This is a genomic window from Paramixta manurensis, from assembly GCF_013285385.1.
In the GTDB taxonomy this organism is placed as follows: domain Bacteria; phylum Pseudomonadota; class Gammaproteobacteria; order Enterobacterales; family Enterobacteriaceae; genus Paramixta; species Paramixta manurensis.
Map to the genome: position 1 here is coordinate 917,600 of NZ_CP054212.1, position 920,671 is coordinate 1,838,270.

Genomic DNA, 920,671 nt, shown 5'->3' on the forward strand with positions numbered 1-920,671 from the left:
CTGCATGAAGAAACATTGCGTGAGCGTATTATGACGCAGGCAAAAGAGGTTTATGCACGTAAAGAAGAAATCGTTGGCACCGAAATGATGCGCAACTTCGAAAAAGGCGTGATGTTGCAAACGCTTGATTCGTTGTGGAAAGAACATCTGGCGGCGATGGATTATTTGCGTCAGGGGATCCATTTGCGTGGCTACGCGCAAAAAGATCCGAAGCAGGAATACAAACGCGAGTCCTTCTCAATGTTTGCCGCCATGCTGGAGTCACTGAAATATGAAGTGATCAGTACGCTAAGTAAGGTACAGGTTCGCATGCCGGAAGAAGTTGAAGCGATGGAGGAGCAACGCCGTCAGGAAGCTGAGCGCTTAGCGCAACAGCAGCAACTGAGCCATGTCGATACTGAAACCGAGGCGGCGGTCGCGCTGGCTGCGCAAACCGGTGAACGTAAAGTCGGGCGTAACGATCCTTGTCCTTGCGGTTCCGGTAAAAAATATAAACAGTGCCACGGTCGTCTGGCCTGAGTTAATAACGCGATGCGGCGGCCCCATCGGTACCTCAGCCGGGGGCTGCTCTCACCAAGGAGTGCGCGATGAAGCACCTGCAAGTGGCCGTTGGTATTATTCGTAATGCTAATCAGGAAATTTTTCTTGCCCGCCGCGCGGCTGATTCACATATGGCGAATATGTGGGAGTTTCCCGGCGGCAAAATTGAACCCGGTGAAAGCGCCGAGCAGGCGTTAAAACGCGAACTATTGGAAGAGACGGGGATTGAGGTGACGCAGGCAAAGGTTTTTGATCGGGTCGATCATACCTATCAGGACCTGCGCGTCACGCTGCATTTTTTCCTCGTAGAAGCGTGGAATGGCGAACCTTTCGGACGGGAAGGGCAACCGCAGCGTTGGGTCAAGCAGCGTGATTTAGTCGCCGAAGAGTTCCCTCCGGCCAACTACCCGCTGGTTGCGCGTTTGAAAGCCGAGTCGCACCAGAACCACTGAGCGGCTGAGGAAGGCCGCTCTCTGGTTCAACTCATTAATCGGATGGAAAATCCGCTTCGCTCCAGCCTTCAGAGTCTGTCCTTTCACCGCTGCTTGCGATGCGTTTTTCCTCTGCGGCCCACTCACCTAAATCAATCAACTGGCAACGTTTGCTACAGAAGGGGCGCCACGTACTTAGCTCATCCCAAATCACGTCTTTGCCGCAGGTGGGGCAATTGACTACGGTTACTTCTTCATTCATTACGACAACCTTTTAACAACAGGCGAGCTCGAAATCGAGCCGGCCGGGTACTTCACCGCGCTCGCTGTCCAGCGGCAGAAAGCGGATGGCATAACGGCTCTTATGGCCGGAAACTTGAGGATAAAGCGAATCTTCCAGCGTTAGTTGTAAACGCAGGAGATCGGCACCCTCCGCATTATCCTGGAAAAAGCCATTCAGGCTAGTCTGATGGCGGAAGACCCCCGACTGACGGATCAGATCAAGCAGTAAGGTGAGCGCATCGCGGATCGGATCAAGTGATGCCAGCCAGCGGGCGACTTGTCGATCGCGCTGTTCTTGGGCAATATGGAGCCAGATATGCAGGGTGGGCAAATCAAAACTACAACAACCGCCAGGAATGCTCAGGCGCTGACGAACTAACCCGATCAAACGGTCTTCGCGTAACGTTTGGCCGATACGCGGCGCGGCCATCAATTCCGTCGCGCGCGTTTTTAGCGTCTCACGCAGTGCCGTAACGCGCTCTTGATCTACGCCAGGAACTTCCAGCCAGGCGCGCATTTTTTGCTGCTGCCGCTCCAGTTCTTTCAGGATTTCGGTGCGTAACTCACCGCGTTCAAAGACATCCAGCAACTCTCCAACGTTACGGAAAAAAGTTAGCGCGCTCCGATGATCGCTGATGTTGCTACTTTCCTGTAGCTGATTGATCAAAAACTCTATACGTAACCAGGTACGCATTTTTTCATTCAGGGGATGTTCAAAAAGAACGATAGTAGCCATGCGATTAATCCTGTTCTGTTGCCTGCGCCAACGCGCGATAGCGTTGATTTAATTCGGCAACAAGCGGCAGCACCGCATCGGGCGAACCGCTGTTATCTATAACATCGTCCGCCACGGCAAGGCGCGCTTCACGCGTTGCCTGGGCGGCCAAAATACTGTGTGCCTGTTCGCGACTGATATGATCGCGCGCCATGGTGCGTTCCAACTGAATCTCAGGCGCAACATCTACCACCAATACGCGATCTGCTTCACGATGCAAGTTGTTTTCTACCAGCAGCGGTACCACCCATAAGCACCACTTCGAATGGGCGGCCGCCAGTTGGCGACGCGTTTCCGCATGAATTAACGGATGCAATAATCCATTTAACCAGGCTTTATCCGGCGGCGAGCTAAAAATTCTTGCCCGCAGATTGGCGCGGTTTAGTGACCCGTCGCTATTTAACATTCCTGCACCGAACTGCCTGACTATGGCCTCCAGCGCGGGCTGGCCAGGTTCGACAACCCGCCTTGCGATAACGTCGGCATCAATAACATCTACGCCTAGCCGGGCAAAGGCTTGTGCAACGGTGCTTTTTCCGCTGCCGATGCCACCGGTCAGCGCGACGGTATAGCGCATAAGTTTCTGTATCCGGTTATCTTTGCGGCAACTCTTTTTCGACCCATTCGCGGCATCAGTGCCGGAAATTCGGGCGCTCGATCACAAAGAAAATTTTCAGGTAAATTTATGGGATTGTAGCGTAAATAAAGCAACTTTCGCAGTCTTGTCGGCGCGTTTTTAGCGCGTATGATAGTTTCACTGGAGCTGGCTGCAGCACCCGATCTCCCGATCGTCGCCAAAAACCAGGAAAGTTGTTATGCGTATTGAAGAAGATTTAAAACTCGGTTTTAAAGATGTACTGATCCGCCCTAAGCGTTCCACGCTAAAAAGCCGCTCGCAGGTAGAGCTTGAGCGCCAATTTACCTTTAAACATTCCGGTGTTGCCTGGTCAGGCGTGCCGGTTATCGCCGCCAATATGGATACTGTTGGGACTTTCCGTATGGCCGAGGCGCTGGCTTCATTCGATATTCTTACCGCCGTACACAAGCATTACAGCGTGCAGCAGTGGCAGGAGTTTGTCCAGCGCGCGCCGGAGAATGTTCTCAAGCATGTGATGGTTTCTACCGGTACGTCCGATGCCGACTTCACCAAAATGCAGCAGATCCTGGCGTTATCTCCGGCGCTGAACTTTATCTGTATTGATGTTGCTAATGGCTACTCCGAGCATTTTGTCGAGTTTTTACAACGCGCGCGTGAAGCATGCCCGGGCAAAACCATTTGTGCCGGTAACGTGGTCACCGGCGAGATGGTCGAAGAGCTGATCCTCTCCGGTGCGGATATCGTTAAGGTTGGGATTGGGCCGGGTTCGGTATGTACTACCCGGGTGAAAACCGGCGTAGGTTATCCGCAGCTTTCGGCAGTAATTGAATGCGCCGATGCGGCACACGGTTTGGGCGGGCAAATTGTCAGCGACGGCGGTTGTGCCGTGCCGGGCGATGTGGCGAAAGCATTTGGCGGCGGCGCGGATTTCGTGATGCTCGGCGGGATGCTGGCGGGTCATGACGAATGCGAAGGAACAATTGTCGAAGAAAACGGTGAACAGTTTATGCTGTTTTACGGCATGAGCTCGGAGTCGGCGATGAAACGTCACGTTGGCGGCGTCGCGGAATATCGTGCGGCGGAAGGAAAAACCGTGAAGTTACCGCTGCGCGGCCCGGTTGATGCCACTGCACGCGATATTCTCGGTGGCTTGCGCTCGGCCTGTACCTATGTTGGCGCAGAACGGTTAAAGGAACTGACCAAACGCACCACCTTTATCCGGGTTGCCGAGCAAGAAAACCGCCTGTTTAACCGCTAATTATGCGGGGATTCCGGAGTTGGCCGGAGGTTTCCGGCCATACCGGGCGAGTATCCCGCTCACAACGGCTCTACCCCAACGCATCGCCCAATCCAAAAATGGGCAGATACATAGCAATCACCAGCGTACCGACAATTCCGCCAATCACCACCATCATTAATGGCTCCAGCGTTGCCGCTAACGTATCGGCTAGCTCATCCGTATGGTTCTGATGCCATTGTGCTAAACGGGCCAGTAGTTCTTCCAGCGCCCCCGATTCTTCACCGACTTTAACTAACTGGTAGCATAACGGCGTAAATAGCGTATGCCCGACCAGCGCCTGATGTAATGGCAGACCGCTGGCGATGTGCTGTTGCAACTGGTGAATCGCTTCGCGCCAAAGTTGCCCGGAGACGGTTTTCTCTACCGCTTCCAGCCCCTGTAGTAAGGTTAAACCTGCGCGTTGAGTTAGCGTTAAAGTGGTAAATATCTGGCTAAGCTGGCTACCGCGCCACAAACGAGAAATGAGCGGTAAACGTAAAAGGAGGCGTTGTTCCCGGCGTTGCCAGGCAACAGAGCGCTTACGTTGATAGCGCCATAGCACGCCACTCGCAACGCTGGCTAACAGCATCGGAAGCGCCAGTTGTTGTAACCCACTTGAGAGTTGCATAACCAGCGCGGTAAAAGCCGGTAACGGCGCGTTAAAGGCGCGGTAGATAGTGACAAACTCCGGCAGCACAAACAGCAGCATGCCAGCGGTGACGGCCAATGCAATGCATAAAATAAACAGCGGGTAACGCAATGCTTTGATGACTTTTTTCTGTAACTGTTGTTGGCGCTCCTGTTGCTGCGCCAGCCGTGCGCAGCATTCTGTTAGTTGCCCGGTTAACTCGCCAACCTGCATCAACGCAGGGAAGAGGGGAGAAAACACCATCGGCCAGCGAGCTAAGGCCTGTGAAAACGGCACGCCTTGCGCCACCTCGCGGTGCAACTCTGTCAATAGCGCGCGCCAGCCCGGATGCGCATGATTCTCGCCAAGCTGCTTTAGGCTTTCAGACAAGGTAATGCCCGCCCTAAGCAGGGTAGAAAGCTGATGCAAAAAAGTGATTTTTTGCGTTTGCCGCCAGTCTCGGGCGCGATAGCGTCTACCACGCGTGCAGTTTAACGGTGCGTAGTCGCGGGTTAGCAGCAGTGTTATCACTTGCTGGGTAGGTTGGACCAGCAGTTCGCCCTGAACCCTATCACCTCGCGCATCCAGCGCTTGCCAACGATAAAGTGTACAACTAGTCATCGACAAGGCCCACGACACGATTTACCTCCTCCAGCGTGGTTTCCCCTCGGCTTACCGCATGCAGACCTTCAACAAACAGCGAGTTCATTCCCTGTTGTTTTGCCAGTTCGGTCAACATTTCAACGGGGCTATGGTTTGCAATGGCATTCTGTAACTTCGCGTTTATCGGCAGCAGTTCAAACAGCGCCAGGCGACCATAATACCCGGAAAAGCAGTGATGGCAGCCGGCAGCACGCCACGTTTGCAGCGTACCAGGCCACAGCGCCGAGGGAATGTGTGCAACCGCGGTTGCCGGTTGCCGACAGCGTGGACACAGCCGACGAACCAAGCGTTGGGCGATCACCAGTTTTAACGCGGAACCGAGTAAGTAGCCAGGGATGCCCATTTGGCTAAGCCGCGTAATGGTTTCGCAGGTAGAGTTAGTGTGCAACGTCGACAGGACTAAGTGCCCGGTTTGCGCTGCTTTTACCGCAATCTCAGCCGTTTCGCCGTCGCGTATTTCGCCAAGCATAATGACATCCGGGTCTTGGCGGAGTAGCGCGCGCAGCACAAGATGAAAGTCGAGGCCGGTCTTGAGATTGATTTGCGTCTGATTAACGCCAGCCAGTGGAATCTCTATCGGATCCTCGACACTGCTTAGGTTTCTGCCCGGTTGGTTTAACGCGTTCAGGCCGCTATATAAGGTAAAGGTTTTCCCGCTACCGGTAGGGCCGGTGACTAAAATTAGCCCTTGCGGCCGGGCCAGCGCCTGGCGATAACGGCTTAATGCGGCTGACGACATCCCGAGCGTGTCTAACTCCAGTGGCTGTGATTCGTTTTGCAGCACGCGTATTACCGCCTTTTCTCCGAAACGGATCGGCAGCGTAGAGAGACGAAAGGATTCGGCGTTACCGGCAATAGGGTGCGTAAACTGCCCATCTTGTGGGATGCGTCGCTCCGCAACATCCAGATTCGCCAATATTTTCAGGCGTGCAATCATTGCCGCCGGAGAAAGTTCGCGCGGTGCCGGTAAGATTTGTAAAACACCATCAATGCGTAAACGGATACGTAAGCCATGCAATTGAGGCTCTATATGAATATCGGAGGCGCGTTTTTGTACTGCCGTTGCTAATAGCTGCTCCACCCGTTCAATTGCGCTTTCCTGTGAAATGTCGCGCTTCAACGTTTGCGAGGCATCCTGTTCGCGTTCATGAGCGGATAAATGCTGCTCCAAACGCGCCGCAGGCCACTGCTCACATTCGACATCCAACTGACTGGCGAAACGCAATGCTTCGAGCACTTGTGCCGATGGCGTTTCAGCCATGGCGATTTTTATTTTTTGCGCCGTTTGTTCCAGTATTGCGATTTGATAACGCTGGCACAGCGCCTCAAGCGTTCGCTGTTGATGGCTCATCATTGCGCCTGCGCGTCGTCAAAACGGAATACATCACGGCAATTATCCCGCAGACCAGTATTCTCGCTGGCGCAGTCACGTTGCCATACCATACTTCCTTCATTATTGTTCCACTGAGGCGTCACGGTCACAGTCAGGCCATTAAGACTCTCTTGCCCCACCAACGTAATGATACCACCACTCACCGTTAACCCGCTGACATAGCGTGAACCTTTGGGCTCCGGAATACCCTGGTTACCGGCATTACAGGCTGCAATGCCTCCGTGCTCAACGGCGCAGAGTTCTACGGCCGTTTTATACGGCACCATGGTTTGCAACATATCGGTAAGCGCGGCTTTGCGCAGGTAGTTTTGATAAGCCGGTAAGCCAATCGCGCTAAGGATGGCAACAATACCAATCACAATCATCAGTTCAATCAGCGTAAACCCGCCTTCATTTTCCTTTTTCATCTGCTTCTCCTTGTTGATCGCGTGCTCATGCTGACGCTGAAGAAAAGGCAATACCAGCAGGTGTGTGAGTGAATGGAAGGCGTCGCCAGAAATTTATTCTGCTGTTGCATGGGTAACAGAAAGGTTGCGCGCAACGGCTCAAGCTGAGATAGCGGAAGATAAAATGAAAACGGCCGCGAGGAGCGGCCGAGCGTTAAGCGTGATTAGCGAAAGCGCATAGAAAGATCTAGCGCGCGAATATGCTTGGTCAGCGCACCAACGGAAATATAGTCGACGCCGGTTTCGGCAAAGGTGCGCAGCGTCTCATCGGTCACATTGCCGGAAACCTCTAACAAAGCGCGGCCTGCGGTGATCTGCACCGCTTCGCGCATCTGCTCAACGGTAAAGTTATCCAGCATGACAATATCGGCCCCAACGGCCAGCGCTTGCTCAAGCTCGGCAATAGATTCTACTTCTACTTCGATCGGAACATCCGGATGCAGCCACAGGGCCTTTTCTACCGCGTCTCGGATAGAGCCAGTGGCAATAATATGGTTCTCTTTGATTAAAAAGGCATCCGACAAGCCCAACCGATGGTTATTACCGCCACCGCACAACACCGCATACTTCAGTGCGGTACGTAAACCGGGCAGCGTTTTGCGGGTATCCAGTAATTGTGTGCGGGTGCCTTCCAACTGCGCGACATAATGGCTGACTTCGGTAGCGACGCCGGAGAGCATTTGTACGAAGTTTAACGCAGTGCGCTCAGCCGTTAACAGCAGCCGGGCCGGCCCTTCTATTTCAAACAGGACTTGGTTGACGTGAATGGCATCGCCATCTTTCACCTGCCAGTTTACTTGTGCGCGATTGCCCAATTGAATAAAGATTTCTTCCACCCAGCGTTTACCACAGAAAACACCGGCTTCACGGGTAATCACAGTAGCGTGCGCCTGTTTGTCGGAGGGAAGCAGGCTGGCGGTAATGTCGTTATCGGCATCAACTTCGCCGCCCAGGTCTTCCCGAAGCGCTTGGGCTACGCTAGCGGGGATATCGTGCTCAACACGCTCCAGCAAATCAGCGCGACGGCTGACCGGATCGTAGCGGCGAGTGGTCATGAAACACTCCGAAAGTCGGACAAGAAAGTTCAATCACTCTAACCGGTTTATTACGCGGTTACCAGCGTAAATCAGGATAAAAGTTTAGTATCCTGAACATGCCGCTAAGGCACATTTAGAACTGTTGCGGTCATTTTTTTACCTCATGATATAGCGAGGCGTTAGAAGACACATCACATGATAATGTCGAGAAAAATCATGCTACTCTGACGGAAAGGTTAATAAGGAGAGCGAGGCATGCAGTTGCAAGAAGGCTGGATTGTCGGTGCCCGGCGTGTGATATCGCCGCATTTTAATTTTCGCCCGGAAGGGGAGGCGCCTTCGCTATTAGTGATTCATAACATCAGCCTGCCGCCTGGGGAGTTTGGCGGCCCGTGGATTGACGCGTTATTCACCGGCACGCTCGATCCGGATCACCATCCTTTTTTCGCTGAAATTTGGCAATTGCGCGTCTCCGCGCACTGCCTGATCCGCCGTGATGGTGAAATTGTGCAATACGTTCCCTTCGACAGGCGCGCCTGGCATGCGGGTATCTCCTGTTATCAGGGGCGCGATAACTGTAATGATTTTTCGATCGGTATTGAGTTAGAAGGAACCGACACCTTGCCGTATACGCCAGAGCAATATGCAGCGCTGCAGTCGGTGACACGGCTACTAATGCAACACTATCCGATCACGCCAACACAGATTACCGGCCATAGCGATATTGCGCCGGAGCGTAAAACCGATCCCGGTCCCGCTTTTGATTGGGATACTTTTCGCCGGGGCTTAGGTGAATCCAACAACCCCATGACGCCGGAGCAAGAGGTATGACGCTATTTAGTCTGTTATTGGTTTTAGGTTGGGAACGCCTGTTTAAAATGGGTGAACACTGGCAGCTTGACCATCGTCTGGCGCCGCTATTCCAACGGCGTCATCGTTTTTCTCTGTTTCGGACTCTGTTGATGACGCTGGTCGCGATGGCGATAGTGCTGGTGGTGATTTTGTCGCTGCGTGGGCTGTTTTTCGGCGTGGTGCAATTGCTGTTTTGGATTCTGGTCGGATTGTTATGCATTGGTGCGGGATCGGTCCGGCTGCATTATCACGCGTATTTAAAAGCAGCCAGCCATCAGGATGACCATGCGCGTGAGGCGATGGCGGAAGAGCTGACGTTAATCCACGGCATGCCGGTTGATTGCGATGAACGCGAATACCTGCGTGAACTTCAGAACGCACTGGTATGGATTAACTTCCGCTTCTACCTTGCGCCGTTGTTTTGGTTTGTCGTCGGTGGCCCCTACGGACCGGTATTGTTGGTCGGCTATGCTTTTCTCCGCGCCTGGCAGAGCTGGCTGGCGCGCCATCACACCCCGTTGGAGCGTTCACAGTCCGGCATTGATGCGGTTTTACATCTTGTGGACTGGGTCCCGGTTCGTTTAGCGGGCGTGGCGTACGCATTGTTGGGGCACGGCGAACGCGCGCTTCCGGCATGGTTCGCTTCACTTGGCGATCGCCATAGCTCGCAATACCAAGTCCTGACCGGCTTAGCGCAGTACTCGCTAGCGCGCGAGCCACATCTTGATAAGGTCGAAACGCCGCGCGTGGCGGTAACATTGGTGAAGAGAGTCTCGTTGGTATTAGTGGTGGTGGTGGCGCTATTAACGATTTACGGCACGCTGGTTTAGTCAGTAGAAATAAACCGGCCGACGTGATGTCGGCCGGCAAATACACTATGACGCTTTTTGCGCTCTATTTTTTATCATATAGCCAATGGCTAAGATGACCAGCCAAACCGGAATTAACCACACCGAAATCGCCATCCCCGGCGTCATCAGCATGATCACCAGAATAGCCGCCAGAAAGACCAGGCAAATCCAGTTACCCGCTGGGTAGAACAGCGCTTTAAAACGCGTGGTCACGCCCTGCTGATTTTTCTTTTTGCGGAATTTCAAGTGAGCAAGGCTAATCATCGCCCAGTTGATAACCAGCGCCGAAACCACCAGCGCCATCAACAGGCCCAGTGCCTCGCCCGGCATCAGGTAGTTAATCAGTACGCAGATAGCGGTGGCGATTGCAGAGACGCCAATCGCAACATAAGGTACGCCGCGTTTGTCCACCTTCAGCAACGCTTTCGGGCCGTTCCCTTGTTGCGCCAGGCCGTACAGCATACGGCTGTTACAGTAAACGCAGCTATTGTAAACCGACAGCGCCGCCGTCAGGATGACAACGTTCAGGGCATTTGCCACCAAACTATCGCCCAATTCATGGAAAATCATCACAAAAGGGCTACCGCCTTCAACGACTTTGGTCCATGGATAAAGCGACAGCAGCACTGCCAGCGAACCAATGTAAAAAATCAGGATGCGGTAAAGCACTTGATTGGTCGCTTTCGGAATACTTTTTTCCGGTTCATCCGCTTCCGCCGCGGTGATACCCACCAGCTCCAGCCCGCCAAACGAGAACATCAACACTGCCATCGCCATCACCAGGCCATTGACGCCGTTCGGGAAAAAGCCGCCCTTAGCCCAAATATTGCTCACGCTGGCTTCTGGCCCGCCGTGCCCGCTAAACAGCAGCCAGCCGCCGAAGATAATCATGCCGATGACCGCCACCACTTTAATAATGGCAAACCAGAACTCCATTTCGCCATACACTTTGACGTTGGAGAGGTTGATAGCATTGATCAATAAGAAGAATGCCGCCGCGGATACCCAGGTAGGAATTTCCGGCCACCAGTACTGTACATAAATCCCTACCGCCGAGAGCTCCGCCATGGCGACCAGCACATACAGCACCCAATAGTTCCAGCCCGACGCGAAACCGGCAAAGTTACCCCAGTATTTATAAGCGAAGTGGCTAAAGGACCCCGCAACTGGCTCTTCCACCACCATTTCGCCTAACTGACGCATAATCATAAAGGCAATAAATCCGCCAATGGCGTAGCCAAGCAGTACGGAAGGGCCGGCCATTTTGATCGTCTGTGCGATCCCCAGAAAAAGGCCCGTCCCCACGGCACCACCCAACGCGATCAACTGAATATGACGGTTCTTTAAGCCCCGTTTCAGCGTCTCGCCTTGCTGTTGTTCCATATAAAACCTCGTGATGTATTTATTTTTTTGCGCCGGTTAACCGGCACCTTACTGACGGGCTACCTGCCGCTGTAAGCGTATTATTACAAATAACGTATTGATTATTTTACAGTATCATCGGGCGAAAAATGAGGCTGATGCTACCTTCGCGACAAGAATAGTGATAAGCGCCGCCGTTTGCACCTGCTTTCTCTTTTCGTGCGGAAGAACGCATGAAAAATCGATGTTCGCTCACATTCCGGGGTGGGATTTTTTCTGGCATAAAAAGTGAAAAATAGCGAATACGGTTAACTTATGGTGACGCTTTAATCCGCCGCTAAGCCCGCGTAAGGTTTCATAAAAGTTAAGGTTATTAACATTGTCGCAGGGAGAGCTACAGCGTGCTTAGCGTACGAGGACGCACCAATTTAGCGCCGGGTGGCTCCGGGTTTCCGGTTCCGACCATATAGACACAAGGTGAATACTTTGTTACTTTAGCGTCACCTTTTTGAAATTGGTATTACCAATTTACTTCGGGCGAATGGCAAAAGAAGGGACGATGGCCTACAGTAAAATCCGCCAACCAAAACTTTCCGACGCGATCGAGCAGCAGCTTGAGTCGCTGATTATGGAAGGCACTCTGCGGCCAGGTGAGAAGCTGCTTCCTGAGCGCGAGCTCGCTAAACAGTTTGATGTTTCTCGTCCCTCTCTGCGTGAAGCCATCCAGCGGCTGGAAGCCAAAGGTCTATTGCTGCGTCGCCAAGGCGGCGGCACCTTCGTACAAACCAGCTTGTGGCAAAGTCTGAGCGACCCGCTCGTAGCACTGCTTGCCGATCACCCCGAATCTCAGTTTGATTTACTGGAAACCCGCCACGCGTTGGAAGGTATTGCTGCGTATTATGCGGCGCTAAGGGGAACGGAAGAGGATATACAGCGGATTCGCGATTGCCATACGGCCATTCAGCAGGCGCAGGATAGCGGCGATTTGGATGCGGAAGCCGATGCAGTAATGCAGTATCAGATCGCTGTCACAGAAGCAGCCCATAATGTGGTGCTTTTACATTTGCTGCGCTGTATGGGCCCTATGCTGGAACAGAATGTTCGTCAGAATTTTGAATTGCTCTACTCGCGCCGCGAAATGCTGGCGATAGTGAGCGGTCATCGCGCCAGTATTTTTGAGGCGATTGTGGCACGTGAACCGGAAAAGGCGCGCGAAGCCTCACACCGCCACCTGGCGTTTATCGAGGAAATCTTGCTGGACAGAAGTCGGGAGCAAAGTCGTAGAGAACGCTCCCTGCGTCGTTTACAGCAACGTAAGGAATAACGCGTAACTGATATAACCAATAGATTTCGCGTCCGGCAGGCGGTTCTCCGCCGCGTCGTTTTGGCGTGAAAGATGAAAGGTTATGCGGCAACTAAACGACGGGCTTGTCTCCTTGTGTTCTGGAGTGAATCAGAATACAGGGAGACAGGCTCCAGACAATTCAACGTATTAGACACAGATAAGGAATACCCCCATGTCAGAACGTTTACACAATGACGTGGATCCGATCGAAACCCGCGACTGGCTACAGGCGATCGAATCGGTCATCCGTGAAGAAGGTGTTGAGCGCGCGCAGTTCCTGATTGATCAGGTTCTCAGCGAAGCACGTAAAGGCGGCGTTAGCGTTGCCGCGGGTTCCGCTAACCGCGATTATATCAACACGATTGCCGTTGAAGATGAACCGGACTATCCGGGCAACACCTCTCTGGAGCGTCGTATTCGTTCAGCGATCCGCTGGAATGCCATCATGGCGGTTCTGCGTGCATCGAAGAAAGATCTGGAGCTGGGCGGCCATATGTCCTCTTTCCAGTCTTCCGCCACGATTTATGAAGTGTGCTTTAACCACTTCTTCCGTGCGCGTAGCGAAAAAGACGGCGGCGATCTGGTTTATTTCCAGGGCCATATCTCTCCGGGCGTCTATGCACGCGCCTTCCTTGAAGGCCGTTTGACCGAAGAGCAAATGAATAACTTCCGCCAGGAAGTGCACGGTAACGGGTTGTCCTCCTATCCGCACCCGAAATTAATGCCTGACTTCTGGCAGTTCCCTACCGTTTCCATGGGCCTTGGCCCCTTGGGCGCGATTTATCAGGCTAAATTCCTGAAGTATCTTGAGCATCGCGGCCTGAAAGACACATCGTCACAGACCGTGTACGCCTTCCTCGGCGATGGTGAGATGGATGAGCCGGAATCTAAAGGCGCGATTACCATTGCTACCCGTGAGAAGCTGGATAACCTGGTCTTCATCATCAACTGTAACCTCCAGCGTCTGGATGGCCCGGTCACCGGTAACGGTAAGATCATTAACGAACTGGACGGCATCTTTGGCGGCGCCGGTTGGGAAGTGATCAAGGTTATCTGGGGCAGTCGTTGGGATGAGCTGCTGCGTAAAGACACCAGCGGGAAACTGATCCAACTGATGAATGAAACCGTTGACGGTGACTATCAGACCTTCAAATCGAAAAATGGCGCTTACGTCCGTGAGCACTTCTTCGGTAAATATCCGGAAACCGCTGAGCTGGTGAAAGATATGTCCGACGATGAGATTTGGGCACTGAACCGTGGCGGCCACGATCCGAAGAAAATTTATGCGGCGCTGAAAAAAGCGCAGAGCACCAAAGGCAAGCCGGTGGTGATTCTGGCGCATACCATTAAAGGTTATGGTATGGGCGATAGCGCAGAAGGTAAGAACATCGCGCACCAGGTGAAGAAAATGAACATGGATGGCGTTCGCTACATCCGCGATCGTTTCAATGTGCCGGTAGACGATGCCAATATTGAAAAACTGCCGTATGTGACCTTCGAGAAAGGTTCTGAAGAGCACAGCTATCTGCACGGGCAGCGTGAAAAACTGGGCGGTTATCTGCCGACGCGTCAGGCGAAGTTCAGCGAGAAGCTGGAGATGCCTCAGTTGTCTGATTTCAGCTCACTGCTGGAAGAGCAGAACAAAGAGATCTCAACCACTATCGCTTTCGTCCGTGCCCTGAACGTGATGCTAAAAAATCAGTCGATCAAAGATCGTCTGGTGCCGATCATTGCCGATGAAGCGCGTACCTTCGGTATGGAAGGTCTGTTCCGTCAGATTGGTATCTACAGCCCGAACGGTCAGCAATACACGCCGCAGGACCGTGAGCAGGTTGCTTACTACAAAGAAGACGAAAAAGGCCAGATCCTGCAAGAAGGGATCAACGAACTGGGCGCAGGCGCATCCTGGCTGGCGGCGGCAACGTCTTACAGCACCAACAACCTGCCGATGATTCCGTTCTACATTTACTACTCCATGTTCGGTTTCCAGCGTATTGGCGACCTGTGCTGGGCGGCGGGCGATCAGCAAGCGCGCGGCTTCCTGGTAGGCGGTACCTCTGGTCGTACCACGTTGAACGGTGAAGGCTTGCAGCATGAAGATGGTCATAGCCACATTCAGTCGCTGACGATTCCGAACTGTATCTCTTACGACCCGGCGTATGCTTATGAAGTCGCAGTGATTATGCACGACGGTTTGGTGCGCATGTACGGTGAAGCGCAGGAAAACGTCTATTACTACATCACTACGCTGAACGAAAACTACCATATGCCTGCGATGCCGGAAGGCGCGGAAGAGGGTATCCGTAAGGGTATTTATAAACTCGAAACCGTTGAAGGCAGCAAAGGTAAAGTTCAGTTGCTGGGTTCCGGCTCGATCCTGCGTCATGTGCGCGAAGCGGCACAAATCCTGGCGAAAGAGTATGGCGTGGGTTCTGATGTGTTCAGTGTAACCTCGTTCACTGAACTGGCGCGCGACGGCCAGGATTGTGAGCGCTGGAACATGCTGCACCCAACTGATGAACCTCGTGTACCGTATATCGCCCAAGTGCTGAGCGATGCGCCAGCCGTTGCTTCGACCGACTACATGAAACTGTTCGCGGAACAGGTTCGCAGCTATATCCCGGCGAGCGATTATCGCGTATTGGGTACCGATGGCTTCGGGCGTTCTGATAGCCGTGAGAACCTGCGTCATCACTTCGAAGTGGATGCATCTTACGTGGTGGTTGCGGCGCTGGGCGAACTGGCTAAGCGTGGTGAAATCGATAAGAAAGTGGTTGCGGAAGCCATCACTAAATTCAATATCGATGCAGACAAAGTCAACCCGCGCCTGGCATAAGAGGTAAAGATTAATGGCTATCGAAATCAAGGTACCGGATATCGGTGCAGACGAAGTTGAAGTCACCGAAGTTCTGGTGAAAGTCGGCGATAAAGTGGATGTTGAGCAGTCGCTGATTACCGTGGAAGGCGATAAAGCTTCCATGGAAGTGCCTTCGCCGGAAGCGGGCGTGGTGAAAGAAATTAAGGTTTCTACGGGCGATAAAGTTGAAACCGGTAAGCTGATTATGATCTTCGAATCTGCCGAAGGCGCGGCGGATGCTGCGCCAGCCCCGGCAGAAGAGAAGAAAGCGGCCGAGCAACCGGCGGCCAGCTCTGCAACGGAAAGCAAAGAGGTCAACGTACCGGATATCGGTTCTGACGAAGTTGAAGTCACCGAGATCTTGGTCAAACCAGGCGACAGCATTGAAGCTGAGCAGTCGCTGATCACCGTCGAAGGCGATAAAGCGTCGATGGAAGTCCCGGCACCGTTCGCCGGTACGGTTAAAGAGATTAAAATCAGTACCGGCGATAAAGTAAGCACCGGCTCACTGATTATGGTGTTCGAAACCACCGGTTCTGGCGCATCTGCGGCAGCGAAACCAGAAGTGAAAGAAGAAGCGGCAGCGCCCGCAGCAGCGAGCGGCGGCGTGAAAGAAGTAGAAGTGCCGGATATTGGCGGCGACGAAGTTGAAGTGACCGAAGTGATGGTCAAAGTCGGCGACAAAGTGGCAGCGGAACAGTCTTTGATCACCGTGGAAGGCGACAAGGCCTCTATGGAAGTCCCGGCACCGTTTGCGGGCACGGTTAAAGAGATCAAAATCAGTACCGGCGATAAAGTGAAAACCGGATCGCTGATCATGGTGTTTGAAGTGGAAGGCGCGGCGCCAGCCGCAGCTCCGGCGGCGAAGAAAGAAGAAGCGGCTCCGGCTAAGCAAGAAGCCAAAGCGGCAGCGGCACCGGCAAAAGCAGAAGGTAAATCTGAATTCGCTGAAAACGATGCTTACGTCCATGCTACGCCGGTTATTCGTCGTCTGGCGCGTGAGTTCGGCGTTAACCTGGCGAAAGTGAAAGGAACCGGTCGTAAGGGGCGCATCCTGAAAGAAGATGTGCAGGCTTACGTGAAGGAGGCGGTAAAACGCGCCGAGTCGGCACCTGCCGCTGCTGGCGGTGGTATTCCAGGTATGCTGCCGTGGCCGAAGGTGGACTTCAGCAAGTTTGGTGAAATCGAAGAAGTGGAACTGGGCCGCATCCAGAAAATCTCTGGTGCTAACCTGAGCCGTAACTGGGTGATGATCCCGCATGTTACGCACTTCGACAAAACGGATATCACCGATCTGGAAGCGTTCCGTAAACAGCAGAATGTTGAAGCGGAGAAACGCAAACTGGACGTGAAAATCACGCCGGTAGTGTTCATCATGAAAGCCGTGGCTGCCGCGCTTGAGCAGATGCCGCGCTTTAACAGCTCCCTGTCGGAAGATGGCCAGAAGCTGACGTTGAAGAAATACATCAATATCGGCGTGGCGGTTGATACGCCAAACGGTTTGGTGGTTCCGGTATTTAAGGACGTCAACAAGAAAGGCATCGTTGAGCTTTCTCGTGAACTGATGGCTATTTCGAAGAAAGCGCGCGACGGTAAGTTGACCGCTGGCGAGATGCAGGGCGGTTGCTTCACCATCTCCAGCATCGGCGGCTTGGGAACCACCCATTTCGCGCCGATTGTGAATGCGCCGGAAGTGGCTATCCTCGGGGTTTCCAAGTCTTCCATGGAACCGGTCTGGAATGGCAAAGAGTTCGCGCCGCGTTTGATGCTGCCAATCTCGCTGTCCTTTGACCACCGCGTGATCGACGGTGCTGATGGTGCGCGCTTTATCACCATCATCAACAATACGTTGTCTGATATTCGCCGTCTGGTGATGTAAATGATTCAAGGCCGGCTGATGCCGGCCTTCTCATAGCCGACTTTCTCGATAATAAAGTCGACAGGCAGTTGAGTAGCTTTTGCTTCAAGCGGTTTGCAGTTCATTAACAATTCTGTAAACTCTTGCGGTGAATGCGTCCCGGTGGAAGAAGGGCGTTGTACATTTAATAAGTATTTACCTCCATAATTCGAGTTGCAGGAAAGCGGCAACGCACGCGCAGCCTGAAGTGTGACGGGTATAAATGACGTCTGACCGCCGGATAGTCAATTAAGAGGTCATGATGAGTACAGAAATTAAAACTCAGGTCGTGGTACTGGGGGCTGGTCCTGCGGGTTATTCCGCAGCTTTTCGTTGCGCTGATCTAGGTCTGGAGACCGTCCTGGTAGAACGTTACAGCACCCTTGGCGGTGTTTGTCTGAACGTCGGTTGTATCCCTTCTAAAGCGCTGCTGCACGTGGCGAAAGTGATTGAAGAAGCGAAAGCGCTGGAAGAGCACGGTATCGTGTTCGGTAAGCCTTCGACTGACATCAACAAGATTCGTACCTGGAAAGAGAAAGTTATTACCCAACTGACCGGTGGTTTGGCGGGAATGGCGAAAGGCCGCAAAGTCAAAGTGGTCAACGGTTTGGGTAAATTCACTGGCGCCAATACGCTGGTGGTCGAAGGTGAAAATGGCGCGACTACCGTTAACTTCGACAATGCGATTATCGCTGCCGGTTCGCGCCCGATTCAGCTTCCGTTTATTCCGCATGATGACCCACGTGTGTGGGATTCTACCGATGCGTTGGAACTGAAAGAAGTGCCGGAGCGTCTGTTGGTCATGGGCGGCGGTATTATCGGCCTGGAAATGGGTACCGTTTACCACGCGCTGGGCTCACAAATTGATGTGGTTGAAATGTTCGACCAGGTTATCCCGGCGGCAGATAAAGACGTGGTGAAAGTCTTTACCAAACGCATTAGCAAGCAGTTTAACCTGATGCTGGAAACCAAAGTGACCGCGGTAGAAGCTAAAGAAGATGGCATCTACGTGTCGATGGAAGGTAAAAAAGCGCCAGCCGAACCACAGCGTTATGACGCCGTATTAGTGGCGATTGGTCGCGTGCCGAACGGCAAAAACCTCGATGCAGGCAAAGCGGGCGTAGAAGTTGACGATCGCGGTTTCATCCGGGTTGATAAGCAAATGCGTACCAATGTGCCGCACATTTTTGCGATCGGCGATATTGTCGGTCAGCCAATGCTGGCGCACAAAGGTGTGCATGAAGGCCATGTCGCGGCAGAAGTGATTTCCGGTAAGAAACACTATTTCGATCCGAAAGTGATCCCATCCATCGCGTATACCGAGCCGGAAGTTGCATGGGTTGGCCTGACAGAGAAAGAAGCCAAAGAGAAGGGCATCAGCTACGAAGTTTCCACCTTCCCGTGGGCGGCTTCCGGGCGTGCCATTGCTTCTGACTGCGCTGACGGGATGACCAAGCTGATTTTCGATAAAGAATCTCATCGCGTGATTGGTGGTGCGATTGTCGGTACCAACGGCGGCGAACTGTTAGGCGAAATTGGCCTGGCGATCGAAATGGGTTGTGATGCTGAAGACATCGCGCTGACCATTCACGCGCACCCGACGTTGCATGAGTCGGTTGGTCTGGCGGCGGAAATCTTTGAAGGTAGCATTACCGATCTGCCTAACCCGAAAGCGAAGAAAAAATAAGTTTTTTCGTTAGTATTAGATGATAAACGGCTCCTCAGGGGGCCGTTTTTTATGCATCAACGAATTAGGCTGCCAGAAGTTTTTACATTTTTAGGAGCAACCTTAACCTGCTGTTCCTGTTAACCCGGTACGCAGACCGATAGAATAACGCCTCAGTTTTTTATAGAGGTTTTCTTTTCGTATGCTTATGCGTTTTCCCCTGACAATATTAGCCACTGCTTTGATGCTCACCGGATGCGTAAGCCATAAGGTTAGCGACGGTGCTGATGAGAAGTTCGACGGTCCAACCCAATTATCCGTTTCCCATTTGGTGACGCGTGCTGATGATGGTTCGCAGATTCACCTCACTGTTGACGGGAAAGATGCCGGGTTATTACCGGGCGGCGAGAGTCGCAATATTCATCTTTCCGCCGGTAAACATCAGGTTGGCGGCTATGTTTCGACGCTGTTTAGCTATGGGCGGGTGACTGTCGATCCCACTGAGGTAACGACGACACCGCAAGCGGTGCAGAATATCGTTTATTCGGTGACCAATAATAAACCGGTGTTTGCCGTGACCGATTCTACGCCGGTTCCGCCTCCGGCCCCGGTTCAACCGGCAGAAGCGCCAGCGGCTCCGGCCCAACCGGCAGAAGCGCCAGCGGCTCCGGCCCAACCGGCGGGATCGCCAGCAACTCCGGCCCAACCGGCAGAAGTGCCAGCGGCTCCGGCCCAACCGGCGGAAGTGCCAGCGGCTCCGGCCCAACCGGCGGAAGCGCCAGCGGCTCCGGCCCAGCCGGCGGAAGCACCTGCGGCTCCGGCCCAGCCGGCGGAAGCACCTGCGGCTCCGGCCCAGCCGGCGGAAGCGCCAGCGGCTCCGGCCCAGCCGGCTCCGGCGACGCCCGACAGCCAGCCGACTAAATCGACGACAGATGGCTCCGCGTCAACGCAGCCATCAACCTCTGAGAATTCTGCTTCTCCAGATCAGGCCGCGCCAGCCGCGGCACCTTCTGCAGGAAGCGAGGCCAATTCGGGCAGCGGCAACGCCGGATCATCGACCACGCCGGCAGAATAGAACTAACCTTTGGCGGCGATATAGGGAGCGTCCTTTTCGCCGTCTTCCATTCCTCCCACGAGTCTTACAGCGTCGGAACCGGCTGATGTTCTTAAAGAGGCACGTATCAATATTTTCTTTCTTTGATTATCCCTCTCCGCCTAACCCTTTTTTTTCTGCATTGTATAACCCATTGATTTTTCTATATCGTGCTTTATGCGTAGAAAAAAGGGTTTTCAGCAAGAAATTACGCTTTTCTTCGACTGAACAAGCAGATAGGCTATTTATGTTTCTGTTCACTGCCGTACAGGCAGCTTAGAAATTGCTCGTCAGCCGTGTCATGTAACTTAATCTGTTCACTGCCGTACAGGCAGCTTAGAAATTATCCGTTATTTCCTCGCCGCCGGGGCTATTGTTCACTGCCGTACAGGCAGCTTAGAAAGCGTACGCGTACCGGAAGAGAAGGAATAATCCGTTCACTGCCGTACAGGCAGCTTAGAAACACATCGACGCCCAGGCGGCGCGGATTTCTGTGTTCACTGCCGTACAGGCAGCTTAGAAAAACGGGCTCTCCGAAGGGCTGTCGTAACCTCTGTTCACTGCCGTACAGGCAGCTTAGAAACTACAGTCGCGCATACGATGATGTCGCGCCTGAGTTCACTGCCGTACAGGCAGCTTAGAAATTTACCGTCCCGTCATGTTTTATCCCTTTCACGTTCACTGCCGTACAGGCAGCTTAGAAAGACAAATCGTTTTGTCAGTTTACGGCGCCAGAGTTCACTGCCGTACAGGCAGCTTAGAAATGGATGTACAGATGTGTTCGGTTCAATTACAAGTTCACTGCCGTACAGGCAGCTTAGAAAAGACTGACTTTGCGGAATTTCTGGAAAACCACGTTCACTGCCGTACAGGCAGCTTAGAAAAGGTTATAGCGCTTCTGTTCATCCATCAGATCGTTCACTGCCGTACAGGCAGCTTAGAAACTGTTCAGAAATGCCATGGCCGATACCGTGGCGTTCACTGCCGTACAGGCAGCTTAGAAAAGATTTTGTGGGCGGTGGGATTCTCTATCACGGTTCACTGCCGTACAGGCAGCTTAGAAATTAAGGGACATGCGAGAGTTAGACAAGCCAAGGTTCACTGCCGTACAGGCAGCTTAGAAAACGCGTTTGTGATGCGAACCCCGTGTTTTCGCGTTCACTGCCGTACAGGCAGCTTAGAAATGAATAACGTGTCGGTATCGCTGAACTCAATCAGTTCACTGCCGTACAGGCAGCTTAGAAACCGCTGGGCGCATCTAACCTGATTGGTCGCGAAGTTCACTGCCGTACAGGCAGCTTAGAAAGACGAGGGTGACAGCATTGTGCTGAAGCGCGGGTTCACTGCCGCACAGGCAGCCTGGAAATGGTTTACTGCGAGACCGCCGTTTACTATGAGATTCCCTGCCATACCGGCAGTCATAAAATAAACTTTAGTTTTGCAGGCCTGATTGTCTGAATAGTAATTTGTCCTGTAGAACAAAGTTTTTTTCACGATCATTCTTTTTCCTCAATAAATTTACCGTTTTCTTTAAGTAAATATCTTTTATTTGTAGTGATGTATATTCTTCCGCTTGTGGATTTTGTAATAGTCATTATTTGTTTTTTCTCGATGCAGTTTGCCTTGACTTTCATATCATCAAAGCAATATAAGTAGTCAGTGTTATTACCGGGAAGCATATCTAAATTTCTGGGTGTAAGTGGAGAGTATCCATCTCCAAAATCCCAAAATATTATAGTGAAAGTGCCGTCAGAACGACTGCTTGGTATATCAAAATAGGATTTTATCTTAGCTTTGTTTTTTTTCCACCAATGTATCTTCGCTTTATCAGTGAGTGGCGGGTTTACGACCAGAATGTTGTTAACATATTGATCTTTATGTATGGCAACAATCAAGGTTGGCAGGCTTAATCTAAAAATAATATACAAGCAAGCTACGAAAAAAACGAATATGAGAACGAATTTACTTGTTTTTTTCATTGTTTTATCCCGGAAATTTCAATTTCAGCCTTAAAGTTGGTGAAAAAGGGTTTGAATCCAAATTGCTCCCAGTGTTGAAGTACAAACCAGATTCTGAAAAATCTAATGTAGTGAAACTCTCTTCTCATAATATCATTTTTATCTAATCCAAAGTGGTCTTGTGCATTGTACATTACTATGGCTGAAAATTTTCCATCTTTTATGTCTATTGATTGCAATGCTATTTCTGTAGCATAAACATCGTGTATTGTTACACCTAAGCCATTAAAATAATCTTGCATGCGATTGAATTTGGGCAATACACATACCTGATAAGATGTGCGTCAATAGTGGGATTTTTTCGGAAGAAAGGGTGTTATTTTCCCAGTCAATATTAGTAGAAAGGAAGTTTTTAATTATTAATAATGAGCTTCTTTGAGGATCCGCATCAGTTTCAATTTGCTGCCGATAGGCTTGCTCCAAAAAAGGGCTCGAAAATGGATTTCCTCTTCCGTTATAGAAATGCTTAACCAGGTCGATAAACAGTTGCCGTTTTCCCAGATAGTAAGCTGGCATCGACAAACGAAGGAATTCATTGAAAAGGAGGCGTGCAATTTCAGGTTTATTTTTGACGCGAGATTTACGAAATGCACTGAACAAGGAGACTTCCTCACCGGTCCACGGATTCACCACATCAGAAACATCATCAAGGTCAAATTCTGTTCTGAGTTGCCTTTCAGTAAGCTCACCACATTTCATATCATCGGCACCGTAATCATTAAATCTATGCTGTGTCTGGTAAATAGTACAGGGAAGCGATAATGCTGGCATGGAATATCCTTATTGCTAGTGGCTCAGCGTATAAAATTGAATAAAACTGTAGTATAGCTATCACAACTTACGCTAATTCATTCATAGCCTTGTTGATTTATACATACGTAGATGTATATCAGGAAAAGTTGTAGCTAGGCCAGAAAAAGATGTTAGCGTGTGGCTCAACTAAGACGTTAAAGCAGATGGCTGCCGCCACCAAATCCAGTCACAGCATAGACCGCGTAACCATCTGAAATAAGAAATTTTATGTATGCCAGTAAGAGGAAAGAACGATTTTTTATCGATGTATGACGAAAATCACATTGGCCACCTTCAAGCGGCTATTTTGTTAACTACATCGCAGTATGACTCATCAATAAATCAGATACTTATTAAAGAATTTTATCTTTCAGGGAAAGGAATACCCGTGATAAGTCCCTCCGATCTTAAAACCATTCTGCACTCTAAGCGCGCTAACATTTATTACTTACAGTACTGCCGGGTATTAGTGAATGGTGGTCGCGTGGAGTACGTTACCGATCAAGGCAAAGAATCGCTGTACTGGAATATCCCGATCGCCAACACCACGGTAGTAATGCTGGGCACCGGCACTTCAATCACTCAGGCCGCGATGCGCGAATTTGCGCGGGCTGGCGTATTGGTAGGTTTTTGTGGCGGAGGCGGAACACCATTATACGCGGCAAATGAGGTGGATATTGAGGTTTCATGGCTCTCTCCGCAAAGTGAGTATCGTCCCACCGAATATCTGCAAAACTGGATAAGGTTCTGGTTCGATGAGCCGCTGCGTTTACAGGCGGCTAAACAGTTTCAACAGGTGCGGTTAAAGCAGATAGCAAAACACTGGTCAGGCAGCAAAATGCAGCGTGAAACGGCTTTCCCGCTTGAACACGCTGCGTTGCAAGCGCTATTGGATCGGGCAGCCGAAGAAATGGAACGTGCGGAAACCCATAATCAATTAATGCTGCAAGAAGCCTGGCTGACCAAAGCGTTATACAAATTGGTGAGTCGCACTGTGGGCTATGGTGATTTTACGCGCGCTAAACGAGGCGGTGGAACCGATATGGCTAACCGTTTTCTCGATCATGGTAACTATCTGGCTTATGGACTAGGGGCGGTTGCAACATGGGTGACCGGGATACCTCACGGGCTGGCGGTGATGCACGGTAAAACACGTCGCGGTGGTTTAGTATTTGATGTGGCTGACTTGGTTAAAGATGCGTTAGTCATGCCACAGGCGTTTATCGCCGCGATGGCGGGCGAAGAGGAGCAGGCATTCCGCCAGCGCTGTATTAACGGTTTTCAGCAAGGAGAGGCGCTGGACCTGATGATCGCCACCTTACAACAAACTGCCAACACACTCGCTAAGGCAGCACCATGAATGTGCTGATTATCTCACAGTGCAGTAAGCGCGCCCGGATAGAAACCTGCCGCATTCTCGATCAGTTTGCTGAGCGCACTGGCGATAGCGTATGGCAAACCACTATCACGCTGGAAGGGTTAACTACGCTGCGCAAGCTGTTACGTAAATCAGCGCGCCGTAATAGCGCCATCGCCTGTCACTGGCTGAAAAAAAACGGTCAGAGTGAGTTAATGTGGGTAGTCGGTAACTTACGTCGTTTTAACACGCAGGGCCGTGTGCCGACGAATCGAACCACTGGCGATATTTTGCGCCAGCGCTCGGAACATCACTGGCACAGCGCAGAGAGTATCGCCTTACTGGCGGCGATTGCCGGGTTGTTTCATGATTTTGGTAAGGCAGGGGCGCTGTTTCAGAAGAGCCTGACTGGCAAAGCAGTAAAGCGTTATCAGCCTTTTCGGCACGAATGGATCTCAGTCCGTTTATTTCAGGCGTGGGTTGGCACGCAAACCGACGCTCAGTGGTTAACACAACTGGGCAGGCTGGAGGCGAGGGACGAAGCCGCCATGCTTGCACGTCTGCGTCAGGATAATCAAAACTGGACGGATAGCCCCTTTGCTGGTTTACCACCCCTCGCACAGGTCGTGGCCTGGCTAATTCTTTCCCACCATCGTTTACCGCAGTTCTTGGGTAAAAATGAACCGCCTCTCTCAGGCGCGCAATCTTGGTTAACGAACCAGCTTAATGTGGATTGGAACGCCTTAAACTATAAAGATGGCTGGAATGACAAGGATTTCCAGCGCGCCTGGACGTTCCCCGGCGGGACACCGTTGCAAAGTAACACATGGCGTGAAAAAGCCCGGCAATTGGCAAAACGCGCGGCGAACGCGCCATCTCTCCATGAGTTTGGGAAACTGGAGCAGGGTTTTACCGTCCACCTGGCGCGACTGGCCCTGATGCTGGCTGACCATTTTTACTCCGCGCAAGCACCGCACCTCGCCTGGCAGGATACGGATTATGCGGCGTGGGCGAATACCGATCGTAGTACCAAACAGTTAAAGCAAAAGCTGGATGAACACAACGTGGCTGTCGCGCATCATGCCTTATTGCTGGGGCGCACTCTACCAATATTACGGGAGCATTTGCCTGCTATTGCCCGCCACAAAGGGTTTCGTCAGCGGGCAACGGATAAGCCATTTCAGTGGCAAAACAAGGCCTGGGATGTCGCAGCAGGCTTGCGCGAACGTTCATATAGGCAGGGTTTTTTCGGCATCAATATGGCTTCCACCGGCTGTGGAAAAACGCTGGCCAATGCGCGAATTATGTATGCCCTGGCTGGAGAAGAGCAGGGATGTCGTTTTACCGTAGCGCTTGGGTTACGCACCTTAACCCTACAAACCGGCGATGCGTTGCGTACCCGGCTCGGTTTGGACGAGGACGATCTTGCCGTGTTAATAGGTTCTTCCGCGGTGCGGGAGTTACACGCGCGTAATAATGAAGAAACCGATGAGGGCAGCGCATCTGCCGATGAGCTGTTCGCAGAGCATCAGTACGTTCATTACGATGGCGTAATAAATCAGGGGCCATTACGTCATGTGCTGGATAGCGATCCAAAGCTCAGCAAACTGATTAATGCGCCGGTGCTGGTCGCGACCATTGACCACCTGATGCCCGCCACCGAGGGGACGCGCGGCGGGAAGCAAATCGCCCCGATGTTACGTTTATTAACCAGTGATTTGGTGCTGGACGAGCCGGATGATTTTGATATTAGCGATCAGCATGCTCTTTGTCGGCTAGTGAACTGGGCGGGTATGCTTGGCAGCCGGGTGCTACTCTCTTCTGCGACACTGCCGCCTTCACAGGTACTGGCGTTGTATAGCGCTTATCTCAGCGGACGTAGAGCTTATCAGCAGGCCTGCGGTGAACCAGGAACCCCGCTGGAGGTGTGCTGCGCTTGGTTTGATGAGTTTGATGAAGAGAAATCCTGCGAAGGTTTGTTTGGGCAACCGACTGAGTTTTATCGCGCGCATTGTGAGTTTGCCGGGCGGCGAGCAAAGCGTCTGCCGCTACAGCCGACTTTGCGTCAGGCCAAGCTGATAAACGTCGTTCCTGTATCGACACGTAGTGATGAGGTTATTCATGCGCTGGCGACTAAGTTGCGTGCTGAAATACTTAATTTACATGCATTACATCGGCAGCAATGTTACGGCGACAAAACGGTTTCCCTCGGTCTAGTCCGGATGGCGAACATTAACCCTTTAGTCGCTACCGCTCAGGTATTAATGGGCCTTCCTTCGCCAGAGAATTATTGCATCCATTACTGTGTGTATCACAGTCAATATCCCTTGGCGGTGCGGTCACATATTGAACAGCACTTGGATGGCGTCTTTACCCGCAATCGCGAGCGGCCAGCTGAGTTGCCCCCGAAAATTGCTCAGGCCGTTCGACAGCATCCGGCTCAGCACCATATTTTTGTGGTGCTGGGCACCTCGGTGGTCGAGGTGGGGCGTGATTGGGATGCCGACTGGGGAATTGCGGAGCCGAGTTCAATGCGCGCATTGATTCAATTTGCCGGGCGTATTCAGCGCCACCGACAGGTTGTGCCACAAAGCAATAACCTACTGATCCTAAATAAAAATGTTCGGGCGCTACGGGGTGATAAAAATAAACCGGTTTACTGCCGACCCGGTTTTGAAACCACTGATTTTATGCTCACCAGCCATGATCTCACCGATTTACTGGCGCCGGAACACTATCGTTTTATTAATGCTGTTCCACGTATTTTAGATGGGCGTCCAAAGCCACCAGTCAGTGGGCAATACGACTCGTTTATTGCGCTTGAACATGCACGACTGTGGGAGGAGTTACTCGGCAAGGGCGACAAATATCCCGTTGCCGCGCATTGGTGGCGGCTACCGGTGAACTGGAGCGGAGAACTACAGCGCCGTAAACCCTTTCGCCGTTCTCAACCAGAGAGTCAGTTTTTCCTGCGGATGGAAGATGAGTTCGATACGCCGATATTTATGGCGCGTGATGAGGGAGCCGCTGGCTGGAAAGATCCAGGCATCTTTAAATACCACCAAGTCACTTTGGCTGCGGGGGTAGCGGCATGGGTTGATACGGATTACGCCACCGTGTTGTTGGCTCTGGCGGAAAGCCTGGATATGGAGCTGGCGGCGGTGTGCGAACGGTTTGGGGAAATTACGCTGCGCACCGGTGATAAAGATGATCACCAGGCGTGGTTATGGCATCCGTTACTTGGGGTATTTCGCGATCTTTAGCCACCGTATTGGGAGGAACAATGGCACTACAGGGACTGAAAGGCTTTATCGTCCACTACATTGAGGCGCGACGGCAAACCAAGCTTGATGCGTTTGATAAGGAGGCGGCAAAACGCCTTACCACCGACGCCGCGTCAGAGAGTGAAATCTTGCAGCAGCGCCGTGAACTGGAACAGCGTTATGAAGTCCGTAACTGGTTAACCGATGCGGCTAGCCGCGCCGGACAAATAAGCCTGGTGACCCACGCGGCAAAATTCACACACGGCGATGCGAAAAGCAGCAGTATTTTTACACAGAACAGCGTTACTGAAGGTTATCTGGCAACGTCTACGCTACATAAAACTGTCGCTGATGCGGTCGGAAACGCTGCCGCACTGGACGTTGCGAAGCTGCTGCAAACCGAAGTAGAGGGCGATTCGTTACTGTCCTGCCTGAAGCGTAAAGAACCCGGCCCGCTGTCTGAATTGGCGGAAAATCCACAGCAACTGGCAGAGTGGATAGACGGTTTTTCGCGCGCGTTAACCACCAGAGAACCCGCCTCACACAAGCTTGCCAAACAGGTCTATTTCCCGGTTGGTGACGGTTATCATCTGCTTAATCCGCTCTTTTCCTCCTCGCTGGCGCAAGCATTGCACCAACGTATGGTCGCACTGCGTTTTAGCGAGGAGAGTAAAGCCGCCTGGCAGGCGCGGCGCGCGGGCCAATGGCATCCGCAGCCGCTGGTGATCTTCCCGAAAACGGCCGTCATGAATTTTGGCGGAACCAAACCGCAAAATATCTCCGCGCTGAACAGCAGTCGCGGCGGGCGTGTCTGGTTATTGTCTTGCCAGGCGCCGCAATGGGAAACGCAGAAACAGCCACCGTATAATCGAAAGACCCTGTTTGGACAGGGGCCTTTCGAACGCACGACCCGTGCGCTACGCTCTCAGCTAATTAACCTGCTTATCAAAACCGGCGAGGAGAGAAATCATTCTATTCGCCGTGCCCGTGATCGCTATATCGATCAAATCATCGATGTGCTGTTCAGCCAGGCCGCCGATATTCAACGAAAAGAGTGGGCGGCCTGGACCCAGAACGAAGCATGCCAATTAAAGCCTCATCAGCAACTGTGGCTCGATCCGTGGCGAATTAAATCGGATGCGGTTTTCTGCGCGGAACGCGACAAAGATGAATGGCAGGAAGCCATCGCGGAAGATTTTGCACAATGGTTAAACGGTTATCTGCGCCGTGCCGACCTTAGCGTGGGCAAAACGGAATTAACCGAATGGAAAACTAAACCCTTATTCCGCCGCCGCCTGCGTGAAATGGAGCAGGTTTTCAGGAGATATCACGATGAGTAATGTGATTATTTTACCGTGGCTGCAGGTGGAAAACGCCAACGCGGTAGCAGGCCTGACGTGGGGCTTTCCGGCGATCACGCATTTTCTCGGCTACACACATGCTTTGTCACGCAAATTACAACGCAGCCACGGTCTGCGCCTGGAGGGGTGCGGAGTAATTTGCCATCAGCATCAGGTTCACGCCTACTCTTCCGGACGCGATTACCAATTTGCGCTGACGCGTAATCCGCTAACCCGTGAAGGGAAAACGGCTTCGTTCAACGAAGAGGGGCGGATGCACTTCACCGTTTCGCTGGTGTTGGAGTGCCACGGCAATATTGCTAATGGCGATGTTGGGATGCGTGAATTGGCCGCACATTTGCAACCCCTTTGCCAGACACAAAAACTGGCGGGCGGTAGCATTACAAAATTACGTAAGGTGCAGGTTTGCCGTGCAGAAAAGCTGAAAGATTATCTCTATGGTTTGATGCCGGGCTTTGCTCTGCAAGACCGCTCCTGCTGGCTTGAGGAACATTATCAGCAGCTAAAACAACGCAATGCTGACAGAGAAATGGTTGATGCGTGGCTAGATTTTGCCGCATTAAAAATGGCGGCGCAGAGCGGTGAACAACCCGGTGATGCCGCAAGCTGGGAATATCTGGCAAAACCTCAACCAGGTTATCTGGTGCCGCTAATGACCGGCTGGCAACGTATTTCTCCGCTTTATCCGCCGGGTTCCGTGACCAATGCACGTGACGACGCATCGCCATTTTGCTTTGCGGAAGCGGTGTATGGCGTAGGTGAATGGCGTGGTCTGCATCGTATTCAGAATGCGGACGAGCTGCTTTGGCGTTACCACACGACGGAAACCGGTTATTACTGCCGTGGGCAGGCGTTGCCGGATGAAGAACCAGAAGATGATTCATACTACTTCGACATAGTTTAAGGGACGATATTATGGCTAAAGTTTCAGCAATTAAAACCGCTTCGGTACTGGCTTTTGAACGCAAACTGGCAAACTCCGATGCGCTACTGGCTGCCGGTATCTGGCAGGGAGAAACCTGGCAACCCATTGGGGTTCAGGAAAAAGCGGTGCGCGGCACCATTTCCAACCGGCTTAAAAATGCGCTTGCCAGCGATCCGGCAAAACTGGATGCCGAGATTCAGAAAGCCAACCTGCAACGCGTGGATGTTGCCGCGCTACCGGCTGATGCAGACACACTAAAAATGACTTTCAGTTTGCGAGTCTTGGGTAATTTATCCACCCCTTCGGTGTGCAACGATAAGCAGTATCAGGATGCGCTGGAAAGCGTTATCGACGGGTATATTGCGGAACACGGATTCGGGGAGTTGGCGCTGCGCTATGCGGCAAATCTGGCTAACGGACGCTTTTTGTGGCGTAACCGTGTCGGCGCGGAACAAATTCGCGTGGTGGTTACAGGGACGAAAAGGTGGGAATTTAACGCCCATGATTTCGCGCTGCGGGATTTTAACCATCGTGACGCTGATTTGAAGGCGTTGGCGGCCGAGATTGAGCTAGGGCTAAAAGGTGACACTTTTGTGTTACTGAATGTAGAAGCCTATGTTCGATTGGGGCAGGGACAAGAGGTTTTCCCTTCACAAGAGTTAGTGCTGGACAGTAACAGTACTAAAAGCAAAGTGCTGTATCAGGTTGGCGGTATTGCAGCGCTCCATTCACAGAAAATCGGCAATGCGTTACGCACGGTAGACACCTGGCATCCGCAGGTTGATGCGTTGGGCGCGATTGCGGTTGAACCCTACGGCTCGGTAACCAGCCGTGGCATCGCCTGCCGCCAGCCGAAAGAGAAAATGGATTTCTATACCTTGCTGGATAATTGGGTGATTAAAGGCGATAAACCGGCGCCAGAACAACAACACTATGTGATGGCGGTGCTGATTCGCGGCGGCGTGTTCGGTGAGAAAGCTGAATAAGGATCGGTGCATGGAAAGTTATCTGGATATTCGCGTATTACCCGACCCCGAATTTACCGAGTCGATGCTGGTCGCCGCTTTGTTCGCGAAACTTCATCGTGCGTTAGGTCTGCGTGATAAAGGTGATATTGGCGTGAGCTTCCCGGAGTATGGCGGTACGCCGGGCGGGGTGATCCGTTTACACGGACTTCAAACTGCGCTTGAAGAGTTGAACGCCACACGCTGGCAGGCGGGATTAACGGATTATTGTACTCCTTCGGCAATATGCACCGTACCACCGGCGATTAAAGGCTGGCGTACCGTGTCTCGGGTACAGGTGAAAAGTAACGCGCAGCGCTTGGTGCGCCGCTCGGTACGTAAAGGGTGGATCACGGAAGAAGAGGCACAGATGCGTTTGCGAACTGCCTTGGATCACCGCTGCAAACTGCCATTTATCCAACTAAAGAGTTTGTCGACCCATCAACCGTTTCGTTTGTTTATTCAGCATGGCGAACTACAGGAGTTACAGCGTGACGGGAAATTCAGTAGTTATGGGTTAAGCCGCGAAGCGACCATTCCCTGGTTTTAATGTTGCGAACCGGGCGGTTACCGCCCGGTCTCTGCTTCCGTTCAAAAATCCGCCTTCAATACGACGCGATAATTCGCCTTCCCGGCACGCACATGATCCAACGCCTCATTGATGTTCGACATCGGGAAAAACTCCACCGTCGGCGCAATATCGGCGCGCGATGCCAGTTTTAATAGTGAACGCATCTGACCCGGAGAACCGGTTGCCGAGCCGGTGATCGCGCGGTCGCCTTTAATCAACGTCGAAGAATTTACCGGGAAGGGCTTCATGACGACACCCACCGTATGGAATTTTCCACCCGGTGCCAGCGCCTCAAACCAGGGTTGCCAGTCGAGATCCACCGCAACGGTGCTCAGAACCAGATCAAACTGCCCGGCGAGCTCCTTCAAGGCTTCCGGATCGCGGCTATTCACCACTCGATCGGCGCCCATATCGAGAATAGATTGCTTTTTCGCCGCAGAAGAACTGAAGGCCGTCACTTCAGCGCCAATTGCGCGCAGGATCTTAATCGCGATATGGCCCAAACCGCCAATACCGATCACGCCAACACGGCTGGCGGCCGAAATATGGTGCATTAGCAACGGCTTAAATACAGTGATCCCACCACACAGCAGCGGCCCCGCCGAGGCGATATCCAGACTTTCCGGGAGCGGGATGACCCATTGCCAGTTCGCGCGTAGTTTATTAGCAAAACCGCCATGATTCACAATGGTCGGCGTAGCGCCCTGGCGGCAATTGATTTGATCGCCATTAATGCAGGCATCACAGTGCTGGCAACTCTTTGCCGTCCAGCCAATGCCCACCCGCTGCCCAAGGCGTAACCCTTTGTTCTTCGCCGCGTCGCCAAGGGCGGAAACGCGCCCAATCACCTCATGCCCAGCAATGAGCGGATAGCGCGAAACACCCCATTCATTGTCGATCATCGACAAGTCGGAGTGACAAATACCGCAGTAATCCACTTCAACTTCTACATCTTCATGGTCCAGCGCACCCGCATCATATTCATATGGCTCTAAAGCCTGGCCGGGTTTCATTGCTGCGTAGCTTTTAATTTTCATTATTAACCTCAGTGCTAATCACTATTTTCGCAGTGAGTATAGCAAAGCGGGGAAAGGGTAACGCAGAGCGCGCTTGCCGTCAGGGCGCGCCAGAATCTTTTCGAGCAACCTCGGATAAATTGCACGCTGTGCATGCATTTCTCCCCATTTTGAGACAATACTGTTCGCTGCCTCACGTCGCGAGGGCGCAGTCAAAGCCTTGCCGGTGAGTGGCGTGTTTTTTGCATAGTGACAAGCCTAATAAAACGAATACTAAGGGGTTGTGTATGAAGCGTGCGTTACTTAACGCGATGGTGGTGGGTGTCGGTTTGGTCGCTGTTTCCGCAGCCGGGGCGGAAGAGTTGGCTGGCACTCTGAAGAAAATTAACGACAGCAATGTCGTGGTGGTTGGGTATCGTGAGTCGAACGTGCCTTTCTCCTATCAGGATGATGGTAAAAATGTAATGGGGTATTCACAGGAGTATTCCAACAAAATCGTTGAGGCGATTAAAAAGAAACTGAACAAACCTAACCTCGAAGTCTCTTTCTTGCCGATTACTTCGCCCAACCGCATTCCGCTACTTAATAATAAGGTGTATGACTTCGAGTGCGGTTCCACCACCAATAATAAAGAGCGCCAGCAACAGGTTGATTTTTCTGATTCAATCTTTGTAGCCGGTACGCGTTTGATGGCTAAAAAAGGCAGTGGTATCAACGACTTTCCTGATTTACAGGGCAAGGCGGTGGTGACCAGTAGCGGCTCTACGTCCGAAATTTTGTTAAACCAGCTAAACAGCAATAAAAACATGAAGATGCGCATCATCAGCGCCAAAGAGGGCGGCACCTCATCTTTCCAGACTCTGGAAAGCGGGCGGGCGGCGGCGTTTATGATGGATGATGCTTTACTGGCGGGCGATCGCGCTAAAGCACGGCATCCTGATCAGTGGGTCATCGTGGGCACCGCGCAATCGCATGAGGCTTACGGCTGTATGATGCGTAAAAATGATCCTCAGTTTGCTGCGCTGGTGAATGATACGGTTGCCGGAGCGCAAACCTCAGGCGAAGCGGCGGGCTGGTATAAAAAATGGTTTATGCAACCCATCCCGCCAAAAGGGTTGAATATGAACTTTGAGATGTCGACCGAAATGAAAGATCTGTTCGCACATCCCAATAATCACGCGCTATAAGCGCTATAAGCGCTGGAACGCGGGGGCAAGCACGTTTTCTTGCCCCCATTTGGCGGTTAAAACCATTGGCCAAACTTACGGATATAAAATGTCTTTATGCTGTGGCTGAGTAACCCATAGCTGAATAATATTGCCAACAGCCACGGGAAGTAGAGCGCCGGTAACGAAACCAGGCCAAACCAACCGGCAAAAGGCGATAACGGCAGCCCAAGCCCGATAATAACCACCGCGAATGTCGTGAGCATAATCGGCCAGGTGGCGCGGGACTGAATAAACGGCACCTTTTGCGTGCGCAGCATATGCACGACTAATGTTTGCGAAAGCAATCCTTCAATAAACCAGCCAGACTGGAATAATGCTTGGTGCTCGACATTGTTGGCGGCAAAAATATGCCACATGACGGCAAACGTCGTAATATCAAACAGCGAGGACGTCGGGCCCATCCACAACATAAAACGACCAATATTTTTGGCATCCCACTTCTGTGGTTTTTGCATATATTCGCGATCCATTTTGTCCCACGGCAGCGCCATTTGCGACAAGTCATAGATCAGGTTTTGCAGCAGTAACTGAATCGCCAACATCGGTAAAAAAGGAATAAACGCGCTGGCGACCAAAATAGAGAACACGTTGCCAAAGTTAGAGCTGGCGGTAATGTTGAGGTATTTAATGATGTTACCGAACGTTTGCCGCCCAACTCGAACACCTTGTTCCAGTACCTGCAGGCTCTTTTCCAGCAGGATAATATCGGCGGAGGCTTTGGCAATATCCGTGGCGCTATCGACGGATATTCCGACGTCCGCCTGGCGCAGCGCTGCCGCATCATTAATGCCGTCTCCCAGGAAACCTACCGTATGGCCTTTTTGCTGTAACAGCCTGACAATGCGCTCTTTTTGTGACGGCGTCAGCCGGGCAAACAGCGTATGTAACGCAACACGATCGGCCAACTGTTCATCACTCAACTGCTCAATCTCGTCGCCCAATAGCGGTACGCCAATGTCGAGCGCCAGGTCGCGACAAATTTTGGCGGTAATCAGCGGATTGTCACCGGTCAACACTTTCACCTGTACGCCACTCTCCTGTAACGCTGCTATCGCCCCGGCGGCGCTGGCTTTCACCGGATCGAGAAAGGTCAGCATACCGCACAGCGTCAGGTCACGCTCATCTTCTGCGCTGAGACGCTGATGCCAGCCCTTAGCGCCGAGTTCCCGCGTGCCAATTAGCAGCACGCGATACCCTTGTTGGTTAAGATCAGCCACTCTGGCGATGAGGGCATCACGCTGCCGATCATCCATCTCAAGCGGGTGGCCGTGATGCGAGACATAGCGGGTAATATCCAGCATCTCTTCCAGCGCGCCCTTACACACCAGTAAATGCTGACCGAAGCGATCGCAAACGCTGACCGATAACCGACGGCGCTCAAAATCAAAGGCTAATTCATCGACCTTACGATAATCGCGTGGAACATCATAACGATTGCGGGCAAACTCCAGCACCGCCCGATCCATCAGGTTTTTCAAACCGCTTTGATGAAAGCTATTCAGCCAGGCCAGTTGCAAGACGTAATGGCTGGGATCGCCATTCAGATCAAGATGCTGGGCTAACGCGATATGATCCTCGGTCAGCGTGCCGGTCTTATCGGTACACAGCACATCCATAGCGCCAAAGTTTTGTATGGCGCTGAGGCGTTTGACGACCACTTTACGTTTTGCCAGCATCATCGCGCCTTTTGCCAGATTGGTACTGACAATCATCGGCAACATCTCCGGTGTCAGGCCAACCGCGACCGCTAGCGCAAACAGGGTGGCATCCAGCCAGTCGCCTTTGGTAAAACCGTTAATCAATAACACCAGTGGCACCATAAACGCCATAAAACGGATTAATAACCAGCTAACGTTATTGACACCGCGATCGAAAGCGGTGGGTGCGCGTTTCCCCACCAAGTGCCGCGCCAGTGAACCGAACCAAGTTTGATTCCCGGTCGCGACGACCACCGCACAAGCGTTACCGCTGACCACGTATGATCCCATAAAGCAGATGCCGGGCTGGGCTAACAATTGGTTTTCACTCAATGTCACTGCTGCGTCCGCGCTCTGGTTGCCGGCGCATTTTTCTACCGGCAACGCTTCACCGGTTAACGTGGATTGATTGACCAGCAGGTCGCGTGACGAAATCAGTTTTAGATCGGCAGGAATGGTATCGCCAGCAGAGAGCAGCACAATATCGCCGGGCACCAACTGATGCTGAGGCACGTCGGCAATGTGGGATTTATTATTATCGCGCGTACGGCGTTGTACGCTGACTTGCGTGCGCACCATAGATTTCAGCGCATCGGCTGCTTTGTTGGTGCGAAACTCCTGCCAAAAACGCAGCAGCCCACTGAAAGCGATCATGACCAACATGATGGTGACACCGGTTAAATCGGTTTCTTCACCGCGCTGACACGGTAGCCAGTAATCGGTGAAGAAACTGATTATGGCGAGCCCGCTCAGGACAAAAATAAACGGGTTATTAAACGCCAGCAGGAGTTGTAACAGCGCGTGAGGCGCTTGCTCTTGCGCCACCTGATTGGGGCCAAATTGTGCCAGCCGCGCTGCGGCCTGCTGCACCGTTAGGCCGTTTGGATTGCTGTTCAGGCGGCTCAGTGTGCTTTCAATGCTGACTTGCGCTTCGGCGGCAATCGCCCAGCGGGCGGTTTTCGGTTGTTCTTCTGGGCGCACTTGCTGTGCGACGTCAATAATTTGCGTCATCTCGTTTACTCCGAATAAAACGCACGGCGATCTCTCTCATGACGAGATCGGCGTGAAAACAGTGAGATGCGTTGCCGTGAGGAAGAGGCGGGCTCAGACTCCCACGCAACGCGTATTACGTTGCGTACCGGGGTGCTCGTCCATGACGTCTCCTTAATCGCGCAGGGCGATAACGAACTAAATAGCCTGTGAACAGGCGCAGAAAAGCATCGTTGCAAATCAGCTTGCAGCGCTGCGGCGGCGTTAATTTACGCCGGGAGGGAACAGAGTATGGGTGACTATCAACATGGTTATCGCCTCGTCTATAAGTAGAGCAGACGAGCCGGAGAGGTTCGCTGCTTGCCGGGCGGCAAGCAACGCGCTTGCCTTAATTAGAACGACTGAGTGTCCAAAAAAGGTTCTCCTAAGAAATGTGCGTCAGACTATAGTGCCGCACGCGGACGCTGTAAACCGCGTTCGTCAACCAAACCTCAACGCCGGTTATTTTTAATCGACCTTTCATACGGTACGGTTATCAACACCGCTTATCGCAACCGTTTAGCGGATAAATTTTTTCATCGTTTAGCCACCATAAGGCGCGGAATCACGCGGAAAATCACGGCGGCGGCGGCGGATTAAAGGGATGTTGCTTTTTTGTAAACGGATTAACAAGCAGACGAAATCCTGCTATGCTGCCCCACGCGGAACCGGGCACCTTACCCTACACAAGGACGTTGATCACGCTATCGTGAAGAGGTGGCCGGTGAGCCTAATACAATGAGAGCGAGGAGAACGTCGTGCTAGAAGAATACCGTAAGCACGTTGCCGAGCGTGCAGCCCAGGGGATTGTTCCTAAACCATTAGATGCTTCCCAAATGGCCGCGCTGGTTGAACTGCTGAAGAACCCGCCAGCGGGTGAAGAAGAATTCCTGTCTGATTTGTTAATCAATCGAGTCCCGCCAGGCGTTGATGAAGCGGCCTATGTAAAAGCCGGTTTCCTGGCCGCTATCGCGAAAGGCGAAACGACCTCTCCTCTGGTTACCCCTGAAAAAGCTGTGGAACTGTTGGGCACCATGCAGGGCGGCTACAATATTCATCCCCTGATTGATGCGCTGGATGATGCCAAACTGGCGCCGATTGCCGCCAAAGCGTTGTCCCATACGCTGCTAATGTTCGATAGCTTCTATGATGTAGAAGAGAAAGCGAAAGCGGGTAATTCCCATGCGCAACAGGTATTAAAAGCTTGGGCCGATGCTGACTGGTATCTGTCACGTCCGGAACTGGCGGAAAAAATTACCGTTACCGTATTCAAAGTCACTGGTGAAACTAACACCGATGATCTGTCACCGGCGCCGGATGCCTGGTCACGCCCGGATATTCCGCTGCATGCGCTGGCGATGCTGAAAAATGCCCGTGATGGTATTGAGCCGGACGAAGCCGGTAATGTTGGGCCAATCAAGCAGATTGAAGCCCTGAAACAGAAAGGTTTCCCGCTGGCCTATGTGGGCGATGTGGTGGGAACCGGTTCTTCGCGTAAATCCGCGACTAACTCCGTGCTGTGGTTTATGGGCGACGATATTCCCAACGTGCCGAACAAAAAAGCGGGTGGTGTGGTGCTCGGCGGTAAAATTGCCCCGATCTTCTTCAACACCATGGAGGATGCCGGTGCGCTGCCGATCGAAGTGGATGTGAACAACCTCAATATGGGTGATGTGATCGATATTTACCCCTATAAAGGTGAAGTGCGTCATCACCAGACTGGCGAAGTGCTGGCTAACTTCGAGCTGAAAACCGACGTCTTGCTTGATGAAGTCCGCGCTGGTGGCCGTATTCCGCTGATCATTGGTCGTGGTTTGACCACCAAAGCGCGTGAATCGCTGGGTCTGCCGGTAAGCGATGTTTTCCGTCAGGCGAAAGATGTGGCGCAGAGCACGCGCGGTTTCTCGCTGGCGCAAAAAATGGTGGGCCGCGCCTGTGGTACCGAGGGTATCCGTCCCGGTCAATATTGCGAACCTAAAATGACCTCGGTCGGTTCGCAGGATACCACCGGGCCGATGACGCGTGATGAACTGAAAGATTTGGCCTGCCTCGGCTTCTCAGCCGACTTGGTGATGCAATCCTTCTGCCATACTGCCGCTTACCCGAAACCGGTTGATGTCACGACGCACCACACGTTGCCTGACTTTATTATGAACCGTGGTGGTGTCTCGCTGCGTCCGGGCGATGGGATTATCCATAGCTGGCTGAACCGTATGCTACTGCCCGATACTGTCGGTACCGGCGGGGATTCACATACCCGTTTCCCAATTGGTATCTCATTCCCGGCAGGCTCTGGTTTGGTGGCGTTTGCCGCCGCAACCGGCGTGATGCCGCTGGATATGCCAGAATCGGTGCTGGTTCGTTTTAAAGGCAAAATGCAGCCGGGTATCACCCTACGCGATCTGGTGCACGCGATTCCGTTGTATGCCATCAAACAAGGGTTACTGACGGTTGAGAAAAAAGGGAAGAAGAATATCTTCTCTGGTCGCATTCTGGAGATCGAAGGTCTGCCGGAACTGAAAGTGGAGCAAGCGTTTGAATTATCCGACGCTTCTGCCGAGCGTTCAGCGGCGGGTTGTACCATTAAACTGGATCAGGCGCCGATTGTTGAGTATCTGAACTCAAACATCGTGTTGCTGAAGTGGATGATCGCCGAAGGCTATGGTGATCGTCGTACGCTGGAACGTCGTATTCAGGGGATGGAGAAATGGCTGGCCGATCCGCAACTACTCGAAGCGGATGCCGACGCAGAATACGCGGCGGTGATTGAGATCGATCTGGCGGAAATCAAAGAGCCGATCCTGTGTGCGCCGAACGATCCGGACGATGCGCGTCTGCTTTCCGATGTGCAGGGTGAAAAGATCGATGAAGTCTTTATCGGTTCCTGTATGACTAACATCGGTCACTTCCGCGCGGCAGGCAAACTGCTGGACAGCCATAAAGGTGCTTTGCCGACCCGCTTGTGGGTGGCGCCGCCGACCAAAATGGATGCGGCACAGTTAACCGAAGAGGGCTATTACAGTGTCTTTGGTAAGAGCGGTGCGCGGGTTGAAATTCCGGGCTGTTCGCTGTGTATGGGCAACCAGGCGCGCGTTGCCGACGGGTCAACCGTGGTGTCAACCTCAACGCGTAACTTCCCGAACCGCTTAGGTAACGGCGCCAATGTCTACCTGGCCTCGGCGGAACTGGCGGCGATTGCGTCTCTGTTAGGTAAACTGCCGACGCCGGATGAGTATCAGCAGTTTATGGCGCAGGTGGATAAAACCGCGCTGGATACCTATCGCTACCTCAATTTTGACCAGTTGGGTCAATATACCGAGAAAGCGGATGGCGTGATCTTCCAGACCGCCGTTTAAGCGAATACGCTTCTCACCAGACCGGGCTTCCGCCCGGTCTTTTTTTTTATCTTTTCCGCTGGTTCTTGTCGCTACGTCAATCTCCGCAGAGCGAAATTACGCCATAGTGGTGATCAGCGGGTGAAAAGCTGTTTTTCCCGCGCCAGGCTGCGATAATGGCGGCCGGAGTGGTGGAGGAAAGCGCGATGGAATATGAATTTTTACGTGATGTGACCGGTGGGGTAAAAGTCCGCATGTCGATGGGGCATGAGGCGGTAGGCCATTGGTTTAATGAAGAGGTGCAGGAGAATTTAGCGCTGCTGGATGAGGTTGAAGCCGCAGTGGCGCAAATTGATGGCAGCGAGCGCCAATGGCAGCGCGTTGGTCACGAATATACGCTGTGGATGGATGATGAAGAGGTCATGATTCGCGCCAACAGTATGAGCGTTGAAGGCGACGAAATGGAAGAAGGCATGAGTTATTACGATGAAGAAAGCCTGGCGTTTTGCGGCGTTGAAGACTTTTTGCAGGTGGTAAATGCCTACCGTCGCTTTATGCGCGGTGAGTAAAGCGCAAAGGGAGCCGGTTGGACCGGCTCCAGGCGATTACGGCGTTTTCAGACCCACCGCCGGAATATTGCGACCATAGTAAATTTCACGCATCTCTTTCCACAGCAGGTCGGTAATACGCTTGTGCTCTTGCTGGCTTAATGCTTCCGGTTTGGTGTTAAAAAGGTAGTGTTTTAGATCGAACTCTTTTAATAACATCTTGGTATGAAAGATGTTTTCCTGGTACACGTTCACATCCATCATGTCATACATGGCTTTCATATCTTCCGACATAAAGTTTTGGATGGAATTAATTTCGTGATCGATGAAGTGTTTCACACCATTAATATCGCGGGTAAATCCCCGAACGCGATAATCAATGGTAACAATATCGGACTCTAACTGGTGAATTAAATAATTCAGCGCCTTGAGCGGTGAAATCACCCCGCAGGTGGAAACTTCAATATCGGCGCGAAAAGTACAGAGCCCGCCCTGTGGATGACTTTCCGGGTAGGTGTGTACGCAAATATGGCTTTTATCAAGATGGGCGACCACCGAATTTGGCAGCGGGCCGGGATGTTCAGACGTATCGATATCTTTTGGATCAACCGGCTCTTCGCTAACCAGAATGGTTACGCTGGCGCCTTGCGGCTCGTAATCCTGGCGCGCGATGTTCAGCACATTCGCGCCGATAATCGCACAGGTCTCGGTCAGAATTTCAGTAAGGCGGTTGGCGTTATACTGCTCATCAATATAAGCAATATAGCCGTCACGCTCGGCATCAGTATTCGCATAGCAAATATCGTAGATACAAAAACTCAGGCTTTTCGTCAGGTTATTGAAGCCATGTAGTTTCAGCTTTTGCAATTTCGTTCACCCCCTTAAAATGCACCTTCAGCGTCATCTGATAATGCATTCAACAAGTATTGCGGCAGAGCAAAGCTGCCAGTATGGATTGCCGGGTTGTAATATCGGCAGGTTAACCCCGCAGCCGCAAAACGCGCCTGCAACGTTTCAGAGCTGAGCTGACGCAGCGCCGGGTTATCACTGGCCCAGGCAAACGTCATAATCCCGCCGTAATAGGTCGGCACTGCCGCCTGATAAAAGCTAACGTCGCGAAAGTAGTGGCCCAGCTTACGGTGGCTATTAATCGCTTCATCTTGTTGCAGGAAACACACACCATTCTGCGCGACGAATATGCCATTTTCATTAAGGCAGCGGCGACAACCGGCATAAAATTCTGAGGTAAACAGACTTTCTCCCGGCCCTATCGGGTCGGTACAGTCGGAGATAATCACGTCGAATTTTTCGTGAGTCTGGTTAACAAAGTTTACGCCGTCATCAATCACTAATTGAAAACGGGCATCGTCATAAGCGCCAGCGCTGTGATTCGGCAGGTACTGTTTACAGAAACTCACCACCCCGGCGTCGATCTCAACCATGGTGATACTTTCCAGCGCGGTATGACGGCAGACTTCACGTAGCATCGCGCCGTCGCCGCCGCCGATAATCAGCACACGCTTTGCCGCACCGTGCGCTAACAGCGGTACATGCGTCATCATTTCGTGATAGATAAACTCATCGCGCTCGGTGGTTTGTACCACACCATCCAGCGCCATAACGCGACCAAGCGCGGCGTTTTCGAAGATAATCAGATCCTGATGTGCGGTCTTCTCGCGGTACAACACTTTATCTACCGAGAAATATTGTCCGAAACCGGCATGAAGGGTTTCATACCACATCTCATTTTGGGCCATGACGGGGCTCTCCTCTCAAAACATAGCCATGAAAATGGGCGGCACATCATAGCTAACTCTGACCGTGCTTGCACGGTCAAATTATCGGCGGGAAAGCGGGAACAGAAGGGTTATTTAACGTAGGCAAGCAGGCTTAAAGAGTCGCGTGCCAGCGATTTACATTTCTTATCATTAGAGATGGCAATCCCGCTGAGATCGCGATAGCTATCTTCGCCCAGCGACTTCATGTTATAGCTGGCGTAATTACTTAAATCCCAACGATTTTGTTGCGCGAAAAAGACCAAGGCTTTCCGAATCTGTGCATCGGGTAAATCCTGATAACCGCAGTCATTTTTTAAATAGACAAACACGGCGGTGAGATCGGCTAAATCTTCCGCTTCGGATTCGCTCAAGGCAAAACTGGTGGAGGAGAAGCCAAGTAGCCCGGTTAATAGCAGGACCTTGATGCCTTTCTTCATAACGGTTCTCGTGAGGTTGCAATTACCTGAAGTTAGCACAGATAGCCGCCTGCTTCAGGCAATTTCGCGCAATTGAACGGCATCAGATGAAAAAATAACCCGGCGGAGAGGGTTTCCGTCACCGATTGAACTTGACCTTACCGCTGGGGAAGGGTTTAGGCTAGATGCCCGCTTGTTAATCGCAGAGGATATGGATATGCAACGCCGTGACTTTCTCAAACTGACCGCCGCACTGAGCGCCGCTGGCGCATTACCTTTCTGGAGCCGTGGTTTAATGGCTGCTGAACGGCCTGAGTTGCCAGTGCCTGCGTTGCTGCCCGCCGATGCGCGCAGTGAGATAGCGATTACCGCGCAGGCTGGTTTCACACAATGGAACGGTAAGCGGGTGCCGAGTTGGGGTTATAACGGGAATCTGCTCGGCCCGGCGTTGCAGTTAGAGCGCGGCAAAGCCGTCACGATTAAGGTCACTAACCGCTTGCCGCATGCCACCACCGTACATTGGCACGGTTTGGAAGTACCCGGTGAGGTTGATGGCGGGCCGCAGGCGCGCATCGAGCCGGGGCAACAGCGCACGGTCACCTTTACTCCCGACCAGCCTGCTGCGACCTGTTGGTTCCATCCGCATCAGCACGGCGAAACCGGTTATCAAGTGGCTCAGGGGCTGGCGGGCTTGGTGCTAATTAGGGATAACGAAGCGGAAAAGCTGTTACTGCCTAAGTTGTGGGGCGTGGATGATATTCCGGTGATTTTACAGGATAAACAGCTCAGCGCGGATGGCGCAAAAATTGACTATCAGTTGGATATTATGCACGCGGCGGTGGGTTGGTTCGGCAATATGATGCTGACTAATGGCGTATCCTATCCCCATCATGCGGTACCGCGCGGCTGGCTGCGCCTGCGTTTACTGAATGGTTGTAACGCGCGCTCTCTGAACATTGCCGCCAGCGATGGGCGCCCTCTGTACGTTATTGGTAGCGATGGCGGGTTATTGGCGGAACCGGTGAAAGTTTCCGAGATTGGATTATTGCCCGGCGAACGCTTTGAGGTATTGGTCGACACCCATGACGGTAAACCGTTTGATTTAGTGACGCTGCCGGTGAAACAGATCGGGATGACGTTAGCGCCGTTCGATCAACCGTTACCGGTATTGAGTATTCAGCCATTAACCGTACTGGCGAGTGGTTCGCTGCCGGACAAATTGGTTGCCGTCCCGCCGGTTCCATCGCTTGATAAAACTACCGATCGCTGGCTGCAATTGATGATGGATCCGCAACTGGATAGCCAGGGTATGCAGGCATTAATGGATAAATATGGTCACAAAGCGATGGCTGGTATGGAGGCGCATGGCGCAATGGTGGCCGATCATGGCGCAATGAAGCATGACGCCATGAATCATGATGCGATGCAAGGAATGGCGGGTATGAAAGGGATGAGCGGCATGGAGGAAGGCTCCTCTTCTGCGGCGGGTTATGACTTCCGTTCAGGGAATAAAATTAATGGCTTGGCGTTTGATATGCACAAGCCTGCTTTTGCCGCCCGGCGTGGCGAGTATGAGAAGTGGACCATTTCCGGCGAAGGTGATGCGATGTTGCATCCTTTCCATATCCACGGCGCACAGTTCCGCATTTTGTCGGAAAATGGTAAACCGCCTGCTGCACACCGGCAGGGATGGAAAGATATGGTGAGTGTCAATGGGTGGCGTAGCGAAGTGTTGGTGCGCTTTAATCATGCCGCCAGCGCGGAACAAGCGTATATGGCGCACTGCCATTTGTTGGAACATGAAGATACCGGCATGATGTTAGGGTTTACCGTCGCCTAAGTGCCAACGCAAGGGGCGAAGTTGCCATCGCCCCTATACGCGCAGAGACTCGTTACGCTTGCTCCAGCGCCAGACGCAGGTCCTCGATTAAATCCTCTTTATTTTCGATACCGATCGACAAGCGAATCGTCGAATCATTGATGCCGATACGCTGGCGAACATCAGCCGGCACGCCGGAGTGGGTGGTGCTGCCTGGATGGCTGGCGAGTGATTCGGTTCCGCCCAGGCTAACTGCTAATTTAAACAGTTGAAGCGCGTTAAGAAAACGGAACGACGCTTGCTGGCCGCCGCGAATATCGAACGAAAAGGTTGAACCGGCGCCGCTGCATTGATGATGATATGTCTGGCCCGCCGCAGAAGCCGGATCGAGAAAAGCTAAGTAGTGGATCTTTTCTACTTTCGGATGGCTGTGCAGAAACTCCGCTACCGCTTCGGCATTGCTATTGGCTTTTTCCATGCGTAACGACAGCGTCTCCAGCGAACGGCCGATCATCCAACTGGAGTGTGGGTCCAGTTGGGTGCCGATGGCGCTACGCAGCGCCTTCACTTGGCTCATCAGCGCTTTGCTGCCCATTGCCGCGCCGGCAATCAGGTCGGAATGGCCGCCAACATATTTGGTCAGCGAATAGAGCGAAATATCCGCGCCGTGTTCAATCGGGCGCTGAAATACCGGCCCCAGCAATGTGTTATCGCAGGCGATAATTGGGCGGTGCCCCTGACGTTGACCAATGTTTTCCGCTACGCGCCGCATAAGGGCAATATTAACCAGGCTATTGGTAGGGTTCGCTGGTGACTCCACCAGGATAACCGCCACTCTTCCTTGTTTCATTGCTTCATCGGCAGCGGCCTGCACCGCGCTTTCATCGTTTCCATCGCTAAAACCGACCGCGCTCACGTTCAATTGGCGAAAAGTTTTACTCAATAACGTCTCGGTACCGCCATACAACGGCTGAGAATGCAAAATAACGTCACCTGGCGTAGTGAAGGCTAACAGCGTGGTAGAAATTGCCGACATACCGGAAGAGAACAGCGCGCAGCTATCGGTACGTTCATAAACCGCCAACCGATCTTCCACAATTTCGCTATTCGGATGATTAAAGCGTGAATAGACCAAGCCGCCAGACATCCCTTCCGGTGGCACGCGGCGGCCGGAAACGTAATCGAAAAAGTCACGGCCATCTTCTGCGGTTTTAAACACGAACGTCGAGGTCAAAAACACCGGCGGTTTAACCGCGCCCTCTGAAAGCGCCGGGTCGTAACCATAGTTAAGCATTTGCGTTTCCGGCTGGAGCGGACGCGTGCCGATATGGGTTTTTTTAGAATGTGCGGCTGTCATGCGATCTCCTGATATTTCTGCATGCCTTACTGTATTGAGCATAAGCTAACATGCGGTTGAGAGCGCTGATAAATGAATTAACGTTCTAAGTTTAAAACTATTTGCATGATGAAATTCGATAAAACTCTATTTTAGCAGTCTATACGGCTGAGTGATGGTGGGGGCGATTGCCGCGTCGATGCGCCGGATAATCGTGCGTGTCGGTACGCGGCGTGCGGTGAAATGTGATAGACTGCGGCGCTTTCCTTACGCAACAATCTGAATGCTATGAAACACACCGTAGAAGTCATGATCTCCGAAGCGGAGATCCATTCCCGTATTGCCGAGCTGGGCAAACAGATCAACGAACATTACCGTGACAGCGGCAGTGAAATGGTGCTGGTTGGCCTACTGCGCGGTTCGTTTATGTTTATGGCCGACTTATGTCGGGCAATTGACGTACCGCATGAGGTGGATTTTATGACCGCTTCCAGCTATGGCAGCGGTATGTCCAGCACCCGTGATGTAAAAATCCTGAAAGACCTTGATGAAGACATTCGCGGAAAAGATGTCCTGATTGTGGAAGACATCATCGATTCCGGCAATACACTGAGCAAAGTGCGGGAGATTCTGCGTCTACGTGAACCGAAGTCGCTGGCGATTTGTACTTTACTGGATAAACCGGAACGTCGTGAAGTGGATGTGAAGGTTGAGTTCGTCGGCTTTGCCATCCCTGATGAGTTCGTGGTGGGATATGGAATTGATTACGCTCAACGTTATCGCCATCTGCCATACGTTGGGAAGGTCGTTATCCTGGAGCCTTAAGCGACGCGGGTTTTAACCGCTGCTTAACAGCACAATCAACCAAGGCCGGCCCCGCCGGCCTGTTATATTATGCAGCCCGCCTGTCAGCGATGACGGTCAGGATTGTTAAGCAGGTTAGAGATACCGTGGCGGTAACGTTGTTCAAGAATTTCGCGATTCGTTGCCGTAACGCCAAGGTCGCGTAAGCAACCGTCGTGGATACCGTAAACCCAACCGTGAATGTTGACCTTCTGCCCACGTTTCCAGGCCGATTGCATGACAGTTGAGTGACCGAGGTTATAAACCTGTTCAATTACGTTGATTTCACACAATTTATCGAAACGCTTTTCAGGCGGAAGTTGGCCGAGTAACGAGCTATGCTTGTACCACAAATCGCGAATGTGCAGCAGCCAGTTATTGATTAACCCCAGTTCTGGGTTTTCGACCGCCGCCTGCACGCCGCCGCAGCCATAGTGACCGCAAATAATGACGTGCTCGACTTCCAGCACTTCAACGGCATATTGCACCACGGACAAGCAGTTTAAATCGGTGTGAATCACCAGGTTGGCAACGTTACGATGAACAAACAGCTCGCCCGGCTCCAGGCCGGTTAAACGTTCAGCGGGAACGCGGCTGTCAGAACAGCCAATCCACAAAAAACGAGGTTTTTGCGCAAGGGCAAGACGTTCGAAGAAACCGGGATCTTCATTGACCAGCAACTTTGACCATTCGCGATTATTGCTGATGAGCGTATCAATTTCGTTCATTTAGGTATTGCCTTGTAACACGTCAAAATGCGTTGACGTACTATAGGTCAACGCCTGGTAATTTTAAACGGCAAAAACAAAACCATACAAACAGGGTATGCATTTCTCTATGACTTATGCACTGGAACTAGAAAAGCTGACCAAGACCTATCCCGGTGGCGTACAGGCGCTGAAAGGGATCGATCTGAATGTCGAAGCAGGCGACTTCTATGCACTGCTTGGGCCAAACGGGGCAGGGAAGTCCACCACTATCGGGATTATTAGCTCGCTGGTAAATAAAAGCGCCGGTAAGGTGCGAGTATTCGGTTATGACCTGGAACACGATGTGGTGAACGCCAAGCGTCAGCTCGGTCTGGTGCCGCAGGAGTTCAACTTCAACCCGTTTGAAACGGTACTACAAATTGTGGTCAATCAGGCGGGCTACTATGGCGTTGAGAAACATGACGCGCTGAAACGTGCAGAAAAATACCTCAATCAACTCGATCTGTGGGGCAAACGCAACGAGCGCGCCCGGATGTTATCGGGCGGTATGAAACGTCGACTGATGATTGCGCGTGCGTTGATGCACGAACCTAAGCTTTTGATTCTGGATGAGCCGACCGCCGGGGTGGATATTGAGTTGCGCCGCTCCATGTGGGTGTTTCTGAAAGAGTTAAACGCACAGGGCACTACTATTATCCTCACCACGCACTATCTGGAAGAGGCGGAAATGCTGTGCCGCAATATCGGCATTATTCAAAGCGGCGAGTTGGTTGAAAACACCTCAATGAAAGGCCTGCTGTCAAAACTCAAGTCGGAAACCTTTATCCTCGATCTGGCGACCAAGAGTCCGTTGCCAGAGTTGGAAGGTTTTCAGTATCGGCTGGTAGATACCTCGACGCTGGAAGTGGAGGTGATGCGTGAGCAGGGGCTGAACAGTGTGTTTAGCCAGCTTAGCGCGCAGGGTGTACAGGTGCTGAGTATGCGTAATAAAGCGAACCGTCTGGAAGAGCTGTTTGTCGGTTTGGTGCAGGGCCAGAAAGGAGAGAAAGCATGACGCATCTGTATTGGGTCGCGCTAAAAAGTATTTGGGGTAAAGAGATTAACCGGTTCGCGCGTATTTGGATTCAGACGCTGGTGCCACCGGTCATTACCATGACGTTGTACTTCATCATATTCGGTAACTTAATTGGCTCCCGCATTGGCGATATGCATGGGTTCACCTACATGCAGTTTATCGTGCCGGGCCTGATTATGATGGCGGTGATCACCAACGCCTACGCGAATGTCGCCTCTTCTTTTTTCAGCTCGAAGTTTCAGCGCAATATTGAAGAGTTGCTGGTGGCACCGGTGCCGACGCACATTATCATTGCCGGCTATGTGGGCGGCGGTGTGGCGCGCGGAATTTGCGTGGGGATTCTGGTCACGGCGGTGTCACTCTTCTTTGTGCCATTCCATGTGCACTCCTGGCTAATGGTGGCGATAACACTGCTGCTGACCGCGATTTTATTTTCGCTCGCGGGGCTGCTCAATGCAGTATTTGCACGTACATTTGATGATATCAGCCTGATCCCGACCTTTGTGCTCACGCCGTTGACCTATTTGGGTGGTGTGTTCTATTCGTTAACGCTGTTGCCACCAATATGGCAGGCGATTTCGAAATTGAACCCAGTGGTCTATATGATCAGTGGCTTCCGCTATGGTTTCTTGGGAATTAATGATGTTCCACTGGCATTTACTCTGTCGGTGCTGATTGCCTTCATTGTGGTGTTCTACATTCTGGTGTGGGTACTTATTCAACGTGGTCGAGGTTTGCGAACGTAGCCCTTAAGGTGGTTGATTAAAAAATCAGCCAGTTATCAGTATTAGTTGTTACTTAGCCAAGTCATTAAATTGACTTGGCTTTTTTTATGTCCAATCAAAAGGCATCGTTATTATTGCGATACAAATTGGGTGATTAATTAAAATTAAATGGACTTTTTGCGCGTACTCTTTTTATCAGCAGGTAGTATAATTAAATGATAACAAAAAATTATATGATGCTGTTTTGTTTTTTAGTGTTGAGTTTTATCTTTTAAGGATTTTTATAGATGATCCTGCATTAACTTCAGTATTAATGAATAGCACTACACTCTTGTTAACAGCAAAGGATAATGTTTATGAAAGAAATAAAAAAAACGGCTTGTCAGTATGTCTCCGGCGGGATCTATCCGTCTGAATCTGGCTGGAGGCATCTCCCTTTTGACGGCTGGAAATCCCAGATGTTAGAAGGCCTAACGCCGGATATTATCGAAATACTGGAAGGTTATGGCGTGGAGATTGAAAGCATTGATTGGGAAGAGAACTATAAACTTTATCTCAATATGGTCCCCGCCTAAGAATAACCAAATCACTTTCAGTAGAGCACCTTACTACAGGGTTAAACCTATTTAACCCTGTTTTTTTCATTATCACTATTCAACCTTCTTCACGCAGCGGCTTACGCACCTGTCTTGATATTTTCATCAATTTTTTAGGTACCTATCGTAAGGTTTTTTAAAAACTATGGATGGGTTTCGGAATGAGAAAACACCGTCAGTCGCGTTACACTTTCTATCGTTGAAATCAACATTCTCGCTGTCTTTTGAGGTGGAAAATCAAAAGAATACCTCAATCGGCGGTATAGATATGACCTACTAAACCAGGGTGAAAATAATGGAACTGATTAAAAAAACAGAACTGCATAAAGTCGTTGGTGGTAAGTTGCTCCCGGATGCCCCGGCTCAATCACTGGAATATCAGGTAGAAAAACCAGGTTTTTGGGATTATTTGTCAGACGGTATTTTGAAACTCTTCGGTCAAGAGAATACCAAAGTTAAACTGTGGGAAGAGTTTAATAAGTTGTTTAAATAACCACTAGCTTAGGTTGGTGTCAGCTATAGCAACGCATAAGGTTATTTTGCAGAGCCTGGGTTCTCCGGGCTCTGCATTTTGACTGCCTAATTAGGCAACCTGAACCGGAACCGCCTTGGCCAGACGTTTCATTTGGTTATCGCCTTCGAAGTAAGCCACTTTCGGCTGCCACTCACGCGCTTCGGCGTCTGCCATCTGCACATAGGAACAGATAATTAAAATATCGCCTTCACAAGCGCAACGCGCCGCTGCGCCGTTAACGGAAATAATTTTTGAACCGCGCTCAGCGGCGATCGCATAGGTCGAAAAACGCTGACCATTGGTCACGTTATAGATATCGATCGCTTCATACTGAAGGATGCCGGAGGCATCGAGAAAGTCCTGGTCGATGGCGCAGGAACCTTCATAATGCAAGTCAGCCTGGGTCACTTTTACCCGGTGCAGCTTGCCTTGCAACATGGTGCGTACCATAACTTTATTACCCTGTTCTTCACTGCAATTAATCAAAAAAACGCCACAGTATTGCCTGATAACCGGCCGTTGTCTATTGCGTTAAATCAATCTGCTGATTATCAATCAACCGTGCTTTACCCAGCCATGCGGCCATTAAGATTACTGCCTGCTGGCTATCGACCGAGAGCGGTAGCAGTGTCTGCGCATCGCAAATTGCTAACCCATCCGGGCGTAAACCTTTTTCCTGTAACTCGGTTTCAGCAGCTTCGATAATCTCTTCAATATGGCGCTCACCATTAGACAGTTTTTCCGCCATACTGTTCATCACCCGGCTTAGTGTTGGCGCCAGTTTACGCTCATCGGCGGTGAGATAGCCATTGCGGGAACTCAACGCCAGCCCGTCTTTGGCTCGCACCGTGGGTACGCCGACAATTTCGGTATCGTAGCCCATATCTGCCGTCATCTTGCGGATCAACGCCAATTGCTGGAAATCTTTTTCGCCAAAGCAGGCGAGGTCAGGCTGAACCAGGTTGAACAATTTACTTACCACGGTCGAGACGCCGCGAAAATGTCCCGGACGGCTGGCGCCTTCCAACAGCGTGGAAAGCCCTGGTACTTCGACAAAAGTCTGCGTATCTAACCCTTTCGGATAAACATCTGCCGGGGCAGGGGCAAACACCAAATCAACCTTCCGACGGTTCAGCTTTTCGCAATCTTCCTGCAAGGTACGCGGATAGCGCGCCAGGTCGTCAGCCCGCTCAAACTGCATCGGGTTAACGAAAATGCTGACAACCACGATGTCGGCCCGCTCGCGAGCTTCATCGACCAGCGTCATGTGACCATCATGTAGATTGCCCATGGTAGGAACCAGCGCAATGCGCTTACCTTCCTGACGCCAGCGGCGGATTTCCCGGCGCAGCATCGGCAGCGTTTCAATAATCAGCACAACTTTTCTCCCGGTTTACTGGAAACTGTGTTCTTCGGCCGGATAGCGGCCCTCTTCAACCTCAGTGATATACTGACGCACCGCCGCGCGAATATCGCCATTGCCACTGAGGAAGTTTTTCGCAAATTTAGGAATATGACCGCCGGTAATGCCAAACACATCATGCATGACCAAAATTTGCCCGTCAGTCACATTACCGGCGCCAATACCGATCACCGGGATAGTGAGCGCTTCGGTAACGCGCTTCGCCAGCGCTACAGGTACGCATTCAAGTACCATTAGCTGCGCGCCCGCCGCTTCCAGCGCCAGAGCGTCATCCAGCAGTTGGTCAGCAGCAGCGCTATCGCGCCCCTGGATTTTGTAACCACCAAAAATATTGACCGATTGCGGCGTAAGCCCCAAATGCCCGCATACTGGCACCGCACGCTCAGTAAGCTGTTTCACCGTTTCAGCCAGCCATTTTCCCCCTTCCAGTTTGACCATGGTGGCGCCGGCGCGCATTAACTGCGCCGCATTATCAAAGGTTTGTTCCGGGGTGGCATAGCTCATAAATGGCAGATCGGCGAGCAACAAGGCATGGGGAGCGCCACGACGAACGGCTTGAGTATGATAGACAATATCCGCAACCGTCACGGGTAGCGTTGAATCATGGCCCTGTACCGTCATACCAAGCGAATCACCGACCAGCATCACCTGCATACCTTCATCGGCAAACAGTTTGGCAAAGCTAAAGTCATAGGCGGTAATCGAGGCAAATTTGCGCCCGGTTTGTTTCCATTGGCGGAGATGAGAAATGGTGGTGGGTTTCATGACAACCTCTGTACAAAAGACGAGTTATTCTGTCGGCGCAGCGTACTTTGGCCCGGTCAGCCTGGGATGAAGCGCCGGCGTAACGGAAGATTATTGTGCATTACCATCGGCAAATAGCGCTACTGTCAAGTTGTGCTAATACGGTGCGAATGGTGGTGCCATCAGGGAAGCAGGCATTCGGTGCGATATCGATCAGCGGTAGTAACATAAAAGCGCGATTGTGCATGTCATAGTGCGGCACGGTGAGACGTTCGCTATTTAACGTTTGCGTACCAAACAACATGATATCGAGATCCAGGGTACGTGGCCCCCAACGCTCAGCCTTACGTACCCGGCCCTGTTCTTGCTCAATACGCTGAGTATGGTCAAGCAGCGCTTCCGGGCTTAGCGTGGTATCCAGTGCCACCGCCGCGTTAAGATAATCTGGCTGATCGGGGGGGCCATAAGGCGGTGTACGATAAAGCGCAGACGTTGCCACCAAATGGGTATGTGGGATGGCGGCCAAGGCGGCAAGCGCATTTTGCACCTGTTGCAGTGGGTCAGCGAGATTACTGCCTAAAGCCAAATAGACGCGGTTCATGCGTTGCCGCTGTTTTCACGGCTCTGCCCGCCAGGACGCTTACGCGGACGGCGCGCACGTCGACGCGGCGCAGGATCGTCGCCAAGGTTATTCAGCATATTTTTCTGCTGCGGCGGCGCGGCAACCTGGAACTCACCCCACCATGCGGCGAGGCGTTGTAATTCGCTATTATTTTCAACTTCGGCACGCAGCGCTAACAAATCATAAGCCGCGCGGAATTTAGGATGTTCCATCAGTTTCCACGCGCGTTTGCCGTGACGGCGTGACATACGCAATTGCAGTTGCCAAATATCGCGAACCAGCGTGGTAATGCGTTTCGGGATTGCCAGCGCGCGGCAGGCCTCATCCAGCACGTCATTCATTGCGAGTGCAAAAGCATCATACCAAACCAGGCCGCCTTCCTGCGCAATGCGTTGCGCGGTTTCATTTTGCGGATACCAAAACATGGCGGCAAACAGGAAGGCTGGATTGACACGCATCTGGTTATGGATACGGTTATCGGTATTTTTCAACACTTGGCTTACCATCCGCTCCATCGCGCTATCACCTTGCTCGGTGAAATAACGCGTAATAATTGGGAACAGCGGCTGGAAAAGTTGGTATTCGCGCAGTTTTAAATAGGTGCTGTAGCCATAACCGGTCTGCAATAATTTCAGCGACTCTTCAAACAAGCGCGCGGGCGGAATATCATGCAACAGGGTCGCAAGGCGCGGAATCGGCTCGGCGGTTTCCGCAGCGATGGTCATTTCCAGCCGCGCGGCAAAACGCACCACGCGCAGCATCCGCACCGGATCTTCGCGGTAGCGGGTCTCCGGGTTACCAATCAGGCGCACAATGCCTTGCTGCAAATCTTTCAGGCCGCCCACATAATCCCGAACGGTAAAATCGGCCACGCTGTAATAAAGGCTATTGATGGTTAAGTCGCGCCGTTGCGCGTCATCCTCAATCGTTCCGAAAATATTATCGCGTAGCAACATACCGCTTTGCGCACGCTGAGAATTATTGCGATCTTCTTCCGCCGCTTCTTCCTGATGATGCCCACGGAAGGTCGCAACCTCAATCACCTCCGGGCCAAACATAACATGCGCTAAACGGAAACGGCGGCCCACTAAGCGGCAGTTGCGGAACAGTTTGCGCATCTGCTCCGGCGTGGCATTGGTGGTGACATCAAAATCCTTCGGTTTTTTACCCAGCAGTAAATCGCGTACGCCGCCGCCAACCAGATAGGCTTCGTATCCGGCTTTATTCAGGCGATAGAGCACTTTGAGGGCATTTTCGCTGATGTCTTTGCGCGAGATAGTATGGCTTTCGCGAGGGATGATAGTCATTTGACTCACTTCTTCGACCTCAACTGACGCCTCATCTTCGCGGTTCAGGACTTTCCGGCAAAAATTAGCAACTCGGGTAAAAATGGGACACCTCGATAGTGACGAAAATACGGCAATGATAAAATTAGCGGCTAATCATAGCCTGGCGCGGCCCGTTTGAGAATGCCGATGTCATCGCATCGGTTTTCTCAACATCGCGACACGGGATTTTTGACACATCCCAACCGGCAATCGCGCGTTGTAACAAGGTCGCCAAATCAGCGTCACGCCACCCCTCCGGCTCCGGTTGCCCAAGCACGGATAGCGCCTGAATCAGCACCGGACGCACGTCGCCATCAGGCAAAGGGGGCGCATGGTTTTGTTTCGACAGTTTATTACCGTCGTGATTTAGCACCAACGGTAAATGCAGATAAGTCGGCTCCGGCCATTCCAACTGCCGGTACAGTGCGATTTGCCGCACGGTCGGCGCAATTAAATCGGCGCCGCGCACCACTTCCGTAATGCCCTGAAAATGATCATCGACCACGACCGCTAAGTTATAAGCAAATAAGCCATCGCGCCGATGGATAATAAAATCCTCCCGCGCCAGCGCCAGGTCAACATTAACCTCACCGCGTAATTGATCGTGGAAATGTGTGACCGGGGTAGTTTGACGTAAGCGGAGTGCCGCACCCTGCGCGCCGAGATGCCGATCGCGGCAGTGGCCATCATAATGGCCGCCGAGCTGTTGAATACGGCTACGGGGACAGGTACAAAAATAGCTTTGACGGTGTTCGCGCAGCCAGGCCAACGTATCCCGATAAGCGTGATGACGTTGCGATTGCCATAAGACGTCGCCATCCCAGGTCAAACCATAGTGCTCCAGTTGACGCAGAATAGTGTTCGCGGCGCCAGCCACTTCACGCGGCGGATCAATATCTTCAATCCTGACATACCAACGGCCATGATTAGCCCGGGCTTGCAAATAGCTACCCAGCGCGGCAATCAGCGAACCAAAATGTAATTCACCGGAAGGAGAGGGGGCGAAACGCCCGATATACGATGTCGACATGAACAGAGAGAAAATGAGCAGTGAAGTGGGCAAGTTGCCCCTTCTTCACTGCTACATTCTTATGCCATTAACCGGCCATTTGTTTCTCGCGGATTTCCGCCAGCGTTTTACAGTCGATACATAAATCAGCGGTCGGACGCGCTTCAAGGCGACGAATACCGATTTCAACGCCACAGGATTCACAGTAGCCGAAATCATCGTCTTCAACCTTTTTCAGCGTCTTCTCGATCTTTTTGATCAGCTTTCGCTCGCGGTCACGGTTACGCAGTTCGAGGCTAAACTCCTCTTCCTGAGCGGCACGATCGACCGGATCAGGGAAGTTTGCCGCTTCATCCTGCATGTGAGATACCGTACGGTCCACTTCATCCCTGAGCTGGTTGCGCCAGGCCTCAAGGATTTTCTTGAAGTGCTCCAGCTGGGCTTCATTCATATACTCTTCGCCCGGTTTCTCTTGGTATGGCTCCACCCCAGCGATGGCGAGAATACTCAGGGACGATGTTTTACGGTTTTGCCCTTCTTGCATGTTGTTTCTCCTGGATAACACGCACTATCGATCCCCAAAGGGGATAAAAACAGGCCGCTATAAATAACAGAAGCAGTTAAGGTTGGCAATTATTCCTGAACATGCCTTGACAAGCCTGTGAGGAACAGCGTATTTAGCGCACCGCGCGGAACAACCCTATCACAGCAAATTGCGCTCAATATTACAACTCTACAACCAGCGGCGTATTTAACACGATGCCCGCGGGTGATAACTGCGCTTTATAGCAGAGCACTTCAACGCCACTCTGCCGGGCCTGTACCAGTAGTTCTGCGTAACGTGCGTCAATGTGACGCGCGGGGGAAACGTCCTCAATCCCCGAATGCAAAACGGCAAATAATAGAACCGCCCGATCGCCCGCTTCGGCGATTTTGGTCAGCTCACGCAGGTGCTTCTGACCTCGTTCGGTCACCGCATCCGGAAAATACCCTTTTCCTTGCTGTAACAGCGTCACGGATTTCACTTCAATATAGCAGTTGCGACGCGTACCTGCCTGGAGCAAAAAGTCAATTCGACTCCGCTCGGCGCCATATTTGACCTCAGCGCTCAGCGATTCATAACCGGATAATTCCGGAATTATATTAGAAACCAGCGCTTCGCGTACCACCGTATTGGCGCGTAGTGTATTGACGCAGATCCAGTGCCCTTGCCGCGTTTCCGTCAGTTCCCAACTGTGTGGATACTTACGCGTCAGGCTATCTGAAGTGGAGTACCAAACGGCATCGCCCGGCGTGGCGCAGCCCGTCATCGCGCCGGTATTCGCGCAATGTAGGGTCAGTGTCTCTCCTTCGGGCGTTACTACATCGGCAAGAAAACGTTTATAGCGCATGACTAAGCGAGCCGGGCGTAAAGCTGGTTGATAATCCATGATACATCCTATTCAGAGGGTTAACGGCCAGCGTGCCAGTTCTGCATACGAGGTGCGTCCCTGTTCGAAAACCGATTGATAAAGCGCAAAGTGGTTCACCTCACACTGCCACTGGAAATTGCGAGGCGGTAACGCGATGGGTTTCGTGGCATTACGCAGCAATGTGATATGAGGATGGAAGGGTTGCGGGCTCTGATAACATCCGCTACGGGCGGCCTGTGAACGTAACATCTCTGCTAACTGTAACAACCCACGCGGCGCCTGACGCGCGCCTAACCAAACTACGCCCGCGCGCGGCCAGTGCCCGGCATCATCCAACCGTAAGTGAAAGGCTGGCTGTTGTATACGCCCGGCTAAACGGCGTAACGCGGCGGCTTTCTCATCGCTAACCTCGCCCAAAAAAGCGAGGGTTAGATGCAGGTTCGCGGCGGCAATCGGGCGCCCTGCTTCAGCGGGAAACACGTCGGCACGCCAGCGGATAATCGCTTGCTGTAGCGTATCAGGCAAACCAATGCCGAAAAATAAACGACGTGTGTTCATAGCAGGCTCCGGTAAAGAATTCAGATGAATGCTACAATGCTCGCCATCTTAAGACCACGTCCGTAACGGAGTTTTCGTTTGAGTGCCTTACCCGTGAGTGCCGTATTGCCTGAACTATTGGCGGCGTTACGGCAATCTGCCCAAGTGTTGCTTATTGCGCCAACCGGCGCCGGTAAATCGACCTGGCTGCCGTTACAAATCTTACAACAGGCTGATTTTGACGGGCGTATTTTGCTGTTGGAGCCGCGTCGGCTGGCGGCGCGTAATGTTGCACAGCGCTTGGCCGAATTATTGGGTGAACAGCCGGGCGAAACCGTCGGTTACCGGATGCGTTCGGAAAGCCGCTGCGGGCCGAATACGCGGCTAGAAGTGGTCACGGAAGGCATTTTGACGCGTATGTTGCAGCACGATCCGATGCTGGAAGGTGTGCAATTAGTGATACTGGATGAGTTTCACGAGCGTAGCCTACAGGCGGATTTGGCGTTGGCGTTGCTGTTGGATGTACAGTCTGGCTTACGTGATGATCTGAAAATTTTATTAATGTCGGCAACCCTGGATAACCAGCGGCTGAGCGAGTTATTGCCTGATGCGCCATTGATCGTTTCTGAAGGGCGCAGTTATCCGGTTGAACGGCGCTATCGTCCCTGCCCGGCACATTTACGTTTTGATGAAGCGGTTGCCGCTGAAGTCGCGCAGGTGTTGCGTGAAGAGAGCGGTTCATTACTGCTGTTTTTGCCCGGAGTCGGTGAAATAGAACGCGTCAAAACGCTGCTGGAAGCACGCGTCGGCAGTGATGTTGATCTCTGTCCATTATATGGCGCATTACCACTGAGCACGCAGCAGCGCGCTATCCTGCCTGCGGCAGCCGGGCGACGCAAAGTGGTGCTGGCAACCAATATTGCGGAAACCAGTTTAACCATTGAGGGGATTCGTCTGGTGGTTGACTGTGGGCTAGAACGCGCGGCGCGTTTCGATGCGCGAACCGGTCTGACCCGCCTGGAAACCCAACGGATTAGTCAAGCCTCAATGATACAGCGTGCCGGTCGCGCCGGGCGTCTTACACCCGGTATTTGTCTGCATTTAATTGCTAAAGAGCAGGCTGAACGCGCAATGGCGAACAGCGAGGCAGAGATAACGCGCAGCGAGATGACCGGCCTGTGGCTGGATTTATTACTGTGGGGATGCCATGACGTGGCGCAGCTGCGCTGGCTGGATACGCCGCCAGAAGCGGCACTGTACGCGGCCCGGCAATTGTTACACGCGCTGGGCACCACAGATCACAACGGAAAGCTGAGTGCGAAAGGGCGGCAGATGGCGCAACTCGGTAGCGATCCGCGTTTTGCCGCCATGCTGGTTGATGCTGAAACACAGCCCGACGCGTTAGCAACGGCCGCGTTGTTAGTGGCCATCTTGGAGGAGCCGCCGCGTAACGGCAGCGCCGATCTGCGTGATGCTTTTTATCGTCCGTTGGCGCATTGGCAGCGGCGTGCGCAACAATTGAAAAAACGCCTTGGCGGCGGTGGCGGTGAACCCGATGCGGATTTAATCCCGGCGTGTCTCGCCAGCGCATTTGCCGACCGCATCGCGCGTCGTCGCGGCGAAGAGGGGCGCTATCAGCTTGCCAATGGGATCGGCGTGAAACTGGATAGCGAACAGGCACTGACGCGTTATGAATGGGTATTCGCGCCGCTATTATTGCAGGGCAGCGTACAGCCTGATGCGCGTATTTTGTTGGCGATGCCGCTGGATATTGATGCTTTGGTCAGAACCTGTCCGCATTTAGTTCGTACCATTACCGAGGTGGAATGGGATGAAGACAAAGGGACATTACGTGCCTGGCAGCGGGAAAAGATCGGCGTGTTGACGCTAAAATCGCAACCGCTGACAAAACCGGACGCGCAGACGCTACATACGGCGATGTTGCGCTGGATCCGTGAGAAGGGGCTCGCCGTATTGAATTGGACGCCGGAAGCAGAGCAACTGCGTTTACGCCTGTTGTGTGCTGCCCGTTGGCTGCCTGAAGAGAACTGGCCCGCCAGCAGTGATGAACAATTACTGGCGACGCTGGAAACTTGGTTATTGCCGCAAATGGGCGAGGTTCGAGACTTACGTGGTCTGCGGCAGGTCAACCTCTTACAGGCATTATTACAAATACTCACATGGTCACAACGTCAGCGGCTGGATAGTGAGCTACCAACTCATTACACTGTGCCGACCGGTAGTCGGCTCCCGATCCGTTACGATGCGGAAAAACCGCCCGCGCTGGCGGTACGCTTGCAAGAGATGTTCGGCGAGGCCGCCAATCCTTGCGTGGCGCAGGGGCGAGTGCCATTGGTACTTGAGTTGCTCTCCCCGGCGCAGCGGCCATTGCAGATTACTCGTGATTTAGCGGGGTTCTGGCAAGGGGCGTATCCGCAGGTGCAGAAAGAGATGAAAGGGCGCTATCCAAAGCACCTCTGGCCGGATGACCCGGCCAATGCGTTGCCTACGCGGCGTACAAAAAAGTTTTCTCCGCCTTCTTGAGGTGGAGAAGCATCCTGGTTTCGGAGGGTTCTGCTTTCCGAATGGGTGCGGTGAGAACAGAGTAGTCGGCTTGGCCGATGGCTATCCCTGGAGAAATGAAACGAATGTCTGGGAACGATCGCGAACCTATTGGGCGTAAGGGAAAACAGCCCAAACCGCCGCGTAAGACGGCAGGAAGAGGTCGCCGCAGGGATGATTACGATAATTACGATGACGATCAGGATGATTTTGATGATGAGTACGAGGAGGTAGAACCGGTGCCACGTAAAGGAAAAAGGCGTCCGCCGAGCAAGAAAAGAGGCTGGCTGGGGTTATTTATCAAGCTGTTTCTGATCTTCGTGGTGCTGATGGCGGCCTACGGTGTTTACCTGGATTCCGAAATCCGCAGCCGTATTGATGGCAAAGTGTGGCAGCTTCCTGCGGCAGTTTATGGCCGTATGGTTAGCCTTGAGCCAGGCATGTCCTATAACAAAAAGGAGATGATCGCGCTGCTGGAGGGGACGCAGTACCGTGAGGTAACGCGGATGACGCGGCCGGGCGAGTTTACGGTGCAGGCGAATAGCATCGAAATGATCCGCCGCCCGTTTGATTTTCCGGATAGCAAAGAGGGGCAGATCCGCGCGCGGCTCTCGTTTAGCGGCGGAACGTTGAGCGAAATTAAAAACCTCGACAGTAATCGCGATTTTGGTTTCTTCCGTCTCGATCCCCGGTTGATCACCATGCTGCAATCACCAAATGGCGAGCAGCGTCTGTTTGTACCACGCGCCGGTTTCCCGGACCTGTTGGTGGATACATTGGTGGCAACCGAAGACCGCCACTTCTATCAACATGATGGCATCAGTTTCTACTCCATTGGTCGCGCTTTCCTGGCGAATATTACCGCCGGACGAGCGGTGCAGGGCGGCAGTACGCTGACGCAACAACTGGTCAAAAACCTGTTCCTCACCAATGAGCGTTCGCTATGGCGTAAAGCCAATGAAGCCTATATGGCGCTGATTATGGATGCGCGTTACAGCAAAGACCGCATTCTGGAACTCTACCTGAACGAAGTTTATCTTGGTCAGGCGGGGAACGATCAGATCCGTGGTTTCCCATTGGCCAGTCTGTATTACTTTGGGCGTCCGGTCGATGAGTTGAGCCTTGATCAGCAGGCGTTGCTGGTTGGCATGGTGAAAGGCGCGTCGTTGTATAACCCGTGGCGCAATCCGAAGCTGGCGCTGGAACGTCGTAATCTGGTGTTGCGTCTGCTTCAGCAGCAAAAAGTTATCGACCAGGAGCTGTACGATATGCTCAGCGCCCGGCCGCTGGGAGTGCAACCGAAAGGCGGCGTGATCACGCCACAGCCCGCGTTTATGCAGATGGTGCGTAATGAGTTACAGGCGAAACTGGGCGATAAGGTAAAAGATCTCTCCGGGGTGAAAATTTTCACCACCCTTGATCCCGTCTCACAAGATGCGGCGGAAAAAGCGGTAGAAGAGGGGGTTCCGGCGCTGAAAAAACAGCGTGGCCTGAAAGATCTGCAAACCGCGATGGTGATCGTTGACCGGTTTAGCGGCGAGGTTCGGGCAATGGTGGGTGACGCGAATCCGCAATTTGCCGGTTATAACCGCGCATTGCAGGCACGTCGCTCTATCGGCTCGCTGGCGAAACCGGCGACGTATTTGACCGCGCTCGCGCAGCCGGATAAATATCGTCTGAATACCTGGCTCGGCGATGAGCCGATTGCGCTGAAATTACCGAACGGGCAAGTTTGGAAACCGCAGAACGATGATCATCGCTTTAGCGGTAAGGTGATGTTGGTGGATGCGCTTACTAACTCGATGAACGTGCCGACGGTTAATCTTGGAATGTCGCTCGGTCTGGATCAGGTAGTGGATACCTGGACGAAACTGGGGCTGCCGAAAGATCAGCTTCATCCGGTTCCGGCGATGCTGTTGGGGGCGCTGAACCTCACGCCGATCGAAGTGGCGCAAGCCTTCCAGTCGATCGCCAGCGGTGGTAATCGCGCGCCGGTTTCCGCCTTACGTTCAGTGATTGCGGAAGATGGTACGGTTATGTATCAGAGCTTCCCACAGGCTGAGCGCGTTGAACCGGCACAGGCGGCTTATTTGACGTTGTACGGTATGCAGCAAGTTGCGGCCCGGGGTACTGCGCACGCTTTAGGCGCACGTTTCCCGAATGCGAACTTGGCGGGTAAAACCGGTACCACTAACAATCTGGTCGACAGTTGGTTTGCCGGCGTTGATGGGAAAGAGGTCGCGATAACGTGGGTCGGACGTGATAATAATCAGCCGTCCAAATTGTATGGCGCTTCCGGTGCGATGCAGCTTTATCGCCGTTATCTGGATAATCAGGCACCGATGCCGCTGGTATTGACGCCGCCGGAAGACACCGCGCAGATGAATGTGGATTCCGCCGGTAATTTCGTGTGCGGTACCGGCAGCAGTACCTGGCGTACTCTTCCGGTGTGGACCACCGATGCGAACGCGCTATGTCAGCAGCAACAGCAGCAAGTCCAACAGCAGCAGCAGTTGGAACAACAGCAACAGGATGAGCAGAAAGGGAGCGATGGCGTTGCTGGCTGGATAAAAGATATGTTTGGCAGTAAGTAATACTGTCTATGACAGAGGGGTGGCAGAGATGCCACCCTTTTTTTATGGGTAGATAACCGTGTATTGATTCTGGTTATTCCTTCCGCAAACCCGCACCCACAGCGGATTAATGGTTGCAGAACTTCCTGCGTTTCGCATATTATTCGACCTGCATAATAATAATTCTCGTTTACGTTTGCATCACATCTGCTGTCTTTTAATTTATTCAGAGAAACACTCATGTTTAATGCGCACCATCCTTTCTTCCGCTGCGGCTCGCCGGTCAAGACCACGAAACATCGTCTGGCGGTGCTAATTGCTCTGGGAATCAGTAGCGTTTCGTCAGTTGCTTACGCTGAAAATACCTTAGTTGTGAACGCGGAGAGCGCCGAACCGCAGGAAAATGCCTGGGGGCCAGCTGCCACTATTGCCGCAAAGCACAGCGCGACCGCCACCAAAACCGATACGCCGATTGAAAAAACGCCACAGTCCATTTCAGTGGTGACCAATGAAGAAATGCAAACGCATCAGTTTCAGTCGGTTAAGGAAGCATTGGGCTATACGCCGGGCGTTACTGTAGCGTCACGCGGCGCATCAAATACCTATGACGCGGTGTTAATTCGCGGTTTTGGCTCGGTTAATCAGAATAACTATTTAGATGGGCTGAAGCTGCAGGGTGACTTTTTTAACGAAGCGGTAGTCGATCCTTACATGCTGGAACGCGTTGAGCTAATGCGCGGACCTACCTCGGTTCTCTATGGAAAGAGCAGCCCCGGCGGCATTATTTCTATGGTGAGCAAACGTCCCACGCAGGAACCTTTGCGCGAAGTTCAGTTTAAAATGGGAAGCGATAACCTGTTTCAAACCGGCTTTGATTTTGGCGGGCCGCTGGATGATAACGGTGAGTACAGCTATCGTTTAACCGGGCTGGCGCGTGATGCGGATGAGCAACAAAATTTCTCCGATTCAAAACGCTTTGCGCTGGCGCCCTCTTTTAGCTGGCGTCCGGATGATAAAACTAACTTAACCCTGTTGGCGAACATTCAAAATGAGCCATCGTTGGGGTATTACGGTTGGTTACCGCGCAGCGGCACGGTTGACCCGTTGCCAAATGGGTCGCGTCTCTCGCCCAAATTTAATGAAGGTGCGACCAATAATATGTATGCGCGCCAACAGCGGATGGTGGGTTACAGCTTTGAACACGCGCTGGATGATACCTTTACCGTGCGTCAGAATTTGCGTTATATGCAGTTACGCACCGATCAAAACAGCGTTTACGGCACCGATATTTGTACTGCGGCAACCGGAAGCTGTGCGGGAATTGCCCCCGGCGACCTGAACCATTATCTTAGCCGTGGCACCATTGTTTCACGCGAAAAACTCAATTCATTTGCCGTAGATACCCAGTTAGAGAGTAAATTTACTACCGGTAGCGTGAGCCATACGCTGCTGACTGGCGTCGATTATCAACGGACACGCAATGACGTTAGCGCACTGTTTGGTTCTGCGCCTGCGCTGGATTTGTATAACCCGGTGTTTAACGATTTTGATTTCGCCTCTGCGCCGGGTTACCAGCTTAACCGTCAGGAACAGGTTGGCCTCTATGCACAAGAGCAGGGCGAATGGAACAAATGGGTGCTCACCGTTGGCGGCCGTTACGATTGGTTAAAACAATCGACTTTAACGCGTAGTACTAATACTTCAACCGACCGTAAAGACGGTCAATTCACCTCGCGTGCCGGTCTGAACTATCTGTTTGATAATGGTGTTTCTCCTTATATCAGCTATAGCGAATCCTTCGAGCCTAACTCCGGCGCCGACTTTGGCGGTAGTACATTTGCCCCATCAAAAGGCCGTCAATACGAAGCCGGGGTAAAATATGTGCCGAAAGATCGTCCGATCGTAGTGACGGGCGCACTCTATCAGTTGACCAAAACCAATAACCTGACTGCCGATCCTTCACATGCGTTTTTTAATATTGCCAGCGGAGAAATACGTTCGCGTGGCGTAGAGCTGGAAGCGAAAGCGGCGCTTAATGCCAATATCAACATGACGGCGTCTTATACCTATACCGACGCGAAATACACCAAAGACACGACTTTGCAGGATAAACAGCCGGTACAGGTTCCCCGCAATATGGCCTCTTTGTGGGGGGATTATACCTTCCATTCCGGGCCGGTTTCAGGGCTGACGTTGGGAACCGGCGCGCGTTATTTAGGCGCCAGCTATGGCGATCCGGATAATACCTTTAAGGCGGGCAGTGCCACCCTCGCCGATGCGGTAGTGAAATATGACTTAGGCCGCTTTGGATTAGACGGCTCTTCGATTGCGTTAAATATCAATAACCTTTTCGATCGTCATTATGTTTCCAGTTGCTTTGCGCAACAAGGCTGTTTCTGGGGCGCAGAACGCCAAATCGTGGGAACGGCGACTTTCCGTTTCTAATGTTTAACCGGGCACCTCCGGGTGCCCGCTACACCAGAAGAAAATCATGCACCATCAGCTCGCACAAGAGACTACCTTCAAGTTAGATAGCGTCAGTTTTACCGTGCCGGGTCGTACGCTGTTGCATCCGCTCTCACTAAACTTCCCTGCGGGAAAAGTGACCGGCTTGATCGGGCATAACGGTTCCGGGAAATCCACGCTGTTAAAAATGCTCGGTCGGCATCATGCCGCCAGCGCAGGACAGGTGTTGCTGAATGATCTGCCGGTTGGGCAGTGGCAAAGTAAGAGCTTTGCGCGTCAGGTGGCCTATTTGCCACAACAGCTACCGGCGGCGGAAGGCATGACGGTACGCGAACTGGTCGCGATTGGGCGTTACCCGTGGCATGGCGCGTTAGGGCGCTATGGGGTTGAAGATCGTGAACGTGTGGATGAAGCGATAGCGTTAGTTGGGCTCAAACCCTTTGCGAAACGTTTGGTGGATAGCCTTTCCGGTGGCGAGCGTCAACGAGCCTGGCTGGCGATGCTGGTGGCGCAGAATAGCCGCTGCCTGCTGCTGGATGAGCCTACTTCGGCGCTGGATATCGCCCACCAGGTGGAGGTGCTGGCGCTCATTCAACGGCTTAGTCATGCGCGTGGTTTAACGGTGATTGCCGTCTTACACGACATCAATATGGCCGCACGTTATTGCGACCATTTGGTGGCGCTACGCGGTGGAGAGATGATCGCACAGGGATTACCGGCAGAAATTATGGATGGCGACGTCTTGGAACGTATCTACGGTATCCCGATGGGGATTCTGCCGCATCCGCAAGGCGGGGCGCCGGTAAGTTTTGTGTATTGATCGCAGGAACGTTGTTATGCCGGATATTTTCCGCCGCCGTATGCTTACCGCGATGGCGCTTTCGCCATTGTGGTTGACCGGCGTAGCCCGGGCGCAAGCCCCTGACACAAAGCGTATTATTACGCTGGAATGGTTAACCGTTGAATTATTGATGGCGCTTGGCGTTACCCCGATGGGCGCCGCAGAGCTGCACAATTATCGTGTATGGGTAACCACGCCAGATCTCCCCGCCTCCACACTGGATGTCGGGCTACGTACCGAACCTAATATGGAATTAATCACCCAGTTAAATCCCTCGCTAATCCTCTATTCACAGGGATATGGCCCCTCTCCGGCTAAGCTGGCCCGCATTGCGCCGAGCATGGGGTTCGCGTTCAACTCAGGAGACGGCAAGCCGCTTACCACTGCTCGTCATTCACTACTGCAATTGGCTCAGCGTCTTAATCTTGAGTCGCGGGCGCATCAGCATCTGGCGCAATTTGATGACTTTATCGCCGCGATGCGCACTCGGCTGGCAGCACGCGCGCCAAGGCCGTTATTACTGATGTCATTGCTCGATAGCCGCCACGCGATTGTCTTTGGCAAAGGGAGCCTGTTTCTTGAGGTGATGGATGAACTGGGGATTGAGAATGCTTGGCAGGGCGAAACCAACTTCTGGGGCAGCACGATAATCGGCCTTGAACGTCTGGCGACTATCAAGGGTGCCGATGTCATCTGCTTCGAACATGATAATGCTGCGGTGATGCGGCAGGTCACTTCTACCGCACTGTGGCAATCTTTCGACTTTGCACGCCAACAGCGTTTTAAGCGTGTCCCGGCGGTGTGGTATTACGGCGCAACCTTATCGGCCATGCGCTTTTGCCATACGCTTGATCACGCGCTGGAGGCGTAATGAAACGGCATATCCGCTTTTCTATCACGCTGCTCGGCCTGTTGTTTATCTTGGCTCTGCTGTTAACCCTGTTTAACCTTAACCGCCACTTACCTATGCAACAGTGGCTGGCGGCCTTGCGCGCGCCCGATCCGGATCGGATCGAGAACATGGTGTTTCACTATAGTTTGTTGCCGCGTTTAAGTATCTCGCTGTTAGTCGGCGCTGGGTTGGGGCTGGTCGGCTTGCTATTCCAGCAGTTATTACGTAATCCACTGGCAGAGCCCACCACCCTTGGGGTCGCGAGCGGCGCCCAACTGGGGATCACCGTCGTTACACTGTGGAACCTGCCGGGCGGGGCGTTGACTCAACAAGTGGCGGCGATGAGCGGCTCAGTCATCGTTGGGTTAGTGGTATTTGGTATCGCATGGGGCAAACGTCTTTCTCCGGTGACATTAATTCTCGCCGGGCTGGTCATGAGCCTTTATTGCGGCGCGGTGAACCAGATTTTTGCCATCTTCAATCACGACCAGCTCCAAAATATGTTTTTGTGGAGCACCGGATCATTAAACCAGCAGGATTGGAGTAACGTTCAGTTCCTCTGGCCACGTCTGTTAGCCGGTTTTTTGCTGGCTTTACTCTTGATCCGCCCGTTGACCCTGATGGGGTTAGATGATGGTGTCGCGAAAAATCTAGGGCTGTCATTGTCCCTGGTCCGTCTGGCCGGGTTGGCGTTAGCGATTATCCTGAGCGCAATATTAGTGAGTTCGGTAGGAATAGTCGGGTTTATCGGTCTGTTTGCTCCTCTGCTAGCGCGTATGCTCGGGGCGCGGCGCTTAGCCGCTCGTATGGTGCTCGCGCCGTTGATTGGCGCTTTATTGTTATGGCTGGCCGACCAAACGGTGAGTTGGCTGACCGATGTGTGGCAAGAACTTCCTACTGGTACGGCAACGGCATTGATTGGTGCGCCGCTGTTGCTATGGCTATTACCGCGTTTACGTACCGGTTCGGTACCGCCAGCGCTGGATAAGGGCGATCATATCCCGGTAGAGCGCCATCACATTGTATGGTGGGGGCTGCTGGGCGGCGGCGTGCTTCTGCTACTGCTGGCGACTGCACTCTCTTTCGGGCGGGATGCGCAGGGATGGGTGTGGGCAAGCGGTGACTTGTGGCAGCAGTTGTTACCGTGGCGCGCACCACGTATGGTTGCCGCGTTGGTCGCCGGAGTCATATTGGGGGTTGCCGGTTGCGTGATCCAACGTTTGACCGGTAACCCGATGGCGAGCCCCGAGGTGTTAGGCATCAGTTCCGGCGCCGCTTTTGGCGTAGTGATGATGCTGTTTCTGGTGCCAGATAATGCCTTTGGCTGGCTACTTCCTGCGGGAAGCCTCGGCGCGGGGCTAACATTACTGATTATTATGCTGGTTGCCAGCCGTGGCGGTTTTTCACCCGAGCGTATGCTGCTGGCCGGAATGGCATTAAGCACCGCCTTTACCACGTTGCTGATGCTGTTATTGGCAAGCGGCGATCCGCGGATGGCCTCGTTGCTCACCTGGATTTCCGGCTCAACCTATAATGTTGATGCCACTCAAGCTTGGCATACTGCAGCATGTGCCGCGGTGGTGCTCCTGCTGGTACCGCTGACGCGCCGTTGGTTGACGATTCTACCGCTCGGCGGCGCGACTGCACGTGCGGTGGGGATGGCGTTAACGCCCTCACGTTTGGCGCTGTTGCTACTGGCGGCGATCTTAACCGCCACGGCAACGTTGACCGTTGGGCCACTGAGTTTCATTGGCTTAATGGCGCCGCACATGGCGCGTATGCTGGGTTTTCGGCGTGCATTGCCACAGTTGATCATGGCGGCATTATTGGGCGGAGGGTTGATGGTGTTTGCCGATTGGTGCGGCAGAATGCTTTCGTTCCCCGACCAGATTCCGGCCGGATTAATGGCGACCTTTTTTGGCGCGCCGTATTTCGTGTATTTGCTCAGAAAGGCGATATAGTCGAAGCGAGATTAAGGGATGAGCGCGGCGTGCCGCGCTCATGTAAGACTACAAGCGGGCGAAACAGCGACGTGCGGCGTCAATGGTTCGCTGAATATCTTCCTGAGTATGTGCCAGCGACATGAAGCCCGCTTCAAAAGCCGAAGGCGCGAGGTAAATTTTCTCTTCCAGCATCAAATGGAAGAAGGTTTTAAACCGCGCGACATCGCACTTCGTGACATCCTCGTAACGGCTAACTTTTTCCGCATCGGTAAAGAACAGACCAAACATACCGCCGACATGGTTGACGACCAGCGGGATATTTTCGGCTTTGGCGGCTTCGCGCAGGCCATTCGCCAACTGGGTGGTTAACTCCGACAAGGTTTCATGCGTGCCGGGTTGCGCAATTTCGCTTAAACAGGCGAAGCCGGCAGCCATTGCGATGGGGTTACCTGAGAGGGTGCCCGCCTGGTAAACCGGGCCAACCGGCGCCAGCGCATCCATGATTTCACGGCGGCCGCCGAAAGCGCCGACTGGCATACCGCCACCAATGATTTTCCCGAGGCAGGTTAGATCAGCCTCCACATCGTAATACGCCTGCGCGCCGCCCAACGCGACGCGGAAACCGGTCATCACCTCATCAATAATCAATAAGGCACCAAACTCATCGCACAATGCGCGTAAGCCTGGTAAGAAATCTGCCTCCGGCGGGATGCAGTTCATATTACCGGCGACGGGTTCAACGATGATGCAGGCGACCTCGTGTGGATACTGCTCGAAAGCGGCACGTACTGAAGCCAGATCGTTATAGGTACAGGTCAAGGTATGTTTGGCGAAATCGGCCGGGACGCCGGGAGAGTTGGGTTGACCCAGCGTTAACGCGCCGGAACCCGCTTTTACCAGCAGACAGTCGGCGTGCCCGTGGTAACAACCTTCAAACTTAATAATTTTATCGCGCCGCGTGTAGCCACGCGCCAGGCGAATCGCGCTCATGGTGGCTTCGGTGCCGGAGTTCACCATCCGCACCATATCCATATTCGGCATCAGCTCACAAACCAGCTCAGCCATTTTGACTTCCATTTCCGTTGGCGCGCCAAAACTCAGGCCGCGTTCGGCCGCTTCAATGACTGCGCTACGGATCGCCGGATGATTATGGCCCAGCACCATCGGCCCCCAGGAACCGACATAATCAATATAGGCCTTGCCATCAACATCATAGAGGTAAGCGCCGTTTGCTCGCTCAATGAAAAGCGGTACGCCGCCAACGCCGGTAAACGCGCGCACCGGCGAGTTTACGCCGCCGGGGATAGAACGCTGCGCCTGGGCATACAGATTTTCGGACTTACTCATGGGTCGGCTCCTGATTTTTGGAAAAAAGCTGCCCCATTCTAAGGGAACTTGTCGACCGGGTGAAAGGTGAGTTACGCGATTGACGCGATTAGCGGAGATTTTGGCGCGACCCGCACCCGGCATATCGGTATGATACGATCCTTTACTCTCTCCTGTTTATGCATGCTATGACACAGATACCGCCTTCAACCGTTGCCGGAATGGATCAGTCCCCACAATCAACCGAAGATCTTCCGGTCGTTCCTCTACGGCGTGGCGATTTGCTGCGCATGTTATTACGACGCGATAAAACGCCGGTGGCGATCCTGGTGGTGGCGGGTATTGCCGGTACGTTGGCAGGTTTGGTCGGCGTGGCGTTTGAAAAAGCGGTAAATAGCGTACAGGTGATGCGCCTAAGCATGTTGCAGCACACCGAGGGCCATTTATGGCTAACTTTTCCGCTGGCCTTTATTCTCTCGGCATTGCTGGCGGTCGTGGGATATTGGTTGGTGCGTCGTTTCGCGCCTGAAGCCGCCGGTTCAGGGATCCCTGAGATTGAAGGCGCGCTGGAGGAGTTGCGTCCGGTTCGCTGGTGGCGTGTCATCCCGGTCAAATTTATTGGCGGCATGGGCACCTTGGGGGCGGGCATGGTGCTTGGGCGTGAAGGGCCGACGGTGCAGCTTGGTGGCAATATTGGGCGCATGGTGTTGGATATATTTGGTTTGCGCAGCGCAGAAGCCCGGCATTCTCTGTTGGCGACCGGTGCCGCTGCCGGGCTCTCTGCCGCCTTCAACGCGCCGCTGGCGGGGATCTTGTTCATTATTGAAGAGATGCGGCTGCAGTTTCGTTACAGTTTAATCTCGATTAAAGCGGTGTTCGTTGGCGTGATTATGTCGAGCATTGTCTTCCGTATTTTCAACGGCGAGCATGCGGTTATTGAAGTGGGGAAGTTGACGAATGCGCCGGTGAATACGCTGTGGTTATACCTGCTACTGGGGATGATTTTTGGCGGAGTTGGCGTGTTGTTTAACGCGTTGATTTACCGCACCCAGGATTTTTTTCAACGCTGGCATGGCGGCGTGATGAAAAAAGCGCTGCTGCTTGGCGCCGGGCTGGGTGGCCTGTGCGGTATTTTGGCGGTTATTCAACCGGAGGCGGCGGGCGGCGGTTTCAGCCTGATTCCGGTGGCGGCGGCGGGAAGTTACAGTGTGGGGATGTTGCTGTTTATTTTTATCGCCCGCATGGTCACCACCTTATTGTGTTTTAGCTCTGGCGCGCCGGGGGGAATTTTTGCCCCGATGTTGGCATTAGGCACATTACTCGGTACGGCATTTGGCATGGCCTCCGCGACGCTGTTTCCCGCCTTGCATTTACAGCCGGGCACCTTTGCTATCGCGGGCATGGGCGCGTTGTTTGCCGCCTCGGTGCGCGCCCCCTTGACCGGTATCGTATTGGTGCTGGAAATGACCGATAACTATCAGTTGATTTTGCCGATGATTATCACGTGTTTGGGTGCGACATTACTGGCGCAGTTTTTTGGCGGTAAGCCGCTCTACTCATCGCTTCTCGCCAGAACGCTGGCCAGGCAGCAACAGCGCCAGGAGGTGCAGGCGGAAGGCGGGGGCACAAACTGCCAGGGCTAATACTTGATTGCGCTACCAGGGTATTAGATAATGACCGTTAATTATGGTCGATTTATGACCTTTCAGGCGGCAGCTTGAATGATATTCGGAGCGTTAACATGAGTGATGAAGTAGTAGCACTGCCCTTACAATTTACTGATGCGGCGGCCAGCAAGGTAAAAAACCTGATTTCCGATGAGGACAACCCGGATCTGAAACTGCGGGTGTACATTACCGGCGGCGGTTGTAGTGGCTTTCAGTATGGTTTTACCTTTGATGACAAAATCAACGAAGGCGATATGACGATTGAGAAATCCGGCGTCGCGTTGGTGGTTGACCCAATGAGCCTGCAATATCTGGTTGGCGGCTCGGTCGATTATACCGAGGGCCTGGAAGGGTCGCGCTTTGTGGTGACTAACCCGAATGCGAAAACCACCTGTGGATGCGGCTCCTCCTTCAGCATCTAAACCTGCCGCCGGGCAAGCGCAAACTTGTTCGGCTCGGGTTACCTCTCAACAGTAATTAACTGTCTCACGCGGGTTACCTTCCCATTCTTGATAGATTCTCCGTCATTATTAGCCCACAGGCTGCGATACGCGGGGCTTCTAATGGGAGGAGGAGGGTTTTTTCGCCTGTAGTGCCTGACAAAGCTGCTCCGCGGCGAGAATAATTCGCGGGCCTGGGCGGCTAAACCAGTCATCATTAACGGCAATCACCGGGACATTGAGCCGGGGGCGCCAATAACGCTCTACCTGCTGAATCTGCTTAGCTTCACCGCCGATCACAATAAATTGCGGATGGCGCATCAACACCTGTTCACGACTGACTTGTGGCCAGGGCACGGCGCTATGCGCGAAAATATTCACTCCGCCGCACAGGCCGATTATTTGGTTTTGTAAAGTTGCCTGCGACGCGGTAAATAAAGGTTGGAAACCAAACTGTAGAAAAACCGTTTTTTTCGGCGCGTTGGCATAACGCTGGCGTAGCGCATCGACACGTTTGGCTAACTCATCGGCCTGTGTTGCCGCCTGTTGTGGCTGCGGGCTCCAGTTTTGCAAATGACGCAACGCGGTAATCACCTCTTCGATGGAGTTCGCGTTAATCCACTCGACTTTCAGACCCAGCGACTGTAATTGCGCCACCTGGCGCTGCGGGTTACCGCCTCTCCATGCCAACACCACATCCGGTTTTAGCGCCAGGATGCGTTCAACGTTAATTCCCTGCCAGTTGGCGACTTGCTCAATCTTTTTCGCCGCAGCGGGATAGTCCGACCATGCGCTCACGCCAACCGGGGTAATACCGGCGGCAAAGGCTAACTCGGTAAGATGGGGCGCGAGAGTCACCACACGCGGCGGTGCGCTGTTTGCCAGTGCTGCTGCTGACAGCACCAGCAAACATATGCCGAGCAGAAGGTGTTTAAGCGCGCGCAAGATGGTTTAACAGCGTTTCAACCATCAGGGAGGATTGCGCTGCCGCTACGGCGAGAAACTCTTCGAAGCTGAGGTGTGACTCGCGGTCGGCGACGTCGGAAATCGCGCGGATGACGACAAATGGCGTTGAGAATTGGTAGCAAACGTGGGCAATCGCGGTGGCTTCCATCTCTACGGCTATGGCTTGCGGGAAGGTGTGGCGAATGCGTGCCAGCGGCTCGGCGCCATTAATAAAGGCATCGCCGCTGACAACTAACCCACGCACCGCATGCAAGTCTAATGCGGCAATACACTGTTCGGCGGCGGCAATCAGTTTTTCATCGGCAACGAAGGCTGCCGGGCACCCCGCCATCTGACCAGGTTGATACCCAAAAGCGGTAACATCGGCGTCGTGATAGCGTACTTCATCGGAAACCACGATATCGCCAACGTTAAGGCTGGGGGCCAAACCGCCGGCTGAGCCGGTGTTAATCACAAAATCGGGTTGGCAGCGCTCCAGGAGAAGTGCGGTACCCATCGCCGCCGAAACTTTACCAATCCCTGACTTCAATAGCGCCACTTCTACGCCGTTTAGCGTACCGGTATAAATTTCGCAGCCAGCCACGGCCAGCGTTTGACGGTTTTCAATTTTGTCACGCAGCAGAGTGACTTCCTGCTCCATCGCGCCAATAATGCCTGCTTTCATAGAGATACCCGCTAATGTTGTGGAATTTATCGTCAAAAATGGTGCATAGTTTATCATGCCTGGCGGGAGAATATTTCATGCGATGAAGAAGGAGTCGAAATGGCAGCGATTAATTTCAGGACGAAGATTGTCTTTTTGCGGCCTTACAGTAGCCGTGAAGATCCGCAGGGTGAATATGGTATCACCCGGCATTTTGAGAGCGATCGCGGCAGAATTATTAACTCCGCCGCGATTCGGCGCTTACAACAAAAAACACAAGTTTTCCCGCTTGAACGTAACGCCGCAGTACGTTCACGCTTAACGCACTCCCTTGAAGTCCAGCAAACCGGTCGCTATATCGCCAAAGAGATTTTGGAAACGCTGCGCGCACGCGGCGGCCTGGCGCAGTATGGTTTACAAGAACTGTCCGGCGCCTTTGAAAGTTTGGTGGAAATGTCTTGCTTGCTACACGATGTCGGCAATCCGCCTTTTGGGCATTTTGGCGAGTCGGCTATTAATGACTGGTTTGATGATAACCTGCCGCCCGAATTAGTTGATCCGCTGGTCGCAGGCGTAGAAGATCCGCAGCAGCAGGCGGATTTTGCGCAATTAAATGCCATGGTTCGCCAAGATCTCTGCCATTTTGAAGGCAACGCGCAGGCGATTCGTCTCGTCCATACCTTATTACAACTTAATTTAACCTATGCGCAGGTGGCCTGTATTTTAAAATACACCGCTCCGGCGTGGTGGCAGGAAGAAAAACCGGCGGCATTTAGTACGTTGATGAAAAAGCCGGGCTTCTACTTGTCAGAAAAGGAGTATATTGCCGATCTCCGCGCCGCGACCAATCTGGATGAACATCACCGTTTTCCTCTGACCTATATCATGGAGGCGGCAGATGATATTTCATACTGTATCGCCGACCTTGATGATGCGGTGGAAAAAGATATTTTCAATGTCGACGCACTGTATGAGTATCTGGAAAAAAGTTGGGGAACGGTAAAAAGCGGCGATGCCTTTAGTCGCACCGTTGGCTATGCCTGGAAGGATGCCGAAAGTAAAAAGATGCGCAGTAAAAGCGACCAGTTTTTTATGTCGTTACGCGTTAACGTACAAGGCGTGTTAGTCACCTATGCGGTGAAACGCTTTATTGAAAACCTGGAGGCTATTTTTGCCGGTCACTTTAATCACTCTTTATTAGAAGATGATGGTGAAGAGGGGCGGCTGTTGGGGTTATTTAAAACCGTTGCCCGCCAACATGTTTTTAACCACGCAGAGGTAGAGCAACTGGAGTTACAGGGATATCGGGTGATTAAAGGATTGTTGGACATTTATAAGCCGCTCCTCAATCTAAATTACGAGGAGTTTACCGCGCTTATCAATGATGATTTTCTTAAAGGGCACCCGATTGAGACACGTCTTTTTCATAAACTTTCCGGTAAACATCGTAAAGCTTATCAGCAACATATGCGTAATTTAATTATTGAGCATAAATATCAACGGCTGATATGGGAGCGCTATTACCGTGCGCGTTTACTTCAGGATTATATCAGCGGCATGACCGATCTGTATGCCTGGGATGAGTACCGGCGCTTAATGGCGGTGGAATAAGCGGAGTTTTGTAAAGAGAACCAATAATTTTTTACCTTTCGCGACTGTTTAATCATGAACTTCGCGTTAAAAATTTAATCTCATCATCACGACCACAGCAATGGTCAGCATTAACGATACGGACATGAGAAACAGACGAATGAAAAAAACAGTTTTAGTATTGAGTGCGCTGGCGTTGAGCCTGGGCATGGCGATGAGCCCGATTACAGCAACCGCGGCGGAAACCGCCTCTTCTTCCACGCAGCAATTGCCGAGCCTGGCACCAATGCTGGAAAAGGTGATGCCATCGGTAGTCAGTATTAACGTTGAGGGGAGCACCACCGTTCGCACGCCTCGCTTACCTCAGCAGTTTCAGCAATTTTTTGGCGATAATTCCCCCTTCTGCCAGGACGGTTCACCCTTCCAGGGCACGCCAATGTGTCAGGGCGGAGGATCCGGCGGCGGCGGTAATGGCGGCGGGGATACGCAACAAGAGAAATTCCGTGCGCTGGGTTCCGGCGTGGTGATTAACGCTGAAAAAGGTTATGTGGTCACCAATAACCATGTGGTGGATAACGCCACTAAAATCCAGGTACAACTGAGTGATGGTCGTCGTTATGACGGTAAAGTGATTGGTAAAGATCCGCGCTCTGATATTGCTTTGGTGCAGTTGCAAGGCTTTAAAAACCTGAGTGCGATTAAAATTGCCGATTCCGATAATCTGCGCGTTGGAGATTACACGGTCGCCATCGGTAACCCATATGGTTTAGGCGAAACCGTAACCTCCGGGATTGTGTCCGCGTTGGGCCGCAGTGGCCTGAATGTGGAAAACTACGAAAACTTTATTCAGACTGATGCGGCAATCAACCGTGGTAACTCCGGCGGTGCGCTGGTCAACCTTAACGGTGAGCTGATCGGTATTAATACGGCAATTCTGGCGCCGGATGGCGGCAATATCGGCATCGGTTTTGCGATTCCGAGTAATATGGTGAAAAACCTCACCGCGCAGATGGTTGAATACGGCCAGGTAAAACGCGGTGAGCTGGGCATTATGGGCACCGAGCTCAACTCTGAGCTGGCGAAGGCAATGAAAGTTGATGCGCAACGCGGCGCGTTTGTCAGCCAGGTGCTGCCGAAATCTTCTGCGGCGAAGGCCGGTATTAAAGCGGGCGATGTGATTGTTTCCATCAACGGCAAACCGATCTCCAGCTTTGCGGCCCTGCGCGCGGAAGTGGGCTCACTGCCGGTAGGGACCAAAATGGCGCTGGGTCTGTTGCGTGACGGCAAACCGTTAACGGTTGATGTCGTGTTGCAGCAAAGCACGCAAGATAAAGTGGATTCCGCGACAATTTACACCGGTATTGAAGGCGCTGACCTGAGTAATTCTGACGTTAACGGGCAGAAAGGCGTGAAAGTGGATAACGTGAAGCCAAATTCCGCTGCGGCACGTATTGGTCTGAAAAAGGATGATGTGATCCTCGGTGTTAATCAGCAAACCATCAGCAATCTGGGTGAGTTGCGTAAAATCCTGGATACCAAGCCCTCCGTACTGGCATTGAGTATTCAACGCGGCGACAGCAATATTTACCTTCTGATGCAGTAATTCATGTAGCCAATAAAAAACCGCCGGGCTTTGCAGCCGGCGGTTTTTTTATCGCTTTCCCGGCGTTAATGATGCCGGTTGAAAATATTAATTAGCGACCGTTGCGGGTTAATTTTTCCAGATCGGATTCGATCTCGGCGATTTTATTAGAAACCACGCTTTCTAAATGACGCAGGTCGTCAAGAATCTTACGCTTCAGATCCACTTCTACCTGATCGCGTTGGCAAATTTGATCCAGCTCATCGATCACATAACGCAGGTTAGGGCTGATTTCCTGTACTTCTTTGTATCCCTGAGTGCCGTTATCGGCAACCACAGTTTTACGTTGACGCGGATATTTAAACTTCACGCTTTTGGCAAAAAACTCGCCTTTATCTTTGCGGAAGTAAATCTTCAGAATGTCGTTATTCGCTTCCTGGCGCAGGCTATAGCGATCCACGTCGTCGGGGTTGGTGATGCCAAGGCTTTTTAAATTGTCATACATAGCGTTTGTTCCTAAGTGAAGTTTCTGTCGTGCCGGCTGCGCGTCGTGAATACTGCGTTGTGCAGTGCTCGCCAGGCTTAGGGACTACCGTCCACTGCGCTGGCTGCGCGCTTACGCCTTGTCTTCACTTGGCTCGCTCGTTCCGTACTCCAGCGCTAAAGATAGCCGCAAAAGTAGCAGTCCGGACAGCAGTTACAGGCCAATACCATTAATTAACTGGCGCGGATTATCGCTCAGAAGTTGCGCAATAGCATCTGTTAATTCGCTGCGCGAAACAGGTTTTATTGGAAAGGGTGTAAAGTTTTTTTTACGGGCTGCAGGACGCAGCCCGGACGAGAATTAGTCGATAGTACGCAGCAGTTCATTAATGCCCACTTTAGCACGGGTTTTCGCATCCACCTTCTTCACGATAACCGCACAATAGAGGCTGTAGCTGCCATCTTTCGAGGGAAGATTGCCTGAAACCACCACCGAACCGGCCGGAACGCGTCCATAATGCACTTCGCCGGTTTCGCGATCATAGATTTTGGTACTTTGCCCGATATAAACGCCCATAGAAATGACCGCGCCTTCTTCGACAATCACCCCTTCAACGATTTCAGAACGTGCGCCGATAAAGCAGTTGTCTTCAATAATGGTCGGATTCGCTTGCAGCGGCTCCAGCACGCCACCAATACCTACGCCGCCGGAGAGGTGAACGTTTTTACCGATTTGCGCACAAGAACCCACGGTTGCCCAAGTATCAACCATGCTGCCTTCATCCACATAAGCGCCGATATTAACGTAAGAGGGCATCAGCACAGTGTTACGTGCGATAAATGCGCCCTGACGTACTGCCGCAGGCGGCACCACGCGGAACCCCTCTTTTTTGAAACGTGCGTCATCATAGTCAGTAAACTTCATCGGCACTTTGTCGTAATAACGGCTTTCTGCGCCATCAATTACCTGATTGTCATTAATGCGGAAAGAGAGCAGCACCGCCTTTTTCAGCCACTGATGAGTGACCCACTGGCCCTCAATTTTTTCCGCCACGCGTAATGCGCCGCTATCCAGCAGGGCGATAACCTGGTTGACGGCTTCACGGGTTACGCTATCCACGCTAGTGGGCGTAATATCGGCACGGCGCTCAAATGCGCTTTCAATAACACTCTGTAATTGTTGCATTAAGTCAAATTTCCTGTGTCAAATCGTCCCAGGGAAACAGGCGGTTTTGCTGCGCTCCCTGTAGGCCGTTCTGTTAACAATAAAAATGCGTTGGGTCACACTTTATCGTTTGGATTGAGGGCCTCTGTCAACCGTTGTTGTAGCTCTTCGCGCAAATCGTGTTCCAGCGCCCGGCGTTCGTTATTGGCGAGAATGAACAAATCCTCGACGCGTTCGCCGATGGTACTGATGCGTGCGCCGTGCAGCGAGACGCCTAAATCAGCGAAAACTTCACCTACGCGCGCCAGTAAACCGGGCTGATCGAGTGCGATCAGTTCAAGCCATGTCCGGCGTTCATTATGTGATTGCAGGAAACGTACCTCGGTATCGACGTTGAAATGCTTCAGTTTGGCCGACTGACGGCGCGGTCGCGGCGGTACCCAGGTCGTTTGCGTGATCGCTTGTTCCAGCGCCTGGCTGATCAACCGATGGCGATCGGGCGCCAGCGGGCTGCCATCGGGTTCCAGAACGATAAAGGTATCCATCGCCATACCGTCGCGGCTGGTGAAGATTTGCGCATCATGCACGCTCAGGTTACGACGATCTAATTCACCCACCACAGTAGCGAACAGGTAGGGGCGATCCGGGCTCCAGATAAAAATCTCTGTGCCGCCGCGCGTAGCCTGCGGGCTCACCAATACCAGCGGTTTTTTGAGGTCGTGTTTCATTAGATGGCGCGCATGCCAGGCTAACTGATTTGGCGTGTGTCGCAAGAAATAATCCGCGCGGCAACGACCCCAAACACGGTGCAGCGACTCTTCATTAATATTGTCCATGCGTAGTAATGCCAGCGCCTGTAGACGATGATGACGCACTCGTTCACGTAAATCGGGGCTGTTTTCCATCCCGCGCCGAAGCTGTTTCTCGGTGGCGAAAAAGAGTTCGCGCAGCAGGCTCTGTTTCCAGCTATTCCATAAGTTTTCATTAGTGGCGCAAATATCCGCTACCGTCAGGCAGACCAGGTAACGCAGGCGGTTTTCATTTTGCATTACTTCGGCAAATTGCTGGATAACGGTGGGGTCTTGGATATCCCGACGCTGAGCGGTGACTGACATCAGCAGATGATGGCGCACCAACCAGGCAACCAGTTGCGTTTCGCGCGAGTTTAGGCCGTGAAGCTCGGCGAACTCTAGCGCATCTTGCGCGCCTAAAATTGAGTGATCGCCGCCGCGCCCTTTGGCGATGTCATGGAATAGCGCCGCCATCAGCAGCAGTTCGGTTTGCGGCAAGCGTGGCCAAAGTTCTACGCACAAGGGATGACGTGGGCGGGTTTGCTCATCGGCAAAGCTTTCCAGCTTCTGCAACACGCGGATGGTGTGTTCATCCACGGTGTAGGCATGAAACAGGTCGAATTGCATTTGGCCGACGATATTGCTCCATTGCGGCATATAGGCCCACAGTACGCTGTGGCGGTGCATTGGCACCAGGGCCCGGCTGACCGCGCCGGGGTGGCGTAAAATGGATAAAAACAACTGGCGTGCTTCCGGGATGCTGCACAAAGGCTGTTTCAGATGGCGACGGGCATGACGTAACTGGCGCAGCGTAGTTGAGTATATGCCGTTGATATTCGGGTTACGCACCATGACGTAAAACATGCGCAAAATCGCTTCGGGATGGCGGCTAAACAGCGTTTCATCACGTAAATCAATCAAATCGCCGCGCAGTTGAAAATCATCATCAATTGGGCGTGGTTTTTCGGTGGCATCCAGCGCCAGAATCGCTTCGTCAAACAGTTGCAGCAACATCTGGTTTAACTCACCGATGCGACGCGTAACGCGATAAAAGTCTTTCATCATGCGTTCGACCGGCTCATTGCCTTCGCCCTGATAATTCAGGCGGTGGGCCACGTTAAGCTGACGATCAAATAACAGCCGATTATCGTAGCGCGGCAACGTTAGATGTAGTGCGAAACGAATACGCCACAGAAAATCCTGACACTCATTAAGTTCATTGCGTTCGGCTTGCGTTAGAAAACCGAAGCCGACCATTTCATCAAGCGATGTTGCGCCGAAATGGCGCCGGGCAACCCAAAGGAGAGTATGAATATCCCGCAGGCCGCCGGGGCTGCTTTTAATATCGGGTTCAAGGTTATAGCTGGTGCCGTGATAGCGTTGATGGCGCTCTTGCTGTTCGGCGATTTTTGCCGCAAAAAAGCGTGAGGAGGGCCAGAAACCATCGCTGAAGACATGCTTTTGTAATTCGAGAAACAGCGCGACATCGCCGATAAGCATGCGCGATTCGATCAGGTTGGTGGCAATAGTGAGATCGGAAAGCCCTTCCAGCAAGCACTCTTCAAGCGTACGCACGCTGTGGCCAACTTCTAGCTTGAGGTCCCACATCAGGGTCAGCAATGCGCTAACCTGTTGTGCGTCGCGCTCCAGCAGCGGTTGGCGGCTTAGAATCAGTACGTCGACATCTGATAGCGGGTGCAGTTCTCCTCGCCCATAGCCGCCAACGGCGACCAATGCCAGGTCGCTCATGCCTTCAAAGCCATAAAAACGCCACAAGCGGCGTAGTAGCCCATCAATAAACATCGTGCGCGCATCAATTAGCGATTCAACCGGCTCTCCGGCGTCAAACGCATCGGCCATCTGTTGTTGAAAAGCCTCCAGCAGCAGTTTTAACTGCTCACGCGTTAACTGCGTGTCATCCCAGTCGCCAGGAGAAACAGCCAAATGGTTTACAGTAGTATCGGTCATCGGGGCAACGTTCTCCTGGTCACAACATGGGCAAGGGCATAGAAGTGCCATTATCAGCATAAAAATATCGGCGGGAAAAGCGCGATTATTGATGGCAGGTTGGGCAGAGAGGGGAGGCGGGTGTTTTGGCCCCAAAAATGGGGCCGGAGAGGGTAGAGCCTTTACGCGGCTGGCGCGACCAGACGGGCCTCAATCGTATCATCTTTACGTAGCGTTAAAATCTCACACCCATCTTCCGTCACCACAATGGTATGTTCGTACTGGGCGGATAAGCTGCGGTCTTTGGTTTTCACCGTCCAGCCATCTTTCATGCTGCGAATGCGGTAATCACCGGCATTAACCATCGGTTCGATCGTGAAGGTCATGCCTTGCTGAAGCACGACGCCGCCGTCATCCGCATCATAATGGAGAACCTGTGGCTCCTCATGAAAGCCTTTGCCAATACCGTGACCACAATATTCACGCACCACTGAAAAGTCCTGCGCTTCAACATATTTTTGAATCTCGCGGCCCAGCGAACGCAAGCGAATACCCGGTTTAACCATCCGCAACGCCAGGTAGAGGCTCTCTTGCGTGACACGGCACAGACGCTCGCCCTGAATAGTCGGTTTACCGACAATAAACATTTTAGAGGTATCGCCGTGGTACTCATCCTTAATTACCGTGACGTCGATATTAACGATATCGCCATCTTTCAGGACTTTTTCGTCACTCGGAATACCGTGACAAACCACTTCATTAACTGAGATACACACCGATTTCGGGAAGCCGTGATAACCGAGGCAAGCGGAGATCGCGTGTTGCTCATTAACGATATAATCGTCGCAAATACGATCCAGTTCAGCGGTGGTTACGCCGGGTTTGACGTGTGGCTCGATCATCTCCAGCACTTCGGCTGCGAGACGGCCTGCGACGCGCATCTTTTCGATTTCTTCTGGGGTTTTAATTGAAATTGCCATTAATTTAGTCCGCAGTTGTCGTAATTTTCGACAATAATAGTGCAAGTGGTGTCATGTTAGCAGCCCGTCCTGATGCTGCCAAATGCAGAATGGGGGCGATTGGCGAAATAACAACTATTGGCGTCAACCGGCGCTTTGTGGTATAAAGCGCGCCGACGATTCTCTGTCAGGCACATTTGGCTACGGAGAAACGCATAAATCTCACTATGTGTAAACAACACACACGTATCGACACCTGCGCCGGGGTGCCTTTAAAGCCTGAGGGCTTGCGAGGTCGGTTGTTAGGGATACGTGGAGGCCCAACCCCAAACTTAATTTAGAGGTAATCATGGCAACTGTTTCCATGCGCGACATGCTCAAGGCTGGTGTTCACTTCGGTCACCAAACCCGTTACTGGAACCCGAAAATGAAGCCGTTCATCTTCGGTGCGCGTAACAAAGTTCACATCATCAACCTTGAGAAAACCGTACCAATGTTCAATGAAGCGCTGGCTGAACTGAACAAAATCGCTTCCCGTAAAGGTAAGATTCTGTTTGTTGGTACTAAGCGCGCTGCAAGCGAAGCGGTAAAAGATGCTGCACTGAGCTGCGACCAGTTCTTCGTAAACCACCGCTGGTTGGGTGGTATGCTGACCAACTGGAAAACCGTTCGTCAGTCCATCAAACGTCTGAAAGATCTCGAGACTCAGTCTCAGGACGGCACTTTCGACAAACTGACCAAAAAAGAAGCACTGATGCGTGCTCGTGAACTGGCCAAGCTGGAAAACAGCCTGGGCGGTATCAAAGATATGGGCGGTCTGCCGGACGCGCTGTTTGTGGTCGATGCCGATCACGAACATATCGCAATCAAAGAAGCAAACAACCTGGGTATTCCGGTATTTGCTATCGTTGATACTAACTCCGATCCGGATGGCGTTGATTTCGTTATCCCAGGTAACGACGATGCGATCCGTGCTGTTAGCCTGTACCTGACTGCGGTAGCGACAGCCGTACGCGAAGGTCGTTCTCAGGATCTGGTTGAACAAGCAGAAGAAACGTCCTTAGAAAACGCGTAATTGCTTAATTAAGGATTGCTCTGCTTAAGAGCCCTTAGAAATCAGATGCTATCTGTAGAAGGGGCCGATTATGGCCCCTTTATTTTTATCGTTTACTTTGCCAGACGCTGTTTGGCGGGGTAAAAAACTCCTGCGACTATCCTGTCCTCCTGACATAACATCGGGTTGATTAGGTCACCGTAAACCGAGGAATAGAGAATGGCTGATATTACCGCTGCTCTGGTAAAAGAACTGCGTGAGCGCACCAGCGCTGGCATGATGGATTGTAAAAAAGCGCTGACTGAAGCGAATGGCGACATCGAGCTGGCTATCGAAAATATGCGTAAGTCTGGCGCGATCAAAGCAGCGAAAAAAGCGGGCAACGTTGCTGCTGACGGCGTGATCAAAACCAAAATCATTGGCAACTATGGCGTGATTCTGGAAGTTAACTGCCAGACTGACTTCGTCGCGAAAGATGCAGGTTTCCAGGCGTTCGCAGACAAAGTTCTGGATGCGGCGATTAACGATCGTGTGACTGACGTTGAAGTATTGCGCACGCAGTTCGAAGAAGAGCGCGTTGCTCTGGTCGCGAAAATTGGCGAGAACATTAACATCCGTCGTGTCTCGGTGCTGGAAGGCGAAGAACTGGGTAGCTATCAGCACGGCGCGCGTATCGGTGTTCTGGTTTCCGCGAAAGGTGCAGACGAAGAGCTGATCAAGCAAATTGCTATGCACGTTGCTGCCAGCAAGCCTGAATTCGTTAAGCCGGAAGATGTGTCTGCCGATGTGGTTGAGAAAGAATTCCAGGTTCAACTGGATATCGCCATGCAGTCTGGCAAGCCGAAAGAAATCGCAGAGAAAATGGTTGAAGGCCGCATGAAGAAATTCACCGGCGAAGTTTCTCTGACAGGTCAGGCTTTCGTTATCGATCCGAGCAAAACCGTTGGTCAGGCGCTGAAAGAGAAAGGCGCTGACGTGATTAACTTCATCCGCTTTGAAGTGGGCGAAGGTATCGAAAAAGTCGAAAGCGATTTCGCAGCAGAAGTTGCGGCCATGTCTAAGCAGTCTTAATGGTCCGAAAGAACCGCCACCCGGCGGTTCTTTTTTGCCCAACGTATGGGCACTGTTTTTTTTCAGTCTCATCCCAATAGATTTAGCGCCGTACTAAGCGGATGATAGATCGGATTTAACACCTCCTTTTTCATGATAGCGTCCAGGAAAAAATGACCATGGCTACCAATGCAAAACCTGTATATCAACGAATCCTGCTAAAACTGAGTGGCGAAGCACTGCAAGGCGCTGAAGGTTTTGGCATCGACGCCAGCGTCCTTGATCGCATGGCGCAGGAAATCAAAGAACTGGTCGAGTTGGGCATTCAGGTTGGCGTCGTCATTGGTGGGGGTAACCTGTTCCGCGGCGCCGGGCTGGCGCAGGCGGGTATGAACCGTGTTGTTGGCGACCATATGGGGATGTTAGCCACCGTAATGAACGGTTTAGCCATGCGTGATGCGCTGCATCGTGCTTATGTGAATGCGCGTTTGATGTCCGCTATCCCACTTAATGGCGTGTGTGACAATTACAGTTGGGCGGAAGCGATCAGCCTGCTACGTAACAACCGTGTCGTGATCTTCTCTGCCGGCACCGGCAATCCATTCTTTACTACCGACTCTGCAGCCTGTCTGCGCGGCATTGAAATTGAAGCCGATGTGGTGCTGAAAGCCACCAAAGTGGACGGTGTTTATTCTGCCGATCCGGTGAAGAACCCGGATGCGACTCTGCATGAACAATTAACCTACCAGGATGTGCTGGAGCGGGAGCTGAAAGTAATGGATCTGGCGGCGTTCACGCTGGCGCGCGATCATCAACTGCCAATCCGGGTCTTCAATATGAATAAGCCTGGCGCATTGCGTCGCGTGGTAATGGGCGAAAAAGAAGGCACTCTGATTACGCATTAATACCCGTGACAGGTTAAAATGGGGTATATTCTGACGGTGCGTTGCATTAACCAACGCACACCGATCGGGATTATCGACGATTATTTGAACGGATCTTAGCCTGTTAAGATCTGGCGGATCAAACAGAATCCAAGGGTTCCAACGTGATTAACGACATTAGAAAAGATGCTGATACGCGCATGGAAAAATGCGTTGAAGCATTCAAAAATCATATCAGCAAAATCCGCACCGGCCGTGCTTCTCCGGCGATTCTTGATGGTATCGTGGTGGAATATTACGGCACTCCAACGCCGCTGCGTCAACTGGCGAGTGTAACGGTTGAAGATTCCCGCACGTTAAAAATTAACGTGTTTGACCGCTCAATGAGTCCGGCGGTAGAAAAAGCGATTATGACTTCCGATCTCGGCCTGAACCCGAGTTCAGCAGGCAGCGATATTCGTGTGCCGTTGCCGGCATTGACGGAAGAACGTCGTAAAGATTTGATTAAAGTGGTGCGTGGCGAAGCGGAGCAAGGGCGCGTTTCAGTACGTAACGTGCGCCGTGATGCTAACGACAAAATTAAAGCGCTGCTGAAAGATAAAGAGATCAGCGAAGACGATGAGCGTCGCGCACAGGACGATGTCCAAAAAATGACTGACGCGTACATTAAAAAAGTGGATGCCGCGTTGGCAGAAAAAGAAGCGGAGTTGATGGATTTCTAATTCCATCCTACGCCATTGAAACGCCGTTCGGGCGCCGTTCGCTAGCTGAACGTGCCGCCTGGCGGCGTTTCGTATTTATACGCGCTGACCTTGTGATGTGAGCGGCAGTACACTTGACCTCGATATAGAGCGGCCTCATGAAGCAACTGACTATTCTCGGTTCAACCGGATCGATCGGCACCAGTACGTTGGCGGTGATTCGACAAAATCCTCATTTGTTTTCCGTCAAGGCCTTAGTTGCCGGGGAAAATGTCGCGTTAATGGCAGAGCAGTGCGCCACCTTCCGTCCCACTTGGGCGGCGATGGCGGACGAGCGATCGGCCCACGCGTTGCGTACGCAACTGAAGGCGCTCAATGTGGATACCGAAGTTTTGTCTGGCGAGCAGGCAGCGTGCGATCTGGCCGCGCTGGATGGGGTTGATCAAGTGATGGCCGCGATTGTCGGCGCGGCAGGGTTGATGCCGACGCTGGCGGCGATTCGGGCCGGTAAAACGGTGTTACTGGCCAATAAAGAATCTTTAGTAACTTGCGGCCGTTTATTTATGGACGCGGTGAGCGCTTCGCAGGCGCAATTGCTGCCGATTGACAGTGAACATAACGCGATTTTTCAGAGTTTACCTGCATCCATCCAGCAGCGGTTGGGATACGCTGACCTCAAGGATAATGGGATTGAATCGATTATTCTTACGGGATCGGGTGGACCTTTTCGTGAGACGCCTTTATCTGCGCTGGCAACCGTTACGCCAGACCAGGCATGTGCGCATCCGAACTGGTCGATGGGGCGAAAAATTTCTGTCGACTCCGCCACCATGATGAATAAAGGTTTGGAATACATTGAAGCCCGCTGGTTGTTTAACGCCACCGATGCGCAAATGGAAGTGGTCTTACATCCGCAGTCGGTAATCCACTCAATGGTGCGTTACCGGGATGGCAGCGTTCTGGCGCAATTAGGATCGCCGGATATGCGTACGCCAATCGCCCATGCGATGGCGTGGCCACAGCGTGTAGAGGCGGGCGTCACGCCGCTGGATTTTACCCGCATGGGCGCGCTGACTTTCGCTGAGCCTGACTATGCTCGCTATCCCTGTCTCAAGCTGGCGATGGATGCTTGTGAACACGGGCAGGCGGCCACCACCGTGCTGAACGCCGTTAACGAAATTGCGGTTGCCGCGTTCCTGAATAATCGCATCCGATTTATTGATATTGCCGCACTTATTCAGGCGGTATTGTCATCGCTGTCCTGTGCGGAGCCGCAAAGTGTTGAGGCGGTGATTGACATCGATCGGCAGGCGCGCGCGGCGGCGGAAGCACAGATATCGCGTTTCGCTTCATCGCGTTAATTCAGCGATTTGCGTTGCCGCTATTTGTGGGCGCAAGGTGAAACTGGTATAGTCGCTGGCTTCCGTTTAGCGGATCTACACAGCCAAAGCGGTAAAAAGAGCCGTGAACATCACGGCTTTTTTTCGGCTCGCGGGTAATGTATTCGGAAACCGGTGTATTTCTGATTTAAGGAAAAAAATACGCGTTATGTCGTCCGAACATCAACTAAATACCGATGACCAGTTAGGGGCAGGGCCTCGTCATGTGGCCATCATCATGGATGGCAATGGCCGTTGGGCTAAAAACCAGGGCAAGCTTCGCGTCTCTGGTCATAAAGCGGGAGTGAAATCGGTTCGTCGTGCCGTAAGCTTCGCCGTGAGCAATAAGCTGGAAGCACTCACGCTTTATGCCTTTAGTAGCGAAAACTGGAATCGCCCGGCGCAGGAAGTGATGGCGCTGATGGAACTCTTCGTTTGGGCGCTGGACAGTGAAGTTAAAAGTCTGCACAAACATAATGTCCGTTTACGCATTATTGGCGATATCAGCCGTTTTAACGCGCGCTTACAAGAGCGCATTCGTCGCGCAGAGGAACTTACTCAACAAAATAATGGACTAACGCTCAACATTGCCGCGAATTATGGCGGCCGTTGGGATATTATCCATGCCGTCAGAGAAATTGCCGGGCAGGTACAGGAAGGGTTGCTCCGGCCTGACCAAATAGAAGAAAATACCCTATCGGGGCTGCTTTGCATGAGCGATCTGGCGCCAGTGGATCTGGTAATAAGGACCGGGGGAGAACATCGTATCAGTAACTTCCTGTTGTGGCAGATTGCCTATGCTGAGTTTTATTTTACTGATGTTCTTTGGCCTGATTTTGATGAACAAGTTTTTGAAGGTGCAATGAATGCTTTCTCTCATCGAGAGCGCCGGTTTGGCGGCGCAGCACCTGGCGGCGCCTAAGCGCCCTGGGGGTAACCTTTGCTGAAGTCTCGTCTGATTACAGCGTTCATATTAATTCCGGTGGTGATCGCTGCCCTGTTTTTGTTACCGCCGGTGGGTTTTGCTATTACCACTCTGGTGGTGTGTATGCTAGCCGCCTGGGAATGGGGGCAGTTTGCGGGTTTTGCTTCTCGCACCCAACGTATTTGGCTGGCCGTTTTATGCGGCCTGCTTCTCGCTTTTATGCTGTTTACGCTTCCTCCGTACCAACATTCCGTTCATTTGCCGCAAATTAGTCTGCCGCTCCAGGCCTCATTGGGTTGGTGGGTCTTAGCGCTGCTAATGGTGTTGTCGTACCCGGTTTCCGCCGGGCTTTGGCGGCACTCCCGTCTTTTGCGTCTGCTGTTTGGTATTCTGACTATTGTGCCTTTCTTTTGGGGCATGGTGGCGCTACGGCAGTATCATTACGAGTCCGATCATTTTGCCGGCGCATGGTGGCTGCTGTATGTCATGTTTCTGGTGTGGGGAGCGGATTCCGGCGCCTATATGTTTGGGCGCTTGTTCGGCAAACATAAACTGGCGCCGAAAGTGTCTCCGGGGAAAACCTGGGAAGGCTTTATTGGCGGTTTGATAACCTCAGCGATCATTTCTTGGCTGTTTAGCCTGTGGGCGCCATTACCGGTGACGCTCGGGGTTCTGCTTGCTTGTTCCATTATTGCCGCCCTGGCCTCGGTACTGGGCGATCTCACCGAAAGTATGTTCAAACGTGAAGCGGGAATTAAAGACAGCGGTAACCTGATTCCGGGGCACGGCGGTATTCTTGACCGTATCGATAGCCTGACGGCGGCGGTGCCGGTGTTTGCCTGCCTGCTTCTGCTGGTGTTCAGGTCGCTGTGAGGACGTTGTTACGATGCTGAACATTCTGTGGAGTCTTGCCGCTTTCATTGTCGCGCTCGGCGTGCTGATTACCGTGCATGAGTTTGGTCACTTTTGGGTGGCGCGCCGCTGCGGGGTAAAGGTCGAGCGTTTTTCCATTGGTTTTGGCAAGGCGCTGTGGCGGCGTACCGATCGTCAAGGTACGGAATATGTTATCGCACTGATTCCGCTTGGCGGCTACGTCAAAATGCTGGATGAACGGGTGGAAAGCGTGCCGCCGGAGTTGCGCCATCAATCCTTCAATAATAAGACGGTGTTACAACGCGCCTCAATTATTGCTGCAGGCCCGGTCGCAAATTTTCTGTTTGCCGTTTTTGCCTACTGGCTGGTCTTTATTCATGGCGTCCCTGGCGTTCGTCCGGTTATTGGCGAAATAGTGAGCGGTTCGGTGGCTGCCGAAGCGCAAATTACACCCGGCATGGAACTTAAAGCAGTCGACGGTATCGAAACGCCTGATTGGGATGCTGTGCGTATGGCATTGGTGGGGAAAATTGGTGACAGTGAAACCACCCTTAGCCTCGCGCCCTTTGGTTCCTCTCAGTCGGTTGTGAAGCGGGTTGATTTACGTCACTGGCACTTTGAACCGGATAAACAAGATCCGGTGATTGCGTTAGGGATTCAGCCGCGCGGGCCGCAGATTGAAACGGTACTGGCGGAAATTCAATCAGGCTCACCCGCCAGTGAAGCAGGTTTGCAAGCCGGCGATAGGATCGTTAAAGTCGATGGTCAGCCACTTGCCGAATGGCAGACGTTTGTCACCCAGGTACGTAATCATCCGGGTGAAGTGATGGCATTAGACGTCGAGCGTCAGGGTGAAGTTATTCACCTTAATTTGACGCCAGAAGCCAAGCCGGGCAGTAAGGCGGAAGGTTTCGCGGGGGTCATTCCGCGCGTGGTACCGTTGCCGGACGAATATAAAACGGTGCGTCAGTATGGTCCGTTTGCGGCAATTGGCGAGGCCGGGGAGAAAACCTGGCAGCTAATGAAGTTAACCGTGGGCATGCTGGGTAAATTGATAACCGGTGAGGTGAAGCTGAATAATCTGAGCGGGCCGATTTCTATCGCGCAAGGTGCCGGAATGTCAGCGGAATATGGGGTGATTTATTATCTGATGTTCCTCGCGTTGATTAGCGTGAACCTCGGGATTATCAATCTCTTCCCGCTACCGGTTTTAGATGGTGGACATCTGCTTTTCCTGGCGATCGAAAAGATCAAGGGAGGACCGGTGTCCGAGCGAGTTCAGGACTTCAGTTATCGCATTGGCTCGATTTTGCTGGTGTTGTTAATGGGGCTTGCACTTTTCAATGATTTCTCACGCTTGTAGTGACCGGAAGGCTACTCAGGCAAGGGACGTGTTAGGAAGAACGCATAACAACGATGGCGATGAAAAAGTTGCTCATAGCGTCGCTGCTGTTTAGCAGCGCCACCGTATACGGTGCAGACGGGTTCGTAGTGAAGGACATTCATTTCGAAGGGCTGCAGCGAGTTGCCGTCGGTGCGGCTCTGCTTAGCATGCCTGTTCGTGTAGGTGATACGGTATCGGACGACGATATCAGTAATACTATTCGCTCACTGTTTGCTACCGGAAACTTTGAAGATGTTCAGGTCCTGCGCGATGGCGATACGCTGATCGTACAGGTGAAAGAGCGTCCCACAATTGCCAGCATCACTTTCTCCGGTAATAAGGCGGTGAAAGATGACATGCTCAAACAGAATCTGGAAGCGTCCGGCGTGCGCGTCGGCGAGGCATTGGATCGCACCACCATTTCAACCATCGAGAAGGGGTTGGAGGACTTTTACTATAGCGTCGGTAAATATAGCGCTAGCGTAAAAGCTGTGGTCACGCCGCTGCCGCGTAACCGTGTCGATTTGAAGCTGGTGTTTACCGAAGGGGTATCCGCCAAGATTCAGCAGATCAATATTGTTGGCAACAAAGCCTTCAGTTCTGACGAGCTGATCTCACGCTTCCAGTTGCGCGATGAGGTGCCGTGGTGGAACCTGGTTGGCGATCGCAAGTATCAGAAACAGAAACTGGCCGGTGACCTGGAAACGTTACGTAGTTTCTATCTTGACCGCGGCTATGCGCGTTTCAATATTGATTCAACCCAAGTGAGTTTGACGCCGGATAAAAAAGGCATTTATATCACCGTCAATATTACCGAAGGCGATCAGTATAAGATTTCCGGGGTAGTGGTGAACGGCAGTATGGCCGGTCACTCTGCGGAAATTGAGAATCTGACTAAGATTCAGCCAGGCGAGCTGTATAACGGCACGAAAGTGACACGTATGGAAGATGACGTGAAAAAACTGCTCGGTCGTTATGGTTACGCCTATCCCCGCGTGATGACGCAGCCTGAAATTAACGACGCGGATAAAACCGTCAAACTGCATATCAACGTTGATGCTGGTAACCGCTATTACGTGCGTAAGGTGCGTTTCGAAGGGAATGACACCTCGAAAGATTCGGTTCTGCGCCGTGAAATGCGTCAGATGGAAGGCGCATGGCTGGGTAGCAACTTGGTTGAGCAGGGTAAAGAACGTCTGAACCGCACGGGTTACTTTGAAACCGTTGATGTGGATACGCAGCGCGTGCCGGGTTCGCCGGACCAGGTTGACGTGGTTTACAAAGTTAAGGAGCGCAACACCGGTACCTTTAACTTTGGTGTCGGCTTCGGTACTGAAAGCGGCGTCAGCTTCCAGGTCGGGGTAACGCAGGACAACTGGCTGGGAACCGGGAATACCGTTGGCATTAGCGGTACCAAGAATGATTTCCAGACCTATGCGGAGTTCTCGCTGACCGATCCGTACTTTACGGTGGATGGCGTCAGTCTTGGCGGGCGTCTGTTCTATAATGACTTTAGAGCGGATGACGCAGACCTGTCTGACTATACCAACAAGAGCTACGGCCTGGATGGTACGCTTGGCTTCCCGGTTAACGAAAACAACACGTTACGCGTTGGCTTAGGGTATGTCCACAACGGCTTGTCGCGTATGCAGCCGCAGATAGCGATGTTCCGCTATCTTGAGTCGGTGGGACAGCATCCGGACCTCTCGCGCCGCAACAGCTTCTCAGCGGATGACTTCACCTTCAACTATGGTTGGACCTATAACAACCTTGACCGCGGCTATTTCCCGACGGCGGGTAACCGTACCAACCTGAATGGTAAAGTGACGATTCCAGGCTCAGATAACGAGTTCTACAAAGTCACGCTGGATTCGCAGCAATATGTGCCGATTAACCAAGACAGAACGTGGGTGCTGTTGGGCCGCGGTCGCTTAGGTTATGGTGATGGGCTGGGCGGTAAAGAGATGCCGTTCTACGAAAACTTCTACGCCGGTGGTTCTAGCTCGGTGCGTGGTTTCCGTTCGAACAACATTGGTCCGAAAGCCGCGTACCTTAATGACAACTCCAGTACCTGTTCTGGTAGCCAACCGCTCTGTGATTCAAATGATGCGGTCGGCGGGAACGCCATGGCGGTGGCGAGTCTGGAGTTGATTACGCCGACGCCGTTTATCAGTGAGAAGTATGCTAACTCGGTTCGTACCTCATTGTTTGTTGATACCGGTACCGTGTGGGATACCCACTGGCAAAATACGGCGGAAACGCGTGCCGCCGGTATTCCTGACTATAGCGATCCAAGCAATATTCGTGTTTCTAGCGGTATTGCATTGCAATGGATGTCGCCGTTGGGGCCGTTGGTGTTCTCTTATGCCCAGCCGATTAAGAAATATGATGGAGATAGTGCGGAGCAGTTCCAGTTTAACATTGGTAAAACATGGTAATGCTGTAGCACGGAAGCAGAGTGAGATCGCGTGTGTTCCGGTGAGGCGGTCTTGGTCTCGCCGACGCACGCAAAATATGTGTCTGTGACACAAACGTTGATGGTAAGGAGTTTATAGTGAAAAAGTTGTTATGTGCCGCAGGTCTGGGTCTTGCTTTAGCCGTTTCAGCGGGCGCACAGGCTGCTGATAAAATTGCAGTGGTGAACGTTTCCAGCATTTTCCAACAGTTACCGCAACGTGCCACTGTTGCTAAGCAGTTGGAAAATGAATTTAAAGGTCGTGCTAACGATCTTCAGAGCCAGGAACGTGACCTGCAGGCAAAAATGCAGCGTCTGCAGCGCGATGGTTCTACCATGAAGGCGAGCGAGCGTAGCCGCATGGAGAAAGACATTATGGCGCAGCGTGAAGCGTTCTCTTCAAAAGCACAGGCTTTTGAGCAAGATAACCGCCGCCGCCAGATGGAAGAACGTAACAAGATTCTGAGCCGTATCCAGGATGCAGTGAAGAAAGTTGCTGATGATGATGGCTACGATGTAGTTATCGATGCTAACGCGGTGGCTTATGCTTCTAACGCGAAAGACATTACCGCAGACGTTCTGAAACAGGTTAAATAATCGATGTCTTCAATTCGACTGGCTGATTTAGCCGGGCAACTTGAGGCAGACCTGCACGGAGATGGCGATATCGCCATCTCCGGCATTGCTTCTATGCAATCCGCCCAGGCAGGGCAGATAACCTTTTTAGCCAACAGTCGCTACCGCGAGCAACTCGCCCAATGTCACGCTTCGGCCGTGGTGCTGACGGAAGCCGATCTGGAATGGTGTAAAGGCGCGGCATTGGTGGTGAAAAACCCCTATCTGACCTATGCACGTATGGCGCAGTTATTGGATACCACGCCGCAACCCGCGCAGAGTATCGCGCCTGGCGCGGTGATTGATCCCTCCGCGCAACTGGGCAATAACGTCGCGATTGGCGCTAATGCGGTGATTGAGTCTGGCGTGGTGTTGGGTGACAACGTCGTCATTGGCGCTGGTTGTTTCGTGGGTAAAAATACCCGCATTGGCGCCGGTACGCGCCTGTGGGCGAACGTAACCATCTATCACGAGATTGTGATCGGCGAACACGGCTTGATTCAGTCCGGTACGGTGATTGGCGCCGATGGTTTCGGCTATGCCAACGATCGCGGTAACTGGGTGAAGATCCCGCAGTTAGGTTCGGTAATCATTGGCGATCGGGTTGAAATTGGCGCCTGTACCACTATCGATCGCGGTGCGTTGGATAACACTCAAATCGGGAATGGTGTTATTATTGATAACCAGTGTCAGATTGCACATAACGTTGTGATTGGTGACAATACCGCAGTTGCGGGTGGCGTTATCATGGCGGGCAGCCTGAAAATTGGTCGTTATTGCATGATTGGCGGAGCCAGTGTGATCAATGGTCATATGGAAATTTGTGACAAGGTGACGGTAACCGGGATGGGAATGGTTATGCGTCCGATCACTGAACCTGGGGTATACTCTTCAGGTATTCCGCTGCAACCCAATAAAACCTGGCGTAAAACTGCAGCGCTGGTGATGAATATCGATGAAATGAGCAAGCGCTTAAAAGCCATCGAGCGTAAAGTCGGCAAAGAAGACTAATACGCCATCCCGCGTCTGACCGGCTTTCGAGTACTGTAAAGTGCTAAGCAGGGAAGCCAGGTACACAGAACCCGATTTGCGGCCTGCTGACAGATTTTTTTAATCTGTGCAGGCCGCGTTATTGATGCCATCAGAATTTTTTAGGACAGGAAGAGTATTTTGACTACTGAAACGCATACTCTGAAGATTGAAGAGATTTTAGAGCTGTTGCCGCACCGTTACCCGTTTTTACTGGTTGATCGCGTACTGGAGTTTGAAGAACACAAGTATCTGCGTGCAGTAAAAAACGTGTCTTTCAACGAGCCGTTTTTTCAGGGGCATTTTCCGGGTAAGCCAATTTTTCCCGGTGTGTTAATTCTGGAAGCAATGGCTCAGGCAACCGGTATTTTGGCATTTAAAAGCGTTGGTAAACTCGAGCCAGGCGAACTCTATTATTTCGCAGGTATCGACGAAGCGCGTTTCAAGCGCCCGGTGGTACCTGGCGATCAAATGATCATGGAAGTGACTTTCGAAAAAACGCGCCGTGGCGTGACGCGCTTTAAAGGCGTCGCAACGGTTGACGGTAAAATTGCTTGTGAAGCAACCATGATGTGTGCCCGCAGCCGGGAGGCATAACCAGTGATTGACGAAACCGCCGTAGTTCATTCAAGCTCCATCGTTGAAGAGGGGGCCATCATTGGCGCCCGTGTTCACATTGGTCCTTTCTGCTTTATCGGCGCGAATGTCGAAATTGGTGAAGGTACCGTGTTGAAATCACACGTGGTGGTCAATGGCCATACGCGCATCGGTAAAGATAACGTTATCTGGCAGTTCGCCTCAATTGGCGAAGTGAATCAGGACTTAAAATACGCCGGTGAGCCAACGCGTGTCGAAATCGGCGATCGTAACCGTATCCGTGAAAGCGTCACTATCCATCGCGGCACCACTCAGGGCGGCGATGTGACAGTTGTTGGCAATGACAACTTGTTGATGGTGAACGCGCACATTGCGCATGATTGCCATGTTGGCGATCGCTGTATTTTAGCGAACAACGCCACACTGGGCGGTCATGTCACGGTTGATGATTTTGCCATTATCGGCGGTATGACGGCGGTTCATCAGTTCTGTACCGTTGGCGCGCATGTCATGATTGGCGGCTGTTCCGGCGTGGTTCAGGACGTTCCGCCCTATGTCATTGCGCAGGGTAACCATGCCACACCGTTTGGTATCAATATCGAAGGGTTAAAGCGCCGTGGTTTCAGTAAAGAAGGGTTGCATGCCATCCGTAATGCCTACAAGCTGCTGTACCGCAGCGGTAAAACGCTGGATGAGGTGAAGCCGGAAATCGCTGAGCTCGCGCGTGCGCAGCCTGAAGTACAGCCGTTTTATGACTTTTTTGCTCGTTCGACGCGCGGCTTGATTCGTTAATCCATGCCAGCGCGTCCGTTAACGATTGCCCTTGTCGCCGGAGAAACCTCCGGCGATATTCTAGGGGCCGGTTTGATTCGCGCACTGAAAGAAAAACATCCCAACGCACAATTTGTCGGCGTAGCCGGGCCACGTATGCAGGCCGAAGGTTGCGAGGCGTGGTATGAGATGGAGGAGTTGGCGGTGATGGGGATTGTTGAGGTGCTTGGGCGTCTGCCCCGGTTACTCAAAATTCGCCGCGATCTCACGCGCCGCTTTAGCCAACTTAAACCTGACGTCTTTGTCGGGATTGATGCGCCAGATTTTAATATCACGCTGGAAGGGCGTTTAAAGCAGCGCGGTATTCGCACCATTCACTACGTTAGCCCTTCGGTTTGGGCATGGCGGCAAAAAAGGGTGTTTAAAATTGGTCGCGCCACCGATTTGGTATTGGCGTTTTTACCTTTTGAGAAAGCCTTTTACGATCGTTACCAGGTTCCCTGCCGCTTTATTGGCCACACCATGGCCGATGCGATGCCACTGCAGCCGGATAAGCTGGCGGCGCGACGGACGCTAGGTATTGCGCCTGAAGCGCGTTGTCTGGCGTTGTTGCCTGGCAGTCGCGGCGCGGAAGTTGAGATGCTGAGCGCCGATTTTTTGAAAACCGCACAGCTTCTGCGCCGCCAGTGGCCCGAACTGGAAATTGTCGTCCCGCTGGTGAATGCGAAACGTCGTGAGCAATTTGAAAAAATAAAAGCAGACGTCGCGCCAGAATTACCGCTCCATTTGCTGGATGGTCAAGGGCGTGAAGCGATGATCGCCAGTGACGCCGCGTTGCTGGCCTCGGGGACTGCCGCGCTAGAGTGTATGCTGGCGAAATGTCCAATGGTGGTGGGTTATCGTATGAAACCTTTCACTTTCTGGCTGGCGGAGCGTTTGGTAAAAACCGACTATGTTTCGTTACCCAATCTACTGGCAGGTCGCGAACTGGTTAAAGAGCTGCTGCAGGACGAGTGCCAGCCGGAAAAGCTGGCCGCGGCGTTAGAACCGTTATTGCGCGGCGGCGAAATGCGCGACGAATTGTTAGCGACATTTCACCAACTTCATCACCAAATCCGTTGGAATGCGGATGAACAAGCGGCGGAAGCCGTGTTGGAGCTGGCCAATGGCTAATTTTATTTATCCTGACGCGCGGTTTATCGCTGGCGTGGATGAAGTCGGACGCGGTCCGTTAGTCGGCGCGGTGGTGACCGCGGCGGTGATTCTCGATCCAGCAAGGCCGATCGCCGGTTTAGCCGACTCAAAAAAATTATCAGAAAAGCGCCGCGTGGCGCTGTATGAAGAGATTAAAGAGAAAGCGTTGGCCTGGAGCCTCGGGCGAGCCGAGCCGGAAGAGATTGATCAGCTAAATATTTTGCATGCCACTATGTTGGCAATGCAGCGCGCGGTCGCCGGATTATCACTGACGCCAGACTATGTCCTGATTGACGGTAACCGTTGCCCGGTGTTGCCGATGCCTTCGCTGGCTATCGTTAAAGGCGACAGCCTGGTCACAGAAATTAGCGCGGCTTCTATTATTGCTAAAGTGACGCGCGATCGGGAAATGGTCGAGCTTGATCAGGCATTTCCTGAATATGGGTTCGCGCAACACAAAGGCTATCCGACGGCACAGCACATGGCGATGTTAACGCAGCATGGCGTCACGCCGCACCATCGGCGTAGTTTTGCGCCGGTGCGCAACGCGCTGCTGGATGCCGAAGTGCTAAGCCTGGCCGACGTTCGCGCGGTGTAATGCCGCTTTAACCCTATTCATCGGAAAGAAGATATGGCCGAACCACGTTTTATTCACCTGCGCGTACACAGTGATTATTCGATGGTCGACGGGCTGGCGAAAACCGGGCCGTTGGTAAAAAAAGCGGCGGCGCTGGAGATGCCTGCTCTTGCCATTACGGATTTCACCAACCTGTGTGGGTTAGTCAAATTTTATGGCACGGCACATGGTGCCGGGGTAAAACCGATCATCGGCGCGGATTTTAATGTCGCCAGTGAGCTGATGGGTGATGAGCTCTCGCAAATCACCGTCCTTGCCAGCAACAATATCGGCTACCAAAATCTGACGTTATTAATTTCGCGCGCTTATCAACGTGGGTACGGCGTTGCCGGGCCGATTATTGATCGCGACTGGCTGGCGGAGTGTCAGGAGGGGTTGATTCTTCTCTCTGGCGGCCGCTGTGGTGATGTGGGCAAAAGCCTGCTGCGTGGTAATCAGGCGCTGGTGGCACAGTGCCTGGCATTCTATCAACAGCATTTCCCTGATCGTTACTATCTGGAACTGATCCGCACCGGTAGACCGGATGAAGAGAGCTATCTGCATGCCGCGGTTGAGTTAGCGATTGCGCAAGGCGTGCCGGTGGTGGCAACCAATGAAGTCTGCTTCCTGAACGAAGAAGATTTTGACGCGCATGAAATTCGCGTGGCGATCCATGATGGTTTCACGTTGGACGATCCAAAGCGCCCGCGTAATTACAGCCCTCAGCAATATATGCGCAGCACCGAAGAGATGTGCGAGCTGTTTTCGGATATCCCGGAAGCGCTGGAAAACAGCGTTGAGATTGCTAAGCGTTGTAACGTCACGGTGCGCTTAGGCGAGTATTTCTTGCCGCAATTTCCAACCGGTGAGATGACCACGGAAGATTTCCTGGTGGTGAAATCGAAACAAGGCCTGGAAGAGCGGCTTGAGTTTCTGTTCCCTGATCCGGCTGTGCGGGCAGAGAAACGTTCGGTTTACGACCAGCGTCTCGACGTTGAACTCAACGTGATCAACCAGATGGGGTTCCCCGGCTACTTCCTGATCGTGATGGAGTTTATCCAGTGGTCGAAAGATAACGGCGTGCCAGTGGGGCCGGGGCGTGGTTCCGGCGCGGGTTCACTGGTTGCCTATGCGTTAAAAATTACCGATCTCGACCCACTGGAATTCGATCTGCTGTTTGAACGTTTCCTTAACCCGGAACGCGTTTCCATGCCCGATTTCGACGTCGATTTCTGCATGGAAAAACGCGATCTGGTGATTGATCACGTCGCGGAAATGTATGGTCGCGAGGCCGTATCGCAAATCATTACCTTCGGTACTATGGCGGCAAAAGCGGTCATCCGCGATGTAGGCCGGGTACTGGGCCATCCCTACGGGTTTGTTGATCGCATTTCCAAACTGGTGCCGCCCGACCCGGGCATGACGCTGGAAAAAGCTTTCGCCGCTGAGCCGCAACTGCCGGAAATTTATGAGGCAGATGAAGAGGTTAAAGCGCTGATTGATATGGCGCGTAAGCTCGAAGGGGTCACGCGCAACGCCGGTAAACACGCCGGTGGTGTGGTTATCGCACCGACCAAAATTACCGATTTCGCCCCGCTGTATTGTGATGAAAATGGTCACCATCCGGTCACGCAGTTTGACAAAAATGATGTCGAATATGCCGGGCTGGTAAAGTTCGACTTTCTTGGTTTACGTACCCTCACTATCATCGATTGGGCATTGAAAATGATCAATGCTCGTCGCGAGAAACAGGGCGAGCCGCCGATCGATATCGCCGCTATTCCACTGGACGATAAGAAAAGTTTCGATATGCTGCAGCGCTCGGAAACCACCGCGGTATTCCAGCTTGAATCGCGCGGCATGAAAGATTTGATTAAGCGCCTGAAGCCAGACTGCTTTGAAGATATGATCGCATTGGTCGCCTTGTTCCGACCAGGGCCGCTGCAGTCAGGGATGGTCGATAACTTTATTGACCGTAAGCACGGGCGTGAAGAGATCTCCTATCCTGATATTCAGTGGCAACATGAATCATTGAAGCCGGTACTGGAGCCGACCTACGGTATTATCCTGTACCAAGAACAGGTAATGCAGATTGCGCAGGTGCTGGCGGGCTACAGCCTGGGCGGCGCGGATATGCTGCGCCGTGCAATGGGTAAAAAGAACCCGGTTGAAATGGCGAAGCAGCGCGGTGGTTTTGAAGATGGCGCAAAAGCACGCGGGATCGACGGGGAGTTGGCGATTAAGATCTTTGACTTGGTGGAAAAATTCGCCGGTTATGGTTTTAACAAATCGCACTCTGCCGCGTATGCGCTGGTTTCGTACCAAACGCTATGGCTTAAAGCGCACTATCCGGCCGAATTTATGGCGGCGGTAATGACCGCCGATATGGATAACACCGAGAAGGTGGTTGGGCTGGTGGATGAGTGTTGGCGGATGGGGCTAAAAATCCTGCCGCCGGATATTAACTCCGGTCTGTATCATTTCCACGTCAATGACGAGGGTGAAATTGTTTACGGTATCGGCGCGATTAAAGGCGTCGGCGAAGGGCCGATTGAGGCCATCATTGAGGCGCGTAATCAAGACGGCTACTTCCGTGAGTTGTTTGATCTCTGCGCCCGAACCGATACCAAGAAATTGAACCGGCGGGTGTTGGAAAAGCTGATCATGTCCGGCGCATTCGATCGCTTAGGTCCACATCGTGCCGCGCTAATGAGCGCGCTGGGCGATGCATTAAAAGCCGCCGACCAGCATGCGAAAGCAGAAGCGATTGGTCAGGCGGATATGTTCGGCGTGTTGGCGGAAGAACCCGAGCAGGTGGAACAATCTTATGCCAGCATTACGCCATGGCCTGAGCAAGTCCGGCTGGATGGTGAAAGAGAGACATTGGGGCTGTACCTTACCGGTCATCCAATTAACCAATATTTGAAAGAGATTGAGCGCTACGTCGGTGGCGTGCGCCTGAAAGACATGCACCCGACCGAGCGTGGCAAAATAACCACGGCAGCCGGTTTGGTGGTGGCGGCCCGCGTGATGGTCACCAAACGCGGTAACCGTATTGGCATCTGTACGCTAGATGATCGTTCTGGTCGTTTGGAAGTGATGTTGTTCACAGATGCGTTAGATAAATACCAGCAATTGCTGGAGAAAGACCGTATCCTGATCGTTAGCGGACAGGTCAGCTTTGATGACTTCAGCGGTGGCCTTAAAATGACCGCCCGCGAGCTGATGGACATTGACGAAGCACGCGAAAAATACGCGCGCGGGCTTGCTATCTCGCTGACGGACAGGCAAATTGATGACCAGCTTTTAAACCGTCTCCGTCAGTCTCTGGAACCCCATCGTTCGGGGACAATTCCGGTACATCTCTACTATCAGAGAGAGGATGCGCGGGCGAAGTTGCGCTTTGGCGCAGCATGGCGCGTGTCGCCCAGCGATCGTTTGTTAAACGATCTACGGTCGCTGATAGGTTCGGAGCAGGTGGAACTGGAGTTTGACTAAAACAGGAACATTATGAGTCTTAATTACCTGGATTTTGAGCAGCCAATCGCAGAGCTTGAAGCGAAAATCGATTCCCTTAAATCGGTTGGCCGTCAGGATGAAAAACACGATATCAATCTGGATGAGGAAGTGCAGCGTCTACGCGAAAAGAGCGTTGAGCTGACACGTAAAATTTTCTCGGATTTAGGCGCCTGGCAGATTGCGCAATTAGCGCGCCATCCGCTGCGTCCTTACACGCTGGACTATGTCCGTAACGTGTTTACCGATTTTGACGAACTGGCCGGCGATCGCGCCTATGCCGACGATAAAGCGATCGTTGGCGGCACGGCGCGTCTGGACGGGCGTCCGGTGATGATCATCGGCCATCAAAAAGGCCGTGAAACGAAAGAAAAGATTCGCCGCAACTTCGGTATGCCGGCACCGGAAGGTTATCGCAAAGCGCTGCGTTTGATGGAGCTGGCTGAGCGGTTCAACATGCCGATCATTACCTTTATTGATACGCCGGGCGCTTATCCAGGCGTTGGTGCTGAAGAGCGTGGGCAATCGGAAGCGATAGCCCGTAACCTGCGTGAAATGTCCGGTTTAACCGTGCCGGTTATCTGTACTGTGATTGGTGAAGGCGGGTCCGGCGGCGCGCTGGCGATTGGCGTTGGCGACAAAGTGAATATGATGCAATACAGCACCTATTCGGTGATTTCGCCGGAGGGCTGTGCCTCAATTCTGTGGAAGAGCGCGGATAAAGCGCCGTTAGCGGCGGAAGCGATGGGGATTATTGCGCCGCGTCTGAAAGAGCTGAAGTTGATTGATACCGTGATACCGGAGCCATTGGGCGGCGCGCATCGCGATCCGATCACGACCGCTGCCTCACTGAAGGCGCAATTGTTGGCCGACTTCGCCGATCTGGATGTGTTGAGCAAAGAAGAGTTACTCAATCGTCGTTATCAGCGTTTGATGAGTTACGGCTACGCCTAATATTTTCGTCATTTTCAGCATCTATCCTAAAAAGGCGGGCTTGTCCCGCCTTTCACATTTCTACCGGCCCACTTCCTCTCACAAATCTTCTACGCTTTAAGTTTGGGTCAAGCCCGTAAACCCAACCGGAAATGGATAAACACACCAGGAGGATGTAGTGAATATTATCGCGATCATGGGGCCACATAACGCATTCTATAAAGATGAGCCAATTCGTGAGCTGGAAGATGCGCTGGTGGTTCAGGGCTTTAAAACCATCTATCCGAAGGACGCTAACGATCTGTTTAAACTGGTTGAGCACAACCCGCGTATTTGCGGCGTGGTGTTTGACTGGGATGAGTACAGTTTGGATTTATGTAGCGAAATTAACCAGTTAAATGAGTATCTCCCGTTATATGCTTTTATTAATACCCATTCGACTATGGATGTCAGTATTAATGAAATGCGTATGGCTGTCTGGTTTTTTGAATATGCGCTGGATGCGGCAAACGATATTGCGCAACGCATCCGCCAGTACACCAATGAATATATTGATACCATCACGCCGCCGCTAACCAGAGCGCTATTTACCTATGTCAAAGAGGGGAAATATACCTTCTGTACGCCAGGGCATATGGCGGGAACCGCTTTTCAAAAAAGCCCGGTTGGCAGCCTGTTTTATGATTTTTTCGGCGCCAATACCTTAAAAGCCGACATCTCTATTTCAGTCACCGAATTGGGCTCGTTGCTCGATCACACCGGGCCACATCTTGAAGCCGAAGAGTATGTGGCGCGCACATTTGGCGCCGAGCAGAGTTATATGGTGACTAATGGCACCTCAACCTCGAACAAAATTGTCGGCATGTATGCTGCTCCGTCCGGTAGCACGGTACTTATCGATCGTAATTGCCACAAATCGCTGACTCATCTGCTGATGATGAGCGACATTGTTCCGCTATGGTTAAAACCCACGCGGAATGCATTGGGGATTTTGGGTGGCATCCCCAAACGAGAATTTACGCGGGAAAGCATCGCGCTGAAGGTTGCGCAAACCGAACATGCCGCCTGGCCGGTACATGCGGTAATTACCAATTCCACCTACGATGGGCTGCTGTATAACACGCAGTACATTAAAGAGACGCTGGAGGTGCCATCCATTCACTTTGACTCCGCATGGGTACCCTATACCAATTTCCATCCGATCTATGCCGGTAAAAGTGGGATGAGCGGCGAACGCATGGCGGGCAAAGTGTTTTATGAAACGCAATCTACGCATAAATTGCTGGCGGCTTTCTCTCAGGCATCGTTAATTCATATCAAAGGGGATTACGATGAAGAGACCTTTAATGAAGCCTATATGATGCACACCACCACTTCGCCAAACTATTCCATCGTTGCCTCGATTGAAACCGCAGCGGCGATGCTGCGTGGGAATCCGGGGCGGCGCTTGATTAATCGTTCGGTGGAGCGTGCGCTGCATTTCCGTCGTGAAGTGCAGCGGCTGCGGGAAGAGAGTGATGGCTGGTTTTTCGATATCTGGCAACCGGATGGGATTGATGAAGCCGAATGCTGGCCGATTCAGCCCGGTGAAGAGGAGTGGCATGGGTTTGCCGATGCCGACCGCGACCATATGTATCTCGACCCGATTAAGGTCACCATCCTTACGCCGGGGATGAGCGAACAGGGCGTCATGGCGGAGGAGGGCATTCCCGCCGCGCTGGTGGCGAAATACCTGGATGAGCGCGGCGTGGTGGTGGAAAAGACCGGGCCATATAACCTGCTGTTTCTGTTCAGTATTGGTATTGATAAAACCAAGGCTATGGGGTTGCTGCGTGGGCTAACCGAATTTAAACGCGCTTATGATCTCAATTTACGGGTGAAAAATATGCTGCCGGATCTGTATGCGGAAGATCCTGATTTTTATCGCGATATGCGCATTCAGACCCTGGCGCAAGGGATCCACCAGTTAATTCGTCAACATGATTTACCACGCCTGATGTTGCGTGCGTTTGATGTGCTGCCTGAAATGAAAATGACGCCGCACCAGGCATATCAGCAACAGGTCAAAGGCAACGTGGAAACGGTGGATATTAGTGAAATGGTAGGGCGGATTTCGGCCAATATGATTTTGCCCTATCCCCCAGGCGTTCCGTTGGTGATGCCGGGAGAAATGATCACGGCGGAAAGTCGCGCGGTGCTCGATTTTTTACTGATGTTGTGTTCGATAGGCGAGCATTATCCGGGGTTTGAAACCGATATTCATGGTGCGAAATTAACCAGTGAAGGGCGCTATCGGGTACGTGTTCTGAAAAATGCCCAGGTGAGCTAATTCCAGACTCTGCGCCCTTGCTGAGCGGCGATTGAGGGCGTAAGGTGCGGGCAAAACCGCTATCAGGAGCTAATATGCCAGGATTAAAGCACATTCATCGTATCGCCATTATCGCCAGTGATTACGCGCGCAGCAAAGCGTTCTATTGCGATATTTTAGGTTTTACGCTGGAAAACGAAGTTTATCGGCAGGAACGTGATTCGTGGAAAGGCGATTTAGCGTTGAACGGCGCTTACGTTATCGAACTGTTCTCGTTTCCGCATCCACCGGCGCGGGTTAGCCATCCCGAAGCGTGCGGATTACGCCATTTGGCTTTTGCGGTGGACGATCTTGATGCCGCTTGCCAGGCATTAGCGCAAAAGGGCGTGGTCTGTGAACCGATCCGCCTTGATCCACTCACCGATAAACGCTTCACGTTCTTTAGCGACCCGGATCATTTGCCGCTGGAACTCTACCAGGCGTAAAATAGCTGCCCGTAACGGGTCATATCCTTAATGACCCGCCGTTGATCAAAGGTTTGGCATGTCAGCTCTCGCACATCTTGAACAGCAGTTAGCCGGGCAACGGCAGTGCTTGTTGGCCTACAGCGGCGGGCTGGACTCCACGGTACTGCTTCATCAACTGGTACAACTCCGTCAGCGTCTTCCCGATTTACAGCTACGCGCAATCCATATTCATCATGGATTAAGCCCATCAGCCGACAGTTGGGTGGCCCATTGCCAACAACAGTGTGCGGCTTGGCAAGTTCCGCTGGTGGTGGATTATGTCCAGTTGGATACGCATGAAAAAGGCGTCGAAGCTGCCGCCCGTGAGGCGCGCTATGCTGCTTTTCGTCGGCATTTGCTGACTGCGGAGAGTCTGATAACGGCGCAGCATCTTGACGACCAATGCGAAACTTTTTTACTGGCGCTTAAGCGTGGTAGTGGCCCGGCAGGTTTGGCCGCGATGCCACAAATAACCGATTTCGATGGGCATTTATTAGTACGCCCTTTGTTAACGCAACCACGCCAACAGCTTGAACAGTGGGCACAAGAGCATGCGTTACGCTGGATTGAAGATGAAAGCAATCAAGACACGCGTTATGACCGTAACTTTCTACGCCAACGCATTTTACCGCAAATGACCGCTCGCTGGCCCCATTTCGCCGAAGCGAGCGCTCGCAGCGCGGCGCTCTGCGCAGAGCAGGAAAACCTGATTGATGAGCTGCTAGCCGAGTCATTAACGCAGTTGATTCAGCCGGACGGTTCACTGTGCGTAGCGACGTTCCCTGGCATGAGCGAAGCGCGGCGCAGTGCGCTGCTACGCCGTTGGGTTGCCGCATGCGGAGGAAATATGCCCTCGCGTGATGCGCTGCAGCGCCTGTATCGTGAAGTGATCGCCAGCCGTGAAGATGCCGCGCCGCGTTTACGTCTCGGCGCGTTTGAGATTCGTCGTTATCGTGGCGCGCTTTATTGGCTGGCGCTTCAGCCTCCGGTTCGTCAGTTAATTCTGGCGTGGCCGGATATTCGGCAACCTTTAGATCTTCCTGAATCATTGGGCCAACTGATACCCGGCTCACAGGGAACGGTACTGCGTCTACCGGAGAAAGGGGAATCCGTTTCCGTCCGTTTCCAGGCGCAGGGGCATATACAGATAGTTGGGCGCGCCGGTAGCCGCCCGGTGAAAAAAATATGGCAGGAGTTAGCCATTCCGCCCTGGCAGCGAGAACGCACGCCGCTGATTTTTTATGGCGAGCAGTTGGTTGCTGCGCCGGGTATTTTTGTTACGCGCTTTGGTGAGGCGAAGAATCAGGTGGGCTGGCATGTAAGCTGGCGACATCATAATGGAGAAAGGCAATGAAAAGGTTACTGGCGCTGCCGTTAATGTTTCTGACGCAGCCTACGCTGGCGGCGGGGGATGCGGCGGCAGGGCAACAAAAATCAGCCACCTGTGTGGCTTGCCATGGCGCAGAAGGGAAAAGTACGGTTCCGCTCTATCCCAACCTTGCCGGGCAGAATGCGCCGTACTTGGTTCAGGCCTTAAAGGACTATAAACAGGGCGGGCGTAGCGGTGGTCAGGCGGAAGTGATGAAAGCGTTTGTGGCAGGATTAACCGATGAGGATATGGACGATTTAGCGGCGTATTATCACAGCTTAAAACCCTAAGGGCGGGGGAAACCCGCCCAGGTTGTATTAATCAGACTCGCTGACGACCACGGTGCCAAGTTCAGGATGGCTAAAACTGGCGATGTGGTCGAGGCGCAGTTCTCGCCTCTCGCCAGAGAGATCAATTTCCAGATACTCCACGTTCTTCCGCGTGATCATGTCTTGTGCCGTGGCCTTGAGTTGCTCACCGTTTTTTAACGCCAGCAACAACATCCAATTTTTTTGGCAGGCGAGTTCAAGGTTGTCGTAATCATCGCAATTGATCGGTTTATAGATTTCATTCGTCAACATAATCGCTCACCAGTAAGTTTGCGGCAGCAAAAGCCGCCTGTTCCCTGATAGAAGAGTTTAGCGCAGAATTTGCGGCTATCTCATCAAGTGCTTTCAACGCGCAGCCAATGGCGTCGGGCACGTATCCCAGATCGCCACTGCCAATTTCGGCGTATTTCCGGCGAACCAAATCACAATACTTTTGCACATGCACCTCCTCTCAGAGCATAAATCTCTGGCTAGTGAGCGACTATAACACAGGCTTTTACGTGAAATCAGCCTGGGGCAGGGTGATTTGCTGGCACATCGGGTTACAATGGCGATTCACTTTTATAAGGGATCGCATGGCACTTAAAGCAACTATCTACAAAGCTACGGTTAACGTCGCCGATATGGATCGCAACGTCTTTCTTGATAGCAACTTAACGCTGGCGCGCCATCCGTCGGAAACTGAAACACGTCTGATGCTGCGTTTGCTGGCGTGGCTTTGTCATGCCGATGAGCGATTGCAGTTCACCCGTGGCCTGTGCGCGGATGATGAGCCGGAAATATGGCGTCTAAACGATCACCATGGTATTGAAACTTGGATTGATTTTGGCTTACCGGATGAGAGAAGAGTAAAAAAAGCCTGTAGTCGATCATCTTGCGTATACTTATATGCATACAATGCGCGCGCGGCCCAAATTTGGTGGCAGCAACAGCGAGAAAAGCTGGCGCAACAGGCTAATCTTACCGTTCGTTTTTTGAGTGATGAACAGCTTAATGCGCTAACTGATTTTGCTGCCCGCAATATGTCTTTGCAGGCGACACTCCAGGAAGGAACGATTTGGCTGTCAGATACACAAAACCATTTGGAGCTGCGTTTCGACGACTGGCTGATTGACGGCAAACTGGCATGATTGAATTATCGCGCAACGTTACAATTAGCGATGCGGAAATGGACATTACTGCGGTACGCGCGCAGGGCGCGGGCGGCCAGCATGTGAATAAAAACTCGACGGCAATTCATCTGCGTTTTGATATTTCCGCGTCTTCACTGCCGGATTTTTATAAGCAGCGGTTGCTGGCGGCTCGTCACCATTTAATTACCGCCGACGGCGTGGTGATTATTAAGGCGCAAGAGTATCGCAGCCAGGAAATGAACCGGGAAGCGGCGTTAAAACGGCTGGAAAACCTGATTCGTGAATTAACCGTGGTGGAAAAAACGCGCCGCGCAACACGTCCAACGCTGGCGGCGAAAAAACGCCGTCTGGAAGGTAAGTTACGCAAAAGCATTACCAAATCGCTGCGCGGCAAGGTTCGCTGAGCCGCACGCTTACAGACCTCTGAGCTTCAGGAGTTGAACGGTGAAAAATATCCTTCTGGCGATGTTAGCCACGCTGGCGCTGGGTATGCTGTTCGGGTGTAACAACCGTACCGCTTGGCAACAGCCGCCGCTGGAGCCAATGCAGCAGAGTTATCACGGTATGTTGCCGTGCAATAATGACTGCCGCACCACCGAGGCATCACTATTTTTAAGCCTCGACGGTACCTACGTTCTTGAACAGCGAGATACCGCATCGAATAGCGTGCGCACCGCGCAATACGGCAAATGGGCGCGTACTGCCGATAAATTAACGCTCACAGAAATGACCGGTGAAAAACAGATTTTCCGCCCCACCAATCAGGGGCTGGAGATGGTCACTCGCCAGGGCGCGTTACAGAATCACGGGCAGCGATTTGTGTTGGTGCCGGTTAATACCGAGCGAACGTGATCGGGCATGGTTGCCCAATGATGACAATAGGCATAAAAAAAGCCCCCTTCCGATGTCTTACGGCAAGTTGCGCCGTTCTGACACCGAAGGGGGCTTGATGCTTAAAGCCGGTTAACCGTTAATTTCGCCGACCAGAAAATCGATAATGTGGTCGGTTTTAATCATCCGCTTTTCGCCTTCACGGCGCGCTTTATATTCGATCTCTTCGTTATCAAGATTGCGATCGCCAATCACGATGGTGTGTGGAACGCCAATCAGTTCCATATCGGCGAACATCACGCCCGGACGCTCTTTACGATCGTCAAGAATGACATCAATCCCTTTAGCACGCAGCGTGTCATACAGCGTTTCCGCCAGCTCTTTGACACGGAAAGACTTGTGCATATTCATAGGCAGAATGGCAACCTGGAAAGGCGCCAGCGCGGCGGGCCAAATGATCCCACGCTCATCATGGTTTTGCTCGATTGATGCAGCAACCACGCGCGTAATACCGATTCCATAGCAACCCATGGTCAGGATTTGGTTACGACCATCTTCGCCCTGTACCGAGGCTTTCATCGCTTCCGAGTATTTGGTGCCTAACTGGAAAATATGACCTACTTCGATACCACGTTTAATCAGCAGCGTGCCTTTACCATCCGGACTCGCATCGCCTTCCACCACATTGCGAATATCCGCAACCTTGGGCAGCGGTAAATCACGTTCCCAGTTAATACCGATAAAGTGTTTGCCATCAATGTTTGCGCCAGCGCTAAAATCACTCATATGGGCGACGGTGCGATCGGCATAGATAGGCAGCGTTAGGCCAACCGGCCCCAGTGAACCCGGCCCTACGCCCAATACCGCGCGGATCTCTTCTTCGCTGGCGAAGGTTAGCGGTGCGGCAACCACATCAATCTTCTCGGCTTTCACTTCGTTCAACTCATGGTCGCCGCGTACCAGCAGAGCCACCAAGGGGTGACCGCTCTCTTTGGTCGCTTTTACCAACAATGTCTTGACGGTTTTTTCCACCGGCAGATTAAACTGCGCCACCAGGTCAGCGATGGTTTTCGCATTCGGTGTATCAATCTGCGTCATGCTCTGGCCAGGCGCCGGGCGCTCGCCCTGTGGCGCAACGGCTTCCGCCAGCTCAATGTTGGCGGCAAAATCTGACTCGGTAGAGAACACGATGTCATCTTCACCGCTGTGCGCTAAGACCTGAAACTCATGCGAGGCGCTACCGCCGATGGAGCCGGTATCGGCCTGCACCGCACGGAAATCCAGCCCCATACGGCTAAAGCTTTGGCTATAGGCGCGGTACATGGCGTCATAGGTTTCTTGTAGCGATTCTTGCGAGGTATGGAAAGAGTAAGCATCTTTCATGATGAACTCACGCGAACGCATCACGCCAAAACGTGGACGGACTTCATCGCGAAATTTGGTCTGAATCTGAAACAGATTGAGCGGTAATTGTTTATAGGAGCTCAGCTCGTTGCGAATCAGATCGGTGATCACTTCTTCGTGGGTTGGGCCGAGAACGAAAGGGCGATCGCCGCGATCGACCAGACGCAGTAGCTCAGGGCCGTACTGTTCCCAACGCCCACTCTCCTGCCAGAGATCGGCAGGCTGCACTACCGGCATGCAAATTTCAATGGCGCCAGCGTTATTCATCTCTTCACGTACGATATTTTCAACTTTTTTCAGTACGCGTAAACCGGTGGGCAACCAGGTATATAAACCGGATGCCAGCTTACGGATCATCCCGGCGCGCAGCATCAATTGATGGCTGATGACTTCTGCGTCGGATGGCGTCTCCTTCAGAGTGGAGAGCAAATATTGAGTAGTACGCATTTATTACGATTCCAGTTGGACGGAACTATCAGAAAGAAAACCACCAAAAAAGCTGGCGCCTAGTGTACCAGCGTGTCCGGATCCTCAAAAGGGAGAGAATAACAAATTAGCGCGGATCGATGGCAATAACCTCGGTACCGAGAGCCGTGACCCGCCAACGCAGGTTAAATTCCAGTAGCCAGGCGGCATATTCTCGTTCTGGCTCTTCGCCTTGGCGGTAAGCCGGGCGCGGATCTTGCGCTAAGACTTGGGTAATAAAACGTGCCAGATGGGGGTAACGCTGCTGTTGTTGCGTGAGTTGTTGTTGTGCAATCGCGGAGAAGGTGACCGGCATCGTCGCTGCCGGTGCCTGTTGTGCAAAGCCCGCTTGCGCATCGGGCAAGGCTTCAGCAAAGGGGAGATAGGGTTTCACATCAATAATCGGCGTTCCATCCACCAAGTCGAGGCTCCCCAACTCCAGTACGACGTTGTTCTTTTCGCAGCGAATATTTTTTAGTTCAACCAGCGACATGCCAAGCGGATTGGGACGAAAGGTTGAGCGGGTGGCAAACACGCCGAGGCGGGTATTACCGCCCAGCCGGGGAGGGCGAACCGTAGGGCGCCAGCCTCCTTCCATCGTGTGATGAAAAACAAACAGCAGCCAAATATGGCTAAACGCTTCCAGCCCGCGCACCGCTTCGGGTTGATTATAGGGCGAAAGCAACTGCAGTTCGCCGCCGCCGTCCTCAATCAGGCCAGGCTGACGGGGCACGGCGAATTTCTCTTTCCAGGGCGAACGGATCACGCCAATTTGCGTGAAGGAAAACGATGTCATTGATCGGAAACTTTTAGCGCTGAACCCTGACAAACGGCCTGGCGATAACACCCTGGCGCGCCAGTGACGATTTCGCATTTATGCAGCAGGACTGCATTCGCTTTCATTGATGAGGCGCGAATCTGCATTCTTTTCCGTGCCGTGTTGAGATTGGCGGGAGAGTCTTGTGCGGTGCTCTGGCAGGATTCGCCGGAGACTTCACCTAAATCGCGGAAAGGTTTACTGACCAGGTCGGCGGCGTTGGTATAAAGCTTCACGGGCGCCGGGCGCGGCGCGGGCTTGCTGCGCGCAGGCTCAGACTGCGTGGGCTGCGTCGTTGGGCTGCTAATTGGCTGGTATGGCTTATGCAGCAAAGAACACCCTGTCAGCGAAAGCGCTAACAAACAGAGCGGTAGAGCGCGCATGGGAAAATCCTCATGTTTTAAAAAGTGGCGTTATTGAAGCAAGCAATCAGAAAAATGACAAGTCATGCGGGTATCTGCTGTAAAACAAAGGGCGGCATTTCGCCGCCCGGAGAGATAATTTCCCGCAGGAATTTACCAGCCCTTCACGGCGCCACCGTTGAAGATTTTATTCGCCGCTGCCGCCACTTCATCAGACTGATAAGCCTGGACGAATTTCTTCACGTTTTCCGCATCTTTGTTGTCTTCGCGCGCCACGATCAGGTTAACGTACGGAGAATCTTTATCTTCAACAAAAATCCCATCTTTTGCCGGGGTTAAACCGATCTGGCTGGCGTAGGTGGTATTGATGACCGCCAACGCAATTTGCTGATCGTCTAGTGAACGCGGTAACTGCGGCGCTTCTAACTCAACAATCTTCAGCTTTTTCGGGTTTTCGGTAATATCCAGCGAGGTTGGCAACAGACCAACGCCATCTTTCAATTTAATCAGGCCCACTTTCTGCAGCAGTAACAGGGAACGACCAAGGTTAGTTGGATCGTTAGGAATGGCGACCTGTGCGCCCTCTTGCAACTCATTCAGCGACTTGATCTTTTTAGAATAACCGGCGATCGGATAAACAAAAGTATTGCCGACCGGAACCAGTTTATACCCGCGATCTTTAATCTGCTCATCAAGATAAGGTTTATGCTGGAAGGCGTTAACGTCAATATCGCCTTTGCTTAACGCTTCGTTAGGTAGCACGTAATCGTTAAAGGTCACCAGCTCAACATCCAGACCATATTTTTCTTTGGCCACTTTCTGTGCCGTTTCGGCAACTTGTTGCTCGGCGCCGACAATGACTCCGACTTTAATATGGTTAGGATCTTTCTCTTCCTGACCACAGCCTGCCAACGCCATTGCGCTAATCAGCGCGCCCACAGCGGCAATTTTTTTAAATGTAAAAGACATATCCCTTCCTTAACCTTAATCGAAATAATGGATGTTGCGTGCTTACTTATGCGTGACCGCACGAACGATACGGTCGCCGCAGAATTGAATTAAATACACCAGAACCACCAGTAACACTAAAACCGTGTTCATTACGGTCGCGTTATAGCCAATATAACCGTACTGATACCCAATTTGACCAAGCCCGCCTGCGCCTACTGCGCCACCCATTGCCGAGTAACCGACTAAGGTGATTAAGGTAATGGTGGCGGCATTAACTAAGCCCGGCAGCGCTTCCGGCAGCAGGACTTTGCGGATAATTTGCATCGGCGTTGCCCCCATCGCGCGTGAGGCTTCAATCAGGCCAGATGGCAACTCCAGTAATGCGTTTTCGACCATACGGGCAATAAAAGGCGCGGCACCAACGGTTAATGGCACGATAGCGGCCTGTAAGCCAATTGATGTGCCGACAATCAGACGCGTAAACGGAATCATCCAGACCAACAGGATAATAAAAGGAATCGAGCGGAAAATATTCACTGCGGCCGACATTACGCGATACAGCTTCGCATTTTCAACGATTTGCCCGGGGCGGGTGACATAGAGTAAGACGCCGACCGGCAGACCCAGCACAAAACCGAAGAAGCCCGAGACGAAAGTCATCATGAGGGTTTCCCATATGCCCCGGCCTAACAACCACACCATTGCCTCAGACATAACCTAATACCTCAACTTTCACGTGATGTTCCTGCAAATACGCAATAGCAGCCTGAGTGCTGGCGTTGTCGCCGTGCATTTCCGCTAACATAATGCCGAATTTAACGCCGCCTGCGTAATCCATCTGCGCGCTAATAATATTGTTATTAACATTGAAGCGACGTGCGGTTTCTGACAACAGCGGCGCATCGACTGACTGCCCGGTAAACTCAAGGCGCAAGAGTGGAACACGTTCGCTGCCTGCTTCGCTGGAGAGACGCTCGGTGTAATCTTCCGGAATATCGAGATGCAGTGTTGACTGAATAAACTGCTGCGCCAGTGGCGTTTTAGGATGAGAGAAAATTTCACTCACGCTATCGTTTTCAATCAATTGACCGTCACTAATGACCGCCACCCGATCGCAGATGCGCTTTACCACATCCATTTCATGCGTGATCAGCAAAATAGTCAGGCCAAGACGGCGATTAATATCTTTCAGCAAGGTCAGAATCGAGCGAGTGGTGGCCGGGTCCAGCGCGCTGGTGGCTTCATCACAAAGCAGAACTTTGGGCTGACTTGCCAACGCTCGCGCAATTGCCACGCGCTGCTTTTGTCCGCCGGAGAGGTTGGCGGGCCAGGCGTCACGCTTATCGGAAAGACCAACCAGTTCCAGTAGCTCAGTGACGCGGGTGTTGATTTGGTCGCGTGTCATACTGCCTAATTCTAACGGCAACGCGATATTACCGAAAACGGTACGGGAATTAAGTAGATTGAAGTGTTGGAAAATCATGCCAATCTGACGGCGTGCTTTAGTCAACTGGCTTTCCGATAGCGCGGTCAGATCCTGGCCGTCAACCAACACATTACCGGAGGTTGGGCGCTCAAGCAGATTAACGCAGCGAATCAGGGTACTTTTCCCCGCGCCTGATGCGCCAATGACGCCATAAATTTGCCCGGCGGGCACATGGAGGCTGACATCCGTTAGTGCGGTTATCTTCCTCGTGCCTTGCTGGAACACTTTGGTAATATTTGTAAGTTTAATCATTAAGTTATTTGTTATCGTCGTAAAGTTGTCCGTGATGCTTCGAATTGCCGTGGCGAAGCTGAAATGGATGTTAAGGCATCCAGACGTCTAAATCAATCGCAGTCATTCAAACTGCCGTTCTCGCTTTTCACGCAATCATGCGATACTAGACGGCAAATTTTGTAGCAGGAGTTTCCAGGTGGCGAATAAAGTTCCGGCAATTTTCCTTGATCGCGATGGCACGGTAAATGTCGATCACGGTTATGTCCATGAAATCGATGATTTTCAGTTTATCGATGGCGTTATTGACGCCATGCGCGAATTAAAAAATATGGGTTTTGCGCTCGTCTTAGTGACTAATCAATCCGGTATTGCGCGTGGTAAATTTACTGAGGACCAATTTATGCGCCTCACCGAATGGATGGATTGGTCGCTGGCGGATCGCGAGGTAGACCTGGATGGTATTTACTTTTGTCCTCATCATCCGGAGGCAGTAGAAGAGAAGTATCGTCAGCGTTGTGATTGTCGTAAGCCGCAGCCCGGCATGTTGCTCTCCGCTCAGCAAGAACTGAACATTGATATGGCCGCGTCTTATATGGTGGGCGATAAGCTTGACGATATGTTGGCCGGAAAAGCGGCAGGCGTTGGTACAATGGTGTTAGTGCGTAGCGGGAAAGCGGTGACGCCGGAAAGTGAAGCTGCCGCCAATTGGGTAATAGATAGTCTGGCTGACCTGCCTTTACGCCTCAAACAGAGCTAAAAAACGGCGAATTGTACGAAGTTAAAGCGAACGATAAAAAATTACTGATTTCCTCTTGCACTCCGTCGTTCACTCCCTATAATGCGCCACCACTGACACGGCACAACGGTCGCAGCGACCGGTTAAACGAACCGGGTCAGGCGCGGGAAAACTTCTGAAAAACGGGGTTGACTCTGCGGGAGGAAAGCGTAATATACGCCACCTCGCGACAGGCGGTTAAGCCGCTGTTCGCACTGCTCTTTAACAATTTATCAGACAATCTGTGTGGGCACTCGCAGGATTGATATCGTAAGCATCTGCGGATGCAACAAAATATCAAGTCTTGAAGAGTGACTACTGATTTTATAAACAGTTTTAATTCTTTGAGCATCAGACACTTTTAAATTGAAGAGTTTGATCATGGCTCAGATTGAACGCTGGCGGCAGGCCTAACACATGCAAGTCGAACGGTAGCGGGAAGAAGCTTGCTTCTTTGCCGACGAGTGGCGGACGGGTGAGTAATGTCTGGGGATCTGCCCGATGGAGGGGGATAACCACTGGAAACGGTGGCTAATACCGCATAACGTCGCAAGACCAAAGTGGGGGACCTTCGGGCCTCACACCATCGGATGAACCCAGATGGGATTAGCTAGTAGGTGGGGTAACGGCTCACCTAGGCGACGATCCCTAGCTGGTCTGAGAGGATGACCAGCCACACTGGAACTGAGACACGGTCCAGACTCCTACGGGAGGCAGCAGTGGGGAATATTGCACAATGGGCGCAAGCCTGATGCAGCCATGCCGCGTGTATGAAGAAGGCCTTCGGGTTGTAAAGTACTTTCAGCGGGGAGGAAGGGGTGAAGGTTAATAACCTTTGTCATTGACGTTACCCGCAGAAGAAGCACCGGCTAACTCCGTGCCAGCAGCCGCGGTAATACGGAGGGTGCAAGCGTTAATCGGAATTACTGGGCGTAAAGCGCACGCAGGCGGTCTGTTAAGTCAGATGTGAAATCCCCGGGCTCAACCCGGGAACTGCATTTGAAACTGGCAGGCTTGAGTCTCGTAGAGGGGGGTAGAATTCCAGGTGTAGCGGTGAAATGCGTAGAGATCTGGAGGAATACCGGTGGCGAAGGCGGCCCCCTGGACGAAGACTGACGCTCAGGTGCGAAAGCGTGGGGAGCAAACAGGATTAGATACCCTGGTAGTCCACGCCGTAAACGATGTCGACTTGGAGGCTGTGAGCTTGACTCGTGGCTTCCGGAGCTAACGCGTTAAGTCGACCGCCTGGGGAGTACGGCCGCAAGGTTAAAACTCAAATGAATTGACGGGGGCCCGCACAAGCGGTGGAGCATGTGGTTTAATTCGATGCAACGCGAAGAACCTTACCTGGTCTTGACATCCACGGAAGAACGCAGAGATGCGTTTGTGCCTTCGGGAACCGTGAGACAGGTGCTGCATGGCTGTCGTCAGCTCGTGTTGTGAAATGTTGGGTTAAGTCCCGCAACGAGCGCAACCCTTATCCTTTGTTGCCAGCGATTCGGTCGGGAACTCAAAGGAGACTGCCGGTGATAAACCGGAGGAAGGTGGGGATGACGTCAAGTCATCATGGCCCTTACGACCAGGGCTACACACGTGCTACAATGGCGCATACAAAGAGAAGCGACCTCGCGAGAGCAAGCGGACCTCATAAAGTGCGTCGTAGTCCGGATCGGAGTCTGCAACTCGACTCCGTGAAGTCGGAATCGCTAGTAATCGTGGATCAGAATGCCACGGTGAATACGTTCCCGGGCCTTGTACACACCGCCCGTCACACCATGGGAGTGGGTTGCAAAAGAAGTAGGTAGCTTAACCTTTTGGAGGGCGCTTACCACTTTGTGATTCATGACTGGGGTGAAGTCGTAACAAGGTAACCGTAGGGGAACCTGCGGTTGGATCACCTCCTTACCTGAAGATACTTTCCCGCGAAGTGCCCACACAGATTGTCTGATGAAAAAGAACGAGCAGGATACCTTTATAGGCTTGTAGCTCAGGTGGTTAGAGCGCACCCCTGATAAGGGTGAGGTCGGTGGTTCAAGTCCACTCAGGCCTACCAAATTTGTACTCATGCTGCGTTGTGGCCCCGGCTCGCATAGTTGACTATGCGTCGCGGTACCACGCCTTGCCTGAGCACAAATTATCTTCTCCGGAAGAAAAGCACTCAGCCGAGTGGGTAGTAAAAAGGTCTCTGCAAGTGACTGTATGGGGCTATAGCTCAGCTGGGAGAGCGCCTGCCTTGCACGCAGGAGGTCAGCGGTTCGATCCCGCTTAGCTCCACCATATACGTCGTGAAATCCGATACTTCAGAGTGTACTGGCGACAGTATGCTGCGAAGTATTATGCTCTTTAACAATCCGGAACAAGCTGAAAATTGAAACGATGAATGACCGCAAGGTTGTTCACGAGTCTCTCAAATACTTACACCCGAAAGCGGTTCTGCTCCGAAGGAGTAACGAACGAGCTAAGTAAGGGCAAGGCGTCAGCGCGCAGCAGGGCGGAGCATACTGAAGTATGTGAGCATCTGCGAGCACTGCACAACGCGGCCCTTACGACGCGCAGTCGTTACGAAACCGGATGAGAAGGACGCCTGTGGGTTGTGAGGTTAAGCGACTAAGCGTACACGGTGGATGCCCTGGCAGTCAGAGGCGATGAAGGACGTGCTAATCTGCGAAAAGCGCCGGTAAGGTGATATGAACCGCTATAGCCGGCGATGTCCGAATGGGGAAACCCGGTGCACTTCGGTGCATCATCATGTCATGAATACATAGTGGCATGAGGCGAACCGGGGGAACTGAAACATCTAAGTACCCCGAGGAAAAGAAATCAACCGAGATTCCCCCAGTAGCGGCGAGCGAACGGGGAGCAGCCCAGAGCCTGAATCAGCTTGTGCGTTAGTGGAACGGTCCGGAAAGGCCGGCGATACAGGGTGACAGCCCCGTACACAAAAGCGCACTGGCTGTGAGCTCGATGAGTAGGGCGGGACACGTGGTATCCTGTCTGAATATGGGGGGACCATCCTCCAAGGCTAAATACTCCTGACTGACCGATAGTGAACCAGTACCGTGAGGGAAAGGCGAAAAGAACCCCGGCGAGGGGAGTGAAAAGAACCTGAAACCGTGTACGTACAAGCAGTGGGAGCCTCATTTATGGGGTGACTGCGTACCTTTTGTATAATGGGTCAGCGACTTATATTCTGTAGCAAGGTTAACCGCATAGGGGAGCCGAAGGGAAACCGAGTCTTAACCGGGCGCTAAGTTGCAGGGTATAGACCCGAAACCCGGTGATCTAGCCATGGGCAGGTTGAAGGTTGGGTAACACTAACTGGAGGACCGAACCGACTAATGTTGAAAAATTAGCGGATGACTTGTGGCTGGGGGTGAAAGGCCAATCAAACCGGGAGATAGCTGGTTCTCCCCGAAAGCTATTTAGGTAGCGCCTCGTGAATTCATCTCCGGGGGTAGAGCACTGTTTCGGCTAGGGGGCCATCCCGGCTTACCAACCCGATGCAAACTGCGAATACCGGAGAATGTTATCACGGGAGACACACGGCGGGTGCTAACGTCCGTCGTGAAGAGGGAAACAACCCAGACCGCCAGCTAAGGTCCCAAAGTCATGGTTAAGTGGGAAACGATGTGGGAAGGCCCAGACAGCCAGGATGTTGGCTTAGAAGCAGCCATCATTTAAAGAAAGCGTAATAGCTCACTGGTCGAGTCGGCCTGCGCGGAAGATGTAACGGGGCTAAACCATGCACCGAAGCTGCGGCAGCGAACGTATCACTTAAAACGTTTTGTAAGGCTTAACGATTGACGGAGCGCAGCGACGTCAATGCGTTCATTAAAGTCGAGGCGTTTTAGGGATACGTTCGTTGGGTAGGGGAGCGTTCTGTAAGCCGTCGAAGGTGGCCTGTGAGGGCTGCTGGAGGTATCAGAAGTGCGAATGCTGACATAAGTAACGATAAAGCGGGTGAAAAGCCCGCTCGCCGGAAGACCAAGGGTTCCTGTCCAACGTTAATCGGGGCAGGGTGAGTCGACCCCTAAGGCGAGGCCGAAAGGCGTAGTCGATGGGAAACGGGTTAATATTCCCGTACTTGGTGTTGCTGCGAAGGGGGGACGGAGAAGGCTATGTTAGCCGGGCGACGGTTGTCCCGGTTTAAGCATGTAGGCGGGCGTTCCAGGTAAATCCGGAAGGCCGTTAACGCTGAGGTGTGACGACGAGGCGCTACGGCGCTGAAGTAACAAATGCCCAGCTTCCAGGAAAAGCCTCTAAGCATCAGGCAACACGAAATCGTACCCCAAACCGACACAGGTGGTCAGGTAGAGAATACCCAGGCGCTTGAGAGAACTCGGGTGAAGGAACTAGGCAAAATGGTGCCGTAACTTCGGGAGAAGGCACGCTGTCGTTAGGTGAAGTGACTTGCTCACGGAGCTGAAGGCAGTCGAAGATACCAGCTGGCTGCAACTGTTTATTAAAAACACAGCACTGTGCAAACACGAAAGTGGACGTATACGGTGTGACGCCTGCCCGGTGCCGGAAGGTTAATTGATGGGGTTAGCGGCAACGCGAAGCTCTTGATCGAAGCCCCGGTAAACGGCGGCCGTAACTATAACGGTCCTAAGGTAGCGAAATTCCTTGTCGGGTAAGTTCCGACCTGCACGAATGGCGTAATGATGGCCAGGCTGTCTCCACCCGAGACTCAGTGAAATTGAACTCGCTGTGAAGATGCAGTGTACCCGCGGCAAGACGGAAAGACCCCGTGAACCTTTACTACAGCTTGACACTGAACACTGGTCCTTGATGTGCAGGATAGGTGGGAGGCTTTGAAGCGGGGACGCCAGTTCCCGTGGAGCCGCCCTTGAAATACCACCCTTTAATGGCTGGTGTTCTAACGTTGGCCCGTAATCCGGGCTGCGGACAGTGTCTGGTGGGTAGTTTGACTGGGGCGGTCTCCTCCCAAAGCGTAACGGAGGAGCACGAAGGTCAGCTAATCACGGTCGGACATCGTGAGGTTAGTGCAAAGGCATAAGCTGGCTTGACTGCGAGCGTGACGGCGCGAGCAGGTGCGAAAGCAGGTCTTAGTGATCCGGTGGTTCTGAATGGAAGGGCCATCGCTCAACGGATAAAAGGTACTCCGGGGATAACAGGCTGATACCGCCCAAGAGTTCATATCGACGGCGGTGTTTGGCACCTCGATGTCGGCTCATCACATCCTGGGGCTGAAGTAGGTCCCAAGGGTATGGCTGTTCGCCATTTAAAGTGGTACGCGAGCTGGGTTTAGAACGTCGTGAGACAGTTCGGTCCCTATCTGCCGTGGGCGCTGGAGAACTGAGGGGGGCTGCTCCTAGTACGAGAGGACCGGAGTGGACGCATCACTGGTGTTCGGGTTGTCATGCCAATGGCACTGCCCGGTAGCTAAATGCGGAAGAGATAAGCGCTGAAAGCATCTAAGCGCGAAACTTGCCCCGAGATGAGTTCTCCCTGACCCCCTGAGGGTCCTGAAGGGACGTTGAAGACGACGACGTTGATAGGCCGGATGTGTAAGCGCAGCGATGCGTTGAGCTAACCGGTACTAATGACCCGTGAGGCTTAACCTTACAACGCCAGAGGCGTTCTTGAGAGACGCGGTTTTGATTTTCAGCGAGTTTACCGGATAAAAGCATTTGCGGGAACGAAAGAGAACGTGCTGAAGCAAGGCGACCAGCGCAGGAAAGGAGGGAGCATACATAAGGTATGTGACTGACTTTGCAAGCGCAGGCAACGCAGCAGCAGAGCGTTATATTCGTTCCGTGCAGCAAGAATTTGCCTGGCGGCACTAGCGCGGTGGTCCCACCTGACCCCATGCCGAACTCAGAAGTGAAACGCCGTAGCGCCGATGGTAGTGTGGGGTCTCCCCATGCGAGAGTAGGGAACTGCCAGGCATCAGATAAGACCCTCCGGTGACGCGGAGCGGGAGAAATACCTGATATCAGCGCGATGAAGACGTTGGTACCAGTACAGAATCGGTGGAGCGGTAGTTCAGTTGGTTAGAATACCTGCCTGTCACGCAGGGGGTCGCGGGTTCGAGCCCCGTCCGTTCCGCCACTTAAACACGAAAAACCCTGACAGCAATGTCAGGGTTTTTTCTTTTTTAGCCGCCAGAAAACAGAAACTATTGCCTGCAAGGCAAAAGTGTTATGCGTTTAACCTCATTTTTCATCAATAATAACCCTGTCATACTCTCCTCACTTTCTGATAACTCTTGAACACGAGGATATTATGACTATTCCGGCATTTGGCCTGGGCACCTTCCGCCTGCAAGACGACGTAGTAATCAATTCAGTAAAAACTGCACTGGAACTCGGCTACCGCGTCATTGATACCGCACAAATCTATGAAAACGAAGCTGCCGTTGGGCAAGCGATTGAAGAGAGCGGCGTAGCGCGTGATGAACTGTTTATCACCACCAAAATTTGGATTGAAAACCTGTCGAAAGACAAACTGATCCCAAGCCTGAAAGAGAGCCTGGCGAAACTGCGCACCGATTATGTCGACTTGACGCTGATTCACTGGCCATCGCCGGGCGCAGCGGTGCCGGTGGCAGAAACCCTGCTGGCACTGGTTGAAGCGAAAAAAGCCGGTTTAACCCGTCAAATTGGTATCTCTAACTTTACCGTTGAACTGATGCAAGAGGCTATTGAGGCGGTAGGCGCGGATGAAATCGCCACCAACCAAATCGAACTGCACCCTTATTTGCAGAACCGCAAAGTGGTTGATTTCGCAAAAGCGAACGGTATCCACATCACTTCCTATATGACGCTGGCCTATGGTAAAGCGCTAAAAGATGATGTGATTGCAGCTATTGCAACAAAACATCAAGCCACGCCAGCTCAGGTTATTTTAGCGTGGGCGCTGCAGTTAGGTTATGCGGTAATTCCTTCCTCCACTAAACGTGAAAACTTAGCGAGCAACATGGCGGCAGTTTCATTGAAACTGGATGCGCAAGACATGGCGAAGATCGCCGAATTGGATCGCGGCGAACGTTTGGTGAGCCCGGAAGGTTTGGCGCCAAACTGGGATTAACCCTCGATTTGCCACTGCAGGACAGCCCTTACGCCCTTGGGGGCTGTCCATTCACCTGCGCGCTTAGAAAATCAATAAATGCGCGAACGCGGGTACTCACCGCCCGGTCACTATAATAAACCGCATTAAACGGCATCTCGACCGGCAATATCTCCTCCGCCAAAAGCTCAACCAGCGTTCCATCGGCAATCTCTTTATCAATCATATAATCCGACAGGCAGGCGATACCATTGCCGCTAAGACAAAGCTGCTTAAGTGTTTCTCCACTGTTTGAGGTGGTCGATGCCTTGATGTTATACAGTTCTCCATCCTTTTGTGCGACCGGCCAGCGATTAAGCCCCGGCGTCTCGACAAACCCCAGGCAATCATGTTCCGCTAACGCTTCAACGGTTTTTGGTATACCACGCTCAGCTAAATAGGCTGGCGAGGCGATAATTTTACGATAGCTAATAAAGAGTGGTTTAGCGCGTAGGCTGGAATCGCTCAAGGTACCGGCACGAATCGCAATATCGACTTTTCGCTCGATCAAATTAATAAACGTCTCGGATGAAACTAACGACAGCGTCACTTCAGGAAAGCGCTCACGAAACGGTTTGATCAGTGGCATCAATAAATGCAATACCACGGGCGTGGCTGCATCGATACGCAGCAACCCACGCGGTACTTCCCGGCTTTCCATCAGCTCATTTTCCGCGCTGGCCATATCCTGCAATAATTTCTGTACCCGCCGAAAGTAGGCCTCACCCTCCTGTGTCAGGCTAATTTGACGCGTTGTACGGGTCAGTAACTCTACTCCTAACTTGTTTTCAAGCCTCTTTACCGCACGGCTAACAGCAGAATTAGCCATCTCTAATTGCTCCGCCGCCCGGCTAAAACTCCCGCTTTCCACAACCGCGACAAAGATGATTAACTCCTCTGAGGTGGCTTTCATTATTGCTCCTTTCGCAAAAATTAATTGTTATTTTACATCTTTTTGTTATTTAAGCATGGCGGGATACTGGGCACCAACAAAACGTACTTATTAATCGGAGCCTGATATGCCGTTAGCTTTACTCGCATTAACCATCAGCGCTTTTGCGATAGGAACCACCGAATTTGTGATTGTCGGATTAGTTCCTGTCATTGCGCAACAATTAAACATTACGCTACCTTCCGCCGGGTTACTGGTTTCCATTTACGCGCTGGGTGTCGCGATTGGAGCGCCGGTGTTAACCGCATTAACCAGTAAAATGCCACGTAAACGCCTATTGGTAGGGCTGATGGCATTATTCACTGTTGGAAATCTGGTTGCGTGGCAGTCACCGAATTATGAAACATTGGTGATTGCACGGTTGTTGACCGGCCTGGCACACGGCGTCTTCTTCTCGGTAGGATCGACTATTGCAACCAGTCTGGTGCCCAAAGAGAAGGCAGCATCGGCGATTGCCATCATGTTCGGCGGTTTGACCGTTGCGCTGGTCACCGGCGTTCCACTCGGAACATTTATTGGCCAGCATTTCGGTTGGCGTGAAACCTTCCTCGCCGTGTCAGCGATTGGTGTTATCGCCCTGGTAAGCAGCCTGATGTTGGTGCCGTCAACCATTCCAAACCGTGCAGTCGCAGGATTGAAGGAGCAACTTACCGTATTAACGCATCCACGGTTGTTGATGATCTACGCGATTACCGCGTTAGGTTATGGTGGCGTGTTTACCGCTTTCACTTTTCTGGCGCCGATGATGCAGGAGTTGGCTGGCTTCACGCCGCAAGCGGTGAGCTTGATTCTGCTAGGCTATGGTATTTCGGTTGCGATTGGGAATATCTGGGGCGGTAAACTGGCGGATAAACATGGACCGGTACCGGCACTGGCTTTTATCTTTGCCGCACTCTCTCTCCTGCTGCTGGTGTTTCAGTTTACCGCCAGCTTGCACTTTGCCGCATTGGCGACCGTATTGGTGATGGGGATCTTCGCCTTCGGTAATGTGCCCGGCCTACAGGTTTATGTGGTACAAAAAGCCGAGCGTTATACGCCAGGCGCAGTAGATGTTGCTTCCGGATTAAATATCGCGGCATTTAACCTGGGGATCGCGCTGGGTTCGGTCATCGGCGGGCATATTGTCGAACAGTATGGATTAGCACAAACGCCCTGGATTGGTGCGCTGATTGTGTTGGTCGCGCTGCTGATGATTATCTATAGCGGGCGTCTGGATAAGCGCAATGCGCCAGCGTTAAGTTAAACATTGAGTGGGCCTGCTCAGGCCTTTTACATTTGCTTGCGGTCTACGCCGGGGAATTATGCATCATTGATTGAAAGTACACCCTAAAGCCCCTATAACTGGGTAAGGAAACCAGAACACGAAAACACGCGGGGACAGACGTTAAAAGTGCGGAAAAAAACCTATGCCATGAGATATGTTGCAGGCCAGCCAGCGGAGCGTATATTCCCGCCTGGCGCCATGTTGCATGTTGGTCAGGCATTGCCGCCGGGCACGCCTATCTCGACGGAAGCCACGCTGCGTGTATTAGTGTGGAATATCTTTAAACAGCAGCGCGCTGATTGGATGTCGGTATTACAAAACTTCGGCAAACATGCGCATTTGGTGTTGTTGCAGGAAGCGCAGACCACGCCAGAACTGATCCATTTTGCCACCTCAAATTATCTCGCTGCCGACCAGGTTCCCGCGTTCGTTTTACCACAACATCCCTCTGGGGTAATGACGCTGGCTGCCGCTCATCCGGTATATTGTTGTCCACTGCGCGAACGCGAGCCGTTACTGCGTCTGGCGAAATCCGCGCTGATCACCGCCTATCCGCTGCCGGATGACAGTATGTTAATGGTGGTCAATATCCATGCGGTGAACTTCAGCCTCGGTATTGATGTTTATAGCAAACAGCTTGGCCCGATAGGCGAACAAATTTTGCATCATCAAGGGCCGGTGATTATGGCCGGTGATTTTAATGCCTGGAGCCGCCAGCGGATTAACGCGCTGTACCGCTTTGCGCGCGAGATGGGGCTGCGTGAGGTGAGGTTTACTGATGATCATCGGCGCAAAGCATTTGGTCGCCCGCTGGACTTTGTTTTCTATCGCGATATGAATGTTAGCGAGGCATCGGTGCTGGTTACCCAAGCTTCCGATCATAATCCACTACTGGTTGAGTTCCAAACCACCAAGCCTGAACGCCTTTAACCGAAAAAAAGCATAAAAAAAGAGCCGACTTGAAGCGGCTCTTTTTTATTTTATAACGGCTTAAACCTAGCTGTCTGGCGTTGCGCTATTGTCAACAAACAGCGTTAGCTTATCGCCCGGCTGAATGTTTTTCGTATCACCCAGCACGCTGTTCCAGCGGCGCACGTCGTTAATCTCAACGCCGTGATGCCGTGCAATACTGGCAAGAGAATCACCCTTACGAACACGGTAGGTGATGCTGTTGCCGTTATCGGCCAGTTCGGCGCTTTTCGCCGCCCCAACAGAAAGCGTTTGACCCGGTTTAATGTTAGCGCCGCGCAGGTTATTCGCGCGCTGCAACGTTTTCACCGAAACGCCCAGTTGGTTGGCAATGCCCGACAACGTATCGCCACGACGAACCTTATAACTGCTGCTGCCGGTAGCAACACTGTTCTTCGCCAACTGCGTGGGTTGAACAGCGGTGATGTCACCAGAGGCCAGCGAGCTACGTAACTGTGCAACATGCGACTTAGGAACCATGATGTAATGAGGTCCATTAGGCGCTGTGGCACCGCGTTTGTAGCCGGTATTAAAGCTCTTCAATTTTGTCAGCGACATGCCTGCCATTTCGGCCGCCTGCGTCAACTGGATCTGCTGACCCACTTCCACTCGCGCCAGCGCGCGGCTTTCATTCGGGGTTGGCAAACGGACGCCATAACGTTTGTTGTTCTTCAGGATTTCGCCCAAAGCCAACATCTTCGGCACGTAAACCGTGGTTTCACGCGGCAGCGACAAGTTCCAGAAATCGGTAGGTTTCCCTCGCGCCTTATTCTGTTTTATCGCCTTCAACACACGACCTTCACCGCTGTTATAAGCAGCGATGGTTAACAACCAATCACCGTTAAACATGCCGTTAAGCCGCTGCATCATATCCAACGCAACTTTTGTTGAGGCGACAATATCCCGTCGACCGTCATACCACTGGTTCTGCTTCAAACCGTAGTTTCGCCCCGTGCTTGGCACTATCTGCCAAATACCCGCAGCATTCGCCGCAGAGGTTGCATGGGGGTCAAAAGCGCTCTCCACTATGGGTAGTAGTACTAGTTCCATCGGCATCTTACGTTCTTTAATCTGCTCGACAATCCAGTACATATACGGCTCTGCCCGTAATGTTACATCGTGGAGATAGCTCTTGTTTTTTAAGTACTTTTGTTTTTGTTCACGGATCCGGGAATTTTCCGGAACCTTCATCTTCAGCTCGTCGCTTATGAAATTCCAAAGATCGAGGTCTTGTGCGAGGCCCGTTCCATCATCCTGCCAACGCGGAGACAACATCCGATCTGAGTACTTTCCATTTTCACCTTGACCTGCCGAAGACAAACTCTGTGCATGCTGTTCCGGGATGTTGGCATCTTGCCTTGACGCCTGGCACCCAACCAGCAAGACCGAGGCGAGTAAGATCGCTTTAGCCTTCATGTGTGTGTCAATAGTTTGCTTAAAAGACGAGCAATCATACGTGCTCGCCGTAAACAACACAACCAGAAAAATCAAAAATGGTCTTTCTTCTGCCGTAACAGAGCAAATACTTCCCATGGGTGCTGTGGCGCAATTTCGAACCCAAGTTGTCTTTGTAAATCAGTCTCTTGTGTGCGTAAAAAAACATTTATTTTACGTTCAAGAGCCAGTTTTGTCGGCAAACTAACGCCGTTTTTAGCGCGTAACTCCTTAATTTCTCGATAGTAGCGCTCAATATCCGCATCTTGTGGTAAAACGGCATGCGCAAACTTCAAATTGGATAACGTATATTCATGCGCACAGCAAACCAGTGTCTCATCGGGGAGTTCTGCAAGCTTCTGAAAAGATTCATACATTTGTTCTGGCGTCCCTTCAAATAAGCGTCCGCAACCGCCGGAAAAAAGCGTATCGCCACAGAAAAGATAAGGTGAACTGAAATATGAGATATGTCCTAAAGTATGACCGGGAGTAAAGATAACGCTAAATTCGCGCCCCAAAATAGGTAGCCGATCGCCTTCACTGACAATATGGGTAGCCCCTTTATCTTGGGTTTCCTGAGGGCCATATACCACTAGAGACGGGTACTTTTCGCAAAGTTCTTTTACGCCGCCAACGTGATCGTGATGGTGGTGAGTCAGTAAAATCGCTACGGGTTGCCAACGGTTTTTCGCCAACGCAGCGAGTACCGGCGCCGCTTCACCGGGATCAATAATCACGCAGTGACCATCGTCATCATTTAGCGTCCAGATGTAGTTATCCTGAAAGGCAGGAATGCTGGTAAGATTCATAGACACCTCGCAAAGGTCGTGAAGGAATCAAGATGGTAAAGCATGAAGCCTGCTAAAACACGCCAAATTCTCAACGCGCCGCACTCATGGAGCGATATGCCATGGGGGGACTATTTCCGCGATGCGCTAATCCAACATCTACAGCCCTGCCTTGGCAAGCTGTATGGGTTTCATTTGCTCAAAATTGGTAGCCTCAGCGCGGAAATTAATACCGAAGGTTGTTCTATTTCACATCAGGTCAATGTGGGGGAGGAGGGCTCGGCGTTACAGGTTATCGCTAACCCAATGCGGCTGCCCTTTGAGGCGAAATCGGTCGATGCGTGTTTGCTGGCGCATACGTTGGCGTGGAGCCATGACCCACACAGTATTTTGCGTGAGGTCGATCGGGTGTTAATTGATGATGGCTGGATGATTATCAGCGGATTCAATCCATTTAGTCTGCTCGGCGTTGGGAAAGTGGTGCCGGGCTTACATCGCCGTGCGCCATGGAGCGGGCGGATGTATAGCCAGATTCGGGTGCTGGACTGGCTTAGCTTACTCAATTATGAAGTGATGCAACGGACGCATTTTCAGGTGCTGCCATGGAACCGGCAAGGCGGGAAAGTGATCAGCGCGCACCTACCGGCGCTCGGTTGCCTGAATATTATTGTCGCGCGCAAACGAACCTTCCCGTTAACCATGAACCCGGCGAAGAAGAGCCTCCATAAAGTGAAATTACGGCAAACCGCCAGTGCGACACGCCAGTTTCGCCACTTTAATGATCACGATCCCGGCTGATACCCAACATCGTCAAAAGCCGGGTTCTCGGCTGCCGAGCGCGCCAGTTCATCACAGCGCTCGTTCTCCGGGTGGCCGGCATGGCCCTTTACCCACTCCCACTTAATCTGATGATGGCTTAATGCGGCATCAAGACGTTGCCACAGGTCGACATTTTTTACCGGCTTCTTATCGGTGGTTTTCCAGCCGCGTTTTTTCCAGTTATGGATCCAACTGGTAATCCCCTGCCGGACATATTGACTATCGGTACTGAGCACGACTTCACAGGGCTGTTTGAGCGCTTCTAGCGCCACAATCGCCGCCATCAACTCCATCCGGTTGTTGGTGGTTAAATGAAAACCGGCGCTAAACATTTTTTCATGTTGCTGATAGCGCAAAATGGCGCCATACCCCCCAGGACCAGGGTTGCCAAGACAAGAACCATCGGTGAAAATTTCTACCTGTTTACGCATCTCTGGTAGACTTCCTTCTGACAAAACGCCAAGTCTGACATAAACGAGCCCTATGAGCACAGCAATTACACGCCAGATTGTACTTGATACGGAAACCACCGGGATGAACATGGTGGGGGTCCACTACGAAGGCCACCGCATTATTGAAATCGGTGCGGTAGAAGTGGTCAATCGCCGCCTGACCGGTAATAACTTTCATATGTATCTGAAGCCGGATCGTTTGGTTGATCCCGAGGCCTTTGGCGTACACGGGATTGCCGATGAGTTTTTGGCGGATAAGCCGACCTTTAGCGAAATTGCCGATGAGTTTCTGGATTATATTCGCGGCGCAGAGCTGGTAATCCATAATGCGTCGTTTGATATCGGCTTCATGGATTATGAGTTCGCCAAACTGCAACGCGGCATTGAGAAGACCGAAACCTTCTGTCAAATCACCGATAGTCTGTTGATGGCGCGCAAACTCTTCCCGGGTAAGCGCAACAGTTTGGATGCGCTCTGTTCGCGTTACGAAATTGATAACAGTAAGCGTACGCTGCACGGCGCATTACTCGATGCCGAGATTCTGGCGGAAGTTTTCCTGACCATGACCGGCGGGCAAACCTCGCTGACATTTTCAATGGAAGGGGAAAGCGAAAAGCAGGGCGGTGAAGAAACCATTCAACGCATTACACGTCCGGCGGCGGCACTCCGCGTTTTGCACGCCAGCGACGAAGAAGTAATGGCGCATGAACAGCGGCTTGATTTAGTCATGAAGAAGGGCGGCAGTTGCCTGTGGCGCGCTTAAGCGCTTCATTTTTAGTCGAAAAAAAGCATCCCTGATGAAAAATACGACAAATGATCTATTCTTTACGAAAAAGCGTTGACGGCACTTCGAAGTGCCCTTAATATGCGCCTCGTTCCCGACGGGGAACACAGCGCGGAGCGGTAGTTCAGTTGGTTAGAATACCTGCCTGTCACGCAGGGGGTCGCGGGTTCGAGCCCCGTCCGTTCCGCCAAAATTTGTAAAGGCCGGTTCAGCAATGAATCGGCCTTTCGTCGTTTAAGCGCGACGATAATTATTCTTTCTGCATCGTCATTTTATCGGCAAAGCGTTTACCCAGTGCGCGTGGCCGCTCTTCACGTGCCATCCAGCGATAACCGCCTGCGCCTAAACCAGCGCCGATAAACCAACTAAAGTTGGCGGCCGCATGTAGCGAAGGAATAAAACTCAACAGGAGTCCAACTGCCACTGCCGGAACCAGCGCCATGACCGCTTTGGGATTAATGCCTCCGCGATACCAGTAGCGGCCTTGCGGCGTCGCATCGAAGAGATCGTCAACCACAATTTCACCGCGTTTGATCAGATAGAAATCCGCCAGCAAAATGCCGAAGAGTGGGCCGATAAAGGCACCCAGTACGTCCAGGGTGTAGTGAATTAACTCTGGCGATTGGAAAAGGTTCCACGGCGTCAGTAATACCGAGCCGACGGCAGCGATCATCCCGCCGGTGCGGAAACTGATTTTTTGCGGCGCGCAGTTAGAAAAGTCAAACGCCGGTGACACGAAGTTGGCCACGATATTAATACCGATTGTCGCGGTAATCATCGTCAGCAGACCAATGGCTACCGCTACGTCGTTACCGACCCGGCTCACGGTTTCAATCGGGTCGGTAATCATTTTGCCAAACAGGGAATGCGAGCCGGATACGATGACGACCGTCACAATTGAAAATAGCAGGAAGTTGAACGGCAATCCCCAACGGTTGCCGCGACGAATCTCCCGCATACTTTTACCGTAGCGTGAGAAATCGCCGAAGTTCAGCAACGGGCCGGAGAAATAAGACACCACCAGCGCGGTGGCGGTAATCATTTGCCAGGTTTGTTCACTAACGCTCAATTGCTTACTGGCCAGCGTGAACGAGATGCCACTAATACCCGTTTTGTACACAATCCATCCGGCTAGCGCGACCATGACGACGTAGACCGCCGGACCGGCAATATCAATAAAACGCTTAATTGCCGACATACCGTGCCAGAACACTAACGCCTGCAGTAACCACATGATGCCAAAGCAGATCCAGCCAAGCTGAGACAGGCCAAGCCAGCTACTGTGGGTTAAGCTGGTTAATGAGGGAAAGAATTTTAATAACATCAACAGCATGGCATTGGATGCCAGCCAGGTTTGGATGCCATACCAGGCAAAGGCGATCAGCCCGCGAATCACCGCCGGGATATTCGCGCCAAACACGCCAAACGCCTGGCGGCAGATCACGGCGTAAGGCACGCCCGCCATCTGGCTCGGTTTTGCCACCAGATTTGCCGCCAACTGAACAATACAGATGCCAATTAATAAACACAGCAATACCTGCCAACTCGCCAAACCCAGCGTAAAGAAGCTGGCGGCGACCACATAGCCTCCCATACTGTGTACATCCGACATCCAGAAAGAAAAAATGTTGTACCAATTCCAGTTTTGCTGGCGCGTCGGGGCCAGATCGTCATTACATAAACGCGGGCTGTAGTGTGCGTTGGCTTCGGTTGCCGACGCCGGGGTAACGCCTGAATGTTTTGGCATGAAACCTGCTCCTCTTCACATATCGGTTGGATATTGCCTCGCAACAGGTATTGCAGGATCTAGGCCAATCAGTGATTTTTTGTATACATAAATAAAAAAACATGTATACGATTCTGTATGCAAAAACCCTTACCGGAGCGGGTAATGAAAAGTGAAAGCGGCCTAAAGACGGCCTCAGACCTGAATGATAAGGATGAACCTATCTATCAGGCCTTACTCTCGGCGATGGTGGAACATCAGTTGCCGCCCGGCAGTAAATTGCCTGAGGAAGCGTTGGCAGAGGTGTTTGGCGTGAGCCGTACCGGCATTCGGAAAGTGCTACAGCGCCTCGCTGCAGTGCAAATGGTCAATCTGACGCCCAAACGCGGTGCACAGGTTGCCACCCCGGATGTGGAGGAGGCGCGCGATATTTTTCGGACCCGGGCGCTGCTAGAGTGCGCCAACTTACCGGACATAGTGACACACTGCCAGCCCCCACATTTAGCGGCGCTTGATGCGTTGGTTCAGCAAGAGCAGCAGGCGCATGAGGCACATAATGGCCCGGCGGCAATTCGCCTGTCGGCCGCGTTTCACATCCAACTACAGGCCATCTCGGGTAATCAGGTACTAACCGAGATGGTGACGCGTCTGACGCAGCGCTCCTCACTGGTGATTGCCGCCTGGGGCGCGCCCTGGCAGCAAGGATGTCGTTGCGATGATCATGACCAGTTAATTGTCCTGTTACGTGAAAAAAATCTCGTCGCGTTGACCACCGCCCTACAGCATCACTTCGATCACATAGTTGCCTCGCTGCATTTTGAGCGCGGCGGTGACATGCTGCCGGATTTCACCCGCTTATTTGCTCACATGAGAGTGCGTTAAAGATGGAAAAAATCGTTATTCAGGTGATCAATCCGAATACCAGTCAGGCAATGACGGAAACCATTGGTCGCGCGGCGCGCGCGGTGGCAGCGGCGGGAACTGAGATTGTCGCCGTTTCGCCGACACAAGGTGTGCCCTCCATCGAAGGCCATTTTGATGAAGCGATCGCCGCCGTCGGCGTGCTGGAACAGATCAAACGAGGCCGTGAACAAGGCGTGAGCGGGCATGTCATTGCCTGCTTTGGCGATCCGGGGTTGCTGGCGGCGCGTGAGTTAGCGTCTGCGCCGGTGGTGGGGATTGCCGAAGCCGCAATGCATATGGCGACGCTGGTGGCGACCCGTTTCTCGATTGTGACCACGCTACCGCGCACGCTGGTGATTGCCCGACACTTATTGCAGCAGTATGGATTTGAGCGCCATTGTGCCGCGTTGCATGCGATAGATCTGCCGGTGTTAGCGCTAGAAGATGGCAGCGGATTAGCGCAAGAGAAGGTCCGGGCACGCTGTCTCCAGGCGAAGCGTGAAGACGGGAGTGGTGCCATTGTGCTGGGATGTGGCGGAATGGCAACACTGGCAAAAGCGCTTACGCAAGAACTGGGAATACCGGTCATTGATGGCGTCGGCGCGGCGGTCAAAATGATCGAGTCGCTGGTAGCGCTCGGCTTATCCACCAGTAAACATGGCGATCTGGATTATCCCTTCGCTAAGCCATTGAGCGAGGCGTTTAGCCATCTCAATTAATCCACCGCCGCGATAACACGGGAAAATGCGATGTCAGATGCCGTAGAAAATAAGCCCTTTGATCTCCACGCGCACTATCCGCGCGATCTGCGCGGTTATGCCGGTAAGCCACCGCATGCCGCCTGGCCTGGCGGAGCGCGTATTGCGCTTCAATTCGTGCTGAATTATGAAGAGGGCGCCGAAAATCATGTCCTGCACGGCGATGCCGGTTCAGAGCAATTTCTGTCTGACATCATCGGCGTGGCAAGCTATGCCGATCGCCATATGTCGATGGATTCGCTGTATGAGTATGGATCCCGCGCCGGTTTTTGGCGCATCCACCAGGAGTTCCAACGGCGTGGCCTGCCACTCACCATTTTCGGCGTGGCAATGGCGCTGGCGCGTAACCCTGAAGTGGTGCAGGCCATCAAAGAAGCGAATTATGATGTGGTCAGCCACGGTTGGCGCTGGATCCACTATCAACATATTGATGTAGACACCGAACGCCAGCATATGCAGCAAGCGATTGAAACCTTACGCACGCTGTTCGGCAACGCACCTACCGGCTGGTACACCGGCCGTGACAGCCCGAACACCCGTCGCTTATTGGTGGAGCAGGGCGGCTTTCTTTATGATAGCGACTACTATGGAGATGATTTGCCGTTTTGGACGCCAGTGGCGTGTCAGGATGGCACGGTAAAACAACATTTAGTTATCCCCTATACGCTGGAAACCAATGATATGCGGTTTGCGACGCCGCAGGGGTTTAATACCGCCGAGCAGTTCTACACGTATCTTAAAGACAGTTTTGATGTGTTGTATGCCGAGGGAGAAACCGCGCCTAAAATGTTGTCGATTGGGATGCACTGCCGCTTATTGGGCCGGCCAGGGCGCTTTCGCGCGCTACAGCGGTTTCTGGATTATGTGGCGCAGCATGACAAGGTTTGGATTTGTACCCGGCAACAAATTGCCGGGCACTGGATTGCTACGCATCCCGCGCCACGCGCAGAACCCGCGAGTCAGCTCATTACGCTAACCTGAGCGGCCACAATCCGCCAGCCGCACGGCAATTTTACCCACGTCTGCTGCTGGCGCCCAATCTTATCGCTGCCTTCACGCGTGAACTCGGTGCTACACACCGCATAATCCTCACCGAAAGTAGTGATCACTGTATTACGCAATGTCCGCTCCAGCCCGGTCGCCGGGCGAGAAGCACGATAGTCGCGAATCGCTTCAATGCCGTATAAATTTTCGCCGGCACCGAGGCGAACGGTTCGGTCATCGTGCCAAAATAACTCATCCAGTACCTCAATATCATTGCCGGTTAACGCCTGTTCATAGCGATAAAAGGCGGCGGTCACTTCGGCAAGGATCGCCGGGCGGTCAATATATTCACTTTTCATGGCTCTACGCTCATTGTTGCGGCTTGCGCCTTAATCAAACCTTGCTGCTCCAGCGCGCGGGCAGCACGTAAACACGCCGCTTCGTTAAACGGCGCGGCAATTAATTGAATACCGATTGGCAAACCGCTTGCGGTCTGCATCGGTACGGTGACCACCGGTAACCCGAGGAAGGAGATGGGCTGCGTCAACATGCCCATACTGGCGCGCGTCGGCAGATCAGTGCCGTTAATATGGATGGTTTCCTGGCCGATAAGCGTCGCGCTACACGGCGTGGCGGGCGCAATCAACACGTCGACGCTTTCAAATAGCGGCAACACTTGCTGTTGGAAATGGCGGCGGAAGCGTTGCGCCTGCAAATACCAGGCGGCGGGTAACATAGCGCCAGCCAGTAAACGTTCGCGGGAGTGAGGTTCAAAGCGTTCCGGCATACTGCGCAACGCGGGTAAATAGTGGTTACCGCCCTCCGAAGCCGTCAGAATGAAGGCGGCGGATCGCGCAAGATCAACATGGGGTAGCGTGACCTCCTCCTGCGCATTGAGCGCTTGTGCGGCTCTGGCAACCGCCTGGCGGGCATCGTCATTACACCAGGTTTGAAAATACCCGCCTGCAACGCCAAAACGTAAATCTTCCACGCCCTGTTCCAGCGTCGGCAGCGCTGGCTGGAGCGCGGCGTTGGCCTGAAAAGCATCTTGTGGATCCTGTCCCTGTAATGCGTCATAGACGATCGCTAAATCTTCGCTACAACGCGCAAACGGGCCAATATGGTCAAGACTCGCCACAAAAGGATGGCTACCGCTACGCGACAGGCGCCCAAAGGTGGGTTTCAGGCCGAGGATACCGCATAAAGACGCCGGGACGCGGATCGAGCCATTGGTATCGGTGCCCAGGGCGAAGTGCACCAGCCCGGCGGCAACCGCAGCGGCAGAGCCACCGGAAGATCCACCGGCGATACGGGTGGGATCATGGGGGTTATGCGTGGTGCCATAATGGCTATTTTCGGTGGTAAAACCGTAGGCATAGGCATCCATATTCAGCATGCCGCTGAGTAAGGCGCCCGCTTTTGCCAGCTTTTGTACTGCCCAGGCATCGGCGCGCGCGGGCGGACGGTCACTAAATAAGCTGGCGCCCGCCAGGGTGCTGAAACCGGCGACATCAAACAGATTTTTAACCCCATAAGGGATGCCGGCCAGCGCGGGAAGCGGCTGCCCATCGCGGCGTAAGCCATCAAGACGGGCGGCCTCGCGTAGCATGCGTTCATGCGTCACTTCGGTCCAGGCATTGAGCGCCGGATTATGGCGCTCGATAGCCGCCAGTGTCTGTTGGGCAATCTCCTGCGCGCTGAGTTCGCCGTTATTTAGCGCAGAACGCAGTTGGGAGAGGGAAAGAGAAGAGAGATTCATGCCCGATAGACTCCTGCCACTTCTAGCCGATCATCCAGCGGGAACGCCATCAACGGCTCAGCCATCGCGGCGATACGCGTCATTTGCGTCAGTAATTCGGCGCGGCGAGTTTCATTCAGTTCCAGGTCCAACATCTGTTCCATTTGGGCGATATAGGCCGCGAGGTCAGCGGGATGGTTCATAGTTTCTCCTGTTAAAAGCCAGCGGCGCTACCGTTACTGCGCGGATCAAAGGCGCCCTCAAACATGCCGTTATTGTGTCGTACGATGGCGCCGGCGTGACCGACGGCTTCGCTAAAGTCTTCCAGTAATTCAACCTCATGACCGAGCGCGCGCAGTGTTGCCACGGTGTGTGGCGAAAAGCGGCCCTCCACTTTCAAAGAGTCTGACAATTGGCCCCATGTTCGCCCTAACAGCCAGCGTGGCGCGCTCACCGCTTGTTGTAGAGGCATCCCCTGCACCACATGGCGGGTAAAAATCGCCGCCTGAGTTTGCGGCTGACCGTCTCCGCCCATGGAACCATAGACCAGCGTGCGGCCATCGTGCAGCCGCGCCGCCGCGGGATTGAGGGTATGAAACGGCTGTTTACCGGGCGCCAGCGCCAGTAAATGGCCCGGCTGTAAGCTAAAGGCCGCCCCACGGTTTTGCCAAACAATGCCGGTATCCGGTAGCACTACGCCGCTGCCGAATTCATGATAAATACTTTGGATGAAAGAGACCGCCAGACCACTGCTGTCCATGACGCCAAGCCACACCGTATCGCCCGGGCCGCGTCCGGTCCCCCAGGGCGCAGCGCGGGTATCATCAATTTGCGCCGCCATTGCCGCGAGGCGTTCGGGTTCCAGTAGCGTTTGTAACTCTTCTTCGATGTGCGCCGGATCGGTGATATAGCGGTCACGCAGGGTAAACGCTTGTTTCGTCGCTTCGACCAGGCGATGCACCGTTTGGGCCTCATCGGCTTGTGCCATAGCCAAATGATCGGTAATGCCGAGAATCGCCAGTGACACCAGACCTTGTGTCGGCGGCGTCATATTAAACACTTCGCCTTGTTGATGCATGACGCGTAGCGGCGTACGGCGTTTGGCACGGTGTGCCTGCAAATCATTGAGGGTAATCGGCATGCCAAGATCGGACATTTCCCGCGCCAGTTTTTTCGCCAGCGTGCCGCGATAAAAGCTATCAAGCCCTTCATCGGCAAGGAGGCAGAGCGTATCCGCCAGGGCTGGCTGGGTGAAGCGGCTGCCGGTGCGCGGTATTTCACCATCCGGGAGAAAGGTGGCGGCAAAGCCCGGCAGGTCGCGCAATTCATCCAGTTTGGCGGCGGTGGCGTTGGCCTGAGATTGGGTCACCGGAATGCCATCTGCGGCATACCGAATCGCATCACGCAGTAGCCGGGGCAGCGGCAATGCTGTTCCGCCGAGTTCCTGGGCGAGACGTAGCGCTTCCGCCCAGCCGCTAACCGTACCGGCAACCGTCAACGCCGCTTTGGGTCCACGATGTGGGATCTTTTTTTCACCGTGATAGAAATCGAAATGCGCCAGCGAACCGGCGGCGCCGCTGGCATCAATCGCCACTGGCTCGCCGCCGGGCGGCATCACCAGCCAAAATCCGTCGCCGCCCAATCCATTCATATGGGGATAGACCACCGCGATAGTCGCTGCGGCAGCCACCATCGCTTCAATGGCGTTGCCGCCTTCGCGTAGTACCGCCAGCGCGCTTTCGCTGGCCAGATGATGCGGCGCGACCGCCATACCCTGCGGCGCCATGTTGCTCTGTATCATTGCATTCTCTTATTGTCGGGTCACACAAAGGTGGGAAGCAAGAGCTGTTCCAGGTCGTGCCATCATCGTGATACCGGTTGATGGCATCATGACAAAGTATGTTATGTTTGGTTGAAACGAAAGTTACAGGAACGAACCATAATGCAACAGCTTGATGAACGTTTAAAGCGCTGTTATGCGCAATTGTCGCCGCAGGAGCAGCGCATTGCAGATTTTATCTTCGACCATTTTGACGATCTGATCAGCTATAACAGCGCTGAATTGGCGCGGCTCAGCGGCGTATCAAAAGCCACCGTAAGCCGTTTGTTTAAACGTCTCGGCTATGAAAAATATAAGGATATGCGTGAGGAGCTACGTACTCTGCGCCAGAGTGGTATGCCGTTAACCGACAATCGGGACGCGGTGCAAGGCAATACGCTGCTGTCTCGTCACTATAAACAGGAGATGGCGAACCTAACACGCTGGGTTAACCACCTCGATGCGCAGCAATTTGGTGAGGTCATTCAGGCGCTGTCGCAGGCGCGGCGCATTTTTATTGTTGGCCTGCGCAACGCGTATCCGGTCGCGCTACATCTGCGCCAGCAACTGCTACAGGCTCGCACACACGTCTCTATTTTACCGCAGCCGGGACAGACGCTGGCGGAAGAGGTGGTGGATATTACCCCGCAGGACGTGGTGGTGGTGGTCGCATTTCGCCGCCGTCCGCGCATTATTCAGCCGCTGCTGCGGCAATTACAGCATCTTACTATCCCAGTGTTAGCCCTGAGCGAACCACAGGCGCAAAGCATCGCGCCATTAGTGCGCTGGCATTTCTCCGTGCCGCTGGATAGTGTCTCGGCATTTGATAGTTACGCGGCGGCAATGGGGCTGATTAATTTATTGGCCAATGCATTACTGCATGAACGCTTGTCGCAAGGGCGGCAGCGTATTCATCAAATTGCTGACCTTTACCAGCAACTGGATGAGTTGGAACAACGCTAACGGGGCACCTTTTCGGTGCCTTGCACTTTTTTGGTTCATTTTTCCTCCATCCCGGTTTGTTGTTTCCCCTGATGGCATTGGGCTTTCTTGCCTGACCAGCGCTGTGTCTTTTTATGGCACGTTAGTTGCAGAAATGGATTATAAGAATCTTTTGTTTCATTATGACTAACCAGGGTGACGAGAATGAAGAAAGTAATAATGGCAGTGCTTGGTGCAGTGTTATTGGTGTCGCAGGTCAGTGAAGCCGTTGCCGATCAGCTTACCGCCATCCAACAGCGCGGCATCTTACGCGTGGCGATACCCCAAGATTTTCCACCCTTTGGTTCAGTGGGCACCGATTTACAGCCTCAGGGTTACGACATTGATATGGCGAAGTACCTGGCAAAGCAGATGAAACTAAAGTTACAACTGGTGCCGGTAACCAGCGCCAATCGGGTGCCGTACCTACAAACCGATAAGGTGGACTTGGTTATTTCCAGCCTCGGGAAAAATGCCGAACGTGAAAAAGTCATCGATTTCAGCCGTGCCTATGCGCCTTTTTTCCTCGGCGTGTTTGGCCCGAAACAGAGTAACCTAAAAGATGCGGCGGCGCTCAGCGGGCAGACCATCGGCGTTACGCGTGGCGCGGTTGAAGATATGGTGTTAAGCGGTCTGGCACCCAAAGCGGCACAAATTAAACGCTACGAAGATAACAACACCACGCTCTCCGCCTATCTTTCCGGCCAGGTGCAGTATATCGCTACCGGCAATTTGGTGGTGGCGGCCATCGCGCGGCAAAACGCGGATAAAGCGCCGGTCGCCAAATTTATGCTGCAGGATTCGCCGTGCTTTATCGGGATGCAAAAAAACCAGACGGCGTTGAAAGCGAAAGTGGATGCGCTGATTGAGCAGGCACTGAAAGACGGCACCTTAAACGCTATGTCGAAAACCTGGCTGAAAGCCCCGCTGCCGGCTGATTTAGGCGCTCAGGATCGCACATGATCGGGTCGCTCAATTTCTCAGCATTATGGCCTTGGTGGCCTGACCTGGTGGCTGGCCTGTGGGTTACCGTGAAACTGACGGTGTTGGCGACGGTCGGCGGCGTGGCGCTGGGGATTGTGGGCGCCGCGCTGCGTAGTGGCAAACCGGGTTGGGCCAGCCGCCTGTGGGGGATTTACGTCGAGCTGATCCGTAATACGCCATTTGTGGTGCAGCTCTTTTTTATCGTGTTTGGTTTACCCCACCTTGGCGTGAGGATGACCGCAGGGGAAGCGGCATTAGTAGCGATGCTGATTAACCTTGGCGCTTACAGTACCGAAATCATTCGCGCCGGGATTCAGGTTACGCCGAAAGGGCAATGGGAAGCCGGGCGGGTGTTGGGATTGAGCCGCAGCCAAATCTTTTTCCGGGTGGTTTTGCCACCTTCGCTCAAACGTATTTATCCGGCGTTGGTCAGCCAATGCATCATCGTGATGCTCGGTTCCTCGGTCGTTTCGCAAGTCTCTTATGAGGAGTTAACCTTCGCCGCCGGTCTTATCCAGTCACGTACCTTTCTCAGTTTTGAGGTCTATTTTGTCACCACGGCACTGTATCTGGCGCTATCGATCGCCATGCGCCAATGTTTGCTGGCAATTGGGCGCAAATGGTTTGGGGAACAATATTGATGGCAACCTTTACCGATTGGGACATTGTACGCAACTTGCTATTGGCGCTGCGCTGGACGGTACTGCTTTCGCTGACCGCTTTTTGCGGCGGTACGCTGGTCACTCTGCCGTTACTGTTAGTGCGCCTTTCACGCCGCCGTTGGCCGCAACGGCTGCTGCGGGCATATATCGAACTGTTTCAGGGCACGCCGCTATTGATGCAGTTGTTCCTGGCTTTTTTCGGCGTGGCCTTGTTTGGCATTGATGTTTCGCCGTGGACCGCCGCCTCGCTGGCGCTCACGTTATATACCAGCGCCTTTTTACTCGATATTGGGTATGGCAGCGTGCGGGCCTTGCCAAAAGGGCAATGGGAGGCGGCCCGCTGCCTGGGATTAAGTTTCGGGCAAACACTTTATCGGGTGGTTGCGCCGCAAGCGTTACGTATAGCGATTGCGCCGACGGTAGGGTTTGCGGTGCAGGTCATTAAAGGTACCGCGCTGGCGTCGATTATCGGCTTCGTTGAGCTAACCAAGGCTGGCACCATTTTGAATAACGTTACCTTGCAGCCATTTAAAGTCTTCGGGCTGGTGGCGTTGGGTTATTTCCTGCTGTGTTATCCGCTGTCGCGCTACAGCCAATATCTGGAGAGAAAATTCAATGCCGCTGATCACCATTAATCAGGTGCAAAAATATTACGGCGATAACCATGTGCTGAAAGGCGTCGATCTGGATATTGATAGTGGAGAGGTGATTTCGATTATTGGGCGTAGCGGTTCTGGTAAAAGTACCTTGCTGCGCTGTATGAACGGCCTTGAAGGCTACCAGGATGGCAGTATCAAACTGGGTGGTATGACGATTACCGATCGCGATACGCAGGCGCGGGAAATTAGCCGCTCCATCGGAATGGTATTCCAAAGTTTTAATCTGTTCCCCCATATGACTGCGCTGGAAAATGTGATGCTGGCGCCGCGCCGGGTGTTAAAAAAATCGGTGGCAGAGTGCCGTGACCTGGCGCGTCAGATGTTGGAAAAAGTCGGGTTAGGCGAGCGTCTCGACTATTACCCCTCCAGCTTGTCTGGCGGACAACAGCAGCGGGTGGCGATTGCCCGCGCGCTGGCAATGTCGCCGAAAGTGTTACTGTGCGATGAGATTACCTCTGCGCTCGACCCTGAGCTGGTGGGCGAAGTATTAAAAGTGCTGGAACAACTTGCCGCCGAAGGCATGACATTGATTCTGGTGACGCATGAAATGAATTTCGCCCGTGAAGTGGGCGACCGTGTTGTCTTTATGCATCAAGGGCGCGTGTGGGAGCAAGGCGACAGTAAGACGCTGTTTGCCCAGCCACAAACGCCAGAACTAAAACAGTTTATCTCTTCGGTGCGCGGCCTCAACTAAAGTAAACAGGAACCCGCTATGGATATCACGCATTATCCACAAATTAACCCACCGCAGCGCTTATTGATGGGGCCCGGCCCGATTAATGCCGACCCGCGCGTTCTGCGGGCGATGTCAGCGCAACTAATTGGTCAATACGATCCGGCGATGACGCACTACATGAATGAGGTAATGGCGCTCTACCGGGCGCTGTTTCGCACGGAAAACCGCTGGACGCTGTTGATTGATGGTACGTCACGCGCCGGGATTGAGGCGCTATTGCTATCGGCAATTCGTCCCGGCGATAAAGTCCTGATCCCGGTTTTTGGCCGTTTCGGATATTTACTCTGTGAAATCGCCCGCCGCTGCCGTGCCGAGGTTCATACTCTGGAAGTCCCGTGGGGTGAGGTGTTCACGCCGGATCAAATTGAAGATGCGATTAAGCGGGTGCGCCCGCGCCTGCTATTAACGGTACAGGGCGATACCTCGACCACCATGCTGCAACCGCTGGCGGAGCTTGGCGCCATCTGCCGACGCTACGATGTGCTGCTGTATACCGACGCGACCGCTTCATTTGGCGGCAATGCGTTAGAAACCGATGCCTGGGGGCTGGATGCGGTCTCGGCGGGTATGCAGAAATGCCTCGGTGGCCCGTCCGGCACCTCGCCAGTGACGCTCAGCCCGCGTATGGAGGCGGTTATTCGGCGGCGCAAATGCGTTGAGCAGGGGATCCGTACTGCCGGGCATCAAGAGGGCGAAGAGGAGATGGTCTACTCGAACTACTTCGATCTTGGCATGATCATGGATTACTGGGGGCCGGAGCGATTAAATCATCATACCGAAGCCACCACCGCGCTGTTTGGCGCCCGTGAGTGCGCGCGCATTCTTCTACAAGAAGGGCTGGAGAACAGCATTGCACGTCATCGCCTGCATGGCGATGCGCTATTAAAAGGCATTCAGGGAATGGGGCTGGCAACCTTTGGCGACCTACGCCACAAGATGAATAATGTCCTCGGCGTGATGATCCCGGCGGGCATTGATGGCGAGCAGGTGCGTAAATTGCTGTTGGATGATTTCGCCATTGAGATTGGTACCTCGTTTGGCCCGCTAATCGGTAAGGTATGGCGCATCGGCACCATGGGTTATAACGCCCGGAAAGATTGTGTGCTGCAAACGCTGGCGGCGCTAGAAGCGGTGCTGAATCGCCTCGGTTTTTCCACCACGCAAGGGGCGGCGATGCAGGCGGCGTGGGACCATTACGCGAACGGGAGTTGCGAATGAGCCTGATAAGTTCTGCCGACGCACAGCGCGCGGCGGCACGGGTGATGGCGCGCTGTGATGCGCTGGCAGAGATCAGCGCCACCGCCGGGCAACTGACGCGGGTTTATTTATCACCGGAGCATCTGCGGGCGAATGCCTGCGTGGGCGAGTGGATGCGGGCGGCGGGAATGGCCGTTTGGCAAGATGCGGTCGGCAATATTTGCGGGCGGTATGAAGCAGAATGTGCCGATGCGCCTGCGTTATTACTGGGTTCTCATCTTGATACGGTACGGAATGCCGGGCGCTATGACGGGATGCTGGGCGTAGTCAGCGCGATTGAGATAGTACAGTTCCTGCATCAACATCAGTTACGGCTACCGTTGGCGATTGAAATTATTGGTTTTGGCGACGAAGAGGGAACGCGTTTTGGCATTACTCTGTTGGGCAGCCGTGGCGTAACCGGCAACTGGCCCTCTACGTGGCTCGCACAGGCTGATGAGAACGGTGTGACGGTGAGCGAGGCGTTAAGCCTCGCCGGACTGGATGGGCAGAAAATTGCGCAGGCGGCACGCCGGACGGAGGATATCGCGGCATACCTTGAACTGCATATTGAGCAGGGGCCCTGCCTGGAACAGGCAGAATTAGCGCTCGGCGTTGTCACCGCGATCAATGGCGCGCGGCGCCTTAACTGTACGTTTACTGGCCAAGCCGGTCATGCCGGAACGGTACCGATGGCGCAACGCAAAGATGCGCTGACCGCGACGGCGGAGTGGATGGTGGCCATTGAGGCGAGCACCGCGCGGCATCATCCACAATTGGTCGCCACGGTGGGCAGCTTGCACTGCGCGCCAGGCGCGGCGAATGTTATTCCCGGTGAGGTTCGACTCACGCTTGATGTGCGCGGCCCGGAAGATGAAGCACTGGCGGCGCTGCTGGCGGATTTACTGGCGCAGGGGCAGGCGATCGCCGAACAACGTGGCGTACGGTTCAGTACTGAAGAGTACTATTGTACGCACGCGACCGCCTGCGATGTAGTTTTACAAAACGCGTTGACGCGCGCGGTCAGCGCTGTGCAAGGGCGGTCGCTCTCGCTGCCGAGCGGCGCAGGCCACGATGCAATGGCGATAGCCGAACGCTGGCCGGTAGGGATGCTGTTTGTCCGTTGTGCGGGCGGCATTAGCCATCATCCGGCGGAAGCGGTCGATGAAGATGATGTGGCGCTGGCGCTGCAAGCCTGGGCGCAGGCGGTTTCTGAACTGGCGTCGACGCTGGCGAGTTAATGCGCTACCAGCCGAACCCGGCTTTGCCGTTACGTGAATAACCATGCTTACTTTTGTTATTTGACCCTTGGCGCATCGTTTGTCTCTTATGGCGTTTTAAGTCATGAATACGGGAAAAACGATGAGGATGCTTTATTCACTGCGGGCCGGGTTACTGATTGCGGGTTTGTTCGCAATGGGTTACCTGCAGGCGGCGGAACAAACAGTACGTATTGGTTATCAAAAGTCATCAACCTTGATCACGCTGCTAAAACAGCGCGGTGAACTGGATAGTGCGCTAAAAAAACAGGGCATTACGATTAGTTGGCATGAGTTCTCCAGCGGGCTGCCATTGCTGGAGGCGCTTAATTTGGGGGATGTGGATATTTCTGCCGATGTTGCCGATACCGTGCCGGTATTTGCCCAGGCGGCAGGCGCCCAGCTCACTTACTATGCGCGTGAAGCGCCATCCCCTGGCGCGCAGGCCATTTTGGTGCCTGTCGACTCCCCGATTAAAACGCTGGCGGATTTAAAAGGGAAAAAAATTGCCGTCACGAAAGCAGCCGGTAGCCACTATTTGTTGATTGCGGCGCTGGCGAGGGCGGGGTTGCGCTTCAGCGATATTACTCCCGCATGGCTAACGCCTGCCGATGGGCGAGCGGCGTTTGAAAATGGCAGCGTTGCCGCCTGGGTAACCTGGGAACCGTTTGTCTCCAGCGCGCAGGCCGAACAAAAGGTCCGTATTCTGACTACCGGCGAGGGGTTAGCTAACTATCAGCGCTACTATCTGGCTTCGACCAAATACGCGCAGGCGCATGGCGCAGTATTACAGACGGTCTATGACCAACTGCTCAGTCAGGCGCAATGGCTAAAAACGCATCCCGATCGGGCGGCGGCTATTCTTGGGCCGTTGTGGGGCAACCTGAATGCGGCCGTTGTCGCCAAGGCAAACGCACATCGCAGCTATCAAGTCTTGCCGGTTGCGGCGGCGGATCTGGCTGAACAGCAGAAAATAGCCGATGCGTTTTATCAGGCCAAATTGTTACCGAAAGCGATTAACGCGCGCGATGTTGCGCTTTGGCAACCGAAGTAGTCAAAGGATCCGCCCTTTCGTCACCGAAAGGGCGATAGAGGTTATAACCGGAAAGGATCGGCATCGCGCCAGGCAGGGAAGGCTTCGCGATAGTCCCGTAGCGCTTCCAGCGAGAGGTCGGCATCCAGTTGTGCCGGTTGATGCGGCGCGGCGCTCGCCAAAATATCCCCCTTTGGCCCGATGATCACACTGTCACCGCTGTACTGATGCTGATTATCATCGCTACCGACGCGGTTACAGCCCGCGACATAGGCCTGATTTTCAATCGCCCGCGCAACCAATAGAGACTGCCAGTGCAAGGCGCGCGGCGCGGGCCAGTTTGCCACATATAACGCGAGGTCGTAATCGTTCTGATTGCGGGAAAATACCGGGAAACGTAAGTCATAGCAGACTTGTGGCAAAATACGCCAACCGCGCCACTCCACGATCTCACGCCGCTCGCCCGCCTGATAATAGTGATGTTCATCCGCCATCCGAAACAGGTGGCGTTTATCGTAAAAATGCAGCGTACCGTTCGGTTCAACCAGCAAAAAACGATTTACAGCGCCCTTGTTGGTTTTAATCGCCGCACTACCGCCAACCAGCGCATTGCAGGATTGCGCCTGCTCGCTTAGCCATTCGACCACGCGCGCCTGCGGCAACGAGTTTTCCGCCGCCTGCATGGCAAAACCGGTTGTGAACATCTCTGGCAGAATAATCATATCGCGCTGGCGGATGTGCTGGAGTAGGCGACCAAAGTGCGCCAGATTCGCTTCACCGTCCATCCAGACTAACGGCTGTTGCAACACGCTCAGTTTTAAAGTTGACATAACCGCTCCGCAGCCGCATCCAGCGTGGCTTCTTGTTTGGCAAAACAGAGTCGCACCAGTTTGTGCGGGAAAGGGGCGGCACAAAATACCGACAGTGGGATAGCCGCCACGCCGACCTCGGTCGTGAGCCATTGGCAAAAACTCACATCATCCAGATCGGAAATGGCGCTGTAATCCACTAATAAGAAATAAGTGCCCTCGCACGGTAGCACTTCAAAACGGCTGCTCGCTAACGCCTGAACAAACCGATCGCGACGCGCGCGATAAAAGTCAGGAAGCTGGCGATAATGTTCCGGCGCTGCACGTAACATATCTGCCAGCGCCAGTTGCGCCGGGGTATTCACTGAAAAGGTGAGGTATTGGTGCACCTTACGGACTTCCGCACTTAACGCGGGCGGGGCAACGCAATAACCCACTTTCCAGCCGGTCATATGGAAGGTTTTACCAAAAGATGACACCGCAATTGCGCGCGCGCGTAGCCCGGAATGCGCTAATACGCTGGCATGGCCCTGCGGATCGAAACAGATATGCTCATAGACTTCGTCGCTTAATACATAGATCTCATGCGGCGCGATAGCCTGCCATAACGCGGCAAAGTCGTCCGGCTGCCAGACGGTCGCTGAAGGGTTATGCGGCGTATTCAGGATCACCAGACGAGTACGCGGCGAAAGTTGTTCGCTAAAAGCATGCCAATCGACGCGGAAAGCGGGCGGTTGCAAGGCAAGGCGCTTTAATACCCCGCCGGCGAGCGTGACGGCAGGGGCATAGCTGTCATAGCTGGGATCAAAACAGATCACCTCGTCGCCTGGCCGCACCAGCGCGGTAATCGCCGCGTACAGCGCTTCAGTGGCGCCAGCGGTCACCGTCACTTCGCTCTCCGCATCCGGGCGATAACCATACAGTTCAGCGGTTTTATCAGCAATGGCGGTACGTAGTGCGGGAACGCCGGTCATTGGCGCGTATTGATTGGCACCCTGGCTGACATGCCAGGCCAGACGTTGCTGTAAGTAGTCCGGACCATCGAAATCAGGAAAACCCTGCGACAAGTTAATCGCCTGGTGTTGCGCAGCCAGCGCACTCATGCGGGTAAAGATGGTGGTGCCAAGAGTCGGGAGTTTACTCTCGGGAATCAACGGGTAATGACTCATAACTGACTGACCTTAGTCGTTGACGGGGATGCGGTAAAACGTTAAGGCCTCACTATAACATGCGCATGGCAATTGGCAATCAAGACGCTTAGACGGCTAAAAAAGGGAAATGAGGCGGTTTTTCATAAATCTGGTTGGTTTAAACCAGAAAACCAACGGCGTTTCTCTTTCCTGAAGGGAGGGCGAGTTAAGGCCCGTCAGCGGGCCTTAACTATTTACGTTTTATGCGGCTTCATTACTGCGGCTAACCGCCGGTAACTTTACTGGCTGCGTCGCGAGCGCATCCGCCTCGAACTCATCCACGTTAATTGAACGCAGACGGCTTGCCTCGGCGCGGGTTAGCGTTTCTGCCTCTTCGGCGTTGATCCATCCTTCCTGTAGGCCGCGTTGTGCTAACTCATCCAGTCGGGTAAACGACAGATGTTTTTTCAACTGCTTACACAGGCGATCGTGAATCACTTCTGCCGCCATCACATCGTGCAGCGCCGCTTCCAACTGACCCACCGGGTTATGTTCGCTTGGCGTCAGATATTGACCACGTCCCAAACGAGTACGGGTCGCGGAGGGCAGCTGGAGGATTTTCGCTAACTGATGATCCAAACCATCGGATGGCGCACGGCAGTGACGACCGGTTGGGAAAATCACCACCCGCAACAGACCCGCCACCAGACGCTGAGGGAAGTTACGCAACAGGTCATCCATAGCGACTTCCGCCTGATTAAGCGCATCCTGCACGCCCCAGTGTAATAACGGCAGGTCGGCCTCATTACGTCCTTCATCTTCATAACGTTTTAGTGCGGCGGAGGCCAGATACAGTTGACTCAGAATATCCCCCAAACGGGCGGAAATACGCTCACGGCGTTTCAAACTCCCGCCCAATACCGACATTGAAACATCAGACAATAACGCAAGGTTAGCGCTAATCCGATTCAGATGTTGATAGTAACGGCGTGTCGCATCACGAGTGGGCGAACGGCTGGTGCGTCCCGCTGTCAGGCCAAGCCACAGGCTACGCATTTTATTGCTGCCGACATGACCGATATGGCTGAACAGTGCTTTATCAAATGCCACCACATCATTGCTCTGTGCTGCCGCCATTTCCTGTAGCACATAAGGATGGCAACGAATGGCACCCTGGCCGAAGATGATCATGCTACGGGTCAGAATATTGGCGCCCTCAACGGTAATCGCGATCGGCGCGCCTTGGTAGGCACGGGCAAGGAAGTTATTATTACCGAGCATAATTCCTTTCCCGCCGGCAATATCCATCGCGTCGATAATGGCGCGCTGCCCACGATGGGTACAATGATATTTCACGATAGCGGACAGCACCGCCGGTTTTTCACCTTGCATAATGCCGTAGGTAATTAAGGTTGCCGCCGCATCCATCACATAGGCGTTACCGGCAATACGTGCCAGCGGCTCTTCAATCCCTTCCATTTTACCGATCGGTAATTTGAATTGGCGGCGAATATGGGCGTAAGCGCCAATTGCCAGCGCCAGGCTTTTCAGGCTACCGGTAGAGTTAGACGGTAGGGTAATTCCGCGTCCAACCGATAAACATTCCACCAGCATACGCCAGCCCTGGCCGGCCATTTTCGGGCCACCAATGATGTAATCAATCGGAACAAAAATATCTTTCCCACGGGTGGGGCCATTTTGGAACGGGACGTTCAACGGAAAATGGCGTTTACCAATCTCTACGCCCGGCGTTTGGGTAGGGATTAACGCACAGGTAATGCCTAACTCTTCCGTCTCACCTAATAGATGTTCCGGATCGGAGAGTTTAAACGCCAGCCCGAGCACAGTCGCGATCGGTGCCAGCGTAATGTAGCGTTTGTTCCAGGTTAGACGCATGCCCAGCACCTGCTGGCCTTGCCAGGCACCCATACATACCACACCGGTATCGGGGATAGCGCCAGCATCGGAACCCGCTTCCGGGCTGGTTAAGGCGAAACAAGGAATTTCCTGCCCACGCGCCAGCCGCGGCAGATAATGATCTTTCTGCTCATCGGTGCCGTAATGTTGTAATAACTCACCGGGGCCGAGTGAGTTCGGTACGCCAACGGTAATCGCCAAAATACCGGATACCCCGGCCAGTTTCTGCAATACGCGCGACTGCGCGTAGGCTGAAAATTCCAGCCCGCCATACTCTTTCTTAATGATCATGGCGAAGAAGCGGTGCTGTTTTAAATATGCCCACAGTTCCGGCGGCAGATCGGCCATTTCATGGGTGATCTGAAAATCATTTGCCATGCGGCACGCTTCTTCTACCGGACCTTCCAGAAAGGCTTGCTCCTCTTCTGTCAGTCGCGGCTGCGGATAGTGATGTAACTTTTCCCAATCCGGCGTACCGCGAAACAGATCGCCTTCCCACCAAGTGGTACCTGCCTCGATCGCTTCTTTTTCGGTACGCGACATCGGCGGCATCACCTTTTGAAAGGTACGCAGCATCGGTTTAGAGAACAGCGCGCGGCGCAACGGCAGCAGGTTAAACGGCGCCAGGATGATCGCCAACGGTACCAGCAGCCACGGGGTCCAAAGGTGTAACATTGCCATCGCCGCCGTCCATACCAGCACCAGCAGACTGCTAAGCAGTAGCGAAACGCGGTGATAGAAGAGTGCGCCGATCAGCACAATCGTCGCGACAATACTGAGAACCATCATAATGAACCGCTCCGTAAGTAGTAAGAGGTCTGACCTGTTTGAGTCTCCTTACAGGTTTAGAGCAGATAAGGTTTGTTAGCAATGTGTTTACATAATAATTACAACCTGGCTCACACTCCGTTGGCATCAAAAGTCAAAGCAGCTATCGACCTGCTGCGGCGCTTCCCGCCTTATAGGCATTCCGGTAAACTGGATTGCGACTCTTACTCATCCAAAGGACGCCTTTATGTACCAGGATATTATTCGTTCCGAACTCAACGAAGCAGCGGATACGCTCAATAAATTTCTCAGCGATGAAGCGAATATTCACGCCATTCAACGTGCCGCGGTGATGCTGGCCGACGCGTTTAAAGCGGGAGGAAAAGTATTGTCATGCGGCAATGGCGGTTCGCATTGCGATGCGATGCACTTTGCCGAGGAGTTGACGGGCCGCTATCGTGAGAACCGTCCTGGTTATCCGGCGATTGCGATTTCGGATGTTAGCCATCTCTCCTGTGTCAGTAATGATTTTGGTTATGAGTATGTTTTCTCGCGTTATATTGAGGCGGTAGGCCGGGCGGGCGACGTGCTGTTAGGGATTTCGACCTCCGGCAATTCCGCTAACATTATTAAAGCCATTGAGGCCGCACGCGCGCAGGGGATGAAAGTGATAACCCTAACCGGTAAAGACGGCGGGAAAATGGCCGGAACGGCGGATATTGAAATTCGTGTCCCACATTTTGGTTATGCCGATCGTACCCAGGAGATTCATATTAAAGTGATTCATATCCTGATGCTGTTGATTGAAAAAGAGATGGTGAAATAAGGGAAACGGCGCGAGGTCGTTTCCGGTTGTCGGGGCGGGGTTTCCCGCCCGCTGAATATCTTCACAGAGGCGTCACTATGTGCGAACTGCTCGGGATGAGCGCGAACGTCCCAACAGACATCTGTTTTAGTTTTACCGGGCTGATACAGCGCGGCGGCGGCACCGGGCCGCATAAAGATGGTTGGGGAATTACGTTTTACGAGGGCAAAGGCTGTCGCACATTTAAAGATCCGCAACCGAGCTTTAACTCGCCAATTGCGCGGCTGGTTCAGGAGTATCCGATCAAGTCCCATTCGGTGGTGGCGCATATCCGCCAGGCGAACCGCGGGAAAGTGTCGCTGGAAAATACGCATCCGTTCACGCGCGAACTGTGGGGCCGTAACTGGACCTATGCCCATAACGGGCAGTTGAAAGGGTATCGTCAACTGGAGACCGGGCATTTTCGACCGGTAGGCGAAACCGATAGTGAAAAAGCCTTTTGTTGGCTGCTGTATAACTTGTCGCAGCGGTATCCGCGCACGCCGACTAATTTCCCGGCGATGTTTCGCTACGTCGCAGAGTTGGCGACGGAGTTAAGAACCAAAGGGGTCTTCAACATGCTGCTGTCGGATGGACGCTATCTGATGGCATTTTGCTCCACCAATCTGTTTTGGATAACGCGCCGCGCGCCATTTGGCAAGGCGACCTTACTTGATAGAGATGTGGAGATTGATTTTCAGAAGCAGACCACGCCTAACGACGTGGTCACAGTGATTGCCACTCAGCCGCTGACCGGCAATGAAACCTGGCACAAAATTGAGCCAGGCGAGTGGGCGTTATTCTGCCTTGGTGAGCGCGAGGAATGAGTTAGACGTGTTGGTCGCGGGGCTCATCGCCGGGCTACTGTTCAACACATATTTTCCAGAGTTAACCGAAACCGTCGGCGGCTGATGGTGCGCGGCGAACCAAGCGTAGCCGGGCTGTAACTGTTTCCAGAAACTGGCGTAATAAGAGTTACGGTGGCGTTGCATGTTACTCTCGGTCATACGGAACGGATAAATACTGACTTCCACTTCCGACTGGCCGTTGCGTAGCGCGGCATTTACATAGGTGAAGATCTCATCCATGTAGGCATTGGTCATGGCGTAGCAGCCAATCGAAACGCAGTTGCCGTGAATCATCAAATATTTCCCGTCATACCCTTGCTGACGATCATATTGGTTGGGAAAACCAATATTGATGGCGCGATAGAAGCGGCTGTCCGGCTTGAGCTGATTCAGCTTCACGCTATAAAACCCTTCCGGGCTTTTAAAATCACCCTGACGGCGTTTTGGCCCCAAACCGCCAGAGAAATTACAGATGCGATAGCTATCCAGCAGGCGGTATTCGTTACCGATTTTGCCGTATAACTCCAGCGTACGTTCTTCTTTGAAGATCTGAAGATAGACCGGGGTGCCTAATAATTGTTTCTTTAACTCTTTGCTGACCGGCGCCAGTGGTTGAACTGGTTCAGGCGTGCTTGCCATGCTGAGGGCTGGCAAAAGAATCATCGCAAAAAACAGTGCGATTTTGCCCATTCTGTTTCCCTTGATAAAGAGGGGTTGACCTGCAACGCCGAGTGGCGTCTGTAACATGCATTATCGGAAAAATCCGCTATCGCTGCGCCACATTAACATTGTCTATTTTTTTATCAAGATCCAAAGCGGTAATTTAGGCGTATTCGTTAATGAAAAGCCGGGAACCGGCCTAACGTCGCGTTTTGCGCGCGCGGGATCGATTGAACTCTCCGGTTGGTGCTGTATACTTATACAGTTATTGTGGAGGGGATATGCGCAAAATCATTCATGTTGATATGGACTGCTTTTTCGCCGCGGTTGAAATGCGGGATGATCCCAGCTTGTGCGCTATTCCGATGGCGATCGGCGGCAGCCGCACGCAGCGTGGCGTGATCAGTACCGCCAATTATCCGGCGCGCAAATATGGCGTTCATAGCGCCATGTCAACCGCCATGGCGCTAAAACTGTGCCCGCATTTGAAACTGTTGCCAGGGCGTTTTGACGCTTATAAAGAAGCCTCGGTCCAAATTCGTGAAATTTTTTCCCGCTATACCTCCTTGATTGAGCCTCTTTCGCTGGATGAAGCGTATCTTGATGTCAGTGAAAGCCCGCACTGTTATGGGTCAGCTACATTAATTGCGCGCGAGATTCGGGAAACCATTGCGCGTGAATTAAATTTGACCGCTTCGGCCGGGGTGGCGCCGGTGAAGTTTTTAGCGAAAATCGCGTCGGACCTGAATAAACCCAACGGCCAATTTGTCATTACGCCGCAGGAGATGCCGCAGTTTTTGCTTACCTTGCCGCTGGCAAAAATCCCCGGCGTTGGAAAGGTAACCGCAAAGAAGTTGGAAGAACTGGGTCTCATAACCTGTGGCGATGTACAAAAAGCCGATCTTGCCGCCTTGTTAAAGCGCTTTGGTAAATTTGGTCGGGTGCTGTGGGAGCGTTGTAACGGGATTGATGAGCGCGAAGTCATTACTGAGCGGCAGCGCAAGTCGTTGGGCGTCGAGCGTACTCTGTCGGAAGACATTCACAGTTGGCAACAGTGCCTGGAAATTATTGATGTGCTGTACGATGAACTGGAGCGGCGGCTAACCAAAATTAAGCCGGATCGGCATATTGCGCGGCAGGGCGTGAAGTTGAAATTTAATGATTTCCAGCTTACGACCCAAGAGCATGTCTGGCCGATGTTAAATAAGGCGGATCTGGTGGCGGTGGCGCAGAAAACCTGGGATCAACGGCGAGGCGGCCGTGGCGTGCGGCTGGTCGGGTTGCATGTCACGTTGTTGAACCCACAGCTTGAGCGGCAGTTGCTGCTGGGGTTGTGAGAAGCGGCCAGACATGCCCGGCCGCCACGGATTGAGACTTTATTTAACCGGAATCACCTTCAGCAACTCGGTCAACAGCGTCCAATATAATCCCACGCTTTCTATATGTACCTGCTCATCCGGCGAGTGCGGGCCGGTAATGGTTGGGCCGATAGAAACCATATCCATCTCCGGGTACGGTTTTTTAAACAGGCCGCACTCTAGCCCGGCGTGGATCACCTGAATGTTCGGCGTCTTACCAAACAGGGTCAGATAGGTCTCACGCACCAGCGCCATAACCGGTGAGTTGGCATCGGGCTGCCAGCCAGGATAGCCACCTTTTGGCGCGGTTTTAGCGCCAGCCAGTTGGCCCAGCGAGGTCAGCATCTCAACTACATAATCTTTACCGCTATCAATCAACGAACGGATCAGGCAGATGATCTCCGCCTGATTATCGCTAATCGATACCACGCCAACGTTTAATGAGGTTTCAACCACGCCGGCCATCACGTCGGAGTTACGGATAACGCCGTTAGGCGTGCTATTGAGTAGCGCGGCGAAACGGTCACGGCTATCGGCGGTGAGCGCCTGTGCGCTGTGGGTAACCGGCTCAGTCAGGACGGTAATATTTTTTTCTTTCGCCCCTAACTCATTTTGCAAGATCGCCAGGTAACCCGTCGCTGCCGCTTTTAAGGCATCGATTTTATCGCCAGCCACCGCGATAGTGGCGAAAGCTTCGCGCGGAATGGCGTTACGTAGCGTGCCGCCGGTGAAATCAATCAAACGCAAATCTAATGCGTGGCCGTGCGCGGCAAGGAAGCGCGCCAGCAACTTGTTGGCATTCCCGAGGCCGAGATGAATATCCGCGCCGGAGTGGCCGCCTTTCAAACCTTTAATCGTCAGTTTCAGCGTTTCAAACCCCGCCGGTACCGCTTCACGCGTAAGTGGCAGGGTAGTGATGAAATCAATACCGCCGGCGCAACCCATGTAGATTTCGCCTTCTTCTTCAGAATCGGTATTAATCAGGATTTCTGCCTGTAGCCAGTTTGGCTGCAAACCAAACGCGCCATCCATACCGGCTTCTTCCGTCATGGTCAGCAATACTTCTAACGGGCCATGTTCAACCTTGTCATCGGCCAGTACCGCTAAGGCCGAAGCCATGCCGATACCGTTATCCGCACCCAGCGTTGTGCCGCGTGCTTTGACCCACTCGCCATCAACCCAAGGTTGAATAGGATCGGTAGTGAAATCATGAACCGTGTCATTATTTTTCTGCGGCACCATATCAAGGTGCGCTTGCAGCGCGACCGGCTGACGATTTTCAAAACCCGGCGTCGCCGGTTTGCGGATCAGAATGTTGCCGACCTGATCGCGTTCGCACCAGAAGCCTTTTTCCTTCGCCCAGGACAGGATATGTTCAGCCAGCGCTTCTTCGTGATAAGAAGGGTGCGGAATAGAGCAGATTTTGGCAAAAATATCCCACAGCGGCTGTGGCGATAATTGAGACAATTCAGACACGACAAGTCTCCTGTGTCAGCGAAACGGGGTTAGCGCTTCGTCGCAAAATGTTAAGTAAAGATCGCCGTCAGTAACTCTGACGTGATTGCCTGAGAATATCACTCTTTCTGGCCTGGTGCGTCATCGACTGCGCTAAAATCCTGCAACCAAACGCGCCGATGCTGGTTTTTAACGCGCCATATCCTTATAATCTCGCGCAACCTTTTTCCCATTGCACATTTTTAAGCCACGTTTGCTGGCCGGGATTCTTTTTATGAGCGAAAAATACGTCGTCACTTGGGACATGTTGCAGATCCATGCCCGTAAACTGGCTCAACGCCTGCTCCCTGTTGAACAGTGGAAAGGCATTATCGCGGTGAGCCGCGGCGGGTTGGTTCCTGCCTCGTTACTGGCGCGTGAATTGGGGCTGCGTCATGTCGATACCGTGTGTATCTCCAGCTACGACCACGATCATCAGCGCGAAATGAAAGTGCTGAAGCGTGCGGAAGGTGATGGCGAAGGGTTTATCGTAATTGATGATTTAGTGGATACGGGCGGCACCGCGCAGGCGATTCGTGATATGTACCCGAAAGCACACTTTGTTACCATTTTCGCTAAGCCGGCAGGCCGCCCGTTGGTAGACGATTATGTGGTTGATATCCCCCAAAATACCTGGATTGAGCAGCCGTGGGACATGGGCGTGGTCTATATTCCGCCAATTGTTAAAAGCTGATTGATTATGGTCATTGCAACGCCCGGTTCTGCCGGGCGTTGTTGTTTCTACATCTCGCCTGGCTGTATCCACCAGGCTAAACTGGTTTTTCGTCATGTTAACGCTGTGGGAGTCCGCCAATCGTGAACGCGAAAAATCTCAGTGAGGAGCTGTTCAAACCTCGCTTTAAGCACCCGGAAACCTCCACGCTGGTACGCCGCCGCCCCTCGCCGACTGTGGCGGTACAATCAACATTGGATGGCGAAAACCATACCGGCTGGTATCGGATGCTTAACCGCCTGATGTGGACATGGCGCGGGCTGTCGCCACAGGAGATTAGCGAAGTATTGGCGCGTATCGCCGTCAGCCGGGCGGAGCATACCAACGATGCCTTACTTGATACGGTGATTGGCTATCGGGGCGGTAACTGGATCTACGAGTGGTCGAAACAGGCATCTGTGTGGCAGCAGGCGGCAGTAGATGCCACCGATGATGCGCGTTCCGGCGAGCACTGGTTACGCGCCAGCAACCTGTATAGCCTGGCGGCGTATCCTCATATTAAAGGCGATGAACTGGCTGAGCAGGCACAAACGCTGGCGAACCGCGCCTATGAAGAGGCGGCACGCCGTTTGAGCGGTGAGCTAAAAGAGTTAACCTTTCCGGTAGAAGGCGGAAGCCCGATTATCGGGTTTTTACATATGCCGCCGGGTGTTGAAGCGCCGTATCCGACGGTGTTGATGTGCGGCGGTCTGGATGCCCTGCAAACCGACTATTATCGCCTGTTTCATGATTACCTCGCGCCGCGCGGCATCGCCATGCTAACCATTGATATGCCATCGGTCGGCTTCTCGGCAAAATGGAAGCTGACCCAGGACACCAGCTTTTTACATCAGCAAGTGTTACGCGGGTTGTCTTCCGTCCCGTGGGTTGATCATACCCGTGTCGCGGCCTTTGGCTATCGTTTCGGGGCCAATGTCGCGGTGCGTTTAGCTTGGCTGGAAGCCGCTAAACTGCGCGGCGTTGCGTGCCTTGGGCCGGTGGTGCATGGTTTGTTAAGCGATCCACAGCGCCAGGAGAAGGTACCGGCGATGTATATGGATGTGCTGGCGAGCCGCCTTGGTATGGCAACGGCCAGCGATAGCGCGCTACGCATCGAACTGAATCGTTATTCGCTTAAAACCCAGGGATTATTGGGTCGACGGACTCCGACACCGATGCTGGCCGGGTTTTGGCGTGATGACCCCTTCAGCCCGGAAGAAGAGTCACGACTAATTGTTAACTCCTCGGCGCAAGGGCAACTGCTGCCGATTACGTTTTCGCCAGTGATGAAAAACTTTGACCAGGCGCTACACCAAATTTGTGACTGGTTAGCAAAGCGGCTACAGAGATGAGTTGCTATTATTCAACCTTTTGCTAACAATAAAGGCCCATTAAAGGAGGTTAAGCTATGACGTTACCCAGTGGACATCCCAAGAGCCGACTCATGAAACGCTTCACTGCTTTGGGGCCCTATATACGCGAGAATAAGTGCGAAAATAATCGCTTCTTCTTCGATTGCCTGGCCGTTTGCGTCAATGTAAAACCTGCGCCTGAGAGCCGTGAATTTTGGGGCTGGTGGATGGAGCTTGAGGCCCACGCCGATCGCTTTACTTATGAATATTATTTCGGTTTGTACGATAAAGAAGGCAACTGGAGTGCTTCGGCAATCAAAGGTAAAGAGAATAATGAGAAGCTGGAAGAGACCTTGCGTAAATTCCACGAGCGTTTAAAAGCGCTGTTGGCTGAGATGAGCCTGAAACTGGAACCGGCGGAGCATTTCGCCGATGAGCCGGTAAAACTTACCGCTTAAGTCATGAGTAGCGGAGGCGAAATCACTTTTGCCCCCGCTCACTCCAGAACGTGTTACATCAGAACTGATACACCAGACCCAGCGCCACGACATCATCGTCATTCAATGACAGTTTATTATCGTCGCTCAGGCGGTTAATTTTATAATCCACATAGGTCGACATATTCTTGTTGAAGTAATACGTCGCCGCCACGTCGATATATTTCACTAAATCCACGTCGCCAATACCGTTTTCAATATCTTTGCCTTTGGTTTGCACGTAGCCCAGAGAAGGGCGCAGACCCCAGTCAAACTGATATTGCGCGACCAGTTCGATGTTTTGCGCCTTGTTTGCCGCACCATTCACTGAGGCGCCAGTCAGCCGCGATGTGCCGCTGATGGGCGTCATGTTGTGTGTTTCGGTATAAATAGCCGCCAGATAAATGTTGTTAGCGTCATATTTCAGACCGCCACCCCACGAATCGGCCTTATCGCCATGACCATAGGCGGACAGTTGCTGGCTGTCGGTACGATCGGAACTGGTATAGGCACCGATAATGCTGACGCCAGAGTCACCGAAATCATAACCCAGCGATCCGCCGTAGCCGTCACCATTCTGCCTTAACACATCCGGACGGCTGTTACCGCTGTCGGTGTCGTTTTTCCCCTGATATTGAAGCGAGAACTTCAGGCCATCGACCAGGCCAAAGAAGTTATTGTTACGATAAGTGGCGACGCCGGTGCTGCGTTGCGTCATAAAGTTATCGGCACGCGCGGTACCATCGCCACCAAATTCCGGGAACACGTCGGTCAGCGCCTCGACGTCATACAACACGCCGTAGTTGCGACCATAATCGATAGAGCCATAGTCACTAAATTTTAAACCGGCAAAACCTAAACGCGTTTTGGTGCCAGCGGTACCCTCGCTTTCCGCGTGGTTTACCGCTACCTGATATTCCCACTGTCCATAGCCGGTAATCATGTCGTTAATTTGCGTTTGGCCTTTAAAGCCGAAACGGATATAAGACTGGTCGCCGTCCACCCCATCATTATCACTAATGTAGTGTTGGGCTTTAACCCGGCCATAGAGATCCAGTTTATTGCCGTCTTTATTATAAACTTCTGCTGCGTGTGCCGTAGCCGACAGGGCCAGTGACGCGGTTAAAAGTGCCAGAGCGCTCTTCTTCATTTGCTAATCATCCCGGAGTAAACGTCAGTATTGCCACGAAGGCTGTTTTAATTGCACGAACGTTTTAACCGTTTGAGATGAAAGATTTATGACGTTTTTTCGTGTTTCCGATGAAGGCCATTTTTATTGTCAGCCCGCAAGCGCAGGTAATTTTCGCGCTTTTCCCGCGCTGGCTGTTGGCATCGCGCCTGACACCTGATAAAACGTCTGCTTGCACACTTTTTTTAGCAACGGCAGGAAATAATGAGCGGCAGCCAGACCCTGGTAGTCAAACTGGGGACCAGTGTCCTGACCGGCGGATCGCGTCGGTTAAATCGGGCACATATTGTTGAATTGGTTCGCCAATGCGCGCAGCAGCACGCGGCGGGACATCGAATTGTTATCGTCACCTCTGGCGCGATAGCCGCCGGACGTGAACATTTGGGGTATCCCGAACTGCCGCCGACCATCGCTTCTAAACAGTTGTTGGCAGCGGTAGGGCAAAGCCGTTTGATCCAGCTTTGGGAACAACTGTTCTCTATTTATGGCATTCATATTGGGCAGATGCTGTTGACCCGCGCCGATCTGGAAGAACGTGAACGTTTCCTGAACGCGCGTGATATGCTGCGTGCGTTGTTGGACAATAATATTGTGCCGGTCATCAATGAGAACGATGCGGTTGCCACCGCAGAAATAAAAGTGGGCGATAACGATAATCTTTCGGCGCTGGCGGCGATTTTGGCCGGTGCGGATAAGCTGTTGCTGTTAACCGATCAACCAGGGCTATTTACCGCCGATCCGCGTAATAATCCGCAAGCTGAATTAATTAGCGATGTTCATGGGATTGATGATGCGTTACGTACCATCGCCGGTGATAGCGTCTCTGGCCTGGGAACCGGCGGGATGGCGACCAAGTTGCAGGCCGCCGATGTTGCCTGCCGTGCCGGGATTGATGTGATTATTGCTGCTGGCGGACGGCCAGGTGTGATTGGCGATGTCATTAGCGGTCAACCGGTTGGAACACGTTTCCATGCGCTACAAACCCCGCTGGAAAACCGTAAGCGCTGGATTTTCGGCGCGCCGCCTGCCGGTGAGATTACCGTTGACGATGGCGCACTGGCCGCCATTCTGGAGCGCGGTAGTTCACTATTGCCAAAAGGCATCCGCGCGATTAGCGGTAATTTTTCCCGGGGCGAAGTTATCCGCATTCGTAGCCTGCAAGGGCGTGACATTGCGCATGGCGTATCACGTTATAACAGCGATGCCATACGTTTGATTGCCGGCCATCATAGCCAGCAAATCAGCGATATTTTAGGGTATGAATATGGTCCGGTTGCCGTGCACCGCGACGATATGATTGTTAGTTAAGGGGTTTTCCATGCTTGAGGAAATGGGTAAAGCGGCGAAAGCGGCGTCATATCAACTTTCGGTATTGTCGAGCGAGCAAAAGAACCAAGTGCTTCTGACCATTGCCGAGCGGCTGGAAGCGCAGAGCGCGGAGATCCTCGCGGCAAATGAGCTGGATTTGGCCGATGCGCGCCAAAACGGCATGAGCGAAGCGTTGCTGGATCGGCTGGCGTTAAACCCGGCACGGCTAAAAGGCATTGCCGATGACGTGCGCCAAGTCTGCCGTCTGGCCGATCCGGTTGGGCAACTGATCGATGGCGGTCAGCTTGATAGCGGCTTACGTATTGAACGCCGTCGCGTACCGCTTGGCGTGGTTGGCGTGATCTATGAAGCCCGTCCTAACGTGACGGTAGATGTTGCTTCGCTATGCCTGAAAACCGGTAATGCCACCATTTTGCGCGGTGGAAAAGAGACTTACCGTACTAACAGCGCCACGGTACGCGTGATTCAGGCGGCGTTGCAACAGCACGGTCTGCCCGCCGGTGCGGTGCAGGCGATCGAAAGCCCGGATCGTGAACTGGTGAATCAACTCCTGCGTCTGGATCGCTATGTCGATATGCTGATCCCGCGCGGCGGCGCTGGGTTGCATAAACTGTGCCGCGAGCAATCCACCATTCCGGTGATTACCGGCGGAATTGGCGTATGCCATATTTATGTCGATGAATCGATAGAGTTCGACGCGGCGTTAAACGTGATTGTTAACGCCAAGAAACAGCGCCCCAGCGCCTGTAATTCACTGGAAACGCTTTTAGTTCATCACGCCATCGCCGAGCGCTTTTTGCCTGTGCTGAGCCAGCGTATGGCGGAAGAGGGCGTGAAACTGCATGCCGACCCGCGCGCATTGTCGCTGTTGCAAAATGGCCCGGCGGAAGTCAGCGAAGTCACCGAAGCGCAGTACCGCGACGAGTGGTTGTCGCTGGATCTGAACCTGAAGCTGGTGGATGGGCTGGATGAAGGGATTGCGCATATCCGTGAATACGGTACGCAGCATTCCGACGCGATACTGACGCGCAGTATTCGTAATGCGAACCGGTTTGTGAATGAGGTGGACTCATCGGCGGTGTATGTGAATGCCAGCACGCGCTTTACCGATGGCGGGCAGTTTGGTCTGGGCGCTGAAGTCGCGGTTAGCACTCAGAAACTGCATGCGCGTGGACCGATGGGGCTGGAAGCGTTGACCACCTATAAATGGATTGCATACGGCGACGACACCATTCGCGGCTAACATATTGACGGCTGGCGAGAAAATCAGCATCCGAGCGGACAGCTATTGACTCCCGGCCGAGTTTTTCTTAACGTATCGCCCCGTAGTTTCTCTCCTAAACGCCGATATAGCTCAGTTGGTAGAGCAGCGCATTCGTAATGCGAAGGTCGTAGGTTCGACTCCTATTATCGGCACCATTTCAAACTCTTCCCAAGTCTACCGAAATCAACTTAAAACCCGTATACTGCGGTTTCTGGCCCGTATCTTATCTCCTGTTATCAACTGTACTCAACTGGAATCAAGTCACAGTTGGGGGCATAAGTGGGGGCATTCTGTGTTCGGTCCAGGGAGATGCCCCCAATGAAGCTAAATGCGCGACAGGTAGATGCAGCTAAACCCAGAGAGAAAGCCTACAAGCTGGCAGATGGTGCTGGTTTGTATCTTGAAGTCGTTCCCTCTGGCTCTCGGTACTGGCGGATGAAGTATCGCTTCAATGGAAAAGAGAAGCGTATGGCTTTTGGGGTCTATCCGGCAGTGTCTCTTGCACAAGCGAGGGCACTACGCGATGAAGCCAAGAAAAAGCTGGCCGAGGGTATCGATCCATCGTTTGCCAAGAAAGAAGAAAAGCTGGTTCGGGATGTGCAGCTCAATAATACGTTTCAGGCAGTGGCGCTTGAATGGCACGGAACGAAGGTGAGTCGATGGTCAGAAGGTTATGCCTCCGACATTATCGAAGCTTTCAATAAAGATATTTTCCCCTATATCGGCCAGCAGCCGGTGAATGAAATCAAACCGCTGGTTCTGCTGAATGTGCTGCGTAGAATGGAAAGCCGTGGTGCGACAGAGAAGGCTAAGAAGGTTCGCCAGCGCTGCAGTGAAGTTTTTCGTTATGCCATCGTTACCGGACGCGCGGAATACAATCCTGCTGCAGATCTAACCAGTGCGATGTCAGGGCATGAATCGAAACATTACCCCTTCCTTACCGTTGAGGAGTTACCTGATTTCTTCGAAGCTCTCTCAGGCTATACAGGAAGCCCGCTGGTTGTGCTTGCCGCTCGGCTGCTGATCCTTACGGGAGTTCGCACCGGCGAGCTTCGAGGTGCTTTCTGGAGTGAGTTTGATCTTGAAAAAGCGGTGTGGGAAATACCTGCAGAGCGTATGAAGATGAAACGGCCTCACCTTGTCCCCCTCTCTACCCAAGCACTAGAGATCGTACAGCAGCTCAAAGTGATGTCTGGGCAATATCATCTGGTGTTTCCTGGGAGGAATGATCCCCGCAAGACGATGAGTGAAGCGAGTATTAATCAGGTATTCAAACGGATTGGGTATACGGGAAAGGTTACTGGACATGGTTTTCGGCACACGATGAGTACGATTTTGCATGAAGAAGGGTTCAATACGGCGTGGATTGAAACTCAGCTTGCGCATGTCGATAAGAATGCGATTCGCGGAACGTACAATCATGCGTTGTATTTGGAGGGCAGGAGGGAGATGATGCAGTGGTATGCGGATTATATTGATAAAGTTGGAAGGGTTGCTCTCAGGAGTGCTTCATAATTAGATTTCTCTAAACTTAACTGGATCGTTAGGAATACAGGCAAATTCTACAATTATTGCTCCTCCATAATGGAGGGGCTGAAAATAATAATTATTTTTATGAATCACACTCAAGTTTATTATTAATTTCTTTAACTATTAAATATAATGTTTATAAATTACAGAAGAGACGTAAATCATATCTTATTTATTAGTTAATTTGAGGTGGAATTAATAGGTTCACGTTTAATGATGCTGCAAACCTTGAAGTGCCATCCCTTTGGATATGTGTTTGATTTTATATGCAACTAATTGTCTCATATAATATTTAATAATGCACAGCATTCATTTTTTAGGTATAATAAACCGGTTGCGGCATTTTAGACGAGTACATGTCTCTTATAAATGTGATTTATAACTTATTGATTTTCAAGGTTAAGTGTATTTAAAGAGGCAATCTAAGCTGGTTAGAGAAATCCCAGTTCCAATTCTCTATAGCCATTGATATCAATAAATAGTAGAATGTAAAGATTATAGAAAATTGTATTGTGTCTATATGATTTTATTTTTTAAGTAGGAGGCGGCGTGTGAAAAGAAAAGTAGAAATAACCAAGAACAGCTTTTTTGAGCTTTTTTCTGATGCAATAACTCTTTATGAATTATCAGTTGCAACACAAAAAACACACATCAAAAAAACACTTGCAAAATCAAGTATACTTTCAATTAACTACGCTATTGAGGCTGCAGCTAACTCATTTTTATCTTCTATAGAAATATCGCAAAAGTTAAAAGATCAAATTGACAGGTTCTCTTCACTTGATAAATTTGACTATACTCTTCAATGGCATAAAGACATATCTTTACCTCGTGGAACCACTCAAACACAAATAATAAAAGAATTAATAGCACAACGAAATGCATTGGTACATCCCAAGATTAAAATTTTCACTGATACAATAGAAACTAAACCGGGTGAAGGAAAAATCGCTTATCAACACCAGTCTAATAGTCACTCCGAACAAGTTAAAAGTAATATATCAGGTATATCACTTGATCCTGAAACATATACTGAAAAAGATGCTTTTATTGCGATCAAGGCTCTTGTGGATTTTTTAAATTGCTACGTTAACGATTGGTGGGGTATTGATTTGGATACATCTGCTTTATTGCTTTTGCCATCATGGAACGGCTCAATACAAGCGCAGCCAATAATTTATGAGAGAAACTCACTGGAGACTGTTCTAAGGCATGATCCTGAGCTAAAAATAAAGTTTATTGGGTTGCATGGTATATTTGAGCAATTTCAATAATACTCCATAAATTATTTATAGCAGAAGGAATGATGAGAGGCGCTCCTTTACCAAACTTTAACGCCTGCTTCTTCTCTTAGTCAATAACAGACGTTAAGCGCTACGGCATGTCGAAATTTTTTGCTGATTGATGAGTAATCAACAATGGTAAAAAACCATAAAGGCTAATTGTTCTCAACTAGTGCAATAAGCCGTAAGTACCGCGAATCCTTGGTCAGACTTGTATCTGTATCTTCAATTAGCTCAAGAATCCTCTGCAGCTCTCCTGATGTACGCGTGAATATCTGTGGTGTTATTTTGTCCATTAAATCAAGTGTGGTTTCTGGAAAAATAGCTGCAATTGCTTCTTTACCACCGAGCTCCCTAGTGAATCTGTAGAACAAGTGATCAATTGTCTCGATTGGTACTAAGTATGTTTTTACTGAATCGTAAACCTCCGGAAACTTATCGCCAGTATCGTCAAGTAAACCAACCCATGCTTTTACAGAGCTCGTGGTTCTATATTGGCGTTCTTTGGGCCAGTCCTCTCTGATTAATGGGATCACATACTTAACCCAGCCACTCTCGTTTTTCTGCCCGACCAATCCTAACCAAGAAATAAAACGATTTCGAGCCTCGTCAGATAATTCTCGTAATATGGAGCGCATTTCATTCCTGGAAGGACTGGAGGGTTCATTAGGGTGAAACATTCTCATTAAACCAAGCCATTGCGAAGCTCGAACTGAATAATCTTTTTCCCACGAAAGAGATTCGATCCAAGGTATAAGGTTAAGAAAATAGGGTTTAATAAGTTCAGCTACTGCAATCGAAGGCATATCATTGCAATGAAGATAACCATTCCATGCTGGTTCTGCTGCAGGATGTTTTAAGTCCAAAATAGGTATAAGCCATTCTTTTGCCCATGCAGGATCAACAAACATTAGCCAATTTAGATTGCGAGTCGTTATAGCTATAGTGTGGTCCGCACCTTCTCCTGGTGCAGTAAAAAGACGTTCAATACGAGATTTAATAGAATACGGAATAAGCGAACCAGCTTTTTTTTCTTCACTTGGCATTACTTGAAAAAGCGCTTGAGTACATTTACCGACAGGACCATTGATTGCATGGTTGAATGTACGCCGAGACTGTATTACAACCTCACCATTTCGGATAACTTCTCCGAAACCACTCCGTGTTGCATCAGACCCACCGCTCAGTATGCCCTCTATGACATGATCGTAAACTGCCCACCCGAGATCCTCATCAAATTCAAGAGTCGCAGCTAAATTTTGTTCAAGCCAGTTACTTAATGTATGTCGTAACTCGACCAAAGCTGTAACTGGCAACCGCACAATTCGGTTCAGGAATACTCGTCTCACCCTTGGTTTAAGATCTTTAGGTAACTCACTTATCATTGGCGACCAAAATTCCTTAGGGTAATCACCGCCTCTCCCTGCAATAGCTAGTGCAGACAAAGCCTTACGCGGGTTTTCTTTTATCAATCCGACAAAGGGTTGCCTACTAGTAAAGCTGTCATCTTCTCGTTTAAGTATCTCTTTTACTTTTGGGATTATTTCGTTTGCTGGAAGATCTAAGATTATATCTGGCTTTTCGTCTGTACGAACCCAACCTGTCCGTGAACCCCAATTGATGACAACAGATGTAGCCCAGCCATCATTCCAGTCAGGAATTCTTTTAATCATCGCAGTTAGTTGGTCACGATGAATAGTGGACATTTTACAGCCGCTTAGTTCGAGATAGCGAGCGTATCTAGCTGCCAGTATCTCCCTTTGTTTTGGAATGTCTTCCTCAGGAAAATAAAGTAAATGGTTCGGACCGGTTAAAATATTCTCTATAATTCGATTCTGATTTTCTTGCGAGAATTCTTCCCAACGATCAGTGAGCAGAAAAAGAAGTTCGCGGGTAACATTTGTGTCCCAAAATCCACTTTGATCCAAAGACAAAAGCTCTTCGGCAACACGGTCAGCCTCAAAGACGCCTGTTTTACTGAATGCATAAAGTCTAAGCTTTCGGAAGAAAAACGGCTCCTTTATCGGCCAAGTTGTTACGTGTGCCTTAGCCAATTCTGGCCACTTCATAACAACTCGGTCTAAAAGGCGGACAAACCATGTCAATATCTCCGCACCTTTCGCGAAATGTTCTTCTCCTTCAACTGCACGTTCTGGATAACAACTTGGGCTTGGAAAGTAGTACGTATCAATATCCTCTAACATCCCGGAGGCAATTATTATTTGCGCTTCTAAAGCACTAAATACTTGTAGTAATACATTGTCAGGTACGTCTAAATCGTCATCATGTCTTTCGGTAAACACAACTTTAAATTGGCCTAATTCGTTGAACTGAATTTCCTCCCAGGAGCCGCTTGGCGGTCTGACTTCACCCAATCCATACGGCAATTTCATTTCCAATCGGGGTGTCATTACCCTACGAAACTCTCGTAAAACACCAGTTGTCCAGCCTTGGTTTGTAATTCGATCTTTTAAGTCGTACCAATCGACGTCATAACGACGATTGCGGGGATCTTTATGATGTTCAAGAATTAAGCTCCACAGTTGACGGGAGCGTTTGTGGATTGATGTTGAATGCTCAATATTGCGTTCAATATTTTGTAGTAGTAGAGGATGAATGCTGATTTTTCGGATAGCCCACCAAGCCATCACGGGGCTATCAAGAGATTTGCAGAACCAGGCCATGAGATGGCTCAATCGTTTCGGCATTGTCTCCAAACATCCAGCCAAGCGATGGTAATCTGACGGATTATCATCTTCGTCGCGCCATTCAAGGAGATTATCGTTACTCACTCCACGTTTATGTTCATCTTCAGAGATATCTTGCAGATCGTCATCAAGCCCATAAGCTTCTTGTGGATCGAAGGTCTCTGCATCATTGTCATCAAGTTCGTAGTATCTTTTCTTCTGTTTGGCTGACCGAATATTTGCATCCATCACACAAAGCCACTCTGGATGGGGAAGAGGAACAGCTTCAGAGAACAATTTCGCACCTTGTGTAGTGCGAAGTATATGGGCAAGTTGACCACGTTCATACGGTGCTAGAACTTTCGGATCTTGCTGGCTTTTAGCGATAATAGAAGCTCGCCATCGACGTGGATCATCTGCTCGCTCAGCCCATGCTTCCAAAGTCTTCCAAAGAGCTGGATGATCGGAATAGGCTATGGCTGTAACTCCTCTGTCACGCCATTTGGCTTCGATATCCTCGGCAAGGCCGCGATCAAATGCATAAAGTCTGGAACGATCATACTGGCCATCATGATTGAGACCCTGAAGGAGGTATTTAACTGGTGGGTCTTCTGCCTGATAACCGACCAAAACAACGATGTATCGTTCCAGAAGAAGCTTAATAAAATTGGTCGCCCATCCTTCTGAAAGATATGCTCGTCCAAAGTCTGCACTGCTCAGCACATAAGGATGGTTTACAGCATTTTCGTCGACCAGGCGGCCGTGAAGATATGTTATTCCCTCAATTGTCGAACCGAAATTCAGATTTGGGAAAGCTGGCGGCACATATCGAGTTAGATTATCTTGCGCTTGGTTATCCTCGAACAGTCGGTCAAAGTTCGTTGTGACAATCTGTGGGACACCACTCTGATTTGAGGAAATTCTTTTAATCAGGGCATGCTCACGTCCAATCTCTATATCAGTTCTTGCAGTCCCCAGACGCTTTGATACCAAAGCATTCACCTCATCCTTGCCATATTCCAGATGTAGGAGGTTGAAAATTTGGTCGAGAGGGACATTAGCCGAAGATTGGTCGTGAAGCCATGGGCGAAATGCTGCCATGATTTCTGAATCGTGTGGTGGGTCAAAGTATTCAATTACATGCTGGGTAAGCTCTACAAAGCTTGGCATCCCTGAAGGTAATGAAACCCCAGCGCCACAGAGAAATACAACTCGACCTGTATCACAGCGTTCTAAGAGGATATCGGGTATGGAAGGCCCTTCAGGGTGGAATCTCATAAGCTCAACTTTTCTAAGCGTTAATTTATGCTTGGATTCTACTATTCATAGCCATGTGATGAACACTGGTAGTGAAACAACCTTGGTCATTCAAGTGATTCATCTCAAAGTAAACGATTTGAATTGCCACTGTTTTGGTAGTCATCCTTCTAGGTGGCTTAAGTCAGGAGGCATTTAAATAGGTCTCATTGTGAGGACCCGAACTATGTACGGTTGTGGGGGCAGCCCAACCATAGGGCAGGATCTTTTATCGGGGCGGGGTCAGTCCAGATGTCTTCTGTTCTGAACATAAATCGACGCTCACTATAAGAGGGCTGTGTCACATCCTGTTCGGAATACTTATGATTTACTTATAGATTTCAGCAACCCCATGTAGCCTGTTATCCCCCGTTGTCGACAGGATTTTGAATGACGTTGCCCCTCGCTCATCAGCCTTACGAGAAAGCGCATCCGATAACTCATCAAGCGTATATCCTTCAGCTGTTGTGTTGGAAAAGCATAACGCAAACTGATTTATTCGATTAGATGGGGTAATTAGCTAGGGTTTATTAGATGTGTTCATTAATTTTTAGGGAGGGGGGAAGGTCGGCTTTGTGCCAGAAGCGGACGTTTCAGAAGCCAGCTGTTTTTAATAGCTGTGTATTATCGAACCGGATACTTATGTTTTTTAACAACCCCTTTTCGGACCGGACGGTAGCACCCCAATTTTGCGGTTTATTTCTGTTGTAGCCAGCGTTGAACGCCCATGGACGCGGAGTCAATTGCGCCTGCCAGATAGCCCGAGAATTGCGGCGACCATTCACTGGCGATACCTGTCATCTCGCCAGACCACTCTCCCCTGGCGGGAAGTTGCTCAGGCATTGCGTGCCCGACCTCCTGCAGGAGATCAAATTCCGTTGCAGTAAACGGATCGGCCGCCCAGTCTTTTATATACTCAGCTTCGGGCTCTGCCGCATCCTGTCCAAATAAGCGCACGAGTTGCTCCCGGCAAAGGCCTTTGAGCACAGCTTCGCTGACAGTCCATCTCGATTTTGCCGGTACGCCAATGAAACCAAAAATCGCTGTTTTGCCCGAATCTGGCTCGGATACGTCGTGGATCTCAACCATTGGCCCCACGCGGCTTCCTGCATTCCCGGAAAGCTGCCGCTCATGCAATAAGTCTGTTTTATATACAGCGACATATTTTGCATGGGGAGCCATCCATGTCGGGATTTTCCGCCAGTTCGACAGCACCTGTTCCGGCATCGCGGGTATGAAATCTATTTTAGCTGCCAGGGCAGGAGGCAAAGCGAGGAAGACATGCTCACCGGAAAATACGGCTTTTTTACTGCCTTCGGACCGGGTATGGATCTGCACTTTCTTGCCAGCCCGGGAAACCGCCACCACCTGATGGCCGGTTTTAATCTTCTCAGCCGGGATCTGACTTTTAAGTGCCGCCGTCAGCGCCTGCATTCCTCCCTTAAGCCTGAAAGACGCCGGGGAGCTCTCCCATGCCGGGTAGCGTTCGGGGGGCGAATCCAGCTGGCGTTCGTAGAGCATGTCACCCGGACGGCCGTGCGCGATTACCGGAAGATTAAGCCGCTCGATCAGTTGCGCGAAGTCCGGTTGAATATCAGGCCAGAACCACGCTGCCCCCATATCTACATGAATGCCAGCGGAGGTGCCCGCCAGTTCCAGGCCTGACAGCACGCGCCCGCCCGTTCTGTCACGAGCCTCAAGGATCACATAATCAACACCCGCTTTTTCAAGCAGCGTGGCGGCATAAAGGCCGCTTATGCCCGCACCAATGATAACAGCGCTCTGCTTCATAATGTCGCTCCGGTCAGGGTTGTCGGGCTAAGATGTCCCGTTTTCAGATAAAAAAGTGCGCCAGAGGCGGTGGCCATAAGAGCAGGCATATCACCCGGCGGAAACCGCAGCCAGCTTCCTGCCCCATAGCAACCTTCCGGCGCATGGAGTTCCCCCTGCAGAAGAAGGATCTCTACTCCGCCAACAAGCGGCGCACAGAAGATCCGCTCGCCCGGGGCAATTTTCTGAAGCAGAACGGTTTCTGAGGTGCCAGAGAATAAAGGGCAGACTTGTCTTTGCGGCTGACCGTGCCAGTTAGCTGCCTCCTGCGTATTTATCCTGACCGGCTGGCGTTCATCGGCAGACATCTGGCGCAGCTTGACGAAAATGGTTGTGCCGTCGCGACTTGAGGGCTGGTGAGAAGAACCGTCCGGGCTGCGCAGATACCAGCCGGCAGGATAGTTGACCCCGTTTTCGGTAAAAGTCCCCTCGAGCACCAGAATCTCCTCTCCGCCGGGATGGTTGTGTGCGGGAAATTCGGATCCGGGCGCATACCGGACAAGGCTGGTTGCGCGGGCCTGCTCGCGACCAATCCGGTCAAGCATCACGCGCTTAACGCCGGGCTGGGGAGAAGGTATCCACTGATAATCGTCCGGAGTAACGATCGCACGCTGCGAAAAATCAGAATTCAGTAACATCATAGTGAGTGATTAGACGGCCCCGCAGGGGCCGTCTGCAGGCCTATTTGTTCGGCAGATTATCGTAAACATCCAGAGCACGCGCGGTATATGTCAGCGCTGCGCCAGTGTTCAGGTTAATGGCAACGGCCAGCGCTTCGGCGATCTCTTCGCGCGTGGCACCGTGCTTAACAGCAGCGTCGACGTGTACGGCCAGGCAACCGTCACAGCGGGTGGTGACGGCCACGGCCAGTGCAATCAGCTCGTGGGTTTTGGGATCGAGGTGCTTGTTTTCTGACGCCCCTTTATCCATCTGCTGAAAGCCTTTCATAAACTCTGGCTGCAGTTTGGCAAATTTGCCGATGGTGGCGAGCAGGCCGCTGCGATATTCATTCCAGTTTAAGAACATTGAAAACTCCGGTTATTTTTTGTCTCAGAAAAATCATTACATGACGTCGAAAATACGTACGTCAGGCGCGCTGTTTAAATAGGGTTTTAATCCGGCAACGACATCCTGCGTGAACAGCGGACTTCTAAGGTATGCCTGCGCCTGCGCTACAGTCTTAAAGCCGTGCAGCACCTGGACATCCTCGTCACGGACAAGCAGCTCTTTAGAGGTGGCACCCTCGATGGTGGTCAGAAACGGGGTTTTGTATTTCTGGTATACCCCCGCGGCTGCCGCACGGTTTTCATTACTGATATCCAGGGTGATTTGCAGATACGCCATCGTTCTCTCCTTCGCTCAGGGTTGAGGTAACACGCCCGGTTAAAAACCCGGCCTGTATTACCTTTCGTTGAGGGCGATTATCAGAAAGCCAGACAGCTTCAACAAATCAGATAATCTTGCGGAGCAGAGAAGAAATTCTACGTCGTGGTATAGCAGGAAATAAAGCATCACGCGGCTGGACTGATTGCCGGGACAGCATGATGCCTGATGAGGCGGTTTATGAGCGGTCTGAAACGACATCCTGAAGAAGCCAGTCATGGAAAACTTTTACTTCATCACGCATTACATTCTGCTGCGGGGTGACCAGATAATAAGACCACTTGAGCGGCCACCGGTGGTCAGGATGCAGCTGGACCAGCTGTCCGGTTTCGATAAGCTTTTTCACCAGAGCGTATCGCACGATGGCCACGCCTCTGCCGCTCAGGGCCGACAGAATCACCGCTGAGGTGGAGTTAATATGCAGCCCGCTTTCCAGCGCTTCGGGGGCACCGACCGCCATCAGGACATCATTCCATGACGGAAAATCCGCCCCCGGGTGGGGCGTGTCATCATGAATGAGTTTTTGCTTGGCGAGCCATTCACTGCAGGCCATTTTCCCGGACGGCACCAGGTGGGGACTGCAGACCAGTACCGCTTCCTCATCCATTAGCCAGGTTTTATTCACGCCTGGCCAGTCGCCCTGGCCGCAGCGAATACCTATATCCGCCTCGCCGTGCGACACGTCCATCAGCTTTTCCGTGACGTTAAGCCGCAGATCGATATTTTCGTGCGTTTCCGAAAACCGGTTCAGGCGATCCATCAACCAGTTCATCATCAGTACCTGTGATGCCGTCACCACCACCACTGAGCGCGACCGGCGACCACGAAGCTTGTTTAATCCAGTTTCAAGTTTGTCGAGCCCCTGCGTGATGTCCTGGAGTGCCTCCTGCGCTTCGTCAACCAGCGTCAGCCGCTCTTTTCCTGAGCGGGTGCGGTGAAGAAGCGGGTGTCCGACCCAGTCTTCCAGCGAGCGGACCAGCTGGCCTACTGCGGCGGGCGTAACGCCCAGCTCCTGTGCCGCGCCGGTAAAGCTGCCGTGCCTGGCGGTGGCTTCAAAAGCATGCAGCCATTTAAGTCGGTTTAGCGATCGCATCAAGGTTATCCTGATTCATTATTTTCCTCAGTATACGCCAGCGAGAAAGATTTTCTTTCCTGAGTCGCAATTTCTTCTCAGTCGTCAATCAGGGGCCCGGGTGGCATTCTGATTTCACACGATGAGGAGCGCGGCTTTTCATCAATGACAACCATATGAATTTAAAGAGGTTAGCGATGAACGCATCTTTTGCCGGTAAAAAACTGTTAGTGGTCGGTGGTACAAGCGGTATGGGCTTCGAAACGGCGAAGCTGGTTCTGAAAAATGGCGGCAGCGTTGTGCTGGTTGGCAATCGCCAGGACAAAGCCGAGCAGGCCCGCCAGGCGCTGGCTGCAGATGGTCAGGTTTCCATCATCGTTGCCGACCTGATGAAAGAAGAAGGTATGCAGCACGTGGTGAATACCATTAATGCCGAACACAAGGATATCAGCCTGCTGGTCAATGCTGCTGGTGTATTTTTCCCGAAACCGTTCACCGAACATGAAGCGTCAGACTATGACATGTACATGAACATTAACCGCGCGACGTTCTTTATTACCCGTGACGTGGTGCGCAATATGGTGGAGGCCGGTATCAAAGGCTCCATCGTTAATATCGGCTCCATGTGGGCACAGCAGGCCATCGGTGCCACACCGTCTTCAGCTTACTCAATGGCAAAAGCGGGTCTGCACGCGCTGACCAAAAACCTGGCTATTGAACTGGGTGAAAAAGGGATCCGTGTGAATGCAGTTTCTCCGGCCGTTGTTCACACGCCGATTTACGAAGGCTTCATTCCGAAAGACGACGTGAAGGACGTGATGAACAGCTTTGACAGCTTCCACCCGATCGGCCGCGTGGGTACCCCGGTCGATATCGCGGAAACCGTTGCTTTCCTGCTTTCTGACAAGACTGGCTGGGTCACCGGCGCTATCTGGGATATCGATGGTGGCGTGATGGCTGGCCGTAACGCCTGATAACCATGCCGCACGCGCTCACCCGCGTGCGGCACTGGAGTATTTATGCAAATCCAGACCGCGCATTATGACCTTGTCACCTCGTGGCAGGGAGGCATGGCCAGCCGGACGCTCTGCCAGTCCTTTTCCGCAGACAACGCTCCGCCTGCCCTGCAAAGTCATGTTATCGATTCCGATGAACCGGTTTCGCTGGGTGGCGAAGGGCTGGCTCCTGACCCCCAGGAGCTGATGCTCGCTGCGTTTAATGCCTGCATGATGGCCGCCTTTATTCTCGAAGCCAGGGCTGAAGGTCTCGCCCTTACGCATCTTGAAATTCACACTGACGGGCACCTTCCGAAGGGTATACCGGCCTCCGGTGACAGACCTGCAGAGGATGCCTCCGGCAGGCTTGTGTATGTCATCCACGTAAGCGGTAGCGGCACGGTGTATCAGTTTGAAGGGGTCCATCAGCGAGTGATTGACTCCTCCCTGAACCGGTGGTTACTGGCCCAGAATATGCTGATCGAAGGTGACTTAATACTGAGCTGACGCGGCTGGATTGTTCTGTTCAACAGGAAAAAATGATATGACCACACCAAGAGTAACCCCCTGGCAGGATAGAGAGCCCGTTGACGCCAATCTTCTCAACGCGATAAAGGCCCGTCGGCCCGGCGGAAAACTGATAGGTATTGACCGGGTATTACTGAAGAGTGCCCCCCTGGCCACGGGCTGGAACGAACTGATGGTACGGGTACGTCAGGAATTTTCGCTCAGCCTTGAATACCGGGAACTGATCATGCTGCGCGTTGCCTGGCTGAATAAAGCAGAATTTGAATGGAACGTGCACTACCCTGCCTATCTGGATGCAGGCGGAACGGCTGAAAAAGCAGAAGCCCTGCGGTTATCCTCCGCGCCACACATCTTTAATGACACCGAAACGTTGCTGATACATCTTACGGACCAGTCCACTCGGAACGTCGTGGTTGAGGAGAACGTCATCGGGGCGCTGAAAAGCCTGTTAGGTGAAAAAGATACCGTGGAAGCGGTTGCCACTGTCGCCGCCTATAACATGGTATCCCGTTTTCTTGTCGCCCTTGCCATCTGACAACCCCAAATTTTCCGGTGCAATTTATGAATAAAAAATATCGCGCTATGCAGATCGTTGCTCCCGGGGTGCTGGAAATGACAGAGCGACCGATACCCGCTCCCGGCCCGGATGAGGTGCTCATCAGAATTGAAGCATGCGGCGTATGCGGTGCCGATCTCCGGGACGCGGAAAAAGCGCCGCAGGCGGGCCAACCCGGCCGCATACCGGGACATGAAATTGTCGGGTTTATTGCCCGGAAGGGGAACAGGGTACCCGATATCTGGCAAACCGGTCAGCGGGTGGGGGTCGGGCGTCTGGGGGGGTACTGTCAGCACTGCAAACCCTGCCGCAGCGGGCTTTTTCATCTCTGTGAAAACCAGCTTACGCCAGGACTCAGCTGTGATGGCGGCTACGCAGAGTACGTCGTCATGCGGCATACCGCGCTGATAGCCATCCCCTCAGCACTCTCTTCCGTACATGCCGCGCCGATTCTCTGCGCCGGTACCGCAACCTTCAACGCGCTGCGTAATTCTGGCGCCAGGGCGGGCGACAGAGTGGCGGTTCTCGGAATGGGTGGCCTTGGCCATATGGCCGTTCAATACGCCCGTAAAATGGGGTTTGATGTTACGGTGGTGGCGCGGGGTAGCGAAAAAGAACGAGCGGCCATTGAGCTGGGTGCACATCATTACATCGATACACTTAAGGAAAGCGCATCAGAACGTCTGAAAAATGACGGCGGTGTGGATATTATTGTGGCAACGGCACCGGCTTCAGAAACGGTATCTGCTCTTCTGTCCGCCCTGGCCCCCCGGGGAAAAGCTATCCTGCTGGGTACCGGACAAACGCCGCTGCAGGTCACGCCGGGTATGATGATCGGCGCTGAACGCACCCTGACAGGATCCTTCGTCAGCACACCTGCACAAACCGAGCTCGCGCTGCAGTTCAGCCACCTCTTTCAGACGTTGCCCGTCACAGAGCTGCTGCCCTTTGAAAGAGCAAATGAGGCGCTCAGCAGACTGAAGCAGGGGCTGGCGCGATACCGGATAGTGCTCACCATGAATCAGGATAATTAATCACATGTCCGCAGAACATTTCCTGCCTGTAGCAGACCAGAAAAATAATATTATACGCCTGTCGGCCGCACAGGCTCTCGCCGGTGCTAACTCCGTCGTCTTTTATGCGACAGGCGCGATTGTTGGTAACGCACTGGCTCCCAGCAGTTCGCTGGCCACTCTTCCCATCACCATGTTTGTTCTGGGGATGGCGGCCTGTATCCTGCCGTTAGGTTCACTGGCGCGGACAAATGGTCGTAAGGCTGCTTTTATGGTCGGCACCGGGGCAGGCGTCATTACCGGACTGACGGCTGCTCTGGCCGTCTTCATCGGCTCATTCCTGCTGTTCTGCATTGCTGCATTTATGGGCGGTGCCTATGCGGCGGTCGCGCTAAGCTTTCGTTTTGCCGCAACGGATGGCGTTACGCCCGAACGCCGGGCCCGGGCCCTGTCGCTGGTTATGGGAGGAGGAGTGATAGCTGGCGTGGTTGGTCCTATGCTGGTTTCCGGAACGATGCACCTCTGGCCGCCTCATACCTTTGCCGTCACGTTCATCGCCCAGGCGCTCGTGGCCGTTATATCAGCGTTCATTCTTAAAGGCGTGAAAACGATAGATTCCGTCAGCACGGTAGGAACAGGTGGACGACCTCTGAGCGAAATAGTCCGTCAGCCGGGCTTTGCCAGGACCGTATTCAGCGGTGCGGTAACCTATATGGTGATGAACTTCCTGATGACGGCAGCACCACTCTCGATGCACATGCACGGCATTTCTCAGCAGGCGTCCAATCTCGGTATCCAGTGGCATGTTATTGCCATGTACGGTCCGGGCTTTTTCACCGGCAAATTAATTAACCGCTTTGGCGCCATGCGTATTGCCGCTGCGGGTCTGGTTATCACGGCATGCTCTGTCCTGGCCGGACTTGGTGGAACCGATATTTTCCACTACTGGCTGTCGCTGATTTTGCTAGGTCTCGGCTGGAATTTTGGCTTTACCGGCGCATCTGCGAAGATCATTGAATATCACCGTCCCGAAGAGAAAACCCAGGTCCAGTCCCTGAACGATTTTGTCGTGTTTGGGGTGATGATTGTAGGGTCTTTTTCGTCAGGAGCCCTGCTCAGTCTCTATGGCTGGAACGCCGTCCTGTGGGGATCCCTTGTTCCCGTCGGGCTTGCCTTCTTAGGTATTGTTAACGAGTTGCTGGCAAAAAAGCAGCATAAATTAAGCTCCTGACGAAGTTTTATCTGCCGCCTGGAAGCGGGTTTTGTTGATGTGAAAAGTATCTAAAGCCCAAAATCAACGAGCATGATTTTGGGCTTACTTGGCGATGCTCACTGGTCCCACGATCTCATTAACATCCGCTCACAGCCAGATGCGGACATGACTAATTTGGGATAGGGAGAACAATTAAGAAAAGTCCGTCAATAAAATCATGTCCAAAGGGTAAATGCTCAGGATCATTTAGATGATTTTTCTTGTGAACTGTTGCTCAGTAATAGTACTACCCCACTGATCACCTTCCCATTCTTTCGACAATTCAAATCCGAATGATTCGTACAAACGTCTTGCCGCTTTAAGTTTATTAAATGTCCACAGTTGTACCGAAGTGAAGCTCTGTTCATCACAAAATCTCATAGCTTCTCCAATGAGTTTTCTACCCACTCCACTGCCACGACATCCATCGTCAAGGATGAACCAGCGCAGATGAGCCTCTTTATTTCCCAGATCCTCACCGTCAATTGCAACTGAGCCGACTATGCGTTCGTTCACCATTGCCAGCCAAATCTGATTACAAGGCTTGTCCAGGCGGCCAGAAAAATCAGCAAGACCTGCAGCAACCTTACCTTCAAAAAAACTGCCGAAGTTATGTTCTCTGGCGTAATAGCGGCCATGCATTTCAGCAATACGGCCAATCATACCTGCATGATAACCCGTGACTATTTTGACATTATTTCTGATATTACCTTCGATATTTTCGCGACAGGCTTTCAGCGCGCTGGCATAAGAAGAAAGGCCATGTGATACAGTTTCTTGTGTAAGTGGATCGAGCATGCCAAGTGCTGCTCCGACACGTTCGTCAGCGTAAGTATTTATGTTATGCACGGTATCTCTGCCCTTCCCGGTAAGGCTAAGCAGTTTCGTCCTGCCATCTTCAGCAGAAGGACTTTCTTTCAGTTCTCCGGCTTCGACAAGTTTAGCGAGCATGCGGCTGACGCTGGACTTCTCTAGCCCCAGGAGCTGGACCAGTTGAGCGGCTGTCAGTGATCCATGCGTTTCAATTTCAAGCATGGAGTGAACTGCTGAAGGAGGGTAGTCAGTTGCAGCCAAGTTTTGGTTCATGAAACCCAGCTCTCGCACCATTAAGCGTGATGCCGCACGTATATTTTGTATGTTATTTGGTTCGGAAATCATTAGCATTACCTTGCAATTATAGTTGCACAATACAACCATCTGCACATAGGATTTGTCAATCCCTTACCCATTTCCGCTCCTCGCTCAAAGCGGACGAGCTACCCATTCGTTCTTCAGACTTCTGAAGAAGCGTTCCATTGGACTGGAAGGGGGGAGGAACTCTGCTTTTTTTTCCTAGCAGTAAAGCGGTTCGGCACAGATCGGAACTGATATTAATGGCCGGTAAATAGCAGATATTCATCCATCATTTGCGTGAGGGATAGGTTTTCTTCCTGCCGTCCAATCAGCCACAAGCCTAGATCTTCAGGTGCCTTACGTTTCAGGTGATCCAGCCAGTCCTCCAGCGTCGCACCCATCATCAAATCGTACCAACATAGCCAGACCAGTTTGTGGCGATGCTCCGGTGAACTGAATTGTTGTAACAGGCTAATCAGCCTATTTGCCAGTGGGCGTTGTTTGAGGCGGATACATTCACTCAGTAATATCCCTTCCAGCATTGGGTGGTGCAGTAAAGTTTTTTGCTTTGTCTCAAGGCTGATTTGCATATCAGTCAATACCGACACTGGCTCTGGATGCTGACTTCCGTAAATCAGTCGGTAAAGGCATTGTGGTACCACTGCAGTCATCTGCCCTGCGCCGGGAAAGTACAGACTGCCCACCATCAGATGGTGGCTGGCCTGGATATTGGGATGACATATGCCATTTATGATGGCCAGTTTTGTGAACCCGTTTAGCCAACGTTGATAGCTGACTAGCAAACTGTTATATCGCGTCTTCGTCACTTTCATGGTGAATTATCCCTGAATACTGAATGACAGGCAGCCGAAAGCCTCCGCAATGAGCGGATAAAGAATTTGCCTGTCAGGAAAGTGATGTGTAAGGAGAGGTATCTAGCTGCGTGATTCGTCGATTCTCGCCTGTAGCCAGGCTTCTACTTCACTCTGTAGCCATCGTGAACTTCGCCCCAGTTTGATAGGTTTGGGGAATATGCCCTCTTTGATGAGTCGGTAAATCCACTTATCACTGACCCCCAGCAGGCGGGTGATGAATGCCATATCGATGAATTGGTCTTCGAGCAGGGAAATTTGAATAGTCATGGTTTGATTCTCCGGTATCTAATTGGAAACCGGAGAGGGGCTTATTCCTGTTACTGCCCGCTCCGGCATAGGTACCGGTGGTGCCGTAAAAAATAGTATTAGCCGATTATCTATTTCCTGGGTCTTCCCTGTCGTGCAGGAGGTGGAACCTCATTGCATCCCCAGATCGGATTTCCATATTTCTGGTCTTCTTTTGTTAAATAACTGACTATCCGCCTGAGGCTTTCCACGTCTGCATCATTTCTGTGATCTACAATTGTATTTATATTGTCCTTGTGATAACTCTCCGCGTGGCACCATCTAATTTTTCCTTCACTGCGTGTTATATCTTCCCAAGCACTTTCTGCTTCAAGCATGAAGGGGAATGATTTTTTATGCTTCTGCCCTTCGATATAAAAAATGGCATGTGCGTGAACCGCACCTCCTCTTGTCCACTCTAATACCCAAAAACACCCGCAAATAGCAGGTTTTGCTATCATAGCATTCATTAACTCACGAAGATCATCCTGTATCTGCAGTGTTGAATTACGGATATATCTGTTACTTCCTTTCTGATAACTGAAGTCCATGCGAAAAGCCAGCACCTTTGAGTACCGACTCAGAACCTGGTTGAGATGATGATTGGCTAAATTCAGAAGGCAATCATCTGGGATGATGTTCTGGAAGAATGGGTAGTGTTTTTGCATTTTAGTAATCCTTTGGCTTTGTCTCAAAGGATTACCTGATGCTGTTTTTTTTGTGAGAATAGTATTAACAGGCTCCGATATCTTTATCGTCATCCATTCCGGGTTTAGTTCTGGGTTAAAGGTAAGGGTAGTGGTGAATATACAGTGGATAGAGGGTATGACTACAATTCCACTATAATATTAATTAACCTTAATTATCAAAAACGACACGAATGTGATGTCTGTAATCGGCAGCACCTGATGCGACATGGTGCAACCTAATCCGTTATGAGCTAGCTCGCTTACTCTAAGTTGCAGAAATTCGTATGGAGAGCGGAGAGGTGACGCTGAGTGTGAGTTTTCTCAACATCGCAGCATGAAGAATGTCGTGTTGCCGTTGTAAATCCGTTCATACAGACTATGTTCATAACTCAGGCCCATTAAAACACTACAAGCGTAAGGTAATGACAGGTAAAAATCTCATAACTCATTGATTATTTTATTCTGGATGGAAAATTAATTACTACGATATTACTACGTAATAACTTCTTTTTTTATACATTTATAATTCTTTTAGTAGTCATTTTTACTATTGATTATCTGCGTTTATTCATCATAATGGATTCATTTCTAGCAGTGTCATTGGGTGATATGTGAACAAAGAAAAGGTATTTACTGCTCAAGATAAGTACAACGCATTGAGAAGGAAAATGAAGTGGCTGGATAAAAATCCACGTGCTGCAAGCTTCTATTTTTTCTATATCGCTCGTTCTTTAAGTAGGCCTGAGTCGGAGATTTCTCAGTCCGAACATCTGTACGAACGAAATCCACTTTCCGCAAAGGTTCTGGGAATGGAAAAGATTTCGCTAGGCGTCGAAAAGAACAAAAAAGCATCACTTTCAGTAATGGCACCGCAAGTTAATTTGAGTGAGCTGAGTAAAGATAAAACAGATAAGGAATTTGAAATAAATGAAGGTCTTGAGAGGGTATTAAACAAAGAGCTTGCGTCAGGATCTGAAAATGCAACTTTGGGAAAGTTGTCAATGTCAAAAAGGATAATGCCGGCAGACTTTTTTTACGCTAATGGAATTTACACTCCTTTCTTGCAAGGGATTATAACCGGTACTGATAACATCATTGAACGTATAGTGAAAGAATTATGTGAAAAAGATGTATTAACTCGGCGTAAATTAATAAAGGAAATTAACATAGCTTGGGCTCAGGCAAGTAGTGATTTTCCTGAGGCTTTTTCATGGGTGGATTTAAATGATGAAAAACAATGTCTGTGGGTATGGGACATTATGAAAAAGAAGGCAGTTGCCCCTCCGGCAAATCCGATTAATAACATGCAACGCTGGCAATTTATTTGCGCAACATTTGATCTGTGGGAGGGCTGGACTCATGAGCAGCTGAGTTATTTAAAGGATGGTCGAAAAAAATTGAGCCAGAATTTCTCTGATTTACTGTCATTTCCACACTCTTCACATAAACATAAAGTAGTGCTAATGAATGAACTGGAAAAAGCCTGGAACCAGAAGCTGTTTCGCAGACAAGTTAAAGAGAATAATACGGAAATAAAGCTTTCTGTCAGAGTGAAAAAGAAGCTTGCCAGGCTTTCAGAAATATATGGAGAGTCGGAGTCAGTTTTAGTGGCCTCACTTATTGAGCATGAGTATGCCGGGTTAATGGTAACAACAGAAAAAGCCAAAAAACATTCCTGAATTCATACTTTATTTCGTGGGTTTATCTAAAAATTATACAGATATATATCATCTATTTGAACATACCCCATTAACGGCAGAACCCCATGGTTCTGCCGTTTTTGTTTTCATTTCAAAGGAGTAATGATGGAAAGATCTGAAGGTTTACAGTCGTTGCAGCAGTCGCTTTCTGGCCTGCCGCAGTGGGCATCAGAGCGTATTCTGCAACAGATAAACCAGCTTACTCGCTATGAGCCGGTGATTGGCATTATGGGTAAAACTGGCTCGGGCAAGAGCAGCCTATGCAATGCCCTATTTTCCGGAGATGTTTCGCCGGTCAGTGATGTAGAGGCCTGCACTCGAAAACCATTGCGGTTTCGCCTGCAGCTCGGCAAACGCTTTATGACAATTATGGACCTGCCTGGTGTTGGGGAGTCCAAACTGCGGGATGCTGAGTATGCCGCGCTCTACCGTAAAAAGCTTCCCCGGCTGGACCTTGTGCTGTGGCTGATTAAGGCTGATGACCGGGCGCTGGCGGTGGATGAACATTTTTATCATCAGGTGATCGGTGAGTCTTACCGGCATAAGGTGCTGTTTGTTATCAGCCAGGCCGATAAGGCTGAGCCCACCAGTTGCGGAGAGCACTTATCCACGGAACAGAAACAAAATATCAGCCGTAAAATCTGCCAGTTGCATGAACTCTTCCAACCTGTAAACCCTGTCTGCGCGGTGTCGGTACGTTTGCAGTGGGGGCTGCAGGTGATGGCTGAACGGATGATCTGTTGCCTGCCACGCGAGGCCAGCAGCCCGGTGACGCTACAGCTTAGTGCTCCACTGCGTACCGATGCCGTTAATAAAAAAGCCCGTGACGATTTTGGTGAAACGGTCGGCTCGGTACTGGATACAGTAAGTTCCATGCCCCTGATACCAGCCCCGGTTCGGACAATAATCCAGACTGTACGCGATACCGTGGTATCGGTCGCCCGCGCCATCTGGAATTTCTTCTTTTGAATTATTAGCAACTTAATCCGTTATTTCCTGAGCCCTGTCGCCTGTGCGACGGGGCTTTCTTTTATTATTTTCCTGTTATGAGGAGTCTGCTTATGACCCGTCTGGCTTCGCGCTTTGGCGCAGCAAACCTTATCCGTCGTGATCGTCCGCTAACCCGTGAAGAGCTGTTTCGTGTGGTGCCCAGCGTATTCAGCGAGGACAAGCATGAGTCACGTAGCGCACGGTATACCTGGATACCAACCATTACCGTTCTTGAAAACCTGCAGCACGAAGGCTTTCAGCCGTTCTTTGCCTGCCAGACCCGGGTGCGTGATCCTGGTCGCCGTGAGCACACAAAACACATGCTGCGCCTCCGTCGGGAGGGGCAAATTACCGGCAAGCAAGTCCCGGAAATCATTCTTCTCAACTCTCATGACGGCACCAGCTCGTACCAGATGCTGCCGGGATTATTCCGTGCGGTGTGCCAGAACGGTCTTGTCTGTGGCGAGTCGTTTGGTGAGGTGCGGGTGCCGCACAAAGGGGATGTGGTGAGTCAGGTGATTGAGGGGGCTTATGAAGTCCTGGGGATTTTTGACCGTGTGGAAGAGAAGCGGGATGCCATGCAGTCTCTGATGCTGTCGCCACCGGCACAACAGGCTCTGGCTCAGGCTGCACTGACGTACCGTTTCGGTGAGGACCACCAGCCAGTGACAGCACCTCAGGTGCTTTCCCCCCGGCGCTGGCAGGATGAGAGCAATGACCTGTGGACCACATACCAGCGTATTCAGGAGAACCTGATTAAGGGTGGGCTCAGTGGCCGGAGTGCAAAAGGCGGGCGAACGCATACCCGCGCCGTGCGCGGTATCGACGGCGACGTGAAGCTCAACCGGGCGCTGTGGGTAATGGCGGAAGCTATGCTCTCCGGATTTGAGGCAAATGGATGTTAGCTCCAGCAGCATACGGACACCCCCTGTCCGTTCGTTGATCGATTTCCAGGCAGTCTTTCCTTGATAAGGCTACGGAACCGCATTCTGATTGCATTCAGCATGCAGAAAAAATACCGCTTCCGCTGTCCGTATCCTGTCCGACCCTCTCGTTACACTAATCACTTAATTTTCAGTCCATTAACAGGGTGGAGAACGCCTCTCATGTCTCAGTCTGAGCGCCGCCATGAGCGCCTTGCGGTCCGGCTGTCGCTGATTATCAGCCGTCTTGTGGCGGGAGAAACGCTGGTCATACAGACACTGGCCGCCGAATTTGGCGTGTCAGTGCGCACATTGCGTCGGGATTTTCGCGAGCGTCTGGCCTATCTCGATCTGGAATTCCGTAACGGGCAATGTCGTCTGCTGTCCGGCAGCCGTCAGAGGGAGCTGACAGTGCAGACTTTTGTCCGTCAGTCCGGTGTGGAGGCGCTTTTTCCGGATATAGACAACCAACTGGTCAACTCTCTGTTGAGCGCCAGCGAGTCTCCCTGCCTTATCTGGCACAGCACCAACGTCAGGACGCAAGCACAGCCTGAAGTCTTTACGCGACTGATTCGCGCCATCACAGAACACCGTCGGGTAACGCTACTGGCAGAGGGTCATCGTTGCACTGGTCTGGCTCCCTATCGACTGGTGTGCAGCGACGGCTGCTGGTACCTGACCGGTGAACATGAGGGACATATAACGGTTTTCACGCTGGGTGATATTCACACGGTCACATTCAACCCTGAGCTTTTTGTCCCGGATACACAGGTACGTAACCTGTTGTCACACCCAGATTTTCTTCGGGTTTTACCTCACTTTCAAACTTTCCATTCACTTTTCGTTGTCGGTGACGACGGTTTTTCACCCTTTAAGGAGCAAAGATGAAATTACTCACTGCAACCACGCTGGCGCTCAGCCTGTGCGTCGGAACAGTTTTGCCAGTAGCCGCTGAAAATATCGTGGGTACGGTTAAGGCCTGGCAGTACATGCAGGCAGATGGCTGGAAATCAGCTGATGGTCTGGACAACCATACCCTTAGCAACGCGCTGTATGGTGCCAGAGTGATCGATAATTATCCCTGGACCCGGCAATTCCTGCTACGTCAGGGATACAATGGAGGCTATTTTCTGGCCGATAAAAATACTAAAACGGTACGCAAACTGGCGCTCAAAACAGCCAGTGGTTCTTCCTCCGATTTGACATCTGTCTACCAGGCTGAGGGAAAGGCATGTGGTTTCGTTCTGATTGATACACAGGCTGCATTGCTTGACGAGGCACAGCAGCGAGCAAGTGGAACTGATGACCCGGCAGAGACAGTGCGAGTAGCCCGGACAAAATTTAAACCAAACACCCTGATGGTCGTGCCTGATAACTGTGTCAATCCCAAACAACAGGCCGCGCTGGAGGCTAAGCGTTCTCAAAAAGACAGGGAGCTGCAGCAATGGGTGGCAAAGCAGAGTATGGCTGAACTCTGCCGCCGAACCGGTAACTGTTGAGGATCTGGTTACAGATGTTTTAACCGCGCCAGATGGCTTGCAGGTATATCTGGTGCAATCCGGTTCGCATTTATTCAGGAAGAAGGCCATGCTAAAAATATTGACCTCTGTTATCCCGGCTTTAATTCTCTCGCTCGCGGCTTTCAGCGCCGGCGCCGCGCAGCTTCCGGAAAGTCTGATGGATAAAGACAATCCCGGCCAGGAATACTGGTGCCAGGGTAATGACATCAACACTACAGTCTGCTCAATGGCTGATGTCAGTGATGACCGTAAGTTTGCCCTGATTCAAGACATGCCCGGTCCAGCCTGTGAAGATTTAAGTTTCGGACTTATTGACCTGGTATTTAACACCGGACTTAACATCCCTTATGACGGCGGCGACTGCAAAGGGGATGTGAAGGCCGGGTTTGTGCGTGGCACAAAAGATAATGCCCTGTATGTGAAGATTGTCCGGGGTAGCAAAACTTTGCGGCTGTATAAGGTACAGACGGGGTTCTGACTGAACCCGCATAACAACACTCTCTCAAAACCCCTGACGCATCTGCGTCAGGGGTTTTTGCTTTTAAGGTACATCGAATGCCTGAATCTCAATTACTGCCGTCGAACCCTTTCACCCGACAGCAGGCCGACGCTATTACCAGCCGGAATCAAAACGTCGCTATAGAAGATGAACAGTGCATTCACTTCCGCCTGGTAGTTCGTGACTCTGAAGGTCGAATAGTCTGGCGGGCGTGGAGCTTTGAAACCGATGCCGGTGAAGGACTTAATCGCTATATCCGGCAGTATGGAATCCTCAGAGCATCCTCCTGCTGACCACACCCATTCATCATTCCTGCATATCCCCCATACGCCAGCTATCGTCGCTGGCGTTTTTTATTGACGGAGAATATCCATGACGACAGAAACTCAACGCGAATTGATGCCCGCTAATGAACCTCAATTTGACCTTACTGCAACACCAGTACCTGACGAACAGCGCATCCGCTTCTGGCCACAGCACTTTGGCGCTATCCCGCAGTGTATAACGCTGGAACCCCGTATTTTCGCCTGGATGGACCGCTTCTGTGATGAGTACAGCGGTGGTATCTGGTCGTTTTACACCCTGAGCAACGGTGGTGCATTTATGGCCCCCGAGTCTGACAGTGATGAGATTTGGCGTCTGTTTAACTACCTGAACGGCAACGATGCAGATATGAGCGCGGAAGCCGCAGGTATCGCTGTCTGCCTGATTGAATACAGCCACCACGCCTGTCGCACCGAATGTGATGCCATGACTGAGCACTATTACCGCCTGCGGGATTACGCCCTGCAGCACCCTGAATACAGTGCCATTTTGCGCATTATTGATTAAGGATACCCATGATGGAACAGTCACTTAGCCCACTAAGTCCGATACTTCCACTAACCGCACAACGCACGGTAAAACGCGCTTTAACACTGCTTGATCGACACCTGCGCGAAACAGGCGTGGCATTCACCTCTACTCAGGCTGCCCGTGACTGGCTGAAACTGAAAATGGCGGGACTGGAGCGCGAAGAGTTTATGGTGCTGTATCTGAACCAGCAGAACCAGTTGATTGCCCACGAAACCCTGTTTGCCGGTTCTATTAGCAGTACCGAGGTACATCCCCGCGAGGTGGTCAAACGCGCCCTGTACTTCAATGCGGCAGCAGTGTTATTTGCGCACAACCATCCCTCCGGTGACATCACACCCAGCCAGGCAGATAAGACCATCACGCAGCGTTTGGTGCAGGCACTTCAGCTCGTTGATATCCGCGTACCTGACCATCTGATTGTCGGCGGCAGGCAAATCTATTCGTTCGCAGAACACGGTCTGCTGTGAGGTATTACATGAAAATTATCAGTAAGCGCCGGGCGATGACCATATACCGTCAGCATTCGGCCTCCCGCATTTTTCGCTATTGCACCGGCAGATACCAGTGGCATGGCAGTGTCTGTTATTACAGCGGCAGGGAAGTTCCGGATATCACAGGAGTCTTGGCGGTATACGCCGAACGCCGCCAGGACCGCAACGGACCGTATGCCTGCCTGATGAGTATTATCCTGAATTGACAATAAAGGAGGTTATAAATGAACAACACCACATGGGGCCTGCAGCGGGATATCACGCCGCGCCTGGGAGCACGTCTGGTGCAGGAGGGCAACCGGCTGCACTATCTGGCTGACCGGGCAAGTATCACAGGTAAGTTTAGTGATGCCGAATGCCTGAAGTTGGATGTCGCATTCCCGCATTTTATCCGTCAGATGGAATCGATGCTGACCACTGGTGAAATGAATCCTCGCCATGCCCACTGTGTCACCCTGTACCACAACGGTTTTACCTGCGAAGCCGATACCTTTGGTAGTTGCGGCTACGTATATATCGCCATTTATCCCACTCAACGCTAACGAATTTCACGAGAGCAAACATGAAAACTCTACCTGCTACAATTTCGCGGGCGGCAAAGCCCTGTCTGTCTCCAGTGGCTGTCTGGCAAATGCTACTTACACGCCTGCTGGAAAAACACTATGGTCTGACCCTGAACGATACGCCGTTCTGTGATGAAACCGTTATACAGGAACATATCGATGCCGGTATCACTCTGGCTAATGCCGTTAACTTTCTGGTAGAAAAGTATGAGTTAGTACGTATCGATCGCACAGGATTTATCTCACAGGAAAAAGCGCCATATTTGACCGTGACAGATATCCTTCATGCCAGGAGAGCATGCGGATTAATGAACAGTTGTTCGTATCGGAAAGTAAGTAATATTGTTCTTAGCCGATCGCGGCAGTGAGAAAGACTTCAAGAGCCGAGAAGATTTGTACGGTCTGTGAAAAAATTGGTGATATTGGCGACTCGGTGAAAGGCTCATCGAGTCGCATGAAAAACAAGGTGGGGGCACAAAAGGGGGCATTTATAAAGATGAAACAAGAAAATATCTATACTTATCAATGGTTATATAGGTTGTGTTATGTTCCTATTATCGCACCATTTCAATATGTTAGGCATCATTAGTACCCTCCTTATTTTCCATGTGGGACAGGTTTGGGACACTAGCGCTAAAAATCGCATCGATTTCCTCGCGTGCTCGGTCAGATGATTCGGTGCCAAGTGTGCATACCTGTGAACCATCTCGATTGACTCCCGGCCGCCCATCTCCTGCAATACCGAGATCGACACTCCGGCCTGAACAAGCCAGCTTGCCCACGTATGGCACAGATCATGAAAACGGCAGTCTTCAATCCCGGCCCCTTTCAAAGCAGCGCGCCAGGCTGTATTTGCATCGCAACGCATTTTTCTGACAACATCGGTTTTTGAGCCATCCGGTCGGGTGATTTGCTCTGTGTAAACGAACACCCATTTATGATGGCGGCCGATCTGCTTTTTCAATACCTGACTAAATCAAAAACTTTAAAATTTATAGATCATTGAAATGAGATCAGTCGTTCAGGATTTCAAACCCTGATTAAATGTTATCTTAAGTTGCGTTCCCATCCTGATAGATGATCAGTGCTCATGGCTTTGCCGCTTCGGTATCTTCCCATTTTTCCAACAAATGATTAGGATAACTCTCATAAAAGATGATGGAATGATTATGATGAAGAAGCTTTTAGGGCTATTGGTTGGGCTGTCACTTGTTGGCTGCGCTAGTCAGCCAAGGGATCTGGTGGGTATCAAAGCGATTTCAGCAAACTCTGTGCTGCCTAAGACTTACATGATGGTTCCTTTGAATCAGGATGACTTCAATAAAAACAGCATATTATATAAACAGGTGGCTCAGGTTCTAAGGCAATCTTTATCATCAAGGGGGTTTGTACTTGAAAATGACCCGGATAAGGCAAGCCAAATTGTGTTTCTGAACCTATATCGCACAGGTGCAAAGAGCTCTACACGGAATGTGACTGTTCCTACATGGGGACAAACAGGCGTTAGTTCTGCTACTACCTATGGGACGGTGAACACATATGGTAATGGTTACGGAACATTGAACACTACTACAACTTACACGCCGACATATGGCGTGACGGGAAGTTATACAACGCAGGTTACAGATACTTTCTATACGATAGTTATCGCTCTCAATTCATATGATTTTGCGAAGTTTAAAGCTAAAAACACTGATGAACTCTGGGAGACCCAAATAGCTCTTACATCTTCTACACCTGATGGACTCGGTGCTTATAAAGGCATTGCTGCTTACGTTGCGCCTTATCTCGACACTACCTTAGATCATGATGCTCAGCTTTACTTAACTCCAAATGAATATATGCCAGCAGTAGCAGCAAATTAAGTTGCGAGCATCAAGCCTTTGCACCAGCTTACACCCACATCGTGCTAGGATTATCTAGGTGAGTTTCCGATGGAGAGCATAATGAAGTATCGAATAGAACTGGAATACGCACCATTCCCTTTGGATAAATTATGGCTTGATGTAAGACTGACCGAACGCGGAGTTATTGATGAGACTGATGACCGCTTTGGATTTGGCGCGGTGTATAGCTCAAGGGACGCACGTGAGTACAAATTTTCTCTATATGAAAGCTTTGAGACAATTGCTGGACTTGATTGGCTTGAAAGCGAGTATGCGGCAGGTGAATTACACATTCTCAAGCAGAGATTAGCTGTTGGCAGCGAGCACTTATTTAAAGATGCAGGTGAGAGCTATCATTACAAAATAAAAAAAATTACCCAATACACTTAACCCGCCACACGGCGGGTTTTTGCTATCTGAAAGGAATGATCATGCTCTGACCCTGACCCGAAATCCTGCTCCATTCAGAAACAGAATTCCGGCATGATATTCACTCCCCCACGAGCGGAGGTTGTGCCGATGAAAAAGTCACGATTCACCGAAGAGCAGATAGTTTTTGCCCTGAAGCAGGCTGAGCTGGGTACGCCCGTACCGGAAGTCTGCCGCAAGCTGGGCATCTCCGATGCCACGTTCTACACCTGGCGCAAAAAGTACGGCGGGATTTCTCCTTCAGAACTGAAACATATGCGACAGCTCGAGGAGGAAAACCTTCGCCTGAAGAAGCTGGTTGCCGATCTGAGCCTCGACAAGGCCATGCTTCAGGATGTGCTGGCAAAAAAGAGCTGACGCTGGCACGCCTGCGCGAGTAGGTCAGGGATTTACAGACCCGCTACGGTGCCAGTGAGAGACAGGCCTGCTTTGCGCTGCAGGTCAGCCGCAGTTCGTTCCGCTACCGCTCCGTTGCGACAGACGACAGTGCGCTGCGACTGCGCATCAGGGAGATCACCGAAACCCGGGTCCACTATGGCTACCGCAGGGTTCACGTGATGCTCAGGCGGGAAGGCTGGCGCGATAACCACAAAAGTGTAGTGGTCAAGTAATACTGGCCACGGTTTTACAGTAAGAACGGTATCGGTTCTCTGATTCTTCCGGCGTCAGCCCCCCGTTGTAATGATGAGGTCTGACGCTATTGTAGTAATTCAGGATATAACCGCCGATTTGTCGCCGGGCCTCATCCTTACCTGCGTAACCATTCGTCGGCACCCATTCTGTTTTCAGACTACGGAAGAAGCGTTCCATGGGGCTATTATCCCAGCAGTTCCCCCGACGACTGACGCTTTGCTTTATCCTGTAACGCCAGAGAACTTGCTGATATTTAAGGCCTGTATACTGGCTTCCCTGGTCGCTATGGAACATGACATCACGCGGTTGACCACGCGTCTCATAGGCCATCCGCAGAGCACTTCTTATCAGTGCGGTATCGGCATTCGCTGACAGACTCCAGCCGATAACCCTGCGGGCAAAAAGATCCATAACAACCGCCAGATAGCACCAGCGATTTCCAGCCCAGATATACGTAATATCTCCACACCATACCCGGTCTGGCTCCGGTACAGCGAACTGACGCTCGAGCAGATTCGGCAGGCAGGTATGCTCCTGACGGGCATTTTTGTACTGATGTTTTCCGGGCTGGCAACTGCTCAGGTTCAGGTATTTCATCAGACGCCCGGCACGGTAACGGGTCATCGGAACGCCGTTCCGGGTCAGCATTTCAGCCAGAGTGCGTGCGCCTGCTGAGCCCCGGCTCTGGTTCCACGCCCGGCGTATTTCGCTGTACAACCTGACTCGCGCCGGATTGACAGTATCGCGTCGTTTTCGCCAGTACCGGTAACTGCTACGGTGTATTTCCAGCGCGGAGCAAAGGCTGACAACCGTGTGGCTGTCACTCAGTCTGGCGGCTATCGTGAACCGTTCAGTGAGTCGGACATCAAGAGTGCGGTAGCCTTTTTTAATATCGTATTCTGTTCCTCCAGGCGGCGAACCTGCTTTTCCAGCTCGCGAATACGTTGCTGCTCTGCAGTAATGGGAGTTGCAGAGGGCGTAATCCCCTGCCGCTCTCGCCTGAGCTGGCGCACCCAGCTCTCAAGAGTGGTAGAACCGACATTCATCGCTTCACTGGCTTGTCGATATGAGTAGCCCTTATCAACAATCAGCTGTGCACATTCCAGCCTGAACTCAGGGGTGAAAGTACGCTTAGTTTTCTTGTTCATTAAGTCACCTGTTTTATGTTGTGGTGAGAATATCACCTTTAATCAGGTGGCCAAATTTACTGTGCCACTACAGACGGGCGACGGCTGCGCCTGCTGACAGTTATCGACCTGTATACTCGCGAATGCCTGGGAATTTGCGTGGGCCAGAATTTGCGTTCAACAGAAGTGGCAGAAATGCTGAACACCATTGCGCTCAGACGTCCTTTACCACAGCTCCTGAAAACTGATAATGGTTCTGAATTTGCTGGAAAAATGCTGGATAAATGGGTGTACGAACGTGATATCCGGATTGACTTCTCGCGACCGGGTACGCCCACGGATAACGCCACGGTGGAATCATTCAACGGCAGGCTGCGGCAGGAATGCCTGAACGAGAACTGGTTTATGTCGATGGAGGATGCCCGGTGCAAAATCGAAGCCTGGCGCATACACTATAACCAGAGTCGTCCCCATTCTGCGCTGGGCTGGATGACCCCATCCGAATTTGCCGAAAAATCTGTCGGTTGCCAGAATAAGCAACCAACCTGAAGCCGGTTATTCCTGATTATGCCTGGAGCATATTCGGGGTCAGGGTCACCAACCGACATTACTAACTGAAGGTTGTATCTAATCCTGGGGGCAGGTCACGGCAGCGTACCCGGGCCTACACACAGAACTTATCCTGACATTTGATCAGTAAGTGATCGTTATGCATGAACTTAAGGGAATGCGGTGCTAACATGTGGCGACTTGTTACTGTCTATCGGAAAGGGATGAAATGAGTGTTCTTGTCATCGCGGTATTGCTTGGTTTAATTCCGGCATTTATCGCGAAAAATAAAGGCCGATCCTTTGGTACTTGGTGGTTGTATGGAGCCCTCCTGTTCATCGTGGCGATAATCCATGTACTTCTAATCTCTCCAAGCCAGGAAGGTTTAGCAAATAATCAGGCTAGAGAGGGATTGCGAGACTGTCCGTTCTGCGCAGAACCAATCAAATTTCAGGCGTTAAAATGTAAGCATTGTGGCAGCGAAGTAGAACCCGTTTTGGTTTCATCCTCTGTAATAGTAAGTCCACAATCGAAATATACTGGAACACAGGTGGCGTGGAAAAGAGTGGGTATATTGGTAGCCATCGTTGTAATTGTAATGGCATTTATGCACTTTTCTGGTCATGCTTAGGGATGGAGATGTGAAGAAGGCCTTAATATTTATAGCAATAGGATTGCTGTCGTCAACATTACTTGGTTGTAAGCCATCTGATGATGAAGCTATCAGTTTTGGTCAACAAGATATAGCTTCGACCCTTAAGGATCCTAACAGCGTAAACTATAGGTCGGTGCGCTTTATTGAAGATCTGAATCGCCACAGGTTTAACAGACACCTCAGAGTCATTTAAGATGACTTAAAGAGAGGTGCCCATGAGCGGTAAGCGTTATCCTGAAGAGTTTAAAATTGAAGCAGTCAAACAGGTTGTTGATCGTGGTCATTCTGTTTCCAGTGTTGCAACACGTCTCGATATCACCACTCACAGTCTTTACGCCTGGATAAAGAAGTACGGTCCGGATTCTTCCACTCATAATGAACAGTCAGATGCTCAGGCCGAGATCCGCCGTCTTCAGAAAGAGTTGAAGCGGGTTACGGACGAACGGGACATATTAAAAAAAGCCGCGGCGTACTTCGCAAAGCTGTCCGACTGAGGTACGCCTTTATCCGCGACAACAGCCGTTGCTGGCCTGTTCGTTTGCTCTGTAGGGTTCTGGATGTCCATCCGAGTGGATTTTATTTCTGGCTTAAGCAGCCACATTCACAGCGTCACCAGACAGACCAGATGCTGACCGGGCAGATCAAACAGTTCTGGCTTGAGTCTGGCTGCGTCTATGGTTATCGCAAGATCCATCTCGATCTACGTGATACCGGACAGCAGTGCGGAGTGAACCGGGTCTGGCGACTGATGAAGCGTGCCGGAATAAAAGCTCAGGTTGGGTACCGCAGCCCACGTGCACGTAAAGGAGAAGCCAGCATCGTGACATCCAACAGGCTCCAGCGGCAGTTCAATCCGGACTCACCGGATGAGCGTTGGGTGACGGACATAACCTACATCCGAACCCACGAAGGCTGGCTGTATCTGGCCGTGGTGGTTGACCTGTTCTCCCGAAAAGTTATCGGCTGGTCAATGCAACCCCGCATGACAAAAGAGATTGTCCTGAACGCATTACTTATGGCGGTGTGGAGGCGTAATCCTCAAAAGCAGGTACTGGTTCACTCTGATCAGGGCAGTCAGTACACGAGCCATGAGTGGCAGTCGTTCCTGAAATCACACGGTCTGGAAGGCAGCATGAGTCGTCGCGGTAACTGCCATGACAACGCGGTTGCGGAAAGCTTTTTCCAGCTTCTGAAACGCGAACGGTTTAAGAAAAGGCTCTACGGAACGAGAGACGAAGCCAGAAGCGATATTTTTGATTATATCGAAATGTTTTATAACAGTAAGCGTCGGCATGGTTCGAGCGAGCAGATGCCACCGGCTGAATATGAAAACCTATATTATCAACGGCTCAGAAGTGTCTAGATTATCCGTGGCGATTCACCATCAAAAGCCCGAGTACTACGAGTAATAGTCTTTTATCAACCGAATAGTTATATACATTTGTCGCGTTGTTGATGTCTCCATCATGGTGTTTTATGGTTTATGTGACCCAAATTCTGGAACGGTTACAGACCGAGCGCTATGATGAGGCGTGCTTAATAACATGGATGCGTGAGTATGGATACGGTTGAGCAGATTAACGGCTATTTTTATAAAGGGATGTGGAACTTATCACCTGGCGAACTTGCTTTCTGGATTCTGGTCGATGAGGCAGAAAAGCAATTAGACGGTATAGATATTTTTGCATTTGCCACAATCGTAGGTAGCTTTAACCTAATTCACGTTCCAGGAAAACCCAATACAGCAACACGCGGAACCAGTCTTCTATCATTAGGGCTACGCAGGATGATCTCTTATCGGTTAGACACTCGCTGGCGGTCTCCTACATGGAAGACGTTAATTAATGGTCAATGGGCGAGAACATCTAGTTTAGGAGGTCTGATTGGAAGGTGGTTACCTTGGGTAGGGGTTGCGATCACGTTATATGATATCACCCTAATTTCACACAGGACTATCTGGCATTACAACCTCATGGTTCGACCTGAGGATAGGATATGAAGCTATTAGATGCTGCTGTATTAGAATTTGCAAGAGACGAGTTACGCTGCAAAGATCTTGATATTGATTCATCTCTCAGTACCGGGGAGTTTCTAACGGTTCGCGAAGATGTTTATGAACTGCTTGATAAGTATGCAGAAGTTTTTAATGTTGATTGTAGCTCAATTAACTGGCGGAAATATTTCCCTATACAGATATTACCCTTCTTACCCAATGGCATATTACCTAATAGATTAAGATCCGATCGGCACAAAGCTTCTCCACTAACCATAAAAATGCTCATTGAGTCCGCCAAAGCGGGGCGTTGGCTTTACGATTAATGGCCCGCAAGCATTCTGTTTTAAAACACTTTAAACGTCGTCAAGCGTATGATTGACAACAATCTCCAGTGTCTTATAAATCCTGTCGGCTTGCGCTGCATCGCTGGTTAGTTCTAATGCGTTGATCAGCGATAAAATGATGGCTTTATTGGTTAAATGCCCGTCCTCGGCAACAATATTGCGAATTATCGTGCCTAATAATGCCGACTCCTCGGCCAACATATCACCTGCGCGCCGGAAGTATTGCGCCAGCTCGGTATCATATAATGCAGAGTGAATATCAATTTTTTCAGACATAACGCTGTTCCTGTACCTACATCGTTATTCATTATTACTGACAACCAGAATGTCAGTGTTTTTTATTGGTTTCCGACAGCGGTTTACTTCCAAACAGGGGGTGAACATTATCGCCACTCTGTTGTTCACGCAAAGCCCTACGCCGACCAGAAGCCATGTTATTTTTGACTTCTGTAATAACACGCGCAATCAGTTCCCGACGCTGCCTGTTCGGCTCACCCGCTTCCATGGTACGTAACTGCCCAATCAGCGACTGGTTAGTTACCGGGCCATTTTCTTTAAAAAGAGACAGAACCGCCTCTCCAATGATTTCATCTGTTAGCCGATCGATTTCACTTCTGTTCATAACTGCATCTCTGATTGCCGCCGTGTTCCGGATTTTTAACGCGGCATGAACCTGTTCTCCTGAAAAGAAAGTCAGTTTACGATAACTGGCCCGTCAGTGTTAACACATCGCAATCTGATGATTTGCCCGGTTGGCTTTTCAGGCTTCATTACTGAACAGCAGACCGATCAACGTATGATAGTGCCGTTCTTCTTCAGCCCCAGATGCCAGTTCAAGGCGGCGAAGCAGTTTGGTGCAAAGAGATTTCCGGTTCAGGTTCCGGCCATCCTTGAGGATTTCGACTACAATCTGTCCTAGCGTTTCCTGCTGCGAAGGTAAAGTCGCCTGGTTGAAATATTGAGCAATAGCGTTTTCTGTATTCGGAGCATAGCCGTTCTGACGCATACCAGACCCTCTTTATTAATCAGACAAAGGAAAATTCGATAGAGAAGTTGTACAGATTTAATTTGTTTGTATAAGTATGGTGACCGGTTAGTTAAAATTGCTTTATGCAAAAAGTGCTATTTGGTTTATTTCAGAACCTAAGGTCAGACTAAGACGGGAGAGGCGGCAACAGGTCATCGCTTCTGCCTTGTTAAGCTAACCTCTGTTTTTTAACGCTGTTATTGGGAAGAATCTTGCGCGACGTAGGGCCAAAGTATTTGTTAAGGTAACCTTTTATCCGCTTCCTCCAATCCGGAACCTTATGCTCACAACTATCATTTACCGTAGCCATATCGATGATGGCGTCCCTGTCAGTACATTAGAAAGCATGGTCGCGGCGGCAAATGTGAAAAACAGCCATGCCGATGTAACCGGCATCTTGCTGTTCAACGGTACGCATTTTTTCCAGTTGCTTGAAGGGCCAGAAGAGAGCGTCTTCGCGATTTATCGACGTATTTGTGAAGATACGCGTCACTATAATCTGGTTGAGCTGTTGTGTGACTATGCGCCTTCGCGCCGGTTCGGTAGCACAGGGATGGAACTGTTTGATTTAAGAGAGCATGACCGGGATAAGGTGCTCCAGGAAGTATTGAACAAAAGTACCTCAAAATATCAACTGGCTTATGACGATCGTGCGCTACGGTTCTTCCGCACCTTTGTTGAGGCGACGGAAAGACAAAACTATTTCGAAATTCCGCCCGGCGACTCTTGGGATTTTGTTCCTGACGAGGATGTACTGTCATCTGAGAGCATACCGCCAATCGCAGAGGTGGCATGCAGCTTTGCTTTTCAACCGGTGATTGATCCACTCGCCCGCGAAGTGGTCTCGCTGGAAGCACTTCTGCGAACGCCGGACGGCAACTCACCGGAAACCTATTTCAATGCGCTATCTGGCGATGATATTTACGCCGCCGATCTCAGCAGTAAGAAAGTCGCTTTCGCCATGGCGGCCGCGTTAAACCTGCGGAAACAAATGCTGTCGGTCAATCTTTTACCCATGACACTGGTAAATGTACCGGGAGCGGTAAACTTTCTTCTGCAAGAAATTAAGCAGAACGGTTTGGTGCCCGAACAGATTCTGGTCGAGTTTACTGAAAGCGAAGTCATTTCACGTTTGGAAGAGTTTACTGGTGCAGTCAGGCAACTTAAGGCGGCAGGCATTAGCGTGGCGATCGATGACTTTGGCGCCGGCTTTGCTGGCCTGTTGTTGCTGGCGCAGTTTCAACCCGATCGGGTGAAGATAAACCGCGATCTTATCCGGGATGTACATAAAAGCGGTCCTCGCCAAGCCATCATTCAGGCGATTATCCAGTGCTGCACTTCGCTGGAAATATCGGTCACTGCGGTAGGGGTTGAAAAACCGGAAGAGTGGATGTGGCTTGAATCTGCGGGCATTACCACTTTTCAGGGCTATCTGTTTGCGGCACCAATGCATAACGGCATTCCTTCGGTGGCGTGGCCGGAGAAGAAGTAAAACCGTCAGGGCAGAGGAAGAGATAACACACCTGAGAGCTTCCTCTGCCGCTGCCCGCGATAAAGATAAAAGAGTATCGTCGCGAAACAATCTCTGTCACACTGTATAAATATCCAACCCTGGAGGTAGTGTGGCCGATGAAAGATGCCTTACCACGGATTTATATGCCCTGATAGGTTCAGCTGCCGGGGAGTTTATCGCGGACGATCGCGCGTTTGGAATTCATGACCTCATACTTACATTGCATACCAGACAATCCGGTCTAAAAGAGGGCGAGTGTCGCCAGTTGTATGATTCTGTTATCCGCCTGCTTGCGGGGCTGATGCATTAAAGACTTTACTACCTGAGTCGCTAACTCAGGGCTAACCCCCGTCGGTTAAACCCCCTCTATGCCTGGCATAGCGCCGCTTATGCGGCGGTGAGGCGGAACTGCTGCGCGCGCTGCGCCAGGCGATCGGAGAGCTCCCGCAACTGTGCGGCAGCTTGTACTTGCCGGGCATTAAGTCCTTCGCTTTGCTGCAATTGGGCGCTCATTTCTACCACTTCCTGGGCAATTTTACTTACGCGGTGGCTCTGGGCCATGGTGTTGTGCTGCAACTCATTCAGTTGTACCACCACGCCGGATACCGCTCCGCTGATTTGGGTAAACAGCGTTTCAAGGGTTTTTACCTTATCGAAACCGTCATTAACATGCTGCCGCGTGTGCTGAATCAGGCCATCGATTTGCCGGGTAGATTGCCCACTCTGCTGCGATAGCAAGCCAATCTCTTTCGCCACCACCGAAAAGCTGCGGCCATATGCGCCCGCGTGTGCAGATTCGATGGCCGCGTTCAGTGCCAGCAAGCGCGTCTGTAACGACAAGTTATCCAGCATGCCGACAATTCCGGCGATATCGCCCGATGCAGCGACAATTTGCTGCATCTGCATTTCCATGTTACCGACTTCGCGCGCGCAGTTATGCATCAGTTCATCGACCGACTGCGCTTCGCGCGTCGCATGTTGTGAGAACTGGGCGCCATTTTCCACCTCTTCGGAGACGCGATGCAAACGCTGCGATAAATGGTGAAAGCTGGCATTCTGCGCCTGGTGCTGCTGCATCGCTTGCTGATTATGCTGTTGCATATTTTCAGCCCCGGCCGCCACGCTCATCGCCACGCTATTAATATCGCTGACAATCTGCTGTAAGCCGTGGCGCATGGTATCAATCGAGTGAAATAACTGGCGAGTTTCCAGCGACTGTCGGCGCGGCGTTTCAAGGCTGGCAACCAAGTCACCGGTAGCAATCTGCGCCAGTTGGGCATTGGCGCGCCGCAATGGCAACAGCACGCCACGCATCAACAGCCACGCACCTGGCAGTAATAGCCCCATCAGCAAGGCATTCACCACTAAAGACATATTACGGCTCTGCTTGAGGGTATTGAGCGTGCTGTGGTTAACCTGACTAAGCTGATGATTAGCCTGTTGGATCTCGCTAAACCAGGCATCGTTAAATTGCTGCTGGAATGCTTGCATTGGAACCATAAAAAACGCGTTAATGTCGTTGGTCGCCAGGCCTTTTAGTTGCTCCTGTAAACCCTCGGTCAGTAGGGCGAAACTCTGCGCCAGCGGGCTATCGGCTCGGGCATGATATGCCGCGAATAATGTTTGCGCCTGTCGGAGTGAATCATTGGCGGCGGCGGCGAGGCTTTTCCAACTGTCCACCGAGCCACTCTCCTTGTCCTGCATCAAATAGATACCGGCGCGATGGCTGTTGTCGCTGGCGGTGAGCAATTCAATACGCGCTTTATCCAACAGCGTCAGCCTTTCGCGCAGATGGTTGGCTTGTTCCAGTGAAGTTTGTGTCTGCGTGACGTGCTGGCTTAATAGCCATACGCTGGCAAATTGCAGTAAACAAAACAGAACGATAAACAGGAGAAACTGGCTCAGTAAGCTGGCCAGCCAGCGCGGCTTACGTAACGCCAAACCGGTACGCAGCCGCAGTGGTAAGGTGATAACAGAAAGGAGTGACATCGAACGCCTCCAAAAAATAAAAAGGAGTATTAAGATGTCAGATGACAGTTTGGTGACAGCGCACCTAATTCTGCGGAAAACAACATAAATCACGGACTTAAATAAAATTATGTCCCGGAGTCCCCGCGTAATCGCTCCTTCCCGCGTTAACCATTAGCCAGGGCCTTCACTGGCCCCTGGCCCAACGAGCGCGACGGTGGGATGTGCTGATGTCATCATTATCCTCCGATCCAGATGGTGATTTACCGCGTTAAGCGCCCGGAGACCATAACATATTTTTCTACGTGACTTGCTTTGGTGCGTGGGTTAGCCAGCACTCATCTCGGCACTAATCTGCTCCAGTGATTTGTCTTTCGTTTCGGTGATGAAAAAGACATTCAGCAAGAACCACAGCAGGCAACAAAAACCATACAAAAAGAAAGGGAAACTGCCATTGAAGAGTTTATTCAGTACCACGCTGTGCGTTAGCATTGGAAAGGTTTGTGAGACAATAAAGCTGCCGCTCCAGATAAGAAAGGTCGCCCACGACATCAGTTTGTCACGAATCATATTAGGGGCCAGTTCTGGAATGATTATCCATAAAATGGGGCCAACGGTGCCACCAAAAAACAGAATATATACAATCATAATCGCCAGCATAAACAGATTAGTGACGCCCAGCCAAATCAATATACCCAACAGCGTAATGGAGAGGAAGCAAACCAACGAGCCAATTATCAGCAGCTTGCGGCGGCCATACTTCTCAATCCGATAAACTGCCCACACTGCGGCGGCAAAGAAGGCAATGCCAATAACTACTTGCTGATAGTAAGCGGTTTTCTCCGTCGCTATGCCGATATTTTCCAGCAAGATATTGCCATAATATAACACCGCATTAATGCCACAAAGATTAGCCAACAGCGCCATCGCGAGAATGGTTAATGAAACCCGACGATATTTTTTTGATAATAGACGCTCGCTGTTTACGGTAGCACTTTGATGTTGGAAGGATCGTTTAATCTCGGCAATCGTGGCCTGGCTATCATACTCATTGCCATTAATAGCGTTGATAATCTGACTGGCTTCTTCTTCCCGGTTTTTCTTTATTAGCCAACGCGGGGATTCCGGTAAAAAACAGGCAAGGATCATAAACAGGCAACCCGGAATCGACATTGCACCCAACATATAACGCCATGAGTACTGCGTTGCCCATTCAGGACTCGGTGTCCAACTGGCGACCAGCGCATTAACCAGATAGACCGCTAAAATACCAAATGCGATCATCATCTGGTAAAAGCCTAAGGTTTTGCCCCGCACTTTTTGTGCGGCTATTTCGCCAATGTAAACCGGTGCGGTGGCCGAGCCTAAACCTACGCCGATCCCGCCCACGATCCTGAAAATAATAAACAGAGTAAAGTTGTAGGGAAAGGCGGTAAAAATACTGGATAACGTTACCAGGAAACCGGTAAGCACCAGCGCTTTCTTCCGGCCAAGCGAGTTAGTAATAAACTGCCCGCTAAACGCGCCAATCATGAACCCTAATACCACTGACGAAACCGCCCATCCGGTACTGATGGCATCAAGTGAAAAATAGTTACTGAGATGAGATATTGCCCCGGCAATTACGGCGGAATCAAACCCGTATAATAGCCCGGCCAACGAGGCAATCAGGCACAATTTATAACTCATACGATATGTAGTATTCATGGTTTACACCAGTCAGTGAGTTTTATTGACTCTTGGAACCGCGTTAGTTTTAATGCGATGCGATCTCTCTACATATTCTGGTAGGATCTTCATCGAGTCATCAAACCAGGCGTCGGGATCGGTGCTAGCCACCAGCGCAAAATTTCCCCACGGCATTAAAGAACCTGAACGAATAATCACTTTCGCCGTGTGATAAAGTTCGGAAACTAATTGCTGATGTGGAATTAAGGTAAAATCGGCGCCGGAGCCGGTGAAAATATCACTGACCCACTGAAAAAGGTGGGGGTTTCCTGCCGGGACTTCATCGGCAAAGATGACATTCTCAATAAAAATCTCCTGCCGCAATACGCGTAATATTTCAAGAATATCAACGCTACCGGCATAGAACGCCAGATCAATGCGGTTGGCGTCTGCCGGGATAGGCGCGCCTGCATCAGTTACCAGTATGATATCGCCGTGCCCTAAACTGGCTAAAGCCGATGCAACCTGTGGATGTAATATTTTTCCTGGTCTCATCATATTCTCCGAAAGTAATGTATGGGTAGTTAATCGCCGTCGAATTAGCGTATTACGTTGTCTATTTTCCTTTTTCTAATGGTGATTAATTACGGTGTAATTCCAGTTCAATTTCTTCCAGTGTTTTTCCTTTGGTCTCCGGCACAGTCGTCAGCACGAATATTAATGCCACCACCGAAATACCCGCGAAAATAAAAAAGGTATTTGCGGCATTAATATTTTCCACTAAGACCGGAAAGAAACGCGAAACCATAAAGTTGCCGCCCCATAGCGCGAAGGTCGCGATGGAGACGGCAATGCCACGTACATGAATCGGGAAAATTTCCGCAATGATGACATAGGCGACGGTACCGTAGGAGACGGCAAAAATCGCCACATACGCCAAAATGCACAGTAACAATAAAGTGGTGTGCGCCTCGCTGGCGCGGAATAACAGGCCGGTACCACCTAGCGTCATCGCCATCCCGATAGAGCCAAAAATCAGCAGCGAGCGCCGACCCACTTTGTCGATTATCCACATGGAAACCAGCGTTGAAATCACCAGCGTCAGGCCGATCAGAACGGTAAACGACATCGCTCCGCCCGCATCCACGCCCGCCGTTTTAAAGATTTCCGGCGCATAATAGAAAATGGCGTTGATGCCGGTAATTTGCTGGAACAGCGCAACACAAAAACCAATCACCAGCGATTTGCGTAGGCGCGGGGCGAACAATTCGCGTAATCGCGATTTCGGTTCACTGTGCAGGGCGGATTGAATCGCCTGTAACTGTTCTTTAGCGGTGGGCTCATCCGGGTTGATGGTAAGCAAGACCTCAAGCGCGTGGCGATCACGACCTTTGCGCATCAGCCAGCGTGGACTTTCAGGCACTCGCGCTAACAGCATAAAAAAGATCACTGCTGGCACAATGCCGGTGGCGAAAATGACCCGCCAGCCATACTCAATATTCCAGCCCTCGCTGGCGTTATTAGCGATCAGCGCCGCAATCGAAAAAATCGCCAGATTGCCGACGCAGTTAAATAACTGATTAAGCGAAACTAACCGTCCGCGAATATGCGCCGGGGAGACTTCGGCGATATAGAGTGGCGCAATGGTGGTTTCAACGCCAATGCCGATGCCGACCAGAATGCGGAACCACGCCAGCATCTCTGGAGAGACGGCCATGGCTTCTCCCAATACGCCGAGGATAAAAATCAGCGCGGTCAGCAGCAGGACTTTCTTACGCCCCACCGAATCGGAGAGCGGGCCTGCCAGCGCTACGCCAAGGATGCAGCCGACAATAATCGATGACGTGACCCAACCGACGCCGTTGGCATCCAGGCCGAATCTGCTTTGCAAGAAACCAACCGAACCGGAAATACTGCCGTTATCAAAACCAAACAAAAACCCGCCAACCGCAGTGACGAATGCGATGAGCAGTACGTTACGCATCCAGCGGTTTTTGGCGGCGACATCTGCATGACTGACCATAATACTCTCCGTGATTAAGCGGGTGAGCGTGGCGAGGACGAAACCGCGCGTACCGCGCAGCGTTGTTGTAAGGTCAATAAATCGATCTCAGCGGCGAGACCTGCCGTTGGACTGGCGGCGTTGGCCGCGCCGCAGGCCGCAGCCAGCGTTAGATGCGCCACCCAGCCGGCCGTAGGGCGCGCAAGTAGGCTGGCGATCAGCCCGGCGCAATAAGCATCGCCGGACCCGACCGCGCTGGCCGTGTCCACTTTCGGCGGCGTGATTTGGTAGTTGCCCTCCGGCGTTAGGGCGAGGGTAGGGCGCTGACCGTCGGTGATAATCACGCAACGCACGCCTTGTTTCAGCCAGGCGTGGGGTAAGTCTTGCCCTGAGGTGTCGCTGGCCTGTTGTAGCTCATCGCGATTGATTTTGATGATGTCGGGCAAGGCGGCGGCAGATTGCAACAGCGCCGGACCGTGGGTGTCGAGCAGCGATAACACGCCATGCGCGCGTGCCAGCGTTATCCAACGCCCGTATTCATCCGGCGTGAGGTTTTGCGCCAGCGAACCGGTGCAGACTACGGCATGGGCGCGCGGCATCTCATCCGCCAGCAGCGTATGGAGGGAGCGGTGCTCATCAGGTTGAATCACCGGGCCGACGGCGTTGTAGACACTGGCTTTTTCCGGCGCGGCTTTCTCGGTCACCACTTCGCAGATACGCGTGCTGGCGGCGATTTCGCACCAGCGTCCCGCCAGCCGTTCTTGTTCCAGCAACTCGCCACACAAACGACCGGTCGCTCCACCAAGAAAGCCAATCAGTAGCGGTGTCGGCGCATTTTCCATGTGTGGCTGAAGTTGGCGTAACACCCGCGCCACATTCACGCCTTTGCCACCCGCCAGCGTTTTATCATCCAGCAAGCGGTGTACTTCGCCAGGCCGCTGCTGCTCAACCAGCAACAGGCGTTCAATAGCCGTATTCAACGAGGCAATCAGCACATTCATAGGCGATTCTCCCGATGCGTCGCAATAAGCCAGCTTTCGCGGGCGATCATGGCGGCACCGGTGGCGACCGGTTCGGTGAGTTCACTGACGAACAGCGGCATTTGCCAGCGCTGTTTACGGTGCGCCAGCATTTCCTCGCGCTGAAACAGTGACCCCATCAACACCGCATCCTGTGGGCGGATCGCGCCAATTTCACACATCTGCGTGAGGAGCTGGAAGGCACGGTCGGCAATCTGATTCAGCGTGGCCTGCACCACATCCGCCGGTTGGATACCTGCGTTGAGGTGGTGCAGTGAAAACAATCCCAGCGCTTCATCTTCATTGACCGATACTGATACGCCGGGCGTCCGTCCTTCCTCAAGCAGGTCATGGAAAAGCCGATCATAATCGCCCTGATAGAACAGTTCGGTAAGCGTTTGGATAATTTTGCCGGAGGGCGTGGCGCAACCCATCACCAACTCTCCGGCTTGCCAGGTGCGTTCAATATCCACGCCTAACTGCCAGGCGATGGCGGCATCCGGGAAGTGAGGCGTCAATACCATCAGGTATTCAGAGGTTCCAATGGAGTCAAACACGTTAGTGGGCTGTCGGTTTTGTACCGCCCAGGCGGCGACGATCTGATCATGTCCGCCGATAAATACACTGGCGCCGGAGCAGAGCGCGACGCCGGGCAGAGCAGTGGACAGAATTTCGCCGCAACATTCACCGGTGTCCGCCGTTTTAGGAAACAGTTCAGGATGCAGCGCAAGACGCGTCAGCGTGGGTTCATGCGGTTGCATCGCGCGTAAATCGAAACATTGTGAATGGGTGACTTGCGAGCTAGAGGCGCGCCATTCACCGGTTAATTGCCACATCATGTAGCTGCCGAAATCCACCCACTGTGCGGTTTGCCGCCAAATATCGGCATGATGTTTACGTAACCAGCTTAACCGCGCCGGGCTTTGGTTCGGGCGTGAGCGCATACCGGAGACGGCGTAATGCTCCGGGCTATCGAGCCAGTGGTGAACCTCACTTTCCAACGCCGCTTCAGGATAATTTTCCCACCAGGCGAGAGAGGGGTAGATCATCTCGCCATGACGGTTTACCGCGACGGACTCCTCCTGGCCAAACGTGCCGATCGAGAGAGCGGCCAGCGAACCGTGGGCATGTGCGGTGTGGTGCGCATAGTCAATAATCAACGTCGACAGGGCTTGCCACACGGCTTGTGCATCGTGAAAGGTCAGCCCGTCGCGCTGCATTACCGGCGTGCGGAACTTTTTCACCGGTAGCAGCGTTCCCTCTTCGCTGATACCGATGATTTTTATGTGAGTGGTGCCAATATCAATGCCGAGAAACCACATCGTGATTGTCCTCAGTTATAGCCCCAGTTTGCCCGGATTCAGGATGCCGTTTGGATCGAGCGCCTGTTTGACCCGGCGTAACAGTAAGTGTGCCGACCCGAGTGATTCCCGCGCATACGGTGAGCGGATCAGGCCGCCGCCATGGTGATGAGAGAGTTCGGCGTTATGCTCAAGGCAGACACGCATCGCTTCACGCCAGATAGCGCGGAGTTTTTCTACCGCTGCCGGGTCAGACTCTTCGCGTCCAAGTAAAATCATGTACATTGAGGTGCCCTGCGGGTAGACGTGAGAGAAATGCGACAGAACCTCGTCCGCCATTGGGCTGAGTGCGTTGTTGAGAGCGTGATACAAACTGGCGATGCCATCCCAGTTGTGCGCCACTTCAATCGTCTCGGCAAACCCGCCAGGCGTCGCGAGTCGTTTTTCGACCGTTGAAAAATCAAAACGACGATCCATCCATTTCAGTACGCCCTCGGTACCGAGGGAGGTACCGCCGTAGCGATGCACCAGCGCCATAAATGCATCCATTTCGGCGCGCGCAACTGCCGCAACGCCTTGTGTGCCAAGAAACATTACCGGCTTATCCTGCGCCGGATTTTGCATGGCATGGCGCGCTTCGACCGTGTTGTAGAGCCGTAACAGGAATGGGCGTAATCCCGCCATCGCCTGTTCCCGCATGATTTGTAAACCTGCCTCAACCGAAGGCAACTCCAGCGTGTCGTACAGGCGCGTTTGTGGTAGCGGGAAAATCTTTAATTGTACCGATGTCACCACGCCCAGGGTGCCTTCTGCGCCGATAAACAGTTGACGTAAGTCCGGCCCCATTGCGGCGCGTGGCGACGCTTGCAGGCGAACCCGCTCACCGGTCGCGAGGATCACCGTGTAAGCGGTAATCAGATCTTCGATCCCGCCGTAATAAGAGGAAAATTGCCCGGTAGCCAGCGTTGATAACCAACCGCCGACGCTGGAGAGATAGAGTGATTGGGGGGAATGGCCCAATGTCCAGCCCATTTGCTGGAGTTCGTCTTCCAGCTTTCCGCCGTTGTAGCCGGTTGAAACTTCTACCGTCAGATTAGTGGTATTAATTTCACGCTGTTGTGTCATCGCGCTTAAATCCAGCACGATACCGCCGCGGGTTGGCAACGGTTGCCCGGTTACCGAAGAGGCCAGCGCCCGTGGCGTAACCGGCGTATCGTTGGCGGTCGCCAGCGCTAAAACTTGTTGGATCTGCTGTTCATCGGTGACTTTCACCACAACATCGGCCTGATAATCGTGGCACCCTAAATGCTTGAGTTTGGTCGACAGCGGCCAGGTATCGTGGCTGGAGGCCTGCAGGCTATCGCTATCGGTCAGCACCTGCGGTTCAGGAATAACGTTCTTAAGTGCGGTAATAAGATGAGAAATGTCAGACATACCAACTCCTGCTTGTCTAATTTAAAATCATGTTCTGCGCGTTTTAATGGGATGAAAACGTACAGAGGGTATTCCATTGACATCCAAATTAAGGCTAATATACGATCAATTTGCAGAAATCAGCAAATTGCATTTTTCGCTTTTTCTCAACTTTGTGAAGGAGAGCAAGTATGGATTCCCGAACCGGAAAGGCTATTCGCTTAGGACGTATTTTGCGCCCCGAAACCGGGCGTGCGGTGGTGGTTGCCGCTTCTCACGGTGTGATGTCAGGCCCACCCTCCGGGCTGAAAACGCGCAGTGAAATCGACACAGTATTTGCGCAATTACGCGGCGCTGACGGGGTGATGGTGTCGCCGGGGATGATTCCGCTGGTAGAGAACACCTTCATTGGGCGCGATCGCCCTGGTTTTGTGTTGCATCTGGACTGGAAAAATCATGCGCGTTCCATCTATACGCCCGGTAAAGATGGGCGTAGCGAAGGCGTATTGGCTCAATTGGCGGAGATCAGTGAAGTTGCCGCCAGCGGTATTGATGCGGTGATGACCTATATGTACCTGGGGCAGAAAGATACTGCGCTGGAGCAGGCAGAGATCGTGCGGAATACCCGTATTGTCCGTGAATGCGAGCGTCATGGCATTGCGGTAATTATTGAGCCGCGCTCCGCGTTGGAGGGGGTCGATCCGGATGCGCTGAGCGCGAAAGTCATGAGCATGTATTGCCGAATTGCCGCAGATATTGGTGCGGACCTGGTGAAGGCATTATGGCCTGGTTCAGTGGAGGATTTTGCTGCAGTAACAAGCACCTGCTATACTCCGGTACTGCTTGCCGGCGGGGCAGGCGGAGAAGATCCACGCTCAACGCTGCAATTGGCGGCCGACGCTATGCAAGCGGGTGCGAAAGGGGTGATGTTTGGACGGCGTATTTTTCGTGCGCAACAACCGGCCAGCGTTTTGCGCGCACTGAATGCGGTGGTACATGAAAACCAGAGCGTCGAACAAGCGTCACGGCTTCTGGAACAGTAAGAGTCGACGGAAACAATGACGGTTATCGCGAATGATGCGAAACAGCTTTCCCCGGTAGCGTTTATCGCTCGCACTATTCTTTCTCTTGGGTTGTCTGGCCGCCTGCCTACCACCTCCTGGTATCAGGAGGTGTTGGAAATTGGCTCCGGCACGGTGCAGAAAGCGCTGCAAGAGTTGAAGAAATCAGGCGCCGTTAAGCTGGTTTCACGTGGGCATCAGGGAACGTTTGTGGTCGGTTGGGATTTTTCTCTGCTGTGGGATGCGGCGCGTATGCCGCCAGTGCATATCTTGCTACCGCCGCGCGGTTCTCTGGAGGCGACGCAGGTCGCCTCCGCGTTGGTGCAACAATCTAGCCAGTGGGGCGTCGTCACCACTATCGGCTACCTGCGCGGCGCGCGTTCGCGCCTTGCCGCTTTTCATCAAGAGGCGGCAGATATTGTGTTGCTGTCGTCAGGCTCGGCGCAAATGCTGATGGCGAATGCCGAAGCGCAAGGTTATGAATTATTTGAAGTGGGTAACGGCAGCTACTACCGTCCTGACAGTCTGGTGGTGGTCGAAAAGGCTAATATCCTACCTGGCGGGCGTTTGCGGGTCGGTATTGATTTTCACTCCAGCGACCATCAGCGCCTGACGCGAGCGCAGTTTCCTGAACATCAATATGATTACGTAGAAGTGGATTTTACGCTGCTGCCGCGCTCGGTATTTTTCGGCGAAATAGATACCGGCGTTTGGCACCAGGAGGCTTCGCTTATTCCGCTGGATAAAGTGGGGCTTAAAATCCGTCCGCTGGATAACGCGCAGGCGCAGACGTTGGCCGAGGCGATTTCCAGCGCGGTGCTGGTGGTGCGTTCAGCTTCGCCGGTTGCCCGGTTACTGCGTCAGTTGGATATGCAGGCGTTGCGCCAGCAATCATTGCAACCGTTGGATATGTTAAACGGCGTGCCACTCGCCTTTCGTTTGCCCTGAGTTAACCTGATAACAGCCTGTAACCTTAGGTGTCCTGCTTTTACGGTAGCCATCGTCAGGCCAATATACTATCCGGGCTGAAATATCCGCCTGAATATCGGCCAGGGCTATCCGGTATTTTCTGCTATTTTCTTATATCCTCAGTTTCCGGGCTTCGATAAAGAACCTTGAGCCGAGTACGGCTTCACTCTTCTGCACTTCTTCCGCCACCTTTACGGCATAGGTGATGTTTTTACGGCGATTTTTCCTTTAAAATCTCAGCTTACAGATGCCTGCGCCAGACGTAACACGCGTTTCAACTACTTAAAGACCGATCATTAGGCGCATGTGGGCAATGAAAATTTTATCAGGGAGATGGCATGCTGAGATTATTCGATGTCAGTTACGACGAGCTGACGGAAATACTGTCTGATGATCTTTACCGGTTAAGGAAGCAGACCTTTAAGGATCGTTTAGGCTGGGAAGTCACCTGTATCAATGACCAGGAATTTGATGAGTATGACAACCAAAATACGCGTTATATTCTTGGCGTGTATAACGGTCAGTTAGTTTGTAGCGTCCGTTTTATTGGTGTCGCCCATCCCAATATGATTACGCACACCTTTCAGGCGTTTTTTAGCGATGTGGCGCTGGAGGTGAATAAGATTGAATCAAGCCGCTTCTTTGTGGATAAAGACCGAGCCAAACGGTTGTTGGGCGATCGTTATCCCATCAGCTACATCCTGTTTTTATCGATGATTAATTACGTGCGTCATTACGGCGGCGAGGGTATTTACACCATCGTCAGCCGGGCGATGTTGACGATATTAAAACGTTCCGGTTGGCAGATAGAGCCGTTAAAGGAAGCATGGGCTAGCGAGAAAGAGCGCATCTATCTGGTCTATTTGCCGACGGATGACAAGAGCCAGACGCAACTGGCCGAACGGATTAATCAGTCCCTACAAACCGACTTTAGCGCGCTAACGTCATGGCCATTAGCGCTGCCGGTTACGAAAGCTCCGGTTTAATCAACTCCAGTTCAACGCCCAGCCGAATTGCTTGCCGGGCGTTATTCACCCCCAGTTTGCTGACCACGTTCCCCATATGAAATTTTACCGTACGGGTTGAAATACCGGCGATGACGGCGATTTCCGCATAGGTTTTCCCCATGCTAGCCCAGTAAAGGATTTCATTTTCGCGCGGGGAAAAAATGGCTTTATCCGCACCGGCTTCCCGCTGACTTTGACGCGCTGGTGATGCATCGCGATTTAGCATATGCATTTGCTCATTAATTTCAATCAGCAACATTTGCAGTGCGTTACGGTTTGCCACGACATTATCTTCCAGCCCCTCTTTCACGTTATTATCAATAATTAACGATAACAGGGCTAAATTGTTCATATGATCGTGAAGCACGAACGTATAGCCATTGACGATGTTGTATTTTTTCGACATCGAGAAAATTTTCGTCAACTTCAGATCCGACATCAGGGTGATATTTTCATCCCAGGAAAAAGGCGAGGTACGCCGGAACGCGGTGAGCACCACCGGATCGATATGGTGAAGATTCGAAGCCCGGTAAATATCCACCCATTCATCCGGATAACTGGAGATAATGAGAATATTAGACGGGTTTTTTTTATGCACTACGGTATAGGCATATTCGGGGCTGCCATAAGCGACTAATTTCCTGTCGATATAATCACGCAAGGTTTCTGTGATGATTGCATTATCGGTAAAGAGAGAAGACATTCCGGGCTCCCTGAGTGACTGGCATTCCCTGGTTCAATGCTGGCATGTACTAAAGGTCAGGTAGGTACAGCACCTAAGTACAACTTACGAGATTAACTCGCTTCTATATAATAAAGGCATAAAAATGAAACACAAAAAAAAACCTGACTACATGAGAGTCAGGCCGCAACATTAGCTAACACCAGGGAAATTTGTACAGATGCCACAGTTTCTGTGGCTATCTTTCTATTGTACCACCAGATATCCTTTAACGACACTTCAAATCTTCGTTTCCAACGCGTTTTCACAGACGAAACCCCCGTAGCTAGAGTGATCTTTTCGGTACACGCATCAGAAATAATAGCGGCATCGCGATTACGGTGAGCAAAAACATCATCCAAAAATCATCAATATAGCCAATCATTGAGGCTTGATGCGTGATCATATCATCGAGCGCCGCCAACCCTGATTGCGTGTGCAAATCGTAGATAGAGGCCACCGTACTGTCACGCCAGGCGGAATTATACGGCGTGACGTTTTCAACCAAGCCGGAATGCACCACTTGTGTATTGCGCACCAGCAATGTCTGAACCAGCGAGATACCGATACTACTGCCGATATTACGTATCAGGCTGTAAATAGCGGTGCCTTCCGCCCGCATTTCCGGCGGCAGGGTGGCAAAGGTTGCGGTACTCAGCGGGACGAAAATCAGCCCCAACCCGACGCCTTGAATAAAGCCGGGCCAGACAATATCGGATTCACTCAGGATGATGGTGTATTGGCTCATTTGCCATAGCGAAAAGGCGGCGATACTAAAGCCGACAAACAGCAACAGACGAATATCGACCCGCGTGACCAGGCGGCCAACCAATAGCATGGCTAACATGGTACCGGCGCCGCTGGGCGCGGTAACCAAACCGGCGGTAGCGACCGGGTAGTCCATCAGGTTTTGCAACATCGGCGGAATTAATGCACGCGTGGCGTACAGCAGTAACCCAATCACAAAGATCAGCAGTAGCCCGGTTGAGTAGTGGTGATTTTTCAGCAGACGGAAATTGAAAAAGGACTCTTCCGGCGGCGTCAGTAACGTGTGGACGATAAAATAAGAAAAGCTGATGACCATTACCGCTGCTTCGATACGGGTTTCAATCGATGAAAACCAATCGTTTTGTTCTCCACGGTCTAACAATAATTGCAGCGCGCCAATCGCAATGCTGAGCGTGGCAAAACCGAACATATCGAACTTTCTGGCGCCCTTTGAAGGCAGCGTTTTAATGTAGGTCCATACGCCATACATCGCCAACATGCCGATCGGGACATTGATAAAAAAGACCCAGCGCCAACTGTAGCTATCGGTCAGCCAGCCGCCAAGCGTCGGCCCGAGAATGGGGCCGACCATCACGCCCATGCCCCAAATGGCCATCGCCGAGCCCTGTTTGTCACGGGTATTAATGTCTAACAAAATGGTTTGTGATAATGGCACCAGCGCCGCGCCGGAAATCCCCTGTAACACGCGTGCGAGGACGATTTCCGGCAAACTTACCGCCACGCCGCACAGGCAGGAGGCGAGAGTGAAGCCAAGAATCGAGACCAGCAGCACGTTCTTTTTACCAAAACGATCGCAAAGCCAGCCGTTAAGCGGTGTCGCAATGGCCGCTGCAACAATGTAGGAGGTTAAAACCCACGTGATTTGATCCTGCGAGGCGGAGAGCGCGCCTTGCATATGCGGCAACGCCACATTGGCGATGGTGCTATCCAGGGTTTGCATGATGGTCGCTAACATGATTGAGAGGGTAATCATGCCGCGATACGGCGTTGGTTGCTGTTCTGAATTGTTCATTATCGAGAGATGGTTTTCCTGCCCTGAAGCCCGCAAAGCCTGTAGAAAAGTCCACAGGATAAAATATAGTAACCAAGAAAATAATTAGCTGGTTATCAATTAGCGCGAGAAGTATAACCCGCGCTGGCGGCAAGAAATGTGATGCGGTCAAAATCCAGAGCATCGGTTTGGTTATTGGGCGGAAAGTTAGCCGCCCGCACAGGGTTATTCGGGGGCAGGGGCGATCACTAGTTGAACGTTAGCCACATCAAGCGCGGTGGCGAGAGCGGGCGGCGGCTGTTGGTCGGTAATCAGCATATCGACATCCTGTAGATGTGCGATATGCACCAGCGACATATGTTGGAACTTCGCCGCATCACACAACACCACTTTGTACCCGGAGCGGCGTAAATAGACGCGTTTCATCTCCGCCTCGTCCAGGGCGCTATCATACAGCCCGGCACCGGTAATGCCGGAGACGCTAATAAAGGCGACATCGAACCACAGTTGTTCAAATTGCGCGATGGCCGAAGGCCCCACTATCGCCATCTCATCTTCCCGCATCAAGCCGCCTGCCAGATAGACGTCGGGCAACACCGGGTTTCGGCCTAATGCATGCGCGGCGCGAACATTGTTGGTGAAAATTTTCATGCGGCTGCAGCCGGCCAAACGCTCCGCCAGCATCAGCATGGTGGTGCCAATATCCAGCGCGACAGTGTTATAGCGTGCGGCAACCGCCGCCGCCGCCGTGACAATCCGCGTTTTCGCTTCGGCACGTTGTTTCAAACGTTCTTCAAACAGCGCCGGTTCGTTATCCATCACGGGCTGACTATCATTTTTCGGCAATACGGCGCCGCCGTGTACCCGCAGCAGGCGACCATCTGCTTCCAGCTCAACTAAATCTCGCCGCACTGTCATCTCAGATACGCCCAGCGCGCTGGAAATGTCGCTAACGGTAATGCTACCGTTTTCTACCAATGCGCTGAGGATATGATTTTTCCTCTCCTGTGGAAGGTAGCGCGCACGGCTCAAGCCGCTTTTCCCCTGTGGTTCATTCAGTGCCACGACAATCCGCCTCTTGATGACTCATCTGTTCGATTAAAATGCGTGGCAAAGCAAGGTGAATGCCGCGATCGGAACGGATAATTCTATGTGATATGAACATTATATGGAACTAAGAGTGTTTGCTTTTGTTTGATTTGGATTAAGAAATGATCGCTGAACCAAAGAAGGGCCGGCCAGAGTGGCCGGGTGTGTTTAGTGTGATGCTGGTCACTCAGGGTGTGTCAATGGCTTATTGCGTTCGTACAACGCGCGAAACAGTAGATAGCCCTGACGGTAAACCTCAACGTTGGCCGGTTGAGGAGCGATCGTTTCGCCGAAACGGACAAAGGCGCTGGCGCCATTCCAGTCATCGCTGGCACCGACACCGATGGCTGCCGTCCAGGCCGCGCCGAGGCAGGAACCGGGATGTCCCTCCAGGCGTTGCACTGGCGCGCCCAGCACATCGGCGACAATTTGCATCCACAGGCGGCTGCCGGAACCCCCGTCGGAGACGATAAAACGCTGAGTGGGGTAACCAATATCACGTAGTGTCTCAATATGGTGAAAAATGGCGTAAGCGTAGGCTTCCAACAATGCGCGCCAGACATGTCCGGCATCGTGTGACAAGGTTAAGCCGAAAAATACGCCGCGCGCGCGCGGATCGTGCAACGGGGTTTTTTCCCCGAGAAAATAGGGGAGACACAGCAACCCTTCCGATCCGGGCGGACGTTTCGCCGCCAGGGTGTCGAGATATTGATGTAACGAGAGACCCTGTTGCATAGCCTGCGGTTGATGCTGACCGGCAAAGTTGTCGATAAACCAGTTCAGCCCTGACCCGCCAGTCGACATGCACCCATTCGGCATATAGAGGTCTGGAATGAGGTGATAATCCAGATACAGTCGCGGGTCGGGACGCGCTGAGGCGCTCACCGTCAGCACATCGACCGAGCCACCAAATTTCAACAGAATATCGCCGGGCGCAATCACTCCCGCACCCAGCGCGGAAGCGATCATATCGGCGGCGCCGCCAATTACCGGCGTTCCGATAGCCAGACCGGTATGATGTGCGGCTTGTGCGTGCACGCGGCCAATAACCTGATGAGAGTGCGCAAGCGGTGGAACGCTGCGGCGCGGCAGATGGGCAAAACTAACCAGTTGATCGTCAATTTGGTTGGTTTTAACGTTAACAAACCCGGCTTCCAGCGCTTGGTTCTGTTCAATACGTTTCTCGCCGGTCAGCTTCCAGTTGATATAATCATAGGAACCAAACACCGTAGCAATGCGTGAAAATACCTCGGGCTCATGTTGCTCGAGCCAGCGTATTTTGGCGCCGACCAATTGCTGATTAATCCCATTGCCCGCCTGTTGGATAAAATCATCACCCGGCATTTCAGCGCGCATCTGCTCCACTTGTTGCCCGCAACGTCCATCACTCTGTTGAATGCAGGGGCGTAATAACTGCCCGTTTTCATCCAACAGCACAATCGCCGGCAGCATACCGGTTACGCCAACCCCGACAATCTCGCTGGGATCAATGGCGCTCTCAGCCAGTAACGCTTGGCTAATTTCCCCTACGTTTTGCCACCACTGCTCGGGTGACTCTTCCGTCCAGCCCGGACGTGGAGAGGAGAGCGTCACGGGGCGAGAAACCAGCCCCAAAACCTGATTTGGCAAGCGGATCAGGATGCCAATAGTCGATGTGGTACCGATATCAATGCCCAGTAAACAGCTCATACTATCCCCTGAACTTTTTTGATTAACGCTGACGTTCAACGACATCCATAAAACGTTTCACACGGTCACCATCCACGGCATTCCAGGTATTGCCATCCACTTTAAAGTGGGTGCCGATGATCACACCGCTCGCCATTTGCAGAATATCGCTAACATTATCAATGTTGGTGCCGGTATTGGCGAATACCGGGACATCTTGCAGCGTTTCACACACTTTGCGCAGGTTGGATTGATCGGCGGGTTCGCCGGTGATGGGGCCAGAAACCAGTATTGCATCCGCCATTGAAGAGAACACTGCGCTGCGCGCGCGTAGCTCAATCGGCCGGTTATCAAGAGAGTGCGCGAATTCCGCGTTGATGTTAAATAACAGTTTCATATCATCACGCCCCAGATTATGGCGCAAACGTGAAGCGGTCGCGCAGTCGGGTGCCCATACGCCCATATCGGAGGCAAATACCCCGGTAAAGATTTCACGCACGAAGCTGGCGCCGGTGGTTGCGCCAATCGCGACGCTGGCTTTGGGATCCCACAGATAATTAACGCCAAACGGCACTTTAAGTATCGGTTTAACCGCCTGTACGACGGCGCTCATCGCCGCGACGCCCTCTAATGAGGCGCTAAATACGTAGGGTCGATCATTCTCGTTGCCGAACATAATCGCATCAACGCCGCCCGCCTGTAGTTTCTCTACATCACTCACTACGTCATCGATCAATTTATTCAGGCCGCCATCGGCATGGTAGAGCGGGGTTCCGGGCAAGGCTCCAATATGCGCCATTGCGATCACTGCTTTTTTCTTATTACCGAAAAAATCGAAAATCATAGTTTACTCCAGACGATGGGTGGGGAACGGGAACGTTCGTTTACAGTATCAAAGCAAACAAAAACGAACAATGTGAACACATAATACGAACTTTAATGTTTTAATCAAATTAATTTTGTTTTGATTTGTTTGTTTTAATAGTGTAATAAATAAGCATAACTAAGAGGAGAGAGCGATGAGTAACCCGTTATTTGTGCCTGCCATCTATCCCGGACTTAAAGGAAAAACCGCGATTGTCACCGGCGGCGCGACCGGCATTGGCCTGGCGATTTCCCGTGCTTTGTTAGCGCAAGGAATGCAGGTAGCGCTCGGCGATATCAACCTGGAGGCGGCGCAAAATGCTGCGCAGGCGCTGGGTGAAGCGTGCTTTGCATTTGGTGTTGATGTGCGTTCCCGTTCATCAGTCATTGACGGTTTTGCCCGCGTTGAGCGGGAGTTGGGCGGTTACCAACTGCTGATCGCCAACGCCGGGGTTTCTACCATGCAACGGGCGCTTGAGATCACCGATGAGGAGTGGGACTTCAATTTCGATGTCAACATTCGCGGCATCTTTCTGACTAATCAAATCGCGGCGCGCAAATTCGTTGAGCAGAAGCAGGGCGTAATCGTCAACACCGCCTCGCTGGCGGCAAAAGTGGGCGCGCCGCTATTGGCGCACTACTCCGCCAGCAAATTCGCCGTATTGGGCTGGACCCAGGCGTTGGCCCGCGAGCTCGCTGCCGAGGGCATTCGGGTTAACGCGGTATGTCCGGGGTTTGTCAAAACCGGGATGCAAAGCCGGGAGGTCGAGTGGGAGGCTTCTTTGCGTGGGGTTTCCGCCGAACAGGTCATTCAGGATTACATCAACCAAACGCCGCTCGGACGTCTTGAGACGCCGGAGGATGTTGCCGATGTAGTGGCGTTTTTAAGTTCAGATTCTGCCCGTTTTATGACCGGCCAAGGCATAAATGTTACCGGCGGCGTCTATACCGGGTAAACGCACAATTACAAACAACATCGCTCGCGGCCGGAGATCCGGCAAGCGTTTCCGCTGCGATTCCTGAAAGGTGTCACAAGGGTAAATAAGTATGGCGTCGATTGAGTTACAGAGCGTGTCGAAAACCTACAACCAGGGCCAGTACAGCGTTCGTGATGTGAATTTAAGCATACCCGACGGCGAGTTCGTGATCTTCCTCGGCCCTTCCGGCTGTGGGAAATCCACGACCTTACGAATGATCGCCGGTCTGGAAAGTATCAGTGAAGGCACGCTACTGATCGACGGTAAGAATATGAACAATGTGGCACCGCGCGATCGCAATATTGCCGTGGTGTTTCAAAGCTACGCGCTTTATCCGCATATGACAGTGGCGGAAAATATGGCCTTCGGCCTGAAAATGCGTGGTACCGATAAAGCTATTATTGAGAAAAAAATAGCGGAAAGCGCGGCCCTGCTAGGGCTTGATAAGTTGCTGAACCGCAAACCAGCGATGCTCTCCGGCGGTCAGCGTCAGCGCGTTGCGCTGGGGCGCGCCATTGTGCGGGAGCCGCAAGCCTTTTTGCTGGATGAACCCTTATCAAATCTCGACGCACAACTGCGCGCAGAAATGCGTCGGGAACTGATTAAGCTGCACCAGCGCCTGGGAAAAACCATGATTTATGTCACGCACGATCAGGTGGAAGCGATGACGATGGCCGATCGCATTTGCATTATGCGTGATGGGCATTTAATTCAAACCGGTGCGCCACTGGAGGTATATGAAAACCCGGCGAATACCTTCGTCGCTAAGTTTCTTTCTTCACCGCCAATCAATCTGTTGGCTTGTCGTGTCATTAAGGGTGAGAACGGCCTGTGGTTGCAGTTGGAAGGCGGACCGGCTTTACGGATCGCCGAGACCGCTCAGGCGGATTACGCGCATCTGGCTGGGCAAGCAACAGTATTAGGGATCCGCCCCGAAGATTTTCATGCGCAGCAACAACAACCGGATTGGCAGCCGGTCACGCTGGATGTCACTTCCGTTGAGTCGTTGGGCGCGGAAAATATCGTCAGCGGTACTCTCGATACGCTACCGATCATCGTCCGACTGGATCAACATACGCGTCCGCGCGTGGGTGACACCATGACGGTGTTTATGGACCCAACGCCATTACATCTGTTCGATCCGGTATCCGGGGATGTGGTTCCACGGCGATCGCGTCGCTCTCCTAATGCGTGAGGAGCTGAAACATGTTGCGAAAAATAGGGTTACATTGCGGTCTGATCATTGCCTGTATTGTGGTGGTGTTACCCATTCTCTGGGTGGTTCGCACCAGTCTGGTACCGGAATCAATGGCGTACAGCAGCGCGGTGTTTCCTGGCTTTTCTGGCGAAAACTTTACCGGTTTGTTGGGGGAAAATAACTTCCTCACGCATTACGGCAACAGTTTGATTGTCTCTTTTTGTTCGGTATTACTGGCCATGCCCTTTGCCGCCGCCACAGGTTACGCGTTCGCTCGCTTTAAAACTGGCGGTAAAACGGCACGCTTTATTATGTTGGCAACGCAGATGCTGCCCGCGGTCGCGCTAGTCCTTCCGGCTTTCGCGGTACTGCGCGGAATGGGGCTAACCAACTCCTTAATTGGGCTAACGCTGGTGTATGCCGCGCTGAATCTACCGTTTCTTACCTGGATTCTGATGGGGTTCTTTGAAGGAATACCGGTCGACCTGGAATGGGCGGCCATGACCGATGGCACTACGGCGTGGGGCGCATTCTGGTATGTGGTGTTGCCAGTCTCCTTACCCGGTCTGGCTGCGGCTGGCGTATTGGGTTTTATCCTGTCATGGAATGAGTTCTTGTTCGCCGTGGTTCTGAGTGGGCCGCAAACCGCCACCATTCCGGTGGCACTCGCCGCGTTGCAGACCTCTAATGGTGTGCAAATCGGTAAAGTTTCGGCGGGTATTGTTTTGGCGATCTTGCCGCTCATCATCGCTTCGCATTTTATCCAGCGCTATATCGTCAAGGGGCTGACCTTTGGCGGCGTGAAATAACCCTCAGTTGTTTTGTAACGGTCGCCGTTAGCATTCCGGCATATTTATACCAGGAGTGAATTATGTTTACCAAGAAAAAAACAGCTTTGTTAACCGGGATAATATTGGCAGGATTTTGCTCAATGGCACAGGCGAAAGAGGTGGTGCTGCGGGCGCTAATGGAAGACGTACCCGAAACGAAAATCATTGAAAAGATGCTGCCTGAATTTGAACAGCAGCACCATATTAAGGTTGAATTTGAAAAAATAGGCTATGGCGATATGCATGACAAATTGGTGCCGCAGCTTATTTCACCGCAAAGTTATTACAACCTACTGGAGGTGGATTTCCTGTGGGCCGGTGAATTTTCCCGTGCCAATTGGTTAACCGACTTAACGCCGGAAGTGAAAAAATCCGGCTTCGATATGTCTGCCTTTATTCCCTCTACCGTCTCGCTGCTCAATAGCGATCCGAAAAAGATCGAGCTCATCCCAATGTATAACTATTCGATGGGGATGATTTACCGTACCGATATGCTGAACGATAAAGATTTGCAGGCTAAATATCAGGCGGCGTTCAATAAGCCATTACAGTTGCCGAAAACGCTAGATGACTATGTGGCGCTAACCAAGTTTATCAAACAGCAAACCGGTAAAGCCGGTGCCGCCATGCAGGGCCAGCGCGGCGATCCGAACAGCATGGAGTTTTCCAACTATCTGTTTAGCGCCGGCGGCAGCTACCTTGATGAAAATAAAAAGGTGGTGCTGAATAACGCGGCAGGTAAAAAAGCCATGACGTTGTATGTTGACGCCATTCAGCATGGCGCACAGACCGGCGCATTATCAGCGACTCTGGACGATACCATCCGCTTGATGTGTAGCGGGCAGGCGTTCAGCATGGTTTCTTACTGGTGGATGTTGCCACAGCTCGACAACCAAAAAGCCTGTCCGGCGGTGGCGGGCAAGCTCGCGTTGACAACTATGCCTGGCGGTCACGGTGAGAGCGGCGGTTGGGGCTGGGGGATTCCGGCCAATAGTAGCGATGAGGAGAAAGCCGCTTCCTGGACCTTTATTCAATGGGTGCAGAGTAAACAAGTCAGCATTGCCCGTGCGCTGGAGGGCCATGCGCCAGTACGTAGCGATGTGTATAAGGACGCTAAAGTATTGGCGAAGTATCCCTACTATGCCGACGCGGAAAAGATCGTCGCGTCTGGAAAATCCTTCCCGATTTTTGCTTACTCCGCCAAGTATGAAGATGTGCTGGGTTCGCAATTATCGCAGTTGGCGGGCGGTTCCGGTTCGGTCGATAGCGCATTAGAGAAGTCTGCCGATCAACTTGATTCGCTAATGAAGAAATAACGCATGCTGATGAGCAAATCATTACGTTCTACTGACACCACAGGCCGCGCCGGACGTTTCTCCGGCGTTGACCGCTTTCGCGTGACCGGCTGGGCATTTGCCGCGCCGGGTCTGACGGCGCTGGCGATTGTGCTGGGGTTCCCGATTGTGTATGCCGTGGTACTGGCATTTTCATCCTACACGCTGCTGATGCCAGCGCTGGCGCCGTTTACCGGGCTGGACAATTTTATCTCGGTGCTCAGCGACGATGCATTCTGGTCTGCGGCCTGGTTGACCATCCGCTATTCGGTGCTGACAGTGGCGGGCGAATTTATTATTGGGCTCGGCATTGCGTTAATGCTTAACCGGGTGGTGAAGATGCGGCCGATCTATTTTGCGCTGCTCACTATTCCAATGGCGATGTCGCCGGTTAGCGTGGCCTTGATTTGGCGGATGTTACTGCAACCTAACTTAGGCATCGTGAATCATCTGTTGCAAAGCGTCGGTATTCCGGGCATCGATTGGTTAGGTAGCCCGGAGATGGCGTTTTGGAGTATGGCCTGTATTGATGTTTGGCAGCAGGTTTCCTTCGTGGTGCTCATTTTGGCGGCGGGTTTGGCGGCGTTGCCGAAAGAGCCTTATGAAGCGGCGGAGATCGATGGTGCGCGTGGTTGGCAGCAATTCTGGTATATCACGTTGCCGATGTTGCGCCCGGTGGCGGCGATTGCAGTAGTGATTCAGCTGATTAACGAACTGAGAACCTACGATTTGCCCTACATTCTCACGCGTGGCGGGCCGGGGTCGGCAACCGAAGTGTTGAGTTTCTTCGCTTATCGGCGCGCTTTTCTTGGCTTGTCGCTCAATGAAGGCGCCGCCGCCGCGTTAATGCTGCTGTTGATCGTACTGGCGATGACGGTGGTATTTTTTACCCTGCTGGAAAGACGCCGTTAGCAACGTTTTACGTCTTATCGACCTGTGCGGAAACCTGCTCCCAGGCGGACTGTAGATGCTGGCGCATTAATTGCGCCGCCTTTTCAGGCTGTTGTTCCCGCACTGCATCAATAATCGCGACATGTTCTTCACACCACTCCTTTACCCGCCGCTTATTTTGGTAGCTGCCGAATTCGAGCAGCCGACGCAGGCGGTTTTGCTGCTGGATGGCTTGCAAGACAAAGGGGTTGCCGCTGGCTTCCGCCAGCATTTCGTGAAACGCGGCATCGGTTTCAAAAATCTGCCGTGGCGGCACTTGGGTAATATCCGGGTGGGTGATTAACCACAAATGCTGCGCTCGCATCCGTTTGAGCGCCTGACGGTCGGGGCGGAAGTGGAGGGAAAGGAGGGCCGCCGGTTCGATCATCAAACGGAAACCATAGCCGTTGCGTAACGCGATGTTGGTATCCAACGTTTGTAAAAAACGCCAACCATGCCCGGCATTGCGGGCTATCAGCCCATCTTCCGCCAGTTTTAACAGCGTGCGCGAAAGCACGCCGCGATCCGCCTCATAGCGCTGGGCTATCTCGGTTTGGGTAAAGGACTCTGGCAGCGCGCCAGCCAGCCGGTCACGTACCAGAGATTCATACAGCGCCTGGTCATTACTTTTCGGCTGTTCAATCGCCAGCGACTGGAGTTCTTCGGCGCTTTTCAGCAAGAAAAAGCCTTGGTTCGGGCGTGCTTCAACCGCGCCGAGACGCGTCAATTCCTTTAGCCCGGCCCGCACAGGCGTACGGGAAACGCCGAGGGCATTGGCCAGTTGTTGCTCGCGTAAATGATGACCTGGATCGAATCTTGCTTCATATATCAGGTCAAGTATTTGCTGGGCTAATCGGCGACTACTGGCGGAAGAAGCAGACTGCATGGTGGTCGTTCCCTTTTGTGCATTATTGTGTTCGAAATATACAATATCACAGGTGATCGGACGCACGAAATAGAGCAAATTATGCACTATTTTTGCGCATTAATGCACCATTCAGGCGCAGTTTTGCTATAAGTTGAATTGTATTATTTGACTCATAAAATCCAATAAAATTTCAACCAGGAGACGAGTATGTCCAGACACCACCAGATGTTTTGCCGCGCCATCGGGCTGATGCTGACCCTCGGCGCTGGCCTGCCGTTCACCAGTCTGGCCGCGATGGACAGCGTCACGCCGGGCAAACTGACCTATGGCACCGCCGCCACTTTTATGCCGTTTGAATTCGTCAAAAACGGGCAACTGACCGGTTTTGATATCGATCTGATCGGCGCGTTGACTAAACACCTCAACCTGACGCCAGCGCCGATGCAGATGGAATTTAAAGGGCTAATCCCCGCCCTACAGGGCAAGCGTCTCGACATGATTAACTCGGCGATGTACGTCAATCCCACGCGTGCGGAGCAGGTTGATTTTGTGCCGTATCTGAAAATAGGTAGCCGCGTGGTGGTGCGTAAAGGCAATCAGGCCGGGCTAACCGGGCGCGACCTCTCCCTGTGCGGCAAAAATATCGCCGTCACCCTCGGCGGGATCGAAGAGAGCCAGGCGCGTGCGGATAACAAGAAGTGTCTGGCTGCCAGTAAACCGGCAATTAATGTCATGACTTTCCCGGCGGCGACCGATTCCGCCGTAGCGGTAGCGCAAGGGCGTGCCGATGCTGAGTATCTTTCCACGCCGGGTACCGTGGCGCTGTTCAGTGAAAAACCGGGGCTCTTTGAAGCGGTAGGGCCTGAATTTGAAGCCGATACCCATATTGCTTTCGCTATCCGTAAAGGCGATAGCGAAACGCGGGCGCAATTAGAGAAAGGGTTACAGGCGTTAGTGAAGGATGGAACCTATAAACAACTGATTAAAAAATGGAATTTCCCGGACTCCGTCGCCATTTTCTAATCTGCTTTCAGCGATTAACCGGAGAATGCTATGTCGATAGAACTCATGTGGCAGTACGTCCTCTCGCCCGAGTTTATGCAGGGCGCGTGGATGACACTGCTCATTACTCTCTGCTCGCTGCTATGCGGGGTGGTGCTGGGATTGCTACTGGCGTTGCTACAAGAGGCGCCATTGCGTGTCGGAAAGGGCATCGCCTGGTTCTACCTGTGGCTGTTCCGTGGTACGCCGGTCCTGTTTCAAATCATCTTTGTCTACAACGTATTGCCGGGATTCGGCATCCGTTTCTCGGCATTTACTTGCGCGGTATTGGCGCTCTCGCTGAATGAAGGCGCTTATATGGCGGAGATTTTGCGCTCCGGCCTACAGGCGGTGAAAAGCGGGCAACGTACCGCAGGTATGGCGCTGGGGATGACCCAATCGCAGATCATGCGCAAGATTGTGTTGCCGCAAGCCGCGCGTATTGTGCTACCGCCGATGGGTAACCAAATGATCAGCATGCTGAAATCAAGCGCATTGGTCTCAGTGATTGCGGTACAGGAACTGTTGTTGATCGCCAACCAAACCGCCAGCGCCAGCTTCCGTTACTTCGAAGCGCTGTGTGCCGCCGGTATCTACTATCTGTTGCTCACCAGCCTCTTTATGGTCTTTCAGTCATGGCTAGAGCGTTCGCTTGATCCTAAACAACGACGACGTAAAGGGCAAAAAAGCCGCTCGCGCCAGCTCAAATTGTCGGGTGAGGCGAGGGAGGTGTCATGAATCAGAACGTGAAACCGCTACTGGAGTTGGTGGGAATTGATAAGGCCTTTGGTCGTCAGAAGGTGCTGAAAAACTGTTCGCTGAGTGTGCGTCGCGGTGAAACAGTGGTGCTGATTGGGCCGTCCGGTTCCGGTAAATCCACGCTGTTACGCTGCGTCAATATGCTCTCACCGGCCGACAGCGGTGACGTGTTCTTTGCCCGTCAGAATCTGAGCCGGGGAGAAATCGCACCGCATCAACTGCGCCAGCGCATCGGCATGGTGTTCCAAAATTACGAACTCTTTTCCCATCTGACCGCCGCCGAAAACATCATGTTAGCGCCAATGACTGTACTGGGCGTGAACCGGATTGATGCGCGTAAACAGGCGGAAGCGTTATTGGCGAAAGTGCGAATACATGAACGCGCCGACCACTTTCCCGATGAGCTTTCCGGCGGGCAGCAGCAACGCGTCGCCATCGCCCGCGCATTGGCGATGAAGCCGGAACTGATGCTGTATGACGAGCCAACTTCTGCGCTCGATCCGGAAATGATCCGTGAGGTGCTGGATGTGATGGCAGAACTGAGCGCCGAAGGAATGACCAGCATGGTCGTGACCCATGAAATGGGGTTCGCCCGCCGTGCCGCCAACGAAATCCTGTTTATGGAAGAGGGGGAAATTCTGGAGCGCGCCAACGCCAGCGCTTTCTTTTCCGGGCAGGTCAGTGAGCGCGCGAAACGTTTCCTCGATCAAATTTTACATTAACCAGGGTGTTTGTATGACCACTTATCAGGTTGACAGCGTGCGCATGAAACAACAACTGGCCGAGCTGGTGGCGATTAATACCGAAAACCCGCCGGGACAGGAGCGGGAAGCCGCGCAGTGCGTGGCGCGCTGGCTGACGGAGGCGGGGTTTGATCTCGCTTTCAGCGAATATGCCGCCGGACGCACCAATGTGATTGCGGTACTCCGCAATGGTGCCGGTCCCTGCTTTGCGTTTAATACCCATTTGGATACCGTGCCTGCCGGTACGGGTTGGCGTACCGATCCGTTTATTCTGACCGAAAGCGAAGGGCGTCTTTATGGGCGTGGCGCCTGTGATGCGAAAGGTCCGCTGGTGGCGATGGTCGAGGCGTTGCGTCTACTGGCGCAACATCCACAGCATTGGTCCGGCACGTTGATGGGCGTGTTTACCGCCGATGAAGAGGTGGCCAGCGAAGGCGCTAAGTTTTATGTGCGCGATGCACCGCCGACGATTGATTTCGCCGTCATCGGCGAACCGACTTCGAATGCGACTTTCTCGGCGCATAAAGGCAGCCTGCGTCCCCGCGTGCGGGTTAAAGGCGTGACCGCCCATTCAGGTACGCCTGAACTGGGAATTAATGCCATCTATCAGGCGGCGCGGCTACTTGGGTTGGTGGAGCAGGCTCATCACCAACAGGTGCGCTGTCGCTGTCATCCGTTGGTGGGAAACGCCAGCTTAACCGTGACGCGCATTCAGGGCGGTCATGCCGACAATGTGGTGCCGGATAATTGTGAGTTACTGCTCGATCGCCGTCTGGTACCGGGCGAGCAAGAAGCGACGGTCAAAGCAGAACTGGAACAGTTACTGGCACAGGCACAGGCGCAATCCGGCGTTGAGGCGGAAATTATTGCCTGGCAGCCAACCACCGGCGGCGCCACCGAAACCGAGGGGGCCGAAGCGATTGTCCAGGCGGGGCTGGCGGCCTGCCGACGCCACGGTCAGCCGGAAGCGGGGCCGTTTGGTTTCCAGGGCGGTTGCGATTTAGTGCATTTCCGCGCGTTGGGCGCCAAAGGGGTGGTGATTGGTCCTGGATCGCTGGCGGTGGCGCATAAACCAGACGAGTTTGTGCCGCTGGCGGAGTTTATTGCCGCTGCATCTATCTATCTTGAGATTGCGCAGGCGATGTTACCGCCGAAGGAGAGACCGTGAGGGTTCGACTCTGGCGCGGCGCGCTGCATTATCAGGGCGTGACGTTGCATACCGCGGCCTCCGGGGCGATTAACGCGCTGGATTGCCTGTGGCTAACGCTTGATGTCGATGGCATTCGGGCGGTCGGCGAAGTCCGCCTCAATATTCGCTACCTGCATGGCTATAGCGAACAGCAGGTGGTGAATAATGTGCGGCACTATTTGGCCCGCCACAACTGGAACGTTGATTTACGTGACCAGTTAGCAGCGGTACATGCGCCGGGCAGCGAATTACTGGCGCCGGGGCGCATGCTGGTGGATATGGCGCTGCATGATCTGCTGGCGCGGCGGGCGGGACAAAGCCTCGCCGCCTGGTTGGGCGCACCCAATACGCCAGCCGCTGTGGCAACCAACCAGACACTATTTTGGAGCAGTGAAGCGCAGATGTTGGAACAGGCGCAGCACTATGTTGAACGTGGTTTTACCCAGCTTAAGTTGCGAACCGGCGTGGCGGATTTTGCCACCGATCTGGCGCGTCTGCGCGCGCTGCGTCAACGCTTTGGCGAGACAATTTCGTTGGCGATAGATGTGAATGGGCAGTGGTCGCTGGCGCAGGCGCGAGAATATTTGCCGCCGCTACGCGAACTGTCGCTTAGCTACGTTGAACAACCGCTGGCACCAGTCGATGACCAGTATATCGCATCGCTAACCGAGTATGGCACGCCGCTGATGCTGGACGAAAGCCTGAACAGTGAAGCTGCTATTGCGCGCCTTGCCGCTGGCGGCGGCGCCGTATGGGGCCATCTTAAACTGGTCAAACTGGGCGGTATCGCCCCCACGCTGACGGCGGCAAGGCTGCTTCAGCAGGCCGGGGTGCCATTCATGATTGGTCAAATGAATGAGGGGCACGCGGCTACCGCAGCGGCGTTACAACTGTGCCGCGCACTGAGACCGACCTTTGCCGAACTCTACGGTGCCGATGGTTTAACTGACGATCCGGTCAGTGGATTGTGCTATGACCACGGCCACGTCAGCCTTTCCGATTCCCCCGGCCTGGGCGTGCATTTCGATGCCGCGCGCGCCGATTTTCTTCAGGAGCTTAGTCATGCCACAACCGATTAATGTTATTCAGGGCAGTGAATCAGCATTTCCGGCGTCAGAGTACGCCGCGCGGATCCAGCGTACCCGTCAACGCCTGAACGAGGCCGGAATTGAGGTGATGATTGTGACCGGGCCGGAAAATATTTTCTGGCTAACCGGCCAACAAACGCCGGGCTACTACACCTTCCAGGCGCTGTTGTTACCGGTCGAAGGCGAGCCGGTATTTGTCATCCGCCAATTAGAGTATTTCAACTTTATCGCCAACACCTTTATCGCCGATGCGGCGGTTTACCAGGATGGCGATAATCCGATCGATTTCCTGTTTAACCAATTGCAACAGCATCACTGGCTGGCTAAGCGTATCGGAATTGATAAACGCGGTTGGTTTTTACCGATTGCCGTGTATGAGGCGTTACAGCAACGGTTGGGTCAGGTGGCCGATGCGGCAGGTATTATTGAACCTCTGCGAGCGGTGAAATCGGCGGCGGAACTGGAGAAGATCGCCATTGCCGCACGCTATGTCGATGCCGGAATGAATGCCGGCATTGCCGCGATTCGCGCCGGTAGCAATGAAAATGCGCTGGTTGCGGCAATGATGGGCGCGGCGATAGCTGCCGGATCGGAGTATGTCGGCATGGAGCCGCTGGTCTCCAGCGGGCCGCGTAGTGGGATCCCGCACGGTACTTGGCGGCGGCGAACGCTTGGTGCGGATGAACCGGTGTTTCTGGAGATGGCTGCCGCGCACGATCGTTATCATGCGGCGTTAATGCGGTCCGCTTGGTTAGGCCGTCCACCCGCCATTGCCCTGGAGATGGAGAACGTGTGCCAGGAGGCGCTACAGGCGGCGCTTGATGCTATCCGCCCGGGCGCCACCTGTGAAGCGCCGCACCTGGCGTGTCAAAACGTCATCGATCGCGCTGGTTTCACTGAACATTTCAAAAAACGCACCGGTTATTCGATTGGCGTCGCCTTCGCGCCAGACTGGGGCGAAGGGGCGGTATTAAGTTTATACCACGGTGTGACGACCGAATTGCAGCCCGGCATGACCTTCCACATCCCACCGGCTTTACGTATCTACGGTGAATTTACCGTTGGCGTCAGCGAAACCGTGGTGGTGACCGAAAGAGGTTATCGCGCGTTGGGGACGCTGGCTCGCCCTCTAACCTTATTGTAAGGAGCGATCATGAAAGACATTAACGAAAGTCGTGAACGGCTACGCGGGATCTTCAATATCACCGTGACGCCATTTGATGCGCGGGGAAACATCGATTTTGTTGCGCTACGCGAGAACATCGAACGGGTCATCGGCTTAGGGTATGACGGTATTTTGATTGGCGGTACCTATGGCGAGTTTCCGGTGATGACGCTGGCGGAGCGGCGCGAACTTTTCACCGAGGTGATGGCGTGCGTCGGTGATCGGGTACCGGTGATGCTGTGCAGCGCCGGCTCCGATCCGCGTGATGTGCGTGAGTTAACCACATTGGCGGGCGATCTTGGCGGCCTGCCAATGGTGACGCCGCCGTTTGTCAGTGAGATTACCGATGCGCAGATCGTCGCCTTTTTCCGCGCCATCGCGCCGCTGTCGAAAACCGGCATTCTAATTTATAACGCGCCAGGCATCGGAATTACCCTCTCACCCGCGCAGTTGGAACAGTTGGCGGAAATTCCGGGCGTGGTTGGCATTAAACAGGGCGATCTTAATCCGACCGCCATCGATCAGATCGCCAATCGCCTGCGCGGGCGTCTGCGCCTGTTCTGCGCCTCCGATCTGGCTTTTCTTGGCCCGATGATGTGTGGTTTTGATGGGATTAGCACCACCAACAGCGGGGCGTTGCCGGAACTGATTTTGGCAACTTTCCGCGCGATGGAGCAGGGCGATGCGCTCACGGCGAGTGCACTGCATCAATTGTGGTACGACTATCGCGCACTGGCGCGCCAGCACGGTCAGCCGCAGTTAGTCAAAGCGGCGATGGCGCTCCGCGGTTTCAAGGGTGGCGCGGTGCGAGAACCGCTGCAGCCGGTATCGACAGAGGCGCTGGCGGCATTAAACGACGTTATGCGCCAACTGGCCAGCGATCGGCGCAGTGGCGTTACTCTGGTCGGCTAAGCGCGGCGCGCAGTAAGGCGAGCAGTAAAGTGGGCGGCGTGCTGGCAGAGGAGAGTAATTCCGGATGCCCTTGTACGCCGTGCCAAAACGGATGTGTCGGCAGTGAGATCGCATCGACAATAAATCCGGTTGCGGCGCTAACCATTACGCCGCTCGCCGCCAGTTGTGGCAGGAGTGCCGGGTTAAAATGGTAACGATGATTGTAGTGCATCAGGCTGGTTGTGCCCGGCAGCGCCGCGTTTGCCCGGAAGGGCAATAGACCGCAGCGATGGCGGGCATCGGCAAAGGGGATAAAGCTGTGTAGAGCGGCGGCGGGTGCGACTTCTGCCAACATGGCGTGCTGATAACCTGCCGAGCGCTGTACTGCGGCGGTCGCCATACTCTGCATGCCAAGGCATAGCCCCAGGGTAGGTAATCCACTGGTGAAGGTGGCGGCAGCGATGCGAATTTGCCCGGCGACTGCCGCCATTGAGGCACCGCCGGGCAGGAGTACCGCATCCAGAGGGCGTAATTCCGCCAGGTCGGCGGAGAGCGTGGCAGGCGGCAAAAAATGGATTGTCAGCCCGCTATTTATTTGCCCGGCAGCATCACCGAGAGCCGCCAGGATAGCGGGATAAACCGCCCGTTGGTCAGCTTCGCGCGCCACCAGGCCGAGATGAATTTGTCGTGCCGGTGCGATCGGTGCCGGGCGCGTTGTTGACCAGCGACCAAATGCATCTGAAGAGAGCTGTAATAACGGTTGTTGTTGGTGGTCCAGCAGCGTTAGAAACTCGCCCTGGCTCAAGCCGGTTAGCCTGGCGCCAGCAAAGGCGGCGATACGCTGAGCATCACGCGCGGCAAGTACCACCACCGCGTCGCGGCTGGGCAAACGAGCGGGGTCACTGATCTCGTGTACCAATGTTTCGCTGCGGTACAGCCCGCTGGTTACGCAATAGCCGGCAGCAATAACGTGCTGATGGCTATCCGGGTAATCACCGGAAAAGTCGGGGCGCAGGCTCCACAACGGCACGCGGCGTTGATTAGCCCAGTGGCTGGCAGTGATACCAAAGCGTGCCGGTTCGGCGGCATCGTCAAGGATAAAAGTGAGTGACATGGCAATTCTCCGGCAGCAAAAGGGAAAGGCTTAGCTGGGATTGTATTAGTTGAACCATTCAATACAAAAGAGGATTTATGAATAACAGCATGATCGCGCGACGAATGCAGCGTGTACGGCCTTCGCCAACGGCCACCATCTCTGATCGGGTACGTGAACTGGAGTCCGCCGGTAAGGGGGTGATCAATTTAGGGGAGGGAGAGTTGGACTTTGCCACGCCTGAACGGATCGGCTATGCCGGTATTGAAGCGATTATTCATCACCAAACTAAATACACCGCCGTGTCGGGTACCGCAGAGCTGAAAGCGGCCATCGCGCATAAGTTCGTGCGTGATAATGGTCTGCATTTTTCTGCGCAACAGATCATTGCCGGTAACGGTGCCAAGCAGCTTATTTTTAACGCGCTAATGGCGACAGTTGATGCGGGGCAACAAGTGATTATCCCCGCGCCGTATTGGGTTTCTTATCCTGATATGGTGACGTTGGCAGAAGGGGAGCCGGTGATCGTCGCCACCGAAGAGCAGCACGGTTGGAAGCTACAACCGGCGCAATTGGCGGCGGCGCTAACGCCGGAGTCACGCTGGCTGATTCTCAACTCGCCCGGCAATCCCACCGGCGCCGTGTATCGCGCGCGGGAGTTGGCCGCCCTCGCGGAAGTGCTCGTTGACCATCCGCAAGTATTGATTATGTCGGACGATATTTATGAGCCGCTGCGCTATGGGCAAACGCCGTTTGCCACCTTTGCCGAAGTGGCCCCACAGTTAGCTGATCGCGTTCTCACGGTGAACGGCGTATCAAAAAGTCACGCCATGACCGGCTGGCGCTTGGGTTATGCGGCTGGCCCACGATGGCTTATTGCCGCCATGCAGACGTTGCAGTCGCAAAGTACCTCTAATCCGGGCTCGATTTCACAAGCGGCAGCGGTGGTGGCGCTCACTCAGCCGCAGGATTTTTTCACCGAGTGGTTAGACAAACTGAATCAGCGTCGTCAACGTGTACTGGATATGGTGGCGGCGACCGATGGCCTGAGCGCCCAAATACCGGAAGGCGCATTTTACATTTTTGCGAATTGTCAGCAGCTAATCGGACGTACCACACCGCAAGGCAAACCATTGGCAGACGATAAAGCGCTGGCCGAGTGGTTACTGGCGGAAGCGCAGGTTGCGGTGCTACACGGTTCCGCCTTCGGCACGCCGGGTTATTTACGTATCGCCTATGCAGTAGATGACACATTGCTGGACGAGGCATGTCGGCGTTTGCAGGCCGCCTGTGGGCGATTAGGTTGATATTTTCTTGCGCTGAAACGCTGAAACGCTGAAACGCTGAAACGCTGAAGCGCTGAAGCGGGCCGGGGCGGGCCGCTTAGCCGAATTTCTGCCGGATAAGCGCCCGAATGCGTTCGACAAGGCAGGGATCGATGGGGTTATACACCATCATCGACAGATCCGGACGCCCCTCAACGGCAAAGGTGGAATACTCCAACGCCAGTTCGCCAAGCACCGGATGCTTCAGCCGTTTAACGCCTTCTCCGAAGTTGCGGACATCGTTATCGCGCCACATGGAGAAGAACTCCGGGCTGGCCTGGCAAAGTTCTTCCACCAGCGCTTGCATGCGCTGTTCGGCACCGGCGCGCGCCGCATCGGCTCTAAAGACCGCCACCACATAACGCGCAATGCTCTCCCAGTCATACTGAGCCGCCCGGACGCGGGGGTTGAGAAACATCATCCGCAAGACGTTACGATCCTCCGGCGGCAGCGTATTGTAGTCGGACAGTACCGTCGCGGCGGCGCGGTTCCAGGCCACAATATCCCAGGTGGGGGTTTTGATCATCGCCGGGCTGGTTCCCAGCGCGTCCAATACGCGTTGCAGGCGGGGCGTAATGCCACTGACCGGCTGATAGCGAATTTCCGGTGAACGCCCCAGCCCAAGAATAAACAGATGCTCTCGCTCCGCCTCGGTTAACAGTAGCGCATGGGCAAGTCGCTCCAGAACTTGTGGCGAGGCGGCCCCGCCGCGCCCCTGTTCGAGCCAGGTATACCAGGTTGCGCTGATATTCGCCCGCTGCGCCACCTCCTCACGTCTTAAGCCCGGCGTTCTTCTGCGTCCTGGCGGAATGCCTAATGCGGTTGGATCGAGCCGCAGTCGGCGGCCTTTGAGGAAGGAACCCAGGGAAACGCTGTCGGTCATGGTTCGTTATCCTGTTAACGGTTATACCACGATAATATTCATTATTTACCAGCATAATAAAACGCACCCACTACTCTACCTCGCGGCGGTTTATAAATGAAGATCTGTTTTCTGTCGGCCAGAGGAGAGAAGGTATTTTTATCGCATTGAATTTTTATTCATAACATTATGGATAATTATTTGTAGCGTGATGATGATCACGGTAGAGTGAGAAAACAATATGCTATTAAATATAATCGATTGCTTTTCGGGGATGAGTGCATGAAAAAATCAACGTAATCGTAGTGCCGGTTTAAGTTACGTAATAAAAATATTCACCCACACATTATGATGCATCTGCTGATAATAAGGGGCTGGTAATGATCGTTGAATTTGCTGAAGGCTTTATCCATCTATTTCAAAGTGCCGGGAAAATTTTTGCCGGGATGATTAGCAGTACCATCCCAATGTTAATTACGCTAATTCTGGCAGTGAACTTTATTATGAAAGTGATTGGTCAGAAAAAAATAGAGAAATTTGCCACCTTAATGGGGCGTTCTAAAATATTAACCTACGGTATTCTTCCGAGTTTTGCCTGGTTCTTTTTAAGCAGCCCAGGCGCGCTGACATTGGGCAAGTTTTTACCTGAACGATGTAAACCCGCGTATCAGGATGCATTGGGGAGCACTGCGCATCCCCTGACGTCACTGTTTCCTCATGTGGTGCCTTCCGAGTTATTCATTTGGCTTGGCGTGGCGGCTGGGTTGACCACGCTTAACCTACCGGTGGCGGATTTAGCGATTCGCTATATCGCTGCTGCGGTTTTGCTTGGCTTTATTCGTGGTTTTATCACTGAATTTATCTATACCCGCTTAGAAAACAAAGAGAATCAGTCTTAATTAAAAGGAAGGTCTTATGAGTGCTTTATTTTCAGCAACCCTCGCCGAAATGGGACGTTTAGTATTGGAGGGCCTTGATGAAAACATGCTGATTACATTCAATCGCGACGCACCAGAAGACTTTCTGGATTATGTGCTGCTGTTAGAGGAAATAGAGTACGCCAACGATCGGCAACCGATTAGCGGGAAAGATTATTTACAGCTCGGAACGGAAAATTATCTGATTACCGCCATCGGCGATGCCGCGTGGAGCAACCTGTGTCAGCTTGGTCACGCCACGCTGATATTCGATGGTGAAACAACGCCGCGTGGCTATGGCGCCATTCACCTGGAAAAAAAATCGCTACCCGAAAAATCCCGACTTTCGGGAAAAATGATAATTCATAAAATGTAGGGTCAATACTATGAATACTGTTGTGGTAAAAAAAGGTCACTCAGGTTTCGGCGATGATATGTATCTGGAAAGTGACAAAAATAAAGTCATTCTTTCCCTAACCGGTAAGGCGCTTGATCCGGTCGCGATTAAAATTGGTCGCGAACTGGGGATGCCAGTGGTGAATGGCTTCGACGCGATGCCTGCCGATGACAAAATTCTCTGCGTGGTCGTTAACTGCGGTGGTTCTCTACGTTGCGGTATTTATCCGCAGAAACGTATCAAAACCATCAATACGCTGCCGACCGGGGCGATGGGGCCATTGGCGGCGTATATTAAAGAAGATATTTACGTTTCCGATGTGGCGGAAGATAACGTGAGCGTGATCGAAACCCTTGATGGCGAACGCGCGACGGAGGTCGCCAGCACCCACTTGTCCGCAGAACATCGCCACGTCGACACTGAGCACCCGCAGGAGAAGGTTCAGTCGGCAAAAAGTAACGGCAATATCTGGTTAAACTCGATGACCGCCTTTGCCACCGTTATCGGGACTTATGTCAGTATGCTCTACGCTTCGGCGCGCGAAGCGGTTGAGATGTGTTTAAAGAATGTCATTCCTTTTATGGCGTTTATTTCGGTATTGATCGCCATCGTACAAGAAACCGCGGTCGGCAAAATGGCGGCGCATGCGCTTTCACCGCTGGCCGGTTCGTTGACGGGGCTGTTTCTCATCGCCATTATTTGCGGCCTACCTTTTTTATCACCGATTTTAGCGCCCGGAGCGGCAATAGCACAGGTCGTTGGCGTACTGGTCGGCACCATGATCGGCGCGGGTACCATTCCGGCGATTATGGCATTGCCCGCTCTGTTTGCCATCAACGTACAAGTCGGCGCTGACTTTATTCCGGTTGGGTTATCGATGCAGGAAGCCAAAGAAAAGACGGTCAGATTGGGGGTGCCCGCTTTTCTACTGTCGCGCATGTTTACCGCACCGTTGGCGGTAGCGCTCGGTTATCTGTTCTCATTCGGTCTGTTTAAATAAGGAATCGTCATGGAAAAGGTTAATGCGGCGGTGGTCGGCGTCGGAATTTATGGTAAGCATCATCTCAATGCCTATAGCTATAACCCAAAAGTTAATTTGTTAGCATTCTGCGAACGTAATAGTGAATTGCGCGAGAAAACCACGCGGGAAACGGGTCTGCCTGGCTACGCAACGCTGGATGAACTGTTTGCGCAGCACCCGATTGATATTGTGTCGATCGCCACGCCGGACCCCTGGCACTTCGAACCGACGGCGCAGGCCATCGCTGCCGGTAAACATGTATTGATTGAAAAACCGATGGCGACCAGCGTTGCCGAGTGTGAGGAGATTATTCGCCTGGCGGCGCGCGCCGGGGTTAAGGTGGGGATTGATTACCATAAACGCTGGGACGGGATGGCTCAGCATATTCATAATGAATTGAAAAAGCCTGAAACCGGGCAGGTATTACGCGGCTATATGAGTATGGATGATGTGATCGATGTGCCGCGTAACTGGTTAAAATGGGCCAATATAAGTTCACCGATCTATTTCCTCGGATCGCACTGCTTTGATCTGATCCGCTATTATATGAACGGCGCCAATGCGCTCACGGTATATGCCATCGGGCAGAAGAAGTTACTACAGGCGGAAGGGATTGATACTTGGGATACGATTCAGTGCTTTGTCACGTTTGATAATGGCGCGCAGTGGACGGTGGAAACCGGCTGGTGTTTACCCGATGCCTTTCCGAAAGCTAACGATGGCCGTAGTTTTGTGATCACCGAGAAAAAGTATTTCCGTGCCGATGCGCAATATCGCGGTTATGAGATATTTGGCGAAACCCGTAACGCGACGCCCAACTATAACTTTATCAATTATATTAATAATGTGGCCACGGGCTACGGTATTCAGCCAGTGAATGATTTTGTCGATCACGTACTGGACGATGTGCCGTTTCTCGCCACTGCGGAAGATGGATTGCAATCGGCGCGCATCTGCGAAGCTGTCCACCGTTCGCTGGAGTGTGGTCTGGCGGTTAATCTATAGCGAAAGCAGGCCGCATAGGATGGGGCAAGGTATTACGTCGTTGGGTTGCCTGGGAAAAGGTGCTTTAGAAAGCAATATTGACAGGTGTAATAAAACAAGGTTTGCAGGGACATTTTCAACGCGATGAACGCCATATCGCCCGAGTGCAGCGTTGAAGCATACAGCAACCCATCGGCAATCGAATTTTCGTTCTTATCCAGCGTAACTTTAAATGAGGCGGCTTCCGCATCTTTAATGGTTGAAAGTAGCTCGATTTCATCGGGCACTTTTTCTTTTAACGACGGGAGAAGAATAAAGGTATCGCTGTCGGTCAAAGCGGTTTCAACAATGCTTTTCGCCGCATTGTATTCGACCGGCATACACAAGTAACCTATATCGTTAAAATCCTGAATAATACTCATCACCAGGTTGGTTAACTCGCGTGGATAACATAGGTAGATTTTTTTACTGGATTTCACCACCTCAAAAAAACCGGCCAGCGTACTTTGGCTGTTGAGCTTTATTACTGAGTTAATGTCATTACTGAAATCAATTTCAAACTTTTCACGGGGTTGTTTGCCGATGCTTTTCGCATTGGCCATTAAGTCATATTTAAATTGTGCGAAGCCGGAGTAGCCCAAGTTCTTTGAAAAACGTACCACAGTGGGTTGACTGATTTGAGTAACTTTGGCGATGTTGATCGACGTCAGCTTATCGATTTTAAAAAGATTGTTCATAATGAAGGCGCTGAGCGTTTTTTCGGCGCCGCTGCCGGTTTGCTTCATTATTTCCAGCTTTTCAATGACATTCATCTTTTCGCCTTTGAGTAAAAAGACAGTATCCCATGCGCGTAATCAGAAGAAAAGTTATTCACCGGCGTTTCCATCACCTGACGCAAGGTGGTGAAATCCCCCTTCGCGCGCTGTGAACGGGGATTCGCTGTTTCACTAATGCAGGGTTACTGTGAGAAGAAAATATCGCCAGATTCCGCTTTCAAAATCTTCCCATCGGCATCGGTAATCAATACGTAATTACCGCCCATATAGGTCCAGTGGCTGCCCGCATCGGGCTCCGGAAGGTTACGTTTTTTCCACTCAACGATCTGATAGTGTTTAGAACGATAGAGATCGGGAACGGTATCGCCAATTTTAAAACGTTTGAAGTCAGCGAAAAAGGACTGGCTTTCAAAGGAGTGAGGCCCTGATTGATCGGCCTGGGCAGGAGGCGCAGCTTGATCGGGCTGCTGGGCGGACATTGACTGATCCGGCGTCATGGTCTGTGAGGGTTGTTCCGTTGGCGACGGCGCCGCTCCGACTGACTGATTTTCCCCATCGGCGAACGAAAGCAGAGGCAATGCCCCAACCAACATCACGCCTGATAACAACATACCCTTCAACTTACGCATAGTTTCTCCAAAATTAAACCCGTCCGGCCCGCCAGCAAACCGTCCAAATGAGAGGGAAGCAACCGCGGCCAGCGGCGTTGCGCGCCACCCTCTTTCCGCGGTAGAAGATAGAGCTATCTTAATACACAATGCGCATTATTTTTGTTAAAAAAATAGCGATGTTGTAAATATCAGAACATATCACGATCGGTGAGTTTCGCCGTGGTTGGTTTTACCGCGCAATCCCTTTCCCGGCGGCCGTTTTGCTTTATAGTGGATGAGCACAGCGCTTGGTCAACGCCAGAGGATAGAGAGATGAAAGTATTGATATTGGGCGCCACGGGAATGGTCGGGCAAGGCGTGTTGCTCGCTTGCCTGCAATCCACGCAGGTGAAAGAAATTCTCTTACTGGTCCGTCGTTCGCCGACGTTGGTGATTGACGATCCTCGTGTACGCATCGTGGTGTGCTCTGATCTCAGCAAGGTGGATAGCTTAGCGGACGCTGGCTGCGATGTGGATGCCTGCTTTTTTTGTATTGGCGTTTCGGCGGTGGGCATGGAAGAGGCGCGTTATCGCCAGATTACTTACGACATGACGCTAAACGTGGCGCGGCAGTTGGCCAATAGTCGGCCAGAAATGACCTTTATTTATGTTTCCGGAAGCGGCGCGGATAGCAGTGAGCAGGGGAGAGTGATGTGGGCGCGAGTTCGTGGTCAGACAGAAAATGCGTTGCGCCAATTGCCATTTAAGCAAGTGATTATTTTTCGCCCTGGCATCATTATTCCTGGTAAAGGTATTCGTTCTTCGACGCGACTGTATCGTTGGACATACCGGCTGCTGGGGCCCCTCTTTCTACTGATTCGCCCGTGGTCAAAGGGGACGATTTTGACCACGGAAGTGGTTGGCAAGGCCATGCTAAACAGCGTGGGTCGGCAAGATGTTCAGGGTATTATGACCACGCAAGATATTGACAGGCTGGCGGACTCGGGGCGATGAGTGCCCCGCACTATTCTGATATTAGCGCGCGGAATAGAAGAAGCTTACCGTGCGATAGAATGATGAGATGCCATTAACATTGAGCTTGCGATAGATATTGCTGCGATGAGTGGACACGGTTTTGGCAGAGATGCCTATCTCACGAGAAATCTGCTGATTGGTCTTACCTGAAATAATCAGCCTGAGTATTTGGTTTTCCCTGATGCTCAAGTTGTAAAATAAGTAATTGATTAAATGCTGACTATACCACGTCGACTGATAAGTATTCGTCAATGCTTTGGCTCCAAGCCTTTCGATGCCGGCAATAAATTCGGAACAACTGGCATTTTTGTTGATGATGGTAAAACCAAAGCCGGCAAACAGTTTGGTTAGTAACGCTGACTGGGATCCTTTACGCGTATTGGAGATAAAAATGGTATCCCTGGGATTGATTAAAAACCTGATCGGCTGATGTCTTACCGGGTCGAGAAAGCTTAGCGGTTTTATTTCGATAATGTGCAGGTCATTGCTATGGCGAGTACGATTGGCAGGAAACTGGTCTAATGATGTATATTGATAGAAATCACCTTTGTATCTTTTATGGTGTTGTAATAATTTCTTGATCCCACTGCAAAAGAAAGAATTCGAAGAAAATACGATTATATTATGCAACATGTTTCCTCCTGAAAATGTTAGCACGCTACCTAATGGCTTTTTTGTTATCACCTCACGCTCCCTACCTCCCTATTATTATTGAGCTTATGAATTTATATTACTCTTCTTTGTTATGATTTTTTCTCATAAATCACTCCGTAAATATGATTGATAAATGGAATGACGTGGGTAACGTAATCTATCTGCTTTAAGTGGTGATGAAGTAATGAAGCAGGTTGAAAAAAGAGAGTCGAGAACGAAGAAATATGAGGTATATTGAAGTTTTCTCATAAAAAGCATCAGCATAAATATGCTGATGCTTTGATAGTTTCATTAACTGCGTTTTACTTTTTTTTGCCTAACACTTCATCAAATGTATCTTTTAATTTTTTGAGTCCGTCGTTGACAACATTAGTAATACCGGTGAACATATTTTCGAAAATACCACCAAGGGTGTTATTTACAAAGTCATTCAGGTCTTTCATAAAACTACCATCATACAGACCGGATAAATCCAGTTTACCGCCTGAAATATTGTTCAACTCTGATTTTTTCAGTTCACGCATGGTACTCTCCATCCTATGGTTGTGGGTAATATAACTACAAACTACTTAACTGTACTGGGGCAATCTCTTGCACTACTCCGTCATTCAACATAATGACACGGTCAGCGCTACGAATCGTTTCAGGGCGATGAGCGATAATAACGCGTGTAATCTGCATCGCTTTAACAGCATTATTAATTAATAGCTCTTTTTCGACATCAAGATGACTGGATGCTTCATCAAGTACTAATATCACGGGTTCACGATATAGCGCTCTGGCCAATAATACGCGCTGATTCTGCCCTCCGGATAGCGACGAACCCATGTCACCAACCAAACTTTGATAACCCATTGGCATTTTCAATATTTCTTCATGTATTTGCGCTATTTTTGCAGCTTGTTCAACCCTTTCTTGATCGGGCTCCGAATCAAAGAAGCTAATATTATCGGAAATAGAGCCAGCAAACAGAATATCATCTTGCATCACACAGCCGATTGATTCGCGATATTGATACAATCCTACTTTTTGTATATCAGTATCGTCAATCATAATGCATCCATTCTCTGGCAATAAAAGGCCTAGTAATAGTTTTGCCAGCGTGGTTTTTCCTTGCCCGGAAGGCCCAATAATGGCAACCGATTCACCGGGTTGAATTTCGAAAGAGCAGTTATTTAAAACCAATGGTTCAGTTTCAGCATAACGGAATGAAAGATTTTCTATGGTTAATTTCGGCGGCGTGGTCAAAGTCCGTTTTTTGAGCGCCACTTCAGCGCCATGACGCCCATCTTTTTCCTGCTCGGTTAAGACGATATCGGCCAGACGCTCGCCATGCAGCCTCAACATACGAAAATCAATCATCGCATCAATGAGGCCGGATGCGCGGGAAATAAACTGATCGGAGAAGGACATAAAAGCAATCAACATACCGGCGGAGAAATTGCCATCCAGCACTTGCGTTGCCGCTAACCACACTAACGCAATGCGGCCAACCCCCGCAATAACGCCGTGTAAGGTACTAAAGCTAATCGACAGGCGCTGCACCACAATACTTTTATTGGTAGTTGCCACTAACGCGTTGGCATACGTACCCACGCGAATATCCTGTTTATTGTTTAATTTTAGCGCCTTGGCGCCGCGTACAGATTCTAACAAAATAGACTCGGCGCGGGCGGCGGTCACAATTTGATCTTCATTAGCTCGACGGAAAGGACGATAAGAGGCCCAGCGAATGACGCCATAGAGAACAAACTGAAGTAATACCACACTACTCAGCAAACTACTGTAGGTAAACAATATTACCAACGTAACGGTCGCCATAATGCCATCCAGCACAGTACTAATAAACCGGCTGGTCAGCGTGCTTTGGATGGTACCAATCGAACCAAAGCGGGAAATAATATCGCCAATATGCCGTGATTCGAAAAAAGATAAGGGTAAGCCAAGTAAGTGCGAACAGACATTTGCCGTCCACTGTACGCTTAGCAGGCTGGAAAACCAGGTGGTTACCCAGGAGCGCAGCGCGGAAATAGCGTTTTGCAAGATAATCACAAAAATGAATCCGACGCTAAGCAATGTCAGCAAATCGCGATCGGCGGAAACCAATACCTGGTCCATTACCCACTGCATATAAAAAGGGGAAAGTATCCCGAATAACTCTAAGGCAATGGATAAAATCAGAACCTGGCCGATGGCTGCGCCGATACCGTTAACGCTGCCAATCAAGCGCATCATTGAAATGGACTGTTTCTCCTCTGCCGGTTTAAACGTCGCAGAGGGCATTAATTCCAACGCGACGCCGGAGAAACAGCGAGACACTTCACTAAAGGGAACGTCACACACGCCGCGTGCGGGATCGTGGATGGTAATTCCCTTCTTTGAAACACTTTTTAGCACGACGAAATGGTTTAAATTCCAGTGCAGGATGCAGGGCTTGCGGAGTTTGACTAGCTCATCCACCTCCAGCCTTAACGCACGGCCTCCCAGACCTAATCGTCCGGCTACCAGCATAATATCAGCCAGTGTGGCGCCTTTTAGTGAGGTAGAGAAACGGCTACGTAAACTCACCATATCAATATTATATTTATAATAATTAAGGATCATTGCTACGCAGGCTAAACCACATTCCGCAGCCTGTGATTGCTGTATCACTGGCAAGCGTCGACGAAAACCAAAATTTAATGCTTTAAGAAAATCCATATGGTGTTAATTTCCTATCAAATCCGGAATAAATATATTAAAGGCGATGGCCTAAAGCGTATAAAGGTTCAAATACCCATTCGATAATATTACGTTTTTCAATTAAGAAGTCGGCCTCTAGCCTTATACCGGAACGCAATGGAACGTTTTTACCGTAGAGGGAGATATCTTGCTTATCTAAATTAACCGTAACTTGATAGAGCTTTTCCTGAACATTGTTGTCACCCGTAATTGACATCACTTCTTGTGGAGAGAGTGTGGCGGTAGAGACTTCGGCCACGGTTCCGTGCTGCACGCCAAATTTCTGGTAAGGATAGGCTTCATAGCGCAAAACGACCTTTTGGCCTGGATTGATAAAGCCGATTGAGCGGCTACCAACCATAATCCGGGCTTGTAATTGATTACCTTCGGGCAGGATATACAGCAGCGGCTGACCTGTATTGACCACTTGACCCAATTTACTCAGCAGGGTTCCTACCTTTCCAGATTGAGCGGCGGTGACAATAATCGCGCGACGAGACTCATTTTCAGCGATGGATTGTTCAATGTCCGCTAACCTACGCGTAATATCGCGTTGTTGGCTCAGCGAATTAAGCGGTTGTTCACGTAATTGTTGCTTAATCGAGAATATCCGCTGCTCTAAATCCATCGCCTGCCGATCGGTATCCTGTAGGCGGGCACTGGCTTCCAGCACATTATTATCTTGCTCATCCACTTGCTGGTTTGAGGCAAACCCTTGCTGGCGCATGGTGCGCAGCTTTTCCAGTTGCCGTTTTGCCAGGGTAAGTTGTTGCTGACGTTTAACCTGCTGTAACTTTATTAAACGCTGCTGGCTATTCAATGAGCCCAGTTGGCTGTTTAATCCACGTAACGTCTCTTCATTAATGGTCTTTGCGCCCGCCAGCTCGGCCTGCAATTGCGTACGTTGTAGCAGCAGTTGGTTATAGACAACCTTGCGGGTTTGACCGAGAGAGGTTGATAGCTCGGATGAAATCTCCAGCAACGGCATGCCCCGGGTGACTTGGCTGCCTTCTTTTACCAACATTTTGGTCACCGTCCCGGTTACCGGCGCGCTGACATTATAAACGCCTTGGCTAGGTAAAAGTTGCCCGTTGGCCGTCTCACGCTTGGTGTAACTACCAAAGACAAGAAAACTCACCACAACCATTGTCATGATGGCGACCAGCGAAATCACCAGCCAGCGCCACGGCGGACAATAGAGCGATACGGAGCCCATCATTTTATTTTTTTGCGCATCCAGCGCTTCTTGTCGGAAAAGTGAATCTGTCATTTTTATTCCCTGATTGTTCCGTCCGCGGATTAATTCGAACAGGTAATTTTTGCAAGAGATAAATGGCCGAGTTCGCCTAAAATACGCGCCCGGGTAAGTTTGGCGGTGAGGAGTTTATAGCGCGCTTCAGCGTTATTTTTAACCGCTTCGTAATAGCGTTGCCGGGCATTTAATTCGTCCATTTGCGTTCGTAACCCCATTTCTTTTCCCTTCAGAGTAGAGTTGACTTTATTTCCTTCAGATTGAATTACCTTTTGGCTGGAAGTTAATAACATTCGACCATTATGGATATTCAGTGTCGAAGTACGCAGCTCTTGCTTAATTTTTTGCTGAATATCTATCAATTGATAACGGGCTTGCTCTTTTTTGTACACTGCCTCACGCGATTGTGATAGCTGTAAACCCCCGCTAAATAGCGGAACTGAGACCGTTACGCCAACATTTGTATTGGTCGTTTTTGACGTTGTACCGAACCAGCGGTCAAGTTCATTTTCGCCTTCACCCCGGCTCCAGTTGGTGCCGTAACTGGCCTGAAAACGCACCACCGGCAAATGAGCGCTATGGGTCGCGAAGACGTCTGACTTGGCAATGTTAAGCTGGGTTATCGCTTGTTTAATATCAACATTATGTGCCAAAGCCTGATTAAATAAGGCCTTTTCGCTGTTGGTGGCCTCAGGCGCATTTTGCAGTAAACAGTGTGGTGAAATCGCCTCAATGTGGGCGTAATTAAGCCCGGTTAAACGCTGATATTGTGCTCCGGCGGTCAGCAGTTCATTTTCCGCCTCAATCACCTTGGCTTGTGAAACATCTAAATTGGCCTGTGCTTCATCAATATCGATGCGTGTCGCATCGCCGAGCTTTATCGCAGCTTGTGCTTGCGCCAGTTGATGCTGATAAGCTTTCGAAGCATGGCGCGCTGCATTTAACACTTCTTGTTGATAAAGCACATTGGCATAAGCATCGGCAACGTCACTAATCAGCTTCTCTTGCGCTTTCATCAGTTCGATCTCGGCACTTTCGCTCATCGCTTTTCCACGCATGTAATCGGCATACTTAGTGAGGTCGAAAAGAGGCTGGGAAAGCGAAATGCTCGAATCATGCCGTGTGACTTTCGCCGCGTAGGAGGCGCGGGGTTGATCCTGTTGGGTGTAAGAACCGCCAAGCTGGATGGTTGGCAGTAGCCCGGCCAAACCTTGCCAGCGTTTTTCATTGCCCGCCAATTGTTGATAAATCGCCGCCTGAATCTCCGCATTTGATGCCCCTGCGGCGCGGACGGCGTCCAGTAAAGTATCCGCCGTCGCCGAGTGAGAGATAAACAGGCCGATAAAAAAAGAGATTCTAAACTTCATAATTCATCCGATAAAAACATGTCATACATCTCTGCGGTTTGATCACGAAAGCAAATGATTTTCGTAGGCAAATTTCATTAGCTCTGCGTTGGAGCCAAGACCAAGCTTGCGCATCGCATTGTATTTATGCGTTGAAATGGTACTGAGGGATCGATTTTTTAATTCAGCCACCTCGGCGAGTGTATGACCAGAAACGATAAGTTTAATGATTTCCATCTCTTTATCGGATAATCCGAAACTGGCTTCGCCTGATTTTTCGCTAATATCTTTTATTTTTTCTGAAACGTAAAACTCATTCAATGCCAGAATGCGATCGCAGGCGGATAATAGTTCGCCAGACTGCTCCTTTTTACTCACGATGGCGGATACACCCAGATCTTTTAAGGTGTTAATCATCTCATTTTGTATCTTGTCGATAAGGATAACGATTTTCGTATTCACGCGGGTGCTTAACAGCCGACTAAACATCGTGATTCTACTTTCGTTTAGTGTGTTGGTTTCAATGTCAATCACCACCAAGTCAACCTTGTTGATGCTGACCGCACTAAATAATTGTTCATAGCTCAGGCAGATATGAATAACGTTAAACCTGTCTTCGTTATTAAATAAAGAGGAGAGGGCACCTAACACCAGTGGGTAAGGGTGCATGATAGCAACGGTTGAACTTAGCATAGTATCTATCCATGAAGTCTTGATTGTATGAAAAATAGGGCTAGCGTCACTAACCCAATACCTTGCAGATAATAAAGTGCATTTAACTAGAAACTAAAGTGAATTTAGCTATGTGATTTGTTATTTACACCTGAACGTAATGGGGAGAAGTAATATTTAGGACGATTCTTAACTGTTATTCATTATTACAAGTAGTATATCTTGTTTATTCCTCTGCAAACTCTCTGTTTTGATATACATATTGAAAATGAGTAGTTGGTTTTGCTAGTCATTTTAATTTATTTTACTAGTCATAATCTTCATAAGTTAAAAAGTGCCAATAATACGTCATGTTATTGATGCTTTTAACCACCATTGAGTGATAAATAAACATAATGATGTTAAAAAAAAGTCAATTTATCAAAAATAGTGTTATGGACATAATTTTCTTGCTAAGAGGTTCTGGTGTGTAATAGTGATTATTGATCCAGATTCATATTTGGTGTTTCGGACGGATTTGGGTTCATTAAACAGCAGATCAGGACGGCGATGACCTGCTGCTTTTTCGAATTAGGTTGATTTTTAGACAAATAACCCTGCCGGGCAGAGCTAAGAAAAAGAGTGTTTAAACAGCGAGTAAAACGTTGCTGGGGCATGGGGAAGTTAGCCGGAGAGTATAAGGACCAGTGGTTGTGGGCAAGGTCTGTTAAGCACCATACAAGGAGGATAATATGAGTGCACTTATCTATCGCATCATCGGAAAAGATTATTTTTTTATTGTTAATCATGAAGTTGGAATGACAACTTTAACTTCCTATCCTTTAAGTTCGCCGTGGGAAAACGCGGTTCCTCATCGTACAGTGGTGCTAAAGCCAACCGAATCACGTCTGCTAATGTTGCTTCTTTTACAGGGCGGCCACACGGTGACTAAAGCCACCATTATGGAGAGTGTTTGGAAAAATAAGGTCGTGACGGACAACAGCTTACGTCAGGTGATCCTTTCGCTGCGCAGTATATTGGACGATCGTGTCAAGCCCCATCACGTGCTGAAAAATGTGCCTGGCATTGGGTACAACATAATGAATAGCGAATGTATAGGTTGTTCTCGGCAAGACGATGCAGTACAGGAAGAGCCGGGAACATCTATCGACGGGGAGACTAACAACGTATCGTTGTTTAAAAAAATCTGGCGAATTTTCATGGCTTTCTGAATACTGAAACTAAAAGGAAATAAAACTTACCCGAAACTGGTTTAAATGGTTCTAAATTGATGCGCATTCACTTTCATAACGACAGTCTTTATGTAAGATCGTATTGAAATTAGACATCAATTATATGTGTTTAAAATGGACAGTGATTGAAACTGGTTGTGAATTTAACGATAAAGAAAGTGCGGCTTATATGGATATTTTTTCTCATACTTTTTTGTTTTCTGTGGCAATTGCCAGCGTAACACTACTTTCTGCCTGTGAGGAATCTAATCGGGATTATTTACAAGGCTATGTGGAAGGTGAGTTCGTTTATGTCTCTGCGGAGAGCGCTGGCAGGATTGGCACTATTTTTGTAAAGCGAGGGCAGCAGATCTCCGCTGGCGATAAACTGGCCGCGCTTGATGATGATATTCAGCAAAAACAGCATGAAATTGTCAATAAAACACTAAATTCGGAAATTTCATTGCTGAATAATTTGGAAAAGGGCGCGCGTCAGGCTGAGTTAGATATTCTCATTGCCCAAATTTCACAGGCAAAGCAGGATGCGAAAATTGCGAAATCGAAATTAACTAAATATGAAAAACTTCGAGAAAAAGGCTATGTTTCCGATTTTGAACTGGAACAAGCTCAAGCCGATAATCATCTTAAGCAGCAGAGGATTGCCGAATTATCTTCTCAGTTGAAAAATAAACAGCAGCCGTCTCGTAGCGATGAAATCGCGGCGCAAAAGGCAAAAATGGAAGCTTCGCGGCTGCAAGTAGAAAAAAGTCAGCTAGAAATGCGTCGCCGTCAAATTTTCAGCCCGGTCGCTGCTGAAGTTTACGATATTATCCACCACGACGGCGAGGTGGTTAGTGCGGGGACGCCAATTCTCTCTTTATTGCCGCCAGAGTCGGTAAAAATCCGCTTTTTTGTCCCTCACGCCAAACTCGCGCGCGTTTCCGTTGGCAGCCTTGTTCGGGTCAAGGTGGATGGGGCGCCCTCACTCATTGATGCTAAAGTCCAGTTTATCTCGCCAAAAGCCGAATATGCGCCGCCGGTTATTTTCAGCAGTTCGCAAAAAGAACGGCTGGTGTTTATGGTTGAAGCAACCACTCTACAGCCGCAAGAACCGATTCGTCTGGGGTTGCCTGTTGAGGTTATGTTGTAATGGATTACTGTATCCGATTAGAAAAGATTAATAAGTCATTTAAAACTAAGCATGTTGTAAAAGATTTAACGTTGGATATTCCGCGCGGAAAAATTACCGGGTTTCTGGGTCCCAATGGCAGTGGCAAAACTACCTCAATGCGCATGATGTGCGGGCTGTTGCGCCCAGACTCCGGCAACGGAAGCTGTTTCGGTTATGACATTTTCCGCCAGCGTGAAAAAATCAAACCGTTGATTGGTTATATGACACAAAGTTTTACGCTGTGGGAAAACCTGTCAGTAAAAGAGAACCTCTATTTTTTAGCCAAGCTACGCAATATTCCAAATGCCAGGCGCCAAGTGGCGCGGCTGATTGCGCGCTTTAACCTTCAACGTTTCGATAATGTGCTGACGGCGCATCTCTCCGGCGGCTGGCGTCAGCGTGTATCGCTGGCCGCCAGTATTCTTCATTCACCCAAAGTGATTTTATTGGATGAACCTACCGCCGGCGTCGATCCCTATGCCCGACGCGAATTCTGGAAGGTATTGCATGAGTTATCAAACGACGGCATGACCATTTTAGTCAGTACTCACTATATGGATGAGGCAGAACGCTGCCATCACTTGGCGTGGATGTCCTACGGTAGATTGCTGGCGGCGGGCACGGCAGAAACCATCATCCGTTCGCAAGGCTTGACGACATTTGCCGTTCGCGGCCCGACGTTGACCGATCTGGAGTGTGCTTTAGGGGAACTGGAGCCGGTTGAACAAACCGTTATCTTCAGCGGCACGTTATATGTCACTGGGAAAGATTATCAGTCGTTACATCGCGCATTGCAGCAATTACCCTCTGCCTATGCGATTGAAAAGACCTCGACTACTCTGGAAGACTCTTTCGCTCATCTGATGAAAAAGGTGATGCCGTCATGAAATGTTTTCAGCGGCAATATTGTATTTTCTCGATTTTTTTAAAAGAGTTAATTGAAATACGACGTGATAAAATCACCTTGTTAATGATCTTTGCGATCCCGATCGTCAATCTGTTTATTCTCGGTTTTTCAGTGAATAGCGACCCGCGAGAAGTACGCACTGCGTTAATCGATCATGACCGCTCGTCGCTGAGTCGCACGCTGATTGCGGGTATGACGAATACTGAATATTTTGCTGTGCGCCATGCGGACAGTGAAAAGCAGGCGACACAGTGGTTTCAGCAAGGCAACGTGCAGTTTGTGGTGGTGATCCCTGCCGGGTTTGGTAAAGCGCTACTGGCAGAGAAGCAGCCGTCGCTGTATGTGCAAACCGATGCGACCGATCCGGCCGCCACCGCCAACGCCACGCAGGCATTGATCGCCTTATTGGATACGGTTTTCAGTAATGACACGAAAGCGATTCCTGAGTTGCAAACTTACGGAAAATCGTTAGTTAGTCCGGTCATTCATAAAATGTTTAATCCGGAGGGCGTGGCGCGTTTCAATGTGGTTCCGGGGCTGATCGGCGTGATCCTATCGATTATTTTGATACTGATGACCAGCCTGTCGGTGCTGCGTGAGCGTGAACGCGGATCGATTATCCATATTATTAATTCGCCGGCTACCGCGCTGGATCTGTTGTTGGGCAAAACGTTGCCATACTTCCTGGTTGGAGCCCTACAGGCGGTGCTTATTGTTAGCGTAGCCACCTTAATCATGCGCGTACCGCTTCATGGCGCTTGGTTTTCATTGGGGGTTTTAATTGGCTTATTTATTCTTTTGTCATTAGCGGTGGGCATTATTTTCTCGACCATTACCAGCAGCCAGTTACAGGCCATGCAACTGTCTTCATTTTATTTTCTTATCTCGACCATGTTGTCGGGTTTTATGACGCCGTTTTTTGGCATGCCTGGCTGGTCGCAATTCTTCGGTTCTCTGCTGCCGATGACGTGGTTTTTACGGCTGGTACGTGGAGTGATGCTGAAAGGCTATACGCTGAGTGAGATGAGTAATGATTTTATATTACTCACCGCGTTAACCTTCGCACTGGTATTGCTGGCCTACTTCCTCTTCAGTCGGGCACTAAGGAGAGTCTAAAACTCACCCGTGTGCCATGACGGGCGTCAAGGCGAGGCTTTGCGCGTGCTGTTTTTTGCTGTATATTGCTGCTATGTGCAGTAATTTGCGGGAAAAGAAACATGCATAAAGCAGCCAGACAGCGCTATTTGCTTGATTCACTCAGTGAAAAGGGACAAATGAGCGTCGCCGAACTCGCAGCAAAACTGCGGGTTTCTGCCGATACGGTACGACGCGATTTGGTGGAACTGGAACGTCAGGGCCTGGCGCAGAAAAATCATGGCGGCGCGATTGCGCTCGATCTTCCGGCGATGAATCGGCAGGGGCGCAATAGCCTCTTACCGCAGACCAAACGCGGTTTGGGAGAGGCGGTAGCGGCGGAGATCCCTGCCGGTAGCACTTTGATCCTTGATGCCGGCAGCACGGTATTGGCGGTTGCCGCCGCGCTGCGTGGCCCTGCAACAGTAATTACTGCCTCGCTGGATGTGGCGCAGTGCCTGAGCGAACGCTCGGACATTCACCTTATTCTGCTGGGCGGAAGCTGGGATGCGCGTCAACGTCTGTTTGCCGGGAGCGCGACCCTCGCCATGTTGGCTCGCTATCGCGCCGATATTGTGGTGCTTGGCGCTTGCGCGATTCATGCGCAACTCGGTCTTAGCGCCAGCCAGGAAGCCGATGGCGAAGTGAAACGCGCCATGCTGGCTGCCAGCGCGCAACATTGGTTGGTTGCCGACCATCTCAAACTTAATCATTGCGAACCCCATCTGGTGGCGGAGTTATCGGCGATCGATCGCCTATTCATTGACCGTCCGTGGGACGAATTAGGTGAACACAGTACCGTCGATGTTAACGTCACCGCCTTTCCTAACGCAGGAGAAAGATATGACTAATATGCAGGCAAAACCGCTCAATGTGGCGCTGATTGGCTATGGTTTTGTGGGAAAAACGTTCCACGCGCCGTTGATCTGCGCGACACCGGGGCTAAATCTTCTGGTGGTCTCATCACGTGATGCCGATAAAGTCCATGCCGATCTGCCCGAGGCGCAGGTGGTTGCTTCGCCGGAAGAGGCGATTCGTCACCCTGAGGTGGATTTGGTGGTTATTGCTTCACCCAATGCCACGCACGCGCCATTAGCAAAAGTGGCGCTGGAAGCCGGCAAACATGTGGTGGTGGATAAACCTTTTACCCTTGATATGCGTGAAGCGCGTGAACTGATCGCCTTAGCAGAAGAGCAGCAGCGGGTATTGTCGGTATTCCAAAACCGTCGCTGGGACAGCGATTACCTCGGCATTAAGCAGGTTATTGAACAGGGCCATCTCGGTAAAGTAGCCCATTTCGAATCGCATATTGACCGCTTTCGTCCGGAAGTGCGTGTTCGCTGGCGTGAACAAAATGTGCCCGGTAGCGGACTGTGGTTTGATTTAGGCCCGCATCTGATCGATCAGGCGCTACAGTTGTTTGGTCTGCCGCAGAGCGTGCAGGGAAATATCGCGACCTTACGACCCAAAGCCGAAATTAACGATTGGGCGCATGTGGTGCTTAACTACCCGTCACATCGGGTAATTCTGCACTGCAGCATGTTGGTTGCTGGTGGTGTGTCGCGCTTTGTGGTGCATGGAGAGAAGGGCAGCGTGGTAAAAGCGCAGGCCGACCGCCAGGAAAGCCAATTGCTGGCCGGTGTGGTACCGGGTAGCGCGGAGTGGGGTACCGATGAGGATGCGCTGACCCTGTTTGAAGGGACTGAGGCGCCACGTCAGATAGCAACGCCAAATGGCGATCAGCGCCAATACTATATGCAAATCCGCGATGCGTTAAACGGTCACGGGGATAATCCGGTGCTGCCGTTACAGGCATTGGCCGTGATGGCGGTTCTGGAAGCTGCCGTCTCTTCTTCTGAGAGTGGGCAAGCGCAGCCGCTGCCGTTGACCTCCGAAGAGATCGCACACTGGCGTTAATGCCGGGCGGATCGCGGTAAACCCGCTCTCAACTCTTTCTCTGTCGTAAAGCCGCCGCTGGCGGCTTTTTCTGTTTCTCTGCTGCGGTTTTTTGCCATCCGGCTATTTATCACAATTTTGTGAACATTCCGCGAGGATTTAGTAACGCTCTGCTGTGTATCGTGCTGTCATCCCTTTTTATAAGGCACTTCCGAGGTGATGATGATTACCAGACGACGTTTTATTCTTAGCAGTGGCGCGGTTACCGCCGCGGTAGCCGCTGGGGTGTTGCCGGGCATGTTTTCCGCACGTACCGCGGTCGCGGCGGAGCAGTTCGCGGTGCAATATAGTGACGCACAATGGCGAAAAAAACTCACTAGCGCGCAATACCGCATCTTACGTGACGCGGGGACGGAACCGCCCTTTACCAGCCCGCTAAATGACGAGCATCGCAACGGCGTTTTCGCCTGTGCCGGTTGCCAACTCTCCCTGTTCGACTCTCATACTAAATTTGACAGCCATACCGGCTGGCCGAGTTTCTGGCAACCGTTGGAAAACGCGGTTGAAACGCAACGTGATACCTCTTTTGGCATGGTGCGTGACGAAGTTCACTGCCATCGCTGTGGCGGGCATCTTGGCCACGTCTTTAATGATGGCCCCCGTCCAACCGGTTTACGTTATTGTATGAATGGTCTGGCAATGACGTTTATTCCAGGCTCAGCCTAAGCCAGGCACACGATCTCCCTTTCCGGGTAAGAGGTTTTTCCATGCTGGTTCTTATTCTTGCGTATCTCGGCGGTATTTTAACCATTGCCAGCCCGTGTATTTTGCCGGTGCTGCCGTTTGTTTTCGCCCGTTCCGATCAGTCATTTTTGCGTAGCGGCCTACCGCTACTAGCCGGAATGGCGCTCACCTTTACGCTGGTCGCGACATTAGCGGCGGTGGGGGGCGGCTGGGTGGTGGCGGCTAACCAATATGGGCGCTGGTTGGCGCTAGTGTTAATGGCGTTATTTGGTATTACCTTACTGTTCCCGCGCGTGGCTGACCGGGTGATGCATCCGCTGGTTTCCGCCGGTAACCGCTTAACCGAGAAGCTTTCTGGTGGGCAACAGCCGCGCATTGGGAGTTCATTCTTATTAGGAATTGCCACCGGCCTGTTGTGGGCGCCTTGTGCCGGACCAATCCTCGGGCTGGTGCTGACTGGCGCGGCGTTACAGGGCGCCAACGTGGGATCAACGCTATTGCTATTGGCCTATGCGGCCGGTGCGGCAACCTCACTGGCGCTGGCATTGTTGATTGGCGGTAAAGTCTTCAGCGCCATGAAACGTTCGCTCGGCGCCGGGGAGTGGATTCGCCGTGGCTTAGGCGGCGCAATGCTGGTGGGCGTCGTCGCGATTGCGATGGGCCTGGATACTGGTGTACTGGCGCAGTTATCGACGGCCTCGACCGGCGGTTTCGAGCAAAAGCTGGTCGACCATTTCACCGATAAAGGCAATAAGGTGGTGAATGATGTGCCGAATGCGACCAAAGTACAGCAAGCATCGGACACCACGCCACAACTGGAAGACGATGGTCCAATGCCGTCGCTGGATGGCGCGGTACAGTGGTTAAATTCACCGCCGCTAAATGCCGCCGCGCTGCGAGGCAAAGTGGTACTGGTGGATTTCTGGACTTACTCCTGCATCAACTGTCTTCGCGCCTTGCCGTATGTAAAAGCCTGGGCGGATAAATACCGGGACCAGGGTCTGGTGGTGATTGGCGTCCACTCGCCGGAATTTGCCTTTGAGCGCGATATTGGCAACGTGACCCGTGAAGCGAAAAAACTGGGCGTCGATTATCCGATAGCGATTGATAACGATTATCGTATTTGGCGCGCATTTGAAAACCAGTACTGGCCTGCACACTACTTTATTGATGCCAAAGGACATATTCGTTACGAACACTTCGGTGAAGGTGAATATGATCAATCGGAAAAGGTTATCCAGCAATTATTGCGTGAAGCCGGTGCGAAAAACGTCAACACCTCGATCAGTCAGGTACAGGGGCAAGGCGTCGAAGAGGCAGCCAGCGGCCAGGGGGATACTTCGCCTGAAACCTATCTTGGCTATATGCGGGCGGAAAATTTTGCCTCCGGTAATGCCACCGGTGATGCGCCAGCCGATTATCACGTGCCGGCCACGCTTAAGCCAAATGAGTGGGGGCTTGACGGGCGCTGGACCATTGGGCCGGAAAATATCAGCCTGGATAAAGCCGGCGGCCGCATCGTTTACCAATTCCATGCTCGCGATCTGCATTTGGTGTTAGGCCCGGGTAAAGAGGGCAAACCAATACATTTCAAAGTGTTGTTGGATGGCAAAGCGCCGGGTGCAATGCACGGTACTGACGTGGCCGCCGATGGTAGCGGTACGGTGACTGACCAGCGTTTATATCAGCTGATTCGTCAAAGTGATAACGCAGGCAGCCACACCTTCAGCATTGAGTTTTCTGATGCCGGTGTCTCCGCCTATGCCTTTACGTTTGGTTAAGGTGAGGAGTGACTTTATGAAAAGACAACCTACGCATTTTCGTCGAACCCTATGTGCCGTAGCAATTGCCGCTGGCGCATTGATGTGGCAGAACGTTGCCTGGTCATGGGGCGGGGCGGAGCAGGCGGTTACCATTGCGCCGCCAGTACGTGATGAAGCGCCTGCCACCTCGCACAGTGAGACCGCAATATTCGCCGGTGGCTGTTTTTGGGGCGTACAGGGCGTTTTCCAGCATGTCAAAGGAGTGACCAGCGCGGTATCGGGTTATACCGGCGGTTCGGCGCAAACGGCTAATTACGATACGGTCAGCACTGGCAGTACCGGTCATGCGGAGTCGGTCAAGGTGACCTTTGATCCGACGCAGGTTTCCTATGGAACGCTATTGCAGATTTTCTTCTCTGTGGCGCATAACCCTACCGAGCTAAATCGGCAGGGACCGGACAGCGGAACGCAATATCGTTCGGCGATCTTCCCACAGACGCCGGAGCAACAGCAGGTCGCCCAGGCCTATATCAAACAGCTCAACGCCAGTCACGCCTGGCGTGCGCCGCTGGTAACCCGGATAGAAAACAATGCACATTTCTATCCGGCGGAGGGATACCATCAAAATTATCTCACCGAGAACCCGGAGGCACCGTATATCGTGATTAATGATATGCCCAAATTAACGCAGTTAAAGCAATTATTCCCCACGCGCTACAACACGCAGCCAGTGTTGGTTAAAGATACTAAGTCATTGTAATTATTCTCTCATTTAAAGCCGGGGCAGGCCGCTGCTCCGGCTTTTTTTCGTCTATATGCGGCTCCCGCCTCACCGCCCGGCATTTATTCCTCGATCTGTGATGACGCTCTCTTAGCTCAAAAAAACAACTGTGAATAACTTCACATTAATATTTCATTAACATATCTACCATTGGTATTACCACTGGTAGATAACTGGTTGATCACTGAATGACGATAAGACGCGAGAAGCAAGAAACGGGCAATGGCTATGACCGGGTGGTCGGTTTTTTGCGTGAGCAGTTACTTTCCGGCGAACTCAAGGTTGGAGATTGCCTGCTGCCGGAACGTGAGCTCTCGGCGCAGTTGGGCGTGAGCCGCCCGGTGCTGCGTGAGGCACTCCGCGCGCTGGCGATGATCGGCGCGGTTGAAATTAAACATGGGGTTGGAACGGTAGTAAAACGGCCTGGCGTCTCGATGCTCGGCGAGTTTTTTAGCTTCATATTGGCGCATCAATCGGATGTCATTGATGACGTAATGCAGGCGCGTATCGCGATCGAGCGGCAGGCGGTGCGCCTGGCCTGTCGGCGGGCAACGCAAAGCGACTATGACCGCCTGGCCGAGTGTCTGCAGGAGATTATCCGCACCATTCATACGCCAGAAGTGGGCGGCGAGGCGGATTTTCGTTTCCATGAGGCGATCGTGAATGCCTCTGGTTCCGCCACCTTAATCAGTATCTATCAGTCAATTAGCGCACTGATGATGCGCTCACACCTTGATCGCCGCGAACAAATTATTCAAGTCGAAGGCATTGAAGAGTTTTTAATTGACCACCATCGGGCGATATTCGCCGCGATTGTCGAACGCGATGAAGCGCGGGCCGATGAGTTGCTGGGACGCCATTTTGAAATCGGCGCGGATTTTCGTCGTCGGGCCACTATTCGCATGGCGGGCGGGGCGCCGCTGGCGGAATAACCATCATAATCAAAGGAATACCGAATGAATATCGTTATCGGCAGCGACCACGCGGGGTTTCAACTGAAACAGGAATTGGCGAACTGGCTGAGGGAAAAAGGGCATCAGGTTGAGGATGTCGGTAGCCATGATCCTGAGCCGGTGGATTTTCCGGATATTGCCCACGCCGTGTGCAGCAAAGTCCGTGTAGACGCGCAGTGTCGCGGCATTTTGGTTTGCGGCACTGGCGTTGGCGCAGTGATTGCCGCCAATAAAATTAACGGTATTCGCGCGGCGGTTTGCCACGACGTCCATTCAGCGCACCAGGCCGTAGAGCATGATGACGTTAATGTGATGTGTATTGGAGCACAAATTGTCGGGCCGTGGCTGGCGCGTGACTTGATTGAGGCTTTTTTACAGGCGCAATTCGTCGCCGAAGAGGATTTTGTCCGGCGCGTTGAAAAACTGACCCGACTTGAACAGCAAAATTAATCGGTAATTCGGGAGAATTTTATCTAATGAATCATTCCACTAAAGGTTGCGTCGGTTTTTTGGGGTTGGGTGTTATGGGCCGGGAAATGGCGCGTAACCTGGCTCAGGCAGGTTTCTTAGTCCGCGCTTATGACGTGGTCGCGGCGGCAGTAACGCCCTTGACCGCCTTTGGCGTAGAAGTTGCTGCCACCCTTGCTGATGCAACCCGCGATGCCGATATTGTCATTTCTATGTTGCCGGACACGCCGCAAGTTGAAGAGGTGGTTCGCGGCGAAGCGGGATTATTGCAAGCGCCGCCGCGCGGCAAACTGTATGTCGACATGAGCACTATCGCCCCTGAAGCGACACGGAAAATGTGCGCCGATCTGGCGGCAATAGGCGTCACCATGCTGGATGCGCCGGTTTCCGGCGGGCCTGTCGGCGCGAAAAACGCCAGCCTAACCATTATGGTCGGCGGCGAAGCTGAGGGGGTTTCCCGCGCAGAGCCTTATCTGCGTGCCATGGGAACCACGCTCAATCATGTCGGACAATCCGGCGCCGGGCAAACGGTTAAACTCTGCAATCAATTAATTTGCGGCATCAATATCCAGGCCATTTGTGAGGCACTGGCGCTGGCACGCGCTTACGACATCGATCTGTCGCAAATGCGTGAAGTACTACTCGGCGGTTCGGCGGCTTCCTGGATGCTCGACAAATTAGGCACCTCAATGATTGAGGGCGATACCTCGGCTGGTTTTCGTATTGACTTAATGATGAAAGATTTACGGCTGGTGTTAGAAGCAGCGCAGAAGCGACCGGTTCCACTACCGGCAACCGCGCTGGTCGCCAGCCAATATCTGGACGCGCAGGCGCATGGCGAAGGCCGACATGGCAACCAGGCATTGTTCAAAGTCTATGACCGCATGACCGGACGGGATCTAACCGCTAACCAACCAGGGTGACAAGCGATGAAGCTCGATTTCACGGCGATTTTTTTACAATGGCAAATGTTAATGGATGGCGCATTGTTGACCGCGCAGTTAGCGGTAATCGCCACCGTATCTGGTTTTCTGATTGGTACACTGTGCGCCGTGGCCCGACGTTCTCACTTTGCGTGGTGTCGCCGGGCGGCGGCCGTGTATATCGAAGCCATTCGCAACACGCCATTTTTGGTGCAGATTTTCTTGGTTTATTTCGGCCTGTCGAGCCTCGGTTTCTCATTTACCGCTTTCACGGTGTCGGTGATTGCGCTGACGATTAATGTTAGCGCCTATACCGCAGAAATAATGCGTGCCGGGTTCGAATCCGTTCACCAGGGGCAGTGGGAGGCGGCGGAAACGCTGGGACTTTCTCGCTGGCAACAGTACTGGCATGTGGCGTTACGTCCGGCGGCGGAGCGGGTTTATCCCTCGCTGACCAGTCAGTTTATTTTATTGATGTTGGCTTCTTCGGTGACGTCGCAAATTTCGGCAGAAGAACTGACCGCCACCGCGAACTTTATTCAGTCTGAAACCTATCGTCCCTTTGAGACGTTCTTTATTGTCGCCGGGATTTATCTGGCGCTGTCGTTATTGATGCGGCTGGCGTTTTGGTTAATTGGGTTGGCGGTTTTTCCTCGTCGTCGACGTCTTGGCACCCCAGCGTGAGAGGTGACTGATGAATATCTCGCTAAATATGGCGCATATCTGGTTTTTACTGCAGGGCACCTTCTGGACGGCGATTCTTTCACTGATGGCGTTTGGCGGCGGCGGGCTAGTGGGCTTCCTGTTGGCGCTGGGCCGTATTTCTCCGGTGCGCGCGTTACGCTGGTTAGTTAGCGCTTGGGTCCAGTTGGTTCAGGGAACGCCGCTGTTAATCATTATGTTTATGATTTACTTCGGTCTACCGCAGTTGGGGCTTTCCGTTTCTCCGATGATTGCCGCAGGCGTGTCGTTAACCCTCTATTCCAGCGCTTATCTTGGCGAAATCTGGCGTGGTTGTATTCAGTCGGTGCCGCGCGCGCAGTGGGAGGCAGCAGAATGTCTGGCTCTGTCACGTACCCAACGCCTGTTCAAGGTGATCTTGCCGCAGGCGATCAGGTTGGCAACGCCGCCCACCGTTGGGTTCTCGGTGCAGATTATTAAAAATACCTCGCTGGCCTCAGTGGTGGGATTTGTGGAGTTGGCCCGCGCCGGGCAGTTGATTAATAACTCCATTTTTGAGCCCTTTATCATTTACTTGCTGGTGGCTTGCCTCTACTTCTGCCTGTGTTTTCCGGTTTCTATGTGGAGCCGCCGTTTGGAGCGGAGCGCAAGCGAGAGAAAAAATAGACGGCAGCCCGCCGCGATTGCCCGAACGGCCTAAGTATTAAGGAACACAACATGTCGATCATCACGCTAAATAATGTGCAAAAAAGCTTCGGCGAGATCTCGGTGCTGAATGATGTCTCCTTCTCGGTCGATAAGGGGCAAGTAGTGGCGCTGATTGGCGCCAGCGGTTCGGGGAAAAGCACCGCGCTGCGTTGTATCGACCGTCTTGAAGTGATCAACGGCGGGAGTATCGAAGTGTGTGGACATCGGGTTGATGATCCGCATCTAGATCTCCGTCGGCTACGTCAGGATGTCGGGATCGTGTTTCAAAGCTACAACCTGTTTCCGCATCTGACCATTGAACAGAATATTACGCTTGGCCCGCTCTCGGTGAAGAAGCAGCCAAAACAAGATGCGCGGCGGCTGGCGCACTCGGTGTTAGAGCAGGTTGGGCTCGCGGACAAAGCAGAGAGTTACCCTGAACAACTCTCCGGCGGCCAGCAACAGCGGGCGGCGATTGCCCGCTCACTGGCGATGAAACCTAAAGTGATGCTGTTTGACGAAGTGACCTCGGCATTGGATCCGAAACTGACCGGTGAAGTGCTACGGGTGATTGAACGCCTGGCCGGCAGCGGAATGACGATGATTATGGTGACACACGAAATGAATTTTGCCCGGCGAATCGCCGACAAGGTGGTCTTTATGCATCAGGGAAGGGTACATGAAAGTGGCGACGCCTCGATTTTGCAACAGCCAGCCACCTCAGAACTACAAGATTTTATCTCGAACGAGTTGTAAGTCATTTGTGGCGATAGAACCTCAGCCAACCCTGGAGAGAACCATGCAGATAACGAAAAAGATAGCCCTGGCGGGCGCCCTGTTCAGCGTCATGGCGCTGCACTCTGTTTCGGCGGCGTCGAATGCCTGGCAAGAGATTAAAGCCAGAGGAACCTTACGTGTGGCAACTGACATGTCATTGCCGCCCTCCGGTATGTTGGATGCCAAACTGAAACCCATCGGCTCCGATGTTGAAACGGCACAATTGTTGGCGAAAGATTGGGGGCTGAAACTAACGTTTATTGAAACCACCGGGCCGACCCGCATTCCCAATCTACAAACCGGCAAGGCGGATATTGTGATTTCCACGCTTTCGGTTACGCCGCAACGTGCGCAGGTGATTGACTTTTCACGCGCTTATGCGGGCTTGCGCTCGGTGATTGCCGCGCCTGCGGCGGTGAAGATCGCCGGTTGGGATGACTTGAAAGGTAAAGCGATCACTGTGACGCGTGGCACTACGCAGGATACACAACTCACCCAAGAGGCGATGAAGCGCGGTTTCACGGTGCAACGCTACGATGATGATGCCACGTTGGTGACTGCCGCGGTCAGCGGCCAGGCGTTTGCCGTCGCCACCTCGGCGACGCTGGTTAACCAGATCAAAAAGCAGAACCCGAAGTTAGCGTTTGAGCCCAAAATGACGCTGCAGGTTTTTGATCTGGCAATTGGTTTGCCGAAGGACCAGCCAGAACTGAAAGCTAAACTTGATCAATGGATTGAAACCAACCTGAAAAACGGCAAACTCAACGCTATCTACCAGAAATACCACGGTGAGCCGATTCCGCAGGAAATTATTAACCGCTAAGCGGTTTTGTCATTGGCCAGCGCCAGGGAGCCTGGTCGTTATTAACCGACGCCGCCAGCGAGGATGTTGGCGGCGGTTGGTTAGTCAATAATCACCACTTCCGTGCGGTTTTCGAGTTTTTTCAACTCCTCTTCCGGGATCGCTGAGTCAGTAATGAAATAATCAATATCCGACCAGTCGCAGAATTGAAACAGACCTGAGCTACTGAATTTGGTGCTGTCGCTAACCACAACCCGCAAGCGCGCGCTTTTAACCATGGCGGATTTTATTTCTGCTTCTTCATACGAAGCGGTGCAAGGCCCGTTGCGGTGTTTCAACCCGTCAGTACCAAGAAACACAATATCGGCATTCAGCGACTGGAACGCCGTCACACCCCACATGCCCACCATCGCCAGGCTGCTGGAGCGAAATTTACCACCGACCAAAAAGATATCGTTATCGGTGCCGCTCAATGGTTGCACGATATTAATCGCGTTAGAAATAATCGTTAGACGACTTTTAAGAACCAATGCTTTGGCAACACACTGCACGGTACTGCCGGTATCAAGGATGACGACGCCTTTTTCCGGCACCAGTTGCGTGGCGATTTGGGCAATCTTATCTTTAATATCCAAATGTTCGGTATTCTTGCGCGCCAGCGGCTGTTCAATGGCGAGAATGTTGCCTGATGCAATTGCACCGCCGTGACCCTTGGTCGCAATCCCTTTGTTATCTAAATAGATCAGATCCTTGCGAATGGTTTCGGTTGAAACCCCAAACATTTCCGCAATTTTCCCAACCTTAACGCTGCCTTCCGCAATCAGGATTTGGGCTAATTTATTTCGTCGCTCAATAGTGAGAGAACTGGCCATCGTAACTCCCTTTCTAAAAAATCATGGCGTAATTTCTGTATAATCATTTAATTATCAAAAGGTTATTTTTATCCCCTTCCCGGAAAAGCGTCGTTTTTCAACCGTGATCGAAAAAGTTCTGCTGCAGGTTACTGTACCTGAAGGCCGCCTTTGCCATAAGCCTATGCGAAAAAAATTGTGATTTACGTTCAAAATTTACACCAAAAGCGTTGCGAGCTTTGGGTTTTGTGGAAATATTGCGATTGTTGTTGCGATATTTTGGATTTAACTTGCGATTAAATGCGTATGGAGAGAAAAATGAGCGGTATTCTCAATGAAAACGGCATCTTGTTAGGCGCTAGCTTTGCCAATCAGTCTGACGCCATTCGTCAGGCTGGCAACCTATTGGCTTCCGCCGGTTACGTTACCGAGAAGTATGTGGATTACATGCTGGAGCGGGAGCAGGTAACGTCGACCTTTATGGGGAATAACCTGGCGATTCCGCATGGCATTAATGGTTCTGAAGCGGAGATTTTGCGTTCCGGTATTGCGGTGATCCAGGTACCGGAAGGGGTCAGCTTTGGTGAAGATAAAACGGCCTACGTGGTGGTGGGGATTGCCGGAAAAGATGGCGCGCATCTTGATATTTTAACGCAGATTGCCCTTGCCTGTATGGAAGAGGACAACATTCACCGCCTGCGTTATGCAAAACAGAAACACGAAGTTTTATCCGTGCTTGGGTTTTAACTGTTTTGCCGCTGCGCTAATGCGGTAAACGTCTTAACTATTATTCTGGTCGGTAGTGATGCGATCGGATTATCGAGGAAGAAATGGAAAGGAAAATTATTACCTCGCCATCAATTATGTGTGCGGACTTATTAAATCTGGAAAGTTCGGTTAAGGCATTAAACCAGGCCGGTGTTGATGCATTACATATTGACCTGATTGATGGCGCTTTTAGCCCGAGCATGCCATTGGGGATCGATACGGTTAAACGCTTACGTGAAAAAACCGATTTACCGTTCGATGTACATATTATGGCGAACAATAATGAATGGTTTATCCAGCAGGTGTTAGATATTGGCGTACAGCAAATCTCTTTCCATTACGAAACCAGTCTACATGCCGATCGTTTAATTAATCTAATTAAAAAACGGGGCGTAAAAGCCAGTGTTGCATTAAATCCGGCGACGTCGCTTTCTTGCCTGGAGTATTTATTACCGCAGCTTGATAACGTATTGCTGATGTTAATTAACCCAGGTTTTGCCGGTGATAAAAGCGAAAAACAGGTTACCTATTCAGAAGTAAAAATAAAGGATCTTGCTCGCAGGATTCGCGCCACTGAACGGGATATTGGTATTCAGGTTGATGGACGCGTTTCCCTGGAGTCGATTCCTGACTTAATTCGCGCCGGTGCCAGTAACTTGGTGTTAGGAAGCACCAGTTTGTACATCCCTGGACGGACGCTGGAAGAGAACAAACGACAGCTAGATCTGGCGATAGCGCAGGGGCTATCGGTGCATTAATCAATTGAAGAGGCGGTTATGGATTACGTCGGTGCAAAAGAAAAAATTATCCTTGAGCTAAGCCATACGCTTAGCCTGGTATCCAGTGAAAGTGTCAATGAACTGGTGCGCAGTATTGAAAATGCCGACAAAGTCTTTTTTGTTGGCGTCGGGCGCGTGTTGCTGGCGCTAGAAGCGATGGCTAAGCGGCTAGCGCATTTAGGCGTGAAAACCTATGTGGTTGGGCAGATCACCGAGCCGGCGATTACCGAGCGCGATTTGCTGATTGTCGGCTCGGGGAGTGGTGAAAGTATGTTTCCACTCGGGATCGCCAGGAAAGCGAAGGGCTTTAAGGCGAAAGTGGCGCATATTGGTTCAAATCCGGAGAGTTCAATGAAACAGGTCGCCGATCTGTTTGTACGAATTCCGGTGCAAACCAAGTTAAACCTGGCGGGAGAAGTGCCTTCGGTTCAGCCGATGACCAGCCTGTTTGAACAATCTTTATTACTGCTTGGCGACACTATCGCACTGTTAATGGTTGAGGAGAAAGCCATTGATATGCATAGCTTGTGGCAGCTTCATGCAAACCTTGAATAGGAGTAACTAATGAAAAGTGAAGGCTGGCTCAACCTGGAGAGGAAAGTCATTATCGTGACCGGCGGCGCTTCCGGGATCGGCGCTAAAATTTCGCAAAACTTGCATGATAACAACGCCATTGTCGTGATTGGCGATTTGCATGAAAGCGAAGCGTCGGCGGAATACGCCGATCTGTTCATTCCTTGTGACATTACCAATAAAACCAGCGTGGAAAATATGGTGGCGGCAGTGATCGAGCGCTACGGCCATATTGACGGGTTAGTGAATAATGCCGGGGTAAATCGCCCTCGTCTGTTAGTCGACTTTTATAAAAAAAATAACCATTACGAAGCATCAGAAGATGATTTTGATTTTATTGTTCGTGTTAACCAAAAGGGGCCATTTTTATGCACGCAAGCCGTGGTTCGACATATGATTGACCGCAAAAAAGGCACGGTGGTGAATATTTCCTCCGAAGCTGGTACCGAGGGATCGGCCGGGCAAAGTATTTACTCGGCGACTAAAGGCGCGCTGAATAGTTTTACCCGTTCGTGGGCAAAAGAGTTAGGACGCTTTGGCATCCGTTTTGTCGGCGTCGCGCCAGGTATTAATAAAAGAACCAATATGAATAACGATGAAAACTATCAGGCGCTCGCTTATACGCGTGGGCTTGATCCTAATAATATTGATAACGACTATACCGGTTCAATACCGTTGGGTCGTCCGGGTGAACATCATGAAATTGGCGATTTAGTCTCTTATCTTCTCTCCGATCACGCGAGCTATATTAGTGGCACCACCATTAATATTTCCGGCGGAAAGTCGAGATAAGTTTAAAGATTGTTTCGTTTTATCCCCTCTCGTAACCCTACTCACGGGAAATAGTAAGATGACGAACACAACAATTGAAGCGACACATAAAAATAAGAGCACGCTGGTAAAAATACAGCGTTTTGGTAACTTTCTCAGCGGCATGGTGATGCCAAACCTTGGGGTGTTTGTAGCCTGGGGGTTAATCACGGCGCTGTTTATTCCAACCGGTTGGATACCGAATCCGCATCTGGGGGCGTTGGTTAGCCCGATATTGACCTATTTGCTGCCGCTGCTGGTTGGTTTTACCGGCGGTTATATTGTGCATGGACAGCGCGGCGGGGCGATGGGCGCGCTGGCGACGATGGGGTTAATTATCGGTTCAGATATTACCATGCTGAGCGGTGCGATGATTATGGGACCGTTTGCCGCCTGGTTGATGAAAAAGGTCGATCAATTCCTTGACGGTAAGTTCCGCGCTGGTTTTGAAATGCTGATCAGTAACTTCAGTATGGGGATTGTCGGACTGGTGATTACGCTGGCAGGCTATATCATCATTGGCCCAATTATTACCGCGTTAGTTCATCTGTTATCGGCAGGCGTTAACTGGACTATTGCCCATGATCTGTTGCCGCTGATCTCGATCTTTGTCGCGCCCGCGCAGGTGTTATTCCTGAATAACGCCATTAACCACGGCATTATGGCGCCGCTGGGGCTGGAACAGGTCGCGGTATCGGGAAAATCCATTCTCTTCCTGGTAGATGCGAACTGCGGCCCCTCGGTGGGGACGTTGTTGGCTATCTCCTTTTTCGGTAAAGGGATGGCGAAAAAAACCGCGCCGACCGCAGCGTTAATTGCAGGCGTCGGCGGCATTGGCGAAGTCTATTTCCCCTTTGTCTTGATGAAGCCGGTACTGGTGTTTGCCACCATGGGCGGGATTACTACGTCGTTAACGTGTTTCATGCTGCTGGGCGGCGGAACGGTTGCCACACCTTCTCCGGGGAGTTTTTTCGCCATGTTAGTGTTGACGCCGAAAGGCGCGATGCTCGGAAACCTGGTGGGCTTCTTTGCCGGCATGGCGGTTGCGTTTGTGATTGCGACCGTGTTGCTGAAACTGGATAAAAGCCCGGCCGAGGAAGAGGTCGAACTGGAAGTGGCTAACCCATCGGCTGCCGCGACAGGCGTATTGGCGTTGAGTGACAACGCAGGTCGGGTAATTAATAAAATTATTGTGGCCTGTGATGCCGGAATGGGATCGAGCGCGATGGGTGCGTCGGTGCTGAAAAACAAACTACGCAAAGCGATGATCGATGTGCAGGTCGCCAATACCAAAATTGAAGAGATCCCCGGCGACGCGGATTTAGTGATAACGCACGTTCAACTCGTCGATCGGGCGAAGAAGCTTCATTCGGATAAGGACATGATTTTCATGCCGATTACCAACTTTATTGAAGGTAAACAGTATGATGACATCATCAACTTCATTAAGAACGGCAAGACCTAATTCTGCATGTTGATCACTAGAGGCGATAGGGCTAATGTCATATCGCCTCTGCTTAGGCTAGTGCGTACTCACGGACTTGCGGAGCGCGCAGGGGCGATTTCGCCACACGATGCGCTTTCGACGGGTCGCCAACCAGAAACTCAAACGTTGGCGAGTAATAAAAAGGCAGCCAGCCGCCGTAATCCTGCTCCCACTCCCAACGAACCGGGCAGGGCCACAGAATGCCTTCGTACAAAATGTAATAGATCCACCGACCAGTTGGGCGGCGGGGTTTTTGCGTTTTCATGGGATTCACAACGGACAATGAGAACAAAAAAACAGCTTATATTTTGACCTGGTTGGCGTAAAAATTCAACCTGACGCGGGTATCGAAAGTGCGCCAGGCCAGCCGGGCAAGCCCGACCGCCGGTGGTTTGCGATTAGCGGTGAACTTCACCGCAAATCAGTACCGCATTCGGGCGCCGCTGATGGATACGATCAGCCATTTGTTCACAAGCGGCCCGTGTGGGATAAATGCGTTCAGACACCGGTAACGCATCACAATCATCATGCCCACACGCGCTGACTAACAGCACGAAGCCAATCAACATATTCAACTCCTTTCACCACGGTCTCTGTTTACGGACGTTCGGTGTTTATTCCTTTCAATACTTCCAGTGTAGCTAAAAGGGGAGACAAAACGGTTATCCTTGCGAGCTAAACAGCATAAAAAAGCGCGATGTCTGACATCGCGCTTTTTTTCTGGCATGAAACAGGGAATTACAAAGCGGTAGAGGCTGCTGAATTGATTGTTTGTTTATTGTCAGGCGTGCTTTTATCAATGGTGATTTCAGGCTGGCACTTCTCCTGCGGTTTAACCACGCGGAACTCCGCCTTGCCCTGATAAACATAGATACACGCGCGCCCCATATCACCACCATCCTGCTCTTGTGACAGCGAAATCGTCACGGTTTCCGCCTGGCTCATTGACGCGAAACCGGCTGTCGCCGCCAGTAGCAGACAGGGCATAAACCGCCAGATAAACGGCAGGCTTTTCATCTTTACGTCCTTTTAACTGAGTGGGGATCACGTTGATGAGAAACTCAACGATGCTTAGCGCAATTATCGAACGCGGTAAAAATAAACAATAGACGGATTAATCTGATTTAGGGCCACCGAAAACCACTATTTTTATCCTGCTGGTCGGTAAGCGCGGCACCCTGACAGCATTCATCACGGGAAAATGTGAGCTGAAGCGAGAAAACGAGAATTATATTATATCTTTTTACCTGGCCCTTATTTGATTCCCGCCCACTTAGAATTAAGTGACCGACCTCACACACCATCGTAATGAAAATACTTTTTTGATATTAATCACACAACCAAAATTGCTTTCTGAAACCGGTTGCAGAAATGAGTCACGCACGGTATCACTTAATTAAACGTCAACCGGAGCGAGGGGAAATGAATAAAATCCTGTTGTGTTGTGCCGCTGGCATGTCCACCAGTATGGTGGTGCAAAGGATGGAAAAAGCGGCAAAAGATCAAGGGATTGAGTTAGAAATTAAAGCGATTGGTATTGAGGAGTTTCAACAAGAAATTGATAAATATGATTGTTGTTTATTAGGTCCACAAATCAAATACAAACTGGCCGATTTCAAACCCATAGCCGATAGCCTGAATAAGCCTATTTCCGTTATTAATAGTATGGATTACGGCATGCTGAACGGTGCCAAAATTCTGAATGATACCCTGAAGTTAATTCAGGCATAAGCTCACCACCAGACGGTCTGGCGATAAATATATTCTCCGGGCCGTGGTTACTCAAAATTCTAACATTACTGTTCCGTTTTCTTTTCGGCGCCGATCTCTGCTCGTTGTCGGGTGTGGAACGCCGGTTTTTAAACCTCAGATGCAGCAGAAAAACCGCCTTTGAACGGCAAGGAGACTGTCATGAGCAGCTTCAGTGAAACGCTGTTTGGTGTCATAGAAAATCGTATTAGTCCGGTCGCGGGGCGCCTCTCAAGCCAGCGCCATGTTATTGCAATCCGAGATGGCTTTATTGCCTCAATGCCTTTCCTGATCGTCGGTTCATTTATGTTGCTATTCGCCCATCCGCCCTTTGCCGCGAACAGCCAGTGGGCCTTTGCGCAATGGTGGCTAGGCATGGCCGACCGCTACGCCGAACAAATCATGATGCCCTATAACATGACGATGGGGATTATGGCGCTGTATATTGCCAGCGCTATCGCCTATAACCTGGCGCAAGGTTATAAGATGAACGGATTTATGGCGGCGAGCCTGTCGTTAATGGCTTTTCTGGTGGTCGCCGCGCCGCAGACCAATAAAGGATTACCGGTCATGTCGTTAGGCGGTGAGGGTATCTTTACCGCGATTATGGTTGCCTTGTTCTCTACCGAGCTGATGCATTTTCTGCAAAAGCATAATATCGGTTTTAAGCTGCCTGAACAGGTTCCACCGAAAATTCGTCAATCGTTTGATTTGCTGATCCCGATTATTGCCATCTTCCTGACCCTGTTTCCGCTCAGTTTGTGGATACAACATCAGTTTCATATGCTGTTGCCGCAAGCGATTATGTCGATTTTCGCGCCGATTATTTCCGCCTCTGATTCCTTACCGGCGATCCTGATTGCGGTACTGCTGTGTCATCTATTGTGGTTTGCCGGTATTCATGGCGCGGTGATTGTTGGCGGGATTCTACAAGCGTTTTGGCTGACTAACCTTGGCATTAACCAACAGGATCTTACCGCCGGTCAACCGGTGACGCATGTCTTTATTGAACCCTTCTGGCAGTTTTTCATTGTTATTGGCGGTTCGGGTTCGACCATGGGGTTAGTGTTACTCTATCTGCGAAGCCGCTCGGCACATCTACGTACTATTGGTAAGTTGAGCATTATTCCCGGCATGTTCAATATCAATGAACCGGTGATTTTCGGTTCGCCGGTGGTGATGAACCCACTGCTGTTTATTCCCTTTATTTGCGCGCCGTTGGTTAACGCCACTATCGCCTATACCGCAACCCGTACCGAACTGGTTAACCATGTCATCTCACTGGCGCCGTGGACCACGCCAGCACCGATAGGCGCCGCCTGGTCTACCGGTTGGGATTTCCGCGCCATCATTTTAGTGGCGGTATTAGTCGGCATATCGACGTTGATTTATTACCCCTTTTTCCGCATGTACGAGCGCCAGTTACTGCAGCAAGAGCGCGAAACCTTGACCGCAGCGGAGAGCGCATAATGGAAATTGATGAAATTACCGTGATGGAGTTGATCATCCATGCGGGCGAGGCCCGTTCACATGCTATGGAAGCGTTACGCGCCGCACGCCAGCAAGCGTGGGCGCAGGCGGACGAACAGCTTTTAGCGGCCAGCACCGCCGCGCGCGCCGCGCACCGTATTCAGACCGAATTAATCGGTGCGGATGAAGGCTGCGGCAAAATACCGGTCAATCTTATTCTGGTCCATGCCCAGGATCATCTAATGAACGCCATGCTCTGTCGTGAACTGGCGGAAGAGATTGTGATGTTACGCCGTGAAATGGCCGATCTTCGGCCGTCGCTACCGCAGGAGAGTTAAATGAAACAGGCTGTAGTAAAACCGTTTCCCGACCATTTTCTTTGGGGCGCCTCAACCTCGGCTTACCAGGTCGAAGGCGCATGGAATGAAGAGGGGAAAGGGCCATCGGTGATCGATAAGGCCAGTTTCCATGATGGGATTACCGATTTCACCGTCACCAGCGACCACTATCACCGTTTCCAACAGGACATTAAGTTGTTTGCTGAACTGGGTTTGAAAACCTATCGCTTCTCCATCGCCTGGAGCCGCCTCTATCCGCAAGGCGATGGCAGGCTAAATGAGCAAGGTCTGGCGTTTTATGACCGCTTGATTGATGAAATTTGCCGTCATGGTATCGAACCACTGGTCACGCTGTATCATTTTGATCTGCCGTGGGCATTGCAAGAGAAGGGCGGCTGGTCAAATCTGGCCACCGTTACCGTTTTTGAGCGTTATGCTCGTACCTGTTTTGAGCGTTTTGGCGATCGGGTGAAATACTGGCTGACCATCAATGAGCAAAACATCATGATCCTTAAGGGCGAGATCATCGGCACCTTACCGCCCGGTACGCCCAACGCGCAACAAATGCTGTATCAGCAGAACCACCACATGATGCTGGCGCAGGCCAAAGCAATGATCCTTTGCCATCAGTTATTACCGGAGGCCAAAATTGGCCCGGCGCCGAATATCTCCTGCGTCTATGCCGCCAGCGCGCGACCGGAAGATGTGCTGGCAGCCAATAATTTCTCGGCGATTCGTAACTGGCTGTACCTCGATCTGGCGGTCCATGGTCGTTATAACGCCGTGGCGTGGCGGTTTATGGAAGAGAAGGGGTATCTTCCGGCGGTCACCGAGCAAGAGATGGCGATTTTGCGCGCCGGAAAACCCGATTTCATTGCGTTTAATTACTACGCTTCGGCGACGGTAGGGGCCGACCTGCCCGGCGAAGCACGCGAAGGAGAAGAGGTACAACAAGTAGAGGACCAGCAACTGGCGGGCATTGACCGGACGGTATATGTCGGCACTAATAATCCCCATTTGGGACGTAATCAGTTTGGCTGGTATATCGATCCGGTAGGCTTTCGTATTACCGCGCGCGAGATTTATGAGCGTTATAATCTGCCGTTGATCGTGACCGAAAATGGTCTCGGCGCTTTTGATACGCTAGAGGCGGGTAACAAGGTCTACGACGATTACCGCATCGATTATTTACGCCAACATATTGAGCAATTGCAGTTAGCGATTGACGATGGTGTTGCGCTATTTGGTTACTGCCCCTGGTCGGCGCTTGACCTGGTCAGTACTCATCAGGGCATCGGTAAGCGTTATGGGTTTATTTACGTTAACCGGGATGAGCATGATCTCAAGGACTTGGCGCGTTATCGCAAGAAAAGTTTTTTCTGGTATCAACGCGTGATTGCCAGCAATGGCGCGAATTTAGCGCCGGAGATTGAATACTGAACGCAGGGCGGCCAGACGGCCGCCTTTTTTAGCGCTGAAACCATGGGCCGGGTTTTACCGAATCACGCACCACCAGTTTTCCGGCGAAGGGCGGCAGAGGTTCCACCGGTTCCCCTTCCAGCATTGCCACCAATTGCGCAAGGGTGTGCCGGATCATTTCCGCTACCGGCACATGTACCGTGGTGAGTGGCGGAACAAAATAGCCGGTGACTTTACTGTCATCAAACCCCAGCAGTGAAACCTGGTCAGGAACGGCGATGCCAGCTTGATAAAACGCCTTTGCTGCGCCTATCACCATATCATCATTACTGGCGACCAGCGCGCTGAAGCTAACGCCGCGCGCCAGCAATTCACGGGTGGCATTGAAGCCGCTTTCCAGCGACCAGGCGCCCTGCACGATGCGCGCCGCATCACAGGCGATACCGTTTTGTTGCAGTGCTTGCTGATAGCCCGACAGACGGCTTTGCGCAGTAGGCGACTCTGGCAAACCGCTAATAAAGGCGATTTCACGATGCCCGTTGGCGATCAAATACTCAACTGCTTCAACGGTATTGTGCTGGTGGCAGGCATAAACGCAATGCGCCTGATGCCGCGTGAGTTGGCGGTTAACCACCATGATCGGGGTAGCGTGTTGATCGATGATTTCCGCCAATTCATCAACGTTAAGGAAGCGTGGATAGATGATGATGGCATCACAGCGTAAGTCGAGCAGAAACTGGATGGCCTGCCGTTCATCGTCAGCGGAATATTTGCCGTCAGCGAGGATTAATTGGCGACCATAATTTTCCGTCATCGTCGCGGTCTGAAACAGTAACTCGCTAAAATAGGGGCCATTAAACAGGGAGTTGGTCACAATAAGACCAATATTTTGCGATTTCTGCGTCGCCAGATTACGCGCCAGCAAGTTAGGCCGGTAACCGGTTTCTTCAATCGCCTGGTAGACACGCTGCTGCGTGCTCTTTTTTACATAGCGGGTGCCGGCCAGTACGCGTGAAACGGTCGCTTTCGACACGCCCGCCTTTTTCGCCACGTCGAGCATGGTGATCATGGGTGTTTCCTGAAAAAGTGAACCGGAGAGCTACGCCAAATATTACCTGAAGCCGCGCCGTCACGGTACGCCTTGGCTGATTCTCATCGGGGGTAAAGCCGATGAGAAAGAGAATAGTGTGAGCTTCATCCGTTTTGCGTTGAGGCGAAGAGCGAAGGCAATAGAGCGATGAGGTTATTCAGCATATGGAGAAAGATAGGCAACGCCAGGCTATTGGAGCGCAAGCGCGCAGCGCACAGCAGCAGTGAAAACAGCGTTAAAATCACTAAGGTTTGCCAATGCACATATTGCGTATGCATTACCGCAAACAGCAGTGAGGTGAGCAGCATACAGGCAAAACGGCTTTTCGGCGCCCACACCAGAAAGCCCTGCAACAGGAACCCACGAAATAAAATTTCTTCAAATATCGGCGCCAGCAATACGGCGGAAAACAACAAAATCAGTATCGCGTGTAATGACTGTTGGGATTGGTCTTCCAGCCACCGCTCCGGCTGTAAAAACCATGTTTGCGCTATCATCAATAGCAACAATAACCCGCTATAGAGTAAGGCGGAGGCAGGCGCTAAACGGCCAAGAGGAATATCGCTACGACGAGCAATATAGAAACGGTATAGGGGATAAATTACCGCGAATTCGAACAGACAGAGCACCGGCACCAGCAAGCCATCGGCACGCAGAACGGTGTAATTCGGGAATAGCGTGATCATCAAAGTGATCAGGTAATAAAGCACAAAGCTGCCGATGTAAAACAGCGTTAGAAAAACTCTGCCAGTGCGAAGGTTCATAAGCGGCTCTGTGGGAAAAAGTGCTCCGAATATATCAACCGGTAGCAGGGCTGTCGAGCAGTGAGCCGGTAAGAAACAGCATCAACGCGCGTAGGGAGCGCGTTGATTTGCTGTCAATCAATCTGCGGAAAGAATCGCGGGTTTAATGGTTGGCTCCGGGCCTAACGAACCCGGACCGCCACTACGGTCATCACAATGGCAAAGCTAATAAAAATGGCGAGTTCCATAATCACCTCCTAAGACTAATCTTAGAAAGAGTATAAAGCGCGCCTGCATATTTTTTGCACTATTTGTGCCACTTTGTTTCGGCATATGATCATGTTTTAAGTTTGTTTATAGGTCTAATAAGCTGTCGATACGATATAATTGTGGCTCAAATAACGATAATGGGAGTGATGGGTGAAACTTTATAGAAAAATACTAATCGTGGCGTCATTAATGATGTTGGCGGCGTGTAGTAGCGCACCGAAGCAGAACACGGCGAAGGTGAGCGGGCAGGGAGAAGATATGTGCGGCGCGGCGGCACAGCAGTCCTACGTTGGTAAACCGCTTTCCTCCCTTGATGGCGTGCGCTTTGCCACGCCAATGCGCGCCATTCCGTATCATTCGGCGGTCACTATGGATTTTAATCCGCACCGACTGAATTTTATTGGCGATAAAGCGGGCATTATTACTCACGTTCGTTGTGGCTAATTAATAAGGGGCGTTGACGCCCCTTTTACCGAGTAGAACTTAGCGTTGCGCCCACCAGAGCCGAAGTTTTAATCCCCAGCGACTCGTCCAGCCAGTAGTGGTACTCACCACCTTACCTTGATAAAGAATCACGTAAGTTGGCGTGACACCGACCTGCCACTGCGCGGCTAAACGTCCTTGCGGGTCGTTAATGGTAGGCAGCGCATAGTGTTTGGCGCGCAAGTAGTTATTGACGCGGCTGTCGTCACCAGAGCGCAGCGCGATGCTCACCACATTACCGCCATCCTGCGCCAGCGCCGCGACGCCGGGCGTGGTGTAGCGACAAATTCCGCACCAACTGGCCCAGAAATAGAGCAACAAGGGTCGCTGTTGGCTTAGGGCATCCAGCGTCACGGTTTCACCATAAAGCGTAGGCAACGGTTGGCTGGCAAAGGCGGCTGGCGCTTGGGGCGCCCGCCACTTATCCATTACTGTGACCAGCGCCAGCGTCATTATGGCCAGCAGCGCGAGATCGCGAAACCACCGTTTCAGCCGGGACATTATTGCTGGGCCAACGCGTGTTTCACACTCTCTTCTAATTGCGCATACGAAACCGCGCCAGATAGCATCGTGTCGCCAATCAATGTTGCGGGGGTGCCCTGCACGCCTAATTGTTGGGCGAGTTTAAGGTTCAGATTGACGGTTTCCAGGCTCTGTTTGCTGGGTTCGCCGATCTTCACGCCGACCTTCTTCTCCGCCGCTTTGATACTGGCATCATCGTGATAGCCCTTTTTCGCCATTAAACGTTGATGCAGCGCGAGGAATTGTTGTGGATTCTGTTCCCAAAGGGTTAGCGCATCGCGAGCGGAGGTCAGCGAACTTTCGGAACGGTACGGCAGGGGTTTAATCACCACCGCCACATCGGGGTGGTTTTGCACCAGTTTTTCTAACTGGGGATCAAATTGTTTGCAGAAGGGGCAGTTATAGTCGGTGAAAGAAACCAGCGTCAACCTGGCGTCTTTCTTACCGATGCGTGGTGAACCGGGATCGCTAAATAGCGCGGCTTTGTTCTGTGCCACCACCTGCTTAACCACATTTTGCTGCTGTTGCTGAGCCTGCTTATCATAGGCATCTGCCGCCTGCGCCAGAATATCGGGATGTTGTACCAGCGTTTCGCGAATCAGATCCTGGATACGCGCTTCTTGCTCTGGCGTAAAAGGCGCGGCGGCCCACAGCGGGGCAGAGATAAATAGCAGTGCGTAAGCGAATTTTTTCATGATTTTTTTCCTTTGGCATTGGACAAGGTGTCAAGCAGGGTTTGACGATCAAGCAGCGGCGAAAGCACCGTACCTTGCGGGTTTCCCGGTCCATAAATTTGATTAAACGGTACGGCAACACTGCCGCGGCGTTGTAAGAAGTGGGTAATGGAGGCTGACGGTCGGCTCCAGTCGCCACGTAACGCGACAACGTCATCCGCCATCAATGCTTGCTGCACATCTTCACGCAGCAACACCCGATATTTATTGGCTTTACAGGTCACACACCAGTCGGCGGTGACATCGACAAACACACGTTTATGTTGCGCCAGTGCCTCATTGATGGCTTGCTCGCTCAGCGGCTGCCAGTTCACCTTATCGGTCATTGGCTGACCGCCAAAATGCGTGCTCCCGGCAAACAATAAAGCGCCATATAACGCCACGATGGCGAAACCGCTAATCGCGGCGGTGCGGGCGCCAAACTGGCGCCAGGCGGCGAGCAGCAATGCGATTAATAGGACAGCTGCCAGCCCCATTACGATGGTTTTCCCAAGCGTTGGTAGCAGTAAGCTCAGCAGCCACAGGCATGAAGCCAACATCATCAAACCCAGCAGAATACGCAGAACATTCATCCAGCGGCCGGGGCGTGGTAAACGCAATGCCAAACCGGGCCAGGCGGCAATCAACCACCACGGTAAACTCATCCCGATCCCGAGTGCGATAAAGATCGCCCACAGCAACGGCAATGAGGCTCCCAACGCAAACGCCACCGCCGTACCTAAGAAGGGAGCAGAACACGGCGTCGCCAGCAACGTGGCAAACGCGCCCTGCCAAAAGTGACCGCCATATCCTTGACCAGAATGGGTGGCGAGCCGGGTATTGAGCGAAGAGGGCAGCCGTAGGTAAAACAGACCGAACAGGTTGGCGCTAAATAACAGTGTCACTACCACCATAAAACCGATAAACCATGGGTTTTGATACTGAATTCCCCAACCCAACGCATGATTGCCGAGCCGGAGAAGCGTCATTAATAGAGCCAATGCCATAAAAGAGACGACGATACCGGCGCTTGAGGCCAGGAATTGACCGCGCACGCTACGCCGATCGCGCTGTGTGACATGTAAAATTGAACTCAATTTCATGCCAAGCACCGGTAATACGCACGGCATCAGGTTGAGGATAAAACCGCCGACCAACGCCATCAGCACCGCTTGCCAGAGAGGAAGCGGCGCGGCATCGGTTAACAGTGGCGCGCCAATAATGGCGCTGCTTTGCTGAGCAAGGCCGCTATTGGCAATCACCAGCGAGAGGCTTTTTCCGCCTAGATCGGGCGCGCCTTCTCCCCATTCATCGGTAACCGGCACCCGCGCTTCCAGCCGGTTTCCGACGCGTTTCAGGACAGGCTTTCCGACACTGGCACCCTCTAGCGTATCGAAAAACATCTCCGGTTGTTGCCAGCCTTGAGCGCGCTCCGCAACGATTTGCAGTTGCCCTTGCTGATACCCGACGCGTAGTGAATCGGTCAATCCGCTGCTGATCGGAACCTGGCCCATCGCCTGCGCATAGTCATGGTTGAACTGAGCATCTACCGGCTGCGTCAAATCAAGACTAAATGGGAAGTCGGTCAGAATGCAGACATTGCTACAGGTTGAGAGGGTTAATGTCCCGGCCACGCGTCGTTGTGCGGTATCGGCGAGCGTAATTGGCAGTGAAACACGGTCATGGTAACCCTGGGTGGTGATACCCCCAACGTCAAAACGCGCAGGTGTCGGCCAAAACCAGCGGGCGTTAGGCGCGGGAGATTGCCAGTGAATTTCTGGCGCGATGCCGCCTTCGCCAGGCGAACGCCAGTAAGTTTTCCAGCCTTTCTCCAGCTTCACGTCCAGCAACAGCCGGGTGTTTCCTGCCGGTGATGTATCGGCGCGCAGGCGAACCTGAGCATGGTTATTTTGCGGGTTTTGTAGCCAGCCGCTATCTGCCGCCTGAACGACCGGCAGCCAGCACAACAGCAGGAGAACAAAGCCCCTGAAATGCCTTAACATGATTTTTTCTCCGTAAATGATTTTTTGTCGCGATGTTAAAGCGAGCGGTCATTCACGGAAGACGCAGTTTCTGAGATGTATGCGCAGAACCGGCGAAGAAAATTCGCGCGGTGGAGGAAAGAATAGCGGTGTCTCGCGCAGCATGGCGAGGAAAGCCAGCAATAGCGCTAAGGCAGGTAAGACCGACTCAAACAGCAACGGGGGCGCCATTAGCAAGGAGTGCGCGCTTAACTCACAAGGTGAAACCGGTGCTTCGGCCGACGCGGAATAGGCGGTAACGGTTGAAGTTGCAAGCGGGCTTAGCTGCGCTTGTAGCATCTGCAAGCCGGCACTGCGCTGGGCCATGCAGGTCAGAATGACCAGGCAAGCCAGGGCAAGAAACCACTTTGCGATGCGATACCGTTTCGCCATTGCCACCTCGGTGTAGAAAGTGCGCATATCTTAACGGGCTGACCACGATTGGCAATGGGTAGCCGTGTAAACATTCGTATAGTTAACGATATACACCGCCTGTCACCAGATTGTCACGCCGCCAGGGTAGCCTGTGAAGGTAAAACAGTGATTTCCCCGTCACAAAGCAATGCACAGCTTGTCTTTTTTCTTCCCGCCGCGTGCGGGATTTTTTTTGCCTTATGCGAGCGGTTTTCCCTTACGAAGCGGCAACTTTCTGCCAAAATTACTTATTTTGCGCCCCCGTGAATGGATAACACCAACTATGAACTCAACGTTTCACGAAGTGCATGTTGCGCCCGCTAGCGCCGCCTTGCTCGAATCGCTGGCTCTGCACGACTACAGTTTTACCGTCACAGAAGAGGTCCAGGCGGCTTTTGATCGCCCAATTGATGCGTGTTTGCAGGCGGTTGAACCTTATGAGAAAGCCTACTTTAATCAACCACAACAGTTTTCCGCCTATTTGGATAGCCTTGATGGCGCGTTATTCGTTGCCCATTTTGCAGAACAAGCGGCAGGTTATCTGGCTATCAGTCGTCACTGGAATGGCCTGGCATTGGTAGAGGATATTGCCGTTGAGCGTAACCAGCGTCATTGCGGGTGCGGTCAGGCATTAATGGCTGCGGGTATCCGTTGGGCACATGAGCAGGGCCTGGCGGGGCTGATGCTGGAAACGCAATCAAACAATGTTGCGGCCTGCCGCTTTTATGAACGGCAAGGTTTCGAATTAGGCGGTATTGATCGCTGTCTCTACCGCGGCTTGCACTCACGCCGGGCGGAAACCGCACTATTTTGGTATTTGTGGTTTTAAATACATGCGCAGCGGTAAGCAACAGTGAGATGGAATTATTGCTCTTTCTCTTCCATTAACTGCGCCAGTAAGCGGCGATAGCCCTGTAGCATCCCCTCATTCATTTCCAGTTCCAGCTTACGCAATACGCTGGCAATCAATGAGTGAGTGGTCGTTGGCTGACCTGTCTGCATCAATTCAGTCATTACGGCGGCGAGCAGTTCGGCTTCTTTCGGCGCGTGCCACGCCGGGCTATTAAAATAGTCAGTAATGGCGCGTCCCGCGCTGGGGGGCTGTGTTCTCATGCTAAACCTCCGAAAAAGCCGCGCCGGCCCCACACGGCGAACCGTTGAGATCCTGGCGTAAAGAATAATTAAGGACAGCAAATCAGAGCGCATTGCCGACAGCGGTAAAGAAATACCGCCGATGGTTTTTTAAACATAGAACCGCCTTGAAAAAAAGTCAGTAACACGATGAAATATTTTTTCGCGGCGGTTCCGGTTTAATGCGCTGAATAAGTTGTGACTACCTCAAGGACGCCATTAATAATAAATTGCACGCCCATGCAGACCAGCAAAAAGCCCATTAAGCGGGAAATGGCTTCGATGCCGCCTTTGCCAACCAAACGCATAATTGCGCCGGAGCTGCGCAGGCAAAGCCATAAAATAACGCTGACGGTAAAAAAGGTGGCAACCGGCGCCACTTTGACGACCCAGGGAGAAAAATCGATCCCGCTACGCACCGTCGAGGCTGAGCTAATAATCATGGCGATGGTGCCGGGGCCGGCGGTGCTTGGCATCGCCAGCGGAACAAATGCGATATTCACCGCCTTCCGTTCATTGATTTCTCCCTGTTTATGTTCCGCTTCTACCGACTGACCGGCCGGTTTATGCGGAAACAGCATGCGGAAACCAATAAAGGCGACAATTAACCCGCCAGCAATCCGTAAGCCGGGAATGGAAATGCCAAAGGTGTCCATCACGGCCTGACCGGCATACCAGGCCACGGCCATAATAATAAATACGTAAATAGAGGCCTGCAGCGATTGCCGATTACGCTCATCAAAATTCATTTCACCGGCGAGGCCGAGAAAGAGGGCGACGGTTGTCAACGGGTTGGCGAGCGGTAGCAGGATGACTAATCCCAGCCCTATCGCACGAAAAAGCTCCAACATAAAGAGGACTCCCTTTCCTTCGTGGGGGATAGTTAACAGTGATGTTATTAACTAATATTAACGCACGGTATTATTACCGGGAAAATTAAACAGATCCAGCAACAAAGATTAAGCGAAAGCGTGGTTTTGTGTTGTGATATTAACCAACATAAATAATCCTTGCATCGCCGGGGCTAGTATGAGTAAATGCCCCAGTCGGTTTGTCTGGCAGTCCGATTATGCGAGCAGTTTTAGTAAAGCAGTCTGCAGTTAAAGCGTTATCTCAGATATCTCTTCTTCAGTGACTCCTTCCTGAGTGCCTCATAACTCTGTAAACAAACCCTGTTGCCCTGAGTGGCGTGTAACTGAATGAAGGATAGACAAATGTCTAACAAAATGACTGGTTTAGTAAAATGGTTCAACGCTGAGAAAGGTTTCGGCTTCATTTCTCCGGCTGATGGCAGCAAAGACGTGTTCGTACACTTCTCTGCTATCCAGAGCGAAGGTTTTAAATCTCTGGAAGAAGGCCAGAACGTTGAGTTCACCATCGAAAATGGTCAGAAAGGCCCGGCTGCTGCTAACGTTACCGTTCGCTAAGCCAATCCGGTGCCAGGCCGCATAGCAATATGCGGTTGTCACCCGCTCAAAAACCCGCCTCGTGCGGGTTTTTGTGTATTACGCACCGCTAATTCCCGCCCCGACAGTAAAAAGAACCAAATGCCGCTGATTGCCAAGTTTTGTTACGCCAGCGCTTTACGCTGCCGGTAGACTAACCCAACACAGCTCTAATCCGAGGCACTACGCCAGCATAATGGAATCCTGGAAGGTTAATCTTATTTCGGTCTGGCTTGGCTGTTTTTTTACCGGCCTCGCTATCAGTCAAATCCTCCCATTTCTTCCGCTCTATATTGAACAGCTTGGCGTTCACTCTCATCGTGCGCTCAATATTTGGTCTGGTCTGACGTTTAGCGTCACGTTTATGGTTTCGGCGGTGGTTTCCCCGATGTGGGGCAGTTTGGCCGATCGTAAAGGGCGCAAGCTCATGCTATTACGCGCCTCATTTGGCATGGGGGCGGTAATTTTACTGCAGGCGTTTGTTAGCAACGTATGGCAACTGTTTTTGTTGCGCGCATTAATGGGGCTCACTTCGGGCTATATTCCAAATGCGATGGCGCTGGTCGCGTCGCAGGTTCCGCGCGATCGCAGCGGTTGGGCGCTCAGCATGGTTGCTACCGGACAAATTACCGGTGTTATTGCCGGCCCGTTATTGGGCGGTTTATTAGCTGATGAGGTTGGGCTGCGTGCGGTGTTTTTGATTACCGCCGGTCTGCTATTAGTCAGTTTTCTGATTACGCTATTTTTGATCAAAGAAACCGGTCATCGCCCAATCAAGAAAGGAGATAAGCTGAGCGGTAAAGCGGTTTTCCAGTCTTTAAGTAACCCGGCGCTGGTGGTGAGCCTGTTTTTTACGACGCTGGTTATTCAGCTTTGCAACGGCTCGATTAGCCCGATACTGACGCTTTTTGTCCGCCAACTGGCGCCGGATGCGCATAATATTGCCTTTATCAGTGGGTTCATTGCCGCTGTGCCTGGTATTTCAGCGCTCTTTTCCGCGCCGCGCCTTGGAAAATTGGGCGATCGTATTGGTACCGAGCGTATTTTGTTAGCGACACTCTGCGTATCGGTGGTGCTATTTATCGGTATGTCATTTGTCACCAGCGCCATGCAACTTGGCATTCTGCGTTTTTTGCTCGGCTTTGCTGATGGCGCGATGTTACCTGCCGTACAAACGTTACTGTTACGCTACGCCAGTGAGCAGGTCACCGGGCGTATTTTCGGCTACAACCAATCGTTTATGTATTTAGGCAATGTGGCAGGGCCGCTGATGGGATCGGGAATTTCAGCGGCGATCGGTTTTCGTTGGGTTTTTGTCGGCACCGCTGTGGTGGTGTTAATTAACACCCTGCAACTGATGCGTTTTTACCGTCGACGGAAAGCTCGCAGTTAATTCGTTCTGCGAGGGGTGAGACGTAGCGCGTAATGCCAGCGCTGCGCGCTAAGTAAAAATGCCGTGTCGACGGATGGGCTCCATGAATCATCACCTCCGACGCCCATATGAAAGCCATCAATATGCAACCAGCATCCGGTTTCTGGTTGTAATAGGTGACGGTGCGAGGTGGTTTGCAGTTGTTCAAGGCTGTATCGGCTTAACGAAAAATGAAAATCCCCCGTTACCTCAAGTGAACCTGTGTGGAGTAGGCGAGTGCCGCCACGTAAGCCGTTTTCACAAGGAAAAACGTAAGGCGTGTGTAACGCGTCTAGCGGTAACGTCCAGTGTGAAAATTGCGCCGCCAGACGGCGGTCCGGGTAGTTTTCATGCGGGCCAAGCCCTAACCAACTCACTGAGTCCGGTGCTTCAGCAAGTTGGCAACGCAGGCCAATGCGTGCAGGCGCAGGAAGATCGTCGGCCCGCTCAACATCAACCTCCAGCGCTAGCGTGCCGTCTGCCGCCATTAAATAACGCTTACGGCTGAGAAACGCCGTTTTTCCCTGGTAGCAATAAGCGTGTAGGGTTTCTATTAGTACCGCATCGGTTTGTTGAGTGGCGTTAACACGCAGCACCTCTGGCGTTAGCTGATAAAAACCCGCCTGTTTCCAGCGCTCCACCCACGCATGAGGATCTCTTTGCGTGGCCTCGCTAATGCCAATATCGTTATCCAGCGGAGCACGTACAAAACAGTCGCGCAACGGCGAGATCAGGCATTGTCGGCCATGGTGGTACCAGGCGGTTAACTCACCGTGTTGAGGGGAAAACTCCCAGCGTTGCTGACCCTGTTCAACCAGAATGCGATCGGGACGCGTGGTTAAGAGAGGCGCGATGCCATTTTCTGGTGGCTGCGGATGCGCCAACGCGGCGGGAAGCCGCCATTGATCCCACGCCACCCGATGTTCGGCTTCAGACCAGCCGGTGGCCCGCGGTTGGCGAACTTCAAGATTAAGCCAGATTTCGCCGCTGCGGGCGGCAAGCCCCGGTGGTGCGGAGAGCGTAATATGCTGGGTGCCGCCCGGCGCCAGCAGTAGCTCACTCTCTCCTGCGGCAATCACCACGCCTTGATGCTCAATACGCCAATACAAACGTTCGTTGTCGCTGTGCCGGAACAGATATTCGCTGGTGACGCTAAAGCTAAAAGGATTATCTTCATCGACAACAAATTGGAAGAATTGCTGTGCGCGCTGCGCTTCATAGAGGGCTGGGTGCGGAGTGCGGTCGGCAAACAGCAAACCATTCATACAGAATTGTCGATCATTCGGCGTATCGCCAAAATCGCCGCCGTAGGCTTGCCAGCGTTCGCCCTCAGCGGAGGTGCGCGTCAGGCTTTGATCAACCCAATCCCAGACAAAACCACCTTGTAAACGTGGGTACTGACGAAAAGCCTGCCAGTAACGCGCAAAGCCGCCGAAGCTGTTCCCCATTGCATGCGCATATTCACACAAAATTAACGGGCGTGACTCGCCGGGCAAACCGATCCACTTCTTGATCGACCATTTAGGCACCGCAGGAAAGGGCTGGTCAACCTCAACGCGTGCATACATCGGACAGAGTATATCGGTCGCGCTGCTGTTTGCTCCGCCGCCTTCGTATTGTACCGGGCGAGTCTCATCGGCGCTTTTTACCCAGCGATAAAGGGCGTCATGCGTGCTGCCGTGGCCCGATTCATTACCCAACGACCAAATGATAATGCAGGGATGATTACGATCGCGCTGTACCATCCGCGTGACGCGCTCACTAAACGCACTGAACCAACGTGGATCGTCAGCCAGCCGGTTCATCGGCTGCATACCGTGCGTTTCGATATTGGCTTCATCCACCACATATAAGCCATAGCGATCGCACAGCCGATACCAAAGCGGATGATTGGGATAATGCGCGCAACGTACCGCATTAAAGTTATGTTGTTTCATCAACAGAATGTCACGCACCATGGTAGCTTCATCCATCACCTGGCCATTTTCGGGGTGATGTTCATGACGGTTGACGCCACGAATCAGTAACGGTTGGTGATTTAGCGTTAAAAGCCCCTGCTGAATAGCGATATGGCGAAAGCCAACGTCGTAGGCTTCGGCTTCCACTAGCGTACCCATTTCATCATACAGCGCCACGACCGCGCGATAGAGATGCGGTGTTTCCGCGCTCCAAAGCAATGGTTGGTCAATTGGTAATGTCAGTAAGGCGCGTTCCGGATAATGCCCGCGTTCATCCACCGGCGGAGAGCCAAACTTTCCGCGTTGCGAAGCAATCTGTTGTTCACCCCGCCACAAACTGACCTCCAACGGGTAGGAGGGCGCTTGCGCAGGACGCAAATTGGAACACACCTTGACTTGTAACCGGGCGGAAGTCAGTTCCGGGCTGAGATGGGTTTCAATTTGGATGTCGGTAAAATGGGCGGCCGGTTTATGCAGCAGCGTCACATCACGGAAGATCCCGCTCATACGCCACATGTCTTGGTCTTCCAGATAGCTTCCGTCACTCCAACGCAATACCAGTACCGCCAACCGGTTATGGGTGGGCGTGAGGTAAGCGGAAAGGTCAAATTCTGCCGGCAGGCGGCTATCTTGCGAATAGCCGACCCAGTCGCCATTGCACCAGAGGTGGAAAGCTGAATTAACCCCATCGAAAATGATTCGTGTGCTGCCGTCAGCAAACCAGGCGGGATCTATATCAAATGTGAGCGAGTAACATCCGGTCGGGTTTGCGGTTGGTACCTGCGGTGGCGTAACCGGGATCGGATATTGTACGTTGGTATAAATCGGCGTGTCATAGCCTAACATTTGCCAATTGGACGGTACCACCATGTTAACTGACTCCGGCAAGTCTTCCTCAATCCAGATTTCAGGCACCGCTTCAGGCTGGTGGAAATAGCTAAAACGCCAGTTGCCATTTAACGACCTGCGGCTGGATGAGGGGGCATCGTCGCGCGCCGCATCCACTGCACGCCAACTGGCAAAAGGCGGATGTGCGTCCAGCCGGTGCATATGGGTAATTTGTGGGTTTTCATGGTCGCGGCGAGCGAGGATCTCCGCCAAAGATTGACGTGAAGCAGTAGCCATCGTTAATTACTCTTGTGTTGTTATGCGCTCACATTGGCATCACGCTGCTTACAGGTAAAGATGAGCATCAGCAATACGCGAACCCGATCCCACTTTGGCTTAGCAGACAAACGAGGTGAATAAGGCGGCCGTGATGGCGGAGGAAAATCTCTATCATTTTTATTTTCAGGATGTTAACGTCATTCTTTCACTCTCCGAGATATTCACATGAAACACCTCATTGCTGAATTGTTGCTTAAGCTCGCGGAAAAAGAGGAAGAGTCAAAACAGCTCGCGGCGTTAGTCAACGCGCTGGAAATTGTCGTGACGGGAGTGGTGGGTAATATGGAAACTCATCAGCGCGAAGCGATAGTCGCGAATATTAAACAGGCGATGCAAAAAAACGCGTTGGATGCACACCATCCGGATAAGCGGCTAGTAGAGACCTATATTGAAAAACTGCTGGGCTCCCCACTTTATTAAGCATCAGAGAAAATGGTTTATCCTGGTCCATGAAGTAAACCGAAGGAAGAGTTTTACTTCATGGTTTAAATTGAGACATGGATAAGGTTTTTATCAGTGGTTCTTCGCTGAAAATTAAACCCATGCCACAATGAATAAGTTGTACAACCACAAATAAGGAAGCGATGAGATGAAAGCCCAGCTAATGTTGGTTGTGGTGGCAGGGTTGCTGGTTGCTACGGGAGCCGGCGCGGCGGAGAAAACGCCGCAGCAACAAAAAATGACGGTCTGTAATCAGCAGGCAACCAGTCAGTCATTAAAAGGGGACGCGCGAAAAACTTTTATGAGCCAATGCTTGCGTAAAGAGAGTAATAGCGCGGGTGTCACCACCCAACAAATGAAAATGAAGACCTGTAATACCGAGGCCAGCGGTAAGGCGCTTAAAGGCGACGCACGTAAAACCTTTATGAGCCAGTGCCTGAAAAAAAGCTGATCGCTATTCCCGGGCAGGTCTCTGCCCGGGGTAGAAGTGACGCGTTACCAGAATTAACACCGCCGTTTTAGATGGTTTGGCGAGGTAGCCATGGTATTAGCCGTGCCGACTTTATTGAGAGTCGACCCCCGACGTTCCGGGTTACGTTTCGCCCGTCGAGCCTATTTCCCCCGCATTGTTGGCCTTGGTTTTGGTGCTATTTCAGTGGCTTTTTGCCTTTCGTCAATCTCGTCGTTCTGGCTGTATGTTGCGCTATTCCTCAATGGTTTTATTTGGCCGCACCTTGCCTATTTACGTTCATTGCGTGCCGCAGATCCAATGCGTCGCGAGCGTGATAATTTATTGATTGATGCGCTACTTGGCGGAGTGTGGATTGCCTTAATGGGGCTTAACGCACTGCCTTCCGTAATGATTGTGGCGATGATGGGAATGAACAATGTTTCTGCCGGCGGGGTAAAACTGTTATTGCGTGCCTACATGGGGCAACTGGTATCAATGGGTATTACGTTGTTGATCGTGCAACCGTCGATAAATTTCGCCACTTCTCCATCACAGGTTTATGTTTGTCTGCCGATGCTGCTGATTTACCCTATTTTTCTCGGCCATGTTATTTACCGTATGGCAATCAGGCTGGCGCAGCATAAACGCCAGTTAATGGAGATCAGTACCCTTGATGGGATGACTGGCGTTTATAACCGCCGCCATTGGGAACATTTATTACGTAATGAATATGATAACTGCATGCGTTATCAGCGTATGGCGACATTATTATTAATCGACATCGATCATTTCAAAATCATCAATGATACTTGGGGGCACGATACCGGTGACGAAGCGCTGCTGATTATTACCGAAGAGTTACGCCTGACGCTGCGAGCCAGCGATGTGATTGGCCGGTTTGGCGGCGATGAGTTTGCAGTCATCATGCCGGAAACGCCCTCGCAAAGCGCGATGCTGGCAATTGGACGTGTACGTAATCATTTAACCGACCGTGGGCAACTCACCCACGCCGGAATGACGTTGCACATTAGCGTCGGCATTGCGCAATTTCATCCAGAAATGCAAACCTACCGGGAGTGGCTCAAAGCGGCGGATTTAGCGCTTTATCGGGCAAAAAATAGTGGACGTGGGCGAACCGAAATCGCCGGAATCTAAGGCACACTCTGATTGCCGCCACCTTCGCACTGATCATTATTCCGGGTATGTTCTTCTAAGTTGATATTCATATTTTTTTAAACTTTAAAACGGCGGTTAAACAGCGAGTTAACTGCCATTTTTTTATTTCCCCCGCGCTACAGTCGTGCTTTCTGCCAGGCTTAACCTTACTGCTGCTAATCGTGTGGATTAGCGTTTTGCGATTCGGTAAGGAGGTAAAATGGAACGTTTTAACAATAAAGTGGTGGTTATTACCGGTGCGGGATCGGGCATGGGCGCCAGCAGCGCACAACGCTTTGCGCAAGAAGGGGCAAAGGTGGTGTTGGTCGGACGCACGCAGGCGAAGCTGGATGCAACGCTGGCACGCCTGGCGCCCGGTGACCATCTGGCAGTACAGGCCGATGTCGCGCAGCGAGAGGCGGTGCATCAGCTAGCGGAAAAGGTACTACAGCATTACGGTCAGGTTGATGTACTGGTTAATAACGCCGGCATTCATGCCCAAGGCAAAGCGCATGAAGCGTCCGATGAAACCTGGAAAAAGGTGATGTCGGTTGACCTGGATGGCGTGTTCTATTGTATTCGCGCCTTTATGCCTGCTCTGCTTAAAAGCCGCGGCAACATTATTAATATCTCTTCCGTTTCTGGGTTGGGCGGCGACTGGGGAATGAGTATTTATAACGCGGCAAAAGGTGCAATAACTAACTTTACGCGTTCACTAGCCATGGATTACGGCGCGGATGGCGTGCGGGTGAATGCAATTTGTCCCGGTTTTACCTTCACCGACATGACCAAAGATATGAAACAAAACCAAGCGGTACTGGAAAAATTCTATGATCGCATTCCGTTGGGGCGCGCAGGTGAACCGGAAGATGTTGCGGCGGCCATTGCGTTTCTCGCCAGCGATGATGCGCGCTATATCACCGGGGTGAACCTACCGGTTGACGGCGGGATCACCGCGGCGAACGGTCAGCCGCATCTCTAATAATAAAAGGAGTGATGTCGTGAACTACCAAACAGCTCTGGCGCTGCGGGATCTGCCGCAGCTAAAACCGATTAAGGCGGCGATCGGCGATACCGACGTGATGTTAATTCGTGAAGGTGACAACGTTCGTGCTTACCAGGCTACCTGCCCGCATGCTGGCGCACCGCTTGAAAACGGCGCCGTGTGTGACGGAAAATTGGTTTGCCCCTGGCATAAAGCGGTGTTTGATATTCGTAACGGCGAGATGTGTGAACCGCTGGCGTTACGTGACTTGAAACAGTACCCGGTTCGGATCGAAAACGGGCAGGTTGAGGTCAGCCCCAAAGCGATGTCTGCCTCTTCTGCTTTTGGCCAACCTGGCGAATCTCCGGTATGGGTGGTAATGGGAAGCGGCGCGGCAGGTAGTGCTGCGGCCTGGACGCTCAGGCGTGAAGGTTTTCGCGGCAAACTGGTGTTAATCGATCGCGAACCAGAAGCGCCTTACGATCGTACTGCGTTAACCAAATTTGTCCCGGCCGGCAAAATGGCGATTAGCGACGTCCCGGCCATTCTTGGCGAGGATTTTTTGCCCTACACGCAACCGATGCACGGCGATGTTGAGCGCTTAGATAGCGGTGAGCAACAGCTCCATTTTGCCGATGGCGCCTGCTTGCATTATGACAAGCTATTGATCGCCAGCGGCGGGGTTCCGCAGCGGCCTGAGATTGAGGGCAACGCGCTGTTTGGCGTTCACGTATTACGCAGTATTGAGCAAGCGGACACCTTGCTACAAGAGGTAGATAAAACCCAAAAACTGGTGATTATCGGTAATAGTTTTATTGGCATGGAGTTGGCGTCAGCGCTGCGTAATAAAGACATTGAGGTGCAGGTCATTGCCCGTTCGACACTGCCGTTTAAACAACAGTTTGGCGCAGAAATTGCGCATTTCTTTCGGCGCTTACATGAAGAAAACGGCGTGCGCTTTATTGAAGGCGAACCCGCCGCACTGGAAGGTGAAGGGCAGGTGAGTGGGGTGCGTCTGACCTCCGGTAAGCTCATTCCCGCCGAGGTGGTATTGTTTGCTACCGGCGTCGCGCCCGCGACCGGGTTTATTCATGATATTCCATTGCTTGATGATGGTAGCCTGGAGGCCGATACGTTTTTGCAAGTGGCGGAAAATGTCTGGGCAGCGGGTGATAATGTGACCTGGCCTGGCGACACACAGCCGTTGCGTATTGAACACTATCGGGTTGCGCATCAGTTGGGGCGCGTGGCGGCGAAAAATATGTTGGGTAAGCAAGAGCCGTTTGATCGGGTGCCCTTTTTCTGGACGGCGCAATTCGGTACACGTTACGAATATTTAGGACATGCGGAAGAGTGGGACGCCTGGCAACTGTTTGGCTCGTTACAGGACAAAAAATTTATCGCGGTGTATGGCTACCAGGATAAGTTGGCCGCGGTGTTCACCTGCGGTTTATATACGTTGAGCGCTGAACTGCTCCAGCGCATGCAGCAGCCGATGGATATGCGGGAAGCCGTTGAGTGGATCACCCAGCGGCTATAGATCCCGAGGGTAAATCGGGCGAGATAACCTCGCCCGGCCCCTTACTTTTTACTGAGCGCTTCGGATTTTGCCATGCATTTTTGCATCGCCTCAATCACTGCCGAGCGGAATCCGTTCGCTTCCAGTGTTCTCACCGCTTCAATAGTGGTGCCGCCGGGTGAGCACACCATGTCTTTTAATTCGCCGGGATGTTTACCGGTTTCCAGCACCATTTGCGCTGACCCTTTCACCGCCTGCGCGGCGAATTGATAGGCTTGCGCCCGCGGCATTCCGCCCAGCACTGCCGCATCCGCCATCGCCTCAATAAACATAAAGACATAAGCTGGTGCCGAGCCGCTGACGCCCACCACCGAATGGATCAAGTATTCAGCCACCACCGCCGCTTTGCCGAAGCTGTTAAAGATGGCCAACACATCGTCAGTTTCTTGCTGAGTCACCAGCACGTTCGGTGTAATTGAGGTCATTCCCTGGTTAACCAGCGCTGGCGTGTTCGGCATAACGCGGATAATTTTACGGTCATGCCCTAAGACACTTGCCAGCGCATCTAATGTGACGCCTGCGGCAATAGAAACCACCAACGTCTCTTTATTAAGGCTGCTTGCGACGTCTTTTAACACTTTTAGAATGACATTAGGTTTTACCGCGCCAAACAGAATATCCGCTTGTTTCGCCACTTCGTCAGCACTTTGAGCAGGCGTAATGCCATACTGCTCGGCCATTAACCGATTGGTTTCCGCTTTATGGTCGAAAACCCAAATATTTTCCGCTGTGATCAGGCCGCCAGCCACCAGGCCGCCGATGATGGCTTTAGACATGTTGCCGCAGCCGATAAACCCTATCTTTTTTTCCAGCATCGTTTTTCCTTCCTGCATTACGCGTTTTCATTGCCGACTAGCTTACGACATTCTCTCGCTTAATCCAGCTTCGGCTAAGCTTAGATTCAGCGGAGGAGTGGTAAATGGATAATAAACAGCGTGATGAAGAAGAGAGCCGGAACTATCCGGTGTCGGAAAATATGCGCTGGCAACGCATTGAGTGGCGCATTCAGCGCGTCGGTTACGTGGTTTTGTTCGCCATTGTCATTGGCGGCGCTTGCGGGTTGATTTCAAAAGGTTTTTTAAGCGACCAACGGGCGGTATCGGCAGATAAGCGTTTACAAATCGATTATGAGCGTTTCGGACGGCAGCAGAGCGATATGTCGATGACTATCCGCCTCAGTGAGCTACGTGAACCGCAGTTTAGCATCACATTAAGCGGCGAGGGCGTGGACGATTTAGAGATTGATAGCCTGCAACCGCAGCCGCAGCACGCCTTCAGCGGGTCGCATTCTCTGACGTTGACCTATGCCAATATTGATACGCGACAGGGGCGGGCAACAATTTGGTTTGGCTTACAACCAAAGTCGCCGGGCTACTATCCGCTCACTGTGCGACTTAATGATGGTTCGTCGGCTTCTTTTTACCAGTGGATCTACCCCTAGGAGACGCGCATGGAAACCGTATTACGTGCCGCCAGCATGTATGTTTTGTTAATGATTGTATTGAAAATCGCCGGTCGGCGAACATTGCTGGAAATGACCAGCTTCGATTTTATTTTGCTATTAATCATCAGTGAGGCGACGCAGCAAGCGTTGTTAGGCAACGATTTTTCGGTATCCGGCGCGGCGTTGACCATCATCACGCTGATTGTGATGGATATTTTATTAGGGATGCTGAAATCTTTTTTCCCACGACTGGAAATGTTAATTGACGGGACTTCGTTGATCTTAGTTGAGAATGGGCAACTGTTACATCAACGGTTACGTAAGGCGGGGATCACCGCTGAAGACATTCTCTCTTCTGCCCGAAGTTCGCAGGGCCTGGAGCGGCTGGAGCAGATCAAATTCGCCATTTTGGAGAAGAATGGAAAAATATCCATCATTCCCAAATCTTGACCAGCGGTAATAGGTGGCAAATAAAGCGGCGAATACGTTGCTATTCTGGCAAACCACGGCAAAATCACTCCTTTCCTCTACTGTCGATGGAAATCATTATGCCAATTTGGGTGGATGCCGATGCGTGTCCAAAAGTGATCAAAGAAGTGTTGTACCGCGCCGCAGAGAGAGCGCAAATCGAGGTGACGTTTGTCGCCAATCAGCCGCTGAGTGTGCCGCCCTCGCGCTTTATCCGTACACTGCGCGTCGCGGCAGGTTTTGATGTCGCCGACAATGAAATTGTGCAGCGCGCGCAACCTGGCGATCTGGTGGTTACCGCCGATATTCCGCTGGCGGCAGAGGTGCTGGCAAAAGGCGCCAAAGCGCTGAATCCACGCGGTGAGATGTATAGCGATGCAACCATTCGTGAACGGCTGGTTCTACGTGATTTTATGGATACGCTACGCGCCAGCGGGGTACAAACCGGCGGCCCGGCAACACTTAATCAGCGCGATCGTCAGCAGTTTGCCAACCAGTTAGATCAGTGGTTACAGAAACGCTAGTTTTATGCGCCCCGTGGCAAGGGCGCGCCAAAACTTAGCGGTTAAATAAAGCTGTCATCATCGTTAAAGCTGTCATTATCAAACCCATCATTGCCAAAATCATCGTAATCATTGGTGTAGTCCTGCTGCAATCCTGCGTCTTGGTTCAGGAAAGCATCATTTCCCCCTTGGTTGAAGGTATCCAGGCTGGTATCGGGCTGATCGGGCATTGCAGGTTCATTGATGATATTAACGATCTCTTCTGGCTGAGAGTGGTGGAACATACTGGTCAGCATATCTGCCATTACCACGCCACCGGCTACCCCAACCGCAGTTTGTAATGCGCCGCCGAGGAAGCCGCCGCCGCGCATCGCCGTGGTTGGCTGTGCCGCATAGGGCTGTTGCGGTGGCGCGTTGTTCCAGGCGGGTTGCTGTGGCGCAGATTGTGGAGCACGATTGCCACCGCCAAACAGACCGGACAGAAAACCGCCGCTACTTTGTTGCGGTTGCTGCGCCAGTTGGCTTTCCAGTTCGCTCACGCGTTGGTTCAATTTGTTCATCGCCGCCTCCTGAATCAGGATCGCCTGCGCCATGTAATAGGGCGCGCCAGGCTGCGACTGTAGCTGCTGCTGAATCAGTTTTTCAGCCGCTGCATCACGCGGTGCAGACTGGCTTTCGGCTTGCTTAAGCCGGCTAAACAGATTTTCAATTAAACGCTGTTCTTCGTTTTGCATTTTGACCCCCTTGAAGGCGTAATACCTTTAGTGTGGGGGTTAGACCGGGAAACTCAATCTTGGCGGCGTAAGTAAATATTGCTGTGGTAACGCTTTTTGAGCGAGCTAAACCAGGCGGATATGTGGGTTTTTCTCGTTTAATTCTATGTGGTTAACGGCGCTTTTAGGTATTCAGTGCGTAAAATCCTCTTTACGGCTGGTTCGGGAGAAAAATTGTCGGTATTATGCGACGCAAAGTTGACCCGTTTTAACGTCTGTCGTGCATTATCCCCTGTACAGACGCGGCTGAGGATGTTGCCTGCTATGTCGTTACCCATCTTTTTGATCGGCGCCCGCGGTTGCGGTAAAACCACCGTTGGAGAAGCGCTTGCCGCGGCCCTTAATTATGCTTTTAGCGATACCGATCATTACCTTCAGCATGTTGCCCAACAAACCGTTGCGGAGATTGTTGCTCAGGAAGGGTGGGAAGGGTTTCGCGCGCGGGAAACGGCGTCACTGATGGCAGTGACGGCGCCCGCTTCAGTTATCGCTACCGGCGGCGGTATGGTGCTGGCGGAGCACAACCGCAGTTATATGCGTGAACATGGACAGGTTATTTATTTGAGGGCTGATGCCGCGGTTTTGGCCGCCCGGTTACAGGCATCTCCGCAAGAGGAACAGCGTCCAACGTTAACCGGACGGACAATTACCGATGAAATGGCCGATGTACTGGCGGAGCGTGATGCCCTCTATCTACACGCTGCCCATCATGTGATTGATGCGATGCAATCGCCAGAACATATCGTGCGGCAAGTCATCGAAACTTTAGCGCAGGCACGCGCCAGCTAATCCACGCTTATTTCCTTCTTGAGCTTCAAGGCGTAAATCTACGCAATACGGTTAGCATGGATCAGATAAACCCGACTTCATGCTAACGGCTAATCTCCGTTGTCTATACTTAAAAAACCTGTGCGCACGAGCGTTGAGGTTTAAGCCGGTTAATGCCGGTCGTATGCGGATATTATTGTTCATCATAAGAGGGAGAGATCTATGCCAGGCAAACCACCTTATCCACGAGAAGCGCGCGTCGTCGCCGTAGAAAAAGGCGGGCCGGGTAATGCTGTTACCCGGTATGAATTGCGCGCCGATCATCCTAAGGCTAATTCGCTGATTAGCGAACATAATACCGAGCAAGAAGCGCTGGATGCGAAGCAACGCTATGAGGATGCGGATAAAACATAGTGTTTCGGGCAAGGATGCCAGCTTGCGGCGGCGGCTAGCATGTGAGGGTGGCTCACAACCTGACCGCACAGACAAGAATTTCCCGTGACAGAATGCTGAAATAACTTCTACACTGCTTTTTCACTATTTTTGGTTTCGGGGATGTTGCATGCTAAATGTTAGCGAGTACTTTGAAGGGAAAGTGAAATCCATCGGCTTTACCAGCGCCAGTACCGGGCGGGCCAGCGTTGGGGTAATGGCGGAAGGAGAATATACCTTCGGCACCGGGCAACCGGAAGAAATGACGGTGGTGAGCGGCGCGTTAAATGTGCTGTTACCGGGCGATACCGAATGGAAAACCTATGAAGCGGGCGCGGTGTTTCATGTGCCGGGCAACAGTGAGTTTCATTTACAGGTTGCCGAACCGACTTCTTATTTGTGCCGCTATCTCTAAGTTGTCCGTGGCCGGGAACCTTACCCGGCCTATAGCCGATAAAACTAACGCTGCGCTTCGCCACCTAGCGCTTCGACCAGGTTGCTGACAAACGCCGCCAGTTCGCTGGTCATCAAAATAAAGTCAGCATCAAACCGTTGGGCAAAATCGTCACGATCAATATCGTCATTCTGCTCACGCAGCGTGTCCGCAAACTTTAGACGCTTAACCGAACCATCGTCAGAAAGCATAAGTTGAATACGCTCTTGCCAATCCAGCGCCAGCTTGGTGACCAGTTTGCCAGCTTCAATGTGGTTGGCTATCTCATCGCACACCAGATCCTGCTTTTTGCAACGAATCACGCCGCCATCTTCCAGAATCGCTTTCAACTCAGCCTCATCCATTAACGCAAACCCAGCCGGAAGCTCGCCAGAGCGAACCCACTCGGTCAAGGTCAGCTCAATAGGGCTTTCCAGCGTCAGCGGGACGACCGGGAGAGAGCCGATGCTTTTACGCAATAACGCCAGCGTATCTTCCGCTTTTTTGGCGCTCGCGCAGTCGACCATAATCAGGTTGTTAACGGTATCCAGCCAGAGAAACGTTTGGCTAAAGCGGCTAAACGCGCGTGGCAACAGGCTATGTAAGACTTCGTCTTTCAGCGCATCTTTCTCGGTTTTCTTCAGCTTACGGTGCTGTTCGGCTTCCAGCTTTTCAATTTTCGCTTCCAGCGCCTGTTTGACCACCGGGGAAGGAAGGATCTTTTCTTCCTTGCGGGCACAAATCAGGATTTGACCGTTATTCACATGCGTCAGAGCATCGCTGCGCGACCCCATTGGAGAAACCCAGCCGGTTTTCGCCATATCCTGGCTGCCGCAAGGGGTAAAGGAAAATGCATCGAGTTGTTTTTCCAGGTCATCCACGGACAGGGGGATGTCACGATTCAGACGATAAATCATCAAATTCTTAAACCACAACATGGTGTTTTCCTTCGCCGGGTGCGCTACCGGGCGCACAAGTTTCAAACTTAGCGCGCATGATAGCGAAACATCGTTACTGGGTCATTGCCTTTCCTGCGCGGCGCTTCTAATGTAAGTGGCATTGCGTCGAATAATGAGGAATAAAAGGTGCGTATTGGTATAGATCTTGGCGGTACAAAAATTGAAGTCATTGCGCTTTCCGATCAGGGGAAAGAGCTGTTTCGTCATCGGGTGTCTACGCCGCGTGACGATTATCAAAAGACGTTACAAGCAATGACCGATCTGGTTCTGCTGGCAGAGGAAAAAACCGGTGAGACAGGCAGCGTGGGAATTGGTATTCCCGGCTCCATCTCTCCTTATACCCAGCGAGTTAAAAATGCTAATTCGACCTGGCTTAACGGCCAACCGCTGGATAAAGATTTAGCGACCATGCTCAAACGCGAGGTGCGTATTGCTAATGACGCGAACTGCCTGGCGGTGTCCGAAGCGGTGGATGGCGCGGCAGCCGGTCAGCCGGTGGTGTTTGCGGTCATTATTGGTACCGGCTCTGGCGCGGGCGTCACGATCAACGGCCAGTCGCGTATTGGCGGCAATGGCAATGCGGGCGAATGGGGGCACAATCCACTGCCGTGGATGGATGAAGATGAACTCCGGTATCGTGAAGAGGTTCCCTGCTACTGCGGCCAGAAAGGGTGTATTGAAACCTTTGTTTCCGGCACGGGTTTTGCAAAAGATTATCAACGCCTGAGCGGCACCGCACGTAAAGGGGCGGAAATTGTGCAACTGCTGGCGCAGCACGATCCGGTGGCGGAGTTGGCGATGAGCCGTTATGAGCTACGTCTGGCCAAATCGTTAGCCAATGTGGTGAATATTCTCGATCCCGACATCATCGTGCTGGGGGGCGGAATGAGTAACGTCGAGCGTTTATACCAGACTGTGCCACAGTTAATTAAACCCTGGGTTTTCGGCAAAGAGTGCGAGACGCCGATCGTGCAGGCCAAACATGGCGATTCCAGCGGCGTTCGCGGTGCGGCATGGTTGTGGCCACTAAAATCCTGACGCAGTAACGGTAAGCGCGCGAGTCGGAAACCGTTATCTGCTGCCAGGTGATAACAGAGGAGCGGCAGATGAGCGCGAAACAGTATGACACCCTTGATAATATCACCTTGATCAGGCTAGCGCAGGAGGCGCTGGCCGGTTATCCCGCCGCATTGCAGGGCGAATTACGTCTCTTGTGCCGTTCGGAAAACGCAACTTTTTTGCTGGTGGCGAACGGAAAGCGTTACGCATTACGTCTGCATCGTAGTGATTACCATCAGAAAGCGGATATTGAGAGTGAACTACTGTGGCTGGCCGCGTTACGGGATACCGGCATCCAGGTGCCTGAAGCGTTGCTGAACCGGGCGGGTGAAGCGGTACAAACGCTGCGGTTGGCTGATGGCACAGAGCGCTATGCGGTGCTGTTTCACTGGATTGAAGGGGAGATGCCGACCACGGATGTCGATCCTCGCGCTTTTCAGCAGCTTGGGCAGATTACCGCCGGTTTGCATCAACACAGCCGCCACTGGCAACGCCCTGAGCAGTTTCAGCGTATTATCTGGGATCATCAAACCATGCTCGGGCCAAACAGCCACTGGGGCAATTGGCGGGATGCACCCCATCTACGGCGTGATGATTGGGCGGTTATTGAACAAACGATTGAGCAGGTGGGGCGTGAGTTGGACGGTTATGGTAAAGCCAGCGATCGCTATGGCCTGATTCATGCCGATTTGCGCTTAACAAACCTGCTAATACACGGTGACGAAACCCGCGTGATTGATTTTGATGATTGTGGATTGGGCTGGTATCTGCACGATTTAGCGGCGGCGATCAGCTTCGTCGAACATCACCCGCGCGCCGTAGAGTGGGTGGATAACTGGATTGAGGGCTATGAACGCGTGGCGCATATTAATGAGGCGGATCGCGCAGTGTTGCCTGCTTTACTGATCCAACGTCGCATTCAACTCCTCGCGTGGGCCGGGTCGCACCAGGCCACCGAGATGGCGCAAAGCCTTGGCGAACGGTGGGCCGACCACTCGGTGCGCTTATGTCGGCGCTATCTGGAAGGGCGCGCGCTTCCGATTGGTGCATAGCCCGCACTGCGGGTGAGCTAACGCGGCTTGATATCGAGCGTCAAACCGGGTATGCCTTTTGGCGGCGGCGGTAAGTTTTTTGCGCTGCTCACTGCGCCCCACGCCTTGAGGCATAACGCTTCATCACCCATGGTGCGCAGCACACTGTATCGATGATTGGCGTTGTACTGTACCTGGAGCGTACAACGGCGCCCTTTATATTGCCCGGCGTCGTAAAAGTTGCGTTCAATGCCGTACTGCATCTGGTGGACATAAACACATCGCTCCCGTTGCGAGGTGGGGGCGGCGGTGCAGCTCTCTTCTGCCATCTTCGCCAGTTCCGCAGCCGTAGGCGTGTGGGGATGTTGCGCCTGGCAACCCGTGAGTAGCAGTGCTAACCCACCGATGATCCCGGTTTGATGTGTGCTCCTTTTTTTGCCTGACGTCATGATGCAACCTTTTCTCCACCTCTTTGCCGGCACAGTTTAACCGGTTAAGCGCCAGGCGGCAGCGTATTCGTCCGTTCTGAGCGGATTTACAGAATTTCCCTGGCGGATAACTCAGTGGGGGATTCCAGCTTGCTGTAACCGAGACCGTTCATTTTACGCACTTTAATCTGTACCGGGATGCGCTCCTTCATCGCCTCGACATGGCTAATCACCCCAATGGTTTTGCCGCTGGCATTAAGCGCATCAAGCGCATCGAGCGCGGTATCTAGCGTGTCGGCATCCAGCGTGCCAAAGCCCTCATCAAGGAACAGGGATTCAATGCGCGTCTTGTGGCTGACCAGGTCCGACAACGCTAACGCCAGCGCCAGGCTGACCAAAAAACTCTCGCCGCCGGAGAGGGTACGCGTATCGCGCGTAGCGTCGGCTTGCCAGGTATCAACCACCTGCAACTCTAATGCTTCCTGCGTTTTGCGTTGTAACAAGTAGCGGCCGTGTAGGCGCGCCAACTGATTATTCGCCAGCCAGACTAAGTGGTCGAGCGTTAATCCCTGGGCAAATTTGCGGAACTTATCGCCGGTAGCAGAGCCAATCAGATGGTTAAGATACCCCCACTCTTCTGTGCGCTCTTCGCTGGCGACAATTTGCTGTAACAGGCTCTGCTGTTGCTGCCGACGTTCGCTGTCGCTATCAAGCTGTTGCCGTACTTGCCCCTGCTGTTGCGCATTTTCACGCACCTGCTGGCGCAGCGTTTCCGCCTGCGCCGCAAGTTGAGACGCTTCCTGGTTTAAGGCCACCGGGCGCTGCGCCAGATGCTGTTGCAAAGCGCTGGCTATTTGCGCTTTCACCGTTTCGGCTTGGTGCAGATGTTGTTCCCGCGCGCGCTGTTCGCTTTTTAAACGTTGGCTCTCTTCTTCGCTGAGAAGCGCCGCCAGCAGGGCGTTTTCATCGGCGAAAGCGCTGTGTTCTAACGCCGCAGCTAACTGTTGTTGAGCTTCGGTTGCCTTTTTTTGGCGGGCACGTAGCTGTTCATTAAGTGATTTATGCTGCCCGGTCAGAGTATTTATCTGGTTTTGCGCCGCTTGCCACTGCTGCTGTATTGCCAGATAACTCGCTTCCGCCCGCTCAGTTTGTTGTTGTAGATGTTGACGAACCTCAGCCAGCGATTGGTCACCCATCAATTGTTGCCGTTGCGCTTGCAACGCCTGCTGCTGTTGCTGCGCATTTGCCAACGTTTTTTCGGTTTCAGCCATGCGGGGCAGGGCGGCGGCCGATTCGCTCTCCAGCGCGTCTTGCTTACTTTGAAGCGCCGCTAACTGTGGCGTAAGTTTAGCAAGCGCTTGCTCACTCTCTTGCCACTGCCGCCATTCTGCCTGACGGGCCTGTAGCCAGCTATCCAGCTCCTCGCTTTGCGGCAAAACAAGCTGATGCCGGGCTAACTCCTGGCTCAGCGTTTCACGCAGTTGCTGCGAGCGGGCAACGTCACTCTGATATTGCTGTTTTACGGTTTCAAGCGACTGTTGCACGTTTTCCTGTTGTTGACGCGCGAGTTGGGCGGCCTGTTGTTGTTTTTGCACCGCTTGCTGATGTTCATTCAGCGCCGCTTTGGCCTGTTGGCTGGCGCGTAGGGCGGCGTCATGCTGTTGCAACAGGGCCTGTGTTTCGCGTTCTTGTTGCTCTTGCTGTTGTAGCCAAAGCTCCAATTCCTCCTGCTGTTGCGGCGCTAAGTCTAACGCTAACGCGCTGGCGGCTTCCTGCCATTGTGCTTCCAGTTTGGCTTGCTCATCGGCCAGGGTTTGCAGCTCTTGCCGGGCTTGTTCACTGTGCGCCTGAAAGGTTTTTAGTTGTTCTGCGCTGGTGATGCCCTGTAGACGCAGGGCATCTTCTTGCTGGCGCAGTTGTTCAAGCCGCTGCTGGTTTTCTGACACGGTAACGGCCTGATACTCAGCAATAGCGGGATGCTCGGTTGAGCCGCACAGAGGACAGGGTTGGCCGGTTTCAAGCCGCGCGCGTTCCTGTTCCAGAGTGACGATACGTTGTTCCAGCTCTACACGCTTTTCGAGATCCACCCGATGTTGGTGCCTCTCGCGCCAACTTTGGCGTTGCGCGTCCAACTGCTGCTGCCGTTGCTGGCTATGGCGTAGCGATTCAGCACGGCTGGCGTGTAGTTTTTGTTGCTGTTGGCTCAGTCGATGATAATGCGGAGCGATTAAGGCCAAACGTTGGCGCAGCGGGCGCTGCTGCGTCAAACGTTCGAGAAGAGCGCGAAGCTGTGCTTCGGGCTGCCGTTGTTGTAAATCAGTAAGCGTTTGCTCCGCCTGTAGCCAGTGCTGCTGTGCGCTATCTTGTTGAGACTGCAACGGCACCAGACCTTCGGCGATCTGTTTCACCGCCTGCGCCTGTTGCGCTAGCTGCTCAACAAGCTGCTTTTCTTTTTGTTGTTGTACAGTAAGCGCTTGCTCGCTTTGCTGTAGCCAGCTAAACCGCTCCTGCCAAAGCCGTAATGACTCGCCCCACTGCGCAACCGTCGCGTGCTGCTGACGCCAGTGTTGGTGGGTTTGCATTTGTTGCTCCACCGCGGCGATGTCACTTTGTTGCTGCAACCGGGTGGTTTGCTGTTGTTGCTGTACTCGCTGTTGCTCTTGCCGGGTTTGTTCCAGCCCGGTAATTTGCTGGTGCAACGTAGCGAGATGTTGCTCAAGCGGAATGACGGTTTCGGCGATCAACGTTTCCTGCTGCTGGCGATGTTGGGCGGTTTGCAAGCGTTCGCTTTCCGCTTGTGCCTGGCGTTCGGCGAGCGCCGCCAGTTCTGACTGCCGTAGCGTGAGCTGTGCATTAAGTTGTTGCCGTTGCTGTTCAACCTGTGCAAGTTCTTGTTGGTAGTGCTGGCAGGCTTGCCACTGCGGGCGCAATTTTTCTGCCGGCTCAGCGCGCGCCAGTTTTTCATGATCGTCCTTCGCCAGGCGCCAGGCGCTATCGGCTTGTTGCCATGCCTGCTCCGCCTGCTGTTGATCCTGCAGAATTTTTTGCCACTGGGTGAGCCATTGTTGCTGCCGCTGGGCTTCCGCTAACGATTGTGTAAGCGCTTGCTCTTCTGCGCTCAGGGCGTCGATTTTTTGTTGTAATCCGTGGCGAGTCTCTTCGTCCAGGAGCGCCATCCCGGCGGCTTGTGCGCGTAAATTATCCAGCGTAATACGGCTGGCTTTATGTTGCTCAAACACCTCGGCTGAGAGACGGCCATAAATCTCCGTTCCGGTTAGCTCTTCCAGCAATGCCGCGCGTTCCCCGGCGTCTGCATTCAAAAACGCGGCAAATTGCCCCTGAGACAGCATCATTGATTTGGTGAAGCGCTCAAAATCAAGGCCGGTGAGGGCCGCCAACATTTCCAGCTTATCCTTCACTTTATCGGCCACAATCACGTTGTCTGCGCAACGCGCCAGCTCAACGCGCGGCGCCTGCAGATTACCGTCAATAGCGCCGCGGGCGCGATTTTGGCTCCAAAACGCGCGCCAGGCTTGCCCCTTAATCTCAAACTCAACTTCCGCCAGACACTCCGCGGTATCACGCGTGATCAACTCATTTTGCGTTTGTGAGATCTTCCCGAGGCGCGATGTCTCGTGATAGAGCGCCAGACAAATGGCGTCAAGAATCGTGGTCTTCCCCGCGCCGGTCGGCCCGGTAATGGCAAACAAGCCATTACTGGCGAAGGGCTCGGCGGTAAAATCGATTTTCCACTCACCTTTCAGCGAGTTGAGGTTTTTAAAACGCAGCGTCAGAATCTTCATGCCTGTTCCTTATGCTGAAGGGCTTCTCGTGTTTCGGCGAAAAGCTGCCGCGCGCGCTGCTGGCGGCCGCTGTCTTCCTCGCTTTCCTGCAGTAAGCGCCGTTCAAACACCTCTTCCACGCTAAGTTCGCTCAGGGTTTCGTTATGCTGTTGTGCAAGGGTTCTTTCACGCTGTTCCCGGCTGCGGCGAACTAACAGCACCTCTACCGGTAACGTTTCAGTAAGGCTCTGGATCCGGCGTTGCAGATCGTTCAGGTATTCTGGCGTAGCAATTTCAATATCCAGCCAAACCGGTTTCTCTGGCTGCTGGCCGGCAAATTGACCGAGCTGATGCTCAATATCCGCCAGTGAACCTTTTAGCATTTGCATCGGCTGGAACAGTGGGACGGCAAGCGGCTCGACACGCGCCAGTTGCGCTTGCGCAAACTCCACCAGAAAAACGCTTTTCTGCTTGCCCAACTCGTCAAAACTCAGCGGGATAGGAGAGCCGCTGTAACGAATATGCTCGCTATTGGCAATGCATTGCGCGCGGTGGATATGGCCCAGCGCAATATACTCCGCCGGAGGGAAAGCTTGCGCCGGAAAAGCATCCAGCGTACCGATATAGATGTCACGCACTGCGTCGCTTTTGGTGACGCCGACCGTCGTCAAATGCCCGGTCGCAACGATCGGTAGCGGCAGGCCGAGCGTTTCGCGCAGGCGTACTGCCTGTTGGTAACAACGCTGATAATGGTCGGTAATCGCCTCCAGCAGGCTTTGCTGTTTTTCTCTGCCGGATTGCCCGGCCCGGCTACGCACAATATCGCGCGGACGTAAGAACGGAATCGCACAGAGTAGCGCGCCGGGGTTGCCCTCGCGATCTTTCAGCACCAGAACCTGTTCTGCCGGATCCTCACTGGCGGCGGCGATAACACGGGTGTTTAGGCAGGCCAGCAACTCGCGTGACTCGTTTAAGGTGGCAACGGAATCGTGATTGCCGCCCAGCACCACTAATTGGCAGCCGGTTTGCTGCAGTTGCACGACAAAGCGATTATACAGTTCGCGCGCATAGCTGGGCGGGGCGCCGCTATCAAAAATATCGCCTGCCACCACCACCGCATCAACCTGATATTGCTCAACGCGCTCAATCAGCCAGTCAAGAAATGCCTGATGCTCCGGCGCGCGGCTCTTGGTGTAAAAAAACTGCCCCAGATGCCAGTCTGAAGTATGGATGATTCGCATATTAACCCCGGCTTACGTAGCGTGCGTTGCCGATTATAACCAGCGCCGCGAAAAAGGGGCGGATAAATACCTCGGGAGGTTTCACAAAAGTGTTATGTAACGGTATGTTGACCCGTGCATTTTTCATAAATCTGTCATAAAACTGACGCATAATGGCGCCGCAAATCCCCGTGACAACCCGGTCACATCACAGGAGCAATAATGGCTAAGCGCATTCTGGTCGTCGAAGATGAAGCCCCAATTCGGGAAATGTTGTGTTTCGTTCTGGAGCAAAATGATTACCAGCCAATCGAAGCGGAAGATTATGACAGCGCCATCAATTTGCTGATTGAACCCTGGCCCGATTTGATCTTACTCGACTGGATGTTGCCCGGCGGCAGCGGCATCCAGTTTATTAAACATTTAAAACGTGAAGCGATGACGCGTGATATTCCGGTGATGATGATTACCGCGCGTGGTGAAGAGGAAGATCGCGTGCGCGGGCTAGAAGTCGGCGCCGATGATTACATTACCAAGCCATTTTCACCGAAAGAGTTGGTGGCGCGCATTAAAGCGGTGATGCGCCGGATCTCGCCAATGGCGGTAGAAGAGGTGATTGAGATGCAGGGCTTAAGTCTTGATCCTTCCTCACACCGGGTAATGTCGGCCACTACGCCACTGGAAATGGGGCCAACCGAGTACAAGCTGTTGCACTTTTTTATGACCCATCCCGAGCGCGTTTATAGCCGAGAACAGTTGCTAAATCACGTTTGGGGAACCAATGTCTATGTAGAAGATCGCACGGTTGACGTGCATATTCGCCGCTTGCGTAAAGCTCTGGAAGTGTCCGGGCACGATCGCATGGTGCAAACGGTGCGCGGAACGGGGTATCGTTTTTCCGCTCGCTACTAATTGGGGTCTGACTCGTGCTGGAACGCCTCTCCTGGAAGAGATTATTGCTGGAGCTAGTGTTGGCCTGTTTGCCAGCGTTGGCTATTGGGCTGGCCGTCGGCTATTTGCCCTGGCTGTTGTTGATATCGGTACTGGGGGTTTTAGGCTGGCATTTTTGGAATTTATTGCGTTTATCGCACTGGTTATGGGTGGATCGCACCATGACGCCGCCCGGCGGGCGTGGAAGCTGGGAGCCGCTGTTTTACGGTTTGTACCAAATGCAGTTACGCAATCGCCGCCGCCGCAGCGAACTGAGAAGTCTGATCATGCGTTTTCGCAGCGGCGCGGAGTCCTTACCGGATGCCGTGATTTTGACCACAGAGGAAGGCAATATTTTCTGGTGTAACGGCCTGGCACAGCAGCACTTGGGGCTACGCTGGCCGGAAGATAACGGCCAGAATATCCTTAACTTAATGCGTTATCCTGAGTTTTCCCGCTATTTACGTCAGCGTGATTTTGCCCGCCCGTTAACCTTAGTGGTGAACCACCACCGCCATTTGGAATTTCGCGTCATGCCTTACAGTGAGGGGCAATGGCTAATGGTGGCGCGTGATGTTACGCAAATGCATCAGTTAGAAGGCGCACGGCGTAACTTTTTTGCCAACGTTAGCCATGAGCTGCGTACGCCATTGACGGTATTACAAGGTTATCTGGAAATGATGAATGATGCGGTGCTGGAAGGGCGCGCCCGTGCGAAAGCGTTGCAGACCATGCAGGAACAAACGCGGCGTATGGATAGCCTGGTCGGGCAACTGCTCACTTTATCGCGTATAGAAGCGGCGCCAGCTATCGACCTGTCGGAAACCGTTGATGTGCCTGCCATGCTGCGGGTTTTACAGCGTGAAGCGGAAACGCTCAGTAATGGGCGGCATACGATTCATTTTAATACTGATCCGCATTTGCGGGTGTTTGGTAATGAAGAACAGCTACGCAGCGCTATTTCCAACTTGGTGTATAACGCAGTAAACCATACGCCGGAGGGCACCGATATTGAGATTAGTTGGTTGCGTAACGCACAAGGCGCGCGGTTTTGTGTGAAAGATAATGGCCCCGGGATTGCCGCTGAGCATTTGCCGCGTTTAACCGAGCGTTTTTATCGCGTAGATAAAGCGCGCTCGCGGGCAACCGGCGGCAGCGGGCTGGGGCTGGCAATTGTTAAACATGCGCTGAGCCACCACAACGCGCGGTTGGATATTGTGAGCGTGCCGCAGCAGGAAACCTGCTTTACCTTCACGCTCGGCCCGCGGTTGATTGTTCACCCCGGATTGCCGGAGAATACCCGGCGGTGACTATCGACGAGCATAAGCGATGAAAGCGATTATTCTGCTAGCGGCGTTGCTGCTGACTGGCGCAGCGCAGGCGGCGGAAAGCGGCCTAACCGGTAACCTAACCAGCGTCGGTTCAGATACGCTGGGGAATTTGATGACGTTGTGGGGAGAGAGCTTTAACCGGCACTATCCGGGCGTGAACGTACAAATTCAGGCGGCCGGTTCATCAACTGCGCCGACGGCGCTGGCGGCGGGCGCGGCGCAACTTGGCGCGATGAGCCGCCCGATGCAGGCTTCGGAGCGCCAGTTGTTTATCGCGAAATATGGTTATCCGCCATTAGCGGTGCCGGTGGCGATGGATGCGCTGGTGATGGTGGTCAATCAAGATAATCCCATTAAACAGCTCGATGCGGCGCAACTGGATGCCTTGTTCTCTGTCACTCGGCTGTGTGGCGCGAGCGCTACGCCGAAAACGTGGGGCGATCTCGGTTTAACACAGACCCACTGGCGTGCGCGCGGTATCCAGCGTTTTGGTCGTAATTCCGCGTCTGGCACCTGGGGGTTCTTCAAACAGCAGGCGTTGTGCGGCGGGGATTTCCGGCATGATGTGGATGAATATCCCGGCGCGGCGGCGGTAGTGCAGGCGGTGGCCGGTACGCTAAACGGTATTGGCTACACCAGCCTGGGGTTCCACTCCAGCGGCGTTAAAATTGTGCCGGTTGCGCAGCGCGGCGCGGCGGCAATTCAACCCGACGCCGAGACCATCCGTAATGGCCGTTATCCTTATGCGCGCCCGCTATATATCTATGTGAATAAAGCGCCGGGGAAACCGCTGGAGCCTCTGACAGCGGCTTTCTTGCGCCAGGTTCTTTCCCCGGAAGGGCAGGCATTAGTGAACCGGGTCGGATATTTACCCCTGTCAACGCCACAGGCCGCGCAAGCGATGAAATTGCTCACCCAGCGCGATCCGTTATCAAAATAACGCACGCTGCATTCCATGAGGTGGAGAAAATAGCATCAAACTGAGCAGAAAAAATACAACGCATATCCCGCACTTTTTCTAAACCATGGCGAGTTTGACTGGCTTTAAGATTTTATTCGATATATCACTCTGGTTTTCCGATCCCGTGTTGCCTTTCTTCGCTATAAACGTTTAACTTAGCGCCGTCGTCGCACAATTGCTCTGCGAATAGAAGAAAACAAATTTAAAACATCTGCATAACAGACTGGCAGCAGACAAATAACACTACGGATGGTTGAATCTGCCGCGCTTTTGCGTGACGGGATGCTGACGCGTTTAAACACCATTTTCATTACAACATCAGTCACAGGTTACCTGGTTTTTATGACACACCGCTTAACTCCAAAAGATATCCTCGCGCTAGGATTTATGACCTTCGCCCTGTTTGTCGGCGCGGGTAATATTATTTTTCCACCAATGGTGGGGATCCAATCCGGTGAACATGTTTGGGTCGCCGCGCTAGGTTTCCTGATCACCGCTGTAGGCTTACCGGTAATGACTGTCATTGCTTTGGCGCGCGTGGGTGGGGGAATCGATGCATTAAGTTCGCCTATCGGCAAAGCGGCGGGGCTATTATTGGCAACCGTGTGCTACCTGGCGGTTGGGCCACTGTTTGCCACTCCGCGTACCGCCACCGTCTCTTTTGAGGTCGGGATTGCGCCGATAGCCGGTGATGGCGCGATGCCACTGGTTATTTACAGCCTGATCTATTTCGCGTTGGTCATTGGTATTTCGCTTTATCCGGGCAAATTGCTGGATACCGTGGGGCACGTATTGGCGCCGTTGAAGATTGTGGCGCTGACGGTGCTTGGCGTGGCGGCGGTGCTGTGGCCTGCGGGCGGAACCATTCCGGCGACCGATGCCTATCAGCAGGCGGCGTTTTCCGGTGGGTTCGTGAATGGTTATTTAACCATGGATACCTTAGGTGCCATGGTATTTGGCATTGTGATTGTTAATGCTGCACGCTCACGCGGTGTGAGCGATGCCCGGCTGTTAACGCGTTATACCGTGTTGGCTGGCCTAATTGCTGGCTGCGGCCTGGCGCTGGTTTATCTCAGCTTGTTTAAGCTTGGGTCTGGCAGTGGCACGCTGGTGGATCAAAATGTTAATGGCGCGGCAATCCTGCATGCCTATGTACAGCAAACCTTTGGCGGCATGGGCAGCGTCTTTCTTGCTGCGCTGATTTTTGTTGCCTGTATGGTGACAGCAGTGGGCTTGACCTGTGCTTGCGCGGAATTCTTCGAACAGTATTTACCGCTGTCATATCGTAGCCTGGTGTTTATCTTAGGTCTGTTCTCCATGGTGGTTTCCAACCTCGGGCTGAGCCACTTAATTCAGATTTCGATTCCGGTACTGACGGCGATATATCCACCTTGTATTGTGTTGGTGGTGCTGAGCTTTACCTTAAGCTGGTGGAATAAAGGCGCCTGGATCGTCGCGCCCACTATGCTGATCAGCCTGTTGTTCGGGATCATTGATGCGGTTAAAACCACCAATTTTAGTGCGCTGCTGCCCTCCTTTACTCAGCACTTGCCGTTGGCAGAGCAGGGGTTGGCATGGCTGCCGCCGTCGTTGGCAATGCTGGTTGTCGCGGGGGTTTATGATCGGGTATTAGGGCGGCAACGCGTCACAGCGCACCAGTAACTGAATTGAATCATCACTAACCACGGGGTCACCCGTGGTTTTTTTCGTTTGTAAGGTAATACGTGGTTATGAAAAAAAACAACACGCTTAAACGTGGACTAAGCACGCGCCATATCCGCTTTATGGCATTAGGGTCGGCCATTGGTACCGGGTTGTTCTATGGTTCCGCTGATGCGATTAAGATGGCCGGTCCCAGCGTGCTGTTGGCATATATTATTGGCGGCGCGGTCGCCTATATTATTATGCGGGCGTTGGGTGAGATGTCGGTCAATAACCCGCAAGCCAGCTCCTTCTCGCGCTATGCTCAGGACTACTTAGGTCCATTGGCAGGGTATATCACTGGCTGGACCTATTGCTTCGAAATCCTGATTGTGGCAATTGCCGACGTGACGGCATTTGGTATCTATATGGGGGTGTGGTTCCCGGCGGTACCGCACTGGATTTGGGTACTGAGCGTGGTGTTGATCATCGGCGGCATCAATCTACTGAGCGTGAAAGTGTTTGGTGAGGTTGAGTTTTGGTTCTCCTTTTTCAAAGTTGCCACCATCATTGTGATGATTATTGCCGGTTTCGGCATTATTTTTTGGGGCATTGGAAACGGCGGTCAGCCAACCGGTATTCATAATTTGTGGAGTAATGGCGGCTTCTTCGCTCATGGCGTTGTGGGGATGCTGTTGTCGCTACAAATGGTGATGTTTGCTTATGGCGGAATTGAGATTATCGGTATTACCGCCGGAGAAGCGGAAGAGCCGGCAAAATCGATCCCGCGGGCGATTAATTCGGTTCCGTTACGTATTCTGGTGTTCTATGTCGGCACTCTGTTTGTGATTATGTCTATTTATCCGTGGAATCAAGTAGGCACGGCAGGTAGCCCATTTGTATTGACGTTTCAGCACTTAGGAATTGCTGCCGCGGCCTCGCTACTCAATTTCGTGGTGATTACCGCTTCGCTGTCGGCCATCAATAGCGATGTATTTGGCGTTGGGCGTATGCTGCACGGAATGGCGGAGCAGGGCCATGCGCCGAAAATGTTTATGAAGGTCTCGGAGCGCGGCATTCCATGGGTGACGGTGTTGGTGATGATGCTGGCAATGTTGGTCGCGGTGTGGTTGAACTACCTGATGCCGGAGAAAGTATTCCTGGTTATCGCGTCGCTGGCGACATTCGCGACCGTTTGGGTGTGGATCATGATTCTGGCTTCTCAGGTAGCGTTTCGCTGCAAACTGAGTAAAGCAGAAGCGAAGGCGCTACAGTTTTCGCTGCCTGGTGGCATTTTTACGGCGGTGTTAGGCATCCTCTTTCTGGTGTTTATCATCGGCTTGATCGGTTACTTCCCGGATACGCGCACCTCGCTATACGTGGGCTGTATTTGGATTGTGTTGTTGGTGGCAGGTTATGCATGGCAGCACCGCCGGAAGCGGGCTGCTGCATAAACACGACAAAAAGGCGGATAACAGGTTGTTATTCGCCAGCCAGATTAAGACGCCTCGTTTAGCTGCGCCAGGCGCAGATTACGTAGATCGTTACCGGTTGGTGTTTGGTGCACGCGCAACCCAAATGCCGGCAGGACAGCGTAAATATGATCAAAAATATCCGATTGAATGCTTTCGTACTCCAGCCACACGGTAGTATTGGTAAACACATAGATTTCAATCGGCAACCCGTCAGAACCCGGCGCGAGCTGGCGTACCATCAACGTCATACCTTTGTGCGTGCGCGGATGCGCTTTCAGCCAGGCTTCGAGCCAGGCGCGGAAGGTGCCAATATTGGTTAAGTGACGGCCATTCAGCGGCGTGCTGAGATCGCTACTTAATTGCGCATTCCAGGCCGCGATTTCTTGCGATTTTTCTTCAATATACGGCGTCAGCAACTGCGCACGTTTCAATTCCGCTAAATCCGCATCCTGTAAAAAATGGATACTGGTGGTATCAATATTAATACTGCGTTTAATGCGCCGCCCGCCAGATTCCGACATTGCCCGCCAGTTTTTAAACGAGTCAGAAATCAGCGCATAGGTCGGAATGGTGGTGACGGTATTATCCCAGTTACGTACTTTTACCGTGGTAAGCCCAATATCAATTACCGCGCCATCGGCACCATATTTCGGCATATCCAGCCAGTCGTTTAACTTAAGCATATTGTTGGCCGACAACTGAATGCCTGCCACCAGCCCGAGGATCGGATCTTTGAATACCAGCATCAACACCGCGGTCATAGCGCCCAGACCGGTAATTAACACCAGTGGCGATTTACCGAGTAGCACTGAAACGATCATGATAATGACAAAGATGGCAGCGATAAGTTTCAGGCTTTGAAAGATGCCGCGCAGCGGTAGCTGTTGGGCGGTTACGCTGCGCGCGCTCAGTTCCAGTAGTACGTCCAGTACCGAGAAGAACATTAACAGCGCAAACAGCATGATCCAGACTTGCGCGACAACAACCAGCGCCGTATGGAGCGGCGCGCTATCCTGAAGAAACAGTTCGACTTCGATTTTAAACAGGATACCCTGAACTAATAGCGCGAAACGGCTAAATAATTTATTGATAGATAAAGAGTTAGCCCATTGTCGGGGAGAATGCTCTCCGCGGCGACGTAGCAACGGAAGTACGATGTGATGCAGAACGACGTGAATAATTAACGAAATAAATAAGATAATGCCAAGTAAAATCAGTACGGCGATGCTATCGGCATAAGGGAGATTAAAGGCATGTAACCACTGAGTGATTTGCTGTTGCATTGCTTTTCCTTGTGTTGAAACAAAATCCATGGGGCGCAAGTGTAAAAGATTTGGCGGGCGAGGTGAAATTTTGGTTAGGGAAGATGGGTCAGTAATTTATGCGGCAATAAAAAGCCCGCCGGGCGGCGGGCTGAATAATCAAACGTCGATTACAGATTGTTGACGTTTTCAGACAGGTATTTCGCAACGCCTTCCGGAGACGCGCCCATACCTTCTTTCCCTTTTTCCCACTGTGCCGGACAAACTTCACCGTGCTCTTCGTGGAATTGCAGGGCATCAACCATACGCAGCATTTCATCAATGTTGCGGCCCAGCGGCAGATCGTTCACCACCTGGTGACGAACCACGCCGTTTGCATCGATCAGGAATGAACCGCGCAGCGCAACGCCTGCATCCGGATGTTCGATACCGTAAGCTTTCTGAATTTCACGCTTAACGTCAGCAACCATGGCGTACTGCACTTCGCCGATGCCGCCTTTATCAACCGGCGTTTTACGCCATGCGTTGTGAACGAACTCAGAATCGAAAGAAACGCCGACAACTTCAACGCCACGGTTCTTGAACTCAGCATAACGTTTGTCGAAAGCAATCAGCTCTGACGGGCAAACGAAAGTAAAGTCCATCGGCCAGAAGAACACTACGGTTGCTTTACCGGCAGTGTGTTTTTTGAAGTTGAAATTTTCAACGATTTCACCACTACCCAGTACGGCTGCGGCGGTAAAATCAGGGGCTTGACGAGTAACCAGGACCATGTTCACTCCTGTAAAGTAAAAGTGGATTTAAAATGTGACAAGACGCGTGCAGTATAAGAGCTTCGTCCGTCAGTAGACTAGCGAATAACGCCAATTAATAAGATAGCTTTCGCCTATCAAAAAATATCGATTCTCAAGACCGGTTCATACAATAACCCTTTTGGCTAAAAGGGCAAGTTCGATTTGAATTTTTGCAGGCCGTCACAATTTATTTTCCGCCGCGCGCGCCATCATTACCGGATAAAACTGCCAGAATATTTTTTCAAGTTGTTGATAATTATCGCTGAAATCCTGCCATGAATCCGCCAGCGCCGCCAGGCGAGGCCGGCGTGACGCCATCCCTTGTAACACCCTCTGCAGATAATCGGCATTGGCATAACGCTCCATCCAACGCTCATCCCATAAGTAACGGTTAAGATTTTGAAAGCGCTCTGGCGTACCGGCTAATTTGCTGACGATCACAGATTGCGCATTGGCCAAAAAAACTGGCAAGGAAATTTCCGATTGCACGCTATCCCAATGTAATGACAGGAAATGGTCCCAAACTACGTCCAGCGTAATGGGCGCGACGCGGCGTGTTGCTGGCCGGAAAAGATCGCGGGCCTGCCGCACCTCGGGCAGAGTATCCGTGTAGACATCTACGCGGCGGTGCAGGGCGATGCCTTCAGCGATGTCGGGCGACCATGCATCCCACGGATTACCGCGAACGAAGTCTGCCATTAAGTTACCGAGCAGAGAACTGTTGGCCAGCGAGGCTAAATGAAGATGAGCGAGAAAGTTCATTCGCGCAGTATAACGCTCTGCTGCGGCAAATTGTTCAGAATTGATGGATTTTCCGCTAGACTATGCCGCTTGTTTCAGAGACGACAAAGAAGTTAAGCATGCGTGTTGCCGATTTTTCCTTTGAATTACCGCCATCTTTAATTGCCCACTATCCGCAAGCCGAACGTAGCGGATGCCGCCTTTTATCGCTTAATGGCGAAAATGGCGCGCTAAGCCATGGTGTATTCACCGATATTTTGGCGCAGCTCAATCCGGGCGACCTGCTGGTGTTTAATAATACCCGAGTGATTCCGGCGCGGGTATTTGGCCGTAAAGCCAGCGGCGGGAAAATCGAGATGCTGGTTGAACGGATGCTGGATGATAAGCGCGTGTTGGCACACGTGCGCTCCTCAAAAGCGCCGAAGCCGGGCGCCGAGCTGTTGCTGGGCGAAGATGAAAGTATTCGCGCGACGATGGTCGCCCGTCACGATACGCTGTTTGAAATCGCGTTTCACGATCGGCGCTCGGTGTTGGATATTCTGGATGCGGTCGGGCATATGCCGCTGCCACCCTATATTGAACGTCCGGATGAAGAAGCGGATCGGGAGCTGTATCAAACCGTCTATAGCGAAAAACCGGGCGCGGTTGCCGCACCGACCGCCGGTTTGCATTTTGATGAGCCGTTGTTAGCCGCGCTGCGCGAAAAAGGTGTGGAAATGGCCTTTGTGACGTTGCATGTCGGCGCAGGCACTTTCCAGCCGGTGCGCGTTGACACTATTGAAGACCACATCATGCATGCTGAATATGCGGAAGTACCGCAAGATGTGGTGGATGCGGTGCTAGCCTGTAAGGCGCGCGGCAATCGAGTGATTGCGGTAGGCACCACCTCCGTACGTTCGCTGGAAAGCGCGGCGCAAACCTGTGATAACGGGCTAATTGCTCCCTTTTTCGACGATACCAAGATTTTTATCTATCCTGGTTATCACTATCAGGTCATTGATGCGCTGATCACCAATTTCCATCTGCCGGAGTCAACGTTGATTATGCTGGTATCGGCGTTTGCAGGTTATCGGCATACAATGGCTGCCTATCAGGCGGCGGTTAAAGAACAGTATCGTTTCTTTAGTTATGGCGATGCGATGTTTATTACCAAAAATCCCGCCGCGCCGGATGAGCAGCCCGGCGGCTAAGTATGCGTTTTTTTTGGGACGGATAGCTGCCGTTCCACGGCCAGGAACAACGCTATTGCTCCTGGTAATACAGTGTGAGCGCAAGCTTGCAGGGTTATTTTAACAACTCAACATCAGACTGTTTCTCTGGTGGAGGTAATGTGAAGTTTGAACTTGATACTAAAGATGGGCGCGCGCGTCGTGGCCGTCTGATTTTCGATCGTGGCGTGGTGGAAACCCCCGCGTTTATGCCAGTGGGGACTTACGGTACGGTGAAGGGAATGACGCCGGAAGAAGTCCAGGAGACCGGCGCGCAAATTATCCTCGGTAACACTTTCCATCTTTGGCTGCGTCCCGGCCAGGAAATTATGAAATTGCACGGCGATCTGCATGATTTTATGCAGTGGAAAGGGCCGATTTTGACCGATTCTGGTGGTTTCCAGGTTTTCAGCCTCGGTGATATTCGCAAAATTACCGAAGCGGGCGTACATTTCCGCAACCCAATCAACGGTGACGCCATTTTCCTCGACCCAGAAAAATCGATGGAGATTCAGTACGATCTCGGCTCCGATATTGTGATGATCTTCGATGAGTGTACACCGTATCCTGCCGATTGGGATTACGCGAAACGCTCAATGGAGATGTCGTTACGCTGGGCGAAACGTAGCCGCGAACGCTTTGATTCGCTGGGCAATCCGAATGCGCTGTTTGGCATCATCCAGGGCAGTGTTTACGAAGATTTACGCGATGTCTCGGTCAAAGGACTGGTAGAGATAGGTTTTGATGGGTACGCTGTGGGCGGCCTGGCGGTGGGCGAGCCGAAAGAGGATATGCACCGGATTTTGGAGCATGTTTGTCCGCAAATTCCTGAAGATAAGCCTCGTTACCTGATGGGCGTCGGCAAACCGGAAGATTTGGTGGAAGGCGTTCGTCGCGGTATTGATATGTTTGACTGCGTGATGCCGACCCGTAATGCGCGTAATGGCCATTTGTTCGTCACGGATGGCGTGGTGAAAATTCGTAATGCGAAGTATAAGGATGATACCTCTCCGCTGGACGCCGAGTGTGATTGTTATACCTGTCGCAATTACAGTCGCGCCTACTTGCATCATCTTGATCGTTGTAACGAAATATTGGGCGCTCGCCTTAATACTATCCATAACCTGCGTTATTACCAGCGCCTGATGGCGGGTTTACGTAAGGCTATCGAAGAGGGTAAATTAGAGCGCTTTGTTAACGAATTCTATGAACGGACGGGCAAGGCGGTTCCGCCGTTAAACGTCTGATAATTAAACAATGAGGGAAATTTGATGAGTTTTTTCATTTCTGACGCAGTGGCAGCAGCAGGCGCACCGTCGCAGTCAAGTCCTTACTCTCTGGTGATCATGCTGGTGGTATTTGGTCTGATTTTTTATTTCATGATCCTGCGTCCACAGCAAAAACGTTCGAAAGAGCATAAGAAGCTGATGGATTCTATCTCCAAAGGTGATGAAGTGCTGACGACCGGCGGGCTGGTTGGGCGCGTGACCAAAGTTGCTGAAACCGGTTATGTCACTATCGCCCTGAACGAGTCCACTGAAGTTGTGGTCAAACGTGATTTCGTGGCTGCCGTTCTGCCGAAAGGTACGATGAAGGCTCTTTAATTTTTTGTTTTCCCTAAGGGAACTGCCGTGTTAAACCGTTATCCTTTGTGGAAATACATTATGCTGATCGTCGTGATTATCGTCGGTCTGCTATATGCACTTCCCAACCTTTATGGTGAGGATCCGGCTGTTCAGGTCACTGGTGCGCGCGGAAGCGCCGCCAGTGAGCAAACGCTGGTCCAGATCCAGAATGTCCTACAAGCAGATAAAATTCAGAGCAAATCCGTTGCGCTGGAAAACGGCGCTATTCTGGCGCGTTTTGCCAATACGGATGTGCAGTTACGCGCCCGCGACTCTATTGCGAAAGCCCTTGGCGAAAATTACGTGGTGGCGCTTAACCTTGCTCCCGCGACACCAACATGGTTGAGCCTGCTGTCGGCAGAGCCGATGAAGCTGGGTCTTGACCTGCGCGGCGGCGTTCACTTCTTGATGGAAGTGGATATGGATACCGCGTTAAGTAAGCTGCAAGAGCAGAATACTGACGGGTTGCGTAGTGATTTACGCGAAAAAGGTATTGCTTATACCAACGTGCGCAAAATCGATAACTATGGCGTGGAGGTTCGTTTCCGTGACGCCGCGGCGCGCGATGCTGCCGTCAGTTATTTGACCCCGCGCCACCGTGACTTGGTGCTGAACACCAGCGGCGACAATTTGCTGCGGGTGGTCATGAGCGATGAGCGTCTGCGTGAAGCGCGCGAATATGCCGTCCAGCAGAACATTAATATCCTGCGTAACCGCGTTAACCAACTGGGTGTTGCCGAGCCTCTGGTGCAACGTCAGGGTTCTGACCGGATTGTGGTTGAATTGCCGGGGATTCAGGACACGGCGCGTGCGAAAGAAATTTTGGGCGCTACCGCGACACTGGAATTCCGTCTGGTTAATACCAGCGTTGATGCCACTTCAGCGGCAAATGGCCGTGTGCCGGGCGACTCTGAAGTAAAACAAACGCGTGAAGGCCAACCTGTGGTCCTGTATAAGCGCGTGATTTTGACCGGCGACCATATTACCGACTCTACCTCCAGTACCGATGAGTACAACCAACCGCAGGTGAACATTTCACTGGACGGCGCTGGCGGTAATATCATGTCTAATTTCACCAAGGACAATATCGGTAAGCCGATGGCGACCCTGTTTGTCGAATATAAAGACAGCGGTAAGAAGGACTCTACCGGGCGCGCTATCCTCGAGAAGCAAGAAGAGGTTATCAACGTCGCGAATATTCAGTCGCGTTTGGGTAACAGTTTCCGTATTACCGGCATTAACAATCCGAATGAAGCACGTCAGTTGTCGTTACTGCTGCGCGCCGGTGCTTTGATTGCGCCGATTCAAATTGTCGAAGAGCGTACCATCGGCCCAACCATGGGTCAGCAGAATATTACTCAAGGCCTGGAAGCGTGTTTGTGGGGCTTGGTGGTGTCAATTCTGTTTATGGTGGTTTACTACCGTAAGTTTGGCCTGATCGCGACCACCGCGCTGTTGGCAAACTTGGTGCTGATCATCGGTGTTATGTCGCTCTTGCCGGGCGCGACGCTGACCATGCCGGGGATTGCCGGTATTGTGTTGACGCTGGCGGTGGCAGTGGATGCCAACGTATTGATCAATGAACGTATCAAAGAAGAACTCAGGAATGGGCGTACTGTTCAGCAGGCGATTCATGAGGGTTATAAAGGTGCGTTCTCCAGTATCGTTGACGCCAACGTGACGACGTTGATTAAGGTTATCATCCTGTATGCAGTGGGGACCGGCTCGATTAAAGGGTTTGCGATCACTACCGCAATTGGTATTGCCACCTCAATGTTTACTGCCATCATCGGCACGCGTGCCATTGTGAACTTGTTGTACGGCGGCAAACGCATCAACAAGCTGTCTATCTGAGGAGTGCGTTGTGGCACAGCAATATAGTGTTGAACAGCTTAATCACGGCCGTAAAGTGCATGACTTTATGCGCTGGGATACGCTGGCATTTATCATCTCGGCGCTATTGATCGTGGCTTCTTTAGCGATTATGGGCGTACGCGGTTTTAACTGGGGGCTGGATTTTACCGGTGGTACGGTAATTGAAATTAACCTTGAGAAACCCGCTGAACTTGACGCATTGCGTGATGCATTGCAGAAGTCTGGGTTCGTTGAACCGCAGGTGCAAAACTTTGGCAGCAGCCGTGACATCATCGTCCGTATGCCGCCAGCGGAAGGGAACGCAGGTCAGGAATTGGGCAACAAAGTTGTCTCGGTGATCAACCAGGCCGCCAGCCAAACCGCCACCGTGAAGCGTATTGAGTTTGTCGGCCCGAGCGTGGGTAGCGATTTGGCGCAGGCTGGCGGTATGGCGTTGCTATCCGCATTGATCGCTATCTTAATCTATATCGGTATCCGCTTTGAATGGCGCCTTGCATTAGGTACCGTACTGGCACTGGCGCATGACGTGATTATTACCATGGGGATTCTCTCGCTGTTCCATATCGAGATTGATCTCACCATTATCGCCTCATTGATGTCGGTTATTGGCTATTCACTGAACGATAAAATCGTGGTGTCGGATCGTATCCGTGAGAATTTCCGCAAAATTCGTCGCGGTACGCCTTACGATATTACTAACGTTTCTCTGACCCAGACCTTAAGCCGTACCATCATTACTTCGGCAACGACGCTGGCAATGGTGTTAATACTGTTCATCTTTGGCGGGGCGTTGCTGAAAGGCTTCTCGCTGACCATGCTGATTGGTGTCACCATTGGTACCATTTCATCGATTTATGTCTCTTCAGCGCTGGCGTTGAAGTTGGGCATGAAACGTGAACATATGATCCAGCAGAAGGTAGAGAAAGAGGGCGCGGATCAACCTTCGATCATGCCGTAACGTTCTCTGATAAAAAAAGGCCACGCATTGCGTGGCCTTTTTATTACGCGTTATTTCACTGTGGTTGCAGGAGCCGCGCTATTATCCAGCGTTACGTCATGTACCCGCACATACCCTAACTGTTCCGGCGTGATACCGCTTAGCCGTAACGGCACCTCAGCATTCGCCTGCGGAACTAAAGAAGAGGGGACGCTAATCGTTTGTGACAAAGCGCTCGCCTGTAGCGGCTTGCCGCTAACCGGGTCGCGCTCGCCCCATTCGATTTCGGCGCTCAAGGCGGGCAAAGTTTTCTCACCCGCGGCGCGGATATTCAGGATGGCGCGCGTACCATTAGCCTCCGCCTCGACCTGGCTAAGCGAGAGACGCAGTTCACCTGCATTACTCTGCAATATCACCGCCGTATTGGCTGAAGGAAGCAGCCATGCGCCCTGAGCCGAATTAGCATTAAGCTGATTTTGCTGTTCAAGCACCGTCGCCTGCGTGGTTAACTGACGCATGGTTTGGTTCAGCTTATTGACTTCATTATGCAAATGGTTGACTGCCTGCGGTTGCGGCGCGCTGCTACAACCAGCCAGAAGTAAGGTTGAGAACATGCTTGCCAGCACGTATCTGGTCATCCGGTTTCTCCGCTTCCTGCTGTTGCCGATTACTGCGGAATACGCAGCATCTGACCCGGATAGATCTTATCCGGATGGGTTAACATTGGTTTATTGGCTTCAAAGATTTTGTTGTACTGATTGGGCGTTCCGTAGAACTGTTTCGAAATAGCGCTCAAGGTATCGCCTTTCTGTACCGTATAAAACTGTGCTTCCGGCTCGTTCTGCACGGCGCTAACCTTATCCTCAACTTCGGTAATGCCGGCAACATTACCGGCGGCGATGAGAATTTTTTCTTTCAACTCCTGCGAAAGACCATCGCCAGTGACGGTCACTTTGCCATCTTTCACTTCAACGTTGACTTTGTCGCTATCCGGCAGGCCCAACGTATTGATGTGTTCTTGCAGTTTCTTACTTTGATCGGCTGCGCCGCTAACGCTATCCCACAGCTTTTCACCCGCTTCTTTCACGAAATTAAACAATCCCATATAGTCTCCTCAAAATTCCTTATGTTGATATCGTGATCGCCTAAACGGCTCGGTAAGTTTAGCGCACTTTGTCCCCTTGCGGGAGCATTGAGGCTACGAATGCGCTGGCAAAGGTTTTGGTTAACAGAGACTTCGCGTTACACTGTTGCTCAATTTCGTGGAAAGCCAGGATAACCCATGCATTGCCCATTCTGTTCGGCTGTGGACACCAAAGTGATTGATTCTCGTCTGGTAGGTGAAGGTACTTCCGTTCGGCGTCGACGCCAGTGCCTGGTCTGTCATGAGCGTTTTACTACCTTTGAAGTGGCAGAGCTGGTGATGCCGCGGGTGGTGAAGAGCAATGATATTCGTGAACCTTTCAACGAAGATAAGCTGTGTAGCGGCATGATGAAGGCACTCGAAAAACGTCCGGTTAACTCGGACGATGTGGAAAATGCCATTAGTCATATTAAAACGCAGCTACGGGCAACCGGCGAGCGCGAAGTGCCCAGTAAAATGATCGGTAATCTGGTGATGGATGAGCTGAAAAAACTGGATAAAGTCGCCTATATTCGCTTTGCCTCGGTGTACCGTAGCTTTGAGGATATCCGCGAGTTTGGCGAAGAAATCGCCCGCTTACAGGACTAGATGATGCGTGATGAATTCTATATGGCGCGTGCGTTAGAGCTGGCACGGCGTGGTCAGTTCACGACTGCGCCTAACCCGAATGTGGGTTGTGTCATCGTGCGGGGCGCGGAGATCGTTGGCGAAGGCTGGCATCAGCGCGCAGGTGAACCTCATGCGGAAGTTCATGCGTTGCGCATGGCGGGTGAAAAAGCCAACGGCGCAACGGCGTACGTTACGCTGGAACCCTGTAGCCATTTGGGGCGCACGCCACCATGCTGTGATGCGCTGATCGCCGCTGGCGTTAGTCGCGTGGTTGCCGCGATGCAGGATCCGAACCCTGAGGTAGCGGGGCGCGGCCTTTATCGCCTGAAACAGGCCGGTATTGAGGTCAGCCATGGGCTGATGATGTCGGAGGCGGAGGCGCTCAATCGCGGCTTTCTGAAACGCATGCGTACCGGTTTCCCTTTTGTGCAGCTAAAATTAGGCGCATCGCTGGATGGGCGAACCGCCATGGCGAGCGGAGAGAGCCAGTGGATCACTTCTGTGCAAGCGCGCCAGGATGTCCAGCGCTTTCGCGCCCGTAGCGCGGCGATTCTGAGCACCAGCGCGACGGTGCTGGCGGATAATCCTTCGCTGACCGTGCGTGAGGAGGAGCTGGATAGCGAGACGCGCGCCAGCTATCCGCAAGGTGAAATACGCCAGCCGGTGCGGGTTATTATTGACCGACATAACCGTGTTACGCCGCAGCAGCGTTTAATTGGGTTGCCAGGAGAAACCTGGCTGGCGCGTTGCCAGCCGGATGAGCAGCCGTGGCCTGAGAGTGTGCAACAGCTTTGCGTACCGGCTTTAGCCGACCGTCTCGACTTGGTTGCCCTGCTGATGGCGCTCGGTAAACGGCAGATTAACAGCCTGTGGGTAGAGGCCGGGGCGACGATGGCCGGTGCGTTACTCAAGGCGGGCGTGGTGGACGAGCTGGTGGTTTACCTGGCGCCCAAATTATTAGGCAACGAGGCGCGTGGTCTTTGTGCGCTACCGGGTTTGGCACATTTGGCTGATGCGCCTGACTTTATTTTTAGCGATATTCGTCAGGTTGGCCCGGATTTACGCCTAACCTTGACCCCGCGTTAAACTTCGGAAAAGCGGAAGCAGACCGACGAAGAGTATGATAGAATCCGCCCCCCTGCGGGGCCAAACAGAACCCTGAAAGGAAGACTATGAAGATTATCGAAGCTGCTGTTGCGACTCCTGAAGCGCGTGTTGCCATTGTGATTGCGCGTTTCAATAATTTTATTAACGACAGCCTGCTGGCGGGTGCCCTTGATGCGTTAAAACGTATCGGCCAGGTGAAAGAAGATAACATCACCGTGGTGTGGGTGCCGGGTGCCTATGAATTGCCGATGACTGCGCGTGCGCTGGCAAAAGCCGGTAAGCATGATGCAGTGGTAGCATTAGGTACTGTTATCCGTGGTGGTACCGCCCACTTTGAATATGTTGCGGGTGAAGCCAGCTCTGGCCTCGCCAGCGTCGCGATGAATAGCGACATCCCGGTTGCCTTCGGCGTTTTGACGACCGAAAATATCGAGCAGGCGATTGAACGCGCCGGCACGAAAGCGGGCAACAAAGGGGCTGAAGCGGCGCTGACCGCACTCGAAATGATTAATGTATTGAAAGCCATCAAAGCCTGATTTCTAAGGGGAATTTTGTGAAACCTGCTGCTCGCCGCCGCGCCCGTGAGTGCGCCGTCCAGGCGCTTTACTCCTGGCAGTTGTCCAACAACGACATTGCTGATGTTGAATATCAGTTTCTGGCGGAACAAGACGTCAAAGACGTTGATATTGCCTATTTCCGTGAGTTACTGATTGGCGTTGCGACCAACAGTGCCTTTCTCGACGGCCTGATGAAGCCTTGGTTATCTCGCCAACTGGAAGAGCTGGGCCAGGTAGAAAAAGCCGTGCTGCGTATCGCGCTGTATGAACTGAGTAAACGCGCTGATGTGCCGTACAAAGTGGCGATCAATGAAGGGATTGAGCTGGCGAAAGTGTTCGGCGCCGAAGACAGCCATAAGTTTGTCAATGGTGTGCTGGATAAAGCCGCTCCACAAATCCGCCCCAACAAGAAATAATCACCCGAGGCCGGTTTCCCGGCCTTTTTCATTTAGGTTCACTGGAACGCAATTATGTCATGTGGCGAATTTGAACTGATCGCACGCTATTTTAATCGTGTGACAAGCTCGCGTCGTGATGTTGAAAAAGGCATCGGCGATGACTGCGCGTTACTGAACGTGCCGGAGAAGCAGACGCTGGCGATCAGCACCGATACGTTGGTGGAAGGCGTCCATTTTTTACGTGATATTCACCCTGCCGATCTGGGCTATAAAGCCTTAGCGGTTAACCTTAGCGATCTTGCCGCGATGGGAGCCGATCCGGCGTGGCTGACACTGGCGCTCACGCTGCCAGAGGTGGATGAAGCGTGGCTTAAAGCGTTCAGCGATAGTTTGTTTGAGTTGCTGAATTATTATGATATGCAACTCATTGGCGGCGATACGACGCGTGGGCCGCGTAGTTTAACCTTAGGTATCCACGGCTTAGTTCCGGCAGGGCGCGCATTACGTCGTTCGGGCGCGCGTATTGGCGACTGGATTTACGTTACTGGCACCTTAGGCGATAGCGCTGCGGGTTTGGCGCTATTGCAGCACCACGAGCGTATTACCGACCCTGTGGCGCACGAAGCCTTGATTAAGCGTCATTTGCGCCCAATGCCGCGTATTTTGCAAGGGCAAGCATTACGCGATCTCGCCAGCGCGGCAATTGATATTTCAGATGGGCTGGTTGCGGATATCGGTCATATTTTGCGTGCCAGCGAATGCGGGGCGCGCTTGAATATTGATGCGTTGCCGATATCGTCGGTTTTACTGGAACATTTCGACCACGCCCAGGCGGTACGCTGGGCGTTAAGCGGCGGGGAAGACTACGAACTGTGCTTTACCGTGCCGGAAATTAACCGGGGCGCTTTAGACGTGGCGCTTGGTCGCCTCGGTGTCCCTTATACCTGTATCGGCCAAGTGGCGCCGGAAGCGGAAGGTATGACGTTGTGGCAAAATGGCGAAGTTGTTGAGTTGAACCTAAAAGGATTTGATCATTTTGACGCGCAATAAAGATGTCGCCAAAAGCCGTTTACAGATGAGTAACCCGTGGCATTTGTTGGCGACCGGTTTTGGCAGCGGTCTAAGCCCGTGGGTGCCTGGCACCATGGGCTCGTTGGCTTCGATTCCATTTTGGTGGCTCATGACCTGGCTGCCGTTTCAGCTCTACTACCTGCTGGTATTGCTTGGCATCAGCTTGGGTGTCTATCTTTGCCACCGTACGGCGAAAGATATGGGCGTGCATGACCATGGCAGCATCGTCTGGGACGAGTTTATTGGCATGTGGATTACGCTAATGGCGATACCGGTACTGAGTTGGCAATGGGTCGCCGCCGGGTTTGTTATTTTCCGTATTTTTGATATGTGGAAACCGTGGCCGATTCGCTGGTTTGACCGTAATGTTCATGGTGGTATGGGCATTATGGTGGATGATATTGTGGCGGGGATTATTTCAGCCGGTATTCTCTACCTCTGCGGACATTACTGGTTGCTGTAAGGAAAAGGCCGGTTTACCGGCCTTTTGTATGCATTACTGAAATCCAACAACATGATGCGGTTGGTAAACGGTTTCCAGTTCCGCCACTTCTTCGGTCGTGAGTTCCACCTCGGTAGCTTTAACCAAATCATCCAGTTGCTCCGCGCGTGACGCACCGATAATCGGCGCGGTAACCGCCGGTTTCGTGAGCATCCAGGCTAGCGCCACCTGCGCCCGGCTGACGCCTTTATCTTTGGCGATGGTTTCGACGCGTTGAGCGATGGCCGCGTCGTTGTCTTCGCTTTGGCTGTACAAGGTTTTGCCGAACTCATCGGATACCGAACGTGCGGTGGTTTCTCCCCATTGACGGGTTAAACGTCCACGTGCCAGCGGGCTCCACGGTAGTACCGCAATGTTCTCCGCCTGACATAACGGGTGCATTTCACGCTCTTCTTCGCGCTGAATCAAATTATATTGATCCTGCATGCTCACAAAGCGTGTCCAGCCGTGAAGATCAGCCGTATATAATGCTCTGGCAAACTGCCAGGCGTACATTGATGAGGCGCCGATATAACGCGCTTTACCCGCTTTTACGACATCATGTAACGCTTCCAGCGTCTCTTCCAGCGGCGTCTCATAATCCCAACGGTGAATTTGCAATAGATCGACATAGTCCATTCCCAGCCGGGTGAGGCTGTCATCAATCGATTGTAAAATATTTTTGCGCGACAGGCCGCGTGGTAGGTTGCTCATTTGGTTGTAGACTTTGGTGGCGACGACCACGTCTTCACGTCGAGCATAGTCACGTAGCGCCCGACCGACAATTTCTTCGCTACTGCCATCAGAATAACTATTCGCGGTGTCAAAAAAGTTAATCCCGGCATCCAGTGCTTGCTTAATTAACGGGCGGCTGCTCTCTTCGGGCAGCGTCCAGGCATGGGTGCCGCGTTGGGGTTCGCCGAAAGTCATACAGCCAAGACATAGACGTGAAACCGTAAGGTCAGTTGTACCGAGTTGAATGGTGTTCATTACTGCTCCTGCTTGTCAGGGTTAAGCCTAAATGGCTGATGAGGTTTTTATCTACCCTAATCAATAAGCATAGCAGGTGAGCGTGCTCCCCATCGTCGATTATGGGGAGCAGAGGGGTTTATTGCGCCAGCCAGTCGTCAATTTGTTGCTGAATGCCTGATGCATCCAGCCGATAGTCATGGCGAATTTCGTCTTGCGTCCCTTGTGGAATAAATTCATCCGGCAAACCGAGATTCAACACTGGCACCGGCGTTCGTTTTGCCATCAGCAACTCGTTTACGCCGCTACCTGCGCCGCCTTTGATTGCACCTTCCTCAAGCGTAATCAATGATTCATGGGTTGCGGCAAGCTCAAGTATCAGCTTCTCGTCGAGCGGTTTAACGAAACGCATATCCACCAGTGTGGCATTTAGCGCATCCGCCACGGTCTGTGCTTCCGGCAATAAGGTGCCGAAATTCAGGATCGCCAGTTTCTCGCCCTGACGCTTGGTCACTCCTTTACCTAACGGCAGCGCCGCCAGGGGAGCCAGCGTGGCACCGGTACCATTTCCGCGTGGATAACGTACTGCGCTGGGGCCATCATTGCGGTGATAACCGGTATATAACATCAGGCGGCACTCATTCTCGTCGCTTGGCGTCATAATCACCATATTAGGAATACAGCGCAGGTAAGCGAGATCGAACGCACCCTGATGGGTTTGCCCATCCGCGCCCACAATACCGCCGCGATCGATAGCAAACAGCACCGGTAGTTTTTGGATTGCCACATCGTGGATCACTTGATCATAGGCGCGTTGCAGGAAGGTTGAATAGATGGCGACAATCGGTTTGTAGCCACCGATCGCCAGCCCGGCGGCAAAGGTGACCGCATGTTGCTCGGCGATAGCTACATCAAAATATTGCGCCGGGTATTCGCGCGAGAACCCCACCATACCGGACCCTTCACGCATTGCCGGAGTAACCGCCATCAGTTTGTTATCATCGGCAGCCATTTCACACAGCCAGTTACCGAAAATTTTCGAGTAACTCGGCAAGCCTTCGACGCTTTTGGGCAATAGGCCACTGGCTGGATCAAATTTCGGTACCGCATGCCAGGTGATGGGATCTTTTTCGGCTGGCGCGTAGCCTTTGCCTTTTTTGGTCATAATATGCAGAAACTGCGGACCTTTTAAGTCACGCATATTTTTCAGCGTATGCACCAACGCCAGCACATCATGCCCGTCAACCGGGCCAATATAATTAAACCCTAACTCTTCAAACAGCGTGCCTGGTACCACCATACCTTTCAGGTGCTCTTCCGTACGCTTGACCAGCTCTTTAATTGGCGGCAGACCAGTAAGGACCTTTTTCCCGCCTTCACGTAGCCGTGCGTAGGTCTTTCCAGACAGGATCTGAGCCAGACGATTATTTAGCGCGCCGACGTTTTCGGAAATCGACATTTCGTTATCGTTCAAGACCACCAACAGGTCAGCCTTAATATCGCCCGCGTGATTCATCGCTTCAAACGCCATCCCGGCGGTAATTGCACCATCGCCGATGACGCAGGCGGTGCGGCGACCTTTGGCTTCTTTCTCAGCGGCGACCGCCATCCCTAGCCCGGCGCTAATTGAGGTCGAGGAGTGACCGACGCACAGCACGTCATACTCACTCTCTTCCCGCCACGGGAACGGATGCAGACCATTTTTCTGCCGGATAGTACCAATACGATCACGCCGCCCGGTCAGAATTTTATGCGGATAGGCTTGGTGACCAACATCCCAGACCAAGTGATCAAACGGCGTGTTATACACGTAGTGGAGCGCAACGGTAAGCTCCACCACGCCAAGGCCAGAGGCGAAATGACCGCTGGAGCGGCTTACGCTATCCAGCAGATATTGGCGCAATTCATCGCAGAGTTTCGGCAATTTCTCTTTTGGCAATGAACGTAATTCTGTTACCGAGCTTGCCTGCGCCAGCGTTGGGTATTTTGCAATGTCAAAACTCATCGGAGACTCATCGTGGAAGTTATTTATCGCGTTCAATAATGAAACTCGCCAGCGCTTGTAATGGTTGCGTATTAAATGATTGCGCGGCCAGCGTTTCTAACGCGTTGAGGGATTCCTGATACAGATCCCATGCTTTGGCTTGGGCATTTTCCAGCCCCATTAATGCCGGATAGGTACTTTTTCCCAAATCCTGATCGGCGCCCTGGCGCTTGCCAATCACAGCCGTATCGCCAATGACATCCAGGATATCATCCTGTACCTGAAAGGCGAGGCCGATCGCATTCGCATAGCTATCCAGCGCGGGTAACGCCTGGCGACCCGTTTCACCCGCCGTCAGAGCGCCTAACCGTACCGCCGCGCGGATAAGTGCGCCGGTTTTAAAACGATGGATCTGCTCAAGCGCGCGCAGATCAACCTGTTGACCTTCCGCTGCCAGATCCAATGCCTGCCCGCCGCACATACCGGCCACGCCGCTGGCTTGCGCCAGTTCAGACACCATCGCGAGGCGGTGTTGCGGCGCCACGCCAGCCATTGGGCCATCGGCAAGCAGAGAAAACGCTAAGGTTTGCAATGCATCACCGGCCAAAATCGCCGTATCCTCGCCAAACTTGATATGGCAGGTGGGCTGACCGCGACGCAAACTGTCATCATCCATCGCGGGTAAATCATCGTGGATCAAGGAATAAGCATGGATACACTCGATTGCTGCCGCCGGCACATCCAGCGCAGCGCAATCGGCATGGAGCATTTCACCGGTGGCATACACCAAAAATGGGCGCAGGCGCTTACCGCCTAATAGTGCGCCGTACTCCATGGCTTCGACCAGTGGAGAACTCTGAAACGGCAGTGGCGCTAATGCGCGCGCCAGTGCCAGGTTTACGCGCTGACGATAGGTATCAAGCTGTTGAGCAAAATCCATTATTCATCATCCGGCGTAAAAGGCGCCAGAGCGGCGTCTTTATCGTCGCTTAGCAGAATTTGTACGCGTTGTTCCGCTTGCTGCAGCGTTTGCTGGCCCGTACGTGCCAATTGTACGCCGCGTTCAAACTCATTCAACGCTGCCTCTAGCGACAGTTCGCCGCTTTCCAGGTGCGTAACGATTTGCTCAAGCTGCTGTAAGGAAGTTTCAAAGCTGGCGGGCTGTTCGGCTTTTTTCGGCATAATTCGTATCGGCTCACGGGTTTTTCATCATAGTGCAATCATTCATGGTATCCGACTCGAAATAATTAGCAAAATAATGATGGGGTATACCAGTAAAACAGGCGGTCAGCGAACAATAGTGATATACTGCCGCGCCTCGGATGCAAAGGGCTCAGGCTACTTTGCTATATTTTGATCTTAGCAGTTAAGGGTGTGTTTAAGCCCCTAATTGTCCAACGAACCTGTGCCGCCATGAAGTTTATCATTAAATTATTCCCTGAAATCACCATTAAAAGCCAGTCAGTGCGTTTGCGCTTTATCAAAATCTTAACCGGGAATATTCGCAACGTTCTTAAGCACCTTGATGAAACGCTCGCGGTGGTACGCCACTGGGATCATATCGAAGTTCGTTCCAAAGATGAAAGTCTGCGTGCCACGTTAGTGGACGAATTGACGCGTATTCCTGGCATCCACCACATCTTAGCGGTTGAAGATCGCCCGTATAACGATGTGCATCATATCTTCGAACAAACGTTGGAGCTTTACCGGGAGCGCGTTGAAGGCAAAACCTTTTGTGTGCGTGTGAAGCGCCGTGGGAAACATGATTTCAGTTCGCAGGATGTGGAGCGCTACGTTGGCGGTGGGTTGAACCAGCATATTGCCAGCGCGCAGGTGAAACTCAACCATCCTGACGTCACCGTTAATCTGGAAATCGAAGATGATCGGTTGTTGTTGATCACCGGGCGCTATGAGGGGATTGGCGGTTTTCCTATCGGCACCCAGGAAGATGTGTTGTCACTGATTTCCGGCGGGTTTGATTCCGGTGTTTCCAGTTATATGTTGATGCGTCGTGGTTGCCGCGTGCATTACTGCTTCTTTAATCTTGGTGGCGCGGCCCACGAAATTGGCGTACGTCAGGTCGCACATTACCTGTGGAACCGTTTTGGTCGTTCCCATCGGGTGCGCTTTGTGGCGATCAATTTCGAACCGGTGGTGGGTGAAATTCTCGAAAAAGTTGATGACGGCCAGATGGGCGTGGTGCTGAAGCGGATGATGGTGCGCGCGGCCTCCAGAGTGGCGGAGCGCTACGGTGTGCAGGCGCTTGTCACCGGAGAAGCATTGGGGCAGGTTTCCAGCCAAACATTGACCAATTTACGGCTGATCGATAATGCGTCAGATACGCTGATCCTGCGTCCGCTGATTTCACACGATAAAGAACACATCATCAATCTGGCGCGTCACATCGGCACCGAGGATTTTGCGCGCACCATGCCGGAATATTGTGGTGTGATTTCCAAAAGCCCAACGGTGAAAGCGGTAAAAGCCAAAATTGAAGCCGAAGAAGAGAATTTTGACTTCGCGATTCTCGACCGGGTGGTGCAGGAAGCGACGAACGTTGATGTCCGTGAGATTGCCATGCAGACGCAAGAAGAGGTGGTTGAAGTAGAAACCGTCGCCTCTTTCTCGGCCAATGAAGTGCTATTGGATATCCGCTCACCAGATGAGCAAGAGCATAAGCCGTTGAATAGGGAAGGGATTGAGGTAAAATCGCTACCGTTCTATAAACTGGCTACGCAGTTTGGTGACCTTGATCAAAGTAAAACCTGGCTGCTGTATTGCGAGCGTGGCGTGATGAGCCGATTACAGGCGTTGTATTTGCACGAACAAGGGTTTACCAATGTGAAGGTATACCGCCCGTAGCCATGATGAAAGGGGCGATGCGCGCATCGCCCACGGGTAATCAAACGTTAAGCGGTAAGGGGAGAGGTGTCCCGATAGTCGTAAATACCGGCCGCCAGGACCAGTTGCGACGCGACCTCACCGGCTTTCTGTTTCCCGCATAACAAATCAACCAGCTTAAGGGCAAAATCAATGGCGGTGCCAGGCCCTTGGCTGGTGAGCAAGTTCACACGCGGATCCCACACCACTCGCTTTTCTACCCACTTCTCCGCCGGGATGGTCTCTTTTAGGCCCGGAAAACCGGTCATATTGCCGACCGGAAATAAATCATGCGGCACCAATACGGTACCGGCTGCCGCGCAGATGGCGGCAACAATGCGTCCGGACAAGTGGAATTGACGCACGGTTTCGACCAGTAAAGGGCTATCGCGAAAGGCTTTTGCGCCCTGCAATCCGCCGGGTAGAACGATCGCGGCAAAGTCATTATCCGCCACCTCGATCAACGCGGTATCCGCCAGCAGCCGCACGCCACGCGAACACACCACTTCGCGTTCGCCACTCTCACTAACGCTGGCGGTGGTGACCGCTATACCGCCGCGTACCAGCAGATCAATGGTGGTGACTGCTTCGGTCTCTTCAGTGCCATGTGCCAGGCAAACCAACACCGATGCGTTCGCGCTCATAATTCTGCTCCTTTCGTTTAACTAACTCGTAAAGACGGCTATTTTCCGGCGTAACAATGCCCTGAGCCCGCGCCCGGCGCAGTAAGTAGCCGGTAATATATTCTATTTCGGTGCGCCGCTGCGCATGGATGTCTTGCCGCATTGATGAGCTATTTTCCGCCGTACTTTCTATCACGGCCAGCACATAATTCATCACGCTATCGAACGAGGTATGCTGACCTTCTCGCTCCATCACCAGCGCGATTTCTTCGCACAGCACGCTAATTTGCGACCTGTGTTCCAGCAGATCGCCGTTACGGCAATCATGTTCTACCGTCAGCGGATTGATGACGCAATTAACCGCCAGTTTTTGCCAACTGGCTGAGGCCAAATGGTCATGCCAGGCAACATCCGGTAGTGCGTGATGGAGCGTTTCGGCCAGGCTGCTTAATGCGGCGCTATCCGGCGTGCCGGGGCCGATGTGGGTAATGCCATTCGCCACATGCACGATGACTGTGCCGTCCCGTTTTGCCGCATGGGTAGTGATCCCCTGCAATAACGGTTGTTTCACACCTTTTAGCTCATCCAGCGTACCCATTCCGTTGTGTAGCAGTAAAATTGGACAATGTTCAGGGAGCAGGGCCTGTAAATTTTTCACCGCCTCCGAGACTTGCCAGGCTTTCAGCGTCACCAGTAACAACTCGCTTTCAGCCAAGAACAGCGGGTCGTTAGCGATAAACATTTTGTTGACCGTTTCTCCGTCAACGCCGACCACATTGACCGAACACCAAGGTTGCGGTACGCGCAGCCAGCCTTGTACTTCATGTCCCTGGTCATCAAGGGCGGATAACCAAATCTGCCCAAGGGCTCCACAGCCCAAAACAGTAATTTTCATTTTTCCTCCCTGCGGACGGTATCTGATTCCGGTGACAGGTCTTCTTAGTATAGCTTTATGCGGCAACGATTTTATTTGCCCGGCGCAAGCGGGTATTATGCATGTCACTTTAGTGACTGGAGACTAAATCATGCCATCTTTCGATATTGTTTCAGAAATCGACATGCAGGAAGTGCGTAATGCGGTGGAAAATGCCAACCGCGAGCTTTCAACCCGCTTCGATTTTCGTAACGTTACTGCCAGCTTTGAGTTGAATGAGAAAAACGAAACCATCAAAGTTAGCAGCGAGTCCGATTTTCAGGTTAAGCAGTTAGTGGATATTTTGCGCGAGAAGCTGCTCAAACGGGGTATTGAAGGCGCGGCGCTGGATATTCCGGAAGAAATTGAGCACAGCGGGAAAACCTGGAGCGTGGATGCCAAAATGAAAAAAGGGATTGAAACCGATGTAGCGAAAAAGCTGGTGAAGCTGATTAAAGAGAGCAAGCTGAAAGTACAGTCACAAATTCAGGGCGATGAGGTGCGCGTAACCGGTAAATCCCGCGACGATCTGCAAAGCGCGATGGCGCTGGTGCGCAAGGGCGATCTGGGCCAACCCTTCCAGTTTAAAAACTTCCGCGACTAATGCCGCTATCGGCCGATTACGCCTTATTGGCTAAGGCGTAATCTAGCTAATTTCTCATCAAGCTGACGCAATCAACGCTTCTAATTCAACGCGATTAGTGACTTTGCTGTCGATTTTTACATAGGCGCTCTTTTCCTCGCGCACGATAAACACCGAAGTCACGCCAGCTTGCGCTTTCAGGCGCTGCTCTAAATCCGGCTCATTGAGCGCGGCTTCGTCGAGCACAATACGTAAGCTGCTGACATAGGGCGGTTCCTGCATGGTGCTGCTAACCAGTAACCAAATTGCCGCAAGAAGAGTGCCGGCCAGAAAAACCGTCTGTGCATCAAACGAGCCGAGTAGCCAGCCGCCGAGGCTGCCGCCTATCGCGACGCCAATAAATTGGCTGGTGGAATAGAGCCCCATCGCGGTGCCTTTATAGCCAGCGGGTGATTCTTTACTCACCAGAGAAGGCAGGATGGCCTCCATCAGATTAAAGGCAAGGAAAAAAAGCTGAACTCCGCACACCAAGGTCCAGAAATGATTACCTGCTCCCCACAGCACAATTTCCGCCACCAATAACAGACCGACGCAACCGACAAATACACGCTTCATCCGGCGTTTAACTTCGGCATAAATAATGAAGGGCACCACGCCGCCGAACGCAATCAACATCGTAACCAAATACACTTTCCAGTGCTGGTTGGGGGGAAAGCCGGCTTGTTCAAATTGTCCGGGCAATGCTACAAAGCTCGACATCAGTAAGATGTGCAGGCAGAGGATACCGAAGTTCAGTTTTAACAGGCGAGTGTTTGCTAACACCTGCCGGATACTGCCCTTAACGATGCCGGACTCGCGGTTTAGTACGTGATGCGGCGCGGCAGGCACGACCAATAGTGTAATGATAATCCCGCCGCTGGCGAGGAGCGCAATCATCCAAAATAGCGCATGCAGGCCCAGCGCATGAGTAATAATCGGCCCTAGCACCATCGCGATGGCAAAGGTGATACCGAAACTGATGCCAATAAACGCCATGGCCTTGGTGCGATTCTGTTCACGGGTTAAATCGGAAAGCAAGGCCATCACCGCTGCGGCAATGGCGCCGGAGCCCTGTAATGCCCGGCCCAGTATCACCCCCCAGATTGAAGTGGTACTGGCGGCGATGACGCTGCCTAATACAAACACCAGCAGGCCGCCGACAATTAACGGCTTACGACCAACGCGATCGGAAAGTAGGCCGAAAGGGATTTGAAACACCGCCTGCGCCATGCCGTAAATCCCAATCGCCAGCCCAATCAATGCTTCACTTGCGCCCTGTAACGCCATGCCGTAAGTGGTCAATACCGGCAACACCATAAACATTCCCAGCATGCGCAGAGAAAATACCGTGCCCAGCCCCCATGTTGCCCGAAGCTCAACCGGGGTCATTTTGTTATCGTTCATTCCTACCTCAGTTAGTTTACGACCCTATTTTAAGGAGCAGGGCAGGGCGGGTAAAACAGAAGTTTTTAAGCAGTGGTAACAAAAAGAAAGGGCGCTGTAAAAGCGCCCTTAGTGATGTAGCCTGTTGTTACCAAACGTAGGTCAGTAAATCTTTGGTGGCCGGGGTCATGAAATCCACCGACATCATCACACTAAGCGAGGTGATGGCGACAATGGAAAACACGAACAGTTTACGCGCCCAAACGCGATCGTTTGAGGTTTTGTAACCGGACAAAGCCATTCCAAGCCACCACACGCTTACCGCCGCAGCAACCACCAGATATTTATAGCCAGCATAACCGCTCAGCGTCAGCATTAACGTGGCAATCATAAACGCCAGGATATAGAGCGTAATATGGTTCTTCGCCACCGAAATCCCTTTTACCACCGGTAGAACCGGAATATTGGCCGCTTGATAATCTTTAAAGCGGAAGATGGCAATCGCATAGGAGTGCGGCATCTGCCACAGGCTAAAGATCGCCAGCAGGATCAAGGCACCGGCATCAAATTGATTGGTGACCGCGCAGTAACCGATAACCGGCGGCGCGGCGCCGGAAAGGCTACCGATCAGCGTGCCGTATACCGAGTTACGCTTCATATACAGGCTATAAACGCCAACGTAAACCACAAAGCCCATCACCGCTAGCCACATGGCTAGCGGATTAGCGCCAAGATAGAGTAACGCAAAGCCAGCAATACCCAGGATGGTTGCATAAACCAGGGTTACTTTCGCAGAGATGAGGCCTTTAACCAGCACTCGATTCCTGGTTCTCTCCATTTTTTTGTCAATGTCACGGTCAATCACGTTGTTAAATGCACAACCTGACGCAACCACCAATGAGACACCGACCAAGGTGGTGAGAAACAGGGGGTAATCAATACTGCCTTTGGAAGCCAGTAAAAATCCCCCAATGACAGAAATTAAATTGCCGAAAATAATTCCTGGTTTGGTTACTTGTAGGTATTGCTTAATCATCACAGGCGACTCTTTAGTGGGCCATCATATTGTAGTTGAGGTTCCACATGATCCATAGCGAGCCAACAACAACGATCAGGATAACAATAGCCGCAAAGACTATCGCCACCAGGTTCCAGCGTTCCTCGGAGGAGGTATTCAAGTGCAGGAAGTACACCAGGTGCACCAGCACCTGGACAATCGCACAAACCAAGACCACGCCTAAGATAGCGCCTTTAGACGCGCTACCTTCCATTACCATCCAGAACGGAATGGCGGTCAGAATGATAGACAGGATAAAACCTATCATATAAGACTTCACGCTACCGTGTGATGCACCATGTTCGTTAACGGAATGACTCATGACATGGCCCCCAACAGATAGACAACGGTGAATACGCAAATCCAGACCACATCAAGGAAGTGCCAGAACATGCTGAGGCACATGATGCGGGTACGGTTGGTACTGGTCAGGCCGCGGGTGGCAACTTGATACATCAGCACCAGCATCCAGATCAAACCGGAGGTAACGTGCAGACCGTGGGTACCCACCAGCGTAAAGAAGCCGGAGAGGAAGCCGCTACGATTCGGACCATAACCTTCCATGATCAGATGATGGAACTCATAGATTTCCATCCCGATAAAGCCGAGCCCAAACAGGAAAGTCAGGATCAACCAGCCGTTAACCGCACCTTTATTACCGTGGTTCATGGCGATGACCGCCATACCATAGGTAATTGAGCTAAACAGCAGCAGGGCGGTTTCACCCAGCACGAACGGCAGTTCAAAGATGTCTTTGCCTGCCGGGCCGCCGGCAGTGCTATTCATCATAACCGCATAGGTCGCAAACAGGGTTGCGAAGATAATGCAGTCGCTCATCAGGTAGATCCAGAAACCAAAGACCTTATTGGCTCCCGCATCGTGATGCCCATGCTCAGCATGGGCGTCGTGGTGTTTAGTCAGAGTTTCAGTCGACATTATTTCAGACCTGCTTTGCTAATTTCTTCAAAGTGCTGATTCTCGATTTCCTGTACCTCTTTAACCGGCACATAGTAATCAACGTCTTCGTCAAAGCTTTTACCAATCCAGCTCACGATCATGCCCAAGAAGCACACGATCACCAGCCACCAGATATGCCAGATAGCCGCGAAACCAAACACCAGGCTAAAGAAGCCGATCACTACGCCCATGCCGCTGTTTTTCGGCATATGGATCTCTTCGTAATGCGCCGGTTGCTTATAGGCTTCGCCTTTTTCTTTCATTTCCCAGAACGCATCACGTTCGTGGACTTCAGGAATCACGGCAAAGTTATAGAACGGCGGCGGTGAAGAGATTGACCACTCCAGCGTACGGCCACCCCACGGATCACCCGTCAGGTCACGGTTTTGCTCGCGATCGCGAACGGAAACCCAGAATTGAATCACCTGGCAGAGAACGCCCAGCGCAATCAGTGCCGCACCGCCTGCTGCAACAACCAGCAACGGATGGAACTGTGGATCAATATTCTGGCTCAGGCGACGGGTCATCCCCATAAAGCCCAAAGCGTACAGCGGCATAAACGCGGTGAAGAAACCGATGATCCAGAACCAGAACGCGCGGATACCCCATTTTTCGTTCAGGGTGAAACCAAATGCTTTCGGGAACCAGTAAGTCACACCGGCAAAACAACCGAATACCACGCCGCCGATGATGACGTTATGGAAGTGCGCAATCAGGAACAGGCTGTTGTGCAGCACAAAGTCAGCGCCCGGTACCGCCAGCAGAACGCCGGTCATACCACCAACAGAGAACGTGACCAGGAAGCCTACAGTCCACAACATAGAAGAGTGCATCTCAATGCGACCCTGGTACATGGTGAACAGCCAGTTGAAGATTTTCACGCCGGTTGGGATGGCGATAATCATCGTCATAATACCAAAGAAGGCGTTAACGTTGGCGCCCGCACCCATGGTGAAGAAGTGGTGCAACCAAACGATAAAGGACAGGATGGTGATAACCACCGTTGCCCACACCAGCGAGGTATAACCAAACAGACGTTTTTTCGAGAAAGTTGCCACCACTTCGGAGAACACGCCAAATACCGGCAGCACCAAAATGTAAACTTCCGGGTGACCCCATACCCAAATCAGGTTGACATACATCATCATGTTGCCGCCCATCTCATTGGTAAAGAAATGGAAGCCCAGATAACGGTCAAGAGTCAGCAGCGCCAGCGTTACGGTCAGAACCGGGAACGAAGCGATAATCAGCACGTTAGTACACAGCGATGCCCAAGTGAACACCGGCATTTTAAACATGGTCATGCCAGGCGCGCGCATTTTCAGGATAGTAACGAAGAAGTTAATACCCGTTAATGTGGTACCGATACCGGAAATCTGCAAACTCCATATCCAGTAATCGACCCCAACGCCCGGACTATATTCCGCCCCCGAAAGCGGCGGGTAGGCCAGCCAGCCAGTTTGTGCGAATTCGCCAACACCCAGAGAGAGGTTAACGAGGATCACACCGACGGCGGTGAACCAGAAACTCAGGTTATTCAGGAAAGGGAATGCCACGTCGCGCGCGCCGATCTGTAACGGAACGGCAATGTTCATCAAACCGATAACGAACGGCATCGCCACGAAGAAGATCATAATCACGCCGTGGGCGGTGAAGATCTGATCGTAGTGATGAGGCGGCAGGAAGCCCGCTTCGCCAGCGGAAGCCAGAACCTGTTGGCTACGCATCATAATGGCATCGGAAAAACCACGTATTAACATCACAAAGGCGACGATGATATACATGATGCCCAGTTTTTTGTGGTCAATTGAAGTGAACCATTCTGACCACAGATACTTCCACTTACCGAAGTAAGTTATGCCAGCGACACCCGCCAAGGCAATAAGAATGATGGCAGCAACCGTAACCACGATAATGGGTTCATGATATGGCACTGCATCCAGTGTTAGTTTTCCGAACATCGTTTATTCCTCGGCTCCCGCGTGAGAGGCTTCACTCATGTCCATGCCCTCGTGACCAGACATGTCCATCTTCCCGTGGTTGGCCATGAATTTGTCGATAACCTGCTTAAACAATTCAGGATTTGCACTTGAGAAGTACTCAACCGGGTGATCTTCGCTTGGCGCAGCCAGTTTTTCGAAATCATCCATAGTGGTTAAAGTATTCGGCGCCTGCTTCGCTTTCGCTACCCATTGGTCAAATGCAGCTTTGTCCGGCGTGGCGATCGCTTTGAATTTCATTCCGGAGAAACCACGGCCGCTAAAGTTAGCGGAAATACCGTCAAAGGTGCCCGGCTCGTTCGCGATCAAATGCAGTTGAGTCTGCATCCCCGCCATCGCGTAGATTTGGCTACCTAAAGTAGGAATGAAGAAGGAGTTCATTACGGAGTTAGAGGTGATTTTGAAGCTCACCGGAGTATTCGCCGGGAATGCGATCTGGTTGACCGTTGCAATTCCCTGTTCCGGATAGATGAACAACCACTTCCAATCCAACGCCACGACATCGATCTCAATCGGCTTCGCATCCGAGGCCAGCGGTTTGCTCGGTTCCAGCGCATGGGTTGATTTCCATGTCAGAATCGCGAGAAACACGATGATTAAGATAGGAACAGTCCAGACCACGGCTTCCACTTTATTTGAGTGTGACCAGTTCGGGCTGTATTTCGCATTTGTGTTAGAAGCACGATATTTCCATGCGAACACAACTGCCATGAGGACTGCCGGAATAACGACGATCAACATCAGACCAAAGGCCGTCAGTATCAACGAGCGTTGCTCCATCGCAACCTGTCCTTTGGGATTCAACAACGCACTATCGCAGGCACTTAACAATAAAGTACCCGCAATTAATGACAAAATCCCCAAACTTTTATTGTATTTCCTGAGTCTCATTTAACGACCTCAATGACAAGGGCTCTATTGTCGTTTAAGTGTGGCGGCATTTTACGGGAAGGTTTAAGTAGTGTAAACCAGCTTAGGGTAGTGTCAGGCCCGTGTTGACACCTTTTGCTAAGGGTGTCACAGATGTTACGGGAAATGACAAAACATTAACATTCACAAGAGGTTGGCACTAATATAACAAAAGCGGCGCGTTTTTCGTTAGTAAAAAATCCAGTAATATAAACAGCGAAAAATAGAACCAAATATTTAACAAATCTGCATCATTTTGGAGATAATAATTAAACAAAAAATAATTACGCACCGGTTTTTAATAATTTTAGGCGTAATGGTAGCGCATCCAATTAATTTTTTAAAATAATGGCGGAGGCGCAAATAATAGCGCCCTGTGCAGGCGTGGAAAGCAGTGGATTAGCTTGTGCCTATAGTGGGTGCGCTTTACGTAATGCGAAATAGTCCAGCACGGTGCCGAACACAATGCCAGTCACCAGGAAAATCATCCCGGCCTCAAACAGCCCCGACAGAGCGTGCGGCAGAAGTTGCCAACCGCTTGCGTTCACCCCAAAGATGACTAGCCAGACCGCCAATAACAGGCAACCAGCACTGAGCAGACGCAGTGCCCAACGGTAACCGCCTGGCCACAAGGTGCGTGGTAAGAAAGTACCGTTTTCCTGAGTGTAAGAGAGCGTATGTTTACAGGCGGCGAGCAAAAATAGCCCCGGTAACGCCACCACCACCGAAAATGCATAAAACCCTGGCCAGCCCCATAATTCGACCAGCCAACCTGCGGCGGGGCCAACGTAGACGCGCCCAACGGCCGATAACGCGGAAAGTAAGGCAAACTGTGTGGCGGAAAAGGAGCGGTTACACAGCGTCATCAGCAGCGCAACAAACGCCGCGGTGCCCATTCCACCGCACAAGTTTTCAACGAAAACCGCGCTCGCCATGCTCAACAAATGTTTATCGCTAATAGATAAAAGTAAGTAACCCAGATTGGAGATCGCCTGCAATACGCCAAACAGCATCAGTGCGCGAAACAGCGTCAGGCGTTGCATTAATACACCGCCGTACAGGGCGCCGATAATTGTTGCCAGCAGCCCCAGCGTTTTGTTAACCAAGCCGACGTCCCCGGCATTAAAGCCAACGCCGCGAATTAAGAAGGTGGTTGTTAGGCTAGCGGCGAATGCATCGCCAAGTTTGTACAACACAATCAATGCGAGGATTATCCAGGCATTATTCCGAGAGAAAAAATCGCGCAGCGGTGCCATTACCGCTTCTTCAAGCGAGTGCGGACGCGCGACAACGTCAGTGGGCTCTTGGGCCAAAAGCGTTGCGATTATCCCCGGTACCATCATTAGCGCCATTAGCCAGTAAGTGGCTTGCCAACCGAGATAGCGATCGGCCAACCACAGCGCAAGACCGCCGGAGACCAGCATCGCCAGGCGATAGCCGAGCACAGTGATAGCGGCGCCGCTGCCGCGCTCTTCGGCCGGAAGCACATCGGTTTTCCACGCATCAAAGACAATATCTTGCGAAGCAGAACAAAAGGCGACCAGCACCGCCAACGCGGCGAGCAGCGTAAGGTTACGCGCAGGCTCCAACGTTCCCATCAGCGCGATACCGCCGACTAACAGCAATTGCGAAATCAGCAGCCAGCCACGACGCCGTCCGAGAAAGGGCGGTGTGTACCTGTCCATCATCGGCGACCAGAGGAATTTGAACACGTAAGCCTGACCGACCAGAGAAAAGAAACCAATGGTTTTGAGATCGACGCCTTCAACCGTCATCCATGCCTGCAAAGTGCCGGAGGTCAGCGCCAGTGGTAAGCCGGAGGCGAACCCTAATAGTAATAACAGGGCGGCGTTACGTTGAGTGAAAATTCGCAGATAGTGGCTGGACATACAAACCTTACTGATTTGCCCGGCGTCACTGCCGGGCAAATTGAGGAGGAGATTAGTGCGCGTTTTGCTTGATAAAGCTGCTAATGCTGGTGTCTTGCGCCATATCGGAAATCACATCGCTCAGCGTGGAGTTAACTGCGTTGGTGATTTTCTGATTAGTGGCGTTAAATGCGCCTTCTACGCTATAGGTCTGGCGATAATTCTTCACCTGCTTATTACCATTTTTCGCCGTGGCGATAATAGAAATATCCGCTTTAGTGGTGATGCTGTAGCGCACGTTACCTTGGGTCACATCGGCATAGAGATTATTTACGACGATCTGCAGGTCAACCGCGCCGTTTGGCCCGACCATATAACCGCGAGCGGTCATCTGCTTTTCCAATACTTCTTGCAATAAGAAACGCAGATCGCGCGATGGAGTGAGGGTAACCAATTGGTTATCGCGGTTCACTTTTGCCAATGCCTGATCGGAACGTTGGTCCGCGCCATTGATGCTAACCGTCACGCCCATCAAGCTGGGATCTTGTGGCGGCAGTTGAATTTTAGGTTGAACGTCAAGTGTATTGCTGTTGTTTGCACAGCCGGCCAGAATGAAGGCAGCCAGCAGCGGAAAGAGTATTTTTTTTAGCATGCTTATTTTCTCGATAGCGTTAGGTATATTGCTGACAAAACTCGCGCCATCATATCATTGCCGTGTCGTGAAGAAAGCCCCAATGGCGCGGAATTTCATCATCTTGCGCTTTTTTCGGACAGGATGAAGCCGAAACAATGAAGCGAAACGGAACGCCGACGCTGCGGCAGTCAATCAGGGAATCCTCCAGCCAGGCAGAGGCCGCCGCGTAATTTTTCCTAATTAGGGCGGGGGAAAGGTAAAAAAACGACTATTATTTAACGAGATGGGGCGCAGCGCTCAGCCGTAGAGGAGTGTAGTTATGATTCGCGAACAAATAGAAGAAAAGTTAAGAACGGCGTTTCACCCGGTACTGCTGGAGGTTCACGACGAAAGTTACCGCCATAATGTACCGGCTGGCTCCGAAAGCCACTTCAAAGTGGTCATCGTTAGCGACAGCTTTACGGATCAGCGTTTCCTGATGCGCCATCGAGCCATCTACGGCGCGCTGGCTGAAGAGTTGGCGGGTAGCGTTCATGCGTTGGCTTTGCATACCTACACGTTAAAAGAGTGGGAAGGTTTGCAGGATACCGTGCTGGCGTCGCCAAATTGTCGCGGCGCAGGTACGCTGGCATAACGCGTTTTATTCAGTTGCTATGTAAACGGCCTGCGGGCCGTTTTTTATTTCTGGTGCGGCTGCGGATGAGGGATATTTTTGCGATTTCGGCCAGATTTTCTCACAAAGTGCTGGTTTACGCGCCGTTTGCCTTCTCGACTCGGTACAGTGATGCCGCTATAATGCGGCGTCTATTTTTCCGGAATGTCTTCGGGACGCTTCTGCTGACAGGGAATACGGTTCTTACAAACAGAGGCCGTCCCGGTTGTTAGATACGGTGCATGAATACAGTGCATGGTGTCTGAAGTTGACCGAGCACGTGATTTTTTTGAGGTAATAAGATGCAAGTTTCAGTAGAAACCACTCAAGGCCTGGGCCGTCGCATTACGATTACTGTCGCTGCTGACAGCATCGAAAACGCTGTTAAGAAAGAGCTGGTCGACGTGGCTAAAAAAGTCCGTATCGACGGTTTCCGTAAAGGAAAAGTGCCAATGAACGTTGTTGCACAGCGTTATGGCGCTTCTGTACGCCAGGACGTGCTGGGCGACTTGATGCAGCGTAATTTTGTTGACGCTATCATCAAAGAAAAAATTAATCCGGCTGGCGCGCCTAACTATGTGCCGGGCGAATATAAACTTGGCGAAGATTTTACCTATTCCGTTGAGTTTGAAGTTTATCCGGAAGTTGAGCTGAAAGGTCTGGATGCCATCGAAGTTGAGAAACCGGTGGTAGAAGTGACGGATGAAGATGTCGACACCATGCTGGAAACCTTGCGTAAGCAGCAGGCGAACTGGAAAGATAAAGACGGCGCCGTTGCGGCGGAAGATCGCGCGACTATCGACTTTACCGGTTCTGTTGACGGCGAAGAATTTGAAGGCGGCAAGGCGAGCGATTTCGTGCTGGCATTGGGCCAGGGCCGTATGATTCCGGGCTTTGAAGACGGTATCGTTGGTCATAAGGCAGGCGAAGAGTTCACCATTGACGTGAAATTCCCGGAAGATTACCACGCGGAAAACCTGAAAGGGAAAGACGCGAAATTCGCTATCGTGCTGAAAAAAGTTGAAGAGCGCGAATTGCCGGAGTTTACCGAAGAGTTTATTAAACGTTTCGGCGTGGAAGATGGCACTGTAGCGGGTCTGCGTACTGAAGTACGTAAGAATATGGAACGTGAGCTGAAAGGCGCGGTGCGTAATCGCGTTAAATCACAGGCGATTGACGGGTTGGTGAATGCCAACGAGATCGAGGTTCCTGCCGCGCTGATCGACGGCGAAATCGACGTACTGCGTCGTCAGGCTGCCCAGCGTTTCGGCGGTGATGAGAAGCAAGCGCTGGAACTGCCGCGTGAACTGTTTGAAGAACAAGCTAAACGCCGTGTTGTCGTTGGTCTGCTGTTGGGCGAAGTGATCCGTACTCACGAGCTGAAAGCGGATGAAGATCGTGTGAAAACGCTGATCGAAGAGATGGCTTCTGCCTATGAAGATCCGCAGGAAGTGATCGAGTTCTACAGCAAAAATAATGAGCTGATGAACAATATGCGCAACGTGGCTCTGGAAGAGCAGGCGGTTGAAGCCGTGCTGGAAAAAGCCAAAGTGACCGAAAAGGCCACTAACTTCCAGGAATTGATGAATCAGTCCGCTACGGCGTAATTGACGTTTCTGTCGCGTGACATAAGCCCGCTGCCGTTGAGGTGGCGGGCTTTTTTATGCCGTGATCGCCGCCACATTTTTAGCCGGTTTTAAGGCTTTTGCCCTTAGTTTGCTGACAATTTTACCGTCAATGCTATTTTCTCGGTTAGCGATTGATAAAAACGTTGTTATGCTTGAATCAGCAGGACACTATCCCCAGATAGTTTGATGTAGACTGGCTGATTAACCGTCCGGATGGCGTCGGAAAGTGGCAGTGTGAAGCGTGGTCTTCCGCTAGCCACTCAAGTAAAATCGGTACAGAGAATTGCCAATGAAATTTATCCAGGAGACGGTAATGTCATACAGTGGCGAACGTGAATTAACTGCACCCCAGATGGCTTTAGTGCCAATGGTGGTTGAACAAACCTCTCGCGGAGAGCGTTCTTACGACATCTATTCCCGCTTGTTAAAAGAGCGCGTGATTTTCCTTACCGGTCAGGTGGAAGATCATATGGCGAATCTGATTGTGGCGCAGATGCTGTTTCTGGAAGCGGAAAACCCGGAAAAAGATATTTATCTCTATATTAACTCTCCTGGCGGGGTGATCACCGCGGGGATGTCGATTTACGACACCATGAAGTTTATTAAACCGGATGTCAGCACGATTTGTATGGGCCAGGCCTGTTCAATGGGCTCTTTCCTGTTAACTGCCGGTACTAAAGGTAAGCGCTTCTGTCTGCCAAACTCTCGAGTGATGATTCACCAGCCATTGGGTGGCTATCAAGGTCAGGCGACCGATATTGAGATTCATGCGCGCGAAATTCTGAAAGTGAAGCAGCGTATGAATGAGTTGATGGCGGAGCATACGGGACAGTCTCTTGAACAAATAGAGAAAGACACTGAACGCGATCGTTTCCTCTCGGCGAGTGAAGCTGTAGAGTATGGTTTAGTCGATTCCATTCTGACGCACCGTGAATAAGGCTTAAAACCCGCTATCAATACGCTATAGTGTAGGGAGAGCAAGTCGCAACGAATAAGGGCGGCTGAAAGAGGTCGCCATCGCCGCATAGTTGTGCGGACAGAGATAAAAGAAGAGGTTAACTGATGACAGATAAGCGCAAAGACGGTTCAGGTAAGCTGCTGTACTGCTCTTTTTGCGGCAAAAGCCAGCATGAAGTACGTAAGCTGATTGCCGGGCCGTCAGTATATATCTGCGATGAGTGTGTCGATTTATGCAATGACATCATTCGCGAAGAGATCAAAGAAGTGGCACCGCATCGTGAACGTAGCGCGTTGCCGACGCCGCACGAAATCCGCCATCACCTCGACGATTATGTTATCGGTCAGGAACGGGCGAAGAAGGTTCTGGCCGTTGCGGTATATAACCACTACAAACGCTTACGTAATGGCGATACCAGCAATGGTATTGAGTTAGGTAAGAGCAACATTCTGCTGATTGGTCCGACCGGGAGCGGTAAAACGCTGCTGGCTGAAACGCTGGCGCGCCTGCTGGATGTGCCTTTCACCATGGCAGACGCCACTACATTAACCGAAGCGGGTTACGTGGGCGAGGATGTGGAAAATATCATCCAAAAACTGCTGCAAAAATGTGATTACGATGTGCAGAAAGCACAGCGTGGCATTGTGTACATCGATGAAATCGATAAGATTTCTCGTAAGTCGGATAACCCTTCCATCACGCGTGATGTGTCTGGTGAAGGGGTGCAGCAAGCGTTGCTTAAACTGATTGAAGGTACGGTCGCTGCCGTGCCGCCGCAGGGTGGACGTAAACATCCGCAGCAGGAGTTTTTGCAGGTAGATACTTCGAAAATTCTGTTTATCTGCGGTGGCGCGTTTGCCGGTCTGGATAAGGTGATTTCTCAGCGCGTAGAAACCGGAACCGGTATTGGTTTTGGCGCTACGGTGAAAGGTAAATCGCAGAAAGCCACTGAAGGGCAATTGCTGGAGCAGGTTGAGCCGGAAGATTTGATTAAGTTTGGTCTGATTCCTGAATTTATTGGGCGTCTGCCGGTTGTGGCAACGCTGAATGAACTGAGCGAAGAAGCGCTGATTCAGATCTTGCGCGAACCTAAAAACGCGCTGACCAAGCAGTACCAGGCATTGTTCAATCTGGAAGGCGTGGAGCTGGAGTTCCGTGACGAGGCGTTAACCGCTATCGCGAAGAAAGCGATGTCGCGTAAGACTGGCGCACGCGGTTTGCGCTCCATTGTCGAAGGCGCGTTGCTGGAAACCATGTACGATCTTCCTTCAATGGATGATATGGAAAAAGTGGTGATTGATGAGTCGGTTATTGATGGTCAATCTGAGCCTATGCTGATTTATGGAAAACATGAGGCACAGCAAGCCTCTGGCGAATAAATAAGCAAACTAATCCAGTTAGTTATCTAAAAAGGGGAAATTTTTTTCCCCTTTTACTTTTCTGCTGTTTTTCTCGTGCGCTTGACGTTGAATGTCTGGTGTTCATCCCCATATACTCAGTTACCTGTGGGATTAACTGCACATTCCCTGCATTATGCGGTTCCCATCACCTGGCGGAAATTAAACTAAGAGAGAGCTCTATGAATCCTGAGCGTTCTGAACGCATTGAAATCCCTGTGTTGCCATTGCGCGACGTGGTGGTTTATCCGCACATGGTAATTCCGTTGTTTGTTGGTCGGGAAAAATCGATTCGGTGCCTCGAAGCCGCCATGGATCACGATAAAAAGATCATGCTGGTTGCACAGAAAGAGGCTTCAACGGATGAACCTGGCATTAACGATCTCTTCTCGGTAGGGACCGTTGCATCCATTTTACAAATGCTCAAACTGCCGGATGGCACGGTGAAAGTGCTGGTAGAAGGCTTACAGCGTGCGCACATTACCACGCTGGCCGACAATGGCGATCATTTTACCGCCCAAGCCGAGTATTTGGTTTCGCCTGAGATTGAAGAGCGTGAACAAGAGGTGCTGGTTCGCACGGCTATCAATCAGTTTGAAGGCTACATCAAGCTTAATAAAAAAATTCCGCCGGAAGTGCTGACGTCGTTAAACAGCATTGACGATGCGGCTCGGCTGGCCGACACGGTTGCGGCGCATATGCCGTTAAAACTGGCGGACAAACAGTCGGTACTGGAAATGTCCGACGTTAATGAGCGTCTGGAATATCTGATGGCGATGATGGAGTCGGAAATCGACCTGTTGCAGGTAGAAAAACGCATCCGTAATCGCGTCAAAAAACAGATGGAAAAAAGCCAGCGCGAATACTATCTGAATGAGCAAATGAAGGCGATTCAGAAAGAGTTGGGCGAGATGGATGACGCGCCGGACGAAAATGAAGCGCTGAAACGTAAAATCGACGCGGCAAAAATGCCGAAAGAGGCGCGTGAAAAAACCGAAGCGGAGCTGCAGAAGCTGAAGATGATGTCGCCGATGTCAGCGGAAGCAACGGTAGTGCGCGGCTATATTGACTGGATGGTGCAAGTTCCGTGGAACGCGCGCAGCAAGGTGAAAAAAGATCTGCGTAAAGCGCAAGAAACGCTGGATACCGATCACTATGGTCTTGAGCGCGTAAAAGACCGCATCCTTGAATATTTAGCGGTACAAAGTCGCGTTAGCAAAATCAAAGGGCCGATCTTATGTCTGGTGGGGCCGCCGGGCGTGGGGAAAACCTCGCTGGGGCAATCCATCGCTAAAGCGACCGGGCGCAAATACGTGCGTATGGCGCTGGGCGGCGTGCGTGATGAGGCGGAAATTCGTGGTCATCGTCGTACCTACATTGGTTCCATGCCGGGCAAACTGATCCAGAAAATGGCGAAAGTAGGGGTAAAAAACCCGCTGTTCCTGTTGGATGAGATCGACAAAATGTCGTCGGACATGCGTGGCGATCCGGCATCGGCACTGCTTGAGGTGTTAGATCCGGAGCAGAACATCGCCTTTAACGATCACTATCTGGAGGTTGATTACGATCTCTCCGATGTGATGTTTGTCGCCACCTCGAACTCGATGAATATTCCGGCGCCGTTGTTGGACCGTATGGAAGTGATTCGTCTTTCGGGCTACACCGAAGATGAGAAGCTGAATATTGCCAAACAGCACTTACTGCCGAAGCAGATCGAGCGTAATGCGCTGAAGAAAACTGAAATCAGCGTTGATGATAGCGCGATTGTTGGCATTATCCGTTACTACACGCGCGAAGCGGGTGTCCGTAGCCTTGAGCGCGAGTTGTCGAAACTGTGTCGCAAGGCGGTAAAAGCGCTGCTGATGGATAAGTCGTTAAAACGCATTGATATCAATGGGGATAACCTGAAAGATTTCCTTGGCGTGCAACGCTTCGATTACGGTCGTGCCGATAGCGAGAACCGTGTGGGTCAGGTAACCGGTCTGGCATGGACAGAAGTCGGTGGTGATTTACTGACGATTGAAACCGCCTGTGTGCCGGGTAAAGGGAAACTGACCTATACCGGCTCGCTGGGTGAAGTGATGCAGGAGTCTATCCAGGCGGCACTTACCGTGGTGCGCGCGCGTGCCGAGAAGTTGGGCATCAATGGGGATTTCTACGAGAAACGTGATATTCACGTTCACGTACCGGAAGGCGCGACGCCAAAAGATGGCCCAAGCGCCGGTATCGCAATGTGTACCGCTCTGGTTTCCTGCCTTACCGGTAATCCGGTGCGTGCCGATGTGGCGATGACCGGTGAGATCACTTTACGCGGTCAGGTGTTGCCGATCGGTGGTTTGAAAGAGAAACTGTTGGCTGCGCATCGCGGCGGTATTAAAACCGTGTTGATTCCGGATGAAAACAAGCGCGATCTGGAGGATATTCCGGATAACGTGATTGCCGATCTGGAAATTCACCCGGTGAAACGTATCGAAGAAGTGTTGACCTTAGCACTGCAAAATGCGCCTTCTGGCATGCAGGTTACGACGGCAAAATAGAGATACGTAGCAGAAATCACGAAAAACCGAGGCTGGCAGGGCAATTGGGGCTTGCCAGCTTTTTTTTGTGCCGCTAATTTAGAGAGCTGTTGGAACAACAACACAGAGGATTCCCGTTGTTTCGGCTCAACAAGCTTGATATAACTGGCTGCGCGTTCGTACCGGGCTGGATGTTTGGGTGCGAGAGTGAATAATAAAGAGGGGATGAATAGAGTGAATAAGTCACAATTGATCGACAAAATTGCTGCAAATGCTGACATTTCCAAAGCGGCAGCGGGACGTGTATTAGATGCTTTTATGGGTTCGGTTTCTGACTCTTTGAAAGCAGGTGAAGAAGTGGCACTGGTTGGTTTCGGTACTTTCTCTGTACGTGAGCGCTCTGCGCGTACCGGGCGTAACCCCCAGACCGGTAAAGAAATCACTATTCCAGCGGGTAAAGTTCCGGGCTTCCGTGCCGGTAAAGCGCTGAAAGACTCCGTTAACTAATCGCGGTTCGCCCATTGAGGGAATTTCTTCGGTGGGATGAGGACTGGCAACGCGTTCTCATGTAACATACGGGCACATCAGGCAATTGATGTGCCTTTTTTTATCCTGAGATGTAATAAACGTTTTGGGTGATTGTCATAATATGGCCTGAAGCTGCCGGCCGAAGTGCAGCCGCGTGGAGCGTCGTGGAGAAAAGGACGAAAGCGCAAGGTTTACATTCACACTACAGCGGAGTGTTGTCATACCATGATGGACAATTTACGCGCGGCGTCGAACCATGTCGTGCTCAAAATTATTTTGGCTTTGATTATCCTGTCCTTTGTCCTTACTGGCGTGGGTAATTATTTGATCGGCGGTAATGGCGATTATGCCGCAAAAGTAAACGGTCAGGAGATCAGCCGGGCGCAGCTTGAAAGGGCTTTTGCCAACGAGCGTAGCCGCCAACAGCAGATGCTGGGCGACCAATTTTCTCAATTGGCCAGTAATGATGGCTACATGCGGCAGATCCGCCAGCAGGCGTTATCCCAGCTAATTGACGAGGCATTGCTCGATCAGTATGCGAAAACCCTCAAGTTGGGCATTAGCGATGATCAGATAAAGCAAGCCATCTTTACCCAGGCGGCATTTCAAACCAACGGTAAATTCGATAATGCTAAATACAACGGCATCATCAATAGCATGGGTTTTAGCGCCGATCAGTATGCCGAAGCGCTGCGTAAGCAACTGACTACCCAACAACTGGTTAACGCCGTTGTGGGAACCGATTTTATGCTGAATGGTGAAACCGATGCGTTAGCGGCACTGGTTTCTCAACAACGTTTGGTGCGTGAAGCCACGATTAATGTGGACGCGCTGGCGGCTAAACAGTCGGTTAGCGATGACGAAATCAAAAATTACTATCAGCAGAATAAAAACAGCTTTATGTCGCCAGAACAATTCCGCGTTAGCTACATCAAGCTGGATGCTGCCAGCATGCAGGAAGCGGTGAGCGATGCGGATATTCAAAGCTGGTATGATCAACATAAAGCGGATTACACCCAGCCGCAGCGCACCCGCTACAGCATTATTCAGACTAAAACGGAAGCGGATGCACAGGCGGTATTGGCCGAGCTGAACAAAGGCACTGACTTTGCTTCGCTGGCGAAAGAGAAATCCATTGATCCGATTTCAGCACGCAAAGGCGGCGATATGGGCTGGCTGGAGCCGGAAACCACGCCTGACGAGTTAAAAAATGCCGGTCTGACCCATAAAGGGCAACTATCCGGTGTGGTGAAATCCTCGGTCGGTTTTCTGGTGGTTCGCCTGGATGATATTCAGGCAGAGCAAGTTCAACCGCTGGCGGATGTGCGCAACGCGATTGCTGACAAGGTGAAGCAGGAAAAAGCGCTGGATACCTGGTATAAGCTGCAGCAAAAAGTTAGCGATGCGGCCAGTAATGACAATGAGTCGCTGGTGAGCGCAGAGCAAGCGGCAGGCGTGAAAGCGGTTGAGACCAATTGGTTTAGCCAGGATAACGTTCCTGAAGAGCTGAACTTTAAACCTGTAGAGCAGGCTATTTTTAATGGCGGCTTGTTGGGTGAGAACGGTACACCGGGCAGCAATTCCGACATTATTACCGTTGATGGCGATCGGGCATTTGTCCTGCGCATCAGCGAGCATAAGCCGGAAGCGGTGAAACCGTTGAACGAGGTTCAGGCGCAAATTGCCGATACGCTGAAGCACACGAAAGCGACGCAGCAGGCAAAAGCCGATGCGGATAAAATCCTCGCCGATCTGAAAGCCGGTAAGCAAGATGCGCTGAAAGCGGCCGGGTTGACTTTTGGCGCTGCGCAAACGCTAAGTCGTAATGGTCAGGATGCGATAACGCAGGCAGCCTTTGCCCTGCCGCAGCCGCAACAGGATAAACCCTCTTATGGCACCAGCGAAGATATGCAGGGCAATGTTATTTTGCTGGCGTTGGATGAGGTGAAATCAGGCACCATGCCGGACGCGCAGAAGAAGGCGATGGTGCAGGGCGTGACGCAAAACAACGCGCAAATCGCCTTTGAAGCGATGCTGAGCAACCTGCGCAAAGAGGCGAAAATCAAATACGGCGCTGGCGCGCAATTGCAGTAAACCCCGCACCGTATATGTAATTCGTTGCAACATTAAAGGCCGCTTTCGCGGCCTTTTCCATCTCTGTTGATTGCCATTTGTTCTCTGTTTGCGCTATCGCTAAGGTTATCCGTGCTGTCAAACACACGGAGGAAATACAGCATGCAGAAGAACGTTATTAATGCTTTTTGTTTATCTTTGGCGCTTGGGTGCGCTGCGGCTTTGTCGTGGGGAAGTTATGCGGTAGCGGCGGGAGAAACGCCAACGCTGGCGGAAGAAGCGCTGCCCGCGACGTTAATAACTGATGATGTACCGGTGAGTATTAATACCGCCAGTGCACAGGAACTGGCGGCGGCATTGAATGGCGTGGGTTTAAAAAAAGCGGAGGCCATTGTGAGTTACCGCGATCAATATGGCCCTTTCACCCAGCTTGAACAATTGAAGGAGGTGCCCGGTATGGGGAGCCTATTGGTTGAACGTAATTTGTCCCGTTTGAAATTGTGATCGTCTTCGCAGCAATAATCGGATGAGAGCGTGAAGTTTTTAACTTGCTGCTAATCTGTAAGAGGTCATACCAGTTGGTGTGACCTTATCTTGATTGAGGCAATCACGCTATGCAGACAACGATAAAAGTTCGCGGTTACCATCTGGATGTTTACCAACACGTTAACAATGCACGCTACCTGGAGTTTTTGGAAGAAGCCCGCTGGGAATGGTTAGAGCGACTGGATTCATTTCACTGGTTAGTGGAAAACCGTATGGCGTTTGTAGTGGTGAATATCAACATCAACTACCGCCGCCCGGCAGTAATGGGAGATGTGCTGAGCATTGAGAGTAAGCTGTTGCAGCTAAACGGTAAAAGTGGCGTTATTGGGCAAAACATTACGCTGGCAAACGATCACACTCCGGTTGCCGATGCGACGCTTACCTTTGTCTGTATTGATTTATCCAGCCAGAAGGCGTTACCGCTGGAAGGGGAGTTAAAAATGCGGATGGAGGCCATGCTGGGGTAACGGACGGGGGAATAGATTACCCCCGTTAAATTATGCCAGGCCGGTTTTAGCCTTCATTTTTTCCAGAATGGGCTGGCGGTTATCCAGATAATTTTGTAAACCGCGCGCGCGCAAATGGCAGGCGGCACATTCACCACAGCCGTCGCCTTTAATGCCGTTATAACAGGTCAGCGTCTGGTTGCGGACCAGCGGAAGCTGCTGCCAATAGTCTGCCAGGGCCCAGGTTTCGGCTTTATCCAGCCACATTAACGGCGTTTCAAACCGTATATTGCGCGCCATGCCCAGTTCGATGGCATGATTAAGCGCCTTAACGAACTCATCGCGGCAGTCGGGGTAACCGGAAAAATCAGTTTCGCACACGCCAGTGATGACCGCTTCAGCCTCGACCTGGTAAGCATATACCGAAGCCAGAGTAAGAAAGAGGATGTTTCGCCCCGGCACGAAGGTGCTGGGTAAACCGCTGGTTGCGGCATCGTAGCCCGGCACGGGGATGTTGTCGCGCGTCAGGCTGCTGACTGCCAGGTCGTTAAGCAGAGTAACATCCAGTACTTTATGCGCGCGTGCGCCTAACTGCCGGGAGAGTTCGCGGGCAACCTCAATTTCCTGACGATGGCGCTGCCCATAATCGAACGTGACGCAATGCACTTCATCATATTGCTGTAATGCCTGAATCAAACAGGTGGTTGAGTCCTGTCCGCCGCTAAATACTACTACCGCACGTCTCATCTATTCCGCCTTACTGTCAATTTCTGGCGCTTATGGTACTGCCAGAACCCGGCAAAGGGTAGCCCGAATCAATGAATGGCAACCGGCGGTGGGATCCATGCGCGAGTGAAATCGAACCAGCCTAACGCGTTAAGGTGAATCCCTTCTACACCCGGCGGTGCGCTAACCTGGTAGCGGTAATTAAACAGCGGCAGGATGGTGGCATCATGCATCAATTGTCCAAAGGTATTTTTTAACCCCTGAATGCGCGTGGTTTCGTGCGCATCAGCCTGTATCACCCGTAAGCGTTGCAGGAGAGCCGCGTAGCGCGGTTCGGATAATAGCGTCGGCCAGATAGGATCAAGCCGCAACCAACTCTCAAGCGTAAATTCCGGCGCCTCGCCAATCAGTCTATCGCCCATGATCAAATCGGCGCTCTCCAGCGGGTGATAATCGGACCAATCTTTCGCCGCATGAAAATGTACATCGAGATGACACTGGTGCTGCGCCAGTAGCTCTTTCAACTTTTGCGCCATCGCGTGCAACTCGACTGGCAAATGGTAATGAAGCGTCAGCTTCGCCGGTAGGTCGGCGCTTGCTTCTGCTTGCCACACCGGTAGCGGCCAGTCGGGTAACATTTCATTGGTTGGCGTGATCAACCCTTCATCAATCGGCAACTGCCCGATAATGCCCGATTGCTGGATCAGCATCATGATTCTGCGGGCCTGCGCCTGGTTAAAACCCGGACGCTGGTGAGCCGCCAAATAGCAAAAGCCGAGGCTAATGCTGTTGCTTACCGGCCGCAGTAAAGCCAACTCATTCGGTTCACCAATCGCGATCTGTACCGGGTGGCGGCAACTGGTGCCCAGTTCACTGTCAAACAACTGCGGTGTAATCCAGTATTCAATCGCCTGCATAAGTGGATGTGGGCGATGGTACCAACCATGACTCTCAATCCGCACCAGATCGGCGCTAAAACTGGTCAGGCGATAAGGCCCGCAGCCAATCTCTTCATCGACAGGATGTGGCAGCAGACATTCGCCGGTTGCCAGACGATGGGCTAGCCACTGATCCGGATAATGGAGGGTGAAGCGTAGACATAGTGCATGCGCCAGTTCAATGGTTTTAACGCTGGCGAGCAGTTTTGCGCCCTCCGGGCTATCAAGGATGTGTTGGAGCCGTTGCTGTAGCTGAAGCGCGCTGAGGGGCTCGCCATTATGCCAGTGTAGCTGCGGGCGTAAAAAAAAGAACCACTCGGTTTGCTGTGGATTACATACCCAATGATGCGCCAGATCCGCCACCACCCGGTCGTGATCAAAACGGGTTAACCCGGCGAAAATTTGCCGCACCAGATGCTGCTCGGCCCGGCCACTGATGCGCAGTGGTCGTAGCGGATCAAGCGGGCGGTAATACGGAATACGCAAGGTTGGCATATCGTTAAGCCACTGCCCGCCCATAAAAGGTTGCAACAAGTGGCTTAGTTGTTCAGGCGCCAGTTGAGCCAACTGCAATGCATGCTGCGGCTGACCATTATCCAGTTGCTGACGTAGTAATTCGCTACGAAGGTGGTCTGGCGTTTGCAGAAAGCGTAGCGTGCCGCGTTTACCGCGCCCGGAGCTGGCGTGCCAGGTTAACCAACCAACCTCTTGCCACTGTTTCAGTAGGGTTCGGATATGGCGTTCACTGCAAAAACAGTGCGCCGCCATTTCCGCGACGCTGGTTTGCTGGGATGCGCCGTGACTGTGTTGCCAAAGGCGCGTGAATTGATTAAGGCGGTTAAGTTGTCGCATACCTAAACCCGGAACAGTTTTGTAAAAGTATTCACTATTAGTTCCGTAAATGCCAGGCGATACTTTGAGCTTCCGGTTATAGAGCAGGAGAGAGGCGGTGCGTTTAGCGGCTTTTGACATGGATGGCACATTATTGATGCCAAACCATCAGTTAGGTGAAAAAACGTTGGCGACGCTGATGGCATTGCAGGACAGAGAGGTGGTGCTGGCATTCGCCACAGGTCGACATTTACTGGAGATGAATATCCTGCGCGCGCAAACGACGCTTAATGCGTTTTTGATCACCGGTAATGGCACGCGCATTCATGATACAGAAGGGAACCGTCTGTTTGCCTGCGATCTAGACCCATCCGTCGCGGAGGAAGTGGTGCATTCGCACTGGCAAACCACCGCCAGCATGCATGTGTTTAATGATGATGGCTGGTTTACCGCCAAAAATGTGCCGGAAGTATTACAGGCGCATCAGATCAGTGGGTTTCGCTATCACCTGATGGATCCGCGCCATATTCCCGCACATCAGGTCACCAAGATCTGCTTTTTGGGCGAGCATGACGAACTTTGTCGGTTACAAGGCACGTTACTGGATGCTTTAGGTGGCCGGGCACACTTATGTTTCTCAGCGTGGGATTGTTTAGAAATCCTGCCGGTTAGTTGCAATAAAGGGGCCGCGCTGGCTTTCTTGAGCGCACATTTAGGATTGACGCTGGCCGATTGCATGGCATTTGGCGATGCGATGAACGACCGTGAAATGCTGGAAAGCGTCGGGCAGGGCTTCATTATGGCCAATGCGATGAACCAGTTGAAAAGCGTATTGCCACATTTACCGGTTATTGGACATTGCGAGACACAAGGTGTGTCTCACTATTTAAATCACTGGCTTACCACACCGCACCTCGCCTATTCCCCCGAATATTGAGGCTTTCCCAGTGGCCGGGCAGGACGCCCGGCTCTCTTATTCTTCCAGTTCACGTTGCCATAATGAAATATCGCCAATCTGTTTGGCTATCCACTCGGGCTGATAGTAGGTATCGGGATAACGTTCGCCGCTGTCGCATAACAGAGTGACAATCGCTCCCTGGCGGCCCTGTTGTTTCATCTGTTTCGCCACCTGTAGCGCACCCCAAAAATTCGTGCCGGTTGAGGCGCCAACCTTGCGGCCTAATAATTTACTCAGATAGTACATGGCCGCCACGGAAGCACCGTTCGGCACGCGCAGCATCTCATCAATCACGTCGGGAATAAAAGAGGGTTCCACCCGTGGGCGACCAATGCCTTCGATTTTACTGCCATTGACGCTGCGTAACGCGGCATCGCGCGTTTGCCAGTACTCCAGAAACACGGAGTTTTCCGGGTCGACCACCACCAGGCGCGTCGGATGCCCCTGATAACGCAGATAGCGGCCAATGGTTGCCGAGGTTCCACCTGTACCGGCGCTCATCACGATAGTCTCCGGTATAGGGAAAGGTTCATTCATCATCTGCCGAAAGATACTTTCAGCAATATTGTTATTGCCGCGCCAGTCTGTCGCGCGTTCGGCATAAGTGAACTGATCCATAAAGTGACCATTCAGGTCGCGCGCTAAGCGTTCTGACTCCGCGTAGATCTGGCAGGGATCGTCAACAAAATGACAGTGGCCGCCATAAAACGCGATCTGTTCAATTTTACGTTTCGCAGTGCTGGCCGGCATAACGGCAATAAACCGCAGGCCAAGTAAACCAGCAAAATAGGCTTCTGAAACCGCAGTGCTACCGGAGGAAGCCTCAATAATAGTGGTGTCTTGCTTAATCCAGCCGTTACACAGCCCGTAGAGAAACAGTGAACGCGCCAGGCGATGCTTCAGGCTACCGGTCGGGTGTGTACTCTCATCTTTCAGATAGAAGATAATGCCTGGCAGGCTCGGTAACGTAAGGCGGATCAGGTGTGTTTCCGCCGAGCGCTGAAAATCAGCATTAATTTCTTTTATTGCCTGTGTGACCCAAGAGCTGTTCATCATCATCTTATTCCGTTAATTCTTTGCGCACAGCGTAAAGCATTGGCAGGAAAAAAGGTTTGCTTTATTTCCTGTATAATCGGTAAAACAGAGAAAAAAATTCTCCAGGCAACCCATATGTTAGATAAAATTGACCGTAAATTACTGGCTTTACTGCAACAAGATTGTACCTTGTCGCTGCAAGCGTTGGCTGACGCGGTAAATTTGACCACTACACCTTGTTGGAAACGGCTGAAAAAGCTGGAGGAAGACGGCATTATCCGGGCTCGCGTAGCGTTGCTAGATAATGAAAAGCTGGGGTTGTCATTAACCGCCTTTATGCTGATTAAAACCCAACAACACAGTAGCCTTTGGTATCAGCAATTTGTTGAAGTGGTGCAGGGCATGCCAGAAGTAATGGCCTTTTATCGTATGGCTGGCGAGTACGACTATTTGCTGCGTGTGCAGGTGGCAGATATGAAACGTTATGATGCATTTTATAAACGGTTAGTGAACGGTGTTGCGGGGCTGATTGATGTCACATCGAGTTTCGCCATGGAAGAGATAAAATATACTACGGCATTGCCGGTTAACCCCTAGCTTGCCGGGAGGTGTTCTGGCGCCGCTCACCCAATAAGGAAGCGATCGTGTGCGATTATTTAGCCAATTAAGCTGGTACTTTTTACGAGAATGGCGTCGATACCTTGGCGCGGTTTTTCTGCTGATTGTGATTGCCATTTTACAACTGTTACCGCCGAAACTGGTCGGTATTATTATTGATGGCGTTACGCATCACAGCCTGTCCGTAGGGCGCATTATGGGCTGGATTGGCGTCATGCTGGCGGTTGCGGTGGTGGTGTACTTGCTGCGCTATGTTTGGCGTGTCCTGCTGTTTGGCGCCTCTTATCAACTGGCGGTAGAGCTACGTGAAGATTTTTATCGCCAGCTTAGCCGCCAGCATCCTGAATTTTATCTGCGTCACCGTACCGGTGATTTGATCGCCCGCGCTACTAACGATGTTGACCGCGTCGTGTTCGCCGCAGGCGAAGGCGTTCTTACGCTGGTTGACTCGTTAGTGATGGGGTGCGCGGTGCTAGTGGTAATGGCAACGCAAATCAGTTGGCAACTGACGCTGCTGGCATTGTTACCGATGCCGATCATGGCGTTAGTGATCAAGCGTTACGGCGATCGGCTTCATCAGCGTTTTAAACTGGCGCAGGCGGCCTTCTCTTCGCTGAACGATCGGGCGCAAGAGAGCCTGACCAGTATCCGCATGATCAAGTCCTTCGGGCTGGAGGATAACCAATCGCAACAGTTTGCGGCGATTGCCCGCGATGCCGGTGAGAAAAATATGCGCGTGGCGCGGGTTGACGCACGTTTTGATCCCACGATTTATATCGCGGTTGGAATGTCGAATTTTCTCGCCATTGCGGGCGGAAGTTGGCTGGTTTGGCAGGGTGACATGACGCTCGGTCAACTGACCAGTTTTGTGATGTACCTGGGTTTAATGATTTGGCCAATGCTGGCGCTGGCATGGATGTTCAATATTGTAGAGCGCGGGAGCGCTGCCTGGAGCCGTATTCGGGAGTTTTTAAAAGAGGCGCCAGCGGTTGAAGATGGCGAGAAATTGCTACCGGAAGGGCGCGGAGTTCTGCAGGTTGCCATCCGTGAGTTCCACTATCCGGGTAGCCAAATGCCCGCATTACGTAATATCAACCTTAACCTGAAGCCCGGGCAAATGTTAGGGCTGTGCGGGCCGACCGGCGCCGGCAAAAGCACGTTATTGAGCCTGATCCAACGCCACTTTGATATTCAGCAGGGCGATATTCGTTATCACGCGATTCCGCTTCCGCAGTTACGCATTGATAACTGGCGTAGTCGGCTGGCGGTGGTTAATCAAACGCCGTTCCTGTTTTCGGACAGCGTGGCGGCGAATATTGCGCTTGGGCGCCCCAATGCCACTCAACAAGAAATTGAGCAGGCGGCACGTTTAGCCAGCGTGCATGACGATATTTTACGTTTACCGCAAGGGTATGAAACCGAAGTGGGTGAGCGTGGCGTTATGCTCTCTGGCGGCCAAAAACAGCGGATTTCTATTGCTCGCGCGTTACTGCTAAATGCGGAAATTTTAATCCTTGATGATGCCTTATCGGCGGTTGATGGGCGTACTGAACATCAGATTTTGCATAACCTGCGTACATGGGGAGAAGGGCGGACCATCATTATCAGCGCGCATCGACTCTCGGCGCTAACCGAGGCCAGCGAAATCCTGGTTATGCAACACGGCGTGGTGGTACAGCGTGGGCGGCATGACACTCTGACGCGCGAGAGCGGTTGGTACAATGAAATGTACCGGTATCAACAGCTTGAAGCTGCGCTGGATGAGGATGAAATGGAAAAAGGAGTTCCACATGGTTAAGGTTGCGCGGCTGTGGCCGACGCTCAGGCGGCTACTGGCTTATGGTAAACCCTGGCGCAAATCTCTTGGCCTGGCGGTATTAATGTTGTGGATTGCCGCTGCCGCTGAAGTATTGGGGCCGGTGCTGGTCAGCTATTTTATTGACCATATGGTGGCGAAACATCACTTTCCGTTAGGAATAATAAGTGGCCTGGCGGTGAGTTTCATTTTACTTCAGCTACTGGCGGCGGCGCTGCATTATTACCAGGCGCTGCTGTTCAATCAGGCGGCGGTTGGCGTGGTGCAACGGCTACGTACCGATATTATGGATGCGGCGTTGCGCCAGCCGTTAAGCGCGTTCGATACGCAACCGGTCGGGCAAATTATCTCACGCGTTACCAACGATACCGAAGTGGTGAAAGATCTCTACGTCACGGTGGTGGCGACAGTATTGCGCAGCGCGGCGCTAATTGGCGCGATGCTGGTGGCGATGTTTAGCCTTGATTGGCGTATGGCGCTGGTTGCACTGGTTATCTTTCCACTGGTGCTAACGGTAATGATGATTTACCAACGCTACAGTACGCCGATTGTTCGGCGCGTGCGTAGTTACTTAGCCGATATTAATAATGGCTTTAACGAAGTCATTAACGGAATGAGCGTCATCCAGCAGTTTCGTCAACAAGCTCGTTTTGGCGAGCGGATGGGGGAGGCTAGCCGTTCGCACTATCTGGCGCGTATGGAGACGTTGCGGCTGGATGGGTTCTTGTTACGCCCACTGTTAAGCCTTTTTTCCGCCCTCATTTTATGTGGTTTGGTATTACTGTTCAGCTTCTCACCGAGCGGCGTCTTCGAGGTGGGGGTGTTATATGCCTTTATTAGTTACCTCGGGCGGTTAAATGAACCGTTAATTGAGCTGACCACGCAACAATCAATGCTACAGCAGGCGGTGGTTGCCGGTGAGCGCATTTTTGAGTTGATGGATGCGCCACGCCAGCATTACGGCAATGACACACTCCCCTTAGCAAGCGGTCGAATTGACGTCGAGCATGTGAGCTTCGCGTACCGTGACGATCGTTATGTATTGACCGATATTAACCTCACGGTGCCGTCACGAGGTTTTGTAGCATTGGTCGGGCATACCGGTAGTGGCAAGAGTACGCTGGCGAATTTACTGATGGGGTACTATCCACTTTCGCAAGGAGATATTCGCCTTGATGGTCGTCCATTGGCGGGGTTGAGCCACCAGGCGTTGCGGCAAGGGGTCGCGATGGTTCAACAAGATCCGGTAGTGTTAGCCGAATCTTTCTATGCCAATGTCACGCTTGGACGGGATATTAGTGAGGATGAAGTGTGGCGGGTACTGGAAACCGTGCAGCTTGCGCCGCTGGCGCGCAGCCTGAGTGAGGGCATCCATACCCGACTGGGTGAACAAGGCAATAACCTCTCCGTTGGGCAGAAGCAACTTTTGGCGATGGCGCGTGTGCTGGTCGCTGCGCCACAAATTTTGATTCTGGATGAAGCCACCGCGAATATTGACTCCGGTACCGAGCAGGCGATTCAGCGTGCGCTACGCCTGGTTCGGCAGCAAACCACGCTGGTGGTGATTGCGCATCGGCTCTCAACCATTACCGAAGCCGATACCATATTGGTCCTGCACCGTGGGCAAGCGGTCGAGCGAGGCACCCACCAGGCATTACTGGCGCAGCAAGGGCGTTATTGGCAAATGTATCAACTACAACTGGCAGGCGATGAACTTGCGTCGGGCATTGTTGCTAGCGTGACAGACTGATTTGCACCTTTTTTGCGCGCATTTATCAGAATGTTCCGTCTTGATGCACCTGGTTAACGCGTAACGCACCTCAATGGTGCGTTTTTTTTCGCCGTAAGATTGCCTCTCTGCCGTTGCGCTATCAATGTGCGTGCGTAGCCTCAGTATCCGCCTGATTAATCTCCAGCAACCCACCCATTTTTAATTTATGGCACAGGCTTTGCTTTAATCCTGCTGTGTTGGCTATTACTTACGATTTTACTTACCTGGAGGGGATCATATGAAGCTGGTTACCGTGGTAATCAAACCGTTCAAACTTGAGGACGTGCGTGAGGCGCTCTCCTCTATCGGTATTCAGGGGCTAACCGTCACCGAGGTGAAGGGGTTTGGTCGCCAGAAGGGCCATGCGGAGTTGTACCGTGGCGCTGAATACAGCGTGAATTTCCTGCCAAAAGTAAAAATTGATATTGCGATTGCCGACGATCAGCTTGATGAAGTGATCGATGTCATTAGCAAAGCTGCCTACACCGGCAAAATTGGCGACGGTAAGATCTTTGTTGCTGAACTGCAACGAGTCATCCGTATTCGTACCGGCGAAACCGACGAAGCAGCGCTTTAATCTCGGGCTCAGAATTGTGATGGGATGGAATAAAATGAAAAAACTACTGGCAAAATCAGGCCTGCTGAGCCTGGCGCTGTTACCCTCCTTAGCAATGGCTGCCCCTGCCGTTGCCGATAAGGCCGATAACGCTTTTATGATGATTTGCACCGCGCTGGTGCTGTTTATGTCGATTCCAGGTATCGCACTGTTTTATGGCGGTTTGATTCGCGGCAAAAACGTTTTGTCGATGCTGACCCAAGTCGCGGTGACGTTCTCAATGGTATGCGTGTTGTGGCTGTTTTATGGCTACTCATTAGCCTTTAGCGAAGGGAACGCCTTTTTCGGCAGCCTGAATTGGGCGATGCTGAAAAACATTCAGCTAACCGCGTTGACCGGCTCTTTCTACCAATATATTCACGTCGCGTTTCAGGCTTCGTTTGCCTGCATTACCGTTGGCTTAATTGTTGGCTCTATTGCTGAACGCATTCGCTTCTCGGCAGTGCTGATTTTTGTGGTGGTCTGGCTGACGCTGGCCTATTTACCGATTGCGCATATGGTGTGGGCGGGCGGCTTACTGGCGCAGGATGGCGCGCTGGATTTCGCAGGTGGTACCGTGGTGCATATCAACGCGGCGGTAGCGGGCCTGGTTGGCGCTTATTTGGTGGGCAAACGCGCAGGCTTTGGTAAAGAAGCGTTTAAACCGCACAACTTACCGATGGTGTTCACCGGTACGGCGATCCTGTACGTAGGCTGGTTTGGGTTTAACGCCGGTTCTGCCAGTGCCGCGAATGAAATTGCCGCTTTAGCCTTCTTAAACACCGTTATCGCCACGGCGGGCGCCGTTCTCTCTTGGACCTTTGGCGAGTGGGCATTACGCGGTAAACCCTCACTGCTGGGCGCCAGCTCTGGTGTGATTGCGGGTCTGGTCGCGATCACGCCGGCCTGTGGTACGGTGGGCGTGATGGGTGCGCTGGTAATCGGTCTTGTGGGCGGCTTAGCCGGGTTGTGGGGCGTGACTATCCTGAAGAAATGGCTACGTGTCGATGACCCATGCGATGTATTTGGCGTGCACGGCGTGTGCGGCATTATCGGCTGTATTTTGACGGGGGTCTTTAGCGCCTCTTCACTGGGCGGCGTGGGTTACGCGGAAGGCGTCACCATGGGGCATCAGGTTTGGGTACAGTTGTTCAGCGTTGGCGTCACTATTGTCTGGACCGGCGTGGTGGCGTTTATCGGCTTTAAAATTGCCGATATGGTGGTCGGCCTGCGCGTGCCGGAAGAGCAGGAGCGCGAAGGTCTGGATGTGAACAGCCATGGCGAGAATGCTTACAACCAGTAAGCGAGTTCTAAGGTAAGAAAAGCAGTGTCATAACAACTACAATCAATCGGTAGCGGGGCAATAGTAAAATATTGCCCCGTTATTTTTTGCGACGAACATGCCGACTAACTGCGTTGACGCATTACGCCTTCCTGTACCGTCGAGGCGACAAGCGTTCCCTGCTCGGTAAAGAACTCACCGCGTACAAACCCACGCGCGCTGGAAGCGGACGTGCTCTCGACGCTGTAGAGCAACCATTGATTAAGATCGAATGGGCGGTGGAACCACATGGAATGATCGATAGTCGCGACTTGCATACCCGGTTCGAGAAAGCCTTTCCCATGTGGCTGAAGCGCTACAGGCAGGAAGTTGAAGTCTGAGGCGTATCCCAATAAGTACTGATGAATGCGTTTATCTTCCGGCATTGCGCCGTTGGCGCGAATCCATACCTGACGCGTTGGTTGATCAACATGACCTTTCAGCGGGTTATGAAATTTTACCGGTCGGATCTCAAGCGGTTTTTCAGCAAGAAATTTTTCACGCGCTTTTTCCGGAATATACGGCGCCAGTTGTCGGGCGATATCTGTTTCCGAGGGCAGGTTATCCGGCCCCGGCACCTTTGGCATGCTGGTTTGATGTTCATAACCGCTTTCAGGTGCCTGGAATGAGGCGGTCATATAAAAGATCGGTTGCCCATTTTGAATCGCGCTGACGCGCCGTGCGCTAAAGCTGTGTCCGTCGCGCAGCGTTTCAACGTCATAAATAATCGGCTTCTGGCTATCACCAGGGCGCAAAAAATAGCTGTGGAAAGAGTGAATAATGCGCTCCGCCGGAACCATCTGTTTGGCGGCGTACAATGCCTGGCCGACAACCTGACCGCCGAACACCTGCCGTAGGCCGAGGTCTTCACTTTGACCACGAAATAACCCTTCTTCTAATTTTTCTAAATTGAGTAGGTTTAATAAATTTTGCAGCGCCTGGCTCATGGAGAAATCCTCAAAATTGATTTATCGCTAAGTTTGCGAAATCCGACCAGTTACCGTCAACTGACTTAATGGATTTGCCGCTATTTTTGATAGCGATGTAGTGAAAATGTCTGAAAAAGGAAAATATCGCTAACTTGTGCCAGAATTACCCCTATGCAGTGCGACATTTGGCTGTTTCGACAATAACGCTATGTTGTCGACCTACATTGATCATAAGGAGAAGAAATCAATGAAACTCTGGCATGTTATGAGTGGTGTGGCCTTAGCAGTTGCCCTCGCGGGCTGTGCTGATAAAACGAAAGATGTCCCGACCCCGACGCTGGGCGCACAAGTGGCCGGGCAGCAGGCGGCGATTGCGCAGCCTAATGTCAGCGGTTCGATTTATATTCGTCAAAAAATTGCGTTACCGCCGGATGCCGTCTTAACGGTGACTTTATCAGATGCTTCTGTCGCCGATGCGCCTTCCAAAGTCTTATCACAGCGGGTGGTCAGAACCGAAGGGAAACAGGCGCCATTCCAGTTTGTGCTGCCGTTTAATCCAGCCGATATACAGCCTAACGCACGTATTCTGTTAAGCGCCGCGATCACTATCAACGGCAGAATGGCCTTTATTACGGAAAACGTTCAGCCGGTGATTAATAGCGGAGGCCGCAAGGCTGAGTTGGTGTTAGTGCCGGAACCGTCCGTGGCGTTGCCGACGCAAAGCGGTGCGGCGACAACCGTTCCTTCAACCTCACCAACGCAGGTTACACCGTCCTCTTCAATCCCTGCGCCGACTAGCTACTAAGCCCTTGCTAAATAACGCCCTCGCTGGGGCGTTATTTAGGGCTGCCAGCGATAATGCTCAAGCGAGACTTTACCGTCATCGCTGACTTCGATGCCTTCGGCTTCCAGCGCGTCGCGCTGCCGCATTAAATCATCGCCAATCAGCGAAATGCTACCGGTGCGGTTGATCACTCGGTGCCAGGGAAGCTTACTGCCTTTCGGTAGGCGTTTTAGCACACCGCCCACTTGGCGTGCGGCCCGTGGTGAACCGGCCAACTGCGCGACATCGCCATAAGTTGCTACCTGCCCATAAGGTATTGCAGCGATGATCTGATAAACGCGTTGTTGAAAAGTATCATGTTCGAACATAGTCGGTTTCCTGCGTAACAAAAATTTTCCTGCGTTTGAACAAGAAAACAACGGTTATCCGGTGGCGGCTTGCAATTGCCCGGTGCTTCCCTGATAATGCCTGCGCTCTGAAGTTGAGCACCTCAATGGGGGCCCGGTTGGTTCTCCCGCAATGCTAACTTGTGAATTCGGTCAGGTCCGGAAGGAAGCAGCCGTAGCAGGTGACGCGTGTGCCGGGATGTAGCTGGCAGGGCCCCCACCCAATTCTGCTAACCGCATGATATTCATCATTTTACCCTTTTGATCTGTGCATTGAAACGGCAGTGATACCACTTTTGTGTATCATTTAGAGCGCGGATCAATGTCGCCTCTTATGCTATCTCGTCATGGAGCCTGGTTCTACCGTCTTAGTGGTTATGGTTATCACTTTAGCCGCTGGTTTACCCGAGTCAGGAGTAAACATGGTGTGCCGGAGTTTCATTTATTAAAGCACTCTGGTAGAAATTCTGAAGCGGTCGCAAATGGAACGCCAGGATAAGCTTGGTTCGACTAAAGGGAGAGGATGTATGGATACGGTAGAAGAACTAAACGGAACATATTTTTATGCAGGGCGATCAAATCTTACCGCTTCTGAATTATTGTTTATGATTTTTTGCGAAGAATTTGCTGAACAACTAGGTGTTGATGACTTTGCCGCTATTGTTGCAATAGTTGCAGGACTTAATATTTCTCTAACCAGAGGAAAGTTTGTAGGGGCAACGCCTGGTACGTCATATGCTTCCAAAAAAGCGCGAAGAATGTTTCCAAAGGCTAAGTTTCCGTGGGGGTTAAAGCTTCCTTCTGTTATTGGTGGCTACCCTCCAGGCCCGCTTAAAATCGTTATGACTCATAAAATTAGCACTTTCACTGGGAGAGCAATTCCGGTAGTTGGTTGGGTTTTACTTTCAAGAGATGTGATGGAAATTGCCTACAATACGATAAATCATTATAACCATATAGCCCGAGGTAATGACAAAATATGGTAACTGATGAAGAGGTTTTAGCGTTCTTTCGCCATGAGTTATCCCTTCCTGTTACGTGGAGAGGAGAAAAAATCCATCTTGAAATGGACACTCTTTTACAAGACTACTCTTCTGGGGATGAGCTTCCTTACGCGGTTGAGGATTATGGTGATAAATTTGGCGTTGATATATCAAAAATTGATATGCATTATTATTTTCCTTGGGAGAATACGCCTTTTTCCAAACGGATGTTTAAAAGCCGAAAATGCAGGGATGAGATAATAGCAACCAGAAAACCGCTTACCGTTCGTATGTTTGCTGAATCAGCCAAAGCAGGGCATTGGCTCTATGATTAATGACCTGCATAGAAAAGCGCGGGTTATTTTCGGCAGAAAACCAGGGGGCTGATGAATGGGCACCGCCCCCGCAACGATTTCAATCGCCCCGTAGCAAAATTCTCATCAGGCGTTCAGGCCGCATCACTATGACACGGCCTGACGCCAGATAAATCAAACATGCGTTATGGGATGAACAGAAAAAACGGTGGTCAGTGTTACCTGACATCTCATCCAACGGCCTCCTGCGCTGCGGTGGTCCGACCGTTCTCGTCAAACTTGTAGATCTTACCCTCGGCACCGGTCAGGAATAGCTCCTCGCCAATGGTGACGGGAAATTCGCCCGGTGAGCGTGCAACAATGTGGTTACCATCTTCGAGGGTGATGTGAAGGTAAGTATCAGAACCCAAGTGTTCGGATACCGTCACCCGGCCTTTCACCCGCCCCTCGCTGCGCGAAATAACCCAATCTTCGGGACGAATACCGATCATATGCGCACCGCGTCGTGCCGCGGTTTCACCGCCGAGAAAGTTCATTTTAGGCGAACCGATGAAGCCGGCGACGAACTGATTGACCGGATGGTAATAAAGCTCAAGCGGTGAGCCGACCTGTTCGATCCGGCCCGCACGCAGCACCACAATCTTGTCGGCCATGGTCATCGCTTCAACCTGATCATGGGTAACATAAATCATCGTGCTCTTAAGGGTATTATGCAGCTCCGAAATCTCGACGCGCATATTGACGCGCAGTGCTGCGTCAAGGTTCGACAGCGGCTCGTCGAACAGAAAGGCCGCAGGCTCCCGCACAATGGCGCGCCCAATTGCCACACGCTGACGCTGCCCACCCGATAGCTGACCGGGACGGCGGTCAAGATAAGGGTTGAGATTCAGGATCTCAGCGGCGCGCGTCACTCGTTTCTCTTGTTCTGCCTCGCTCATCTTCGCCATCTTGAGCGGAAAAGCGATGTTCTTACGCACCGTCATATGCGGGTAGAGCGCATAAGACTGGAACACCATCGCCAATCCTCGCCCAGCGGGGGGAGACTTGGTGACATCCTTACCGTCGATCAGGATCTGCCCCGAGCTCACATCTTCGAGCCCGGCGATCAAGCGCAGGAGCGTTGATTTACCGCACCCTGATGGACCAACGAACACCACGAACTCGCCTTCGTTAATCGTCAGATCAATACCTGGAATAATTTCCACATCATCGAACGTTTTACGCACATTCTGTAGGGTGATGCTTCCCATTGTCCTTCCCCTTATTTCACCGCGCCGAAAGTGAGGCCACGGACAAGTTGTTTCTGGCTGAACCAGCCCATGATCAGGATCGGTGCAATCGCCATAGTGCTCGCAGCCGACAGTTTTGCGTAGAACAGACCCTCAGGGCTCGAATAGCTGGCAATAAAGGCCGAGAGAGGCGCTGCGGCTGAAGTGGTCAGGTTCAGTGTCCAAAAAGCTTCGTTCCATGCGAGGATAATGTTAAGCAGCATTGTCGAAGCGATTCCGGGCACCGCCATAGGTGTTAGCACGTAGCGAATCTCATTCCATAGCCCGGCGCCGTCCATTCGCGCCGCTTCAAGGATCCCGGCCGGGATTTCACGAAAATAGGTGTAAAGCATCCAGACGATGATCGGCAGGTTCATCAGCATCAGCACCACCAACACGCCCACACGGTTATCAAGCAAACCGAACTTCTGGAACAGAATATAGATAGGGATCAGCACGCCGACGGAGGGCATCATCTTAGTGGAGAGCATCCACATCAGAATGTCTTTAGTACGCTTAGCTGGCTGAAAGGCCATAGCCCATGCGGCGGGCACTGCAATCAGTAGGCCCAGCGCGGTCGAACCAAGCGAGATGATGACCGAGTTAAGAAAGTGGCTGAAGTAATTCGAACTCTCTTGCACCTCGTGATAGTTTTCCAGCGTCCAGTGAAAGAACAGAAATTTCGGCGGCGTGGCGATGGCATCGCCCTCGCTCTTAAAGCTGGTAATGACCATCCACAGAATAGGGAAGAAGATGATCAATACCACACCCCAGGCGATGACGGTGTAGAGCCACTTACGGCGATTTGATACGGTACGTGACATTGAGGCTCCTTTAATCCAGCGTCTTGCCGATCATGCGCATCAGGAAGATGGCGACAATATTAGCCAGCACCACCGCCACAATACCGCCTGCCGATGCGCCACCCACGTCGAACTGCAACAGAGCCTGCGAGTAGACGAGGTAAGTCAGTGTCGTGGTTTGATAACCAGGCCCGCCATTGGTGGTGACGAGAATCTCGGCGAAAACCGACAACAGGAATATCGTTTCGATCAAGATCACCACCGTGATCGCACGCCCCATATGCGGCAACGTCAGGTAGCGGAACCGCGCCAGCGCACTGGCTCCATCCATCTCTGCGGCTTCAGCCTGCTCACGGTCAAGCGATTGCAGCGAGGTGAGCAGAATGAGCGTCGCGAAGGGTAACCATTGCCACGATACGATCAGCGTGACCGAAAGCAGCGGATGCTGTGCCAGCCAGTCAATCGGTTGGAGACCAAGCGCATGTGAGATCTGCGCAAAAAGCCCATTCACCGGGTTCATGAACATGTTCTTCCACACCAAAGCTGAAACGGTCGGCATGATGAAGAAGGGCGCAATCATCAGAATTCGCACATAACCCTGTCCGAAGATCGGTTGATCGATCAGGAGAGCGAAGATGATCCCACCCACAACACTGACTGCAAGCACTCCGGCTACCATTTCAAGCGTATTAATCAGCGAGGTCCAGAAACCCGGATCGCTTAGGAAGTACTTGTAGTTGCTCAGGCCGATGAATTTTTGCATTCCCGGCATTAAGAGGTTGTAATTCTGGAAGCTGAACCACAGCGTCATGCCCAGCGGCACAATCATCCATAGCAGCAGCATGCCGACCGAAGGTGCCATCATAAAGCGCGCCAGAGAGCGCTGATGGGTTGTAGCCATTCTGAATCTCCCGAACAAGTCTCTCCAGACTCAAAGGGCCGTCTTGTTTGACCGGCCCCCGGAGTCGGCCAGGCGGGGGTGAGCCGCCCGGCCAGCAAGATTACTTGATGTAACCCGCTTTGGTCATTTCGCGCGTCGTCAGGCTCTGAGCCGACTGTAGCACCTGATCGAGCTTAAGCTGCCCTGCGACGGCTGCCGAAAACTGCTGACCCACTGCGGTACCGATCGCCTGGAACTCTGGGATCGAAACAAACTGAGAGCCAGTGTAAGGCGTTTTCTGCACGGAAGGCTGGTCAGGCGTTACTGCGTCAATCGACTGCAACGTCAACTTAGCGAAAGGCGCGGCCTTCTGGTAGTTGGCATTGTTATACAGCGAAGTACGCGTACCCGGAGGGGCTGCACGCCAGCCTTGCTGTTTCGCAACCAAGTCGGTGTACTCTTTCGAGGTAGCCCAGGCGACAAATTCAGTGGCCGCTTTGGCTTTCTTGGTGGATGCAGGAATAGCAAGGTTCCAGGACCAGAGCCAGTTGCCATGGTTGTTAACGCCTTCTTTGTTCGGGAATTGTGCGAAGCCGACGTTATCAGCCACTTTCGATTCTTTCGGATCGGTCACGAAGCCAGCGCCCACCGTAGAGTCGATCCAGATGCCGCATTTACCTTGCTGGAATAGCGCGAGGTTTTCATTGAAACCGTTGGATGAGGCACCGGGAGGGCCGTATTTGGTGAGTGCCGAAACATAGTCGGTGAGCGCCGCTTTCCACTCCGGTTTGTCGAACTCCGGCTTCCAGTTCATATCAAACCATGCCGCGCCGTAACTGTTCGCCATCGCCGTCAGGAAGGCGATATTCTCGCCCCAGCCCGCCTTGCCGCGCAAACAGATGCCGTAAACACCGTTTGACTTATCGGTCATCGCCTTGGCGGCAGTAAAGATCTGCGTCCATGTCGGTTGTTCCGGGATGTTGACACCCGCTTTTTTCGCCAGATCGGTCCGGTACATCACCATGGCCGATTCGCCATAGAAAGGAGCGGCATAGAGCTTGTTATTGACCGTCAAAGCCTTACTTACCGCAGGCAAAATGTCCTTGGCATCATAGTCTGCTGGCATATTATCGAGCGGCAGAAGCCAGTTCTGCTTGGCCCAAATTGGCACCTCATAGTTGCCGATAGTGACCACATCATACTGGCCGCCTTTGGTGGCGATATCGGTGGTCACGCGCTGACGCAGAATATTTTCCTCTAACGTCACCCAATTTAGCTTGATATCCGGATGCTTCGCCGTGAAATCGCTAGTCAGCTTCTGCATCCGAATCATATCGCCATTGTTCACGGTGGCGATGGTGAGCGTGGTTTCAGCGAATGCCGGTACCGACAGCGCACAAATCACGGAGGCCCCTAAAAGGACACGCAAATTCATAGTTTACTCTCCTAAAATAGTTTCCGCATTATGCGGCTTTTGCCCGCTCTTATGGCAAATACTCACGATCGGTCATAAGTTTGTCAAATGCATTTTTTGTAAAGTGGAACGCTTATCACATGCTGGTTTTTCGAGCATTTCATCTTTCCAGGCTCCGGTATTAGGAGGGCTGATGTGCGGTAACCCACGCGTCCATATCCTGCACCGTAGTGCGCAGCAGATCGCTAAAACGCGCATCCTGTGCCAGCGGCCCGAACAACGTTTCATCGGTGGTAAATTGCGTCAACGCATCGTCAGACGCCATCATCCGATGGAGCGCATCAACATCCATGGCGCCGTCCTGATATTCATACGGTAATTCGCCGCGATGCCAGCGTTGCAAAAACAGGAAGAACAGCGCGGGCAGTACCGCCGTGGCGCGCGGTTCATCGCCGCGTGCATAACATTCGGTCAGGGTAGGCGTAATAAAGCCGGGGATTTTCGACAGGCCATCGGCGGCCACCCGCTGGTTGGTATCCTGAATATAAGGGTTGCCAAAGCGCGACAGGACCACATCACGATAAGCTGCCAGATCCAACGGGCTCGGCGTCAGCGAAGGGATCACATCTTGCGTGACATACTCCCAAGCCAACTGTTTAATCGCCTCGGTTTGGGTGCTCTCATGGATATAAGATTGCCCAATCAGCGTACCAGCCCAGGCGATACAACTATGGCTGGCGTTAAGGATGCGGATTTTAGCCTCTTCCCACGGTAATACCGACGTCACCATTTCGACGTCCACCTTTTCCAGCGCCGGGCGGCCATTGATAAAATCGTCCTCAATGACCCATTGAATAAACGCTTCGCCCATCACCGGCACGGCGTCATTGACGCCGGTTTCCGCCAGTACACGTGTGGCGATATCTGCGGTGGGGCGCGGAGTAATGCGGTCAACCATGGTGTTTGGCGAGGTCGTATTAGCGCTCACCCATTCGTGTAATTCCGTCTGGCCGCTCAATTGCAGGAAGGTGAGGAAACCATGGCGAAAGCGCTCCCCGTTGTGGCGCAGGTTATCGCAGCTTAGCAACGTTACGGGCGCCCCATGTTGTGCCACCCGCTGGCGTAAAATTCGCGCCAATGCGCCGTAGATGGTGCGCGCATCGCCGGACAGATCCGCCTGAATATCCGGATGCCGCGGATCCAACTGATGATCGGTATCCAGATAGTAACCACCTTCCGTTACGGTGAAGGCGATAACTTTAGTGTTCTTGTCCGTCCCTTGCTCTATCAGCGCGGTTAGATCCTCATCCCAGGGCAGTACTTTTTTAATCGAGGTGATGGTTTCCCAGGCGCGCTCGCCTTCCGGGGTAACGGTTTCCAATGTGTATTGACCGTTCTGTTTCGCCAGACCGGCTAACAACGCGCTGGCATCATTGCGAATGTTCCCTAAGGCGATATGCCAGCTCTCATCTCCCTGTTGCAGCAAACGATGCAGATACCAGGCTTGATGTGCACGATGGAAAGAACCCGCCCCCAGGTGCATCCAGTAACACGGTGTAGAAGTCGTCATAACGCATTATCCTCAGAGTGAAGAATGAACTGGGCAAATATTTAAATCACGAGCAAGTATTCACAAAATATTAACTGAGCATTTGCCCGAAATATCAGCAATAAATCACAATTTAGAGATGTCGATTCAAGTTGAAGAGAAACTTTATCGTTATAATGGCGTGCAAACAGACTATGGGCTTAGAGGCAGCATGGTTAAAAATCTTAAAAAACATGAGCTTGCAGCCAGAGCGGCATGGATGTACTACATTGGCGGGCTGACACAGCATCAAATTGCCGAAGTGTTAGGTGTGTCACGGCAAGTCGCCCAGCGCCTGGTTGCTGCCGCCACCGGGCTGGAGCTGGTGCATGTTAATATCCATCACGAAGTGGCGGAGTGTTCGTTGCTGGCGTCGCAGCTTGCTCAACGCTTTGGGCTGAGGCGTTGCCAGGTTGTGCCTTCCGCCGGGCTACCGGCTGAAGCGATCAACCGCATGATTGCCGTCACTGCCGCAGAAGAAATGGCGTTATTCATTAATAAGGAAGAAGCCCAAATTATTGCACTCGGTTCTGGCCGCACGTTGAGCCAGGCAGTGAAAGAAATGGCGGAAATAAGCCGTCCGCAACACAGTTGTCTGTCGCTGATTGGCGCCATTGCCTCTGATGGTTCCTGTACCCATTATGATGTACCGCTCAGCATGGCGGAAAAAACCTCCAGCAAATACTTTATCTTGCCGGCTCCGCTGTTCGCCGATAGCCCGCAGGATCGGGAGGTCTGGTGTAACCACCGGATCTATAAATTGCTATACAACAAGGCCAGGCTGGCGGACGTTTCCTTCTGCGGCATTGGCCAGGTAGCTCCCCAATGCCCGCTGCATACGGATGGCTTTATCACCTCTGCGGATGTGGAACGCCTGGTCTCGGCTGGAGCCGTGGCGGAGATCATTGGACATTTTATCGATCAGGATGGCGCGCCGGTTTCCGATCGGTTGGATGGGCGCCGCACCAGCCTCCCGGTGACCCCAGCGCCAGACCGGCAATTCACCGCCTTTGTCGGCGGCCCGGAAAAATTCCAGGCGGTTCAGGCGGTATTACGCGGTAAATGGATCAACGGGCTGGTTACCGATGAGGAGACAGCGCAACGGCTGTTACTTAATCCTTGATGGTAGGTAATGAGCAAGAAGAGATGCCATGAACAACCGCGCATCGTTCTGATCGTACCGGCTTTGCTGTTTACCCTTTAAACCACACTCCGTTTGGCGGGGCGTTCCGTGCCATTTAATGCCAGCCATAAAGGCTTGAGGCTGATTAGTGCGCGCTCCAGTTCAATGTGCTCCAGCGAAAAGGGCATCCGTAAATAGCGGTCAAACGCGCCAGAAAGCCCAAAACGTGTTCCTGCCCCTAAATGGATGCCAATGCTTTCTGCCCGCACGGCAAACTGCGTTGCCAGCATCTCAGGTAACTCGACCCAGAACGAAAGCCCACCGGAAGGCGGCTGAAAATGCCAGGCGGGGAAATGTTCACGCATTAATGCGGCGCAATGGTCGCGTCGCTGCGCAAGCATTTGTCTGCGGGCCGGTAAAAATGTTTGTTGGTTCTGCATCAACCATAAAGTGGCTAACTGTTCCAGTAAAGGAGAGCCTAAATCGAGGGTATCGCGGGTTTGGGTCAGCGCGGCAATGGTGCGTGTAGAGGCGCGGATCCAGCCCAGACGCAGCCCGCCCCAGAAGCTTTTCCCCGCTGAACCTAGCGTAATTACCGTGGCTTGTGTAGCAAACGCGGCCAGCGGCGGCGGGGGAGGAGCTTCATACCAGAGGTCGACCATGGTTTCATCCACCACTAACGAAGTTCGGGTGCGAGCGGCAATGGCAGTAATGGCGGCGCGGGTGGCGCTATCCATACACCGCCCGGTTGGGTTATGAAAATCCGGCATCAGATAGGCAAGCCGTGGCGCGGTTTGAGCAAGGGTGGCGGCAAAACCGTCAATATCCCAGCCGGTTTGCGGCATTGATACCCCGACCGGCCTGCATGATGCGCCCTGGATGGCGGCAATCGCCAATGGATAGGTTGGGTGATCGACCACCACGCGATCGCCGGGGCCGGTCAGCATCCGCAGCACCAGCGCTAATCCGCTAACGGCACCATTTACGATCATCACTTCATCGGGATTGGTGGGTAAACCACGGGCGGTATACCGCTCGGCAATCGCTTCGCGCAGTGCCAACAGCCCGAGTTGATTATAACCGGTATGCGCCAGATGGGGCGCTATCGCGGCCAACGCGTGAGTATAAGCTTGATGAATTTCCGGACCAGCGCTGAGGGCGGCAGTCGAAAGATCCAGTGACGCGCATGGAGTACTCAGCGTGGGAATAGGACGGCTACCCGGAAGTGTCACTCGTGAACCGCTGCCGTGACGGCTTTCCAGATAGCCTTCATCACGCAACTGCGCCAGTGCGCTCACAATGGTGGTACGGCTCACTGCCAGCGTCGATGCCAGTTCCCGTTCGCCAGGTAGCCGCGTATCTTGCGCCAGTCTGCCATCAAGGATCAACAAACGTAGCGCGTCAGCCAACTGCCGCCATAGCGGCGCGCGCGACGCAGATTGTTGCCAATGCCCTAACAGACGCAGTAAAGACTGACTTCCTAAGCGACGGGATGACATATGCAGTCCACTATTTGAAAACTGGATATTAATCATAATGCCATTTCCGGTGAAGATAAAAGCCTTAGCAGCCGGAGAACCACCATGTTATATCGATTACTGCAACTCTATATTGGTTTAAGCCTGTACGGTATTTCCACCGCGATGTTTGTGCGTGCGGATTTGGGAACTGACCCATGGAATGTGTTTCATCTGGGGCTGGCTAATTTACTGTCGATGAATATCGGGGCGGTAATTATCCTTACCGGCGCAGTAGTGCTACTACTGTGGATCCCATTACGTCAGCGTCCGGGGTTTGGCACGGTGAGTAACGTCATTATGATTGGGGTTGCCGCCGATGCCGGATTGGCGTTGATTCCGTCCGTAGAGGCGTTGGTGGCGCGCAGCGCACTTCTGGTTTCGGCAATCGTCGTGAATGCCATTGCCACCGGAATGTATATCGGCGCGGGTTTTGGCGCCGGGCCGCGTGATGGTCTAATGACCGGCATCAATGCTCGCACTGGCTGGTCGGTGCGTAACGTACGCACAGCGATCGAGATTTCGGTGCTGTTGATTGGCTGGTCATTAGGGGGAACATTTGGCGTCGGCACGGTATTGTACGCGCTGACTATTGGTCCGCTGATTCAGCTTTGTTTGCCATGGTTTCGTCAAAAGCCGAAGAAAAATAGTAAGCCACGGGCAGAGCGTGTGGTTTGATTCCGCGCGACTGCCGGTACCCTTAAAATTAACGTACGTATTTCCAAACGGAAACCGGCACTTTGTCATACAGCTTATTCATGGTTAATTCTGCTAATCTATGATCGGCGGCGGAATAAAAAACGGCCAATTCATCATCGGATAATTCGTATTTATTTTTTTCAATAACCCGCTCCAGGGTATCGATGGAGCGGCAACGTCTTAAGCGCATCAGATAATCAGTTTTCGTTAGGATTTTATCAGTCATTGTTAAACCATAATAAAAATAATGAGTTGCTAAAATGAGTGGCTGGGTTGCTGCGGCAACTGAGCGCATTCTTCCGCGAACATGTTAAACAAACGTTTTGCCGATCTCTGCCAGCGTTGTAAGTCTTGCGCATTAATACCGTAATTACTGAACAGCATAAAAGTGTCGTCAAGATACTCATCAATCTGGCTGACGAGTTCGCCATCTTCAATATGTTTAATTTTGTAATTCATCGTGAAAGACGCGATGTGTTCAATCAATTCATTTAGCTGTAGGTTTATGGCGGAAGTAGGGTCGTTGACCCAGCCATGGTGGCTGTCACCCAACGTTGCCATGCTTTCGTCATACAGATTTTCACACAAGAATTTCATTTGGGCAATATCATGCCTTTTTGGCGAGTATTCGTCCATCTCTTTCCCCTCCATAGCATACGCACGGGCCGATATGCGGCATAGCTAAAGTGATGTGGCCTGGAAGCGATTATTAATACGTACTTTATCGATCGGACAGTTTTAATATAACGCAGGTTAATTCATATTGCGTGCTCAAATTACTAAAAATTACAATTCATCCGCGGTTGACGGGCGTTCATCGTTAATCAGCTCGAAAACTAACGCGCCGGGAATAATCTTAAACTCTACTGTTTCTTGCGCGGTTTCGGTTGCATTGATATCAAGACAAGCGTTGAAAACGTTCCATTCAAAACTATAGAGCATCTTATATCGCTCAGCCTCAATAGATTCGATAGTTATAATTTTAAGAGAGTGGGGAACTAACAACGCATTTTGTGAATACCAGTGAAGGTTTCCAGTTAATGCGTTTTCTAATTTGGGAATATTCTGTCGAATTATTTCCCTTAATTTTAGTGGGTCTGCTTCATTTTGCAAAATAGAACAGGGGACAAGTTTGCGCATTTTTACCTCAAAGGGTTCATTGTCGTTAATCACAAAGTGGTGTTATCCCAATGGCTTTACAAGGGGTAAAAAAAGCTATGTTAGTTATCTAGGTGATTTTTCGGGATATTATCTCTATCAGCCGTGGCTTAAGGTGGCGCAGTGTTGCATTCATCTCATTAAAACCATTAACTGGAAAAACTAATCAATTAAATGATTGTTTTGTCATACCTCGAAACACTTTAATCACGGCCATCTACACGCCAGGTCACAATAGTATGTGTTATGTTATAACATAATTCACATTCAATGATAAATGACGCTATGCTTTTTTCCCACTCGTTTTCCCAACCTAAAGCCACTCTCTATACCTTATCGGCCGCGGCCCGCCTGGCTTGCTGCGTTCCGCCGATCATGCTACTCGCTGTATTAGTTTGGTGGGCAGCAGCGTCATGATCGCGATGGAACAGTTACAGGCTGGATACCGGGGGCATGCCGTTACTCCTTTATTGCAGGGACGGATTGCCGCAGGCGCGATGATGGCGCTGGTTGGGGAAAATGGCTGCGGTAAATCGACGCTGCTAAAAACATTGGCCGGTTTATTACCTCCGGTTGCCGGCAACTATACGCTTGGGGTTCCTCGGTCGCAAATCGGCTGGTTGCCTCAGCAATCGGAAATTGAAAAGCAATTTCCGATCAGCGTATTTGATCTGGTGGCGATGGGGAGTTGGCAACGCAGCGGTTGGTTTAAAAGGATTGGCCGTGCGCTACGCAATGAAATTATGGCTAGCCTGAGTAAAGTCAAAATGGCTGATTTTGCCGATGCGCAACCCGATGAACTTTCCGGCGGACAATTACAGCGAGTTTTGTTTGCCCGCTTATTAATGCAGCAAGCATCACTATTATTACTCGACGAACCTTTTAGCGGTATTGATAGCCAAACGGTTGACTTGTTACTGGCGCTGCTGCGTGAACAACATCAGCAGGGACGTACCATGATCGTGGTCTTGCACGATCGCGCTGTGGTCGATGAATGGTTTCCTGAAGTGCTATGCCTGCAGCGTGAACAAGCCATTTGGTCGCCGCCGACCTCGCATCTGTCGTTACTTTCTTCTTCTCCACGGCAGGCAGGCGCTTCCTTATGATGTCATTAGTACAGCCTTTTATTGAATTCGGCTTTATGCGTCGGGCATTGGTAGCCTGCTTGGCTATTTCACTTAGCGCGACGCCTCTGGGTGTTTTTCTGCTGCTACGGCGTATGAGCCTGGTGGGCGATGCGTTGTCACACGCGGTGTTACCAGGTGCGGCGATTGGCTATTTGGTTTCTGGTTTATCGTTGGTGGCGATGGGGATCGGTGGCTTTATTGCGGGCTTATCGGTGGCGCTAATGTCGGGTGTTGTGAGCCGTTTTACACCGCTAAAGGAAGATGCCAGTTTTGCCGGTTTTTATCTCGGTTCGCTGGCGCTCGGCGTCACACTCGTCTCGTTACGCGGCTCAAGCGTTGACCTGCTCCACGTACTGTTTGGTTCACTATTAGCGGTGGATGCTCAGGCTATCGCTTTGGTCGGCGCCATTTCTACGTTCAGCATTTTGATGTTAGCGCTGATCTATCGACCGTTGGTGATGGATGCCTTCGATCCCTCCTTTCTACGCGCGCAGAGCCGATGGAGCGCACCGTTGGTGCATGCCATTTTCCTTATTCTGGTGGTGCTTAATCTGGTTTCTGGTTTCCAGGTTTTGGGTACGTTGATGTCGGTTGGATTAATGATGCTGCCTGCCGCCAGCGCACGCTTCTGGAGTCGACGCCTGTCGGGGATTTTACTGGCCGCCATGTTATTAGCGATTTTTGCCAGTTTATCCGGCCTCTTCGTCTCTTTTTATCTTTCGCTACCCGCCGGGCCCGCTGTGGTCCTGGCTGCCGCGATACTGTTTTTCATTTCGGTTTTAGTGGGGCCATGCGGCGGCCTGTTACGTCGCCGCTAATTTTGTCTAGAGGATATTAAGGAGTCAGAATGAAGATGTTACCGGTTGCGCTGGCCGTTGCCGCGCTGTTTGCCAGCCCATTGGCATTAGCCAAAAAAGTGGATGCCGTCGCCAGCTTTACCGTTCTGGCCGATATTGTGCGCAACGTCGGGGGCGAACACGTTCAGGTGAAAAGTTTGGTTGGCCCAAATGGCGACCCGCACACCTTTGAGCCGACGCCGCAGGATAGCCAGGCGTTGGCGAAAGCCGATGTGGTGTTTGTTAGCGGATTAGGCCTGGAAGGATGGATGTCGCGTTTGATTACCGCATCTGGCTATAAAGGAAAGGTGGTTGTTTCTTCGGATGGGATTAGTACTCGCAAAATGGAAGAGGATGGTGAAACTGTTACCGACCCTCATGCCTGGAATAGCATGCAAAATGGTGTGACCTACGCAACCAATGTCATGAATGCGCTGATTGCCGCCGACCCGGACGACGCGGCCTATTTCCGCCAGCATGGCGCAGCCTACATTAGCCAGCTTACTAAACTCGACCAGTGGGCGAAGCAGACATTTGATGCGATCCCCGCCCAACGCCGTAAGGTGTTAACCAGCCACGATGCCTTTGGGTATTTTGGGCAACGCTATGGCGTCTCTTTCCTTGCGCCGGTCGGTTTCTCCACCGAGGCGGAAGCCAGCGCCAGTGATGTCGCTTCGCTGATCAAACAACTGAAGGCGGAGAATATCCACACTTACTTTATTGAGAACCAAACCGATCCTCGTCTGGTGCAACAGATTGCGTCCGAAACCGGGGCAAAACCTGGCGGCGAACTCTATCCGGAAGCGTTATCGACCAAAACAGGCCCGGCGGCAACCTACACGGCAGCCTTTAAGCACAATGTTGAGGCCATTGCTCAAAGTATGAAGTAAAAAAAAAGCCGGATGCGAATCCGGCTAAATCATATCACACGACACTAACGTTTTTTCTTTCTTCCCTGTACCGCCTTAAAGCGCGGATTGGTTTTACAAATGACGTAAATTCGCCCGCGTCGACGAACCACTTTGCAATCTTTATGACGCGTTTTCGCTGAGCGTAATGAACTTAATACTTGCATGGCACACCTCTATTTTCTTGCACCGATAAAACGACCAAACCGCTGATTAAAGCGTGCGGTGCTGCCTTCTTTGGCAAACTCTTTCTGTTTGCCGGTGTAATGAGGATGAGAGGCGGAAGAGACGTCCAGCGTGACATAGGGTAGGGTGGCCCCTTCAAACTCAATGGTGCGGTCAGTTTTTATGGTTGAACCAATTTTAAAATAGCGATCTGCGCTGGTGTCATGAAATACCACCGGACGATATTGCGGATGAATGCCCGTCTTCATGGCTTACTCCTTTTGAAATGTTATAACATATCATTATTATGCGCCGGGAAGAGAAATAATGCAATGTTTGGCCGACGGCGGCATGAGGGAAAGGTTATCAAGGCAAAAAAAAGAGGCCGCGATAAGCGGCCTCTTTATTCAGCGAAAAGCTTTAATGATGGTGCTGTTCGCGCTCAGAACCGGGTTCCAGTTCTTCTTTATGTTTGCTGAAGCGACGTCGTACCACCACGAAGAATACCGGCACGAAGAAGATCGCCAGAATGGTTGCGGTCACCATACCGCCCATTACGCCGGTACCTACCGCGTTCTGCGCGCCGGAACCTGCGCCGGTACTGATTGCCAATGGCAACACGCCGAGAATAAAGGCGAGCGAGGTCATCAGAATTGGACGTAAACGCATACGGACCGCTTCTAATGTTGCTTCAACCAAGCCTTTGCCCTCTTTCTCCATCAGATCCTTAGCAAATTCCACGATCAGGATGGCGTTCTTCGCCGACAGACCAATGGTGGTTAACAAGCCCACCACAAAGTACACGTCGTTACTCAAGCCGCGAAGAGTGGTGAAGATTAACGCACCGATAACACCGAGCGGAACCACCAGCATTACCGCAAACGGAATCGACCAGCTTTCATACAAGGCGGCCAGACACAAGAACACCACAATCAGTGAAATGGCATACAGCGCCGGAGCCTGGTTACCGGACAGACGTTCCTGATAGGACATACCGGTCCAGTCATAGCCAATACCGGTCGGTAATTTCGACGCCAACTGTTCCATCAGATTCATCGCATCACCAGAGCTTTTGCCCGGTGCGGCTTGTCCGAGAATTTCCATTGACGGTAAGCCATTATAACGTTCCAGACGCGGCGAACCGTACTGCCATCTTGCAGATGAGAAGGAGGAGAAAGGCACCATCTCGCCGTTGGATGCGCGGACATACCATTTGTTGATATCATCCGGCAACATACGCGAATCGGCCTGGCCCATGACGTACACCTTCTTCACGCGACCACGGTCAATAAAGTCATTGACGTAGGTTCCGCCCCATGCAGAGCCGAGGGTGGTATTAATATCCGAAATGGAAACCCCTAACGCCTCCGCTTTTTCCTGGTCGATGGTCAGTTTGTACTGCGGCGTATCTTCCAGGCCGTTAGGACGGACACCCACCAGCGTATCAGGATGCTGAGCAATCATGCCGAACAACTGGTTACGCGCCTCAGTCAGTTTTTCATGACCTAAGTTAGCCTGATCGATCAGTTCGAAGTCAAAACCGGTGGCGTTACCCAATTCAATAATCGCCGGTAGGTTAAACGGAATCACCATTGCATCTTTAATCGCGCCCAGCGCTTGCATGGCGCGGCCCGCAATGGCCGGAACTTTATTTTCCGCTCCTCCGCGTTCATCCCAGGGTTTCAGGCTCATAAACGCAATACCGGTATTCTGCCCGCGTCCGGCGAAACCAAAGCCGTTAACGGTAAACACCGACACCACGTTGTTTTTCTCTTTGGTCAGGAAGTAGTGAGTGACCTGATCCAATACTTTCTGAGTACGTTCCTGGGTGGCGCCAGCCGGTAATTGTGCCTGCGCCAGCAGCAAACCCTGATCCTCTTCCGGCAGGAAGGAAGTGGGTAAGCGTAAGAACAGATAAGCCATACCAACGACGATCAGCAGGTAGATAACCAAATAGCGCCCTGTGCTGCGTACAATGTGACCAACGCTGTCGGTATAATGGTGGGTGCTCTTATCAAACACGCGGTTAAACCAACCAAAGAAGCCGGTGGTTTTACCGTGACCGCCTTTTTCGACCGGTTTTAGCATCGTGGCGCACAGGGCAGGGGTCAAAATCAAAGCAACAATGACCGATAGCACCATCGCCGAAACGATAGTAATCGAGAACTGGCGATAGATAACCCCGGTGGAGCCGCCGAAGAATGCCATCGGAATAAATACCGCCGACAGCACCAGCGCGATCCCCACCAGCGCGCCCTGGATCTGATCCATTGATTTACGCGTGGCCTCTTTGGGAGGAAGCCCCTCCTCGGCCATGACGCGCTCAACGTTTTCCACCACCACAATGGCGTCATCCACCAATAGACCGATGGCAAGCACCATTCCGAACATCGTGAGGGTGTTTATCGAGTAACCAAAGGCGCTAATGATGGCAAAAGTCCCCAACAGCACCACCGGAACCGCGATAGTAGGAATCAAGGTGGCACGGAAGTTCTGCAAGAACAGATACATCACCAGGAACACCAACACGATCGCTTCGAACAGCGTCTTAACCACTTCATTAATCGAGATTTTAACAAATGGCGTGGTGTCGTACGGATACACGACTTTCAAACCGGCCGGGAAGTAAGGTTCAAGCTTAGACAACTCCGCTTTTACCGCCGCGGCGGTATCAAGGGCGTTAGCGCCGGTGGCAAGCTTAATCCCGATCCCGGAGGCGGGTTGACCGTTAAAGCGAGCGATAACCTCATAGTTCTCACCGCCAAGCTCAATGTGCGCCACATCGCGCAACCGAACCTGGGAACCATCCGGATTCACTTTCAGCAAAATTTTGCCGAACTCATCGGTAGAGGTCAGACGGGTTTGCGCAATGATCGAGGCGTTTAACTGCTGGCCTTTCACCGGCGGTGAACCGCCTAACTGACCGGCCGCAACCTGGGCGTTCTGAGAATTAATTGCGCTAATCACATCAACCGGCGTGAGCTGGAAGTTGTTCAGTTTGTGCGGATCCATCCAGATACGCATCGCATATTGCGCACCGAAGATCTGGGTATCACCAACCCCAGGCACACGGCTAATGGGGTCTTTAATATTAGAACTAACGTAATCGGCAATATCGCTCTGCGTCATACTGTTGTTCGTGTTGATGAAGCCGGCAACCATCAGGAAGCTACTGGAGGATTTCTGCACCATCAAGCCTTGCTGTTGCACTTCTTGAGGTAGCAAAGGCATCGCCAGTTGCAGTTTGTTCTGCACCTGAACCTGGGCAATATCCGGGTTGGTACCGGATTCAAAGGTCAGCGTTAATTGCAGGTTACCGGATGAATCGCTGTTTGAGGACATATACATCAGCCCATCAATACCATTCATGTTTTGTTCGATAACCTGGGTGACAGAATCCTGCAGGGTCTTCGCATCCGCGCCAGGGTAAACGGCACGAACCTGAATCGCCGGCGGAGCAACGCTTGGGTATTGCTCTATCGGTAATTTCAGGATCGATAGCGCGCCCGCCAGCATAATAATAATGGCGATTACCCACGCGAAGATGGGGCGATCGATAAAGAACTTAGCCATGTATCAACGGCTCCTGTTTAAGACTGAGTTTTGTCAGATGGCGCCTGAGATTGTGGGTCTGCATCCGGTTTGGCGTCTTCTGAAACTTCCTTTGGTGTGACCGGCGCGCCCGGTTTCACACGCTGAATACCCACAGTAATGACACGGTCGCCAGGCTTAAGGCCATCGGTAATCAACCATTTATCCCCAATCGCCTGGTCGGCGGTAACAATACGCGGCTGCGCTTTATTATTCTGATCCACCACCATTACGCTGGCCTGACCGGTTGGCGTGCGAGTTACACCTTGTTGTGGAACCAGCAGCGCGTTCGGGTTAGTACCTTCATCAAGGCTGGCGCGCACAAACATCCCCGGCAGCAAGCTATGGTCAGGGTTCGGGAACACCGCGCGTAAGGTAATAGAGCCGGTGGTCTGGTCTACGGTGACATCAGAGAATTCTAATGTACCGACTTGCTTGTATTGGTTACCGTTAGACGTCACCAACGTGACCTTGGCCTTACCGTCGATCTGTTGCAACTTGCCGGATTCCAGTTCCTGGCGTAGACGCATAAAATCATCACTGGATTGCGTCACGTCGACATAGATGGGGTCAAGTTGTTGTACGGTGGCCAGAGCGTTAGTTTGGCCGCTTTGAACCAGTGCGCCTTCGGTTACCGATGATTTACCAATGCGGCCGCTAATCGGCGAAGTGACTTTGGTATAAGCAAGGTTGATACGTGCGCTTTCAACGTTGGCTTTCGCCGCTTCAACCGCAGCGGCGGTTTGCATCTGCGTAGCGACGGCTTGGTCATAGTCTTGCTGACTAACGTATTTAGAGCTCAGCAACGACTTATCGCGTTTCACCGTCAGCGCGGCGATTTGCGCATTAGCTTGCGCCTGAGATAAATCGCCTTTAGCGCTATCATAGGCGGCTTGATAGGTGGCCGGGTCGATCTGATAAAGAGACTCGCCCGCTTTAATATCACTGCCTTCAACGAAATTACGTTTCAAAATTATGCCCGAAACCTGCGGACGAACTTCTGCAACGCGAAACGCGGAAGTACGGCCTGGAAGCTCGGTAGTGATTTTTAACGGTTCGCTTTTCAACGTGACCACACCAACCTCAGGTGCCTGCTGTTGGCCGGCTTGTTGGGATTTATTTTCATCACATCCTGTTAGCGCGAAGCTGCCTGAAAGCATCAGGACGGCCGCCAGAGGCGTCAACCCTCTGTTTTTTTTCATAAATAAACCTCTAGAGTCCGATATCGATTGGTCAATGGATCACAAACCGTAATACCCATTGCTGCGTTTAAGTTAGGGTCATGCTATGGTACATACATTCGCAAATGTATGTAAATCTACCCCATTGTAAATAACACCGATTATGGCACGAAAAACCAAACAGCAAGCCCTTGAAACACGGAATCAAATTATTGAGGCGGCCATTACGCGTTTTTCTGAACATGGCGTGTCGGCAACGTCGTTGGCCGATATCGCCGCAGAGGCGAGTGTCACACGCGGTGCGATTTACTGGCATTTCAAAAATAAAACCGATTTATTAAATGAAATTTGGGCGCAATCTGAGTCCGGTCTGGAAGACTTAGAGCAACAGTATCAAATAAAATACCCTTCCGATCCACTTTCCGTCTTGCGCGCCATGCTGCGCTATGTTTTTGAAGCAACCGCGCGCGATCCGCGCAGACGTTCTTTAATGGAAATCATTTTCCACAAATGTGAGTTTGTAGGGGAGATGACCACGCTACAAATGATGCAGCAAAATTTGTATCTGGAGTGTTACGAAAAGATAGAAGACATCTTTCGCGAGTGCATAGAGAAAGGGCAACTGCCGGCTGACCTTAATACCCGCCGGGCGGCGGTAATTACGCGCGGCTATGTTAGCGGCATCATGGAAAACTGGCTATTTATGCCTGAAAGTTTCGACATCGCCGCCGACGCCCCAGCGTTGGTGGAAACCTTGTTGGACACGTTAAAAAACAGCCATAGCTTGCGCGATGTGGCGACGCGCTAACTTAGCCATTTTCCAGCTTCTTTTCAAAATCACGTTTCACTATCTCCAGCGCCGCCAGTACGGTTTGCGGCGCAATCTCATGTTCCTCCAGCAGCATAATCAAATCCACCGCCAGTTGGATTTCCTCAGGGGCATTTTCTAATGACATGGTCCTGTTCTCTCTTTTATACCGTTCCAATTACGCTAAGCGCAGATAGATTACCGGATCAGCTCGCGCTCGAGGCTCGCCAGCGCGCTCTGGCAACGCGCCAGCCGCTCCTCCAGCGCCACCAACTCTCGCTGAATATGTTGCTGTTGTTGTAACGTTTCCACGCGCCCCAGTTGAGTTTCACGCTCCGCTAACATTGCCCGGAGACGTTGCTCAAACCTGTAATACTCGGCCACCTTTTCACCTAATCTCTGTTGCGCGCTGGTCGCCGATTGGCGCGTATCGCGCAGGTGTTGTGTGGCTATCTCGCGCCGTAAAGCCTCTAACTGTGCCGTTGCGTGCTCAGCTAACCAAGCCGTGCGTTCCCGGTTACCATCGGCAATATGCCGTTTTAAGCGATCGCAAGTTTGGCGCGCTTCGGCTAAATAATCCTTAAGTTGGTTGCCGCGTGACTGAAAAAGTTGCTGGTCAAAGCGCGGTTGCGAACCGGCATAGGTGGTCGATTGCGCTATCGCCTGCGTCAGTTGTGCCAGTTGAGCATCCAGATGTTGCAGTAGCCGTTGATGTAACATGTTTTCTCTCCAGGGCGCGAGGAGGAGTATGTTGCACCTGCCGGCGGTTGATGGAAAGCAATAAAACCGGCGATTCGCCTCGTCACGGTTGCAATTATTCTGCGCTTTGCTTAGATTTGGTCGTTTTCGTGCGTGGCTTCCCTGGTTGAACACTATTCCGTCTGCGGCTATGGCCGTCAGCGTGAAGTGAAGCTGCGCGAGTCAGATTTGTATTCACCAGGCATAAGATTATGACCGCGACTGCGCAGCAGCTTGAATTAATTAAAGACAGTATCAAAAGTATTCCGGACTACCCGAAGCCGGGTATCCTGTTTCGTGATGTCACCAGTCTGTTGGAAGAGCCGAAAGCCTACGCAACCGCGATTGAACTGTTGGTTGAACGCTATCGCGATAAAGGGATTACCAAAGTCGTTGGCACTGAAGCGCGCGGTTTCCTGTTTGGCGCACCGGTGGCGTTAGGCCTTGGCGTTGGCTTTGTGCCAGTGCGTAAACCGGGTAAATTACCGCGTAAAACCTTCAGCGAAAGCTATGAACTGGAATACGGTACCGATCAACTGGAGTTGCATTGTGACGCTATTCAGCCCGGAGATTTGGTGTTAGTGGTTGATGATCTTTTGGCAACCGGCGGCACTATTGAAGCGACGGTGAAACTGATTCGTCGCGCGGGCGGTGAAGTGAAAGACGCCGCGTTTGTGATTAATCTCTACGATCTGACCGGCGAAACGCGCCTGAAAGCGATGGGTATCAATAGCTATAGCCTTGTCGCCTTCCCGGGGCACTAAGTTCCCGACCTTCAGCCTCGCCGTAAAGGTGGGGCTGTGTTAGCATGACTCATTGGTTTATCAACGCATCCCACAAACAAATGAGCTATCAGGTACTTGCCCGCAAGTGGCGCCCACAAGCGTTTTCTGATGTTGTCGGTCAGGAGCATGTCCTGACAGCGCTGGCAAATGGCCTGTCGCTTGGCCGCATCCATCACGCCTACCTTTTTTCCGGCACCCGCGGCGTCGGTAAGACCACTATCGCGCGTTTATTGGCGAAAGGGCTGAATTGCGAAACCGGTATTACCGCAACGCCATGCGGGCAGTGCGATAACTGTCGTGAAATTGAGCAGGGGCGTTTTGTTGACCTGATCGAGATCGATGCCGCCTCGCGCACCAAAGTGGAAGACACGCGCGACCTGCTGGATAACGTACAATATGCTCCGGCGCGCGGGCGCTTCAAAGTTTACCTGATCGATGAAGTGCATATGTTATCGCGCCACAGCTTCAACGCTCTGTTAAAAACGCTGGAAGAGCCGCCTGAGCACGTGAAATTTTTGCTGGCGACGACCGACCCGCAAAAATTGCCGGTCACCATCCTTTCACGCTGCCTGCAATTTCATCTTAAAGCACTGGATGTTGAGCAAATCCGCGCGCAGTTGGCGCGGGTTCTTGACGCAGAACAGATCGCCGCCGAGCCACGCGCGCTGCAACTGTTGGCGCGTGCTGCCGATGGCAGTATGCGCGATGCACTCAGTTTGACCGATCAAGCGATCGCTATGGGGCAGGGGCAAATTACCACCGAAACGGTCAGCGCGATGCTGGGAACGCTGGATGATGACCAGCCGCTGGCGTTAATTGAGGCGTTGGTTGAGGCCGATGGTCAGCAGGTGATGGCGTTATTGAACCAGGCGGCATCACGCGGCGTAGAGTGGGAAGCGCTACTAGTAGAGATGCTACGTTTGCTGCACCGTATCGCCATGGTGCAACTCCAGCCCTCCGCGTTAGGAGATGAGTTTGCAATGATTGAGCAACGCCTGCGTGAATTGGCGCGTGTGCTGCCGCCGGCGGACGTTCAGCTCTACTACCAAACGCTGTTAGTGGGGCGAAAAGAGTTACCGCTGGCGCCGGATCGGCGCATGGGCGTTGAAATGACGCTGTTGCGTGCGTTGGCGTTTCATCCTGATGCGGTGATTGCCGAGCCCGTTGCGCGCCCGAGTATGATTCCGCAGACATCGCCGTCAGCGACCTCTGCCGAGGCACCTCGTCCTGCGCCGGTACCTTCAGGCTCGCCGCCGCCTGCCGAAGCGCCGACGGCGCATCTACCGGATACCACACATCAGCTACTCCAGGCGCGCACTCAATTGATGCGTCAGCAAGGAGTAAACAAACCAAAAAAGAGTGAACCGGCGGCGCAAAATGCGCGGCCGGCAAGCTCGGCCCTGGAGCGTCTGGCGTCGGTTACCGAACGTGGTCAGCAGCAACGCCAATCCGCGCAAGCATCCGCCGCCGTAGCGGTAAAGAAAGAGGCATATCGTTGGAAAGCGCAAACTGTGCCGGTGGAGGCGCCCGCGCCGGTTGCCACGCCTAAAGCGCTACGCTCGGCGTTAGAACATGAAAAGACGCCGGAACTGGCAGCGAGATTGCAGGAAGAAGCCCAGCAACGTGATAGTTGGGCGGCAGAGGTGGCAAGTTTAACCCTGCCGAAACTGGTGCAACAGTTGGCGCTTAATGCCTGGAAAGAGCAAACTGAGCAGGGTGTCTGCCTTCATTTGCGCTCCACCCAGCGCCATCTGAACTCCGCATCGGCGCAACAGGTGCTGGCAGAAGCGCTAAGCGCCGCGGCTGCGCAGAAGGTTGAACTCACTATCATTGAAGATGATAATCCGGCGGTGTTAACGCCGCTGGAGTGGCGGCAAAAAATTTATGAAGAGAAACTGGCGCAGGCGCGTCAGTCGATAATTGCGGATACGCATATTCAGACTCTACGTCGGTTTTTTGACGCCGATGTAGATGAAGAGAGTATTCGCCCCGTTTGAAACGCCGCATAAGCGTATTGTATGTTTACGCGGCCTGAGCTGAGAGAGAAAACTATGTTTGGTAAAGGCGGTTTGGGCAACTTGATGAAACAAGCCCAGCAAATGCAGGACAAAATGGCCCAGGTGCAGGAAGAAATCGCCGCTCTGGAAGTGACCGGCGAATCTGGCGCTGGCCTGGTAAAAGTCACCATCAATGGCGCGCACAATTGCCGTCGCGTAGAAATCGATCCCAGTCTGCTGGAAGACGATAAAGATATGCTGGAAGACTTGGTTGCCGCCGCATTTAACGATGCTGCGCGTCGTATTGGCGAAACGCAAAAAGAGAAAATGGCAGCGGTTTCCTCCGGTATGCAATTGCCGCCGGGCTTTAAGATGCCGTTCTGATGCAAACCAGCCCACTCCTTGAAGCGTTAATGGAGTCGCTGCGCTGTTTACCCGGCGTCGGGCCAAAATCGGCGCAGCGTATGGCGTTTCAGCTCCTGCAACGCGATCGCAGCGGCGGTATGCGCCTTGCCCAGGCGTTAACGCGCGCGATGTCGGAAATTGGTCACTGTGCTGATTGCCGGACATTTACCGAGCAGGAGATCTGCACTATTTGCGCCAATTCGCGTCGGCAACAAAATGGGCAGATCTGCGTGGTGGAGAGCCCGGCGGATATCCATGCTATTGAGCAAACCGGTCAGTTTGCCGGGCGCTACTTTGTGTTAATGGGGCATCTCTCGCCGTTGGACGGTATCGGTCCGCAGGATATTGGTCTTGACCGCCTGGAACAGCGTCTTGAAAGTGAATCTATTCAAGAAGTGATCCTGGCCACTAATCCGACGGTGGAAGGTGAAGCCACGGCTAACTATATTGCTGAACTGTGTGGGCAATATGGCGTTGAAGCCAGCCGTATCGCACATGGCGTGCCGGTGGGCGGTGAGCTGGAAATGGTTGATGGCACCACATTGTCCCATTCGCTGGCGGGACGTCATAAGATTAAATTCTGAACAATCGTCGGCACGGTGCGCCGTGCCGGCTTGAAAAGCGCTTTTCCATCCCCATCTTTTCCTCAACGTTCGTTAAACCTGCTTCAGTTGAGGTATCAATGACCATGAAAGGACAAGAGACGCGTGGTTTCCAGTCAGAAGTAAAACAGCTTCTGCATCTGATGATCCATTCCCTCTATTCAAACAAAGAGATCTTCCTGCGCGAGTTGATTTCCAACTCTTCCGATGCGGCAGACAAGCTGCGTTTTCGTGCGCTCTCAACGCCTGACCTCTATGAGGGCGATGGCGAACTGCGTGTACGGGTCGCAGTTGATAAGGAAAGTCGGACTCTACGGCTCAGTGATAACGGCATTGGTATGCGCCGCGATGAAGTGATTGAAAACTTGGGGACTATCGCTAAATCTGGCACCAAAGCCTTCCTTGAATCGATGGGGTCCGATCAGGCGAAAGATAGCCAATTAATTGGTCAGTTCGGCGTTGGTTTCTACTCTGCGTTTATCGTTGCCGATAAAGTCACGGTACGTACCCGTGCCGCCGGCGCTGCAGCGGATGAAGGGGTGTTCTGGGAATCGGCTGGCGAAGGCGAATATACCCTTGCCGACATCAATAAAGCCGATCGCGGAACCGAAATTACACTTCACCTGCGCGAAGGCGAAGATGAGTTCCTGGATGCCTGGCGGGTGCGTAGCATCATTAGTAAATATTCCGACCATATTGCGCTGCCGGTTGAAATTGAAACCCATGATGAAGAGAACGACACCACCTCGTGGGAAAAAATCAATAAAGCGCAGGCGCTGTGGACGCGTAATAAGGCGGAGATCAGCGACGAAGAGTACCAAGAGTTTTATAAACATATCGCCCATGATTTTACCGATCCTGCCGCCTGGAGCCACAACCGCGTAGAAGGTAAACAAGAGTACACCAGCCTGCTTTATATCCCGGCGCAAGCGCCGTGGGATATGTGGAACCGCGATCATAAACACGGTTTGAAACTGTATGTCCAGCGTGTGTTTATTATGGATGACGCCGAGCAGTTCATGCCGAACTATCTGCGTTTTGTGCGCGGGCTGATCGATTCCAATGACTTACCGCTGAATGTCTCGCGTGAAATTTTGCAGGATAGCCGGATAACGCAAAGCTTGCGCGGCGCTCTGACTAAACGTGCGTTGCAGATGCTGGAAAAACTGGCAAAAGATGACGCGGAAAAATATCAGCAATTCTGGCAACAATTCGGCTTGGTATTGAAAGAAGGCCCGGCAGAAGATACCACTAACCAGCAAACCATCGCTAAACTGCTTCGCTTCGCCTCAACCAGTAGCGAAGGGGCCACGCAAACCGTCTCGCTGGACGATTACGTTAGCCGCATGGTTGAAGGTCAGGAAAAGATCTACTACATCACTGCTGACAGCTACGCGGCGGCGAAAAGCAGCCCGCATCTGGAACTGTTCCGTAAGAAAGGCATTGAAGTCCTGCTGCTGTCCGATCGGATCGATGAGTGGATGATGAGCTATCTGACCGAGTTTGATGGCAAAACTTTCCAGTCGGTCAGCAAAGCGGATGAGTCGCTAAGTAAACTGGCGGACGAAGAGAGCGACGAGCAGAAAGAAGCGCAGAAAGCGCTGGAACCGTTTGTTGAGCGGGTGAAAACGCTACTGGGCGAGCGGGTGAAAGAGGTGCGTCTGACGCAACGTTTAACCGATACGCCAGCTATCGTCACCACCGATGCTAATGAAATGAGCACGCAGATGGCGAAACTGTTTGCCGCCGCAGGCCAAACGGTGCCGGAAGTGAAATATATTTTTGAAATCAACCCGGAACATGCTTTGGTAAAACGCGCCGCCGATACGCAAGATGATGCGCGCTTTGCTGAATGGATGGAACTGTTGTTTGATCAGGCGTTGTTCGCGGAACGCGGTACGCTGGAAGATCCCAACCAGTTTATCCGCCGGATGAATCAACTATTACTGGCGTAAACGTCAGATAAAATCCGGGTGGCGTAAGTCACCCGTTTTTTTACCTGCTTCCCATTGACCGAATCAAGCGAAACCACGAAAAACGGTCACTCAATGCCCGCTATGACGCCGTAAAACAAGGCCCGGTTTCTTACCAATCGGTGACCTGATTCACATATCCTCCGCCATTTTCGCTTTTTTTTATCACCGCGATGTTCCCCGCCGCCAGGGCATTGCACACTGTCTGCCGGTTAACAGGGCCGGAGGCCAGCATGCAAAATCAGGTGGTAATCGTTCTCGATTGTGGGGCGACCAATATTCGGGCCATTGCGCTGGATCCACTGGGGCGCGTGGTAGCAAAGGCCAGCGAGGAAAATTTTACCGTCAGTCCGGCGGCGCATAGCGACTGGCATCACTGGCCGGTTACCGAGATTATTGACCGCCTGGCTTCTTGTTGCCGAACCGTGATAAAAGCGCTTGGGGCATCAGGCGATGTGCGTATCCGGGCGGTGACCATTACCAGTTTTGGCGTTGACGGTACGCTGGTTGATCCCGCTGGCGAAATCCTTTATCCGGTGATCAGTTGGAAATGTCCACGCACCTGGGCGGTGATGGAAAATATCGACAAATATTTGCCGGTTTCCGCCTTGAAACGGATTTCCGGCGTCGGGCAATACAGTTTTAACACGTTGTATAAACTGATTTGGCTACGCGAAAATCATCCTGAATTAATGCGCAACGCGCATGCATGGTTATTTATGTCCTCCCTTATCGCCTGGCATTTAACCGGCGAAATGCGAACCGACCGCACCATGGCCGGTACCAGTCAATTATTAGAAATTAGCAGCGGTGAATTCAGCGATGAAATCCTGCGCGCGACAGGCATCAGCAAAGCGTTATTTCCGCCGATGATCGATCCTGGAGAAAGTATTGGCGAAGTACAGGCCGCGGTGGCCGCCCGTTTTGGTTTACCGCCCGGTACCCCAGTGATTTCTACCGGTCATGATACGCAATTCGCTCTGCTGGGGTCGGGGGCCGAGCCCGGCCAGCCGGTTCTCTCTTCCGGGACGTGGGAGATTTTAATGGTGCGTAGCCGCAGTATTGATACCGAGGCATTGTTGCTGGATGAGCGGGTAACCTGCGAGTTAGATAGTTATCAAGGCTACTATAATCCCGGCGCGCAATATCTTGCCTCCGGCGTGCTGGAGTGGATCCGCAAGCTGTACTGGCCAGATGTCGCCGCGCCGGAAGCGTATGCGTTGATGAAACGGGAAGCCGCCGCGATCCCGCCGGGGAGTGAAGGGGTGACCATGCGTTGCGATTTACTGGGCGATGCGCACGCCGGATGGCAGGGCGTGACGTTATCGACGCGACGCGGGCATTTTTACCGTGCTGCAATGGAAGCGCTGGCGCAGCGGCTTAAACAGCATCTCACCCTGCTGGAAAAGATCGGCCGCTTCAATACTGAGGTATTAACGCTGGTGGGCGGCGGCAGTAATAATGAGGTTTGGAACCAGATAAAAGCCGATACCATCGGGCATCCGGTACGGATATTATCCGAAGCGGAAACCACCGTGCTTGGCGCGGCGATGTTCGCCTGGGCTGGCTGCGGCTATTACGTGAATGTGGAAGAGGCGCGGGCGCGCGTTAACTTCGACTATCGCGTATTTATACCGCAGTAAGAGGCCGCGAAGCATTAGCCTTTAATCACGGTGGTCACGGCATCAATATGGCCGAGCGTCACCACGCTTTTACGGCCCATTTTACTTTTATCGATCAATAACAGAGATTGCGCTGCCCGCTTGAGCATCAACTGTTTAAGCGGTGCGTTATGCCCGCCGCTGTCCCAAATATTTCCTTCGTTATCAATACCATCGCAAGAAAAGATAAACAGGTCGAGATCGAGATCTTTTAGCAGTGCCAGCGGTAAATCGTGACGGTAACTGGCGGATTTTCTGTCGAGCCAGCCGCCGCAGCAAATCAACGTAATACGCGTTTTCTTTTCCACTTCGTAGCAGATGCGAAAACTGTTGGTCACCACCGTCATTTCACTATTCGGTAGCCGTTTAGCGAGATGCCAACAGGTGGAGCTGGCATCCAGCGCTAACGTCATACCCGGCGACAGCCAGGCAAGCGCCTGCTCAACCAATTCTCTTTTTCGTTGCGTATGGCTTTTGGAGCGATCGCTAAAAGCGGTGGCGGCCTCGGTCACATCGCGCTGAATAAGGGTCGCTTTACCGTGTTGCCTTAACAGTTTGCCTTGAGCCTGTAGTTGACGTAAATCCCGGCGCAGGGTCTCTTTACTGACCTGAAATTGTTTCGCCAAATCGGCGACGGAACCGGCTTCCTGCTCTTCCAGCAACGCCAAAATCTGCCGCATTCTCTCGTTTTTCATCATGGTTACCCGGAGCCGATTGTTGTCTTTTTCATCTTAATCGCCTTTATCAGGCGGAACAATTAGCACGCGATGACCGTTTACTGGCAGCGCGCGGCAAACGGGCGCGCAGGCGGCATGATCTGCACAACAAAAAGCAGGGAGAACCGGCTGCTTCTATGACGTTGTTCACACTTTTTTTCTTCAAATCGCCGTCAGCCAACCGGCTCGGGGACAATTTTGCCATTGCATTTGTAATCATCGCGGCTGTGGAGAACACCATGAACAGAAGAGAAATTTCGCGTCAAATTATTGATACCTGCCGGCAAATGAACCAAATGGGGCTCAACCAAGGCACCTCCGGCAACATTAGCGTTCGTTTCGATGAGGGAATGCTGATTACGCCAACCAGCGTACCGTACGAAAAGTTGCGTGAAGAAGACATTGTATATGTTGACGCGCAAGGGCAGCACGAAGCAGGGAAAAAGCCCTCCAGCGAGTGGCGCTTCCATTTAGCCATTCTGCAGGCCAAACCGAATGAGAACGTGGTGCTACACAATCATGCGCCTAACGCGACGGCGGTCGCGATCCTTAATCGTGAGATCCCGGCCATTCACTACATGGTTGCGGCGGCGGGGCGCGATGTGATTCCTTGCGCGCCCTATGCCACCTTTGGCACCCAGGCTTTATCGGATTATGCCGTGGGGGCGCTGCGAGGGTGCAAGGCAACGCTGCTACAGCATCACGGCATGATTGCCTGCGGAAAAACGTTAGAAAAAGCGCTATGGCTGGCGCAGGAAGTGGAAGTGCTTGCCCGACTCTATTTAGCCATTTTGCCGATCGCTAACCCGGCACCGGTGCTGTCTAAAGCGCAAATCGATGAGGTCTTAAGCCTGTTTAACGGCTACGGGCTGGTGGATTAACGCCACTTTCACTGCCCCGGATAGCGCCGGTTTTCTTGTGGATGGCGGGCCATAATGGTATGTTCTTGGCCTTCTAAGATAGATCAATGCGATTCGCAAGGGGATTTACGCAATGCGTATTATTCTGCTCGGCGCACCGGGCGCAGGCAAGGGGACTCAGGCTCAGTTTATTATGGAGAAATACGGTATTCCGCAAATCTCCACCGGCGATATGCTGCGCGCAGCGGTAAAGGCTGGTTCAGAGCTGGGTAAAAAAGCCAAAGAGATTATGGATGCAGGCAAACTGGTAACCGACGAACTGGTTATTGCTCTGGTAAAAGAGCGCATTGCGCAAGATGATTGCCGCAATGGTTTCTTACTGGATGGTTTCCCGCGTACTATCCCGCAAGCAGACGCGATGAAAGAAGCCGGCATCAAGGTTGATTACGTGCTGGAATTCGCCGTACCTGATGAACTGATCGTTGAACGTATCGTTGGCCGCCGCGTACATGCGCCGTCAGGCCGCGTCTATCATGTGACCTTTAATCCGCCGAAAGTGGAAGGCAAAGATGATGTTACCGGCGAGGAGCTGACCACCCGTAAAGACGATCAGGAAGAAACCGTGCGTAAGCGCCTGGTGGAATACCATCAGATGACCGCGCCGCTGATTGCCTATTACAGCAAAGAAGCCGCTGCCGGTAATACCGCTTATCATAAAATTGACGGTACGCGTAAAGTGCCTGACGTTAGCGCCGAACTGGCGAAAATCCTCGGTTAATCTTGACTGGGGCCGCCGACACAACGGGTGGCCCCTTTCGCAGCAATTGCTTTTCCCGCCGCTGTTTTCAACTAGAATAGTTCTCGTTTCTACTCCCTTTCATGCCATAACAAGGAATAACGATGAGGCAAGATAAACCCGGCGTTTTGTTGGTTAATTTAGGCACGCCCGATGCGCCAACGACGCCTGCCGTTAAGCGCTATCTTAAACAGTTTTTGAGCGATCCTCGGGTGGTTGATACGCCGCGCTGGCTATGGTGGGCGATTTTAAACGGCGCTATTTTGCCCATCCGTTCGCCGCGGGTAGCGAAGCTGTACGCTTCGGTGTGGATGCCAGAAGGCTCACCGTTGATGGTGTATAGCAAACGTCAGCGTGATGCGCTGGCAGCCCGGCTAGATATGCCGGTCGCGCTGGGAATGAGTTATGGTAACCCGTCGCTAAAAAGCGCGCTGGATAGCCTGATGCAACAGGGGATAACGCGTCTGATCGTGTTGCCTCTCTATCCGCAGTTTTCTTGTTCAACTGTGGCCGCAGTATGGGATGGGATAACGCAGGTTTTTGCCGGCTATCGCAGCCTGCCTGATGTGAGCTTTATTCGTGATTACGCCGAACATCCGGCCTATATTGCGGCCTTACGCGCCTCGGTTGAGCGCTCTTTTGCTCAGCACGGCAAACCAGACCTGCTGGTGATGTCTTATCACGGTATTCCGCAACGTTTCGCTGACGAGGGCGATGACTATCCACAGCGTTGTCGCGATACTACCGCTGCGTTGACCGCCGCATTGGGGTTGGGTGAAGGGGAAATGATGATGACTTTCCAGTCGCGCTTTGGTCGTGAGCCTTGGCTGACGCCCTATACCGATGAAACTATGCGTGGGCTACCGGCAAAAGGCGTGAAGCATATTCAAATCATGAGTCCTGGTTTTTCCGCCGACTGTCTGGAGACACTGGAAGAGATCAGCGAACAGAACCGCGAGTTTTTCATTCATGCTGGCGGGACGAAGTTTGAATATATCCCGGCGCTGAATGAAGATGAGGCGCACATCGCCATGATGGCAGAGTTGGTCAACGCGCAGCGCTGATAGCGTGGCGGAGAGTATGCTATTATTCTCCGCCTGTTTCCTTGCAGACTATCCAATCATGAAATTTCCCGGCAAACGCAAATCTAAGCACTATTTTCCCGTCAGCGCGCGCGACCCTTTATTGCAGCAAGCACAGCCTGAAAACGAATCCGGCACCAGTTGGATTGTCGGGATCGACCAAACGCTGGTCGATATTGAAGCGAAAGTCGATGATGCTTTCGTCGCACGCTACGGGCTAAGCGTTGGGCATTCTCTGGTGATTGAGGAGCCGGTTGCCGAGGCGTTGTATGGCGAGCTACAGCGTGAAAATCTGATCACTCACCAGTTCGCTGGCGGCACGATTGGTAACACCATGCACAACTATTCGGTACTGGCAGATGACCGTTCGGTCTTGCTGGGCGTAATGTGCAACAATGTGCAAATCGGTGGTTATGCTTACCGCTATTTATGTAACACCTCAAGCCGTACCGATTTGAACTATTTGCAGGGCGTGGACGGCGCGATTGGGCGCTGTTTTACCCTGATCGGCGAAAACGGTGAGCGTACCTTCGCCATCAGCCCCGGTATGATGAATCAGCTCCGGGCGGAAAGTATTCCGGAAGAGGTCATCGCTGGCGCATCGGCACTGGTGCTAACCTCCTATCTGGTGCGTTGTCAGCCCGGCGAGCCAATGCCGCAGGCGACGATGAAAGCCATTGAATACGCCAAAAAACATCGTGTTCCGGTGGTGCTGACGTTAGGAACCAAATATGTGATTGCCAACGATCCGCAGTTCTGGCGAGACTTTCTACGCGAGCATGTTTCGATTGTGGCGATGAATGAAGATGAAGCCTTTGAATTAACCGGGTTAAGCGATCCGCTACAGGCGGCAAATATGGCTCTGGATTGGGTCGATTTAGTGCTGTGTACTGCCGGGCCTAATGGGCTTTTTATGGCCGGTTTCACAGAAGAAGAGGGCAAGCGGAAAACCAATCATCCGCTGCTGCCGGGCGCAATCCCCGAGTTTAACCAGTACGAATTTAGCCGTGCGATGCGCTACGATGATTGCCAACAACCTCTGCGTATTTTCTCCCACATCGCGCCTTATATGGGCGGCCCGGAAAAAATCATGAACACCAACGGTGCCGGAGATGGCGCGCTGGCGGCATTGCTACATGATATTACTGCCAATAATTACCACCGCGCCAATGTCCCGAACTCCAGTAAACATGCCCGCTGCTATTTAACCTATTCCTCACTGGCGCAGGTGTGCAAATATGCAAATCGGGTCAGTTATCAGGTATTAAACCAACATTCGCCTCGTCTGACGCGCGGGTTGCCGGAGCGTGAAGATAGTCTCGAAGAGTCATACTGGGAACGTTAAGCCGCTGTCCGGTACGGCGATAGCCGGTACCGGACTAGTATCAATCAAATCGGGCAGAAATCTGGTGAGGGTTGGGTTTCAATATCCTGCTTCAGCATATTAAGCATGCTATTAGCAATTTCGCGTTCCCCCATCACCACCCGGTCGGCGCCATGTTCGGTAAGGTAAGTCACTTCATCGTCATAATGCGCGCGTGCGATAATCTCAATGGTCGGGCATTTTTCACGCGCGGCGGTAACAATCTCGCCCGCTTCATAGCCGTTGGGAATGGTCAGCAACAGCCAGCGCGCGCAGTCCAGCCGGGCCAAGTCCATCGTATCCGCCCGGGCAGCGTTGCCCAGCACGGCGCGGATACCCTGTTCGCGTAATGCTTCCACTCGGGTACGTGAGTTTTCCACCACCACGATCGGCACGCCAGCTTCGATCAGGCGCGTGCCTAACAACCCGCCAACCCGGCCAAATCCGACAATGATCGCATGGTGGCAAATATCCACCGGGATCTGCTTCTCGTCTTCGATGGCCTCTTCAAGGGTCTGCTCTTCAATGGTTTCGGTTTTCTCCAGATAACGTTCCAGCAGCGTAAACAGAATCGGATTCAGCATGATTGAGAGAATAGCGGTGGCCAGCACCAGGTTCCGCCCCTCCGCGCTGAGCAGATTAAGCGCTATACCCAGCCCGGCGAGAATAAAGGCGAACTCGCCAATTTGCGCGAGGCTCACAGAAATGGTTAATGCAGTACGCCGCGAATGCCCCAGCACCACCACCAGTAACCAGGCGGCGATTGACTTACCCAACACCACGATCGCTAAGGCGCCAACTACTGCCAACGGTTGCTGAATCAAAATCATTGGGTCGAATAACATGCCGACCGAGACGAAGAACAGCACGGCAAAGGCGTCACGTAGCGGCAGCGTATCGTGCGCCGCCCGATGACTTAATTCCGATTCGTTTAACACCATACCGGCGAAGAACGCGCCTAATGCGAACGACACATCGAAAAACTCGACGGCGCCAAAGGCAATGCCGAGCGCCAACGCCAGTACCGAGAGGGTAAACAACTCACGCGACCCGGTCGCAGCGCTCTTCGCCAAAATCCACGGCACCACGCGGCGGCCAACCACCATCATCAACACCATAAACGCGACCACTTTACCGATGGTGAGCAATAAATCCCACGCCAGCAGGGTAAAGCTGGCATTACCTTGCTCAAACATTCCGGCAAGCGCCGGCAGCAAGACCAGCGTTAATACCATTACCAAATCTTCGACGATCAGCCAGCCAATGGCGATTTGACCGCGTTGGCTATCAATTAACTGGCGCTCTTCCAGCGCCCGTAGCAGCACTACCGTACTGGCGGTAGAGAGACACAGGCCAAATACCAGCCCGGTCATCAGCGGCCAACCCAGCGCCCAAGACAACCCGATACCGAGCAGGGTTGCCACCGCGATCTGCGCCACCGCGCCGGGAATGGCGATGGCTTTTACCGACATCAAATCTTTGAGTGAAAAGTGCAGGCCAACGCCAAACATCAGCAAAATAACCCCCAGCTCGGCCAGTTCCGGCGCCAAGTCGGTATCAGCAACAAAACCTGGCGTAAATGGCCCCGCCAGCACGCCCGCCAATAAATAACCGACTAAGGGGGAAATACGCAGGCGATTCGCCAGCATACCGAGGAGGAAGGCGAGGACAAGGCCTCCGACAATTGTCGTAATAAGTGGCGTGGTGTGGTGCATGCCTGTCTCCTTGTATGTAAATGTATCCGGTTGAAACAATAAGTTTATTGCATATTTGCTTTCCGCGCTTGTCAATATCGACAATAAGTGAAATAAATAACGAAAAAATGATAAAAAGCACCTCAATAGGTGTTTTTTAACACTTATCGCGCTGGGTGGTGGGTTTTATCAATGAAAAGTGCGGCGTGATTCGCAGGAATGCACGCCGTAAAGCAGGTTATTGATGGCGGTTATCAGGCAGGAATGCGGTAAGAATACCCAGTAAGGGAAGATAAGCGCAGATTTGATACACCAACTCAATACTGGTGCGGTCGGCTACCAGCCCAAGCACTGCGGCACCTAAGCCGCCCATACCAAAGGCGAAACCAAAAAACAGGCCGGAAACCATTCCAATACGCCCCGGCATCAGTTCTTGTGCATAGACTAAAATTGCCGAGAAGGCCGAAGCGAGAATCAACCCGATGATCACGCTCAGTACGCCGGTCCAGGCTAATGATGCGTAGGGCAGCAGTAAGGTAAATGGCGCTACGCCGAGTATCGAGCACCAGATAACATATTTTCGCCCGATTTTGTCGCCAATCGGGCCGCCGATGACGGTGCCTGCCGCCACGGCAAATAAAAACGCGAAGAGATGCAATTGCGCGTTTTGAACCGACAGACCAAATTTGTGGATGAGATAAAAGGTGTAATAACTGCTCAGGCTGGTGAGATAAAAGTATTTGGAGAAAATCAGCATCAGCAAAATACTCACCGCTAATACCACCTTACCGCGTGGCAACGGGCTGGCTTTAATGGTCGTTGGTTTGCCCTTAGCAACCCGATGTTGGTTTTGATACCAACGGCTAATTTGCATCAGCAACACGATGCCAAGCAGCGCCGCCAGCGTAAACCAGGCGACATTCCCTTTACCATAAGGTGCGATGACTAAGGCCGCCAATAAGGGGCCTAGCGAGCTACCGAAATTACCGCCTACCTGAAATAGCGATTGCGCCAGGCCGTGTCGCCCGCCGGACGCCATACGCGCCACGCGTGATGATTCAGGATGAAACACCGACGAGCCGGTGCCCACCAGTGCGGCAGCCAGCAAAATCATCGGGAAATTGCTGGCCAACGCTAACAGCAATAGCCCGCTCAGCGTGAAACCCATGCCAATTGGCAGTGACCAGGGTTGCGGGTGTTTATCCGTGTAGTAACCGATCAGCGGCTGAAGTAGAGACGCGGTGAGCTGATAGGTGAGGGTAATAAGACCAATTTGTACGAAACTGAGTGAAAATTCACTGCGTAATAGGGGATAAATCGCCAGAATAAGCGACTGAATCATATCATTAAGCAGATGCGCGAGGCTGATAGCGCCGAGCACTCTGAATGCGGTACGCTGCGGCGTCGCAGCAGCGCCTGGAACGGTTTGTTCGCTTGCCATTAAAATAATCCGTATCGGTATTGGAATAATAGTGAGGTGCAGATGAACCCCTATTGATTCAAACACCGTTCTATAAGTCAATAACTGCGTCATACTTCACGCGGCGAGCATTGGCTTTTGCCAGAGAGATCATCATCACAACAGGGAGAGGCGCAATGCGCAATCGATACCAAATACTGCTGGGCGGACTCGCAGGGATACTGTTAGCCGTCCCTTTAGCGGCACAGGCATGGGAAAAAGACCGAACCTATCAATTTACTGTGCTGCACTCGAACGATCTACACGGGCAGTTTTGGGCCAATGCGCAAGGTGAATATGGTCTGGCGGCGCAAAAAACCGTGGTCGATCAAATTCGTTATGATGTGCAGGCGCATGGGGGCGCACTCTTGGTGCTCTCCGGCGGCGATGTGAATAGCGAAGCGCCAGAAACCGACCGACAGAATGCGGAACCGGCGTTTCGTGGCATGAATTTAATTGGCTATCAAGGAATGGCGATTGGCGATAGCGAGTTTACGCATCCGTTATCGGTGCTACGTCAGCAACAGAAATGGGCAAAATTTCCGCTGTTGTCAGCCAATATCTACCAAACCAGCAGCGGCAAACGCCTGTTCCAGCCCTATGCTTTGTTTAACCGCATGGGCCTGAAGATTGCGGTGATAGGCTTAACCCGCGACCAGACGGCGACCACGGCCAACCCGCAGAACCTGCAAGATATCGCTTTCCATTCACCGATAGAAGAAGCGAAAACGGTAGTGAATGCGTTGCGCGCACATGAAAAACCGGATGTGATTATTGCCGCGACGCATTTGGGATACTACGCCGATGGCACGCAGGGCGATGTGGCGCTGGCGCGCGCATTACCGCCGGGATATCTCAACATCATCGTCGGCGGTCATTCCGGCGAAGCGGTGTGCATGGTGCAGAATGGCGTGGGGCAAAGCCGGTTTGTGCCGGGTATGCATTGTGTGCCCGATCGGCAAAACCAGACGTGGATCATGCAGGCACAAGAAGGCGGGAAATCGATTGGGCGGGCTGATTTCACGTTTCGCAATGGTGTATTAACGCTGGCCCATTACCAACTGATTCCTATCAATCCGAAACAGACGATAGCCAATACCGACGGTAGCAACAGCCAGATAAATAACAGTGAACCGATTCCGGCCGATCCGGCGATGCTAAAATTGTTGCTGCCGTTTCAGCGCAAGGCGGACGCGATGCGTAAAGTGAGTAACCGGCCTTAATAAAGCCGGTACGGGCTGGCGATGCCGGGCCCGTACCGCCTGCGATGGTGAAACCGCCGGTTATGCCTGACAGATTTTTTTGGCGATCCATTTCTCGCGCAACCGATCCCACAGCCAGTTGTAAGCGATGGTGTAAGGCAGGAAGAACAGGAAAAAGGCGGCTTCCAGTATAAATGCCTGCCACAACGACATTCCCAGCATCCAGGCGGCAATCGGCAAGCCGATCAGAATAAAACCGCCTTCAAAGCACAGCCCGTGTAACACGCGCAATAATGGCCCGCGTGAAACTTTACCGAGTGGAAACAGGCGGTCAAATCCGGCGTTATAAACGATGTTCCAGCCCATCGCCACGGTTGACAACATAATCGCCAGTGCGCCCATTTGAAACAGAGGCTTACCTATTATCCATGCTGCGATTGGCGAAACAATCAGCACGCCCATCACTTCGAAACCGATAGCATGTAAAAAACGTTCTTTTAGGGTTCTGGTGCGCATAATAGCCTCCGGGTTTGCGTCGGAGGGTATTTTCATCGTATTTATTGATAAAATAAAACTAATACCCATCGATAAAAGCGATAGATGCATGCGTTACTCTCCCGAATCTTTAGAAGCGTTAGTACAAACCGTGGAAAGCGGATCTTTTTCCGGCGCCGCGCGGGCGCTACGGAAAAGCCAGTCGACCATCAGTACCGCGATTGCCAATCTCGAAGCGGACTTAGGGTTTCCGCTTTTTAGCCGTGAAGGAAGAGAGCCGGTTTTGAACGAGGCGGGGCAACGTGTGTTGGCGCAGGTTAATGAAATTTTGGCCGCCAGCCAGCGCCTGGATGAGTTAGCGATGCGTTTAGCCAGCCATATTGAACCGCGGCTTAGCCTGGTCATGTCGGATTTTTGGCAAACTGACCATCACCAGCGCTTGCTGGAACGGTTTGCTGAACGTTATCCCGATATTGAATTCGAGTGCATGATTGCCGAGGATGAAGATGTCGTCGATCTGTTGCAGGCCGGTCGGGTACAGATTGGCGTGATCCGTACGCAGCCACGTTTACCGCAGGATATTGCTTCCGCGCGGCTTCAGGTCCAGGCGCAAATGGCCATCTTTATCCATCAACGCCATCCGCTCGCCCAATTGCCACGCGTGGAAGAAGAGAGGTTACGGCGTGAACGCCAACTGCGGCTCAATACTTGGCTGCAGAGCGGTGAGCGACCCGGCGGCAAAAGTTGGTCGGCGCCATCGTATTTATTGCTGTTGGAGATGGCCGAGCAGGGGTTTGGCTGGAGTATTTTACCGCGCTGGTTAGTGACACAGTTTGGTCATGGCGTACTGTGTGAATTGCCGGTCGCGGGTTGGCCGCAAAATATTCCGGTTGATGTGGTGTGGTCCAAACGTACCCCGCCCGGACCGGCGGGGCGTTGGATGATTGATGCGCTACGCGCGCAGCAGCCAGATTAATCCCGGCGGGCAATATCGGCCAGCGTGGCGTTCAGCAGCGCGGCAAGATCGCTGGCGGCTAATTCAATATCTAACCCGCGCTTGCCGCCAGAAACAAAAATGGTGGCAAACTGTGTGGCCTGGCTGTCGATCACTGTCGGTAAGCGTTTTTTTTGCCCCAACGGGCTGATGCCGCCAACCAGATAACCGGTTATGCGCTGTGCCAAGAGCGGATCGGCCATATCGGCTTTTTTAGCGCCGAGCGCTTTGGCGACTTTTTTCAAATCCAACTGTCCGGATACCGGCGTGACCGCCACCGCCAAATTTTTCGCATCGCCGTTTAGCGCGACCAGCAGCGTTTTGTATACCTGCTCGGCATTAAGATTGAGTTTACGCACCGCTTCATCGCCAAAATGCGTTTCCTGACTATCGTGTTCGTACGGGTGAAGGGTAAAGGCGATACGCTGTTTTTCCAGAAGTTTTACTGCGGGCGTCATGATAAAGGTCCTTAATCTATCCTTAATATGCAATGCGTTAGGGTGAGTTCCGTGATGTGTTAGGGATTTATTGCGAATAATACTGGCGAAATTCCAGGCTTTGGGCGACAATCGCCCTCGCGTCGGTAACTCGATTATCGGCGAATAACGAAAATCATAAAAAAATTCCTCTTTGACGGGCCGATACTATTATCGGCCTTTTTTTTATCTTTGTTTTAACAGCGCAGGCAAATTATCGTCGCCATAGAGGTGTAAGGCTCCGACGGCGACGACATAACGTCCAGGCGGTAGCGCGATCAGCGCTTGTTTCCAGCGTCGATTACGCTGGCTCATTAACACATCATTCAATTCGCTGCTAAAGGTACCAGGCAATGAAACCTGACTTTGGCCGGGCGGCGATTCTAACCACCAACTGACCATGGTTTGGAGTAAGCGGGCGTTGGTATGCCAGTGGTTGAGCGTGTCTTCCAATAACGAAATCCCATTGCTCGGCAGCGATTGTAATAAATCCATCTGCTCGGATGGCCCTTCCAACTCAATAATTTTTAACTGCCGTGCGGCGGCGGCCTGCAATAGTTGATAATCAATGCCGTAGTCCGGACGTAGCCCTAAACGTTGCGCCTGCTGTGCCTGAACCATTAAGGCAACCTGCCAGCCCGGTAAAGTATCAATCAATTGTGGATTGATCCCTAACTCATCGCACAGGCGCAGCAAGGTTTGCTGGTGTTGCTCGTTTAAGCGCTCGGCAAGCGGCGGCTGGGGACTTTGATGGGTAAAGGGAGAAGTGCCGTCGGTAATATCCGCCTCGACAATCAAAGCATCGGCGGTATTGAGGCGCTGCAATAACGCGGCGGGTAGCGGCATCATATTGTGGGTGCCCATATGAATGCTACCGACTAAATGTAACTCGCGCTCACCGGGCAAATACACATCAATTGCCGGGTAAGCATAGTGCTTCGGCGATAACGCACGAAACAGTGCGGAAATTTTGCGCAGTAATCGATCCATTTTTCCGCCTTATGCAAGAAAACTCCTCATGCTAGCGGTTTATGCAGCGGATGAACAGACGGGGCGCCATCGCCCCGTCGGTTTAACCGTTTTCCGGCGGTTGATAACGTAGCAGGCGGTTGGCGTTACTGACCACGGTAATCGATGAAAGCGCCATCGCGGCACCAGCGACCACCGGGCTCAGTAGCGTACCGGTTAAGGGATATAACACGCCTGCCGCAATGGGAATACCCAGCGAGTTATACACAAATGCGCCCAACAGATTTTGTTTCATATTGCGTAGCGTGGCTTTAGCAATTGACAGCGCGTCGGCAACTGCAGTGAGGTCGTGACGCATCAGCGTGATGGCCGCCGTCTCAATCGCCACGTCACTACCGCTTCCCAGTGCGATACCCACATCAGCCTGCGCTAATGCTGGCGCATCGTTAATGCCATCACCAATCATTGCTACCTGCTGCCCCTGTTGTTGCAACTGCTTAATCGCTTGCGCTTTTCCTTCCGGCAAGACGCCAGCAATCACTTCATCCAGACCGGCTTCCTGTGCGATGGCGCGTGCCGTCACTTCATTATCGCCGGTCAGCATCAGTAAACGGTACCCAAGATTGTGCAGGCGTTTTAGCGCCGAAACGCTTTCCTGACGCAGCGGATCGCGAATCGCGAACAGCGCCGCCAACTGCCCGTCTGCCGCCAGCAGAACCGGCGTCGCGCCATGCTGCGCCATACGCATTATCGTCTCGTCGGCGGCCCGGACATCAATTTGATGTTGCTCCATCAGTGCACGGTTACCCAGCAATAGCGGAATCGCATCAATCGTGCCGCTGACACCATAGCCACTGAGCGTGCGGAATTGTTCAGTTTCCGGGAGCCGGTGGTTTGATGCATACGCAACGATTGCCTGGGCCAGCGGGTGGTTCGATCCCTGTTCTAACGCGGCAGCCTGCGCGACCGCCCGGGCCGCTTCATAATTGCCGAAAGTGACCACCTCGGTGACCTGAGGTTTACCTTCGGTAAGCGTGCCGGTTTTATCGAACACCAAAGTAGTGAGTGAACTGGCGCGTTGTAACGCATCGGCATCGCGCACCAGTACGCCGAACTCTGCCGCACGCCCCACGCCGGCAATGATTGACATCGGCGTCGCGAGGCCAAGTGCGCAAGGGCAGGCGATAATCAGCACCGTCGTGGCGATCACTAATGTATAGACACTGTGTGGCTGCGGGCCGACCAGGTACCAGATAGCGGCGCTGATCAGCGCGATAGCCACCACGGCGGGAACAAATACCGCTGAGATGCGATCGGCGAGCTGGCCGATTTCTGGTTTACTGCTTTGTGCCTGACGCACCATCTGAATAATGCGCGACAGCGTGGTGTGCTTGCCAATCGCGCTGGCGGTAAACAGCACGCTGCCGTCTTGTACTTGAGTGCCCGCATGAAGCGTATCACCCACGGCTTTTTGCTGCGGAAGGGGTTCGCCGGTCAGCATCGCTTCGTCCAGCCACGCTTCGCCGCGGGTGATCTCCCCATCGACCGGTACGCGATCGCCGGTCACCAGACGCAGCGTCATCCCTTTCTGTACTTCGCTTAATGGCCGCGTTTCTTCACCGTGCGCGGTGACGACGCGAGCGGTAGCTGGCGTAAGATCCAGCAGGCGTTCCAGCGCTTTTGATGAACGTTGACGCGCACGTTGCTCCAGCGCATGACCCAGGTTAATCAAACCGATAATCATCGCACTGGCTTCATAGTAGAGATGGCGTGCGGCCAGCGGGAAAAAATCAGGCCACAGATTTACGCTAATCGAATAGAGCCAGGCGGCAGCGGTGCCGAGGGCCACCAACGTATCCATGGTGGCAGCGCCGTTACGTAAACTACGCCAGGCGCTGCGATAAAAATGACCACCGGCAATCACCATTACCGCCAGCGTCAGAATGCCGACCACCAGCCAGCCGCTGCGATTGCTGGCGGTGAGCATCATATTGTCGCCAAATAGCCCATAAATCATCAGCGGGATGCCGAGCAACAAGGCGAGGGCGGATTGCCAGCTAAAGCGCCGCATCGCCTGACGCGCGCTTTGTTGCTGTTTTTCTCGCCGTTCGCTTTCGTCGCCAATCACCTCGGCGCCATATCCGGCTTTTTCCACCGCGGCGACCAGTAACGCTGGCGCTGCCTGGCCGAGCACCAGCGCGCTGCGTTCGGCTAAATTAACCCGCGCCTGCTGTACGCCATCGACCTGTTTCAGTGCCTTTTCGACCCGGCTGACACAACTGGCGCAACTCATGCCCTCAATCAGCAGTTGATAACTTTCATCCGCCGTATTCGCCGGAAGCTGTGAAAAATCCGCTGTCAGCGCTTCCGGCTGAGGTTCTGTGGCTGTCAGCGGTTCAGGCTTTGGGAGCGTATCATCCTGGCTGGCGCTGGCGTGGTAGCCCGCTTGCTCAACCGTGTCGATTAGCGCCTGAGTCGAAGCGGCGCCAGTAATACGCGCTTCTTTGAGAGAAACGTCGGCGTGTTCAACATCATTACGCTGCTCCAGCGCCTCTTTCACTCGTTTGACGCAGTGACCACAAGAAAGGCCATCCAGCGTTAATAGCGTGGTTTGTGACATAACATATCCTCCAGACTACCCAATAACATTTCCGATTGAGCATGAGGTTAAACCTTCCAGCAAGGGCAAGGTCAAGCGATTAAAACGGCAAACGAAGCCGGACGGTAAACCGGGGAGAGGCCAACGCGAAGTGCGCTGGAAAAGAAGGAAACCCGTGCCAACACGCACGGGTTTGATACAGATTAGCGTCGTGCGTGCGCTGCCGCGCGGCGGCCGGCAAGCGTACCGAAGATAATAATATCGGCTACGGCATTACCGCCGATACGGTTTGCGCCATGAATACCCCCCACCACTTCACCGGCAGCCCAGACGCCATCAATGACCTGCTTATGGCTATCCAGCACGGCGGTATCAGTATTGATGGTGACGCCGCCCATGGTGTGATGCACGCCAGGCGCGATACGAATCGCGTAGAATGGCCCATGATTTAACGGATGGCGCAACGCCGTCGCGCGCCCGAAATCATCGTCATGCTGCTGTTCGACAAACTGGTTATAACGCGCCAGCGTCTGCTGCAGGGCATCCTGATCCATATTAATTTTTAAAGCCAGTTCATTCGGGAACGGCGCGCTGACGACAAATCCGCGCCCGATATACTCATCGGCGGCTTTGTTATTCAGGCGCACTTGTTCGTCGAAAATAACCCAGGCGCTTTTTTCCGGCAGGGCAATAATTTCGGCGGACACTTTGTCACGCGTTTCCATCTCATTAAAGAAACGTTTTCCTTCCTGGCTCACCAAAATCGCGCCGCCGCCGCGAATTGACTCAGAAATCAGGTACGAGGTGGTTTGCTCAACGGTTGGGTGAATCTGAATTTCCCCCATATCGACCGTATCAGCCCCCAGTTTCTGTAGCATGGCGATCCCGCTCCCGGTCGCGCCTTTGTGGTTAGTGGTCACAAAGCCATCCAGTTCCGGGCGGTATTTCACCACCATTTCGCGGTTGGCACTAAAGCCGCCGGTCGCGACGATGACGCTTTTTGCGTTCAGGATGCGACTATCGTTATATTCATCAACCACTTTTACGCCGGTAACGGTGTCATTCTCAAACAATATCTCCGCGACGGAGGTTTCGAGTAGGACATCGATATTGCGCTTGTTGACGTTTTTCACCAGCCCGCTAATTAAAAAGCCGCCGACCGCAGAACGGTCAGCCGGACGGTGAGTACGGTCAATGCTCATACCGCCGGTAATGGTGATGTCATTCAGTTCAATTTCGTGGCTGGCGAGCCATTCAATGGCTTCCGGCGCTAATTCGACAAACTCTCTGAGCAGTATCGGGTTATTTTTAAATTTACCGCCTTTCAGGGTTTCTTCATAAAACAACTCTTTACTGTCTTCGATCCCTTTCAGTTTTTGGAAGCGGGTTTCCGCCGCATTCATTCCGACCGACGCTTTAATGGTATTGCCGCCGATGGTAGGCATTTTCTCAATAATGACCACATGTGCGCCTTCGTCACAGGCCTGGATCGCCGCCGCTAAACCGGCGCCGCCGCTGCCGATGACCACCACATCGTAGTTTTGCGGCGCATTGGGGTTACCGCCTTCGTCAATCACATGCTCTTTACTGGAGGTTGCCAACGCGCGGGACACCGCTTTTTTAAGCGCTTCACTCTGCGTGGTTGCACCGGTAATCGCATCAACGTGCGGGCTGTTTGCCACCAGTATGCGTGTGCGGAGATTTTCAAAGGTGGTGGTAAAGTCAACATCAAGCGTGTCGTCTTTGACCAGCGAAATGTCGGTGATACGGTCAGTATCTAAGGTGACGTTGATTTTTAATTTAAGCGCTTCGGCCTCAACTTTTTCCTGATAGACACCGGCCTTATATTTCCGCCCGGAGACGCTCACATCGCGGATCATGGCGTCGACTAATGAGAAGCGCCACAAGGGTTCCGGAATAATCAGCGCCTCACGTTGGGTGCTATCAATATACAGTTCAAGCTGCTCATTGTTGATAATGCGGTCGGCCCAATCCGGATAGGCAATACAGGCTTTACCTACTGCCACCAAATCATAGCCATGGTCGAGAGCGCTTTCTGCATCGGTTTTATTGATCACGCCACCGACGCCAATCACCGGCACTTTTGCCAGTGTTTCAGAGCGCAGGGTGCGGTATTTTTCAATTAACGGCGTTGGATCGCTGGTGTCAACAATCGAGGGGCGCAGTAGTTGCCCTACGGAGAAATGCACGTAATCCAGCCCGCGGGCCGCCAGTTTTTCCAGCAAATACAGGGTATCGTCGAAGCGAATTCCCGGCACTTCAATCTCTTCCGGAGAGAAACGATAACCGATAATGAACCCGTCATGGGCAAAACGGTCTGCCATTTTATGGGTAATTTCCAGCACTTCCAGCGGGAAGCGTGCGCGGTTGTCGCGGCTACCGCCCCATTTATCATCGCGCTGGTTGGAGTTTGGCGAATAAAATTGCTGGATTAAATATGTATTAGCGCCGTGAATTTCAACGCCATCAAACCCGGCCTTGATAGCGCGGTTTACCGCATCGCCAAACTTGGTGATCATCACGTCGACTTCTTCCGCAGTTAACGCTTGCGGCGTTGTTGCGCCTTCACGCGGCGCGGCGATAGCGCTCGGCGCCACCGGCACTTTACCGCCAATCAGCTCCGGCTCCACCATGCGGCCGCCGTGGTAAATCTGTAAAATTGCCTTAGAGCCTTTAGATTTAATCGCATCGGCAATTCTGGTCAGTCCTGGGATTTTGTTATCACTGTCAATCGCGATGGCGCCCGGAAAAGCCGGACCTTTGGTATCAATAAAACAGCATTCGACGATCACAGCGCCGATGCTACCCGCACGGGCACGATAATATTCCACTAATTCACTGGTCACGGTGCCATCATAAAAACCGGTACAGGTGGTCATTGGCGCCATTATCAAGCGATTTTTTAGAACGGCACCATTAGGAAGAGTGAGCGGGCGTAGGATGGGGGTGATAGCATTATTCATTATGACCAACTCCAAACTTTAAACGTCTTGTATTCTGTAGTGAGTACGTATTGTGTTCACTTGATTAAAGTGAGCCAGAATCGTGCACTACATTTTTTAGGTTATATAACAGGTGAATTTACTTATTTGACTTTTGAATTGACGGGAGTTGTCAGGTTCAAACAGAAAGATATTAAGGTTCCCATGAAAGCGTAGTCAAGACGCGGAAAAGATCAACTGTTACCAAACCTTAATACTTCCTGTATGAATAAAGTGTTGCGTAGTGTTGGTAATTAGTCTTGTTATTTGTGTGGTTATTATTGTGTTTTTTTTCTTATTTTTTTATTAAGCCGGCAAAAATTCAACAATCGGATAAGTTGTATTATATTCACTTTACTGAGAAAGACGTTATTAATGAATAGGGATAAAATAGAAGAATCATTTCAAATGCGACATTTAACACGCAATAGAAACTGCAGTAGAAAAAGTGTGGTGGTCCAGGATAGTAAACACATTCTTAAATAACCTGTAGACAAATACTATGAATCAAAAATCAACCCTGAGTGAACCCGCCAATGCCGCACCCGCAGCGTCGGGAAAAAAGAACCGTCTGATATTGCTTTTTCTACCGGTACTGATCGCGGTGTTATTGCTGCTGGTGCCGGTTCCTGCTGGTCTGGAACCTCACGCCTGGCGCTTCTTTGCTATCTTTGTCGGGGTGATTGTCGGTTTGATTTTTGAACCGCTGCCCGGCGCGGTCATTGGTCTGACCGGCGTGGTGGCGATAGCGTTGTTCAGCCACTGGCTGCTGTTTAGTCCGGCCGAGTTAGCCGATCCCAAGTTTAAAGTCGCCACTGAGTCGTTTAAGTGGGCGGTCAGCGGGTTTGGCAACTCCACCGTCTGGCTAATCTTCGGCGCCTTTATGTTTGCCGCCGGTTACGATAAAACCCAGTTCGGTCGCCGCCTGGCGCTGATTCTGGTGAAATATCTCGGGCGGCGCAGCCTGACGCTCGGCTATGCGATTACTTTTGCCGACCTGCTGCTGGCGCCGTTTACCCCGTCAAATACTGCCCGCAGCGGCGGCACCATCTACCCGATTATTGCCAACCTGCCGCCGTTATACGGCTCCAAACCGAATGACCCCAGCGCGCGTAAAATCGGCTCGTACCTGATGTGGGTGGCGATCACCGCCGCCTGTATTACCAGCTCAATGTTCCTCTCGGCGCTGGCACCAAACCTGCTGGCGCTGGCGCTGGTGAAAAGCATTGTCGGTTTTGATATTTCGTGGGGCATGTGGTTCCTCGCCTTCCTGCCGCTCGGCGTGCTGTTAATCCTCACCATGCCGCTGCTGGCCTACTGGTTCTATCCGCCGGAAGTGAAGGTTAACGATGAAGTGCCGCGCTGGGCCGCCAGTGAGCTGGAAAAACTCGGCAAGCTGTCGCGTAATGAAATCCTGCTGCTGGTGTTCGTGTGCTGTGCGCTGCTGATGTGGATTTTTGCCACCGCGTGGATTGAACCGGCGATGGCGGCGCTGCTGGTGATTGTGCTGATGCTGTGGACCGGAGTGCTGAACTGGAACGACATTACCAGCAATAAACCGGCCTGGAACACCTTCGCCTGGTTCGCCACGCTGGTGGCGCTGGCGGACGGGCTGGCACGGGTTGGCTTTATCGCCTGGCTGGGTAAGCAGGGGGGAATGCTGCTGCACGGTATTGACCCGCAGGTTGCGGCGGTGATGCTGCTGATCGCCTTCTTCCTGTTGCACTATCTGTTTGCCAGTACCACCGCGCACACCACCGCGCTGTTGCCGGCGATGCTGACCGTTGCCGCCTCGATTCCGGGCATCAATATGCCGGTGTTCTGCCTGATGCTGAGCACCTCGCTGGGCGTGATGGGGATTATTACGCCTTACGGCACCGGCCCGAGCCCGATTTATTACGGCAGCGGCTACCTGCCAACCAAAGATTACTGGCGGTTAGGCACCATTTTCGGCGCCATCTTCCTCGCCGCGCTGATGCTGATTGGTTACCCGTGGATGGTGATGATGTTCTGATTGATCTATGGCCGGGGTTTCCCCGGCCAATTACCTACTACTTACCTTGCAGCGTATTCGCAATCGCATTAAACATCAGCGATGCTTCCAACGGCTGAGCGCTAAATGAAGGCTCGGCCTGCGGCCAGGTTGACCATTGAACAATCACCAGATTTTCCTTCTGATTGACCACAATCATCTGCCCGTAGATACCTAGCGCCCATTGCGTGTCCGCGCTATTCAAACCGGTTTTCGGTGCCACATCGCCCGCATTTGCCGGAACGCTGTTATTCCACCATTCATAACCGTAAGATCCATCCGGATGGGCCGCCGTCACCGAATCTTTCGCGGTATTCCAGCTACGTGCATCTTTAACCCAGTTATCCGGGAGCTGTTGTTTACCGTCAGGCAGCACACCGTTATTCAGGATAAATAGGCCAAATTTCCCCCAATCCTCAAGAGTAGCGTTAAAACCGTGGGCGCCAACGTCATGTTGACCCTGTGCGTAGCTGTGCCACACACCATCGTGGGTCATTCCCCAGGGTTGCCAGATCTTATCCTGTAAATATTGTGCAATTGGCATACCGGTGGCTTTCTCAAGCGTATCGCCTAGCAGCCAGGCGCCGCCAGAAGAGTAAGACCAGGCGGTACCCGGTGCTGCGAGTGCTTTACGTTGCGGATTAATCACCAGTTTTTTCACGCAGTCATAAGTCGCATTGCCCGCTTCGCAGGCGGTTAACTGTGCAAAGTCTGATTTAGGATCTTTATAGTTTTCATCCCATTTCACGCCAGAGGTATGCTGAAGCAGTTGACGCACCGTAACCTGTTCCCAAGCCGTTCCACGCACATCAGGGTTATATTTCACAATTTTATCGTCCAGTGAGGCGATTTTACCTTCTTTAAGCGCAACGCCCACCAGCGTGGAGACCACAGACTTACCAACCGAGCGCGAGGTCCATAACGTTTGTTTGGTATTGCCTGCGCCGTAATAATCCCAGGCGATCTTACCGTCTTTAATCACCATCATCCCGGTGACGCTATTACGTTTAATATAATCATTAAGGTTATATTGATGCCCGTGATAGTGATAAACCGCCTGCGCCAAACTATGAGGCGCACGTGCTAATGGCACCGGCGTACCGGCTTTGAAAACATCGCCAGCGTAGGAACGGTAATCATTACGGAATCCGACAACCCGATCATTTTGATCCCAGGTCAGCATGTTTTTGACATCCGGCAACGAGGCGTCCAACGGGGTCGGGCAGGCGCTGAGGCCCGGAACCTGGCAATCAGTAGTTGGGGTGGCCGCGCCAGCCTGGAGTGCGCTGCCCAGTAAAATGGCGAGTAAACAAAAACGGAGATGACGTTTTTCCATGATGTGGTCCTTTATTACATGGCTGAATGAAGAGAACGTAGCAACGATTTACGTTCCTTTCGTTAAGAGGCGCTCAGTATAAGAAGCAACAGGAAAACCGAAGAGTCAGTGAGCGGGGGGGAATCCCCCGCAAGCATGAATATTTATTGGTCAGACGGCGCATTTTGGATAAAGCGCGCATCGGCAATGCGCGTTAAGGTTGTATGATTAACGAATTCCGTAACCAGTAAAAATCGGAGGGGCCGGTGAATATTAGCGATGTTGCCAGGAAAACCGGGTTGACCAGTAAGGCAATCCGGTTTTATGAAGAGAAGGGGTTAGTCACGCCGCCATTGCGGGGTGAGAATGGCTACCGTAGCTATACCGCCAGGCATCTGGAGGAGTTTACCTTGCTGCGCCAGGCGCGGCAGGTGGGGTTTAATCTCGATGAATGCCGTGAAATGGTGGCGTTGTTTAATAATCCGGCGCGCCACAGTGCCGACGTGAAAGCCCGCACGCTGGAAAAAGTTGCCGAAATTGAAACCCATATTCGGGAGTTAGAGGCCATGCGCCAACGATTACTGGCGCTGGCCGAAGCTTGCCCTGGCGATGAGAGCGCCGATTGCCCGATCATTAATCAGCTTGCCGGTTGTTGCCAGCGCGTTAAGCAGGATTAAGCGCGTGGCGCCACGCGTAAGGTAATGCCTTCCACGCCGGTGACGGTGACGTGGCTACCTGCCGGTAAATCGCTATCGGCCTGCACGCGCCAGCTACTGTCGCCAATACGCACATGCCCAAACCCATTGACCAGCGCATCAGACAGCGTGAGCTGTAAACCTACCATTTGCGACCCACGCTGGTTGAGCAAAGATCGCGGGGGCTGATTACGACGCTGCATCCAGCGATACCAAAGAAAAGCCGCCGCCAGAGTGAGCAGGGCGAAAATCACCCCTTGCCATGCCCACGGAAGCGGGACCACCCAGATGGTCATCCCTACCACCACCGCCGCGATGCCGCTCCATAGCAAGTAACCGCTAGTACCGAGCATTTCAGCGGCGAGCAATAACCCGCCAAGGGTCAACCAAAACCAATGCGGATGAGCAACGATTTCAGCCAACATTACTTTTCACTCCGCGCCTGCCTGGTGGTATCCAGCAATTCACCGATCCCGGCGATCGAACCCATCAGGCTACTGGCTTCCAACGGCATCAATACCACTTTGCTGTTATTTGCCGCGCCAATTTTTTGTAGCGCATCGGTATATTTCTGCGCAATGAAGTAATTAACTGCCTGTAAGTCGCCTGCGGCGATGGCTTCGGAAACCATTTTGGTCGCCTGCGCTTCTGCTTCTGCCGCGCGTTCACGGGCTTCGGCCTGTAAGAAGGCGGATTGTCGCTCGCCTTCCGCTTTCAGAATCTGCGACTGTTTTTCCCCTTCTGCGCGCAGAATAGCCGCCTGGCGAACCCCTTCGGCGGTTAAGATATCGGCACGCTTGGTCCGCTCGGCTTTCATCTGCGCATTCATCGCCGCAATCAATTCGGTTGGCGGGCGAACATCGCGAATCTCAATACGCGTGACCTTAATTCCCCATGGGTTGGTCGCCTCATCAACAATATGCAGCAAGCGAGTATTAATGCTGTCGCGCTGAGAGAGCATTTCGTCCAGTTCCATCGAGCCAAGTACGGTACGGATATTGGTCATGGTCAGGTTAATGATCGCCAGCTCGAGGTTGCTTACCTCATACGCGGCGCGCGCCGAATCGACCACTTGTATAAAGCAGACGGCATCAATAGTCACGTTGGCATTATCTTTGGAGATGACTTCTTGTGAGGGAATATCCAACACCTGTTCCATCATGTTGATCTTGCGACCGACCCGATCCATGAATGGCACGACCAGATTAAGGCCTGGCTGCAGTGTTTGCGTATAGCGACCGAATCGCTCCACGGTCCACTGATAACCCTGTGGGACAATTTTGATGCCTGACCAAACGATGATCAGCGCCACCACGATTAACACCGGCACCACGATAAGCATAAGTAAAACCTCCTGACTGTTTGATTGACGGGCCGAGTCGCTTCAGCCCGTTGGAAACACACCCGCTAGTAGAGCAGGGAGTAAAGCTGACGTCGATATTTTGCCGCCAGCGCATCGCCAGTGCCCAACGCCGCAAGGATTTCTTGTAGCATCTTACGCGCCTGACCATCGGCGGCATTCAAATCTTTTTTCAGGGGAGCCAATAATAACTCCAGTGCCTCTTCATTACGGCCCACCTGATGTAACTGTAGCGCGAGTTTACTGGCTAATTCCGCGTTATCCGGCTCATTTTCCAACTGTTGCTGTAATTGCTGAATTTCCGGCGTATCGGCGGCCTGCTTAAGCAGATCTATCTGAGCGATGAGGCTCTGATAGCGCATATCTTGATCCTGAAGCGGCACTGCTTTCAACACCGCTTCCGCTTCCTCACTACGGTTCAGCGCGATCAGCGCCTCCGCCAGCAGAAAACCGTATTCGCTATTTTGATTACTCAACTGCCAAGCTTCTTTGAACAACGGCAAAGCATCAATGGTTTTGCCTTCCTGCATCAAGGCCATCGCTTCCTGCGCTTTCAACTCTTCGGCGCGGGGTAATACCTTGTCAAGCAACGCGCGTACCGCTTCTTCCGGTTGCGGCCCCTGGAACCCATCAACCGGTTGCCCATTCTGGAACAGATACACGGTTGGGATTGCGCGCAGGCCGAACTGGGCGGCAACCATTTGTTCTTTATCGCAGTCGAGTTTCGCCAGAATAAACTGACCGGCGTACTCTTGAGCCAAACTTTCCAGCACCGGCGTCAGTTGCTGGCAATGCTGGCTACGGTCAGACCAAAAGTAAAACAACACTGGCGTGGTCATAGACTGTTCCAGCGTTTGCTGCAGGTTGGTTTCGTTGACGTTGATAATCGAAGCGTTTGGTGACATGAATGCGTCTCTTTTTTTGATGACTTTGTAACGATATTGGGGCGTTACGCCTGGCTTCAAGCTATTCCGGCGACTTGACGCGTAAAATGCGATCAAGCATCCAGCCTGGCAGTAAACGCCGTAAAATACTCATGGCGTGCGCCACCAGGGTGACCGGATAACGCAGGCGCGGATGTTTACTCTCTAAAGCATGGCGTAGTTTTGGCAGAATCGCCTGCGGCGGCAAGGTAAATCGCGCCGCAATGCCAGGGTTTTTAACCGGCTTATCCTGCTGTGTCTGGCTCACGTTGGCGGTAAAACGTGAGTGAATTGGGCCCGGCTCAATCAGGCTGACACGCACGCCGCTGCCGCGCAGCTCCATGCGTAACGCGTCGGACCAGGCTTCAAGCGCATATTTACTGGCGGCATAGGCGCCGCGTCCCGGCGTGGAAACCAGCCCCAGCACCGAGCTGGTATTAATAATGCGGGCATCGCCGCTGGCCTTGAGCGCCGGTAATAACAGCACGGTTAATTGGTGTGTCCCGAAAAAATTGGTAGCAAACTGCTGCTCCAACTGTTGGCGCGACAGCGAGTGCAGAGGGCCATACACGCCAAATCCGCCATTATTGAACAGGGCATACAGATGATTTCCGGTGAGTTCAATCACTTGCTGTGCGGCGCGCGCCACACTTTCCTCATCGGCTAAATCCAGCAGAACACCGGTAAAGCCGAGAGTCTCCATCCTGGCGACATCTTCCGCTTTCCGGCAGGCCGCCAGCACCCGATAGCCTCGCTGCAATAAATCATTGGCCGCCACCAGGCCAATGCCGCTGGAGCAGCCAGTAATTAAAACGTTTTTTTGCATAACTTTACCTGTTAACAATCCCGGTTTTCCGTCACTCATGCTTAACTAGAAAGGCTCGTCTTATTGCGAGCCTGTTTGACCACCTGAATGGGCTGGGGATGGATGTTGCACCAGAGGGGCTAACGTTTTCGCCATCAGGTCGGCAATGAAAGGCTGCGCATCCGGGTTAGGATGAATACCGTCCCGTTGCATCCATTGTGGTTTTAAATAAACCTGCTCCATAAAAAAAGGCAGCAATGGAATATTGAATTCCTGCGCCAGCTTTGGATAGATCCCGCTGAAAGCCTCAGTATAACGGCGGCCGTAGTTAGGCGGTAAGCGGATCTGCATCAACAGCGGTTGCGCGTTGGCCGCTTTGACGTCGTTAATAATGGTACGTAGATCTTGCTCCACGTTTTGCGGCGGGAAACCCAGCAAACCATCGTTACCGCCTAATTCAATCAGCACCCATTGCGGTTGATGTTGTTTGAGTAATGCCGGTAAACGCGCCAAGGCTTGTGCGGCGGTATTGCCGCTAATGCTGGCGTTAATCACCTGCGGTTGCTGCTGCCATTGTTTATCCAGCAGCGCGGGCCAGGCGGCAGCGGCAGACATTTGATAACCGGCGCTTAGGCTATCCCCAAGTATCATCAGCGTATTCGCCGACGCGACACGCGTCAGTAGCAGCAATAATAACAGGAAAGGATAATGCCAGCGGAAAACATTCTTGAAGTTCATCATCTTAGTAAGTCCGTCGGTCAGGGAGAGCATCAACTGACCATCCTTACCGGAGTTGAGCTGGTTGTCAAACCGGCTGAAAGTATTGCCCTGATTGGCGAGTCAGGTTCCGGAAAATCAACCTTGTTAGGTATCTTGGCAGGCCTGGATGATGGCAGCGAGGGCGAGGTTTTTATGTTCGGGCAACCGCTGCACCAGATGGATGAAGAGCAACGCGCGACGCTACGAGCGAAAAATGTCGGCTTTGTTTTTCAGTCATTTATGCTAGTACCGACGCTTAATGCTCTGGAAAACGTACAGTTACCGGCGCTGTTGCGTGGAGAGAACGATAAACAAAGCCGTGAACAAGCGCGGGCGTTATTAACGCAACTGGGCCTGGCAGGGCGTTTAGCGCATCTTCCCGCTCAGCTTTCGGGCGGCGAACAGCAACGTGTGGCATTGGCACGCGCCTTCAACGGCCAGCCAGGACTCCTGTTTGCCGATGAACCGACCGGGAACCTCGATCGTAATACTGGCGATCGGATCGCCGATCTGATGTTTTCGCTCAACCGCGACTTTTCTACCACGCTTATTTTGGTAACGCATGATGAACAACTGGCGGCGCGCTGCGATCGCCGTCTGCGCCTGCGCGATGGAAAATTGTGGGAGGAAGTATGATTTGGCGCTGGTTCTGGCGCGAATGGCGGTCGCCATCGTTACTGATCGTCTGGATGGCGCTGACGCTGGCGGTAGCTTGTGTGCTGGCGTTAGGGTCGCTGAGCGATCGGATGGAGAAGGGGTTAACGCAGCAAAGCCGTGATTTTATGGCGGGTGACAGAACGCTGCGTAGCGCGCGTGAAGTGCCGCAAGCGTGGCTTGATCAGGCGCGTACGGACGGGCTGCGTAGCGGAAAGCAACTGACATTTGTCACCATGACCTTTGCCGGTAATACGCCGCAACTGGCGGCGATTAAAGCGGTTGATGACCTGTACCCGATGTATGGTCAACTCACTACTCGCCCGGCCCATCTCAAACCGGCCGCGGGCACGGTGCTGGCTTCACCGCGCCTGATGGCATTACTGAATTTAAAAGTGGGCGATGCGCTGGATGTCGGTGATACCACGCTGCGGGTTGCCGGGGAAGTATTGCAAGAGCCAGATAGCGGGTTTAACCCATTTGAAACTGCTCCGCGCCTGATGATGAACCTGGCGGATGTGCCTAAAACCGGTGCGGTACAGCCGGGAAGTCGGTTAACGTGGCGCTATAAATTTTCCGGTACGCCTGCCCAACTTAGCCGTTATGACAGCTATATCAGCGGGCAAATAAAACCGGGCCAACAGTGGATTAGCGTTGAGAATTCGGAGGATGCGTTAGGCCGCTCAATGCAACGTGCGCAACAGTTTTTATTGCTCTCTGCGCTATTAACGCTGCTGTTGGCGATTGCCGCCGTGGCGGTTGCGATGAGCCATTATTGTCGCAGCCGTTATGACTTGGTGGCGGTTTTAAAAACGCTTGGTGCTAACCGTGCCGCGTTACGTAAACTCATCGTCGGGCAGTGGTTGGCGATTTTGTTGCTAGCGGCTATTTCAGGCGGCCTGATTGGGCAAGCATTCGAGACGATTTTATTAACCCTGCTGCGGCCGGTGTTGCCGGGCGAGTTGCCGCCAGCCAGCTTTTGGCCGTGGTTGTGGGCGGTAGGTACGTTGTTTGTTATTTCGCTAATTGTCGGGCTGCGGCCTTATCGCTTATTGCTGGCGACCCAGCCACTACGCGTGCTTCGGCGCGATAGTGTCGCCCGGATTTGGCCACTGAAATTTTATTTGCCGGTGATGGCGGTGGCGATAGTGGGGTTACTGGCGCTGTTGGTTGGCGGCAGTAAACTGCTGTGGGCATTAGTTGCCGGCATGGTGTTGCTGGCGGTATTGCTTGGCGCTATCGGTTGGGGCGGCTTAATGCTGCTCCGCAAGCTGGTGGTGCGTAATCTGGCGTTTCGTCTGGCGGTTAATCGCCTGCTGCGCCAGCCATGGACCACGCTCAGCCAACTGGCAGCCTTCTCCTTATCCTTTATGTTGTTGGCGCTGCTGCTGGTGATGCGTGGTGATTTGTTGGAGCGCTGGCAACAGCAGTTACCGCCGAATAGCCCGAACTATTTCTTGCTCAATATGACGCAGGATCAGGTGCCGCAGGTCGAAAAATTCCTCACGCAACACCAGATAACGCCGCAGACTGCGTATCCGATCGCGCGGGTAAGGTTAACGGAGATTAAAGGGAAAGCCGCTGATCCAACCAAGGATAATGCGCTTAATCGTGAGCTGAACCTGACGTGGCTGGAAAAACGGCCCGATCATAACCCGCTGGTGGCGGGGTACTGGCCGCCCAAAAAAGGTGAGGTATCCATGGAGGTTGAGCTAGCTGAACGCCTGGGCGTGAAGCTCGGTGATACCTTGACCTTTAGCGGGGATACGCAGACGTTTAGCGCCAAAATAACCAGCCTGCGTAAAGTGGATTGGGAAAGCCTGCGACCCAACTTTTTCTTTATCTTCCCGCCGGGCGCGCTGGATGCGCAACCGCAAACCTGGCTAACCAGCTTTCGGATGGATAACCATCCGACATTACTGGCGCAGATAAATCGACAGTTTCCGACGTTAAGTCTGCTGGATATCGGCAGTATTATGCGGCAGATCGGGCAAGTGCTGGCGCAAGTGAGCCAGGCGCTGGAGATTATGGTGATTTTGGTGACTGCCTGTGGCGTCTTGCTGTTATTGGCGCAGGTCCAGGTTGGAATGCGGCAACGGCGGCAGGAGTTGGTCGTCTGGCGCACGCTGGGCGCATCAAAACGTTTGCTGCGCGCTACGCTGTGGTGTGAGTTCGCACTATTGGGCGTGGTGTCTGGCGTTGCCGCCGCGCTCGGCGCAGAGGTGGCGCTGTGGGGCTTGCAGCGAAAAGTGTTTGATTTTCCCTGGCAGCCTGACTGGGTGTTATGGGTAGCGTTGCCGCTGACCGGCGCGCTGCTGCTATCGTTGTGCGGTGGCTGGTTAGGCGTAAGGTTACTAAAAGGGAAGGCGCTGTTTCGTCATTTTGACAGCGCATAAGCGTTTACTGCGGCATACCACTTCCGGTGCCGCAGTGCGTCTCTAAGGGCGAGGCGTACCTCGCCGCTAATATTTACGCCAGCTTACCTACCGCCCACGCAATCCCACTGGCATACTCCGGCGGCAAGCGGGGCGTCAGGCCTTGTAACGCGGCGGCGAGGGCGGTTGGGTCAGGATGGTTCAGGTTCAAATGCCCCACTTTACGTCCCGCCCGCACCTCTTTTTCATACCAATGCAGATGCACCAGTGGCTCCTGCAACCAGGCAAGATTGACCGCAGTACCAATGAGATTCACCATGACCGATGGCGCACTGACCACCGGTTGCGGCAGAGGTAGATCCAGCACCGCGCGAAGATGCAGTTCGAATTGGCTGATGGAGGCGCCATTTTGCGTCCAGTGGCCGCTATTATGCACGCGCGGAGCCAGCTCATTGATCAATAAGCCTTCCGGCACCACGAAACACTCCATCGCCATTACGCCAACATAGCCTAACTCATCCATGATGGCGGTCAGCATCCGCTCTGCCTGTTGCTGTTGAGCCGGGTTTGGCTGCGGGAATGCCACGCTGGTACGTAAAATGCCGTCCTGATGCAGGTTATGAGTCAACGGATAAAACACCGTTTTCCCCTGCCGGCTACGCGCGCCAACCAGCGACACCTCACCGGAGAAGGCGATGCCCTGTTCAACAATGCAATTACCATAGCACTCGGTAGGCAGAGTGCCGGTTTCAGTCGCGCGTAAACGCCACTGACCGCGCCCGTCATAGCCGCCGGTGCGGCTTTTCACAATTGCCAGTTCACCCAGCGCAGCGAAAACCTGTGGCCACTGTTCGGCGCCAGCCAGTAATTGCCAGGGCGCGGTCGCCAGCCCCAGCGAATCCAGCAATTGTTTTTGCGTTAAACGGTCGGCGAGACGTGGGAAAATATCCCGGTTAACAAACTCAGGGTGACGCGCCAATTCACGGGTTAACGGCGTTTCCGGCCAGCGCTCTATTTCGGCGGTAATCACGCTTTGCTGTTGCGGCAAGCTTTCGGGTTCTGCATCCAACCCTACCGGATAAACGGCAATGCCTAATGGCTCGCCCGCCTGGCGCAGCATACGGCCGAGTTGACCGTTGCCCAACACACAAACTGGCTTCATGCGTCCTCCCGCGGGTCCGGATGATTCAAAACCTCATCGGTTTGCGCCTGACGCCACTCGGCAAGACGCTGGGCCAGCGCCGGGTCGTGGATTGCGAGGATCTGTGCCGCCAACAGCGCAGCATTCGCCGCGCCAGCCTTGCCGATCGCCAAGGTACCAACCGGGATCCCACGCGGCATTTGCACAATAGAGTACAAACTATCCACGCCGCTTAATGCCGCACTTTGCACCGGTACGCCAAGTACCGGCACCAGCGTTTTGGCGGCCAACATACCGGGCAGATGCGCCGCGCCGCCTGCGCCCGCGATGATCACCTGAAAACCGTTATCTGCTGCGCTCTCAGCAAAACTAAACAGTTTGTCAGGCGTACGATGCGCGGAAACCACCTCAATATGGCAGGGAACGGACAAACTATTTAGAACTTCCGCAGCGAATTGCAGGGTTGCCCAGTCACTTTTGGAACCCATAACGATGGCAATACGAGCCGGGGCGGCGTTGGATGACATGCGGATTTGACTCCTGTGATTGTACAAACTTCACCCAGGCGCGTTTACGCACGGGCTGAGAAGGGCACAGAGAATAGCATGACTCGACGGCAAGGAAAACGGTTGCGTCGAGGGAAAACGCCAGCTTTTCGGCGACAAAAATCGCTTAAAACGGAAAAGAAATCAGGCTGACGCCTTGCGCATCAACCTGAATCATTGAGCCTTGTTGATGCCATGCGCCCAACACCACGCGCTCCACCACTTCACCCTTCAGATTGAGCGAATGGACCGCCGGACGATGCGTATGCCCGTGGATTAACCACTGCGCCTGATAGCGTTCGAACGCATCCTGCACTGCCGCAGCGTTGACATCCATTATTGCTTCAGATTTATGGCGATTGGCTTGTTGACTGTCGGCCCGCATCCGCGCGGCAATGCGCTGCCGGATAAAGAGTGGCAGCGCCAAAAAGAGCTTTTGCAGCCAGCGCTGATGCACTTTTTGGCGAAAGCGTTGATAGTTAGCATCATCGGTACATAACGTATCGCCATGCATAATCAGGATTCGTTTACCGTACAACTCTAGCAACTGCTCTTCCGGTAACAACGTCATGCCGCTGGCGTGGGCGAAACGGTGGCCGAGCAAAAAATCACGGTTACCATGAATGAACCACACGGGTACACCTTGCTGCCGTACGGCCAACAGCGCGGCGGCGATCTCGGCGTGAAGGGGGTTGGGATCATCATCACCGATCCAGGCTTCAAACAGATCGCCCAGAATGTACAGCGCGTCGGCCTGTGGCGCTTCGCGCTGTAAAAAACGCAGAAAACCGGCAGTAATTGCCGGTTCTTCCTGACACAGATGTAAATCTGCGATAAATAGCGTGCGTGACATTACTCGCTAACGGTCACTTTCTGGATCACCACGTCTTCTTTGGGTACATCCTGATGCATACCGCTACGACCTGTGGAGACAGCTTTAATCTTTTCCACTACATCCATGCCTTCCACCACTTCGGCGAACACGCAGTAACCCCAGCCTTGCAGGCTCTCATCGCGGAAGTTCAGGAAATCATTATCGGCAACGTTAATAAAAAACTGCGCGGTGGCGGAATGCGGCGCTGAAGTACGCGCCATTGCCAGCGTACCACGGGTGTTTTTCAAGCCATTATTGGCTTCGTTACGGATTTCTTCTTTGGTGTTTTTCTGCTTCATGCCGGGCTCGAAACCGCCGCCCTGAATCATGAACCCGTTGATCACACGGTGAAAGATGGTGTTATCGTAGAAACCTTCACGGCAATAATCCAGGAAGTTTTTAACTGTTGCCGGCGCTTTATCATCAAAGGTTTTGATCACGATATCGCCATGATTCGTCTGGAAAGTAACCATTATCTCGTCCTGTAAAGGTTGGATTATTGAACATCGCAGCCCATAGCGCTAAGGCCGGGCATTTTTACCAGACGCTCCTTATATCATAATTTCGCGCGGTACGTCAGCAAGGCATCGGTTGTCTACCGTTATGCCTTTCCTTGCATTACATCGCGCTTATGTGAAAAATACGTCACAATGTCCTGCCAATTCAGTTTCGTTAACCCGCACACGTCAATACGGAATGTTTCAATGCTAAAGATTTTCAATACCCTGACTCGCCAAAAAGAGGAATTTAAACCGATCCATGCCGGCAGCGTTGGCATGTATGTGTGCGGCATTACCGTTTACGATCTGTGCCATATTGGGCATGGGCGTACTTTTGTTGCTTTTGACGTGGTCGCGCGTTATTTGCGTTATTGCGGTTATTCACTGAAATACGTGCGTAACATCACCGATATCGACGATAAAATCATTAAACGTGCTAACGAGCAGGGCGAGAGCGTGGAAGCGCTGACCAACCGTATGATCGCTGAAATGCACGCGGATTTTGCTGCGCTGAATATTCTGCCGCCCGATCTGGAACCGCGCGCCACGCGCCATATTGATGAAATCATTGAATTGGTGAGCAAGCTGATTGCGCGTGAACACGCCTATGTTGCCAGTAATGGCGATGTGATGTTCGCGGTTGATAGTGATCCGCAGTATGGTTGCCTCTCTCGCCAGGATCTGGAGCAGTTGCAGGCAGGCGCGCGCGTTGAAGTTGCCGATGTTAAACGCAACCCAATGGATTTTGTGTTGTGGAAAATGTCCAAAGCCGATGAGCCAAGTTGGCCTTCACCGTGGGGCGCCGGTCGCCCAGGCTGGCATATTGAATGTTCGGCAATGAACTGCAAGCAGTTAGGCGAACATTTCGATATTCACGGCGGCGGTTCCGACCTGATGTTCCCGCACCACGAAAACGAAATCGCGCAGTCAACTTGTGCTCATGACGGCCCCTATGTGAACTACTGGATGCATTCCGGCATGGTGATGGTTGACCGCGAAAAGATGTCCAAATCATTGAATAACTTTTTCACCGTGCGCGATGTTTTGCAGCATTACGATGCGGAAACCGTGCGTTATTTTCTGATGTCCGGCCACTATCGCAGCCAGTTGAACTACGGCGAAGATAATCTAAAACAGGCACGCGCGGCGCTGGAGCGTCTTTACACCGCGCTACGCCATACCGACGCGAATGCAGCGGTGGCGGGCGGAGAGGCGTTTGAAGCACGTTTCCGTGCGGCAATGGATGATGATTTTAATACGCCAGAAGCCTATTCAGTGCTGTTTGACCTCGCACGTGAAGTTAACCGCCTGAAAAGCGAAGATAGCGCGGCAGCCAACGGGCTGGCGGCGCGTTTGCGTCAGGTGGCGAGCGTCATGGGGCTGTTGGAGCAAGATCCCGAGCAGTTTCTGCAGAGTGGCGCCCAAACTAACGATGATGAAGTGGCGGAAATTGAAGCGCTGATTAAACAGCGCCTTGAGGCACGCCAGGCGAAGGATTGGGCGATGGCGGACCATGCGCGCGATCGCTTAAATGAGATGGGCATTGTGCTGGAAGATGGCCCGCAAGGCACCACCTGGCGCAGGAAATAGCAAAAAAAAGCCGGGTTTCAAACCCGGCTTTTTTTATGCGGTGACGGTAACACGATTACCGTCGAACTCGACCGTTTGACCCGCAAGGATTTTGCAGCGCTTACGCGTCTCAACGGCGCCATCAACGCTAACATAGCCATCGGCGATCAGTGATTTCGCCATTGCGCCGCTTTCAACCCAACCTTCCAGCTTGAGCAGGTCGCACAGGTCAACGTGCGGATGTTTACCTAAAGAGAATGTCGCCATTATGCTCCCTCGCTATCGTGATACTCTTCACACGCTTTCAGCGTATTCTCAATTAATGTGGCAACGGTCATCGGGCCAACGCCGCCTGGCACTGGCGTGATGTAAGATGCGCGTTCTGACGCCGCATCAAAATCTACATCGCCCACCACCTTACCGCTTTCCAGACGATTAATTCCCACATCGATAACAATCGCTCCGGGTTTAATCCATTCGCCAGGAATAAAACCCGGCTTACCAACGGCAACGATCAATAAATCGGCATGCTCAATGTGATGACGCAAATCCTTCGTGAAGCGGTGGGTAACGGTGGTGGTACAACCCGCCAGCAGTAACTCCATACTCATCGGCCGCCCGACGATATTTGAGGCGCCGACCACCACCGCATTAAGGCCATATGTATCAATATTATAGCGCTCAAGCAGTGTGACGATGCCGCGCGGCGTACAAGGGCGCAGCTTAGGTGCGCGTTGGCATAAACGCCCGACGTTATAAGGATGGAAGCCGTCAACGTCTTTATCCGGCGTGATGCGTTCCAGTACTTTGGTGTTATCGATACCGGCTGGTAACGGCAGTTGCACCAGAATACCGTCGATTTCACCGTCGTTATTTAGCGCATCGATTAAATCGAGTAGCTCCGCCTCGGACGTGGTTGCCGGGAGATTATACGCCCGAGAAACAAACCCCACCTCTTCACAGGCCCGGCGCTTATTAGCGACATAAATTTGCGATGCCGGGTTTTCTCCCACCAGTACCACCGCCAGCCCCGGCGCGCGTTTACCGTTGGCCAGCCGTTGTTTTACTTTTTCGGCAACCTCAAGTCGCACCTGCTGCGCAATCGTTTTACCATCAATAATTTTTGCTGCCATCAGAGAGGAAGTCCACAGTGTTAAGTTAAATCGGGGAATAGGTCTATTTTGTCAGAAGCGTGCGCTGCTGTCAGTCTCTGTTTAGTTGGTATTCATTCTGATGACAGGGATTTGGTCCTTATTGGGTTAGTTAAAACGGTGCTTTTTAGGCCATAGCCTGGAGGAGGGGAGGTGTTAGCGATATTTTTGCAAAAAGTCTTTACGCGTGCCGGTGGTTACAACTTCAGCGAAACATTTTTTTGGACGGTAAAGTCGTTGACTCAACCTCAACTGACCGTATAATTCGACGCATTCACTATGCGCCCTTAGCTCAGTTGGATAGAGCACCGGCCTTCTAAGCCGTAGGTCACAGGTTCGAATCCTGTAGGGCGTGCCATTCTCACTTCTTCTTGGACTGACCCCGCCCCGGTAGACGATCCTGTTCAGGATATCCTGCTCTTCTTCGGTGCGCTTGAGCTGCGACCGGAGCTTGAGGATCTCGCTTTTGGCTTCGAGTAAAACCCGGGCATGCTGTTCGCTGTTGTCGGGTTTAATAGCCCGTAACTATTTGTAGAGGCTGTGCGTAGACATGCCCAGTCGGTCGGAAACTTCAGCAACACAATAGCCGCGTTCCGTGATTTGACGGACGGCCTCTTCTTTAAATTCAGGTGTAAATCGTGGTGTGCCCATAGCGTTCTCCTATGCTCAAAATATACATCAGGATCGTCTATCGAGGCGGGGGCAGTTCACTCCTTTTAAAGAGGCAGAATTATAAACCAGTTTTGCAACACTTCACAGCGTGGCTTACCGTTATCCCTTTTTGGTGGATTAAATGTAAAAAAACCGCCCGGGGCGGCCTTTGTGATGGCAGTTTTTACTTCGAAACTAAAAAACCTAACGGGCTCATCGTGTTTGGATTAAGCTGCTTAAATTCACCATTGAAATAATAAGTGAGACAGCATGAAGCCTGATGTAAATTACACCTTCCACCATTTTGGCATTCCATTGCAAGACGGCTTGCTTGAAGGAACTCACAGCGAAAAGGCTGGAATGTATACCACCGATAATCCCGGTCAGTTCCGGGTCCAGTGGCACAGGTTCACTGATGATTCACCGCTACATCATCTAATCAAAACAGTACCACATGTGGCGTTTAAGGTTGATAACCTGTCAAAGGCCATCGAAGGAGAAGAAATTATCCTGGGACCATATGAACCCATTGATGACTTCTTTGTTGCCATGATTAATGATAATGGCGTTCCTGTCGAGTTAATTGAAACCATGCTGACAGACGATGAGATATGGGGAAGAGCAAGGTCCGGACAAGGTGACTTGTACCGCAAATGACAGCATGTAGAGCTGTTGTAAAAGAGGCTCTCAATTAACTATCTGATAATCCAGCAAAGCGAAATTTTGCGCTTAGGCTGCAAATCGGTGCTGCTCTTCAATAAGCGGCTGGCGGTGGTTGCGGTCAAACATACAGGTAAGCTCAGCCTCTTTGCCCTCTGATTCTTTGCTGCTCAACAAGCTTCTGAAAGAAGGAGCGATCACTGAACAACAGACAACGCAATATAGGTCAGCGGTTGATAGTGCTTCGCCACGCTGTCATTCATCTTTTCTGTCGGGTCGGGACGTTTAAAAGTGATGTGAACACTCCCCTTTCGGAAGTCGCGTATTACGGACATACTCATCCTCGAAACAGAAATGAAATCCCCACCGGTCATAACTAACCAGCCCGTCAATGATGATCTTCTTTCCGAACTTACACGGACTGTTACTCTTATCGTCCCAGCTCAGTCCTTTAAATACGTTGATTATTCCGCGCAAAGGCTGACAACCATGTGGCTGCTACCACACATTCCCTCACTCACTTTTCAACGCGGTGACTATCACATTATTGTGAAATTAGCCATCGTCATGCTCTTATTATTTGCAATACCTTTCAGCGATAAATCTGAAAGTTGCACGTATTCTTACTTTAACCATTTGAGGATCCCCGGTCTTGAATGATAAGATGCTCAATAATGTAAACAAATGTTATTAAGTGTTTTCGTAATGTAAATAACAAAAATATGGATCAGGGATGAGAGATTTATATCCGGCGTGGGTATTACTGGCATTTAGTCAGTCAATCTTTGCCGCCCCTTTGTCACCTGGTGACAAAGAGAGTATCGATCAACAGCAGCAGCAATTATTGCGGCAAAACCAGCTGCAGCGAGAGTCACTGGAGCGCGCCACGCCCATTGTCCGCCCGGCTGCGCCGGTGCTGCCCGCCGCGCCTTCGGGGCCCTGTTTTACTGTCCATCGCATCATGCTGGATGGCACTACGCTCATCGATGCACGCCAACAGCAAAAATTAGTGCAACCCTGGCAGGGTCAGTGCCTGGATATGGCGCGAATTAATGAACTCACTAATCGCGTTTCCGACTGGTACATCAGCAGAGGATATATCACCAGCCGCGCTTTCCTGACTGAACAAGATTTACGTTCCGGGGAATTACGCTTAGCTATTCTGGAAGGCAAGCTCGAAAAAATCCGCATGGACGGCGCGCCAGCGCGCGAGCTCAAAATGGCGTTCCCGGGCCTTGAAGGGGAAATACTTAATCTGCGCGATATTGAACAAGGCATGGAGCAGATTAACCGCACGCGCACCACGCCTGTTCAGATTGAAATATTGCCGGCGGATAAGCCAGGCTGGTCGGTGGTGCACCTTACCGCCACGCCGGAATTTCCGCTGTCGGCCTCCGCGAGCTTCGATAACAGCGGGCAAAAAAGTACCGGCATCGGGCAGATTAACGGCGGCCTGACCGGCAACAATTTGCTGGGCCTGGCCGACAGCTGGTTTGTCAGCGGCGGGCGCAGTAGCGCGTTTTCGAATGCAAAAGACGCGCAGAATTTTGCCACAGGCGTCAGCGTGCCCTACGGCTACAGCCTGCTGGACTACAGCTACAGCTGGAACAACTACCTCGCTACCCTCAATAACAACGGCTACCTCTGGCGCTCGGGCGGCGATACCGAAACGCACCGCGTCAATCTCTCGCACGTGCTGTTCCGCAATGGCGATATTAAAACCGGTGTCTCCGTGGGCCTGAGCCACCGCATCAACCACAACTATCTCGACGATGTGCTGCTGAAAAGCAGCAGCCGCAAGCTCACCAGCCTGCTGTTTGGCCTGAACCATACCCAGAAAATAGTCGGCGGCGTGGCAACGTTTAACCCGACTTTCAGCCGCGGCATGCCGTGGCTCGGTGCGGAAAGCGACGGCAGCAAAAACGGTGATTTACCAAAAGCGCAGTTCCGCAAATGGAGCCTGAATGCCAGCTTCCAGCGCCCGGTGGCTGACAATCTGTGGTGGCTGGCGAGCGCCTACGGGCAGTGGACGCCAGACCGCCTCTACGGCAGTGAACGTATGACTATCGGCGGTGAAAGCTCGGTGCGCGGCTTTAAAGAGCAGAGCATTTCCGGCGATAACGGCGCGTACTGGCGAAACGAGCTCAGCTACACCCTGTTTATGCTGCCGGTTATCGGCCAGGTCAGCGCGCTGGCGGCCCTCGACGGCGGCTGGTTGCATTCCGACAAGCGAGATCGCTATTCGGCAGGCACTCTCTGGGGCACCGCCGCCGGGCTCGGTATCACCAACAGCCATGTTTCCAGCTCGTTCACCGTTGGTCTGCCCCTCGTTTATCCGGACTGGCTAGGCCCGGATCACGTCACTGTTTACTACCGTGTTGCCGTCGCATTTTAAAGGACTATTAGCATGCATCAGCCTCCCGTTCGCTTAACTTACCGCCTGCTCAGCTATCTGGTGAGCGGCCTGCTTGCGACGCAGCCTTTGCTGCCAGTCGTTGCCGCCACGCTGACGCCAACGGGCAAGACCTCCAAAGATAAAGCGGCGAACGGCGTGCCGGTCGTGAGCATTGCGACGCCGAACGGGGCCGGGATTTCGCACAACCAGTTTAAGGATTACAACGTCGGCAAAGAGGGGCTGATCCTCAATAACGCCACGGGTAAGTTCAATCAGACGCAGCTTGGCGGGCTGATTAGCGGCAACGCCAACCTGAAAGCGGGCAAAGAAGCGAAAGGCATCATCAACGAAGTGACCGGTGGCAACCGTTCACAGCTGCAGGGTTATACCGAAGTGGCGGGCAAAGCGGCGAACGTGATGGTGGCGAACCCGTATGGCATCACCTGTAACGGCTGCGGGTTTATCAACACCCCGCAGGCCACGCTGACTACCGGCAAACCCGTCTTTGACGCTAGCGGTAATTTACAGGCGCTGGACGTGAAAAAAGGCAGTATCACCATTGAGGGGCAGGGGATTGATGCCAGCAGCAGCGATGCGATCGATATCATTTCCCGCGCTACCGAAGTGAACGCCGCCATTCACGCTAAGGATTTAAACGTGGTTGCCGGTGCAAATCGGGTGAGCGCCGATGGCAGTGTGCAGGCGCAGCAAGGCGAAGGTGCCTCGCCAACGGTAGCGGTGGATACCGGCGCGCTGGGCGGGATGTACGCCAACCGCATCCGTCTGGTGTCCAGCGAGAAAGGCGTCGGCGTTAACCTCGGCGACCTGAATGCGCGGCAGGGGAATATCACTCTGAATGCCAATGGCAAACTCACCGTTCACAACAGCCTCGCCAGCGGGGCGTTGTCCGCCAAAGGTGAAAGCCTCGTCCTAATGGGCGATCACAAAGCCAGCGGCAACATGACGCTCAACAGCCAGGGTGACATGCTACTTCGCAACGGTTCGCTGAACAGCGATGGCTCTCTGGCACTGAACGCCAACGGTACAATTTCTCACGCCAATGAAAAGCTGACCGCCGGACGTGATGCGACGCTCACCGCGAAAAACATCAGTCAGGATGCCGCCAGCCGAACCGATGCGGCCAGGAAAATTACGCTAAACGCCACCGATGAGGTGACCTCCGCAGGCTGGATGACCGCAGGACAAGACCTGGCGGTGACGGCGACATCGCTTAACCACAGCGGCGCTCTGGTGGCGGGTAACACTCTGTCGCTTACGGCGGCCAGCCAGACGTTGAACGGAGCGATAAACGCCACGGAAGATATCCGTATCAGCGGGCAGAACGTGACCACCACGGCAGCGTCGCAAATTCAGGGGAAAAACCTGACCTTTGCCGCCAACCAACTGGAGCTGAAAGGCATCCAGGCCGCGAGATCGACGCTGAATGTGGACGCCCGCGAAAAACTGACCCACAGCGGCAAAAGCAGCGCGGCATCGCTCAGCCTCAACGCGCCCGATCTTACCAACAGCGGCGTGCTCGTGGCTTCCAGCCTGAACACGCAGTCACAAACGCTGGCTAACAGCGGCTTGATGCAGGGCGACGCCGCCTTGCTGATTGGCACGCAAAAGCTGGACAATCAGCAGAACGGCACACTCTACAGTGCGGCGAATCTGACGCTGGCTATTCAGGACATTCGCAACAGCGGGCTTATCACCAGCGACAAGGGCCTGGTGCTGACGGCTACCGCGCTGAGTAACCCAGGCAAAATCATCGCGGACACGCTGAATGTCAAAGCGATCACGCTGAGCGGTGACGGCCTGTTGCAGGGAACCGGCGCGCTGACGCTGGCTGGTGACTCGCTATCGCAGGGTGCCAGCGGGCGCTGGCTGACGGCGGGCGATCTTTCTCTCAGCGGTAAAGCGCTGAATACCGCTGGGATCACGCAGGGCCAGAACCTCACCGCTCAGGCGGACAGTTGGACCAATAGCGGCTCCCTGCTGGCTACCGGCAATCTTAACGCCACGTTGGGCACCTCTCTGCTCAACAATGGCGAGCTAATGAGCCAGGGCCGCATCAGCCTGAACGCACCAACGCTGACTAACCACGGCAGTCTCCTCGCGGCAGACGACCTGTCGCTCACCGGCACGGCATTTACCAGCGATGGCATGCTTCAGGGCGACACGCTTTCGCTGCGCCAGAATAGCCTCGACAACAAGGGCACGATGATTGGCCTGAATGGCCTGACGCTGAACAGTACGGACGCGCTTAACAACAGCGGTGACCTGCTGAGCCAGAAGTCACTGACGCTGAGCGCGGGAGACGTGACCAACAGCGGTCGGCTTCAGGGGCAGAATATCACGCTGGACGGTTCTTCTCTGAATAACAGCGGCACAATTCAGAGCGCGCTGGATTTAGCCCTGACCCTGAGTGGCGACCTCATCGCCGCCACCGGCAGCAAAATCACCGCCCTGGGCGACGCCCGTCTTGCAGGCAAAGCGCTGAGCAACCAGGGATTAATCAGTGCGAAAACGCTGGAGGTGAAAGGGGATTCACTCAGCAACGGCGGCGAAATCAGCGGCGTTAACGGCCTGAACGTGACGTTCAACGGCAACCTGCAACAGCAGGGCAAAATGCTGACCGGCGGGCTGCTTAACGTCAAAGCCAGGGACATCATCAACAGCGGACAGCTTCAGGGCGCGGATACCCAAATCAGCGCCAGCTCGCTTACCAATAGCGGGCGCGTGCAGGGCGACAGCGGCCTGACACTCATCTTACTGGATGCGCTGACCAACCAGGCCAGCGGCGTGCTGCTCAGCCAGAACGCGTTCAACCTCACCGCGCCGGTACTGACCAACGACGGCGCCATTCAGGGTAACGGTAAAACGACGCTCAGTGCGGCAACGCAGGCCCGCAACGGCGGTAAAATTCTCTCCGGCAGCGACCTGACGTTCACCACGCCGGACTACAGCGGCAGCGGCTGGCTGCAGGCGACGAACCTGGTGCTGAACGTGGCGAAGCTTGCCAGCAACGGCACAGTGATGGCGGCGAATCAGGCGACGCTTACCGGTAACAGCCTGACCAACGGCGGCACTTTGCAGGCCGCCCGGCTGAACGTCAACACGCAGACCGTGATCAACAGCGGCACCTTACTCGGTAATCAGGGCCTGACGCTCAAAGGGAACAGCCTCAACAACTCGGGCGGGAAGTTGTTCAGCGGCGGAGATATGCTCGCCGAAATGGTCTCCCTCAGTGGCGCAGGCCAACTGGTGGCGCTCGGCAACCTGACGCTGAAGCTCACCAACAGCTTTATCATGCAGGGCATTATCGCCGCGCACAGGCAGCTCGCCATCAGCAGCCAGGGCGATGTCACTAACGGAGCCACATTGCAGGGCAACGGCATCACGCTGGCTGCTGCGGGCAAGCTGACCAACAACGGCCAACTGACCGCAGGCAGCGGTACCACGGCCTTAAGCGGCCGTCAGATTGCGATGAACGCCGGTGGTTCGTTGCAGGCAGGCGGCGACGTTAATCTGACCAGCCAGAGCAATATCACCCTCGACGGCTTTACTGGCACGGCGGGCAGCCTGGCGTTAACGGCCGCCGGATCGATCATCAACACCGCGCTGCTGTATGCGGGCAACAACCTCTCGCTGTTTGCCAACAGCATCCAGAACCTGCGCGGCGATATGCTGGCGGGCAACAACCTGGTGATGCAGAAGGACGCCCGCGGCGCGGCGAACGCCGAAGTGATTAACACCTCCGGGAATATCGAAACCACCAATGGCGATATCACCATTAAGACCGGGCATTTGCTGAACCGGCGAGATGGTCTGACGGTCACGCGCGTGGTCACTTCCGGTAGCAGCAGCGGTACGCTGACACCTCTTCCTCCGAATCAATGGTGGGAACTTCGAACCGACAATGATGGCCCTTACCTTCTGGTCTGGAAGCTTATCGGTGTTCCGCCTGCGCAGGAATACCGGATACAAACCGGTGATAAAGAGGTGGTGACCATTACCGCCAAAGGAAATGCCGGACGAATTGTCAGCGGCACCGATATGAAGATAACTGCCGGGCGTCTGGAGAACGAAGCGGCTTTTATTCTGGCAGGTAACGATATGTACCTACAGGGTACGACGCTGAACAACCAGAGCTGGCAGGAAGGAACGTCGGTAGATGAAACGGTGTGGACACTGGACAGCAGTCGCCGGTATGTCTGGGGTCCCTATGAATGTGAAGGCTACCGTCTGACGTCCCGGCAACTCACTACGCCTGATGGACTGCTGTACCGTGGTGTGATCAGCGCGGGTGGGATGATTGATGCGGTGTTCTCTTCCGATATCAGTAACACCACCACCACAGCGAGGGCCGGGGGGATTTCTGGTCGTTTGCATGCCCCTGCACTCAACGCCCTGGCGCCGCAGCGAATTGCAGAGAGTCTGGATGCGCAGGCGCTGGCGAATGCAGACTCCGCCAGCGTGGATGCTCCACAATGGCAGGACAGTATGACGGATGCGTTACAACCCATTGATGGTATCGGTTTAGCAACTGGCGGTATAGACGGCAACTACCCGCTGCCTTCCGGCAACAACGGCTACTTCGTACCGTCCACCGACCCCGACAGCCCGTATCTGATCACCGTTAACCCCAAACTCGACGGCCTGGGCCAGCTCGATTCGTCGCTGTTTGGCGATCTGTATAAGCTGCTCGGTATGAGCCCGGGCGCGGCCCCGCGCGAGACGGGCAGCCAGTACACCGATATGAATCAGTTCCTCGGTTCGTCGTACATGCTGGATCGCCTTAACCTAAATCCGGACAAGGGCTACCGCTTCCTCGGCGATGCGGCGTTTGATACGCGCTATGTGTCGAATACCGTGCTGAGCCAGACCGGGACGCGCTATATCAACGGCATCGGCTCCGACCTCGACCAGATGCGTTACCTGATGGATAACGCCGTCGATGCGCAGAGTTCGCTCGGCCTGAAATTCGGCGTGGCGCTGACCGCCGACCAAGTGGCGGCCCTCAATCACAGCATTCTGTGGTATGAAACCGCCACCATTAACGGCCAGACCGTGATGGTGCCAAAAGTGTACCTATCACCAAAAGATGTCACGGTGCAGAGCGGCAGCGTGATTAGCGGCAACAACGTGCAGCTGGCGGGCGGCAACGTCACCAACAGCGGCAGTTCGTTGCTGGCGCAGAACGGGCTTGCCGTCGACAGCAGCAACAGCCTGAGCAACCTGAATGCCGGGCTTATCAGCGCGGGTGGCGGCCTGAATCTGAGTGCGCTGGGCGATATCAACAACATCGGCTCGGTGATGTCCGGTAAAACCGTCCAGCTGGAAAGCACCGGCGGCAGCATCAACAACATCACCCAGACGCAGCAGTGGAGCGTGGACGGTGAAAGCCGTCGCGGCAGTGTGCATATCAGCGGCACCGATGTCGGACAAACCGCCTCCATCAGCGCCAGCGATGGCCTGGCTATGGCGGCGGCAAAAGACATCAACATCACCGGCGCGAACGTGGCCGCAGGCGGCGAGCTGGCGATGGGCGCAGGTAATGACCTGAACCTGAACGCGGCAGCCAACGGGCAAAGTATCCGCACGGGCGGCAGCGAAAGCCACACCAGTAGCGCCGACAGAACCACGATATCAGCGGGAAGCAATGTGACGCTGGTGGCCGGACGCGACGTTACCGGCCAGGCGGCGGGCATCGCGGCGGAAGGGAACGTTGGTATCCGGGCCGGGCGTGATGTGAACCTGCTGGCGGAAGAAACCGTGACCGGCAGCAGCTCGCACGCGAAAAAGAAAACCGTTATCGACGAATCCGTACGCCAGCAGGGCACCGAAATCGTAAGCGGCGGCAACACCACGATTATTGCCGGACGTGACGTGAACAGCGGCGCGGCGCAGGTAATCGCCAGCGGGGATATCGGCGTGGCGGCAGGCCGCGACGTAAACCTGACGACGGCGACGGAAAGCGACTACCACTACAAAGAGCAGACGAAGACTAAAAAAGGGTTACTCAGCAAGAAAACGACCCACACCATCGGGGAAGACAGCGCGACCCGTGAGGCAGGCACTCTGCTTTCCGGCGATAACGTCACCGTGCAGGCGAGCAACAACCTGCTGGTAAAAGGCTCTTCCGTGGTGGGTGACAACACTGTGGTGCTGGGCGCGGGCAACAACGTCGATATCGTGGCGGCCACCAACACTGATTCATCGTGGCGCTTTAAGGAAACGAAGAAGAGCGGCCTGATGGGCACCGGCGGCATCGGCATCACCGTCGGCAGCAGCAAAACCACCCATGACCTGCGTGAGGCGGGCACCACGCAAAGCCAGAGCTTCAGCACCGTCGGCTCGACGGGCGGTAACGTGGTTATCGCTGCCGGAAACCAGGCGCATATTGGCGGCGCAGACCTGATTGCCGGGAAGGATATGAGCCTCAGCGGCAGCAGCGTCATCATCGAGCCGGGCCACGACAAACGCACCCGCGATGAAACCTTTGAGCAGAAGAACAGCGGGCTGACAGTGGCGCTTTCGGGCACCGTCGGCAGCGCGATCAACAATGCGGTCAAGGCGGCGCAGGACACCAGAGAGGAGAGCGACGAACGTCTGAAGGCGCTTCAGGCCACCAAGACCGTGCTTTCCGGCGTGCAGGCAGGGCAGGCGGCTGAGGCGGCAAACCTGACGGCCGACCCGAATGCGATGGGCGTCAGCCTCTCGCTGACCACGCAGAAATCCAAATCGCAGCAGCATGCCGAGAGCGATGCGGTGGCGGGCAGTACCCTGAACGCGGGCAATAATCTTTCCATCACCGCCAACGGGAAAGGCAAAGGCCCGAACAGTGGCGATATCGTGATTGCCGGAAGCCAGTTGAAGGCAGGCGGCGACACGCTGCTGGACGCGAAGAACGACGTCATTCTCAGCGGCGCGGCCAACACTCAACAGTCCAGCGGCAAGAACAGCAGCAGCGGCGGTGGTGTGGGCGTCAGCATTGGTGCGGGAGGTGGCAGCGCAGGTATCAGCGTGTTTGCCAACGTCAACGCGGCAAAAGGCAAGGACAAAGGCAACGGCACCGACTGGACGGAAACCACGATAGACAGCGGCAAGACCGTCACCATTAAGAGCGGGAACGACACCGTGCTCAATGGAGCGCAAGTCAACGGTAATAAAATCGTGGCTGATGTGGGTCACGACCTGCTGATGCGTAGCCAGCAGGACAGCAACAAGTACGACAGCGAGCAGACCAGCGTGGCGGCGGGCGGCAGCTTCACCTTCGGCAGCATGACCGGCTCCGGCTACATCAGTGCCAGCCAGGACAAAATGAAGAGCCGCTTCGACTCGGTGGCTGAGCAGACCGGGATGTTTGCCGGTGATGGCGGCTTCGATATTACCGTCGGCAATCATACCCAACTTGATGGCGCGGTTATCGCCTCCACCGCCACGGCGGATAAAAACAGTCTCAATACCGGGACGCTGGGCTTCACTGATATCCATAACGAAGCGGATTTTAAAACTGAGCACACCGGCATCAGTATCAGCGGCGCGGGCAGCTTTGGCGACCAGTTTAAGGGCAACATGCCGGGCGGGATGATTGCGGAGGTGGGCAACAGCGGTCATGCGGAAGGCACCACGCAGGCTGCCGTGGCTGACGGCGCCATCACCATCCGCGACAAGGACAATCAGAAGCAGGACGTGGCGAACCTGAGCCGGGACACCGAACGCGCCAACGACAGCATCAGCCCGATTTTCGACAAGAAGAAAGAGCAGAACCGGCTGAAGGAAATCGGGATGCTCAGCGATATCGGCGGTCAGGTGGCGGATATTGCCCGGACGCAGGGTGAGCTGAATGCGCTGAAGACGGCGCAGGATAAATACGGGCCGGTTCCGGCGGATGCGACGGAAGAGCAGCGGCAGTCATATCTGGCGAAACTGCGTGACACGCCGGAATACAAAAAAGAGCAGGAAAAGTTTGGTACGGGCAGCGACATTCAGCGCGGTATCCAGGCCGCCACCGCAGCACTGCAGGGGCTGGCGGGCGGGAATATAGCGGGGGCACTGGCCGGCGCTTCGGCGCCGGAGCTGGCGCATCTGCTGAAATCAACGGAGGGTAATCCTGCCGTTAATGCCATCGCACATGCGATTCTTGGTGGCGCGGTTGCCGCGCTGCAGGGTAACAGTGCAGCTGCAGGGGCGACTGGCGCAGGAGGCGGAGAGCTGGCGGCACGCGCTATCGCCAGTATGCTCTATCCGGGCGTGGATAAATTATCTGAAGAACAGAAGCAGACAGTCAGTGCACTGGCGAGTATATCAGCGGGTATGGCAGGCGGGATCGCGGGTGGAAATATCGCAGGTGCGGCTGCTGGGGCTGCTGCCGGGAAGAATGCGGTTGAGAATAATGCGTTGAGTGATGGTTGGAACAATATCCTGCCATCCGGTGCAATAGATTACGGCCAGTCGGTGCAGTCCTATGTGAAATACGCACAGGATAATAACCTGCCGCCTGAACAGGTGCAGGCAGGCCTGGCGCAGATGGTGAAAGGCGATCTGCCGGAAAGCGCAGATATCATTAAAGCTATCCTGAGCAATAACCCCGGTTCAGATACCGTAATGGCGGTGTTATCAGCGGAAGATGCGAAGGATTACGCACTGGCGCTGCTGACGTCGATCCCGGCAGAAAAAGCGTTATCGCTGGTTGGTAAGGCTACCGGTGTTATCTCGAATAAGATTCTGATCAGTGCGGCGGAAAAAATATCGACGGCGAAGCCAGGTAAACAATTTACTGCGCCAAGAGATCTGAATGAGCAGGTATTGTGGAATCAGGTTGAAAAAAATCCGTCAGGTGGTCACCCGTTAAAAGGAATGAATACTGATCCTCGTTTCCCAACCAGCGCGGGGTTCCAGAAAATGGCTACTAATCATACTCTTCCAGATGGAAGTAATATTGAAATTCATTATCAATATAATGCTGTCACAAATAAGGCTTATGACGTAAAAATTGTCACACCTAAACGTTCAGATTTACAACCAGGGCCTTCTTTGAGGGAAATGCCATGAAGATAAGAAACCAATTTGCAAGGCAAACAGTAGATATTTACGCCATTTACTGGATTGGGGAAAATACCTATTTTTATGGTCTTCCTAAGGGAAATGGTGGGCTTACTGTTTATAAATTAGAAAACGGTATAGATATAATTGATCCTAATCTGGATGGGGATTTTATTTATTATAAAGAAGGGGTTTTTTATAAACCATTGATAGAGGAAAAGCTTTTGGATGATCTTCTTGAATACGATGAAACAGCCTACAACCGGTTCCTTGAGATCCTGAAAGCAAAGGGGCGGGTAGATCCCGACTTCTATTAAACATCAAATAATCCCGACCAACGGCCGGGATTTTTACTTTAAAGGTCAGCCCTTGCCCCGCTTGAGGCAGTCATAGCGGGGCGACTCCCGTCTGATAACCGGAATATTGCCGGTGTCGTTCAGCGCCCCCGGAAAGTCCTTAATCCACTGGATCATCTTCTTTTTGCTGAAGTGTGTGATGCTTAAGCTCTCGGCGCAGCCCCACAGCTCGCGGCTGTTCTGGGTGGTGATCACAATGCAGTCGGGCATTACCCGGATTTTTATCGGCATACCCGGCGTAAAGCCCGCCTGTGAAATCCTCGTTGATGGATGCCGTTCTGGGGCTGATACCGGAGGAAGAGCGGGTGCAGTACAGCGCCATTGTAAGTATCCCTGCAAAACGCACCATGCACTTTTAGAGATCTTCCGACATACTGTTTATGTCCCCTGAGGAGATCGTCATGCGCAAAGCCCGATTCACCGAGCACCAGATCATCACCGTTCTGAAGTCCGTCGAAGCCGGACGCACCGTCAAAGATGTCTGCCGCGAAGCGGGAATAATGGCCCGGAACTGATCTCAGTGGCGCTGGCGCAGTGGACCGAAGAACATGGGGTAATGCAGAAATTTATCAAGCCAGGTAAGCCGACACAGAACGCGTTTATCGAGCGCTTTAACCGGACGTACCGGACAGAAATCTTGGATTTTTATTTGTTCAGGACACTGAATGAAGCACGGGAAATCACGGAGCGCTGGCTGGCCGAATATAACAGCGAGCGACCTCATGAATCCCTGAATAATCTGACGCCGGAAGAATACCGGCTGATGGCTGAAAACCCGGAAATCTCAAAAAGTGCGTGGAACTAAAACAGGTGTACTTACAACTTCAACCCGGCAGATTTGCTCATCCTGTCTTATAGTTATGTGATGTAGATCACTTGAAGTTAGCCTGGAGAATCACATGGATAATAAAATTGTACTTATCACCGGGGCCGGAAGCGGGTTTGGAAAAGAAAGCGCTTTTTTGCTCGCCAGGCAAGGCTATGAGGTTATTGCTACCACAGAAACTGTGGCTCAAATCCAGTCTTTAAAGGATGAGGCTAAAAAAGAAGGGCTCGATATTCGGGTTGAAAAACTGAATATCACCGATGAAAATGATCGGTTACTGGCTGCCGAATGGGATATTGATATCTTGCTTAACAATGCAGGTATATCTGAAGGCGGAGCGGTAGTAGATCTGCCGGAAGATAAACTCCGGAGCCAGTTTGAGGTAAATGTATTCGGCACGATTCTTCTAACCCAGCATATTGTCCGCCGGTTTATTGAGAAAAAACGGGGGAAGATTGTATTTGTTTCCTCCGTGGCAGGAATTACCACTGACCCGTTTACCGGCGCTTATTCAGCGTCTAAACACGCCCTGGAAGCCTTTGCCGAGGCATTAAATAAAGAGGTCCATGAGTTTGGCGTTCAGGTAGCAACCGTTAACCCTGGCCCTATTCTTACCGGTTTCAATGACCGGATGTTTGAAGCGTGGAAACACTGGTGGGTTGAGGATAAATACCACACCGTCTTCGACTATGAAAAAATCTCTTTTCCTCACGAGCAGTATCATCCCCGACAGGTATCGGAGCTTATCGTCAAGGTGGTGACCGGGGAAGTTGATACTTACCGGAACGTTGTCCCGGCAGAGATTATTGCCGATACCAAAAAACAGATGGATGAAGTCTGGAACCGCAAAGTGCATCAGCAAGCAGAGCGCGACCCACTGGTGCAGAAGTCATATGAGATTGCGCCGGAGACCCCCAACGGGAAATAAACTAGAGCGAAATTGAGCGTTTATTACCGCCTGCGGGCGGTTTTTTACTGTTTATGGCTCAGAGACCAAATAGGCTTCTATCATAATCAGGAATAATCGGCTTCAGGCCGGTTGTATTTTCTGGCAAAGTCATAGCTGTTAGGTTATTGATAACGGTATTATCAGACGTAAGCGCAGCAGATAGAGTTAAAATACGATTGATTTAGCCCTAACGTTTTGAATTAAAGGTTATATATGAAAAATATTATCCTGCACATGCTTGCTAAAATATCGACCATGGATGCGGAGACAAAACAGTTGACGGCTCAGGTCGAAGCGCAATCTCTCTTAATTAGCGCTTTAATGTTAGCGATTAGCAAAGAGGGGGGGATTTCAGAAATGATAGGTGGCGTAACCAGGGCCATTAATTCTGTTCTTGAGTCCTCAGATGATTTAATAAAATCGGACGCACAACTGCTGCTTACAAAATTTCAAGAGCAAATTGAAGTTACGCAACTAATTGAAAAATTTGATTCAGATATCAGTGAAAAGGCAATTGAGGACTTCGTTGCCTTACCTGACGACAAAGAAAACGACACTTAAATACGCAGCTCGGTTTCTGATATGAGTAAAGCGTTCGTCTGAACAGACCAGCCAGCGGCATGGGCCCGTATTCCGCGCGCACTGAATAACTTATCGCTGGCTTCCAGTGAAAACGGTGTGTAATACGGGTCATTCCTTTACATCGCTGGCTGGCAGAAACGCATTATGCGCCGGGCTGCCACGCGCCGCTGGCGATAAACCATATCAGCAGTACGATACCGGCAATTCCGCATAGGGCGGGGAATATATATCCTATCTTCATGGTGACCTCATGGGGGCGAATGATGTAAGCCGGCGGGGTTCTTTAACCAGACGGCTGTTCGAACGCTTACTTATTATCTCTTCTGTATAGCGCCCACTCTTCGATACGTTCTCCACTTGGCAATGTGCAGTATCCCACTTCACCGTTGGTCTCTTTCACTGTATCCAGTTTCCCGCCTATTTTCTCGCAATATACTGAGGCTGGGTTAGCCATACCAACGCGCTTAGGCTCTTCAGGCTTTGTTGCGCAGGCCGTTAAGGTAGCGATGGCGATCATCATTAGTACTGGTTTCATTAATCTGTCTCCTTGGCAATCTTCCGGCTCTGCCGTTCACGATACGTGCCGAAGCAGTCGGTTGATTAGATAAGCGTATTCTAAAGCCTTTTCGCTTGATGATGCCAGCTATGACAGTTTTAATCGAGAAGCGCTGATTGAGGTGGACTTTTCCCTGCCAACAGGTCGGATGGGTGTAGTGGTCAAGTAATACTGGCCACGGTTTTACAGTAAGAACGGTATCGGTTCTCTGATTCTTCCGGCGTCAGCCCCCCGTTGTAATGATGAGGTCTGACGCTATTGTAGTAATTCTGGATATAACTGCCGATTTGTCGCCGGGCCTCATCCTTACCTGCGTAACCATTCGTCGGCACCCATTCTGTTTTCAGACTACGGAAGAAGCGTTCCATGGGGCTATTATCCCAGCAGTTCCCCCGACGACTGACGCTTTGCTTTATCCTGTAACGCCAGAGAACTTGCTGATATTTAAGGCCTGTATACTGGCTTCCCTGGTCGCTATGGAACATGACATCACGCGGTTGACCACGCGTCTCATAGGCCATCCGCAGAGCACTTCTTATCAGTGCGGTATCGGCATTCGCTGACAGACTCCAGCCGATAACCCTGCGGGCAAAAAGATCCATAACAACCGCCAGATAGCACCAGCGATTTCCAGCCCAGATATACGTAATATCTCCACACCATACCCGGTCTGGCTCCGGTACAGCGAACTGACGCTCGAGCAGATTCGGCAGGCAGGTATGCTCCTGACGGGCATTTTTGTACTGATGTTTTCCGGGCTGGCAACTGCTCAGGTTCAGGTATTTCATCAGACGCCCGGCACGGTAACGGGTCATCGGAACGCCATTTTGAGCCAGCATTTCAGCCAGCGTGCGTGCGCCTGCTGAGCCCCGGCTCTGGTTCCACGCCCGGCGTATTTCGCTGTACAACCTGACTCGCGCCGGATTGACAGTATCGCGTCGTTTTCGCCAGTACCGGTAACTGCTACGGTGTATTTCCAGCGCGGAGCAAAGGCTGACAACCGTGTGGCTGTCACTCAGTCTGGCGGCTATCGTGAACCGTTCAGTGAGTCGGACATCAAGAGTGCGGTAGCCTTTTTTAATATCGTATTCTGTTCCTCCAGGCGGCGAACCTGCTTTTCCAGCTCGCGAATACGTTGCTGTTCTGCAGTAATGGGAGTAGCAGAGGGCGTAATCCCCTGCCGCTCTCGCCTGAGCTGGCGCACCCAGCTCTCAAGGGTGGTAGAACCGACATTCATCGCTTCACTGGCTTGTCGATATGAGTAGCCCTTATCAACAATCAGCTGTGCACATTCCAGCCTGAACTCAGGGGTGAAAGTACGCTTAGTTTTCTTGTTCATTAAGTCACCTGTTTTATGTTGTGGTGAGAATATCACCTTTAATCAGGTGGCCAAATTTACTGTGCCACTACAGGGAATGCGCAACGCTGGGGCTGAAGTATGCCCTAAGTTGATCCGTTATCAGTTTCAGACAGAGATGCATTCACTGATTGATGCCACCTTTACTGAGAAAAGCGCTAGCCAGCCCGGAAATGAGTTTGAGAAATGCCACGGACGTTAATCCCCAACGCTCAGGTTTAAAGTCATAGCGATACAGTTCATAAAATACGTTTTCAGCATCCACTTTTTTTACGAACTCAGCACATTCCTCAATCAGTGCCTGAATGGTGTCAGATGCCTCACAGTCCAGATAGGTCTGCATCACTTCTTCAATCGTTTCACCGGACAAATAATAGTCCTGATTAAAGTAAGCACCCATCAGGTGATTTAATTGTTGGTTATGCATATATAAGTTACCTGAAGCTGGGGAAAGCCGTAAGTATGTAATAAGGCTTGCCGTTATATTCTTCTAATCGTAATACAACCCGAATTTTCTGTGAACTGATTACCGGGCCAGTGGCTGATTCAATACCGAAACCAATCTTTTTACCTACAAAATAATCAATTTCTAGTTTATTGCCTCTTGGTGCATTACTGGCCCAGTGCTTAATAAGGGATTTATTGACATACATCGCTCTGGTAATGGCATTCTATGCTGTGCGCAGATCCGTAAATGTGCTTGTTGCGGCCATAGCTGGACGATTAGCCATACGCATTCTTAGTCTGGCCTCAGACAGGCCCACATGCTGTGACAGGGTATGGCCGCCAGGTTTAGGGCCGGAAACAGATTCATGCTCAATTAGCCGGATTCGACCCGCCCGAACCGATGCGACCCTCACAGCTCCCAAGCCTAACGAGAGCGCAATAGGAATAGCGATATCTACAGTAAGGCCTATTTTCCAGGCTGTGTCGTCGTCGGCTCCGAGTTTCTTAGCCAATTCTGTCGCGGCCCGGTAAGTTGCTGTCCGGGTATTGGTTCCGGAAAGAATGCGGTTTGCTGCCGTGTTGATATTATCCATACTGTGAGCTCCCACAACCACGCAGCCCACCTTGGTAAATCCTGTTGGTTCAGGGACCAGACAGAGCGCAGTAGCTCCGGCCAGTTCGAGACTCCCCATAAGTAAATCCAGGCCGCCCAAGAGCCTGTTACTCATAGTTTCAGATTCAGTGACTGTTCTATCGGACAGCACAGCGGCCAACTGAACGGGCGACATTACGACCTTTAAACCGTCATCCATAACTTGCATCCTGTTTAACAATCACACATAAATGAGAGCTGACATTGAAATAAATGACTGTCTGCAAGCATTTTTATAGTGGCACAGTAAATTTTTCCACTGCAATACCCTGAAAACCTACCTATACGCCTGACTAAACCATCTCACTTACTGAAAAACAATGCTTTTCTCCTCATTAACCGACTTGCATCACCATAAAATCTACCAAAGCTATCGTGTCGAACTGTATTTTATTTATGTAAAACAATAAATTATCTATTTATCATTTAATTGTGTAGGGCAGTTAGGGAGAGAATTACTGCTTCGCCCACACTAACTGACTGACCCGGAAACCCAAACCGCGAGCGGTATTAAGGTAATCCTGCTTCACAGAGTCCGGAATAGCAGGCGTGCGGGACAGAAGCCACAGATAGTCGCGGTTCGGGCCACTGACCAGCGCATATTGGTAATCTTCATCCAGCCTGATCACATTATATCCGCCGTAAAACGGCCCAAAGAATGAAACTTTTAGTGCCGCGGTAGTCGGCTTGCCGGTGAAATACGCCTTTCCTTCACTCGCGCTCCAGCGGTTCTTCACCGGATCGTACCCACGGTTAAGCACGCTAATGCCGCCATCCCGGCGTTTACCATAGGTGGCAGTGACCTGCTCGAGGCCACGTTCGAAGCGGTTTTCAAGACGGGCCACTTCATACCATTTTCCCAGATAGCGGTTTGCATCAAAGCCTGTGACAGGCTGAACGCCTTTTGGGGGCTTGGGAGATTTACAGGCAACCAGGGTCAGCGCAACCGCAACACTGGTTACAACAGGCAATAACTTCATGAGAACGCCTTTCATCTGCGCAGAGAACCTAGAGTGTAGATCAAACTTTCTACACGTCATCCAGCCCGGCAAATTTCATAGTATATTGAGTGTATTGTTGGTAATCAGGTGTTCTTAATGACTTACTCCATCGGCGAATTCGCCCGTCTTTGCGGGATAAACGCGACCACGTTGCGCGCCTGGCAAAACCGTTACGGCCTGCTTAAACCGATGCGTACCGATGGCGGACATCGCCTGTACAGTGATGCGGATATTCAACAGGCGCTCAGAATTCTCGACTGGGTGAGAAAAGGCGTCCCCATCAGCCAGGTGAAAACGCTGCTGGCACGCCCAGAACCACGCAGGACAAACAACTGGTGTGCTCTGCAGGAGAGTATGTACCAGCGGCTGAACGAGGGGAAAATCGAATCCCTGCGTCAGCTTCTCTATGATTCTGGTCGCGAATATCCCCGTCCGGAACTGGTCACCGAAGTATTGCGGCCGTTGCGCAGTAAACTGTCGGCCAACATCGCGGCCATGCTGACCCTGCGCGAAATCCTTGACGGCATCATCATCGCCTACACCTCGTTTTGCCTTGAAGGCGATAAACGTGCGCCCGGCGATAACTACCTGATTACCGGCTGGCATCTGACCGATCCCTGCGAAATCTGGCTCGAAGCGCTCAGGCGCACCGGGCAGGGGCATCGCATTGACGTGCTTCCGGTGCCACCTGCCGCCCTGGCGCCGGAAATTTTTCCTGAACGAAAATGGCTGCTGGTCACGACCGGCAAGCTCACTGCAGTACGCAAAAAGCAGATTGAACGCTGGCAGCAGCAGGGCGTTGCTATTGAGGTTATTCCGCTGTAATTCCGTTTTACCCCTTCACACCCAGCCACGAATCAATCCACAGAAAAAACTGCGGATTGATCAATGCTTACCAAAAAACAGTTATATAGCGCACTATTTAAAGTTTATAACCTTTTAAAATTTAATATAAATAAAAATTAATCCACCCTAAACTTGTACAAATATATTTGTTTGTATAAGTTTTAACTATGCAATTACGCCACGCGCTTTATAACCAGGATGAGAATCATGTGCACAACGCCATCGGTCATTGAGAAGTTTGTTCAGTACTACGCCGGGTTGGACACGCAGTCGCCCTCGGCGCTTGACTGCCTCTATGACACGGACGCCATACTGATTGATCCGTTTGGTGCATATCACGGCCTGGCGGCCATCCAGCGCTATTTCACGCATCTGCTTGCCAGCGTAGCGTACTGCCGCTTTTCCATCGATCCCCCATTTTGCGATGGTTCACGTTTTGCCATGACCTGGACCATGCACTGGTCACACCCGAAGATTGCCGGAGGAGAGGCGCTGAGCCTGCCGGGCTGCTCAGTTGCGGAAATCCGGGATGACCTGATTATTCGTCAGCGGGATTACTACGATGCCGGAGAGATGCTCTACGAGCATCTTCCCCTGCTGGGCTGGGCGGTACGTAGCGTGAAAAAAAGGGTCAGTGCATGACAACGGTCCTGATCACGGGTGCAAGTTCCGGCATTGGCGCCGGGCTTGCAAAGTCCTGGGCCGATGAGGGTTGCCACGTCATTGCCTGCGGACGGGATCCGGCACGGCTAGCATCACTACGGCAGTCCAGCCCGAACATCACGGTCCGTCAGTTCGATATGACCGACAGGGTTGCCTGTTGTCAGGCGCTGAAAGAGTGCCACGCCGATCTGATTATTCTCTGCGCGGGAACCTGCGAATATCTGGAGAACGGCAAGGTGGATGCAGCCTTAGTCGAGCGGGTAATGACCACCAATTTTCTTGGCCCGGTGAACTGCCTGGCCGCACTTCAACCCCAACTGGTTGCCGGTAACCGCGTAGTGCTGGTTAGCTCAATGGCACACTGGCTGCCTTTCCCACGCGCAGAGGCGTATGGCGCCTCGAAAGCCGCATTGACTTGGTTTGCTAACAGCCTGCGCCTGGATTGGGAGCCGAAAGGGATTGCTCTCACGGTGGTTTTTCCCGGGTTTGTCGATACGCCTTTGACCCGTAAAAATGATTTTGCCATGCCCGGCCAGGTCACTGTGGAACAGGCGGTTAAGGCGATCCGTCGTGGTCTGGCGAAGGGCAAAAATCATATTGCTTTCCCGGTCGGGTTCAGCCTAATGATGAACCTGCTTGCCGGGCTGCCGGCGTTGCTTCAACGGGCATTGCTGCGCCGGATGGTACGCCGATGAACATCGCCATTATTGGCAGTGGTATTGCCGGGCTAACCTGTGCCTGGCGGCTTGCCGGACATCATCAGGTTACGCTGTTTGAAGCAGAACCCCGGGTTGGCGGTCATACCGCCACGGTGGATATCGCCACGCCGCAGGGAACCTATGCCATCGACACGGGATTTATTGTCTATAACGACCGAACCTATCCGCGCTTTATGGGGCTACTGAGTGAGTTGGGCATCAGCGGACAAAAGACGGAGATGAGTTTTTCGGTACACAACCCGCAAAGCGGGCTGGAGTACAACGGACACACGCTTACCTCGCTGTTCGCGCAGCGCCGAAATCTGGTGAACCCGGCATTCTGGCAATTGCTGAAAGAGATTGTTCGCTTTAACCGTCGTGCAAAAGTGGCGCTGGCGGAGGATATTGATCCGCGAGCCACGCTGCAGACTTTCCTCGAAAAGCACCGCTTCAGCGCGTTTTTCGCGCGCCACTATATTCTGCCGATGGGGGCCGCTATCTGGTCTTCCTCGCTGCAAGAGATGCGCCGTTTTCCACTGCCGTTATTCCTGCGTTTCTTTGAGCATCATGGGCTGCTTGATATTACGCATCGCCCGCAGTGGTACGTTGTTCCCGGCGGTTCGCGGGAGTACATCCGTGCGATCCTGGCTCAACTGGGCGATCGCATAAGCCTGCATCTTAACGCCCCGGTGCAGCAGGTGACCCGTGATGATACAGGCGTAAATATTCAGCTTGAAAACGCCAGTCACGCGTTCGATCAGGTGATTTTTGCCTGTCACTCTTCTCAGGCGCTGGCGATGCTTGATAACCCCACCCAGGCTGAACGCGACGTGCTGGGCGATATTGGCTGGCAGCGCAACGAGGTGGTGCTACACAGCGATCGGCGCTGGCTGCCGGTTCGCGAACGGGCCTGGGCAAGCTGGAACTATCGCCTGAGCGATCGGGATCAAATCCGTGCCTGCGTCACCTATAACATGAATATTTTGCAGGGGCTGCCTGCCGATGCTCCGTTGTTCTGCGTGACCCTGAACCCTGAAACCCCGATTGACGACCGTTACATTTGGCAGCGTTTTGTCTATGAACATCCGCTCTTTAATCCCACAAGCTGGCACGCTCAGGCGCGTCGGGGTGAGATTAATGGTCACCGAAGAAGCTGGTTCTGCGGCGCTTACTGGTACAACGGATTTCATGAGGATGGGGTACGTAGTGCCTTGGATGTGGTGAAAGGGATTGCCGCCGGGGAGGGGAGATAAGATGAACAGTTGCCTGTACCAGGGCGTGCTACGTCATCGCCGGCTTCAGCCGAAAACGCATCATTTTTGCTATCGCGTGTTTATGGCCTGGCTCGATTTGGATGAACTGGATGCGCTTTCATCGGTCGGTATCCGCCGGAACCGTTTCGCCGCCGCCGCCTTTCATGATGCGGATTATCCGCTTGGCATGCCGCTTAAAGGGAAGGTGCTTGACCGGCTGGAAAGCCTAACAGGTGAGCGCCCGGAGGGGCGCGTCATGCTTCTGACCCAGCTCCGCTACTTCGGGTTCCACTTTAATCCGGTGAATTTTTATTACTGCTATAACTCAGCAGGCAGCCTGCGCTGGGTGCTTGCCGAGGTAAGGAACACGCCGTGGAATGAACGGCACTATTATGCCGTTGATGGTCAGGCAGTGCGTCCACTGGAAAAAGCCTTTCACGTTTCTCCCTTTAACCCGATGGACATGGTTTATCACTGGCGTTTCAACAGCCCGGGCAAAACGCTGCATATGCATATCGAAAATCATCAGGCGTCGAAAGTCTTTGATGCCACGTTGATGCTGCGGCGTGAGCCACTGACGCGCAAAAATCTGTCGTCACTGCTGATGCGCCTCCCGCTGATGACGCTGAAAACCCTGTTAGCCATTTACTGGCAGGCGTTACGCCTATGGCTCAAACGTGTACCCATTTACAACCATCCCGCAAGCAGGAGTTAATGCCCATGACCGATCCCGCCTTTGCGCTTCAACCCGATATTCCGTGCAGCGACCGTATTGCGCGTAGGCTGCTTTTTCGCCTGCTAAGCGGTATCCGGGGGGGATCACTGACCCTTCGTGAGGGAGGGCAGGCCTTTCATTTTGGCGATGCTTCTTCTGCGCTGAGCGCGGACGTGCAGATCCGTTCGACCAGCGTGTACTGGCGGGTGCTGACCGGAGGAAGTCTTGCTGCCGCTGAAGCCTGGATGGATGCCGAGTGGGAAACGCAGCAGCTCACCTCACTACTGCAACTGCTGGCGCTGAACAGCAACCTGCTAGGGCGGCTGGAAAGCGGGTTCCGGCTGCTGGGTAGGCCCATTGAACGTCTGCGCCACTGGACGCGGCGTAATCACCGGCGGCAGGCGCGGGAGAACATCGCCGCACACTATGACCTGGGGAATGAATTTTACGCGCACTTCCTCGATAAAGAACTGCTCTACTCCAGCGCGCTATTCACCGCGGATGAGCAAGATCTCACCCGCGCGCAGCAGGCAAAAATGGCACGGCTGTGTGAACAGTTGGCGCTAACGGCTAACGACCATCTGCTGGAAATCGGCACCGGCTGGGGCGCGATGGCGGAATATGCTGCACGTTACTTCGGCTGTCGTGTCACCACCACTACGCTCTCACAGGAGCAGTTCAGTTGGGCGAAAGCCCGCATTGCGCGCGCCGGGTTGCAGGACCGGGTTGAGGTGCTCCTGTGCGACTATCGCGATCTGACCGGCGAATATGACAAGCTGGTCTCGGTCGAGATGATCGAAGCCGTGGGGCAACGCTACCTGCCCGCGTTCTTCCGTACCTGCCAGGCGCGTCTGCGCCCTGGAGGAAAAATGGCGATTCAGGCGATTACCATTCAGGACCAGCGCTACCACAACTACAGTAAAAACGTTGATTTTATCCAGCGCTACATCTTTCCCGGCGGCTTTTTACCCAGCATTACAGCGATGAGTGAGCTAATGACCCGCCACACGGATTTTGTCGTGCGCAATCTGTTCGATATGGGGCCAGACTATGCCCGCACACTGGCGCACTGGCGGCAACGTTTTCTTAACGCCTGGCAAGAGATCGAAAAACTGGGCTTTGATGACCGTTTCCGCCGCATGTGGCTCTACTACTTCGGCTACTGTGAGGCCGGTTTTAACGCGCGGACGATCAGCGTAGTGCAGTTAACCGCAGAGCGCGTATGAAGAGGCTATCTGGCGGGCTTAATCCGCGCACGCAATATCCAGAACTGCGACAGCAGTTGATCGGAGGTCAAAAATGAAACGCATCCTGACAATAAGCCTGCTCATGCTGATGCTGCTGGTCGGCTGTAGTACCGAGATTAGTGATTACCACACTCAGCAGCCTGCGCTCGACATTTTCCACTATTTTCAGGGAAAAACGGAGGCGTGGGGGATGGTGCAGGATCGCAGTGGTAAACAGCTTCGTCGCTTCCACGTTGATGTCGATGGTGATGTGAAGGGGGACACGCTGACCCTCAATGAGCGCTTTGTCTATGACGATGGTGAGCGGCAGCAGCGGGTGTGGCATATCCGGCGCACCGATACCGGGCGCTATACAGGCACCGCAGGTGATATTGACGGTGTCGCCACAGGTCAGGCGGCGGGTAACGCTTTCAACTGGCGCTACAGCATGAACGTGACAGCCAAGGGTAGCACTTGGCTGCTGCACTTTGATGACTGGATGTATCTGCAGGACCAGACGCACCTTTTCAATAAAACCGCGATGAAAAAATTTGGTGTCACTGTCGGCACGGTGACGCTTTTCTTCAGCCGATGAGGTGCCGTTAACTTTGTGCCCAAACCCTTGGGCCATTCACCTGCTGATTACCGGCTGTAGCGTTCTGGGCCGCATCCATTGCCTGATGCGCGCCATCCTTCACCCCCTCTTTCACGCCGTCCTTCACTCCCTGTTTTAGGCCTTCTTTTGCCGCTGCCGTAATCGCAGCGCGACCGGCATTCGCCGCCAGACCTATTTCTCCGGCGCCAGGGATCAGCACCGTCAAAAAGCTCAAGGCATCAAGCAACTTAAAGATACCGCCGCCTTTCTCTTTCTTCTCATCAGGCTGGGTTTCCTGGCCAACATTCATATCCTCAACGGCGGAAGCAGAGATCGGATCATTGGCTGGCCCGGCGAGCCGAGGCGGCGGGGCGGTTTGATGGGAACCCTTACTGATAAAGGCATCCAGGTCACCTTTACCGATATTATGGTCATTGGCTTTATTAAAGAAATTGCCCCCGGCGCCATGTTTGCCGTTATCCAACATTGAGAAGAGCATCGAGTTAGGCTGGCTGAGTAGGTTAGCGGCGTCGCGCACTTCCGGGCTATTATTTTTATCGTTGGCGATCTGGGTTAATTTCTTCGGATTGATACCACCGCCTTTGAAAAAGATATCCTCATTATTTTTTAGGGTATCAATCGCTTTGCTCTCTTGCGGCGAGAGCTTCACATTATACGAGGCGAGGTCACACATCCGATCGCGGGAAACGCTGGCGTTGGGATCATCTTTGCCGGTAAATTTTTTCCATTGAGCGGGATGATCGGTAAAAAACTTAGCCGCGGCGGCAACTTGCGGCGGGCACTTGCCCATATCTTGTGAACCATTGGCTACCTTGCGCAGCGTGTCCAGATTAATATTTTTCGGCAGGCTTTCTGAATAGAGATACAGTTCGCGCATCGCATCGTTGGCTGACATGTCGCGCGGCGGGCTGCCAGGTTTGGCATCCGACGGAACATAATCGTGGGTGTAGGTTTCCGCTTTGGCGTCGGCATACTGCTTAATGGCTGGGTTATCCTGCCATTTACGAATGTCTTTCGAACTGATTTTCCCGTCGCTTTTCCCATTCTTTGCCGGATCAATGGCATCAAACATGGCTGAATTTTTCAGCAGGGTATCCAGCGCTTTTTTAGCATCGGTTGGCGTTTTAGGGTCATCGCGTATTTTTTCCAGCCCCGCACGGTCATGAGGCTTGTTGAGAAGGTCTTCATGCCGCCCCAGGGTAGTGACCACCTCTTCAAAGGACATTTGGTCATTCTGGCCTGAACCCGTTAGCGGCAAAGGCTGAGCGCTGTCTGAAGTGGCGGTATTCGCCGGGGAAGCGGGCTGATTACCCGAAACGAATGACATCATTTGCCTGAAGAGAGAACCAAGAGATAGTGCGTCGGATGGTGCGTTTTTCTGCGGTATCACGGCGTTCTTGTTGGGAAATAAGGTTTCACTACTTGCATTAGACGGTGTGGATGACATAAAGGAGAGGGGAGTGGATTTCGCGCCTTTCATCTCGGGCTGCTGTGTTATCGGCGCGCCTTTCGCGGGCAGATCGGCGCTACGAGGCCCGGTGAAGTTGGACGGTGAGAAACCAGATAGACGCATGCATTTTCCCCTCAGATAAGAGAACGTTTGATGGTTAGGTGGTTTTTCAGCGCCGCGAGTTCCGGATTTTCTTCGATAACGGTATCCGCGCATATCCGCGAGTGAGTAACCCCTGCTAAGATTACCTGCATGCTGGCGGAGAGCGCCGATAAAACGCGAATCATGACGCCCCGCTTTTTCATTTTAGCCACCGGTAACTGCCTGATGATTAACTGGATATGCAACCATAAGCTGGGCGTTTTATTAACTTTTGTTATCGTCCTTGAAATAGTGATGTTTGCGTTGACTCATCAATGGATGCCGTGGAATTGGTAATTTGACCGTGCGAAGTCGAATGAAGAAGATGCCGCCAACAACCGTAACCAATCTATGGCGGCGTAGTCTGCGTTAAGGCTGGCCGATCTGGTTAAGCTGCTCGCGCGCGGCTTCGGGCAACGTCAATCGTGCGCTGGCGAGGTTTTCATGGAGATGCTGCGGCGATGAGGTGCCGGGGATCAACAGAATGTTCGGTGAACGTTGTAACAGCCACGCCAGTGCAACCTGCATCGGCGTCGCGTAGAGCGATTGCGCCACCTCACTTAACGCCTCGGATTGCAGCGGTGAGAAACCGCCAAGTGGGAAAAATGGCACCCAGGCGATATTCTGTGCGGCGAGCCGATCAACCAACGCATCATCTTCACGGTGCGCCAGATTATAGAGATTTTGCACACAGACAATCGGCGTCACTTTTTGCGCGTCATCAATCTGTTTCGCCGTCACATTACTCAAGCCAATATGGCGAATCAGCCCACGTTCTTTTAACTTAACCAACGCGGCCAGTTGTTCATCCAACGCACCTTCTTGCGGGTGATGTGTGTTGAACATGCTGCGTAAGTTCACCACCTCCAACACATCCAATCCTAAATGGCGTAGGTTGTCCTCCACCGCGCGCGTCAACTCTTCGGCGCTAAAGGCAGGAAGCCAGTTCCCTTTTTCATCACGTCGTGCGCCGATTTTGGTGACGATACACAGATCGTCAGGATAGGGATGCAGCGCCTTTTTGATGAGTTGGTTAGTAATATGCGGACCATAAAAATCGCTGGTATCAATATGGCGAACGCCAGCTTCAATCGCCTCCCGTAATACCTGGAGCGCGCGCGCTTCATTGGCGGGCGGCCCGAAGACGCCAGCACCGGCAAGTTGCATCGCGCCATAACCGAGACGGCCGACCTGGCGATCGCCTAACTGATAAGTCAGGGGAAAGTGAGACATGGGGTACCTCCTGAGTGAGTGACTTGTCGATTGTATCGTCTCCGGCGCTGTGCAACTATCGGGCAAAATAACGACAGACTGTACGGAGTGGCGGACAATGAAAGTGGACATCGCTTTGTTGCATGCGGTGGTTGCGGTGGCGCAAGCGGGTGGGTTTCGTGAAGCGGCGCGGGTAACCCTGGTGGCCATCGTTTCCCGGCCCCCGGCTCTATTATCCCGACCGGCGTTTGATCCCGGCACCGCTTCGCGCCTTTATTGATTTTGTCCGGGAAACGGCGGTGTAAATCAGTATTTCGATTGTTATTTGTGAAAACGGCTTGCGGTAACTTACTGACAGGCATAGAATAATGCCCGCATTGGGTCGTTAGCTCAGTTGGTAGAGCAGTTGACTCTTAATCAATTGGTCGCAGGTTCGAACCCTGCACGACCCACCAAGCGGGTATCGTATAATGGTATTACCCCAGCTTCCCAAGCTGGTGACACGGGTTCGATTCCCGTTACCCGCTCCAAACAACCCTATCTCAAGTTCTTTTCACCTATCCAGATACTAATCATCCGATGAAACAGAAAACATTTTTATTTCATCAATTCTTCTTTTGTTCATGTTTAACTCACAGCTTGTTTGTACTTCCCCCAGATGATTCGAATTTTGATATTGAGTCAATGCAATACTACAATATTTATCTCGATAGCTAATCCATTGTCTTTGGTTTTCTTTGAAGTTTTTTAACATTTCATCTTTTTGTTCTTTGTTACCCATCCACCAGTTTTCAGGATTAAAATTGCTAATCTCGTTTAGTTTTTTTTGATATGTGCTGTTAAGTGCATTTTCTGAAGTGGTAATTGCCTTATCAAGGCAGTCAATATTTTGATCTTTAAATTTTTTAATGCACTCATCAACTTCGAATGAATTTTCAACAGGTTGTAATGATGCAACTGCAAAGTTGGAAACAAAAAATAATGGTAAAAAATAACGTATCATCTTAAATTCCTTACTCTTGCCCGTAATCTTTCCGGATAGTTTCTTTGTCGTGGATCATTCTCAATGCTTTTTATTATATCGTTCCTGCTTCCGCCAGATGCAATAAGGTTTATTAGTGGGTCGAGACCCGGAATCCCTTGGTACACTATATCAACGAAGGTTTCACGGATCTTACTATCAATATGCTCCCATTTAAGAGCGTTTGCGGTGCGGGTCGAACGGCGAGAGTATACTCCACGGGCATACTCGCGTTTTTCCCTGTATGAAACTTCAAACAATCTGATTTGTTGCAGGTGGGTTATTTCTCCAGCTAAGGAGCCGTAAGCGCTTATAAAATTTTTGGCATGACGGCCAAAGAGTCCAGCGGCCTTTGAACAAATTACTGCCTTATATTCTTCAATGCCAGATTGTCTTATATGCGTCATTATCTCGCCTGTACTACGCTCTTTCATATCATAGCCTCGCCCAATAGTGACGCCAGAATATTTATCCGGACAATGCAGCACACGTGAAAAATTCCGCATATTTTCTGGCTGTTTGAACGGTTCTACAGCCGTGAGATAATCGACGCCTTCGGCATCAAACGTGATTTGCCCCTCACGAACATGTAGCGGGCCGGTATCGCGGGGCCGCCAGTGTGGCGCGGTAGCTTTGCTGAACATCGTGAAAAACCAGACTTCCTGAGGATGGACCACGCCGGAGGGCGACATATTCAGTAAACGCTGATACCAGATAATCGCCGCTTTGGTTTCTGGGTCACAGGGCCGGTGGCGCGAAGGTTGTTGCCATGTATGTGGTTGTAACCGGCATTAATCATCATTTTCTGGAGCGTTTTCACTTCTTCCGGAGTGTTAGCACCAAAGACGCCAATCGAGCCTGTGGGACGAAATACGCGGGGTGAGTGGTAAGGCATGGTTGTGTTACTCCTTTCATATTGCCACGCCAGTAAGCGCGGCAGGGTCCGTTACCTTTCGCGATTCTCTTTTATATTCCAGCCCGCTGACACTTCCGGGCCTTTACCGTCGCTGGCGGTCTGCTTCTGGTACTGCTGGCTTACTTTCTACGCTCGGAAGTTGTAGCGCATAGCCAGCGTTTCGCCACCCTGTGTGCGGTCAAAGCTTACGCCGATAATCAGCATATATTCAAGCGTTATCAGGCACCACCGCCTACAGCCATGTTACCCGGCTGTGACGCTCCTCAATCCATCGAAATAATGTCAGTCTAGCCTTTATGCGTTGTGTTTTGTGATTCGCCGCTGATACCGCTGACGCGTAGAAAGCTTTTTTAGCCTCTCACGCATTATGTACTAAGGTTTTAAGGAAACTGGCGTCTAAGGAGACGGAGATGAGTGATATTTTCGATGCGTTTAACAGTGAAGAGCACTACGGTACGCTATGCAAAATTCTCGGCGATGCGGTATTCAACCTCCACCGAGAAGGGGGCAAGATAACCCAGCAAGCGATCGCGGCCCGGCTTTCTCAAGAGCGTCGCGACAGGGACGATCGAGACGAAGATAAGTATTACGAAACCATCATCAGGGTGTTAACAGAAGGGTAGCCGCGCTGATAAATAAAACAGACGGCGGCGAATAAATGTGCCATGATGCAGGCTCTTATATCAAAAAATGAAGGTTATTATCTTAATATTAAAATTTAGATGCCCATCCTGTAGTGGTCATCAATATCGTCGCTCAATGACGAACGTCACGCCCAAAAATCCTCACGGCACTTTCTGTATCTTCTGTAAATCCACCATGGTCGTTAGTTACAAGGCAATGGACAACGCGATATAACACTTTTTATCGTCGCCTCCGTGTTTGCGCGCGGGGGGATTATGATACCGGTCGACAGAGTAATTCACCCACACCATTAGCGATACGGCAATTATTCCCGCCAGGGAATTAACGGGCTGTGATGCGCATTCGGTTAGACCATTCTGTTCTTTCGTTAGATTGTTTCCTTCTTTCTCAATTGCACTGTTTTTGCTCTAATCGCTGCGTCAGGCACTGTCACTGTGCAACACCCTAGCTACCAAGTTAATGTATTTTCAATAAGATGTCGCAGATCCTCGCTGCGCTTTTTTTGGCACGCTTCTTGTATATACATGTCTAAACGAAACATGTCAGGAGTCACAAATTAAATGAAAAAGACCTCCCTTACGCTGTGGTGCTTGATCGCCGGGATCGCTGCCACACGCGCTGATGCGAAAGAGTTTGCCGTGGGCAGTAAAAGCTTTACCGAACAATATATTTTGGCGGAGATCTACGCAGGCGCCCTGGAAAGCGCTGGCGTGCCGGTCGAGAAAAAAATCAATTTAGGCGGCACGCTGATCGCCCAGGCGGCACTGGTTAAAGGGGAAATTGATATGTATCCCGAATATACCGGTACCGCGCTGAGTGCGGTGGTGAAGGGGAAAATGAGTGCCGATGCTGATGCCGTTTACCAGCAAGTGAAAAGCGCTTATGCGCAACAATATCAACTTACCTGGCTTCAGCCAGCGCAGATCAATAACGGCTATGTCTTGCTGGTCAAAGCGGATGTGGCGCAGAAATATCACCTGAAAACCCTGTCGGATTTAGCCAAAGTCGCGCCGCAATTGACGTTGGGTGCCGGGCCGGAGTTCGCTGATCGGCAGGATGGACTGAAAGGGCTGGAGGGCGTCTATGGCATGAAGTTTAAAGCCTTCCGCCAGTTCGCCAAAGTTGGGCTACGTTATGACGCCTTACAGGGGAACCAAATTGATGTGGCGAACGGTTTTGCAACCGACTGGCAGATTGCCGACCGTAATTACGTCGCGCTGGCCGATGACAAACACCTGTTCCCGCCCTATTTTGTCGCGCCGGTCGTCCGCCAGGATGCGTTAAAAACCTGGCCAAAAGCACAAGAGGTTCTCAATCGTGTCAGCAGTATGCTGGATAACCAAACCATGCAGAAGATGAATGCGGCAGTTGAGCGCGATAAAGAGGAACCGGAGGATGTCGCAGAAGACTTTCTGAAGCAGAAAGGGTTTGTGAAATCCTGATGACAACGCCTTCCTTTACGCTGGGTGAGGCGCCGCTGCGCGTCTCACGGCTAGCCGAACTGGCGCGTACCGCACATACCTGCGTGACATTTAGCGCGCCAACGCGTCAGAAAATTGTCAGCGCCAACCATTTTCTGTTGGCGCAGCAGGCGGCAGGCGCGCAGGTCTATGGGATGACAACCGGGCTGGGTGCCGCGGTTGATACGCCGGTCAATCTACAAGCGCTGGCGCTTACTCCGCTGGAAATTCAACGACGCATCCCGCGTGGACGCGCGGTTGGCGTGGGGCCGCTCGCTACGCCAGCACAGGTGCGGGCAATGATGTTGGCACGGCTTGCCGGTATCGCGGTAGGGCATTCCGGTATGTCACTGGCTACCGCCGAGGCGCTGCTGGCGCTGTTTAACGCAGATGTCCATCCAGCGGTTCCGTTAATCGGCTCGCTGAGCGAAGCGGACCTGGCGCCCCTGGCGCATATTGCGTTGGTGGTCATCGGCGAAGGCGTCGCGGAATATAACGGCGAATCACACCCGGCAGGAGAACTGCTGGCCTCGTTAGATCTCAGCGTGCCTGAGCTTAGCGGCAAAGATGGCTTGGCATTGGTTTCATCTAACGCCGCCAGTGTTGGCCTGGCGGCGTTGCTGCTGGACGACATGGCGCGTGTATTTAGCGCGCAAACTGCCGCCATTGCGCTGAGCTTTGAGGGGTTCGTCGCCAATCTGGCGCCACTTTCCCCGTTAACCGCCCGGTTACGTCCGGCGCCGGGGCAGGGCGACGTGGCGGCATTACTAAGCGAATTACTGGCGGGCGGCACCTTAAGCACACCGGGTAAGGCGCGTCGTCTGCAAGACCCGCTGAGTTTTCGCAATATCGCCGTGGTGCTCGGCTGCGTACAACAGGCGCTGGCAGGCGCGTTTAACGCGACAGAACTGGAACTTAATAGCAGCGATGATAATCCGGCAGTGCTGGTTGAAGAGCAAATCATCCTCGGTAACGCCAATTTTGACGCCACCCACCTGACGCTGGCGCTGGAACAACTGGGGTTGGCGATCAGTCGGCTGGCGGCGGCCGGCGGAGAGCGGCTGATGAAGCTGATGTCGCCCGGCGTTAGCGAGTTGCCGCGTTTTCTGGTCTCCGGCAGCGCACAATCCGGCTTTGGGCCGCTGCAAAAAACCATTGCCGCGCTGGTCGCCGATGTTCAACAGCAGGCGCAACCGCTGGCGGCAGTGACTCTGCCGGTAGCCGATCGTATTGAAGATTACGCCGCGCAGACCATGGCGGTCGTCCAAAAACTGCAACGTCTGCTAGAGAGTTGGCGCTTACTGGTTGCGATTGAATTGCTGGTTGCCGCGCAAGCGATCGATTTACGTACCGGTCTGACGCTTGGGGTTGGCACACAGGCGATTTATCAGAAGGTCAGGCAACAGGTGGCGCGGCTGGATGAAGATCGGAGTAGCGCGGCGGATATTCGCCACTTGGCGGCGTTAATTGAGCAAGAAGAGTGGGTTCCTCAAAGCCGACTCTTGCTGGAGAAGGCGTAATGCGTTGGGCGACAAGACATTGGGACGATATTCTACGCGCACTACTCGAACACCTAATGCTGGTTGGGGTTTCGCTAAGCTGCGCTTTTGTCATTGCCATGGTATTGAGCATCTGGAGCGCGCGGCGACCTAAGGTTTACGCGCTGGTGCTGTTAGTGACCGGCATGCTGTTCTCAATCCCCAGCCTGGCGCTGTTTGCCTTGATGATCCCCTGGCTGGGAATTGGCGTGTTGCCCGCTATCGTTGGATTAACCGCTTATGCGCTGATGGTGCTGGTACGCAATATCGCGACCGGCTTTCATGCGGTTCCGCCGGAAATTATTGAAGCGGCGCATGGCATGGGGTTTGGCTACTGGCGCCAGTTATGGGAAATTGAGCTGCCTCTGGCGCGCCCCTTTATCATTGCCGGTTTACGTATCGCCAGTACCACGCTTATTGGCATCGCGACGGTGGCGGCGTATATCAACGCCGGCGGGCTTGGCAGCATCATTTTTGCCGGTCTCGATCAGCGTTATCCGGAAAAGATTTTAATTGGCGGCGGCTTAACCGCCTTGTTGGCGATTAGCGTTGACCTGCTTTTTCTTTGGCTGCAACGGCGGATTGCGCGTAAAACCGCGCGGGAGGCGCAAGCATGATTGCCGAAGCCATCAGTTGGATATGGCATAACCCCGATCAGTTTTTACCAGCGTTGTGGCAGCATTTGGTGATGTTTTTCTGCTCGATAGCGCTGGCGTTGGTGATTGCGCTCCCGACAGGCATTGCGGTTGCCCGTTCGCCGCGCCTCTCTTTCATTGCCAATAACATTGCCAATACCTTACGCACCATTCCCAGCCTCGCCATCCTGGCGGCGGCATTGCCGCTGTTAGGCATCGGGCTGCTGCCATCGATCGTGGCGTTGGTGGTACTGGCGCTACCGCCGATTTTGCTCAACACCTGCACCAGTATCCAACAGGTCGACCGCGATATTCTCTCGGCGGCGAAAGGAATGGGCATGACGCGCGGAGAAATCATGCGCATTGTTATTTTGCCGCTTTCGGCGCCGGGGATTTTGGCTGGCGTACGTACCGCATCGGTACAGGTGATTGGCGGTGCCGCGCTGGCTTCCTTTATTGGCGGCGGTGGCTTGGGCGATTTTGTCACGACCGGTATCGCCAATATGGATATGTCGCGCTTACTGGTTGGCGCTATCCCGGTCATTTTACTGGCTATTGGCGCTGAACTGCTGTTTATCGCCATTGCCCGGCTGTTTTTCCGCCATGTACCTGAGAGTTGATTGCCATGATTAAACTGGACGCGGTAAGCAAGCGTTACCCCGGCTCAAACCTGCCTGCATTGGATAACCTGACGCTGACCATCCCGGAAGGGATCACGGTGGCGCTAATTGGCCCCTCCGGCTGCGGCAAAACCACCACCATGCGGTTGATTAATCGGCTGGAAGAGCCAACATCCGGCGCGGTATGGCTGGCGGGCGACAATATCGCCAAACTCGATCCGGTCACTCTGCGCCGCCATATTGGCTATGTCATTCAGCAAGTCGGCCTGTTTCCGCACCTTAGCGTGGCGGAAAATATTGCGACCGTGCCACGGTTATTAGGATGGTCATCAGCGCGTATCGCCCAGCGAGTGGGGGAGTTGTTAGAGCTGGTCGGGCTGGATGCCGATAAAGATGGGCAGCGCTATCCCGCCTCGCTGTCTGGCGGTCAACGCCAGCGCGTCGGAGTGGCGCGAGCGTTAGCCGCCGATCCGCCGGTGTTGTTGATGGATGAGCCATTTGGCGCTATCGATCCGTTAGTACGTGGACGCTTGCAACAAGAGATACGCCAGATCCTGATGCGGGTGAAAAAAACGGTGGTGATCGTGACGCATGATATGGATGAAGCGATCAAGATGGGCGATCGGGTGGCGATCATGCGTGAAGGCCGCCTGTGCCAGTACGACACACCAGCAACCGTATTATCCGCACCGGCCAGCGAGTTTGTCGCCGCATTTATCGGTAACGATAGCGCGTTAAAACTGTTGGCGCTGACTCCGGCGCGCCAATGGATGCAACCGGCTACGCAGGCCGAGAGCAACACCCGCCTGCGCGATGACGCCACGCTAAAAGATGCGCTGGTCTCAATGCTGGATAGCGATGCGCAGATCGTGACCTTTCATGACGCGCAGGGCGTGATAAGCGGCGAACTGAGTCGCGAACAACTTTTTTCTTTCCATCAGCGTTTACAGGACGGCGCGCACGCGCTGTCGTAACGGAGACAAGTATGAACGACCCAATCATGATTACCTGGCTTAACGGGCCGGATGTAAAGGCGCTTGAGTTAACCAATGACGAAATTCTGGGCGCAGTGGAAATGGGGCTACAGGCGCAAGGGCTGGGTAAGACGGTGATTGAACCACGCGTGCATTTAATTCCTGACCCGGCGTTTAACGGCCATTTTAATGTGTTGCGCGGCTACATCGAATCGATCAATCTGGCGGGCGTCAAAGTGGTGGGGGATTTCGTCGATAACTACAAACAAAATCTCCCTTCGGAAATGGCGCTGCTAAACCTGTTTGATCCGCGCACCGGCAAGCCAGTGGCGGTGCTGGATGCGGCGGGTATTACCGATATGCGCACCGGCGCGGTGACCGCGTTGGGCGCGAAATATTTAGCGAAAAAAGAGAGTAAAGTGCTGGGGCATATCGGCGCGCGCGGTACCGCTTACTGGAATGTTCGCCTGCTTGACCATTTGTTTGATTTTGATGAAATTCGCATTCACTCGCGTCGCCCGGAAAGCCGCCAGGCGTTTGCCGACAAGCTGGAACAAGCGCTGGGTAAATCGGTCATCATTACTGATGATTGGGAAAGCTGCGTGCGCGGGGCGGATATTGTGGTTGAGGCATCACGCCTGAATCAGCCGGAACCGCTGCTGAAAACCGAGTGGATCAAGCCCGGCGCGCTGGTGGTACCGTATGGCACCATGAGCGCGGTTGAACTGTCGCTCACCGACATTATGGACAAAATGGTGGTGGATGATTGGGGGCAGTGTAAAGGCGGCATGTTTGGTTCGTTACGCGCGCACGTTGAGGCGGGTAAACTGAGCAAGCAAACGCTACACGCCGAGTTAGGCCAGATTGTTGCCGGGGCGAAAGCCGGACGTGAAAATGATCGCGAAACGATCCTGTTCTGGCATCGTGGGTTGTCACTCAGCGATATTGCCTTAGGGCATGCGATGTTGGAAAAGGCGAAAACGCGCGGGTTAGGGCAGCAACTGCGCTATGCCTGACGGATAACATCAGGTAATCTTCCTCCACGGATGGGGAATGGATACGACGCGCGTGGATAAAAAAATCATCGAAACACTGAAAACGTATTGCGACGATGCAAATCGTGGCGCGGGGCCGCTTTATCAGCGGTTGGAGAAAGGTTTCCGTGAAATGATGGCGCGCGGCGAGTTGAAAGCGGGCTACGCGATCCCCAGCGAGCGCGAGCTGTCGGAACAGTTGGATTTATCGCGGGTCACGGTGCGTCGGGCATTGAGCGAACTGGCGCGCGCGCAGGTTATCGTCCAGCGGCGCGGCGCACGTAGCACGGTCGCCGGGCGGGTCGAAAAGCCGCTGTCGTCATTAACCAGTTTCAGTGAAGATATGCTCTCGCGCGGCTATCAGCCTGGCGCGCGCTGGCTGGAGAAAGAACTCAGCCCGGCCTCGCCTTCCGAAATTATCGCCCTGAATTTATCGCCGGGGGCATTGGTCTGGCGTCTCAAACGCCTGCGGACCGTGGACGATCGCCCAATGGCGGTGGAGGTCGCGGTGGTGCCGCAGCAGTTTATTCCGGAGCTCAACGAACTGGGTGACTCGCTGTATGCGGTGTTACAACAGCACGGCATGATGCCGGTGCGGGCCTTGCAACGTATTCGTGCCGAACCTTTAACCCGCGATCATAGTCAGTTGTTAGATCTTGCGCCGCATAGCCCGGCGCTGCACGTAGAGCGCCATTGCTATTTGGAGGATGGTCGCCCGATTGAATACACCCATACCTGGTATCGCGGTGACAGCTACGATTTTCTGGTGGAGTTACAGCGCGACGTGGCGCCAGGCGCTTAACGGGTCATCAACGCGTCTGGCGTTGTGCCCAGGCGGCTGCGCCAAGCAGGCCGGCATCGCCGCCGCCCAATGCCGCAGTGAGCGGCAGGTGGAAGAGCGCCGGGAAAGTCTCTAGCGCCAGGCGAATACGTTGCAACATGCCCTCGGCTAATCCTACGCTACCGCCAATCACCACCTCTTCTATATCCACCACCATTAATGTATCGGCAATCGCCTGCGCCACTGCGCGGGCGGCATTATTTAAAATGGCTTCGGCCTGTGGATCGGTGGCGGCGAGAATAAAAAGTTGACGGCTATCCAACGGACGCCCCAGTAATGCGCTGGCCTGCCGCGCCAGCGCGGTGCCGGAAGCCACATGTTCAAGACAGCCTTCCCGCCCGCAGCCGCAGTTGCCGGGCTGCGCATCCAGCGGGCGCACATTAACCGTGGCGTGGCCGATATGCCCGGCCAGGCCATGCGAACCGATACGCAATTCACCGTCGCAAATAAGGCCGCCGCCGACCCCGGTCGACAGCGTAATAAATAACAAACTGGAAAGGCGTGATTGACGCGGTAAAAACTCTCCCCACGCCGCGGCTTGTGCATCGTTCAGCATCACCACCGGGCAGTTAAACTGCTGTTGTAGTACCTGCCCGAGCGGGAATCCTTTCCAGAAAGGAATGGTATGCAGATTGACCGACCAGACTTGGCCCTCGCGCAGGAAACCGGTGGCGGCAACCGCCACTTTCTCTACTGGATAGGGGGCTTGCGTCACTTCACGCAGCGCGATAAGAAAACCCGCTTCATCGTGGCGCATCGCCACCTGCTTGCGTGCCACACAGTGTTGATTATCGATCCACGCAGCGGAAAGTTTGGTGCCGCCAATATCCAGAGCCAAAATCATGCGGATGCTCTCCCGCGCGCCGCCTCGGCTAACGCGCTACGATACCATTCGGTAATATGTTCAATCCGGGTGATCGCCGAGCCAACGGTCACGGCAAATGCCCCGGCCTGTAATGCCGCCACCGCCTGGCCTGGGTCACGAATGCGCCCCTCTGCCATCACCCGATAGCCGCGCGCGGCGAAGGCCGAGATTAACTCCAGGTCGGGACGTTCCATCGGTTGATCGGCGGTTTCCTCGGTATAACCCGACAGGGTTGAGCCAATAAAATCGCACCCCAATGCGGCGGCGGCGATCCCATCGGCCAGCGTCGCGCAGTCCGCCATAATCAACACACCCAATCGACGTGCCTGCTGATATAACGCCTCGATCGGCACTGGCCGGGTACGGTGTGTGGCGTCGAAGGCAATAATACTGGCGCCCGCGCCAGCCAGCGCCGAGACATCCTCCAGCCAGGGCGTGATGCGTACCGGGGAATCAGGAAGGTCGCGCTTCACAATACCGATAATCGGAATATGCAAGTTCTTTGCCACCTGACGCACATTTTCTACCCCTTCGATCCGCACCGCGCTGGCGCCCGCCATTTCAGCGCTTTTTGCCATCGCCACCACAATATCCACATGATCCATCGGTCCGTCAGTGACCGGTTGGCAAGATACAATGAGCTGATTTTTCAGTTGATTTATTTCTATCACCGTCCTGTCCTTCCTGTTGTAACCGTAACTACTTAACAGATAACCACGGCAATACCAGATTTGTAAACTGGTATTTTAAAATAAACCTTCTGCACAGTGATGGTGCTCTTGTTTTGCGTGTTGGCACGAAAAATGTGCTGGACAAGAGTAAAAAACAGGCAGTATAACAGTCTGAATTAACGGTTAAATTGGCGTTAATACGTTAAGTACTTTAATTTACTGCCGTTTTCTTTCTGGTATTAATCTGGATCTATTCTGGCATGGTAATTGAATGATTCGGACTTACCGCAAGAAACGTTATGCCACGTTTTTTCAAACCAGGTGCAGAGGAAGATGAAATGAATGATCGCGTTATCAGAGTCGGCGTAGTCGGCGCCGGTTTTATGGGAGCCATGCACGCTCGCGTCTGGCAGCAGATATACGGCGTGGAAGTGGTAGGCGTAGCCGATCCGGATAGCGCACGCTGTGACGCGCTGAAAGAGTGGATCCCCGGACTAGAGTGCTACAGTGATTTTAACCACATGCTGGAGCAAGCTGAGCTGGATATCGTCAGTATTTGTACCAAAGATGATTTTCACCTTGCGCCAGCGCTGGCGGCGGCAAAAGCCGGTACGCATATCTTTCTCGAAAAACCGATCGCCGCTTCGCTTGAAGATGGCGAGCAAATTATCCGCGCGGTGCGTGAGGCCGGGGTGAAATTGGGCATCGGTTTTCTGCTGCGTTTCGACCCACGCTATTCACGCGCCCAGGAAATTATTGCTTCCGGCGAGGCCGGAGAAATCAGCCATATCACCGCACGGCGTAATAGTCCGGCGATTGAAGGCCCGGCACGCTATGGCGGCAGTTTACCTTTGCCGCTCCATGTCACGGTTCATGACGTCGATATGGTGTTGTGGCTACTGAAACACACCACGCCGGTTAGCGTCTATGCGCAAACCACCAATAAACGCTTAGGACATCTCGGCACCGAAGATGCGGTGTTCGCCATTATGCGTTTTGCCGACGGAACGGTGGTCAATCTTGAAAGTTCATGGGCGCTACCGGCGGGTTCGCGCACCTTGCTGGATGCCAAAATGTCGATTCTGACCACCGAAGCGTTGTTTGAAATTGAGTGCGGCGAATCGGGTCTTTATCACGCCAGTGAAAGCATGAACCGTTATATCGATACTCAGCACTGGCCGCTTAGTCAGGGCGAGATTAAAGGGGATCTCCGCGAAGAGTTAATGGCGTTTGTCAGTGATGTTCGCAACGGTACTACCCGCGTCGCGACCGGTGAAGAAGCCAATGAAGCATTGCGTATTACGTTGGCGATTATGGAATCCGCCGGTAGCGGCGCGATTGTCCGGGTCTGAACGGCCTACTGAATTAATCAGGTGATGAGATGAAAATAAAAAACATCGGTATGGCGGGCGCGCTGGGGGCGTTATTGCTGGCGAACCAGACCTACGCGCAGGAAACCATTCGCGTCTTGCTGGAAGGGCACAGCACCAGCGATTCGATTAAGGCATTACTGCCGGAGTTTGAAAAACAAACCGGCATTCAGGTCGAAGCGGAAATTGTGCCGTACAGCGATCTGACCTCTAAGGCATTGTTGGCTTTCTCCTCCCATAGCGGTCGTTACGATGTGGTGATGGATGATTGGGTACATGCGGTTGGCTATGCCTCGGCGGGATACATTACGCCGGTGGATAAATGGATGAAGAGTGATACCGCCTTTTTCGATGCGGCGGATTTCGTTAAGAGTTATGCCGATACGCTGCACTACAAAGCGAGCACTTATGGTTTGCCGGTGTATGGCGAAAGCACCTTTCTGATGTATCGCAAAGATCTGTTTCAGCAATACGGTATTGCCGTTCCGAAAACCTTTGATGAGTTGACTGCGGCGGCTAAAACCATCAAACAGAAAAGTGGCGGCAAAATGGCCGGTATCACGCTGCGCGGCGCGCAGGGTATTCAAAACACCTTCGCCTGGGCCGCTTTCTTGTGGGGATACGGCGGTCAATGGATTGATAACGGAAAATCGGCGATTGCCTCGCCGCAGGCGGTAGAAGCGACCAAGGCTTTCGTTAATATCCTGAAAAATTACGGCCCGATTGGCGCGGCCAATTTTGGCTGGCAGGAAAACCGGCTGGTCTTTCAGCAAGGTAAGGCGGCAATGACCATTGACTCAACGGTTAACGGCGGCTTCAACGAAGACCCGAAAGAGTCGACGGTAGTGGGGAAAGTGGGCTACGCGCCGGTACCGGCGCAGCCGGGTGAACATCCGGGCAACAGCGGAGCGTTACAGGTACACGGGCTGTATATTGCCAGCGCCAGTAAACATCAGGATGCGGCGTGGAAATTCATCAGTTGGGCCACCGATAAGCAGACGCAAATGAAGTCGGTTGAACTCAATCCCAATGCGGGGGTGAGCTCGCTGAGCGCGATTAATAGTGATGCTTTTGCTAAACGCTACGGCGCGTTTAAAGACGGCATGCTGGCAGCGCTGAAAAAGGGCAATGCGCGTTATTTACCGACCGTGCCGCAAGCTACGCAGATTATCAACAACACCGGCATTGCGCTCTCGCAGGCGCTGGCGGGGACTCAAACGGTGGAAAGCGCCCTGCAACAGGCCAATAGCCGTAATGATAAGGCGTTAGCGCGGTAAGCTTTTCCGCCAGCGCATCGCCTGGCGGAAATCCCATTCATTTAGCCACCAGGGAAAGCTATGAAAGCAAAACTAACGCAGCAGGTTTTTACTCTGCCGTTACTGATGATATTGCTACTGGTTTCGTTCTACACGCTGGGCTATGCCATCTATCTGGCAATTTACGATATTGATCTGATGTCGCCGCCGCCATTTAATTTTATCGGTCTGGCGAATTTTATTGATGTCCTGCAACAGCCGCGTCTGTGGTCTTCGCTGTGGCATACGCTGGTCTATGTCGCCGGCTCGACGGTAACGGAACTGGTGCTCGGCAGTGCGATTGCCCTGTTCATTAGCCACGATTTTTTCGGACGTAAGTTGGTGCGGGCGCTGTTATTGTTGCCAATGATCGTCACGCCGATTGTCGGCGGATTGATTTGGCGTATTTTCTACGATCCCAATGCTGGCCTGTTTAACTGGCTGGCCGGTTTAGTCGGCATTGCGCCGATCGACTGGCTTGGCAACCCCAATACCGCGATGGCTTCGCTGATTTTGGCCGACATTTGGCAATGGACGCCGTTTATTATTTTGCTGGTTTCGGCCGGGCTTGATGCATTGCCGAATGAGCCGCTGGAGGCGGCGGAGCTGGATGGCGCACGCGGCTGGCGACTGTTGGCGTTTATCAAACTGCCGATGATGAAGCCGATCATCTTAATGGCGCTGTTTCTGCGCATGATCGATGCGTTTAAATCTTTTGACCTCATCTATGTGATGACGCGCGGCGGCCCGGCGCTGGCCACCGAAACCACCAATATGTTCGCCTATCTCACCGGGTTCCAGGATTTCCGCATCAGCGAGGCGGTGGTGATTGCCATCATCAATACGCTGCTGGTTATTGTGGTGCTCTCGGTCGCCAGTAAACGGATTATGAAAGATGATTGATGTTAAATATCTTGCCCGAAAAACCGGCTTTTACCTGCTATTGGCACTGATTTTGGCTTTCTTCCTGCTGCCGATTTATTGGCTGGTGACCATGTCGTTTAAAACCTATATCGATGCGTTCGCCATGCCGCCAAAACTCTGGTTCACACCGATACTGGATAATTACCGTCAGGTGCTGAGCAACGGCGATTTTTTGCGTGCGTTTGGTAATAGCGTGCTGATTTCGTTGGTTTCCACCTTGCTGTGTTTACTGCTGGGCGCGCTGTTTGCTTATGGCTTGGTGTTTTTTATTGAGCGTAAAGGGCGTGCGAAGCAGTTCATTATGAGCCTGCGTTTTGCGCCGGTAATTATGTTGGTGATCCCGGCGTATTACCTGATTACGCGTCTGGGAATGACCGACAGCTATTGGGTACTGATTGTGGTCTACACCATCGCCAACGTGCCGTTTACCATCCTGATGATTACCACCTTTTTTGAGGATATTCCGCCGGAGTTACGTGAGGCCGCGCGGGTAGACGGCGCCAGCGAGTGGCGAGTGTTTCGTAGCGTCATGTTGCCGTTGGCACGAACCGGGCTGGCGGCATCGGGCGTTTTAACCCTGTTCTTTATCTGGAATGAATTCCAGATTGTCTTGACGTTGTCCGGCGATTCGACGCAAACGTTGCCGGTGGCGATCACCTCATTTTTAACCTTCCAGGGCACCGAGTGGGGGCCGCTCACCGCGGCGGGAACATTGGTGATGTTGCCGATGTTGATCCTCGGGTTACTGGTGCAAAAACATTTGGTACGTGGCTTAACCATGGGCGGCGTGAAATAGCGCGGAAGAGGGGAGTGTAGAGTTATGTCTGATATACGTCTGAGTAATGTCTTCAAGCGCTTTCACGATACGCAGGTGATTAATCAAGTCGATCTGGAGATTAAGCACGGGGAATTTTGCGTGTTTATCGGGCCATCGGGCTGCGGTAAATCAACACTGTTGCGGATGATCGCGGGCTTGGAAACCATCTCGTCGGGGGATATTTCGATTGGCGATCGGGTGGTGAATAAACTGGCGCCAGCCGATCGCGGCGTGGCGATGGTATTCCAAAGTTATGCGCTTTATCCGCATATGACCATTTACGACAATATGGCGTTTAATCTGAAGCTGGCGAAAACGGATAAAGCCGAAATAGAACGGCGCGTGCTTAACGCGGCAAAAATACTGCAACTGGAACCGTTATTGCAGCGCTTACCGAAAGCGTTATCAGGTGGACAACGCCAGCGGGTGGCGATAGGGCGCGCCATCGTGCGTAATCCTGAGGTGTTTTTATTTGATGAGCCGCTCTCCAATCTTGATGCATCGCTACGTGTCGCTACGCGAGTGGAGATTGCCAAATTGCACCATCAGCTTGGCAATACCATGATTTATGTTACGCACGATCAGGTGGAAGCGATGACGCTGGCGGATAAAATTGTGTTATTAAACAGCGGCGCGGCAATGCTGAATCACGGTTCGGTGGCGCAAACCGGTCATCCGCTGGAGCTGTATCATCATCCGGTTAATGCGTTTGTTGCCGGGTTTATCGGCTCGCCTAAAATGAATTTCTTATCGGGCGAAGTAATTGCTGGCAGCGCCGAAAGCGCACGCGTGAGGTTAGCGGGCGCCGGTGAAATTGAAGTGCAGGTTAATGCCGCTACCGCCGAAACCGGAGAGGCGGTGAAAGTGGGGATTCGGCCGGAGCATTTGCGGTTGTGCGATCGGTCGGAGGCTCAGCTTATTGGGCAGATTCAGCATATTGAGCATTTGGGCGAAGCGGCGTATTTCTATGTGTCGATCAATGGGTTCGATCCGTTGGTGGTGCGGCATGCGGAGGAGCGTGAGTTGGCATTGGGCGATGAGGTTGGGTTAATGATACCGGCTCATCATGCGCATTTGTTTGATGGTGAGGGGGCCGCTTTTCGCCGTACCGCGTTGGCGGTGCAGAAATCGTTTGGGTGAGGGCGGCGGACAGAATGCCGTTGGGCTTAACGGAGGTTGGATTTCTGGCGGTTGCTGAAGCCGGAAAATCAACGGCGTTTCTCTTACCCTGAGCGCGTGGTTGACGCCGCCAGGTCAACGGCGTTTCTCTCGCCCTGAGCGCGTGGTTGGTGCCGCCAGGTCAACGGCGTTTCTCTCGCCCTGAGCGCGTGGTTGGTGCCGCCAGGTCAACAGCGTTTCTCTCGCCCTGAGCGCGTGGTTGACGTCGCCAGGTCAACAGCGTTTCTCTCGCCTGAAGGGCGAGCGAGTTAAGGGCCATAAGCGTGGCCCTTAACAATCCGCGCTACCGGCAGGCGCGCCGCCCGCTGCGCGGGTGCCTTCACCTTCACCGTTTTCCGACGGACCGGGCGCGACGCGTTCCCGACGCGGCGCTTGCTCTCGGCGACGTCGTGTCGCCTCGTCCTGGAAACCGGCTCCGTCTCAGCGTCGCTAATGCCTCGGGAAGGTCAACATCCACACCGCTGCACCAGGTTAATGTGAGCACCCTGTGTCCGCCATCCGCAACGCCGAAGGTTGAATGAAGGCCAGGATGGGGCGGCAGGACGCCGCCACAAGGCCGGGCGGGACAGGACGTCACGTTCCGGGCGGTCCGGCAGGCCGGAATGAAACCTGAGGGAACCGCGCAACGCGCGGCGTGAGGACCAGCGGCACGCGGGATTGTTAAGGGGAAAGGTGTATTTCCCCTTAACCCGTCCGACGCGGAGCGGTGGCCGGAACGCCGTTGACCTTAACAGAGGCTGAGACTCCGGCGGTTGCTGAAATCTGAAAAACCAACATTCAGGCGATGTGCCACTGGAGACGCGTTTAATTTGTACTATCCGCTTGAGTATAGAGGTTAACCATATATTTACCTTCATCCTTGAAGTGATATTTCTACAGAAGGAAGAGTAGCATGGTTATTTATTTTTTGGCAGTGTTTTTTCTGGTAATGATAATTATAACGTCAATACGTAATACTTATTAATTAGTGGCTTTTGTCTTTTTACTCACCCTCAAATAATTATCTGGAGATATTATTGTGAGTAACTATAAAATAACCACCAAAAAACGCATCGTTGAGGTAAATATACTAAAAATCAGTTAGCGGAGTAGGATTATTATAGTGTCGGTTTCGTTATGTTGGAGATTAAGATTTTTCTGACCGGCGGAAGCGGTAATGATGCCACATCGGTAAACACCTTGATCATACACTATTATTACGTGGGTGATTATTAACCCTGTCAGTACAGGCGAGGAGGAAAACCGCTGGGACACTGCCGCAAGAGGGTGCATTATACGCCTTTTTTGGCTACCCTTAATTCAGGTCTGTGCATCAAGAGGGTAAAAAGTGTTATGTCAGAAAGGGATGTAAGAGTAGATAATATTAAAGGCGGCTTAATTCTTCTGGTTATCTTTGGGCATCTCATCGAACCGATGCTGGATTATATGCCAGTGCTAAGTCGTATTTATAACTTTATCTACCTCTTTCATATTCCGGCATTTGTTTTAGTCTCAGGCTACTTATCTAACCCGGATAAGCCACTGAAATATAGTTCGTTACTGAAAACGGTGGTGGTGCCGTTTATTATTTTTAGTACCCTGTATGAAGCCTCTGACCGTATCGCCTCTGGCGAGTTCTCCTCCTACCTAAAATCGCTGTCCCCTAATTGGATTTTATGGTTTCTGTTTAGTTTATTACTTTGGCGGGTATTCACACCGTTATTTTTAAAAATACGCTTCGTATTACCTTTACTGATAATCTTATCGGTAGCTATTTCGCTATTCGATATTAATGGCTACACCTTGAGCCTGTTGCGAACCGTGGTGTTTTTCCCCTTTTATATTCTCGGCGCGATGTTGGGGAAATATAAAAATGCCTTTTATGATATTGAGATTAAACCGACTTGGTGCCTGGGCGCGGCTTTAACGCTACTGGGGTTGTTTTCGCTCAACCTACCTTTCGACCGCGCAATGCTATATGGTTCTGCGCCATTCCCCGCGCTGGGGTATTCCGGTGAAAATGGTGCCCTATTGCGGCTGTGTTATTACCCGGCAGCGATGTTGGCGTTGTTCGCTTTTGCCATTCTGGCGTCGAAAATCACCCTTTTGAGTAAACCAGGCAGTAACTCGCTGTATGTTTATTTGCTGCATGGGCTGGTGGTGAAATATTTAATTTGGCCGTGGCTGGCGGCGCAAGAGTGGAGCGCCAGCAAGGTTATTGCACTGGCGCTACTGCTCACTCTCGCACTAAGCGCGTTCCTCTCTTCTCGCCTGGTCACCCGCGGCACGGCACGGGTAATCAATGCCTGTCAGTCGCTATTGGTTAAAGAGAAAGAGTTTGCTTAGCTGCTGCTTAGAACCTCACCTTCAGTGAAGCGTTAATGACATTATTATGGGTGTCATCGCTAAACTGACCGGCCCAGGCTACACCAACGCTTACCGCCTGTGAAAGGTCGGTGCCGACGCCCGCCTCTAATACAGCGGTATCTTTTGCCAAATGGGTGCCCTCAACCTTAAACGCTTCACTATTATCCAGTGAGAGGGTGGACCACGGCGTGGTATCTTGCCAGGCGTGCTGCCAACCAGCCTTCGCCGAAAGCTGCAAAGCCACTTTTCCGAGCATCACATTGCCGCCCGCTTTTAAACCCAGCGTCGACCAGGTGGTGTCCATATTCTGTTTATCGGCTGACAGCGCGCCAACTCCGCCGTTCTCGCTAAACGCATCGGTATGTAAGGTTGCGTGTGTCAGATTGGCGAAAGGCTCCAGTGCTATCGCATCTGCCTGCAAGCGGTAGCCTACCTCAGCGAAAGTTTGTAGCGTGCGAGCATCATAATCGCCAGTCAAATGTTCAGATAAACCATCGAACCCAAGATAACGGTCAGTGGTAATGTCGTTCCAGCTATTGATTATCCCTGCCTGTAACGCCAGGTTTCCCCAATGGCTACCGCCATAGAGCCCTAAATGGTAATTACGGCTACTGCCTGACTCATTACGCGAGCCAGTATCAAAATGGGTACTGCCATAACCGGTTAACAGCCCGATATAACCTTTATTCGCCAGATTTATATCAGTCCCCAACAGTACGCCGCCGCCGGAGTGATGCAGACCTGCGATTCCACCAGCATCGGCGGTTCCCGCGCTGGCGCCATAGCCCTGCATCCACACGCCGCCGTTTTGCGTGGCGGGCAGTTGGCTAAGATGGTCGGTCACCGCATCGCGTAACGGAAGGGTATCGGCTAATAGCGCATTTTTTAGCGAAGCATGGATTTCACCGGCAAGCTGGTTAAAGGCGGTTCGCGCCGTGTTGACTGAAGAGAGCGCCAGCGTGTTGCCAAGGGTGCTGGTTACCGGCAACGCATCCAGCACGGAAGCGACCCGGCGCTGATTGTCGGTTTGGGCAACATCAGCGTACGCGACACTATTTCGATCAATCGTTAACCTTACCGCATTATTGTCATAAGCGAGGACCGGTGAAATAAAAGCATAATCACCGTTCATGGTGACGTTATCGAACCGGCTATTATTCAAGCCGCCGGTCGCGGTCAGAATCGTGTAGGCGGTATTTAACTTCATTCCACTGTACGGCGTGGCTTCCACCGTACCGTTTAGCTGCGCGTTACCTGTCACGTTAATGCGATCGGCATTCCCCTGATCGTCAACTTCTGCCACGTAGACCGAACCCGACGCCAGATTGAGCGATCCCCCCACGTTCACTCGTCCGATAGAGTTGCCCGGAGTAAGCGTGCCGCTGTTGGTGACATCGCCCTCAATATTCCAGTTACCGCCAAATGAGGAGGTCGGGTCAATACTGACATTCCCCTTCACCATAATCGGCGTTGCGATAGTACCGCCATGGGTTGAAGAACCGTGTTCCAGCAAAACATTTCCGCCGATAGTGCCGCCCGCGTCGCTAAAACGATAGGTTGACCCGCTGCCGCTCAAATCGCCTTCGATATCCGCTTGATCGGTAAAGGTTACCTGGCTGGATTGTTGAGATATAAAATTGCGAACACCGCGCATCAGCCCGCTCCAACTGGCACCTTGCGCCAGCGTAACGTCAGTACCGCCTGCGTTATGCTTATCGGTATCAATAATATCGCCGTGGGTAACGGAACCCGCGCCCAACGTGAGCGCGACAGTGCCGCCCGCGCCGTCCTGACGATTAACTTGCAGTAGCGTGCCATTGTTTTGCGTCGCAACCGTTCCGGCGCCAAGCGTAATGGTTTGGCTAGCCTCATCGGTGGTTAAGGTAGAAAGGAAGGTTTGCTGACTCGCCGCTACGGAGCTGTTACTCAGGTTTACTATCGCATCGTCATTCAAGGCAATGCCTGCGCCTTTTGCCGCGTTTAATACCGAATTCTGCACGGTTAATGTGCTGCCGGTATTAACCTGTGCCGCCACCGCGTTTTCACCGTTTACCTGAATGCGACTATTGGTGAGCAAAATATTTCCCGCCGTATCGTCACCGCCGACATTGCCGCCTGCAAGGGCGCCGACGCTATTGTCACCCTCGGTGATTATACTGACGTGATTGGCATTGATCGTGCCGCTACCCACCGCCGTCATTCCATTGGCGCTTTCGCCGCCGGTTGCGCTTTGATTAGCATTGGCACCGCCATAAACATGTAACGTAGCGCTATCCAAATTAACGGTTGCCTTGTCATACGCCCATATCGCATCTCCCACATCGCCGGTGGTCACGACATTGACATTGTTGGCGTTTAACACCGTTCCCTCGCCTGAGGCATACAATCCGTAGCCCATAAATCCTTCGGTCTGTACCGTACTATTTTGCAGATCGAGGGTGGCACCGCTAATTGCATAGGCGCCATAGGCACGCTGACCGAGAGTATGGATCTGTAATTGGTTAGCGTTAAGGAGGGTTCCGGCATCCTGGGCATAGAGCGCATAGGCGCGTGAGCCATCGCCATCCTGCACTCCCTGGCCTTTGTCATTGGCGGTGAGAATCGAGCCACCCTGAAAGTTGACGTTCGAGTTAGAGGTTGCCGCTACGCCAAAACCGTATAAGCCATTGGTACGAATCGCGACATCTTTCAATATAATCGCACTGCCCGCATCGGCCTCTACGGCAGGCGCATAATCGCCGCTGGTGGTGATGGTGCTGTGGGCCAAATTCACCTGGCCACCGACGCTTTGTGCATCATTATTCGCCAGAATACCCGCCGCCTGGGTTCCTTGAGTGGTGATATGGCTGTTGTTTAGATCGATAGTTGAATCGCTTTCGGCGAAGGCGCCAAAGCTATTAGTGCCAGAGGTAGTGATATCTGCAGAGCCGACAATCTGCCCGCTATACACAGTGTGCAACCCATAGGCGTCATTACCTTCTGTGGTGATTTCACTGCCGGACAGTAGCGTGACATCGGCGTCATGCGCACCGGGATTATCGCCCGCCTGCACGCCAATACCGTTATCGCCATGAGTAAGAATATCTGCGCTGCTGGTGATCGAGCCCGTGCTACCGGCCAGTAAGCCATAAGCGCGCTCACCGCTGGTTTCAACTGAGCCGCCATTCAGCGTAATCATTCCTCCCTTTTGCGCCAGTGCGCCAAACGCCCAGTCACCTTGCGTTACTAGCGTATCCGCATTGGCAAAAATCTGAGTGGGATCGCCATTATCCGGCGCATCAGGGTCGGCGGGAGGGCGGGTAGAATCGGCGAGTAAAGCATAGGCGCGATCGCTAACGGTTGCGATACGGCGATTAGACACCTCTCGGGTGGTATTCCGCCCGGCGACCACGCCGTTATCGGCAGGGACCGCTTCTTGCGAGGCGGCCAGCGCATAACCGGGTAAACCGACTTGAGTCAACAGCAGTGTGGTGTAAAGCGAGAGTGTTTTCCCGGAGGAGGAGCGTAAAGGCAAGGTGGTTTTTATTATCGCCATGTGATGTTTCCTCAATAGAGAAGGAGTAACGGATTTTAATTAGAATCTTCCAGGCGCGAGCGAAAAAATATAATGCCTGGGGTGGTTTTTTATTGTGTTAATTGGAACTGTTATATCGGTTTTTGGGTATTTAAATAATGAGGGAATTAATGAACGCTATTTAGTCCATTAGTAATTGGCGTGGAAGGCCACATTCTTCCCTGTAATCCGCCGATATGGAGTGACTCGGTGATTTTTCGATGCGCTTCATTTTCTATCCCTTCAACGATAATCCCCGCGCAGTGAGGATGTAGATGCGTAATCACATCTCTAAAGGCATTACCGCTGCCGTATTTCCAGAAAAAGCTTTTATCTATTTTTATATATTCAAAGTTCCCATCAAACGCCACGGTAAGGTTGGTATTGCCGGCACCAAAATCATCGAGCCACAAAGGGCAATAGTGCGCCAGTTGGGTGAGTTCCGCGCTGCTTGTGGAAAAGGTAAAGGTTTCAGCGACCTCAAGACGGAGACCGCGTAACGGCTTAAGTACGCTGAGAATGGCATTGTTCGAAAGCAGATAATCAATTAAGTCTTTATCGACATTGAGCGAAATTAACGGAACGCCTCTCTGCTGAGATGAAAGTTTGAGTGCAATATGGAGTTGCTGTTCAAACAGAGTAATCTTTTGTGCCTGAGTAAGCTGAAAGAAAGTATTGTCCTGCTGTGGGGTAAAAGGAAATTTCCCTGGTGTGGTGAATTTAGTTAATAACTCATAAGCAAAAAGTGTATTGCCAGGCGTATATATCGGCTCCAGGACAAATTGATAATCATATTCAGGGTTAGGCATAATATTGTCCGTTTAACGCTTGAAAGTTAAAGCGCCGATATAGCAATCCGGCTTTCTGATCGGGTTGATGTGTCTTTGTTAGGATAATTCTTAGTTGCGCCTTCACTTTATGTGGTAACGCTAATCAATGGAAATCGTTTATATCGATCATTTTCATGTCAATTGATAGTTTAAGTCTATCAATAAATGTTTTATTGATCGTTACAAACGATCAAATATAAGATTAATCTTATTTGATTGTTTTTGTGTATTATCATTTTTATAAAGTAAATGCATTTAACTTACTGAAAATGATCATATTTATTAAATATTTCAATAAGGTAAAAGAAATGTGTATGAAATTCTTCACGCTTGGCGGGAGATTTAGCTTTGTGATGATGATCAGGCTTTATAATTAGTTTATTTAATGATTTTAGGCCGAAAAACATAAGCAGTATTGAGGAGGGAAGCAGAAACGTTAGCGGTTTGACGCAAGTGAGAAAGTGAGTTGATAAATAACTGCTGCAGGTTGTTGAAGCGCTATCTGAGTGATGAAACCAAAATAACTCGCTTACAATTAGTGGCAAAAAAAAACCGATGTCATATTGTCAATGAAAATAAATGTTATAAAGTTACATCCGTTAATTTAAGGGCTGCCGTCTGCGCGACGGACTTTTTTCCTCCTTGCCGGAGCGTACATGCGTTTAACCAAGGCTTCCGGAGTTGATGTTATCGGTCAGTCTCCTCGCTTTCAGTTAGCTTCAACTCACATCCGTTGGCTTTCCTGGCTATTTAACGGCATCGTCATCGCCAGTATGACGTTGCTGCCGATTGCGTTGCTGTTGTATTGGCTGGCGCCTGAGTCGTTATGGCTACCGTTAACCGGCAATCTCACCGCCACATTGTGGGTGTTTGCGGTCTCTTTGCAGGGAGCGAGGCGGGTAGCGCGTTGGCGTCAACGCGCCTTTGAACCGCTTACCGAAGACGCGTCGGTGGCTGCTGCTCCCCCCGCTTTTTTCCAACGTTTAACGCCGCCGCTTTGGCTGCGCCAGACGGTCAGTTATCTTGGCTCACATGTGCTTTATCAGGCGTTACCGGCATTAGCCGCGCTCTACCTGATTGGCATGGTATGGGCGCTACCGCTCCCGGCGAACGATAACGGCAAAGGGGGCTACCTGATTGGGGCGATACTGGTGTTCTTCGCCTTTGGTTTCCTGGTGCTTGAGCGGCACTGGGCGCTGAAAAAAAACGATGAATGGCCGGAGGCGATCAAACTCGCGCCGCTAGCCAGAATGGTTATCCTGGTCTTGTTGCTTGACGCGCTCAGTTTGATGTTCGCCAGGGGCGCTGCGGTTTGGCCAGCGCATCTGCTGATACTTGGCGGCATTGTCCCGGGACTGGTGGCGCTGGAGCTGCTATTACGGGCGCTGATCGCGGTATTCTCGCCGCCGCGCGCCGATGAGGAGCCGGCGTTTATTGCCGCCAGCCTGCTGGCATCGCAACTCAGCTGGCCGCCGCGTCCGTTCCAGTTCATGCATAACGAACTGCATCAGCGGTTTGGTATTGATTTACGTCAGATATGGGCCTTTCATTTTATGCGCCGCGCCATACTACCGCTGGCGGCTTTTCTGCTGCTGGTAGGCTGGCTACTGACCGGGTTAAATCAAGTACCGCTAACGCAACGTGGCATTTACGAGTATTTCGGTAAGCCGGTGGCGGTGAGACAGCCGGGGTTACATATTGGTCTACCCTGGCCGTTTGGTCGGGTACAAGCGGTGGAGAATGGCGAAGTACATGAATTGACCACCGGCGCTGAAGAGCCGGTCTCAACTGCCGCTGCCGCCGCACCGATTGCGACAGCGGAAGGCGCGGCGCCGGTTAGCGCCAACCGTTTGTGGGATGTCAGCCATATTGGCGATAAGTCGCAGATTATCGCCAGCGCCAGTGGTGACCGGCAAAGCTTTCAGATCATGAATATGGATGTGCGCTTTGTCTATCGGATTGGGCTGAGCGATAAGGCGGCGCTGGCGGCCCATTATCATACCGAGAATGTTCCCCTCTTAATTCGCAGTATCGCCAACCAGGTGTTAGTGCATGATTTTGCTACGCGTACTCTGGACAGCCTGCTCGGCGAGGAGCAAAGCCAACTGGCCGCCAATATTGGCCGCGAGGTGCAAAACCGGCTTAACCAATTAGACAGCGGCGTAGAACTACTGGCAACGGTGATTGAATCTATTCACCCACCGGCGGGCGCAGCCGATGCTTACCATGCGGTGCAAGCGGCGCAGATTCAGGCGCAAACCGCCATCGCTGGCGAGAAAGGGCAGGCGGCGGTGCAGCTCAATGCCGCACAGCAGTTTGCCAGCCAGGCGTTTGATGAAGCGCATGCGCAGAGTAGTGAGAATCATGATCGGGCGCAGGTTACCGCGCTGCGGTTTAATGCAGAGAATCAAGCTTTTCAAGTCGGCGGACAATCTTTCCTGACCGAACGCTACTTTAGCCAGTTAACGCTGGCGGCGCATCAGCATGCAGGTATGCTGATTATCGATCATCGGTTGGGAGGAGAAACCCCGCCGGTACTGGATTTACGCAGTCTTACTTTGCCATTTACCCCTGGGGCGGAGTCGACGGCGCGGTCGGTTAAAACGGAGAAAACACGGTGAGTGATTTGCAACACCCAGGCAGTGACGAGCATGCTCATGATGAAGGGCATGTTCACCCTCCGGCTTCCGGGCATCACCATCATCATCATCACCACCACCATCCTTCTGGCCCGGCGAAGGCTGGCCTGTGGCGCCGTGTCGGGCTGGCCTTATTACTGGCGCTGTTGATTATCGCGACCGCCTGTTTGGTGCAGGTTCGTTCCGGTGAAGCGGTAGTGATTACCCGGTTTGGTAACCCGGTGCGGGTGTTATTACAACCCGGGCTGGCGTGGCATTGGCCGGTGCCGCTGGAGAGTGCAATCCCGGTGGACTTGCGTATTCGTACCACGTCGAGCGGTTTGCAAGATGTGGGAACCCGTGACGGGCTACGCGTTATTGTACAGGCGTATACCGTTTGGCAGGTTCAAAACGATCCGCAGCATGTGCAGCGCTTTATTCGCGCGGTACAAAACCAGCCGGATATGGCCGCCGACCAAATACGTACTTTTATTGGGTCGGCGCTGGAAACCACCACCAGCGGATTTGCCCTGGCGGATTTGGTTAATACCGATGCCAGCCGTATTCGCCTGGCTGAATTCGAGCGTCATCTGCACGATCAGGTTGCTCGCCAATTATTGGATAGTTACGGTATTCGGCTGGTACAGGTGGGTATTGAGCGCCTGACATTACCCGCCGTGACGCTTAATGCCACGGTTGACCGGATGCGGGCGGAGCGCGAAACCATCGCCACCGAGCGCGCGGCGGAAGGTAAACGCCAGGCGGCGGAAATTCGTTCAGCCGCAGAGCGTGATGCGCGCGTGATGCGGGCCGACGCTACGGTAAAAGCCGCCGATATTGAAGCGCAGGCACAAGTGGAAAGCGCGGATATTTACGGTAAAGCATGGGCCAGCAACCCTGCGTTGTATAACCTGTTACGTTCGCTGGACACGCTGAGTGCGGTGATTAACCCAAGTACCCAGTTGGTGTTGCGTACCGATGCCGCGCCGTTCCGTCAACTGGTTGAGGGGCCGCCAACGCTGCCGCCAGCGGTGAATGGAGCCAAACCATGAATCCGCTAACGCGCTTGCAGGGGAATCCGTGGTTTCAGGCCGGGCGCTTAACGTTTTTTGCGTTGTTTGCTATGACACTGATTGCCGCAGGCGTTTGGTTGTTCTCCAATGTGCGGCAGATAGAACCGGATAGCCGGGCGGTGGTGATGCGTTTTGGCGCGATTACGCGTACCGCCAATGCCGGGTTACTGCTCGCATGGCCAGATCCGGTTGAACAAGTCACCTTGTTGCCTGCCGCTGATCGCGTGATTGAACATCACGTTACCGCGTTATTGCGGGCGAGCAATTTGCCGCGCTGGCCGAATGCCGGGCAAACCAATAGTGATGCGGTTGCCGGGGCGGGCTATTTGCTCACCGGCGATGCTGGCGTCGTTCAGCTTGATGTGCAGGTCTATTACGTGGTGACCGATCCGCGGGCGTTTGTTTTGCAAGGCGAACATGTGCTGCCAGCCCTTGATCGTTTGACTGAGCGTGCCGCCGTCGCGGTTTGCGCTTCGCGCGATCTGGATACCATTTTGGTGGCACGCCCGGAAATGGTCGGTAACGACGCGCATATCGCAGAACGACGTGAGCGCCTGCGTGGCGACCTACGGCAGGGTATCAATCAGCTCTTGTCCTCATTGACCAGTACCGGCAGCGGTTTGGGAATTGAGGTGCAACGGGTTGATGTTCAGTCTTCTTTGCCATTAACCGCGGTGGATGCGTTTAATGCGGTACTGACTGCCAGCCAACAAGCGGAGCAAGATGTCGCCAGCGCCAACAATGCCGCCGCGCGCGATCGTCAGGCAGCGGTACAGGCGGCCGACCGCGCGTTGCAAGTTGCCCATGCGCAAGCCAGCGAACAGGTGGCGCGTGCGCAGACTGATACGGCGGCGATTATACAATTGGCCAATAATCACGACCCCGAATTACTCTGGCGCTTGTGGCGTGAGCGGTTGCCGCCGATCCTCGCCCGGGCAGGCAGCGTCACCGCCGTTGACCCGCGGGATGACAGCCATCTGATCCTGCCAGGACCAGACCATTTACCCCCAAAACCCTGAGGAATTGGCATTGGTGACATCTTCTTCTGAACCGCGTTTTGCCACATCTGAGGGCGCGCTGTTAACGCGCAACGAGCAGCGCAATATGGCGTTCCAGTTAGTGCTGGCCATGACGGCCTTTGGGTTGCTGGCGTTGGGATTGCTATGGCAATGGCTACTGCCGCAACAGACCGGACCCGGGCAAATTTTGTTTGGTATTGCGGCATTGCTGGTCGCCATTCCGGTGCTCCGTTCCGCGCTCTACAGTTTACGGCACCCGGATTTGCACGGCGTTACTGACCAGTTGATCGCGCTGGCGATGCTGTGCGCGTGGGCGACCGGCGATTTGCTGACGGCGGCACTGCTGCCCGGCATTATGATTTTTGGGCATGTGCTGGAGGAGCGTAGCGTTATTGGCTCGCAAGAAGCGATTGAGGCGTTAAGCCAGCTTACCCGCAGCCGTGCGCGCCGTGTTCGCGCTGATGGCGAGATTGAAGAGATTGATAACCATCGCTTGCGTGCCGGCGATCGGGTAGAGATCCGCGCCGGCGATCGGGTGCCAGCCGATGGGCGCGTGCTCAGCGGTAACGCCAGCCTTGATACCGCGCCGATTACCGGCGAGTCGGTACCGCAAGAAGCGGGGATTGGCGACGAGGTATTTGGCGGCGCGATCAATCTTGATGGGCTGCTACAAATTGAAGTTACCCGCACCGGGGCCGACGCCACGTTAGGGAAAGTGATTGCGCTGATGCAAAAAGCGGAGCACGCCAAGCCGCCGATCACGCGTCTACTGGAGCGCTATGCCGGACGCTACTTGATCCTCATTCTACTGATTGCCGCCGCAACGTGGTTTATCACCCGTGATGGGCATGCCATGCTGGCAGTATTGGTCGCCGCTTGCCCCTGTGCGCTGGTGCTGTCGGCACCGGCAACGGCGATTTCCGGTATTGCGGTCGCCGCCCGGCACGGCATTTTGATCCGTAGCTCGGCCTTCCTTGAAGAACTGGCTGATTTGAATACCGTGGTGATGGATAAAACCGGCACGCTCACGCACGGTGAATTACGGTTGCAGCGTCTGGTAACGGAAAATGACCAGCATCAGGATCAACTGCTACGGCTGGCGGCCAGCCTCGGCGCCGCCAGTAGCCATCCGGTAAGCCGGGCGTTAGCGAAACTGGTGCCGCGTGAAGCGTATCTGCCGCTTACCGAAAGCTATGAACAACAGGGAATGGGGCTGCGCGCACGTACCGAACACGGCGAAGCGGTGTTGGGGCGTCCGGCCTTTTTTAGCCAGCATGGCATTGCGATGAGTGAAGAGCCGGAACACGATGGCCCGTTGGTGGGACTGGCGCTGGATGGACATTTTCTCGGTTGGTTACTGTTGGCGGATTCATTACGCCATGAAGCGCGTGAAGCGTTAAGCGATTTGCGCCAGCTTGGACTGAAGAGACAGCTATTATTGACTGGCGACCGCCAAAGCGTGGCGCAGCGTATTGCCAGCGAAGTGGCGATTGATGACGTGGTCGCGCAGGCGTTGCCGGAAGATAAACTTCATCGTGTTTCAGCCGAGATTGATCGTGGGTTCCGCCCGATGGTGGTTGGCGACGGGATTAATGACTCTCTGGCGCTAAAAGCTGGCGTGGTGGGGGTAGCGATGGGGGCTGGCGGCAGTGACATTGCGTTGGCTTCTGCCGATGTGGTGCTGATTGGCAGTGATTTACGTCGGCTGGGAACATGCGTTCGTTTGAGTCGCGCTTGTCGCCAGACGCTGCAAGTTAACGTGTTGATTGGGCTCGGCTGGACGCTGGCGATTATGGTCGCTGCCGCACTTGGGGTTCTGGGCAGTGAAGGCGCGCTGATTGCGGCGTTACTCCATAACCTCAGTACGCTGTTGGTGCTGGGAAATGCCGGGCGTCTGCTGAGGTTTGATGAACCGCTCTAATCACGCTCTCAGGAGAGATGCAATACGGCGCCTGGTGTGTTGAGTAGACCTAATAATTGCGCCTGCCCGGCGGAAGAAACGTCGGCAGTGAGGTCGGGGCTGCTGTAACGTAGCGTGTGGATGCGCCCCAACTGATGCCAAACCAAGATGGCGGATAAGGCCAACGCGCAGTTCTGATCGCTCTGCTGGCAAAGCAGGGTATAGTGCCACTGTTCATCCAGCTCATTGGAAAAAAACTGGATCGCCTCAGGCGGCATTAGGGCGCGGATATCCGGTAGTAACGCTTCACTGACATAGCGCGATAACCGCAATGTAAAGACCTGATTAATCAATACTCCCCCTGCCTGGTCACGTTTGAGTGGGTGCCTGGTGGTAATTACACGCGTAAATTAATAACACCAGAGTGCGAGGTTACCGTGCGAACCGGCTAACAACAAGCGTCGCGCGACGCAGTGAGGTTTCTTCTATACTTACTGGTCTGAATAATTGTCCTGGCAGCGTTGAGGTGAACAATGACAACCTACCTAATGAATGTGCAAACCAAACGCGTAGCGTCGCTAGAAGAGTGGGAAAACACCATTGAAGATTGGGAGGATGAGGGCGGCGCGGCCCGCCATGACAGCCTGTATGTGGAAGTGGTGAAAAACGCGGAAGGCGAGTGGGAAGAGGTTGCCTCCTGACCGCGAGTGTGAGGTTGCCGCCCATTAACGCGGGCGGCTGATGCCGCTTATGGCATCACGACATGCCAAATACCTTTCACATTATCGCCTTTCATCTCACCCGGTTTAGCGTCTTTGACAAACCGATACAGCGGTTTGCCTTTCCATGCCCATTGTTGCTCACCGCTATCCCGTTTCACCAACGTTAACTCGCCCTGTGGCTGCGCGCCTGCATCGGCAATCACCGGTGGCCATAATTTGGCGCAGGCATCATTACACACGCTTTTACCGCTGCCTGCCGTATCGTTATCAAAGGTATACAGCGTCATGCCTGCCTGATCCGCCAGCATCTTGCCGCCCGTTTTCACACTATCCGCGTAGACAGAGGTCGTCAGGGCGCTCAACGAGAGTGCCAGTACCGTCGCGATGGTTTTGTTCATGTAAGCCTCTTTGGTTGTTTAGGTATCGACTGCACCCTATAAACGCTTCACCGGCGGTTTTTATTCCCTAAAAAATAATTTTTTATCAAAAGGGAATAAAGCCCTTTCTCCGGCGTTTATAGGGGGAAACCTGAAACGCAAGCCGGAGAAATTATGCGTACCTCTGTTCGTTATACCTTGCCTCTCTGCACGCTGTTACTCGGCTATAGCCTGTCGGGCAGCGCGCATCAAGCCATGCAGCACACGCAAAATACGCGTCAAACCGCGCAAAACGAGTCGGCCTTTATGCAGGAGAACCAGCAGGCGATGGATCAAATGATGGCCGGAATGTCGGTCAAGGCCAGCGGTGATGTTGACCGTGATTTTGTCACCATGATGATTGCCCACCATGAAGGCGCGATTGCGATGGCGCAATCAGAGTTGCGTTATGGGCATAACGTGCCGTTGCGCCGCATTGCGCAGGAGATCATTGTGACGCAGCAGCAAGAAATCGCCGCTATGCGGCAGGCATTGGGTGATGCCTTACCCGCCTCCACGCCTGCGCCAGACCAAATTAATCATGCCAACCCTTAACTTAGAGACTTACAGCTCCCGACCCTTAAAAGGATAACGTTAATGAAAAGAACCTCTCGTTTTACCCTGTTGGCCCTTTTGTGCGCGTTTGGCAGCGCGAGCGTGTGGGCAGGACAAGCGCCGTATGGCGCTGCGGCGCAAGATTTCCCGCTTAGCCACCATGACCGTGTTTATGCGGCAGAACAGTTTTCGAATACCGTATCGGTGACCGATCCGGCCAGCAATAAGTTGCTCGGCGTGATTCGCCTTGGCGATCCGCAACCCGGTAACCTCAGCCCGCTTTATCGCGGCCAGGTGTTGGTGCATGGAATGGGTTTTTCGCCGGACAATAAAACGCTGGCGGTGGTTTCGATTGGCTCTAACTCGGTGACGTTTATTGATACCGCCACCAATGCGGTAAAACATACCACCTATGTTGGCCGTTCCCCGCATGAAGCCTTTTTCACCCCGGATGGCAAAGAGGTGTGGGTCACGGTGCGCGGTGAAGATTATGTGTCGGTGATCGATGCGCAAACCTTCGAGGAGAAAACCCGCATTAAGGTTCCGGCTGGCCCTGGAATGCAAATCTTCTCTCCGGATGGGAAATATGGCTATGTCTGCTCTTCGTTTAACCCACAAACCGAAGTGATTTCCGTTGCCGATCACAAGATTATCGGCAGCGTGCAGCAGGCCAGCCCTTTCTGCCCGAATATCTCCGCCACGCCTGACGGTAAACAGGTATGGTTTACGCTAAAAGATGTGGGTAAAACCCAGGTATTTGAGGCGACGCCGCCGTTTAAGCTGTTAAAAACGCTGGATACCGGGCCGATCACTAACCATGTCAATATCGTTCATAACGCGCATGGCACTTTTGCCTGGGTGACGGTTGGCGGTTTGAACCAAGTCAAAGTGTTCCGTACCGATGACTTTTCTCAAGTGGCAACCATCCCGGTCGGTGATTTGCCGCATGGGATCTGGCCGTCAGGCGATGGTAGCCGGGTTTATGTCGGGCTGGAAAATGCCGATAAGCTGGCGGCGATTGATACGCTGACTTACAAAGTGATTGCCAATGTGCCGATTGGTCAGGCGCCGCAGGCGGTTGCTTATGTGCCGAATGCGGTACCGCAGGGTAATGGCGACGCTAATCTTGAACCTTTGGGTGTGGCGGGACAGGCGCTAACCCTGACGTTGAAAGCCGTGGCGGGTAAAGGTCATACTGGCGTGGCGCCAACCAGCGTTTCGTTGTTTGATCAGGGCATCACTCAGGTGCTGCAGGCGTCGGTAACCGGTTTGGAACCGAAAGGGGACTATGTGTTGGCGCTGTCGGCTCATGCCGATGGTTCCGGTAAGCTGGAGCCGCTGGCGCAGTTTAAGACCAACCCGGCGGGCGCGGCCATCGTCAACACCGTTGGGCCGATTCGCCAGATTGTTGATCGTTCGCATGCACAGGCCACGCGCTATTTGACCATTGTGCAGGGCACCGCAGCGTCACATGGCAAGCCGGTTCAGGTACAAAGTAAGTAATTATTTGCTTTCCGGGGCGGTGGCAGCATCGCCCCGGTAATGGCAAGGGATCACCGTTTTGGCTACGAAACGCTGATTTAAAATCGTTTATTTATTTTCCGCTATTGCTTTAAGAACTTCTTCAAGCAAGCCTTTGCCGTCTTCAGGTGCGAATTCATTAGGGTAGCGCTCACGAAATTCTTTTGTAATTTCCTCATCACTGAGGCTGAGAAAGTGAGTTATCTCCCGCTTTAAGGTGCCCCTGTCTTTTTCATTCAATTCAGAGACATACACTCTAATGGCACCATCCATTGTGTCAGCTCCGGTAATAAAATCAAAATCCTGATTAAGCGTTCCACCTATCATGATATCTATTTCGCCCGTGATGAGCATGTTACACCTCCGGGAATGCAGTTAAGATGTAATAGGGTTACGCACTACCGGTTTTCTTCATCCCTCAGAGCCTGGCTGACTCTATCCCTCACCAGTTGAAGGAATTCAGCAGGCGTTGTGCCCCACAATTCCGGTTCGAATTCATATTGGTATCGTTCGTGAAAGTCCTTTTCCAGGTCATCACATTCTTCCAGGAATAAATCAATATCCGCAATCAGAGCATGTTTCATCCCTTTGTGAGAGGACGCTATGTAGAGGTCTATTTTTGGCTCAATCTCATCACTGTCATCAAAAATGTCATAATCCTGACCGAAGTAAATCTGAATGAGGCCATCTAACTCGCTGATGTTTATTCTGTCCATAGTTATATAACCGCATATGCAGTAACAATAAAATAGGGCTTACCGTGCCACGGCTGAAAATCCAGAATAACGCGCACGCCATAACACTTTTTCACCTCGGAGCTACCTTTCAAAATAGTTATGCCTGTCTGGTGCGCAAACATACGGTTTAACGGCATTCTGGCTGGTACGCCAGGAGGCACGTTTTTCGCCCACATTTCTATTTGATGCTTGTTATAGCGCAGAACTTTGCTAATGAGGCTCTCCGCCTCGCTTATGCTACGGAAGCTACTGGATGACTTCAATTTTGGTTCAGCATTAAATCTGGCGATCAGTTCATCCGTATTTTTCCCAACATGCTTGGAAATAGTATGCCCGCCCTTCGTACGTCCTGGCATGGCCTCATGCTCAGCCAGCTTTATACGTCCGCCACGAATAGCAGCAACGCGAACCGCACCAACAGCAATTGCAAAACCTATGGGGATGGCCAGATCCACAGTCAGACCAACTTTCATGGCAGTGTTTTTGTCAGCGCCCAGCGATTCCGCAATTGCGACAGCAGAATGGTAGGTATCAGTATCAGTCTTTCTCCCCGTCCATACCTGCCGTATAGATGCCTGGATAACGTCGAGGCTATGAGTACCGACAAATACACATCCGGCTTTTGTCAACATGGTGGGTTCAGGCACAACACACATGGCACCCGCACCAAACATTTCCACCACGCCACCAGCTAGTCCCAACCCGCCATAAAGCCGGTTACTCAGGGTTTCACCTTCGGTGACACTTTTATCTGACAACACCGCGGCAAGTTGAACCGGCGACATAACCATTTTCAATCCATCATCATCCATGACCCACTCCTTTTGGTAGAAAGGAAAGCATAAGTAGTATCGCCAGGTCGCGCAATCGTAGGGAGGGTATCAAGCTGGCGGGAGTCACACTTTTCTGCCTATCTGACACGTTGGTTCCCACCACTATTAAGTAATTATTTGTTTTACGGGGTGGTGGCAGCATCGCCCCGATAATGGCAAGGGATCACCGTTTTGGCGATGAAACGGTGATTTAAAATTGTTTATTTATTTTCACATTATGCAGGGCAATTTCTATTCAGTGACGATCTTCTGAATCGTTCCAAGAAACTCCTGAGCGGTGGTTTCCCATAAATCAGGTTGAAAATCATTACCATAGCGGTGATTAAATTCCCGCTCAAGAGAGTCCGCATGCATCTTTCTGAATGCTGTTATTTCGTTGGCTAAATCTTTAAGTACCTGTTCAGGCGCTGTTTGTTTGAATAATTTCACTATACCTTCGATAGTGTCTTCACCTTCATTTATATAGAGATAATCCTGATTGAAATAACCCAAAATTAGCTGGTCAAGATAATAATAGTTCGTCATCAAATTGCCTTCATATATCAGGAAATGCTGTAAGTATGTAGTATGGCTTACCATGAAACTGTTCAATGACTATCGTTAAACGAACCTGCTTAAGGTACAGTTTTTGTGTACTGCCTCTTTTAAAACCATAACCAATTACTTCGCCTGTAGGGTATTTTATTGTTAGCCGGGTGCCCGGACTCTGTGCCGAAAGTGCATTCCTGATGGTGTCTCTGTTTCTCTGGATGGCCTTTGATATAGCGTCCTCTGCAATACGTAAATTACTAAAACTTGATGAAACAGGGATGCGCCTTTCCGTTTCAAATCTGGCGATAAGTTCTTTATCACTTTTGCCAACATGTTTTGCGATAGTATGCCCACCTGGTTTAAAACCTGTCGCAGATTCATGTTCAATCAACGTTATCCGGCCAAAACGCACGGATGCGAGTCTTGCCGCTCCCAACGCCAGTGAAAAACCGATCGGCACACCGACATCGACCGCCATGCCAACATTCCAGGCAGTTTGATCATCCGCACCAAATTTTTTAGCGGTTTCAACTGCGAGGCGATACGTTGCGGTACGGGTATTGACGCCGGTTCTTATCTGATTAATGGAGGCCTGAATGGTATCCATACTGTGTGCGCCCACGATCACGCAGGCAGCCGTAAAGACGCGTCCGACCGGTGTCGCGCAGAAAGCACGCGAACCGACCAGTTCAAGCGTCCCGGCAAGCAGTCCCAATCCGCCATAAAGCCGGTTACTCAGGGTTTCACCTTCGGTGACACTTTTATCTGACAACACCGCGGCAAGTTGAACCGGTGACATAACCATTTTCAATCCATTGTCATCCATGACCCACTCCTTTGATAGAAAGGAAAGAATAAGTGGTATCACCAGGTCGCGCAATCGTAGGGATGGTATCAAGCTGGCGGGATTTTCCGGGCAGTCCAGAATCAGCGTTTTTGTGGCTGGCGCGGAGTCCAGAATTTAGCGCCGCGCGACACTTTACGCCACCTCCGAACAGCCCCTCTTGTAAGTTTTATTGCTTTAGGTTATTAATCTTTTTTTGCGTTTTTATCAATTTACTTACAAAAGGAATTCATTTATGAAACAAAAGCTCCTCCTCTGTTTCGTGGTCGCGGCGGCGGCAACGCTGGCGGGCTGTAGCTCAACCCCGAATACCCTGAAGTTACAGCAAGCGACCACCAATACATTGGGCCTGGCTTCAACCGATGAAGTAACCTTAAGTAATGTACAAAAAGGCGAGCCGAATGCGCTTGGCGGCAGTGAAGTGACGTTTGATGCCGTTACTGGCAAAGGCCGTAAATTTAAATGTAAAACCTTTATGATTCCGGGTTTCCTGGACGAACCGACTTATTCTGATTTCAGTTGCTCACAGTAAACCGTTGTTCCGCACTGCTTCAGCCGGTTTAGGGTTGGCTGAAGCAGCGCGTCCTCGCTTACAACGCCAGGTTCGCCCGGCTAATCTCCGCGATGGTTTTCGCTCCTGACAGCGTCATTGCCACGCGCATCTCCTTCTCAATCAGAGTGAGTAAATTCACCACGCCGGCTTCTCCGGCCGCCGCCAGCGCATAGACAAATGCGCGTCCCAGCAATACGCTATCGGCGCCCAGCGCGATCATCCGTACCACATCCAGCCCGGTACGAATCCCGGAATCGGCCAGCAATGTAATCTCGCCTTTTACCGCATCGGCAATAGCGGGTAGGGCGCGGGCGCTGGATAGCACGCCATCTAACTGACGACCGCCGTGGTTTGAAACCACAATACCATCGGCGCCGAAACGGACCGCGTCTTTCGCGTCTTCCGGGTCCAGGATGCCTTTGATGATCATCGGGCCTTGCCAGAATTCGCGGATCCATTCCAGATCCTTCCACGAGATAGACGGATCGAAGTTGGCGCCGAGCCAACCGATATAATCTTCCAGCGTGGTTGGCTTACCACGATAGGCTGAGACATTCCCCAGATCGTGCGGTTTACCATGCAGGCCAACATCCCACGCCCATTGCGGATGCGTCATGGCTTGCAACACACGGCGCGCCGCGGCATTCGGGCCGCTCATCCCGGAGTGCGCGTCGCGATAGCGTGAGCCCGGCACCGGCATATCGACGGTAAACACTAAGGTTTTTACCCCCGCTGCCTGCGCGCGCTCTAGCGCATTGCGCATAAAACCCCGGTCTTTCAGTACATAGAGTTGGAACCACATGGGCCGATTAATCGCCGGTGCGACCTCTTCAATCGGACACACTGAGACGGTTGAAAGCGTAAAGGGAACCCCTTTTTGTGCTGCTGCCCGCGCCGCCTGAACCTCTCCGCGCCGGGCATACATGCCGGTTAGACCAACCGGTGCCAGCGCCAACGGCATCGCCATTTTTTCCCCGAACAACGTGGTTTCCAGGCTGAGTGCTTCCATGTTTTTTAGAATACGCTGGCGCAGCGCAATATCCGCCAGGTCTTCAACATTGCGTTTCAACGTGTGTTCGCTGAACGCGCCGCCATCAATGTAGTGAAATAAGAAGGGCGGTAATTTGCGTTGGGCTGCCGCCCGATAATCCGTTGACGCAGAAATAATCATGGTTGTGTCCTGTCAGTGTTAATCGCAAACCGGCGGTCTGCTTTTCCCCTCTCTACGGGGATTTATCCTGCTTCGGTCGAAACGACCTGAGCGGTGTTCATGTTATGGCGCGACAGCATGATCACCGCCCACAGGGTGAGTAAACAGCAGAGCGCCAGATAAGCGGAAACGTAGTGTGAGCTACCGCCACCATATTGAACCAGCAAGGTACAGACCAACGGTGTCGGACCGGCAATCAACATACTGTTTAGCTCACGCGTTACGCTAATACCGGAGAAGCGATACTCCGTGGGGAAAATCGTTGCTAATAATAACCCCTGTGGCCCGGCCATGCCGCCAAAGCCCACCACAAACCCGCTACACATTGCCAGCGTGATCCACGACATATTCCGCGTATCCAGTAAGGTAAAAAGCGGCCAGGCGAACAGTGCGGTGAGTAGGGCGCAAATCACGGTAATTTTAACCGCGCCAAACTTATCGGCCAGCCATCCCATGAACGGGGCGGCAATCACGCCACACAAAGCGGCGTAAAACAGTGCGGTTAAGGCGGCCGATTTGGCGATATCCAACGAATTGGTCATATAGCTGAGCGTAAAGGCGCTGAGAATATAGACATTCGCATTATGCCCGGTCACCGCCAAAAAGCCGTAAAACAGAGTTTTAGGATAGCGTGTGAGCAGCATCTTAAGCGGCAATTTGTGGGTATTTTTATCCTGTGCCGCTTTTTGCACCGCGTTTAAATATTCGGGCGTCTCATCGAGTTGCCGCCGGATATAGAGGGCAATAACGAATAATATCGCCGAAGAGAGAAAGGGCAGACGCCAGCCCCAACGAATAATATCCGTTTCCGCCAGTTGCGAAACGCCAAGAAACGCCAGGCTGGCAAACATAATCCCCACCACGGTCGATGATTGTAGCAGCGCCGTGAAAAACCCGCGCAGGCGAACCGGCGAATACTCGTACACCAACGTTACCGCTCCGGCGTATTCCGCGCCTGCGCCAAACCCCTGGACCATTCGCATTAGAACTAACAATATCGGTGCGAACACGCCAATTTGCGCAAAGCCCGGCAGCAAACCAATCGCGACGGTGCCTAATCCCATCAGTGAGATTGAGAAAATCAGCGCCGGTTTACGCCCGAACCGATCGCCAAAGTGAGCGATCAGGACGCCGCCCAGCGGACGCACAATAAAACCAATTGCAAAGGTGCCGAAGGCCGCCAGTACGCCAGCCGCCGGTGACAGGTCGGGGAAGAATATATGATTAATGATCAAGCTGGCCGCTGCGCCATAAAGCGCGTAATCGAACCATTCAATAATCGTACCGATAACAGAGGCAACAACGGCTTTAACGATGCCAGACTTGCGGGGAGAACGCGTTGTGTCAGTCATAGCGGTATTTCCTGGTGTGGTGGAATAAACAGCGATGCGCGTTAGTGGGAAGTGAGAGGCGCCGGAGGCGGTAGCCCGCATTCCGCTGCCAATCGGGTCAGCGTATCAATCAGAGACGCTGGCAGACTAAGTCCGTCACGGCTGGCTTCTTCTAAGGCCGCCAGCGCGCGTTCGCCGGGTAATTTAACCCGCGTTACGCCCGCTTTGGGCGGTGAATCGTGACAAGCCTGTACCAACGCTTCAATTTGTTTTAAGTAGGCATCACTTCCCGCCATGGCGGCGGGCGAGTAGAGCGTGAGGGTGACGGCGGCGCTCCAGCCCTGATTTTGTTCACCGCGTCCGCGCCCGCCGAGACAACCTGAAAGAATTTCGACTATCAACCCCAGCGCATAGCCTTTATGTCCGGCCTCAATACCGCCTAAGGGTAAAATGGTTCCCGGCGGATCGGCGGAGATGACGGCTGGATCGCAACTCGGTTGCCCCTGCGCATCCAGCAGTATGGCGGAGGAGAACTGTTCGCCTGCGGCTAAGGTGTTCGCTACGGCGGCATTGGTCGCCAGTGAGGTGGCCATATCAATCAAAATCGGCGCGCCGCGCGTAGGAGCGCCGAGAGCGATGGGGTTAGAGGTCAATACCGCTTGGGTGCCGCCGAACGGCGCAACGCTACGGTGTCCCGGATCGGTTAGCGCGATCAAAATGATAAAACCGCGTTCCGTTGCCGCCTGTAAATAAGTACTCAGGCAGGCAGTGTGATGGCTATTCTGAATGGTGACCGTTGCGGTACCGTAACGTTCCGCCCGGGCTATACCTTTCCCGACTGCCTCTTTGATTAGCCACGGGCCGGGTAATTTTCTGCCATCCCAGGTGAGGCAGGCGGCGAAATCCTGTATGACGTGTGGCCCACCTTCCCGCGTCATTCCTCCCTGGCGAATCTCATCCAAATAGGCGGGCAACAGCTTCAGTCCGTGGGTGGTCATACCAAAAGCTTCGCCGCGCACCAGCGTATCGGCGACCGCGTGCGCTTTATCGGCAGCTAGGCCGGCATTCTGAAACAGTTGGGAGGTAAGCGCGGTTAGCGCTGACATCGCGTAACGTGCTGACATAATCGGGCCCTTAGTGCGTGCGGATAACATGGTGAGAGCCCGCTACCCGGTGGGCATCAATCGCCTGCGGATCCCAGTCGATCCCGATACCTGGCGTATCAGCGGGAAAGGCCCGGCCTTGCTCAATCCGCATCCCACTGTGGGTGAGATCATCAAGCTGCGGGATGTACTCCAGCCAACGCGCGTTCGGGACTGCGCTACAGAGTGAAACGTGCAACTCCATCAGAAAGTGTGGGCAGACGGCGACATTAAAACATTCAGCCAGATGCGCCACTTTCAGCCACGGAGTGATACCGCCAATACGCGCGACGTCAACCTGTACCACGGAGCAGGCGCCTTGTTGGAGATACTCACGGAAATGCGAGGCGCTGTAGAGGCTTTCCCCTACCGCAATGGGTAGCGAAGTGTGATGCGAAAGCCGCAGATGACCGGTGATATCATCGGCCGGAAGCGGCTCTTCCAGCCAGCCGATGTCCAGCGCTTCATAATGGCGCGCGCGGCGAATAGCGTCATCCACCTGGAAAGCCTGATTGGCATCGGTAAATATTTCAAAACCCTGGCCAACCGCGTCCCGTACCGCACCTAAACGCGCGGTGTCTTCATGTATCGGGCGGCCGACTTTAATTTTGCAACCCTGAAAACCCTGCGCTTGCGCCCGCAGCGCATCATCGACCAACGCCTCCGGCGACAAATGTAGCCAGCCGCCTTCGGTGGTGTAAAGCGGAATGCTTTGCTGTGCGCCGCCTGCCGCAATATGCAACGGCAGGCGCGCGCGCTGGCAACGCAGATCCCATAGCGCAATATCAATCGCCGCCAGAGCCAGTGCGGTCAGCGGGCCGACGGTCGTTGCGTGAGTGAGAAACGAGAGCTCGCGCCAGATCTGTTCAATCCGATCGGCCTCTTTGCCGATTAACGCCGGTGCCAGGGTTTTCTCCAGCAGCGAAACAATCGCCGGTCCGCCGGTACCGATGGTGTAACTGTAGCCGGTCCCGATCGCGCCATCCGCATCGGTTATCCGCACAAAGGGGGTTTCCTGACAGACAAACGACTGAATAGCGTCAACCCGTTTTACTTTTGGCTGCAGTTCCACCATAAAGATTTCAACTTGCGTAATCGCGGCCATCTTTTCCTCTCTGGTTCGGCGTGAAGGAGGTGCGAGAAGCGCGGCTTATTTCGCCGCGTAGGTCACTTGATGTTGCTCACCCAATCCATTGATGCCGAGACGCATCTGCTGGCCGGGTTTGAGATAAACCGGCGGTTTCTGACCCATGCCAACGCCCGGCGGTGTGCCGGTTGAAATGATGTCGCCAGGATGCAGGCTCATAAATTGCGAGAGATAGGAGACGAGGTAAGCCACGCCATACACCATGGTTTTGGTGGAGCCGTTTTGATAGCGATGTCCATCCACCTCCAGCCACATATCAAGGTTTTGCGGATCGGGAACCTCATCGCGGGTCACTAACCATGGGCCGATAGGGCCGAACGTATCGCAGCTTTTGCCTTTACTCCACTGCCCGTGGCGCTCAATCTGGAAGGCGCGTTCGGACAGGTCGTTCACCACGCAGTAACCGGCTACATACTCCAGCGCCTCGTCTTGTGATACATATTTCGCGGTTTTACCAATGATCACCCCAAGCTCTACTTCCCAATCGGTTTTCACTGAGGTGCGGGGAATTTCTACCGCGTCATTCGCGCCGATAATAGAGTGCGGGGATTTAGTGAAAATAATCGGCTCGGGCGGTACTTCGGCGCCGGTTTCCGCCGCATGGTCGGAGTAGTTCAGACCGATGCAGATAAAATGACCGGTGTTAGCGACGCAAGGGCCGAGACGAGGATTGCCGTCGACCAACGGCAGTTGTTCAATCGGCAGCGCCGCGAGGCGTTTTAGGCTCTCCGGGCTGATAGTTTGACCATCAATATCTTGAATATGGTCGGCAAGCGAACGGAGCCGCCCTTGTGCATCGAGTAATCCGGGGCGTTCCTGGCCGACCGGGCCGTAGCGTAATAATTTCATCGTGTTCTCCTGTTAACGCGCGCTTGCGCAAGGTAAGCGGTACTCAGGCAGCCCAGCCGCCATCAATAATATGAATGTGACCGGTGGTGAAGGTGGCATTCGCCAAATACAGCACCAGCTCGGCTATCTCATCCAGCTTGCCGATACGGCCAATCGGTTGGCGGGCAATAAAGGCTTTACGTGCCGCCTCATAATCGCCCTGAGCGTGCAGACGCTCTTGCAGCGAGGGGCTATCCACAGTGCCGGGGCAGATGGCATTGCAGCGAATGCCTTGGGTGATGTAATCCGCCGCCACGGATTTCGTCAGGCCGATCACGGCAGCTTTAGTGGCGCTGTAGGCAAAACGGTTGGGCACCGCTTTCACGCTAGAGGCGACGGAGGACATATTAATAATGCAGCCATCTTGTTGCGCCAGCATACCGGGCAACACCGCCTGAATCAGTTCAAACTGCGCGCCGACATTGAGTTGCCAGGCGAAATCCAGCTCGGCACGGCTACACTCTTGGATAGTGCCGTTATGCACCACCCCGGCGCAGTTAAACAACACGTCGACAGTACCGATACGCGCCACCAAGTCATCCATATCGGCCCGACTAAGCACATCAAGCCGCTCGGTGCGGATATTTTCTTTCCCTTGTAGGTCGCTGAGTTTTTCCTGATTAACATCGCTGGCGATCACCTGAAAACCGGCGCTGGCCATACGTAGGGCGGTTTCTCGTCCAATGCCCTGTGCTGCGCCAGTAATCAATACTTTTCTGACTTTTGCTGCCGTCATGGTTCGTTTTCTCCTCCGGGCGGACCGGGCTGTTGCAAAAAGTAGTTTGAATGTAACGCTAATGTTTACTTTATCCATTAATGAATCTTAAATTCATATATGAATGTCACAGAATTGAACTTTGCCAACCAGAAACCGTGTTTCAATGTCGGGAAATGATACTATTTGCCGGAGTAGAGCCGGTGAAGGGCGGGGCGCGGAGGGGAAAAATGGCAGAACTAAAAAGTGCGCAGATAAAAGAAGATGACAACGTGGAGGATCGCTATCGGGCACCCGCGTTGGATAAAGGGTTGGATATTCTTGAGGCGCTGGCCGGGCGAGAGGAGGGGGTTTCTCAGGCGGAAATCGCTAAAACGCTGGGGCGTAAACCGAACGAAATTTATCGAATGCTTGACCGGTTGGTGCGCCGTGGTTACGTAATTCGTACCAGCATTGACCAGTATGAACTGTCGCTGAAGTTGTTTGAGCTGGCGAATCGTCACTCTCCTTTTCGCCGGCTGGCGACGCAAACCTTGCCTTATTTACGCCGCTTTGCCCACGAGGCGCAGCAAGCTTGCCATCTGGTGGTTTACGATCGCGGCGGAATGACGGCAATCGCCCAAGTGGATGCGCCGGGTTACTGGAGTTTTGGTATTCGGGTAGGTTCACGGATGGGGCTATTAGATACCGGCTCCGGGCATGTCATGTTGGCCTTCTCTTCCGCCAGCGAGCAAGAGTTTATGCTGCGTGAAGAGAGCGAGGGGAAGCATGGCGCGCTTAGCGCCGAGATGAAGCAACAACTGGCCGTGATTCGCCAGCAAGGGCATGAAATGATGCCCAGCCAGCAAACGGAAGGGGTCTACAACATTGCTGTACCGGTGTTTGCCAATGGTGATAACGCCATCGCGGTATTAACCTGCCCCTACTTGCAGCATCTGGATTATATGAACTCTCCTTCACGCGAAGAGACATTAGCGCTGCTGAAACGCACCGTAACGCAGATTATGAGCGCGACGCCGCTGTTTTCACCTTAGCGTTGCCAGGGCTGGCATAACGCGGTGAACGGAGCAGCAACGTCAGAGGAATACAACATAGCAGCGCAAAACCCAGTAGCCAGAAGGTTTCAGACCAGGTAATAACCATTGCCTGTTGCTGAATTTGCCCGGCCAGGCTGGCGAGCGCCTGCATATTAGCGTAGGCGCTGTCACCAACATGACTGAGATAATTGGCGCTGCTGGCGGCCAGATAGTCATGGGCGTAGCCAGAGTTGGCGCTGACGGATTCACGAACCACGTCATCATGCAGCTTGTTGCGTTGATCGACAAACACCGCCATTAGCGCCAGCCCTACCGACCCGCCCAGATTACGCGCCATGTTATACAGCCCGGCGGCATCGGCGGCTTCTTCTGCAGTGACTGCCGCCATTGATGCCTGGTTGAGTGGCAGCATCGCCATAATTTGCCCGGCGCCGCGCAGCAATTGTGACCATGTAAAGTCAGCGCCTACGCTTTGCGCGGTTAGCGAAGTATCAAGAAAACAGCTGATGCTAAATAACAGGATCCCGCTAATCACCATCAGACGAATATCCACCTTGCCTAACAAGCGGGGTAAAATCGGCATTAGAAGGAGGCTTGGGATACCGGAAATCAGCAACACCATGCCAGATTGCTGCGCGTTGTAACCGGCGATGCCGCTTAAAAATTGCGGCAATAAATAGAGCACACAATACAATCCGCACCCCACCACAAAGACGATCACCACCACGCTGAGAAAACGCAGGTTACCCAATAAGGCAAGACGTATAACCGGACGCTTGGCGGTAAACTGCGCTACCAATAGCAACAGAAGCCCGACGACACAAACGAGACTCAGTGTCACAATCATTTGGGATTCAAACCAGCGTTCGCGTTGGCCCTCCTCCAGTACCACCGTCAGTGAACTGAGCCCGGCGCTGAGGCCAATGATGCCGAGCCAGTCGGCTTGCCAGAAGCTTTCCGCGTGGCTTTTCTCCGGCGGCAGACCGAGCAACAGCAGGGCGATAAGGCCGCAACACACCGGTAGATTAAGAAAGAAACACCAGTGCCAACTCACATTTTCCGCCAGCCAACCGCCCAGTACCGGCCCTAAAATCGGCCCGAGGATCACAATGACGCCAAATAGCGACATTCCGACCGGTAGCTGGCTACGAGGCAGACGGGTACGAATAATCATTTGTGCGGTCGGAATCAGCGCGCCGCCGGTAAATCCCTGACCAATACGGCCAATCACCATTTGCGGCAAGCTATTCGATAATCCGCAAATGACCGAAAAAAGGGTAAACAGTATCGCCATGGTAATCAGGAAATTACGCAGACCAAAAGTGCGGCTAAGCCAGCCTGCCAGTGGGATCATGACGATTTCCGACATCAGATAACCGGTCGAAATCCAGGTACCTTCGGTACCGGTTGCGCCAATTTCGCCCTGAATTTGCGGCAGCGCGGAGTTGGTGATTGAGATATCCAGGGTGGCCATCAGCGCGCCAAGCGCGCCAGCGAAGACCGCGATCCAACTGGTTAGCGATGCCTTCTCTTCGCTTTCTCCGCCTGGCGATGTAGGCGTATCACGGCTCATAATTACCGATCCTGTTTCAGCGGATGTGTGTCGATATCGACCGTGACCGACATGCCGGGTAACAGACGCTGACGCTGGGCGCTGTTATCGGTGATACGAATACGTACCGGTACGCGTTGAACGATTTTGGTAAAGTTACCGGTGGCATTTTCCGGCGGTAGCAGAGCGAACTGGGAACCGGTTCCCGGTGCGAAGCTCTCAATCTCGCCGCGAAAATCATGATCGGGTAACGCATCAACATGCAGCGTTGCCGGTTGCCCGATGCGTATGTCGCCCATTTGGGTTTCTTTAAAATTGGCCACCAGATAGACATCTTGTACCGGTACCACGGTCAATAATCGGGTACCAGGCTGCACATATTGCCCCACCCGCACACTACGATCGCCAACGCGACCGGCAACCGGGCTGCGAATCAGCGTATCTTGCAGATTAATGCTCGCCTGCTGCAGGCTAGCCTGGGCTGAGGCCAGTTGCGCTTTTGCCTGGGCAATTTCGGCTTTCATCGAACGAATTTGCGCGGTTGCGGATTTTACCGCCGCAACGTTTGCCGCATAATCCGCCTGCGCACGATCGCGGCTGCGGACCTGGTCCGATAAGTTCTCTTTACTCACCACGCCGCTCTTCGCCAGCGGCAGATAGCGCTGATATTCGCGTTGCGCATACTGCATCTGTATTTGCGCCGAATTTTGCTGTGCTTCAGCCTGCTCAATATCGGCCTGCTGGCGTACAATTTCCGCTTCTGCACGTTCAATATCGGCCTGATTGGCGAGAATGGTCGCTCGCGCCTGATCGACCTGTGCCTGATACTCCTCTGCATTTAGCTTCACCAGCGGTTGACCGGCGGCAACGTCTTGGTTATCGCCAACCAGTACTTCGCGCACATAACCGGAGACTTTTGGTGCCATGGTGACGCTGTCCGCTTGTAAATACGCATCATCGGTAGATTGATTAAAGCGGGCGATGAAAAACCAGTACAGGAGAGCCAGCACCACCAGCGTGGTTAACGCCAGCGAAAACAGCAGTAATAGCCGCTTTTTACGGTTACCGGCGGCTTCTACCGGCGGCGCCATGCCGTCAGGCAAGGAAGAGGAAGTGGACATGGCTGCAAATAACACCGTAAAGCTCCTGAGAAAGAATTATATCAAGCGGAATAAATATTCCGTTTGGTATAATTATGTCAAGCGATATATTTTTTAATTTACTGTGCGATACCGTTATACTCGGAACGTTTTTACTAAGGAGGCCGCCGTGTGCGCGAAGAAAAGTAAACCGTTGCGTCACCCGCCGGAAGGCGGCTACGCCCGTGGCGATGAAACCCGGCAACGCATTATTGATGCGGCAATACAGGTGTTTGGTGAGCAGGGGTTTGATGCGGCGACCACACGTCAGATAGCGATTCGCGCCGGGGTGAACCCGCCCGCACTTCAGTACTATTTTGAAAATAAGGAAGGGGTGTATTACGCCTGTATTGAGTGGATGGCGGAGGAGAGTTGTCGCTACTTTCAGCCCACGATTGAGAAAATTAATCGGCTAAATAACCATGAGATTGACGCTGATGCCTGCATTGAACTGTTTTGTCAGTTGCTGGATGTGATGCTGGAGCGGGTTTTTAATACCACCATTCCGCAAGGCAAAATATTGTTTCACGCGCGTGCGCAGGTGGGGCAGGGGCCGGCCGATGCTTTTCGTTTAATGCGTGAGCGTATCAGCGGCAAATTAAACTGTGCGGCGGCTTCGCTGGTCGCACGAGTTTCCGGCGCGGCGGTTCATGATGAACTGACGCAGATTCGTACCATGACCTTGATGGGGCAGGCGGTGATTTTCCATCTGACCCGTCACTCAATGCTTGATCAGTTAGGCTGGGAAGAGGTGAATGCCGAGCGGCTGACATTATTAAAAACCACGCTCCGCGTCCAGTGTCGCACGTTGATGGAGAGTTGGCGGGCGGCGAGCCAGTGATTGCCTTAAATGGCCGGGTGACCCCGGCCACTGGCAATTAAGCCAATACCTCACTTTTTTGCAGCGTAAAAGTGGCGATTAACGCGCGTAGGGTGACGGCTTGTTGTTCGAGTGATTCCGCCGCCGCTGAAGCTTCGACCACTAAGGCAGCATTCTGCTGCGTGACCTGATCCATCTGAATTACCGCCTTATTCACCTGCTCAATACCGCTGCTTTGTTCTTCTGAGGCGACCGCAATCTCACCAATAACTTGCGCCACGCTTCGCACAGCCTGGCGACCGGCTGAGGCGGCCTGACCGACCTCATCGGCCAGTTCGGTGCCTTGTTGCACGGTGCTGACCGAGCGGGCGATAAGTTCGCGAATCTCTTTTGCGGCAGTCGATGAGCGTTGAGCGAGGGTGCGCACTTCTGAGGCGACCACCGCGAAGCCACGCCCCTGCTCACCGGCGCGCGCGGCCTCGACCGCCGCGTTCAACGCCAGAATATTGGTCTGGAAAGCGATACCTTCAATCAGCGCGGTAATATCGGCAATTTTGCCGGAGCTGTCGGCAATATCACGCATCGTTTCCTGCATACGACTGACCATTTGATTGCTTCGTTCGGTGGCGGCGGCGGCATCGGTCGCCAGTCGGCTGGCTTCACGGGCGTTTCCGGCATTCTGTTTTACCGTCACATTGATCTGCTCCATGCTGGCGGCGGTTTCTACCAATGACGCTGCTTGTTGTTCGGTACGAGAGGAGAGATCGAGATTACCGCCTGAGATTTGCCGTGACGCCACGCCGACCGAATCGGCTGCCAGGTGAATGTCGCTGAGGGTTTCGGTCAAACGGCGCTGCATTTGATCCATCGCGAACAACAGACTACTACGATCGTTTTTACGCAGAAGAACCTGTGCGCTGAGATTACCCTCGGCAATACGCTTACACAAGGCGGCAGCATAATCGGGCTCGCCGCCCAGGCTGTGGCGGATGCTACGAATCAGCCACAACATGGCCAGCGTCAGCACAATGGCGACACTGCTCACCAGCGCCAGATTACGTAACAGTTCGGTGCGGAAAGCGTTATCAATATCATCCTGGTAAACTCCGGTGTAGAGATGCCAGCCCCAGGCAGGAATGAGTTCGCTATAGGTAATTTTCCCCACCGGTTTGTCATTACCCGGTTTTGGCCACACGTAGTGAGTGAAGTGTTTGCCGCCCGCAGAGGAGCTTTTGACGATTTCGACCGCGACGTGGACACCATTCACATCCACCAGCCCTTGCTGACTTTTATTTTCCAAATCCGGGCGCGGCGGGAACAGTAGCGGAACATACTCATCATTATAAATACCAAAATAGCCGCTTTTATCGCTGCCGTAGCGCAGCCCGCGCAACGCCTCTAGCGCCATATGCTGCGCCTGTGCCGGTTTCAACTCTCCGGCGTTGGTCTTTTGTTGATACCAGCTAATCAACCCTTGCGCCAAATCCGCCTGCTGTTTCAGCACCGCTTTGCGCGCGTTAAGCATGCTATTACGTTGTATAACCGCATTCGCCACCACCAATGCAATCAGTAATAACCACAATAATCCAACGATGCTCCAGAGTTTTTTATTGAGTGTGAATCGTTTCATGCTTTTCCCCTGCCGGTGAAGCGCCAAAGCCGATAATGTCCTGGCGGGGTTGGCGAACAGTGCCCCGGTTACACCATGACTGGCTGTAGTTATTAACGACGCATTTTTGTCAGCCTTTAGCGTTATTTTTCAACTCTGCGGCGATTTTTTCATCATCGGGAAAGAGGCCTTTGGGGAAGGGCGAAAACATAAGTATCACTTATGTTTGTGATCATTGTCACGGTTCAACGCGAAACTAATCATCGTGAAACGCTACTCACCGGTAATGACATTTTTCTGATGCATTGATGAGGTGATGAAATGATGAGAACGGGATCTATCTCTATACCGGGCGCTTTCCCTTCAACGCCAGCGCCTTCTGAACATGAAGTGGAGCAGGAGCATGACCTTCCGCCCCGACGTGAGAGTGCCGAAACCGTCCGTTCGGGAGAAACCCACCATAGTGGTGAGACAGAACATACCGAAGAGACGCGTCACAGCAGCGAGACGGGCCGAACACAAGGGACGTTTCAAAGTGCGATGTCACGCACCAGTCTGGAAGTCAGGCAACAGCAGGAGCGCGAGCAGCGAATTCATGACTCAATGCACACGTTCTTTTCAGCATTGGGGAACCCGAATGAGCATCCGAACCTTGAACTGTTGATTGCCGATCGCACCGAGCGGCTGATGGCCAGAGGCGAAAGCGCGGCGGATATTGCAGAAACTTTCAGCAAAGCGAAACCGATGGATCGAGTTACCGATATTGTCGAAGGCGCGATCCGCGCTTTTTCATTTGGTATCTCCGGGCTTCCTGCCGATGCACTCAGCCAGATTGGCGACGTGGGTAAAAATGCGCTGAGTAACTTCCTGACCGGGTGGGCGGTATCGGCGGATACCTATGCCGGAAAGGCGGCGATCGGGGTAATTGGCGGTGTAACGGCAATGACGTTAAGGGCGGTGAGTGACGGGTTACTCAATAAGCCGCTGGAGGATGCGCTCTGGTTGGGCGAAAACGCCTCTAAGCTGGAAGCGAGTGTGAAACCTTTATTTGAGGCGAAAAAAACGGTTGGAAGCGAGATGCTTAACGCGGTGAAAGGTGGCGTCGGGTATGACATTCGTAACGTTGTCAACAGCTTCCCGGCGATGGCCGATCTAAAAGGATTGAATACCGGCTTAAATATTGGCGGCAGTATGGCGGGTGGCTCGATCAGCTCCCTGGTGCAGCACCACGGTCAACGCTTGCCGGTAAACCTGTTGGCGCGTACCGACTGGGAAGATCGTTATTTTGAACTGAAAAATGCCTCGCTGCCAAAACAAATGGTAGTGGGTGGGATTCAGCGCAGCGGCGCCGTGGTACAAAGCCTGGCGAGTTTCGAAGGCTGGAGAACCGGGCGCCAAAATGCCATGAGCGATAACATGCTGGCGGAAATTGCGACGTTAGGTATCGGATTAGGCGGCGTAAATATGCTGCGTAAATTTGCCGCGGATGCGATGGGGAGTGACCAGTGGAGCGCCGCCGGACGTATTTTCGCCGATCAGATGGTGAACACCGTGGGGGCGGCAGCGGCTTACGCGACGCAAGGGCTGGTTGGCGTGGTAGTGAAAATGGGTTCCGAGGCGATTGATCATGCAGTTGGCGGCATGATTCAAGGGGGCACCAATGCATTGGCGCAACTGGCCGGTAACCGTTTCCGCGAGCAGATAGAAAATGAGATGGAGTTGGGGCGCTTAGGAAGAGAGAGAACGTAACCACTGCCGATAATAATGACCTTGATGCGCCCATACGGGCGCATTTTTTTTATCGTTATCGGCTGGCGACCAGGGTTTGCTGCTGGTCACTCTCTTCCTGTTGTAACACACGATAAATCCGTTCTACTTCGCGCGCATAACGGAGACGAAGTTTTTGTCGCGCGGGGGAAGGGCCGGTGTTGTACATGCCAACGGTATCCCATGAACGGCCATACTGGCGAAACAGTCCATGTAACACCCAGGCCCCGGTCGAGACACACACGCAGGGTTCGCTGAGCAAGCGTTTACGCGTGACACCCAATTGTGAGAGGCGGGAGAAATGCACGCTATTAATCTGCATCATGCAGACATCTTCAGTGCGATTACGGTTAGCCTGATTAATCGCCGTCGGATTCAGTTTTGACTCCTTAATCGCAATGGCCTTCAGCAATATGGGTGATAGGCCAAATGCTTTGCCCGCGACATTAAAGCAATCCGCCTGAGCGAACGAAGAAAAACAGAGCGCCAATGCGCACAGTTTCATAGACGTCATTTTTTTATTCCTTCCCACTCGGTGCTTATGTGTGGTGGCTGCCGGGGGAAAGTTCCCGATGAGTGGGAGCTGTCGCGTTAATACGAACGAGAAAAAAAGCCGGTTATGGAACTAATTCACGCCAGATTTCACTTATTTTCAACACCACAACCGCGCGATAGCACAGGAGTGATCCCGCGTTACGTCAACGGTCTGTCTTTGGCATGCGGTTCGCCATCTTTAATGAGGATTATCCAATGCAGATTACATCAGGTTCGGGAGGGTTTTCGCCTTACTCACCCTCTAATGATTTTTCGGATAATAATACGCCGCTCGGTGGACAGACGCCGACAAAGCCCGCTGGCGATCCGCAGATGAACATCCCCACTGCGTTAAATTTCGGCAATATCGGGGCGACCGATAAACCTTCGCAAATTGACTTTGGCTCATCACCGCAGAATCGGGCGGTGGATAACAGTTCCTCGCCGCCAGCGGACGGAATGAATGGATCCAATGGGAACTCGATGGAAAGTATGCTGAAGATGCTGCAACAAATGCTACAAGAGCTGATGCAGGAGTTGTTCAAAATGCTGGGGATCGGCGGGGGACAAGCGCCTCAGCAGGATAACGCCTCACCGCCTCCGGTGAGTGACAGTAGCGGTGGAGGCGGCGATGGCGGTGGAGGTGGCCCTGGCGGCGTAAACACGCCTACCAATAACGTGAATCTGAAAACCGATACGCCGCCCACTTCCGATCTTTCAGAGAAGTCATCCACTTCGGGCGCTAACGGGAGCGGTAATAGCAGCACGCCGGGCGATACCTCAATGCCGGGCCTGCCAGATAAACTACAGCAGTTTAGTAAAGATTATAGCGATATAGCGAAGGAGACCGGGGTGCCCGCCAGCACGCTTGCGGCATTAACCTGGACCGAATCGCGTGGGGATGTTAATGCCACCTCTACCAACCCTGGTAACGGTAAAACCGATGGCGGCATGAACCAGATCAACCCGGATACCTACGAATCAATGCGTCAGAAGTATCCGGATAAATTGTCCGGCGACTCCAGCGATCCGCATAATCAGATCATGTGTTCAGCGTTGATGTTGCGCGACTACCAGAAACAGTTTGGCGGCAGCATGGATGCCGCGCTACGTGCCTATAACTCTGGCCCGGACCAGGTCAATATGAGCAACCTGTCGAGCATATCTTTAGGTAATCCCAACTACGTTAACGAGGTTAACCAAACTGCCAAAGTTATCGCTTCTGGTAATGGGAGCGTACCTGCCTAACGGACAATAGCGTGGATTAAATTATCGGGTTTAAAGACCAGGCGGGATATGAAAATCATCTTATCCCGCCATTTTTTAGCCTGGTATGCTGAAACATTTGTATTTTGCCACTGACTGACTTTTGAGTTCGAAGGCACAGATTATTTTAGTACCAGTTTATTTTTGTGATACGCATCGGCTTTATTATGAAAAAAACATGACAAACCACTGACAATAAGATGAAAAATGCCATTTTTAATCGCGTGTCAGCGATTAAATAATTACCGGTCGTGGCCTGGGAATCGTCCTAAAAGCCCGCCTTAAAAATGAGAGGTGCGGCGTTACAAAATGTAAATAGTGTATCTTTTTGTGTGAGAAATTTGCCATTTCAACCAATCTATTTTGCGCTAATTTTATTCTTCCGTATTCTTAACGAAATCCTGCAAAAAAGGTTACATTGTTATTGCTGATTGAAAATAACCAATGCGTTTTTCGGCGTTTACTCAACTTTATACAAATTTACTTACTGATGATGGAAATTCTATCTCAATGATTTTCTATTGCTTTTGTTTAATGAGAGGGCAATTGTTTCGTTTTGATTAAATTCCCCCTCTTTGCCCATCATCCCTTTATTCTCCCGACACCGGCTTGCGACAAAATGTATTTCCTTCTCCCCTCGGGTTATATCTGTAACCGTTTACCTGCTGAAAAAAATACCTGATCGAAACGGTTACTCCAACGCGGACGTGTAGGGATTTTCTTACAAGCGCCCCACAAAATTCCTGATTGTAAAACCCTCTACGAGTGTTAATTTAAATTTGTTCTCATAAAAAAGGCTCATCAATTCTCATGTTTCAGCGCTTCTTTTGACGCTGAGTCGCTCCATTCGCGAATGTTGAAAACGGCAGGCTCAATCAGTTAACTCTGTGTGCCCTTGTTAGAACCAGGTAGCGGGGAATCTATGAAAGAGAATGACTTAGAAAATAGAGGGATGAGGGGATTGATCGAAGATGATGACACTCTTGGGGGAGTGGTCGATCTGATCCGTGCGGAAGAGGATATTCACAGTGATTTTGATGCACTGTTAAACACGTTAGCACCTCTTAAGGTCGACCTGGTGCTGGAAGGCGAGACCGGAACCGGCAAAGACACCTTTGCCCGCCGGTTGTATACGCACTCCGGCTGCCGCGGCGAATTCGTTCCAATTAACTGCGCGGCAATCCCGGAGAGCCTGGCAGAAAGTGAATTATTTGGCGTGATGTCGGGCGCTTACACCGGCGCGAACCATTCGCGCGCCGGGTACATTGAAAGCGCCAATAACGGGGTGCTGTTCCTCGATGAAATCGACAGTATGCCGTTAAGTCTACAGGCCAAGCTGCTGCGCGTACTGGAAACGCGCACTGTCGGGCGCCTTGGAAGTACGCAAAGCGTGCCGCTTAATTTACGTGTGGTGGTGGCAAGTCAAAAACCGCTGGCGAGCCTGGTGGAACAGAAACTGTTCCGGCAAGACCTCTACTTCCGGTTGACCACGGTTAAAATTGTCCTGCCCGCTTTGCGCACCCGTATTGAATATATCATTCCGTTATTCCGTCGTTTCTCACAAGAAGCTGCCATCCGCCTCAACCGGGCGCTGCCAGCGATGTCCGCCAGCCTGTCTGAATCACTACTGATGCACAACTGGCCGGGGAATATTCGCGAACTGCGTGGCGCCGCGGAACGTTTTGTATTGGGCATTCCGCCGCTAGGAAACGGCATCCGTCCGGAAACACACAGCGTACGGCTTCGTGAGCGGATGCGGCGCATAGAATATTGTCTGATTGAAGATTGTCTGATGCGTCATGAAAACCGTATTGTCAGTGCCGCGCACGAGTTAGGTATTCCGCGTCGCACGCTGTATCAACGCATCAAATCGCTGACCGCGCAGGAAAATTAAATTTTTTTGGAAACCGAGGGAACCGGTACGTAAGCCGCGCCACTTAACAGATGAATGACACATCATTCAATCCTAAATCTGACGAGGAGTAAGGTTATGACTCAAGGTGTCAATAACGGAAACAGCGATGCAATGCGCAACCAGTTCCAGTCAAGTATGGACCAGGTGCAGGGCGAATCAATGCAGGACCAGTTGGATAAAGCGGAACGCGATCGTAAAAATGCTTTCGTTTCCGGTTACGCCAACTCTGCGACAACCATGATCAGTTCCCTGGCGCAGAACAAAATACAGTTCTAACGCATTCAGGGAGCCTTGTGTATAAGGTTCCCTGTTTTTTGTGGTTCTCTGAGGTTTGCAGCATGAAAATAAATGACCCTACAGCAGGTAATGCGTTACCGGTTCATGAAGCGCTTTCTTCCTCTTCTCCTTCATCGGCCAACAGTGGCGATGCCGCTTGGTTCTCCGCCGCACTGGAACAACCAGACGCGCCGCAGCAACAACCATTTACCCTTTCTGGTCATAAACCGGATAGCCTATTTAATCAGGCATCGTCGGTGTTTAACCACCTTGACGATGACAAAAAGAGTATGAATAGCGCGTTGCGTAAAGCCTCTCGCTCAACCGACCCATTGGTATTGAATAAAATCGATGGCGAACTTTCCAACTATTACCTGGAAAGCTCGATGAACGCCAAAATCGTGTCGAAAACTGTCCAGGGCCTGGAAAAGCTCACCAACCTTCAGTGACCGCATTATGCAGATATCCTGGCGAAAACCGATGCTGGTCGCGCTGCTTACGCTGTTGCTTAGCGGGTGCGATAAACCGGTGGTACTCAATACCGGTCTAACGGAAAATGATGCCAATGACATTATTTCCGAACTCTCTAAATACAAGATTGCGGCGGATAAGCAAATTGATAAAGAGGGCGTAACGGTCACCGTCGATGCCGATACAATTGAGCGTTCGGTACAGATTCTTAACGCCAAAGGATTGCCGCGTAAGTCCAGAACTAACCTCGGTGAGGTGTTTCAGAAAAGCGGCATTATCTCCAGCCCGCTAGAGGAGCGTGCGCGCTATATTTATGCCCTCTCGCAGGAACTGGAGTCGACACTCTCGCAAATTGATGGCGTGGTCGTGGCGCGCGTTAGCGTGGTGCTGCCGGAGCGGGTAGCGCCCGGCGAGCCGGTACAACCTGCGTCAGCTTCGGTATTCATTAAATACACTGCCGATCTCGATCCCGACAGTATTGAACCGCGTATCCGTCGGCTGGTGGCGGCCAGTATTCCGGGGCTGGCGGGGAAAAGCGACAACGATTTGTCGATTGTTTTTGTGCCAGCGGAAGTGTATCGCGACCATATTGAGAAAGTCTCGCTCGGGCCTTTCCAGTTGACGATGTCGCAATATGCCACCGTCAAAGTGGTGTTCTTTATCGTACTGATTCTGCTGCTGTTAGGCGGAGCAGGTATGGCACTGGTACCACGCATGAAAAAAATGCTGAACAGAAAAAAATCAACCTCACTGGCGGTTGTTGAATCCGGCGGTCAGGATTAGCCGCTGGAGGAAGCATGTCGCGACAGGTTGAACGTCAATGGCTCGATTGGTGGACGCGCGGGTTTTGGCAACATGCGGATGCCAGTTGGTGCCATTTACCTTTTTTTCAGCTTGACCCTCTGCACCAGCAGCGGCTGGCATACGCGCATCACAACGCATTCGCGCAACATCTTAATCTGCCTGATACGTTGCCGGGGCCGCCGGATGAACGCCTGCTCGCCTTGTCGGAAGCGCCTGAACCACAGCGTCGGTTAATGTTACGGTTGGTGGGGGAGATTTGCCAACATGATAGCGGGGCGGAAGCATTGGATGCTGCGCAGCGTACCTGGTGCCACCGTATCACTCGTGCCTTGCGTCCCGGAATTTGGCTACCGCCGGAACTGCACTTTTCCCCCGATCCGCAACCGGCGGCGCTGGCATTACTGGCACCGCTTTTCTCACCGGAAAATTGGCTGCGACTGCGTTTAGGTTTTGACTACCAGCTTGTGAAGCAGCTTCCCGAACTGCCGGATGCATTACCGCTTAATAAACTTCAGGCGTTATGGGAAGCGGTTATTTGGCGTAGCCAGCAACAGGACGGGCAGCCGCATGTGGATAACTAAGCAGATTACTTTAACCACCCTGCCGCCGTTAGAAGAAGGGGTGGTATTGTCGCGTGAAACGCTACATGAATATCAGCAAGCCTACGATGTCTTGACCGCTGCGCAACAGCGTCACGCGCAAATTGTCGCCGACGCTGAGCGTCAGGCGCAGCAAATTATCGAGGCGGCGCATGATGAGGCGGCACGCCAAATTGCGGCCGCGCTTGCGCAGAGTGAAGCCCAGTTTTTACAACGCGTCGAAACGCTGTTTGAAGATTGGCAAAGCGCGCGTAAGCAGCAAGATGAGAGCCTTATTTCTCAGGCGCAATACTTAGTCAGCGCGGCGTTGACGCATCTGTTTGATAGCAGCAGCGATACGCAAAAAGTTACCGCCTTGTTGCGCCAGTTGCTACAGGCGCGGGCGCGTGGACAAAGTGCTACGCTCTGGTGTCACCCCTCGCAATATGCGGCGATCGAGGCCTGGCTGCAGGCGCATACCCACCTTGACTGGGCGGTTCAACTGGATGATGCGCTCGAAATACACAGCGTAATGCTACAAACCGCGAATGGTGAGCTCAGCGTCAACTGGGCGCAACTACAGCAGCGGTTGCTCAGCACCGTACAGGCATAATTTTACCGTCGACGGGAACCTTTCCGCCTGCCGCGCCACTTATTGGGCGATCTCAACCCAAAGGAGAAGCGCATGAGCAATTCCTATGATATTCAGCGACGTCTTGATGCACAGTTGGCGCGTGTTCATCACTCGGTAGCCGAGTTGGCTAACGGCACGCTTTCACAAGAAGAGGGGCCAGGGATGGGGGATTTGATGGCGTTCAAGCAGGCGCTAATGCAGGAGTCCGCCTCGAACTACACCGCGAGTCAACTCAGTTCACTGAAACATAACCTCAGTAAATCGATTATCGATTCTATTAACTAAAGCGCCAAACGGCTTAGCCATTAAGCCGTTTTTTCACTCGCACGCTATCACACGCAATTTGGGATCTGTCAGGCATGTTGAGAATTATAAGCTTAGGGTTGGCTAGAGGGAGAGTGACGCGTTGAACCAGCACGTTCGTTTGTTACGTACCGCCATGTTTTTACTGGCCGGGGCCGTCGGCGTATACGCGAATAGCGTTCGGGCGCAAGCGCCCGCCGATTGGCAAAATGGCGCTTACGCCTATTCCGCACAAAACACCTCACTACGTACTGTATTGCAGGATTTCGCCAGCAGCCATGGCGTTAACTTGCGTCTCGGCGATATTCCCGACAGTGAAGTTAATGGTCGTCTGCGCTCAGACAGTGCGGTCACGTTTCTTGACCGTTTAGCGCTGGAATATCGTTTCCAGTGGTTTGTCTATAACGACACGTTGTATATCAGCCCGCAATCGGCACAGGTTTCGAAACGTATCCGGGTTTCGGCTGATGCCGCGCCGGATTTGAAACAGGCGCTGGAAGGCGTTGGATTACTCGAACCCAAATTTGGCTGGGGCGAATTGCCGGATGATGGCGTGGTGCTGGTGACCGGGCCGCCGGAGTATGTCTCGCTGGTCAACGATTTTAGTGAACAGGATAAGGATAAAAAAGAGAATAAAGAGATGATGGTGTTCCCACTACGTTATGCGTCGGTGGCCGATCGCCAAATCAAATATCGGGATAAAACGCTGTTAGTACCGGGCGTCGCGACGATTCTGAATGAGCTGCTCGGCAAAAAAAATAACCGTACCGCCGAAGGGATCCAGGTCAATAAAGATGGCAATCATGGGGCGGCAAGCCGGGCGTTTGAAGATCAATCCGATACGATTTTATCGCAACTGGTGCAAAGCCAAGATACGCGTATTCGCAATGATGACTTTTCCGACGATCCGGGGCTGAACCCGCTGGTGTCGGCGGATGTGCGTAATAATGCCTTGCTGGTACGTGACGATCCCAAGCGGCGCGAGCAGTATCGTGCCTTGATCTCACAAATCGATATACCGCAAAAACTGGTCGAGATTGATGCGATGATCGTCGATGTTGATCGCAGCGCGCTCTCAACGCTCTCCGCCAATTTGCTTGGTACTTTTGGCAACGTTACCGCTGGCTCATCCATGTTACAGGGCAGTAGTACGCTGTTCGTTACCGATTACAGCCGTTTCTTCGCGCAGGTGCAGGCGCTGGAAGGGAAGGGGAACGCTTCGATTGTCGCTAACCCTTCGGTGCTGACGCTGGAGAACCAACCGGCAGTGATCGATTTCAGCGATACTGCGTTTATTACAGCGACCGGCGAACGTGTGGTGGATATTGAGCCGGTTACCGCCGGAACCAGCCTGCAGGTGGTGCCGCGTGCGATTGGTAACGGCAGCAAAGGGACGGTGCAACTGATGGTGGATGTTGAGGACGGCAAGGTTGATAAAGGTGACGACGGTGAAGCGACCGGCGCGCAGCGCGCCACGGTCAGCACCCAGGCATTGGTTCAGCAAAGTGGCTCACTGGTGATGGGCGGCTTCCATTCACGCGAAACCGGTGATGTGAAGCGCGGTATCCCACTTCTGAGCAGCATTCCGTTTATCGGTTCGTTCTTTTCCTATACCCGGCATGAAACCTCGCAGCGTGAGCGGCTGTTTATTATTACGCCGCATTTAGTGGGCGATCAGGTTGATCCGACTCGCTATATCGGTGATGAGTATCGTAACCAGCTCAATGATGCAATGGATGAAGTGCAGCGCCGCCAAAAATACTCCTCAATGAAAGGGGATGTGGAAAACGCGATGCGTGACCTGGCGGAAGATAAGATCCCGACCGGGTTCCGTGCTGGCGGGGAAGGCGTAAGCCTATCGCTGTTGTGCGATAGCCTGAACGGGATTCAATACGATACGTCGCGCAGCCAGTGGTATAGCAACCGCGCGGTACAGATAACCGTAGGTGTGATGAAGAATGTGTCCACCAAGCCGCTGCGTTTTGATGAGTCTAGCTGCCGGGATGATGATGTGCTGGCGGTGTCAGTATGGCCACAGGCGATGCTGCAACCGGGGCAATCGGCGGAAATCTATGTTGCTTACCAGACGCGGGGTGAGGCGCGACGTTCTCGTACTTCACTGCTGTCGCCCAGCGCCAGTCGCTAAGGAGGGATGTCATGAAATTGCGTTTATTAATGCTGGCGTTATTAAGCGGCGTACTTAGCGCCTGTGCGTCGCACGATAATGGTTGTGATAATGCTCAGTGTCGTCCTCTCTCTGATAGCCATCATCTGACTATTTGGTGGCCGTCGGATATGCGCAACGGTACGCAGGATTACTCGCAGATGCCGGTTCGTTAAGCCTTAGCGGGGCGCGTGATGCGCCCCGTTATCTTTTCTTCTTCCTCTCTGATTCTGGTCACATTTTTTTCTCTTCTGCGCTTTTTTTCGGGAACCAGACGCCGGGTTTGGTCACTTAATTTCTGTCATATGCACAGTATTCGAAAGCCTTGCGGTACGCAGGGTTAATTAACAAACATCCTGATAACACGAGGTCTTACCTATGAGTAATTCAATTGGCGGCGTATTGGGTATGGTTACCCACCTTCCACAAACGGCATTGAGTCTGACTCCGCAAGGCGCAGCGGCGAATCTGTTGAAGAATATTGGCGATCAGATGATTCATGATATCGCCTCTAAATTAACCAATTCGCTATTTTCCGGTGGCATGAACCAGCAAGGCGGCGGTAACGGTGGCGCCAGCATGGGTGCGCTGGGTAATGGCGGCAATAATATGCTGGAGAACCTGATGAAACAGGTTCTTCAGCAAATGGGGATTACCCCGCAAAACAGCCCGTTTAATTCCGGCTCTGGTCAGAACAATATGAATGCGTTCAATCAGGGGCTGGGTAACGGTTTAAGTGGAACCGGCGGACCGACGATGAATACACCGCTGTCACCGCAAAACGCCAATGATTTTACTCAGTTGGGTAACTCTATTGGCGGCCAAATGGGCAGCAAGGCTGGGCTTGAGGCGTTGAACGATGTGGGTACCGGTGCGAACAAAGGTATTGAGGCGCTGTTATCGGGTGGGCACGGCGGTAAAGTGGATGGCGGTTCCAAGGAGACGCGTGCGGAAATCGGTAAGTTTATGGATCAACATCCGGAAGTTTTTGGTAAGCCGCAGATGCCGCAAGGCGCTCACATGAAGGGTGATGAATCCAGCAGTTGGGAAGATGCGCTTAAAAATGGTAAGCCGTTAAGCGACGATTCATTGAAACAGTTCCAGACTGCGAAAAACGATCTGAAAACGTCTATGATTGGCGGTAGCATTCCGACGCCTCCTGGCGCGGCGCCCGGTGGTTCGGCGCTGCTTAATGCCGATGCGCAATTGGCGAATAGTAATATTAAGCAGGATGCGATAAAGGCGATGTCTTGAGGATAAGCCAGCGCGTTATGAGGAGCCGGGATTGTTTCCCGGCTTTTTTCTATCGCCTTGTGCGTTTGGTTGACGCCGCCAGGTCAACGGCATTTCTCTCGCCCTGAGCGCCTGGTTGGCGCCGCCAGGTCAACAGCGTTTCTCTCGCCTGAAGGGCGAGCGAGTTAAGGGCCATAAGCGTGGCCCTTAACAATCCGCGCTACCGGCAGGCGCGCCGCCCGCTGCGCGGGTGCCTTCACCTTCACCGTTTTCCGACGGACCGGGCGCGACGCGTTCCCGACGCGGCGCTTGCTCTCGGCGACGTCGTGTCGCCTCGTCCTGGAAACCGGCGCGGGCTCAGCGGCGCTAATGCCTCGGGAAGGTCAACACCCCATACATTTGCATCAGAGTGAAAGTGAGCACCCTGTGTCCGCCATCCGCAGCGCCGAAGGTTGAGTGAAGGCCAGGATGGGGCGGCAGGGAAGCCGCCACAAGGCCGGGCGGGACAGGACGTCACGTCCCGGGCGGTCCGGCAGGCCGGAGTGAAACCTGAGGGGACCGTGCAACGCGCGGCGTGAGGACCAGCGGCACGCGGGATTGTTAAGGGGAAAGGTGAGTTTCCCCTTAACCCGTCCGACGCGGAGCGGTGGCCGGAATGCCGTTGACCTTAACGGAAATTAATTTCCAAAGCCTGTTGAAACCAACAGCGTTTCTCTCGCCTGAAGGGCGAGCGAGTTAAGGGCCATAAGCGTGGCCCTTAACAATCCGCGCTACCGGCAGGCGCGCCGCCCGCTGCGCGGGAGCCTTCGCCTTCACCGTTTTCCGACGGACCGGGCGCGACGCGTTCCCGACGCGGCGCTTGCTCTCGGCGACGTCGTGTCGCCTCGTCCTGGAAACCGGTTCCGTCTCAGCGGTGCTAATGCCTCGGGAAGGTCAACATCAACACCCACACCGTTGCACCTGATTAAGGTAAGCACCCTGTGTCCGCCATCCGCAGCGCCGAAGGTTGAGTGAAGGCCAGGATGGGGCGGCAGGGAAGCCGCCACAAGGCCGGGCGGGACAGGACGTCACGTCCCGGGCGGTCCGGCAGGCCGGAGTGAAACCTGAGGGGACCGCGCAACGCGCGGCGTGAGGACCAGCGGCACGCGGGATTGTTAAGGGGAAAGGTGTATTTCCCCTTAACCCGTCCGGCGCGGCGCGGTGGCCGGAATGCCGTTGACCTTAACGGAAATTAATTTCCAAAGCCTGTTGAAACCAACAGCGTTTCTCTCGCCTGAAGGGCGAGCGAGTTAAGGGCCATAAGCGTGGCCCTTAACAATCCGCGCTGCCGGCAGGCGCGCCGCCCGCTATGCGGGTCCCTTCGCCTTCACCGTTTTCCGACGGACCGGGCGCGACGCGTTCCCGACGCGGCGCTTGCTCTCGGCGACGTCGTGTCGCCTCGTCCTGGAAACCGGCTCCGTCTCAGCGGCGCTAATGCCTCGGGAAGGTCAACATCCAAACATTTGCACCAGCGTTACGGTGAGCACCTTGTGTCCGCCATCCGCAGCGCCGAAGGTTGAGTGAAGGCCAGGATGGGGCGGCAGGGAAGCCGCCACAAGGCCGGGCGGGACAGGACGTCACGTCCCGGGCGGTCCGGCAGGCCGGAGTGAAACCTGAGGGAACCGCGCAACGCGCGGCGTGAGGACCAGCGGCACGCGGGATTGTTAAGGGGAAAGGTGAGTTTCCCCTTAACCCGTCCGACGCGGAGCGGTGGCCGGAATGCCGTTGACCTTAACGGAAATTAATTTCCAAAGCCTGTTGAAACCAACAGCGTTTCACGCACCCGCTACCTGCCGCTTACTCCTCAAACTCAATCAACTCACCGCGCAACCGATCTTCCAGACTCCGCAACAACCGATAAATTTGTGCCACCGCTTTCAGGGTCTCGCGCGGGATATAAGCGCCTTCGTCTGTCGTGCGGTAGAGCGTCCGCGTCAGCCAAATGTAGCGTACCACCGGAATATTGGCCTTGTGCGCCAAAGCAATCAACTCTTGCGCATCGGCATCTTCGGCCTTAAACAACAATACCGGTAACGGCGTTTCATCCGGCTGATAAAATAACCCCACCGCAAAGTGCGTCGGATTTACCAGCAACACATCCGCTTTCTCGACTTGCTGCGGCGTCACTTTTTTCGGCGGTGAGTTAACGAGTTCACGTGCCAGATGGCGACGATGCCCCTTGGTATGAGGATCGCCCTCGTTTTGTTTATATTCATTTTTAATATCTTCATGACTCATTCGGTTCTGCTTCAAATAGAAGTATTTTTGCAGCGCGAAATCTGCCACCGAAAACACCAACAACACCCCGATAATGGTATGCGCCAGCGTTTTTAAAATTGCTGCCGCGCCGTGCCAGAAATCAACCAGCGTACCATCGGACATGGAGGCCAGTAGCGGTAGCCGCGGCTCGATCAACATCCAGAATACCAACCCCAGTACTATCGCTTTTAACAGGCTATTAAGGATCTGTACAAACTGGCGCGCAGAGAACATCTCTTTAAATTTGCCCAAGGGATTGAGCGCTTCAAATTTGGGCGCTAACGCTTCGGTGGCGAACAGCGGGCCAAACTGAATCCAGCCGCCCAGAATACGCAATAAAATAATGATACCGACGGTCAGCAAAAAGAATACCGAGAGGGTTAATAAGGCAGCGCCGCCAATCTCGCCCAACGCCTCGGTAAACGGCCGATCCAGACGACCGAGCGGTAGCGACATTAGCGCTTCCAGCTTGCCCATACTGTCATCCATCAACGCGAAGACCGTTTCCAGCACGCCGAGCATCACTAACAGTTTGGGAATATCCTGGCTTTGGCTAATCTGGCCCTTTTTACGCGCCTCCTGAAGTTTCTGCGGCGTGGCCTTCTCGGTTTTTTCTCCCATTAATATTTCCCTTGCGGCGGCAGGATATGAGAAATATGCGGAATCAAATCACGCAATGAGAGCAACTGGTGGTTGGCAAGGTATTCCAGCGTGGGTAAATAAATAATAAAGAACAGTACGCCGACCAGACACTTCACCGGTACGGTCAGCACCGTAGCCTGCAATTGCGGGCTGTAAATACTGAGGATGCCAACACAGAAGTCCAGCAACATCAGCAGCAATACCAGCGGCCCGGCGTACATCACCATATCGACAAACATATCGGCGACGCGGTGTAAAAAATCGTCAAAACCTTGTTTATTGAGCGCCGGCAGCCAGGCATCAACCGGCCATAAACCATAACTGTCCCAAATAACTTGGGTAATCAGCGATAGACCGAAGCTCAGGATCAGTAAAATGATTATCCACTGCCGCAGCATATCGCCAAGCGGAGTGGCGTCCGGGCCCAGCGTTGGGTTAAGTTGGCCGCCGGTCAATGCACCGCGTTGGTTATCAAACAAGGCGCCTACTGAGGCAAACAACCAAAAAGGCAACGCTAACAACAAACCAAGAAATAAACCCAGAATAATCTCTTTTAGCGCCAGCCCGACCATGCCCCAAGCGTTCAATGACATGGCCGCGATTTGCGGCTCAATAGTGGGAGTAACAAACAGCGCCAACGCCACCACAATAGAAGTGCGCACCATCCCTTTCAGGGAAGAGAAGGAAAAAACCGGCGTAATTAGTACACAGGGAAAAATGCGCGCGATGCCAAGCCCCAACGCCAGCATGGCGTTAAACAGCGAGTCGATCATCGACGCCAGCACTATAGCGATCCTGTTGATGACATCATGGCAAAAGCCGATTGCGCCAGGTCGATAAGCTGCACGCCAATCCAACGGCCACTCAGCGCCAGCGTCGCGCCAACCGCCACCAGTTTAATCGCGAAGGGCAGTGTTTGGTCTTGCAACTGCATCACCGCCTGTAACAGCGAAACAATGACGCCGACGATAACCGCCACCACCAATGGCGGCGCGGATAGCATCACGACCATCAGCATCGCCTGTTTAAACATATAAATGATGTCCACGCGCGCCTCACAGGTAGCTGTAAAACAGGCCGTCAAGAAGACGGGTCCAACCGCTGACCATCACGAACAGCAAAATTTTCAGCGGTAGCGAAATGGTCATTGGAGACACCATCTGCATCCCCAACGCCAGCAGGACGTTAGAGACAATGAGATCAACCACCACAAACGGGATAAAAATGAGGAAGGCGATTTTGAAGCCGTTCTGTAATTCCGACAATACAAAGGCCGGGATGAGAAGCAGTAAGTTATCGCGATTTTGTACCGCCTGCTCTGACATGCTTTTCGGCCACATGCGCTGGCTATTTTCCAGCAGATGCGTTTCGACATCAGGATCGGTGTTGTGGTGCATAAAAGCCGTTAGCGGCTGAATACCATACATTAGGCTGCTTTCCAGCTTTTCCGCGCTGCTGGTTTCAATGGGACGCTCTTTAAAACGCGCCTGCACGCCATTGAAAACCGGCGCCATTACAAACAGCGTTGCCGCCAGCGCGATACCGTAAAGCGCCATGTTGGGCGGAACTTGTTGCACGCCCAGCGCGTTGCGCGTCAGCATCAGTACCATCGAAATTTTCAAAAAACTGGTGGTGATCATTAACGCCAGCGGCAACAGCGAAAGCGCGCCGAGAAAAATCGCCAGCGCTAGCGGATTAAATGAACTGATACTTTCGGTCATAGTGTGCTATCCGCCTTCAGCGGTTGGTTACTGATAATATTGGTGATTTGTAGCCCCAAACTGCCGTTAACATTCACCAGTTCGCCTTTTGCCAATAGAAAATTACCGTGGCACAGCATCGCCTCACCCGGGGTAACGTGTTCGACAATCACCGTAGAACCGGCATCCAACTGCTGTAATTCACCCAGCGTCAGCCGTAGATTTCCGCAGCGAATAGTCAGCTCTAACGGCAGCGCATCCAGACCGGAACGTGCGCTATCGCCATCGGGATGCCATGTCGTATCTTCCCTAACGTCCGAAGCGTATGCGGCGACGTCCTGGGGACCTTCAGACGGGATGGGATCGTGAGGGTGAGACATGGTTAAGTCCTCTTTTAGGGTAATTTGGAGTGTGTCTGGTTCGCCAGGTTGAGAGGCGAGTCGGAGTTGGCCCTGAAATTGAGCGTGGGCGAAGGGGATGACGCCCTGACCGTCGGGCGTAAAAAAGCGCTGTGTAGGCAATAAGACGTCTGCCGGACGTAATGCGGCGAGACGCTGTGCTGACAGTGTAAGGCACCCCATCACCAGCGGCGTGTCTAGCGGTAACGCGAGATTTACCGGCTGATAACGGCGCTGCCAGCCTGTCCGGGTCGCCAGCCGCTGTAGCGCCTCAAGCGGAATCACTAACTGGCTGTAGGCATGCTCCTCGCCAAGCTGCACAGATAACCGCAGCGTGAAAGGAGAGGCGGTTTGCTGTTGCGCGAGGGTCGGGGCCAGTTTACCCAGCAGGCTGATGATTTGTGGGCTGAGCTGTTGATTAAAGTAAGACCAGTACCAGCCCTCATTCTCTTCAGTGACGCCGGTTAATGCCGGGCAGTCGGCCAATAGTGTCAGCAGGGGCGCCGGGTCGCTTAGTGCCAGCAGCCCGGCATCGCTGTGGTAATAGTGTAATGTTGGTTGCGCGACGGTATCGTCAGCGGGCAGTAGCTGCAACTCACCCTGGCGTTCACCCAGCGTAAAAGGATAGCGCCAGCCGCTGCCTATCCAGCGCCGCGCCTCGGCTTCATCGCGGGTTTGCTGCGGTAAATCGAGTTTCATGATAGCGCTTCCCAGCGTTTAAAACGCAGGCGAACGCGCTGACTCATGCGACGAGAAAGGTTTTCGCCGCATGCAGTTTCGCTACCACGTACCACATTAAACAACGCGGGAGAAAATCCCAATGCGACATCCAGGCCGCCGCCCGCCAATGTATTCACTTGGGCTTTGACTTCGCCCAGCTGCGGCAGAATCATACTAAAGCTAGCCGGAAAGGCTTCCTGCGTTTCCAGGCTCTGACTGAGTTGCGGTTCCACGATTTGCCAAAGTGCCGCTGCCTGCGGGTTTTCAACCGTCTGGGCTTCCTGTGGCGCGCTGAGTAATGCATCGGGATCGATAAGCGATAATGGCGTAATTGGGGTTAACGGTGCGGCACTGCCTTCGCCGTTAAGTAATTGGCTAAATTCGCTCTCATCACGCGATAGCCGCTGCTTATCGGTGTTACGCGCCGGGCTTTTGGCCGGTGCGGATGTTGGTGTGAAAACAGCGGTGCGGTTGGCGTTTTGCGGCAGCGGACGTGCGGGCTGACGCGGCGTGTTATCATGCGGCGTCGCCTGGTGCTGCTGGTGGCGGAGGCTTTCATCGCGCTGCCAGAGTTTGTTTGGTTGCAGATTGTGGTTCATCTGTCGGTTCATCATTGCGGTGCGGCCTCGTTGTTTTGCAACAGATACTCGATTTTTTCCACATCACGCTGGCAGCGCTGCACCACCTGCAACGCTTCATCTACCCGCTGTTGCTGCGCTTGCGTCGCATTTTCCAGCACCACGATTTGCTGCCGCTGGCGTAATACATCATCGCGCTGCTGTTGTTCTGTTTGGAGCGCATCGCGTAGTTCATTTAATGGCTCGATTTTTCCTTGATGTTGCGGCACAAACGCCGCCACGGTCTCCTGATAACGTTGGCTTTGTCCTTGTAGCAGTTGCTCGCCATCGTGGTGTTGCTGATGGCAGACCTGCAACTGTTGTTGTTGCTGACGCTGCAAGCGTTCGCTACGGCTGAGCCGTTGTTTACGGATTGGCAGCAGCACTTTCAGCACGTTATGTAATTCCAGTGCTTGCGCATCGGCTTCCGGTGGGGTTTCGACATCAACGTGACGGCGCATGGCGGGCAACCTCCTGCAGTTGTTGACGGGTAAGGGTGAAATCGCTCGGCGCATGGTTGGCCTGGCGTAAAAAAGCGTTAATCGCGTCCTGGGCTTGCACGGCGGCATCGACGGTCGCATCGTTGCCTGGCTGATATTCGCCAAGGCGGATCAGCATTTCGACTTGTTGATAAGCGGACATCAATTGGCGAATGCTGGACGCTTCGCCCACATGCGCTTTTTCGACCACGCTACCCATGGTACGGCTAAGGCTGGCCAGCACATCGATTGCCGGATAGTGCCCACGCTCGGCCAGACGGCGCGCCAGTACAATGTGGCCATCAATCAATGAACGCACTTCGTCGGCGACCGGATCATTCATCGAGTCCTGTTCAATTAACACGGAATACAGCGCGGTGATGGCGCCGCGCGAGGTTTTCCCGGCACGTTCAAGTAGGCCAGGCAGTAAGGTATATACCGAAGGCGGCAGGCCGCCGCGCCCAGGCGGTTCACCCAGCGCCAGGCCGATTTCACGCTGCGCACGTGCGAAGCGGGTTAACGAATCAATAATCAACAACACGTTTTTACCCCGATCGCGAAAGGCTTCCGCGATGGAGGTGGCGGTGAAAGCGGCGCGCGCGCGTTCCATACTGCTGCGGTCTGAGGTAGAGCACACCAAAACCGTACGCGCGCGTAGCTCGGCATCCAACTCATGGTCGAGAAACTCGCGCAGCTCACGGCCACGCTCGCCAATCAGGCCGAAGACAATCGCATCGCACGGCGTGTTACGCGCCATCTCGGCCAGTAAGGTGGTTTTACCGCAGCCGGCCCCGGCGAAAACCCCAACGCGTTGGCCGACGCCGATGGTCAACATCCCGTCGATGGCGCGGATGCCGGTAGGGAGCGGCGTATCAATACGCGGGCGATCGGTGGGCGGCGGCGCATCGGCAAGCACGCCGGTGGTGTGTTCATTTTCACTGGCAAGGGCGAAAGCCGAGAGGCTCTCTTCATCAAGCGCGCGACCAAAACCATCCAGTACGCTACCGAGTAATTGGTCGGAAACCGCGATGCTGTGCGGTTGAAACAGCGGCGTAACGCGGGCGCCCTGCGCGATGCCATCCAGCGGGCCAAGCGCCGAGAGGAGCGTGTGATGCGGATTAAAACCGACCACTTCCGCCATGATCTCCCCATCCTGCGCCCGGCTGACGCGGCACAGATCGCCAATACGTGCCTGGGGGAGGCTGCTTTCTAATAAGATGCCGTTAATACCGGTGATCTTACCTTGTGCCGACACCGCCGATACTTGCGTTAGTGCCTGCAACCGTTGGCTAAACCAGGCATCGAGTGTGGCTGACGTCATACTCATTACCATTTCACCGTGATGTTTTCGCGCCCGCCAAACTCAATTTGATCGGCGGTAATGGATGTGAGCCGCAATCCATCGCGTTCATCGCCGATAAACAGACGTTGACCGCCTTCGGTGACGATATTGGCGTGCGAGCCGGAGGTAATTTGGATGATGCGGAACGGTAAACTGACGCTTTTCACTTTGGTTTCGTCATTAAGTGTCACGCCAAGCTGGTAGTCATCGCGGATCATTTTCACCATACGTTGCACGATCGGCAGTTGGTCTTGGGGTAAGTCACCATTGATGGTGATACCGTGCGCGGAAGAGGTCAGTTGGACGCGTGACAGGAGTTCACGTTCACGCAGCTTTTGTTCCAGTACGCTACGCAACGCGGCGGTATCGGGCAGTTGTGGCTTAATCAACTGCGATTCATCGTCATTTTGCTGTGCCACGCCTGGCTGCAATACCCAACTGGTGATGGTGAAGGTCAACAACAGTAGCAGTGACACGGTGGTGATTTGCGCCCAACGCGGCAGGATACGAGCAAACAGCGATTTTCGGCTTTTGGCGGGCGTAGAGGCGTTAACCCTCGTCTCTGGCGCGGTAGGGGTGACCGGCGCGCTGGCTATCTCGACGGGTGTTTCGCGCCAAGGCGTGGCGGCATCATCAAGACTGAGCCAGACGCCGCTCAGGGTAAAAATTTCGCCGGGCTGCAGTAGAAAGGGAAGGGCGACACGTTCACCTTCACGGTTACAGATGCTGCCTTCGACCGGGCTGATTTGCCATCCTGCATCTGTCAACGTGAGTTGGCAATGGCGCGGCTTAATGCCGTTATCGCACAGTTGTAATTCGCTCTCGGTGGCGTTGCCAATCGACCACTGTTTACCGCTCAACGGTAGGGCGGCTCCTTCATGTAATCCGTTCAGGACTCGTAGCTCAAACATGATGGGCACCTTTATGCATTGAAGGACTCCAGCGCATGATTAATATCAATGCGCCCCATAACATTGACCGGAATGTTGAACTGCAACTCGGCGAAAGAGAGTACCGGCACATGATGGAATTCGTCCTGGATCATTAACCGTAGCGGGCTGCGGAGATCTTGAGCCGCCAGCAACACGCCGGAGAGCGTATTGAACGGCGGGAAAATTTCACGTAGTCGTTCCAGTAGTTTCGAATGCTGGTCTTGGTTGAGCGCAAAAAAGGTTTCGTTCTGCGTCTGACGCAAGCTATCACGCAGCATCTCTTCGGTTTCCGGCGCTAATAACCAGACCACCATGCCGTTATTCTGGGTGTACTGGTGGCAGATAAGCTCTTTAATATCGATACGTACCTGATCAACCAACAGGCTAACATCGCGTTCATGCTGCCCGTGTTCAATCAGCGATTCGGTAATGGTGCGTACCGAGCGCAGTGAAATGCGTTCAGAGACCAACCGTTGCAATACCGCGCTAAGACGCGTGAGCGGGAAGATACGCTGAAATTCTTGCGCCAATTCCGGCTGTTCCATCTCCAGCCAAGACATAATGGCGCGGGTTTCTTGCAGCCCGACAAAGCGTGGCCCGCTGGCGAAGAGCGCCTCTTCCATGCGCGCCAGTAATAACTGGTGTGCGTCCCATGAAACCACATCTTCACGCTGTAGTAGCGGATGGTCTTGATTGAGCCACAACCACTGCTGTTCATTGCGCCCCTCGCTCCCAACCTCCGCTTGCGCAGCATCGTCTAACTCATCCTGCCATTTCTTATCGATCACCCGACGTTGCGGCGTGAAGGTACCGATCACTTTCGGTACTTCATAAATACAGAAGCGGAATTCGTCATCGGCTTGCTGCGGGTTATATTCAATATTGAAGACCGGCAACGTGAAGCCGAACTGATTGACAATCCGGTTACGTAAACGGCGAATGTCTTCGATTAACGCAGTAACCGCCGGATCGCCAGCGCGGGAGGAAGGGAAGCTTAACAAGTAGAGACGGCTGGGATTAAAGGTACGCAGATCCTCGTCGCCGTTAACTTCCGGCGCCAACTCTTCGACCGCGCTCTGCTGTAGTTGCGCCTGCTTACGCGCACGCCACAGTTGGAATAAGCCACTAATCAGCGTGATTAATCCCAGCAGAATAAAGATGAATGTCGGCATGCCGGGCAGTAGGCCAAAGCAGAACATCCCAAAACCGGCGATGATCCAGGCTTTCGGTTGGCTGGTTAATTGCTGGGCAATTTCACGACCAATATTGTTATCAAGAATCTCTTCATCAGAGGAGACGCGAGTAATGATCATCCCGGCGGTGAGGGAGATGAGCAGCGCCGGAATTTGGTCGATCAGACCATCGCCGATAGTTAAAATGGAATAGACATGCATGGCGTCGCTGGCCTGCATCCCTAATTGCAGTACGCCGATACAGAAGCCGCCGATCATGTTAATAAACAGAATGACCAGGCACGAAATTGCATCACCTTTAACAAACTTCATCGCCCCATCCATGGCACCGAATAACTGACTCTCTTTTGCCAAATCCTGACGCTTACTCTTGGCTTGTTGTACGTTAATTAAGCCGGCGCGTAAGTCACTATCAATCGACATTTGCTTACCGGGCATGGCATCCAGCGTGAAGCGGGCGGCCACTTCCGCCACGCGTTCCGAACCTTTAGTGATGACCAGAAAATTCACCACCGTTAGAATGAGGAACACCACCAACCCCACGGCCAGGTTGCCGCCTACCACAAAGTTACCGAAGGCGGAGACGATTTCTCCGGCATTTTGTTGCAGTAAAATCTGGCGCGTAGTTGAGATAGAGAGGCCCATGCGGAACATGGTGGTCAGCAGTAATACCGAGGGAAACGTCGAGAAGGCCAGCGGCTTCGGTAAATACATCGCCAACATAATTAACAGGCATGAGGCGCTAATATTAACCGCGATCAGCGTATCAATCAGCGGCAATGGCAAGGGAATAATCAACATGAAAACCACCGCCAACGCAATGGCGGCGCCGACGATTTCCGACCGCTGCATGGCGCTGATAGCGATTCTGTTTAGGATTAAAAACAGCATATTCATTTCAGGTTACTGATCCTTGCCGGGTTAGGATTGACTATGAGCAAAGCGTTTTTCCCAGTTGGCGTATTCGCCATTCAGGGTGCGTAGCATAGTGATGGCTTTGCTACGGTTGCTCTCATCGTTGCCCCACAGCTTGTTGGGTAATGACAACACCAGCGTTAGGAACTGGTTATAAAATAGCGATTGGTGCAGCGGTTGTTGCCCCACAACCTCCGCGCCAAGGCGTGTCACTTCATGAGCCTGAAAACCTTTATGGCACATGCTTAATAGCGTGCGGGTGAAGACGTCGTTACCGACGGTGACTTGGGGATATTTGGTTTTCAGGCTAGCAAGAAAATCATCGACCTTTGATAAGGTGTTGGTAATCGCGCGGGTATCGTCCAGCCCGGAGAGGATCTTGCGCAGCGCGGTTCGCGATGCAGAGGAGGCGAGGGCGGCAATATCATCTGACAATGCCCGCTGCAAGGTGCGCAACGCGGGTTCAAATCCTTCGCCGCCAAACTTCTCCAGCAATGTATCGAAGATGGTTTCCGCCGATTGTTGCTCGATCACCACCGAATAATAGAGCTGACGCATGGTCATTTTATGTTCGGGATGGGTGGTAAAGGCGGCGATGGCGGGCGCGGTATTCAAACCGGCGCTGATTTGCGCGCCGAATTTTTCGGCCAGCGCGCTCAGCGCGGCGGTGGCGGCGGCAATTTTGTCGCTTTGCCCCAGGCGTTGCGCTTTGCTCAATGCGACGCGTAGCAGCGTATCTGCCAACGTTGGGTCGCCATCTGCCGCGTCGACCAGTTGGTCAGAACTTGGCGCTTTCTCACCGACTAGCAGTTCATCAATGGCGTCTTCACGTTTCTGTTGGGCGGGCGCGTTGCGGCTCTCCAGCAGTTGATAGAGTTCGGTAAGGCGTTCAATTTTGGTTAGCGCAATTCGGCTACGCGATGAACCACGGCTTAGTGCGCGCTGTTCATCACGCTTACTTTGCATTTCATTTTTTTCGGCAAATAACGTACCGAGTTCTTCTAACGCGTCAGTAACGCGAGCTTGCGGAGAACGAATGCGCGGAGCGTTAGTCTGGCTTTTTTCATCCGGGCTCAACTCGTCCAGCAGGTCTTCCTGCTGTTTAAGCTCTTGCGGGAGCTTATGTAAGTGATGCTGCGGAATTTTCATGTTCATCACGATACGCCTCGCTTTTGATGCATACCGATGTGTGGCGGCTTTTTTGTTTGCGGTTCCCGCCTGACGCAAAATATTTTGCGCTCTGTCTTATCCGTCACAGGGTGTGTAATAAGTTGCACAAAGCGATTTTAATCCTGTGTCGATTTGTTCTCGGAATTGTCTGTATTACTCCGCTGTCCGGTGTTAAATCAAACGGTTATTTCATCAATGTGGTGTGGCACAGCTCTTGCTAAAGAGAAAATGCCTAACATTAATGAGGAAGTAATTATGTCTGCACTGGTTGATTTCGAGATTGAAACTTCAGCGGTACTTTTTCATCCGGTTCGCTGGGAAAGTGTGATGCGTGAAAATGAAAAAAGGCTGTATAACTTTATTCGTAAACGTGTGGCGAATTTTGCCGATGTCGAAGATTTAGTACAGTCGACCTGGCTTGAGGTTTTACGCAATCAGCATAAATTTTGCGGATCTTCAAAACCTGAAACCTGGATGTTTGGCATCGCGATTAATTTAGTGAAGAATTACTATAAGTCATTAAAAGTTAGCTATCTGCATGATGAGTTAAATGACGAGGTCTTAACGCAACTGACGCATGGCGATCGGCCTGATGGCCTGACCGAAGGAAAAGACGCGTTAGGTAAAGTGTTGCATCGTATCGCGCAGCTACCGGCCGATTATCAGCAGATTTTACAACTGATTGTTGAAAGCGACACCAGTTATCAGGCGGTGGCCGATGAGTTAATGATCCCGATCGGGACTGTGCGGTCGCGTCTTTCTCGTCTACGTCAGACGTTAAAAAATGACATTGATTGGGAACCGGCGGAATAATGCAGCGAGACAGTGAGATGATAAGTCAGAGTGAGAGCATTTCATTATGGCAGATAAAACCGCGATGTCAGTCGCGCAGCAGCCTTCCAAAGCCCTGTTTGCAGCGGCTTTTGAACAGTTTGATGAGGGCGTATTTATTCTCAATGCACGTAATGAAATAGTGCATTGCAATGACAAAGCCAGCCAGATTACACATTATCAAGCGGAGGCGTTATGCGGGAAAAGTATTCTGACGCTTGTCGATGCGCAGGATGATAACCCGCTGGAGCAACGGCTGTGGCTGCCGAAAATGCCGCACTATGGCGATAAGATTTTTGCTCAATTGCGCTTACCCGATAATGAAGTGCTACCGGTCGAATTGTTTCCCGGACCATTTCATTATCAGGGCCAGGCCTATTTAACGCTGGTAATGAGCGATGCGCGCAAGCGCCGTGATATTCATAGTTTTTATCACAATCGGGAAAGTGATTTACGCGATATGCTAGATAACGTGCCGGATAGCATCCTGCGGGTTGATAGTGAGTTACGGGTATTATATGTCAATGCAACCGGGCAAAAATGTTTGCCTGCCACGCAAGCATTACAGGGTGTGTTACTGACCGAATTGATTGCGGATACTTCGTTAATTGAACAAATTAGCTGGTCGCTTCAATCGGTATTGCATACCGGTTCGCAACTGGAAGGATTATTTCGCGGTAAAAGTCAGGGGCGGGATTCGATTTATCAAATTCGTTTCATTCCGGAATTTGGGCTTAATCATTCGTTAAAATCGGTGCTGATTATTGCACGAGAAATCACGCGTCAGTTTTTTGCCGATCAACAATTGAAAGAGACACATGAACAGCTACGCATGATGACGCAGCAGTTACAGCGGCGGGAGGAAGATGAGCGTAAGCATATCGCGCGCGAAATTCATGATGAGTTGGGGCAACATTTGACCTCGTTACGGGTCGGCTTGTCATTAACCGCAGAGCAGCATCCGGCGTTGGCGTCACAACTGGAAAAATTGACCGCCATTGTTGACGGCACAATTAAGGTGGTGCGCAATTTATCGACACAGTTACGCCCGGCGGTACTCAATATGGGGCTTAAACCGGCGCTAACGTGGTTGCGTGATGAGTTCAATAAGTATCAGGGCTGCCATTGCCTGTTAGAGATGCCGATGCAGGAGATTGACTTACCTGACGACCAAGTCACCACCGCTTTTCGGGTCGTGCAGGAGTCATTAACCAATGTTCATCGGCACGCGAATGCTCAACGAGCAAAGGTGAGCGTGCAACAGCACGATCGCGAGTTGGTGATTAAAATTCACGATGACGGCGTAGGGTTTCACGTTGAACACGTTCCGTCATTTTCCTTTGGGTTGTTGGGAATGCGTGAACGCTGCATTATGCAGGGCTGGAGCTTTAGCCTTGGCAGTGAGTTGGGGAAGGGCACGCGCGTGATGCTGAAAATACCGCTGCGTACCGGCTAAGCCGCCAGGCTATTTATGGTATTTAATGGCGAATTTAATGATGTCGGCATTGCTGGCGAATTGCATTTTCTCCATCATCCGCGCTTTGTGAGTGCTAACGGTTTTATTACTGATATTGAGATTTTCGGCAATGGTATTGACGTTATTGCCTTCGCTCAGTAACCGCATGATCTGCTTTTCGCGCAGCGATAGCAGTTCATAGCGCTGCAAATGTCCGCTATCCTGGCTGGCAAAAATAATCGCTTCTGCCAGCGTAGGATCGATATAACGCTGTTGTTCCGCAACCCGGTGGATAGCGGTTAAGAGGGTTTTAGGATCCTGATCTTTGGTAACAAACCCTTGCGCGCCGCTTGCCAGCACCGCTTGCGCAATCTGTGGCTCATTATGCATGCTGAGTACTAATACCGGTAAAAAAGGCCACTGGCGCGCAATTTGTTTTACCAGCTCCGGCCCACTGACGCCGGGCATCGATAGATCAAGCAGTAAGACATCCACCGGTTGCCAGGCGAGTAGCGCCAGCACCTCTTCGCCATTTCCCGCTTCAGCCACTACACGAATGTTGCTATCCAGGGCTAAAAGTTGTTTTAAGCCTTCGCGCATTAATACGTGATCGTCGGCGAGCAATAATTTAATTGTCATCCTGTCTACTTTCATTGGAAGTTAATCAACATCATGAAGCGCAAGACCGCCGTGTTGAACGGCGGTAAACCAACCTGACACATCTACCTCTCATCGCTATGTCGCAAAAAAGCGGAAGGGGTTCCCGCTTAACGCACTTTTTTTACCACTGTGCATTAAGCGTCGCGGACGTTATTCCACCGGCCAGGCGGCGCGCAACATAAAGCGTTGTTGCTCGGCATCGTAGTTGACCAGCGCGTTTTTGCTATTTGAGCGGGCCAGAACCCAATCAATGTCGGCGTTGCTAAGCGAGGGCGGATGTTGCCAAAATGGAGTGATAGCCTGTTGCTGTAGCCACTCAGCGAGGTAAAGAGCCGGGTGTTCGTGGCGGGTGGCGAACAAGGCTTCATCCAGAGTACGCATTAAGGCCTGTTGTTCAGGATGCGGGCTCTCATTGAGTAGCATAAGGAAGGGGAACAGTAACCGGCCGCACACTTCGCCGTGGTGAAAGTCCTTAATCGCGCCCAGTTCCCCCGCGATGCCGTGTATCACGCCGAGACCGGCCATGCTCAAGCTTTGGCCGCCAAACCAGGAGGCCATCATCATTGCTTCGCGCGCCTCGTCCCCTTGCTTATCGCTGCGGTTTAACGCCGGCCAGGCGGTGATAAAGTGACGCATACCATTCAGGGCGGTTTGGCGGCTAAAGCTATTGCCCTTGGCGGAGAGCCATGCTTCAAATAAGTGGGTAAAGGCATCAATAGCACAGCAGGCTAAAACATGGTCTGGCGCGCCTTTCAGCAAATCGGGATCGAGGATAGCGACTTCAGGGACGAAGTTCTCGTGACGCAGTGAAGCTTTGACCTTTATCGTCTGTTTATCGGTTACTACCGCGTTTTGTGTCACTTCACTGCCGGTGCCAGCGGTAGTGGGAATGGCGATCAGCGGTAAGGTCGCGCCACTGACCGGGCTATCGCCCACCTTTTCCAGATAGCGTAAGGTATTTAAGGGGTGCAGGCTCATTGCGGCAAAGGCTTTGGCGGCATCAAGGACGCTACCGCCGCCGATGGCTACCACACGCGCCGCCTTACCGCGCCAGCGGGCGGTCCAGGCATCAATTTCAGCCGGAGAGGCTTCATGGCTAACTATTTCATAGCCCAACAGATGGGGATCCAGGCGCTCTTTTATTGCTGCATAGTGTGAGCCGTCAATAAAAGAGCGCCCACAAAACAGTAGCGTTGGCAGCGATGCGGCCTCTAGCAACCGGCAAAGCGTTGCCAGGCTACCGCGACCAAAAAATGCTTGGCGGTTAGTAATCATCTGGCTGGTAATCACTTTTTCTCCTGACGATATTTAGGCTGATGACGGATAACCGAGTGTAACAGGCAGCAAGGTGTCTGCGTCAGCACCCGGTTGGCAATTCAACAGCAAGAGTTTGATCTTCATCGCAAAGAGGAAATTCAGTGACACAGGATATGGATATGACTCGCGGGAGGCGGGAAACGGGCCATCACCGGATGACCCGAAAAGAAAAATAATTAATGAGGTTGTTCGAAACCCGCTTTGACCATTTGTTCGCGCAAGGCACGCGCAATCTCACGGTTACCGCCAGTAACCGGATAAATGACGTTATTCACGACATCATCAAGGTAATGTTCACTAAATTCTTGCGAAGTGAGCTGTGCGCCGCCTTCATCATTGATGGAGATAGAACCTTTAATCAGGTCACCGGCATCCTTCGCTTTCAAACAATATCTGCCCATGCTGGTATTAATTGTGCTCATAAGATCTCCTTGTTACTTGCTGTTAAAAAACATAACAACTGAGGCCCCGGGCCAATACCCTGTTTAAGTTTAGTTGGTAATTTTTGCCTCGGTGAAGGCAACCAAGGAGGGCAGAGCATTTAGCGACGCAATGAAAAACCTCGCCTATACTTAACTCATTCTGATAAGGCGTTTTTTATCACTCACTGGGCGAGGAAAATGGAATGAAAATATTTCTCTGGATTATCGCAATCATCTTTATTGTCGGCCTACTCACTTTAACCGGCGTGTTTAAATTGATCTTCTAACCCGCATGGGTGGTTACGCCAGATAGATTAACGATCCGGCGTAACTAGCCGGTTTGCTGTTGTTTTATCAGGCATTTCGCAATGGGATCAACCTCAGTGGCGGGCAATAAATCCTGAACAGTAAGTGGTTTGTGACAGACCGCACAAATGGCTCCATGATGATGCCGGGGAGCGTCGTGCTGGAAGGTATAAATAAATTTCCTGCTACCACAAGCATTGCATCTTACCTTTAACACCATACCTTACTCGTCCCTGTTCTCGTTCGGCATAAGTCAATATCTTAACAAAAATTATGAGATAACTCATAAGAAAACTTGATCGTTTGCACGGTAAAATATCGGTGTAAACTCGGTTAACAGATGGTTATAAATAGAGTGGGTCGACAATAAGTTGATACAGTAACGTCGTTTAAAATTCGTTGTTTATGCGTTATTTATCCGGTTAACGGTAGAGTTTGCGTTAACGAGTCAGGTAGTAAAACTGTAAGTACTTGCAGTAATAAGCAAAATCGATTAATTCACCGAGGCGGACCGTGAACCCCGTGAAAATATGTAATGCTGTGGTTGTTTCATTAGCGATCGGCGGCGCGGCAGCCATGCCAGCGTCAGCGAGTAGTGTTGGCGGTATGCTACAAGAAGGGTGGCAAACCTTTTCGACCAATGTCCATGATACCTGGACCTCATCAGACAGTGTTGACCTTTATATCCCGGCGATTACCTGGCATAACCGCTGGACCTACGATGATGAGCATATCAGACGCTATAACGAGCGTCCGTGGGGAGCCGGTGGGGGGATTTCTCGTTATGATGCGAATGGCAACTGGAATGGCCTGTATCTGATGGCGTTTAAAGATTCGTTCAATAAATGGGAACCTATTGGCGGCTATGGTTGGGAGAAAACCTGGCGTCCCTTTAGTGACGATAATATTCATTTTGGCGCGGGCTACACCGCCGGGGTAACGGCGCGTGATAACTGGCATTACATTCCCATACCGGTGTTGTTGCCGTTAGCCTCCATCGGTTATGGCCCGGCGACCTTTCAGATGACTTACATTCCAGGAACCTACAATAATGGAAATGTTTATTTTGCATGGCTGCGTTGGCAGTTTTAATCACTGTGTCGCACGTGAAAATGTTTCCTGAGGAAAAAATGTCGATATTTATCACTTTTTCTTAACCACAGGCTGGACAAACGGCTCCGCACTTGCTGTACTAGCACTCGACACAGTTTAGTGTCCATTTTTCATGTAAAGGTAATATAGATGTCCAAGATTAAAGGTAGCGTTAAGTGGTTTAATGAGTCCAAAGGATTCGGTTTCATTACTCCTGAAGATGGTAGCAAAGATGTGTTCGTACACTTCTCCGCTATTAACAGCAACGGTTTCAAAACCCTGGCTGAAGGTCAGCGTGTTGAGTTTGAAATTACCGACGGCGCTAAAGGCCCATCTGCTGCTAACGTTATCAGTCTGTAAGTTAACAGTCAGAATTCTAAAAACCCGCCATTAGGCGGGTTTTTTTTCGTCCCTGTCAGCGGGAAAGATAAAGCATGGCGAAGGCGATCGCCGCGAAAAGGCTGATACCGACGGCCAGCGTTTCTGTTAGCGTGCGGGGAGTCAGGTTTTTCATCATTGTTTGCTCGTTGTCAAAACGTGCAGCGAGTCTCGCAAAGCAACCTTAAGAGAACATTAATCATTGCGCATTTTGTGCCTTCTATTCAGATAAAGCATTTGTAACACTCTCCTGCCATCGCTGACTTAGCTTTTTTCTCGCCAAGACGATATAAATGAGCAACGAGGTTCGCTGATGAACCGATGACTTACCGGCTCAGACGCCAGGAGGAGCGATGAATATACGTCAGGCACAATTAAAAGACAGTTTTGCGCTCAGCGCGTTGTTGGCCGAATTAGGTTACGGCGGCACAGAAAGCTTTATGGAGCGGCGTCTGCTGCAATTAATGGCCGATCCTGATGAAATGTTGCTGGTGGCGGAGCACGGGCAGAACGTGCTGGGTTTCCTTTCCCTTCATTTTATCCCGCAGTTAGCGTTAGCCGGTGATTTTGCGCGCATCAGTTATTTTTGCATTGCGGAAGGGGAGCGTAGTAAGGGCGTTGGTCAGCAATTATTGCAATATGCGGAAGAAATGGCGCAGCAACGTGGCTGCGATCGCATGGAGGTGCATTGTCATGAAGGGCGCATTAAAGCCAACCATTTTTATGCCCGGGAAGGCTATACGGAATCGCCCAGCTACCTGATTAAAAAACTCAGCGCCGCCCATTAATTGATGCCTGCCCGCGTTCATGAGCGTGTCGCTGATACTGACATGTCATACGCGCAGGCTAAGGCGATGACATTTTGTTTGATCATCGCCATTGATCGTATAAAAAGGTCTTACTCTGTTACAGATTGCTGTTGTATTGACCAACGATCTGCGCGTTAATAGGCTAACAGGTTTTTAGTAAGCTCAATAAGAAGGTGTTATGGAAGGTATCAGTATTGCCAAACTGCTGATTATCGGTGCGTTGATCGTACTGCTATTTGGTACTAATAAGTTACGTTCGCTTGGCGGCGACTTGGGGTCGGCGATTAAGGGCTTTAAAAAGGCCATGAATGACGACGATACCTCCGCGAAGAAAGCGACCGCCGAAGATGAAGCGGCTGACCGCGTAACCCACAAAGAGTAAGCTTTACCTACCCGATAAAGCAGAAGAACCGATGGCCTGACGGCCATCGGTTCTTTTTTCTTGCCTGCGGCTTGCCGGGAAACTTATTTTACTTCCAGCCCTTTGGCCTGCATATCCGCGTGGTATGAAGAGCGAACAAACGGGCCACAGGCCGCATGGGTAAAGCCCATCGCCAGCGCTTCTTCTTTCATTTCATCGAACTCGGCTGGACTGACATAGCGTTGTACCGGTAAGTGATGGCGGCTTGGCTGCAAATATTGACCCAGGGTCAGCATAGTCACGCCATGGCGACGCAGATCGCGCATCACTTCGATAATCTCTTGGTTGGTTTCGCCAAGCCCCACCATCAAGCCTGACTTGGTTGGAATGTGTGGATGGGCTTCTTTAAAACGTTCCAGTAATTTCAGCGACCATTCATAGTTAGCGCCCGGGCGAACCTGGCGATAAACGCGTGGCACATTCTCAAGATTGTGGTTGAACACATCCGGCGGCGTTGCGGTCAAAATTTCCAGCGCACGATCCATGCGTCCACGGAAGTCTGGTACCAGCGTTTCAATTTTTATGGTGGGATTTTTTTCGCGAATAGCGCGAATGCAATCGGCAAAATGCTGAGCGCCACCGTCACGCAAATCATCGCGGTCAACCGAGGTGATCACCACATAACGCAGCCCCATATCAGCGATAGTTTGCGCTAGCTTGGCGGGTTCGTTACTGTCCGGCGTTAACGGACGACCATGCGCTACATCGCAGAACGGGCAGCGGCGAGTACAGATAGCGCCGAGGATCATAAAGGTTGCGGTGCCGTGGTTAAAGCACTCCGCGAGGTTCGGACAAGATGCTTCTTCACAAACGGAATGCAGTCCATTTTTCCGCATTGCGGCCTTAATGCCTTGAATACGGCTGGAATCAGCCGGCAGTTTTATTTTCATCCATTCCGGTTTTCTCAACAGCTCTTGCCGCTCGGTAGCCACGGTTTTTACCGGAATTAAGGCCATTTTGTCGGCGTCGCGATATTTTACGCCGCGTTCCATCACAATTGGTTTACTCATAAGCTGGCAGATCCCAGGTTAGATTGCATTGGTGGAAAAACACTACAACGCAATGCGTTGTGATGGTTTTTCAACTTTATTTGATAAATTTGCAAAAATTATATCATTTCGTCAGCGGACAATCAGCCCACTGGCGGCGGAAAGGGTTACAGAATTGTAAAGTCGCACGCACAGTCACAATGGCTCAGGCCAGTCGGTATGGCGTAATTCACTGGCTGTAATGCCTAATCCACTGATAAATTTATCGATTAATATGGGGTAAACATCGCTCAGAACGGTGCCTGGTCGTAAATCACTAAGCTGGGTCATTTCGAGGCCGGCATAGCCGCACGGATTGATACGCTGGAACGGCGTTAAATCCATATTGATGTTGAGCGCCAAACCATGAAACGAGCAGCCCTGGCGAATACGTAGGCCAAGCGAACAAATCTTTTTCTCTGCAACGTACACACCAGGGGCTTCCGCGCGCGCGCGCGCGCTCACACCGAAGTGCGCCAGCGTAGCAACCACGGTTTGTTCGAGATGAGTGACCAGTTGCCGCACGCCAAGTTTGCGGCGCTTGAGATCTATCATCACGTACATTACCTGTTGGCCCGGACCATGGTAGGTAACCTGGCCGCCGCGATCGCTTTGCACCACTGGAATATCGCCCGGCATCAGTAGGTGTTCGGCTTTACCCGCCTGACCTTGAGTGAAAACTGGCGGATGTTCTACCAGCCACAATTCATCCGGTGTATCGGCATTGCGGCAATCGGTAAATTGATGCATCGCGCGGGAAACGTCTTCCCAGTGGCGTAATCCCCACTGGCGAATAATGATGGTGTCCTGGTACAAAACGGGCTGTCCGATTGAAAAAGAGGGAATCAGTATACGAGCGGCAAAGCGCGAGAACCATTCGCGCTTTGCCGATATTGATGGTTACAGCACCATCCGTACAATCTCAATCTGGCCGAGTTCTTCGTACAGCCTCTCAACCTGTTCAATATGGGTGGCGGTGATGGTGATTGAGACTGAATGATAATTACCTTTGCTGCTCGGTTTGACATCTGGCGAGTAGTCGCCCGGCGCGTGGCGCTGCACCACTTCAACCACATGATCAACCAGCTCCGGCTGCGCCAGTCCCATTACTTTATAGGTAAATGGGCAGGGAAATTCGAGCAGTTCATTCAATTTGGTTTTCATAATGACTCCGGTGCGAAAAAAAAGACTCCCGCCAGGTGTGGGGGCGGGAGTTTACAGATAAATATTATATAGGGGCGAAAAACGGGAATTTCAACCCCTACGGCGCGGGCGGAAGCCGCACCGTGTTAGCCTTAGCCAAACCAGTGATGGAACATCAGTTTGATGTAATCCACGATACGGCTAAAGAAACCGCCTTCCGGTACTTCGTTCAGTACCACCAGCGGACGTTGCTCAATGTTTTTACCGTCTAACTGGAAATTGATATTACCCACTACCTGGTTTTTCTGTAACGGTGCGTGCAGTTCGGTATTGTTCAGCACATAGCTGGCTTTCAGATCTTTCATCCGGCCACGCGGAATGGTCAAATAGACGTCTTTGTCCACGCCTAACTGAACACGATCGCTATTACCGAACCAGACCGGTTCGGAGGCAAACTCTTTACCGGCTTTCAACGGCGCAACGGTTTCAAAGAAACGGAAGCCCCACGTCAGTAGTTTTTTACTTTCTGTCTCACGGCCCTTATAGGTATGACCGCCCATCACCGCTGAAATGAGGCGCATCTGGCCTTCCGTCGCAGATGCCACCAGATTATAGCCCGCAGCGTTAGTGTGACCGGTTTTGATGCCATCGACATTCAGGCTGGTGTCCCACAACAGACCGTTGCGGTTCATTTGACGAATGTTGTTAAAGGTAAACTCTTTCTCTTTATAAACCGAGTACTCATCCGGTACGTCGCGGATCAGCGCCTGGCCAATTAATGCCATATCACGCGCCGAGCTGTACTGACCTTCGGCATCGAGGCCATGAACCGTCTGGAAATGAGTGTTTTGTAGGCCGAGCGCTTTGACGTAGTTATTCATCAGGCCGACAAACGCATCCTGGCTGCCCGCAACATAGTCCGCCATTGCAACGCAGGCATCATTACCGGATTGCAGCACGATACCGCGCGTAAGCTGTGAAACCGGCACGCGATCGCCCGGTTTCAGGAACATCAGTGAAGAGCCCTTAAACACCGGGTTACCCGTTGCCCAGGCATCTTGCCCGACGGTCACCATATCATCCTGATGGATCTTACCGGCTTTCACCGCCTGCCCAATGACGTAGCTGGTCATCATTTTGGTCAGGCTGGCAGGATCGCGGCGTGCGTCGGCATTTTTCTCAGCCAGGACTTTCCCGGAGTTATAGTCGATCAGAATGTAAGCTTCTGCATCAATATCCGGAACGCCAGGGATCATGGTTTTCAGGTTGATGTCATCGGCAAGCGCGAAGTGACTGAGGCTGATGGCAATCAAAGAGCCCACAGTCAGGCGTTTTAGCAAACGAGAGGGTTTCAGCGTGTTCATGTTAGGGACGGCAACATCCATGGAGTTAAGTTAAAAAAAAGTGCCTTACTATAGCAAATGCTGATTTTCCAGGCACTCGACTTTCCGCATCTGTTGTTAACAGACGTTACATTTTAAGCCTGCCAGACCCGGCAGGCCTCAAGTTACATCCCGGCGTGCGAGGCAGTAACAAATGACTGCTGTTGCGCTTCATGGGCCAGGCGTTGTTGCAGTGCGGTGGCCTGCTGACGGCTGCTAAATGGCCCCAACTGGACCCGGTAAATGTTGCCGTTAGCGGAAACGGAGCCGGGTACTGCGAAGCGCTGTTTCAGCGATGCCACCCACTGGTTGGCGCGTGCGCTATCGCTTAACGCGCCGACCTGAACCACGTAGCCGCCTTGTACGGTGCCTGATGATGCGGCCGAAGCGGCGGGCGTGCTGGCGCTCACTGGCTGTGGCGAAGGTGGTGCCGATTCACTGCCTTCCAGTACGCCGGGAGGTAGTGGGGTAGCCGCACCGAGAAAACCACTGCTACGGACCGGCGCGCCGGTGGCGTCATCGCTATTCAGGGTGCTGTTATCAACCGGACGGCTATTATCTTGCGCTGCGTCTGCCGGTTGTGCTGGCGCGGCGCTGGCTGCCGATGCGCCCATCACCGTCATACCTCCGGCAATATCAGGGCGCGCGGGTAGAGCATAGCTCTGTTTCGCCACCGTGGTGCCAACCGTGCCGGGGCCGGAAAGCGAACCATCGGGCGCGACACTAATATAGTCCACACGCACACGCGTGTTATTGGAGATGTTAAGGCGATCGCCCGCCGCCCGCGACAGGTCAATAATGCGTCCCGGTGTATAAGGGCCGCGATCGTTAATTCGTACTACCAATTGACGTCCATTCGCCAAGTTCGTCACACGCACATAGCCCGGTAGCGGCAAAGTAGGATGTGCCGCGGTCAGTGCGTCCGGATCGTAAGCTTCGCCGGTGGCGGTGCGGTTACCCGCCTCTTCGCCATACCAGGTTGCGAGGCCGGTTTCGCTATAGTTCGAGGGATCCTTCACGATATGGTAAGTCTTGCCGTTGACTTTATAATCCTGGCTGGTGCCCGGGTTGATGGGTTCATAGCGCGGTTCAGCACCGCCAATTTCAACCGTCGGCCCGTTCCAGGCCGGTTGTCGCGGTGCGGGCGCCTGCTGTTCCGTAGTGGAGCAGGCGGCGAGTAACAGCGATGCTACGCTAATCCAAAGCCAATCCTTACGCATTTGAGCCTCTTAAACGCTTTTCGACAACATTTTCCGGTGAGTATGGATTGACATCACGATGCCGAATCCAGCCATAAGTACGATTAACGCAGAACCGCCATAGCTCACCAGCGGCAACGGTACGCCAACAACCGGTAAGATACCACTAACCATGCCGATGTTAACAAAAACATAAACGAACAAAATCAGCATCAGGCCACCGGCCATCACGCGCCCGAAGGTGGTTTGCGCGCGCGCGGCAATCATTAACCCACGCATAATGAGCAGCAAATAGAGCGCCAATAGAATTAACACGCCCACTAAGCCCAGCTCTTCCGCTAGTACGGCAAAAATAAAATCGGTATGGCGTTCCGGCAAAAATTCAAGTTGCGATTGTGTCCCGTGCAGCCAACCTTTGCCACGGAGGCCGCCGGAACCGATGGCGATTTTCGATTGAATAATATGGTAGCCCGCGCCGAGCGGATCGCTCTCAGGGTCGAGTAGCATCATGACACGATCGCGTTGATAGTCATGCATCAGAAAGAACCACAATACCGGGATAAAGGCGGCGATCAGTAGCACCGCCACGCCAATCAGCTTCCAGCTCATGCCCGATAGAAACAGCACAAATAACCCGGAGGCCGCAATCAAAATGGCGGTTCCAAGATCCGGTTGTGCGGCAACCAGCAGCGTAGGAAGGAAGATTAACACCAGCGCAATACCCGTATTTTTTAACGTAGGAGGGCAAATATCGCGGTTAATAAAGCGTGCGACCATTAGCGGCACCGCAATTTTAGCGATTTCCGACGGCTGGAAGCGCACAACGCCTAAATCCAGCCAACGCTGAGCGCCCTTACTGATTTGCCCGAAGGCATCTACCGCCACCAATAATATTACGCAAATAATATACAGATACGGCGCCCAGCTTTCATAGACGCGCGGTGGCACCTGCGCCAGCGCGAACATCATAATCAGCCCCATAATGATCTGGCCGACTTTGCGCTCCATCATGCCCGGATCTTGACCGCTAGCGCTCCAGATTACAAAGGCGCTATAAATCAGCAAACCAGTAATGATGATCAAAAAAACCGGGTCGATATGGATTTTGGTCCAGATCGATTTTTTCTGCGGACTATCGCTCATGGACATGTTTATTCACCTTCATAACCGGGCGGAGTGGGTGCCGCATCCGGCAATACCGTATTATTATCACCCAACATAATATGGTCGAGAATTTGACGCATTACCGTGCCCACCGCCGGGCCGGCGCCGCCGTTTTCGAGGATCATGGTGACCGCCACGCGTGGCTTATCATAAGGCGCAAAAGCGGTCATCAATTTATGATCGCGCAAACGTTCGGCAATTTTATGCGCGTTATAGGTTTCGTTCTCTTTCAGGCCAAATACTTGCGCGGTACCGGATTTGGCGGCAATTTTATACGGCGCATCGGCAAAGCTTTTGTGGGCGGTACCATTTGGACGATTAGCGACGCCGTACATTCCATCTTTAGCGATTTCCCAAAAGCCGGAATGCACATCGCCGACCGGCGTTTCCACCGGCTGGCGCCACGGCACCCACTGGGCGCTTTCACGGGTCGCGCGCAGCAAATGCGGCACTTTGATCATGCCGTCATTAATCAACGTCATCAGCGCCTTATTCATTTGTAACGGCGTTGCGGTCCAGTAACCTTGCCCAATACCGACCGGGATCGTGTCTCCCTGATACCAGGGCTTCTTAAAGCGTTTCATTTTCCAGTCACGCGTTGGCATATTGCCGGGATTTTCCTGTGGCAGATCAATGCCGGTACGTTGCCCGTAACCAAAGCGACTCATCCATTCGGAAAGGCGATCAATCCCCATGTCATACGCGACCTGATAGAAAAACGTATCGGCAGACTCTTCCAGCGCACGGGTAACATTGAGCCGCCCGTGCCCCCATTTTTTCCAGTCGCGATACCGTTTCTCTGAACCCGGTAACTGCCACCATCCGGGATCGAACAGGCTGCTATTACGGTTAATCACACCAGCGCTGAGCGCAGAAACCGCCACATAAGGCTTAACCGTTGAAGCGGGCGGGTAAGCCGCCTGGATGGCGCGGTTATACAGTGGACGGTTCTCATCATCCAGCAGAGATTTATAATCTTTGCTTGAGATACCGTCGACAAACAGATTTGGGTCATAACTCGGCGTTGACACCAACGCCAAAATTTCGCCGGTGCGCGGATCGCTCACCACTACCGCAGCACGACTTCCGGCCAGCAAGGTTTCAATGTATTGCTGTAGTTTCAGGTCAATAGTGAGATAAATATCGCGCCCGGCCTGCGGAGATTGTTCATGTAACTGACGAATGACGCGCCCACGGTTATTAACTTCCACTTCTTCATAACCGGGCTTACCGTGCAGTAATTCTTCGTAGTAGTTTTCAATACCGAGCTTACCGATGTCATGCGTGGCGGCATAGTCGGGCAACTTGCCGTCTTTATCGAGGCGCGCAACATCGCGATCGTTAATTTTCGAGACGTAGCCGACGACGTGGGTCAGCGTTTGTGCAAAGGGATAATAACGGCGTTGATAGCCTTTTACTTCTACGCCGCTAAAACGATATTGGTTTACTGCAAAGCGGGCGACTTGCACTTCATTGAGGCCAACCTTTAGCGGGATCGAGGTAAAGCGACGCGAGCGCTTGCGCTCTTTTTCAAAGTTGCTGATATCGTCATCGGTCAACTCCAGCACCGGACGCAACGCTTGCAGGGTTTGTTGCAGATTATCAACCTTCTCCGGCACTAACTCTGCCTGATAAATGGTACGGTTCAGCGCCAGCGGCGTGCCGTTGCGATCGTAGATAATGCCGCGACTGGGCGCAACGGGCACCAGTTTAATCCGGTTTTGATTGGAGCGAGTGCTGTAATCTTCAAAGCGTAAAATTTGCAGATGGTAAAGGTTAACCACCAGTACGCTTGAGAGACCCAGTATGCCGAAAAACGCAATCAGCGCCCGCCGTACGAATAACGACTGTTCGGCAGTATAGTCACGGAAAGAGTTGCGTTGTAATTTCATCCGCTGTTTTGATATCCGGTTGCCTTAGCGATTATTCACGGTGATAAGGATGATTCGCAGTAATGCTCCATGCCCGGTACAGGCTCTCGGCAACCACCACGCGCACCAGCGGATGAGGTAGCGTAAGTGCAGAAAGCGACCAGCTTTGCTCTGCGGCAGCTTTGCAGGCTGGGGCAAGCCCTTCCGGGCCGCCAATCAACAGGCTAACGTCGCGTCCATCTTGCTTCCAGCGTTCAAGCTGGTTTGCCAACTGCGGGGTTTCCCACGGCTGGCCTGGGATATCCAGCGTGACAATACGGTTGCCTTTGCCGACGGCGGCCAACATCGCTTCGCCTTCCTTTTCCAGAATGCGTTTAATATCGGCATTTTTGCCGCGTTTACCGGCGGCGACTTCGACCAGCTCTAGCGGCATATCTTTGGGAAAACGCCGTAGATACTCATCAAAGCCGGTTTGTACCCAATCGGGCATTTTGGTGCCGACGGCAACAAGCTGCAACTTCACGCATTAACCCCAGAGTTTTTCCAGTTCATACAGATGGCGGCTCTCTTCCTGCATCACATGTACGATAACGTCGCCAAGATCGACCACAATCCAGTCAGCGGCGTTCTTGCCTTCGATACCCAATGGGATTAACCCGGCGGCGCGTGATTCCTGGACAACATGGTCGGCAATGGACATCACATGACGTGTTGACGTGCCGGTGCAAATAATCATGCAATCCGTAATGCTGGATTTGCCTTGCACGTTGAGCGAGACGATATCCTGGCCTTTGAGATCATCAATCTTATCAATAACGAAATCTTGGAGTGCTTTGCCTTGCAAAAGGTTCCCCCTTGGGTATTGAGCGTGTACGTTTTTGACGGCCCGGCATTCTGGCTGTAGCAAGACGGGGCGCGTAAAAATAAGCGGCGAAGTATAGCACGGCGATGTTAGCCGCGATATAAACCGTGCTGGTTAATATAGGCGATTACTGCGGCAGGCAGTAAATCCTCGCAAGAAAGACCTAAGTGGAGACGCCGACGGATTTCAGTGGCGGACACCTCTACCTGTGGCGTGTCGGCCAGCCAAATCAGACCGGCGGGCTGGCGGTGAAGGGAAGAAATATCCGCGGCGAGATGGGTATCCAGCCAGCGTTGCAGGGCGGCGGTTTCCATCTGGGCAGAATATCCAGGGCGCTTGCAAACCAGCAAATGGCAAACATCCAGTAACGCCTGCCAACGATGCCATTTATGAAGCGACAGTAATGAATCCTGCCCGATAATAAACGCCAACGGCTGCTGTTCACCACGCTCTTCACGCAAATCTTCGAGGGTTTCAATGGTGTAAGAGGGCGTTTGACGCTGTAGTTCCCGCTGGTCAAGATTAAACAGCGGCTGGCCGGTTACCGCGAGCTTCACCATTTCCACCCGTTGGGCGGGCGACGCTTCCGGCTGTGGACGATGCGGCGGCACGTTGTTGGGCAGTAAAGTGACCTGCTGTAGGCCAACTTGTGAGGCTAACGCTTCAACCGGGCGCAGATGACCAAAATGGATCGGATCAAAAGTGCCGCCTAATAAGGCATGTAAGGGGGAGGTATCAGACATCGCAAAAACTCGTTGGGAATGCGCTATTACATAATAATAACGACAGGGCTTCCAACTGCGGCCACAAGGTTTGTCCGTAATCCTGCTTGATGGTGATTTCCAACTGAATAAGTTGTTGTATTGCCTGCTGCATGCGCTGACGGTTTATACGCGTTAGCGCCTCGCTAAACAGTGGGCGACGGTTTTGCCAGACCCGATGTTGATCGAATAGTGTGCGTAATGGCGTATTAGCCATATGGCGTTGTAACGTCAGCAGCAGTAGCAGGTCACGCTGTAGCGTACGGATCAGGATAATCGGCTCGCTATCTTCTGCCGCCAACTGGCGTAAAATATGCAGCGCCCGTTTACTTTTTCCGGCTAACAGCGCGTCAACCCAATGGAAGGGCGTAAAATGAGCGGCATCGTTAACCGCTTGTTCAACACGCGGTAACGTGAGCTTTCCGTCTGGCCACAGTAACGATAGCCGCTCCAGCGCCTGCGATAAGGCTAATAGATTCCCCTCATAGCAATAACACAGCAGTTGGTTCGCCGCATCGTCGAGCGCTAAATGCAGCGTTTTCGCGCGGGCGGCGACCCAACGCGGCAACTGGCCTTGCTCCGGCGTCATGCAAGGGACCATGACACCGTGGGCGCTCAGCGCTTTAAACCAGGCGCTGTTTTCTTGCGCTTTGGTTAACTTCGCGCCGCGCAATATCAGCAAAATATCATGATGCAGCAGAGTGGAGAGTTTGAGTAACTGCTCGCCTATTGCGCTATTTGGGCCCGCATCCGGCAGAGTCAGCAACAGTGTTTGGCGGCTGGCGAACAGGCTGAGCGCCTGACAGGTGTTGAAAATGGCGTCCCAATCGGTGTTGGCATCCAGCGCTACGCTAAAGTGTTCGCTGAAACCTTGTTGTTGTGCCGCCAGCTTTACCGCATCCTGGCTTTCTTGTAACAGCAACGGGTCGTTGCCAAGTAACAGATAACAAGCGCGCAGCCCCTCACGAAGCTGCGCGTTAAGTTGCTCAGGATAAATCCTGATCATTGCAGGCTAGACGCTGATGAACTTGAGACCTCCGGCGAGTCTTCACCCGGTGCGATGACCTCAGGTTCGGGCAACGTATCTTTGTTGTTTTCCTGCGCTGCATGAACCGTCAACAATTTACGAATAAGCTGCTCGGACGCGCGTTCACGCATTTCCTGAATAATCATATCCTGCTCGGAGTCCTTCGCCAGCGCCGCCAGCGGGTTATCAAAGAAGGAGCGATACACCGTGGTACTGATTGGGTAGATGCCTTTATTCGGGATCAATACCTGCGCGCGAATGGTCATCACCAATGAGTATTCAGCGGTTACGCCATTCTGGAACACCGAAGCGGTATCGCGCCCTTGGCTGGAACCAAGAATGCGCAACGTTGGAACGGTGGCAACTTGCCCGGCAGTGTCATTGCTGCTGCCATTCTTCGCACTGGCTGCTGCGCCATAGGCGGTACCGCTATCCGCGCTGATAACCGTACCGGTGTTAGTAGTATTGTTATCCGTAGCGATGGTTCCGGTATTAGCACTGCTCCCGGTGGTTGGGTTCCCGGTGATGCCGTCAGTCGTCGTATTGGTGGTGGTACTGATGGTACCGCCGGTGACCGTATCGCTACCCGTGTTGGATGCGCCGCCGGTACCCGTACTGCTATTGGTAGCCGTGGCGCTGGCATCGCTCGCTGAGCCGGTGCTGGTAGGGACCGCGGCATCAGATGGCAAACCATTTTTATCCACGATGGTGACGTTATTCAAACGCAACTGCTGACGAATGGTTCGTGCCAGTGGACCATACGGGTCGTTACTTTCTAACACTAACGTCCGTAACTCTTTCGGCACCTGAGTCGTGCCGCGCAGATGAAACCCACAACCGGCGGTGATCATCACCGCCATACCCACAAGTAATGTTGTAATCGGATGTCGCACAGTTCCTCCTGAACTTAACCCACAACCAGGTTAAGCAGCTTGCCCGGGACGTAAATCACTTTACGGATGGTGACGCCATCCAGATATTTTGCAACCAAGTGTTCCTGCGCAGCGCGAGCCTGAACCTGCTCCTGTGTCGCATCGGCCGGCACGGTAATTTTACCACGGACTTTACCGTTAACCTGTACCACTACCAGCAGCGAATCTTCAACCATCGCGTCCTCATCTGCTAGCGGCCACGGCGCGTTATCAATATCGCCTTCGCCGCCCAGCGACTGCCACAGGCTAAAGCAGGCATGCGGAGTGAACGGATAAAGCATACGCGTCACCGCCAATAAGGCTTCCTGCATCAACGCACGGTCCTGCTCACTTTCTTGCGGCGCGCGCAATAGTTTGTTCATCAGTTCCATGATCGCCGCAATGGCGGTATTGAACGTCTGGCGACGACCAATATCGTCAGACACTTTAGCGATGGTTTTATGCAGATCGCGACGCAACGCTTTCTGGTTATCATCCAGCGCGGCAACGTTTAGCGCGCCCACCGTGCCTTTTTCGGTGTGATCGAAGGCCAGTTTCCATACGCGTTTCAGGAAGCGGTTAGCGCCTTCGACGCCGGATTCTTGCCATTCGAGCGTCATATCCGCTGGCGAAGCAAACATCATAAACAGGCGCACCGTATCAGCACCGTAACGCTCTACCATCAGTTGTGGGTCAATGCCGTTGTTTTTTGACTTCGACATTTTACTCATACCGGCGTAAATCACCTCGCGCCCGGCGTTATCAACGGCTTTCACGATACGCCCTTTCTCATCGCGCTCAACGGTGACATCAACCGGAGAAACCCAGTTACGCTCGCCGCTAGCGCCAACATAATAGAAGGCGTCCGCCAATACCATCCCCTGACACAGCAAGCGTTTCGCCGGCTCGTCGGACGTCACCAGCCCGGCATCACGCAGCAGCTTGTGATAGAAGCGGAAATACATCAGGTGCATGATGGCGTGTTCAATACCGCCAACATATTGATCAACCGGCAGCCAGTAGTTTGCCGCGGCGGGATCAAGCATACCTTTATCGTAGTCAGGGCAGGTATAACGGGCGTAATACCAGGAAGATTCCATAAAGGTGTCAAACGTATCGGTTTCACGCAGCGCGGGCTGGCCGTTAACGGTGGTTTTCGCCCATTCCGGATCGGCCTTAATCGGGCTGGTAATGCCATCCATCACCACGTCTTCCGGCAGAATAACCGGCAGTTGATCTTCTGGCGTTGGCATAACGGTGCCATCCTCCAGCGTGACCATTGGGATCGGCGCGCCCCAGTAGCGTTGACGAGACACGCCCCAATCGCGCAGACGGTAATTCACTTTCCGCTCGCCGACGCCTTTTTCCGCCAGTTTGTTAGCAATCGCGTTGAACCCTTCATCATGGCTCAGGCCGCTAAACTCACCGGAATTGAACAGCGCGCCTTTATCCGTCATTGCAGCCGCGCTAATATCCGGCTCGCTCCCATCCAGGTTCAACACCACCGGTTTGATCGGCAGATCATATTTGGTGGCGAACTCCCAGTCGCGCTGGTCGTGTGCCGGAACCGCCATGACTGCGCCAGTGCCGTACTCCATCAACACGAAGTTCGCGACCCATACCGGCACGTTTTCTCCGCTCAGCGGATGACGGGCAAACAAACCGGTCGCCATGCCTTTTTTCTCCATCGTCGCCATTTCTGCTTCGGCGACTTTGGTATTACGACACTCGGCGATAAAATCCGCCAGCGCGGGATTGGCGGCGGCGGCCTGCGCTGCCAGCGGGTGACCTGCGGCAACCGCGACATAGGTGGCACCCATGAAAGTATCCGGGCGGGTAGTGTAAACCGTGAGTTTTTGCTCGCTATCAATCACCTCGAAGGTGATCTCCACGCCTTCGGAACGACCGATCCAGTTACGCTGCATGGTTTTCACCTGCTCCGGCCAATCTTCCAGCTTATCAAGGTCGTTGAGCAACTCTTCAGCGTAATCGGTAATTTTAATAAACCACTGGGGAATTTCTTTCCGTTCAACCTTGGTGTCGCAACGCCAGCAGCAGCCATCAATCACCTGTTCGTTAGCCAGAACGGTCATATCATGCGGACACCAGTTCACCGCCGAGGTCTTCTTATACACCAGACCTTTTTCGTACAGTTTGGTGAAGAACCATTGTTCCCAGCGGTAATACTCCGGCTGACAAGTCGCGAGTTCGCGGCTCCAGTCATAGCCAAAGCCCAGCAGTTTTAGCTGGTTTTTCATGTAGTCAATATTGTCATAAGTCCACGGTGCCGGGGCGGTATTGTTTTTTACCGCAGCCCCCTCAGCCGGAAGACCGAATGCATCCCAGCCAATGGGTTGCAGGACATTTTTACCCAACATGCGCTGATAGCGCGCAATAACATCCCCAATGGTGTAGTTACGCACGTGGCCCATATGTAGGCGGCCAGAAGGATAGGGCAGCATAGAGAGGCAGTAATATTTCTCTTTACCTTCCTCTTCGGTCACTTTAAACGTCTGTTTTTCATGCCAGTGATGCTGGACGTGGGATTCTATCTCTTCCGGGCGGTATTGCTCTTGCATGGCAGCCTGTGGTCCTTAATAAATAGCGCAAAGCGTTGATACCCGTCATCCTTCAAGCCGCATGTGCGTTAGCTTTCCTCGTTCAACCCGCTCGCTTACCGTCGTAAGCGCCCGGATGTTCACTGCGCTGCTGTCTTGATGCAACTCGAACTGTTTTGGGTATAACTATATTGGTTAAGATCCGCATAGCATAGCCGATAAGCCTTCGCAGCAACAATACTTCACGTCCATGCCGCGCGCATTTCTCTTTAAGCTGGAAGATGCCTTCCATAATTTTCATCCATTGAGCAAGTTCACGCGGCAAATCTCAGACAGAGGCTAGAATTAAACAGATAACCTACGGGAGAGAAAGGAGAAAAGATGAACAAGGTTGCTCAGTACTATCGGGAATTGCTGACTTCGCTCACCGAGCGTCTGCAAGGTGGGGAGCGTGACGTTGATGCGTTAGTTGAGCAGGGGCGCCAGCGGTTACAGGCCAGCGGTGAATTAACCCATAGCGAAGTGAATGAGGTCACGCGTGCGGTGCGGCGTGATTTAGAAGAGTTTGCCCGTAGTTATGGTGAATCTGCGGAAAATGATCTCAGCGATAGTGTGTTTTTGCGCGTCATTCGCGAGAGTATCTGGAAAGAGTTGGCGGATATTACCGACCGTAGCCAACTGGAGTGGCGAGAAGTGTTTCAAGACCTAAACCACCACGGCGTTTATCAAAGTGGCGAGGTGGTAGGCTTGGGTAATCTGGTTTGTGAAAAGTGCCAGTTTACTCGCGCCATCTATACGCCGGAGCTGCTAACACGCTGCCCTGAATGTGGGCACGACCATTTCCAGCGTCAGCCATTTGAACCGTAAGCGGGGCAGAACAGAGCCGGGCGAGAGCCCGGCTGAACGGTGGTTTAATGCAGGATTTTGGCAAGAAAATCTTTGGCGCGATCGGATTTCGGATTATTAAAGAACGCATCTTTTGGCGTGTCTTCAACAATTTTGCCTTCATCCATAAAAATGACGCGGTTAGCTACTTTACGGGCAAAGCCCATTTCATGGGTCACTACCATCATGGTCATCCCTTCGTTAGCCAGTTCGACCATGACATCCAGCACTTCATTGATCATTTCCGGATCAAGCGCTGAAGTGGGCTCATCGAACAACATCGCCACCGGGTCCATACATAGCGCACGAGCAATAGCGACACGTTGTTGCTGACCGCCGGAAAGTTGACCGGGGTATTTATTGGCATGTGTCGACAAACCTACGCGCGCCAATAATTTCTGCCCCTTCTCACGTGCCGCATCTTTATTTCGCTTCAGCACTTTAACCTGAGCTAACGTCAAATTCTCAAGAATGCTTAGGTGAGGAAACAACTCAAAATGTTGGAACACCATACCCACTTTGGCGCGGAGCTGCGCAAGGTTGGTTTTCTTGTTGGTTAACAGCGTGCCATTGACCTCTATTTCACCTTGTTGGATCGGCTCCAACCCGTTGACGGTTTTAATTAGGGTAGATTTACCGGAGCCGGACGGGCCGCATACTACCACTACTTCACCTTTTTTGACTTCGGTTGAGCAGTCGGTCAGCACCTGAAAGTGACCATACCACTTAGAAACGTTTTTCAGGGTAATCATTTAAGCCGTCCTTTTTCTTTTTAAATAGCTGACCAACAGCGATGCGCAAATACTAATGACGAAATAGACCAAACCGGCGAACAAAATCATTTCAACTTGGGTACCGTCACGTTCACCAATGGTTGAGGCGGTACGGAAAAAGTCGGCCAGGCTTAGGACATACACCAGCGAGGTATCCTGAAACAGAACAATGCCTTGCGTTAACAGCAACGGCACCATGGCGCGAAACGCCTGCGGTAGAATAATCAGCTTCATTGATTGCCAGTGCGTCATCCCCAGCGCCAACGCGGCATTGGATTGCCCGCGAGCGATGCTCTGAATACCGGCACGGATGATTTCGGCGTAATACGCCGCTTCAAATAGCGAAAAAGCGACCATCGCCGAGATGAGGCGAATATCGGTTTTCGGCGAGAGCCCAAGCACCTGTTGCAGGAAGCTGGGGACCACCAGATAAAACCACAGCAGCACCATAACCAATGGTACGGAACGGAACAGGTTAACGTACAGTTTGGCGAACCAGCTTAGTAACTTAAAGCTGGAAAGGCGCATCACGGCTAAAATGGTACCCCAAATAATGCCGAACACCACGGCGGTAAGGGTAATCTTGATGGTGATGACCATGCCTTTTAACAGCCACGGCAGGCCGGGAATAATCGAACTCCAGTCAAATTCGTACATCATTTACTCCCCATATTACCCGGTAGACGCACTTTGCGCTCAACCAGGCTCATAATCAGCATAATGACCAGGTTGATACCAATATAGGCCAGCGTAATGGCGGTAAATGACTCATAGGCGTGAGCCGAATAATCCAGCAATTTCCCGGCCTGCGCCGCCATATCGACCAAACCGATGGTAGAGGCGATCGCCGAGTTTTTGACCAGGTTAAGCATTTCGGAGGTCATCGGCGGCACAATAACGCGATAGGCATTGGGCAGTAAGACGTAGCGGTAGGTTTGCGGCAATGTCAGGCCCATCGCTAACCCGGCATTTTTTTGCCCGACCGGCAGCGATTGGATAGCCGCACGCACCTGTTCACAAACCCGCGCGGCAGTAAACAGGCCTAAACAGATCACCGAGGAAACAAAGAATTGAATATTGGGATCCAGTTCGGATTTAAACCACATCCCTAAATTTTCGCCAACCAGTTCCGGCGCCACCAGATACCAGAAAAAGAACTGGACAATCAGCGGGATATTGCGGAATAGCTCCACATAACAGGTGCCGATAGTTGAGAGTAAACGGTTGGGAACGGTACGTAGAATGCCAAAAAGAGAGCCGACCAGAAAAGCGATAATCCAGGCACACACGGAAACCGCGATAGTGACCTGAAAACCGGACCACAGCCAGCCAAGATACGTGGTGTTGCCGAACGGGGCTTGTTGAAGAAAAATGCCCCAGTTCCAGTTAATACCCATAACAAACTCCGGTAAAAAAGGGTAGCGAAGCTACCCTGAAGATTGATGAGAGGCTTCTTGTTCCGGCCGATGGGGAACGACCATCCGCCGTCTGTCTGTCCGAGCCTGTAATCAACAATCGAGAGGGCAGCGTAGGCCGCCCTTGTTTTCATTGTTAGTTCAGTGCCTTGTCATTAGGTGTTTTGAACAACGTTTTCATATCGTCGGAAAGATCGAAGTTCATATTGAGATTTTTTGGCGGAATTGGCTGCTTGAACCACTTCTCAAACCATTTTTGCGCCTGACCAGAGGTTTCTGCTTTAGCGACAGTGTCATCAACCAGCGTTTTAAAGGCTGGGTCATCTTTACGCAGCATACAGCCGTATGCTTCTTTTGATTGCGGCGTGCCGACAATTTCCCAGTTACCTGGTTTCTTCGCTTTGGCGCGCTCGCCGGCTAATAACGCATCATCCATCATAAAGGCCACCGCCCGACCGGTTTCCAGCGTACGGAACGAGTCACCGTGATCTTTAGCGCTAATAATACGCATGTTCATCTTCTTCGAATCATTCAGCTTGTTAAGCAGAATCTCTGAAGTGGTGCCGGAAGTCACCACCACTGCTTTCCCTTTCAGGTCAGCGAAGTCTTTAATCGGGCCGCCTTTTTTCACCAACAAACGCGTGCCGATAACGAAAATGGTGTCGGAAAACGCCGCCTGTTGCTGACGTTCGGCGTTGTTAGTGGTAGAACCACACTCAAAATCGTAGGTGCCGTTTTGCAGTAGTGGAATACGGTTTTGTGAGGTGATAGGTAACAGTTTCACCTGTAAATTCGGTTTGTTTAGCTTCGCTTTGACCGCATCAACGATGGCGTTCGAGTAGTCCTGAGAATAACCCACGACTTTTTGCTGACTATCGTAGTAAGAAAAGGGAACTGAGGATTCACGGTGTCCGACCACGATAACGCCACTGTCGTTAATCTTTTTCAGAGTACCGCTGAGATCATCCGCCTGGGCCACTCCGGCTGCTGCGCTGAGCAACAGAAGAGATAACGCCACTTTGCGCATCTGCATGTTCCAACTCCTTCGTTGTTTTGACGCCAACATAAAACGACGCCGATTATGATGTTGTGATTATTTGCTGCTGCTTTTCTCTGTATCCCGGCGCGTAAACCCGCTCCGAATAGTCTCTAACATAGCTGAATGTTAACGGCGTGAAACAAAAAAGTTTCTTTTTTGCGAAGTGCGCCGCACCAAATTAAAGCAATCGCTGGCCGTTTGCTCCTTCCGGGAGCATGAAAGGGCCTGGTATGGTGCAAGGTTGCATAACATCGCGTAGTAAACGCCTGACGTCAGAGAATATGCTGAGAAATAATGCAAACGGTGTGCCAATATTCGGCAAGGAGAGGCCGGGCTGAGGGCTCAGCCCGGGGGATGACAGTTAGTGCTGACGTTTAATACGCGTATTTCGCCCACTAAGCAGGGCGGCAAACCCAGCCATTAAGACGGTGATAACCCAAACCGTCCAGTTACCGGTACGGGCATAAGGTGTTAAACCACTGGTTGGCGTAACCTGCGTTTCTAATACACCGCGCGTAAATTGCGGCAATATTTTTTGCACCTCGCCATTAGCGTCAACCACCGCTGTGACGCCGTTGTTGGTGTCACGCAGCAGCGGCCGTCCCAGTTCTAACGCACGCATACGCGCCATTTGGAAATGCTGCCATGGACCGATAGAGTGGCCAAACCAGGCATCATTGGAGACGGTTAACAGGAAGTTAGTATCGGGCCGGAAGTTATCGCGTACTTGCTGGCCCAAGACAATCTCATAGCAGATAGCCGCAGTGAGGTTGTAACCCGCGACGCGTAGCTGCGGTTGGCGATAATCTCCGCGGCTAAACGAGGACATTGGCAGGTCAAAGAAGGGGGCCAACGGGCGTAGTAAGGTTTCCAGCGGAACGAACTCACCAAACGGGACTAAATGGTTTTTCTGGTAGCGATTATCGCTATTGTAGTCGTAGGGTTGTTCGCCGCCGAGTACAATAACCGAGTTATAGTCGTGATAGCGGTTGCCCTCCAGACGAGAGTCGACAATGCCGGTTACCAGGCTGCTGCCCTTGGCGCGCAGTTCGGCGTCCAGCGAACGCAAGAAGGGTTGTTGATTCACTTCCAGGTCAGGAATGGCCGATTCCGGCCAAATAATGATTGGCGCTTTGCCGATCAATGGCTGCGATGCCTGGTTATAAATACGTAGCGTATTGATTAACTCGTTAGGATCCCACTTAAGCGATTGTGGAATATTCCCCTGGACTAATGCGACATTAACCGTACGCGCAGGCTGCGGCTGATACCAGGTGATATAGCGTAGCGGCCACAGCAACAGGAGTAGCGCTGCGGCACCAATCGCTGGCAGCGGGCGCCGCTGTATGATGGTGTACGCGATCAACCCGGCAATGGCCATCAGCACCAGCGTAATCAGTTCAACGCCAAAAATGGGCGCCAGACCTTTAAGCGGGCCATTGATCTGGCTGTAGCCGAACTGAAGCCACGGAAAGCCGGTCAATACCCAGCCGCGTAAAAACTCGGTAATTTGCCAAATAACCGGCGCGGCAAGGACCAGGCGTAGCGCGCTTGTTTTGGGGCACAGACGGTTCAGTACTGCGGCGAATAATAGCGGGTAGAGTGCCAGATATGCCGCCAGCAAGATCACCAGAAAAACGTTAACCGGACCTGGCATACCGCCAAAAGTGGCGATGCTGACGTAGACCCAGTTGACGCCGCTGCCAAATAGCCCCAGCCCCCAGGCAAACCCCAACGCTGCCGCCTGGCGGGTGGAGCGATTAAGCGTGACCAGTTGCAAACCGAGCAGCGAGATCAGTGCCGCAGGCCAAAAATCATAAGGTGAAAATGCAAGGGTGCCAACGGCACCGGTTATTAACGCCAGCAGTAAACGACTGCGCTGACGCTGTAAGAAAGAGGCAGTAGCCATAGATGAATTATTCGTCCAGTGTGGGTTGGGGCGCGTTTTCCGGTATCGTAACGTGGACCTGGATGATACGACGACTATCCGCCATCGCAACTTTAAACTGGTAACCCTCTATGTCGATGCTTTCACCACGTGCCGGCAGGTGACCGAAGCCCTGCATGACTAACCCACCGATGGTATCAACCTCTTCATCACTGAATTGCGTGTCGAACACCTCGTTAAAATCCTCAATCGGCGTTAGCGCACGCACGGTGTAGGTATGACGGCTCAGTTGGCGAATATCACGATCTTCTTCATCGTCATATTCGTCTTCAATTTCGCCGACAATCAGCTCCAAAATATCTTCAATAGTCACCAGACCGGAGACACCGCCAAACTCATCAATCACAATCGCCATGTGGTAGCGCTGAGAGCGAAACTCTTTCAGCATACGGTCAACACGCTTACTTTCTGGCACCACCACTGCCGGGCGCAACACTTTTTCCATACTGAACGGTTCAGATTCGCTGCTCATAAACGGCAACAAATCCTTCGCCATCAGAATCCCCTCAACATGATCTTTATCTTCGCTGATCACCGGAAAACGCGAATGCGCCGACTCGATGATAACTTCGAGGCATTCATCCAGTGTTTGATTGCGTTTTAAGGTAATCATTTGCGAGCGGGGGATCATAATGTCACGAACGCGCTGTTCGGCAATATCCATGACACCTTCCAACATGTCACGGGTATCTTGGTCGATCAGTTCGTTCTGCTCAGAATCACGGATCAGTTCCAGTAAATCCTCACGGTTTTTGGGCTCCCCGTGGAAGAGTTGGTTAAGAATGAGGGAAAAAAATCCCTTTTTACTACCAGGACTGTCGCTGTTTTGTGAATGGTCGTCGCTCATGGCGTTTTAGTTTTGGTCTCTCTATTAAAATTCAGGCTGCCGACAAACAAAGTCGGCAGATAATCGGCCGGCTAGCCGGGCCGCTTACGGATTTTCCGGCGTTTCTTTCTCCGAAATGTACGGATCGGAATAGCCGAGGGCAAGCATTATCTCGGTTTCCAGCGCTTCCATCTCTTCGGCTTCATCATCGTCAATATGATCGTAACCCAACAGATGCAAACTGCCATGAATCACCATATGCGCCCAGTGCGCGTCTGGCTGTTTTTCCTGTTGCTGAGCTTCTTGCTCAACAACTTGACGGCAAATAACTAAATCACCCAGTAACGGGAGTTCAATACCGGGCGGCGCTTCAAAAGGAAATGACAGCACATTGGTCGGCTTATCTTTTCCGCGATACGTCAGATTAAGGTGGTGGCTTTCCGCTTCATCAACGATGCGGATAGTGACTTCGCTTTCTGCCTGGAATTTTGGCAGCACCGCTTCCAGCCAGCGCTGAAAGTCCGCTTCCGCCGGTAATCCGGCGGCTGATTCACTGGCAATCTGAAGATCGAGCATTACATTACTCATTTCGGATCCTGGGCAGTTTGCGCCGCCAGCGCTTCACGTTTACGCTCTTCCGCCAGTTTATCACGGCGTTTTTGATCTGCTTCTTCCCAAGCCTCATAGGCCGTCACAATCCGTGCTACCACCGGATGACGAACCACATCTTCACTATGGAAGAAATTAAAGCTAATCTCATCCACTTCGGACAGGACTTCGATGGCATGACGCAGCCCGGATTTCAGGTTGCGCGGTAAATCGATCTGCGTGACATCACCGGTGATGACCGCTTTGGAGTTAAAGCCAATACGTGTCAGGAACATCTTCATCTGTTCGATGGTGGTGTTCTGGCTTTCATCAAGGATGATAAACGCATCATTTAACGTGCGCCCACGCATATAGGCCAGCGGCGCAACTTCAATGACATTACGCTCCATTAGCTTTTCTACGCGTTCGAAGCCCAGCATTTCAAACAACGCGTCATACAAAGGGCGGAGATACGGGTCCACTTTCTGGCTTAAATCACCAGGCAGGAAACCGAGTTTCTCACCGGCCTCTACCGCCGGGCGTGTCAGCAAAATACGGCGAATTTCCTGGCGCTCCAGGGCATCCACCGCCGCCGCTACCGCCAGATAGGTTTTCCCCGTACCGGCAGGGCCGATTCCGAAAGTAATATCGTTGTCGAGAATATTGGCGATGTATTGCGCCTGGTTAGGCGTGCGTGGCTTGATGACGCCGCGCTTGGTTTTGATGTTTACCGCTTTGCCGTACTCCGGCACGCTCTCCGCGCTTTGTTCCAACACGCGGCTCTCTTTAATTGCCAAATGGATTTGTTCCGGCTCAATATCCGGCGTTTGACCACGTACCGGCGCGGTATCGACATACAGATCGCGTAGAATATCTGCGGCCGCATTTACACACAGCGCACGGCCTGCCAGTTTAAACGTGTTGTCGCGGCGGTTAATTTCGATGCCCAGACGGCGTTCAAGCTGTTTTACATTATCGTCAAACGGACCGCACAGACTCAGTAACCGGCGATTGTCCGCAGGTTCTAATACGATTTCACGAGTTTCAATATTCAAACTAATCCTTTGGGTCACTCAGGGCCAGGTTGAGAGGATAACAAGGGTGTTTGTCGTTTGCTTAAAATAATGTGCGACGACAAGTGCCAGAAGGGATATTTGGGCGCTGGTTTCATAAACCAAGTGTAGCAAAATGAAATTGCGCGGCGAGCCGGAAGACTCGCCGCACATTGATGCTATTAAGGCTGGAACAGGCCGACACCAATTTCATTTTCTTTACGTGTACGGGCAATGACCGAGGCCGGGCTCTCTACGACGCGCAGCCCCATTTGCTCTTCGGTTCGTACGACTACGCCCCGTAACGAGTTCGGATAGACATCAACAATCTCAACATCGACAAATTTACCGATCATCTCCGGCGTTCCTTCGAAGTTCACCACACGGTTATTTTCGGTGCGTCCGGAAAGTTCCATCACATTCTTACGCGAAGTGCCTTCGACCAGAATACGCTGAACTGTGCCGAGCATCCGGCGGCTCCAGGCCATTGCTTGCTGGTTGATGCGGTCCTGCAAAATATAGAGACGCTGTTTTTTCTCTTCTTCGCTCACATCATCCGGCAAGTCAGCGGCGGGCGTACCGGGGCGTGCCGAGTAAATAAAACTGAAGCTCATATCAAAGTTGACGTCGGCTATCAGTTTCATGGTTTGCTCGAAATCTGCCTGGGTTTCACCCGGGAAGCCGATAATAAAGTCAGAGCTGATCTGGATATTCGGGCGAGCGGCAATCAGTTTACGAATAATTGCTTTGTACTCTAACGCAGTATGCGCACGCTTCATTAGCGTCAGGATCCGATCGGCGCCGCTTTGCACCGGCAGGTGCAGGAAGCTGACCAGTTCCGGCGTATCGCGATAGACCTCAACAATATCATCAGTAAACTCGATCGGATGGCTAGTGGTGAAGCGGATGCGATCAATACCATCAATCGCCGCCACTAAACGCAATAGCTCGGCAAAGGTGCAGATACTGCCATCGTAGGTGGCGCCGCGGTAAGCATTAACGTTCTGCCCAAGCAGGTTAACTTCACGCACACCCTGAGCCGCCAGTTGAGCAATCTCAAACAGAATATCGTCGCAAGGGCGGCTAACTTCTTCGCCACGGGTATAAGGCACCACGCAGAAGGTGCAGTATTTATTACAACCTTCCATGATCGAAACAAATGCGGTTGGGCCATCGGCACGGGGTTCCGGCAGGCGATCAAACTTTTCGATTTCCGGGAAGCTAATATCGACTACCGGACTTTTTGAGCCACGTACCGTATTAATCATCTCGGGCAGGCGGTGCAGGGTCTGCGGGCCGAAGACAATATCAACATAATTGGCGCGCTGACGAATATGGTCCCCTTCCTGTGACGCTACGCAGCCGCCGACACCGATGATCAGTTCGGGGTTTTTCTCCTTCAACGTGCGCCAGCGACCGAGCTGGTGGAACACCTTTTCCTGCGCCTTTTCGCGAATAGAGCATGTGTTGAGCAACAGAATATCAGCTTCCTCCGCGACCTCGGTCAGCGTAAAGCCGTGTGTGCTCTCCAGCAGGTCGGCCATCTTTGATGAATCATATTCATTCATCTGACAGCCCCAGGTTTTGATATGCAGTTTTTTAGTCATCGAACTTGCCATTAATCAGTGCAGGAAGGATTGCAGGGCGCGTATTGTAATGCTTTGCTGCTGTTGTGACCAGTGTAGCGGCTTTTCTGTTTTCCGGTACACTTGAGCGCATCACATTCGTTGCCCCGACGGAGCCCGGGGCAGGGCATAGAAGGATAATAACATGCATGAAACGCATTTTGACGTTGTTGTTGTCGGCGGCGGGATGGTGGGCGCAGCGCTAGCCAGTGGGTTAACACAACAGGGTTTTCAGGTGGCGGTGTTGGAGCGCGAGCAGCCAACGGCGTTTGACGCCGACAGTCTGCCAGACATCCGCATCTCGGCCATTGGCTGCGCGTCGGTTGATTTGCTTAAACAACTGGAGGTGTGGTCAGCGGTAACCGCGATGCGTTGCGCGCCATACCGGCGGCTGGAAACTTGGGAGTGGGAAACCGCGCGCGTGCAGTTTGATGCCGCATCGTTAGGGTTACCTGAACTGGGTTATATGGTCGAAAACTCGGTGTTGCAACAGGCGCTGTGGCAGCGTCTGCAGCAGCAATCTGTGGCGCTGTTCTGCCCGGCGCAATTGGCCGCGCTCAAACCACACGCTTCCGGCTGGACGCTAACGTTGAGCGATGGCAAGGAGTTGACCAGCCGTTTGGTGGTGGGAGCCGATGGCGCCAACTCGCAAATTCGCCAATTATCGGGCATTGGTATTCATGGCTGGAATTATGCGCAATCTTGCATGTTGGTTACTGTCCGCACCGAACAGGCGGCGGGCGATACGACCTGGCAGCAGTTTACGCCAGCCGGTCCGCGCGCCTTTTTGCCTCTGTTCGATAATTTGGCTTCGCTGGTGTGGTATGACAACCCGGCACGCATACGCCAACTTCAGGCGTTACCGTTAGCGCAACTGCAAAAAGAGATTCAGGCACACTTTCCGCCGCGTCTGGGGCGTTTTACGGCGCTGAATGCCGCTTCCTTCCCGTTAGTGCGGCGCCATGCCACACGCTATGTGTTACCGGGATTAGCGCTGGTCGGCGACGCCGCGCATACCATTAATCCGTTGGCCGGGCAGGGCGTAAATTTAGGTTACCGTGACGTGGATGCGTTGATTGAGGTGTTGGCGCAGGCCCGGGAAGCGGCGGAAGAGTGGTCTTCCGAACGGGTGCTGGAGCGTTATCAGCGCCGGCGTCAGAGAGATAATCTGCTGATGCAAAGCGGCATGGACCTGTTTTATTTCGCCTTTAGTAATCAGTTAGGGCCGTTAAAGATAGTGCGTAACCTGGGATTGATCGCGGCGGAACATGCCGGCGTATTGAAGCGCCAGGCGCTGCGTTATGCGTTAGGGTTATGAGCTATTAAGAACGACATACGGGTAAAGCCGCAAGGCGTTACCCGTGCGTGGTGAGGAATAGGCTTCGGCGATAAACACAAAAAAGCCCGCATTGAGCGGGCTTTCCGATGTATCTGGCTGGGGTACAGGGATTCGAACCCCGGATGGCGGAATCAGAATCCGCTGCCTTACCGCTTGGCGATACCCCAATAGAGTACGAATAACATCGTTAAATTTGGCTGGGGTACAGGGATTCGAACCCCGGATGGCGGAATCAGAATCCGCTGCCTTACCGCTTGGCGATACCCCAAGAAAATGGTGGCTACGACGGGAATCGAACCTGTGACCCCAGCATTATGAGTGCTGTGCTCTAACCAGCTGAGCTACGTAGCCAAATTGTATTGCGTAATTCTGATTATGGCTGGGGTACCTGGATTCGAACCAGGGAATGCCGGTATCAAAAACCGGTGCCTTACCGCTTGGCGATACCCCAATATTCGCATCACATTCACTGCGATAAATCAGAAAGGTGGCTGGGGTACCTGGATTCGAACCAGGGAATGCCGGTATCAAAAACCGGTGCCTTACCGCTTGGCGATACCCCATCCGTGCATAACCTATGAAGAAATGGTGCGGGAGGCGAGACTTGAACTCGCACACCTTGCGGCGCCAGAACCTAAATCTGGTGCGTCTACCAATTTCGCCACTCCCGCAAAAAGATGGTGGCTACGACGGGAATCGAACCTGTGACCCCAGCATTATGAGTGCTGTGCTCTAACCAGCTGAGCTACGTAGCCATCTTTTTTCGCGCTACCTTCATCGGCGTTGCGGGGCGCATTATGCGGAGTTGACCCAAAAGCGTCAACTAGTTTTTTCCCGTTTTTAGCCATCCATGTCTCGTTTGTTTGGCTTGTAACCAGCATGGCGATAAAAGCGTCAATTTTCGATCGTAACAGAGGATGGCGACAAATAAAAACGGGCCATGTTTGGCCCGCTTTAACCGGATAAACAGCAGGTTATTTATAGGCGGATTGGTGAACGCCTACCGCACGACCCGATGGATCATCCATGCTTTTAAACGTTTCATCCCACTCGATGGCCTTCGCCGATGAACAGGCAACGGACGGCCCGCCTGGCACACACTCTGCTGCGCTCGGGAGTGGGAATAACTGTTCGAAAATCTCGCGGTAGAGATACGCTTCTTTCGACGCCGGTGTGTTGTACGGGAAGCGGAAATGCGCGGTCTGCAACTGTTGATCGGTAACCTGCTTCGCCGCCACCTCTTTTAGCGTATCGATCCAACTGTAGCCCACGCCATCGGAGAACTGCTCTTTCTGCCGCCATGCAACGCTTTCTGGCAGGTAAGAGGAGAAACATTCACGCAGGATATGTTTTTCCATTTTCCCGTTGCTGCCACACATTTTGTCCTGCGGATTAATGCGCATCGCCACATCAAGGAATTTTTTATCAAGGAATGGCACACGTGCTTCAACGCCCCACGCCGACATGGCTTTGTTAGCACGGGCGCAGTCATACATATGTAATGCCAGCAATTTACGCACGTTCTCTTCATGAAACTCTTTGGCGTTCGGCGCTTTATGGAAATAGAGATAACCGCCAAAGACCTCATCCGCACCTTCGCCGGACAACACCATCTTAATCCCCATCGCTTTGATCTTACGCGACATGAGATACATCGGCGTTGAGGCGCGGATGGTGGTGACGTCATAAGTTTCGATGTGGTAAATCACATCGCGGATCGCATCCAACCCTTCCTGCACGGTAAAGTGGATTTCATGATGCACCGTGCCCAAATGGTCGGCGACCGCTTTGGCGGCTTTCAAGTCGGGAGAGCCTTCCAAACCGACCGCGAACGAGTGGAGCTGCGGCCACCAGGCTTCGCTTTTATCCTGATCTTCAATACGTTTCGAGGCAAAACGTTTGGTGACGGCGGAAATAATCGATGAGTCCAGACCGCCGGACAACAATACGCCGTAAGGTACATCTGACATTAAGTGGCTTTTTACCGACTCTTCCAGTGCGTTTTTCAGCGCGGCGGCATCGGTGGTGTTATGTTCCACGCTGGCATAATCCATCCAGTCACGCTGCCAGTAGCGACGAATTTCACCCTCGGTGCTCGACAGGTAACTTCCCGGCGGGAATTCTTTAATGGTGCGACAAACCGGCACCAGCGCTTTCATTTCGGAGGCGACGAACAGGTTACCGTGCTCATCATTCCCCATATACAACGGAATAATACCAATATGATCGCGACCGATTAGCCAGGTTTTTTTCACGCTATCGTACAGAATGAACGCGAACATCCCTTGCAGGTCATCAAGAAAATCGAGCCCTTTCTCCTGATACAACGCCAGGATAACTTCACAGTCGGAATCGGTCTGGAAAGCGTAGCGATCGCCTAATTCGGCACGCAGTGCCTGATGGTTATAAATTTCACCGTTAACCGCCAATACATGGGTATGGTCTGCGTTGTACAGCGGCTGTGCGCCGTTATTGACGTCAACAATTGACAGGCGCTCATGGGCGAGAATGGCGTGATCGTCAGCATAAATGCCGGACCAATCCGGGCCGCGATGACGCATCAGGCGGGAAAGCTCCAGCGCTTTCTTACGCAATTCTGTCGAATCGGTTTTCAGATCCAATACACCAAAAATAGAACACATAACGAACTCCCTAACGGCTCACCTTATCGGCGGTGTTTTTTTAACGGATGTTGAGTTAGCAACGCTCTCGCTGCGTGATGTATAAGAAAATGCGCTATTTGGTGGTTTCAATGCAAGTAATTTAGCCTTTTTATGAGAAATAGTTTGTTGATGCGGCTTGATATTTGATGATTATTCATTTTTATGGCGTTTAAATTATGGGATCGGCAAAATTATGGAAAAATCGGACAAAAAAACAGCAGGGTAGAGGGATAAAAAAGCCCGGCGTGGCCGGGCGGAGGGTTAGAGGATATCAATATCGGCGACCGAGGGATAAATCCAACTGGGTCGAAAAGGCATCGCATCAATATCGCTCAGAGTGGACACGCCTGACAGCACCAAAATGGTTTCCAGCCCGGCCTGAAAACCGGCGAAAATATCGGTGCGTAAGTTATCGCCAATGATCACCGTCTCTTCGGAGTGGGCCTGCATTTTATTTAACGCCGCGCGAATAATCAGCGGGCTGGGTTTACCAACGTAAAAAGGTTTACGCCCGGAAACCTTTTCGATACCCGCGCACAGCGCGCCGCAGGCGGGATAGAAGCCGCGCGCATGTGTATCCGGGTTGGTAGCGATAAAACGTGCGCCGTTGGCGACGAAAAAAGCCGCCTTATGCATCATGTCCCAATTAAAAGAGCGCGTTTCACCCACAATCACGAAATCAGGATTGATATCGGTAATCGTGAACCCCGCTTTATACAGCTCATGAATCAACGCGCCTTCACCAATAACATAGGCCTTTTTCCCCTCCTGACGGCGCAGAAAATCGGCGGTCGCCATCGCTGAGGTGTAAAACACGCTATCAGGTACTTCAATACCGGCTGAGAGAAAGCGGTTAGCTAAATCTTGCGACGTTTGTGATGGGTAGTTGGTCAAAATGACTAACGGCGTGCCCTTTTCCAGTAAGCGGTGCAGAAACGCATCGGCGCCGGGAACGGCGGTATTATCGTGCATCAGCACGCCATCAATATCGCAAATTACGTTTTTTAAGCTCATAGGTATATCCAGCAGGGCCAGCACAGACGCCGACCAGAAATTACTCTTCCAGAAGATGTTGCAGAAGGATGCCATTTAGCATAGCGCGTTTTGCCAGGGCAAAAGCGCCAATCGCCGAACGGTGATCAAGTTCTGAGCGCACCACCGGCAAGTTTTTACGAAAGGCTTTTAATACTTGCGTGTTAATGCAGCCTTCAATTGCCGGTAGCAGGACTTTATCCGCTTCGGTAATTTCACCGGCAATCACCACTTTTTGTGGGTTGAAGAGGTTAATCGCAATCGCAATCGCTTTGCCGAGATAACGCCCAACGTACTCGATGACCTCGCAAGCTAACGGGTCGCCGCGATTGGCTGCCTTACAAATGAGCTGAATCTGACAATCATCCAGCGTTAATGCACTGGGATAGCCTTGAGTAAGAAGATGCCGCACGCGGTTTTCAATGGCGCTATTCGCGGCGATAGTTTCCAGGCAACCAAAATTGCCGCAGTGGCAACGCTCGCCCAAAGGATCGACCTGAATATGACCGATTTCGCCCACATTGCCGTTGCTACCGAGGAAAATATGACCGTTGGCGATAATCCCGGCGCCGGTACCGCGATGCAAGCGCACCAGAATGGAGTCGGCACAATCACGGGATGCACCGAAATAGTGCTCTGCCAGCGCCAGGCTACGAATATCGTGACCGACAAAACTGGTCACGTTAAAGCGTTTTTCCAGGTTGGCGACTAACGGCCAACTGCTGACATTAATATGCGGCATATAGCGAATTACACCGTTATTCGGATCAACCAATCCCGGCAAAATCACCGAGATGGCAATTAATTCGCGTAATTTACGTTGATGCGCTTCGCTAAAATGCGTAATGGCATTAAACAGGGCATTTTCCAGCGTCTCTTGCGTCCGTTCAGGCAAGGGATAATGCTCTTCGGCTAGCGCTTTCCCGCTGAGATCAAATAGGGTTAAGGTGGCGTCATTGCGCCCAAGGCGGACACCGATAGTATTAAAACCACGGGTCTCGGTGATAATTGAAATAGCGCGGCGACCTCCGGTCGACGCCTGTTGGTCGACCTCTTTGATCAAACCGCGCTCAATCAGTTGGCGGGTAATTTTTGTGACGCTGGCGGGCGCAAGCTGGCTCAACTCGGCTATCTGGATACGCGAAATCGGCCCCTGCTGGTCGATAAGCCGGTATACGGCTGCGCTATTCAGTTGTTTGACGAGATCGACGTTTCCTATTTGTGCCTGGCCACCAGTGGTCATTCAATGTTTACTCGCTGAGGACTTCGTCACCATTAACGATAGTCTTAATCACATGATAATCGCGGGTAAAGACAGTCAGATTCGCGACTTTTCCTGCTTCAATCGAACCTAATTGTTTCTCCACGCCTATTGCCCGGGCCGGATAAAGCGTTGCCATCCGCAATGTTTCATCCAGTGCGATGCCGACATGTTCGACGCAATTACGTACCGCTTCAATCATGGTCAATGCGGAACCGCTTAGCGTTCCGTTTTCATCTACACATAGCCCATCACGATAGTATATTGTTTTACCGGCGAAAATGAACTGTTCAATATTCGCGCCTGCCGGTGCTGTCGCATCCGTGACCAGAACCAGTTTTTCACCTTTCACTTTTTTCGCGGTGCGGATGTTACCGTAATTCACATGCAGGCCGTCGGCAATAATACCGCTATAAACATCCGGTGAGTCAAATAACGCGCCGGTCAGACCCGGTTCACGTCCGGTAATGGTCGACATGGCATTGTAGAGATGCGTTGAGAATGAGATCCCGGCGGTAATCCCTGCTTTCCCTTGCTGGTAAGTAGCGTTGGAATGCCCGGCAGAAACCACAATACCGGCCGCTTTTAGGCGGCGAATAATGGCGTGATCGACATTTTCCGGCGCCAGCGTAATTTTGCAAATCACATCGGCGTTTTCGCACAAAAAGTCGACCAGCGCCGGATCGGGTTTACGGATCAGCGCCGGGTCATGCGTTCCTTTCTTCTCAACGCTCAGCCACGGCCCTTCAAGGTGCAGGCCCAATGCCTGATGCTTATTCTGCGCCAGGTAAGCGCGCATCACTTCTACCGCGCGTTTCATTAACACGTCGGTACTGGTGATAAGTGTGGGTAAGAAATTAGTACAGCCCGATTTCTCGTTGGCTTTTTGCATGATGTTGATGGTTTCGACGCTAATGGCTTCGATATCATCATTGAATTGCACGCCGCCGCAGCCGTTTAGCTGTAGGTCAATAAAGCCGGGAGCGATAACTGCGCCTCCCACATCGCGCATCTCGATCCCCGCCGGAACGTCAGCCAGCGGACAAATGCGTTCGATCAGGCCATCAGCAATAACAACGGCATGATTATCTAAGATTTCATGACCGGTAAATAGACGGCCATTGGTAAGTGCGTACATGATTAATGTTCTCCCGGCTCTAAGGGGCGAATGGCTCGCCCGGTAACGCTTCGGTCTGTCAATTAAGCAGGCTTAAAGGCCTTTCACGTTTTCCGCTTCCATTTCGCGGAAATATTTCACCGTTTTAACTTTCAGTTCCATGGTTGCTGGTTCATCACAAACCACCACCGCTTTGGCATGCAATTGCAGACAGCTAATGGTCCACATATGGTTGACGTTGCCTTCAACCGCAGCCTGCAGTGCCTGCGCTTTAACATGGCCGGTCACCAGAATCATTACTTCTTCCGCATCCAGCAACGTACCAACGCCGACGGTTAAGGCATATTTAGGCACTTGATCCACGTCGCCATCGAAGAAGCGGGAGTTCGCCACACGCGTATCATGCGTGAGGGTTTTAATACGGGTGCGGGAAGCCAGTGAAGACGCCGGTTCGTTAAACGCGATATGACCATCGTTACCTACGCCGCCCATAAACAGGTGAATTTTTCCGTAGGCGCGGATTTTCTCTTCGTATTGACGGCATTCTGCATCAATATCCGGTGCATTACCGTTCAGTAAGTTGATGTTTTGCGGCTGAATATCTACATGATCAAAGAAATTACGGTACATAAAGCTATGGTAGCTTTCCGGATGTTCTTTCGGTAGACCGACATATTCATCCATGTTGAACGTGACAACATGCTTAAAGCTAACCTGGCCCGCTTTGTGCATCTCAATCAGGTGCTTGTAGGCTTCCAGTGGCGTACCGCCGGTTGGCAAACCGAGAACAAAAGGGCGTTCGGCTGTAGGTTTAAAGGCATTGATGCGATTAACGATGTGGCGTGCGGCCCATTTCCCCACCTGAGCGGGAGTAGCTAAAGGAATCAGTCTCATGTTTCACCTCGTTTAAGCAGAAATTAAAAGCAGGTTAAAGACGGCTTTCAGTTGTTACACAAGCGCAATGCGACTTCATCACCACAACAGAGGAAAAATCCGCCTTGATATTTTAGATCATAAAATAAGTTTGTGACGATAGCCAGAACCGCGTGAGAGATGAAGCGGATTTTGGTGATAAAAGTCACATATACAAAGGTTTTAATTTGCGAAGCGAATTAATTTCTTTTTACACTTCGCATTGTGGTGTGTACTGTCATCAAGTTATCTGAAGATTGTGATAATAAAACGAAACAGCTTCAGGCGCCTTAGCGGGCTATATAGGGGGAAAAGGTGAATATTCTTAGCTATTTACAAAAGGTGGGCCGCGCACTAATGGTGCCGGTGGCAACACTGCCTGCCGCAGCAATCTTAATGGGTGTGGGATACTGGATTGACCCGGACAGTTGGGGCGCGGGTAACGCGTTAGCCGCGCTATTTATCAAATCGGGTTCGGCTATCATTGATAACATGTCGGTTCTGTTCGCCATCGGCGTCGCGTACGGCATGTCGAAAGATAAAGATGGCGCTGCCGCATTAACCGGCTTTGTCGGCTTCCTGGTGGTGACGACGTTGTGTTCGCCTGCCGCGGTGGCGATGATTCAAAAAATGCCGGTTGAGCAGGTTCCTGCCGCCTTCGGTAAAATCAACAACCAGTTCGTCGGGATTCTGGTCGGTATCCTTTCCGCTGAAGTATACAATCGTTTCAGCCACGTAGAATTACCGAAAGCGCTCTCCTTCTTTAGCGGGCGTCGCTTGGTTCCTATCCTCGTCTCTTTCCTAATGATCCTGGTGGCGTTTATCCTGATGTATGTCTGGCCGGTCATTTTTGGCGGGCTGGTCAGTTTTGGCGAACACATTCAGAAACTGGGTTCAGTGGGCGCGGGGATCTACGCCTTCTTTAACCGTTTGTTGATTCCGGTTGGTCTGCACCACGCGCTGAACTCTGTATTCTGGTTCGACGTGGCAGGAATTAACGATATTCCTAACTTCCTTGGCGGCGCGCAATCAATCGAAGCCGGTAAAGGCATTGTGGGGATTACCGGTCGTTATCAGGCGGGCTTCTTCCCGATTATGATGTTCGGTCTGCCAGGCGCTGCGTTGGCGATTTATCAATGCGCCCGTCCGGAAAACCGTGCCAAAGTCGCAGGTATTATGATGGCTGCCGCTTTCGCCGCCTTCTTTACCGGGATTACTGAGCCGCTTGAGTTCTCCTTTATGTTTGTGGCGCCGGTTCTGTATGTCATCCATGCTTTCCTGACCGGAGTATCGGTATTTATCGCTGCCAGCATGCATTGGATTGCCGGTTTCGGTTTCAGCGCCGGTTTGGTCGACTTGGTGCTCTCCTCGCGCAACCCGTTGGCGACCCATTGGTATATGCTGATCCCGCAAGGTATCGTCTTCTTCTTCCTCTACTATGTGGTGTTCCGTTTCACCATCACGAAATTCAATTTGATGACGCCGGGACGTGAACTGGCGGTCTCCGGTGATGAAAGTGATGGTTATGACGTTAACGTAGATACCACCGGTGACAGCAAGGAAACCGCTACCGAAACACTGGCACGTCGTTATATCAGCGCGGTTGGCGGTTCCGATAATCTGACCAATATTGATGCCTGTATTACGCGTCTGCGTCTGAATGTAAAAGATGCCGCTGCGGTTAATGAAGGCGTTGCTAAGCGTCTTGGCGCCTCAGGCGTGATTCGTCTGAATAAACAAAGCGTGCAGATTATTGTTGGTACCCAAGCGGAATCTATTGCCTCGGCAATGAAAATTGTATTGGCAAAAGGGCCCGTCGCTGCGGCTTCAACGACCGCCGCGCCTGTCGCTGCGCCAGCGCAACCCCAGGCGGTTCCCAACGCTGCCAAAGGCATTATTGCTACGCTGGTTGCGCCGGTGACCGGGGAAGTGGTGGCTATTGAGAATGTGCCAGATGAGGCATTTGCCAGCAAAGCTGTGGGCGACGGTCTGGCGATCCAGCCTACCGATAAAACCGTGGTGGCGCCGATTGCCGGTACAGTGGTGAAAATTTTCAATACGAATCACGCGTTCTGTCTGGAAACCGAAAACGGTATTGAGATAGTGGTCCATATGGGGCTGGATACCGTGGCGCTGGAAGGTAAAGGCTTTAAACGCTTAGTCGAAGAGGGGGCGAAAGTCTCCGCAGGCCAGGCAGTATTGGAAATGGATCTTGATTTCCTGAATGCCAACGCACGTTCAATGATAAGCCCGGTAGTTGTCAGTAATATTGATGACTTCAGCGGGGTCAATCTATTGGCCAGCGGCCATGTAGTGGCTGGCGAAACCAAACTGTACGAAATTAAAGGCTAACTAACGCTTTTCTCGTTAATCATCTTGGGCAGGAAGCGATTCCTGCCCTTTTTTCTGCCTAACCGCTAACAAACGGTTGTTTCCCTTCTCCGCTTTGTGGATCATACTCCGTTATTTCGTGAAACAAATCACCAGACATTCGTGTTGAGGAAATTGAGATGAGTGAGGCTGAAGCCCGCCCAACTAACTTTATTCGTCAGATTATTGACGAAGACTTGGCGAACGGTAAGCATCAGACGGTGCATACGCGTTTTCCACCGGAGCCGAACGGCTATCTGCATATTGGTCATGCTAAATCGATCTGCCTGAATTTTGGCATCGCGCAAGATTACCAGGGGCAGTGCAACCTGCGTTTCGACGATACTAACCCAGTAAAAGAAGATATTGAGTATGTCGAATCCATCAAGCGTGACGTGCAGTGGCTGGGTTTTGAGTGGACTGGCGACATTCATTATTCCTCAGACTATTTCGATCAACTGCATCATTATGCTGTTGAGCTAATCAATAAAGGTCTCGCTTATGTGGACGAACTGACGCCAGAACAGATCCGCGAATATCGCGGTACGCTGACTGCGCCTGGCAAGAACAGCCCATATCGCGATCGCAGTGTTGAAGAGAACCTTGCGCTGTTTGAAAAAATGCGTAACGGCGAGTTTGCCGAGGGCAGCGCCTGCTTACGCGCGAAGATCGATATGGCCTCCAGCTTTATCGTGATGCGCGACCCGGTGTTGTATCGGATTAAGTTTGCCGAGCACCATCAGACCGGTAATAAGTGGTGCATCTATCCGATGTACGATTTTACTCACTGCATTTCCGATGCGCTGGAAGGCATTACTCACTCGCTGTGTACGCTGGAGTTCCAGGATAACCGTCGTTTATACGATTGGGTGCTGGACAATATCACCATTCCGGTTCATCCGCGCCAGTACGAGTTTTCGCGTTTGAATCTTGAGTACGCCATCATGTCGAAGCGTAAGCTGAATCTGTTGGTTAGCGAAAAGATTGTCGAAGGGTGGGACGATCCACGGATGTTGACGGTGTCCGGCTTGCGTCGTCGCGGTTATACCGCCGCGTCAATCCGCGAATTTTGCCGTCGCATCGGCGTGACGAAGCAGGACAACATTGTCGAGATGGCGTCTCTTGAATCTTGTATTCGCGATGATTTGAATGAAAATGCGCCGCGCGCCATGGCGGTGCTTGACCCGCTGAAAGTGGTGATTGAAAACCTGCCCGCCGGGCATGAAGAAATCATTACGATGCCGAACCATCCTAACAAACCGGAGATGGGCACACGCGACGTGCCTTTTAGCCGCGAGATCTATATTGATCGTGCAGATTTCCGTGAAGAGGCGAACAAGCAGTATAAACGCCTGGTGATGGGGAAAGAGGTTCGTCTGCGTAATGCGTATGTCATTAAAGCTGAGCGGGTAGCGAAAGACGAAGCGGGCAATATTACTTGCCTGTACTGCACCTGTGATGTGGATACCTTGAGTAAAGATCCGGCTGATGGTCGTAAAGTGAAAGGGGTTATTCACTGGGTTTCCGCAGAGCATGCGCTACCGGCGGAATTCCGTCTTTACGATCGGCTCTTCAGCGTACCAAATCCGGCCGCCGCTGAGGATTTTCTGGCGACGATTAACCCGGAATCACTGGTCATCCGGCAGGGTTTTGTTGAGCCTGGTATGCGTAATGCCGTGGCCGGAAGCCCGTTCCAGTTTGAACGTGAAGGCTATTTTTGTGCCGATAGCGTGTATTCTTCACCGTCAGCGCTGGTCTTTAACCGCACGGTTGGCTTACGTGATACGTGGGCGAAAATCGGCGCATAAGGCTTTATCCCCCAGCAGTCATAAAAGAGCGGATATTTTCGCTCTTTTTTTATGATTTTTTAAGACGAAAAATAACTCAGTTTTATTTCCCTCCTTGATTCTGCATTTTTGCCAACCATAAACTTTAAACCCCGCTTCCACTATTACGTAGTAACGTTAGTTAATTGATTAACTTGCTAATAATTATGATTTTTATGGTTAATCGCGTTATGTGCGCCCCATCATAAAACTGTGTTAAAAATAGACAATAATATTGATAATTCGCGACGCGAAAAATAGGATTCTGATGAAGATTAGCCGCAAGGGGTGTGGTTAAGCATGGAGCAAAGAGGGATTTTATGGCGAGGTTACAGGGGATACGGAAAACATCAGGGCTGGCGATTATCGGCATTAGCGCTTTCTCCGGGATGTCATGCATGCCGGAGGCGCGGGCAGAGGGGTTTATTGACGATGCGTCGCTCAACGGTGGCATCTACTACTGGCAGCGACAGCGAGAGCGTAAAGATAAGGATCCGGGCAGTAAAGATTACGGTCAATATCAGACCAATCTTCATCATTCGACGTTTAACGGGAGTCTGGACTTTAGTTCCGGTTTTGCCGGTGACTTGGTGGGGCTGGATTTGGCCGCCTTTGGCGCACTTGAGTTGTCTAGTCATGGGCCAGCCGCGCCCAATGAGATTGGTTTTAGCGAATCAAAAACACGGTGGGATGAGCGTTGGCGCGGTGATAAAAACGGCGCCAGCATCTATAAAGCGGCAATAAAATTTCATGTTGGCGACTATTGGCTGCGTGGAGGTTATCTCCAGCCAACCGGTCAAACCTTACTAGCGCCGCACTGGAGCTTTTTACCGGGCAGTTATCGTGGTTTTGAAACCGGCCTGTCACACGATTTTGGCGATGCCGGGGTGCTTTCTCTGTCGTATATGTGGGCGGATGAATATAAAGCGCCGTGGTATCGCAATATGTATAACTTTCGCCAGGCCGACGGGGTAACCGGCATTAGTTATTTGCACTCTATTGGCGCTAAGTATGATTTTGGTCATGACCTGGTGTTGGAAGCGGCATTCGGGCAAGCCGAAAGTTATATGGACCAATATTTCGCGAAAATTTCCAATGCATTCTCACTGGCCGGTCATGATTTGCGTACCAGCTATCAGTTTTACGGCGCACAAGATAAACAACACGGCGGCGTCTCCAACGCTAATGACGTGTATGACGGTTTAGCCTGGTTGCAGGCGTTGACCTTTGGTTATACCCACGGGCCTTTTGATTTCCGGGTGGAAGGAACATGGGTGAAAGCGGAAGGTAATCAGGGGTTTTTTCTGCAACGTATGACGCCAGGCTACGCCACCTCCAACGGTCGGCTGGACATTTGGTGGGATTCACGTTCCGACTGGAATGCAAATGGCGAAAAAGCCGTGTTCGCCGGTGTGTTGTATGACCTGGTAGGCTGGAGCTTGCCGGGCGTGTCGCTAGGCGCTTCGTGGGCATATGGTTGGGGTGCCAAACCCGCCAATAATCCAGGTTATGACCAACATACCCGTTTACGTGAGTCGGCCTGGAACCTGGATTTGCTGTATACGGTGCAGCAAGGCCGCGCTAAAGGCACCCTATTCAAGTTGCACTTTACCCGTTATGACAACCATACCGATATCCCCAGTTGGGGAGGCGGTTACGGCAATATTTTTCAGGACGAAAAGGACGTGAAATTTATGGTCATCGCACCGTTCACGCTGTTTTGATTCACCCGGCGGCCGGAGGGCTGTCTGTAAACCACAACCGGATTAGTGAAATGAAAAAAATATTTCCCCTTGTAATCAGCATGATGTCGCTTTGTGCCTGTGTGCAGAGCGGCCCGGTATCGACCACTGAAACGGTGCCATCAATAGACTATCAGCGTTGTCTGGATGCGGAAAAAATGGGCGGTGGGGATGTGATTGAAACACGCTGCGGCAAACTTCAGCATGAAATAGCACCAACGGATCACGAATAAACAAGGAGTGTCTATGAACAGGTTTACCCCGAGCTTTCTCGCCAGCACGCTGCTGGTGGTAATGGGCAATCACGCCGCGCGAGCGGACCAGCAAGTTGTTGATCAAATCAGTCGCTTCGGCGTGAAATATGCGGTGACGGATAACCACGCCGCGCAGCATGGCGTCGATTGTGCGGCGCTTGGCGCAGATTGGGCTTCCTGTAATCGGGCGACAATTACGCTCACTAATCCGGGGGAGGCGGTAACCAGTAACGATTGGGCTATCTATATGTCCAATGTTCACCAAACGCTTAAAGTCGAAGACGAACGGTTCCGCATGGTACACATTGTCGGGGACTTAACACGTCTCGAACCGACGGATAAATTTACCGGTTTCGCCGCACACGAATCGGTTGAAATCCCAATCGTTAATGAATATTGGCAGCTCTTTATTACCGATATAATGCCGCGCTGGTATGTCACGTCCGGTGAGGCGCAACCGAAAATGATCACCAGTACCGATACTGAAGATTTGACGGCTTTCGTCGCCCCTTTCGGCACGCAGTGGAAACGTACCGTAGAGGATAAAAATGTTCTGATGACAGCAACAAGCCGCTTTGAAAAAAATAGCGACCTCTCTTTACTGACACCGGCATCTTTGCGCGGGCAAATTGTTCCCACGCCAATCCAGGCACAGGTTTTCGCTGAAGATGCCGACCTTTCCGCAGGCATTAAGTTGGATCTATCCGGCTTGCCGGATGCGCAAGCGGAGGCCATCCGGCAACGTTTTCGCCTGTTGGGAATTAAAGAGCAGCCGAATGGCTATCCGATTATCGCTCGAATTAATGCCGGGGCATTAGACAAAGCGGCAAGCGTTTCCGGCGGGTATCGGTTAACTATCGGCAAAGCAAAGGCCGACGTGACAGGGTATGATCGGAGCGGTGTGTTTTATGGTTTGCAGTCTATCCTTTCGCTGCTGCCCGCTAGCGGCGAGGGTAAAATAGCTACGCTTGCGGTAACCGATGCCCCCCGTTTTGCTTATCGCGGCGCGTTTTTAGATGTGGCGAGAAATTTCCATAGCAAAGCGGCGGTGCTGCGTATGCTTGATCAAATGGCTGCGTGGAAAATGAACAAATTCCACTTCCACTTGACCGATGATGAGGGTTGGCGTGTCGAAATCGCTGGGTTACCTGAGTTGACCGGCGTGGGCGCCAGGCGGTGCCATGATCTGAGCGAGCAGCATTGTTTGCTGCCGCAGCTAGGTTCCGGCCCATTTAGCAATAATAACGGTAGCGGTTTTTTTAGCCGTGCCGATTATATTGAAATCGTGAAATATGCCGCGGCGCGTAATATCGAGGTGATTCCGGAAGTGGATATGCCCGCGCACGCGCGTGCGGCGGTGGTTTCAATGGAGGCACGCTATCATCGCCTAATGGAAAAGGGGGACGCCAGTGCAGCGTCGGAATACCGACTGGTCGATCCCACGGATAGTTCCAACACCACCTCGGTGCAATTGTACGATCGCACCAGCTACCTCAATCCTTGTCTCGACTCTTCTCTCCGTTTTACCGATAAAGTCATTAGTGAAATACAGGCGATGCATCTTGCAGCTGGTCAGCCGCTTAAAACCTGGCACTTTGGTGGAGACGAAGCGAAAAATATTCGGCTCGGCGCCGGATATTCCGACCGCGCTAAACCGGTGACGGGAACCGGGCTACGAACGATGGATGAAGAAGATAAGCCATGGGCTAAATCTCTGGCATGTCAAAAATTGATTAGCGAGGGGAAAGTTAGCGATCTGGCGCATCTTCCCAGTTCTTTTGCATTAAAAGTCAGCAAGTTGGTGAAAGCGCACGGTATCGACAGCATGCAGGCCTGGCAGGATGGCCTGAAAGATGCCAAAGATGCAGGCGCTTTTTCTACTGCGCAGGTCAGAGTGAATTTTTGGGACACGCTCTATTGGGGAGGCTTTGACACCGCTAATGATTGGGCAAACAAAGGTTACCAAGTGGTGCTTTCCAACCCGGATTACCTCTATATGGATTTCCCTTCGGAGGTTAACCCGCTAGAGCGCGGTTATTACTGGGGAACGCGTTTTACCGATGAGCGTAAAATGTTCTCCTTCGCACCGAATAATTTGCCGCAAAATGCCGAAACCTCTGTTGATCGCGACGGGAATACGTTTAGTGCAAAATCAGATAAAGCCTGGCTTGGCGCTTATGGTATTTCAGCTCAGTTATGGAGTGAGACGGTGCGCACAGACAGTAATATGGAGTATATGATTTTTCCGCGTCTCTTCACTGCTGCCGAGCGTGGCTGGCATCGGGCATCCTGGGAACAGGATTATCAGGCAGGGAAAGAGTATGTCGGCGGCGAAACGCGTTATGTGGATAGCCAGGCATTACTCACTGACTGGCAGCGTTTTGCCAATCTGTTAGGGCAACGTGAGCTGGCGAAGCTCGATCTTGCCGGCGTGTCTTACCGTCTTCCGGTGCCGGGCGCGCGTATTGTCAACGGCGTTCTCGAAGCGAACCTGGCGCTGCCGGGATTAACGATTGAATACAGCCTGGATGAGGGAAAAAGCTGGCAGCGGTATGACAACGGCTCACGGCCAAATGTGAGCGGGAAAGTTTCAGTTCGCTCCGTCAGCCCGGATGGTAAACGCGTCAGTCGCGTAGAAGCGCTTTAATTAACCACAAAAAAACCGGTGCATCATGGCACCGGTTTTTTATGGCAGAAAACAGATTACTGATCGTGAAGTGTTTCGTCTTCACGGCAATCGCCCAACGCACAATGTCCATAGAGATAAAGACTGTGGTTGGTCAATTTAATGCCATGACGCGTGGCGATCTCACGCTGACGAGATTCGATAGATTCATCACTAAATTCGATGACCTTGCCACAATCCAGGCAAATAAGGTGATCGTGATGATGTTGTTGAGTGAGTTCGAACACGGACTTGCCGCCTTCGAAGTTATGCCGGGTTACGATACCCGCGTCATCAAACTGGTTCAGAACGCGATAAACCGTAGCCAGACCGATCTCTTCGCCCATATCAATCAGGCGCTTATACAAATCTTCCGCACTGACATGATGGCTCTCTGGTTCCTGAAGCACTTCCAGAATCTTCAAGCGAGGAAGCGTGACTTTCAGGCCGGCCTTCTTTAATGCGGTATTGTTGTCAGTCATGCGGATATTGTCCTGTTACTTTGCTAGTCACTATGTGGCTGAAAAGCCCTGAACATCGGTCGACGCTGAATCTAATTGCGTCTCATTATAGAACTGATGAACCGAAATGAAAACAGTAGGGTAAGCGTGAAACCGCTAATGGATGTAAGGAGAAGTATCGCTACGTCCTGAGAAGTTCATGCCTGTATTATGCCGCGTTAACATTTCGCTTAAGCTCATCCTTACCTCTAACAGATGAGAAAGCGGATTGACCGATGGAGATATTCTACAGATCTGAGGCCAAAAGTTACAAATATGTATCTATTATTTCTATAGGAAAAACCACACATTCAATGTGAGCCAGCGCCCACATTGAACGCTTAACGTTACGCTTCGATGATTTCTTTCAAATGAAGCTCGTTAAAAATCTGTTTTACCCACGCGTCAACGCGTTCATTGGTCAATTCAGGCTGACGATCTTCATCAATCGCGAGGCCGAGGAAGTGTTTATCATCCGCCAACCCTTTTGACGCTTCAAAATGGTAACCCTCGGTAGGCCAGTGGCCGACAATTACCGCACCGTTCGGCTCAATAATGTCGCGGATAGTCCCCATCGCGTCACAGAAGTATTCAGCGTAATCCTCCTGATCGCCACAGCCAAACAGCGCGACCAACTTGCCGTTAAAGTCAATTTCTTCAAGCGTTGGGAAGAAATCATCCCAATCACACTGGGCTTCGCCATAATACCAGGTTGGAATACCCAGTAGTAAAATATCAAAGGCTTCAAGATCTTCTTTGCTGCTCTTGGCGATGTCATGCACGTCGGCAACGTCTTTGCCGAGTTGCTTCTGGATCATTTTTGCAATGTTTTCCGTGTTGCCCGTATCGCTGCCAAAGAAAATGCCTACGATTGCCATGAGTTTAATAACCTCTTGAAACTTAAAAATATGGTGATTGCTATTGGTACGCAGTTATCGGCAATAATAGCAGACAGAGCGTGGGCGCGGAACTTGTAAAGCCGCTGCATTTGTCGCTTTGTGCGATTACGCCATCCGGCGGCGGTTATGCGTCGGTAACCTGTAGCTGCGCTAAAATCATCTCTTCAATCAATTCGCTGCGGCTCATATTACGTTGTTCGGCGAGTGAATTTAACGCGTCCACCGCTTCATGATTCATTTTCAGTTCGACACGGCGTAAGCCGCGTACTTTGTCACGCTTTAACTGATTACGCTTATTGATTCGTAGCTGCTCATCACGCGTGAGCGGATTGGTTTTAGGGCGCCCAGGCCGACGTTCATCTGCGAACAAGTCTGGCGTGGTGCGATCCGTTTGTTCTTTTGCCATAGAATAGATAGTGATACTGGCCAGACCGCGCGCCTGTTGTTGCGCGGATTGTGACTAAATGAGCCGGTTTGCTGCCGAAATAAAGGCGGCAAAATTTTAGCGCGCCATCATACCCTGGCAAAAGTCGTTGCGACAAACATTTCACAGTTTCAATAACACTTTGCTATTAAACGGTTAAAAAACGTTGGATGGCGCGCAAAACCGCATCCGGTTTCTCTGCGTGAACCCAGTGACCGGCACCGGCAATAACATGCGCTTTTGCCTGCGGAAACTGGCTTAATAATGCGGAACGGTGGCTATCATCGAGGTAGGGCGAATTGCCGCCGCGGATGAACAGGGCCGGGTGCGGCCAGGCCGGGATCGGTTCCCAACCGGAAAGGCTCGGGTAGTTGTTCCAAAGCGCCGGTACGTTAAAACGCCACTCTCCTTCATGGAAGGACTTCAGTAAAAACTGAATAATCCCTTCTTCTTCTATATGCTCGCGCATTTTCTCTGCCGCCTGACTGCGTGAGGTGATACCCGCCGCCGTTACGGCATTCACGCCCGCAAAGATTGCATCATGGCGACGCGTCTGATAATCCACCGGCGCAATATCAATTAATACCAACTGCTCAAGACGGTCGGGCGCCAGTGCGGTCATCGCCATGGCGATTTTTCCCCCCATTGAGTGACCAATCACCGTTACACGATTGATGCCCTGTTCATCAAGCGTTGCCAACATATCCTGTGCCATTACCGCATAAGACATCTCTTCCGCCCGGCCAGATAAACCGTGGTTACGGACATCCACCTGTATAATGGGGTGTTCAGCTTTTAGCCCACGGGCGATACCGCCAAGGTTATCCAGGCTACCAAACAGACCGTGAATCAATAAAACGGGGGTAGCATCGGCAGGAGATTGTTCAGTTTGCAGGCGAGCATTCAAAATCATGGCAAAGTTCTTACAGTTGTGAGGAAAGCTTAGGTTATCATGGTTTTCACTTGGTCAGCAGCCCGGCATACTGATGGCGGTCGGCGTTTTTTTGCGGCATATTCTGACTTTTGCCGACGGCGGCGACTGATGCTATCGACCTGCTGGATTTAACTTTATAATCCTTATGTTAGAACGCGATCACAATGTGTACCGGTTTTTTTTGTTAATGCCGCAACAGAGTGTGATCGGTTCTGCCACTAGTAATAACCGTACGGATAAAGATGAAAACGATTGAAGTCGACGAAGAGCTCTACCGTTATATTGCCAGCCACACTCAGCATATTGGTGAAAGCGCCTCGGATATTTTGCGCCGGATGCTGAAATTTACCGCCGGCCAAACGATGCCAGCCGCGGCGCCCGGCGCGGCGAATTCCGCAGCTAAACCGTCGGTTGCAGTGAAAAACGAGGTGAATCCGCAAAATAGCGTGCGCGCCGTGCGTGAGTTGCTGCTTTCTGACGAGTATGCGGAACAGAAAAAAGCGGTAAATCGCTTTATGCTGATTTTATCGACTTTATATCGTATCGATCCAAAAGCGTTTGCTGAAGCTACCGCCTCTTTACAAGGGCGCACGCGCGTCTATTTTGCCGGCGATCAGCAGACGTTAGTGCAGAATGGCACCCATACTAAGCCGAAGCATGTTCCCGGCACGCCGTACTGGGTAATTACCAATACCAACACAGGCCGCAAATGCAGCATGATCGAACATATTATGCTGTCAATGCAGTTCCCGCAGGAACTGGCAGACAAGGTTTGCGGCACCATTTAAACCGAAGCGTCAGGGAGAAGCGCCAATGGCCAATCACCCCCGTGCCGGGCAGCCCGCCCGTCAGAGCGATTTAATTAACGTTGCACAGTTAACGTCACAGTATTACGTTCTACAGCCCGATTTGGCGAATGCAGAACATGCGGTGAAGTTTGGCACCTCAGGCCATCGCGGCAGTTCGGCGCGTCACAGTTTCAATGAAACGCACATTCTGGCGATCGCACAGGCGATTGCCGAAGAGCGCAAAAAGAACGGCATTACCGGCCCGTGCTATGTAGGTAAAGACACGCATGCGCTGTCTGAACCGGCGATTATTTCGGTGTTGGAAGTGCTGGCGGCAAACGGCGTGGATGTGATCGTTCAGCAGGATAATGGTTATACGCCAACGCCTGCGATCTCTAACGCAATTCTTGAGCACAATAAGAAAGGGCAGGCACAGGCTGACGGTATTGTGATCACGCCTTCCCATAATCCGCCGGATGATGGCGGGATCAAGTACAATCCGCCGAATGGCGGGCCCGCGGATACTAACGTCACAAAAGTGGTGGAAGACCGTGCGAATCAATTGATCAAGAATGGTCTGCAAGAGGTGAAGCGCCTGACGCTGGATGCGGCGTGGGCCAGCGGCCATATCCGTGAGCAGGATTTGATTCAGCCGTATGTTGAAGGGTTGGCGCAGGTGATCGATATTCCTGCCATTCAAAAAGCAGGTTTGAAGATCGGTGTCGATCCGCTCGGTGGGTCCGGTATTGCTTACTGGCATCGCATCGCAGAATTCTACCAGTTAGATCTCACCATCGTTAATGACGAGGTTGATCAAACCTTCCGCTTTATGCATCTGGACAAAGATGGCGCGATCCGGATGGATTGCTCCTCCGAGTGTGCAATGGCGGGTTTGCTGGCGCTGCGCGACAAGTTTGATCTGGCCTTTGCTAATGATCCGGATTATGACCGTCATGGCATTGTGACGCCGGCAGGGTTGATGAACCCTAACCACTATCTGGCGGTGGCAATTAATTATCTTTTCCAGCATCGTCCGCAGTGGGGCAAAGAGGTTGCGGTAGGGAAAACATTAGTTTCCAGCGCAATGATTGACCGGGTGGTTGAAGATATTGGTCGTAAGCTGGTGGAAGTGCCGGTTGGCTTTAAATGGTTTGTTGACGGGTTGTTTGACGGCAGCTTTGGTTTTGGCGGTGAAGAGAGCGCTGGCGCCTCTTTCCTGCGGTTTGATGGTACGCCATGGTCAACCGATAAAGACGGCATCATCCTCTGTCTGTTGGCTGCGGAAATTACCGCCGTCACCGGTAAAAACCCACAGCAGCACTATGATGAGTTGGCCGCACGGTTTGGCGCGCCAAGTTACAACCGTTTGCAGGCATCGGCCACCTCGGCGCAAAAAGCCGCATTATCAAAACTTTCTCCGGAAATGGTCAGTGCAGATACGCTGGCAGGCGATCCGATTACCGCTCGCTTAACCGCGGCACCGGGTAATGGCGCTTCGATTGGCGGCCTGAAAGTGATGACGAAGAATGGATGGTTTGCCGCGCGTCCGTCAGGTACCGAGGACGCTTACAAGATTTACTGTGAAAGTTTCCTTGGTGCGGAACATCGCGAAAAAATTGAAAAGGAAGCGGTAGAAATCGTCAGTGAAGTGTTGAAAAACGCCTAATTTCAGCACTAACAGCAAATTGAAAGCGTCGAGCGATCGGCGCTTTTTTTATGCGCACGGTTATCCACGTAATAATAATCATTCTCGTTATAATGCCTGCCTTTATTTGCTTATGAGGAGGCTCCATGCCCGGACATCGTTTTCGTATTACCGTTGAAGCTCTGAGCGATCGTAAAGGGGAGGCGGTAGATAAACCCGCACTTCAGTTTGAGGTAGAAAATCACGACGATATTTTGGCGATCGTCGAAAGACTTCGTCAGCGTGAAGATCTTGATTTTGGCGCAGATGATTCCGCCGCCTTCGGCGTGGGATTAAAACTCTTTTCTGAAGTGATGCTAGAGAACCGTAAACATCCGGTTTTCACGCCGCTGCGCGATGCGTTCCGTGAATTTATGGTAGGGCTGAAAAAAGGCACCGCAGAAAAACCGTCATAGTAGGCTAGCGCGTGGTTCTCCTTTAACATTTCCGGCGTTGTTAATTAACAGTAGTGTAACTTGATTACATCATTATCAGTAAAAACGGCTTCTTTTTGCTCAATTCAGTGGTCGGATGAGTAGTAAAATTACACAGAAAGGCGTAATATTGTGCACAGATTACTTCGGTACGCCATTATGAATATTGGAGGAGGGCCAGGCGATGTATCAACACTATCCTTTACAGAAAATTATCCTGCGCCGTGTCGCGGTGGTGCTGGTCGGGCTGCTGGCGTTACCCGTGATGGTATTCCGCGCCGATCGTGCGCGCTTTTATAGCTATCTGCATCGTATCTGGAGTAAAACCAGTACCAAACCGGTCTGGTTGGCCCAAACTGAAGCTGTCGGCGGGGATTTTTACTAGCACGCCATGACTTAGCCAATACACCGCCCTACAGGGCGGTTTTTTTATGATTATAAAACCACGTTGCCGCGCACCACATCTCACCATAATCGACAGCTTAACACTGCTGCATTTTTCAGGATTTTGCACTACACTAAACTTGTACAATAATTTTATGGTTGTATAGATATGAGTGAAAAAATCCCGGTAGGAATTAGCGCCTGTTTGCTAGGCGAAAGCGTAAGGTTTGATGGTGGGCATAAACGGTCAGTTTTCGCGACCGACGAGCTGGCGCCTTACGTACACTATCAACCCATCTGTCCTGAAATGGCTATCGGGTTGCCAACGCCGCGCCCGGCGTTACGCCTTGTTGAGCAGGGCGATGACACTGTGCTCTGTTTCAGCAAAGAGGGCGGTGAGTCAGTCACTACCGAAATGCAACAATATGCGCGTGGTAAAGTCGCGACTTTACATCACCTTTGCGGCTATATCTTATGCGCGAAATCCCCCAGTTGCGGCATGGAGCGAGTGCGGGTTTATTCAGCGGATGGGCGCAATAATCGTAAACAGGGTACTGGCTTGTTTGCGGCGGCCCTGCGTGACGAAATGCCCTGGCTGCCGATGGAAGAGGATGGACGCTTGCATGATGACGCGTTACGGGAGAACTTTGTCGGGCGCATCTACGCCTTACATGAATTTAATCAGTTATGGCGTGCGGGTTTGACACGCCATACGTTGACGGCATTCCATACGCGTTACAAGCTATTATTGCTTGCCCACTCCCAGAGCGAGTACCGCGAACTGGGGCGCTTCGTGGCGCAAATGGCGCAGTGGTCATCGCTGGAAGAGTTTGCCGCCGAATATCGCTTACGTCTGATGCACCTGTTGGCGCATCCGGCAAGCCGTACCAATCACACCAATGTTTTAATGCATGTACAGGGTTATTTCCGTCAGCAATTAAGCAGCCCGCAACGTCAGGAACTGGCCTCGCTGATTGATCGCTACCGGCGTGGCGTGCAGCCGCTATTAGCGCCTATTACTTTATTGAAACACTACATGGCGTCCTGGCCGAATACGTGGCTGGCACAACAGCGCTACTTTGAACCCTACCCGGAAGCGCTCCGTTTGCGTTACGGTTATTAAAACAACGGCGAGGGGAGAATGGCAACGCATTTGGTTTGGCTGCGTAATGATTTACGTCTGCATGATAATACTGCGCTGTATGCCGCCTGCCGCGATCCAAACGCGCAGGTTCTGGCACTGTTTATCGCTACTCCCGGCCAATGGCGACAACATGCTATGTCGCCACGCCAGGCTGACTACATTTGGCACAGCCTGCAAGCACTACAGCAGGCGCTCGCCGCGCGAGGTATCGCCTTACACTACCATCAGTGTGAGGATTTTCACGCGTCGGTGGCGTACCTTCAGACCTTTTGTCAGCAACACCATGTCAGCGCGCTGTTTTACAATTATCAATATGAGTTAAATGAACGGGAGCGCGACGCCGCGGCGGAAAAAGCGTTAGATCGCATGAAGATCGAGGTTCAGGGGTTTGACGACAGCGTATTGCTCGCACCAGGCAGCATACGCACCGGCAACGGTGAGATGTATAAGGTTTTTACCCCGTTTAGTAAGGCGTTTTTAAAGCGCCTGCGCGATCACACGCCAGAATGCTTTCCGGCACCCGGCAAACGCACCCCGCAAGCATTGAAACACACTCCCGCGCTCCATCCGTTTGATTACCCACGCGAGGCCTTTGATCCTGCTCTGTTTCCGGTTGGCGAAGAGGCGGTACTAAAGCAGTTACGTCGCTTTTGTCACCAACCGGTTGCAGACTATTCACAGCAGCGCGATCTGCCAGCGAGGGAGGGAACCAGCCGTCTTTCGGTCTGTTTGGCGGTCGGCACCTTATCGCCCCGCCAGTGTCTGAACCGTTTACTGGCAGAACATCCCCATGCGCTAGGGGGCGAAGGCGGGGCGGCAGTCTGGCTTAATGAGCTAATTTGGCGGGAGTTTTATCGGCATTTACTGGTGGCCTGGCCAGCGTTGTGTCGTCACCAACCTTTTGTTGACTGGACCGATGGCGTCGCATGGGAAAGCGATAAAACTCCGCTAGAAGCCTGGCAACAGGGCAAAACCGGTTACCCAATAGTTGATGCGGCAATGCGTCAGCTTAATGCTACCGGCTGGATGCATAACCGTCTGCGTATGGTTACCGCCAGTTTTCTGGTTAAAGATCTGCTACTCGACTGGCGGCTCGGCGAACGTTATTTCATGTCACACCTGATTGATGGCGACCTGGCGGCGAATAACGGAGGTTGGCAGTGGTCAGCTTCAACCGGGACCGATGCCGCGCCGTGGTTCCGTATTTTTAATCCCACTACCCAAGGGGAACGTTTTGATCAGCACGGCGAATTTATCCGGCGCTGGCTGCCAGAACTGCATGAGGTACCCGACCGGGATATTCACGCGCCACAAGCGTGGGCAAAGAAAAATGGTAAGACTCTCGATTATCCGCCGCCGATAGTGGAACATAAGGAGGCGCGCAAGCGAACGTTAGCAGCGTTTGAGGCGGCACGTAAGCGCTAGTTATCACGTCTGCATGAGGGTGACATGAATAATTTTGAGTTAGAGAAGCTGGTTAACCAACAGCTTAATACGGCGGCGTTTAGCGATTACGCGCCGAATGGTTTGCAGGTTGAAGGCCGCGCGTCGGTGAAAAAAATTGTTACCGGCGTAACCGCCTGTCAGGCGTTATTAGATGAGGCGGTTCGGCTGCAGGCTGATGCGGTAATGGTGCACCACGGCTATTTTTGGAAAAACGAATCGCCGGTGATCAAGGGCATGAAACGCCAGCGCTTGCGGGCATTGCTGGCGAATGACATTAATCTCTATGGCTGGCATCTGCCGTTAGATGCGCATCCGCAGTTAGGCAATAACGCGCGCCTGGCGCAACAGCTATCCATTTCCATTAAGGGCGAAATCATGCCGCTGGTTCCGTGGGGCGAGTTGGCGGAGCCGTTAACCGGCCCGCAACTGGCACAACGGATCGGTACCCTTTTAGGGAGAGCGCCCTTGCATTGCGGTGATAATGCGCCGCAGCAGATCCGCCGTGTCGCTTGGTGTACCGGCGGCGGGCAAGGGTTTATCGACGATGCCGCCGAATTCGGCGTTGATGCGTTTATTACCGGCGAGGTATCGGAAAAAACCATTCACAGCGCGCGTGAAAACGGGCTGCATTTCTTTGCCGCCGGGCACCATGCGACGGAGCGCGGCGGTATCCAGGCACTCGGCGCCTGGCTGGCGGAAAGTTATGATTTTGACGTTACCTTTATTGATATAGAAAATCCTGCCTAACGCATTTTATGGCTACGCAGCATCGCGTAGCCATACTCCCGCCACACAGCAAGGGTAAAGCGGTTGACACATTGCCGTCACTTACGCATAACTCATAAGCTTAGTATTTTTTCGTTACCAGGAGGTGCGTTTTGCAACGAGCACGTTGTTACCTGTTAGGGGAGCGCGCGGTCGTGCTTGAGCTTGAGCCGCCGGTTCTGTTAGCCAGTCAACAGCGAATTTGGGGATTAACCGCACGGTTAAGCGCCCACCCGCAGGTGATTGAAGTGATTCCCGGCATGAATAATGTCACGGTGGTTCTGCGTGACCCACAGGCGCTGGCGTTAGATGCGATTGAGCAATTACAACGCTGGTGGGAAGAGAGCGAAGAAGTGAGCGTCGAATCGCGCCAGATAGAGATTCCGGTGATTTACGGCGGTGAAGCCGGCCCGGATCTGGCAGTCGTGGCGCAACATTGTCAGCTTTCAGAACGGCAGGTGGTTGAACGGCATTCGGCCACCGAGTACACCGTTTATTTTATCGGTTTCCAGCCGGGTTTCCCTTATCTGGGAGGGCTGGACACCAGCCTGCACACGCCACGCCGTGCTGAACCACGCGTCCAAATTGTTGCCGGCTCGGTGGGGATCGGCGGCAGCCAAACCGGCATTTATCCGCTGGCGTCGCCTGGCGGTTGGCAATTGATTGGGCGCACCGATCGCCGGTTGTTTGATGTGCGGCAGCAACCGCCCACCTTATTACGCCCCGGTGACAGCGTACGCTTTGTGCCACAAAAGGAGGGCGTATGCTAACCATTATCCGTGCGGGTATCAGTACCTCAATTCAGGACTTAGGGCGTCATGGCTGGCGGGCGTTGGGGATCAGCGGGGCAGGCGTGCTAGATGTTCCGGCGATGAAAACCGCCAATCTGTTGGTTGGCAATTCACCCGATAGCGCGGTGCTCGAAATCACCCTTGGTCAGTTTTGCGCAGAGTTTGAACGTGATGGCTGGATTGCGCTTACCGGTGCTGGCTGCCAGGCAAAACTGGATGATAAGCCGGTCTGGACCGGCTGGCGTACCGCGGTTAAACGAGGCCAGCGGCTGACATTAGCGATGCCGCGGCGCGGGATGCGTAGCTATCTGGCGATTGATGGCGGCTTTGATCTAACGGCGCAATTGGGTTCGCTCAGCACCGATACACGGGCAGGCTTTGGCGGTTTTCATGGGCGCAATTTGGCCGATGGCGATCGCATTCCATTGCGCAAGGCACCGCAACGTTTTCAGCGACCTGTCGGTGTGCGCCAGTTGTTATGGAGTAACCGTCTGCGCGCGCTTCCCGGCCCGGAATATCACGAGTTCAGTAGCGATTCCCAGGAGGCTTTTTGGCGCACGTCATGGACGCTGAACCCACAAAGTAATCGGATGGGCTATCGCCTCCAGGGCAGGCCACTAACGCGTCAAACCGATCGGGAATTGTTATCACACGGTTTATTACCCGGCGTGGTGCAGGTTCCTCACAATGGGTTGCCGATTGTCCTGATGGCGGATGCGCAAACCACCGGCGGTTATCCGCGTATTGCCTGCGTGATTGAGGCTGATCTTTACCATCTGGCGCAAATTCGCCTCGGTGATCCGATCCATTTTGTGCCTTGCACGCTGGAAGAGGCCTTGTTGGCGAAGCAGCATCAGCAGCGGGTTATCGATCAAATGGTGTGGGGGTTGAACCATGAAAATTGATTTGAATGCGGATTTGGGAGAAGGCTGTGGCAACGATGAAGCACTGCTACAGCTCGTCACCTCAGCCAATATCGCCTGCGGTTTTCATGCCGGGGATGCACAAACCATGCTGCAATCGGTTCGCCTGGCGCTGGCTGCCGGTGTGGCGATTGGCGCGCACCCGGCTTTTCCCGATCGTGAAAATTTTGGTCGAACCGCGATGCGATTACCGGCGGAAACCGTCTATGCCCAGGTTGTCTACCAGGTTGGGGCGTTGAAGGCGATCACCGAAGGTGAGGGCGGTAAGCTGACGCATGTGAAACCGCATGGCATGTTATATAACCAGTCCGCCGTAGAGGCGGAATTGGCTGAAGCCATCGCTCGGGCGGTAAAAGCCGTGGATGCCAGTTTGATTTTGGTTGGCCTACCCAACAGCCAGGCGCTGCTTGCGGCGCGTCGGTTGGGGCTGGCAACGCGGCAAGAAGTGTTCGCCGATCGCGGTTATCAGCGTGACGGTACGCTGGTGCCGCGTAGCCAGCCGGGCGCGTTGATTGAAAATGATGAGCAGGCGATTGCGCAAACACTCAGTATGGTACAGCAGGGACGGGTGAAGAGTGTGGAAGGCGAGTGGGTAGCAGTCCAGGCAGAAAGCGTCTGTTTACATGGTGATGGCGCACACGCGCTACATTTCGCCCGCCAGTTGCGCGCGGCGTTTTCCCGCCAGCATATTACGCTGACCAGCGCTTAAAACAGGCTTACTACACCGACAATAATTCAAACTATAGCATGACAAATAGAGGCGCCCGGTTGTCTGGTGGGCGTCTCCCAGGGGAGGAAAAGATGGAAAATACGGTTAATTTGTGGCCGTTAATCGGCATCGGCGCGATTATTATCGGCTTTTTATTACGCTTCAACCCGGTACTGGTGGTGATTATTGCCGGTATCGTAACGGGGGTGGCCGCACATATTCCGGTGGTGGATATTCTGGAAAAATTGGGCGCAGGTTTTCTTGATACGCGTAATTTAACCTTGATTTTACTGTTACCGTTGGCGGTTATCGGTCTCCTTGAGCGGCACGGGCTGAAAGAGCGTGCACAAACCTGGATTGCACAGATTAAAAGCGTCACCGCGGGGCGTCTGTTGATTATCTATCTCTTTATCCGCGAAATCACCGCCGCGTTGGGCCTCACCAGCCTTGGCGGTCATCCGCAAATGGTTCGTCCGTTGCTGGCGCCAATGGCGGAAGGGGCGACGGAAAACCGTTATGGCGAGTTGACGCCTGAAATCCGCCATCGGTTAAAAGCGATGGCCGCCGCCACGGATAATGTCGGCCTATTTTTTGGCGAAGATATTTTCGTTGCCTTTGGCGCGATCCTGTTTATGCATAACTTCATGTTGCAAGCCGGTGGGATCGAAACTGAGCCGTTACATATCGCGGTATGGGGGATCCCGACCGCAGTGTGCGCCTTTATCATTCACGCAGTACGCTTACGTCGGATGGATAAGCAACTGGCGGCAGAATTGTCGCAGTTAACTGCACAGGCATTAACAGCGAAAGGAGAGCGCTAATGTTTCAGCAGCATTATCTCTTTTGGCTGGCGGGTATCATTCTCTGCGTGGTTGCCATTATGTCGTGGCGCGATAAGGCGAACCCACGTCGCTTGACGACCGGCCTGTTTTGGGCGCTGTATGGGGTGGTATTTTTGTTGGGCGACTGGGCGGCGAAACTGTTGTCCTCGTTCAACCATTCCGCGCCGGACGGTCAACGCATGCTGCATATCCTGGTGGGCGTGTTGGTGATAGTGATGGGGCTTATTGCCGGGCTCGGTGGAGTGAAAGTGGGACGCTATCATCAGCGCACCGATGTGGAACGCAAAACCAGCGCTGCGCGTTTGAAAAACCGCCTATTTATGCCTGCGCTGTTGATTCCGGTCGTCACGGTGATCAGTGTATTGGCGTTTAACCATATTCCCGGCCTGCAGGAAAAAGTGTTTGGCGCCGGAAATCATACCACGCTAATCACGCTATTTTCTCTCACCCTGGGATGTGTGCTGGGCTGGCTGATGGCGCTCGCCATGACGCGTGAAAGTCCGGCGCAGTCGATGCAGGAGGCGCGACGTTTGCTGGATGCGATTGGCTGGGCGTTTATTTTGCCGCAACTGCTCGCCACGCTTGGGTTACTGTTTACCGCCGCCGGTGTCGGTTCGGCAATTTCACATCTCACCGAAACCTATCTGGCGGTGAATAATCGCTTTGTCGCCGTGGCGGCTTACACGCTGGGTATGGCATTACTCACCATGGTGATGGGCAATGCGTTTGCCGCCTTCCCGATTGTGACTGCCGGTATCGGTATCCCTATCTTAGTGGTTCAACATGGTGGAAATCCGGCGGTAATGGCGGCAATTGGGATGTTCTCAGGCTATTGCGGCACACTCATGACACCAATGGCCGCCAACTTTAATTTGGTACCCGCGGCGTTACTGGAGTTGCCGGATCGTAATGCGGTGATCAAAGCGCAGGTGCCGACTGGCGTGCTACTGTTAGTGGTTAATATGTTCCTGCTTTGGTTCCTGATGTTTTTGTGAGGTGATAATGAAAACGGTCCTGATCACGGCGTTTGAACCTTTTGGCGGCGAGTCGGTTAATCCCTCTTGGGAAGCGGTTCGCCAGTTAAATGAGCGCATGTTATGCGGCGCGAAGATAGTGGCGCGTCAACTCCCCTGTGTGTTCGGCCACGCTTTAACCTCGTTATATAAGGCCATTGATGAGTTGCAACCTGAACTGGTCTTAGCGGTCGGCCAGGCGGGAGGACGAGCAGAGATTAGCGTTGAGCGCGTGGCGATTAATGTTGATGACGCACGTATCCCCGATAATCAAGGAAATCAGCCGATTGATGAACCGATAGTAAGCGAGGGGCCAGCGGCGTTTTTCTCCACGTTACCGATTAAGGCCATTGTGGAAGGCATTCGTGAAGCAGGTATTCCGGCATCGGTTTCACAAACCGCGGGAACCTATGTGTGTAACCATGTGATGTATGGTTTATTACACCATCTGCACCAACAGGGCGGCGAGGTACGCGGCGGCTTTATTCATATCCCCTATTTGCCTGAGCAAGCGGTAAAACATCCGGGAACGCCAAGCATGGCGGCGCAAACGGTGATTTTAGCGCTGGAGATGGCAATAACCATTGCCTTACGTACCGAACAGGATTTGCGTCTGGAAGGGGGCGCAACACATTAATGACAAGGAGCAGTGATGCCTGAAGGCCCGGAGATAAGACGAGCGGCGGACCAGCTTGAACAGGCGATAGTTGGTAAGCCATTGACCGACGTTTGGTTTGCTTTTCCGGCGTTAAAAACCTACGAACCGGCATTGGTGGGCGAAACAGTCTGTGCGATTGAAACGCGCGGTAAAGCGCTACTTACCCATTTCTCTAATCATCTGACGTTATACAGCCATAACCAGCTATATGGGGTATGGCGTGTTATCGACACCGGTCAGGAACCGGAAACACAACGGGTGCTGCGCGTTCGCTTAGCCACCGCCGACCGAACGATCCTGTTGTATAGCGCCTCCGATATTGAGTTGCTCGATGCGGAGGGGCTGGCGCACCATCCGTTCTTACTGCGCGTCGGCCCGGATGTGCTGGATATGACACTGACGGAACAGGCGGTACGGGAACGTTTACTGTCTACGCGTTTTGCACGGCGTCAGCTAAGCGGGCTGTTGCTTGATCAGGCCTTTCTCGCCGGATTAGGTAACTATTTGCGGGCAGAGATTTTATGGGAAGCACAGTTGCTGTCAACGCACAAAGCACAAAACCTCAGTGAAGATCGCTTGAACGCGTTATGCCATGCGTTGTTGGCGATCCCACGCCATTCATACCGTATGCGCGGCACCATGGATGAAAGCCGACATCATGGCGCAGCGTTTCGCTTCAAGGTATTTCACCGTACCGGGCAGCCTTGCGAACGCTGTGGTACAACCATTGAGCGAAGCGTGCTCTCTTCTCGGCCCTTTTACTGGTGCCCTGGGTGTCAGAAATAAAAAAAGCGGACAATGTCCGCTTTTTTGTGCAGGGCGGGGAGGCCCGCCGGAAACTTATTTTTTCAGTTGAGACTGAAAATCACGTTGGTCGTAGCCGGTATAAAGCTGGCGCGGACGCGCAATTTTAATCCCATCATCATGCATTTCTTTCCAGTGAGCGATCCAGCCAACGGTACGCGCCATGGCGAAAATAACCGTAAACATAGAAGAGGGGATCCCCATCGCTTTCAGGATGATACCGGAATAGAAATCGACGTTTGGATACAGCTTACGTTCGATAAAGTACGGATCGTTCAGCGCGATATGTTCCAGCTCCATCGCCACTTCTAACAGATCGTCTTTCATACCCAGTTCGTTCAACACTTCGTGGCAGGTTTCACGCATCACGGTGGCACGCGGATCGTAATTCTTGTACACGCGGTGACCAAAGCCCATCAGGCGGAAAGAGTCATTTTTATCTTTCGCGCGACGCAGGAACTCTGGAATATGCTCAACGGTGCTGATCTCTTCCAGCATACGTAAACAGGCTTCGTTAGCGCCGCCATGTGCCGGCCCCCATAGAGAAGCGATACCGGCCGCGATACACGCAAACGGGTTGGCGCCGGATGAACCAGCGGTACGAACGGTAGAGGTGGAAGCATTTTGCTCATGGTCAGCATGCAGGATCAGAATACGATCCATTGCGCGTTCCAGGACCGGGTTAACGACATACTCTTCACAAGGTGTAGAGAACATCATGTTGAGGAAGTTAGCGGCATAAGAAAGGTCATTACGCGGATAAACAAACGGTTGACCAATCGAGTATTTGTAACACATCGCAGCGACCGTCGGCATTTTAGACAGCAGACGGAAAGCGGCGATTTCACGGTGACGCTCAATATTAACGTCCAGTGAATCATGATAAAACGCGGCTAACGCACCGGTCACGCCGCACATTACCGCCATCGGATGAGAATCGCGACGGAAGCCATGGAACAGACGGGTAATCTGCTCATGAATCATGGTGTGGCGGGTCACAATAGTACGGAACTCTTCGAACTGTGCCTGCGTCGGCGCTTCGCCATTCAGCAGAATGTAGCAAACTTCGAGGTAGTTAGAGTGAGTGGCAAGTTGATCGATAGGAAAACCGCGGTGGAGCAATATTCCCTCATCACCATCAATATAAGTAATTTGGGATTCGCAAGACGCAGTAGAGGTGAAGCCAGGGTCAAATGTGAACAGGTTGTTTGATCCAAGCGTACGGACGTCAATAACATCTTGACCTAGCGTACCTTCTAGCACATCTAACTCGATAGGAGCTTCGCCTTGTAGGTTTAGCGTCGCTTTTTTATCAGCCATTTACAGTCTCCTTAGCGCCTTATTTGTAGGATCTTTGACACCTGAATTGCCATCACATTCCGGACTGCCGGGATAAAATGCAGACTATCAACTCTGTGGCATATTGTTTCGTGCAGGGTACAGAGCGATGGGCGCGACCAGTGAAGTGTCCGGCAGGTGTGCTGCTGCGTTTCGCGGTTGTTAAAGATCCGGTCTAGTCATTAATTTTCTCGTAACCAATAACCTGATGCTGTTGGGTAACTCACCCAGCCAATGTTACATAACTTGTGCTTAGGGGAAAGTGTATCCCCATAACTTTTCCGCATCATAGGGTTTTTAATGGTTTGTTTGTAACAGGAATGTTGAACTTTTGTCAAATCAGATAATTAAATTTGTGTAATTTATGAAAAATGTGAGTATGATCACTGTTCCGTCTAAATGTGACCAAAGAGATTGTAGGGGAATTGTAATAGGAATGTGATCCCCCTATACTTCCGCCAGGTCTCCGGAATACCCTGACACCAGGAGCCACCCAGCGTTTTACCGCGTCAATTAACACTGGATGTTGCTGTTTTGGTGACGGTGCCAATCGTCTGAACACGCCCGTGTTCGGTCTCACCTTCAGGACCGGAGGAAGCAAAATAAGAAAGGCTGTGTGGGCAAAACCGTGAAAAAACAAAGACCTGTCAACTTGGATCTCACTACGATCCGGTTTCCCGTTACTGCAATAGCGTCCATTCTCCACCGCGTCTCCGGCGTGATCACCTTTGTGGCGGTCGGTATTCTGCTCTGGCTACTTGGTCTCTCTCTCTCATCACCCGAAGGCTTCCAACAGGCTGCTGCCGTGATGGATAGCTTTGTCGTTAAATTCATCGTATGGGGTATTCTTACCGCTCTGGCTTACCATATCGCCGGCGGCATCCGCCACATGCTGATGGATTTTGGTTTTCTTGGTGAGACGCTAGCCATTGGCACGCGTTCTGCTCAAGTGGCCTTTGGTATTACTGTCGTGCTTTCAATTTTGGCTGGAGTCCTCGTATGGTAAGCAATGCTTCTGCACTGGGGCGCAACGGTATACATGACTGGCTTCTGTTACGGGCCGCAGCCATGGTTATTGCCCTCTATGTGCTCTATATCCTCGGTTTTATCGTGATGTCCGGTACGCTGACGTTCGATACCTGGCGCGGCTTTTTCGCCTCCAACTTCACCAAAGTTTTCACCCTGCTAACCCTGTTCTCCATTCTGGTTCATGGCTGGATTGGGATGTGGCAAGTGCTGACCGACTACGTTAAGCCGCTGGCGATGCGCTTAATGCTGCAACTAGTGATTGTAGTCGTACTGTTGGTGTATGCAATTTATGGAACTGTAGTGGTGTGGGGTGCGTGATGAATTTGCCAGTCAGAGAGTTTGACGCCGTTGTGATCGGCGCGGGTGGTGCAGGCATGCGTGCCGCGCTACAGATTTCCCAATCGGGCCAAACCTGCGCCCTGTTGTCAAAAGTGTTCCCCACGCGTTCGCATACGGTTTCCGCTCAGGGCGGTATTACGGTTGCGCTGGGCAATTCCCATGAAGATAACTGGGAATGGCATATGTACGATACCGTTAAAGGCTCCGACTATATTGGAGACCAGGACGCGATTGAGTATATGTGTAAAACCGGTCCGGAAGCGATTCTGGAACTGGAACATATGGGCTTACCTTTTTCTCGCCTCGACGATGGTCGCGTGTACCAACGCCCGTTTGGCGGCCAATCGAAAAATTTCGGTGGCGAGCAGGCGGCACGTACCGCTGCGGCCGCCGACCGTACCGGCCATGCTTTATTGCATACCCTGTACCAGCAGAACCTGAAAAATAAAACCACTATCTTCTCTGAATGGTACGCGTTGGATCTGGTGAAAAATGCCGATGGCGCGGTGGTCGGTTGCACCGCGTTGTGTATCGAAACCGGCGAAGTGGTTTATTTCAAAGCCAAAGCCACGGTGTTAGCGACCGGCGGCGCGGGGCGCATCTACCAATCGACGACCAACGCGCACATTAACACTGGCGACGGTGTCGGTATGGCGCTACGCGCGGGGGTACCGGTCCAGGATATGGAAATGTGGCAATTCCACCCAACCGGTATTGCTGGCGCCGGGGTGCTGGTAACCGAAGGGTGTCGCGGTGAAGGCGGTTACCTGTTGAATAAACATGGCGAACGCTTTATGGAACGTTATGCGCCGAATGCCAAAGATTTGGCCGGTCGCGATGTGGTTGCACGTTCTATTATGATTGAGATTCGTGAAGGGCGCGGCTGTGACGGCCCGTGGGGGCCGCACGCGAAACTGAAGCTGGACCATTTGGGCAAAGAAGTCCTCGAGTCTCGTTTACCGGGGATCCTCGAGTTGTCTCGCACATTCGCCCACGTTGATCCAGTCAAAGAGCCGATCCCGGTCATCCCGACTTGCCACTATATGATGGGTGGCATCCCGACGAAAGTTACCGGTCAAGCATTGACGGTGAATGAGCAGGGTGAAGATGTGGTGATCCCTGGCTTGTTCGCGGTGGGTGAAATTGCCTGCGTATCTGTCCATGGTGCTAACCGTCTGGGCGGGAACTCACTGCTTGACCTGGTGGTATTCGGTCGTTCGGCGGGCCTGCATTTACAGGAATCCATTGAGCAGCAGGGCGAACTGCGTGAGGCCTCCGAGTCGGATATTGAAGCTTCGCTGGCGCGGCTTAATCGCTGGAATAACAATGTCACCGGCGAAGATCCTACCGAGTTACGCAAAGCGTTGCAGGCCTGTATGCAGCATAACTTCTCGGTATTCCGTGAAGGCGATGCGATGGCGAAAGGTCTGGAAGAGCTGAAAGTGCTGCGTGAGCGCCTGAAAAACGCCCGTCTGGATGATCGTTCCAGCGACTTCAATACCCAGCGTGTTGAGTGCCTGGAACTGGATAACCTAATGGAAACCGCCTACGCCACAGCGGTAGCGGCGAACTTCCGCACCGAAAGCCGTGGTGCGCATAGCCGTTTCGACTACCCCGAACGTGACGATGCAAACTGGCTGTGCCATAGCCTGTATTTACCGCAAACGGAAAGCATGACGCGCCGTGAGGTGAACATGCAACCGAAACTGCGCGAAGCTTTCCCACCGAAAGCGCGTACTTACTAATTGCGGAGAGAGAACGATGAGACTCGAATTTTCTATTTATCGTTATAACCCGGATGTTGATGACGCGCCGCGCATGCAGGAATATAGCCTGGAGGCGGAAGAGGGGCGTGACATGATGTTGCTGGATGCGCTCATTCGCCTGAAAGAGAAAGATCCGACGCTGGCGTTTCGACGCTCCTGCCGTGAAGGGGTTTGTGGTTCAGATGGCCTGAACATGAACGGCAAAAATGGTCTGGCGTGCATTACGCCGATCTCGGCTTTAGGCAACGGCAAACAAAAAATCGTTATCCGTCCGCTGCCCGGTCTACCGGTAATTCGCGATCTGGTTATCGATATGAGCCAGTTCTATGCGCAGTATGAGAAGATTAAACCCTTCTTGTTGAATAATGGCGAGAATCCGCCTGCGCGCGAGCATTTACAATCTCCGGCAGAGCGCGAGCATCTCGACGGCCTGTATGAGTGTATCTTGTGTGCCTGCTGTTCAACCTCTTGTCCGTCATTCTGGTGGAATCCGGATAAATTTATCGGGCCCGCCGGCTTGCTGGCCGCTTACCGCTTCCTGATTGATAGCCGCGATACCGAAACCGATGCGCGTCTGGATAATCTAAATGATGCTTTCAGTGTATTCCGCTGCCACAGCATCATGAATTGTGTGAGCGTATGTCCGAAAGGCCTCAACCCAACGCGGGCGATTGGTCATATTAAATCAATGTTGTTGCAACGTAGCGCATAGATATTGATGCTGGCGGCGATCCTCCGCGATTGCCGCCAGTTGCACGGAAACCTTTGTAAGGGCTGTTGCATGATCCTGGCGACAAGTCTTACAAAGGTTCCCTTACGGGCCCGGGCGCCGGTAGCGCACAGCGCTCGTATCGATGAACTGACCGGGTGTGTTAATGAAATTTGTCACACCCTGACTACGGCAAGCCGGTAACCCGGCAACAATGAAACCTCGAAAAAAAGCATAAAATGCTTAAGGGATCACAATGCAGAACAGCGCGATGAAGCCCTGGCTGGACTCCTCCTGGCTGGCCGGCGCGAACCAATCTTACATAGAGCAACTCTATGAGGATTTTCTAACCGATCCTGACTCTGTTGATGCTGCGTGGCGTTCTTTGTTCCAGCAGCTTCCTGGCACTGGGGTTAGACCTGAACAGTTCCACTCAACGACGCGTGAATATTTCCGCCGCCTGGCGAAAGATGCCACGCGTTATGCCGCATCAGTCGGCGATCCTGAGACCAACTCCCGGCAAGTTAAAGTTCTCCAGTTGATCAACGCCTTTCGTTTTCGCGGCCATCAACATGCAAACCTCGATCCGCTAGGCCTGTGGAAACAGGAAACGGTACCGGATCTTGACCCTGCGTTCCACGGCTTAACCGAGGCGGATTTCCAGGAAAGCTTTAACGTGGGATCTTTTGCCATCGGTAAAGAAACCATGAAGCTCGGCGATCTCTACGCCGCGCTGAAGCAAACCTATTGCGGATCGATCGGCGCAGAGTATATGCACATTACTAACACCGAAGAAAAACGCTGGCTGCAACAGCGGATCGAATCGGTGGTAGGGCACGCCTCTTTTACCGCTGAAGAGAAGAAAGGTTTCCTAAAAGAACTGACGGCAGCGGAAGGTCTTGAGCGTTATCTCGGCGCGAAATTCCCTGGTGCGAAACGCTTCTCGCTTGAGGGCGGCGATGCGCTGGTGCCGATGCTACGCGAAATGATTCGCCATGCCGGTAAAAGCGGTACGCGTGAAGTGGTGCTGGGTATGGCGCACCGCGGGCGTTTAAACGTCCTGATCAACGTACTGGGTAAAAAGCCGCAGGATCTGTTCGACGAATTCTCCGGTAAACATAAAGAGCACCTCGGTACCGGTGATGTGAAGTACCACATGGGCTTCTCATCGGATGTTGAAACCGAAGGCGGAATGGTTCACCTGGCGCTGGCGTTTAACCCCTCGCACCTGGAAATCGTCAGCCCGGTGGTCATGGGATCGGTGCGTGCGCGTCTCGATCGCCTGGACGAACCGAGCAGTAATAAAGTCTTACCGATCACTATTCATGGCGATGCGGCCGTCACCGGCCAGGGCGTGGTGCAGGAAACCCTGAACATGTCGCAGGCGCGTGGTTATGAGGTAGGCGGTACGGTACGTATTGTTATCAATAACCAAATTGGTTTTACCACCTCGAACCCGCGTGATGCGCGTTCGACTCAGTACTGTACCGATATCGGTAAAATGGTACTGGCGCCAATCTTCCACGTTAATGCGGATGATCCGGAAGCGGTAGCATTCGTAACGCGCCTGGCGCTGGATTTCCGTAATACCTTTAAACGTGATGTCTTTATCGATCTGGTGTGTTATCGCCGTCATGGTCATAACGAGGCGGATGAGCCAAGTGCGACCCAGCCAGTGATGTACCAGAAAATTAAAAAACATCCGACGCCGCGTAAAATTTACGCCGATAAACTGGAAGCGGAAAAGATTGCCAGCCTGGAAGACTCAACCGAGATGGTTAACCTGTATCGCGATGCGCTGGATGCGGGCGAATGCGTGGTGCCGGAATGGCGTCCGATGAGTCTGCACTCCTTCACCTGGTCGCCTTATCTTAACCACGAGTGGGATGAGAGCTACCCGGAAACCATTGATAAAAAACGGTTGCAGGAGCTGGCTAAGCGCATCAGTCACGTACCGGAAACGGTTGAAATCCAGGCCCGTGTCGCGAAAATTTATAGCGACCGCGCCGAAATGGCAGAGGGGAATAAACTGTTCGACTGGGGCGCGGCGGAGAACCTTGCTTACGCGACGCTGGTTGATGAAGGCATTCCGTGCCGCTTGTCTGGCGAAGATATGGGGCGCGGTACCTTCTTCCATCGCCATGCGGTTATCCACAATCAGGCTAACGGCTCCACTTACACCCCGTTACAGCATGTACATAACGGCCAGGGTGTGTTCAAAGTGTGGGATTCGGTACTGTCTGAAGAAGCGGTTCTGGCTTTCGAATACGGTTACGCGACGGCTGAGCCTCGCACGCTGACCATTTGGGAAGCACAATTTGGCGACTTCGCGAACGGCGCGCAAGTGGTGATTGATCAGTTCATCAGCTCTGGCGAGCAGAAATGGGGCCGTATGTGTGGCCTGGTAATGTTACTGCCGCACGGCTATGAAGGTCAGGGGCCGGAGCACTCATCGGCGCGTCTGGAACGTTATCTGCAACTTTGCGCAGAGCAAAACATGCAGGTTTGTGTCCCATCAACGCCCGCGCAGGTTTACCACATGCTGCGTCGTCAGGCGCTGCGTGGTATGCGCCGTCCGTTGGTGGTCATGTCGCCGAAATCATTGCTGCGCCACCCGCTGGCGGTTTCATCGCTGGATGAGCTGGCGGAAGGTAGCTTTAGGCCTGCGATCGGCGAGGTTGACTCACTTGATCCGCAAGGCGTGAAACGTGTTGTACTTTGTTCCGGCAAAGTCTATTACGATTTATTGGAACAACGCCGTAAGAATGAACAGACCGATGTTGCCATCGTACGTATTGAGCAGCTTTATCCGTTCCCGCACAAAGCCGTGCAGGAAGTATTGCAGCCCTACGCGCACGTGCATGACTTCGTCTGGTGCCAGGAAGAGCCGCTGAATCAGGGCGCCTGGTATTGTAGTCAGCACCACTTCCGCGAAGTGGTTCCCTTTGGTGCCTCTTTACGCTACGCCGGTCGTCCGGCCTCCGCTTCACCCGCGGTGGGCTATATGTCCGTTCACCAGCAACAGCAAAAAGACCTGGTTAATGACGCGCTGAACGTTGATTAAATTAAAGGATAGATAATGAGTAACGTAGATATTCTCGTTCCCGACCTGCCTGAATCTGTTGCCGATGCGACCGTGGCAACCTGGCATAAAAAACCAGGCGATGCGGTAAGCCGCGATGAAGTTCTGGTTGAAATTGAGACCGATAAAGTGGTGCTGGAAGTGCCTGCCTCCGCCGATGGTATTCTTGAAGCGGTGTTAGAAGATGAAGGTGCGACGGTGACCTCTCGCCAGGTATTGGGGCGTTTGAAAGAGGGCAACAGCGGTGGCAAAGAAGCCGCAGCCAAGCCTGAAGTGAAAGAGTCTACGCCTGCACAGCGCCAATCCGCTTCGTTGGAAGAAGAGAGCAATGACGCGTTAAGCCCGGCCATCCGTCGCCTGATCGCGGAGCATGATTTAGATGTTTCCGCCATTAAGGGGAGCGGCGTAGGCGGACGTATTACGCGTGAAGATGTTGAAAAACATCTGGCGAAAAAACCAGAAGAGAAAAAAGCTGAGCCGCAATCACAGAGCGCGGCGCAATCTGCACCTGCACTGGGTAATCGCAGTGAAAAACGTGTGCCGATGACGCGTCTGCGTAAGCGCGTGGCAGAGCGTCTGCTGGAAGCGAAAAACAGCACCGCGATGCTGACCACCTTCAACGAAGTGAATATGAAGCCGATTATGGAACTGCGTAAGCAGTACGGCGATGCTTTCGAGAAGCGTCACGGCGTGCGCCTCGGCTTTATGTCCTTCTACATTAAAGCGGTCGTCGAAGCGCTGAAGCGTTTCCCGGAAGTGAATGCGTCAATTGATGGCGAAGATGTGGTTTACCACAACTACTTCGATGTCAGCATCGCGGTTTCTACGCCGCGCGGTCTGGTGACGCCAGTGCTGAAAGATGTGGATGCGCTGAGCATGGCTGACATTGAGAAGAAAATTAAGGAACTGGCGGTGAAAGGGCGCGACGGTAAATTGACCGTTGATGAACTGACCGGCGGTAACTTTACCATCACCAACGGCGGCGTGTTCGGTTCACTGATGTCGACACCGATCATTAACCCACCGCAGAGTGCCATCCTCGGTATGCATGCGATTAAAGATCGTCCGATGGCAGTCAATGGCCAAGTGGTCATTCTGCCGATGATGTATCTGGCGCTCTCTTATGATCACCGTTTGATTGATGGCCGCGAATCCGTGGGCTATCTGGTGGCGGTGAAAGAGATGCTGGAAGATCCGGCGCGTCTGCTGCTGGACGTTTAATCTCGTCGGGCACGGTATATACCGTGCCTGTTTTTACTCTTTTCAGACCTGAATGGATAGAACATCATGAACTTACACGAGTACCAGGCGAAACAACTGTTTGCACGGTATGGCTTACCGGCACCTACTGGTTACGCCTGCACCACGCCACGTGAAGCGGAAGAAGCTGCCTCTAAAATCGGCGCAGGCCCGTGGGTGGTGAAATGTCAGGTTCATGCCGGAGGCCGTGGTAAAGCGGGCGGTGTGAAAGTGGTTAACAGCAAAGAAGATATCCGCGCGTTTGCTGAAAACTGGTTGGGTAAAAAACTGGTTACCTATCAAACTGATGCTGGCGGTCAGCCGGTGAATCAGATTCTGGTTGAAGCGGCAACGGATATTGATAAAGAGCTGTATCTCGGCGCAGTGGTTGATCGCAGCAGCCGTCGCGTGGTGTTTATGGCTTCAACCGAAGGCGGCGTGGAAATTGAAAAGGTAGCGGAAGAGACGCCGCACCTGATCCACAAAATGGCGCTTGATCCCCTGACCGGGCCGCAGCCTTATCAAGGGCGTGAATTAGCCTTTAAATTGGGGCTGACAGGTAAGCAAGTAAACCAGTTCACTAAGATCTTTATGGGCCTGGCGACCTTATTCCTTGAGCGTGACCTGGCGTTGGTTGAGATTAACCCGCTGGTGATCACCAAGCAGGGCGACTTAGTGTGCCTCGACGGCAAACTGGGTGCGGACGGTAATGCGATGTTCCGCCAGCCGGAACTGCGTGAAATGCGCGATCCGAGCCAGGAAGATGCGCGTGAAGCGCACGCGGCACAGTGGGAACTGAACTATGTAGCGCTGGAAGGCAATATCGGTTGTATGGTGAACGGCGCGGGTCTGGCGATGGGTACCATGGATATCGTTAAGCTTAACGGCGGCCAGCCAGCGAACTTCCTCGACGTGGGCGGCGGCGCAACCAAAGAGCGCGTAACCGAAGCGTTCAAGATCATTCTTTCCGACGAGGCGGTAAAAGCCGTTTTCGTTAACATTTTTGGCGGTATCGTCCGCTGCGATCTGATCGCGGATGGCATCATCGGTGCGGTAGCCGAAGTGGGTGTCAACGTACCGGTAGTGGTACGTCTGGAAGGTAACAACGCTGAGCTGGGCGCACAGAAACTGGCGGACAGCGGTTTGAACATTATTGCGGCAACTAGCCTGACAGACGCGGCACAACGCGTTGTTGCCGCAGCGGAGGGTAAATAATGTCCATTTTGATCGACAAAAACACCAAAGTCATTTGCCAGGGTTTTACCGGCGGACAGGGGACTTTCCACTCTGAGCAGGCACTGGCCTATGGTACGCAGTTGGTTGGCGGCGTAACGCCAGGCAAAGGCGGCACGACTCATCTGGGCCTGCCAGTGTTTAACACCGTGCGTGAAGCGGTAGAAGCCACTGGCGCAACCGCTTCGGTTATCTATGTTCCCGCGCCATTCTGTAAAGACGGCATCTTGGAAGCGATCGATGCGGGCATTAAATTAATCATCACCATTACCGAAGGTATCCCGACGCTGGATATGCTGACGGTAAAAGTGAAGCTGGATGAAGCTGGCGTGCGGATGATTGGCCCTAACTGTCCAGGCGTAATCACCCCTGGCGAGTGTAAAATTGGCATCATGCCGGGTCATATCCATCAGCCTGGCCGCATCGGTATCGTTTCGCGTTCCGGTACGCTGACCTATGAAGCGGTTAAACAAACCACCGATATTGGCTACGGCCAGTCAACCTGTGTTGGTATCGGCGGTGACCCGATTCCGGGTTCCAACTTTATTGATATCCTGAAAATGTTCCAGGACGACCCGCAGACGGAAGCGATCGTGATGATCGGTGAAATCGGCGGTAGTGCCGAGGAAGAAGCGGCGACCTTTATTAAAGAGCACGTGACTAAACCGGTTGTCGGTTATATCGCGGGCGTTACGGCGCCAAAAGGTAAACGCATGGGGCATGCGGGCGCCATCATCGCCGGTGGTAAAGGGACTGCCGATGAGAAATTCGCCGCGCTGGAAGCCGCAGGTGTGAAAACAGTTCGTAGCCTTGCAGACATTGGCGACGCGGTAAAAGCGGTATTACCTCAAAAATAATACTGTGTCTGACAATCTCGACATATTGGCCACTTTCGAGTGGCCTTTTTTATGCCCAAAAGGGAGGAAACATGAGCCGGAGGCGGTGCCGCAGGTAAAATAGAAAATTCACGCTATCCTTTAAAAATCGATGTTAAAAGTAATGCTGATAATGGTGAATGAGTTGTAAAATCCAAGAGGCTTAATATACCAACGCTATAAAAAGAAATTTATCATCGATAATTAAACTAACTGGAAATTTAACGCTAAAATTGGCCTTGTTTTGTCTCGCAGGTTAATTGATATGAGTTTATTTAACTCGATTGGTTTTTTAACTACGTGATTAATACATATATTTAACAATACATTCACCAATAATGGTTTTGATTGCCATAGAGTTAACATAGATCAATAAAAATCGCTTTATAACTGACGGCAGCGCTGGAAAACTTCCGAAAATCCTTTTAAATTGTTCTATATCAATTTAATGCCTGAGGCTGATTTTAGTAAGAAGTCGATTTATTGATGGAAATGTATTAGCGGTCACGCAAAGGTTGTTTCCCGTTATTGAATGACGGCGTATTATAATGGCGTTCTTTCCTGAGTTTTTATTTAACGTATTTGTTACATGCGGATGCTGTCGTGGTTGCGATGTCGGTTTTATTCGCCTGCGCAGTAATAACGGGAACACTGTCGGTGGTGTTTATTAGATATTAGTCATCATTTCGCTCGGCGTTTTGTCAGGCGCGAGTTGCTGGCTAAGGTCTTTTTGTGAGGAGCAAGGGGTCAAGATGTTTGATATTGTCGAACTGTCGCGCTTACAGTTTGCTCTGACTGCGATGTACCATTTCCTTTTCGTCCCCTTAACGCTGGGTATGGCGTTTTTGTTGGCGATTATGGAAACCGTGTATGTCCTGTCGGGTAAACAAATTTATAAAGATATGACCAAGTTCTGGGGCAAGTTGTTTGGTATCAACTTTGCGCTGGGCGTGGCCACTGGCCTGACCATGGAGTTCCAGTTCGGAACCAACTGGTCTTACTATTCACACTATGTTGGCGATATTTTCGGTGCGCCGCTGGCGATTGAAGGATTAATGGCGTTCTTCCTTGAATCCACTTTCGTCGGTTTATTTTTCTTTGGTTGGGATCGCCTCAGTAAAGTTCAGCATATGGCTGTAACCTGGCTGGTGGCACTCGGTTCGAACCTCTCCGCGTTGTGGATCCTGGTCGCCAATGGCTGGATGCAAAACCCGATTGCTGCCGACTTCAATTTTGAAACCATGCGTATGGAGATGGTGAGCTTCTCCGAACTGGTATTAAACCCTGTAGCGCAGGTGAAATTTGTTCATACCGTCGCGGCAGGTTACACCACCGGCGCAATGTTTATTCTCGGAATCAGCGCGTATTATTTGTTGCGCGGGCGTGACATCGCCTTTGCCAAACGTTCTTTCGCTATCGCGGCGAGCTTTGGTATGGCGGCAGTGTTGTCAGTTATTGTACTGGGTGATGAATCCGGTTATGAAATTGGCGACGTACAAAAAACCAAACTGGCGGCAATTGAAGCCGAGTGGGAAACGCAGCCGGCCCCGGCGGCTTTCACCCTGTTTGGTGTGCCGGATCAGGAAAAGCAGGAAAATAAATATGCGATACAAATTCCTTACCTGCTGGGCTTGATTGCGACGCGTTCGGTTGACACGCCGGTAACCGGTTTGAAAGAGCTGCTGGCTCAGCATGAGGTGCGTATCCGTAATGGGATGAAAGCCTACCAATTGCTGGAAGAGTTGCGTTCCGGGAATAAAGATCCCGCGGTACGTAATGCCTTTAATAACAGTAAGCATGACTTGGGTTATGGCCTGTTACTGAAGCGCTATACGCCGAAGGTTTATGATGCAACGGAAGCGCAAATTCAATTGGCAACCAAAGATTCCATTCCGCGCGTGGCGCCGCTCTATTTCGCTTTCCGCATCATGGTGCTCGGCGGAGCGCTGCTATTCCTGATTATCGGCCTCTCGTTCTGGAGCGTGATTCGCAATCGTATCGGTAAAAACCGCTGGTTACTCAAAGCCGCGCTGTATGGCATTCCATTACCGTGGATCGCGATCGAAGCCGGGTGGTTTGTGGCGGAATATGGCCGTCAACCGTGGGCGGTGGGCGAGGTGTTGCCAACCGCGGTGGCGAACTCGTCACTGACCGCGGGCGATCTGCTGTTCTCAATGGGGCTAATTTGCGGTCTGTACACGCTGTTCCTGGTTGCGGAAATGTACCTGATGTTCAAGTTTGCGCGCCTTGGCCCGAGCAGCCTGAAAACCGGACGCTATCACTATGAGCAGTCAACGGTTTCATCACAGCCGGTGCGGTAAAGGAGTCGACAAATGTTAGATTACGAAGTATTGCGCTTTATTTGGTGGCTACTGATCGGCATCTTGCTGATTGGGTTCGCGGTTACCGACGGTTTTGATATGGGCGTTGGCATGTTATCGCGCATTCTGGGCCGCAATGATACCGAACGCCGCATCATGATTAACAGTATCGCACCGCACTGGGACGGTAACCAGGTGTGGCTGATCACCGCTGGCGGCGCGTTGTTTGCCGCCTGGCCGATGGTGTATGCCGCCGCGTTTTCCGGCTTCTATGTGGCGATGATTTTGGTATTGGCGTCACTGTTCTTCCGCCCGGTCGGTTTCGACTATCGTTCTAAGATTGAGGATATGCGCTGGCGCGGAATGTGGGATTGGGGCATCTTTATTGGTAGCCTGGTGCCGCCGTTGGTGATTGGTGTGGCCTTTGGCAACCTGTTGCAGGGCGTTCCTTTCCATGCTGATGAATATTTACGCCTGTTCTATACCGGTAATTTCTTCCAGTTACTGAACCCGTTTGGTCTGCTGGCGGGTGTGGTTAGCCTGACGATGATCATTGCCCAAGGCGCTACCTATCTGCAAATGCGTACCACCGGTGAGTTGCATCTTCGTTCACGCACCGCCGCGCAGATTGCCGCGTTAGTCATGATGGTCTGTTTCGTGCTGGCGGGTATTTGGGTGATGTATGGTATCGACGGTTATGTCGTGACCTCGGCGTTGGATCACCATGCGGCGTCTAACCCTTTGGCGAAAGAAGTCACTCGTCAGGCGGGCGCATGGCTGGTGAACTTTAACCAGACGCCAGTGTTGTGGGTCATCCCGGCGCTGGGGGTGTTGTTCCCGCTATTAACCGTGCTGTTCTCCCGGCTGGAAAAAGGGGGCTGGGCGTTTGTCAGTTCCTCATTAACGCTGGCTTGCGTAATTTTGACTGCGGGCGTCGCCATGTTCCCGTTCATTATGCCGTCAAGTACCGTACCTAACGTAAGCCTAACCATGTGGGATGCGACCTCGAGCGCCATGACGTTGAAGTTGATGACTTTTGTCGCGATCGTTTTCGTGCCGATTATTCTGGCGTACACCAGTTGGTGTTACTACAAAATGTTCGGTCGCATTACTAAAGAGCAGATCGAAAGTAGCTCGCACTCACTCTATTAATAAGGAGCTGAACAATGTGGTATTTTGCCTGGATTCTTGGAACGCTCCTTGCCTGCGCTTTCGGTATTGTTACCGCGCTGGCGATTGAGCAAGTGGAAGCGAGTGCCGACCTGAAAGAAAAACCGTAATGCAGCCGTTGATCTCTTGGCTATATGCGGTGATGGATAAGGGCCCGTTAAGGGCTCTTACCTTACTGATGGCGTTACTGTTGGCGGGGTGTATGTTTTGGGAACCCGCACGCTTTGCGGCGAAAACCGGCCCACTGAATATTTGGCAAGCATTGGTAATGATGTGGGCAGTGTGTGCTGGCGTAATTCATGGCGTAGGTTTTCGCCTGCGTCGCATTCGCTGGCAGGCTTTTTTTGCGCCGCTTCCGGCAGCGATTATCCTTGTCTGCGGCCTTGGTTTTTGGTTTCACGCTGCATAATCCTTTCTGATACGGCCAGCGTCGTCTGGCCGCTTACCGTAATGTCGATAAACCTCCAGTTATGTGGTTTTTTGTCAGGCCAGCGCTAAGATTTATCCCGAAAAGCGCCACGTTTGTCTCTGAGTGATAATTATTTTCTCTCCACTCTGGCAATCCATTCCCAAGCCGTTTGCTCTTGCGTATAGTAGCAACGTTTAAATGCATTACCGGGATGTAGAGTGAGTACAACGCTGTTTCGATGGCCGGTGCGGGTCTACTATGAAGACACCGATGCTGGTGGTGTGGTTTACCACGCTAGCTATATCGCTTTTTATGAACGAGCACGTACTGAAATGCTGCGCCAGCACCATTTCAATCAACAGGCGCTGCTGGAACAGCAGGTGGCCTTTGTCGTGCGTCGGATCACGGTTGATTACCTTGCGGTTGCGCGCCTTGATGATTTGTTGGAAGTCCAAAGCGAGGTGGTCGCAATGAGTAGAACAACCATGACATTCGCACAACGTATCGTGAATGCGGAAGGTAAAGTGCTCAATGAAGCAGAAGTCCTTATTGCCTGCATCAACCCACATCTAACGAAGCCCATTGCGCTTCCCAAGTCTATTGTCGCGGAGTTCAAGCAGTGACTGACATGAACATTCTTGATTTGTTCCTGAAGGCGAGCCTTCTGGTCAAACTTATCATGTTAATTTTAATCGGGTTTTCCATTGCCTCTTGGGCAATCATCATTCAACGAACCCGTATCCTGAATGCCGCCGGACGCGAAGCCGAAGCCTTCGAAGATAAGTTCTGGTCCGGTATTGAGCTTTCTCGCCTGTATCAGGAAAGCCAGGCTCGCCGTGATGAGCTCGGTGGGTCGGAACAAATTTTCTACGCGGGCTTTAAAGAGTTTGCCCGTTTGCATCGTGCCAACAATCACGCGCCGGAAGCGGTAGTCGAAGGTGCGGGCCGCGCGATGCGTATTTCAATGAATCGAGAGTTGGAAACGCTGGAAACGCATATTCCTTTTCTCGGCACCGTCGGCTCGATCAGCCCTTATATCGGCCTGTTCGGGACGGTGTGGGGCATCATGCATGCCTTTATCGCGCTGGGTGCCGTGAAGCAGGCGACATTGCAGATGGTGGCGCCAGGTATCGCGGAAGCGTTGATCGCCACGGCCATTGGCTTGTTTGCCGCCATTCCGGCGGTGATGGCATATAACCGGCTCAATCAGCGCGTGAATAAGCTGGAACAGAATTACGATAACTTTATGGAAGAGTTCACGGCTATTCTGCATCGTCAGGCGTTCTCTAGCGAGAACAGCAAGTAAGCGGAGGTTGGCATGGCCAGAACGCGTGGTCGCCATCGTCGCGACCTGAAGTCTGAAATTAATATCGTTCCCTTACTGGATGTGTTGCTGGTGCTATTGCTGATTTTCATGGCAACCGCGCCGATCATCACGCAAAGCGTAGAGGTCGATCTGCCGGATGCGACCGATTCGAAGACAGTTTCCAGTGATGATAATCCGCCGGTTATCGTTGAAGTGGCGGGCGTTGGGCAGTATAGCCTGGTGGTTGATCACGATCGTATGGACCAACTGCCGTCAGAGCAGGTTGTTGCGGAAGCGCAGCGTCGGCTGGAAGCCAATCCGAAAACCGTGTTTCTGATTGGCGGCGCGAAAGATGTGCCTTACGACGAAATCATCAAAGCGCTGAACTTGCTGCACCAGGCAGGCGTGAAATCAGTCGGTTTGATGACGCAGCCGATTTAATTAATTCGAACCGTTTTTTGGGAACCGAGAGTGTCGAAGGCAACCGAACAGAACGATAAGTTAAAACGTGCCATTATCATTTCAGTGATACTGCATATCATTTTGATTGCATTACTGATTTGGAGTTCGTTTAACGAAAACATCGAAGCCAGCGGCGGCGGTGGCGGTAGCGATATTGATGCTGTCATGGTCGACCCCGGTGCGGTGGTGGAACAGTACAATCGCCAGCAAAATCAGCAGAGTGATAGCCAGCGTGCCGAGCAGCAGCGCAAAAAGCAGGCGCAGCAGCAGGCTGAAGAGTTGCAACAGAAGCAAGCTGCCGAGCAACAACGCTTAAAAGAGGTTGAAAAAGAGCGTTTGCAGGCACAGGAAGAGGCAAAACAGCAGGCGCAGCAGCAGGCTGAGCAGCAGAAACAAGCGCAGGAAGCAGCAAAACAGGCGCAAGCGCAGCAGAAACAGGCAGAAGCCGCTGCCGCGAAAGCGAAAGCTGACGCGAAAGCTCAGGCAGATGCGCAAGCCAAGGCCGCAGCTGAGGCGAAGCAGAAAGCTGAAGACGAGGCGAAAAAAGCGGCGGCGGATGCCAAGAAACAAGCCGATCAGCAGGCGAAAGCTGCCGCTGCGGCCGCCGCGAAACAAAAAGCGGCGGAAGACGCGAAAGCCAAAGCCGCAGCCGATGCGAAAGCTGCGCAAGAGGCGAAGGAAAAAGCCGCCGAAGAAGCGAAACAAAAAGCGGCGGCTGATGCGAAGAAAAAAGCGGATGCGGCAGCCAAAGCGAAAGCGGCGGCGGATGCGAAGAAAAAGGCAGCGGCAGAAGCAGCGAAAAACCAAAATGATGTCGATGATCTGTTAGGTGGGTTAACTTCTGGTAAGAATGCGCCGAAAAGCGGCCAGGCAGGCGGCGGAGCAGCGGGGCAGGGGAATCAGAAAAAATCCGGCGCATCCGGCGCGGCAATTGATAGCTACCTCGGGCAGGTCAAAGGGGCTATCCAAAGCAAGTTTTACGATGCGGATACGTTTAAAGGGAAAACCTGTGATGTTCGTATTAAACTCGCGCCGGACGGGTTGTTAATCTCAGCGACACAGGCCGGTGGCGACCCGGCATTGTGCCAGGCGGCAATTAATGCGGCGCGTATGGCGCGTATTCCGAAACCGCCGAGCCAGGATGTGTATCAAGCGGTGAAAGAGGCTACGCTGGAGTTTAAGCCTTAAGGATTGGGTCACACGCGGCATGTTGAACTCTGGTTCGCATGCCGTATTCTATATCCTAAATAATTCGAGTTGCAGGAAGGCGGCAAGAGAGTGAATCCCGATGAGCTTACCGCGGTAAGTGATTCGGGTGAGCGAACGTTACCAACGAACCTGCAGCTTGAAGAATGACGGGTATATCGTTTTGCATTAATGGTTGTTGAAACACTGCTATTTATCGTGGACTCATCGGTTCAGATAAGGGAGAGAAGATGAAGCAGGCATTTCGTGTAGCATTAAGCTTTTTGCTTTTGTGGGCAGCCGCGCTGCATGCAGAGGTTCGCATTGAAATTACGCAAGGTGTGAACACCGCGCGTCCGATTGGCGTTGTGCCGTTTAAATGGGATGGTCCGGGCGCGGCGCCGGAAGATATTGGCGGCATTATCGCCGCCGATTTACGTAACAGTGGTAAATTTAATCCATTGGATCGCGCACGCCTGCCGCAGCAACCCACGACGGCTGCTGAAGTGCAACCTGCTGCCTGGACGGCGTTAGGTATTGACGCGGTGGTGGTTGGTCAGGTTCAACCAAGCGCCGATGGTAGCTATCTGGTTTCCTATCAGTTGGTGGATACTTCCGGGTCGCCGGGCACGGTGCTGGCGCAGAACCAGTATAAAGTGACTAAGCAGTGGCTGCGCTACGCAGCGCATACTGCCAGCGACGAATCTTTTGAAAAGCTGACGGGTATCAAGGGCGCCTTCCGTACGCGTATCGCTTACGTGGTGCAAACCAATGGCGGCCAGTTCCCGTATGAATTGCGCGTTGCAGATTACGATGGCTACAACCAGTTTGTGGTTCACCGTTCACCGCAGCCGTTAATGTCGCCAGCCTGGTCGCCAGACGGCAGTAAACTGGCGTATGTGACCTTCGAAAGCGGGCGTTCCGCGTTGGTGGTGCAGACGCTGGCGAATGGCGCGATTAAACAGATAGCTTCGTTCCCGCGTCACAACGGCGCTCCGGCATTTTCACCGGATGGGACTAAGCTGGCTTTCGCCCTGTCTAAAACAGGCAGCCTGAACCTGTATGTGATGGATCTTGCATCAGGTCAGATGCGTCAGCTTACCGATGGTCGTTATAATAGTACTGAACCGACCTGGTTCCCGGATAGCCAAAACCTGGCGTATACCTCGGATCAGGCGGGTCGTCCGCAAATTTATAAAGTCAGTGCCGGCGGCGCGCCGCAGCGTATTACCTGGGAAGGTTCGCAAAACCAGGATGCGGAAGTTAGCACTGATGGTAAATCTATGGTGATGATTAGCACCAATGGTGGTGCGCAACACGTCACCAGACAAGATCTGGAAACGGGAGCCGTTCAACAATTAACGGACACGTTCCTGGATGAGACGCCAAGTCTCGCACCTAACGGCACAATGGTTATCTATAGCTCTACTCAGGGGATGGGTTCCGTGTTGCAGTTGGTTTCGACCGATGGGCGTTTCAAAGCGCGTCTTCCGGCAACTGATGGACAGGTCAAATTTCCTGCCTGGTCGCCGTATCTGTGATGCATGTGTAAATATGTATGGCAAACAATAATAGGATTTAGAAATGCAACTGAACAAAGTGCTGAAAGGGTTAATGCTGGCACTGCCAGTGATCGCTGTGGCGGCTTGTAGCTCACACAAAAACAATAATAACGACCAGACCAACGGTGCTGGCGCTGACGGTGCTTACGGCAACGGCGCTAACGGTAACATGTCTTCTGAAGAGCAGGCTCGCCTGCAGATGCAAGAACTGCAGAAGAACAACATCGTTTACTTTGATCTGGATAAATATGACATCCGTTCTGACTTCGCTCAGATGCTGGATGCGCACGCAGCATTCCTGCGTAGCAACCCGTCTTACAAAGTGACTGTTGAAGGTCATGCGGATGAGCGTGGCACGCCGGAATACAACATCGCGTTGGGCGAACGTCGCGCAACAGCGGTGAAAATGTACCTGCAGGGCAAAGGCGTTTCTGCCGATCAGATCTCTATCGTTTCTTATGGTAAAGAGAAGCCGGCTGTTCTGGGCCACGACGAAGCGGCATATGCCAAAAACCGTCGTGCCGTACTGGTATACTAAGAGAGTCACATGATTAGTAGCTTCAGACCTCACCTGTTGAGTCTGTCGTTACTGATTGGCGTAGCGGCCCCCTGGGCCGCTAATGCCCAGGCAGCAATCAGTAGCGTCGGCTCAGGCTCGGTAGAAGACCGGGTCACTACGCTTGAGCGTATTTCTAATGCTCAGGCCCAGCTTCTTCAACAACTTCAGCAGCAACTCAGCGACACGCAAAATGATATTGATTCTCTACGCGGGCAAATCCAGGAGAATACTTATCAGTTGAACCAGGTTGTTGAGCGCCAGAAGCAGATTTATCAGCAGATGGATAGCCTAAGCAGTAACGGTAACGCGCAGGGCGCTTCGACTGGCGCGGCTGCCGCTGCCGGCGGCGCAGCAGCAGCTGGCGGCGATAGTAGCGGTGCGGCTGGTACGCCAGCCTCTTCTGCTCCGGTTCAAAGCGGCGATGCGAATACCGATTACAATAATGCGGTGGCATTGGTGCTGGAGAAAAAACAGTACGATCAAGCCATTGCCGCTTTTCAGGCTTTCGTTAAAAAATACCCGGATTCGACTTACCAGCCAAACGCCAATTACTGGCTTGGGCAGTTGAATTACAACAAGGGTAAAAAGGATGATGCCGCTTACTATTTTGCCACGGTGGTGAAGAATTACCCGAAATCGCCAAAGAGCCCGGAAGCGCTGTTTAAGGTTGGGGTGATCATGCAGGATAAAGGCGATAAGGCGAAGGCAAAAGCCGTCTATCAGCAAGTAGTCAAACAGTATCCCAATACCGAATCGGCAAAGCAGGCGCAAAAACGCGCTGCCACGCTGTAATTGCGATGACTTGACCGGATTTCGGTGGATTTCTGGTCTTGCCGCATGAAAGGTAAGCAGTTGAAGCCTTTAACGGAAAATAGTGGTTGCGCTGGAAACTCAAATCAGTAATATATGCCGCCGTTGACAGGGGATAACGCAAGGCGTTCCGGTCAGCGATAAGTGGGTCGTTAGCTCAGTTGGTAGAGCAGTTGACTTTTAATCAATTGGTCGCAGGTTCGAATCCTGCACGACCCACCACTTTAGCGTTGATAGCCGTTTCTCATCGCCCGGCAGAATAAAGAAAACCGCACAGCGGGTCGTTAGCTCAGTTGGTAGAGCAGTTGACTTTTAATCAATTGGTCGCAGGTTCGAATCCTGCACGACCCACCACTTCAAAGTTGGTTTGGCGTTAAATCGTGAAGGAAGCGAACCTGCAGTAGGTTCGAGTCGAGCGAAAGCGAGACAACGTTGCCAGCGGCAACGGCCCGCAGGGCGAGGCCAGAGGCCGAGTCATCCTGCACGACCCACCACTTCAAAGTTGGTTTGGCGTTAAATCGTGAAGGAAGCGAACCCACGGTTGGTTTTCATCGCCCGGCGAAAATAAAGAAAACCGCACAGCGGGTCGTTAGCTCAGTTGGTAGAGCAGTTGACTTTTAATCAATTGGTCGCAGGTTCGAATCCTGCACGACCCACCAATGTAGAAAGGCGCCCTAAAGGCGCCTTTTTGCTACGCTAATTCGGCAGGGTTCGAACCGTAAAAGGTTCGAGTCGAGCGAAGGCGAGACAACGTTGCCAGCGGCAACGGCCCGCAGGGCGAGGCCAAAGGCCGAGTCATCCTGCACGACCCACCAATGTAGAAAGGCGCTCTAAAGGCGCTCTAAAGGCGCCTTTTTGCTACGCTAATTCGGCAGGGTTCGAACCGTAAAAGGTTCGAGTCGAGCTAGCCCTGTTTCTGTTTCTCCGGCGTCAAATTTTTCCAAATATGCAACACCGCATAACTACGCCACGGTTGCCAACCGACAGACAACGCTTCCGCCTGTTTCGCACTCACGCCACCCAAATTATTACGCACTGCAATATCATCGGCCGGAAAGGCATCAGGCCAACGTAAGGCACGCATTGCGATATATTGCGCCGTCCAGTTACCAATCCCCGGTAACGCAAGTAATTGTGCAATCATCCCTTCAGGATGAGCACTGGCATCCAATACCAGTTCTCCCGAGGCACAGGTCTGCGCTAACGCCATAATGCAGCGTGAACGTGCGCTAACAATGCCGAGGCTGGCAATATCATCAAGCGTAGCGGTCGCCACGCGCCCCGCTAAAGGCGTCAGCCGGGTAAGCGACGGGAAAGGCGTATTGATACTCTCGCCAAAGGCATTAACAAACCGACCGCCCAGCGTCGTTGCCGCTTTTACCGTGATTTGCTGGCCGAGAATCGCCCGTATTGTCATTTCAAAACCATCAAATGCGCCCGGTACCCGCAAGCCAGGATTTTTGCTAATACTGTCACGCAATAAGGGATCTTGCTGTAGGTGACGGTCGATGCTGTCAGGATGCGCATTAAGATCGAACAGATGACGTAAACGCCGCAACAACGCAGGTAATGCGCCGATCAACGAATGGGTAAACTCCACCTGTAAAGCATGCTTGCCCGGCACTTGCGTTACGCGTACCCAGCCGCGATAAGCTCCCAGACGTACGGTGCGGGTATAGCTTTGGTCATCAACGATCTCGACCTCTTTTAGCGCACGTAGTTGAAGAAAAGCCAGCATCGCCGACCAATCATAAGGCGGCCGATAACTTAGCTGTAGACAGGAGGTTTCGCTCTCGATGATGCCGTGCGAAGCTTCACCGGCTTCTTTGCGCAACCTGCCCGGCGGCATCCGATAGCAGGCATTAAACACATCATTAAAGCGCCGCAAACTGGCAAAGCCGCTGGCAAAGGCGACCTCGGTGATCGGCAAACGGGTTTCGGTCAACAATTGTTTAGCGAGTAACAGCCGACGTGTTTGCCTGAGTTCCAGTGGGGAAACGCCCAACTCTTTTTGTACGATACGCCGCAATTGTCGTAGGCTAAGGTTGAACTGTGCGGCAATACCCTCCAAATTACCAACCTGTTCGATTAGCCCTTCCTCAATGCGTTGAATGAGTAAATCAGCGATGCGGTGCGCATTATCGACCGGAGCATTACCCGGCGCTAATTCAGGTCGACAGCGTAAGCAGGGGCGAAATGAGGCTTTCTCTGCGGCTTCGGCACTGGCGAAAAACAGGCAGTTTTCCTTGCGTGGTGGCTTCACCGGGCAAATCGGGCGACAATAGATACCGGTTGACGTCACGCCGACAAAAAAAACGCCATCGAAGCGCGCATCGCGCGACGTTAGCGCCTGATACGCTGCATTCTGATCAATCATAATTACGCTTCCTTAAAGGTCGTAGGTAGCACTGTAGGCGAAACGTCACGATAAAACCGGCTGTTTTCGGACATCAGGTTATTTTATACCGATGTCCGAAAACAGCCAGCCAGCAGGGAAAAAGGGCGGATAATAACCTTCAGCGAAATAAGTCGGGTTATCGCTTTACTGATAAAGGAGAAGGAAAAATGAGCTGGTTCTGCAAAAAAATGAAATCGCCGGTAGGGGAGCTCACGCTAATTGCCACTGAAAAGGCACTGGTTGCCGTGCTGTGGGAAAATGAGCTGCGTAACCATTTTCGCTTTAATCCGCTAACGGAAGATCATCAGCATCCGATCCTGCTGGAAGCCGAACGTCAACTGGGCGAGTATTTCAGCGGTCAGCGTCAATGTTTTTCGCTACCGCTCGCTTTCGAAGGCACCGCGTTTCAGCAAAAGGTGTGGCAGGCATTGGTTTCCATCCCTTTCGGAGAAACGCGGAGCTACGCGCAAATCGCACAACAGATTGGTCATCCCAAAGCCATGCGGGCGGTGGGCGCGGCAAACGGTAAAAACCCAATCTCAATTATTGCTCCCTGCCATCGCGTGATCGGCGCAAACGGCAAGCTGACCGGCTTTGCCGGCGGGCTGGATAATAAAGCGTTGCTGCTTGGGCTTGAGTCGCGCGAGCGTCAGGAGGAGTGATGCGGACTGCGTGCCGGTGATATTTTTGGTCATCCGCAAAAAGCGGGCGACAGCGGCGATTAATTTCGCTATCTTGTTTAGCATATAAAACAAATTAGGTTATATGTGGCGGATAACCGCTATGTTTAGCCTGATATGTTAAGCCGGTAAAACGAGATTGCGATTATGAGCCTAATGTTCGATCCTGAAACTGCCGTTTATCCTTTCCCGCCTAAGCCCAAGCGGCTTACGCCTAATGAAAAGGATGCTTACCGCGAAAAAATCAAACGGTTGCTACGCGAGCGCGATGCGGTGATGGTTGCCCACTACTACACCGATCCAGAAATCCAGGCTCTGGCTGAAGAGACCGGTGGCTGCGTTGCAGATTCGCTGGAAATGGCGCGTTTTGGTAGCGCGCATCCGGCTAAAACGCTATTGGTCGCAGGCGTACGTTTTATGGGCGAAACGGCAAAAATACTCAGTCCGGAAAAAACGGTGCTGATGCCGACGTTACAGGCTGAATGTTCGCTCGACTTGGGTTGCCCCATTGATGATTTTAATCAGTTTTGCGACCAGCATCCCGATCGCACCGTAGTGGTCTATGCCAACACATCGGCAGCAGTAAAAGCGCGCGCCGATTGGGTGGTGACCTCCAGTATTGCTGTCGAGCTAATTGAACATTTGGATAGCCTCGGGGAGAAAATTCTTTGGGCGCCGGATCGCCATTTAGGGCGTTACGTGGCCCGGCAAACCGGCGCGGACGTGCTGTGCTGGCAAGGCGCCTGCATTGTTCATGACGAGTTTAAAACGCAAGCGTTGCAGCGCATGAAAGCGCTCTACCCACAGGCGGCAGTATTGGTTCATCCTGAATCACCGCAGGCGATCGTTGAATTGGCTGATGCTGTTGGGTCGACCAGTCAATTGATCCAGGCCGCGCAAATGCTGCCGCATCAGCAGATGATTGTCGCGACCGATCGCGGCATCTTTTATAAAATGCAGCAGGCATGTCCGGATAAAACGTTGCTTGAGGCGCCTACCGCTGGTGAAGGCGCTACCTGCCGAAGCTGTGCGCACTGTCCATGGATGGCGATGAATGGCCTGCGCGCCATTGCCGAAGGGTTAGAGTCTGGCGGTGAAGCGCATGAGATTCAGGTGGATGCGGCGTTACGAGAAGGCGCATTGCTCCCGCTGAATCGTATGCTATCTTTTGCAGCGAGTCTCAGGCTACAGGTGAAGGGTAACGCCTGATCTTTTCTTATTTTACAAGGCGCTGATATGGATTTTTTTAGCACGCAAAATATAGCGGTTCATATTCCTCTCGGGGCGGGCGGTTACGATCTTTCATGGATTGAAGGGATTGGCACGCTGGCTGGTTTACTCTGTATTTGGTTAGCAAGTAAAGAAAAACTGATTAATTACCTGTTTGGTTTAATTAACGTCTCGTTATTCGCCGCGATTTTTTTTCAAATTCAACTGTACGCCAGTTTATTACTACAACTGTTCTTTTTTGTCGCCAACCTTTACGGCTGGTACGCCTGGAGTCGGCAAACAACGGATAATCAGAGCGAGCTAAAAATCCGCTGGTTGCCGTTACCAAAAGCCATTGGCTGGGGCGCAGTATGTGTGGTGGCAATTGCTTTGATGACGGCGTTTATTGACCCGGTTTTCGCTTTCCTGACTAAAATTTCTGTCGCGGTGTTACACCAGCTTGGGTTGCAGGTCACAATGCCGGTATTGCAGCCGGATGCGTTTCCTTTTTGGGATTCCTGCATGATGGTACTCTCAATTGTGGCGATGATACTGATGACGCGTAAATACGTCGAAAACTGGCTGCTGTGGGTGATTATTAATGTGATCAGCGTGATGATTTTTGCCCGTCAGGGCGTGTACGCCATGTCGCTGGAATATGCGATTTTGACGCTGATCGCACTGAATGGCAGTTGGTTATGGATTAAAAGCGCCCGCCAACAGGGTTCGCAAGCGCTTTCAGGTTAATTAATGCGGGTGATGATGCGCATGTTCGCTACTGCCCAGTGAGCAATCCTCACCTTCACAACGTTGGTACTCCATCTGCACCGTCGCGTGATCGATCTGATAATGCTGGTGCAGATAGTGATGAATGCGTTGTAACAACGCATCATGGTCGTAGGGCGGCACCACTTGCACATGCAAGGTCATTACCGGTTTTTCACCCACCTGCCAGACATGAACATGGTGGACGTTGCGGACTTCGGCGATGTTCAACGTCAGGTCACGCTTCAGTTTTACCACCTCAACGGAACTCGGCGCGCTTTCCAGTAGTTCGTTCAGGCTCTCTTTCATCAATGTCCAGGCGCTGCGCAGTACCAGCGCCGAAACTAAGATCGATAACAAAGGATCGATAGGCGTCCAGCCGGTGGCGATGATAATTAACGCCGCGGCAATCGCGCCCACCGAACCGAGTAAATCGCCCATAACGTGCAATGCCGCGGCACGCACATTGAGATTCTTCTCTTCACTCCCGCGATGTAACAGCCAGAATGAAAGTAAGTTAGCTAATAATCCGGCACAGGCAATCACTAACATAAAGCCGCCAGCGACGGGCTGCGGCTGATAAAAGCGACGAATCGCTTCCCAGACAATCAGTACTGTAATGACCAGTAGAGCAATTGCGTTAACAAAAGCCGCCAGCGTGGTTAAACGCAGCCAGCCAAAAGTATGACGTTCATTAGGACGGCGTTGGGCAAACTGCACCGCCAGTAAAGCGACCAGCAACGCTGCGGTATCAGTCAGCATATGACCGGCATCGGCCAGTAGGGCGAGTGAACCAGAGAGCAAGCCGCCGATAACTTCCGCGACCATAAATAGCGCGGTAACGGTAAATGCCGCCAGCAGACGTGAACGGTTACCGTTTCCTTCCGAATGTGAATGTTGATGCGCCATAATTATCCATGATTAATCATTCAGGCACCCATCATACCAGGAAATAGGGCTCTGCTATGAGAGTCTGATGCGCTTTATTTTGGGGTGACAGTTGGACGTGGATGAATTGACCAAGATGACGTAAAAATAAGGAGAGCAGACGCTCTCCTGTAATGAGATGTATTACTGGCTGGTACCATCGGTCTGACGATCGACGCTACCGCCGCCCTGTTTAGTTTTTACTTTCTCATTAACATTTGGGCATTTTCCGTCTTTACAGTCGGAGTTTTTATCAATTTGGTCAGCGCTCATGCTGCCATTACCGGGATTTGCCGTATTGGTATCGCCGGTGTTAATTTTATTATTATCAACTTTGTTCGGCGGTAGATTTTCTTTCGCGCCCGGTGCTTTAGCACCTGCATCAGCAGCAGAGTTCTCATTACCATTGCTATTTGCAGCCATGGCTGCTCCGCTACCCAGTGTCATTGCTGTTGCCAAAAATACGATTGCAAACTTATTCATCATGATGCTCCCGTTAATTATTGATGGTTGCTGAGACAAACCCGATAAAGCAGTTTTAGAGCGTGCATACTCACCACACAAGATAAAATCCCGGCTTCATATCATTTGATAATTATTTGTGGGGTAAATGCGTTTTTTTTAAGAGGTTACGAGTAAAAGTGTAGTAACAGATCGCCAAAAAGCAAATTTGTGACGCGCTTCCGGTGACGAAAGTCGATTTACAGCGCGGAGTTGACGGGCTAAATTGGGCAGGTTGTGCCCGGTGCGTACCGGGCAGGGAAATTAGTGGATAGGTTATGAATTACCAGAATGATGATTTAAGAATCAAAGAGATAAAGGAACTTTTACCTCCGGTTGCACTGCTTGAAAAATTCCCGGCCAGTGAAAAAGCGGCGGAAACCGTCTCGCTGGCGCGCCACGCGATACACAAAATTCTTAAAAATGAAGATGACCGTTTACTGGTGGTTATTGGACCATGCTCGATCCATGATACTGCGGCGGCGAAAGAGTATGCGGCTCGTCTGCTTAGCCTGCGCGAGGAGTTAAAAGGCGCTTTAGAAGTGGTGATGCGGGTCTATTTTGAAAAACCGCGCACCACGGTGGGTTGGAAAGGGCTAATTAACGATCCACATATGGATGGTAGCTTCCAGATTAATGATGGCTTACGCATTGCGCGTAAATTACTGCTGGATATCAATGACAGCGGTTTACCCGCTGCGGGCGAGTTCCTCGATATGATCACGCCGCAATATATGGCTGATCTAATGAGCTGGGGCGCGATTGGCGCACGCACCACCGAATCGCAGGTTCACCGTGAACTCTCTTCCGGGCTTTCTTGTCCGGTTGGGTTTAAAAATGGCACCGACGGTACCATCAAAGTGGCGATTGACGCCATCAATGCCGCCAGCGCGCCGCACTGCTTCTTATCCGTGACGAAGTATGGGCATTCCGCAATTGTCGAAACCAGCGGGAATGGCGATTGCCACATTATTTTGCGCGGCGGCAAAGAGCCTAACTACAGCGCACACCATGTGAATGCGGTAAAAGCCGGTTTGGAAAAAGCGGGCCTGGCGCCACAGGTGATGATCGATTTCAGCCATGCTAATAGTAGCAAGCAGTATCAGAAACAATTAGTGGTGGCTGATGACGTCGCGCAGCAGATTTCCGGCGGTGAAAAAGCGATCATTGGAGTGATGATTGAAAGTCACCTGGTTGAGGGTAACCAAAACCTGGAAAGCGGTGCGCCGTTACTTTACGGCCAAAGTGTGACTGATGCCTGTATTGGATGGGAAGATACCGAACGGGTGTTACGCCAATTGGCCGATGCGGTTAAGGCACGCCGCGGTTAATCATTTGCCTTGTTAGAACGATAAAAAAATCCGCCGGAATGGCGGATTTTTTATCACGGGCAAGCGGTTACTTAGCTTTACCCTGGTTCGCGACGGCGGCGGCTTTCGCGGCGATCTCGTCGGCATCACCCAGATAGTAGTGTTTGATCGGTTTGAAATTCTCATCGAACTCATATACCAACGGAACGCCGGTTGGAATGTTCAATTCCAGAATTTCATCTTCGCTCATGTTATCGAGATATTTAACCAGCGCACGCAAGGAGTTGCCGTGTGCGGCAATGATCACTTTCTCACCGCTTTTCAGGCGCGGCAGAATGGTTTCATTCCAGTAAGGAATCACACGATCAATAGTCAGCGCCAGGCTCTCGGTGGTGGGAAGCTGTTCGGCGGTCAGTTTCGCATAACGCGGATCGTGGCCCGGAAAACGCTCATCGCTGCGCTCCAACTCCGGCGGCGTAATGGCGAAACCACGGCGCCACTGTTTCACTTGCTCATCGCCGTACTTCTCAGCGGTTTCGGCTTTGTTCAGGCCTTGTAACGCACCATAATGACGCTCGTTCAGGCGCCATGATTTCTCAGTAGGCAACCAAGCCTGATCCAGCTCATCGAGAATGTTCCACAGCGTGTGGATGGCACGTTTCAGCACGGAGGTGTAGGCAAAATCAAAGCTGAAGCCTTCTTTTTTCAGCAGTTGACCTGCTGCCTTCGCTTCGGTACGGCCTTTATCGGACAGATCCACATCGTACCATCCGGTGAAGCGGTTTTCGTTATTCCACTGGCTTTCGCCGTGGCGCACCAGTACCAGCTTAGTTACAGCCATAGCTTAACTCCTTAATACGCTAACGTTTCTATGATAATGAATATCATTATATTGCTGGCGGTCCCGCCCGGCAATTTGATAGTGCTTTACCATAGCTGAATTCTGCGCAGGGCGTAAGTGCGTGCAAGACGCAGTGCGCGTTTTTCATCCCGTTTTTATTCGGCGGTCAGCGTGTAGTGGGTTACCGTCCGTCGAGTTTCACCGGGCTGTTGCCAGCAATCGGCCTGCGGCCACTCAGGATGGTTGGGCGAATCGGGTAAAAAACCACTCTCCAGCGCGATGCCTTGGTAATCATTATAGGTTCCCTGTTCACGCGCAGGCGTACCCGCCAGGTAATTGCCGCTATAAAACTGCAACGCGGGCGCGGTGGTACGCACCGTCAGGCTCAATGCCCGATCCGCAGACCAGAGTTGGGCCGCTGGTTGCGCCGCGGATGGGTTCAGCAGAAAGGCATGGTCGTAGCCTTTGGCTGCCCGCTGATCATCATCCTGCAAGAAATGTTGCGCAATGGTTTTCGGCTGACGAAAATCAAACGTTGTCTGCTCAACCGCTTTTAGCGTACCGCGCGGGATCCCGCTATTGTCGACCGGCAAATAGCGATCGGCATGCAGTTGTAGATGATGCTGTCGCGCATCGCCATGGTTCGCATCAAGATTGAAATAAGCATGATTGGTTAGATTGACCGGGCAAGGTTTACTGACCTGGCTCTCATAGATAATCGACAAGCGGTTATCATCGTCAAGTTGATAGCGCAGTGAAACCAGCAGCGTGCCGGGAAAACCCTGATCTCCGTCTGACGAGTCGAGACGATAATGCACTTCACTGTCGCTTTGGCTAACAATTTGCCAGCGCCGTTTATCAAAACCTTGCGGGCCACCATGAAGTTGATGCTCGCCCTGATTCGCCACTAACTGGATGCCTGCGGTTTGTAAACGCGCATTGGCAATGCGGTTGGCATAACGCCCTACGGTTGCGCCAAGATAGGCCGATTGTTGGAGATAATCGGACGGCGTCGCGCAGCCAAGCAATGCCTCACGCACGCTGCCATCCTTCATTGGCACCCGTGCGGAGAGCCAAGTGGCGCCCCAATCCATAAAAGTGGCAACCATGCCGTTACGGTTACGCAACACGGTGATCCGCCAGGGCTGACCGTCCGGCGCGTGGGACAGCGACGAAGTTAGCATTGGCCGGCTCCCGGTGAAGCTTTACAGACGTAGAAGGTTTCTTTGAGCCCGGATTGCGCTTCATATTTTTCCGCCACCGCCGCTTGAACGCGATCGACTAAATCAAACGGCATCAACGCCACGACACAGCCGCCAAAACCGCCGCCGGTCATACGCACACCGCCGCGATCGCCAATCACCGCTTTAACGATTTCGACCAGCGAATCAATCGGCGGCACGGTGATTTCAAAATCATCCCGCATCGAAGCGTGGGATTCGGCCATTAAGACACCCATACGACTTAAATCACCTTTGCTTAGCGCTTCTGCGGCCTCAAGCGTGCGGGCATTCTCGGTCAGAACGTGACGAACCCGCTTCGCGACCTGCGGATCCAGTTCATGTTCAACCGCCTTAAACTGGTTGATGTCCACATCGCGCAACGCGCGTTGGGCAAAGAAACGCGCGCCGGTCTCACACTGTTCACGGCGAGTATTGTATTCACTTCCTACCAAATTACGGCGGTAATTGGAGTTAATAATCACCACTGCAATATCTTTTGGCATCGGCACCGGGCGCGTACCCAGCGTGCGGCAATCCAGTAGCATGGCGTGGTCTTTTTTGCCCAGCGCGGAAATTAACTGATCCATAATGCCGCAGTTACAGCCGACAAATTGGTTCTCCGCTTCTTGACCATTAACGGCGATTTCCGCGCCATCCAACGGCAGGTGATAGAGCTGTTGAAAGACGGTGCCGACCGCCACTTCCAGCGACGCCGAAGAGCTGAGACCCGCGCCTTGCGGCACATCGCCGCTGATCACCATGTCCACGCCATTAAAATTTTTATTGCGCTTTTGTAGATGCTTAACCACGCCACGCACGTAGTTGGCCCACATCGGCTCTTTTAGCGCCATAATGGGCTCATCCAGCGCAAAAGTATCTTGCTGATGGTCATAATCCACTGCAATGACGCGCACTTGACGGTCATCGCGTTTCGCACAGGCAATCACCGTTTGGTAATCAATCGCACAGGGCAGCACGAAACCATCATTATAATCGGTATGTTCGCCAATCAGATTTACGCGGCCCGGCGCCTGGATAAAGTGGCTCGGCGCATAGCCAAAACGTTCATTAAATATTTGTTCGGTAAGTTTTTTTAAACTCATGTTAGGCTCCCGTATGGCGAAAATGAACGTCGCTAACAGAACGTAAACGTTCCGCTGCCTGTTCCGCAGTTAAATCACGCTGGGTTTCGGCCAGCATTTCATAGCCCACCATAAATTTACGCACGGTTGCTGAACGTAGCAGTGGTGGATAAAAGTGCGCATGTAGCTGCCAGTGGGCATTGTCTTCACCATTAAATGGCGCGCCATGCCAACCCATCGAATAGGGGAAGGAACAGTTAAATAAATTGTCATAGCGGCTGGTCAGTTTTTTCAGCGCCAGCGCCAGGTCCTTACGTTGACTGCCATTCAGATCGACCAGGCGTTGAACCGGCGCTTTTGGCAACAGCAGCGTTTCAAACGGCCAGGCTGCCCACCACGGTACCACCGCCAGCCAGTGCTCGGTGTCTACTACGGTACGGCTACCATCGGCTAATTCTCGTGCACAGTAATCCACCAGCATCGGTGAACCCTGTTTGGCGTACCAGTCACGCTGCAGGGTATCCTCCCGGCTGGCTTCATTAGGCAAAAAGCTATTGGCCCAGACTTGACCGTGTGGGTGTGGATTGGAGCAGCCCATTGCTGCGCCTTTATTTTCAAACACTTGTACCCATGGGTAGTTTTGGCCTAATTCGGCGGTTTGTTGTTGCCAGGTTCGCACCACTTCTTCCAACGCCTCAAGTGACAATTCCGGCAGCGTTTTACTGTGATCGGGTGAAAAGCAGATCACCCGACTGGTGCCGCGTGCGCTTTCACAGCGCATCAGCAGATCGCCGCTTTGCGGCGCTTCGGGCGTGTCGGTCATCAACGCGGCAAAATCGTTAGTGAAGACATAAGTGCCGGTATAATCAGGATTTTTATCGCCAGTGACGCGGGTGTTCCCGGGGCATAAAAAACAATCGGGATCGTGGGTAGGTAAGGTTTCCGTCGAGGTTGCCTCCTGTGCCCCTTGCCACGGACGCTTGGCGCGATGTGGGGAAACCAAGACCCACTGATCGGATAACGGGTTATAGCGGCGATGCGGATGATCGACCGGATTAAATTTTTCCATGTTATATCCTGGTAACTGACTACAGCGAAAAGCGCTTCTTAAAAAGTAGCACATTGCTTAAGAGGAAATCGTGATCGAGTCTGTATAAATGGAATCGTTTACACAAGACGAATATTCTCACTTATCAGTAAAAGTCGCTATGCCTGTGCAGAGGGATAGCACAGGCAGGTAATAAAATGGTAGCGGTTACATTAAGGGTTAGCGATTCATCCATTGACGGGTAGAGGAGATGTCCGCAATACGCTGTAGGGTCTGCATACTTTGCTGGTGGATGAGATCATTTTCTGCGGCGCACAAATCCTCCAGGACCGTCACCTGCAGACCGCGATCGTGCGCCTCCCGTACAGTACTTTCAATGGTTAACCCGGAACTCACACCGCCGATAAGCAGATGATGGCGTTGATGTTGCTGTAACCAGCCTAACAAATTGTTACCAGCGAAGCCGCTCAAACCCTGATGATAAAACTGCGTATCGGTCGATTGCACCTCAAGGCCATCCAGCCAATGGCAGCCGGTCGTGCTGCGACGTAGCGCGCCGATCAGTTTGAGCTGAGCGAACAGGGGAGAACCGGCGGGTAAATCCTGATAATCATCGTCAAATCCAACCCGGCTCCAGATTATCGGGATTTTGCGCACTCGCGCGTAAGCGGCGGTGACATTCACTTTTTCGATAATGTTACGCGCAACCACCTGCTGATGGCTGTAATTAGCGCGTCCCTTGCCGCCGGCAAGGTCTTCAATCAAATTTAATAGTACTAGCGCAGCGGGCATAGCGTCTCCGAAACTCTTTTCTTCACGCTAATGATAAAAAAACCGGTGTGATGTGCTGTCCGTAAATGTTGCGGGATGTGTGGAAGTATTGAACCCGCCCGCCAATGCGGGCAGGGCACAAAGCATTACGCCTCGCTTAGCGTCTGTTGCTGATAGCGATAAATGTCGCCGTCCGGGACGAAGGTTAAACGGTGAGTAATGCAACGTGGCGCGTCTTCGGCATGGTGTGAAACAAACAGCAATTGGGTGCGTCCTTCCCCAATCAGCACATCAATAAAACGGCGCACCAGTTGGCGATTAATGGGATCAAGGCCTTGTAGCGGTTCGTCAAGGATCAGCAACGTGGGGTGTTTCACCAATGCACGCGCGATCAGTACTAACCGTTGTTGGCCCCATGATAAGCTCTGGAACGGTGCGTCGGCGCTTTGGCGGTCAATACCGAGCCGCGCCAGCCATTGATTCGCCAGTGTCACTTGCCGATCGGATACCGCCTGATAAATGCCGATTGAGTCGAAATAGCCGGAAAGGATCACGTTACGGACGCTGATACTGACGCGATAATCAAGGTGTAGGCTACTGCTGACATAACCGATATGTTGCTTAATGTCCCAAATGGTTTCTCCGCTGCCACGTCGGATGCCAAACAGGGTTAAATCATTGCTGTAGCCCTGCGGGTGATCGCCGGTGATAAGGCTTAACAGGGTTGACTTTCCGGCACCGTTCGGGCCGACAATTTGCCAGTGCTGGCCGGGTTTAACTTCCCAGCTTAGCCGGTGCAGGATCGGGCGATCGTTGTACGACACCACGCCATCTTTGAGAATAATACGCGAGGCGCCTTCCGGCAGTTGAGGCAATTGCGCCTGATTATCGGCTTCCGGCAACGCCATTCCGGCCAGCCGTTCGCTGTGGGCTAGCTGGGCCACCAACGCCTCGGCTAAAATGGCTGCCCGCTCGCCGACATGGGTTAGCGTGCATTCTGCCAGCACTCCAACCTTTTCGACAAATTCCGGAATTTCATCAAAGCGATTAAGCACTAACACTAAGGTGTAGCCGCGCTGATTAAGTTCGCCCAGTAGCGTTGCGAGGCTGGCGCGTGACTGAACATCCAACCCATCAAAGGGCTCGTCAAGGATTAGGAGATCGGGCTCAGGCATCAGCGCCTGACAGAGTAACGTTTTACGCGTTTCACCGGTAGAGAGATATTTAAAGCGGCGATCAAGCAGATGCGCAATGCCAAACTGCTCCGCCAGGTGACGGCAGCGGTCGGCATCTTGCACCTCATCCTGAATAATTTCTGCGGTAGTGCGACCGGTATCATCTTCTCCTTCGCTAAGCAGATCGGTGTTGTTGCGTTGCCATTCATCTGACACCAACTTCTGCAACTGCTCGAAGGAGATGCGCGTAGGATGACGAAACTCACTCTGACGTTGGCCTTGCAGTTGTACCAGTTCACCGGCTAACGCACGGGCGAGAGAGGATTTGCCGCTGCCATTGGCGCCGACAAACGCCCAACTTTCGCCCCGCTTTACCACTAAGTCACTCAGGGTTAATACGCGAGTATCACTAAGACGAAACGTGCCTTGCGTAATTTGCAATACAGTCATTAGTTATTCCGTTTTTTGCATCGATAAACGTTTTTAACCACTGTCTGCACTGATGTCAAATGCCACCGTCAGTTTTAGAGGAGTGTCGCGATAATCACCTCGTCGGCATTAAAATATGCTGTTACCGTGGCGCCAGGTTGCAGTTTTTCCCGCTGGACTATCGGGTTAGGCAACGTTGCGCACAGCGTTTCGCCGCTTTCCAACGCCATCAACACCTCACTCTGCCGCTCGCCGGTTTCAATCTGGCTCACCACGCACGGCAACTGGTTATCTGCGGTGCTGATTCCGCTGGTTACGCCAACCCACGGCGCTTTAATCAGCACTAAAACTTCTTTACCGGCGTCTAAATGTAAGCGTTCAGCGCTTTGCTCAGTTAACGCGACTTTCAGCGTGGTGCGCTCATCGGCAAGAAGGATATCGACATGTTGTTGAACCTGAAGATTGTCACGTTGAATAACCGTACCGAAAAGCTGATTGCGCGCGCTGGTTTGTAACGAAAAACGTGCGATGGCGGCGAGTAAGCTGTCGAGCGGTAAACGGTCATCCTGTAACACATCGAATGCTTTTTGCTGAATTTGCTCCAACAATTGAAACAGTTGGATTAACCGCTCGCCGTAGCGCGTTACCTGCGCGCCGCCGCCGCCTTTCCCCCCGGTGGCCCGTTCCACCAGGGTACGATCAGCCAGTTGGTTCATTTCGTTAATTGCATCCCAGGCGCTTTTATAGCTGATACCGGCAAGTTTCGCGCCTTGGCTAATCGAGCCGGTATGCTGTACTTGTTGCAGCAAGGTAATGCGCCGGGGGTCGGCGAACAGCTTCTGTTGTAATTTAATAATTAGCGAAATATCGGCCTGCATGATCGCTCCCGCGAGAATCCTTTTGGGGGGATTGTAGAAGAGCGGGGCAGATAAATCACTCTTCTAACAGCCACCAGGCCGCTTCATAGGGTTTTAACGCCTGCTCATTCATCGATTGATACACGTTGCCGTAGTTGCTATACAACAGACGCCATTTCGCTTTGTCATCAAGATAATCGGTGGTCAGCGGCAGAGGCGCGGCGCTCAGGTTGGCAATCACTAATAGCTTGCTGCCTTGCCAACTGCGCAGATAGCACCAGAGATGCGGGTGCTCAGCCGCTAAATCCTGATAATCGCCTGAGGTGATCACCGGATGGATTTTGCGTAACGCGATCAGCCGCTGGTAGGTATACAACACCGATTGAGGGTCGGCCTGCGCGTGTTCAACATTTATCTGCCGGTAGTTATCGGCAAGGTCAATCCAGCTATCGCCTTCGGTGAACCCCGCGTTGCGCCCAGTGCTCCACTGCATGGGCGTCCGTCCGTTATCGCGCGATTTTTGCCGCAAAACCGCCAGTAATGCCGCCTCATCCGCGCCTTGTGCCTGGCGGGCGGCAAACATATTCAGACTTTCCACATCGCGGTACTGCTGTATCTCGCTAAAGTGGGGATTGGTCATGCCAATCTCTTCGCCCTGATAAATGTAAGGCGTGCCTTGCATGCCGTGTAGTACCAGCGCCAGCATCTTGGCGGCCACGGTACGTAGTGGCCCATCATCGCCGAGGCGTGAAACAATGCGTGGTTGATCGTGGTTACACCAGAAGAGGGCGTTCCAGGCATGGCCGTGCATACCGCGCTGCCATTCAGAGAAAATACGCTTCAGTGCCACTAAATCCGGCGGTGCCTCGGTCCATTTTTCGCCGTTTGGATAGTCAATTTTCAGATGATGAAAATTGAAGGTCATCGACAATTCTTGCCCATCCAGTCGCGCATAGCGCCGACAATGTTCAAGCCGGGTCGAAGACATTTCACCGACGGTCATTAACCCGCGCGGTTGAAACACCTCGCGACTCATTTCCTCAAGGAACGGATGAATATTCGGGCCATCGGTATAGAATCGGCGTCCATCGCCTTGGTCATCGTCGGGAAAGTCCGGGTGTTTGGAAACCAAATTAATCACGTCGAGACGTAAACCATCGACGCCTTTATCGGCCCAAAAATGACAAACCTTTTTCAGCTCCTCGCGGACGCGTGGATTTTCCCAATTGAGATCGGCTTGTTGCGGCGCGAACGAGTGCAGATAATATTGCCCGCTGGCGGGATGCCACTGCCATGCCGAGCCGCCGAATTTTGAGTGCCAGTTATTGGGCGGCCCGCCGTTGACCGCATCACGCCAGAGATAAAAGTCGCGATACGGGCTCTGAGGTGCTTCGGCAGCTTTAAACCACGCATGTTCGGTGGACGTGTGGTTAAACACCATATCCATCACGATGCGAATATTGCGCTGATGCGCGGCGGCGACCAACTGTTCGAAGTCTTCAAGCGTGCCGAAGGTGGGATCAATGGCGCAATAATCGGCAACGTCATAGCCATTGTCCACCTGCGGAGAGAGATACACCGGCGTCAGCCAAATGGCGCTGACACCCAGCCAGTGTAAATAGTCGAGCCGTTGGATGATGCCCTGTAGGTCGCCAACCCCATTCCCGCTACTGTCTTGAAAACTACGCGGATAAATCTGGTAGATGACACCGTTTTGCCACCAGGGCGTAAGCGCATTCATAACTGTTTCCTGTGGTGATGAGTAGAACCGGTCAGCAACTTAAATCACTGGCAGCGCATTCAGACGCGTTTTACGTTTATAGACCGCGACGGTGAGTACCAGCGGTACCACGATAGCCACCAGCATCGCGAGGCTATAAATCTGCCAATAATGCGGCTGGATAGAGAGAATGCCGGGTAAACCGCCAACGCCGATACCGTTTGCCAGTACCCCGAATGAGCCGCAAATTAAGCCTGCGCAGGCGGAACCAATCATGGCGCACAGCATCGGGAAACGATATTTCAGGTTGATGCCGTACATCGCCGGTTCGGTAACGCCAAGAAAGGCGGAAATGGCGGCCGGTACCGAAATTTCGCGTTCATTGGCTTTACGGCTGATCAAAATGATCCCTAATACCGATGAGGCCTGCGCAATATTGGAAAGGGCGATAATCGGCCAGACCGGCGTGCCGCCAAGGTTTTGGATCAGTTGGAGATCAATCGCCAACGTGGTTTGGTGCACGCCAGTAATCACTAACGGCGCATACAAGAAGCCAAATAGCGCGGCGCCAATCGGCGCGAAGCTACCGGTCATTAAGCCTTTTACCGCCCAGGCAACGCCATCGCCAATCATTCGGCCAAAGGGCCCAATGACGGTGTGGGCGAGGAATACCGCCAGAATCAACGACACCACCGGTACGACGACCATATACAAATAATCCGGCACCCAGCGTTTGAGACGTAACTCAATAAAGGCCAGCGTCATGCCTGCCAGCAGTGAGGGGATCACCTGTGCCTGATAGCCGACTTTCTCAATGGTGAACAGACCAAAATTCCAGACGTCGGGCACCTGTTGCCCCAATAAATACGAATTCATTAATTGCGGTGAAACTAGGGTGATACCTAACACAATGCCGAGCGCGGGGGTTCCGCCCATCTTTTTCACTGTTGACCAACAGATACCGACCGGCAGATAGAAGAAAATGGCTTCGCCAATTAGCCACAGAAAGTCATACAGGGTTTGCCAGAAGGGATGCCCTTTGGTGAGCGGCTGATCGCCAAACAGCGGAACATCACCAATCACATTGCGAAAGCCGAGGATTAGCCCGCCGCTAATCAGTACCGGTAATAGGGGAAAAAAGATCTCGGCGAAATGGGAGATCAATATTTCATGCCAACTCATATTTTGGCGTGCGGCGCGTTTAGCGCTCTCTTTATCACTGCCATCAAGTCTGGCTCGCTGTAAGAGCAACTGATACCAGTCACCGACATCAGTGCCAATCACCACCTGGAATTGCCCGGCATTAGTGAAACTGCCTTTGACCATTGGGAGTTCATCAATGGCTTTTGGAGCGGCGATTGCCGGGTTATGCAGTACAAAGCGTAATCGGGTAATGCAATGCGTCACGGTAGCGATATTGTCCTTACCGCCTACCAGATCGATCAGACGATCGATGTCCTGCGGATTGCTTTTTTTCATTCCAGGCCTGCCAGATTGTCGGGGTAAATGGGAACAACCAAATTCGCCAGAAAAATAGCCTGCGCCGGTTTTTTGTTAAACTGGGAACGTTCCCATTTTCGACAAAGATCACAATATTTCGTTCGTCGCGCGGTTAATTCGTGCTTCTGGTCACGCGCTATCGCTTCAATGGTAAACTAGCGCTATTCACAGGACGGAGCGCGGTCAACCGGGTACGCCATTCATGTCATCTTCTTCACGTTTAACCATTAAAGACATTGCACGCCTGAGCGGCGTTGGGAAATCGACGGTTTCCCGGGTATTAAATAATGAGGGTAAAGTGAGCCAGCAAACCCGCGAGAGAGTAGAGGCGGTGATTCGCGAACAGGGCTTTATCCCCTCTAAATCGGCGCAGGCGATGCGTGGTCAGAGCGACAAAATCATTGGGATTATTGTTTCACGCCTTGATTCACCTTCGGAAAATCAGTCGGTACGCGCAATTTTGCCGCTGCTGTATGAGCAGGGATATGACTCGATTTTGATGGAGAGTTTGTTAAGGCCTGAGTTGGTGGCTGAACATTTACGCGTGCTGCGCCAGCGCAATGTTGACGGCATTATCCTGTTTGGCTTTACCGGGCTGCGACGCGAAGTCCTGAGTGAGTGGCAGGAAAAAATGGTGGTAATGGTGCGGGAGTATCCAGGTCTCTCTTCGGTTTGTTATGACGATGCTGGCGCGGTGAATCTATTGATGGCGCGTTTGTCGCAACAAGGCAGCGGGCAAATTGGCTATATTGGCGTGGCGCAAAATGATGAAACGACCGGCCGCCTGCGCTATCAAGCCTACCTTGATGCCTGCCAACGCTTAGCCATCGCGCCTCAGGCGGCATTGGGCGATTTAAGTTATCAAAGCGGTTTCAGCTTGGCCGAGCAAGTGATCACGCCGGAGACGCAAGCGGTGATTTGCGCTTCTGACACCATTGCGCTCGGCGCGATGAAGTATCTACAACAGCAAGCACTATCCGGGGTAAAAATTGGCAGTATCGGCCATACGCCGCTGCTAAGCTTCCTGTTTCCCGCCACACTTTCAGTGGATTTGGGTTATGCGAATGCTGGCGCCGCCGCCGCGCGGCAATTGGTTGGGCTGTTAAATGGCGAGGCCAATATTCGCCAACTTACCATCCCCTGCAAGCTGGACTAACTGTGAAGAAAGGTAAAACGCACGAAAGGGCAGTGCACTTTTTTTCGCTGCCGTTACAATGGCTTTTTGGTACAGTTTTCAGATGAGGCACCATGCTTGAGTTAATTGAAAGCCTGGCGGTTGCGATTATCATGGTTCCGGTGGTAATGGCGATTATTCTTGGCCTGATTTATGGATTGGGTGAAGTCTTTAACGTTATTTCCAAAATTGGTCATCGTGATGACCAGCCAGCGAAAAACCGCCAGTAAGCATTTCCCGCCGCCCGATGGTCTATCGGGCGCGTATTTTCTTGATCTCCCTCAACATTATTCGTTCTCTGCCGATAAAGCACATGACAGTTTTCGCCTGCGCGTTATAGTATGAAATATACAACGTTACCTCTGGAGATTGCTATGTCTGTTAAATGGAACCGCTGGTTTGGCGCCGCTGCGTTAACCCTTTCTGTCGCGGGTCATGCGGTTGCCGCGGATAAAATTACCGTGTTTGCCGCTGCTTCGTTGACCAATGCTTTGCAGGACATTGCGACACAGTACGAAAAGGGAAAAGCGGTTAAAATCGTCTCTTCTTTTGCGTCCTCTTCCACTTTAGCGCGTCAGATTGAGCAAGGCGCGCCCGCCGATCTGTTTATTTCCGCCGATCAGCAGTGGATGGATTACGCGGTGAAAAAACAAAGCGTTGACGTCGCGACGCGTTATACGTTGCTTGGCAATGACCTGGTGCTGGTGGCGCCAACCTCGGTTAAGCCGCAGCCGGTAAGTATCAGCAAACAAACCGACTGGAAAAGCCTGTTGAAAGGGCATCGGCTGGCGGTTGGCGATCCGGACCATGTTCCGGCCGGGATTTATGCCAAAGAAGCCTTACAAAAACTTGGCGCGTGGGATACGTTGTCACCGGCAATGGCGCGCGCCAATGATGTGCGTGCGGCGTTGGCGTTAGTTGAGCGTGACGAAACGCCGTACGGTATCGTGTACGGTTCTGATGCGGTGGCCAGCAAAAAAGTCACGGTGGTTGGCGTGTTCCCGGAAGATAGCCATAAACCCGTCGAGTATCCAATGGCGATTGTTAAAGACCACAATAAACCTGACGTTAGTGCTTTCTATACCTATCTCAAAGGGCCGGAAGCGGCGGCAATTTTTAAACGTTACGGATTTACTCCTCGTACATGATTCTGACCGATCTTGAATGGCAGGCGATTGAACTCAGCCTGAAGGTATCAACCCTCGCGGTGCTGTGGAGCTTGCCATTTGGGATCCTGGTCGCCTGGATTTTGGTTCGCTGCCATTTTCCCGGCAAAGCCCTGCTCGACAGTATTATTCATCTACCACTGGTGCTGCCGCCAGTGGTGGTGGGCTATTTGTTGCTGATTGCGTTGGGGCGGCGTGGGTTTATCGGTTCCTGGTTGTATGACTGGTTTGGTTTCAGCTTTGCGTTTAGCTGGCGCGGTGCCGCGCTGGCTGCTGCAGTGGTGGCTTTTCCGTTAATGGTACGCGCGATTCGGCTGGCGCTGGAAGCGGTGGACCACAAGCTGGAGCAAGCGGCAAGAACCTTGGGTGCCGGTCGCTGGCGCGTTTTCTTCACCATCACCTTACCGCTGACGCTGCCGGGCATTATTGCCGGGACGGTGTTGGCTTTTGCCCGCTCACTGGGTGAGTTTGGCGCCACCATTACCTTTGTGTCGAACATTCCGGGGGAAACCCGCACCATTCCACTGGCGATGTTTACGCTAATTGAAACGCCTGGCGCAGAAGGCGATGCCGCGCGTCTGTGCATCATTGCCATTGTGCTGGCGTTAATCTCACTGTTGCTGTCCGAGTGGCTGGCGCGCTGGGGCCGTAAACGGTTGGGGGCGTAAATCATGCTTGAGCTTAATTTTACGCAGCAATTAGGCACCCATCGGCTCAGAGTGGATGTTCAGCTCCCTGCCGAAGGCATTACCGCAGTGTTTGGCGTTTCCGGCGCCGGCAAAACCTCATTGATTAATGCCATCGGCGGCCTTACCCGGCCACAACAGGGCAGTATTCGTCTTAATCAACGTCTCCTTAGCGATGCCGAAAAGGGCGTTTATCTGCCGCCGGAGAAACGACGAGTCGGCTATGTGTTCCAGGATGCACGCCTGTTCCCCCATTACCGCGTGCGCGGTAACTTGCAATATGGCATGGCGCGTAGCATGAAAGCGCAATTTGATACGCTGGTTCATCTGCTCGGCATTGAAGCGTTGCTGGATCGATTTCCCTGGTCATTATCCGGCGGCGAGAAACAGCGGGTAGCGATTGGGCGCGCATTGTTGACCGCGCCTGAAATCTTGCTGATGGATGAGCCGCTGGCGTCGCTCGATCTGCCGCGCAAACGCGAGTTGTTGCCCTATTTGCAAGAACTGGCCAGGCAGGTTGCCATTCCAATGCTGTACGTTTCGCATAGCCTTGATGAAATTTTGCACTTGGCGGATAACGTTCTGGTATTGGATAGCGGCGAGGTGAAAGCCTTCGGCTCACTGGAAACGGTTTGGAGCAGTAGCGCAATGCGTCCCTGGCTACCGCGTGCCGAGCAAAGCAGTATTTTGCGCGTGTCGGTATTGGAGCACCATCCGGATTATGCCATGACCGCGTTGGCGCTTGGCGACCAGCATATTTGGGTTAGCCGTATTGATGCGCCGCCAAAGACACCGCTGCGTATCCGCATTCAGTCGGCTGATGTTTCGTTGGTACTACAGCCGCCGCACAACAGCAGCATTCGTAATATTCTTCCGGCGCGGGTGACGGAGCTTCTTAATGTGGATGAGCAAATTGAAGTGAAACTTCAGATAGGCGCACGTGATATTTGGGCGCGAATCACGCCGTGGGCAAAAGATGAGTTAGGCATAAAGCCGGGGATGTGGCTGTATGCCCAAATAAAAAGCGTGGCGATTACCTCCTGATTAGAGGATTTCGCGGTAGAGGGTATCCGCGATACCGGTTTCGAGGTTGGTACCAATTACCCGATCGGCTCGCGCTTTAATCGCTTCATCGGCATTACCCATGGCGACACCTAACCCGACGGTTTCCAGCATACTCAGATCGTTATAGTTATCGCCAAAAGCGATCACCTCGCTCATTTGATAACCGGCTGACGCTACCCACTGCGCCAGGCGCTTTCCTTTACTGTTTCCTTGCTGCGCAATATCGACCTGATCATGCCACGACCATTCGCAGGCTAGCCCCAGCCGATTCTCAACCGTTTCAGCAAACTGTTGTAACGCACGGGTATCGGGATGCGAAAGGGCAAATTTCCAGATCGATTGTGCGGCACGCGCCGCCTCTGCAAGATCAGGAACCTGCAGGAACGTTGGGCGTTGATGGGGGGGTAAAGATTGCGCCCAATTTAGCGTGCGTTCTACATGGCCGGTCGGGGTTTGATACAGCATCGCGTCATCCACATACAGCAGGCCGTGTATAGACTGCTCATCCAGCATCTCAATAACCTGTAACGCCTGCGTTTTCTCCAGCGGATCGGAGGCCAGCACCTTTTGTGCCTGGTAATCATACAGATAGGTGCCGTTACAGCAGATGGCAGGTGTATCCAGCGCCAGTTCCTGATAAAAAGGGAGAATGGCGCAATGGTGTCGCCCGGTGACGATTAACACTTTTACCCCCGCTTCACGCGCTTTTTTTAGTGCCTCCAGCGAGGCGGGTAAAATCGTTTTACGCGGCGTCAGCAGCGTGCCGTCAAGGTCGAGAGCGATAACGCGATAACTCATAAATCGTTCCGTCAGAAATAATTAACAGGATGACAATGTTACACGTTGTTGGCGCAGCGACCAAACCGGTAGGCACAAAACAATCCAACAGGCCTAACTAAAACGCGCTACGCTTTGCCACAGGTTACCTTTATCCGGTATCGAAAAAGGAGAGTTCATGAAACAAGTTGTCTATACCGCCAGCCCGGAAAGCCAGCAGATTCACGTCTGGCAGCTTAACGACGAAGGCGCGTTAACGCTGTTGCAGGTGGTGGATGTGGCGGGGCAGGTACAACCCATGGTGGTTAGCCCGAATAAAGCCTTTCTGTATGTCGGCGTACGGCCCCAGTTCCGTGTGGTTGCGTATCGTATTGGCGTAGATGGCACTCTGACCGAAGCCGGGGAAGCGCCGTTACCCGGTAGCCCAACCCATATTTCAACCGACCGCGAAGGTCGCTACCTGTTCTGCGGCTCCTATAACGATGCATGTGTGAGCATTAGCCCAATTGGGGAAGATGGCGTGCCGCAGGCGCCGAGCCAGGTCATTCATGGTTTGGATGGCTGCCATTCGGCGAATATTGATCTACACAATCGTACGTTGTTGGTTCCGGCGCTCAAACAAGATCGCATTTGCCTGTATGAACTGACCGCCAGCGGCAGCCTAACGCCAAACAAACAAGCGCAGGTCACCACCGTTGAAGGCGCCGGTCCGCGTCATATGGTGTTCCATCCTAACCAGCAGTACGCCTATTGTGTCAATGAACTGGATAGCACTGTCGATGTTTGGCAGCTTAACAATGCCAAAGGTGAAGTGGAGCGTGTGCAAAGTCTGGATATGATGCCAGCGGAGTTTAACGATACGCGCTGGGCGGCGGATATTCATCTCACGCCGGATGGTCGCCATCTCTATGCCTGCGATCGCACCGCCAGCTTAATCACGGTGTTTAGCGTGAGTGAAGATGGCGGTTTGTTAACCGTAGAAGGTTATCAACCGACTGAGAAACAGCCGCGCGGTTTTAATCTCGATCATAGCGGGCGTTACCTGGTCGCGGCAGGACAAAAATCGCATCATATTGAAGTGTACAAAATTAGCGGCGAACAGGGATTATTGCAGCCGCTGGCGCGTTACGCGGTCGGCCAGGGGCCAATGTGGGTGGTGGTTCATCAACTCGCAGCGTAACAAAATGGCCAGCGCCGGGATGGATTAGGCGCTGGCCGGATAACCTTGTTAACTATACGTCACGGTAATCGAAGCGCTGCCGAGACTATGGAAATGCACATTAAAACCGAGCAGCGCGCCGCTCGAACCTTCATCCACGTCAATTTTCTCCACGTCCAGCGCATGCACCGTAAAGATATAGCGATGGGTTTCGCCCTTCGGCGGCGCCGCGCCGCCGTAGCCGCTTTGACCAAAGTCGGTACGCGTCTGGATTGCTTCTTCCGGCAGATCTGCCTGGCCCGATCCCGCGCCTTGCGGCAATACGGTCACCGTTGAGGGGATATTCGCGACGCCCCAGTGCCACCAACCAGAACCGGTCGGCGCATCCGGGTCATAACAGGTTACGACGAAGCTTTTGGTCCCTTCTGGCACGTCATCCCAGGCCAGATGCGGAGAGAGGTTGTCACCTTGATAGCCCATGCCGTTAAATACCTGACGCTCCGGCATCTTTTCTCCATCGTTGAAATCGTGACTATAAACTTTCATCAAACCTCCGGTTAATTATTGATGTAATAGTTTGAGTAACTCCTCTGCCGCAATGGCGGAAGAGGCCGGATTTTGTCCGGTCACCAGATGACCATCGGTAATTGCCCATGCGCCCCAGTCATCGGTCCGTTCAAATTCGCCGCCCAGTTGTTTTAGCGTATCTTCCACCAGGAAGGGGACGACTTCCAGCAAACCCACCGCGCGTTCTTCACTGTTGGTGAAACCTGTTACGCGTTTGCCAGCGACCAGTGGCGTGCCGTCCGGTTTACGCGCATGGCGTAGTACGCCGGGCGCATGGCAGACCGCGCCAATTGGCTTGCCAGCGGCAAACAGATTTTCAATGAGTGCAATGCTGTGCGCATCTTCGGCTAAATCCCACAGTGGGCCATGGCCACCGGGATAAAACACGGCCGCGAACTTGCAGCCATCGATAATATCAAGCCGTTGCGTATTTGCTAACGCTTGTTGTGCGGCGATATCTGCGCGAAAGCGTTGGGTGGCGGAGGTTTGCGCGGCTGGCTCATCGCTTTTCGGATCCAGCGGCGGTTGGCCGCCTTTCGGCGACGCCAGTACCACGTTCACACCGGCGTCGCGAAAGACATACCAAGGCGCAGCGAACTCTTCCAGCCAGAAGCCGGTTTTCTGACCGCTAGTGCCAAGTTGGTCATGAGAGGTTAATACCATCAGAATTTTCATTATTCATGTCCGGGTTTATCAGTCGCGACGCGGATAATGACTTTGCCGAAATTTTTCCCCTCCAGCATCCCGATGAAGGTCTGTGGCGCATTATCAAGGTCGTCAATCACATCTTCACGGAAGACCAGCCGTTCTTCCGCCACCCATTGACTCATTTGGTGGAAAAATTCGTCGAAACGATGCGCATAATCCTGCGTAATAATAAAGCCCTGCACATGCAGACGCTTACGCAAGATAGCGCCCTGAAATAGCGGCAGATGATCGGTACCGTTGGGTAATTCTGTGCTGTTATAATCGGCGATTAATCCACAAACCGGGATGCGGCCTTTGGTGTTCATCAGCGGCAGCACGGCGTTAAACACTTTGCCGCCCACGCTTTCGAAATAGACATCGATGCCGTCCGGACAGTAACGTTTGAGTTTTTCACCCAGATCATCGTAATGGTGATCAAGGCAGGCATCGAAACCCAGCACCTCTTCGGCATAGCGACATTTCTCCGCGCCGCCGGCAATGCCGATAACATGGCAACCTTTGAGCCGGGCAATTTGGCCGACTACCGAACCCACGGCGCCGGTAGCGGCGGCAACCACCACCGTTTCCCCCGCCTGAGGGCGACCAATATCTAATAGCCCCATATAAGCGGTAAAACCGGTCATACCGAGCAGCCCTAATGCCCATGAAGGATGTTTTAATACCGGCCCCTGTAACTTAAACAGCCCGCGCCCGTTGGATAACGCATAGTCCTGCCAGCCGTTCTCGCTCACCACCCAGTCGCCAGCCTGGTAATCGGGATGGTTGGATTGTTCGACGATGGCGACAGTGCCAGCGCCGATGGTTTCGCCAACCTCATAGGGCGGAACATACGAGGGGGCATCGCTCATGCGGCCACGCATATAGGGATCGAGAGAGAGGTAAATAGTCCGGAGTAGGATCTCGCCATCGGCGGGAGTGGGCACATATTGGCGTTCAAAGCGAAAATTGGCATCGGTGGGCACACCGTGCGGGCGTGACGCCAGCACCACACGGCGGTTGGTGTCTCTTTGCTGCGACATAATAAGCTCCTTACGAAGATGGGGTGATACAAGCGTAGTGCATCACAGCCAGCCTCGCCTGGAGCCAGCAGGTTAGTTTTCGAGAAACAAGTCAGGTCGTACTAATGCTTCAGCAATGGCGCGGGTTAAGCGCGCTAATGCGGTGGTGTCGATAATATAGGGCGGCATCAAATAAATCAGCTTACCGAACGGGCGGATCCACACGCCCTGACTGACAAAAAATTGCTGGATAGCGGCCATATTGACGGCTTGGCGGCACTCGACAACGCCAATCGCTCCCAGTACGCGCGCGTCGGCTACTCGGGGATGCTCACGCAGCGGTAATAACGCAGCGCGGAGTTGGCGCTCGATAGCCGCGACCTGTTGCGGCCACTGATTCTCCTGCAACAGCGCCAGGCTCTCATTGGCAACCGCACAGGCGAGCGGATTTCCCATAAAGGTTGGGCCGTGCATAAAGCACCTCGCGCTGCCCTGGCTAATGGTATCGGCGACGTCGCGAGTGGTCAGCGTGGCGGAAAGCGTCATGGTACCGCCGGTCAGCGCTTTACCCACGCACATAATATCCGGCGAGATAGCGGCGTGTTCGCAGGCAAACAGTTTCCCGGTACGACCAAAACCGGTGGCGATTTCGTCGGCGATTAATAATATCCCGTGGCGGTCGCATAGCGCTTTTACGCACTTCAAATACTCAGGATGGTAGAAACGCATACCACCCGCGCCCTGCACAATCGGCTCCAGGATGACCGCCGCTAGCGAATCGGCATGCTGCGCGATAAGCGTGCTGAAACTTGCAATGTCTTCTTCGCGCCAGGTTTCTTCAAATCCACAGGTTGGCGCAGCGGCAAACAGATGGGACGGCAAATAGCCTTGGTACAGGCTATGCATAGAGTTGTGCGGATCGCACACCGACATGGCAGCAAACGTATCGCCATGATAACCGCGGCGCAGCGTTAAAAACCGTTGGCGTTTCGCGCCACGTGCTTGCCAGTACTGAAGCGCCATTTTCATTGCGACTTCGACCGCAACCGAACCGGAATCGGCGAGAAATACGCACTCCAGCGGCGCAGGCGTCATCGCCACCAGTTTGCGGCACAGCGCCACGGCAGGGGGATGGGTGATCCCGCCAAACATCACATGCGACATCTGCTCAATTTGCGCCTGCATGGCCTGATTAAGGCGCGGATGATTATAGCCATGTATTGCCGCCCACCATGAGGACATGCCATCCACTAGCGTTCTGCCATCCTCTAACTGTAGGTCGGTGCCACGCGCGGCAACCACCGGATAACAGGGCAAGGGCTCGGTCATTGAGGTGTAAGGATGCCAGATATGTTCACGGTCAAAGGCGATGTCGGCAGGTGTCATTGCTATCTTGTAAACCAAATTAAAAAGATTTAGTTTACAAGTATAAACCGGTAATCATGATAAACGACAGTATTTTTGGAGCAAGCAATGGCACAACGTTGGACAATCGCGCAGGCGCAAGCCCTGTTTGATAAGCCTTTTCTCGAATTGATGTTTGAAGCGCAACAGGTACATCGCCAGCATTTTGATCCCCGGCAGGTACAGGTCAGTACCTTGCTCTCGATTAAAACCGGCGCATGTCCGGAAGATTGTAAATATTGCCCGCAAAGCGCGCGCTATAAAACGGGTCTGGAGAGCGAACGCTTGATGGAAGTCGAAGAGGTGCTGGCGTCGGCGCGGAAAGCCAAGGCTGCCGGATCCAGCCGTTTTTGCATGGGCGCCGCGTGGAAAAACCCGCACGATCGTGATTTACCCTATCTGGAGCAGATGGTACAGGGCGTAAAAGCGCTGGGGATGGAAACCTGCATGACGCTCGGTACCCTCAGCGATGCGCAGGCGCACCGTTTGGCCGATGCCGGGCTTGATTTTTATAACCATAACCTCGATACCTCGCCAGAGTTTTACGGCAACATCATTACCACCCGCAGCTATCAGGAGCGGCTGGATACGCTGGATAAAGTGCGCGATGCGGGCATCAAAGTTTGTTCTGGCGGAATTGTGGGTTTAGGTGAAACGGTTAACGATCGGGCCGGTTTGCTGGTTCAGTTAGCCAACTTGCCGACGCCGCCGGAGAGCGTGCCAATCAATATGCTGGTGAAAGTAAAGGGCACGCCGTTAGCGGATAACGACGATGTTGAACCGTTTGATTTTATCCGCACTATCGCCGTGGCGCGAATTATGATGCCATCCTCCCATGTGCGCTTATCTGCAGGTCGTGAACAAATGAGCGAACAAACGCAGGCGATGTGTTTTATGGCGGGCGCCAATTCCATTTTCTATGGTTGTAAACTGCTTACCACGCCGAACCCGGACGAAGATAAAGATCACCAACTGTTCCGCAAACTGGGGTTGAACCCCGAACATACCACCACCGCAGCCGGAGATAACCAGCAGCAGCAACAGCTTGCCGGGCAGATTCTTAACGCCGATAGCGATCAATTCTATAACGCGGCGGTGTAATGAGCTGGCAGCAACGTATTGGGCAGGCGCTGGAGACGCGCCGCGAACGCGGTTTGATGCGACAACGCATCGTCAATGACGGGGGGAATGCGCGTTGGATAACCGTGAATCAACAGCAATACCTCAATTTTTCCGCCAATGATTATCTGGGATTGAGCCATGACGCGCGCATTATTCATGCCTGGCAGCAAGGCGCTGAACGCTACGGCGTTGGCGCGGGCGGCTCCGGCCATGTAACCGGCTATAGCCATGCTCACGCGGCGCTGGAAGCGCATTTGGCGGATTGGCTGGGTTATGAGCGCGCGCTGCTGTTTATCTCTGGCTTTGCCGCTAATCAGGCGGTGATTGCCGCGCTGGCGGGAAAGGATGATCGTATCTTGGCCGATAAGTTGGCGCATGCGTCGTTGCTGGAGGCGGCAAATCTGAGCCCGGCGACCTTACGCCGCTTCGCCCATAACCAGCCCGCAAGTCTGCAACGCTTACTGGCGGCGCCGGGCGCGGGTGAGACATTGGTGGTCACCGAAGGCGTGTTTAGCATGGATGGCGACCGTGCGCCGTTGCAGGCATTGCAACGGATTACTACCGAGGCGAAGGGATGGCTGATGGTGGATGATGCGCATGGTTTTGGTCTGGTGGGTGAACAGGGGCGCGGGAGTTGCTGGCAGCAAGGAATTAAACCGGCACTCCAGATCGTCACCTTTGGTAAAGCCGCAGGCGTGAGCGGGGCGGCGGTGTTATGCGATGAGACGACGGCGATCTTTTTACTTCAGTTTGCCCGTCATCTGATTTACAGCACCGCGATGCCGCCCGCCCAAGCGTGCGCGCTGCTTGCGGCATTAGTCTGCCTGCAACAAGCCGACGATCGGCGTCAACGGCTGGCGGACAATATTGTCCGGTTCCGCCAGGGAGCAAGTGACTTACCGTTCCGCCTTGCCGATTCAGATAGCGCGATTCAACCGCTGATAGTTGGTGATGAACGTCAGGCACTGACGCTGGCGCAGCGGCTACGCGACGCGGGTTGCTGGGTGAGTGCGATTCGCCCACCCACCGTCCCGCCGGGAACCGCCCGGTTACGCATCACCCTAAGCGCGACTCATCAGGCACAGGATATTGATCGGCTACTGGAGAGTCTGCATGACGCATAAGGTGAATAAACAGGCGGTCGCGCAGGCATTTGGTCGGGCAGCGCAAAGCTACGATCATCATGCATCATTGCAGAGGCAGAGCGGTGAGATGTTGATGGCATTACATACCCCAACCCGGCGTTTATCGCTGCTGGACGCGGGTTGCGGTACCGGTTGGTTCAGTCGACGCTGGCGCCAACAGGGGCACCAGGTGACTGCGCTCGATCTCTCCTCTGCGATGTTGGCGCAGGCGCAACATGCAGCGAGCGCCGATCATTATCTGTTGGGGGATATTGAAGCGTTACCGCTGCCTGAAAACAGTGTTGATCTGTGCTGGAGCAATCTGGCCGTACAGTGGTGCGATGATCTGAGCGCAGCCGTGGGGGAAATGTGTCGCGTAACGCGCCCTGGCGGTACGGTTCTGTTTTCAACGTTATCCGCCGCGTCATTATCGGAAGTGGAGGTAGCCTGGCGCGCGGTTGATGGGCGATCGCACGTGAATCAATTTCTGTCGTTGGCGCAAATAAAAGCCGCGCTCCAGCCGTGGGGAGGCGATTTACAGCAGACCACCGTGGTACAGGCTTTTCCTGACGTTCTGGCCGCGATGCGCTCATTAAAAGGCATCGGCGCAACTCACCTTCATCAAGGACGAGATCAGGGCGTTTTGACACGCGAACGCGTTCGTTGCCTGGCCAGTAGCTGGCCGCAGGACGCGCGTGGTTTTTTATTAAGTTACCATTTGGTTTTTGGAGTGATAAACAGTGAGTAAACGTTGGTTCGTCACCGGCACCGATACCGAGGTGGGGAAAACCGTCGCCAGTAGCGCTTTATTACAGGCAGCGGTAAAAGCCGGTCATCGCGCGGTTGGCTACAAGCCAGTCGCTTCCGGCTGTGAAATGACGTCAGAAGGGTTACGCAATAGCGATGCGCTGACGCTACAAAAATACAGTGGTCTGCCGTTAAGCTATGCGCAAGTTAACCCGCTGGCGTTTGCCGAGCCGACTTCTCCGCATATCGTCAGCGCGCAAGAGGGGCGACCGATTACATTTGAGCGGCTTTCCGCCGGGTTAGCCGCGCTCAGCGCGCAGGCCGACTGGGTGCTTACCGAAGGGGCCGGAGGGTGGTATACGCCGCTTTCTTATACCACCACCTTCGCGGATTGGGTACAACTGGAACAGTTACCGGTGATTTTGGTGGTGGGAGTGAAGTTGGGTTGTATAAACCATGCGCATCTGACCGTGGAAGCGATCGAGCGAGCCGGATTGCCGCTGGCAGGATGGATTGCGAACACGGTACAGCCGCCGGGGCGGCGGCATCAAGATTATTTGGTCACGTTGAAAAACGTGATTAACGCTCCGTTGCTGGGAGAGATTCCCTTTCTACGCCAGCCAGCAGCGTTTGAACAATTGGCTGATTATGTACAACTGCCGTCTTAACCGCACCGGTCGGAGTCTCTCCGGCCACGGCAAACGCGCCTGAGTCAGTCGCTTCGCCATCCAGCAACACGACTGACTCAGCATTACACAACCGTTAGCCATTTGGCGACCATACTGTCATCCAGTTGTGCGACGCGCCCTTGGGCGACATTGCGCCCACAATGCAGCAACAGAAAATAGTCAGCGACGCGGCGAATAAACGAAATACGCTGTTCTAACAGTAAAATGGTTAACCCAAAGTCATTATTGAGACGATGAAGCAAGTTTCCCATCTCCTCCTCCAGCCATGGCGCCATACCGTCTGTCGGTTCATCCAGGATCAGTAACTTAGGTTGCAGCACCAGCGCGCGAGCTAATGCCAATTGTTGCTGCTGATCGATCGGTAGCTCGCCGCTACGTTGATGACGCAGCGACCACAGGGCCGGAAATAGCTCATACACCATCGGCGGAATAGCGCAATGGCGATCATCCTGACCCGCCAGTAAAGCAATCAGGAGATTATCTTCCACGCTCATTTGCGAGAAGATCTGTCGTCCCTGCGGAACATAACCAATACCCAGCCGGGCGCGCTGTCCTACCGATTGTTGCCGCAGGTCTTTCGGCGGCGATCCCGACTCTTGCCACGTCATGCTGCCGCTGTTAACCGGTAAATGCCCCATAATGCAATTGACTAAAGTGGTTTTTCCCATACCGGGGCGCCCTAGTACGCCGGTACAGGTACCGGGTGCTAAGTCGAGATCGACATCCCATAGAATATGATTTTTGCCATAAAACTGATTCACCGAACGTAAACTAAGCATCTTTCACTCTCCTTACCGATCGTATCGATCGTTTTTGCAGGCCGACGCAGAGTGTCGTCGTGCTCATCGCTCTGGTGGATGCCAGCGTGAGGGGTTCATCAAACTTGCAATTAACAGGCCACAACGTTGAGAGCAGCGTGCCAGGGAGTGAAGACTGGGTTATCACCGCCCGGAAATGGTCAATATTGCTAAACAATTTATTGCCGTCATCAAGACGGACAGAGAGACGTGCACTATGGCAGTGCTGATTGTTTTACCTTTGTGGTGCAATTCCGTCTTCACCAGGCAAAAACTTTCATGAATAAAGGGCTTGACGAAAAGGGAGAAAAAGAGGGTGAGGCCGCAGAGGGAAGAGGATGGTGGGTGAAATTGTTCTTAAGCAAAGCAGAAAAAAATCGAAAAAAAAATATTTCACCCTGCCCGATAACACCAACGCGAATTTATACACACCAGACGATTCGGGCGCTGTAAACACTTATCCACCATTCCTGTGGATAACCATGTGCATTAGCCAATGAAAACATCGACGAAGCGAGAGCAGACGCGGCTTTTGCCCGAAGTGGCGCGAAACTGGGCTTTTCGATAAAACAATTAAAAATCAATAAGATATTTAAAATCAAGCCTAAGGCTTTTCCCGCTTTTTTTGCCGCGCGCTTTTGATGACAATCTATTGACAAATGTTAAAGCCTAAAAGCTTCTGGGGATAACCCTGTTGCCAGCGGCGCTATTTCTGCGCCAAAACGGGGTGCAAAAGTTACCCTTTGCCTTTTCACTAAGCATTATGCAATAACACTGTTTTTATATCCAGTATTTTTTACTGGCAAATTTAGCCAGGCAGAGTAGAATTACCCTCCGGTTCGCGCAATTCTTCAGCAGGTGCCTTAGCAATGAGCAAACTTTTTAAACTTAACTCCGCATTTAAACCAGCAGGCGATCAGCCTGAGGCGATTCGTCGCCTGGAGGAGGGGTTAGAGGATGGGCTGGCACATCAAACGTTATTGGGCGTAACCGGGTCGGGTAAAACCTTTACTGTCGCGAACGTGATCGCCGATCTTAATCGGCCGACGATGGTTTTGGCGCCGAATAAAACCCTCGCCGCGCAACTCTATGGCGAGATGAAAGAGTTCTTTCCGGATAACGCCGTGGAGTACTTCGTCTCCTATTACGACTATTATCAGCCGGAAGCCTACGTTCCGAGCTCAGATACCTTTATTGAGAAGGATGCGTCGGTTAACGAACATATTGAACAAATGCGGCTGTCGGCCACCAAAGCGTTGCTGGAGCGTCGTGATGTTATCGTAGTGGCGTCCGTTTCAGCGATCTACGGTTTGGGCGATCCGGATTTGTACCTCAAAATGATGCTGCATCTTACACGCGGTATGGTTATCGATCAGCGTAGCATTTTGCGGCGTTTGGCGGAGTTACAGTACAGCCGTAACGATCAGGCTTTTCAGCGCGGTACCTTCCGGGTGCGCGGCGAAGTGATTGATATTTTCCCCGCCGAGTCGGATGAGATTGCGCTGCGCGTCGAGTTGTTTGATGACGAGGTAGAACGGCTATCCATTTTCGATCCGTTGACCGGCCAGGTTGAGCAAACCGTGGCGCGTTATACCATCTATCCAAAGACTCACTACGTGACGCCGCGCGAGCGTATTTTGCAGGCGATGGAAGAGATTAAACTAGAGTTAGTCGATCGCCGTAAAGTGCTGTTGGATAATAACAAGCTGCTGGAAGAGCAGCGTTTAACGCAGCGTACCCAGTTCGATTTAGAGATGATGAATGAGTTGGGCTACTGCTCCGGCATCGAAAACTATTCGCGTTTCCTCTCCGGGCGCGGCCCCGGCGAGCCGCCGCCGACGTTGTTTGACTATTTGCCTGCCGACGGTTTGCTGGTGGTGGATGAATCGCACGTTACCATTCCGCAAATTGGCGGCATGTATCGCGGTGACCGTGCGCGTAAAGAGACATTGGTAGAGTATGGTTTCCGCCTACCATCGGCGCTGGATAACCGTCCGATGAAGTTTGAGGAGTTTGAAGCGCTGGCGCCGCAAACCATCTATGTATCAGCAACGCCCGGTAATTATGAACTGGAGAAATCGGGCGGTGAAGTGATCGATCAGGTTGTGCGGCCTACCGGCTTGCTCGATCCGTTGATCGAAGTCCGACCGGTAAGCACGCAGGTTGATGATTTACTCTCTGAAATCCGCTTACGGGCGGCGGTTAATGAGCGGGTGTTGGTGACCACGTTAACCAAACGGATGGCCGAAGATTTAACCGAATACCTTGAAGAGCACGGCGAGAAGGTGCGTTATCTGCATTCGGATATTGATACCGTCGAACGGATGGAGATTATTCGCGATTTACGTCTCGGCGAGTTTGATGTGCTGGTCGGCATCAACTTGCTGCGAGAAGGGCTGGATATGCCGGAAGTATCGCTGGTGGCGATTTTGGATGCGGATAAAGAGGGCTTCTTGCGTTCTGAACGTTCGTTGATCCAGACCATTGGTCGTGCGGCGCGTAACATTAACGGTAAAGCCATTCTGTATGGGGATAAAATTACTCCATCAATGGCAAGGGCGATTAGCGAAACCGAACGCCGTCGGGAAAAACAGACGCAATACAATGCCGAGCACGGTATCGTGCCGCAAGGGCTGAATAAGAAAGTCACGGATATTCTTGAACTGGGCCGCGTCAGTAAAGGGAAAACACGTGGAAAAACGCCTACACGGGCAGCCGAAGCAGAAGCCAGTTATTTGGCGCTGACGCCGCAGGCGTTGCAGAAGAAAATCCACGAACTGGAAGGGCAGATGCAGAAGCATGCGCAGAACCTTGAGTTTGAAGAGGCCGCGCAGGTGCGCGACCAATTGCATCAACTGCGCGAGTTATTTATTGCCGCCTCGTAGGCCGGAGGTCAACCGAAGGCCTGGACCGCGTGCTCAAGCGCAATGCGCAACAACTGGCGGTCGTGGCGGTAACGAATATCGGCGGCTTCCAGCGGCTCCTGAATAATCAGGCGTTCTTGTACGCCGTGGGTATCCACCAATGGGCTGACCACCACGGCGTCGATCACTTTTTTACCAATATACTTTTCCATCATCGCCAGCTTATCGGCCAGGCTTAGGCTCGCCGCCGCCGGGCTAAGCTCACGCCCCAGGTTGCCGATAAACACCATGGTGGCAGGCGTCCGGCGCAATGCCTGGGTCATCTCCTTCATCAATAACACCGGCATCAGGCTGGTATAAAAGCTGCCGGGGCCAATAAGGATCAAGTCGGCTTCTGCAATGGCATCAAGCGCCTCGCGGGTGGGAGAGACATTGGGATGCAGCATCAGCTCCTGCGGCGGCTGTTTCATGGCATCAATATCCGTTTCGCCGTAAATCAAATGGCCCTCGGTATCCATGGCCACCAGGTCAACCGGCTGTTCCGACATGGGAATAAGAAACGCGTCAACTTTCAGCAGATTACGGATCAGGTTGATGGCTTCCAGCGGGCGCACGCTTAAATGATCGAGCGCTTTTAACATTAGGTTGCCAAGGTTGTGCCCGGCCAGTTCTCCATTACCGGCAAAGCGGTATTCAAACATGGCGGACGCAACGCTGGGTTCGGTAATCAGTTGATTAAGACAGTTACGCATATCTCCCCACGCAATACCGCCTTCTGAACGGCGGATACGTCCGGTCGACCCGCCGTTATCGGTGGTGGTAACAATGCCAGTAAGGCGTGAACCCAGCGGGGAGAGGGCAGACATTACGCGACCCAGACCATGTCCACCGCCGAGGGCGACGACGCGATCCAGATCTGCCAGGGTACGATTCATAAAACTCCTGCAACGGTGCGTTAGCAAACCAATAACTTTCTGATCAACAGGCGCACACCGCGCCTGATCGTTTGTTGTTATCCACTATGATACACAAAAAAAGCACTTCCCGACCTCAGACAATAACTTGCGTCGCTTAGCGGCTAAATGTAGTGATCATCGGCAAACGTGCAGTTAAAAATGGCTATATAATTAAATATATAGCGTAACTCGCTGTGGAATCATCCGTGGATTGGCGTTATTATTGCAACATCACGGTTTTCCCGCCGGAAAATCACACTCTAGCCTTTGAACCTAAGTCGCATGATACGGTTCTCTGGCCGTAGCCTTGAGCTACCAGGGTGCAGAAAGAAATGCCTGCATCTCCCGTTATTGGAAAGGTGTCCCGGTGCCACAATTTACAGATGCTTTTGCACGCGAGTTTTATTACTTACGTCTGTCGGTGACTGACGTCTGTAACTTTCGCTGCACTTACTGCCTGCCGAATGGTTATCAGCCAGCGGCAACCACCAATAAAAGTTTCCTCTCGCTTGATGAAATTCGTCGCGTGACGCGCGCATTCGCCGCCTCCGGTACCGAAAAGGTGCGTCTGACCGGCGGAGAACCCTCTTTACGGCGTGATTTCGTCGAGATTATTGCCGCCGTGCGTGAAAATCCCGGTATTCGGCAGATTGCGGTCACCACTAATGGCTATCGCCTGGCGCGTGATGTCGCGCGTTGGCGCGCGGCAGGTTTGACGGCGCTAAACATTAGCGTTGATAGCCTGGATCCGCGTCAATTTCACGCCATTACCGGGCAAGACAAGTTCGATCAGGTGATGCGCGGTATTGATGCCGCTTTCGAGGCGGGTTTTCGCCAGGTGAAAGTCAATACGGTGTTGATGCGTAACTTAAATCATCATCAACTCGATACCTTTCTGGCGTGGATCCGTACGCGTCCCATCCAATTACGCTTTATCGAATTAATGGAAACCGGCGACGGTAGCTCGCTGTTCCAACAACATCACATCTCTGGCGATGTCATCCGTGCGCAATTGGTGCAACAAGGCTGGCAGCGTCAGGCGCGCGCGCGCAGCGATGGCCCGGCACAAGTGTACCGTCACCCGGATTATCAGGGCGAAATCGGCCTGATCATGCCGTATGAAAAAGACTTTTGCGCCAGTTGTAATCGGCTGCGCGTATCGGCAATCGGCAATTTGCATTTATGCCTGTTCGGCGAGAACGGTATTCCGCTGCGTGACCTGCTGGCGTCTGACACGCAACAACCCGCGTTACAAGCGCGTATCGCCGCCAGTTTAGGCGAGAAAAAGCAAACGCATTTCCTGCATCAGGGGAATACCGGGATGACGAAAAACCTTTCTTTTATCGGCGGCTAAGCGCTGGAGAACAACATGAGTAAGCCTTCTTCTGAATTCATTGCCGCGTCAGTTGCGGTATTAACTGTTTCTGACAGTCGCGATGCCTCTAATGACACCTCGGGCGACTATTTGCGAGAAGCGGTGACCGAAGCCGGACATCAGGTTATTGACCATGCGATTGTCAAAGATAACCGCTATCGCATTCGCGCGATCGTCTCCAGTTGGATTGCCAGCGAAGACGTACAGGTCGTGTTGGTTAACGGCGGTACCGGGTTTAACACTAAAAACAGTACCCCGGAAGCGTTGTTACCGCTGTTTGACCGTGAGGTAGAAGGGTTTGGCGAACTGTTTCGTATGATCTCTTGGGAAGATATTGGCAGCGCGAATATGCAATCGCGAGCAGTAGCCGGTATGGCGAACCAAACGCTAATTTTTGCCATGCCTGGCTCAACCAGTGCTTGCCGTAGCGCCTGGGAACGTATCATTGCCGACCAGTTGGACGCACGTACGCGCCCATGTAATTTTATTTCGCATTTAAAGAAACCGTAGGTATGTCGCAATTAACCCATATTAATGCCGCCGGTGAGGCGCATATGGTGGATGTTTCGGCAAAAGATGAAACCGTGCGTGAAGCGCGCGCCGAAGCTTTTGTCACCATGCACCCTGAAACCCTGAACATGATTATTGAAGGGCGTCACCATAAAGGCGATGTGTTTGCCACCGCACGTATTGCGGGGATTCAGGCCGCCAAACGGACGTGGGATCTGATCCCACTCTGTCATCCGCTGATGCTCAGTAAAGTAGAAGTGACACTGAGCGCACAGCCAGAGAAAAACCGCGTGCGGGTGGAATCATGTTGTCGTTTGCAGGGAAAAACCGGCGTTGAGATGGAAGCGTTAACTGCCGCTTCGGTAGCCGCGTTGACCATTTACGATATGTGTAAGGCGGTGCAAAAGGATATGGTGATCGAGCAGGTGCGCCTGCTGAGTAAAAGCGGCGGAAAATCTGGCGACTTCAGGGCGGTGGACAATGATTAAGGTCCTGTTTTTCGCTCAGGTACGAGAGCTGGTGGGTACCGATTGTTTGACGCTGGATGAAGGTTATGCCGATGTGGAAGCGTTGCGTGCCGCGCTATCTACACGCGGTGAACGCTGGGCGTTGGCATTAACCTCCGGGAAATTATTGGCGGCGGTTAACCAAACGCTGGTGTCGCTACAGCATCCGCTACAGGATGGCGATGAGGTCGCTTTCTTCCCACCGGTAACCGGAGGATAAAATGGACACTCGTATTCGCGTGGGCCATCAGCCCTTTGATATGGCGGCAGAGTACACCTGGCTTGCCGCCTGTGATGAAGATGGCGCGGTGGTTACCTTCACCGGTAAAGTGCGTAATCATAACCTGGGCGATGATGTTTCAGCCTTGACGCTGGAGCACTACCCCGGCATGACGGAAAAAGCGTTAGCGGAAATTGTCGATGAAGCGCGTCAGCGCTGGCCGTTACAGCGCGTTACCTTGATTCATCGAATCGGCGAGCTGTTCCCCGGCGATGAAATCGTGATGGTCGGTGTGACAGGAGCGCATCGTAGTGCCGCATTTGCCGCCGCTGAATTTATGATGGATTATTTAAAAACCCGCGCGCCATTCTGGAAACGGGAAGCGACGCCGGAAGGTGAACGTTGGGTTGATGCCCGCGACAGCGATCGGCAGGCGGCAAAGCGCTGGGAGTCACCGCAATAAGCTGTCGCTAAACTGGCTCGTTAGGGCTTACCAACCAGAGAAGGACAGGTATGTCATCGTTATCACAGCGCGCCTCAGGCGCGTTTTCGCTACTTATGCTGTTGGTGCTGGCAGGTTGTAGCAGCAAAAAATCCCCGCCCGCGCCCGTCGCGCATCCTGATGAAGTAAAAGCGCGTATTACGCGTTTGTTACCGGCAAAAGTCAGCAATAAACCGGCGTGGGCCAGCGACATTTATACCGCGTTTCGGGTCCAACAATTAACGCCAAGCGACAGTAACCTCTGTGCAGTGATCGCGGTGACCGATCAGGAGTCAGGTTTCAATCCCGATGCACCGGTCGCCGGTTTGCCTGACATCGCGTGGGGCGAGATTAATCGCCGGGCGGCAAAATTGCATATCCCGGCTTTGGTGGTACGTACCGCACTGCTGATTCATTCTCCGAATGGCAAAAGCTACAGTGAGCGGCTAGACCATGTGCGCACGGAAAAAGAGCTTAGCGCCATTTTTGATGATTTTATCGATATGGTGCCGATGGGCCAGCGGTTATTCGGTAATCTCAACCCGATTCATACCGGCGGGCCGATGCAGGTGAGTATCGCGTTCGCCGAGGCGCATGCTCAGGGCTACCCCTGGCCGGTGGAGGGCTCAATTCGGCATGAAGTCTTTAGCCGTCGCGGCGGCGTCTGGTTTGGTACTCTGCATTTACTTGGCTATCCGGCCTCATACACTCAGCCGCTGTATCGTTTTGCCGATTTTAATGCCGGCTGGTACGCCAGTCGCAATGCGGCATTCCAGGCGGCAGTCTCACGTTTAACCGGCATGAAGCTGGCGCTGGATGGCGATCTCATCCTGTATGGTTCTGACCAGGCGGGGACGACAGAACGGGCGGTGAAAACGCTGGGGAAAAGTTTGAAGATGAGCGATCGGGCTATCCGGCGTGATTTGGAAAACAGTAATACCGCTGAATTTGAACAGAGCGATTTGTATCATCGTCTGTTTGCGCTGGCGGACCAACAGAACGGTAAACGTGTAGCACGTGAAATGCTGCCCGGTATCCAGCTGGAAAGTCCGAAAATTACCCGTAATTTAACCACTGCCTGGTTCGCGCAGCGGGTTAACGGGCGCTACCAGCAGTGTATGGCGCGTGGCTAAACGGATAAAGTGTGGGAAGCGACGCGCATTTGCTCAATCGTTATTGAATAGTTAAGGGTTGCCCATAGCGTAAGCCAGGTTAAATGTGCCACAATTTACGCTATCGGTTTTTCTCCATTTTCATGCAAAGAGGTGCATCATGGATCGATATCCACGTTCAAACGGTTCCATCGTGCAGGACACGCGCGCCGGTTTACAAACCTATATGGCGCAAGTTTATGGCTGGATGACTTGCGGCCTGTTACTGACGGCGTTTGTCTCTTGGTTTGCGGCCAATACGCCTGCGGTAATGGAGCTGGTGTTCGCTAATCGTATTACCTTCTTCGGTTTAATCATTGTTCAACTGGGGCTGGTTTTTGTGCTCTCCGGAATGGTGCATAAGCTGAGCGGCGCGGCGGCGACCGGGCTGTTTATGCTCTATTCGGCGCTGACCGGGTTGACGCTGGCGAGCATTTTCCTGGTTTACACCTACTCCTCTATTGCCAGTACTTTTTTGGTCACCGGTGGGATGTTTGGTGCCATGAGCTTTTGGGGTTACACCACCAAGCGCGATCTGAGTGGAATGGGCAGCCTGCTGTTTATGGCACTGATCGGGATTGTGCTGGCGTCGCTGGTCAATATCTGGCTGAAGAGCGCGCCGCTGATGTGGGCGATTACGTATATCGGCGTGCTGGTATTTGTCGGGCTGACGGCGTATGACACGCAGAAACTGAAAAATATCGGCGAAGGGTTTAATGTTGATGATAAAGAGAATTTGCGTCGTTACTCGATTATGGGTGCTCTGACGTTGTATCTGGACTTCATTAACCTGTTCCTGATGCTACTGCGCATTATGGGTAACCGTCGTTAATCTCCGTGGCGCGGGGTGGCATATCTGCTCCCGCGCCAGTCTTATTTCAACCGGCGGGTTTTTCCATCTTACGCTGGTTTTTCTCCCGCAACTGTTTTGCCCGGCTTTCCAGCCATAAATACAACACCAGTGCCAGTAACAGCGGCAAAATAAAATAGAGCACGCGGTAGGCCAGCAAGGCGGCGATAATCGCGCCGTGCGAAGCGTGCTGTCCGCTTAGCAAGGCTAGAAATACCGCTTCCAGTACGCCGATCCCGGCCGGAATATGAATAATCACCCCGGCAATACTGCTAATCAGCAACACCCCCAATACCACCGGATAGCCGACCTGTTGCGCCAGTAGCAGCCAGATAATCGCGCCCATTACCAACCAATTGGCGCAAGAGACCGCAAACTGAAACAACGCCATACGCAACGAGGGCAGCGCTAACTTTTGGCCTCTCACGCTCCAGTGGCGACGCTTAGAGAACGCACAGAGAGCCAAATAAAACGCCACAAAGACCAGCAAAGCGATGCCGATTACGCGCAGGGTTCCTTCGCCGACAAACCAACCGGCGGGGATAGGCACCATCCCGGCGCTGAACACCACGCCGGAAAGCAGAATATAACCCAGCCAGTTGGTGGCAATACTGAGTGAAAAAATGCGGGTGATGGTACTGCCCGGCAGCCCAAGCCGTGAGTAAAGCCGGTAACGCATCGCTACGCCACCCACCCATGTGCTTAGCGTCAGGTTAAAGGCGTAGCAGATAAACGACACCAGCATCACTTGGCGTTTGGCCAGTTTGTGTCCGCAATAGACGCGCCCGATCAGATCGTAAATGCCATAGGTCAGATAGCTGACGACCACCAACGCCACTGCCGTCAGGATCTCGCGGCGGTTGTAGTGGATGATGACATGCCAGACATCTTGCCAATTGATTTTTCGCGCGTACACCACCAACAAGATAATGACCGCGATAAAAAACAGCCAAGTGAGGATTTTTTTGAATAGCGTCCATTTAGGATGGGCTTTCGACATCAGGGTTTAACTCCGGGGTTATCGGTATCCACGCGATCCTGCGTTTCAAGCTCCGGCTGCACCGGCGGCTTAACCTGGGTGAGTTTCGGTGTATGGGCGGGTAACCAGCCGGCGATGGCGGGGAAGTGGCGTAAAAAGTGAAACACAATCACGCTCTTGGTGAGGTGCCACCAGGTGCGCTTCGGCAGCAGGCTCTCATCGACCTGTTGGCAATCTTCGGCAATCAGCCGGTCAAGGTTGTTACGCAATTCACGGTTAAACTGGCTATCGTGAATAATCAGATTAGCTTCCAGATTAAGTGACAAACTCAGCGGGTCAAGATTACTGGAACCCACGGTCGACCATTGCCCATCTTTTACCGCCACTTTGCCGTGTAACGGCCGACGGCGATATTCATAAATCTCCACGCCAGCATCAACCAAGTAGTTATACAGTAACTCAGCGCCGACTTTGACAATCGGCATATCTGGTTCACCCTGTACCACCAGTCGGACCCTGACGCCACGTTGTGCCGCATTACGCATTTCACGTAACAGCCGGTAGCCGGGAAAGAAATAGGCATTGGCAATAACCACATCCTGTTGCGCGCTGTGCAACATATCCAGATAGTGTTGCTCAATATCGTCGCGGTGTTGGTCATTATCGCGAAAAACAAACAGCGCCTGCGCCTCGCCGGGCGTAGTGTTAACCGTTGGACGGTGTGAGCGGTGATTCCACCAACGACCAATAGTCTGTTCACTGCCTATCGCGTGCTGAACATAACCGGCAATATCGTCAACAATCGGGCCTTTCACTTCAACGGCATAGTCCTGTTTCGCTTCCGGGCCGTAATCGGTATTGTGCTCGGCAGAAAAGTTGATCCCGCCGACAAAGGCGATGACGCCATCGGCCACCACGATTTTACGGTGCAGACGACGAAACACGTTGGTACGCATGCCGAACACTAAAGGGCGTGGATCGTAATAAAGAAATCGTACGCCAGCGGAGGTTAGGCTATGTACAAATTCATCGGAGAGATCCGGTGAGCCGTAGCCGTCCACCATCATTTCAATCACCACACCGCGCTGCGCGGCTTCCAACAAGACTGCGTGTAACGCTTTACCTACCGAATCTTCAAACAGAATAAAGGTTTCCAGCAGCAGGCTGTGTTGCGCACGGCGAATAGCTTCAAATACGCGTGGAAAAAATTCATCGCCATTTTCCAGCAACGTAATGCGGTTTCCTTCGCGCCACGCCATATTCATAGATGGATCTCCACCGCCAACGGGGCGTGATCGGATAGGTGTGACCAAGGCCGCATCGGCAGCGCCCAGGGATGGCTCGCGCCAGCATTACGCACATAAATGCGATCAAGGCGTAGCAAGGGTAGGCGGGCAGGGAAAGTGCGTGCCGGACGACCGTTTTTACGGCTGAAAACTTCCTCCAGGTTGGCGCCACGTTTAAGGATTTTGTTGGCGCGTAGCTGCCAGTCATTAAAATCACCGGCAACCACCAGCGGCGCGTCGGGTGGCAAGGAGGCGATGAGTTCACACATCATTTTCATTTGCGCATGGCGGTGCGCGTCGCGTAGGCCGAGGTGAACGCAGATAACATGTAACGTAATATCGCGATCCGGCACTTTGAGTTGGCAATGCAACATGCCGCGTTTTTCCGTGCCGGCCACGGAAATATCACGATTTTCATACGCAACGATTGGGAAGCGTGAAAGCACGGCATTGCCGTGATGCCCCTCTGGATAGACGGCATTACGCCCGTAAGCGTAATCATTCCACATGGTATCGGCCAAAAATTCGTAATGAGGTGTGTCAGGCCAGTTCTCAACCTGTAACGGATGCAGGGCATGGGTTCCCATCACTTCTTGCAGAAAGACAATATCTGCCGAGGTCGCGCGCACCGCTTCCCGGAGCTCCGGCAGAATAAAACGGCGGTTAAAGCTAGTGAAACCCTTGTGAGTATTAATCGTCAGGACTTTAAATGTAAATCCATGCGCGTTTTGTGACATACTAATGGCGCTCTCCTTATCCAATTCGTTAAGGATAAAGTGTAGTCTTTGTCACAAAAGGGTGCCGATTGAGGCAGTAATTTGCGGCATTATCCGAAAATTGCGTTACTCTGAGGAAATTCGTCATCGGCTTTCGCCGGTAACACTTGGGCGACCTGTTGGGTCTGCCAGGAGAAGAGAATGAAATGGTCTAACCGTATTCAGATTGTCACCGGACAAACCTGTGTACACATCGCACTGCATCTGTTGCTGATTGCAGCCTTGGTTTGGGGATGGAAGCACCAGGCATTGGTTCAGGTCAGTACCATTCTGTTAGCGACCTATGCCACGATCTTTCTTGCTATGCTGTTGACGCAGCGCATCCACCGCTTACGTAACCTCGGGGATTTTCTCGAAGACGTCACCACCACCTGGTATTTTGGCGCCGCTATGTTGGTGCTGTTTCTGCTTTCACGGGTAGTGCATAACAATCTGGTGTTGGGTTGCATGGGTGTCGTGATGTTAGTTGGGCCGGCGCTGGTTTCTTTGCTGGCGAAAGAGCCTACGCATCGGGTGCAAAAGAAACGGAGCTAACCTTATCAGGTTCCGTTCAGGGTCACGCATCGTGGCCCTTTTTTATGGCGGCGGCCAGGCTTTGCGCTGACGTGCGATATGCTCGCCCGCCGCGCGGAAAGATGGTAAACTCTCTGGCTTACGCACCGTAGTTTGTGCCCCCTTTCAAACGTTGGCTTTGGCTTGCGTCAAATACTCCCCCTGGAAACTGCACCGTGATTTACGGTCAGGGTGGAACCGGAGTAATTCTTAGTATGTCTTTTGATTCTCTCGGCCTGAGTGCCGATATTTTGCGTGCGGTTACGGAACAAGGCTACCGCGAGCCGACCCCTATTCAACGTCAGGCGATCCCGGTGGTACTGGCGGGGCGCGATTTAATGGCAACCGCGCAAACCGGAACCGGTAAAACCGCAGGCTTTACCTTACCGTTATTACAACGCTTGAGCGCTAATCCACCCGCCAAAGGGCGGCGTCCGGTACGCGCGCTGATCCTTACGCCGACGCGTGAGTTAGCGGCCCAGGTGGGCGAAAACGTACGTGAGTACAGCCAATATCTGAATATTCGTTCGCTGGTGGTGTTTGGCGGCGTGAGCATCAATCCGCAAATGATGAAATTGCGCGGCGGGGTAGATGTGTTGGTGGCGACGCCGGGCCGTCTGCTGGATCTGGAACATCAGAACGCGGTTGACCTGTCGAAAGTGGAAGTCCTGGTTTTGGACGAAGCCGATCGGATGCTTGATATGGGCTTTATTCACGATATTCGCCGCGTGTTGGCGAAACTGCCGCCGAAGCGACAAAACCTGCTGTTCTCCGCCACCTTTTCCGACGAGATTCGTACATTGGCGGAAAAATTGTTGCATAACCCAGAGCAAGTGGAAGTGGCGCATCGTAATACCGCGTCCGAGCAAGTCAGTCAGCAAGTGCATTTTGTTGATAAGAAACGCAAGCGGGAGCTACTCTCCTTCCTGATTGGACGTGATAACTGGCAGCAAGTTCTGGTGTTTACGCGTACCAAGCATGGCGCCAACCATCTGGCTGAACAGTTAAATAAAGATGGGATTACCGCAGCGGCAATCCACGGCAATAAAAGCCAGGGCGCACGTACACGCGCATTGAGTGATTTTAAAGCCGGGCAAATTCGGGTGCTGGTGGCGACCGATATTGCTGCGCGTGGCCTGGATATTGAAGAGTTACCGCATGTGGTTAACTATGAGTTGCCGAACGTGCCGGAAGATTATGTGCATCGCATCGGGCGAACAGGCCGTGCGGCAGCCACTGGCGCGGCTTTGTCGCTGGTCTGTGTCGACGAGCATAAACTGCTGCGTGATATTGAGCGCTTGCTGAAGCGTGAAATTCCGCGTCTGGCAATCCCAGGTTATGAGCCAGACCCGTCTATCAAGGCTGAGCCCATTCAAAATGGTCGCCAACAGCGCGGCGGCGCGGGCAACCGTGGCGGTAACGGGCAGGGCGGAGAACGTCGGCGCAGCAGCGAGGCCAAACCAGCCGCGCCGCGCCGTCCGCGTCAGGGCGAGAATAACAGCCAGCCGCGTCGCCCACGTCGTTCTAAACCGGCGAATAACGGCTAAGTATCAGGTTCCGGTATGCGTATATTACTGGCACCGATGGAAGGCGTACTGGATTCACTGGTGCGCCAACTGCTCACTGAAGTTAACGATTACGATCTCTGCATCACCGAGTTTTTACGGGTGGTGGATCAACTATTGCCGGTCAAATCCTTTTATCGTCTCTGCCCTGAGTTGCACCATGCCAGTCTCACGCCAGCCGGGACGCCAGTGCGCGTACAACTGCTCGGGCAGCATCCGCAATGGTTAGCGGAAAACGCGGCGCGAGCGGTTGAACTGGGTTCCTGGGGGGTCGACCTGAATTGTGGTTGCCCTTCGAAAGTCGTGAACGGGAGCGGCGGCGGCGCGACATTGTTGAAAGATCCTGAGCTGATTTATCGCGGCGCGAAGGCCATGCGTGAAGCGGTACCTGCCGCGTTGCCGGTAACGGTAAAGATACGCCTTGGTTGGGACTCTGGCGCACGCCAGTTTGAAATCGCCGATGCGGTTCAGCAGGCCGGAGCCAGCGAATTAGTGGTTCACGGGCGCACAAAGCAGGACGGTTATAAAGCGGAAGCGATTAACTGGTCGGCGATAGGTGAGATCCGTCAGCGTTTAACCATTCCGGTGATTGCCAATGGTGAAATTTGGGACGGACAAAGCGCACAGGATTGCCTGAAGGTAACCGGCTGTGACGCCATAATGATTGGGCGCGGAGCGCTTAATGTGCCGAACCTAAGCCGGGTGATTAAATATGGCGAAGCGCGGATGGCGTGGCCGGACGTGATGCAACTGCTACAGAAATATGTTCGGCTGGAAAAGCAGGGCGACACTGGCATGTATCACGTGGCGCGTATCAAACAGTGGCTTGGCTACCTGCGTAAAGAGTACCAAGAAGCGGAAGGGTTGTTTAGCGAGATCCGTACGCTGAGGGATTCCGGTGCGATTGCCGCCGTCATCGATGGTGGTTTGCACTAATCAGGCTGAGCTGCTCAGAGCAAAACAAAAGGGGCGAATATCGCCCCTTTTTCATTTCCAGCTTCTTTTGTCGGCGCGTCAATTGTCTGTTGACTGCGGCGCGGCAGAAGAAGATTGATCGGTTTGCTCTGGCGCAGTGGCTGCCGGGGCATTCTCGGTCGTATTTTCGTTGGTTACCGGCGCGGCGTTACCGTCCGCCTGCGGTTGCGCGTTTTGTTGCGCATCGGCCGGCTGCGGTTGTGCGGCGGCGTTCGGATCCAACACATTCGCGCCTTGTGGCGTTACCGGGGTCATCGGTTCCTCTTTCGGCTGCGCACCCTCGGCTTCCGGCACCGCAGTCGGTGCCGCGCTGTTATCAGCTACGCTATTGATTTTCATCGGAATACCGCTACGTGCTTTCAACGCGGCATCCACATCACTTTGGTTCACACCAGCATCCACGACGATTTTGCTGACCGCAGGGGTAATGCTCAACGGAACCGGCGCGCTTGAATTAAACTGCTCTTCGGTGGTCGACAACGGATTATGCACTTCGACATAGCGTGAACCATCGGGTTCAACCGTGGCTTTCACCGGCTGGTCGATAAACTGCACGCGCGTACCAACCGGTACGTTGTCAAACAGCCATTTAATATCATCGGCACGCAGGCGCACGCAGCCGTGACTGACGCGCAAACCAATACCAAAGTTAGCGTTGGTGCCGTGAATCGCGTACAAGCGCCCGATGTACAATGCATAAAGCCCCATCGGGTTGTCTGGCCCGGCCGGGAACACCTCAGGCAAAGATTCCCCGCGCGACGCATACTCTTCATGCATTTTCTTGGTCGGCGTCCAGGTTGGGCCATCTTTCTTACGCTGAACGGTGGTTGTCCAGTTAATCGGGGTATCTTTCCCTAACTCACCGATACCGATCGGCAACACCACCACCGTTTTAGTCCCTTTCGGGTAGTAGTAGAGGCGCATTTCCGCGCTATTGATAACAATGCCTTCGCGCGGCGCGTCGGGCAGAATCAATTGCTGAGGAATAACCAGTTTGCTTCCCGCTTTAGGCAGATACACATCCACGCCGGGGTTCGCTTCCAACAGGTTGCTGAGGCCCATTTGGTATTGTGCGGCAAAAGCTTCCAGCGGAAGTTTGCTGTCTTCAGGGACGGTAATTTCCAAATTGTCACCGATCAGGCGGCTATTAGCGGCCGGAAGCGGATAAACGACGGCAAAAGCCGAGTGGCTGAAAGCGGCCACAGTCAGTGCCAGTGATACGATCGCGCGAATGCTCTTTTTCATGTTTTTTCAGGTGATTTCAGGTGATTAATGCCTGGAACGGCTTGTTAGAGAGTCGACCCAATACCCGTCAATGTGACCGGCTGCACATTATATGTTCATAACCCCTCATTGTGGAACCAGGAATTGTCGTAACTGAATCAACTTTACGTAACCAGTGATGATATTTCTCTTTCTTAGCAAGTTTTTAAGGTTGCCAGAGCGGATCTTCGCCACTTAAACGGCGATTGAGAAAAAACGCCGCGCTAATCAGCGCAAGGTGGCTGAGCGCCTGGGGCGTATTACCCAGCGCATATCCCCGGTAATCAAACTCTTCAGCATATAAACCGAGTGGATTGGCATAACTCAGCAACTTCTCAAATTCAAAATGCGCCTCTTCAATGCGACCGGCGCGCGCCAAACACTCTACATACCAAAATGAACAGGCGGCGAAGGAGCCCTCTTCGCCGCGCAGATCATCGGCGGGAGTTTCAGCCATATCGTAGCGGCGTACCAGGCCATCGCTCACCAACTTATCTTTGATGGCATCCAACGTTGCGATCCAATCCGGATCGGTGGCGCTAACAAAGCGCACCAACGGCATCAGTAACATTGACGCATCAAGGTATTTTCCACCGCGCGTTGAGGTAAAATGCCCACGTTCTGCGTTCCAGAAATTCTGCCAAATATCCTCGCGAATCTCGCTACGGACTTTATCCCATCGCGCAAAGGGCATCGGCAGCGAGCGTTTTATTCCCAGCCGTAGCGCACGATCTAGCGCCACCCAGCACATCAGGCGCGAGTGAAGAAAATGCTGTGGTTCTCCACGCATCTCCCAAATTCCGGCGTCGGGTTGGTTCCAGTTTTCACAAACGTAATCGATCATCCGGCTAACGTTCTCCCAACCGCGATGGGAAATAGCCTCGCCATATTTATTCGCCAGATAAATGGCGTCCATTAACTCGCCGTAAATATCCAGTTGGGTTTGGCGCCAGGCGTCGTTTCCGATACGTACCGGGGTGGAACCGGCATAGCCGGAGAGGTTTAACAACTCGCTCTCTTGCAGTTCGGTGCCGCTATCGAGACGGTACATCACTTGCAGTTTTTCCTTATCGCGCTGGCTATTCTCAACGCAGCGGCCCACCCATTTGGTAAAACGTTTGGCCTCGGTGACATAACCCAGGCGCATTAATGCGTAGACGCTAAAGGAGGCATCCCGGATCCAGGAAGCGCGATAATCCCAGTTACGTTCGCCACCGTGCTCTTCCGGTAGGCCAAAGGTGGCGGCGGCGGCAATGGAGCCGTGTTGCCATGAGGTGAGCAGCTTTAGCACCAGCGCAGAACGGTTAACCATCTCTTGCCAGCGTCCGCGGTAAGTGCTCTTTTTCGCCCAGTTGCGCCAGTAACTGAGCGTGTCGCGAAAGCAGGTCTCGGTCTGTATTTCATCAAGATGTTCATCATCGACGCTGCCAAACATAAATTCGGCGTGTTGGCCTGATTTGAGGGTAAACTCGCTGACGGCGGCACCGCCTTCAACCTGGAGTTCGCAGGTCGCGGCGAGGCGTAATCCCGGTTGGCCTTCAGCGGTAAATTCGACATGATTATCGCGCAGTTGCGCATGCGTTTTCGCGCGAGCGTAATCATGTACCGGCGCACAGCGCAGCCGAAAGCGTGCTTCGCCTTGTACCATTTTTATACGCCGAATAATGCGTGGTTGACGATCTTCTTGATCGCACAGCGGCATATAGTCGGTCATCTCCGCCACGCCTTCGCGCGCCAGCCAGCGGGTTTGTAAGATATTGGTGTCCGGTAAGTAGATTTGTTGGCGGCGGCAATCCTGCCAATCGGGCGCCAGGCTGAATAATCCCGCAGCGTCACTATCCAGCAGCGCACTAAATATTGATGGGCTATCAAGGTTTGGCCAACAGAAGTAATCGATGGTGCCATCGCAGGCAATCAGTGCGCAGGTGCGCAAATCGCCGATAATACCGTGGTCTTCAATTTTACGTTTAATTTCTGTCATGCCGTTCCCCGGTTAAAATATTTACCCGTTTACTATAGCTAAACATTGTTTTACCGCTTGCCGAGGGCGGCGGGGTAGCATTAATGGCTTACCTGTGGGGAGATCAGGTTACTTACAAAAATTTTATAACGTCAGCATTATAGCTAACGCTTCGCAGGGCCCGTTGTTCAGCACTGGCAGCGTTTACTATAGAAAAACATGAGTATGAAGTGACAAAATAAAACATAAGTGCTGAAACGGTAAGTATGATCAAGCACGTTAAAAATGTGATAACTTAGTCGAGTAGCCTTTTTTATTCATGTAATCAACCAATCGTGATTTAACATTGCTTACCCACGCATCAGGCGTCATATCCCAACGGTCCGGCAAAAAATCCCCCCGGTATCGGTCGATAATCACCTTATAGCCGTCTTCTTGGTTCTCAATCTCGGTAAGGTTAGCCAGTAACATTCTTAAATTAAATTCTGTAGCGGTGCTGAAATAGTCGTTAAGCAAATTATCAAAATCGCAGTTCTCATCAATAAGGTCAGCGTCCTGCCCAAAATAAACGATAACGACGGTATCAAGCTCGCAGGGTTTAGTTGAATCAGTATCCATTGTTTCCTCAGGGTGCCGGGTAGGCTGTCAATATGTAGTATGTTCTGCCGCCAAACTGCCTGGCCCGGACAACAACCCGCACGGTGTAGGCTTTTCTGAGCGTCGTTGTTCCCTTGTCTATATAGGTTCCGACCGGATAGGAAAAGCGATGTTCCAGCGGTAATTTTGCTTCGGGAACCATATACTTGAGTGCTCCTTCCAACTGGCTGCGCTTAAGCGAAAGCATTTCAGAAATCAGTAATTCTGCTTGTTTAACGCTGTTAAAACTGCTTACCCGGCCCGGTGCTCTCGGGGAACTAAGGCGCGCTATCATTTGCTCAGGCGTTTGCCCAACATGACGAACAATAGTGTGTCCCAACGCCCCTCCTTCGTGCTCTACCAACCGGATACGACCAGAAAATATTGAGCCAACTCTTACTGCCCCCGCCGCTGCGGCAAAACCAAACGGGACGGCAAGGTCAACCGTAACACCCACTTTGTATGCGGTATCTTTATCAGCGCCAAGCTTGCCCGCCGCTAACTCTGCGAGCTGTGCTGTTGCCGTATCGATTTTGCGCCCGGTAAGAACTTGTTGAAATGATGAGTTAAGAGTATCCAGACTATGCGCGCCCAGCTTTAGTAATCATGGTGGGTTCCGGTACAATGCAAAGTACTCCGGCCCCAAATATTTCGGCCACGCCGCCAACGATACCTAGCCCGCCCCAAAGTCGATTACTCAGGGTTTCACCCGAACTTATATGCTTTCTGCGCAAGATAGCAGCCATTTGCACAGGAGAAACCGCGACCGTCAAACCTTCCTCATCATTCATTATAATTCCCTTTATTCAGCATCAAAACGAATAGAATCTTAAGTGAAATTTAAGAATATTCCGCTACGAGGATACGGTCAATGCCCCCTGTAATCGGCAGACTATCCCGCCCCTAAAATCTTCGACAGTTTTCAATATTTACTTTTGTTATTTGCGTAGGGGAGTAATGCTGATTCTCCTGACTTACTCAGTCTTATAAAAAGCCTCCTTCTATTTTCTTGATTTTCGCTATTTGGCAAGTCTGCAATGAGAGTGAGCGCAAATCTTTTACCCTGCACGGTTTCGGCGCTATTATCCCCGCACCAGTCATCCGGGTTTATCTGATATGTCGCGACGTTCTCCGTTATTAACGGTAAACAATCTCAGCTACCTCCAGCAGGGGGTTACACTGCTGGCGCCGATTTCGTTTGAGCTGGCGTTGGGAGAGCAGGTCATGCTTTCTGGCCCCTCTGGCTGTGGGAAAAGTACCTTACTTAAGTTAATTGCCTCGTTACTGACGCCTTCCGGCGGCCGTATTGCGTTGCATGGGCGCGACAGCGCCGAGTTCAAACCGGAAGCCTGGCGTCAACAGGTGTCGTATTGCTTTCAAACGCCCTCGCTGTTTGGCGAAACGGTCTACGCTAACCTGGCATTTCCCTATGTGATCCGCCAGCAACCGGTTGTACGGGAACCGCTGATTAACTGGCTGGCGCGCCTCGGTTTGCCCGCCGCAATACTGGATAAACCGATTGCGTCATTGTCGGGCGGTGAAAGGCAGCGTGTGGCGTTGTTACGCAACTTACAGTTTATGCCGGCGGTCTTGTTATTGGATGAAGTCACCAGCGCGTTGGATGACAGCAATAAACAGTTGGTTCGCGAACTGATCCGCTCGCTACGACAAGAACATCCCTTAACGGTGTTATGGGTTAGCCACGATCGGGAAGAAATCGCGGAGGCTACGCGGGTGATAACCATGACGCCCGCCACACAACGGAGCAGGGTGTCATGAATCAACCGACCATTACCAACGCCTCTTTGGGGATGGCGTGTATCCTGGTGCTGATTGCGCTGGTGGTGAGTAACCGGGAAAAACTTGGGCTGGAGAAGGATATTCTCTGGAGCGTAGGGCGGGCAATTGTTCAACTGGTGATTGTTGGCTATGTATTAAAAGCGGTTTTTAACCTCAATAACCGCTGGCTAACGGTACTGATGGTGTTGTTTATCTGTATTAACGCGGCGTTGAACGCCAGAAAACGCAGCCACAATATCGGCAACGGGTTTTCAATTTCTTTTGCCGCTATTGGCGTCAGCACCGCACTGACACTGGCGATTCTGGTGTTAAGCGGTGCGATCGCTTTTTTACCCGGCCAAGTCATCCCGGTATCCGGCATGATTGCCGGAAATGCGATGGTGGCGGTCGGCTTATGCTACAACAACCTCAACCAACGCTTTGACGATCAACGGCAAAAAATCCTTGAAATGTTAAGCCTGGGCGCCAGCATTAAAGTGGCATCCGGAACCATTATCCGAGCCAGTATTCGCGCGGCGATGATACCGACCATTGATGCGGCAAAAACTGTGGGGTTAGTCAGCTTACCGGGTATGATGTCCGGGTTAATTTTCGCCGGTATCGACCCGGTAAAAGCCATCAAGTACCAAATTATGGTGACGTTTATGCTGATCGGCACCGCCGGGCTTTCCACCATGATTGCCTGCTATCTCGCCTATCGTGGTTTCTATAATCAGCGCGCTCAGTTGCGCTAAGCCCGGCGACGGTGGGTTAATCCGTCCGTTTATGGTTCCAGCGGCGAAAGAAGAACCGCACAACCCAGGCGAAAACAATCGCGGCGATCAGCCACAGTAAATGTTTAAGATGCTGATCCAGCTTATGCAACCAAGGGGTGATCATCTCACCGGCGAAATAGCCCAGTGAGACAAAAATCAGCGACCAGATAAACGCGCCGAGTACATTCAGCAAGAAAAATTTCATCGGGCGTAAATGGCTGGCGCCGATAATAATCGGCCCGATAATGCGAAAACCATACATAAACCGCACGCCGATCACGAATAAGCTGGGTTTACGGCGAATAAGTCGATTCGCGCGTACTAACCGATCTTCCTGTTTTTTAAAGCGGCGTAAAATACGGGTGCCAAAACGACGACCGACATAGAACAAAATTTGGTCGCCCACAATGCCGCCGAGCATTGCGGCAATGACCACGCCGCTAAAGCGTAACAACCCTTCATGCGCCGCCACGCCGCCCAGCAAAGTAAACGTTTCCCCTTCGGCAATACAACCAATCAACAGCGCCAGATAACCGTACTGTGAAATTAGTCCATTGATATCAATATGCAAAACTCACCTTCCTTTTGTTGCGCGTCGATCTCTTATTTTATACCCCGTTGCGCAAAGCATCAGGAGAATCGCGTAATTTTCTCGTTTGTCGCCAACAGCAATAAATGTTTCGACACCGCGCAAAAATACCCGCAGCCATTATAATTAAAGGGTATCCGCCAACCGTCAGCGCTGGCGGTGTGAGTCGTATCAGAGGAGTGATTTTATGAATCATGTCTGGGGACTACTCGCGCATCCCAATCGGGAAATGCACGATATCAAGCAAGAGAATGAAACGGTTTCTCATCACTATACGCACCACGTACTACTCATGGCGGCAATCCCGGTAGTTTGCGCCTTTATTGGTACCACCCAAATTGGTTGGAATTTGGGGGAAGGGCGTACTATTCCTCTCTCATTATTTACCGCTCTCGGTCTGGCGGTGCTGTTTTATGCCATCATCCTCGGTGGTGTGGCGGTGATGGGGCGAGTGATTTACTGGATGGCTCGCGATTATCCGCAGCGTCCGAATCTGCCTCGTTGCACAGTGTTTGCCGGTTATGTTGCAACGCCATTATTCATTAGCGGGATTGTGGCGCTTTATCCGCTGGTCTGGCTGTGCGTGCTGGTTGGCGCGCTGGCGCTGGTTTACACCGGTTATCTGTTGTATGTCGGCATTCCGCTGTTTCTGAATATTGATCGTGACGAAAGTCTCCGTTTCTCCGGATCAACGCTGGCGATTGGTATTCTGGTATTTGAGGTTCTTCTGGCGCTTACCGTGGTGCTGTGGGGATACGGCTACCGCATGTTTTAAGGCGTGGCCGCCGTCTATTTCGGCGGCGGCCCATTAACGCCCGGAAACGAATCTCCTGTAGGAAATTTCCCGTTTGCCGGAGTATGATGCTGCTGCCAGCCCCGTGCGGCCTGATTTTCACGGCGGCGGCCTGTGTTTTGACACAGCAAAATATTAACCCGGTTAAGTTTTCACACCATGCCTGCAAAAATTCGTTATTCGCTGCTTAGTTTGGTTTTTCTGTTTGCTGGTCAGGGGATCCTGAATCAGGCGGTTGCCGCTCCTCATTTAAGCGATGCCGCACCGTTGTCACAGCCGCAAATTGCCTCCGGCAGTGCGATGATTGTTGATTTGAACAACAACCATATTCTGTATGCCAGCCACCCCGATCTGGTGCGCCCGATTGCCTCTATCACTAAACTGATGACGGCGATGGTGGTACTGGACGCGCATCAGCCGCTGGATGAAATGCTCAAGGTGGATATTAGCCATACGCAAGAAATGCGCGGCGTGTTTTCCCGCGTACGTCTGAACAGTGAAATTAGCCGCAAAAATATGCTGTTATTGGCGCTAATGTCATCGGAAAACCGCGCGGCGGCGAGCCTGGCGCATCACTACCCCGGCGGCTATGACGCTTTTATCCGCGCGATGAACGCCAAAGCGCGTGAACTGGGGATGACCAATACCCATTACGTTGAGCCGACCGGTTTGTCGATCCATAACGTTTCGACCGCCCGCGATCTGACCAAGTTGCTGATTGCGACCAAACGTTACCCGCTGATTGGTCAGCTCAGCACCACGCATGAGGATATGGCCAGTTTCGCTAATCCGAATTACACCTTGCCGTTTCGAAACACCAACCATTTGGTCTACAAAGCGGATTGGCGCATTCAATTAACCAAAACCGGTTTTACCAATCAAGCCGGACACTGTTTGGTGATGCGCACGGTGATTAATCAGCGCCCGGTGGCGTTGGTGGTGCTGGACGCATTTGGCAAATATACCCATTTTGCCGACGCTAACCGCCTACGCGATTGGCTGGAGACCGGTAAAGCCGCGCCAGTTCCCGCTGCCGCATTGGCTTATAAAAAGCAAAAAGCGCAGCAAACCGCCAGCAATCGCCTTGCCGGTGAGGATGTCACTGAGTAACGCAGCCTTGCCCCTCCTCACAGACAGGGGAGGAGGGGATCAACGCCCGTTGCATTAATAACGTGTCACGCCATTCGCCGTGTTTAAAACCAACGTTGTGCAAGGTGCCAACCACCTCAAAGCCCATTCTGGCGTGTAGTTTATATGAGGCCGGGTTACGTTCACCGTTGCCGATGATGGCCAGCATTTGGCGCCAGGGGCCGCGCTCACAGCGGGTCAGTAATTCATGCATTAACGCGCTGCCAATACCGCGCCCGCCCGCTTCCGCCGCCAGATAAATTGAGCTCTCAATCGTAAAACGGTAAGCCGGGCGCGGACGATATTCGCTGGCATAACAAAAGCCAACAAGGGTACCAGCCTGTTCGGCGACCAAATAGGGTAGCCCCAACCGTAGCACTTTCGCGCGCCGCGCCGCCATTTCGGCTTCATCGGGCGGTATCTCTTCGAAGGAGGCGCAGCCATAGATGACATGCCAGGCATAAATTTTTGTCATTGCCGAAATATCGTCGTCGTGAGCGTCACGGATATGGATATGGTTGAAAGAAGAGGGAAAAGCAGACATGTCAGCTCCATGCGAACAGGTTATTGCATTACTCTGACACAAAGGAAAAAATGCTACACCATAGGAAATTCTTATCGTGGCGCGGAGTATTTTCGCAGCCAAATCTGATAGTGAAGCGCAAAGCAAAAGCTTACACTTACGCGCTGAAATGTCTTCGTTGGCGATAACCGGTGGGTCGAGTTTTTATGTCAAGGTGGTTAACTTTTTTATTAGTCTGCGTACTCGGTTTGGCGACATTGACGCCGACGTTAGCGTTGGCAGACGACAATGCAGCGTCCGGCGACGAGGGGCAACCTGCGCATCAAGTCAATGCCGCGCTTGAACTGCCGAAGATGCAAAAAATCCTCGACAAGATTAAGGGGCAAGTCTCCGGCGAAAGTAATGATGGCAAATTGGGGCAACTCAATGATATGTCGCTGGAGCTATCGGGGAATGCCGATACGCTGGGGCAGGCGCTGATCCCGCAGCGTGCGCAACTGGTCGCGCAACTGGCGGTATTAGGGCCAGCGCCGAAACCGAATAGCGGCGTGAAAGAGACGCCGGAGGTGACGCGTAAACGTCATACGCTGGAGGCGCAAAAAAGTAAGCTGGATGATCAGATAAAGCAGGCGGAAGCGATTAAAAATGGTTCGCTAAACCTGTCGGCGCAAATCGTCAATTTACGCCGTGATGCGCTAAAAACGCAGTTGGCGCGTAACTCTGGCAGTATCTTTAGCGCACATTTCTGGAGCCCGTTGCTGGGGAACTCGCAGGATAGCGATAAAATCAGCCAGTTTAGCGATGAGTTGGGCGCCACCATCGGGCTGTCCTGGGAGGATGGTTGGCGCGTTGGCACCATTGCCTGGTTTATTGCTGCGGTTTTGGTGGCTACGCTGGGGCGGCGCTACGGCGAAGAGTTCCTTGCCTGGATCAGCATCAATAAACTGCCGGAAGGGCGCTTGCGGCGGAGTTTCCTTGCTGCGGCAATCGCATTAACCACGCTGGCGGCGGTAGTGCTGGCGTTTAATTTCCTCGACCAGGCGTTTACCCGGCGGCAAGAGGTTTCCGATGAGGTGCAGGACTTTGTCGATAAACTGGTGCAGCTTAGTGTGTTTAGCGGGTTAATTGCCGGGCTGGGCCGCGCGTTTCTTTCTACCCGCCGTCCGTCATGGCGTTTGCCCGCCATGACCAATGAAGTGGCGCAGTCATTAAAACCCTATCCGCCGATTATTGCCGCGTTGGTGTTTGTTTTTCAGGGCGTGGAAGCGTTCAACAGCAGTGTCGGCACTAGCCTTGATACTACCGTCTTCGCCTATGGAATGACGGCGTTACTGATTGGCGCCATGGCGTTATCGATCAGTATCCGTTCCAATCGGGTGCGGCGGAAAGTCTTGCATGAGGGGCATCAGCCAGAGGTGAAGTCCACGCTGACCGGGCTGATTCAGATGGCCATTACCTTAACCGGGATTGCTATTCTGGTCACATTAGCCATCGGCTACGTCTCACTGGCACGCTTTTTGAGTTATGAGTTAGTGTGGACCGGGATTGTTTTAGGCTCCTTTTACTTGCTGAGCCATTTAATTAACGATGGTTGTGAAAGCTTGCTATCAACCAATAATCCTTCCGGTCGGCGCATCCAAAGTTCGTTAAATATTGATGAGCGCCACCTGGCCCAGGCGGCTGCGCTGCTGGCGGCGTTGGGCAAAACCGTGCTGATTCTGTTTGTTGTGGTGGCACTGCTAAACGGCACCTTTAGTACCTCAACCCCCATCGAGTTAATGCAAAAAGCGGTGGAGTTTTGGGGCGGGAAAGGGCTGGAATCGTTAAGTATCGTTCCGGCGCATTTGGTCAATGCGGTGCTATGTTTTATCGTCGGCATCTATGTGTTGCGGGCGATAAAACGCTGGCTGGATAAAGATTTCCTGCCGAAGACCACCATGGATATTGGTATGCGCGTCTCGCTGGTGACGCTGTTCAGCAATGTCGGCTATGTACTGGTTATTTTGCTGACGTTGTCGACCATGGGGCTCCAGTGGAACAAGCTGGCGTGGATCGTCAGCGCGTTATCGGTGGGGATTGGTTTTGGCTTACAGGAAATTGTGAAGAACTTTATTTCCGGCCTGATCTTGTTAACCGAACGTCCGGTAAAAGTGGGCGATCTGGTGAGTATTAGCGGTATTGAGGGTGATATTCGCCGGATCAATGTCCGCGCCACCGAGATTCAACTAAGCGATAAGTCGACGGTTATTGTACCCAACTCACAGTTGATCTCACAGAATGTGCGGAATGCCACCATGGGCAATGCGCAAGGGGTGGTGACCATTTTGCTGACGTTTCCGTTGGATATCGATCCGGTACGGGTACGCGAGATTTTGCTGGAAGTGTACAACGAGAACGAGCGCATTTTGGAAACGCCTGAACCCTCCGTCAGCTTTAAAGATTTGACCCCGGCGGGCATTGTGCTGAGCGTTACCGGCAATGTTGCCAGCCAGCGGCAAATTAGTGGCGCCAAGAGCGATCTGTTGTTCGATATTTTAACGCGCTTGCGTAAAGAGGGCGTGGTGTTGTCGAAACCACAAACTATGATCATTGAACGCAGTAAGTCGGGCAATGTGGTGGTTGATAAGCTTGAAGAGTAAGCCACACGGCTCACACCGTGAGGCGGGTTGTGATCATCGGGTCGGCATATTGTCGACCCGATTGGTTTATTGGTGTGGAGAATGGCAGTCGCAGCCACCCCAGTTTTTCGCTTTGGTGGTTTTGCCAATACCGGGGTTAAAGCTGTTGGTGGGATCTAACTGCTGATAAAACGCTTTGAGTTGCGGTTTTGCCTGATACAGATGGCCCACGTTGTGTTCTGCCGGATATTCCGCGCCTCGTTCCGTGAGGATCGCCAGCATTTTCTCTTTTAACGCATGCGCATCGACGCCTTTTTTCACAATATAGTCCTGGTGAAAAACGTGGCACATAAAGTGGCCGTAGTAGAGGCGATGTACCAGCGCGTCATCAAACTCTGGCGGCAGTTTTTCAAACCAGTGGCGATCGTTACGGCGCAGGGCGATGTCCAGCGCCAGAATATCTTCCACTTCCTGATGATGAACCGCGTGATAGCGCACCGCCGCGCCGGCAGCGGCAAAACGGTGTAAAAAGGCCTTGGCGCCTTCTTCTGCGTTGCACTCAAAGTATTCGCCGCCGCCCTCATTAAAGTACGCCTTCAGATAAGCGCGCGCTTCTTCGATTCCTTCACCGGACATTTTCAGCATTAAATGGTGCTCGAAACGATCGCGATAGTTTTTGAGGCGCTTCGGTAAGTGGGAAGGGAACAGGTGGCTAATTTTTTGCAACAGGCGATCGGTGAAGTTGGCGTTAAACAGCGGCAAGCGATTAAGTATGGCGTCAACTCGTCCTTTGAGCGTGAAAAACAGCGGCATTTTATCGGTACCGAGTTTATCGATCATCACAAAGGTGTCTTTACCGTAGACTTCGGCAATATCAAAAATATCGCGGTGCATATATTCACCGGCCACCGGTAAGTGTGTGAAATGGGCGAGAATATGGCGGCGGACATCATCCAGCACCGCGGTATCATTGGTGCCGATATAGAATACCTGCTGCTGTTTTTCGGTGACAAACGTATCCAGACGGACCGCAAATACCGCCAGTTTACCGGCGCAGCCCGAGGCTTCGAATAGACGGCGTGCATCGGCATTAAAGCGTGAAGGCGTATCGGCCTCGACGTCACGCACGCGGGTAGCGTAGTCACTATCAGAGGCGTGACGCTGATCGTATTTAACATCCTCGGGGCGCCAGTTTTCATCATCCAGGCGAGCCAGGATCTGTTCAGGCGATGTGCCAAGTTCGATACCGAGGTGGTTAACCAGTTTCAACTGACCGCGCTCATCAATTTGCGCAAATAGCGCCATCTCGGTATAAGCCGGCCCACGCTGTACCAGGGAGCCGCCAGAGTTATTGCAGATGCCACCCAGTACCGAGGCGCCAATGCAGGAGGAGCCAATTACCGAGTGGGGTTCACGTCCGAGCGGTTTAAGCGCTTTTTCCAACTGATAGAGAGTGCTGCCGGGGAAAGCGAGCACTTGTTTGCCTTTATCCAGCAGTTGAATTTTGTCCATCCGCAGGGTGCTGATGATGATAATGTCACGATCGTAATCATTACCCTTTGGCGTGGAACCTTCGGTTAGCCCGGTATTGGCGGCCTGCATTAAAATGATGGTATCGGCGGCCACCGCGGCTTTCAGGATGCGCCAGAGTTCCAGTAGCGTGCCGGGGAAAACCACCGCCAGCGCATCGCCTTGTCCTGAGCGGAAGCCTTTGCGATAGCGTTCGGTTTTTTTCGGGTCGGTAAGTAGATGGCTGCGTCCAACGATGCGGGTGAGTTCGGTGAGTAGGGCGCGGTTAGTGTCAGAGGCGGTGGCGTGAGCGTGCATATCCTTTGTCCTGTTATTTGTGACACAATCACTGTAGCACTCCTTGCCGGTTTGGTCATACATCGTGTGATGGGCGTATCTAATCAAAAATAAAGTCAATTTTTCTATGATCGGCTTCAAGATAGATGACTTTGATCTGTTTTCCTTTTTGTACTTGTGAAGCATAGAGTTGAGGGATCGTTGTTTGGAAGGATACAATTTCCTCTTGATTCTTTTGGTTTTTAAATGAAACAGTAAAAAAACCATTGATGCTTCCGGTTTCATTACCCGAAACTTGTTTAGATTCGATTATACTTGCCATGGTGGTTATTCCATGTCGAGTTAATACGCGATCGCGGTAGAATTGCTTACCAATGTAAAATAAGAAAGCCACTATGATGACGATAATAAAAGCTTCTTTCATATTAACCTCAGAAACGGATGTCTAATTGTGAAGCGCTATATTTTAAGGCGCCCAATGCTGCCTTTATTGCGTTCGTAAACTCTACGCGTCCATCTTTATTTGATATGTCGAAAAGTGTTTTATTAAAAGAAACTCCTTTTATTCCTGCACTAAAATTCGTCAGGGAAAAATCAACCCCTTTAAACGAGGCGGAAGCTATTTTGACTGTGACATTATCGTTTATAAATTCATACACTTTATTGGAGCTGGTTTCTTTCTTTTGGTCATTGTGTTCAAAATGTGGTGAATCGATAAAAACCTTACTATCACTTTTTAGAGTAATCAATTCAGGGCTATAAATATTAACGCTGCCGTGGGTAACGCTCTGCGTCCAGCTTCCATTTATGGTGATATTAACATCGCCGCTAATTGTCTCAGTCTTACCGCCCGATATGATGGTGAGTTTTTCTCCTTTACCTATATTGACACTACGCGTCCCGGATAGCGTTTTTTGTTGATCACCTTCCAAGGATAGTGTTTGATTTCCAGTAATGTAGCATTCTTCGCCATCGGTAATGCTCTCTTTACGCCCGCCCGCCGTTACGCTCAGCGTCCTGCCATTATTAAACGTCTGGGTATCGTGCTGGTCCACCGTGGTCTCACGGGTGTCCTTATGATGGTAGCGGGTCGCCTTCTGAACCACCTCGGTGTGCGTCCCGTCCACCGTCACCTTTTTGTTATTCTCCACCGAGATATTCATGTCCCGCTCGGCGTGCATGTCAAACGACTCGCTGCCCAGACGGTCCTCGAAAAACAGGAAGCTGGCGTTGTCCTTCGTCCCGTTCTTGCTGCGCGACATAAACCCCATCTTCGTCGCGTCGTTCGGCAGGTCCCACGGCGGCAGGCTGTCCTCGTTGTACACCCGCCCGGTAATTATCGGCCGGTCCGGGTCGCCGTTGATAAAGTCCACCACCACCTCTTCGCCAACCCGCGGCACCTGCACGCCGCCGTACTTCCAGCCCGCCCACGCGCTCGACACCCGCACCCAGCACGAACTGGTGTCGTCCCCGCTGGCGTAGCGGTCCCAGCGGAACTTCACCTTCACCCGCCCGTACTTATCGGTCCAGATAGGCTCCCCCTGCGGCCCCACCACCTCGGCGGTCTGCGGCCCGTAGGTGCGCGGCCACGCCGTCCCGCGCTCCGGCCGCCAGTTCAGCTCCGCCGGCACCACCGTAAAGGTGGTCCGGTGCTCGCCCTGCTGGTCGCCGCCGCTGGCGTAGTGGTTTTCGGTAAACAGGTAGCTCGCCCCCACCGTCAGGTACTCGCCCTCGTCCTCACGCCGCGGCGCGCGGATAAAGTTAAACACGAAACCCGGCGCCAGGCCGGTTGACGTCGCCTCCCCGCCCATCTGTTCGTGCTGCGCCGCCAGCTCCTGCTGGCGCACCCGCACGTAAAACTGCCCGTGCTGATGGTCGGTAAAGCGCCCCGGCCAGTCGTACACTTCGGTCTGCTTCGCCGCCTGCGGCCCCGGGTTCTGCCGCGCCTCGAACAGCCGCGCGCGCGGCTTGCGGAAGTCATAATCGTCGTGGCTGTACAGCCCCGGCGTGATGGCCCCGGTCACGCTCCAGCCCTGAATCCCCTCCGCCTTCACCCGCATCTCACCTTCCGGCTGGTTGTACGGAATAGCCTCATACCCCGGCAGCGCCTTGTGCGCGTCCGGCGCGTCGGCCAGCACCAGCGTCTGTTCGCCCTGTTCGTGGCGGAAGTAGTAATAAATGCCCTCGTGCTCCATCAGGCGGCTGATAAAATCCAGGTCGCTCTCGTTGTACTGCACGCAGTAGCCCCACTGCCGGTATGAGCCGGTCAGCCGGTTTTCAAACGGGATCTGATAGTCGTTCAGCAGGGTGCTGACGATGTCGGGAACCGTCTTCTCCTGCCAGATGCGGAAGTCGCGGTTCTGCTCCAGGTACCACAGGGCGGGGTTGATGGTGGCGCGGTAGATGTAGTAACGGTCGCCGTGCGGCTCGCGCCCCGCCAGCGTCATGCGGGTGATAAAGCCGCTCAGGTAGCGCGGCGTCAGCGGGTTGCTGCGGATTTCCACCGTCAGCGGCTGCCCCAGCAGCGCCTTCAGGTCGAGATTATTGGCCGGGCAGAGCAGCTCCACCTCAAAGGCGTACACGCGGGAGAGGTGTTCCTTGCCAGAAAGCGACTTAAATAGCAGTTCTTCCGGGCTGGCCGGGACGTGCGCAATAATAAGACGATCCATTAATAAAACTCCTTTTCTTAAGCGCTGAACGCGCCGATTAACATCCTGTTAATTACATATATTACTGATTATATTAATAATAAATAAATTACTTACCACTATACGCTTGAAATATTTTGAAGTAAATATTCATATTTATGGGTGGCTATCTTGCGTAAACCTGGCGCCGCGTCACGTCGCGCAGCAATTTTGGCTACCGAGGGGCGATAGCGCGCAGCGACAGGATAACTACCTGCTATTCTCAACTTGTGGCACACTCTGATGATTCGCCGTACCGGCAAACAATAACTTCTTTTTGTGCAGTGACTTGAGAGAAACCAACCTAATGAAATGGATTTGCTCTGTTAGCCTTGCTGTCTCGCTGGCGATACAGCCTGCTTTCGCCGAAGACCTGTTTGGTCCTCATGCTTTAACGCCCGAAGCACGCGATGCGTTTGTGACGCAACTTCTGAAAAAAATGACGCTTGATGAAAAAATCGGCCAGCTCCGTTTAATCAGCGTCGGACCGGATAATCCGAAAGAAGCCATTCGCGAGATGATCAAACATGGGCAAGTGGGGGCGATCTTTAACACCGTTACCCGGCCAGATATTCGCGCGATGCAAGATCAGGTGATGCAGCTTAGCCGTCTGAAAATTCCTCTGTTTTTCGCCTATGACGTGATCCATGGTCAGCGCACGGTATTCCCGATTCCGTTAGGGCTGGCGTCCAGTTGGGATTTAGATGCCGTGGCGCAGGTTGGGCGGATCTCCGCCTATGAAGCGGCGGATGATGGCCTGAATATGACGTGGGCACCGATGGTGGATGTGAGCCGCGAGCCGCGCTGGGGCCGAGTATCAGAAGGTTTTGGCGAGGACACCTATCTCACCGCCGAGATGGGGCGCACGCTGGTGAAATCCATGCAGGGTAAAAGCCCGGCAGATCGCTACTCGGTGATGACCAGCGTCAAGCACTTTGCGCTGTATGGCGCGGTAGAGGGCGGGCGTGACTATAACACGGTAGATATGAGCCCGCAGCGCATGTTTCAGGACTATTTACCGCCGTATAAAGCCTCGCTGGATGCGGGTAGCGGCGGGGTCATGGTGGCGCTTAACTCGATCAACGGCGTTCCCGCCACCGCCGATAGCTGGCTGCTAAAAGATCTGCTACGTAAGCAGTGGAAATTTAAAGGCATTACCATTAGCGACCATGGCGCCATCAAAGAGTTAATTAAGCATGGCGTGGCCAGCGATCCACAGGATGCGGTGCGTATTGCGCTGAAATCCGGCGTGGATATGAGTATGAGCGATGAGTTTTACAGCAAATATTTGCCGGGTCTGGTGAAGAGCGGCGCGGTGAGCGAGCAAGAGATCGACGATGCGGCTCGCCACGTGCTGAACGTTAAATATGATATGGGGCTGTTTAACGATCCGTACAGCCACTTAGGGCCGAAAGGTAGCGATCCGGTCGATACTAATGCGGAAAGCCGTTTACATCGCCCGGAAGCGCGCGATGTGGCGCGTAAGAGTATTGTGCTGTTGAAAAACCGCCTGGAAACGCTGCCGCTGAAAAAAGCGGGCACCATTGCGGTGATTGGGCCGTTGGCGGATAGCCAGCGCGATATTATGGGCAGTTGGTCAGCCGCCGGGGTGATAAAGCAATCCGTCACGCTGTTACAGGGCATTAAAAATGTTGCCGCCGACAAAGCCACCATTTTGTATGCGAAAGGCGCTAACGTCACCGACAACAAAGGTATTCAGGATTTCCTGAATATCTACGAAAAAGCCGTAACAGTGGACCCGCGTCCGCCGCAGCAAATGCTGGACGAGGCGGTGGCGACGGCGAAAAAGGCTGATGTGGTGGTGGTGGCGGTGGGCGAAGCACAAGGCATGGCCCATGAAGCCTCCAGCCGCAGTGATATCACTATTCCGCCAAGCCAATTAGCGCTGCTGCGCGCGTTAAAAGCCACCGGTAAGCCGCTGGTAATTGTGTTGATGAACGGGCGTCCGCTGGCATTAGTCAGTGAAGATCAGTATGCCGACGCCATGCTGGAAACCTGGTTTAGCGGCACCGAAGGTGGCAATGCGATTGCCGACGTGCTGTTCGGCGACTATAACCCATCCGGCAAATTGCCGGTGTCGTTCCCGCGCTCAGTCGGGCAAATTCCGATTTATTACAACCATTTGCCAACCGGTCGCCCGTATAACTTCGAAAAACCGAACAAATACACCTCGCACTATTATGATGCGGCGAATGGGCCGCTGTATCCGTTTGGCTATGGCCTGAGTTACACCCGCTTCACGGTCTCACCGGTGACGCTGTCGGCTAACACGCTGACGCGTAATGGTTCGATCAATGCCAGCGTGAAGGTGACTAATATTGGTCAACGCGATGGCGCGACGGTCGTGCAGCTCTATCTACACGATCAAACCGCCAGTATTAGCCGACCAGTGAAAGAGCTGAAAGGCTTTAAGCGTATTATGCTCAAAGCGGGCGAATCACAAACGGTCACTTTCCCGATCGATGTTAATGCGTTGAAATTCTGGAACCAGCAGATGCAGCAGGTGGCGGAGCCGGGCAAGTTTGACGTCATGATTGGTCTTGATTCCGTCCGCACGCAAAATACGGAATTCAGCTACCAGTAACATGGAATCATTACGGGAGCGGATTCAGCGTCAGGTGTTTCGCCTGAATGGCCTGGCGCTGAATGAATTTGATATTTCCCAACCGCCGGGCGATCCGGGGCTATTCGGCCCGGATAGCGTCATCTGGCCGGTACATGGTGACTTTACCGCCATGTTGTGCGGCGGTGTAAGCGCACTATTGATGCAAATGCTGCATCCTTCGGCGCTGGCGGGCGTATGGGACCATTCCACCTTTCGTCAGGATATGATTGGCCGCTTAAGCCGCACCAGCCAATTTATTGCCGTCACCACTTTCGGTAACCAGGCCGATGCGCAGACGCTGATTGAGCGGGTTAAGCGCATCCATCTACGGGTAAAGGGCGTGGATGCCTATGGCAATCCGTATGCTGCCAGCGATCCGGCGCTGTTAACGTGGGTTCATGTGGCTGAAACCAGTCGTTTTCTTGCCGCTCATCTGCGCTATAAAAACCCGGCATTAAGCGCGCAGGATCAAGACCGTTACTATGCGGAAACCGCCAGGGTAGCGGAGGCGTTAGGGGCGCAAGCGGTGCCGAAGAGCCGCCAGGCGGTAGAGGAGTACCTGGTGATGATGCAGCCACAGTTGCGCTGCGATTGCCGGGTACGCGAAGTTACCCAGTTGCTAATCAACGCGCCGGCCCCTTCGTGGCAGGCCCGACCGGTGATGAAAACCCTGATACTGGCCGGCATTCTGTTACTGCCAGTGTGGGCGCAACAGCAATCCGGGTTTCACTTCTCTGCGCTACGGTGCCACAGTATTGATCTTCGGGTGGCCGCGATCGCTAAATTTCTGCGTTGGGCGGTGACCAATGGCACCTATCCGCGTGCGATGCGACGCATGGGGCGCAATATTTGAGAGTTTTACCCTTGTCCGGGCGTGGCATAACGCGGGATCCTGCTCTATTCTCGGGGAAAAAGGATCCCTCCACGTTACGTCGAGGCGCTATGAGACATTCAGATCTGATTGTTGAAGTCACCAATCAGCAACAAACACTGACCGCCGTCATTGAGCAAAATGAGCGCGCCGCCTATTTCTATATCTGGCCTGCGGAACCGTTCCGTACCCGGTTTGCGGTACGTGGTTGCTGGCTGCGTAATCTGTTGCCCGCACCGGCACAGGAAGATCGTGAGGCGATGGAGCAGGGAATTGCGCCGCTATTAAGCGCTGAATATTGTCGCACGCTGGAAGCCGAGCCGCCGCTTGATCCTGCCGGTTTACAAATTATCTGGGAGCCGACCGATGACGGTGCGGCGGTCTGGTATCAAGGTCAACTGTTGGCGGTCATTCCTGGCTGGAGCCTTTATCAGGATCAGCAGGTCAGTTTTTCCGCGGGCTGTATTAAAGAAAACCGCCTGACGGCCCCGTTGGGTTCAGCCTCTACCAACACCTGGTATGCTCAGGCAGAGCAACACCGCCTGTTCTGGCGGGACTGGCACGACGGTCATTTGTGGGAGCCGGTTCAACGCGAACTACTGCGCTGTTATGAGGCGCAATACGGCCAATCAGTGAAATATTATTCTATTGACCAGGGCAACTGGCCGCCGATGGCGATTTCACAGCATTATCATCAAGATGTGTGGTACTTCCTCACGCTGGGCATGAGTATTCGCCCAATGCCGTGGGTGGATTTCCTGTATGAGGATCTGGCGCCGCAGCATCGCCGGACAGAGTTGGCGATGGCGATTGACGCCAATGTGATGACGGAAGAGAACGCAGTACAAATGGCCAGCGCGCTGGCAAGTTTTGCCCACTTGCCGTGGGCGCAACTGAACTGGGTAGGTGAAGGGCATCTGGTCACTTCCTCGGTAGCGCCGGTGGGGTTTGAAGGCTTTATTCTTTCCAGTGCGCTTGGTCAGCAGGGCGGGCAGTTTGCGTTGCCAAAACGCGAAGGCGAGCGAGTTAATCTACTTTGGACTGCGCCGGTGACCACCGCAGAACGTGAGTTTGCTGAGAGCGATGAATGGGCGGGAAATCAACTGATTACCCGTTTGCTTGAAGCGGGCGCTAACCATATTTTCCGGCCGCGTCAGCAGGTGGTCGAAGGGCAAAGCTAAGTTTCCTTTTCTCCGGGTCAAACCACGGCCCGGAATATTTTGATCTCCTCAGGTAAATAGTCTCAAGTTCCTTCTTTTTGCGCCGTTAACTCGGATCGGGCAATAGCGCCTTTTTCCAGTGAAATGGTGTGGTCATGTTAAAAACAACGCAATCCCGCTTCATGGTTTCCATCATCGCGTTTTTTATTGCGCTGTTGGTGATTACCGTTGTGGTTATCAAACTCTTTGTCGCACCGCAGTTAACCGCCAATGAAAGCCGGCTGATCCGCTATGAAGTTGATGCGCTGGCAGCACGGATTGTTGAGCAGATGAACCGCGTGCAGGCGCAACAACGCAGCATTACCGAAGCCGCGGCGGTGATGGATAGCGCCGCCATTGATAGCTTGTTGCCGGTGCTGGTAAACCAATATCAGGATGCGAACGTGTTTGGCGGCGGCATCTGGCCATTACCGCACCAACGAGATGCATCACGGGAAAAGTTCAGCACTTTCTTTGCGCGCGATAGTAGCCAGCAATTGAAAGTCAATACCTACTGGAACACCGACGCCGCCGATAAATATTACCAACAGCCGTGGTATAAAGCGGGCCTGGCAGCGGCAAAAGGCACCTGTGCCTGGGCAAATGCCTATCAGGATGCGGCGAGCCCGCAGCCGCGTACCAACTGTGCGATGGGGATTTATCGCGATGGTAAAGCGTGGGGCGTGGCGACCATTGATGTGACGCTCGGTTTCTTTAACCATTTGGCGAAAGAGATGGGAGACGTGATTCATGGGCGAGTGTTAATTGTCGAGGCCAACGGTGAAGTGGTTGGGAACGCGGCCTTAGTCGGCGGTGAGGCGAAGCTGGAAAATTTAAACGATCTGTCATTACCGATGGCGGCGCCGTTAAAATCGTTGTTGGTGAACGCCGGTTCACAACCGACACAGCGTGTTTATCGCGCCAAAGATGGTGGTCACACACTGTTTCTACAGCCGATTGCCGGTAGTCCATGGTATCTCGCCAGTGATGTTCCTTCCGCGCTGCTGATGGCGCAGACGCACGGCATTCTGGCGCGCATCGGAATGGTGCAAATTCCGTTAGCGTTGATCCTGTTGCTGGTACTACTCGGTTTTGTGCGTGCGATGATGAAACGTTTGCACGGGCTGAACACCAATATTCTGGCATTGTCGACCGGCGGAGCCGATCTCACCCAACGCCTGCCCGCCAGCACTAGCCCGGAATTTAACGCGGTGGCGCAAAGCTTCAACCAGTTTATCGCTTATCTACAAGGGTTGATGCGCCAGGTTGGCGATAGCGCATTAGCGATTACCGGCGCCTCACGCGAGATTGCTGGCGGCAATCTCGACCTCTCTTCTCGCACGGAAGAACAGTCCAGTTCAATTGTGGAAACTGCCGCCTCAATGGAGGAGTTAACCGGCACGGTACGACAAAACGCGGATAATGCCACACACGCCAACCAACTGGCGGGGGAAGCTGCAAAAGTGGCGGAACGCGGAACGGAAGTGGTACGCCAGGTGGTGGAGACAATGGGTGAAATTCATCTCTCCTCACGTAAGGTGGTGGATATTATCAGCGTGATCGACAGTATTGCTTTCCAAACCAATATCCTGGCGCTTAACGCGGCGGTTGAGGCGGCGCGCGCTGGCGAACAGGGGCGTGGCTTCGCGGTGGTCGCGGCGGAAGTGCGTAACCTTGCGCAGCGCTCCGCCAACTCCGCGCGTGAGATTAAAAAGCTGATTGAAGAGTCGGTCGCGAATATTGACGCCGGTAGCCATCTGGTCGAACAGGCAGGGCAAACCATGGATGAATTGATGCGAGGCGTAGGGAATGTGACCGCCTTAATGAGTGAGATTATGTCCGCCAGCCGTGAGCAGAGTATGGGGATTGAACAGGTTAATTTGGCGATTAACCAGCTCGATAGCACCACCCAGCAAAATGCCGCATTGGTTGAGCAAGTCTCTGCTGCCGCACAGGCGATGGAAGAGCAGAGTGTGCAACTGGAGCAGGTGGTAAACAGCTTTAAGTTATAAAAACACCTGAATAAAAACCGCCGGTCACGCGTTAGCGTACGGCGGTTTTTTTTAACCCTTTTTCAGTGGTTTATCGTGGCGATTTTATTTTTCGGTATAGATTGTTATAAATTCGCACGATTTTGTACCGCAATCACCATAGAGGTTGTGCCAAAATAGATGGGATAAATCTTAGGGAGTTTGCATGTCTGAGATAGAAGTTATTCTGGTTGACCACCTTGACCGGCCAACCGGTAAGATGGAAAAGCTGGCGGTACACCAGCAAGGTCTGCTGCATCGGGCGGTCACGGTTTACGTGTTCAATTCCCGTCATCAGCTATTGTTGCAACGCCGCGCCAGTCAGAAATACCACTGCGGCGGTTTGTGGAGTAATACCTGCTGCGGTCATCCTTATCCCCATGAATCCACGCGTGATGCGGCGCAACGCCGCCTGCGTGAAGAGATGGGGCTGCACCTTGCGCTCACCCCAATTTTCGAGCTTAGCTATAACCTCGCGATGAGTAATGGTTTAACCGAGCATGAATATGGGCATGTGTTCTTCGCCATCAGCGACCGCTTGCCGGAGATCAATCCGGACGAGGCTGATGCCTGGCGTTATGAAACGCTTGACGACATCAGCCGCGATGTGGCGAAAAATCCTGCGGACTTTACGCCGTGGTTTTTGCATACCTTTGCCCGTATTCCCGGTTATTTTGCTGAGTTTGTCAGTGAGCCCGTGGCGGCAAAGTCTTCGGCATCGACATCGTAGCCTGACGGCTCCCAGCGAATCACCACCAGGGCGACCAGACCGGCAAGCGGCGCCAGCGCGATAACCCAAAAGACACCGGTATCCAGCGCTGCCGACAGCAACGGAAACAGGAAAAGTGACAGGGTAGAGCTGGCGCGCATCAATGTCTGGTTAAAACCGACGCCAACACCGCGTAACGAAGTCGGATAGCTGAGCGACGCATAAGTCATGGTGTGAGAGCCGGGGCCAAAACCCTGTCCGAGTAAAAATAACGCCAGCATACCGATGGCGGTCGCCGCCTGGGTGACACTCTCCGGGCGCCCGATTAACGCCAGCCCGATCAGCGCGATCAACTGGAGTGCATAGCCTGGCACCGTCATTTTCCATGCGCCGAAGCGTGGCACCAGCCGCACGGCGAGCACGCCGCCAACAAAAGCAAACAGCAAATTTAGCGCCAGTGACACCAGAATAGTGGTTAGCATTGATTGTGCGAGGAAGCTGGATAAAATCACCGGCAGGCCAAAAGCCACCGCATTGTAAGCGAAGGAAGACGCAATCGAGATAATGGTTGCCAGCACCGTGCGGCGCAGGTACACCCCTTGCAATAACACCGCGTAATTGCGCCAACCCGCGCGCCGCGTCGGCGTGGCGACAGTGGTATCGGCATCCGGCGCGACATCGGCATTAATCCCCCACGATGCACGCAGAATCGCGGCGGCGCCTGCCAGGTTCCCCTGGTTGGCCGCCCAAACCGGCGATTCGCTCATATAACGGCTGCGAATGGCAATAATCACCAGCGCGGGTACCGCGCCAAAGCCAAGGATTAAGCGCCACATCCAGTCGGTATGGCTTTCCGGCAACACCGCGTACAGCAGTAATACCAGCAAATAGGAGATGCTGATTGCCGCATACCAGGTGGGGCACCACATGGCAATACTGGCCGCCTTATTCCCACGTCCTTTTAACCGGGAAAACTCCGCCAGAAAGGCCATCGCAACCGGTAAGTCGATCCCGACACCCAGCCCCATGACGAAACGTGCGCCAGCCAGCACATACTCATTAGGCGCAAAAGCGCAGGCCAAGGCGGCAATCACAAAAAAGAACATATCGGCCATAAAGACCCGATAACGTCCGATTTTATCAGTGAGATAACCGCCGATTAACGCGCCGACAATTGCCCCGAAAGTAATGGCCGAGGCCACCATACCGGTTCCGGCCGGCGTAAGATGAAATTCGCGTGTGACATCCTTAATGCCGAATGCCAGTGAACCGAGATCGTAAGCATCGAGAAAAACGCCACCCAGCGCGATAGCGATGACGATATTGGCATTTTTACGTGCCTGTGTACTGTTGTTCACCAACTGTGAAACGTCAGCCGCGCTGCGTATCCATTCGGTTTTTCCCGCTGGTTTTTCCCCTGTGAGCGCAACGTGCGCCGAAGATGTCTGTTCCGTCATGATGTTAGGCTTTTTTATTTAAGTGGACCCTGAGCATAATCGTCAGACGCCGATGATTAAATTCCATCTGGTTATAAGTTAAAACAAAAACTGATTTGCCAGCTTATGCGCTAAAGGTCAGATTTCCTGAGGTCAAACACAAAAAGGTCACCGGCGCGGCGTTTATGTGGTTTTGCGCTACGCTTGTAGAGCGCCCTGGCAACAGGCATGACACTGACTAAAAGGATAAACATGATGGACTTACCTCGTTTGCGTCGCGGTTTAGTGGGGTTTACCGCTTTAATGACGCTGGCAGGAGCCGCGCATGCCGCCGACCCGGTGCGCGTGGGCTCTAAAATTGATACCGAAGGGTCACTGTTGGGAAACATTATTTTGCAGGTGCTGGATAAACACGGCGTCAAAACCGTCAACAAAATCCAGTTGGGTACCACGCAAGTGGTGCGCGGAGCAATCACCTCCGGCGAACTGGATATTTATCCGGAGTACACCGGCAATGGCGCGTTCTTTTTTAATGATGAAAAGGATGCGGCATGGAAAAACGCTCAGGCCGGTTATCAGAAAGTGAAGCAACTTGACCAACAAAAAAATCATCTGGTCTGGTTAACACCGGCTCCGGCAAATAATACCTGGACCATTGCGTTGCGCGGAGATGTGGCGCAGAAAAATAAACTCAACTCGCTGGCTGATCTAAGTCAGTATTTGAAGTCCGGTGGCGAGTTCAAGCTGGCGGCCTCGGCGGAATTTATTGAACGCGCGGATGCCTTACCTGCATTTGAGAAAGCCTATGGCTTTAAGCTTAGCCAGGATCAACTGCTGTCGCTGGCGGGCGGCGATACCGCCGTGACAATTAAAGCTGCCGCGCAGCAAACCTCCGGCGTGAATGCCGCCATGGCATATGGCACCGATGGGCCGGTAGCGGCGCTGGGGCTGCAAACCCTGAGCGATCCGAAAGGTGTGCAGCCCATCTATGCACCGGCGCCGGTGGTGCGTGAAGCTGTGCTAAAACAATATCCGCAGATGGAAAAATGGCTGCAACCGGTGTTTGCGACGCTGGATGAAAAAACCTTGCAGGGGCTCAACGCGAAAATCGCCGTCGACGGTCAGGACGCGAAGAAAGTGGCGGCGGACTACCTGCAACAGAAAAAATTACTCTAATCTTTCTTTATTGACCTGAGCCGGAGGCGGGATTCTCCTCCGGCAAACGGAGACATTTTGCGTATCACAATTCATAACCGTGTGTTACTGCTGCTGACTGTGCTACTGATTGTGGCGATGGTCGCTTTTCCCTTTCTCAATTTTGCGCCTAATCGCCTCGTCTCGGGACAACCAGTGTCATTAAGTCAGGCGATGCACGGTGTCAGTTGGCTGCTGCTGTTACCGCTCCCGCTGTTATTCCTGCTGGCCTGGTGGCCAACGCATCGCCTCCCGCTGGCGCTAGTAGTGATCCTAAGCGAAATTTTACTGACCTCGTTGGTGGCATTAAGTGGCCAACACGCCGCGCGGCTCGCCTCGGAAGGCAGCGCATTGGCCCGTACCTCATTTGGTAGCGGCTTATGGATTGCCGCCGCGCTCTGCTTATTGATTGCCGCCGATGCGCTGACACGCTTAACGCGTAGCGCGTTATGGCGTTTGCTGCTTAATGCGCAAATGTGGTTACCGATTGTCGCGTTGTTACTGATGGGGCAATTAGATCAACTGGCCCTATTGAAAGAGTACGTTAATCGGCAGGATGTGTTCGACCAGGCGTTCAGCCGCCATATTCTGCTGCTATTTGCCACGCTGATCCCGGCATTGCTGATGGGGATTCCATTGGGATTGCTTTGCTACCGTAAGGCGCACGTACAGTCAGTGGTGTTCGCGGTGTTGAATATTATCCAGACGGTGCCCTCGGTGGCGCTGTTCGGTTTATTGATTGCGCCATTAGCCGGGCTGGCAAAGGCTCTCCCTTGGTTGGGCGACCTTGGCGTGAGCGGTATTGGCCTTGCGCCAGCGCTCATTGCCTTGGTGCTGTATGCGTTATTACCGCTGGTGCGTAGCGTGGTGGCTGGATTACAACAGGTACCGACCGAGGTGCTGGAAACCGCGTGGGGGATGGGCATGACCCGCGCGCAAATTTTCTGGCACGCGGAAGTACCGCTGGCATTGCCGGTATTATTGAGCGGGTTACGCGTGGTAACCATACAAACCATCGGTATGGCGGTGATCGCTGCGCTCATCGGCGCCGGTGGGTTTGGCGCAATTATTTTCCAGGGGCTGTTAAGTAGCGCACTGGAGTTGGTTTTGCTGGGCGTTATCCCGGTGATTGTGATGGCGGTGATCGTCGACGCATTGTTTAAATTTTTGATTTCTGTGCTGGAGGCGAAGCACTCATGATCCAATTCAACCAGGTCAGCAAATACTTCGACGGCAACGCGGCGGTCAGCAACCTGACGCTGAATATTGATGAAGGTGAGTTTACCGTATTGATTGGCACCTCAGGCTCCGGTAAATCGACCACCTTAAAAATGATCAATCGGATGATTGAGCATGATGAAGGCACCATCAAATTCGCTGGTGAAGAGATTCGCCGCTTCAATGCCCAGGCATTGCGCCGCCGGATGGGATATGCCATTCAGTCGATCGGCTTATTTCCCCACTGGACGGTGGAGAAGAACATTGCCACGGTGCCTGCCTTACTCAACTGGCCAAAAGCACGCATTCACGAGCGCGTCGGTGAGTTATTAGCCTTACTCAATCTGGACGACGATTTTCGCCACCGTTATCCGCACCAACTGTCCGGTGGGCAGCAGCAACGGGTCGGGGTGGCGCGGGCGTTAGCGGCCGATCCGGAAGTGCTGTTGATGGATGAACCGTTCGGTGCGCTTGATCCGGTGACGCGTAGCGCATTGCAACAGGAAATTATCCGTATCCATCAGCTTTCCGGGCGCACCATTGTGCTGGTGACGCACGATATTGATGAAGCATTAGTCTTGGCGGATAGCATTGTCTTGATGGATGGCGGGCGCGTGGTTCAGCAAGGGAAACCGATTGAGCTATTAACGCGACCGGCCAATGAGTTTGTGCGTGATTTCTTCGGGCGCAGCGAGTTAGGCGTTCGGCTGTTGTCGTTGGGACATGCCGGCGCGGCGGTTCGCCGTGGTGAATGGCTGGAAGGCGAGCCGATTGAGGAAACGCTCACGTTGCGCGAAGCGTTATCGCAGTTCATCGCTCGTCAGACGGATAGGTTACCGGTAGTTGATAAACAGCAGAAGCCGTTGGGCGTGCTGCATTTTAGCGATCTACTACGGCAGCGGGAGGCATTATGATCCGGCTGCTACGCTCGCCGTTACTGTGGTTGGCGGCGCTGTTCATCGCGCTGTTACTGGCGATGCCGTATAGCGGGCCGCTGTTCGCGCACTGGTTCCCTCAGTTAGAACGTCCGCTTTATTTACAGGATAGCTTTAGCCAACTGGCCGTGGCGCATATTGAACTGGTGGCGGTCTCCAGCTTGCTCGCCATTGTGATTGGGATGGGGGCCGGCATTCTGGTTACCCGTCGCGCCGGGCGGGAATTTCGTTCGCTGGTTGAAACCCTCGTCGCCGCCGGGCAAACCTTCCCACCGGTAGCGGTGCTGGCAATAGCCGTGCCGGTCATCGGTTTTGGTGAGCAACCGGCGATTATTGCGTTGTTGCTGTATGGTTTATTGCCGATTTTGCAAGGTACGCTCGCGGGCATTGGCGCGGTACCGGCCAGTGCGCGTGATATTGCCGAAGGCGTTGGAATGCATCCGTGGCAGATTTTATGGAAAGTGGAGCTTCCGCTGGCGGCGCCGGTGATTTTGGCGGGCGTGCGTACCTCGGTAATTATTAATATCGGCACGGCAGCGATTGCATCGACAGTTGGGGCGAAAAGTTTAGGAACGCCGGTGATTATCGGCCTGAGCGGCTTTAATACCGCCTATGTAATACAGGGCGCTATTCTGGTCGCGTTATTGGCGATTGTGACTGACCGGTTGTTTGAGCGGCTACTACGTTGGCTCAACCGGCATGCAGAATAATGGTATAGCCGACCAGCATCAGTCCGCCCATGCCGCCAAGGGCCATGATTAGAAACAGCGTGATAACCGCAATTTTTTGCCAGTTCATTACGTAACGACTCATCACAAAAGAAAAGAGGGCGGATGATAACGCGATCCGTCCTCTCATACCAGGCGATTTGCGGCATACACCATCTGATTAGTCGGCTGCCGCTATGGTAAAACCGGCTTGCTGCCACTGTTCGAGCTGTTCTTGTTGACGTTGGGTCAGTTTTTTACCGGTCCAGACAAACAGTTGCAGGCCAGGAAACAGATCGGGCCGGGGGTTTTCCAGCGGTTCCGCCAGTACGTCAATACGCCATCCCTGTTGTGATAAGCGCCACGCCTCCAGCCACAGCCGCGGACGATCCTCGCTGTTCCAGCCGATCAAGAGTGCGTCTTTACCGGGTTTTTTGCGTTCAGCGGTAAGGCAAAATGCCACGTAATCAATGAGTGCGCCATCCAAAAAACTACATAGTGCGCGGGCGGTATTTTGTTCCAGGCCCAGCCGCTGGCGCACCGGGAGGATCACATGATCAATCAGGGTATCGGCCGGATTTTCACGGCCCATAGTGGCGATTTTGGCGCGCAGTTTTGACGGTTTGACCTGGCGTAGCACCGCGACCAACTCCTCCTGCAAGCGGGTCCAGCCATCGTGAGTATCAAGCACTTCACCTTCAAGCAGCGCTTTCACTTTACCGACTGGCACGCCGCTTTCTACCCAGCGCTTTATCTCTTCGATGCGGCGAATATCCTGATCATCAAACTGCCGGTGGCCGCCTTCGCTGCGCTGTGGTTTCAACAGCCCGTAACGCCGCTGCCAGGCGCGCAGCGTCACGGGATTAATGCCGCAACGTTCGGCGACTTCCCCAATGCTATAACGGGTCATTCAATTCCTCGGGTGTACAACTTACTACTATAACGTTAGCGGAGCTTGCCATTCCTGTACAATATTTTTTTATTTGTACAATTTAACCAACAGATTTGTGGCATGGTCTTCTCTTCGGGAGAAATTATGACGTAATATCAGAGCAGATAAACCCCCGGAACGAGATAAAGTGAGCGGGTTATCATTTGATTAACCAACGAGGAAGGGAGCAGAGCGTGTTCGAAAGTCTCGGTATTATCAACCTTTGGACCTATCTGGCCGGTTTACTGTTTATTGTATTATTACCGGGGCCAAACTCTCTTTACGTGCTGAAAACCGGCGCATCGCGCGGTATTAAAGCCGGTTATAAGGCGGCAACCGGGGTCTTCCTGGGTGATGCGATTTTGATTTTCCTTGCCTATATCGGCGTCGCATCGCTGATTAAAGCCTCTCCGCTGTTGTTTAATACCGTGCGTTATCTGGGCGTTGCCTATCTGCTCTGGTTGGGAATAAAAATTTTTCACGCCAATTTTCTCAGCAAAAAACCGCAGAACGCCGCGGCGGAAATTCATAGCGAGCGCATTTTCCGTAAGGCGCTGATTCTGAGTCTGACCAATCCGAAAGCGATCCTGTTTTATGTCTCTTTCTTCGTTCAGTTTATCGACTATAGCTACCCGCATACGTGGATTTCGTACAGCGTACTGGCGCTTTTCCTTGAGGCCTTTAGCTTTATCTATCTCACAGTGCTGATTATTGGTGGCACGGTGCTGGCGGCATTCTTTGCGCGCCGTAAGGCGCTAGCGAAAGTCGGCAATGGGCTGATTGGGTTTTTGTTTATTGGTTTTGCCGTGCGTTTGGCTACGCTAAGTGCTTAATACCTTGCTGCCGCGCCGTAAATCTGCGCTTTCAGGCTGACGCTGAAACGATACTGTGTAAAAATACAGGTCAATTCAGCAGAGACCGGACATTATGGCGTTAACCGCAGCGTTAAAAGCGCAAATCGGCGAGTGGTACAAAGCCCTTCAGCAACAGGTGCCGGATTTTATTCCGCGTTCACCGCAGCGCCAGATGATTGCCGAAGTGGCGAAAACGCTGGCGGGCGATGACGGGCGTCATCTGGCGATTGAGGCGCCGACCGGCGTGGGGAAGACGCTAGCTTACCTGATCCCGGGTATTGCCGTGAGCCGGGCAGAAGAGAAACCGCTGATTGTGAGTACCGCTAATGTGGCCTTGCAAGATCAAATTTTCAGCAAAGATTTGCCGCTACTGAAAAAAATCATTCCGGAACTTAAATTCACCGCTGCTTTTGGACGTGGGCGTTATGTCTGCCCGCGCAATCTCTCCGCGTTGGCGACCGATGCTGATAAGCAGGGGGATTTACCGCTGTTTCTTGACGATGATCTCACCGCCAGTAAAGAGGAGCAGGCGCTGTGTGTGCGGCTGGAAAAAAACCTCAATCGTTATCAATGGGATGGGCTGCGCGATCATTGCGATGAGGCGATTGATGATGGCCTGTGGCAGCGGCTTAGCACCGATAAAGCTAACTGCCTGGGGCGTAATTGCCACTGGTTTCGCGAATGTCCGTTTTTTGTCGCGCGGCGTGAAATTGAACAGGCCGATGTGGTGGTGGCTAATCACGCGTTAGTGATGGCGGCACTGGAAAACGAATCGGTTTTGCCGCCGGCGAAACAGTTATTGCTGGTGTTGGATGAAGGGCACCATTTGCCCGACGTCGCGCGTGATGCGCTGGAAATGAGTGGCGATATTACGCCCGGCTGGAACGCGCTCCAGCTCGATCTTTTTGTGCGCCTGGTGGAGCAATGCATGGCGCAATTTCGGCCAAAATCGCCGCCGCCATTAGCCAATATTGAACGCCTGAAAGGGCATTGTGAGGAAGTACGCGAACACTTACAGATGCTGGCAACTTTACTTAGCGGCCTACTGCCACTGGCGGAAAGCGAGGCGGAGTATCGTTTCGAGATGGGCAAACTGCCGGAAGCGGTTCTGACCCTTTGCGCACGTTTATATAAACTGAGCGACGCGCTACGCGGCCTGGCGGAGGCGTTATTAAACGATCTGAGTGAAAAGACCGGCCAGCATGATGTGGTACGTTTGCATCGCACCCTCATGCAGATGAACCGTACCTTTGGCTGGTTCGAAGCAATGAGTAAATTGTGGCGGCTGGCGGCGATGGAGCAGGCCTCCGGCGCGCCGGTCTCGAAATGGGTGACGCGTGAACTACGCGAAGGCAACCCCCATTTGCTGCTGCACTGCGCCGGTATCCGCGTAAGCGATCAACTGGAAAAACTGCTGTGGCGTAAAGTACCGCATGTGATTTTGACCTCCGCCACGCTGCGCTCTCTCAACAGTTTTCACCGGCTTCAGGAAATGTCCGGCCTCAGTGAGAAGCCAGGTGACCGCTTTGTGGCGCTCGACTCGCCGTTTCGCCACGTCGAACAAGGGAAGTTGATCATTCCGCAAATGCGTTACGAACCGCTGATGGCCACTGAAGCGCAGCATATTGCGGAAATGGCGCATTTTTTCCGGCAACAGATAAGCCTTGGTAAGCACAAAGGGATTTTGGTGTTGTTTGCCAGCGCCCGCGCGATGCAGCTCTTTCTCAGCCAGGTTACCGCGCTGCGGTTAATGATGTTAGTGCAGGGCGATCAGCCGCGCTACCGGCTGGTGGAGTTGCACCGCCAACGCGTGCAACAAGGCGATACCAGTATCTTGGTTGGGCTACAATCTTTTGCCGAAGGGCTGGATTTAAAAGGCGAGCTGCTCTCCCAAGTGCATATTCATAAAATCGCTTTCCCGCCGGTGGACAGTCCGGTAATTTTGACGGAAGGAGAATGGCTGAAAAGCCTGCGACGCTATCCATTTGAGGTGCAGAGTCTACCCAGCGCCTCTTTTACCTTGATACAACAGGTGGGGCGTCTGATCCGTAGCCATGACTGCTTTGGCGAGATTGTGATTTACGATCGGCGGCTGATCAATAAACCCTACGGCGCACGCTTATTAAAGGCATTGCCGGTGTTTCCGATTGAACAACCGGCGATGCCGGAAGGGGAAATTCGGCTTCAGACGCCCAAAAAAGCGCCACGTACAACGAAAGTCGCGCGGCGCAGTTAACCTTTTTGCAGGAACACGCTTAATGCTGCTGTACACCAAAATCATTAAAGAAGTCGGGCGCGGTAAAAATCACGCACGGGATATTGATTTCGATACCGCGCGCGCGCTGTATCGCGCGATGCTGGCAGGAGAGGTGCCGGATCTGGAGTTGGGTGCTTTGCTGGTGGCTTTCCGCATTAAAGGAGAAGGTGAACAGGAGATGCTCGGGTTTTATCAGGCAATGCAGGAGAGCATGATGCGTCTTACGCCGCCAGCCGGTCAACCGATGCCGGTGGTCATTCCGAGTTATAATGGCGCCCGTAAACAGGCCAACCTCACGCCGCTACTGGCGTTGCTGCTCGCCAAACTGGGCTTTCCGGTGGTGGTGCACGGCATCAGCGAAGATCCGACGCGCGTGACCAGCGAAGCGGTCTTTGCGGCGCTTGGCGTCGCGCCAGCGCGTGATGCGCAAGAGGCGCAGGCGAAACTGAATGCCGGTGAAGCGGTCTTTATCACCATTGATACGTTGTGCGCGCCAATGGCGAAGCAGTTAGCGCTACGCTGGCGGCTGGGGGTAAGAAGCAGCGCTCATACGCTGGCGAAGCTGGCAACGCCGTTCGCTGAGCGGGCCGCGTTGCGTTTATCCAGCGTTTCCCATCCGGAGTATATTCCACGCGTGGCTACCTTCTTTAGTGCAATTGACGCGCCGGCGTTACTGCTGAATGGAACCGAGGGTGAGGTTTACGCCAATCCGTTGCGGTGTCCGTCGATTAACCTGGTAACGGGCGACGCCGCCGAGCCGCAGGTGTTACTCGCACGCCAGCAAGAGAGCGATGCGCAACTGCCAGCGGCAAAAGATGCCGCAACCACCGCCGCATGGATTCAGGCGGTCATCAATAAAACCCTGCCGGTGCCGCAAGCGTTACGTGGGCAAGTCGCCTGCTGTTTGGTGGCGACCGGGCGCAGCGAGACGCTTGAGGAAGGCTTCGCATTGCTGACAGCGGCAGGATATTAAGCGCCAGATGGCGGCGCTAACACTGTTTCAACCAAGTGTTGCCAGAGGGCAATGCCCGGACCGATGAGCGCATCATTAAAATCATAAAAAGCGTTGTGTAACGGCGCTGACGGAGTGTCGCCATCGGCACCAAGCCACAAATAGGCACCCGGGCAAGCTTCCAACATACAGGCAAAATCTTCCGATGCCATGGAGGGATTCACTTCCCAGTGAACGTTTTTTTCTCCAACCAGGCGACGGGCCGTCTGCGCAACTTGCTGCGCCTGGTGCGGATGGTTTTGCGTCACCGGATAACCCGCATACCAGTGGATATTGCCCTCCACCGCAAAAGGGCGCGGCAGCGTGGCGACAAACTCCTCAATCAGCGCGCGTACCTTGCTGCGCACCTCAGGTTGCAGACAGCGCACTGTCCCACGTAGCGTGACGGTTTCCGGGATGACATTAATCGCTTCACCGCCGCTAATTTGCGTGACGCTCACAACCGAAGAAGCCAGCGGCGAAAGGCGGCGCGCCGGGATGGTTTGTAGCGCAAGGATCAGCTCTGCCGCTGCAACAATCGGATCGGCGCCGCTTTCCGGCATCGCGGCATGGCAGCTTTTACCGGTGAGGGTAATTTCAAACGAGTCGAGGGAGGCCATCATCGCGCCGCTATTGATAGCGACCTGCCCGAGCGGCAGCCCCGGCCAGTTATGTAGTGCGTAAATGGCATCCATCGGAAACCGCGTAAATAACCCCTGTTCGACCATTTTCCGCGCGCCGCCGAGGTTTTCTTCCGCGGGTTGAAAGACAAAGTGTACCGTACCGCTAAATCGCCGGGTTTCCGCCAGCCATTTCGCCGCCGCCAGCAGAATAGCGGTATGCCCATCATGCCCGCAGGCATGCATCACGCCAGATTGCTGCGAGTGCCAGGCGGGTTGCCCCAACTCGGTAATTGGCAGTGCATCCATATCGGCGCGCAAGCCGATAACCGGGCCGGCGCCGTTTTCCAGCGTGCCTACTACGCCAGTTCCGGCAAGGCCGGTATGCACCTGAAGGCCAAAAGCGCGCAATTGGTCAGCGACAAACCGTGCCGTTTTTTGTTCCTGATACCCCAATTCCGGCTGCGCGTGCAGTTGGCGGCGCCAGCCGATAGCTTCTTCAGTCAGTGAAGCGGGAACGGTCATAAGCGGGCGTTTCTCCTTGTAAAGGGGGTGTTTCTACCGCGCAGCAACGCGGCAAGTCCAGCGTTTCACTGTAGTGGTAATCAGGGGGCGGCGTCTATCGCTGTTGGCGGAAAATCGACGTTATTGTGCGGGGTAACAGTAATCAGCTAAACGGGACGTTGTCACTGGCCGGACATCTTTGAGTGTTACAGGGCCGATGACGTGAAAAGCTGACATTCACCGTTGCAGCCAATCGGCGTAATATTGCGGCCATTTTACCGTCGGCGTACCCGGTTTACCCATTCCAAAGCCATGTCCACCGTGTGAATAACGGTACATCTCAACTGCCACATGTTCACGCTGACAGGCGGTATCCATAATCAGAGTATTGTGCGGATCCGAAACCGGATCGTCTTCGGCCTGTACCAGAAAAAACGGCGGCGAGTGGGGCGTAACATAGTTCTGAACCGACCATTTGGCGTTTTCAGCGTCTGAAGCATGAGGGCCAACCAGCAGCTTATGCGTGGAAGTATGGGTGTAGGGCTTTTCCAGCGTAATAATGGGGTAAATCAACGCCGCGCGGTCAGCGTTAGCCGGTACTTCATCTAACGCATCCTGCGCCGGATAACTGTGGAAATCGGGTCGGGTAGCCGCCAAACCTAACAAATGGCCACCGGCAGAAAAACCTAAAAGGCTGACCTGCTGTTCGCGCTGCCTGACGATTCTCAATGCGCGTTGGGCATCCTGCAATGACACTATGGCGCCATCGGCCCAGCCTTCGTCGGGAAGCCGGTAACTGAGAATATAGGCGGTGTAGCCGTGTGCAACCAACCACTCGGCGGCTGGCATAGCTTCGATACCGGTTTCAATTTTCTTATAACCGCCACCCGCTGCGATCAACACACCGTGCCCCTGTGGCAAACGCGGTGTCAGAACCGTCAGGCATGGCGTGGAAATATGATGTTGTGCGCCGGTTGGCGACACGATGAGGTTTCCCACGGGTCCGCCGCCACCGGGTGGAATGCCGTCCCATAATTTAATCATCGAGGGGCGGTCGAGGTAGGGTGAGGCAAAAACCCGGCCGGCCTTTGCGGCAATAATCGAGGCGGCAAAGCCGGTTAAAAATTGGCGTCGATGCATGGTGGATCCTTATCACGTTATCACGCAGCGATTCCAGCAGAAAAGAAGGGAGACAGTATGAATATCAGGCTTTTTTTTGTGACAAAATACAGAGCGCCGCAACGCTGGCGTAGTTTATGGACAAAAAAAGGCCTGAGTCACCTCAGGCCTTGGTTACGCGCGATAATGGTGGTTATTTGATCATCGGCAAATTCAGTTCATGCTGAGTGGCGCAGGTTTTCGCAATCTCGTACCCGGCATCGGCATGGCGCATTACGCCAGTGGCTGGATCATTCCACAGCACGCGGCCCAGACGCGCATCGGCTTCTTTGGTGCCATCACAGACGATCACCACCCCGGCATGTTGCGAGAAGCCCATACCGACGCCACCGCCGTGGTGCAGGCTCACCCACGTCGCGCCGCCTGCGGTATTCAGCAACGCGTTCAGCAGTGGCCAGTCGGAAACCGCATCGGAGCCATCCTTCATCGCTTCCGTTTCACGGTTAGGCGAGGCAACTGAACCGCAGTCTAAATGGTCACGCCCAATAACAATGGGCGCTTTCAACTCGCCATTGCGGACCATCTCATTAAATGCCAGCCCGGCCAGGTGACGTTCGCCGAGGCCCAGCCAGCAAATACGTGCCGGTAACCCCTGGAAAGCGATACGTTCTTGCGCCATATCCAGCCAGCGATGCAGGTTTTTGTTATCCGGGAACAGCTCTTTCAGTTTGGCATCGGTTTTATAAATATCTTCCGGGTCGCCGGACAGCGCCACCCAGCGGAACGGGCCTTTACCTTCACAGAACAGCGGGCGGATGTAAGCCGGTACAAAACCGGGGAAATCGAACGCGTTACTTACGCCTTCTTCTTTTGCCACCTGACGAATATTGTTACCGTAATCCACGGTTGGAATACCCATATGGCAGAAATCCAGCATCGCCTGCACATGAACCGCCATCGCGGCGCGCGCGGCTTTTTCTACTGACTTCGGATCTTCACGACGGGTATTGACCCACTGATCCAGTGTCCAGCCAATCGGCAGATAACCGTTCACCGGGTCGTGCGCCGAGGTTTGGTCGGTCACGATATCGGGCTTCATGCCGCCCGCTTTGGCGCGTTTGACCATTTCAGGCAGAATTTCCGCCGCGTTACCCAGCAAACCAACTGAGATGGCGCGTTTTTCTTTATTGGCATCGTCAATAATTTTTAGCGCTTCATCGAGGGTATAGGCTTTGTAGTCGAGATAACGGGTACGTAGACGAAAATCGATACGTGACTCCTGGCACTCGATAGCCAGCACCGACGCGCCAGCCAACACACCTGCCAGCGGCTGCGCGCCACCCATTCCGCCCAGACCGGCGGTCAGAATCCATTTGCCGCTCAGGTCACTGTTATAGTGCTGGCGACCGGCTTCAGCGAAGGTTTCAAAGGTACCCTGTACGATGCCTTGCGCACCAATATAAATCCACGAACCGGCGGTCATCTGGCCATACATCATCAAACCGGCTTTATCCAGTTCGTGGAAATGGTCCCAGGTCGCCCAATGTGGCACCAGGTTGGAGTTAGCAATCAATACGCGCGGCGCGTCAGCATGGGTACGGAACACGCCAACCGGTTTGCCGGATTGTACCAGCAGCGTCTCTTCCGGTTTCAGCGCGCGCAGCGAACGTAGGATCTGTTCAAAGCACTCCCAATTGCGCGCGGCTTTACCAATACCGCCGTACACCACCAGGTCTTCCGGGCGTTCGGCGACATCCGGATCGAGGTTGTTCTGGATCATGCGGTAAGCGGCTTCAATCAGCCAGTTTTCACAATGCAACTCACTGCCGTGCGGCGCACGTACCACGCGGGAAACGGCTTTGCTTACGGATTCACTCATCATCTTTTTCCTTATCAACCAAGTACTTAAACGGCGCTGCCAGGCAGCAGATTGGCAATAGCCTGCGGCCACGAATCACGCGATGCCCACAGACGCATTTGTTCGATATCCGGCGCCATCAGCCGGTCTTTTTCCAGAAAGGCGACGTGCTGGCGTAATTGAACCAGCTCTTGTTCCAGTAGCGGCGAGCTTTGCAACGGGCGATGAAAATCGATGCCCTGCGCGGCAGCCATTGCTTCAATACCCACCACGGCAGCGGTGTTGAAGCACATCTCGCCGAGACGGCGGGCGGCATAGGTCGCCATCGAAACGTGATCTTCCTGATTGGCGGAAGTCGGGAGGCTGTCAACGCTGCCGGGATGCGCCAGCGATTTATTTTCTGAGGCCAGCGCGGCGGCGGTCACCTGTGCAATCATAAAGCCGGAGTTGACGCCGCCATCGTTGACCAGGAACGGCGGTAATCCGGAAAGGCCGGTATCCAGCAACAGCGCCAGGCGACGTTCAGAAATCGCGCCGATCTCGGCCACCGCGAGGGCGATAATGTCGGCGGCGAAAGCGACGGGCTCAGCATGGAAATTACCGCCGGAAATCACCTCGCCGCTATCAGAAAACACCAGTGGATTATCGGACGCGGCATTGGCTTCAATCTGCAATACGCGTGCGGCGTGGTTCAGGTTATCAAGGCAGGCGCCCATAACCTGCGGCACGCAACGAATCGAGTAGGGATCTTGTACCCGGCCACAGTTGGCATGCGAGGTCAGAATTTCGCTCCCTTCCAGCAGGTGGCTTACCGCGGCAGCAACGGCGATTTGACCTTGCTGCCCACGGGCCTGATGGATCCGCGCATCGAACGGTTTTACCGAGCCCTTAATCGCTTCCAGCGACAACGCGCCAGCGACCAGCCCGGCAGCGAACACTTTTTCCGCCTCGAACAGACCGCGTAGCGCCAACGCGGTAGAAACCTGCGTGCCATTGAGCAGGGCCAACCCCTCTTTCGGCCCAAGGATGAACGGTGCCAGACCGGCCCGTTTCAACCCTTCTACGGCGGAAATTTTTTCGCCGCCAACCCGTACTTCACCTTCGCCAATCAACATCAACGACAGGTGAGCCAGCGGGGCCAGATCGCCGGAGGCGCCAACCGAGCCTTTTTCCGGGATGCAGGGCATCACACCGGCATTAAACAGCGCAATCAGCGCGTCCACCAGTTCAATACGAATACCGGAATGGCCGCGCGCCAGGCTAATAACTTTGGTTGCCATCACCAGACGCACCACGTTGTCCGGCAGCAAGTTACCTAAACCGACGCTATGGGATAGCACCAGGTTCCGCTGTAATTCCGCCAAACGTTCCGCCGGAATAGAGGTTTGTGCCAATTTGCCGAAACCGGTGTTAATGCCATACACCACCTTACCGGCATTGACAATGGCTTCTACCGTTTCACGTGCTGTTAACACATCATGGCGCGCCTGCGGATCCAGCGCCAACGTTACGCCACCCTGATAGATAGCTTTAAGCATCGCCAGATCGACCTCACCCGGCGTGAGACGACATACCTGCGTACTGAGCGACATAGTATACTCCTGTCTATACAACTTCGACGAAATAAGCACCCGATAAAATCGGGTCGTTCGCTTCGCCTACCTGGCAAAGCGGTAGAATCAGTCACGTGAGAAAGTGAATCACAACTGTATATTCTTGTCTATACAACTAGCAATGCCTATGCCAGATTGATCACAAAATCGCGAATCCGCTAACGTCAGGCTGTGACGAAGCGCGCGCCCGCTAATCGTTCCGCCGCGCGCACTACGCTGATGCAACGGCTGCACATTTTGGGTGCCGGAGAGCAGGGTACAGATGTATATACATTTAAGGGATCAGGTCGTAAACTAGGGTGATTATTTAGATTAAGGATAGTGATATGGTTGAGCAGACGGCACTCTCGCAACTCGCCGCCGCCATGAGCGCCCAACCGGCGCCGATTTATCAACGCGTGAAACAGGCCATTATTAGTCAAATCACCGAAGGCGTCTGGCAAGCCAACCAACGCGTTCCTTCCGAGAGCGAGTTGGTGAGTGAGTTGGGCGTCAGCCGGATGACGATCAACCGGGCCTTGCGTGAGCTAACCAGCGAAGGGTATTTGATCCGTATGCAAGGCGTCGGCACCTTTGTGGCGGAGGTGAAAGGCTACACGGCGATGTTGGAAGTGCATAATATCGCCGAAGAAATTGCGCAGCGAGGGCATACGCATAGCAGCAAGGTTTTATCGCTGAGCGAAGTTAAGGCTGACCCGGAGCAGGCGGCAATCCTCGGGCTTTCGACCGGCCAGTCGATTTATCATTCGCTGATCGTCCATTTTGAGAATGAGTTGCCGGTGCAGTTGGAAGATCGTTTAGTCAACCCGCTGATGGCGCCGGATTATTTGAATCAGGATTATCTTAGCCAAACGCCGTACACCTATTTAATGCGTGTTGCGCCGCTGACGGCGGGTGAACACATTGTGGAAGCGGTGTTGCCAGATGCGCGACAACGCAAATATTTATCGCTGGATGAGCATGAGCCTTGTTTGTTGATTCGTCGCCAGACCTGGAGTGATGCGAAGATTGTGACCTACGCAAAGCTGCTTTACCCCGGTTCGCGTTACAAGTTACTTGGGCGTTTTAAAGGGCACGGCTAAGCGTTAGGCGGCGGCCCGCTAAGCCGCCGTCGCCGCAATATGTCAGGCGCTGATGGCGGCAAACAGCATCAGCGCATCGTGTGAGACAGGGATAATAGGTTCGCTGTTCTCTTCCCACCATGCGCCCTCGCCACGGGTTAGCTGCCGCTCGCCCACACGCCAAACGCCAGCGATAATCCAACACACTCCCAGCGCGCTGTGCTGGCTTTCAGCGGTGGTAAACACTTCGGAACGAAATTCACCGCGTCGCGTCATCACGTTAAAATCACGGCTTTCACCGCCGTTAAGATGTGCGCTAATCGCCTCTTCACCAGCGAAACGGAACGGTTGATTGAGTTGCAGCGGTTGCACATAGCGCCCGGCGGCGTGTAGTTCCACGCCATCCCCTTCCAGTAGCGTAATCACACGGTCAACCTCGGGAAATGTTGAAAAATCACCGCTGCTGGCGATGGTCGCGATACTGGCGCGCCAGCCAAAAGGTTCGGCGTGGGGCGGAAAACTGACGATTTCACGCGTTTCGCCGCCGCCATTACGCCAACGGCTGACCGGCAGGGTGGCGGTATCATAAAAATGCATCATTGCAGTGCCCTCATTACCGCGTGGAAGCGGCTAGCGCTCTGCTCTTCTAACCGGTGATGACCACTGTGAATGACCTGCGTACCAGCAACAAAAACATCCTGAATTTGGCCGCGATGCCCGGCAAACAGCCAGCGGTTAATCAGCGAACGATCGTCGCAGCTTCCCAACCAGGCGTCATTCGCCAGCACCAGCCAATCGGCTCGTTGCCCTGGCGACAGTTCGCCGGTTTTCACCGCGCAAGCCTGAGCGCCGCCAGCGGCAGCCTGACGGTAAAGCAGATCGCCAACTGAGGTGTGTTGCGCGGTCACAATGCGGTTACGACGTCGGTCGCGCAGGCGCTGGGCGTACTCCAGCCAACGTAACTCTTCTACCACATCAAGTGAGACATGGCTGTCTGAACCGATGCCCCAACGCCCACCGCGCGCAATATAGTCGGTAGCCGGAAAAATACCGTCGCCAAGGTTGGCTTCGGTGGTGGGACAAAGTCCGGCCACCGAACCGCTGGCCGCCAGACGATCTATTTCCGCCTCTTCAAGGTGAGTAGCATGAATCAGACACCAGCGCGCATCGACATCAAAACGATCCAGCAACCAGTTAACCGGGCGTTGACCGCTCCAGGCCAGCGAGTCATTGACCTCTTTTTCCTGTTCAGCGATATGAATATGCACCGGCACGTCTGGCGCGGTGGCGGCCAATACTTGGCGCATCTGCTGTTCACTTACCGCCCGTAGCGAGTGGAAACAGAGCCCCTGATTATGTAACGGTTTGTTTTTCAGTAACTGAGCGAGATTGGCCTGTTGACGCAGATACTGGTCGCTATCCTGAATAAACCGTTTTTGTCCGGCCTGAGGAGGCTGAGCGCCGAACCCCGCGTAGCTATACAGCACCGGCAGCACCGTTTGACCGATGTCGGCTTGTTCCGCCGCCTGTACCAGGTGTTGCAGCATGTCGTCATTCGCGTAGGGGCGCCCGTTCGTGTCATGATGTAAGTAGTGAAATTCCGCGACTTGGGTATAACCGCCTTTCAGCATATCGATGTACAGATAAGTCGCAATATCGCCGACTTGTTCCGGCGACAGACGCTGTACCATGCGATACATCAAATCACGCCATGTCCAGAAACTATCTTGCGGATCGCCTGCCACTTCCGCTAGCCCGGCCATCGCCCGTTGAAAAGCGTGCGAGTGGAGGTTAGCGATAGTCGGAATGACCGCGCCATCCAGTGCAATGCAACCGGTTGACGCGCTATCGGGATGGATAGCCTGAATAAAACCTTGGTCATCAACATCAAGGCGAACGTTCTGTTTCCAGCCAGCGGTCAGCAGAGCGCGCGGCGCAAAATAACTTGTCATGGTTGATCCTCGGGCACGGTAGTTGTATATACATATACATACTTTAACGTGAGCTGTAAATGACGGCCGCGACAAACCAGGAGGGCAGATGGCAGGCGAAATAAGCTGTGACAGTATCTGGACCGGCGCGGATCTGGTCACCATGCGTGACGGGCGCTATAACCTGATTGAAGACGGCGCGATTGCCGTGCGGGATGGGAAAATTGCCTGGCTGGGGCCGCGTGCCGAGGCCGCGACGATTACGGCGCGGGAGCATACCGATTTTGGCGGCGGCATTATTACGCCAGGCTTGGTCGATTGCCATACGCATCTGGTGTTTGGCGGCGATCGCAGCCATGAGTTTGAGCAACGCCTAAACGGCGTAAGCTATGCGGAGATCGCAGCGCAGGGCGGCGGGATTATTTCTACCGTGCGTGCCACACGCGAAGCCTCGCTTGAGCAGTTAGTAAGTAGCGCCCGCAGGCGTATTGAGCATCTGCTGGCGGAAGGGGTGACGACGCTGGAAATTAAGTCTGGCTATGGCCTGGATGAAAGCAGCGAGTTGCGTATGATGCGGGCGATTCGTCAGATCGCGCAGGAGATCCCGGCGGATGTGCTGTCAACCTGTTTGGCGGCGCACTCAACGCCGCCTGAATTTAAACAGCATCCCGATGGCTGGATTGAGGTGATTTGTGACCGGCTGCTGCCGCAAGTGGCGGCGGAAGGTTTGGCGGATGCGGTGGATGCCTTTTGTGAACATCTGGCCTTTTCACCTGAACAGGTGGCGCGGGTCTTTACCCGCGCGCAGGCGCTTGGGCTACCGGTAAAACTGCATGCCGAGCAGCTTTCATCGCTGGGCGGCAGCGCGCTGGCGGCGCGTTTTAATGCGCTTTCCGCCGACCATTTGGAATATGCCACCGAGAGTGATGTTCAGGCCATGGCGGAACACGGAACGGTGGCGGTGCTGTTGCCAGGCGCGTTTTATCTGCTGCGTGAAACGCAGTTACCGCCGGTGGAATTATTCCGCCGCTACCAGGTGCCGATGGCATTAGCCAGCGATGCGAATCCGGGTACTTCACCCGCGCTTTCACTGCGCTTAATGCTGAATATGGCGTGTACATTATTTCGTTTTACGCCGGAAGAAGCATTGGCTGGCGTGACCCTCAATGGCGCCAGAGCGCTGGGGCTGGAACAGAGTCACGGTACCTTAGAAACGGGCAAAGTCGCGAACTTTGTCCATTGGCCGCTGGCGCGTCCGGCTGAGTTGATTTATTGGCTGGGTGGACAGTTGCCTTGTCAGGTTATCTATCGTGGAGAAAAACAATGACACCTTATCATTTTACCGCCGGTACCCTACCGCTACTGGTGAGTATTCCCCATGCCGGTACGGCGCTAACCCCTGAAGTCGAGGCCGGTCTCAGCGAGGCGGCGCAAGGGCTGCCGGATACCGATTGGCATATTCCACAACTGTATGATTTTGTCCGCGATCTGGGTGCCAGCGTGCTGATCGGCAACTACTCGCGTTTTGTGATTGACCTGAACCGCCCGGCGGATAATCAACCGCTCTATACCACCGCGACCACCGGGTTGTATCCGGAAACCTTGTTCGACGGTACGCCGACCTTTAAAGCCGGTATGACACCGACGCCGCAACAGCGCCAGCATTATCTTGAGAGTATTTGGACGCCGTATCATGAAAAAATTCAGCAAGAGTTGGCGCGTCTGAAGCAGCAGTTTGGTTACGCGCTACTGTTTGATGCGCACTCCATTGCGTCGGTGATCCCACGGTTGTTCGAAGGTCGTTTACCCGATCTTAATTTAGGTACTAACGCGGGCGACAGTTGTAGCGCCGGGATTACGCAAGCGCTAACACAGCGCTGTGAAGCGCAGTCACGTTTTAGCTGGGTGATGAATGGGCGCTTCAAAGGTGGTTATATTACCCGCGCCTACGGAAAACCGGCGGAAAAACAGCATGCGGTGCAACTGGAATTAGCGCAGTGTAACTACATGGATGAACAGCCGCCGTTTGGGTGGCGTGGCGATAAGGCATCTGAGTTACAGCCGCTGTTAAAACAACTGATTGTTGATTTCCTTGCGCAGGGCAAGAGGTTGGTTTAAGCCACTGCGAAAAGGGGTTGGCGCGGCCAACCCCTTTGATTTTGGGCGACGGAATGTCGCCATCAACTTTGCTGAAAACGACCAAACATCTTGTAGCGCGCCCCGGGATACAGTAACCGGGCAGAGGTCACCACATCCTCATGATGCCAGGTACGGCGCTGAATCTGCAAACAGGGCTCACTACTCTCAATCTGCAACAGCCGCTGCTCCTCCACACTGGCATTGACCGCTTCTACCACGTGTTCACCGGCGGTGAGCGGCGCTTTCAGCGTCAAATAGGCGAAAGGTGTATCGCGCGTAAAATCTTGCTGCAAATACTCCGGCGCGATCCCCGGATTGACCAACCGATCTTCCAGTTGCACCGGCACATCATTTTCAAAATGAATAATGCGCGAGCGAAATAAGTGATCGCCGTGCCTAAGCCCAAATGCCTGTGCGGTTGGCTCATCGGCTTTCTCGCTACGCAGCAGTAAAACCTGGCTGGTGTGACGATGCCCGCGGTTTTCAATCTCGTCGGCGATATTGTGGACTTCCAGCATCGGGGTGAAGGCTTTGTTTTCAGCGACAAAAGTACCGACGCCTTGTAGACGAACCAAATACCCTTCGGTGGTCAGTTCACGCAACGCACGGTTGACGGTCATCCGGCTGACGCCTAACTCATTCACCAACTCACTTTCTGATGGCACACGCTGGTGCGGCTGCCAGCGGCGATCGCGAATCAAGTGCACAATGCCTTGTTTCACCTGCTGGTATAAGGGCGCAGGTTCGTCACTTATCAGGGCTATTATCTCTGCCAGCGTTTTGTATTCGGGCACCATAGTTGACCTTTCAGCATGATGATGAAGGAAGTTTACCTTATTTAACTGTCTTTATCTGTCTATACAACAACATCGCAAATTACCAGCCGCACGCCGGGTTGAACACCGTTCAGATGACGATCAATAACCGTGCATTTGCATCACATTGGTGCAAAGTCATCTTTACTAAACGTTTTCGAACGTGATGATTTAAAAGAAAAATCAAACCGTTAGCAGCTGACGGTTAATCTGGCACAGCCTTTGCTTGGCTTGTATGTACAAGATATAACAAGTTGGTTATAACTTTCCATTAACAATAACTGAGTCACAGTTTTTAATCACTGTGGATGAATTGTCGCCCAATCGGTTGTATATACATGACATAACACCCACAGCGATGAAGCGATGTTGTTTTCAGGTCAACACTGACCACGTCACCTTTCGGGTCCGGCTAAGGCTGAGGCCATAACTCCAGGAGCGCCAGATGAAACACACTTTGTTATTCCGTCGATTATTGGTCAGTAGCGTGATTACATCGGCATTGATGTGCGCACTATCCAGCCAGGCGAAAGAGTGGAAGTCGATCACTATTGCCACGGAGGGGAGCTATGAGCCGTGGAACCTGACGCTGCCAGGCGGCAAACTGGGCGGTTTTGAACCGGAGTTAATTACCGATCTCTGTCAGCGTATGCAGATCAAGTGCAAGCTGGTGGTGCAAAACTGGGATGGCATGATTGCTGGTTTGCAGGCCGGTAAATATGACGTCATTATGGATGCGATTGTGATTACGCCAGAACGGAAAAAGGTGATTAACTTCACCACGCCTTACGCCTCGACTCCTGCCAGCTTTATTACTTTGAAAGGGAATCTACTACCTGAAGCGAAAGGGCCGAACGCCACCATCAAACTGCATGATAACCCGGCAGAAATCACGCCAGCCATTGCTAGCCTGCGTAAAGCGCTAGACGGCAAAACTATCGGTATCGCTTCCGGCACCGTTTATACGCCATTCATTGATAAATATTTTAAAGATATTGCCACCATCCGTGAGTACAACGCGTCGGCTGATGCGATTCTCGATTTACAGGCCGAACGTATTGATGCGGTATTCGATGATGTGACTTTTGCGCAATCCATCCTCTCTAAACCGGAAAACAAAGATTTGAACTTCAGCGGCCCGAAACTGGGTGGTCCGATTTGGGGAGAGGGCGAGGCCATGGGTGTACGCCCGGCGGATAACGATTTGAAAGCCAAGTTGGATCAGGCGATTAAAGCCGCGCTCGCCGATGGTACCGTGAAGAAACTGAGTGAAAAATGGTTTAAGACTGACGTAACGCCGTAAGTGAGGTATTGCAATGATGGCCACATTGGGTTTTGGCGAAAATGGCTGGGGAAATTTAATCCTCGGTGCGGCATGTACCACGCTGCTGTTGTCGCTGGTTGCGCTGATGGTTGGCGCGCTGGTGGGCTCCGGCGTGGCGGCGGCGAAATTATCCCGTCACCGTCCGGTACGCTGGTTAGGTGATGGTTACTCAGTCATTTTCCGCGGCATCCCCGAGCTGCTGATTATCTATCTGTTCTATTTCGGCGGGTCGGGGCTGGTGACTCAGATTGGTCATTTGTTTGGCGCGGATGGATTTATTGAAATGCCGCCGTTTCTGATTGGCGCACTGGCTATCGGGCTGATTTCCGGCTCTTACCAGGGCGAAGTATACCGGGCGGCGCGGCTGGCGTTATCCAAAGGGGAAGTGGAAGCCGCGCAGGCCATTGGGATGCCAAAATGGCGCATTTTTCAGCGCATCATTGTCCCGCAGGTGGTGCGTTATGCCTTACCCGGCATGTCGAACGTCTGGCAAATGAGCCTGAAAGATTCCGCGTTGATCTCGGTGACCGGCATTGTTGAACTGATGCGCGCCAGCCAAGTCGCGGCGGGATCAACCCGCCAGTATTTTACCTTCTATTTGATTGGCGGTGGCTGTTATCTGGTATTAACGGTGTTGTCGAACGGCGCTTTCCGTAAAGCGGAAAAACGCATGGGCCGCGCGCATCAAAGCCGTACTGCGGCTCAGCACTGACCGGGAGACTGATATGATCGATTTTGCGTTTCTTAGCGATACGTTTCTCAAACTGATCGGCGCATTGCCGGTGACGTTGGGTCTGTTCTTTTGCTCCTTCGTATTGGGCGGCGTCCTGTCGTTGCTGATTCTGGCGATGCGCATGAGTAGTAATCGACTGTTAAGCGGTTTTGCGCGCGGCTACATTCTGGTTTTTCGTGGCTCGCCTCTGCTGATTCAACTGTTTTTGATTTACTACGGCCTCGGGCAGTTTGAAGTGGTTCGGCATAGTTTTGTCTGGCCGGTACTGCGCGAGCCGTTCGCCTGTGCTGTGGTGGCGTTGGCATTGTGTACCGCTTCTTATACCGCTGAAATTTTACGCGGCGGCTTACTGGCCATTCCGACAGGGCAGATTGAGGCGGGCATCGCCTGCGGCATGTCACGTTGGTTGTTATTACGGCGGATCATCGCGCCCGTGATGCTGCGTTACGCGCTACCGGCGTACTCCACGGAAGCCATCCTGCTGGTGAAATCAACCGCGCTGGCGAGCCTGGTCACGGTGTGGGATGTGACCGGGGTAGCGCAACAGATTATCCAGCGTACTTATCGGACGATGGAAGTCTTTATCTGTGCCGCGCTTATCTATTTGATTCTGAACTTTATTATTGTGCAAATCTACGCGCAGATTGAGCGTTATTTATCACCACGCCTGCGCACGCCTGACGAAGAACCTGCACTGCCTGTAAACCCTGCGATTGCCGGAGAAAAAAATGACTAATCTCGCACCTGTCACGCTCTCAATGAGCGATATCCATAAATCTTTCGGTTCGCTGGAAGTCTTAAAAGGGATCTCACTGGATGCGCGCAAAGGGGATGTCATCTCAATTTTAGGCGCCAGTGGTTCCGGTAAAAGTACCTTTTTACGTTGTATTAACCTGCTGGAAACGCCGGATTCCGGCGTGGTGAGCGTTGCAGGCGAAGCGATTGAGATGAAACGCCATGCTCGTGGTCATCAGTTAGCGGCTAACCACAAACAAGTTGAAGGTATGCGTGCGCGGCTTGGCATGGTGTTCCAAAGTTTTAATCTCTGGTCGCACATGACCGTGCTGCAGAATGTGATTGAGGGACCGCACTATGTGCTGAAAAAGAATCGGAAAGAGTGCATTGAGCAAGCAGAGAAAATCCTTGATCGCGTCGGGTTATTGAACCGTAAGGATTTTTATCCTTCACAACTCTCCGGCGGGCAGCAACAGCGGGTCGCGATTGCACGGGCGCTGGCGATGGAACCGGAAGTTATGTTATTCGATGAACCCACCTCGGCGCTTGATCCGGAACTGGTGGGCGAAGTGCTAAAAGTGATGCGTAGCCTGGCGGAAGAGGGCCGCACCATGCTGGTGGTTACCCACGAAATGGGGTTTGCCCGCAATGTCTCTAATCGAGTGGTGTTTATGCACCAGGGCATGATTGATTGCCAGGGGACGCCGGAAGAGATGTTTGGCGAACAGGGATCGCCGCGTTTTAAACAGTTTATTTCCAGTCATCATTGAGTGGTGGGTATGGCACAACAGGTGGTTTGGGGCGATGCCCCGTTACGTTGGCAAGATGTGGTGGCGGTGGCGCGTCACGGCGCGTTACTGGCGCTGAGCGACACGGCCTGGCGGCGCATTGGTCAGGCACGCGAGATTGTCGATAATATTGTGGCGACCGGTCATATTGCTTATGGGATTAATACCGGACTTGGCGCGCTCTGTAATATCACTCTGTCCGATGATGAACTCAGCACGCTATCGCGTAATACGTTAATGAGCCACGCTTGTGGCGTCGGGCCGTTGTTGAGCGAGGAGCAAACGCGGGCGATTTTGTGTGCCGCAATAGCTAACTACAGCCAGGGCAAATCGGGGATTTCCCCGGCGGTGGTTGAAGGGCTGCTGGTATTACTGAATCGGCGCATTACGCCGCAAGTGCCGTCGCAAGGCTCGGTAGGGTATCTGACCCATATGGCGCATATCGGCTTGGCATTGATTGGCATTGGCTCGGTTCATTATTGCGGTGAAACGGTTCCTGCGCATCAGGCGCTGGAGTTGGAAGGCGCCAGTATTTGTCGGCTCGGGGCCAAAGATGGCCTGAGCCTGGTGAATGGCACGCCCTGTATGACCGGGCTTTCCTGCCTGGCGTTGGATGATGCCTGGCGTTTGATGGATTGGGCCGATGTGACCGGCGCAATGAGTTTTGAAGCGTTACGTGGGCAGCTTGATGCCTTTGATGAGGACGTTCTGGCGTTGAAGGCCAGCCCCGGTATTCAACGCGTGGGTCAGCGCCTACGCCAGTTATTACGTAATAGCCAAATTCTGGCGGCCGGGAAGGGAATTCGCACCCAAGATGCCTTAAGCCTGCGTTCAATGCCGCAAATTCATGGTGCGTGCCGCGACCAAATGCGTCATGCCGAGCAGCAGATTGAAATCGAGTTAAACGCCGCCACCGATAACCCGCTGGTATTAGGCTCCCCGGAGAGCTGGCGTGTGGTTTCGCAAGCTAACCCGCACGGTGAATCGGTGGCGATGGCGGCCGATTTGCTGGCGATGGCGTTGGCAGAAATGGGCAGCGTGGCCGAGCGGCGTCTCGATCGGTTGATTAATCCGTTAGTCAGCGGCCTACCGGCGTTCCTGGTTGCTAAACCCGGCGTTAATTCCGGCATGATGATTGCGCAATATGTCGCCGCCTCGTTGTGTGGCGAGAATCGACAGTTAGCGCAACCGGCGGTGTTGGATAATTTTGTCACTTCGGCGTTGCAGGAGGATCACCTCAGCATGGGCACCAGCGCGGCGCTGAAGCTTCTGAAACTCAGCGGCAACCTGTGGCAAATTTTGGCGATTGAATATCTGCTGGCGGCGCAAGCGTTAGATTTCCACGGCGGAGAACAATCCGGCGAAGGGACGCGACGCGCGTGGGCGCTGCTGCGCGAAGCGGTGGCGACCTGGGAAGATGATCGCTGGTTAGCGCCAGAGATCGCCAAAGCGGTTAGTGTGATGCAAGCTGAAATGGTTGAACCCTAACGAGTAACGGGCAATATCTGTATTGCCCGTACCGTGGCGGTTTAACGCGCATCCGGACGAATCAAATCGAAACGCAGTTCGTCGCTAATGGCGTAATAAGCGCTGGGCCCACCGGCGCGTAAAATAGGTTCAGCTTTTGCGGTTTGATAAATCCCCTCTTCAAGGAGATGGCTATCAATATGAATCGCCACCACTTCCCCCAGTACCAGCCAGCTTTCGACTTTTTCCCCATCGGCACCCTGTAATTGAATGCATTGCGAGAGCTTGCATTCGAAATTTACCGGGCTCTCAGCCACCATGCTGACATTAACCTGCGACGCCGCCAGCGGCGTGACGCCAGCTAAGGCAAACTCATCCTGTTCACGCGGTACTGACGCCGAGCTTTCATTCATCGGTACCGCCAGCGAACGGGTTGCCAGGTTCCAGACAAATTCGCCGGTTTCGGTAATATTGCGGACGCTGTCTTTCCAGCCGCTGCTGGCGAATCCAATGATCGGGGGGCGATAGTTGAAGCAGTTAAAAAAGCTGTAAGGAGCAAGGTTACGCTGCCCATCGCGACTGATTGAACTGATCCAGCCAATCGGCCGTGGGCCAATAATTGCGTTAAGTGGGTCGTGAGGCAGGCCGTGGCCGGCGCGCGGTTGGTAAGAGTAGCGTTGACGCGACATGATCTTCCTTTCCGTTCGGTTATTTCTGCCATCTTAGCCTGTTTGCCGGCAGAAAAAACCGCAACAATTGTTTACGGGTTTTACCGTAACGGGTATCTTACGCGCCGTTCACTACGAGAAACATTTATGAAAAAAGCTGCTGAAAAAACTGCCCTCCATCCGCGTAATCGCCACCGTGGCCGCTATGATTTTGCCGCATTGATTGACAGCCATCCGCCGTTGGCGGCTTGGGTGCAGGTCAATCAATATGGCGATGAGTCAATCGACTTTGCCAATCCTGCGGCGGTTCGGATGCTGAATCAGGCGTTACTTCAGCACTTTTATCAGATTGAAAACTGGTCGATTCCCGACGGCTTCCTCTGCCCGCCGGTGCCGGGCCGGGCGGATTATCTCCATCATTTAGCTGATTTACTGGCGGCCGATCATCACGGTGTGATACCGCGCGACCTAAACCTACTGGATATTGGCTGCGGGGCGAACTGCATCTATCCGCTGATTGGCTACCGGGAATATGGCTGGCGCTTTACCGGTTCCGAAATTGATCCACACGCGATGAAAGCGGCCAATGCGGTTATTCAGGCAAACCCCGGCTTATCGCGCGCTATTCGTCTGCGTCGACAGAAGGATCCGCAGGCCATTTTCAGTGGCATTATGCATAAAAATGAGCTGTATCATGCTTCACTGTGCAACCCGCCGTTTCACGCTTCGGCGGCGGAGGCGCGGCAAGGAACTGAACGTAAACTACGTAACTTGCAACTGGATACCCGTGCGCCGCTCAACTTCGGCGGCCAGCATAATGAGTTGTGGTGTGAAGGGGGCGAAACCGGCTTTATCAGCCGGATGATTGCCGAAAGCGTGACCTTTGCGCGTCAATGCCTGTGGTTTACTTCGCTGGTTTCTCGTAAGGAGAATTTGCCCGCGTTACGTCGCGCGCTGGAAACCGCTGGCGCGCGTGAGGTACGTATTGTTGAGATGGCGCAAGGTCAGAAGCAGAGCCGGTTTATTGCCTGGAGCTTTTACGAACCGGCAGTGCGTGCGCGTATTCTCGCCGGATAAACCAATTACTCTGGCGCCGGGAGCGGCTGTACACCTGCCGCGCCCTGCACATCGTTCCCGGTTTGCATCACTTGCACCGTTTGATGCGGTGTTTTAATTCCCGCCTGATCAAAATGTTTTTTCACTTTATCATCCAGCGCAAAGCGTACCGTCCACTGCTTCAGTGGCTGGGTGGTAAAGGAGACGCGCACGGTAAATGCCTGATCGGTGAGACCGACCAGCCCGGCAAATGACGGTTCACCAATCACCATCGCTCGGATCTCTTCATCTTCCATCAGCTCTTTTACCGCCTCCTGCAGGGTGGCATTGACGCGATCGCTCTCTTCATCACGCGCGACATCGTAGTTCGCGACAAAAGAGCCAATCCCACGCACAAAGTTGGCAAAGGTCGTGATCGAAGACCAGGGAATGATGTGATAAGCGCCGGTATCCTGGCGAACGCCGACCGACCGAATCGACATACGCTCCACGGTACCGGTAATGTCACCGATGGTGACTAAATCGCCGGTATTCATCCCATTTTCGAACTGAATAAAGATGCCGGTAATAATATCTTTGACCAGCGTTTGCGAACCGAAGGAGACCGCGAGGCCCAGAGCGCCCGCCCCGGCGAGGAGTGGCGCGATGTTCACCCCGATTTCCGACAATAAAATCATAATGGTAATGGTGCTGATTAAGACTGCCAGCGCGTTACGAAACAGTGTTAGCAGCGTACGCGTGCGGGCGCTCGGCATCGGGCGCCCGTGCGAATCCGATGCGAGGCGGCTCTCAATCAAACTTGCCAGCAGCGTCCAGCCAACGGCGGAAAACAGTAAGATCGTCAGGACGCGAATCAGTAAATCCACCACTTTTTTGCCCGCGCCGAGGGTAAGCCACTGCCAGAGATCGAACAACTCCCACGCGTTAAGCAGCAGTAACATCACGCCGAGCACGGTTAAAAAACGCGCCAGCTTCAGGCCGCCGGAGACCCATGCATTGACCCGTTTCTGCAGTTCGGGGTAGGTACGGCGCAGGTCGGGCGAGAGAATAATGGTTTTGTTAATCCAGCGTGTCAGGATGCCGGAAATTAAGGCGCCAATACCAATAATTGCCAGGCTACGTACCGTGGCCGACATCATAAACTTCAGGCTATCGCCGGGATTAAACATCGAAAATAGAAACAGGGTGATGAAATAAGCGCTGGCTAACCAGTGCCAGACCAGTGAGAAGGCGCGGATAAATAAAGCGAAGAAGGCCATGCTGCGATCGGCGAGCGCCACCAGTTCAAACTGGATATTGCGTTTGTTATGGAAAATAAGCCACAACGCCCACAGCGTGATCAGCCCCATAATCACCACGTTGACCAATGCGCCGACCTGGATATTGACCTGATTTGAGACAATCGGCACGATCACCAGTAACCCATAGCCAATCAATCCGCTCAGCCAGCTCAGACGTAAATTCCAATAGTGCGCCCGGTCATCGGCAATATGAAAAGGGCGCAGGTCGGGATAGTGAGGGCAGAAGATTAACCGCAAGATGGCTTTGAAGAATTCAATCAACGCGAAGGCATTGAGAAATAGCCCCTGTTGGTAGGCGATGGTTCGGTTACCGGCATTAAGATAATCGCTGAGGATCTGGCCGACAAATAGCGCCAGCGCCAGTAACAGCAAATCAATCACAAAGGCGCCCAAAATCATCGATGGCAAGTGTAGCCAATTGGTGTGGTCGCGGTTTTTTTTCCGTCCCCAATGTCCCATTCGACGATAAACCGGCGCCATCAGCCACTTAATCACGCCGTAAAAGGCAAATAACGCTGCGGCAAGCATGACGAAATGGACCACGGCATTGATAAACGTTTGCTGATGAAAAGGCTTATGCGGCGCGGCGACAATGGTGTGATGTAGCTTGATAAACTGGTGAGCAAACGCGCCGCCATAACGGCGACTGGTATCGGTCAGGCTTTGCAGCACGGTTTTATCCTGCGCATCTGTCGCCGCGGGTGGGTTCAGTACTGGTGGCGCGGTGGTGGAGGGGCTGGCGGCGGCGTCGCGAAGCTGTTTGATTAACTCTTGCCGGGAGTGATCGTTTGCCAGAATGTCCGCCAGTGCGCTATAGGCGGCTTTTTTTTGTTCAATATTCGGTTCTGGCGTGTTGCCGGAGGGTTGCGTCGGCGCTGGTTGAGTGGTGGCGGCAGCGGGCAGGGTTACCGCCTGAACGGTGTGTAAGGGCGCGCCAAATAAAATAAATAACAGTAGCCACCGTAAGACAGCAAACAAGGGTGGATGGGTTCCCGGCATTACGCTCTCCTGTGGCGGCGAAAAAAATGCGTCGACAGGAAAGTATAGTCGCTGAGCTTGAGAAGGATTTTTTGCGGTGTGGGAATCCGTGCGGCCTCCTGACGACGCAATGCGTCACGCCGTCAGGAGCAATGGTTATGACACGTGTTGTAAAAACTCGCGTAGCCGCTCGCCAGGCGGGTTATCGATCAACGCCTTCGGGTCACCATCTTCAGCGATGCGCCCCTGATCGATGAAGATCAGCCGTGAGGCGACTTTTTGCGCGAAACCGACTTCGTGCGTCACAATCACCATTGTCATACCTTCCTCGGCTAAATCCTGCATCACTTTCAGCACTTCATGACGCAGTTCGGGATCGAGCGCCGAGGTGGGTTCATCAAACAGCATCATTTTGGGTTTGACCGCCAGCGCGCGGGCGATCGCGACTCGTTGCTGTTGGCCGCCGGAGAGTTCGGAAGGGAAGTGATGGGCGCGTTCGGCGAGCCCCACTTTCGCCAGCAAGCTTTTCGCCAGCGCATGCGCCTCTTCTTTGCGCGCGCCACGTACCCGAATCGGGCCAAAGGCGACGTTATCCAGCGCGTTCATCTGCGGGAAAAGGTGGAATTGCTGGAAAACCATGCCGGCTTCCTGACGAATCAGGCGTTCATCCACCTTCGGGTCGTTCACTTTCAACCCATCGACAAACAGTTCGCCGCTGGTAATCTCTTCCAGCTTGTTGATACAGCGCAATAGCGTTGATTTACCGGAGCCTGACGGGCCGATAATCACCACCACTTCACCCTGATTAATTTTCAGATCGATATTGTGCAGCACCTGGGTTTGACCAAAGTGCTTCGAGACGTTTTTAAATTCAATCACAGGATTTTCATCCTTTTCTCAATGCGACGCAGCACAAAACTCAGCACCAGCGTAATAATCAGATAGATAACCGCCACCGCGCTCCAGATTTCTAACGCGCGGAAGTTACCCGCGATGATCTCTTGCCCCTGGCGAGTCAGTTCCGCCACGCCAATCACGATAAACAGTGAGGTATCTTTAATGCTGACAATCCACTGATTCCCCAGCGGCGGCAGCATGCGGCGTAAGGCTAACGGCATGACGACATAACGCAAGGTTTCGCGGCGTGAAAGCCCGAGCGCCAGGCCCGCTTCTTGAAAGCCTTTGTTGATTGAGAGCACCGCCCCACGGGTGATTTCGGCAATGTAAGCGCCGGAGTTGATGACGATGGTGATCACCGCTGCACTAAACGGGTCGATACGTAAATCGGGAAATGCCATCGGCAGGGCGAAGTAGATAAACATCACCTGCACCACGATCGGCGTACCGCGAATCAGTTCAATAAATACCAGCGCGATATTATTGGCAAGCCAACCCCCGTAGGCGCGGGCGAAACCAGCAATAACGCCAATGATCAGGCCGCCAATCAGACCGAGGACCGAGATCCACAGGGTCATCTTCGCCCCTTCCAACAAAATGGGCAGAGCGGGCCAGATGACGCTCCAGTCGAATTCCATGGTTATATTCTCCGGATAAAGGCGTTTTTTGTTGCCATAAAAAAGCAGGGGCGATGAGTAATCACCCCTGAAATCAATCAGATAAGAAAATTATTTTGGTTCGCTACCGAACCATTTTTTATAGATGCGGTTATAGGTGCCGTTGTCGCGCAGGGTTTTTAATGCACCATTAACTTTTTCACGCAAATCGTCGCTGCCTTTCGGGAACGCGATACCGTACTGTTGCGCCTCAAGGGAGTTGCCGACCGCTTTAAATTGGCCTTTACCTGCCGTATGAATGAAGTAAAGGATATTCGGCGTATCATGCAATACCGCATCGGCGCGGTTGGTGCCAAGCTCCATATATGCATTATCAATGTTCGGGAACTGGCGCAAATCTTTGGTTTTGATATGCGCTTTGGCGTAATCCACTGAGCCGGTGCCGCTCTTAACCGCCAGCACTTTACCGTTCAGATCGTCGATACCTTTAATTTCATTATTGCTGGATTTAACCATCACCATCAGGCCGCTTTTGTAGTAGCCATCAGAGAATTCGATGGCCTTTTTACGCTCATCGGTAATGGTGATACCGGCCAGCGCCACGTCAACGTTATGGGTTTGTAGGGCGGGGATAATACCACTGAAATCCATCGGCTTCAGAGTGAAGTCGAGATTGAGTTGTTTCGCAATAGCGCTCCACAAGTCAATATCAAAGCCAACGTACTGATCACCCTGCTTAAACTCAAACGGAACGAAGGCGGTATCAGTGGCGACCACCAGTTTTTTGTCTGCAGCCGTGGAAGAAACAGCAAAGGCCAGCGCTAACGCGGCCAGAGAAAACTTAAAAGCTGACTTCATTATCTTATCCTTATCACTGTTGCGGGGAAGCATTTCCCGTTTGATGCCTGCTGCCATATGAAAAATGTATGCCAGGTTTGCAACATTCATAAAAACAGCGGCTTAATCGATTCAATTTGGTCAGAGAACCCGGACGTAACGGATATGCCCTGTTTTAGGGCGCCATTACGGTGCGCAAGTTCTGTTTCGGTGCAAAGGGCGTTACCCGCAAATTGAGCCTGAAATTAGCACAACAATGAATAGGGAAGTAACAAAAGTGTTAAAGGAGTCAAATTAACGCGTAGAGAAGCGCATTTATCTTAGTTGGCTGTCTTTACTGCCACGTCGATTATAAAGCGTCGCCTGCCGCTGTTTGTCACGCGCCTGTTGGCACGCCAGGCAATATTGTACGCCGGGTAACGCTTGCCGCCGCGCTTCGGGTATCGGCTCGCCGCACTCCTGACACTCGCTGGCGCTGGCGCCGGAGTGAAGTTGCCGACGCGCCCGTGAAACGGCATCATCAATAGTAGAGTCGATCTGCTCCTGAACCGCGTCATCGCGCGCCCAACCGTTGGCCATCGTTTACCTCCAGGATGCAAAAGCGGATAACCTTTGGTTATCCGCTTTGTTAGCTAACATTTAGCATTTAGGGCCTGCCTTGGCCGCTCAGGTATTACTCAATGTTTGATTCAATAAACCACAGGAATTTATCTAAATCACGCGAGGCCGCCGTAAAAATATCGGCCGTATCTTCATCTTTAACCTCAGAAATGGCCTTACGCGTTTCATTGGCAACCAAACCGTAACGGTCAGCCAATGCTTTCAGATGATCCTGCACGCTGTGAATATTTAGCGGGTAGCTTTTTAGCGGGGTTTTATCATTAACCACTTGTGTGGTACCCAGCGCTACACCACCTAACTGCACAACGCGTTCTGCAATGGTATCCTGATGATCAATAATCGCGGTACGGAATCCATCCAGCATCTCATGCACGGCAATAAAGTTGGCGCCGCGCATGTTCCAGTGCGCCTGTTTGGTGATCAGGGACAGGTCAATGAATGCGATAACCAGACGGTTGAGCACCTCGATTGTGGCTTGTTTCTCACTCTCTGCCACGTCATTACGGGTGTAAATCAGATCGGAAGATTTAGTTTTAACCAGCTTAGCGGTACTCATCATTAATATCCTCTAGTTGTCGGTTGTCCTAATTAAGTACGGAGTTAAGTATAGCACCGCTTTTTAAAGCTGCAGGAAAGTTACTGCCTATTGGTCAGATAGCGTTAACCTGCTGGTATTGAGAGAAATTACGTAATTAAAAATGATAATTATTTTAAATACGTAATTATTTATATCCTCAATGAATAAATGTAATTATTTGAAAGTTAAAAGAAAGTGGTTTTATTTATGGCTGGCGCTGACAGGTAATAAATAATAACAACCAGTCTGTCTAAATATAAGTGCAACATATTTGCAACCTATAATGCAGATTAATGTTTTTTACACATAACACCGCAATGTATTGCGCCTGGATTTAAGGCGCAATCGAGGCAATGCAGCTTATTTAGAGGTCTCGTCAAGCGGGGCGAGGTGCGTCTGCTTAGGGCGCATAGTCAGCGTTGCGCCAGCCGAGGCGAGAATGATTGCCAGCAGCGCCAGCCACTGCGTCAGCGTGAGCATTTCACCGAGGAACAACATACCTGAAATTGCCGCCAGCGCCGGTTCTAAACTCATTAACGTGCCGAACGTCCGCGCCGGTAAGCGGGTTAACGCGATCATTTCCAGTGAGTAGGGCAGTGCGCTGGATAACACCGCAATCGCCACCGCCACGGGAATGATCGACAGGTTCCAAATGCCGCTTTGCGCAAAACTCAGCCCCAACGGTACGAAGACCAGCGAAGCAATGATTGAACCGAGTGCTACCGTTGCCGGGCCGTGTTCGGCCCCCGCTCGCTGGCCAGAAAGAATGTATACTGCCCAACAGGCACCAGCGCTAACCGCCAGCAATGCGCCTTTGATATCCACGCTGGAAAAGCCTTCGCCGAGCGGCAGCAAAAACCACAGACCAAGCACTGCCAGCGCAACCCATATAAAATCAACCGGACGACGCGAACCCAACAACGCCAGGGTCAGCGGCCCGGTAAATTCGAGTGCGACGGCAACGCCTAACGGAACGGTACGCAGCGCCAGATAAAACAGATAATTCATCGCGCCGAGCGCCAACCCGTAAACCAACAATGGAAGACGTTGTTCAGGGCGAAAGCGTAACCGCCACGGTTTAAAAATCAGACAAAGGATTAGCGTCCCCAACCCCAAACGCAGCGCGGTAATACCCGGCGCGCCAACTTGGGGAAACAGGGATTTCGCCAGCGAGGCGCCACCCTGAATAGAAATCATTGACACCAGTAACACACATACCGGTATTAGTGGGTGCAATTTGGTTGAGGGAGAGAAACCCGAAGACATCCTGTACCTGCCTTATACTTGCGTCCGATCGGTCAAAAGAAGAGCGTCAGTGTACTGGATGGAGGGAGAAAAAGTCGCTAAGGCGTATAAAATCATCCATTCAATTGGTTAAAAAGTGTTCAATTCAGCGTAAAGAAACGTCGAGTTTATTTAAGATTTTTCTCAATGAACCTTTTTTTACCTAATGGAAGCGAAGCGGTACTGTGACGGATTTCACTAATTAAAATAATAAGATACGAAAATTCATTAACTTTCTGTTACACCAAACTTTCTATTGGACAACAAAATCAAGGCAGAGTTTCTTGCTAAGTTTTGTTATATTTTCAGCGTTGTCAGGAGAGAAGTACTTTCACATTTGAGGTGGTTATGAAAAAAATTGCATGTCTTTCTGCACTGGCTTGTGTACTGGCTGTGTCCGCTGGTTCCGCAATGGCTCAAAGCACCGTTTCCGGTGGTTACGCGCAGAGCGATTACCAGGGTGTGGCTAATAAAGCTAACGGTTTCAACCTGAAATATCGTTATGAGAACGGCAGCGATCCGCTGGGTTGGATCGGCTCTTTCACCTACACTGAAAAAGATCATACCTCAGGCGATATTTACAATAAAGGCCAATACTATGGCGTCACTGCAGGTCCTGCTTATCGTTTGAACGATTGGGCAAGTATCTACGGCGTGGTCGGTATCGGTTACGGTAAATTCCAGCAGAACAACCAGGTTGTTCGTGATAAGTCTGACACCAGCGATGTTGGCTTCTCTTACGGTGCTGGTATGCAGTTCAACCCGGTTGAAAACTTCGCGGTTGACGTTGGTTACGAGCAGAGCCGTATCCGCAGTGTTGACGTTGGCACCTGGGTTGCTGGCGTAGGCTACAGCTTCTAATCAGGCAGCCTCTTCAGGCCAGTTTTTCTGGCCGGTATGAAAAAATCCGCCCAATGAGGCGGATTTTTTATGCTTAAAATTTGTCTTGCGCCAGGCGCGCATAATTGACGCGCTTTAAGGCAAAGTTGGTCACATATATCGGCGGCGCCTTTTGTGATGAAATAAACCGATAGCGTGGCACAATCTGTTTACTGTTAATCCCTGTCCATTGTGAAAACAGCGCTAAGAAATCATTGGCGGAACGCGCCGCGTTAATCACCTGATGACGGCTATCCAGGCTCGACAGAATCATCATGGGTACTTGAAAGTTTTGCTGATACTTATCATCGTGCATCAGATATTCGTTCTTACCGCCTTTCGCTTTCAACGCCAGACCGTGATCGGAAAAGTAGATCATCGAATAGCTTAGGCCACTGTTTTGCAACTGTTGGCGTAACTGTTGTAGGAAATGGTCGGTCTGCGTGACGCTGTAGAGGTAGCACGAGGTCTCCGCCGAGTGAACGAAAGTGGCGTATTGCCCGCCGGTGCGGTCGCAAGCTTTAGGATGTGAGCCCATCAGATGAAATATCACTAAGCGCGGCGCATCGACCGGTTGTTTCAGCGCCTCGGGTAACAGTGTAAGTAGATCATCATCACGGGTTTGTTTATCGGCTTCAAAATCACCGTTTTTAAGAAAGTGCACATGCATGGCGCGATGCGCGATGCTGGAAATAGCCGTATCGTACTTGCCAATTTGTCCTTGGTTGGAAAGCCACCAGGTTTCAAAACCGGCACGGTTTGCCAGGGTAATGATACTGTCCTGATACAATGGCTGACCGTTTTCGACCAGGTTCAACGTCAAACCGAGCGATTTTTGCGTGGAAGAGGCGGCAGAAGTGTAGTGGGTAAAAAAGGTGCCGACGGTCTGGCTGGCGAACGGAGTATTGTCCCATCTGCCGCCAAACGCACCCAGCGCGTCACGCCGCGCACTTTCACCAATCACAATGACATAGATTTGCCGGGTCGGCTTAACCGCAGTGATCTGCCAGTCATCCGGTACAGAGGTAAGGTTTTTCATGCGGGCTAATTCGCTGTCCACCGTCAGTTTACTCTCTACCGTATCACGCACAAAGCGCGCCACCGGATAACCCGCATCGACCAGGCTAAACGGCCAGCCAGCCAATTTATTCAGCGTCGGCTGAGTTAACCAGGCCACGACCACAAACGCCAGACAAGCGCTTTCAATATGCGACCACGACTTGGGTGGCGGCAATTTACGGCGCAATGCTAACAGTCCGCAGCTAATAATCGCCAGTCCCATTAGGTAATCGCGCGGCGGGAAAATACCGATCATTTCGCTGGCTTCTTCCGGGTTGGTCGAGTGCAACGCCAGCAAGGTATTGAAATTGGGTGGCCCATATAACTGGCCGAACGGATAATAACAGCCGGCCACCAGCGCACACACCATAATCAGCCCTTTTTGCAGCCCAATTGCGCAATTGCCTAATAAGATGAGGAGGGCGGTAAAAGCCAGGGTGTACAACAGGCTGATGGGATAGCCGAGCGCCAGGTTAATCAGCAGAGAAAGTAGTAAATACAGCCCAATATAGGGGCTTAATAACTCACGACAGCGGGTTAACGCCGTAGACTTAATCAGTGTCAGGTTCATTTTTAATCTTAAAATGACGCAAAAAAACGCATCTTCACGGTGATTGAAGACGTATCAGCCTGATACAGCTCGTGGAGGGTGGAACCAGGAGGGGATTTGTTGCCGCTTCTGCCAGCACTCTTACGAAAGGCATGGCAAGATAATCCTCGCTTGCGCGAAAGGCAATTGGCTGTTGTCACATTTCTGTCAAATACGGACTAAATTTTTTTTAAAGCTTACGCTGCCGGTTTATCAGCGGATTTGGGGGCAGTTAACATCTCCAACAGCATCAGCCGTAACGTGAACGGCGACCGGCTAAATAAACGTAATAATAAGGGCGCTTTCATGGCGCTAACCTCCGGCGATGCGCAACATGGCATCATTTTTCGACTCATTTGCATGGTGTTATCCCTTATGGCGGCGGCTAAAGAGCAAACAAAGCGCGCCAATGAACAGTAAGAACATCATTAACAGCAGGAAGGGGGCATTCATATTGACCTCCAAAACCGGAATAATGATGTGGTCGCTTAATGAACAGGTATAGCACAGGCTATATCGTATAGCCAGTGCTATTTACCAGAAAATTTGTGCTTCGTTCATCATCGTTTACAATGTGGCACCAACAGACCGGCAGGGAAGTACCAACGCCGGTTAATAAGATGAGGAAGCTGAATGAGTCGTCGCGCAAAACCCGGGGCAGCCAGCCTTAACGGGTCATTAAAAGAGATCGAGGAACATGTTGAAGGTTTTCGACAGGTTCGCGAAGCGCATCGCCGTGAATTAATTGATGACTATGTTGAGCTGATTTCCGACTTGATCCGCGAATTTGGTGAGGCCCGTCAGGTCGATATGGCGGCGCGTCTCGGCGTTTCGCAACCGACGGTGGCGAAAATGCTGAAGCGTTTAGGAACCGCGGGCTTCGTGGAACAAGTCCCTTACCGCGGCGTTTTCCTGACCCGTGAAGGGGAGAAACTAGCGGAAGAGAGCCGCGCCCGTCACCATATTGTGGAAATGTTCTTACTGGCGCTGGGAATCAGCCCGGATACGGCACGTCGGGATGCAGAAGGCATTGAGCACCACGTGAGCGATGAAACCTTGGCGATCTTCGAAAAATTCTATCAGAGCCAGCGCTAGCCCTGGCGCTGTTTTGGCGCGATATTATGGTAACGCTCTTTAAGCCGTTTTTGCACGATCGCTTTTTGCACTTGATGGTTATTTTGGGGATTGTTCTTGCCATTTTCGCGCCTTTCCGGCTAACGGAATTACCCGGCGCGGTGGATTGGCACACCTTAATTACGTTGTGCGGTCTGCTGATACTGACCAAAGGAATTGAACTGAGCGGCTATTTTGAGGTGTTGGGCCGCCGGGTGATCGAATACTTTCAACATCAACGCGCTCTGGCGTTAGCGTTGGTTGCCGGTGCCGCGTTACTTTCCACTTTCCTTACCAATGACGTCGCGCTGTTTATTGTCGTGCCGTTGACACTGACACTGCGTAAATTTTCTTCGCTGCCGGTTTCCCGGCTCATCATTTTTGAAGCACTGGCGGTTAACGCTGGCTCCTTATTAACGCCGATCGGCAATCCGCAAAATATTCTGTTGTGGGGGCATAGCGATCTCTCCTTTTTCGGCTTTATTTGGCAGATGCTGCCGCTGGCCAGCGCGCTGATGGTGTGCTTATTGGCGCTGACATGGTTTTGCTTTCCGGACCACATTATTCAGCGTCACGCACCGGAGGAGGCGCAGGGGTGGCAACGGCGTTTATTATGGCTCAGCGTGCTGTTATACCTGCTGTTTATTGCCGCGCTGGAGTGCCGGTTTGCCGGATGGGCGCTGATCGTGGTTATCGCCGCCTATCTGCTGATGGCGCGCCAGGTATTACTGCGTATTGACTGGAGCTTACTGACGGTATTTATCGCCATGTTTATCGATGTCTTTTTATTAACCCGGTTACCCGGCGTACATGCCGGAATGACGCAGGCCGCGCACTGGAGTGACGGGGCGCGTTATCTGGCCGCCATTGGTCTCTCGCAGGTGATTAGTAACGTACCGGCAACCATTTTGTTGCTGCCGTTTATGCCCGCCAGCCAACTGTTTGCCTGGGCGGTCAATATTGGCGGATTTGGTTTGTTGCCGGGCTCGCTGGCAAATCTGATTGCGTTACGGATGGCGAAAGAACGGCGTATTTGGTGGCAATTCCATCTATTTTCTCTGCCAATGTTGTTGATCGCGCTAGTGCTCGGTTGGTTAATTTATTTAACCCTTCGTGCGGCGTAGTGCCGGAGTGTTCCTGAAATCAGCCGTGACACTGGCATTTGTCATTTTTCTTCCTATTGTTAAATCTGTCTGAATCTTTAAGGGCTCGGTTTGAGCCCATATTGAATGATGGAAACTATGGCAAATTCAAACGATAAACCGACTGATGATCAACAGCATCACCCTGATGAACCACACACGTCTAACCGCCAAGACGAGGAAAAGCAACCACAAGATCAGGATGAGGCGGAAGAGCAGCCGCGTAAACGACCGGGAAAAAAGCCGCTAATTATTCTGGCGATCGTGGTGGTGGTTATGTTGGTGGTGGCGCTGTTCTTTTGGCTTACGACCCGCAATGAAGAAACCACTGACGATGCCTTTACCGAAGGTGATGCGGTTACCATTGCCCCAAAAGCCTCTGGCTACGTGGTAAAACTGCTGGTTAATGATAACCAGCGGGTGAAAAAGGGCGATTTGTTAGTGCTCATCGACCCGCGCGATAATACCGCACAGCGCGATCAAGCCAAGGCCCAATTGGGGTTGGCGCAGGCGCAATTACATCAGGCGCAGGCGCAGTTGGCGCTCTCCCGCGTGCAATATCCGGCACAGCGTGATCAGGCGCTGGCCGATCAGGCGCGAGCGCAAGCCAACCTGCTGAATACGCAGGCGGAGTATCGGCGTCAGAAAGGTGTCGATCCGCGCGCCACTTCGCAAAGTAATATCGATAGCGCCAGCGCGCAACTACGCTCGGCGCAAGCGCAACTTCAGAGTGCCAAAGCGCAGGTTGAGGTCGCGTCGCAGGTTGAACTGCAAATTCGTCAGCAGGAAACCAATGTTGAAGCGCGGCAACAACAAGTCGAACAGGCGCAGGCGCAATTGAATACCGCAGAACTCAATCTCTCGTATACCGAAGTGCGCGCGCCTTACGACGGTTTTGTCACCAAGCGTAACGTGCAAACCGGTACTCTGGTACAGGCGGGCACCGCGCTATTCTCGCTGGTTTCGCCCAACGTTTGGGTGACAGCTAACTTCAAAGAGTCGCAGTTGGAACGCATGAAACCGGGCAATAAGGTGCAGATTAGCGTCGATGCGTGGCCGGATATGAAGCTGGAAGGTCACGTCGATAGCGTGCAGATGGGTTCCGGTTCGCGCTTCTCGACTTTCCCGGCGGAAAACGCCACCGGTAACTACGTCAAAATCGTTCAACGCGTACCGGTTAAAATCGTCATTGATAAAGGTCTGGATCCGAACAAACCGTTACCGCTTGGTCTTTCGGTGGAGCCTAAGGTGACGGTGGAATGAGTCAAAACCAAAGCTGGAAACCGGCCAGTAATCCCTGGCTGGTGGCAATTATGGTCACTCTGGCGGTGTTCATGGAGATCCTGGACACCACTATTGTCAATGTGGCGCTGCCGCATATTGCCGGCTCACTCTCCTCCAGCTATGACGAATCGACATGGGTTCTCACCTCTTACCTGGTGGCGAATGGCATCGTGCTGCCAATTTCCGCCTTCTTTAGCCGTTTATTTGGTCGCAAACAGTTTTTCCTGATCTGTATTGTGATGTTTACCATCTGCTCATTCCTGTGCGGTATTGCAACCGAGCTGTGGCAAATCATCCTGTTTCGTGTGTTGCAGGGCTTTTTTGGCGGCGGGTTACAGCCGGTTCAACAGTCGGTATTACTGGACTATTTTAAAGCTGAAGATCGCGGAAAAGCCTTTGGGCTCTCTTCAATTGCCATCATCGTGGCGCCGGTCATCGGCCCAACGCTCGGCGGTTGGATCACCGATAATTACAGTTGGCGCTGGGTGTTTTTTATCAATATTCCGGTTGGGATTTTGACGGTGTTGGCGATTTATCAACTGTTGGAAGATCCGCCGTGGGAGCGTAAATGGGCGAAAGGGAAGCTAAAAATCGACTATATCGGTATTTCCCTGATTACTTTAGGTCTTGGATGTCTGCAGGTCATGCTTGATCGCGGCGAAGATGAAGATTGGTTCTCGTCCGGGTTTATCCAACTGTTTACTGTTTTCACCGTGATTGGCATCGTCGGCGCCATTTATTGGTTGCTGTATGCCCGTAAGCCGGTGGTAGATATTCTGGTGATGAAGGATCGCAACTTCGCCGTTTCCGGCCTGTTGATGGCCGGTATGGCGATGATGCTGTATGGCAGCTCAGTGGTGTTACCACAACTGGCACAGCAGGATTTAGGTTATACCGCCACCTGGTCGGGGTTGGTGCTTTCACCCGGAGCGGTGCTGATCGTGATGACCATTCCGCTGGTGTTGAAGTTAATGCCAATTGTGCAGACGCGATGGATTATCGCCTTTGGCTTCACCTGCCTGGCGTTGGGGTTCCTCTACTCTTCGACGCTCACGCCCGATGTTGATTTTATGACGTTAGTGATGATGCGGAGCGCGCAATCCATTGGATTGGGATTCCTGTTCGTACCGCTGACCACCGTGGCGTTTGTGACCATTCCACAGCGCTTAAATGCGGATGCCTCGGCGCTATTTACCATGTTCCGTAACGTGGCGGGCTCGATCGGTATTTCGCTATCAACCGCTGCCATTACCGAACGTGAGCAAACGCGTAGCGCGCATATGGTGCATAACCTATCGCCGTTTAATGAGCCGTTTAATATCACCTTGCAGCACTGGAGCGCAGCGATCCGCGATTTTAGTCGCGCTATCGGCGACCCGATGACACAAGCCAGCGGGCAGCTCTACCAGGAGATGATTGCCCAGTCGCGCATTCTGGCCTATATCGATGTGTTTACCGGATTGAGTATTGTGGCCTTTATTTTGATTCCATTTTGTTTGCTGCTAGCGCCAATTAAGAGCGAAGGCAGTGCAGGAGCACACTGACATGAATGTGACGATAGCCGGAAATTCACCTGCGCGCATTACCCGATTGGTGGTTTTTACGCTGATGTTGTCCGGTTGCGCGGTGGGTCCCGACTACCAGGCGCCAACAGCGAAAACCGCCGCTGAATTTAACACCATGCAGTCAGGCGAGAATTCGCAGCCGCAGGCGACACAAACCAATCCAAATTGGTGGAAAGCGTTTAATGATCCACAACTGGATAGCCTGATTGCACGCGCGATTAGCGGCAACCTGTCGCTACAACAGGCGGTGCTGCGTATTGCCGGCGCCCGTGAACAACTTTCGCAAGCGCGTGGCGGTTTCTTCCCGTCGCTGAATGGCAGCGCGGCGGTGACACGCCAGCAATTAGGGGTAAAAGGCGAGCTGGAGTCGAATGGCGTGTATGACCAGGTTGATCAAGTAGCACCGGACCTGCGTTCTTCTCTGGATGGTTTATCTAAACCCGTCACACTGTATCAAGGCAGCTTCGACGCCTCTTGGGAGCTGGATTTGTGGGGCAAAGTCCGCCGTCAGGTAGAAATGGCGGGCGCGCAACAGCAGCAATCGGTAGAGGAGCGTAACGATGCGCTGGTGTCGCTGGAGGCGGAAGTGGCGCGTGCCTGGCTGCAACTGCGTGGCGCGCAGGCAGTGAGCCAGACGCTGCAAACCCAAATCGAAGTGGCTTCACAGACGTTGGAATTGACGCAGAGCCAGCAAAGCCACGGACTAGCGCCGCAAATGGATGTGGAAAACGCCCGCGCGCAATTGAGTTCGTTACGCGCGCAATTGCCGCAGTATGAGGCACAGGCACGGCAGGCAATGAACGGCCTTGCGGTATTAGTTGGTAAACCGCCGGGCGCGCTGGACGCGGAACTGATGGCCAGCAAACCGTTACCGGCGCTACCGAAGGCGGTAGCGGTTGGCGTACCTTCCACGCTGGCGCGGCGGCGTCCGGATGTGCGACAGGCTGAAGCCAGCCTACATGCGGCGACTGCCAATATCGGCGTCTCGGTGGCCGATCTCTTCCCCAGTCTCTCGCTCACCGGGCAATTTGGCGTGCGCAATACCGATGCCAGTTATCTGGATAACTGGAGCAGCCATTTCTACAGTTACGGCCCCTCGCTCTCGATTCCAATTTTCCAGGGCGGACGGTTGGTCTCCAGCGTAAAACTGGCGCGCGCGCAGCAGGCTAACGCGGCGCTGAACTATCGGCAGACGGTGTTGACCGCCTTACAGGATGTCGAGAACGCGCTAGTCAGTTATCGAACCGATCAGGAGCAAGTCACCCATCTGGATGAAACGGTTGACGCGCTGCAACATACTTTTGATTTAGCGAGCGATAGCTATCGCAAAGGTTTGTCTACGTTCCTCAATGTACTCGACGCGCAGCGTCAACTGGCGCAGGCGAAACAGCAAGCCGCGCAGGCGCGGGTGCAGTCGAGCCTCGATCTGGTGGCATTGTATAAAGCGCTCGGCGGCGGTTGGGAGCCTTATCAAAACGTGACGTTACCGGATTACCCGGTATTTGGCGCCGCAACCAGCGGCGATGTTGATGCCAGCCAAGTCCGTTAAGGCAAACCGCGTATCTCTCTACGGGTCGGCAGTGTTCGCCGACCCTTTTTTTATGGCATAATGCGCGCTGATTCACATTCACACTCCTCAAACGTAAGGCAATCCCTGTGCTAGTTTCCAGCAATGTCACCATGCAGTTTGGCAGTAAGCCGCTGTTTGAAAATATCTCTGTCAAATTTGGCGGCGGCAATCGTTATGGTTTGATTGGCGCTAACGGCAGCGGTAAATCTACCTTTATGAAAATCCTCGGCGGTGATTTAGCGCCGAGCGCGGGCAATGTGTCGCTCGATCCGAATGAGCGTATTGGTAAGCTGCGCCAGGACCAGTTCGCCTTTGAAAAGTACAGCGTGCTGGATACGGTGATCATGGGGCATGACGAACTGTGGCAGGTGAAGGAAGAGCGCGACCGTATTTATGCGCTGCCAGAGATGAGCGAGGAGGATGGCTATAAGGTTGCCGACCTGGAAGTGCGGTATGGCGAAATGGATGGCTACACCGCGGAAGCGCGCGCCGGCGAGCTGTTGCTGGGGGTGGGGATTCCGCTGGAACAACATTATGGCCCGATGAGCGAAGTCGCGCCCGGCTGGAAATTGCGTGTTTTGCTGGCGCAGGCACTGTTCTCCAACCCCGATATTCTGCTGTTGGATGAACCGACCAACAACCTGGATATTGATACGATTCGCTGGCTGGAACAGGTGTTAAATGATCGCGATAGCACCATGATCATCATTTCGCATGACCGCCATTTTCTGAATATGGTTTGTACCCACATGGCCGATCTGGATTACGGCGAGTTACGCGTTTATCCGGGCAATTACGATGAGTATATGACGGCGGCGACCCAGGCGCGCGAACGTCTGCTTTCCGATAATGCGAAGAAGAAAGCGCAAATCGCCGAGCTGCAATCCTTCGTTAGCCGTTTTAGCGCCAATGCTTCGAAATCCCGTCAGGCCACCTCACGCGCCAGACAGATTGACAAAATTAAGCTGGATGAAGTGAAAGCGTCCAGCCGCCAAAACCCATTTATCCGTTTTGAACAGGATAAGAAGTTATTCCGTAATGCGCTGGAAGTGGAAGGGTTAACCAAAGGGTTTGATGGCGAACCGCTGTTTAAGAACCTGAAGTTGCTGCTGGAAGTGGGCGAGAAGATGGCGGTGCTCGGCGCTAACGGGATCGGTAAATCCACGTTGTTAAAAACGCTGGTTGGCGATCTACAACCGGACAGCGGTACCGTGAAGTGGTCTGAAAATGTGCGTATTGGCTACTATGCACAGGATCACGCCGCTGATTTTGATAACGATCTCAGCGTGTTCGATTGGATGAGCCAATGGAAACAAGAGAACGATGATGAGCAGGTGGTGCGCGGGATTTTAGGCCGGTTGCTGTTCAGCCAGGATGAAATCAAAAAACCGGCGAAAGTGCTTTCCGGTGGCGAAAAGGGCCGTATGCTGTTTGGTAAATTAATGATGCAGCGTCCGAATATCCTGATTATGGATGAACCGACCAACCACCTCGATATGGAATCGATTGAGTCGCTGAACATGGCGCTGGAAATGTATGAAGGGACGCTGATTTTTGTTTCGCACGATCGGGAGTTCGTCAGTTCACTGGCTACGCGCGTCCTGGAGATTACTGCCGATAAAGTGATCGACTTTACCGGTGATTACGACGATTACCTGCGTAGCACAGGGTTCGAATAACCGGCTAATGGGCTGGGCGGCGCGGTAAGCGTTGCCCGGTTTATCCTCTCAAAGGGCGACCGCCTGATTTTTTCCGCTATTTTTCGCCTGATAAAGCGCCTTATCGGCCTCGGCAATCAACTGATCTTGCGCGGCGCTATCCCGTCCGGCGATGGTGGTATGTACCCCAATACTGATCGTCACCACTTTTTCCGCCACGCTACTCTTCTCATGCGGAATACCTAACCCGGCAACGTCTCTCACCATCTGTTGCGCCAGCAGCAACGCATCCGCCGCGTGGGTATTCGGTAGCACGATGGCAAACTCTTCACCGCCATAACGTGCAACCAAATCATCCGGCTGGCGTTGATGTTGTTGCAGACAGGCGGCCACCTGTTTTAAACAATGGTCACCGGCCTGATGCCCGTAGTGATCGTTATAGTTTTTAAAGGTATCGACATCAATCATCAGCAGAGAAAGTGGTGTTTGCTGACGCGAGGAGCGCTCAATGCTGCGCTGTAGCCAGAGATCAAACTGACGTCGATTTGCCAGCCCGGTCAGGCCATCGATCAGGGCCAGCGATTGTAGCGTGCGGTTCATGGCGGTGAGTTGATCACGCACTGCGGTTAATTCGAACTGGTTTTTCAGATTGAGATGGATATGCCGCAGAACAATAAAGCCAAATAAAAACAGTAATAGCAGTAGCACGACACTTAACATCGCGAAAGTAAATGCGTCAGCGCCCCAAGTGCGCCAGATTTGCTGTTTGTCATAGCCGGCGACCACCACCAGCGGATAACGTTTCAGACGTGAGTAGCCAAAGATACGCTCCCGACCATCAAGCGCTGAGCGATACATGGCCGCACCGGCGGAGGATGTTTTAAGTAGCCGGGTAAACAGTGGGCTGGCTGACAGGCTCTTGTTAATCAGTGTGTCGCTCAAGGGGCGTGCGTAGAGGATATTTCCGTTGGCTTTCATCAAACCGAGAATGTCATGTTCGCCAAGGTTGTAGTAATCGTAGACTTGGCGGAAGAAATCAATGCGTATTGTGGCAAGCAGTACGCCGCGAAATGTGCCATCGAAATTATTTAGCCGCATTGAAACCGGAATAATTAAGTTGCCGCTCGAACGGCTGCGCACCACATCGCCAATATGAACCTGGTTATCACTATGTTTCAGATGGTATTGAAAGTATTCACGGTCCGCGTTATTCGCGTTAGCCGGTAGGGCGCTGGCAGTACTGACTATCCAGTTGCCCTCGGTGTCATAGATAAACAGCCCGTCCAACTGCGGGAGTACCGCTTTGCGCTGCAAAAGCTGCTGGGTCAACGCAGCGGATTGATGGCGAAGCCCAACAATATTGATCCGGTCGCGTAAGTCTTGCAGCGTCAATTCAGTTTGGAGAAAGGTATCGCCAGCCTGGCGCGATAACGAGATCGAGAGATTGCGCGCGTTATCTTCTGTCGAGCTCAGCATCCGTTGCCATGAACTCCACAACGTCCAACCGTTGACGGCGAGTACGGCGCTACTTATCACCACTAAAAATATCAGCATCATCTGGCGCAACATTGATTTTGATACGCCAGCAACGACACCGGTTTGTTCAGTCATCGTCGGTATTATCCAAAATTATCAACGCGTCATAGGTAAAATATAGCCTCAATCGGCAACTCATGCCGACGCCGGGCCAAGCGCCCCGGCGCGTTTTTCGAGATGGGTTCAACAGGAATAATTTAGCGGGAGCAGACTTCACAGGCAGGATCTTTCGCCACTTTCAATTCACGAAATTGCAGTGTCATGGCGTCATACATCACCAGCTTTCCGCCTGGTGATTCGCCGTAGCCAGCCAGCAGCCGGATAGCTTCCATTGCCTGTAGCGAGCCAATCACGCCAACCAGCGGCGCCATCACACCCGCTTCGACACAGGTCAGCGTCTCGGCACCAAATAACCGGCTGATACAGCGATAACAGGGCGTATTCTTTTGCCAGGTAAACACGCTAATCTGCCCCTCCATACGAATCGCCGCCCCGGAGACTAGCGGCACTTTGTGGCTGAAACAGAGGCGATTAAGTTGCTCGCGCGTTGGCAGATTATCGCTGCAATCAAGAACCAGATCGTGTTGCTGAACCACTGCATCCAGCGCTGTGTCATCTAACTGCGCGTCAATTGCCGTCAAAGTACTGTGCGGATTAAGCGCCGCCAGACGTTGCTGTGCTGACGTCACCTTGGCAATACCGATAGTGGCGTCGGTATGCAGGATTTGTCGTTGTAAATTGGAGAGGGAGACGGTATCAAAATCCAACAACGTCAAATGCCCAATTCCGGCAGAGGCTAAGTATTGCGCGGCGGCACAGCCAAGGCCGCCGAGGCCAACAATCAGGACACGCGCCGCCTTGAGTTTCTCCTGGCCGTCAAAGTCAAAACCGCGCAAAACAATTTGACGGTTATAGCGCAGGGTTTCACTGTCGGTCAGTTCCGGGCGCATCTTAGCCTCCCAGCAATGCGTTAAATGGCTCGATCTCTACCCATTCGCCGGCTTCTACCGTACCGCGCTCACGCTCCAGTACGATAAAGCAGTTGGCGAGGCTAAAGGAGCTGAACACATGCGAGCCCTGATGCCCGGTGGAACGTACCGTGAGTTCGCCATCCGCGCCACGGCTTACAATACCGCGTTGAAAATCAAGGCGGCCCGGTGTTTTCTTCAACGGTTGTTCAGCGCGGGCGCGCTGACGCGGCGGCAGAGCGGCGTGGTGTTGCCCACTAAGCTTCGCCAGTAGCGGCTGAACCAGCTGGTAAAAGGTCAAGGCGGCGGACACCGGGTTACCCGGTAACCCGCAAAACCAACTAGTATGTAACCGGCCAAACGCGAAGGGTTTACCGGGCTTGATCGCCAGTTTCCAGAAAGAGATTTGCCCCAGTTCATCCAGCATGGCCTTGGTATAATCGGCCTCGCCGACCGAAACGCCACCGCTGCTAATCACTACGTCAGCGTGCCGATCGGCTTCAATAAAGGTGGCGCGTAGCGCGGCGGGGTCGTCGCGAATGATGCCTAAATCCAGCACCTCGCACCCCATGCGTTCCAACATCAGGCGCACGGCAAAGCGGTTAGTATCGTAGATTTGCCCGGCTGCCAGCGGCTCGCCGACCGGCTGTAACTCATCGCCGGTGGAAAATACCGCGACACGTAGCTTGCGTAGGACACGAACCTGACCGATCCCAAGCGAAGCCAGCAGCGGTAACTCTGCCGCACCGAGTTTGACGCCTGCTGCCAGCACGCTGGCGCCTTGCTGAATATCTTCACCCGGCAGGCGGATATTTTGCCCGGCTTCCGGTGTAACGGTAAAACGGACGCCATCGGCGTCGCTCTCGGTCTGCTCCTGCATCACCACTGCCTCAGCGCCCTCCGGCAGCGGTGCGCCGGTCATAATGCGAATGCAACTACCGTCCGGCCAGGCGCCGCTGAACGGGTTCCCGGCAAAAGATTTACCCGCGACCGGCAGTGGCACGCCGCTGGCGACGTCGGCCAGCCGTACCGCGTAGCCATCCATTGCGGAGTTGGCGAATGAGGGGACATTGACCGGTGAAATAACCGTTTCCGCCGTAATTCGCCCTGCGGCGGCGGTAATGGCGATATCTTCGGCATCAACAATAGGCGTAAGCTGCGCCAGCATTTTGCTCTGCGCCTCTTCGAGCGAAATTAATCCGGCAGTGAAACATTCCATAGGGCCTCCGGCCATTACTCTTTCTGATGGCGCTTATTATGGCGCGAAAACGCCGAGGGATCATCCCGCCTGAACATTCGGTTATTATTTACAACCTAAAGTTATTATCAGCAGGCAAACATTCCTCTTTACATCCCCTTAACGGCTACCTATAGTCAAAAATCGCTGAAAATTAACAATGGCAAGCTAACTCAGTGTTTTTCATGCTGATTTAATTCACAGGACAAGCGAATTATGAGTAGAGCGGTAATCGCGATTCATGGCGGCGCGGGAGCCATTGCGCGAGCGGCGATGAGTGCGGAAAAAGAACGCGCCTATATTGAGGCGCTTTCATCGATTGTGGCGCATGGACAACGTCTGCTGGCCGCAGGCCATAGCGCGCTGGATGTGGTGACCGAAGCGGTTCGCCAATTGGAAGAGTGTCCCCTATTCAATGCGGGCAAAGGCGCGGTCTTCACTCATCAGGGCACCCACGAGTTAGATGCCTGTGTAATGGATGGGCGTACGCTGGAGGCGGGCGCGGTTGCCGGGGTTTCCCGGCTGCGCAATCCGGTACTGGCAGCGCGTGCGGTGTTGGAAAACAGCCCGCATGTTTTACTGATCGGCGAAGGCGCGGAAAAGTTCGCCCAGGCTCAGGGCCTTGAGCAGGTCGAGGCCGATTTCTTTTTTACCCAGCAACGTTGGGATCAGCTACAGCGAGCGCTGTCTTCGCAGCAGGTGGTGTTGGATCATGGCAGCGCGCCTTCAGGCGTGGACGACCCGCTCGACCCCGATCGCAAGTTGGGGACCGTGGGCGCGGTGGCCTGCGATCTTAACGGTAATCTGGCGGCAGCGACATCGACCGGCGGCATGACCAATAAACAACCCGGCCGGGTTGGCGACTCGCCACTGCCCGGCGCAGGCTGCTATGCCAATAATGCGAATGTGGCGATCTCTTGTACCGGCGTTGGCGAAGTCTTTATCCGTACCCTGGCGGCGTATGACATTGCGGCATTAATGGAGTATGCCGGGTTATCGTTAAAACAGGCCAGCGACCGCGTGGTGTTGGATAAATTGCCGGCACTGGGCGGCGAGGGCGGCATGATCGCCGTTGATCGCGATGGCAATGTGGCGCTGCCGTTTAACAGCGAAGGTATGTATCGCGGTTATGGGTATGTTGGCGACGAGGCGGTGGTGGGAATTTACCGTGAGGCTTGAGGAGAACGCATGAATCAGCCGGATGCGATAGAAACCTTACCGGAGGATCGGGTGCTGGCGGTACGCGATCTAAGCGTTAGCTTTCAGCAGCAAGGTAGAGTGACCGAAGCGGTACGAGGACTTTCTCTGGAGGTCAATCGCGGTGAAACCCTGGCAATTGTCGGTGAATCCGGCTCCGGGAAGTCGGTGACCTCGCTGGCGTTAATGCGCCTGATCGAACAGGCGGGCGGCACGCTCGAACAGGGTGAAATTTGGCTGCGCCGTCGTAACGGTCAGGCGATAGATTTAGCCCAAGCGCGGCAATCGCAGATGCGCACTATTCGCGGCGCCGATATGGCGATGATTTTTCAGGAGCCGATGACTTCGCTTAACCCGGTCTTTCCGGTTGGCGAGCAGATTGCCGAATCCATCCGTTTACATCAGGGGAAAAGTCATCAGCAGGCGTTGGCGGAAGCGCGCCGTATGCTGGACTTGGTACGAATTCCGGAAGCGAAACAGGTTCTCACCCGTTACCCGCATCAACTTTCCGGCGGCATGAGGCAGCGGGTGATGATCGCGATGGCGTTGTCGTGTAAGCCGGCGTTATTGATTGCCGATGAGCCAACGACGGCACTGGATGTCACCATTCAGGCGCAGATTTTACAACTGATCCGCGTGCTGCAAAAAGAGATGGAAATGGGGGTGATTTTTATCACCCACGATATGGGCGTGGTCGCGGAAATGGCCGACCGGGTACAGGTGATGTATCGCGGTGAAGGCATTGAAAGCGCGGAGGTTAACACCATTTTCCGGCAGCCGCAGCAGGCCTATACCCGCGCGTTATTGGCCGCGGTGCCTAAATTAGGCGCGATGCGTGGTCAGCCGCTACCGGCGAAATTCCCCTTATTGAACGATGAAGGCGCCAACGCGTCACAGCCGCAAAATACGGTGTTGGCGGAGGGCGCGCCGATCCTTCAAGTTCGTGATTTGGTGGCGCGCTTCGATATTCGTGGCGGTCTGTTTAATCGCGTGATGCGCCGGGTACACGCGGTCGAAAAGGTCAGTTTCGATCTCCGCCCCGGCGAGACGCTGGCGCTGGTTGGCGAGTCTGGCTGCGGGAAGTCAACCACCGGACGAGCGTTACTGCGGTTGGTTGAAAGCCAGGGCGGCAGTATTACCTTTAACGGACAGCGTATTGATCGTTTAAAAAATAGTGAACTGTCGCATTTACGGCGTGATATTCAGTTTATTTTTCAAGATCCCTATGCCTCGCTCGATCCACGGTTGACGGTTGGTTACTCGATTATGGAGCCGTTACTGGTGCACGGCGTGATGAAGGGGCGCGAGGCAGAGCAACGCGTTGCCTGGCTGCTGGAGAAAGTGGGGTTGCAACCGGAACATGCCTGGCGCTATCCACATGAGTTTTCCGGCGGGCAGCGGCAGCGTATCTGCATTGCGCGTGCGTTGGCGCTTAATCCGAAAGTGGTGATCGCGGATGAATCCGTTTCGGCGCTGGATGTTTCTATTCAGGCGCAAATCGTTAATTTAATGCTCGACCTACAACGAGAGTTTGGCATCGCTTTCTTATTTATTTCTCACGATATGGCGGTGGTCGAGCGAGTTAGCCATCGCGTCGCGGTAATGTATCTGGGGCAAATTGTTGAGATTGGCCCGCGCCAGGCGGTGTTTGAAAACCCGCAGCATCCGTACACGCGAAAATTAATGTCGGCGGTACCGGTGGCAGAACCAGGCCATCGGCGGCGGGAACGACCGTTGCTGGTGGATGAAATCCTCAGCCCGATCCGGGCCCTCGGTGATGAACCTAATGTCGCCCCATTGGTAGAAGTTAGCGCCGGGCATTTTGTCGCCCGCCATGCGGTAAATGGGGCGTGAGCGCGTTTCGCATAATAATGACAGGGACTACAGGAGAAGAAAGCATATGACCAGTAAACAGACACGTAAATGGTTGTTAACCGCCGGTTTGCTCGGCAGTTTTGCCGCGCTTCCTGCCTGGGCGGCAAAAGATGCGGTGATTGCGGTAGGGTCGAATTTCACTACGCTGGACCCGTATGATGCCAACGATACGCTTTCGCAGGCGGTCGCCAAATCATTTTATCAAGGGCTGTTTGGCTTTGATAAGGACATGAAACTGACCAATGTGCTGGCGGAGAGTTACCAGGCCAGCCCGGATGGGTTAATTTACACCATTAAACTGCGTTCCGGCGTCAAGTTCCAGGACGGTACCGATTTCAACGCCGAAGCGGTGAAGGTCAACCTCGAACGCGCCAGCGATCCGGATAACCATCTCAAGCGTTATAATCTGTTTAAACAGATTGCAACCGTAGAAGCGGTTGATCCCACCACGGTAAAAATCACCTTAAAAGAGCCGTTCTCGGCCTTTATCAATATCCTGGCGCACCCGGCTGCGGCGATGATTTCGCCTACCGCCCTGAAAAAATACGGTAAAGAGATTGGTTTCCATCCGGTGGGAACTGGCCCTTATCAGTTCGTCACTTGGAACCAGACCGATTTCGTTAAGGTGAAAAAATGGGACGGTTACTGGAAAAAAGGCTATCCAAAGCTTGATAGCATCACCTGGCGTCCGGTGATTGATAACAATACGCGCGCGGCGATGCTACAAACCGGTGAAGCGAACTTCGCTTTCCCAATCCCTTACGAACAGGCAAAGTTACTGGCGAAAAACAGTAAGCTGGATTTGGTAACGACGCCATCCATTATGCAGCGTTACATCAGCTTAAACGTGACGCAAAAACCGTTTGATAACCCGAAAGTGCGTGAAGCGATTAACTATGCCATCAATCGCCAGGCGTTAGCGAAAGTTGCGTTCGCCGGTTATGCCACGCCAGCAACCGGCATCGTGCCGCCTGCGATTGATTTCGCACAGCACTATCCGGCGATAGAGTACAACCCGGCTAAAGCGCGTGAACTGCTCAAAGAGGCGGGCTTCCCAAATGGGTTTACCACCACCTTGTGGTCTTCGCATAACCACAGTACCGCGCAGAAAGTCTTGCAGTTTACTCAACAGCAATTGGCGCAGGTGGGAATAAAGGTACAAGTCAGGGCGATGGATGCCGGTCAACGCGCGGCGGAAGTAGAAAGCAAAGGGCAGAAAGAGAGCGGTGTGCGAATGTTCTACACCGGCTGGTCTGCCTCTACCGGCGAAGCGGATTGGGCGTTAACGCCGCTGTTCGCGACGACTTCCTGGCCGCCTGCGATCTTTAACACCGCGTTCTACAGCAATCCAAAAGTGGATAAAGATCTCACCGATGCGTTGAAAACGACCGAGCGGGGTAAGAAAGCGCAACTGTATAAAGATGCGCAGGATACCATTTGGAAAGATCAGCCGTGGGTGCCGTTAGTGGTGGAAAAACTGGTTTCAGCGAATACTAAATCGCTCAGCGGTTTTTACGTGATGCCGGACACCGCCTTTAGTTTTGATGACGCCGATCTGAAGTAATGCCGTCAACGCCAGCCTGAGGAAGGCTGGCGTTGCTACGTCAGGAAAACCGATGCTCAACTATTTTGTTAAACGTTTACTGGGGTTAATTCCAACGCTGTTGATTGTGGCGGTGTTGGTGTTTCTGTTTGTTCACCTGCTGCCGGGCGATCCGGCGCGGCTGATTGCCGGCCCGGAGGCGGACGCCTCGGTGGTTGCTTTGGTTCGTCAAGAGTTAGGGCTTGACCAGCCGTTGCCACAGCAGTTCTGGCATTTCATTCTCAATGCGTTGCAGGGCGATTTTGGGCAATCGATGGTATCGAAACGTCCGGTTTCGCAGGAGATCGCCACGCGTTTTCTACCGACATTATGGCTCACGTTAACCAGCATGGTGTGGTCGGTGATTTTCGGTATGGCGATTGGCATCGCTTCGGCGGTATGGCGTAATCGCTGGCCCGACCGCATTGGCATGACGTTGGCGGTTTCAGGGATCTCATTTCCGGCGTTTGCGCTCGGTATGCTGCTTATGCAGGTTTTTTCCGTGCAACTGGGCTGGCTGCCGACCGTGGGTGCCGATAGCTGGCGTCACTATATTCTGCCGTCGATTACGCTTGGCGCGGCAGTAGCCTCGATCATGGCGCGTTTTACGCGCGCTTCGTTTGTCGAAGTCATGCAAGAAGATTATATGCGTACCGCGCGGGCCAAAGGCGTGCGGGAATCGCTGGTGGTGGTGAAGCATGGTTTACGTAATGCGATGATCCCGGTGGTCACAATGATGGGTCTGCAATTCGGTTTTTTGCTGGGCGGCTCGATTGTGGTTGAGGTGGTTTTCAACTGGCCGGGATTAGGACGTTTATTGGTTGATTCCGTCGAGATGCGCGATTATCCGGTTATTCAAGCGGAGGTACTGCTGTTTTCACTGGAGTTTATTTTAATCAATCTCATGGTCGATATGCTTTACGCAGCGATCAATCCTGCGATTCGCTATAAGTAAGGAGCGACGATGAAGAATTGGCGACGTGAGGCGGCACTGAAGACGATGCCGACGCTGAACGAAAATCGCGTCCGCACGCCGTGGCGGGAGTTTTGGCGCCGTTTTCGCCATCAGCATGTGGCGATGATTGCCGGTCTGTTTGTGGTGGCGCTGATTATTGTGGCGTTTATTGCGCCGTGGATAGCGCCGTTTGATGCCGAAAATTACTTCGATTATGACCGTCTTAATGAAGGGCCGTCGCTGGTTCACTGGCTGGGCGTGGATTCGTTGGGCCGTGATATTTTTAGCCGGATATTGCTGGGCACGCGTATTTCGTTGATTGCCGGTTTTTTCTCGGTAGCGATCGGGACCGTAATTGGTACGCTGCTTGGCCTGGTTGCGGGCTATTACGAAGGCTGGTGGGATCGCATTATTATGCGTATCTGCGATGTGTTGTTCGCCTTTCCGGGGATTTTGTTGGCCATTGCCGTGGTTGCCATCATGGGCAGCGGTATTTCGAATGTGATTGTCGCGGTGGCGATTTTTAGCATACCCGCCTTTGCCCGTTTGGTACGTGGAAATACGTTGGTATTGAAGCATCAAACCTATATTGAGTCGGCGCGCAGTATTGGCGCGTCGGATTTGACCATTATCCTGCGTCATATTCTGCCGGGGACTATTTCCTCGATCGTGGTGTATTTCACCATGCGTATTGGGACGTCGATTATTACCGCCGCCAGTTTGTCATTTTTGGGTCTCGGCGCGCAGCCGCCGACGCCAGAGTGGGGCGCGATGCTCAACGAAGCGCGGGCGGATATGGTGATGGCGCCGCATGTGGCGGTATTCCCCAGCCTGGCGATTTTCCTCACCGTGCTGGCCTTTAATTTACTGGGCGATGGTTTACGCGACGCGTTGGATCCGAAGTTAAAAACATGAAGCCGTTTAACTATCAGCAGGATTTCGCCAACATTGATTTTCGCCATTCGCCGGAGCGTTACCAAGCCGCTGCGGCGGCCATTTTTAAACGCTATTGGGGTCGTTTACGCGCCGATGAAGATTATCTGGCGCGTAAAAAAGCGCATCAACAGGCTTATGGCTAAACCCGGCTGCCCCATAAATCATACTCATCGGCGTTTTCCACCGTCACGCGGATCACATCGCCCGGCTTAACGCGCGTTTCGCCATTGAGGTACACCGCGCCATCAATTTCCGGCGCATCGGCCATGCTACGACCAATTGCACCTTCCTCATCGACTTCATCGATGATGACCAGTATTTCGCGCCCGACTTTTTCTTGTAAACGTTCAGCGGAAATCCGTTGCTGGAGTTGCATAAAGCGATCGTAACGTTCCTCTTTTACCGCTTCCGGCACCTGTTCCGGTAACTGGTTGGCGGTGGCGCCCTCTACCGGGCTGTATTTGAAACAGCCGACGCGATCTAAACGGGCTTCTTTCAGGAAATCCAGCAACATCTGGAAATCCTCCTCGGTCTCGCCAGGGAAGCCAACGATGAAGGTGGAGCGTAACGTTAGATCCGGGCAAATTTCGCGCCAGCGTTTAATGCGCTCAAGCGTGCGCTCTACCGCACCGGGGCGTTTCATCAATTTGAGAATACGCGGGCTAGCGTGCTGCAAGGGAATATCCAGATACGGCAGGATCTTGCCCTCGGCCATCAGCGGAATAACTTCGTCAACGTGTGGGTAAGGGTAAACGTAATGCAAACGCACCCACACACCCAGTTTGGCCAGTTGTTCACACAGGCTTACCATGCTGGTTTTTACTGGTGAACCGTTCCAGAAGCCGGTGCGATGTTTAACGTCAACACCGTAGGCAGAGGTATCTTGCGAAATCACCAGCAGCTCTTTTACTCCGGCTTCGGCTAAGCGTTTCGCTTCATCCAGCACCGAACCAATGGGGCGGCTATCCAAATCGCCACGCATCGACGGAATAATGCAGAAGGTGCAACGATGATTACAGCCTTCGGAAATTTTCAGATAGGCGTAGTGACGCGGCGTCAGCTTAACACCCTGTTCAGGCACCAGGCTAAGGAACGGGTTATGCTGTGGTTTCGGCACATAGTGATGGACGTGGGAAAGCACCTGTTCGTAGCTGTGCGGGCCGGTAATTTCCAACACTTTTGGATGTACTTCGCGGATCTGATTCTCTTTTGCGCCCAGGCAGCCGGTAACGATCACTTTACCGTTTTCATTAAGCGCCTCGCCAATCGCCTCTAGTGACTCTTGTACCGCACTATCAATAAACCCGCAGGTATTCACAATCACGATTTCTGCGTCATCGTAACGCGGCACCACATCGTAACCTTCGATACGAAGCTCGGTGAGGATGCGCTCGGAATCAACCAGGTTTTTTGGGCAGCCGAGGGAGACAAAGCCGACGCGCGGCGGCTGTTGGGTCACATTGCTCATAAGGTCAAAATTTCATCGTTTAGGGAGTTATCAGGCGGGGATTTTACCGGGGTTGAAGCAAAAATGCACCGCTATCTTATACGGCGGGCGTAGCGCCGTATTCGCCTGTCGCCTGGTTAACCCTCAACATAACAATGTATTGTATTGCGAAAAGAGACCAGGCGACAGGCAGTAATAGTGGTTACTCGCGGTTCTCCTTAATATTCCAACTGGATTGTGATTCCGCGCCTTTTCCACCGGAGGCGGCTTGTTCCCAATATTGGGTTTTAACTTTAGCGGACAGGAATTCCCACGACATGCCAATAATATCGCTATTTGTCTTACCGTTAAAAAGAGCGTTCGTAATAAGAACATCCTCTAACGTGATGCGGCAATATTCCATCTGATTCCCCCCGGCTTTACAGAGGGATAATTCAACTTTATTAATATGCTTGCCATTGGAAACGTAACGCATTATTGCGGGGGCGGCTTTATCAAGCTGAGACTGAACGGTTAAATCACGATAGTGAACTTTACCCGCGCCACCGCCGCCACCGACTTTCATATTTCCCGGTTGGTTGGCTCCCCAGGTAAACGACGTTACATTAATCCAGCCCTTATGATTTGCATCCTGCGACTCGCCCTGGATGCCGTCTATATTGAGAAAAATATCCGTACTCATTTGTCTTCCTTTTTATTACAGTGTAATTTGTACTCTATTAAATTGACCGGCTGAAACTCATACTGACACAAAGGTATCGTTATGGACAACTACTGGAATGAAAAAAGATTTTCGAGTTACTATCTCACTATGGCAAATTTAGAAGCGAATCAATTAACAGGTGTTGCTAATACTATCTCGCTTATTCATCTTAAAGATGGTTTTGTTAGAATCCAATTTCAGGATAATATTAAGTCTTTTATTAACGCTCAAATTAACGCTATTCGTTACGCGAAGTCTGAAAAAGAGTGTCAGGTCTGCCTCCAAAATATTCAACAGGAGCGTGAATATCTGACCATTCAGGATCGGATGTTGCGGTCGGGTGAAGCGGCGTTGCATGCTTCAATAGCGTTGGTTAAAACAGGGGATGTTTGGGGATACATCATTAAAGGCGTCGCGGTAGTTCTGAGTGGATTACAAATAGCCGCCGGCATCGGCGTGATGATGACGTTAAACCCGGCGGGGCTGGTGTTTGGGGCGATGCTTACTGCCCATGGATTTAATGGTGTGCAGGAATCATTTGAAAACATGAAAAATGAAACAGATAGCAGCGTGGGGTTTTTAAAAGAAGGCTATCGTATTATAGCGCAATTTATAGGGTGTGATCGCCGAATGGGCGAAATAGCCTATCACTCAATGGACATCGCATTGTCTGCCTATGGAATATTTAGACTCACATTGAAACCACAGTCATGGCGCTTATTTCATTATCTTAATCAGGATTATGTTCGTAACTTCAATAATATGACATCATTAGAGTTGGGTATTGAAATCGGTAATGATACCGCTTCTGTAAAATCCATCTATGAGCTCATTAACGACAAACGTTAAAATTCCTTTTTAAGAAAAAGATACGCTTTGGTTGCTAACCTTACTGGTGTCATAATATAGACAATAACTAAGAAAAATAGCATTGTTATAGAAAAAGAGAACAATTGATGGTACTCAAAAATCGCCATGCAAGCCCATAAAACAAACATACATAGTGTAAATATGGACATAACGATTAATCTTTTTCGTAACTCTTTTAATAGCGACAGATACGTTACGCCATCTTGTTCAACGTATTGCCGCAGGATAGCAATATCTTTAGCGGTAAAACCCTGTTCATGTAGTTGCCGAAGTAATCCTGTCTCATTCATCATATTCACATAGTAGTCCATTAAATGTGTTGGTACTATAGCCTGTTAAGCCAACCACCACAATACTGATTCTGGCGGCTATCTGGCAACGAGTATTTAATCAACTCAACCCGTAAGCGTTTTAGCTAATTAGCATAGTGGGTTATTATCAATTAATTTTAGCAATGGCAGTTTGTTATTTTAAGCGTTCATCGAATTGGAAAGGCACCGATTTTGCGGCGGCAATCAGTGAAACAGCATCGGGGTGATCGGGGTTCAGCAGGTAATTAAACTCAACCGGAGAAATGGCGCTGGGAACGCGTAATAAAGCCGAGCTGCTACCTGCCACCCATTCATCGCCAAGCGCGACCAGCGCAGAAGGAGCTTCAGAGGCGGCCCAGCTCGCGGGCAGCAATGAAATATCAACCGTCTGACTTAACGACTCATCAGCCTCAAGGCTAAGTAGAGTGAATGAATCCAACAGATTGGCGGCATTCAGATGCACCAGCATTTCTAACATCGTCAACGACGCGGCTTCTGACAAATACACCATTGAGGTGCCAACGTTGTTCCAGCGTCCGCCGCCTTCCCTGGCGCCATAACCACTCCATGCGGATGTTAAATAGCGAGTCTTGGTAAGGCGATAGAGCTTCACGAATAGACTCCATGCTCCAGGCGGGTAATCATTTTCATCACTTCATAAGCGCCCGCCTCAGATGCCACCAGTTCAGCCGGGGTTTTCCAGTTCAACCCACGTACCGGCTCATTAAGCCAGCGCCGGGCGGCGGCTTTGTCACCCTCGAACAGTTCAACCGCTCGATCGAGGATGCGAATAAAACGCACGATTTTTTCGCTTTGTTCGGGCGTGAAGCCATGTTTAATGCTGCGACTAAAGGTGGTGTTAGGAATACCGGTAATACGCTTAAACTCGCTTTGCGTGATATCCGCCCACTCCATCACCAGTGAAGCGACGTGTCCGCTTAGCCCGTTATCAATCTGAGTAACAACAGCAATGCCTTCGGCGCTTTCCAGCCCCGCAATCTGCCAAAGCCGCTCGCGGGAGGGGGAAGTTTGTGAGGGGGTAAATACTTTCATTGGCTTTCTCCCATTTGGTAATTTCAGTATATCCATATGGTAAGAGGTATGCAAATGATAGCGGATGAAGAGGAGAGTGACCTCGCTTATCGCGCCGGTTTCAGTACGGTTGGGTTACAACTCCTGCTGGCACCCATGGCGCTTCAAAATTTTATTACAGCTTTAAAGCTGTTTACGGTTTTTAACAGCCTAAATGCTGTAATGTTGTTATAACAGCTTATAGGGTGTAATGTTGTATAACAATCTATAGGCTGTATCAGAACCACCTTTTGGATCAGATAGTATGAAAAATGATTATCCGCTAAAAACGCTCAACCAGTTACGGCCATTTCTCCTTGGTTTCCGTAAAGCGAATGGACTAACGCAAAAAGACGTGTCCACAAGGTTAGGGGTTACTCAGCAGACTTATGCTCGTCTCGAGGCCAACCCAGCCAGTGCGAGCATTGAACGCCTGTTTAAGGTGTTTTCCGTGTTGGGTGTCGAAATCAGCCTCTCCTCTGAGGCCGTCACATCTGAAATGAAGCAGGCGGAAGAAAACGATAAAGTATTAAATTCACCTGCCAGACTGGAGAAATGGTAATGATATGAGCCGAAAACAGCAGCATTTAGCGATATGGATGAACGGCATCAAAGTCGGATTCTGGGAAAAGCGTAAAGGGGAAGATATCTTACGATACCTTCCGGAATGGAGTGTTGATGCGCAGGGAAGGCCTCTATCATTGTCTCTACCTTTTACGCCCGGGAACCAGACTTGGCGCGGAAATGTGGTACGTGATTACTTTGATAATTTACTACCGGACAGTGAAGGGATCCGCAGGCGTCTGGCTATGCGCTATCAGGCAGAAAGCCCCGAACCTTTTGATCTGCTGACAGAACTGGGAAAAGACTGCGTGGGAGCTATACAACTACTTCATGAAGACGAGGAGCCCACAGACCTATTTTCCGTAAAATACCGGCCTCTGTCTGAATCAGAAATAGCGACGACATTGCGCAATACTACCGAGGCATTGTTACCTGGCAGGCCGGGTGACTCTGATGACTTACATTTGTCGATTGCCGGTGCGCAGGAAAAAACAGCTTTACTTTGGCATGAAGATCGCTGGTGTATGCCAGAGGGCAATACGCCGACGACGCATATATTCAAGTTACCGCTCGGGCTAGTAGGAAACATGAAAGCAGACATGCGCTCATCGGTGGAAAATGAATGGCTCTGTTCGCAGCTTCTTGAACATTACGGGATCCCGGTGGCAAAAACGCAGATGGCCCAATTTGAAGACCAGAAGGCTCTGGTGGTTGAGCGTTTTGACCGGAAATGGTCAAGGGACCGACAGTGGATAATTCGCTTACCCCAGGAAGATATGTGTCAGGCTCGGGGTGTTTCGCCATTACGAAAATATCAGGCCGATGGCGGCCCGGGTATCACAGATGTAATGGATATACTGGCTCATTCAGACCACGCTGAACATGACAGAGCACTGTTCTTCAGATCGCAGATAATTTTCTGGCTGATGGCAGCCACAGACGGCCATGCCAAGAATTTCAGTATTACGATAGCGCCTCAGGGTCGTTATCACCTTACCCCTCTCTATGATGTTTTATCGGCATGGCCGGTAATTGGTCACGGAAACAATAAGATATCCTGGCAGAAATGCAAACTGGCAATGGCAGTCCGTGGTAGCACTAACTATTACCTTATTAACAGAATACAAAGACGACACTGGATCAAGCATGGCGAGTTAACTGGCCTTGGCAAGCAGCAGATCGAGACAATGATTGAAGAAATTATATCCGCGACTGCGGGTGTCATTGAACGTGTTTCCAGGGTACTCCCGGAAACGTTTCCACAAGAAGTTGCGGCAAGTGTTTTTGATGGGATTACGCAGCAATGCAGACGTCTGGCCGAGAAATAGCAGAGCTTCCTTTTATTCGTATGCCATTACTGGAGGCTCAGGATCTGACTAATTATGGGCTTTGGGTACGGCAGTGAAGATTATAACGTAAGCCGCTCGCGGGAGGGGGAAGTTTGTGAGGGGGGTAAATACTTTCATTGGCTTTCTCCCATTTGGTAATTTCAGTATATCCATATGGTAAGAGGTATGCAAATGATAGCGGATGAAGAGGAGAGTGACCTCGCTTATCGCGCCGGTTTCAGTACGGTTATTGGTATTTTTTGAATTGGTTTTTTGTGTAACGTTTTCAGTTAGTTATTAATAAAAAGAGTTTGCGCTTAGAGATTACTGGCGTATGGTTAGCAGAGATTGTTGGTGTGTTAAACCGCGAAGCGCTTTCGCTATCAATGGATGATAAGCAAATGAATAACTCCGCCTACATGAGAGCCAGGTTCAAAACCGATCGCGCCATCGCACAGGCGTTGGAGAAGGGGATTAAAGGGACGATTAATGGCGCCGGGAACACTTTCGACAATATTTACCATGGTCTTGAACGCGCCAGTTGGTACTCTTCCTGTTTTTTCGAACGCTACCAGGATATTTGCCGCGAGATCGGCAGAGAAGATGTGCGGATGGTAAAGGCGATAGTGGAGGTTTTTAATCGCAAGGATGTGGTGTTCGATATGTTTCTGTTGTATGTCGAGTATGTGTTGGGGTTGCCGCAGGAAGGTCAGCATAAAGTTGTAGGGAATGTCACCAGGGGAGTAAGTGGTATTGTTGTTGAGGGTGTTACAGGTATTGCTACAAAAAAAGCACTGGCTTACTCAATAGCCAGGACTATTTCTGAATCTTTTAATTTATCTCATCGGATTAAAAATCAGATATATAACGGCAGCCGGTATATTCTTACAGCGATTGGGTTCTATGGTAGAAATCAAAAAGCAGCGTTGGCTGCGCGAAGGCTAAAAAGAGTACATCCCACTTATTACCATGCATTGTACCGTAATAACCTTGAGATGCTATATATTTATATCGAGCCGATTATAGTTGAATTGATTTATGTGTTGCAAAAAAAAGAAAATATCACGGAAGAGCAACTGATTAATTTTATTGAGAACTTAAGAAAATGATTAAAGATCTATTAAAAAGAATAATTTATCCGATCTTGTTCGATACCATTCCTATCATTGTTATTATAATTTTATCCGCGATCTATGTCGAATTTATCCCCCAGCACTGGGGTAAGCTAACGCTGATTACGGTCTTTATCGTCGGGTGGATTGCTTGTAAGTTAATGCCGGATAAATATATGTGATATTTAAGGCGTAACTCACTATGATTTTTATAGAAATAATCTTGAGATGCTATACCTCTATATTGAGCCAATTATTATTATTTTCACTCATGCACTAGAAACCAGAAAAAATCTAACGGAAGATGAGTTTGCTTTACTTTTAAAGGATTTAATAAAATGATGAAGATTATTAAGTTTATATTTTTAAGTTTATTTTTTGATGTCATTCCGGTATGGATAGTTATTATACTCTCAGCTTTATATGTAGAATTTATTCCCGAGCACTGGGGTAAGTTAACGCTACTTACAATTGCTGTGGTGGTGTGGAAAGGGGATTGTTTTGATCCAATTAAAAAATAAATAGAATTTATAAATCACTAGTGAAATTATCAACGGAGGAGTAAAAGATTAAAGGAATATTAAAGAGAATTTTTTATATGACACTTTTTACGTACATACCTGTAGTTATTGATGTCATTTTTGCTATTTTATATGTCGAATTTATCCCCCAGCACTGGGGTAAGTTAACGCTGATTACGGTCTTTATCGTCGGATGGGTTGCCTGTAAGTTAATGCCGGATAAATATATTTAATTAGCGAGGGGCAGCATTCCACCACCCCGACTAAGGAGGCTAAAAACTGGAGGTATGATGTTTAATATTCCAGCCAGCGCGCGTCTCCGCACCTCTGCCGCCCAAGGCATGTTGTTCCCAGTATTGCAACTTTACCGTTTCAGCCTGAAATTCATATTCAACCTCTGTCTCTAAACCACTATCATCAAACAGTACTTCGGAAACCATGACGTTCTCCAGCGTAATACGATAATATTCGATCTGCCCGTCGCCAGCCTTGCAGGCTGAGAGTTCTGCTTTCCGAATCCGATTCCCGTTGGAGGCAAATAACATCAATGCCGGCGTTGATTTATCGATGGTGGTGCGTACCATCAGGTTGTGATAATTTACCATCCCCGGCCCATTGCCGGAACGTGTTACTCCCCACGTATAGGCGTGAATATTTATCCATGCCGGATGGTTAGCATCTTTCGATTCTCCTGTAACGTTGTGAACTTTTAAAAAGAGATCGTTCATTTCCTTACCTCAATAATTAATTGCTCCGTTATCGTGATAATAATCCATCTCAAAGTCGCGTAATATTTAATTATTCTTCTGGAAGGGATTCGTTATAACAACTTGTTACGGTGATTCTGACTTATTTTAAATGGTTTTAATAAACCACTGGCAGATAAAACGCTAAATAAGATCGTTACTTTTCTCGTCAGGCAAGGTTTTGTAAAGATAGCGCGATTATGGTTACCCATTACGGCAGTTATTACTAAAGTTAGAAGACAATAATGTCCAAGGAGATGTTTATGACTCGCCTATTGTTATCCTCTGCATTAGCCAGTGCGCTGGTATTTTCTGTTTCTGCAACCGCGGCGGAGAAAGTCACCGTCCAGCAGTTACAGGACAAACTGAATCATCCGTGGTCAATCGCTTTTCTCCCCGATAATCAAAACCTGCTAATTACTGAGCGTTCAGGTCAGCTCCGCACCTGGAGCCCCCAACACGGGCTATCGCAACCCATCAACGGGGTGCCAAAAGTGTGGGTACAAAGACAGGGAGGATTATTAGATGTGGCGTTAGCGCCTGATTTTGCCGATAACAGACGTGTTTATCTGAGCTATACCGAAGCCAATAAAGCCGGGCAGGCCGGGGCGGTGGTAGGTTATGGCGTACTGAGTGACGATAATCAAACGTTACGCGATTTTAACGTCATCTTCCGCCAACAGCCACAACTCTCCAGCGGGGCAAACATAGGTACCCGGCTGGCCTTCGATCGGCAGGGTTACCTCTATATTTCATTGGGCGATCACTTCCATAGCGCCGCTGCACAAGATTTGGATAAGTTACAGGGCAAACTGGTACGCCTGAATGCCGATGGCAGTATCCCGCCGGATAACCCTTTTGTCGGGCGTAAAGGGGCGCGCGGCGAGATCTGGGCCTATGGGTTACGCAACCCGCAAGGGCTGGCATTAAACCCATGGACGCAACAGATTTGGGAGAGCGAACATGGTCCGCGCGGCGGCGATGAAATTAATATTCCGCAGAAAGGCAAAAACTACGGTTGGCCGGTAGCAACGTGGGGCATTGATTATAGCGGGCAAAAAGTACCAGAGTCGAAAGGCGGCGAGGTTCCTGGCACCGAGCAACCAATCTTTTACTGGAAAGTTTCGCCAGCGATTAGCGGAATGGCATTTTATAATAGCGCCAAATTCCAGATCTGGAAAAACTCAGTGTTCATTGGCGCATTGAAGGAGAAAAGCTTAATTCGCCTGAGTATCAATGGTGACAAGGTGGTAGAGCAGGAGCGGTTATTACAAGATCGCGGGGAACGGATCCGCGATGTGCGCCAAGGACCGGATGGCTATCTCTACGTGCTGACCGATGAAGATAACGGGAAATTACTTAAAGTGGGGTTACAACCCTAATTTCCCGGCTAGCCGTACCGGGTAGTCAAACGGGCCGGGCACGTCGATGGCGTGCCCGGTCACGGTTATTTTACCCAACGGCAAATTTCCCAGCCGCGTTGCACCGCTTCCTGCTGCAAAAGTGCATCAGGGTTGATGACATAGGCATGGTCAGCATGTTCCAGCAACGGCAGGTCATTCATCGAGTCACTATAGGCCCAGGTATGCTGGAAGTGGTTTACTGTCTGGAGCGATTTCCAGTCAGTAAGCCGGGAGACTTTGCCATCGCGGTAGGTCATGGTGCCATACGTTTGCCCACTGTAGCGGTCGTCAATAATCTCAACGCCAATGGCCAACGCGCCATGTGCGCCTAATTGCTGCGCAATGGGGATCACTAAATGTTCGCCGCTGGCGGAAATGACCATGATGGTGTCGCCGCGCGATTGATGCCATGCCATACGCTCGCGGGCGGAGGGGTAAACGCGTGGCATAATATCGCGCTGAATAAAGCGCCGCACCCAGCCTGAAACGGTTAACCTGCCAAGGCCAGCCAACGGGGCCAGCGTGGTGTTCATATAATCTTCAATCGAGAGTTTTCCCTGATAATACTCTGCCATCAGCGCCTGTTCTTGCTCAATTAACGAGGCGGGGGCAAAGCCTTGCGATACCAACCAGCGCAGCCAAAGGCTGGTACTGTCCTCGCAAATCAGGGTTTCATCCAGGTCGAAAAGGGCTAAATCCATCATCGTTCTCCTCAGACAAACTTAGATCAGGTTAACGGAATTTTGTGACGCACTTAACTTTTCTGGCAAAAATCGGAATTACCCCCAAGTGCGTTGACGATACGAGAGGGCAAAAAAATGGGATCAGCGCAGCAATCCCCGGATTTATCTAATAAACTCTAAAAAACTTTACGGTCATACTCTGTTTTTCCGCGCGCCGAAAAGTTAGCGTAGATAGCGCGTCCCTGTTTCGTAACACTGTGAAACACTTGATATTAAAATGGATACTCTGGTCACGTCATGATGAAAACTCGTTTCTCTGCCGGTGTCCGGGCACTGGCTGTGGGCGGCACGCTATTGCTGCTTATCCCCGAACTCTCTTCTGCTGAACAGGCGCCAGCGGCGCCGCAAATCGATGCCAAAGCATGGATTTTGATGGATTACGCCAGCGGCGACGTGTTGACCGAGTCGCACGCGGATGATCGCCTTGATCCCGCCAGTCTCACCAAAATGATGACCAGTTACGTGGTGGGGCAGGCGATTAAAGCCGGCAAAATTACCCGTGATGATATGGTCACCGTGGGTAAAGATGCCTGGGCCACCGGCAATCCGGCACTAAAAGGCTCTTCGCTAATGTTCCTTAAACCGGGCGACCGTATTCCGGTATCCGAACTGAATAAAGGCGTGGTTATCCAGTCGGGGAATGATGCCAGTATTGCGCTCGCGGATTACGTTGCCGGTAGCCAGGACTCGTTCGTCGGTTTAATGAACGGCTACGCCAAAGCGCTCGGTTTGCAAAATACCGCGTTTAAAACCGTCCACGGCTTAGATTCCGAAGGTCAGTATAGTACCGCGCGCGATATGGCGCTTATTGGTCAGGCATTGATTCGCGATGTGCCGGATGAGTATGCGTTAAATAAGGAAAAAGAGTTTACCTTTAACAATATTCGCCAGCCGAATCGTAACCGCCTGTTATGGAGCACCAACCTTCACGTTGATGGCATTAAAACCGGTCACACCTCCGGCGCGGGTAATAATCTGGTGGCGTCGGCAACCGAAGGTAATATGCGTCTAATCTCGGTGGTGTTAGGAACCGCAACCGATAGTATCCGCTTTCGTGAAAGTGAAAAGTTGCTCACGTGGGGGTTTCGCTTTTTTGAAACGGTTACGCCGCTGAAAGCCAACGTTGCGTTTTCGACGCAGCGTGTGTGGTTTGGTGCGCAAAAGAGTGTCAGCCTCGGCGTACAGAAAGACGCGTCGCTGACCCTTCCTCGCGGGCAGGTAAAGAATCTCAAGGCTAGCTTTACTTTAGCATCGCCGCAGTTGCAGGCGCCTTTGAAAAAGTATCAGCAAGTGGGGACTATTGATTTTCAGCTTGATGGCAAAAGCGTGGCGCAGCGGCCTTTAGTGGTGTTGGAGGCGGTGCCGGAAGGTGGCTTCTTTAGCCGTATTTGGGATTTTGTGATGATGAAGTTGGATGATTTATTCGGGAAGTGGTTTTCCTGAATAAAGCCGCGTGGGTGAAAGAGCGCGGCATGCCGCGCTCTGTTGTTCTCTATTCGAACAGCGAGTAGAGAATGGCGGAAATCGCTATCAGGCCAATAATCACCACAAATAGATTGCTGGCGGCACCACTGTATTTACGCATCGCCGGGACTTTATTAATCGCATACATCGGCATCAAGAACAGCAAAACGGCAATAATCGGGCCGCCGAGCGTTTCAATCATCCCCAGAATGCTCGGATTCCAGCTCGCGACAAGCCAGGTGGTAATCAGCATAAACAGCGCGGTAAAACGGTTCAACGCCGGTTCGCTAATCTGCTTACCTCGGCCCCGTAATGACTTGATGATTAAGCCGTTAAAACCTTCACGCGCGCCAAGGTAGTGACCGAGGAAGGATTTGGTAATTGCAACCATCGCAATAATCGGCGCCAGCCAGGCCATCATTGGCGTATTAAAGTGATTAGCTAAATAGGACAAAATAGAGATATTTTGCGCTTTCGCTTCGGCAAGATTTTCCGGTGAAAGGCTCAGAACGCAGCTAAAAACAAAGAACATGACGGTAATAACCATCATGACATGGCTACGGGCAAGGATCCGTGAGCATTTAGGTTCGGCTTCCGCGCCGTATTCATCTCGCTTTGCTACCGCAAAAGCCGAAATGATCGGTGAATGGTTAAAGGAGAACACCATTACCGGAATAGCCAGCCACAAGGTCATTAGCAAACCGCTGCCGCTGCCGGAGAAGCTGGCCGTACGGAAAATGTCGCTGCTCCAGCCAGGAATTAACCACAGTGCTAATAACATCAATATGGCGACAAAAGGGAACACCAGCAGACTCATGGTCTTCACGATGATTTCCTTGCCGAAACGCACAATGGTCATTAGGCCGATAATCAAAATCAATGCCAGCAGCGCGCGCGGCGGAGCATTGAGGTGTAACTGATGAGTCAGAAAACTTTCGACGGTGTTGGTAATTGCGACGCTGTAGACTAACAAAATAGGATAGATAGCGAAGAAATAGAGCAGAGTAATCAGTTTACCGGCCCCCTTTCCAAAATGCTCTTCTACCACTTCGGTGATATCTTCGCCCGGATTGCGGCCAGAGAGCACAAAACGGCAGAGTCCGCGATGGGCATAAAACGTCATTGGAAAGGCCAGAATGGTCATCACAATGAGTGGGATCAGGCCGCCGATACCGGCATTGATCGGTAAAAACAGTACGCCTGCGCCAATGGCGGTGCCATATAGCCCCAGCATCCACATAGTGTCGCTTTTTCGCCAGGCGGCGGCGTTATCTGCGCGCTGTTCGGTGACGATAGTTTGGGATGAATCCATTATTTCCTTTCCCTTTGCAGTCAATAAAATCTCTGCGGCGTCGTGATGCCTCTGCCGTTGAATGCCGCATACTCTATCACCAGTAAAACGTGAACTCAGCGTCTGTTTAGCCGCTGAGGGTGAGCGCGATCACAACTGTAATCTCCCTGTTGGTTTTATGGTCTATTTATTGTCTTGTTGGTATCGGTCCATGCTGGTTTTTGGCTAAAAAGGTAGCGTTATCTGCTGAAATTGCCGGGGTGTGGCGTGATGGAATAGCGTAGGGGGAGAGAAGGAGGCCCATAAATGGGCCCGCAGGAATCAATGACGCACCCAACCTTTACGGATTGGCAACGCAAACACGAAACGGTAGGCCTGGCTTGCCCGTTCGGAGAGTGTTTCGCCGTAAAACTGCCAGGCCATATGGGAAAACAAGCAGCCCAACATACCGACCAGGAAACCGCCCAGCATATCCATCGGCCAATGTACGCCAAGGTAAATCCGTGACCAGGCGATAGCAACGCCAACCAGCAGGAGCAACACGCCAGACCACAGGCGATGCCAGAAAATAAACGCCAGCGCGAAGGTAAAGATCGCCGTGCCGTGATCGCTGGGATAGGAGTCATCCGCCGCGTGTGAAAGGAATTGGTGACCGAGCCCAACGGCGAAGGGACGCGCATGTGGAAACAGCTCTCCGGCACACCAAGAGATCGCCATTGCGTATAACAGGGCGATGCCGGTTTTTAACACCAGCGCGCGTTGTGAGCCGACCCGATCGCGCGGCCCCCATAACCACAACGCGACGATCAGCATTGGAACAATGGCGATCAGATCTTTGGCAATAAACGTCGCCATTTCCAGCGCCCACTCCGGCGAGTGCGGCGTGGCATTGATCCAGAGAAACAGACTCCGGTTCAGTTCTTCCATCATGAATGCTTCCTCGTTCTATTCAACAGATGCGAAACACATCCGAAAGTGAAAAGTTGTGCTAACCAAACCCACCAACCTGCCCACAGGTTGTGAGAAAAAAAGTGCGCGCCGCGCATGACCTGACCAAACCCCATTAACAAGCCCAGCGCCAATGCCGCGCTCCAGCAAAACCAAGCCAATTTCGGGCGTTCAGGCCAGAACAGGAAAAACAGCGCCATGGCGCTAAATCCGCTGGAGGCATGGCCGCCCGGGAAGCAACGTCCGGGGCCGCTGCCGAGTGGGATATGACCGAGTAGTGGGTACGAGATGGCCTTACCGCCAAACTCGACCAGGCTCCACGGGCATGAATGCGCGCTGGTGGCTTTCAGTATCCCAACCGCTAACGGGCCAATACCTATCAATAACGCCACTAAAATCTGGCGCGGCTGGCGTTTGATGATGCCGCGCAGTAACAGCACAACGCCGCCGATAATCACCAGATCCTTCAGTAAGCGATGATTAATCCATTCCAGCCAACGGTTATCTTTCAGCGGGAAATTCTGCGCGCTGGGATCGTACCAGACCTGGCTCAACATCAAATCCCAGCTTTCGTTACGCGAGAACCAAAAAAACATCACACCGAAAAAAGCCAATAAAACAAAGTGGGTAGCGTAAAAGCGTGCGGACAACAGGTAAATGGAGTTTGTCCGAATCCTTTCCGGCGTTAAGGTTTGATTTAGTTTTGAAGTCAGTTGCATGAAGAATTGATGAATAAGAAAACAGGATAGGTATTTTGCTCACTCCTGCTTAAGATAACCTTAAGCAACCAAAGCGGGGGAACGCGCAGAGGGAGAGGGTTAACGCATAAAAAAACCCGTTAATCAGAGATTAACGGGCACCTCAATTTGGGGATTTCAAAGAAAAGCAGTGGCATTAATTATGACTACATCCCTGACTAAAAGTTCTGCGGAATATATAAATATTTTTTTAACCGCCTAACAAAGGCCAGATGATCACAATCAATGTCCCGGCCAGCGTTAATAGCACGTTTGCGATGGCATAGGTGCCTGCGTAGCCAAGGGCTGGGATGTTGCTACGCGACGTATCGCTAATAATCTCCATTGCCGGTGCGCAGGTGCGTGCGCCCATAATGGCGCCAAATAACAACGCGCGATTCATCCGTAATATATAAGCGCCAAACAAGTAACACAGTACGACCGGGATTAAGCTTACCGCTAACCCGGACAGCAGCATCTGCACGCCGGTCGCGCCAAGACCATGCGTCATTCCACTGCCTGCGCTGAGACCGACGCCGGCCATAAACACCATCAAACCAAACTCTTTCACCATGGTTAGCGCCCCCTGGGGAATATAACCAAAAGTGGGATGGTTGGCGCGCAGAAAGCCCAGCATAATTCCGGCAAACAGCAGCCCGGCGGCGTTGCCGATGCCAAAGCTGAAATTACTAAACTGGAAGTTGATCATGCCAATCATCAGGCCGATGATAAAAAAGGCGCAGAAAGCCAGAAGGTCGGTCATCTGACTATGAATTGAGATAAATCCGATGCGGTCGGCAACACTTTTTACTCGCCGCGCTTCGCCGCTAACCTGTAACACATCCCCTTTATTCAACATAATGCTGTCATCAATTGGCATTTCAATCTGACTGCGGATAACCCGGTTTAAAAAGCAGCCGTGATCGGTCAAATTAAGCTTGCTTAGACGCTTATTAACCGCATTGTGGTTTTTAACCACAATCTCTTCCGTTACGATGCGCATGTCCAGCAGGTCGCGATCGAACACTTCCTTACCATTACGGAAACTGGGATCGAGCCGCGAATGGGCATCAGGATAACCGACGAGAGAGATTTCATCGCCCATCTGCAACACGGCATCGCCATCCGGGCTTGCGAGAATACCATTACGGCGGATACGCTCAATATAACAGCCGGTTTGACGATAAATCCCCAGCTCACGCAGGTTCTTGCCATCGGCCCAGGAAACCAACTCTTGCCCCACGCGATATGCACGAATAACCGGTAAGTAGACTTTGCGCTGGCTGTCGGCATCCAGCCCGCGTTCCCGCGCGATTTGTTGAGCACTGGTCGATAAATCCTGATGTTGTAATTTCGGCAGATAACGCGCAGCCAAAATCAGGCTGACCAGGCCAACCAAATAAGTGAGCGCGTAGCCAAGGCTAAGATTATCTTGCATGCGACCAAGCAGTTGGCTATCGAACAGCGTTTGCCGCAACGTATCGCCGGCGCCGACCAATACCGGCGTTGAGGTCATGGACCCGGCTAGCATCCCGGCGGTGAGCCCAATATCCCAGCCGAAAATTTTCCCCAATACCAGCGCGATAAGCAGTGCGCTGCTGACCATTACCATCGCCAGCATCAGATAATTCTTTCCATCGCGAAAGAAAATAGAGAAAAAGTTAGGGCCTGCTTCTACGCCAACGCAAAAAATAAATAACATAAAGCCAAGATTCAGCGCATCGGTATTGATCAGGAAATGCTGTTGCCCCAATAGAAGCGAAACAACCAAAACGCCAATGGAATTACCAAGTTGAACCGAACCCAATCGTAATTTCCCCAGGCAAAGCCCAAGTGCTAATACGACAAATAATAACAGGATGTAATTCCCGCTTAACAAATCTGCGACGTTTATGTTCACGGCTTAACTTCTTGTTTACCAGTAACTTGTTGAAAGAATGGGTTTATTGCGCTAACGTTTATCGTCGTGAACAGGGCGGCGGTAGAAAAGCATGCCGTTCCATCGTCATGGTTCTCAGAGGATAAATTAAAGCGGCCCTATTTTAGACGGGAATTCATGTCACAGCCAGTAAAAAGCCCTGTCGAGAGAGAAGGTTTATTTTCAATCTTTCTGCAGCCAAACCTTTCAATGTCACAATATTATCTTCGTGCGATCGGCCTAATCTGAAAAGCTGAGGAAAACCTATGTTATTACATGGCGTCCGTTGGTTTAGCGTAGTGTTCGGAGCCGCTATTTATTGTGCGGTTTTTATTTTTGTACGTCACGACCTTCTGACTGACAATAATAATCCTTCCCACACGCAATTGGGTCTATTGTTGTTTATCGCGCCAGGCATGGTCGCCGCTTTCATCGCCCCGCGCGCGCCGCTTAGCGTAGCATTACTTGCCGCGCTTATTGCTACGCCGTTTTGTGTGCTAGTGACTTGGCTGGTTTACGCCTGTGTCGATAGCTTTTGGCAAGAGATGGCGTGGAATAGTAGTGCGATTTTTTGGAGTGGGTTGGGCGCATTGGTGGTGATGTTTTGGCGCGCAATGACACCTTCCGGCCGCTTACCTTAATCAACCCCCGGCGCATGAAAAAACCGGCCCTGTCACCAGAGCCGGTTTTCTCTTTAAGCTTAAGATTCCTGAAACAGGCTCAGGTGCTCTTTCGCGTAAGCTTCGAAATCGGTGCAACCGCCAATATGTTTCTGATCAAGGAAGATCTGCGGCACGGTTTCTACCGGTTTTCCAACGGTTTTTTCCAGATCGGCTTTACTGATACCTTCCGCGTGGATATCAACATAACGGAAATTGAAATCATCGCGCGATTCCGTCAGTTTTTCCGCCAGCTCTTTTGCGCGAACGCAGTAAGGACAGCCCGGACGACCGAAAATGACAGCAAACATAGGTATCTCCTTAACGATTATTTTGTGTGATCTGAATCACAGATTTCAGCTCAATGGCGCTCATGATGCCTGCTTCCTTCCCTGAAAGGAAGAAGGATTTGCCTGTTAGTCTGATTAGTGCAGACTATGCAATCCATCGAGATTACGCTTTCCCGGAGGGATTCGGCAACTGTCTGATACGATGAATTTAACCTTAGTAAGCGTTTAATTAAGCAATGTATAGACTGGAGAAACTGTTATGACGCCCACTATCGAACTGTTACGTTCGCACCGCTCCATACGCGCCTTTGTGGACAAGCCCATTCCGGCCGACTGGCGCGAGGCGATTATTGCTGCCGCGCAGTCGGCTTCAAGCTCCAGCTTTTTGCAGTGTTCCTCAATTATTCGTGTCACCGATCCTGAGATGCGTAACACATTAGTGACGCTGACCGGCGGGCAGGCCTATGTGGCGCAAGCCGCCGAATTTTGGGTATATTGCGCCGATTTTAACCGCCACCTGCAAATCTGCCCGGAAGCGCATCTCGGGATGGCGGAGCAGCTGTTATTAGGGTGTGTTGATACGGCATTAATGGCGCAAAATGCGATGGTCGCGGCAGAATCATTAGGTCTGGGGGGCGTCTATATTGGCGGTATTCGTAACAATATCGAACCGGTTGCCGAATTGCTTGCCCTGCCGAAATATGTACTGCCCTTATTTGGTATGTGCCTCGGCTGGCCCGCGCAGCAACCCGATCTGAAGCCGCGCATCCCCCCGCAGATGCTGGTGCACGAAAACCATTACCAGGCAGTTGATCCTGCGGTACTGGCTGATTACGATCGCCACCTGATTGAGTACTACACTACGCGTGATAGCAATCGCCGCCAGGAGAGCTGGAGCGAGCATATCCGTAAAACCATCATTAGAGAAAACCGCCCCTTTATTCTGGACTTTCTGCATAAACAGGGCTGGGCGACGCGTTAACGACGCTTTTTCGGAGGCCTTTGGGTGAAAATTGCCATTTTGTCCCGCGATGGTTCGCTCTATTCCTGTAAACGCTTACGGGAGGCTGCGCAGGCGCGCGGCCATAGCGTTGAGATTATTGATCCACTCTCATGTTACATGAATATCAACCCGGCTTCGCCAGCGGTGCACTATCGCGGGCGGCAACTGGGCTATTTCGATGCGGTGATCCCTCGCATTGGGTCCGCCATCACCTTCTACGGTACGGCGGTGTTACGGCAATTTGAAATGTGCGGCAGCTATCCGCTCAATGAGTCGGTGGCCATTACCCGAGCGCGTGACAAACTGCGTTCGCTACAGTTACTCGCGCGCCAGGGAATTGATATGCCGGTCACCGGCTTTGCGCATTCGCCGGATGATACCCACGATCTGATTGAGATGGTGGGCGGCGCGCCATTGGTGGTTAAGCTGGTTGAAGGAACCCAAGGCATTGGCGTGGTACTGGCAGAAACGCGGCAGGCGGCGGAAAGTGTGATTGACGCTTTTCGCGGCCTCAACGCCCATATTCTGGTGCAAGAGTTTATTAAAGAGGCGCAGGGGCGAGACATCCGTTGCCTGGTGATTGGCGACGAAGTGGTTGCGGCAATTGAGCGCGAGGCGAAGGAGGGCGATTTTCGTTCCAATCTGCACCGCGGCGGCCGGGCGCGCTGTGTAGAAATTACCGAACGCGAACGCGAAATCGCGGTAAAGGCTGTCGCCACGCTCGGGCTGGATGTGGCGGGGGTCGATATTCTACGCGCTAAACGAGGCCCGCTAGTGATGGAGGTGAATGCGTCGCCGGGCTTAGAAGGGATTGAAACCACTACGGGTTTAAACATTGCCGCGATGATGGTGGACTGGATTGAACAGCAGGCGCGACCGGGCTTCTGTCTTAAAACCGGTGGTTAGGCGCTATATTTCATCGGCGAGCATGGTTTTCGCCCCCGTTTTTCCGTAAGCTATTGCGCTTATTTGAACGCGGCATGGGGCAGTAGCATATGGATTCACTCGTCGTTCCAGATTTAGACGTATTACGACGTTGGCTGGATCAGCAAAGTATTACTTGGTTTGAATGTGATGCCTGCCAGGCGCTGCATTTGCCGCATATGCAAAATTTTGAAGGTGTGTTTGACGCCAAGTTAGATTTGGTGGATGACGTTATCCTGTTTTCGGCGCTGGCGGAGGTGAAGCCAACGGCATTAATTCCACTCGTCGCCGATTTATCGCAGATTAACGCCAGTTCGCTGACCGTGAAGGCTTTTCTCGACATTCAGGATGATAACTTACCGAAGTTGATTGTTTGCCAGTCGATCATTGCCAGCGCCGGTTTAACCTTTGGTCAGTTCGCCGGCTTTATGAAGCAGAGCGAAGAGCAAATTTCAATGGTGATTATGGAAGCCTTTGCCAATAATTTACTGATGCAAGGCGAAGAAGAAGACCCGGTCGCATCTGGCGTGCGGCAGTCAATGCTGCACTAATCCCCCAATCGCTTGCTGAATGCCGCATTACGCGGCATTTTCCATTTTTATCCCACCATTTTTTATTCTGCATTTTGCCCTTTAATGCCAGATATTTCTCGCGGTTTATGCCATATCTGGCGTATCACATAGAAGAAACATGCATAAAAAATCGATAAAAGGCGTTTTTTACGCTAGGGGCTAGTCTGCGCTCGCCAGTGGGGCTATTCTTGCGGGGCTGCATTTTGCGTGCAATGCCCGCTCAGGCATCATTTTTTTCTATTAAACTGCAGATGAATAATGATTCATTGTAAGCCAGTAATTTAACGCGTGATTCGCTTGTTCTGCATGGGGAACGAACCCCCCGCTTTTGGAGGAAGGAAGACATGTTCAACCAACGTAAAAAATGGTTGTCGGGTGTGGTGGCTGGTGTGCTAATGGCGGTTTCCGCCGGTACCCTGGCAGAGCAAAAAACGCTGCACGTTTACAACTGGTCAGATTATATTTCGCCAGACACGGTGCCCAATTTTGAAAAACAAACCGGGATTAAAGTTGTCTATGACGTGTTTGACTCCAATGAGGTGTTGGAAGGCAAACTGATGGCGGGCAGCACCGGTTACGATGTGGTGGTTCCTTCTTCCAGTTTCCTGGCGCGTCAGTTGCAATCCGGCGTTTTCCAGCCGTTGGATAAAAGCAAATTACCAAACTATAAAAATCTCGATCCGGCGCTGCTGAAAAAACTTGAGGAACACGATCCCGGCAATAAATACGCTATCCCTTATTTGTGGGCTACTACCGGCATTGGTTATAACGTTGATAAAGTCAAAGCAGTGCTGGGGAAAGATGCGCCGGTAAATAGCTGGGATCTGGTGCTGAAACCGGAAAATCTGGAAAAACTGAAAAGCTGCGGCGTCTCTTTCCTTGATGCGCCTGAAGAGATTTTCGCCACGGTACTGAACTACTTGGGCAAAGATCCGAACAGTTCCGACCCGAAAGATTACTCTGGCGCAGCGACCGATTTATTACTGAAGCTGCGTCCGAGCATTCGCTATTTCCATTCCTCGCAATATATCAACGACCTTGCGAATGGTAATACGTGTGTGGCTATCGGCTGGGCGGGCGATATTTTGCAGGCTAAAAACCGCGCTATTGAAGCAAAAAACGGCGTACATCTGGCGTATAGCATTCCAAAAGAGGGCGCATTGGCCTTCTTCGATATGATGGCGATTCCGAAAGATGCGAAAAATGTTGATGAAGCCTATCAGTTCCTGAACTACATCATGGATCCGAAGGTCATTGCCGACATTTCTGACAAGATGTTCTATGCCAACGGTAATAAGGCATCGTTGCCGCTGATTAATGCTGATATTCGCAATAATCCGGGGATTTTCCCCACGCCGGAAACCATGTCGAAATTGTTTGTGCTGAAAGTACAGGAACCGAAACTTGATCGGGTACGTACGCGCGCATGGACTAAAGTTAAAAGTGGTAAATAATTCGTCGAAGACGAGTTGATTCCATGGAGTTAACGCAACAGAGGTTCTGTCCTGGCCTCTGTTGCGTCATTTGTGCGGCTCCTTGCCGTAACGTTCCGCTTAGCGCCGGAGATAAATGTTAGTGAACGACGCGATCCCCCGCCCTCAAAGTAAACCGGTGAAGGCGCTGACGCCTTTGCTGGAGATCCGCAACCTGACCAAATCATTTGATGGTCAGCATGCTGTTGATGATGTCAGTCTGACGATTTATAAAGGCGAAATATTTGCGCTGCTGGGCGCTTCCGGTTGCGGTAAATCAACCTTGCTGCGGATGTTGGCCGGGTTTGAAACACCCACTCACGGGCAAATTGTGTTGGATGGACAAGATTTGTCCCACGTGCCGCCTTATCAGCGCCCCATCAATATGATGTTTCAATCTTACGCCTTGTTTCCTCACCTAACGGTGGAACAAAACATCGCCTTCGGCCTGAAACAGGATCGTTTACCCAAGGCGGAAATTGCCGGGCGCGTTGAGGAAATGCTGGCGCTGGTACATATGCAAGAGTTTGCCAAACGCAAACCGCATCAACTCTCCGGCGGACAGCGTCAGCGCGTGGCGCTGGCCCGTAGCCTGGCAAAACGGCCGAAATTGTTGTTGCTGGATGAGCCAATGGGGGCGCTGGATAAAAAGTTGCGGGACCGTATGCAACTTGAAGTGGTGGATATTCTTGAGCGTGTCGGCGCTACCTGCGTGATGGTGACGCACGATCAGGAAGAGGCGATGACCATGGCCGGGCGGATCGCGATTATGAATCGCGGGAAGTTTGTGCAGATTGGCGAGCCGGAAGAGATTTACGAGCATCCCACCAGTCGCTACAGCGCGGAGTTTATTGGGTCGGTCAACGTGTTTGAAGGCCTGTTACATGAACGTCAGCCAGATGGGTTGGTCATTCAAAGCCCAGGCTTGATGCATCCTCTCAAAGTTGACTCCGATGTTTCCGTGATGGATAACGTGCCGGTGTATGTCGCGCTGCGTCCGGAAAAAGTGATGCTGTGTGAAGAGGTACCCGCCGATGGCTGTAATTTTGCCGTTGGGGAAGTCACCCACATTGCCTACCTCGGCGACTTATCGATTTATCACGTGCGGTTACGCAGCGGCCAGATGATTAGCGCGCAGCTACAGAATGCGCACCGTTTCCGCAAAGGCGCGCCGACATGGGGCGATGAAGTGCGGCTCTGTTGGGAAGCCGACAGTTGCGTGGTTTTGACGGTATAGGGGAGGGATGATGAGCACATTCAGCGAACCGGCGGGCAGTAAACCGCCAAACCGCGCAGCGCATCCGCTAAAAAACGCCTTAACGCGGGTGAAAATGAAACATGGCCGCAAACTGGCGATTGCGTTGCCTTATCTGTGGCTGACGCTGTTTTTTCTGCTGCCGTTTCTTATTGTGGTCAAAATCAGTTTTGCCGATATTGCCCGCGCGATCCCGCCTTATACCGATCTAATTACCTGGGCTGACGACCAGCTTAATGTGGTACTTAATCTGGCGAACTATTTCCAGTTAACCGACGATCCGCTGTATGCCGATGCGTATTTACAATCATTAAAAGTGGCAGCGATCTCTACCTTGATCTGCCTGGTGATTGGTTATCCGCTCGCATGGGCGGTGGCACACAGTAAACCCTCGGTACGTAATGTTCTGTTATTGCTGGTTATCTTACCTTCCTGGACCTCTTTTTTGGTGCGCGTTTACGCCTGGATGGGGTTACTAAACAATAATGGCATTCTGAACCGCTTTTTATTGTGGCTGGGGGTGATCGATCACCCTTTAGTGATTCTGTATACCAATACTGCCGTCTATATCGGCATTGTGTATTGCTATTTACCGTTTATGGTTCTGCCAATTTATACCGCGTTGACGCGGATTGATTACTCGTTGGTGGAAGCCTCGCTTGACTTAGGCGCTCGCCCGCTAAAAACGTTTTTCAGCGTTATTGTCCCGCTTACGCGCGGTGGAATTATTGCCGGTTCAATGCTGGTGTTTATTCCGGCGGTTGGCGAATACGTGATTCCTGAACTGTTAGGCGGCCCGGATAGCATTATGATTGGGCGTATTTTATGGCAGGAGTTTTTTAATAATCGCGACTGGCCGGTGGCTTCGGCATTGGCGGTGATTATTTTGCTGATCCTGATTTTGCCGATTATCTGGTTCCATAAACATCAGAATAAAACGCTGGGGGAGAAAGCATGAATACTTTACCAGCAATTCGCTCGCCGTGGCGCACGGCAATTTTAACGCTTTGCTTCTGTTTTCTGTATGCCCCAATGCTGTTGCTGGTGGTGTATTCGTTTAACAGTTCGCCACTGGTTACCGTGTGGGAACACTTCTCGGTGCACTGGTATCGTGTGCTGTTCCATGATGATGCGATGATCGATGCGGTAACGTTAAGCCTGACGATTGCCGCGCTAGCGGCGACCATGGCGGTGGTTTTAGGCACCATTGCCGCAGTGGTTATCGTGCGTTTTGGGCGCTTTCGTGGCTCGACCGGGTTTGCCTTTATGTTGACCGCGCCATTAGTGATGCCGGATGTGATTACCGGGCTATCGCTATTGTTGTTGTTTGTGGCGATGGCGAATACGCTCGGCTGGCCGGGCGATCGCGGCATGTTGACCATTTGGCTGGCGCACGTCACCTTTTGTACCGCCTATGTGTCGGTGGTGATTAATGCGCGTTTACGTGAATTGGATCATTCGATTGAAGAGGCGGCGATGGACTTGGGCGCGACGCCGCTTAAAGTGTTCTTCGTGATCACCGTCCCGATGATTGCGCCAGCGATTGTTACCGGCTGGCTGCTGGCCTTCACGCTATCGCTTGATGATTTGGTGATTGCCAGTTTCGTTACCGGCCCAGGCGCTACCACCTTGCCGATGGCGATTTTCGCTACCGTACGGCGTGGAGTAAACCCGGAGATTAATGCCCTGGCCTCGCTGATCTTATTCGTGGTCGGTATTGTTGGTTTTATTGCCTGGCGTTTAATGGCCAATGAGGAGAAGAAACGTCTGCGCGATATTCAGAAAGCAACGCGTGGTTAAGCACGAAAGTTTGCGTAGCGTAGCCGGAAACTGGCGAACAGCGGCTGAAATTGTGCATGCGTTATTGAGGCAGAAACCCCCGATTGACGGGGCGGGTCTTATGGTTTATTCCGCCAGACTATCGGGAATATTTTCGCCGTCACTAACGCTTCGGTGTTACAATCTTCGCCGCATTTTGCTTGATTACCCAATGACAGGCCTCACCATGTATTGCGCGCTTTACGACGCGGGTAGCTGCCGTTCTTGCCAATGGCTGGAGCGCCCTTATTCGCAACAAATTACCGATAAACAATCACACCTTGAACAGTTGCTGAAAGCGCATTCGCCGCAGCAGTGGTTTGCGCCAGTGACCTCCGCGCAACAGGCATTTCGCAATAAAGCGAAAATGGTAGTGAGTGGTAGCGTTGAGCGCCCGATATTGGGCATGTTGGCGCGGGATGGGGCAGCGGTGGATCTCTGCGCATGTCCGCTTTATCCCGCCTCGTTTGCGCCGGTGTTTGATTGCCTGAAGCCCTTTATCGCCCGCGCCGGTTTGACGCCCTACAATGTGGCGCGCAAGCGGGGCGAACTGAAATTCATTTTACTGACCGAGAGCACGCAGCACGGCAAATTGATGCTGCGTTTTGTGTTGCGCTCCACCGCGAAACTGGCGCAGCTACGTGCCGCGCTGCCATGGCTACAGCAGCAGTTGCCGCAATTGGCGGTGATCTCCGCCAATATTCAACCGGTCCATATGGCCATTCTCGAAGGAGAAGAGGAGATTGCGCTAACGGAAAACCAGGCGCTTGCGGAGCAACTTAACGACGTGCCGCTATGGATCCGCCCACAGAGTTTTTTCCAGACCAATCCTGCGGTTGCGGCAAAACTGTATGCCACGGCGCGTGAATGGGTGCGTGAGTTGCAGGTTGATACCATGTGGGATCTGTTTTGCGGCGTCGGCGGTTTTGGTCTGCATTGCGCGACGCCATCAATGATGTTGACCGGCATTGAGATCAACGCGGAAGCAATAGCTTGCGCAACGCAGTCAGCGAAAATGATGGGGTTAAGCGGGGTACAGTTTGCCGCGCTGGACTCAACGCGTTTTGCTACCGCGCGTGACGACGTGCCGCAATTGGTGCTGGTCAACCCGCCGCGCCGCGGTATTGGCGCAGAACTTTGCCAATACCTTAGCCGTATGGCTCCGCCGTATATTCTCTACTCTAGCTGTAACGCGCAAACTATGGCGCAGGATATTGCACAATTAGCGGACTGGCGGATTGAACGGGTGCAACTGTTCGATATGTTCCCGCACACGGCGCATTACGAAGTCCTAACCTTATTGCGCCATCAATAAGCTGGCGCGCTTACAGCCTGGTAAACGCGCCAGAGGGTTACTCGCTACGTTGTTCGAACGCCAGCGCGCGCCGCTCAATGAGCCGCATTAATAGCGTCAGCAAACCATTAACGCACAGGTAAATAAGCCCGGCGGCGGCAAACACGGTCACATCATAAGTGCGGCCATATAGCAACTGACCGTGCCCCATCACTTCCATTAGCGTAATGGTGTAGGCAAGCGAAGTGCTTTTAAACACCAGCACCACTTCATTGGAGTATGAGGAGAGGGCGCGTTTAAAAGCATAAGGCAGCAAGATATGGAGTGTGTCTTTGCGGTTCATTCCCAACGCCGCGCAGGATTGCCACTGACCAGAAGGAATCGCGCGTACCGCGCCATGAAATAGCTGCGCGGTGTAGGCGGCGCTGTTGAGCGAGAGCGCCAGCATCGCGCAGAGCCAGGGTTGAGAAAACAGATGCCACAACCAGGGAATCTGTTGAATCGACGGAAATTGCCCCGGACCGTAGTAGATCAGAAAAATTTGTACCAGCAACGGCGTGCCGGTAAACAAGGTGATGTAACCCCTGACTATCTGGCTGAGTACCGGCACTTTTAGCGTAAGCAGCACGGTAAACAGCAGCGCCAGCACCAGCGCCAGAATCAGCGAGGCGAGGGTCAACGTCAGGCTGGTATGCAAGCCTTTTAGCAACTCGGGTAAATACGCCAACATTACCCATTCTCCCGCTCAAAACGTGTGGTTCGACGCTCAATACGCTGTAATACGCGTTGGCTAAGCAGCGTAATCACCAGATAAATCGCCGCTGCCATCACATACCAGGTAAAGGGCTGTTGCGTGCGGGCCGCGATGCTTTTGGTTTGCAACATCAGATCGTTGACGCTGATCAGTGAGACCAGCGCGGTGTCTTTCAGTAGCACTAACCACTGGTTACCCAAGCCGGGGAGCGCATGTCGCCACATTTGCGGCATGATCAACCGAAAGAAAATAGCGGATTTCTTCATGCCCAGCGCTTGCCCTGACTCCCACTGGCCTGACGGCACGGCTTTCAGCGCGCCGCGCAGTGTTTGCGAGGCATAAGAAGAGTACAGAATCGATAGCGCGATAACGCCACACAAGAAGGGGCTAACGTCAAAATTTTCGATCTGCATCTGCACCGGAATGCTGAATAAACCAAAGTTCAGCCGGAAGCCGTCAGAAAGCGTCAGCAGCAGTTGCGAGGCGCCAAAATAGATAAACAGCACCACCAGAATTTCCGGTAGGCCGCGAAAAAGCGTCACCAACCCGGTACCTAGCCAGGCAATGGGGCGCCAGCGCGCTGATTCCCAGACGGCAAAAATCATCGCCAAAATCAGCCCGACCACCAGTGCGCAAACGGCAAGGCCGACGGTCATCCCGGCGGCGCTTGCGAGAGGAAAAAGTTCACTCATCAATTAATTACTGCTGAAACCATTTGCTATAGATGGTTTTGTAGGTGCCATCCGCCTTGATTTTGTCCAAAGCGGTGTTGAACTTGCCTTGCAGGTCGCTATTTCCCTGACGAACGGCAATGCCGAGGCCAGTACCGAAGTAGGCTTTATCGGTCACTTTATCGCCGACCGGCGCCAGATTAGCGTTCTGCTTCAGCCATTCATTAACCACCGCCGTGTCACCGAACACCGCATCAATACGGCCATTTTTTAGATCAAGAATGGCATTCTGATAGCTGTCATACGGTACGGTGGTAATTTCGCTGTGGCGATCGGTGAGATATTTCTGGTGAGTGGTACCGTTTTGTACCCCAACGCGTTTGCCTTTCAAGGCACTGACATCGGCAACTTTGCCTTTTTGTGCGATAAACAGCGCCGAATTGTCGTAATAAGGCTTACTGAATAGCACCTGTTTTTCACGTTCCGGCGTAATATCCATCCCGGCCATTACCGCATCAAAACGGCGGAATTTCAGGCTAGGGATCAGGCTATCGAATGCCTGGTTGGTAAAGGTACAGGTGGCATCAATCTCTTTACATAACGCATTAGCCAGATCGACATCGAAGCCCTGAATTTTGTTGTTAGCATCAACAAACTCAAATGGAGGATAAGAGGCCTCGGTGGCGAAACGAATGGTCTGTGCAGCGGTGGCGCTCAGGCTCATACCGGCTAACAGGGCGGCAAGTACGACTTTTTTCATCATAATATCCTGCATCAGTGCGAGAGATAATTGGCAAACTCAGCGGTTTGCGGCTGTGTAAATCGGCTGGCGTCACCCTGTTCCACAATGTAGCCGTTTTCCATATATACCACCTGACTGGCGGTTTTCCGGGCCACTTCCACTTCATGAGTCACGATAACTTGGGTAATTTTGGTTTGCGCCAGTTCACGAATAATGCTGACGATCTGTGCGGTAATTTCCGGATCGAGCGCGGCGGTGGGTTCATCGAACAGTAGCACTTGGGGTTCCATCATCAGCGCGCGCGCAATCGCCACGCGTTGTTGCTGGCCACCGGAAAGATGCAGCGGATAACGATCGGCATATTTACTGAGCCGTAGACGCTCAAGCAGTTTGTCAGCGCGCGCCCGAGCCTGGTCTTTACTCAACCCTAATACGCGACAAGGCGCTTCCGTCAGGTTTTGTACCACCGTGAGATGCGGCCACAAATTATACTGTTGGAAGACCATGCCAACATTTTGGCGTAGTTCGCGAATCGCGCTGTCAGCAGGCGCTTTAGCAAAGTCAAAGCGGTTGCCTGCAATGCTCAAAGTGCCGGAGCGCGGCATCTCCAGCAGGTTCAGAACGCGCAAGAGTGAGCTTTTACCCGCACCACTAGGGCCGAGCAAAACCAGGGTTTCACCTTCGGGACATTCCAGTTGAATATCAAACAACGCTTGATGCGCGCCGTAATAGCAATTAATACCGTTAAGTTGAATACTCATGCGCAAAAAATGAATAGCAATTGATGCCGCAAATCTTAACGTTGACAGCATAGTTATGCAATCACGGTGCGTTAAAATTTATGAATGAAGGGTAGATTGACTTAAGCGTAGCACAAGATAGTGTCATGGCGGCAATTGACGGGGAAAGCGCGGGTAATTTTTCCTGAATGTGCGATAACCGGCGCGCCATCACTCCATGGCGCGCCGTCAGCGTGATTAATTTTCCAGCGCTTGGCTCAGTGAACCGCCATTGGGGTGCGCCCAACTGGCGACATAACGCACATCGTCCACTGCCCAACAGGTGCCTTCGCGCACCATCAGCACCTCATCCTGCCACTCCACTTTCTTATTTCCGTCCCGGCTCAGGTTAACGCGCAACGGAATATTACGCGCGTCGGTATTAGGAATGGTAGAAGCGTCCGCCACGTCGGCGGAAGTCGGCCCCTCTTTCAGACTGGAAAAGACGTCGCCAGACTGTAGCGCGGTATGCTTATTGGTTTCGGTATTGGCTTTCAGTAAGGATTGATAGAGTTTATCGCTCAGGTAAGGGCGATATTTTGCCAGTAGCTGCGCGTCCGGCAATCCCTGGGTCGGCTGGGCGGTACGCAGATCATAAAACTTCTGCGCCACGGTATCCGGGCCACCGTCAACGCACGGTGAGGTGCGGGTGCCGATGTCTTTGTAGGCCGGTTGGACTGTTGTACAGGCGCTCAACAGTAACGCAGCCGGTAATAACGCGGCAAACGCTTTGTTTTTCATCTCAATTTCCTTATGGTTAACTGGCAAGGCTTGTTTTTAGCATAAAGTATAGACAGGGTTTTTAACCTCTCGGGCTAAACCGCTGTCGCGACGTTATATTTAAGGAGACTCAGGATGAAATTTTCCACGACCCCAACGCTTGAAGGACAACCGATTACCGAATATTGCGGGGTGGTCACCGGCGAGGCGATCCTTGGCGCAAATATTTTTCGCGATTTTTTTGCCGGCATTCGCGATATCGTCGGCGGCCGCTCCGGCGCCTATGAGAAAGAGCTGCGTAAAGCGCGCCATGTGGCATTTGAAGAGCTTGAAGCGCAAGCCAAAGCACTGGGCGCCGATGCCGTGGTGGGGATTGATATCGATTATGAAACGGTCGGTAAGGATAACACCATGCTGATGGTGAGCGTCAGCGGTACGGCGGTGAAAACCCGTTGATGCGCCTGATTATTGTGCTGTTGGCGCTGTGGCTGACTGCCTGCTCTACCTCCGGCCTTGAACAACGCCCAGGCTATGTTGTCGATACCCGCCATCCGGCGCAGGGCGCTCAGCCGCGTATTAAAATGGTGGTGATCCACTACACGGCGGAGGATTTTCCGCAGTCGCTGACCACGCTAACCGGCAATCAAGTCAGCGCACATTACCTGATCCCGGCCAAGCCGCCGCAGCATGCGGGCCAGCCGGTTGTCTGGCAATTGGTGCCTGAAGCCGCGTTGGCCTGGCATGCGGGGCCGAGCTTTTGGCGCGGCGCTTCGCGCATTAATGACACCTCGGTGGGCATTGAACTGGTGAATGCCGGCTATCGTCGTAACGCGCAAGGGCAACGCATTTTTGCACCGTTTAGCGCCTCACAGATTGCCGCGTTGCAGCCACTGCTGCGCGATATTGTTCATCGCTATGGCATTGCGCCGCAAAACATTGTCGGGCATAGCGATGTCGCGCCACAGCGTAAACAAGATCCCGGGCCGTTATTTCCATGGGCGTTGCTGGCGCAGCAGGGGATTGGCGCATGGCCCGACGCCGCGCGAGTGCGGTTTTGGCTAGATGGCCGCGATCCACAGGCATCGGTGCCGGTAGAGGAGGTATTGAATGCGCTGGCGGATTACGGCTATGCGGTTAACCAGCAGATGACGCCAGAGCAACAGCAAAAAGTCATTGCCGCTTTCCAGATGCATTTTCGACCGAGTGATTATCGCGGTCTGCCCGATGCGGAAACCCTGGCAATCGCGAAGGCGCTCGTCGGGCAGTACGGCAGTGGCGATTAAATGACGGTGGCGGAGAGCGGCTCCGCCCGCCGTTTATAATCAACGCGAGGACAAGAAGGCTTTCCACTCGCCAACCAGCGTTTCCAACGCCTGACGGTCGACATCCAGGTGGGTTACCAACCGGGTGACCGGCCCGGTACTGATTAAAATATCCCGCTGCTTCATCCAGGCTTGTAACGGTGTTATCTGCTCGTCTGGCAGCCGTGCGAACACCATATTGGTATCTTGACGGGTGACCGCCACGCCGAGGCTTTTTAGCTGTTCTGCCAGCCAGAAGGCATTGTCATGATCCTCTTGTAACCGCGCAACGTTATGGTTTAGCGCATAGCTGCCCGCCGCAGCCAAAATTCCGGCTTGACGCAGACCGCCGCCCACCATTTTACGCCAACGTCTGGCGCGTTGAATGAACGCCTCGCTGCCGCACAGTAACGACCCGACTGGCGCGCCCAATCCTTTGGATAGACAAATTGTTAATGAGTCACAATAACGCGCAAGCGCCTCCAGCGGCAGACCTAGCGCGACCGCCGCGTTGAAAATGCGTGCGCCATCAATATGCAGTGCCAGGTGTTTATCTCGCGTAAACTGAAACGCCTGCTGAAGATAAGCTAAAGGCAGCACTTTACCGTTGTGGGTATTTTCCAGACTTAATAAGGTAGTGCGTGCGAAGTGAATATCGTCGGGTTTAATAAATGCCTCGACCACGTCGAGCGGTAGGCTACCATCGGCCGCCGCCAGAATCGGTTGCGGCTGAATACTGCCCAACACCGCTGCGCCGCCCGCTTCATATTTATAATTATGCGCTAGCTGACCAACGATATATTCATCGCCGCGTTGGCAATGGGTGAGGAGCGCTACCAGGTTTGCTTGGGTACCGCTTGGCAAAAACAGTGCCGCTTCCTTACCGCTGAGATTAGCCGCCTGCGCTTCAAGCGCATTGACGGTGGGATCGTCGCCGTAAACATCATCACCTGTTTCCGCCGCCATCATCGCCGCTAACATGGCTTTACCAGGGCGCGTTACCGTATCACTACGTAAATCGATCATCTGATCTCCCAAAAAAACGGGCACGCCAGGTGCCCGTGAAATATGCCTGGTGATGTTTTACCGCAGCCAGTTGGTTTTCGCCAGATCGACCACCTCATCTCCACGGCCGCTGATAATCGCCCGCAGCATGTAGAGGCTAAAGCCTTTGGCTTGTTCCAGCTTAACCTGGGGCGGAATGGCCAATTCGTCTTTGGCGACCACCACATCCACCAATACTGGCCCTTCCAGCGAGAAAGCCCGTTCCAGCGCGGTATCGACCTCTGAGGCCTTCTCTACGCGAATGCCGGTGATCCCACAGGCTTCGGCAATGCGTGCAAAGTTAGTGCCGTGCAGATCGGTACCGTCGGTTAAGTAGCCACCCGCCTTCATTTCCATCGCCACAAATCCGAGCGAACTATTGTTAAACACCACGATTTTCAGCGGTAGCTTCATTTGTGCCACCGATAAAAAGTCACCCATTAGCATACTAAAGCCGCCATCGCCGCACAGTGCGACTACTTGGCGGTCGGGCGCGGTGGCTTTTACGCCTAACGCTTGTGGCATGGCGTTCGCCATTGAGCCGTGGTTAAACGAGCCAATCAGGCGCCGCTTGCCATTCATTTTCAGATAGCGCGCGGCCCACACCGTCGGCGTACCGACATCACAGGTAAATATTGCATCATCAGCGGCAAAGTCACTGATACGCTGAGCCAGATATTGTGGATGGATCGCTTTCTCACTGGGCTGCGCCAGCTCATCCAGCCCCTCACGCGCTTTTTTATAATCTTTCAGCGCACGGTCGAGAAAGGTGCGGTCGGTCTTCTCTTCCAGCAGCGGTTGCAGTGCGCTTAGCGTAGCTTTAATGTCGCCAATCAGCGCCATATCCACTTTGCTGTGTGAACCAATGCTACCCGGATTAATGTCGATCTGAATAATTTTGGCGCTTTCAGGATAGAACGCCCGGTAAGGGAATTGTGTGCCGAGCAGAATTAACGTGTCTGCATTCATCATGGTGTGATAACCAGAGGAAAAACCAATCAACCCGGTCATACCCACATCATAAGGGTTATCATATTCCACATGCTCTTTCCCGCGCAGAGCATGCACAATTGGCGCTTTCAGCGTGGCGGCAAATTGCAGAAGTTCTTCGTGCGCACCCGCGCAGCCACTGCCGCACATTAGGGCGATATTACTGGAGTAACGTAACAGTTGGGCGAGTTTTTTCAGCTCTTCATGTTCCGGCACTACCACCGGACGCGGTGCGGAATACCAGTGTGAACTGGCGCTTTCCGGCGCCGGTTTCAGCGCCACATCGCCTGGCAGCACAATCACCGAGACGCCACGATTAATGACCGCTTTACGTAAGGCTACCGCTAACACCTGAGGAATTTGTTCCGGGTTGGAAACCAGTTCGCAATAATGGCTACATTCGCGAAACAGCTCCTCCGGATGCGTCTCCTGGAAATAGCCGCTACCAATTTCGCTGGAAGGTATATGCGCGGCGATCGCCACCACCGGAACATGGTTGCGATGGCAATCAAATAAGCCATTAATCAGATGTAAGTTACCCGGCCCGCATGAGCCAGCACACACCGCCAGTTCGCCGGTTAACTGCGCTTCGGCGCCGGCGGCAAACGCGGCGACTTCTTCATGACGCGTCGACATCCACTCAATGGTGCCCATACGATTAAGGCTGTCGCTCAGCCCATTCAGTGAGTCACCAGTAACGCCCCAAATGCGTTTGACGCCCGCCTGTTCAAGGGTTTTCGCGATATAAGCAGCAACGGTTTGTTTCATCGGTTGTCCATCTCCTCATCTGTGATAATGCCTACAAGCTTAGCGTAGTTGGTTAAGTTAGCGGTATTCTGCGTCAGGAAAAAGTACGCAGGGTTGAGGGAGGCGAAATACTGCGTTATGTGGATTATTATATAGCGCTTACCTGGTTGGCGCGTTTATTGCCGGTTGACGAAGGAGAATCATCGCGTGTTTTTATTTATGTTTTATGTCGGCGGTAACGCCGGAAAATCAAATATTGAGGTTCATGACATTCAGTTTGTGGCGGCGGAAAATGCGCAAGATGCCTGGCCTGCGTTACGTGAAGCGTGGTTTGGCGATGCGGATAAAATCCATATCGACGGCTATGCGCGTATCACTTGGGCGGATGGGTACGCGGTCACGCTGTCAGAGCAGCCACCAACCGCGGGGAAAAAGCTGTTTTTCGTTAATGCCGGGGGCTACCGCCCGGATAGCCTGGCTGAGTTACACGCTTTTGATTTGTTCGTGGCGGATGGGGCGCAGGAGGCCAAACAGAAGGCGCTGGCTTCCTTGCTGGTCGGCACATCGCAACAGCATAAAGACAACCTGAAAGAGGTCGATGATTGTATTCTGCTGGAACGCGTTGGGGATCGTTATATTCACCTGACGCCTGATGCAAATGGTCAGCGTTTTCAGCCGGAATGGCAAGGTTATCAGCCGATTGGTATCGCATAACCGCACACGGTGCCCGGTGGAAAAACGCCCCGTTTTGCGGGGCGTTTCAGTTTAGGCCAGAACCATGTCACTCGCCGGATGGCAGGAGCAAGCCAGTACATACCCTTCGGCAACCTCTTGGTCGGTTAACGTCATCGTGCTACTGACGGTATATTGGCCGGAGATGACTTTGGTTTTACAGCAGCCACACACTCCAGCGCGGCAGGCGGCAGCGACCGGCACCTGGTTACTTTCTAACGCTTCTAGCAATGTGCTGCCTACCGGCGCATAGAATTCGCGTACCGGTTGCAGGGTCTCAATTTTCAGACCGCTGCTCGCCGCAGGCGCGACCGGCGTAAAGAATTTTTCTTTAAAGAAATGCGTGACGCCCAACGCACCGATTTGCTCTTCCACCCACGCCATATAAGCGGCGGGTCCGCAGGTCATCACGGTGCGCATTGCCAGATCGGGTACCGATTCGAGAAGGCGACGCGTCAGTCGCCCGGCCAGAAAGCCGTGTGTGGCATTATTTTCCGCCACCAACGTGACGGGGTAGTGACGCCACTCTTCCGCGAAAATCACATCCTGCGGCGAACGAACGTTGAAAATAACCTGTACGTCGGCGTCCGGACGGTGTTTTGCCAGCCAGCGACGCATTGACATGATTGGCGTGACGCCACAGCCTGCCGCCAGTAGCAAGAAGCGATGGTTAGTTTGGTTATCGCAGGTGAATTCCCCTTGTGCATCGGACAGCCAAAGATAATCGCCACGCTTTACATCTTGTGTTAACCATTCGGAACCCACGCCGCCTTCAAGGCGACGAACCGTCAGCGTGATATATTCGCTGACTCCCGGCGTTGAGGAGAGCGTGTAGGCGCGTAATGTCTCTGCCGTATTGCGGATGCTTACCAGCGCATACTGCCCGGCGCGATAAGAGTACGCGTCGTGACAAATAAGTGACAGCGTCCAGACATCCGGCGTTTCTTGCTTAATATGATGGACTTGCATGCGCCACGGGCACTGTGGAGTTGGCATGGTCATGGTTTGCTCCTTAGGCGCTCAGTAACTGCTGCATATCGTTTTCAACCTCGGTTACCTGACGCAGGCCGAATTTCTCATTCAGCACCGCTAATAAGTCTGGCGTGAAGAAGCCGGGCGCAGTCGGGCCGGTGACGATGTTTTTGACGCCGAGCGATAGCAGGGTCAATAGCACCACGATGGCTTTCTGTTCGAACCAGGAGAGGACCAGTGACAGCGGTAGATCGTTGACGCCGCAACCCAATTTTTCCGCCAGGGTGACCGCCAGTATAATTGCCGAATAAGAGTCGTTGCACTGACCCGCATCGATTAAACGCGGTAAGCCTTCGATAGCGCCGAAATCCAGTTTATTGAAGCGATACTTACCGCAGGCCAGCGTCAGAATCAGACAGTCGTCCGGTACGCTGGTTGCAAAATCCGTAAAGTAGTTACGTTCGCCACGCGCGCCGTCACAGCCGCCGATCAAGAAAATATGCCGTAACTTTTCACGGCTCACTAAGTCAATCAGGCTATCTGCCGCGCCTAATAAGGTTTGGCGCCCGAAGCCAACGGTGATCAAATGTTCGATTTCACTGTACGGGAAGCCGCCCATCGATTTAGCTTGTTCGATCACTGCGGTGAAATCGTCGCCTTCCAGGTGATTGACGCCCGGCCAGCCAACGATGCTACGGGTCCAAATACGCTGGTCATACGCGCCAACAGTGGGGTCGATGATGCAGTTGGAGGTCATAATAATCGGCCCCGGGAAGCGGGCGAATTCAACCTGTTGATTTTGCCAGCCGCTGCCATAGTTGCCGACCAGATGCTTAAATTTGCGTAATTCCGGGTAACCGTGCGCCGGTAACATTTCGCCGTGGGTATACACGTTGACGCCGGTGCCCTCGGTTTGTTGCAAAAGATAGTAGAGATCTTTCAGGTCGTGACCAGAAATCAGCACGCATTTACCGGCTACCGCTTTAACGTTTACCTGGGTTGGCGTTGGATGACCGTAAGCAGTGGTTTCGCCAGCATCAAGGATCGCCATCACTTTGAAGTTCATCTGGCCAATTTCCATCGCGCAGTCCAACAACGCGTTCATATCCGCAGGCCAGGTGCCGAGCCACGCCATAATCTTATGATATTGCGCATAAATGTCATTATCGTACTGGCCCAGTACATGCGCATGTTCCATATAGGCGGCCGCACCTTTTAGGCCATATAAACACAGTAGACGCAGCCCTAAAATATTTTCGCCAATTGCGGCTTTATCCCGGTTTGGCGTAAAGCTCTCAGCCTGGCGCTGGAGTTCGCCGAGATCATTGCTGACCAGTTCAAGCGCTGCCATCGGATGCTCAACTTTCATCTGCGCATCTTTTTCCTGACAGAGCGCTTTTAACTGCTCGCGCATGGTAATGGCTTGACGGGCGTAACCGACAATACGTGGTGAATCGAAGTTGACATTGGTCAGCGTTGAGAAGAAGGCACGCGGCGCAAAGTTATCCACCTCATGGATAATAATTCCGAGCTTACGTGCTGCTATCGCCCATGCGGAGAGGCCCTGAAGAGCAGCGATAAGTAGATCCTGTAGATCGGATGTCTCGGCGGTTTTCCCGCACATTCCCTGTGCATAAGCACAACCGTTGCCTGCCGGGGTTCGAATAGTTTGCTCACATTGCACACAAAACATGATAACGACCTTAAGTTGTATTTTAAATGCAACTTAATGCTATGAGTTGTTCCGCTACTTGGAAAGTAGTCGGAACAGAAACTCAAGGTATTTTTGATCTATCTCAAATGCGCAGGGGTTAGGAGGAAAATAACGCGATCAGAATCGGTGCCACCAGGCTAAGGGCGAAGCCATGCACAATGGCGGCCGGGACAATTTCGATACCGCCGGAGCGTTGTAAGACCGGCAGAGTGAAATCCATCGACGTGGCGCCACACAACCCTAGCGCACTGGAGCGATGTTGGCGGATCAGGCTTGGGATTAGCATTATTGCCAGTAATTCGCGCAGCAGGTCGTTGAAAAACGCCGCGCTGCCAATAACCGGCCCGAATGACTCGGTCATCAGGATACCGGAAAGCGAATACCAGCCGTAACCGCTGGCTAACGCCAGACCGGTTTTCAGCGGTAGACCAAGCAGTAATGCAGCCAACCCGCCACCCACTAATGCGCTGAAACACACCACGATGGCGACCATCATGCCACGGCGATTGAGCATGATTTGGCGCAGCGTCATACCGCTGCCGCGTAATTGTAAGCCAACCAATAGCAGCAGCAGAAGTAGCGCATATTCACTGGCGCGCGCAGCAAAGTGGAGCGGCGGCCAGGCGGTTAATCCGAGCAGAAAACCCACGATAACCACACCCAGCAGCTTTAGCGATTCCAGCGCCATATGTAGGCGTGAAGGTAGCTTTTCCTGTGTATGCTGCCAGGTCCACGGCAGGCGCTTTTCCAGCAGGCGTAATGCGAACAGATTGCAGCCGAGAATGACAATAACACTCACGATGGCGTAATGAAAAATCGCCAGCAGATTGCTACTGAGGTTATCGAGAAAGGCGAGGCTGATGCCCATAAAAAACAGAATGACGTAGACCATGCCGCTAAGCAGCCGGTTAATCAGGCGCAGTAAGGTCGGTTGCCGGAGGGGAATTAAATAACCCACGATGAGCGGCAGAATAATAATCAATAAGCCTGAATACATGGCGTATACGCATCCTTGTCAAAGAAAAGTGGCGACACGCTATCCAAAAAAGTATGTTCAGTAAAGCGTTGTTATCGCAGGGTGCTTGAAAGCGCCAGGCTGAGCCGTCATGCTCAGAAAAAACAGAGGATTGAGCCACTATGATGCTGGAGCAGATAGAAATTGTGGGCTTTCGCGGCATCAACCGTTTGTCGCTGTCGCTCACGGAAAGTAATGTCCTGATTGGCGAAAATGCCTGGGGGAAATCCAGCCTGCTAGATGCTTTAACGCTAATGCTAACGCCGCAAGAGACGTTGTATCTGTTCACGCGCCATGATTTCCACTTCCCACCCGGTAACCAAAACGGGCATGGCGATCATCTGACTCTGCGGTTTACCTTTCGCGAAGAGCCGCGTGATCACCAGCGGATATCAGGCGATGCAACCTTATCACTGCTTTGGCAGCAAGGTACTGACGGGGTACGACGAATTTTTTATCAGGTAGAAGGGCGGATAAATCCCCAACAGCAGGTCGTGACCCTACGCCGTTTTCTGCGTACTGATGGTGAGCCGTTGAGTGAGCAGGCCTCAGAACAGCAGGTGAGAACCTTAATGCGTCTGTTCCCGGTATTGCGTTTACGTGATGCGCGCTTTAACCATCGCTTACGGCAGGAGACCCCTACGGCACACAGCGTTGAAACATTGGGGAAATTAACCGATGAGATTAATGCACTGACGCGAGACTTGGTCACCCGCCCGCAAAACCTTACCGATACCGCGCTACGGCAGGGGCTGCTGACTATGCAGCAATTACTGGAACACTATTTTTCCGTTCAATCGTCGCCGGGGGTTGAACCGAGAGTGCGGGCGGTGTCAACGTCGCGTGATTCGCGGCATGGCTGGCGCTATCTGGGTAACATCAACCAGTTAATTGCAAACGCCGATAGCCGCAGTCGCCAACTGATAGTGCTGCGCATGTTTGCACTGTTGGTTCAGGCGCGTGGCGCGCAGCGTCTCGATCCGGATGCCCGACCGTTATTATTGGTAGAAGATCCTGAAACACGTCTGCATCCGATTATGCTCTCGGTGGCGTGGGAACTGCTGGAGTTATTGCCGTTGCAAAAGATTGCCACCACTAACTCCAGTGAGCTGCTGTCTCAGGTTCCGGTTGAGCAGGTTTGTCGGCTGGTACGCGAACCGAATCGGGTGGCAACCTGGCGCATTGGGCCGGCGGGCATGAGCCAGGAGGAGAGCCGGCGTATTGCGTTTCATATTCGCGTTAATCGCCCGTCGGCGCTCTTTGCCCGTTGCTGGTTATTAGTCGAAGGAGAAACCGAAGTCTGGGTCATGAATGAGCTGGCGCGGCAGTGCGGTTACCGTTTCGAAGCGGAAGGGATTAAGGTGATTGAATTTGCCCAGGCAGGCTTACGGCCACTATTAAAATTTGCCCAGCGGATGGGGATTGAATGGCATGTTCTGACCGATGGCGATGAAGCGGGGAAAAAATACGCCGCCACCACGCGTGGTTTGCTGCAGGATTCAGCGGACGATGAGCGCCGCCATCTGACGGTATTGCCCGCATTGGATATGGAACATTTTCTTTATCGACAAGGGTTTAGCGATGTCTACCATCGGGTAGCGCACGTGCCGGTAAACGTACCCATGAATATGCGACGTATTATTACTAAGGCGATTCAGCGTTCATCCAAGCCGGAGTTGGCAATTACCGTGGCAATGGATGCGGCAGAGCGGGGGATTGAATCTATACCGCCGTTGCTGCGTCAAATGTTTGGTCAGGTTTTATGGTTGGCGCGTGGTAAAGCGGATTAGCGCAGGGGTTGAAAAGCGTGAAAGGCCCCAAATATAACTGACATAGCCAAACATAAAGAGATGTATAAAAATGCCAGCAACGGTGGCTGGCATTTTTTAATCGGGTTGTACAGAACGCATAAGGAGCACGTCAGACAGTGGCGACCGCTGCGGTTTCCACCGGGACGATCAGGCTGGCGTGATTGCCTTTAGGGCCCTGATGCACATCAAACTGGACTTGTTGCCCGGCTTTCAACGTTCTGTACCCCTCCATCTGAATCGTGGAGTAGTGCGCGAAGATATCCTCGCCACCGCCAACCGGGCAGATAAAACCAAAGCCCTTGGCGTTGTTGAACCATTTAACAGTACCCGTCTCCATGCTTCTACATCCCTCGCAAGACGTTTTAATAAGTAGGTGAGGTAAATTAAGCTGTGAGCCAAATCGCTTAAAACTCGATCAGCTTGTGTGAGTAGAATGTAGAGAAAAAGGTCTTAGCGTCAAGCAAATGGCCTGCACGGGCGGCGAGAAAATCATCAAAATTTGAAGCAGTTAACGCTATTGCGAATTTTGTGATGGCGGTCGCGATCGGTTTTTTTCGAATAAATTTTAACGCGTCCGCGCCATGCGGATCGGCGTGTTAAACTGAGGGTATGGCATACTATTGTGCTGTCAGCCCGCAACGCAGAATAACCACGGATTACTATGGGAAACAACAACGATTGGCTTAACTTTGAACATGTTGCAGATGAGAAACTGCGCGAAGGTTTAAAGCCACCTTCGATGTATAAAGTTATACTCAACAATGACGATTACACACCTATGGAATTTGTTATTGACGTTCTGCAAAAGTTCTTTTCTTATGATGTTGAACGTGCAACGCAACTGATGCTTACGGTTCACTACCAAGGGAAGGCGATTTGCGGTGTGTTCACTGCTGAAGTGGCGGAAACCAAAGTCGCGCATGTGAACCGATACGCCAGGGAACATGAGCATCCGTTGCTGTGTACGCTGGAAAAAGCCTGATCGGCATTGTGCCATCCGGGTACGATCTGTAGGGCGATAATTGGGGGAGGTGCCTAATGCTCAATCAAGAACTGGAACTCAGTTTAAATATGGCTTTCGCCAGAGCGCGTGAGCACCGTCATGAGTTTATGACCGTCGAGCATCTGTTACTGGCTTTGCTCAGTAACCCGTCGGCCAGAGAGGCACTGGAAGCCTGTACGGTGGATATTGTGGCTCTGCGTCAGGAGCTCGAAGCCTTCATCGAACAAACTACGCCGGTGCTGCCAGCGTCTGAAGAGGAGCGTGATACGCAACCCACGCTCAGCTTCCAGCGTGTATTGCAGCGCGCGGTATTCCACGTCCAGTCATCCGGGCGCAGCGAAGTTTCCGGCGCGAATGTACTGGTGGCCATTTTCAGCGAACAGGAATCCCAGGCTGCTTATCTGCTACGTAAACATGAAGTTAGCCGTCTCGATGTGGTGAACTTTATCTCCCACGGTACGCGTAAAGACGAGTCTGGTCAGGCGCCCGGCACCGAAAATCCGGTTAATGAAGAGCAAGCAGGCGGGGAGGATCGTATGGAAAACTTCACCACCAATCTTAACCAGCTTGCTCGCGTCGGCGGTATTGACCCGCTGATCGGTCGCGACCGGGAGCTGGAACGCGCTATCCAGGTTCTGTGCCGTCGACGTAAAAACAACCCGTTGTTGGTGGGCGAGTCCGGCGTAGGGAAAACCGCTATTGCTGAAGGGCTGGCCTGGCGTATCGTTCAGGGCGATGTCCCTGAAGTGATGAAAGAGTGTACGATTTACTCACTGGATATCGGTTCGCTGCTGGCGGGCACTAAATATCGCGGTGACTTTGAAAAACGTTTCAAGGCGCTGTTAAAACAGTTGGAACAGGATAATAACAGCATCCTGTTTATTGATGAGATTCATACTATCATTGGCGCGGGCGCCGCATCAGGTGGGCAGGTTGACGCCGCCAATCTGATCAAACCTCTGTTATCCAGCGGCAAGATCCGCGTGATGGGTTCGACCACTTATCAGGAGTTCAGCAATATTTTTGAAAAGGATCGTGCACTGGCGCGGCGTTTTCAGAAGATCGACATCACCGAGCCCTCTATTGATGAAACGGTGCAGATCCTGAATGGCTTGAAAACCAAGTATGAAGCGCATCACGATGTGCGTTATACCGCAAAAGCGGTTCGTGCGGCGGTAGAGCTGGCGGTGAAATATATCAACGATCGCCACCTGCCGGATAAAGCGATTGACGTTATTGATGAAGCGGGCGCGCGTAGTCGCTTGATGCCGGTCAGCAAACGGAAGAAAACCGTCAATGTCGCCGATATTGAAACGGTGGTGGCTCGTATTGCACGTATTCCGGAGAAAAGCGTCTCGGCAACCGATCGCGATACGTTAAAAACGCTCGGCGAGCGTCTGAAAATGCTGGTATTCGGGCAGGATAACGCCATTGAAGCGCTGACTGAAGCCATCAAGATGAGCCGCGCAGGGCTGGGGCAAGACCGTAAACCGGTCGGTTCTTTCCTGTTTGCCGGCCCGACCGGGGTGGGTAAAACGGAAGTCACGGTTCAATTGGCGAAAGCGCTGGGCATTGAACTGCTGCGTTTCGATATGTCCGAATATATGGAGCGTCATACGGTTAGCCGCTTGATTGGTGCGCCTCCGGGCTACGTGGGCTTCGACCAGGGTGGATTGCTGACCGATGCGGTGATCAAGCATCCTCATGCCGTCGTGCTGCTGGATGAAATTGAAAAAGCGCATCCGGATGTGTTCAACCTACTGTTACAGGTAATGGATAACGGTATGTTGACCGATAACAACGGCCGCAAAGCTGATTTCCGTAACGTGGTGTTGGTGATGACCACCAACGCTGGCGTGCGTGAAACCGAACGTAAATCTATCGGCTTGATTCAGCAGGATAATAGCACCGATGCGATGGAGGAGATCAAGAAGATCTTCACGCCGGAGTTCCGCAACCGCCTGGACAATATCATTTGGTTTAGCCATCTGTCGCCAGAGGTTATCCATCAGGTGGTCGACAAGTTCATTGTCGAATTGCAGGCACAGTTGGATGCGAAGGGTGTCTCGCTGGAAGTTAGCGATGAGGCGCGTGCCTGGCTGGCAGAAAAAGGCTATGACAAAGCGATGGGCGCACGTCCAATGGCGCGAGCCGTGCAGGAAAACCTGAAGAAACCGTTGGCGAATGAACTGTTATTTGGTTCGTTAGTGGATGGTGGTTCGGTTTCCGTCGGGCTGGATAAAGAGAAGAACCAGCTCACATACCACTTCCTGAGCGCGGAAAAGCGCAAAGCGGAAGGAACGGTACACTAACTAACGCGTGTTGATGAAAAATCCCGGCTTCCGCGCCGGGATTTTTTTGCCGATTATTTAGCGTGCGTCTTTTTTGACTCTGTCTTGCCGCGGGGACAGCCCGAACATCCGATGGTATTCACGACTGAATTGCGAGGGGCTTTCATAGCCAACGTGAAAGGCGGTGGTTTCCGCATTATTTTCGCCGGACAGCAATAGATGACGGGCTTCCAGTAAGCGCAGCTTTTTTTGATATTGTAACGGCGTCAGTGATGTCAGTGTCTTAAATTGTCGGTGGAAAGCGGACGGACTTAATTGGGCGATCAGCGCCAGTTCTTCAATACGTATCTTTTTCCTGAAATTATCGCGCAGAGAGTGGATGGCTTTAACAACGCGTTGAGTATGGTCATTGCCCAGCATGATACGCGCCACCTCAGCGCCTTCGGGGCCATGCAGCAGCCAGTACGCGATTTCACGCATGATCATCGGCGCCAGTGTCGCAATGGCCTGCGGAGTTTCTAATAGCCGAACCATTCGCAATACGCACTCTGTCAACGGCCCGGCAAACTCAGTGAGTAAAACTGACGGTGAGGCAGGGCGCGTAGCGGAGGCAGAAATGCCGCACTGAAGGCTAATCTCACTCATTATTGCCTGATCAAGCTCGATCACCAGCCCCAGATAGGGTTGCTCAGGGCTCGCCAGCGTTACCCGGCTGAACGCTGGCATCTCCACACTAACAATTAGCGCCTGCCCCGCATGGTAATCGAACTGTCGGCTACCGAAACGGGTCGATTTTGCGCCCTGCAACACCACGCACAGCGAGGGCTTAAAAATCAAATGAGAAGGGGATTTCTCATGATCGGAGCGTAAAATCGTTAGCCCCTCGATAGCAGTAATATAAGGGTTCTCGCCTGCGCTACGCTCGGTGTAGCGCCTGACAGTATCAACCAAGGTTTGTAGCACAGCCTCTCTTCCTGCAATGGTCGGAACATGGGAGAAGTTATAACCAGGCGAGTAGGATTAGGCAAGAAAATGCCGAGTTAAGGCATTCATAACCTGACTTTTGGGCTTTATGCTGATGATTCTGTTCAGAACTCAGGAGAAGGTCATGTCATCGTCAACTCACACATCACACAAAATCGCGATTATCACCGGAGGAAGCCGTGGGCTGGGACGGAGCAGCGCCGTTAACCTCGCCCGCCGCGGGGTGGACACGATTATCACTTATCAACGAAATCAGACGGAAGCTGCTGAAACCGTTCGCCAGGTTGAAGCGTTAGGCGCGAAAGCCATCGCATTACCTTTAGATACCGGTATTACCGGCGGATTTAGCCTCTTTGTCGGGCAGGTTGAGCAGGCGTTAGCGCAATGGGGCGCGGCAGGTTTTGATTACTTGATCAATAATGCGGGCATATCGCATCATGCGCCCTTTGATCAGGTGACCGAAGAGGCGTTGGATAGCCTGTATCAGGTGCATTTTAAAGGCGTTTTTTTCCTCACTCAGAAGCTGTTGCCGTTAATTAATGATGGTGGTCGGATAGTTAATATCTCATCAGGGCTAACGCGGATTATTTATCCTGGCAGCGCGGCGTATGGCGCGATGAAAGGCGCGGTTGAGGTATTGACGCGCTATTTGGCAAAAGAGCTGGGGCCGCGTGGGATTGCGGTCAATACGGTGGCGCCGGGTGCGGTGGCGACGGATTTTAGCGGCGGTATGGTGAGGGATAATCCGGAAATCAATCAGCAGGTTGCCAGCTTAACGGCATTAGGGCGGGTGGGGTTACCTGACGATATTGGCCCTATGATTGCCTCATTGCTGATGGAGGAAAACCGTTGGGTAAATGCGCAGCGGATCGAGGTTTCCGGCGGGATGTGTATTTAACAGCAAAAACAGAGGCCGGAATTCCGGCCTTGTTGATGTGCGGCAGGGTTGCGTATCTTCAGCCGCAGAATAGCGGTAACTTAGCGACTACGGAAGACAATGCGGCCTTTGCTCAGGTCGTACGGGGTCAGCTCTACAGTGACTTTGTCGCCCGTCAGGATGCGGATATAGTTTTTGCGCATTTTACCGGAGATATGAGCGGTAACCACGTGCCCGTTTTCTAATTCCACGCGGAACATGGTGTTAGGTAACGTATCAAGTACGGTACCTTGCATTTCAATATTGTCTTCTTTGGCCATCGAATCCTCTGGGTGGACTACCTTAGTTTTGAACCGGCAAGATAATGCCGAATTCCACGTATTATGTAAAGAATTGTTGGTGATTTCACCAGCGCTTACGTGCGCTTCGCGTATCACACGCAAGCTGAGTAAGCATTTTTACTTTGGAGTAATTGACGTCAGCGGGGAGAATTTCGGGCTAAGAACCTGTTGAAACCGGCTTCATTCGCACGATTAAAACGGTCCTGAAGGTGCGTTAAGATTCTCAGCCTGGTAATTCCGGCTTGCACAATGGCGATAAGCGGACGACATACCAAACGCATTTATTATACCACTATTGACCGCTAATGCGCATAAAACATCGTTTCGTCATTAAAAAAGCGTCTGTCTGTGCCAGCAATCAGCAGAAACGGCCTGGTGAGCCAACTGGTTTACCCAGTGCAGATAATCGACGCGGGCGATCTCTTTTGCGCCCAGAGAGGCGGTATGCGGGTTTAAAATCTGGCAATCAATCAACTGACCGCCGTGTTGTTGAAAGTAGCGGCTAAATACCAGCAGTGCCGTTTTTGAGGCATTACTGGCGCGGCTAAACATTGATTCTCCGCAAAAAATCTGTCCCAGCGCCATGCCATACATGCCGCCAACCAATTGCTGGTTTAGCCAGACCTCAATCGACTGCGCATGGCCCATTTCGGCGAGATTACGCCATGCGCGTTTCACTTCAGGCGTAATCCAGGTGCCTTCATCCCGTTGATTGGCGCAGCCTTCAACAACCTCGGCGAACGCGTGGTTTAACGTAACCCGATAGGGCGATTTGCGGTGGAAACGCTGCATACTGCGGCTGAGATGGAACTCGTGTGGTAACAATACGGCGCGTGGGTCGGGTGACCACCATAAAATCGGATCGCCTGCTGAAAACCACGGGAAGATACCGCGCTGATAAGCGTTGAGTAAACGCGCCGGGCTCAGATCGCCGCCCATCGCTAATAAACCGTTAGGTTCGCGTAGCGCCATCTCCGGCGGTGGAAAATTTACCGATTCGCGGCTTAGCTGGAACAATCGCATGGTGGATTACTCACTTAACTCTGTCGTCAAAACTATAGCGTAACGCGCTGTTGAAAATACCAATAGCGCCCACGTTTTGCGAGTAACGTAGGGTGGGTGCCTTGCTCGATAATTTTCCCCTGATCCATTACATAGATACGGTCCATATTTTCCATACCTTGCAAGCGATGGGTGACCACAATGACGGTTTTGTCGCGCGTGACCTCCTGCAACAGTGCCAGGATTTGACGCTCTGTCTGCGCATCGAGCCCTTCGGTGGGTTCATCCAGCAGCATTAACGCACCGTTATGCAGCAGTGCGCGGGCAATAGCCAGCCGGCGCAGTTCGCCGCCGGAAAGCTGACGACCACCTTCACCCAGCCATGCATTCAGTCCTTCATGGTTATCCAGGAGCTTGTCGAGCCCAACCTGGCGAAGTACGGCGCTAAGGTGTTGGTCGCTACTTTCGGGCGCGGCAAGCCGTAAATTATCGCGCAGCGTGCGGCTGAACAGATGGACACGCTGGCTGACCACACTGATCTGCGCACGTAGCGAGGCTTCGTCCCATTGCGCCAAGGGCAACTGGTTTAATGAAATCTCACCCTGTTGTGGATCCCAGGCACGAGTCAATAGTTGTAGCAGGGTGGTTTTACCGCATCCGGTACGCCCGAGCAGCGCCACTTTTTCGCCATTGGCGATACGTAAACTGATGTCATTCAGCGCCGGGGAGAGTGCTTTGTCATAGCGAAAAGTGACGTTGTTCACTTCTACTGTTGCGCCGTGGCGCACCGCCGATGACGTGGCTGGAAAGGTCACTTGCGGCGAGTGATCAATCACTTCCGCCACGCGTTGTGCGGAGGCAATAACCTGCCCCAAATGCTGGAACGCGCCGCTAACCGGCGCTAATGATTCAAAAGCTGCCAGGGCGCAGAAAACAAACAGCGCAATTAACGCGTCAGGCGTAGAAGCATCGCCAACACCGCCAGCGCTCAGCCATAGCACAAGGGTGACCGTGAGGCCGCTAATCAGCAACATCACGCCTTGTGATAAAGCGGTGAGATTCGCTTGCTGGCGCTGGGCCGTTTGCCAGCGCTGCTCATTCTCATCCAGCCGTGCCCGCCACGCCTTTTCGTTGCCATACAAGGTTAACTCGGCATGGCCCTGTAACCAGCGGGTAAGCGCCAGGCGATAGCTGGCCCGTTCAGTCGTCATTGCTTCGCCCGTCGGTCGTCCGGCGCGATAAAACAGCGGAGGCAGGACTAACAACGTGAGCAGCATAATGCCGCCAAGGGTTAAGGCCAGATGAACGTCCAGCCAGCTTAACCCGACGGTAACGCAGAGGATGACCACCAAAGCACCGATTAGTGGCGAGATCACGCGCAGATAGAGATGATCGAGCGTGTCGACATCGGCGACAAAACGGTTTAACAAATCCCCCTGACGGAAACGAGCAATACCCGCAGGGGAGAGCGGCAGTAGTTTACTAAAGGTAAACACGCGCAGATGTTGCAGTACCCGAAACGTACCGTCATGGCTAACCAACCGCTCGAAATAACGTGCCGCGGTACGGACAATGGCCGCGCCGCGCACGCCAGCGGCTGGTAGCATATAGTTGAAGCTATATAAACCGGCGATCCCGGCCAGCGAAGAGGCGGCAAGAAACCATCCGGAGAGCGTTAACAATCCGATACTGGCTAATAAGGTGAGTATCGCTAACACAATACCTAACGATAAACGCCAGATATGACGGCGATAGAGACGTAAAAAAGGGCGTAATGTCGGCATCATTTTATTGCTCCCTGTCGCTGCGCCAGCAAGGCGGCGAATGCGCCGGAGGAGGCCGCCAACTGTGCATACGTTCCCTGCTCAAGTAATTGACCGTCACGCATAACCCAAATTTCATCCCACTCGGCTAAGCGATCAAGTTGGTGGGTAACCAACAGGGTAGTGTGTCGATAAGAAGCTTGCAGCAATGCTGCGGTGACCCGATTTTCGCTGTCGGCGTCAAGACTGGCGCCAGGCTCATCAAGCAGTAACAGTTTTGCCGGTTTTAGCAACGCTCTGGCGACGGCGATACGTTGTGCCTGGCCGACGGAAAGTTGCGCTGCGCCATCGTCCATCATGCTTTCCAAACCCGCCGGTAAACGATCAAGAAACTCATCAACTCCCGCGTCTTCAATCACCTGTTGGAGCTGTATCTCGCTGGCTGCTGTTCCGCTAAGAATATTTTCGCGCAGGGTCGATCCCGGTAAATGGGGATTTTGCCCCACCCATGCAACCAGACGATGCCAGTCTTGCTGATGCAGTTCACGTAATTCGACCCCGTTTACCTTTAATGAGCCCTGATAAGGCAGAAAACCCAACAGCGCTTGCAATAACGAGGTTTTGCCCGCGCCGCTTTGTCCTACTAGCGCGACGCGTTTTCCGGCAGGCAAGTGGAAGGTGAGCGGACCCGCGAGCACCGTTCCATTGGGCGCGATAATCACCAGTGCGTCGGCATCAATAGTTAATGCCGCCTCAGGCGCAATCGGCTGCTCACCAGACTGCCGTGGTTGATTCGCCGAATGATGCAGAAAGGTTTGCAAAGCATCGGCAGCACCCACAGCCTGCGCTTTCGCATGATAAAAGGTACCGAGGTCACGTAATGGCTGGAAGAATTCTGGTGCCAGAATCAATGCAAGGAAGCCCGCGAATAGGGTAACGCCATGACCGTAATGCCCGAAATGGAATTCGCCTAAATAGGAAAAACCAAAGTAGACCGCCACAAAGGCGATAGAAAGTGAGGCGAAAAACTCCAGCACCGCCGAGGAGAGGAAAGCCAGGCGCAGCACATCCATGGTACGGCGGCGAAACTCTTCTGATGAGGCACCGATGCTTGCAGTTTCGGCCTTCGCGCGCCAGAACAGCCGTAACACTTCCATGCCGCGCAATCGGTCAAGAAAATCACCGCTTAGCCGTGAGAGCGCAAGAAAGTTGCGGCGGTTGGCATCCGCGGCGCCCATTCCGACCAGCGCCATAAATAACGGAATCAGCGGTGCGGTAACCAGTAAGATCAGTGCTGCGGCCCAGTTAATCGGCAGCAGGGCGACTAAAATAAACGCCGGGACCAAGGTGGCTAACGACATTTGTGGAAGATAACGCGCGTAATAGTCCTGCATATCTTCAATTTGTTCGAGTAGCAGCGTCGCCCAACTGCCGGCGGGTTTGCCCTGGATCCATGCCGGGCCCAGCGTGTTCAAACGGTCCAGCACCGCGGCGCGTAGCGTGCGCCTGATTTGCTGACCTGCACGGAATCCTACGCGTTCACGGGCAATACCGATCAGTGCGCGGATAACGAAACACAGGAGCAGCGCTAAAAAATCACCGTACAACTGCTCACGCGGTTGGTGCACGACAATCAATTGCTGCAATAACCTCGCCAATAGCCAAGCTTGCGCAATAATTAACAGAGCGCTCATGAGGCCGAGCAAAGAAGAGAGGCGCAGCCAGCGACGAGCGTGTGTGCTTTGTGCTCGTAGCCAGCGGGTAAGTTCTTGTTGACGCGTTTTGTTCATCAGTTGCCGTTCTTTAAGAAAAACGAAACTGGCAGCCAGGGCGGCATTGCCATGAGGTCAGCTAATTTGGGGCTTGGGCAATGTAACATGCGGGAAAGAAAAAAGGCGACAGTTGAACTGTCGCCTCGAATAAATAAGATCAGGTTATTAACAATTTACTTATCGTTTTTAACCAATCCGTCCAGATAGCGCTCGGCATCCAGCGCCGCCATACAGCCGGTGCCGGCGGAAGTAATGGCTTGCCGATAAGTGTGATCCATCACATCGCCAGCCGCGAATACGCCTGGGATGCTGGTTTGCGTGGCGTTGCCCTGCAAGCCGGACTGGACTTTGATATAGCCATTTTCCAGTTCTAATTGCCCCTGGAAAATAGCGGTGTTCGGGCTGTGACCAATGGCGATAAACAACCCGGCCACCTCTAATTGCTCAATCTGCTCTGGTTCCTGAGTTGAACGCAGGCGCACGCCGGTGACACCCATCTGGTCGCCCACGACTTCTTCAAGCGTACGATGCGTATGCAACACGATATTGCCGTTATTCACCTTTTCCATCAGGCGGTCGATCAAGATTTTTTCGGCGCGGAAATTGTCACGGCGGTGGATGAGATGCACTTCAGCGGCGATATTCGCCAGGTAAAGCGCTTCTTCGACCGCCGTATTACCGCCACCAATCACAGCCACTTTCTGCTGGCGATAAAAGAAACCGTCACAAGTGGCGCAGGCCGAGACGCCTTTACCTTTAAACGCTTCTTCTGATGGCAGCCCTAAATAGCGTGCAGAGGCGCCGGTGGCAATGATCAGCGCATCGGCGGTGTATTCGCCGCTATCGCCCACCAGACGGAATGGACGGTTTTGCAGATCCACCGTGTGGATATGGTCGAAAATGATTTCGGTATTAAATTTTACCGCGTGCTCATGCATACGTTCCATCAGCAGCGGGCCGGTCAGATCGCTCGGATCGCCTGGCCAGTTCTCGACATCGGTAGTGGTAGTGAGCTGACCGCCTTTTTCCAGCCCGGTAACCAGCACCGGGTTGAGATTGGCGCGTGCAGCGTAAACGGCGGCGGTATAGCCTGCCGGACCGGAGCCCAGAATCAATAATTTACTGTGTTTAGCCGTGCCCATGAGATCCTCAGTTGTTTACTGGCAAACATAACGGCGATTGTAGGGAATTTGAAGACGCAAAAAAAGGGCCGGGCAATTTTGTTAACAATCGATGTAAGAGGTTTGACCGATAATCAAGGCAGGGCGATTGCCGCTGCGCTAAAACAGGGCGTAGAAATGGGTTTTCATGGTGCAACAGATGAAAAATATCCATTAAAAAACAGCGACGCAGCAATCAATCTGGCATGTTGTACTGATTTTGGTTGTTTTACTTTGACAATCGGCTGCGCTTTTGCGAAAACATTGTAGGAAGCAGAGAGTATTTTGGCGGTAAAGGCAGCGTTTCATATGCTGTTTTGCCTATTCAGCCGAAAATAAACTCAGTCTGACATTTGTCATGACGCATGGTGTGGACAGACAGCATGCGTCATACGGATGGGCGCTTTAAACCGCAACAGGCGCTATGTCTTCACTTAAATGACCCTGCACAGTGAATAGGTTCAGGGTATGGCAGGTAAAGGGAAGGAATTAAGAGAGACAATAATAATGGTAGACAATAAAAAACGCCCCGGTAAAGACCTCGACAGAATCGATAGAAATATTCTGAATGAATTGCAAAAGGATGGGCGCATTTCCAACGTGGAACTTTCCAAACGGGTTGGGCTATCTCCTACGCCATGTTTAGAGCGCGTACGTCGTTTGGAGCGTCAGGGTTTTATTCTGGGCTACACCGCGCTGTTAAATCCGCACTATTTGGATGCTTCACTGTTGGTGTTTGTTGAGATTACTCTGAATCGTGGCGCGCCGGATGTGTTTGAACAATTTAACGCCGCTGTGCAAAAACTTGAGGAAACTCAAGAGTGTCACTTAGTTTCAGGTGATTTTGACTATCTGCTGAAAACGCGTGTACCGGATATGTCCGCTTACCGTAAGCTGTTGGGCGAAACCTTGCTACGTCTGCCCGGCGTGAACGATACGCGTACCTATGTTGTCATGGAAGAAGTGAAACAAAGTAATCGCTTAGTGATAAAAACGCGCTAACACAGGGCAGGTGCAAAACCTGATAGTTTTCGATACACTCCTGTGAATTCATACAGGTTCAGCGTCGGGCTTGCCCGGCGCTGTTGCCTCCATAGTTTACAGGCACCTGGAGAGTTCTCTTGAGCCAGGAATACACAGAAGATAAAGAAGTATCCTTACAGCCGCTGAGCAGCGGGCGTCGTTTGCTCGAAGCGTTGTTGATTATTGTTGCGCTTTTCGCCGTCTACTTGATGGTGGCTTTGCTGAGCTTTAATCCTTCCGATCCCAGTTGGTCACAAACCGCCTGGCATGAACCTATTCATAATTTGGGCGGCAGCATCGGCGCATGGCTTGCCGATACGCTTCTCTTTATTTTCGGGGTGATGGCTTACGCCATTCCGCCGGTTATCCTTGGCCTATGCTGGATCACGTTCCGGCAACGCGATAGTCAGGACTATATTGATTATTTCGCCGTCGGCTTACGGCTGATTGGCGTTTTGGCGCTGGTGGTCACCACGTGTGGCCTGGCGGCGTTGAATGCGGATGATATTTGGTATTTCGCTTCCGGCGGCGTGATTGGCAGCCTGATTAGTAACGCGATGGCACCGTGGTTCAGCGGCGCGGGTGGAACGCTGACGTTGTTGTGCATCTGGGCGGCGGGCCTGACGTTGTATACCGGCTGGTCCTGGCTGACGATTGCCGAGAAAATCGGCGCGGTAGTGATGGGGGTCTTGACCTTCGCCAGTAACCGTTCGCGCCATAATGAAGAGTGGCAAGATGATGAAGATGACCGTCATGATCGCGCGCCGGTAATTAAACGCGTGCGTCCGCTCCGTGCCGACGATGAAGAGGATGATGTCTTACTTACCGCTCCGCGTTTGTCGTCGCCGGAAAGTGATGATGAATATGATGACGATCCGCTGTTAGCGAAAACTACGCTACCTGCCGCGGCGGTTGCCGCTGTGCATGATGCGCAAGCAGAGGCGCCAGAAGAGACAGCGCCACAGCCGGTTCAACAAACCTCTTCTCCCTCTACGCCTCCGGCCAGCGAGCCAGTATCCGCCGCGCCGCCGCTGTATCGTTTCGAGATGCCTGAAGAAAAAACGGTGGCGCCGAATGATGAGGATGAGGGGCCGCGGATGGGCAACTGGCGTGATGTGCAAGAATCTGCACCATCGCCGTTTGATTTTTCTTCTCCGCAACCTTCCACGCCTTTGGCCGTGCCCGCGTCTGCTGGGCTATCTGACGCAGCGAAAGCCGCTGCCGTGTCAGGAGGCGTTGCTCCGTTTATGCCGGGCTTTAGCGCCACGGGCGAGGAGGCCAATCCGCAAGTTAAACAGGGGATTGGTCCTGAACTCCCGCGTCCTAATCCGGTGAAATTACCGACACGCCGCGAACTGGCTTCTTACGGCATTAAGTTACCTTCACAACGTATGGCGGAAGAGAAGGCGCGCGAAGAAGAAGCGCAGCGCCAGCAGCAAGCCTCGCAAAGCCCAATCGCTTCCGAACAGTACGATGAAGAAGAGAATATGGCGCAGCAGGAGGCCCATCTGCGTGACGCCTTTATGTCACAACAACAGCAACGCTATGGTGAGGCGTTTACCCCTGATGAAGACGACGAAACGGCGCTTCAGCAGGCGGCATTAGCGCGTGAGTTCGCCGCGCAGCAGCAACATCGTTATGGTGAGCCGGGGGCGGCCGCAGCGGATCGTGGGCCGGCTTTTACGCTGGATACGTCCGGCGCATTTGATTTTTCACCGATGGATGATTTGGTTGATGATGGCCCAAGTGAACCATTATTTACCATCGCGGCCACGCCGGAACCGGAAGCCCCCTCAACGCCGACTTCGGCTCCGGCTGCACACTGGCAATCGGCTCCCGCGCCTTCGGAGGCGTATCAGCAGCCTGCGGCACCTGAACCAGAACAGCCGCAGCCGGCGGCGAATAGTTTGATACATCCATTCCTGGTCCGTCACGAGCAACCCTTACACAAGCCGACCACGCCGTTACCGACGCTGGAACTGCTTACGCCGCCACCGGCAGAAGAGGAGCCGGTTGATATGTTTGCGCTGGAACAAACGGCACGGTTGGTGGAAGCCCGTTTGGCGGACTACCGGGTTAAAGCCGAGGTGGTAGGGATTTCTCCGGGGCCGGTGATCACGCGTTTTGAGTTGGATCTGGCGCCAGGTGTAAAAGCCGCGCGCATTTCTAACTTGTCACGCGATTTGGCGCGCTCGCTCTCTGCGGTTGCGGTGCGTGTGGTGGAAGTGATACCAGGCAAACCTTACGTCGGGCTTGAGTTGCCGAATAAACATCGTCAAACCGTCTATCTGCGCGAAGTGCTGGATTGCGCGAAATTCCGTGATAACCCGTCGCCGCTTGCGGTGGTGCTGGGTAAAGATATTGCAGGCCAACCGGTGGTAGCGGACTTGGCGAAAATGCCGCATTTATTAGTCGCGGGTACCACCGGCTCCGGTAAATCGGTTGGTGTGAACGCGATGATTATCAGCATGTTGTATAAAGCCACGCCGGAAGAAGTGCGCTTTATTATGATTGACCCCAAAATGCTGGAACTGTCGGTTTACGAAGGGATCCCACATCTGTTAACTGAAGTGGTCACTGATATGAAAGATGCGGCCAATGCGCTGCGTTGGAGTGTGGGTGAGATGGAACGCCGCTATAAACTGATGTCTGCTCTCGGCGTGCGTAATCTGGCCGGTTATAACGAGAAAGTTGAGCAAGCAGAGGCTATGGGCCGACCGATTCCTGATCCGTTCTGGAAACCGGGCGACAGTATGGATACCACGCCGCCGGTGTTGGAAAAACTGCCGTATATTGTGGTGATGGTCGATGAGTTTGCCGACCTGATGATGGCGGTTGGCAAAAAGGTGGAAGAACTTATCGCGCGTTTGGCACAGAAGGCCCGTGCCGCCGGTATCCATTTGGTGCTGGCGACGCAACGCCCATCGGTGGATGTGATTACTGGTTTGATTAAGGCTAACATTCCAACCCGTATTGCCTTCACCGTATCCAGTAAGATTGACTCACGGACCATTCTCGATCAGGGCGGCGCGGAATCGCTGTTGGGCATGGGTGATATGCTGTATATGCCGCCAAACTCTTCGAACCCGGTACGCGTTCACGGTGCATTTGTACGCGATCAGGAAGTGCATGCGGTGGTGCAGGATTGGAAAGCGCGCGGTCGACCCCAGTATATTGATAGCATCACAGCGGGCGATGAGGGCGAAGGCGGCGGCTTAGGCCTGGATGGCGATGAAGAGCTTGATCAGTTGTTCGATCAGGCGGTGGCTTTCGTGGTGGAAAAACGCCGCGCATCCATCTCCGGCGTTCAACGCCAGTTCCGCATTGGCTACAACCGGGCTGCTCGGATTATTGAACAGATGGAAGCGCAGGGAATTGTGTCGACGCCGGGCCATAATGGTAACCGGGAAGTACTGGCGCCGCCTTCCCATGAGATGTAACGATGCGCGGTCGTAACGCAAAGAGTAGAGGGTCAGGCTTGCCTGGCCTCTTTGTTTATGGTGGTTTTTGCACCATGAAGGTGAAGGTTTTCAGTTTATTCGCCTGTCGGGACGGCGCGAGCCCGACTAAAGTATTTACAGGCGCGCTGCTTCGCGCGGGATAAAATGTATCAATAAGGAATCTGTTGTCATGAAAAAATTCGTGCTCTCTTGCTGCCTGTTATCCGCATTCGTTTCTGTTGGCGCTCTGGCGGATGCGTCTAGTGATTTGCAGCAGCGCCTGGGGAAAGTGAGTAGCTTTCACGCCAGCTTCACGCAGAAAGTGACCGACGGTTCTGGCACTAACGTCCAGGATGGCGAAGGCGAATTATGGGTCAAACGGCCGAACCTGTTTAACTGGCATATGACGGCGCCTGATGAAAGTATCATTATTTCCGACGGGAAAACGCTATGGTTTTATAACCCATTTGTCGAGCAGGTCAGCGCCAGTTGGTTGAAAGATGCCACCAGCAATACGCCATTTATGTTGATTGCGCGTAACCAGCATAGTGATTGGCAGCAATATAATATTAAACAACAAGGTGATAACTTCGAACTGACGCCTAAATCTGATGCCGGTAACCTGAAGCAATTCACGATTAACGTTTCATCGAATGGCACCATCAACCAATTTAGCGCCATTGAGCAAGATGGTCAGCGCAGTAGCTATGCCCTGAAGAGCCAGCAGAATGGGGCGGTAAGCCCGGATAAGTTTACCTTTACGCCACCTAAAGGCATAACGGTAGACGACCAACGTCAGTGAGGTTTTGGTGAGTAACCTGTCTCTGGACTTTTCCTCAAATGAGTTTCAACCGTTGGCCGCGCGTATGCGGCCAACCACGCTTGCGCAATATATCGGGCAGCAGCACTTGCTGGCACCGGGTAAGCCTTTGCCGCGTGCGATTGAAGCGGGACATCTGCATTCGATGATTCTGTGGGGGCCGCCAGGGACCGGGAAAACCACGCTGGCTGAAGTTATTGGCCATTATGGTAATGCCGACGTTGAGCGTATCTCTGCCGTGACCTCGGGAGTGAAGGAGATACGCGAGGCCATTGAGCGTGCGCGTCAGAATCGTAACGCAGGCCGCCGTACCATTCTTTTTGTCGATGAGGTACATCGTTTCAATAAAAGCCAACAGGACGCGTTTCTGCCGCATATTGAGGACGGTACCATTACCTTCATCGGCGCCACGACTGAAAACCCATCGTTTGAGCTGAACTCGGCATTACTGTCGCGCGCGCGCGTTTATCTGCTGAAATCCCTCACCACGGAAGAGATTGAAACCGTGCTTGAACAGGCAATGAATGATGCCGAGCGCGGGCTAGGTAAGCAGGATCTGTTATTGCCGGATAACACGCGGCGGATGATTGCTGAACTGGTCAATGGGGATGCTCGTCGCGCATTAAATACGCTGGAAATGATGGCGGATATGGCGGAAAGCGATGCGCAAGGTCAGCGTGAGCTAACGCCGCAATTGCTTAATGAGGTTTCGGGCGAACGTGCGGCGCGTTTTGATAACAAAGGCGATCGTTACTACGATTTGATTTCCGCGCTGCATAAATCAGTGCGGGGGTCAGCGCCGGATGCCGCGCTTTATTGGTATGCACGTATTATTACCGCTGGCGGTGATCCGCTTTACGTCGCGCGGCGGCTGTTAGCCATCGCTTCTGAAGATGTCGGCAATGCCGATCCGCGCGGAATGCAGGTGGCGATTGCCGCGTGGGATTGTTTTACGCGTGTCGGCCCGGCTGAGGGTGAGCGCGCCATCGCGCAGGCAATTGTTTATCTTGCTTGTGCACCCAAAAGTAATGCGGTGTATACCGCATTTAAAGCTGCGATGCGCGATGCGCGTGATAACCCCGATTATGATGTGCCAGAGCATCTACGCAATGCGCCGACCAAACTGATGAAGGAGATGGGGCTAGGTAAGGAGTATCGTTACGCACATGACGAACCTAATGCTTACGCCGCCGGAGAAATCTATTTTCCGCCTGAAATGGCACAGACGCGTTATTATCAACCCAGTTCCCGCGGGCTGGAGGGGAAAATTGGTGAAAAGCTCGCCTGGCTGACTGAACTGGATCAAAATAGCCCGACAAAACGCTACCGATAAGCCGGGCGTTGCGGTAAGGTTAGCAAGGAATTCAATGCATTCGCCGCACGGCGGAATGCATCCCCTCCGAACACTCAATTAATCACAATAAGCACAGGATAAGCATGCTCGATCCCAATCTACTGCGTAATGAGCCAGACGCAGTCGCTGAAAAACTGGCACGCCGAGGATTTAAGCTGGATGTTGATACGTTACGCTCGCTGGAAGAGCGTCGTAAAGTCTTGCAGGTAGAAACCGAAACGCTGCAAGCTGAACGCAACGCCCGATCCAAATCCATCGGCCAGGCTAAAGCGCGTGGGGAAGATATTGAGCCATTGCGGCAGGAAGTGAACGTCTTAGGCGAGCGCCTGGACGCCGCCAAAGCGGGGCTGGATGCGCTACAAAATCAGATCCGTGACTTTGCGTTGACGATGCCAAATATCCCGGCGGACGAAGTCCCGTTTGGTAAAGATGACAGTGACAACCACGAAATTAGCCGCTGGGGCGAACCGCGTCACTATGATTTTACCGTGCGCGATCACGTAGAGCTGGGTGAAATGGCGCAAGGGCTGGACTTTGCCTCGGCGGTTAAATTAACCGGCGCGCGCTTTGTGGTAATGAAGGGGCAGATTGCCCGTATGCACCGCGCTTTGAGCCAGTTTATGCTGGACTTACATACCGAGCAGCACGGTTATAGCGAAACGTATGTGCCTTACCTGGTTAATCATGCAACATTGTATGGCACCGGGCAATTGCCTAAGTTTGGCGAAGACTTGTTCCATACCAAACCGCTAACCGAAGAGTCTGAAAGCAGTCACTACGCGTTGATCCCAACGGCAGAAGTGCCGTTAACCAATCTGGTGCGTGATGAGATCCTTGAGGAAGAGTCGCTGCCGATTAAGTTGACCGCACATACGCCTTGTTTCCGTTCTGAAGCCGGCTCCTATGGGCGCGATACCCGTGGTCTGATCCGTATGCACCAGTTTGATAAAGTTGAAATGGTGCAGATCGTTCGCCCGGAAGATTCCATGCAAGCGCTGGAGGAGTTAACCAGCCATGCAGAGAAGGTGCTGCAATTGTTGAACTTGCCCTACCGCAAAATGTTGTTATGCAGCGGTGATATGGGCGCGAGCGCCACCAAGACCTACGATCTGGAAGTGTGGCTACCGGCGCAGGATACCTATCGTGAAATCTCTTCCTGCTCCAATATGGGGGATTTCCAGGCGCGTCGTATGCAGGCGCGTTGCCGCAGCAAAACCGAGAAAAAGCCACGCCTGGTGCATACGCTGAATGGTTCTGGTTTAGCGGTTGGACGGACGTTGGTCGCGGTGTTGGAAAACTACCAGCAAGCCGACGGGCGTATTGTGGTACCGGAAGTGTTACGCCCCTACATGAACGGCGTGGAAATTATCGGCTGAGGTCGTTTTTCTCCCTTCAATCGGCCTGCCCGCACATTGTGCCGGCAGGCTTTTTTATGCAAAAAGATCCAAAAATAAATGTTATCGATACCGGTAAGGCAGGGCGAAGTAAATGTGCCTATTTTCATAGGCATATCCGTTTTGTGCGCTTTCTCACATTGGTCGCTAAGTGGTTGTAGATAAAAAAATTAAATCGGTCGGCGGCAAATTGTGCGGTGGTGAATTTCTGTACGTTGACTTTGTTTTTGGCAATGGCAATATGCGCGCAAAATCTCTCTCTTTTCCTGGCTTTTCACACTATGTCCACCTGGTCTCGTCCTGTCATTTTGCTGCTCTGCGGCTTGCTGTTGTTGACGGTTTCTATCGCCGTGCTCAACACGTTGGTTCCACTTTGGCTAACGCACGATGCATTACCCACCTGGCAGGTCGGTATGGTGAGTTCGTCCTACTACACCGGGAACCTGGCAGGAACATTATTGGCCGGTTGGCTCATCAAACGTCTGGGCTTTAATCAGGCCTATTACCTTGCATCGGCAGTGTTCGCCATCGCGACGGCGATGCTGGGTTTGAGTAGCGGCTTCCACGCATGGACATTATGGCGTTTTGTTGCCGGGATCGGCTGCGCCTGGATTTGGGTCGTGGTGGAAAGCGCGTTGTTATGCAGCGGCACCGTACGTAACCGTGGCCGTCTGTTGGCAGCGTATATGATTGTTTATTACCTCGGTACCGTGGCCGGGCAGTTATTAGTGAGCAAAGTCTCTACCGAGTTGTTGCACGTCCTGCCGTGGGTGACCGGCGTGGTGGTCGCCGCGATTCTGCCGCTGGTGTTTACCAAAATCACTGCGCACGGTAACGATGAGGAGGCAGCCGCTGGTCGTATGTGGCCGATGTTGCGTCGCCGTAGTTCCCGCTTGGGGATTAATGGCTGCATCATTTCCGGCATCGTGCTGGGCTCATTGTATGGCCTGATGCCGCTGTACTTATCTCACCAAGGCATGAGTGATGCCACTGTTGGTTACTGGATGGCGCTGCTTGTCAGTTCCGGTATCGTTGGGCAATGGCCGGTAGGGCGGCTGGCGGATCGCTTTGGGCGTCTTTTGGTACTGCGAGTGCAGGTGTTTGTGGTCATTTTAGGCGCTATCGCGATGCTGAGTAACGCGGCAATGGCGCCCGCGCTGTTCGTGCTCGGCTGTGCCGGCTTTACCTTGTACCCGGTTGCGATGTCGTGGGCGTGTGAAACGGTGGCGCACCATGAATTGGTGGCGATGAATCAGGCGTTACTGTTGAGCTATACTATCGGTAGTTTGGTGGGGCCGAGCATGACGTCACTGCTAATGCAAAGTTATTCAGACCGTTTGCTGTTTGTGATGATTGCGGTTGTCGCGCTGGTCTATCTCATTATGCTGTTACGCAAAGCCGACCAGCATGCCACGCCGGTGGCGCATGCCTGATACGCAACGCGGGGCCATTCCTGACCCCGCGTTGGGTTTACTATTTAATACATCACGTTGTGACCGTATCCTTCCAGAATACTTTTCACGCGATCCATCGTTTCTTTTGTGGGCGGTTTCACACCTTCCAGCTTGTACTCTTCGCCCATTGCTATCCATTTGTGTTTACCCAGTTCGTGATAGGGTAACAGTTCGATCTTTTCGATATTCCCCATATCGCGGGTAAATTCGCCTAAACGATGTGCGGAATCATCATCATCGGAATAGCCTGGCACTACCACATAGCGGATCCAGGTACGAATCCCCTTTTTGGCAATATAGCGCGCAAAATCAAGCGTCCGATGGTTAGAGACACCCACCAAATTCTGGTGGATATCATCGTTCATCTGTTTCAGATCAAGCATCACCAAATCGGTGACCTCAAGTAATTCATCAATGACCGGATCGTAACGGCGGACAAAGCCATTTGTATCCAGACAGGTATGAATACCCTCTGCTCTACAAGCGCGAAACCAGTCACGAACAAACTCCGCCTGCAATATTGCCTCGCCGCCGGAGGCGGTTACGCCACCGCCAGACGCATTCATAAAATGGCGATAGGAAACCACATCTTTCATCAACTCCTCAACGGTCACTTCCTTACCGCCATGCGTATCCCAGGTATCGCGATTGTGGCAATACAGGCAGCGCATCAGGCAGCCCTGGAAGAAGGTGATAAAGCGAATGCCCGGACCGTCAACGGTGCCGCACGATTCAAATGAGTGAATACGACCGGTTACTGACATTGCGATGATTTCTCCAAAGTGAACCTACCGAAGTAGGTGACGCAGTCTTGTTTACGCTGCGTTAAGTGAAAGTCTGTTTTGCCAGATACCCTGAGTATAGATCTCTGGCAAAGCAGGCTGTTGATAAAAAGGCTCCATAAATGGAGCCTTTAGCATTAGCCGAACCGTCAGATTACAGTGACTGTGTGAAAGTACGGGTAATGACGTCTTGCTGTTGCTCTTTGGTCAGCGAGTTAAAGCGCACCGCATAACCTGATACGCGAATGGTCAACTGCGGATATTTTTCCGGATGATCCATCGCATCTAACAGCATTTCACGGTTCATTACGTTGACGTTAAGGTGCTGGCCGCCTTCAATGCTGGCTTCATGATGGAAATAACCGTCCATCAGACCCGCCAGGTTGGTTTTACGCACTTCATCGTCTTTGCCCAGCGCATTAGGAACGATAGAGAAAGTGTAAGAGATACCATCTTTCGCGTAGGCAAACGGCAGTTTAGCAACGGAAGTCAGTGAGGCGACTGCGCCTTTCTGATCGCGCCCATGCATTGGGTTAGCGCCTGGGCCAAACGGCGCGCCGGCACGACGACCATCCGGGGTATTACCGGTTTTCTTACCGTAAACCACGTTAGAAGTGATGGTCAGAACCGATTGAGTTGGTACTGCATGGCGATAAGTGGTCAGCTTCTGAATTTTCTTCATGAAACGTTCAACCAAGTCACATGCCAGGTCATCAACGCGCGGATCGTTATTACCGAACTGCGGATATTCACCTTCGATTTCAAAATCGGTCGCTAAACCATCTTCGTCACGAATGGGTTTCACTTTGGCATATTTAATGGCGGAAAGGGAGTCAGCAGCAACCGACAGACCCGCGATACCACATGCCATGGTGCGATAAACATCACGGTCGTGCAGTGCCATCAGTGACGCTTCGTAGCTATATTTATCATGCATGTAATGGATGATATTCAGCGCGGTGACATACTGTTTAGCCAACCAATCCATGAAGTGATCCATACGCGCCATGACGGTGTCAAAATCCAACACTGCATCCGTAATTGGCGCTTCTTTCGGACCTACCTGCATTTTCAGTTTTTCATCTACGCCGCCGTTAATGGCATACAACATGGTTTTTGCCAGGTTTGCGCGAGCGCCGAAGAACTGCATTTGTTTACCAACAATCATTGGGCTAACGCAGCAAGCGATAGCGTAATCATCATTGTTGAAGTCAGGACGCATCAAGTCATCGTTTTCATACTGCACAGATGACGTATCGATAGAGACTTTCGCCGCGAATTTTTTAAAGTTCAACGGCAGTTTTTCTGACCAAAGAATGGTCATATTGGGCTCTGGTGAAGGCCCCATGGTGTACAGCGTGTTGAGGAAACGGAAGCTGTTTTTGGTAACCAGCGTACGGCCATCAACACCCATACCTGCCAGTGATTCAGTAGCCCAAATCGGGTCGCCAGAGAACAACTCATCATATTCTGGCGTACGCAGGAAACGTACCATGCGCAGTTTCATCACCAAGTGGTCAATCAGTTCTTGTGCTTCTTGCTCGTTGATTTTGCCCGCTTTCAGATCACGTTCGATATAGATATCAAGGAACGTCGATACGCGACCAAAGGACATTGCGGCGCCATTCTGCGATTTAACCGCAGCCAGGTAGCCAAAGTAAGTCCACTGAACCGCTTCTTGCGCGTTGGTTGCCGGCGCTGAGATATCGTAGCCATATTTAGCCGCCATCTCTTTAATCTGAGCCAGCGCACGATGTTGGTCGGCAATCTCTTCACGCAGACGAATGGTGGCTTCCAGATTAACGCCATTTTCCAGGTCGCTTTGCAGCGATGTGAACTGGGCAAATTTGTCCTTCATCAGGAAATCAATACCGTACAGCGCAATACGACGATAGTCACCAATAATACGACCACGTCCATACGCATCCGGCAAACCGGTCAGAACGCCTGATTTACGGCAGCGGAGAATATCAGGGGTATAAACATCAAATACACCCTGGTTATGCGTTTTGCGGTACTCGGTGAAGATATTCTTCAGGTTGGCATCCAGTTCGCGACCATAAACCTTACAAGAACCTTCGACCATTTTGATGCCGCCAAATGGAATAATGGCGCGTTTTAGTGGTGCTTCAGTCTGTAGGCCAACAATTTTTTCCAGCGTTTTATTGATGTAACCTGCGTCATGGGAAGTGATGGTTGAGGCCAGGTCGGTGTCGAAATCTACCGGAGCGTGGGTGCGGTTTTCGATTTTAATGCCTTCCAGCACGCTATCCCACAGCGAGCTGGTTGCCTGGGTCGCGCCCGCCAGAAAGGTTTCATCGCCTTCATATGGTGTGTAGTTTTTCTGGATAAAATCACGAACGTTTACCGCATTCTGCCATTCGCCTTCAGCGAAATTTGCCCAGCCTGCAGCCAATTTTTCGTTTAGCTCGGTCATATCATACCTACCTTATACTATGGAGTTCTTTTACGTCCGGTTGCAGCCGGAAGGGCGGAAACCGGTTCAAATAGCGTGCTTACGCGACGTTAGTGTTTAACTTCATCACTACCGCGCAGGTAAATAACCCAATACGTTAATCCTACCAATAACCCACCGCCGATAATGTTGCCAATCGTCACCGGAATCAGGTTAGCGGTAATAAAATTGCTGACCGTCAAAGCGGGAAATTGTGCGGCGCTGGCACCGGTAAGATGCCAAAATTCAGGAGAAGCGAAATCACGTACTACGATGCCCATCGGGATCATGAACATATTGGCGATGCTGTGCTCAAAACCGCTGGCGACGAACATGCCGACCGGTAATACCATCGCTAACATTTTGTCCGTCAGGCTGCGGCCTGAGTAACTCATCCAAACGGCTAAACACACCATCAAGTTTGCCAGTGTGCCGAGGCAAACGGCTTCAAGGAATGTATGGTGCATTTTGTGGTCGGCGGTTTGCAGCACATTCATGCCCCACGCGCCATTATCAACCATATACTCGCCGGAGAACCAAATTAGCGCGACAAAAAATAACGCGCCAATTAGGTTCCCTACGTAGACGTTAAGCCAGTTTTTGGCTAGTTGGCCCCATGTAATGCGCCCGCTGGCTTTTGCTACCACGGTTAACACGGTCGACGTAAATAAATCCGCGCCGCAAACCACCACCAGCATTAAACCAAGGGAGAAACAAATACCGCCGATCAATTTTGCTAACCCGTAAGGAACGGTGCCCGTACCGGTCGTGGCGGTAATATAGAAAACAAACGCGATGGAAATAAAAACGCCAGCCGTAATAGCTAAAAAGAACGTTGTGAGAGGATGTTTTGTTGCTTTGTAGACACCAGCATCTTCTGCCACTTTGGCCATTGCTGCCGGTAATAAAAGATCAAAAAGGTTGTCAGTTTTCACACTAACGCTCTCCGGAATCAGTAGACGAAGTGATACTAACAAAGGAGTATAGGGTAAAATTTGATGTGGATCATATAGCGTAGGGTAATTGGGGCGTTTAGCCTTGTTATTTATAAGGTTTTTAACCCTAATCTATTGAAATAAAACATAAAAAAATAGTTTAAAATATATTATAAAATTTGAAAAAGGCACTATTTACTTATTGGGAAAAGTAATGAAAAAGAGGGTTATTTTTAATAAATGTAACCTCTAACGATTTTACGCGATTAAAGTTAACTTTTTATTTACTTTTGCAGAATGTCGGGCCGTTATTTAGGAAATGCTATGCGCTTCTAATAATCTGTAAACATTATCCGGGCCTGATAATGTCGTGGCGACAGTGACGTCGCCACGATACTACGATTGCATTTATTTCCAATAACGGCGTTTCGCCACCTGCAATTTCTCATAGGCGGCAAGTAAGGCCTGATGAGCCGGGAAGGCGACCAAATTCTCATCTACTGGCGGCAAACCATAGAACGGTGCTTCGCCGCTAATGGCAGCGGAAGCGGCTTCGACGGCTTCGCTGCCATACATGCGAACAAAGGCATGATGGTACTGTAGCGGGTCGCGATCTTCTTCCTGGCTTAGCAGCAGTAATGTTTGCAGGCACCGGTAAAAATTGGCGCGTTCAGCACTGAACACCGAGCTGTTAAACTCCATTGTCCACTCGGTCCAAATCAGGGCTTGTTCCGTGTCACCGCCTGCTAATGCCAGCAACGCTTTTAGCTCACCAATACGTAGCGTGTACCAGCCGTTATCTTTACCGGTTGCCAGACCTAGTAACTCGCGTACACGGGTAAAATCATCATGTCCCTCGTCATCTAAACGCTGAATAAGCGCAAGATAGTCATCCGCTGGCCAATCACTGGCGGGCAATGCCAACAACGTTTTCCGCAGGGAAGCGCCCATATTGTTATTGGCCAGCAGTAGATCTTCCGCCGGATAAATATCCGACATGCCTGGCACCACAATTCGGCAGGCGTAAACGTCCAAATGCTGGTAATCAGCGATATACACCTCTTGGTTTTCGCTGTTAAAAATGTTCATTAATGTCGCGAACTCTTCTTCGGTACTGCCATCGAAACGCCAGTCAACAAAAGGATAATCCGCGTCATCTTTAAACATATCCCATGAAATCAAACCGCTGGAGTCGATAAAGTGAGTTTCCAGGTTTGCGTGTTCGGCAACTTCTTCATCATCAAACGTGGGCGGCGTGAATACATCGAGATCTTTCAGGCTGCGGCCCTGTAGGAGTTCGGTTACCGTCCGTTCCAATGCCACGCCAAAATCCGGGTGTGCGCCGAAGGAGGCGAAGCAGGTACCGTTGCTTGGGTTAAACAGTACTACGCATATCACCGGATACTTGCCGCCGAGCGAGGCGTCATAGGCGAAAATAGGGAAGCCTTCGGTTTCGAGGCGGGCAATGGCCTCCACAACGCCAGGATAGCGCGCCAGTACGGCCTGCGGGATTTCCGGTAAACTGATGGACTCGGCAATAATGCGGTTTTTAATATAGCGTTCAAATACTTCGGAAAGCCCCTGTACGCGCGCTTCGTTTGCGGTATTACCGGCGGACATCCCGTTGGAGACATACAGATTGCCGATAATATTCATTGGGATATAAACCGTCTGCCCGTCGGATTGGCGCGTAAACGGCAGGGCGCAAATTCCGCGTTCCGCATTACCCGATTGCAGATCGATAAGATCGCTGGCGTTTAGCTCGTTTTCCGGGTCATAAAACTGACGTAAACCGGCATCAAGAATGCCTTCTGGCAAACGACCATCCTCGGTTAACGGGAACCATTTCTCGTTGGGATAATGTACAAAGTCGCCTTCGGCAATGGCGTTACCCAGCCAGAAATCAGCAAAAAAGTAGTTGGTGGATAAACGCTCAAAATATTCGCCCAACGCCGAAGCCAGCGCGGCTTTTTTGCTGGCGCCTTTACCGTTGGTAAAACACAGCGGACAATCGCGGTCACGAATATGCACTGACCAGACGTGAGGAACAGGATTCAGCCAGGAAGCCTCTTCAATATTGAAGCCGAGATCCTGCAATTTTTGCTGAAAACGTGAGATGGAGTCTTCCAACGCGGCGTCTTTGCCAGGGATAAAAGTTTGCGTCATGGTATCCACTATTTTGTTAAGGGGCATAAAGCGCGCAATGATACGGGTTTTGTTTTACATCTGCTATCAGGCATAAAAAATTTACCTCGCGTTATCCTGCCACTTTTCGCGTATTTTTGGCGTGGCTTATTTGTGGTAACCGAAAGCGCCTCACAAAATATCGCGCCTGGTTCTTTTCACCGAACAAGCTGTTGCGGTCGGGCGCGCAAAAACGTGATCCACGCCTGATAAATGATTGCAGCGCTCCTGGCGCAGTGATAAAACCGATAACAGATTCATAACCGATAGATCTGATAGTGGTGAGGGGAAATGACGCAGGTTTTTAATTTTAGCTCCGGTCCAGCCATGCTGCCGGTAGAAGTACTCCGTCGCGCGGAACAGGAACTCTGTAACTGGAATGGCCTGGGGACGTCCGTGATGGAGATAAGCCATCGCAGTAAAGAGTTTATGCAGGTTGCGCAAGATGCGGAGAAGGATTTTCGTGATCTGCTAAAAATCCCCTCCAACTATAAAGTTTTGTTCTGTCATGGCGGCGCCCGTGCGCAATTCGCCGCTGTGCCGATGAATTTACTCGGTCAGGCGAAGAGCGCAGACTATGTTGATGGCGGATATTGGGCGCAGAGCGCAATAAAAGAGGCGCATAAATATTGTGTGCCTAATGTGATTGATGCGAAAACCACCGTTGATGGTAAGCGGGCGATTACCGCGATGAAGAGCTGGGCGCTGAATGATGATGCCGCCTATGTTCACTTTTGCCCGAATGAAACCATTGATGGGATAGCGATCAACGAGCAGCCGGATTTTGGTGACAAAGTGGTGGTGGCCGATCTCTCTTCTACTATTCTTTCCCACTCCATTGACGTCACCCGTTACGGCGTGATCTACGCTGGTGCGCAGAAAAATATTGGGCCGGCCGGATTAACGCTGGTTATCGTACGGGATGATCTATTAGGTAAAGCCTCGCAGGCGCTGCCTTCGGTTTTGGATTACAGCGTATTGGCGGAAAACGAGTCCATGTTTAACACGCCGCCAACCTTTGCCTGGTATCTTTCTGGTTTGGTGTTTAAATGGCTGAAAGAGCAGGGCGGCGTGGACGAAATTGATAAAGTGAATCAAGCGAAAGCCGATCTGCTTTATGGGGTTATTGATCGCAGTGATTTCTATCGCAATGATGTGGCGGTTGCCAACCGTTCGCGTATGAACGTGCCGTTCCAGTTGGCCGATGCCGCGTTGGACAAACGTTTCCTTGAAGAGTCATTTGATGCTGGTCTACATGCGTTGAAAGGCCATCGTGTAGTTGGCGGGATGCGTGCATCCATCTACAATGCGATGCCGCTGGAAGGGGTGAAGGCATTGACTGATTTTATGGTCGATTTTGAACGCCGCCATGGCTAATCAGGCTCAGTAAGTATTTATGTTGATAACTGAAACCTCGGTGAGCGAGGTTTCATTGCTATTGTTTTATGGAGAGAAGTTTTCGCATGCAGGATTCCCTGACGTTACAACCGATCGCGCGTGTTGACGGTATTGTTAATTTGCCCGGCTCTAAAAGTGTTTCAAACCGGGCATTACTGCTGGCGGCACTGGCGAGCGGAACCACGCGGTTGACCAATTTGCTGGACAGCGATGACGTAAAGCACATGCTCAACGCGCTACGCGCGCTGGGTGTTGACTACCGTTTATCGGATGATCGTACCGTCTGCGAAGTGGTGGGTAACGGCGGTCCGTTGCGTGCTGAAGGCGCATTAGAACTCTTTCTGGGCAATGCCGGAACGGCAATGCGCCCGCTGGCTGCGGCGTTGTGTTTGGGAAGCAATGATATTGTGCTCACTGGCGAGCCGCGTATGAAAGAGCGTCCTATCGGTCATTTGGTGGATGCGCTTCGCCAGGGTGGAGCAAAGGTGGAGTACCTTGAACAGGCCGATTATCCGCCAGTACGTATTCAGGGCGGTTTCAACGGTGGAGAGGTTGCGGTTGATGGTTCGGTCTCAAGTCAGTTTTTAACGGCGCTATTGATGACCGCACCGCTCGCGGAGCACGATACCGCAATTGTGATTAAAGGTGATTTAGTCTCAAAACCGTATATTGATATTACCCTGCATTTAATGAAAGCCTTCGGCGTTGAAGTAGAAAACCAGCACTACCAACGTTTTCATATTAAAGGGCGCCAGCACTATCAAACACCCGGTGATTATTTAGTTGAAGGGGATGCGTCTTCCGCCTCCTACTTTCTTGCCGCCGCCGCTATTAAAGGGGGAACGGTGCGCGTTACCGGTATTGGCCGCAATAGCGTGCAAGGCGATATCCGTTTTGCCGACGTGTTGGAAAAGATGGGCGCTCAGATTGAATGGGGCGATGATTACATTGCCTGTACGCGTGGCGAATTACGCGCAATTGATATGGACATGAATCATATTCCCGACGCGGCAATGACCATTGCTACCACCGCGTTGTTCGCTACGGGCACCACGGTGATGCGTAATATCTATAACTGGCGTGTGAAGGAAACCGATCGCCTTGCGGCAATGGCGACGGAGTTGCGCAAAGTGGGAGCGGAAGTAGAGGAAGGGCATGATTATATCCGCGTCACTCCGCCGCCCGCCATTCGTCATGCTGAAATCGGTACCTATAATGATCATCGCATGGCAATGTGCTTCTCCCTGGTGGCCTTGTCTGACACACCGGTCACCATTCTTGATCCGAAATGTACCGCCAAAACATTCCCTGACTATTTTGAGCAACTGGCGCGTATTAGCACACTCGCCTGACCGTAAAAACCCGTTGCGGCTATGCAGCGGGTTCTCTTCTCTCTTATTCGCTTCATCACGCAACGAAATAGCCAAAAACGGCTGATTATTTTCACTCTGTCTATGCTTAAGGGTAACCATCATTGTTATTGCAGCGTATAATGCGCCGCGAAATGAGCTTGCCAGCCAGGTAGCCATGGGTATTCCAGCGATAGGAGAGAGAAATGACGGCAACAGCCCCGGTAATTACCATTGATGGCCCAAGTGGGGCAGGTAAAGGCACGCTGTGTAAAGCGATGGCGGAAGCATTGCGCTGGCATTTGCTAGACTCAGGGGCTATTTATCGCGTGTTAGCGTTGGCTGCATTACATCATCAGGTTGATATTGAGTCTGAAGAAGCGCTGGTGCCGATTGCCGCTCACCTGGATGTCCGTTTTGTCTCCACCGATGGCGAAATGAACGTTATTCTTGAGGGTGAAGATGTATCTGGTGAAATCCGCACGCAAGAAGTCAGTAATACCGCATCGAAAGTGGCGGCCTTTCCCCGGGTGCGTGAAGCATTATTACGGCGCCAGAGAGCATTCCGTGAGCTCCCGGGCCTAATTGCCGATGGTCGGGATATGGGAACCGTGGTCTTCCCCGATGCGCCAGTGAAGATTTTCCTTGATGCCAGCGCGGAAGAACGGGCACACCGCCGTATGCTACAGTTGCAGGAGAAGGGCTTTAGTGTTAACTTTGAGCGCCTTTTATCCGAGATCAAAGAACGTGATGATCGCGACCGTAATCGGGCGATTGCTCCTTTGATGCCTGCGCAAGATGCTCTGGTGCTGGATTCAACCAGTATGTCCATTGAGCAAGTTATTGAAAAGGCATTGAATTATGCCCGCGAGAAAATCGCATTGCCGCAGGCCTGAACGGTAGAATAGTTGCTATACCCCTGTGATATGGAACGTCATGGGGCATGTTAAACAACCCCATCCGGCAGGACGTCAGGTGGACGTTAAATTGAAGAATCCTGAAGATTATCAATATGACTGAATCTTTTGCTCAACTCTTTGAAGAGTCCCTGAAAGAAATCGAAACCCGCCCGGGTTCCATTGTTCGCGGCGTTGTTGTTGCTATCGACAAAGACGTAGTACTGGTTGATGCCGGTCTGAAATCTGAGTCTGCCATTCCGGCTGAGCAGTTCAAAAACGCACAGGGCGAAATTGAAATCCAGGTTGGTGATGAAGTTGATGTTGCCCTGGACGCAGTAGAAGACGGTTTCGGTGAAACGCTGCTGTCTCGTGAGAAAGCGAAGCGTCACGAAGCATGGCTGATGCTGGAAAAAGCTTACGAAGAAGCTGCAACCGTTACTGGCGTAATCAACGGCAAAGTCAAGGGCGGCTTCACTGTTGAGCTGAACGGTATTCGTGCGTTCCTGCCAGGCTCTCTGGTTGACGTACGTCCAGTGCGCGATACGCTGCACCTGGAAGGCAAAGAGCTTGAATTCAAAGTAATCAAGCTGGATCAGAAGCGCAACAACGTTGTGGTTTCTCGTCGTGCCGTTATTGAGTCTGAAAACAGCGCAGAGCGCGATCAACTGCTGGAAAACCTGCAGGAAGGCATGGAAGTTAAAGGTATCGTTAAGAACCTCACTGACTACGGTGCATTCGTTGATCTGGGTGGCGTTGACGGCCTGCTGCATATCACTGATATGGCGTGGAAACGCGTTAAGCATCCGAGCGAAATCGTGAATGTTGGCGACGAAATCACCGTTAAGGTGCTGAAATTCGATCGCGAGCGTACCCGTGTTTCTCTGGGTCTGAAACAACTGGGCGAAGATCCATGGGTCGCTATCGCTAAGCGTTATCCGGAAGGTACCAAACTGACCGGTCGTGTGACCAATCTGACTGATTACGGCTGCTTTGTTGAAATCGAAGAAGGCGTTGAAGGTCTGGTGCACGTTTCCGAAATGGATTGGACCAACAAAAACATCCACCCGTCCAAAGTTGTTAACGTTGGCGATGTAGTGGAAGTTATGGTTCTGGATATCGATGAAGAGCGTCGTCGTATCTCCCTGGGCCTGAAACAGTGTAAATCTAACCCATGGCAGCAGTTCGCAGAGACCCACAACAAAGGCGATCGCGTTGAAGGTAAAATCAAGTCAATCACTGACTTTGGTATCTTCATCGGCCTGGACGGTGGTATCGACGGCTTGGTTCACCTGTCTGACATCTCCTGGAATGCTACCGGAGAAGAAGCGGTTCGTGAATACAAGAAAGGCGACGAAATCGCTGCTGTGGTTCTGCAAGTTGACGCAGAGCGCGAGCGCATCTCTTTAGGCGTTAAGCAACTGGCTGAAGATCCGTTCAACAACTACATCTCTTTGAATAAGAAAGGTGCAATTGTCAACGGTAAAGTCACTGCAGTTGACGCGAAAGGTGCTACAGTAGAATTAGCAGACGGCGTTGAAGGCTACCTGCGTGCTTCTGAAGCTTCGCGTGACCGCATTGAAGATGCAACTCTGGTACTGAATGTTGGCGACGATGTTGAAGCTAAATTCACCGGTGTTGATCGTAAAAACCGTGTTGTTAGCCTGTCTGTTCGTGCGAAAGACGAAGCTGACGAGAAAGATGCCATCGCGACTGTTAACAACAAACAGGAAGAAGGTAACTTCTCTAGCGCAATGGCTGAAGCGTTCAAAGCGGCTAAAGGCGAGTAATTGGCCTGAGCACCCGGTAGGCGTTTGCCGGCCGGGTGCGGTAGTTTAGCTGTCAAACCTTTTCCAATAGGGATTAACCGGAGGATTTATGACCAAGTCAGAACTAATTGAACGACTTGCAGGCCAGCAGACTCATATTCCGGCGAAAGTCGTTGAGGATGCGGTAAAAGAAATGCTGGAGCACATGGCCACTACGCTGGCCGAGGGCGAACGCATTGAAATCCGGGGATTCGGCAGCTTCTCTTTGCATTATCGTGCGCCTCGCACCGGTCGTAACCCGAAAACGGGTGACAAAGTGGATCTGGAAGGTAAATACGTTCCCCACTTTAAACCGGGTAAAGAATTGCGCGATCGTGCAAATATCTACGGTTAAGCAGCCACCAATGCAAATATAAAAACGGCACGTTAGTGCCGTTTTTTTTTGCTTAAAATTCTGTTTCTGCAAACACTCTCGCATGATGTACGCAACTCTGCGTAACCCAAAAAAATCTCCGGAAAACCTCTCGACTCCTCAAAAAACACCTCTGCGCATTCCTGCCCTGTGATGTCACAATCCTTTTCAGCCACGGGAGAGACATCAGGATGATCAAGTCAGTTACGCAGCTTGCATGGGCAATTATTAGCGGTGTCATCCCGCTGCATTTCTTGCCGGAATTGCCCGCCATGCGCCACGTTTGGACGATGATCATCGCCGTATTATTGTTAATCGCATTGCCATGGTCATTCACTCGTTTTATCGCGTTGGTGTTGCTTTTCTTTCTGTGGGCGGTGAGCGAAGCAAAACAGATGCAATACCAAATTGGGGTATTTAGCGCGCAGACGGTTAGCGTCGAAGTGCGGATCGAAAGTATGGATGGGGAGAATAAAACGCGGATTAAGCTAATGCGTTATGCTGGTCAGCCGGTTTATCCGCCGCTGTACGCGGATATTTATGATTTAAAAACGTCTTCAGCTCTGTGCGCCGGTCAGCGCTGGCGCATGGCATTACGATTACGACCGGTACACGCACGCTTGAATGAAGGAGAGTTCGACAGGCAGCGATTTATGTTAGCCAATGCCACGCCCTTAACCGGCAAAGCGCAACTGCAAGAACGATTGGAGGGTTCGTGTGGCTGGCGCCAACGCATTATGGCGCATAGTTACCAGCAATATCATCGCCTGAAATGGCAGTCGATAATGACGGCTTTGCTGTTTGGCGAACGTCAGGAGGTGAGCGCTGAGCTGAATCAGTTACTACGCGAAACGGGAACCGCACATTTAATGGCGATCTCAGGTCTGCACATCGCTCTCGCCGCCAGTTGCGGCTGGTTGCTGGCGCGTGGGCTGCAACGTTTTATCCCGTCATCATGGATAGGTTTTCGTTTTCCGCTATTTTGTAACTTGATGGTTGGCGTGCTCTACGTCTGGCTTTCGGGCAACCAACCCCCGGCTATCCGCACATTAGTGGGGTTGTGCGTCTGGTGCGTTATTCGTCTGAACGCCATCAACTGCCAGGGCAGCCAAGTATGGAGTATTTGTGTTGCGCTCATTTTATTGTTTGATCCTTTTAGCGTATTTTCCGATAGTTTTTGGCTGTCGGTATTGGCGGCTGGCGCATTGATAATTTGGTGTCGACACTTTCCGCTACCCAACCGGTTTGCCAAACGTAAACGCTGGGTGGTATTGCAAATGTTGCATATCCAGGTCGGCATTACCTTGTTACTGATGCCAGTCCAGGCGTGGTTGTTTCACGGGATCAGTTTAAGTTCCCTGGTCGCGAACTTATGGGCAGTACCGCTGGTCTCCTTTGTCAGCGTTCCTCTATTACTTTGCGGACTGATCGGTAGTTTTTTCTCTCCATTGAGTGATGTTTTCTGGCGTCTGACCAATATCTCTCTTGAGGTGGTGTTTCGGCCTCTACAGGCGTTACCGGCGGGATGGATGACCTTTAGCCATCAGGCCGAACTGGCATGTCTGCTGTGTTGGTTATTGGCATTTTGCTGGCGGTTCGGCTGGTTGCGGAGTTCGCCGGTCGCCGTATGTGGCGCCATGCTGGTTATCACGCAACCGCGTCATACGCAACCAGAGCCAGTATGGCGGTTGGATATGCTAGACGTCGGGCATGGCCTGGCAATGGTTATTTCACGTCAGGGGCACGCATTGGTTTACGATACCGGGAATCGTTGGGCACGCGGTGATGCCGGTAAAAATGTGATTGCGCCCTGGCTGCGCTGGCATGGCTTGCAGCTTGACCAGGTTATCCTCAGTCATGGGCATCTCGATCATCGTGGCGGACTGGCAAGTTTACAGGCGGTTTACCCTGATATTTCCGTCAGGAGCGCATTAGGTAATGAGCAGCACTTACCGTGCAAAAGAGGAGAACGTTGGCAGTGGCAAGGTCTGCATTTTTACGTGCTATGGCCTGAGAATACGCAAACCGCTGGCGGGAATAATGACTCATGCGTATTGTCGGTGACGGATGGCCGACATCGCGTTTTATTGACTGGGGATCTGGAGGAGCCTGTCGAGAAAAAGTTGGTAACACTTTCGCGCAATGAGCTGCGTGCGGATATTTTGCAGGTTCCGCACCACGGGAGCCGTAGCTCATCCTCACCGCCATTTCTCCGCGTGGTTAATGCGCAGTTGGGCTTGGCTTCTGCCGCGCGTTATAACGCCTGGCGTTTACCGGCGTCAAAAATCATCGAGCGCTATCAACGTAATAGCTATCAATGGCGTGATACTGCGCTCTCGGGCCAGCTTAGTGTGCGATTTTACAGCGATAAATGGGTGGTTTTTGGCTTCCGCGAACAAATATTGCCTCGTTGGTATCATCAGTGGTTTGGCGTCCCTCGTGATTCCAGGTAGAATGAGCGGCTATTTCATCCAATGCTGGTTATATAATGCATCAAGATAAAGATCTCTCGACATGGCAGACATTCCGTCGCCTCTGGCCAATGATTGCACCGCACAAGGCCGGGTTAGTGGTCGCGGCTGTTGCTCTGGTCCTGAACGCGGCAGGGGATACGTTAATGCTGTCACTGCTGAAACCTTTACTCGATGATGGTTTTGGGAAAGCCGATAAATCGGTCTTAATTTGGATGCCGATGGCAGTGATTGGGTTAATGTTGGTGCGCGGTGTCACCAGTTATATCTCTAGTTACTGTATATCTTGGGTATCCGGCAACGTGGTGATGAACATGCGGCGTGGTTTGTTCAGCCACATGATGGGTATGCCGGTCGCTTTTTTTGACCAGCAATCAACCGGGACATTATTGTCGCGTATTACCTATGATTCTGAGCAGGTGGCTTCCTCCTCCTCTAGCGCACTGGTAACGGTGGTGCGTGAAGGCGCATCGATTATCGGCCTGTTTGTAATGATGTTTTATTACAGTTGGCAGCTTTCTCTGATCTTAATTGTTCTGGCGCCAATCGTTTCCTACGCTATCCGCATGGTGTCTAAGCGCTTTCGCAACATCAGTAAAAACATGCAAACCACCATGGGGCAAGTGACCACCAGCGCCGAGCAGATGCTGAAAGGGCATAAAGAGGTGCTGATTTTTGGCGGCCAGGAAGTGGAAAGCAACCGCTTTAACCAAGTCAGCAACCGCATGCGCCAGCAAGGTATGAAGCTGGTCTCCGCTTCGTCAATTTCCGATCCGATTATTCAGTTGATTGCTTCGCTGGCGTTAGCATTTGTTCTGTACGCTGCCAGCTTCCCTTCGGTTATGGCGACGCTGACGGCGGGGAGTATTACGGTGGTGTTCTCATCAATGATTGCGTTGATGCGCCCGCTCAAGTCACTGACTAACGTTAATGCGCAGTTTCAGCGCGGCATGGCGGCTTGTCAGACGTTATTCACTATTTTGGATAGCGAGCAAGAGACTGATAGCGGCACGCGTACCATTGAACGCGCGCAAGGTGATATTGAATTCCGCGGTGTGACCTTCACCTATCCCGGACGAGATGTGCCCGCACTGCGTGATATTAACCTAACTATTCCGGCAGGCAAAACCGTGGCGCTGGTCGGGCGCTCAGGGTCGGGTAAATCTACCATGGCGAGCCTGCTTACGCGCTTTTATGACATCCAGCAGGGAGAGATTCTGATGGATGGCCATGATTTACGGGAGTATACGCTCAGTTCTTTGCGTAACCAGGTCGCATTGGTTTCGCAAAACGTACATTTATTCAACGATACCATTGCCAACAATATTGCCTACGCCCGTAGCGAAAAATATAGCCGTGATGAAATTGAACGCGCGGCAAAGATGGCTCATGCGATGGATTTTATTGGCAAGATGGATAACGGTTTGGACACCGTGATTGGTGAAAACGGGGTTCTGCTTTCCGGCGGACAACGTCAACGTATCGCCATTGCGCGAGCGTTGTTACGCGATAGTCCGGTATTGATCCTGGATGAAGCGACTTCGGCGTTGGATACCGAGTCGGAACGTGCAATTCAATCCGCGCTGGATGAGTTACAGAAAAACCGTACCTCATTGGTCATTGCGCACCGTCTCTCTACCATTGAAAAGGCGGATGAGATTGTGGTGGTTGAAGATGGGCGCATTATCGAACGCGGCACACATGATGATTTGCTGACGCGTAAAGGTGCCTATGCACAATTGCACAAAATGCAGTTTGGTCAATGATTGAGCGCATCTGGAGCGGGCGCTCACCGCTTTATCTGCTGCTGTTACCGTTTAGCTGGCTGTACGGGCTGGTGAGCCATCTGATCCGCCTGAGTTATCAACGCGGTTGGCGGAAAAGCTGGCGGGCGCCGGTTCCGGTGGTGGTGGTCGGTAATCTGACTGCGGGCGGAAATGGTAAAACGCCGGTGGTGATCTGGTTGGTGGAAACTTTACGGCGCGAAGGATTACGCGTCGGGGTGGTTTCGCGCGGTTACGGCGGTAAAGCGGCGCGCTATCCGCTGTTACTCGATGCGCAAACCAGCAGCGTAGAAGCCGGTGATGAACCGGTGCTCATTTATCAACGTACGCAGGCGCCGGTCGCGGTTTCGCCGGTGCGCAGCGAAGCAGTCAAAGCGCTACTGGCGCAGCACTCTCTCGATGTGATTATCACCGATGATGGTCTGCAGCATTATGCGTTGGCGCGGGACGTTGAGATTGTGGTGGTTGATGGCGTACGCCGTTTCGGCAATGGCTGGTGGCTACCCGCAGGCCCGATGCGTGAGCGTGCGTCCCGCCTGCAAAGTGTTGATGCAGTCATAATTAATGGCGGCGAAGCGGAAGTAGATGGCATTACTATGCAGCTCACGCCCGGCGCTGCGATAAACCTAAAAAGCGGTGAAAGCCGTCCACTGGCGCATTTTAGCGACGTGGTGGCAATGGCCGGTATTGGGCATCCTCCTCGTTTTTTCCGCACCTTAAAACAGCAGGGGATTACCCCAGTGGGGGAAATAGCCTTTGGCGATCATCAAACCTATACCGAAGAGATGCTCGCGCCATTGGTAACCGAACAACAGACATTAATGATGACGGAAAAAGACGCGGTCAAATGCCGTGCCTTTGCGCATGATAACTGGTGGTATCTGCCGGTTGATGCGCATTTAAGCGATCGGGCGAGTACTATCGTCGCAAAAATAAAAAGCGTATGCCGTTAAAAGTTTAAGCCCGCGTTTAGTTGCCGCTACACTGATTACCTTTCCTGCCAGGAGGGTACGATGACCAACCTCTCTCTTTCTCTCACTACCGCGCGTAATTTACACCTGTCCGCTCAGGGCTTGTTACATCCGCCCACGCGTAAGCCCCGGTATACTGATATTGTCGACACGATACGGCGAATGTCATTACTGCAAATCGATACCATTCATGTGGTGGCGCGTAGCCCTTTCCTGGTTCTGTTCAGCCGTCTGGGCGCTTACCCGGAAACATGGCTGGGCGAGGCGCTGGCGACAGGTGAACTGTTTGAGTATTGGGCACATGAAGCCTGCTTTATCCCGGCGGAAGATTACCGCCTTCTACGCCATAAAATGCTACAGCCGCAGGCAATGGGCTGGAAATACAATGCTGAGTGGATGGCGCAGCATCAGCATGAGGTTGCCGAGCTATTGCGCCATATTGAGGACAATGGCCCGGTTCGTTCTGCTGATTTCACTACCTCTCCGGCGCATAAGCCGGGCTGGTGGTCGTGGAAGCCGCATAAGCGCCATTTGGAAAATTTATTCACTGCCGGCGAGGTGATGGTAATTGAACGGCGTAATTTTCAGCGCGTGTATGATCTACGCCATCGTGTGCTGCCTGAATGGGATGACCAATTACATGGCATCAGTGAGCGAGAAGCAGTAGATGAAATGTTATCTAACAGCGCACAAAGCTTAGGTATCTTTCGGCCCGAGTGGCTGGCGGATTATTATCGTTTAAAGCGAGCGCCGATCAAAGCAACTCTGGCGCGCTGGCTGGAAGAGGGCCGCGTAGTACCGGTTAACGTGGAACAATTGGGGCAGCTTTATCTCCATCATCGCTTAGTGGCGCAACTGGAAAAGCCGCTAAAAGCCAGCCATACCACCCTCCTTTCCCCTTTTGACCCGGTGGTTTGGGATCGCCGCCGGGCGCTGGAGTTATTTAACTTTGACTACCGTCTAGAGTGTTACACCCCGGAGCCGAAGCGGAAATATGGCTATTTTGTGTTGCCTATCTTACATCGCGGCGCATTAAAAGGACGGCTGGATGCGAAAATGCTGCGTAAAGAAAAAACCTTGCTGATCAAAAACCTCTGGTTGGAAGACAAGGTGAAGGTGAGCGCTTCACTGCTTAACGATATGCGACGTGCCCTCGCGCGCTTTGCTCAATGGCAAGGAGCGGAAAGCATTGTTTTTGAGCATCTTCCGGCCGGGCTATATGCGGCATGGGGCAGCGGATGGCAACTGGATTAATGTGTCGCCTTCCCGTGCCGTTGGTCTGTGATATGCTTACGCTTCTGGCGTTCCGGTCCATTACGGAGGAATTATGGATCACCGTTTACTCGAAATCATTGCTTGTCCGGTTTGTAACGGCAAACTGTATTACAACAAAGAACAGCAGGAATTGATCTGCAAACCAGATGGTCTGGCTTATCCGCTGCGGGATGGGATCCCCGTGTTGTTGGAAAGCGAGGCGCGTACCCTTTCTGTTGAAGAGATCCATCCATGAGTTTCGTGGCAATTATTCCGGCGCGCTTCGCTTCAACGCGCCTACCGGGTAAACCAATGGTCGATATCCACGGTAAACCGATGGTGGTACATGTGATGGAGCGGGCGCGGGAATCAGGCGCCTCGCAGGTCATTGTGGCGACCGATCATCCCGACGTTGCGGCGGCAGTTACGGCGGCAGGCGGGGAAGTCTGTATGACGCGCGCCGATCATCATTCAGGTACCGAACGTCTGGCCGAAGTTATCGATCGTTATCAGTTTTCTGATGAAACGGTGATTGTCAATGTGCAGGGCGATGAGCCTATGGTTCCACCGGTCATTATTCGTCAGGTAGCGGAAAATTTGATCGGCTCTCAGGTGGGTATGGCAACGCTCGCGGTGCCGATTGAAACGGCTGAAGAGGCGTTTAATCCTAATGCGGTAAAAGTGGTGATGGACGCTAGGGGCTACGCGCTCTATTTTTCACGTGCCACCATCCCCTGGGATCGCGAGCGGTTTGCACATTCACGTCAGCAAATTGGCGAAACGTTCCTGCGCCATATTGGTATTTACGCCTACCGTGCCGGGTTTATCCGTCGCTATGTGACGTGGGAGCCGAGCCAACTTGAGCAAATTGAACTGCTCGAACAGCTACGTGTACTGTGGTACGGTGAAAAAATTCACGTCGATGTGGCAAAAGCGATCCCAAGCGTAGGTGTTGATACGCCTGAAGATTTGCAACGTGTGCGGGTAGCCATGGCACCTTAATTTTGTCGGGGCCTCGGGGCCCCTTCATTATGCGATCCGTTCGAAAACGGTGTTTGTCTCTTTTTTCCTTCTGTCTCCTGCCGCTTATTTTGCACCATCCTTGATCTGTATTGATGAAATCCGCTGTTCCGGGGTTGATGATAATTAACCTGATAACGTCAGAGGTAATGTGAATGGAACAGTTGCGTGCTGAACTGACTCTGGTCTTGGGGGAGCAGGTTAGTCGGCTTGAACAAGTTAGCGAACTCCCTTACGCCAATCTTTTCGCGCTCTATAACCGTGCCGGTCATGCCATGCCATTAATGGCAAAATGCTATTTTAATCAGGGTATTGCCGCACAAGAAGCCAGGAAACTCTCCATGCTGGCGCGTGAAGGAACATTGCGCGTACCCGGCGTGTACGGTTTGGTTGTGAGCCAACAAAAACCGCGGCATGACGTTTTGTTGATTGAGCGATTAGGTGGGGTTTCGGTCGATGCGCCAGCGCGGACGCCGCAGCGTCAGGCGCAGTTACAGGATCAGATTGTTGAAAGCCTGATGGCATGGCACCGTATTGATAGCCATGGCGTGGTGGGTACCGTCGATAGTACGCAGGAAAATGGCTGGGTTAACTGGTATGCACAGCGCGTTGAAATGCTGTGGGCGACGTTATCATCGTTAAAACCGCCATTTCTTTCCATGGAAGGGCGGAGAGTGCTGTATCGTTCACGCGAAATATTACCGCGCTTGTTTGAGGATTTTGATGATAATTGCGTGCTGGTACATGGGAACGTCATGCTGCGCAATATGTTAAAAGATCCGCGCAGCGATCAACTTTTAGCAATGATGAACCCCGGCATGGTGCTGTGGGCGCCGCGTGAGTTTGAGTTATTCCATTTGTGCGAGGCGGGAGCGGAGGAGTCATTACTCTGGCGTTATCTCTCTCAGGCGCCGGTCGCAGAGGATTTTGTTTACCGGCGCTGGTTTTATCAACTGTGGGAGGCCATCGCCCAAATGCTTCTCACCGGCAAACTGGATACCGGGCGTTTCCAACGAGCGACGGAAGGTTTACTGCCCTGGCTGACCTGAGTTGGCGGTATCATGTCCGGTAAGCCACTGCCATAATTGACCCAAACTCTCATACCAGACACGCTCGCTATGCTGTAGCCAAAGCGACGAAGGTAGCGCTTTTTCCCAGCTATTTAGCGGGGATACAATGGCCAATTGGTTCGCGGGCGCGGCAATCGGCCTTAACCCCTGCTGATGGAAGAAGATCATCGCACGCGGCATATGATTCGCCGAGGTCACCAGCAACAAAGGATGAGTGCCGATGAGCGCTTTTACCGCACGGGCCTCCTCGCCGGTATCCTGCGGTTTATCTAACGTCACGATGGCCGCTGCCGGTACGCCGAGCGAACGTGCTACGCGTGCCGCCACTTCGGCATTGCTAACCGGATTGGTTTGCGCTGCTGCACCGGTAAATACCAGTTTGGCCTGTGGGTTAGCTTGCCATTGGCGCACCCCTTCCACTACGCGCGGTAAACTATTGCCGATCAGGTTCGAACCAGGCGCCCAGTTAGGATTCCAGGTATAGCCACCGCCCAACACCACGATAAAGTCTACCTTTGCTTGCCCATTCCAGGTGGGGTATTGCCGTTCCAGCGGTAACAGTAAGCGGTCTGCCACTGGCTGTAAACTCAGTAACAGCAGGATTAACCAACTCAAAGAGAGTAAAATTTTGCCGGTTTTCTGCCAACGACTGAACCACAGCAATAAAATCCCGATTGCGAAAACGGTAAGCAGGAAAGGCAAGGGGAGCATCAGCCCGCCGATGAATTTTTTCAGGGTGAAAAGCATGAAAACGGACTCCTTTTGTCCGAAAAAACAGCACATAAAAGCGAAGCGATGCATGAAAGGTTCATTCTCTGCCAGTGTATGCCAAAATACCCGTTTCGCGTGTGGCAAAAAACCGGAGCCAAGCCATGCAGGATCGCAACTTTGATGATATCGCCGAAAAATTTTCGCAAAACATATACGGTACCACTAAGGGGCGGATTCGGCAGGCTATCCTCTGGCAGGAACTGGATAAAATCTTTGCTTCGCTGCCGCAACGCCGGCTATCGGTGCTGGACGCGGGCGGCGGTGAGGGGCAGACCGCTTGTGGCATCGCCGCATTGGGGCATCAGGTGCTGCTTTGCGATCTTTCGGCGGAAATGTTGCAGCGTGCTCGCCTTAACGCTAACGAAAAAGGTGTGAGCGACAACATGCAATTTAAACAAATTAGCGCGCAAGAGGTCGGTCAACATTTGGATACGCCAGCCGATCTGGTATTGTTTCACGCGGTGCTGGAGTGGGTCGCCCAGCCGCAAGAGGTTCTTGCCGCGCTCTGGAATACGCTGGCGCCGGGTGGCGTGCTGTCACTGATGTTTTACAATTTGCACGGGCTAACCATGCGTACGCTGACGCTGGGCAATTTTGGTTATTTGCAGGCGAATTTACGTAAGCGTAAGAAAAAAACTTTGTCGCCCGATTATCCGCGCGATCCGGAGCAGGTTTATGGTTGGCTGCGTGACTGCGGTTTTACCATTGAAAGCCGCGCTGGCATCCGCGTATTTCACGATTATATGCGTGATAAAGAGAAACAGACCGAGCGGTTTGATGACGTGTTGGCAATGGAACAACGTTATTGTCAGCAAGAACCCTTTTTAAGTTTAGGGCGTTATATCCACGTCACAGCGCGGAAACCCATTCAGAAGGACGAACTATGAGTGAATTTTCCCAGACTGTACCGGAACTGGTTGCCTGGGCGCGAAAAAATGATTTTTCCGTCTCTTTGCCTACCGAACGTCTGGCATTTTTACTGGCTATCGCCACGCTGAATGGCGAACGCATGGATGGCGAGATGAGCGAAGGAGAGCTGATTGATGCCTTTCGCCATGTGAGTAAAGCTTTTGAGCAGACCAATGAAACGGTTCAGGTGCGCGCGAACAATGCCATTAATGACATGGTACGCCAGCGTTTACTCAACCGTTTTACCAGTGAACTTGCTGATGGCAATGCCATCTATCGCCTGACGCCGCTGGCGATTGGGATTACTGACTATTATATTCGCCAGCGTGAGTTTTCCACGTTGCGGCTCTCCATGCAGCTTTCCATCGTGGCGCAAGAGCTGAAACGGGCGGCGGACGCGGCGGAAGAGGATGGTGATGAGTTCCACTGGCATCGCAACGTTTTTGCGCCGCTGAAGTATTCGGTTGCTGAAATTTTCGACAGTATTGATATGACGCAGCGGGTGATGGATGAGCAACAGCAAACAGTAAAGGCGGATATTGCTGAATTGCTTAATCAGGACTGGCGCGCGGCTATTTCCAGTTGTGAGCTTTTACTCTCTGAAACCTCCGGCACGCTACGTGAATTGCAGGATACGCTGGAAGCGGCGGGTGACAAGCTGCAGGCCAATTTGTTGCGTATTCAGGATGCAACAATGAGCAGCCCGGATTTGGGGTTTGTCGATAAGCTGGTGTTCGATCTGCAAAATAAACTTGACCGGATTATCAGTTGGGGCCAGCAAGCGATTGATTTGTGGATCGGTTACGATCGCCACGTACATAAATTTATCCGTACCGCTATCGATATGGATAAAAATCGGGTGTTCGCCCAGCGTTTACGCCAGTCGGTACAGAACTATTTTGATGCACCCTGGGCCTTAACCTACGCCAATGCCGATCGTCTGTTTGATATGCGCGACGAAGAATTGACGCTGCGTAACGAAGAGGTTACCGGCGAGCTGCCTTCTGAGCTGGAATACGAAGAGTTTAATGAAATTCGCGAACAGCTTGCAGCGATGATTGAAGAAGCGCTGCAGATTTACAAAGCACAACAGAAACCGCTCAATCTGGGCATGGTGATGCGGGATTATTTGGCGCAATATCCCCGTGCGCGTCACTTTGATGTGGCGCGCATTGTTGTCGATCAGGCCGTGCGCTTAGGCGTGGCCGAAGCAGATTTTTCCGGCCTGCAGGCGCAATGGCAGGTCATTAATGATTACGGAGCCAAGGTGCAGGCGCATGTCATTGACAAATATTGAACAAGTGATGCCGGTTAAACTGGCTCAGGCTCTGGCCAATCCTCTTTTCCCGGCGCTGGATAGTCAACTACGTGCGGGCCGCCATGTTGGTATCGAAGAGCTGGATAATCACGCTTTCCTGATGGACTACCAAGAGTTTCTTGAGGAGTTCTACGCACGCTACAACGTTGAGTTGATTCGTGCGCCGGAAGGTTTTTTCTACCTGCGCCCGCGCTCTACCACCTTAATCCCGCGTTCGGTGCTGTCTGAGCTGGATATGATGGTGGGTAAAATCCTCTGTTATCTCTACCTCAGCCCTGAGCGTCTAGCCAATGAGGGGATTTTTACCCAACAGGAGCTGTACGACGAACTGCTTAGTCTGGCCGATGAAACCAAACTGCTGAAGCTGGTAAACCAGCGTTCAACCGGTTCCGATCTCGATCGGCAAAAGCTGCAGGAGAAGATGCGCGCGTCGCTTAACCGCCTGCGCCGCTTGGGTATGGTTTGGTTTATGGGTAATGACAGCAGTAAGTTTCGGATTATTGAGTCGGTATTCCGCTTTGGCGCCGACGTGCGCAGTGGTGATGATCCACGCGAAGCGCAATTACGCATGATTCGGGATGGCGAGGCGATGCCGCTGGAAAATGGCATGGCGCTTAATGATGAAAGTGATGAAAACGAGTCGGATACCGAGAGTAATCCGCCGGAAGCAGCGGAGGATGAACAGGAATGATTGAACGCGGAAAATTTCACTCACTGACGCTGATTAACTGGAATGGTTTTTTTGCGCGTACTTTTGACCTGGATAATCTGGTCACAACCTTGTCCGGCGGGAATGGCGCCGGTAAGTCGACCACCATGGCGGCGTTTATCACTGCGCTGATTCCTGACCTGACGTTACTGCATTTTCGTAACACCACCGAGGCTGGCGCGACGTCTGGCTCGCGTGATAAAGGTTTGCACGGTAAGTTACGCGCCGGGGTGTGTTATTCGGTTTTGGACGTTGTTAACTCGCGTCATCAGCGTGTGCTGGTGGGCGTGCGGCTACAACAGGTCGCCGGGCGTGATAAAAAGGTCGATATACGCCCGTTTAGCATCCATGGGTTGCCCACTGCGCTCAATCCGACCGAGATCCTGACCGAGACGGTTAACCAGCGCCAGGCACGCGTATTGCCGTTAAATGAACTTAAAGAGCGCCTTGAAGAGATGGAAGGCGTGCAGTTTCGGCAATTCAACTCGATTACCGATTATCACTCATTAATGTTTGAGTTGGGGATTGTCGCGCGTCGTCTACGCTCGGCAGGCGATCGGAGTAAATACTATCGTTTGATTGAGGCCTCGTTGTATGGCGGGATCTCCAGCGCTATTACGCGCTCGCTGCGTGATTATTTGCTGCCGGAAAATAGCGGTGTGCGTAAAGCTTTTCAGGATATGGAAGCTGCGTTGCGGGAAAACCGTATGACGCTGGAAGCGATTCGGGTCACGCAGTCCGATCGCGATCTGTTTAAGCATTTGATTTCTGAAGCCACCAGCTATGTGGCGGCAGATTACATGCGCCATGCCAATGAGCGTCGGATTCATTTAGATGGCGCATTAGTGTTGCGTAATGATCTGTTCACCAGTCGTAAACAATTGGCGACTGAGCAATATCGCCATATTGAGATGGCACGCGAGTTAGCCGAGCACAATGCCGCAGAGAACGATCTTGAAACGGATTATCAGGGCGCGAGTGACCATCTGAATTTGGTTCAAACCGCCATGCGTCAACAAGAAAAGATTGAGCGTTATGAAGCCGACTTGGATGAGTTGACTTACCGCCTTGAAGAACAGAACGAGGTGGTAGCGGAAGCGCGTGAAGTGCAGGACGAGAACGAGGCGCGTTCTGAAGCTGCCGAACTTGAAGTGGATGAGCTGAAAAGCCAACTGGCGGATTATCAGCAAGCGCTGGATGTTCAGCAAACCCGAGCGATTCAGTATCAACAGGCGCTGCAAGCACTGGAACGCGCACAAACAATCTGTAGCCTGTCTGATTTATCGATTGATAACGCAGAAGAGTGGCAGGAAACTTTTCAGGCAAAAGAGCAAGAAGCCACTGATAAGCTGTTAATGCTGGAACAAAAAATGAGCGTGGCGGAAGCGGCGCATAGCCAGTTTGAACAGGCGTTTGAATTGGTGAACAAGATTACCGGGCCGGTAAGTCGTAGCGAAGCCTGGCAAATTGGCCGGACGCTGTTACGCGACGCGGCTAATCAGCGCCATCACGCCGAACAACTCTCCTCCTTGCGTATGCGGCTGGGCGAAATGGAGCAGCGCCTGCGCGAGCAACAGGACGCTGAACGTTTGCTGAACGAGTTCTGCAAGCGGCAGGGCCGACAATACGATGCCCATGAGTTAGAAGCGTTACAACGTGAGTTAGAAGCGCAAATAGAGCAGTTGTCGCAGAGCGTGGCCGATGCGGGTGAACGCCGCATGACCATGCGCCAACAGTTGGAAACCCTGCGTGAGCGCATCACTACGCTGACCGCTCGTGCGCCGCACTGGCTGGCTGCGCAAGAGATTTTGACACAGCTAAGCGAACAAATCGGGCAACCGCTGGAAAATAGCCAGCAGGTGACCGAGTTTATGCAACAGCTATTGGAGCGTGAGCGCGAAACCACCGTTGAGCGTGATAACGTGGCCGGACGCAAGCGCGAGGTGGAGCAGCAGATTGAACGGCTGAGCCAACCGGGTGGCGCGGAAGATGCGCGCTTAAATAACCTCGCCGAGCGGTTTGGCGGCGTATTGCTTTCTGAAATTTATGATGATGTGACGTTGGATGATGCGCCTTATTTCTCGGCGTTATATGGCCCGTCACGCCATGCGATTGTGGTGCCAGACCTGTCGTTGGTGCGTGAGCAGCTGGATGGGTTGGAAGAGTGCCCGGAAGATCTCTATCTGATTGAGGGGGATCCACAGTCTTTTGATGACAGCGTCTTCAGCGTAGAAGAGCTGGAAAAAGCGGTAGTGGTTAAAGTCGCTGAGCGCCAGTGGCGTTACTCGCGTTTCCCGAAAATACCGCTGTTTGGCCGTGCGGCGCGTGAAAATCAACTGGAGTTATTGCATACCGAACGTGAGCAACTGGCGGAAAAATATGCCACCTTGTCGTTTGACGTGCAAAAGACGCAGCGCTTGCATCAATCATTCAGCCGGTTTATTGGCAGCCATCTGGCGGTGGCGTTTGAGGATGATCCGGAAGCGCAAATTCGCCAGCTTACTGCGCGTCGCAGCGAGATTGAACGTGCGCTAAGCAGCCATGAAAGTGAAAATCAGCAGCAGCGTCAGCAGTTTGAACAGGCACGCGAAGGCGTGGCACAGCTTAACCGGCTACTGCCGCGTGTAAGCTTGTTAACCGATGAAACCTTAGCAGACCGCTGCGAAGAATTGCGTGAACTGATGGATGAAGCGCATGAAGCATCGCGCTTTATTCAGCAGCATGGCAACCATCTGGCGCGGCTGGAGCCGATCGTGTCTGTCTTGCAGAGCGATCCGGAGCAACATGAGCAGTTAAAAGCTGACTATCAGCAAGCGCAGCGGGTTCAGCGTGATGCGCGGCAACAGGCGTTTGCGCTAACCGAAGTTGTACAGCGCCGCGCTCATTTCGGTTATGTCGATTCTGCCGGAATGCTGACCGGTACCAGCGATCTCAACGAGAAATTGCGTCAGCGGCTGGAGCAGGCCGAAGGTGAACGCGCCCGTGCCCGCGAACGGTTACGTGAGCACCAAACGCAGCTTACGCAATATTCGCAGGTTTTGGCGTCGTTGAAGAGTTCGTTCGACGCGAAGCGCGATATGCTGAAAGAACTGCATCAAGAGATGCAGGAGATTGGCGTTCAGGCCGATGCCAGCGCGGAAGAGCGCGCGCGCATTCGTCGTGATGAACTGTACAGCGCGCTAAGTCATAACCGTTCGCGCCGTAATCAACTGGAAAAACAACTCACGTTCTGCGAAGCGGAAATGGATGCCTTGCAGAAAAAACTGCGGCGCCTGGAGCGCGAATATCATCAGGCTAGAGAGCAGGTGGTGAGCGCCAAAGCCGGTTGGTGTGCGGTGATGCGGATGGTGAAAGACAATGGCGTCGAACGCCGTCTGCACCGGCGTGAACTGGCTTACATGAGCGGCGATGAGCTACGTTCCATGTCGGATAAAGCGCTTGGCGCATTGCGCTTGGCGGTGGCGGATAATGAACACCTGCGTGATGTGCTGCGCTTGTCCGAAGATCCTAAACGACCAGAACGTAAAATTCAGTTCTTCATTGCGGTTTATCAGCATCTGCGCGAGCGTATTCGGCAGGATATTATTCGCACCGATGATCCGGTTGAAGCTATTGAGCAAATGGAAATTGAGCTGGGTCGTTTAACCGAAGAGCTCAACGCCCGCGAACAGATGCTGGCGATCAGTTCGCGCAGCGTATCGAACATTATCCGCAAAACTATCCAGCGTGAACAAAACCGCATTCGACAGCTTAACCAGGGGCTGCAAAGCGTCAGCTTTGGTCAGGTGCGAAGCGTACGTTTAAACGTCAATATTCGTGAGACGCATGCCATGTTGTTGGATGTGCTCTCCGAAGAGCATGAGCAACATCAGGATCTGTTTAACAGTAACCGGCTCTCCTTCTCCGAAGCATTGGCGAAATTGTACCAGCGGTTGAACCCGCAAATTGATATGGGGCAGCGGACACCGCAAACCATTGGCGAAGAGCTACTTGATTACCGTAACTACCTGGAAATGGAAGTTGAGGTTAACCGTGGCTCAGATGGCTGGCTGCGGGCGGAAAGCGGCGCACTCTCCACCGGTGAGGCTATTGGTACCGGTATGTCGATTTTGGTGATGGTGGTGCAAAGCTGGGAAGAGGAGTCTCGTCGGCTACGGGGTAAAGATATTTCGCCATGTCGTTTACTGTTCCTGGATGAAGCGGCGCGTCTGGATGCTAAATCGATCGCCACACTGTTTGAATTGTGTGAGCGCCTTGAAATGCAGCTAATTATTGCGGCACCGGAAAATATCAGCCCGGAAAAAGGCACTACCTACAAACTGGTGCGTAAAGTGTTTAACAATACCGAACACGTCCATGTTGTGGGGTTACGGGGTTTTGCCGCTGAGCCGTCTGCGGGCGTAGCGGATAACGCGGTCGGATCGGAATCAGAACAAACTCAGGTTTAAATGTAGTAAATTGTGCTACCGAAGATGAATCTAAACCACGGCGTTTGTGCTTCGAGAGGCAAACGCCGTTTTAGTTTGTATACTTATTACAATAACTAACGGCCCTATGACGCGCGTTGTCGTTTCGTTGGGCATGACATTACACAGGGGGCAAGGGATGTTGCTAAAAAAATCGAGTCCATTAAGGCAATCGCTAATGGCATGTGCCGTAATGCTGAGTCTGGCTCACGCGCACAACGTGGATGCGGCCATCATTGCTGCATTGCCCGGCACCTCCTCAGGTAATGTAACTACGGCGGCGCAACACACCCAGGCACAACTTCTCGCCGCGCTGCCGCAAGGGGTGAAACTGTTCTATCCCGGCTCATTAGCGGCGCTGTATGCCGCGCATCAAATGCAGCCGCTATGGCAAGACCGCGAAGCGGTTCAGCAATTTCAGCAACAACTGGCAGAAGTTGCGATCTCTGGCGTACAGCCTCAGTTTACACAATGGGTTAAACAGCTCACCGATCCGTCTATCAACGGAATGGCGCGCGATATTGTGCTATCAGATGCAATGTTGGGCTACTTGCAATTTGTCACCAATGTGCCTGCCAAAGGAGAGACATGGCTGTATAGCAATGTGCCTTACAAAATGGCATTACCACCGTTATCGGTGATTAACCAATGGCAATCAGCGGTTGATAGCGGCAATTTAGCCTCGTTTATGGCCTCATTAACGCCGCAACACCCACAGTATAATTTGATGCATGAAGCGTTGAAAAACCTGCTTGCAGATAACCGCCCGTGGCCGCAGTTGCAGGATACACAAACCCTAAAGCCGGGGCAGGTCAGTAATGATGTACCGGCTTTGCGTGAAATCTTGCAGCGTACCGGAATGTTCAGCGCGGAAGCCATGGCGCCGAAACCGAATCAAGATGCGTTCCCTGGTGCGCCTGCAACGGCGGATAACGCTGGGCATCCGGCGGCGCTAAGCCCTTCAGCGGCAAGCGTAGATGATTTAGCCAGCAAGGCGGATACGCCACAATCCCCGGGGCAAGTTGAAGGGGAACAGACCGCAACCAATGGCGATAATATTTATACGCCAGATTTAGTCGAGGCGGTAAAACGTTTCCAGGGGTGGCAGGGATTAGCCGCAGACGGCGCTATCGGGGCCCGCACGCGTGAATGGTTAAATGTTTCGCCACAAATACGTGCGTCGCTATTGGCGCTGAATATTCAGCGCTTGCGTCTGCTGCCGGATGATATGCATAACGGAATTATGGTTAATATTCCAAACTACTCATTAACCTATTACGCAAATGGAACGGAGATTCTCTCTTCACGCGTCATTGTTGGCCGTCCGGATCGTAAAACGCCGTTGATGCGTAGCGCGCTGAATAATGTGGTGCTAAATCCGCCGTGGAATGTGCCAACGACTTTGGTACGTAAGGACATTATTCCAAAAGTGAAGCAGGATCCTGCTTACCTCTACAAGCATGGTTACACTTTGCTGTCGGGCTGGAGTAGCGATGCAGAAGTGATAGATCCTTCGATGATTGACTGGAGCATGGTTTCAGCGGCTTCGTTTCCTTATCGCCTGCGGCAGGCGCCGGGGGCGACTAATTCGCTGGGGCGGTATAAATTTAATATGCCAAGTTCGGATGCTATCTATCTTCATGATACGCCCAACCATAATCTGTTCCAGAAAGATATTCGCGCGCTAAGCTCTGGTTGTGTGCGGGTAAATAAAGCTTCTGTTCTGGCGAACTTGTTATTACAAGATGCCGGTTGGAACGATAGCCGTATTTCCAGCACCTTGAAAGAGGGAGACACGCGCTATGTGCCGATTCGCCATCGTATCCCTGTTAACCTCTATTATCTGACGGCATGGGTGGCAGATGACGGTAAACCGCAATTCAGAACAGATATTTACAATTACGATATGCCCGCGCGTTCTGGCGCGCAGGTGCTGACGAAAGCGGGTAAGTTGCTACTCTAATCCTTGATTCTTAAATTACTCTTATTAACCGCTCCCTAGCGGGGGCGGTTGTCTATTGAACTCAATAAGCGGCAACACTCACAGTATGGTTATTTCATGGGTTGACGTAGACGCCCCCTGCGGTTATGGTTCGGCCTTGTGTACTTTTTGTTCGCTTTGGTCTTTTTTGCAGGTAACCGCATTTCATGGATAACTTTGATTCACAACGTCGTAAATTGCTGGCGCTCGGCGGCGCTGCGGTAGGTATCGCGCTCCTTCCAGGGCGGGCTTTGGCTTCTTTATCAACGTCTCGTCCTCGCATATTAACGTTAAATAATCTCAATACCGGCGAAACGCTGAAGACGGAGTTTTTTAACGGCTCGCATTATGATAAGGATGAGCTGGCGCGTTTGAATCACTTTTTCCGTGACTACCGGGCGAATAAAGTAAAAAGTATCGATCCCCATTTGTTCGACCAGTTGTATCGTTTGCAGGCGATGCTGGATACCCGCAAACCGGTTCAACTCATCTCGGGTTATCGCTCTCTGGCGACCAATAATAAATTACGTTCCCACAGTAAAGGCGTAGCGAAACACAGCTATCATACGCTGGGTCAGGCTATGGACTTCCATATTGAAGGAATTTCTCTGAGCAATGTTCGCAAAGCGGCGTTAAATATGCGCGCCGGTGGTGTAGGATACTACCCCAGCAGTAACTTTGTGCATATTGATACCGGGCCGATAAGGCACTGGTAAACAGATAAATTCCGGCAGCATCGCGTTAGCCGGTAACAGGAGCATTATGGAATATCATCTTATTCCGGTGACGGCGTTCGCGCAGAATTGTTCACTAATCTGGTGTGAGGAAACGCGTCAGGGTGCGCTGGTTGATCCCGGCGGTGACGCGGAGCGGATTAAAGCGGCGGTTGCGCAGCAAGGCATTGAAGTTCGTCAAATCCTGCTGACACACGGTCATTTAGACCATGTTGGCGCGGCGGCGGAAGTCGCCGCTTTTTATGCGGCGCCGATTATTGGTCCGCATAAAAATGATACTTTTTGGCTTGATGGTTTGCCGACCCAGAGCCAAATGTTTGGCCTTGCAGAGTGTTCGCCGTTAACGCCTGACCGTTGGCTGGAGGAGGGCGATAGTGTGCAGGTAGGAAATCTGGCGCTGGAGGTTTTGCATTGCCCGGGCCATACGCCGGGTCACGTTGTTTTTTTTGATCGGGCAGGGCGTTTATTGGTGTCCGGTGACGTTATTTTCAACGGCGGCGTGGGGCGCAGTGATTTCCCTCAAGGGAGCCACCAGGACTTAATCGCTTCGATTAAGCAGAAATTGTTGCCGCTTGGCGATGATGTCACTTTTATTCCCGGTCACGGCCCGATGTCGACGCTTGGACGTGAGCGTATAGCAAATCCTTTCCTTCAATAAAAAAAGCAGCCGGAAGGCTGCTTTTTTGTTGGTGTAACTCGCCAGATAATTAGAGCACCGCAACAATGGCTTCACATAATGGCGCCATGTTATCCGGTGTCATCCCGGCAACGTTAACACGACCGGAGTTGACGGCGTAAACCCCAAACTCCTCGCGCAAGCGCACCACCTGATCTTTGGTCAGCCCGCTAAAAGAGAACATGCCGTTTTGGTTGATGATAAAGCTAAAGTCGCGATCGGCGCCTTTTTCTTGCAACGTATTGACGAAAAGTTGGCGCATGCGCTGAATGCGTTGGCGCATGTCAGTCAGCTCTTGTTCCCAGAGTGCGCGTAAGGCGCTGTTACCCAGAATTGTCGCGACTACCGCAGCACCGTGCGCCGGAGGATTAGAGTAGTTGGCGCGGATCGTATATTTCACTTGGCTAAAAGCGGTATCTGCCACCGAAGCATCTGCCGCCACTAACGTAAAGGCGCCTACGCGTTCGTTATACAGGCCAAAGTTTTTAGAATAAGAACTGGCGACAATCAGCTCTTGATGGGCCGCGGCGAAAATGCGTAAGCCCTCGGCATCTTCTTCCAGACCACGGGCAAAGCCCTGATAGGCGAAGTCGAACAAGGGTAGCCAGCCGCTTGCCAGCGATAATTCAGCGAGCTGCGACCACTGTTCCGCCGTTGGATCGATACCGGTTGGGTTGTGGCAGCATCCGTGGAACAGCACCACGTCACCCGCTTTAGCCGCGCGCAGGCTTTCCAGCATCGCGTCAAAATCCAGTGAATGATGCTCAGCGTTGTAATAACGGTATTCGCACACCTCCAGCCCGGCGGCTTCAAACACGTTTTTATGGTTTGGCCAACTTGGGTTGCTGACCCACACGCGCCGCGCGGAGGTTTGGGTGGCGATAAAGTCTGCAGCAACACGTAATGCGCCGGTGCCGCCAGGGGTTTGCGCGGTGCGCGCACGTTTACCGGTCACGATCGCATTATCGCGACCAAATAGCAGCTCTTGCGTGCAGCGGGCAAAATCGGCGATGCCGTCAATGCTCAGATAATTTTTGGTGGTTTCGTTTTCCAGCAGAAATTGCTCGGCTTTTTTCACGCTGGTCAATACCGGGGTGCTGCCGGTTTCGTCTTTGTAGACGCCAATACCGAGGTTGATTTTATTAGGACGGTTATCGGCGCGGAATAGATCGGCTAAACCAAGAATAGGGTCGGCGGGTGCGGCTGTAATATTTTCAAACATGTGAGAGGTCCATAAGCTTAATCTAAAGCGAAGTGAGAGCTCAGGTTAACGCCAGAACAGGTAAATGCCAACCGTTTGCGACAAAAAGAAAAGCGCATTTTCGTGTCGGCGTCGACAAAAATAAAAACGGGGCCGAAGCCCCGTTTTAGCGGTATTTTGATGGGCGATACAACACCCATTAACCGGGTTAATTAGAACTGATAAACCAGGCCCACTGCCACAGTATCGCCAGAACCGATGCCCAGACGGTTGTTGTCATCGATTTGGTTGATAATGTAGTCAACATAGGTGGACATGTTTTTGTTGAAGTAGTAGGTCGCGCCCACTTCAAAGTATTTGATCAGGTCAACGTCGCCAATGCCTTCAACATCTTTAGCTTTTGACTGCACGTAAGCCAGTGACGGACGCAGACCGAAATCGAACTGATACTGAGCAACTAATTCGATCAACTGAGTTTTGTTGGCAAAACCAAGTTCACCAGAAGTCGTGTTACCAGTGCTATTATCCTGGATAAAGGTGGCGTTACGGGTTTCGCCATACATTGCCGCCAGGTAGATGTTGTTAGCATCATATTTCAGCGCGGTTGACCACTGCTCAGCGCGCTCACCACCATTACCGAAGAATGCGGTCTGTTGGTTGTCAGTGCGGTCACCAGAACCGTAGGCTGCTGCGATACCAATGCCGATAGGCGAGGTGTAAGTGGTAGAAATTGCGTAGCCGTCGCCGTTAGCTTGTTTGATGCCACGACCGTCTGCGCTATCTTCGTTTTTACCCTGGTACTGCAACGCGAAGTTCCAGCCATCGACTAAGCCAAAGAAGTTGGTATTACGGTAGGTTGCCAGACCGTTGCTACGCCCAACGAAGAAGTTATCACTGTAGGCTGAGTCACCGCCGAATTCCGGCAGCATATCGGTCCAGCCAATTGCGTCATACACCACGCCGTAGTTACGACCGTAATCGATTGAACCCGCATCGCCAAATTTCAGACCAGCGAAGCCCAGACGGGTTTTAGTACCATCATTACGATCTGCACCACCTTCGCTATTGTTCGCCTGAACGTTGTATTCCCACTGGCCGTAACCGGTCAGTTGGTCATTAATTTGCGTTTCACCCTTAAAACCAAAGCGGATATAAGTCTGGTCGCCATCGCCTGCGTAACCATCTTTATCAGCAAAATAGTGCAGACCGTCAACTTTACCGTAAAGATCCAGTTTGTTGCCGTCTTTATTGTAGACCTCTGCGGCGTTAGCTGCGCCCGCAGCTAACAGAGCAGGGATAACCACTGCCAGAATGTTGCGCTTCATCATTTTTTATTACCCTCATTGGAGTTATTTGGACACCTGCCACTGCCGTCAACAATTCTTTACAGAACCATGAAGAGAGTTTGGTGTCTTCCTGTGTCTGCACGCATCTTTCCATTCCAATGACGGTAATTCTAGCGCGAAAATGCTACTAATCTAGTAATCTGGTATCAAAAGGAAAATATGTATTACAAAATGTAAAATATAGGGAACTTTGTGAGATGTCTCAAAATTTACAAAAAATAAAAAAGGTCAGCATGGCTGACCTTTGTATTTATATGAATTTCTTATATTTAATGGCGAAAATCAGAAACTGGCGTTACGTGGCGTCCGTGGGAAAGGGATAACGTCTCTTACATTTTGTACGCCCGTGACATATGCGATCAAACGTTCGAAACCTAATCCGAAACCTGAATGCGGAACGGTGCCGTAACGACGCAAATCGCGATACCACCAATAATCTTCTTTATTCAGCCCCATCTCTTCCAAACGGGCATCCAACACTTCCAAACGCTCTTCACGCTGAGAACCACCGATGATTTCGCCAATGCCAGGCGCCAGAACGTCCATGGCCGCTACCGTTTTTCCGTCATCATTCAAGCGCATATAGAAAGCTTTAATATCTTTCGGATAGTTTTTTACCACCACCGGCGCTTTAAAATGTTTCTCTGCCAGATAACGTTCATGCTCAGAAGAGAGATCAATCCCCCATGAAACCGGGTTTTCAAACGTCTGACCGCAGGTGCTAAGAATGGAAACCGCGTCGGTATAATCAACTTGCGCGAAATCCGTTGTCACAAATCTTTCCAGGCGCGAAACCGCATCTTTGTCTACGCGTTCAGCAAAGAACGCCATATCGTCAGCCCGCTCTTCCAGTACCGCTTTAAACACATATTTCAGCATCGCTTCCGCGAGCGCGGCGGCATCATCCAGCGAAGCAAAGGCGATTTCCGGCTCCAGCATCCAAAACTCAGCCAAATGGCGGCTGGTGTTAGAGTTTTCCGCGCGGAAAGTCGGGCCAAAGGTGTAGATTTTCGACAGGGCCGAAGCATAGGTTTCACCGTTCAACTGACCTGAAACGGTCAAGAACGCCTCTTTACCAAAGAAGTCCTCGCTGAAATCAACCTTCCCCTGCGGGTCGCGCGGTAAGTTCTCCAGATCAAGGGTGGAAACACGAAACATTTCGCCGGCCCCTTCGGTATCAGAAGCGGTAATGAGCGGCGTGGAAACCCAAAAATACCCGTTCTCGTTAAAGAAACGGTGTAATGCTTGCGCCAGCGTGTGGCGAACGCGGGCAACTGCGCCAATGAGGTTGGTACGCGGGCGTAGGTGGGCCACTTCACGCAAATATTCAATGCTGTGACGTTTTGCCGCCATGGGATAAGTATCCGGATCATCGACCCAGCCAACGACCTCTACCGCAGTGGCCTGGATTTCAAAACTTTGGCCTTCGCCCGGCGATTCCACCACTTTACCGGTGACAATCACCGAACAACCGGTGGTCAGACGCAGCACTTCGCTCTGATAATTATTCAGAGAATTATTTACAACGGCCTGAACGGGATTAAAGCAGGAACCGTCATAAACGGCGATAAAGGAAATACCGGCTTTTGAATCTCTTCGGGTGCGCACCCAACCGCGTACGGTGACTTCGCTGTCTACCGTAACCCGGCCGTGTAGTACGTCCGCTACAGGCACTACGCTCATAAATTTCTCTCTTTTAATTAGTCAAAATAGAAAATAAGGCCCCGAACTTGGGGTATGGCTTATGTTACTTGCCGTCCGGCAGGACACAAGAAGAATTAAGCGGCGGAAGGGAGATTTTATTGCGAAGGGGCGAACAGGGCCGCCCCTGGGGAGTTAACTGGCTTTTTTTACCAGCGGTAAGTCGAAAGCTTTACGAAGCGCACGCACAAAAGCTTTATCCTGACAGATGGTCTTGCCAGGGCTATCAGACAGTTTGGCAACCGGTTTCCCGTTACACTCCACCAGCTTAATCACGATGTTAAGCGGCTTCACTTGTGGAATATCACAGGTCAGGCGCGTACCAATGCCAAAAATAACGTTGGCGCGTTGGCCGAAGTGACGATAAAGCGAAACTGCCTTATCCAGATCCAAATTGTCAGAAAAAACCAGCGTTTTCGTCAGTGGATCTATACCCAGTTTTTGATAGTGGGCGATGGCTTTCTCGCCCCATTCGACTGGATCGCCGGAGTCATGACGCAAACCTTGATAGCGGTTAGCGAAACCCGGACCAAAATCACGCAAGAACGCATCCATGGTAATACAGTCCGTGAGCGCGATACCGAGTTGATCGTCGTACTCCTCCAGCCACGCCTGCAATGCTGCTCGCTGGCTATTGGCCAGCACCGGGCTAATTTGCTGGTGTGCCTGAAACCATTCGTGCGCCTGAGTACCGACCGGCGTAATGCCTAATTTGCGGGCAATATCGTAATTACTCGACCCCACCAGCCAAGGAAACTCCTGCTGTAGGGTGCTAACGATGGCAAATTGCACATCGTGCGAAAAACGGCGACGAGTACCAAAATCCATCAGTTTGAAACGGGACAAATCCATATCGCGCGTGAGGTGTTTAAAGTCCACCAATTTGCCACGCAAACGTTCAACCGCCATTTCCGGTGTCACTAGCGGTGAACGATGACGATGTACCACTTCACTGATCAACGCCAGTAAAGGCACTTCCCACATAATCACTTCGCGCCATGGACCGCTAATGCGAATATCAAGCTTACCTTCATGGTTGCGCACGCGAACCTGGGTCGGGTCATAACGAAAGGCCTTCAGCCAATCAAGATAATCCTGGCGGAAAAAAGGAAGGCCGGCTAAATAGTGATATTCAGCATCGCTCAGCGCCAGTGCGCGCATGTGATCAATTTCTTCAGCAATTTCATCTGCATAGATACCCAGCAGATCGTCGCCCCGGCAACGGAACTCCGCTGCTACGGTCACGTTGTAATAACGATGAAACACGGCTTGCTGCATGTGAAGCTTATACGCATCGGTATCCAGCAGCGTAGTTAATATCGGGGAAGCGTGTCGTGTCATGGTGCGTTTCAGCATCCTCTCGCGCGGAGCGTTTCCGTTGGTGTCGTAAAATGTCTTAAAGACGCAGGAGTATAACCTGATTACCAATTTATTGAAGTCGATCACACCACAATTCACTGCCGCTGGTCGAGGATAAAACGTGCCATTGTTAACGAGTTGTAGTAATTGCTGCGATTGATGATGATTCAACGTGGTAACCTGAGCACAACAGGAATAGACTTGAACTGATTAACTTATTTTAGATGTGAGAAGGACTTATGACGCAACAGCCGCAAATAAAGTATCGCCATGATTATCGTGCCCCGGATTACACCATTACCGATATTGACCTCACTTTCAATCTGGATGCCAGCAACACGCGGGTCATTGCCATAAGCCAGGTAAAAAGAGTGGGCGATAGTGATAGCGCGTTACGTCTCCAGGGGGAAGATCTCACCTTAGTTTCGCTGGAAGTTGATGGTGTCCCGTGGAGCGATTATCAGTTAGAAGAAGGCGCATTGGTTTTAAACCAACTGCCGGAAAACTTTACGCTGAAAATCGTTAATGACATCCATCCGGATAAAAATACCGCGTTGGAAGGGTTGTATCAGTCAGGCGATGCGCTCTGTACACAGTGTGAAGCCGAAGGGTTTCGTCACATCACATGGTATCTCGATAGGCCCGATGTGCTGGCGCGTTTTACCACCACCCTGATCGCCGATAGCGCACGTTACCCGTTCCTGCTCTCTAATGGCAACCGCATTGATAGCGGCAATATGGATGACGGGCGCCACTGGATGAAGTGGGAAGACCCGTTCCCAAAACCCTGTTACCTGTTTGCGTTAGTCGCCGGGGATTTCGATGTTCTGCGTGATAGTTTTACTACTCGCTCCGGTCGCGACGTAGCGCTCGAAATTTATGTCGATCGCGGGAATCTTGACCGTGCCGATTGGGCGATGACGTCGCTAAAAAACAGTATGAAGTGGGATGAAGAGCGTTTTGGGCTGGAGTATGACCTTGATATCTTCATGATTGTTGCGGTTGACTTCTTTAATATGGGCGCCATGGAGAACAAAGGCCTTAATATCTTCAACTCCAAATACGTGCTGGCGAAGGCGGAAACCGCTACCGACAAAGATTATCTCGGTATTGAGGCGGTGATTGGTCACGAGTATTTCCATAACTGGACCGGTAACCGAGTGACTTGCCGCGATTGGTTCCAGCTCAGTCTGAAAGAGGGGCTAACCGTTTTCCGTGACCAAGAGTTCAGTTCAGACTTGGGTTCACGCGCGGTGAACCGTATCGACAACGTTCGTGTTATGCGCGGCGCGCAATTTGCCGAAGATGCCAGCCCAATGGCGCATCCGATTCGTCCCGATCAGGTTATTGAAATGAATAACTTCTACACCTTAACCGTGTATGAGAAGGGCTCGGAAGTGATACGTATGATGCACACCCTGCTCGGGGAAGAGAATTTCCAGAAAGGGATGCAGCTCTATTTCGAACGTCATGATGGTAGCGCGGCAACCTGTGATGATTTCGTTCAGGCGATGGAAGATGCGTCAAACGTCGATTTATCTCAGTTCCGTCGCTGGTATAGCCAGTCCGGCACGCCGGTGTTGTCAATCCGTGATGATTACAATCCGGAGCTGGAGCAATATACCTTGCATGTTACCCAGATGACGCCGCCAACCGCCGATCAAAAAGAGAAACTGCCACTACATATTCCGCTCGATATTGAGTTGTACGATGGAGAAGGAAAAGTCATCCCGTTGCAGCATAATGGTCACCCGGTCCATCACGTATTGAATATTACTGAAGAGTTCCAGACCTTTGTGTTCGATAAGGTGTATTACCAGCCGGTGCCGTCGTTATTACGTGAGTTCTCTGCGCCGGTAAAATTGGATTATAACTGGAGCGATGCGCAGCTAACATTTCTGATGCGCCATGCCAGCAATGATTTCTCGCGCTGGGATGCCGCGCAAAGCTTGTTGGCAACCTATATCAAACTGAACGTTGCGCGCTACCAGCAAGGGCAACCGCTTTCGCTGCCGCTGCATGTGGCAGACGCATTCCGCGCGGTGCTGCTGGATGAAAACAGCGATCCGGCGCTAATGGCGTTGATCCTCAGTTTGCCTGGCGAAAATGAAATTGCTGAGCTGTTTGAAACCATTGATCCGGAAGCTAACGCGGCGGTGCGCGATGCGCTGATGCGTACACTTGCGAACGAACTGGCCGATGAGTGGCTGGCGGTCTATCTGGCGAACCAAAACGCGGAGTACCACGTAGAACATGCGGAAATTGGTCAACGCGCGTTGAAAAATGTCTGCCTGAGCTATCTGGCCTTCGGCGATAGTGAACAAGCGGATAAGCTGGTGACCGCCCAGTACGAAAAAGCGAACAATATGACGGATGCCTTAGCCGCAATGTCGGTAGCGGTGGCAGCGCAGTTACCGTGCCGTGAGGCACTGTTGGCGGCGTTCGATCAACGTTGGCATCAAGACGGTCTGGTGATGGATAAATGGTTTATCCTGCAGGCAACCAGTCCGGCGGCTGATGTATTGGCGCGTGTGCGAGCCTTACTGACGCATCGCTCGTTTAGTATGGGGAATCCAAACCGTATTCGTTCATTAATTGGCGCATTTGCCTCGGCGAACCCGGCGGCATTCCACGCGAAAGACGGTAGCGGCTACCAATTCTTGGTAGAAATGTTGACCGACCTTAATACGCGCAATCCACAGGTTGCCGCGCGCATGATCGAACCGCTCATCCGTTTGAAACGCTATGATGCAGGCCGTCAGGCGTTGATGCGTAAGGCGTTGGAGCAGTTGAAAGGTTTGGATAAACTTTCCGGCGATCTGTACGAGAAAATTACTAAAGCGCTGAATGCGTAATGCAATATCGCCCGGCGCACTGCGGTGCGTCAGGCGTTCATCATTGGGCCGGGGAGGGAAACTTTCCCGGTTTTTTTAAGCTTTATCGCTGCGCGTAGCGCCGGTTTGGCGGTTCGCTTTCACTGCGTTTCATCACCCGATCCAGCACTTCGGCTTCCAGTTCGGCTAACCGAGCTGAGCCGCGGCGACGCGGGCGCGGTAAGTCGATGGTTAAATCAAGGCCAATCTGACCCTCTTCAATCAGCAAGACCCGATCGGCCATCGCCACCGCTTCGCTCACATCATGGGTGACTAATAACACGGTAAAGTGGTGCTGTTGCCAAAGGGATTCAATCAACCCCTGCATCTCGATACGCGTTAGGGCATCCAGCGCGCCCAACGGCTCATCCAGCAACAGCAAGCCGGGGCGGTGTATCAACGCACGCGCAAGGGCGACGCGTTGTTTCTGGCCGCCGGACAGCGCGGCGGGCCATTCGCTGGCGCGATCGGCAAGCCCGACATCCTCCAGTACTTGCAGGGCGTCGTCACGCCACGCGCGGCCACGTAGCCCTAGCCCGACATTATTAATCACGCTTTTCCACGGCAGTAAACGTGCGTCCTGAAACATTAAACGGGTATCTTCCCGGGCGTTGGCAAGCGGTGCGTTACCGGCTAATAACTCGCCGCCGCTGGCGGTTTCCAGCCCGGCCAGCAACCGTAGCAGAGTACTCTTGCCGCAGCCGCTACGCCCGACCACCGCAACAAATTGTCCGGCCGGAATATGCAGATCAATATTATTGAGGATGGTGCGCCCGCCGTATTGCTTGCTGACGCGATTAATAACCAGAGGCGTGCCGGCATTGAGACGCGACGGGCCGGATATTAACTCGCTCATGCGTTTTCCTCTTTCAGTTGATAAGCCGGGTGCCAGCGTAGCCAGACTCGCTCCAGCAGCATCGCGCTAACATCCGCGAGTTTGCCCAGCAAGGCATAAAGGATAATGGCCACCACCACCACATCGGTTTGTAGAAATTCACGCGCGTTCATCGCCAGGTAGCCAATGCCGGAATTGGCGGAGATGGTTTCTGCGACGATAAGCGTCAGCCACATCAAACCAAGCCCGAAACGCACGCCCACCATAATTGAGGGCAGGGCGCCGGGCAAAATCACCTGCGCAAATAGCGACCAGCCGGAAAGACCGTAGCTGCGCGCCATCTCCACCAGACCGCGATCGATATTACGAATGCCATGCCAGGTATTGAGGTAGATAGGGAATAGTGTTCCCAGCGCGACCAGAAAAATTTTCGCCGTCTCATCAATACCGAACCACAAAATCACCAAAGGGATCAGCGCAAGGTGTGGCACGTTACGCAGCATTTGTATTGAGGTATCAAGCACACGTTCGCCCCAGCGCGACATGCCGGTAATCAGGCCGAGCAGTAACCCAATCGAGCCGCCAATACTAAAGCCGACTAATGCGCGCCAACTGCTGATAGCCAAATGTTGCCAGAGTTCCCCGCTGGCAGAGAGGTGCCAGAAAGTAATAACAATATTCTCTGGCGAAGGAAGGATCCGTGTTGATAGCCAGCCGGATTGCGAAGCGATTTGCCAAACAACAATGAGTAGCAGCGGCAACGCCCAGGGAACCAACGCGTCGACGAGTCGGTGTAGTGGTTTACGCATACAATACCTTTACTCTGTAAAACGTTTTAACGTCGTCGCCACGGTTACACGGCGGTGGCAAGCGGCTGATGGCGACGGGACAATGCGTGGTAAAAGGTGTCGAGCGCGTCATCAATGCGCGCAGCAAGGATCTGGTTTAATTCCGGCTGGCGATCATAATGCGTAATCTGCGTATCGTCGGCGAACACGCCATGTAACACTTCTTGAGCCTTCAACGCATTCAGTACCGGTTTCAGCGCGTAATCCACCGCCAGCATATGGGCGACGGTGCCACCGGTGGCAAGCGGCAGAACCACCTTATGTTCCAGCGCGCGTTCTGGCAGTAAATCCAGTAAGGTTTTTAATGCGCCAGAAAAAGAAGCCTTATAGATAGGTGTCGCAACAATCACGCCATCCGCACCTTCCAAATCCTCTTTTAACGCCAGTAAGGCCGGAGAATCGAAACGTGCATAAAGCAGATCTTCAGGCTGGAAGTTGTGCAGGTTCCAGGGAATTACCTCCACACCACGTTGTTCCAGTGCCGTTTGGCAAACGGTTAACAGCGCCGTTGAGCGTGAAGGAAAGCGTGGACTTCCCGCCAGAGTAATAACGCGCATAACCACTCCTTATAGCTAAAAGTTATTAATTAAACACAATCAAGAACAGATGACTTTTATCCTGACAGAGCAGGCGGGCGGGCTTAAATGATTTTTCCGGCAAATCTAAGTCATTTTTGCGATATAGCACGACAAGGACGCAGAAAAGAGAGGGTAATAGCAGAGGATTTGTTTTGGATCCTACCTTTTCTTTCTTTTATACCGGATAATACCGCCCCGGTTTGACTATCGGGAATTCAGGAGAGTGCATGTACTATCCCTTCGTTCGTAAGGCGCTATTTCAGCTCGATGCAGAGCGGGCGCATGAACTGACTTTGCAGCAGTTACGTCGGATTACCGGCACCCCGCTAGAAGCGTTGATCCGCCAGCGTCTCCCTTCACGGCCCGTCAAATGTATGGGGTTAACCTTTAAAAACGGCCTTGGCCTGGCTGCCGGGTTGGATAAAAATGGTGAGTGTATTAATGCCTTTGGCGCAATGGGCTTTGGGTCTATTGAAGTTGGCACCGTTACGCCGCGCCCACAGCCAGGCAACGATAAGCCGCGGATGTTTCGTCTTGTTGAAGCCGAGGGCGTTATAAACCGTATGGGTTTCAATAACCTGGGCGTTGATCATTTGGTCGAGAACATTAAAAAAGCCCGTTATGACGGTATTCTCGGCGTCAATATTGGTAAAAATAAAGACACGCCGGTTGAAAATGGCAAGGATGATTATTTAATCTGCATGGAGAAGGTTTACGCCCACGCCGGTTATATCGCCATCAATATTTCTTCGCCAAATACGCCAGGTTTACGTACGCTGCAATATGGCGAAGCGCTGGATGATCTCCTTAGCGCGATAAAATTAAAGCAGAAAGATCTGGAAAAATCGCAGATGAAATATGTTCCGGTAGCGGTAAAGATCGCTCCGGATCTTTCTGAGGAAGAACTGATCCAAATAGCAGATAGCCTGGTTCGTCATAATATCGACGGAGTGATTGCGACAAATACCACTCTCGACCGCTCACTGGTTGCCGGATTAAAATATTGCGACGAAACGGGTGGGTTAAGCGGGCGGCCTGTTCAATCTCGCAGTACTGAAGTTATACGCCGTCTGGCGCAGGAGCTTCAGGGCCGTATGCCGATTATCGGCGTAGGGGGAATTGATTCACTGGTTTCCGCCCGTGAAAAAATAGCCGCCGGGGCTAGCCTGGTGCAAATATATTCTGGCTTTATCTATAAAGGGCCGCCATTGATCAAAGAAATTGTGACCCATCTCTAAGTCATTTTCGCCTGGAGCCTAAATAATTCGAGTTGCAGGAAGGCAGCAAAAGAGTGAATCCCGATGAGCTTACTATGGTTAAGTGATTCGGGTGAGCGAATGAAGCTTACGCACATGTAACGTGAAGTATGACGGGTAAAATGAACCGAGGGCTTTATTTATGCCTTCGGCTCGTTTATATTTTATCCCAATTAGATATTATTTAGCCTGTTTGCTTTTTTCCCGTTTGGTTTAATAACGCGATGGCGGTGAAAATAGTTAGCCTAAATAGTTTTCTTATGTGCAGTTAAGTAACAAAATATTATAGGGCGGGCCATGAGAATCAAACCTGACGATAACTGGCGCTGGTTTTTTGATGCGGAACATGATCGCATGATGCTTGATTTGGCTGATGGCATGCTGTTTCGTTCACGTTTTCCACGTAAGATGCTGACGCCAGATGCCTTTGATGAATCGGGTTTTTGTGTTGATGATGCGGCGCTTTTCTTTACTTTCGATGAAAAATGTCGCCAGCATCTCTTGTCCAACGATCAACGTGCTGAACTGGTGCTAAATGCGCTGGTGGCAACCCGTTTTCTGAAGCCGTTGATGCCGAAAAGCTGGCATTTTGAGAGCACGCATCCGCAGAACTGGCATCCGGCGGAAGGGGATATTGTGACGGTGAAGCTGTGCGAGAATGGTGAGCGGGCACACTTGCTGGTGGTAGAAAATGGCGAGAGCGCGGCACTTTGTCTGTTGGCACAGCCGCAGCTAACGTTAGCCGGCAAAAATATGGTGCTGGGCGATGCGATTAAAGTCATGCACGATCGCTTACAACCGCAGGCCGGTGAGCACGCGTTGCCGCTGGATCAGGCTGTATAAGCCTCAGGCCAGTTCAATATCATTCGCGGGGATGCAACTGCACGATAAGATGGTACCGTCTTCGCGTAACGCACTTTGCTTTAAGGGCTGCACCTCGCCTGAAACCAGTTTCATTTTGCAACTGCCGCAAATACCTGCGCGGCATGAGTAGGGGATGCGGAAACCCTGCATCTCTAATTGTTCCAGTAAAATCTGCTGATTATTCCCGCTAAACGACCTTCCCTGATAACGAATGGTCACCTTGCCCTGCGCAATCGGCTCAACCGCCAGGCTCTGTACGACTTCCCCGGCGCCATAAGGACGCGCGGGTTTAGTTTCCAAAACACACAGTTCGTCGCCAATGCGCACAATGCCGCTGTTGCGTGCGATCAGGTTCAATCCAAAATCAATATCATCACTGTCATCCTGCGCGCTACGAAATTTTTGCAGCGTGCTCAAGGGTTCGCCAGACGGATGGCGTCGGCCTCGTTCCGGGCTAATCGTCGTGAAGACGCAACGGCTGCAGGGCTTGGTGACCTCAAACGTAATGTCGCCAATTCGTACGACTGACCAACTATCTTCGGCCCAGGCGCTGGCGCCGGTCACCACCAAATTAGGACGAAACTGCTCCAGCCGTATGCTTGCCGGGCAACGTTGCTGTAGATCAACCAGTGAGGCGTGATTGACTAGCAGAAAAGGATAACCGTCGGCAAAACCAAGCGGCACATCCGGACGCTGTTTAACCCGGCGTGTCATCGTCTGACCGGTCCAGCGTAATTGCACCGGGCGCGGGAAAAAACCGCTTAGCCACTGATTAATATTATCGGGTGCTACCCGCGCGGTGAAGTGATTCCCCCACACCTCGGTGGGTGACGGCGTAAGATTAAAATCGTCATACCGCAAAGTGGCATGGCTTCCATCGGGCGCTTGTAGCCACAGGCCATCTTGCACCAGCGAAGGCGTAAACAGCACGATTTCAGGAAACTGGCGTGCGGTGATAAAGGTGCCATCCGGCTCGGTCAACATAAACAAACGGTCAAACGCCAGCCCGCTTTCCAGCACCTGTGCGTGCGACAGTTGCAAACCGCGCATCGATTTTACCGGGTGAATAAACAGGCGTGACAACGTAATCATGGCGTTCTCCATGTGACCAAGGCAAAAGCGGACAAACCGGGCGAAATCGTAGCCGAAAAAGAAGCTAACTTTAGGACATGTGCCGGTGATTAGCTATAATGCGCAACAATTTTCTCAAGACTGTAAGTGACGATATGAATTCTCTGTTTGCCAGTACGGCGCGTGGGCTCGAAGAGCTGTTAAAAAGTGAACTGGAAGCGTTAGGCGCAAGCGATCTTCAAGTCGTTCAGGGCGGCGTACATTTTCAGGGAGACGATCGTCTGCTGTATCAAAGTCTGATGTGGAGCCGCCTGGCGTCGCGCATTTTGCTGCCGCTCGGCGAATGTGACGTGTATAGCGATTTGGATCTTTATCTTGGCACGCAGGCCATCGACTGGAGCGAGCTATTTGATAGCGATAAAACCTTTGCCGTACATTTTAGCGGCCTCAATGAGGCGATCCGTAACAGCCAGTTTGGCGCGCTAAAAGTTAAAGACGCCATTGTTGATAGCTTTACGCGCAAAAATTTGGCACGCCCGAATGTTGACCGTGAGCAACCGGATATTCGCATCAATGTTTGGTTAAATAAGGATACGGCCAGTATTGCGCTCGATCTGAGCGGTGAAGGTTTGCATCAGCGCGGTTATCGTCAGCAAACCGGGCAGGCGCCATTGAAAGAAAACCTGGCGGCGGCCATCGTGTTGCGTTCTGGCTGGCAACCGGGTACGCCACTGATCGATCCGATGTGCGGTTCCGGTACCTTACTGATAGAAGCCGCGATGATTGCCGGCGATCGCGCGCCGGGATTGCATCGCACCCATTGGGGCTTCACCGGTTGGAAAAAACACGATGAGGCGTTATGGCGCACCGTTACCAGCGAAGCGCAGGTACGCGCTAAACGCGGAATCAGTGAAACCACCTCACGCTTCTACGGGTATGATAATGATTCGCGGGTTTTGGAGCGCGCGCGCGTCAATGCCCGTCGCGCTGGTTTGGCGAGTTTGATCACCTTCAACGGGCAGGATGTGATTAAGTTAACCAATCCCCTCCCGGAGGGGCCGACCGGCACGCTGATTAGCAACCCTCCCTACGGCGAGCGCCTGGAGAGTGAACCGGCGCTAATCGCGCTGCACAGCCAGTTAGGGCGTATTGTGAAAAGCCAATTTGGCGGCTGGAACTTGTCGTTGTTCAGCGCCTCTCCTGAGTTATTGAGTTGCTTACAATTACGTGCCGATCGGCAGTTTAAAGCGAAAAATGGCCCGCTGGATTGCGTACAGAAAAACTATCTATTGGCGGCAAACAGTGCCGGTCATACCAGTGGACAGATTGCGGAAGATTACGCTAACCGCCTGAGAAAGAACCTGAAAAAGCTGGATAAATGGGCGCATCAAGAGGGCATTGAGTGTTACCGTCTGTATGACGCCGATTTGCCGGATTACAATGTGGCGGTTGATCGCTATGGTGAATGGGTCGTGGTGCAGGAATATGCGCCGCCAAAAACTATCGATCCGACCAAAGCACGCCAGCGTTTATTTGACGTTATTTCCGCTACCTTGAGCGTGTTAGACGTGCCAACCAATCGGTTGGTGCTGAAAACGCGTGAAAAGCAAAAGGGTAAAAACCAGTATCAAAAACTGAGTGAAAAGGGCGAATTTTTTGAGGTCTCGGAATATAACGCGCGGCTATGGGTCAATTTGACCGACTATCTTGATACTGGTCTGTTTCTTGACCACCGTATCGCACGTCGTATGCTGGGCGAAATGAGCCGAGGTAAAGATTTCCTTAATCTCTTTGCCTATACCGGTAGCGCCAGCGTACACGCCGGTCTGGGCGGCGCACGTAGCACTACCACGGTGGATATGTCGCGTACCTACCTTGAATGGGCTGAGCGTAACATGCGTTTAAACGGCCTGACAGGCCGTCAACATCGTTTGTTACAGGCGGACTGCCTGAGCTGGCTGCATGACTGTGATGAACAGTTCGACCTGATCTTTATCGATCCGCCAACCTTCTCTAACTCAAAGCGAATGGAAGCGAGTTTTGATGTGCAGCGCGATCATTTGGCGCTGATGAAAGATCTCAAGCGTCTGCTGCGTAAAGGCGGCACGCTGATGTTCTCCAACAATAAGCGCGGTTTTAAAATCGACCAGGAAGGCTTGCAGGCGTTGGGCTTAACCGCACAAGAGATCACCAGCAAAACCGTGTCGCAGGATTTCGCCCGTAATCGCCAAATTCATAACTGCTGGCTCATCACTCACGCAGGCTAAGGAATTATTTTTATGTCACTGATCAGTATTCATGGCGCTTACCTGTCATTTAGCGATGCGCCGCTGTTGGATAACACCGAACTGCATATTGAAGAGAATGAGCGGGTCTGTCTGGTGGGGCGTAATGGCGCCGGTAAATCGACGCTGATGAAAATCATCAACGGCGAGGTGCCGCTTGATGATGGACGCATTATTTTTGAACAAGATTTGGTGGTTGCGCGCCTGCAACAAGACCCGCCGCGTAATATTGCCGGGTCGGTGTATGACTTTGTCGCGGAAGGCGTTGAAGAGCAAGCGGTACATTTGAAAGCGTATCACGCGATCTCACATCAGGTGATGCTTGACCCGAGCGAAAAAAATCTCAATGAGATGGCGCGGTTGCAAGCGATTCTTGATCACCAGAATTTGTGGCAACTGGAAAGCCGTATTAACGATGTGCTGCAAAAAATCGGCCTTGAAGCCGATGCGTCACTGTCTTCGCTTTCCGGCGGCTGGTTACGTAAGGCGGCGCTTGGCCGCGCATTGGTAAGCAATCCGCGGGTTCTGCTGCTGGATGAGCCAACCAACCATCTGGATATTGAAACTATCGATTGGCTGGAAGGTTTCCTGAAAACATTCCAGGGCAGCATCGTGTTTATTTCCCATGACCGTTCGTTTATTCGCAATATGGCAACACGCATTGTCGATCTTGACCGCGGCAAATTAGTCTCCTGGCCTGGGAATTACGATCAATATCTGCTGGATAAAGAAGAAGCGCTGCGTGTGGAAGAAATGCAGAACGCTGAGTTTGACCGTAAGCTGGCTCAGGAAGAGGTTTGGATCCGCCAAGGGATCAAAGCGCGGCGGACACGTAATGAAGGCCGGGTACGCGCGCTAAAAGCACTGCGTCGCGAACGTTCCGAGCGCCGTGAGGTGATGGGAAAAGCGAAGATGCAGGTGGAGGAAGCCACTAAATCCGGCAAAATTGTCTTTGAACTGGAGGCAGTTAACTACGCTATCGGCGCTAAGCAATTGGTGACAAACTTTTCCGCCCAAGTACAGCGCGGCGATAAAATTGCGCTGGTTGGGCCGAACGGCTGCGGTAAAACCACCTTGTTAAAACTGATGTTAGGGCAATTGAAAGCGGATAGCGGGCGCGTCCATATCGGTACCAAACTGGAAGTCGCCTACTTTGATCAGCACCGCGCTGAACTCGATCCCGATCGCACGGTGATGGATAACCTTGCCGAAGGGAAGCAAGAGGTCATGGTTAACGGTAAACCGCGCCATGTGCTGGGATATTTACAGGACTTTCTGTTCCATCCCAAACGTGCGATGACGCCAGTACGGGCATTATCCGGCGGTGAACGTAATCGCCTGTTATTGGCTCGTCTGTTCCTCAAACCAAGCAATTTGTTGATTCTCGATGAACCAACCAACGACTTGGATGTGGAAACCCTGGAATTGCTGGAAGAGCTCATTGAGGATTATCAGGGAAGTGTGTTACTGGTTAGCCATGATCGTCAGTTTGTTGATAACACCGTGACCGAATGCTGGATCTTCGAAGGTAATGGCGAAATCGGCAGCTTTGTTGGCGGCTATCATGATGCGCAGCAACAGCGTGCGGCCTATAAGCAGACCCGCGCGGTGAGCGTAAAAGCGGCATCGGCGGTGGTGGATAGCCCGAAAAGTGAAACTATTAAACGTCCGACAAGCAAACTAAGCTATAAATTGCAGCGTGAGCTTGAACTACTGCCTCAGCAGATGGAGCAGTTAGAAAATCGCGTAGAGGCGTTGCAGGCGCAGGTCGCGGATGCGAATTTCTTCAGCCAGCCGCATGATAAAACGCAACCGGTGTTAGATGCACTGCATGCAGCCGAGCAGGAGATGGAAAGCGCGTTTGAGCGCTGGGAATACCTGGAATCCCTGAAAAACGGCGACTGAAATTACGAGGGATAGAGGTATGTGTTCGTCGGACCACGCGCATCATTGGATGCTTTGTCCACAATGTGATTTGATGACACAGTTACCGACGATTACGCCTGGCAGCAAAGCGAATTGTCCACGGTGTCATACCACATTAGTTGCAAACTGGGTTGAGCCGCGTAAGCGGCCAACCGGTTACGCATTGGCCGCACTTTTTATGCTGCTGCTGGCCAATTTATTTCCCTTCATCAATATGCATGTCTCCGGGCTAAGTAGCGAAATTACGCTAATGGCTATCCCGCAGGTCATGGTTTCTGAGGATTACGCCAGCCTGGCCACCTTATTTTTGCTGTTTGTACAGGGTGTACCGGCATTTTGCATGGTGGCGATTTTATTGTTGGTTAATCAGGTTCGGTTACCCGATCCACTACGTCGTGGTATCGCCCGTGTATTATTCCAACTCAAAAGTTGGGGCATGGCCGAAATTTTTATGGCCGGGGTGTTGGTGAGTTTCGTTAAGCTAATGGCTTATGGCGATATTGGCGTTGGCACCAGTTTTATTCCCTGGTGCCTGTTTTGCATCATGCAATTGCGCGCGTTCCAGTGCGTCGATCGCCGTTGGGTATGGAATACCGTCGCGCCTTTGCCAAACCTGCCAGCGAAGCCGATCGCCGGAATTAGCGGCCTGAAGCAGGAGATGCGCTCTTGTCGTTGCTGTACGGCGATTTTACCTGCCGGGCAATATTATTGTCCGCGCTGCGGCACCGGCGGTCACGCGCGCCGTAAGCATAGCCTGCAATGGACGTTGGCGTTGTTAATCACTTCGCTGGTGCTGTATATCCCGGCCAACATCTTACCGATCATGATTACCGAGGCGCTCGGCACTAAGCTGAGCTCTAACATCATGGCGGGAGTGATTTTACTCTGGAGCGATGGCTCATATCCTGTCGCATTGGTGATTTTTATCGCCAGTATTATGGTGCCATCGTTAAAGATGATCGCCATTGCCTGGCTGTGCTGGGATGCGCGTGGATATGGGCGGCGCGACAGTGAAAAAATGCACGTCATTTATGAAGTGGTCGAATTTGTCGGACGCTGGTCAATGATTGATGTGTTTGTTATTGCTGTCCTCTCCGCGCTAGTACGGATGGGGCAATTAATGAATATTTATCCTGCTATCGGCGCATTGTTATTTGCGGTGGTAGTCATTCTTACGATGTTTGCCGCGATGACCTTTGATCCGCGGTTGACCTGGGATCGTGTACGAGAAAATAGCCTGAAGGAGCCGAGCGTTGACGGAAAATAATAACGGCATCGCCAAAGTCGATCAGATTAAGCGCTGGTCGCCGGTCTGGATCATTCCGATAGTCACGGTGTTAATCGGGGCATGGATACTGTTTTATCACTTTAGTCACCAGGGGCCGGAGGTGACGTTGACCACTACCAGCGCGGAAGGCATTGTCGGCGGAAAAACGGCAATTAAAAGCCGCAGCGTTGATGTGGGCATAGTTGAGAGCGCGGTGTTATCCGATGATTTACACCATGTGGAGATCAAAGCGCGGTTGAATTCCGGCATGGAAAAGCTGTTGCATAAAGACAGCGCATTTTGGGTGGTGAAACCACAAATTGGGCGTGAAGGCGTAACCGGCCTGGGCACGCTACTTTCCGGTGCTTATATTGAGCTACAGCCCGGCACTAAAGGGGATAAAGCTGAGCGCTATCAACTGTTAGATGCGCCGCCGTTGGCCCCGCCAGACGCTAAAGGAATTCATGTGGTGCTGGATAGTAATAAAGCGGGTCAATTGAATGCCGGCGATCCGGTTCTGTTCCGCGGCTACCGTGTCGGAACGGTAGAAACCAGCAACTTTGATACCGATAAACGCGCCATGCGTTACCAACTGTTTATTACCGCGCCCTACGATCGGCTGGTTACCACCAATGTGCGTTTCTGGAAAGACAGCGGCATTGCGGTAGATATGTCCGCGTCCGGGATGCGCGTGGAGATGGGGTCGTTGACCACGTTGTTCAGCGGCGGGGTCAGCTTTGATGTTCCGGAAGGGTGGGATCTCGGCAAAAATGCAGAGAATCAGGCGGAATATCATCTGTTCGATGACCAACGCAGCATTCAGGACTCGCTCTACACTAATCACGTTGATTTCCTGATGTTCTTTAGCGACTCCATCCGTGGCTTGCAACCGGGCGCGCCGGTCGAGTTTCGCGGTATTCGCCTCGGGACGGTGGCTCAAGCGCCATTCCTGGTGCCTGGCGTGAATCAGGAGTTGAATACTGATTACCGCATTCCGGTGTTGATTCGCATCGAGCCTGATCGCTTTATTAACCGTTTGGGTGGCGATTTCAATCTTGAACAACATCTGCAAGATGGTAAAAGGCGTGGGCTTCGCGCTTCGCTGAAAACCGGTAATATTTTGTCTGGCGCACTGTATGTCGATCTGGATTTCTATAATAACGTGCCGCCATTTAAAGGGCCGGATCGAGTTGCAGGCTATGAGACTATTCCAACGGTAAGTGGTGGTCTGAACCAGATACAGCAGAAACTGATGGATGCGCTGGATAAGATTAATAATCTGCCGTTAAACCCGATGATTAATCAGGCGACCGGGACATTGAAACAGAGCCAGCAAACGATGCGCGAGCTACAGCGAACGCTGGATAATATCAATCAGATTACCGCCAGCCCATCAATGCAGCAGTTACCGAAAGATATGCAGCAGACGCTACGTGAGCTAAACCGCAGCATGAAAGGTTTCCAGCCTGGTTCACCGGCCTACAATCGCATGGTGAGCGATATGCAGCGCCTTGATCAGGTGTTGCGCGAATTGCAGCCGGTATTAAAAACGCTGAATAACAAAAGCAACGCGTTGGTTTTTGAAGCGAAACCCGGTCAAGACCCACAGCCGAAGAGGGCGAAACAATGATGAAATGGATCCCTGTTACATTGGCGCTGTTGCTGAGCGCCTGTAGCAGCACTTCTGACACCACGTATTACCAACTCCCGGCGGGGCAGCAGGTTGCCCCTCGTAGCGAGAGTTCGGCTATTACAGTGGGCAACGCACGTCCTATCTTATGGATTGAGCATGTTTCCGTGCCGGATTACTTGGCCGGCAACGGTGTGGTTTATCAGACTAACGATGTGCAGTATGTGATTGCGGCAAATAATTTATGGGCCAGCCCATTAGATCAACAACTGCAACAAAACTTGGTGACCAATTTAAGTAGTGCGCTGCCGGGCTGGCTGATTTCAGCCACGCCGCCGACGCAGCCGCATGATACGCTCAACGTGAATGTGACCGGTTTTCATGGGCGCTATGACGGTAAAGTGATTGTGAGCGGCGAGTGGACGTTGGAGCATAATGATCAATTGACCAAACAGCCTTTCTTGGTAACGTTACCGCAGGATGCAGATGGATACGATGCGATGGTGCGCACGCTGGCAAAAGGCTGGCAGCAAGAAGCTCAGCAGATGGCTAATGCATTATCTCGCTTAAATTAAGATTAATATGACTTAAGCCTAAGCCCTGGTTGATTAGTATCGTTAATGATATGAAAAATCGGGGCTTTTTTTCGCTAAAAATCAGGAAGATAAAGAGAGTAATTATAATTCAAAACCTTGCATCAATTCCCCAGCGTAACTCACATTTATGACATTGGCGTGAATTTTGCGCATTGATCTTTCCCGTTTTAGGAGGTAGAACTTAACTGTGGCTGCACATTTTGTAGTCATTGTTTTCTTTCCACCAGATTCCACCAGACCTAGAATGAGGGAAACGAGGCATGAAGAGACAGAAACGAGATCGCCTGGAACGTGCACATTCACGTGGTTATCAAGCTGGTATCAGCGGACGCTCAAAAGAGATGTGTCCATATCAAATGATTGATGCCAAGTCTCACTGGTTGGGAGGTTGGCGACAAGCCATGGAGGACCGCTCGGTTACCGTGTAACTAACGGTTCATTTTAGGACGTTAACACCTCCGCCGGGCGCGGAGGTTGTCGTTTATAGCACGGTAATCAAAATGCCGAGGTGTCTTTAAACAAGCCTACTTTCAGATCGGTGGCGGTATAAATTACGTGGCCATCTACCAGAACTTCACCATCCGCTACGCCCATCACCAGTTTACGGTTGATCACGCGTTTGAAATGAATACGATAAGTCACTTTTTTCGCGGTTGGCAGCACTTGGCCGGTAAACTTCACTTCGCCTACGCCCAGCGCACGGCCTTTGCCTTCTGCGCCCAGCCAACCGAGGTAGAAACCAACCAGTTGCCACATGGCATCCAAACCTAAGCAGCCTGGCATCACCGGGTCGCCGATGAAGTGGCAGGAAAAAAACCACAGGTCAGGGTTAATATCCAATTCGGCTTCAACATAACCTTTTCCGTAGTTACCGCCATCTTCTGTCATTTTGACTACGCGGTCCATCATCAGCATATTACCTGACGGCAACGGCGGTCCGCCCGCGCCAAAGAGTTCACTGCGACCAGAAGCAATCAGGTCTTCTTTTGTATAGGATTCGCGTTTATCTACCATGTTCTCAATAAGCCTTATTTTAGTGAATCACGAAGGTTAGCTAACAGGTGTAAGCTGAACAACTCCGATCAGCTGTGGTTCAACCAGTTTAGCCAACGCAGAGGCCACGGCCGGTGGCGAGCATCCTGCTGATTAAACTGCGTGATACGCTCCTGAATCGTACGTAATAAACAGGGGGCGTTTTCTTTATGCCACGGTACGCCAGTCAGAAGCGGTAATGCTTCATCAGCCTGGCTTACTGCCCAGATATGGAACAGCCCGTCGCGCACCGCGTCAATAACCGCCGGTTGCAGGCAAAGATGGCGTACATTAGCGGCCGGGATAATAACGCCCTGTTTACCGGTTAAATTGCGTTGCTGGCAAATATGGAAAAAACCTTCAATCTTTTCATTCAGCCCGCCGACCGGTTGTACATTGCCAAATTGATCCACCGAGCCGGTTACCGCAATTTGCTGGTTGATGGGCTGATTCGCCAGGGCGCTAATTAACGCGCAGAGTTCTGCGAGGGAAGCGCTGTCGCCATCGACTTCAGAGTAGGACTGTTCAAAAACCAACGAGGCGGAAAACGGCAGTTGCTGGTCCAATTGCAACTCGGCAATTAAAAAGGCCTGCATAATCATCATGCCTTTGGCATGAATATTCCCGCCTAATTCAGCTTTTCGCTCAACGTCAGTGAACTCACCATCACCCGGATGTACGACACAGCTAATGCGTGAAGGTTCACCAAAGGCGCGCGGGTGACCGGGGAACTCTATCACCGACAGGCCATTGATCTGCCCAACGCATTCGCCTTCGGTATCGACAAGAATTTGTTCCAGCAGAATTTCATCGCGCACGCGCTCGGCAAGGTAATTTTCACGCCATGCGCGCGCTTCCAGCGCGGCGGACAGGCTTTCTGCGTTCAACCCTTCGCCATGAAGCACAGCATCGCGTAATTGTCGGGCAATCCACATTGGGCAAAGCGGGAAGGTTTCCTGATCGCCTGTGTAGCGCACTGCTTCACGAATCAGCTCAGGCCAAAAATCTGCCTCAATGGCTGGTAACCCGCGCTGCCCGGCGATATGTGTGACCCACTGACACCAGAGTATAAAATCCTCTTCATCAACAATCTGCAGGTTCTCTTCAAATTCGCTGTAGATACTTTGTGCCGCCAGTTCAGGTTCCATCTCCTGAAAGTCGGCCAGCGCATCGCGTTCACCACAGAGAACCAGCTTGAGCTGTAACGGCATGGAAGGAATTGAAAAGGGTAACGGGCGCGCCTCATCAGGCGATAGCCATATAAAACGCTGACGGGTAATAATTTGTTTGAGCCGCAGCCACAATAAAGGCTGAGCCAGCAGGGTTCGTAATGAGAGTACCAGCGTTCCGCCATTGGCCTGATGTACCAAGCCGGGTTGCAGTTCAACGTTGTCGCCATCTATACGTACGCAGCCGAAAAGCTGCTCGGCTTCAATCCAATCCGCATAATGGGTGCCGCCCTGGCTGGCAAAATTATCGGTAACCGCGCTCGCTGCCTCAAAGCTAATTTGATGCCCGTTAATCAGATAACGTCCGCCGAACAGCGTTGACGCCTTTTCATCGAGTTTTTCCAGTACTGATGCGAACAGCGATAAATACTCGCTATTTTCAGCCGCCCGGATCAAGGTTAATGGGAAACCGGCGGTGGGAAGCTGCTGCAACGCTAACGCACTGACTACGCGAGGCTGTACTGCCGCCAACGTGTCAGTATTGTCGCTAAATGATCGGGAAAATAGATGCTGGAAACTGTCAGTATCAGGCTGTAAGGCGCGCCATTCTAATCGGTTGCTGGTCAAAGTTATCGTTTTATCTGAATGGATTAAAAGCGTGATTATACAAGATTTCATGCTGTTAAGCACCGTGCAGATGCATTTCCAGTGCTGGTGGATTCAATCAGGGTTAACGCGATGGTTTTTCTCTGACTCAACCAGGAAAAAAGCTGTTATTCTTAACTTGTTACGTGCTCATGACGAGATCCCGATGAAATATCAGCAACTCGAAAATCTTGAAAGCGGATGGAAGTGGAAATATTTAGTTAAGAAGCACCGGGAGGGTGAGTTAATCACGCGTTATATCGAAATTAGCGCGGCGCAGGAAGCGGTTGATGCTTTGCTAACCATGGAAAACCGTCCGGTTGACGTTCTGAAGTGGATTGAGCTGCATATCAATCCCGACCTCGAAAACCGTATGAAGCAGACGATCCGTGCCCGGCGCAAGCGTCACTTCAATGCGGAGCATCAGCATACACGGAAGAAATCCATCGACCTTGAGTATTTGGTGTGGCAGCGGCTGGCGGGGCTAGCTCAACGCCGCCGGAGCACGCTTTCTGAGACCATTGTGCAATTGATTGAGGATGCCGAACGGAAAGAGAAGTACGCCAACCAAATGTCGTCACTGAAACAGGACCTGCAGGATATTTTGGGTAAACCGGATAAGTAAGGTTTGGCGTGGATCGTTCTGGACAATTTGGTGAATTAAGGTCATAAAAAACCCCGCCGGAGCGGGGTTTTTTTAACGCGTCAACTTAAGCCTGCGGCTGAGTTACCACGTCTTTAATACCTTTAACTTCGATTTCTACACGACGGTCTGGACCCAGGCAGTCGATCAGAGCGTTACGGCCCTTCACGCTGTCACAGGTATTGCCAGTAACCGGGCTAGACTCGCCCATGCCACGTGCAGAGATTTTGTCTGAAGGAATACCTTTAGAAACCAGGTAGTCAACTACAGACTGTGCGCGTTTTTCAGACAGTTTCTGGTTGTACTGGTCAGAACCGATACGGTCGGTATAACCCAGAACGACAACAGAACCATCTTTAGGATCCATAGAGCTCAGCTGGGTATACAGCTGATCCAGAGCCTGCTGGCCTTCTGGTTTCAACGTCGCTTTGTTGAAGTTGAACAGAACGTCAGATTTCAGGGTGAAGTGTTTGGTTTCAACAACCGGAGCCGGTGCCGGAGCCGGAGCTGGTGCCGGAGCAGCCGCTTCATCCTGACCGAAACGGTAAGAAAGACCAACGCTCAGCATGCCGTTATCCGGACGAGCGCCAACGGTGTTTGCATCACCGATGTTGTTAACCCACTGGTAATCCAGGCGAGTTGCCCAGTTTTTGGTCAGCGCGTATTCAACACCAACGGCGGCCAGCGGAGAAACGCCGGTGTCGTGGTCGCTGATGCGAGAGCCCGGTACGCCAACTTGATGTTGGGTAGAATCAGCACGCCAAACCATACCACCCAGGCGGGTGTACAGGTCCAGGTCGTCCGTAATCGGGTAGCTAAGTTTAGCTGCCAATTGGATGCCCTGAGCTTTGAATGCGCCGTTGACATCAGAACCTTTGTTCGGCATGCGGCCAAGCCAATCATAGCCCATTTCGAAACCCAGGTAAGGGTTCGCTTGATAGCCTACGAATGCACCAGCGCCAAGCTGGCTTTCATGCGTCGGGCCGTTACCGTTTGTATAATTGTTACCGTAGTAACCAGTATCATGGTACTGAGACCAGCCCAGTTTAGCACCGGTGTACCAGGTGTTATCTTTCGGAGCGGCCTGCGCTACGGTAGCGAAGCCAGCCAGTGCCACTGCAATTGCGATAGCTGTCTTTTTCATTTTTGCGCCTCGTTATCATCCAAAATAGGCAATGAGCTTCAAATTAAGCTCTTGGTTTAATCCTTCGCCGGGTCTTCTTGCTCGATTATTACTCTTCCAGAAAAAATGGAGGTTATTGAGCACCCTGGCGAGATAAAGTCTACAACGTCGTTGGAAACTTACAAGTATGATGTGACGGAGCGCAGCAAAAAAACAGTGTTTCATACATATTTTTTAACATCTACAGGGGTATTCTGTGCCATAAAAAGCCAGCTGTGGCGCGGCTAAACCATTGTCAAGCCGCGCCAGAACACAATGAGTGGGATATTCGGCGCTGAACGAGAAAAACTTCTGAGAAATTTCTTATTTTTACTTAATGATACAAAGTAGAGTGAATTTTTAGCCCATTTTCGGGTCTGGAGGGCGACGAGGTGATTAACTGCGGCCGCATAATTAAACCTAAAGCCTGGCCCATTGCTGCCGCTTCATCCAGCCGGCGACGATCTTCGCGGCTAATTTCGTCAGGAAGCCAGCCTAAAACTACGCTGTAATTCCCACTTTGTAGTGCCTTAACCATCGCATCAATTGTGTGCAATGCGCCCCCGTGCGGGATTTGCATCACTTTCTCTAACGGCAAGCCGGATTGCCGTAACCATTTACGACTCAGCTTTTGCGGTGGCGTTAACCACAACTGCCATCGTGATTGCGTTCCCAACTGCTGTAATAAAGGCAACAGCAACATCTGCGTCATACCCGGTTGCTCTTCACTGTATGTCAGTTCGCTGACCCAGCCGCCGGAAACCGACGAACCGGCCTCCGATTGACGAGGAAGCGGGAGGGGAGAATGCATTGACGTGGTGTTCAGTAAATGAGTACGCATAGTTTGTTCGCTCACGATGTCACTGTATGTATATACAGTAACGATGGGGCGCATAAAGATCAACCTCAATTTCGGAAAACAGATCGCATTTTGCGTATGAAATGCGCAGCAACGCCAATTAATGATTGAACAAGTAACGTGAAATACCTATTTTTTATACTCATCTAATACGATGTTTTTTAAGTTCTTTTAATAAGGAAAATGAAGAATGAATCGTTCAAAGCAAAGGATTGAACAATCTAAACAAGTCCTTTCGGCGCTGGGTAAAATCGATGCACGCACGCAGTTTGGCGGTTACAGTCTGGCTGTCGAAAAGGTCATTTTTGCGGTGGTAGCTGAAGGCGAACTCTATTTACGCGCCTGTGAACAGCTAAAGCCCTATGTGGTAGAGCGCCAGGTTCCTGCGCTGGTTTTTATCAAGCGAGGGATGCCGGTCACGCTTAATTATTTCCGCGTGGATGAAACCTTATGGAAAGACCCCTCACGCTTGCTCACGCTCTCATCGTCATCTCTGCAACGGGCGCGCGATCAGTTGCAGGCAAAAAATGCCAATCTCCGGTTAAAGGATTTGCCAAATATGGGGATTAGGATGGAAACCATGCTGCGTGATGTGGGGATTTTGACGGTGAGTATGTTGCGCGCGCAGGGGGCGAAATCTTGCTGGCTGCGGCTTAAAGCGGCAAATAAAAATATTGGGGTCAATATTCTGTTTGCGCTTCAGGGGGCGATTAGCGGCCACCATCAGGCGGCGCTACCGGTTGAAGTGAAAAAAGCGCTGTTAGATTGGGTGGAACTAACCACCCAAACGGCGAAAAATAAATAAATCCTAAGCGGCTTAAGGCTGAGTTAAGCGTTTTTTTAATTGTGCTATTTCCGGCAGCAAAGCGGTAAGAAGGCCGATTTGCTGAAGCACCAGGGGTTCCTTCGTGTCTGGATTGGGTTTTATCGTACCGGCACGTTGTGCAAGGTCATCCAGCATTTTCTGCGCCTGCTGTTCGCCGACAACGTTCACTTGTAAGACATCTTCGACATAGCAAACGGCATCATCCATCAGCGAAAGCAAAGCGGAAGGCGCGATTTTTTCCCGATGAGCGCCCAGCGCGGAAATATAGCTCAGGAAGGAGTGGTTTAGGCATAGCAAACGAAAAGCCGCTTCGTGAAAGGCAGGGTCCGGGCGAGCTTCTGTTGACATATTGGAAACGACCGAGGCCAGTTCAGCATCGCAATTATGTGCATCCCGGCGAGCGATGCGGTAGGCAAGGCTATTATCCCGGCCTTGATGGTATTGCATAAGAATTGCGTCGAGGTAACGGCAGTTCGCGTTAAGCGTTTTTTCCGCTACGGCGGGCAGACGGCGAAAGCGCCAATCCGGCCAAATAAAGCTCACCGCCAGCCAGGCTATCGCACAACCCAGTAGCGTATCGACAATCCGTGGTATGGCGACCTCAAACCCTTCTCCCAGCAGGTTAAAGCACAACAGTACCAACAGGGTAATAAACATGGTGGCATGCGCATACTGAACATTGCGAAAAGCAAAAAACAGCACGCCAGTGATGACCAGTAAAATTAACTGCCCATCAACAGAAGGCACCAGCCATAACAATGGGAGCCCCAAAATAATGCCGGCTAAAGTCCCTATAATGCGTAACGCGAGGCGTCGCCGGGTCGCGCTGTAGTTTGGCTGGCAGACAAACAGGCTGGTCAACAATATCCAGTAACCGCGTTGTAAGCCGGTAATTTGGATAAAAGCATAGCCGACGCATAAGACCAATGACATGCGCACTGCATGGCGAAACAACGCAGATTCCGGCGTTAAATGGCGGCTAATACGTAGGCGTATATCGCTCCAGCCAGTTAACCCCTCACTAGAGAGGTGCTGCTCGTTAGTGTTGCCCACTTGCGGCACTTGCGCTTGCTCAGACTCAATGGTCGCTAATTGTGCATCAATGGCCCGTAAATTAGTCAACAGATAGTGCAACGCTTTCAACTTTCCTGATTGACCAGGCTCGCCGGAAAGGCGTTCCAGCGCCGCCTGCAAGTGCGCAAAGGCACGCTCAAAACGCGGGTCATGCTGGTAAGCCTGGCGTAGTAAAATGGCGTGGGATAACTGACGGCACGCGTTGGCCTGCATGGCTAGCAAACGCTGAAAACGGAACAATATTTCACTGTAATAGTGTACCTGACGTAACGCCTGATACTGCACATGGGAAGAACTTGCGCGTTCGTGAATATCTTGAGCAACAAAGTAATAGTGCAGCGTTCGGCGCGTACCGCGCTGACCGCGATCTCCGCGCAAACGGCTTTGGATAGAGTTTTTGGTTTGGTTCAATAACGAGACTAACTGGCTGTTAGCCATCGCAACCTCAATCAGCGGCTGATCGTCATACTCTTCAAGGTCGGGATCAAACAAATTTGCTTTCGCATCCAGATAAACCGCCAGCCGCGCATAGGTTTGCGACAAGTTATCCTGCAAAGGACGAATAGGGAAAACCACGTGTCCGATAAGCGTAAGCAGGTTATACCAAACGGCGCCGGTCAACAGTAATGCGGGTTGAAGATACCATTGTGGAAATAGGTTAATCCCTAATAGGGTATAAACCGCGATCAACAACGCGCCAAAAGCGATAGTGGCATAGCGCTGGCCCAGCGCGCCAAGCAAAATAAACCCCCAACTGGAGAGCGCCAGACCAAGGATAAACAGCCACGGCCAGGGGAAAAGTAGCTCCACTGAAATTGAGGCGATGCAAAAACAGAACAGCGTAATCACCAGGTTGCGTAAACGCCCGGTTAACCGATCGTCAAGGTCGGTCAACGCGGCTGCCACCACGCCAAGTATTAATGGAATGGTCCAGGTGATTTGCTGTAGCCATAACGCAATGGCAGCCGGCCCGGATAACGCGATCAATATCCGTAGGTGATACAACCAGGTACTGTTATAAACGTAACGTCGTAGGCCCAACTTGAGTGTGAACATGGCGGCTTAGTTCAATTAAAACGGCGTCGTGCATTGGCTTCACGCGCGGCACGGGCAACTTCCACCGGCACCACTCGGCGTCCAACCGGCCACAGGGCGATGGCGGCGATCTTGAAGTTTGCAATGCCAACCGGAATGCCGATCAACGTAATGCATTGCGCAATGCCGACCATAATGTGAGAAATGCACAGCCACCAGCCGAAGAAGATAAACCACAACACATTCAGCAAGGTTCCACCCGAGTTCAGCAGCGCGTTTTTCTTTTCAGGATAGAGTTCATCAACGTGTACCGCTTCGTTACCGTAGGGCAGAAGAGACAGGCGGGTTATTTCCCAACAGGAGCGAGTGAGCGGCAGGGTAAAAATCAAAATAATGCTTACCACAGTCGCCAGCAACCAAGAGAGCGTGGTAAAGAAACCACCTAAAACGAAGTTAAGAATGTTTAGCACGGTTCGCATGAATGTTTTCCTTAATCCTAATGCGCGACGGTCATCATCAAATTATCCGGTGATTGTAACGTGTTTTAACGGTGGAGCGGTAAACCCGTGACGGTTAAACTACTTAACGAATAATAACGCGGCCATGGTCAACGTGAATGGAATTGAAAGCAACCTCACTGGGCAAACATCTTGCACAGCATCCCTACAACCGGGTGCGTCTACTGACAGCCGGCGTGGAAGTCAGCGGCGAAAAGCATGAATACCTGATCCCTTTCAATCAATTATTGGCGATTCATTGTAAGCGTGGGTTGGTGTGGGGAGAATTGGAGTTTGCGCTACCGGAAAATAAGGTTGTTCGCCTGCACGGTACCGAATGGCAGGAGACGCAGCGTTTCTATCACTATTTAGAACGCGCCTGGCAGACCTGGAGCATGGAAATGAGCGTGGTAAGCGCACAGGTCTTGCAAGAGGTGGTAGAGACCCTACAGCGTTTTGGGCAGCAGGATCGCTGGCTGAAACGCAGTGAACTGGCTGAATTACGTACGACGTTACATCACGCGTTTGACGCACTCCCTTTGCCGGTTTCACGTCTGACAGAGTTTGATAACTGTCGCGATGCGTATCATTTCTGTCAGCAGTGGTTACAAGAGGGCGAAGCGCAGTTAGCGCAGCGTAACGCTGAATGGACAACGCGAATGCTCGAACGTTATCACGACTATTTTGCCACCGTAGAAACCTCGCCACTTAACACATCACAAGCGCGGGCGGTGGTGAATGGTGAAGATGCCTTATTGGTATTGGCGGGAGCCGGAAGTGGGAAAACCTCGGTGTTAGTCGCTCGTGCAGGATGGTTGTTGCTAAGAAAGCAAGCGCTGCCGGAACAGATACTGTTACTGGCGTTTGGTCGTCAGGCGGCGGAAGAGATGAATGACCGTATTAACGCGCGCTTAAATACCGACGGAATCCAGGCGCGCACTTTCCATTCACTGGCGCTGCATATTATCCAGCAAGGCAGTAACAAATCTCCTGCGATCAGTAAGCTGGAGACCGATAGCGCCTTACGGCGGGCGTTACTGATTAATACCTGGCGGCAGCAATGCGCTGAGAAAAAGGCGCACGCCAACGGGTGGCGGCAATGGTTGAACGATGAACTGCAATGGTCGTTAGAAGAGGGTGATTTCTGGCGTGACGATAAACTGGCTCAGCGCCTTGCCAGCAGGTTAGAACGTTGGTTGGGCCTGATGAGGATGCATGGCGGCGCTCAGGCGGCGATGATTGAATCTGCGCCTGAAGCGGTACGGGAGACTTTTTCTCGTCGGGTAAAACTGATGGCACCACTACTTAAGGCATGGAAAAGTGCGCTAAAAGACGAAGGCGCGGTCGATTTTTCCGGTCTAATCCATCAGGCGGTGAATATTCTTGAGAAAGGGCGCTTTATCAGCCCATGGAAACATATCCTCGTTGATGAGTTTCAGGACATTTCGCCACAGCGCGCGGCGCTGCTTGCCGCATTACGCAAACAAAACAAACAGACTGCGCTATTTGCGGTAGGAGATGACTGGCAGGCTATCTACCGCTTTAGCGGTGCAGAGATGACGTTGACTACCGCTTTTCATCACCATTTTGGCGAAGGGGATCGCTGTGTGTTGGACACCACCTATCGGTTTAATGACCGTATCGGGACCATCGCCAATCAATTTGTACAAGAAAACCCGCATCAACTACGTAAGCCGCTAAATAGCTTGACGAAAGGAAATAAAAAAGCGGTTTCGCTATTGCCAGATGACCAGCTTGAATCCCTGCTCAATAAAATCAGTGGCTATGCGAAGCCCGATGAGCGCGTATTGTTGCTGGCCCGTTATCACCACTTACGACCCGAACTGTTAGAGAAAGCCAAGACCCGCTGGCCGAAAATGAAACTCGATTTTATGACTATTCATGCCAGTAAAGGCCAGCAGGCGGATTACGTAATTATTCTTGGCTTACATGAGGGAAAAGATGGTTTCCCTGCCGCAGCGCGTGAGTCGGTGATGGAGGAGGGGTTATTACCGCAGCCGGAGGATTTTCCCGATGCGGAAGAGCGGCGTTTGGCTTATGTGGCGGTAACGCGTGCAAAACAACAAGTTTGGTTGCTATACGATCGGCAGCATCCCTCATCATTCGTGGAAAGCTTTAAGCGTCTTGGTGTGCCTTTGTTACGTAAGGCCTAGATTAGGCGGGCCGGGCGCCCGCCCCATTTCACGACTTCAGGCGCTCTTCAAGATAGCGTTGGTAATCCGGAATTTGTACCTCGACCGGGCGAGTGAACAGCGGCGAATGGATAATAAAATCGGCGGTTGAGCGGTTGGTCGCTACCGGGATATTCCATACTGTCGCCAAACGCAGCAGCGCCTTGACATCCGGGTCGTGTGGAACGGCGTTCAAGGGATCCCAAAAGAAGATCAGCAGATCAATTTTTCCTTCTGAAATCAGTGCGCCGACTTGTTGATCGCCGCCCATGGGGCCACTGAGCATCGCGTTAACCGCCAGACCGGTTTCTCGCTGGATAAGATTGCCGGTGGTGCCGGTTGCGTAGAGGGTATGTTTGCCCAAGGTGGTTTTATGCGTGGCGACCCATTCAAGCAGTGAGGTTTTGCAATGGTCGTGCGCGACGAGTGCGATATGTTTCAACTCGGGGATGGTTCGGGTGGTTTGCTCCATTCATGCATCCTGGTTGGCTAAAATAAAAATAGGGCGTGCTGTTGTTGGCAGTTTACCGCTCGCGGATAAAACATCAACTTGCCTGCAAGGCTTTCACCCATGAAATAAGCCGTTGGCGCGTTGCGTTATCGACTTGATGAAACCATAAACGTAGCAAGCGCTCGGTTGGCGCATCATTAAGAGCGAAATCAGCCGGAAGCGTCGAGGGGAGAGCGCTAACCGGCGGCAACGTGGCAAAACGGGGAACCGCGGCGATTTTACCGGTGCGATTATAGGCGATCATCGCTTGTTCCAAGTCGGTAGAGTGGCTGGCATTCGCCAGACGGTCACGTTTACTGATGACTTCATGACCATCCTGATCGATTAAACCAAAGTCAGCGGTTTTATTAAAATGGTGACCGTCACGTAAATTTCGCAACGGCGGCAACTGAATGGCGATCGATTTAGCGTGCGCGGTAAAGGCGACAATCAGTGGTTCGGAAACGTAATGTTTCGCGCCGCCTGGATTACCCTCGCCGAAGGTTTTTTCAACGCGAAAAAGAAACTGGTGTTCGCCATTTTCTAATTCCAAGCCTTCGGCTCCTTTGAGCAGAGAACCTGAAATTTTACGTCCATCCAGGACCAGCAGGTCAATATCCGGGTTAAGCTTCAACGTCGTTGCATGACAAGTTGCCGCAACTAACAAAGCGCATAAACCAGGCAAGACCAAACGCAGCTTCATTATCACTCCAGCGGGCGCGCGGCGAAAACCGGGCGCTGAATGTATCAAATTCTTACATTATGGCAGCATATTAACATTTTAACATATATATTCGTGCTATTAAGACGTAAATGAAGTTCGCCGGAAAACCCGGCGCACGGAACGGCGTAAATCGCCTAAAATGACGTGAATCATCCAATCAGGAGCGGGTTATGAACGATCAAACGATTGCCGATATATTGACCTCGACGAAAAGGATTGCGCTAGTTGGCGCCAGTGATAAGCCAAGCCGCGCGAGTTATGGCGTGATGGCTTATTTATTAGCCCAGGGCTATGAAGTGACGCCGGTCAGTCCGAAACTTGCCGGGCAAACGCTACAAGGGCAGCCGGTTTATGCTGCGTTAGCCGATATTCCTTACCCGGTGGATATGGTCGATGTCTTTCGCAATACCGAAGCCGCTTATGGCGTCGCGCAGGAGGCGATCGCCATTGGAGCGAAAACATTATGGTTGCAGCTCGGCGTCATTAATGAGCAGGCCGCCGTATTAGCCGGAGAAGCCGGTTTGCGCGTGGTGATGGATCGTTGTCCAAAAATTGAAATACCCAGATTGGGATTAGAAAAGAACTAAGGAAAAGCCCCGCGTGGCGGGGTTTGGTTAATTTCGCAGACGGGGCGCCTGAAGTTGTTGACGAATGGAGGCCGCGAGTTCATCCAGTGACGGCTGCTCCGGGTGTTCGTGTTGCGCTTCGCCTGAAAGTTGCGCTTCGGCCAGGTAAGTGTGCACCGGCTGCCCGTCATCATCTTCCATCACTACATGGTACCAGGGCGCAGCCCGCAGTGTATCGCTCTCCGCGACTTCGTTAACATCCGGCTCGTCCAGTGAATACTCCGGATCAACATCAACCACGACGCCAAGAAAGCCCAACATCTTATGTCGAACCTGTTGGCCGATACCAAATTTACTGGCAATCATCGGGACCTCCTGAGAAACATTGCTCTTTCTCCAAAATGGGGACAGATGCGCCGTTTTCAAGTTATATCACGCGACAGGCGAAGCCTTTCAGATACAAGCCTTCCGGATAACTGGCAATAACCGGATGATCGGCTGCCTGGCGGAATTGTTCTATAAATTGTACATCACGATGCGCATCGACGGCGGCATCAGCAATGATTTTCTGGAACAAATCGGTCGGCATCAGGCCTGAACAGGAGAAGGTCAGTAACATACCGCCCGGATTGAGTAACTGCATAGCAAGCATGTTGATGTCTTTATAACCGCGGCAGGCGCCCGCCAACTGATTTTTATTTTCGACAAACTTAGGCGGATCCATCACGATCAGATCAAACTTCTCACCTTTGTCACGCCAGGTGCGTAATAATTTGAACACATCATCGCGCAGATAGTGCGCCTTCGACTCGTCCAGATGATTGAGCGCCACGTTCTGGCGTGCAATATCCAGCGCGGCTTGCGAGGTATCAACGCTAATTACTTCACGGCAACCGCCAATCAATGCGGATACGGCGAAACCGCCGGTATAGGAGAAACAGTTTAGCACCCGGCGCCCTTCGGCATAACGGCGTGTGGCGAAGCGGCTGTCGCGTTGATCAAGATAGTAGCCGGTTTTATGCCCACCCTCGATATCCACCAGCAGTTTCATACCATGCTCGGTAATCGGAAGTAGCGGCGGCGGTATCTCCCCGAGTACCGGGCCTTGGGTGAGGGGTAATCCCTCTTTTTTTCGCACCGCGACATCGGAACGGTCGTAAATGGCGCAGTCGGGATAACAGTGTTGCAGGGCGGTAATCAGCGCGGCACGCTGATATTCAGCCCCCGCCGAAAGTAACTGCAACACCAAAAACTGACCGAAACGATCAATGGTGACGCCCGGCAGACCATCGGACTCACCGGCAATCAGGCGATAGCTGTCAAGATTGTCGCGTTCAGCCAACCAGTCACGTAATTGTTGTGCCGCCTGCAGGCGACGGATAAAAAAAGCGATGTCGATGGACTCATCCGGTTGCCAGCTCCAGACGCGTGCGCGAATTTGGGAATCGGGCGACCAGGCAGCGCGCGCCAGCCATTTTCCCTGGCTATCGCATACATCAATAGTTTCACCCCGGCTGGCCTTACCTTCCAGACGTGCGACGGCACCGGAAAAAATCCATGGATGACGGCGGAGCAGGGATTTTTCACGCCCCTTTGCGAGAATCAATCGAACGGTCATATTTTGCTATGCTTACCTACGTAAAATGAGGCGATATTGTCCGGTGCTTATCAGCAAAAAGCAATCCGTATGCAAAGGAGGGAAGTATGACGACACAATGCGTAAAAGCTTGGGTTCACGGCGTCGTTCAGGGTGTAGGGTTTCGTTACAGTACTCAGGCGCAGGCGAAATCACTCGGCCTTAGCGGCTATGCGCGTAACCTTGATGACGGCAGTGTCGAGGTAGTAGCCTGTGGCGACGCTGAGGATGTTGACGCGTTGATTACGTGGTTAAAAGCCGGCGGGCCGCGCAGTGCACGCGTTGACCGCGTATTAATAGAACCGCATCAGCCGCAATCGCTCCCGTCACGTTTTACCACCGGCTAACGCACGACAATTACAAACACTTCACCGGTTTTGGCAGGCCGGCTATCTTGGTCGCCTGTTTGGCGGGGCCGTCTGGAAACAGCCGAAACAAGTAGCGGCTATTCCCTTTTTCTTCGCCATATTTTTGCGCCATCGCTTTTACCAGCATGCGTACGGCAGGGGAGGTATTAAATTCGAGATAAAACGCACGGACGAAATTCACCACTTCCCAGTGGGCGGCGCTCATCTCAATCGCCTCTTCAGCCGCGATTTGCTGAGCCAGCGCTTCGCTCCAGTCTGCAACATGCTTTAAATATCCTTGCGCGTCGCGTTCGATCTCTTTGCCTTCAAATAACACGGTAATGCCTCATAGTGCCAACAACGATGAGCAGTTTAGCAAATTTTTCGCCGGGCAAAAATAAAGCCCCGCAGGTCGCGAGGCTTGTTGAACCGGCTATGCAGTCTTAGTTATTACGTGCGAAACCGAGAATGCTTAACAGACTAATGAAGATGTTATAGAGCGAAACGTACAGACTAACCGTGGCGCGGATATAGTTGGTTTCACCACCGTGGATAATATTGCTGGTTTCCAACAGGATAGCGCCAGCGGAAAACAGAATAAACAGAGCGCTAATCGCCAATTGCAATGCCGGGAGGTGTAAAAACAGGTTAGCGATAACCGCCACCAACAGCACCACAAAGCCCGCCATCATCATTCCGCCGAGAAAGGACATATTTTTGCGGGTGGTCAGCACATAGGCCGAGCAGCAGAAGAACACCAGCGCGGTGCCGCCTAAAGCTAATGCAACGACATCCCCCATACCGGCGCTAAGAAAGCTGTTCAGAATCGGCCCGAGGCAGTAGCCGAGAAAGCCGGTAAAAGCGAAAGCGGCCAGAATACCCGCCGGACTGTTGGCCAGCCGGTAGGTTAAAAACATCAGGCCATAAAAACCCACCAGCATCAGAATCAACCCCGGAGCGGGTAGAGCAAGTACCGTGCTGGCGGTAGCGGTTACGGCGGAAAACGCCAACGTCAATCCCAATAGAAAATAGGTATTGCGCAGAACCTTGTGGGTGCTCAACAAGGAGTTGGTGCGTGTAGAATAAACAATACGATCCATAAAGCGCCTCTTACAGGTCACGAATATTGCCATGAGAATACGAAGCCACCCTCAGCGGGGAAAGGCGTTTTACCCTTCTTTACGCGTTAACCCGCTGTTTATGTGAGCATGATGGCGATATTCGCGCCAAAAAATACCCGTTTGGCTGTTTTTCAGGCGAACAAAACAAAACAGTCTTTACAACCAAGAGAGGGATGTTTATAGTGCGCCTCATTGCGGAGGGGTGGCCGAGTGGCTGAAGGCACCGGTCTTGAAAACCGGCGACGGGAAACCGTTCGAGAGTTCGAATCTCTCCTCCTCCGCCATCAAATTGAATGCAACGGGTTAGCTTCGGCTAGCCCGTTTTGCTATGCGCGGTACGCTCGGTTGGGCGCGGCGCGTGCTAATTACCCTGGCAATGTTGAATAAAACAGCGGGGTTGGCTGTAAAACAGGCGGTCAGCACAAAACGCTGAGAAATTTTGTTGCTCTCGGCTTATCAGGCGGTTAGACTGCGCCGCATAAACTGAAACACGGTGAAATATCCCGGGTTTTAGTGTAGTTCGGAGGGGTGGCCGAGTGGCTGAAGGCACCGGTCTTGAAAACCGGCGACGGGAAACCGTTCGAGAGTTCGAATCTCTCCTCCTCCGCCAAATTATGTGAAAAGCCAGCAGAATTGCTGGCTTTTTGCTTTTCAAATGGCAGCATAAATACCTGCCTTGTGACCATAGCAACCCAGCCCAAATTGCGATCGTTCTCGCGCTACGCCAGAATCACAAGGTCAAAAAACATCTTGTTGCTTTTCAAAATGCTATTGCTACTAAACCGTAAAGGCAAGAGTCTGCTATAGTCCTGATACAGACTTTACGCGAACATCTTGCGATTGGGGCAGCAAAACGGCATCGATCGTTTTGAAAATTTTTCTGCCACAGGGTGATAGCCGGATGTTTATCATCGAAAATATGGAATAGGCACAATGATCAAAAAATTAAGTCTCTGCGCGTTGTCCGTCATCGCCGCATTACCTTTGGGAATCTCTGCTCAGGCCGCTGATGGCGATTTACAACTTCAGCAAGTGCTCATCTTCAGCCGCCATAACCTCCGCGCCCCGCTCGCAACGAATGGCAGTGTGTTAGCGCAATCCACTAAAAAAGCATGGCCCGAATGGGATGTTCCCGGTGGTCAACTCACCACCAAAGGGGGAGTGCTTGAGGTGTATATGGGGAATTACACCCGTGAATGGTTAGCGCAACAAGGGTTGGTAAAGAACGGTGAATGCCCGGCTTCTGAAGATGTGTTCGCGTATGCCAATAGTTTGCAACGTACCGTCGCCACCGCACAGTTTTTCATTAATGGCGCCTTCCCGGGCTGTGATGTAACGGTGACACACCAAGATGATATGGGCAGTATGGACCCGATTTTTAATCCGGTTATTACTGACGGTAGTGACGAGTTTAACAAAAAAGCGTTGACCGCAATGAATGCCGCAGGCGAGAAACTTAGTCTGAAGCCTGCTTTCCAGCGCCTGGAAAAAATAGTTGATTATAAAAACGCGCCAGCTTGTAAAGATAAGAAGCAGTGTGGTTTAAGCAGTGATAATCAAAACAAATTTAGCGCGGATAACGGTAAAGAGCCGGGCGTTGCCGGGCCGCTAAGTATTGGTAACTCGTTGGTTGACGCTTTCACCCTGCAATATTACGAAGGTTTCCCGATGGATCAGGTTGCGTGGGGGCAAATCAAAACGCCTGAGCAATGGAAAGAGTTATCAGCGATTAAAAACGGTTACCAGGACGCGTTATTTACCTCCCCGGACGTTGCGCGGGAAGTGGCCGCACCGCTGGTGGATTATATTCGCAGCCAACTGATCGATCAGGACAAAGCTTCGGCGCCGAAAGTAATGCTGATGGTTGGGCATGATTCCAATATCGCATCGATGCTAACCGCGCTGAATTTCAAACCGTACACGTTGCCGGGACAAAATGAAAGAACGCCGATTGGCGGTCAAATTGTGTTCGAGCGCTGGCACGATACGAAGAGCGATAAGGATTTGGTAAAAGTGGAATACGTTTACCAGACTTCCGAACAGTTACGTAACGCTGAGCCGCTGTCGCTGAAAAACCCAGCTAAACGTGTCACATTGCAACTTACCGGGTGCCAGGCGGATGCCAATGGCTATTGCTCTTGGGATCAATTCGCGCAGGTTTTAAATGGCGCATTGCAAGGGACGCCAATGCAACAACCGGCTGCCACAGCGCCGCAGGCACCGGCAAAAGCCGCGACCAATGATGCCGCTAATAGCGACAAACTGGCGGCGGATAAAGCTGCTGCCGACAAGGCTGCGGCAGATAAAGCCGCCGCGGATAAAGCCGCTGCAGATAAAGCAGCACAAGCAAAAGCCGCTGAAGAGAAAGTGACGGCAGATAAAGCCGCGGCTGAGCAAGCGGCGAAAGATAAAGCCAGTAAAGCGAAACAGCCGCAAGAGAAAACGCAGCAGCCTCAGGGGCAACCGGCGAAGCCGGCACCCGAAAAAACGCCAGAAAAAGCGCAACAGGCGGCGCCTGCTGATGAGAATAAAGCCGCATAAGCGGTACGATGAAATAAAAATGCCGGGCAATGCCCGGCATTTTTCTGTTACTACGCTTGTGCAATAATGACTTTTATCCCGCCACTACCACCAGTTTTTGGTTCACAAACTCTTTAATCCCGAGATCAGCAAGTTCGCGCCCATAGCCGGAACGTTTCACTCCGCCAAAGGGTAACTCTGCCGACGTATCACTTTGCGAATTGATAAACACCATTCCGGTTTCAATGCGCGATGCGAGGCGCTTGCCGCGCTCAATGTCGCCGGTGAATATTGCGCCTCCCAGACCATAATGCGAGTCATTGGCCAGCGCGACCACCGCATCATCATCTGGCACCACATAGACCTGTGCCACTGGCCCAAAGAACTCTTCAAACCATGCCGGATTATCGCGCGTGATGCCGGTTAAAATCGTTGGCTGGTAGAAAAAACCGTCTCCCGGAGCCACTTCACCGCCATAGTGTAGCGTTGCGCCATGATCGACGGCATTCTGCACTTGTTTTACTAACCGGTCTCGGGCATCGGCGGAGGAGAGTGGCCCCAAGGTGGTGCTTTCATCCAAAGGGTCGCCTAATTTAACTGCACGGAAAGCGGCGGTAAAATTTTCCAAAAAGCGCTCAGCGATTTTTTCATGCACGATAAACCGTTTCGCGGCAGTACAAACTTGTCCGGCATTACTCAGCCGAGCCTGCACGCCTTGTTTAACCGCCTCTTCCAGATCGCTGTCTTCCAGCACCACGAAAACATCGTTACCCCCCAGTTCCAGCGTGGTTTTTTTGAGATATTTCCCCGCCTGAGCCGCGACTGCGCTGCCCGCGCGTTCCGAACCGGTTAAGGCGGCGCCCTGAACCCGATCATCTGCGATCAGCTCGGCAATTTTATCATTGGAGACAAAGAGATTAGTCCAGGCACCGTCCGGCGCGCCAGCTTCATGCACCAGCGCTTCAAACACCGTTGCGCAATGAGGAACGATTGCCGCGTGTTTGGCTAGCACCGGATTACCGGCCGCAAGGTTTGGCGCTAACACACGCATCAATTGGTAATAGGGGAAGTTCCATGGTTCAACCGCCACTAACACGCCAATAGGGTGATTCTCAACCCAAGCGTTGCCCAGTGAAGATGGATAAGGAGTGGGTTGCAGAAAACGTGCCGCGTTTTCTGCGTAATAACGGGCGATTTGCGCACAGATTTTGACTTCGCCGCGGCTTTGACCGATCAGTTTTCCCATCTCAACGCTGATGACTTTCGCCAGTTCATCAACGCGACTCTCTATAATATCCGCCAGTTTTTTGAGGACTTGAATCCGCGGTTGAATATCGCCTTTAGACCATGACGATTGATAGAGCTGGTGCGCGGTGGCGAGCGCCTGTTCAACCTGTTGGTCGGTATGTGCTGGCCACGTTTTAATCAGTTGATTCGTCGCAGGATTGATCGTCTGGTATGTTGACATTGTGTTCTCCTTTGCTGGACATCGGCCCGGAGGCGAAAAAAGAAAGGGCGGGATATCCCGCCCGACTGGCTGTCCGACTTAAACGTTTTTACGCTCAACCACTTTGTCGTCCCATGTCAGAACGTCTTGGTCAGTTTTGTCAAATGCGCGCAGTAACACATCATCGCTACCTTGCTGTGCCCAAATTTCCTCAGCCAACTTCTCGTCATAATTCGCCACTTCAAAAATGGCCTCTGCAATCTCTGGCGAGGTATGGCGCAGACTTGCCCATTCGCCGACACGATGTGCTTTAGATTGTTGCGTTGCCATAATGATTCTCCTGTGTTGAAGTTATCCGTTCAGTTTCACCGCTAAACCTGCGACGTACTCCCCTTGATAGCGCGCAATATTCAGCTCTTCCTCAGTGGGTTGCCGTTTGCCATCGCCGCCGGCAATAGTGGTGGCGCCGTAAGGTGTTCCGCCGCGAACCTGGCTGACATCAAATAACTCTTTTGCCGCGTAACCTATCGGGACAATGACCAGGCCGTGGTGGGCAAGGGTCGTCCAGGTTGAAGAGATGGTATGTTCCTGGCCACCGCCAGTACCGGTTGAAGAGAAAACGCTAGCCAACTTGCCGTACAGCGCGCCTGATGCCCATAACCCGCCGGTGCGATCAAGGAAAGTTCGCATTTGCCCGGCCATGTTGCCAAATCGGGTTGGTGTACCCAAAATGATCGCGTCATATTGCGGTAAATCTTCGGGGGTAGCTTCTTCGGCGGGTTGGGATGTTTTTCCGCCAACTTGTGCAAAGCGCTCGGGATCCATGGTTTCAGGCACGCGTTTGATGGTGACCTCCGCGCCGCTGACACGGCGGGCACCTTCAGCAACGGCGTTCGCCATGGTTTCAATGTGTCCATACATGGAATAGTAGAGCACTAATACCTTTGCCATTGATACACTCCTTGATTAACAGAAATTACCTAAGAAAAAGCGCGCAAGTTTTTACACTTGCGCGCTGGTTGAGTTATGCGTTTTTCTTCTTAACGGGTGACCGGGGCATTTTATCGCCGGACTCCGGTGCGTTTTTCGGATCGTCTTTTGCCGGACGTTGCTGCTGTTGTGCCATCATATCCTCCCGAGTACGTTGGGTGTTGAAGATGTTTAGGTCAGTATAGAAGATCCACAGCGGGCTGCATGGCGTGTGGGCGCGCTTAAGAAATGACATCTTTTTATCGTGCGGAATTTTAAGTGCGTTATGAAACACTTAAGGGTTTTATTTTGATTATCTTAGAGAAGTAAGTGATTTATCTGTTTCAAAGTATAAATAGTAACCGGTTTACGAGGTGAATTAGCTAAGCTTAGAAAGGTGAGCCTATCGACACGACAACGTACTCTGGTTGATGGCAGGCGCTCCTCACCGATTAAAGCAGGAGCATGATTTGAACCATTTGGAGGTTAGAAATGGCAGAGCATCGTGGAGGATCTGGTAATTTCGCTGAAGATCGTGCAAGAGCAGCAGAGGCAGGTCGCAAAGGCGGAAAAAATAGCGGAGGTAATTTCAAAAACGATCCGCAGCGCGCTGCAAAAGCGGGCGAGAAAGGGGGACGCAGCGGCAGCAAAAAGTAGGCATTGCGCTGTCAGGTTGCGATTACCCAAGCCGCCGGATTAATCCGGCGGTTATCGGTTATCCCGGATAAGAATACAACCTATTTACCATCCAACGTGATTCAAAGCGTGTAAAATCAAACCACAGTCGCGGTGGCTAATCGCCATCCAAAAAAGTAACACGCCCGCAGGAAGGATTAAGATCACAGTGAAGTCGACGGTAACTTCCCCAACACGCCGCGATCGCGCGGTAGCAGCAAAACGTTCAGCCATTCTTCGCGCTGCACTGACGTTCTTTTCACAGTATGGCATGCATGGAACCCGTCTTGAGCAAGTGGCTGAGGGCGCGCAGGTCTCTAAAACCAACCTACTCTACTATTTTCCCTCCAAAGAAGCGCTGTATATCGCGGTGCTAAAACAGATTCTTGATGTTTGGTTAGCGCCATTACGTGCGCTACGGCGTGATCATCAGCCGTTAGATGCCATCCGTGAATATATTCGCATGAAGCTCGAAGTTTCGCGTGACCATCCTCAGGCATCGCGCTTGTTTTGCCTTGAGATGCTACAAGGCGCGCCGTTGCTCAAAACCGAGCTGGAGGGCGACCTGAAAACGTTGATTGATGAGAAAGCCGCAATTATCGAAGAATGGATTAGGGAAGGACGTCTTGCCAGTGTACAACCTCAGCATCTGGTTTTTATGCTGTGGGCCACGACTCAGCACTATGCCGATTTTGCCACTCAGGTTGAAGCGATAACCGGGCAAACGTTGCATGATGAGGCTTTTTTTAACCAGACGGTAGAAAACGTACAACACATGATAATTGAAGGGATTCGAGTCCGACCACAATGACATCATGATTGAACGACAGGCGGCGAAAAGCCGCCCATCACTCAACGATCAGGCTGTTTTCCTGCTACGCAAAAACCAACCTACCGCCAAAATAATAAACCAAATTGGCGTGACCATTAATGCCTGACGCGTATCGTCCTCTAACGTTAGCAAGACCAATACGAAGATAAAAAAGGCCATACACGCCCAACACATAAATTTCCCCAACGGCATCTTAAAACGCGATTGTTGATGGCGTTCCGGGTATTTTTTACGGTAGGCGAGGTAAGAACATAAAATAATGGTCCAGACAAACATAAACAAAATCGCCGAGACGGTGGTTACCATCGTGAACACCGTCATCACATTTGGGATCAGGTAAATCAGCGCTACGCCGACCAGCAGGCATAAGCAAGAGAAGAACAATCCGCTGGTGGGCACCGCGCGACGCGATAACCGACCAAAGCAGCGATGCGCCACTCCCTGTTGCGATAAGCCATACAACATACGGCTGGTGGAAAAAATGCCGCTATTCGCCGATGAAGCCGCAGAGGTGAGCACCACAAAGTTAACGATGCTCGCGGCGGCAGGTAAGCCAATCAGTACGAACATCTCGACGAATGGGCTACGGTCGGGCATGACGCTGCTCCACGGCGTTACCGCCATGATGACCATTAAGGCAAGCACATAAAACATGATAACGCGCAGCGGGATGGCATTAATCGCGCGTGGCAGCACCGTGTGCGGATCATGCGTTTCCGCCGCAGCGGTGCCGACCAGTTCAATGCCCACAAAGGCAAACACCGCAATTTGAAAGCCAGCGAAGAAACCGCTAATCCCTTTTGGGAACAGGCCGCCATGATTCCAGATATTAGCCAGTGAAGCGCTGCCGCCGCCGGGAGATGGATAGTGCATGGCAACCAAGACAATTCCGGTGACAATCAGGGCGACTATGGCGACGATTTTGATGATGGCAAACCAAAACTCCATTTCGCCAAACAATTTCACTGTCGCAATATTCAGCGCTAAAAACACGGCAATACAGAGTAGGGCGCTCATCCAGACGGAAAAGTCAGGAAACCAAAGTTGAAAGTAGGAACTGATGGCGACCACATCGGCAATACCGGTCACCACCCAGCAGAACCAGTACGTCCAGCCGGTAAAATAGCCAGCCCATGGACCAAGCAAGTCGGCGGCAAAGTCACTAAATGACTTATATTCCAGATTAGAAAGTAACAGTTCGCCCATCGCCCGCATGACAAAAAACAGCATGAAGCCGATGATCATATAGACGAAAATGATTGATGGCCCGGCAAGGCTAATGGTTTTGCCCGATCCCATAAATAGCCCGGTACCAATAGCGCCGCCGATAGCGATAAGTTGGATATGACGATTATGAAGATTGCGCTGGAGCTTATCCGGCCCCTCTTCAGAGAGTGCTGCTTCTTTTGAGTGATCAACCATGAGGTGTGTTTCCTGTCAGTGATGTTGTGTCGGCTCTTCTGGCCGTTATTTAATCGGGCTTGCCCATTGGCAAGTTGGCATAAGATAGTGTAATAACACGATTTATGGGTAATATTATTTTCGCAATCGTGAAGCCCATCGTCTGGCGCAATGTCAATATGTATTTACAACGTTCTCTCGACATGCTTGCGCACTGACATCACACACTAGGTGAGGCGCTAACTCATCAATGGCGCACCACGTTTGATCAAGAAGCGATTAGCGGGCCAGGAAAAAACAAAGCCGGTAAGAATCGCGATCTGCAACATGAACCAAAACAGTAATAATGTGGGATTAACCTGCTGCTGCAGGACAAATTTCAGGGCTAACGCCATGGTGAAAAAAATACCCGCCTGGTAAACAGCCAAGGGGAACGTCTCGGTTTTTATCGCTTGCAATAACGAACGGCCAAACGAAAGTCGCTGACGTTGTTTTATTGCCCAAAATTGCATCATGAGTCCCAAAATGACCGAGAGCAGAAAAGCGGTTATTGCCTGAAGAAGTAACGTGGTTTTAAAACCGAGATGGTTTATTAGGGTGATAATTGGTAGCGTGATAATATCGCCAAAAACGCAGGCTGCTGCGCACAATGAAGTCGCAATAAAAGTACCTTGCCATTTAGGTCGCCTTGCGGCAATCAATGCCGCCGAAGGCTGATAGACATAACGCCTTCCCAGATACCACCAGGCTACCCAGCCAATAAATGGCATATATAAGCCGGTAACCGGCCACACGAGGTTCATAATTTTTATTGGATGTGGCCGCACGAGCAGATCCTTTGCGATCATCATTAGTGTGCAGACACCAATGATTAAAAATAGTATTGCCAGTTGATTGATCATGATGCCATCCTTTTTCGAGTACAACTTAATGATTTATCAGAAAATAATAGATAAATTTCTCTTGCACACTTTCAAGCGATATTCCGGTCATCATCCACTTTTTCTTCATTTCAAAAATATAAATGGTGATAATCAATTTTATTGATGATTATTTTAGCGTACTGGAACGGCGTTAGTGGTTAATCAATCCTGCCAGCGTTAACGCTAGCGTAGATTAAGCGTGACAACAAACTACCAAGACGAAATCCTCTTATCCTACTGTCATTTAAGCTTTTACTTTAGCTTTATCTGGCTAATTTCGCTTAAAATCATTGCAGTAAAATATCGATAAACCACCAGAAATGTATTCCATCAAAAACATTGAATATTTATAAGAAAAATCCTATTCTTAGCCATAAAGGTTAAGCGATACGACAGTGTTCAGCATAGTGAAGGCATCAATACTAAATAATCTACCTTATCCTGGTGCTGGTCACGCAGATCGGCCGCGATGCAGCGTGAGATTAACGCCAAATAATTATCGGCAGGGCGCGGAACAGGTTGATCTGTTAGTAAAATAAGGTGAACGAATTAAAAAATTACTCGTTGTAATTCGTTTTTTTAATTACCGCCGTCATTTTATCATAACGCCGGTCCGCGGTTATACGCAGCCTGTGCAGCTATGCCGGTTTCACCTTGGTTACGGTCTATGCATCGCTCCCGGCGTTATTATTAATACCTATAATTGCATTGTTAAAAATCAGCCCGTTTAACAATGAAACTACACTATTTGGCGGGACAAAAGTTAGCCGATGTCGCATCAGAGTTTAAATGTTGGTGCTCAGTATCGGGAAGAGCGGGGCTGTTGAAGTACGTCATGGGTTTATTCGGCGTGCGGCAGACCGACGTCCGGTAAACCATCAAATCGGGATGATGTGTACAGCGTAAACGAGGAAGTGCGACAGGGGAATATGATGAAAATTATCCAAACCCAGCTGAAGGATATGCCATCTTCGTTATTAGCTGAATTGGGCAGCTATCGCTATAACGTTTTTGCGCGTGGTGAAGGGTGGTCAATTCCATCGCGTTTAAGCACGCCGGGTCAAGAGTACGATCGTTTCGATCGTTCAGATGTCACCTGGCTGATTGCCTGGAGCGCACAGGATGGAATTAGTGGCTGCGTGCGGCTAATGCACTGGCAAGAACCGCAGGGCATCGATGGGATTGGTGCTTCATTCGAGGATGAAGCCGTATGGGAAATGTCACGCTTTTCAGCACGACTAGAAGTCGATGAAGAGTTACCGCTCAATATCTTATGGCATGCGGTTCAATTAGCGGAAACCTCGGGGATTAAATATATCGTCAGTGCCGCTACTCCGATGTTGGAAAAGATGTTTGACCAGCATCAGGTGGCATTTGAGCCCTTATCACCGGGGTTAATCCAGTCGGAAGATAATTTATTTGCGGTAAAAATCCCGGTTGACCAACCTGAGCTGGCAAAAAAATATCGTGGCGCGCGCCGCTTTAGCCCGGAAGAGGTGCTGCCTTCATTAGGTGTATCGATCAACTGGCAGACGCGTGGTCGCTAATTAATGCCATTTCGACCACAGAGAGATCAATAACCAGGCGGCGGCGACCCAGCAGAGCACTGCACTGCCTAGTGCCCACGGGAGCCGCATTAAGCCAATCAAATACCAAAGTGATAACAGATAGATAAAGTAGGGAACAATCGCCCACATGCCAAAAATAATCGTGGCGCGTAAGGCTTCAACATTACGTTCTGTGGCAACAATATAGTGGGCGATAAGTGCAAAGGTTGGAAACAGCGGTACTAGCCCGGCGATATAATAATTACGCGTTTTTGCCAGTATCCCAATCAGTAAGACCACGGCGGCACCGAGCGCCGCTTTGAGAAGTAAGCCCATTGTCCATATCCTAAAAAACACCCAAGATGAGTGAAATGATACGGAAAATCAATGGGCTTGCATGAGGTTATTGGCGGTAAGCGAACTTAATCTGTTTGATGGTGTTACTAAAGACTTCCGCCTGTTGCGTATCTTCGAGTTGCGCCACGAAACGCTCCATATTAATGATAACTTTCCCGGCATCGGCCTGACCCATGCCTTTCAACATCAATGTGATCATTGCTTTCAGGCAGGCGACTTCATTCGCCAGCGCCTGGGTGTGTTCAGAAGTAGAAAAGTCGATTTGACTCATAACGGTCTCCTTGATGACTTTTTGCAAGCGCTCGATCAACAAAAATCGGGCAAATGAAACAGCGTCCAGTATATCATAAAATTTATGATGCTTTTCGAGGCTATCAGGATAGCGGGGGAGGAGTAGAGGCCGCCGCCTGGCGTTTTAAGAGGATGAAAAACGAAAAGCCGTTTCAAAAAATTAGTCTGTCGGCCTGGTTTTGATTAATGGTGCTCATAAAAGCTATTACATTTAGTTTTATTTTATTTGATTGTTTTTTCAGTGATTTTATAATTTACATTCAGCGAAGTCTGCCAGGATAATAAAATTAATCTTGAAGCATTGGGCGATAAATTGCTAAAAAGTTATTAATTTTCTCATTTTATTATTGCTTTGTGTGAACAAAAAAAAGCACTCTCCCCGCGCGATGATTTATGTTCAAACCGCAGCAAAAAAAGGGTAACATCAGCGGTATGAATTAATCCGTTGCACTTTTCGACTTTGACCATTCTGGAGAAATCCTCTTTTGATTAGCATTCTCCTTGTTGACGACCACGAATTGGTACGCGCCGGCATTCGTCGCATACTGGAAGATATCAAAGGCATTCATGTTGTCGGTGAGGCCAACTGCGGTGAAGATGCGGTCAAATGGTGTCGCGCCAACAATGTTGACGTGGTGTTAATGGATATGAATATGCCGGGTATCGGTGGTTTAGAAGCAACGCGTAAAATTGTGCGCTTCAACCCGGATATTAAAATTATTATGCTGACCATTCATACTGAAAATCCGTTACCGGCGAAAGTGATGCAGGCAGGGGCTTCGGGGTATCTGAGCAAAGGCGCCGCGCCGCAAGAGGTGGTGAGTGCAATCCGTTCCGTGAATGCCGGTCAGCGTTATATCGCGTCCGACATTGCTCAGCAAATGGCGTTAAGTCAGATAGAGCCACAAAAAGCCGAGTCGCCGTTTAGCTGTTTGTCGGAACGAGAATTGCAGATTATGCTAATGATCACCCGCGGGCAAAAGGTGACAGATATCTCTGAACAACTGAACCTGAGCCCGAAAACTGTTAACAGCTATCGTTACCGTATGTTTAGCAAATTGAATATCAGCGGTGATGTAGAGTTAACGCATTTGGCCATCCGTCATGGCTTATTTAATGCGGAGTCGTTGATCGGTAGTGAGTGAAGTCTTTGATGCAAAATCCTTTCTGAAAACTGTCACCAGCCAGCCCGGTGTGTACCGAATGTATGATGCTGGCGGGACGGTTATCTATGTTGGTAAAGCGAAAGATCTTAAAAAGCGTTTAACCAGTTATTTTCGTAGTAATGTCGCCAGCCGCAAAACCGAAGCGCTAGTAACGAATATTCGACAAATTGACGTTACGGTTACGCATACAGAAACCGAAGCGCTGTTGCTCGAGCACAACTACATTAAACTCTATCAGCCGCGCTACAACGTCTTGTTGCGTGATGATAAGTCCTACCCGTTTATCTTCCTCAGCGCTGATACACATCCCCGTCTGGCGATGCAACGTGGCGCAAAACACGCGAAAGGCGAGTACTTCGGCCCATTCCCTAATGGCTATGCAGTGCGTGAGACTCTGGCACTGTTGCAGAAGGTGTTTCCGGTACGGCAATGTGAAAATAGCGTGTACCGCAACCGCTCGCGCCCATGCTTACAATATCAAATCGGTCGTTGCCTCGGCCCGTGCGTCGCCGGGTTGGTCAGTGAAGAGGAGTATGCGCAGCAAATCGAATATGTGCGTTTATTCTTGTCCGGCAAAGATGATCAGGTTCTCAACTTGCTGGTGAGCCGCATGGAGGCCGCCAGCGCCGCGCTACGCTTTGAAGAAGCCGCGCGGTTGCGAGACCAGATATTGGCGGTACGTCGTGTGACGGAAAAACAGTTTGTCTCTAATCAGGGGGACGATCTGGATGTTATTGGCGTCGCGTTTGATGCCGGCATGGCGTGTTTGCATGTGCTGTTTATTCGTCAGGGGAAAGTCTTAGGCAGCCGCAGCTATTTCCCGAAAATACCGGGCGGGACTGAGTTGGCGGAAGTAGTACAAACCTTCGTCGGGCAGTTCTATCTACAGGGGAGTGACGCCCGCACGTTACCTGCGGAAATATTGCTGGATTTCGCGCTGCCAGAGCGTGAATTGCTGGCTGAATCGCTGACTGAGCTAGCCGGACGGCGTGTGAATGTGCAAAGCAAACCTCGCGGCGACCGGGCGCGTTATCTGAAACTGGCGCGCACCAATGCTGCCACGGCGCTGGTAACGCGTTTGGCGCAGCAGTCAACAATACATCAACGTATGGCGGCGCTGGCTGAAACGCTCGACCTGCCAGCGATAAAGCGTATGGAGTGTTTCGATATTAGCCACACCATGGGCGAGCAAACGGTCGCATCCTGCGTCGTGTTTGATGCAAACGGCCCGCTGCGGGCGGAGTACCGTCGCTACAATATTACCGGCATCACCCCTGGCGATGATTACGCGGCAATGAATCAGGTATTACGTCGTCGGTACAGTAAAGCGTTAGAGCCGGGTAAAGTGCCGGACATTATTTTTATCGACGGTGGAAAGGGGCAACTGGCGCAAGCAAAAAATGTGTTTGCTGAACTCGACGTGTCATGGGACAAGGATCATCCTCTGTTATTAGGCATCGCAAAAGGGAGCGATCGTAAAGCGGGTCTGGAGACATTGTTTTTTGAACCGGAAGGGGAAGGGTTCTCACTGCCGCCGGACTCTCCAGCGCTGCATGTGATTCAGCATATTCGTGACGACTCTCACAATCATGCAATTACGGGTCATCGTAGCAAAAGAGCCAAAGTGAAAAATACCAGCGCGTTGGAAACTATCGAAGGAATCGGCCCGAAACGTAGGCAACAGCTACTCAAATACATGGGAGGGCTGCAGCCGCTGATGCGTGCGACTGTTGAGGAAATAGCCAATGTGCCCGGTATTTCCCATGCCTTGGCGGAGAAAATCTTCCATTCGCTGAAACACTAGCATTGAAACCCCGTCGTCAATGTAGCAACATACGGGTAAATTCCACTCCAGCCAAATAGTTAGCGTAGCATATGCAATTTAACATACCGACGTGGCTCACCGTATTTCGTGTTTTCCTTATTCCGTTCTTTGTGCTGGCGTTTTATCTGCCATTTCAATGGGCTCCGTTAGTTTGCGCCCTGATTTTTGTTGTGGCGGCGGTTACCGATTGGTTTGATGGGTTTTTAGCCCGTCGCTGGAAGCAGACCACGCGTTTTGGCGCGTTTCTTGATCCGGTGGCGGATAAAGTGATGGTCGCGATGGCTCTGGTGCTGGTGGCGGAACATTTTCACTCGTGGTGGATCACTTTACCTGCAGCAACGATGATTGCGCGTGAAATCATTATTTCCGCGCTGCGTGAGTGGATGGCGGAAATTGGTAAGCGCAGTAGTGTAGCCGTTTCCTGGATTGGGAAAGTGAAAACGACAGCACAGATGTTTGCGCTATTTGCCTTACTCTGGCGTCCGGACCAGTTGGTTGAAGGAATTGGTGTCATCGCGCTATATATTGCTGCGGTCTTAACGTTCTGGTCAATGTTCCAATATCTCAGTGCGGCACGCGGCGATTTGTTTGAAGGGTGATCGATACGATTTAAAAAGCAGCAAACGGACGCGTGGCATGGATAATTTTATTGACTCATTGCCACAGGTCAGTAGAATGCAACGCATCGAACGGCGGTACAGACGCCAGAAGATAAAGTAAATCAGCAAGTTGGTTATTTGTTGATGATGCGGGAATAGCTCAGTTGGTAGAGCACGACCTTGCCAAGGTCGGGGTCGCGAGTTCGAGTCTCGTTTCCCGCTCCAAATTTGTTATCAGCCAGTATGCTGGTAACCGCCTGAAAAGGCGATAGCAAGACAAAGGCGCGTTGGCAGAGTGGCCATGCAGCGGATTGCAAATCCGTCAACCTCGGTTCGACTCCGGGACGCGCCTCCACTTTGCCCAGGTGGTGAAATCGGTAGACACAAGGGATTTAAAATCCCTCGGCTGTATGGCTGTGCGGGTTCAAGTCCCGCCCTGGGCACCAATCAAAATATCGAATTAAAACAAGCAATAAGCAGCAATGTCGTAACCGCCTTTGGGCGGTTTTTTCGTTCCGAAAATCACCTTGCCTAGCATCATATCTAACTATTACGATTTATCATTGTCGGGCTCCCGCGCTGGCAAGGCGAAGTGATGGAATGCGTGACGTTGTTAGCTGACAACGCTGGATTGATCCTGCGTCAGTAATACTCTCTCGACTCATTCACCATCGGTCATTTCTCCGTCTTTCCGGAGTGTCAGAACATTTAGCTGAACGACTACCGCAAGGTTTTCAGGATGTCGTCATCAGTAAATTTAGTTAAAGCTAACATTCATTGCAAGTATTTTGTTCGTAAAAACGAACAAAGTGAGCGTATCAGTTCCAACCTCTTGAAAATAAACTAACTATTGTTTTCTTTACGTGCAGAGAGTAACTCTTCGAATAAGCGATTGAAACTGTCAACTTTTTCCCGTAGCTCATCCAGATGGCGCAATTTTTCCGACTCAGGTAGGGCAGAGAAGAGAGCGAGTAACTCTGTTTCTCGCTCATCCACATCCTGCGGGGCTGCCTGCGGTGTAGCGGGCGCCAGCGTATCGTCACCATATAAAATCCAGGCGGGCGAGCACTGTAGTGCGTTACTCAGGGTAAAAAGATTCTTGCCGCCCGGCTCACTGTCGCCAGTCTCCCATTGTGAGATGGTCACATGAGCGACTCCGACACGTTGTGCCAGTGCGCGTTGGCTTAGCTTAAACTCTTTCCTGCGCGCTCTAATGCGCTCGCCGAACTGTTGCATAGACGGGTTAGCCTGATTTTCCTTTGTTTGACGACCTAAGGCATGCTGTTGTTAGCCAAATCTAACATAAGCGATGGCGATATGGCAGCGCTATCCATATGCGCACGATGATAACCGCTATTACTATAAAGATAACCGGGAATAAACGAGGATTACGAAATACTACGCAAAAAAATTTTTTCTACCGTTAACTCAGTGCTGGCGCTGTTTTTTAAACCCAAATAAACACCATGGTAAAAAAAGGATTGACGAGGCTGAAGTGCTGAGCCAATATTTTTCCATAAGCTGAAAAATGTAAAGTGATAATAACTTCTCAACTGCCGCCACCGGGCGGTTTTTTTATTTCTACCTCCCTTGGTTCTGTCTCTTTTTCGGGCGCTGATTTTCAGTGCTGCATAAGTTTTTTTGCTTTTTTACCCAGGGAATTATAGCTACGCCTTTTATTTATGCGGCGTAGAGAAATAAAAACTGTAATTTTCATCTCACGCTGTATGGAGAAAAAAAGCCATGGTAATAACCGATATTATTTATCCGCAGAATCGTAGCGCGCAAGATGACGGCCGCGATTATACCGCATTAATTATTTGGCGTATGAATGCAGGCGCCCGTGCCCGGACACGCTCCGCATGGATGCCACCGCCGGAGCCGATCAAGGTCAGCGAGCCGGTTTGCCTTCCACTCACCGAGCCGCGCGAGAACGAAAATCAGCAAGCGCCCCAGCCGTCAGCGCCGAAAAATAGCGTTGGGCACGGCGATTTTCCTGCGTGTAACTTGGTGAGCGTAATGTTGGGAAGAACCCTGAGCTATTACGGCATTATGGCTGCTTTAGATAAGCATTTCCCAGAGCACGGTCTAACCATGCATCAGCTACGCTCGCGGGTACAACGTATGTGTTTGTCGCCGCATATCCAGATTGATCGACATGCCACACCGACGCCGGAATTTACGCTCTATCAGGTGGATAGAGCCTACTATCTCAGTAGTGAAAATAGCCAGAAAACGGTCACTGCCCGCAGTAACTAACACCTCGTGAAGTCAGCGCCTAACCGTAACGATAAAAACGATTTTAGCAATATTTGAAAAACATACTGGAAATATATACAGTATTTTGCTGTAATAACCTGGAGGCGAAGATAACAGGAACGGGCGGCGGAGGTTTTAGTGGCTGATTTTAAAGACATTGATGAAACACTACCTTCTGATGGTCGGGTTCTTGTGAAGTTCCACAATGGGCGTGTGGTTAGCGTACGTATCATCAGAGATGATGAACATATCGCCTCATTTCGTGCGTTAATAGAGCTTGCCGGGCAGGCGGGCTATCAGATATTCACCCCCGAGGGGAAACCGCTTTAAAGCAGGACTGGCCTGAACAGCCAGAGCTGAATGACTGCTGCGCTAACTGGAGGAAACCTGATGGCACAGCATTTAAGTAGTGAAGCAGTAAAACTCAATCGTGAAGAAACCCTTTGGCTAATCCCCTGGCTGGAAAAATGGGGTGCCTGGATCTATAGCGGCCGAATCGATCGGCGGCAAAGTAGCGTTATTGCTGGGTTTATGGCGCAAGCAGCAGGCGTGAGCGGCACAGGGCGGCCATTATGTAATGATGACGAAGGTATATTGATTAATGGTGTTATAGATGAACTTCATCATATTAATAAGCAAGCATGGTCACTATTAATTTGTCGCTATGCGTTTTGCGCATCTGAAAGAAAACTGGCGGGTTATTATCAGTCCATTTGTGAGCCCCGATTAATGAGCGCTGTGCAAGGCAAACCAAAATATCGTGTGCCATCATTGGCGACTTGCCGCAGAGAAGTAAATGAAATGTTCTCAGCAATGGAATCTTTTATTTATGTTCGCCTGCAGGCCGCCCTTTCTAAATAAATACAACAAAAATAATATAATCTATTGACAGCCTTGGCGTGCTGAGCCATTATTTTCACATAAGCTGATAATTCTATCCTGAAATATATTAACAACCCGCTGCGGCGGGTTTTTTTATGGGCGAATAAATAGGTTTTTCCTGATCACATTTACCAGATGATGAATTTTATTATGCGTCTGCAAAGACAACGCTGTTCTTTTATACCGGCTCCGGCCGGTTTTTTTATCTCCGTCTTTATCGGCGGAGCACAGCACTATAGGGGAGCAAAATGTCCGATCTTTTTTCAGGCACCACGGTTGCTGCCAGTGCTCTAACCGGCGTCAGTCTGTTTGGCCTGATGTCATCCTCCGATTATGGCGTTATTTTTGGCGCGTTTGCCGGTGCCGTCTTTTATGTCGCAACCGCAGCAGAACTGAGTCTGTGGCGGCGTGCGCTCTATTTTTTAGTTTCCTTTATCGTTGGGATTTATGGCGCCGGATTGATAGGCGCCAAATTGGCAAGCCTGACGCATTACAACGATAAGCCACTGGATGCATTAGGTGCGGTGCTCCTTTCGGCGCTGGCGATCAAAATACTGACGTTCGTCTTTGAACAGGATCTGGCTGCGTGGCTGCGGCGCTGGACGGGAGGAGATCGTGATCATAAGTAATCCACTGGTGTTCATTAATGTGGTGATCAGCAGCGCAATTGTTTTGCGCCTGATGCTCTATCGCAAACCCACCGGGAAACATAACCGCCAGGCCGCGTGGCTCGCCTGGTGCCTGATTGTCGCTTATGGCTCGGTGCCGTTTCGTTTTGCTTTTCATTGCGATCTCCAAACTCACTGGTCGACATTGACCGTTAACCTCATTCTCTGCGTGGCGATTTTTCGTAATCGGGGAAATGTTGCGCGGCTGTTTTGTTCCTGAGGGCAGTATGAATCCAACACAATTTCAGCAGGCTACGGGCACTGGCGCAGAACTGGCTGCGCGCTGGTGTCCTTCTATTAATGTAGCCATGACGTTTTTCAATATTTCTCACCCTCTGCAACAGGCGCAATTTATTGCACAAATTGGCCATGAATCGGCAGGTTTTACTCAACTCAGCGAAAACTTCAACTATACGCCAACGGCTTTGATGAGCACTTTCGGAAAACGCATCTCTGATTACCAGGCGCAAATGTTGGGGCGAACGTCAGAGCACCCGGCGAGACAGGTGGCTATTGCAAACTTGGTTTATGCCGGGCGGATGGGGAATAAAAGTAGCAATGATGGCTGGAAATATCGAGGGCGCGGGCTGATTCAGATAACCGGTCTGAATAATTACCTTGCCTGCGGCGAGGCGCTGCACATTGATCTGGTCGCCGAACCCGAAAAACTGGAATGTGATAATTATGCCGCCTTATCCGCCGCATGGTTCTTTACCCATAACGGTTGCTTAGCGTACGCCGAAAATACCAAACGCGTAACGCGCTTAATTAATCCGGCACTACAGGGTCTTGCCGATCGATTACAGCGTTTTAACCAAGCGAAGGCGGCGCTGGCATGAATAGCCTCTCCCTGGCCCTGTGGCTAAAAACACACTGGCGCGGCCTGCTGTGGATGATGCTGTTACTGATGGTCATTGCCAGCACCTGCCTGATTAGCCATTACCACCAACGTGCGATCGCGGCGGAAAGCAAAATGCAGACACAACTAACGCTGATTAATGACCTGCGACAGCAGCAAGCTAATGCTGCCGCGATTGATATGCACTATACCCAGGAGTTATCGGATGCGAGGAAGACTATTGACCAGCTTCAACATGATGTTATTGCTGGCCGCCAGCGGTTGCAGCTCAACGCCACCTGCCGGAAACCTTCAACCGCCGCCGCCACCGGCGTGGATGATGATGCCAGGCCCCGACTTACTGACGCCGCTCAACGGGATTATTTCACCCTCCGCGAGCGTATTGCCACCGCAACCCAACAAATAGCCGGTTTGCAGGCCTATATCCGCGCCATGCGGGCATTACCCTGATTAACTGCCAGATCATCCATTTTCGGCAGGATACTTTGCTTTAGTCAGGAGTATGTCCGCTCTAATTCATAAAGTTACACTGCGAATATTCACGTTAGGATACTAAATAATGAGCCAGACCTTATACGAGGCTAAACCACCGTTGGAAGTGTTTAGACAGATTGCATTAGAATTTGCAGAAATTCCCGATGAAACTATCAATGATTATCTTGAGCTATCTACTCTTTTTTTAAGTAATAAAAGTTACGGCGAAGCAAATAATATAGCCTTGGCACTTATGTCAGGCCATATGATGGCATCATTGGGCTGTTTCTCCAAAGAGAGTTTTACTTCCACTGCCAGAGTAATTTCCCGTACTGAAGGAGATTTATCAATTTCTTATGAGAGTATTTCTAATGACACAGATTACCTTTCTACGACAAGTTATGGAAATCTACTATTGCTGCTCGAGGAACGTATGGTTGGGGATAATAGCTCTGAAAGTGAAAAATGAACGTGGAAATTACCCAAAATTAGCCAAGAATGAAAGGGGTTAATAGTATGGATTCGTTCCGCAGGCCTTTGAGCGTATTAACACCATTGCCAGGTGTTTTTTTTGGTGCCTACGAAAATGGAGAATGGAAAGATAATGGTGGGGTAAAATCTACAGTTTATTTTTCGGTGCAACCACTTAATAAAAATGGAGGGCTAGAATCCTTGCCAGAAGGTAGGCGGGTTAATGATTATTATCGGCTGTATAGCGATGCGAAATTGCAAGTGATTGGTGACGGTGAAAATTTTCAACCTGCCATTGTCACTATCGATGAGTTTGAGTATGAACTAACATATCGGGAGACTTGGCAGAGCGGAATTATACCGCATTATAAATACTATGCAGTAAGGAAATACGATGGCTGACTTTATCGAGTCTGTTACCGAAACGCTATTTTCAAATATCATCAATATTCCTGTTGTACGTGCTAATCAGAATGGGCCGCGGCCAAAATTACCTTATGCCAGCTATCAGATAACTGCCTGTAAAACAGTAGGAAGTGACGAGTATGGAGAAATAGATGATGACGGGGTTATACAAATTAAAGGAGTTCGTGAAGGTACGATAATGGTGAACTTTTTTGGCGCCGATGCCAAAGAAATTGCCGGAGACTTAGTCAATTGCATTAAAAAAATATCATCGCGAGAATTAATGCGGAAGTTAAAGCTAGTTATCAGTAATACTGGCAACGTATCTGATATCACTGCATTACGTGATGATATGCATTTTGAAACAATGGCTAATGTAGAACTGACTTTTAGGTATACCTGTCTTTATACCGATCATGTGGGAATTATTGAAACTGTTGACGCAGCCAGTACGGTTGGCAAAGAACCTATACATCAAGTTATTACCATTGACTAATACGGAGTATTTAAATGTCATCTCTTAACCAAATTGCTAGTGTTGATATTAATCTTAATACCGCAACGGTAGGAAAAGCTAACTTTGGCATCCCGTTAGTTGTATCGCCAACGACTGCGTTCGGTGAACGTGTTCGGCGGTATTCGAGTTATTCATCCGCTGTTTCAGATCAGCTTGATTCTCATACGCTCTCTGCTTTACAGGCGGTATTTAGTCAGACACCTCGACCAAAGCAAGCCTACGTTGGACGTCGTGATGCAGCTACAATTGTGGTAGTGCCAAAAGATAGTAGCCCGATTGAAGGTGAAATTTATTCTTTCACTGTTAACGGTACAGAAATCAGTTATACCGCAATGAAAGACGACACGCTTGATTTGGTTGCTACTGGCCTAAGTGAGGCAATGGGATCTGAGGTTGAAATTACTGATTTTTTTAACGCTCCAACTGTCTCCGAAGGGAAAGTTACATTAACAGTCAAAAATCATCCAGAAAGCACACTAACCCTTTTTGGTAAAGATAATGTAAGCATCCAGTCTATTGGTGCAACTGATAACCTTGCTTCCGATATGGATAAAATTAAGGCAGAAGATAATACCTGGTATGGCTGGTCATTAGTCGAGTTAAACGATGATTTGATCACTCAGGGAGCATCCTGGACGGAAACGCAAAATAAGTTATTTTTTGCACGTTCAAATACTGCTTCCATTTGGTCAGCTGACAGTGATGACCTTGCTAGCCAACTTATGGGAAAACAATATCTGCGAACTGTATTAATTGCCGATAAATTCGCAGCTACGCAATATCCTGATGCTGCAGTCATGGGACGCTTCTTTACCAAGGATCCGGGAGAGGCGGTGTTTGCTCTGAAGTCGCTAGTGACGATCGCGGATAGTAAATTTACAGATACAGAAAAAGCTAACATCATCAAAAAAAATGCCAATACTTATGAACAATACAGTGACGGAATCTATCTTTTCGGGGTAGGTACTGAACAAAAACCATCTGGTCGTGTAGTTTCCGGCGAGTGGATTGATGTAGTACGCGATCGTGATTGGCTAACTGACGATATCCAGACTTCTCTGGCGAGTGTGAAAGTTCGCAATGGAAAAATCCCCTATACCAACGTAGGTATTGCATTAATTATCAATACACTTCGCGCTCGGCTCGCTAATGCTCAAATTCAAGGTGTAATCGCACCAGATGAAAAAAATAGTGCAGGGGAAACCGTCCCTGGCTTCAAAATCGATTATCCAAATGCAGCGGATATTGATGCAGATACAAAAGCTTCTCGAATCCTCTATATCAGCTTTATTGGGTTACTTTCCGGCGCAGTTCAATTGACTCAAATTGATGGCACTCTTTCTTACGATTATCAATAAGGAGAATTTAAATGGCAGCTAACTATAGCTTATCAGGCACTTTTGATGGTTCTGAAGTTCATGTAATTATTGGAACAGTGCCTCTATCAGGATTTTCAGATGGTGATTCAATTACTGCTACTCGTTCGGGCGATTTATTTACTAAACGCTCAGGGTTAGATGGTTCAACCGGTCGCTCTAAAAATACTGACAAATCAGGGACAATTGAAGTTCGGTTATTATCAACCAGTGCAGCAAATGACGCGCTTTCATTATTGATGAATATGGATAGTCTTGGGCTTGAAGGTGATGCTGTTTTTCCGATTAGCGTGGTAGATATGTCAGGTCGTACTGTTATCTCTGGCAGTGAATGCTGGTTACAGACGCCTCCATCTGTAGCTTTCTCAACTAATGCTGTTGGGGAAAGGGCTTGGGTATTCGCTGCTGCATCTCTACAACTCTATGTCGGTGGCAATAATTAAGGTGGGATAAATGGAACGTTATAATTTCGTGATCGGGGAAAAAGAGTTTTCTGCTATAAAAGTAAACGCCTTTTCTGCTGCCCGCCACTTAGTAAAGTTAAAAACCTTACTCGATAAAGGACTCGCTCAGGGGACGGAGGCAAATGCTATCGCATTACTTTCCGGCGTCGATGAAAAAACTCTGGAGACAGTCATTATGCCAATCTTACGTGACGCGCTAGTAACCTGTACAACGGATAACGTGAAACTAGATAATGAGCAAAATGTTAATCGGGTATTTACAGCGGATACGCTTTTCGATTTCTTTGACGTTATCTGGGAGGTACTAAAGCTGAATTTCGCCCCTTTTTTCACTCGAGTCTTGAACCTGTTTGGACTGAACCCGGGAGATCTTACCGATCGGGTAAATATGCTGGCAGCAAAAGACCAGATGGGAAATTAAGGGATGACGTAACTGCGGAATGGTTGGTATGGCGCCCAATAATGCGGCAGATGTGTACCGTTGAGGGCGTCAAATCTGGCCAGGTTTCTGTCGAAGACATCATCAAGCTGAATGGTCTCATTGATATGGTGGACTATTACAGCCAGCCGGAAGAGTAAGTATGCTCATACGTGAACTTTTAGTCCGTCTGGGCCTGACCGGTGGCGAAGCCACCGGTCGCGACCTGGATAAAATTGATGTGAAAGTTAACCAACTCATGGATAGTTTTCGCAGTCTTAGTGGTGTGCTTAGCAGCGTGTTATCTGTCGTTAATATTGCGGATGAGATGCAATTATTGGAGTTTCGGTTGGGTAAAGTGATCACTACTACTAATGGTGGCGCTGAAGCAATGGATAACCTTTCAAAACATGCCAATGATGCGAGAGTGAATATTGAAGCATATGCTGATGTTTATAGCCAAATGGGAGCGGCTACACATGGGCTTATCAAATCTCAGCAAGATTTACTCAATATTACCGACTCGGTCGAGATGGGGCTCCAACTCGCAGGTGCAAGCACTCAGCAAACTACCAATGTAATAATGCAGCTAACGCAGGCCATGGCGGTAGGTAAATTACAATGGTCTGATATGCAAGTCATCATGCAAAACTCTGAAGGTTTTGCCTCCCGTCTGGCGGCTTCTCTGGGAACGTCACTAGATCAAATGGCAAAAGCCGCCCAGGGAGAAGGCAGTAGTATTAGCAGTGATAGAGTCATAAATGCATTGCGTAATATATCAAGTGGAGTAAAGGAAGAGTTTTCTTCTATGCCAATGACATTTGAACAAGGAATGACGGTGGTTGCTAATCGCTGGGATATGTTTATCCATCGCCTGAGTCGCAGCACGGCGATTGTTCCCCTGATAGCAAATGATTTTCTGTGGTTGGCTGATAAGGTTGAATACATATTTGATCAGATTATTAATGCATTAGGTGGTGCAGAAAATGCAGTGAAATGGCTGAGTGTTGCTTTTGGCGCTGCTGGATTGGTTGGTATTATCGGGGCCGCCTCTACCGCTTTTACGGCGCTTATTTCACCTGTGGGGCTAATTATTGCTGGCCTGATATTACTTTACGGTGCCGCTGAGAATGTTTATCGATGGTTTAAGAAACAGCCTTCTCTATTGGATGATTTTATCGGCCCTGCAGAAAAATATCATGACGAAATAGATGGAATCACTAAAGGGCTTGATGATTTAGCAGAGATAGCTAAGTTTGCTCTTCGTATGCTTGAGAATCTTAAAAATTTTATGAACTCGTTTCAGGATTCGGCGCAAAGCCTTGGTGACAAGCTTGGAACAACGAAAGTAGCGCCCTGGATCAAACAAAAGTTAGGTTGGTTTATTGATGATCTTAGTGGCTGGGCCTCTCAGGCTAATGAGCAAACATATGGCGTTTTTGATGTGCCAAAGATGTGGAATGATATGCTGAGTAGAATCAGGGAAAGTAATCGTAATTCACAAGTTCCCGTAGCTAGTTCAGTAAATAATATGAGTGTTGACACTGGCTTCTGGAAAATGCAAGGAACGTTAGGAGCTAAATCTAATTCGGTTACTATTTCAATAGGTACAATAAGCGTGCCGCCGGGTACAACGCAAGAACAGATGAGCTATTTGAATGATGTCGGACTAGAAGTTTTTAATGACGTTGGCTATAGGCTGGGATCATTAGGCGATGATATGAATTTTAATAGGGGGTAAGAATGTCTTTTTCTGACCTTTTGGGTTTTACATGGAATGGTGGGTTGGATAATTTATTCCATGTTAGCAATGAAGTTATTGGTTCACTAGAATTTGATTCGATTGATAGCGAAACGCATGACTGGCAGCGTGACATAACGCAAAATCCAGTAGAAAATGGGATACCTATTGCTGATCATATTATTGAAAAGCCAAGAAGCTTGACAGTTACAGGAATGATTAGTAATTCTCCCATAACGGAAGCAGAAATATTTAGCTCGCAGTTTAATAGTGTTAACATTGAGGAACGGGTTGCTAAAGCATTAGCAACACTTGACGACCTTTACCACGCTAAAATTTTGGTAACTATCTATACGCGGTATATGATTTATAAAGATATGGTCATTACAAGTATTAATATTCCGCGAACTCCTGATATTGGTGACGCAATAGTATTTACCTTACAAGCAACACAACTTCGTATCGTTTCAGCACAATCTACTCAATTACCCAAAGGCCTTGGTGTAAAGAAAGTTACGGATAGTGAAGGTAAGGCGGGTACCTCCAACAGTAATGACATAGCTACACGAAAACGAGCTGGTGGCATGAAAAATAATGGAAAAGCATCTTCCGATAAAGGTCCCATTAAGGATGGAAGTGAAAGTAAAAAGGATTTTAGATAAACCAAAGAAGAATATTTAAAAATAACCACAGGAAGTTAAGTATGATAACAGTTAATTTTCTTTCTGGTTATCCCGACCAGACAGTAGATATGGCTATAAATGAACAAACTTTCACGCTTCGGATAAAATGGAATGAACGTTTTTCTTTCTGGTCTCTTAGTATTTATGATCGCCAGTTTACTCCTATTGTCTCGGGAATAAAGATGGTTAGAGATTATCCTCTTACACGCCATTTGTCATTAAATGGAATTAACGGTGATTTTATTTTTATGAGAAACTTTGGTGTAAAGGAACAGGCGAGTTTTAATTCTATTGACAATGATTTTTCGCTAGTTTATCTGGCTGGAGATGAAATAGATGCCGCTATTTCTGAGAGTAGCTGAATTAATCATCGCGCAAACAAACAAAAAGGCTATTAGCGTAAAAGACTTACGGCTTAATTTTAGCATTCAAAAAACATCATCTAAAACTGTAAATAAATGTACTCTAAAAGTCTATAATGCCTCGCCGGATACAATAAAAAAAATGGAAATTATAAATAATATTGTTATCCTAAAAGTCGGTTATGAACAAGATATAGGGGCTGTAACGTTATTTACCGGTACAGTTTGTCGGTCTCTGACATATGTAGATGGCGCGGATACTATTACAGAAATAGATTTACGAGATAGTGTGATTCCCCTGAGAGATGCAAAAATATCGGTAAGCTATCCCCCTCATTACTCTGCGCTTGCTGTGTTAAAAGGGGTGGTTTCTAATTTTGGCTTGCCAGTGAAAATGTCTTTAAATGTTAATGATAAGCAATACATTTCTGGTTTTGCATATAACGGACGTGCTCGTGATGCAATGGATAGGGTATGTGATTTTCTGGATCTTGAATGGTCTGCTCAAGATGGAGAGTTACAAATCATTCGTAAAGGTGGTGTGTATGCTGAAACGGCAGTTGTACTTTCCAAAGATACCGGCTTGATTGGTTATCCACGTCGTGAGGCGGAAACAATGACGGAAAAAAGTAATGCCCAAACTGGTATAAAATACGAAAGTAACCGTGTTACTCACAACAGTATAAATGTTGAAGATCCAACCGCTAAAATAAAAAATCGGCAAACGCTTGATGGAGCCGGTTACCGTGTCAAGTCGTTGCTTAATCCAGCTATATACCCGGGAGCCTATGTTAAGCTTATTTCAAATAACATTCATGGTGAGTTTTTCCGTGTCGAGGAAGCTAAATATATTGGCGATACTCATGGACAAGAATGGAATGTTGAAGCACTACTGAGGTATCCGAAAGATGGCGGACAAAAGTGATTTTATTGAAGCGCTGACTCAGGTTATCGGCGGCGAGCTTGACCAAGTCAATACCGCGATTCCATGCACGATTCTCGAGTATAACAACGGCAGAGTCACTGTTAGACCTGATGGTGAAAAACGATATCCTGATGGTGATAGTAACGCTTATCCGATCTTACACAACCAGCGGTTTGTATGGCCCAAATTTGCTAACGGTCAGGCGGGGATAAAGGGGCCGGTTACTGTTGGTGACAAGGGGCTTCTGATTGTTTGCCAGCAGTCAATTGATGACCCAGATGATTTGCGGCGTTTTGATCTTATCGATAGCTACGTAATACCCGGTGGTGACTATGACGACTCGGTGCCAGGCAACAACGATATGCGCTTGTACTTTGGTAAAGCTTTTTTGGCTTTTGATGAAGCTGGGAAATTACTTATTAATGCACCTGGTGGCGTTGAGGAAACCACACCCTTGCATCTTCTGAAGGGCAAGTTAACGGTTCAACAACTTTTGACTTATCAAGGGGGAATGACGGGGACTGGCGGTAATGGTTCAGTAGCGACGATTAATGGGACAATGCAAGTTACAGGTGATGTGGTGATAAATGGAATAAAAATAAGCACTCATAAACATGCTGGAGACAGCGGAGGAACTACGGGAGGCCCGCAAAATTAATAATTTTATGCAACTTAATATTTCTATCAGGCGGTTTTTATTTTAATTCTAATATTAACTGTAATTCACCATTAAGTGACTCTTTATTTATGGAGGCATATGCTCGATTTTAAATTAAAACAGGGGCAGGTTGTCTTTGAAAATGGTTTGCTCCAATACGTCGATGGGGCAGAACGCATCAGACAACAACTTGAATTTAGATTGTCTATTTTTCGAGGTGAGTGGTTTCTTGATAGCGAATTTGGTACGCCTTATTTTCAATCTATTCTTGGAAAAAGATTAACAATAAATGGTGCTATCAGTGTTATTAAAACAGAAATTCGTGCGGTAGAAGGAATCAATGATATCAGTAATTTCCGATGGAGTTTAGATCGTGCTAATAGAAAACTTTCGGTAGAATTTGAAGCAAAAACAGATTTCGGTATCGTATCATTTCCATAATCGATATAAACCTTACAAACCTGCTACGTGGTGGGTTTTTACGTCTGGAGAAAAGCGTGGCAAACACATATATCACAGATAAGGGACTTGAGAAGCCAACGCTGGTCGAATGTATTCAGCAGATTGGTGATGCAATGGAGAGCGTCGTCGGTCCGGTTAACCGGGAGGCCGACAGTACAACCGGACAATGGATTGGCATTGAAGCAGAGGCTAATGCTATACACTTCGAAGCATTAGAATACTTATGGAATTCTCGATTCCTTTCCTCTGCAGAGGGAATGGCGCTTGATGCGATTGGTTCATGGTTTGGGTTGTCACGAATTGGCCAGACGGCTACGAAAGTAAATGCAGTTATTTACGGTAACGAATCGACGGCAGTTCCCGCTGGTTCCATTGCATCTTTCGATAACTATCAGTTCAAACTGGATGTGGATACGGTTATAAGCCGCGCTGATTTAGTTGATGGACAATTTCGCATTGATAGTGTTGCAGTAGACTCTTTTACAATTCGTATCAATGGTGTAGATATCACCTATGTAAAAACAGATGGAGATACTACCGCAGATATTGCTGAGCGTCTGGCTGGTTTGATCAATAGTACTGAGCAATTTGATGCCAGGAATTATGGCTCATCGGTATATTTAACCAGTAAAAGTAAAATACAAGGCTATCCTGTTTCGCTCACATCGGGTATGACATGGATTAAAATTGGTTCACCAGCGCTATTTACTTCAACGGTAAAAGGCAGTGTTTCAGTTCCGGTAGGGGGCCTTTCTATCCCAATTAGCGCAATATCCGGTTGGGTTGGTATTAATAACTTTGTAGCCGGTTCAACCGGCTCAGATCGAGAAAGTGATACCGATTATCGTAGAAGGCTAACGAACTCCCGTAGTGCGAATAATGGCGCAGCTACCGAATCAGCCATAAGTGCCAGAATTATTGATGAAGTACCCGGTGTTACTCTGGTTGTTGTTCTGGAAAATGACACCATGGATTTTGTTGATGATATGCCACCAAAATCAATACAATGTATTGTTGATGGCGGATTGGAGCAGCAGGTTGCGGATGCTATATGGAAATATAAAGCTGCAGGCATAGAAACCTCTGGCTCTACCTCGATCACTATTAGGGATACTCAGGGAAGATCACACTTAGTGAGTTTTTCTCGTCCAGTTAATCAATCTATTTACATCAAAATTATTGTTACTTTATTAGATGATGAAGAAGAACTTTCTCAACCAGTAGTATCTCTGATTAAGGAAGGTGTTAAAAATTATTTTAATACTTTAGGACTGGGTGATGATGTTATCGCTCAGCGTTTATATGGGTATATCTATACTATAACAACCGGTCTCGGCAAGTTAAATATTACGGTAAGTAGTGATGGAGATGATTTCTCTGAAAACAATATTTCTATTCCTGCTTCAGTTTATGCCACTGTTTCTGATGAAAATATAGAGGTGACAGGTGTCTGACTGGATAATGCAAGATTTTGGAGTGGTAATTAGGAAGCGGCCAACTGATTATCTTCAGCAACATAATCAAGTCCCGCTACTCTTTGATTCTATAGGTGTACTTCATAATAATATTGAGGTGCTATCAAAATATATTTATGAAACAGAAAGTATATATAACGCAACAGGAATCGAACTCGATAGGTTTGGCGAATATGTAAATCTCACTCGTAATGGACTTATGGATGATGATTACAGAAATGAAATATTAATAACAAGAAGGCGATTATCAACCAGTGGTACACCTTACGACGTATATTATAATACTGGTGTGCTAACCAATTCTCAGGATATGGTGATCACAGAAAGGTTATATTCCTCATTTAATTTGCATGTTTATGACGATGTTGAAATTCCATTTAAAATAGATTCATTAGTAGATGCTGCTTCTGCAGCAGGGGTCTCTGTTAATGTAACTTTTTCTCGTGGAACTACATCTTTTTTCCTGGCTGGCATTGAACGTTATAAACAAATCCTCGGCGTAAATACAAATTACGCATTGGGTGTTAGTAGTTCGAATCTTCTGGGCGTAACGACTGAGAGAGGGTTGGGCTTATCCAATCTGGTTGGAATGAACATTACACCACTCTTATTAGGAGTGGGTGGTAAAGTGCTTGGTGCAGACGGTAAAGCTATTGGATTAAATAAATATAAGCCGATCGCATCTACTGATAATAACGTTACATATCTGGTAGGTACTTATGACAATTAACTCTTTTGCAGAAAATGATGTGCAATATTCTGACTTGCAAACTAATAAAGCTGAGATACCACAAGAAATTATAAAAAATGGCTTCAAGCCGCCGATTAAAATGCCTGACGGAAGTGTACAGTTAGGTGATCCATTACCAGCCCAATACCTTAATTTTTTGCTTAATGAAATTTTTGTTCGGCTATCTGACTTGGAGAATAAATAATGTCTGATATGAGTAATTTTGAGGTCACTTTTTTGACAGATTTACCTGCACTTGCAACACCCAAAGCAAGTGATTTAATGTTGGTGAATTCTGATGGCGATGATAAAAGCCTAACCTTGGATAAGCTCTCTGCCCTGATGGTAAATGCACTCTATCCAGTAGGGATTGTTGCTTTTTTCGCTCAAAATAAAAACCCAAATACCCTTTTCCCTGGCACTACGTGGCAATATTTACCTGAGCAGAAATCTATTCGTATTGGCGCGAAGTCTGGTAGTGATGTTATGACAGCATCCGGAGCTGATACAGTTACACTTGCTGCTGGGAATTTACCTGCACATACGCACACTGTTTCTGGAAGTACGAGTGCATTTGATTATGCTACCAAAGCGACGACTGCTTTTGATTATGGTACTAAAACTACCAATACTACGGGTAATCATACGCATACTATTCCAGGCAATGTCCTAACGCAAGATCAAAACCAGAATCATGTGTCTGGCGGTTCTACAGGTTTCTGGACAGCGAATAAGGCTACTGCCGCAGCTGGAAATCATGCTCATACCGTTGTGATTGGTTCACATACACACAACGTTGCAATTGGTTCTCACACTCATAGTTTTTCCGGCACAACATCTTCCGTTGGTAATGGTGCAGCGCTAAATGTAACCAACGCTTTGATAAAACTAATGGGCTGGTACAGAACAGCTTAATAACCTCTTTATTTTAATCAACCAGATAGTCTGTACTCTTCGTTTCAGAGGTTAATAATGGCCGAGAAAACTCTTATTTCGGGGATCTATCGTGATCCCTTTGATGTACCTTTACCTGACGTCAAGATTATTATTTTTAGTCAAATAAATACTCAGGATACTTTTCGTCAAGTTAGCGTGCGCCAGGTGACCGCTAGTGACGGGAGTTATGCTTTTTCTCTTCTCCCGGGAGCCTATACTGTAGAAGTCGTTTACCCACAAGGTAAACATGAGAAATTAGGGAGTTTTATCCTAGATACCGGTAGCCCATCAGGCTCGCTAAATGATTATTTACTTTATGGTGAAAATGTCCTGGCCGATCCGATTGTTTATAATGACATCCGGAAAATTCATGGGAGCGTAAAGAAGTTTGCCAGCGAAGTTTCTCTTGAGGTTGAAACTACCGGGAACGCTGCATTGCAAGCGGCTAAGGATGCCGTGTTATCCAGCCAGGCAGCAACTTTAGCTGAAAAACATGCGGTTGAAGCCAGCTCGGCCGCTGTTGAAGCTCATGTATCGTCGACCTTAGCGCAATCGTCGCTAACTGATACGAAGATGGCACGAGATGAAGCTGTTAATGCCCGCGATGCTGCGAATATCGCAGTCGTATCGGCAGGAATAATGCCTGATATTGCAACCGGACTGACTAAAACCCAAAATGGTCAGAGTTTTTCTGTTGCCCAAGGCGTTGGTGCTGATTCTGCGGTGGTGACATACATTAACGATAAGGGTACAGGGCGTGAAACGTCGCGCATCGCTGGTACTGCCTTGGTGGAAGCAACAAAAGCCATAGCCGTTGGAATTGAACAACGTACCCAAGGATTGCAGACACAGATAAAAAGCACTAATCCGATCGAGTTCGTTGATAAAAAAGGATTTTTGGCCTTCGCAATCGCAGATGATGGAAAGGCAAAAACACCCGGCGGCCTACAAACGTCGAGTGTTGATGCTGAGCAATTAAATGCCAACATGGCCGTATTATCTGCATTAAAAACGGATCGGGTAAATATTGGCGTTAGCCAAATCATTAAACCGTTTGGCAACTGGTTAACAACCGAAGAAGATAAAAGCGGTAACGTAATCTTCGGGACGAGACTGGATGGGACTAAAATTTATCTCGGCCAGCCACTACATAATCGTGCCGGCTTATTAAATAATGATTTCTTTTTCATCGGTGACAGTATTACTGCTTTTACTGAGACCACCAGCGGTGCATATAACGATATTAACCGTAACGAAAAACCGTGTGTATGTGACCAGGGATGGCCCCAATGGAGTGAAGCACTGAGTGATGGCGTAATTAAGGTCGCGGGTATATCAGCAACCGGAGGTTACCGAGCCGATCAAATTCTGGTGACGCATGTCCCTCGGGCCATTGCCGCGAGTCCCGCTTTCTGTGTTGTATTGGCTGGGCGTAATAATATTGTCCAGAATATAAACTACGATAAAACAACCAGCGATCTTACGGCAATTTATCGCAGATTACGCCAAGCCGGGATTGTGCCAGTATGCTGTTCAATGTCCGCGCAAAGTGGCAATAGCCCGGAGCAGGATAGTTTACGGTATCAGGTAAATGAATTTATTCGTGCATACGCCGATCATTATCATTTGCCATTTGTTGATATGCATGAAGCAACTACGGATCCACTTAGCGGTGAGTGGTATTCCAGCTTAAATTATGATGCCAGCCACCCGACTGGAGTAGGGGCCAAACTAATGGGACAGCGTTTGGTTGATGCTATGCGTGTCTGGGTTAAGCCTGTTACTGCGAGGATGGCTGTAAATCACACAGATCCATTAAGTAGTAATAATTACGTAACCGATCCTTTATTTCTCAATAATGCTCCCGACTGGATTACCGATATTGCCGGAACATCAACCTTTACTTCTGACCCTGCTGTAAAAGGTAATATTTGGCGGTTAGTAGGTGGTAAAAGTCATATTACGCTTGACGTAAAATCTGGCGGACGTTACGGCTTTGGCTTCCGCTGGAAGACGGACAATGGGCAATCGAATAATTTTTACGCGATTGCAGGTAATGATCCGGCTGGTACGGAGTACCTTGCCGGGATTAAGCGCTGGAAAACAGCCTCTGATGGCTTTGGATATTTTTACCGGGAATTTGTTGTGTCTGACAGTAATACTCAGGTAACGCTTATTTTTGATGCCAGCGATATGTCCGTGGCACAGTTGGGCGTATTAAAAATTACGGAGATAAATTAAATGCGGATTTTACTTGATGCGGATTTTTCTAATCCTGACCTTCCATTAGTCGATCCATTCTTTGCGCTCAATACGCCTGATTTAGTAGCCGGATATGCAATGCTCGATCACAAAGATTTCTCCGGTAACGGCAACGATTTTAGCTGGAATGGAACGTTCTCAGCGCAGGGCGCTGTTTTGACGAATGATACAGATCATATTATGACGCTACCGTTTGCTGATACACAGAATATGACAGTTGTTTTCTGTTGGAGTCTGGCCGCTGGAACAACAAATATCAACACTCATATTTACGGTAATTTGAGGCCAGCTAATGATCCAAGAAATGGTATAGCACATCGTGCTACCGGGACAAACGTAACATGTGTGGCGGGCGGTAATCCTACCTCGTCATTAACTGCTACGTCGCTTGGTGCGTGGACATTACAAGCTCATAGGTATAGTGCGTCTAAAATAGAGCGTGTTAGCCGCTCATTAAATGTGGTAACGGCAAATGTGAGTAGCCGAGTGCAAGGAACGGCTCCCTTCTATGTGAACGGATCGCCAACTGAATCTGACGTGCAATATAAATCGGGCACTGCTGGTACGATTGGCATGCTGCTTTTTTATGATACGTTTCTGGATAACGAGACATTAACTTCACGTTTCGCCACTATTGCGGACATTATGCAATCACGTGGTGTGCTCCTTCCTTAAGAACATTCATTAGCTATAAACGGTTAGTTAATATCTTGTGGATGATTCAATGCCGTATAGCTTTTTGACATAAAAAAACGCGTAACGGATATTTCCGTTACGCGTTTATCCAATTAACCTAAGGAACAGGTTTAATTTGGCAAGGCGTATGCCTGCACATAATCGCCTTTCGGCGTTTCCATAAAGTGATGCCCGGTAGCAACAATCACGACATATTCACGCCCATTTTGCGTATAAATCATCGGGCTTGCCTGCCCGCCAGCCGGAAGCGGAACCGTCCACAGTGTTTTACCGGTTTTCATATCAATGGCGTGCAACAGGTCATCCGTTGCTGCCGCAATGAAAATCAGACCGGATGAAGTCACCGCAGAACCGCCATTATTCGGTGTCCCGATACTGATCGGTAAACCGGTTGGCATATTAAAGGGTCCGTTACGACGAGCGGTACCAAACGGACGATCCCACAGAGTGTGACCATTACGTAAATCTATCGCCCGGATACCACCATACGGCGGCTCTTTACATAACATACCGGTAAACGGCAAACGCCAGCCGGCGTTCACATTCACGGCATAAGGTACGCCAATCTGTGGATCGCCAGCACCCTCTGCGTGACCATGATCATGCGGGTTGTAGACGATTTGATCGCGTGGTTTCCAGCCCATAGCGTCCGCTTTGGCTCGTGGAACCAGAATATTGTAGTTAGGCATATCGTTGTAGTTAGCAATCAGGATACCGCGCGTCGGATCAACCGCCATGCTCCCCCAATCGGAACCTCCGTTATACCCCGGATACTCAATGTAATGCCGGTCTGCCGTGGGTGGCGTATATTGGCCTTTATAGCTCGCCTGCTGGAACTGAATGCGACAAACCAACTGGTCAATCGGTGTCAGACCCCACATATCCTGCGGTGTCAAATCAGGCTTACTCAGATGGTTAAATAGCGAGTAGGGCTGAGTCTTGGCACGTATAGCAGGCTCCAAACCGCCGCCCGGTACCGGGCGCTCTTCAACGCCGAACAGCGATTTGCCGGTACGACGATCGAGCACGTACGTTTCGCCCTGTTTAGTGGGCACCACAATCGCCGGGGTTTTCCCGCCATCTTTTGCCGGGTAATCCACCAGCGACGGCTGCGCGCCCTGATCGTAATCCCATACGTCGTGGTGAGCGGTCTGGAATGACCATACTGGCAAGCCGGTTTCTACATTCAGCGCCGTCAGGCTAACCGCATACTTATTTTCCGCTGCGGTACGGGTGCTGGCCCAATAGTCGCCCGAGGCGTTAGCAACCGGCAGATAGATCATGCCTAACTTATCGTCGCCGGTAAACGAGGTCCACACATCGGGGGAACCGCGCTTCCAGGCGTTCGGCCCGGTTTTAGGATCGGCGGTATCCGGCGCGGCGGCATCCCAGGCCCATTTCAGTTTACCACTGCGAACGTCATAAGCCTTAATCACGCCAGGAGGACCGAAGGCACGCTGTCCATCAATCACCTGGTGACCAACCACCAGCGTATCGCGTACCACCACCGGAGCGGAGTTGATCGCGACATAGCCTTCGTAGATTTCGCCCATGTTTTCGGCAAGGTTAACGGTCCCATTGTTACCGAAATCTTTACACACTTTGCCGGTTTGCGCGTTCAGTTCAATCACGCGAGCATCCAGGGTACCGAGAATAATGCGCTTATCGCAGTTCTCATTATTCCCGTCATTACCCGTCGGCAACGCAGCGGCAGGTTGTGCGCCAGATGTCGCGGTAATATGGCTATTGGTTTGCCCATCAAAATAGGTGAGACCACGACAAGCGGCGGTATAAGGAATGGATTTATCGCTGACTTTCGGATCATAACGCCATTTCTCTTTTCCGCTAGCGGCGTCAAGCGCAATCACCATGTTGCGTGGCGTACACACAAACAACGAATCACCCACTTTAATCGGCGTATTCTCTGCGCCCCAGCGAGTATCCGGAATATCACCGGTACGATATTGCCAGGCGAGCTTCAGTTGTTTGACGTTATCCGGCGTAATTTGTTTGGTATCGGCAAAACGTTGCGAAGCCAAACTACCGCCGTAGGTATACCAGTCGCCGCTATCCGGTTTCGAGGCTTTACCGTCGCCGGTATCGGCAACAAAATTGTCTTGTCCTGCTTCCGGTACATTAGTGGCTTCGGTCACGTTATGCGGCACAAAAGCCAAACCGACCGCGACAAGGAACACCAGTGAGAGCAGGCAGCCTAAAGTCCGCGCTGCGGTGCGGCTGACACCGGGGCGGATAGAGGGCAGCAAGAAAGCGAAGGCGATCGCCAGCAGCAGTATCACGTCGAAACGCGGCACCCAGCGCCAGTAATCTAAACCGGATTCCCAAATCGCCCAGATGAGGGTGCCAATAAAAACTAATGCAAACCAATACACCGCGCTGCCGCGCCGCATCAGTAACAAAACACCTGAAATTACACAGCCAAGACCGGCCAGCAGGTAGTACCAACTCCCGCCGAGGGTGACTAGCCATGCCCCGCCTGCGCCAATGGCCAGGCCAAATAAAATGAGTACGATCGCCAGAATAACAGAGCCTGCGCTCCGACGTGGCGTTGCAGATGCAGCGTCCAAGATTGCCTCCTAAAAAAACAGGGTGATTCGATCTGGTCAATTGCTCTTTAATCGGGCAATTGACTGATTGCGATGTTAACAAAATTTTATCGACATGTGACATTTATCAAAAAAAACTGCAAATAAATGACAGAGATCACGTGGAAGCACCGGAATTTTTTTCTCACGCCATCTGTGAGGCTCCGATACCACGGTGCGAACATATCGGTTGCTGTGGCAAAAACCAGAGTGGTAATTTATTGAAATGTAATAAAAATAAAATTCATTTCCTGCCAGATACTGGCGGGCATTGTGCGTAAAGAAGCGTCAATAAATCTCTAGTTTAGTAATAAAATCGGCCTGTTACTAAAAAGTGCCGTTTTTTTCTTATCGCGGCTCCCTTTGAAAGGCATAACTTGTTTCGCGATATTTTTAGGTAGAACATAGCGATAACTTCTTTTGCTACGAGTTCAGTGATGTTGATTCGCGAAAATGATGCGCGCACTTTCAATACCGACAGCCGCTTAGCGGCGAGCCTGGCGTTTGTGGCTGGCGCGCTGAATACGGCGGCGTTTGAGGCGGTGGGTTTTTTCTCCGCCAATATGACCGGTAATGTTTCTTCGTTGTCTGACCATTTGGCGCGGGTCAATCTACACGGCGGGCTGTTTTTCTTTGAAATTGTTTGCCTGTTTATTCTCGGCTCTACCTTCTCGGCGGTGCTGATCAACCATGGACGCCGCCGCCAACTACGTTCGGTATACGCGATTAATATCCTGATTGAAGCGCTGCTGTTGGTCGCGCTTGGGTTGATAGAAGTCGCGCTCCCGCTTGCGGCGCCGGGTACGTTGTTGATTCTGAGCCTGAGCTTTTTAATGGGCCTACAGAATGCGGTGGTCACGCGGATTTCAAACGCGCGCGTTAGAACGACGCATGTCTCCGGCACCTCTACCGATATTGGCATTGAACTGGCGATGTTGTTCGATATTGTGCGGCGTAAAGAGTCGCCGAAAGACGCGCCAATCTATCTTCAACGTCTGATGTTGCACTGCTCAACCGTGCTGTCATTTTTGGCGGGCGGCATTGTCGGCATCTGGCTTTATCGGGCGATGGGGTATGCGTTTTTACTGGTGATGGGCGGGATATTGCTGCTGCTGGCGATTAACTCGTTGCTAAAAGTGAAAAAACTCTCGGTCTGTTAGACTCTGCCGCCGGGTGAGGGCGGCAGAAGGGCGTTATAAATTGCCGCTCAGACGCTGATGGAAGTCGCTACTGCGTAGATCGAGCCCGACAATAGTGACCTGAATATCATAACGGTGATAGCGGTTTTCAATCGCGTCCAGCGCGGCAACGCTAGAAGCATCCCAAATTTGCGCATGGGTTAAATCAATCACCACTCGCTGCGGGTCTTTTGCATACATAAAGTGTTCAAACAGGTCATTACTGCTGCCAAAGAACAACGGACCACGCACCACGTAACGTACCGACTCGCCATCCTCGCTAAGGTGACGTTCAGCATGGATCACATGCGCAATACGGCGAGCAAACAGCAACACGGCAAAAATCACGCCGCCAACCACGCCAATCGCCAGGTTACCGGTCCAGACGGTCGCGGCCACGGTGACCACCATCACCAGTGTTTCTGACAGCGGCATACGTTTTAAGGTGGCTGGCTGCAGGCTGTGCCAATTCAGCGTTTTGATCGCCACAATCATCATAATCCCCGCCAGGGCTACCATCGGAATCTGCGCCATGACATGACTTAAACCGGTCACCAATAACAGCAGCACCAGGCCGGAGGCGACGGTTGAAATACGCGTGCGCGCTTTCCCCAACTCAACATTAACAATGGTCTGCCCAATCATGGCGCAACCGGCAATCCCGCCATAAAAACCGGCAAAAATATTGGCAACGCCCAACGCCTGGCACTCACGGCGTTTGCCGGAGGGCGTATCGGTAATATCGTCCACCAGTTTGGCAGTCAGGAGCGATTCCATCAGCCCGACAAACGCAATACTGAGCGCGGTAGGCCAAACGATACTTAAGGTCGAAAGATCCAGTGGAACCGCCAGTTGCGTCAGACCGGGGAGACCCGCCAGCATTGGGCCTTCATCTCCGACGTTCGGCACGCGCATGCCGCTAAAAAGCGCGATCGCCGTGACGACGACAATGGCGATAAGCGGTGAGGGAAGGGCTTTTATGATGCGTGGCGCCAGCAGGACGATGGCTAAGGTGAGGGCGAACAACAGCCAGACAGTGACACTTTGCCCATACACGTGCGGCACCTGAGCGAAAAATATCAGGATCCCCAATGCATTAACGAAACCCAACATCACCGAGCGCGGAATATAACGCATCATGCGTGCCAGCCCGGCGAGGCCGAACACAATTTGGATCAGGCCCGCCAGCACCACCGCTGGTAAAATATAGGCGACGCCATGGGCATGGACCATCGGCCCAATGACCAGCGCAACAGAACCGGCGGCGGCGGTTACCATCGCCGGACGACCGCCTAATATCGACATAGTTAAGCACAGCACCACTGAGGCGATCAGGCTAACTTTAGGGTCAACGCCCGCAATCACGGAGAACGAAATCACCTCAGGGATCAGGGCCAGCGCAGTGATTACGCCAGCCAAACATTCGCGGGTAAAGAGTTTAGGTGAACGTAACGCCGCGGCGAGCGTCAACGCACTGTCGGCATGCTTCTCCGCCGCCGTTTCAGAAAGTGTGGTCATAAAATTTGCAGGCTCTGGTTGTCTTACCGCCACAGTGCGGTGTCGCCTGCGGCTTGGTCGATGAGGTTATATCCCACGCTATTAATCGGTGGGTGCAGGAATGTTACCGAGCCTTGCGCAGAGTTACCAGCCCTGCGTTGATGATAAGGCCGTTAGTCGGCGTGGTCATTAACCGCCTGACCACGCCAAAAATCAGGCGCGCTGTAAAGAACCAAAAACTAATTTACCCCGGTGGAAGGTCGCTTTAACCTCGGCAATACGCGCCACGGCTTCGGCTGAGCAACTGGCATCGACCAGCATCATCTCTGCCTCCTGGTTCACCGCCGGCCACTGGCGTTTGCCGTGATCATCCAGCGGCAAAACATTACCGGTGGCGATAGCCAGCGCGCGCGTTAGACCAAACTCGTCCGACAGACGATAGAGCTGAGCATACAGATTGGCTTTTTCTAACATACTGCCGGTGCCAAACGGTGACCAGTGATCGACCACGCTATCGGTGCCGGTCATCACCAATACGCCTTTTTCACTGAGTGCCGGCAGCGGCATCGAAAGCGCGCCAATTGGCACTGTGGAAGCCACGCTAAACTGTTGTGCCGACAAACCTTCAATAACGTTATTCAGTTCATTACCATTCAGCGTAGAAAGGGCGAAGCCGTGGCTCAGCGTTACCTTGCCTTTCAGCGCCGGGTTTTCCGCGACGGTTTTAATCATATACTTAATCGCCGCAACGCCAGCAGGCGAGGTTTCATGGAGATGGATATCCACCCCACGCTGGCTATCAAGCGCAATTTGGAACATGCTATCCAACGATTTTTCCATCGCCCCATCGACGTTAGTCGGATCGAGCCCGCCAACATACTGCACGCCCATTTGCATCGCTTCACGCATTAACCCTTCAACTTGAGAGTGCAGCAGCCCGTGTTGCGGAAAGGCGACGATCTCACAGCTAAAATCTCCCCGATGTTTTTCCAACGCACGCTGTAAATGTTCAAGACTTTTCAACCCACTGACCGGATCGATATTGCAGTGGCTGCGCGCCACGGTAGTGCCTTTTGACTGTAATAAGCCAATAATCGCTTCGGCGCGCTGCTGTGAGGTGGGAAGCAGTTGCGGTATCAATACCTGCTCGCGCGCAATCATATCCATAATAGTTTTTCCTTTACGCGGCAGCGGCGCACGCCAGGGACCACCGTAAAAGGTCTTATCAAGGTGAATATGCATATCACGCGTGGCGGGCAGCAGTAACCCTCCTTCGGCATCAAAAACCGGTAGCGCATCGTTATGTTGGTGGCTCATCTCGGTAATCGAGATGATTTTCCCCTGCTTAATTTCCAACTGCCACAGCCCGGTGCGGGTCGCGACAATATCGCCATCCTGTTGCTCAAACCCCTCCTCAAGACGCACATTGCGTAACCGATAATGATCGACGCTAATCTGGTGTATGCGATTCGCGTTATTGCACGCGTCGGAAGCGGGAGAGTGTTGAGCGGCAGAGGCCATACCGGCAGCGAGCAGCGCGCTACCGGCGGTAATTTTTGCGGAATGCGAGAGGAAGGTGCGGCGGCTGGCAGATTGCAGATGTTGCACTTCAGTTTCCTTTTGTCAGCGGTATCAATATTTCACCTTAAAAGAACTGCCCAACCCGCGCTGTGATATTTCCCACTGCCACCCAGTGGGAAAAGCACTAACCAAGCCATTAGTTCAACTGACAATGGGTTTTTAATTGCTCCGCCAGCGCTAATTGCGCGGGCGTGGCGTTATCATGCCAGAACAGCGCCAGTTCAAAATTATCAATGGTTGGCAGGCCGTGTTCCGCGCCCAGTACCCGGTGTTCAGGCAGGCGGCAACTGGCTGGCAGCAACGTGATGCCGAGGCCCGCCGCGCTGGCGGCGACCAGTGCCGCCAGACTCGCACTGCTATAACTAATACGCCAGGGACGCCCGAGCGTATCCAGCGTTTGACACAACTCCTCGCGATACAACCCATTCATTGGGAACAGCACCAGCGGCACCGGCGTTTGCTCAAAAGTTGGATGCGCCGCGCTATCCAGCCATAACAGCGGCTCCTGACGTACCGCCCTGGCTTTTTCTCCCCGCGCTTGCTTCAACAAAATAATATCTAACTCTTCCCGTTTCCACGCCTCGCGCAGCGCATTACTTAACCCACTGGTCACATCCAGCCGCAGGTGCGGATGGCGGCGGCTAAATGCGGCCAGTAAACCGGTCGTTGGCGCGGCGAAATCTTCCGGCAGGCCCAGCCGTACCACACCATCACGCCATCGATCGCTGAGCGCGTCATGCGCTTCGCCATTCAGCGCGATGATCCGTCGCGCATAGCCTAGTAACTTTTCACCCTCTTCGGTAAGCTGAACCTGATGTGATGAGCGTTCAAGTAGCGGCTTTCCTACCAACTCCTCCAGCCGCCGTACCTGCTGACTCACGGTGGATTGGGATAACCAGACACGTTCGGCGGCGCGGGTAAAGCTGGCGGTTTCGCACACCGCGATAAAACTCAGTAATTGTTGTGGGCTAAACAGCGGTAAACGATTCATTTTTCCACTACCGTATCACTTATTATTGGTTTATATAATAATAAGCCTGCCAGCGGGGGAGGCAAATGAAAAGTTAGCCGCAGCGTTTTAATTAATCCGGCGCTTGGCTTGCCGCTGCGCCACAGGCGAGAGAGCGCAAAATAAGCTTAAGCAAATGCAATTTTTTGCACAAAGATATTTCCATTACTCCCTTCACATCGGCTTTTTCCTTTGCGTATAATTAATATCCTTATTTAGATAGAACTCTAATTATTAGGTGCCTATATTTTGGACCCGACTTGGCCTCACTTCTCACGTTTATTGCATCTCACCGCGCATGCTTGGCGGTTGGCGCTTGAGCGGCGTTTGAAGGAGAGCGGTTTAAGCATGAGCGGCTGGCTAGCCGTCGCCACCATTGCCAGCGAAAGCCAGCCCATCACCCAGAAAGCGCTGGCGCAAACCTTAGGCTTGGAGGATGCCAGCGTGGTGCCGCTAATTGATCGATTGGTAAAACAACAGTTAGTGGAACGTGTCCAGCCAGAAGAGGATCGCCGTAAGCGCCTGCTGCATGTAACCAGCCAGGGCAATGCGTTGTTCAATAAAGTGAAAGTTGAGGCGGATGCATTGCGGCTTGAGCTGCTGGCGAATATTGACCCGGACGAATTGGCGACCACGCAACGCGTATTACAACAATTATTGGCTACCCTCGGGACGGTTTAACGTGGCGAAAAGCAACCCTTACACGCCGCATCAGTGGCTGCCACACGAAAAACCGACGCTGCCCGGTTCGCCGTCGACACCGATCCATCCGTGGAAGACGCGCATCGCTTTCGGTCTGATTGGTCTATTGATCTCCATTACCGGCGCTTTAAGTAACGCGCTGGTTACCGCTAATCTAACCAATTTACAGGGGACGTTCGGCGCATGGTCCAATGAGATTGCCTGGCTACCGGCGGTGTATGTCATGGGTAACATCTCCATTAACCTGTTGCTGGTGAAGTTTCGCCAACAATTCGGCCTGCGTATTTTTACCGAAGCATTCTTGTTGTTGTATGTGCTGGTGGCCTTTTTTCATCTGTTTGTTAACGATCTCAGTTCAGCCATCATCGTGCGTACCGCACACGGTATGGTTGGCGCGGCGCTGAGCTCACTCGGGATCTATTACCAAACCCAGGCGTGGCCGGCAAAGCACCGTATGAAGGCGCTGGCGATTGGTATTAGTGCCTCCCAATTGGCAATCCCACTGGCGCGCCTGTTCTCGACCGGGTTATTGCAATTACAGGAGTGGCGCGGGCTTTATCTGTTCGAACTCGGGCTGGCGATGATCGCGCTAGGGTGCGTGTTGTTACTAAAACTGCCGCCGGGCGACCGAATTAAAGTGTTTGAAAAGATGGATTTTGTCACCTTCATTTTGCTGGCACCGGGCATGGCGTTGGTGTGCGGCGTATTGTCGTTAGGGCGCATTGAGTGGTGGTTCAGTACGCCGTGGCTGGGTATCTGCCTGGCGATTGCGCTGGTGCTGATTGTGGCGGCGATCGTGGTTGAACATAACCGGAAAAATCCGCTGATTAACACGCGTTGGCTGAGTAGCGGCTCGGTGGTGCGGCTCGGTATTGTCATGATTATGATGCGAGTGGTATTGGCAGAACAGAACACCGGGGCGATCGGTTTTTTACAACAACTGGGGTTGCAAAACGACCAAATGCGTGGCTTGGCGTGGGCGATTATTGCTGGCGTCATGGTTGGGATCGCCGCCAGCGCCTTAACCATTAAGCCTACTCATCTTAGTTGGCCGATTGTGGTTTCCCTGTTGGTTATGATGATTGCGTCATTTATGGATGCCCACTCATCGCCGGTAACGCGTGCCAATAATATGCTGTTCAGCCAGTTTCTGCTGGGTTTTGCCAGTACCTTTTTCCTGGCGCCCGCGATGTTACTCGGCATTGGCAATGTGGTGACCCAACCCAAAAATCTGGTCAGCTTTGTGGTGCTGTTCGGGATGAGTCAAAACTTGGGAGGCTTAATTGGCTCGGCTATTCTGGGCACCTTTCAAACCTGGCGCGAAAAATACCACTCCAGCCTGTTGGGCGATCAGCTTTCGTTGCTGGACCCAAACGTAACCGAGCGGCTCAATCAATACACCGCCTTATTCAACAGCCAACTGGGCGATAGCGTTTTACGCGGCGCCCAGGGCGTGGTGCAGCTACAGAATGCCGCAACGCTACAAGCCAACGTGTTGGCGTATAACGATACCTATTTACTGACCGCCGGTATGGCGTTCTGCACCTTGATTTGGGTGCTGTGGCGCCTGACGCGGCTGCGCATTATTGCTCGCCGTCAGGCTGTTTCGACCACAACGATTTCCGCCACCTCTGCAACCCGCACGGAGAAACAATGAGTCAGCAGGAAGAGATGCACGCCGCCGAGCGTGAAAGACATAATAAACTACGCATCCTGTCAATTGCCTTCGGTAGCGGCATCGTCATTGTCGGCGTACTGGTGATTTTATATGCGTGGCAACTTTGGCCGTTTACCAGCGCGGTTCAGAGCACTGAAAATGCCTATGTTCGTGGTCAGGTCACCTTTATTAGCCCCCAGGTGAGCGGTTATATCACCGCGGTGAACGTGGTCGATCTCCAGCCGGTTCACAAAGGTGATGTGCTGATGACGATTGATGACCGTATCTATAAGCAACGTGTCGATCAGGCCAAAGCGCAGTTGGCGATGAAGCGGGCGGCGCTGGCCAATAATCAACAACAACAGCGCAGTGCGGAAGCGGTTATTGTTCGTAACCAAGCCGCATTGGAAAATGCCAAAGCGCAGGCGGTAAAAAGCGGGTTGGATCTGAAACGTGTTGAAAATCTGGTGTCGGACGGTTCGTTGTCGATACGCGAACGAGATGCCTCTCGCGCGACGAATAGCCAGGCGGTCGCGGAAGTTCAGCAAGCGAAAGCCACGCTGGAAGTGTCACGGCAGGACTTACAAACCGCGCTGGTTAATCGCGGGTCGCTGGAGGCCGATGTTGCGAACGCTTTGGCCTCGCTCGAACTGGCGCAAATAGATTTGGATAACACCCGTATTATTGCGCCGGATGAGGGGCAGCTTGGGCAGATTTCGGTACGTAAAGGGGCCTACGTTACCGCCGGTACGCGTCTGACCTCGGTGGTGCCAGAACAAAAATGGGTTATCGCCAATATGAAAGAGACACAAATGGCGAACATCCGTCCGGGACTGCCGGTGACCTTTACCGTTGACGCGCTAAATAATGAAAAATTTACCGGGGAAGTGGAGTATATTTCGCCGGCGGCCGGATCGGAATTCAGCGCCATTTCGCCAGATAACGCTACCGGTAACTTCGTGAAAATCGCACAGCGTATTCCGGTTCGCATCAAAATTACTGGCGATAACGTGGCACATTTGCGACCGGGAATGTCGGTTGAAGTGGATATTGATACCTCGGCGGCGGCCAAAAACGATAAGGGGCCGCAATGAGGCTGCGACTTCGCGACATGCTGACCGTGTTGGCATTCACCGTAACGGGGTGTGCCACCCACGTTGAAAAAGCGCCCTCTTCGTTACTGATCCCACCCCAGTGGCGCAATCACGTCGGCCCATCTTCGCCGGTTGAAGCGAGTTGGTGGCGTGCGTTTAACGATCCCTTGCTCAACCAATTGGTTGAGCAGTCATTGCGCCATAATACCGACATTTTAATTGCCCGTTCACGGGTTGATCAATTTCGCGCGCAGTTACGGGCGGCTCAGGGCGATAATTATCCGACTCTGGATGCCGGCGCTGCGGTAACCCGTGCGCGTACGCTTTCTGCCGCCACCGGCGTGCCCGGCGATAATACGGTGTATCAGGGGCTGTTGCAGGCGAATTATGATGTCGACTTGTGGGGCGCGCGCAGTAGCAGCATTAATGCGGCCAAAGCCTCGTTAGCGGCGCAACAAGCGGCGGCCTCCGCGGCGGAATTAACGGTGGTCACCTCGGTGGCGTCCGGCTATCTCTCGTTGTGCGCGTTGGATGAGCAGCTACGTGTGACGGAGGCAACGCTGGCCTCGCGCGAGAATTCGCTGAAACTGGCGCAGCGCCAATACCAAACTGGCTATACCTCACGCCTCGAATGGGTACAGGCGGCATCGGAATATCAGGCGGCGAAAGCGCAAATTCCTCAGTTACAACACCAAATCACCACCCAGGAAAATGCGCTCAGTATTTTAGTCGGCATGAACCCGCGCGAAATTGCGCGCAGCGCCGGTTTTGATACTATTCTGCCGCAGCAATTGCCAACGGTGCTGCCGTCGGAATTACTACAGCGACGCCCTGATATTGCCCAGGCGCAGCGTGAATTGCTGGCCGCCGATGAGACGTTGCAGTCCTCCAAAGCCAAATTACTGCCCTCGCTCAATCTCACCGCCAGTGGCACATTGCAAAGCTCGGTCTTGCATCAGCTTGCCGAAAACCCATTCCGGCTTTGGAGTGTTGGCGGCAGCGTGTTGGCCCCCTTGCTGAACCGTGAAGCGCTTACCGCGCAGGTTGATGTTTCGATGGCCGGGCGGAATCAGGCGCTATATCGTTATGAAAGCGTAGTACGCCAGGCGTTTAGCGAAGTGAACAACGATATTGATGCAATTTCAAGGACGCGCCAGCAGCTGGATGAGCTGGAAAAACAGCAGGCCATCGTAACCGATGCGCTACGTATTGCGCATAACCGTTATCAAAATGGCTACGCCTCCTATCTTGATGAGCTGGATGCGCAGCGGACCTTATTCAGTACGCAGCTTAGCGTGGTACAGCTTAAAAACAGTTTGCTGCTAGCACAGGTGGATCTTTACCGGGCGCTGGGCGGAGGTTGGCAGCCATGACTACGGCGGTAAGCCTTCACAATTCTTAGCGTAAAGTGCTATTATGCGCGCGCTTCAAATTACCGAAACCAGGGGGACGACAGGCTGGAATCCGTGCCAAACATACGGTTTAGTCTGCGGCTGTACCGGGGAACATTGCACAGGGAATACAATGAAAAAAATATCTGTCATTGCGCTGGTGGTTATTGTCAGCGCATTAGCCGGTTGCGCCCGTACTGCGCCGGTTCTTAATGTTAAACATCCTATTACACAGCACTATAGCGATAACCAAGTTAAAACAGCGATTCTGGAAGCGGGTCTGGCGCGCCATTGGGTGATGACGCCGACGGCGCCAGGGGTAATTACCGGGCGTCTTACGCAGCGTGAACATTCAGCCACTATCCGTGTTGATTACAGCGCGACGCAGTACAATATCACCTATGTCAATAGCGAGAATCTGCTGGCGGGGCACGGTGATATTCACCGCAATTACAACCGCTGGATCAATAACCTCGACCAGGATATTCAGCTACGTCTCTCCGCGCAAAATCTGAAGTAATCTATAGGGTGCCGTTGAGTGCGGCACCGTCTCACGTCGAAATTCGATAAATTGACTAAAGTCCGGCGTGCTGCATGCCGACAACCATTGCGCGTCAGCCGCGTTGTTTGCTGCGGGCTTTCTCGCAAATGCGGTTAAATCCGATCGCATTCTGACCGGGGCAACGGCATCCTGTTTGGATAAAACGCCAGAAGAAGAACGATTGCATGAAATTAGCTTTTACCCTCATCGACTGGCAGGCCAGCGCGCCGGGGCTGTCGCAGGCGGCTGAATGGCAGCATTGGGCGCAACAGCCCGCCGTGCCGCCGGATGCCGATCGGCCGCTGGAAAAGTGCAGCACCTTGCCGATGATGACTGCCCGGCGGCTCGCCAGCGGCAGTCGCGCTGCCGTGGATTGCGGGATGGCCTTGATGATGCGGCAATCGGTTGATGCAATTGTTTTTACCAGCCGTCACGGCGAGCTGGAGCGCAGCTTACGTTTGATGACGGCGATTGCGCAGCAACAAAGCGCATCGCCGACGGATTTTGCGATGTCGGTACACAACGCGGCGGTCGGGAGCTTAACCATCGCTGCGCAGGCCGCGCTGGTTTCAACCTCGCTGTCGGCGGGCGTTGACTCTTTTCAGCAAGGTCTGGTTGAAGTCAGTGCGCTGCATCATGCCGGTTACCAGCAGGTGCTGCTGGTGGATTTTGATGGCGTAGTGCCCGCCTTTTACCGGCCTTATCTACCGCCGCATACCCCTCACGCGCCTTATGCCGTTGCGCTACTGCTTGGTGTCGGGCAGGGCATGACCTGCGTGGCAGAGCCGGTGAATGATCAGGCGGAACCATCGCTACCACAAAGCCTGCAATTTCTGCATGGTCTGCTCAGCCAGCAGCGCGCTTTTACCGTGGGCGGCGATCGTTTTCTGTGGCGTTGGGCGGCGCAAAATGGCTGATCGTTCGCTACCGCTGCAGCGCGCTTCGCGACTGAATACACTCTGGCGCCTGGTGATGACGGCATTCAGTTTCACCCTGTTCAGCGTCGGCGGCCTGCTGCTATCGGTAGTTTGGTTTAACCTGTTGTTGCTGCAGCGTGATCCTTTACGGCGGCGTCAGTGGGCGCGGCGTAGTATTGCCGGTAGCTTCCGCTGTTTCTTGCGCTTTTGTCGCGCGGTAGGCGTTTATGATTACCGAATTGAGGGCGCAGAGCTATTGCAGGCCGATGGAGGCTGTTTGGTGGTCGCTAACCATCCATCGCTGATTGATTATGTGATGATTGCGTCAGTGATGCCGGATGTGGATTGCCTGGTTAAAGCGGAATTGCGTCATAACCTGTTTTTTCGTGGCGTGATTCGCGCGGCGGATTATTTAATTAATAGCGAGGCGGAAACATTGCTGCCGGAAAGCCAGCGACGACTGGCGCAAGGGGACACTCTGTTGATCTTTCCTGAGGGAACCCGCACTCGCTACGGAGAAGCGTTAAAATTACAGCGCGGAGCCGCGAATATTGCCGTTCGTGCCGGTTGTGAATTACGTATTGTGCACATTACTTGCAGCCAGCGCATGCTGGATAAACAGAGCCGTTGGTATCACATTCCACCGGTCAAACCCTGTTTTACCGTGCGGGTAAAGTCGCGGTTATCCAGCCAGCGT

869 protein-coding genes, 23 tRNA genes, 3 rRNA genes, 3 other RNA genes, 13 pseudogenes, 1 CRISPR repeat array, 1 riboswitch and 1 other annotated feature (2 of these 914 cut by a window edge) are annotated in these 920,671 nt (G+C 52.2%); of the genes and pseudogenes, 526 read left to right on the forward strand and 385 right to left on the reverse strand.

The features are described 5' to 3' along the window. Positions 1-519 carry the end of a preprotein translocase subunit SecA gene (gene secA / locus PMPD1_RS04445; protein ID WP_173632907.1) on the forward strand. Its footprint begins 2,187 nt before the window's first position, so the window shows 519 of its 2,706 coding nt (coding positions 2,188-2,706); its start codon lies off the left edge, out of view; the stop codon is at positions 517-519. 68 nt (positions 520-587) lie between these two features. Then, positions 588-992, forward strand: a complete 405-nt coding sequence (mutT, locus tag PMPD1_RS04450; protein WP_173632908.1) for an 8-oxo-dGTP diphosphatase MutT — start codon at positions 588-590, stop codon at positions 990-992. A gap of 34 nt (positions 993-1,026) precedes the next feature. Here the strand turns inward: mutT and yacG are convergent, their stop codons facing one another. Genes yacG through coaE form a run of 3 tightly spaced genes read right to left on the reverse strand, consistent with a single transcriptional unit; the run spans position 1,027 to position 2,605 of the window. Further along, positions 1,027-1,233, reverse strand: coding sequence for a DNA gyrase inhibitor YacG (gene yacG, locus PMPD1_RS04455; protein ID WP_173632909.1), 207 nt, complete (start codon positions 1,231-1,233; stop codon positions 1,027-1,029). Positions 1,234-1,245: 12 nt separating this feature from the next. Then, positions 1,246-1,989, reverse strand: a complete 744-nt coding sequence (gene zapD, locus PMPD1_RS04460) for a cell division protein ZapD (protein ID WP_173632910.1) — start codon at positions 1,987-1,989, stop codon at positions 1,246-1,248. 4 nt (positions 1,990-1,993) lie between these two features. Next, positions 1,994-2,605, reverse strand: coding sequence for a dephospho-CoA kinase (gene coaE / locus PMPD1_RS04465; RefSeq protein ID WP_173632911.1), 612 nt, complete (start codon positions 2,603-2,605; stop codon positions 1,994-1,996). A gap of 238 nt (positions 2,606-2,843) precedes the next feature. Here coaE and PMPD1_RS04470 point away from each other — a divergent pair, with 238 nt between their 5' ends. Continuing rightward, a complete protein-coding gene (locus PMPD1_RS04470; RefSeq protein ID WP_173632912.1) occupies positions 2,844-3,884 on the forward strand; it encodes a GMP reductase in 1,041 nt (346 codons plus the stop codon). A gap of 70 nt (positions 3,885-3,954) precedes the next feature. Here PMPD1_RS04470 and hofC read toward each other — a convergent pair whose 3' ends face one another. The 4 genes from hofC to nadC form a co-directional block, all read right to left on the reverse strand. Further along, the gene (gene hofC / locus PMPD1_RS04475) at positions 3,955-5,154 is read right to left on the reverse strand and encodes a protein transport protein HofC (protein ID WP_173632913.1); all 1,200 of its coding nucleotides are present in this window, start codon (positions 5,152-5,154) and stop codon (positions 3,955-3,957) included. Beyond that, the gene (gene gspE / locus PMPD1_RS04480) at positions 5,147-6,547 is read right to left on the reverse strand and encodes a type II secretion system protein GspE (RefSeq protein ID WP_435529730.1); all 1,401 of its coding nucleotides are present in this window, start codon (positions 6,545-6,547) and stop codon (positions 5,147-5,149) included. The genes hofC and gspE overlap by 8 nt, the downstream gene beginning before the upstream one ends. Beyond that, positions 6,547-6,996: a prepilin peptidase-dependent pilin gene (ppdD, locus tag PMPD1_RS04485; RefSeq protein ID WP_173632915.1), complete on the reverse strand. Its 450-nt coding sequence runs from the start codon at positions 6,994-6,996 to the stop codon at positions 6,547-6,549. The genes gspE and ppdD overlap by 1 nt, the downstream gene beginning before the upstream one ends. Before the next feature lie 203 nt (positions 6,997-7,199). Beyond that, entirely contained in the window at positions 7,200-8,090 is an 891-nt protein-coding gene (gene nadC / locus PMPD1_RS04490) for a carboxylating nicotinate-nucleotide diphosphorylase (RefSeq protein ID WP_173632916.1), read from the reverse strand. A gap of 237 nt (positions 8,091-8,327) precedes the next feature. Here nadC and ampD point away from each other — a divergent pair, with 237 nt between their 5' ends. Together ampD and ampE are read left to right on the forward strand one after the other, a co-directional pair. Then, entirely contained in the window at positions 8,328-8,903 is a 576-nt protein-coding gene (gene ampD, locus PMPD1_RS04495) for a 1,6-anhydro-N-acetylmuramyl-L-alanine amidase AmpD (RefSeq protein WP_173632917.1), read from the forward strand. Further along, positions 8,900-9,754 (forward strand): beta-lactamase regulator AmpE, encoded by an 855-nt coding sequence (ampE, locus tag PMPD1_RS04500; RefSeq protein WP_173632918.1) that lies wholly within the window; start codon positions 8,900-8,902, stop codon positions 9,752-9,754. The genes ampD and ampE overlap by 4 nt, the downstream gene beginning before the upstream one ends. A gap of 45 nt (positions 9,755-9,799) precedes the next feature. Here the strand turns inward: ampE and aroP are convergent, their stop codons facing one another. After that, positions 9,800-11,158, reverse strand: a complete 1,359-nt coding sequence (gene aroP, locus PMPD1_RS04505; protein ID WP_173632919.1) for an aromatic amino acid transporter AroP — start codon at positions 11,156-11,158, stop codon at positions 9,800-9,802. A gap of 538 nt (positions 11,159-11,696) precedes the next feature. Here aroP and pdhR point away from each other — a divergent pair. The 5 genes from pdhR to PMPD1_RS22685 all read left to right on the forward strand — a co-directional run bounded on the left by pdhR (position 11,697) and on the right by PMPD1_RS22685 (position 19,977). Then, the gene (pdhR, locus tag PMPD1_RS04510; protein WP_173632920.1) at positions 11,697-12,461 is read left to right on the forward strand and encodes a pyruvate dehydrogenase complex transcriptional repressor PdhR; all 765 of its coding nucleotides are present in this window, start codon (positions 11,697-11,699) and stop codon (positions 12,459-12,461) included. 193 nt (positions 12,462-12,654) lie between these two features. Further along, positions 12,655-15,318, forward strand: coding sequence for a pyruvate dehydrogenase (acetyl-transferring), homodimeric type (gene aceE, locus PMPD1_RS04515; RefSeq protein WP_173632921.1), 2,664 nt, complete (start codon positions 12,655-12,657; stop codon positions 15,316-15,318). A gap of 13 nt (positions 15,319-15,331) precedes the next feature. Continuing rightward, entirely contained in the window at positions 15,332-17,218 is a 1,887-nt protein-coding gene (gene aceF / locus PMPD1_RS04520; RefSeq protein ID WP_173632922.1) for a pyruvate dehydrogenase complex dihydrolipoyllysine-residue acetyltransferase, read from the forward strand. A 280-nt stretch (positions 17,219-17,498) separates the two neighbouring features. Then, entirely contained in the window at positions 17,499-18,923 is a 1,425-nt protein-coding gene (gene lpdA, locus PMPD1_RS04525; protein WP_173636112.1) for a dihydrolipoyl dehydrogenase, read from the forward strand. A 181-nt stretch (positions 18,924-19,104) separates the two neighbouring features. Continuing rightward, entirely contained in the window at positions 19,105-19,977 is an 873-nt protein-coding gene (locus PMPD1_RS22685) for a hypothetical protein (RefSeq protein WP_354292784.1), read from the forward strand. A gap of 273 nt (positions 19,978-20,250) precedes the next feature. Next, positions 20,251-21,361: direct repeats of the CRISPR family, unit length 28 nt; unit sequence GTTCACTGCCGTACAGGCAGCTTAGAAA. Positions 21,362-21,491: 130 nt separating this feature from the next. Here PMPD1_RS22685 and PMPD1_RS04535 read toward each other — a convergent pair. Genes PMPD1_RS04535 through PMPD1_RS04540 form a run of 3 tightly spaced genes read right to left on the reverse strand, consistent with a single transcriptional unit; the run spans position 21,492 to position 22,784 of the window. Continuing rightward, positions 21,492-21,974, reverse strand: a complete 483-nt coding sequence (locus tag PMPD1_RS04535) for a DUF943 family protein (protein ID WP_173632923.1) — start codon at positions 21,972-21,974, stop codon at positions 21,492-21,494. Then, a complete protein-coding gene (locus tag PMPD1_RS22690) occupies positions 21,971-22,255 on the reverse strand; it encodes a DUF3289 family protein (protein WP_354292786.1) in 285 nt (94 codons plus the stop codon). Before PMPD1_RS22690 ends, PMPD1_RS04535 begins: the two co-directional genes overlap by 4 nt. After that, positions 22,239-22,784 carry a DUF3289 family protein gene (locus PMPD1_RS04540; protein ID WP_354292788.1) on the reverse strand — a complete coding sequence of 182 codons (546 nt, stop codon included), beginning with the start codon at positions 22,782-22,784 and terminating at the stop codon, positions 22,239-22,241. Before PMPD1_RS04540 ends, PMPD1_RS22690 begins: the two co-directional genes overlap by 17 nt. A gap of 403 nt (positions 22,785-23,187) precedes the next feature. Between PMPD1_RS04540 and cas1f the strand changes: the two genes are divergently transcribed. From cas1f to cas6f, 6 genes are read left to right on the forward strand one after another with little or no spacing between them, the layout of a single operon-like run. Then, positions 23,188-24,165, forward strand: coding sequence for a type I-F CRISPR-associated endonuclease Cas1f (cas1f, locus tag PMPD1_RS04545; protein ID WP_354292877.1), 978 nt, complete (start codon positions 23,188-23,190; stop codon positions 24,163-24,165). Further along, positions 24,162-27,425: a type I-F CRISPR-associated helicase Cas3f gene (gene cas3f, locus PMPD1_RS04550; RefSeq protein ID WP_173632924.1), complete on the forward strand. Its 3,264-nt coding sequence runs from the start codon at positions 24,162-24,164 to the stop codon at positions 27,423-27,425. Before cas1f ends, cas3f begins: the two co-directional genes overlap by 4 nt. Positions 27,426-27,445: 20 nt before the next feature. Continuing rightward, positions 27,446-28,765: a type I-F CRISPR-associated protein Csy1 gene (csy1, locus tag PMPD1_RS04555; protein WP_173636114.1), complete on the forward strand. Its 1,320-nt coding sequence runs from the start codon at positions 27,446-27,448 to the stop codon at positions 28,763-28,765. Further along, positions 28,758-29,690 carry a type I-F CRISPR-associated protein Csy2 gene (gene csy2, locus PMPD1_RS04560; RefSeq protein ID WP_173632925.1) on the forward strand — a complete coding sequence of 311 codons (933 nt, stop codon included), beginning with the start codon at positions 28,758-28,760 and terminating at the stop codon, positions 29,688-29,690. Before csy1 ends, csy2 begins: the two co-directional genes overlap by 8 nt. 11 nt (positions 29,691-29,701) lie before the next feature. Beyond that, complete coding sequence (gene csy3 / locus PMPD1_RS04565) at positions 29,702-30,697, forward strand: type I-F CRISPR-associated protein Csy3 (RefSeq protein WP_173632926.1); 996 nt, start codon at positions 29,702-29,704, stop codon at positions 30,695-30,697. A gap of 10 nt (positions 30,698-30,707) precedes the next feature. Beyond that, a complete protein-coding gene (cas6f, locus tag PMPD1_RS04570; RefSeq protein ID WP_173632927.1) occupies positions 30,708-31,265 on the forward strand; it encodes a type I-F CRISPR-associated endoribonuclease Cas6/Csy4 in 558 nt (185 codons plus the stop codon). Between the two features lie 41 nt (positions 31,266-31,306). Here cas6f and ahr read toward each other — a convergent pair whose 3' ends face one another. Further along, positions 31,307-32,326, reverse strand: a complete 1,020-nt coding sequence (gene ahr / locus PMPD1_RS04575; RefSeq protein ID WP_173636115.1) for an NADPH-dependent aldehyde reductase Ahr — start codon at positions 32,324-32,326, stop codon at positions 31,307-31,309. 287 nt (positions 32,327-32,613) lie between these two features. Here ahr and PMPD1_RS04580 point away from each other — a divergent pair, with 287 nt between their 5' ends. Then, on the forward strand, positions 32,614-33,489 hold the full coding sequence (locus tag PMPD1_RS04580) for a glutamate/aspartate ABC transporter substrate-binding protein (RefSeq protein WP_435529731.1): 876 nt from the start codon (positions 32,614-32,616) through the stop codon (positions 33,487-33,489). Between the two features lie 56 nt (positions 33,490-33,545). On the opposite strand, the gene mgtA is transcribed toward PMPD1_RS04580, so the two are convergent. Then, on the reverse strand, positions 33,546-36,239 hold the full coding sequence (mgtA, locus tag PMPD1_RS04585) for a magnesium-translocating P-type ATPase (RefSeq protein WP_173632929.1): 2,694 nt from the start codon (positions 36,237-36,239) through the stop codon (positions 33,546-33,548). A 776-nt stretch (positions 36,240-37,015) separates the two neighbouring features. Between mgtA and acnB the strand changes: the two genes are divergently transcribed. After that, a complete protein-coding gene (gene acnB / locus PMPD1_RS04590; protein ID WP_173632930.1) occupies positions 37,016-39,613 on the forward strand; it encodes a bifunctional aconitate hydratase 2/2-methylisocitrate dehydratase in 2,598 nt (865 codons plus the stop codon). 185 nt (positions 39,614-39,798) lie between these two features. Continuing rightward, a complete protein-coding gene (gene yacL, locus PMPD1_RS04595) occupies positions 39,799-40,161 on the forward strand; it encodes a protein YacL (RefSeq protein ID WP_173632931.1) in 363 nt (120 codons plus the stop codon). Positions 40,162-40,197: 36 nt separating this feature from the next. Here yacL and speD read toward each other — a convergent pair whose 3' ends face one another. The 3 genes from speD to PMPD1_RS04610 form a co-directional block, all read right to left on the reverse strand. Next, positions 40,198-41,007 (reverse strand): adenosylmethionine decarboxylase, encoded by an 810-nt coding sequence (gene speD, locus PMPD1_RS04600; RefSeq protein ID WP_173632932.1) that lies wholly within the window; start codon positions 41,005-41,007, stop codon positions 40,198-40,200. A gap of 14 nt (positions 41,008-41,021) precedes the next feature. After that, positions 41,022-41,897, reverse strand: coding sequence for a polyamine aminopropyltransferase (gene speE / locus PMPD1_RS04605; RefSeq protein WP_173632933.1), 876 nt, complete (start codon positions 41,895-41,897; stop codon positions 41,022-41,024). A gap of 110 nt (positions 41,898-42,007) precedes the next feature. Continuing rightward, positions 42,008-42,355, reverse strand: a complete 348-nt coding sequence (locus PMPD1_RS04610) for a YacC family pilotin-like protein (RefSeq protein WP_173632934.1) — start codon at positions 42,353-42,355, stop codon at positions 42,008-42,010. A 196-nt stretch (positions 42,356-42,551) separates the two neighbouring features. On the opposite strand from PMPD1_RS04610, the gene cueO reads away from it, so the two are divergent. Beyond that, the gene (gene cueO / locus PMPD1_RS04615) at positions 42,552-44,174 is read left to right on the forward strand and encodes a multicopper oxidase CueO (protein ID WP_173632935.1); all 1,623 of its coding nucleotides are present in this window, start codon (positions 42,552-42,554) and stop codon (positions 44,172-44,174) included. Positions 44,175-44,226: 52 nt separating this feature from the next. Here the strand turns inward: cueO and PMPD1_RS04620 are convergent, their stop codons facing one another. Beyond that, the gene (locus PMPD1_RS04620; RefSeq protein ID WP_173632936.1) at positions 44,227-45,510 is read right to left on the reverse strand and encodes a cystathionine gamma-synthase family protein; all 1,284 of its coding nucleotides are present in this window, start codon (positions 45,508-45,510) and stop codon (positions 44,227-44,229) included. A 267-nt stretch (positions 45,511-45,777) separates the two neighbouring features. Here PMPD1_RS04620 and hpt point away from each other — a divergent pair, with 267 nt between their 5' ends. Next, the gene (gene hpt / locus PMPD1_RS04625) at positions 45,778-46,314 is read left to right on the forward strand and encodes a hypoxanthine phosphoribosyltransferase (RefSeq protein ID WP_173632937.1); all 537 of its coding nucleotides are present in this window, start codon (positions 45,778-45,780) and stop codon (positions 46,312-46,314) included. A gap of 83 nt (positions 46,315-46,397) precedes the next feature. Here the strand turns inward: hpt and can are convergent, their stop codons facing one another. Continuing rightward, the gene (can, locus tag PMPD1_RS04630) at positions 46,398-47,060 is read right to left on the reverse strand and encodes a carbonate dehydratase (RefSeq protein WP_173632938.1); all 663 of its coding nucleotides are present in this window, start codon (positions 47,058-47,060) and stop codon (positions 46,398-46,400) included. Between the two features lie 109 nt (positions 47,061-47,169). Between can and PMPD1_RS04635 the strand changes: the two genes are divergently transcribed. The 4 genes from PMPD1_RS04635 to PMPD1_RS04650 all read left to right on the forward strand — a co-directional run bounded on the left by PMPD1_RS04635 (position 47,170) and on the right by PMPD1_RS04650 (position 49,931). Further along, on the forward strand, positions 47,170-48,096 hold the full coding sequence (locus tag PMPD1_RS04635; RefSeq protein ID WP_173632939.1) for an ABC transporter ATP-binding protein: 927 nt from the start codon (positions 47,170-47,172) through the stop codon (positions 48,094-48,096). Continuing rightward, positions 48,093-48,863 carry an ABC transporter permease gene (locus PMPD1_RS04640; protein WP_173632940.1) on the forward strand — a complete coding sequence of 257 codons (771 nt, stop codon included), beginning with the start codon at positions 48,093-48,095 and terminating at the stop codon, positions 48,861-48,863. Before PMPD1_RS04635 ends, PMPD1_RS04640 begins: the two co-directional genes overlap by 4 nt. 335 nt (positions 48,864-49,198) lie before the next feature. Next, complete coding sequence (locus PMPD1_RS04645; RefSeq protein WP_173632941.1) at positions 49,199-49,417, forward strand: hypothetical protein; 219 nt, start codon at positions 49,199-49,201, stop codon at positions 49,415-49,417. A gap of 316 nt (positions 49,418-49,733) precedes the next feature. Further along, on the forward strand, positions 49,734-49,931 hold the full coding sequence (locus PMPD1_RS04650) for a hypothetical protein (protein WP_173632942.1): 198 nt from the start codon (positions 49,734-49,736) through the stop codon (positions 49,929-49,931). Positions 49,932-50,021: 90 nt separating this feature from the next. On the opposite strand, the gene panD is transcribed toward PMPD1_RS04650, so the two are convergent. The 9 genes from panD to thpR form a co-directional block, all read right to left on the reverse strand. After that, positions 50,022-50,402 (reverse strand): aspartate 1-decarboxylase, encoded by a 381-nt coding sequence (gene panD / locus PMPD1_RS04655; RefSeq protein WP_173632943.1) that lies wholly within the window; start codon positions 50,400-50,402, stop codon positions 50,022-50,024. Between the two features lie 73 nt (positions 50,403-50,475). Further along, entirely contained in the window at positions 50,476-51,330 is an 855-nt protein-coding gene (gene panC, locus PMPD1_RS04660) for a pantoate--beta-alanine ligase (protein WP_173632944.1), read from the reverse strand. A gap of 15 nt (positions 51,331-51,345) precedes the next feature. Beyond that, positions 51,346-52,140, reverse strand: a complete 795-nt coding sequence (panB, locus tag PMPD1_RS04665; protein ID WP_173632945.1) for a 3-methyl-2-oxobutanoate hydroxymethyltransferase — start codon at positions 52,138-52,140, stop codon at positions 51,346-51,348. Between the two features lie 100 nt (positions 52,141-52,240). Beyond that, the gene (gene folK / locus PMPD1_RS04670) at positions 52,241-52,720 is read right to left on the reverse strand and encodes a 2-amino-4-hydroxy-6-hydroxymethyldihydropteridine diphosphokinase (protein ID WP_173632946.1); all 480 of its coding nucleotides are present in this window, start codon (positions 52,718-52,720) and stop codon (positions 52,241-52,243) included. Next, entirely contained in the window at positions 52,717-54,132 is a 1,416-nt protein-coding gene (pcnB, locus tag PMPD1_RS04675) for a polynucleotide adenylyltransferase PcnB (protein ID WP_354292882.1), read from the reverse strand. Before pcnB ends, folK begins: the two co-directional genes overlap by 4 nt. Before the next feature lie 40 nt (positions 54,133-54,172). After that, on the reverse strand, positions 54,173-55,099 hold the full coding sequence (gene gluQRS, locus PMPD1_RS04680; protein ID WP_173636117.1) for a tRNA glutamyl-Q(34) synthetase GluQRS: 927 nt from the start codon (positions 55,097-55,099) through the stop codon (positions 54,173-54,175). 67 nt (positions 55,100-55,166) lie between these two features. Continuing rightward, entirely contained in the window at positions 55,167-55,622 is a 456-nt protein-coding gene (gene dksA, locus PMPD1_RS04685; protein WP_158781770.1) for an RNA polymerase-binding protein DksA, read from the reverse strand. A 181-nt stretch (positions 55,623-55,803) separates the two neighbouring features. Then, a complete protein-coding gene (sfsA, locus tag PMPD1_RS04690; RefSeq protein ID WP_173632947.1) occupies positions 55,804-56,508 on the reverse strand; it encodes a DNA/RNA nuclease SfsA in 705 nt (234 codons plus the stop codon). Between the two features lie 12 nt (positions 56,509-56,520). Beyond that, positions 56,521-57,048: an RNA 2',3'-cyclic phosphodiesterase gene (gene thpR, locus PMPD1_RS04695; RefSeq protein WP_173632948.1), complete on the reverse strand. Its 528-nt coding sequence runs from the start codon at positions 57,046-57,048 to the stop codon at positions 56,521-56,523. Positions 57,049-57,126: 78 nt separating this feature from the next. Here thpR and hrpB point away from each other — a divergent pair, with 78 nt between their 5' ends. From hrpB to fhuB, 6 genes are all read left to right on the forward strand, one after another. Continuing rightward, on the forward strand, positions 57,127-59,571 hold the full coding sequence (gene hrpB, locus PMPD1_RS04700) for an ATP-dependent helicase HrpB (RefSeq protein WP_173632949.1): 2,445 nt from the start codon (positions 57,127-57,129) through the stop codon (positions 59,569-59,571). Between the two features lie 104 nt (positions 59,572-59,675). Continuing rightward, positions 59,676-62,183: a bifunctional glycosyl transferase/transpeptidase gene (gene mrcB, locus PMPD1_RS04705; RefSeq protein ID WP_173636118.1), complete on the forward strand. Its 2,508-nt coding sequence runs from the start codon at positions 59,676-59,678 to the stop codon at positions 62,181-62,183. Positions 62,184-62,402: 219 nt separating this feature from the next. Beyond that, positions 62,403-64,607 carry a ferrichrome porin FhuA gene (gene fhuA, locus PMPD1_RS04710; protein ID WP_173632950.1) on the forward strand — a complete coding sequence of 735 codons (2,205 nt, stop codon included), beginning with the start codon at positions 62,403-62,405 and terminating at the stop codon, positions 64,605-64,607. A gap of 46 nt (positions 64,608-64,653) precedes the next feature. Next, positions 64,654-65,448 (forward strand): Fe3+-hydroxamate ABC transporter ATP-binding protein FhuC, encoded by a 795-nt coding sequence (gene fhuC, locus PMPD1_RS04715; protein ID WP_173632951.1) that lies wholly within the window; start codon positions 64,654-64,656, stop codon positions 65,446-65,448. Positions 65,449-65,464: 16 nt separating this feature from the next. After that, positions 65,465-66,340, forward strand: coding sequence for a Fe(3+)-hydroxamate ABC transporter substrate-binding protein FhuD (gene fhuD, locus PMPD1_RS04720; protein WP_173632952.1), 876 nt, complete (start codon positions 65,465-65,467; stop codon positions 66,338-66,340). Beyond that, complete coding sequence (gene fhuB / locus PMPD1_RS04725; RefSeq protein WP_173632953.1) at positions 66,340-68,322, forward strand: Fe(3+)-hydroxamate ABC transporter permease FhuB; 1,983 nt, start codon at positions 66,340-66,342, stop codon at positions 68,320-68,322. The genes fhuD and fhuB overlap by 1 nt, the downstream gene beginning before the upstream one ends. A gap of 48 nt (positions 68,323-68,370) precedes the next feature. Here fhuB and hemL read toward each other — a convergent pair whose 3' ends face one another. Next, on the reverse strand, positions 68,371-69,651 hold the full coding sequence (hemL, locus tag PMPD1_RS04730; RefSeq protein ID WP_173632954.1) for a glutamate-1-semialdehyde 2,1-aminomutase: 1,281 nt from the start codon (positions 69,649-69,651) through the stop codon (positions 68,371-68,373). 200 nt (positions 69,652-69,851) lie between these two features. Between hemL and clcA the strand changes: the two genes are divergently transcribed. Both clcA and erpA read left to right on the forward strand, forming a co-directional pair. Next, positions 69,852-71,273 (forward strand): H(+)/Cl(-) exchange transporter ClcA, encoded by a 1,422-nt coding sequence (gene clcA / locus PMPD1_RS04735; protein WP_173636119.1) that lies wholly within the window; start codon positions 69,852-69,854, stop codon positions 71,271-71,273. Between the two features lie 98 nt (positions 71,274-71,371). Then, entirely contained in the window at positions 71,372-71,719 is a 348-nt protein-coding gene (erpA, locus tag PMPD1_RS04740) for an iron-sulfur cluster insertion protein ErpA (protein ID WP_173632955.1), read from the forward strand. Positions 71,720-71,857: 138 nt separating this feature from the next. On the opposite strand, the gene btuF is transcribed toward erpA, so the two are convergent. Together btuF and mtnN are read right to left on the reverse strand one after the other, a co-directional pair. Then, on the reverse strand, positions 71,858-72,682 hold the full coding sequence (gene btuF, locus PMPD1_RS04745) for a vitamin B12 ABC transporter substrate-binding protein BtuF (protein ID WP_173632956.1): 825 nt from the start codon (positions 72,680-72,682) through the stop codon (positions 71,858-71,860). Continuing rightward, the gene (gene mtnN, locus PMPD1_RS04750; protein WP_173632957.1) at positions 72,669-73,367 is read right to left on the reverse strand and encodes a 5'-methylthioadenosine/S-adenosylhomocysteine nucleosidase; all 699 of its coding nucleotides are present in this window, start codon (positions 73,365-73,367) and stop codon (positions 72,669-72,671) included. Before mtnN ends, btuF begins: the two co-directional genes overlap by 14 nt. 99 nt (positions 73,368-73,466) lie before the next feature. Between mtnN and dgt the strand changes: the two genes are divergently transcribed. Together dgt and degP are read left to right on the forward strand one after the other, a co-directional pair. Then, positions 73,467-74,957 carry a dGTPase gene (gene dgt / locus PMPD1_RS04755; protein ID WP_173632958.1) on the forward strand — a complete coding sequence of 497 codons (1,491 nt, stop codon included), beginning with the start codon at positions 73,467-73,469 and terminating at the stop codon, positions 74,955-74,957. 139 nt (positions 74,958-75,096) lie between these two features. Continuing rightward, positions 75,097-76,539 (forward strand): serine endoprotease DegP, encoded by a 1,443-nt coding sequence (gene degP / locus PMPD1_RS04760; RefSeq protein WP_173632959.1) that lies wholly within the window; start codon positions 75,097-75,099, stop codon positions 76,537-76,539. A 91-nt stretch (positions 76,540-76,630) separates the two neighbouring features. Here the strand turns inward: degP and PMPD1_RS04765 are convergent, their stop codons facing one another. The 4 genes from PMPD1_RS04765 to map form a co-directional block, all read right to left on the reverse strand. Next, positions 76,631-77,023, reverse strand: a complete 393-nt coding sequence (locus PMPD1_RS04765) for a DUF3461 family protein (protein ID WP_173632960.1) — start codon at positions 77,021-77,023, stop codon at positions 76,631-76,633. A gap of 339 nt (positions 77,024-77,362) precedes the next feature. Next, positions 77,363-78,187, reverse strand: coding sequence for a 2,3,4,5-tetrahydropyridine-2,6-dicarboxylate N-succinyltransferase (dapD, locus tag PMPD1_RS04770; protein WP_173632961.1), 825 nt, complete (start codon positions 78,185-78,187; stop codon positions 77,363-77,365). A 95-nt stretch (positions 78,188-78,282) separates the two neighbouring features. Then, positions 78,283-80,925 carry a bifunctional uridylyltransferase/uridylyl-removing protein GlnD gene (glnD, locus tag PMPD1_RS04775; protein WP_173632962.1) on the reverse strand — a complete coding sequence of 881 codons (2,643 nt, stop codon included), beginning with the start codon at positions 80,923-80,925 and terminating at the stop codon, positions 78,283-78,285. 161 nt (positions 80,926-81,086) lie between these two features. After that, positions 81,087-81,884: a type I methionyl aminopeptidase gene (gene map / locus PMPD1_RS04780; RefSeq protein WP_173632963.1), complete on the reverse strand. Its 798-nt coding sequence runs from the start codon at positions 81,882-81,884 to the stop codon at positions 81,087-81,089. Between the two features lie 328 nt (positions 81,885-82,212). On the opposite strand from map, the gene rpsB reads away from it, so the two are divergent. From rpsB to PMPD1_RS04885, 21 genes are all read left to right on the forward strand, one after another. Beyond that, positions 82,213-82,938, forward strand: coding sequence for a 30S ribosomal protein S2 (rpsB, locus tag PMPD1_RS04785; RefSeq protein WP_173632964.1), 726 nt, complete (start codon positions 82,213-82,215; stop codon positions 82,936-82,938). Between the two features lie 198 nt (positions 82,939-83,136). Continuing rightward, the gene (tsf, locus tag PMPD1_RS04790) at positions 83,137-83,988 is read left to right on the forward strand and encodes a translation elongation factor Ts (RefSeq protein WP_173632965.1); all 852 of its coding nucleotides are present in this window, start codon (positions 83,137-83,139) and stop codon (positions 83,986-83,988) included. 158 nt (positions 83,989-84,146) lie between these two features. Further along, the gene (gene pyrH, locus PMPD1_RS04795) at positions 84,147-84,872 is read left to right on the forward strand and encodes a UMP kinase (RefSeq protein WP_075182134.1); all 726 of its coding nucleotides are present in this window, start codon (positions 84,147-84,149) and stop codon (positions 84,870-84,872) included. A 143-nt stretch (positions 84,873-85,015) separates the two neighbouring features. Then, on the forward strand, positions 85,016-85,573 hold the full coding sequence (gene frr / locus PMPD1_RS04800) for a ribosome recycling factor (protein ID WP_173632966.1): 558 nt from the start codon (positions 85,016-85,018) through the stop codon (positions 85,571-85,573). 137 nt (positions 85,574-85,710) lie between these two features. After that, positions 85,711-86,913 carry a 1-deoxy-D-xylulose-5-phosphate reductoisomerase gene (ispC, locus tag PMPD1_RS04805; RefSeq protein ID WP_173632967.1) on the forward strand — a complete coding sequence of 401 codons (1,203 nt, stop codon included), beginning with the start codon at positions 85,711-85,713 and terminating at the stop codon, positions 86,911-86,913. A 187-nt stretch (positions 86,914-87,100) separates the two neighbouring features. After that, positions 87,101-87,853 (forward strand): (2E,6E)-farnesyl-diphosphate-specific ditrans,polycis-undecaprenyl-diphosphate synthase, encoded by a 753-nt coding sequence (gene ispU, locus PMPD1_RS04810; RefSeq protein WP_173632968.1) that lies wholly within the window; start codon positions 87,101-87,103, stop codon positions 87,851-87,853. 18 nt (positions 87,854-87,871) lie between these two features. Then, a complete protein-coding gene (cdsA, locus tag PMPD1_RS04815) occupies positions 87,872-88,729 on the forward strand; it encodes a phosphatidate cytidylyltransferase (protein WP_173632969.1) in 858 nt (285 codons plus the stop codon). A 13-nt stretch (positions 88,730-88,742) separates the two neighbouring features. Next, a complete protein-coding gene (rseP, locus tag PMPD1_RS04820) occupies positions 88,743-90,092 on the forward strand; it encodes a sigma E protease regulator RseP (protein WP_173632970.1) in 1,350 nt (449 codons plus the stop codon). A gap of 53 nt (positions 90,093-90,145) precedes the next feature. Next, positions 90,146-92,551, forward strand: a complete 2,406-nt coding sequence (bamA, locus tag PMPD1_RS04825) for an outer membrane protein assembly factor BamA (RefSeq protein WP_173632971.1) — start codon at positions 90,146-90,148, stop codon at positions 92,549-92,551. 116 nt (positions 92,552-92,667) lie between these two features. Continuing rightward, the gene (skp, locus tag PMPD1_RS04830; RefSeq protein ID WP_173632972.1) at positions 92,668-93,165 is read left to right on the forward strand and encodes a molecular chaperone Skp; all 498 of its coding nucleotides are present in this window, start codon (positions 92,668-92,670) and stop codon (positions 93,163-93,165) included. 3 nt (positions 93,166-93,168) lie between these two features. Then, the gene (gene lpxD, locus PMPD1_RS04835; protein WP_173632973.1) at positions 93,169-94,194 is read left to right on the forward strand and encodes a UDP-3-O-(3-hydroxymyristoyl)glucosamine N-acyltransferase; all 1,026 of its coding nucleotides are present in this window, start codon (positions 93,169-93,171) and stop codon (positions 94,192-94,194) included. Between the two features lie 159 nt (positions 94,195-94,353). Next, the gene (gene fabZ / locus PMPD1_RS04840; protein WP_173632974.1) at positions 94,354-94,809 is read left to right on the forward strand and encodes a 3-hydroxyacyl-ACP dehydratase FabZ; all 456 of its coding nucleotides are present in this window, start codon (positions 94,354-94,356) and stop codon (positions 94,807-94,809) included. 3 nt (positions 94,810-94,812) lie between these two features. Beyond that, a complete protein-coding gene (gene lpxA, locus PMPD1_RS04845; protein ID WP_173632975.1) occupies positions 94,813-95,601 on the forward strand; it encodes an acyl-ACP--UDP-N-acetylglucosamine O-acyltransferase in 789 nt (262 codons plus the stop codon). Between the two features lie 3 nt (positions 95,602-95,604). Further along, on the forward strand, positions 95,605-96,753 hold the full coding sequence (gene lpxB / locus PMPD1_RS04850; protein ID WP_173632976.1) for a lipid-A-disaccharide synthase: 1,149 nt from the start codon (positions 95,605-95,607) through the stop codon (positions 96,751-96,753). Next, positions 96,746-97,372: a ribonuclease HII gene (rnhB, locus tag PMPD1_RS04855; RefSeq protein WP_173632977.1), complete on the forward strand. Its 627-nt coding sequence runs from the start codon at positions 96,746-96,748 to the stop codon at positions 97,370-97,372. Before lpxB ends, rnhB begins: the two co-directional genes overlap by 8 nt. Before the next feature lie 33 nt (positions 97,373-97,405). Then, positions 97,406-100,888 (forward strand): DNA polymerase III subunit alpha, encoded by a 3,483-nt coding sequence (gene dnaE / locus PMPD1_RS04860; protein ID WP_173632978.1) that lies wholly within the window; start codon positions 97,406-97,408, stop codon positions 100,886-100,888. A gap of 12 nt (positions 100,889-100,900) precedes the next feature. Next, the gene (gene accA, locus PMPD1_RS04865) at positions 100,901-101,860 is read left to right on the forward strand and encodes an acetyl-CoA carboxylase carboxyl transferase subunit alpha (RefSeq protein WP_173632979.1); all 960 of its coding nucleotides are present in this window, start codon (positions 100,901-100,903) and stop codon (positions 101,858-101,860) included. A gap of 157 nt (positions 101,861-102,017) precedes the next feature. Then, complete coding sequence (locus PMPD1_RS04870; protein WP_173632980.1) at positions 102,018-104,168, forward strand: lysine decarboxylase LdcC; 2,151 nt, start codon at positions 102,018-102,020, stop codon at positions 104,166-104,168. A 74-nt stretch (positions 104,169-104,242) separates the two neighbouring features. Continuing rightward, positions 104,243-104,632, forward strand: a complete 390-nt coding sequence (locus PMPD1_RS04875) for a VOC family protein (RefSeq protein WP_173632981.1) — start codon at positions 104,243-104,245, stop codon at positions 104,630-104,632. 58 nt (positions 104,633-104,690) lie between these two features. Further along, complete coding sequence (gene tilS / locus PMPD1_RS04880; RefSeq protein WP_173632982.1) at positions 104,691-106,007, forward strand: tRNA lysidine(34) synthetase TilS; 1,317 nt, start codon at positions 104,691-104,693, stop codon at positions 106,005-106,007. After that, complete coding sequence (locus PMPD1_RS04885) at positions 106,004-106,312, forward strand: c-type cytochrome (RefSeq protein WP_173632983.1); 309 nt, start codon at positions 106,004-106,006, stop codon at positions 106,310-106,312. Before tilS ends, PMPD1_RS04885 begins: the two co-directional genes overlap by 4 nt. 27 nt (positions 106,313-106,339) lie before the next feature. Here the strand turns inward: PMPD1_RS04885 and rof are convergent, their stop codons facing one another. Then, positions 106,340-106,603: a Rho-binding antiterminator gene (gene rof, locus PMPD1_RS04890; protein ID WP_173632984.1), complete on the reverse strand. Its 264-nt coding sequence runs from the start codon at positions 106,601-106,603 to the stop codon at positions 106,340-106,342. Then, on the reverse strand, positions 106,590-106,790 hold the full coding sequence (locus tag PMPD1_RS04895) for a YaeP family protein (protein ID WP_173632985.1): 201 nt from the start codon (positions 106,788-106,790) through the stop codon (positions 106,590-106,592). Before PMPD1_RS04895 ends, rof begins: the two co-directional genes overlap by 14 nt. Before the next feature lie 136 nt (positions 106,791-106,926). Between PMPD1_RS04895 and PMPD1_RS04900 the strand changes: the two genes are divergently transcribed. The 3 genes from PMPD1_RS04900 to PMPD1_RS04910 are packed head-to-tail and all read left to right on the forward strand — an operon-like array spanning position 106,927 to position 108,336. After that, entirely contained in the window at positions 106,927-107,481 is a 555-nt protein-coding gene (locus tag PMPD1_RS04900) for a YaeQ family protein (protein WP_173632986.1), read from the forward strand. Beyond that, positions 107,478-107,888 carry an alternative ribosome rescue aminoacyl-tRNA hydrolase ArfB gene (arfB, locus tag PMPD1_RS04905; protein ID WP_173632987.1) on the forward strand — a complete coding sequence of 137 codons (411 nt, stop codon included), beginning with the start codon at positions 107,478-107,480 and terminating at the stop codon, positions 107,886-107,888. Before PMPD1_RS04900 ends, arfB begins: the two co-directional genes overlap by 4 nt. A 40-nt stretch (positions 107,889-107,928) precedes the next feature. Continuing rightward, a complete protein-coding gene (locus tag PMPD1_RS04910; protein WP_173632988.1) occupies positions 107,929-108,336 on the forward strand; it encodes a copper resistance protein NlpE N-terminal domain-containing protein in 408 nt (135 codons plus the stop codon). Positions 108,337-108,447: 111 nt separating this feature from the next. On the opposite strand, the gene proS is transcribed toward PMPD1_RS04910, so the two are convergent. From proS to metN, 6 genes are all read right to left on the reverse strand, one after another. Then, positions 108,448-110,166 carry a proline--tRNA ligase gene (proS, locus tag PMPD1_RS04915; protein WP_173632989.1) on the reverse strand — a complete coding sequence of 573 codons (1,719 nt, stop codon included), beginning with the start codon at positions 110,164-110,166 and terminating at the stop codon, positions 108,448-108,450. A gap of 106 nt (positions 110,167-110,272) precedes the next feature. Continuing rightward, positions 110,273-110,980, reverse strand: coding sequence for a tRNA (N6-threonylcarbamoyladenosine(37)-N6)-methyltransferase TrmO (gene tsaA / locus PMPD1_RS04920; RefSeq protein ID WP_173632990.1), 708 nt, complete (start codon positions 110,978-110,980; stop codon positions 110,273-110,275). Then, the gene (gene rcsF / locus PMPD1_RS04925; RefSeq protein WP_173632991.1) at positions 110,977-111,384 is read right to left on the reverse strand and encodes an Rcs stress response system protein RcsF; all 408 of its coding nucleotides are present in this window, start codon (positions 111,382-111,384) and stop codon (positions 110,977-110,979) included. Before rcsF ends, tsaA begins: the two co-directional genes overlap by 4 nt. 132 nt (positions 111,385-111,516) lie before the next feature. Then, positions 111,517-112,332 carry a MetQ/NlpA family lipoprotein gene (locus PMPD1_RS04930; protein ID WP_173632992.1) on the reverse strand — a complete coding sequence of 272 codons (816 nt, stop codon included), beginning with the start codon at positions 112,330-112,332 and terminating at the stop codon, positions 111,517-111,519. Positions 112,333-112,374: 42 nt separating this feature from the next. Continuing rightward, positions 112,375-113,028 carry a methionine ABC transporter permease MetI gene (locus tag PMPD1_RS04935; protein WP_173632993.1) on the reverse strand — a complete coding sequence of 218 codons (654 nt, stop codon included), beginning with the start codon at positions 113,026-113,028 and terminating at the stop codon, positions 112,375-112,377. Then, a complete protein-coding gene (metN, locus tag PMPD1_RS04940; RefSeq protein WP_173632994.1) occupies positions 113,021-114,052 on the reverse strand; it encodes a methionine ABC transporter ATP-binding protein MetN in 1,032 nt (343 codons plus the stop codon). Before metN ends, PMPD1_RS04935 begins: the two co-directional genes overlap by 8 nt. Before the next feature lie 178 nt (positions 114,053-114,230). Here metN and gmhB point away from each other — a divergent pair, with 178 nt between their 5' ends. The 8 genes from gmhB to dkgB all read left to right on the forward strand — a co-directional run bounded on the left by gmhB (position 114,231) and on the right by dkgB (position 121,862). Next, complete coding sequence (gene gmhB / locus PMPD1_RS04945; RefSeq protein WP_173632995.1) at positions 114,231-114,791, forward strand: D-glycero-beta-D-manno-heptose 1,7-bisphosphate 7-phosphatase; 561 nt, start codon at positions 114,231-114,233, stop codon at positions 114,789-114,791. A 381-nt stretch (positions 114,792-115,172) separates the two neighbouring features. Beyond that, positions 115,173-116,714: ribosomal RNA gene (locus tag PMPD1_RS04950) — 16S ribosomal RNA — on the forward strand. Positions 116,715-116,785: 71 nt separating this feature from the next. After that, a tRNA-Ile gene (locus PMPD1_RS04955) sits at positions 116,786-116,862 on the forward strand. Between the two features lie 148 nt (positions 116,863-117,010). Then, positions 117,011-117,086, forward strand: a tRNA-Ala gene (locus PMPD1_RS04960). 320 nt (positions 117,087-117,406) lie between these two features. Continuing rightward, positions 117,407-120,397 (forward strand): 23S ribosomal RNA (locus PMPD1_RS04965). A 208-nt stretch (positions 120,398-120,605) separates the two neighbouring features. Beyond that, a 5S ribosomal RNA gene (gene rrf, locus PMPD1_RS04970) occupies positions 120,606-120,721 on the forward strand. The 16S, 23S and 5S rRNA genes sit together here with 3 tRNA genes alongside, the layout of an rRNA operon. An 86-nt stretch (positions 120,722-120,807) precedes the next feature. Beyond that, a tRNA-Asp gene (locus PMPD1_RS04975) sits at positions 120,808-120,884 on the forward strand. A gap of 174 nt (positions 120,885-121,058) precedes the next feature. Beyond that, on the forward strand, positions 121,059-121,862 hold the full coding sequence (dkgB, locus tag PMPD1_RS04980) for a 2,5-didehydrogluconate reductase DkgB (RefSeq protein WP_173632996.1): 804 nt from the start codon (positions 121,059-121,061) through the stop codon (positions 121,860-121,862). Positions 121,863-121,890: 28 nt separating this feature from the next. Here the strand turns inward: dkgB and yafC are convergent, their stop codons facing one another. After that, positions 121,891-122,793, reverse strand: coding sequence for a DNA-binding transcriptional regulator YafC (gene yafC / locus PMPD1_RS04985; protein ID WP_173632997.1), 903 nt, complete (start codon positions 122,791-122,793; stop codon positions 121,891-121,893). 106 nt (positions 122,794-122,899) lie between these two features. Between yafC and PMPD1_RS04990 the strand changes: the two genes are divergently transcribed. Together PMPD1_RS04990 and PMPD1_RS04995 are read left to right on the forward strand one after the other, a co-directional pair. Continuing rightward, positions 122,900-124,075 (forward strand): MFS transporter, encoded by a 1,176-nt coding sequence (locus PMPD1_RS04990; RefSeq protein WP_173632998.1) that lies wholly within the window; start codon positions 122,900-122,902, stop codon positions 124,073-124,075. A 147-nt stretch (positions 124,076-124,222) separates the two neighbouring features. Then, the gene (locus tag PMPD1_RS04995; RefSeq protein WP_173632999.1) at positions 124,223-125,026 is read left to right on the forward strand and encodes an endonuclease/exonuclease/phosphatase family protein; all 804 of its coding nucleotides are present in this window, start codon (positions 124,223-124,225) and stop codon (positions 125,024-125,026) included. Positions 125,027-125,092: 66 nt separating this feature from the next. Here the strand turns inward: PMPD1_RS04995 and mltD are convergent, their stop codons facing one another. Both mltD and gloB read right to left on the reverse strand, forming a co-directional pair. Continuing rightward, positions 125,093-126,481: a murein transglycosylase D gene (gene mltD, locus PMPD1_RS05000; protein WP_173633000.1), complete on the reverse strand. Its 1,389-nt coding sequence runs from the start codon at positions 126,479-126,481 to the stop codon at positions 125,093-125,095. A gap of 71 nt (positions 126,482-126,552) precedes the next feature. Continuing rightward, positions 126,553-127,308, reverse strand: a complete 756-nt coding sequence (gene gloB / locus PMPD1_RS05005; RefSeq protein ID WP_173633001.1) for a hydroxyacylglutathione hydrolase — start codon at positions 127,306-127,308, stop codon at positions 126,553-126,555. Positions 127,309-127,350: 42 nt separating this feature from the next. On the opposite strand from gloB, the gene PMPD1_RS05010 reads away from it, so the two are divergent. Beyond that, on the forward strand, positions 127,351-128,085 hold the full coding sequence (locus PMPD1_RS05010) for a methyltransferase domain-containing protein (protein ID WP_173633002.1): 735 nt from the start codon (positions 127,351-127,353) through the stop codon (positions 128,083-128,085). Here the strand turns inward: PMPD1_RS05010 and rnhA are convergent. Beyond that, entirely contained in the window at positions 128,070-128,636 is a 567-nt protein-coding gene (rnhA, locus tag PMPD1_RS05015; RefSeq protein WP_173633003.1) for a ribonuclease HI, read from the reverse strand. The two genes, PMPD1_RS05010 and rnhA, sit on opposite strands and share 16 nt — an antisense overlap. Between rnhA and dnaQ the strand changes: the two genes are divergently transcribed. Together dnaQ and PMPD1_RS05025 are read left to right on the forward strand one after the other, a co-directional pair. Continuing rightward, the gene (gene dnaQ, locus PMPD1_RS05020) at positions 128,590-129,321 is read left to right on the forward strand and encodes a DNA polymerase III subunit epsilon (protein WP_173633004.1); all 732 of its coding nucleotides are present in this window, start codon (positions 128,590-128,592) and stop codon (positions 129,319-129,321) included. The genes rnhA and dnaQ overlap by 47 nt on opposite strands. Before the next feature lie 134 nt (positions 129,322-129,455). Beyond that, a tRNA-Asp gene (locus PMPD1_RS05025) sits at positions 129,456-129,532 on the forward strand. A 60-nt stretch (positions 129,533-129,592) separates the two neighbouring features. On the opposite strand, the gene PMPD1_RS05030 is transcribed toward PMPD1_RS05025, so the two are convergent. Then, positions 129,593-131,089, reverse strand: a complete 1,497-nt coding sequence (locus PMPD1_RS05030) for an NCS1 family nucleobase:cation symporter-1 (protein WP_173633005.1) — start codon at positions 131,087-131,089, stop codon at positions 129,593-129,595. 144 nt (positions 131,090-131,233) lie between these two features. Between PMPD1_RS05030 and PMPD1_RS05035 the strand changes: the two genes are divergently transcribed. From PMPD1_RS05035 to puuE, 3 genes are read left to right on the forward strand one after another with little or no spacing between them, the layout of a single operon-like run. After that, positions 131,234-131,950, forward strand: coding sequence for a GntR family transcriptional regulator (locus tag PMPD1_RS05035; RefSeq protein WP_173633006.1), 717 nt, complete (start codon positions 131,234-131,236; stop codon positions 131,948-131,950). Positions 131,951-131,952: 2 nt separating this feature from the next. Continuing rightward, the gene (gene hpxA / locus PMPD1_RS05040; protein WP_173633007.1) at positions 131,953-132,690 is read left to right on the forward strand and encodes an allantoin racemase; all 738 of its coding nucleotides are present in this window, start codon (positions 131,953-131,955) and stop codon (positions 132,688-132,690) included. Positions 132,691-132,720: 30 nt separating this feature from the next. Beyond that, positions 132,721-133,710 carry an allantoinase PuuE gene (puuE, locus tag PMPD1_RS05045; RefSeq protein WP_173633008.1) on the forward strand — a complete coding sequence of 330 codons (990 nt, stop codon included), beginning with the start codon at positions 132,721-132,723 and terminating at the stop codon, positions 133,708-133,710. On the opposite strand, the gene hpxZ is transcribed toward puuE, so the two are convergent. Genes hpxZ through ggt form a run of 4 tightly spaced genes read right to left on the reverse strand, consistent with a single transcriptional unit; the run spans position 133,689 to position 137,252 of the window. Then, positions 133,689-134,072 (reverse strand): oxalurate catabolism protein HpxZ, encoded by a 384-nt coding sequence (gene hpxZ, locus PMPD1_RS05050; RefSeq protein ID WP_173633009.1) that lies wholly within the window; start codon positions 134,070-134,072, stop codon positions 133,689-133,691. The genes puuE and hpxZ overlap by 22 nt on opposite strands. Next, positions 134,069-135,472: an AtzE family amidohydrolase gene (locus PMPD1_RS05055; RefSeq protein WP_173633010.1), complete on the reverse strand. Its 1,404-nt coding sequence runs from the start codon at positions 135,470-135,472 to the stop codon at positions 134,069-134,071. The genes hpxZ and PMPD1_RS05055 overlap by 4 nt, the downstream gene beginning before the upstream one ends. Continuing rightward, a complete protein-coding gene (gene hpxX / locus PMPD1_RS05060; RefSeq protein ID WP_173633011.1) occupies positions 135,469-135,654 on the reverse strand; it encodes an oxalurate catabolism protein HpxX in 186 nt (61 codons plus the stop codon). Before hpxX ends, PMPD1_RS05055 begins: the two co-directional genes overlap by 4 nt. An 11-nt stretch (positions 135,655-135,665) precedes the next feature. Then, on the reverse strand, positions 135,666-137,252 hold the full coding sequence (gene ggt / locus PMPD1_RS05065; protein ID WP_173633012.1) for a gamma-glutamyltransferase: 1,587 nt from the start codon (positions 137,250-137,252) through the stop codon (positions 135,666-135,668). Positions 137,253-137,393: 141 nt separating this feature from the next. Here ggt and hpxU point away from each other — a divergent pair, with 141 nt between their 5' ends. The 8 genes from hpxU (at position 137,394) to PMPD1_RS05105 (ending at position 144,841) form a co-directional block, all read left to right on the forward strand. After that, positions 137,394-138,233, forward strand: coding sequence for a MurR/RpiR family transcriptional regulator HpxU (hpxU, locus tag PMPD1_RS05070; protein WP_173633013.1), 840 nt, complete (start codon positions 137,394-137,396; stop codon positions 138,231-138,233). Between the two features lie 183 nt (positions 138,234-138,416). Further along, a complete protein-coding gene (locus PMPD1_RS05075; protein ID WP_173633014.1) occupies positions 138,417-139,214 on the forward strand; it encodes a transporter substrate-binding domain-containing protein in 798 nt (265 codons plus the stop codon). Next, a complete protein-coding gene (locus tag PMPD1_RS05080) occupies positions 139,211-139,876 on the forward strand; it encodes an amino acid ABC transporter permease (RefSeq protein WP_173633015.1) in 666 nt (221 codons plus the stop codon). The genes PMPD1_RS05075 and PMPD1_RS05080 overlap by 4 nt, the downstream gene beginning before the upstream one ends. Beyond that, positions 139,876-140,532 (forward strand): amino acid ABC transporter permease, encoded by a 657-nt coding sequence (locus PMPD1_RS05085; RefSeq protein WP_173633016.1) that lies wholly within the window; start codon positions 139,876-139,878, stop codon positions 140,530-140,532. Before PMPD1_RS05080 ends, PMPD1_RS05085 begins: the two co-directional genes overlap by 1 nt. Next, positions 140,513-141,250 (forward strand): amino acid ABC transporter ATP-binding protein, encoded by a 738-nt coding sequence (locus PMPD1_RS05090; RefSeq protein WP_173633017.1) that lies wholly within the window; start codon positions 140,513-140,515, stop codon positions 141,248-141,250. Before PMPD1_RS05085 ends, PMPD1_RS05090 begins: the two co-directional genes overlap by 20 nt. A gap of 18 nt (positions 141,251-141,268) precedes the next feature. Beyond that, a complete protein-coding gene (locus PMPD1_RS05095; protein ID WP_173633018.1) occupies positions 141,269-142,510 on the forward strand; it encodes a pyridoxal-phosphate-dependent aminotransferase family protein in 1,242 nt (413 codons plus the stop codon). Beyond that, positions 142,507-143,769 carry an allantoate amidohydrolase gene (hpxK, locus tag PMPD1_RS05100; RefSeq protein ID WP_435529711.1) on the forward strand — a complete coding sequence of 421 codons (1,263 nt, stop codon included), beginning with the start codon at positions 142,507-142,509 and terminating at the stop codon, positions 143,767-143,769. The genes PMPD1_RS05095 and hpxK overlap by 4 nt, the downstream gene beginning before the upstream one ends. Positions 143,770-143,890: 121 nt before the next feature. Continuing rightward, complete coding sequence (locus PMPD1_RS05105) at positions 143,891-144,841, forward strand: aliphatic sulfonate ABC transporter substrate-binding protein (RefSeq protein WP_173633019.1); 951 nt, start codon at positions 143,891-143,893, stop codon at positions 144,839-144,841. A gap of 41 nt (positions 144,842-144,882) precedes the next feature. Here the strand turns inward: PMPD1_RS05105 and PMPD1_RS05110 are convergent, their stop codons facing one another. The 3 genes from PMPD1_RS05110 to fadE all read right to left on the reverse strand — a co-directional run bounded on the left by PMPD1_RS05110 (position 144,883) and on the right by fadE (position 149,465). Then, positions 144,883-145,650, reverse strand: a complete 768-nt coding sequence (locus PMPD1_RS05110; protein WP_173633020.1) for an amidohydrolase — start codon at positions 145,648-145,650, stop codon at positions 144,883-144,885. Then, positions 145,638-146,798, reverse strand: coding sequence for a pyridoxal phosphate-dependent aminotransferase (locus tag PMPD1_RS05115; protein WP_173633021.1), 1,161 nt, complete (start codon positions 146,796-146,798; stop codon positions 145,638-145,640). The genes PMPD1_RS05110 and PMPD1_RS05115 overlap by 13 nt, the downstream gene beginning before the upstream one ends. Positions 146,799-147,020: 222 nt before the next feature. Then, positions 147,021-149,465: an acyl-CoA dehydrogenase FadE gene (gene fadE, locus PMPD1_RS05120; protein WP_173633022.1), complete on the reverse strand. Its 2,445-nt coding sequence runs from the start codon at positions 149,463-149,465 to the stop codon at positions 147,021-147,023. Positions 149,466-149,691: 226 nt separating this feature from the next. Between fadE and lpcA the strand changes: the two genes are divergently transcribed. Beyond that, entirely contained in the window at positions 149,692-150,270 is a 579-nt protein-coding gene (gene lpcA, locus PMPD1_RS05125) for a D-sedoheptulose 7-phosphate isomerase (protein ID WP_173633023.1), read from the forward strand. 77 nt (positions 150,271-150,347) lie between these two features. Continuing rightward, entirely contained in the window at positions 150,348-151,115 is a 768-nt protein-coding gene (locus PMPD1_RS05130; protein WP_173633024.1) for a class II glutamine amidotransferase, read from the forward strand. Here PMPD1_RS05130 and dpaA read toward each other — a convergent pair. Beyond that, complete coding sequence (gene dpaA / locus PMPD1_RS05135) at positions 151,086-151,826, reverse strand: peptidoglycan meso-diaminopimelic acid protein amidase (RefSeq protein ID WP_173633025.1); 741 nt, start codon at positions 151,824-151,826, stop codon at positions 151,086-151,088. The two genes, PMPD1_RS05130 and dpaA, sit on opposite strands and share 30 nt — an antisense overlap. A gap of 251 nt (positions 151,827-152,077) precedes the next feature. Here dpaA and dinB point away from each other — a divergent pair, with 251 nt between their 5' ends. Next, positions 152,078-153,133, forward strand: coding sequence for a DNA polymerase IV (gene dinB / locus PMPD1_RS05140; protein WP_173633026.1), 1,056 nt, complete (start codon positions 152,078-152,080; stop codon positions 153,131-153,133). Between the two features lie 39 nt (positions 153,134-153,172). On the opposite strand, the gene pepD is transcribed toward dinB, so the two are convergent. Continuing rightward, positions 153,173-154,630 carry a beta-Ala-His dipeptidase gene (gene pepD / locus PMPD1_RS05145; protein ID WP_173633027.1) on the reverse strand — a complete coding sequence of 486 codons (1,458 nt, stop codon included), beginning with the start codon at positions 154,628-154,630 and terminating at the stop codon, positions 153,173-153,175. A gap of 253 nt (positions 154,631-154,883) precedes the next feature. Between pepD and gpt the strand changes: the two genes are divergently transcribed. The 3 genes from gpt to crl all read left to right on the forward strand — a co-directional run bounded on the left by gpt (position 154,884) and on the right by crl (position 157,170). Then, complete coding sequence (gene gpt / locus PMPD1_RS05150; protein WP_173633028.1) at positions 154,884-155,342, forward strand: xanthine phosphoribosyltransferase; 459 nt, start codon at positions 154,884-154,886, stop codon at positions 155,340-155,342. A 122-nt stretch (positions 155,343-155,464) separates the two neighbouring features. Continuing rightward, complete coding sequence (frsA, locus tag PMPD1_RS05155) at positions 155,465-156,712, forward strand: esterase FrsA (protein WP_173633029.1); 1,248 nt, start codon at positions 155,465-155,467, stop codon at positions 156,710-156,712. A gap of 56 nt (positions 156,713-156,768) precedes the next feature. Continuing rightward, positions 156,769-157,170, forward strand: coding sequence for a sigma factor-binding protein Crl (crl, locus tag PMPD1_RS05160; protein WP_173633030.1), 402 nt, complete (start codon positions 156,769-156,771; stop codon positions 157,168-157,170). A 58-nt stretch (positions 157,171-157,228) separates the two neighbouring features. Here the strand turns inward: crl and ompC are convergent, their stop codons facing one another. Next, positions 157,229-158,338, reverse strand: a complete 1,110-nt coding sequence (gene ompC, locus PMPD1_RS05165; RefSeq protein WP_173633031.1) for a porin OmpC — start codon at positions 158,336-158,338, stop codon at positions 157,229-157,231. A 243-nt stretch (positions 158,339-158,581) separates the two neighbouring features. Here ompC and proB point away from each other — a divergent pair, with 243 nt between their 5' ends. The 5 genes from proB (at position 158,582) to PMPD1_RS05190 (ending at position 163,774) form a co-directional block, all read left to right on the forward strand. Beyond that, positions 158,582-159,685 carry a glutamate 5-kinase gene (gene proB, locus PMPD1_RS05170; RefSeq protein ID WP_173633032.1) on the forward strand — a complete coding sequence of 368 codons (1,104 nt, stop codon included), beginning with the start codon at positions 158,582-158,584 and terminating at the stop codon, positions 159,683-159,685. 10 nt (positions 159,686-159,695) lie between these two features. After that, on the forward strand, positions 159,696-160,949 hold the full coding sequence (proA, locus tag PMPD1_RS05175) for a glutamate-5-semialdehyde dehydrogenase (protein WP_173633033.1): 1,254 nt from the start codon (positions 159,696-159,698) through the stop codon (positions 160,947-160,949). A gap of 100 nt (positions 160,950-161,049) precedes the next feature. After that, positions 161,050-161,125, forward strand: a tRNA-Thr gene (locus PMPD1_RS05180). A gap of 163 nt (positions 161,126-161,288) precedes the next feature. Next, positions 161,289-162,485, forward strand: coding sequence for a tyrosine-type recombinase/integrase (locus tag PMPD1_RS05185; protein WP_173633034.1), 1,197 nt, complete (start codon positions 161,289-161,291; stop codon positions 162,483-162,485). Between the two features lie 566 nt (positions 162,486-163,051). After that, entirely contained in the window at positions 163,052-163,774 is a 723-nt protein-coding gene (locus PMPD1_RS05190; protein WP_173633035.1) for a hypothetical protein, read from the forward strand. A gap of 164 nt (positions 163,775-163,938) precedes the next feature. Here the strand turns inward: PMPD1_RS05190 and PMPD1_RS05195 are convergent, their stop codons facing one another. The 7 genes and pseudogenes from PMPD1_RS05195 to PMPD1_RS05225 form a co-directional block, all read right to left on the reverse strand. Then, a complete protein-coding gene (locus PMPD1_RS05195; protein ID WP_173633036.1) occupies positions 163,939-167,748 on the reverse strand; it encodes an SIR2 family protein in 3,810 nt (1,269 codons plus the stop codon). A 346-nt stretch (positions 167,749-168,094) separates the two neighbouring features. Continuing rightward, positions 168,095-168,223, reverse strand: a pseudogene (locus tag PMPD1_RS05200) (YdgH/BhsA/McbA family protein); the annotation flags it as partial. 239 nt (positions 168,224-168,462) lie between these two features. Next, positions 168,463-169,557, reverse strand: a complete 1,095-nt coding sequence (locus PMPD1_RS05205) for a flavin monoamine oxidase family protein (RefSeq protein ID WP_173633037.1) — start codon at positions 169,555-169,557, stop codon at positions 168,463-168,465. Then, positions 169,554-170,237: a cupin domain-containing protein gene (locus tag PMPD1_RS05210; RefSeq protein WP_173633038.1), complete on the reverse strand. Its 684-nt coding sequence runs from the start codon at positions 170,235-170,237 to the stop codon at positions 169,554-169,556. Before PMPD1_RS05210 ends, PMPD1_RS05205 begins: the two co-directional genes overlap by 4 nt. Positions 170,238-170,277: 40 nt before the next feature. After that, positions 170,278-170,622: a carboxymuconolactone decarboxylase family protein gene (locus tag PMPD1_RS05215; RefSeq protein WP_007712977.1), complete on the reverse strand. Its 345-nt coding sequence runs from the start codon at positions 170,620-170,622 to the stop codon at positions 170,278-170,280. Positions 170,623-170,658: 36 nt separating this feature from the next. Beyond that, the gene (locus PMPD1_RS05220; protein WP_173633039.1) at positions 170,659-170,940 is read right to left on the reverse strand and encodes a hypothetical protein; all 282 of its coding nucleotides are present in this window, start codon (positions 170,938-170,940) and stop codon (positions 170,659-170,661) included. Positions 170,941-171,157: 217 nt separating this feature from the next. After that, positions 171,158-172,072 (reverse strand): LysR substrate-binding domain-containing protein, encoded by a 915-nt coding sequence (locus PMPD1_RS05225; RefSeq protein ID WP_173633040.1) that lies wholly within the window; start codon positions 172,070-172,072, stop codon positions 171,158-171,160. Between the two features lie 176 nt (positions 172,073-172,248). Here PMPD1_RS05225 and PMPD1_RS05230 point away from each other — a divergent pair, with 176 nt between their 5' ends. The 5 genes from PMPD1_RS05230 to PMPD1_RS05250 are packed head-to-tail and all read left to right on the forward strand — an operon-like array spanning position 172,249 to position 176,374. Beyond that, positions 172,249-173,025, forward strand: a complete 777-nt coding sequence (locus PMPD1_RS05230) for an SDR family NAD(P)-dependent oxidoreductase (protein ID WP_007712986.1) — start codon at positions 172,249-172,251, stop codon at positions 173,023-173,025. A gap of 45 nt (positions 173,026-173,070) precedes the next feature. Beyond that, positions 173,071-173,553, forward strand: coding sequence for an OsmC family protein (locus PMPD1_RS05235; protein WP_173633041.1), 483 nt, complete (start codon positions 173,071-173,073; stop codon positions 173,551-173,553). 37 nt (positions 173,554-173,590) lie between these two features. Further along, a complete protein-coding gene (locus tag PMPD1_RS05240) occupies positions 173,591-174,109 on the forward strand; it encodes a carboxymuconolactone decarboxylase family protein (protein WP_173633042.1) in 519 nt (172 codons plus the stop codon). Positions 174,110-174,135: 26 nt separating this feature from the next. Further along, positions 174,136-175,164, forward strand: a complete 1,029-nt coding sequence (locus PMPD1_RS05245) for a zinc-binding dehydrogenase (protein ID WP_173633043.1) — start codon at positions 174,136-174,138, stop codon at positions 175,162-175,164. 4 nt (positions 175,165-175,168) lie between these two features. After that, the gene (locus PMPD1_RS05250; RefSeq protein ID WP_173633044.1) at positions 175,169-176,374 is read left to right on the forward strand and encodes an MFS transporter; all 1,206 of its coding nucleotides are present in this window, start codon (positions 175,169-175,171) and stop codon (positions 176,372-176,374) included. 228 nt (positions 176,375-176,602) lie between these two features. On the opposite strand, the gene PMPD1_RS05255 is transcribed toward PMPD1_RS05250, so the two are convergent. The 4 genes from PMPD1_RS05255 to PMPD1_RS05270 form a co-directional block, all read right to left on the reverse strand. Next, positions 176,603-177,553 carry a bifunctional helix-turn-helix transcriptional regulator/GNAT family N-acetyltransferase gene (locus tag PMPD1_RS05255; protein WP_173633045.1) on the reverse strand — a complete coding sequence of 317 codons (951 nt, stop codon included), beginning with the start codon at positions 177,551-177,553 and terminating at the stop codon, positions 176,603-176,605. 212 nt (positions 177,554-177,765) lie between these two features. Next, on the reverse strand, positions 177,766-178,341 hold the full coding sequence (locus PMPD1_RS05260; protein WP_173633046.1) for a hypothetical protein: 576 nt from the start codon (positions 178,339-178,341) through the stop codon (positions 177,766-177,768). Positions 178,342-178,443: 102 nt separating this feature from the next. Further along, the gene (locus PMPD1_RS05265; protein WP_173633047.1) at positions 178,444-178,650 is read right to left on the reverse strand and encodes a helix-turn-helix transcriptional regulator; all 207 of its coding nucleotides are present in this window, start codon (positions 178,648-178,650) and stop codon (positions 178,444-178,446) included. A gap of 110 nt (positions 178,651-178,760) precedes the next feature. Next, complete coding sequence (locus PMPD1_RS05270; protein WP_173633048.1) at positions 178,761-179,336, reverse strand: YagK/YfjJ domain-containing protein; 576 nt, start codon at positions 179,334-179,336, stop codon at positions 178,761-178,763. A 632-nt stretch (positions 179,337-179,968) separates the two neighbouring features. Between PMPD1_RS05270 and PMPD1_RS05275 the strand changes: the two genes are divergently transcribed. The 12 genes from PMPD1_RS05275 (at position 179,969) to PMPD1_RS05330 (ending at position 187,266) form a co-directional block, all read left to right on the forward strand. Then, complete coding sequence (locus tag PMPD1_RS05275) at positions 179,969-181,036, forward strand: hypothetical protein (protein WP_173633049.1); 1,068 nt, start codon at positions 179,969-179,971, stop codon at positions 181,034-181,036. A 126-nt stretch (positions 181,037-181,162) separates the two neighbouring features. After that, positions 181,163-182,026, forward strand: a complete 864-nt coding sequence (locus tag PMPD1_RS05280; protein ID WP_173636121.1) for a GTPase family protein — start codon at positions 181,163-181,165, stop codon at positions 182,024-182,026. Between the two features lie 92 nt (positions 182,027-182,118). Further along, complete coding sequence (locus tag PMPD1_RS05285; protein WP_173633050.1) at positions 182,119-182,952, forward strand: DUF932 domain-containing protein; 834 nt, start codon at positions 182,119-182,121, stop codon at positions 182,950-182,952. A gap of 201 nt (positions 182,953-183,153) precedes the next feature. Then, entirely contained in the window at positions 183,154-183,858 is a 705-nt protein-coding gene (locus tag PMPD1_RS05290; RefSeq protein WP_173633051.1) for a WYL domain-containing protein, read from the forward strand. Further along, on the forward strand, positions 183,855-184,469 hold the full coding sequence (locus PMPD1_RS05295) for a hypothetical protein (RefSeq protein ID WP_173633052.1): 615 nt from the start codon (positions 183,855-183,857) through the stop codon (positions 184,467-184,469). The genes PMPD1_RS05290 and PMPD1_RS05295 overlap by 4 nt, the downstream gene beginning before the upstream one ends. 88 nt (positions 184,470-184,557) lie before the next feature. Then, entirely contained in the window at positions 184,558-184,968 is a 411-nt protein-coding gene (locus PMPD1_RS05300; RefSeq protein ID WP_173633053.1) for a hypothetical protein, read from the forward strand. Between the two features lie 77 nt (positions 184,969-185,045). After that, complete coding sequence (locus tag PMPD1_RS05305) at positions 185,046-185,282, forward strand: DUF905 domain-containing protein (protein ID WP_173633054.1); 237 nt, start codon at positions 185,046-185,048, stop codon at positions 185,280-185,282. A gap of 79 nt (positions 185,283-185,361) precedes the next feature. Next, positions 185,362-185,820: an antirestriction protein gene (locus tag PMPD1_RS05310; protein ID WP_173633055.1), complete on the forward strand. Its 459-nt coding sequence runs from the start codon at positions 185,362-185,364 to the stop codon at positions 185,818-185,820. 8 nt (positions 185,821-185,828) lie between these two features. After that, entirely contained in the window at positions 185,829-186,311 is a 483-nt protein-coding gene (locus PMPD1_RS05315) for a JAB domain-containing protein (RefSeq protein ID WP_173633056.1), read from the forward strand. Between the two features lie 8 nt (positions 186,312-186,319). Next, the gene (locus PMPD1_RS05320) at positions 186,320-186,541 is read left to right on the forward strand and encodes a DUF987 domain-containing protein (RefSeq protein WP_173633057.1); all 222 of its coding nucleotides are present in this window, start codon (positions 186,320-186,322) and stop codon (positions 186,539-186,541) included. A gap of 18 nt (positions 186,542-186,559) precedes the next feature. Beyond that, on the forward strand, positions 186,560-186,877 hold the full coding sequence (locus PMPD1_RS05325) for a type IV toxin-antitoxin system YeeU family antitoxin (protein ID WP_173633058.1): 318 nt from the start codon (positions 186,560-186,562) through the stop codon (positions 186,875-186,877). A 20-nt stretch (positions 186,878-186,897) separates the two neighbouring features. Next, on the forward strand, positions 186,898-187,266 hold the full coding sequence (locus PMPD1_RS05330; protein ID WP_173633059.1) for a TA system toxin CbtA family protein: 369 nt from the start codon (positions 186,898-186,900) through the stop codon (positions 187,264-187,266). Between the two features lie 207 nt (positions 187,267-187,473). Here the strand turns inward: PMPD1_RS05330 and PMPD1_RS05335 are convergent. Further along, positions 187,474-187,868 (reverse strand): annotated as a pseudogene (locus PMPD1_RS05335) (tyrosine-type recombinase/integrase); the annotation flags it as partial. 199 nt (positions 187,869-188,067) lie between these two features. On the opposite strand from PMPD1_RS05335, the gene PMPD1_RS05340 reads away from it, so the two are divergent. The 3 genes and pseudogenes from PMPD1_RS05340 to PMPD1_RS05350 form a co-directional block, all read left to right on the forward strand. After that, complete coding sequence (locus PMPD1_RS05340) at positions 188,068-188,763, forward strand: hypothetical protein (RefSeq protein WP_173633060.1); 696 nt, start codon at positions 188,068-188,070, stop codon at positions 188,761-188,763. Positions 188,764-188,844: 81 nt separating this feature from the next. Further along, on the forward strand, positions 188,845-189,174 hold the full coding sequence (locus PMPD1_RS05345; RefSeq protein ID WP_173633061.1) for a hypothetical protein: 330 nt from the start codon (positions 188,845-188,847) through the stop codon (positions 189,172-189,174). A 129-nt stretch (positions 189,175-189,303) separates the two neighbouring features. Beyond that, positions 189,304-189,812 (forward strand): annotated as a pseudogene (locus PMPD1_RS05350) (transposase); the annotation flags it as partial. A gap of 4 nt (positions 189,813-189,816) precedes the next feature. Here PMPD1_RS05350 and PMPD1_RS05355 read toward each other — a convergent pair. Then, a protein-coding gene (locus tag PMPD1_RS05355) for an IS3 family transposase (RefSeq protein ID WP_173633062.1) occupies positions 189,817-191,030 on the reverse strand; the annotation gives its coding sequence in 2 pieces (ribosomal slippage) (positions 189,817-190,736 and positions 190,736-191,030; 1,215 coding nt in all). 27 nt (positions 191,031-191,057) lie between these two features. Between PMPD1_RS05355 and PMPD1_RS05360 the strand changes: the two are divergent. From PMPD1_RS05360 to PMPD1_RS05380, 5 genes and pseudogenes are all read left to right on the forward strand, one after another. After that, a pseudogene (locus PMPD1_RS05360) lies at positions 191,058-191,522 on the forward strand (integrase core domain-containing protein); the annotation flags it as partial. Positions 191,523-191,751: 229 nt separating this feature from the next. Beyond that, the gene (locus PMPD1_RS05365) at positions 191,752-192,153 is read left to right on the forward strand and encodes a zinc ribbon domain-containing protein (RefSeq protein WP_173633063.1); all 402 of its coding nucleotides are present in this window, start codon (positions 191,752-191,754) and stop codon (positions 192,151-192,153) included. A gap of 239 nt (positions 192,154-192,392) precedes the next feature. Further along, a protein-coding gene (locus PMPD1_RS05370) for an IS3 family transposase (protein ID WP_173633064.1) occupies positions 192,393-193,540 on the forward strand; the annotation gives its coding sequence in 2 pieces (ribosomal slippage) (positions 192,393-192,630 and positions 192,630-193,540; 1,149 coding nt in all). 195 nt (positions 193,541-193,735) lie between these two features. Next, positions 193,736-194,176, forward strand: a complete 441-nt coding sequence (locus PMPD1_RS05375) for an STM2901 family protein (protein WP_173633065.1) — start codon at positions 193,736-193,738, stop codon at positions 194,174-194,176. Next, positions 194,173-194,496: a DUF1493 family protein gene (locus tag PMPD1_RS05380; RefSeq protein ID WP_173633066.1), complete on the forward strand. Its 324-nt coding sequence runs from the start codon at positions 194,173-194,175 to the stop codon at positions 194,494-194,496. The genes PMPD1_RS05375 and PMPD1_RS05380 overlap by 4 nt, the downstream gene beginning before the upstream one ends. Positions 194,497-194,526: 30 nt before the next feature. Here the strand turns inward: PMPD1_RS05380 and PMPD1_RS05385 are convergent, their stop codons facing one another. From PMPD1_RS05385 to ycgZ, 3 genes are all read right to left on the reverse strand, one after another. Further along, positions 194,527-194,793, reverse strand: a complete 267-nt coding sequence (locus PMPD1_RS05385; protein WP_173633067.1) for a biofilm development regulator YmgB/AriR family protein — start codon at positions 194,791-194,793, stop codon at positions 194,527-194,529. 52 nt (positions 194,794-194,845) lie between these two features. Then, a complete protein-coding gene (locus tag PMPD1_RS05390; RefSeq protein ID WP_173633068.1) occupies positions 194,846-195,139 on the reverse strand; it encodes a hypothetical protein in 294 nt (97 codons plus the stop codon). 138 nt (positions 195,140-195,277) lie between these two features. After that, entirely contained in the window at positions 195,278-195,523 is a 246-nt protein-coding gene (gene ycgZ / locus PMPD1_RS05395; RefSeq protein ID WP_173633069.1) for a regulatory protein YcgZ, read from the reverse strand. 301 nt (positions 195,524-195,824) lie between these two features. Between ycgZ and PMPD1_RS05400 the strand changes: the two genes are divergently transcribed. Next, positions 195,825-197,036: a diguanylate phosphodiesterase gene (locus PMPD1_RS05400; protein ID WP_173633070.1), complete on the forward strand. Its 1,212-nt coding sequence runs from the start codon at positions 195,825-195,827 to the stop codon at positions 197,034-197,036. 408 nt (positions 197,037-197,444) lie between these two features. On the opposite strand, the gene PMPD1_RS05405 is transcribed toward PMPD1_RS05400, so the two are convergent. From PMPD1_RS05405 to PMPD1_RS05435, 7 genes are all read right to left on the reverse strand, one after another. Further along, complete coding sequence (locus PMPD1_RS05405; RefSeq protein WP_173633071.1) at positions 197,445-199,046, reverse strand: methyl-accepting chemotaxis protein; 1,602 nt, start codon at positions 199,044-199,046, stop codon at positions 197,445-197,447. 306 nt (positions 199,047-199,352) lie between these two features. Continuing rightward, positions 199,353-200,732, reverse strand: coding sequence for a sugar porter family MFS transporter (locus tag PMPD1_RS05410; RefSeq protein ID WP_173633072.1), 1,380 nt, complete (start codon positions 200,730-200,732; stop codon positions 199,353-199,355). A 12-nt stretch (positions 200,733-200,744) separates the two neighbouring features. Continuing rightward, positions 200,745-201,248 (reverse strand): RbsD/FucU domain-containing protein, encoded by a 504-nt coding sequence (locus PMPD1_RS05415; RefSeq protein ID WP_173636123.1) that lies wholly within the window; start codon positions 201,246-201,248, stop codon positions 200,745-200,747. A gap of 85 nt (positions 201,249-201,333) precedes the next feature. Beyond that, complete coding sequence (locus tag PMPD1_RS05420; RefSeq protein ID WP_173633073.1) at positions 201,334-202,716, reverse strand: sugar porter family MFS transporter; 1,383 nt, start codon at positions 202,714-202,716, stop codon at positions 201,334-201,336. A 14-nt stretch (positions 202,717-202,730) separates the two neighbouring features. Further along, entirely contained in the window at positions 202,731-203,696 is a 966-nt protein-coding gene (locus PMPD1_RS05425) for a 1-phosphofructokinase family hexose kinase (RefSeq protein WP_173633074.1), read from the reverse strand. After that, the gene (locus PMPD1_RS05430; protein ID WP_173633075.1) at positions 203,693-205,036 is read right to left on the reverse strand and encodes an FGGY-family carbohydrate kinase; all 1,344 of its coding nucleotides are present in this window, start codon (positions 205,034-205,036) and stop codon (positions 203,693-203,695) included. The genes PMPD1_RS05425 and PMPD1_RS05430 overlap by 4 nt, the downstream gene beginning before the upstream one ends. 15 nt (positions 205,037-205,051) lie before the next feature. After that, positions 205,052-206,449, reverse strand: a complete 1,398-nt coding sequence (locus PMPD1_RS05435; RefSeq protein ID WP_173633076.1) for an FAD-binding oxidoreductase — start codon at positions 206,447-206,449, stop codon at positions 205,052-205,054. 170 nt (positions 206,450-206,619) lie between these two features. Here PMPD1_RS05435 and PMPD1_RS05440 point away from each other — a divergent pair, with 170 nt between their 5' ends. The 3 genes from PMPD1_RS05440 (at position 206,620) to PMPD1_RS05450 (ending at position 209,444) form a co-directional block, all read left to right on the forward strand. Continuing rightward, complete coding sequence (locus PMPD1_RS05440) at positions 206,620-207,471, forward strand: class I fructose-bisphosphate aldolase (protein WP_173633077.1); 852 nt, start codon at positions 206,620-206,622, stop codon at positions 207,469-207,471. A gap of 15 nt (positions 207,472-207,486) precedes the next feature. Continuing rightward, positions 207,487-208,437 carry a YhfZ family protein gene (locus PMPD1_RS05445; protein ID WP_173633078.1) on the forward strand — a complete coding sequence of 317 codons (951 nt, stop codon included), beginning with the start codon at positions 207,487-207,489 and terminating at the stop codon, positions 208,435-208,437. Between the two features lie 359 nt (positions 208,438-208,796). Continuing rightward, the gene (locus PMPD1_RS05450) at positions 208,797-209,444 is read left to right on the forward strand and encodes an acyl-homoserine-lactone synthase (protein WP_173633079.1); all 648 of its coding nucleotides are present in this window, start codon (positions 208,797-208,799) and stop codon (positions 209,442-209,444) included. Here PMPD1_RS05450 and PMPD1_RS05455 read toward each other — a convergent pair. The 5 genes from PMPD1_RS05455 to PMPD1_RS05475 form a co-directional block, all read right to left on the reverse strand. Further along, a complete protein-coding gene (locus tag PMPD1_RS05455; protein WP_173633080.1) occupies positions 209,425-210,168 on the reverse strand; it encodes a LuxR family transcriptional regulator in 744 nt (247 codons plus the stop codon). The two genes, PMPD1_RS05450 and PMPD1_RS05455, sit on opposite strands and share 20 nt — an antisense overlap. Before the next feature lie 304 nt (positions 210,169-210,472). Then, the gene (locus PMPD1_RS05460; RefSeq protein WP_173633081.1) at positions 210,473-211,987 is read right to left on the reverse strand and encodes a DHA2 family efflux MFS transporter permease subunit; all 1,515 of its coding nucleotides are present in this window, start codon (positions 211,985-211,987) and stop codon (positions 210,473-210,475) included. A gap of 204 nt (positions 211,988-212,191) precedes the next feature. Then, entirely contained in the window at positions 212,192-213,031 is an 840-nt protein-coding gene (locus PMPD1_RS05465; RefSeq protein ID WP_354292790.1) for a DeoR/GlpR family DNA-binding transcription regulator, read from the reverse strand. 207 nt (positions 213,032-213,238) lie between these two features. Beyond that, positions 213,239-214,744 (reverse strand): FGGY-family carbohydrate kinase, encoded by a 1,506-nt coding sequence (locus tag PMPD1_RS05470; protein WP_173633082.1) that lies wholly within the window; start codon positions 214,742-214,744, stop codon positions 213,239-213,241. A 22-nt stretch (positions 214,745-214,766) separates the two neighbouring features. Next, the gene (locus PMPD1_RS05475; protein WP_173633083.1) at positions 214,767-215,567 is read right to left on the reverse strand and encodes a BtpA/SgcQ family protein; all 801 of its coding nucleotides are present in this window, start codon (positions 215,565-215,567) and stop codon (positions 214,767-214,769) included. Between the two features lie 175 nt (positions 215,568-215,742). Between PMPD1_RS05475 and PMPD1_RS05480 the strand changes: the two genes are divergently transcribed. From PMPD1_RS05480 to PMPD1_RS05500, 5 genes are all read left to right on the forward strand, one after another. Beyond that, on the forward strand, positions 215,743-216,543 hold the full coding sequence (locus PMPD1_RS05480; RefSeq protein ID WP_173633084.1) for an SDR family NAD(P)-dependent oxidoreductase: 801 nt from the start codon (positions 215,743-215,745) through the stop codon (positions 216,541-216,543). Between the two features lie 91 nt (positions 216,544-216,634). Further along, complete coding sequence (locus PMPD1_RS05485) at positions 216,635-217,759, forward strand: ABC transporter ATP-binding protein (RefSeq protein WP_173633085.1); 1,125 nt, start codon at positions 216,635-216,637, stop codon at positions 217,757-217,759. 11 nt (positions 217,760-217,770) lie between these two features. Continuing rightward, entirely contained in the window at positions 217,771-218,571 is an 801-nt protein-coding gene (locus PMPD1_RS05490) for a carbohydrate ABC transporter permease (protein WP_354292792.1), read from the forward strand. Positions 218,572-218,633: 62 nt separating this feature from the next. Next, a complete protein-coding gene (locus PMPD1_RS05495; RefSeq protein WP_173633086.1) occupies positions 218,634-219,908 on the forward strand; it encodes an ABC transporter substrate-binding protein in 1,275 nt (424 codons plus the stop codon). Positions 219,909-219,911: 3 nt separating this feature from the next. Next, positions 219,912-220,838, forward strand: a complete 927-nt coding sequence (locus tag PMPD1_RS05500) for a carbohydrate ABC transporter permease (protein ID WP_354292794.1) — start codon at positions 219,912-219,914, stop codon at positions 220,836-220,838. 7 nt (positions 220,839-220,845) lie between these two features. Here the strand turns inward: PMPD1_RS05500 and PMPD1_RS05505 are convergent, their stop codons facing one another. Then, on the reverse strand, positions 220,846-221,742 hold the full coding sequence (locus tag PMPD1_RS05505; protein WP_173633087.1) for a GntR family transcriptional regulator: 897 nt from the start codon (positions 221,740-221,742) through the stop codon (positions 220,846-220,848). 189 nt (positions 221,743-221,931) lie between these two features. On the opposite strand from PMPD1_RS05505, the gene PMPD1_RS05510 reads away from it, so the two are divergent. From PMPD1_RS05510 to PMPD1_RS05540, 7 genes are read left to right on the forward strand one after another with little or no spacing between them, the layout of a single operon-like run. Next, positions 221,932-222,747: an ABC transporter substrate-binding protein gene (locus PMPD1_RS05510; protein ID WP_173633088.1), complete on the forward strand. Its 816-nt coding sequence runs from the start codon at positions 221,932-221,934 to the stop codon at positions 222,745-222,747. A gap of 30 nt (positions 222,748-222,777) precedes the next feature. Next, the gene (locus PMPD1_RS05515; protein ID WP_173633089.1) at positions 222,778-223,503 is read left to right on the forward strand and encodes an amino acid ABC transporter permease; all 726 of its coding nucleotides are present in this window, start codon (positions 222,778-222,780) and stop codon (positions 223,501-223,503) included. Then, entirely contained in the window at positions 223,500-224,246 is a 747-nt protein-coding gene (locus tag PMPD1_RS05520) for an amino acid ABC transporter ATP-binding protein (RefSeq protein WP_173633090.1), read from the forward strand. The genes PMPD1_RS05515 and PMPD1_RS05520 overlap by 4 nt, the downstream gene beginning before the upstream one ends. Positions 224,247-224,259: 13 nt before the next feature. Next, complete coding sequence (locus PMPD1_RS05525; RefSeq protein ID WP_173633091.1) at positions 224,260-225,435, forward strand: M20 family metallopeptidase; 1,176 nt, start codon at positions 224,260-224,262, stop codon at positions 225,433-225,435. Further along, positions 225,432-226,535 (forward strand): mandelate racemase/muconate lactonizing enzyme family protein, encoded by a 1,104-nt coding sequence (locus tag PMPD1_RS05530; protein WP_173633092.1) that lies wholly within the window; start codon positions 225,432-225,434, stop codon positions 226,533-226,535. The genes PMPD1_RS05525 and PMPD1_RS05530 overlap by 4 nt, the downstream gene beginning before the upstream one ends. Then, entirely contained in the window at positions 226,519-227,688 is a 1,170-nt protein-coding gene (locus PMPD1_RS05535) for a M24 family metallopeptidase (protein ID WP_173633093.1), read from the forward strand. Before PMPD1_RS05530 ends, PMPD1_RS05535 begins: the two co-directional genes overlap by 17 nt. A gap of 9 nt (positions 227,689-227,697) precedes the next feature. Then, positions 227,698-228,621 (forward strand): dihydrodipicolinate synthase family protein, encoded by a 924-nt coding sequence (locus PMPD1_RS05540; RefSeq protein ID WP_173633094.1) that lies wholly within the window; start codon positions 227,698-227,700, stop codon positions 228,619-228,621. On the opposite strand, the gene PMPD1_RS05545 is transcribed toward PMPD1_RS05540, so the two are convergent. Beyond that, on the reverse strand, positions 228,605-229,714 hold the full coding sequence (locus PMPD1_RS05545; protein WP_173633095.1) for a glutamine amidotransferase-related protein: 1,110 nt from the start codon (positions 229,712-229,714) through the stop codon (positions 228,605-228,607). The two genes, PMPD1_RS05540 and PMPD1_RS05545, sit on opposite strands and share 17 nt — an antisense overlap. A gap of 77 nt (positions 229,715-229,791) precedes the next feature. On the opposite strand from PMPD1_RS05545, the gene PMPD1_RS05550 reads away from it, so the two are divergent. Continuing rightward, positions 229,792-231,000: a pyridoxal phosphate-dependent aminotransferase gene (locus tag PMPD1_RS05550; protein WP_173633096.1), complete on the forward strand. Its 1,209-nt coding sequence runs from the start codon at positions 229,792-229,794 to the stop codon at positions 230,998-231,000. A gap of 76 nt (positions 231,001-231,076) precedes the next feature. On the opposite strand, the gene PMPD1_RS05555 is transcribed toward PMPD1_RS05550, so the two are convergent. Further along, positions 231,077-231,901: a helix-turn-helix transcriptional regulator gene (locus PMPD1_RS05555; RefSeq protein WP_173633097.1), complete on the reverse strand. Its 825-nt coding sequence runs from the start codon at positions 231,899-231,901 to the stop codon at positions 231,077-231,079. 359 nt (positions 231,902-232,260) lie between these two features. Here PMPD1_RS05555 and srlA point away from each other — a divergent pair, with 359 nt between their 5' ends. The 4 genes from srlA to PMPD1_RS05575 are packed head-to-tail and all read left to right on the forward strand — an operon-like array spanning position 232,261 to position 235,220. Continuing rightward, a complete protein-coding gene (gene srlA / locus PMPD1_RS05560; protein WP_173633098.1) occupies positions 232,261-232,779 on the forward strand; it encodes a PTS glucitol/sorbitol transporter subunit IIC in 519 nt (172 codons plus the stop codon). A gap of 16 nt (positions 232,780-232,795) precedes the next feature. Next, positions 232,796-233,173 carry a PTS glucitol/sorbitol transporter subunit IIA gene (locus PMPD1_RS05565; RefSeq protein ID WP_173633099.1) on the forward strand — a complete coding sequence of 126 codons (378 nt, stop codon included), beginning with the start codon at positions 232,796-232,798 and terminating at the stop codon, positions 233,171-233,173. 10 nt (positions 233,174-233,183) lie between these two features. Further along, entirely contained in the window at positions 233,184-234,194 is a 1,011-nt protein-coding gene (gene srlE, locus PMPD1_RS05570) for a PTS glucitol/sorbitol transporter subunit IIB (RefSeq protein WP_173633100.1), read from the forward strand. Between the two features lie 9 nt (positions 234,195-234,203). Continuing rightward, entirely contained in the window at positions 234,204-235,220 is a 1,017-nt protein-coding gene (locus PMPD1_RS05575; RefSeq protein ID WP_173633101.1) for a Gfo/Idh/MocA family protein, read from the forward strand. A 32-nt stretch (positions 235,221-235,252) separates the two neighbouring features. Here the strand turns inward: PMPD1_RS05575 and PMPD1_RS05580 are convergent, their stop codons facing one another. After that, positions 235,253-236,011 (reverse strand): MurR/RpiR family transcriptional regulator, encoded by a 759-nt coding sequence (locus PMPD1_RS05580; protein WP_173633102.1) that lies wholly within the window; start codon positions 236,009-236,011, stop codon positions 235,253-235,255. A 146-nt stretch (positions 236,012-236,157) separates the two neighbouring features. After that, the gene (locus PMPD1_RS05585; RefSeq protein WP_173633103.1) at positions 236,158-236,604 is read right to left on the reverse strand and encodes an RcnB family protein; all 447 of its coding nucleotides are present in this window, start codon (positions 236,602-236,604) and stop codon (positions 236,158-236,160) included. A gap of 294 nt (positions 236,605-236,898) precedes the next feature. On the opposite strand from PMPD1_RS05585, the gene PMPD1_RS05590 reads away from it, so the two are divergent. Continuing rightward, positions 236,899-237,579, forward strand: a complete 681-nt coding sequence (locus PMPD1_RS05590; protein ID WP_173633104.1) for an NAD-dependent epimerase/dehydratase family protein — start codon at positions 236,899-236,901, stop codon at positions 237,577-237,579. Positions 237,580-237,600: 21 nt separating this feature from the next. Here PMPD1_RS05590 and PMPD1_RS05595 read toward each other — a convergent pair whose 3' ends face one another. The 6 genes from PMPD1_RS05595 to PMPD1_RS05620 form a co-directional block, all read right to left on the reverse strand. Beyond that, positions 237,601-238,233: a response regulator transcription factor gene (locus tag PMPD1_RS05595; protein ID WP_173633105.1), complete on the reverse strand. Its 633-nt coding sequence runs from the start codon at positions 238,231-238,233 to the stop codon at positions 237,601-237,603. A 323-nt stretch (positions 238,234-238,556) separates the two neighbouring features. Then, positions 238,557-238,778, reverse strand: a complete 222-nt coding sequence (locus tag PMPD1_RS05600) for a hypothetical protein (protein ID WP_173633106.1) — start codon at positions 238,776-238,778, stop codon at positions 238,557-238,559. Between the two features lie 34 nt (positions 238,779-238,812). Further along, positions 238,813-240,954 carry a peptidase domain-containing ABC transporter gene (locus PMPD1_RS05605; RefSeq protein ID WP_173633107.1) on the reverse strand — a complete coding sequence of 714 codons (2,142 nt, stop codon included), beginning with the start codon at positions 240,952-240,954 and terminating at the stop codon, positions 238,813-238,815. A 37-nt stretch (positions 240,955-240,991) separates the two neighbouring features. After that, positions 240,992-242,245, reverse strand: coding sequence for an HlyD family secretion protein (locus tag PMPD1_RS05610; protein WP_173633108.1), 1,254 nt, complete (start codon positions 242,243-242,245; stop codon positions 240,992-240,994). Positions 242,246-242,274: 29 nt separating this feature from the next. Then, positions 242,275-243,594: a TolC family outer membrane protein gene (locus PMPD1_RS05615; protein WP_173633109.1), complete on the reverse strand. Its 1,320-nt coding sequence runs from the start codon at positions 243,592-243,594 to the stop codon at positions 242,275-242,277. A gap of 42 nt (positions 243,595-243,636) precedes the next feature. Beyond that, on the reverse strand, positions 243,637-244,266 hold the full coding sequence (locus PMPD1_RS05620) for a response regulator transcription factor (protein ID WP_173633110.1): 630 nt from the start codon (positions 244,264-244,266) through the stop codon (positions 243,637-243,639). Between the two features lie 710 nt (positions 244,267-244,976). On the opposite strand from PMPD1_RS05620, the gene PMPD1_RS05625 reads away from it, so the two are divergent. From PMPD1_RS05625 to PMPD1_RS05700, 16 genes are all read left to right on the forward strand, one after another. Beyond that, positions 244,977-245,456, forward strand: coding sequence for a winged helix-turn-helix domain-containing protein (locus tag PMPD1_RS05625; RefSeq protein WP_173633111.1), 480 nt, complete (start codon positions 244,977-244,979; stop codon positions 245,454-245,456). A gap of 103 nt (positions 245,457-245,559) precedes the next feature. Further along, complete coding sequence (locus PMPD1_RS05630; RefSeq protein WP_173633112.1) at positions 245,560-246,606, forward strand: HlyD family secretion protein; 1,047 nt, start codon at positions 245,560-245,562, stop codon at positions 246,604-246,606. Then, positions 246,606-247,514 carry an ABC transporter ATP-binding protein gene (locus tag PMPD1_RS05635; RefSeq protein ID WP_173633113.1) on the forward strand — a complete coding sequence of 303 codons (909 nt, stop codon included), beginning with the start codon at positions 246,606-246,608 and terminating at the stop codon, positions 247,512-247,514. Before PMPD1_RS05630 ends, PMPD1_RS05635 begins: the two co-directional genes overlap by 1 nt. Further along, positions 247,511-248,650, forward strand: coding sequence for an ABC transporter permease (locus tag PMPD1_RS05640; RefSeq protein ID WP_173633114.1), 1,140 nt, complete (start codon positions 247,511-247,513; stop codon positions 248,648-248,650). The genes PMPD1_RS05635 and PMPD1_RS05640 overlap by 4 nt, the downstream gene beginning before the upstream one ends. Before the next feature lie 101 nt (positions 248,651-248,751). Next, positions 248,752-249,519: a DeoR/GlpR family DNA-binding transcription regulator gene (locus tag PMPD1_RS05645; RefSeq protein ID WP_173633115.1), complete on the forward strand. Its 768-nt coding sequence runs from the start codon at positions 248,752-248,754 to the stop codon at positions 249,517-249,519. Beyond that, on the forward strand, positions 249,512-250,585 hold the full coding sequence (locus PMPD1_RS05650; RefSeq protein WP_173633116.1) for an oxidoreductase: 1,074 nt from the start codon (positions 249,512-249,514) through the stop codon (positions 250,583-250,585). Before PMPD1_RS05645 ends, PMPD1_RS05650 begins: the two co-directional genes overlap by 8 nt. 198 nt (positions 250,586-250,783) lie before the next feature. Then, positions 250,784-251,290, forward strand: a complete 507-nt coding sequence (msrB, locus tag PMPD1_RS05655) for a peptide-methionine (R)-S-oxide reductase MsrB (RefSeq protein WP_354292796.1) — start codon at positions 250,784-250,786, stop codon at positions 251,288-251,290. A 41-nt stretch (positions 251,291-251,331) separates the two neighbouring features. Then, positions 251,332-253,089: a cytochrome c biogenesis protein DipZ gene (locus PMPD1_RS05660; RefSeq protein WP_173633117.1), complete on the forward strand. Its 1,758-nt coding sequence runs from the start codon at positions 251,332-251,334 to the stop codon at positions 253,087-253,089. A gap of 16 nt (positions 253,090-253,105) precedes the next feature. Then, positions 253,106-253,831: a peptide-methionine (S)-S-oxide reductase MsrA gene (msrA, locus tag PMPD1_RS05665; RefSeq protein ID WP_173633118.1), complete on the forward strand. Its 726-nt coding sequence runs from the start codon at positions 253,106-253,108 to the stop codon at positions 253,829-253,831. 209 nt (positions 253,832-254,040) lie between these two features. Continuing rightward, positions 254,041-254,784: a FadR/GntR family transcriptional regulator gene (locus PMPD1_RS05670; RefSeq protein WP_173633119.1), complete on the forward strand. Its 744-nt coding sequence runs from the start codon at positions 254,041-254,043 to the stop codon at positions 254,782-254,784. A 24-nt stretch (positions 254,785-254,808) separates the two neighbouring features. Continuing rightward, on the forward strand, positions 254,809-255,255 hold the full coding sequence (rpiB, locus tag PMPD1_RS05675; RefSeq protein WP_173633120.1) for a ribose 5-phosphate isomerase B: 447 nt from the start codon (positions 254,809-254,811) through the stop codon (positions 255,253-255,255). A 26-nt stretch (positions 255,256-255,281) separates the two neighbouring features. Next, on the forward strand, positions 255,282-256,196 hold the full coding sequence (locus PMPD1_RS05680; RefSeq protein WP_173633121.1) for an NAD(P)-dependent oxidoreductase: 915 nt from the start codon (positions 255,282-255,284) through the stop codon (positions 256,194-256,196). A gap of 6 nt (positions 256,197-256,202) precedes the next feature. Next, positions 256,203-256,880 carry an amino acid ABC transporter permease gene (locus tag PMPD1_RS05685; RefSeq protein ID WP_173633122.1) on the forward strand — a complete coding sequence of 226 codons (678 nt, stop codon included), beginning with the start codon at positions 256,203-256,205 and terminating at the stop codon, positions 256,878-256,880. 10 nt (positions 256,881-256,890) lie between these two features. After that, positions 256,891-257,577, forward strand: coding sequence for an amino acid ABC transporter permease (locus tag PMPD1_RS05690; RefSeq protein WP_173633123.1), 687 nt, complete (start codon positions 256,891-256,893; stop codon positions 257,575-257,577). A 17-nt stretch (positions 257,578-257,594) separates the two neighbouring features. Further along, a complete protein-coding gene (locus PMPD1_RS05695; protein WP_173633124.1) occupies positions 257,595-258,320 on the forward strand; it encodes an amino acid ABC transporter ATP-binding protein in 726 nt (241 codons plus the stop codon). A gap of 43 nt (positions 258,321-258,363) precedes the next feature. Beyond that, entirely contained in the window at positions 258,364-259,164 is an 801-nt protein-coding gene (locus PMPD1_RS05700; RefSeq protein ID WP_173633125.1) for a transporter substrate-binding domain-containing protein, read from the forward strand. A gap of 80 nt (positions 259,165-259,244) precedes the next feature. Here PMPD1_RS05700 and PMPD1_RS05705 read toward each other — a convergent pair whose 3' ends face one another. Further along, a complete protein-coding gene (locus PMPD1_RS05705) occupies positions 259,245-260,015 on the reverse strand; it encodes a DeoR/GlpR family DNA-binding transcription regulator (RefSeq protein ID WP_173633126.1) in 771 nt (256 codons plus the stop codon). 297 nt (positions 260,016-260,312) lie between these two features. On the opposite strand from PMPD1_RS05705, the gene PMPD1_RS05710 reads away from it, so the two are divergent. From PMPD1_RS05710 to PMPD1_RS05730, 5 genes are all read left to right on the forward strand, one after another. Then, positions 260,313-260,741: a PTS mannitol transporter subunit IIA gene (locus PMPD1_RS05710; protein ID WP_173633127.1), complete on the forward strand. Its 429-nt coding sequence runs from the start codon at positions 260,313-260,315 to the stop codon at positions 260,739-260,741. An 83-nt stretch (positions 260,742-260,824) separates the two neighbouring features. Continuing rightward, a complete protein-coding gene (locus PMPD1_RS05715; protein ID WP_173633128.1) occupies positions 260,825-261,520 on the forward strand; it encodes a ribulose-phosphate 3-epimerase in 696 nt (231 codons plus the stop codon). A gap of 18 nt (positions 261,521-261,538) precedes the next feature. Then, entirely contained in the window at positions 261,539-262,096 is a 558-nt protein-coding gene (gene hxlB / locus PMPD1_RS05720) for a 6-phospho-3-hexuloisomerase (protein ID WP_173633129.1), read from the forward strand. 9 nt (positions 262,097-262,105) lie between these two features. After that, complete coding sequence (locus PMPD1_RS05725; protein ID WP_173633130.1) at positions 262,106-262,906, forward strand: sorbitol-6-phosphate dehydrogenase subunit; 801 nt, start codon at positions 262,106-262,108, stop codon at positions 262,904-262,906. Positions 262,907-262,964: 58 nt separating this feature from the next. Continuing rightward, a complete protein-coding gene (locus tag PMPD1_RS05730; RefSeq protein ID WP_173633131.1) occupies positions 262,965-264,389 on the forward strand; it encodes a PTS transporter subunit EIIC in 1,425 nt (474 codons plus the stop codon). 52 nt (positions 264,390-264,441) lie between these two features. Here the strand turns inward: PMPD1_RS05730 and PMPD1_RS05735 are convergent, their stop codons facing one another. The 3 genes from PMPD1_RS05735 to PMPD1_RS05745 form a co-directional block, all read right to left on the reverse strand. Then, positions 264,442-264,675 (reverse strand): hypothetical protein, encoded by a 234-nt coding sequence (locus PMPD1_RS05735; RefSeq protein ID WP_173633132.1) that lies wholly within the window; start codon positions 264,673-264,675, stop codon positions 264,442-264,444. 133 nt (positions 264,676-264,808) lie between these two features. Beyond that, on the reverse strand, positions 264,809-264,979 hold the full coding sequence (locus PMPD1_RS05740) for a hypothetical protein (RefSeq protein ID WP_173633133.1): 171 nt from the start codon (positions 264,977-264,979) through the stop codon (positions 264,809-264,811). A gap of 169 nt (positions 264,980-265,148) precedes the next feature. After that, complete coding sequence (locus PMPD1_RS05745; protein WP_173633134.1) at positions 265,149-265,427, reverse strand: hypothetical protein; 279 nt, start codon at positions 265,425-265,427, stop codon at positions 265,149-265,151. 405 nt (positions 265,428-265,832) lie between these two features. On the opposite strand from PMPD1_RS05745, the gene PMPD1_RS05750 reads away from it, so the two are divergent. The 4 genes from PMPD1_RS05750 (at position 265,833) to PMPD1_RS05765 (ending at position 269,407) form a co-directional block, all read left to right on the forward strand. Beyond that, positions 265,833-266,141, forward strand: coding sequence for a PTS sugar transporter subunit IIB (locus PMPD1_RS05750; RefSeq protein WP_173633135.1), 309 nt, complete (start codon positions 265,833-265,835; stop codon positions 266,139-266,141). Positions 266,142-266,321: 180 nt separating this feature from the next. After that, positions 266,322-267,629 carry a PTS sugar transporter subunit IIC gene (locus tag PMPD1_RS05755; protein ID WP_173633136.1) on the forward strand — a complete coding sequence of 436 codons (1,308 nt, stop codon included), beginning with the start codon at positions 266,322-266,324 and terminating at the stop codon, positions 267,627-267,629. Beyond that, the gene (locus tag PMPD1_RS05760; RefSeq protein WP_173633137.1) at positions 267,629-267,967 is read left to right on the forward strand and encodes a PTS lactose/cellobiose transporter subunit IIA; all 339 of its coding nucleotides are present in this window, start codon (positions 267,629-267,631) and stop codon (positions 267,965-267,967) included. Before PMPD1_RS05755 ends, PMPD1_RS05760 begins: the two co-directional genes overlap by 1 nt. Then, positions 267,968-269,407, forward strand: coding sequence for a glycoside hydrolase family 1 protein (locus PMPD1_RS05765; RefSeq protein WP_173633138.1), 1,440 nt, complete (start codon positions 267,968-267,970; stop codon positions 269,405-269,407). A 28-nt stretch (positions 269,408-269,435) separates the two neighbouring features. Here PMPD1_RS05765 and PMPD1_RS05770 read toward each other — a convergent pair whose 3' ends face one another. Both PMPD1_RS05770 and PMPD1_RS05775 read right to left on the reverse strand, forming a co-directional pair. Further along, the gene (locus PMPD1_RS05770; RefSeq protein ID WP_173633139.1) at positions 269,436-270,455 is read right to left on the reverse strand and encodes a LacI family DNA-binding transcriptional regulator; all 1,020 of its coding nucleotides are present in this window, start codon (positions 270,453-270,455) and stop codon (positions 269,436-269,438) included. A gap of 125 nt (positions 270,456-270,580) precedes the next feature. Beyond that, entirely contained in the window at positions 270,581-271,240 is a 660-nt protein-coding gene (locus PMPD1_RS05775; RefSeq protein WP_173633140.1) for a CPBP family intramembrane glutamic endopeptidase, read from the reverse strand. A 399-nt stretch (positions 271,241-271,639) separates the two neighbouring features. On the opposite strand from PMPD1_RS05775, the gene PMPD1_RS05780 reads away from it, so the two are divergent. Further along, positions 271,640-271,933 carry an I78 family peptidase inhibitor gene (locus PMPD1_RS05780; RefSeq protein WP_173633141.1) on the forward strand — a complete coding sequence of 98 codons (294 nt, stop codon included), beginning with the start codon at positions 271,640-271,642 and terminating at the stop codon, positions 271,931-271,933. A 39-nt stretch (positions 271,934-271,972) separates the two neighbouring features. Here PMPD1_RS05780 and PMPD1_RS05785 read toward each other — a convergent pair whose 3' ends face one another. The 4 genes from PMPD1_RS05785 to PMPD1_RS05800 are packed head-to-tail and all read right to left on the reverse strand — an operon-like array spanning position 271,973 to position 275,621. Continuing rightward, positions 271,973-272,473: a protein disulfide oxidoreductase gene (locus tag PMPD1_RS05785; protein WP_173633142.1), complete on the reverse strand. Its 501-nt coding sequence runs from the start codon at positions 272,471-272,473 to the stop codon at positions 271,973-271,975. Further along, the gene (locus PMPD1_RS05790; protein WP_173633143.1) at positions 272,473-273,189 is read right to left on the reverse strand and encodes a DsbA family protein; all 717 of its coding nucleotides are present in this window, start codon (positions 273,187-273,189) and stop codon (positions 272,473-272,475) included. Before PMPD1_RS05790 ends, PMPD1_RS05785 begins: the two co-directional genes overlap by 1 nt. After that, positions 273,186-275,210 (reverse strand): protein-disulfide reductase DsbD family protein, encoded by a 2,025-nt coding sequence (locus PMPD1_RS05795; RefSeq protein WP_173633144.1) that lies wholly within the window; start codon positions 275,208-275,210, stop codon positions 273,186-273,188. The genes PMPD1_RS05790 and PMPD1_RS05795 overlap by 4 nt, the downstream gene beginning before the upstream one ends. 48 nt (positions 275,211-275,258) lie before the next feature. After that, entirely contained in the window at positions 275,259-275,621 is a 363-nt protein-coding gene (locus PMPD1_RS05800) for a copper resistance protein (protein ID WP_173636128.1), read from the reverse strand. Between the two features lie 304 nt (positions 275,622-275,925). Here PMPD1_RS05800 and PMPD1_RS05805 point away from each other — a divergent pair, with 304 nt between their 5' ends. Continuing rightward, positions 275,926-276,471: a GNAT family N-acetyltransferase gene (locus PMPD1_RS05805; protein WP_173633145.1), complete on the forward strand. Its 546-nt coding sequence runs from the start codon at positions 275,926-275,928 to the stop codon at positions 276,469-276,471. A gap of 35 nt (positions 276,472-276,506) precedes the next feature. Here the strand turns inward: PMPD1_RS05805 and PMPD1_RS05810 are convergent, their stop codons facing one another. Beyond that, the gene (locus PMPD1_RS05810; protein ID WP_173633146.1) at positions 276,507-276,755 is read right to left on the reverse strand and encodes a biofilm development regulator YmgB/AriR family protein; all 249 of its coding nucleotides are present in this window, start codon (positions 276,753-276,755) and stop codon (positions 276,507-276,509) included. A 197-nt stretch (positions 276,756-276,952) separates the two neighbouring features. Beyond that, on the reverse strand, positions 276,953-277,624 hold the full coding sequence (locus PMPD1_RS05815; RefSeq protein WP_173633147.1) for a MarC family NAAT transporter: 672 nt from the start codon (positions 277,622-277,624) through the stop codon (positions 276,953-276,955). A gap of 363 nt (positions 277,625-277,987) precedes the next feature. Here PMPD1_RS05815 and cspE (PMPD1_RS05820) point away from each other — a divergent pair, with 363 nt between their 5' ends. Next, a complete protein-coding gene (cspE, locus tag PMPD1_RS05820; protein ID WP_173633148.1) occupies positions 277,988-278,200 on the forward strand; it encodes a transcription antiterminator/RNA stability regulator CspE in 213 nt (70 codons plus the stop codon). A gap of 214 nt (positions 278,201-278,414) precedes the next feature. Beyond that, positions 278,415-279,611, forward strand: a complete 1,197-nt coding sequence (locus PMPD1_RS05825; RefSeq protein ID WP_173633149.1) for a multidrug efflux MFS transporter — start codon at positions 278,415-278,417, stop codon at positions 279,609-279,611. Here the strand turns inward: PMPD1_RS05825 and PMPD1_RS05830 are convergent. Continuing rightward, a complete protein-coding gene (locus tag PMPD1_RS05830) occupies positions 279,608-282,712 on the reverse strand; it encodes a beta-galactosidase (RefSeq protein WP_173633150.1) in 3,105 nt (1,034 codons plus the stop codon). The genes PMPD1_RS05825 and PMPD1_RS05830 overlap by 4 nt on opposite strands. Before the next feature lie 207 nt (positions 282,713-282,919). On the opposite strand from PMPD1_RS05830, the gene PMPD1_RS05835 reads away from it, so the two are divergent. The 5 genes from PMPD1_RS05835 (at position 282,920) to PMPD1_RS05855 (ending at position 287,326) form a co-directional block, all read left to right on the forward strand. Continuing rightward, complete coding sequence (locus tag PMPD1_RS05835; protein WP_173633151.1) at positions 282,920-283,174, forward strand: sigma-S stabilization anti-adapter protein IraP; 255 nt, start codon at positions 282,920-282,922, stop codon at positions 283,172-283,174. 169 nt (positions 283,175-283,343) lie between these two features. Beyond that, entirely contained in the window at positions 283,344-283,646 is a 303-nt protein-coding gene (locus tag PMPD1_RS05840) for a PsiF family protein (protein WP_173633152.1), read from the forward strand. Between the two features lie 90 nt (positions 283,647-283,736). Continuing rightward, the gene (adrA, locus tag PMPD1_RS05845) at positions 283,737-284,801 is read left to right on the forward strand and encodes a diguanylate cyclase AdrA (protein ID WP_173633153.1); all 1,065 of its coding nucleotides are present in this window, start codon (positions 283,737-283,739) and stop codon (positions 284,799-284,801) included. Positions 284,802-285,021: 220 nt separating this feature from the next. Continuing rightward, positions 285,022-285,783, forward strand: coding sequence for a meso-2,3-butanediol dehydrogenase (gene budC, locus PMPD1_RS05850; protein ID WP_173633154.1), 762 nt, complete (start codon positions 285,022-285,024; stop codon positions 285,781-285,783). 19 nt (positions 285,784-285,802) lie between these two features. Then, on the forward strand, positions 285,803-287,326 hold the full coding sequence (locus PMPD1_RS05855; RefSeq protein ID WP_173633155.1) for an FAD-dependent oxidoreductase: 1,524 nt from the start codon (positions 285,803-285,805) through the stop codon (positions 287,324-287,326). A gap of 41 nt (positions 287,327-287,367) precedes the next feature. Here the strand turns inward: PMPD1_RS05855 and proC are convergent, their stop codons facing one another. After that, complete coding sequence (gene proC / locus PMPD1_RS05860; RefSeq protein ID WP_173633156.1) at positions 287,368-288,180, reverse strand: pyrroline-5-carboxylate reductase; 813 nt, start codon at positions 288,178-288,180, stop codon at positions 287,368-287,370. 104 nt (positions 288,181-288,284) lie between these two features. Between proC and PMPD1_RS05865 the strand changes: the two genes are divergently transcribed. The 3 genes from PMPD1_RS05865 to PMPD1_RS05875 all read left to right on the forward strand — a co-directional run bounded on the left by PMPD1_RS05865 (position 288,285) and on the right by PMPD1_RS05875 (position 289,801). Further along, positions 288,285-288,806 carry a hypothetical protein gene (locus PMPD1_RS05865; RefSeq protein ID WP_173633157.1) on the forward strand — a complete coding sequence of 174 codons (522 nt, stop codon included), beginning with the start codon at positions 288,285-288,287 and terminating at the stop codon, positions 288,804-288,806. Between the two features lie 9 nt (positions 288,807-288,815). Then, complete coding sequence (locus PMPD1_RS05870; RefSeq protein ID WP_173633158.1) at positions 288,816-289,259, forward strand: DUF421 domain-containing protein; 444 nt, start codon at positions 288,816-288,818, stop codon at positions 289,257-289,259. Between the two features lie 98 nt (positions 289,260-289,357). Continuing rightward, positions 289,358-289,801, forward strand: coding sequence for a YaiI/YqxD family protein (locus PMPD1_RS05875; RefSeq protein WP_173633159.1), 444 nt, complete (start codon positions 289,358-289,360; stop codon positions 289,799-289,801). Positions 289,802-289,842: 41 nt separating this feature from the next. On the opposite strand, the gene PMPD1_RS05880 is transcribed toward PMPD1_RS05875, so the two are convergent. Then, positions 289,843-290,514, reverse strand: a complete 672-nt coding sequence (locus tag PMPD1_RS05880; protein WP_173633160.1) for a DUF2076 domain-containing protein — start codon at positions 290,512-290,514, stop codon at positions 289,843-289,845. A gap of 303 nt (positions 290,515-290,817) precedes the next feature. Here PMPD1_RS05880 and aroL point away from each other — a divergent pair, with 303 nt between their 5' ends. The 3 genes from aroL (at position 290,818) to ppnP (ending at position 292,168) form a co-directional block, all read left to right on the forward strand. Further along, on the forward strand, positions 290,818-291,342 hold the full coding sequence (gene aroL / locus PMPD1_RS05885; RefSeq protein WP_173633161.1) for a shikimate kinase AroL: 525 nt from the start codon (positions 290,818-290,820) through the stop codon (positions 291,340-291,342). A 201-nt stretch (positions 291,343-291,543) separates the two neighbouring features. Next, on the forward strand, positions 291,544-291,735 hold the full coding sequence (locus PMPD1_RS05890; protein ID WP_173633162.1) for a YaiA family protein: 192 nt from the start codon (positions 291,544-291,546) through the stop codon (positions 291,733-291,735). Positions 291,736-291,883: 148 nt separating this feature from the next. Next, on the forward strand, positions 291,884-292,168 hold the full coding sequence (gene ppnP, locus PMPD1_RS05895; RefSeq protein WP_173633163.1) for a pyrimidine/purine nucleoside phosphorylase: 285 nt from the start codon (positions 291,884-291,886) through the stop codon (positions 292,166-292,168). Positions 292,169-292,212: 44 nt separating this feature from the next. Here the strand turns inward: ppnP and rdgC are convergent, their stop codons facing one another. Further along, positions 292,213-293,124, reverse strand: coding sequence for a recombination-associated protein RdgC (gene rdgC / locus PMPD1_RS05900; RefSeq protein ID WP_173633164.1), 912 nt, complete (start codon positions 293,122-293,124; stop codon positions 292,213-292,215). Positions 293,125-293,271: 147 nt separating this feature from the next. Here rdgC and mak point away from each other — a divergent pair, with 147 nt between their 5' ends. Further along, positions 293,272-294,183: a fructokinase gene (gene mak, locus PMPD1_RS05905; protein ID WP_173633165.1), complete on the forward strand. Its 912-nt coding sequence runs from the start codon at positions 293,272-293,274 to the stop codon at positions 294,181-294,183. Positions 294,184-294,251: 68 nt separating this feature from the next. After that, positions 294,252-295,256 carry a phosphotransferase enzyme family protein gene (locus PMPD1_RS05910; RefSeq protein ID WP_173633166.1) on the forward strand — a complete coding sequence of 335 codons (1,005 nt, stop codon included), beginning with the start codon at positions 294,252-294,254 and terminating at the stop codon, positions 295,254-295,256. Positions 295,257-295,273: 17 nt separating this feature from the next. On the opposite strand, the gene PMPD1_RS05915 is transcribed toward PMPD1_RS05910, so the two are convergent. From PMPD1_RS05915 to sbcD, 3 genes are all read right to left on the reverse strand, one after another. Further along, positions 295,274-295,684 (reverse strand): cell envelope integrity TolA C-terminal domain-containing protein, encoded by a 411-nt coding sequence (locus PMPD1_RS05915; protein ID WP_173633167.1) that lies wholly within the window; start codon positions 295,682-295,684, stop codon positions 295,274-295,276. An 86-nt stretch (positions 295,685-295,770) separates the two neighbouring features. After that, on the reverse strand, positions 295,771-299,466 hold the full coding sequence (locus PMPD1_RS05920; RefSeq protein ID WP_173633168.1) for an AAA family ATPase: 3,696 nt from the start codon (positions 299,464-299,466) through the stop codon (positions 295,771-295,773). Then, a complete protein-coding gene (gene sbcD / locus PMPD1_RS05925) occupies positions 299,463-300,686 on the reverse strand; it encodes an exonuclease subunit SbcD (RefSeq protein ID WP_173633169.1) in 1,224 nt (407 codons plus the stop codon). The genes PMPD1_RS05920 and sbcD overlap by 4 nt, the downstream gene beginning before the upstream one ends. Before the next feature lie 201 nt (positions 300,687-300,887). Here sbcD and phoB point away from each other — a divergent pair, with 201 nt between their 5' ends. From phoB to proY, 5 genes are all read left to right on the forward strand, one after another. Further along, positions 300,888-301,577 (forward strand): phosphate response regulator transcription factor PhoB, encoded by a 690-nt coding sequence (gene phoB / locus PMPD1_RS05930; RefSeq protein ID WP_173633170.1) that lies wholly within the window; start codon positions 300,888-300,890, stop codon positions 301,575-301,577. Positions 301,578-301,591: 14 nt separating this feature from the next. Next, positions 301,592-302,905, forward strand: coding sequence for a phosphate regulon sensor histidine kinase PhoR (gene phoR, locus PMPD1_RS05935; RefSeq protein ID WP_173633171.1), 1,314 nt, complete (start codon positions 301,592-301,594; stop codon positions 302,903-302,905). Between the two features lie 19 nt (positions 302,906-302,924). Continuing rightward, positions 302,925-303,866: a PstS family phosphate ABC transporter substrate-binding protein gene (locus PMPD1_RS05940; protein WP_173633172.1), complete on the forward strand. Its 942-nt coding sequence runs from the start codon at positions 302,925-302,927 to the stop codon at positions 303,864-303,866. 363 nt (positions 303,867-304,229) lie between these two features. Then, positions 304,230-305,549, forward strand: coding sequence for a branched-chain amino acid transport system II carrier protein (gene brnQ, locus PMPD1_RS05945; RefSeq protein ID WP_173633173.1), 1,320 nt, complete (start codon positions 304,230-304,232; stop codon positions 305,547-305,549). A gap of 68 nt (positions 305,550-305,617) precedes the next feature. After that, positions 305,618-306,982, forward strand: a complete 1,365-nt coding sequence (proY, locus tag PMPD1_RS05950; protein ID WP_173633174.1) for a proline-specific permease ProY — start codon at positions 305,618-305,620, stop codon at positions 306,980-306,982. Positions 306,983-307,026: 44 nt separating this feature from the next. On the opposite strand, the gene PMPD1_RS05955 is transcribed toward proY, so the two are convergent. The 3 genes from PMPD1_RS05955 to PMPD1_RS05965 form a co-directional block, all read right to left on the reverse strand. Beyond that, complete coding sequence (locus PMPD1_RS05955; protein ID WP_173633175.1) at positions 307,027-308,286, reverse strand: mechanosensitive ion channel family protein; 1,260 nt, start codon at positions 308,284-308,286, stop codon at positions 307,027-307,029. 149 nt (positions 308,287-308,435) lie between these two features. Continuing rightward, the gene (locus tag PMPD1_RS05960) at positions 308,436-309,038 is read right to left on the reverse strand and encodes a peroxiredoxin C (RefSeq protein ID WP_173633176.1); all 603 of its coding nucleotides are present in this window, start codon (positions 309,036-309,038) and stop codon (positions 308,436-308,438) included. Positions 309,039-309,239: 201 nt separating this feature from the next. Then, positions 309,240-309,821 carry an ACP phosphodiesterase gene (locus PMPD1_RS05965; protein WP_173633177.1) on the reverse strand — a complete coding sequence of 194 codons (582 nt, stop codon included), beginning with the start codon at positions 309,819-309,821 and terminating at the stop codon, positions 309,240-309,242. A 98-nt stretch (positions 309,822-309,919) separates the two neighbouring features. Between PMPD1_RS05965 and queA the strand changes: the two genes are divergently transcribed. The 5 genes from queA (at position 309,920) to secF (ending at position 315,466) form a co-directional block, all read left to right on the forward strand. Continuing rightward, positions 309,920-310,990, forward strand: coding sequence for a tRNA preQ1(34) S-adenosylmethionine ribosyltransferase-isomerase QueA (gene queA / locus PMPD1_RS05970; protein ID WP_173633178.1), 1,071 nt, complete (start codon positions 309,920-309,922; stop codon positions 310,988-310,990). A 140-nt stretch (positions 310,991-311,130) separates the two neighbouring features. Next, on the forward strand, positions 311,131-312,255 hold the full coding sequence (gene tgt, locus PMPD1_RS05975) for a tRNA guanosine(34) transglycosylase Tgt (RefSeq protein WP_173633179.1): 1,125 nt from the start codon (positions 311,131-311,133) through the stop codon (positions 312,253-312,255). Positions 312,256-312,279: 24 nt separating this feature from the next. Then, on the forward strand, positions 312,280-312,612 hold the full coding sequence (gene yajC / locus PMPD1_RS05980; RefSeq protein ID WP_173633180.1) for a preprotein translocase subunit YajC: 333 nt from the start codon (positions 312,280-312,282) through the stop codon (positions 312,610-312,612). Between the two features lie 27 nt (positions 312,613-312,639). Further along, positions 312,640-314,487, forward strand: coding sequence for a protein translocase subunit SecD (secD, locus tag PMPD1_RS05985; protein ID WP_173633181.1), 1,848 nt, complete (start codon positions 312,640-312,642; stop codon positions 314,485-314,487). A 10-nt stretch (positions 314,488-314,497) separates the two neighbouring features. Further along, positions 314,498-315,466 (forward strand): protein translocase subunit SecF, encoded by a 969-nt coding sequence (gene secF / locus PMPD1_RS05990; protein WP_173633182.1) that lies wholly within the window; start codon positions 314,498-314,500, stop codon positions 315,464-315,466. A 50-nt stretch (positions 315,467-315,516) separates the two neighbouring features. On the opposite strand, the gene PMPD1_RS05995 is transcribed toward secF, so the two are convergent. Together PMPD1_RS05995 and lysM are read right to left on the reverse strand one after the other, a co-directional pair. Beyond that, positions 315,517-316,083, reverse strand: coding sequence for a SadB/YajI family lipoprotein (locus tag PMPD1_RS05995; RefSeq protein WP_173633183.1), 567 nt, complete (start codon positions 316,081-316,083; stop codon positions 315,517-315,519). Positions 316,084-316,112: 29 nt separating this feature from the next. Further along, complete coding sequence (lysM, locus tag PMPD1_RS06000) at positions 316,113-316,550, reverse strand: peptidoglycan-binding protein LysM (protein ID WP_173633184.1); 438 nt, start codon at positions 316,548-316,550, stop codon at positions 316,113-316,115. A 177-nt stretch (positions 316,551-316,727) separates the two neighbouring features. On the opposite strand from lysM, the gene nrdR reads away from it, so the two are divergent. From nrdR to pgpA, 6 genes are all read left to right on the forward strand, one after another. Continuing rightward, complete coding sequence (gene nrdR, locus PMPD1_RS06005) at positions 316,728-317,177, forward strand: transcriptional regulator NrdR (protein WP_173633185.1); 450 nt, start codon at positions 316,728-316,730, stop codon at positions 317,175-317,177. A gap of 3 nt (positions 317,178-317,180) precedes the next feature. Next, the gene (gene ribD / locus PMPD1_RS06010) at positions 317,181-318,284 is read left to right on the forward strand and encodes a bifunctional diaminohydroxyphosphoribosylaminopyrimidine deaminase/5-amino-6-(5-phosphoribosylamino)uracil reductase RibD (protein ID WP_173636129.1); all 1,104 of its coding nucleotides are present in this window, start codon (positions 317,181-317,183) and stop codon (positions 318,282-318,284) included. Between the two features lie 86 nt (positions 318,285-318,370). Further along, complete coding sequence (ribH, locus tag PMPD1_RS06015) at positions 318,371-318,841, forward strand: 6,7-dimethyl-8-ribityllumazine synthase (RefSeq protein WP_173633186.1); 471 nt, start codon at positions 318,371-318,373, stop codon at positions 318,839-318,841. A gap of 17 nt (positions 318,842-318,858) precedes the next feature. Continuing rightward, entirely contained in the window at positions 318,859-319,278 is a 420-nt protein-coding gene (gene nusB, locus PMPD1_RS06020) for a transcription antitermination factor NusB (RefSeq protein WP_173633187.1), read from the forward strand. 54 nt (positions 319,279-319,332) lie between these two features. Beyond that, positions 319,333-320,310 carry a thiamine-phosphate kinase gene (gene thiL, locus PMPD1_RS06025; protein ID WP_173633188.1) on the forward strand — a complete coding sequence of 326 codons (978 nt, stop codon included), beginning with the start codon at positions 319,333-319,335 and terminating at the stop codon, positions 320,308-320,310. Further along, complete coding sequence (pgpA, locus tag PMPD1_RS06030) at positions 320,288-320,794, forward strand: phosphatidylglycerophosphatase A (RefSeq protein ID WP_173633189.1); 507 nt, start codon at positions 320,288-320,290, stop codon at positions 320,792-320,794. Before thiL ends, pgpA begins: the two co-directional genes overlap by 23 nt. A 33-nt stretch (positions 320,795-320,827) precedes the next feature. Here the strand turns inward: pgpA and PMPD1_RS06035 are convergent, their stop codons facing one another. The 4 genes from PMPD1_RS06035 to xseB form a co-directional block, all read right to left on the reverse strand. Next, positions 320,828-321,802 carry an aldo/keto reductase gene (locus tag PMPD1_RS06035; RefSeq protein ID WP_173633190.1) on the reverse strand — a complete coding sequence of 325 codons (975 nt, stop codon included), beginning with the start codon at positions 321,800-321,802 and terminating at the stop codon, positions 320,828-320,830. A 118-nt stretch (positions 321,803-321,920) separates the two neighbouring features. Beyond that, the gene (gene dxs / locus PMPD1_RS06040) at positions 321,921-323,786 is read right to left on the reverse strand and encodes a 1-deoxy-D-xylulose-5-phosphate synthase (RefSeq protein WP_173633191.1); all 1,866 of its coding nucleotides are present in this window, start codon (positions 323,784-323,786) and stop codon (positions 321,921-321,923) included. Between the two features lie 19 nt (positions 323,787-323,805). After that, positions 323,806-324,705 (reverse strand): (2E,6E)-farnesyl diphosphate synthase, encoded by a 900-nt coding sequence (ispA, locus tag PMPD1_RS06045; RefSeq protein WP_173633192.1) that lies wholly within the window; start codon positions 324,703-324,705, stop codon positions 323,806-323,808. Continuing rightward, the gene (gene xseB, locus PMPD1_RS06050) at positions 324,705-324,947 is read right to left on the reverse strand and encodes an exodeoxyribonuclease VII small subunit (protein ID WP_173633193.1); all 243 of its coding nucleotides are present in this window, start codon (positions 324,945-324,947) and stop codon (positions 324,705-324,707) included. Before xseB ends, ispA begins: the two co-directional genes overlap by 1 nt. A gap of 231 nt (positions 324,948-325,178) precedes the next feature. On the opposite strand from xseB, the gene thiI reads away from it, so the two are divergent. Next, a complete protein-coding gene (gene thiI / locus PMPD1_RS06055; protein ID WP_173633194.1) occupies positions 325,179-326,627 on the forward strand; it encodes a tRNA uracil 4-sulfurtransferase ThiI in 1,449 nt (482 codons plus the stop codon). 47 nt (positions 326,628-326,674) lie between these two features. Here thiI and yajL read toward each other — a convergent pair whose 3' ends face one another. Both yajL and panE read right to left on the reverse strand, forming a co-directional pair. Next, positions 326,675-327,289, reverse strand: a complete 615-nt coding sequence (gene yajL, locus PMPD1_RS06060; RefSeq protein WP_173633195.1) for a protein deglycase YajL — start codon at positions 327,287-327,289, stop codon at positions 326,675-326,677. Beyond that, positions 327,243-328,163 carry a 2-dehydropantoate 2-reductase gene (gene panE, locus PMPD1_RS06065; protein ID WP_173633196.1) on the reverse strand — a complete coding sequence of 307 codons (921 nt, stop codon included), beginning with the start codon at positions 328,161-328,163 and terminating at the stop codon, positions 327,243-327,245. The genes yajL and panE overlap by 47 nt, the downstream gene beginning before the upstream one ends. Positions 328,164-328,293: 130 nt before the next feature. Between panE and PMPD1_RS06070 the strand changes: the two genes are divergently transcribed. Then, a complete protein-coding gene (locus PMPD1_RS06070) occupies positions 328,294-328,785 on the forward strand; it encodes a YajQ family cyclic di-GMP-binding protein (protein ID WP_173633197.1) in 492 nt (163 codons plus the stop codon). 57 nt (positions 328,786-328,842) lie between these two features. Here the strand turns inward: PMPD1_RS06070 and PMPD1_RS06075 are convergent, their stop codons facing one another. From PMPD1_RS06075 to PMPD1_RS06110, 8 genes are all read right to left on the reverse strand, one after another. Continuing rightward, positions 328,843-330,207: an MFS transporter gene (locus tag PMPD1_RS06075; protein ID WP_173633198.1), complete on the reverse strand. Its 1,365-nt coding sequence runs from the start codon at positions 330,205-330,207 to the stop codon at positions 328,843-328,845. A 127-nt stretch (positions 330,208-330,334) separates the two neighbouring features. After that, positions 330,335-331,222 carry a heme o synthase gene (cyoE, locus tag PMPD1_RS06080; protein WP_173633199.1) on the reverse strand — a complete coding sequence of 296 codons (888 nt, stop codon included), beginning with the start codon at positions 331,220-331,222 and terminating at the stop codon, positions 330,335-330,337. Positions 331,223-331,235: 13 nt separating this feature from the next. Then, positions 331,236-331,565 (reverse strand): cytochrome o ubiquinol oxidase subunit IV, encoded by a 330-nt coding sequence (locus PMPD1_RS06085; RefSeq protein ID WP_173633200.1) that lies wholly within the window; start codon positions 331,563-331,565, stop codon positions 331,236-331,238. Continuing rightward, a complete protein-coding gene (locus PMPD1_RS06090; protein ID WP_173633201.1) occupies positions 331,562-332,179 on the reverse strand; it encodes a cytochrome o ubiquinol oxidase subunit III in 618 nt (205 codons plus the stop codon). Before PMPD1_RS06090 ends, PMPD1_RS06085 begins: the two co-directional genes overlap by 4 nt. Then, positions 332,179-334,161 carry a cytochrome o ubiquinol oxidase subunit I gene (gene cyoB, locus PMPD1_RS06095; protein ID WP_173633202.1) on the reverse strand — a complete coding sequence of 661 codons (1,983 nt, stop codon included), beginning with the start codon at positions 334,159-334,161 and terminating at the stop codon, positions 332,179-332,181. The genes PMPD1_RS06090 and cyoB overlap by 1 nt, the downstream gene beginning before the upstream one ends. A gap of 3 nt (positions 334,162-334,164) precedes the next feature. After that, on the reverse strand, positions 334,165-335,091 hold the full coding sequence (gene cyoA / locus PMPD1_RS06100) for a cytochrome o ubiquinol oxidase subunit II (RefSeq protein WP_173633203.1): 927 nt from the start codon (positions 335,089-335,091) through the stop codon (positions 334,165-334,167). A 428-nt stretch (positions 335,092-335,519) separates the two neighbouring features. Then, positions 335,520-336,998: a muropeptide MFS transporter AmpG gene (gene ampG, locus PMPD1_RS06105; protein ID WP_173633204.1), complete on the reverse strand. Its 1,479-nt coding sequence runs from the start codon at positions 336,996-336,998 to the stop codon at positions 335,520-335,522. Between the two features lie 52 nt (positions 336,999-337,050). Continuing rightward, positions 337,051-337,629: a lipoprotein gene (locus PMPD1_RS06110; protein ID WP_173633205.1), complete on the reverse strand. Its 579-nt coding sequence runs from the start codon at positions 337,627-337,629 to the stop codon at positions 337,051-337,053. 301 nt (positions 337,630-337,930) lie between these two features. Between PMPD1_RS06110 and bolA the strand changes: the two genes are divergently transcribed. From bolA to PMPD1_RS06155, 9 genes are all read left to right on the forward strand, one after another. After that, positions 337,931-338,245: a transcriptional regulator BolA gene (gene bolA, locus PMPD1_RS06115; protein WP_173633206.1), complete on the forward strand. Its 315-nt coding sequence runs from the start codon at positions 337,931-337,933 to the stop codon at positions 338,243-338,245. Between the two features lie 320 nt (positions 338,246-338,565). Further along, entirely contained in the window at positions 338,566-339,870 is a 1,305-nt protein-coding gene (tig, locus tag PMPD1_RS06120; protein WP_173633207.1) for a trigger factor, read from the forward strand. A gap of 334 nt (positions 339,871-340,204) precedes the next feature. Further along, positions 340,205-340,828 (forward strand): ATP-dependent Clp endopeptidase proteolytic subunit ClpP, encoded by a 624-nt coding sequence (clpP, locus tag PMPD1_RS06125; protein WP_173633208.1) that lies wholly within the window; start codon positions 340,205-340,207, stop codon positions 340,826-340,828. Positions 340,829-340,953: 125 nt separating this feature from the next. After that, the gene (gene clpX, locus PMPD1_RS06130; RefSeq protein WP_173633209.1) at positions 340,954-342,228 is read left to right on the forward strand and encodes an ATP-dependent protease ATP-binding subunit ClpX; all 1,275 of its coding nucleotides are present in this window, start codon (positions 340,954-340,956) and stop codon (positions 342,226-342,228) included. A 200-nt stretch (positions 342,229-342,428) separates the two neighbouring features. Then, on the forward strand, positions 342,429-344,783 hold the full coding sequence (gene lon, locus PMPD1_RS06135; RefSeq protein WP_173633210.1) for an endopeptidase La: 2,355 nt from the start codon (positions 342,429-342,431) through the stop codon (positions 344,781-344,783). 213 nt (positions 344,784-344,996) lie between these two features. Beyond that, positions 344,997-345,269: a nucleoid-associated protein HU-beta gene (gene hupB, locus PMPD1_RS06140; protein WP_173633211.1), complete on the forward strand. Its 273-nt coding sequence runs from the start codon at positions 344,997-344,999 to the stop codon at positions 345,267-345,269. Positions 345,270-345,515: 246 nt separating this feature from the next. Continuing rightward, complete coding sequence (gene ppiD / locus PMPD1_RS06145) at positions 345,516-347,384, forward strand: peptidylprolyl isomerase (RefSeq protein WP_173633212.1); 1,869 nt, start codon at positions 345,516-345,518, stop codon at positions 347,382-347,384. A gap of 141 nt (positions 347,385-347,525) precedes the next feature. Then, positions 347,526-347,867 carry a helix-hairpin-helix domain-containing protein gene (locus PMPD1_RS06150; protein WP_173633213.1) on the forward strand — a complete coding sequence of 114 codons (342 nt, stop codon included), beginning with the start codon at positions 347,526-347,528 and terminating at the stop codon, positions 347,865-347,867. A gap of 110 nt (positions 347,868-347,977) precedes the next feature. Beyond that, positions 347,978-348,376: a YbgC/FadM family acyl-CoA thioesterase gene (locus PMPD1_RS06155; RefSeq protein ID WP_173633214.1), complete on the forward strand. Its 399-nt coding sequence runs from the start codon at positions 347,978-347,980 to the stop codon at positions 348,374-348,376. Between the two features lie 30 nt (positions 348,377-348,406). On the opposite strand, the gene queC is transcribed toward PMPD1_RS06155, so the two are convergent. Together queC and PMPD1_RS06165 are read right to left on the reverse strand one after the other, a co-directional pair. After that, positions 348,407-349,102: a 7-cyano-7-deazaguanine synthase QueC gene (queC, locus tag PMPD1_RS06160; RefSeq protein WP_173633215.1), complete on the reverse strand. Its 696-nt coding sequence runs from the start codon at positions 349,100-349,102 to the stop codon at positions 348,407-348,409. A 68-nt stretch (positions 349,103-349,170) separates the two neighbouring features. Then, on the reverse strand, positions 349,171-350,871 hold the full coding sequence (locus PMPD1_RS06165) for an SgrR family transcriptional regulator (protein ID WP_173633216.1): 1,701 nt from the start codon (positions 350,869-350,871) through the stop codon (positions 349,171-349,173). Between the two features lie 97 nt (positions 350,872-350,968). Between PMPD1_RS06165 and cof the strand changes: the two genes are divergently transcribed. After that, positions 350,969-351,787 (forward strand): HMP-PP phosphatase, encoded by an 819-nt coding sequence (gene cof / locus PMPD1_RS06170; protein ID WP_173633217.1) that lies wholly within the window; start codon positions 350,969-350,971, stop codon positions 351,785-351,787. A gap of 36 nt (positions 351,788-351,823) precedes the next feature. On the opposite strand, the gene PMPD1_RS06175 is transcribed toward cof, so the two are convergent. Beyond that, positions 351,824-352,861, reverse strand: coding sequence for a PLP-dependent cysteine synthase family protein (locus tag PMPD1_RS06175; RefSeq protein WP_173636130.1), 1,038 nt, complete (start codon positions 352,859-352,861; stop codon positions 351,824-351,826). 117 nt (positions 352,862-352,978) lie between these two features. On the opposite strand from PMPD1_RS06175, the gene PMPD1_RS06180 reads away from it, so the two are divergent. The 5 genes from PMPD1_RS06180 to amtB all read left to right on the forward strand — a co-directional run bounded on the left by PMPD1_RS06180 (position 352,979) and on the right by amtB (position 358,946). Next, positions 352,979-353,440, forward strand: coding sequence for an Lrp/AsnC family transcriptional regulator (locus PMPD1_RS06180; protein ID WP_173633218.1), 462 nt, complete (start codon positions 352,979-352,981; stop codon positions 353,438-353,440). Between the two features lie 49 nt (positions 353,441-353,489). After that, a complete protein-coding gene (locus PMPD1_RS06185; RefSeq protein WP_173633219.1) occupies positions 353,490-355,259 on the forward strand; it encodes a SmdA family multidrug ABC transporter permease/ATP-binding protein in 1,770 nt (589 codons plus the stop codon). Continuing rightward, complete coding sequence (locus PMPD1_RS06190; protein WP_173633220.1) at positions 355,252-357,027, forward strand: SmdB family multidrug efflux ABC transporter permease/ATP-binding protein; 1,776 nt, start codon at positions 355,252-355,254, stop codon at positions 357,025-357,027. Before PMPD1_RS06185 ends, PMPD1_RS06190 begins: the two co-directional genes overlap by 8 nt. 259 nt (positions 357,028-357,286) lie before the next feature. Continuing rightward, positions 357,287-357,625, forward strand: a complete 339-nt coding sequence (gene glnK, locus PMPD1_RS06195; protein WP_009114005.1) for a P-II family nitrogen regulator — start codon at positions 357,287-357,289, stop codon at positions 357,623-357,625. 34 nt (positions 357,626-357,659) lie between these two features. Beyond that, complete coding sequence (gene amtB / locus PMPD1_RS06200) at positions 357,660-358,946, forward strand: ammonium transporter AmtB (protein WP_173633221.1); 1,287 nt, start codon at positions 357,660-357,662, stop codon at positions 358,944-358,946. A 104-nt stretch (positions 358,947-359,050) separates the two neighbouring features. Here the strand turns inward: amtB and tesB are convergent, their stop codons facing one another. Continuing rightward, positions 359,051-359,911 carry an acyl-CoA thioesterase II gene (gene tesB / locus PMPD1_RS06205; protein ID WP_173633222.1) on the reverse strand — a complete coding sequence of 287 codons (861 nt, stop codon included), beginning with the start codon at positions 359,909-359,911 and terminating at the stop codon, positions 359,051-359,053. Between the two features lie 229 nt (positions 359,912-360,140). Here tesB and PMPD1_RS06210 point away from each other — a divergent pair, with 229 nt between their 5' ends. After that, positions 360,141-360,698 carry a YbaY family lipoprotein gene (locus PMPD1_RS06210; RefSeq protein ID WP_173633223.1) on the forward strand — a complete coding sequence of 186 codons (558 nt, stop codon included), beginning with the start codon at positions 360,141-360,143 and terminating at the stop codon, positions 360,696-360,698. A 35-nt stretch (positions 360,699-360,733) separates the two neighbouring features. On the opposite strand, the gene PMPD1_RS06215 is transcribed toward PMPD1_RS06210, so the two are convergent. After that, a complete protein-coding gene (locus tag PMPD1_RS06215; protein WP_173633224.1) occupies positions 360,734-361,045 on the reverse strand; it encodes an MGMT family protein in 312 nt (103 codons plus the stop codon). A 135-nt stretch (positions 361,046-361,180) separates the two neighbouring features. Here PMPD1_RS06215 and ffs point away from each other — a divergent pair. The 3 genes from ffs (at position 361,181) to PMPD1_RS06230 (ending at position 362,381) form a co-directional block, all read left to right on the forward strand. Continuing rightward, positions 361,181-361,277, forward strand: an RNA gene (gene ffs, locus PMPD1_RS06220) — signal recognition particle sRNA small type. 313 nt (positions 361,278-361,590) lie between these two features. Then, positions 361,591-362,049, forward strand: coding sequence for an STM2901 family protein (locus tag PMPD1_RS06225; RefSeq protein WP_173633225.1), 459 nt, complete (start codon positions 361,591-361,593; stop codon positions 362,047-362,049). Beyond that, positions 362,043-362,381, forward strand: coding sequence for a DUF1493 family protein (locus PMPD1_RS06230; protein ID WP_173633226.1), 339 nt, complete (start codon positions 362,043-362,045; stop codon positions 362,379-362,381). The genes PMPD1_RS06225 and PMPD1_RS06230 overlap by 7 nt, the downstream gene beginning before the upstream one ends. A 209-nt stretch (positions 362,382-362,590) precedes the next feature. Here PMPD1_RS06230 and PMPD1_RS06235 read toward each other — a convergent pair whose 3' ends face one another. The 5 genes from PMPD1_RS06235 to dalD form a co-directional block, all read right to left on the reverse strand. Further along, positions 362,591-363,610: an ABC transporter ATP-binding protein gene (locus PMPD1_RS06235; protein ID WP_173633227.1), complete on the reverse strand. Its 1,020-nt coding sequence runs from the start codon at positions 363,608-363,610 to the stop codon at positions 362,591-362,593. An 11-nt stretch (positions 363,611-363,621) separates the two neighbouring features. Further along, the gene (locus PMPD1_RS06240) at positions 363,622-364,452 is read right to left on the reverse strand and encodes a carbohydrate ABC transporter permease (RefSeq protein WP_173633228.1); all 831 of its coding nucleotides are present in this window, start codon (positions 364,450-364,452) and stop codon (positions 363,622-363,624) included. Positions 364,453-364,462: 10 nt separating this feature from the next. Next, positions 364,463-365,332 carry a carbohydrate ABC transporter permease gene (locus PMPD1_RS06245; RefSeq protein WP_173633229.1) on the reverse strand — a complete coding sequence of 290 codons (870 nt, stop codon included), beginning with the start codon at positions 365,330-365,332 and terminating at the stop codon, positions 364,463-364,465. Between the two features lie 100 nt (positions 365,333-365,432). After that, the gene (locus tag PMPD1_RS06250; RefSeq protein ID WP_173633230.1) at positions 365,433-366,746 is read right to left on the reverse strand and encodes an ABC transporter substrate-binding protein; all 1,314 of its coding nucleotides are present in this window, start codon (positions 366,744-366,746) and stop codon (positions 365,433-365,435) included. A gap of 160 nt (positions 366,747-366,906) precedes the next feature. Then, complete coding sequence (dalD, locus tag PMPD1_RS06255; protein WP_173633231.1) at positions 366,907-368,295, reverse strand: D-arabinitol 4-dehydrogenase; 1,389 nt, start codon at positions 368,293-368,295, stop codon at positions 366,907-366,909. A 190-nt stretch (positions 368,296-368,485) separates the two neighbouring features. Here dalD and PMPD1_RS06260 point away from each other — a divergent pair, with 190 nt between their 5' ends. Continuing rightward, positions 368,486-369,436 (forward strand): sugar-binding transcriptional regulator, encoded by a 951-nt coding sequence (locus tag PMPD1_RS06260; protein WP_173633232.1) that lies wholly within the window; start codon positions 368,486-368,488, stop codon positions 369,434-369,436. A gap of 77 nt (positions 369,437-369,513) precedes the next feature. Here PMPD1_RS06260 and yczR read toward each other — a convergent pair whose 3' ends face one another. Continuing rightward, positions 369,514-370,935 carry a MocR-like transcription factor YczR gene (yczR, locus tag PMPD1_RS06265; RefSeq protein WP_173633233.1) on the reverse strand — a complete coding sequence of 474 codons (1,422 nt, stop codon included), beginning with the start codon at positions 370,933-370,935 and terminating at the stop codon, positions 369,514-369,516. An 84-nt stretch (positions 370,936-371,019) separates the two neighbouring features. Here yczR and yczE point away from each other — a divergent pair, with 84 nt between their 5' ends. Continuing rightward, positions 371,020-371,631 carry a membrane protein YczE gene (gene yczE / locus PMPD1_RS06270; protein ID WP_173633234.1) on the forward strand — a complete coding sequence of 204 codons (612 nt, stop codon included), beginning with the start codon at positions 371,020-371,022 and terminating at the stop codon, positions 371,629-371,631. Between the two features lie 28 nt (positions 371,632-371,659). Here the strand turns inward: yczE and hha are convergent, their stop codons facing one another. From hha to PMPD1_RS06285, 3 genes are all read right to left on the reverse strand, one after another. Further along, positions 371,660-371,878 carry a hemolysin expression-modulating protein Hha gene (hha, locus tag PMPD1_RS06275; RefSeq protein ID WP_173633235.1) on the reverse strand — a complete coding sequence of 73 codons (219 nt, stop codon included), beginning with the start codon at positions 371,876-371,878 and terminating at the stop codon, positions 371,660-371,662. Positions 371,879-371,907: 29 nt separating this feature from the next. After that, entirely contained in the window at positions 371,908-372,288 is a 381-nt protein-coding gene (gene tomB, locus PMPD1_RS06280; RefSeq protein ID WP_173633236.1) for an Hha toxicity modulator TomB, read from the reverse strand. Between the two features lie 150 nt (positions 372,289-372,438). Beyond that, positions 372,439-372,792 (reverse strand): hypothetical protein, encoded by a 354-nt coding sequence (locus PMPD1_RS06285; protein WP_173633237.1) that lies wholly within the window; start codon positions 372,790-372,792, stop codon positions 372,439-372,441. 431 nt (positions 372,793-373,223) lie between these two features. On the opposite strand from PMPD1_RS06285, the gene PMPD1_RS06290 reads away from it, so the two are divergent. Genes PMPD1_RS06290 through PMPD1_RS06300 form a run of 3 tightly spaced genes read left to right on the forward strand, consistent with a single transcriptional unit; the run spans position 373,224 to position 375,663 of the window. After that, positions 373,224-373,916, forward strand: coding sequence for a metal ABC transporter ATP-binding protein (locus PMPD1_RS06290; protein ID WP_173633238.1), 693 nt, complete (start codon positions 373,224-373,226; stop codon positions 373,914-373,916). Beyond that, positions 373,916-374,755, forward strand: coding sequence for a metal ABC transporter permease (locus tag PMPD1_RS06295; protein WP_173636131.1), 840 nt, complete (start codon positions 373,916-373,918; stop codon positions 374,753-374,755). Before PMPD1_RS06290 ends, PMPD1_RS06295 begins: the two co-directional genes overlap by 1 nt. A gap of 29 nt (positions 374,756-374,784) precedes the next feature. After that, the gene (locus PMPD1_RS06300; protein WP_173633239.1) at positions 374,785-375,663 is read left to right on the forward strand and encodes a metal ABC transporter substrate-binding protein; all 879 of its coding nucleotides are present in this window, start codon (positions 374,785-374,787) and stop codon (positions 375,661-375,663) included. 44 nt (positions 375,664-375,707) lie between these two features. Here PMPD1_RS06300 and ykgO read toward each other — a convergent pair whose 3' ends face one another. The 4 genes from ykgO to PMPD1_RS06320 form a co-directional block, all read right to left on the reverse strand. Continuing rightward, positions 375,708-375,848, reverse strand: coding sequence for a type B 50S ribosomal protein L36 (gene ykgO / locus PMPD1_RS06305; RefSeq protein WP_173633240.1), 141 nt, complete (start codon positions 375,846-375,848; stop codon positions 375,708-375,710). Positions 375,849-375,857: 9 nt separating this feature from the next. Then, positions 375,858-376,115, reverse strand: a complete 258-nt coding sequence (locus PMPD1_RS06310; protein ID WP_173633241.1) for a type B 50S ribosomal protein L31 — start codon at positions 376,113-376,115, stop codon at positions 375,858-375,860. 151 nt (positions 376,116-376,266) lie between these two features. Further along, positions 376,267-379,419: a multidrug efflux RND transporter permease subunit AcrB gene (gene acrB / locus PMPD1_RS06315; RefSeq protein ID WP_173633242.1), complete on the reverse strand. Its 3,153-nt coding sequence runs from the start codon at positions 379,417-379,419 to the stop codon at positions 376,267-376,269. Positions 379,420-379,436: 17 nt separating this feature from the next. Next, positions 379,437-380,639 carry an efflux RND transporter periplasmic adaptor subunit gene (locus tag PMPD1_RS06320; protein WP_173633243.1) on the reverse strand — a complete coding sequence of 401 codons (1,203 nt, stop codon included), beginning with the start codon at positions 380,637-380,639 and terminating at the stop codon, positions 379,437-379,439. A gap of 142 nt (positions 380,640-380,781) precedes the next feature. Here PMPD1_RS06320 and acrR point away from each other — a divergent pair, with 142 nt between their 5' ends. Further along, positions 380,782-381,426 carry a multidrug efflux transporter transcriptional repressor AcrR gene (acrR, locus tag PMPD1_RS06325; RefSeq protein ID WP_173633244.1) on the forward strand — a complete coding sequence of 215 codons (645 nt, stop codon included), beginning with the start codon at positions 380,782-380,784 and terminating at the stop codon, positions 381,424-381,426. 1 nt (position 381,427) lies between these two features. On the opposite strand, the gene rsmS is transcribed toward acrR, so the two are convergent. Together rsmS and priC are read right to left on the reverse strand one after the other, a co-directional pair. Next, positions 381,428-381,574 carry a pleiotropic regulatory protein RsmS gene (gene rsmS / locus PMPD1_RS06330; RefSeq protein WP_173633245.1) on the reverse strand — a complete coding sequence of 49 codons (147 nt, stop codon included), beginning with the start codon at positions 381,572-381,574 and terminating at the stop codon, positions 381,428-381,430. Between the two features lie 50 nt (positions 381,575-381,624). Next, the gene (priC, locus tag PMPD1_RS06335) at positions 381,625-382,146 is read right to left on the reverse strand and encodes a primosomal replication protein PriC (protein WP_173633246.1); all 522 of its coding nucleotides are present in this window, start codon (positions 382,144-382,146) and stop codon (positions 381,625-381,627) included. A 230-nt stretch (positions 382,147-382,376) separates the two neighbouring features. On the opposite strand from priC, the gene apt reads away from it, so the two are divergent. The 6 genes from apt (at position 382,377) to fucK (ending at position 389,569) form a co-directional block, all read left to right on the forward strand. Beyond that, positions 382,377-382,928, forward strand: a complete 552-nt coding sequence (gene apt / locus PMPD1_RS06340; protein WP_173633247.1) for an adenine phosphoribosyltransferase — start codon at positions 382,377-382,379, stop codon at positions 382,926-382,928. Between the two features lie 80 nt (positions 382,929-383,008). Further along, a complete protein-coding gene (gene dnaX, locus PMPD1_RS06345; RefSeq protein WP_173636132.1) occupies positions 383,009-384,946 on the forward strand; it encodes a DNA polymerase III subunit gamma/tau in 1,938 nt (645 codons plus the stop codon). Next, positions 384,282-384,343: a sequence feature (DnaX frameshifting element), on the forward strand. It overlaps the preceding gene by 62 nt. Positions 384,947-385,000: 54 nt before the next feature. Then, entirely contained in the window at positions 385,001-385,330 is a 330-nt protein-coding gene (locus PMPD1_RS06350) for a YbaB/EbfC family nucleoid-associated protein (RefSeq protein ID WP_173633248.1), read from the forward strand. Then, complete coding sequence (gene recR / locus PMPD1_RS06355; RefSeq protein WP_173633249.1) at positions 385,330-385,935, forward strand: recombination mediator RecR; 606 nt, start codon at positions 385,330-385,332, stop codon at positions 385,933-385,935. The genes PMPD1_RS06350 and recR overlap by 1 nt, the downstream gene beginning before the upstream one ends. A gap of 104 nt (positions 385,936-386,039) precedes the next feature. Next, a complete protein-coding gene (htpG, locus tag PMPD1_RS06360) occupies positions 386,040-387,908 on the forward strand; it encodes a molecular chaperone HtpG (protein ID WP_173633250.1) in 1,869 nt (622 codons plus the stop codon). A 251-nt stretch (positions 387,909-388,159) separates the two neighbouring features. Beyond that, positions 388,160-389,569: an L-fuculokinase gene (fucK, locus tag PMPD1_RS06365; RefSeq protein ID WP_173633251.1), complete on the forward strand. Its 1,410-nt coding sequence runs from the start codon at positions 388,160-388,162 to the stop codon at positions 389,567-389,569. A gap of 14 nt (positions 389,570-389,583) precedes the next feature. On the opposite strand, the gene fucR is transcribed toward fucK, so the two are convergent. Further along, the gene (gene fucR, locus PMPD1_RS06370) at positions 389,584-390,285 is read right to left on the reverse strand and encodes an L-fucose operon activator (protein ID WP_354292799.1); all 702 of its coding nucleotides are present in this window, start codon (positions 390,283-390,285) and stop codon (positions 389,584-389,586) included. A 257-nt stretch (positions 390,286-390,542) separates the two neighbouring features. On the opposite strand from fucR, the gene PMPD1_RS06375 reads away from it, so the two are divergent. The 4 genes from PMPD1_RS06375 to PMPD1_RS06390 all read left to right on the forward strand — a co-directional run bounded on the left by PMPD1_RS06375 (position 390,543) and on the right by PMPD1_RS06390 (position 394,386). Continuing rightward, positions 390,543-391,184, forward strand: coding sequence for an L-fuculose-phosphate aldolase (locus PMPD1_RS06375; protein WP_173633252.1), 642 nt, complete (start codon positions 390,543-390,545; stop codon positions 391,182-391,184). Positions 391,185-391,296: 112 nt separating this feature from the next. After that, complete coding sequence (gene adk, locus PMPD1_RS06380; RefSeq protein ID WP_173633253.1) at positions 391,297-391,941, forward strand: adenylate kinase; 645 nt, start codon at positions 391,297-391,299, stop codon at positions 391,939-391,941. 122 nt (positions 391,942-392,063) lie between these two features. Then, positions 392,064-393,023, forward strand: coding sequence for a ferrochelatase (hemH, locus tag PMPD1_RS06385; RefSeq protein WP_173633254.1), 960 nt, complete (start codon positions 392,064-392,066; stop codon positions 393,021-393,023). A 58-nt stretch (positions 393,024-393,081) separates the two neighbouring features. Continuing rightward, positions 393,082-394,386 carry an inosine/guanosine kinase gene (locus tag PMPD1_RS06390; protein WP_173636134.1) on the forward strand — a complete coding sequence of 435 codons (1,305 nt, stop codon included), beginning with the start codon at positions 393,082-393,084 and terminating at the stop codon, positions 394,384-394,386. A gap of 44 nt (positions 394,387-394,430) precedes the next feature. Here PMPD1_RS06390 and ybaL read toward each other — a convergent pair whose 3' ends face one another. Together ybaL and PMPD1_RS06400 are read right to left on the reverse strand one after the other, a co-directional pair. Beyond that, positions 394,431-396,119, reverse strand: a complete 1,689-nt coding sequence (ybaL, locus tag PMPD1_RS06395; protein ID WP_173633255.1) for a YbaL family putative K(+) efflux transporter — start codon at positions 396,117-396,119, stop codon at positions 394,431-394,433. A 217-nt stretch (positions 396,120-396,336) separates the two neighbouring features. Further along, positions 396,337-397,539 (reverse strand): MFS transporter, encoded by a 1,203-nt coding sequence (locus PMPD1_RS06400; RefSeq protein WP_173633256.1) that lies wholly within the window; start codon positions 397,537-397,539, stop codon positions 396,337-396,339. A gap of 155 nt (positions 397,540-397,694) precedes the next feature. On the opposite strand from PMPD1_RS06400, the pseudogene PMPD1_RS06405 reads away from it, so the two are divergent. Beyond that, a pseudogene (locus PMPD1_RS06405) lies at positions 397,695-398,753 on the forward strand (bifunctional UDP-sugar hydrolase/5'-nucleotidase); the annotation flags it as partial. Between the two features lie 87 nt (positions 398,754-398,840). Here PMPD1_RS06405 and PMPD1_RS06410 read toward each other — a convergent pair. Then, positions 398,841-399,275, reverse strand: coding sequence for a multidrug/biocide efflux PACE transporter (locus PMPD1_RS06410; protein ID WP_173633258.1), 435 nt, complete (start codon positions 399,273-399,275; stop codon positions 398,841-398,843). Between the two features lie 88 nt (positions 399,276-399,363). On the opposite strand from PMPD1_RS06410, the gene PMPD1_RS06415 reads away from it, so the two are divergent. After that, on the forward strand, positions 399,364-400,230 hold the full coding sequence (locus tag PMPD1_RS06415) for a LysR family transcriptional regulator (protein ID WP_173633259.1): 867 nt from the start codon (positions 399,364-399,366) through the stop codon (positions 400,228-400,230). Here the strand turns inward: PMPD1_RS06415 and ybaK are convergent. From ybaK to PMPD1_RS06435, 4 genes are all read right to left on the reverse strand, one after another. Then, on the reverse strand, positions 400,227-400,706 hold the full coding sequence (gene ybaK / locus PMPD1_RS06420; RefSeq protein ID WP_173633260.1) for a Cys-tRNA(Pro)/Cys-tRNA(Cys) deacylase YbaK: 480 nt from the start codon (positions 400,704-400,706) through the stop codon (positions 400,227-400,229). The two genes, PMPD1_RS06415 and ybaK, sit on opposite strands and share 4 nt — an antisense overlap. A 204-nt stretch (positions 400,707-400,910) precedes the next feature. Further along, positions 400,911-401,714: a TraB/GumN family protein gene (locus tag PMPD1_RS06425; RefSeq protein WP_173633261.1), complete on the reverse strand. Its 804-nt coding sequence runs from the start codon at positions 401,712-401,714 to the stop codon at positions 400,911-400,913. An 82-nt stretch (positions 401,715-401,796) separates the two neighbouring features. Further along, positions 401,797-404,313 carry a copper-exporting P-type ATPase CopA gene (copA, locus tag PMPD1_RS06430; RefSeq protein WP_173633262.1) on the reverse strand — a complete coding sequence of 839 codons (2,517 nt, stop codon included), beginning with the start codon at positions 404,311-404,313 and terminating at the stop codon, positions 401,797-401,799. A 182-nt stretch (positions 404,314-404,495) separates the two neighbouring features. Further along, positions 404,496-407,276, reverse strand: coding sequence for a flavocytochrome c (locus tag PMPD1_RS06435; RefSeq protein WP_173633263.1), 2,781 nt, complete (start codon positions 407,274-407,276; stop codon positions 404,496-404,498). Between the two features lie 520 nt (positions 407,277-407,796). On the opposite strand from PMPD1_RS06435, the gene PMPD1_RS06440 reads away from it, so the two are divergent. Continuing rightward, complete coding sequence (locus tag PMPD1_RS06440) at positions 407,797-409,308, forward strand: anion permease (protein ID WP_173633264.1); 1,512 nt, start codon at positions 407,797-407,799, stop codon at positions 409,306-409,308. Positions 409,309-409,345: 37 nt separating this feature from the next. On the opposite strand, the gene PMPD1_RS06445 is transcribed toward PMPD1_RS06440, so the two are convergent. After that, complete coding sequence (locus PMPD1_RS06445) at positions 409,346-410,662, reverse strand: serine hydrolase domain-containing protein (RefSeq protein ID WP_173633265.1); 1,317 nt, start codon at positions 410,660-410,662, stop codon at positions 409,346-409,348. 245 nt (positions 410,663-410,907) lie between these two features. Between PMPD1_RS06445 and cueR the strand changes: the two genes are divergently transcribed. Next, positions 410,908-411,318: a Cu(I)-responsive transcriptional regulator gene (gene cueR, locus PMPD1_RS06450; protein ID WP_173633266.1), complete on the forward strand. Its 411-nt coding sequence runs from the start codon at positions 410,908-410,910 to the stop codon at positions 411,316-411,318. Here the strand turns inward: cueR and PMPD1_RS06455 are convergent. The 5 genes from PMPD1_RS06455 to tesA all read right to left on the reverse strand — a co-directional run bounded on the left by PMPD1_RS06455 (position 411,315) and on the right by tesA (position 415,165). Beyond that, positions 411,315-411,761, reverse strand: coding sequence for an NfeD family protein (locus tag PMPD1_RS06455; protein ID WP_173633267.1), 447 nt, complete (start codon positions 411,759-411,761; stop codon positions 411,315-411,317). The genes cueR and PMPD1_RS06455 overlap by 4 nt on opposite strands. Continuing rightward, positions 411,761-412,678, reverse strand: a complete 918-nt coding sequence (locus PMPD1_RS06460; RefSeq protein ID WP_173633268.1) for an SPFH domain-containing protein — start codon at positions 412,676-412,678, stop codon at positions 411,761-411,763. The genes PMPD1_RS06455 and PMPD1_RS06460 overlap by 1 nt, the downstream gene beginning before the upstream one ends. 65 nt (positions 412,679-412,743) lie before the next feature. Further along, entirely contained in the window at positions 412,744-413,601 is an 858-nt protein-coding gene (locus PMPD1_RS06465) for a co-chaperone YbbN (RefSeq protein ID WP_173633269.1), read from the reverse strand. 61 nt (positions 413,602-413,662) lie between these two features. Next, a complete protein-coding gene (locus tag PMPD1_RS06470) occupies positions 413,663-414,445 on the reverse strand; it encodes an SDR family oxidoreductase (protein ID WP_173633270.1) in 783 nt (260 codons plus the stop codon). Positions 414,446-414,505: 60 nt separating this feature from the next. Next, positions 414,506-415,165, reverse strand: coding sequence for a multifunctional acyl-CoA thioesterase I/protease I/lysophospholipase L1 (tesA, locus tag PMPD1_RS06475; RefSeq protein ID WP_173633271.1), 660 nt, complete (start codon positions 415,163-415,165; stop codon positions 414,506-414,508). On the opposite strand from tesA, the gene ybbA reads away from it, so the two are divergent. Then, the gene (gene ybbA / locus PMPD1_RS06480; RefSeq protein WP_173633272.1) at positions 415,133-415,819 is read left to right on the forward strand and encodes a putative ABC transporter ATP-binding protein YbbA; all 687 of its coding nucleotides are present in this window, start codon (positions 415,133-415,135) and stop codon (positions 415,817-415,819) included. The genes tesA and ybbA overlap by 33 nt on opposite strands. Continuing rightward, positions 415,816-418,233, forward strand: coding sequence for a putative ABC transporter permease subunit YbbP (ybbP, locus tag PMPD1_RS06485; protein WP_173633273.1), 2,418 nt, complete (start codon positions 415,816-415,818; stop codon positions 418,231-418,233). The genes ybbA and ybbP overlap by 4 nt, the downstream gene beginning before the upstream one ends. A gap of 73 nt (positions 418,234-418,306) precedes the next feature. On the opposite strand, the gene purK is transcribed toward ybbP, so the two are convergent. The 4 genes from purK to ppiB all read right to left on the reverse strand — a co-directional run bounded on the left by purK (position 418,307) and on the right by ppiB (position 421,245). Continuing rightward, complete coding sequence (gene purK, locus PMPD1_RS06490) at positions 418,307-419,374, reverse strand: 5-(carboxyamino)imidazole ribonucleotide synthase (RefSeq protein WP_173633274.1); 1,068 nt, start codon at positions 419,372-419,374, stop codon at positions 418,307-418,309. Next, positions 419,371-419,880 carry a 5-(carboxyamino)imidazole ribonucleotide mutase gene (purE, locus tag PMPD1_RS06495; RefSeq protein WP_173633275.1) on the reverse strand — a complete coding sequence of 170 codons (510 nt, stop codon included), beginning with the start codon at positions 419,878-419,880 and terminating at the stop codon, positions 419,371-419,373. The genes purK and purE overlap by 4 nt, the downstream gene beginning before the upstream one ends. 145 nt (positions 419,881-420,025) lie before the next feature. Further along, on the reverse strand, positions 420,026-420,751 hold the full coding sequence (lpxH, locus tag PMPD1_RS06500; protein WP_173633276.1) for a UDP-2,3-diacylglucosamine diphosphatase: 726 nt from the start codon (positions 420,749-420,751) through the stop codon (positions 420,026-420,028). Beyond that, positions 420,751-421,245: a peptidylprolyl isomerase B gene (ppiB, locus tag PMPD1_RS06505; RefSeq protein ID WP_173633277.1), complete on the reverse strand. Its 495-nt coding sequence runs from the start codon at positions 421,243-421,245 to the stop codon at positions 420,751-420,753. Before ppiB ends, lpxH begins: the two co-directional genes overlap by 1 nt. A 231-nt stretch (positions 421,246-421,476) precedes the next feature. Between ppiB and cysS the strand changes: the two genes are divergently transcribed. After that, positions 421,477-422,862, forward strand: a complete 1,386-nt coding sequence (gene cysS / locus PMPD1_RS06510) for a cysteine--tRNA ligase (RefSeq protein WP_173633278.1) — start codon at positions 421,477-421,479, stop codon at positions 422,860-422,862. Between the two features lie 33 nt (positions 422,863-422,895). On the opposite strand, the gene ybcJ is transcribed toward cysS, so the two are convergent. Both ybcJ and folD read right to left on the reverse strand, forming a co-directional pair. Further along, complete coding sequence (gene ybcJ / locus PMPD1_RS06515) at positions 422,896-423,108, reverse strand: ribosome-associated protein YbcJ (RefSeq protein WP_173633279.1); 213 nt, start codon at positions 423,106-423,108, stop codon at positions 422,896-422,898. After that, positions 423,108-423,974: a bifunctional methylenetetrahydrofolate dehydrogenase/methenyltetrahydrofolate cyclohydrolase FolD gene (gene folD, locus PMPD1_RS06520; RefSeq protein WP_173633280.1), complete on the reverse strand. Its 867-nt coding sequence runs from the start codon at positions 423,972-423,974 to the stop codon at positions 423,108-423,110. The genes ybcJ and folD overlap by 1 nt, the downstream gene beginning before the upstream one ends. 299 nt (positions 423,975-424,273) lie before the next feature. Here folD and PMPD1_RS06525 point away from each other — a divergent pair. Further along, positions 424,274-424,350, forward strand: a tRNA-Arg gene (locus PMPD1_RS06525). 41 nt (positions 424,351-424,391) lie between these two features. Here PMPD1_RS06525 and PMPD1_RS06530 read toward each other — a convergent pair. Next, positions 424,392-424,643: pseudogene (locus PMPD1_RS06530) on the reverse strand (transposase); the annotation flags it as partial. A gap of 270 nt (positions 424,644-424,913) precedes the next feature. Here PMPD1_RS06530 and PMPD1_RS06535 point away from each other — a divergent pair. Then, entirely contained in the window at positions 424,914-425,300 is a 387-nt protein-coding gene (locus PMPD1_RS06535; protein ID WP_173633281.1) for a hypothetical protein, read from the forward strand. Positions 425,301-425,500: 200 nt separating this feature from the next. Here PMPD1_RS06535 and PMPD1_RS06540 read toward each other — a convergent pair. After that, positions 425,501-425,777 (reverse strand): annotated as a pseudogene (locus PMPD1_RS06540) (DUF4942 domain-containing protein); the annotation flags it as partial. Positions 425,778-426,036: 259 nt separating this feature from the next. Between PMPD1_RS06540 and PMPD1_RS06545 the strand changes: the two are divergent. Genes PMPD1_RS06545 through PMPD1_RS06555 form a run of 3 tightly spaced genes read left to right on the forward strand, consistent with a single transcriptional unit; the run spans position 426,037 to position 437,066 of the window. Then, complete coding sequence (locus PMPD1_RS06545; protein ID WP_173633282.1) at positions 426,037-427,698, forward strand: ShlB/FhaC/HecB family hemolysin secretion/activation protein; 1,662 nt, start codon at positions 426,037-426,039, stop codon at positions 427,696-427,698. A gap of 12 nt (positions 427,699-427,710) precedes the next feature. Further along, on the forward strand, positions 427,711-436,758 hold the full coding sequence (locus PMPD1_RS06550) for a hemagglutinin repeat-containing protein (protein WP_173633283.1): 9,048 nt from the start codon (positions 427,711-427,713) through the stop codon (positions 436,756-436,758). Next, the gene (locus tag PMPD1_RS06555; protein ID WP_173633284.1) at positions 436,755-437,066 is read left to right on the forward strand and encodes a hypothetical protein; all 312 of its coding nucleotides are present in this window, start codon (positions 436,755-436,757) and stop codon (positions 437,064-437,066) included. Before PMPD1_RS06550 ends, PMPD1_RS06555 begins: the two co-directional genes overlap by 4 nt. A 45-nt stretch (positions 437,067-437,111) precedes the next feature. Here the strand turns inward: PMPD1_RS06555 and PMPD1_RS06560 are convergent, their stop codons facing one another. Beyond that, positions 437,112-437,336: a SymE family type I addiction module toxin gene (locus PMPD1_RS06560; RefSeq protein WP_435529712.1), complete on the reverse strand. Its 225-nt coding sequence runs from the start codon at positions 437,334-437,336 to the stop codon at positions 437,112-437,114. Positions 437,337-437,506: 170 nt separating this feature from the next. On the opposite strand from PMPD1_RS06560, the gene PMPD1_RS06565 reads away from it, so the two are divergent. From PMPD1_RS06565 to iraP, 4 genes and pseudogenes are all read left to right on the forward strand, one after another. Beyond that, positions 437,507-437,620, forward strand: coding sequence for a transposase (locus PMPD1_RS06565; RefSeq protein ID WP_173633285.1), 114 nt, complete (start codon positions 437,507-437,509; stop codon positions 437,618-437,620). Continuing rightward, a pseudogene (locus PMPD1_RS06570) lies at positions 437,602-437,910 on the forward strand (integrase core domain-containing protein); the annotation flags it as partial. The gene PMPD1_RS06565 and the pseudogene PMPD1_RS06570, both read left to right, overlap by 19 nt. A 94-nt stretch (positions 437,911-438,004) precedes the next feature. Continuing rightward, a complete protein-coding gene (locus tag PMPD1_RS06575; RefSeq protein ID WP_173633286.1) occupies positions 438,005-438,859 on the forward strand; it encodes an SDR family oxidoreductase in 855 nt (284 codons plus the stop codon). Between the two features lie 234 nt (positions 438,860-439,093). Further along, positions 439,094-439,441 (forward strand): anti-adapter protein IraP, encoded by a 348-nt coding sequence (iraP, locus tag PMPD1_RS06580; RefSeq protein ID WP_173633287.1) that lies wholly within the window; start codon positions 439,094-439,096, stop codon positions 439,439-439,441. Between the two features lie 163 nt (positions 439,442-439,604). Here the strand turns inward: iraP and PMPD1_RS06585 are convergent, their stop codons facing one another. The 6 genes and pseudogenes from PMPD1_RS06585 to blc form a co-directional block, all read right to left on the reverse strand. After that, on the reverse strand, positions 439,605-439,703 hold the full coding sequence (locus PMPD1_RS06585; RefSeq protein WP_173633288.1) for a YoaK family small membrane protein: 99 nt from the start codon (positions 439,701-439,703) through the stop codon (positions 439,605-439,607). Between the two features lie 66 nt (positions 439,704-439,769). Continuing rightward, on the reverse strand, positions 439,770-439,979 hold the full coding sequence (locus PMPD1_RS06590; RefSeq protein ID WP_435529732.1) for a putative hemolysin: 210 nt from the start codon (positions 439,977-439,979) through the stop codon (positions 439,770-439,772). A 200-nt stretch (positions 439,980-440,179) separates the two neighbouring features. Further along, positions 440,180-441,393 (reverse strand): IS3 family transposase gene (locus PMPD1_RS06595; RefSeq protein WP_173632181.1). Its coding sequence is split into 2 segments (ribosomal slippage): positions 440,180-441,099 and positions 441,099-441,393, totalling 1,215 coding nucleotides; the frame shifts between segments, so codons are not numbered across the junction. Between the two features lie 106 nt (positions 441,394-441,499). Further along, positions 441,500-441,802: a contact-dependent growth inhibition system immunity protein gene (locus PMPD1_RS06600; RefSeq protein ID WP_173633290.1), complete on the reverse strand. Its 303-nt coding sequence runs from the start codon at positions 441,800-441,802 to the stop codon at positions 441,500-441,502. Between the two features lie 7 nt (positions 441,803-441,809). Then, positions 441,810-442,643 (reverse strand): annotated as a pseudogene (locus PMPD1_RS06605) (RNase A-like domain-containing protein). Positions 442,644-442,929: 286 nt separating this feature from the next. Further along, complete coding sequence (blc, locus tag PMPD1_RS06610) at positions 442,930-443,454, reverse strand: outer membrane lipoprotein Blc (RefSeq protein ID WP_173633291.1); 525 nt, start codon at positions 443,452-443,454, stop codon at positions 442,930-442,932. Between the two features lie 117 nt (positions 443,455-443,571). Here blc and PMPD1_RS06615 point away from each other — a divergent pair, with 117 nt between their 5' ends. The 7 genes from PMPD1_RS06615 (at position 443,572) to PMPD1_RS06645 (ending at position 449,471) form a co-directional block, all read left to right on the forward strand. Beyond that, entirely contained in the window at positions 443,572-444,300 is a 729-nt protein-coding gene (locus PMPD1_RS06615; RefSeq protein WP_173633292.1) for a MerR family transcriptional regulator, read from the forward strand. Between the two features lie 228 nt (positions 444,301-444,528). After that, a complete protein-coding gene (locus tag PMPD1_RS06620) occupies positions 444,529-444,963 on the forward strand; it encodes a nuclear transport factor 2 family protein (RefSeq protein WP_173633293.1) in 435 nt (144 codons plus the stop codon). Further along, positions 444,960-445,679: an SDR family NAD(P)-dependent oxidoreductase gene (locus PMPD1_RS06625; protein ID WP_173633294.1), complete on the forward strand. Its 720-nt coding sequence runs from the start codon at positions 444,960-444,962 to the stop codon at positions 445,677-445,679. Before PMPD1_RS06620 ends, PMPD1_RS06625 begins: the two co-directional genes overlap by 4 nt. Next, positions 445,676-446,935 (forward strand): NAD(P)/FAD-dependent oxidoreductase, encoded by a 1,260-nt coding sequence (locus PMPD1_RS06630; protein WP_173633295.1) that lies wholly within the window; start codon positions 445,676-445,678, stop codon positions 446,933-446,935. Before PMPD1_RS06625 ends, PMPD1_RS06630 begins: the two co-directional genes overlap by 4 nt. Before the next feature lies 1 nt (position 446,936). Continuing rightward, positions 446,937-447,650, forward strand: a complete 714-nt coding sequence (locus PMPD1_RS06635) for a DUF1365 domain-containing protein (protein WP_173633296.1) — start codon at positions 446,937-446,939, stop codon at positions 447,648-447,650. A gap of 5 nt (positions 447,651-447,655) precedes the next feature. Next, positions 447,656-448,876 carry an SAM-dependent methyltransferase gene (locus tag PMPD1_RS06640; RefSeq protein WP_173633297.1) on the forward strand — a complete coding sequence of 407 codons (1,221 nt, stop codon included), beginning with the start codon at positions 447,656-447,658 and terminating at the stop codon, positions 448,874-448,876. Positions 448,877-448,949: 73 nt separating this feature from the next. Continuing rightward, positions 448,950-449,471, forward strand: coding sequence for a DUF3833 domain-containing protein (locus tag PMPD1_RS06645; RefSeq protein WP_173633298.1), 522 nt, complete (start codon positions 448,950-448,952; stop codon positions 449,469-449,471). 7 nt (positions 449,472-449,478) lie between these two features. Here the strand turns inward: PMPD1_RS06645 and PMPD1_RS06650 are convergent, their stop codons facing one another. From PMPD1_RS06650 to PMPD1_RS06660, 3 genes are all read right to left on the reverse strand, one after another. Beyond that, positions 449,479-451,065, reverse strand: a complete 1,587-nt coding sequence (locus tag PMPD1_RS06650; RefSeq protein ID WP_354292803.1) for an HrpF/NolX family T3SS translocon protein — start codon at positions 451,063-451,065, stop codon at positions 449,479-449,481. Positions 451,066-451,076: 11 nt separating this feature from the next. Next, positions 451,077-451,256, reverse strand: a complete 180-nt coding sequence (locus tag PMPD1_RS06655) for a hypothetical protein (protein WP_173633299.1) — start codon at positions 451,254-451,256, stop codon at positions 451,077-451,079. A gap of 196 nt (positions 451,257-451,452) precedes the next feature. Further along, positions 451,453-452,316 carry an aldo/keto reductase family oxidoreductase gene (locus tag PMPD1_RS06660; RefSeq protein WP_173633300.1) on the reverse strand — a complete coding sequence of 288 codons (864 nt, stop codon included), beginning with the start codon at positions 452,314-452,316 and terminating at the stop codon, positions 451,453-451,455. A 97-nt stretch (positions 452,317-452,413) separates the two neighbouring features. On the opposite strand from PMPD1_RS06660, the gene PMPD1_RS22860 reads away from it, so the two are divergent. The 3 genes from PMPD1_RS22860 to PMPD1_RS06675 all read left to right on the forward strand — a co-directional run bounded on the left by PMPD1_RS22860 (position 452,414) and on the right by PMPD1_RS06675 (position 452,825). Next, positions 452,414-452,575 (forward strand): hypothetical protein, encoded by a 162-nt coding sequence (locus PMPD1_RS22860; protein WP_173633301.1) that lies wholly within the window; start codon positions 452,414-452,416, stop codon positions 452,573-452,575. Positions 452,576-452,674: 99 nt separating this feature from the next. Further along, positions 452,675-452,750 (forward strand) — tRNA-Lys (locus PMPD1_RS06670). Position 452,751: 1 nt separating this feature from the next. Then, positions 452,752-452,825: transfer RNA gene (locus PMPD1_RS06675), tRNA-Gly, on the forward strand. Between the two features lie 38 nt (positions 452,826-452,863). Here PMPD1_RS06675 and PMPD1_RS06680 read toward each other — a convergent pair. The 3 genes and pseudogenes from PMPD1_RS06680 to PMPD1_RS22700 form a co-directional block, all read right to left on the reverse strand. Continuing rightward, a complete protein-coding gene (locus PMPD1_RS06680; protein ID WP_173633302.1) occupies positions 452,864-453,298 on the reverse strand; it encodes a lysozyme inhibitor LprI family protein in 435 nt (144 codons plus the stop codon). After that, positions 453,295-453,960 (reverse strand): DUF8812 domain-containing protein, encoded by a 666-nt coding sequence (locus PMPD1_RS06685; RefSeq protein WP_354292805.1) that lies wholly within the window; start codon positions 453,958-453,960, stop codon positions 453,295-453,297. The genes PMPD1_RS06680 and PMPD1_RS06685 overlap by 4 nt, the downstream gene beginning before the upstream one ends. A 302-nt stretch (positions 453,961-454,262) precedes the next feature. Next, positions 454,263-454,558 (reverse strand): annotated as a pseudogene (locus tag PMPD1_RS22700) (Hcp family type VI secretion system effector). A gap of 84 nt (positions 454,559-454,642) precedes the next feature. Here PMPD1_RS22700 and PMPD1_RS06690 point away from each other — a divergent pair. From PMPD1_RS06690 to PMPD1_RS06725, 9 genes are all read left to right on the forward strand, one after another. Further along, positions 454,643-454,855 carry a DUF2767 family protein gene (locus tag PMPD1_RS06690; RefSeq protein ID WP_173633303.1) on the forward strand — a complete coding sequence of 71 codons (213 nt, stop codon included), beginning with the start codon at positions 454,643-454,645 and terminating at the stop codon, positions 454,853-454,855. A 67-nt stretch (positions 454,856-454,922) separates the two neighbouring features. Continuing rightward, the gene (gene ymcF / locus PMPD1_RS22865; RefSeq protein WP_435529713.1) at positions 454,923-455,090 is read left to right on the forward strand and encodes a cold shock small protein YmcF; all 168 of its coding nucleotides are present in this window, start codon (positions 454,923-454,925) and stop codon (positions 455,088-455,090) included. A 347-nt stretch (positions 455,091-455,437) separates the two neighbouring features. After that, positions 455,438-456,319 (forward strand): glycine betaine ABC transporter substrate-binding protein, encoded by an 882-nt coding sequence (locus PMPD1_RS06695; RefSeq protein WP_173633304.1) that lies wholly within the window; start codon positions 455,438-455,440, stop codon positions 456,317-456,319. Further along, positions 456,319-457,857: an HAL/PAL/TAL family ammonia-lyase gene (locus tag PMPD1_RS06700; protein ID WP_173633305.1), complete on the forward strand. Its 1,539-nt coding sequence runs from the start codon at positions 456,319-456,321 to the stop codon at positions 457,855-457,857. Before PMPD1_RS06695 ends, PMPD1_RS06700 begins: the two co-directional genes overlap by 1 nt. Then, positions 457,857-458,492 carry an ABC transporter permease gene (locus PMPD1_RS06705; protein ID WP_173633306.1) on the forward strand — a complete coding sequence of 212 codons (636 nt, stop codon included), beginning with the start codon at positions 457,857-457,859 and terminating at the stop codon, positions 458,490-458,492. Before PMPD1_RS06700 ends, PMPD1_RS06705 begins: the two co-directional genes overlap by 1 nt. Continuing rightward, positions 458,489-459,130, forward strand: a complete 642-nt coding sequence (locus PMPD1_RS06710) for an ABC transporter permease (protein ID WP_173633307.1) — start codon at positions 458,489-458,491, stop codon at positions 459,128-459,130. The genes PMPD1_RS06705 and PMPD1_RS06710 overlap by 4 nt, the downstream gene beginning before the upstream one ends. A gap of 5 nt (positions 459,131-459,135) precedes the next feature. Then, positions 459,136-460,104, forward strand: coding sequence for an ABC transporter ATP-binding protein (locus tag PMPD1_RS06715; RefSeq protein WP_173633308.1), 969 nt, complete (start codon positions 459,136-459,138; stop codon positions 460,102-460,104). 11 nt (positions 460,105-460,115) lie between these two features. Continuing rightward, positions 460,116-461,120: an ornithine cyclodeaminase family protein gene (locus PMPD1_RS06720; protein WP_173633309.1), complete on the forward strand. Its 1,005-nt coding sequence runs from the start codon at positions 460,116-460,118 to the stop codon at positions 461,118-461,120. A gap of 37 nt (positions 461,121-461,157) precedes the next feature. Then, positions 461,158-461,940 carry a GntR family transcriptional regulator gene (locus PMPD1_RS06725; protein WP_173633310.1) on the forward strand — a complete coding sequence of 261 codons (783 nt, stop codon included), beginning with the start codon at positions 461,158-461,160 and terminating at the stop codon, positions 461,938-461,940. Between the two features lie 7 nt (positions 461,941-461,947). On the opposite strand, the gene PMPD1_RS06730 is transcribed toward PMPD1_RS06725, so the two are convergent. Beyond that, positions 461,948-462,823 (reverse strand): N-acetylmannosamine kinase, encoded by an 876-nt coding sequence (locus PMPD1_RS06730; RefSeq protein ID WP_173633311.1) that lies wholly within the window; start codon positions 462,821-462,823, stop codon positions 461,948-461,950. Further along, complete coding sequence (locus PMPD1_RS06735) at positions 462,820-463,515, reverse strand: N-acetylmannosamine-6-phosphate 2-epimerase (RefSeq protein WP_173633312.1); 696 nt, start codon at positions 463,513-463,515, stop codon at positions 462,820-462,822. Before PMPD1_RS06735 ends, PMPD1_RS06730 begins: the two co-directional genes overlap by 4 nt. Positions 463,516-463,853: 338 nt before the next feature. Between PMPD1_RS06735 and PMPD1_RS06740 the strand changes: the two genes are divergently transcribed. From PMPD1_RS06740 to PMPD1_RS06765, 6 genes are all read left to right on the forward strand, one after another. Then, positions 463,854-464,867 carry a Gfo/Idh/MocA family protein gene (locus tag PMPD1_RS06740; protein WP_173633313.1) on the forward strand — a complete coding sequence of 338 codons (1,014 nt, stop codon included), beginning with the start codon at positions 463,854-463,856 and terminating at the stop codon, positions 464,865-464,867. 29 nt (positions 464,868-464,896) lie between these two features. Then, positions 464,897-466,162: an ABC transporter substrate-binding protein gene (locus PMPD1_RS06745; protein WP_173633314.1), complete on the forward strand. Its 1,266-nt coding sequence runs from the start codon at positions 464,897-464,899 to the stop codon at positions 466,160-466,162. A 60-nt stretch (positions 466,163-466,222) separates the two neighbouring features. Beyond that, positions 466,223-467,083, forward strand: a complete 861-nt coding sequence (locus PMPD1_RS06750; RefSeq protein ID WP_173633315.1) for a carbohydrate ABC transporter permease — start codon at positions 466,223-466,225, stop codon at positions 467,081-467,083. Next, positions 467,076-467,900: a carbohydrate ABC transporter permease gene (locus PMPD1_RS06755; RefSeq protein ID WP_173633316.1), complete on the forward strand. Its 825-nt coding sequence runs from the start codon at positions 467,076-467,078 to the stop codon at positions 467,898-467,900. The genes PMPD1_RS06750 and PMPD1_RS06755 overlap by 8 nt, the downstream gene beginning before the upstream one ends. A 24-nt stretch (positions 467,901-467,924) precedes the next feature. Continuing rightward, positions 467,925-469,061, forward strand: coding sequence for an ABC transporter ATP-binding protein (locus PMPD1_RS06760; protein ID WP_354292807.1), 1,137 nt, complete (start codon positions 467,925-467,927; stop codon positions 469,059-469,061). A 1,371-nt stretch (positions 469,062-470,432) separates the two neighbouring features. Further along, a complete protein-coding gene (locus PMPD1_RS06765) occupies positions 470,433-471,425 on the forward strand; it encodes an acyltransferase family protein (protein WP_173633317.1) in 993 nt (330 codons plus the stop codon). A 7-nt stretch (positions 471,426-471,432) separates the two neighbouring features. Here PMPD1_RS06765 and PMPD1_RS06770 read toward each other — a convergent pair whose 3' ends face one another. Continuing rightward, on the reverse strand, positions 471,433-474,981 hold the full coding sequence (locus PMPD1_RS06770; protein WP_173633318.1) for an autotransporter domain-containing protein: 3,549 nt from the start codon (positions 474,979-474,981) through the stop codon (positions 471,433-471,435). Between the two features lie 146 nt (positions 474,982-475,127). After that, entirely contained in the window at positions 475,128-475,808 is a 681-nt protein-coding gene (locus PMPD1_RS06775; protein WP_173633319.1) for an EAL domain-containing protein, read from the reverse strand. 677 nt (positions 475,809-476,485) lie between these two features. Here PMPD1_RS06775 and hflK (PMPD1_RS06780) point away from each other — a divergent pair. Genes hflK (PMPD1_RS06780) through PMPD1_RS06795 form a run of 4 tightly spaced genes read left to right on the forward strand, consistent with a single transcriptional unit; the run spans position 476,486 to position 482,460 of the window. Next, a complete protein-coding gene (gene hflK / locus PMPD1_RS06780) occupies positions 476,486-478,450 on the forward strand; it encodes a protease modulator HflK (protein ID WP_173633320.1) in 1,965 nt (654 codons plus the stop codon). Further along, entirely contained in the window at positions 478,447-479,499 is a 1,053-nt protein-coding gene (gene hflC, locus PMPD1_RS06785; protein WP_173633321.1) for a protease modulator HflC, read from the forward strand. Before hflK (PMPD1_RS06780) ends, hflC begins: the two co-directional genes overlap by 4 nt. Beyond that, on the forward strand, positions 479,496-480,539 hold the full coding sequence (gene hflK / locus PMPD1_RS06790) for a protease modulator HflK (RefSeq protein WP_173633322.1): 1,044 nt from the start codon (positions 479,496-479,498) through the stop codon (positions 480,537-480,539). The genes hflC and hflK (PMPD1_RS06790) overlap by 4 nt, the downstream gene beginning before the upstream one ends. 13 nt (positions 480,540-480,552) lie before the next feature. Further along, complete coding sequence (locus PMPD1_RS06795) at positions 480,553-482,460, forward strand: cation-translocating P-type ATPase (RefSeq protein WP_435529714.1); 1,908 nt, start codon at positions 480,553-480,555, stop codon at positions 482,458-482,460. An 8-nt stretch (positions 482,461-482,468) separates the two neighbouring features. Here PMPD1_RS06795 and PMPD1_RS06800 read toward each other — a convergent pair whose 3' ends face one another. Continuing rightward, complete coding sequence (locus tag PMPD1_RS06800) at positions 482,469-482,792, reverse strand: hypothetical protein (protein WP_173633323.1); 324 nt, start codon at positions 482,790-482,792, stop codon at positions 482,469-482,471. Positions 482,793-482,972: 180 nt separating this feature from the next. Here PMPD1_RS06800 and PMPD1_RS06805 point away from each other — a divergent pair, with 180 nt between their 5' ends. Beyond that, on the forward strand, positions 482,973-483,140 hold the full coding sequence (locus tag PMPD1_RS06805; protein WP_173633324.1) for a hypothetical protein: 168 nt from the start codon (positions 482,973-482,975) through the stop codon (positions 483,138-483,140). Positions 483,141-483,187: 47 nt separating this feature from the next. On the opposite strand, the gene PMPD1_RS06810 is transcribed toward PMPD1_RS06805, so the two are convergent. Beyond that, a complete protein-coding gene (locus tag PMPD1_RS06810; protein WP_173633325.1) occupies positions 483,188-483,559 on the reverse strand; it encodes a COG4315 family predicted lipoprotein in 372 nt (123 codons plus the stop codon). A 153-nt stretch (positions 483,560-483,712) separates the two neighbouring features. On the opposite strand from PMPD1_RS06810, the gene PMPD1_RS06815 reads away from it, so the two are divergent. Together PMPD1_RS06815 and PMPD1_RS06820 are read left to right on the forward strand one after the other, a co-directional pair. Further along, positions 483,713-484,132, forward strand: coding sequence for a DUF305 domain-containing protein (locus tag PMPD1_RS06815; RefSeq protein ID WP_173633326.1), 420 nt, complete (start codon positions 483,713-483,715; stop codon positions 484,130-484,132). A 42-nt stretch (positions 484,133-484,174) separates the two neighbouring features. Then, positions 484,175-485,635 (forward strand): YncE family protein, encoded by a 1,461-nt coding sequence (locus tag PMPD1_RS06820; protein WP_173633327.1) that lies wholly within the window; start codon positions 484,175-484,177, stop codon positions 485,633-485,635. Positions 485,636-485,722: 87 nt separating this feature from the next. Here the strand turns inward: PMPD1_RS06820 and PMPD1_RS06825 are convergent, their stop codons facing one another. The 5 genes from PMPD1_RS06825 to PMPD1_RS06845 all read right to left on the reverse strand — a co-directional run bounded on the left by PMPD1_RS06825 (position 485,723) and on the right by PMPD1_RS06845 (position 488,580). Then, positions 485,723-486,007 carry a contact-dependent growth inhibition system immunity protein gene (locus PMPD1_RS06825; protein ID WP_173633328.1) on the reverse strand — a complete coding sequence of 95 codons (285 nt, stop codon included), beginning with the start codon at positions 486,005-486,007 and terminating at the stop codon, positions 485,723-485,725. Positions 486,008-486,051: 44 nt separating this feature from the next. Beyond that, positions 486,052-486,369, reverse strand: a complete 318-nt coding sequence (locus tag PMPD1_RS06830; RefSeq protein ID WP_173633329.1) for a contact-dependent growth inhibition system immunity protein — start codon at positions 486,367-486,369, stop codon at positions 486,052-486,054. 2 nt (positions 486,370-486,371) lie between these two features. Next, the gene (locus tag PMPD1_RS06835; protein WP_173633330.1) at positions 486,372-487,202 is read right to left on the reverse strand and encodes an RNase A-like domain-containing protein; all 831 of its coding nucleotides are present in this window, start codon (positions 487,200-487,202) and stop codon (positions 486,372-486,374) included. 252 nt (positions 487,203-487,454) lie between these two features. Beyond that, on the reverse strand, positions 487,455-487,748 hold the full coding sequence (locus PMPD1_RS06840) for a contact-dependent growth inhibition system immunity protein (RefSeq protein ID WP_173633331.1): 294 nt from the start codon (positions 487,746-487,748) through the stop codon (positions 487,455-487,457). A 10-nt stretch (positions 487,749-487,758) separates the two neighbouring features. Beyond that, positions 487,759-488,580 carry an RNase A-like domain-containing protein gene (locus PMPD1_RS06845; RefSeq protein WP_173633332.1) on the reverse strand — a complete coding sequence of 274 codons (822 nt, stop codon included), beginning with the start codon at positions 488,578-488,580 and terminating at the stop codon, positions 487,759-487,761. A 253-nt stretch (positions 488,581-488,833) separates the two neighbouring features. Here PMPD1_RS06845 and PMPD1_RS06850 point away from each other — a divergent pair, with 253 nt between their 5' ends. Continuing rightward, positions 488,834-489,130 (forward strand): hypothetical protein, encoded by a 297-nt coding sequence (locus PMPD1_RS06850; protein ID WP_173633333.1) that lies wholly within the window; start codon positions 488,834-488,836, stop codon positions 489,128-489,130. A 58-nt stretch (positions 489,131-489,188) separates the two neighbouring features. On the opposite strand, the gene lldD is transcribed toward PMPD1_RS06850, so the two are convergent. The 6 genes from lldD to PMPD1_RS06880 form a co-directional block, all read right to left on the reverse strand. Then, complete coding sequence (gene lldD / locus PMPD1_RS06855; RefSeq protein ID WP_173633334.1) at positions 489,189-490,322, reverse strand: FMN-dependent L-lactate dehydrogenase LldD; 1,134 nt, start codon at positions 490,320-490,322, stop codon at positions 489,189-489,191. Positions 490,323-490,384: 62 nt separating this feature from the next. Beyond that, positions 490,385-491,713, reverse strand: coding sequence for an MFS transporter (locus PMPD1_RS06860; RefSeq protein WP_173633335.1), 1,329 nt, complete (start codon positions 491,711-491,713; stop codon positions 490,385-490,387). Positions 491,714-491,754: 41 nt separating this feature from the next. Then, positions 491,755-492,816 (reverse strand): Ldh family oxidoreductase, encoded by a 1,062-nt coding sequence (locus PMPD1_RS06865; RefSeq protein ID WP_173633336.1) that lies wholly within the window; start codon positions 492,814-492,816, stop codon positions 491,755-491,757. 10 nt (positions 492,817-492,826) lie between these two features. Further along, positions 492,827-493,939: a mandelate racemase/muconate lactonizing enzyme family protein gene (locus PMPD1_RS06870; RefSeq protein ID WP_173633337.1), complete on the reverse strand. Its 1,113-nt coding sequence runs from the start codon at positions 493,937-493,939 to the stop codon at positions 492,827-492,829. Positions 493,940-493,984: 45 nt separating this feature from the next. Next, positions 493,985-494,830, reverse strand: a complete 846-nt coding sequence (locus PMPD1_RS06875; RefSeq protein WP_173633338.1) for a fumarylacetoacetate hydrolase family protein — start codon at positions 494,828-494,830, stop codon at positions 493,985-493,987. A gap of 43 nt (positions 494,831-494,873) precedes the next feature. After that, positions 494,874-495,605: an SDR family oxidoreductase gene (locus PMPD1_RS06880; RefSeq protein WP_173633339.1), complete on the reverse strand. Its 732-nt coding sequence runs from the start codon at positions 495,603-495,605 to the stop codon at positions 494,874-494,876. 209 nt (positions 495,606-495,814) lie between these two features. Between PMPD1_RS06880 and PMPD1_RS06885 the strand changes: the two genes are divergently transcribed. Further along, positions 495,815-496,618 (forward strand): IclR family transcriptional regulator, encoded by an 804-nt coding sequence (locus PMPD1_RS06885; RefSeq protein ID WP_173633340.1) that lies wholly within the window; start codon positions 495,815-495,817, stop codon positions 496,616-496,618. Here PMPD1_RS06885 and PMPD1_RS06890 read toward each other — a convergent pair. Together PMPD1_RS06890 and PMPD1_RS06895 are read right to left on the reverse strand one after the other, a co-directional pair. Then, complete coding sequence (locus PMPD1_RS06890; RefSeq protein WP_173633341.1) at positions 496,587-498,194, reverse strand: MDR family MFS transporter; 1,608 nt, start codon at positions 498,192-498,194, stop codon at positions 496,587-496,589. The genes PMPD1_RS06885 and PMPD1_RS06890 overlap by 32 nt on opposite strands. Positions 498,195-498,196: 2 nt before the next feature. After that, entirely contained in the window at positions 498,197-499,309 is a 1,113-nt protein-coding gene (locus tag PMPD1_RS06895; RefSeq protein ID WP_354292809.1) for an HlyD family secretion protein, read from the reverse strand. A gap of 133 nt (positions 499,310-499,442) precedes the next feature. Here PMPD1_RS06895 and PMPD1_RS06900 point away from each other — a divergent pair, with 133 nt between their 5' ends. Next, positions 499,443-500,153, forward strand: coding sequence for a CerR family C-terminal domain-containing protein (locus PMPD1_RS06900; RefSeq protein ID WP_173633342.1), 711 nt, complete (start codon positions 499,443-499,445; stop codon positions 500,151-500,153). Positions 500,154-500,190: 37 nt separating this feature from the next. Here PMPD1_RS06900 and PMPD1_RS06905 read toward each other — a convergent pair whose 3' ends face one another. Further along, on the reverse strand, positions 500,191-501,762 hold the full coding sequence (locus tag PMPD1_RS06905) for a methyl-accepting chemotaxis protein (RefSeq protein ID WP_173633343.1): 1,572 nt from the start codon (positions 501,760-501,762) through the stop codon (positions 500,191-500,193). A 300-nt stretch (positions 501,763-502,062) separates the two neighbouring features. Between PMPD1_RS06905 and PMPD1_RS06910 the strand changes: the two genes are divergently transcribed. Beyond that, the gene (locus PMPD1_RS06910) at positions 502,063-503,490 is read left to right on the forward strand and encodes a hypothetical protein (protein WP_173633344.1); all 1,428 of its coding nucleotides are present in this window, start codon (positions 502,063-502,065) and stop codon (positions 503,488-503,490) included. A gap of 55 nt (positions 503,491-503,545) precedes the next feature. Here the strand turns inward: PMPD1_RS06910 and PMPD1_RS06915 are convergent, their stop codons facing one another. After that, positions 503,546-504,022, reverse strand: a complete 477-nt coding sequence (locus PMPD1_RS06915) for a lytic transglycosylase domain-containing protein (RefSeq protein WP_173633345.1) — start codon at positions 504,020-504,022, stop codon at positions 503,546-503,548. 236 nt (positions 504,023-504,258) lie between these two features. Here PMPD1_RS06915 and PMPD1_RS06920 point away from each other — a divergent pair, with 236 nt between their 5' ends. The 11 genes from PMPD1_RS06920 (at position 504,259) to PMPD1_RS06970 (ending at position 513,707) form a co-directional block, all read left to right on the forward strand. Further along, positions 504,259-505,290: a lytic transglycosylase domain-containing protein gene (locus PMPD1_RS06920; RefSeq protein ID WP_173633346.1), complete on the forward strand. Its 1,032-nt coding sequence runs from the start codon at positions 504,259-504,261 to the stop codon at positions 505,288-505,290. A 940-nt stretch (positions 505,291-506,230) separates the two neighbouring features. Then, complete coding sequence (locus tag PMPD1_RS06925) at positions 506,231-507,202, forward strand: sigma 54-interacting transcriptional regulator (protein ID WP_173633347.1); 972 nt, start codon at positions 506,231-506,233, stop codon at positions 507,200-507,202. A gap of 96 nt (positions 507,203-507,298) precedes the next feature. Further along, positions 507,299-507,499, forward strand: coding sequence for a hypothetical protein (locus PMPD1_RS06930; protein WP_173633348.1), 201 nt, complete (start codon positions 507,299-507,301; stop codon positions 507,497-507,499). Between the two features lie 62 nt (positions 507,500-507,561). Continuing rightward, on the forward strand, positions 507,562-507,948 hold the full coding sequence (locus PMPD1_RS06935; RefSeq protein WP_173633349.1) for an EscF/YscF/HrpA family type III secretion system needle major subunit: 387 nt from the start codon (positions 507,562-507,564) through the stop codon (positions 507,946-507,948). Positions 507,949-507,955: 7 nt separating this feature from the next. Further along, positions 507,956-508,753, forward strand: coding sequence for a type III secretion system inner membrane ring lipoprotein SctJ (gene sctJ / locus PMPD1_RS06940; protein ID WP_435529715.1), 798 nt, complete (start codon positions 507,956-507,958; stop codon positions 508,751-508,753). 14 nt (positions 508,754-508,767) lie between these two features. Beyond that, complete coding sequence (locus PMPD1_RS06945) at positions 508,768-509,355, forward strand: type III secretion protein HrpD (protein ID WP_173633350.1); 588 nt, start codon at positions 508,768-508,770, stop codon at positions 509,353-509,355. Then, positions 509,342-509,965, forward strand: a complete 624-nt coding sequence (gene sctL / locus PMPD1_RS06950; RefSeq protein WP_173633351.1) for a type III secretion system stator protein SctL — start codon at positions 509,342-509,344, stop codon at positions 509,963-509,965. The genes PMPD1_RS06945 and sctL overlap by 14 nt, the downstream gene beginning before the upstream one ends. Positions 509,966-510,037: 72 nt before the next feature. After that, on the forward strand, positions 510,038-510,271 hold the full coding sequence (locus PMPD1_RS06955; protein ID WP_173633352.1) for a type III secretion protein HrpF: 234 nt from the start codon (positions 510,038-510,040) through the stop codon (positions 510,269-510,271). Positions 510,272-510,425: 154 nt separating this feature from the next. Beyond that, the gene (sctC, locus tag PMPD1_RS06960) at positions 510,426-512,435 is read left to right on the forward strand and encodes a type III secretion system outer membrane ring subunit SctC (RefSeq protein ID WP_173636140.1); all 2,010 of its coding nucleotides are present in this window, start codon (positions 510,426-510,428) and stop codon (positions 512,433-512,435) included. A gap of 11 nt (positions 512,436-512,446) precedes the next feature. Further along, entirely contained in the window at positions 512,447-512,629 is a 183-nt protein-coding gene (gene hrpT, locus PMPD1_RS06965; protein WP_173633353.1) for an HrpT family type III secretion system protein, read from the forward strand. A gap of 202 nt (positions 512,630-512,831) precedes the next feature. Then, on the forward strand, positions 512,832-513,707 hold the full coding sequence (locus tag PMPD1_RS06970) for a type III secretion protein (protein WP_173633354.1): 876 nt from the start codon (positions 512,832-512,834) through the stop codon (positions 513,705-513,707). Between the two features lie 1,815 nt (positions 513,708-515,522). Here the strand turns inward: PMPD1_RS06970 and sctU are convergent. From sctU to sctW, 11 genes are read right to left on the reverse strand one after another with little or no spacing between them, the layout of a single operon-like run. Next, positions 515,523-516,605, reverse strand: a complete 1,083-nt coding sequence (sctU, locus tag PMPD1_RS06975; RefSeq protein WP_173633355.1) for a type III secretion system export apparatus subunit SctU — start codon at positions 516,603-516,605, stop codon at positions 515,523-515,525. Beyond that, positions 516,605-517,411 (reverse strand): type III secretion system export apparatus subunit SctT, encoded by an 807-nt coding sequence (gene sctT / locus PMPD1_RS06980; protein ID WP_173633356.1) that lies wholly within the window; start codon positions 517,409-517,411, stop codon positions 516,605-516,607. The genes sctU and sctT overlap by 1 nt, the downstream gene beginning before the upstream one ends. Continuing rightward, positions 517,411-517,674 carry a type III secretion system export apparatus subunit SctS gene (gene sctS, locus PMPD1_RS06985; RefSeq protein WP_173633357.1) on the reverse strand — a complete coding sequence of 88 codons (264 nt, stop codon included), beginning with the start codon at positions 517,672-517,674 and terminating at the stop codon, positions 517,411-517,413. The genes sctT and sctS overlap by 1 nt, the downstream gene beginning before the upstream one ends. A gap of 7 nt (positions 517,675-517,681) precedes the next feature. After that, positions 517,682-518,347, reverse strand: coding sequence for a type III secretion system export apparatus subunit SctR (gene sctR, locus PMPD1_RS06990; RefSeq protein ID WP_173633358.1), 666 nt, complete (start codon positions 518,345-518,347; stop codon positions 517,682-517,684). Further along, entirely contained in the window at positions 518,344-519,423 is a 1,080-nt protein-coding gene (locus tag PMPD1_RS06995) for a FliM/FliN family flagellar motor switch protein (protein WP_173633359.1), read from the reverse strand. The genes sctR and PMPD1_RS06995 overlap by 4 nt, the downstream gene beginning before the upstream one ends. Further along, a complete protein-coding gene (locus PMPD1_RS07000; RefSeq protein ID WP_173633360.1) occupies positions 519,420-520,043 on the reverse strand; it encodes a type III secretion system HrpP C-terminal domain-containing protein in 624 nt (207 codons plus the stop codon). The genes PMPD1_RS06995 and PMPD1_RS07000 overlap by 4 nt, the downstream gene beginning before the upstream one ends. An 11-nt stretch (positions 520,044-520,054) precedes the next feature. Further along, the gene (locus PMPD1_RS07005) at positions 520,055-520,522 is read right to left on the reverse strand and encodes a type III secretion protein (RefSeq protein WP_173633361.1); all 468 of its coding nucleotides are present in this window, start codon (positions 520,520-520,522) and stop codon (positions 520,055-520,057) included. After that, a complete protein-coding gene (gene sctN / locus PMPD1_RS07010) occupies positions 520,506-521,873 on the reverse strand; it encodes a type III secretion system ATPase SctN (RefSeq protein ID WP_173633362.1) in 1,368 nt (455 codons plus the stop codon). Before sctN ends, PMPD1_RS07005 begins: the two co-directional genes overlap by 17 nt. Beyond that, positions 521,867-522,793, reverse strand: coding sequence for an FHA domain-containing protein (locus PMPD1_RS07015; protein WP_173633363.1), 927 nt, complete (start codon positions 522,791-522,793; stop codon positions 521,867-521,869). Before PMPD1_RS07015 ends, sctN begins: the two co-directional genes overlap by 7 nt. Before the next feature lie 11 nt (positions 522,794-522,804). Then, on the reverse strand, positions 522,805-524,904 hold the full coding sequence (gene sctV, locus PMPD1_RS07020; RefSeq protein WP_173633364.1) for a type III secretion system export apparatus subunit SctV: 2,100 nt from the start codon (positions 524,902-524,904) through the stop codon (positions 522,805-522,807). A 24-nt stretch (positions 524,905-524,928) separates the two neighbouring features. Beyond that, a complete protein-coding gene (gene sctW, locus PMPD1_RS07025; protein WP_173633365.1) occupies positions 524,929-526,077 on the reverse strand; it encodes a type III secretion system gatekeeper subunit SctW in 1,149 nt (382 codons plus the stop codon). Between the two features lie 270 nt (positions 526,078-526,347). Between sctW and PMPD1_RS07030 the strand changes: the two genes are divergently transcribed. Next, a complete protein-coding gene (locus PMPD1_RS07030; RefSeq protein ID WP_173633366.1) occupies positions 526,348-526,905 on the forward strand; it encodes an RNA polymerase sigma factor in 558 nt (185 codons plus the stop codon). Positions 526,906-526,951: 46 nt separating this feature from the next. Beyond that, complete coding sequence (locus PMPD1_RS07035; RefSeq protein ID WP_173633367.1) at positions 526,952-528,379, forward strand: sensor histidine kinase; 1,428 nt, start codon at positions 526,952-526,954, stop codon at positions 528,377-528,379. A 9-nt stretch (positions 528,380-528,388) separates the two neighbouring features. Here PMPD1_RS07035 and PMPD1_RS07040 read toward each other — a convergent pair whose 3' ends face one another. The 3 genes from PMPD1_RS07040 to PMPD1_RS07050 form a co-directional block, all read right to left on the reverse strand. Beyond that, positions 528,389-529,018, reverse strand: a complete 630-nt coding sequence (locus PMPD1_RS07040) for a response regulator (RefSeq protein WP_173633368.1) — start codon at positions 529,016-529,018, stop codon at positions 528,389-528,391. Between the two features lie 171 nt (positions 529,019-529,189). Beyond that, entirely contained in the window at positions 529,190-530,329 is a 1,140-nt protein-coding gene (locus tag PMPD1_RS07045; RefSeq protein ID WP_354292812.1) for an iron-containing alcohol dehydrogenase, read from the reverse strand. Positions 530,330-530,532: 203 nt separating this feature from the next. After that, positions 530,533-530,778 carry a hypothetical protein gene (locus PMPD1_RS07050; RefSeq protein ID WP_173633369.1) on the reverse strand — a complete coding sequence of 82 codons (246 nt, stop codon included), beginning with the start codon at positions 530,776-530,778 and terminating at the stop codon, positions 530,533-530,535. Positions 530,779-530,981: 203 nt separating this feature from the next. Here PMPD1_RS07050 and PMPD1_RS22910 point away from each other — a divergent pair, with 203 nt between their 5' ends. The 5 genes from PMPD1_RS22910 (at position 530,982) to tatE (ending at position 533,745) form a co-directional block, all read left to right on the forward strand. After that, on the forward strand, positions 530,982-531,065 hold the full coding sequence (locus PMPD1_RS22910; protein WP_442976089.1) for a small membrane protein YohP: 84 nt from the start codon (positions 530,982-530,984) through the stop codon (positions 531,063-531,065). A gap of 595 nt (positions 531,066-531,660) precedes the next feature. After that, complete coding sequence (pagP, locus tag PMPD1_RS07055; protein ID WP_173633370.1) at positions 531,661-532,176, forward strand: lipid IV(A) palmitoyltransferase PagP; 516 nt, start codon at positions 531,661-531,663, stop codon at positions 532,174-532,176. A gap of 150 nt (positions 532,177-532,326) precedes the next feature. Then, entirely contained in the window at positions 532,327-532,536 is a 210-nt protein-coding gene (gene cspE, locus PMPD1_RS07060; protein ID WP_173633371.1) for a transcription antiterminator/RNA stability regulator CspE, read from the forward strand. Between the two features lie 371 nt (positions 532,537-532,907). Further along, positions 532,908-533,342, forward strand: a complete 435-nt coding sequence (locus PMPD1_RS07065) for a GNAT family N-acetyltransferase (protein WP_173633372.1) — start codon at positions 532,908-532,910, stop codon at positions 533,340-533,342. 199 nt (positions 533,343-533,541) lie between these two features. Next, positions 533,542-533,745: a twin-arginine translocase subunit TatE gene (tatE, locus tag PMPD1_RS07070; protein WP_173633373.1), complete on the forward strand. Its 204-nt coding sequence runs from the start codon at positions 533,542-533,544 to the stop codon at positions 533,743-533,745. 83 nt (positions 533,746-533,828) lie between these two features. Here tatE and lipA read toward each other — a convergent pair whose 3' ends face one another. From lipA to leuS, 14 genes and pseudogenes are all read right to left on the reverse strand, one after another. Beyond that, positions 533,829-534,794 carry a lipoyl synthase gene (gene lipA, locus PMPD1_RS07075; RefSeq protein ID WP_173633374.1) on the reverse strand — a complete coding sequence of 322 codons (966 nt, stop codon included), beginning with the start codon at positions 534,792-534,794 and terminating at the stop codon, positions 533,829-533,831. A 174-nt stretch (positions 534,795-534,968) separates the two neighbouring features. Continuing rightward, positions 534,969-535,628 (reverse strand): lipoyl(octanoyl) transferase LipB, encoded by a 660-nt coding sequence (lipB, locus tag PMPD1_RS07080; RefSeq protein ID WP_173633375.1) that lies wholly within the window; start codon positions 535,626-535,628, stop codon positions 534,969-534,971. A gap of 84 nt (positions 535,629-535,712) precedes the next feature. Then, positions 535,713-535,976 (reverse strand): DUF493 family protein YbeD, encoded by a 264-nt coding sequence (ybeD, locus tag PMPD1_RS07085; RefSeq protein WP_173633376.1) that lies wholly within the window; start codon positions 535,974-535,976, stop codon positions 535,713-535,715. A gap of 131 nt (positions 535,977-536,107) precedes the next feature. Continuing rightward, positions 536,108-537,319 carry a D-alanyl-D-alanine carboxypeptidase DacA gene (gene dacA, locus PMPD1_RS07090; protein ID WP_173633377.1) on the reverse strand — a complete coding sequence of 404 codons (1,212 nt, stop codon included), beginning with the start codon at positions 537,317-537,319 and terminating at the stop codon, positions 536,108-536,110. 143 nt (positions 537,320-537,462) lie between these two features. Beyond that, the gene (gene rlpA / locus PMPD1_RS07095) at positions 537,463-538,557 is read right to left on the reverse strand and encodes an endolytic peptidoglycan transglycosylase RlpA (RefSeq protein ID WP_173633378.1); all 1,095 of its coding nucleotides are present in this window, start codon (positions 538,555-538,557) and stop codon (positions 537,463-537,465) included. A gap of 9 nt (positions 538,558-538,566) precedes the next feature. Further along, entirely contained in the window at positions 538,567-539,679 is a 1,113-nt protein-coding gene (mrdB, locus tag PMPD1_RS07100) for a peptidoglycan glycosyltransferase MrdB (RefSeq protein WP_173636142.1), read from the reverse strand. An 8-nt stretch (positions 539,680-539,687) separates the two neighbouring features. Beyond that, positions 539,688-541,592, reverse strand: coding sequence for a peptidoglycan DD-transpeptidase MrdA (gene mrdA, locus PMPD1_RS07105; RefSeq protein ID WP_173633379.1), 1,905 nt, complete (start codon positions 541,590-541,592; stop codon positions 539,688-539,690). Between the two features lie 31 nt (positions 541,593-541,623). After that, positions 541,624-542,094: a 23S rRNA (pseudouridine(1915)-N(3))-methyltransferase RlmH gene (gene rlmH, locus PMPD1_RS07110; protein ID WP_173633380.1), complete on the reverse strand. Its 471-nt coding sequence runs from the start codon at positions 542,092-542,094 to the stop codon at positions 541,624-541,626. A gap of 3 nt (positions 542,095-542,097) precedes the next feature. After that, complete coding sequence (gene rsfS / locus PMPD1_RS07115; protein WP_173633381.1) at positions 542,098-542,415, reverse strand: ribosome silencing factor; 318 nt, start codon at positions 542,413-542,415, stop codon at positions 542,098-542,100. A 107-nt stretch (positions 542,416-542,522) separates the two neighbouring features. Then, entirely contained in the window at positions 542,523-543,176 is a 654-nt protein-coding gene (gene nadD, locus PMPD1_RS07120) for a nicotinate-nucleotide adenylyltransferase (RefSeq protein ID WP_173633382.1), read from the reverse strand. Further along, entirely contained in the window at positions 543,169-544,200 is a 1,032-nt protein-coding gene (holA, locus tag PMPD1_RS07125) for a DNA polymerase III subunit delta (RefSeq protein WP_173633383.1), read from the reverse strand. Before holA ends, nadD begins: the two co-directional genes overlap by 8 nt. Further along, positions 544,197-544,577 (reverse strand): annotated as a pseudogene (gene lptE, locus PMPD1_RS07130) (LPS assembly lipoprotein LptE); the annotation flags it as partial. The gene holA and the pseudogene lptE, both read right to left, overlap by 4 nt. Positions 544,578-544,898: 321 nt before the next feature. Further along, positions 544,899-545,081 (reverse strand): annotated as a pseudogene (locus PMPD1_RS07135) (LPS assembly lipoprotein LptE); the annotation flags it as partial. A 47-nt stretch (positions 545,082-545,128) separates the two neighbouring features. Next, positions 545,129-547,711 (reverse strand): leucine--tRNA ligase, encoded by a 2,583-nt coding sequence (gene leuS, locus PMPD1_RS07140; protein ID WP_173633384.1) that lies wholly within the window; start codon positions 547,709-547,711, stop codon positions 545,129-545,131. 360 nt (positions 547,712-548,071) lie between these two features. Between leuS and PMPD1_RS07145 the strand changes: the two genes are divergently transcribed. Beyond that, positions 548,072-548,557: a zinc ribbon-containing protein gene (locus PMPD1_RS07145; RefSeq protein ID WP_173633385.1), complete on the forward strand. Its 486-nt coding sequence runs from the start codon at positions 548,072-548,074 to the stop codon at positions 548,555-548,557. A gap of 44 nt (positions 548,558-548,601) precedes the next feature. Here the strand turns inward: PMPD1_RS07145 and PMPD1_RS07150 are convergent, their stop codons facing one another. From PMPD1_RS07150 to miaB, 9 genes are all read right to left on the reverse strand, one after another. Continuing rightward, the gene (locus PMPD1_RS07150; protein ID WP_173633386.1) at positions 548,602-549,327 is read right to left on the reverse strand and encodes an amino acid ABC transporter ATP-binding protein; all 726 of its coding nucleotides are present in this window, start codon (positions 549,325-549,327) and stop codon (positions 548,602-548,604) included. Next, complete coding sequence (gene gltK, locus PMPD1_RS07155; protein WP_173636143.1) at positions 549,328-550,005, reverse strand: glutamate/aspartate ABC transporter permease GltK; 678 nt, start codon at positions 550,003-550,005, stop codon at positions 549,328-549,330. Beyond that, on the reverse strand, positions 550,005-550,745 hold the full coding sequence (locus PMPD1_RS07160) for an amino acid ABC transporter permease (RefSeq protein WP_173633387.1): 741 nt from the start codon (positions 550,743-550,745) through the stop codon (positions 550,005-550,007). Before PMPD1_RS07160 ends, gltK begins: the two co-directional genes overlap by 1 nt. Before the next feature lie 154 nt (positions 550,746-550,899). Then, a complete protein-coding gene (locus PMPD1_RS07165; RefSeq protein ID WP_173633388.1) occupies positions 550,900-551,796 on the reverse strand; it encodes an amino acid ABC transporter substrate-binding protein in 897 nt (298 codons plus the stop codon). A 367-nt stretch (positions 551,797-552,163) separates the two neighbouring features. Next, the gene (lnt, locus tag PMPD1_RS07170) at positions 552,164-553,711 is read right to left on the reverse strand and encodes an apolipoprotein N-acyltransferase (protein WP_173633389.1); all 1,548 of its coding nucleotides are present in this window, start codon (positions 553,709-553,711) and stop codon (positions 552,164-552,166) included. Positions 553,712-553,718: 7 nt separating this feature from the next. Further along, positions 553,719-554,597: a CNNM family magnesium/cobalt transport protein CorC gene (gene corC / locus PMPD1_RS07175; protein ID WP_173633390.1), complete on the reverse strand. Its 879-nt coding sequence runs from the start codon at positions 554,595-554,597 to the stop codon at positions 553,719-553,721. A gap of 84 nt (positions 554,598-554,681) precedes the next feature. Beyond that, positions 554,682-555,164 (reverse strand): rRNA maturation RNase YbeY, encoded by a 483-nt coding sequence (gene ybeY, locus PMPD1_RS07180; protein WP_173633391.1) that lies wholly within the window; start codon positions 555,162-555,164, stop codon positions 554,682-554,684. Further along, the gene (locus tag PMPD1_RS07185) at positions 555,161-556,219 is read right to left on the reverse strand and encodes a PhoH family protein (protein ID WP_173633392.1); all 1,059 of its coding nucleotides are present in this window, start codon (positions 556,217-556,219) and stop codon (positions 555,161-555,163) included. The genes ybeY and PMPD1_RS07185 overlap by 4 nt, the downstream gene beginning before the upstream one ends. A 179-nt stretch (positions 556,220-556,398) precedes the next feature. Next, the gene (gene miaB / locus PMPD1_RS07190; RefSeq protein WP_173633393.1) at positions 556,399-557,823 is read right to left on the reverse strand and encodes a tRNA (N6-isopentenyl adenosine(37)-C2)-methylthiotransferase MiaB; all 1,425 of its coding nucleotides are present in this window, start codon (positions 557,821-557,823) and stop codon (positions 556,399-556,401) included. A gap of 163 nt (positions 557,824-557,986) precedes the next feature. Between miaB and ubiF the strand changes: the two genes are divergently transcribed. After that, positions 557,987-559,159, forward strand: coding sequence for a 3-demethoxyubiquinol 3-hydroxylase (gene ubiF / locus PMPD1_RS07195; RefSeq protein ID WP_173633394.1), 1,173 nt, complete (start codon positions 557,987-557,989; stop codon positions 559,157-559,159). A 114-nt stretch (positions 559,160-559,273) separates the two neighbouring features. Here the strand turns inward: ubiF and PMPD1_RS07200 are convergent. From PMPD1_RS07200 to nagB, 12 genes are all read right to left on the reverse strand, one after another. Further along, positions 559,274-559,347, reverse strand: a tRNA-Gln gene (locus PMPD1_RS07200). A 27-nt stretch (positions 559,348-559,374) separates the two neighbouring features. Continuing rightward, positions 559,375-559,448: transfer RNA gene (locus tag PMPD1_RS07205), tRNA-Gln, on the reverse strand. A 6-nt stretch (positions 559,449-559,454) separates the two neighbouring features. Beyond that, positions 559,455-559,531: transfer RNA gene (locus tag PMPD1_RS07210), tRNA-Met, on the reverse strand. Positions 559,532-559,556: 25 nt separating this feature from the next. After that, positions 559,557-559,631, reverse strand: a tRNA-Gln gene (locus PMPD1_RS07215). A gap of 37 nt (positions 559,632-559,668) precedes the next feature. After that, positions 559,669-559,743, reverse strand: a tRNA-Gln gene (locus PMPD1_RS07220). Positions 559,744-559,766: 23 nt separating this feature from the next. After that, a tRNA-Leu gene (locus tag PMPD1_RS07225) sits at positions 559,767-559,851 on the reverse strand. A gap of 7 nt (positions 559,852-559,858) precedes the next feature. After that, a tRNA-Met gene (locus PMPD1_RS07230) sits at positions 559,859-559,935 on the reverse strand. A 219-nt stretch (positions 559,936-560,154) separates the two neighbouring features. Continuing rightward, the gene (gene asnB, locus PMPD1_RS07235; protein ID WP_173633395.1) at positions 560,155-561,822 is read right to left on the reverse strand and encodes an asparagine synthase B; all 1,668 of its coding nucleotides are present in this window, start codon (positions 561,820-561,822) and stop codon (positions 560,155-560,157) included. Between the two features lie 282 nt (positions 561,823-562,104). Next, complete coding sequence (locus PMPD1_RS07240) at positions 562,105-562,857, reverse strand: HAD-IIA family hydrolase (RefSeq protein WP_173633396.1); 753 nt, start codon at positions 562,855-562,857, stop codon at positions 562,105-562,107. 40 nt (positions 562,858-562,897) lie between these two features. After that, the gene (gene nagC, locus PMPD1_RS07245; protein ID WP_173633397.1) at positions 562,898-564,118 is read right to left on the reverse strand and encodes a DNA-binding transcriptional regulator NagC; all 1,221 of its coding nucleotides are present in this window, start codon (positions 564,116-564,118) and stop codon (positions 562,898-562,900) included. Between the two features lie 7 nt (positions 564,119-564,125). Then, positions 564,126-565,274, reverse strand: coding sequence for an N-acetylglucosamine-6-phosphate deacetylase (gene nagA, locus PMPD1_RS07250; protein ID WP_173633398.1), 1,149 nt, complete (start codon positions 565,272-565,274; stop codon positions 564,126-564,128). A 72-nt stretch (positions 565,275-565,346) separates the two neighbouring features. Continuing rightward, positions 565,347-566,147 (reverse strand): glucosamine-6-phosphate deaminase, encoded by an 801-nt coding sequence (gene nagB, locus PMPD1_RS07255; RefSeq protein ID WP_173633399.1) that lies wholly within the window; start codon positions 566,145-566,147, stop codon positions 565,347-565,349. Between the two features lie 333 nt (positions 566,148-566,480). On the opposite strand from nagB, the gene nagE reads away from it, so the two are divergent. From nagE to PMPD1_RS07280, 5 genes are all read left to right on the forward strand, one after another. Further along, a complete protein-coding gene (gene nagE, locus PMPD1_RS07260) occupies positions 566,481-568,517 on the forward strand; it encodes an N-acetylglucosamine-specific PTS transporter subunit IIBC (protein ID WP_173633400.1) in 2,037 nt (678 codons plus the stop codon). Between the two features lie 158 nt (positions 568,518-568,675). Beyond that, positions 568,676-570,343 (forward strand): glutamine--tRNA ligase, encoded by a 1,668-nt coding sequence (gene glnS, locus PMPD1_RS07265; RefSeq protein ID WP_173633401.1) that lies wholly within the window; start codon positions 568,676-568,678, stop codon positions 570,341-570,343. 338 nt (positions 570,344-570,681) lie between these two features. Then, complete coding sequence (gene chiP / locus PMPD1_RS07270; RefSeq protein WP_173633402.1) at positions 570,682-572,085, forward strand: chitoporin ChiP; 1,404 nt, start codon at positions 570,682-570,684, stop codon at positions 572,083-572,085. A gap of 50 nt (positions 572,086-572,135) precedes the next feature. Next, positions 572,136-572,336: a ChiQ/YbfN family lipoprotein gene (chiQ, locus tag PMPD1_RS07275; protein ID WP_173633403.1), complete on the forward strand. Its 201-nt coding sequence runs from the start codon at positions 572,136-572,138 to the stop codon at positions 572,334-572,336. A gap of 13 nt (positions 572,337-572,349) precedes the next feature. Further along, positions 572,350-575,004: a beta-N-acetylhexosaminidase gene (locus PMPD1_RS07280; protein WP_173633404.1), complete on the forward strand. Its 2,655-nt coding sequence runs from the start codon at positions 572,350-572,352 to the stop codon at positions 575,002-575,004. Positions 575,005-575,060: 56 nt separating this feature from the next. Here PMPD1_RS07280 and fur read toward each other — a convergent pair whose 3' ends face one another. The 4 genes from fur to ybfF form a co-directional block, all read right to left on the reverse strand. Next, positions 575,061-575,504, reverse strand: a complete 444-nt coding sequence (fur, locus tag PMPD1_RS07285; RefSeq protein ID WP_173633405.1) for a ferric iron uptake transcriptional regulator — start codon at positions 575,502-575,504, stop codon at positions 575,061-575,063. A 365-nt stretch (positions 575,505-575,869) separates the two neighbouring features. Continuing rightward, positions 575,870-576,400, reverse strand: a complete 531-nt coding sequence (gene fldA, locus PMPD1_RS07290; RefSeq protein WP_173633406.1) for a flavodoxin FldA — start codon at positions 576,398-576,400, stop codon at positions 575,870-575,872. 145 nt (positions 576,401-576,545) lie between these two features. Continuing rightward, entirely contained in the window at positions 576,546-576,827 is a 282-nt protein-coding gene (gene ybfE / locus PMPD1_RS07295) for a LexA regulated protein (protein WP_173633407.1), read from the reverse strand. Between the two features lie 166 nt (positions 576,828-576,993). After that, positions 576,994-577,758: an esterase gene (ybfF, locus tag PMPD1_RS07300; protein ID WP_173633408.1), complete on the reverse strand. Its 765-nt coding sequence runs from the start codon at positions 577,756-577,758 to the stop codon at positions 576,994-576,996. Between the two features lie 263 nt (positions 577,759-578,021). Between ybfF and seqA the strand changes: the two genes are divergently transcribed. From seqA to nei, 14 genes are all read left to right on the forward strand, one after another. Continuing rightward, on the forward strand, positions 578,022-578,567 hold the full coding sequence (seqA, locus tag PMPD1_RS07305; RefSeq protein WP_173633409.1) for a replication initiation negative regulator SeqA: 546 nt from the start codon (positions 578,022-578,024) through the stop codon (positions 578,565-578,567). A 25-nt stretch (positions 578,568-578,592) separates the two neighbouring features. After that, the gene (gene pgm / locus PMPD1_RS07310) at positions 578,593-580,233 is read left to right on the forward strand and encodes a phosphoglucomutase (alpha-D-glucose-1,6-bisphosphate-dependent) (protein WP_173633410.1); all 1,641 of its coding nucleotides are present in this window, start codon (positions 578,593-578,595) and stop codon (positions 580,231-580,233) included. Between the two features lie 125 nt (positions 580,234-580,358). Beyond that, positions 580,359-580,667: a DUF3861 domain-containing protein gene (locus PMPD1_RS07315; protein WP_173633411.1), complete on the forward strand. Its 309-nt coding sequence runs from the start codon at positions 580,359-580,361 to the stop codon at positions 580,665-580,667. Positions 580,668-580,869: 202 nt separating this feature from the next. After that, on the forward strand, positions 580,870-581,070 hold the full coding sequence (locus PMPD1_RS07320) for a YbfA family protein (protein ID WP_173633412.1): 201 nt from the start codon (positions 580,870-580,872) through the stop codon (positions 581,068-581,070). A gap of 168 nt (positions 581,071-581,238) precedes the next feature. After that, on the forward strand, positions 581,239-582,192 hold the full coding sequence (locus PMPD1_RS07325; RefSeq protein ID WP_173633413.1) for a YbgA family protein: 954 nt from the start codon (positions 581,239-581,241) through the stop codon (positions 582,190-582,192). A gap of 18 nt (positions 582,193-582,210) precedes the next feature. Continuing rightward, the gene (gene phrB, locus PMPD1_RS07330) at positions 582,211-583,638 is read left to right on the forward strand and encodes a deoxyribodipyrimidine photo-lyase (protein ID WP_173633414.1); all 1,428 of its coding nucleotides are present in this window, start codon (positions 582,211-582,213) and stop codon (positions 583,636-583,638) included. A 24-nt stretch (positions 583,639-583,662) separates the two neighbouring features. After that, the gene (locus PMPD1_RS07335; protein ID WP_173633415.1) at positions 583,663-584,406 is read left to right on the forward strand and encodes a type 2 GTP cyclohydrolase I; all 744 of its coding nucleotides are present in this window, start codon (positions 583,663-583,665) and stop codon (positions 584,404-584,406) included. A 131-nt stretch (positions 584,407-584,537) separates the two neighbouring features. Beyond that, positions 584,538-585,194: a 5-oxoprolinase subunit PxpB gene (pxpB, locus tag PMPD1_RS07340; protein ID WP_173633416.1), complete on the forward strand. Its 657-nt coding sequence runs from the start codon at positions 584,538-584,540 to the stop codon at positions 585,192-585,194. Beyond that, positions 585,188-586,120 (forward strand): 5-oxoprolinase subunit PxpC, encoded by a 933-nt coding sequence (gene pxpC / locus PMPD1_RS07345; RefSeq protein WP_173633417.1) that lies wholly within the window; start codon positions 585,188-585,190, stop codon positions 586,118-586,120. The genes pxpB and pxpC overlap by 7 nt, the downstream gene beginning before the upstream one ends. After that, entirely contained in the window at positions 586,110-586,847 is a 738-nt protein-coding gene (gene pxpA, locus PMPD1_RS07350) for a 5-oxoprolinase subunit PxpA (protein WP_173633418.1), read from the forward strand. The genes pxpC and pxpA overlap by 11 nt, the downstream gene beginning before the upstream one ends. 92 nt (positions 586,848-586,939) lie before the next feature. Then, positions 586,940-587,668 (forward strand): DUF969 domain-containing protein, encoded by a 729-nt coding sequence (locus PMPD1_RS07355; protein WP_173633419.1) that lies wholly within the window; start codon positions 586,940-586,942, stop codon positions 587,666-587,668. Further along, positions 587,668-588,684, forward strand: a complete 1,017-nt coding sequence (locus PMPD1_RS07360; protein WP_173633420.1) for a DUF979 domain-containing protein — start codon at positions 587,668-587,670, stop codon at positions 588,682-588,684. Before PMPD1_RS07355 ends, PMPD1_RS07360 begins: the two co-directional genes overlap by 1 nt. Before the next feature lie 7 nt (positions 588,685-588,691). Then, the gene (pcp, locus tag PMPD1_RS07365; protein ID WP_173633421.1) at positions 588,692-589,339 is read left to right on the forward strand and encodes a pyroglutamyl-peptidase I; all 648 of its coding nucleotides are present in this window, start codon (positions 588,692-588,694) and stop codon (positions 589,337-589,339) included. Positions 589,340-589,354: 15 nt separating this feature from the next. Beyond that, positions 589,355-590,146, forward strand: a complete 792-nt coding sequence (gene nei, locus PMPD1_RS07370) for an endonuclease VIII (RefSeq protein WP_173633422.1) — start codon at positions 589,355-589,357, stop codon at positions 590,144-590,146. A 54-nt stretch (positions 590,147-590,200) separates the two neighbouring features. Here the strand turns inward: nei and PMPD1_RS07375 are convergent, their stop codons facing one another. Then, complete coding sequence (locus tag PMPD1_RS07375; RefSeq protein WP_173633423.1) at positions 590,201-591,484, reverse strand: citrate synthase; 1,284 nt, start codon at positions 591,482-591,484, stop codon at positions 590,201-590,203. 634 nt (positions 591,485-592,118) lie between these two features. Between PMPD1_RS07375 and sdhC the strand changes: the two genes are divergently transcribed. The 24 genes from sdhC (at position 592,119) to PMPD1_RS07495 (ending at position 612,373) form a co-directional block, all read left to right on the forward strand. Continuing rightward, the gene (gene sdhC / locus PMPD1_RS07380; RefSeq protein ID WP_173633424.1) at positions 592,119-592,508 is read left to right on the forward strand and encodes a succinate dehydrogenase cytochrome b556 subunit; all 390 of its coding nucleotides are present in this window, start codon (positions 592,119-592,121) and stop codon (positions 592,506-592,508) included. Beyond that, positions 592,502-592,849 (forward strand): succinate dehydrogenase membrane anchor subunit, encoded by a 348-nt coding sequence (gene sdhD / locus PMPD1_RS07385; RefSeq protein ID WP_173633425.1) that lies wholly within the window; start codon positions 592,502-592,504, stop codon positions 592,847-592,849. Before sdhC ends, sdhD begins: the two co-directional genes overlap by 7 nt. Beyond that, positions 592,849-594,615 carry a succinate dehydrogenase flavoprotein subunit gene (sdhA, locus tag PMPD1_RS07390; RefSeq protein WP_173633426.1) on the forward strand — a complete coding sequence of 589 codons (1,767 nt, stop codon included), beginning with the start codon at positions 592,849-592,851 and terminating at the stop codon, positions 594,613-594,615. Before sdhD ends, sdhA begins: the two co-directional genes overlap by 1 nt. 16 nt (positions 594,616-594,631) lie before the next feature. Continuing rightward, complete coding sequence (locus PMPD1_RS07395; protein WP_173633427.1) at positions 594,632-595,348, forward strand: succinate dehydrogenase iron-sulfur subunit; 717 nt, start codon at positions 594,632-594,634, stop codon at positions 595,346-595,348. 253 nt (positions 595,349-595,601) lie between these two features. Next, the gene (gene sucA, locus PMPD1_RS07400; protein ID WP_173633428.1) at positions 595,602-598,409 is read left to right on the forward strand and encodes a 2-oxoglutarate dehydrogenase E1 component; all 2,808 of its coding nucleotides are present in this window, start codon (positions 595,602-595,604) and stop codon (positions 598,407-598,409) included. Between the two features lie 15 nt (positions 598,410-598,424). Continuing rightward, positions 598,425-599,648, forward strand: coding sequence for a 2-oxoglutarate dehydrogenase complex dihydrolipoyllysine-residue succinyltransferase (gene odhB, locus PMPD1_RS07405; RefSeq protein ID WP_173633429.1), 1,224 nt, complete (start codon positions 598,425-598,427; stop codon positions 599,646-599,648). A gap of 66 nt (positions 599,649-599,714) precedes the next feature. After that, positions 599,715-600,881 carry an ADP-forming succinate--CoA ligase subunit beta gene (sucC, locus tag PMPD1_RS07410; protein WP_173633430.1) on the forward strand — a complete coding sequence of 389 codons (1,167 nt, stop codon included), beginning with the start codon at positions 599,715-599,717 and terminating at the stop codon, positions 600,879-600,881. Beyond that, on the forward strand, positions 600,881-601,756 hold the full coding sequence (sucD, locus tag PMPD1_RS07415; RefSeq protein ID WP_173633431.1) for a succinate--CoA ligase subunit alpha: 876 nt from the start codon (positions 600,881-600,883) through the stop codon (positions 601,754-601,756). The genes sucC and sucD overlap by 1 nt, the downstream gene beginning before the upstream one ends. A gap of 770 nt (positions 601,757-602,526) precedes the next feature. Next, positions 602,527-604,095 (forward strand): cytochrome ubiquinol oxidase subunit I, encoded by a 1,569-nt coding sequence (gene cydA / locus PMPD1_RS07420; RefSeq protein ID WP_173633432.1) that lies wholly within the window; start codon positions 602,527-602,529, stop codon positions 604,093-604,095. 12 nt (positions 604,096-604,107) lie between these two features. Next, positions 604,108-605,247, forward strand: coding sequence for a cytochrome d ubiquinol oxidase subunit II (gene cydB / locus PMPD1_RS07425; RefSeq protein WP_173633433.1), 1,140 nt, complete (start codon positions 604,108-604,110; stop codon positions 605,245-605,247). Between the two features lie 14 nt (positions 605,248-605,261). Then, the gene (cydX, locus tag PMPD1_RS07430; RefSeq protein WP_173633434.1) at positions 605,262-605,375 is read left to right on the forward strand and encodes a cytochrome bd-I oxidase subunit CydX; all 114 of its coding nucleotides are present in this window, start codon (positions 605,262-605,264) and stop codon (positions 605,373-605,375) included. Further along, the gene (gene ybgE / locus PMPD1_RS07435) at positions 605,375-605,674 is read left to right on the forward strand and encodes a cyd operon protein YbgE (RefSeq protein WP_173633435.1); all 300 of its coding nucleotides are present in this window, start codon (positions 605,375-605,377) and stop codon (positions 605,672-605,674) included. The genes cydX and ybgE overlap by 1 nt, the downstream gene beginning before the upstream one ends. Positions 605,675-605,892: 218 nt before the next feature. Further along, positions 605,893-606,297 carry a tol-pal system-associated acyl-CoA thioesterase gene (gene ybgC / locus PMPD1_RS07440; RefSeq protein ID WP_173633436.1) on the forward strand — a complete coding sequence of 135 codons (405 nt, stop codon included), beginning with the start codon at positions 605,893-605,895 and terminating at the stop codon, positions 606,295-606,297. Next, entirely contained in the window at positions 606,294-606,980 is a 687-nt protein-coding gene (gene tolQ, locus PMPD1_RS07445; RefSeq protein WP_173633437.1) for a Tol-Pal system protein TolQ, read from the forward strand. The genes ybgC and tolQ overlap by 4 nt, the downstream gene beginning before the upstream one ends. A gap of 12 nt (positions 606,981-606,992) precedes the next feature. Next, complete coding sequence (tolR, locus tag PMPD1_RS07450; protein WP_173633438.1) at positions 606,993-607,421, forward strand: colicin uptake protein TolR; 429 nt, start codon at positions 606,993-606,995, stop codon at positions 607,419-607,421. Positions 607,422-607,451: 30 nt separating this feature from the next. Then, positions 607,452-608,630: a cell envelope integrity protein TolA gene (gene tolA, locus PMPD1_RS07455; protein WP_173633439.1), complete on the forward strand. Its 1,179-nt coding sequence runs from the start codon at positions 607,452-607,454 to the stop codon at positions 608,628-608,630. A 248-nt stretch (positions 608,631-608,878) separates the two neighbouring features. Further along, the gene (tolB, locus tag PMPD1_RS07460) at positions 608,879-610,168 is read left to right on the forward strand and encodes a Tol-Pal system beta propeller repeat protein TolB (RefSeq protein WP_173633440.1); all 1,290 of its coding nucleotides are present in this window, start codon (positions 608,879-608,881) and stop codon (positions 610,166-610,168) included. A gap of 43 nt (positions 610,169-610,211) precedes the next feature. Next, a complete protein-coding gene (gene pal / locus PMPD1_RS07465; RefSeq protein WP_173633441.1) occupies positions 610,212-610,727 on the forward strand; it encodes a peptidoglycan-associated lipoprotein Pal in 516 nt (171 codons plus the stop codon). A 9-nt stretch (positions 610,728-610,736) separates the two neighbouring features. Further along, a complete protein-coding gene (gene cpoB / locus PMPD1_RS07470; RefSeq protein WP_173633442.1) occupies positions 610,737-611,540 on the forward strand; it encodes a cell division protein CpoB in 804 nt (267 codons plus the stop codon). A gap of 164 nt (positions 611,541-611,704) precedes the next feature. After that, positions 611,705-611,780, forward strand: a tRNA-Lys gene (locus PMPD1_RS07475). Positions 611,781-611,836: 56 nt separating this feature from the next. Continuing rightward, a tRNA-Lys gene (locus tag PMPD1_RS07480) sits at positions 611,837-611,912 on the forward strand. Positions 611,913-611,924: 12 nt separating this feature from the next. Continuing rightward, a non-coding RNA gene (locus PMPD1_RS07485) (RtT sRNA) lies at positions 611,925-612,052 on the forward strand. A gap of 89 nt (positions 612,053-612,141) precedes the next feature. Continuing rightward, positions 612,142-612,217 (forward strand) — tRNA-Lys (locus tag PMPD1_RS07490). A 29-nt stretch (positions 612,218-612,246) separates the two neighbouring features. Continuing rightward, positions 612,247-612,373: non-coding RNA, RtT sRNA (locus PMPD1_RS07495), on the forward strand. Between the two features lie 89 nt (positions 612,374-612,462). Here PMPD1_RS07495 and PMPD1_RS07500 read toward each other — a convergent pair. Continuing rightward, complete coding sequence (locus PMPD1_RS07500; RefSeq protein ID WP_173633443.1) at positions 612,463-613,935, reverse strand: DNA-3-methyladenine glycosylase 2; 1,473 nt, start codon at positions 613,933-613,935, stop codon at positions 612,463-612,465. Between the two features lie 188 nt (positions 613,936-614,123). Between PMPD1_RS07500 and PMPD1_RS07505 the strand changes: the two genes are divergently transcribed. The 3 genes from PMPD1_RS07505 (at position 614,124) to pnuC (ending at position 616,592) form a co-directional block, all read left to right on the forward strand. Next, positions 614,124-614,618 carry a methylated-DNA--[protein]-cysteine S-methyltransferase gene (locus tag PMPD1_RS07505; RefSeq protein WP_173633444.1) on the forward strand — a complete coding sequence of 165 codons (495 nt, stop codon included), beginning with the start codon at positions 614,124-614,126 and terminating at the stop codon, positions 614,616-614,618. A gap of 165 nt (positions 614,619-614,783) precedes the next feature. Next, positions 614,784-615,845: a quinolinate synthase NadA gene (nadA, locus tag PMPD1_RS07510; protein WP_173633445.1), complete on the forward strand. Its 1,062-nt coding sequence runs from the start codon at positions 614,784-614,786 to the stop codon at positions 615,843-615,845. 27 nt (positions 615,846-615,872) lie between these two features. Next, the gene (pnuC, locus tag PMPD1_RS07515) at positions 615,873-616,592 is read left to right on the forward strand and encodes a nicotinamide riboside transporter PnuC (protein WP_173633446.1); all 720 of its coding nucleotides are present in this window, start codon (positions 615,873-615,875) and stop codon (positions 616,590-616,592) included. Here the strand turns inward: pnuC and zitB are convergent, their stop codons facing one another. Then, entirely contained in the window at positions 616,593-617,519 is a 927-nt protein-coding gene (gene zitB, locus PMPD1_RS07520) for a CDF family zinc transporter ZitB (protein ID WP_173633447.1), read from the reverse strand. Between the two features lie 162 nt (positions 617,520-617,681). After that, positions 617,682-618,023 (reverse strand): YbgS-like family protein, encoded by a 342-nt coding sequence (locus PMPD1_RS07525; RefSeq protein WP_173633448.1) that lies wholly within the window; start codon positions 618,021-618,023, stop codon positions 617,682-617,684. A 293-nt stretch (positions 618,024-618,316) separates the two neighbouring features. Here PMPD1_RS07525 and aroG point away from each other — a divergent pair, with 293 nt between their 5' ends. Further along, entirely contained in the window at positions 618,317-619,369 is a 1,053-nt protein-coding gene (gene aroG, locus PMPD1_RS07530; protein ID WP_173633449.1) for a 3-deoxy-7-phosphoheptulonate synthase AroG, read from the forward strand. Positions 619,370-619,436: 67 nt separating this feature from the next. Here the strand turns inward: aroG and gpmA are convergent, their stop codons facing one another. The 9 genes from gpmA to treB form a co-directional block, all read right to left on the reverse strand. Further along, on the reverse strand, positions 619,437-620,189 hold the full coding sequence (gpmA, locus tag PMPD1_RS07535) for a 2,3-diphosphoglycerate-dependent phosphoglycerate mutase (protein ID WP_173633450.1): 753 nt from the start codon (positions 620,187-620,189) through the stop codon (positions 619,437-619,439). A 155-nt stretch (positions 620,190-620,344) separates the two neighbouring features. Beyond that, positions 620,345-621,373, reverse strand: coding sequence for a galactose-1-epimerase (gene galM, locus PMPD1_RS07540; protein WP_173633451.1), 1,029 nt, complete (start codon positions 621,371-621,373; stop codon positions 620,345-620,347). After that, a complete protein-coding gene (galK, locus tag PMPD1_RS07545) occupies positions 621,367-622,515 on the reverse strand; it encodes a galactokinase (protein WP_173633452.1) in 1,149 nt (382 codons plus the stop codon). Before galK ends, galM begins: the two co-directional genes overlap by 7 nt. Before the next feature lies 1 nt (position 622,516). Beyond that, positions 622,517-623,563 carry a galactose-1-phosphate uridylyltransferase gene (gene galT, locus PMPD1_RS07550; protein ID WP_173633453.1) on the reverse strand — a complete coding sequence of 349 codons (1,047 nt, stop codon included), beginning with the start codon at positions 623,561-623,563 and terminating at the stop codon, positions 622,517-622,519. A gap of 198 nt (positions 623,564-623,761) precedes the next feature. Then, a complete protein-coding gene (locus PMPD1_RS07555; protein WP_173633454.1) occupies positions 623,762-624,334 on the reverse strand; it encodes a cysteine hydrolase family protein in 573 nt (190 codons plus the stop codon). Between the two features lie 125 nt (positions 624,335-624,459). Continuing rightward, positions 624,460-625,938, reverse strand: coding sequence for a molybdate ABC transporter ATP-binding protein ModF (gene modF / locus PMPD1_RS07560; RefSeq protein WP_173633455.1), 1,479 nt, complete (start codon positions 625,936-625,938; stop codon positions 624,460-624,462). Positions 625,939-626,012: 74 nt separating this feature from the next. Beyond that, on the reverse strand, positions 626,013-626,795 hold the full coding sequence (gene modE / locus PMPD1_RS07565) for a molybdenum-dependent transcriptional regulator (protein WP_173633456.1): 783 nt from the start codon (positions 626,793-626,795) through the stop codon (positions 626,013-626,015). Positions 626,796-626,850: 55 nt separating this feature from the next. Further along, on the reverse strand, positions 626,851-628,515 hold the full coding sequence (gene treC, locus PMPD1_RS07570) for an alpha,alpha-phosphotrehalase (RefSeq protein ID WP_173633457.1): 1,665 nt from the start codon (positions 628,513-628,515) through the stop codon (positions 626,851-626,853). A 39-nt stretch (positions 628,516-628,554) separates the two neighbouring features. Further along, a complete protein-coding gene (gene treB, locus PMPD1_RS07575) occupies positions 628,555-629,973 on the reverse strand; it encodes a PTS trehalose transporter subunit IIBC (protein ID WP_173633458.1) in 1,419 nt (472 codons plus the stop codon). A 223-nt stretch (positions 629,974-630,196) separates the two neighbouring features. On the opposite strand from treB, the gene treR reads away from it, so the two are divergent. The 5 genes from treR to modC all read left to right on the forward strand — a co-directional run bounded on the left by treR (position 630,197) and on the right by modC (position 634,064). After that, positions 630,197-631,150: a trehalose operon repressor TreR gene (gene treR, locus PMPD1_RS07580; protein WP_173633459.1), complete on the forward strand. Its 954-nt coding sequence runs from the start codon at positions 630,197-630,199 to the stop codon at positions 631,148-631,150. Positions 631,151-631,242: 92 nt separating this feature from the next. Beyond that, positions 631,243-631,398: an AcrZ family multidrug efflux pump-associated protein gene (locus tag PMPD1_RS07585; RefSeq protein WP_173633460.1), complete on the forward strand. Its 156-nt coding sequence runs from the start codon at positions 631,243-631,245 to the stop codon at positions 631,396-631,398. Positions 631,399-631,542: 144 nt separating this feature from the next. After that, the gene (gene modA / locus PMPD1_RS07590; protein WP_173633461.1) at positions 631,543-632,316 is read left to right on the forward strand and encodes a molybdate ABC transporter substrate-binding protein; all 774 of its coding nucleotides are present in this window, start codon (positions 631,543-631,545) and stop codon (positions 632,314-632,316) included. Next, on the forward strand, positions 632,313-633,002 hold the full coding sequence (gene modB, locus PMPD1_RS07595; RefSeq protein WP_173633462.1) for a molybdate ABC transporter permease subunit: 690 nt from the start codon (positions 632,313-632,315) through the stop codon (positions 633,000-633,002). The genes modA and modB overlap by 4 nt, the downstream gene beginning before the upstream one ends. A gap of 3 nt (positions 633,003-633,005) precedes the next feature. Then, positions 633,006-634,064, forward strand: coding sequence for a molybdenum ABC transporter ATP-binding protein ModC (gene modC, locus PMPD1_RS07600; protein ID WP_173633463.1), 1,059 nt, complete (start codon positions 633,006-633,008; stop codon positions 634,062-634,064). Here the strand turns inward: modC and PMPD1_RS07605 are convergent, their stop codons facing one another. After that, a complete protein-coding gene (locus PMPD1_RS07605) occupies positions 634,065-634,883 on the reverse strand; it encodes a pyridoxal phosphatase (RefSeq protein WP_173633464.1) in 819 nt (272 codons plus the stop codon). It lies immediately after the preceding gene. Between the two features lie 157 nt (positions 634,884-635,040). On the opposite strand from PMPD1_RS07605, the gene pgl reads away from it, so the two are divergent. After that, positions 635,041-636,042, forward strand: a complete 1,002-nt coding sequence (gene pgl / locus PMPD1_RS07610; protein WP_173633465.1) for a 6-phosphogluconolactonase — start codon at positions 635,041-635,043, stop codon at positions 636,040-636,042. A gap of 48 nt (positions 636,043-636,090) precedes the next feature. On the opposite strand, the gene PMPD1_RS07615 is transcribed toward pgl, so the two are convergent. The 4 genes from PMPD1_RS07615 to bioA all read right to left on the reverse strand — a co-directional run bounded on the left by PMPD1_RS07615 (position 636,091) and on the right by bioA (position 639,680). Beyond that, positions 636,091-636,567 carry a kinase inhibitor gene (locus PMPD1_RS07615; RefSeq protein WP_173633466.1) on the reverse strand — a complete coding sequence of 159 codons (477 nt, stop codon included), beginning with the start codon at positions 636,565-636,567 and terminating at the stop codon, positions 636,091-636,093. A gap of 15 nt (positions 636,568-636,582) precedes the next feature. Next, a complete protein-coding gene (locus tag PMPD1_RS07620) occupies positions 636,583-637,263 on the reverse strand; it encodes a type 1 glutamine amidotransferase domain-containing protein (RefSeq protein ID WP_173633467.1) in 681 nt (226 codons plus the stop codon). Beyond that, the gene (curA, locus tag PMPD1_RS07625) at positions 637,263-638,315 is read right to left on the reverse strand and encodes an NADPH-dependent curcumin/dihydrocurcumin reductase (RefSeq protein WP_173633468.1); all 1,053 of its coding nucleotides are present in this window, start codon (positions 638,313-638,315) and stop codon (positions 637,263-637,265) included. The genes PMPD1_RS07620 and curA overlap by 1 nt, the downstream gene beginning before the upstream one ends. Positions 638,316-638,387: 72 nt before the next feature. Beyond that, positions 638,388-639,680: an adenosylmethionine--8-amino-7-oxononanoate transaminase gene (gene bioA, locus PMPD1_RS07630; RefSeq protein WP_173633469.1), complete on the reverse strand. Its 1,293-nt coding sequence runs from the start codon at positions 639,678-639,680 to the stop codon at positions 638,388-638,390. An 87-nt stretch (positions 639,681-639,767) separates the two neighbouring features. Here bioA and bioB point away from each other — a divergent pair, with 87 nt between their 5' ends. Genes bioB through bioD form a run of 4 tightly spaced genes read left to right on the forward strand, consistent with a single transcriptional unit; the run spans position 639,768 to position 643,359 of the window. Next, positions 639,768-640,799, forward strand: coding sequence for a biotin synthase BioB (gene bioB, locus PMPD1_RS07635; RefSeq protein ID WP_173633470.1), 1,032 nt, complete (start codon positions 639,768-639,770; stop codon positions 640,797-640,799). After that, positions 640,799-641,944, forward strand: coding sequence for an 8-amino-7-oxononanoate synthase (gene bioF, locus PMPD1_RS07640; protein WP_173633471.1), 1,146 nt, complete (start codon positions 640,799-640,801; stop codon positions 641,942-641,944). The genes bioB and bioF overlap by 1 nt, the downstream gene beginning before the upstream one ends. Further along, the gene (gene bioC / locus PMPD1_RS07645; RefSeq protein ID WP_173633472.1) at positions 641,934-642,692 is read left to right on the forward strand and encodes a malonyl-ACP O-methyltransferase BioC; all 759 of its coding nucleotides are present in this window, start codon (positions 641,934-641,936) and stop codon (positions 642,690-642,692) included. The genes bioF and bioC overlap by 11 nt, the downstream gene beginning before the upstream one ends. Next, complete coding sequence (gene bioD, locus PMPD1_RS07650) at positions 642,685-643,359, forward strand: dethiobiotin synthase (RefSeq protein WP_173633473.1); 675 nt, start codon at positions 642,685-642,687, stop codon at positions 643,357-643,359. Before bioC ends, bioD begins: the two co-directional genes overlap by 8 nt. Before the next feature lie 83 nt (positions 643,360-643,442). Here bioD and PMPD1_RS07655 read toward each other — a convergent pair whose 3' ends face one another. Next, the gene (locus PMPD1_RS07655) at positions 643,443-644,159 is read right to left on the reverse strand and encodes an ABC transporter ATP-binding protein (protein WP_173633474.1); all 717 of its coding nucleotides are present in this window, start codon (positions 644,157-644,159) and stop codon (positions 643,443-643,445) included. 297 nt (positions 644,160-644,456) lie between these two features. Between PMPD1_RS07655 and PMPD1_RS07660 the strand changes: the two genes are divergently transcribed. Both PMPD1_RS07660 and uvrB read left to right on the forward strand, forming a co-directional pair. Then, positions 644,457-644,630 (forward strand): hypothetical protein, encoded by a 174-nt coding sequence (locus PMPD1_RS07660; RefSeq protein WP_173633475.1) that lies wholly within the window; start codon positions 644,457-644,459, stop codon positions 644,628-644,630. Positions 644,631-645,046: 416 nt separating this feature from the next. Next, the gene (uvrB, locus tag PMPD1_RS07665; RefSeq protein ID WP_173633476.1) at positions 645,047-647,062 is read left to right on the forward strand and encodes an excinuclease ABC subunit UvrB; all 2,016 of its coding nucleotides are present in this window, start codon (positions 645,047-645,049) and stop codon (positions 647,060-647,062) included. An 8-nt stretch (positions 647,063-647,070) separates the two neighbouring features. On the opposite strand, the gene PMPD1_RS07670 is transcribed toward uvrB, so the two are convergent. Continuing rightward, on the reverse strand, positions 647,071-647,976 hold the full coding sequence (locus PMPD1_RS07670) for a gluconeogenesis factor YvcK family protein (RefSeq protein WP_173633477.1): 906 nt from the start codon (positions 647,974-647,976) through the stop codon (positions 647,071-647,073). Between the two features lie 265 nt (positions 647,977-648,241). Then, a riboswitch (molybdenum cofactor riboswitch) is annotated at positions 648,242-648,375 on the forward strand. Between PMPD1_RS07670 and moaA the strand changes: the two genes are divergently transcribed. The 7 genes from moaA to PMPD1_RS07705 all read left to right on the forward strand — a co-directional run bounded on the left by moaA (position 648,365) and on the right by PMPD1_RS07705 (position 653,072). After that, complete coding sequence (moaA, locus tag PMPD1_RS07675; protein WP_173633478.1) at positions 648,365-649,351, forward strand: GTP 3',8-cyclase MoaA; 987 nt, start codon at positions 648,365-648,367, stop codon at positions 649,349-649,351. It overlaps the preceding riboswitch by 11 nt. A gap of 15 nt (positions 649,352-649,366) precedes the next feature. Continuing rightward, positions 649,367-649,882 carry a molybdenum cofactor biosynthesis protein B gene (gene moaB, locus PMPD1_RS07680; RefSeq protein ID WP_173633479.1) on the forward strand — a complete coding sequence of 172 codons (516 nt, stop codon included), beginning with the start codon at positions 649,367-649,369 and terminating at the stop codon, positions 649,880-649,882. 2 nt (positions 649,883-649,884) lie between these two features. Further along, positions 649,885-650,370 (forward strand): cyclic pyranopterin monophosphate synthase MoaC, encoded by a 486-nt coding sequence (moaC, locus tag PMPD1_RS07685; protein WP_173633480.1) that lies wholly within the window; start codon positions 649,885-649,887, stop codon positions 650,368-650,370. Continuing rightward, a complete protein-coding gene (gene moaD / locus PMPD1_RS07690) occupies positions 650,363-650,608 on the forward strand; it encodes a molybdopterin synthase sulfur carrier subunit (RefSeq protein ID WP_173633481.1) in 246 nt (81 codons plus the stop codon). The genes moaC and moaD overlap by 8 nt, the downstream gene beginning before the upstream one ends. Position 650,609: 1 nt before the next feature. Beyond that, the gene (gene moaE / locus PMPD1_RS07695; RefSeq protein ID WP_173633482.1) at positions 650,610-651,071 is read left to right on the forward strand and encodes a molybdopterin synthase catalytic subunit MoaE; all 462 of its coding nucleotides are present in this window, start codon (positions 650,610-650,612) and stop codon (positions 651,069-651,071) included. Between the two features lie 50 nt (positions 651,072-651,121). Then, a complete protein-coding gene (locus PMPD1_RS07700) occupies positions 651,122-652,222 on the forward strand; it encodes a DUF1615 domain-containing protein (protein WP_173633483.1) in 1,101 nt (366 codons plus the stop codon). A 139-nt stretch (positions 652,223-652,361) separates the two neighbouring features. Further along, positions 652,362-653,072 (forward strand): Bax inhibitor-1/YccA family protein, encoded by a 711-nt coding sequence (locus PMPD1_RS07705; protein WP_173633484.1) that lies wholly within the window; start codon positions 652,362-652,364, stop codon positions 653,070-653,072. Positions 653,073-653,118: 46 nt separating this feature from the next. Here the strand turns inward: PMPD1_RS07705 and PMPD1_RS07710 are convergent, their stop codons facing one another. The 3 genes from PMPD1_RS07710 to PMPD1_RS07720 are packed head-to-tail and all read right to left on the reverse strand — an operon-like array spanning position 653,119 to position 656,092. Further along, a complete protein-coding gene (locus PMPD1_RS07710) occupies positions 653,119-654,090 on the reverse strand; it encodes a lysylphosphatidylglycerol synthase domain-containing protein (RefSeq protein ID WP_173633485.1) in 972 nt (323 codons plus the stop codon). Beyond that, entirely contained in the window at positions 654,090-655,334 is a 1,245-nt protein-coding gene (gene clsB, locus PMPD1_RS07715) for a cardiolipin synthase ClsB (protein WP_173633486.1), read from the reverse strand. The genes PMPD1_RS07710 and clsB overlap by 1 nt, the downstream gene beginning before the upstream one ends. After that, entirely contained in the window at positions 655,331-656,092 is a 762-nt protein-coding gene (locus tag PMPD1_RS07720) for an endonuclease/exonuclease/phosphatase family protein (protein ID WP_173633487.1), read from the reverse strand. The genes clsB and PMPD1_RS07720 overlap by 4 nt, the downstream gene beginning before the upstream one ends. 180 nt (positions 656,093-656,272) lie before the next feature. Here PMPD1_RS07720 and PMPD1_RS07725 point away from each other — a divergent pair, with 180 nt between their 5' ends. The 3 genes from PMPD1_RS07725 to dusC all read left to right on the forward strand — a co-directional run bounded on the left by PMPD1_RS07725 (position 656,273) and on the right by dusC (position 659,184). Next, positions 656,273-656,665, forward strand: a complete 393-nt coding sequence (locus PMPD1_RS07725) for a YbhQ family protein (RefSeq protein WP_173633488.1) — start codon at positions 656,273-656,275, stop codon at positions 656,663-656,665. A 233-nt stretch (positions 656,666-656,898) separates the two neighbouring features. Further along, positions 656,899-658,230 carry an ATP-dependent RNA helicase RhlE gene (rhlE, locus tag PMPD1_RS07730; protein WP_173633489.1) on the forward strand — a complete coding sequence of 444 codons (1,332 nt, stop codon included), beginning with the start codon at positions 656,899-656,901 and terminating at the stop codon, positions 658,228-658,230. 15 nt (positions 658,231-658,245) lie between these two features. Continuing rightward, entirely contained in the window at positions 658,246-659,184 is a 939-nt protein-coding gene (gene dusC / locus PMPD1_RS07735) for a tRNA dihydrouridine(16) synthase DusC (RefSeq protein WP_173633490.1), read from the forward strand. A 78-nt stretch (positions 659,185-659,262) separates the two neighbouring features. On the opposite strand, the gene PMPD1_RS07740 is transcribed toward dusC, so the two are convergent. The 4 genes from PMPD1_RS07740 to PMPD1_RS22705 all read right to left on the reverse strand — a co-directional run bounded on the left by PMPD1_RS07740 (position 659,263) and on the right by PMPD1_RS22705 (position 663,422). Further along, the gene (locus PMPD1_RS07740) at positions 659,263-660,468 is read right to left on the reverse strand and encodes a L,D-transpeptidase family protein (RefSeq protein WP_173633491.1); all 1,206 of its coding nucleotides are present in this window, start codon (positions 660,466-660,468) and stop codon (positions 659,263-659,265) included. 184 nt (positions 660,469-660,652) lie between these two features. Then, a complete protein-coding gene (locus PMPD1_RS07745; protein WP_173633492.1) occupies positions 660,653-662,467 on the reverse strand; it encodes a glycoside hydrolase family 15 protein in 1,815 nt (604 codons plus the stop codon). A gap of 258 nt (positions 662,468-662,725) precedes the next feature. Then, positions 662,726-663,064: a contact-dependent growth inhibition system immunity protein gene (locus PMPD1_RS07750; RefSeq protein WP_173633493.1), complete on the reverse strand. Its 339-nt coding sequence runs from the start codon at positions 663,062-663,064 to the stop codon at positions 662,726-662,728. A 7-nt stretch (positions 663,065-663,071) separates the two neighbouring features. Beyond that, complete coding sequence (locus PMPD1_RS22705) at positions 663,072-663,422, reverse strand: RNase A-like domain-containing protein (protein ID WP_354292814.1); 351 nt, start codon at positions 663,420-663,422, stop codon at positions 663,072-663,074. Between the two features lie 776 nt (positions 663,423-664,198). On the opposite strand from PMPD1_RS22705, the gene fetA reads away from it, so the two are divergent. Continuing rightward, entirely contained in the window at positions 664,199-664,861 is a 663-nt protein-coding gene (gene fetA, locus PMPD1_RS07760) for an iron efflux ABC transporter ATP-binding subunit FetA (protein WP_173633494.1), read from the forward strand. Next, positions 664,858-665,616 carry an iron efflux ABC transporter permease subunit FetB gene (fetB, locus tag PMPD1_RS07765; protein WP_173633495.1) on the forward strand — a complete coding sequence of 253 codons (759 nt, stop codon included), beginning with the start codon at positions 664,858-664,860 and terminating at the stop codon, positions 665,614-665,616. Before fetA ends, fetB begins: the two co-directional genes overlap by 4 nt. Positions 665,617-665,632: 16 nt before the next feature. Here fetB and PMPD1_RS07770 read toward each other — a convergent pair whose 3' ends face one another. Further along, positions 665,633-666,208 carry a DedA family protein gene (locus PMPD1_RS07770; RefSeq protein WP_173633496.1) on the reverse strand — a complete coding sequence of 192 codons (576 nt, stop codon included), beginning with the start codon at positions 666,206-666,208 and terminating at the stop codon, positions 665,633-665,635. A 205-nt stretch (positions 666,209-666,413) separates the two neighbouring features. Between PMPD1_RS07770 and PMPD1_RS07775 the strand changes: the two genes are divergently transcribed. Next, positions 666,414-667,001: a Yip1 family protein gene (locus PMPD1_RS07775; protein WP_173633497.1), complete on the forward strand. Its 588-nt coding sequence runs from the start codon at positions 666,414-666,416 to the stop codon at positions 666,999-667,001. A gap of 177 nt (positions 667,002-667,178) precedes the next feature. Continuing rightward, positions 667,179-668,129: a D-alanyl-D-alanine endopeptidase gene (gene pbpG / locus PMPD1_RS07780; RefSeq protein ID WP_173633498.1), complete on the forward strand. Its 951-nt coding sequence runs from the start codon at positions 667,179-667,181 to the stop codon at positions 668,127-668,129. Here the strand turns inward: pbpG and PMPD1_RS07785 are convergent. After that, entirely contained in the window at positions 668,119-668,691 is a 573-nt protein-coding gene (locus PMPD1_RS07785) for a GNAT family N-acetyltransferase (RefSeq protein ID WP_173633499.1), read from the reverse strand. The two genes, pbpG and PMPD1_RS07785, sit on opposite strands and share 11 nt — an antisense overlap. Positions 668,692-668,876: 185 nt before the next feature. Here PMPD1_RS07785 and PMPD1_RS07790 point away from each other — a divergent pair, with 185 nt between their 5' ends. Further along, positions 668,877-671,309 (forward strand): DUF3772 domain-containing protein, encoded by a 2,433-nt coding sequence (locus tag PMPD1_RS07790; protein WP_173633500.1) that lies wholly within the window; start codon positions 668,877-668,879, stop codon positions 671,307-671,309. A 66-nt stretch (positions 671,310-671,375) separates the two neighbouring features. On the opposite strand, the gene dld is transcribed toward PMPD1_RS07790, so the two are convergent. The 3 genes from dld to PMPD1_RS07805 form a co-directional block, all read right to left on the reverse strand. Continuing rightward, complete coding sequence (dld, locus tag PMPD1_RS07795) at positions 671,376-673,115, reverse strand: D-lactate dehydrogenase (RefSeq protein WP_173633501.1); 1,740 nt, start codon at positions 673,113-673,115, stop codon at positions 671,376-671,378. A gap of 79 nt (positions 673,116-673,194) precedes the next feature. After that, positions 673,195-673,518, reverse strand: coding sequence for a DUF3592 domain-containing protein (locus PMPD1_RS07800; RefSeq protein WP_173633502.1), 324 nt, complete (start codon positions 673,516-673,518; stop codon positions 673,195-673,197). Between the two features lie 7 nt (positions 673,519-673,525). Next, positions 673,526-675,763: a type VI secretion system Vgr family protein gene (locus tag PMPD1_RS07805; RefSeq protein ID WP_173633503.1), complete on the reverse strand. Its 2,238-nt coding sequence runs from the start codon at positions 675,761-675,763 to the stop codon at positions 673,526-673,528. A gap of 325 nt (positions 675,764-676,088) precedes the next feature. On the opposite strand from PMPD1_RS07805, the gene bglX reads away from it, so the two are divergent. From bglX to idi, 5 genes are all read left to right on the forward strand, one after another. Then, positions 676,089-678,386, forward strand: coding sequence for a beta-glucosidase BglX (gene bglX / locus PMPD1_RS07810; protein ID WP_173633504.1), 2,298 nt, complete (start codon positions 676,089-676,091; stop codon positions 678,384-678,386). A gap of 1 nt (position 678,387) precedes the next feature. Then, positions 678,388-679,260 (forward strand): oxygenase MpaB family protein, encoded by an 873-nt coding sequence (locus PMPD1_RS07815; RefSeq protein ID WP_173633505.1) that lies wholly within the window; start codon positions 678,388-678,390, stop codon positions 679,258-679,260. Positions 679,261-679,349: 89 nt separating this feature from the next. Then, positions 679,350-680,459, forward strand: a complete 1,110-nt coding sequence (locus PMPD1_RS07820; protein ID WP_173633506.1) for a suppressor of fused domain protein — start codon at positions 679,350-679,352, stop codon at positions 680,457-680,459. Between the two features lie 134 nt (positions 680,460-680,593). After that, positions 680,594-682,489, forward strand: coding sequence for a methyl-accepting chemotaxis protein (locus PMPD1_RS07825; protein ID WP_173633507.1), 1,896 nt, complete (start codon positions 680,594-680,596; stop codon positions 682,487-682,489). A gap of 184 nt (positions 682,490-682,673) precedes the next feature. Then, positions 682,674-683,237 (forward strand): isopentenyl-diphosphate Delta-isomerase, encoded by a 564-nt coding sequence (idi, locus tag PMPD1_RS07830; RefSeq protein ID WP_173633508.1) that lies wholly within the window; start codon positions 682,674-682,676, stop codon positions 683,235-683,237. Here idi and PMPD1_RS07835 read toward each other — a convergent pair. After that, positions 683,177-684,673: an MFS transporter gene (locus tag PMPD1_RS07835; protein WP_173633509.1), complete on the reverse strand. Its 1,497-nt coding sequence runs from the start codon at positions 684,671-684,673 to the stop codon at positions 683,177-683,179. The two genes, idi and PMPD1_RS07835, sit on opposite strands and share 61 nt — an antisense overlap. A gap of 282 nt (positions 684,674-684,955) precedes the next feature. On the opposite strand from PMPD1_RS07835, the gene osmF reads away from it, so the two are divergent. Genes osmF through PMPD1_RS07855 form a run of 4 tightly spaced genes read left to right on the forward strand, consistent with a single transcriptional unit; the run spans position 684,956 to position 688,709 of the window. Next, on the forward strand, positions 684,956-685,828 hold the full coding sequence (osmF, locus tag PMPD1_RS07840; protein ID WP_354292890.1) for a glycine betaine ABC transporter substrate-binding protein OsmF: 873 nt from the start codon (positions 684,956-684,958) through the stop codon (positions 685,826-685,828). 57 nt (positions 685,829-685,885) lie between these two features. Beyond that, the gene (locus PMPD1_RS07845; protein ID WP_354292816.1) at positions 685,886-687,046 is read left to right on the forward strand and encodes an ABC transporter permease; all 1,161 of its coding nucleotides are present in this window, start codon (positions 685,886-685,888) and stop codon (positions 687,044-687,046) included. After that, positions 687,043-687,978, forward strand: coding sequence for an ABC transporter ATP-binding protein (locus PMPD1_RS07850; RefSeq protein WP_173633511.1), 936 nt, complete (start codon positions 687,043-687,045; stop codon positions 687,976-687,978). The genes PMPD1_RS07845 and PMPD1_RS07850 overlap by 4 nt, the downstream gene beginning before the upstream one ends. Then, on the forward strand, positions 687,978-688,709 hold the full coding sequence (locus PMPD1_RS07855) for an ABC transporter permease (RefSeq protein ID WP_173636145.1): 732 nt from the start codon (positions 687,978-687,980) through the stop codon (positions 688,707-688,709). Before PMPD1_RS07850 ends, PMPD1_RS07855 begins: the two co-directional genes overlap by 1 nt. Here the strand turns inward: PMPD1_RS07855 and PMPD1_RS07860 are convergent. Together PMPD1_RS07860 and PMPD1_RS07865 are read right to left on the reverse strand one after the other, a co-directional pair. Next, a complete protein-coding gene (locus PMPD1_RS07860; protein ID WP_173633512.1) occupies positions 688,690-688,797 on the reverse strand; it encodes a protein YohO in 108 nt (35 codons plus the stop codon). The genes PMPD1_RS07855 and PMPD1_RS07860 overlap by 20 nt on opposite strands. A gap of 90 nt (positions 688,798-688,887) precedes the next feature. Further along, on the reverse strand, positions 688,888-689,616 hold the full coding sequence (locus PMPD1_RS07865) for a MerR family transcriptional regulator (RefSeq protein WP_173633513.1): 729 nt from the start codon (positions 689,614-689,616) through the stop codon (positions 688,888-688,890). Positions 689,617-689,831: 215 nt separating this feature from the next. Between PMPD1_RS07865 and leuE the strand changes: the two genes are divergently transcribed. The 3 genes from leuE (at position 689,832) to ybiB (ending at position 693,721) form a co-directional block, all read left to right on the forward strand. Next, entirely contained in the window at positions 689,832-690,470 is a 639-nt protein-coding gene (leuE, locus tag PMPD1_RS07870; protein WP_173633514.1) for a leucine efflux protein LeuE, read from the forward strand. Positions 690,471-690,564: 94 nt separating this feature from the next. Next, positions 690,565-692,727, forward strand: a complete 2,163-nt coding sequence (gene dinG, locus PMPD1_RS07875; protein WP_173633515.1) for an ATP-dependent DNA helicase DinG — start codon at positions 690,565-690,567, stop codon at positions 692,725-692,727. 25 nt (positions 692,728-692,752) lie between these two features. Then, on the forward strand, positions 692,753-693,721 hold the full coding sequence (gene ybiB, locus PMPD1_RS07880; RefSeq protein ID WP_173636146.1) for a DNA-binding protein YbiB: 969 nt from the start codon (positions 692,753-692,755) through the stop codon (positions 693,719-693,721). Here the strand turns inward: ybiB and PMPD1_RS07885 are convergent. From PMPD1_RS07885 to hutH, 4 genes are all read right to left on the reverse strand, one after another. Beyond that, on the reverse strand, positions 693,718-694,884 hold the full coding sequence (locus PMPD1_RS07885) for a M20 aminoacylase family protein (protein ID WP_173633516.1): 1,167 nt from the start codon (positions 694,882-694,884) through the stop codon (positions 693,718-693,720). The genes ybiB and PMPD1_RS07885 overlap by 4 nt on opposite strands. A 216-nt stretch (positions 694,885-695,100) precedes the next feature. Next, entirely contained in the window at positions 695,101-696,003 is a 903-nt protein-coding gene (locus PMPD1_RS07890) for an alpha/beta hydrolase (RefSeq protein ID WP_173633517.1), read from the reverse strand. A gap of 172 nt (positions 696,004-696,175) precedes the next feature. Next, a complete protein-coding gene (hutU, locus tag PMPD1_RS07895) occupies positions 696,176-697,861 on the reverse strand; it encodes a urocanate hydratase (RefSeq protein ID WP_173636147.1) in 1,686 nt (561 codons plus the stop codon). Between the two features lie 26 nt (positions 697,862-697,887). After that, the gene (gene hutH / locus PMPD1_RS07900; RefSeq protein ID WP_173633518.1) at positions 697,888-699,432 is read right to left on the reverse strand and encodes a histidine ammonia-lyase; all 1,545 of its coding nucleotides are present in this window, start codon (positions 699,430-699,432) and stop codon (positions 697,888-697,890) included. 347 nt (positions 699,433-699,779) lie between these two features. Between hutH and hutC (PMPD1_RS07905) the strand changes: the two genes are divergently transcribed. Next, entirely contained in the window at positions 699,780-700,535 is a 756-nt protein-coding gene (hutC, locus tag PMPD1_RS07905; RefSeq protein ID WP_173633519.1) for a histidine utilization transcriptional repressor HutC, read from the forward strand. Positions 700,536-700,577: 42 nt separating this feature from the next. Here the strand turns inward: hutC (PMPD1_RS07905) and PMPD1_RS07910 are convergent, their stop codons facing one another. Together PMPD1_RS07910 and PMPD1_RS07915 are read right to left on the reverse strand one after the other, a co-directional pair. Then, a complete protein-coding gene (locus PMPD1_RS07910) occupies positions 700,578-701,114 on the reverse strand; it encodes a HutD/Ves family protein (protein WP_173633520.1) in 537 nt (178 codons plus the stop codon). Beyond that, the gene (locus PMPD1_RS07915; protein ID WP_173633521.1) at positions 701,111-702,466 is read right to left on the reverse strand and encodes a formimidoylglutamate deiminase; all 1,356 of its coding nucleotides are present in this window, start codon (positions 702,464-702,466) and stop codon (positions 701,111-701,113) included. Before PMPD1_RS07915 ends, PMPD1_RS07910 begins: the two co-directional genes overlap by 4 nt. Positions 702,467-702,554: 88 nt before the next feature. Here PMPD1_RS07915 and hutI point away from each other — a divergent pair, with 88 nt between their 5' ends. Together hutI and hutG are read left to right on the forward strand one after the other, a co-directional pair. Next, positions 702,555-703,772, forward strand: coding sequence for an imidazolonepropionase (gene hutI, locus PMPD1_RS07920; protein WP_173633522.1), 1,218 nt, complete (start codon positions 702,555-702,557; stop codon positions 703,770-703,772). Continuing rightward, positions 703,769-704,563, forward strand: a complete 795-nt coding sequence (gene hutG, locus PMPD1_RS07925) for an N-formylglutamate deformylase (protein ID WP_173633523.1) — start codon at positions 703,769-703,771, stop codon at positions 704,561-704,563. The genes hutI and hutG overlap by 4 nt, the downstream gene beginning before the upstream one ends. Before the next feature lie 62 nt (positions 704,564-704,625). Here hutG and hutC (PMPD1_RS07930) read toward each other — a convergent pair whose 3' ends face one another. Then, positions 704,626-705,381, reverse strand: a complete 756-nt coding sequence (gene hutC, locus PMPD1_RS07930) for a histidine utilization transcriptional repressor HutC (protein WP_435529719.1) — start codon at positions 705,379-705,381, stop codon at positions 704,626-704,628. A gap of 463 nt (positions 705,382-705,844) precedes the next feature. Here hutC (PMPD1_RS07930) and PMPD1_RS07935 point away from each other — a divergent pair, with 463 nt between their 5' ends. The 5 genes from PMPD1_RS07935 to PMPD1_RS07955 are packed head-to-tail and all read left to right on the forward strand — an operon-like array spanning position 705,845 to position 710,467. Next, the gene (locus tag PMPD1_RS07935; RefSeq protein ID WP_173633524.1) at positions 705,845-706,702 is read left to right on the forward strand and encodes a transporter substrate-binding domain-containing protein; all 858 of its coding nucleotides are present in this window, start codon (positions 705,845-705,847) and stop codon (positions 706,700-706,702) included. A 13-nt stretch (positions 706,703-706,715) separates the two neighbouring features. Then, positions 706,716-707,435, forward strand: coding sequence for an ABC transporter permease (locus tag PMPD1_RS07940; RefSeq protein ID WP_173633525.1), 720 nt, complete (start codon positions 706,716-706,718; stop codon positions 707,433-707,435). Positions 707,436-707,448: 13 nt separating this feature from the next. Continuing rightward, positions 707,449-708,192, forward strand: coding sequence for an ABC transporter permease (locus tag PMPD1_RS07945; protein ID WP_173633526.1), 744 nt, complete (start codon positions 707,449-707,451; stop codon positions 708,190-708,192). After that, on the forward strand, positions 708,185-708,961 hold the full coding sequence (locus tag PMPD1_RS07950; RefSeq protein ID WP_173633527.1) for an ABC transporter ATP-binding protein: 777 nt from the start codon (positions 708,185-708,187) through the stop codon (positions 708,959-708,961). Before PMPD1_RS07945 ends, PMPD1_RS07950 begins: the two co-directional genes overlap by 8 nt. Positions 708,962-708,970: 9 nt before the next feature. Further along, the gene (locus PMPD1_RS07955; protein ID WP_173633528.1) at positions 708,971-710,467 is read left to right on the forward strand and encodes an HAL/PAL/TAL family ammonia-lyase; all 1,497 of its coding nucleotides are present in this window, start codon (positions 708,971-708,973) and stop codon (positions 710,465-710,467) included. A 41-nt stretch (positions 710,468-710,508) separates the two neighbouring features. On the opposite strand, the gene PMPD1_RS07960 is transcribed toward PMPD1_RS07955, so the two are convergent. Further along, positions 710,509-711,135, reverse strand: coding sequence for a flavin reductase family protein (locus PMPD1_RS07960; RefSeq protein ID WP_173633529.1), 627 nt, complete (start codon positions 711,133-711,135; stop codon positions 710,509-710,511). 126 nt (positions 711,136-711,261) lie between these two features. On the opposite strand from PMPD1_RS07960, the gene rlmF reads away from it, so the two are divergent. Further along, positions 711,262-712,191: a 23S rRNA (adenine(1618)-N(6))-methyltransferase RlmF gene (rlmF, locus tag PMPD1_RS07965; RefSeq protein WP_173633530.1), complete on the forward strand. Its 930-nt coding sequence runs from the start codon at positions 711,262-711,264 to the stop codon at positions 712,189-712,191. 5 nt (positions 712,192-712,196) lie between these two features. Here the strand turns inward: rlmF and ybiO are convergent, their stop codons facing one another. The 7 genes from ybiO to rhtA all read right to left on the reverse strand — a co-directional run bounded on the left by ybiO (position 712,197) and on the right by rhtA (position 719,264). Beyond that, positions 712,197-714,470 (reverse strand): mechanosensitive channel protein, encoded by a 2,274-nt coding sequence (ybiO, locus tag PMPD1_RS07970; protein WP_173633531.1) that lies wholly within the window; start codon positions 714,468-714,470, stop codon positions 712,197-712,199. Between the two features lie 135 nt (positions 714,471-714,605). After that, positions 714,606-715,328 (reverse strand): glutamine ABC transporter ATP-binding protein GlnQ, encoded by a 723-nt coding sequence (gene glnQ / locus PMPD1_RS07975; RefSeq protein ID WP_173633532.1) that lies wholly within the window; start codon positions 715,326-715,328, stop codon positions 714,606-714,608. Next, positions 715,325-715,984 (reverse strand): glutamine ABC transporter permease GlnP, encoded by a 660-nt coding sequence (gene glnP / locus PMPD1_RS07980; protein WP_173633533.1) that lies wholly within the window; start codon positions 715,982-715,984, stop codon positions 715,325-715,327. Before glnP ends, glnQ begins: the two co-directional genes overlap by 4 nt. A 90-nt stretch (positions 715,985-716,074) precedes the next feature. After that, positions 716,075-716,821, reverse strand: coding sequence for a glutamine ABC transporter substrate-binding protein GlnH (gene glnH / locus PMPD1_RS07985; protein WP_173633534.1), 747 nt, complete (start codon positions 716,819-716,821; stop codon positions 716,075-716,077). Positions 716,822-717,115: 294 nt separating this feature from the next. Next, positions 717,116-717,379 (reverse strand): DksA/TraR family C4-type zinc finger protein, encoded by a 264-nt coding sequence (locus tag PMPD1_RS07990; protein ID WP_173633535.1) that lies wholly within the window; start codon positions 717,377-717,379, stop codon positions 717,116-717,118. A 94-nt stretch (positions 717,380-717,473) separates the two neighbouring features. Continuing rightward, on the reverse strand, positions 717,474-717,977 hold the full coding sequence (dps, locus tag PMPD1_RS07995) for a DNA starvation/stationary phase protection protein Dps (RefSeq protein WP_173636149.1): 504 nt from the start codon (positions 717,975-717,977) through the stop codon (positions 717,474-717,476). A 381-nt stretch (positions 717,978-718,358) separates the two neighbouring features. Beyond that, positions 718,359-719,264, reverse strand: a complete 906-nt coding sequence (rhtA, locus tag PMPD1_RS08000) for a threonine/homoserine exporter RhtA (RefSeq protein WP_173633536.1) — start codon at positions 719,262-719,264, stop codon at positions 718,359-718,361. Between the two features lie 366 nt (positions 719,265-719,630). Between rhtA and ompX the strand changes: the two genes are divergently transcribed. Continuing rightward, positions 719,631-720,143 (forward strand): outer membrane protein OmpX, encoded by a 513-nt coding sequence (gene ompX, locus PMPD1_RS08005; RefSeq protein WP_173633537.1) that lies wholly within the window; start codon positions 719,631-719,633, stop codon positions 720,141-720,143. A 73-nt stretch (positions 720,144-720,216) separates the two neighbouring features. Here the strand turns inward: ompX and PMPD1_RS08010 are convergent, their stop codons facing one another. Both PMPD1_RS08010 and PMPD1_RS22915 read right to left on the reverse strand, forming a co-directional pair. Continuing rightward, positions 720,217-721,791 (reverse strand): phosphoethanolamine transferase, encoded by a 1,575-nt coding sequence (locus tag PMPD1_RS08010; RefSeq protein WP_173633538.1) that lies wholly within the window; start codon positions 721,789-721,791, stop codon positions 720,217-720,219. A 215-nt stretch (positions 721,792-722,006) separates the two neighbouring features. Beyond that, positions 722,007-722,171, reverse strand: a complete 165-nt coding sequence (locus PMPD1_RS22915; RefSeq protein ID WP_494338256.1) for a hypothetical protein — start codon at positions 722,169-722,171, stop codon at positions 722,007-722,009. A gap of 271 nt (positions 722,172-722,442) precedes the next feature. On the opposite strand from PMPD1_RS22915, the gene mntR reads away from it, so the two are divergent. From mntR to PMPD1_RS08040, 6 genes are all read left to right on the forward strand, one after another. Next, positions 722,443-722,904 carry a manganese-binding transcriptional regulator MntR gene (gene mntR / locus PMPD1_RS08015; protein ID WP_173633539.1) on the forward strand — a complete coding sequence of 154 codons (462 nt, stop codon included), beginning with the start codon at positions 722,443-722,445 and terminating at the stop codon, positions 722,902-722,904. Positions 722,905-722,930: 26 nt separating this feature from the next. Next, on the forward strand, positions 722,931-724,046 hold the full coding sequence (locus tag PMPD1_RS08020) for an SLC13 family permease (protein WP_173633540.1): 1,116 nt from the start codon (positions 722,931-722,933) through the stop codon (positions 724,044-724,046). Positions 724,047-724,163: 117 nt separating this feature from the next. Next, positions 724,164-725,327: an HlyD family secretion protein gene (locus PMPD1_RS08025; protein WP_435529720.1), complete on the forward strand. Its 1,164-nt coding sequence runs from the start codon at positions 724,164-724,166 to the stop codon at positions 725,325-725,327. Beyond that, positions 725,324-726,892 carry a DHA2 family efflux MFS transporter permease subunit gene (locus PMPD1_RS08030; protein WP_173633541.1) on the forward strand — a complete coding sequence of 523 codons (1,569 nt, stop codon included), beginning with the start codon at positions 725,324-725,326 and terminating at the stop codon, positions 726,890-726,892. The genes PMPD1_RS08025 and PMPD1_RS08030 overlap by 4 nt, the downstream gene beginning before the upstream one ends. Before the next feature lie 64 nt (positions 726,893-726,956). Further along, positions 726,957-728,462 carry an efflux transporter outer membrane subunit gene (locus PMPD1_RS08035; protein WP_494338258.1) on the forward strand — a complete coding sequence of 502 codons (1,506 nt, stop codon included), beginning with the start codon at positions 726,957-726,959 and terminating at the stop codon, positions 728,460-728,462. A gap of 107 nt (positions 728,463-728,569) precedes the next feature. Then, positions 728,570-730,162 carry an ABC-F family ATPase gene (locus PMPD1_RS08040; protein ID WP_173633543.1) on the forward strand — a complete coding sequence of 531 codons (1,593 nt, stop codon included), beginning with the start codon at positions 728,570-728,572 and terminating at the stop codon, positions 730,160-730,162. Between the two features lie 48 nt (positions 730,163-730,210). On the opposite strand, the gene PMPD1_RS08045 is transcribed toward PMPD1_RS08040, so the two are convergent. The 3 genes from PMPD1_RS08045 to moeA form a co-directional block, all read right to left on the reverse strand. Further along, complete coding sequence (locus tag PMPD1_RS08045) at positions 730,211-731,752, reverse strand: sensor domain-containing diguanylate cyclase (protein ID WP_173633544.1); 1,542 nt, start codon at positions 731,750-731,752, stop codon at positions 730,211-730,213. Positions 731,753-731,874: 122 nt separating this feature from the next. Continuing rightward, complete coding sequence (gene moeB, locus PMPD1_RS08050) at positions 731,875-732,627, reverse strand: molybdopterin-synthase adenylyltransferase MoeB (RefSeq protein WP_173633545.1); 753 nt, start codon at positions 732,625-732,627, stop codon at positions 731,875-731,877. A gap of 1 nt (position 732,628) precedes the next feature. Next, complete coding sequence (moeA, locus tag PMPD1_RS08055; RefSeq protein WP_173633546.1) at positions 732,629-733,864, reverse strand: molybdopterin molybdotransferase MoeA; 1,236 nt, start codon at positions 733,862-733,864, stop codon at positions 732,629-732,631. A 234-nt stretch (positions 733,865-734,098) separates the two neighbouring features. Between moeA and PMPD1_RS08060 the strand changes: the two genes are divergently transcribed. From PMPD1_RS08060 to PMPD1_RS22870, 6 genes and pseudogenes are all read left to right on the forward strand, one after another. Continuing rightward, complete coding sequence (locus PMPD1_RS08060) at positions 734,099-735,061, forward strand: isoaspartyl peptidase/L-asparaginase (RefSeq protein WP_173633547.1); 963 nt, start codon at positions 734,099-734,101, stop codon at positions 735,059-735,061. Between the two features lie 9 nt (positions 735,062-735,070). Beyond that, entirely contained in the window at positions 735,071-736,933 is a 1,863-nt protein-coding gene (gene gsiA, locus PMPD1_RS08065) for a glutathione ABC transporter ATP-binding protein GsiA (protein ID WP_173633548.1), read from the forward strand. 46 nt (positions 736,934-736,979) lie between these two features. After that, positions 736,980-738,518, forward strand: coding sequence for a glutathione ABC transporter substrate-binding protein GsiB (gene gsiB, locus PMPD1_RS08070; RefSeq protein ID WP_173633549.1), 1,539 nt, complete (start codon positions 736,980-736,982; stop codon positions 738,516-738,518). Between the two features lie 52 nt (positions 738,519-738,570). Continuing rightward, on the forward strand, positions 738,571-739,491 hold the full coding sequence (gene gsiC, locus PMPD1_RS08075; protein WP_173633550.1) for a glutathione ABC transporter permease GsiC: 921 nt from the start codon (positions 738,571-738,573) through the stop codon (positions 739,489-739,491). A gap of 9 nt (positions 739,492-739,500) precedes the next feature. Beyond that, positions 739,501-740,406: a glutathione ABC transporter permease GsiD gene (gene gsiD / locus PMPD1_RS08080; protein ID WP_173633551.1), complete on the forward strand. Its 906-nt coding sequence runs from the start codon at positions 739,501-739,503 to the stop codon at positions 740,404-740,406. 62 nt (positions 740,407-740,468) lie between these two features. Continuing rightward, a pseudogene (locus PMPD1_RS22870) lies at positions 740,469-740,570 on the forward strand (DUF4385 domain-containing protein); the annotation flags it as partial. On the opposite strand, the gene rimO reads toward PMPD1_RS22870, so the two are convergent. Both rimO and PMPD1_RS08095 read right to left on the reverse strand, forming a co-directional pair. Then, complete coding sequence (gene rimO / locus PMPD1_RS08090) at positions 740,567-741,895, reverse strand: 30S ribosomal protein S12 methylthiotransferase RimO (RefSeq protein ID WP_173633553.1); 1,329 nt, start codon at positions 741,893-741,895, stop codon at positions 740,567-740,569. The pseudogene PMPD1_RS22870 and the gene rimO overlap by 4 nt on opposite strands. Positions 741,896-742,076: 181 nt before the next feature. Further along, on the reverse strand, positions 742,077-742,556 hold the full coding sequence (locus PMPD1_RS08095; protein ID WP_173633554.1) for an Hcp family type VI secretion system effector: 480 nt from the start codon (positions 742,554-742,556) through the stop codon (positions 742,077-742,079). Between the two features lie 81 nt (positions 742,557-742,637). On the opposite strand from PMPD1_RS08095, the gene PMPD1_RS08100 reads away from it, so the two are divergent. Further along, complete coding sequence (locus PMPD1_RS08100; RefSeq protein WP_173633555.1) at positions 742,638-743,426, forward strand: DUF4225 domain-containing protein; 789 nt, start codon at positions 742,638-742,640, stop codon at positions 743,424-743,426. Here the strand turns inward: PMPD1_RS08100 and PMPD1_RS08105 are convergent. The 3 genes from PMPD1_RS08105 to PMPD1_RS08115 form a co-directional block, all read right to left on the reverse strand. Continuing rightward, a complete protein-coding gene (locus PMPD1_RS08105; RefSeq protein ID WP_173633556.1) occupies positions 743,423-743,746 on the reverse strand; it encodes a hypothetical protein in 324 nt (107 codons plus the stop codon). The two genes, PMPD1_RS08100 and PMPD1_RS08105, sit on opposite strands and share 4 nt — an antisense overlap. Positions 743,747-743,912: 166 nt before the next feature. Next, on the reverse strand, positions 743,913-744,371 hold the full coding sequence (locus PMPD1_RS08110) for an RES family NAD+ phosphorylase (protein WP_173633557.1): 459 nt from the start codon (positions 744,369-744,371) through the stop codon (positions 743,913-743,915). Beyond that, entirely contained in the window at positions 744,368-744,811 is a 444-nt protein-coding gene (locus PMPD1_RS08115; protein WP_173633558.1) for an Xre family toxin-antitoxin system antitoxin, read from the reverse strand. The genes PMPD1_RS08110 and PMPD1_RS08115 overlap by 4 nt, the downstream gene beginning before the upstream one ends. Positions 744,812-744,865: 54 nt before the next feature. On the opposite strand from PMPD1_RS08115, the gene PMPD1_RS08120 reads away from it, so the two are divergent. From PMPD1_RS08120 to PMPD1_RS08145, 6 genes are all read left to right on the forward strand, one after another. After that, positions 744,866-745,024 carry a hypothetical protein gene (locus PMPD1_RS08120; protein ID WP_173633559.1) on the forward strand — a complete coding sequence of 53 codons (159 nt, stop codon included), beginning with the start codon at positions 744,866-744,868 and terminating at the stop codon, positions 745,022-745,024. A 70-nt stretch (positions 745,025-745,094) separates the two neighbouring features. Further along, positions 745,095-745,391, forward strand: a complete 297-nt coding sequence (locus PMPD1_RS08125) for a helix-turn-helix domain-containing protein (protein WP_173633560.1) — start codon at positions 745,095-745,097, stop codon at positions 745,389-745,391. Positions 745,392-745,395: 4 nt separating this feature from the next. Then, complete coding sequence (locus PMPD1_RS08130) at positions 745,396-746,721, forward strand: type II toxin-antitoxin system HipA family toxin (protein ID WP_173633561.1); 1,326 nt, start codon at positions 745,396-745,398, stop codon at positions 746,719-746,721. Between the two features lie 311 nt (positions 746,722-747,032). Further along, positions 747,033-747,830, forward strand: coding sequence for a hypothetical protein (locus PMPD1_RS08135; protein ID WP_173633562.1), 798 nt, complete (start codon positions 747,033-747,035; stop codon positions 747,828-747,830). A 341-nt stretch (positions 747,831-748,171) separates the two neighbouring features. Next, the gene (locus PMPD1_RS08140) at positions 748,172-748,354 is read left to right on the forward strand and encodes a hypothetical protein (protein WP_173633563.1); all 183 of its coding nucleotides are present in this window, start codon (positions 748,172-748,174) and stop codon (positions 748,352-748,354) included. Between the two features lie 77 nt (positions 748,355-748,431). Continuing rightward, entirely contained in the window at positions 748,432-748,587 is a 156-nt protein-coding gene (locus PMPD1_RS08145; RefSeq protein WP_173633564.1) for a hypothetical protein, read from the forward strand. A gap of 39 nt (positions 748,588-748,626) precedes the next feature. Here the strand turns inward: PMPD1_RS08145 and PMPD1_RS08150 are convergent, their stop codons facing one another. Next, positions 748,627-749,082 (reverse strand): Hcp family type VI secretion system effector, encoded by a 456-nt coding sequence (locus PMPD1_RS08150; RefSeq protein ID WP_173633565.1) that lies wholly within the window; start codon positions 749,080-749,082, stop codon positions 748,627-748,629. Between the two features lie 281 nt (positions 749,083-749,363). Here PMPD1_RS08150 and PMPD1_RS08155 point away from each other — a divergent pair, with 281 nt between their 5' ends. Beyond that, positions 749,364-750,482 (forward strand): PQQ-dependent sugar dehydrogenase, encoded by a 1,119-nt coding sequence (locus PMPD1_RS08155; protein WP_435529722.1) that lies wholly within the window; start codon positions 749,364-749,366, stop codon positions 750,480-750,482. A gap of 65 nt (positions 750,483-750,547) precedes the next feature. On the opposite strand, the gene PMPD1_RS08160 is transcribed toward PMPD1_RS08155, so the two are convergent. Beyond that, positions 750,548-751,204, reverse strand: a complete 657-nt coding sequence (locus PMPD1_RS08160) for an HAD family hydrolase (protein WP_173636151.1) — start codon at positions 751,202-751,204, stop codon at positions 750,548-750,550. Between the two features lie 279 nt (positions 751,205-751,483). Between PMPD1_RS08160 and PMPD1_RS08165 the strand changes: the two genes are divergently transcribed. After that, a complete protein-coding gene (locus PMPD1_RS08165; RefSeq protein ID WP_173633567.1) occupies positions 751,484-752,689 on the forward strand; it encodes a serine hydrolase in 1,206 nt (401 codons plus the stop codon). Positions 752,690-752,738: 49 nt separating this feature from the next. On the opposite strand, the gene PMPD1_RS08170 is transcribed toward PMPD1_RS08165, so the two are convergent. The 4 genes from PMPD1_RS08170 to PMPD1_RS08185 all read right to left on the reverse strand — a co-directional run bounded on the left by PMPD1_RS08170 (position 752,739) and on the right by PMPD1_RS08185 (position 757,586). Continuing rightward, on the reverse strand, positions 752,739-754,022 hold the full coding sequence (locus PMPD1_RS08170) for an HAAAP family serine/threonine permease (RefSeq protein WP_173633568.1): 1,284 nt from the start codon (positions 754,020-754,022) through the stop codon (positions 752,739-752,741). A gap of 300 nt (positions 754,023-754,322) precedes the next feature. Then, on the reverse strand, positions 754,323-754,928 hold the full coding sequence (ybjG, locus tag PMPD1_RS08175) for an undecaprenyl-diphosphate phosphatase (protein WP_173636152.1): 606 nt from the start codon (positions 754,926-754,928) through the stop codon (positions 754,323-754,325). Next, positions 754,928-755,668 (reverse strand): phosphatase PAP2 family protein, encoded by a 741-nt coding sequence (locus tag PMPD1_RS08180; protein WP_173633569.1) that lies wholly within the window; start codon positions 755,666-755,668, stop codon positions 754,928-754,930. Before PMPD1_RS08180 ends, ybjG begins: the two co-directional genes overlap by 1 nt. Positions 755,669-755,897: 229 nt before the next feature. Then, on the reverse strand, positions 755,898-757,586 hold the full coding sequence (locus PMPD1_RS08185; protein WP_173633570.1) for an aspartate:alanine antiporter: 1,689 nt from the start codon (positions 757,584-757,586) through the stop codon (positions 755,898-755,900). 284 nt (positions 757,587-757,870) lie between these two features. Between PMPD1_RS08185 and ybjM the strand changes: the two genes are divergently transcribed. Beyond that, positions 757,871-758,245 carry an inner membrane protein YbjM gene (gene ybjM, locus PMPD1_RS08190; RefSeq protein WP_173633571.1) on the forward strand — a complete coding sequence of 125 codons (375 nt, stop codon included), beginning with the start codon at positions 757,871-757,873 and terminating at the stop codon, positions 758,243-758,245. A 59-nt stretch (positions 758,246-758,304) separates the two neighbouring features. Here ybjM and PMPD1_RS08195 read toward each other — a convergent pair whose 3' ends face one another. Further along, the gene (locus PMPD1_RS08195) at positions 758,305-758,574 is read right to left on the reverse strand and encodes a GrxA family glutaredoxin (RefSeq protein WP_173633572.1); all 270 of its coding nucleotides are present in this window, start codon (positions 758,572-758,574) and stop codon (positions 758,305-758,307) included. 238 nt (positions 758,575-758,812) lie between these two features. Here PMPD1_RS08195 and nfsA point away from each other — a divergent pair, with 238 nt between their 5' ends. From nfsA to rlmC, 8 genes are all read left to right on the forward strand, one after another. Next, entirely contained in the window at positions 758,813-759,535 is a 723-nt protein-coding gene (gene nfsA, locus PMPD1_RS08200; RefSeq protein WP_173633573.1) for an oxygen-insensitive NADPH nitroreductase, read from the forward strand. Positions 759,536-759,559: 24 nt separating this feature from the next. Next, a complete protein-coding gene (gene rimK, locus PMPD1_RS08205; protein WP_173633574.1) occupies positions 759,560-760,462 on the forward strand; it encodes a 30S ribosomal protein S6--L-glutamate ligase in 903 nt (300 codons plus the stop codon). Positions 760,463-760,551: 89 nt separating this feature from the next. Further along, complete coding sequence (locus PMPD1_RS08210; RefSeq protein ID WP_173633575.1) at positions 760,552-761,031, forward strand: YbjN domain-containing protein; 480 nt, start codon at positions 760,552-760,554, stop codon at positions 761,029-761,031. Positions 761,032-761,396: 365 nt separating this feature from the next. Next, positions 761,397-762,506 (forward strand): spermidine/putrescine ABC transporter substrate-binding protein PotF, encoded by a 1,110-nt coding sequence (potF, locus tag PMPD1_RS08215; protein ID WP_173633576.1) that lies wholly within the window; start codon positions 761,397-761,399, stop codon positions 762,504-762,506. Positions 762,507-762,627: 121 nt separating this feature from the next. Next, on the forward strand, positions 762,628-763,761 hold the full coding sequence (gene potG, locus PMPD1_RS08220; RefSeq protein WP_173636153.1) for a putrescine ABC transporter ATP-binding subunit PotG: 1,134 nt from the start codon (positions 762,628-762,630) through the stop codon (positions 763,759-763,761). Between the two features lie 10 nt (positions 763,762-763,771). Beyond that, positions 763,772-764,737 (forward strand): putrescine ABC transporter permease PotH, encoded by a 966-nt coding sequence (potH, locus tag PMPD1_RS08225; RefSeq protein WP_173636154.1) that lies wholly within the window; start codon positions 763,772-763,774, stop codon positions 764,735-764,737. Further along, entirely contained in the window at positions 764,734-765,579 is an 846-nt protein-coding gene (gene potI, locus PMPD1_RS08230; RefSeq protein ID WP_173633577.1) for a putrescine ABC transporter permease PotI, read from the forward strand. The genes potH and potI overlap by 4 nt, the downstream gene beginning before the upstream one ends. Before the next feature lie 205 nt (positions 765,580-765,784). After that, entirely contained in the window at positions 765,785-766,912 is a 1,128-nt protein-coding gene (gene rlmC, locus PMPD1_RS08235; protein ID WP_173636155.1) for a 23S rRNA (uracil(747)-C(5))-methyltransferase RlmC, read from the forward strand. Between the two features lie 37 nt (positions 766,913-766,949). Here the strand turns inward: rlmC and artM are convergent, their stop codons facing one another. The 5 genes from artM to PMPD1_RS08260 all read right to left on the reverse strand — a co-directional run bounded on the left by artM (position 766,950) and on the right by PMPD1_RS08260 (position 770,578). Beyond that, entirely contained in the window at positions 766,950-767,621 is a 672-nt protein-coding gene (gene artM / locus PMPD1_RS08240) for an arginine ABC transporter permease ArtM (protein WP_173633578.1), read from the reverse strand. Further along, positions 767,621-768,337: an arginine ABC transporter permease ArtQ gene (gene artQ, locus PMPD1_RS08245; RefSeq protein ID WP_173633579.1), complete on the reverse strand. Its 717-nt coding sequence runs from the start codon at positions 768,335-768,337 to the stop codon at positions 767,621-767,623. Before artQ ends, artM begins: the two co-directional genes overlap by 1 nt. 7 nt (positions 768,338-768,344) lie before the next feature. Then, positions 768,345-769,076 carry an arginine ABC transporter substrate-binding protein gene (gene artJ / locus PMPD1_RS08250; RefSeq protein WP_173636156.1) on the reverse strand — a complete coding sequence of 244 codons (732 nt, stop codon included), beginning with the start codon at positions 769,074-769,076 and terminating at the stop codon, positions 768,345-768,347. 14 nt (positions 769,077-769,090) lie between these two features. Beyond that, the gene (artP, locus tag PMPD1_RS08255; protein ID WP_173633580.1) at positions 769,091-769,819 is read right to left on the reverse strand and encodes an arginine ABC transporter ATP-binding protein ArtP; all 729 of its coding nucleotides are present in this window, start codon (positions 769,817-769,819) and stop codon (positions 769,091-769,093) included. A 216-nt stretch (positions 769,820-770,035) separates the two neighbouring features. Then, the gene (locus tag PMPD1_RS08260; RefSeq protein ID WP_173633581.1) at positions 770,036-770,578 is read right to left on the reverse strand and encodes a lipoprotein; all 543 of its coding nucleotides are present in this window, start codon (positions 770,576-770,578) and stop codon (positions 770,036-770,038) included. Positions 770,579-770,692: 114 nt separating this feature from the next. Here PMPD1_RS08260 and PMPD1_RS08265 point away from each other — a divergent pair, with 114 nt between their 5' ends. Together PMPD1_RS08265 and PMPD1_RS08270 are read left to right on the forward strand one after the other, a co-directional pair. After that, a complete protein-coding gene (locus PMPD1_RS08265) occupies positions 770,693-771,013 on the forward strand; it encodes a heavy metal-binding domain-containing protein (protein WP_173633582.1) in 321 nt (106 codons plus the stop codon). After that, complete coding sequence (locus PMPD1_RS08270; RefSeq protein ID WP_173633583.1) at positions 771,013-771,840, forward strand: N-acetylmuramoyl-L-alanine amidase; 828 nt, start codon at positions 771,013-771,015, stop codon at positions 771,838-771,840. Before PMPD1_RS08265 ends, PMPD1_RS08270 begins: the two co-directional genes overlap by 1 nt. A gap of 39 nt (positions 771,841-771,879) precedes the next feature. Here the strand turns inward: PMPD1_RS08270 and ltaE are convergent, their stop codons facing one another. Further along, the gene (gene ltaE, locus PMPD1_RS08275) at positions 771,880-772,884 is read right to left on the reverse strand and encodes a low-specificity L-threonine aldolase (protein ID WP_173633584.1); all 1,005 of its coding nucleotides are present in this window, start codon (positions 772,882-772,884) and stop codon (positions 771,880-771,882) included. A 57-nt stretch (positions 772,885-772,941) separates the two neighbouring features. After that, positions 772,942-774,660, reverse strand: coding sequence for a ubiquinone-dependent pyruvate dehydrogenase (poxB, locus tag PMPD1_RS08280; protein ID WP_173633585.1), 1,719 nt, complete (start codon positions 774,658-774,660; stop codon positions 772,942-772,944). Between the two features lie 186 nt (positions 774,661-774,846). On the opposite strand from poxB, the gene PMPD1_RS08285 reads away from it, so the two are divergent. Then, complete coding sequence (locus tag PMPD1_RS08285; protein WP_173633586.1) at positions 774,847-775,353, forward strand: DUF1543 domain-containing protein; 507 nt, start codon at positions 774,847-774,849, stop codon at positions 775,351-775,353. 51 nt (positions 775,354-775,404) lie between these two features. Here the strand turns inward: PMPD1_RS08285 and hcr are convergent, their stop codons facing one another. From hcr to PMPD1_RS08300, 3 genes are all read right to left on the reverse strand, one after another. Beyond that, on the reverse strand, positions 775,405-776,373 hold the full coding sequence (gene hcr, locus PMPD1_RS08290; protein ID WP_173633587.1) for an NADH oxidoreductase: 969 nt from the start codon (positions 776,371-776,373) through the stop codon (positions 775,405-775,407). Positions 776,374-776,383: 10 nt separating this feature from the next. After that, complete coding sequence (gene hcp / locus PMPD1_RS08295) at positions 776,384-778,036, reverse strand: hydroxylamine reductase (RefSeq protein ID WP_173633588.1); 1,653 nt, start codon at positions 778,034-778,036, stop codon at positions 776,384-776,386. Between the two features lie 118 nt (positions 778,037-778,154). Next, positions 778,155-779,054, reverse strand: coding sequence for a LysO family transporter (locus PMPD1_RS08300; RefSeq protein WP_173633589.1), 900 nt, complete (start codon positions 779,052-779,054; stop codon positions 778,155-778,157). Between the two features lie 140 nt (positions 779,055-779,194). Between PMPD1_RS08300 and PMPD1_RS08305 the strand changes: the two genes are divergently transcribed. After that, complete coding sequence (locus PMPD1_RS08305; protein ID WP_173633590.1) at positions 779,195-780,862, forward strand: ATP-dependent nuclease; 1,668 nt, start codon at positions 779,195-779,197, stop codon at positions 780,860-780,862. Positions 780,863-780,992: 130 nt separating this feature from the next. Here the strand turns inward: PMPD1_RS08305 and cspD are convergent, their stop codons facing one another. Beyond that, entirely contained in the window at positions 780,993-781,220 is a 228-nt protein-coding gene (cspD, locus tag PMPD1_RS08310; RefSeq protein WP_173633591.1) for a cold shock-like protein CspD, read from the reverse strand. Between the two features lie 324 nt (positions 781,221-781,544). Between cspD and clpS the strand changes: the two genes are divergently transcribed. Both clpS and clpA read left to right on the forward strand, forming a co-directional pair. Then, the gene (clpS, locus tag PMPD1_RS08315) at positions 781,545-781,865 is read left to right on the forward strand and encodes an ATP-dependent Clp protease adapter ClpS (protein WP_173633592.1); all 321 of its coding nucleotides are present in this window, start codon (positions 781,545-781,547) and stop codon (positions 781,863-781,865) included. Between the two features lie 56 nt (positions 781,866-781,921). Then, entirely contained in the window at positions 781,922-784,198 is a 2,277-nt protein-coding gene (clpA, locus tag PMPD1_RS08320; RefSeq protein WP_173633593.1) for an ATP-dependent Clp protease ATP-binding subunit ClpA, read from the forward strand. 57 nt (positions 784,199-784,255) lie between these two features. On the opposite strand, the gene PMPD1_RS08325 is transcribed toward clpA, so the two are convergent. Then, the gene (locus PMPD1_RS08325; RefSeq protein WP_173633594.1) at positions 784,256-785,140 is read right to left on the reverse strand and encodes an AraC family transcriptional regulator; all 885 of its coding nucleotides are present in this window, start codon (positions 785,138-785,140) and stop codon (positions 784,256-784,258) included. 145 nt (positions 785,141-785,285) lie between these two features. Between PMPD1_RS08325 and PMPD1_RS08330 the strand changes: the two genes are divergently transcribed. Continuing rightward, the gene (locus PMPD1_RS08330) at positions 785,286-786,059 is read left to right on the forward strand and encodes an SDR family NAD(P)-dependent oxidoreductase (RefSeq protein ID WP_173633595.1); all 774 of its coding nucleotides are present in this window, start codon (positions 785,286-785,288) and stop codon (positions 786,057-786,059) included. 80 nt (positions 786,060-786,139) lie between these two features. On the opposite strand, the gene infA is transcribed toward PMPD1_RS08330, so the two are convergent. The 5 genes from infA to trxB form a co-directional block, all read right to left on the reverse strand. After that, entirely contained in the window at positions 786,140-786,358 is a 219-nt protein-coding gene (gene infA / locus PMPD1_RS08335) for a translation initiation factor IF-1 (protein ID WP_002211347.1), read from the reverse strand. 351 nt (positions 786,359-786,709) lie between these two features. Then, complete coding sequence (gene aat, locus PMPD1_RS08340) at positions 786,710-787,402, reverse strand: leucyl/phenylalanyl-tRNA--protein transferase (protein ID WP_173633596.1); 693 nt, start codon at positions 787,400-787,402, stop codon at positions 786,710-786,712. 32 nt (positions 787,403-787,434) lie between these two features. Then, positions 787,435-789,165: a heme ABC transporter ATP-binding protein/permease CydC gene (gene cydC, locus PMPD1_RS08345; protein ID WP_173636157.1), complete on the reverse strand. Its 1,731-nt coding sequence runs from the start codon at positions 789,163-789,165 to the stop codon at positions 787,435-787,437. Continuing rightward, positions 789,165-790,934 carry a heme ABC transporter permease/ATP-binding protein CydD gene (gene cydD / locus PMPD1_RS08350; RefSeq protein WP_173633597.1) on the reverse strand — a complete coding sequence of 590 codons (1,770 nt, stop codon included), beginning with the start codon at positions 790,932-790,934 and terminating at the stop codon, positions 789,165-789,167. The genes cydC and cydD overlap by 1 nt, the downstream gene beginning before the upstream one ends. Before the next feature lie 155 nt (positions 790,935-791,089). Continuing rightward, the gene (gene trxB, locus PMPD1_RS08355; protein ID WP_173633598.1) at positions 791,090-792,058 is read right to left on the reverse strand and encodes a thioredoxin-disulfide reductase; all 969 of its coding nucleotides are present in this window, start codon (positions 792,056-792,058) and stop codon (positions 791,090-791,092) included. Positions 792,059-792,106: 48 nt separating this feature from the next. Here trxB and PMPD1_RS08360 point away from each other — a divergent pair, with 48 nt between their 5' ends. The 7 genes from PMPD1_RS08360 to PMPD1_RS08390 all read left to right on the forward strand — a co-directional run bounded on the left by PMPD1_RS08360 (position 792,107) and on the right by PMPD1_RS08390 (position 801,540). Continuing rightward, positions 792,107-792,346 (forward strand): hypothetical protein, encoded by a 240-nt coding sequence (locus PMPD1_RS08360; RefSeq protein WP_173633599.1) that lies wholly within the window; start codon positions 792,107-792,109, stop codon positions 792,344-792,346. A gap of 237 nt (positions 792,347-792,583) precedes the next feature. Beyond that, complete coding sequence (lrp, locus tag PMPD1_RS08365) at positions 792,584-793,078, forward strand: leucine-responsive transcriptional regulator Lrp (RefSeq protein WP_017347019.1); 495 nt, start codon at positions 792,584-792,586, stop codon at positions 793,076-793,078. Positions 793,079-793,197: 119 nt separating this feature from the next. Continuing rightward, positions 793,198-796,539 (forward strand): DNA translocase FtsK 4TM domain-containing protein, encoded by a 3,342-nt coding sequence (locus PMPD1_RS08370; RefSeq protein ID WP_173633600.1) that lies wholly within the window; start codon positions 793,198-793,200, stop codon positions 796,537-796,539. Between the two features lie 190 nt (positions 796,540-796,729). After that, positions 796,730-797,341: an outer membrane lipoprotein periplasmic chaperone LolA gene (lolA, locus tag PMPD1_RS08375; RefSeq protein ID WP_173633601.1), complete on the forward strand. Its 612-nt coding sequence runs from the start codon at positions 796,730-796,732 to the stop codon at positions 797,339-797,341. Positions 797,342-797,348: 7 nt separating this feature from the next. Beyond that, complete coding sequence (locus tag PMPD1_RS08380) at positions 797,349-798,692, forward strand: replication-associated recombination protein A (RefSeq protein ID WP_173633602.1); 1,344 nt, start codon at positions 797,349-797,351, stop codon at positions 798,690-798,692. Positions 798,693-798,796: 104 nt separating this feature from the next. Further along, a complete protein-coding gene (gene serS / locus PMPD1_RS08385) occupies positions 798,797-800,089 on the forward strand; it encodes a serine--tRNA ligase (protein ID WP_173633603.1) in 1,293 nt (430 codons plus the stop codon). A gap of 299 nt (positions 800,090-800,388) precedes the next feature. Continuing rightward, positions 800,389-801,540 carry an MFS transporter gene (locus tag PMPD1_RS08390; RefSeq protein WP_173633604.1) on the forward strand — a complete coding sequence of 384 codons (1,152 nt, stop codon included), beginning with the start codon at positions 800,389-800,391 and terminating at the stop codon, positions 801,538-801,540. Between the two features lie 44 nt (positions 801,541-801,584). Here the strand turns inward: PMPD1_RS08390 and pflA are convergent, their stop codons facing one another. The 4 genes from pflA to ycaO form a co-directional block, all read right to left on the reverse strand. Next, positions 801,585-802,325, reverse strand: coding sequence for a pyruvate formate lyase 1-activating protein (pflA, locus tag PMPD1_RS08395; protein ID WP_173633605.1), 741 nt, complete (start codon positions 802,323-802,325; stop codon positions 801,585-801,587). Between the two features lie 172 nt (positions 802,326-802,497). Then, positions 802,498-804,780 (reverse strand): formate C-acetyltransferase, encoded by a 2,283-nt coding sequence (gene pflB, locus PMPD1_RS08400; protein WP_173633606.1) that lies wholly within the window; start codon positions 804,778-804,780, stop codon positions 802,498-802,500. Between the two features lie 89 nt (positions 804,781-804,869). After that, complete coding sequence (gene focA / locus PMPD1_RS08405; protein WP_173633607.1) at positions 804,870-805,733, reverse strand: formate transporter FocA; 864 nt, start codon at positions 805,731-805,733, stop codon at positions 804,870-804,872. A gap of 408 nt (positions 805,734-806,141) precedes the next feature. After that, the gene (gene ycaO, locus PMPD1_RS08410; protein WP_173633608.1) at positions 806,142-807,899 is read right to left on the reverse strand and encodes a 30S ribosomal protein S12 methylthiotransferase accessory factor YcaO; all 1,758 of its coding nucleotides are present in this window, start codon (positions 807,897-807,899) and stop codon (positions 806,142-806,144) included. A gap of 309 nt (positions 807,900-808,208) precedes the next feature. Here ycaO and serC point away from each other — a divergent pair, with 309 nt between their 5' ends. The 12 genes from serC to PMPD1_RS08470 all read left to right on the forward strand — a co-directional run bounded on the left by serC (position 808,209) and on the right by PMPD1_RS08470 (position 822,290). Next, positions 808,209-809,294 carry a 3-phosphoserine/phosphohydroxythreonine transaminase gene (gene serC, locus PMPD1_RS08415; RefSeq protein ID WP_173633609.1) on the forward strand — a complete coding sequence of 362 codons (1,086 nt, stop codon included), beginning with the start codon at positions 808,209-808,211 and terminating at the stop codon, positions 809,292-809,294. A gap of 86 nt (positions 809,295-809,380) precedes the next feature. Next, positions 809,381-810,667, forward strand: coding sequence for a 3-phosphoshikimate 1-carboxyvinyltransferase (aroA, locus tag PMPD1_RS08420; protein ID WP_173633610.1), 1,287 nt, complete (start codon positions 809,381-809,383; stop codon positions 810,665-810,667). A 203-nt stretch (positions 810,668-810,870) separates the two neighbouring features. Next, on the forward strand, positions 810,871-811,560 hold the full coding sequence (gene cmk, locus PMPD1_RS08425; RefSeq protein ID WP_173633611.1) for a (d)CMP kinase: 690 nt from the start codon (positions 810,871-810,873) through the stop codon (positions 811,558-811,560). A 116-nt stretch (positions 811,561-811,676) separates the two neighbouring features. Next, positions 811,677-813,350, forward strand: a complete 1,674-nt coding sequence (gene rpsA, locus PMPD1_RS08430) for a 30S ribosomal protein S1 (protein WP_173633612.1) — start codon at positions 811,677-811,679, stop codon at positions 813,348-813,350. Between the two features lie 88 nt (positions 813,351-813,438). After that, positions 813,439-813,723 carry an integration host factor subunit beta gene (gene ihfB / locus PMPD1_RS08435; RefSeq protein ID WP_173633613.1) on the forward strand — a complete coding sequence of 95 codons (285 nt, stop codon included), beginning with the start codon at positions 813,439-813,441 and terminating at the stop codon, positions 813,721-813,723. Positions 813,724-813,932: 209 nt separating this feature from the next. Beyond that, the gene (locus tag PMPD1_RS08440) at positions 813,933-816,194 is read left to right on the forward strand and encodes a ComEC family protein (RefSeq protein WP_173633614.1); all 2,262 of its coding nucleotides are present in this window, start codon (positions 813,933-813,935) and stop codon (positions 816,192-816,194) included. Positions 816,195-816,229: 35 nt separating this feature from the next. After that, entirely contained in the window at positions 816,230-817,978 is a 1,749-nt protein-coding gene (msbA, locus tag PMPD1_RS08445) for a lipid A ABC transporter ATP-binding protein/permease MsbA (protein ID WP_173633615.1), read from the forward strand. Further along, entirely contained in the window at positions 817,975-818,949 is a 975-nt protein-coding gene (lpxK, locus tag PMPD1_RS08450; protein WP_173633616.1) for a tetraacyldisaccharide 4'-kinase, read from the forward strand. Before msbA ends, lpxK begins: the two co-directional genes overlap by 4 nt. Before the next feature lie 60 nt (positions 818,950-819,009). Then, positions 819,010-820,221: a winged helix-turn-helix domain-containing protein gene (locus PMPD1_RS08455; protein ID WP_173633617.1), complete on the forward strand. Its 1,212-nt coding sequence runs from the start codon at positions 819,010-819,012 to the stop codon at positions 820,219-820,221. A gap of 73 nt (positions 820,222-820,294) precedes the next feature. Further along, positions 820,295-820,477 (forward strand): Trm112 family protein, encoded by a 183-nt coding sequence (locus tag PMPD1_RS08460; RefSeq protein WP_173633618.1) that lies wholly within the window; start codon positions 820,295-820,297, stop codon positions 820,475-820,477. Beyond that, complete coding sequence (gene kdsB, locus PMPD1_RS08465; RefSeq protein WP_173633619.1) at positions 820,474-821,223, forward strand: 3-deoxy-manno-octulosonate cytidylyltransferase; 750 nt, start codon at positions 820,474-820,476, stop codon at positions 821,221-821,223. The genes PMPD1_RS08460 and kdsB overlap by 4 nt, the downstream gene beginning before the upstream one ends. A gap of 173 nt (positions 821,224-821,396) precedes the next feature. Further along, positions 821,397-822,290 carry a YcbJ family phosphotransferase gene (locus PMPD1_RS08470; protein WP_173633620.1) on the forward strand — a complete coding sequence of 298 codons (894 nt, stop codon included), beginning with the start codon at positions 821,397-821,399 and terminating at the stop codon, positions 822,288-822,290. Here the strand turns inward: PMPD1_RS08470 and elyC are convergent. After that, a complete protein-coding gene (gene elyC / locus PMPD1_RS08475; RefSeq protein WP_173633621.1) occupies positions 822,270-823,058 on the reverse strand; it encodes an envelope biogenesis factor ElyC in 789 nt (262 codons plus the stop codon). The two genes, PMPD1_RS08470 and elyC, sit on opposite strands and share 21 nt — an antisense overlap. A 125-nt stretch (positions 823,059-823,183) precedes the next feature. On the opposite strand from elyC, the gene cmoM reads away from it, so the two are divergent. From cmoM to PMPD1_RS08510, 7 genes are all read left to right on the forward strand, one after another. Next, entirely contained in the window at positions 823,184-823,969 is a 786-nt protein-coding gene (cmoM, locus tag PMPD1_RS08480; RefSeq protein WP_173633622.1) for a tRNA uridine 5-oxyacetic acid(34) methyltransferase CmoM, read from the forward strand. Continuing rightward, entirely contained in the window at positions 823,966-825,288 is a 1,323-nt protein-coding gene (gene mukF / locus PMPD1_RS08485) for a chromosome partition protein MukF (RefSeq protein ID WP_173633623.1), read from the forward strand. Before cmoM ends, mukF begins: the two co-directional genes overlap by 4 nt. After that, positions 825,269-826,000: a chromosome partition protein MukE gene (gene mukE / locus PMPD1_RS08490; protein ID WP_173633624.1), complete on the forward strand. Its 732-nt coding sequence runs from the start codon at positions 825,269-825,271 to the stop codon at positions 825,998-826,000. The genes mukF and mukE overlap by 20 nt, the downstream gene beginning before the upstream one ends. After that, positions 825,997-830,466 carry a chromosome partition protein MukB gene (mukB, locus tag PMPD1_RS08495; protein ID WP_173633625.1) on the forward strand — a complete coding sequence of 1,490 codons (4,470 nt, stop codon included), beginning with the start codon at positions 825,997-825,999 and terminating at the stop codon, positions 830,464-830,466. Before mukE ends, mukB begins: the two co-directional genes overlap by 4 nt. Positions 830,467-830,677: 211 nt before the next feature. Next, positions 830,678-832,447 carry a L,D-transpeptidase gene (gene ldtD, locus PMPD1_RS08500; protein WP_494338259.1) on the forward strand — a complete coding sequence of 590 codons (1,770 nt, stop codon included), beginning with the start codon at positions 830,678-830,680 and terminating at the stop codon, positions 832,445-832,447. A gap of 185 nt (positions 832,448-832,632) precedes the next feature. Continuing rightward, entirely contained in the window at positions 832,633-833,181 is a 549-nt protein-coding gene (mepK, locus tag PMPD1_RS08505) for a peptidoglycan L,D-endopeptidase MepK (RefSeq protein ID WP_173633627.1), read from the forward strand. A gap of 46 nt (positions 833,182-833,227) precedes the next feature. Then, positions 833,228-833,857 carry an MBL fold metallo-hydrolase gene (locus tag PMPD1_RS08510; RefSeq protein WP_173633628.1) on the forward strand — a complete coding sequence of 210 codons (630 nt, stop codon included), beginning with the start codon at positions 833,228-833,230 and terminating at the stop codon, positions 833,855-833,857. 49 nt (positions 833,858-833,906) lie between these two features. Here PMPD1_RS08510 and PMPD1_RS08515 read toward each other — a convergent pair whose 3' ends face one another. The 4 genes from PMPD1_RS08515 to pncB all read right to left on the reverse strand — a co-directional run bounded on the left by PMPD1_RS08515 (position 833,907) and on the right by pncB (position 839,479). After that, positions 833,907-835,097, reverse strand: a complete 1,191-nt coding sequence (locus tag PMPD1_RS08515; protein WP_173633629.1) for an amino acid aminotransferase — start codon at positions 835,095-835,097, stop codon at positions 833,907-833,909. Between the two features lie 191 nt (positions 835,098-835,288). Then, the gene (ompF, locus tag PMPD1_RS08520; RefSeq protein WP_354292820.1) at positions 835,289-836,404 is read right to left on the reverse strand and encodes a porin OmpF; all 1,116 of its coding nucleotides are present in this window, start codon (positions 836,402-836,404) and stop codon (positions 835,289-835,291) included. 300 nt (positions 836,405-836,704) lie between these two features. Beyond that, positions 836,705-838,105, reverse strand: a complete 1,401-nt coding sequence (asnS, locus tag PMPD1_RS08525) for an asparagine--tRNA ligase (protein WP_173633630.1) — start codon at positions 838,103-838,105, stop codon at positions 836,705-836,707. Between the two features lie 153 nt (positions 838,106-838,258). Continuing rightward, positions 838,259-839,479: a nicotinate phosphoribosyltransferase gene (gene pncB, locus PMPD1_RS08530; protein WP_173633631.1), complete on the reverse strand. Its 1,221-nt coding sequence runs from the start codon at positions 839,477-839,479 to the stop codon at positions 838,259-838,261. Between the two features lie 242 nt (positions 839,480-839,721). On the opposite strand from pncB, the gene pepN reads away from it, so the two are divergent. Next, positions 839,722-842,337, forward strand: coding sequence for an aminopeptidase N (gene pepN, locus PMPD1_RS08535; protein WP_173633632.1), 2,616 nt, complete (start codon positions 839,722-839,724; stop codon positions 842,335-842,337). An 82-nt stretch (positions 842,338-842,419) separates the two neighbouring features. Here pepN and ssuB read toward each other — a convergent pair whose 3' ends face one another. From ssuB to ssuE, 3 genes are read right to left on the reverse strand one after another with little or no spacing between them, the layout of a single operon-like run. Further along, on the reverse strand, positions 842,420-843,211 hold the full coding sequence (gene ssuB, locus PMPD1_RS08540; protein ID WP_173633633.1) for an aliphatic sulfonates ABC transporter ATP-binding protein: 792 nt from the start codon (positions 843,209-843,211) through the stop codon (positions 842,420-842,422). Then, positions 843,208-843,999, reverse strand: a complete 792-nt coding sequence (gene ssuC, locus PMPD1_RS08545) for an aliphatic sulfonate ABC transporter permease SsuC (protein WP_173633634.1) — start codon at positions 843,997-843,999, stop codon at positions 843,208-843,210. The genes ssuB and ssuC overlap by 4 nt, the downstream gene beginning before the upstream one ends. Before the next feature lie 44 nt (positions 844,000-844,043). Continuing rightward, a complete protein-coding gene (gene ssuE, locus PMPD1_RS08550) occupies positions 844,044-844,595 on the reverse strand; it encodes an NADPH-dependent FMN reductase (RefSeq protein WP_173633635.1) in 552 nt (183 codons plus the stop codon). A 248-nt stretch (positions 844,596-844,843) separates the two neighbouring features. On the opposite strand from ssuE, the gene pyrD reads away from it, so the two are divergent. Together pyrD and PMPD1_RS08560 are read left to right on the forward strand one after the other, a co-directional pair. After that, positions 844,844-845,854 (forward strand): quinone-dependent dihydroorotate dehydrogenase, encoded by a 1,011-nt coding sequence (gene pyrD, locus PMPD1_RS08555; protein WP_173633636.1) that lies wholly within the window; start codon positions 844,844-844,846, stop codon positions 845,852-845,854. Between the two features lie 315 nt (positions 845,855-846,169). Beyond that, the gene (locus PMPD1_RS08560; RefSeq protein ID WP_173633637.1) at positions 846,170-846,715 is read left to right on the forward strand and encodes a cell division protein ZapC; all 546 of its coding nucleotides are present in this window, start codon (positions 846,170-846,172) and stop codon (positions 846,713-846,715) included. A 3-nt stretch (positions 846,716-846,718) separates the two neighbouring features. Here the strand turns inward: PMPD1_RS08560 and PMPD1_RS08565 are convergent, their stop codons facing one another. Continuing rightward, the gene (locus PMPD1_RS08565) at positions 846,719-847,828 is read right to left on the reverse strand and encodes a YcbX family protein (protein ID WP_173633638.1); all 1,110 of its coding nucleotides are present in this window, start codon (positions 847,826-847,828) and stop codon (positions 846,719-846,721) included. Between the two features lie 134 nt (positions 847,829-847,962). On the opposite strand from PMPD1_RS08565, the gene rlmKL reads away from it, so the two are divergent. The 6 genes from rlmKL (at position 847,963) to rmf (ending at position 855,939) form a co-directional block, all read left to right on the forward strand. Continuing rightward, the gene (gene rlmKL, locus PMPD1_RS08570; RefSeq protein WP_173633639.1) at positions 847,963-850,074 is read left to right on the forward strand and encodes a bifunctional 23S rRNA (guanine(2069)-N(7))-methyltransferase RlmK/23S rRNA (guanine(2445)-N(2))-methyltransferase RlmL; all 2,112 of its coding nucleotides are present in this window, start codon (positions 847,963-847,965) and stop codon (positions 850,072-850,074) included. Positions 850,075-850,086: 12 nt separating this feature from the next. Continuing rightward, entirely contained in the window at positions 850,087-851,997 is a 1,911-nt protein-coding gene (locus PMPD1_RS08575; protein ID WP_173633640.1) for an ABC transporter ATP-binding protein, read from the forward strand. A gap of 19 nt (positions 851,998-852,016) precedes the next feature. After that, positions 852,017-853,285, forward strand: coding sequence for a membrane integrity-associated transporter subunit PqiA (gene pqiA / locus PMPD1_RS08580; RefSeq protein WP_173633641.1), 1,269 nt, complete (start codon positions 852,017-852,019; stop codon positions 853,283-853,285). Beyond that, positions 853,272-854,915 (forward strand): intermembrane transport protein PqiB, encoded by a 1,644-nt coding sequence (gene pqiB, locus PMPD1_RS08585; protein ID WP_173633642.1) that lies wholly within the window; start codon positions 853,272-853,274, stop codon positions 854,913-854,915. The genes pqiA and pqiB overlap by 14 nt, the downstream gene beginning before the upstream one ends. Then, entirely contained in the window at positions 854,912-855,490 is a 579-nt protein-coding gene (gene pqiC, locus PMPD1_RS08590) for a membrane integrity-associated transporter subunit PqiC (RefSeq protein WP_173633643.1), read from the forward strand. Before pqiB ends, pqiC begins: the two co-directional genes overlap by 4 nt. A gap of 281 nt (positions 855,491-855,771) precedes the next feature. Continuing rightward, positions 855,772-855,939, forward strand: coding sequence for a ribosome modulation factor (rmf, locus tag PMPD1_RS08595; protein WP_173633644.1), 168 nt, complete (start codon positions 855,772-855,774; stop codon positions 855,937-855,939). Between the two features lie 67 nt (positions 855,940-856,006). Here rmf and fabA read toward each other — a convergent pair whose 3' ends face one another. Both fabA and PMPD1_RS08605 read right to left on the reverse strand, forming a co-directional pair. Beyond that, positions 856,007-856,525, reverse strand: coding sequence for a bifunctional 3-hydroxydecanoyl-ACP dehydratase/trans-2-decenoyl-ACP isomerase (gene fabA, locus PMPD1_RS08600; RefSeq protein WP_173633645.1), 519 nt, complete (start codon positions 856,523-856,525; stop codon positions 856,007-856,009). Positions 856,526-856,593: 68 nt separating this feature from the next. Continuing rightward, the gene (locus tag PMPD1_RS08605; RefSeq protein ID WP_173633646.1) at positions 856,594-858,390 is read right to left on the reverse strand and encodes an AAA family ATPase; all 1,797 of its coding nucleotides are present in this window, start codon (positions 858,388-858,390) and stop codon (positions 856,594-856,596) included. 133 nt (positions 858,391-858,523) lie between these two features. Here PMPD1_RS08605 and matP point away from each other — a divergent pair, with 133 nt between their 5' ends. After that, positions 858,524-858,982, forward strand: a complete 459-nt coding sequence (matP, locus tag PMPD1_RS08610; RefSeq protein WP_173633647.1) for a macrodomain Ter protein MatP — start codon at positions 858,524-858,526, stop codon at positions 858,980-858,982. A gap of 85 nt (positions 858,983-859,067) precedes the next feature. Here matP and ompA read toward each other — a convergent pair whose 3' ends face one another. Continuing rightward, positions 859,068-860,144: a porin OmpA gene (gene ompA, locus PMPD1_RS08615; RefSeq protein WP_173633648.1), complete on the reverse strand. Its 1,077-nt coding sequence runs from the start codon at positions 860,142-860,144 to the stop codon at positions 859,068-859,070. Positions 860,145-860,496: 352 nt separating this feature from the next. Continuing rightward, a complete protein-coding gene (sulA, locus tag PMPD1_RS08620; RefSeq protein WP_173633649.1) occupies positions 860,497-861,003 on the reverse strand; it encodes an SOS-induced cell division inhibitor SulA in 507 nt (168 codons plus the stop codon). Between the two features lie 208 nt (positions 861,004-861,211). On the opposite strand from sulA, the gene PMPD1_RS08625 reads away from it, so the two are divergent. After that, the gene (locus PMPD1_RS08625; RefSeq protein WP_173633650.1) at positions 861,212-861,826 is read left to right on the forward strand and encodes a TfoX/Sxy family DNA transformation protein; all 615 of its coding nucleotides are present in this window, start codon (positions 861,212-861,214) and stop codon (positions 861,824-861,826) included. A gap of 12 nt (positions 861,827-861,838) precedes the next feature. Here PMPD1_RS08625 and yccS read toward each other — a convergent pair whose 3' ends face one another. Both yccS and PMPD1_RS08635 read right to left on the reverse strand, forming a co-directional pair. Continuing rightward, a complete protein-coding gene (gene yccS / locus PMPD1_RS08630) occupies positions 861,839-863,977 on the reverse strand; it encodes a YccS family putative transporter (protein ID WP_173633651.1) in 2,139 nt (712 codons plus the stop codon). A gap of 11 nt (positions 863,978-863,988) precedes the next feature. Further along, positions 863,989-864,435 (reverse strand): YccF domain-containing protein, encoded by a 447-nt coding sequence (locus tag PMPD1_RS08635; RefSeq protein ID WP_173633652.1) that lies wholly within the window; start codon positions 864,433-864,435, stop codon positions 863,989-863,991. Positions 864,436-864,572: 137 nt separating this feature from the next. Here PMPD1_RS08635 and helD point away from each other — a divergent pair, with 137 nt between their 5' ends. Beyond that, entirely contained in the window at positions 864,573-866,627 is a 2,055-nt protein-coding gene (helD, locus tag PMPD1_RS08640) for a DNA helicase IV (RefSeq protein WP_173633653.1), read from the forward strand. Between the two features lie 28 nt (positions 866,628-866,655). Here helD and PMPD1_RS08645 read toward each other — a convergent pair whose 3' ends face one another. Together PMPD1_RS08645 and PMPD1_RS08650 are read right to left on the reverse strand one after the other, a co-directional pair. After that, positions 866,656-867,117, reverse strand: a complete 462-nt coding sequence (locus PMPD1_RS08645) for a methylglyoxal synthase (protein WP_173633654.1) — start codon at positions 867,115-867,117, stop codon at positions 866,656-866,658. Positions 867,118-867,190: 73 nt separating this feature from the next. Further along, complete coding sequence (locus PMPD1_RS08650; protein ID WP_173633655.1) at positions 867,191-867,838, reverse strand: DUF2057 family protein; 648 nt, start codon at positions 867,836-867,838, stop codon at positions 867,191-867,193. 191 nt (positions 867,839-868,029) lie between these two features. Between PMPD1_RS08650 and PMPD1_RS08655 the strand changes: the two genes are divergently transcribed. Beyond that, a complete protein-coding gene (locus PMPD1_RS08655; RefSeq protein ID WP_173633656.1) occupies positions 868,030-868,446 on the forward strand; it encodes a CoA-binding protein in 417 nt (138 codons plus the stop codon). Between the two features lie 27 nt (positions 868,447-868,473). Here PMPD1_RS08655 and hspQ read toward each other — a convergent pair whose 3' ends face one another. Then, on the reverse strand, positions 868,474-868,791 hold the full coding sequence (gene hspQ / locus PMPD1_RS08660) for a heat shock protein HspQ (RefSeq protein ID WP_173633657.1): 318 nt from the start codon (positions 868,789-868,791) through the stop codon (positions 868,474-868,476). 61 nt (positions 868,792-868,852) lie between these two features. Beyond that, positions 868,853-870,043 carry a 23S rRNA (cytosine(1962)-C(5))-methyltransferase RlmI gene (gene rlmI / locus PMPD1_RS08665; RefSeq protein WP_173633658.1) on the reverse strand — a complete coding sequence of 397 codons (1,191 nt, stop codon included), beginning with the start codon at positions 870,041-870,043 and terminating at the stop codon, positions 868,853-868,855. An 86-nt stretch (positions 870,044-870,129) separates the two neighbouring features. On the opposite strand from rlmI, the gene yccX reads away from it, so the two are divergent. Next, positions 870,130-870,408: an acylphosphatase gene (yccX, locus tag PMPD1_RS08670; RefSeq protein WP_173633659.1), complete on the forward strand. Its 279-nt coding sequence runs from the start codon at positions 870,130-870,132 to the stop codon at positions 870,406-870,408. 10 nt (positions 870,409-870,418) lie between these two features. On the opposite strand, the gene tusE is transcribed toward yccX, so the two are convergent. Both tusE and yccA read right to left on the reverse strand, forming a co-directional pair. After that, positions 870,419-870,745, reverse strand: coding sequence for a sulfurtransferase TusE (gene tusE, locus PMPD1_RS08675; RefSeq protein WP_173633660.1), 327 nt, complete (start codon positions 870,743-870,745; stop codon positions 870,419-870,421). Positions 870,746-870,851: 106 nt separating this feature from the next. Continuing rightward, on the reverse strand, positions 870,852-871,508 hold the full coding sequence (gene yccA / locus PMPD1_RS08680; protein WP_173633661.1) for an FtsH protease modulator YccA: 657 nt from the start codon (positions 871,506-871,508) through the stop codon (positions 870,852-870,854). A gap of 217 nt (positions 871,509-871,725) precedes the next feature. Between yccA and PMPD1_RS08685 the strand changes: the two genes are divergently transcribed. The 3 genes from PMPD1_RS08685 (at position 871,726) to agp (ending at position 874,070) form a co-directional block, all read left to right on the forward strand. After that, positions 871,726-871,813, forward strand: a tRNA-Ser gene (locus PMPD1_RS08685). Between the two features lie 238 nt (positions 871,814-872,051). Beyond that, positions 872,052-872,139: transfer RNA gene (locus PMPD1_RS08690), tRNA-Ser, on the forward strand. Positions 872,140-872,462: 323 nt separating this feature from the next. Continuing rightward, complete coding sequence (gene agp, locus PMPD1_RS08695) at positions 872,463-874,070, forward strand: bifunctional glucose-1-phosphatase/inositol phosphatase (RefSeq protein WP_173633662.1); 1,608 nt, start codon at positions 872,463-872,465, stop codon at positions 874,068-874,070. 73 nt (positions 874,071-874,143) lie between these two features. Here agp and PMPD1_RS08700 read toward each other — a convergent pair whose 3' ends face one another. The 4 genes from PMPD1_RS08700 to PMPD1_RS08715 form a co-directional block, all read right to left on the reverse strand. Then, positions 874,144-875,517: an NAD-dependent succinate-semialdehyde dehydrogenase gene (locus PMPD1_RS08700; protein WP_173633663.1), complete on the reverse strand. Its 1,374-nt coding sequence runs from the start codon at positions 875,515-875,517 to the stop codon at positions 874,144-874,146. Between the two features lie 78 nt (positions 875,518-875,595). Continuing rightward, entirely contained in the window at positions 875,596-875,826 is a 231-nt protein-coding gene (locus tag PMPD1_RS08705; protein WP_173633664.1) for a YccJ family protein, read from the reverse strand. 21 nt (positions 875,827-875,847) lie between these two features. Beyond that, complete coding sequence (gene wrbA / locus PMPD1_RS08710; RefSeq protein ID WP_173633665.1) at positions 875,848-876,447, reverse strand: NAD(P)H:quinone oxidoreductase; 600 nt, start codon at positions 876,445-876,447, stop codon at positions 875,848-875,850. A 73-nt stretch (positions 876,448-876,520) separates the two neighbouring features. Continuing rightward, a complete protein-coding gene (locus PMPD1_RS08715; protein ID WP_173633666.1) occupies positions 876,521-876,721 on the reverse strand; it encodes a hypothetical protein in 201 nt (66 codons plus the stop codon). Between the two features lie 236 nt (positions 876,722-876,957). Between PMPD1_RS08715 and PMPD1_RS08720 the strand changes: the two genes are divergently transcribed. Both PMPD1_RS08720 and rutR read left to right on the forward strand, forming a co-directional pair. After that, positions 876,958-877,122: a con-10 family general stress protein gene (locus tag PMPD1_RS08720; RefSeq protein ID WP_173633667.1), complete on the forward strand. Its 165-nt coding sequence runs from the start codon at positions 876,958-876,960 to the stop codon at positions 877,120-877,122. 187 nt (positions 877,123-877,309) lie between these two features. Further along, entirely contained in the window at positions 877,310-877,951 is a 642-nt protein-coding gene (gene rutR / locus PMPD1_RS08725) for an HTH-type transcriptional regulator RutR (RefSeq protein ID WP_173633668.1), read from the forward strand. A gap of 48 nt (positions 877,952-877,999) precedes the next feature. Here the strand turns inward: rutR and cycA are convergent, their stop codons facing one another. Further along, entirely contained in the window at positions 878,000-879,394 is a 1,395-nt protein-coding gene (gene cycA, locus PMPD1_RS08730) for a D-serine/D-alanine/glycine transporter (RefSeq protein WP_173633669.1), read from the reverse strand. A gap of 218 nt (positions 879,395-879,612) precedes the next feature. After that, entirely contained in the window at positions 879,613-880,275 is a 663-nt protein-coding gene (locus tag PMPD1_RS08735) for a DUF4396 domain-containing protein (protein WP_173633670.1), read from the reverse strand. Positions 880,276-881,228: 953 nt separating this feature from the next. Between PMPD1_RS08735 and PMPD1_RS08740 the strand changes: the two genes are divergently transcribed. Further along, positions 881,229-881,843 (forward strand): acyl-homoserine-lactone synthase, encoded by a 615-nt coding sequence (locus PMPD1_RS08740; protein ID WP_173636159.1) that lies wholly within the window; start codon positions 881,229-881,231, stop codon positions 881,841-881,843. On the opposite strand, the gene PMPD1_RS08745 is transcribed toward PMPD1_RS08740, so the two are convergent. Next, positions 881,844-882,179, reverse strand: a complete 336-nt coding sequence (locus PMPD1_RS08745) for a GlpM family protein (protein WP_173633671.1) — start codon at positions 882,177-882,179, stop codon at positions 881,844-881,846. Between the two features lie 67 nt (positions 882,180-882,246). After that, positions 882,247-882,471: a DUF2594 family protein gene (locus tag PMPD1_RS08750; RefSeq protein ID WP_173633672.1), complete on the reverse strand. Its 225-nt coding sequence runs from the start codon at positions 882,469-882,471 to the stop codon at positions 882,247-882,249. 505 nt (positions 882,472-882,976) lie between these two features. Here PMPD1_RS08750 and uvrY point away from each other — a divergent pair. From uvrY to PMPD1_RS08780, 6 genes are all read left to right on the forward strand, one after another. After that, positions 882,977-883,636, forward strand: a complete 660-nt coding sequence (uvrY, locus tag PMPD1_RS08755; RefSeq protein WP_173633673.1) for a UvrY/SirA/GacA family response regulator transcription factor — start codon at positions 882,977-882,979, stop codon at positions 883,634-883,636. Beyond that, entirely contained in the window at positions 883,629-885,461 is a 1,833-nt protein-coding gene (gene uvrC / locus PMPD1_RS08760) for an excinuclease ABC subunit UvrC (RefSeq protein WP_173633674.1), read from the forward strand. The genes uvrY and uvrC overlap by 8 nt, the downstream gene beginning before the upstream one ends. A gap of 71 nt (positions 885,462-885,532) precedes the next feature. Continuing rightward, complete coding sequence (pgsA, locus tag PMPD1_RS08765; RefSeq protein WP_173633675.1) at positions 885,533-886,081, forward strand: CDP-diacylglycerol--glycerol-3-phosphate 3-phosphatidyltransferase; 549 nt, start codon at positions 885,533-885,535, stop codon at positions 886,079-886,081. Positions 886,082-886,230: 149 nt separating this feature from the next. Beyond that, a tRNA-Gly gene (locus PMPD1_RS08770) sits at positions 886,231-886,306 on the forward strand. Positions 886,307-886,362: 56 nt separating this feature from the next. Further along, positions 886,363-886,436 (forward strand) — tRNA-Cys (locus tag PMPD1_RS08775). 4 nt (positions 886,437-886,440) lie between these two features. Then, a tRNA-Leu gene (locus tag PMPD1_RS08780) sits at positions 886,441-886,527 on the forward strand. A gap of 397 nt (positions 886,528-886,924) precedes the next feature. Here PMPD1_RS08780 and PMPD1_RS08785 read toward each other — a convergent pair. Continuing rightward, positions 886,925-887,317 carry a helix-turn-helix domain-containing protein gene (locus PMPD1_RS08785; protein WP_173633676.1) on the reverse strand — a complete coding sequence of 131 codons (393 nt, stop codon included), beginning with the start codon at positions 887,315-887,317 and terminating at the stop codon, positions 886,925-886,927. Between the two features lie 507 nt (positions 887,318-887,824). On the opposite strand from PMPD1_RS08785, the gene PMPD1_RS08790 reads away from it, so the two are divergent. From PMPD1_RS08790 to PMPD1_RS08910, 25 genes are all read left to right on the forward strand, one after another. Beyond that, on the forward strand, positions 887,825-888,340 hold the full coding sequence (locus PMPD1_RS08790; RefSeq protein WP_173633677.1) for a hypothetical protein: 516 nt from the start codon (positions 887,825-887,827) through the stop codon (positions 888,338-888,340). Between the two features lie 138 nt (positions 888,341-888,478). Further along, positions 888,479-888,670 (forward strand): hypothetical protein, encoded by a 192-nt coding sequence (locus PMPD1_RS08795; RefSeq protein ID WP_173633678.1) that lies wholly within the window; start codon positions 888,479-888,481, stop codon positions 888,668-888,670. Between the two features lie 60 nt (positions 888,671-888,730). Further along, positions 888,731-889,201 carry an antiterminator Q family protein gene (locus PMPD1_RS08800; RefSeq protein ID WP_173633679.1) on the forward strand — a complete coding sequence of 157 codons (471 nt, stop codon included), beginning with the start codon at positions 888,731-888,733 and terminating at the stop codon, positions 889,199-889,201. 269 nt (positions 889,202-889,470) lie between these two features. After that, positions 889,471-889,851 carry a phage holin family protein gene (locus PMPD1_RS08805; RefSeq protein WP_173633680.1) on the forward strand — a complete coding sequence of 127 codons (381 nt, stop codon included), beginning with the start codon at positions 889,471-889,473 and terminating at the stop codon, positions 889,849-889,851. Then, positions 889,838-890,110 carry a phage holin family protein gene (locus tag PMPD1_RS08810; protein WP_173633681.1) on the forward strand — a complete coding sequence of 91 codons (273 nt, stop codon included), beginning with the start codon at positions 889,838-889,840 and terminating at the stop codon, positions 890,108-890,110. The genes PMPD1_RS08805 and PMPD1_RS08810 overlap by 14 nt, the downstream gene beginning before the upstream one ends. A 7-nt stretch (positions 890,111-890,117) precedes the next feature. Next, the gene (locus PMPD1_RS08815; RefSeq protein ID WP_173633682.1) at positions 890,118-890,729 is read left to right on the forward strand and encodes a glycoside hydrolase family 19 protein; all 612 of its coding nucleotides are present in this window, start codon (positions 890,118-890,120) and stop codon (positions 890,727-890,729) included. Beyond that, on the forward strand, positions 890,726-891,199 hold the full coding sequence (locus PMPD1_RS08820; RefSeq protein WP_173633683.1) for a lysis protein: 474 nt from the start codon (positions 890,726-890,728) through the stop codon (positions 891,197-891,199). Before PMPD1_RS08815 ends, PMPD1_RS08820 begins: the two co-directional genes overlap by 4 nt. Positions 891,200-891,308: 109 nt before the next feature. Then, positions 891,309-891,692 carry a DUF4054 domain-containing protein gene (locus PMPD1_RS08825; RefSeq protein ID WP_173633684.1) on the forward strand — a complete coding sequence of 128 codons (384 nt, stop codon included), beginning with the start codon at positions 891,309-891,311 and terminating at the stop codon, positions 891,690-891,692. A gap of 47 nt (positions 891,693-891,739) precedes the next feature. Beyond that, the gene (locus tag PMPD1_RS08830) at positions 891,740-892,096 is read left to right on the forward strand and encodes a hypothetical protein (RefSeq protein WP_173633685.1); all 357 of its coding nucleotides are present in this window, start codon (positions 891,740-891,742) and stop codon (positions 892,094-892,096) included. Continuing rightward, the gene (locus PMPD1_RS08835; protein ID WP_173633686.1) at positions 892,089-892,595 is read left to right on the forward strand and encodes a phage neck terminator protein; all 507 of its coding nucleotides are present in this window, start codon (positions 892,089-892,091) and stop codon (positions 892,593-892,595) included. Before PMPD1_RS08830 ends, PMPD1_RS08835 begins: the two co-directional genes overlap by 8 nt. A 14-nt stretch (positions 892,596-892,609) precedes the next feature. Then, positions 892,610-893,974 carry a DUF3383 family protein gene (locus PMPD1_RS08840; protein ID WP_173633687.1) on the forward strand — a complete coding sequence of 455 codons (1,365 nt, stop codon included), beginning with the start codon at positions 892,610-892,612 and terminating at the stop codon, positions 893,972-893,974. A gap of 11 nt (positions 893,975-893,985) precedes the next feature. Continuing rightward, on the forward strand, positions 893,986-894,435 hold the full coding sequence (locus tag PMPD1_RS08845; protein WP_173633688.1) for a phage structural protein: 450 nt from the start codon (positions 893,986-893,988) through the stop codon (positions 894,433-894,435). A 10-nt stretch (positions 894,436-894,445) separates the two neighbouring features. Further along, the gene (locus tag PMPD1_RS08850) at positions 894,446-894,877 is read left to right on the forward strand and encodes a phage tail assembly chaperone (protein WP_173633689.1); all 432 of its coding nucleotides are present in this window, start codon (positions 894,446-894,448) and stop codon (positions 894,875-894,877) included. Between the two features lie 160 nt (positions 894,878-895,037). Next, positions 895,038-896,615 (forward strand): tape measure protein, encoded by a 1,578-nt coding sequence (locus PMPD1_RS08855; protein WP_173633690.1) that lies wholly within the window; start codon positions 895,038-895,040, stop codon positions 896,613-896,615. Positions 896,616-896,617: 2 nt separating this feature from the next. After that, a complete protein-coding gene (locus PMPD1_RS08860) occupies positions 896,618-897,277 on the forward strand; it encodes a phage baseplate protein (RefSeq protein ID WP_173633691.1) in 660 nt (219 codons plus the stop codon). Between the two features lie 41 nt (positions 897,278-897,318). After that, entirely contained in the window at positions 897,319-897,660 is a 342-nt protein-coding gene (locus PMPD1_RS08865) for a phage baseplate plug family protein (protein WP_173633692.1), read from the forward strand. Next, positions 897,635-898,585 (forward strand): phage protein, encoded by a 951-nt coding sequence (locus PMPD1_RS08870; protein WP_173633693.1) that lies wholly within the window; start codon positions 897,635-897,637, stop codon positions 898,583-898,585. Before PMPD1_RS08865 ends, PMPD1_RS08870 begins: the two co-directional genes overlap by 26 nt. Beyond that, positions 898,569-899,243: a Gp138 family membrane-puncturing spike protein gene (locus PMPD1_RS08875; protein WP_173633694.1), complete on the forward strand. Its 675-nt coding sequence runs from the start codon at positions 898,569-898,571 to the stop codon at positions 899,241-899,243. Before PMPD1_RS08870 ends, PMPD1_RS08875 begins: the two co-directional genes overlap by 17 nt. A 99-nt stretch (positions 899,244-899,342) precedes the next feature. Further along, positions 899,343-899,684 (forward strand): DUF2634 domain-containing protein, encoded by a 342-nt coding sequence (locus PMPD1_RS08880; RefSeq protein ID WP_173633695.1) that lies wholly within the window; start codon positions 899,343-899,345, stop codon positions 899,682-899,684. 56 nt (positions 899,685-899,740) lie between these two features. Continuing rightward, positions 899,741-901,159 (forward strand): baseplate J/gp47 family protein, encoded by a 1,419-nt coding sequence (locus PMPD1_RS08885; protein WP_354292823.1) that lies wholly within the window; start codon positions 899,741-899,743, stop codon positions 901,157-901,159. Between the two features lie 7 nt (positions 901,160-901,166). Then, entirely contained in the window at positions 901,167-901,910 is a 744-nt protein-coding gene (locus PMPD1_RS08890; RefSeq protein WP_173633696.1) for a hypothetical protein, read from the forward strand. Next, positions 901,900-902,115 (forward strand): phosphoglycolate phosphatase, encoded by a 216-nt coding sequence (locus PMPD1_RS08895; protein ID WP_173633697.1) that lies wholly within the window; start codon positions 901,900-901,902, stop codon positions 902,113-902,115. The genes PMPD1_RS08890 and PMPD1_RS08895 overlap by 11 nt, the downstream gene beginning before the upstream one ends. Next, positions 902,115-902,825: a phage baseplate protein gene (locus PMPD1_RS08900; RefSeq protein WP_173633698.1), complete on the forward strand. Its 711-nt coding sequence runs from the start codon at positions 902,115-902,117 to the stop codon at positions 902,823-902,825. Before PMPD1_RS08895 ends, PMPD1_RS08900 begins: the two co-directional genes overlap by 1 nt. 57 nt (positions 902,826-902,882) lie before the next feature. Continuing rightward, positions 902,883-905,087 (forward strand): GDSL-type esterase/lipase family protein, encoded by a 2,205-nt coding sequence (locus tag PMPD1_RS08905; RefSeq protein ID WP_173633699.1) that lies wholly within the window; start codon positions 902,883-902,885, stop codon positions 905,085-905,087. Next, a complete protein-coding gene (locus tag PMPD1_RS08910; protein WP_173633700.1) occupies positions 905,088-905,783 on the forward strand; it encodes a hypothetical protein in 696 nt (231 codons plus the stop codon). Between the two features lie 131 nt (positions 905,784-905,914). Here PMPD1_RS08910 and PMPD1_RS08915 read toward each other — a convergent pair whose 3' ends face one another. Further along, complete coding sequence (locus tag PMPD1_RS08915; protein ID WP_354292825.1) at positions 905,915-908,389, reverse strand: membrane-bound PQQ-dependent dehydrogenase, glucose/quinate/shikimate family; 2,475 nt, start codon at positions 908,387-908,389, stop codon at positions 905,915-905,917. A gap of 455 nt (positions 908,390-908,844) precedes the next feature. On the opposite strand from PMPD1_RS08915, the gene PMPD1_RS08920 reads away from it, so the two are divergent. After that, positions 908,845-909,567, forward strand: coding sequence for a YoaK family protein (locus PMPD1_RS08920; RefSeq protein ID WP_173633701.1), 723 nt, complete (start codon positions 908,845-908,847; stop codon positions 909,565-909,567). Positions 909,568-909,600: 33 nt separating this feature from the next. Here PMPD1_RS08920 and PMPD1_RS08925 read toward each other — a convergent pair whose 3' ends face one another. The 3 genes from PMPD1_RS08925 to PMPD1_RS08935 form a co-directional block, all read right to left on the reverse strand. Beyond that, positions 909,601-911,103 (reverse strand): SulP family inorganic anion transporter, encoded by a 1,503-nt coding sequence (locus tag PMPD1_RS08925; RefSeq protein WP_173633702.1) that lies wholly within the window; start codon positions 911,101-911,103, stop codon positions 909,601-909,603. A gap of 192 nt (positions 911,104-911,295) precedes the next feature. Next, complete coding sequence (locus PMPD1_RS08930; RefSeq protein WP_354292827.1) at positions 911,296-912,690, reverse strand: amidohydrolase family protein; 1,395 nt, start codon at positions 912,688-912,690, stop codon at positions 911,296-911,298. A 109-nt stretch (positions 912,691-912,799) separates the two neighbouring features. Then, the gene (locus PMPD1_RS08935) at positions 912,800-913,654 is read right to left on the reverse strand and encodes a LysR substrate-binding domain-containing protein (RefSeq protein WP_173633703.1); all 855 of its coding nucleotides are present in this window, start codon (positions 913,652-913,654) and stop codon (positions 912,800-912,802) included. A 267-nt stretch (positions 913,655-913,921) separates the two neighbouring features. Between PMPD1_RS08935 and PMPD1_RS08940 the strand changes: the two genes are divergently transcribed. From PMPD1_RS08940 to PMPD1_RS08970, 7 genes are all read left to right on the forward strand, one after another. Continuing rightward, positions 913,922-914,353, forward strand: coding sequence for a MarR family winged helix-turn-helix transcriptional regulator (locus PMPD1_RS08940; RefSeq protein ID WP_354292829.1), 432 nt, complete (start codon positions 913,922-913,924; stop codon positions 914,351-914,353). 1 nt (position 914,354) lies between these two features. After that, positions 914,355-916,031, forward strand: a complete 1,677-nt coding sequence (locus PMPD1_RS08945; RefSeq protein WP_173633705.1) for an MFS transporter — start codon at positions 914,355-914,357, stop codon at positions 916,029-916,031. Then, positions 916,028-917,125, forward strand: a complete 1,098-nt coding sequence (locus tag PMPD1_RS08950; RefSeq protein ID WP_173633706.1) for an HlyD family secretion protein — start codon at positions 916,028-916,030, stop codon at positions 917,123-917,125. The genes PMPD1_RS08945 and PMPD1_RS08950 overlap by 4 nt, the downstream gene beginning before the upstream one ends. Beyond that, positions 917,122-918,498 carry an efflux transporter outer membrane subunit gene (locus PMPD1_RS08955; RefSeq protein WP_173633707.1) on the forward strand — a complete coding sequence of 459 codons (1,377 nt, stop codon included), beginning with the start codon at positions 917,122-917,124 and terminating at the stop codon, positions 918,496-918,498. The genes PMPD1_RS08950 and PMPD1_RS08955 overlap by 4 nt, the downstream gene beginning before the upstream one ends. Before the next feature lie 151 nt (positions 918,499-918,649). Beyond that, positions 918,650-919,036: a hypothetical protein gene (locus tag PMPD1_RS08960; protein WP_173633708.1), complete on the forward strand. Its 387-nt coding sequence runs from the start codon at positions 918,650-918,652 to the stop codon at positions 919,034-919,036. 206 nt (positions 919,037-919,242) lie between these two features. Then, positions 919,243-919,974 carry a beta-ketoacyl synthase chain length factor gene (locus tag PMPD1_RS08965; RefSeq protein WP_173633709.1) on the forward strand — a complete coding sequence of 244 codons (732 nt, stop codon included), beginning with the start codon at positions 919,243-919,245 and terminating at the stop codon, positions 919,972-919,974. Next, positions 919,967-920,671, forward strand: partial view of a lysophospholipid acyltransferase family protein gene (locus PMPD1_RS08970; protein WP_173633710.1) — the 5' portion only. 93 nt of this gene lie beyond the right edge of the window; the window shows 705 of its 798 coding nt (coding positions 1-705); it begins with the start codon at positions 919,967-919,969; the stop codon falls past the right edge of the window. Before PMPD1_RS08965 ends, PMPD1_RS08970 begins: the two co-directional genes overlap by 8 nt.

Bases quoted from the DNA above. Each gene is read 5' to 3' on its own strand.
- mutT (WP_173632908.1), top strand. From the start codon at position 588: ATGAAGCACCTGCAAGTGGCCGTTGGTATTATTCGTAATGCTAATCAG.
- yacG (WP_173632909.1), bottom strand. From the start codon at position 1,233: ATGAATGAAGAAGTAACCGTAGTCAATTGCCCCACCTGCGGCAAAGAC.
- zapD (WP_173632910.1), bottom strand. From the start codon at position 1,989: ATGGCTACTATCGTTCTTTTTGAACATCCCCTGAATGAAAAAATGCGT.
- coaE (WP_173632911.1), bottom strand. From the start codon at position 2,605: ATGCGCTATACCGTCGCGCTGACCGGTGGCATCGGCAGCGGAAAAAGC.
- PMPD1_RS04470 (WP_173632912.1), top strand. From the start codon at position 2,844: ATGCGTATTGAAGAAGATTTAAAACTCGGTTTTAAAGATGTACTGATC.
- hofC (WP_173632913.1), bottom strand. From the start codon at position 5,154: ATGACTAGTTGTACACTTTATCGTTGGCAAGCGCTGGATGCGCGAGGT.
- gspE (WP_435529730.1), bottom strand. From the start codon at position 6,547: ATGAGCCATCAACAGCGAACGCTTGAGGCGCTGTGCCAGCGTTATCAA.
- ppdD (WP_173632915.1), bottom strand. From the start codon at position 6,996: ATGAAAAAGGAAAATGAAGGCGGGTTTACGCTGATTGAACTGATGATT.
- nadC (WP_173632916.1), bottom strand. From the start codon at position 8,090: ATGACCACTCGCCGCTACGATCCGGTCAGCCGTCGCGCTGATTTGCTG.
- ampD (WP_173632917.1), top strand. From the start codon at position 8,328: ATGCAGTTGCAAGAAGGCTGGATTGTCGGTGCCCGGCGTGTGATATCG.
- ampE (WP_173632918.1), top strand. From the start codon at position 8,900: ATGACGCTATTTAGTCTGTTATTGGTTTTAGGTTGGGAACGCCTGTTT.
- aroP (WP_173632919.1), bottom strand. From the start codon at position 11,158: ATGGAACAACAGCAAGGCGAGACGCTGAAACGGGGCTTAAAGAACCGT.
- pdhR (WP_173632920.1), top strand. From the start codon at position 11,697: ATGGCCTACAGTAAAATCCGCCAACCAAAACTTTCCGACGCGATCGAG.
- aceE (WP_173632921.1), top strand. From the start codon at position 12,655: ATGTCAGAACGTTTACACAATGACGTGGATCCGATCGAAACCCGCGAC.
- aceF (WP_173632922.1), top strand. From the start codon at position 15,332: ATGGCTATCGAAATCAAGGTACCGGATATCGGTGCAGACGAAGTTGAA.
- lpdA (WP_173636112.1), top strand. From the start codon at position 17,499: ATGAGTACAGAAATTAAAACTCAGGTCGTGGTACTGGGGGCTGGTCCT.
- PMPD1_RS22685 (WP_354292784.1), top strand. From the start codon at position 19,105: ATGCTTATGCGTTTTCCCCTGACAATATTAGCCACTGCTTTGATGCTC.
- PMPD1_RS04535 (WP_173632923.1), bottom strand. From the start codon at position 21,974: ATGAAAAAAACAAGTAAATTCGTTCTCATATTCGTTTTTTTCGTAGCT.
- PMPD1_RS22690 (WP_354292786.1), bottom strand. From the start codon at position 22,255: ATGCAAGATTATTTTAATGGCTTAGGTGTAACAATACACGATGTTTAT.
- PMPD1_RS04540 (WP_354292788.1), bottom strand. From the start codon at position 22,784: ATGCCAGCATTATCGCTTCCCTGTACTATTTACCAGACACAGCATAGA.
- cas3f (WP_173632924.1), top strand. From the start codon at position 24,162: ATGAATGTGCTGATTATCTCACAGTGCAGTAAGCGCGCCCGGATAGAA.
- csy1 (WP_173636114.1), top strand. From the start codon at position 27,446: ATGGCACTACAGGGACTGAAAGGCTTTATCGTCCACTACATTGAGGCG.
- csy2 (WP_173632925.1), top strand. From the start codon at position 28,758: ATGAGTAATGTGATTATTTTACCGTGGCTGCAGGTGGAAAACGCCAAC.
- csy3 (WP_173632926.1), top strand. From the start codon at position 29,702: ATGGCTAAAGTTTCAGCAATTAAAACCGCTTCGGTACTGGCTTTTGAA.
- cas6f (WP_173632927.1), top strand. From the start codon at position 30,708: ATGGAAAGTTATCTGGATATTCGCGTATTACCCGACCCCGAATTTACC.
- PMPD1_RS04580 (WP_435529731.1), top strand. From the start codon at position 32,614: ATGGTGGTGGGTGTCGGTTTGGTCGCTGTTTCCGCAGCCGGGGCGGAA.
- mgtA (WP_173632929.1), bottom strand. From the start codon at position 36,239: ATGACGCAAATTATTGACGTCGCACAGCAAGTGCGCCCAGAAGAACAA.
- yacL (WP_173632931.1), top strand. From the start codon at position 39,799: ATGGAATATGAATTTTTACGTGATGTGACCGGTGGGGTAAAAGTCCGC.
- speE (WP_173632933.1), bottom strand. From the start codon at position 41,897: ATGGCCCAAAATGAGATGTGGTATGAAACCCTTCATGCCGGTTTCGGA.
- PMPD1_RS04610 (WP_173632934.1), bottom strand. From the start codon at position 42,355: ATGAAGAAAGGCATCAAGGTCCTGCTATTAACCGGGCTACTTGGCTTC.
- cueO (WP_173632935.1), top strand. From the start codon at position 42,552: ATGCAACGCCGTGACTTTCTCAAACTGACCGCCGCACTGAGCGCCGCT.
- PMPD1_RS04620 (WP_173632936.1), bottom strand. From the start codon at position 45,510: ATGACAGCCGCACATTCTAAAAAAACCCATATCGGCACGCGTCCGCTC.
- hpt (WP_173632937.1), top strand. From the start codon at position 45,778: ATGAAACACACCGTAGAAGTCATGATCTCCGAAGCGGAGATCCATTCC.
- can (WP_173632938.1), bottom strand. From the start codon at position 47,060: ATGAACGAAATTGATACGCTCATCAGCAATAATCGCGAATGGTCAAAG.
- PMPD1_RS04635 (WP_173632939.1), top strand. From the start codon at position 47,170: ATGACTTATGCACTGGAACTAGAAAAGCTGACCAAGACCTATCCCGGT.
- PMPD1_RS04640 (WP_173632940.1), top strand. From the start codon at position 48,093: ATGACGCATCTGTATTGGGTCGCGCTAAAAAGTATTTGGGGTAAAGAG.
- PMPD1_RS04645 (WP_173632941.1), top strand. From the start codon at position 49,199: ATGAAAGAAATAAAAAAAACGGCTTGTCAGTATGTCTCCGGCGGGATC.
- PMPD1_RS04650 (WP_173632942.1), top strand. From the start codon at position 49,734: ATGGAACTGATTAAAAAAACAGAACTGCATAAAGTCGTTGGTGGTAAG.
- panD (WP_173632943.1), bottom strand. From the start codon at position 50,402: ATGGTACGCACCATGTTGCAAGGCAAGCTGCACCGGGTAAAAGTGACC.
- panB (WP_173632945.1), bottom strand. From the start codon at position 52,140: ATGAAACCCACCACCATTTCTCATCTCCGCCAATGGAAACAAACCGGG.
- folK (WP_173632946.1), bottom strand. From the start codon at position 52,720: ATGAACCGCGTCTATTTGGCTTTAGGCAGTAATCTCGCTGACCCACTG.
- gluQRS (WP_173636117.1), bottom strand. From the start codon at position 55,099: ATGTCGACATCGTATATCGGGCGTTTCGCCCCCTCTCCTTCCGGTGAA.
- dksA (WP_158781770.1), bottom strand. From the start codon at position 55,622: ATGCAAGAAGGGCAAAACCGTAAAACATCGTCCCTGAGTATTCTCGCC.
- sfsA (WP_173632947.1), bottom strand. From the start codon at position 56,508: ATGGATTATCAACCAGCTTTACGCCCGGCTCGCTTAGTCATGCGCTAT.
- thpR (WP_173632948.1), bottom strand. From the start codon at position 57,048: ATGAACACACGTCGTTTATTTTTCGGCATTGGTTTGCCTGATACGCTA.
- mrcB (WP_173636118.1), top strand. From the start codon at position 59,676: ATGTCTGGGAACGATCGCGAACCTATTGGGCGTAAGGGAAAACAGCCC.
- fhuA (WP_173632950.1), top strand. From the start codon at position 62,403: ATGTTTAATGCGCACCATCCTTTCTTCCGCTGCGGCTCGCCGGTCAAG.
- fhuC (WP_173632951.1), top strand. From the start codon at position 64,654: ATGCACCATCAGCTCGCACAAGAGACTACCTTCAAGTTAGATAGCGTC.
- fhuD (WP_173632952.1), top strand. From the start codon at position 65,465: ATGCCGGATATTTTCCGCCGCCGTATGCTTACCGCGATGGCGCTTTCG.
- fhuB (WP_173632953.1), top strand. From the start codon at position 66,340: ATGAAACGGCATATCCGCTTTTCTATCACGCTGCTCGGCCTGTTGTTT.
- hemL (WP_173632954.1), bottom strand. From the start codon at position 69,651: ATGAGTAAGTCCGAAAATCTGTATGCCCAGGCGCAGCGTTCTATCCCC.
- clcA (WP_173636119.1), top strand. From the start codon at position 69,852: ATGGATCAGTCCCCACAATCAACCGAAGATCTTCCGGTCGTTCCTCTA.
- erpA (WP_173632955.1), top strand. From the start codon at position 71,372: ATGAGTGATGAAGTAGTAGCACTGCCCTTACAATTTACTGATGCGGCG.
- mtnN (WP_173632957.1), bottom strand. From the start codon at position 73,367: ATGAAAGCAGGCATTATTGGCGCGATGGAGCAGGAAGTCACTCTGCTG.
- dgt (WP_173632958.1), top strand. From the start codon at position 73,467: ATGGCAGCGATTAATTTCAGGACGAAGATTGTCTTTTTGCGGCCTTAC.
- degP (WP_173632959.1), top strand. From the start codon at position 75,097: ATGAAAAAAACAGTTTTAGTATTGAGTGCGCTGGCGTTGAGCCTGGGC.
- PMPD1_RS04765 (WP_173632960.1), bottom strand. From the start codon at position 77,023: ATGTATGACAATTTAAAAAGCCTTGGCATCACCAACCCCGACGACGTG.
- dapD (WP_173632961.1), bottom strand. From the start codon at position 78,187: ATGCAACAATTACAGAGTGTTATTGAAAGCGCATTTGAGCGCCGTGCC.
- glnD (WP_173632962.1), bottom strand. From the start codon at position 80,925: ATGACCGATACTACTGTAAACCATTTGGCTGTTTCTCCTGGCGACTGG.
- map (WP_173632963.1), bottom strand. From the start codon at position 81,884: ATGGCAATTTCAATTAAAACCCCAGAAGAAATCGAAAAGATGCGCGTC.
- rpsB (WP_173632964.1), top strand. From the start codon at position 82,213: ATGGCAACTGTTTCCATGCGCGACATGCTCAAGGCTGGTGTTCACTTC.
- tsf (WP_173632965.1), top strand. From the start codon at position 83,137: ATGGCTGATATTACCGCTGCTCTGGTAAAAGAACTGCGTGAGCGCACC.
- pyrH (WP_075182134.1), top strand. From the start codon at position 84,147: ATGGCTACCAATGCAAAACCTGTATATCAACGAATCCTGCTAAAACTG.
- ispC (WP_173632967.1), top strand. From the start codon at position 85,711: ATGAAGCAACTGACTATTCTCGGTTCAACCGGATCGATCGGCACCAGT.
- ispU (WP_173632968.1), top strand. From the start codon at position 87,101: ATGTCGTCCGAACATCAACTAAATACCGATGACCAGTTAGGGGCAGGG.
- rseP (WP_173632970.1), top strand. From the start codon at position 88,743: ATGCTGAACATTCTGTGGAGTCTTGCCGCTTTCATTGTCGCGCTCGGC.
- bamA (WP_173632971.1), top strand. From the start codon at position 90,146: ATGGCGATGAAAAAGTTGCTCATAGCGTCGCTGCTGTTTAGCAGCGCC.
- lpxD (WP_173632973.1), top strand. From the start codon at position 93,169: ATGTCTTCAATTCGACTGGCTGATTTAGCCGGGCAACTTGAGGCAGAC.
- lpxB (WP_173632976.1), top strand. From the start codon at position 95,605: ATGCCAGCGCGTCCGTTAACGATTGCCCTTGTCGCCGGAGAAACCTCC.
- rnhB (WP_173632977.1), top strand. From the start codon at position 96,746: ATGGCTAATTTTATTTATCCTGACGCGCGGTTTATCGCTGGCGTGGAT.
- dnaE (WP_173632978.1), top strand. From the start codon at position 97,406: ATGGCCGAACCACGTTTTATTCACCTGCGCGTACACAGTGATTATTCG.
- accA (WP_173632979.1), top strand. From the start codon at position 100,901: ATGAGTCTTAATTACCTGGATTTTGAGCAGCCAATCGCAGAGCTTGAA.
- PMPD1_RS04875 (WP_173632981.1), top strand. From the start codon at position 104,243: ATGCCAGGATTAAAGCACATTCATCGTATCGCCATTATCGCCAGTGAT.
- tilS (WP_173632982.1), top strand. From the start codon at position 104,691: ATGTCAGCTCTCGCACATCTTGAACAGCAGTTAGCCGGGCAACGGCAG.
- PMPD1_RS04885 (WP_173632983.1), top strand. From the start codon at position 106,004: ATGAAAAGGTTACTGGCGCTGCCGTTAATGTTTCTGACGCAGCCTACG.
- rof (WP_173632984.1), bottom strand. From the start codon at position 106,603: ATGTTGACGAATGAAATCTATAAACCGATCAATTGCGATGATTACGAC.
- PMPD1_RS04900 (WP_173632986.1), top strand. From the start codon at position 106,927: ATGGCACTTAAAGCAACTATCTACAAAGCTACGGTTAACGTCGCCGAT.
- arfB (WP_173632987.1), top strand. From the start codon at position 107,478: ATGATTGAATTATCGCGCAACGTTACAATTAGCGATGCGGAAATGGAC.
- proS (WP_173632989.1), bottom strand. From the start codon at position 110,166: ATGCGTACTACTCAATATTTGCTCTCCACTCTGAAGGAGACGCCATCC.
- tsaA (WP_173632990.1), bottom strand. From the start codon at position 110,980: ATGACATCGTTTTCCTTCACGCAAATTGGCGTGATCCGTTCGCCCTGG.
- rcsF (WP_173632991.1), bottom strand. From the start codon at position 111,384: ATGCGCGCTCTACCGCTCTGTTTGTTAGCGCTTTCGCTGACAGGGTGT.
- PMPD1_RS04930 (WP_173632992.1), bottom strand. From the start codon at position 112,332: ATGTCTTTTACATTTAAAAAAATTGCCGCTGTGGGCGCGCTGATTAGC.
- PMPD1_RS04935 (WP_173632993.1), bottom strand. From the start codon at position 113,028: ATGTCTGAGGCAATGGTGTGGTTGTTAGGCCGGGGCATATGGGAAACC.
- metN (WP_173632994.1), bottom strand. From the start codon at position 114,052: ATGATTAAACTTACAAATATTACCAAAGTGTTCCAGCAAGGCACGAGG.
- dkgB (WP_173632996.1), top strand. From the start codon at position 121,059: ATGACTATTCCGGCATTTGGCCTGGGCACCTTCCGCCTGCAAGACGAC.
- yafC (WP_173632997.1), bottom strand. From the start codon at position 122,793: ATGAAAGCCACCTCAGAGGAGTTAATCATCTTTGTCGCGGTTGTGGAA.
- PMPD1_RS04990 (WP_173632998.1), top strand. From the start codon at position 122,900: ATGCCGTTAGCTTTACTCGCATTAACCATCAGCGCTTTTGCGATAGGA.
- mltD (WP_173633000.1), bottom strand. From the start codon at position 126,481: ATGAAGGCTAAAGCGATCTTACTCGCCTCGGTCTTGCTGGTTGGGTGC.
- gloB (WP_173633001.1), bottom strand. From the start codon at position 127,308: ATGAATCTTACCAGCATTCCTGCCTTTCAGGATAACTACATCTGGACG.
- PMPD1_RS05010 (WP_173633002.1), top strand. From the start codon at position 127,351: ATGAAGCCTGCTAAAACACGCCAAATTCTCAACGCGCCGCACTCATGG.
- dnaQ (WP_173633004.1), top strand. From the start codon at position 128,590: ATGAGCACAGCAATTACACGCCAGATTGTACTTGATACGGAAACCACC.
- PMPD1_RS05030 (WP_173633005.1), bottom strand. From the start codon at position 131,089: ATGCCAAAACATTCAGGCGTTACCCCGGCGTCGGCAACCGAAGCCAAC.
- PMPD1_RS05035 (WP_173633006.1), top strand. From the start codon at position 131,234: ATGAAAAGTGAAAGCGGCCTAAAGACGGCCTCAGACCTGAATGATAAG.
- hpxA (WP_173633007.1), top strand. From the start codon at position 131,953: ATGGAAAAAATCGTTATTCAGGTGATCAATCCGAATACCAGTCAGGCA.
- puuE (WP_173633008.1), top strand. From the start codon at position 132,721: ATGTCAGATGCCGTAGAAAATAAGCCCTTTGATCTCCACGCGCACTAT.
- hpxZ (WP_173633009.1), bottom strand. From the start codon at position 134,072: ATGAAAAGTGAATATATTGACCGCCCGGCGATCCTTGCCGAAGTGACC.
- PMPD1_RS05055 (WP_173633010.1), bottom strand. From the start codon at position 135,472: ATGAATCTCTCTTCTCTTTCCCTCTCCCAACTGCGTTCTGCGCTAAAT.
- hpxX (WP_173633011.1), bottom strand. From the start codon at position 135,654: ATGAACCATCCCGCTGACCTCGCGGCCTATATCGCCCAAATGGAACAG.
- ggt (WP_173633012.1), bottom strand. From the start codon at position 137,252: ATGATACAGAGCAACATGGCGCCGCAGGGTATGGCGGTCGCGCCGCAT.
- hpxU (WP_173633013.1), top strand. From the start codon at position 137,394: ATGCAACAGCTTGATGAACGTTTAAAGCGCTGTTATGCGCAATTGTCG.
- PMPD1_RS05075 (WP_173633014.1), top strand. From the start codon at position 138,417: ATGAAGAAAGTAATAATGGCAGTGCTTGGTGCAGTGTTATTGGTGTCG.
- PMPD1_RS05080 (WP_173633015.1), top strand. From the start codon at position 139,211: ATGATCGGGTCGCTCAATTTCTCAGCATTATGGCCTTGGTGGCCTGAC.
- PMPD1_RS05085 (WP_173633016.1), top strand. From the start codon at position 139,876: ATGGCAACCTTTACCGATTGGGACATTGTACGCAACTTGCTATTGGCG.
- PMPD1_RS05090 (WP_173633017.1), top strand. From the start codon at position 140,513: ATGCCGCTGATCACCATTAATCAGGTGCAAAAATATTACGGCGATAAC.
- PMPD1_RS05095 (WP_173633018.1), top strand. From the start codon at position 141,269: ATGGATATCACGCATTATCCACAAATTAACCCACCGCAGCGCTTATTG.
- hpxK (WP_435529711.1), top strand. From the start codon at position 142,507: ATGAGCCTGATAAGTTCTGCCGACGCACAGCGCGCGGCGGCACGGGTG.
- PMPD1_RS05105 (WP_173633019.1), top strand. From the start codon at position 143,891: ATGAGGATGCTTTATTCACTGCGGGCCGGGTTACTGATTGCGGGTTTG.
- PMPD1_RS05110 (WP_173633020.1), bottom strand. From the start codon at position 145,650: ATGTCAACTTTAAAACTGAGCGTGTTGCAACAGCCGTTAGTCTGGATG.
- PMPD1_RS05115 (WP_173633021.1), bottom strand. From the start codon at position 146,798: ATGAGTCATTACCCGTTGATTCCCGAGAGTAAACTCCCGACTCTTGGC.
- fadE (WP_173633022.1), bottom strand. From the start codon at position 149,465: ATGATGGTTCTCAGTATTGTCGCGACGATTGTGCTGATCGGCGCACTC.
- lpcA (WP_173633023.1), top strand. From the start codon at position 149,692: ATGTACCAGGATATTATTCGTTCCGAACTCAACGAAGCAGCGGATACG.
- PMPD1_RS05130 (WP_173633024.1), top strand. From the start codon at position 150,348: ATGTGCGAACTGCTCGGGATGAGCGCGAACGTCCCAACAGACATCTGT.
- dpaA (WP_173633025.1), bottom strand. From the start codon at position 151,826: ATGGGCAAAATCGCACTGTTTTTTGCGATGATTCTTTTGCCAGCCCTC.
- dinB (WP_173633026.1), top strand. From the start codon at position 152,078: ATGCGCAAAATCATTCATGTTGATATGGACTGCTTTTTCGCCGCGGTT.
- gpt (WP_173633028.1), top strand. From the start codon at position 154,884: ATGAGCGAAAAATACGTCGTCACTTGGGACATGTTGCAGATCCATGCC.
- crl (WP_173633030.1), top strand. From the start codon at position 156,769: ATGACGTTACCCAGTGGACATCCCAAGAGCCGACTCATGAAACGCTTC.
- ompC (WP_173633031.1), bottom strand. From the start codon at position 158,338: ATGAAGAAGAGCGCTCTGGCACTTTTAACCGCGTCACTGGCCCTGTCG.
- proB (WP_173633032.1), top strand. From the start codon at position 158,582: ATGAGCGGCAGCCAGACCCTGGTAGTCAAACTGGGGACCAGTGTCCTG.
- proA (WP_173633033.1), top strand. From the start codon at position 159,696: ATGCTTGAGGAAATGGGTAAAGCGGCGAAAGCGGCGTCATATCAACTT.
- PMPD1_RS05185 (WP_173633034.1), top strand. From the start codon at position 161,289: ATGAAGCTAAATGCGCGACAGGTAGATGCAGCTAAACCCAGAGAGAAA.
- PMPD1_RS05195 (WP_173633036.1), bottom strand. From the start codon at position 167,748: ATGAGATTCCACCCTGAAGGGCCTTCCATACCCGATATCCTCTTAGAA.
- PMPD1_RS05205 (WP_173633037.1), bottom strand. From the start codon at position 169,557: ATGAAGCAGAGCGCTGTTATCATTGGTGCGGGCATAAGCGGCCTTTAT.
- PMPD1_RS05210 (WP_173633038.1), bottom strand. From the start codon at position 170,237: ATGATGTTACTGAATTCTGATTTTTCGCAGCGTGCGATCGTTACTCCG.
- PMPD1_RS05215 (WP_007712977.1), bottom strand. From the start codon at position 170,622: ATGTTCTTAAACTGGAATGAATATCGCAGCGGCCTGCTCGCCACCATC.
- PMPD1_RS05220 (WP_173633039.1), bottom strand. From the start codon at position 170,940: ATGGCGTATCTGCAAATCACCCTGGATATCAGTAATGAAAACCGTGCG.
- PMPD1_RS05225 (WP_173633040.1), bottom strand. From the start codon at position 172,072: ATGCGATCGCTAAACCGACTTAAATGGCTGCATGCTTTTGAAGCCACC.
- PMPD1_RS05230 (WP_007712986.1), top strand. From the start codon at position 172,249: ATGAACGCATCTTTTGCCGGTAAAAAACTGTTAGTGGTCGGTGGTACA.
- PMPD1_RS05235 (WP_173633041.1), top strand. From the start codon at position 173,071: ATGCAAATCCAGACCGCGCATTATGACCTTGTCACCTCGTGGCAGGGA.
- PMPD1_RS05240 (WP_173633042.1), top strand. From the start codon at position 173,591: ATGACCACACCAAGAGTAACCCCCTGGCAGGATAGAGAGCCCGTTGAC.
- PMPD1_RS05245 (WP_173633043.1), top strand. From the start codon at position 174,136: ATGAATAAAAAATATCGCGCTATGCAGATCGTTGCTCCCGGGGTGCTG.
- PMPD1_RS05250 (WP_173633044.1), top strand. From the start codon at position 175,169: ATGTCCGCAGAACATTTCCTGCCTGTAGCAGACCAGAAAAATAATATT.
- PMPD1_RS05255 (WP_173633045.1), bottom strand. From the start codon at position 177,553: ATGATTTCCGAACCAAATAACATACAAAATATACGTGCGGCATCACGC.
- PMPD1_RS05260 (WP_173633046.1), bottom strand. From the start codon at position 178,341: ATGAAAGTGACGAAGACGCGATATAACAGTTTGCTAGTCAGCTATCAA.
- PMPD1_RS05265 (WP_173633047.1), bottom strand. From the start codon at position 178,650: ATGACTATTCAAATTTCCCTGCTCGAAGACCAATTCATCGATATGGCA.
- PMPD1_RS05270 (WP_173633048.1), bottom strand. From the start codon at position 179,336: ATGCAAAAACACTACCCATTCTTCCAGAACATCATCCCAGATGATTGC.
- PMPD1_RS05280 (WP_173636121.1), top strand. From the start codon at position 181,163: ATGGAAAGATCTGAAGGTTTACAGTCGTTGCAGCAGTCGCTTTCTGGC.
- PMPD1_RS05285 (WP_173633050.1), top strand. From the start codon at position 182,119: ATGACCCGTCTGGCTTCGCGCTTTGGCGCAGCAAACCTTATCCGTCGT.
- PMPD1_RS05290 (WP_173633051.1), top strand. From the start codon at position 183,154: ATGTCTCAGTCTGAGCGCCGCCATGAGCGCCTTGCGGTCCGGCTGTCG.
- PMPD1_RS05295 (WP_173633052.1), top strand. From the start codon at position 183,855: ATGAAATTACTCACTGCAACCACGCTGGCGCTCAGCCTGTGCGTCGGA.
- PMPD1_RS05300 (WP_173633053.1), top strand. From the start codon at position 184,558: ATGCTAAAAATATTGACCTCTGTTATCCCGGCTTTAATTCTCTCGCTC.
- PMPD1_RS05305 (WP_173633054.1), top strand. From the start codon at position 185,046: ATGCCTGAATCTCAATTACTGCCGTCGAACCCTTTCACCCGACAGCAG.
- PMPD1_RS05310 (WP_173633055.1), top strand. From the start codon at position 185,362: ATGACGACAGAAACTCAACGCGAATTGATGCCCGCTAATGAACCTCAA.
- PMPD1_RS05315 (WP_173633056.1), top strand. From the start codon at position 185,829: ATGATGGAACAGTCACTTAGCCCACTAAGTCCGATACTTCCACTAACC.
- PMPD1_RS05320 (WP_173633057.1), top strand. From the start codon at position 186,320: ATGAAAATTATCAGTAAGCGCCGGGCGATGACCATATACCGTCAGCAT.
- PMPD1_RS05325 (WP_173633058.1), top strand. From the start codon at position 186,560: ATGAACAACACCACATGGGGCCTGCAGCGGGATATCACGCCGCGCCTG.
- PMPD1_RS05330 (WP_173633059.1), top strand. From the start codon at position 186,898: ATGAAAACTCTACCTGCTACAATTTCGCGGGCGGCAAAGCCCTGTCTG.
- PMPD1_RS05340 (WP_173633060.1), top strand. From the start codon at position 188,068: ATGATGAAGAAGCTTTTAGGGCTATTGGTTGGGCTGTCACTTGTTGGC.
- PMPD1_RS05345 (WP_173633061.1), top strand. From the start codon at position 188,845: ATGAAGTATCGAATAGAACTGGAATACGCACCATTCCCTTTGGATAAA.
- PMPD1_RS05365 (WP_173633063.1), top strand. From the start codon at position 191,752: ATGAGTGTTCTTGTCATCGCGGTATTGCTTGGTTTAATTCCGGCATTT.
- PMPD1_RS05375 (WP_173633065.1), top strand. From the start codon at position 193,736: ATGGATACGGTTGAGCAGATTAACGGCTATTTTTATAAAGGGATGTGG.
- PMPD1_RS05380 (WP_173633066.1), top strand. From the start codon at position 194,173: ATGAAGCTATTAGATGCTGCTGTATTAGAATTTGCAAGAGACGAGTTA.
- PMPD1_RS05385 (WP_173633067.1), bottom strand. From the start codon at position 194,793: ATGTCTGAAAAAATTGATATTCACTCTGCATTATATGATACCGAGCTG.
- PMPD1_RS05390 (WP_173633068.1), bottom strand. From the start codon at position 195,139: ATGAACAGAAGTGAAATCGATCGGCTAACAGATGAAATCATTGGAGAG.
- ycgZ (WP_173633069.1), bottom strand. From the start codon at position 195,523: ATGCGTCAGAACGGCTATGCTCCGAATACAGAAAACGCTATTGCTCAA.
- PMPD1_RS05400 (WP_173633070.1), top strand. From the start codon at position 195,825: ATGCTCACAACTATCATTTACCGTAGCCATATCGATGATGGCGTCCCT.
- PMPD1_RS05405 (WP_173633071.1), bottom strand. From the start codon at position 199,046: ATGTCACTCCTTTCTGTTATCACCTTACCACTGCGGCTGCGTACCGGT.
- PMPD1_RS05410 (WP_173633072.1), bottom strand. From the start codon at position 200,732: ATGAATACTACATATCGTATGAGTTATAAATTGTGCCTGATTGCCTCG.
- PMPD1_RS05415 (WP_173636123.1), bottom strand. From the start codon at position 201,248: ATGAGACCAGGAAAAATATTACATCCACAGGTTGCATCGGCTTTAGCC.
- PMPD1_RS05420 (WP_173633073.1), bottom strand. From the start codon at position 202,716: ATGGTCAGTCATGCAGATGTCGCCGCCAAAAACCGCTGGATGCGTAAC.
- PMPD1_RS05425 (WP_173633074.1), bottom strand. From the start codon at position 203,696: ATGAATGTGCTGATTGCCTCGTTGAATACGGCTATTGAACGCCTGTTG.
- PMPD1_RS05430 (WP_173633075.1), bottom strand. From the start codon at position 205,036: ATGTGGTTTCTCGGCATTGATATTGGCACCACTCACATAAAAATCATC.
- PMPD1_RS05435 (WP_173633076.1), bottom strand. From the start codon at position 206,449: ATGTCTGACATTTCTCATCTTATTACCGCACTTAAGAACGTTATTCCT.
- PMPD1_RS05440 (WP_173633077.1), top strand. From the start codon at position 206,620: ATGGATTCCCGAACCGGAAAGGCTATTCGCTTAGGACGTATTTTGCGC.
- PMPD1_RS05445 (WP_173633078.1), top strand. From the start codon at position 207,487: ATGACGGTTATCGCGAATGATGCGAAACAGCTTTCCCCGGTAGCGTTT.
- PMPD1_RS05450 (WP_173633079.1), top strand. From the start codon at position 208,797: ATGCTGAGATTATTCGATGTCAGTTACGACGAGCTGACGGAAATACTG.
- PMPD1_RS05455 (WP_173633080.1), bottom strand. From the start codon at position 210,168: ATGTCTTCTCTCTTTACCGATAATGCAATCATCACAGAAACCTTGCGT.
- PMPD1_RS05460 (WP_173633081.1), bottom strand. From the start codon at position 211,987: ATGAACAATTCAGAACAGCAACCAACGCCGTATCGCGGCATGATTACC.
- PMPD1_RS05470 (WP_173633082.1), bottom strand. From the start codon at position 214,744: ATGAGCTGTTTACTGGGCATTGATATCGGTACCACATCGACTATTGGC.
- PMPD1_RS05475 (WP_173633083.1), bottom strand. From the start codon at position 215,567: ATGATTTTCGATTTTTTCGGTAATAAGAAAAAAGCAGTGATCGCAATG.
- PMPD1_RS05480 (WP_173633084.1), top strand. From the start codon at position 215,743: ATGAGTAACCCGTTATTTGTGCCTGCCATCTATCCCGGACTTAAAGGA.
- PMPD1_RS05485 (WP_173633085.1), top strand. From the start codon at position 216,635: ATGGCGTCGATTGAGTTACAGAGCGTGTCGAAAACCTACAACCAGGGC.
- PMPD1_RS05490 (WP_354292792.1), top strand. From the start codon at position 217,771: ATGTTGCGAAAAATAGGGTTACATTGCGGTCTGATCATTGCCTGTATT.
- PMPD1_RS05495 (WP_173633086.1), top strand. From the start codon at position 218,634: ATGTTTACCAAGAAAAAAACAGCTTTGTTAACCGGGATAATATTGGCA.
- PMPD1_RS05500 (WP_354292794.1), top strand. From the start codon at position 219,912: ATGCTGATGAGCAAATCATTACGTTCTACTGACACCACAGGCCGCGCC.
- PMPD1_RS05505 (WP_173633087.1), bottom strand. From the start codon at position 221,742: ATGCAGTCTGCTTCTTCCGCCAGTAGTCGCCGATTAGCCCAGCAAATA.
- PMPD1_RS05510 (WP_173633088.1), top strand. From the start codon at position 221,932: ATGTCCAGACACCACCAGATGTTTTGCCGCGCCATCGGGCTGATGCTG.
- PMPD1_RS05515 (WP_173633089.1), top strand. From the start codon at position 222,778: ATGTCGATAGAACTCATGTGGCAGTACGTCCTCTCGCCCGAGTTTATG.
- PMPD1_RS05520 (WP_173633090.1), top strand. From the start codon at position 223,500: ATGAATCAGAACGTGAAACCGCTACTGGAGTTGGTGGGAATTGATAAG.
- PMPD1_RS05525 (WP_173633091.1), top strand. From the start codon at position 224,260: ATGACCACTTATCAGGTTGACAGCGTGCGCATGAAACAACAACTGGCC.
- PMPD1_RS05535 (WP_173633093.1), top strand. From the start codon at position 226,519: ATGCCACAACCGATTAATGTTATTCAGGGCAGTGAATCAGCATTTCCG.
- PMPD1_RS05540 (WP_173633094.1), top strand. From the start codon at position 227,698: ATGAAAGACATTAACGAAAGTCGTGAACGGCTACGCGGGATCTTCAAT.
- PMPD1_RS05545 (WP_173633095.1), bottom strand. From the start codon at position 229,714: ATGTCACTCACTTTTATCCTTGACGATGCCGCCGAACCGGCACGCTTT.
- PMPD1_RS05550 (WP_173633096.1), top strand. From the start codon at position 229,792: ATGAATAACAGCATGATCGCGCGACGAATGCAGCGTGTACGGCCTTCG.
- PMPD1_RS05555 (WP_173633097.1), bottom strand. From the start codon at position 231,901: ATGACCGACAGCGTTTCCCTGGGTTCCTTCCTCAAAGGCCGCCGACTG.
- srlA (WP_173633098.1), top strand. From the start codon at position 232,261: ATGATCGTTGAATTTGCTGAAGGCTTTATCCATCTATTTCAAAGTGCC.
- PMPD1_RS05565 (WP_173633099.1), top strand. From the start codon at position 232,796: ATGAGTGCTTTATTTTCAGCAACCCTCGCCGAAATGGGACGTTTAGTA.
- srlE (WP_173633100.1), top strand. From the start codon at position 233,184: ATGAATACTGTTGTGGTAAAAAAAGGTCACTCAGGTTTCGGCGATGAT.
- PMPD1_RS05575 (WP_173633101.1), top strand. From the start codon at position 234,204: ATGGAAAAGGTTAATGCGGCGGTGGTCGGCGTCGGAATTTATGGTAAG.
- PMPD1_RS05580 (WP_173633102.1), bottom strand. From the start codon at position 236,011: ATGAATGTCATTGAAAAGCTGGAAATAATGAAGCAAACCGGCAGCGGC.
- PMPD1_RS05585 (WP_173633103.1), bottom strand. From the start codon at position 236,604: ATGCGTAAGTTGAAGGGTATGTTGTTATCAGGCGTGATGTTGGTTGGG.
- PMPD1_RS05590 (WP_173633104.1), top strand. From the start codon at position 236,899: ATGAAAGTATTGATATTGGGCGCCACGGGAATGGTCGGGCAAGGCGTG.
- PMPD1_RS05595 (WP_173633105.1), bottom strand. From the start codon at position 238,233: ATGTTGCATAATATAATCGTATTTTCTTCGAATTCTTTCTTTTGCAGT.
- PMPD1_RS05600 (WP_173633106.1), bottom strand. From the start codon at position 238,778: ATGCGTGAACTGAAAAAATCAGAGTTGAACAATATTTCAGGCGGTAAA.
- PMPD1_RS05605 (WP_173633107.1), bottom strand. From the start codon at position 240,954: ATGGATTTTCTTAAAGCATTAAATTTTGGTTTTCGTCGACGCTTGCCA.
- PMPD1_RS05610 (WP_173633108.1), bottom strand. From the start codon at position 242,245: ATGACAGATTCACTTTTCCGACAAGAAGCGCTGGATGCGCAAAAAAAT.
- PMPD1_RS05615 (WP_173633109.1), bottom strand. From the start codon at position 243,594: ATGAAGTTTAGAATCTCTTTTTTTATCGGCCTGTTTATCTCTCACTCG.
- PMPD1_RS05620 (WP_173633110.1), bottom strand. From the start codon at position 244,266: ATGCTAAGTTCAACCGTTGCTATCATGCACCCTTACCCACTGGTGTTA.
- PMPD1_RS05625 (WP_173633111.1), top strand. From the start codon at position 244,977: ATGAGTGCACTTATCTATCGCATCATCGGAAAAGATTATTTTTTTATT.
- PMPD1_RS05635 (WP_173633113.1), top strand. From the start codon at position 246,606: ATGGATTACTGTATCCGATTAGAAAAGATTAATAAGTCATTTAAAACT.
- PMPD1_RS05640 (WP_173633114.1), top strand. From the start codon at position 247,511: ATGAAATGTTTTCAGCGGCAATATTGTATTTTCTCGATTTTTTTAAAA.
- PMPD1_RS05645 (WP_173633115.1), top strand. From the start codon at position 248,752: ATGCATAAAGCAGCCAGACAGCGCTATTTGCTTGATTCACTCAGTGAA.
- PMPD1_RS05650 (WP_173633116.1), top strand. From the start codon at position 249,512: ATGACTAATATGCAGGCAAAACCGCTCAATGTGGCGCTGATTGGCTAT.
- msrB (WP_354292796.1), top strand. From the start codon at position 250,784: ATGATGATTACCAGACGACGTTTTATTCTTAGCAGTGGCGCGGTTACC.
- PMPD1_RS05660 (WP_173633117.1), top strand. From the start codon at position 251,332: ATGCTGGTTCTTATTCTTGCGTATCTCGGCGGTATTTTAACCATTGCC.
- msrA (WP_173633118.1), top strand. From the start codon at position 253,106: ATGAAAAGACAACCTACGCATTTTCGTCGAACCCTATGTGCCGTAGCA.
- PMPD1_RS05670 (WP_173633119.1), top strand. From the start codon at position 254,041: ATGACGATAAGACGCGAGAAGCAAGAAACGGGCAATGGCTATGACCGG.
- rpiB (WP_173633120.1), top strand. From the start codon at position 254,809: ATGAATATCGTTATCGGCAGCGACCACGCGGGGTTTCAACTGAAACAG.
- PMPD1_RS05680 (WP_173633121.1), top strand. From the start codon at position 255,282: ATGAATCATTCCACTAAAGGTTGCGTCGGTTTTTTGGGGTTGGGTGTT.
- PMPD1_RS05685 (WP_173633122.1), top strand. From the start codon at position 256,203: ATGAAGCTCGATTTCACGGCGATTTTTTTACAATGGCAAATGTTAATG.
- PMPD1_RS05690 (WP_173633123.1), top strand. From the start codon at position 256,891: ATGAATATCTCGCTAAATATGGCGCATATCTGGTTTTTACTGCAGGGC.
- PMPD1_RS05695 (WP_173633124.1), top strand. From the start codon at position 257,595: ATGTCGATCATCACGCTAAATAATGTGCAAAAAAGCTTCGGCGAGATC.
- PMPD1_RS05700 (WP_173633125.1), top strand. From the start codon at position 258,364: ATGCAGATAACGAAAAAGATAGCCCTGGCGGGCGCCCTGTTCAGCGTC.
- PMPD1_RS05705 (WP_173633126.1), bottom strand. From the start codon at position 260,015: ATGGCCAGTTCTCTCACTATTGAGCGACGAAATAAATTAGCCCAAATC.
- PMPD1_RS05710 (WP_173633127.1), top strand. From the start codon at position 260,313: ATGAGCGGTATTCTCAATGAAAACGGCATCTTGTTAGGCGCTAGCTTT.
- PMPD1_RS05715 (WP_173633128.1), top strand. From the start codon at position 260,825: ATGGAAAGGAAAATTATTACCTCGCCATCAATTATGTGTGCGGACTTA.
- hxlB (WP_173633129.1), top strand. From the start codon at position 261,539: ATGGATTACGTCGGTGCAAAAGAAAAAATTATCCTTGAGCTAAGCCAT.
- PMPD1_RS05725 (WP_173633130.1), top strand. From the start codon at position 262,106: ATGAAAAGTGAAGGCTGGCTCAACCTGGAGAGGAAAGTCATTATCGTG.
- PMPD1_RS05730 (WP_173633131.1), top strand. From the start codon at position 262,965: ATGACGAACACAACAATTGAAGCGACACATAAAAATAAGAGCACGCTG.
- PMPD1_RS05735 (WP_173633132.1), bottom strand. From the start codon at position 264,675: ATGAAAACGCAAAAACCCCGCCGCCCAACTGGTCGGTGGATCTATTAC.
- PMPD1_RS05740 (WP_173633133.1), bottom strand. From the start codon at position 264,979: ATGTTGATTGGCTTCGTGCTGTTAGTCAGCGCGTGTGGGCATGATGAT.
- PMPD1_RS05745 (WP_173633134.1), bottom strand. From the start codon at position 265,427: ATGAAAAGCCTGCCGTTTATCTGGCGGTTTATGCCCTGTCTGCTACTG.
- PMPD1_RS05750 (WP_173633135.1), top strand. From the start codon at position 265,833: ATGAATAAAATCCTGTTGTGTTGTGCCGCTGGCATGTCCACCAGTATG.
- PMPD1_RS05755 (WP_173633136.1), top strand. From the start codon at position 266,322: ATGAGCAGCTTCAGTGAAACGCTGTTTGGTGTCATAGAAAATCGTATT.
- PMPD1_RS05760 (WP_173633137.1), top strand. From the start codon at position 267,629: ATGGAAATTGATGAAATTACCGTGATGGAGTTGATCATCCATGCGGGC.
- PMPD1_RS05765 (WP_173633138.1), top strand. From the start codon at position 267,968: ATGAAACAGGCTGTAGTAAAACCGTTTCCCGACCATTTTCTTTGGGGC.
- PMPD1_RS05770 (WP_173633139.1), bottom strand. From the start codon at position 270,455: ATGATCACCATGCTCGACGTGGCGAAAAAGGCGGGCGTGTCGAAAGCG.
- PMPD1_RS05775 (WP_173633140.1), bottom strand. From the start codon at position 271,240: ATGAACCTTCGCACTGGCAGAGTTTTTCTAACGCTGTTTTACATCGGC.
- PMPD1_RS05785 (WP_173633142.1), bottom strand. From the start codon at position 272,473: ATGTCCCGGCTGAAACGGTGGTTTCGCGATCTCGCGCTGCTGGCCATA.
- PMPD1_RS05790 (WP_173633143.1), bottom strand. From the start codon at position 273,189: ATGAAAAAATTCGCTTACGCACTGCTATTTATCTCTGCCCCGCTGTGG.
- PMPD1_RS05795 (WP_173633144.1), bottom strand. From the start codon at position 275,210: ATGTTAAGGCATTTCAGGGGCTTTGTTCTCCTGCTGTTGTGCTGGCTG.
- PMPD1_RS05800 (WP_173636128.1), bottom strand. From the start codon at position 275,621: ATGGCGAAACGGTATCGCATCGCAAAGTGGTTTCTTGCCCTGGCTTGC.
- PMPD1_RS05805 (WP_173633145.1), top strand. From the start codon at position 275,926: ATGAACTCAACGTTTCACGAAGTGCATGTTGCGCCCGCTAGCGCCGCC.
- PMPD1_RS05810 (WP_173633146.1), bottom strand. From the start codon at position 276,755: ATGAGAACACAGCCCCCCAGCGCGGGACGCGCCATTACTGACTATTTT.
- PMPD1_RS05815 (WP_173633147.1), bottom strand. From the start codon at position 277,624: ATGTTGGAGCTTTTTCGTGCGATAGGGCTGGGATTAGTCATCCTGCTA.
- cspE (WP_173633148.1), top strand. From the start codon at position 277,988: ATGTCTAACAAAATGACTGGTTTAGTAAAATGGTTCAACGCTGAGAAA.
- PMPD1_RS05825 (WP_173633149.1), top strand. From the start codon at position 278,415: ATGGAATCCTGGAAGGTTAATCTTATTTCGGTCTGGCTTGGCTGTTTT.
- PMPD1_RS05830 (WP_173633150.1), bottom strand. From the start codon at position 282,712: ATGGCTACTGCTTCACGTCAATCTTTGGCGGAGATCCTCGCTCGCCGC.
- PMPD1_RS05835 (WP_173633151.1), top strand. From the start codon at position 282,920: ATGAAACACCTCATTGCTGAATTGTTGCTTAAGCTCGCGGAAAAAGAG.
- PMPD1_RS05840 (WP_173633152.1), top strand. From the start codon at position 283,344: ATGAAAGCCCAGCTAATGTTGGTTGTGGTGGCAGGGTTGCTGGTTGCT.
- adrA (WP_173633153.1), top strand. From the start codon at position 283,737: ATGGTATTAGCCGTGCCGACTTTATTGAGAGTCGACCCCCGACGTTCC.
- budC (WP_173633154.1), top strand. From the start codon at position 285,022: ATGGAACGTTTTAACAATAAAGTGGTGGTTATTACCGGTGCGGGATCG.
- proC (WP_173633156.1), bottom strand. From the start codon at position 288,180: ATGCTGGAAAAAAAGATAGGGTTTATCGGCTGCGGCAACATGTCTAAA.
- PMPD1_RS05865 (WP_173633157.1), top strand. From the start codon at position 288,285: ATGGATAATAAACAGCGTGATGAAGAAGAGAGCCGGAACTATCCGGTG.
- PMPD1_RS05870 (WP_173633158.1), top strand. From the start codon at position 288,816: ATGGAAACCGTATTACGTGCCGCCAGCATGTATGTTTTGTTAATGATT.
- PMPD1_RS05875 (WP_173633159.1), top strand. From the start codon at position 289,358: ATGCCAATTTGGGTGGATGCCGATGCGTGTCCAAAAGTGATCAAAGAA.
- PMPD1_RS05880 (WP_173633160.1), bottom strand. From the start codon at position 290,514: ATGCAAAACGAAGAACAGCGTTTAATTGAAAATCTGTTTAGCCGGCTT.
- aroL (WP_173633161.1), top strand. From the start codon at position 290,818: ATGTCGTTACCCATCTTTTTGATCGGCGCCCGCGGTTGCGGTAAAACC.
- PMPD1_RS05890 (WP_173633162.1), top strand. From the start codon at position 291,544: ATGCCAGGCAAACCACCTTATCCACGAGAAGCGCGCGTCGTCGCCGTA.
- ppnP (WP_173633163.1), top strand. From the start codon at position 291,884: ATGCTAAATGTTAGCGAGTACTTTGAAGGGAAAGTGAAATCCATCGGC.
- rdgC (WP_173633164.1), bottom strand. From the start codon at position 293,124: ATGTTGTGGTTTAAGAATTTGATGATTTATCGTCTGAATCGTGACATC.
- PMPD1_RS05910 (WP_173633166.1), top strand. From the start codon at position 294,252: ATGAGCGCGAAACAGTATGACACCCTTGATAATATCACCTTGATCAGG.
- PMPD1_RS05915 (WP_173633167.1), bottom strand. From the start codon at position 295,684: ATGACGTCAGGCAAAAAAAGGAGCACACATCAAACCGGGATCATCGGT.
- PMPD1_RS05920 (WP_173633168.1), bottom strand. From the start codon at position 299,466: ATGAAGATTCTGACGCTGCGTTTTAAAAACCTCAACTCGCTGAAAGGT.
- sbcD (WP_173633169.1), bottom strand. From the start codon at position 300,686: ATGCGAATCATCCATACTTCAGACTGGCATCTGGGGCAGTTTTTTTAC.
- phoB (WP_173633170.1), top strand. From the start codon at position 300,888: ATGGCTAAGCGCATTCTGGTCGTCGAAGATGAAGCCCCAATTCGGGAA.
- PMPD1_RS05940 (WP_173633172.1), top strand. From the start codon at position 302,925: ATGAAAGCGATTATTCTGCTAGCGGCGTTGCTGCTGACTGGCGCAGCG.
- brnQ (WP_173633173.1), top strand. From the start codon at position 304,230: ATGACACACCGCTTAACTCCAAAAGATATCCTCGCGCTAGGATTTATG.
- proY (WP_173633174.1), top strand. From the start codon at position 305,618: ATGAAAAAAAACAACACGCTTAAACGTGGACTAAGCACGCGCCATATC.
- PMPD1_RS05955 (WP_173633175.1), bottom strand. From the start codon at position 308,286: ATGCAACAGCAAATCACTCAGTGGTTACATGCCTTTAATCTCCCTTAT.
- PMPD1_RS05960 (WP_173633176.1), bottom strand. From the start codon at position 309,038: ATGGTCCTGGTTACTCGTCAAGCCCCTGATTTTACCGCCGCAGCCGTA.
- PMPD1_RS05965 (WP_173633177.1), bottom strand. From the start codon at position 309,821: ATGAACTTTCTCGCTCATCTTCATTTAGCCTCGCTGGCCAACAGTTCT.
- queA (WP_173633178.1), top strand. From the start codon at position 309,920: ATGCGTGTTGCCGATTTTTCCTTTGAATTACCGCCATCTTTAATTGCC.
- yajC (WP_173633180.1), top strand. From the start codon at position 312,280: ATGAGTTTTTTCATTTCTGACGCAGTGGCAGCAGCAGGCGCACCGTCG.
- PMPD1_RS05995 (WP_173633183.1), bottom strand. From the start codon at position 316,083: ATGACCAGATACGTGCTGGCAAGCATGTTCTCAACCTTACTTCTGGCT.
- lysM (WP_173633184.1), bottom strand. From the start codon at position 316,550: ATGGGATTGTTTAATTTCGTGAAAGAAGCGGGTGAAAAGCTGTGGGAT.
- nrdR (WP_173633185.1), top strand. From the start codon at position 316,728: ATGCATTGCCCATTCTGTTCGGCTGTGGACACCAAAGTGATTGATTCT.
- ribD (WP_173636129.1), top strand. From the start codon at position 317,181: ATGCGTGATGAATTCTATATGGCGCGTGCGTTAGAGCTGGCACGGCGT.
- ribH (WP_173633186.1), top strand. From the start codon at position 318,371: ATGAAGATTATCGAAGCTGCTGTTGCGACTCCTGAAGCGCGTGTTGCC.
- thiL (WP_173633188.1), top strand. From the start codon at position 319,333: ATGTCATGTGGCGAATTTGAACTGATCGCACGCTATTTTAATCGTGTG.
- PMPD1_RS06035 (WP_173633190.1), bottom strand. From the start codon at position 321,802: ATGAACACCATTCAACTCGGTACAACTGACCTTACGGTTTCACGTCTA.
- dxs (WP_173633191.1), bottom strand. From the start codon at position 323,786: ATGAGTTTTGACATTGCAAAATACCCAACGCTGGCGCAGGCAAGCTCG.
- ispA (WP_173633192.1), bottom strand. From the start codon at position 324,705: ATGGATTTTGCTCAACAGCTTGATACCTATCGTCAGCGCGTAAACCTG.
- xseB (WP_173633193.1), bottom strand. From the start codon at position 324,947: ATGCCGAAAAAAGCCGAACAGCCCGCCAGCTTTGAAACTTCCTTACAG.
- thiI (WP_173633194.1), top strand. From the start codon at position 325,179: ATGAAGTTTATCATTAAATTATTCCCTGAAATCACCATTAAAAGCCAG.
- yajL (WP_173633195.1), bottom strand. From the start codon at position 327,289: ATGAGCGCGAACGCATCGGTGTTGGTTTGCCTGGCACATGGCACTGAA.
- panE (WP_173633196.1), bottom strand. From the start codon at position 328,163: ATGAAAATTACTGTTTTGGGCTGTGGAGCCCTTGGGCAGATTTGGTTA.
- PMPD1_RS06070 (WP_173633197.1), top strand. From the start codon at position 328,294: ATGCCATCTTTCGATATTGTTTCAGAAATCGACATGCAGGAAGTGCGT.
- PMPD1_RS06075 (WP_173633198.1), bottom strand. From the start codon at position 330,207: ATGAACGATAACAAAATGACCCCGGTTGAGCTTCGGGCAACATGGGGG.
- cyoE (WP_173633199.1), bottom strand. From the start codon at position 331,222: ATGATTAAGCAATACCTACAAGTAACCAAACCAGGAATTATTTTCGGC.
- PMPD1_RS06085 (WP_173633200.1), bottom strand. From the start codon at position 331,565: ATGAGTCATTCCGTTAACGAACATGGTGCATCACACGGTAGCGTGAAG.
- PMPD1_RS06090 (WP_173633201.1), bottom strand. From the start codon at position 332,179: ATGTCGACTGAAACTCTGACTAAACACCACGACGCCCATGCTGAGCAT.
- cyoB (WP_173633202.1), bottom strand. From the start codon at position 334,161: ATGTTCGGAAAACTAACACTGGATGCAGTGCCATATCATGAACCCATT.
- cyoA (WP_173633203.1), bottom strand. From the start codon at position 335,091: ATGAGACTCAGGAAATACAATAAAAGTTTGGGGATTTTGTCATTAATT.
- ampG (WP_173633204.1), bottom strand. From the start codon at position 336,998: ATGTCCAGCCACTATCTGCGAATTTTCACTCAACGTAACGCCGCCCTG.
- PMPD1_RS06110 (WP_173633205.1), bottom strand. From the start codon at position 337,629: ATGCTAAAAAAAATACTCTTTCCGCTGCTGGCTGCCTTCATTCTGGCC.
- bolA (WP_173633206.1), top strand. From the start codon at position 337,931: ATGATTCGCGAACAAATAGAAGAAAAGTTAAGAACGGCGTTTCACCCG.
- tig (WP_173633207.1), top strand. From the start codon at position 338,566: ATGCAAGTTTCAGTAGAAACCACTCAAGGCCTGGGCCGTCGCATTACG.
- clpP (WP_173633208.1), top strand. From the start codon at position 340,205: ATGTCATACAGTGGCGAACGTGAATTAACTGCACCCCAGATGGCTTTA.
- clpX (WP_173633209.1), top strand. From the start codon at position 340,954: ATGACAGATAAGCGCAAAGACGGTTCAGGTAAGCTGCTGTACTGCTCT.
- lon (WP_173633210.1), top strand. From the start codon at position 342,429: ATGAATCCTGAGCGTTCTGAACGCATTGAAATCCCTGTGTTGCCATTG.
- ppiD (WP_173633212.1), top strand. From the start codon at position 345,516: ATGATGGACAATTTACGCGCGGCGTCGAACCATGTCGTGCTCAAAATT.
- PMPD1_RS06150 (WP_173633213.1), top strand. From the start codon at position 347,526: ATGCAGAAGAACGTTATTAATGCTTTTTGTTTATCTTTGGCGCTTGGG.
- PMPD1_RS06155 (WP_173633214.1), top strand. From the start codon at position 347,978: ATGCAGACAACGATAAAAGTTCGCGGTTACCATCTGGATGTTTACCAA.
- queC (WP_173633215.1), bottom strand. From the start codon at position 349,102: ATGAGACGTGCGGTAGTAGTATTTAGCGGCGGACAGGACTCAACCACC.
- PMPD1_RS06165 (WP_173633216.1), bottom strand. From the start codon at position 350,871: ATGCGACAACTTAACCGCCTTAATCAATTCACGCGCCTTTGGCAACAC.
- PMPD1_RS06175 (WP_173636130.1), bottom strand. From the start codon at position 352,861: ATGAACAGCTCTTGGGTCACACAGGCAATAAAAGAAATTAATGCTGAT.
- PMPD1_RS06180 (WP_173633218.1), top strand. From the start codon at position 352,979: ATGTTAGATAAAATTGACCGTAAATTACTGGCTTTACTGCAACAAGAT.
- PMPD1_RS06190 (WP_173633220.1), top strand. From the start codon at position 355,252: ATGGTTAAGGTTGCGCGGCTGTGGCCGACGCTCAGGCGGCTACTGGCT.
- glnK (WP_009114005.1), top strand. From the start codon at position 357,287: ATGAAGCTGGTTACCGTGGTAATCAAACCGTTCAAACTTGAGGACGTG.
- amtB (WP_173633221.1), top strand. From the start codon at position 357,660: ATGAAAAAACTACTGGCAAAATCAGGCCTGCTGAGCCTGGCGCTGTTA.
- tesB (WP_173633222.1), bottom strand. From the start codon at position 359,911: ATGAGCCAGGCGCTGCAAAATTTATTAAACCTACTCAATTTAGAAAAA.
- PMPD1_RS06210 (WP_173633223.1), top strand. From the start codon at position 360,141: ATGAAACTCTGGCATGTTATGAGTGGTGTGGCCTTAGCAGTTGCCCTC.
- PMPD1_RS06215 (WP_173633224.1), bottom strand. From the start codon at position 361,045: ATGTTCGAACATGATACTTTTCAACAACGCGTTTATCAGATCATCGCT.
- PMPD1_RS06225 (WP_173633225.1), top strand. From the start codon at position 361,591: ATGGATACGGTAGAAGAACTAAACGGAACATATTTTTATGCAGGGCGA.
- PMPD1_RS06230 (WP_173633226.1), top strand. From the start codon at position 362,043: ATGGTAACTGATGAAGAGGTTTTAGCGTTCTTTCGCCATGAGTTATCC.
- PMPD1_RS06235 (WP_173633227.1), bottom strand. From the start codon at position 363,610: ATGGGAAGCATCACCCTACAGAATGTGCGTAAAACGTTCGATGATGTG.
- PMPD1_RS06240 (WP_173633228.1), bottom strand. From the start codon at position 364,452: ATGTCACGTACCGTATCAAATCGCCGTAAGTGGCTCTACACCGTCATC.
- PMPD1_RS06245 (WP_173633229.1), bottom strand. From the start codon at position 365,332: ATGGCTACAACCCATCAGCGCTCTCTGGCGCGCTTTATGATGGCACCT.
- PMPD1_RS06250 (WP_173633230.1), bottom strand. From the start codon at position 366,746: ATGAATTTGCGTGTCCTTTTAGGGGCCTCCGTGATTTGTGCGCTGTCG.
- dalD (WP_173633231.1), bottom strand. From the start codon at position 368,295: ATGACGACTTCTACACCGTGTTACTGGATGCACCTGGGGGCGGGTTCT.
- PMPD1_RS06260 (WP_173633232.1), top strand. From the start codon at position 368,486: ATGGTTAAAAATCTTAAAAAACATGAGCTTGCAGCCAGAGCGGCATGG.
- yczR (WP_173633233.1), bottom strand. From the start codon at position 370,935: ATGTCATCCCGTCGCTTAGGAAGTCAGTCTTTACTGCGTCTGTTAGGG.
- yczE (WP_173633234.1), top strand. From the start codon at position 371,020: ATGTTATATCGATTACTGCAACTCTATATTGGTTTAAGCCTGTACGGT.
- hha (WP_173633235.1), bottom strand. From the start codon at position 371,878: ATGACTGATAAAATCCTAACGAAAACTGATTATCTGATGCGCTTAAGA.
- tomB (WP_173633236.1), bottom strand. From the start codon at position 372,288: ATGGACGAATACTCGCCAAAAAGGCATGATATTGCCCAAATGAAATTC.
- PMPD1_RS06285 (WP_173633237.1), bottom strand. From the start codon at position 372,792: ATGCGCAAACTTGTCCCCTGTTCTATTTTGCAAAATGAAGCAGACCCA.
- PMPD1_RS06290 (WP_173633238.1), top strand. From the start codon at position 373,224: ATGATCGCGATGGAACAGTTACAGGCTGGATACCGGGGGCATGCCGTT.
- PMPD1_RS06295 (WP_173636131.1), top strand. From the start codon at position 373,916: ATGTCATTAGTACAGCCTTTTATTGAATTCGGCTTTATGCGTCGGGCA.
- PMPD1_RS06300 (WP_173633239.1), top strand. From the start codon at position 374,785: ATGAAGATGTTACCGGTTGCGCTGGCCGTTGCCGCGCTGTTTGCCAGC.
- ykgO (WP_173633240.1), bottom strand. From the start codon at position 375,848: ATGCAAGTATTAAGTTCATTACGCTCAGCGAAAACGCGTCATAAAGAT.
- PMPD1_RS06310 (WP_173633241.1), bottom strand. From the start codon at position 376,115: ATGAAGACGGGCATTCATCCGCAATATCGTCCGGTGGTATTTCATGAC.
- acrB (WP_173633242.1), bottom strand. From the start codon at position 379,419: ATGGCTAAGTTCTTTATCGATCGCCCCATCTTCGCGTGGGTAATCGCC.
- PMPD1_RS06320 (WP_173633243.1), bottom strand. From the start codon at position 380,639: ATGAAAAAAAACAGAGGGTTGACGCCTCTGGCGGCCGTCCTGATGCTT.
- acrR (WP_173633244.1), top strand. From the start codon at position 380,782: ATGGCACGAAAAACCAAACAGCAAGCCCTTGAAACACGGAATCAAATT.
- rsmS (WP_173633245.1), bottom strand. From the start codon at position 381,574: ATGTCATTAGAAAATGCCCCTGAGGAAATCCAACTGGCGGTGGATTTG.
- priC (WP_173633246.1), bottom strand. From the start codon at position 382,146: ATGTTACATCAACGGCTACTGCAACATCTGGATGCTCAACTGGCACAA.
- apt (WP_173633247.1), top strand. From the start codon at position 382,377: ATGACCGCGACTGCGCAGCAGCTTGAATTAATTAAAGACAGTATCAAA.
- dnaX (WP_173636132.1), top strand. From the start codon at position 383,009: ATGAGCTATCAGGTACTTGCCCGCAAGTGGCGCCCACAAGCGTTTTCT.
- PMPD1_RS06350 (WP_173633248.1), top strand. From the start codon at position 385,001: ATGTTTGGTAAAGGCGGTTTGGGCAACTTGATGAAACAAGCCCAGCAA.
- recR (WP_173633249.1), top strand. From the start codon at position 385,330: ATGCAAACCAGCCCACTCCTTGAAGCGTTAATGGAGTCGCTGCGCTGT.
- htpG (WP_173633250.1), top strand. From the start codon at position 386,040: ATGAAAGGACAAGAGACGCGTGGTTTCCAGTCAGAAGTAAAACAGCTT.
- fucK (WP_173633251.1), top strand. From the start codon at position 388,160: ATGCAAAATCAGGTGGTAATCGTTCTCGATTGTGGGGCGACCAATATT.
- fucR (WP_354292799.1), bottom strand. From the start codon at position 390,285: ATGATGAAAAACGAGAGAATGCGGCAGATTTTGGCGTTGCTGGAAGAG.
- PMPD1_RS06375 (WP_173633252.1), top strand. From the start codon at position 390,543: ATGAACAGAAGAGAAATTTCGCGTCAAATTATTGATACCTGCCGGCAA.
- adk (WP_173633253.1), top strand. From the start codon at position 391,297: ATGCGTATTATTCTGCTCGGCGCACCGGGCGCAGGCAAGGGGACTCAG.
- hemH (WP_173633254.1), top strand. From the start codon at position 392,064: ATGAGGCAAGATAAACCCGGCGTTTTGTTGGTTAATTTAGGCACGCCC.
- PMPD1_RS06390 (WP_173636134.1), top strand. From the start codon at position 393,082: ATGAAATTTCCCGGCAAACGCAAATCTAAGCACTATTTTCCCGTCAGC.
- ybaL (WP_173633255.1), bottom strand. From the start codon at position 396,119: ATGCACCACACCACGCCACTTATTACGACAATTGTCGGAGGCCTTGTC.
- PMPD1_RS06400 (WP_173633256.1), bottom strand. From the start codon at position 397,539: ATGGCAAGCGAACAAACCGTTCCAGGCGCTGCTGCGACGCCGCAGCGT.
- PMPD1_RS06410 (WP_173633258.1), bottom strand. From the start codon at position 399,275: ATGCGCACCAGAACCCTAAAAGAACGTTTTTTACATGCTATCGGTTTC.
- PMPD1_RS06415 (WP_173633259.1), top strand. From the start codon at position 399,364: ATGCGTTACTCTCCCGAATCTTTAGAAGCGTTAGTACAAACCGTGGAA.
- ybaK (WP_173633260.1), bottom strand. From the start codon at position 400,706: ATGACGCCCGCAGTAAAACTTCTGGAAAAACAGCGTATCGCCTTTACC.
- PMPD1_RS06425 (WP_173633261.1), bottom strand. From the start codon at position 401,714: ATGGATCGATTACTGCGCAAAATTTCCGCACTGTTTCGTGCGTTATCG.
- copA (WP_173633262.1), bottom strand. From the start codon at position 404,313: ATGTCACAAACCACGCTATTAACGCTGGATGGCCTTTCTTGTGGTCAC.
- PMPD1_RS06435 (WP_173633263.1), bottom strand. From the start codon at position 407,276: ATGAATAATGCTATCACCCCCATCCTACGCCCGCTCACTCTTCCTAAT.
- PMPD1_RS06440 (WP_173633264.1), top strand. From the start codon at position 407,797: ATGAATCAAAAATCAACCCTGAGTGAACCCGCCAATGCCGCACCCGCA.
- PMPD1_RS06445 (WP_173633265.1), bottom strand. From the start codon at position 410,662: ATGGAAAAACGTCATCTCCGTTTTTGTTTACTCGCCATTTTACTGGGC.
- PMPD1_RS06455 (WP_173633267.1), bottom strand. From the start codon at position 411,761: ATGTTGGCTGAAATCGTTGCTCATCCGCATTGGTTTTGGTTGACCCTT.
- PMPD1_RS06460 (WP_173633268.1), bottom strand. From the start codon at position 412,678: ATGCTTATCGTGGTGCCGGTGTTAATCGTGGTGGCGCTGATCATCGTT.
- PMPD1_RS06465 (WP_173633269.1), bottom strand. From the start codon at position 413,601: ATGTCACCAAACGCTTCGATTATCAACGTCAACGAAACCAACCTGCAG.
- PMPD1_RS06470 (WP_173633270.1), bottom strand. From the start codon at position 414,445: ATGCAAAAAAACGTTTTAATTACTGGCTGCTCCAGCGGCATTGGCCTG.
- ybbA (WP_173633272.1), top strand. From the start codon at position 415,133: ATGCCAGCGGAAAACATTCTTGAAGTTCATCATCTTAGTAAGTCCGTC.
- tesA (WP_173633271.1), bottom strand. From the start codon at position 415,165: ATGATGAACTTCAAGAATGTTTTCCGCTGGCATTATCCTTTCCTGTTA.
- ybbP (WP_173633273.1), top strand. From the start codon at position 415,816: ATGATTTGGCGCTGGTTCTGGCGCGAATGGCGGTCGCCATCGTTACTG.
- purK (WP_173633274.1), bottom strand. From the start codon at position 419,374: ATGAAGCCAGTTTGTGTGTTGGGCAACGGTCAACTCGGCCGTATGCTG.
- purE (WP_173633275.1), bottom strand. From the start codon at position 419,880: ATGTCATCCAACGCCGCCCCGGCTCGTATTGCCATCGTTATGGGTTCC.
- lpxH (WP_173633276.1), bottom strand. From the start codon at position 420,751: ATGTCACGCACGCTATTTATCGCAGATTTACATCTGTGTCAGGAAGAA.
- ppiB (WP_173633277.1), bottom strand. From the start codon at position 421,245: ATGGTTACTTTCCAGACGAATCATGGCGATATCGTGATCAAAACCTTT.
- cysS (WP_173633278.1), top strand. From the start codon at position 421,477: ATGCTAAAGATTTTCAATACCCTGACTCGCCAAAAAGAGGAATTTAAA.
- ybcJ (WP_173633279.1), bottom strand. From the start codon at position 423,108: ATGGCGACATTCTCTTTAGGTAAACATCCGCACGTTGACCTGTGCGAC.
- folD (WP_173633280.1), bottom strand. From the start codon at position 423,974: ATGGCAGCAAAAATTATTGATGGTAAAACGATTGCGCAGCAGGTGCGA.
- PMPD1_RS06535 (WP_173633281.1), top strand. From the start codon at position 424,914: ATGAAGCCTGATGTAAATTACACCTTCCACCATTTTGGCATTCCATTG.
- PMPD1_RS06545 (WP_173633282.1), top strand. From the start codon at position 426,037: ATGAGAGATTTATATCCGGCGTGGGTATTACTGGCATTTAGTCAGTCA.
- PMPD1_RS06550 (WP_173633283.1), top strand. From the start codon at position 427,711: ATGCATCAGCCTCCCGTTCGCTTAACTTACCGCCTGCTCAGCTATCTG.
- PMPD1_RS06555 (WP_173633284.1), top strand. From the start codon at position 436,755: ATGAAGATAAGAAACCAATTTGCAAGGCAAACAGTAGATATTTACGCC.
- PMPD1_RS06560 (WP_435529712.1), bottom strand. From the start codon at position 437,336: ATGCCGATAAAAATCCGGGTAATGCCCGACTGCATTGTGATCACCACC.
- PMPD1_RS06565 (WP_173633285.1), top strand. From the start codon at position 437,507: ATGCGCAAAGCCCGATTCACCGAGCACCAGATCATCACCGTTCTGAAG.
- PMPD1_RS06575 (WP_173633286.1), top strand. From the start codon at position 438,005: ATGGATAATAAAATTGTACTTATCACCGGGGCCGGAAGCGGGTTTGGA.
- iraP (WP_173633287.1), top strand. From the start codon at position 439,094: ATGAAAAATATTATCCTGCACATGCTTGCTAAAATATCGACCATGGAT.
- PMPD1_RS06585 (WP_173633288.1), bottom strand. From the start codon at position 439,703: ATGAAGATAGGATATATATTCCCCGCCCTATGCGGAATTGCCGGTATC.
- PMPD1_RS06590 (WP_435529732.1), bottom strand. From the start codon at position 439,979: ATGATCGCCATCGCTACCTTAACGGCCTGCGCAACAAAGCCTGAAGAG.
- PMPD1_RS06600 (WP_173633290.1), bottom strand. From the start codon at position 441,802: ATGCATAACCAACAATTAAATCACCTGATGGGTGCTTACTTTAATCAG.
- blc (WP_173633291.1), bottom strand. From the start codon at position 443,454: ATGAAGTTATTGCCTGTTGTAACCAGTGTTGCGGTTGCGCTGACCCTG.
- PMPD1_RS06615 (WP_173633292.1), top strand. From the start codon at position 443,572: ATGACTTACTCCATCGGCGAATTCGCCCGTCTTTGCGGGATAAACGCG.
- PMPD1_RS06620 (WP_173633293.1), top strand. From the start codon at position 444,529: ATGTGCACAACGCCATCGGTCATTGAGAAGTTTGTTCAGTACTACGCC.
- PMPD1_RS06625 (WP_173633294.1), top strand. From the start codon at position 444,960: ATGACAACGGTCCTGATCACGGGTGCAAGTTCCGGCATTGGCGCCGGG.
- PMPD1_RS06630 (WP_173633295.1), top strand. From the start codon at position 445,676: ATGAACATCGCCATTATTGGCAGTGGTATTGCCGGGCTAACCTGTGCC.
- PMPD1_RS06635 (WP_173633296.1), top strand. From the start codon at position 446,937: ATGAACAGTTGCCTGTACCAGGGCGTGCTACGTCATCGCCGGCTTCAG.
- PMPD1_RS06640 (WP_173633297.1), top strand. From the start codon at position 447,656: ATGACCGATCCCGCCTTTGCGCTTCAACCCGATATTCCGTGCAGCGAC.
- PMPD1_RS06645 (WP_173633298.1), top strand. From the start codon at position 448,950: ATGAAACGCATCCTGACAATAAGCCTGCTCATGCTGATGCTGCTGGTC.
- PMPD1_RS06650 (WP_354292803.1), bottom strand. From the start codon at position 451,065: ATGCGTCTATCTGGTTTCTCACCGTCCAACTTCACCGGGCCTCGTAGC.
- PMPD1_RS06660 (WP_173633300.1), bottom strand. From the start codon at position 452,316: ATGTCTCACTTTCCCCTGACTTATCAGTTAGGCGATCGCCAGGTCGGC.
- PMPD1_RS22860 (WP_173633301.1), top strand. From the start codon at position 452,414: ATGAAAGTGGACATCGCTTTGTTGCATGCGGTGGTTGCGGTGGCGCAA.
- PMPD1_RS06680 (WP_173633302.1), bottom strand. From the start codon at position 453,298: ATGATACGTTATTTTTTACCATTATTTTTTGTTTCCAACTTTGCAGTT.
- PMPD1_RS06685 (WP_354292805.1), bottom strand. From the start codon at position 453,960: ATGTTCAGCAAAGCTACCGCGCCACACTGGCGGCCCCGCGATACCGGC.
- PMPD1_RS06690 (WP_173633303.1), top strand. From the start codon at position 454,643: ATGAGTGATATTTTCGATGCGTTTAACAGTGAAGAGCACTACGGTACG.
- ymcF (WP_435529713.1), top strand. From the start codon at position 454,923: ATGAAGGTTATTATCTTAATATTAAAATTTAGATGCCCATCCTGTAGT.
- PMPD1_RS06695 (WP_173633304.1), top strand. From the start codon at position 455,438: ATGAAAAAGACCTCCCTTACGCTGTGGTGCTTGATCGCCGGGATCGCT.
- PMPD1_RS06700 (WP_173633305.1), top strand. From the start codon at position 456,319: ATGACAACGCCTTCCTTTACGCTGGGTGAGGCGCCGCTGCGCGTCTCA.
- PMPD1_RS06705 (WP_173633306.1), top strand. From the start codon at position 457,857: ATGCGTTGGGCGACAAGACATTGGGACGATATTCTACGCGCACTACTC.
- PMPD1_RS06710 (WP_173633307.1), top strand. From the start codon at position 458,489: ATGATTGCCGAAGCCATCAGTTGGATATGGCATAACCCCGATCAGTTT.
- PMPD1_RS06715 (WP_173633308.1), top strand. From the start codon at position 459,136: ATGATTAAACTGGACGCGGTAAGCAAGCGTTACCCCGGCTCAAACCTG.
- PMPD1_RS06720 (WP_173633309.1), top strand. From the start codon at position 460,116: ATGAACGACCCAATCATGATTACCTGGCTTAACGGGCCGGATGTAAAG.
- PMPD1_RS06725 (WP_173633310.1), top strand. From the start codon at position 461,158: ATGGATACGACGCGCGTGGATAAAAAAATCATCGAAACACTGAAAACG.
- PMPD1_RS06730 (WP_173633311.1), bottom strand. From the start codon at position 462,823: ATGATTTTGGCTCTGGATATTGGCGGCACCAAACTTTCCGCTGCGTGG.
- PMPD1_RS06740 (WP_173633313.1), top strand. From the start codon at position 463,854: ATGAATGATCGCGTTATCAGAGTCGGCGTAGTCGGCGCCGGTTTTATG.
- PMPD1_RS06745 (WP_173633314.1), top strand. From the start codon at position 464,897: ATGAAAATAAAAAACATCGGTATGGCGGGCGCGCTGGGGGCGTTATTG.
- PMPD1_RS06750 (WP_173633315.1), top strand. From the start codon at position 466,223: ATGAAAGCAAAACTAACGCAGCAGGTTTTTACTCTGCCGTTACTGATG.
- PMPD1_RS06755 (WP_173633316.1), top strand. From the start codon at position 467,076: ATGATTGATGTTAAATATCTTGCCCGAAAAACCGGCTTTTACCTGCTA.
- PMPD1_RS06760 (WP_354292807.1), top strand. From the start codon at position 467,925: ATGTCTGATATACGTCTGAGTAATGTCTTCAAGCGCTTTCACGATACG.
- PMPD1_RS06765 (WP_173633317.1), top strand. From the start codon at position 470,433: ATGTCAGAAAGGGATGTAAGAGTAGATAATATTAAAGGCGGCTTAATT.
- PMPD1_RS06770 (WP_173633318.1), bottom strand. From the start codon at position 474,981: ATGGCGATAATAAAAACCACCTTGCCTTTACGCTCCTCCTCCGGGAAA.
- PMPD1_RS06775 (WP_173633319.1), bottom strand. From the start codon at position 475,808: ATGCCTAACCCTGAATATGATTATCAATTTGTCCTGGAGCCGATATAT.
- hflK (WP_173633320.1), top strand. From the start codon at position 476,486: ATGCGTTTAACCAAGGCTTCCGGAGTTGATGTTATCGGTCAGTCTCCT.
- hflK (WP_173633322.1), top strand. From the start codon at position 479,496: ATGAATCCGCTAACGCGCTTGCAGGGGAATCCGTGGTTTCAGGCCGGG.
- PMPD1_RS06805 (WP_173633324.1), top strand. From the start codon at position 482,973: ATGACAACCTACCTAATGAATGTGCAAACCAAACGCGTAGCGTCGCTA.
- PMPD1_RS06810 (WP_173633325.1), bottom strand. From the start codon at position 483,559: ATGAACAAAACCATCGCGACGGTACTGGCACTCTCGTTGAGCGCCCTG.
- PMPD1_RS06815 (WP_173633326.1), top strand. From the start codon at position 483,713: ATGCGTACCTCTGTTCGTTATACCTTGCCTCTCTGCACGCTGTTACTC.
- PMPD1_RS06820 (WP_173633327.1), top strand. From the start codon at position 484,175: ATGAAAAGAACCTCTCGTTTTACCCTGTTGGCCCTTTTGTGCGCGTTT.
- PMPD1_RS06825 (WP_173633328.1), bottom strand. From the start codon at position 486,007: ATGCTCATCACGGGCGAAATAGATATCATGATAGGTGGAACGCTTAAT.
- PMPD1_RS06830 (WP_173633329.1), bottom strand. From the start codon at position 486,369: ATGGACAGAATAAACATCAGCGAGTTAGATGGCCTCATTCAGATTTAC.
- PMPD1_RS06835 (WP_173633330.1), bottom strand. From the start codon at position 487,202: ATGGATGATGATGGATTGAAAATGGTTATGTCGCCGGTTCAACTTGCC.
- PMPD1_RS06840 (WP_173633331.1), bottom strand. From the start codon at position 487,748: ATGACGAACTATTATTATCTTGACCAGCTAATTTTGGGTTATTTCAAT.
- PMPD1_RS06845 (WP_173633332.1), bottom strand. From the start codon at position 488,580: ATGGATGACAATGGATTGAAAATGGTTATGTCACCGGTTCAACTTGCC.
- PMPD1_RS06850 (WP_173633333.1), top strand. From the start codon at position 488,834: ATGAAACAAAAGCTCCTCCTCTGTTTCGTGGTCGCGGCGGCGGCAACG.
- lldD (WP_173633334.1), bottom strand. From the start codon at position 490,322: ATGATTATTTCTGCGTCAACGGATTATCGGGCGGCAGCCCAACGCAAA.
- PMPD1_RS06860 (WP_173633335.1), bottom strand. From the start codon at position 491,713: ATGACTGACACAACGCGTTCTCCCCGCAAGTCTGGCATCGTTAAAGCC.
- PMPD1_RS06865 (WP_173633336.1), bottom strand. From the start codon at position 492,816: ATGTCAGCACGTTACGCGATGTCAGCGCTAACCGCGCTTACCTCCCAA.
- PMPD1_RS06870 (WP_173633337.1), bottom strand. From the start codon at position 493,939: ATGGCCGCGATTACGCAAGTTGAAATCTTTATGGTGGAACTGCAGCCA.
- PMPD1_RS06875 (WP_173633338.1), bottom strand. From the start codon at position 494,830: ATGAAATTATTACGCTACGGCCCGGTCGGCCAGGAACGCCCCGGATTA.
- PMPD1_RS06880 (WP_173633339.1), bottom strand. From the start codon at position 495,605: ATGACGGCAGCAAAAGTCAGAAAAGTATTGATTACTGGCGCAGCACAG.
- PMPD1_RS06885 (WP_173633340.1), top strand. From the start codon at position 495,815: ATGGCAGAACTAAAAAGTGCGCAGATAAAAGAAGATGACAACGTGGAG.
- PMPD1_RS06890 (WP_173633341.1), bottom strand. From the start codon at position 498,194: ATGAGCCGTGATACGCCTACATCGCCAGGCGGAGAAAGCGAAGAGAAG.
- PMPD1_RS06905 (WP_173633343.1), bottom strand. From the start codon at position 501,762: ATGAAACGATTCACACTCAATAAAAAACTCTGGAGCATCGTTGGATTA.
- PMPD1_RS06910 (WP_173633344.1), top strand. From the start codon at position 502,063: ATGATGAGAACGGGATCTATCTCTATACCGGGCGCTTTCCCTTCAACG.
- PMPD1_RS06915 (WP_173633345.1), bottom strand. From the start codon at position 504,022: ATGACGTCTATGAAACTGTGCGCATTGGCGCTCTGTTTTTCTTCGTTC.
- PMPD1_RS06920 (WP_173633346.1), top strand. From the start codon at position 504,259: ATGCAGATTACATCAGGTTCGGGAGGGTTTTCGCCTTACTCACCCTCT.
- PMPD1_RS06925 (WP_173633347.1), top strand. From the start codon at position 506,231: ATGAAAGAGAATGACTTAGAAAATAGAGGGATGAGGGGATTGATCGAA.
- PMPD1_RS06930 (WP_173633348.1), top strand. From the start codon at position 507,299: ATGACTCAAGGTGTCAATAACGGAAACAGCGATGCAATGCGCAACCAG.
- PMPD1_RS06935 (WP_173633349.1), top strand. From the start codon at position 507,562: ATGAAAATAAATGACCCTACAGCAGGTAATGCGTTACCGGTTCATGAA.
- sctJ (WP_435529715.1), top strand. From the start codon at position 507,956: ATGCAGATATCCTGGCGAAAACCGATGCTGGTCGCGCTGCTTACGCTG.
- PMPD1_RS06945 (WP_173633350.1), top strand. From the start codon at position 508,768: ATGTCGCGACAGGTTGAACGTCAATGGCTCGATTGGTGGACGCGCGGG.
- sctL (WP_173633351.1), top strand. From the start codon at position 509,342: ATGTGGATAACTAAGCAGATTACTTTAACCACCCTGCCGCCGTTAGAA.
- PMPD1_RS06955 (WP_173633352.1), top strand. From the start codon at position 510,038: ATGAGCAATTCCTATGATATTCAGCGACGTCTTGATGCACAGTTGGCG.
- sctC (WP_173636140.1), top strand. From the start codon at position 510,426: ATGTTTTTACTGGCCGGGGCCGTCGGCGTATACGCGAATAGCGTTCGG.
- hrpT (WP_173633353.1), top strand. From the start codon at position 512,447: ATGAAATTGCGTTTATTAATGCTGGCGTTATTAAGCGGCGTACTTAGC.
- PMPD1_RS06970 (WP_173633354.1), top strand. From the start codon at position 512,832: ATGAGTAATTCAATTGGCGGCGTATTGGGTATGGTTACCCACCTTCCA.
- sctU (WP_173633355.1), bottom strand. From the start codon at position 516,605: ATGGGAGAAAAAACCGAGAAGGCCACGCCGCAGAAACTTCAGGAGGCG.
- sctR (WP_173633358.1), bottom strand. From the start codon at position 518,347: ATGACCGAAAGTATCAGTTCATTTAATCCGCTAGCGCTGGCGATTTTT.
- PMPD1_RS06995 (WP_173633359.1), bottom strand. From the start codon at position 519,423: ATGAAACTCGATTTACCGCAGCAAACCCGCGATGAAGCCGAGGCGCGG.
- PMPD1_RS07000 (WP_173633360.1), bottom strand. From the start codon at position 520,043: ATGAACCACAATCTGCAACCAAACAAACTCTGGCAGCGCGATGAAAGC.
- PMPD1_RS07005 (WP_173633361.1), bottom strand. From the start codon at position 520,522: ATGCGCCGTCACGTTGATGTCGAAACCCCACCGGAAGCCGATGCGCAA.
- sctN (WP_173633362.1), bottom strand. From the start codon at position 521,873: ATGGTAATGAGTATGACGTCAGCCACACTCGATGCCTGGTTTAGCCAA.
- PMPD1_RS07015 (WP_173633363.1), bottom strand. From the start codon at position 522,793: ATGTTTGAGCTACGAGTCCTGAACGGATTACATGAAGGAGCCGCCCTA.
- sctV (WP_173633364.1), bottom strand. From the start codon at position 524,904: ATGAATATGCTGTTTTTAATCCTAAACAGAATCGCTATCAGCGCCATG.
- sctW (WP_173633365.1), bottom strand. From the start codon at position 526,077: ATGAACATGAAAATTCCGCAGCATCACTTACATAAGCTCCCGCAAGAG.
- PMPD1_RS07030 (WP_173633366.1), top strand. From the start codon at position 526,348: ATGTCTGCACTGGTTGATTTCGAGATTGAAACTTCAGCGGTACTTTTT.
- PMPD1_RS07035 (WP_173633367.1), top strand. From the start codon at position 526,952: ATGGCAGATAAAACCGCGATGTCAGTCGCGCAGCAGCCTTCCAAAGCC.
- PMPD1_RS07040 (WP_173633368.1), bottom strand. From the start codon at position 529,018: ATGACAATTAAATTATTGCTCGCCGACGATCACGTATTAATGCGCGAA.
- PMPD1_RS07050 (WP_173633369.1), bottom strand. From the start codon at position 530,778: ATGAGCACAATTAATACCAGCATGGGCAGATATTGTTTGAAAGCGAAG.
- PMPD1_RS22910 (WP_442976089.1), top strand. From the start codon at position 530,982: ATGAAAATATTTCTCTGGATTATCGCAATCATCTTTATTGTCGGCCTA.
- pagP (WP_173633370.1), top strand. From the start codon at position 531,661: ATGCCAGCGTCAGCGAGTAGTGTTGGCGGTATGCTACAAGAAGGGTGG.
- cspE (WP_173633371.1), top strand. From the start codon at position 532,327: ATGTCCAAGATTAAAGGTAGCGTTAAGTGGTTTAATGAGTCCAAAGGA.
- PMPD1_RS07065 (WP_173633372.1), top strand. From the start codon at position 532,908: ATGAATATACGTCAGGCACAATTAAAAGACAGTTTTGCGCTCAGCGCG.
- tatE (WP_173633373.1), top strand. From the start codon at position 533,542: ATGGAAGGTATCAGTATTGCCAAACTGCTGATTATCGGTGCGTTGATC.
- lipA (WP_173633374.1), bottom strand. From the start codon at position 534,794: ATGAGTAAACCAATTGTGATGGAACGCGGCGTAAAATATCGCGACGCC.
- ybeD (WP_173633376.1), bottom strand. From the start codon at position 535,976: ATGAAAACCAAATTGAATGAACTGCTCGAATTTCCCTGCCCATTTACC.
- dacA (WP_173633377.1), bottom strand. From the start codon at position 537,319: ATGAACACGCTGAAACCCTCTCGTTTGCTAAAACGCCTGACTGTGGGC.
- rlpA (WP_173633378.1), bottom strand. From the start codon at position 538,557: ATGCGTAAGGATTGGCTTTGGATTAGCGTAGCATCGCTGTTACTCGCC.
- mrdB (WP_173636142.1), bottom strand. From the start codon at position 539,679: ATGAGCGATAGTCCGCAGAAAAAATCGATCTGGACCAAAATCCATATC.
- mrdA (WP_173633379.1), bottom strand. From the start codon at position 541,592: ATGAAATTACAACGCAACTCTTTCCGTGACTATACTGCCGAACAGTCG.
- nadD (WP_173633382.1), bottom strand. From the start codon at position 543,176: ATGTCTGATACCTCCCCCTTACATGCCTTATTAGGCGGCACTTTTGAT.
- holA (WP_173633383.1), bottom strand. From the start codon at position 544,200: ATGATCAGGATTTATCCTGAGCAACTTAACGCGCAGCTTCGTGAGGGG.
- leuS (WP_173633384.1), bottom strand. From the start codon at position 547,711: ATGCAAGAGCAATACCGCCCGGAAGAGATAGAATCCCACGTCCAGCAT.
- PMPD1_RS07145 (WP_173633385.1), top strand. From the start codon at position 548,072: ATGAACAAGGTTGCTCAGTACTATCGGGAATTGCTGACTTCGCTCACC.
- PMPD1_RS07150 (WP_173633386.1), bottom strand. From the start codon at position 549,327: ATGATTACCCTGAAAAACGTTTCTAAGTGGTATGGTCACTTTCAGGTG.
- gltK (WP_173636143.1), bottom strand. From the start codon at position 550,005: ATGTACGAATTTGACTGGAGTTCGATTATTCCCGGCCTGCCGTGGCTG.
- PMPD1_RS07160 (WP_173633387.1), bottom strand. From the start codon at position 550,745: ATGGGTATTAACTGGAACTGGGGCATTTTTCTTCAACAAGCCCCGTTC.
- PMPD1_RS07165 (WP_173633388.1), bottom strand. From the start codon at position 551,796: ATGCAGATGCGCAAAGTGGCGTTATCTCTTCTGTTGCTCAGCGCAGCA.
- lnt (WP_173633389.1), bottom strand. From the start codon at position 553,711: ATGGCTACTGCCTCTTTCTTACAGCGTCAGCGCAGTCGTTTACTGCTG.
- corC (WP_173633390.1), bottom strand. From the start codon at position 554,597: ATGAGCGACGACCATTCACAAAACAGCGACAGTCCTGGTAGTAAAAAG.
- ybeY (WP_173633391.1), bottom strand. From the start codon at position 555,164: ATGAGTAATGTAATGCTCGATCTTCAGATTGCCAGTGAATCAGCCGCC.
- miaB (WP_173633393.1), bottom strand. From the start codon at position 557,823: ATGACTAAAAAACTGCATATCAAAACCTGGGGCTGTCAGATGAATGAA.
- ubiF (WP_173633394.1), top strand. From the start codon at position 557,987: ATGCATGAAACGCATTTTGACGTTGTTGTTGTCGGCGGCGGGATGGTG.
- asnB (WP_173633395.1), bottom strand. From the start codon at position 561,822: ATGTGTTCTATTTTTGGTGTATTGGATCTGAAAACCGATTCGACAGAA.
- PMPD1_RS07240 (WP_173633396.1), bottom strand. From the start codon at position 562,857: ATGAGCTTAAAAAACGTAATTTGCGATATTGATGGCGTGCTGATGCAC.
- nagC (WP_173633397.1), bottom strand. From the start codon at position 564,118: ATGACCACTGGTGGCCAGGCACAAATAGGAAACGTCGATCTCGTCAAA.
- nagA (WP_173633398.1), bottom strand. From the start codon at position 565,274: ATGTACGCACTTACCAATGGCCGTCTATTTACCGGTCATGAAATCTTA.
- nagB (WP_173633399.1), bottom strand. From the start codon at position 566,147: ATGAGACTGATTCCTTTAGCTACTCCCGCTCAGGTGGGGAAATGGGCC.
- glnS (WP_173633401.1), top strand. From the start codon at position 568,676: ATGAGTGAGGCTGAAGCCCGCCCAACTAACTTTATTCGTCAGATTATT.
- chiP (WP_173633402.1), top strand. From the start codon at position 570,682: ATGGCGAGGTTACAGGGGATACGGAAAACATCAGGGCTGGCGATTATC.
- chiQ (WP_173633403.1), top strand. From the start codon at position 572,136: ATGAAAAAAATATTTCCCCTTGTAATCAGCATGATGTCGCTTTGTGCC.
- PMPD1_RS07280 (WP_173633404.1), top strand. From the start codon at position 572,350: ATGAACAGGTTTACCCCGAGCTTTCTCGCCAGCACGCTGCTGGTGGTA.
- fur (WP_173633405.1), bottom strand. From the start codon at position 575,504: ATGACTGACAACAATACCGCATTAAAGAAGGCCGGCCTGAAAGTCACG.
- fldA (WP_173633406.1), bottom strand. From the start codon at position 576,400: ATGGCAATCGTAGGCATTTTCTTTGGCAGCGATACGGGCAACACGGAA.
- ybfE (WP_173633407.1), bottom strand. From the start codon at position 576,827: ATGGCAAAAGAACAAACGGATCGCACCACGCCAGACTTGTTCGCAGAT.
- ybfF (WP_173633408.1), bottom strand. From the start codon at position 577,758: ATGATTTTGAATGCTCGCCTGCAAACTGAACAATCTCCTGCCGATGCT.
- seqA (WP_173633409.1), top strand. From the start codon at position 578,022: ATGAAAACGATTGAAGTCGACGAAGAGCTCTACCGTTATATTGCCAGC.
- pgm (WP_173633410.1), top strand. From the start codon at position 578,593: ATGGCCAATCACCCCCGTGCCGGGCAGCCCGCCCGTCAGAGCGATTTA.
- PMPD1_RS07315 (WP_173633411.1), top strand. From the start codon at position 580,359: ATGCCCGGACATCGTTTTCGTATTACCGTTGAAGCTCTGAGCGATCGT.
- PMPD1_RS07320 (WP_173633412.1), top strand. From the start codon at position 580,870: ATGTATCAACACTATCCTTTACAGAAAATTATCCTGCGCCGTGTCGCG.
- PMPD1_RS07325 (WP_173633413.1), top strand. From the start codon at position 581,239: ATGAGTGAAAAAATCCCGGTAGGAATTAGCGCCTGTTTGCTAGGCGAA.
- phrB (WP_173633414.1), top strand. From the start codon at position 582,211: ATGGCAACGCATTTGGTTTGGCTGCGTAATGATTTACGTCTGCATGAT.
- PMPD1_RS07335 (WP_173633415.1), top strand. From the start codon at position 583,663: ATGAATAATTTTGAGTTAGAGAAGCTGGTTAACCAACAGCTTAATACG.
- pxpC (WP_173633417.1), top strand. From the start codon at position 585,188: ATGCTAACCATTATCCGTGCGGGTATCAGTACCTCAATTCAGGACTTA.
- pxpA (WP_173633418.1), top strand. From the start codon at position 586,110: ATGAAAATTGATTTGAATGCGGATTTGGGAGAAGGCTGTGGCAACGAT.
- PMPD1_RS07355 (WP_173633419.1), top strand. From the start codon at position 586,940: ATGGAAAATACGGTTAATTTGTGGCCGTTAATCGGCATCGGCGCGATT.
- PMPD1_RS07360 (WP_173633420.1), top strand. From the start codon at position 587,668: ATGTTTCAGCAGCATTATCTCTTTTGGCTGGCGGGTATCATTCTCTGC.
- pcp (WP_173633421.1), top strand. From the start codon at position 588,692: ATGAAAACGGTCCTGATCACGGCGTTTGAACCTTTTGGCGGCGAGTCG.
- nei (WP_173633422.1), top strand. From the start codon at position 589,355: ATGCCTGAAGGCCCGGAGATAAGACGAGCGGCGGACCAGCTTGAACAG.
- PMPD1_RS07375 (WP_173633423.1), bottom strand. From the start codon at position 591,484: ATGGCTGATAAAAAAGCGACGCTAAACCTACAAGGCGAAGCTCCTATC.
- sdhD (WP_173633425.1), top strand. From the start codon at position 592,502: ATGGTAAGCAATGCTTCTGCACTGGGGCGCAACGGTATACATGACTGG.
- sdhA (WP_173633426.1), top strand. From the start codon at position 592,849: ATGAATTTGCCAGTCAGAGAGTTTGACGCCGTTGTGATCGGCGCGGGT.
- PMPD1_RS07395 (WP_173633427.1), top strand. From the start codon at position 594,632: ATGAGACTCGAATTTTCTATTTATCGTTATAACCCGGATGTTGATGAC.
- sucA (WP_173633428.1), top strand. From the start codon at position 595,602: ATGCAGAACAGCGCGATGAAGCCCTGGCTGGACTCCTCCTGGCTGGCC.
- odhB (WP_173633429.1), top strand. From the start codon at position 598,425: ATGAGTAACGTAGATATTCTCGTTCCCGACCTGCCTGAATCTGTTGCC.
- sucC (WP_173633430.1), top strand. From the start codon at position 599,715: ATGAACTTACACGAGTACCAGGCGAAACAACTGTTTGCACGGTATGGC.
- sucD (WP_173633431.1), top strand. From the start codon at position 600,881: ATGTCCATTTTGATCGACAAAAACACCAAAGTCATTTGCCAGGGTTTT.
- cydA (WP_173633432.1), top strand. From the start codon at position 602,527: ATGTTTGATATTGTCGAACTGTCGCGCTTACAGTTTGCTCTGACTGCG.
- cydB (WP_173633433.1), top strand. From the start codon at position 604,108: ATGTTAGATTACGAAGTATTGCGCTTTATTTGGTGGCTACTGATCGGC.
- cydX (WP_173633434.1), top strand. From the start codon at position 605,262: ATGTGGTATTTTGCCTGGATTCTTGGAACGCTCCTTGCCTGCGCTTTC.
- ybgE (WP_173633435.1), top strand. From the start codon at position 605,375: ATGCAGCCGTTGATCTCTTGGCTATATGCGGTGATGGATAAGGGCCCG.
- tolR (WP_173633438.1), top strand. From the start codon at position 606,993: ATGGCCAGAACGCGTGGTCGCCATCGTCGCGACCTGAAGTCTGAAATT.
- tolB (WP_173633440.1), top strand. From the start codon at position 608,879: ATGAAGCAGGCATTTCGTGTAGCATTAAGCTTTTTGCTTTTGTGGGCA.
- pal (WP_173633441.1), top strand. From the start codon at position 610,212: ATGCAACTGAACAAAGTGCTGAAAGGGTTAATGCTGGCACTGCCAGTG.
- cpoB (WP_173633442.1), top strand. From the start codon at position 610,737: ATGATTAGTAGCTTCAGACCTCACCTGTTGAGTCTGTCGTTACTGATT.
- PMPD1_RS07500 (WP_173633443.1), bottom strand. From the start codon at position 613,935: ATGATTGATCAGAATGCAGCGTATCAGGCGCTAACGTCGCGCGATGCG.
- PMPD1_RS07505 (WP_173633444.1), top strand. From the start codon at position 614,124: ATGAGCTGGTTCTGCAAAAAAATGAAATCGCCGGTAGGGGAGCTCACG.
- nadA (WP_173633445.1), top strand. From the start codon at position 614,784: ATGAGCCTAATGTTCGATCCTGAAACTGCCGTTTATCCTTTCCCGCCT.
- pnuC (WP_173633446.1), top strand. From the start codon at position 615,873: ATGGATTTTTTTAGCACGCAAAATATAGCGGTTCATATTCCTCTCGGG.
- zitB (WP_173633447.1), bottom strand. From the start codon at position 617,519: ATGGCGCATCAACATTCACATTCGGAAGGAAACGGTAACCGTTCACGT.
- PMPD1_RS07525 (WP_173633448.1), bottom strand. From the start codon at position 618,023: ATGATGAATAAGTTTGCAATCGTATTTTTGGCAACAGCAATGACACTG.
- aroG (WP_173633449.1), top strand. From the start codon at position 618,317: ATGAATTACCAGAATGATGATTTAAGAATCAAAGAGATAAAGGAACTT.
- gpmA (WP_173633450.1), bottom strand. From the start codon at position 620,189: ATGGCTGTAACTAAGCTGGTACTGGTGCGCCACGGCGAAAGCCAGTGG.
- galM (WP_173633451.1), bottom strand. From the start codon at position 621,373: ATGCTAACTTCGTCGCTGTCCCACGCGCCGGACGGTCAGCCCTGGCGG.
- galK (WP_173633452.1), bottom strand. From the start codon at position 622,515: ATGAGTTTAAAAAAACTTACCGAACAAATATTTAATGAACGTTTTGGC.
- galT (WP_173633453.1), bottom strand. From the start codon at position 623,563: ATGGAAAAATTTAATCCGGTCGATCATCCGCATCGCCGCTATAACCCG.
- PMPD1_RS07555 (WP_173633454.1), bottom strand. From the start codon at position 624,334: ATGCCCGCTGCGCTAGTACTATTAAATTTGATTGAAGACCTTGCCGGC.
- modF (WP_173633455.1), bottom strand. From the start codon at position 625,938: ATGACTGTATTGCAAATTACGCAAGGCACGTTTCGTCTTAGTGATACT.
- modE (WP_173633456.1), bottom strand. From the start codon at position 626,795: ATGCAGGCCGATATTTCGCTAATTATTAAATTACAACAGAAGCTGTTC.
- treC (WP_173633457.1), bottom strand. From the start codon at position 628,515: ATGAATGCGCTTACGCCCTGGTGGCAAAACGGTGTCATCTACCAGATT.
- treB (WP_173633458.1), bottom strand. From the start codon at position 629,973: ATGAAAAAAAGCAATCCGCAGGACATCGATCGTCTGATCGATCTGGTA.
- treR (WP_173633459.1), top strand. From the start codon at position 630,197: ATGTCATCTTCTTCACGTTTAACCATTAAAGACATTGCACGCCTGAGC.
- PMPD1_RS07585 (WP_173633460.1), top strand. From the start codon at position 631,243: ATGCTTGAGTTAATTGAAAGCCTGGCGGTTGCGATTATCATGGTTCCG.
- modA (WP_173633461.1), top strand. From the start codon at position 631,543: ATGTCTGTTAAATGGAACCGCTGGTTTGGCGCCGCTGCGTTAACCCTT.
- modB (WP_173633462.1), top strand. From the start codon at position 632,313: ATGATTCTGACCGATCTTGAATGGCAGGCGATTGAACTCAGCCTGAAG.
- modC (WP_173633463.1), top strand. From the start codon at position 633,006: ATGCTTGAGCTTAATTTTACGCAGCAATTAGGCACCCATCGGCTCAGA.
- PMPD1_RS07605 (WP_173633464.1), bottom strand. From the start codon at position 634,883: ATGAGTTATCGCGTTATCGCTCTCGACCTTGACGGCACGCTGCTGACG.
- pgl (WP_173633465.1), top strand. From the start codon at position 635,041: ATGAAACAAGTTGTCTATACCGCCAGCCCGGAAAGCCAGCAGATTCAC.
- PMPD1_RS07615 (WP_173633466.1), bottom strand. From the start codon at position 636,567: ATGAAAGTTTATAGTCACGATTTCAACGATGGAGAAAAGATGCCGGAG.
- PMPD1_RS07620 (WP_173633467.1), bottom strand. From the start codon at position 637,263: ATGAAAATTCTGATGGTATTAACCTCTCATGACCAACTTGGCACTAGC.
- curA (WP_173633468.1), bottom strand. From the start codon at position 638,315: ATGTCGCAGCAAAGAGACACCAACCGCCGTGTGGTGCTGGCGTCACGC.
- bioA (WP_173633469.1), bottom strand. From the start codon at position 639,680: ATGACACCTGCCGACATCGCCTTTGACCGTGAACATATCTGGCATCCT.
- bioB (WP_173633470.1), top strand. From the start codon at position 639,768: ATGGCACAACGTTGGACAATCGCGCAGGCGCAAGCCCTGTTTGATAAG.
- bioF (WP_173633471.1), top strand. From the start codon at position 640,799: ATGAGCTGGCAGCAACGTATTGGGCAGGCGCTGGAGACGCGCCGCGAA.
- bioC (WP_173633472.1), top strand. From the start codon at position 641,934: ATGACGCATAAGGTGAATAAACAGGCGGTCGCGCAGGCATTTGGTCGG.
- PMPD1_RS07655 (WP_173633474.1), bottom strand. From the start codon at position 644,159: ATGCTTAGTTTACGTTCGGTGAATCAGTTTTATGGCAAAAATCATATT.
- PMPD1_RS07660 (WP_173633475.1), top strand. From the start codon at position 644,457: ATGAATAAAGGGCTTGACGAAAAGGGAGAAAAAGAGGGTGAGGCCGCA.
- uvrB (WP_173633476.1), top strand. From the start codon at position 645,047: ATGAGCAAACTTTTTAAACTTAACTCCGCATTTAAACCAGCAGGCGAT.
- PMPD1_RS07670 (WP_173633477.1), bottom strand. From the start codon at position 647,976: ATGAATCGTACCCTGGCAGATCTGGATCGCGTCGTCGCCCTCGGCGGT.
- moaB (WP_173633479.1), top strand. From the start codon at position 649,367: ATGAGTAAGCCTTCTTCTGAATTCATTGCCGCGTCAGTTGCGGTATTA.
- moaC (WP_173633480.1), top strand. From the start codon at position 649,885: ATGTCGCAATTAACCCATATTAATGCCGCCGGTGAGGCGCATATGGTG.
- moaD (WP_173633481.1), top strand. From the start codon at position 650,363: ATGATTAAGGTCCTGTTTTTCGCTCAGGTACGAGAGCTGGTGGGTACC.
- moaE (WP_173633482.1), top strand. From the start codon at position 650,610: ATGGACACTCGTATTCGCGTGGGCCATCAGCCCTTTGATATGGCGGCA.
- PMPD1_RS07700 (WP_173633483.1), top strand. From the start codon at position 651,122: ATGTCATCGTTATCACAGCGCGCCTCAGGCGCGTTTTCGCTACTTATG.
- PMPD1_RS07705 (WP_173633484.1), top strand. From the start codon at position 652,362: ATGGATCGATATCCACGTTCAAACGGTTCCATCGTGCAGGACACGCGC.
- PMPD1_RS07710 (WP_173633485.1), bottom strand. From the start codon at position 654,090: ATGTCGAAAGCCCATCCTAAATGGACGCTATTCAAAAAAATCCTCACT.
- clsB (WP_173633486.1), bottom strand. From the start codon at position 655,334: ATGAATATGGCGTGGCGCGAAGGAAACCGCATTACGTTGCTGGAAAAT.
- PMPD1_RS07720 (WP_173633487.1), bottom strand. From the start codon at position 656,092: ATGTCACAAAACGCGCATGGATTTACATTTAAAGTCCTGACGATTAAT.
- PMPD1_RS07725 (WP_173633488.1), top strand. From the start codon at position 656,273: ATGAAATGGTCTAACCGTATTCAGATTGTCACCGGACAAACCTGTGTA.
- rhlE (WP_173633489.1), top strand. From the start codon at position 656,899: ATGTCTTTTGATTCTCTCGGCCTGAGTGCCGATATTTTGCGTGCGGTT.
- dusC (WP_173633490.1), top strand. From the start codon at position 658,246: ATGCGTATATTACTGGCACCGATGGAAGGCGTACTGGATTCACTGGTG.
- PMPD1_RS07740 (WP_173633491.1), bottom strand. From the start codon at position 660,468: ATGAAAAAGAGCATTCGCGCGATCGTATCACTGGCACTGACTGTGGCC.
- PMPD1_RS07745 (WP_173633492.1), bottom strand. From the start codon at position 662,467: ATGACAGAAATTAAACGTAAAATTGAAGACCACGGTATTATCGGCGAT.
- PMPD1_RS07750 (WP_173633493.1), bottom strand. From the start codon at position 663,064: ATGGATACTGATTCAACTAAACCCTGCGAGCTTGATACCGTCGTTATC.
- fetA (WP_173633494.1), top strand. From the start codon at position 664,199: ATGTCGCGACGTTCTCCGTTATTAACGGTAAACAATCTCAGCTACCTC.
- fetB (WP_173633495.1), top strand. From the start codon at position 664,858: ATGAATCAACCGACCATTACCAACGCCTCTTTGGGGATGGCGTGTATC.
- PMPD1_RS07775 (WP_173633497.1), top strand. From the start codon at position 666,414: ATGAATCATGTCTGGGGACTACTCGCGCATCCCAATCGGGAAATGCAC.
- pbpG (WP_173633498.1), top strand. From the start codon at position 667,179: ATGCCTGCAAAAATTCGTTATTCGCTGCTTAGTTTGGTTTTTCTGTTT.
- PMPD1_RS07785 (WP_173633499.1), bottom strand. From the start codon at position 668,691: ATGTCTGCTTTTCCCTCTTCTTTCAACCATATCCATATCCGTGACGCT.
- PMPD1_RS07790 (WP_173633500.1), top strand. From the start codon at position 668,877: ATGTCAAGGTGGTTAACTTTTTTATTAGTCTGCGTACTCGGTTTGGCG.
- dld (WP_173633501.1), bottom strand. From the start codon at position 673,115: ATGCACGCTCACGCCACCGCCTCTGACACTAACCGCGCCCTACTCACC.
- PMPD1_RS07800 (WP_173633502.1), bottom strand. From the start codon at position 673,518: ATGAAAGAAGCTTTTATTATCGTCATCATAGTGGCTTTCTTATTTTAC.
- PMPD1_RS07805 (WP_173633503.1), bottom strand. From the start codon at position 675,763: ATGGATCGTCTTATTATTGCGCACGTCCCGGCCAGCCCGGAAGAACTG.
- bglX (WP_173633504.1), top strand. From the start codon at position 676,089: ATGAAATGGATTTGCTCTGTTAGCCTTGCTGTCTCGCTGGCGATACAG.
- PMPD1_RS07815 (WP_173633505.1), top strand. From the start codon at position 678,388: ATGGAATCATTACGGGAGCGGATTCAGCGTCAGGTGTTTCGCCTGAAT.
- PMPD1_RS07820 (WP_173633506.1), top strand. From the start codon at position 679,350: ATGAGACATTCAGATCTGATTGTTGAAGTCACCAATCAGCAACAAACA.
- PMPD1_RS07825 (WP_173633507.1), top strand. From the start codon at position 680,594: ATGTTAAAAACAACGCAATCCCGCTTCATGGTTTCCATCATCGCGTTT.
- idi (WP_173633508.1), top strand. From the start codon at position 682,674: ATGTCTGAGATAGAAGTTATTCTGGTTGACCACCTTGACCGGCCAACC.
- PMPD1_RS07835 (WP_173633509.1), bottom strand. From the start codon at position 684,673: ATGACGGAACAGACATCTTCGGCGCACGTTGCGCTCACAGGGGAAAAA.
- osmF (WP_354292890.1), top strand. From the start codon at position 684,956: ATGACGCTGGCAGGAGCCGCGCATGCCGCCGACCCGGTGCGCGTGGGC.
- PMPD1_RS07850 (WP_173633511.1), top strand. From the start codon at position 687,043: ATGATCCAATTCAACCAGGTCAGCAAATACTTCGACGGCAACGCGGCG.
- PMPD1_RS07860 (WP_173633512.1), bottom strand. From the start codon at position 688,797: ATGAACTGGCAAAAAATTGCGGTTATCACGCTGTTTCTAATCATGGCC.
- PMPD1_RS07865 (WP_173633513.1), bottom strand. From the start codon at position 689,616: ATGACCCGTTATAGCATTGGGGAAGTCGCCGAACGTTGCGGCATTAAT.
- dinG (WP_173633515.1), top strand. From the start codon at position 690,565: ATGGCGTTAACCGCAGCGTTAAAAGCGCAAATCGGCGAGTGGTACAAA.
- PMPD1_RS07885 (WP_173633516.1), bottom strand. From the start codon at position 694,884: ATGACCGTTCCCGCTTCACTGACTGAAGAAGCTATCGGCTGGCGCCGC.
- PMPD1_RS07890 (WP_173633517.1), bottom strand. From the start codon at position 696,003: ATGCATCGACGCCAATTTTTAACCGGCTTTGCCGCCTCGATTATTGCC.
- hutU (WP_173636147.1), bottom strand. From the start codon at position 697,861: ATGAGTGAATCCGTAAGCAAAGCCGTTTCCCGCGTGGTACGTGCGCCG.
- hutH (WP_173633518.1), bottom strand. From the start codon at position 699,432: ATGTCGCTCAGTACGCAGGTATGTCGTCTCACGCCGGGTGAGGTCGAT.
- hutC (WP_173633519.1), top strand. From the start codon at position 699,780: ATGGTTGAGCAGACGGCACTCTCGCAACTCGCCGCCGCCATGAGCGCC.
- PMPD1_RS07910 (WP_173633520.1), bottom strand. From the start codon at position 701,114: ATGATGCATTTTTATGATACCGCCACCCTGCCGGTCAGCCGTTGGCGT.
- PMPD1_RS07915 (WP_173633521.1), bottom strand. From the start codon at position 702,466: ATGACAAGTTATTTTGCGCCGCGCGCTCTGCTGACCGCTGGCTGGAAA.
- hutI (WP_173633522.1), top strand. From the start codon at position 702,555: ATGGCAGGCGAAATAAGCTGTGACAGTATCTGGACCGGCGCGGATCTG.
- hutG (WP_173633523.1), top strand. From the start codon at position 703,769: ATGACACCTTATCATTTTACCGCCGGTACCCTACCGCTACTGGTGAGT.
- hutC (WP_435529719.1), bottom strand. From the start codon at position 705,381: ATGGTGCCCGAATACAAAACGCTGGCAGAGATAATAGCCCTGATAAGT.
- PMPD1_RS07935 (WP_173633524.1), top strand. From the start codon at position 705,845: ATGAAACACACTTTGTTATTCCGTCGATTATTGGTCAGTAGCGTGATT.
- PMPD1_RS07940 (WP_173633525.1), top strand. From the start codon at position 706,716: ATGATGGCCACATTGGGTTTTGGCGAAAATGGCTGGGGAAATTTAATC.
- PMPD1_RS07945 (WP_173633526.1), top strand. From the start codon at position 707,449: ATGATCGATTTTGCGTTTCTTAGCGATACGTTTCTCAAACTGATCGGC.
- PMPD1_RS07950 (WP_173633527.1), top strand. From the start codon at position 708,185: ATGACTAATCTCGCACCTGTCACGCTCTCAATGAGCGATATCCATAAA.
- PMPD1_RS07955 (WP_173633528.1), top strand. From the start codon at position 708,971: ATGGCACAACAGGTGGTTTGGGGCGATGCCCCGTTACGTTGGCAAGAT.
- PMPD1_RS07960 (WP_173633529.1), bottom strand. From the start codon at position 711,135: ATGTCGCGTCAACGCTACTCTTACCAACCGCGCGCCGGCCACGGCCTG.
- rlmF (WP_173633530.1), top strand. From the start codon at position 711,262: ATGAAAAAAGCTGCTGAAAAAACTGCCCTCCATCCGCGTAATCGCCAC.
- ybiO (WP_173633531.1), bottom strand. From the start codon at position 714,470: ATGCCGGGAACCCATCCACCCTTGTTTGCTGTCTTACGGTGGCTACTG.
- glnP (WP_173633533.1), bottom strand. From the start codon at position 715,984: ATGGAATTCGACTGGAGCGTCATCTGGCCCGCTCTGCCCATTTTGTTG.
- glnH (WP_173633534.1), bottom strand. From the start codon at position 716,821: ATGAAGTCAGCTTTTAAGTTTTCTCTGGCCGCGTTAGCGCTGGCCTTT.
- PMPD1_RS07990 (WP_173633535.1), bottom strand. From the start codon at position 717,379: ATGGCCAACGGTTGGGCGCGCGATGACGCGGTTCAGGAGCAGATCGAC.
- dps (WP_173636149.1), bottom strand. From the start codon at position 717,977: ATGAGTACCGCTAAGCTGGTTAAAACTAAATCTTCCGATCTGATTTAC.
- rhtA (WP_173633536.1), bottom strand. From the start codon at position 719,264: ATGTCTTCGGGTTTCTCTCCCTCAACCAAATTGCACCCACTAATACCG.
- ompX (WP_173633537.1), top strand. From the start codon at position 719,631: ATGAAAAAAATTGCATGTCTTTCTGCACTGGCTTGTGTACTGGCTGTG.
- PMPD1_RS08010 (WP_173633538.1), bottom strand. From the start codon at position 721,791: ATGAACCTGACACTGATTAAGTCTACGGCGTTAACCCGCTGTCGTGAG.
- PMPD1_RS22915 (WP_494338256.1), bottom strand. From the start codon at position 722,171: ATGCAAATGAGTCGAAAAATGATGCCATGTTGCGCATCGCCGGAGGTT.
- mntR (WP_173633539.1), top strand. From the start codon at position 722,443: ATGAGTCGTCGCGCAAAACCCGGGGCAGCCAGCCTTAACGGGTCATTA.
- PMPD1_RS08020 (WP_173633540.1), top strand. From the start codon at position 722,931: ATGGTAACGCTCTTTAAGCCGTTTTTGCACGATCGCTTTTTGCACTTG.
- PMPD1_RS08025 (WP_435529720.1), top strand. From the start codon at position 724,164: ATGGCAAATTCAAACGATAAACCGACTGATGATCAACAGCATCACCCT.
- PMPD1_RS08030 (WP_173633541.1), top strand. From the start codon at position 725,324: ATGAGTCAAAACCAAAGCTGGAAACCGGCCAGTAATCCCTGGCTGGTG.
- PMPD1_RS08035 (WP_494338258.1), top strand. From the start codon at position 726,957: ATGTTGTCCGGTTGCGCGGTGGGTCCCGACTACCAGGCGCCAACAGCG.
- PMPD1_RS08045 (WP_173633544.1), bottom strand. From the start codon at position 731,752: ATGACTGAACAAACCGGTGTCGTTGCTGGCGTATCAAAATCAATGTTG.
- moeB (WP_173633545.1), bottom strand. From the start codon at position 732,627: ATGCGCCCGGAACTGACCGACAGTGAAACCCTGCGCTATAACCGTCAA.
- moeA (WP_173633546.1), bottom strand. From the start codon at position 733,864: ATGGAATGTTTCACTGCCGGATTAATTTCGCTCGAAGAGGCGCAGAGC.
- PMPD1_RS08060 (WP_173633547.1), top strand. From the start codon at position 734,099: ATGAGTAGAGCGGTAATCGCGATTCATGGCGGCGCGGGAGCCATTGCG.
- gsiA (WP_173633548.1), top strand. From the start codon at position 735,071: ATGAATCAGCCGGATGCGATAGAAACCTTACCGGAGGATCGGGTGCTG.
- gsiB (WP_173633549.1), top strand. From the start codon at position 736,980: ATGACCAGTAAACAGACACGTAAATGGTTGTTAACCGCCGGTTTGCTC.
- gsiC (WP_173633550.1), top strand. From the start codon at position 738,571: ATGCTCAACTATTTTGTTAAACGTTTACTGGGGTTAATTCCAACGCTG.
- gsiD (WP_173633551.1), top strand. From the start codon at position 739,501: ATGAAGAATTGGCGACGTGAGGCGGCACTGAAGACGATGCCGACGCTG.
- rimO (WP_173633553.1), bottom strand. From the start codon at position 741,895: ATGAGCAATGTGACCCAACAGCCGCCGCGCGTCGGCTTTGTCTCCCTC.
- PMPD1_RS08095 (WP_173633554.1), bottom strand. From the start codon at position 742,556: ATGAGTACGGATATTTTTCTCAATATAGACGGCATCCAGGGCGAGTCG.
- PMPD1_RS08100 (WP_173633555.1), top strand. From the start codon at position 742,638: ATGGACAACTACTGGAATGAAAAAAGATTTTCGAGTTACTATCTCACT.
- PMPD1_RS08115 (WP_173633558.1), bottom strand. From the start codon at position 744,811: ATGAAAGTATTTACCCCCTCACAAACTTCCCCCTCCCGCGAGCGGCTT.
- PMPD1_RS08120 (WP_173633559.1), top strand. From the start codon at position 744,866: ATGATAGCGGATGAAGAGGAGAGTGACCTCGCTTATCGCGCCGGTTTC.
- PMPD1_RS08125 (WP_173633560.1), top strand. From the start codon at position 745,095: ATGAAAAATGATTATCCGCTAAAAACGCTCAACCAGTTACGGCCATTT.
- PMPD1_RS08130 (WP_173633561.1), top strand. From the start codon at position 745,396: ATGAGCCGAAAACAGCAGCATTTAGCGATATGGATGAACGGCATCAAA.
- PMPD1_RS08140 (WP_173633563.1), top strand. From the start codon at position 748,172: ATGATGAAGATTATTAAGTTTATATTTTTAAGTTTATTTTTTGATGTC.
- PMPD1_RS08145 (WP_173633564.1), top strand. From the start codon at position 748,432: ATGACACTTTTTACGTACATACCTGTAGTTATTGATGTCATTTTTGCT.
- PMPD1_RS08150 (WP_173633565.1), bottom strand. From the start codon at position 749,082: ATGAACGATCTCTTTTTAAAAGTTCACAACGTTACAGGAGAATCGAAA.
- PMPD1_RS08155 (WP_435529722.1), top strand. From the start codon at position 749,364: ATGACTCGCCTATTGTTATCCTCTGCATTAGCCAGTGCGCTGGTATTT.
- PMPD1_RS08160 (WP_173636151.1), bottom strand. From the start codon at position 751,204: ATGGATTTAGCCCTTTTCGACCTGGATGAAACCCTGATTTGCGAGGAC.
- PMPD1_RS08165 (WP_173633567.1), top strand. From the start codon at position 751,484: ATGATGAAAACTCGTTTCTCTGCCGGTGTCCGGGCACTGGCTGTGGGC.
- PMPD1_RS08170 (WP_173633568.1), bottom strand. From the start codon at position 754,022: ATGGATTCATCCCAAACTATCGTCACCGAACAGCGCGCAGATAACGCC.
- ybjG (WP_173636152.1), bottom strand. From the start codon at position 754,928: ATGGAAGAACTGAACCGGAGTCTGTTTCTCTGGATCAATGCCACGCCG.
- PMPD1_RS08180 (WP_173633569.1), bottom strand. From the start codon at position 755,668: ATGCAACTGACTTCAAAACTAAATCAAACCTTAACGCCGGAAAGGATT.
- ybjM (WP_173633571.1), top strand. From the start codon at position 757,871: ATGTTATTACATGGCGTCCGTTGGTTTAGCGTAGTGTTCGGAGCCGCT.
- PMPD1_RS08195 (WP_173633572.1), bottom strand. From the start codon at position 758,574: ATGTTTGCTGTCATTTTCGGTCGTCCGGGCTGTCCTTACTGCGTTCGC.
- nfsA (WP_173633573.1), top strand. From the start codon at position 758,813: ATGACGCCCACTATCGAACTGTTACGTTCGCACCGCTCCATACGCGCC.
- PMPD1_RS08210 (WP_173633575.1), top strand. From the start codon at position 760,552: ATGGATTCACTCGTCGTTCCAGATTTAGACGTATTACGACGTTGGCTG.
- potF (WP_173633576.1), top strand. From the start codon at position 761,397: ATGTTCAACCAACGTAAAAAATGGTTGTCGGGTGTGGTGGCTGGTGTG.
- potH (WP_173636154.1), top strand. From the start codon at position 763,772: ATGAGCACATTCAGCGAACCGGCGGGCAGTAAACCGCCAAACCGCGCA.
- potI (WP_173633577.1), top strand. From the start codon at position 764,734: ATGAATACTTTACCAGCAATTCGCTCGCCGTGGCGCACGGCAATTTTA.
- rlmC (WP_173636155.1), top strand. From the start codon at position 765,785: ATGTATTGCGCGCTTTACGACGCGGGTAGCTGCCGTTCTTGCCAATGG.
- artM (WP_173633578.1), bottom strand. From the start codon at position 767,621: ATGTTGGCGTATTTACCCGAGTTGCTAAAAGGCTTGCATACCAGCCTG.
- artQ (WP_173633579.1), bottom strand. From the start codon at position 768,337: ATGAGTGAACTTTTTCCTCTCGCAAGCGCCGCCGGGATGACCGTCGGC.
- artJ (WP_173636156.1), bottom strand. From the start codon at position 769,076: ATGAAAAAAGTCGTACTTGCCGCCCTGTTAGCCGGTATGAGCCTGAGC.
- artP (WP_173633580.1), bottom strand. From the start codon at position 769,819: ATGAGTATTCAACTTAACGGTATTAATTGCTATTACGGCGCGCATCAA.
- PMPD1_RS08260 (WP_173633581.1), bottom strand. From the start codon at position 770,578: ATGAAAAACAAAGCGTTTGCCGCGTTATTACCGGCTGCGTTACTGTTG.
- PMPD1_RS08265 (WP_173633582.1), top strand. From the start codon at position 770,693: ATGAAATTTTCCACGACCCCAACGCTTGAAGGACAACCGATTACCGAA.
- PMPD1_RS08270 (WP_173633583.1), top strand. From the start codon at position 771,013: ATGCGCCTGATTATTGTGCTGTTGGCGCTGTGGCTGACTGCCTGCTCT.
- ltaE (WP_173633584.1), bottom strand. From the start codon at position 772,884: ATGATCGATTTACGTAGTGATACGGTAACGCGCCCTGGTAAAGCCATG.
- poxB (WP_173633585.1), bottom strand. From the start codon at position 774,660: ATGAAACAAACCGTTGCTGCTTATATCGCGAAAACCCTTGAACAGGCG.
- hcr (WP_173633587.1), bottom strand. From the start codon at position 776,373: ATGACCATGCCAACTCCACAGTGCCCGTGGCGCATGCAAGTCCATCAT.
- hcp (WP_173633588.1), bottom strand. From the start codon at position 778,036: ATGTTTTGTGTGCAATGTGAGCAAACTATTCGAACCCCGGCAGGCAAC.
- PMPD1_RS08300 (WP_173633589.1), bottom strand. From the start codon at position 779,054: ATGTATTCAGGCTTATTGATTATTATTCTGCCGCTCATCGTGGGTTAT.
- PMPD1_RS08305 (WP_173633590.1), top strand. From the start codon at position 779,195: ATGATGCTGGAGCAGATAGAAATTGTGGGCTTTCGCGGCATCAACCGT.
- cspD (WP_173633591.1), bottom strand. From the start codon at position 781,220: ATGGAGACGGGTACTGTTAAATGGTTCAACAACGCCAAGGGCTTTGGT.
- clpS (WP_173633592.1), top strand. From the start codon at position 781,545: ATGGGAAACAACAACGATTGGCTTAACTTTGAACATGTTGCAGATGAG.
- clpA (WP_173633593.1), top strand. From the start codon at position 781,922: ATGCTCAATCAAGAACTGGAACTCAGTTTAAATATGGCTTTCGCCAGA.
- PMPD1_RS08330 (WP_173633595.1), top strand. From the start codon at position 785,286: ATGTCATCGTCAACTCACACATCACACAAAATCGCGATTATCACCGGA.
- infA (WP_002211347.1), bottom strand. From the start codon at position 786,358: ATGGCCAAAGAAGACAATATTGAAATGCAAGGTACCGTACTTGATACG.
- aat (WP_173633596.1), bottom strand. From the start codon at position 787,402: ATGCGATTGTTCCAGCTAAGCCGCGAATCGGTAAATTTTCCACCGCCG.
- cydC (WP_173636157.1), bottom strand. From the start codon at position 789,165: ATGCCGACATTACGCCCTTTTTTACGTCTCTATCGCCGTCATATCTGG.
- cydD (WP_173633597.1), bottom strand. From the start codon at position 790,934: ATGAACAAAACGCGTCAACAAGAACTTACCCGCTGGCTACGAGCACAA.
- trxB (WP_173633598.1), bottom strand. From the start codon at position 792,058: ATGGGCACGGCTAAACACAGTAAATTATTGATTCTGGGCTCCGGTCCG.
- lrp (WP_017347019.1), top strand. From the start codon at position 792,584: ATGGTAGACAATAAAAAACGCCCCGGTAAAGACCTCGACAGAATCGAT.
- lolA (WP_173633601.1), top strand. From the start codon at position 796,730: ATGAAAAAATTCGTGCTCTCTTGCTGCCTGTTATCCGCATTCGTTTCT.
- serS (WP_173633603.1), top strand. From the start codon at position 798,797: ATGCTCGATCCCAATCTACTGCGTAATGAGCCAGACGCAGTCGCTGAA.
- PMPD1_RS08390 (WP_173633604.1), top strand. From the start codon at position 800,389: ATGTCCACCTGGTCTCGTCCTGTCATTTTGCTGCTCTGCGGCTTGCTG.
- pflA (WP_173633605.1), bottom strand. From the start codon at position 802,325: ATGTCAGTAACCGGTCGTATTCACTCATTTGAATCGTGCGGCACCGTT.
- pflB (WP_173633606.1), bottom strand. From the start codon at position 804,780: ATGACCGAGCTAAACGAAAAATTGGCTGCAGGCTGGGCAAATTTCGCT.
- ycaO (WP_173633608.1), bottom strand. From the start codon at position 807,899: ATGACGCAAACTTTTATCCCTGGCAAAGACGCCGCGTTGGAAGACTCC.
- serC (WP_173633609.1), top strand. From the start codon at position 808,209: ATGACGCAGGTTTTTAATTTTAGCTCCGGTCCAGCCATGCTGCCGGTA.
- aroA (WP_173633610.1), top strand. From the start codon at position 809,381: ATGCAGGATTCCCTGACGTTACAACCGATCGCGCGTGTTGACGGTATT.
- cmk (WP_173633611.1), top strand. From the start codon at position 810,871: ATGACGGCAACAGCCCCGGTAATTACCATTGATGGCCCAAGTGGGGCA.
- rpsA (WP_173633612.1), top strand. From the start codon at position 811,677: ATGACTGAATCTTTTGCTCAACTCTTTGAAGAGTCCCTGAAAGAAATC.
- ihfB (WP_173633613.1), top strand. From the start codon at position 813,439: ATGACCAAGTCAGAACTAATTGAACGACTTGCAGGCCAGCAGACTCAT.
- PMPD1_RS08440 (WP_173633614.1), top strand. From the start codon at position 813,933: ATGATCAAGTCAGTTACGCAGCTTGCATGGGCAATTATTAGCGGTGTC.
- msbA (WP_173633615.1), top strand. From the start codon at position 816,230: ATGCATCAAGATAAAGATCTCTCGACATGGCAGACATTCCGTCGCCTC.
- lpxK (WP_173633616.1), top strand. From the start codon at position 817,975: ATGATTGAGCGCATCTGGAGCGGGCGCTCACCGCTTTATCTGCTGCTG.
- PMPD1_RS08455 (WP_173633617.1), top strand. From the start codon at position 819,010: ATGACCAACCTCTCTCTTTCTCTCACTACCGCGCGTAATTTACACCTG.
- PMPD1_RS08460 (WP_173633618.1), top strand. From the start codon at position 820,295: ATGGATCACCGTTTACTCGAAATCATTGCTTGTCCGGTTTGTAACGGC.
- kdsB (WP_173633619.1), top strand. From the start codon at position 820,474: ATGAGTTTCGTGGCAATTATTCCGGCGCGCTTCGCTTCAACGCGCCTA.
- PMPD1_RS08470 (WP_173633620.1), top strand. From the start codon at position 821,397: ATGGAACAGTTGCGTGCTGAACTGACTCTGGTCTTGGGGGAGCAGGTT.
- elyC (WP_173633621.1), bottom strand. From the start codon at position 823,058: ATGCTTTTCACCCTGAAAAAATTCATCGGCGGGCTGATGCTCCCCTTG.
- cmoM (WP_173633622.1), top strand. From the start codon at position 823,184: ATGCAGGATCGCAACTTTGATGATATCGCCGAAAAATTTTCGCAAAAC.
- mukF (WP_173633623.1), top strand. From the start codon at position 823,966: ATGAGTGAATTTTCCCAGACTGTACCGGAACTGGTTGCCTGGGCGCGA.
- mukE (WP_173633624.1), top strand. From the start codon at position 825,269: ATGTCATTGACAAATATTGAACAAGTGATGCCGGTTAAACTGGCTCAG.
- mukB (WP_173633625.1), top strand. From the start codon at position 825,997: ATGATTGAACGCGGAAAATTTCACTCACTGACGCTGATTAACTGGAAT.
- ldtD (WP_494338259.1), top strand. From the start codon at position 830,678: ATGCTGAGTCTGGCTCACGCGCACAACGTGGATGCGGCCATCATTGCT.
- mepK (WP_173633627.1), top strand. From the start codon at position 832,633: ATGGATAACTTTGATTCACAACGTCGTAAATTGCTGGCGCTCGGCGGC.
- PMPD1_RS08510 (WP_173633628.1), top strand. From the start codon at position 833,228: ATGGAATATCATCTTATTCCGGTGACGGCGTTCGCGCAGAATTGTTCA.
- PMPD1_RS08515 (WP_173633629.1), bottom strand. From the start codon at position 835,097: ATGTTTGAAAATATTACAGCCGCACCCGCCGACCCTATTCTTGGTTTA.
- ompF (WP_354292820.1), bottom strand. From the start codon at position 836,404: ATGATGAAGCGCAACATTCTGGCAGTGGTTATCCCTGCTCTGTTAGCT.
- asnS (WP_173633630.1), bottom strand. From the start codon at position 838,105: ATGAGCGTAGTGCCTGTAGCGGACGTACTACACGGCCGGGTTACGGTA.
- pncB (WP_173633631.1), bottom strand. From the start codon at position 839,479: ATGCTGAAACGCACCATGACACGACACGCTTCCCCGATATTAACTACG.
- pepN (WP_173633632.1), top strand. From the start codon at position 839,722: ATGACGCAACAGCCGCAAATAAAGTATCGCCATGATTATCGTGCCCCG.
- ssuB (WP_173633633.1), bottom strand. From the start codon at position 843,211: ATGAGCGAGTTAATATCCGGCCCGTCGCGTCTCAATGCCGGCACGCCT.
- ssuC (WP_173633634.1), bottom strand. From the start codon at position 843,999: ATGCGTAAACCACTACACCGACTCGTCGACGCGTTGGTTCCCTGGGCG.
- ssuE (WP_173633635.1), bottom strand. From the start codon at position 844,595: ATGCGCGTTATTACTCTGGCGGGAAGTCCACGCTTTCCTTCACGCTCA.
- pyrD (WP_173633636.1), top strand. From the start codon at position 844,844: ATGTACTATCCCTTCGTTCGTAAGGCGCTATTTCAGCTCGATGCAGAG.
- PMPD1_RS08560 (WP_173633637.1), top strand. From the start codon at position 846,170: ATGAGAATCAAACCTGACGATAACTGGCGCTGGTTTTTTGATGCGGAA.
- PMPD1_RS08565 (WP_173633638.1), bottom strand. From the start codon at position 847,828: ATGATTACGTTGTCACGCCTGTTTATTCACCCGGTAAAATCGATGCGC.
- rlmKL (WP_173633639.1), top strand. From the start codon at position 847,963: ATGAATTCTCTGTTTGCCAGTACGGCGCGTGGGCTCGAAGAGCTGTTA.
- PMPD1_RS08575 (WP_173633640.1), top strand. From the start codon at position 850,087: ATGTCACTGATCAGTATTCATGGCGCTTACCTGTCATTTAGCGATGCG.
- pqiA (WP_173633641.1), top strand. From the start codon at position 852,017: ATGTGTTCGTCGGACCACGCGCATCATTGGATGCTTTGTCCACAATGT.
- pqiC (WP_173633643.1), top strand. From the start codon at position 854,912: ATGATGAAATGGATCCCTGTTACATTGGCGCTGTTGCTGAGCGCCTGT.
- rmf (WP_173633644.1), top strand. From the start codon at position 855,772: ATGAAGAGACAGAAACGAGATCGCCTGGAACGTGCACATTCACGTGGT.
- fabA (WP_173633645.1), bottom strand. From the start codon at position 856,525: ATGGTAGATAAACGCGAATCCTATACAAAAGAAGACCTGATTGCTTCT.
- PMPD1_RS08605 (WP_173633646.1), bottom strand. From the start codon at position 858,390: ATGAAATCTTGTATAATCACGCTTTTAATCCATTCAGATAAAACGATA.
- matP (WP_173633647.1), top strand. From the start codon at position 858,524: ATGAAATATCAGCAACTCGAAAATCTTGAAAGCGGATGGAAGTGGAAA.
- ompA (WP_173633648.1), bottom strand. From the start codon at position 860,144: ATGAAAAAGACAGCTATCGCAATTGCAGTGGCACTGGCTGGCTTCGCT.
- sulA (WP_173633649.1), bottom strand. From the start codon at position 861,003: ATGCGTACTCATTTACTGAACACCACGTCAATGCATTCTCCCCTCCCG.
- PMPD1_RS08625 (WP_173633650.1), top strand. From the start codon at position 861,212: ATGAATCGTTCAAAGCAAAGGATTGAACAATCTAAACAAGTCCTTTCG.
- yccS (WP_173633651.1), bottom strand. From the start codon at position 863,977: ATGTTCACACTCAAGTTGGGCCTACGACGTTACGTTTATAACAGTACC.
- PMPD1_RS08635 (WP_173633652.1), bottom strand. From the start codon at position 864,435: ATGCGAACCGTGCTAAACATTCTTAACTTCGTTTTAGGTGGTTTCTTT.
- helD (WP_173633653.1), top strand. From the start codon at position 864,573: ATGGAATTGAAAGCAACCTCACTGGGCAAACATCTTGCACAGCATCCC.
- PMPD1_RS08645 (WP_173633654.1), bottom strand. From the start codon at position 867,117: ATGGAGCAAACCACCCGAACCATCCCCGAGTTGAAACATATCGCACTC.
- PMPD1_RS08650 (WP_173633655.1), bottom strand. From the start codon at position 867,838: ATGAAGCTGCGTTTGGTCTTGCCTGGTTTATGCGCTTTGTTAGTTGCG.
- PMPD1_RS08655 (WP_173633656.1), top strand. From the start codon at position 868,030: ATGAACGATCAAACGATTGCCGATATATTGACCTCGACGAAAAGGATT.
- hspQ (WP_173633657.1), bottom strand. From the start codon at position 868,791: ATGATTGCCAGTAAATTTGGTATCGGCCAACAGGTTCGACATAAGATG.
- rlmI (WP_173633658.1), bottom strand. From the start codon at position 870,043: ATGACCGTTCGATTGATTCTCGCAAAGGGGCGTGAAAAATCCCTGCTC.
- yccX (WP_173633659.1), top strand. From the start codon at position 870,130: ATGACGACACAATGCGTAAAAGCTTGGGTTCACGGCGTCGTTCAGGGT.
- yccA (WP_173633661.1), bottom strand. From the start codon at position 871,508: ATGGATCGTATTGTTTATTCTACACGCACCAACTCCTTGTTGAGCACC.
- agp (WP_173633662.1), top strand. From the start codon at position 872,463: ATGATCAAAAAATTAAGTCTCTGCGCGTTGTCCGTCATCGCCGCATTA.
- PMPD1_RS08700 (WP_173633663.1), bottom strand. From the start codon at position 875,517: ATGTCAACATACCAGACGATCAATCCTGCGACGAATCAACTGATTAAA.
- PMPD1_RS08705 (WP_173633664.1), bottom strand. From the start codon at position 875,826: ATGGCAACGCAACAATCTAAAGCACATCGTGTCGGCGAATGGGCAAGT.
- wrbA (WP_173633665.1), bottom strand. From the start codon at position 876,447: ATGGCAAAGGTATTAGTGCTCTACTATTCCATGTATGGACACATTGAA.
- PMPD1_RS08715 (WP_173633666.1), bottom strand. From the start codon at position 876,721: ATGTCATTTCTTAAGCGCGCCCACACGCCATGCAGCCCGCTGTGGATC.
- PMPD1_RS08720 (WP_173633667.1), top strand. From the start codon at position 876,958: ATGGCAGAGCATCGTGGAGGATCTGGTAATTTCGCTGAAGATCGTGCA.
- cycA (WP_173633669.1), bottom strand. From the start codon at position 879,394: ATGGTTGATCACTCAAAAGAAGCAGCACTCTCTGAAGAGGGGCCGGAT.
- PMPD1_RS08735 (WP_173633670.1), bottom strand. From the start codon at position 880,275: ATGATCAATCAACTGGCAATACTATTTTTAATCATTGGTGTCTGCACA.
- PMPD1_RS08740 (WP_173636159.1), top strand. From the start codon at position 881,229: ATGAAAATTATCCAAACCCAGCTGAAGGATATGCCATCTTCGTTATTA.
- PMPD1_RS08745 (WP_173633671.1), bottom strand. From the start codon at position 882,179: ATGGGCTTACTTCTCAAAGCGGCGCTCGGTGCCGCCGTGGTCTTACTG.
- PMPD1_RS08750 (WP_173633672.1), bottom strand. From the start codon at position 882,471: ATGAGTCAAATCGACTTTTCTACTTCTGAACACACCCAGGCGCTGGCG.
- pgsA (WP_173633675.1), top strand. From the start codon at position 885,533: ATGCAATTTAACATACCGACGTGGCTCACCGTATTTCGTGTTTTCCTT.
- PMPD1_RS08785 (WP_173633676.1), bottom strand. From the start codon at position 887,317: ATGCAACAGTTCGGCGAGCGCATTAGAGCGCGCAGGAAAGAGTTTAAG.
- PMPD1_RS08790 (WP_173633677.1), top strand. From the start codon at position 887,825: ATGGTAATAACCGATATTATTTATCCGCAGAATCGTAGCGCGCAAGAT.
- PMPD1_RS08800 (WP_173633679.1), top strand. From the start codon at position 888,731: ATGGCACAGCATTTAAGTAGTGAAGCAGTAAAACTCAATCGTGAAGAA.
- PMPD1_RS08805 (WP_173633680.1), top strand. From the start codon at position 889,471: ATGTCCGATCTTTTTTCAGGCACCACGGTTGCTGCCAGTGCTCTAACC.
- PMPD1_RS08815 (WP_173633682.1), top strand. From the start codon at position 890,118: ATGAATCCAACACAATTTCAGCAGGCTACGGGCACTGGCGCAGAACTG.
- PMPD1_RS08820 (WP_173633683.1), top strand. From the start codon at position 890,726: ATGAATAGCCTCTCCCTGGCCCTGTGGCTAAAAACACACTGGCGCGGC.
- PMPD1_RS08825 (WP_173633684.1), top strand. From the start codon at position 891,309: ATGAGCCAGACCTTATACGAGGCTAAACCACCGTTGGAAGTGTTTAGA.
- PMPD1_RS08830 (WP_173633685.1), top strand. From the start codon at position 891,740: ATGGATTCGTTCCGCAGGCCTTTGAGCGTATTAACACCATTGCCAGGT.
- PMPD1_RS08835 (WP_173633686.1), top strand. From the start codon at position 892,089: ATGGCTGACTTTATCGAGTCTGTTACCGAAACGCTATTTTCAAATATC.
- PMPD1_RS08840 (WP_173633687.1), top strand. From the start codon at position 892,610: ATGTCATCTCTTAACCAAATTGCTAGTGTTGATATTAATCTTAATACC.
- PMPD1_RS08845 (WP_173633688.1), top strand. From the start codon at position 893,986: ATGGCAGCTAACTATAGCTTATCAGGCACTTTTGATGGTTCTGAAGTT.
- PMPD1_RS08850 (WP_173633689.1), top strand. From the start codon at position 894,446: ATGGAACGTTATAATTTCGTGATCGGGGAAAAAGAGTTTTCTGCTATA.
- PMPD1_RS08855 (WP_173633690.1), top strand. From the start codon at position 895,038: ATGCTCATACGTGAACTTTTAGTCCGTCTGGGCCTGACCGGTGGCGAA.
- PMPD1_RS08860 (WP_173633691.1), top strand. From the start codon at position 896,618: ATGTCTTTTTCTGACCTTTTGGGTTTTACATGGAATGGTGGGTTGGAT.
- PMPD1_RS08865 (WP_173633692.1), top strand. From the start codon at position 897,319: ATGATAACAGTTAATTTTCTTTCTGGTTATCCCGACCAGACAGTAGAT.
- PMPD1_RS08870 (WP_173633693.1), top strand. From the start codon at position 897,635: ATGCCGCTATTTCTGAGAGTAGCTGAATTAATCATCGCGCAAACAAAC.
- PMPD1_RS08875 (WP_173633694.1), top strand. From the start codon at position 898,569: ATGGCGGACAAAAGTGATTTTATTGAAGCGCTGACTCAGGTTATCGGC.
- PMPD1_RS08880 (WP_173633695.1), top strand. From the start codon at position 899,343: ATGCTCGATTTTAAATTAAAACAGGGGCAGGTTGTCTTTGAAAATGGT.
- PMPD1_RS08890 (WP_173633696.1), top strand. From the start codon at position 901,167: ATGCAAGATTTTGGAGTGGTAATTAGGAAGCGGCCAACTGATTATCTT.
- PMPD1_RS08895 (WP_173633697.1), top strand. From the start codon at position 901,900: ATGACAATTAACTCTTTTGCAGAAAATGATGTGCAATATTCTGACTTG.
- PMPD1_RS08900 (WP_173633698.1), top strand. From the start codon at position 902,115: ATGTCTGATATGAGTAATTTTGAGGTCACTTTTTTGACAGATTTACCT.
- PMPD1_RS08905 (WP_173633699.1), top strand. From the start codon at position 902,883: ATGGCCGAGAAAACTCTTATTTCGGGGATCTATCGTGATCCCTTTGAT.
- PMPD1_RS08910 (WP_173633700.1), top strand. From the start codon at position 905,088: ATGCGGATTTTACTTGATGCGGATTTTTCTAATCCTGACCTTCCATTA.
- PMPD1_RS08920 (WP_173633701.1), top strand. From the start codon at position 908,845: ATGTTGATTCGCGAAAATGATGCGCGCACTTTCAATACCGACAGCCGC.
- PMPD1_RS08925 (WP_173633702.1), bottom strand. From the start codon at position 911,103: ATGACCACACTTTCTGAAACGGCGGCGGAGAAGCATGCCGACAGTGCG.
- PMPD1_RS08935 (WP_173633703.1), bottom strand. From the start codon at position 913,654: ATGAATCGTTTACCGCTGTTTAGCCCACAACAATTACTGAGTTTTATC.
- PMPD1_RS08950 (WP_173633706.1), top strand. From the start codon at position 916,028: ATGAGTCAGCAGGAAGAGATGCACGCCGCCGAGCGTGAAAGACATAAT.
- PMPD1_RS08955 (WP_173633707.1), top strand. From the start codon at position 917,122: ATGAGGCTGCGACTTCGCGACATGCTGACCGTGTTGGCATTCACCGTA.
- PMPD1_RS08960 (WP_173633708.1), top strand. From the start codon at position 918,650: ATGAAAAAAATATCTGTCATTGCGCTGGTGGTTATTGTCAGCGCATTA.
- PMPD1_RS08965 (WP_173633709.1), top strand. From the start codon at position 919,243: ATGAAATTAGCTTTTACCCTCATCGACTGGCAGGCCAGCGCGCCGGGG.